853 protein-coding genes, 12 tRNA genes, 1 pseudogene and 2 riboswitches (2 of these 868 running past the window's edge) are annotated in these 922746 nt (G+C 50.5%); of the genes and pseudogenes, 463 read left to right on the top strand and 403 right to left on the bottom strand.

From position 1 onward, the window contains the following. On the top strand, window positions 1–530 hold the 3' portion of the coding sequence (locus L1278_RS04525) for a DnaJ domain-containing protein (RefSeq protein WP_253401344.1). 568 nt of this gene lie to the left of the window's left edge; only the last 530 of its 1098 coding nucleotides appear in the window; its start codon lies off the left edge, out of view; its stop codon occupies window positions 528–530. Here L1278_RS04525 and L1278_RS04520 read toward each other — a convergent pair. Continuing rightward, on the bottom strand, window positions 527–1033 hold the full coding sequence (locus L1278_RS04520; RefSeq protein WP_253401343.1) for a TlpA disulfide reductase family protein: 507 nt from the start codon (window positions 1031–1033) through the stop codon (window positions 527–529). The genes L1278_RS04525 and L1278_RS04520 overlap by 4 nt on opposite strands. 278 nt (window positions 1034–1311) lie before the next feature. Beyond that, window positions 1312–1387, bottom strand: a tRNA-Phe gene (locus L1278_RS04515). A gap of 167 nt (window positions 1388–1554) precedes the next feature. Here L1278_RS04515 and L1278_RS04510 point away from each other — a divergent pair. The 4 genes from L1278_RS04510 (at window position 1555) to L1278_RS04495 (ending at window position 6477) form a co-directional block, all read left to right on the top strand. Then, a complete protein-coding gene (locus L1278_RS04510) occupies window positions 1555–2928 on the top strand; it encodes a 4Fe-4S dicluster domain-containing protein (RefSeq protein ID WP_253401341.1) in 1374 nt (457 codons plus the stop codon). Between the two features lie 104 nt (window positions 2929–3032). After that, a complete protein-coding gene (locus L1278_RS04505) occupies window positions 3033–3851 on the top strand; it encodes a (Fe-S)-binding protein (RefSeq protein WP_253401339.1) in 819 nt (272 codons plus the stop codon). Between the two features lie 171 nt (window positions 3852–4022). After that, complete coding sequence (locus L1278_RS04500) at window positions 4023–4505, top strand: hypothetical protein (RefSeq protein ID WP_253401337.1); 483 nt, start codon at window positions 4023–4025, stop codon at window positions 4503–4505. Window positions 4506–4530: 25 nt separating this feature from the next. Then, window positions 4531–6477 (top strand): OmpA family protein, encoded by a 1947-nt coding sequence (locus tag L1278_RS04495; protein WP_253401335.1) that lies wholly within the window; start codon window positions 4531–4533, stop codon window positions 6475–6477. Between the two features lie 99 nt (window positions 6478–6576). Here L1278_RS04495 and L1278_RS04490 read toward each other — a convergent pair whose 3' ends face one another. Further along, window positions 6577–7119, bottom strand: a complete 543-nt coding sequence (locus L1278_RS04490; protein WP_253401333.1) for a hypothetical protein — start codon at window positions 7117–7119, stop codon at window positions 6577–6579. Window positions 7120–7178: 59 nt separating this feature from the next. After that, a complete protein-coding gene (locus L1278_RS04485; protein WP_253401331.1) occupies window positions 7179–7718 on the bottom strand; it encodes an outer membrane beta-barrel protein in 540 nt (179 codons plus the stop codon). A gap of 223 nt (window positions 7719–7941) precedes the next feature. Between L1278_RS04485 and L1278_RS04480 the strand changes: the two genes are divergently transcribed. The 4 genes from L1278_RS04480 to L1278_RS04465 all read left to right on the top strand — a co-directional run bounded on the left by L1278_RS04480 (window position 7942) and on the right by L1278_RS04465 (window position 11584). Beyond that, window positions 7942–9111 carry an AIR synthase related protein gene (locus L1278_RS04480; protein WP_253401329.1) on the top strand — a complete coding sequence of 390 codons (1170 nt, stop codon included), beginning with the start codon at window positions 7942–7944 and terminating at the stop codon, window positions 9109–9111. Between the two features lie 175 nt (window positions 9112–9286). Continuing rightward, complete coding sequence (locus L1278_RS04475; RefSeq protein WP_253401327.1) at window positions 9287–9988, top strand: outer membrane beta-barrel protein; 702 nt, start codon at window positions 9287–9289, stop codon at window positions 9986–9988. 12 nt (window positions 9989–10000) lie between these two features. Continuing rightward, window positions 10001–10675, top strand: coding sequence for an outer membrane beta-barrel protein (locus L1278_RS04470; RefSeq protein ID WP_253401325.1), 675 nt, complete (start codon window positions 10001–10003; stop codon window positions 10673–10675). Window positions 10676–10852: 177 nt separating this feature from the next. Continuing rightward, a complete protein-coding gene (locus L1278_RS04465) occupies window positions 10853–11584 on the top strand; it encodes a DUF4476 domain-containing protein (RefSeq protein ID WP_253401322.1) in 732 nt (243 codons plus the stop codon). 346 nt (window positions 11585–11930) lie between these two features. On the opposite strand, the gene L1278_RS04460 is transcribed toward L1278_RS04465, so the two are convergent. Then, window positions 11931–12911 (bottom strand): helix-turn-helix transcriptional regulator, encoded by a 981-nt coding sequence (locus L1278_RS04460; protein WP_253401320.1) that lies wholly within the window; start codon window positions 12909–12911, stop codon window positions 11931–11933. 174 nt (window positions 12912–13085) lie between these two features. Between L1278_RS04460 and L1278_RS04455 the strand changes: the two genes are divergently transcribed. The 3 genes from L1278_RS04455 (at window position 13086) to L1278_RS04445 (ending at window position 19073) form a co-directional block, all read left to right on the top strand. Then, the gene (locus L1278_RS04455) at window positions 13086–16121 is read left to right on the top strand and encodes a SusC/RagA family TonB-linked outer membrane protein (RefSeq protein WP_253401318.1); all 3036 of its coding nucleotides are present in this window, start codon (window positions 13086–13088) and stop codon (window positions 16119–16121) included. Window positions 16122–16148: 27 nt separating this feature from the next. Continuing rightward, window positions 16149–17666 (top strand): SusD/RagB family nutrient-binding outer membrane lipoprotein, encoded by a 1518-nt coding sequence (locus L1278_RS04450; protein ID WP_253401316.1) that lies wholly within the window; start codon window positions 16149–16151, stop codon window positions 17664–17666. Window positions 17667–17744: 78 nt separating this feature from the next. Continuing rightward, the gene (locus tag L1278_RS04445) at window positions 17745–19073 is read left to right on the top strand and encodes a PepSY domain-containing protein (protein ID WP_253401314.1); all 1329 of its coding nucleotides are present in this window, start codon (window positions 17745–17747) and stop codon (window positions 19071–19073) included. A gap of 202 nt (window positions 19074–19275) precedes the next feature. On the opposite strand, the gene L1278_RS04440 is transcribed toward L1278_RS04445, so the two are convergent. Next, a complete protein-coding gene (locus L1278_RS04440) occupies window positions 19276–19773 on the bottom strand; it encodes a DUF4293 domain-containing protein (RefSeq protein ID WP_253401312.1) in 498 nt (165 codons plus the stop codon). Between the two features lie 64 nt (window positions 19774–19837). Between L1278_RS04440 and L1278_RS04435 the strand changes: the two genes are divergently transcribed. The 8 genes from L1278_RS04435 (at window position 19838) to L1278_RS04400 (ending at window position 28276) form a co-directional block, all read left to right on the top strand. Continuing rightward, on the top strand, window positions 19838–21037 hold the full coding sequence (locus L1278_RS04435) for an acetyl-CoA C-acyltransferase (RefSeq protein WP_253401311.1): 1200 nt from the start codon (window positions 19838–19840) through the stop codon (window positions 21035–21037). A gap of 138 nt (window positions 21038–21175) precedes the next feature. Then, window positions 21176–21637: a hypothetical protein gene (locus L1278_RS04430; RefSeq protein ID WP_253401309.1), complete on the top strand. Its 462-nt coding sequence runs from the start codon at window positions 21176–21178 to the stop codon at window positions 21635–21637. Window positions 21638–21807: 170 nt separating this feature from the next. Further along, window positions 21808–22575, top strand: coding sequence for a tRNA pseudouridine(38-40) synthase TruA (gene truA / locus L1278_RS04425; protein ID WP_253401307.1), 768 nt, complete (start codon window positions 21808–21810; stop codon window positions 22573–22575). Window position 22576: 1 nt separating this feature from the next. Then, the gene (locus L1278_RS04420; RefSeq protein ID WP_253401305.1) at window positions 22577–23884 is read left to right on the top strand and encodes a cystathionine gamma-synthase family protein; all 1308 of its coding nucleotides are present in this window, start codon (window positions 22577–22579) and stop codon (window positions 23882–23884) included. A 691-nt stretch (window positions 23885–24575) separates the two neighbouring features. Continuing rightward, on the top strand, window positions 24576–26345 hold the full coding sequence (locus L1278_RS04415; protein WP_253401303.1) for an ABC transporter ATP-binding protein: 1770 nt from the start codon (window positions 24576–24578) through the stop codon (window positions 26343–26345). Further along, window positions 26342–26863, top strand: a complete 522-nt coding sequence (locus L1278_RS04410; RefSeq protein WP_253401301.1) for a GyrI-like domain-containing protein — start codon at window positions 26342–26344, stop codon at window positions 26861–26863. Before L1278_RS04415 ends, L1278_RS04410 begins: the two co-directional genes overlap by 4 nt. Window positions 26864–26947: 84 nt before the next feature. After that, window positions 26948–27559, top strand: coding sequence for a TetR/AcrR family transcriptional regulator (locus L1278_RS04405; RefSeq protein WP_253401299.1), 612 nt, complete (start codon window positions 26948–26950; stop codon window positions 27557–27559). Between the two features lie 48 nt (window positions 27560–27607). Then, window positions 27608–28276, top strand: coding sequence for a hypothetical protein (locus tag L1278_RS04400; RefSeq protein WP_253401297.1), 669 nt, complete (start codon window positions 27608–27610; stop codon window positions 28274–28276). A 125-nt stretch (window positions 28277–28401) separates the two neighbouring features. Here the strand turns inward: L1278_RS04400 and L1278_RS04395 are convergent, their stop codons facing one another. After that, window positions 28402–28830 carry a hypothetical protein gene (locus L1278_RS04395; protein WP_253401295.1) on the bottom strand — a complete coding sequence of 143 codons (429 nt, stop codon included), beginning with the start codon at window positions 28828–28830 and terminating at the stop codon, window positions 28402–28404. 137 nt (window positions 28831–28967) lie between these two features. Continuing rightward, entirely contained in the window at window positions 28968–30752 is a 1785-nt protein-coding gene (locus L1278_RS04390; protein WP_253401294.1) for an ABC transporter transmembrane domain-containing protein, read from the bottom strand. A gap of 152 nt (window positions 30753–30904) precedes the next feature. Between L1278_RS04390 and L1278_RS04385 the strand changes: the two genes are divergently transcribed. The 8 genes from L1278_RS04385 to coaE all read left to right on the top strand — a co-directional run bounded on the left by L1278_RS04385 (window position 30905) and on the right by coaE (window position 37268). Beyond that, window positions 30905–32005, top strand: coding sequence for a Glu/Leu/Phe/Val dehydrogenase (locus L1278_RS04385; protein WP_253401292.1), 1101 nt, complete (start codon window positions 30905–30907; stop codon window positions 32003–32005). A gap of 238 nt (window positions 32006–32243) precedes the next feature. Further along, window positions 32244–33383, top strand: a complete 1140-nt coding sequence (gene nusB, locus L1278_RS04380; RefSeq protein WP_253401290.1) for a transcription antitermination factor NusB — start codon at window positions 32244–32246, stop codon at window positions 33381–33383. An 80-nt stretch (window positions 33384–33463) separates the two neighbouring features. Then, the gene (locus tag L1278_RS04375; RefSeq protein WP_188500682.1) at window positions 33464–33766 is read left to right on the top strand and encodes a YtxH domain-containing protein; all 303 of its coding nucleotides are present in this window, start codon (window positions 33464–33466) and stop codon (window positions 33764–33766) included. A 2-nt stretch (window positions 33767–33768) separates the two neighbouring features. After that, window positions 33769–34767: an isocitrate/isopropylmalate dehydrogenase family protein gene (locus L1278_RS04370; RefSeq protein WP_253401288.1), complete on the top strand. Its 999-nt coding sequence runs from the start codon at window positions 33769–33771 to the stop codon at window positions 34765–34767. Between the two features lie 25 nt (window positions 34768–34792). Then, a complete protein-coding gene (locus L1278_RS04365) occupies window positions 34793–35332 on the top strand; it encodes a DUF1573 domain-containing protein (protein WP_253401286.1) in 540 nt (179 codons plus the stop codon). Window positions 35333–35364: 32 nt separating this feature from the next. Next, window positions 35365–35667, top strand: a complete 303-nt coding sequence (yajC, locus tag L1278_RS04360; RefSeq protein ID WP_253401284.1) for a preprotein translocase subunit YajC — start codon at window positions 35365–35367, stop codon at window positions 35665–35667. Window positions 35668–35679: 12 nt separating this feature from the next. Then, on the top strand, window positions 35680–36657 hold the full coding sequence (locus L1278_RS04355; protein ID WP_253401282.1) for a hypothetical protein: 978 nt from the start codon (window positions 35680–35682) through the stop codon (window positions 36655–36657). 5 nt (window positions 36658–36662) lie between these two features. Next, window positions 36663–37268 carry a dephospho-CoA kinase gene (coaE, locus tag L1278_RS04350; RefSeq protein ID WP_253401281.1) on the top strand — a complete coding sequence of 202 codons (606 nt, stop codon included), beginning with the start codon at window positions 36663–36665 and terminating at the stop codon, window positions 37266–37268. A 724-nt stretch (window positions 37269–37992) separates the two neighbouring features. On the opposite strand, the gene L1278_RS04345 is transcribed toward coaE, so the two are convergent. Beyond that, window positions 37993–38067, bottom strand: a tRNA-Val gene (locus L1278_RS04345). Window positions 38068–38270: 203 nt separating this feature from the next. On the opposite strand from L1278_RS04345, the gene L1278_RS04340 reads away from it, so the two are divergent. Further along, window positions 38271–40769, top strand: coding sequence for a DUF3971 domain-containing protein (locus L1278_RS04340; RefSeq protein WP_253401279.1), 2499 nt, complete (start codon window positions 38271–38273; stop codon window positions 40767–40769). A 391-nt stretch (window positions 40770–41160) separates the two neighbouring features. On the opposite strand, the gene L1278_RS04335 is transcribed toward L1278_RS04340, so the two are convergent. Next, on the bottom strand, window positions 41161–42387 hold the full coding sequence (locus L1278_RS04335; protein ID WP_253401277.1) for a Glu/Leu/Phe/Val dehydrogenase dimerization domain-containing protein: 1227 nt from the start codon (window positions 42385–42387) through the stop codon (window positions 41161–41163). A gap of 438 nt (window positions 42388–42825) precedes the next feature. On the opposite strand from L1278_RS04335, the gene L1278_RS04330 reads away from it, so the two are divergent. Further along, window positions 42826–43134 carry a helix-turn-helix transcriptional regulator gene (locus tag L1278_RS04330; protein ID WP_076421268.1) on the top strand — a complete coding sequence of 103 codons (309 nt, stop codon included), beginning with the start codon at window positions 42826–42828 and terminating at the stop codon, window positions 43132–43134. 165 nt (window positions 43135–43299) lie between these two features. On the opposite strand, the gene L1278_RS04325 is transcribed toward L1278_RS04330, so the two are convergent. Both L1278_RS04325 and hemA read right to left on the bottom strand, forming a co-directional pair. Further along, the gene (locus tag L1278_RS04325; protein ID WP_253401275.1) at window positions 43300–43707 is read right to left on the bottom strand and encodes a hypothetical protein; all 408 of its coding nucleotides are present in this window, start codon (window positions 43705–43707) and stop codon (window positions 43300–43302) included. A 203-nt stretch (window positions 43708–43910) separates the two neighbouring features. Beyond that, on the bottom strand, window positions 43911–45188 hold the full coding sequence (hemA, locus tag L1278_RS04320; protein ID WP_253401273.1) for a glutamyl-tRNA reductase: 1278 nt from the start codon (window positions 45186–45188) through the stop codon (window positions 43911–43913). A gap of 112 nt (window positions 45189–45300) precedes the next feature. On the opposite strand from hemA, the gene L1278_RS04315 reads away from it, so the two are divergent. Further along, a complete protein-coding gene (locus L1278_RS04315; protein WP_253401272.1) occupies window positions 45301–46476 on the top strand; it encodes an ATP-binding protein in 1176 nt (391 codons plus the stop codon). A gap of 199 nt (window positions 46477–46675) precedes the next feature. Further along, the gene (locus L1278_RS04310; RefSeq protein ID WP_253401270.1) at window positions 46676–47611 is read left to right on the top strand and encodes a GNAT family N-acetyltransferase; all 936 of its coding nucleotides are present in this window, start codon (window positions 46676–46678) and stop codon (window positions 47609–47611) included. 29 nt (window positions 47612–47640) lie between these two features. Here the strand turns inward: L1278_RS04310 and L1278_RS04305 are convergent, their stop codons facing one another. The 4 genes from L1278_RS04305 to dusB form a co-directional block, all read right to left on the bottom strand. Beyond that, complete coding sequence (locus tag L1278_RS04305) at window positions 47641–48093, bottom strand: hypothetical protein (protein ID WP_253401268.1); 453 nt, start codon at window positions 48091–48093, stop codon at window positions 47641–47643. A 10-nt stretch (window positions 48094–48103) separates the two neighbouring features. Further along, window positions 48104–50092 (bottom strand): Na+/H+ antiporter NhaC family protein, encoded by a 1989-nt coding sequence (locus tag L1278_RS04300; RefSeq protein WP_253401267.1) that lies wholly within the window; start codon window positions 50090–50092, stop codon window positions 48104–48106. Window positions 50093–50253: 161 nt separating this feature from the next. Next, a complete protein-coding gene (locus L1278_RS04295; protein ID WP_256488470.1) occupies window positions 50254–51099 on the bottom strand; it encodes a DMT family transporter in 846 nt (281 codons plus the stop codon). Between the two features lie 249 nt (window positions 51100–51348). Continuing rightward, on the bottom strand, window positions 51349–52338 hold the full coding sequence (gene dusB, locus L1278_RS04290) for a tRNA dihydrouridine synthase DusB (RefSeq protein ID WP_253401265.1): 990 nt from the start codon (window positions 52336–52338) through the stop codon (window positions 51349–51351). A 53-nt stretch (window positions 52339–52391) separates the two neighbouring features. Between dusB and L1278_RS04285 the strand changes: the two genes are divergently transcribed. From L1278_RS04285 to L1278_RS04260, 6 genes are all read left to right on the top strand, one after another. After that, complete coding sequence (locus tag L1278_RS04285; RefSeq protein ID WP_253401263.1) at window positions 52392–53357, top strand: CPBP family intramembrane glutamic endopeptidase; 966 nt, start codon at window positions 52392–52394, stop codon at window positions 53355–53357. Window positions 53358–53402: 45 nt separating this feature from the next. Further along, window positions 53403–54230, top strand: coding sequence for a phosphatidate cytidylyltransferase (locus L1278_RS04280; RefSeq protein WP_253401261.1), 828 nt, complete (start codon window positions 53403–53405; stop codon window positions 54228–54230). 94 nt (window positions 54231–54324) lie between these two features. After that, entirely contained in the window at window positions 54325–55599 is a 1275-nt protein-coding gene (locus tag L1278_RS04275; protein ID WP_253401259.1) for a Glu/Leu/Phe/Val dehydrogenase, read from the top strand. Between the two features lie 121 nt (window positions 55600–55720). Next, window positions 55721–56404, top strand: coding sequence for a phosphatidylserine decarboxylase family protein (locus tag L1278_RS04270; protein ID WP_188500665.1), 684 nt, complete (start codon window positions 55721–55723; stop codon window positions 56402–56404). Between the two features lie 246 nt (window positions 56405–56650). Further along, on the top strand, window positions 56651–57463 hold the full coding sequence (locus tag L1278_RS04265; protein WP_253401257.1) for a metallophosphoesterase: 813 nt from the start codon (window positions 56651–56653) through the stop codon (window positions 57461–57463). A gap of 1 nt (window position 57464) precedes the next feature. Next, complete coding sequence (locus L1278_RS04260; RefSeq protein WP_253401255.1) at window positions 57465–58049, top strand: hypothetical protein; 585 nt, start codon at window positions 57465–57467, stop codon at window positions 58047–58049. Between the two features lie 83 nt (window positions 58050–58132). Here L1278_RS04260 and L1278_RS04255 read toward each other — a convergent pair whose 3' ends face one another. Together L1278_RS04255 and ribD are read right to left on the bottom strand one after the other, a co-directional pair. Beyond that, window positions 58133–58615, bottom strand: a complete 483-nt coding sequence (locus L1278_RS04255; protein WP_253401253.1) for a GAF domain-containing protein — start codon at window positions 58613–58615, stop codon at window positions 58133–58135. Window positions 58616–58690: 75 nt separating this feature from the next. Beyond that, window positions 58691–59743 carry a bifunctional diaminohydroxyphosphoribosylaminopyrimidine deaminase/5-amino-6-(5-phosphoribosylamino)uracil reductase RibD gene (gene ribD, locus L1278_RS04250; protein WP_253401251.1) on the bottom strand — a complete coding sequence of 351 codons (1053 nt, stop codon included), beginning with the start codon at window positions 59741–59743 and terminating at the stop codon, window positions 58691–58693. Between the two features lie 206 nt (window positions 59744–59949). On the opposite strand from ribD, the gene prmC reads away from it, so the two are divergent. From prmC to rfbA, 5 genes are all read left to right on the top strand, one after another. After that, window positions 59950–60804 carry a peptide chain release factor N(5)-glutamine methyltransferase gene (gene prmC, locus L1278_RS04245; protein WP_253401249.1) on the top strand — a complete coding sequence of 285 codons (855 nt, stop codon included), beginning with the start codon at window positions 59950–59952 and terminating at the stop codon, window positions 60802–60804. Between the two features lie 162 nt (window positions 60805–60966). Then, the gene (locus tag L1278_RS04240) at window positions 60967–61404 is read left to right on the top strand and encodes a PH domain-containing protein (protein WP_253401247.1); all 438 of its coding nucleotides are present in this window, start codon (window positions 60967–60969) and stop codon (window positions 61402–61404) included. A 58-nt stretch (window positions 61405–61462) separates the two neighbouring features. Beyond that, on the top strand, window positions 61463–62494 hold the full coding sequence (galE, locus tag L1278_RS04235) for a UDP-glucose 4-epimerase GalE (protein WP_253401245.1): 1032 nt from the start codon (window positions 61463–61465) through the stop codon (window positions 62492–62494). A 3-nt stretch (window positions 62495–62497) separates the two neighbouring features. Beyond that, window positions 62498–63547 (top strand): dTDP-glucose 4,6-dehydratase, encoded by a 1050-nt coding sequence (gene rfbB, locus L1278_RS04230; protein WP_253401243.1) that lies wholly within the window; start codon window positions 62498–62500, stop codon window positions 63545–63547. A 105-nt stretch (window positions 63548–63652) separates the two neighbouring features. Beyond that, a complete protein-coding gene (rfbA, locus tag L1278_RS04225) occupies window positions 63653–64528 on the top strand; it encodes a glucose-1-phosphate thymidylyltransferase RfbA (protein WP_253401241.1) in 876 nt (291 codons plus the stop codon). 92 nt (window positions 64529–64620) lie between these two features. Here rfbA and chrA read toward each other — a convergent pair whose 3' ends face one another. Then, window positions 64621–65790 carry a chromate efflux transporter gene (gene chrA / locus L1278_RS04220; RefSeq protein WP_253401239.1) on the bottom strand — a complete coding sequence of 390 codons (1170 nt, stop codon included), beginning with the start codon at window positions 65788–65790 and terminating at the stop codon, window positions 64621–64623. A gap of 65 nt (window positions 65791–65855) precedes the next feature. Then, complete coding sequence (locus L1278_RS04215; protein ID WP_253401237.1) at window positions 65856–66839, bottom strand: isopenicillin N synthase family oxygenase; 984 nt, start codon at window positions 66837–66839, stop codon at window positions 65856–65858. Between the two features lie 98 nt (window positions 66840–66937). On the opposite strand from L1278_RS04215, the gene L1278_RS04210 reads away from it, so the two are divergent. Both L1278_RS04210 and L1278_RS19500 read left to right on the top strand, forming a co-directional pair. After that, entirely contained in the window at window positions 66938–67774 is an 837-nt protein-coding gene (locus L1278_RS04210) for a hypothetical protein (RefSeq protein ID WP_253401235.1), read from the top strand. Window positions 67775–67955: 181 nt separating this feature from the next. Continuing rightward, window positions 67956–68078 carry a hypothetical protein gene (locus L1278_RS19500; RefSeq protein WP_256488438.1) on the top strand — a complete coding sequence of 41 codons (123 nt, stop codon included), beginning with the start codon at window positions 67956–67958 and terminating at the stop codon, window positions 68076–68078. 4 nt (window positions 68079–68082) lie between these two features. Here L1278_RS19500 and floA read toward each other — a convergent pair whose 3' ends face one another. From floA to proS, 3 genes are all read right to left on the bottom strand, one after another. Beyond that, window positions 68083–69069 carry a flotillin-like protein FloA gene (floA, locus tag L1278_RS04205; protein WP_220627511.1) on the bottom strand — a complete coding sequence of 329 codons (987 nt, stop codon included), beginning with the start codon at window positions 69067–69069 and terminating at the stop codon, window positions 68083–68085. Between the two features lie 9 nt (window positions 69070–69078). Beyond that, on the bottom strand, window positions 69079–69552 hold the full coding sequence (locus tag L1278_RS04200; protein WP_253401233.1) for an NfeD family protein: 474 nt from the start codon (window positions 69550–69552) through the stop codon (window positions 69079–69081). Between the two features lie 209 nt (window positions 69553–69761). Next, window positions 69762–71240 (bottom strand): proline--tRNA ligase, encoded by a 1479-nt coding sequence (gene proS / locus L1278_RS04195; protein WP_253401230.1) that lies wholly within the window; start codon window positions 71238–71240, stop codon window positions 69762–69764. 185 nt (window positions 71241–71425) lie between these two features. Here proS and L1278_RS04190 point away from each other — a divergent pair, with 185 nt between their 5' ends. From L1278_RS04190 to L1278_RS04175, 4 genes are all read left to right on the top strand, one after another. After that, entirely contained in the window at window positions 71426–72700 is a 1275-nt protein-coding gene (locus tag L1278_RS04190; RefSeq protein WP_253401228.1) for a hypothetical protein, read from the top strand. A gap of 17 nt (window positions 72701–72717) precedes the next feature. Beyond that, complete coding sequence (locus tag L1278_RS04185; protein ID WP_253401226.1) at window positions 72718–74220, top strand: OmpP1/FadL family transporter; 1503 nt, start codon at window positions 72718–72720, stop codon at window positions 74218–74220. Window positions 74221–74382: 162 nt separating this feature from the next. Continuing rightward, the gene (locus L1278_RS04180) at window positions 74383–76620 is read left to right on the top strand and encodes a S9 family peptidase (protein ID WP_253401224.1); all 2238 of its coding nucleotides are present in this window, start codon (window positions 74383–74385) and stop codon (window positions 76618–76620) included. A 201-nt stretch (window positions 76621–76821) separates the two neighbouring features. Beyond that, a complete protein-coding gene (locus tag L1278_RS04175; protein ID WP_253401222.1) occupies window positions 76822–77622 on the top strand; it encodes a hypothetical protein in 801 nt (266 codons plus the stop codon). A 1-nt stretch (window position 77623) separates the two neighbouring features. Here L1278_RS04175 and L1278_RS04170 read toward each other — a convergent pair whose 3' ends face one another. From L1278_RS04170 to L1278_RS04150, 5 genes are all read right to left on the bottom strand, one after another. After that, on the bottom strand, window positions 77624–78505 hold the full coding sequence (locus L1278_RS04170) for a RelA/SpoT domain-containing protein (RefSeq protein WP_253401220.1): 882 nt from the start codon (window positions 78503–78505) through the stop codon (window positions 77624–77626). A 78-nt stretch (window positions 78506–78583) separates the two neighbouring features. After that, a complete protein-coding gene (locus L1278_RS04165; protein ID WP_253401218.1) occupies window positions 78584–79855 on the bottom strand; it encodes a chloride channel protein in 1272 nt (423 codons plus the stop codon). A 244-nt stretch (window positions 79856–80099) separates the two neighbouring features. Then, window positions 80100–81545, bottom strand: coding sequence for an aldehyde dehydrogenase family protein (locus tag L1278_RS04160; RefSeq protein ID WP_253401216.1), 1446 nt, complete (start codon window positions 81543–81545; stop codon window positions 80100–80102). A gap of 45 nt (window positions 81546–81590) precedes the next feature. Further along, window positions 81591–82067: a hypothetical protein gene (locus L1278_RS04155; protein ID WP_253401214.1), complete on the bottom strand. Its 477-nt coding sequence runs from the start codon at window positions 82065–82067 to the stop codon at window positions 81591–81593. Between the two features lie 41 nt (window positions 82068–82108). Then, window positions 82109–82897: an SDR family oxidoreductase gene (locus L1278_RS04150; protein ID WP_253401211.1), complete on the bottom strand. Its 789-nt coding sequence runs from the start codon at window positions 82895–82897 to the stop codon at window positions 82109–82111. A 121-nt stretch (window positions 82898–83018) separates the two neighbouring features. On the opposite strand from L1278_RS04150, the gene L1278_RS04145 reads away from it, so the two are divergent. The 7 genes from L1278_RS04145 (at window position 83019) to L1278_RS04115 (ending at window position 93138) form a co-directional block, all read left to right on the top strand. Continuing rightward, window positions 83019–83546 (top strand): 3-hydroxyanthranilate 3,4-dioxygenase, encoded by a 528-nt coding sequence (locus L1278_RS04145; RefSeq protein WP_253401209.1) that lies wholly within the window; start codon window positions 83019–83021, stop codon window positions 83544–83546. A 667-nt stretch (window positions 83547–84213) separates the two neighbouring features. Next, the gene (locus L1278_RS04140) at window positions 84214–85302 is read left to right on the top strand and encodes an amidohydrolase family protein (protein WP_253401208.1); all 1089 of its coding nucleotides are present in this window, start codon (window positions 84214–84216) and stop codon (window positions 85300–85302) included. 170 nt (window positions 85303–85472) lie between these two features. Next, entirely contained in the window at window positions 85473–86552 is a 1080-nt protein-coding gene (locus L1278_RS04135; RefSeq protein ID WP_253401206.1) for a hypothetical protein, read from the top strand. A gap of 118 nt (window positions 86553–86670) precedes the next feature. Continuing rightward, entirely contained in the window at window positions 86671–87948 is a 1278-nt protein-coding gene (gene kynU / locus L1278_RS04130) for a kynureninase (protein ID WP_253401204.1), read from the top strand. Window positions 87949–88399: 451 nt separating this feature from the next. Beyond that, window positions 88400–89725, top strand: a complete 1326-nt coding sequence (locus L1278_RS04125) for a mechanosensitive ion channel family protein (RefSeq protein ID WP_253401202.1) — start codon at window positions 88400–88402, stop codon at window positions 89723–89725. A 183-nt stretch (window positions 89726–89908) separates the two neighbouring features. Further along, window positions 89909–92149 (top strand): cation:proton antiporter, encoded by a 2241-nt coding sequence (locus L1278_RS04120; RefSeq protein WP_253401200.1) that lies wholly within the window; start codon window positions 89909–89911, stop codon window positions 92147–92149. A 47-nt stretch (window positions 92150–92196) separates the two neighbouring features. Then, window positions 92197–93138, top strand: a complete 942-nt coding sequence (locus L1278_RS04115; RefSeq protein ID WP_253401198.1) for a mechanosensitive ion channel family protein — start codon at window positions 92197–92199, stop codon at window positions 93136–93138. A gap of 146 nt (window positions 93139–93284) precedes the next feature. Here L1278_RS04115 and L1278_RS04110 read toward each other — a convergent pair whose 3' ends face one another. Continuing rightward, a complete protein-coding gene (locus L1278_RS04110) occupies window positions 93285–94622 on the bottom strand; it encodes a sodium:alanine symporter family protein (protein WP_253401196.1) in 1338 nt (445 codons plus the stop codon). Between the two features lie 177 nt (window positions 94623–94799). Between L1278_RS04110 and L1278_RS04105 the strand changes: the two genes are divergently transcribed. From L1278_RS04105 to L1278_RS04090, 4 genes are all read left to right on the top strand, one after another. After that, the gene (locus tag L1278_RS04105) at window positions 94800–95141 is read left to right on the top strand and encodes a hypothetical protein (protein WP_253401194.1); all 342 of its coding nucleotides are present in this window, start codon (window positions 94800–94802) and stop codon (window positions 95139–95141) included. Beyond that, window positions 95142–96089, top strand: a complete 948-nt coding sequence (locus L1278_RS04100; RefSeq protein WP_371927314.1) for a cation:proton antiporter — start codon at window positions 95142–95144, stop codon at window positions 96087–96089. A gap of 3 nt (window positions 96090–96092) precedes the next feature. After that, window positions 96093–96692, top strand: a complete 600-nt coding sequence (locus L1278_RS04095) for an alpha-ketoglutarate-dependent dioxygenase AlkB (protein WP_253401190.1) — start codon at window positions 96093–96095, stop codon at window positions 96690–96692. 77 nt (window positions 96693–96769) lie between these two features. Further along, window positions 96770–98155: an NAD(P)/FAD-dependent oxidoreductase gene (locus L1278_RS04090; RefSeq protein WP_253401188.1), complete on the top strand. Its 1386-nt coding sequence runs from the start codon at window positions 96770–96772 to the stop codon at window positions 98153–98155. Between the two features lie 150 nt (window positions 98156–98305). Here L1278_RS04090 and L1278_RS04085 read toward each other — a convergent pair whose 3' ends face one another. Together L1278_RS04085 and L1278_RS04080 are read right to left on the bottom strand one after the other, a co-directional pair. Then, a complete protein-coding gene (locus L1278_RS04085) occupies window positions 98306–99580 on the bottom strand; it encodes a porin family protein (protein WP_253401186.1) in 1275 nt (424 codons plus the stop codon). A gap of 101 nt (window positions 99581–99681) precedes the next feature. Beyond that, complete coding sequence (locus tag L1278_RS04080) at window positions 99682–100947, bottom strand: outer membrane beta-barrel protein (RefSeq protein WP_253401184.1); 1266 nt, start codon at window positions 100945–100947, stop codon at window positions 99682–99684. A gap of 261 nt (window positions 100948–101208) precedes the next feature. On the opposite strand from L1278_RS04080, the gene L1278_RS04075 reads away from it, so the two are divergent. After that, a complete protein-coding gene (locus tag L1278_RS04075; protein ID WP_253401182.1) occupies window positions 101209–101703 on the top strand; it encodes a DUF4168 domain-containing protein in 495 nt (164 codons plus the stop codon). 68 nt (window positions 101704–101771) lie between these two features. Here L1278_RS04075 and L1278_RS04070 read toward each other — a convergent pair whose 3' ends face one another. Together L1278_RS04070 and asnS are read right to left on the bottom strand one after the other, a co-directional pair. Beyond that, window positions 101772–103304, bottom strand: a complete 1533-nt coding sequence (locus tag L1278_RS04070; protein WP_253401180.1) for a hypothetical protein — start codon at window positions 103302–103304, stop codon at window positions 101772–101774. Window positions 103305–103414: 110 nt separating this feature from the next. Next, a complete protein-coding gene (gene asnS, locus L1278_RS04065; RefSeq protein WP_253401179.1) occupies window positions 103415–104854 on the bottom strand; it encodes an asparagine--tRNA ligase in 1440 nt (479 codons plus the stop codon). A gap of 285 nt (window positions 104855–105139) precedes the next feature. Here asnS and rpoN point away from each other — a divergent pair, with 285 nt between their 5' ends. The 4 genes from rpoN to L1278_RS04045 all read left to right on the top strand — a co-directional run bounded on the left by rpoN (window position 105140) and on the right by L1278_RS04045 (window position 109207). Next, window positions 105140–106585, top strand: a complete 1446-nt coding sequence (gene rpoN / locus L1278_RS04060) for an RNA polymerase factor sigma-54 (RefSeq protein ID WP_253401177.1) — start codon at window positions 105140–105142, stop codon at window positions 106583–106585. 237 nt (window positions 106586–106822) lie between these two features. Continuing rightward, entirely contained in the window at window positions 106823–107443 is a 621-nt protein-coding gene (locus L1278_RS04055; RefSeq protein ID WP_253401175.1) for a hypothetical protein, read from the top strand. 67 nt (window positions 107444–107510) lie between these two features. Beyond that, window positions 107511–108293: an enoyl-CoA hydratase-related protein gene (locus tag L1278_RS04050; RefSeq protein WP_253401173.1), complete on the top strand. Its 783-nt coding sequence runs from the start codon at window positions 107511–107513 to the stop codon at window positions 108291–108293. Window positions 108294–108481: 188 nt separating this feature from the next. Then, on the top strand, window positions 108482–109207 hold the full coding sequence (locus L1278_RS04045; protein WP_253401171.1) for a hypothetical protein: 726 nt from the start codon (window positions 108482–108484) through the stop codon (window positions 109205–109207). Here the strand turns inward: L1278_RS04045 and L1278_RS04040 are convergent, their stop codons facing one another. Then, window positions 109208–109918, bottom strand: coding sequence for an ABC transporter ATP-binding protein (locus L1278_RS04040; RefSeq protein WP_253401169.1), 711 nt, complete (start codon window positions 109916–109918; stop codon window positions 109208–109210). A gap of 233 nt (window positions 109919–110151) precedes the next feature. Between L1278_RS04040 and L1278_RS04035 the strand changes: the two genes are divergently transcribed. Both L1278_RS04035 and L1278_RS04030 read left to right on the top strand, forming a co-directional pair. Continuing rightward, window positions 110152–110733 carry a DUF4142 domain-containing protein gene (locus L1278_RS04035; RefSeq protein ID WP_253401168.1) on the top strand — a complete coding sequence of 194 codons (582 nt, stop codon included), beginning with the start codon at window positions 110152–110154 and terminating at the stop codon, window positions 110731–110733. 99 nt (window positions 110734–110832) lie between these two features. Next, window positions 110833–111405, top strand: a complete 573-nt coding sequence (locus L1278_RS04030; RefSeq protein WP_253401167.1) for a DUF4142 domain-containing protein — start codon at window positions 110833–110835, stop codon at window positions 111403–111405. A 57-nt stretch (window positions 111406–111462) separates the two neighbouring features. On the opposite strand, the gene uvrA is transcribed toward L1278_RS04030, so the two are convergent. From uvrA to L1278_RS04015, 3 genes are all read right to left on the bottom strand, one after another. Beyond that, a complete protein-coding gene (uvrA, locus tag L1278_RS04025) occupies window positions 111463–114357 on the bottom strand; it encodes an excinuclease ABC subunit UvrA (protein WP_253401166.1) in 2895 nt (964 codons plus the stop codon). Window positions 114358–114487: 130 nt separating this feature from the next. Beyond that, window positions 114488–114871 carry a YidH family protein gene (locus tag L1278_RS04020; RefSeq protein ID WP_253401165.1) on the bottom strand — a complete coding sequence of 128 codons (384 nt, stop codon included), beginning with the start codon at window positions 114869–114871 and terminating at the stop codon, window positions 114488–114490. Between the two features lie 88 nt (window positions 114872–114959). Continuing rightward, window positions 114960–115355: a YidH family protein gene (locus tag L1278_RS04015; protein WP_253401164.1), complete on the bottom strand. Its 396-nt coding sequence runs from the start codon at window positions 115353–115355 to the stop codon at window positions 114960–114962. Between the two features lie 184 nt (window positions 115356–115539). Between L1278_RS04015 and L1278_RS04010 the strand changes: the two genes are divergently transcribed. Genes L1278_RS04010 through L1278_RS04000 form a run of 3 tightly spaced genes read left to right on the top strand, consistent with a single transcriptional unit; the run spans window position 115540 to window position 121444 of the window. Next, complete coding sequence (locus L1278_RS04010) at window positions 115540–118224, top strand: TonB-dependent receptor (protein ID WP_253401163.1); 2685 nt, start codon at window positions 115540–115542, stop codon at window positions 118222–118224. Beyond that, window positions 118221–119342, top strand: a complete 1122-nt coding sequence (locus tag L1278_RS04005; RefSeq protein WP_253401162.1) for a DUF4249 domain-containing protein — start codon at window positions 118221–118223, stop codon at window positions 119340–119342. Before L1278_RS04010 ends, L1278_RS04005 begins: the two co-directional genes overlap by 4 nt. Window positions 119343–119353: 11 nt before the next feature. Next, entirely contained in the window at window positions 119354–121444 is a 2091-nt protein-coding gene (locus L1278_RS04000) for a hypothetical protein (protein WP_253401161.1), read from the top strand. A gap of 96 nt (window positions 121445–121540) precedes the next feature. Here the strand turns inward: L1278_RS04000 and L1278_RS03995 are convergent, their stop codons facing one another. Both L1278_RS03995 and L1278_RS03990 read right to left on the bottom strand, forming a co-directional pair. Next, a complete protein-coding gene (locus L1278_RS03995; RefSeq protein WP_188501006.1) occupies window positions 121541–122404 on the bottom strand; it encodes a TIGR00730 family Rossman fold protein in 864 nt (287 codons plus the stop codon). Between the two features lie 140 nt (window positions 122405–122544). Then, on the bottom strand, window positions 122545–123792 hold the full coding sequence (locus tag L1278_RS03990; protein WP_253401160.1) for an ABC transporter permease: 1248 nt from the start codon (window positions 123790–123792) through the stop codon (window positions 122545–122547). A 182-nt stretch (window positions 123793–123974) separates the two neighbouring features. Between L1278_RS03990 and queA the strand changes: the two genes are divergently transcribed. Together queA and L1278_RS03980 are read left to right on the top strand one after the other, a co-directional pair. Next, a complete protein-coding gene (gene queA, locus L1278_RS03985) occupies window positions 123975–125021 on the top strand; it encodes a tRNA preQ1(34) S-adenosylmethionine ribosyltransferase-isomerase QueA (protein ID WP_253401159.1) in 1047 nt (348 codons plus the stop codon). Between the two features lie 132 nt (window positions 125022–125153). Further along, window positions 125154–125846, top strand: coding sequence for a 2-C-methyl-D-erythritol 4-phosphate cytidylyltransferase (locus L1278_RS03980; RefSeq protein ID WP_253401158.1), 693 nt, complete (start codon window positions 125154–125156; stop codon window positions 125844–125846). Here the strand turns inward: L1278_RS03980 and L1278_RS03975 are convergent. The 3 genes from L1278_RS03975 to L1278_RS03965 form a co-directional block, all read right to left on the bottom strand. Then, on the bottom strand, window positions 125843–126571 hold the full coding sequence (locus L1278_RS03975; RefSeq protein WP_253401157.1) for an ABC transporter ATP-binding protein: 729 nt from the start codon (window positions 126569–126571) through the stop codon (window positions 125843–125845). The two genes, L1278_RS03980 and L1278_RS03975, sit on opposite strands and share 4 nt — an antisense overlap. A gap of 72 nt (window positions 126572–126643) precedes the next feature. Beyond that, the gene (locus tag L1278_RS03970; RefSeq protein ID WP_007652164.1) at window positions 126644–126865 is read right to left on the bottom strand and encodes a DUF2795 domain-containing protein; all 222 of its coding nucleotides are present in this window, start codon (window positions 126863–126865) and stop codon (window positions 126644–126646) included. 277 nt (window positions 126866–127142) lie between these two features. Further along, complete coding sequence (locus tag L1278_RS03965; RefSeq protein ID WP_253401156.1) at window positions 127143–128456, bottom strand: DUF349 domain-containing protein; 1314 nt, start codon at window positions 128454–128456, stop codon at window positions 127143–127145. 367 nt (window positions 128457–128823) lie between these two features. Here L1278_RS03965 and ettA point away from each other — a divergent pair, with 367 nt between their 5' ends. Further along, entirely contained in the window at window positions 128824–130494 is a 1671-nt protein-coding gene (gene ettA, locus L1278_RS03960) for an energy-dependent translational throttle protein EttA (protein ID WP_253401155.1), read from the top strand. Window positions 130495–131493: 999 nt separating this feature from the next. Here ettA and L1278_RS03955 read toward each other — a convergent pair. Further along, a complete protein-coding gene (locus L1278_RS03955; RefSeq protein WP_253401154.1) occupies window positions 131494–133062 on the bottom strand; it encodes a serine hydrolase in 1569 nt (522 codons plus the stop codon). A 119-nt stretch (window positions 133063–133181) separates the two neighbouring features. Continuing rightward, entirely contained in the window at window positions 133182–134195 is a 1014-nt protein-coding gene (locus L1278_RS03950; protein WP_253401153.1) for a zinc dependent phospholipase C family protein, read from the bottom strand. Window positions 134196–134343: 148 nt separating this feature from the next. On the opposite strand from L1278_RS03950, the gene L1278_RS03945 reads away from it, so the two are divergent. From L1278_RS03945 to L1278_RS03930, 4 genes are all read left to right on the top strand, one after another. Next, on the top strand, window positions 134344–135378 hold the full coding sequence (locus L1278_RS03945; RefSeq protein WP_253401152.1) for a patatin-like phospholipase family protein: 1035 nt from the start codon (window positions 134344–134346) through the stop codon (window positions 135376–135378). Between the two features lie 27 nt (window positions 135379–135405). Continuing rightward, on the top strand, window positions 135406–135828 hold the full coding sequence (locus tag L1278_RS03940) for a DUF1810 domain-containing protein (RefSeq protein WP_253401151.1): 423 nt from the start codon (window positions 135406–135408) through the stop codon (window positions 135826–135828). A gap of 180 nt (window positions 135829–136008) precedes the next feature. Next, window positions 136009–137091 (top strand): signal peptidase I, encoded by a 1083-nt coding sequence (lepB, locus tag L1278_RS03935; RefSeq protein ID WP_253401150.1) that lies wholly within the window; start codon window positions 136009–136011, stop codon window positions 137089–137091. Between the two features lie 119 nt (window positions 137092–137210). Beyond that, window positions 137211–138086, top strand: a complete 876-nt coding sequence (locus L1278_RS03930) for a hypothetical protein (protein ID WP_253401149.1) — start codon at window positions 137211–137213, stop codon at window positions 138084–138086. Between the two features lie 79 nt (window positions 138087–138165). Here the strand turns inward: L1278_RS03930 and def are convergent, their stop codons facing one another. Both def and ruvX read right to left on the bottom strand, forming a co-directional pair. Beyond that, the gene (gene def / locus L1278_RS03925; protein WP_253401148.1) at window positions 138166–138726 is read right to left on the bottom strand and encodes a peptide deformylase; all 561 of its coding nucleotides are present in this window, start codon (window positions 138724–138726) and stop codon (window positions 138166–138168) included. Continuing rightward, entirely contained in the window at window positions 138723–139139 is a 417-nt protein-coding gene (ruvX, locus tag L1278_RS03920; RefSeq protein ID WP_253401147.1) for a Holliday junction resolvase RuvX, read from the bottom strand. The genes def and ruvX overlap by 4 nt, the downstream gene beginning before the upstream one ends. 702 nt (window positions 139140–139841) lie before the next feature. Between ruvX and L1278_RS03915 the strand changes: the two genes are divergently transcribed. From L1278_RS03915 to L1278_RS03895, 5 genes are all read left to right on the top strand, one after another. Then, a complete protein-coding gene (locus tag L1278_RS03915; RefSeq protein WP_253401146.1) occupies window positions 139842–141527 on the top strand; it encodes a S41 family peptidase in 1686 nt (561 codons plus the stop codon). 76 nt (window positions 141528–141603) lie between these two features. Continuing rightward, the gene (locus tag L1278_RS03910) at window positions 141604–142803 is read left to right on the top strand and encodes a homogentisate 1,2-dioxygenase (protein ID WP_253401145.1); all 1200 of its coding nucleotides are present in this window, start codon (window positions 141604–141606) and stop codon (window positions 142801–142803) included. Between the two features lie 144 nt (window positions 142804–142947). Next, window positions 142948–143475, top strand: coding sequence for a hypothetical protein (locus tag L1278_RS03905; RefSeq protein WP_253401144.1), 528 nt, complete (start codon window positions 142948–142950; stop codon window positions 143473–143475). 17 nt (window positions 143476–143492) lie between these two features. Continuing rightward, window positions 143493–143873, top strand: a complete 381-nt coding sequence (locus L1278_RS03900) for a co-chaperone GroES family protein (RefSeq protein ID WP_253401143.1) — start codon at window positions 143493–143495, stop codon at window positions 143871–143873. A gap of 254 nt (window positions 143874–144127) precedes the next feature. Continuing rightward, window positions 144128–146614 carry a DUF5916 domain-containing protein gene (locus L1278_RS03895; RefSeq protein WP_253401950.1) on the top strand — a complete coding sequence of 829 codons (2487 nt, stop codon included), beginning with the start codon at window positions 144128–144130 and terminating at the stop codon, window positions 146612–146614. Between the two features lie 299 nt (window positions 146615–146913). Here the strand turns inward: L1278_RS03895 and L1278_RS03890 are convergent, their stop codons facing one another. The 9 genes from L1278_RS03890 to L1278_RS03855 form a co-directional block, all read right to left on the bottom strand. Next, window positions 146914–147531 (bottom strand): hypothetical protein, encoded by a 618-nt coding sequence (locus L1278_RS03890; protein ID WP_253401142.1) that lies wholly within the window; start codon window positions 147529–147531, stop codon window positions 146914–146916. A 192-nt stretch (window positions 147532–147723) separates the two neighbouring features. Then, window positions 147724–151485 (bottom strand): S8 family serine peptidase, encoded by a 3762-nt coding sequence (locus L1278_RS03885; protein ID WP_253401141.1) that lies wholly within the window; start codon window positions 151483–151485, stop codon window positions 147724–147726. Window positions 151486–151684: 199 nt separating this feature from the next. Continuing rightward, window positions 151685–152659: a porphobilinogen synthase gene (gene hemB, locus L1278_RS03880; protein WP_256488428.1), complete on the bottom strand. Its 975-nt coding sequence runs from the start codon at window positions 152657–152659 to the stop codon at window positions 151685–151687. A gap of 116 nt (window positions 152660–152775) precedes the next feature. Next, entirely contained in the window at window positions 152776–152946 is a 171-nt protein-coding gene (locus L1278_RS03875; protein WP_253401140.1) for a hypothetical protein, read from the bottom strand. 46 nt (window positions 152947–152992) lie between these two features. Beyond that, a complete protein-coding gene (locus L1278_RS19495) occupies window positions 152993–153118 on the bottom strand; it encodes a hypothetical protein (RefSeq protein WP_256488427.1) in 126 nt (41 codons plus the stop codon). A 132-nt stretch (window positions 153119–153250) separates the two neighbouring features. Then, entirely contained in the window at window positions 153251–153508 is a 258-nt protein-coding gene (locus L1278_RS03870) for a DUF2007 domain-containing protein (protein ID WP_253401139.1), read from the bottom strand. An 81-nt stretch (window positions 153509–153589) separates the two neighbouring features. Further along, window positions 153590–153970: a hypothetical protein gene (locus L1278_RS03865; protein ID WP_253401138.1), complete on the bottom strand. Its 381-nt coding sequence runs from the start codon at window positions 153968–153970 to the stop codon at window positions 153590–153592. A gap of 151 nt (window positions 153971–154121) precedes the next feature. Beyond that, window positions 154122–155363, bottom strand: a complete 1242-nt coding sequence (gene rocD, locus L1278_RS03860; RefSeq protein WP_253401137.1) for an ornithine--oxo-acid transaminase — start codon at window positions 155361–155363, stop codon at window positions 154122–154124. A gap of 151 nt (window positions 155364–155514) precedes the next feature. Then, entirely contained in the window at window positions 155515–155829 is a 315-nt protein-coding gene (locus L1278_RS03855) for a hypothetical protein (protein ID WP_220626300.1), read from the bottom strand. A gap of 145 nt (window positions 155830–155974) precedes the next feature. Between L1278_RS03855 and L1278_RS03850 the strand changes: the two genes are divergently transcribed. The 11 genes from L1278_RS03850 (at window position 155975) to L1278_RS03800 (ending at window position 163132) form a co-directional block, all read left to right on the top strand. Then, window positions 155975–156148 (top strand): DUF5522 domain-containing protein, encoded by a 174-nt coding sequence (locus tag L1278_RS03850; RefSeq protein ID WP_253401136.1) that lies wholly within the window; start codon window positions 155975–155977, stop codon window positions 156146–156148. 133 nt (window positions 156149–156281) lie between these two features. Continuing rightward, on the top strand, window positions 156282–156521 hold the full coding sequence (gene rpmB, locus L1278_RS03845) for a 50S ribosomal protein L28 (RefSeq protein WP_007652245.1): 240 nt from the start codon (window positions 156282–156284) through the stop codon (window positions 156519–156521). Then, window positions 156521–158140: an aminopeptidase P family protein gene (locus tag L1278_RS03840; RefSeq protein WP_253401135.1), complete on the top strand. Its 1620-nt coding sequence runs from the start codon at window positions 156521–156523 to the stop codon at window positions 158138–158140. Before rpmB ends, L1278_RS03840 begins: the two co-directional genes overlap by 1 nt. Window positions 158141–158192: 52 nt before the next feature. Continuing rightward, on the top strand, window positions 158193–158405 hold the full coding sequence (locus tag L1278_RS03835; RefSeq protein ID WP_253401134.1) for a PLDc N-terminal domain-containing protein: 213 nt from the start codon (window positions 158193–158195) through the stop codon (window positions 158403–158405). Window positions 158406–158527: 122 nt separating this feature from the next. Continuing rightward, window positions 158528–158716 (top strand): 50S ribosomal protein L33, encoded by a 189-nt coding sequence (gene rpmG / locus L1278_RS03830; protein ID WP_007652246.1) that lies wholly within the window; start codon window positions 158528–158530, stop codon window positions 158714–158716. A 2-nt stretch (window positions 158717–158718) separates the two neighbouring features. Beyond that, on the top strand, window positions 158719–158871 hold the full coding sequence (locus L1278_RS03825) for a DUF4295 domain-containing protein (protein WP_253401133.1): 153 nt from the start codon (window positions 158719–158721) through the stop codon (window positions 158869–158871). 109 nt (window positions 158872–158980) lie between these two features. Further along, window positions 158981–159940, top strand: coding sequence for a signal recognition particle-docking protein FtsY (gene ftsY / locus L1278_RS03820; RefSeq protein ID WP_188500588.1), 960 nt, complete (start codon window positions 158981–158983; stop codon window positions 159938–159940). A gap of 18 nt (window positions 159941–159958) precedes the next feature. Continuing rightward, window positions 159959–160471 carry a carboxypeptidase regulatory-like domain-containing protein gene (locus L1278_RS03815; RefSeq protein WP_253401132.1) on the top strand — a complete coding sequence of 171 codons (513 nt, stop codon included), beginning with the start codon at window positions 159959–159961 and terminating at the stop codon, window positions 160469–160471. A gap of 160 nt (window positions 160472–160631) precedes the next feature. After that, window positions 160632–161048, top strand: coding sequence for a hypothetical protein (locus L1278_RS03810; protein WP_253401131.1), 417 nt, complete (start codon window positions 160632–160634; stop codon window positions 161046–161048). Window positions 161049–161242: 194 nt separating this feature from the next. Continuing rightward, entirely contained in the window at window positions 161243–162556 is a 1314-nt protein-coding gene (rimO, locus tag L1278_RS03805; protein WP_253401130.1) for a 30S ribosomal protein S12 methylthiotransferase RimO, read from the top strand. Window positions 162557–162736: 180 nt separating this feature from the next. Continuing rightward, the gene (locus L1278_RS03800) at window positions 162737–163132 is read left to right on the top strand and encodes a hypothetical protein (protein ID WP_253401129.1); all 396 of its coding nucleotides are present in this window, start codon (window positions 162737–162739) and stop codon (window positions 163130–163132) included. Between the two features lies 1 nt (window position 163133). Here the strand turns inward: L1278_RS03800 and L1278_RS03795 are convergent, their stop codons facing one another. Then, entirely contained in the window at window positions 163134–163514 is a 381-nt protein-coding gene (locus L1278_RS03795; RefSeq protein WP_256488421.1) for a PH domain-containing protein, read from the bottom strand. Between the two features lie 260 nt (window positions 163515–163774). Between L1278_RS03795 and bshC the strand changes: the two genes are divergently transcribed. Both bshC and L1278_RS03785 read left to right on the top strand, forming a co-directional pair. Further along, the gene (gene bshC / locus L1278_RS03790) at window positions 163775–165337 is read left to right on the top strand and encodes a bacillithiol biosynthesis cysteine-adding enzyme BshC (RefSeq protein WP_253401128.1); all 1563 of its coding nucleotides are present in this window, start codon (window positions 163775–163777) and stop codon (window positions 165335–165337) included. Further along, window positions 165337–165918: a 5-formyltetrahydrofolate cyclo-ligase gene (locus tag L1278_RS03785; RefSeq protein ID WP_253401127.1), complete on the top strand. Its 582-nt coding sequence runs from the start codon at window positions 165337–165339 to the stop codon at window positions 165916–165918. The genes bshC and L1278_RS03785 overlap by 1 nt, the downstream gene beginning before the upstream one ends. Here L1278_RS03785 and L1278_RS03780 read toward each other — a convergent pair. The 4 genes from L1278_RS03780 to mnmD form a co-directional block, all read right to left on the bottom strand. Continuing rightward, entirely contained in the window at window positions 165915–167003 is a 1089-nt protein-coding gene (locus L1278_RS03780) for an endonuclease/exonuclease/phosphatase family protein (RefSeq protein WP_253401126.1), read from the bottom strand. The two genes, L1278_RS03785 and L1278_RS03780, sit on opposite strands and share 4 nt — an antisense overlap. Before the next feature lie 185 nt (window positions 167004–167188). Then, window positions 167189–167506: a hypothetical protein gene (locus tag L1278_RS03775; protein ID WP_253401125.1), complete on the bottom strand. Its 318-nt coding sequence runs from the start codon at window positions 167504–167506 to the stop codon at window positions 167189–167191. 270 nt (window positions 167507–167776) lie between these two features. Continuing rightward, a complete protein-coding gene (locus tag L1278_RS03770; RefSeq protein ID WP_253401124.1) occupies window positions 167777–168316 on the bottom strand; it encodes a glutathione peroxidase in 540 nt (179 codons plus the stop codon). A gap of 66 nt (window positions 168317–168382) precedes the next feature. Then, window positions 168383–169060: a tRNA (5-methylaminomethyl-2-thiouridine)(34)-methyltransferase MnmD gene (gene mnmD / locus L1278_RS03765; protein ID WP_253401123.1), complete on the bottom strand. Its 678-nt coding sequence runs from the start codon at window positions 169058–169060 to the stop codon at window positions 168383–168385. Window positions 169061–169367: 307 nt separating this feature from the next. Between mnmD and L1278_RS03760 the strand changes: the two genes are divergently transcribed. Both L1278_RS03760 and rlmN read left to right on the top strand, forming a co-directional pair. Next, on the top strand, window positions 169368–169796 hold the full coding sequence (locus L1278_RS03760) for a thioesterase family protein (protein ID WP_253401122.1): 429 nt from the start codon (window positions 169368–169370) through the stop codon (window positions 169794–169796). 21 nt (window positions 169797–169817) lie between these two features. Then, window positions 169818–170891 carry a 23S rRNA (adenine(2503)-C(2))-methyltransferase RlmN gene (rlmN, locus tag L1278_RS03755; RefSeq protein WP_253401121.1) on the top strand — a complete coding sequence of 358 codons (1074 nt, stop codon included), beginning with the start codon at window positions 169818–169820 and terminating at the stop codon, window positions 170889–170891. A gap of 75 nt (window positions 170892–170966) precedes the next feature. On the opposite strand, the gene L1278_RS03750 is transcribed toward rlmN, so the two are convergent. Further along, window positions 170967–171956 carry a YihY/virulence factor BrkB family protein gene (locus L1278_RS03750; protein WP_253401120.1) on the bottom strand — a complete coding sequence of 330 codons (990 nt, stop codon included), beginning with the start codon at window positions 171954–171956 and terminating at the stop codon, window positions 170967–170969. A gap of 73 nt (window positions 171957–172029) precedes the next feature. On the opposite strand from L1278_RS03750, the gene L1278_RS03745 reads away from it, so the two are divergent. Then, the gene (locus tag L1278_RS03745; RefSeq protein ID WP_253401119.1) at window positions 172030–172818 is read left to right on the top strand and encodes a hypothetical protein; all 789 of its coding nucleotides are present in this window, start codon (window positions 172030–172032) and stop codon (window positions 172816–172818) included. A 131-nt stretch (window positions 172819–172949) separates the two neighbouring features. Here the strand turns inward: L1278_RS03745 and L1278_RS03740 are convergent, their stop codons facing one another. From L1278_RS03740 to L1278_RS03730, 3 genes are all read right to left on the bottom strand, one after another. Continuing rightward, the gene (locus tag L1278_RS03740; protein WP_253401118.1) at window positions 172950–174404 is read right to left on the bottom strand and encodes a DUF4403 family protein; all 1455 of its coding nucleotides are present in this window, start codon (window positions 174402–174404) and stop codon (window positions 172950–172952) included. A 75-nt stretch (window positions 174405–174479) separates the two neighbouring features. Continuing rightward, entirely contained in the window at window positions 174480–174818 is a 339-nt protein-coding gene (locus L1278_RS03735) for a co-chaperone YbbN (protein WP_220626318.1), read from the bottom strand. Between the two features lie 385 nt (window positions 174819–175203). Further along, the gene (locus L1278_RS03730; protein WP_220626319.1) at window positions 175204–176181 is read right to left on the bottom strand and encodes an NAD-dependent epimerase/dehydratase family protein; all 978 of its coding nucleotides are present in this window, start codon (window positions 176179–176181) and stop codon (window positions 175204–175206) included. 375 nt (window positions 176182–176556) lie between these two features. On the opposite strand from L1278_RS03730, the gene L1278_RS03725 reads away from it, so the two are divergent. From L1278_RS03725 to L1278_RS03705, 5 genes are all read left to right on the top strand, one after another. Next, the gene (locus L1278_RS03725; RefSeq protein ID WP_253401117.1) at window positions 176557–177957 is read left to right on the top strand and encodes a hypothetical protein; all 1401 of its coding nucleotides are present in this window, start codon (window positions 176557–176559) and stop codon (window positions 177955–177957) included. Window positions 177958–178022: 65 nt separating this feature from the next. Continuing rightward, on the top strand, window positions 178023–179219 hold the full coding sequence (kbl, locus tag L1278_RS03720) for a glycine C-acetyltransferase (RefSeq protein ID WP_253401116.1): 1197 nt from the start codon (window positions 178023–178025) through the stop codon (window positions 179217–179219). A gap of 104 nt (window positions 179220–179323) precedes the next feature. Beyond that, window positions 179324–179614 carry a hypothetical protein gene (locus L1278_RS03715; RefSeq protein WP_253401115.1) on the top strand — a complete coding sequence of 97 codons (291 nt, stop codon included), beginning with the start codon at window positions 179324–179326 and terminating at the stop codon, window positions 179612–179614. Between the two features lie 6 nt (window positions 179615–179620). After that, window positions 179621–180151, top strand: coding sequence for a hypothetical protein (locus tag L1278_RS03710; RefSeq protein WP_253401114.1), 531 nt, complete (start codon window positions 179621–179623; stop codon window positions 180149–180151). A gap of 27 nt (window positions 180152–180178) precedes the next feature. Next, window positions 180179–180391: a PLDc N-terminal domain-containing protein gene (locus L1278_RS03705; protein WP_253401113.1), complete on the top strand. Its 213-nt coding sequence runs from the start codon at window positions 180179–180181 to the stop codon at window positions 180389–180391. Between the two features lie 80 nt (window positions 180392–180471). Here the strand turns inward: L1278_RS03705 and L1278_RS03700 are convergent, their stop codons facing one another. The 3 genes from L1278_RS03700 to folP all read right to left on the bottom strand — a co-directional run bounded on the left by L1278_RS03700 (window position 180472) and on the right by folP (window position 182806). Beyond that, window positions 180472–180813, bottom strand: coding sequence for a hypothetical protein (locus L1278_RS03700; protein WP_253401112.1), 342 nt, complete (start codon window positions 180811–180813; stop codon window positions 180472–180474). 290 nt (window positions 180814–181103) lie between these two features. Further along, the gene (gene cdaA, locus L1278_RS03695) at window positions 181104–181952 is read right to left on the bottom strand and encodes a diadenylate cyclase CdaA (RefSeq protein WP_253401111.1); all 849 of its coding nucleotides are present in this window, start codon (window positions 181950–181952) and stop codon (window positions 181104–181106) included. Then, the gene (gene folP / locus L1278_RS03690; protein ID WP_253401945.1) at window positions 181949–182806 is read right to left on the bottom strand and encodes a dihydropteroate synthase; all 858 of its coding nucleotides are present in this window, start codon (window positions 182804–182806) and stop codon (window positions 181949–181951) included. Before folP ends, cdaA begins: the two co-directional genes overlap by 4 nt. A gap of 42 nt (window positions 182807–182848) precedes the next feature. On the opposite strand from folP, the gene L1278_RS03685 reads away from it, so the two are divergent. The 4 genes from L1278_RS03685 (at window position 182849) to L1278_RS03670 (ending at window position 185944) form a co-directional block, all read left to right on the top strand. Then, window positions 182849–183403 (top strand): DUF1599 domain-containing protein, encoded by a 555-nt coding sequence (locus L1278_RS03685; protein WP_253401110.1) that lies wholly within the window; start codon window positions 182849–182851, stop codon window positions 183401–183403. 190 nt (window positions 183404–183593) lie between these two features. After that, window positions 183594–184685: a BT_3928 family protein gene (locus L1278_RS03680; RefSeq protein ID WP_253401109.1), complete on the top strand. Its 1092-nt coding sequence runs from the start codon at window positions 183594–183596 to the stop codon at window positions 184683–184685. A 15-nt stretch (window positions 184686–184700) separates the two neighbouring features. Continuing rightward, a complete protein-coding gene (locus tag L1278_RS03675) occupies window positions 184701–185222 on the top strand; it encodes a shikimate kinase (RefSeq protein WP_253401108.1) in 522 nt (173 codons plus the stop codon). Between the two features lie 107 nt (window positions 185223–185329). After that, complete coding sequence (locus L1278_RS03670) at window positions 185330–185944, top strand: sterol desaturase family protein (RefSeq protein WP_253401107.1); 615 nt, start codon at window positions 185330–185332, stop codon at window positions 185942–185944. Window positions 185945–186012: 68 nt separating this feature from the next. Here the strand turns inward: L1278_RS03670 and L1278_RS03665 are convergent, their stop codons facing one another. The 5 genes from L1278_RS03665 to pheS form a co-directional block, all read right to left on the bottom strand. Next, window positions 186013–186183 carry a hypothetical protein gene (locus tag L1278_RS03665; protein WP_165820516.1) on the bottom strand — a complete coding sequence of 57 codons (171 nt, stop codon included), beginning with the start codon at window positions 186181–186183 and terminating at the stop codon, window positions 186013–186015. A gap of 202 nt (window positions 186184–186385) precedes the next feature. Then, window positions 186386–186459: transfer RNA gene (locus tag L1278_RS03660), tRNA-Asn, on the bottom strand. 136 nt (window positions 186460–186595) lie between these two features. After that, window positions 186596–186985 (bottom strand): hypothetical protein, encoded by a 390-nt coding sequence (locus L1278_RS03655; RefSeq protein WP_253401106.1) that lies wholly within the window; start codon window positions 186983–186985, stop codon window positions 186596–186598. 19 nt (window positions 186986–187004) lie between these two features. Further along, window positions 187005–187862, bottom strand: a complete 858-nt coding sequence (locus L1278_RS03650; RefSeq protein WP_253401105.1) for a 3-hydroxyacyl-CoA dehydrogenase NAD-binding domain-containing protein — start codon at window positions 187860–187862, stop codon at window positions 187005–187007. Between the two features lie 126 nt (window positions 187863–187988). After that, entirely contained in the window at window positions 187989–189017 is a 1029-nt protein-coding gene (gene pheS, locus L1278_RS03645; RefSeq protein ID WP_253401104.1) for a phenylalanine--tRNA ligase subunit alpha, read from the bottom strand. Window positions 189018–189339: 322 nt separating this feature from the next. Here pheS and L1278_RS03640 point away from each other — a divergent pair, with 322 nt between their 5' ends. The 8 genes from L1278_RS03640 (at window position 189340) to L1278_RS03605 (ending at window position 199259) form a co-directional block, all read left to right on the top strand. Then, the gene (locus tag L1278_RS03640; RefSeq protein ID WP_253401103.1) at window positions 189340–190191 is read left to right on the top strand and encodes a cell wall-active antibiotics response protein; all 852 of its coding nucleotides are present in this window, start codon (window positions 189340–189342) and stop codon (window positions 190189–190191) included. Then, on the top strand, window positions 190191–191249 hold the full coding sequence (locus L1278_RS03635; protein ID WP_253401102.1) for a sensor histidine kinase: 1059 nt from the start codon (window positions 190191–190193) through the stop codon (window positions 191247–191249). The genes L1278_RS03640 and L1278_RS03635 overlap by 1 nt, the downstream gene beginning before the upstream one ends. After that, on the top strand, window positions 191224–191967 hold the full coding sequence (locus tag L1278_RS03630; RefSeq protein ID WP_253401101.1) for a LytTR family DNA-binding domain-containing protein: 744 nt from the start codon (window positions 191224–191226) through the stop codon (window positions 191965–191967). Before L1278_RS03635 ends, L1278_RS03630 begins: the two co-directional genes overlap by 26 nt. A 269-nt stretch (window positions 191968–192236) precedes the next feature. Next, window positions 192237–192869, top strand: coding sequence for a TetR/AcrR family transcriptional regulator (locus L1278_RS03625; RefSeq protein ID WP_253401100.1), 633 nt, complete (start codon window positions 192237–192239; stop codon window positions 192867–192869). A 19-nt stretch (window positions 192870–192888) separates the two neighbouring features. Further along, window positions 192889–194364, top strand: coding sequence for a TolC family protein (locus tag L1278_RS03620; RefSeq protein ID WP_253401099.1), 1476 nt, complete (start codon window positions 192889–192891; stop codon window positions 194362–194364). Window positions 194365–194396: 32 nt separating this feature from the next. Beyond that, a complete protein-coding gene (locus L1278_RS03615) occupies window positions 194397–195545 on the top strand; it encodes an efflux RND transporter periplasmic adaptor subunit (protein WP_253401098.1) in 1149 nt (382 codons plus the stop codon). A gap of 18 nt (window positions 195546–195563) precedes the next feature. After that, the gene (locus L1278_RS03610) at window positions 195564–198998 is read left to right on the top strand and encodes an efflux RND transporter permease subunit (RefSeq protein WP_253401097.1); all 3435 of its coding nucleotides are present in this window, start codon (window positions 195564–195566) and stop codon (window positions 198996–198998) included. A gap of 3 nt (window positions 198999–199001) precedes the next feature. Continuing rightward, entirely contained in the window at window positions 199002–199259 is a 258-nt protein-coding gene (locus tag L1278_RS03605; protein WP_253401096.1) for an acyl carrier protein, read from the top strand. A gap of 170 nt (window positions 199260–199429) precedes the next feature. Here L1278_RS03605 and L1278_RS03600 read toward each other — a convergent pair whose 3' ends face one another. The 3 genes from L1278_RS03600 to L1278_RS03590 all read right to left on the bottom strand — a co-directional run bounded on the left by L1278_RS03600 (window position 199430) and on the right by L1278_RS03590 (window position 201930). Next, a complete protein-coding gene (locus L1278_RS03600; RefSeq protein WP_253401095.1) occupies window positions 199430–200170 on the bottom strand; it encodes a YgjP-like metallopeptidase domain-containing protein in 741 nt (246 codons plus the stop codon). Between the two features lie 267 nt (window positions 200171–200437). Further along, a complete protein-coding gene (locus L1278_RS03595; protein WP_253401094.1) occupies window positions 200438–201130 on the bottom strand; it encodes a YkvA family protein in 693 nt (230 codons plus the stop codon). Between the two features lie 179 nt (window positions 201131–201309). Continuing rightward, window positions 201310–201930 (bottom strand): C40 family peptidase, encoded by a 621-nt coding sequence (locus L1278_RS03590; RefSeq protein WP_253401093.1) that lies wholly within the window; start codon window positions 201928–201930, stop codon window positions 201310–201312. Between the two features lie 291 nt (window positions 201931–202221). Between L1278_RS03590 and L1278_RS03585 the strand changes: the two genes are divergently transcribed. Continuing rightward, complete coding sequence (locus L1278_RS03585) at window positions 202222–202599, top strand: hypothetical protein (RefSeq protein ID WP_253401092.1); 378 nt, start codon at window positions 202222–202224, stop codon at window positions 202597–202599. Between the two features lies 1 nt (window position 202600). Here L1278_RS03585 and L1278_RS03580 read toward each other — a convergent pair whose 3' ends face one another. Together L1278_RS03580 and L1278_RS03575 are read right to left on the bottom strand one after the other, a co-directional pair. Then, complete coding sequence (locus L1278_RS03580; RefSeq protein ID WP_253401091.1) at window positions 202601–203236, bottom strand: thioredoxin family protein; 636 nt, start codon at window positions 203234–203236, stop codon at window positions 202601–202603. A 9-nt stretch (window positions 203237–203245) separates the two neighbouring features. Beyond that, window positions 203246–203743 carry a TlpA disulfide reductase family protein gene (locus L1278_RS03575; protein ID WP_253401090.1) on the bottom strand — a complete coding sequence of 166 codons (498 nt, stop codon included), beginning with the start codon at window positions 203741–203743 and terminating at the stop codon, window positions 203246–203248. A gap of 116 nt (window positions 203744–203859) precedes the next feature. On the opposite strand from L1278_RS03575, the gene L1278_RS03570 reads away from it, so the two are divergent. Then, window positions 203860–204417: a type 1 glutamine amidotransferase domain-containing protein gene (locus tag L1278_RS03570; RefSeq protein ID WP_253401089.1), complete on the top strand. Its 558-nt coding sequence runs from the start codon at window positions 203860–203862 to the stop codon at window positions 204415–204417. A gap of 205 nt (window positions 204418–204622) precedes the next feature. Here the strand turns inward: L1278_RS03570 and L1278_RS03565 are convergent, their stop codons facing one another. The 3 genes from L1278_RS03565 to L1278_RS03555 all read right to left on the bottom strand — a co-directional run bounded on the left by L1278_RS03565 (window position 204623) and on the right by L1278_RS03555 (window position 206820). Then, window positions 204623–205168 (bottom strand): hypothetical protein, encoded by a 546-nt coding sequence (locus tag L1278_RS03565; RefSeq protein ID WP_253401088.1) that lies wholly within the window; start codon window positions 205166–205168, stop codon window positions 204623–204625. A gap of 124 nt (window positions 205169–205292) precedes the next feature. Continuing rightward, entirely contained in the window at window positions 205293–206015 is a 723-nt protein-coding gene (locus L1278_RS03560) for a YceI family protein (RefSeq protein ID WP_253401087.1), read from the bottom strand. Between the two features lie 175 nt (window positions 206016–206190). Next, window positions 206191–206820: a porin family protein gene (locus tag L1278_RS03555; RefSeq protein ID WP_253401086.1), complete on the bottom strand. Its 630-nt coding sequence runs from the start codon at window positions 206818–206820 to the stop codon at window positions 206191–206193. Window positions 206821–207374: 554 nt separating this feature from the next. Here L1278_RS03555 and L1278_RS03550 point away from each other — a divergent pair. Then, complete coding sequence (locus L1278_RS03550) at window positions 207375–208277, top strand: histone deacetylase (RefSeq protein ID WP_253401085.1); 903 nt, start codon at window positions 207375–207377, stop codon at window positions 208275–208277. A 2-nt stretch (window positions 208278–208279) separates the two neighbouring features. Here the strand turns inward: L1278_RS03550 and L1278_RS03545 are convergent, their stop codons facing one another. The 5 genes from L1278_RS03545 to L1278_RS03525 all read right to left on the bottom strand — a co-directional run bounded on the left by L1278_RS03545 (window position 208280) and on the right by L1278_RS03525 (window position 211822). Next, window positions 208280–208492, bottom strand: a complete 213-nt coding sequence (locus L1278_RS03545) for a hypothetical protein (protein WP_253401084.1) — start codon at window positions 208490–208492, stop codon at window positions 208280–208282. 23 nt (window positions 208493–208515) lie between these two features. Beyond that, window positions 208516–208692 carry a hypothetical protein gene (locus L1278_RS03540; RefSeq protein WP_253401083.1) on the bottom strand — a complete coding sequence of 59 codons (177 nt, stop codon included), beginning with the start codon at window positions 208690–208692 and terminating at the stop codon, window positions 208516–208518. Window positions 208693–208731: 39 nt separating this feature from the next. After that, window positions 208732–209433, bottom strand: a complete 702-nt coding sequence (locus L1278_RS03535) for a methyltransferase domain-containing protein (RefSeq protein WP_253401082.1) — start codon at window positions 209431–209433, stop codon at window positions 208732–208734. Beyond that, window positions 209414–210535 (bottom strand): type III polyketide synthase, encoded by a 1122-nt coding sequence (locus tag L1278_RS03530; protein WP_253401081.1) that lies wholly within the window; start codon window positions 210533–210535, stop codon window positions 209414–209416. The genes L1278_RS03535 and L1278_RS03530 overlap by 20 nt, the downstream gene beginning before the upstream one ends. 177 nt (window positions 210536–210712) lie before the next feature. After that, entirely contained in the window at window positions 210713–211822 is a 1110-nt protein-coding gene (locus L1278_RS03525) for an NAD(P)/FAD-dependent oxidoreductase (protein ID WP_253401080.1), read from the bottom strand. Between the two features lie 161 nt (window positions 211823–211983). On the opposite strand from L1278_RS03525, the gene L1278_RS03520 reads away from it, so the two are divergent. Beyond that, window positions 211984–212352, top strand: coding sequence for a T9SS type A sorting domain-containing protein (locus L1278_RS03520; RefSeq protein ID WP_253401079.1), 369 nt, complete (start codon window positions 211984–211986; stop codon window positions 212350–212352). A 72-nt stretch (window positions 212353–212424) separates the two neighbouring features. Here L1278_RS03520 and L1278_RS03515 read toward each other — a convergent pair whose 3' ends face one another. Both L1278_RS03515 and L1278_RS03510 read right to left on the bottom strand, forming a co-directional pair. Continuing rightward, entirely contained in the window at window positions 212425–212760 is a 336-nt protein-coding gene (locus L1278_RS03515) for a hypothetical protein (protein ID WP_253401078.1), read from the bottom strand. A gap of 148 nt (window positions 212761–212908) precedes the next feature. Further along, window positions 212909–212983, bottom strand: a tRNA-Arg gene (locus L1278_RS03510). Between the two features lie 329 nt (window positions 212984–213312). Here L1278_RS03510 and L1278_RS03505 point away from each other — a divergent pair. After that, window positions 213313–214608 carry a hemolysin family protein gene (locus tag L1278_RS03505; protein ID WP_253401077.1) on the top strand — a complete coding sequence of 432 codons (1296 nt, stop codon included), beginning with the start codon at window positions 213313–213315 and terminating at the stop codon, window positions 214606–214608. 138 nt (window positions 214609–214746) lie between these two features. Here the strand turns inward: L1278_RS03505 and L1278_RS03500 are convergent, their stop codons facing one another. Next, window positions 214747–216075, bottom strand: a complete 1329-nt coding sequence (locus L1278_RS03500) for a Pycsar system effector family protein (RefSeq protein WP_253401076.1) — start codon at window positions 216073–216075, stop codon at window positions 214747–214749. Window positions 216076–216397: 322 nt separating this feature from the next. On the opposite strand from L1278_RS03500, the gene L1278_RS03495 reads away from it, so the two are divergent. Both L1278_RS03495 and L1278_RS03490 read left to right on the top strand, forming a co-directional pair. Next, window positions 216398–220207 (top strand): metallophosphoesterase, encoded by a 3810-nt coding sequence (locus tag L1278_RS03495; RefSeq protein WP_253401075.1) that lies wholly within the window; start codon window positions 216398–216400, stop codon window positions 220205–220207. A gap of 81 nt (window positions 220208–220288) precedes the next feature. After that, window positions 220289–221338: a DUF6268 family outer membrane beta-barrel protein gene (locus L1278_RS03490; protein WP_253401074.1), complete on the top strand. Its 1050-nt coding sequence runs from the start codon at window positions 220289–220291 to the stop codon at window positions 221336–221338. Window positions 221339–221415: 77 nt separating this feature from the next. Here the strand turns inward: L1278_RS03490 and ppk1 are convergent, their stop codons facing one another. The 4 genes from ppk1 to hflX all read right to left on the bottom strand — a co-directional run bounded on the left by ppk1 (window position 221416) and on the right by hflX (window position 226388). Then, the gene (gene ppk1 / locus L1278_RS03485; RefSeq protein WP_253401073.1) at window positions 221416–223596 is read right to left on the bottom strand and encodes a polyphosphate kinase 1; all 2181 of its coding nucleotides are present in this window, start codon (window positions 223594–223596) and stop codon (window positions 221416–221418) included. A gap of 14 nt (window positions 223597–223610) precedes the next feature. Continuing rightward, on the bottom strand, window positions 223611–224105 hold the full coding sequence (locus tag L1278_RS03480; protein ID WP_253401072.1) for a histidine phosphatase family protein: 495 nt from the start codon (window positions 224103–224105) through the stop codon (window positions 223611–223613). 39 nt (window positions 224106–224144) lie between these two features. Then, window positions 224145–224546: a hypothetical protein gene (locus L1278_RS03475; RefSeq protein ID WP_253401071.1), complete on the bottom strand. Its 402-nt coding sequence runs from the start codon at window positions 224544–224546 to the stop codon at window positions 224145–224147. A gap of 636 nt (window positions 224547–225182) precedes the next feature. Then, window positions 225183–226388 carry a GTPase HflX gene (gene hflX, locus L1278_RS03470; RefSeq protein ID WP_253401070.1) on the bottom strand — a complete coding sequence of 402 codons (1206 nt, stop codon included), beginning with the start codon at window positions 226386–226388 and terminating at the stop codon, window positions 225183–225185. Between the two features lie 210 nt (window positions 226389–226598). Between hflX and rfbC the strand changes: the two genes are divergently transcribed. Beyond that, a complete protein-coding gene (rfbC, locus tag L1278_RS03465; RefSeq protein ID WP_253401069.1) occupies window positions 226599–227141 on the top strand; it encodes a dTDP-4-dehydrorhamnose 3,5-epimerase in 543 nt (180 codons plus the stop codon). Window positions 227142–227265: 124 nt separating this feature from the next. Here rfbC and murF read toward each other — a convergent pair whose 3' ends face one another. Next, on the bottom strand, window positions 227266–228552 hold the full coding sequence (gene murF, locus L1278_RS03460; RefSeq protein ID WP_253401068.1) for a UDP-N-acetylmuramoyl-tripeptide--D-alanyl-D-alanine ligase: 1287 nt from the start codon (window positions 228550–228552) through the stop codon (window positions 227266–227268). 124 nt (window positions 228553–228676) lie between these two features. On the opposite strand from murF, the gene L1278_RS03455 reads away from it, so the two are divergent. Next, window positions 228677–230908, top strand: coding sequence for a T9SS type A sorting domain-containing protein (locus L1278_RS03455; RefSeq protein WP_253401067.1), 2232 nt, complete (start codon window positions 228677–228679; stop codon window positions 230906–230908). Then, a complete protein-coding gene (locus tag L1278_RS03450; RefSeq protein ID WP_253401066.1) occupies window positions 230908–231285 on the top strand; it encodes a hypothetical protein in 378 nt (125 codons plus the stop codon). Before L1278_RS03455 ends, L1278_RS03450 begins: the two co-directional genes overlap by 1 nt. On the opposite strand, the gene L1278_RS03445 is transcribed toward L1278_RS03450, so the two are convergent. The 3 genes from L1278_RS03445 to L1278_RS03435 form a co-directional block, all read right to left on the bottom strand. Beyond that, window positions 231277–232053 carry an amidohydrolase gene (locus tag L1278_RS03445; protein ID WP_253401065.1) on the bottom strand — a complete coding sequence of 259 codons (777 nt, stop codon included), beginning with the start codon at window positions 232051–232053 and terminating at the stop codon, window positions 231277–231279. The genes L1278_RS03450 and L1278_RS03445 overlap by 9 nt on opposite strands. 412 nt (window positions 232054–232465) lie before the next feature. Continuing rightward, window positions 232466–233614 carry a pyridoxal phosphate-dependent aminotransferase gene (locus L1278_RS03440; protein ID WP_253401064.1) on the bottom strand — a complete coding sequence of 383 codons (1149 nt, stop codon included), beginning with the start codon at window positions 233612–233614 and terminating at the stop codon, window positions 232466–232468. A 60-nt stretch (window positions 233615–233674) separates the two neighbouring features. After that, a complete protein-coding gene (locus L1278_RS03435) occupies window positions 233675–234259 on the bottom strand; it encodes a uracil-DNA glycosylase family protein (RefSeq protein WP_253401063.1) in 585 nt (194 codons plus the stop codon). Between the two features lie 186 nt (window positions 234260–234445). Here L1278_RS03435 and L1278_RS03430 point away from each other — a divergent pair, with 186 nt between their 5' ends. Beyond that, window positions 234446–234910: a hypothetical protein gene (locus tag L1278_RS03430; RefSeq protein ID WP_253401943.1), complete on the top strand. Its 465-nt coding sequence runs from the start codon at window positions 234446–234448 to the stop codon at window positions 234908–234910. A gap of 14 nt (window positions 234911–234924) precedes the next feature. Here L1278_RS03430 and L1278_RS03425 read toward each other — a convergent pair whose 3' ends face one another. The 5 genes from L1278_RS03425 to mfd form a co-directional block, all read right to left on the bottom strand. Next, window positions 234925–235368, bottom strand: coding sequence for an acyltransferase (locus L1278_RS03425; protein ID WP_253401062.1), 444 nt, complete (start codon window positions 235366–235368; stop codon window positions 234925–234927). A 182-nt stretch (window positions 235369–235550) separates the two neighbouring features. After that, entirely contained in the window at window positions 235551–236381 is an 831-nt protein-coding gene (locus L1278_RS03420) for a hypothetical protein (protein ID WP_253401061.1), read from the bottom strand. 159 nt (window positions 236382–236540) lie between these two features. Then, window positions 236541–236948 (bottom strand): response regulator, encoded by a 408-nt coding sequence (locus L1278_RS03415; RefSeq protein ID WP_253401060.1) that lies wholly within the window; start codon window positions 236946–236948, stop codon window positions 236541–236543. A gap of 62 nt (window positions 236949–237010) precedes the next feature. Further along, window positions 237011–238582: a PAS domain-containing protein gene (locus L1278_RS03410; protein ID WP_253401059.1), complete on the bottom strand. Its 1572-nt coding sequence runs from the start codon at window positions 238580–238582 to the stop codon at window positions 237011–237013. 218 nt (window positions 238583–238800) lie between these two features. Then, on the bottom strand, window positions 238801–242172 hold the full coding sequence (gene mfd, locus L1278_RS03405) for a transcription-repair coupling factor (RefSeq protein WP_253401058.1): 3372 nt from the start codon (window positions 242170–242172) through the stop codon (window positions 238801–238803). Window positions 242173–242389: 217 nt separating this feature from the next. On the opposite strand from mfd, the gene L1278_RS03400 reads away from it, so the two are divergent. The 10 genes from L1278_RS03400 (at window position 242390) to L1278_RS03360 (ending at window position 249544) form a co-directional block, all read left to right on the top strand. Further along, window positions 242390–243382: a DUF4339 domain-containing protein gene (locus L1278_RS03400; RefSeq protein WP_253401057.1), complete on the top strand. Its 993-nt coding sequence runs from the start codon at window positions 242390–242392 to the stop codon at window positions 243380–243382. Between the two features lie 388 nt (window positions 243383–243770). Then, window positions 243771–243962, top strand: a complete 192-nt coding sequence (locus L1278_RS03395; protein WP_253401056.1) for a hypothetical protein — start codon at window positions 243771–243773, stop codon at window positions 243960–243962. Continuing rightward, the gene (locus L1278_RS03390; RefSeq protein WP_253401055.1) at window positions 243959–244159 is read left to right on the top strand and encodes a hypothetical protein; all 201 of its coding nucleotides are present in this window, start codon (window positions 243959–243961) and stop codon (window positions 244157–244159) included. Before L1278_RS03395 ends, L1278_RS03390 begins: the two co-directional genes overlap by 4 nt. A 191-nt stretch (window positions 244160–244350) precedes the next feature. Beyond that, complete coding sequence (locus tag L1278_RS03385; protein WP_253401054.1) at window positions 244351–244602, top strand: hypothetical protein; 252 nt, start codon at window positions 244351–244353, stop codon at window positions 244600–244602. Beyond that, window positions 244603–244908, top strand: coding sequence for a type II toxin-antitoxin system RelE/ParE family toxin (locus tag L1278_RS19620; protein WP_371927308.1), 306 nt, complete (start codon window positions 244603–244605; stop codon window positions 244906–244908). It abuts the gene before it with no gap. A 9-nt stretch (window positions 244909–244917) separates the two neighbouring features. Next, window positions 244918–245148 (top strand): DUF4926 domain-containing protein, encoded by a 231-nt coding sequence (locus tag L1278_RS03380; RefSeq protein ID WP_253401053.1) that lies wholly within the window; start codon window positions 244918–244920, stop codon window positions 245146–245148. Between the two features lie 188 nt (window positions 245149–245336). After that, window positions 245337–245822 carry a hypothetical protein gene (locus L1278_RS03375; RefSeq protein ID WP_253401052.1) on the top strand — a complete coding sequence of 162 codons (486 nt, stop codon included), beginning with the start codon at window positions 245337–245339 and terminating at the stop codon, window positions 245820–245822. Window positions 245823–246200: 378 nt separating this feature from the next. Beyond that, a complete protein-coding gene (locus L1278_RS03370) occupies window positions 246201–246950 on the top strand; it encodes a bifunctional 2-polyprenyl-6-hydroxyphenol methylase/3-demethylubiquinol 3-O-methyltransferase UbiG (RefSeq protein ID WP_253401051.1) in 750 nt (249 codons plus the stop codon). A gap of 301 nt (window positions 246951–247251) precedes the next feature. Continuing rightward, window positions 247252–248046 carry an alpha/beta fold hydrolase gene (locus L1278_RS03365; protein WP_253401050.1) on the top strand — a complete coding sequence of 265 codons (795 nt, stop codon included), beginning with the start codon at window positions 247252–247254 and terminating at the stop codon, window positions 248044–248046. A gap of 103 nt (window positions 248047–248149) precedes the next feature. After that, on the top strand, window positions 248150–249544 hold the full coding sequence (locus L1278_RS03360) for a CPBP family glutamic-type intramembrane protease (RefSeq protein WP_253401049.1): 1395 nt from the start codon (window positions 248150–248152) through the stop codon (window positions 249542–249544). A 55-nt stretch (window positions 249545–249599) separates the two neighbouring features. On the opposite strand, the gene L1278_RS03355 is transcribed toward L1278_RS03360, so the two are convergent. The 5 genes from L1278_RS03355 to L1278_RS03335 form a co-directional block, all read right to left on the bottom strand. Continuing rightward, complete coding sequence (locus L1278_RS03355) at window positions 249600–250673, bottom strand: J domain-containing protein (protein WP_253401048.1); 1074 nt, start codon at window positions 250671–250673, stop codon at window positions 249600–249602. Between the two features lie 66 nt (window positions 250674–250739). Next, window positions 250740–251369: a hypothetical protein gene (locus L1278_RS03350; RefSeq protein WP_253401047.1), complete on the bottom strand. Its 630-nt coding sequence runs from the start codon at window positions 251367–251369 to the stop codon at window positions 250740–250742. Window positions 251370–251556: 187 nt separating this feature from the next. Beyond that, the gene (locus L1278_RS03345; RefSeq protein ID WP_253401046.1) at window positions 251557–253314 is read right to left on the bottom strand and encodes an ABC transporter ATP-binding protein; all 1758 of its coding nucleotides are present in this window, start codon (window positions 253312–253314) and stop codon (window positions 251557–251559) included. 182 nt (window positions 253315–253496) lie between these two features. After that, on the bottom strand, window positions 253497–253943 hold the full coding sequence (locus tag L1278_RS03340; RefSeq protein ID WP_253401045.1) for a PepSY-like domain-containing protein: 447 nt from the start codon (window positions 253941–253943) through the stop codon (window positions 253497–253499). Between the two features lie 110 nt (window positions 253944–254053). Beyond that, on the bottom strand, window positions 254054–255409 hold the full coding sequence (locus L1278_RS03335) for a mechanosensitive ion channel family protein (protein ID WP_253401044.1): 1356 nt from the start codon (window positions 255407–255409) through the stop codon (window positions 254054–254056). A gap of 209 nt (window positions 255410–255618) precedes the next feature. Between L1278_RS03335 and L1278_RS03330 the strand changes: the two genes are divergently transcribed. Next, on the top strand, window positions 255619–256146 hold the full coding sequence (locus L1278_RS03330) for a DUF2911 domain-containing protein (RefSeq protein ID WP_253401043.1): 528 nt from the start codon (window positions 255619–255621) through the stop codon (window positions 256144–256146). A gap of 86 nt (window positions 256147–256232) precedes the next feature. On the opposite strand, the gene L1278_RS03325 is transcribed toward L1278_RS03330, so the two are convergent. Further along, window positions 256233–257150, bottom strand: a complete 918-nt coding sequence (locus L1278_RS03325; RefSeq protein ID WP_253401042.1) for a glutamate--tRNA ligase family protein — start codon at window positions 257148–257150, stop codon at window positions 256233–256235. 157 nt (window positions 257151–257307) lie between these two features. Between L1278_RS03325 and L1278_RS03320 the strand changes: the two genes are divergently transcribed. The 8 genes from L1278_RS03320 to L1278_RS03285 all read left to right on the top strand — a co-directional run bounded on the left by L1278_RS03320 (window position 257308) and on the right by L1278_RS03285 (window position 262976). Further along, window positions 257308–258255, top strand: a complete 948-nt coding sequence (locus L1278_RS03320; protein ID WP_253401041.1) for a hypothetical protein — start codon at window positions 257308–257310, stop codon at window positions 258253–258255. A gap of 146 nt (window positions 258256–258401) precedes the next feature. After that, window positions 258402–258968, top strand: a complete 567-nt coding sequence (locus L1278_RS03315; RefSeq protein WP_253401040.1) for a Crp/Fnr family transcriptional regulator — start codon at window positions 258402–258404, stop codon at window positions 258966–258968. Window positions 258969–259049: 81 nt separating this feature from the next. Beyond that, a complete protein-coding gene (yiaA, locus tag L1278_RS03310) occupies window positions 259050–259472 on the top strand; it encodes an inner membrane protein YiaA (protein WP_253401039.1) in 423 nt (140 codons plus the stop codon). A 72-nt stretch (window positions 259473–259544) separates the two neighbouring features. Beyond that, window positions 259545–260510: a DUF2157 domain-containing protein gene (locus tag L1278_RS03305; protein ID WP_253401038.1), complete on the top strand. Its 966-nt coding sequence runs from the start codon at window positions 259545–259547 to the stop codon at window positions 260508–260510. Next, window positions 260500–261576 carry a DUF4401 domain-containing protein gene (locus L1278_RS03300; protein WP_253401037.1) on the top strand — a complete coding sequence of 359 codons (1077 nt, stop codon included), beginning with the start codon at window positions 260500–260502 and terminating at the stop codon, window positions 261574–261576. Before L1278_RS03305 ends, L1278_RS03300 begins: the two co-directional genes overlap by 11 nt. Beyond that, entirely contained in the window at window positions 261566–262081 is a 516-nt protein-coding gene (locus L1278_RS03295) for a GDYXXLXY domain-containing protein (RefSeq protein WP_253401036.1), read from the top strand. Before L1278_RS03300 ends, L1278_RS03295 begins: the two co-directional genes overlap by 11 nt. A gap of 30 nt (window positions 262082–262111) precedes the next feature. Next, complete coding sequence (locus L1278_RS03290; protein WP_253401035.1) at window positions 262112–262600, top strand: hypothetical protein; 489 nt, start codon at window positions 262112–262114, stop codon at window positions 262598–262600. Between the two features lie 7 nt (window positions 262601–262607). Further along, window positions 262608–262976, top strand: a complete 369-nt coding sequence (locus tag L1278_RS03285; RefSeq protein ID WP_253401034.1) for a hypothetical protein — start codon at window positions 262608–262610, stop codon at window positions 262974–262976. Window positions 262977–263005: 29 nt separating this feature from the next. On the opposite strand, the gene L1278_RS03280 is transcribed toward L1278_RS03285, so the two are convergent. Together L1278_RS03280 and L1278_RS03275 are read right to left on the bottom strand one after the other, a co-directional pair. Next, window positions 263006–263554 (bottom strand): lipocalin family protein, encoded by a 549-nt coding sequence (locus L1278_RS03280; protein WP_253401033.1) that lies wholly within the window; start codon window positions 263552–263554, stop codon window positions 263006–263008. Between the two features lie 12 nt (window positions 263555–263566). Next, entirely contained in the window at window positions 263567–263998 is a 432-nt protein-coding gene (locus L1278_RS03275) for a GNAT family N-acetyltransferase (protein ID WP_253401032.1), read from the bottom strand. 587 nt (window positions 263999–264585) lie between these two features. Here L1278_RS03275 and L1278_RS03270 point away from each other — a divergent pair. The 4 genes from L1278_RS03270 (at window position 264586) to L1278_RS03255 (ending at window position 269136) form a co-directional block, all read left to right on the top strand. After that, a complete protein-coding gene (locus L1278_RS03270) occupies window positions 264586–265083 on the top strand; it encodes a YajQ family cyclic di-GMP-binding protein (RefSeq protein ID WP_253401031.1) in 498 nt (165 codons plus the stop codon). A gap of 78 nt (window positions 265084–265161) precedes the next feature. Further along, window positions 265162–265941, top strand: a complete 780-nt coding sequence (locus tag L1278_RS03265) for a TerC family protein (protein ID WP_253401030.1) — start codon at window positions 265162–265164, stop codon at window positions 265939–265941. A gap of 221 nt (window positions 265942–266162) precedes the next feature. Beyond that, a complete protein-coding gene (locus L1278_RS03260) occupies window positions 266163–268478 on the top strand; it encodes a M20/M25/M40 family metallo-hydrolase (protein ID WP_253401029.1) in 2316 nt (771 codons plus the stop codon). Window positions 268479–268581: 103 nt separating this feature from the next. Continuing rightward, entirely contained in the window at window positions 268582–269136 is a 555-nt protein-coding gene (locus tag L1278_RS03255; RefSeq protein ID WP_253401028.1) for a DUF4142 domain-containing protein, read from the top strand. Window positions 269137–269153: 17 nt separating this feature from the next. Here L1278_RS03255 and L1278_RS03250 read toward each other — a convergent pair whose 3' ends face one another. The 5 genes from L1278_RS03250 to L1278_RS03230 form a co-directional block, all read right to left on the bottom strand. Beyond that, the gene (locus tag L1278_RS03250; protein WP_253401027.1) at window positions 269154–269822 is read right to left on the bottom strand and encodes a hypothetical protein; all 669 of its coding nucleotides are present in this window, start codon (window positions 269820–269822) and stop codon (window positions 269154–269156) included. Window positions 269823–269912: 90 nt separating this feature from the next. Further along, window positions 269913–270098: a hypothetical protein gene (locus L1278_RS03245; protein WP_253401026.1), complete on the bottom strand. Its 186-nt coding sequence runs from the start codon at window positions 270096–270098 to the stop codon at window positions 269913–269915. Between the two features lie 179 nt (window positions 270099–270277). Further along, window positions 270278–271285: a dipeptidase gene (locus L1278_RS03240; RefSeq protein ID WP_253401025.1), complete on the bottom strand. Its 1008-nt coding sequence runs from the start codon at window positions 271283–271285 to the stop codon at window positions 270278–270280. 506 nt (window positions 271286–271791) lie between these two features. Continuing rightward, window positions 271792–274278 carry an outer membrane beta-barrel family protein gene (locus tag L1278_RS03235; RefSeq protein WP_253401024.1) on the bottom strand — a complete coding sequence of 829 codons (2487 nt, stop codon included), beginning with the start codon at window positions 274276–274278 and terminating at the stop codon, window positions 271792–271794. Window positions 274279–274509: 231 nt separating this feature from the next. After that, entirely contained in the window at window positions 274510–275040 is a 531-nt protein-coding gene (locus L1278_RS03230; protein WP_253401023.1) for an RNA methyltransferase, read from the bottom strand. Between the two features lie 529 nt (window positions 275041–275569). On the opposite strand from L1278_RS03230, the gene mutS reads away from it, so the two are divergent. The 9 genes from mutS to L1278_RS03185 all read left to right on the top strand — a co-directional run bounded on the left by mutS (window position 275570) and on the right by L1278_RS03185 (window position 283841). Next, entirely contained in the window at window positions 275570–278200 is a 2631-nt protein-coding gene (gene mutS, locus L1278_RS03225) for a DNA mismatch repair protein MutS (protein WP_253401022.1), read from the top strand. 166 nt (window positions 278201–278366) lie between these two features. Beyond that, a tRNA-Gly gene (locus tag L1278_RS03220) sits at window positions 278367–278439 on the top strand. A gap of 77 nt (window positions 278440–278516) precedes the next feature. Beyond that, window positions 278517–278600: transfer RNA gene (locus tag L1278_RS03215), tRNA-Leu, on the top strand. A gap of 191 nt (window positions 278601–278791) precedes the next feature. Continuing rightward, window positions 278792–279886 carry a site-specific integrase gene (locus L1278_RS03210; protein WP_253401021.1) on the top strand — a complete coding sequence of 365 codons (1095 nt, stop codon included), beginning with the start codon at window positions 278792–278794 and terminating at the stop codon, window positions 279884–279886. Window positions 279887–279889: 3 nt separating this feature from the next. After that, window positions 279890–280966, top strand: coding sequence for a hypothetical protein (locus L1278_RS03205; protein WP_253401020.1), 1077 nt, complete (start codon window positions 279890–279892; stop codon window positions 280964–280966). A 135-nt stretch (window positions 280967–281101) separates the two neighbouring features. Further along, entirely contained in the window at window positions 281102–281413 is a 312-nt protein-coding gene (locus L1278_RS03200; protein ID WP_253401019.1) for a helix-turn-helix domain-containing protein, read from the top strand. Next, a complete protein-coding gene (locus tag L1278_RS03195; RefSeq protein ID WP_253401018.1) occupies window positions 281410–281943 on the top strand; it encodes a hypothetical protein in 534 nt (177 codons plus the stop codon). The genes L1278_RS03200 and L1278_RS03195 overlap by 4 nt, the downstream gene beginning before the upstream one ends. Before the next feature lie 34 nt (window positions 281944–281977). After that, a complete protein-coding gene (locus tag L1278_RS03190) occupies window positions 281978–282907 on the top strand; it encodes a phage/plasmid replication protein (protein ID WP_253401017.1) in 930 nt (309 codons plus the stop codon). A gap of 349 nt (window positions 282908–283256) precedes the next feature. Beyond that, the gene (locus L1278_RS03185; RefSeq protein ID WP_253401016.1) at window positions 283257–283841 is read left to right on the top strand and encodes a hypothetical protein; all 585 of its coding nucleotides are present in this window, start codon (window positions 283257–283259) and stop codon (window positions 283839–283841) included. Window positions 283842–283975: 134 nt separating this feature from the next. Here L1278_RS03185 and L1278_RS03180 read toward each other — a convergent pair whose 3' ends face one another. Beyond that, on the bottom strand, window positions 283976–285064 hold the full coding sequence (locus L1278_RS03180) for an acyltransferase (RefSeq protein WP_253401015.1): 1089 nt from the start codon (window positions 285062–285064) through the stop codon (window positions 283976–283978). A gap of 883 nt (window positions 285065–285947) precedes the next feature. On the opposite strand from L1278_RS03180, the gene L1278_RS03175 reads away from it, so the two are divergent. From L1278_RS03175 to L1278_RS03165, 3 genes are all read left to right on the top strand, one after another. Then, window positions 285948–287006, top strand: a complete 1059-nt coding sequence (locus L1278_RS03175) for an acyltransferase (protein ID WP_253401014.1) — start codon at window positions 285948–285950, stop codon at window positions 287004–287006. Window positions 287007–287123: 117 nt separating this feature from the next. Continuing rightward, window positions 287124–288200, top strand: a complete 1077-nt coding sequence (locus tag L1278_RS03170; protein ID WP_253401013.1) for an acyltransferase — start codon at window positions 287124–287126, stop codon at window positions 288198–288200. A gap of 278 nt (window positions 288201–288478) precedes the next feature. Beyond that, the gene (locus L1278_RS03165) at window positions 288479–289576 is read left to right on the top strand and encodes a hypothetical protein (RefSeq protein ID WP_253401012.1); all 1098 of its coding nucleotides are present in this window, start codon (window positions 288479–288481) and stop codon (window positions 289574–289576) included. 126 nt (window positions 289577–289702) lie between these two features. Here the strand turns inward: L1278_RS03165 and L1278_RS03160 are convergent, their stop codons facing one another. From L1278_RS03160 to L1278_RS02975, 38 genes are all read right to left on the bottom strand, one after another. After that, a complete protein-coding gene (locus L1278_RS03160) occupies window positions 289703–289984 on the bottom strand; it encodes a DUF4242 domain-containing protein (protein WP_253401011.1) in 282 nt (93 codons plus the stop codon). 297 nt (window positions 289985–290281) lie between these two features. Next, window positions 290282–291607 carry a rod shape-determining protein RodA gene (rodA, locus tag L1278_RS03155; RefSeq protein ID WP_253401010.1) on the bottom strand — a complete coding sequence of 442 codons (1326 nt, stop codon included), beginning with the start codon at window positions 291605–291607 and terminating at the stop codon, window positions 290282–290284. A 3-nt stretch (window positions 291608–291610) separates the two neighbouring features. Further along, window positions 291611–293443, bottom strand: a complete 1833-nt coding sequence (gene mrdA, locus L1278_RS03150; protein WP_253401009.1) for a penicillin-binding protein 2 — start codon at window positions 293441–293443, stop codon at window positions 291611–291613. Next, window positions 293440–293964 (bottom strand): hypothetical protein, encoded by a 525-nt coding sequence (locus L1278_RS03145; protein ID WP_253401008.1) that lies wholly within the window; start codon window positions 293962–293964, stop codon window positions 293440–293442. The genes mrdA and L1278_RS03145 overlap by 4 nt, the downstream gene beginning before the upstream one ends. Continuing rightward, on the bottom strand, window positions 293957–294820 hold the full coding sequence (gene mreC, locus L1278_RS03140) for a rod shape-determining protein MreC (protein WP_253401007.1): 864 nt from the start codon (window positions 294818–294820) through the stop codon (window positions 293957–293959). The genes L1278_RS03145 and mreC overlap by 8 nt, the downstream gene beginning before the upstream one ends. A gap of 9 nt (window positions 294821–294829) precedes the next feature. Continuing rightward, window positions 294830–295855, bottom strand: coding sequence for a rod shape-determining protein (locus L1278_RS03135; RefSeq protein ID WP_007652384.1), 1026 nt, complete (start codon window positions 295853–295855; stop codon window positions 294830–294832). Between the two features lie 412 nt (window positions 295856–296267). Beyond that, window positions 296268–297791, bottom strand: coding sequence for a bifunctional phosphoribosylaminoimidazolecarboxamide formyltransferase/IMP cyclohydrolase (gene purH / locus L1278_RS03130; RefSeq protein WP_253401006.1), 1524 nt, complete (start codon window positions 297789–297791; stop codon window positions 296268–296270). 50 nt (window positions 297792–297841) lie between these two features. After that, window positions 297842–298429, bottom strand: coding sequence for a phosphoribosylglycinamide formyltransferase (gene purN / locus L1278_RS03125; RefSeq protein WP_253401005.1), 588 nt, complete (start codon window positions 298427–298429; stop codon window positions 297842–297844). An 82-nt stretch (window positions 298430–298511) separates the two neighbouring features. Next, window positions 298512–298967, bottom strand: coding sequence for a DUF1801 domain-containing protein (locus tag L1278_RS03120; protein ID WP_253401004.1), 456 nt, complete (start codon window positions 298965–298967; stop codon window positions 298512–298514). A gap of 131 nt (window positions 298968–299098) precedes the next feature. Next, complete coding sequence (locus L1278_RS03115; RefSeq protein ID WP_253401003.1) at window positions 299099–299638, bottom strand: DUF1697 domain-containing protein; 540 nt, start codon at window positions 299636–299638, stop codon at window positions 299099–299101. Window positions 299639–299698: 60 nt separating this feature from the next. Continuing rightward, complete coding sequence (locus L1278_RS03110) at window positions 299699–300115, bottom strand: hypothetical protein (protein WP_253401002.1); 417 nt, start codon at window positions 300113–300115, stop codon at window positions 299699–299701. Window positions 300116–300201: 86 nt separating this feature from the next. Next, window positions 300202–300705 (bottom strand): PaaI family thioesterase, encoded by a 504-nt coding sequence (locus L1278_RS03105; protein WP_253401001.1) that lies wholly within the window; start codon window positions 300703–300705, stop codon window positions 300202–300204. Window positions 300706–300765: 60 nt separating this feature from the next. Beyond that, the gene (locus L1278_RS03100) at window positions 300766–301209 is read right to left on the bottom strand and encodes a Fur family transcriptional regulator (protein ID WP_253401000.1); all 444 of its coding nucleotides are present in this window, start codon (window positions 301207–301209) and stop codon (window positions 300766–300768) included. Between the two features lie 369 nt (window positions 301210–301578). Next, window positions 301579–302424 (bottom strand): geranylgeranylglycerol-phosphate geranylgeranyltransferase, encoded by an 846-nt coding sequence (locus L1278_RS03095; RefSeq protein ID WP_253400999.1) that lies wholly within the window; start codon window positions 302422–302424, stop codon window positions 301579–301581. A 112-nt stretch (window positions 302425–302536) separates the two neighbouring features. Continuing rightward, on the bottom strand, window positions 302537–302731 hold the full coding sequence (locus L1278_RS03090; protein ID WP_076669063.1) for a cold-shock protein: 195 nt from the start codon (window positions 302729–302731) through the stop codon (window positions 302537–302539). 117 nt (window positions 302732–302848) lie between these two features. Beyond that, the gene (locus L1278_RS03085) at window positions 302849–303346 is read right to left on the bottom strand and encodes an HAD family hydrolase (protein WP_253400998.1); all 498 of its coding nucleotides are present in this window, start codon (window positions 303344–303346) and stop codon (window positions 302849–302851) included. Window positions 303347–303438: 92 nt separating this feature from the next. Then, window positions 303439–303681 carry a Fe-S cluster assembly protein IscX gene (iscX, locus tag L1278_RS03080; protein ID WP_188500466.1) on the bottom strand — a complete coding sequence of 81 codons (243 nt, stop codon included), beginning with the start codon at window positions 303679–303681 and terminating at the stop codon, window positions 303439–303441. A 44-nt stretch (window positions 303682–303725) separates the two neighbouring features. Further along, entirely contained in the window at window positions 303726–304055 is a 330-nt protein-coding gene (locus L1278_RS03075; protein WP_188500465.1) for a 2Fe-2S iron-sulfur cluster-binding protein, read from the bottom strand. A 116-nt stretch (window positions 304056–304171) separates the two neighbouring features. Then, window positions 304172–304951, bottom strand: coding sequence for a Rossmann-like and DUF2520 domain-containing protein (locus L1278_RS03070; protein ID WP_253400997.1), 780 nt, complete (start codon window positions 304949–304951; stop codon window positions 304172–304174). Further along, entirely contained in the window at window positions 304948–306162 is a 1215-nt protein-coding gene (locus L1278_RS03065; protein ID WP_253400996.1) for a glycosyltransferase, read from the bottom strand. The genes L1278_RS03070 and L1278_RS03065 overlap by 4 nt, the downstream gene beginning before the upstream one ends. Before the next feature lie 104 nt (window positions 306163–306266). Next, complete coding sequence (gene ccsA / locus L1278_RS03060; protein WP_253400995.1) at window positions 306267–308864, bottom strand: cytochrome c biogenesis protein CcsA; 2598 nt, start codon at window positions 308862–308864, stop codon at window positions 306267–306269. Window positions 308865–308953: 89 nt separating this feature from the next. Beyond that, complete coding sequence (locus tag L1278_RS03055; RefSeq protein ID WP_253400994.1) at window positions 308954–309379, bottom strand: cytochrome c maturation protein CcmE; 426 nt, start codon at window positions 309377–309379, stop codon at window positions 308954–308956. Between the two features lie 114 nt (window positions 309380–309493). Next, window positions 309494–309775: a CcmD family protein gene (locus tag L1278_RS03050; RefSeq protein WP_253400993.1), complete on the bottom strand. Its 282-nt coding sequence runs from the start codon at window positions 309773–309775 to the stop codon at window positions 309494–309496. Beyond that, on the bottom strand, window positions 309762–310427 hold the full coding sequence (locus tag L1278_RS03045) for a cytochrome c biogenesis protein (RefSeq protein WP_253400992.1): 666 nt from the start codon (window positions 310425–310427) through the stop codon (window positions 309762–309764). Before L1278_RS03045 ends, L1278_RS03050 begins: the two co-directional genes overlap by 14 nt. Window positions 310428–310610: 183 nt before the next feature. Then, window positions 310611–311252: a heme exporter protein CcmB gene (locus L1278_RS03040; protein WP_007652356.1), complete on the bottom strand. Its 642-nt coding sequence runs from the start codon at window positions 311250–311252 to the stop codon at window positions 310611–310613. A 396-nt stretch (window positions 311253–311648) separates the two neighbouring features. Continuing rightward, a complete protein-coding gene (gene phoU, locus L1278_RS03035) occupies window positions 311649–312326 on the bottom strand; it encodes a phosphate signaling complex protein PhoU (protein WP_253400991.1) in 678 nt (225 codons plus the stop codon). Window positions 312327–312386: 60 nt separating this feature from the next. Next, window positions 312387–313151, bottom strand: a complete 765-nt coding sequence (gene pstB, locus L1278_RS03030) for a phosphate ABC transporter ATP-binding protein PstB (RefSeq protein WP_253400990.1) — start codon at window positions 313149–313151, stop codon at window positions 312387–312389. A 10-nt stretch (window positions 313152–313161) separates the two neighbouring features. Continuing rightward, on the bottom strand, window positions 313162–314019 hold the full coding sequence (pstA, locus tag L1278_RS03025; protein ID WP_253400989.1) for a phosphate ABC transporter permease PstA: 858 nt from the start codon (window positions 314017–314019) through the stop codon (window positions 313162–313164). Then, on the bottom strand, window positions 314012–314887 hold the full coding sequence (gene pstC, locus L1278_RS03020; protein WP_253400988.1) for a phosphate ABC transporter permease subunit PstC: 876 nt from the start codon (window positions 314885–314887) through the stop codon (window positions 314012–314014). Before pstC ends, pstA begins: the two co-directional genes overlap by 8 nt. A 72-nt stretch (window positions 314888–314959) precedes the next feature. Then, a complete protein-coding gene (locus tag L1278_RS03015) occupies window positions 314960–315937 on the bottom strand; it encodes a PstS family phosphate ABC transporter substrate-binding protein (protein WP_253400987.1) in 978 nt (325 codons plus the stop codon). A 94-nt stretch (window positions 315938–316031) separates the two neighbouring features. Continuing rightward, window positions 316032–317219 (bottom strand): porin, encoded by a 1188-nt coding sequence (locus tag L1278_RS03010; protein WP_253400986.1) that lies wholly within the window; start codon window positions 317217–317219, stop codon window positions 316032–316034. A 516-nt stretch (window positions 317220–317735) separates the two neighbouring features. Beyond that, complete coding sequence (locus tag L1278_RS03005; protein ID WP_253400985.1) at window positions 317736–318869, bottom strand: hypothetical protein; 1134 nt, start codon at window positions 318867–318869, stop codon at window positions 317736–317738. A gap of 69 nt (window positions 318870–318938) precedes the next feature. Next, window positions 318939–321662 carry a TonB-dependent receptor gene (locus L1278_RS03000; protein WP_253400984.1) on the bottom strand — a complete coding sequence of 908 codons (2724 nt, stop codon included), beginning with the start codon at window positions 321660–321662 and terminating at the stop codon, window positions 318939–318941. 455 nt (window positions 321663–322117) lie between these two features. Then, window positions 322118–322306, bottom strand: a complete 189-nt coding sequence (locus tag L1278_RS02995; protein WP_253400983.1) for a hypothetical protein — start codon at window positions 322304–322306, stop codon at window positions 322118–322120. Between the two features lie 129 nt (window positions 322307–322435). Continuing rightward, window positions 322436–323428: a MoxR family ATPase gene (locus L1278_RS02990; protein WP_253400982.1), complete on the bottom strand. Its 993-nt coding sequence runs from the start codon at window positions 323426–323428 to the stop codon at window positions 322436–322438. A gap of 114 nt (window positions 323429–323542) precedes the next feature. Continuing rightward, a complete protein-coding gene (locus L1278_RS02985) occupies window positions 323543–324007 on the bottom strand; it encodes a hypothetical protein (protein WP_253400981.1) in 465 nt (154 codons plus the stop codon). Between the two features lie 371 nt (window positions 324008–324378). Beyond that, the gene (locus L1278_RS02980) at window positions 324379–324765 is read right to left on the bottom strand and encodes a hypothetical protein (RefSeq protein WP_253400980.1); all 387 of its coding nucleotides are present in this window, start codon (window positions 324763–324765) and stop codon (window positions 324379–324381) included. A 306-nt stretch (window positions 324766–325071) separates the two neighbouring features. Continuing rightward, the gene (locus L1278_RS02975) at window positions 325072–326214 is read right to left on the bottom strand and encodes a hypothetical protein (protein WP_253400979.1); all 1143 of its coding nucleotides are present in this window, start codon (window positions 326212–326214) and stop codon (window positions 325072–325074) included. A 35-nt stretch (window positions 326215–326249) separates the two neighbouring features. Between L1278_RS02975 and L1278_RS02970 the strand changes: the two genes are divergently transcribed. The 3 genes from L1278_RS02970 (at window position 326250) to recO (ending at window position 328140) form a co-directional block, all read left to right on the top strand. Continuing rightward, complete coding sequence (locus L1278_RS02970; RefSeq protein ID WP_253400978.1) at window positions 326250–326573, top strand: 2Fe-2S iron-sulfur cluster-binding protein; 324 nt, start codon at window positions 326250–326252, stop codon at window positions 326571–326573. A gap of 26 nt (window positions 326574–326599) precedes the next feature. Next, the gene (locus tag L1278_RS02965) at window positions 326600–327193 is read left to right on the top strand and encodes a thymidine kinase (RefSeq protein WP_253400977.1); all 594 of its coding nucleotides are present in this window, start codon (window positions 326600–326602) and stop codon (window positions 327191–327193) included. A 236-nt stretch (window positions 327194–327429) separates the two neighbouring features. Then, window positions 327430–328140, top strand: a complete 711-nt coding sequence (recO, locus tag L1278_RS02960; RefSeq protein ID WP_253400976.1) for a DNA repair protein RecO — start codon at window positions 327430–327432, stop codon at window positions 328138–328140. A gap of 56 nt (window positions 328141–328196) precedes the next feature. Here recO and L1278_RS02955 read toward each other — a convergent pair whose 3' ends face one another. Genes L1278_RS02955 through L1278_RS02945 form a run of 3 tightly spaced genes read right to left on the bottom strand, consistent with a single transcriptional unit; the run spans window position 328197 to window position 330776 of the window. Then, entirely contained in the window at window positions 328197–328739 is a 543-nt protein-coding gene (locus L1278_RS02955; RefSeq protein ID WP_253400975.1) for an FKBP-type peptidyl-prolyl cis-trans isomerase, read from the bottom strand. Window positions 328740–328766: 27 nt separating this feature from the next. Beyond that, window positions 328767–329729 (bottom strand): FKBP-type peptidyl-prolyl cis-trans isomerase, encoded by a 963-nt coding sequence (locus L1278_RS02950; protein WP_253400974.1) that lies wholly within the window; start codon window positions 329727–329729, stop codon window positions 328767–328769. Window positions 329730–329759: 30 nt separating this feature from the next. Further along, entirely contained in the window at window positions 329760–330776 is a 1017-nt protein-coding gene (locus L1278_RS02945; protein WP_253400973.1) for a bifunctional oligoribonuclease/PAP phosphatase NrnA, read from the bottom strand. A gap of 259 nt (window positions 330777–331035) precedes the next feature. Between L1278_RS02945 and L1278_RS02940 the strand changes: the two genes are divergently transcribed. Together L1278_RS02940 and L1278_RS02935 are read left to right on the top strand one after the other, a co-directional pair. Continuing rightward, a complete protein-coding gene (locus L1278_RS02940; RefSeq protein WP_220625955.1) occupies window positions 331036–331455 on the top strand; it encodes a nucleoside-diphosphate kinase in 420 nt (139 codons plus the stop codon). Between the two features lie 100 nt (window positions 331456–331555). Then, complete coding sequence (locus L1278_RS02935; protein ID WP_253400972.1) at window positions 331556–332824, top strand: energy transducer TonB; 1269 nt, start codon at window positions 331556–331558, stop codon at window positions 332822–332824. A 68-nt stretch (window positions 332825–332892) separates the two neighbouring features. On the opposite strand, the gene L1278_RS02930 is transcribed toward L1278_RS02935, so the two are convergent. Beyond that, window positions 332893–333198 carry a LysM peptidoglycan-binding domain-containing protein gene (locus L1278_RS02930; RefSeq protein ID WP_253400971.1) on the bottom strand — a complete coding sequence of 102 codons (306 nt, stop codon included), beginning with the start codon at window positions 333196–333198 and terminating at the stop codon, window positions 332893–332895. Window positions 333199–333408: 210 nt separating this feature from the next. Between L1278_RS02930 and L1278_RS02925 the strand changes: the two genes are divergently transcribed. Next, complete coding sequence (locus L1278_RS02925; RefSeq protein ID WP_253400970.1) at window positions 333409–333840, top strand: lipocalin family protein; 432 nt, start codon at window positions 333409–333411, stop codon at window positions 333838–333840. 120 nt (window positions 333841–333960) lie between these two features. On the opposite strand, the gene L1278_RS02920 is transcribed toward L1278_RS02925, so the two are convergent. From L1278_RS02920 to dxs, 4 genes are all read right to left on the bottom strand, one after another. Continuing rightward, window positions 333961–335088, bottom strand: a complete 1128-nt coding sequence (locus tag L1278_RS02920) for an MFS transporter (protein WP_253400969.1) — start codon at window positions 335086–335088, stop codon at window positions 333961–333963. A 212-nt stretch (window positions 335089–335300) separates the two neighbouring features. Beyond that, on the bottom strand, window positions 335301–335492 hold the full coding sequence (locus tag L1278_RS02915; protein ID WP_253400968.1) for a hypothetical protein: 192 nt from the start codon (window positions 335490–335492) through the stop codon (window positions 335301–335303). A gap of 223 nt (window positions 335493–335715) precedes the next feature. Next, complete coding sequence (locus L1278_RS02910; protein ID WP_253400967.1) at window positions 335716–336495, bottom strand: alpha/beta fold hydrolase; 780 nt, start codon at window positions 336493–336495, stop codon at window positions 335716–335718. A gap of 257 nt (window positions 336496–336752) precedes the next feature. Then, entirely contained in the window at window positions 336753–338669 is a 1917-nt protein-coding gene (dxs, locus tag L1278_RS02905) for a 1-deoxy-D-xylulose-5-phosphate synthase (RefSeq protein WP_253400966.1), read from the bottom strand. Window positions 338670–339055: 386 nt separating this feature from the next. Here dxs and L1278_RS02900 point away from each other — a divergent pair, with 386 nt between their 5' ends. From L1278_RS02900 to L1278_RS02890, 3 genes are all read left to right on the top strand, one after another. After that, the gene (locus L1278_RS02900) at window positions 339056–339826 is read left to right on the top strand and encodes a segregation/condensation protein A (protein ID WP_253400965.1); all 771 of its coding nucleotides are present in this window, start codon (window positions 339056–339058) and stop codon (window positions 339824–339826) included. A gap of 118 nt (window positions 339827–339944) precedes the next feature. Then, the gene (locus L1278_RS02895; protein WP_253400964.1) at window positions 339945–341006 is read left to right on the top strand and encodes a lysylphosphatidylglycerol synthase transmembrane domain-containing protein; all 1062 of its coding nucleotides are present in this window, start codon (window positions 339945–339947) and stop codon (window positions 341004–341006) included. A gap of 12 nt (window positions 341007–341018) precedes the next feature. After that, window positions 341019–342161 (top strand): FAD-dependent monooxygenase, encoded by a 1143-nt coding sequence (locus L1278_RS02890; protein WP_253400963.1) that lies wholly within the window; start codon window positions 341019–341021, stop codon window positions 342159–342161. Between the two features lie 25 nt (window positions 342162–342186). On the opposite strand, the gene L1278_RS02885 is transcribed toward L1278_RS02890, so the two are convergent. The 3 genes from L1278_RS02885 to L1278_RS02875 all read right to left on the bottom strand — a co-directional run bounded on the left by L1278_RS02885 (window position 342187) and on the right by L1278_RS02875 (window position 344801). Continuing rightward, window positions 342187–342699 (bottom strand): GNAT family N-acetyltransferase, encoded by a 513-nt coding sequence (locus tag L1278_RS02885; RefSeq protein ID WP_253400962.1) that lies wholly within the window; start codon window positions 342697–342699, stop codon window positions 342187–342189. Window positions 342700–342780: 81 nt separating this feature from the next. After that, complete coding sequence (locus tag L1278_RS02880; protein ID WP_253400961.1) at window positions 342781–343638, bottom strand: restriction endonuclease; 858 nt, start codon at window positions 343636–343638, stop codon at window positions 342781–342783. 173 nt (window positions 343639–343811) lie between these two features. After that, window positions 343812–344801, bottom strand: coding sequence for an aspartate-semialdehyde dehydrogenase (locus L1278_RS02875; protein WP_253400960.1), 990 nt, complete (start codon window positions 344799–344801; stop codon window positions 343812–343814). Window positions 344802–345312: 511 nt separating this feature from the next. Here L1278_RS02875 and L1278_RS02870 point away from each other — a divergent pair. Next, complete coding sequence (locus L1278_RS02870; RefSeq protein ID WP_253400959.1) at window positions 345313–347973, top strand: lamin tail domain-containing protein; 2661 nt, start codon at window positions 345313–345315, stop codon at window positions 347971–347973. 112 nt (window positions 347974–348085) lie between these two features. On the opposite strand, the gene L1278_RS02865 is transcribed toward L1278_RS02870, so the two are convergent. Beyond that, the gene (locus tag L1278_RS02865; RefSeq protein ID WP_253400958.1) at window positions 348086–348322 is read right to left on the bottom strand and encodes a hypothetical protein; all 237 of its coding nucleotides are present in this window, start codon (window positions 348320–348322) and stop codon (window positions 348086–348088) included. A 607-nt stretch (window positions 348323–348929) separates the two neighbouring features. Next, window positions 348930–349253, bottom strand: a complete 324-nt coding sequence (locus L1278_RS02860; RefSeq protein ID WP_253400957.1) for a hypothetical protein — start codon at window positions 349251–349253, stop codon at window positions 348930–348932. Window positions 349254–349505: 252 nt separating this feature from the next. Here L1278_RS02860 and L1278_RS02855 point away from each other — a divergent pair, with 252 nt between their 5' ends. Further along, window positions 349506–350771: a DEAD/DEAH box helicase gene (locus L1278_RS02855; RefSeq protein ID WP_253400956.1), complete on the top strand. Its 1266-nt coding sequence runs from the start codon at window positions 349506–349508 to the stop codon at window positions 350769–350771. Between the two features lie 127 nt (window positions 350772–350898). On the opposite strand, the gene L1278_RS02850 is transcribed toward L1278_RS02855, so the two are convergent. Next, a complete protein-coding gene (locus tag L1278_RS02850; protein WP_253400955.1) occupies window positions 350899–351432 on the bottom strand; it encodes a dihydrofolate reductase family protein in 534 nt (177 codons plus the stop codon). A 55-nt stretch (window positions 351433–351487) separates the two neighbouring features. Then, on the bottom strand, window positions 351488–351790 hold the full coding sequence (locus L1278_RS02845) for a DUF2892 domain-containing protein (protein ID WP_253400954.1): 303 nt from the start codon (window positions 351788–351790) through the stop codon (window positions 351488–351490). Between the two features lie 26 nt (window positions 351791–351816). Here L1278_RS02845 and L1278_RS02840 point away from each other — a divergent pair, with 26 nt between their 5' ends. The 6 genes from L1278_RS02840 (at window position 351817) to L1278_RS02815 (ending at window position 361816) form a co-directional block, all read left to right on the top strand. Beyond that, window positions 351817–352146, top strand: coding sequence for a DUF2752 domain-containing protein (locus L1278_RS02840; RefSeq protein WP_253400953.1), 330 nt, complete (start codon window positions 351817–351819; stop codon window positions 352144–352146). A 3-nt stretch (window positions 352147–352149) separates the two neighbouring features. Continuing rightward, the gene (locus tag L1278_RS02835) at window positions 352150–352536 is read left to right on the top strand and encodes a TM2 domain-containing protein (RefSeq protein ID WP_253400952.1); all 387 of its coding nucleotides are present in this window, start codon (window positions 352150–352152) and stop codon (window positions 352534–352536) included. A gap of 326 nt (window positions 352537–352862) precedes the next feature. Next, on the top strand, window positions 352863–356009 hold the full coding sequence (locus tag L1278_RS02830) for a TonB-dependent receptor (protein WP_253400951.1): 3147 nt from the start codon (window positions 352863–352865) through the stop codon (window positions 356007–356009). A gap of 17 nt (window positions 356010–356026) precedes the next feature. Further along, entirely contained in the window at window positions 356027–357505 is a 1479-nt protein-coding gene (locus L1278_RS02825; RefSeq protein ID WP_253400950.1) for a RagB/SusD family nutrient uptake outer membrane protein, read from the top strand. A gap of 141 nt (window positions 357506–357646) precedes the next feature. Then, window positions 357647–359317, top strand: coding sequence for an amidase (locus L1278_RS02820; RefSeq protein WP_253400949.1), 1671 nt, complete (start codon window positions 357647–357649; stop codon window positions 359315–359317). A 96-nt stretch (window positions 359318–359413) separates the two neighbouring features. Further along, window positions 359414–361816 carry a prolyl oligopeptidase family serine peptidase gene (locus L1278_RS02815; RefSeq protein ID WP_253400948.1) on the top strand — a complete coding sequence of 801 codons (2403 nt, stop codon included), beginning with the start codon at window positions 359414–359416 and terminating at the stop codon, window positions 361814–361816. Between the two features lie 202 nt (window positions 361817–362018). Here L1278_RS02815 and L1278_RS02810 read toward each other — a convergent pair whose 3' ends face one another. Continuing rightward, entirely contained in the window at window positions 362019–362840 is an 822-nt protein-coding gene (locus L1278_RS02810; protein ID WP_253400947.1) for a phosphatase PAP2 family protein, read from the bottom strand. Window positions 362841–363149: 309 nt separating this feature from the next. Here L1278_RS02810 and metK point away from each other — a divergent pair, with 309 nt between their 5' ends. Then, a complete protein-coding gene (metK, locus tag L1278_RS02805) occupies window positions 363150–364454 on the top strand; it encodes a methionine adenosyltransferase (protein WP_253400946.1) in 1305 nt (434 codons plus the stop codon). A gap of 94 nt (window positions 364455–364548) precedes the next feature. Here the strand turns inward: metK and hpf are convergent, their stop codons facing one another. The 4 genes from hpf to L1278_RS02785 form a co-directional block, all read right to left on the bottom strand. Further along, on the bottom strand, window positions 364549–364848 hold the full coding sequence (gene hpf / locus L1278_RS02800; RefSeq protein WP_253400945.1) for a ribosome hibernation-promoting factor, HPF/YfiA family: 300 nt from the start codon (window positions 364846–364848) through the stop codon (window positions 364549–364551). A gap of 24 nt (window positions 364849–364872) precedes the next feature. Next, window positions 364873–365751, bottom strand: coding sequence for a tyrosine-type recombinase/integrase (locus tag L1278_RS02795; RefSeq protein WP_253400944.1), 879 nt, complete (start codon window positions 365749–365751; stop codon window positions 364873–364875). 74 nt (window positions 365752–365825) lie between these two features. Beyond that, complete coding sequence (gene rpsU, locus L1278_RS02790) at window positions 365826–366020, bottom strand: 30S ribosomal protein S21 (protein WP_253400943.1); 195 nt, start codon at window positions 366018–366020, stop codon at window positions 365826–365828. Window positions 366021–366181: 161 nt separating this feature from the next. Continuing rightward, the gene (locus L1278_RS02785) at window positions 366182–367321 is read right to left on the bottom strand and encodes an acyl-CoA dehydrogenase (RefSeq protein WP_253400942.1); all 1140 of its coding nucleotides are present in this window, start codon (window positions 367319–367321) and stop codon (window positions 366182–366184) included. A 328-nt stretch (window positions 367322–367649) separates the two neighbouring features. Here L1278_RS02785 and L1278_RS02780 point away from each other — a divergent pair, with 328 nt between their 5' ends. From L1278_RS02780 to uvrB, 13 genes are all read left to right on the top strand, one after another. Then, window positions 367650–368396 carry a tyrosine-protein phosphatase gene (locus tag L1278_RS02780; RefSeq protein ID WP_253400941.1) on the top strand — a complete coding sequence of 249 codons (747 nt, stop codon included), beginning with the start codon at window positions 367650–367652 and terminating at the stop codon, window positions 368394–368396. 22 nt (window positions 368397–368418) lie between these two features. Then, the gene (locus L1278_RS02775; RefSeq protein WP_253400940.1) at window positions 368419–369429 is read left to right on the top strand and encodes an NAD-dependent epimerase/dehydratase family protein; all 1011 of its coding nucleotides are present in this window, start codon (window positions 368419–368421) and stop codon (window positions 369427–369429) included. A 68-nt stretch (window positions 369430–369497) separates the two neighbouring features. Further along, window positions 369498–370895 (top strand): lipopolysaccharide assembly protein LapB, encoded by a 1398-nt coding sequence (locus L1278_RS02770; RefSeq protein WP_253400939.1) that lies wholly within the window; start codon window positions 369498–369500, stop codon window positions 370893–370895. Next, a complete protein-coding gene (locus L1278_RS02765) occupies window positions 370895–371683 on the top strand; it encodes a phosphosulfolactate synthase (protein WP_253400938.1) in 789 nt (262 codons plus the stop codon). Before L1278_RS02770 ends, L1278_RS02765 begins: the two co-directional genes overlap by 1 nt. An 84-nt stretch (window positions 371684–371767) precedes the next feature. Next, the gene (locus L1278_RS02760) at window positions 371768–372712 is read left to right on the top strand and encodes a DUF368 domain-containing protein (RefSeq protein WP_253400937.1); all 945 of its coding nucleotides are present in this window, start codon (window positions 371768–371770) and stop codon (window positions 372710–372712) included. 22 nt (window positions 372713–372734) lie between these two features. Continuing rightward, on the top strand, window positions 372735–373472 hold the full coding sequence (locus tag L1278_RS02755) for a shikimate dehydrogenase (RefSeq protein WP_253400936.1): 738 nt from the start codon (window positions 372735–372737) through the stop codon (window positions 373470–373472). A gap of 97 nt (window positions 373473–373569) precedes the next feature. Continuing rightward, window positions 373570–373971, top strand: coding sequence for a YkvA family protein (locus L1278_RS02750; RefSeq protein WP_253400935.1), 402 nt, complete (start codon window positions 373570–373572; stop codon window positions 373969–373971). A 230-nt stretch (window positions 373972–374201) separates the two neighbouring features. Further along, a complete protein-coding gene (locus L1278_RS02745; protein WP_253400934.1) occupies window positions 374202–374780 on the top strand; it encodes an RNA polymerase sigma factor in 579 nt (192 codons plus the stop codon). Beyond that, the gene (locus L1278_RS02740) at window positions 374764–376476 is read left to right on the top strand and encodes an outer membrane beta-barrel protein (protein ID WP_253400933.1); all 1713 of its coding nucleotides are present in this window, start codon (window positions 374764–374766) and stop codon (window positions 376474–376476) included. Before L1278_RS02745 ends, L1278_RS02740 begins: the two co-directional genes overlap by 17 nt. A gap of 109 nt (window positions 376477–376585) precedes the next feature. After that, window positions 376586–376735, top strand: a complete 150-nt coding sequence (locus L1278_RS02735) for a hypothetical protein (protein ID WP_253400932.1) — start codon at window positions 376586–376588, stop codon at window positions 376733–376735. A 17-nt stretch (window positions 376736–376752) separates the two neighbouring features. After that, window positions 376753–377211, top strand: a complete 459-nt coding sequence (locus L1278_RS02730; protein ID WP_253400931.1) for a hypothetical protein — start codon at window positions 376753–376755, stop codon at window positions 377209–377211. Window positions 377212–377333: 122 nt separating this feature from the next. Beyond that, complete coding sequence (locus L1278_RS02725) at window positions 377334–377702, top strand: hypothetical protein (protein ID WP_253400930.1); 369 nt, start codon at window positions 377334–377336, stop codon at window positions 377700–377702. A 188-nt stretch (window positions 377703–377890) separates the two neighbouring features. After that, complete coding sequence (gene uvrB / locus L1278_RS02720) at window positions 377891–379918, top strand: excinuclease ABC subunit UvrB (RefSeq protein ID WP_253400929.1); 2028 nt, start codon at window positions 377891–377893, stop codon at window positions 379916–379918. On the opposite strand, the gene L1278_RS02715 is transcribed toward uvrB, so the two are convergent. After that, window positions 379886–380224: a hypothetical protein gene (locus L1278_RS02715; protein WP_253400928.1), complete on the bottom strand. Its 339-nt coding sequence runs from the start codon at window positions 380222–380224 to the stop codon at window positions 379886–379888. The two genes, uvrB and L1278_RS02715, sit on opposite strands and share 33 nt — an antisense overlap. A gap of 47 nt (window positions 380225–380271) precedes the next feature. On the opposite strand from L1278_RS02715, the gene L1278_RS02710 reads away from it, so the two are divergent. Then, the gene (locus tag L1278_RS02710; RefSeq protein WP_253400927.1) at window positions 380272–381945 is read left to right on the top strand and encodes a M28 family metallopeptidase; all 1674 of its coding nucleotides are present in this window, start codon (window positions 380272–380274) and stop codon (window positions 381943–381945) included. 89 nt (window positions 381946–382034) lie between these two features. Further along, window positions 382035–382931, top strand: a complete 897-nt coding sequence (locus tag L1278_RS02705) for a hypothetical protein (RefSeq protein WP_253400926.1) — start codon at window positions 382035–382037, stop codon at window positions 382929–382931. Between the two features lie 21 nt (window positions 382932–382952). Here L1278_RS02705 and L1278_RS02700 read toward each other — a convergent pair whose 3' ends face one another. The 3 genes from L1278_RS02700 to L1278_RS02690 form a co-directional block, all read right to left on the bottom strand. Then, the gene (locus L1278_RS02700; RefSeq protein ID WP_253400925.1) at window positions 382953–385157 is read right to left on the bottom strand and encodes a radical SAM protein; all 2205 of its coding nucleotides are present in this window, start codon (window positions 385155–385157) and stop codon (window positions 382953–382955) included. A 408-nt stretch (window positions 385158–385565) separates the two neighbouring features. Continuing rightward, a complete protein-coding gene (locus tag L1278_RS02695) occupies window positions 385566–385799 on the bottom strand; it encodes a DUF2798 domain-containing protein (protein ID WP_220626000.1) in 234 nt (77 codons plus the stop codon). 51 nt (window positions 385800–385850) lie between these two features. Beyond that, window positions 385851–386027 carry a hypothetical protein gene (locus L1278_RS02690; RefSeq protein ID WP_253400924.1) on the bottom strand — a complete coding sequence of 59 codons (177 nt, stop codon included), beginning with the start codon at window positions 386025–386027 and terminating at the stop codon, window positions 385851–385853. Between the two features lie 142 nt (window positions 386028–386169). Between L1278_RS02690 and L1278_RS02685 the strand changes: the two genes are divergently transcribed. Next, window positions 386170–386454 carry a hypothetical protein gene (locus tag L1278_RS02685; protein WP_253400923.1) on the top strand — a complete coding sequence of 95 codons (285 nt, stop codon included), beginning with the start codon at window positions 386170–386172 and terminating at the stop codon, window positions 386452–386454. Between the two features lie 79 nt (window positions 386455–386533). Here the strand turns inward: L1278_RS02685 and L1278_RS02680 are convergent, their stop codons facing one another. Both L1278_RS02680 and L1278_RS02675 read right to left on the bottom strand, forming a co-directional pair. After that, a complete protein-coding gene (locus tag L1278_RS02680; protein ID WP_253400922.1) occupies window positions 386534–387664 on the bottom strand; it encodes a DUF5074 domain-containing protein in 1131 nt (376 codons plus the stop codon). Between the two features lie 25 nt (window positions 387665–387689). Further along, window positions 387690–389603 (bottom strand): TonB-dependent receptor domain-containing protein, encoded by a 1914-nt coding sequence (locus L1278_RS02675; protein ID WP_253400921.1) that lies wholly within the window; start codon window positions 389601–389603, stop codon window positions 387690–387692. Between the two features lie 102 nt (window positions 389604–389705). Next, window positions 389706–389908: riboswitch (cobalamin riboswitch) on the bottom strand. A 188-nt stretch (window positions 389909–390096) separates the two neighbouring features. On the opposite strand from L1278_RS02675, the gene L1278_RS02670 reads away from it, so the two are divergent. Next, the gene (locus L1278_RS02670; protein ID WP_253400920.1) at window positions 390097–390696 is read left to right on the top strand and encodes a DNA-3-methyladenine glycosylase; all 600 of its coding nucleotides are present in this window, start codon (window positions 390097–390099) and stop codon (window positions 390694–390696) included. Window positions 390697–390698: 2 nt separating this feature from the next. Here L1278_RS02670 and L1278_RS02665 read toward each other — a convergent pair whose 3' ends face one another. The 5 genes from L1278_RS02665 to L1278_RS02645 form a co-directional block, all read right to left on the bottom strand. Beyond that, on the bottom strand, window positions 390699–391604 hold the full coding sequence (locus tag L1278_RS02665; RefSeq protein WP_253400919.1) for an arginase family protein: 906 nt from the start codon (window positions 391602–391604) through the stop codon (window positions 390699–390701). A gap of 71 nt (window positions 391605–391675) precedes the next feature. Further along, window positions 391676–392413, bottom strand: coding sequence for an EcsC family protein (locus tag L1278_RS02660; protein ID WP_253400918.1), 738 nt, complete (start codon window positions 392411–392413; stop codon window positions 391676–391678). A 99-nt stretch (window positions 392414–392512) separates the two neighbouring features. Then, entirely contained in the window at window positions 392513–392692 is a 180-nt protein-coding gene (locus L1278_RS02655; protein WP_253400917.1) for a hypothetical protein, read from the bottom strand. Between the two features lie 141 nt (window positions 392693–392833). Further along, window positions 392834–393310, bottom strand: a complete 477-nt coding sequence (locus tag L1278_RS02650) for a hypothetical protein (protein WP_253400916.1) — start codon at window positions 393308–393310, stop codon at window positions 392834–392836. Window positions 393311–393604: 294 nt separating this feature from the next. Beyond that, window positions 393605–394801, bottom strand: coding sequence for a class I SAM-dependent methyltransferase (locus L1278_RS02645; protein ID WP_253400915.1), 1197 nt, complete (start codon window positions 394799–394801; stop codon window positions 393605–393607). Between the two features lie 134 nt (window positions 394802–394935). On the opposite strand from L1278_RS02645, the gene L1278_RS02640 reads away from it, so the two are divergent. Both L1278_RS02640 and ahcY read left to right on the top strand, forming a co-directional pair. Then, window positions 394936–395625 carry a DUF4397 domain-containing protein gene (locus L1278_RS02640; protein WP_253400914.1) on the top strand — a complete coding sequence of 230 codons (690 nt, stop codon included), beginning with the start codon at window positions 394936–394938 and terminating at the stop codon, window positions 395623–395625. A gap of 150 nt (window positions 395626–395775) precedes the next feature. Continuing rightward, entirely contained in the window at window positions 395776–397083 is a 1308-nt protein-coding gene (ahcY, locus tag L1278_RS02635; protein WP_253400913.1) for an adenosylhomocysteinase, read from the top strand. 55 nt (window positions 397084–397138) lie between these two features. Here ahcY and L1278_RS02630 read toward each other — a convergent pair whose 3' ends face one another. From L1278_RS02630 to L1278_RS02615, 4 genes are all read right to left on the bottom strand, one after another. Continuing rightward, a complete protein-coding gene (locus tag L1278_RS02630; protein ID WP_253400912.1) occupies window positions 397139–397873 on the bottom strand; it encodes a glycosyltransferase family 2 protein in 735 nt (244 codons plus the stop codon). Window positions 397874–397989: 116 nt separating this feature from the next. Then, window positions 397990–398730 (bottom strand): LytTR family DNA-binding domain-containing protein, encoded by a 741-nt coding sequence (locus tag L1278_RS02625; RefSeq protein ID WP_253400911.1) that lies wholly within the window; start codon window positions 398728–398730, stop codon window positions 397990–397992. Window positions 398731–398760: 30 nt separating this feature from the next. Continuing rightward, window positions 398761–401733, bottom strand: a complete 2973-nt coding sequence (locus L1278_RS02620) for a two-component regulator propeller domain-containing protein (RefSeq protein WP_253400910.1) — start codon at window positions 401731–401733, stop codon at window positions 398761–398763. Window positions 401734–401965: 232 nt separating this feature from the next. Next, window positions 401966–403504 carry a glycosyltransferase gene (locus tag L1278_RS02615; protein WP_253400909.1) on the bottom strand — a complete coding sequence of 513 codons (1539 nt, stop codon included), beginning with the start codon at window positions 403502–403504 and terminating at the stop codon, window positions 401966–401968. A 267-nt stretch (window positions 403505–403771) separates the two neighbouring features. Here L1278_RS02615 and L1278_RS02610 point away from each other — a divergent pair, with 267 nt between their 5' ends. Genes L1278_RS02610 through nadD form a run of 4 tightly spaced genes read left to right on the top strand, consistent with a single transcriptional unit; the run spans window position 403772 to window position 405832 of the window. Beyond that, on the top strand, window positions 403772–404365 hold the full coding sequence (locus tag L1278_RS02610; RefSeq protein WP_007653448.1) for a sigma-70 family RNA polymerase sigma factor: 594 nt from the start codon (window positions 403772–403774) through the stop codon (window positions 404363–404365). Window positions 404366–404390: 25 nt separating this feature from the next. After that, window positions 404391–404672 (top strand): zf-HC2 domain-containing protein, encoded by a 282-nt coding sequence (locus tag L1278_RS02605; protein WP_253400908.1) that lies wholly within the window; start codon window positions 404391–404393, stop codon window positions 404670–404672. Window positions 404673–404678: 6 nt separating this feature from the next. Next, window positions 404679–405263, top strand: coding sequence for a guanylate kinase (gene gmk / locus L1278_RS02600; protein WP_253400907.1), 585 nt, complete (start codon window positions 404679–404681; stop codon window positions 405261–405263). Continuing rightward, window positions 405260–405832 carry a nicotinate (nicotinamide) nucleotide adenylyltransferase gene (gene nadD / locus L1278_RS02595; protein ID WP_253400906.1) on the top strand — a complete coding sequence of 191 codons (573 nt, stop codon included), beginning with the start codon at window positions 405260–405262 and terminating at the stop codon, window positions 405830–405832. Before gmk ends, nadD begins: the two co-directional genes overlap by 4 nt. 74 nt (window positions 405833–405906) lie before the next feature. On the opposite strand, the gene frr is transcribed toward nadD, so the two are convergent. The 3 genes from frr to L1278_RS02580 form a co-directional block, all read right to left on the bottom strand. Then, window positions 405907–406470, bottom strand: coding sequence for a ribosome recycling factor (frr, locus tag L1278_RS02590; protein ID WP_253400905.1), 564 nt, complete (start codon window positions 406468–406470; stop codon window positions 405907–405909). A gap of 52 nt (window positions 406471–406522) precedes the next feature. Beyond that, complete coding sequence (pyrH, locus tag L1278_RS02585; protein WP_253400904.1) at window positions 406523–407308, bottom strand: UMP kinase; 786 nt, start codon at window positions 407306–407308, stop codon at window positions 406523–406525. A gap of 84 nt (window positions 407309–407392) precedes the next feature. Then, window positions 407393–407890 carry a biotin/lipoyl-containing protein gene (locus L1278_RS02580; RefSeq protein ID WP_253400903.1) on the bottom strand — a complete coding sequence of 166 codons (498 nt, stop codon included), beginning with the start codon at window positions 407888–407890 and terminating at the stop codon, window positions 407393–407395. Window positions 407891–407977: 87 nt separating this feature from the next. Here L1278_RS02580 and L1278_RS02575 point away from each other — a divergent pair, with 87 nt between their 5' ends. From L1278_RS02575 to hscA, 53 genes are all read left to right on the top strand, one after another. Then, entirely contained in the window at window positions 407978–410533 is a 2556-nt protein-coding gene (locus L1278_RS02575; RefSeq protein WP_253400902.1) for a M1 family aminopeptidase, read from the top strand. Window positions 410534–410687: 154 nt separating this feature from the next. Next, window positions 410688–410770: transfer RNA gene (locus L1278_RS02570), tRNA-Tyr, on the top strand. 40 nt (window positions 410771–410810) lie between these two features. Next, window positions 410811–410883: transfer RNA gene (locus tag L1278_RS02565), tRNA-Gly, on the top strand. Window positions 410884–410995: 112 nt separating this feature from the next. Further along, window positions 410996–411067: transfer RNA gene (locus L1278_RS02560), tRNA-Thr, on the top strand. Between the two features lie 69 nt (window positions 411068–411136). After that, window positions 411137–412324, top strand: coding sequence for an elongation factor Tu (tuf, locus tag L1278_RS02555; protein ID WP_253400901.1), 1188 nt, complete (start codon window positions 411137–411139; stop codon window positions 412322–412324). A gap of 107 nt (window positions 412325–412431) precedes the next feature. Then, window positions 412432–412504 (top strand) — tRNA-Trp (locus L1278_RS02550). A 28-nt stretch (window positions 412505–412532) separates the two neighbouring features. Then, a complete protein-coding gene (gene secE, locus L1278_RS02545) occupies window positions 412533–412724 on the top strand; it encodes a preprotein translocase subunit SecE (protein WP_188501539.1) in 192 nt (63 codons plus the stop codon). Between the two features lie 9 nt (window positions 412725–412733). Further along, window positions 412734–413291 (top strand): transcription termination/antitermination protein NusG, encoded by a 558-nt coding sequence (gene nusG, locus L1278_RS02540; RefSeq protein ID WP_253400900.1) that lies wholly within the window; start codon window positions 412734–412736, stop codon window positions 413289–413291. 12 nt (window positions 413292–413303) lie between these two features. Continuing rightward, window positions 413304–413747 (top strand): 50S ribosomal protein L11, encoded by a 444-nt coding sequence (rplK, locus tag L1278_RS02535; RefSeq protein WP_007654322.1) that lies wholly within the window; start codon window positions 413304–413306, stop codon window positions 413745–413747. A gap of 16 nt (window positions 413748–413763) precedes the next feature. Further along, window positions 413764–414456, top strand: coding sequence for a 50S ribosomal protein L1 (rplA, locus tag L1278_RS02530; RefSeq protein WP_007654321.1), 693 nt, complete (start codon window positions 413764–413766; stop codon window positions 414454–414456). A 4-nt stretch (window positions 414457–414460) separates the two neighbouring features. Beyond that, a complete protein-coding gene (gene rplJ / locus L1278_RS02525) occupies window positions 414461–414985 on the top strand; it encodes a 50S ribosomal protein L10 (protein ID WP_253400899.1) in 525 nt (174 codons plus the stop codon). 41 nt (window positions 414986–415026) lie between these two features. Further along, window positions 415027–415407: a 50S ribosomal protein L7/L12 gene (gene rplL, locus L1278_RS02520; RefSeq protein ID WP_007654319.1), complete on the top strand. Its 381-nt coding sequence runs from the start codon at window positions 415027–415029 to the stop codon at window positions 415405–415407. Window positions 415408–415558: 151 nt separating this feature from the next. Then, the gene (gene rpoB / locus L1278_RS02515; RefSeq protein ID WP_371927305.1) at window positions 415559–419437 is read left to right on the top strand and encodes a DNA-directed RNA polymerase subunit beta; all 3879 of its coding nucleotides are present in this window, start codon (window positions 415559–415561) and stop codon (window positions 419435–419437) included. 102 nt (window positions 419438–419539) lie between these two features. Further along, the gene (gene rpoC, locus L1278_RS02510) at window positions 419540–423865 is read left to right on the top strand and encodes a DNA-directed RNA polymerase subunit beta' (protein WP_253400897.1); all 4326 of its coding nucleotides are present in this window, start codon (window positions 419540–419542) and stop codon (window positions 423863–423865) included. Window positions 423866–423871: 6 nt separating this feature from the next. Further along, complete coding sequence (locus L1278_RS02505) at window positions 423872–424189, top strand: DUF3467 domain-containing protein (protein ID WP_188501544.1); 318 nt, start codon at window positions 423872–423874, stop codon at window positions 424187–424189. A 106-nt stretch (window positions 424190–424295) separates the two neighbouring features. Next, complete coding sequence (gene rpsL / locus L1278_RS02500) at window positions 424296–424712, top strand: 30S ribosomal protein S12 (protein WP_250427896.1); 417 nt, start codon at window positions 424296–424298, stop codon at window positions 424710–424712. A 19-nt stretch (window positions 424713–424731) separates the two neighbouring features. Further along, on the top strand, window positions 424732–425199 hold the full coding sequence (rpsG, locus tag L1278_RS02495; protein ID WP_076669252.1) for a 30S ribosomal protein S7: 468 nt from the start codon (window positions 424732–424734) through the stop codon (window positions 425197–425199). Window positions 425200–425202: 3 nt separating this feature from the next. Continuing rightward, entirely contained in the window at window positions 425203–427305 is a 2103-nt protein-coding gene (gene fusA / locus L1278_RS02490; protein WP_253400896.1) for an elongation factor G, read from the top strand. Between the two features lie 12 nt (window positions 427306–427317). Further along, complete coding sequence (rpsJ, locus tag L1278_RS02485; protein ID WP_007654312.1) at window positions 427318–427623, top strand: 30S ribosomal protein S10; 306 nt, start codon at window positions 427318–427320, stop codon at window positions 427621–427623. A gap of 174 nt (window positions 427624–427797) precedes the next feature. After that, complete coding sequence (gene rplC, locus L1278_RS02480) at window positions 427798–428415, top strand: 50S ribosomal protein L3 (protein WP_116541568.1); 618 nt, start codon at window positions 427798–427800, stop codon at window positions 428413–428415. Window position 428416: 1 nt separating this feature from the next. Continuing rightward, window positions 428417–429043, top strand: a complete 627-nt coding sequence (gene rplD, locus L1278_RS02475; RefSeq protein WP_253400895.1) for a 50S ribosomal protein L4 — start codon at window positions 428417–428419, stop codon at window positions 429041–429043. 1 nt (window position 429044) lies between these two features. Further along, window positions 429045–429332: a 50S ribosomal protein L23 gene (gene rplW, locus L1278_RS02470; protein ID WP_253401941.1), complete on the top strand. Its 288-nt coding sequence runs from the start codon at window positions 429045–429047 to the stop codon at window positions 429330–429332. Window positions 429333–429342: 10 nt separating this feature from the next. After that, the gene (gene rplB / locus L1278_RS02465) at window positions 429343–430167 is read left to right on the top strand and encodes a 50S ribosomal protein L2 (RefSeq protein ID WP_253400894.1); all 825 of its coding nucleotides are present in this window, start codon (window positions 429343–429345) and stop codon (window positions 430165–430167) included. A 3-nt stretch (window positions 430168–430170) separates the two neighbouring features. Continuing rightward, on the top strand, window positions 430171–430449 hold the full coding sequence (gene rpsS / locus L1278_RS02460) for a 30S ribosomal protein S19 (protein WP_188501548.1): 279 nt from the start codon (window positions 430171–430173) through the stop codon (window positions 430447–430449). Next, the gene (rplV, locus tag L1278_RS02455) at window positions 430449–430844 is read left to right on the top strand and encodes a 50S ribosomal protein L22 (RefSeq protein ID WP_188501549.1); all 396 of its coding nucleotides are present in this window, start codon (window positions 430449–430451) and stop codon (window positions 430842–430844) included. The genes rpsS and rplV overlap by 1 nt, the downstream gene beginning before the upstream one ends. 4 nt (window positions 430845–430848) lie before the next feature. Further along, window positions 430849–431622 (top strand): 30S ribosomal protein S3, encoded by a 774-nt coding sequence (gene rpsC / locus L1278_RS02450; protein ID WP_076669267.1) that lies wholly within the window; start codon window positions 430849–430851, stop codon window positions 431620–431622. A gap of 30 nt (window positions 431623–431652) precedes the next feature. Beyond that, window positions 431653–432075, top strand: coding sequence for a 50S ribosomal protein L16 (gene rplP, locus L1278_RS02445; RefSeq protein WP_116541563.1), 423 nt, complete (start codon window positions 431653–431655; stop codon window positions 432073–432075). 3 nt (window positions 432076–432078) lie between these two features. Then, window positions 432079–432279, top strand: a complete 201-nt coding sequence (gene rpmC / locus L1278_RS02440; RefSeq protein ID WP_188501550.1) for a 50S ribosomal protein L29 — start codon at window positions 432079–432081, stop codon at window positions 432277–432279. Between the two features lie 15 nt (window positions 432280–432294). After that, the gene (gene rpsQ / locus L1278_RS02435) at window positions 432295–432552 is read left to right on the top strand and encodes a 30S ribosomal protein S17 (RefSeq protein WP_220626035.1); all 258 of its coding nucleotides are present in this window, start codon (window positions 432295–432297) and stop codon (window positions 432550–432552) included. A 1-nt stretch (window position 432553) separates the two neighbouring features. Beyond that, a complete protein-coding gene (gene rplN, locus L1278_RS02430) occupies window positions 432554–432922 on the top strand; it encodes a 50S ribosomal protein L14 (protein WP_076420876.1) in 369 nt (122 codons plus the stop codon). Between the two features lie 20 nt (window positions 432923–432942). Further along, window positions 432943–433266 carry a 50S ribosomal protein L24 gene (gene rplX / locus L1278_RS02425; protein WP_220626036.1) on the top strand — a complete coding sequence of 108 codons (324 nt, stop codon included), beginning with the start codon at window positions 432943–432945 and terminating at the stop codon, window positions 433264–433266. 1 nt (window position 433267) lies between these two features. Then, window positions 433268–433822, top strand: coding sequence for a 50S ribosomal protein L5 (gene rplE, locus L1278_RS02420; protein WP_116541561.1), 555 nt, complete (start codon window positions 433268–433270; stop codon window positions 433820–433822). Between the two features lie 5 nt (window positions 433823–433827). Then, a complete protein-coding gene (gene rpsN, locus L1278_RS02415) occupies window positions 433828–434097 on the top strand; it encodes a 30S ribosomal protein S14 (RefSeq protein ID WP_188501552.1) in 270 nt (89 codons plus the stop codon). A gap of 89 nt (window positions 434098–434186) precedes the next feature. Further along, on the top strand, window positions 434187–434585 hold the full coding sequence (rpsH, locus tag L1278_RS02410) for a 30S ribosomal protein S8 (protein ID WP_188501553.1): 399 nt from the start codon (window positions 434187–434189) through the stop codon (window positions 434583–434585). Between the two features lie 14 nt (window positions 434586–434599). Further along, on the top strand, window positions 434600–435154 hold the full coding sequence (gene rplF / locus L1278_RS02405) for a 50S ribosomal protein L6 (protein WP_253400893.1): 555 nt from the start codon (window positions 434600–434602) through the stop codon (window positions 435152–435154). 8 nt (window positions 435155–435162) lie between these two features. After that, window positions 435163–435513 (top strand): 50S ribosomal protein L18, encoded by a 351-nt coding sequence (gene rplR, locus L1278_RS02400; RefSeq protein ID WP_253400892.1) that lies wholly within the window; start codon window positions 435163–435165, stop codon window positions 435511–435513. Window positions 435514–435518: 5 nt separating this feature from the next. Further along, complete coding sequence (gene rpsE / locus L1278_RS02395; RefSeq protein ID WP_188501556.1) at window positions 435519–436037, top strand: 30S ribosomal protein S5; 519 nt, start codon at window positions 435519–435521, stop codon at window positions 436035–436037. 5 nt (window positions 436038–436042) lie between these two features. Continuing rightward, window positions 436043–436222: a 50S ribosomal protein L30 gene (rpmD, locus tag L1278_RS02390; protein WP_188501557.1), complete on the top strand. Its 180-nt coding sequence runs from the start codon at window positions 436043–436045 to the stop codon at window positions 436220–436222. Between the two features lies 1 nt (window position 436223). Next, the gene (gene rplO, locus L1278_RS02385) at window positions 436224–436670 is read left to right on the top strand and encodes a 50S ribosomal protein L15 (RefSeq protein ID WP_116541558.1); all 447 of its coding nucleotides are present in this window, start codon (window positions 436224–436226) and stop codon (window positions 436668–436670) included. 5 nt (window positions 436671–436675) lie between these two features. Beyond that, window positions 436676–437992 (top strand): preprotein translocase subunit SecY, encoded by a 1317-nt coding sequence (secY, locus tag L1278_RS02380; protein ID WP_188501558.1) that lies wholly within the window; start codon window positions 436676–436678, stop codon window positions 437990–437992. A 3-nt stretch (window positions 437993–437995) separates the two neighbouring features. Beyond that, window positions 437996–438769: a type I methionyl aminopeptidase gene (gene map, locus L1278_RS02375; RefSeq protein ID WP_253400891.1), complete on the top strand. Its 774-nt coding sequence runs from the start codon at window positions 437996–437998 to the stop codon at window positions 438767–438769. Then, the gene (gene infA / locus L1278_RS02370; RefSeq protein ID WP_018476861.1) at window positions 438770–438988 is read left to right on the top strand and encodes a translation initiation factor IF-1; all 219 of its coding nucleotides are present in this window, start codon (window positions 438770–438772) and stop codon (window positions 438986–438988) included. A gap of 5 nt (window positions 438989–438993) precedes the next feature. Continuing rightward, window positions 438994–439110: a 50S ribosomal protein L36 gene (gene rpmJ / locus L1278_RS02365; RefSeq protein ID WP_045688470.1), complete on the top strand. Its 117-nt coding sequence runs from the start codon at window positions 438994–438996 to the stop codon at window positions 439108–439110. A gap of 9 nt (window positions 439111–439119) precedes the next feature. Next, on the top strand, window positions 439120–439497 hold the full coding sequence (gene rpsM / locus L1278_RS02360) for a 30S ribosomal protein S13 (RefSeq protein ID WP_076669293.1): 378 nt from the start codon (window positions 439120–439122) through the stop codon (window positions 439495–439497). A gap of 9 nt (window positions 439498–439506) precedes the next feature. Next, window positions 439507–439899 (top strand): 30S ribosomal protein S11, encoded by a 393-nt coding sequence (gene rpsK, locus L1278_RS02355; RefSeq protein ID WP_116541555.1) that lies wholly within the window; start codon window positions 439507–439509, stop codon window positions 439897–439899. A gap of 22 nt (window positions 439900–439921) precedes the next feature. Then, window positions 439922–440527: a 30S ribosomal protein S4 gene (rpsD, locus tag L1278_RS02350; protein ID WP_076669294.1), complete on the top strand. Its 606-nt coding sequence runs from the start codon at window positions 439922–439924 to the stop codon at window positions 440525–440527. Window positions 440528–440564: 37 nt separating this feature from the next. Continuing rightward, window positions 440565–441554, top strand: a complete 990-nt coding sequence (locus tag L1278_RS02345) for a DNA-directed RNA polymerase subunit alpha (protein ID WP_253400890.1) — start codon at window positions 440565–440567, stop codon at window positions 441552–441554. A 70-nt stretch (window positions 441555–441624) separates the two neighbouring features. Further along, window positions 441625–442134 (top strand): 50S ribosomal protein L17, encoded by a 510-nt coding sequence (gene rplQ, locus L1278_RS02340; RefSeq protein ID WP_253400889.1) that lies wholly within the window; start codon window positions 441625–441627, stop codon window positions 442132–442134. A 76-nt stretch (window positions 442135–442210) separates the two neighbouring features. Further along, complete coding sequence (gene carA, locus L1278_RS02335; RefSeq protein WP_253400888.1) at window positions 442211–443317, top strand: glutamine-hydrolyzing carbamoyl-phosphate synthase small subunit; 1107 nt, start codon at window positions 442211–442213, stop codon at window positions 443315–443317. 20 nt (window positions 443318–443337) lie between these two features. After that, window positions 443338–444615, top strand: a complete 1278-nt coding sequence (gene eno / locus L1278_RS02330; RefSeq protein ID WP_253400887.1) for a phosphopyruvate hydratase — start codon at window positions 443338–443340, stop codon at window positions 444613–444615. 101 nt (window positions 444616–444716) lie between these two features. Further along, the gene (locus L1278_RS02325; protein WP_253400886.1) at window positions 444717–445016 is read left to right on the top strand and encodes a septum formation initiator family protein; all 300 of its coding nucleotides are present in this window, start codon (window positions 444717–444719) and stop codon (window positions 445014–445016) included. A gap of 172 nt (window positions 445017–445188) precedes the next feature. Next, window positions 445189–445755, top strand: coding sequence for a helix-turn-helix domain-containing protein (locus L1278_RS02320; RefSeq protein WP_253400885.1), 567 nt, complete (start codon window positions 445189–445191; stop codon window positions 445753–445755). Between the two features lie 111 nt (window positions 445756–445866). Continuing rightward, complete coding sequence (gene hscA / locus L1278_RS02315) at window positions 445867–447729, top strand: Fe-S protein assembly chaperone HscA (RefSeq protein ID WP_253400884.1); 1863 nt, start codon at window positions 445867–445869, stop codon at window positions 447727–447729. 82 nt (window positions 447730–447811) lie between these two features. Here the strand turns inward: hscA and L1278_RS02310 are convergent, their stop codons facing one another. Continuing rightward, window positions 447812–448150, bottom strand: a complete 339-nt coding sequence (locus tag L1278_RS02310; protein WP_253400883.1) for a hypothetical protein — start codon at window positions 448148–448150, stop codon at window positions 447812–447814. A gap of 2 nt (window positions 448151–448152) precedes the next feature. After that, window positions 448153–449220: an Ldh family oxidoreductase gene (locus L1278_RS02305; RefSeq protein ID WP_253400882.1), complete on the bottom strand. Its 1068-nt coding sequence runs from the start codon at window positions 449218–449220 to the stop codon at window positions 448153–448155. A 188-nt stretch (window positions 449221–449408) separates the two neighbouring features. On the opposite strand from L1278_RS02305, the gene L1278_RS02300 reads away from it, so the two are divergent. After that, window positions 449409–451796, top strand: a complete 2388-nt coding sequence (locus tag L1278_RS02300) for a hypothetical protein (protein ID WP_253400881.1) — start codon at window positions 449409–449411, stop codon at window positions 451794–451796. 98 nt (window positions 451797–451894) lie between these two features. On the opposite strand, the gene L1278_RS02295 is transcribed toward L1278_RS02300, so the two are convergent. The 5 genes from L1278_RS02295 to L1278_RS02275 all read right to left on the bottom strand — a co-directional run bounded on the left by L1278_RS02295 (window position 451895) and on the right by L1278_RS02275 (window position 457314). Then, window positions 451895–452656 (bottom strand): DUF5602 domain-containing protein, encoded by a 762-nt coding sequence (locus tag L1278_RS02295; protein ID WP_253400880.1) that lies wholly within the window; start codon window positions 452654–452656, stop codon window positions 451895–451897. Window positions 452657–452722: 66 nt separating this feature from the next. Continuing rightward, on the bottom strand, window positions 452723–453676 hold the full coding sequence (locus L1278_RS02290; RefSeq protein ID WP_253400879.1) for a phosphatase: 954 nt from the start codon (window positions 453674–453676) through the stop codon (window positions 452723–452725). Window positions 453677–454163: 487 nt separating this feature from the next. Next, entirely contained in the window at window positions 454164–455171 is a 1008-nt protein-coding gene (locus L1278_RS02285; protein WP_253400878.1) for an energy transducer TonB, read from the bottom strand. 31 nt (window positions 455172–455202) lie between these two features. Beyond that, window positions 455203–456279 carry a calcium:proton antiporter gene (locus tag L1278_RS02280; protein ID WP_253400877.1) on the bottom strand — a complete coding sequence of 359 codons (1077 nt, stop codon included), beginning with the start codon at window positions 456277–456279 and terminating at the stop codon, window positions 455203–455205. A 141-nt stretch (window positions 456280–456420) separates the two neighbouring features. Further along, window positions 456421–457314, bottom strand: coding sequence for a class I SAM-dependent methyltransferase (locus L1278_RS02275; protein WP_253400876.1), 894 nt, complete (start codon window positions 457312–457314; stop codon window positions 456421–456423). Between the two features lie 102 nt (window positions 457315–457416). On the opposite strand from L1278_RS02275, the gene dapF reads away from it, so the two are divergent. From dapF to L1278_RS02190, 17 genes are all read left to right on the top strand, one after another. Continuing rightward, window positions 457417–458202, top strand: a complete 786-nt coding sequence (dapF, locus tag L1278_RS02270) for a diaminopimelate epimerase (RefSeq protein WP_253400875.1) — start codon at window positions 457417–457419, stop codon at window positions 458200–458202. 3 nt (window positions 458203–458205) lie between these two features. Further along, on the top strand, window positions 458206–458727 hold the full coding sequence (locus L1278_RS02265) for a GNAT family N-acetyltransferase (RefSeq protein ID WP_253400874.1): 522 nt from the start codon (window positions 458206–458208) through the stop codon (window positions 458725–458727). An 815-nt stretch (window positions 458728–459542) separates the two neighbouring features. Beyond that, window positions 459543–462908 carry a preprotein translocase subunit SecA gene (gene secA / locus L1278_RS02260; RefSeq protein WP_253400873.1) on the top strand — a complete coding sequence of 1122 codons (3366 nt, stop codon included), beginning with the start codon at window positions 459543–459545 and terminating at the stop codon, window positions 462906–462908. A 135-nt stretch (window positions 462909–463043) separates the two neighbouring features. Beyond that, window positions 463044–463715: a deoxyribose-phosphate aldolase gene (deoC, locus tag L1278_RS02255; RefSeq protein ID WP_253400872.1), complete on the top strand. Its 672-nt coding sequence runs from the start codon at window positions 463044–463046 to the stop codon at window positions 463713–463715. Further along, window positions 463699–464205, top strand: coding sequence for a sporulation protein (locus L1278_RS02250; RefSeq protein ID WP_253400871.1), 507 nt, complete (start codon window positions 463699–463701; stop codon window positions 464203–464205). Before deoC ends, L1278_RS02250 begins: the two co-directional genes overlap by 17 nt. 121 nt (window positions 464206–464326) lie before the next feature. Continuing rightward, entirely contained in the window at window positions 464327–465529 is a 1203-nt protein-coding gene (locus L1278_RS02245) for a M20 family metallopeptidase (RefSeq protein WP_253400870.1), read from the top strand. 6 nt (window positions 465530–465535) lie between these two features. Further along, window positions 465536–466312, top strand: a complete 777-nt coding sequence (locus L1278_RS02240; RefSeq protein WP_253400869.1) for a DUF2490 domain-containing protein — start codon at window positions 465536–465538, stop codon at window positions 466310–466312. Window positions 466313–466458: 146 nt separating this feature from the next. Next, window positions 466459–466959, top strand: a complete 501-nt coding sequence (locus L1278_RS02235) for an Hsp20/alpha crystallin family protein (protein ID WP_253400868.1) — start codon at window positions 466459–466461, stop codon at window positions 466957–466959. Window positions 466960–467135: 176 nt separating this feature from the next. Beyond that, a complete protein-coding gene (locus L1278_RS02230) occupies window positions 467136–468629 on the top strand; it encodes a Do family serine endopeptidase (RefSeq protein ID WP_253400867.1) in 1494 nt (497 codons plus the stop codon). 165 nt (window positions 468630–468794) lie between these two features. Then, window positions 468795–470372, top strand: coding sequence for an aldehyde dehydrogenase family protein (locus L1278_RS02225; RefSeq protein WP_253400866.1), 1578 nt, complete (start codon window positions 468795–468797; stop codon window positions 470370–470372). A 353-nt stretch (window positions 470373–470725) separates the two neighbouring features. Then, a complete protein-coding gene (locus tag L1278_RS02220; RefSeq protein ID WP_253400865.1) occupies window positions 470726–471283 on the top strand; it encodes an RNA polymerase sigma factor in 558 nt (185 codons plus the stop codon). A gap of 27 nt (window positions 471284–471310) precedes the next feature. Continuing rightward, on the top strand, window positions 471311–471976 hold the full coding sequence (locus L1278_RS02215; protein WP_253400864.1) for a hypothetical protein: 666 nt from the start codon (window positions 471311–471313) through the stop codon (window positions 471974–471976). Then, window positions 471957–473075 carry a hypothetical protein gene (locus L1278_RS02210; RefSeq protein WP_253400863.1) on the top strand — a complete coding sequence of 373 codons (1119 nt, stop codon included), beginning with the start codon at window positions 471957–471959 and terminating at the stop codon, window positions 473073–473075. Before L1278_RS02215 ends, L1278_RS02210 begins: the two co-directional genes overlap by 20 nt. 158 nt (window positions 473076–473233) lie before the next feature. After that, the gene (locus tag L1278_RS02205; RefSeq protein WP_253400862.1) at window positions 473234–473659 is read left to right on the top strand and encodes a RidA family protein; all 426 of its coding nucleotides are present in this window, start codon (window positions 473234–473236) and stop codon (window positions 473657–473659) included. A 31-nt stretch (window positions 473660–473690) separates the two neighbouring features. Next, window positions 473691–475511: a DNA mismatch repair protein MutS gene (locus L1278_RS02200; RefSeq protein ID WP_253400861.1), complete on the top strand. Its 1821-nt coding sequence runs from the start codon at window positions 473691–473693 to the stop codon at window positions 475509–475511. 64 nt (window positions 475512–475575) lie between these two features. Beyond that, window positions 475576–475818: a hypothetical protein gene (locus tag L1278_RS02195; RefSeq protein WP_253400860.1), complete on the top strand. Its 243-nt coding sequence runs from the start codon at window positions 475576–475578 to the stop codon at window positions 475816–475818. 104 nt (window positions 475819–475922) lie between these two features. Continuing rightward, window positions 475923–476240: a hypothetical protein gene (locus L1278_RS02190; protein WP_253400859.1), complete on the top strand. Its 318-nt coding sequence runs from the start codon at window positions 475923–475925 to the stop codon at window positions 476238–476240. Window positions 476241–476340: 100 nt separating this feature from the next. Here the strand turns inward: L1278_RS02190 and tsf are convergent, their stop codons facing one another. From tsf to L1278_RS02160, 6 genes are all read right to left on the bottom strand, one after another. After that, window positions 476341–477174: a translation elongation factor Ts gene (tsf, locus tag L1278_RS02185; RefSeq protein WP_253400858.1), complete on the bottom strand. Its 834-nt coding sequence runs from the start codon at window positions 477172–477174 to the stop codon at window positions 476341–476343. 222 nt (window positions 477175–477396) lie between these two features. Further along, window positions 477397–478164: a 30S ribosomal protein S2 gene (gene rpsB, locus L1278_RS02180; RefSeq protein ID WP_188501590.1), complete on the bottom strand. Its 768-nt coding sequence runs from the start codon at window positions 478162–478164 to the stop codon at window positions 477397–477399. Window positions 478165–478185: 21 nt separating this feature from the next. Next, a complete protein-coding gene (gene rpsI / locus L1278_RS02175) occupies window positions 478186–478572 on the bottom strand; it encodes a 30S ribosomal protein S9 (RefSeq protein WP_116541526.1) in 387 nt (128 codons plus the stop codon). A gap of 6 nt (window positions 478573–478578) precedes the next feature. Further along, a complete protein-coding gene (rplM, locus tag L1278_RS02170; RefSeq protein WP_116541525.1) occupies window positions 478579–479028 on the bottom strand; it encodes a 50S ribosomal protein L13 in 450 nt (149 codons plus the stop codon). Window positions 479029–479241: 213 nt separating this feature from the next. Next, the gene (locus L1278_RS02165; RefSeq protein ID WP_253400857.1) at window positions 479242–481353 is read right to left on the bottom strand and encodes a M56 family metallopeptidase; all 2112 of its coding nucleotides are present in this window, start codon (window positions 481351–481353) and stop codon (window positions 479242–479244) included. 1 nt (window position 481354) lies between these two features. Further along, window positions 481355–481720, bottom strand: coding sequence for a BlaI/MecI/CopY family transcriptional regulator (locus L1278_RS02160; protein ID WP_253400856.1), 366 nt, complete (start codon window positions 481718–481720; stop codon window positions 481355–481357). Between the two features lie 199 nt (window positions 481721–481919). Here L1278_RS02160 and L1278_RS02155 point away from each other — a divergent pair, with 199 nt between their 5' ends. Continuing rightward, window positions 481920–482900, top strand: a complete 981-nt coding sequence (locus L1278_RS02155) for an NAD(P)H-quinone oxidoreductase (RefSeq protein WP_253400855.1) — start codon at window positions 481920–481922, stop codon at window positions 482898–482900. 65 nt (window positions 482901–482965) lie between these two features. Here the strand turns inward: L1278_RS02155 and L1278_RS02150 are convergent, their stop codons facing one another. From L1278_RS02150 to recA, 5 genes are all read right to left on the bottom strand, one after another. Next, window positions 482966–483679: an RluA family pseudouridine synthase gene (locus L1278_RS02150; protein WP_253400854.1), complete on the bottom strand. Its 714-nt coding sequence runs from the start codon at window positions 483677–483679 to the stop codon at window positions 482966–482968. A gap of 239 nt (window positions 483680–483918) precedes the next feature. Next, entirely contained in the window at window positions 483919–484962 is a 1044-nt protein-coding gene (locus L1278_RS02145) for a cell wall metabolism sensor histidine kinase WalK (RefSeq protein ID WP_253400853.1), read from the bottom strand. A 3-nt stretch (window positions 484963–484965) separates the two neighbouring features. Further along, window positions 484966–485661 (bottom strand): response regulator, encoded by a 696-nt coding sequence (locus L1278_RS02140; RefSeq protein WP_253400852.1) that lies wholly within the window; start codon window positions 485659–485661, stop codon window positions 484966–484968. A gap of 196 nt (window positions 485662–485857) precedes the next feature. Next, window positions 485858–486670, bottom strand: coding sequence for a DUF3108 domain-containing protein (locus L1278_RS02135; RefSeq protein ID WP_253400851.1), 813 nt, complete (start codon window positions 486668–486670; stop codon window positions 485858–485860). Window positions 486671–486845: 175 nt separating this feature from the next. Beyond that, a complete protein-coding gene (recA, locus tag L1278_RS02130) occupies window positions 486846–487889 on the bottom strand; it encodes a recombinase RecA (protein WP_253400850.1) in 1044 nt (347 codons plus the stop codon). A 160-nt stretch (window positions 487890–488049) separates the two neighbouring features. On the opposite strand from recA, the gene L1278_RS02125 reads away from it, so the two are divergent. Further along, window positions 488050–489198, top strand: a complete 1149-nt coding sequence (locus L1278_RS02125; RefSeq protein WP_253400849.1) for a hypothetical protein — start codon at window positions 488050–488052, stop codon at window positions 489196–489198. Between the two features lie 6 nt (window positions 489199–489204). On the opposite strand, the gene L1278_RS02120 is transcribed toward L1278_RS02125, so the two are convergent. After that, window positions 489205–489834 (bottom strand): GNAT family N-acetyltransferase, encoded by a 630-nt coding sequence (locus tag L1278_RS02120; RefSeq protein ID WP_253400848.1) that lies wholly within the window; start codon window positions 489832–489834, stop codon window positions 489205–489207. A 180-nt stretch (window positions 489835–490014) separates the two neighbouring features. Here L1278_RS02120 and L1278_RS02115 point away from each other — a divergent pair, with 180 nt between their 5' ends. Continuing rightward, on the top strand, window positions 490015–490881 hold the full coding sequence (locus L1278_RS02115; RefSeq protein ID WP_253400847.1) for an SDR family NAD(P)-dependent oxidoreductase: 867 nt from the start codon (window positions 490015–490017) through the stop codon (window positions 490879–490881). Window positions 490882–490960: 79 nt separating this feature from the next. On the opposite strand, the gene L1278_RS02110 is transcribed toward L1278_RS02115, so the two are convergent. The 9 genes from L1278_RS02110 to L1278_RS02070 all read right to left on the bottom strand — a co-directional run bounded on the left by L1278_RS02110 (window position 490961) and on the right by L1278_RS02070 (window position 501538). After that, window positions 490961–491392 (bottom strand): hypothetical protein, encoded by a 432-nt coding sequence (locus L1278_RS02110; protein WP_253400846.1) that lies wholly within the window; start codon window positions 491390–491392, stop codon window positions 490961–490963. 245 nt (window positions 491393–491637) lie between these two features. Continuing rightward, window positions 491638–492603, bottom strand: a complete 966-nt coding sequence (locus L1278_RS02105; protein WP_253400845.1) for a MoxR family ATPase — start codon at window positions 492601–492603, stop codon at window positions 491638–491640. 8 nt (window positions 492604–492611) lie between these two features. Beyond that, on the bottom strand, window positions 492612–493985 hold the full coding sequence (locus tag L1278_RS02100; protein WP_253400844.1) for a peptidylprolyl isomerase: 1374 nt from the start codon (window positions 493983–493985) through the stop codon (window positions 492612–492614). A gap of 36 nt (window positions 493986–494021) precedes the next feature. Next, on the bottom strand, window positions 494022–496331 hold the full coding sequence (locus L1278_RS02095) for a peptidylprolyl isomerase (protein ID WP_253400843.1): 2310 nt from the start codon (window positions 496329–496331) through the stop codon (window positions 494022–494024). A 164-nt stretch (window positions 496332–496495) separates the two neighbouring features. Continuing rightward, window positions 496496–496906, bottom strand: coding sequence for an ATP-binding protein (locus L1278_RS02090; RefSeq protein WP_253400842.1), 411 nt, complete (start codon window positions 496904–496906; stop codon window positions 496496–496498). Continuing rightward, a complete protein-coding gene (locus L1278_RS02085) occupies window positions 496899–497237 on the bottom strand; it encodes an STAS domain-containing protein (RefSeq protein ID WP_188501609.1) in 339 nt (112 codons plus the stop codon). The genes L1278_RS02090 and L1278_RS02085 overlap by 8 nt, the downstream gene beginning before the upstream one ends. Before the next feature lie 19 nt (window positions 497238–497256). Continuing rightward, on the bottom strand, window positions 497257–499332 hold the full coding sequence (locus L1278_RS02080) for a SpoIIE family protein phosphatase (RefSeq protein ID WP_253400841.1): 2076 nt from the start codon (window positions 499330–499332) through the stop codon (window positions 497257–497259). A 203-nt stretch (window positions 499333–499535) separates the two neighbouring features. Further along, complete coding sequence (gene guaB, locus L1278_RS02075) at window positions 499536–501005, bottom strand: IMP dehydrogenase (protein WP_188501611.1); 1470 nt, start codon at window positions 501003–501005, stop codon at window positions 499536–499538. 215 nt (window positions 501006–501220) lie between these two features. Beyond that, window positions 501221–501538: a rhodanese-like domain-containing protein gene (locus L1278_RS02070; RefSeq protein WP_253400840.1), complete on the bottom strand. Its 318-nt coding sequence runs from the start codon at window positions 501536–501538 to the stop codon at window positions 501221–501223. Between the two features lie 106 nt (window positions 501539–501644). On the opposite strand from L1278_RS02070, the gene pnuC reads away from it, so the two are divergent. From pnuC to L1278_RS02050, 4 genes are all read left to right on the top strand, one after another. Then, entirely contained in the window at window positions 501645–502268 is a 624-nt protein-coding gene (pnuC, locus tag L1278_RS02065) for a nicotinamide riboside transporter PnuC (protein ID WP_253400839.1), read from the top strand. Window positions 502269–502414: 146 nt separating this feature from the next. Beyond that, complete coding sequence (locus L1278_RS02060; RefSeq protein WP_253400838.1) at window positions 502415–502591, top strand: hypothetical protein; 177 nt, start codon at window positions 502415–502417, stop codon at window positions 502589–502591. Between the two features lie 430 nt (window positions 502592–503021). Further along, the gene (locus L1278_RS02055) at window positions 503022–503543 is read left to right on the top strand and encodes an AAA family ATPase (protein ID WP_253400837.1); all 522 of its coding nucleotides are present in this window, start codon (window positions 503022–503024) and stop codon (window positions 503541–503543) included. Between the two features lie 14 nt (window positions 503544–503557). After that, on the top strand, window positions 503558–504433 hold the full coding sequence (locus tag L1278_RS02050; RefSeq protein WP_253400836.1) for an aldose 1-epimerase family protein: 876 nt from the start codon (window positions 503558–503560) through the stop codon (window positions 504431–504433). 75 nt (window positions 504434–504508) lie between these two features. Here L1278_RS02050 and L1278_RS02045 read toward each other — a convergent pair whose 3' ends face one another. Beyond that, window positions 504509–504757 (bottom strand): hypothetical protein, encoded by a 249-nt coding sequence (locus L1278_RS02045; RefSeq protein WP_076669363.1) that lies wholly within the window; start codon window positions 504755–504757, stop codon window positions 504509–504511. A gap of 235 nt (window positions 504758–504992) precedes the next feature. Then, window positions 504993–505090: riboswitch (TPP riboswitch) on the top strand. A 63-nt stretch (window positions 505091–505153) separates the two neighbouring features. Here L1278_RS02045 and L1278_RS02040 point away from each other — a divergent pair. Then, window positions 505154–507631, top strand: a complete 2478-nt coding sequence (locus tag L1278_RS02040) for a TonB-dependent receptor (protein WP_253400835.1) — start codon at window positions 505154–505156, stop codon at window positions 507629–507631. 515 nt (window positions 507632–508146) lie between these two features. Beyond that, on the top strand, window positions 508147–509325 hold the full coding sequence (locus L1278_RS02035) for an acyl-CoA dehydrogenase family protein (protein ID WP_253400834.1): 1179 nt from the start codon (window positions 508147–508149) through the stop codon (window positions 509323–509325). Window positions 509326–509537: 212 nt separating this feature from the next. Here L1278_RS02035 and L1278_RS02030 read toward each other — a convergent pair whose 3' ends face one another. Continuing rightward, complete coding sequence (locus L1278_RS02030) at window positions 509538–510044, bottom strand: phospholipase D-like domain-containing protein (RefSeq protein ID WP_253400833.1); 507 nt, start codon at window positions 510042–510044, stop codon at window positions 509538–509540. Between the two features lie 211 nt (window positions 510045–510255). On the opposite strand from L1278_RS02030, the gene ruvB reads away from it, so the two are divergent. Beyond that, window positions 510256–511299, top strand: coding sequence for a Holliday junction branch migration DNA helicase RuvB (gene ruvB / locus L1278_RS02025; protein WP_253400832.1), 1044 nt, complete (start codon window positions 510256–510258; stop codon window positions 511297–511299). 84 nt (window positions 511300–511383) lie between these two features. Here the strand turns inward: ruvB and L1278_RS02020 are convergent, their stop codons facing one another. After that, complete coding sequence (locus tag L1278_RS02020; RefSeq protein WP_253400831.1) at window positions 511384–512160, bottom strand: antA/AntB antirepressor family protein; 777 nt, start codon at window positions 512158–512160, stop codon at window positions 511384–511386. Between the two features lie 413 nt (window positions 512161–512573). On the opposite strand from L1278_RS02020, the gene queG reads away from it, so the two are divergent. Continuing rightward, window positions 512574–513521 carry a tRNA epoxyqueuosine(34) reductase QueG gene (gene queG, locus L1278_RS02015; protein WP_253400830.1) on the top strand — a complete coding sequence of 316 codons (948 nt, stop codon included), beginning with the start codon at window positions 512574–512576 and terminating at the stop codon, window positions 513519–513521. Here the strand turns inward: queG and L1278_RS02010 are convergent. Continuing rightward, the gene (locus L1278_RS02010) at window positions 513512–513703 is read right to left on the bottom strand and encodes a hypothetical protein (protein WP_253400829.1); all 192 of its coding nucleotides are present in this window, start codon (window positions 513701–513703) and stop codon (window positions 513512–513514) included. The two genes, queG and L1278_RS02010, sit on opposite strands and share 10 nt — an antisense overlap. A gap of 290 nt (window positions 513704–513993) precedes the next feature. On the opposite strand from L1278_RS02010, the gene L1278_RS02005 reads away from it, so the two are divergent. Continuing rightward, window positions 513994–515433, top strand: a complete 1440-nt coding sequence (locus L1278_RS02005) for a BatD family protein (protein WP_253400828.1) — start codon at window positions 513994–513996, stop codon at window positions 515431–515433. Continuing rightward, complete coding sequence (gene aroC, locus L1278_RS02000; protein ID WP_253400827.1) at window positions 515430–516515, top strand: chorismate synthase; 1086 nt, start codon at window positions 515430–515432, stop codon at window positions 516513–516515. Before L1278_RS02005 ends, aroC begins: the two co-directional genes overlap by 4 nt. Before the next feature lie 61 nt (window positions 516516–516576). On the opposite strand, the gene L1278_RS19490 is transcribed toward aroC, so the two are convergent. After that, window positions 516577–516711 (bottom strand): hypothetical protein, encoded by a 135-nt coding sequence (locus L1278_RS19490; RefSeq protein WP_256488359.1) that lies wholly within the window; start codon window positions 516709–516711, stop codon window positions 516577–516579. A 473-nt stretch (window positions 516712–517184) separates the two neighbouring features. Here L1278_RS19490 and L1278_RS01995 point away from each other — a divergent pair, with 473 nt between their 5' ends. Beyond that, window positions 517185–517943 carry a hypothetical protein gene (locus L1278_RS01995; protein WP_253400826.1) on the top strand — a complete coding sequence of 253 codons (759 nt, stop codon included), beginning with the start codon at window positions 517185–517187 and terminating at the stop codon, window positions 517941–517943. Between the two features lie 37 nt (window positions 517944–517980). On the opposite strand, the gene L1278_RS01990 is transcribed toward L1278_RS01995, so the two are convergent. Both L1278_RS01990 and L1278_RS01985 read right to left on the bottom strand, forming a co-directional pair. Continuing rightward, a complete protein-coding gene (locus tag L1278_RS01990; RefSeq protein WP_253400825.1) occupies window positions 517981–519486 on the bottom strand; it encodes a potassium/proton antiporter in 1506 nt (501 codons plus the stop codon). 244 nt (window positions 519487–519730) lie between these two features. Then, window positions 519731–521122, bottom strand: a complete 1392-nt coding sequence (locus L1278_RS01985) for a sodium:proton antiporter (protein ID WP_253400824.1) — start codon at window positions 521120–521122, stop codon at window positions 519731–519733. 263 nt (window positions 521123–521385) lie between these two features. On the opposite strand from L1278_RS01985, the gene L1278_RS01980 reads away from it, so the two are divergent. Beyond that, complete coding sequence (locus tag L1278_RS01980; protein ID WP_253400823.1) at window positions 521386–522000, top strand: NifU family protein; 615 nt, start codon at window positions 521386–521388, stop codon at window positions 521998–522000. 118 nt (window positions 522001–522118) lie between these two features. Here L1278_RS01980 and secDF read toward each other — a convergent pair whose 3' ends face one another. From secDF to L1278_RS01945, 7 genes are all read right to left on the bottom strand, one after another. After that, window positions 522119–525163: a protein translocase subunit SecDF gene (gene secDF, locus L1278_RS01975; protein WP_253400822.1), complete on the bottom strand. Its 3045-nt coding sequence runs from the start codon at window positions 525161–525163 to the stop codon at window positions 522119–522121. Between the two features lie 171 nt (window positions 525164–525334). Continuing rightward, window positions 525335–525706, bottom strand: a complete 372-nt coding sequence (locus L1278_RS01970; RefSeq protein ID WP_253400821.1) for an RNA methyltransferase — start codon at window positions 525704–525706, stop codon at window positions 525335–525337. 43 nt (window positions 525707–525749) lie between these two features. After that, window positions 525750–526442, bottom strand: coding sequence for a TrkA family potassium uptake protein (locus L1278_RS01965; RefSeq protein WP_253400820.1), 693 nt, complete (start codon window positions 526440–526442; stop codon window positions 525750–525752). A 2-nt stretch (window positions 526443–526444) separates the two neighbouring features. Further along, window positions 526445–527059 (bottom strand): uridine kinase, encoded by a 615-nt coding sequence (udk, locus tag L1278_RS01960; RefSeq protein WP_253400819.1) that lies wholly within the window; start codon window positions 527057–527059, stop codon window positions 526445–526447. 85 nt (window positions 527060–527144) lie between these two features. After that, complete coding sequence (locus tag L1278_RS01955; protein WP_253400818.1) at window positions 527145–527723, bottom strand: non-canonical purine NTP diphosphatase; 579 nt, start codon at window positions 527721–527723, stop codon at window positions 527145–527147. A gap of 114 nt (window positions 527724–527837) precedes the next feature. Then, window positions 527838–528194, bottom strand: coding sequence for a hypothetical protein (locus tag L1278_RS01950; protein WP_253400817.1), 357 nt, complete (start codon window positions 528192–528194; stop codon window positions 527838–527840). Window positions 528195–528243: 49 nt separating this feature from the next. Then, window positions 528244–528753 (bottom strand): phosphoribosyltransferase family protein, encoded by a 510-nt coding sequence (locus tag L1278_RS01945; protein WP_253400816.1) that lies wholly within the window; start codon window positions 528751–528753, stop codon window positions 528244–528246. 176 nt (window positions 528754–528929) lie between these two features. Between L1278_RS01945 and L1278_RS01940 the strand changes: the two genes are divergently transcribed. The 9 genes from L1278_RS01940 (at window position 528930) to L1278_RS01900 (ending at window position 537674) form a co-directional block, all read left to right on the top strand. After that, window positions 528930–529175: a type B 50S ribosomal protein L31 gene (locus L1278_RS01940; RefSeq protein ID WP_101444000.1), complete on the top strand. Its 246-nt coding sequence runs from the start codon at window positions 528930–528932 to the stop codon at window positions 529173–529175. Between the two features lie 173 nt (window positions 529176–529348). Next, complete coding sequence (locus L1278_RS01935) at window positions 529349–530554, top strand: GlmU family protein (protein ID WP_253400815.1); 1206 nt, start codon at window positions 529349–529351, stop codon at window positions 530552–530554. A gap of 107 nt (window positions 530555–530661) precedes the next feature. After that, complete coding sequence (locus L1278_RS01930) at window positions 530662–531789, top strand: DNA polymerase III subunit delta (RefSeq protein ID WP_253400814.1); 1128 nt, start codon at window positions 530662–530664, stop codon at window positions 531787–531789. A gap of 12 nt (window positions 531790–531801) precedes the next feature. Next, the gene (hemC, locus tag L1278_RS01925; RefSeq protein ID WP_253400813.1) at window positions 531802–532755 is read left to right on the top strand and encodes a hydroxymethylbilane synthase; all 954 of its coding nucleotides are present in this window, start codon (window positions 531802–531804) and stop codon (window positions 532753–532755) included. 229 nt (window positions 532756–532984) lie between these two features. Further along, a complete protein-coding gene (locus tag L1278_RS01920; RefSeq protein ID WP_253400812.1) occupies window positions 532985–533626 on the top strand; it encodes a peptidylprolyl isomerase in 642 nt (213 codons plus the stop codon). A 175-nt stretch (window positions 533627–533801) separates the two neighbouring features. Beyond that, window positions 533802–534710, top strand: a complete 909-nt coding sequence (locus tag L1278_RS01915) for an SDR family oxidoreductase (protein ID WP_253400811.1) — start codon at window positions 533802–533804, stop codon at window positions 534708–534710. 173 nt (window positions 534711–534883) lie between these two features. Then, a complete protein-coding gene (locus tag L1278_RS01910; protein ID WP_188501641.1) occupies window positions 534884–536539 on the top strand; it encodes a sodium-dependent transporter in 1656 nt (551 codons plus the stop codon). A gap of 6 nt (window positions 536540–536545) precedes the next feature. Then, window positions 536546–536707: a hypothetical protein gene (locus L1278_RS01905; RefSeq protein ID WP_253400810.1), complete on the top strand. Its 162-nt coding sequence runs from the start codon at window positions 536546–536548 to the stop codon at window positions 536705–536707. Between the two features lie 7 nt (window positions 536708–536714). Then, window positions 536715–537674 carry a ComEA family DNA-binding protein gene (locus tag L1278_RS01900; RefSeq protein ID WP_253400809.1) on the top strand — a complete coding sequence of 320 codons (960 nt, stop codon included), beginning with the start codon at window positions 536715–536717 and terminating at the stop codon, window positions 537672–537674. 10 nt (window positions 537675–537684) lie between these two features. Here L1278_RS01900 and L1278_RS01895 read toward each other — a convergent pair whose 3' ends face one another. From L1278_RS01895 to L1278_RS01885, 3 genes are all read right to left on the bottom strand, one after another. Further along, entirely contained in the window at window positions 537685–538182 is a 498-nt protein-coding gene (locus tag L1278_RS01895) for an NUDIX hydrolase (protein ID WP_305884433.1), read from the bottom strand. A gap of 12 nt (window positions 538183–538194) precedes the next feature. After that, window positions 538195–539286 carry a S9 family peptidase gene (locus tag L1278_RS01890; RefSeq protein ID WP_253400808.1) on the bottom strand — a complete coding sequence of 364 codons (1092 nt, stop codon included), beginning with the start codon at window positions 539284–539286 and terminating at the stop codon, window positions 538195–538197. 210 nt (window positions 539287–539496) lie between these two features. Then, window positions 539497–540228 (bottom strand): hypothetical protein, encoded by a 732-nt coding sequence (locus tag L1278_RS01885; RefSeq protein ID WP_253400807.1) that lies wholly within the window; start codon window positions 540226–540228, stop codon window positions 539497–539499. Between the two features lie 218 nt (window positions 540229–540446). Between L1278_RS01885 and L1278_RS01880 the strand changes: the two genes are divergently transcribed. From L1278_RS01880 to L1278_RS01870, 3 genes are all read left to right on the top strand, one after another. Then, entirely contained in the window at window positions 540447–544403 is a 3957-nt protein-coding gene (locus L1278_RS01880) for an AAA domain-containing protein (protein WP_253400806.1), read from the top strand. Between the two features lie 267 nt (window positions 544404–544670). After that, the gene (locus L1278_RS01875; RefSeq protein WP_253400805.1) at window positions 544671–545528 is read left to right on the top strand and encodes a hypothetical protein; all 858 of its coding nucleotides are present in this window, start codon (window positions 544671–544673) and stop codon (window positions 545526–545528) included. A 115-nt stretch (window positions 545529–545643) separates the two neighbouring features. Further along, the gene (locus L1278_RS01870; protein WP_253400804.1) at window positions 545644–546510 is read left to right on the top strand and encodes an SDR family oxidoreductase; all 867 of its coding nucleotides are present in this window, start codon (window positions 545644–545646) and stop codon (window positions 546508–546510) included. A 74-nt stretch (window positions 546511–546584) separates the two neighbouring features. Here L1278_RS01870 and L1278_RS01865 read toward each other — a convergent pair whose 3' ends face one another. Then, window positions 546585–548561 (bottom strand): hypothetical protein, encoded by a 1977-nt coding sequence (locus tag L1278_RS01865; RefSeq protein ID WP_253400803.1) that lies wholly within the window; start codon window positions 548559–548561, stop codon window positions 546585–546587. Window positions 548562–548943: 382 nt separating this feature from the next. Between L1278_RS01865 and L1278_RS01860 the strand changes: the two genes are divergently transcribed. Continuing rightward, on the top strand, window positions 548944–549135 hold the full coding sequence (locus L1278_RS01860) for a cold-shock protein (RefSeq protein WP_116541469.1): 192 nt from the start codon (window positions 548944–548946) through the stop codon (window positions 549133–549135). Between the two features lie 72 nt (window positions 549136–549207). Here the strand turns inward: L1278_RS01860 and L1278_RS01855 are convergent, their stop codons facing one another. The 3 genes from L1278_RS01855 to ricT form a co-directional block, all read right to left on the bottom strand. Then, window positions 549208–550308 carry an endonuclease/exonuclease/phosphatase family protein gene (locus L1278_RS01855; RefSeq protein ID WP_253400802.1) on the bottom strand — a complete coding sequence of 367 codons (1101 nt, stop codon included), beginning with the start codon at window positions 550306–550308 and terminating at the stop codon, window positions 549208–549210. 195 nt (window positions 550309–550503) lie between these two features. Beyond that, window positions 550504–550980, bottom strand: a complete 477-nt coding sequence (locus L1278_RS01850; protein ID WP_253400801.1) for a gliding motility lipoprotein GldH — start codon at window positions 550978–550980, stop codon at window positions 550504–550506. Then, window positions 550973–552493, bottom strand: a complete 1521-nt coding sequence (ricT, locus tag L1278_RS01845; protein WP_253400800.1) for a regulatory iron-sulfur-containing complex subunit RicT — start codon at window positions 552491–552493, stop codon at window positions 550973–550975. Before ricT ends, L1278_RS01850 begins: the two co-directional genes overlap by 8 nt. A 362-nt stretch (window positions 552494–552855) precedes the next feature. Between ricT and L1278_RS01840 the strand changes: the two genes are divergently transcribed. Continuing rightward, the gene (locus tag L1278_RS01840; RefSeq protein ID WP_253400799.1) at window positions 552856–554271 is read left to right on the top strand and encodes a lipopolysaccharide biosynthesis protein; all 1416 of its coding nucleotides are present in this window, start codon (window positions 552856–552858) and stop codon (window positions 554269–554271) included. A 92-nt stretch (window positions 554272–554363) separates the two neighbouring features. On the opposite strand, the gene L1278_RS01835 is transcribed toward L1278_RS01840, so the two are convergent. After that, window positions 554364–555527, bottom strand: coding sequence for a zinc-dependent alcohol dehydrogenase (locus L1278_RS01835; RefSeq protein WP_253400798.1), 1164 nt, complete (start codon window positions 555525–555527; stop codon window positions 554364–554366). Window positions 555528–555684: 157 nt separating this feature from the next. On the opposite strand from L1278_RS01835, the gene L1278_RS01830 reads away from it, so the two are divergent. Further along, entirely contained in the window at window positions 555685–556560 is an 876-nt protein-coding gene (locus L1278_RS01830; RefSeq protein ID WP_253400797.1) for a GNAT family N-acetyltransferase, read from the top strand. An 87-nt stretch (window positions 556561–556647) separates the two neighbouring features. Continuing rightward, window positions 556648–556977 carry a multidrug efflux SMR transporter gene (locus L1278_RS01825; RefSeq protein ID WP_253400796.1) on the top strand — a complete coding sequence of 110 codons (330 nt, stop codon included), beginning with the start codon at window positions 556648–556650 and terminating at the stop codon, window positions 556975–556977. On the opposite strand, the gene L1278_RS01820 is transcribed toward L1278_RS01825, so the two are convergent. From L1278_RS01820 to rsfS, 5 genes are all read right to left on the bottom strand, one after another. Beyond that, window positions 556974–557840: a hypothetical protein gene (locus tag L1278_RS01820; protein ID WP_253400795.1), complete on the bottom strand. Its 867-nt coding sequence runs from the start codon at window positions 557838–557840 to the stop codon at window positions 556974–556976. The two genes, L1278_RS01825 and L1278_RS01820, sit on opposite strands and share 4 nt — an antisense overlap. Continuing rightward, window positions 557803–558573: a UDP-2,3-diacylglucosamine diphosphatase gene (locus L1278_RS01815; protein WP_253400794.1), complete on the bottom strand. Its 771-nt coding sequence runs from the start codon at window positions 558571–558573 to the stop codon at window positions 557803–557805. Before L1278_RS01815 ends, L1278_RS01820 begins: the two co-directional genes overlap by 38 nt. Beyond that, complete coding sequence (locus L1278_RS01810; protein ID WP_253400793.1) at window positions 558557–559207, bottom strand: LUD domain-containing protein; 651 nt, start codon at window positions 559205–559207, stop codon at window positions 558557–558559. Before L1278_RS01810 ends, L1278_RS01815 begins: the two co-directional genes overlap by 17 nt. Before the next feature lie 12 nt (window positions 559208–559219). Next, complete coding sequence (gene ftsH / locus L1278_RS01805; RefSeq protein ID WP_253400792.1) at window positions 559220–561355, bottom strand: ATP-dependent zinc metalloprotease FtsH; 2136 nt, start codon at window positions 561353–561355, stop codon at window positions 559220–559222. 68 nt (window positions 561356–561423) lie between these two features. Then, window positions 561424–561798 carry a ribosome silencing factor gene (rsfS, locus tag L1278_RS01800; protein WP_253400791.1) on the bottom strand — a complete coding sequence of 125 codons (375 nt, stop codon included), beginning with the start codon at window positions 561796–561798 and terminating at the stop codon, window positions 561424–561426. Between the two features lie 49 nt (window positions 561799–561847). Between rsfS and L1278_RS01795 the strand changes: the two genes are divergently transcribed. Further along, on the top strand, window positions 561848–562597 hold the full coding sequence (locus tag L1278_RS01795) for a biotin--[acetyl-CoA-carboxylase] ligase (protein ID WP_253400790.1): 750 nt from the start codon (window positions 561848–561850) through the stop codon (window positions 562595–562597). On the opposite strand, the gene L1278_RS01790 is transcribed toward L1278_RS01795, so the two are convergent. Beyond that, window positions 562590–563183: a YceI family protein gene (locus L1278_RS01790; protein WP_253400789.1), complete on the bottom strand. Its 594-nt coding sequence runs from the start codon at window positions 563181–563183 to the stop codon at window positions 562590–562592. The genes L1278_RS01795 and L1278_RS01790 overlap by 8 nt on opposite strands. Before the next feature lie 802 nt (window positions 563184–563985). Here L1278_RS01790 and L1278_RS01785 point away from each other — a divergent pair. From L1278_RS01785 to rlmB, 4 genes are all read left to right on the top strand, one after another. Beyond that, on the top strand, window positions 563986–564546 hold the full coding sequence (locus tag L1278_RS01785; RefSeq protein WP_253400788.1) for a T9SS type A sorting domain-containing protein: 561 nt from the start codon (window positions 563986–563988) through the stop codon (window positions 564544–564546). 128 nt (window positions 564547–564674) lie between these two features. Then, window positions 564675–567629, top strand: a complete 2955-nt coding sequence (locus tag L1278_RS01780) for a DUF2723 domain-containing protein (protein WP_253400787.1) — start codon at window positions 564675–564677, stop codon at window positions 567627–567629. Window positions 567630–567719: 90 nt separating this feature from the next. Continuing rightward, complete coding sequence (locus L1278_RS01775) at window positions 567720–568976, top strand: GWxTD domain-containing protein (RefSeq protein WP_253400786.1); 1257 nt, start codon at window positions 567720–567722, stop codon at window positions 568974–568976. Then, window positions 568949–569794, top strand: a complete 846-nt coding sequence (rlmB, locus tag L1278_RS01770) for a 23S rRNA (guanosine(2251)-2'-O)-methyltransferase RlmB (RefSeq protein ID WP_253400785.1) — start codon at window positions 568949–568951, stop codon at window positions 569792–569794. The genes L1278_RS01775 and rlmB overlap by 28 nt, the downstream gene beginning before the upstream one ends. A gap of 122 nt (window positions 569795–569916) precedes the next feature. On the opposite strand, the gene L1278_RS01765 is transcribed toward rlmB, so the two are convergent. Beyond that, complete coding sequence (locus L1278_RS01765; protein WP_253400784.1) at window positions 569917–570993, bottom strand: mannose-1-phosphate guanylyltransferase; 1077 nt, start codon at window positions 570991–570993, stop codon at window positions 569917–569919. Between the two features lie 2 nt (window positions 570994–570995). Next, the gene (locus tag L1278_RS01760; protein ID WP_253400783.1) at window positions 570996–571967 is read right to left on the bottom strand and encodes an SIS domain-containing protein; all 972 of its coding nucleotides are present in this window, start codon (window positions 571965–571967) and stop codon (window positions 570996–570998) included. A gap of 68 nt (window positions 571968–572035) precedes the next feature. Here L1278_RS01760 and recQ point away from each other — a divergent pair, with 68 nt between their 5' ends. Both recQ and purD read left to right on the top strand, forming a co-directional pair. Then, complete coding sequence (gene recQ, locus L1278_RS01755; protein WP_253400782.1) at window positions 572036–574216, top strand: DNA helicase RecQ; 2181 nt, start codon at window positions 572036–572038, stop codon at window positions 574214–574216. Window positions 574217–574437: 221 nt separating this feature from the next. Then, window positions 574438–575730: a phosphoribosylamine--glycine ligase gene (purD, locus tag L1278_RS01750; protein WP_253400781.1), complete on the top strand. Its 1293-nt coding sequence runs from the start codon at window positions 574438–574440 to the stop codon at window positions 575728–575730. Between the two features lie 73 nt (window positions 575731–575803). Here purD and L1278_RS01745 read toward each other — a convergent pair whose 3' ends face one another. Next, window positions 575804–576220: a BrxA/BrxB family bacilliredoxin gene (locus L1278_RS01745; RefSeq protein WP_305884434.1), complete on the bottom strand. Its 417-nt coding sequence runs from the start codon at window positions 576218–576220 to the stop codon at window positions 575804–575806. A gap of 301 nt (window positions 576221–576521) precedes the next feature. On the opposite strand from L1278_RS01745, the gene L1278_RS01740 reads away from it, so the two are divergent. After that, the gene (locus tag L1278_RS01740) at window positions 576522–576845 is read left to right on the top strand and encodes a hypothetical protein (RefSeq protein WP_253400780.1); all 324 of its coding nucleotides are present in this window, start codon (window positions 576522–576524) and stop codon (window positions 576843–576845) included. Between the two features lie 106 nt (window positions 576846–576951). Here L1278_RS01740 and L1278_RS01735 read toward each other — a convergent pair whose 3' ends face one another. Further along, complete coding sequence (locus L1278_RS01735; RefSeq protein WP_253400779.1) at window positions 576952–577716, bottom strand: SDR family NAD(P)-dependent oxidoreductase; 765 nt, start codon at window positions 577714–577716, stop codon at window positions 576952–576954. A gap of 664 nt (window positions 577717–578380) precedes the next feature. On the opposite strand from L1278_RS01735, the gene L1278_RS01730 reads away from it, so the two are divergent. Beyond that, a complete protein-coding gene (locus L1278_RS01730) occupies window positions 578381–581119 on the top strand; it encodes a family 10 glycosylhydrolase (RefSeq protein ID WP_253400778.1) in 2739 nt (912 codons plus the stop codon). A gap of 537 nt (window positions 581120–581656) precedes the next feature. Then, window positions 581657–582331: a response regulator transcription factor gene (locus L1278_RS01725; protein ID WP_253400777.1), complete on the top strand. Its 675-nt coding sequence runs from the start codon at window positions 581657–581659 to the stop codon at window positions 582329–582331. A 14-nt stretch (window positions 582332–582345) separates the two neighbouring features. Here L1278_RS01725 and L1278_RS01720 read toward each other — a convergent pair whose 3' ends face one another. Together L1278_RS01720 and L1278_RS01715 are read right to left on the bottom strand one after the other, a co-directional pair. After that, complete coding sequence (locus tag L1278_RS01720) at window positions 582346–582651, bottom strand: hypothetical protein (RefSeq protein ID WP_253400776.1); 306 nt, start codon at window positions 582649–582651, stop codon at window positions 582346–582348. 257 nt (window positions 582652–582908) lie between these two features. Then, window positions 582909–586904, bottom strand: a complete 3996-nt coding sequence (locus L1278_RS01715) for a chemotaxis protein CheB (protein ID WP_253400775.1) — start codon at window positions 586902–586904, stop codon at window positions 582909–582911. A gap of 237 nt (window positions 586905–587141) precedes the next feature. On the opposite strand from L1278_RS01715, the gene L1278_RS01710 reads away from it, so the two are divergent. The 4 genes from L1278_RS01710 to L1278_RS01695 all read left to right on the top strand — a co-directional run bounded on the left by L1278_RS01710 (window position 587142) and on the right by L1278_RS01695 (window position 590579). Continuing rightward, window positions 587142–588182 (top strand): chemotaxis protein CheB, encoded by a 1041-nt coding sequence (locus tag L1278_RS01710; RefSeq protein WP_253400774.1) that lies wholly within the window; start codon window positions 587142–587144, stop codon window positions 588180–588182. A gap of 261 nt (window positions 588183–588443) precedes the next feature. Continuing rightward, the gene (locus tag L1278_RS01705; protein ID WP_253400773.1) at window positions 588444–588848 is read left to right on the top strand and encodes a hypothetical protein; all 405 of its coding nucleotides are present in this window, start codon (window positions 588444–588446) and stop codon (window positions 588846–588848) included. A gap of 933 nt (window positions 588849–589781) precedes the next feature. Next, complete coding sequence (locus tag L1278_RS01700) at window positions 589782–590123, top strand: STAS/SEC14 domain-containing protein (protein ID WP_253400772.1); 342 nt, start codon at window positions 589782–589784, stop codon at window positions 590121–590123. Between the two features lie 39 nt (window positions 590124–590162). Beyond that, window positions 590163–590579: a hypothetical protein gene (locus L1278_RS01695; protein WP_253400771.1), complete on the top strand. Its 417-nt coding sequence runs from the start codon at window positions 590163–590165 to the stop codon at window positions 590577–590579. Window positions 590580–590770: 191 nt separating this feature from the next. On the opposite strand, the gene L1278_RS01690 is transcribed toward L1278_RS01695, so the two are convergent. From L1278_RS01690 to L1278_RS01680, 3 genes are all read right to left on the bottom strand, one after another. Then, complete coding sequence (locus tag L1278_RS01690; RefSeq protein WP_253400770.1) at window positions 590771–591856, bottom strand: hypothetical protein; 1086 nt, start codon at window positions 591854–591856, stop codon at window positions 590771–590773. 230 nt (window positions 591857–592086) lie between these two features. Next, window positions 592087–592160 (bottom strand) — tRNA-Arg (locus tag L1278_RS01685). 69 nt (window positions 592161–592229) lie between these two features. Continuing rightward, window positions 592230–592949 carry a TVP38/TMEM64 family protein gene (locus tag L1278_RS01680; RefSeq protein WP_253400769.1) on the bottom strand — a complete coding sequence of 240 codons (720 nt, stop codon included), beginning with the start codon at window positions 592947–592949 and terminating at the stop codon, window positions 592230–592232. A 186-nt stretch (window positions 592950–593135) separates the two neighbouring features. Between L1278_RS01680 and L1278_RS01675 the strand changes: the two genes are divergently transcribed. Continuing rightward, a complete protein-coding gene (locus L1278_RS01675) occupies window positions 593136–594275 on the top strand; it encodes a cystathionine gamma-synthase (RefSeq protein WP_253400768.1) in 1140 nt (379 codons plus the stop codon). A gap of 74 nt (window positions 594276–594349) precedes the next feature. Continuing rightward, entirely contained in the window at window positions 594350–594862 is a 513-nt protein-coding gene (locus L1278_RS01670; protein ID WP_253400767.1) for a DUF6141 family protein, read from the top strand. 90 nt (window positions 594863–594952) lie between these two features. Here the strand turns inward: L1278_RS01670 and L1278_RS01665 are convergent, their stop codons facing one another. From L1278_RS01665 to L1278_RS01655, 3 genes are all read right to left on the bottom strand, one after another. Beyond that, window positions 594953–595669 (bottom strand): OmpA family protein, encoded by a 717-nt coding sequence (locus tag L1278_RS01665; protein ID WP_253400766.1) that lies wholly within the window; start codon window positions 595667–595669, stop codon window positions 594953–594955. Window positions 595670–595989: 320 nt separating this feature from the next. Beyond that, on the bottom strand, window positions 595990–596355 hold the full coding sequence (locus L1278_RS01660) for an STAS/SEC14 domain-containing protein (protein WP_253400765.1): 366 nt from the start codon (window positions 596353–596355) through the stop codon (window positions 595990–595992). 104 nt (window positions 596356–596459) lie between these two features. Then, on the bottom strand, window positions 596460–596852 hold the full coding sequence (locus tag L1278_RS01655) for a DUF5329 family protein (protein ID WP_253400764.1): 393 nt from the start codon (window positions 596850–596852) through the stop codon (window positions 596460–596462). 146 nt (window positions 596853–596998) lie between these two features. On the opposite strand from L1278_RS01655, the gene L1278_RS01650 reads away from it, so the two are divergent. Next, entirely contained in the window at window positions 596999–598855 is a 1857-nt protein-coding gene (locus tag L1278_RS01650) for a hypothetical protein (protein ID WP_253400763.1), read from the top strand. 109 nt (window positions 598856–598964) lie between these two features. Continuing rightward, window positions 598965–599462, top strand: a complete 498-nt coding sequence (locus L1278_RS01645) for a DUF421 domain-containing protein (RefSeq protein WP_253400762.1) — start codon at window positions 598965–598967, stop codon at window positions 599460–599462. Window positions 599463–599522: 60 nt separating this feature from the next. Here the strand turns inward: L1278_RS01645 and trxA are convergent, their stop codons facing one another. Next, window positions 599523–599849, bottom strand: a complete 327-nt coding sequence (gene trxA / locus L1278_RS01640) for a thioredoxin (RefSeq protein WP_076669473.1) — start codon at window positions 599847–599849, stop codon at window positions 599523–599525. A 471-nt stretch (window positions 599850–600320) separates the two neighbouring features. Next, entirely contained in the window at window positions 600321–603944 is a 3624-nt protein-coding gene (dnaE, locus tag L1278_RS01635; RefSeq protein WP_253400761.1) for a DNA polymerase III subunit alpha, read from the bottom strand. Between the two features lie 288 nt (window positions 603945–604232). Between dnaE and L1278_RS01630 the strand changes: the two genes are divergently transcribed. Next, window positions 604233–605561, top strand: a complete 1329-nt coding sequence (locus tag L1278_RS01630) for an MFS transporter (protein ID WP_253400760.1) — start codon at window positions 604233–604235, stop codon at window positions 605559–605561. A gap of 73 nt (window positions 605562–605634) precedes the next feature. On the opposite strand, the gene L1278_RS01625 is transcribed toward L1278_RS01630, so the two are convergent. The 4 genes from L1278_RS01625 to L1278_RS01610 form a co-directional block, all read right to left on the bottom strand. After that, window positions 605635–608226, bottom strand: a complete 2592-nt coding sequence (locus L1278_RS01625) for a LysM peptidoglycan-binding domain-containing protein (protein ID WP_253400759.1) — start codon at window positions 608224–608226, stop codon at window positions 605635–605637. 341 nt (window positions 608227–608567) lie between these two features. Next, complete coding sequence (locus L1278_RS01620) at window positions 608568–609212, bottom strand: O-methyltransferase (protein ID WP_253400758.1); 645 nt, start codon at window positions 609210–609212, stop codon at window positions 608568–608570. A 127-nt stretch (window positions 609213–609339) separates the two neighbouring features. Beyond that, window positions 609340–610578: a pitrilysin family protein gene (locus L1278_RS01615; RefSeq protein WP_253400757.1), complete on the bottom strand. Its 1239-nt coding sequence runs from the start codon at window positions 610576–610578 to the stop codon at window positions 609340–609342. Between the two features lie 66 nt (window positions 610579–610644). After that, a complete protein-coding gene (locus L1278_RS01610; protein WP_253400756.1) occupies window positions 610645–611397 on the bottom strand; it encodes a hypothetical protein in 753 nt (250 codons plus the stop codon). Window positions 611398–611559: 162 nt separating this feature from the next. Here L1278_RS01610 and L1278_RS01605 point away from each other — a divergent pair, with 162 nt between their 5' ends. The 3 genes from L1278_RS01605 to L1278_RS01595 all read left to right on the top strand — a co-directional run bounded on the left by L1278_RS01605 (window position 611560) and on the right by L1278_RS01595 (window position 615879). Beyond that, on the top strand, window positions 611560–612558 hold the full coding sequence (locus L1278_RS01605) for a glycosyltransferase family 9 protein (RefSeq protein WP_253400755.1): 999 nt from the start codon (window positions 611560–611562) through the stop codon (window positions 612556–612558). A 187-nt stretch (window positions 612559–612745) separates the two neighbouring features. Further along, entirely contained in the window at window positions 612746–614038 is a 1293-nt protein-coding gene (locus tag L1278_RS01600) for an aminopeptidase P N-terminal domain-containing protein (RefSeq protein ID WP_253400754.1), read from the top strand. 386 nt (window positions 614039–614424) lie between these two features. Next, window positions 614425–615879 (top strand): OmpA family protein, encoded by a 1455-nt coding sequence (locus L1278_RS01595; RefSeq protein WP_253400753.1) that lies wholly within the window; start codon window positions 614425–614427, stop codon window positions 615877–615879. A 770-nt stretch (window positions 615880–616649) separates the two neighbouring features. Here L1278_RS01595 and L1278_RS01590 read toward each other — a convergent pair. From L1278_RS01590 to L1278_RS01570, 5 genes are all read right to left on the bottom strand, one after another. Continuing rightward, a complete protein-coding gene (locus L1278_RS01590; RefSeq protein ID WP_253400752.1) occupies window positions 616650–617573 on the bottom strand; it encodes an aspartate carbamoyltransferase catalytic subunit in 924 nt (307 codons plus the stop codon). 7 nt (window positions 617574–617580) lie between these two features. Continuing rightward, window positions 617581–618129 carry a bifunctional pyr operon transcriptional regulator/uracil phosphoribosyltransferase PyrR gene (gene pyrR / locus L1278_RS01585; protein ID WP_220627630.1) on the bottom strand — a complete coding sequence of 183 codons (549 nt, stop codon included), beginning with the start codon at window positions 618127–618129 and terminating at the stop codon, window positions 617581–617583. A gap of 205 nt (window positions 618130–618334) precedes the next feature. After that, a complete protein-coding gene (locus tag L1278_RS01580; protein WP_253400751.1) occupies window positions 618335–619813 on the bottom strand; it encodes a hypothetical protein in 1479 nt (492 codons plus the stop codon). Window positions 619814–619919: 106 nt separating this feature from the next. Next, complete coding sequence (locus tag L1278_RS01575) at window positions 619920–620324, bottom strand: EVE domain-containing protein (protein WP_253400750.1); 405 nt, start codon at window positions 620322–620324, stop codon at window positions 619920–619922. 67 nt (window positions 620325–620391) lie between these two features. Beyond that, entirely contained in the window at window positions 620392–620793 is a 402-nt protein-coding gene (locus L1278_RS01570; RefSeq protein ID WP_253400749.1) for a hypothetical protein, read from the bottom strand. Window positions 620794–620953: 160 nt separating this feature from the next. On the opposite strand from L1278_RS01570, the gene L1278_RS01565 reads away from it, so the two are divergent. Continuing rightward, complete coding sequence (locus L1278_RS01565) at window positions 620954–622654, top strand: helix-hairpin-helix domain-containing protein (protein ID WP_253400748.1); 1701 nt, start codon at window positions 620954–620956, stop codon at window positions 622652–622654. A gap of 6 nt (window positions 622655–622660) precedes the next feature. After that, window positions 622661–623647, top strand: coding sequence for a glycosyltransferase family 9 protein (locus L1278_RS01560; protein ID WP_253400747.1), 987 nt, complete (start codon window positions 622661–622663; stop codon window positions 623645–623647). A 110-nt stretch (window positions 623648–623757) separates the two neighbouring features. Here L1278_RS01560 and L1278_RS01555 read toward each other — a convergent pair whose 3' ends face one another. Further along, window positions 623758–624705, bottom strand: a complete 948-nt coding sequence (locus tag L1278_RS01555; RefSeq protein WP_253400746.1) for a TraB/GumN family protein — start codon at window positions 624703–624705, stop codon at window positions 623758–623760. Window positions 624706–624826: 121 nt separating this feature from the next. Here L1278_RS01555 and L1278_RS01550 point away from each other — a divergent pair, with 121 nt between their 5' ends. After that, entirely contained in the window at window positions 624827–625237 is a 411-nt protein-coding gene (locus L1278_RS01550) for a hypothetical protein (protein ID WP_253400745.1), read from the top strand. Window positions 625238–625424: 187 nt separating this feature from the next. On the opposite strand, the gene serS is transcribed toward L1278_RS01550, so the two are convergent. Beyond that, entirely contained in the window at window positions 625425–626699 is a 1275-nt protein-coding gene (gene serS, locus L1278_RS01545) for a serine--tRNA ligase (RefSeq protein WP_253400744.1), read from the bottom strand. Window positions 626700–626981: 282 nt separating this feature from the next. Between serS and rho the strand changes: the two genes are divergently transcribed. Continuing rightward, window positions 626982–628841 carry a transcription termination factor Rho gene (rho, locus tag L1278_RS01540; protein ID WP_253400743.1) on the top strand — a complete coding sequence of 620 codons (1860 nt, stop codon included), beginning with the start codon at window positions 626982–626984 and terminating at the stop codon, window positions 628839–628841. 138 nt (window positions 628842–628979) lie between these two features. Here rho and L1278_RS01535 read toward each other — a convergent pair whose 3' ends face one another. The 6 genes from L1278_RS01535 to L1278_RS01510 all read right to left on the bottom strand — a co-directional run bounded on the left by L1278_RS01535 (window position 628980) and on the right by L1278_RS01510 (window position 632873). After that, entirely contained in the window at window positions 628980–629354 is a 375-nt protein-coding gene (locus L1278_RS01535) for a four helix bundle protein (RefSeq protein WP_253400742.1), read from the bottom strand. Window positions 629355–629454: 100 nt separating this feature from the next. Continuing rightward, entirely contained in the window at window positions 629455–629928 is a 474-nt protein-coding gene (locus L1278_RS01530) for a hypothetical protein (protein WP_253400741.1), read from the bottom strand. Between the two features lie 68 nt (window positions 629929–629996). Continuing rightward, entirely contained in the window at window positions 629997–630902 is a 906-nt protein-coding gene (locus tag L1278_RS01525) for a UbiA family prenyltransferase (protein ID WP_253400740.1), read from the bottom strand. Between the two features lie 140 nt (window positions 630903–631042). Beyond that, window positions 631043–631855, bottom strand: coding sequence for a class I SAM-dependent methyltransferase (locus L1278_RS01520; RefSeq protein WP_253400739.1), 813 nt, complete (start codon window positions 631853–631855; stop codon window positions 631043–631045). 24 nt (window positions 631856–631879) lie between these two features. Continuing rightward, window positions 631880–632341: a YciI family protein gene (locus L1278_RS01515; RefSeq protein WP_253400738.1), complete on the bottom strand. Its 462-nt coding sequence runs from the start codon at window positions 632339–632341 to the stop codon at window positions 631880–631882. Window positions 632342–632360: 19 nt separating this feature from the next. After that, window positions 632361–632873, bottom strand: a complete 513-nt coding sequence (locus tag L1278_RS01510) for a hypothetical protein (protein ID WP_253400737.1) — start codon at window positions 632871–632873, stop codon at window positions 632361–632363. Window positions 632874–633058: 185 nt separating this feature from the next. On the opposite strand from L1278_RS01510, the gene L1278_RS01505 reads away from it, so the two are divergent. Then, window positions 633059–635398, top strand: coding sequence for a penicillin-binding protein 1A (locus tag L1278_RS01505; RefSeq protein ID WP_253400736.1), 2340 nt, complete (start codon window positions 633059–633061; stop codon window positions 635396–635398). 109 nt (window positions 635399–635507) lie between these two features. Here the strand turns inward: L1278_RS01505 and L1278_RS01500 are convergent, their stop codons facing one another. From L1278_RS01500 to L1278_RS01490, 3 genes are all read right to left on the bottom strand, one after another. Beyond that, window positions 635508–636431 carry a TIGR01777 family oxidoreductase gene (locus tag L1278_RS01500; RefSeq protein ID WP_253400735.1) on the bottom strand — a complete coding sequence of 308 codons (924 nt, stop codon included), beginning with the start codon at window positions 636429–636431 and terminating at the stop codon, window positions 635508–635510. A gap of 121 nt (window positions 636432–636552) precedes the next feature. Continuing rightward, a complete protein-coding gene (folE, locus tag L1278_RS01495) occupies window positions 636553–637248 on the bottom strand; it encodes a GTP cyclohydrolase I FolE (protein ID WP_371927300.1) in 696 nt (231 codons plus the stop codon). Further along, window positions 637211–637618 (bottom strand): 6-carboxytetrahydropterin synthase, encoded by a 408-nt coding sequence (locus L1278_RS01490; RefSeq protein ID WP_253400734.1) that lies wholly within the window; start codon window positions 637616–637618, stop codon window positions 637211–637213. Before L1278_RS01490 ends, folE begins: the two co-directional genes overlap by 38 nt. A 220-nt stretch (window positions 637619–637838) precedes the next feature. On the opposite strand from L1278_RS01490, the gene L1278_RS01485 reads away from it, so the two are divergent. Then, a complete protein-coding gene (locus tag L1278_RS01485; RefSeq protein WP_253400733.1) occupies window positions 637839–638543 on the top strand; it encodes a DNA repair ATPase in 705 nt (234 codons plus the stop codon). A gap of 76 nt (window positions 638544–638619) precedes the next feature. Here L1278_RS01485 and L1278_RS01480 read toward each other — a convergent pair whose 3' ends face one another. From L1278_RS01480 to L1278_RS01455, 6 genes are all read right to left on the bottom strand, one after another. Further along, entirely contained in the window at window positions 638620–639207 is a 588-nt protein-coding gene (locus L1278_RS01480) for an inorganic diphosphatase (protein WP_253400732.1), read from the bottom strand. A gap of 175 nt (window positions 639208–639382) precedes the next feature. Further along, complete coding sequence (gene rplS / locus L1278_RS01475; RefSeq protein ID WP_007657440.1) at window positions 639383–639736, bottom strand: 50S ribosomal protein L19; 354 nt, start codon at window positions 639734–639736, stop codon at window positions 639383–639385. Window positions 639737–639900: 164 nt separating this feature from the next. Beyond that, a complete protein-coding gene (gene trmD, locus L1278_RS01470; RefSeq protein ID WP_253400731.1) occupies window positions 639901–640578 on the bottom strand; it encodes a tRNA (guanosine(37)-N1)-methyltransferase TrmD in 678 nt (225 codons plus the stop codon). An 11-nt stretch (window positions 640579–640589) separates the two neighbouring features. Beyond that, window positions 640590–641153 carry a ribosome maturation factor RimM gene (rimM, locus tag L1278_RS01465; protein ID WP_220627007.1) on the bottom strand — a complete coding sequence of 188 codons (564 nt, stop codon included), beginning with the start codon at window positions 641151–641153 and terminating at the stop codon, window positions 640590–640592. 12 nt (window positions 641154–641165) lie between these two features. Continuing rightward, a complete protein-coding gene (locus L1278_RS01460; protein WP_253400730.1) occupies window positions 641166–641714 on the bottom strand; it encodes a 30S ribosomal protein S16 in 549 nt (182 codons plus the stop codon). A 287-nt stretch (window positions 641715–642001) separates the two neighbouring features. After that, on the bottom strand, window positions 642002–642772 hold the full coding sequence (locus L1278_RS01455; RefSeq protein WP_253400729.1) for an acyl-CoA desaturase: 771 nt from the start codon (window positions 642770–642772) through the stop codon (window positions 642002–642004). Window positions 642773–642786: 14 nt separating this feature from the next. Between L1278_RS01455 and L1278_RS01450 the strand changes: the two genes are divergently transcribed. Beyond that, window positions 642787–642945: a hypothetical protein gene (locus L1278_RS01450; protein ID WP_253400728.1), complete on the top strand. Its 159-nt coding sequence runs from the start codon at window positions 642787–642789 to the stop codon at window positions 642943–642945. Between the two features lie 166 nt (window positions 642946–643111). On the opposite strand, the gene L1278_RS01445 is transcribed toward L1278_RS01450, so the two are convergent. From L1278_RS01445 to L1278_RS01435, 3 genes are all read right to left on the bottom strand, one after another. Continuing rightward, a complete protein-coding gene (locus L1278_RS01445) occupies window positions 643112–643792 on the bottom strand; it encodes an RluA family pseudouridine synthase (protein ID WP_253400727.1) in 681 nt (226 codons plus the stop codon). A 162-nt stretch (window positions 643793–643954) separates the two neighbouring features. After that, on the bottom strand, window positions 643955–644773 hold the full coding sequence (gene panB, locus L1278_RS01440) for a 3-methyl-2-oxobutanoate hydroxymethyltransferase (protein WP_253400726.1): 819 nt from the start codon (window positions 644771–644773) through the stop codon (window positions 643955–643957). An 83-nt stretch (window positions 644774–644856) separates the two neighbouring features. Further along, a complete protein-coding gene (locus L1278_RS01435) occupies window positions 644857–647556 on the bottom strand; it encodes a putative LPS assembly protein LptD (protein ID WP_253400725.1) in 2700 nt (899 codons plus the stop codon). A gap of 72 nt (window positions 647557–647628) precedes the next feature. On the opposite strand from L1278_RS01435, the gene L1278_RS01430 reads away from it, so the two are divergent. The 4 genes from L1278_RS01430 to L1278_RS01415 all read left to right on the top strand — a co-directional run bounded on the left by L1278_RS01430 (window position 647629) and on the right by L1278_RS01415 (window position 652378). Further along, complete coding sequence (locus L1278_RS01430; protein ID WP_253400724.1) at window positions 647629–648411, top strand: N-acetylmuramoyl-L-alanine amidase; 783 nt, start codon at window positions 647629–647631, stop codon at window positions 648409–648411. Between the two features lie 22 nt (window positions 648412–648433). Continuing rightward, a complete protein-coding gene (locus tag L1278_RS01425; protein WP_253400723.1) occupies window positions 648434–649489 on the top strand; it encodes an MlaD family protein in 1056 nt (351 codons plus the stop codon). Between the two features lie 90 nt (window positions 649490–649579). Next, window positions 649580–651208 carry an acyl-CoA carboxylase subunit beta gene (locus tag L1278_RS01420; RefSeq protein ID WP_253400722.1) on the top strand — a complete coding sequence of 543 codons (1629 nt, stop codon included), beginning with the start codon at window positions 649580–649582 and terminating at the stop codon, window positions 651206–651208. A 321-nt stretch (window positions 651209–651529) separates the two neighbouring features. Continuing rightward, window positions 651530–652378, top strand: coding sequence for a transglutaminase-like domain-containing protein (locus L1278_RS01415; protein WP_253400721.1), 849 nt, complete (start codon window positions 651530–651532; stop codon window positions 652376–652378). A 134-nt stretch (window positions 652379–652512) separates the two neighbouring features. On the opposite strand, the gene L1278_RS01410 is transcribed toward L1278_RS01415, so the two are convergent. Both L1278_RS01410 and L1278_RS01405 read right to left on the bottom strand, forming a co-directional pair. After that, window positions 652513–653100 (bottom strand): thioredoxin family protein, encoded by a 588-nt coding sequence (locus L1278_RS01410; RefSeq protein ID WP_253400720.1) that lies wholly within the window; start codon window positions 653098–653100, stop codon window positions 652513–652515. A gap of 30 nt (window positions 653101–653130) precedes the next feature. Then, window positions 653131–653769, bottom strand: a complete 639-nt coding sequence (locus L1278_RS01405) for a 4'-phosphopantetheinyl transferase superfamily protein (protein ID WP_253400719.1) — start codon at window positions 653767–653769, stop codon at window positions 653131–653133. 87 nt (window positions 653770–653856) lie between these two features. Here L1278_RS01405 and L1278_RS01400 point away from each other — a divergent pair, with 87 nt between their 5' ends. Genes L1278_RS01400 through folB form a run of 3 tightly spaced genes read left to right on the top strand, consistent with a single transcriptional unit; the run spans window position 653857 to window position 656135 of the window. Then, on the top strand, window positions 653857–654825 hold the full coding sequence (locus L1278_RS01400; protein WP_253400718.1) for a WD40 repeat domain-containing protein: 969 nt from the start codon (window positions 653857–653859) through the stop codon (window positions 654823–654825). After that, window positions 654785–655768, top strand: a complete 984-nt coding sequence (locus L1278_RS01395) for a DivIVA domain-containing protein (RefSeq protein ID WP_253400717.1) — start codon at window positions 654785–654787, stop codon at window positions 655766–655768. The genes L1278_RS01400 and L1278_RS01395 overlap by 41 nt, the downstream gene beginning before the upstream one ends. A 10-nt stretch (window positions 655769–655778) precedes the next feature. Continuing rightward, entirely contained in the window at window positions 655779–656135 is a 357-nt protein-coding gene (gene folB / locus L1278_RS01390; protein WP_253400716.1) for a dihydroneopterin aldolase, read from the top strand. Between the two features lie 164 nt (window positions 656136–656299). On the opposite strand, the gene meaB is transcribed toward folB, so the two are convergent. From meaB to L1278_RS01340, 10 genes are all read right to left on the bottom strand, one after another. Beyond that, entirely contained in the window at window positions 656300–657280 is a 981-nt protein-coding gene (meaB, locus tag L1278_RS01385; RefSeq protein WP_253400715.1) for a methylmalonyl Co-A mutase-associated GTPase MeaB, read from the bottom strand. A 129-nt stretch (window positions 657281–657409) separates the two neighbouring features. Further along, on the bottom strand, window positions 657410–658561 hold the full coding sequence (locus L1278_RS01380) for a hypothetical protein (RefSeq protein ID WP_253400714.1): 1152 nt from the start codon (window positions 658559–658561) through the stop codon (window positions 657410–657412). A gap of 146 nt (window positions 658562–658707) precedes the next feature. Beyond that, window positions 658708–660288 (bottom strand): alpha,alpha-trehalase TreF, encoded by a 1581-nt coding sequence (gene treF / locus L1278_RS01375; RefSeq protein WP_253400713.1) that lies wholly within the window; start codon window positions 660286–660288, stop codon window positions 658708–658710. A 346-nt stretch (window positions 660289–660634) separates the two neighbouring features. Further along, entirely contained in the window at window positions 660635–661036 is a 402-nt protein-coding gene (locus tag L1278_RS01370) for a hypothetical protein (protein WP_253400712.1), read from the bottom strand. A gap of 141 nt (window positions 661037–661177) precedes the next feature. Beyond that, entirely contained in the window at window positions 661178–661585 is a 408-nt protein-coding gene (locus L1278_RS01365; RefSeq protein ID WP_253400711.1) for a hypothetical protein, read from the bottom strand. Window positions 661586–661760: 175 nt separating this feature from the next. Beyond that, entirely contained in the window at window positions 661761–663914 is a 2154-nt protein-coding gene (gene scpA, locus L1278_RS01360) for a methylmalonyl-CoA mutase (RefSeq protein WP_253400710.1), read from the bottom strand. 102 nt (window positions 663915–664016) lie between these two features. Further along, window positions 664017–664508 (bottom strand): GNAT family N-acetyltransferase, encoded by a 492-nt coding sequence (locus L1278_RS01355; protein ID WP_253400709.1) that lies wholly within the window; start codon window positions 664506–664508, stop codon window positions 664017–664019. 158 nt (window positions 664509–664666) lie between these two features. Beyond that, entirely contained in the window at window positions 664667–665038 is a 372-nt protein-coding gene (locus L1278_RS01350) for a DUF4440 domain-containing protein (RefSeq protein WP_253400708.1), read from the bottom strand. 36 nt (window positions 665039–665074) lie between these two features. Then, window positions 665075–666913, bottom strand: a complete 1839-nt coding sequence (locus tag L1278_RS01345) for a methylmalonyl-CoA mutase family protein (protein ID WP_253400707.1) — start codon at window positions 666911–666913, stop codon at window positions 665075–665077. Between the two features lie 91 nt (window positions 666914–667004). Further along, window positions 667005–667385: a YkvA family protein gene (locus tag L1278_RS01340; protein ID WP_253400706.1), complete on the bottom strand. Its 381-nt coding sequence runs from the start codon at window positions 667383–667385 to the stop codon at window positions 667005–667007. Between the two features lie 65 nt (window positions 667386–667450). Between L1278_RS01340 and L1278_RS01335 the strand changes: the two genes are divergently transcribed. After that, complete coding sequence (locus tag L1278_RS01335; RefSeq protein ID WP_253400705.1) at window positions 667451–668782, top strand: amidohydrolase; 1332 nt, start codon at window positions 667451–667453, stop codon at window positions 668780–668782. 57 nt (window positions 668783–668839) lie between these two features. Here L1278_RS01335 and L1278_RS01330 read toward each other — a convergent pair whose 3' ends face one another. Beyond that, complete coding sequence (locus L1278_RS01330) at window positions 668840–670246, bottom strand: T9SS type A sorting domain-containing protein (RefSeq protein WP_253400704.1); 1407 nt, start codon at window positions 670244–670246, stop codon at window positions 668840–668842. Window positions 670247–670559: 313 nt separating this feature from the next. On the opposite strand from L1278_RS01330, the gene L1278_RS01325 reads away from it, so the two are divergent. The 3 genes from L1278_RS01325 to dnaA all read left to right on the top strand — a co-directional run bounded on the left by L1278_RS01325 (window position 670560) and on the right by dnaA (window position 673796). Continuing rightward, a complete protein-coding gene (locus L1278_RS01325; RefSeq protein ID WP_253400703.1) occupies window positions 670560–671315 on the top strand; it encodes a 5'-nucleotidase C-terminal domain-containing protein in 756 nt (251 codons plus the stop codon). 15 nt (window positions 671316–671330) lie between these two features. Further along, window positions 671331–672266: a bifunctional UDP-sugar hydrolase/5'-nucleotidase gene (locus tag L1278_RS01320; protein ID WP_253400702.1), complete on the top strand. Its 936-nt coding sequence runs from the start codon at window positions 671331–671333 to the stop codon at window positions 672264–672266. A gap of 105 nt (window positions 672267–672371) precedes the next feature. Next, window positions 672372–673796 carry a chromosomal replication initiator protein DnaA gene (gene dnaA / locus L1278_RS01315; RefSeq protein ID WP_220627095.1) on the top strand — a complete coding sequence of 475 codons (1425 nt, stop codon included), beginning with the start codon at window positions 672372–672374 and terminating at the stop codon, window positions 673794–673796. A gap of 161 nt (window positions 673797–673957) precedes the next feature. Here dnaA and L1278_RS01310 read toward each other — a convergent pair whose 3' ends face one another. From L1278_RS01310 to L1278_RS01300, 3 genes are all read right to left on the bottom strand, one after another. Beyond that, window positions 673958–674137, bottom strand: a complete 180-nt coding sequence (locus L1278_RS01310) for a hypothetical protein (RefSeq protein WP_253400701.1) — start codon at window positions 674135–674137, stop codon at window positions 673958–673960. A 12-nt stretch (window positions 674138–674149) separates the two neighbouring features. Beyond that, complete coding sequence (locus L1278_RS01305; protein ID WP_253400700.1) at window positions 674150–674650, bottom strand: hypothetical protein; 501 nt, start codon at window positions 674648–674650, stop codon at window positions 674150–674152. A gap of 61 nt (window positions 674651–674711) precedes the next feature. Continuing rightward, a complete protein-coding gene (locus L1278_RS01300; protein ID WP_220627036.1) occupies window positions 674712–675146 on the bottom strand; it encodes an OsmC family peroxiredoxin in 435 nt (144 codons plus the stop codon). A 165-nt stretch (window positions 675147–675311) separates the two neighbouring features. Here L1278_RS01300 and L1278_RS01295 point away from each other — a divergent pair, with 165 nt between their 5' ends. The 4 genes from L1278_RS01295 to L1278_RS01280 all read left to right on the top strand — a co-directional run bounded on the left by L1278_RS01295 (window position 675312) and on the right by L1278_RS01280 (window position 680648). Beyond that, the gene (locus L1278_RS01295) at window positions 675312–676829 is read left to right on the top strand and encodes a GH3 auxin-responsive promoter family protein (RefSeq protein WP_253400699.1); all 1518 of its coding nucleotides are present in this window, start codon (window positions 675312–675314) and stop codon (window positions 676827–676829) included. Then, on the top strand, window positions 676829–677989 hold the full coding sequence (locus tag L1278_RS01290; RefSeq protein ID WP_253400698.1) for a 1-deoxy-D-xylulose-5-phosphate reductoisomerase: 1161 nt from the start codon (window positions 676829–676831) through the stop codon (window positions 677987–677989). Before L1278_RS01295 ends, L1278_RS01290 begins: the two co-directional genes overlap by 1 nt. Before the next feature lie 62 nt (window positions 677990–678051). Beyond that, complete coding sequence (rseP, locus tag L1278_RS01285; RefSeq protein WP_253400697.1) at window positions 678052–679365, top strand: RIP metalloprotease RseP; 1314 nt, start codon at window positions 678052–678054, stop codon at window positions 679363–679365. 14 nt (window positions 679366–679379) lie between these two features. Further along, the gene (locus L1278_RS01280) at window positions 679380–680648 is read left to right on the top strand and encodes a LysM peptidoglycan-binding domain-containing protein (RefSeq protein WP_253400696.1); all 1269 of its coding nucleotides are present in this window, start codon (window positions 679380–679382) and stop codon (window positions 680646–680648) included. A gap of 7 nt (window positions 680649–680655) precedes the next feature. Here the strand turns inward: L1278_RS01280 and L1278_RS01275 are convergent, their stop codons facing one another. Together L1278_RS01275 and L1278_RS01270 are read right to left on the bottom strand one after the other, a co-directional pair. Then, a complete protein-coding gene (locus L1278_RS01275; RefSeq protein ID WP_253400695.1) occupies window positions 680656–681402 on the bottom strand; it encodes a DUF4184 family protein in 747 nt (248 codons plus the stop codon). Between the two features lie 22 nt (window positions 681403–681424). Then, window positions 681425–683410, bottom strand: coding sequence for an OmpA family protein (locus tag L1278_RS01270; protein ID WP_253400694.1), 1986 nt, complete (start codon window positions 683408–683410; stop codon window positions 681425–681427). Between the two features lie 226 nt (window positions 683411–683636). Between L1278_RS01270 and lon the strand changes: the two genes are divergently transcribed. The 27 genes from lon (at window position 683637) to prfB (ending at window position 715452) form a co-directional block, all read left to right on the top strand. After that, window positions 683637–686123 (top strand): endopeptidase La, encoded by a 2487-nt coding sequence (gene lon / locus L1278_RS01265; RefSeq protein WP_253400693.1) that lies wholly within the window; start codon window positions 683637–683639, stop codon window positions 686121–686123. A gap of 55 nt (window positions 686124–686178) precedes the next feature. Further along, complete coding sequence (gene hslU / locus L1278_RS01260) at window positions 686179–687576, top strand: ATP-dependent protease ATPase subunit HslU (RefSeq protein WP_220627044.1); 1398 nt, start codon at window positions 686179–686181, stop codon at window positions 687574–687576. 261 nt (window positions 687577–687837) lie between these two features. Further along, a complete protein-coding gene (locus L1278_RS01255; protein WP_253400692.1) occupies window positions 687838–688566 on the top strand; it encodes an SDR family NAD(P)-dependent oxidoreductase in 729 nt (242 codons plus the stop codon). 263 nt (window positions 688567–688829) lie between these two features. Then, window positions 688830–689249, top strand: a complete 420-nt coding sequence (locus L1278_RS01250) for a helix-turn-helix domain-containing protein (protein ID WP_253400691.1) — start codon at window positions 688830–688832, stop codon at window positions 689247–689249. Window positions 689250–689927: 678 nt separating this feature from the next. Then, the gene (locus tag L1278_RS01245) at window positions 689928–691268 is read left to right on the top strand and encodes a hypothetical protein (RefSeq protein WP_253400690.1); all 1341 of its coding nucleotides are present in this window, start codon (window positions 689928–689930) and stop codon (window positions 691266–691268) included. Between the two features lie 29 nt (window positions 691269–691297). Then, on the top strand, window positions 691298–691561 hold the full coding sequence (locus tag L1278_RS01240; RefSeq protein WP_116542928.1) for a DUF4212 domain-containing protein: 264 nt from the start codon (window positions 691298–691300) through the stop codon (window positions 691559–691561). 26 nt (window positions 691562–691587) lie between these two features. Continuing rightward, on the top strand, window positions 691588–693276 hold the full coding sequence (locus L1278_RS01235; RefSeq protein ID WP_253400689.1) for a sodium:solute symporter family protein: 1689 nt from the start codon (window positions 691588–691590) through the stop codon (window positions 693274–693276). A gap of 154 nt (window positions 693277–693430) precedes the next feature. Beyond that, complete coding sequence (locus L1278_RS01230) at window positions 693431–693643, top strand: hypothetical protein (RefSeq protein WP_253400688.1); 213 nt, start codon at window positions 693431–693433, stop codon at window positions 693641–693643. 3 nt (window positions 693644–693646) lie between these two features. Beyond that, window positions 693647–696373 carry an ATP-binding protein gene (locus L1278_RS01225; protein ID WP_253400687.1) on the top strand — a complete coding sequence of 909 codons (2727 nt, stop codon included), beginning with the start codon at window positions 693647–693649 and terminating at the stop codon, window positions 696371–696373. 4 nt (window positions 696374–696377) lie between these two features. Next, window positions 696378–696758, top strand: coding sequence for a response regulator transcription factor (locus tag L1278_RS01220; RefSeq protein WP_253400686.1), 381 nt, complete (start codon window positions 696378–696380; stop codon window positions 696756–696758). 22 nt (window positions 696759–696780) lie between these two features. Continuing rightward, window positions 696781–698706 (top strand): propionyl-CoA synthetase, encoded by a 1926-nt coding sequence (locus tag L1278_RS01215; RefSeq protein WP_253400685.1) that lies wholly within the window; start codon window positions 696781–696783, stop codon window positions 698704–698706. An 87-nt stretch (window positions 698707–698793) separates the two neighbouring features. Further along, complete coding sequence (acs, locus tag L1278_RS01210; protein ID WP_253400684.1) at window positions 698794–700692, top strand: acetate--CoA ligase; 1899 nt, start codon at window positions 698794–698796, stop codon at window positions 700690–700692. Window positions 700693–701408: 716 nt separating this feature from the next. After that, window positions 701409–703346, top strand: a complete 1938-nt coding sequence (locus L1278_RS01205) for a DUF294 nucleotidyltransferase-like domain-containing protein (protein ID WP_253400683.1) — start codon at window positions 701409–701411, stop codon at window positions 703344–703346. Then, complete coding sequence (locus L1278_RS01200) at window positions 703346–704041, top strand: PolC-type DNA polymerase III (protein ID WP_253400682.1); 696 nt, start codon at window positions 703346–703348, stop codon at window positions 704039–704041. The genes L1278_RS01205 and L1278_RS01200 overlap by 1 nt, the downstream gene beginning before the upstream one ends. Window positions 704042–704158: 117 nt before the next feature. Then, window positions 704159–704854, top strand: coding sequence for a hypothetical protein (locus tag L1278_RS01195; RefSeq protein WP_253400681.1), 696 nt, complete (start codon window positions 704159–704161; stop codon window positions 704852–704854). Window positions 704855–704913: 59 nt separating this feature from the next. Next, window positions 704914–705735, top strand: a complete 822-nt coding sequence (locus L1278_RS01190) for a retropepsin-like aspartic protease (RefSeq protein WP_253400680.1) — start codon at window positions 704914–704916, stop codon at window positions 705733–705735. Between the two features lie 89 nt (window positions 705736–705824). Then, window positions 705825–706028, top strand: a complete 204-nt coding sequence (locus L1278_RS01185; RefSeq protein WP_253400679.1) for a hypothetical protein — start codon at window positions 705825–705827, stop codon at window positions 706026–706028. A 13-nt stretch (window positions 706029–706041) separates the two neighbouring features. Then, window positions 706042–706638, top strand: coding sequence for an Atg14 domain-containing protein (locus tag L1278_RS01180; protein WP_253400678.1), 597 nt, complete (start codon window positions 706042–706044; stop codon window positions 706636–706638). 153 nt (window positions 706639–706791) lie between these two features. Then, window positions 706792–707172: a RidA family protein gene (locus tag L1278_RS01175; RefSeq protein ID WP_253400677.1), complete on the top strand. Its 381-nt coding sequence runs from the start codon at window positions 706792–706794 to the stop codon at window positions 707170–707172. A 4-nt stretch (window positions 707173–707176) separates the two neighbouring features. Continuing rightward, on the top strand, window positions 707177–707734 hold the full coding sequence (locus tag L1278_RS01170) for an NUDIX hydrolase (RefSeq protein WP_253400676.1): 558 nt from the start codon (window positions 707177–707179) through the stop codon (window positions 707732–707734). Between the two features lie 68 nt (window positions 707735–707802). After that, on the top strand, window positions 707803–708576 hold the full coding sequence (locus L1278_RS01165) for a 1-acyl-sn-glycerol-3-phosphate acyltransferase (protein ID WP_253400675.1): 774 nt from the start codon (window positions 707803–707805) through the stop codon (window positions 708574–708576). Beyond that, window positions 708551–708838 carry an Asp-tRNA(Asn)/Glu-tRNA(Gln) amidotransferase subunit GatC gene (gene gatC, locus L1278_RS01160; RefSeq protein WP_188501840.1) on the top strand — a complete coding sequence of 96 codons (288 nt, stop codon included), beginning with the start codon at window positions 708551–708553 and terminating at the stop codon, window positions 708836–708838. The genes L1278_RS01165 and gatC overlap by 26 nt, the downstream gene beginning before the upstream one ends. A 15-nt stretch (window positions 708839–708853) precedes the next feature. Continuing rightward, window positions 708854–711898: a hypothetical protein gene (locus L1278_RS01155; protein ID WP_253400674.1), complete on the top strand. Its 3045-nt coding sequence runs from the start codon at window positions 708854–708856 to the stop codon at window positions 711896–711898. A gap of 10 nt (window positions 711899–711908) precedes the next feature. Further along, window positions 711909–712631 carry an ABC transporter ATP-binding protein gene (locus tag L1278_RS01150; protein WP_256488333.1) on the top strand — a complete coding sequence of 241 codons (723 nt, stop codon included), beginning with the start codon at window positions 711909–711911 and terminating at the stop codon, window positions 712629–712631. Window positions 712632–712634: 3 nt separating this feature from the next. Then, on the top strand, window positions 712635–713186 hold the full coding sequence (locus L1278_RS01145; RefSeq protein ID WP_253400673.1) for a cob(I)yrinic acid a,c-diamide adenosyltransferase: 552 nt from the start codon (window positions 712635–712637) through the stop codon (window positions 713184–713186). A gap of 32 nt (window positions 713187–713218) precedes the next feature. Next, a complete protein-coding gene (locus L1278_RS01140) occupies window positions 713219–714292 on the top strand; it encodes a branched-chain amino acid aminotransferase (RefSeq protein WP_253400672.1) in 1074 nt (357 codons plus the stop codon). An 82-nt stretch (window positions 714293–714374) separates the two neighbouring features. Further along, window positions 714375–715452 (top strand): peptide chain release factor 2 gene (gene prfB, locus L1278_RS01135; protein ID WP_253400671.1). Its coding sequence is split into 2 segments (ribosomal slippage): window positions 714375–714434 and window positions 714436–715452, totalling 1077 coding nucleotides; the frame shifts between segments, so codons are not numbered across the junction. A gap of 74 nt (window positions 715453–715526) precedes the next feature. Here the strand turns inward: prfB and L1278_RS01130 are convergent. Genes L1278_RS01130 through L1278_RS01120 form a run of 3 tightly spaced genes read right to left on the bottom strand, consistent with a single transcriptional unit; the run spans window position 715527 to window position 720833 of the window. Next, window positions 715527–716123, bottom strand: a complete 597-nt coding sequence (locus tag L1278_RS01130) for a hypothetical protein (protein WP_253400670.1) — start codon at window positions 716121–716123, stop codon at window positions 715527–715529. Window positions 716124–716150: 27 nt separating this feature from the next. After that, window positions 716151–717650, bottom strand: coding sequence for a SusD/RagB family nutrient-binding outer membrane lipoprotein (locus L1278_RS01125; RefSeq protein WP_253400669.1), 1500 nt, complete (start codon window positions 717648–717650; stop codon window positions 716151–716153). 18 nt (window positions 717651–717668) lie between these two features. Beyond that, window positions 717669–720833 (bottom strand): SusC/RagA family TonB-linked outer membrane protein, encoded by a 3165-nt coding sequence (locus L1278_RS01120; RefSeq protein ID WP_253400668.1) that lies wholly within the window; start codon window positions 720831–720833, stop codon window positions 717669–717671. Between the two features lie 1083 nt (window positions 720834–721916). Here L1278_RS01120 and L1278_RS01115 point away from each other — a divergent pair. The 3 genes from L1278_RS01115 (at window position 721917) to L1278_RS01105 (ending at window position 727362) form a co-directional block, all read left to right on the top strand. Further along, window positions 721917–725021, top strand: a complete 3105-nt coding sequence (locus L1278_RS01115) for a TonB-dependent receptor (protein ID WP_253400667.1) — start codon at window positions 721917–721919, stop codon at window positions 725019–725021. Window positions 725022–725088: 67 nt separating this feature from the next. Further along, window positions 725089–726651, top strand: coding sequence for a RagB/SusD family nutrient uptake outer membrane protein (locus L1278_RS01110; RefSeq protein ID WP_253400666.1), 1563 nt, complete (start codon window positions 725089–725091; stop codon window positions 726649–726651). Between the two features lie 93 nt (window positions 726652–726744). Continuing rightward, entirely contained in the window at window positions 726745–727362 is a 618-nt protein-coding gene (locus tag L1278_RS01105; protein ID WP_253400665.1) for a ribonuclease HII, read from the top strand. Between the two features lie 3 nt (window positions 727363–727365). Here L1278_RS01105 and L1278_RS01100 read toward each other — a convergent pair whose 3' ends face one another. Beyond that, a complete protein-coding gene (locus L1278_RS01100) occupies window positions 727366–727800 on the bottom strand; it encodes a response regulator (protein ID WP_253400664.1) in 435 nt (144 codons plus the stop codon). A 46-nt stretch (window positions 727801–727846) separates the two neighbouring features. Beyond that, window positions 727847–729316, bottom strand: coding sequence for an ATP-binding protein (locus tag L1278_RS01095; RefSeq protein ID WP_253400663.1), 1470 nt, complete (start codon window positions 729314–729316; stop codon window positions 727847–727849). A 401-nt stretch (window positions 729317–729717) separates the two neighbouring features. On the opposite strand from L1278_RS01095, the gene gcvT reads away from it, so the two are divergent. Both gcvT and L1278_RS01085 read left to right on the top strand, forming a co-directional pair. Continuing rightward, window positions 729718–730806, top strand: coding sequence for a glycine cleavage system aminomethyltransferase GcvT (gcvT, locus tag L1278_RS01090; protein WP_253400662.1), 1089 nt, complete (start codon window positions 729718–729720; stop codon window positions 730804–730806). A gap of 114 nt (window positions 730807–730920) precedes the next feature. Continuing rightward, a complete protein-coding gene (locus tag L1278_RS01085) occupies window positions 730921–731652 on the top strand; it encodes a 2-phosphosulfolactate phosphatase (protein ID WP_253400661.1) in 732 nt (243 codons plus the stop codon). 199 nt (window positions 731653–731851) lie between these two features. Here L1278_RS01085 and L1278_RS01080 read toward each other — a convergent pair whose 3' ends face one another. The 4 genes from L1278_RS01080 to L1278_RS01065 all read right to left on the bottom strand — a co-directional run bounded on the left by L1278_RS01080 (window position 731852) and on the right by L1278_RS01065 (window position 734388). Continuing rightward, window positions 731852–732178: a nucleotide pyrophosphohydrolase gene (locus tag L1278_RS01080; protein ID WP_253400660.1), complete on the bottom strand. Its 327-nt coding sequence runs from the start codon at window positions 732176–732178 to the stop codon at window positions 731852–731854. Between the two features lie 17 nt (window positions 732179–732195). After that, window positions 732196–733122 (bottom strand): hypothetical protein, encoded by a 927-nt coding sequence (locus tag L1278_RS01075; RefSeq protein ID WP_253400659.1) that lies wholly within the window; start codon window positions 733120–733122, stop codon window positions 732196–732198. Window positions 733123–733216: 94 nt separating this feature from the next. Then, window positions 733217–733669: a D-aminoacyl-tRNA deacylase gene (gene dtd, locus L1278_RS01070; protein WP_253400658.1), complete on the bottom strand. Its 453-nt coding sequence runs from the start codon at window positions 733667–733669 to the stop codon at window positions 733217–733219. A gap of 68 nt (window positions 733670–733737) precedes the next feature. Continuing rightward, the gene (locus L1278_RS01065; RefSeq protein WP_253400657.1) at window positions 733738–734388 is read right to left on the bottom strand and encodes a hypothetical protein; all 651 of its coding nucleotides are present in this window, start codon (window positions 734386–734388) and stop codon (window positions 733738–733740) included. A gap of 138 nt (window positions 734389–734526) precedes the next feature. On the opposite strand from L1278_RS01065, the gene L1278_RS01060 reads away from it, so the two are divergent. Next, a complete protein-coding gene (locus L1278_RS01060; RefSeq protein ID WP_253400656.1) occupies window positions 734527–735426 on the top strand; it encodes a RimK family alpha-L-glutamate ligase in 900 nt (299 codons plus the stop codon). 1 nt (window position 735427) lies between these two features. Here the strand turns inward: L1278_RS01060 and L1278_RS01055 are convergent, their stop codons facing one another. Beyond that, entirely contained in the window at window positions 735428–736297 is an 870-nt protein-coding gene (locus tag L1278_RS01055; RefSeq protein WP_253400655.1) for a universal stress protein, read from the bottom strand. 175 nt (window positions 736298–736472) lie between these two features. Here L1278_RS01055 and L1278_RS01050 point away from each other — a divergent pair, with 175 nt between their 5' ends. Continuing rightward, window positions 736473–739187: a hypothetical protein gene (locus L1278_RS01050; RefSeq protein WP_253400654.1), complete on the top strand. Its 2715-nt coding sequence runs from the start codon at window positions 736473–736475 to the stop codon at window positions 739185–739187. 3 nt (window positions 739188–739190) lie between these two features. Here L1278_RS01050 and L1278_RS01045 read toward each other — a convergent pair whose 3' ends face one another. The 3 genes from L1278_RS01045 to L1278_RS01035 all read right to left on the bottom strand — a co-directional run bounded on the left by L1278_RS01045 (window position 739191) and on the right by L1278_RS01035 (window position 741959). Further along, window positions 739191–739676 (bottom strand): DUF416 family protein, encoded by a 486-nt coding sequence (locus L1278_RS01045; RefSeq protein WP_253400653.1) that lies wholly within the window; start codon window positions 739674–739676, stop codon window positions 739191–739193. Window positions 739677–739715: 39 nt separating this feature from the next. Next, complete coding sequence (gene corA, locus L1278_RS01040; RefSeq protein WP_253400652.1) at window positions 739716–740843, bottom strand: magnesium/cobalt transporter CorA; 1128 nt, start codon at window positions 740841–740843, stop codon at window positions 739716–739718. 522 nt (window positions 740844–741365) lie between these two features. Then, window positions 741366–741959 carry a YigZ family protein gene (locus L1278_RS01035; protein WP_253400651.1) on the bottom strand — a complete coding sequence of 198 codons (594 nt, stop codon included), beginning with the start codon at window positions 741957–741959 and terminating at the stop codon, window positions 741366–741368. A gap of 338 nt (window positions 741960–742297) precedes the next feature. Between L1278_RS01035 and L1278_RS01030 the strand changes: the two genes are divergently transcribed. The 6 genes from L1278_RS01030 to L1278_RS01005 all read left to right on the top strand — a co-directional run bounded on the left by L1278_RS01030 (window position 742298) and on the right by L1278_RS01005 (window position 749608). Next, entirely contained in the window at window positions 742298–742711 is a 414-nt protein-coding gene (locus tag L1278_RS01030) for an FdtA/QdtA family cupin domain-containing protein (protein WP_253400650.1), read from the top strand. A gap of 15 nt (window positions 742712–742726) precedes the next feature. Then, window positions 742727–743848, top strand: coding sequence for a DegT/DnrJ/EryC1/StrS aminotransferase family protein (locus L1278_RS01025; protein ID WP_253400649.1), 1122 nt, complete (start codon window positions 742727–742729; stop codon window positions 743846–743848). After that, on the top strand, window positions 743841–744809 hold the full coding sequence (locus tag L1278_RS01020; RefSeq protein ID WP_253400648.1) for a glycosyltransferase: 969 nt from the start codon (window positions 743841–743843) through the stop codon (window positions 744807–744809). The genes L1278_RS01025 and L1278_RS01020 overlap by 8 nt, the downstream gene beginning before the upstream one ends. 251 nt (window positions 744810–745060) lie before the next feature. Then, window positions 745061–746038 (top strand): acyl-ACP desaturase, encoded by a 978-nt coding sequence (locus tag L1278_RS01015; protein WP_253400647.1) that lies wholly within the window; start codon window positions 745061–745063, stop codon window positions 746036–746038. A 639-nt stretch (window positions 746039–746677) separates the two neighbouring features. Then, complete coding sequence (locus L1278_RS01010) at window positions 746678–747778, top strand: VWA domain-containing protein (protein WP_253400646.1); 1101 nt, start codon at window positions 746678–746680, stop codon at window positions 747776–747778. Between the two features lie 309 nt (window positions 747779–748087). After that, the gene (locus L1278_RS01005; protein WP_253400645.1) at window positions 748088–749608 is read left to right on the top strand and encodes a sigma 54-interacting transcriptional regulator; all 1521 of its coding nucleotides are present in this window, start codon (window positions 748088–748090) and stop codon (window positions 749606–749608) included. Window positions 749609–749779: 171 nt separating this feature from the next. Here the strand turns inward: L1278_RS01005 and L1278_RS01000 are convergent, their stop codons facing one another. From L1278_RS01000 to L1278_RS00960, 9 genes are all read right to left on the bottom strand, one after another. Next, window positions 749780–749962 carry a hypothetical protein gene (locus L1278_RS01000; RefSeq protein WP_253400644.1) on the bottom strand — a complete coding sequence of 61 codons (183 nt, stop codon included), beginning with the start codon at window positions 749960–749962 and terminating at the stop codon, window positions 749780–749782. A 33-nt stretch (window positions 749963–749995) separates the two neighbouring features. After that, the gene (locus tag L1278_RS00995; RefSeq protein WP_253400643.1) at window positions 749996–750511 is read right to left on the bottom strand and encodes a hypothetical protein; all 516 of its coding nucleotides are present in this window, start codon (window positions 750509–750511) and stop codon (window positions 749996–749998) included. Window positions 750512–750607: 96 nt separating this feature from the next. Continuing rightward, window positions 750608–751198, bottom strand: coding sequence for a hypothetical protein (locus tag L1278_RS00990; RefSeq protein WP_253400642.1), 591 nt, complete (start codon window positions 751196–751198; stop codon window positions 750608–750610). Window positions 751199–751249: 51 nt separating this feature from the next. Continuing rightward, window positions 751250–752440, bottom strand: coding sequence for an NRAMP family divalent metal transporter (locus L1278_RS00985; protein ID WP_253400641.1), 1191 nt, complete (start codon window positions 752438–752440; stop codon window positions 751250–751252). Beyond that, on the bottom strand, window positions 752437–753216 hold the full coding sequence (pxpA, locus tag L1278_RS00980) for a 5-oxoprolinase subunit PxpA (RefSeq protein WP_253400640.1): 780 nt from the start codon (window positions 753214–753216) through the stop codon (window positions 752437–752439). The genes L1278_RS00985 and pxpA overlap by 4 nt, the downstream gene beginning before the upstream one ends. Continuing rightward, complete coding sequence (locus tag L1278_RS00975) at window positions 753213–754208, bottom strand: biotin-dependent carboxyltransferase family protein (protein ID WP_253400639.1); 996 nt, start codon at window positions 754206–754208, stop codon at window positions 753213–753215. Before L1278_RS00975 ends, pxpA begins: the two co-directional genes overlap by 4 nt. After that, the gene (gene pxpB / locus L1278_RS00970) at window positions 754198–754932 is read right to left on the bottom strand and encodes a 5-oxoprolinase subunit PxpB (protein WP_253400638.1); all 735 of its coding nucleotides are present in this window, start codon (window positions 754930–754932) and stop codon (window positions 754198–754200) included. Before pxpB ends, L1278_RS00975 begins: the two co-directional genes overlap by 11 nt. 121 nt (window positions 754933–755053) lie before the next feature. After that, window positions 755054–756367, bottom strand: a complete 1314-nt coding sequence (locus L1278_RS00965; RefSeq protein WP_253400637.1) for a dicarboxylate/amino acid:cation symporter — start codon at window positions 756365–756367, stop codon at window positions 755054–755056. Window positions 756368–756636: 269 nt separating this feature from the next. Then, window positions 756637–757095, bottom strand: a complete 459-nt coding sequence (locus tag L1278_RS00960) for a peptidylprolyl isomerase (RefSeq protein ID WP_253400636.1) — start codon at window positions 757093–757095, stop codon at window positions 756637–756639. 214 nt (window positions 757096–757309) lie between these two features. Between L1278_RS00960 and L1278_RS00955 the strand changes: the two genes are divergently transcribed. Next, complete coding sequence (locus L1278_RS00955) at window positions 757310–757921, top strand: fasciclin domain-containing protein (protein WP_253400635.1); 612 nt, start codon at window positions 757310–757312, stop codon at window positions 757919–757921. Between the two features lie 2 nt (window positions 757922–757923). Here L1278_RS00955 and L1278_RS00950 read toward each other — a convergent pair whose 3' ends face one another. From L1278_RS00950 to L1278_RS00940, 3 genes are all read right to left on the bottom strand, one after another. Further along, window positions 757924–758625, bottom strand: coding sequence for an SDR family oxidoreductase (locus tag L1278_RS00950; protein ID WP_253400634.1), 702 nt, complete (start codon window positions 758623–758625; stop codon window positions 757924–757926). Window positions 758626–759260: 635 nt separating this feature from the next. Then, window positions 759261–760184, bottom strand: coding sequence for a ribosome small subunit-dependent GTPase A (rsgA, locus tag L1278_RS00945; RefSeq protein WP_253400633.1), 924 nt, complete (start codon window positions 760182–760184; stop codon window positions 759261–759263). 5 nt (window positions 760185–760189) lie between these two features. After that, window positions 760190–761431: a 3-deoxy-D-manno-octulosonic acid transferase gene (locus tag L1278_RS00940; protein ID WP_253400632.1), complete on the bottom strand. Its 1242-nt coding sequence runs from the start codon at window positions 761429–761431 to the stop codon at window positions 760190–760192. Between the two features lie 234 nt (window positions 761432–761665). Here L1278_RS00940 and L1278_RS00935 point away from each other — a divergent pair, with 234 nt between their 5' ends. The 7 genes from L1278_RS00935 (at window position 761666) to crcB (ending at window position 766152) form a co-directional block, all read left to right on the top strand. Next, window positions 761666–762634: a hypothetical protein gene (locus tag L1278_RS00935; protein WP_253400631.1), complete on the top strand. Its 969-nt coding sequence runs from the start codon at window positions 761666–761668 to the stop codon at window positions 762632–762634. A 152-nt stretch (window positions 762635–762786) separates the two neighbouring features. Then, window positions 762787–763215, top strand: a complete 429-nt coding sequence (locus tag L1278_RS00930; protein ID WP_253400630.1) for a hypothetical protein — start codon at window positions 762787–762789, stop codon at window positions 763213–763215. 82 nt (window positions 763216–763297) lie between these two features. Beyond that, the gene (locus tag L1278_RS00925) at window positions 763298–763780 is read left to right on the top strand and encodes a GNAT family N-acetyltransferase (protein WP_253400629.1); all 483 of its coding nucleotides are present in this window, start codon (window positions 763298–763300) and stop codon (window positions 763778–763780) included. After that, window positions 763777–764403 (top strand): class I SAM-dependent methyltransferase, encoded by a 627-nt coding sequence (locus tag L1278_RS00920; RefSeq protein ID WP_253400628.1) that lies wholly within the window; start codon window positions 763777–763779, stop codon window positions 764401–764403. The genes L1278_RS00925 and L1278_RS00920 overlap by 4 nt, the downstream gene beginning before the upstream one ends. Before the next feature lie 186 nt (window positions 764404–764589). Next, window positions 764590–765216, top strand: a complete 627-nt coding sequence (locus tag L1278_RS00915; protein ID WP_253400627.1) for an HAD-IB family phosphatase — start codon at window positions 764590–764592, stop codon at window positions 765214–765216. A gap of 114 nt (window positions 765217–765330) precedes the next feature. Next, a complete protein-coding gene (locus L1278_RS00910) occupies window positions 765331–765762 on the top strand; it encodes a VOC family protein (RefSeq protein WP_253400626.1) in 432 nt (143 codons plus the stop codon). 18 nt (window positions 765763–765780) lie between these two features. Then, window positions 765781–766152, top strand: a complete 372-nt coding sequence (gene crcB / locus L1278_RS00905) for a fluoride efflux transporter CrcB (RefSeq protein WP_253400625.1) — start codon at window positions 765781–765783, stop codon at window positions 766150–766152. A 3-nt stretch (window positions 766153–766155) separates the two neighbouring features. Here crcB and L1278_RS00900 read toward each other — a convergent pair whose 3' ends face one another. Further along, window positions 766156–766470, bottom strand: coding sequence for a helix-turn-helix domain-containing protein (locus L1278_RS00900; RefSeq protein WP_253400624.1), 315 nt, complete (start codon window positions 766468–766470; stop codon window positions 766156–766158). Between the two features lie 123 nt (window positions 766471–766593). Between L1278_RS00900 and L1278_RS00895 the strand changes: the two genes are divergently transcribed. Then, the gene (locus tag L1278_RS00895) at window positions 766594–767505 is read left to right on the top strand and encodes a ClpXP adapter SpxH family protein (RefSeq protein ID WP_253400623.1); all 912 of its coding nucleotides are present in this window, start codon (window positions 766594–766596) and stop codon (window positions 767503–767505) included. Window positions 767506–767580: 75 nt separating this feature from the next. On the opposite strand, the gene L1278_RS00890 is transcribed toward L1278_RS00895, so the two are convergent. From L1278_RS00890 to L1278_RS00875, 4 genes are all read right to left on the bottom strand, one after another. Then, window positions 767581–768210, bottom strand: a complete 630-nt coding sequence (locus L1278_RS00890) for a peroxiredoxin (RefSeq protein ID WP_220625553.1) — start codon at window positions 768208–768210, stop codon at window positions 767581–767583. 32 nt (window positions 768211–768242) lie between these two features. After that, complete coding sequence (locus L1278_RS00885) at window positions 768243–768707, bottom strand: Fur family transcriptional regulator (RefSeq protein ID WP_253400622.1); 465 nt, start codon at window positions 768705–768707, stop codon at window positions 768243–768245. Between the two features lie 278 nt (window positions 768708–768985). Then, window positions 768986–769759: an enoyl-CoA hydratase-related protein gene (locus L1278_RS00880; RefSeq protein WP_253400621.1), complete on the bottom strand. Its 774-nt coding sequence runs from the start codon at window positions 769757–769759 to the stop codon at window positions 768986–768988. A 392-nt stretch (window positions 769760–770151) separates the two neighbouring features. Next, window positions 770152–771417, bottom strand: a complete 1266-nt coding sequence (locus tag L1278_RS00875; RefSeq protein ID WP_253400620.1) for an aspartate kinase — start codon at window positions 771415–771417, stop codon at window positions 770152–770154. Window positions 771418–771509: 92 nt separating this feature from the next. Here L1278_RS00875 and fbp point away from each other — a divergent pair, with 92 nt between their 5' ends. Beyond that, window positions 771510–772535: a class 1 fructose-bisphosphatase gene (gene fbp / locus L1278_RS00870; RefSeq protein WP_253400619.1), complete on the top strand. Its 1026-nt coding sequence runs from the start codon at window positions 771510–771512 to the stop codon at window positions 772533–772535. On the opposite strand, the gene L1278_RS00865 is transcribed toward fbp, so the two are convergent. The 4 genes from L1278_RS00865 to yihA form a co-directional block, all read right to left on the bottom strand. After that, window positions 772532–772840: a hypothetical protein gene (locus L1278_RS00865; RefSeq protein ID WP_253400618.1), complete on the bottom strand. Its 309-nt coding sequence runs from the start codon at window positions 772838–772840 to the stop codon at window positions 772532–772534. The two genes, fbp and L1278_RS00865, sit on opposite strands and share 4 nt — an antisense overlap. Before the next feature lie 71 nt (window positions 772841–772911). Continuing rightward, on the bottom strand, window positions 772912–773415 hold the full coding sequence (locus L1278_RS00860; RefSeq protein ID WP_253400617.1) for a DUF5606 domain-containing protein: 504 nt from the start codon (window positions 773413–773415) through the stop codon (window positions 772912–772914). Window positions 773416–773436: 21 nt separating this feature from the next. Further along, the gene (locus L1278_RS00855) at window positions 773437–773835 is read right to left on the bottom strand and encodes an energy transducer TonB (RefSeq protein WP_253400616.1); all 399 of its coding nucleotides are present in this window, start codon (window positions 773833–773835) and stop codon (window positions 773437–773439) included. Between the two features lie 74 nt (window positions 773836–773909). Further along, entirely contained in the window at window positions 773910–774512 is a 603-nt protein-coding gene (gene yihA, locus L1278_RS00850) for a ribosome biogenesis GTP-binding protein YihA/YsxC (RefSeq protein ID WP_253400615.1), read from the bottom strand. 507 nt (window positions 774513–775019) lie between these two features. Here yihA and L1278_RS00845 point away from each other — a divergent pair. From L1278_RS00845 to L1278_RS00825, 5 genes are all read left to right on the top strand, one after another. Beyond that, complete coding sequence (locus L1278_RS00845) at window positions 775020–777017, top strand: OmpA family protein (protein ID WP_253400614.1); 1998 nt, start codon at window positions 775020–775022, stop codon at window positions 777015–777017. 136 nt (window positions 777018–777153) lie between these two features. After that, a complete protein-coding gene (gene ubiE, locus L1278_RS00840; protein ID WP_253400613.1) occupies window positions 777154–777876 on the top strand; it encodes a bifunctional demethylmenaquinone methyltransferase/2-methoxy-6-polyprenyl-1,4-benzoquinol methylase UbiE in 723 nt (240 codons plus the stop codon). Continuing rightward, window positions 777825–778583 (top strand): porin family protein, encoded by a 759-nt coding sequence (locus L1278_RS00835; RefSeq protein WP_253400612.1) that lies wholly within the window; start codon window positions 777825–777827, stop codon window positions 778581–778583. The genes ubiE and L1278_RS00835 overlap by 52 nt, the downstream gene beginning before the upstream one ends. 1 nt (window position 778584) lies before the next feature. After that, complete coding sequence (locus L1278_RS00830) at window positions 778585–779337, top strand: SDR family NAD(P)-dependent oxidoreductase (RefSeq protein WP_253400611.1); 753 nt, start codon at window positions 778585–778587, stop codon at window positions 779335–779337. Between the two features lie 97 nt (window positions 779338–779434). After that, window positions 779435–779653 (top strand): hypothetical protein, encoded by a 219-nt coding sequence (locus L1278_RS00825; RefSeq protein WP_253400610.1) that lies wholly within the window; start codon window positions 779435–779437, stop codon window positions 779651–779653. A 73-nt stretch (window positions 779654–779726) separates the two neighbouring features. Here L1278_RS00825 and L1278_RS00820 read toward each other — a convergent pair whose 3' ends face one another. From L1278_RS00820 to typA, 6 genes are all read right to left on the bottom strand, one after another. Next, on the bottom strand, window positions 779727–780023 hold the full coding sequence (locus tag L1278_RS00820; protein ID WP_253400609.1) for a hypothetical protein: 297 nt from the start codon (window positions 780021–780023) through the stop codon (window positions 779727–779729). Continuing rightward, on the bottom strand, window positions 779957–781312 hold the full coding sequence (locus tag L1278_RS00815) for a hypothetical protein (RefSeq protein WP_253400608.1): 1356 nt from the start codon (window positions 781310–781312) through the stop codon (window positions 779957–779959). The genes L1278_RS00820 and L1278_RS00815 overlap by 67 nt, the downstream gene beginning before the upstream one ends. A gap of 83 nt (window positions 781313–781395) precedes the next feature. Next, window positions 781396–782994 (bottom strand): hypothetical protein, encoded by a 1599-nt coding sequence (locus tag L1278_RS00810; protein ID WP_253400607.1) that lies wholly within the window; start codon window positions 782992–782994, stop codon window positions 781396–781398. Window positions 782995–783246: 252 nt separating this feature from the next. Then, window positions 783247–784461: an OmpA family protein gene (locus L1278_RS00805; RefSeq protein ID WP_253400606.1), complete on the bottom strand. Its 1215-nt coding sequence runs from the start codon at window positions 784459–784461 to the stop codon at window positions 783247–783249. A gap of 419 nt (window positions 784462–784880) precedes the next feature. Next, window positions 784881–785753, bottom strand: coding sequence for a DUF4349 domain-containing protein (locus L1278_RS00800; protein ID WP_253400605.1), 873 nt, complete (start codon window positions 785751–785753; stop codon window positions 784881–784883). A gap of 188 nt (window positions 785754–785941) precedes the next feature. Continuing rightward, window positions 785942–787753 carry a translational GTPase TypA gene (typA, locus tag L1278_RS00795; RefSeq protein ID WP_253400604.1) on the bottom strand — a complete coding sequence of 604 codons (1812 nt, stop codon included), beginning with the start codon at window positions 787751–787753 and terminating at the stop codon, window positions 785942–785944. 213 nt (window positions 787754–787966) lie between these two features. On the opposite strand from typA, the gene msrB reads away from it, so the two are divergent. From msrB to L1278_RS00780, 3 genes are all read left to right on the top strand, one after another. Next, window positions 787967–788515, top strand: coding sequence for a peptide-methionine (R)-S-oxide reductase MsrB (gene msrB / locus L1278_RS00790; RefSeq protein WP_253400603.1), 549 nt, complete (start codon window positions 787967–787969; stop codon window positions 788513–788515). A 279-nt stretch (window positions 788516–788794) separates the two neighbouring features. Next, window positions 788795–789061 carry a hypothetical protein gene (locus tag L1278_RS00785; protein ID WP_253400602.1) on the top strand — a complete coding sequence of 89 codons (267 nt, stop codon included), beginning with the start codon at window positions 788795–788797 and terminating at the stop codon, window positions 789059–789061. Window positions 789062–789150: 89 nt separating this feature from the next. Then, complete coding sequence (locus L1278_RS00780; protein WP_253400601.1) at window positions 789151–789483, top strand: hypothetical protein; 333 nt, start codon at window positions 789151–789153, stop codon at window positions 789481–789483. Window positions 789484–789526: 43 nt separating this feature from the next. On the opposite strand, the gene L1278_RS00775 is transcribed toward L1278_RS00780, so the two are convergent. Beyond that, the gene (locus L1278_RS00775; RefSeq protein ID WP_253400600.1) at window positions 789527–789787 is read right to left on the bottom strand and encodes a hypothetical protein; all 261 of its coding nucleotides are present in this window, start codon (window positions 789785–789787) and stop codon (window positions 789527–789529) included. A 152-nt stretch (window positions 789788–789939) separates the two neighbouring features. Here L1278_RS00775 and metG point away from each other — a divergent pair, with 152 nt between their 5' ends. Then, a complete protein-coding gene (gene metG, locus L1278_RS00770; protein WP_253400599.1) occupies window positions 789940–791979 on the top strand; it encodes a methionine--tRNA ligase in 2040 nt (679 codons plus the stop codon). Between the two features lie 68 nt (window positions 791980–792047). Here metG and L1278_RS00765 read toward each other — a convergent pair whose 3' ends face one another. Next, a complete protein-coding gene (locus L1278_RS00765; protein WP_253400598.1) occupies window positions 792048–793226 on the bottom strand; it encodes a Pycsar system effector family protein in 1179 nt (392 codons plus the stop codon). A gap of 442 nt (window positions 793227–793668) precedes the next feature. Here L1278_RS00765 and L1278_RS00760 point away from each other — a divergent pair, with 442 nt between their 5' ends. Continuing rightward, on the top strand, window positions 793669–795678 hold the full coding sequence (locus L1278_RS00760; protein WP_253400597.1) for an adenylate/guanylate cyclase domain-containing protein: 2010 nt from the start codon (window positions 793669–793671) through the stop codon (window positions 795676–795678). Between the two features lie 33 nt (window positions 795679–795711). Here L1278_RS00760 and L1278_RS00755 read toward each other — a convergent pair whose 3' ends face one another. From L1278_RS00755 to L1278_RS00730, 6 genes are all read right to left on the bottom strand, one after another. Beyond that, a complete protein-coding gene (locus L1278_RS00755) occupies window positions 795712–796995 on the bottom strand; it encodes an MFS transporter (protein ID WP_253400596.1) in 1284 nt (427 codons plus the stop codon). Between the two features lie 77 nt (window positions 796996–797072). Continuing rightward, entirely contained in the window at window positions 797073–797390 is a 318-nt protein-coding gene (locus L1278_RS00750) for a hypothetical protein (protein WP_253400595.1), read from the bottom strand. Between the two features lie 9 nt (window positions 797391–797399). Next, window positions 797400–797963: an aminoacyl-tRNA hydrolase gene (gene pth, locus L1278_RS00745; protein WP_253400594.1), complete on the bottom strand. Its 564-nt coding sequence runs from the start codon at window positions 797961–797963 to the stop codon at window positions 797400–797402. 245 nt (window positions 797964–798208) lie between these two features. Then, window positions 798209–798796, bottom strand: coding sequence for a 50S ribosomal protein L25/general stress protein Ctc (locus L1278_RS00740; protein ID WP_253400593.1), 588 nt, complete (start codon window positions 798794–798796; stop codon window positions 798209–798211). A gap of 206 nt (window positions 798797–799002) precedes the next feature. Continuing rightward, the gene (locus L1278_RS00735; protein ID WP_253400592.1) at window positions 799003–799932 is read right to left on the bottom strand and encodes a ribose-phosphate pyrophosphokinase; all 930 of its coding nucleotides are present in this window, start codon (window positions 799930–799932) and stop codon (window positions 799003–799005) included. 161 nt (window positions 799933–800093) lie between these two features. After that, window positions 800094–800166: transfer RNA gene (locus L1278_RS00730), tRNA-Gln, on the bottom strand. A gap of 586 nt (window positions 800167–800752) precedes the next feature. Here L1278_RS00730 and L1278_RS00725 point away from each other — a divergent pair. Beyond that, window positions 800753–800989, top strand: coding sequence for a hypothetical protein (locus L1278_RS00725; protein WP_253400591.1), 237 nt, complete (start codon window positions 800753–800755; stop codon window positions 800987–800989). A gap of 324 nt (window positions 800990–801313) precedes the next feature. On the opposite strand, the gene L1278_RS00720 is transcribed toward L1278_RS00725, so the two are convergent. After that, entirely contained in the window at window positions 801314–803824 is a 2511-nt protein-coding gene (locus tag L1278_RS00720) for a DPP IV N-terminal domain-containing protein (RefSeq protein WP_253400590.1), read from the bottom strand. A 291-nt stretch (window positions 803825–804115) separates the two neighbouring features. Between L1278_RS00720 and L1278_RS00715 the strand changes: the two genes are divergently transcribed. The 3 genes from L1278_RS00715 (at window position 804116) to atpC (ending at window position 806670) form a co-directional block, all read left to right on the top strand. Further along, on the top strand, window positions 804116–804565 hold the full coding sequence (locus L1278_RS00715; protein ID WP_253400589.1) for a hypothetical protein: 450 nt from the start codon (window positions 804116–804118) through the stop codon (window positions 804563–804565). Between the two features lie 280 nt (window positions 804566–804845). After that, a complete protein-coding gene (gene atpD / locus L1278_RS00710; protein WP_253400588.1) occupies window positions 804846–806351 on the top strand; it encodes a F0F1 ATP synthase subunit beta in 1506 nt (501 codons plus the stop codon). A gap of 73 nt (window positions 806352–806424) precedes the next feature. Further along, complete coding sequence (gene atpC / locus L1278_RS00705) at window positions 806425–806670, top strand: ATP synthase F1 subunit epsilon (protein ID WP_116542831.1); 246 nt, start codon at window positions 806425–806427, stop codon at window positions 806668–806670. 243 nt (window positions 806671–806913) lie between these two features. Here atpC and L1278_RS00700 read toward each other — a convergent pair whose 3' ends face one another. From L1278_RS00700 to L1278_RS00675, 6 genes are all read right to left on the bottom strand, one after another. Continuing rightward, complete coding sequence (locus L1278_RS00700; protein WP_253400587.1) at window positions 806914–807432, bottom strand: hypothetical protein; 519 nt, start codon at window positions 807430–807432, stop codon at window positions 806914–806916. A 118-nt stretch (window positions 807433–807550) separates the two neighbouring features. Beyond that, on the bottom strand, window positions 807551–808906 hold the full coding sequence (locus tag L1278_RS00695) for a DUF4932 domain-containing protein (protein WP_253400586.1): 1356 nt from the start codon (window positions 808904–808906) through the stop codon (window positions 807551–807553). A gap of 80 nt (window positions 808907–808986) precedes the next feature. Further along, entirely contained in the window at window positions 808987–809460 is a 474-nt protein-coding gene (locus L1278_RS00690) for a hypothetical protein (protein ID WP_253400585.1), read from the bottom strand. A gap of 75 nt (window positions 809461–809535) precedes the next feature. Beyond that, the gene (locus tag L1278_RS00685; protein ID WP_253400584.1) at window positions 809536–811158 is read right to left on the bottom strand and encodes a serine hydrolase; all 1623 of its coding nucleotides are present in this window, start codon (window positions 811156–811158) and stop codon (window positions 809536–809538) included. A gap of 10 nt (window positions 811159–811168) precedes the next feature. Beyond that, window positions 811169–811513 carry a hypothetical protein gene (locus L1278_RS00680; protein ID WP_253400583.1) on the bottom strand — a complete coding sequence of 115 codons (345 nt, stop codon included), beginning with the start codon at window positions 811511–811513 and terminating at the stop codon, window positions 811169–811171. A gap of 243 nt (window positions 811514–811756) precedes the next feature. After that, entirely contained in the window at window positions 811757–812899 is a 1143-nt protein-coding gene (locus L1278_RS00675; RefSeq protein ID WP_253400582.1) for a ferredoxin--NADP reductase, read from the bottom strand. Window positions 812900–812969: 70 nt separating this feature from the next. Here L1278_RS00675 and L1278_RS00670 point away from each other — a divergent pair, with 70 nt between their 5' ends. Then, complete coding sequence (locus L1278_RS00670) at window positions 812970–814103, top strand: PLP-dependent aspartate aminotransferase family protein (RefSeq protein WP_253400581.1); 1134 nt, start codon at window positions 812970–812972, stop codon at window positions 814101–814103. A 131-nt stretch (window positions 814104–814234) separates the two neighbouring features. Further along, the gene (gene ispE / locus L1278_RS00665; protein WP_253400580.1) at window positions 814235–815041 is read left to right on the top strand and encodes a 4-(cytidine 5'-diphospho)-2-C-methyl-D-erythritol kinase; all 807 of its coding nucleotides are present in this window, start codon (window positions 814235–814237) and stop codon (window positions 815039–815041) included. On the opposite strand, the gene L1278_RS00660 is transcribed toward ispE, so the two are convergent. From L1278_RS00660 to tgt, 3 genes are read right to left on the bottom strand one after another with little or no spacing between them, the layout of a single operon-like run. Next, window positions 814997–815938, bottom strand: a complete 942-nt coding sequence (locus L1278_RS00660) for a DMT family transporter (RefSeq protein WP_253400579.1) — start codon at window positions 815936–815938, stop codon at window positions 814997–814999. The genes ispE and L1278_RS00660 overlap by 45 nt on opposite strands. After that, entirely contained in the window at window positions 815938–817014 is a 1077-nt protein-coding gene (locus L1278_RS00655) for an LptF/LptG family permease (RefSeq protein WP_253400578.1), read from the bottom strand. The genes L1278_RS00660 and L1278_RS00655 overlap by 1 nt, the downstream gene beginning before the upstream one ends. 12 nt (window positions 817015–817026) lie before the next feature. Beyond that, a complete protein-coding gene (gene tgt, locus L1278_RS00650; protein WP_253400577.1) occupies window positions 817027–818157 on the bottom strand; it encodes a tRNA guanosine(34) transglycosylase Tgt in 1131 nt (376 codons plus the stop codon). A 381-nt stretch (window positions 818158–818538) separates the two neighbouring features. Between tgt and L1278_RS00645 the strand changes: the two genes are divergently transcribed. From L1278_RS00645 to rsmG, 4 genes are all read left to right on the top strand, one after another. Beyond that, window positions 818539–819642, top strand: coding sequence for a glycosyltransferase (locus L1278_RS00645; RefSeq protein WP_253400576.1), 1104 nt, complete (start codon window positions 818539–818541; stop codon window positions 819640–819642). After that, window positions 819633–820241, top strand: a complete 609-nt coding sequence (locus L1278_RS00640; protein ID WP_007659731.1) for an RNA polymerase sigma factor — start codon at window positions 819633–819635, stop codon at window positions 820239–820241. The genes L1278_RS00645 and L1278_RS00640 overlap by 10 nt, the downstream gene beginning before the upstream one ends. A 229-nt stretch (window positions 820242–820470) precedes the next feature. Then, window positions 820471–820689, top strand: a complete 219-nt coding sequence (locus L1278_RS00635; protein WP_253400575.1) for a hypothetical protein — start codon at window positions 820471–820473, stop codon at window positions 820687–820689. Between the two features lie 79 nt (window positions 820690–820768). After that, window positions 820769–821401 carry a 16S rRNA (guanine(527)-N(7))-methyltransferase RsmG gene (gene rsmG / locus L1278_RS00630; protein ID WP_253400574.1) on the top strand — a complete coding sequence of 211 codons (633 nt, stop codon included), beginning with the start codon at window positions 820769–820771 and terminating at the stop codon, window positions 821399–821401. Window positions 821402–821518: 117 nt separating this feature from the next. Here the strand turns inward: rsmG and L1278_RS00625 are convergent, their stop codons facing one another. Continuing rightward, window positions 821519–822472 (bottom strand): YheT family hydrolase, encoded by a 954-nt coding sequence (locus L1278_RS00625; RefSeq protein ID WP_253400573.1) that lies wholly within the window; start codon window positions 822470–822472, stop codon window positions 821519–821521. A 121-nt stretch (window positions 822473–822593) separates the two neighbouring features. Here L1278_RS00625 and L1278_RS00620 point away from each other — a divergent pair, with 121 nt between their 5' ends. The 3 genes from L1278_RS00620 to rpsT all read left to right on the top strand — a co-directional run bounded on the left by L1278_RS00620 (window position 822594) and on the right by rpsT (window position 824172). Continuing rightward, window positions 822594–822962 carry a hypothetical protein gene (locus L1278_RS00620; RefSeq protein WP_253400572.1) on the top strand — a complete coding sequence of 123 codons (369 nt, stop codon included), beginning with the start codon at window positions 822594–822596 and terminating at the stop codon, window positions 822960–822962. A 118-nt stretch (window positions 822963–823080) separates the two neighbouring features. After that, complete coding sequence (locus tag L1278_RS00615; protein ID WP_253400571.1) at window positions 823081–823491, top strand: hypothetical protein; 411 nt, start codon at window positions 823081–823083, stop codon at window positions 823489–823491. A 420-nt stretch (window positions 823492–823911) separates the two neighbouring features. Further along, the gene (gene rpsT / locus L1278_RS00610; protein ID WP_116542815.1) at window positions 823912–824172 is read left to right on the top strand and encodes a 30S ribosomal protein S20; all 261 of its coding nucleotides are present in this window, start codon (window positions 823912–823914) and stop codon (window positions 824170–824172) included. A 961-nt stretch (window positions 824173–825133) separates the two neighbouring features. Here the strand turns inward: rpsT and pyk are convergent. Together pyk and L1278_RS00600 are read right to left on the bottom strand one after the other, a co-directional pair. Then, window positions 825134–826561 carry a pyruvate kinase gene (gene pyk / locus L1278_RS00605; protein WP_253400570.1) on the bottom strand — a complete coding sequence of 476 codons (1428 nt, stop codon included), beginning with the start codon at window positions 826559–826561 and terminating at the stop codon, window positions 825134–825136. Between the two features lie 3 nt (window positions 826562–826564). Beyond that, a complete protein-coding gene (locus L1278_RS00600) occupies window positions 826565–826996 on the bottom strand; it encodes an IPExxxVDY family protein (protein WP_253400569.1) in 432 nt (143 codons plus the stop codon). 159 nt (window positions 826997–827155) lie between these two features. Here L1278_RS00600 and L1278_RS00595 point away from each other — a divergent pair, with 159 nt between their 5' ends. The 5 genes from L1278_RS00595 to lgt all read left to right on the top strand — a co-directional run bounded on the left by L1278_RS00595 (window position 827156) and on the right by lgt (window position 832618). Beyond that, window positions 827156–827392 carry an acyl carrier protein gene (locus L1278_RS00595; protein ID WP_007659745.1) on the top strand — a complete coding sequence of 79 codons (237 nt, stop codon included), beginning with the start codon at window positions 827156–827158 and terminating at the stop codon, window positions 827390–827392. Between the two features lie 62 nt (window positions 827393–827454). Next, complete coding sequence (fabF, locus tag L1278_RS00590) at window positions 827455–828708, top strand: beta-ketoacyl-ACP synthase II (protein WP_253400568.1); 1254 nt, start codon at window positions 827455–827457, stop codon at window positions 828706–828708. A 66-nt stretch (window positions 828709–828774) separates the two neighbouring features. Beyond that, window positions 828775–829452 carry a ribonuclease III gene (gene rnc / locus L1278_RS00585; RefSeq protein WP_253400567.1) on the top strand — a complete coding sequence of 226 codons (678 nt, stop codon included), beginning with the start codon at window positions 828775–828777 and terminating at the stop codon, window positions 829450–829452. Between the two features lie 270 nt (window positions 829453–829722). Next, window positions 829723–831603: an NAD(+) synthase gene (nadE, locus tag L1278_RS00580; RefSeq protein ID WP_253400566.1), complete on the top strand. Its 1881-nt coding sequence runs from the start codon at window positions 829723–829725 to the stop codon at window positions 831601–831603. A 172-nt stretch (window positions 831604–831775) separates the two neighbouring features. Continuing rightward, the gene (gene lgt, locus L1278_RS00575; RefSeq protein WP_253400565.1) at window positions 831776–832618 is read left to right on the top strand and encodes a prolipoprotein diacylglyceryl transferase; all 843 of its coding nucleotides are present in this window, start codon (window positions 831776–831778) and stop codon (window positions 832616–832618) included. A 69-nt stretch (window positions 832619–832687) separates the two neighbouring features. On the opposite strand, the gene L1278_RS00570 is transcribed toward lgt, so the two are convergent. Continuing rightward, a complete protein-coding gene (locus tag L1278_RS00570; RefSeq protein ID WP_253400564.1) occupies window positions 832688–833557 on the bottom strand; it encodes a hypothetical protein in 870 nt (289 codons plus the stop codon). 116 nt (window positions 833558–833673) lie between these two features. Here L1278_RS00570 and L1278_RS00565 point away from each other — a divergent pair, with 116 nt between their 5' ends. Further along, window positions 833674–834069 (top strand): VOC family protein, encoded by a 396-nt coding sequence (locus L1278_RS00565; RefSeq protein ID WP_253400563.1) that lies wholly within the window; start codon window positions 833674–833676, stop codon window positions 834067–834069. A gap of 87 nt (window positions 834070–834156) precedes the next feature. Here the strand turns inward: L1278_RS00565 and L1278_RS00560 are convergent, their stop codons facing one another. The 3 genes from L1278_RS00560 to cdd form a co-directional block, all read right to left on the bottom strand. Then, window positions 834157–835497 carry a hypothetical protein gene (locus tag L1278_RS00560; RefSeq protein ID WP_253400562.1) on the bottom strand — a complete coding sequence of 447 codons (1341 nt, stop codon included), beginning with the start codon at window positions 835495–835497 and terminating at the stop codon, window positions 834157–834159. Window positions 835498–835730: 233 nt separating this feature from the next. Further along, window positions 835731–836453, bottom strand: coding sequence for a phospholipase (locus tag L1278_RS00555; protein WP_253400561.1), 723 nt, complete (start codon window positions 836451–836453; stop codon window positions 835731–835733). A 182-nt stretch (window positions 836454–836635) separates the two neighbouring features. Beyond that, the gene (cdd, locus tag L1278_RS00550) at window positions 836636–837118 is read right to left on the bottom strand and encodes a cytidine deaminase (protein ID WP_253400560.1); all 483 of its coding nucleotides are present in this window, start codon (window positions 837116–837118) and stop codon (window positions 836636–836638) included. A 127-nt stretch (window positions 837119–837245) separates the two neighbouring features. On the opposite strand from cdd, the gene L1278_RS00545 reads away from it, so the two are divergent. Continuing rightward, window positions 837246–838595, top strand: coding sequence for a saccharopine dehydrogenase family protein (locus tag L1278_RS00545; protein WP_253400559.1), 1350 nt, complete (start codon window positions 837246–837248; stop codon window positions 838593–838595). 22 nt (window positions 838596–838617) lie between these two features. Here L1278_RS00545 and L1278_RS00540 read toward each other — a convergent pair whose 3' ends face one another. The 5 genes from L1278_RS00540 to aroQ all read right to left on the bottom strand — a co-directional run bounded on the left by L1278_RS00540 (window position 838618) and on the right by aroQ (window position 842618). Further along, a complete protein-coding gene (locus tag L1278_RS00540) occupies window positions 838618–839334 on the bottom strand; it encodes a methyltransferase (protein ID WP_253400558.1) in 717 nt (238 codons plus the stop codon). A gap of 358 nt (window positions 839335–839692) precedes the next feature. Beyond that, window positions 839693–840157, bottom strand: a complete 465-nt coding sequence (rnhA, locus tag L1278_RS00535; RefSeq protein WP_188502868.1) for a ribonuclease HI — start codon at window positions 840155–840157, stop codon at window positions 839693–839695. A gap of 184 nt (window positions 840158–840341) precedes the next feature. Next, window positions 840342–840908: a MarC family protein gene (locus L1278_RS00530; RefSeq protein ID WP_253401932.1), complete on the bottom strand. Its 567-nt coding sequence runs from the start codon at window positions 840906–840908 to the stop codon at window positions 840342–840344. A gap of 114 nt (window positions 840909–841022) precedes the next feature. After that, the gene (locus tag L1278_RS00525) at window positions 841023–842084 is read right to left on the bottom strand and encodes an aminotransferase class V-fold PLP-dependent enzyme (RefSeq protein WP_253400557.1); all 1062 of its coding nucleotides are present in this window, start codon (window positions 842082–842084) and stop codon (window positions 841023–841025) included. An 81-nt stretch (window positions 842085–842165) separates the two neighbouring features. Beyond that, complete coding sequence (gene aroQ / locus L1278_RS00520) at window positions 842166–842618, bottom strand: type II 3-dehydroquinate dehydratase (protein WP_253400556.1); 453 nt, start codon at window positions 842616–842618, stop codon at window positions 842166–842168. A 127-nt stretch (window positions 842619–842745) separates the two neighbouring features. On the opposite strand from aroQ, the gene xerD reads away from it, so the two are divergent. From xerD to L1278_RS00480, 8 genes are all read left to right on the top strand, one after another. Further along, window positions 842746–843645: a site-specific tyrosine recombinase XerD gene (gene xerD, locus L1278_RS00515; RefSeq protein ID WP_253400555.1), complete on the top strand. Its 900-nt coding sequence runs from the start codon at window positions 842746–842748 to the stop codon at window positions 843643–843645. Window positions 843646–843698: 53 nt separating this feature from the next. Beyond that, complete coding sequence (locus tag L1278_RS00510) at window positions 843699–844040, top strand: hypothetical protein (protein WP_253400554.1); 342 nt, start codon at window positions 843699–843701, stop codon at window positions 844038–844040. A gap of 187 nt (window positions 844041–844227) precedes the next feature. Then, entirely contained in the window at window positions 844228–845880 is a 1653-nt protein-coding gene (locus L1278_RS00505; RefSeq protein WP_253400553.1) for a beta-N-acetylhexosaminidase, read from the top strand. 146 nt (window positions 845881–846026) lie between these two features. After that, on the top strand, window positions 846027–847001 hold the full coding sequence (locus tag L1278_RS00500) for a YjgN family protein (protein WP_253400552.1): 975 nt from the start codon (window positions 846027–846029) through the stop codon (window positions 846999–847001). A 1-nt stretch (window position 847002) separates the two neighbouring features. Beyond that, window positions 847003–848073, top strand: a complete 1071-nt coding sequence (locus tag L1278_RS00495; protein WP_253400551.1) for a M48 family metallopeptidase — start codon at window positions 847003–847005, stop codon at window positions 848071–848073. A 224-nt stretch (window positions 848074–848297) separates the two neighbouring features. Continuing rightward, a complete protein-coding gene (locus tag L1278_RS00490) occupies window positions 848298–849332 on the top strand; it encodes a quinone-dependent dihydroorotate dehydrogenase (RefSeq protein ID WP_253400550.1) in 1035 nt (344 codons plus the stop codon). 637 nt (window positions 849333–849969) lie between these two features. After that, window positions 849970–852582: a DNA translocase FtsK gene (locus L1278_RS00485; RefSeq protein WP_253400549.1), complete on the top strand. Its 2613-nt coding sequence runs from the start codon at window positions 849970–849972 to the stop codon at window positions 852580–852582. A 30-nt stretch (window positions 852583–852612) separates the two neighbouring features. After that, the gene (locus L1278_RS00480; protein WP_253400548.1) at window positions 852613–853257 is read left to right on the top strand and encodes an outer membrane lipoprotein carrier protein LolA; all 645 of its coding nucleotides are present in this window, start codon (window positions 852613–852615) and stop codon (window positions 853255–853257) included. A 71-nt stretch (window positions 853258–853328) separates the two neighbouring features. Here L1278_RS00480 and L1278_RS00475 read toward each other — a convergent pair whose 3' ends face one another. Beyond that, complete coding sequence (locus tag L1278_RS00475) at window positions 853329–853727, bottom strand: hypothetical protein (RefSeq protein WP_253400547.1); 399 nt, start codon at window positions 853725–853727, stop codon at window positions 853329–853331. A gap of 173 nt (window positions 853728–853900) precedes the next feature. Here L1278_RS00475 and pyrF point away from each other — a divergent pair, with 173 nt between their 5' ends. The 5 genes and pseudogenes from pyrF (at window position 853901) to L1278_RS00450 (ending at window position 857503) form a co-directional block, all read left to right on the top strand. Next, window positions 853901–854731, top strand: a complete 831-nt coding sequence (pyrF, locus tag L1278_RS00470; RefSeq protein ID WP_253400546.1) for an orotidine-5'-phosphate decarboxylase — start codon at window positions 853901–853903, stop codon at window positions 854729–854731. A 584-nt stretch (window positions 854732–855315) separates the two neighbouring features. Then, window positions 855316–855597, top strand: a complete 282-nt coding sequence (locus tag L1278_RS00465) for a hypothetical protein (protein WP_253400545.1) — start codon at window positions 855316–855318, stop codon at window positions 855595–855597. Window positions 855598–856151: 554 nt separating this feature from the next. Then, the gene (locus tag L1278_RS00460; RefSeq protein ID WP_253400544.1) at window positions 856152–856586 is read left to right on the top strand and encodes a hypothetical protein; all 435 of its coding nucleotides are present in this window, start codon (window positions 856152–856154) and stop codon (window positions 856584–856586) included. 102 nt (window positions 856587–856688) lie between these two features. Further along, window positions 856689–856862, top strand: a pseudogene (locus L1278_RS00455) (DUF4256 domain-containing protein); the annotation flags it as partial. Window positions 856863–857158: 296 nt separating this feature from the next. Further along, a complete protein-coding gene (locus tag L1278_RS00450; RefSeq protein WP_253400543.1) occupies window positions 857159–857503 on the top strand; it encodes a hypothetical protein in 345 nt (114 codons plus the stop codon). A 26-nt stretch (window positions 857504–857529) separates the two neighbouring features. Here L1278_RS00450 and L1278_RS00445 read toward each other — a convergent pair whose 3' ends face one another. Both L1278_RS00445 and L1278_RS00440 read right to left on the bottom strand, forming a co-directional pair. Further along, window positions 857530–858618 (bottom strand): FUSC family protein, encoded by a 1089-nt coding sequence (locus L1278_RS00445; RefSeq protein WP_371927294.1) that lies wholly within the window; start codon window positions 858616–858618, stop codon window positions 857530–857532. A gap of 97 nt (window positions 858619–858715) precedes the next feature. After that, window positions 858716–860359 carry an ABC-F family ATP-binding cassette domain-containing protein gene (locus tag L1278_RS00440; protein ID WP_253400541.1) on the bottom strand — a complete coding sequence of 548 codons (1644 nt, stop codon included), beginning with the start codon at window positions 860357–860359 and terminating at the stop codon, window positions 858716–858718. 291 nt (window positions 860360–860650) lie between these two features. Here L1278_RS00440 and L1278_RS00435 point away from each other — a divergent pair, with 291 nt between their 5' ends. The 5 genes from L1278_RS00435 to L1278_RS00415 all read left to right on the top strand — a co-directional run bounded on the left by L1278_RS00435 (window position 860651) and on the right by L1278_RS00415 (window position 866111). Then, window positions 860651–861940 carry a DUF2851 family protein gene (locus L1278_RS00435; protein ID WP_253400540.1) on the top strand — a complete coding sequence of 430 codons (1290 nt, stop codon included), beginning with the start codon at window positions 860651–860653 and terminating at the stop codon, window positions 861938–861940. Continuing rightward, window positions 861937–863274: a hypothetical protein gene (locus L1278_RS00430; protein WP_253400539.1), complete on the top strand. Its 1338-nt coding sequence runs from the start codon at window positions 861937–861939 to the stop codon at window positions 863272–863274. Before L1278_RS00435 ends, L1278_RS00430 begins: the two co-directional genes overlap by 4 nt. 40 nt (window positions 863275–863314) lie before the next feature. Further along, window positions 863315–863950, top strand: a complete 636-nt coding sequence (locus L1278_RS00425; protein ID WP_253400538.1) for a NeuD/PglB/VioB family sugar acetyltransferase — start codon at window positions 863315–863317, stop codon at window positions 863948–863950. A gap of 265 nt (window positions 863951–864215) precedes the next feature. Continuing rightward, window positions 864216–865184 carry a rhodanese-related sulfurtransferase gene (locus L1278_RS00420; protein ID WP_253400537.1) on the top strand — a complete coding sequence of 323 codons (969 nt, stop codon included), beginning with the start codon at window positions 864216–864218 and terminating at the stop codon, window positions 865182–865184. Window positions 865185–865256: 72 nt separating this feature from the next. After that, entirely contained in the window at window positions 865257–866111 is an 855-nt protein-coding gene (locus tag L1278_RS00415; protein ID WP_253400536.1) for a nucleoside phosphorylase, read from the top strand. Between the two features lie 240 nt (window positions 866112–866351). Here the strand turns inward: L1278_RS00415 and L1278_RS00410 are convergent, their stop codons facing one another. The 3 genes from L1278_RS00410 to L1278_RS00400 form a co-directional block, all read right to left on the bottom strand. Beyond that, window positions 866352–866651: a hypothetical protein gene (locus L1278_RS00410; RefSeq protein WP_253400535.1), complete on the bottom strand. Its 300-nt coding sequence runs from the start codon at window positions 866649–866651 to the stop codon at window positions 866352–866354. 90 nt (window positions 866652–866741) lie between these two features. Next, window positions 866742–867527, bottom strand: a complete 786-nt coding sequence (locus tag L1278_RS00405) for a polysaccharide deacetylase family protein (protein WP_253400534.1) — start codon at window positions 867525–867527, stop codon at window positions 866742–866744. Window positions 867528–867541: 14 nt separating this feature from the next. Then, window positions 867542–868552, bottom strand: a complete 1011-nt coding sequence (locus tag L1278_RS00400; RefSeq protein ID WP_253400533.1) for an acyl-CoA reductase — start codon at window positions 868550–868552, stop codon at window positions 867542–867544. A gap of 108 nt (window positions 868553–868660) precedes the next feature. Between L1278_RS00400 and L1278_RS00395 the strand changes: the two genes are divergently transcribed. From L1278_RS00395 to L1278_RS00385, 3 genes are all read left to right on the top strand, one after another. Beyond that, window positions 868661–869011: a 4Fe-4S dicluster domain-containing protein gene (locus L1278_RS00395; RefSeq protein WP_253400532.1), complete on the top strand. Its 351-nt coding sequence runs from the start codon at window positions 868661–868663 to the stop codon at window positions 869009–869011. Window positions 869012–869095: 84 nt separating this feature from the next. Further along, the gene (locus L1278_RS00390) at window positions 869096–869668 is read left to right on the top strand and encodes a pentapeptide repeat-containing protein (RefSeq protein WP_253400531.1); all 573 of its coding nucleotides are present in this window, start codon (window positions 869096–869098) and stop codon (window positions 869666–869668) included. 162 nt (window positions 869669–869830) lie between these two features. Next, window positions 869831–872458 (top strand): valine--tRNA ligase, encoded by a 2628-nt coding sequence (locus tag L1278_RS00385; protein ID WP_253400530.1) that lies wholly within the window; start codon window positions 869831–869833, stop codon window positions 872456–872458. Window positions 872459–873031: 573 nt separating this feature from the next. On the opposite strand, the gene L1278_RS00380 is transcribed toward L1278_RS00385, so the two are convergent. From L1278_RS00380 to L1278_RS00365, 4 genes are all read right to left on the bottom strand, one after another. Further along, window positions 873032–873643 carry a hypothetical protein gene (locus L1278_RS00380; RefSeq protein WP_253400529.1) on the bottom strand — a complete coding sequence of 204 codons (612 nt, stop codon included), beginning with the start codon at window positions 873641–873643 and terminating at the stop codon, window positions 873032–873034. Between the two features lie 50 nt (window positions 873644–873693). After that, window positions 873694–874209 (bottom strand): hypothetical protein, encoded by a 516-nt coding sequence (locus L1278_RS00375; RefSeq protein WP_253400528.1) that lies wholly within the window; start codon window positions 874207–874209, stop codon window positions 873694–873696. Between the two features lie 167 nt (window positions 874210–874376). Continuing rightward, window positions 874377–875753 (bottom strand): dihydrolipoamide acetyltransferase family protein, encoded by a 1377-nt coding sequence (locus L1278_RS00370; protein ID WP_253400527.1) that lies wholly within the window; start codon window positions 875751–875753, stop codon window positions 874377–874379. 115 nt (window positions 875754–875868) lie between these two features. Continuing rightward, complete coding sequence (locus L1278_RS00365) at window positions 875869–877128, bottom strand: competence/damage-inducible protein A (protein WP_253400526.1); 1260 nt, start codon at window positions 877126–877128, stop codon at window positions 875869–875871. A 156-nt stretch (window positions 877129–877284) separates the two neighbouring features. Here L1278_RS00365 and L1278_RS00360 point away from each other — a divergent pair, with 156 nt between their 5' ends. Then, window positions 877285–878019 (top strand): DUF4197 domain-containing protein, encoded by a 735-nt coding sequence (locus tag L1278_RS00360; RefSeq protein WP_253400525.1) that lies wholly within the window; start codon window positions 877285–877287, stop codon window positions 878017–878019. Between the two features lie 148 nt (window positions 878020–878167). After that, window positions 878168–879448, top strand: coding sequence for an erythromycin esterase family protein (locus tag L1278_RS00355; RefSeq protein WP_253400524.1), 1281 nt, complete (start codon window positions 878168–878170; stop codon window positions 879446–879448). Between the two features lie 67 nt (window positions 879449–879515). Here L1278_RS00355 and L1278_RS00350 read toward each other — a convergent pair whose 3' ends face one another. The 6 genes from L1278_RS00350 to L1278_RS00325 form a co-directional block, all read right to left on the bottom strand. Next, complete coding sequence (locus tag L1278_RS00350; protein WP_253400523.1) at window positions 879516–880223, bottom strand: YebC/PmpR family DNA-binding transcriptional regulator; 708 nt, start codon at window positions 880221–880223, stop codon at window positions 879516–879518. Window positions 880224–880415: 192 nt separating this feature from the next. After that, window positions 880416–881069 (bottom strand): ATP-binding cassette domain-containing protein, encoded by a 654-nt coding sequence (locus L1278_RS00345; RefSeq protein WP_253400522.1) that lies wholly within the window; start codon window positions 881067–881069, stop codon window positions 880416–880418. Beyond that, window positions 881059–881850 carry an acyl-ACP--UDP-N-acetylglucosamine O-acyltransferase gene (lpxA, locus tag L1278_RS00340; RefSeq protein ID WP_188502909.1) on the bottom strand — a complete coding sequence of 264 codons (792 nt, stop codon included), beginning with the start codon at window positions 881848–881850 and terminating at the stop codon, window positions 881059–881061. Before lpxA ends, L1278_RS00345 begins: the two co-directional genes overlap by 11 nt. Beyond that, window positions 881847–883241: a bifunctional UDP-3-O-[3-hydroxymyristoyl] N-acetylglucosamine deacetylase/3-hydroxyacyl-ACP dehydratase gene (locus tag L1278_RS00335; RefSeq protein WP_253400521.1), complete on the bottom strand. Its 1395-nt coding sequence runs from the start codon at window positions 883239–883241 to the stop codon at window positions 881847–881849. Before L1278_RS00335 ends, lpxA begins: the two co-directional genes overlap by 4 nt. Window positions 883242–883401: 160 nt before the next feature. After that, a complete protein-coding gene (gene lpxD / locus L1278_RS00330) occupies window positions 883402–884424 on the bottom strand; it encodes a UDP-3-O-(3-hydroxymyristoyl)glucosamine N-acyltransferase (RefSeq protein ID WP_253400520.1) in 1023 nt (340 codons plus the stop codon). Window positions 884425–884563: 139 nt separating this feature from the next. After that, window positions 884564–885796 carry an HD domain-containing protein gene (locus L1278_RS00325; protein WP_253400519.1) on the bottom strand — a complete coding sequence of 411 codons (1233 nt, stop codon included), beginning with the start codon at window positions 885794–885796 and terminating at the stop codon, window positions 884564–884566. 228 nt (window positions 885797–886024) lie between these two features. On the opposite strand from L1278_RS00325, the gene L1278_RS00320 reads away from it, so the two are divergent. The 3 genes from L1278_RS00320 to L1278_RS00310 are packed head-to-tail and all read left to right on the top strand — an operon-like array spanning window position 886025 to window position 889255. Beyond that, window positions 886025–887587 carry a PglZ domain-containing protein gene (locus tag L1278_RS00320; RefSeq protein WP_253400518.1) on the top strand — a complete coding sequence of 521 codons (1563 nt, stop codon included), beginning with the start codon at window positions 886025–886027 and terminating at the stop codon, window positions 887585–887587. Next, window positions 887580–888026, top strand: coding sequence for a tRNA (adenosine(37)-N6)-threonylcarbamoyltransferase complex ATPase subunit type 1 TsaE (gene tsaE / locus L1278_RS00315; RefSeq protein WP_253400517.1), 447 nt, complete (start codon window positions 887580–887582; stop codon window positions 888024–888026). Before L1278_RS00320 ends, tsaE begins: the two co-directional genes overlap by 8 nt. A gap of 2 nt (window positions 888027–888028) precedes the next feature. Then, window positions 888029–889255, top strand: a complete 1227-nt coding sequence (locus L1278_RS00310) for an alanine dehydrogenase (protein WP_253400516.1) — start codon at window positions 888029–888031, stop codon at window positions 889253–889255. A 429-nt stretch (window positions 889256–889684) separates the two neighbouring features. Here L1278_RS00310 and L1278_RS00305 read toward each other — a convergent pair whose 3' ends face one another. After that, a complete protein-coding gene (locus L1278_RS00305; RefSeq protein ID WP_220625660.1) occupies window positions 889685–891001 on the bottom strand; it encodes a M20/M25/M40 family metallo-hydrolase in 1317 nt (438 codons plus the stop codon). Window positions 891002–891111: 110 nt separating this feature from the next. On the opposite strand from L1278_RS00305, the gene L1278_RS00300 reads away from it, so the two are divergent. Further along, window positions 891112–892215, top strand: a complete 1104-nt coding sequence (locus L1278_RS00300) for an AI-2E family transporter (protein ID WP_253400515.1) — start codon at window positions 891112–891114, stop codon at window positions 892213–892215. Here the strand turns inward: L1278_RS00300 and L1278_RS00295 are convergent. Then, entirely contained in the window at window positions 892181–892777 is a 597-nt protein-coding gene (locus tag L1278_RS00295) for a GNAT family N-acetyltransferase (RefSeq protein ID WP_253400514.1), read from the bottom strand. The genes L1278_RS00300 and L1278_RS00295 overlap by 35 nt on opposite strands. A gap of 129 nt (window positions 892778–892906) precedes the next feature. Here L1278_RS00295 and L1278_RS00290 point away from each other — a divergent pair, with 129 nt between their 5' ends. Both L1278_RS00290 and L1278_RS00285 read left to right on the top strand, forming a co-directional pair. Next, complete coding sequence (locus tag L1278_RS00290; protein WP_253400513.1) at window positions 892907–893506, top strand: porin family protein; 600 nt, start codon at window positions 892907–892909, stop codon at window positions 893504–893506. 162 nt (window positions 893507–893668) lie between these two features. Next, complete coding sequence (locus L1278_RS00285; protein WP_253400512.1) at window positions 893669–894106, top strand: DUF3997 domain-containing protein; 438 nt, start codon at window positions 893669–893671, stop codon at window positions 894104–894106. Between the two features lie 138 nt (window positions 894107–894244). Here the strand turns inward: L1278_RS00285 and L1278_RS00280 are convergent, their stop codons facing one another. Further along, entirely contained in the window at window positions 894245–895069 is an 825-nt protein-coding gene (locus L1278_RS00280; protein ID WP_253400511.1) for an NYN domain-containing protein, read from the bottom strand. Window positions 895070–895269: 200 nt separating this feature from the next. Between L1278_RS00280 and L1278_RS00275 the strand changes: the two genes are divergently transcribed. The 3 genes from L1278_RS00275 (at window position 895270) to L1278_RS00265 (ending at window position 899097) form a co-directional block, all read left to right on the top strand. Beyond that, the gene (locus tag L1278_RS00275; protein ID WP_253400510.1) at window positions 895270–896499 is read left to right on the top strand and encodes a hypothetical protein; all 1230 of its coding nucleotides are present in this window, start codon (window positions 895270–895272) and stop codon (window positions 896497–896499) included. Window positions 896500–896567: 68 nt separating this feature from the next. Next, window positions 896568–897563, top strand: coding sequence for a DUF1028 domain-containing protein (locus L1278_RS00270; RefSeq protein ID WP_253400509.1), 996 nt, complete (start codon window positions 896568–896570; stop codon window positions 897561–897563). 106 nt (window positions 897564–897669) lie between these two features. Then, window positions 897670–899097 carry a M20/M25/M40 family metallo-hydrolase gene (locus L1278_RS00265; protein ID WP_253401930.1) on the top strand — a complete coding sequence of 476 codons (1428 nt, stop codon included), beginning with the start codon at window positions 897670–897672 and terminating at the stop codon, window positions 899095–899097. Between the two features lie 265 nt (window positions 899098–899362). Here L1278_RS00265 and L1278_RS00260 read toward each other — a convergent pair whose 3' ends face one another. The 3 genes from L1278_RS00260 to L1278_RS00250 form a co-directional block, all read right to left on the bottom strand. After that, window positions 899363–900577 (bottom strand): S-adenosylmethionine:tRNA ribosyltransferase-isomerase, encoded by a 1215-nt coding sequence (locus L1278_RS00260; RefSeq protein ID WP_253400508.1) that lies wholly within the window; start codon window positions 900575–900577, stop codon window positions 899363–899365. A 226-nt stretch (window positions 900578–900803) separates the two neighbouring features. Next, a complete protein-coding gene (locus L1278_RS00255) occupies window positions 900804–901202 on the bottom strand; it encodes a DUF2721 domain-containing protein (protein ID WP_253400507.1) in 399 nt (132 codons plus the stop codon). 18 nt (window positions 901203–901220) lie between these two features. Then, window positions 901221–901760, bottom strand: coding sequence for a hypothetical protein (locus L1278_RS00250; RefSeq protein WP_253400506.1), 540 nt, complete (start codon window positions 901758–901760; stop codon window positions 901221–901223). Between the two features lie 589 nt (window positions 901761–902349). On the opposite strand from L1278_RS00250, the gene L1278_RS00245 reads away from it, so the two are divergent. Both L1278_RS00245 and L1278_RS00240 read left to right on the top strand, forming a co-directional pair. Further along, window positions 902350–914040: a gliding motility-associated C-terminal domain-containing protein gene (locus L1278_RS00245; RefSeq protein WP_253400505.1), complete on the top strand. Its 11691-nt coding sequence runs from the start codon at window positions 902350–902352 to the stop codon at window positions 914038–914040. 27 nt (window positions 914041–914067) lie between these two features. Further along, on the top strand, window positions 914068–915021 hold the full coding sequence (locus L1278_RS00240) for a type IX secretion system membrane protein PorP/SprF (protein WP_253400504.1): 954 nt from the start codon (window positions 914068–914070) through the stop codon (window positions 915019–915021). Window positions 915022–915281: 260 nt separating this feature from the next. Here the strand turns inward: L1278_RS00240 and L1278_RS00235 are convergent, their stop codons facing one another. The 3 genes from L1278_RS00235 to L1278_RS00225 form a co-directional block, all read right to left on the bottom strand. After that, window positions 915282–915698 carry a hypothetical protein gene (locus L1278_RS00235; RefSeq protein WP_253400503.1) on the bottom strand — a complete coding sequence of 139 codons (417 nt, stop codon included), beginning with the start codon at window positions 915696–915698 and terminating at the stop codon, window positions 915282–915284. A gap of 50 nt (window positions 915699–915748) precedes the next feature. Further along, window positions 915749–918331 carry a M14 family metallopeptidase gene (locus L1278_RS00230; RefSeq protein ID WP_253400502.1) on the bottom strand — a complete coding sequence of 861 codons (2583 nt, stop codon included), beginning with the start codon at window positions 918329–918331 and terminating at the stop codon, window positions 915749–915751. Window positions 918332–918468: 137 nt separating this feature from the next. Continuing rightward, on the bottom strand, window positions 918469–919278 hold the full coding sequence (locus L1278_RS00225) for a PepSY domain-containing protein (protein ID WP_253400501.1): 810 nt from the start codon (window positions 919276–919278) through the stop codon (window positions 918469–918471). Window positions 919279–919990: 712 nt separating this feature from the next. Between L1278_RS00225 and L1278_RS00220 the strand changes: the two genes are divergently transcribed. Continuing rightward, window positions 919991–922746, top strand: partial view of a PKD-like domain-containing protein gene (locus L1278_RS00220; protein ID WP_253400500.1) — the beginning only. The gene runs 5101 nt beyond the window's last position; the window shows 2756 of its 7857 coding nt (coding positions 1–2756); its start codon is at window positions 919991–919993; its stop codon lies off the right edge, out of view.

The raw sequence follows: 922746 nt of genomic DNA, 5'->3' as shown, positions 1-922746 counted from the left end.
CGATGAATGTAAATGAAAATTACCGGGCGGCTGTGGAGGACCTGAACCAAGTGATTGCGCTACAGGACAGACCCTCAGCAGAAGTGTTTTTGATGCGGGGCAAGAGCCTCGCCAAGCTAGAGAAGTACCCTGAGGCCGAGCGGGATTTTGGGATAGCCCTTACACTTGACAGCACCCTGCACACAGCGCAGTTGGATAGGGGGGAAGTGCGCCTGTTTTACCTGCAGAAGTATGAGCCGGCCATCGCTGACTTTACCAGCTTTCTGCGCTATACCTCTAAAGGTGAGTCATGGGCAAACGCTTTGACATTTAGGGGCTTCGGCTACTACAAAACCGGTGACTATGCTGCCTCGGAGGCCGACTACCGGCAGGTGCTGCAGGCCGACAACGCCAATGGCCGGGTATACTACCTGCTCGGGCGCACCGAGCTTGAGCAGGCACAGCCCGATTCTGCCTGTGCCCACTTCAACGAAGCCTACCGGCTGGGCTACTCTGCCGCGCTGCTGGAACTTCGGGCTAACTGTCGCTAGTAGTATTTTAGCAGCTTCTTCTGCATTTTCTCACTGTCCCAGGTATGACCACCCAGGTAGATCTCTTTTATCTCTCCTTTCGGGTTGAGGATGTAGGTAGTCGGGAATACGGTCAGTTGCTGATTGGCCAGCGGAGTGTTGGCCCTGAGGTAAGTAAAGGAATATGTCTGCCGGCTACGGAACTTCAACAGCTTTTCCAACTCCTCATCCGACACGGTAACGACGGCAATTTTATCGGGGTGCAGCTGCTGGAGGCGGTCCATAGAGGGCATCTCTTCGATGCAGGGCTTGCACCAGGTGGCCCACACGTTCAGCACCACCACTCTTCCCTTATACTTGTCGATGGAGATGGGCTCGCCCTGCAGGCTGGTGAGTTTTAGCGACTGCCAGTTCACATGTTGTGGTACAGTCTGGTTGAGCATGTAAAAGGCGAACACGGCGATCATGCTCGTAACTGCAAAGCCCACGGCATAGGCAGTCCAGAAGGTTTGGCGGCGGGTCATGGCTTAGACTTGGATGTTCTGAATGAAGTACATGTAAACGAGCGCAAGCAGGAGGACTGTGCCGATGCCGGCAGACATACCTGCAAAAATGGCGCTCCAGTAGGTTCTTTTCATAAGAGCGAAAGATGTTGCAACAGCTAAGTTACTAAAATGCAGGAAAAATTTTAGGCTGAAAACAATTTAGACAACCAGTGGCTTATTATAAAGTATAGTAGGGCAGCAGACGCGAGAAGGGTATAAAACAAAAAACCCTTACCTGTATAGGTAAGGGTTTAAGCTGGTGGTGATGATTGGAATCGAACCAACGACACAAGGATTTTCAGTCCTTTGCTCTACCAACTGAGCTACATCACCAGCTCTGTTGTACTCCCTCTTTCGAAAGAGTATGCAAAAGTAGTAACCAAATTCGAAGACGCAAACTTTCAGGCAAAAATATTTTAAAAAAAGGCCTCCGTATACGTTTATTCTCACTATTCTGCTATCTTTATCTACGAATTGGTATGTATAACGAATAATTCACCGTGATTCAACTCGAGAACATTATCTTCCTGATAGTAGCTGCCCTGGGTATCGGCCTGTTTGTGTGGCAGATTCGCAAGATTCGCAAGAACATTCTGATAGGCCGTGACGTCGACCGGAGCGATAATCCGTCGGAGCGCATCAACAAAACCCTGCTGGTGGCTTTTGGGCAGCAGAAGATGTTTAAGCGCATGCTGCCGGCCGTGCTGCACCTTTTTGTGTATGTGGGCTTTCTGGTGATCAACATCGAGGTGCTTGAGATCATGATCGACGGGATCTTCGGCACGCACCGGGTGCTCGGTTTCCTGGGCCCGTTCTACGATGGGCTGATGGCCGTGAACGAGATTCTGGCTGCCCTTGTGATTGTTGCCTGCGTCATCTTCCTGTGGCGTCGCAACGTGACCAAAGTGCCGCGCCTGGCAACCGGCGTGGAGATGCGCGCCTGGCCTAAAATGGATGCCAACGTGATTCTGATCACGGAAATCGTGCTGATGTTTGCCCTTTTTGCATTCAACATAGCCGACCTAAAACTGGCTGCGCTCAACAACCATACCTTGCCAGGCACCTTTCCGGTGAGCAGCTCATTTGTAAATATTTTTGGCAACGACGCCGGCACGCTGGCGACCATCGCAAGCGTTGGCTGGTGGATCCACATCATCGGTATCCTGGCCTTTATGAACTACCTGCCGAGCTCCAAGCACTTCCACATCATTATGGCTTTCCCGAACGTGTACTTCTCCAAGTTGTGGCCGAAGGGTAAGTTTACCACCAATCCGGCTATCACGCACGAGATCAAAGCCATGCTGGACCCAAGCTACCAGCCGCCGGCGCCGGAAATGGACGCTGAAGGCAACCCGATCGTGCAGCGCTTCGGTGCCAAGGACGTGGAAGACCTGACCTGGAAACAGCTGATGGATTCCTATACCTGCACCGAGTGTGGTCGCTGTACCTCAGTGTGCCCGGCCAACATAACAGGCAAGCTCCTGTCGCCACGCAAGATCGTGATGGACACCCGCGACCGCATGGAAGAGAAGGGTGAGCATCCGGCCATCTTTGCCCCGAATCACTACAAGGAACTGGGCGTGGAGCGCGTGAAGACCACGGATGAAAAGACATTGCTGCGCGGCTACATCACGCCGGAAGAGCTGTGGGCCTGCACCACCTGCAACGCCTGTGTGGAGTCCTGCCCGGTGAACATCGACCAGCTGTCCACGATCATGGACCTGCGCCGCTACCTGGTGCTGGAAGAGTCGGCGGCTCCGGCCTCGCTCAACGCCATGTTCACCAACATCGAAAACAACGGCGCGCCGTGGGCCTTCCCGTCTTCAGACCGCTTCAACTGGGCTGAAGAGTTGTATGTGCCTTCAAAAAATTAGACAAAAGAATTTTTAGACAAAGGACAAAAGACTTTAAAACACAGGATTAAAATAGAGTCCTTTGTCTTTCGTCAAGCAGTCCCTCGTCCTTTTCAAATACACAGATGGAAGAAAATAAAAGATTAGTGAAAGTGCCAACCATGGCGGAAATGGCTGCGAACGGCGAAGAGCCGGAAGTGCTGTTCTGGGTTGGCTGTGCCGGTTCGTTCGACGACCGCTACAAACGTGTAACGCGCGCCTTCGTGCAGATTTTAGAGCACGTAGGCGTGAAGTATGCCGTGTTGGGCACTGAAGAAAGCTGCACCGGCGAGCCCGCCAAGCGTGCCGGCAACGAGTTCCTGTTCCAGATGCAGGCCATCACCAACATCGAGGTGCTCAACGCCTACAATATAAAGAAGATCGTTACGGCCTGTCCGCACTGCTTCAACACCATCAAAAACGAATACCCGGACCTGGGTGGCAACTACGAAGTAATTCACCACTCCACGTTCCTGCAGCAACTCATCAACGAAGGTAAAGTGAAGGTACAGGGTGGCGAGGCTTTCAAAGGCAAGCGCATCACCTTCCACGACTCGTGCTACCTGGGCCGTGCCAACGACATTTACGAAGCGCCGCGCGATGTGCTGGCCGCTCTGGATGCCGACCTGGTGGAGATGAAGCGCAGCCGTGCCAACGGACTTTGCTGCGGTGCCGGTGGTGCCCAGATGTTCAAAGAGCCGGAGCCGGGCAACAAAGACATCAACATCGAGCGTACGGAAGAAGCCCTGGCCACTCTTGGTACAGGCGATGGTGTGATCGCGACTGCCTGCCCATTCTGTATGGTGATGATGAGCGACGGTGTGAAAAACAAGGAACAGGAAGAAAGCGTAAAAGTTTTTGACATTGCCGAGCTGATCGCACAAGCGGAAGGTTTGAGTAAGTAATCCTGATTGTTGATTGATAATTGCTGATTGTTGTTTTACTCCCGGACTAGTTCGGGTATAGCTGTTTTACCAGATAATCAGGTGAGAACAGGTATAGCTTTTGCGGAGTTTACATCACCAGCCGACTACCCTTTAAGAAATCAATCAACAATCAATAATCAACAATAAAAAATGTACATTCCTTTTGACCAACTGCCACCGCATGCCCGGCTCTGGATCTACCAGGCTGACAGGGCGCTGACGGCGGAAGAGCAGGAAGAAATAAAGCCAATGCTGGAGCGTTTTGCTACTGACTGGAGCAGTCATGGTGCGGGGCTACAGGCGTCGGCCAGTTTATTGCACGATCGTTTTCTGGTGCTGGCTAACAACGAAGCCGTTACCTCTGCCAGTGGATGTTCCATCGACTCTTCCGTGAGTTTTGTGCGGGAACTGGAGCAGCGCTTTGGTATTTCGTTCTTCGACCGTACCCGACTGGCTTTCCTGAAAGACGGCCAAATGCAGGTGGTGGGTATGAACGAGCTGAAAAACAAAGTGGCCGCCGGCGAGATTGACGGACAGACCTTATATTTTGATACATTGGTAAATAATTACGGAGAGCTGCAGGATGCCTGGCCACGGCCGGCGCAGCAAAGCTGGCTCTCCAGGTATTTTTAGATCCGCTAATTCAAAAACTACCCCCATGCAGCAGACGCTATCGACCAAGTCAGTGGCCCATTACCTGAAGTTTACAGCAGCCATTCTGCTGCTGGCCGTGGTGCTCAGCTCCTGTGGCGCGGGCATGTACCTGAGCAAGGCCGAGAAGCGCTTCGAAGAAGAGCAGTATGAGCGGGCCATCGAGTACTATAAGCAGGCGCTGAAAGGGGCTAAGAACACCGGCGAGATCAACTACCGCATTGCCGAGTCATACCGCCTGTCTAACCGTCTGGCGGAGGCAGAAACCTACTACAAAGCCGCGCTCGACAACAACTACCCCAAGGAGGAGGGCTTCTTCTATTATGGTATGGCACTGAAAGCCAATGGCAAGTATGAAGCTGCTTTGGGCCAGATGCAGGATTACGCCCGCATCGGCAGCAAGCCAGAGCTCAAAACACTGGCCTTGCGCGAAGTCGAAACGCTGAGCCAGTTGAGCGGCATCCTAAAAAAGAACACAGGTTTTGAAATTTATAACCTGGAAGCACTGAATACAGAAGGCTCTGACTTTGCACCTTTTGTACGTGGCAACGAGCTGGTTTTCTCATCCTCTCGCGGACCGGGCAAAACGTATCTGGGCAACGGCGAAGGCTTCCTAAACCTATACGCCACTACATTGGGCGACTCGGCTAACATGGGGGCAGCCGTGCGCAAGCTGGAAGGCGTAAACACCGAAGACCTGCACGATGCCCTGGCTACCTTTGCCGACGAGGGCAACACCATGGTGTTTGCGCGTGGCAACGAAGGCACCAAGAAAGGCCGCCGCAATGTAGACCTGTTCATCTCGTTCTATCGCTCCAACGCCTGGACGGAGCCCAAACTGATTAGCGTCAGCGACCCGCGCGCCTGGGATTCTTCTCCGGCTTTCGCCCCTGATGGCAGAACGCTCTACTTCTCCTCCGATCGCAAAGGGGGACTGGGAGGCAACGACATTTACAAAACCACCATCGACGACAACGGCCGCTTCTCTGCGCCTGAAAATATGGGTCCGACGATTAACACGCCGGGCAACGAGAGCTATGTGTATATAGGCCCGGACGGAACGATTTACATTGCTTCTGACGGTCTGCCAGGGCTGGGCGGGCTCGATGTCTTCAAGGTAGAAGAGGGTAAACCTGTTAACATGGGCGTGCCTGTTAACTCCAGCGGCGACGATTTCGGTATCTTTTTCCAGGATGCTCTTACTGGCTATATTTCCTCTAACCGCGAAGGTGGCAAAGGGGGCGACGACATTTATGCTATTGCCAAATCAGCACGCAAACAGGTGAATTTCTTTGTAGACGGTACGGTATACCAGCGCCGCGACAAAGACAAGCAGCAGACGGCGGTACCGAACACAGCGGTGGTGCTGCAGGACAGCAAGGGACAGAAAATTGCCGAAACCATAGCTGATGCCGAGGGTAAGTTCAGCTTCCCGCTCGACAGCGCAACGGCTTACTCTTTGCTGGCAGAGAAACCCGGCTTCTTCGCTGCCCGCCAGCGCGTAACCACCGTAGGCAAGATGCCACCGCAGAACCAGTTGCCAAACGAAGTGAACGAAGTGCGCCTGACTGCTGACCTCTTGCTGACTGAGATCGTGAAAGAGAAGGCGATAGTACTCGAGAACATTTTCTACGACTTTGACAAAGCCGACATCCGACCGGACGCAGCTGAAGAACTCGATAAACTGGTGCAGATACTGGTAGATAATCCGCGCATCTCCATCGAGCTGAGCTCGCACACCGACTCCCGTGGTGTAGATATTTACAACCAGGACCTGTCGCAGCGTCGTGCCCAGTCCGCCGTGAACTACATCATCTCCAAAGAGATTGATAAGTCGCGCATCACAGCCAAAGGTTATGGCGAGAGCCGCCCGGTGGTGCGCAACGCCAAGACCGAAGACGAGCACCAACGCAACCGCCGCACCGAATTTAAGGTCGTGCGCATACAGGAATAATAGGTATAAGGTATAGCGCTATACCTGCAGCAAATAAAAATCGGCGGCTATAGTCTTGCACTGTAGCCGCCGATGCTGTTTCTATACCTGTGCTATACCTTAATGCAAAGTATACTTTAAGCCTACACTAAGACTACTTACCCGACAAATATGTCTGTGACTTGGGGCATAGGTCCCACTGCTGAGCAGTGGTGTGCGATAATCCAGCGAGAGGGCCATTGGCAGCTTTTTGAATTGGTATTCTATACCTACCATTCCGAAAGCGATTGGGCTTATACGGGGTTCGCCCTCATGTTCAAGCGGTGAATTTGTATGGCGCAGTATTCCCGCGCCTGCGCCTACATAAGGCCGAAAGCGTTCCGAGAAAGCCAGTTTCGGTTGCCAGATGTAACTCAGGGAAGCCAGGTAGTCACGCGAGTAGAAAGGGAGCTTTGTATAGACCTCGAAGGCTGTTTGGTCCGTGATGAAGTACTTGGCCGTTAGACCGAGATCTGTGTAGCCCGCGCCTCCTACTGTGTAGCGGAGTCCGACAGCCACCTTGTAAGGTGCTGAAGCTTGTAGCTTTGTATCAGGCAAATCCTGCGCATGCACAGCCAGGAAGGTACAAGCACCGAATAGAGTAAGCAATGTTTTCTTGATCATAGGTGTAGATTTAGTTTTTAAGCTATTTGAGTTGGAACTGGAACCGGAGGCAGGTATAGCTAGCGGAAGGTGTACTTTACGCCAAGACCGATATTGCTTGTATTATTGAGATTATAATAGGCCGGCACAGCTGGTCCGAAGCGGATGAAAGTTGACCGGTAGTCCAACGATATAGCGATTGGAACTTTCTTAAATTTATACTCTACACCAAAGGTTGCTACAGCCACAGCCCTGGTATACTTTGCGTCATCGTTTGAGAACCCGTCACGGACTGTTAACAAACCAGCGCCTATACCTGCATAAGGTCTAAAGCGCTCCGAAGTCAGCAACTTGGGCTGCCAGATATAACTCAGGGAGGTTAGGTGAAAGCGGGCAGCAGGGCTTAGGGCAGTATGTGCCTCCAACGCTGACTCCCGGCCTATAAAATACTTGGCTGATACACCCAGGTCCACGCCCATTGGGCCGCCCGTTGAGTAGCGAAGTCCAACTGCCAGTTTATAGGGTGCCGACACCTGCGGCTTTACCTGCAGCGAATCCTGTGCTTGTGCCGATATAAATACGAGCATGCTGAAGCATGAAATCAACAGTTTCTTTTTCATATTTTATTTAAGTTTGTTTATATAGAGGAGTCAATATATTACAGGAAGGTTGCAAGGTATATGAGCTGCTTTTTTTGGAACGCTCTACTTTATACCTGCCGGATTTGGCTCTGTAAAACGCTGGCTCGACCAATAATTGCCACCACAGCTTTTTAAAAGCATTTCTTTTTGCCGTATATACAAAGGCCTTTCTTAAATTTGTAAAGCAAGTAAGACCAGCACTATGGAAAATAGATACCTCCGGCGTGGCGTGTCCGCCTCAAAGGAAGACGTGCACAACGCCATCAAGAACATCGACAAAGGACTTTTCCCGAAAGCATTCTGCAAGATCATCCCGGACATCCTCACCGGCGACCCCGAGCATTGCGTCCTCATGCATGCCGACGGCGCAGGCACCAAGTCGGCCCTGGCCTACATGTACTGGAAAGAAACAGGCGACCTGAGCGTGTGGAAAGGTATAGCGCAGGACGCCGTGGTGATGAACACCGATGACCTGCTGTGCGTGGGCGCTATGGATAACATCCTGCTTTCTTCTACCATCGGCCGCAACAAGCACCTGATTTCGGGTGAGGTGATTGCCGCCATCATCAACGGCACCGAGGAGGTGCTGCAGATGCTCCGCGACAACGGCATCGGCATTTACAGCACAGGCGGCGAAACAGCCGACGTGGGCGACCTGGTGCGCACCATCATCGTGGACAGTACCGTGACGGCCCGCATGCGCCGCGACGAAGTGATCTCGAATGACAAGATACAGCCTGGCGACGTGATCGTAGGCTTTGCCTCCTATGGGCAGGCTACTTACGAAGACGAGTACAACGGCGGCATGGGCAGCAATGGCCTCACCTCCGCCCGCCACGATGTATTTCACTCATACCTGTCGGCCTCTTACCCGGAGAGTTATGATCCAGAATTGCCGAAGGACCTGGTGTACGCAGGGAACTACCGCGTGACCGATGTGGAGCCCGAGACAGGTATAGAAGTAGGCAAACTGGTGCTTTCGCCAACGCGTACGTATGCGCCTATCGTGAAAGCTATCCTGGAGCAGCACCGTCCGCACATACACGGCATGGTGCACTGCAGCGGCGGCGCCCAGACCAAAGTGTTGCACTTCACCGAGAAAGTACACATCATCAAAGACAACCTCTTCCCGGTACCGCCCCTGTTCCGCATCATCCAGGAGCAGAGCCACACGGACTGGAAAGAAATGTACAAAGTCTTCAACATGGGCCACCGCCTGGAGATATACCTGCCCGAGCAACACGCTCAAAGCTTGATCGATATCTCCAAGTCATTCAATGTAGATGCGCAGATTGTTGGCCGTGTAGAAGCCAGCGAACGCAACGAACTCACAATTAAGACTGATAAGGGGGAGTTTTATTACGAAGGGTAAAAGTTTAGATAAGCCCTAAAGGAAAACCACAGGTATAGCACCTGTGGTTTTTTTGTTTTTAGGGAAGAGTTACGTTCAATTTATCTTCTGATGTTTTAGAATAAAATTTATACATATTATAATTCTTTCATAATATAGTTATATATTAAGAGTGTGATTCTTGCTCTATACCTATATGAAAACAAACCTTACCCTTCTGTGCATTTTCTTGCTAACCCCTTTCTTTGCCTTAGCCAGTAAAGAGGATACAACAAGAGTCAGGTATGACAAACTCTACGCAGGTATAAGCTTTAGCACTGTATCGCATCATATCTATTATAAAGATTCCAAAGCTCAGGATATAATCAGCTCTGGCTACTTTGCGCCGCTTTCTTTATACCTGGGCTACAATTTCGGCAGGAACATGCGGGTGCAGGCGGGCCTTGCTTATGGTGGCAGTTCAGAAAAATTCAGCTGGACGCCTGACAATAAAGTGATTCATACAGCCTCTTCTCGCACAAATGTTATCGCAATGCCAATAACGCTGCAACATGTTATGTTCAAGGCTTTTAGGGGGTTTCCGGTGTATGCTGCCGGTACGCTGATGCCTGCGTACGGTATATCGCAGACCGAATATGCTCAGTCAGATAACGGAGCCACAGCTCAGGTATCTAAGGTAACAGAAAGAGGAGTAAACACATTCGTGACGGCAGGCATCGGAATTAACTATAAAATTAGCCAACGCCTTTACGGACAGGTAGAGTACCACGCTCTGAAGCATAATCTGACTGGCAGGAACTCATTCTTTCATGACTGGGACCAGGGATTTACTGGGCTTCTGCATTTCTATAAGTCAGTAGGTATAGGTCTGAATTATAAGCTTGGTCTGGAACAGTAATCAACTGTAATTATGAAAACATACTTCACTCTTCTACTGCCTCTGCTATTCTGTTTTTCAGTTTTTGCTCAGCAAGAGACCTCTTACATCGAGAAGGGAAAATTCACTTTAGGGCTTAACCTGCAAACAGTATCCTACCACATCTACTATAAAGAAGGTAAAACCCGAGGGGCTGTCCGATCGGGTTATTTTACGCCCATTTCTTTAAATATGGGCTACCAATTATCCGATAGAGCGAGTGTGCGGGTAGGGCTTAGGTTTGGGGGAGACAGGGATAGGCTGACGGAGCAAATACAGAATGTAGAATACAAACGTGACTCGAAAACTTTTGCCATCGCAAGCTCGCTTGCCTTCTACCATACCTTCCTTAACCTGTACAGGAAGCTGCCGGTCTACGGTACTGTCTCGCTTGTGCCGGCCTATGGCTTTACAAGCTTGCAGACTACTCATAATGGAACAAATGGACCCGTCTCATATACTGTAAAGGACGATGGACTTAATGTATTTGCCATGGCAGGAGCGGGTTTTAACTACCAGATCAGTAACAGGCTCTACGGAAACATGTCTTACTTCTTTTACAAGAAGAACCTGTCCGGGATGAATTCTTCACATTATGATTGGGACCAGGGGTACGGTTTGAGGAGTATCACCAAATCTTTTGAGCTGGGAATGAATTATAAACTATGATCTAGCGTAGCTTTAGATTGACTAAACCCAAAAACCACAGCCCCTATACCTGTGGTTTTTTCTTATACCTATACCTGCAAACCAAAAATCCCCGCAGACAAACCCCACTGCACTTTAGTTCCACAAACTGGCACAATAATTGGCTTGGCTGAAGTATACGCTAAAACCTATACAGCCATGAAAAAGCTTCTACTCCCGTTCTTGTTTGTGCTGCTGGCGCTGTCGGCTTTCGCACAACCCACTGTCGTTACCTTTACCACCCACAGGGGCGAGCCCTTCCAGATGGCGCTGGATGGGCGCCTGATCAACCGTTCGGCTTCCAACTTTGTGCGCATCACGCATCTGCGGCCCGGCAACCATTATGTCGAGTTTCGGATCAGGGGCCGCCATGGTATTTACAGGACAGGTATAAATGTGCTGGCCCGCGCCGGTTTTGAAACAAACTATGCTGTGCGGGTATCTGGCCGAAAGGTTAGTCTGCGCGTGATCAGCGAAATACCACTGGGTCCGCCGCCGGTAGTGGTCGTGCCGCCGCGCTACCCCGACCGGTATGAGCCCGCTCCGCCACGCTACGAGCCTGTACCTCCCCGCTACGAAGAACCCGCCAACGGTTGCCGCAACCTCTTGGAACGCTACGATGTGGAACGCCTGATCGACGCTATGAAAGGCCGTGACTTCGAGAGCACCCGCCTCACTGTTGCCCGCGAAGCGGTGCGTAATAGCAGCATCCTGTCAGAGGACCTGCGCAACGTGCTGTTAGCCTTTGAGTTTGAAAGCACGCGACTCGAGTTTGCCAAGTTTGCCTACGACAATGTGTGCGACAAAGAGCGCTTCTACTATATCTACGACGTCTTCCAGTCAGACCATCACGTGCGGGAATTGGAGCAGTATACCAGCCGCAGACGCTAAGGTATAGCAAGGTCAACCGAAAACATTCAGGGGAGCAACAGGTATAAAATCCTGTTGCTCTTTTTTATTTAAGAGGAAGGGTAAAATTTTGACGTAGGAGTTTTTGACAAAGGACTAAAAAGACTCAGTGTAAATTGCGTCTTTTTAGTGTCTTAAAGGACCTGAGTTCGCATTACCTGTTTACTGCTGAAGCGTCGTGGGCATTACGTTGCTTAATGCATGATAGCGGTGGCATGACCAACTTGAGCGGCAGGAAAAAGAGCCCTATACCTACAAGTCTTTTGTCCTTTGTCAAAATTTCCTTTGTCCGGAAGAGACTCTCCTATACCTGAGACGCGGAGCGAGCTTACGATTTAATCTTCTGGGGCAGGTAGCCGAAGTGCTTTTTGAAAGCAGCTGTGAAGTGGGCGGCGTACTTAAAGCCCAGGGCGCTGGCAATATCACCTACTTTCTGGTCGCCTTCGAGCAGCATTTTGCGGGCCTGTTCCATGCGGTAGCTGTTTAGGTAGCCAAACACTGTGGTGCCAAACACCTGCTTGAAGTGCTTTTTGAGGTAATATTCGTTCGTGCCGACCATGTGGGCCAGATCGATCAGCGAGCAGGGACACTCCATGTTTTGGAGAATCAGGTCACGGGCGTGCAGCATCTTCTCGATATCCGTTTGCTTCAGCCCGTTCGCGACCGGCGCTTCGTTCTGTTCGCACTGTTCAAACTGAAGCATCAGTAGCTCGATAACCTTCGCCTGCACAAACATGCGCTTGCAGTAGCCTGTGTACGTGCAGTTGAGCAACTCGTGCAGCACCACTGTAATCTTTGGCGTGATGGGCAGGTTGCCTTTCCTGAGTCGGGCAGGCTTTCCGGCCAGGATTTGTTCCCGCATTTCCAGAAAGGGACTGCCTGTTTCGGGTAAATAGTGCAGCAGAAAGTCAGAGGGGATGTAGACCGTCATCATTTCCACCTGCGGATCGGGCTTTATTTCTTGCTGCGCCTGCTCGTCGGAGAAGAAAAGCAGGTTGTGCTGTTGGGCATCAAAACTGGCGAAGGGCTTCGAATTGTCACCCACTCTAAAAGCGCTCTTGCCACGCATCGAAAAGTACAACTGGGCAAAGTCCTCGCTGTTAAAGCAGCCCACCACTTTCTTATTAACTAAACTGATGGCCGTATGGCTGAAGTGGATCTCGCCGGAAGGAAAGCGCATGTTGGCTTCGGCATTCGCGCGCGCGTTTTGGCCCTGGCAGGCGCAGAAAGTAGGGCGCTGTTGCCCGACTGATTGCTCAGGGGTGCCCTTTCGGTCACCGTTTACCGGTCCGCTCACTTCTTGCTTCATCTTTTCCCTCATTTGATAAAAGAATTCCCTTACCTGTTACCCAAATAGATTTGTAAGGTCTACTTTTGTGCAAGTTACGTTTATTTAGACTATATCTAAATAGCGAGCAACAGAAAAAGGCAATTCTTCTCTTAGCATTGCCCGGAAATCAAAACTATACCTTATAAATAAGATATGTTCAGACATTTACTGGCGTCGGCTTTGCTCATGCTCATGGTGCTCGGAGCTTCGGCACAGGACCTGGCCGTTTCGGGGCAGGTAACAGAACAGGCGACCGGCACAGCACTGCCAGGCGTTACGGTTAGAGTGAAAGAGTCAAACAACGGAACCACCACAAACCCGGACGGAGCTTTTCAGATTCGTGCCAAAGAGGGGGAGGTGCTCGTTTTCTCCTACATTGGTTATGCATCTCAGGAAGTGCCGGTAAACGGAACTACAAATTCGCTGCAAGTAGAGCTTCAGCCCGGCAACACACAGCTATCCGAAGTGGTCGTAACAGGCGCACTCGGCATTAAGCGGCCCGCCCGCGAACTGGGTACAGCCAGTGCCCAACTCAACACCGCCGAACTGAACCAGGGTAAAGTAGTGAATCCTATTCTCGGACTGGCCAGCAAAGTTTCGGGACTGCGCATCAACATGTTCGACAGCAAAGTAGATCCGGATGTGCAGGTAAACCTGCGCGGCATCCGCTCCCACACCGGCAACAACGCTCCGCTTTACGTGGTGGACGGTGTACCTATACCTGACATTAACCGCCTCAACCCGAACGACATCGAAAGCATCAACGTGCTGAAGGGCGCTAACGCAGCAGCTGTATACGGCTCTGACGGGGTAAATGGTGTGCTGATGATCACGACCAAAAAAGGAAGCGCAGGAGCACAGCGAATCAACTTCACGAACACGACTACTTTTGATAAAATCTCGCGCCTGCCGGAACAGCAGACAGAATTCGGGCAGGGCCTGAACGGCGTATACGACCCGCTGCAGTATCAGTCCTGGGGTTCGCGTTTCGACGGGGAGCTGCGCCCTGTAGGGCCCGTACTGCCAGACGGTAGCCAATGGCAACTACCATACAGCGCCCACCCGGACGGTAGAAAAGCGTTCTTCAACACGGGCTTCACCACTCAAAACGACCTGAACTTTTCGGGGGGCGATGAGAAGTCAACGTACTATTTCTCACTGCAGGATGTACTCACCAAAGGTATCATCGAAGGCGACAAAAACAGACGCTCAGGTGCCCGCTTTAACGGCTCCCGTTCCTTTGGCAAGCTTAGCACGAGCTACAACGTTAATTATGTGTTCAATAAAAGCGACGTAACGCAAAGCGAGCCCTGGTCTACGGTATACCGTCTGCCGGTCAGCTTGCCTTTTGCCGACCTGAAAGACTGGGAAAATACGCTGCACGCCAACCCGAACTACTGGTTCAGCACGAATCAGCCGAATCCATACTTCAACGCCGACAACCAGCGCACGGTAAACGAGCAGCAGACCCTGACTGGAAACATTGAGCTCAACTACGAGATTGCTCCCTGGATCAGTGCCATTTACCGGCTTGGCCTTTACAGCCGCAACACCGACACCCGCACCACGGTAGGTAAATTTACTTATACCACGCCAGGCCGTACCAACATACCGGGCAGCGTAAACGATGCTACCAATAAGTTCCGAAGAATCAACAGCGATTTCATCCTCGACCTGCACAAGGACTTCGGCAAGTTCAGCACCCGATTGCTGTTGGGCAACAACCTGCGCACCGACGACAGCAAGATAACGAACCTGAGCGCCTCGGCGCTGGTTGTGCCTGGCCTGTTTAACCAGGACAACCGTTTGGGGCAGTTGGGTGGCAAGTCCGGCATCAGCCAGAGAAGACAGGTGGCAGGTTTTGGAGAGTTTACTGCCGGCTACAACAATTACCTGTTCCTGACCTTTACCGGTCGCCAGGAATCCGTGTCGGTGCTGAGTCCTGAAAACCGCAGTTACTTTTACCCGGGCGTGAGTTCGTCGTTTGTTTTCAGCGATGCTATACCTGCGCTCCAAAACAACAGCATGCTTTCTTACGGCAAGGTATACGCCTCTTACAACAAGACCGGCAACGTAGTAGTGGACCCTTACCAGTTGCAGAACGTGTATAGCCAGACCGACGGTTTCCCATACGCAAACCTGCCTGGTTTTAGCCTGGGTACTTCCGATGCCAACCCGAATCTGAAGCCTGAGTTTGTGACTTCGCTTGAAGTGGGCACGCAGCTGAGCTTTTTCCAGAACCGCCTGAACCTGGAGGCCGCCTACGTGGACGCCAAAACAACAGACGGTACCATTCTGGCTGATATTTCCGCAGGATCCGGCTTTACTTCTGCCTGGGTGAATGCCTTCAAGGCGAGCAACAAGATCATCGAACTGAACATTAACGGCGACGTGATCCAGCGCGGTGACCTGGTATGGAATGTGGGCGCCAACCTCACGCACATCAGAAGCGAGGTAGAGGAAATCTACGGCGGCATCGACCAGCTGTTCCACTTCCGCCAGAACTACCTGATCGTGGGCAAGCCATATAACAGCTACCTGTTCACCGACTACAGACGCGACCCGCAGGGAAGAGTGATCGTGGACCCGGCTACCGGCAATCCGGCGAGCACCTCGGAGCTATACTATGGCGGCACCGGCACACCGCCGTACCAGTTAGGCCTCAACACTTCGGTGCAGTACAAGGGCTTTCAGTTAGGTGCGCAATTCGATTGGAGAATGGGAGCGGTGGTATACACCGAGGCAGCTGCCCGCATGATTTCTGACGGCACGAGCCCGCTTACCACACAGTATGGCCGCGAGGCGTTTGTTATACCTAACTCTGTCATTGAAACTTCTCCGGGCGTGTTCACGCCAAACACCGAGATACAGACCAAAGGCGACCGCAACTACTGGGCAAATTTTGTAGCTCCGGTGCAGTCGAACTACGCAGTGAGCGCCGACTTCTTTAAAATGCGTGAGCTGAGCCTCAGCTATACCTTGCCAATGGGCTGGCTGGATGGTCAGAACCTGGTGAAAGAAGCGACCATCGGTTTTGTAGGCCGCAACCTGTTCTCTATATGGGTAAAAGACAACATCTACAACGACCCGGAATTTGTGTACGCCGGCGGAAGCAGCGAGGGCTACATGAGCTGGAGACACCTGCCGCCGACCCGCTCGTTTGGTTTCAATGTAAATGTGGCATTCTAAATAAGATCATTCTGCATACTTCGTGATATGAAAAAGTTATTATCCTTTATTCTGATAGCACTGGCCGGCACGGCTTTTACCGCCTGCGACAGCTTTCTGGATACAAACGTGAACCCTAATGCGCCGACCGATGTGCCGGTGGAGCAAAAATTACCGACCGCCCTTGTCAAGACCGTAAACCTGGAAACCGGTACCCTGAACCAACTGGGTGCTGTGTGGGTAGGTTACTGGGCCAAAGCCACCGACGGGCCGGTGAACACCTCGCTGTTTAGATTGGAGGAAACCTACGGCGTGGAGGCCATGTCGTTTGACCGCGATGGCCGCCCGATCTGGGAAGACAGCTATACCACGCTGGTGAACTACAAAGACATCGAAAACAGTGCCGCTGCCACCGGCGACCTGGCCTATGTAGGTATAGCGAAGATCATGCAGGGCTGGCACTTTATGCGGCTTGTGGACCTCTACAACAACGTGCCTTTCTCGGATGCGCTGCAGGGCAGCAAAAACGTAACGCCCAAGTACGAAGACGGACAGGTGGTGTATGACGGTGCTATCAACCTGATCACAGCAGGTATAGAGGACATCAAAGCAGCTCCCGCCTTGTCTAAAAAGCCAGTGACCGACGATGTGATTTTCAAAGGTAACCTGACACTCTGGATTAAGTTCGCCAATACCATTAAGCTGAGAGCTTTGCTTCGCCAGTCTGAAGCCGGAAGAGCAGGCTACATCAACGATGAACTGGCTAAGATTAAGCAGGAGGGAAGCGGTTTTCTGGGTGCCGGCGAGAGTGCCCTGGTGAATCCGGGCTACCAGATTACTGCCGGTCTGCAAAATCCTTTCTGGGACACCTACTACCGCAACCAGGCCGGTGCCCTTACCACAGGCTACAACACCCTGCGCCCTACGGCATACCTGGTGCAGCAGTACAAAGAGCGCAACGACCCGCGCCTGCCGAAACTCTACCGCAGCGTGAATGGTGACTACGTGGGCGTACCACTCGGCGCAACCAGTGCCGACTTTACCATGGCAAAAACATCGGCTTTGCTGGGACCGAACGAGAACGGCAACCAACCGGCAGGCCTGTTGAAAAGCGCGCAACAACCATCCGTGTTACTGTCTTCTTTCGAGAGCTTGTTTTTGCAGGCCGAGGCAGCCGAAAGAGGCTGGCTGAGCGGAGCAGAGCAACTTTATGAGGAGGCTATCAAAGAATCCTTCAAGTACATGAACGTGCCGGCAGGAGAATTTGCGCTGTACAATCTTCAGCCATCTGTTAACTTTGCACTCGCTCCGAACAAAATTGAGCGCATCATCGGGCAGAAATGGCTGGCGCTTAATAGCATCAGCAGCATCGAGGTCTGGAATGACTTCAGGAGATTGGGCTACCTGAGCAGGTTGCCACAGTCGCTGCAGAGCCCGTCGGCCGACCCGGATTTCAGGCCACGAAGATTGACTTACCGCCAGTCGGAGGTATATACCAACAGCGACGAAGTAGCGAAACAGGGAGCCATTGACCCTTTCCGCTCGCGGGTGTTTTGGAACGAATAAACTGAAAATAGCCCTACAATACCTCCCCTCTTTGCCGGCAACAGCAAGGAGGGGTTTTTAGCTAAATATCTCTCTATCATGAAACAGAATCCAAAACAAAAATCAACCTGGCAAAAGGTGCGCAAGCTGTTCAATGACCTCCACCTGTGGATGGGTATAGCAAGCGGCCTTATCCTGTTTGTGGTCTGCCTGAGCGGCACCATCTATACCTTCAATACCGAGGTGCAGGAGTTTATGGAACCGGAGAAGTTTACCGTACAGGTAGAGGCAGGGGCTGAGCCCATGGCAGCTGAAGCAATCATTGCAAAAGTAGCAGCTGAGACGGGAGGTAAAGTAAGTTCTATCACTATACCTGCCGATGCCAGCCGTACCTACACCGTGAATGTGAAAAAGGCAAACAAGGGTGATGAAGGAAAAGGAGCTGAAGCCCGTGGTAGTGAAAAAGGCGGCGAGGGCAAAAAAGGAGCAGAAGGCACCGTAGCCAAATCAGGTCCGGTTGCTGGTCCTGGCGGCAAAGGCGGCGGAGGAGGCGGTCGCGACCGTGGCACGAACTACCTCGTGAACCCTTATACTGCAGAAGTAATAGGCACAACCGAAAGCCCGACCTCCGAGTTTTTCATGACCATGTTCCGCCTGCACCGCTGGCTCCTGCTCGACACTGAAGTAGGCCGTCCGATTGTGGGCTGGGCAACTGTCATCTTCACGCTGATTGTTATCAGTGGTCTGGTGATCTGGATTCCGCAGAAAGTGAAGAACTGGCGACAGGGGCTCAAAATAAAATGGAGCGGCAACTGGAAACGCGTGAATCACGACCTGCACAACTCACTGGGTTTTTACTCGTCGTTCCTGCTGCTGGTAATGTCACTGACAGGCCTCACCTGGTCGTTTGAGTGGTATAAAGAAGGCTTCTTTAAAGTGCTGGGCGTAGAGCAGCAGAAAGACCGCAAAGAAGAACCACTCTTGTCAAAAGTGCCGGCTGACCAGTCTCAGGCCGCTACACTTACCATTGCAGAATATGTGAAGTCAGCCGATGCCGCGCTGCCTTACAAAGGAGATTACCGTATTTCGTTGCCAGCCGACTCAGCCGCTACTGTTTCCATCAACAAGAACAAAGTGGGCTTTTTTGCGCCGGCAGCTTCAGACAAACTGCAGCTTGATCAGTACAGCGGCGAGGTGCTGAAGGCAGAGATCTTTGCCGACAAGCCGTTCAACGAGCAAATAACCTCGTCTATCAAGCCGCTGCACGTGGGCAATGTGTATGGCACTTTCTCCAAAATACTCTACTTCATCGCCTGCCTCGTGGCAACCAGTCTGCCGATAACGGGCACGATGATCTGGATCAACAAGCTGCGCAAGAAGTCGAAGAAGGGTGCTATACCTGTGGCCAGAAAATCGGCCGCGGTTTAGAGGTGGTAGCTTAGGCTTTTTTTGTCATTCCGAGTGCAACAAGAAATCTGAAATAGTGAGGAAATTATGAAATAACCCAGATTTCTCGATGCACTCGAAATGACAAGGTGGTTTTCTCCACTCAGTGCTCAACTAAAAAAGGAAGGGCTTCTGTTCATCACAGAAGCCCTTCCTTTTTATGCATTTGGCAATGCGCTATACCTTAGCGCAGCCTGTCTACGGAGCGAACCAGGTCCTCGTCTTTTTTGATGAAGCGGTTCGCCAAGGCATTGAGGAACAGCGCCAGCACGGGCATGTAAAAGCCGGCCTCGTAGTTGCCTGCGTTGCCGGCAGCCATCGCGTTGCCTACGTAGTTGGCATAGTAAAATGACGTGCCAAACAGTGCGATCAAGACCAGCGAATTAATCAGGCCGAACTTCATTTGATTGAGGCGGCTCTTGTACTGGAAAATTTCGTACAGGGCGACACCTGCGGCCACAATAGCTAGTATGCCAATGGCGATCGTGCTTGTGCCTGTCTGTGCACCTGCCTGCACGGCTTCGCCCTGTTCGTTTACTGTCTGGAAAAACAGGTTCCAGGCGGTCAGCACGACTTCTTCGCCTGTAGTGGCATCTACTTTAGACCAGATTGGCAAAAACAACAGGGACACCATTGCCACCACGATGAGCGCCAGAAATACGGTTTGAATTCTTTGTATCATAAAGGGGTTAATTTAACTTGCAAAGAGATGCAAAATTAGACAAAGACCTGTAAAACAAAAATTGATGAGCACAGCTTATATAATTGATATCGTCAGAACACCCGTTGGCAAGTTTACCGGAGCCCTCAGCAGCGTGCGCCCCGACGACATGGCAGCCTTTATTCTGAAGGAGTTAATGGCGCGTAATCCGGAGGTAGACCCGAGCTTGATCGAGGATGTGGTGCTGGGCGCAGCCAACCAGGCCGGCGAAGACAACCGCAATGTGGCCCGCATGGCGCTCCTGTTGGCCGGGCTTCCGCACGAGATCGGCGGCGTAACCGTAAACCGCCTTTGCGCTTCGGGTTTGCAGTCCATCATCGATGCGGGCCGCGCCATTACCTGCGGCGACGGTGCCGTATACCTGGCCGGTGGTGTGGAGAGCATGACGCGCGCGCCTTTCGTGATGGCCAAAGCCGAAACCCCTTTCGCCCGCACCCCTGAAATCTATGACACGACCATCGGCTGGCGCTTTGTGAACAACACGCTTTCGTCGATGCACTACCCGCATACCATGGGCGAGACCGCCGAGAATGTAGCTGAGCGCTACGGTGTTTCACGTGAAGCGCAGGACGAATTTGCCCACAGTTCGCAGTTCAAGTACAAGGCCGCTGCCGAAGCCGGGAAGTTCAAAGACGAAATCATACCTATACCTGTTCCGCAGCGAAAAGGCGACCCGATCATCTTCGACACCGACGAACACCCGCGCCTTTCTTCTGTAGAGAAACTGGGCACATTGGGCGCAGCCTTCAAAAAAGGCGGTACCGTAACGGCAGGCAATGCCTCCGGTATAAACGATGGTGCTGCGGCCTCGCTGGTGGTTAGTGAGGAAATCGTGAAGCGCTTCAACCTGAAGCCGATGGCCCGCATTGTGTCGGCGGCAGTGGCTGGGGTGGAGCCCGCTTTTATGGGTATGGGCCCGGTACCAGCTACCCTGAAAGCCCTGAAAAGAGCAGGCCTCACCATTAACGACATTGGCTTAGCAGAGATAAATGAAGCCTTCGCAGCGCAGGCTATACCTTGTGTGCAGGAGCTGGGCATTAACCCGGACATCGTGAACGTGAACGGCGGCTCCATTGCCATCGGTCACCCGCTCGGCGCCAGCGGTACCCGCATCTCAGCCACCTTGCTGCACGAGATGAAGCGTCGCGACAACGTACGCTACGGCTTGGCCACCATGTGCGTGGGCGTGGGGCAGGGAGCAGCCATCATTTACGAGAAACTATAGCTATTTTTTTATATTAGAAAAGGCCCTTCTGTAGTTCCAGAAGGGCCTTTTTTGTTTGGTGCCGTAACCGCGGCGACTAATGCAACTTAATTTGGCACCCCCTTTGCCTATACTTCATCAAACCTAAAACAAAAGCTTATGAAAAAGTTGATGACACTGGTACTGGTAGGTTTAATGGCATTCGGGGCTCAGGTAGCCACCGCCGCCGACTACAATGGTGATAAAGATAAAGGCAAGAAGAAAGGCAAACCCTCTTTTGTAGAGGAGAAGCACCGGGCACATGCCGAGTGGAAACGGGACAAGGAGTATGAGAAGGCCCGCAAAAAGGAATACAAAGATCGTGATGACGACGATGATCGTTGGGAAGATAGAAGAAGAGATGACGAGCGTTGGGAGCGACGAAGAGAGAATGAGAGAAGAGATGATGATCGCTGGGAACGACAAAAAGAAGACGAGAAAAAAGCAGAACGTCGGGAGCGGGAACGTTGGGAGAAGCGGGATGAGCAGCGCCGCAATCGCAGCCTGGGCGAAATCCTGCAGGAAGGTGTGAGAAACGGCGATATTGGCAATCGCTCTCCTGAGCCCGGCCGCAGAAACTAAATTACCCCTTTACTATAACGATACTGGTATAGAGCACACAGTTTCACCCTTTACAGAGGGCACTCCTGATGGGAGTGCCCTTTCTGTTTTTATGAACTATGAAATAGTGCCTGCAGTAGACGGGTGCACTAATTTTCTGTCACTATTGTCAGGAAATCTTACCTTTGCCCATGCGCTACTTTCTGGAAATAGCCTATGACGGCACTCGTTACCATGGTTGGCAGGTACAGCCCAACGCCCTCTCCATACAGGAGGTGCTCGACGATTGCCTGAGCAAAGTGCTCCGGCAGCCCATAAGCTCCACCGGGAGCGGCCGCACCGATACAGGAGTACACGCGAGTCAGCAGTTCGTGCACTTCGATGTGGCCCAGGAGCTGGATCCCGAGCACACGGTCTACCGCTTCAACCGCCTCTTGCCAGCGGATATCGTGGCGAAGAACCTATACCTTGTCACCGACGAGGCCCACGCCCGTTTCGACGCTTTTGAGCGTACCTATCATTATCATATTACCTTAGCAAAAGATCCTTTCAAAAGATACTACGCCACTTACCTGCCGCGTCCCGTGGATGTGGAGAAAATGAACGAGGCGGCTGCTGTTTTGCTTCGTTACGAGGATTTTACGACCTTTAGCAAAGTCAAAGGCGACACCAAACACTACCGCTGCAGCATGTACGCAGCCGTGTGGCGCCAACAAGGCGACGAACTAGTCTTCACCATCCGGGCAAACCGCTTTCTGAGAGGTATGGTGCGGTTGGTGGTAGGCACTTTGCTGGATGTGGGCCGTGGCAAGATCACAGTAGCCGATTTTGAACGGATCGTGGCCAGTCAGGACCGCAGCAAAGCCAGCGGGGCGGCGCCTTCCGAGGGGCTATACCTGGCCAAAGTGTCGTATCCAGAGCATATTTTCAAGACATCACCCAAAACAAACCCTTTATAGCATGCAATTACCAGAAGACCAGAACGGTCCACATCTTAACGGCAAACACCTCCGCCCTGAAAGCTTAATGATGAGCTACGGGTATAACCCGGAGTGGTCAGAAATGGCTGTGAAGGCGCCGATTTACCAAACCTCTACCTTCGTTTTCAAGAACGCGGAAGAAGGAAAGGCCTTTTTTGAACTAGCGTATGGCCTGCGTGAGAAGCACGCCGAAGAACAGCTCGGCTTGATCTACAGTCGCCTCAACAATCCCGATCTCGAAATCCTGGAGAACCGCCTCCGCTTCTGGGACGGTGCCGACGAAGCAGCCGTGTTTGCGAGCGGTATGGCGGCCATCAGCACCACGCTCCTGGCTTTGCTCAAGCCGGGCGACCTGATCTTGCACAGCGAGCCCATCTACGGCGGCTCCGACTACTACATTAAAAACATCCTGCCAAAGTTCGGCGTGAAGAGCATGGGCTTCCGTGCCAACACCCCGATTGAGAAAGTAGAGCAGATGTTGGAGGAGTCAGGTATGGCCGACAAACTGGCGATGGTATACCTGGAAACCCCAGCCAACCCGACCAATCACCTGGTAGACATCGAGGCCTGCGCCTCCATGGCCAAAAAGCACTCGACTGCCGACAAAAAAGTAGTCGTAGCCGTGGACAATACGTTCCTGGGGCCGGTGTTCTCTCACCCGCTCAAGCACAGCGCTGACCTTGTTTTGTACTCTGCTACCAAATACATCGGCGGCCACTCCGACCTGATCGCGGGCGCCTGCGCCGGCCCGGCAGACCTGATGAAGCAGGTAAAAGGTATGCGCACCTTCATGGGTTCTATGGCGAGCCCGTGGACGGGCTGGATGCTCATGCGAAGCCTCGAAACATTGAAAATCCGGATGGAATGTCAGGCGCGTGGCGCTGAAGTAGTAGCGGCCTACCTGAAAGAACACCCGAAAGTAGAGAAGATTTACTTCCTTGGCTACCTGCAGGACAATCCCCAGCAGCAGGCTATTTACGACAAACAATGCAAGGCAGCAGGCTCTATGATTTCGTTCGACATTAAAGGTGGTGAGAAAGAAGCCTTCACGTTCCTCAACAACCTGAAACTGATTAAACTGGCCGTGAGCCTCGGCGGAACTGAGTCGCTGGCTGAGCACCCGGCTTCCATGACCCACTCCGATATCTGTCTGGCCGACCGCGCTGTGATGGGTATAGGTGAAGGTATGATTCGAATTTCGGTAGGCGTGGAGCATCCGGAGGATATCATCTCTGACATCGCGCAGGCGCTTGAGAAAGTTACTGTGCCTGTGGAAGCGGAGGTATAGGTATAGACCTGCATTTTGGAAGCCCTTCTCTGCCAAACGGAGAAGGGCTTTTTTATACCTTGTGGAGCACTTGCTATACCTGATAAATCCCGAAAATCCTGATGCAAAAACCATTAACTTTGCAAGCAGTTAGTATGTAGTATCCGTAAGGGTATAGCTACGGCTGGTCTATTGAGCGAGCGTCCGCGCTCGTGTCTGCTATGGTGGAGCCTCTGGCCCAGGTATAGGTATAGGTTGGGTTGCTTTGTAGCTGCTGCTGCAGGTATAGCAACTTTTAATGTTGTATAGCTTCGCCTGTGCGGCGGGCACCTACTTTTTTCCTTGATGAAAAAAGTGAGCAAAAAAATCAAGACGCTCCAAACTCGCTGACCGCTCGAACAGTGGAGCGCCGTAAAGTGCACCGTGCACAGTTGTCTGTTTCATCGCTTCCGGAGCAAGTTAGTCTTGCTATACTTGCCAGCGGTCTGTGACACTCACAACTAGGCTTATACCTGTAGACTGGCTACAGCAGAAAGGTCCCCCTTCGAAGGGGGCAGGGGGATGTAAATCGTGCACAGAATACTGAAGCGACAATGCCTATACCTGTTAAATAGTAATAACAGACTCCCCGCCTTAGACAAGGAGGGGGTAGGGGTGGGTAAATTATACCTGTGATCAACCACTCCAGAAACAGAAAACAGAACAACAAAACTTGGAAGATAAACCACAAAATACAGGCAAGGTATTCGATGCAGACGTCATCCGGCGGCTCTTTACGTTCGTGAAGCCCTATATCCGGATCTTCTACTTCATCGTGTTCCTAACGTTTGCCTCAGCTATTTTAGCTGCCGTGCGTCCTTTCCTGATTCAGTATACCGTAGACCAAGAGATCCTGCAGAACGACTGGGAAGGCCTGAACAAGATGTTCGTGATCCTCGCCGTGCTCTTGATCGGGCATGCGATTGTGCAGTACCTCCATACCTATTTCGCGGGTTGGCTGGGGCAGCACGTCGTGCGCGACATACGGGTTGTGCTCTATCGCCACATCCTCAACCTGCGCCTCAAGTTCTTCGACCGCACCCCCATCGGCACGCTCGTGACCCGCAACGTGTCGGATGTGGAAACACTCTCGGACGTGTTCAGCGAAGGGCTGGCCGCCATGATCGGCGACATCCTGCAGCTCGTCTTCATCCTGGGCTTCATGTTCTACATCGACTGGGAGTTGGCTTTGGTGAGTTTGTCTACTTTCCCGATCATGCTCATTAGTACCTACATCTTCAAAGAGAAAATCAAGGACACATTTCAGGATGTGCGGACGGCCGTGGCGCGGCTCAATTCGTTTGTACAGGAGCACATTACCGGTATGAGCATCGTGCAGATTTTCAACAACGAGAAGCGCGAGATGGAGAAGTTCAAGGAGATCAACAAGGAGCATACCCGCGCCAACGTTCGGTCTGTGCTCTACTACTCGGTTTACTTCCCGGTGGCGGAGATCATCGGTGCGGCCGGTTTGGGCCTGCTCGTATGGTATGGCGCCCATGGCGTGATCGACAACGACGTGTCGCTGGGTACGCTGATGGCCTTCATCCTTTACATCCAGATGTTTTTCCGCCCGATCCGCATGATTGCCGACCGCTTCAACACGCTGCAGTTGGGTGTGGTGAGTACCGAGCGCCTTATGCGCCTGCTCGACAGCAAGGAAATGGTCCCCGACAACGGTACGTATGCGCCTGAGAAAATAAAAGGCAACGTGAACTTCAAGGATGTGTGGTTTGCCTACAAAGACGAGGACTGGGTGCTGCGCAACATTTCGCTTGACGTGAAAGCGGGCGAATCAGTGGCCTTCGTAGGAGCCACGGGTGCAGGGAAGACCTCGATGATCAACCTGCTCAACCGCTTCTACGAAATCAACAGCGGCCAGATCCTGATCGACGGGCACGACATCAAAGAGTACGACCTCGATGTGCTGCGCCACCACATCGGCGTGGTGCTGCAGGATGTCTTCCTCTTCTCGGGCACCATCGCCGACAACATAAGCCTGGGTAACAAAGCCATTACTGAAGAGCAAATGTGGCACGCCGCCGACCTGGTGGGTGCACGCAAATTCATCGAGCGGCTGCCGGGCGGGCTGCATTATCAGGTAATGGAGCGCGGAGCCACGCTTTCGGTAGGGCAGCGCCAGCTGATTTCCTTTGTGCGGGCGATGGTCTACAATCCGGAAATCATTATCTTGGATGAGGCCACTTCCAGCGTCGACTCTGAGACCGAAGAACTGATACAGTACGCCATCGACCAACTGATGCACGGTCGTACGTCCATCGTCATCGCCCACCGGTTGTCTACTATCCAGAAGGCTGACAAGATTATTGTGATGGACCGCGGCGAGATTAAAGAAATGGGTAACCACGAGGAATTACTGCGCCACGACGGTTACTATGCCCAACTCTACCACATGCAGTACAAAAACATGATCGACTTATGAACAAGAAATTCTTGTTAGTGATGTTGGTACTCTCCTTCATCGTAGCAGCTTTTTATGCCTATCTGGGAGGTTTCAGCTCAGCCAATGTATCAGAAGCAAGTTCAACGCAACTTTATGTGGCAGGCCGCGCCTTCCATGGTTCTGTAAACGACAGTGGGATCAATGATGCCTTCCGGAGAGCCGCCGAGGTGCTCGACAAGAAAGAACTGGAAGGTATGCCGGGCAATATCTACTACAACAATCCCGAGGGGCGGGCCGATAGTGTGAATGCTTTTATAGGGGTGGTTGTACCTGACAGCACGGTGCAGTTGCCTGCCGATTACGAACTGCGGGTAGTACCGGCTGGCCGACGTGCGCTGCGTGGCGAAGTAAACGCCCATTACATGCTGGCCCCAAACAGACTCTATGAAGCCATTTTTGACTACGCCAAAGAGAAGGACTTAGTACTGGAAACTTTCTACGTGGAGTGGTTCCCCGATGACCACCAGGGTATAGTGGAGGTTCCGATTCAGGACTAGCTTGCAAGTATAGATTATCTCTCTATATTTGATGAAAGGAGAATGGTTACGCCTTTCCCCGTGGAACGATAGCAACAGAGCAAATTGGGCAAAAAGGCAGAGGCAAAAAAAGAGCTGATACTGGACGCAGCCAAGTCGGTGTTCGGCAAACTGGGCTACAGCAAAGCCACGCTGGATGATATTGCCCATGCCATCGGACTCAAGAAACCTACGCTCTACTATTACTACAAGAGCAAGGAGGTACTCTTTATTGAGGCTTTCTCGCAGGAGTGGAAAGGCAGCCTGTACCGGATCAAGAAAATAGCCGAACAGGAAAAGGACCCCCGGGAACGTCTGCTGCTTTACATCCGCTCATCGTTACGCTACTATCAGGAAATCGTAACGCAGCACACCATCTCCATCAAAGTGCTCATCGAAACGCGCATCATGTTTCAGGAGCTTTTTAAGGAGTCGCGCGCCAAGGAGACGAATTTCTACGCCTCCGTTATTAAAGAAGGTATAGCCAACGGTACTTTCCTTAACTGCGAAGCCGAGCGGGTGGGCTATTCTATTATGGTCGTCAAAGACCTGATCCAGTTCGAAGAGTTCCAGCGCGCCCAGTTCCACAACCTGCCCTCCATTGATTTTGAGAAAATAGAGCGCGAGGTACTCTATACCGTGAACCTGATTCTGGAAGGTATACGGGTAAAGGTATAGGCAGCTAAGCACCGAGCCTATAAGCTATTCTGTTCTCAATACTTTCTTATGTTTCTAAATAAAATAAAATTTGCGCTACTGTGTTGTGTCATGTTGCTAAGCGGCTGTATTGGCTCCACCCGGCACGCGGCTATACCTGGCGGTTGCCCCAAAGCATTTCAGGCGAGTGACCGTATACTGGTTGGATCCATCCCAGGACTTTCGGCACATCGATCGCATCAGCTTTATCAGCAACTGGAGCAGGCGTTTGGCAAAGAAGGTATAGCAACAGCTTATGTGGTAGAACAGGAGTATGACCTGGCCAGGCAAGGGATACAACCGAACCCAGCGCCAGATTCAGCTACTTTGGTTCAAATGCGAAAGGCGGGCTATACCTATTATCTGGAGTTGGCCGTAGGAGAAGTCGCTTCAGGTATGGGCTATGCACGCACAAGCGCGCAAGAGCAGAAGGAGATACAGCAAGGCCACGGCACAGTCGGGGTAGATGACTCGAAAGCCACGATGCACTTCAAACTCCATTCGACAGACCAGAAAAAGCAGATCTATACCTTGGCTACAACCACCAAACTGAGCCCACTCACGTTGCCTGGCAACAAGTACGAAGATGGGTATAGGAGCAGTAGCACGGCTAATCTTTCCACTGAATCGCTCGCCACCGAAAAGGCACTGAGAAAAGGAGTTACGGAGCTACTGGATAATTGTAAAGTTGCCCGGTAAGGTATAGCGCCATTAAATACAAAATGACCCCATGCAGGCAAACCGCCTGCATGGGGGCATTTTGTATATCTAAGCCTGCTCAGGCTAAAAACGCATCAAAATGGGATGTGGGTTTGGGCCGTTAACTACTCAGCCATGCTGTTGTCCTGACTGGCTTTGTATTCTTCCAACTTCGCCTTCAGTGCGTCCACATCGGCGTGGTGGCCTTTGGCTACTTCGGCAGCATCGAGCTCTATGAGCATGTTTTGCATTTGCTTCAGGTAGGCGGTTTTGTCCTTTTTGAGGCAGTCTTTATGGTTGTCTTTGCAGGTGCCGTCCTCGTCCATGGGCTTGAACATGCCGCCCTCGCCATAGATGAGCCACTTCGTGTTCAGGTCATGAAAATTCTTTACGATAGCCACTAACTCATCGAGTAGGTAGTTTTTCCCTGACAGAATGTTAGCAAGAACTGCTTCATCGCCGCCCGTCATCTCGAGGAGCTGTGGCATTTCCAACTCTTTGATGCTGGTATAAAAACGGAACCTTTTGCCGATTTGCTGTATGTCAATAGCCATAGATAGAGATTTAGGAGTTGATTAAACTTGCTATACGTACCTATAACAGTTTCTGTATCAAAAAATTCCCTCAGATAATACTATGCCCAGTTGAGTCGGCTCTTTTCGGGTTCATAATCAGGAAGTTATAAAGGGAGCTACTGCGAGTCCTCGGCCTGCAGTTGCCTCTCATAAAGCACCTTATAGAGCCCCTGCTGCTTTATCAGCTCTTCATGCGTGCCATGCTGCACAATCTCCCCGTCATCGAGCACCAGAATCTTATCAGCCAGTTTCACAGACGATACCCGGTGTGAAATGATGATTGAAGTGCGGTTCACCATGATGCGGCGAAGGCTGTTGAGGATGGCGTTTTCCGTTTTCGTGTCCACCGCTGAGAGTGAGTCGTCGAGGATGAGAATGCTTGGTTCGCGCACCAGCGCTCTGGCAATGGAGACACGCTGCTTCTGTCCGCCGGAAAGCGTAATGCCCCGCTCACCCAACTTGGTGTCGAATTGCTCGGGGAAGCGCATGATGTTCTCGTATACGTCTGCATCTTTGGCCGATTGCACCATCTGTTCCTCTGTAATTCTTGGCAAACCGAAACCGATGTTGTTGCGGATGGAGTCTGAGAAGAGGAATACGTCCTGCGGCACATACCCGATCTGGCTGCGAAGGCTCTCTAAATTGTAATCGCGTACATCCACCCCGTCAATCAGAATGCGTCCGCTGGTGACGTCGTACATACGAGGCAGGAGCGTGGCAATCGTGCTTTTGCCCGAGCCTGTGTTGCCGATTACCGCCAGCGTTTCGCCGTGGTTGATGCGGAACGAGATGTTTTTCAGGGCGTGTATACCTGTGTCAGGGTATACGAAATCCACATTTTCGAACACGATGTCCCCCTCAATCGGCTTGCTGATGTTGGCGCGCGACACAATGTCGTTTTTGGTATTCAGGAACTCGTTGATACGGGCCTGCGAGGCGGCGGCGCGCTGCACCAGGCTGGCCGTCCAGCCCAGCGAAGTAACGGGCCAGGTGAGCATGTTCACGTAGATAATGAACTCGGCAATGTTACCGGTGGTAATGCTGCCGTTCATCACTTCCTGCCCGCCGATGTATACCGTGATGATGGTGCTCAGACCTACCAGGAACAGCACGAGCGGGAAAAAGAGAGAGTTGACGAAGTTGAGCTCCAGCGACTTGTCCTTGTAGTTGTTGCTGGCTTTGGTGAAGTTGTTGTGAGAATCGTCTTCGCGGACAAAGGATTTGAGTACCCGAATGCCTGAAAAAGCCTCCTGCACAAAGGTCGTTATACCTGACAAGCTGCGCTGTATCTCGTCGGACTTGCGCTCAATAATGTTGTTGACGTAATAGATGCTGATGGCCAGAATTGGCAGCGGAATCAGGGTATAGAGCGTGAGCTTCACATTCACCGACAGCATGTACGGAATCACCATCAAGAACAGGATGACCAGGTTGAGGCCATACATAATGGCCGGGCCGAGGTACATGCGCACGCGGCTCACGTCTTCGGAGATGCGCGACATCAGGTCGCCGGTGTTGTTTTTGCGGTAGAAGCTGAGCGGCAGGCTCTGGTAGTGCTCGTAAATCTCGTTCTTGAGGTCGTTCTCGATCAGGCGGCTCATCACGATGATAGTCTGCCGCACAAAAAACAGGAAAAGTCCCCGCAGTAGCGCCATCACCAGAATAATAACCCCATACACGAGAATGCTGCTGGCAAAGGTCTCGTATACCGTTTCCTGCTGTGCCATCCCCTCGAAGAGATTGTGGAGGTTAATGCCCTCCTTGATCAGATTGAAGGCATGACGCACCACCTGGGCAGGCAGAATCTGGAAAAAGTTGGATATGATGATGAATACCAGGCCCCAAAGAAGGCGGTATTTATACTTGAGTAAATATTTGTTGAGGTAGCGGAGTGATTTCACAGCAAGTTTATGAAGCTCAGAGGCTTTTACGTAGAGTTATCAGGTTCAAATTGAATTAATCAAAAAAAGAATTAATTTTGCAGCATGAAACGGGAGGCACTTCCTCCCCGTCTACTTACAAAGATAGGACAACCCTTAATTTAAATTCATAAATGGTCGAACTAAAAGAAGTTGAACTGAAGAAAGACGATTCTATCTTCGGTCAGATATCAGAGTATAACCATGAGAAAGTAGTTTTCTGCCACGACCACGAGACTGGCCTGAAAGCTATCATTGGTATCCACAATACGGTACTTGGCCCGGCACTGGGTGGCACACGTATGTGGTCTTATGCTTCTGATGCTGAAGCGCTGAATGATGTGTTGCGTCTTTCGAGAGGTATGACCTATAAGGCTGCCATCTCCGGGCTGAACCTGGGTGGCGGTAAAGCTGTAATCATCGGCGATGCTAAAAAAGATAAATCAGAGGCCCTAATGCGCCGTTACGGTCGCTTTGTGAAGAACCTGAACGGTGCTTACATCACGGCCGAAGACGTAGGAACCACTACCAAAGATATGGAGTACATCAAGATGGAAACAGATCACGTAGCTGGTCTTCCAGAAGCGATGGGTGGTGGCGGAGACCCGTCTCCGGTTACTGCTTACGGTACGTACATGGGTATGAAAGCCGCCGCCAAGAAGGTGTATGGCTCTGACTCACTGTCAGGCAAGAAGATCTCTGTGCAAGGTGTTGGTCACGTAGGTGGCTACCTGGTAGAGCTGCTGGCGAAAGAAAACGCCCAGATCTTCATCACCGACATCTACGAAGACCGTCTGCGCGAGATTTCTGCCAAGTACAACGCAAAGGTGGTGGGCATGGACGAGATCTATGACCTGGACGTGGACATCTACTCGCCATGTGCGCTGGGAGGTACCATCAACGACGACACTCTGAACCGCCTGAAGTGCCAGGTGATTGCGGGCAGCGCCAACAACCAGCTGCGCGACGAATCCATTCATGGTCCTGCGCTGATAGAAAAAGGCATCGCATACGCTCCGGACTTCCTGATCAATGCGGGTGGTCTGATCAACGTGTACTCTGAGCTGGTTGGCTACAACCGCGAAAGCGCTTATGCTCAGACAGAGCGTATCTACGGCTATACTCTGGATATTTTTGAGAAGGCTGAGAAAGAGGGCATCCACACGCAGCTGGCCGCTACCAAGATGGCAGAGCAGCGTATCAACGCCATTGGTAAAGTAAAGTCCACTTTCTAGGCCTTTCCTTTTGATCTTATTCAAAACAAAAGTGCTGCATTAACCTGTAGCACTTTTGTTTTACTACATACCATATTTATTGGCGCACAGGTTCGTCTTTGCGTATACCTTTACCAGCGGCAGCTATACCTGTCTGCTGCTTTGGAGCCACGGCACCGACTATAGTAAAACACATATCAACCAACACGTTCTTTAAAATACCATTATGCTCAACCGCAGAACACTTCGAATCAAGGCTATGCAAGCCATTTATGCCTACAAACAGGCCGAAGGTTCGGATTACCAGCTGGCACTTGATCAGATAGCAGAAGACTTTGCCCCAGACCTGAACTCTATGGAGGTGCAGGACCGCAAGCTGCTTGAAGGCCGCAAACAAATTGCCCAGTTGCTCTTTAAGGAATGGCACGAAACCGGCCAGTTTGAAACAGAGGAGACCGACAAAGAGATAATTGATGCGGTAAACAGAGCTGTTGTAACTTATAAGAACCTCACCAAAAAAGATTACAAGCAATACAGCAGCCAGATGATGAGCGCTGTGGAGCGCATTTACGACCACTACCTGGGCACCCTGCAGATTCTGGAGCTGATCAATGAACTGGTGAAAGATGAGGAGGAGAAGAAGGAGAAACGTTTTACGGCTGCCACTGGCCCTGATGTAAAGCGCTTTCTGAACAACCGGGTGGCGCAACGCATCCTCACCAACAAGTCATACCAGCAACACATCATTCGTCGCAACATCAGCTGGGGCTCCGACATCAGCGAGATTCGCCTCGTTTATAAGAACGTCCTGAAGCAGGATGAAGTGTTTCTAAACTACCTGGCACTGCCCGAGCCCACGCTCGAGGAGGACCTGGAAGTGGTGAAACATATTTTCAAAAACATTATTTTTAAAGAAAAAAACTTACAATCTTTGTTTGAAGAGCAGGATTTGAACTGGGTGGAGAACAAATCCATCGTGAAAAGCCTGGTCAACAAGACTGTCAAGATGTTTGGCGAAGAGACCGAAGAGGAGCCCTTATTATTGGATCTTTCGGCTAACTGGGAAGACGACAAGGCCTTCTTTGAGGAGCTCTACCACCAAACCCTGCAGGATGATGAAAAGTACGAGGCCATGATTGCCGCAAGTGTGAAGAACTGGGATGTGGAGCGTGTGGCCCTGCTTGACAAGATCATCCTGAAGTTGGCGCTTTGCGAAATGCACATCTTCCGAAGCATACCCGTTAAGGTGACCATCAACGAATATATAGAGATCTCAAAGCTGTACAGCACACCAAAGAGCAAGCAGTTTGTGAACGGTGTACTGGACAAGATGGCCCAAGAGCTGACTGCAAAAGGAGAGATCCGCAAGTCAGGCCGTGGTTTGATCGACAACAAATAAGGTATTGTCCGTCTTTACGCCCCATTATACCGTAATAGTGGGTAACGACATACCTAATATATAAGTATAGAGATAATCCTATGAGTAAAACGAGCAATATCCTGTTTTTCGTTTCTGGAGCCGCTGTAGGAGCTGCAGCAGGTATCCTGTTTGCACCAGAGAAAGGTAGAGAGACACGCAGCTGGCTGAGCTACCGCCTTGAGAAATACCGCGATACCCTTTCAGACCTGCTGGAAGAACTGGTGGAAGACCGCAACCGTGTGACTTCAAGCGCAAAATCCGAAGGACAGCGTGTGATACAGGACGCAAAAGACAAAGCCGAGAAGCTGCTGGGCGATGTCGATTCACTTATCAACGAGATTAACAGCAGGAAAGAAATATAGACATGAGAGAGATTACACTGATTCCCGGCGACGGGATTGGACCAGAGATTACAGAAGCTGTTAAAGCCGTTTTCAGTGCCGCTAACGTGCCCGTAACCTGGGAAGAGGAAAATGCAGGACAGACCACCTTCGACTCGATGGGTGAACTGATTCCTTCTACACTGATTGCCTCCCTTAAGAAGAACAAAGTGGCCCTGAAAGGCCCTATCACTACGCCGGTTGGCAAAGGCTTTAAGAGCATTAATGTGCAGCTGCGCCAGATGTTCGATTTGTACTCCAATGTACGCCCTGCCAAGACAACGCCAGGTGTAAATACACGCTTCGATAACGTGAACCTGGTGCTGTTCCGCGAGAACACCGAAGGCCTGTACTCTGGCCTTGAGATGTTTGACGAGCGCCTGCAGATCTCTGACTCAGTAGCCCGCCTCACACGCGTAGGCTGCCGCAAGATCATCCGTGCCGCGTTTGAATACGCTAATAAGCACAACTGCAAGAAGGTAACGGCTGTTCACAAAGCCAACATCCTGAAAAGCGCCGGCGCCCTGTTCCTGAGCGAAGCCAGCGAGATATCCAAGGAATATCCGCACATCCAGTACGACGACAAGATCATCGACAATATGTGCATGCAGCTGGTGATTAAGCCAGAGCAGTTCGACGTGATCGTAACCACCAACCTGTTCGGTGATATCCTTTCTGACCTGTGCGCGGGTCTGGTAGGCGGTCTGGGTGTCGTGTCCGGTGCCAACATCGGCAGCGACATGGCCATTTTCGAAGCCGTACACGGTTCTGCTCCTGATATTGCAGGCCAGGGCAAAGCGAACCCAACTGCATTGCTGCGCTCGGCCATCATGATGCTGCACCACATCGATTTGAAAGATGAGGCGTACCGCATTGAGACGGCTCTGGATGCAACGCTTGCTAACAGAGAAGAGTGCACAGGCGACCTGGGAGGCAAAGCCGGCACCATGGAATTTGCACAACACATTATTGCGAAACTATAATCAAGCAAAAAGCTGTTTAACTGATATGAAAAAGAACTTCTTATTAGCCCTAGCGCTTGGCACTGCCATGACAGTGACCAGTTGCGACCAGAACAACACGACGGCATCAGAGGCAACTACTGCCGAAGCAACTGCACCTGCAGATCAGCCGCAAGTAGTGGATAACCCGAACGTAGTGCCAACCAGCCAAACGGCCAGCACCGAGAACATGGCGGTAATGAGCTTCGCGACAACCGAGTATGATTTCGGCACCATTAAAGAAGGTGATATAGTAGAGCATACCTTCAAATTCACCAACACAGGCAAGTCGCCGCTGGTAATTGAGAGTGCTTCTGCCTCTTGTGGTTGCACCGCTCCTGACTGGACGAAGACTCCTGTTGCTCCAGGTGAAGAAGGCGAAGTGAAGGTGCGTTTCGATAGCCGTAACAAGCCTGGCCAGCAGTCTCCGACTGTGACGGTTCGTGCCAATACAGAGCCTAACATTGTGCGTGTGTTCATGAAGGGCAACGTAACTTCATCTAGCATCCCAACTGCAGGCGCTGACGGCCCAGTGAAACTCAACTAAAAAATCACGCTCTAAAGAGCACAACCCTTTTTATGCAAACGATATTCCTACAAGCCGCACCAGACGGTGGCATGCTGCCACAGCTCCTGATGTTCGGCGCTATTATCCTTGTTTTCTATTTTTTCATGATCCGTCCGCAGCAGAAAAAAGCGAAGGACCAGAAAAAATTTCGTGAAGAGCTGACCAAAGGTATGCAGGTCGTGACAATAGGCGGACTGCATGGTCGTTTAACAGCTGTTAACGATGACACCGTAGAGATAGAAGTAGACAAAGGCGTGCGTCTTTTGTTTGAGAAATCTGCTATCTCGCTGGAAGCTACTGCTAAAGTGAAATAAGGATAAGACACCTTGTCGTTTGAGAAAGCCCGAAATATCATTTTATGGTTTGTAAGGCCATTTAAGCCCCAAACAGAGCACTACTGGAGAATTGTAGTGCTCTGTTTTGTGGCGGCTTCTACTTTCTGGCTGCTCAATGCCCTCAACAAAAGCTACTCTACCCAGACCTCCTACCCGGTGCGCTTTGTGTACAACGAACAGCGCCTGGTTCCAATCAGTCCACTGCCTGAAGAGGTAGCGGTAAACGTTACCGGCCGTGGGTGGAAACTCCTTCGCAAAGCACTTAGGGTAGAAGTACAGCCCGCAGAGGTCTACATCCGTAGCCTTCCCCGCAACAATTATCTGCTTGGCTCCGCCTTAAGACCTGCTCTGGTGAATGCCATGGACGGTCTGCAGCTTAACTTTGTTGTAACCGATACCCTTTTCTTTAACTTCAATGAGAATGTGACGCGCCGCATCGCGCTGCAGCTCGACCCTGCTCAGAAAGTGACAGGCGAACGCCACGCCATGCTACGCCCTGTCCGTATTGATCCGGACACCATTACTTTCCGAGGACCATCCTCCATGGTCGATAGTTTGCCAAGCCCTTTTATTTTGCGTTTGCCGATCACCAACCTGACTGAGTCGGCTAAGATCGTGGTGCCCATCGAGTATGATAACAAGTCGCTGGTGAAGGCGGATATAACAGAGGCCACTGTTTCGGCAAGGATAAAGCCACTACAACAGCGCGAACACCAGGTTGTGCCGGAAATGGTGAATGTGCCCTTGAATACCGAGGTAACCTTGCGTCCGCAGGTGGTGCTGATTCGCTACCTCGCACTCGAAGATTCAGCGGCCGTCATTAACTCCGAAGCATTCAAGGCCATTGTAGATTTCTCCAGGTATAGCCGCCTCGACTCCACAGTGGCACCCGAACTTGTGCAGAAGCCTGCCGGTGCCCGCAGCATTACACTCTGGCCTGAGCGCATCAAAGCCGTCTTAAAAAAATAAAGCGCATGCTCAGGATAGGTATAACCGGCGGAATAGGCGTAGGCAAAACCATTGTATGCCGCGTGTTTCAAGTGCTGGGTATACCTGTGTATGACGCCGACACCCGCGCCAAGTGGGTGATGCAATACGACCTTGCACTGAAGCAGGAACTGCAGGCGGCCTTTGGGCAGGAAACCTATACCTCGGAAGGGCATTTGGACCGTGCCTATCTGGCATCAGTAGTCTTCAATAATCAGGAACGGCTGGACAAGCTTAATGCCTTGGTGCATCCGCATGTAGGCCTTGACTTTGAGCGCTGGGCTGAGGTCAATGCAAATGCCCCTTACCTAATCAAGGAAGCTGCTCTGATGTTTGAATCAGAATCGTGGCGGCAGATGGATGAGATCATTGTCGTGACTGCCCCGCTGGATGTGCGCCTCAAGCGACTGCTTAAACGCGACCCACACCGCACAGAAGCTGATATAAAAGCGATCATCAGCAAGCAGCTGAGCGAAGAAGAAAAAGTATCCCGGGCACAGCACATTGTCTACAACGACGACCAACAACTTATAATACCCCAGGTGCTTGCCCTGCACAAGCAATTTCTTTCCAGGTCAGGTATAGCTGGGTAGAATCTAAAGTACACTCTCATCCCGCGACATAGTATAGTCTATACCTATACCTTCAGCTAGGCCTTCCCCAAATTAATAACCAGATAAAGTCTTCTTGAGCAGCTTTCTGTCCTTACTGCCCTGTGCAGGCATATAAAACAAATTGAGATTACGATTTCAGAGGCAATCCCTTATAAGGGAATCCATTCAGGAGAGTAATGAGCCTGTGTGAATCCTGTTTGGAAAATGCACACCGGTACAGCCTATACGGAGGAGTTCTGAATGCTTAGAGCTAGGCAGTTTAGTACTAGAAAAGACCATCCCTTTGAGGACAAGGAAGAACGGGAATCCAAAACTTGCGGCAGAGGGCCAATAGGAGCGTATGCCTTTAAGAGAGTCTTACACCAAATGCCAACACCCTTCACTGAGCTACGCCTGCAAATTTCAAACTTGATTTCTCACATGTCTTCAAGGAGAGAATATGGGTATAGCCCTACAGAGTTTTGCTGCCAACAATTGGTGGTAAAGTTTAGGACCTAACAGTCTTCGCATGCTTAGGAGCTATGAAATTTGCAGGCATATTATACCTTCTTGAAAGCGAGGTTTGAAACCTTACTATCTTCTGTATATTTTATTCGAAATCAGGCCGTTATACAGTAAGCTGGGGGGAGGTTTGCTTGTTGAAGTATAGCGCTTCAGAAAAGTATGGACATAAAAAAAGGACAACTTTGCAGTTGTCCTTTTGTGGGGCGTACTGGATTCGAACCAGTGACCCCCTGCTTGTAAGGCAGGTGCTCTGAACCAGCTGAGCTAACACCCCATTTTCTCGTTTTGAAGACCTGTTGTCCCCTTTTGATGATGCAAATATGGGGTGTTTTTTTGGAACTGCAAAACATCTGCTAAAAAAATCTTAAAATTTTTTTTCGAGCCGCATCGCCTATTGTGCACGTGTGAATACTGCAGTACCTTTAGCTTTTGTAAGATGCTTAAAATCTGAACTTTCTCTTGGGACGAAAACGTGTTGTGAAAAAAGTGCTATTTTATGTCGCCCTGGCAGCAGTGGCGATCACAGGCATTTCGGCAGGGCTGGTGTATGCGTACCAAGATAAAATAATCGGACTCTTTGTGGCCGAAGCCAATAAGCATATCACGACAAAGGTAGACGTCGGCAAAATTTCGCTTTCCCTTTTCGATAAGTTTCCGCAGGTGGCTGTGGCCCTCGAACAGGTAAACGTGCACGAAGGTATAGCAGACAGTGACTCGTCGCTGGCAAGGGCCGAGAAGTTGTATTTCACGTTCAGCGTGTTCGACATCATCCGGGGAAGGTATGACGTGAAGCAGCTATACCTGGAGAACGGCTCCATCCATGTGCGCGTGCTCAAAAACGGGCAGGTCAACTACCATATCCTGGCAACCGACTCCAGCAATTCGTCCGGTGATTTCGCCTTCCATCTGGAGAAAATCCACCTGAGCCGGGTCGCGCTGCGCTACACCGACCTCCAACTGAACCACTACATCCAAGCCGATGCGCAGCAATTAGATGCGGCTATGGCGATCACCAACGATAAGATAGCCCTTGAAACAAAAGGAAACGCCACGATCAGCACCATCCGGATAGTTGAGAGTGAATTCTTCAAGGGGAAGTCTGTAGCGCTGCACACAGCGCTGACAATAGACCGCACCGCGCGCACCATTGCCTTGCGACCCTCTGTTGTGCAGGTAGAGGGTGCTGCCTATGAAGTAGGCGGGCAAATTGCCTATGGCGGCACTACGGAACTCGACCTGCAAATGCAGGGTAAAGACACCAACATACAGTCGCTGCTCTCGTTGCTGCCCCAACATATTACACGTGAGTACAGCCAGTACCGCAGCGAGGGAGACGTCTTCTTCAAGGGCACTGTAAAAGGCAAGGCATCCGGCAAGCAAAACCCGGAGGTAGCTTTTGAGTTTGGCGCACGCAACGCCTCTTTCTTTCACCCTGACACCAAGCAGAAAATTGAAGGCCTGCACCTGGATGGATACTTTACGAATGGCGCCAGTAAGAGCGCTGCAACGTCGTTGCTGGAGCTGAAGAACCTGAAAGGCATCCTGAACAAGCGTCCTTTTGAGGGGAGTGTAACTTACCGCAATTTTGAGAACCCCTACCTGGCTTTCAGTGCCAAGGGCATGCTGGATGTGGGCTATGTGGTGAGCCTGCTACAGCTTGAAGAGGTGAAAAGCGGAAGCGGCCTGGCGGATGTGCGCATCGCCTTTGCAGGTAACCTAAAAGAGTTCAAGGCCAGGCCGGGCAACAGCACGCTCAACACAAGCGGCGATATCACGCTGCATAACGTGATGCTGAACCTCAAGGAAATGCCGATGCCATTGAGTGGCTTAAACGGAAACTTCATTTTCAAAAAGAATGATGTAGCGGTGTCGGATTTCAAAGGCCAACTCGGCGATTCGGACTTTGTGCTGAACGGAATGTTTCGCAACGTGATGGCCTGGTTGCTGCTCGATAAACAACGCCTACTTGTTGAAGCCGACTTCAGCAGCCAATACCTCAACTTTGACCAGTTGCTGAGCGAAGAGCTGAATACCCCAGCCGATGCCAGGCAGACTGGCAGTGCTGCTTATAAGTTTAACATCTCGCCCGATATTGCCTTCGACCTGGGTGCCACTATCCGGCAGGCAAAGTTCAGGCGCTTCAGAGCGGAGCACATCAAAGGAGAGGTGAAGCTGCGCAACCAGATCGTGTCTTCCCCCAACATCTCGTTCAACGCCATTGGAGGGAACTTCGCCGTACGCGGAAATCTCGATGCCCGCAACCGCGACCACATCAAGGTGAGCACAGCCACCAAGTTGAGCAACATGAGCGTCGACAGTCTGTTCTATGTTTTTGAGAATTTCGGACAGAGCTTTATTTCTGATAAGCAGCTGCGGGGCAGGCTGACAGCCAACATTGTGTCGGACGTTTACTTCGATAGCCAGCTCAACACCAAAACGGACCTCATGCAGGCGGAGATTGCCGCCACGGTGCGCGACGGTCAGCTGATCAACTTTGCCCCGATGCAGAAGATGTCGGCCTTCGTGAAGCGGTCAGAACTGGCGAATATGAAGTTTGCAGAGCTCAGCAATAACTTCTGGATACAGCAGCGCACCATCTTCATTCCGGAGATGGACATTCGTTCCAACCTCTCGGCTATACCTTCGGTGTCTATCTCCGGTACCCATACCTTCGACCAGGACATGGACTATCGTATCAAGCTGCCTCTTACGAAAGATCGCCGGCCTGACCGTGACAGCGTTTACGGTGTGGTGGCTGAGGATACAGATGCAGGGAACAGCTCGCTTTTCCTGACCCTGCGCGGCAAGGAGAACGACTTTAAGCTGGCGTACGACAACGAGCGTGTGCGCGAGAAGATCAAAACCGATCTGAAACAGGAAGGCCAGGAACTGAAGGATCTGCTGCGCGGCAAAAAGCCAGTGAAACAGGAAAAGAAAGTGGAGCTGCAGGAAGGTGAATATTTTGACTTTGATTAGGTCAGAAGTAAAGCAGCTATACCTGATAAGTCCCTTAGCAGATCTACGGCATAGAGCAGAGGCTATGAGGATAATAGATGTTGTATTGTAAAAATTATATTTTACTTACATCCTTTGTTAACTAACGTCTACAGTACAAAAGAAAGTGTTTGTTAAAAAAATGCTGTTTATTGTATAACCCGCGTAGCGTTCGGTCGTTAGATAAAACAAAATTACAATAATGGTTTGTATGGGTTTTTGGGAATAGATTTGATAAATACTGCAGTGTTACTTGGTAAGGTCCTATCTTGTTAAGAAAGGCGTTGCAGTTTGAAAATATAAGGGTGAAAAAAAAGCCGGAGTTTCTCCGGCTTTTTTATTTATAACTGGGCCCAACAGGCGCTATATAAAATTACAGCAGTTGGCTGAGTGCTATCTCGAAAGAGGCCTTGGCGATCTCTGTTTTCGCCTGATTCTTAGTATGTGTTTTTTCCAAAGCTTCCCGGATGACACGCGAGATGTCGTGGAAAATGGCATCGTCCGTAATCTCTACCTCGTTCTCCATCAGGTAAGCGAACACCCGCGCCATACCACAGTTGGCGATAAAGTCAGGTATAACCGATATGTTTTGATCGGCGAACTCACCGGTAGGGCCGAAGAATATCTCCGGATCTTGGAATGGCACATTGGCTCCGCAGGAGATTACCTCCAGTCCGCTGGCGATCATTTGCTCGAGTTGTCCGCGCGTCACCAGGCGTGATGCAGCGGCAGGTATAAAGATCTCGGCAGGGAGTGACCAGATGCGGTTGTTCATCTCTTCGAATGGGATCAGGTTCTCTGCATACAGGGTGTTGCCCTGTCGGCCCAGGTATAGCTCGCGGATCTCATCAAAGGAGAAGCCTTCTTCCCTGATCAAGCCGCCCGTCCGGTCGATGATACCGACAATCTTAACGCCCTTGCCAGCCAGGTAGAAGGCAGCAGCAGCGCCTACATTTCCCCAACCCTGAATGATGGCGCGCTTGCCTTCATACGAGCCACCCCAAATTGTATAGTAATGACATACAGCTTCGGCCACACCATAACCTGTAATCATATCGGCTATTGTATACTTGCGGGTTGCCGCCGGGGTATAAGCCGGATCTTCAATTACTTTGATCACGCCCTGGCGCAGTTGGCCTACTTTGTTGATCTTCTGCGGCTCAGTGGCGTTAAAGTGCCCGTTCACCACACCTTCCTGCGGGTGCCACAGGCCATAATCTTCCGTAATCGGTATCACTTCGTGTATCTCGTCCACGTTGAGGTCGCCGCCCGTGCCATAGTAGCTTTTGAGCAGTGGAATAACAGCCTTGTACCAGCGCTCCAGCACGCCGCGCTTCCGCGGGTCGGCCGGATCGAAGTTTATACCTGACTTAGCCCCGCCGATGGCAGGACCTGATACGGTGAACTTCACTTCCATGGTTTTGGCCAACGATTCTACCTCGCGCTTGTCCAGGCCTTTGCGCATGCGGGTGCCACCACCGGCTGCACCACCGCGCAGCGAGTTGATCACCACCCAGCCTTCTGCCTCAGTCTCAGCATCTTTCCACTCAAATACTATCTCAGGACGTTTATTCTCAAATTTTTCGAGAAGCTCTTTCATGGGTTTGTTTGTAGTTAAGGGTTTACAGACCGCAAAGGTACAAAATTACCCCGGAGCGTACAGGGCTATGAAATCTTATACCTATCCAGGCGTATATATTGTACTGTGCTGGGAATACACGTTGCGACACTGAATTTTCGGTGAACAGCTTTACGTATTGGACGTTTCACGGAGGAAGGCAATTAGGAAAAGGCTATATAGTAATCTATCAACATTAAGTATTTCCTATATCCAATTTTAATTTTTATACGTACATGTACTCAATTCATCATTCAGGATGTATCTGACAAGGAGTGTGTTGTGTTATGAGGGCTTCAGAAGAAAATTTTAAAATTCCTTTGGAGCTACATCAGCCAAATGTCGCGGTTGCCGTATATATCTTAATATGAATTGTATTGTTTAAATGTATGTAGAAACTGTTAGGTATAATTATTAATTATGAAAAGTTTGTTATCTAGAATTGAATCTAAGAAAATAGATAAGGCGGCAGCCATGCTGAAAGTGTTGGCACACCCGAAGAGACTGGCGATAGTGGACTTGCTCGGCAAGGAGGATAAAATGACTGTTACGGAAATTTATAAGTATCTGGACCTGCCACAGGCTATTGCTTCCCAGCATTTGATTACACTGAAGGACAAAGGGGTCCTGTCTTCCTTTAAGGTTGGCACCAAAATTTACTATTCCCTTGCCATTCCAAAGCTGATTGACGTGATCGATTGCCTGGAAGAATGCTGCATTGATATTTAGTAATCCGCCCAGGTGCTGAGGCACCGAGTATTACATTCATAGAAAAGCCAAAGGTCTCCGTTCCCTTCGTAAAATGAAGCAGACGGGGACCTTTGGCTTTTTTTATACTAAATAAAACAGGCGGTTCACGAAGAACCGTGCAAAGTAGTTTTTTGTGGCTGAGGCTTAGAGTAAAATTTTATCGCCTGTCTCTTTCTGCTTTTTTGCTTTCACTTCCTTCTTGGTGGGAGCAGCGGCAGACTTTTCCTTCTTCATGGCCTTTTCAACTTCACGCTTCAGTATCTCGTGGCCTTCGTGGGTAGTGGCGGCAGAAAGTGCCACGGCATCGGTGCGGCGCACGACACGGGCTGAAGTGGAGGCAACGTGCGGCTTTGAAGTAGCTACCCACTTGGCGTCCGCATCTGCATAAGCATCCGCTGGTTTATCAGCCACCATCTTAAAGTCTGACTTCCGGATCGGGGCAATGCCATCATTGGCAATGTCGCGCTCTGTCAGCATAAATGAGTGGCTGGTGCAGGAGCTGAATAACAGAACAACAGTAATAAAGGATAGGAGGGCGGAGATGTTTTTCATTTTTACTGCACTAAGGGTATAAGATGGACTTTGTTTGCTGCTGTTCTCGTAGCTTGGATCGAAATTTCTTCTGGTTAAAGCAAATATCTTATATGAATATTTATATGTGCAAAGATATGTAAAAATATTTATATGTTGCAAGTTTAGACATAAAAAAAGCTGACCTTTTTGGAGTCAGCTTTCTATTATTTAAGGTTTTGTTGCTATTGGTGAGAATCTGCCGGTTGCTTTTCCAGATCAAACAGGTCGTTCAGCAGATCGATCAGTGTTTCGGCTTCACCGCGCTTGCACGCCGCTTTCAGTTGCAGCACTGGCAGCTTAATTACTTTCTGCATCATCGACTTGGTGATGTTATCAACCAGTTTAGCCTCTTTCGGGCCTAGCTTTTTCATATAGCGGGCCATCTCTTCTTGGCGGATCGACTCCAGCGCGTTTTTCAGCTTGTTGATAGTAGGTGATACCATCATCTCCTTCGACCAGTCGTTAAACTGTTCGATCGACTCTTCGATGATAGCGCGTACCTGCGGCACAGAGTTAATGCGCTGCTGTAGGGCAGCAGATGCTTTATTTTGTATCGTATCGATGTTGTAAACCAGTACGCCAGGCACGGCTTCTGCCTCGGCCTCCACGCTGCGCGGCACAGACAGGTCTATAAAAAACTTAAACGTGAGCACGTTTAGGCGCTGGATCATTTCTTTGGTAAAGAAAGGGGTTTCGCGAGCCACCGATGAGATGATCACGTCTGCCTCTTTCAAACCCTGCACGATATCTTCAAACGGAAGCACAGTCATACCGCACTCGTCCACCAGGACCTGCGCCTTGGCCATGGTGCGGTTGGTGATAGTGACGTGTTGGTAGCCTTTGTCTTTGAGATGACGGCACACATCTGCACCAATCTCGCCTACTCCCACCACCAGGATCTTGGGCTCAGCCACCACATCAGCAGTCAGTTCCTCGATCAACTCAATGGCAGCGTAAGAAGTAGAGGCGGCACCATCGCGGAAGGCAGTCTCCTGCACAACGCGTTTGTTGGTGAAGAAGATGGTGTGCATCAGGCGGTGCAGGAACGGACCGGCGGTCTCGTTGTCGGCCGCCCACTGGTACGACTGCTTCACCTGGTTGGTGATCTGCATATCGCCCACCACCTGCGACTCCAGCCCCATGCTTACCTCAAATAAATGCTGAACGGCACCGTTGTGCTCGTTGAGGATCGTAAAGTAGTCGAGGTATTGGGTAATGTTGTCTATGCCTTTGGTGATGCCAAGCAGCTTCACAATTTCGGTGCTATAATCCACATCGGAGTTATAGTACACTTCGGTGCGGTTGCAGGTAGAGAGCACCAGTATGTCAGAAGCCTGAATAAAGCTCTTCAGCGTCTGAATAAATTGCCTGCATGAGTTCTCATCTAAGGCAATCAGCTCCCTGATATCCAGCGGTGCTTTCTTGTAGGACAGGCTGATTGCTTTAAAGTTCTGAAGCATAACTTTCGTTCGGAATACTAAAGTGCAAAATTACGGCTTTGCTTATTAAAAAGAAACTTACTTGACCTTATTAATTAATTTCTACTAATTTCAGATAATTTTCGCGCACCGCATGATTCCCATTTACGCCCAGAAAAACAGAATAAAGTTTCTTGTCGTTATTGTCGCGCTCTTTATCGGGGCGGTAACTATTACGTACACTAACGTATTAGTGAGCAAATTGTCTGAAAGAGAGCAGGAATTGGTGCAGCTTTATGCCAAGGGGTTGCGCTACATGATCAATGCTCCCAGCGATGACAACATCGTCTTCATTGAAGAGGAGATTCTCTCATCCAACCACACTATACCTGTTATCCTGACAGACGAGAACGAAAACATTCTCGATTTCAAGAACATCAACCTGCCTGACAACATTTCGGAGGAGCGCAAAAATGAACTGTTGCAGCGCGAGATTGCTCGCATGAAGGCGCAGCACGCCCCGATTATCGTGCCCTGGGCGGAGGGCTCTGAAAACTACGTCTTCTACAAAGACTCGGACCTGCTCTCACAACTGCGTTACTATCCCTATGTGCAGCTGATGGTGATCGCCTGCTTTGCCCTAATGGCTTACTTCGCTTTCAGTTACTCCCGCAAGGCCGAGCAAAACAGAGTATGGGTGGGGCTGGCCAAAGAAACCGCGCACCAACTGGGTACGCCGCTTTCCTCGCTCATGGCCTGGTATGAGTACATGAAGTCCAGCCCGAAGTTCGAGAACGAGCCCATCACGGCGGAGCTTTGGAAAGACATCCGGCGTCTGGAGATCATCACGGAGCGCTTCTCCAACATCGGTTCGGTGCCGCTGCTACGTGACGAAAATATTCTGCAGGTAACGGAGAACGCGATCGGCTACCTGCAAAACCGTATTTCAAGCAAGGTGGACTTTACGGTAGCGTCAAACTTTGCCCCCGAAATCACAGCCAAGGTAAATGTGCCGCTCTTCGACTGGGTGATCGAAAACATCTGCAAAAATGCGGTCGATGCGATGGAAGGTCGCGGCAGTATCCGGCTACAGCTCTCGCTGCTGGGTAAAAGTCAGATTGCCCTCGACATCAGCGATACAGGTAAAGGTATACCGAAGAGCAAAATGGATTCCGTATTTTTGCCGGGATTTACAACCAAAAAGAGGGGCTGGGGCTTGGGACTGGCGCTGGCCAAGCGCATCATCGACAACTACCACGAAGGTAGGCTCTACGTCAAGTCCTCCGAGATCGGCAAAGGCACCACCTTCCGGATCGTGCTGAACAGGTGATTTTAAGTTTGAGAATTGAGGGGTGGGCTGGAAAGTGGAAGGTATAAATGTAGCGATGTTACACCATAACATCGTTGCCAGGTATAGCAGTGGGGACAGGTCGCGACCTGTCCGCTTTTTTGCAGGTATAGCCCACATCACAGGTATAGTTTTTTAAGCAAACAGAGTATCCATCAGAGATAAGCCTTTTCGGGAAGCAATGGTAGCAGTAGTCAGGTATAGCGATAGGTATAAGTCGGAGTGGAATGCTTTTGTAAAGGCCTCCAAGAACGGCACGTTCCTGTTTCTTCGCGACTACATGGAGTATCATGCCGACCGCTTCGAAGACCACTCGTTGTTGTTCTGCCACAAAGACAAACTGGTGGCGGTGCTGCCGGCCAACGCTACAAACAATGAGCTGCACTCGCACGCAGGGCTGAGCTACGGGGGGCTGGTAAGCAGCAGGAAAATGAAAAGTCCGTTGATGTTACAGGTGTTTGAGGCCCTGATCAGGTATAGCCGGGAGCAGCATTTCAAGACACTTTATTACAAAGCCATCCCGCATATCTACCATCAACTGCCAGCTGAAGAAGATCTATATACCTTGTTCAGGTATGGGGCCACGTTGTACCGCCGGGATGTGAATTCCGTCATCGCCCTGGGCAACAGGTTGCCATATAATCAATTACGCAAAAGACAAATTAATAAAGCAACTAGCTATGCATTGGAGGTACGTGAAAGCCAAGACTACGGAACTTACATGCAGATGGCGAGCCAATTACTAAGTGAAAAGTACCAACTTAGCCCTATTCACACAGCAGAAGAGCTAATGCAGTTAGCTCTTAATTTCCCTACAAACATTAACCTCAAAGCTGTTTATGAAGGTGAAGAAATAGTAGCTGGTATGTTAATTTACGAATCACCTACTGTTGCCCACAGTCAGTACATTTGCTCTAACGTGCGTGGTCAGAAGTTAGGAGCACTAGACTTCTTAACAGATCATCTTCTAACGCAGGTATACCCACACAAAAAGTACTTCAGCTTCGGCATTTCCACAGAGCAGCAGGGGCTATACCTGAACGAGGGCCTGGTCAACTACAAAGAGAGCTATGGCGCCCGCACCGTTGTGCACGATTTTTACCGGCTGGACTTTTAACTTTCGGTAAGAAAGGTGCGTTCGTAAATCTACTCCAAATCGAGCTGCCTGCCTTCGGCTTTGGCCTGTTCATCCAGCTGCGTACCAACCGCTATACCTACCCCTATCCCAATTGGCAAGCCCAGTCCAATAAAGGCAAAGTTCTTCAGCGCTACGGAGAACACAACACCGAAAGGAATCCCTAATGCCGATATGCCAAGTGCCAGCCATAGTTTCTGGTAGTGCTTTTGAGGCACCAGTTTTAACTGCTTTTCCACCAGCTTGAGAATGAAGCTTCGGGTTTTCTTCAGCCGGGCAGCGTACAGAGGTGCTGGGATGTCCGGGCTGTTGAGTGGCTCAATTTGCTGCGCGATAGTAGCGGCTATACCTTCCGGAATGGCTTTGCTGTTCAGCGCATCGATCAACTGTTGCATGCGACCAAACTCTTCCGCCAGTTTATCATTCTGTGTCAGGTCCTCTCGTTGTTGCAGCTTTGGAATCATCGTCTCTTTTCTAGTTTGCTACTTCAGCCAGCGCGGGCGTGTGTTCTACTTTTTTACCAAACAGCCTGATGATGCCCCACAGTACGGCAATTCCTATGAGGTATACTAAAAACCAATTCACGCCCCAGCTTGAAAGTGAGGTGCAGACCAAGTTGGCAACCAGCGCCACAGTAATGGCATAAGGCAGCTGCGTCTTCACATGGTCGATGTGGTTGCAGCCCGAGGCCAGGGAACTGAGAATGGTGGTATCGGAAATAGGGGAGCAGTGGTCGCCAAATACGGCACCGGCCAGCACTACCGAAATTACGTTGTACATGATCGGCATGGTCTCCTCCACGCTCATGCCATGCTGCTGGCTTACATACCAGGTGGCAGGCAGCATCAGCGGATATAGAATGGCCATGGTGCCCCAGCTCGAGCCAGTTGAAAAGGCTATGATGCCAGCCAGGAAAAAGGTAATCTCAGGGAGCCAGCGCGGCGAAACATTGCCAGAGAAAAGCGAGGTGAGGTACTCGGCCGTGTAAAGCTCTTTGGTTACCTGCGCCAGCGACCAAGCCAGGATCAGGATCAGCATGGCCGGCAACATCGTTTTAAAGCCCGTCAGCAGCGATTCCATCGTTTCGTAGATGCTCATGATGCGCTGGCTCACTGTAAGGACTATCGCCACAACCACCCCTGAAAGTGATGCCCAGATCAGTGCGGTATAGGAGTTGGAATCGCCGATGGTGATGGAGAGTTTTCGGAAGAAGCCTATACTTGGGTCAGCCCAGGTTTCGGGATTATAACCCGTGTAGAGCAGGCCGATGACGGTTCCGAAAATAACCACCAGAACAGGTATCAACGCATTAAAGGCGCGGCTTCGGTCAGGGTCAATGGCTTCGAACTCGGCCATTTCCAGGTGTTGGCGGGCGTCGCTGCGGCTGTCGGGACGGTGGTTGCTCACGGCGCCTGTCGTGCGGGCGCGGCGCTCGGCTTTGTACATCAGTCCATAATCGCGGTTCATCCAGATCAGCATCAGCATAAACACCAGCGTGAGCACCGGGTAGTAGGCATACTGCAGGGAGTTTAAAAACATCGAATAAGCCCCCTCCTCTATACCCAGCGTGACAGTGGCATCCTTGATATAGCCCAGCTCAGCGCCGATCCAGGTGGTTACGAACGCGATGGCGGCCACAGGAGCGGCGGTGCTGTCCACGATGTAGGCCAGTTTTTCGCGCGACACGCGGTGCTTGTCTGTAACGGGGCGCATGGTGTTGCCTACGATCAGGGAGTTGGCGTAATCGTCAAAAAAGATGGCGACACCCAAAACCCATGTTACTAGCTGCGAGCTCCGGGCGGAGTGTGCGTAGCGCGAGAGCTTGTTCACGACGCCTGCCATGCCCCCGTTTTTGGAGATAATGGCCACCATGCCGCCTATCAGCATCGAGAAAATGACGACGGAAATATGATCCCGATCGGTGAGGGCACCAACAAGATAAGTGTCGGCCACGGCTAACAGGCTGGTGAAAAATGCCTTCAAGGAAAGGCCGTAGATCACAAAACCACCTACCCAGATACCGGCAAAAAGCGACAGCAGCACCTCCCTGAAAATAAGGGCCAGGATGATAGCAATAAGTGGCGGCAGTATGGAGAGCCACATCGGGAAGTGGCGCACGCCGTGCTCGGACTCGGCATCGAGACGGTATAGGCGGGCTATGGTATGGGTGCCGATATTGGCGCTCACCTGTACCAGGTTAGCCTTTTGAGGTATAGAGAAGCGGGCCTCGCCTTCCGTAAAGCTGATTTCCTGCAAGTCGCCGTTGATGCGCACCGACAGGGGGCCGCTATACCTGACCAGGTTGCCCGACTCGTTGGTGACGTGCAGCATAAAGGCCGTATCGTTCACGGCCTGCAGCTTGAGCTCCTGTATGGCAAGTTCTGAATTGTCTTCCTGTGCCGTTGCCTGAAAGGAGAGAAACAGCAGCAGCGCAAGACTCAAAAGGGTTTGTAATAACCTCATAGGGTGGTTGGGTCGGTTCTTGTAAACCCTTAAATAAGTAAATTATCGAGAGATTAGAAAATTCTGATACTGGCATATCTTGCCGGGATGAAATAAAACAGCCTCTGCCCGGGTAGGACAGAGGCTGCTGATGAAGGTATAGCCTTATTGATTCTCGGAAATTACTTTGCCCGGTTCACAATAAACACCCCTGCCAGAATGATAACCATGCCCACATAGTGCCAAAGATGAATTTCCTCGCCGTCCAAAACTCCCCACATAAGCGCCACTACAGGTATAAGGTAGGTGGTGGAGCTGGCAAACAGGGTGGTGGAGATGTGGATCAGTTTATTGAAGAGCACCAAGGCGATGGCTGTACTGAACACGGCCAGTATGGCAATGTACATCAGCGCTTCCCAGGCGCCCGGCACATGGTGAAGTTTGTACCAGAAATCGGTGGTGAACAGGTATACGAGTGCAACAGGACCCACTGTGAGCAAAGCCAGACTGGAAACAGCAATCGCCTTGATGCCGTGCAGTCGGAACTTGATGAGGTTGGCGCTGATACCGTAGAAAATGGTGGCCAGCACGATGTACAGCCCATAGTACATGTTGTCGAGTTCGGCGTTGCCATTGCCTGAGAAGATGAGCACAGCCGTACCCGCTATACCTACCACGATGCCGAGCATGCGCATCCAGGTGATAGACTGGCCAAACAAGGCGGCACCTACCAGCAACGTGAACAGGGCTGTTAGCGAGTTGAGTACGCCAGCCAGCCCACTGGCCAGGCGTGTCTCAGCGATGGCAAACAGAAAAGCCGGGAGGAAGTTGCCAAGAAGACCGCTGCCCAGCAGAAACTTCCAGCGTCCCGGTTCCACCTTGCGCACATTCTTGATAGCAAAGGGCAGTAACGCGGTACAGGCAATGACCATACGCAAAGCCCCCAGCTCACCGGAAGAGTAAACGACCAGGCCTTTCTTGATGAGTATAAAAGAGGTGCCCCAGATCAGGGCGAGTATTACGACCAGTATCCAGGCAATAGCCGGTGTGCTTGTTTGCTCATGTGGGGGAGAAGGTATCGTTTTGATAAGAATATGTTTAGAAGTTAGAGAGTTTAAGAGTTGGATGTTGGACTTCTAAACTCGTCAGCAAATATAAAAGGAGTTGAAGTCTCAACACGTATGCTGATGCTCCAACTCCTTAATTAATTTTGGCAGGAGTTCAAATTCTTTAACTCGTCACTCCTAAATTCCTAAACTCTCTGACTCCTCAACTGGTTAGGCTTCCTCATACGCCATGGTATGGGCGATCTCGTCCAGCGTGTCGTAAATTTCCTGGATGTCTTCGGACTGCACCAACTTCATGCGCAGCGGCTTAAAGTGTGGCAGACCGCGGAAATAGTTGGTGTAGTGGCGACGCATCTCGAAAATACCCAGCTTATCACCCTTCCACTCCAGGGAGTGCGTGAAGTGCTGGCGGCATACTTCTACTCGTTCCTCCAGTGTCGGCGCTGGCAATACTTCACCGGTGGCCATGTAGTGCTTGATCTCATTGAAAATCCAGGGGTGCCCAATAGAGGCGCGGCCAATCATAATACCGTCTACGCCATACCTGTTCTTGTACTCGAGCGCCTTCTGCGGCGAGTCGATGTCGCCGTTGCCAAAGATCGGGATATGCATGCGCGGGTTGTTCTTCACCTCGGCAATCAGGCTCCAGTCGGCTTCGCCTTTATACATCTGCACGCGGGTGCGGCCGTGGATGCTCAGGGCTTTTATACCTATATCCTGCAGTCTTTCGGCCGTCTCCACGATGTATTTTGTGTCCTCGTCCCAGCCCAGGCGCGTCTTCACGGTCACGGGCAGGTGGGTGGCTTTTACAATCTCCTCGGTCATCTTCACCATCTTGGGCACATCGCGTAGCAGCGCGGCGCCGGCGCCCTTGCAGGCCACGTTCTTCACAGGGCAACCGTAGTTAATGTCGATCAGGTCGGGGCCTGCCTGCGACGACACGATGGCGGCCTCGCGCATCGAGTCGATGTCGGAGCCGAAGATCTGGATGCCGATCGGGCGTTCGTAGTCAAAAATGTCGAGTTTTTGCACACTTTTGGCGGCATCACGTATCAGACCCTCAGAAGAGATGAACTCGGTATACATCAGGTCTGCCCCGTTGGCCTTGCACACTTTTCGGAAAGGCGGATCGCTCACGTCTTCCATAGGAGCCAGCAGCAGCGGAAACTCGCCCAGTTCTATGTTCGCTATCTTTACCAAAGCAAAATTTAAAATTTCACGTAAATTTACGTCAATTAAACCTAATCTTCTCTATGAAAGGTTTCATCTCCGAAGATCGACACCCATTTTTAGTGCTGCTGTTGTTGCTGGCATTTATGCTGGGCGGCTATTTTGTGGCCAGTTTCATATACCTGGCGCTAGTAACGACGGTGCTCGGAATCGAGGTGATCGACCTGACCAATCTGCTGGCTAACCCGACGGAACATCCGGAAGCTGCTGATGCGCTTTTGTTCTTTCAGGGCCTGGTGCAGTTCTGCTCTTTTGTGCTTGGGCCGCTGTTGATGCTGCGACTGGCGGGTGTGAACATCGGCCATTACCTGAACTGGAAACACCTGCCCACGGCGGCGCTACTGCTGTTATCGGGCTTGGTTATCATCTTTATCATGCCGGCCAACTCACTCATCATCAACTGGAACGCTGAGCTTGGTTTGCCAGACTTTATGCGAGGGTTTGAGGAGTGGGCGCGTGCTAAAGAAGATGAACTGGCCGAGCTGACCAAACTGATTGCCAACTTCGGAACCTTGCCGCGCCTGCTGATGGGCCTGTTAGTGATTGCTGTTATACCTGCCATCGGCGAAGAGTTGGTGTTCAGGGGGGTGCTGCAGCGACAGGTGCACCGCTGGTCCGGCAATGCGCACGTGGCCGTGTGGGTGGCAGCCATTATCTTCTCGGCCATACACGTGCAGTTCTTCGGTTTTATACCACGCGTGCTGCTGGGCGCTTTGTTCGGTTACCTATACCTGTGGTCGGGCAATATCTGGGTGCCGATCATCGCGCACTTCTTCAACAATGGCTTCACCGTATTCCTGCTATACCTGCAGCAGACGGGCGCCATCGACTTCAATGTCGAGTCGACGGAGCCGATGCCGGTTATGACCATTCTGATATCGGCGGTGTTGAGTGCGGCCGTAATCTACTACCTTTACAAGCAGTTTATGCAAACGCCTACACGCCCCGAAAGCATAGCCGAAGCCGCAGGAGAGCGGGAGAACAGTTAAATCCAGACAAATCACCCGGCTGATGCTGCCGGCAACCCTTATCGCATGAGCACCAAGCTATCTGCCCTTAGTAATTTACAGCAACGCCTGATTGTCGGAGTATTAGGGGCGGCCCTCTTTATCGGCGGCATCATCTTTAGTGAGTGGACCTTCTTCATTCTGTTTCTGGGGCTCACCGTGCTGGGCACGCTGGAGTTTTACAGACTGGCCGGTGCGGCAGGTATAAAGGCCAACAAGGTATACGGCACCCTATTGGCAGCTGGAATCTTCATTTTCGTTTTCATGTTTGAGCAAGCAGACGCCCCGACCGAACTGCTATACCTTTTCCTGCCGGCCCTTTTCCTGGTTTTTGTACTGGAGCTATACCGTAAACAGCCGCAGCCTTTCACGAACATCGCTTTTACCTTACTGGGCGTGGTCTACATCGCCGTGCCTTTCTCGCTGCTCCAGCTACTGGGCTACCTGCAGGGTGAGTACCGCTGGCAGCCTATCCTGGGGCTGCTTTTGTTGATCTGGTCATCGGATACGGGCGCTTACATCGCGGGCAAAAACTTCGGCAAAAACAAACTCTTCGAGCGCATCTCCCCCGGCAAAACCTGGGAAGGCTGGATTGGTGGCACGATCCTGACGATCATTGTTGGCTGGGTACTGTCCATGTTCTTCCTCGACCTGGAACTCTATCAGTGGATTGGCATAGCGATCATCGTAGCGGTTTTCGGCGTGCTGGGCGACCTAGTGGAGTCCTTGCTGAAGCGGAGCCTGGGCGTAAAGGATTCGGGCACGCTGCTGCCTGGCCACGGAGGCATTCTCGACCGCTTCGACAGCCTGGTGCTGGCCGTTCCGTTTATTGTCGCATTCATTAAAATTTTCTAATTTATTGTTGATTAAGGTGTAGGTGTGTGTATATAATAATTACATAACTTTACCACCATAATTGTTAACCACCGATAAAATCAAGCTTAAAATAATGTTATACAAAGAGCCAGCACCGATAAAGGACAGGGAGAACCCATTTGAATCGATGATGTCGCGTTTCAACATCGCGGCAGAGATCCTTGGGTTGGATGAGGAAGTTTACAATGTACTCAAAACGCCAACGCGTCAGGTGATCGTGAACGTACCTGTTACGATGGACGATGGAAAAGTACGCGTATTTGAAGGTTACCGTGTTATTCACTCCACTATCCTGGGCCCGTCCAAAGGTGGTGTGCGCTTTGCACCAGACGTGTTCCTGGACGAGGTAAAAGCCCTGGCTGCCTGGATGACCTGGAAGTGTGCCGTGGTGGATATACCGTACGGTGGCGCCAAAGGTGGTGTCATCTGCGATCCTTTCTCGATGTCTGCCGGTGAAATGGAGCGTCTGACCAGAGCTTATACCCAGGCGCTGGTGGATACCTTCGGCCCTGACCAGGATATACCTGCGCCTGACATGGGTACTGGCCCACGCGAAATGGCCTGGCTGATGGACGAATACTCCCGCATGAAAGGCTCTACCATACACGCTGTGGTAACAGGCAAACCATTGGTGCTGGGTGGTTCGCTTGGCCGTGTGGAGGCAACTGGCCGTGGTGTAATGGTATCGGCGATGGCAGCCATGGATAAACTGGGTATGGACCCGGCCAAATCAACGGCTGTGATACAGGGCTTTGGTAACGTGGGTGCCTGGGCTGCCAAACTGATGGCCGAGCGCGGTGTGAAGATTCTGGGTGTGAGCGATGTAAGCGGTGCTTACTGGAACGACAACGGCATCGACATCGAAGAGGCCATTGAATACAAAAACAACAACAAAGGCCGCCTGGAGGGCTACAAGAACGCCGAGAAAATCAGCAACGACGAGCTGCTGGTTTCCAAAGTGGACGTGCTGGTGCCAGCTGCTGTGGAGGACGTGATCACGATCAAGAACGTGGACCAGATTCAGGCCCGCCTGATCGTGGAAGGTGCCAATGGCCCCACTTCTTACAAAGCCGACAATATCATCAACGAGAAAGGCATCATGGTGGTGCCGGACATCCTGGCGAACTCCGGTGGTGTAACCGTGTCGTACTTTGAGTGGGTGCAGAACCGCATGGGCTTTAAGTGGACGCTGGACCGCGTGAACGAGCGTGCCGAGCGCATCATGAACGAGTCGTTTGAGCGCGTGTACGCCGCTTCGCAAAAGTACAACGTACCGATGCGTATAGCTGCTTATATTGTGGCCATCGATAAAGTAGCCATGACGTATAAGTTCCGCGGTGGCTTCTAAGCGAAGATTTTTAGTAAAATAATCGAAAGATTATATAATTTTGGAACAGATAATAGCCCATCTACTGAACTGGATGGGCTATTATAACTTATAAAGGACCTGTAGCATTTAGTTTTCACGGATGAAAATTCATAAAGAAGGAAGAAGGATTCTATTTTTTACACTGTTGATTTTGGTGGTACTCAACCTGTTGCTCTACCATTTCAACGCTGACAACAATACCTTCAACAAGATTTTCTCCGGTGTTTCGGTAGTGCTCTTCCTGCTCATTCTGCAATTTTTCCGCAGCCCTTACCGCAATCTGCTGTTGCACGAAGACCTGATCGTGGCACCTGCCGACGGCAAAGTGGTGGTGATTGAGGAAGTAGAGGAGACCGAATACTTCAAAGACAAGCGCAAGCAGATCTCTATTTTCATGTCACCGATCAACGTACACATTACACGCAACCCGGTTTCAGGTATCGTAAGTTACTTCAAATACCACCCGGGTAACTACTTCGTGGCCTGGCACCCGAAGTCGAGCACGCAAAACGAGCGCACCACGGTGGTAGTAGAGTCAACTGCCGGACCCGAGGTGCTCTTCCGCCAGATTGCCGGTGCGATGGCGCGGCGCATTGTGTGGTATGTGAACGAGGGCGATGAGGTAAGCCAGGGCGAGGAGTTCGGTTTCATCAAGTTCGGTTCGCGCGTGGACATCTTTCTGCCGCTGGACACAGAAGTGAAAGTGGAGCTCGGGCAGAAAACAAAAGGCGGCCAGACCGTCATCGCCCAACTCAAGACCGAAACCCCAACATTTTTCGGATAAAATCAGCAATTAGCTTTACAAGCAAAGACCTAAGAAGGCCCCGCCAGAGACGATCTCCGGCGGGGCCTTTTTGCTGATAGGCTATACCTTAGCCAGACCGCTCGTAAATATAAGCAGCCGTTCGGAAGTAAGTTTGACGTTTAAACATTAAATTTACAATGTATAATGACGTGTGTGAGCAGTTAACTAACATTCTTCATTGAAGAACGTTAGGACAAAAGCATGATCACGGCGTCACTAGCACCTATGAAATATTTTTACCTCCTGTTCCTTTTGCTGAGCCTGGCCCTACTTCCGGCCTGCGAAGAGTTGTTCGAATACCACCCGAATCAGATTATACTAAACGAAGACGAGCGAGACCTGACCGCACGCAACCTGGCGCGACTGCAGACCCAGCAGCCCGGCGACACGCTGCACCTGCTCGTAATGGGCGACACCCAGCGCTTCTATGATGCCGCCAACGCTTTCGTCGACAAAGCCAACACGTTTCCCTACATCGATTTCGTCATTCACCAGGGCGATATTTCTGATTTCGGCATGTCGCAGGAATTCCGTTGGGTGCACGACATCATGAAAGGGCTGAAGTGGCCCTACTTGACCGTAGTCGGCAACCACGACCTGCTGGCCAACGGGCGCAAGGTATACCAGCAAATGTACGGCGACTTTAACTACACCTTCGACTACGGCCATACCCGCTTTGTCTTCATCGACACCAACAGCCTGGAGTACAACTACAATGGCAAAGTGCCCGATATTGACTGGCTGAGCAGCCAACTAATGCATCAGAACGGCGATAACTGGGAGCAGGCAATTGCGGTGTCGCACATACCGCCGTATGACAATGATTTTGATACAGCCCTAGAAAGAGCCTTCCACAACACATTAAAAGACAGCGAACGGGTGCAGCTGAGTTTGCATGGGCATATTCATAGCTTCAGAGCCGACTTTCGTTACGATTCTACCCTGCTATACCTGGCTACCTCCACCGTGAAGCAGCGCGAATTCACCTACCTGAGGGTATGGGAGGGGGGCTACGATTATAAGCGGATTGCCTACTAACATGGAGCGGATCTTTGTCATAGCACTCATTAGCCTGCTTCTTCTGCTTAGCCCTCAGGCGGTATACAGCCAGGATATGTCATTTTCGCCCTACCATGCCAAAGTACAGTATGCGGGCAGCATCGGGTTTGCGTCGGTAGGTATAGGGCGGAGCTTTTTTGACGAAAAGCTGGAGACGGACCTGTTTGTGGGCTACCTGCCGGAGAGCATCGGAGGGGACCATATCTGGACGGCAGCGCTTAAAGCCACCGCTATACCTTTTAAAGCGATACTTGTCAGGTCGCTGGACTGGCAGCCGCTACGCGCCGGTTTGCAACTGGGCTATACCTTTGGGGAGGAGTACTTTATTGTGGAACCGCGTGATAAATACGAGAAAGGCTATTACGGATTCCCGACGGCATTGCACCTATACCTGCACCTGGGTGGCCAATTGGACTTTGCCCGTGTGGAGAAACTGCAGCGGTTTGGGCTATATTACGAATTGAATACCAGCGCAGAGTACCTGATTTCGTACATCCAGAACCCGAAATACCTGAGTCCGGGCAAGATCTTTAACCTGGCGCTGGGCGTGCGGGTGAGGCTGTAGAATGCTTTCAGGTATAGCGTCAAAAAGAAATGGCCTTGTCTCAGAGCAGAGACAAGGCCATTTCTTTTGCTATTTAGGAAGGTTTAATACCAGCTTTCCACCAGCTTCATCAACTGCTCGAGGTACTTCTGGTCTACTTCATCAAAATCGTTGAGCTTGTCGCTGTCCACATCCAGCACGAGTTTCACTTCACCGTTTTTTATCACCGGTATCACGATCTCAGATTTAGAGTCGCTGCTGCAAGCGATGTGACCCGGAAAGGCCTCCACATCCGGCACTAGTATAGTTTCGCGGCGGGTATAGCAGGCACCACATACGCCCTTGTGGTAAGGTATACGCGTACAGGCCACCGGCCCCTGGAATGGTCCCAGCACCAGCTGCCTTTCTTTGTTGAAATACACACCCACCCAGAAGAAGCCCATGCCCTGGCGCAGGGCGGCCATCATGTTGGAAAGGTTGGCAATCAGGTCGGTTTCGCCGGTTACCAGCGCCTCAATCTGGGGAACGAGCGCTTTATATTTTTCTTCTTTGCTAAGGTTCTGGTCTACTATAAGTGATTCAGCCATAATGGGTAAGGTATAGGTATAAGTGCGCGATGGAGGAGATCTATACCTGTGCAGTATAGTCCTTTCGCGCAGGGTTTAAAAGTTAAGTTCTGAGATACTATTCCGGTAATGCAAAAGCCTGTCGGCGCCAGTGGTCTGTACTTCGATCAAGTGACTGTGCGCCATACCTGGAGCTGGCGTTCCGTCGCGCAACACCAAGCCCTCGCTTTTGAAACAAATCGCTTCGTCCCACAGGTTTTCCTTCAACAGACTTTTGATCAGGTAAGTGCCACCTTCCACGAGCAACGACAAGACCTGGCGCTGGTGCAGGTCCTGTAGCAGTTGTGGTAGCAGTGGCGCATCTTCGCGAAGCTGCACATAAGCCAGGTGCTCGTGCTGCTGCTCCCGGTGCTGGTAGGTATATACCACCGTCGGCAGGCTTTTGTCGAACAAATGCAGATGGTCGGGCAGTTGCAGCTTGCGGTCGATGACCACACGCAGCGGACTGTGCCCGGGCCAGAAGCGGGTATCGAGGCGCGGATTGTCGCAGGCCGCCGTGTGGCTGCCCACCATAATGGCCTGCTCCTCGGAGCGCCATTTGTGCACCAGCCTGCGCGACAGTGGGCCGCTGATCTGCACCTGCTGGTTGTTGGGGCCGCTGATAAATCCGTCTGCCGACTCCGCCCATTTGAGCAGAATGTAAGGCCGTTTATAGGTATGAAAGGTAAAGAATCGTTTGTTCAGTTCCAGCCCTTCGTTTTCCAGTACACCCACTTTTACCTGAGCTCCTGCTTCAAACAACTTCCTGATGCCGCGTCCGGCTACTTTGGGGTTGGGGTCCGTGTTGCAAACCACCACATCGCGCACACCGCTGCTGATCAGCAAATCGGCACAAGGCGGGGTTTTGCCAAAGTGCGAGCAAGGCTCCAGGGTCACGTACACCCGGCTTTTGGGCAGCAGGCTTTTGTCGGGCACATTGGCAATGGCATTGACTTCGGCATGCGGACCACCAAACTGGCGGTGCCAACCTTCCCCGATAATGCGCCCTTCGTGTACCACCACACAGCCCACCATCGGGTTGGGGTAGGTATAGCCACTGCCCAGTCTGGCCAGTTCCAGCGCACGCCGCATGTACAGTTCGTCAGTCAAGTTAGAAAGTTAAAAGTTACTGAATAAAATAGGTGCCCATCGTTCGGAGTACCATCTCTTTACTAAGTGTTCATCAGATCTGGATGTAGGCCGCTTTATACTTAAAAGGCTTGTTCCCTTTGTCTAAAGTTCTTTTGTCCGGATGCTTATATGCAATAAAATTTTACTTTTGCAAAGGTACCTAAAATCACACAAAACCTATACCTGTGGCCACCATACAGCAAACATCTCAACACATCCGCGAAAACATACAGGAGGCTTACCCTGAACCGGAGGCCGGCGCCATTGCACAGCTCGTGCTGGAGCATGTGCTACAGAAAAGCCGGATGCAGCTGAGTCTGGCCCAGCAGGAAGAATTAAATCCGGAGCAGGAAGCGCAGGTGCAACAGGCGGTGGAGCGATTAAAAAAACAGGAACCTGTGCAGTACGTGCTCGGCACCGCCCACTTCTACGGCCTCGACTTGCAGGTGGACGAACGTGTGCTGATTCCTCGCCCCGAAACAGAAGAGTTGGTGGATCTGGTCGTGCGCGAACACCAGGGACGAAGTGGTTTGCAGGTGCTCGATATCTGCACAGGCAGCGGCTGTATACCTTTGGCGCTGGCCGCTCATCTGCAGAACGACCGGGTATACGGATTGGAAGTGTCGGAAGGGGCGTTGAAAGTAGCCCGCACCAATGCCCGTCAGCTAAAGTTGCCGGTGGCCTGGCTGGAGCAGGATGTTTTCGAGCCAATACAAGGTATAGCGGCTCACTCTCTGGATATTATTACCAGCAACCCGCCCTATGTGAAGGAGCAGGAGAAAGCCCTGATGCGCGCCAATGTGCTGGCGTTTGAGCCCCATCTGGCCCTGTTTGTGCCCGACGAAGATCCACTGAAATATTACAGACGCATCGCGGAGGTGGGGGCAGATTTGCTTAAGAAGGGCGGACGGTTATACTTCGAAATAAATGAACAGTATGGTCACGAAGTGCGGCAATTGTTGTTGGAGGCCGGTTTCACGCAGGCGCAGGTAGTACAGGACCTTTTCGGCAAAGACAGAATCGTGAAAGGGGAGCTTTAAAATCCTTCTTTTGATTGAGCAGTGGCTTCTCCGGCCATACCACTGAGGCCGGGTCACTCGTAACAATAAATACATTTTAATATTATATTTTTGTGAAGGCCCGTTATAGAGCAGAATAAGTATGCGGAGCCGGGTATAGCTTAAGTGTATTGTAAACTTAGTATGATGAGCCAACCCAAGGTATACGCAGCCAACCGGAAAGGCCTGATCAAATTTATATTGATCGGGATGCTCTTGCTGCCAGTCGCTGTCTTCCTGCTCGACAGGGAGGCTTTTGCAGAGAAGCTCTATATGCTGCTTCCGCTACTTGCACCGGTTACCCTTATCGCCTGGGTTTACTTTGGCACTTTTTATTGGCTCCAGGACGGCAAGCTTAGGTATAAGTCCGGCCCCTGGAGAGGGGCAGTAGAAGTAGGGAGCATCACCCGGATAGAGGAAGGGAAAACGAGTTGGGTGGGGATGAAGCCAGCGCTAGCCCGTAATGGACTGGTGATTAGGTACAACCGCTTTGATGAAATATACATTGCACCGGAGCATAATCAGGAAGTGATCGCTGACCTATTGTTGATCAACCAGAACATACAAGTTGTAAAACAGTAGTTTGCCACCAGGCAGCTACAAAACGAGAAGGCTTTAAAAGAGCTTGAAAACAAATCATATGAAGAAGATTTTAGTGACAGGAGGGGCGGGCTACATTGGCTCTCACACCGTGGTTGAGCTGGTACAGGCAGGCTACGAACCCATCATCATCGACAATTTCTCCAACACCGAAGAGCGTTCTCTGCAAGGTATAGCCGACATACTGGGCAGTGAAGCTACCTGCCACCGCATCGACTGTACGGATACGGCCGCACTGCGCCAGGTCTTTGAAGAGGAAACAGGTATAGCGGGCGTTATCCATTTTGCTGCCTACAAGGCCGTGGGTGAGTCGGTGGAAGAGCCGCTCAAGTACTACCACAACAACGTGGGCTCGCTGGTGGCTTTGCTGCAGGTAATGCAAGAGTTTAACGTGAATAAGTTAGTGTTCTCCTCATCCTGCACGGTATACGGTATACCTGACAAGCTGCCGGTAACAGAGCAGACCCCGGTGCAGAAGGCCAACTCGCCTTACGGCAACACCAAGAAGATCTGCGAAGAAATCCTGACAGATCTGGCAACCAGTGGCAGCGATATGTACACGACTGCGCTGCGCTACTTCAACCCGATCGGAGCGCATCCTTCCGCCAAAATAGGCGAGCTTCCGTTAGGAGTTCCGAACAACCTGGTGCCCTTTATCACCCAAACAGCCGCAGGTACACGGGAGCAGCTAACCATCTTTGGCAACGATTACGACACCCCGGACGGCACCTGCATCCGCGACTACGTGCATGTGGTGGATCTGGCCAAAGCACACGTGGTGGCAATTGAGAGGCTCTTGTCCGGCAAGGCTGAAAACATCGAGTTCTTCAACGTGGGCACAGGCACGGGCAACACGGTGCTGGAGGCTGCGCAGGCTTTTGAGCGTGCCACCGGCGAGAAACTCAACTATAAGATAGGTCCTCGTCGCCCGGGTGATGTGCCAAAAATATACGCCGATGTGACTAAAGCGACGGAAGAGTTGGGCTTTAAGACCACCAGCACCTTGGAAGAAGCTATGAAAAGTGCTTGGGACTGGCAAATGCATTTGAAGGAAACAGCAAAGCAAGTATAGCTTATGAACTTACTGATCACCGGGGGAGCCGGCTTCATTGGCTCGCACGTGGTGCGGCTATTTGTGGAAGCTTACCCCGGCTACAACATCTTCAACCTCGACGCGCTCACCTACGCGGGCAACCTGCAGAACCTGGTGGACGTGGAGAGTAGGGAGAACTACACCTTCCTCAGGGGCGACATCACCGACGCCGCCTTCCTAGAGGAGATATTTTCTGAGCACAGATTTGAGGCGGTCATCCACCTGGCGGCCGAGTCGCACGTGGACCGCTCGATTGCCGGGCCGATGGCCTTCGTGCAGACTAACGTGATGGGCACAGTCAACCTGCTGGAAGCCTGCCGGAGACATTGGGCCGGCGACTACGAAGGCAAATTGTTCTACCATGTTTCTACCGACGAGGTATACGGCTCGCTGGGCACAGATGGGCTCTTCACCGAGTCCACGGCCTACGACCCGCGCTCGCCCTACTCGGCCTCCAAGGCCGCCTCGGACCACTTCGTGCGGGCCTGGCACCATACCTACGGCCTGCCCGTCAAGCTCAGCAACTGCTCCAACAACTACGGTCCCAACCATTTTCCCGAGAAGCTGATTCCGCTTGCGATCCACAACATCAAGAGCGTAAAGCCCGTGCCCGTGTACGGGAAGGGCGAGAATGTGCGGGACTGGCTTTACGTGAAAGATCACGCGCGGGCCATCGACTGTATCTTCCACCGAGGCAAACTGGGTGAGACTTACAACGTGGGCGGGGTGAACGAGTGGCGCAATATTGATTTGATAGAACTGCTTTGCGACGTGATGGACGAGAAGCTAGGAAGGCAGCCGGGCGAGTCGCGGAAGCTGATCACCTTCGTGAAGGACCGCGCCGGCCACGATGCCCGCTATGCTATCGACTCCTCCAAACTGATGGATGAGCTCGGCTGGGAGCCGTCAGTGACTTTTGAGGAGGGCCTGCGCCTGACCGTGGACTGGTACCTGGCAAACGAGGACTGGCTTGCAGAGGTCACCTCGGGTCACTACCGCGACTACTACCGCGAGCAATACGAGAAGCGGTAAATGGTTATATGGCTGGAAACTGGACGACGCTATGGCTGACAGCAGTAGCTAGTGCCGGTCGGCCAACTAAAAATTTAACCATTCAACAATTTAACAATTGAATTCATGAAAGGCATTATTCTGGCTGGTGGCTCCGGCACCCGCCTGCACCCCCTGACGCTGGCCGTGAGCAAGCAGCTCATGCCCGTCTACGACAAGCCCATGATCTACTACCCGCTTTCGACTCTTATGTTGGCCGGAATCCGGGAAATATTGATTATCTCCACGCCCCACGACCTGCCCCTGTTTGAGCGCTTGCTCGGGGACGGAAGCCGGATCGGCTGCAAGTTCTCCTACAAGGTGCAGGAGGTACCCAACGGGCTGGCACAGGCCTTTGTGATCGGGGAGGAATTCATCGGGGATGATAAGGTCGCATTGGTGCTGGGAGACAACATCTTCTACGGGGCCGGGATGGGGGCGGTGCTGCGCCAGAACGCCGACCCCGAGGGCGGCGTGGTCTATGCCTACCACGTCCAAGACCCTGAGCGCTACGGGGTGGTCGAGTTCGACGAGAGCGGAAAGGCCGTCTCCATAGAGGAGAAGCCGCGGGAGCCTAAGTCAAACTACGCCGTGCCTGGCCTCTACTTCTACGACAACGAGGTGGTCAGCATCGCCAAAAATCTGGAGCCTAGCGCTAGGGGCGAGTACGAAATTACGGACGTTAACCGCGAGTACTTGAGACGCGGCAAGCTGAAGGTGAGCGTGCTGAATAGGGGCACGGCCTGGCTCGATACGGGCACAGTAGCTTCGCTGATGCAGGCGGCCACGTTTGTACAGGTGATCGAGGAGCGGCAGGGGCTCAAGATCGGCTGCATCGAGGAGGTGGCCTGGCGCATGGGCTTCATCGCAGACGAGCAGCTAAAGGCCGCAGCCGAGCCATTGCGAAAAAGTGGCTATGGTGAGTATTTGCTTCGCATCATGAAAGAAAAAACAATACGGTAGGTATAGCTCAACCATTTTAACAGGAAAGCTGCCTGTGCAATTGCATGGCAGCTTTTTATTTAGGTATAGCCTGAATACAGGTATAGCGAGCGTTAAAATATAAAGCCTAGCGCAAAGCCTACCAGGATAATGATGGGCGCAGGTATACGGGTGAAAAGCAAGACACAAAAGGTGGCCACTACAATGCCGAAATTAAGCGGGGTATTGTCGATGGGATGGTAAAGCATAATGGCTGCCGCCACCACCATACCTGAACTGACGGCATTAATGCCTTCCAGCGATGCCCGCACAACCCTGTATTTTTTCAGGTCGTCCCAAAAACGAATTACGAAGAAGATAAGGAATGTGCCGGGCAGGAAAATGCCGACCGTGGCTACCAGTGAGCCCAGCAGCTGTCCCCATACCCCATGTTCCCGCATAGCCAGGTTCCCGATAAAAGCGCAGAAGGAAAAAACCGGCCCAGGAAGGGCCTGCGCAACAGCAAATCCGGACAGAAACTCTTCACCTGTCAGATATTTTTTAAAGTCGACAAACTCGGTGAACATCAGGGGGATGAGTACCTGCCCGCCCCCAAATACCAAGCTGCCGTTCCGGTAAAAGTTCTCGAACAGTCTGATTGGAAGGGATGAGGTGGCCCCACCCAGCACAGCTGCTACGATCAGTACTGCCACATAGAGGATAAAGTTTGCCCACTGTATGCGGAGTTTTTTGTCCTTCTCCTGCGGATGCTGTCTGAAGCGGAGCGCCGTAATAGCCCCTCCGGAAATCAGGAGTAGAGGGTATACCCAGGGAGAATGGAAAAAGTAGGCCAGTATACCGGAGACCACCATAATGCCAATGGCCAGCTTGGTATTGACTACTTTGGAGCTGATGGCATAGGCTGCATACGAAACGAAACCAACCGCCATGGGCTGTATAAAGCGCAAAAAATCAAGCGAGATGTTATTTTTCTGCATGTAGGAAATGCCCAGTGCCGCAGCAGCCATTATGCAGGAGGCAGGCAGTAACCATACCAGTAGGGTCAGGTAAGCCAGGTTGGGTCCGCCGATGCGATAGCCAATAGCTGTGAGGGTTTGCGTGGAGGTGGGGCCAGGCAATATCTGGCAAAGGGCATTGAGTTCGATGAGTTCCTGCTCCGTTAAATAGCGGCGCTTGTTCACCAGCAGCCGGAGCATCAAAGCGATATGCGCCTGCGGTCCGCCGAACGAGGTCAGGGCGAGCAATAGTACGTCTTTCAGGAAGATGTAGTAGCGCAGACTCATGCCGTAGGTTCAAAAAAAGAGAGACAGCGCGGGCACCATCTCTCTTCTTACTGGTTTCAGTTCAGTTAAGCTTTTTTAAGTCCCAGTTCCACCAGGCGCTCGTTCAGGTACTCGCCTGCAGTAGCATCCGGATAGGCTTTTGGGTTTTGCTCGTCAATGCAACTTTCCAGGCAGGTCAGGTCCATTTCAGAACGGGGGTGCATGAAGAACGGAATAGAGTAGCGGGAGGTATGCATCAACTCACGCGGAGGGTTTACCACACGATGAATGGTCGACTTTAGCTTGTTGTTGGTCAGGCGGGCCAGCATGTCGCCCACGTTCACTACCACTTGCTCTGGCAGCGCCGTTATCGGAATCCACTTGCCATCGCGGCGCAGTACCTGCAGACCGTCAGCACTGGCACCCATCAGGAGCGTGATCAGGTTAATGTCGCCGTGCTCTGCGGCACGCACTGCATCAGCCGGTACACTGTCCGGGTTTTCGATCGGGAAGTAGTGGATCGGACGCAGAATGCTGTTGCCATACTTTACTTTGTCATCGAAATAAGTTTCTTCTAAGCCCAGGTGGATGGCGATGGCGCGTAGTACCTGCTTGCCGGCTGCCTCCAGTTTGGTGTATGCTTCCAAGGTAGTTTCTTTCAACTCCTGTACCTCGGCTGGCCAGATGTTCTCCGGATATTCTGCTTTAATCGGGTCGTTGTCAGGTATACCGCTCAGTTCCTGACCCACGTGATAGAACTCTTTCAGGTCACCGGTGTTGAAACCCTTGGCCTTCTCTTTCCCCTTACCCACATAGCCTCGCTGGCCGGCCAGTTCAGGGTTTTCATACTTCTGCTTCACCTCATCTGGTAAGGCAAAGAATTTTTTAACGGCTGCGTAGAGTCTTTCCGTCAGGTCATCGCTCAGGCCGTGGTTTTTCAAGGCGATAAAGCCAATGTTCTGATAAGCGTTTCCCAACTCCTGCACAAAACGCGTTCTGCGCCCCTCATCCCCCGATGTAAAATCAGCCAGGTCCAATGAAGGAACTTCATCAAACAAAATCTCGCTCATATAGTCTTTTTTGTATACTTTTACGTTAATATTACGTAGTGCGCAATATACAAATAAAAACAGTATATTGGCTATTTGCTAATTCAAACCCCCTCTAGATGAAAAAAACCTACTTACTCTTTGCTTCGGCCCTTATGCTGGCTTTTGCTTCCTGCGACACCACACGCCAGATGCAGGATGATGAAACACGCACCCCGGTGATGGCAACCACCACAGGGCCGACCCCGACGGGAGCCGTGATGAGCAAAGGCGGATTGCGTGTGTTCGCTTTCGACGATTCCCAGAAATACCCGGAGTCCCAGCTGCGACTGAATACTCCTCCAGAGAACGGCGTAGTACAGCCTGGCCCGGTTGAGTTTGTATACGAACTGTCTAACTTCCAGCTCACGCGCATGACGCCTCACTCCAACTCGGAGTTGATGGCTAACTCAAAGGAGGGACAGCACATTCACAACATCGTTGACAACGAGCCTTACACCGCTCACTACGAGACTTCCTTCACGAAAGAGATGGAGGAAGGCGAGCACGTAGTGCTTTCTTTCATATCGCGCTCTTACCACGAAAGCCTGAAGCACAAAGGCGCTTACGACCTGCGCATGGTGACAGTGGGCCGTCCGCAGCAGCGCATGGACTTCGACATGGAGGGGCAGCACATGTTCTATAGCCGTCCGAAAGGCGAGTACGTAGGCAGCGACACCCGACGTATTATGCTGGATTTCTACCTGGTGAACACCGACCTGTCGACTACCGGCAACAAGGTGCGTGCGACGATCAACGGCAACGAGTTCATCCTTGACAAGTGGATGCCACATATTATCGAAGGCTTGCCAATGGGCGAAACCACCATTAAGCTGGAGCTGATCAACAACGCCGGCGCTGTTATACCTGGTCCTTACAACACAGTAACGCGCACGATCACGCTGAAAGAAAGCTAAGATTTAAATTGACGTAACGCATAAACGGACAAAAGCCCGTAGCCATAAGCGCTGCGGGCTTTTGTCTTTTAGCAGGTATAGGTATGTATGAGTACAGGTATAGCTAAACTGCTCTGAATGCGTCATCATACACTACCATCTGCTATAGTCTATTGTTACCTGTAACACCGCTACTTAGAGTTTGGTAGTCGGATACCGCTCGGTGGCAGGAGCCAACAGAAAGCACAAAAACCAGTCTGAATTGGCCAAAAACAACAGCGGCTATACCTGCATCAGGTATAGCCGCCATTGTTATGTGTGCTAAAGATTTATTCCTTCGGTTTGTTTGGTCCGCCCTGACTAGGGTTGGCAATAGAGTTGCGCATATCAGTGTCTGACTGAATGTTCTGCATCTTGTAGTAGTCCATGATGCCGAGGTTACCGCTACGGAAGGCCGCTGCGATGGCCTGCGGAATCTCTACTTCGGCTGCGATAACGGAGGCACGGGCCTCCTGTGCCTTGGCTTTCATTTCCTGCTCCACGGCAACAGCCATGGCGCGTCGCTCTTCAGCTTTTGCCTCGGCTACTTTCAGGTCGGCGCCTGCCTGGTCGATCTGTAGCTTAGCACCGATGTTCTCTCCTACATCAATATCGGCAATATCAATAGACAGGATTTCGTAAGCCGTGCCTGCATCGAGGCCTTTCTGTAGCACTAGTTTCGAAATCATATCAGGGTTTTCCAGCACGCTCTTGTGCGATGCAGATGAACCGATGGATGTTACGATACCCTCACCCACACGAGCCAGAATCGTCTCCTCACCAGCACCACCTACCAACTGCATAATGTTGGCGCGCACCGTTACACGGGCTTTGGCGATGAGCTGAATACCATCCTGCGCTACAGCGGCCACGTTGGGTGTATTAATTACCTTCGGATTTACAGAAGTTGTCACGGCCTCAAACACATCACGACCTGCCAGGTCAATAGCTGTGGCTTGCTTAAAGGAAAGCGGAATATTGGCTTTGTCAGCTGAGATAAGCGCCCGGATTACATTGGGTACATTACCGCCAGCCAGGTAGTGAGTTTCAAGTTCGGTGGTGGTCACGTCTATACCTGCCTTGGTGGCATTGATCATGGAGTTGACGATAAGGCTTGGTGGCACCTTGCGGATGCGCATGAATACCAGCTCCAGCAGGCCTACTTTAACGCCAGAGAACAGTGCCGTAATCCAAAGACTGATGGGAACAAAGTAAAGGAAGATGAACAGCAGGATGATGCCGCCCGCAATGAGGAATAAGAGTGAAAAATTTTCCATTGAGTTGTTTTAGGTAATTGCTTCTACTGTGATTTTATTCGCTACTATTTTGATGATGCGCACGGGCGTATTGGGTGGCAGAAAGGTGCCGGTTGACTGTACTTCGTGACGCCGCTCCTTAAAAATGGCCGTGCCCTGTGGGCGCAGCGCCGATACGGTTATACCTTCTTCGCCTACCTCCAGCAAGTGGGGGTTTTCTTCGTTCACCCGGCTTTTATTACTGTCTTTGAGCGCAAACCGCGACCAGGCGTCCGACCTGAAACTGTAGAAAAGCGTCAGCCCTCCGGCTATAATCGAGCCTGCTAATACGAGATGCCCCGTTTCTGTACCCAAGGCGGCGTAGCTGATCCAGACGCCCACACCTACCAGTATAACGCCCAGAACGCCCACAATGGTAATGCCCGGCACGAATATGAGCTCCACCACGATCAGGACAAGGCCGATGCCAATAAGCAGCACTACTGTAAGCCAGTCTATGAGCATAGTTTTGGAGTTGGTTTAGGTAAATATAGCAAATAATTGATAATTGTTGATTGTTAATTGTTGGATACCGATAGCAAAGGGAAGTATGTATGGCGTAGCAGCGGGTGAAATCCGGACTGGACAGAAAGTAAAAGCGCCGCCTCCCTGTCTGGAAAGCGGCGCTCTTTGTATTCAGCAGCTGAAAATAATCAGCCAATATCAATCAACAATTAGTAAGCTTTTGCGAAGTACACTCTCTGTTTCGATGGCTTTCCTGTAACCATGTCCACACCGTCTTCTTCCGGCGTATCCAGGGCTATGCAGCGGATTGTAGCTTTGGTTTCCTCCTTGATGCGTTCTTCGGTCTCCGGTGTGCCATCCCAATGGGCCAGCACAAAACCGCCTTTGGTGTCGAGCACCTGCTTGAACTCCTCGTAGCTGTCTACTTTGGTGGTGTGTTCCTCCCGGTAGTTCAGCGCGCGGTTGTAGATGTTCTCCTGAATCTCCTCGAGCAGGGCGGGAATGTAGGTTGCCAGGCTGTCGAATTGCTGGGTGCTCTTCTCCTTGGTGTCGCGGCGGGCGACTTCGGCCGTGCCGTTCTCCAGGTCGCGGGCACCAATGGCGATGCGCACCGGCACGCCCTTCAGCTCCCACTCGGCAAACTTAAAGCCAGGTCGCTCGGTATCGCGGTCGTCGAACTTCACGCTGATGCCTTTGGCCATCAGTTCTTTTCGGAGCTGCTCTACTTTCTCGCTGATCTGGGCCAGTTGCTCTTCGCCTTTGTAGATCGGCACTATCACCACCTGGATTGGAGCCAGTTTTGGAGGAAGTACTAATCCCTCATCGTCGGAGTGAGCCATCACAAGCGCACCCATCAGGCGCGTACTCACACCCCACGAAGTGCCCCATACGTACTCCAGTCCACCTTCTTTGGTGGCAAACTTCACATCAAAGGCCTTTGCAAAGTTTTGGCCCAGGAAGTGGGAAGTGCCTGCCTGCAGGGCCTTGCCATCCTGCATCAAACCTTCGATGCAGTAGGTGTCGAGGGCGCCGGCGAAGCGCTCGTTTGGTGTTTTTACCCCGCGGATAACCGGCAGGGCAATGTATTGCTCAGCAAAGGTGGCGTATACCTCCAGCATCTGCTTGGTTTCAGCGATAGCCTCCTCAGCGGTAGCATGGGCTGTGTGGCCCTCCTGCCAGAGGAACTCCGTCGTGCGCAGGAACAGACGCGTACGCATTTCCCAGCGCACCACGTTTGCCCACTGGTTTATGAGCAATGGCAGGTCGCGGTAGCTCTGGATCCAGCCTTTATAAGTGTCCCAGATCACGGCCTCAGAAGTTGGTCGAACAATCAGTTCTTCTTCAAGTTTAGCATTCGGGTCCACGCGCAGTTTTCCAGGCTTGTCAGGATCTGATTGCAGACGATAATGCGTCACAACGGCGCACTCCTTGGCAAAGCCTTCAGCGTTCTGCTCCTCGGCCTCAAATAAGCTCTTGGGCACAAACAGCGGGAAGTACGCATTTTCATGGCCCGTAGCCTTGAACATATCGTCTAGCTGACGTTGCATTTTTTCCCAGATGGCGAATCCGTATGGCTTGATAACCATACAGCCGCGAACGGAGGAGTTCTCCGCCAGACCGGCTTTTTTCACCAGTTCGTTATACCATAAGGAGTAGTCTTCGCTTCTTTTTGGCAGCCCTTTACTCATTTTTAAAATTATTTATTGTATATCCGTAATTGTAAATCTTTTTGGAATGAATATTGCTCTCCACATAGAGAAGATTTAAAATCATTCCGGCCCAAAATTACGTTAATATATTATACTATTGATAAGGTTTTGCGCTATTGTGTTTATATCTTTGATATAGAAGCATTTTAGAAACACAGAAGGCCATGAAAAAAATAAACATATACACCGCAATAGCCCCTGTGATTGCACTTTTCGCGGTTGGTTGCAGCAGCCCGGTAGCTATGCAGTCGACGGAGTATGATGATATGTATTACAGCTCATCAGACCGTACCGAATATGTGCAGCCTCAGGCTCAGGCTCCCCAACAGCAGCAATATGCTTCTGCCGAGGAAAACCAACAGGCCGCCACTGGTGATGTCACGCAGAACTATGCCTCCGACGAGTACTACGACGGACGCACCTATCGCCCACAGGCAACCTGGAATAATCCGAACTACGCCTATGTGGACCCGTACTGGACATCTTCTTACGTTCACCGCAGTGTAAGTCCGTATTACGATCCTTACTATTATGACCCTTTCTATGATCCTTACATGTATGATCCGTTCATGCACAGAAGAAGCGGCTTGCACGTGAGCATCGGTTTGGGTATGGGCTGGGGCTCTGGCTGGAATCGCTGGGGACACCACTATGGTATGTATGATCCATTCTGGGGTAACAGGTACTGGCCATACAATAACTACTATGCAGGCTACTATAATGGGTATAACCGAGGCTACTATGGCGGAAACCGCTTTATCTATGACCGCCCGGTAGTGGTGCAGCAGCGTCAGGTACAGTACGGACCGCGTGGCGAGCGCAGTGTGGTGCCGGCAACCGGCAACCCGGAGCGTGTAACTGGCCGGCCAAACCGATCAGAAGCAGTTAGCAACGAGCAGCGCACACAAGGTGCAGACTATGCCCGCCCAAGCAGAACAGAGCGTGCCAACGGCAATACGAATTCAAGAACCCAGGAGATCAACGCAGGAGAGAACTCCGGCCGTGCTTTGCCAGCCAGACCGGCAACTACCAACCGTGGTTACGATCCGCAGAGCGGCCAGGTGAGGCCATCGCGCCAGCAACCTGAAGGTCAGCAGCCTGTGCAGCGCATAAATCAGTCAAGAGAAGAGTATGTGTCGCCAGCTACGCAGCCACGGGAGCGCCAGCAGCGTATACAGCAGCCTACACAACGCCAGGAGAGAATACAGCAGCAGCCAGTACAGCGTCAGCAGATTCAGCGTGAGCCAGTACAACGCTCGCAGCCAAGCTACCAGCGCAGCCAGCCGGTGCAACGTTCTCAACCAAGTTACCAGCGTAGTGAGCCGGTGCAGCGTTCGCAGCCGAGCTACTCGCCACCATCCAGAAACTCTGGTACATCAAGCCCTCCGGCACGAACTAACTCCAGCGGCGGTGGCCGTGGAAATAGAGGAGGAAACTAACCACTAACCACTAATCCATGAAAATTACTAAGATTGTTTCCGCCAGCCTGGCACTTATGCTGGGCTGGGGCGGAACCGCCTTTGCCCAGGACGAGGTAGATGCCCTGCGCTACACCCGTTACGGAATCACCGGATCTGCACGTATTCAAGGTATAGGAGGAGCACAAACAGCACTCGGAGCGGATGTCTCTACCATGGCCTCCAATCCAGCCGGTCTTGGAATGTTCAGACGGTCGGAATTCAGCATCACCCCAGGCCTCAGCTTCTCCTCCTCAACAGGTCGCGTGGGTGGCTTTTCGACGAATGATGAACGCAATAATGTGGCTGTACCCCATATCGGCTTTGTGTTTGCCGACCGGCAAGCCAACGAGGGCAGTGACTGGCGTGGCGCTACTTTTGGCATCAGCTTCAGCAGGCTCAATAACTTCAACAGCAGAACCTCTTACCGCAACACCGCTGGTGGACAAGATCCAACTATAGTGGAGTATTTTACCGAACTGGCAAACCTCCGTGGCCGCACGCAAACCGATCTGGATAATGAGTTCGATAATGGATTCACTTCCATGGAGGGCCTGGCTTACGGCACCTTTCTGTTTGATTTCGACGAAGACGGTTTCGCTATACCTACCTACCGTGAGGGTGAAATCAACCAAACGGAAGAAATTATCAGGAGAGGATCGCAGAACCAGATTGACATAGCGGGTGGTACCAGTTACCGCGACAAAATATACCTGGGTGCTTCACTTGGTGTGGTCACTTCTGACTTCAGACAGGAGCGGATATTCAGAGAAGCGGAGGCCAGTGCCAATTCTGATTTTACTAGCCTGGAGCTTCGTGACGAGTACAGATCACGCGGTACGGGTGTTAACCTGAAACTGGGTATGATCTTCCGTCCTTCTGATGTCATCCGATTGGGGGCTTCTGTTCAAACGCCGACGCTGTACAATTTCGACGAAACGTATCAGCGTTCCATGTACAGCCAGTTTTTGCCAGGAGAGAATTACAGCGCTGCAGAGCTTCCGGGGGAGTTTTCCTACAAATTGACTACACCGTTTCGTGCATCGGGTGGTGTGGCCTTCTTCCTGCAAAAGTATGGGTTTATAGCAGCTGACCTTGAGTATGTAAACTACTCCAATGCCCGCTACTCTGAAAGCGATGACTTTGGTGGCAACAGCAGCTATTTTAACAGCGTGAACGACCGCATCTCTGGCAACTACCAGTCAGCGCTTAACTTTAAGGTGGGGGCTGAGGGACGTTACGAAGTGTTCCGTTTCAGAGCGGGTTATGCCATAACCGGCGACCCTTACAAAAATGCTGATTTCGACGGAGGCATCAATACCTTTACGCTGGGCACAGGTATACGCCTGAACAAGTACTATGCTGATGTGGCTTTTACCAGCTCCACGGCTAACAGCTTGTACAGCCCCTATAACTTTAACGACCCGACCGTATTTGTGCCGGTGGTAGACATCGAAGACAAACTCAACACCGTTATGGTGACTTTTGGCTATAACTTCTAAGCAAGATTTTTTTCCTGTTTTCAGAAAGGCGGCAGATTCCGAAAGGGATGCCGCTTTTTTGTTGGGCTATACCTGTGTACGGTATGGTTTTGGCAGCAAGGTATGGCAATACCACATTATTCTGATAAATTAGCAAACTAAACGTTAACAACCCTTATACACATGCATATCAACCTTAAAACCAATTTTCTGGCTGTGATGCTCTTGTGCTTCGCTTTTGTGGCGCAGGCCCAGCAGAAGAAAGAAGTCACGCTGGAGGACATCTACCAGAAGGGCACCTTCTCGGCTAAATCGGTGTACGGCGTCAACTGGATGAACGACGGCCGCTACTACAGCTCACAGGTAGCCGACGAGAAAAACGGCGTGAACGACATTGTGCGCTACGACGTGACGACAGGCCAGCCAGTGAACACGATCATCGAGGGCGAGGACCTGAAGCCTGAGGGCAGCGACAAGCCGATCAAATTCGATGGCTATACCTTTAGCTCTGATGAGAAAAAGGTGCTGTTCTCTACCGAGCGCGAGCAGATCTACCGCCGCTCTTCCAAGGCTGAGTTTTATGTGTATGACATCGCCTCGAAGAAACTGACCAAGCTGAGCAACGGCGGTAAGCAGCTTTACGCTACTTTCTCTCCGGATGCCAAGCGTGTGGCTTTTGCGCGCGAAGGTAACATGTTCTTCGTGGACCTTGCCAACATGAAGGAAACACAGATCACCAACACCGGTAAGTTCAACTCCATCATCAACGGTTACGCCGATTGGGTATACGAAGAGGAATTCTCGTTTGCACAGGGTTTCCACTGGTCACCAGACGGCTCTAAGATCGCTTTCTATACCTTCGACGAGACCAACGTGCCGGAGTTTAACATGCAGATGTGGGGCGAGCTATACCCGCAGGACAACAAATTCAAATATCCGAAAGCCGGTGAGGCCAACTCTATCATAACCGTATCGGTGTATAACGTGGGCAATGGCCAGACGGTGAAGATGGATACCGGCAACGAAACGGACATATACCTGCCGCGCATCAAGTGGACCAACGACAGCAACCTGCTTTCGATCCAGAAGATGAACCGCCTGCAGAACACGCTGGAAATCCTGCACGCCAACGCCACAACCGGCAAAACCAACGTGGTGCTGAAAGAGACAGACAAAGCCTACATCGACATCACCGACGACCTGACATACCTGAAAGACGGCAAGCACTTCATTCACTCTTCTGAAAAGGATGGCTTTAACCACCTATACCTGCACAACATGAACGGCAAACTGGTGCGTCAGATCACGAAGGGCAACTGGGAAATGAGCAGCTACATCGGTTACGACGAGAAGAACGATCGCTTGTTCTACATGTCTACAGAGGTATCGCCACTGGAGCGCCACTTGTACAGCATCAACAGCAAAGGCAAGAAGAAAACCCGCCTGACTGATAAAGCCGGTACGCACCGCGTGAACATGAGCAACGACTTCAAATACTTCCTCGATTACCAGTCAGCTGCCAACGAGGTGCCAACAGTAAGTCTGCACACGGCCAAAGACGGCAAACTGGTGAAAGTGCTGGAAGATAACCAGAAGTTGAAAAACACGCTGGCCCAGTATGACATTGCCAAGCAGGAGTTCTTTACTATGAAGACTCAGGACGGCACACAACTGAACGGCTGGATGATCAAACCAACTGATTTTGATCCGAACAAGAAATACCCGGTACTGATGTTTGTGTACGGTGGCCCGGGCTCGCAGACAGTAAACAACAGCTGGGGCGGTGCAAACTACCTGTGGTACCAGGTGCTGGCCAACAAGGGCGTTATAGTAGTGAGCGTGGACAATCGTGGTACAGGTGCCCGTGGTGCTGAGTTCAAGAAAGTGACTTATGCAAACCTTGGCAAGTACGAAATTGAGGACCAGATTGAAGCAGCCAAGTGGTTGGGCAACCAGTCGTACGTAGACAAAAACCGCATCGGCATCTGGGGTCACAGCTACGGTGGCTACATGACTTTGCTTGGTCTGACGAAAGGAAATGGCGTGTTTGCAGCAGGTATATCTGTTGCTCCGGTTACGAACTGGCGCTATTACGACACGATCTATACCGAGCGCTACCTGAAAACACCGCAGGAGAACGCATCGGGTTACGACGATAACTCACCGCTGTTCTTTGCCGACAAACTGCAGGGCAAGCTGTTGTTGATCCACGGAACCGGCGACGATAACGTGCACTTCCAGAACGCAGTAGAAATGCAGGACGCCCTGATCAGCGCCAACAAGCAGTTCGAAAGCTTCTACTACCCGAACCGCAACCACGGCGTGGGTGGCGGCATCACGAGCCTGCACCGCTTCAAAATGATGACTGACTTCTTGGAGCGCAACCTGATTAACCCGACCACAGAGTCGCAGAATCAATAAGGTTTAATTATTTGACAGAGGGCTTTTTGACAAAGGACAAAAGATAAAACCTATACCTAAACGAAAAGGCCTGTCAGTAATGGCGGGCCTTTTTGTTTAGGTATAGGCAATATTATAAGTGAAGTGACTATTAAAATGAGTTGACAGCTGAAGGTATACGGCGTATATCTGTTAAATTTATGATGGCTATACCTGTGCACTATGAAAAAACTACTTTTCCTGATCTTGCCGTTTGTACTCTATGCTTTTCAGGGTATGGGCCAAAACCGTGATAAAGCGCTTGCTGAGCTGGTAGAAGCTGAAATAAGCTTTGCAACAACTTCTGTGGAAGAAGGTATACAGGCAGCTTTTTTGGAGTTTTTAGCAGATGACGCAATTGTATTTCTGCCTGAACCGGTGAATGGCAAAGAGGGCTATGGCAGCAGGCCGGAAAGCAGCGCCAAACTCTCCTGGTATCCTGTTTATGCCGATATTTCCAGCTCCCTGGACTGGGGCTATACCACCGGGCCTTACGAGGTGAGAGTCAACCCAAAGGATGAGCAGCCGGCAGGAGCAGGCTTTTATCTGTCGGTGTGGAAGAAACAGCCTGACGGGCAGTGGAAAGTAGCTATTGACCACGGGAGTTCTTATCCAGTAGATCAGATAAAACCGGAGGCATATAAGCCAACAGCTGGCGTTAAAACAAGTAAAGGAACAGCGCAGGATCTACTGCAGAAAGATGTACTGCGGGTGCAGCCTTATGACGACGAAACCCTGATTTACCGGGCGGGTCAGTATCCTGTCAGGTATAAGGAACTGCGTATAGAGCCTGCCGGGAACATCAATTATACCACCATCGGGCACGATGTTTCGCCGGCAGCTGATATGGCCTATACCTACGGCAGCTATACCTACAACAGTGGCAAACAGGAAGAAACCGGCTATTACCTGAAGGTATGGAAAGCGATAGACGGCAACTGGAAACTGGTAGCGCACAACCTGGTGCCGGACAAGAAACAGTAGCCTAGTCTGCCGAATGGGTGCTTCCCGGCAGCTGCCGGATGTGCTCGCGCAGCCGTTGCCTCTCTTCGGGCGTTACCGGAAGCTTTTCTACCTCGTCTTCAAGTTCATGTCGCTCTTCTTGCGTCCACGAGGTGGCGGTCGACTGTCCGGATTTCTTTGCCTGCATCTTATCGAAGAATAACTTAATGAGGGTGGCTATGTCATCGGCGTTGCCGGTAAGGCGGTTCAGCACGGCCAGCAGGTCCCTAGCGAAGCCGTTGCAGGCGCGGTCAGGGTAGCGCACCGTATGGTCTATCTCGCTCCAACCCTCCTCGAAAAGTGTGCGCAATTGTATCTCCACAAAATAACGCTGGCGGTGCGGCTGTGTACTGATGACATAGTGGACTGCCCTATAGCCCAGCGGATGCCGCCGGAGAATACATCCTTCCTTTGCCAGTTCCTCCACAAGCATACCTGTATCGCTCTCGTGAATATAAGCGACCGGCGGACGTTTCAGTGGCCATACCTCCTCTATGTACTGCCCTAGGCTACGCCACGATTCTTTGTACAGGTATAGCACCCGTATACCTACCAGGTCATTTATCCAGTCGAGGTAGCTGCGGTGGTCAATAATCCGTTCCGGATACTCAGCTTTTTTGCGGATAACTTTGCGGAGCAGGTGGAGCGGGTCTTTTATCCTATACCTGATGGCCTGAGCACCCGGGGCTTGCAGCAAGGTATTGGCCGTTATATGGGAGATGGCGTTAAGCTCATCTTTCCGAGTCAGAAAATCATTGTAGATGGCCACCAGCGAGTCCGGGTCTATACCTTGTGCATACAAATCCTCCCGGCTCGTTTCCAAGGCAGTGAGTATATAGGAAAGTGTGGCACAAGGTATAGACATGCTCAAGCGGTTTCAGACCATTGTATAGCTAGTTTTACGCTTGAAAGTGATAATGGCACAGCTTAATAGGTATAAGTTCTATTCTTTCAGGCCCAGTTGCGCATTGATGAGCGGTGTTTTAGGCGCCAGGAAAAAACCGGTCAGGCTGGCGAACATGATGGGGATGAAATGATGGAAACCAGTCAGGGTAGACAGCAGGATGATAGTGCTGATGGGCGTGCGGGTAACACAGGCGTTGATGGCCGCCATACAGCTTACCATAATCAGGGGGAGGTTCTGACCAGGAAAAGCCGCGTTCACAATCATACCCACCGTAGCACCCACAAAAAACAGGGGAATAATGAAGCCCCCACGCCAGCCGGAAGTAACCGTGAAAGCGATAGCCAGAATCTTGGCACCCAGCAAGATAAGCAGGAATTGAAGCGAGAATTGCTCTTCCAGCAGTATGTTCAACTCATCGTGACTAAAGTAACGGGAGAGGGGCACATAGTAAGCGATGGTACCAATCAGCAGGCCACCTACAGCCATCTTTACATAGATCGGCACACTGAATTTTCTGAACATATTTCTGCATTGGCGCACCGTGAAGATAAACAGCCAACCCGCTGCCGTACCTGCCAGTGCATACAGCATGGCGTAGAAAAAGTCGTTCAGTTCAGGAGTGGAGTATACCGGGAAATTCCAGGTTGGGCCAATGCCAATATGGGTGATCAATATAAATATGACGTAGCTGGAGCAACTGGCTACAAACGCAGGTATAAGTGCCTGGTAATACTCCACCACATGCTTGTGGTGCAGGATTTCGAGGGCAAACAAGGTGCCGCCAAGCGGAGCGCCAAAAAGCGCGGTGAAAGCGGAAGCCATACCTGCAATGGTGAGCGAGCGCAGGTCTTCTCCCCTGATTTTAAGTTTTTTGGCAATCCAGGTGCCGGTAGAGCCCACCACCTGTACCAGCGGTGCCTCAGGGCCGGCGCTGCCACCACTCGCAATACACAACCACGACGACAGAATCATGGAGGGGTTGTTCCTGGGCTCCAGATGCCCGCCTTTGAAACGGATGTTGTTCACGATGAGGTCCATCTCGCCGGGGTCGCCGAGGTAGTGGATAATGAGACCCGCCAGCAGACCAGCTGAGGCCATCAAAGGGATAACCCAGAGCCCCTGCACTGGCGCAAGAAAATGCATAAAGCCCTCCAGCACCATCCAGTAAAGTCCGGCTATCACGCCTCCCATGATGCCAATAGCTACCCACAGCAGGAAAATCTTGCTGAATACAAATGGGTTAAACTGTAAAGGATAGTTAATCTGGTTCCGTAGCGTAACAGCCAGCCTTCTTCTTTTAAAGTCCATGCTGCAAAAGTACGGAGAAAATCAGGTGGAGGTAAAGGCAATAAGGATTCAGAAGATGCTGATTCGGATATTTCTATCCGAATTTTAACCGCTGCGGATCTCCAGACCCGCGTGTGCCGATACATGGGGATTAGGCAATCCCCTACAGTTTAATTTCGGATTGATAAATTCGAAAGAGCATTTGCTTATGTTGACGCCTTCGATTCGTGTCTTGGGCGTGTTTTCAATGACAACACAGGTATAGCTACAATTTCACACAAACATTCTGCGGTTCGGTGAAGAATCTTAGCGCCTCAAAACCGCCTTCGCGTCCCACACCAGAGTTTTTCATACCACCGAAAGGTGTGCGCAGGTCGCGCAGGAGCCAGGTGTTGACCCAGATGATGCCCGCATTTACCTGGTGCGCAACGCGGTGCGCCCGCTGCAGGTTCTGTGTCCAGATGGTGGCGGAGAGACCGTAGTCGGTGCAGTTGGCGTATTGAATGACTTCTTCTTCCGTGTCGAAAGGAGTGAGCGTAACAACCGGACCAAAAATCTCTTCGGTGTTGGTGCGGCAGTTGTAAGGCAGTCCTTCGACGATGGTCGGGGCGATGAACCATCCTTTTTCGCAACGTCCCGCTACCTGTACCTGATGACCACCCGTCAGGATGGTGCCGCCCTCTTGTTTGGCTAGCTCAATATAAGACAACACTTTTTTCATGTGCTGTTCCGACACCACCGCGCCTAATTTCGTGCCCTCTTCCATCGGGTCGCCTACTTGCATGGCCTTTACTTTCTCTACAAAAGCGTCGCGGAATTTCTCGTACAGCGGACGTTCAATAAAAATACGGGAGCCACAGAGGCAAATCTGCCCCTGGTTGGCGAACGAGGAGTGGATGGAGGTATGGAGCGCATTGTTGAAGTCGCAATCCGCGAAGATGATGTTTGGGTTTTTTCCGCCCAGCTCCAGCGACAGCTTTTTGAACATAGGCGCCGCTGTGGCCGCAATAGTGCGTCCGGTGGCCGTGCCGCCTGTGAAAGAGATAACGGGTACTTTCGGGTGGGCCGTCATAGCAGCGCCTACCTTGTGGCCGTAGCCATGCACAATATTGAGCACACCCGCCGGCAAGCCCGCTTCGATGCAGATTTCGGACAACATGTAAGCCGTCATCGGCGTCACTTCCGAGGGCTTCGCCACCACACAATTGCCAGCGGCCAGGGCAGGAGCAATTTTCCAGGTGAACAGGTATAGCGGCAGGTTCCAGGGCGAAATGCAGCCCACCACCCCATGCGGATGGCGCACGGTATAGTTGATGGCGTCGGTGCCTTCCATGTAATGCGCTTCCGAAGCGAAATGCTGGATGGCCGTACCATAGAAGCGCATGTTGCTACTCGCCCGCGGTATATCCACCGACTTTGCCAGCTTAAGCGGCTTGCCATTGTCTATGGATTCGGCTTCGGCCAGTTTGTCCAGATTCTGGTCAATCAGGTCAGCAATGCGCATCATAATCTGACCCCGCTTCTCGGCAGGCGTATTCGACCAGGCTGGGAAAGCCTTCAAAGCCGCCTGCACCGCCTGCTCGACGTCCTGTTCGTCGGAGTTAGGTATAAGCGAGTATACTTCGCCCAGAGCTGGGTTGTAGTTGTCGATGTACCGCCCCGCCACAGGCATTACCAACTGGCCGTCGATGTAGTTATGTATGTGCTGCACGAGGAGGAATTAAGAATTAAAATCTATGTGTAAATAGGGTGGGTTTTATTGAAGGGCAATTTGTTGAATCGGATTTACAAACTTTTCTTCCAGATGTTTCAGTATCTCTCTGTTTTCAAAATAACCAAAGTCGCTGTTTACTCTTCTCCAGTTACCTAACTCTAAGCCTTCATTTATTCCAACAATTGCAAAAGTAGTCTCATTTTTACCGCTAGGCCTTGTCCAGCAGTGCACGATCTGGTTTGTTTCTGGCAAGTAAAAGTATATGTTATACCAGTAGTCATTACTATCTTTTTTGTAGTCAGTTAAACTATGTAATGGGACAACACTTTCAGGGTGTTTTGCTTTATAATCCATTACAGCCTGTATAACTTTCGCCTCTGGCGCCTTTATTTCAAAAGTCTCTGCATGCGGATAGCTTCCCGCACCCATTAATCCACAGCTTGCACAGATTAAGCTACATGCTAAGATTAACCCATTAATGATACCTGTTTGTATATTTTTGAGCTGAGGCAATTCCACTGTCTTGAAAACAACAATCAACTATTAACAATCAACAATCTCTACAAACTCCCCGTCCTGCCCCCATCAACCGGCACATTGATGCCGTTGATATAAGCAGCCGCTGGCGTAGCCAAAAACGCTGCGGCTGCCGCTACTTCTTCGGGTTCGGCGAAGCGGCGGGCTGGGATTTCGGACATCATCTCTTCTTCTACCTTATCCACAGCACTTTCGGTTTTTTTCGCTTTGTTCTCGATGATAGATTCCAGACGACCAGTGCGGGTAGCGCCGGGGAGCACGTTGTTCACCGTGATGCCGAACTGCCCCAGTTCGTTGGCCATAGTTTTGGCCCAACTAGCCACGGCACCACGGATGGTGTTCGACACGCCCAGGTTCTGTAGGGGCTGCTTCACCGACGTGCTAATAATATTGATAATGCGACCGTAACCTGCCTTTTTCATCAGCGGAATGACTGCTTGTGCCAGGTTGTGGTTGTTGATGAGGTGCATGTTAAAAGCGCTGAGAAACTCTTCTGGTTTGGCATTCACGATTGGTCCGCCTGCTGGCCCGCCGGTGTTGTTGATGAGGATATGCACCTGCTCGTGTTGCTGCAGGTATACCTGTAGTTGCTGCACCAGTTCTTCCGGCTTACTGAAATCAGCCACCAGATAATCGTGCTGCTGGCCTTTGCTATTGTCCAACTCCTGGGTTATTTCCTGTAGCTTGGCTTCGTTGCGAGCTACCAGTGTCACGCTGGCACCTAGTTGCGCCAGTTCTACAGCGATGGCTTTGCCTATACCTTGCGTGCTGCCGCACACGATGGCTCTTTTATCGTTTAGGTCTAAGTTCATAGCTTAAATGTACGCAAAAGCCTCCAAACTTGCACGGTGGCCTGAGCTCGTGCTATACCTGAGTTACCATTTTTGTATACTTTTCCGTACATTCAAGCTATCAACCTAACCCGATAAAACTATGGCCATACAGCGCGCTTTCAATTTCAAGCAGTGGATAGAGGAACACCGCCATTTACTGAAGCCTCCTGTGGGCAACCAGCAGGTATACAAAGGCAACGACGACTTTATTGTGATGGTGGTCGGCGGTCCCAACGCCCGCAAGGACTATCATTACGACGAAGGTGAGGAGTTTTTCTACCAGGTGGAAGGCGATATTGTGCTGAAGATTATAGAAGACGGCAAACCAGTGGATATTCCTATCAAAGAGGGTGAGATTTTCCTGTTGCCGGCAAGGGTACCGCATTCACCGCAACGCCCTGCCAACACAGTCGGTCTGGTGATTGAGCGCTACCGTAGAGAAGGGGAGAAGGACGGTTTTATGTGGTTTTGCGAGAACTGCGGCAACAAGCTGCACGAGGATTTTACGGAAGTAACGGATATCGTGAAGCAGCTGCCCGTGATTATGAATAACTTCTGGGATAATGAAGATTTGCGGACTTGTAAGAAGTGTGGTGAGGTGTTGCAACCACCGGTGAAGCCTGCATAACGTTGTTTGTCAATCCGAAATACGCACTGTCATTTCGAACGCTAGTGAGAAATCTGGATTTAGCTACCGACTGTTGCTAATGGCAATAAGCTATACTTGCTGGCTGCGGCTATACCAGTGCTATTATACCTGGAGCTTCGTCTCTTACTTTGGGGCGCTCGTGCTGGGGTAGGGGCCCTATATAAGGGGGGCATCGTCCTTGGGCATCGCGCTGTGTATTGAAGCTGCTCCGGGGGTAGGGGGCCTCTTGTAGCTCCGCTCCGGGCTGCCCTTACGGGCACCGCAACAATACAAGGCGCTCAACCCGAGGACTGGGTATAGTTTCGATAGCTAAGCTTTTTTGCTATGCAACTTATGCAAAGTCCCCCTTTTAAGGGGGTAGGGGGATGTTAATCGTGCACAAGCTCCTTCCCTATTTTTAGGCGAAGATTGAAATGACGTGATCCCTCACCTTAGATAAGGAGAGGCTTGAGGGACCCAGTTTCTGCCGAAATCATGATAATTCTTTTTAATCCTAAAAATCCTTGGGGTAGGGGTCCTATATGGAGATCCCGGTTATTCACAAATCCTTCCCCAAAACTCACGTAGAATCTATAAAATGCTTATATTGTTGGATTGCCTGATCTGGCCGTACGCTGTATAGCCGCTTTTTCGTTCCTTTACCAGCATGCAAAACCGAAAGCCTGACGTCTCTATACCTGCCGAAAGCAATCTGTTCAAGATTGATATACACACGCACATCCTGCCCGCCACCTGGCCCGATTTGCGGGAGCGCTACGGGTATGGCGGTTTTGTGAGGCTCGAGCACCACAAACCGTGCTGCGCCCGCATGATGATGGACGATAAGTTTTTCCGCGAGATTCAGGACAATTGCTGGGACCCCAAAGTGCGCATGCACGAGTGTAGCCATCACCAGGTGGGCGTACAGGTGCTGAGCACGGTGCCTGTCATGTTCAACTACTGGGCCAAGCCGGAGCATACCTACGACCTGTCGCGCATGCTCAACGACCACATCGCAGGTATAGTCGCCGACTACCCCGACCGCTTCATCGGCCTTGGCACCCTTCCGATGCAGGACCCTAATTTGGCGATTAAAGAGCTGGAGCGTTGCATGAAGGAACTGGGTATGGCAGGTATACAGATCGGTTCACATATCAACGACTGGAACCTGGACGCGCCCGAGCTGTTCCCGATTTTTCAGGCGGCCGAAGAACTGGGGGCGGCTGTGTTTGTGCACCCCTGGGATATGTACGGCAAAGAGAAAATGAGCAAATACTGGCTGCCCTGGCTCGTAGGTATGCCCGCAGAAACCAGCCTGGCCATTTGCTCCATGATTTTCGGTGGTGTGCTCGAGCGTTTGCCGAAGCTACGAGTAGCTTTTGCCCACGGCGGCGGCTCCTTTCCGGCCACCATCGGTCGTATCTGCCACGGTTTCGAAGTACGGCCTGACTTGTGTGCCATAGACAACAACGTGAACCCCCGCGAGTACCTCGGCAAATTCTACTTCGACTCCCTCGTACACGACCCTCAGGCGCTGGAGTACCTCGTGAATCTGGTGGGCGCCAACAGCATTGCCCTCGGCACTGACTATCCTTTCCCGCTCGGCGAACTGGAGCCCGGCAAATTAATCGAATCTATGCCCTACGATCGCGCCACCAAAGACCGCATGCTGCACGGCACTGCCCTAGAATGGCTGAATCTGGAGAAGAGCCTTTTTGTGAAGGGCTCAGTGGATATTTCGAAGGCTAAGGTATAAATCGGGCATTCTTTTCAGCAACTATTTAGGTATTCTCTCCTCTGTAAAGGTCTATTTTACTTGCGTATACCGCGTGCGCTCTTTATAACAAAAGATGTGCGATATAGATAGTGCAAGTATCTGGGAGTTGGATTATATTTGCACCCGAAATTTATAACCCTACCTTTTTTATGAAACTCAAACTTATACTCTTTCTTCTATTCTTTCCGGTTGCTCTCTATGCCCAGATCCAAAGCCAAAAGGGGGCAATAGCCCTGAAAAATGGAGATAACCTGACAGGGTCCATCACTTATTTTTACGACGAGCCCAATGAAATTCGCCTCTCCGGTGAGCAGGGTGCCAAGCAAGTATTTACTGCAGAGCAAATCTCTGAGATAAAGCTTGATAACGGTGAAAAGTTTGTTGCTAGGCGCTATTCAACGAATGCTGATAGTGTCTCGCTGGTGCTGAAGGTGCTGATCGAGTCGCCTAAGGTTTCACTCTATAAAAGAGAAGAGAATTCATCAGAATACTACTATGTATCGAAAGACAATGCACTGCATAAACTCGAGAATAACAGCATGTATGAAAACCAGGGTGGCAAAAAGTATTTGCGGAAAGACCATAAGTACATCGGCACGCTCAGCTCGCTGATGTATGACCGCATAGACATTATGCAGCAGTTGGAGAAGACAACTTTGAAAGAGGGTAGTCTGACTAAGATAATTCGGGAATACAACCAGGGGGATGCTAGCTACGAGTGGCAAGGCGATAAGAAAGCCGGGAAAGAACCGAACTGGGTCTTTTTTACGCAATACAGCAAGTATGGCTTCAGCAAGAACATTCCGATTGAAGCACGTGGCTACGGAAATATGGCTGGCCTTCAGTATTACTTCTCCAAGCACAGCAGGCATTCTATTAAGGCGTCCCTAGACTACTCTTCTTATAGATTTGGGGAAGAGAATGCGCATTCGTATGCCCTGGGTTTGCGGTACGAAATGGCCTTTAAGAAAGCAGAAAAATACAGCGCTTATGTGCTCGTTCACCTCATAGATGCTGGTTACGTGTCTTATAGTCACCCTGAGGAAGGCTATAATGAAAACGGATTCGGGGCTGCACTCCGCCTTAGCCCCGGTCTCGGATTTGAATCGAAACTATTTCCAAGAATGGCTGTTTATGCCGAAATCAACCACCTGTTGGTTCTGGAAGAATTGCCAAGATCATTCAGCCTCGGCCTGAAGTATGATTTTGGGAAGACAAACTGGAAATAACATGGCGGTTACCGGGCGGGGGCTTAATAAACTTTGCCCAGTTATTTTCTATCTTCGCAGGAGATGAATTAAGGGGCTGACGCCGCCTTTAGATAACACCCATACCCGCACCAAAAAAATGAACTACCAGAATAGCCTTGCCTTTGCGCAGGAACAAGATAACCTCGACCCGCTTAAGCATTTCAAAGACCGCTTTTATTTTCCGCAGGTAAACGGCCGCGACGCTATTTACTTTTGTGGCAACTCGCTTGGTTTGCAGCCAAAGTCGGCGCAGATGTACATCGATAACGAGATGTATAAATGGGCGAATTATGCCGTAGAAGGCCACTTTAAAGGCGAAGACCCTTGGTTCAACTATCACAAATTGCTAACAGACGGCGCTGCCCGTGTGGTGGGAGCAAAGGCGCAGGAAGTGGTGATCATGAACCAGCTTACTGTAAACCTGCACCTCATGCTCGTGTCGTTTTACAGACCGGAGGGCAAGCGCATCAAGATCATCATGGAAGGCGGGGCTTTCCCGTCGGACCAGTATGCGATCGAGACACAGGTGAAATTCCATGGCTATACCCCGGAGGAGGCCATTGTGGAGTTGTTCCCCAGAGAAGGCGAGCACACGCTGCGCACCGAAGATATTCTGAATAGCATTCGTGAGCATGGCGACGAACTGGCACTCGTAATGATGGGTGGCATCAATTACTACACCGGGCAGGTATACGACATGCAGGCCATCGCACAAGTGGGGCACGAAGTGGGTGCTGTAGTAGGTTTTGACCTGGCGCATGCCGCCGGCAACGTGCCTATGCAACTGCACGACTGGGACGTGGACTTTGCTGTGTGGTGTACCTACAAATACCTGAACTCCGGACCGGGCGGTACTTCAGGTGTGTTCGTGCACGAGCGCCATGCCAACAATTCTGATCTGCCGCGCTTTGCCGGCTGGTGGGGCCACGATGCAAGCGTGCGCTTCCAGATGAAGAAAGGCTTTATACCTATACCTGGTGCTGAAGGCTGGCAGCTTAGCAATGCCCAGATTCTGCCAATGGCCGTGCACCGCGCATCGCTTGAGATTTTTGACGAAGCAGGTATAGCGAATCTGCGCGCTAAGAGCGAGAAGCTGACAGGCTACCTGGAGTTCCTGATTAATGATGTGCAGGTGAGCAAAGACGTGCTCGAGATGATTACGCCACGCGACCCGCAGGCCCGCGGCTGCCAGATATCGCTCCTTGTGAAGCAAGACGCCCGCGAGCTATTTGATAAACTAATGGAAGCCGGTATTATCGTAGATTTCCGGGAGCCGAGCGTAATTCGTGTTGCACCTACGCCGCTTTACAACAGCTTCGAGGAGGTATACCGCTTCTCCGAAATCCTGCACGCCTGCCTGGAAGGGCATCGTTAAACCGCCCTGCATCACGCAGTCAAGCACAAAATCTGTTTTAACAAGCTGATGATTGAAGCGGCCGCTGAAAGGTGTCCGCTTCAATCATCAGCTTGTTGCGACGCGCTCTTATACCCATAACGCAGGTATGGCGCTGTGATGACCAATCATGTCAGAGAACTGACCAGGAAAAACGAATACCTGACGCTGGTATAGCATAACCGACCCAGGAATTGAGGTTTAAGCTGTATTTTAGAAGCAAAAGTCCTACTTTTGTAGTGCGATGGTCATTACCGGCAGCATAGCGCGGTCTATATCATTTTACTGCCCGCATAGGTGCTACTACTACTAGTGGCCACCAGTTGACAGGTATAGGCTAAGGCCTGCCAGATGCTCCTGAAGCGTTGCGCCGCCGGATATCCTGTTGGCAGCACCATACCGATTCATTTCCAAAATTCTTAACCCCCTTACTATGAACACTACTTATTCGAATGATGCGATCAGTAGCTGGACATCAGACCAATTGTTGAGCTTAGGAGTGCCTGAACAGGCCGCCATGTACATCAACCTGTTTGCCTTAATTACAGGGGCAGCCATTTTGATCTACCTGGCTGATTTTTTGGCCAGAAAAATCTTTGTGGGCACCGCCCATAAGTTTGCGGCCAAGTCCAGCACCAGGCTGGTAGAATTCATGGCACGCAACCGGGTGGTGGTATACCTGGCCCGCATCGTGCCGCTCATTATTGTAGTGCAGGCTATACCTATTGTGTTTGCCGACTTCCCGACCTGGATTCCGGCCCTTAATAAGTTCACCGACATATACCTGATCCTGCTATGGATGTGGGTGGCCCGTGCGGTGCTGCGCACCTGCAAGGATTTTCTGAAAACAACCGAAACCTTTAAAGAAAAACCAATTGAGAGTTTCCTGCAGGTAATCACCATCTTCTTGTACTTTATAGTCGGTCTGCTTATTTTCTCTACCCTCACCGGCAAAGACGCCTGGGCCTTTATCACGGCCATGGGTGCGGCTTCGGCCATTCTGATGTTGATCTTCAAAGACACCATCATGGGATTTGTGGCCAGCATACAGGTTTCGTCTAACGACATGGTGCGCATTGGCGACTGGGTAACCATGGACAAGTATGGCGCAGACGGCGAAGTGACCGAGATAAACCTGACCACAGTGAAAGTGCAGAACTTCGACAAAACCATCACCACTATACCTACTTATTACCTGATCTCCGACTCCTTCAAAAACTGGCGGGGCATGCAGACCTCGGGTGGGCGACGCATCAAGCGTTCTGTCTACATCAAAATATCGAGCATCCGCTATTTATCAGCCGATGAAGTAGCCGAACTGAGCAAAATTCAGTTGCTGAAAAGCTACTTGGAAGAGCGGCAGAACGAAATCAGTCGATTCAACAAAGAGAACGAGATTGACAAGAGTCTGCTTATTAACGGCCGCAGCCTGACCAACGTGGGCGTGTTCAGAAAGTACATCGATGCCTATATCAAGCAGCATCCGGGCACCCACAAAGAAATGATCATGATGGTGCGTCAGCTCGAGCCCACCACCACCGGCATGCCGATCGAGCTATACCTGTTTGCTAACAGCATCGTGTGGGTGGAGTACGAAGGCATCATGGCCGATATTTTTGACCACTTGCTGGCAGCGGTCAAGTACTTCGACCTGGAGGTGTTTGAGATGCCGGCTGCGGACGATGTGCGGAGTTTGCACTTCAATGCGGCAGGTACAGCGGGCGTGCGCTATCCTATGGCAGAGACCATGCAAAATTAAGGTCTCGGTAGTTAGAGAAATATGCATCGCGCCGGCTTTAGGTTAAGTATAACAGATAAATGCCTGACCGCTGATTTCCGGGTATGAGGCCTGTATGCGGTCGTTTTTTTAATGTATATTGTCAGGTTGGCAACCTGCTTCCGTATTGATTTCAGACCGAATGTTTAAGTACGACACTACTATATGACCCACCTACCCAATCTGGTCCTGGACCTCGGGTTGATTCTTGGTGCAGCCGGCATCATGACGCTTGTTTTTAAGAAACTGAGGCAGCCGCTGGTGCTGGGATACATCATTGCGGGTCTGCTGGTGGGGCCGCACGTTAAGTTGTTTCCGACCATAGTGGAGATAGAGAACATCAATGTATGGGCCGAGATTGGGGTTATTTTCCTGCTGTTCAGCCTTGGCTTGGAGTTCAGCTTTAAAAAACTCGTGAAAGTGGGAGGGTCTTCCTCCATCATGGCTGGGGTCGAAGTGGTCGTGATGCTCCTGCTGGGTTACCTCACGGGCAAGTTGCTGGGCTGGAACACCATGGACAGCGTATTTTTGGGCGGTATCCTTTCCATATCCTCTACCACTATTATCATTCGGGCATTCGACGAACTGGGCGTAAAATCTAAGCGCTTTGCCGGGCTGGTATTTGGAGTACTCATCGTGGAAGACCTGGTAGCTATCCTCTTGATGGTGCTGCTATCGACGCTGGCCGTGAGCCAGCAGTTTGCCGGCACCGAAATGCTGCTGGCCGTGCTCAAACTCGCCTTTTTTCTGGCGGTGTGGTTTCTGGCGGGTATCTTTCTTATACCTACGCTGCTCAAGAAGGCCAGCAAACTGATGAATGACGAGACGCTGCTGATCGTTGCCATCGCGCTTTGCTTCCTGATGGTGATTCTGGCGGCGCAGGTGGGCTTCTCGCCGGCGCTGGGGGCCTTCATCATGGGCTCCATCCTGGCCGAAACCACCAAAGCCGAGAAGATCGAGCACCTGATCATGTCCGTGAAAGACCTGTTCGGCGCCATCTTTTTTGTATCGGTGGGCATCCTGATCAACCCGGCGATGATTGTGGAGTACGCCGGGCCGATTGCCCTGATCACGGTCGTGACGCTGGTAGGGAAACTTGTCAGCATCTCGACTGGTGGTCTGATGGCGGGGCAGGGACTCAAAACCTCCATCCAGTCAGGTATGAGCGTGTCGCAGATCGGGGAGTTCTCGTTCATCATCGCCACCCTCGGCCTATCGCTCAAGGTAACCAGCGACTTCCTATACCCTGTGGCAGTGGCGGTATCGGCTATCACGACGTTCACTACACCTTATATGATCAAAATGTCCGAGCCGCTCTACGAAGTGGTGGAGCGGGCGCTGCCGAGAAAGTGGAAGAAGCGGCTCAACGAGTACAGCTCCGGTGCCAGGTCCATTGGCACGGCCAGCGACTGGAAAATACTGCTGCGCTCCTATGTGGTCAACATGGTGGTGTCCTCTGTTTTGCTGGTGGCGATCGTGCTGCTGTCTCAAAACTACCTATACCCGTTCATGACCGAAGAAGTCATGCCGGGCATCTGGGGACGCGTGGCTACGGTTACCATCGCCCTGATTCTTATGCTGCCCTTCCTGTGGGCGATGGCCGTATACCATCCGCAAAAAGAGGCGCAGGGCCGTATCTGGGCTAACCGCAACTACCGCAGCCTGATTATCGTGCTGGAGTTTACCAGAGTAGGTATAGCCATCCTGGTTATTGGCTTTTTGCTCAACCGGGTGGTTTCGGTGCAGGTGGCGCTTGTGGTGAGTCTGCTTATCATTGGTCTGCTGGTGCTTTTCTCCAAAAGAATTCAGAACTTCTACATCCGGATTGAGAACCGGTTTATGTCGAATCTGAATGCCCGGGAAATAGCGGCTGCCAGCAGCATGGCCCATACCCTGGTACCCTGGGACGCACACCTGACCAGTTTTGAAGTAGCACCAAACGCTGCAGTGGTCGGCAAGAGCATGATCGAACTGCAGATACGCGAAAAATATGGCATCAATGTGGCCGTTATAGAGCGGGAAGACCGCACGATAATGGCCCCGGCGGGCGACGAACGCATATTTCCAGGTGATAAAATTTACGTATTCGGCACAGACGAGCAAATCGCAGCTTTCGGAGATTTTATAAAAGAGGCGTCTATACCTACTGTGGACGGCGCAACCATCCGGGAAGAAGTCGGTTTACAGAAGCTGATTATATCGTCTGATTCGCTGCTGCATGGCCGTACGGTACGCGAATCGGGCGTGCGTGAGAAAGCGCAGGGCCTGATTGTAGGTATAGAGAAGAAAGGTAGGCGCATCCTTAACCCCGACTCGGAGTTAGTGATTGAGGAGGGCGATATAGTTTGGATTGTAGGTAGCCCGTGGCGCGTGCGACAACTGGAGGCGGTCCGTCAGAAGGTTTGAGAAAAGCGCTTTTTTTACGATTTTAGCCTGAGAAAGAAATAAGCACGATGCGAAACATAGAATACTGGATAGAGGAGAACTTCCACCTGTCAGCCCAGATACAGGAAAACGTTTTGAAGTCGGTGATCGCATTGCTGGCGCTCTGGATCATCAGCCGGGTGCTGTTGCGACTAGCCTCGCGGCAGCAGACGGACACGCGCAAGCTGTACCAGTGGAAGAAAACGACCAACTACGTGGTAACGGGGCTGGGCATTATCTTTCTGGCCAACATCTGGTTCGAAGGTTTCAAGTCCATCACCACGTTCCTGGGTATCTTCTCAGTCGGTTTGGTGGTGGTGCTCCGTGACCCCATCCTGAACATGATGGGCTGGGTGTTCCTGATCTGGAAGCGCCCTTTTAAAGTTGGCGACCGCATCAAAATAGGCCTTTATACCGGCGACGTGATCGACATCGGCTTTTTCCAGTTCACCATCAACGAGTTGGGCGAGTGGGTGGATTCGGAGCAGGCCACAGGCCGCGTGGTGCATATCCCCAACAGCCAGGTGTTCACGCAGGGGCAGGTCAACTACAACTACGGCTTCCCGTTTCTGTGGCATGAAGTGCAGTTGCGTATTACCTTTGAGAGTAACTGGCAAAAAGCCAAGGGCATTTTAAAGGAGATTGCCCTGCGTCACTCCGAGCGGCTGAACGAAGAACAGGAACAGCGCGTGCGCATCGAGGCACAGCAACACCTTATCTTTTACAGGAGCTTCGACCCCAAAGTGTTTATCAAAGTAAGAGAGAACGGCATACAGCTCACACTGCGCTACCTTATTAACCTTAACGGCCGCCGCGAGAGCGAGAACAAGATCTGGGAAGATACTCTGACGGAGTTCCTGGCTACATCCGATATTCGCTTTGCCTACCCAACCACACGTTTCTACAGCGCCACCGAAGGGCAAGAAAGCGAGATGCAGCATATGGAGAGCGGGAGAAGGGGAATGGAATAAGAGTATCGGATGGATAAAGCCGGGTACATCCTTGTGAAGTAGGAGAAACCCATTAACTACTAAAAAAGACGGAGCCAGTTCCCTTAAAGAACTGGCTCCGTCTTTTTTAATTCTCAAGGAGTAAGATATAAAGCTTTCTTGAGCTTCTATACTTTCTGCTTTTCTACTTGCTTAAACTCTTTCATCCTTTTGAAGTAATCCCGAGCGGCCGCCATTACCTTAGGCGATAGCAGCAGCGCCGAGACCATGGTCGGGATTGCCATCATGGCATACATGCCGTCGATCAGGGCGATTACGGCTGTGATGGTGGCCGTGGCGCCGAACACGATGGTAAGGACATAAAAGTAGTTGTAATAGTGCTTGTATTTCGCACCGAAGAGGTAGCTGAAGCACTTGGTGCCGTAGTAAGAGTAAGAAAAGAGCGATGTAAAGGCAAAAATCAGAACACAGACCACCAGCACATAGCTGCCGAAGCCCGGCATGGCATTATTAAAGGCAGTGGCCGTCATGGTCACACCGTTGGCATTGGAGGTCTGCCAGGTGCCCGTTATAATAATGGCCAGGCCTGTGAGCGTACACACCACAATGGTGTCGATGAAGGGGCCGAGCATGGCTACCAGTCCTTCGCGGATGGGCTCGTCGGTTTTGGCGGCGCCGTGCATCATAGAGGCCGTGCCTATACCTGCCTCGTTTGAGAAAGCTGCCCTGCGCGCACCGGCTATGATGATGGCACCCACTGCGCCGCCGAGCATGGTTTGCGCTGTGAAGGCATCCCTGAAAATAAGCGCGAAGGCATCCGGTATGGCGGTATAGTTAGCGAACATGATGTAGAAAACGGCCAGCATGTAGAGCACCACCATACTAGGCACCATTTTACCCGCCACCTGGCCAATGCGCTGTATACCTCCAAAAATCACCAATGAAGTGATGAACACGAGCCCTAGCCCGATGGTAAGGTTAGTATAGAACAGGTCGGCAGTGGTATAGCCGTGGGGCTCCAGGAGCACTTCACGCACCACCTGCGTGAGTTGGTTGGCCTGGAAGATCGGCAATGTGCCAAATAAGCCAGCCACAGCGAACAACCCAGCCAACGGTTTCCACTTTTTGCCCAGCCCGGTTTCTATCACATACATGGGGCCGCCTTCGAGGTGGCCTACGCTGTCGTAGCCGCGGTACATTACCGAGAGTGTGCAGGTGAAGAACTTAGTCGCCATTCCAACAAAGGCGCTCACCCACATCCAGAACAGCACACCCGGCCCGCCAATGGCAATGGCCACTGCTACGCCGCTGATGTTGCCCATACCCACAGTAGCCGCCAGTGTAGCCGACAGTGCCTGGTAGTGGTTTATATCGCCGGGGTCGTTGGGGTCGTCGTATCTGCCTCGCAGCACGTTGATGGTGTGCCGCAGGTAGCGGAAAGGTAGGAAACCCGAGTAAAGCATAAAATAGCAGCCGCCGCCCATCAGGAGTATCAATAAGGGCATACCCCATGCGGCGTCGCTAAATGCAACAAAAAAACTTTCTAATGCTTCCAATGGTATTATAGCTGATGTTATCTGTAAAGATAAGTACCCTTGCCGGGAATTCCCTAAGGCAAGAGGTCAAAGTGCAGCTTTTAGCAACGTTGCCCTTTACATCGTCTTACTCCACCGCCTCTCTTAATGGATATATACATAATTGCTCTTACGATCATTGGCTTTGCAGCGCTGGCAATGGCCTGGGTGCCCACGCTTTTGGAGAAAAGCTTCCTTTCTTACCCAATCCTGTTTCTGGCCCTGGGCGCCATTATATACCTTTTACCACTAGACTTGCCCTTACCTGACCCGCTTTGGCATGAAGCTTATGCTGTGCATCTGACGGAGCTGAGTGTGATCATATCACTGATGGGCACAGGGTTAAAGATCAGGCGTAAATTCAGCTGGCATAACTGGAAAATCCCTTTCCTGCTGGTCTCCGTCACCATGCTGCTTTCAATTGGTATACTGGCAGCCCTTGGATGGTGACTGCTGGCTCTGGCACCCGCCGCCGCTATATTATTAGGAGCCGTAATGGCACCTACAGACCCTGTGCTGGCCGAACAGGTGCAGGTAGGGCCTCCCAATGACAAAGAAGAGGACGATGTGCGCTTTTCACTTACGGCCGAAGCCGGGCTCAACGATGGGATGGCCTTCCCGTTTACCTGGCTGGCCATTGTAGTGGCTGTTGCTGCGGGCACCAGCGAACCCTGGTTTGCAGAATGGTTGCTGCGCGACCTCATATATCGCATACTGGCTGGCGTTGGGATGGGCTATCTGATCGGGCGGGGGCTGGCCTACCTCATCTTTTACCTTCCTAGGAAAGTAGCCTTTCCCAAGACAAGGGACGGATTCGTAGGGCTGTCAGCCACGCTGGTATCGTATGGGGTGACCGAAATGATCGGAGGCTACGGTTTTATGGCGGTTTTCTTTACGGCGCTGACTCTGAGCAGCTACGAAGAGGAACATGAATACCACACCGAAATGCACGATTTTGTGTTGCAGGTGGAGCGCATCATCATGGTCGTGCTGCTGATACTGTTTGGAGGCAGCCTGGTGAGTGGTATATTGGATCATCTAACCTGGAACGATGTTTTTGTCAGTCTTGCCTTCCTGTTTGTGATTCGGCCGCTCACCAGTTTGGTGGCTATTTATAACGTAAGTTGTTCCTGGCGCGAAAAGATGGCCATCAGCTTTTTTGGGATAAGGGGCATCGGCTCTTTTTTCTACCTTGCCTTCGCTCTGTCAAAAATAGACTTTGTCGACGCGGATAGGCTTTGGTCTATTGTAGGCTTCATCGTAATGGTGTCAATCATCTTGCACGGTGTTACGGCTTCCCGCGTAATGGATTACTTAGACTCAACCCGTCGCCGCATTCTTTACAGAAGGGGATACCTGAAAAAACAAGATGCGGACAGCGGCGCAAACAAGCTGTAGCAAATGATAGATAAATCATATCAAACAGTCTTCTCCAGACTCGATATGCCGGAGGCCGAGGTATACTATGCCCCGCACTTTTTCAGCAAAGAAGAAAGCGACCTATACCTGCAGCGGCTAACCAAAGAAATCGACTGGCAACAGGAGAAAATCAGAATGTTTGGCAAGCAACTGCCTCTGCCACGGCTTACGGCCTGGTACGGCGACAAAGGCTATACCTATTCTGGCCTGTACAATGCGCCCCAGCCCTGGATGCCTGTGCTGTTGGAACTGAAGGAGCGGGTAGAAGCCACCTCCGGTGACAGGTATAACAGTGTGCTGCTAAACTACTATCGCCACGGGCAGGACAGCATGGGCTGGCATTCAGACGACGAGAAAACGCTCGGGCCGGGTATAGCCTCCATTAGTTTTGGCGGAGAGCGGGGATTCGCTTTCCGGCACCGTAAACACAAAGACCTGCCTGCGGTTAAACTCACCCTGCAACATGGCAGTTTGCTGTTGATGCAGGGTGCCACGCAGCAGCATTGGCAGCATCAACTTCCCAAAACCAGCCGCCCCATCGCGCCCCGCATCAACCTGACTTTCCGTACCATTGTGGGCTAAGGTATATTGGCGCCGAGTATTGCCTTTCCCGATTGGAAAACGTTTCTTTACGAATAGGAAATCTATACCCTTGCACTATGGCCGAGAGAAAGAACATCACCATCATGGGAGCCGGACTGGTTGGTTCGCTTTTGTCGCTATACCTGGCCAAGCGCGGCCATAAAGTGGATATTTACGAACGCCGGCCCGACATGCGCAAGACCCTGCTAGATGGTGGCCGTTCGATTAACCTCGCACTGAGCGACCGCGGTTTCCGGGCGTTGCGCGGCATAGGTATAGAAGAGGCTGTGCGCAAGGTAGCTATACCTATGCACGGCCGCATGATGCACGACGAGCAGGGCAACCTCACGTTTCAGCCCTACGGCAAAGAGGGGCAGTCCATCTACTCGGTATCGCGTGCCGGATTGAACGCTGCCCTGATGGATTTGTCAGAGCCGAACCCCAACATCACCTACCATTTTAACAGGCAGCTACTCGATTTGGACCTGCATCGGAACAAAGCCACGCTTCGCAACCACGAAACAGGCGGATTGGAGGAACTGCAGACAGAACTGCTTTTCGGGGCCGACGGCGCTTTCTCGATGGTGCGCAACGCCATGCAGAAAACCGAGCGCTACAATTACTCCCAGAGCTACCTCGAGTACGGCTACAAAGAGCTGACCATACCTGCGGCAGCAGGCGGTGGCTGGCTACTGGAAAAACACGCCCTGCACATCTGGCCGCGCGGCAACTACATGATGATCGCCCTGCCTAACCTGGATGGCAGCTTCACCTGTACCTTGTTTTTCCCCTACGAGGGCGCGCTTTCTTTTGAGAGCATCAAAACCGACGATGACCTGCTCAACTTCTTCCTGCAAACCTTCCCGGATGCTGTCCCATTAATGCCTAATCTGGCGGAGGATTATTTCTCCAACCCCATCGGTTCGTTGGTGACGGTAAAGTGCTTCCCATGGTCGTTTGAAGACAAGGCCTTGCTGATAGGTGACGCCAGCCATGCGGTGGTGCCGTTCTACGGGCAGGGGATGAACGCTGGTTTTGAGGATATCACCGTGCTTGACCAAATGCTCGAAAACTTTGACGGAGATTGGGGAAGCCTGTTTAAGAAGTTTGAGCGCCAACGCAAACCCGACGCCGACGCCATCGCCGACCTGGCCGTGATGAACTTCATCGAGATGCGCGACAAAGTGGCCGACCCGCGCTTCCTGCTCCGCAAAAAGATTGAGGGCAAGATCAACCAGCAATACCCGGATAAGTGGATTCCGCTCTACTCCATGGTGACTTTCACCGACCTGCCGTACTCTTATGCCCTCGAGACGGGCCGCCTGCAGGACGCCATTATGAAAAAGGTGATGAAGCACATCAAAACCGTGGAAGACTTCGACAAGCCGGAAGTGCAGAAACTACTGGAAAAGCAACTCGTGGAGAAAGAGAAGCTGAAGGGTTATCAGTCGCAGGAGGTATAGGGGACTTGTTCCTGTAACTAGTCTGAAACCAGAATGCCTGTACATTCCTTTTTCTAGCCGCTAAACTTCGACTCAAAGATGCACAGGCATTCTGGAGATAGAATTAAAAAGCCAGCCGGCTATGGCAGGAGAGGTATAGCCGGGCTGTGCTTATTTGAACAGGTAAGCAGCCATCAGGTAAAAGCCTTGGTGCTTGTCGGTCAGCCAAACCCTGGAATCTGAATTACTGAGGTCTGTAGCTAGATAGCGGCCATACTCATACCTGAACTGCAGTAAAGCAGCGTGTTTTTCGGCTATCCGAAATTTAGTGCCCACAGCGGTCGTGAACGCATGCGAAAACGTGGTACCAACTTCATTTTCTCTAAGCTTGCTGTTTTGTACATGGCCGGTAGCATAGTACTCGGTTTGCTGAGTTCCCGTCACATTGCTGTCCAGTATGTAGTCAGTGACTATACCTGCACCAACGTAAGGACTGAATCTGCCGTTGGTGGTGACCGTGTAACGGAGCATGATAGGCAAAGACAAGCGCGTCATCGCTATGGTATAGTCTCCACTGATCGTGTAGGAATCTCTGGGATAATTGAAGCTCCCGATGTGTCGCTCCTGGCTATACATCGGCTCCATTTGCACAGACAAACGCTCGCTTTTCTTTGGTGAGGTGAAGTTTAATACCCCTCCAAAAACAAAATTGTGTGTCATGGAAAAATCCGCCCCGTAAAACTTGTGGATGGTGGTGTTGTGGTTGAACTGAAGCGCCGTTGAATAGCTACCCGCAAATACGCCCAGTTCTGTCTTGAGCCATGAATGATCCATTTTGTATGAGATGGCACTGGTTGGTGCTGCGCAGGCATTGTAATTTCGGACAATAGCCGTTACATCCGGCACATGCAGGCGCTGCCTCACTTTCAGCATCAATTTGTCGGGCACCGGGCAGTCGAGGGTGAGGGAGTGGATCAGGATCAGGTGTTGGGTAGAGGTGCTGACTGTCTTTTGCTCCCCGATGTGCATCGTTATATCCTGGTCATCGTTTTGCAGGTACAGGTGCTTCAGGCCGCTGTCTTCTTTCTCTAGGTATAGCAGATTGTTCTGGGTATAGAGCATGAGCTTTCCTTGTTCTAACACCTCTATAAACATGGGGTTTGAGACTCCCTCACCGCTCGGCACCTGTTTGCTCATAAAAGGAGCCTCTCCCACAATGCCATAGGCCTGTATGTCGGTAGGCAGGTATTCTTTTGCCCCTGCGTCTTCTGTCGTTTTAAAGATACAGCTTTGATAGGTCAGTTTGCCTTCGCGGTAGCGTACGAACCCTTTGGTTGTGTCGCCGTCGGCCTGTACTATAAAGCCAGGTCTGTAAGTTTGGGCAGCGGCATGAAAAGGAATAAGAAAGGTAACCAGAGCCAGGCTGGCGAGTAAAATTTGTTTCATAAAAGATTGGGTAATAGGTAGTAGGGAAGATAATCGGGGATGGAGTCTACTATAGCCCCAACTTTGATTTTTTAAGGTATAGATGTTTTAAGAATTGCCGCCTAGAAATAGAACCCTAATAACAGCGATACCGATCTGGTATCTGAGTCAAGTGCGGTGTTGATCTTGTTGACAGCCCTGTGCTCATGCAAATCCAGGCCCAACTCGTAGCGAGCCTCCAGTGATAGTCGGTGCTTGTTTAGGTGCAGGTAAGAGCCGGCGCCTAGCATCAGACCTTGCTGCATTTTGCTGAGAAACTCTGTATTGTCGCGATTCCTTTCTGTGGGCGTGCTACTCTGTGTACTTCTGTAATATTGGGTATGCTTGTAGTCGCGCTTATTGAAGAAGTTGAAGAAACTACCGGCGTTTACAAAGGGCTGAATGGTTTTGCCCGCAAAATTGTAGCGGAGAGCTGTGGTGAGTTTTATGGCAGAAAGCTCGATCTCAATCTGGTTGTCGTAGTACGAGTCATACCACACGTAGCTGGGGTCTGCCTGGTAGCTGTTGCTAAAGTAGCGACCCTCTACCAGGATAGAGGCTTTTTCGCTGATGCGGGGTGAGTTGATCAGCAAGGCCATGCCAAAAGTAGGATATGTATTTGTGTTAAATTCAGCATGATCCAGGTGCAGGTACCGCTCGTCAGCGGCCGAGAAGTTAAGCGAGGTATGGCTAATGGCTGCTACAAAACCCGGCCTAATAGCAAACCACTTTTTGGACTCCTTAAAAATGATTTGTTCATCGACTCCACCAATGCAGCTATTGTAGTCTCTTACCAGATTCACCAAGGTTTTTTCAGCCAGCTTTACGCGTTCTACTTTGCTGAGCATTGCAAAGCAGTCCTGCATCAGGATATTCAGGGTGCGCACGTGGTGGTTTATGTCTCTTTGGGCTGTTACACCGGAAGTGTTGACATAGGTTTCCTTTGTGATATAGAGCTTGTGCAGCTTGTCCGGATTATCATTCTTTTCGACAAAAAACGTATTCTTGTAAATAAAAAGGCTGATAGGGCCACGAACAAGTTCCTCCATGAACACATGCTCAGCAGCCAGGGTGTCAGCATGGTCAAGTGTGCGGGTGCGGTAGTTGCGGTCGCCCGGAAAGCCGTAGCCCGTTAAATCATTGGCAGTATAAGAAGCAGTGGTCGACTGGCCGTCTCTTCTGAAGCCGATCGATTTGCCAAGCGCGTCAGTGCGGTAACTTACCTGGCCTTGCAGTGTGTCGCCTTGCGGGAGCACGACATAACCGGGTTTATAATCACTTTGTGCTGCCGCTGGTACTGAAAGCAGAACTCCAAAGTACAGCGCAATAAGTTTGTATAGGTTTTTCATAAAAGTGGATTGGACTATAAATATAGTAGGATATACCTATATAACCTCTTGAGCTTCTGAAAATTTTGTATCATATTCAGCAAGGACATCCTTTGTTATACAGAAGGGCGGTATAAGTTTGTGGCAGGATTATTGGACCATGGAGCGGCAGGCAACTAAAAGCTAAAAACTATTTCCTTCAAATAATGTATAGTTTAAGTGGTAATCGAGAGAACCTGCCTTTCTTTATTAATCATTTCAAAATTTTTAACACCGAGTCTTATGAATATTTTCCATAAACTGAAAGTCACTGCTGTGGCAGGACTTGTAGTAGGTTTGATATCCGTTAGTGGCAGCGCTTTGGCGCAGCAGGTCACTCCCCAGAAAACTCCGCAGCAGCAAACGCAGGCTATTTCTGACCAGGACATCAAGCTATTTGTAGATGCCAGCACGCGCCTGATGGAGCTGCAGCAGGAAAGTGAAAAAGCCATGCTTGTGATTCTGGAAGAGGAAAAACTGAGCGTGGATAAATTTAACGCCCTGGCGCAGGCGCACCAGCAGCAGAAACTGGCCGAAGCCGAAGGAACGGCCGCCGAAAAAGCCGCTTTCAACAAAGCGATCGGGCGTATGATGGAAATGCAGCCTGACATTGAGAAGAATATGCAGACGGCCATCCAGAAAGACGGTATGACGATGGAGCGCTACGAGCAGATCATGCTGGCTTACCAGCAGGACCCCGCCGTGCAGGCCAAAATCCAGAAATTGATGGGTTTGTAAAATTAGCCCTTGGTTAAAACAAAAAAGCTTCGCCAAATCCGGCGAAGCTTTTTTGTTGGGCGTAATTCTTAGTTCTGTGTGAACTCCAGTATCTTAAAAGTTTTGCTGCGCTTGTCGAAGTAGCCGTAGTGCAGCTTGTTGTTGCCGTAGCGGTACAGGGTTTTGTACTCTGGCGTCTGCTTCAACTCTTCTTCGTATGCCTCTATCTTGTCCTGGACGGTGGCAGCAGTACTATCGTCTTTCGCTACAAAAGCTTTGTCGAGCGTCTCACTATCGAGCACGGCCCTGAAGTAGGTGCTGATGCCCGGCCCCACCGACTCGCCCGCTTGGTTGTAGAACGGGTCGTAGTAGCGGTTGTAGGGGAACATGTTATACCTGTACGGCAGCGAATAGGCCGGTATCCAGCGGCCGGGCATCAGGAACAGTCCACGGGAGGTCTGGATGTAGCGATCTGGCGTGCGCACCAGTCTGGTTGGGTCCCCGCCAGGATTCCGGCGGGCCGGCGGCTGGTACGAACCGATGGTAAGCTGCAGCGTGCTGTCGTTAAAGGCGTCCACCGTAATGGCAGGTTTGCCAGTCGACAGGTTGCGCATCACTTTAGATGTCTTCTCGATCACGCTATTGCCGGACGAAAATAGGGCACCCGCTCCCCGCTGGTGCACCGGCGTGGCTTTGATGTCGATGTCCTGATCGGCGGTATACCTGTACTCCTTGATCGGCTGAAGGCTGCTGAAGTCAAAAGCAGTTAGCGTAAACGCGTCTTTTTCGAGCTGTACCCGAAAGAGGGTATTGCTATGCAGGAAGGAGTTGAAATTGGCCTCGTTTTTTACAGCTAGTGACGGCAGGGTGCGGTACTCCGTTTTTCCGCTTGGCCAGTCGAGTGTCAGGATCTCGGTAGTCAGTTCGTTTTTCTTGCCACGCAGCGAAAAGCCGTCAAATACCAGGTATAGCTTGTCGCCGCGGGTATAGATCTTGCTGCGGTGCTGGCCGGCGAACACGGTGCGCTCCAGGTCAGGGTGCACAAAGATCAGCTCCTGCTGGCGCTCGCCTTTGGTGCGGGTACGTGGCAGGTCGGCCAGTTGGAACGTCTTCTTCTCGTAGTAGCTTTCGTCCAGTTCCCGGTGCAAGATCAGGTTATCCTTTTTGTCGGTGTAGATCATGTAAAAGTGCGACGCATCGGCAAAGGCACCGACAAACGTTTCGTTTCTTTCGCGGCGCAAGGGCACATCGGGCAGGCTGCGGAAGGCACCGCTATACCTGTTCACGGCAAAGGGGCGCACATACTCTTTGTTACCGTTGACAAAGCGGCTGTAGAACACAAACTCCGTATCGGTTACGCGGGTGCCCAGCACCTGGGGTTGCTGACCATTGCGGTAGGGGATTTCCTGTGTCGCCACAGTTTGCCCTTTGGCATCTACCAGGCTAAAATTCAGCTTGCCCCCCTGGAAAAAGTAAAGACACACGTTGCCATCGCCATCCGCCACCGACACCAGGTCTTCAGCCCGGCGCAAGGGTAGCTCGAGACTGGCAAACTCCTGCTGTGCACGTACCTCTGGGGCCGCAAAACCAAGCAGGAGCAAGGCTAAAAATATATATCGCATAAGTCTATTTATAAGGGATTTTACTTATGTTAAACTAGCAAATTTCTAGCCAAAAAGAAAGCCCGGCTAAGGTATAGCCGGGCTTTTGTAAGTATAAGGTATAGCTTCTGTTAAAACTCTGCGTTCCCCGGGGTGCGCGGGAACGGGATCACGTCGCGGATGTTGCCCATACCTGTTACGAACTGCACCATGCGCTCGAAGCCCAGACCGAAGCCAGCGTGCGGACAGCCCCCGAAACGGCGGGTATCGAGGTACCACCACAGGTCTTCCTCTTCAATGCCCACGCCTTTCATGCGCTCTACCAATATCTCCATGCGCTCCTCACGCTGCGAACCACCCACAATCTCGCCGATGCCCGGGGCCAGGATGTCCATCGCGGCCACGGTCTTGCCGTCGTCGTTGAGGCGCATGTAGAAGGCCTTGATGTCTTTCGGGTAGTCGGTTACGATCACCGGCTTCTTGAAGTGCTTCTCCACCAGGTAGCGCTCATGCTCGCTCTGCAGGTCGATGCCCCACGACACGTCGTACTGGAATTTCTTTTTCTTGTAGGCAGGTGAGTTCATCAGAATGTCCACCGCCTCGGTATAGGTCACACGCTCAAAGTTGTTGTTCACCACAAACTCCAGCTTCTCGATCAGCGTCATCTCCTGGCGCTCGTTCTGCGGCTTGGCTTTGTCTTCTTCCACCAGGCGCTGACCCAGGAACTCGATGTCCTCGCGGTTGTGCTCCAGGGCGTAGCGGATGATGTATTTGATGAACTCCTCAGCCAGGTCGGCGTTCATTTTGAGGTCGTAGAAAGCCATCTCCGGCTCAATCATCCAGAACTCGGCCAGGTGGCGGGCCGTGTTGGAGTTCTCGGCACGGAAGGTAGGTCCGAAGGTATAGATGTCGCTGAAAGCCATGGCCGCCAGCTCGCCTTCCAGCTGCCCGGACACCGTTAGGTTGGTGGCCTTGCCGAAGAAGTCCTCCTCGTAGTTGATCTTGCCGTCCTCCGTGCGCGGGAGGTTATCCAGGTCGAGGTTGGTGACATGGAACATCTCACCGGCGCCCTCTGCGTCAGAGGCCGTGATGATTGGGGTGTGCATGTACACGAAGCCTTTTTCGTTGAAGAACTTGTGTACGGCAAAAGCCAATGTGTTGCGCACGCGGAACACCGCGCCGAACGTGTTGGTGCGGAAGCGCAGGTGGGCGATTTCGCGCAAAAACTCCAGCGAGTGCGCCTTCTTCTGCAGCGGGTAGGTCTCCGGATCGGCCTTGCCTACTACCTCAATGGTATTGGCTACTATTTCAAAGGCTTGCCCTTTGCCCTGTGAGGCCACGAGTTGGCCCGTGATGGAAACGGCCGCGCCGGTTGTCACGTCTTTCAGGGACTCTTCGCCGAACTTCTCAGCATCGGCTACTACCTGCAGGTTCTGTATCGTGGAGCCGTCGTTCACGGCAATGAAATTCACAAACTTGTTGCCGCGCTTGGTGCGTACCCAGCCCTTCAATAATACCTCTTTGCCTTCTTCGGCACCAGTCAGTAGCTCTTTTACTTTCGTGCGTTGCATGTTATTTCTAGTAGCGTAATGTGTCTGAATAAATTATGGGTTAAGGTATAATTTCCGGCCCTCCTGAGGAAGACGGAAAAGATGCCATGCTGCCCCGAACCAACCGTCCTAACCTGCTTAGGGAAAGTCCTGTAGCGGGCAGGTGAACTATAGTTGGCTCCCTGGCGCAGCCCCCTTTTCAATAATCCCTCAAAGTAACGATATTTTAACCTTTTTTGTAAATGCAAGTAAAATTATCCTAAATTTGAAGGTGCACTAAGCGGCACGAATATCCGTTTTCCTACTATGCAGCGACTCGATTTAAGACAACTCTTATCCCAGAAGTTATCGCCGCAGCAGATACAATTTATCAAGCTGCTGCAGATACCTACTGTTGAGCTCGAGGCGCGCATAAAAGAGGAGATGGAGGTGAACCCGGCGCTTGAAGAAGGCCGTGAAGAGTCCGAAAATGAATACAGCGACTCAGAATCAGAGGACTACGACAGCGAGGACGACTACGGTAAGGACGAAGTCGATATCAACGACTACCTCAACGATGACGAGATAAGCGGCTACAAAATGCAGGGCGACCGCGGTGGCGATGAGGAAGACCGCGAAATGCCGATTGCCATGTCCAGCTCGCTCAACGACAACCTGATGGACCAGCTCGGTTTCCTGGCGCTCGACGACAAGCAGTATACCATTGGCATGCAGCTCATCGGCAGCATTGACAGTGATGGGTACATACGCCGTGAGCTGAGCTCCATTGCCAACGACCTGGCTTTTTCGCAGAACGTGATGACCACCGAAGAGGAGATCGAGCAGGTGCTGCACATGGTCCAGACCTTCGACCCGGCGGGTATAGGCGCCCGCGATCTGCCGGAATGCCTGCTGCTGCAACTCGAGCGCCGCGAGCAGGACGAAACGACCCGGCTGGCTGAGCGCATCATCAAGGAGTCGTTCGACGAGTTCACCAAGAAGCATTACCAGAAAATACAGTCGAAGTTTAACGTTTCGGAAGATGAGCTGAAAAAAGCCATCGACGTGATCATCAAACTCAATCCGAAACCGGGCGGAAGTGGAGCTGGCATGGCTCGGGTGCAGTACATTATACCTGACTTCATCCTCACCAACGAAAACGGGCAGCTGCAGCTCTCGCTCAACTCCCGCAACGCCCCGGACTTGCGCATCAGCCGCTCCTATGCCGACATGTTCGACGCCTACGACAAGTCAGACAAGAAGGACAAGAAGCTGAAGGAGACGGTAACTTTTGTGAAGCAGAAGCTGGACGCGGCCAAATGGTTTATTGATGCCATCCGCCAGCGCCAGAACACGCTGCTGCGCACCATGGAGTCCATCATCAAGTACCAGCACGAGTTTTTCCTGGAGGGTGACGAAAGTAAGCTGCGCCCGATGATCCTGAAGGACATTGCCGAAGACATTGGCATGGACATCAGTACCGTGAGCCGTGTGGCCAACAGCAAGGCCGTGCAGACGGAGTTCGGCATCTATCCGCTCAAGTACTTTTTCTCCGAAGGCATCGCCACCGACTCCGGCGAGGATGCCAGCAGCCGCGAGGTAAAGCACATCCTCAAGGAGATCATCGACAAGGAAAGCAAGCGCAAGCCGCTCTCCGATGAGAAAATCGAAAAGATGCTCAACGACAAGGGCTACAACATCGCCCGCCGTACCGTGGCCAAGTACCGCGAGCAGCTCAACATACCGGTAGCCCGCCTGCGGAAAGAGTTATAAATTGTTGAATTGTTGATGGTTAAATTGTTGTTTGGTGCACGATTAGGACAAGTATAACCTGCAGGATTATCTGTTGATGACCAAGACAGGTATAATCCATAGAAAGACGGACACGATTAGGACAGGTATAGCTTAAAGAATTATAGGTGCACGATTCAGACAGATCGCGACCTTGTCCCTACAAGCGAACTCTTCTAATTCACTAACGCACTATTTCACTCAATCACTAACTCCCCCTTGAACCGCTCCCTCGCCCGCTTTTTGTCTGTTGCGTTTCACCCTCTGCTGATGCCGACGTATCTGTTTGCCATCATCCTTTATTTTTTGCCGGTTTCTTCTATTTCGCTTCCACTGCAAAGTCGCTGGATCGTGCTGAGCATGATCTTTTTCACGACGTTTATGGTGCCCGGGCTGGGTGCTTTCGCCATGTTCAAAACCGGTTTCATCGATTCTTATGAAATAGACCGGCGGGAGCAACGCAGCCGACCGCTTCTGTTTACCGCCCTTTGCTACGGCGTCACGACCTACCTGTTTTACTCAGAGTCTGTGTTTGATCTACTCTTCTATTTCGTGATGGGCGTGGTCACAGCCTCTGTTCTGGTGGCCTGGTGCGTTTCTTTTTTCTGGAAGATCAGTGCGCACGGCATCGGGTTGGGAGGAGCCTTGGGAGTGCTTTTGCTCATGAACAAACTCATGCCCGAGTCGGGCTTGCTTATACCTATCGTGCTGCTGGTGTTGGTGTCAGGGGCGGTACTCTCGGCAAGGCTGGCCTTGCATGCCCATACCCCGGCGCAGGCGTATACGGGCTTTCTGACAGGGCTTTTGCTGGTACTGTTGGCGGGCTTTGTGGCCCTGTAGCCGCTTTTGCTCTTCAGGGTGATTATCTATACCTTTGGTTATCTCTTCTACAAAAACAAACGACAACATGAACTACGAATGCTTGCTATATGATGTGCAGGGTGGCATTGCGACCATCACGCTGAACAGACCCGATGTTTTCAACGCCTTTAACGACAAGCAGAGCTACGAGCTGCAGGACGCCCTGAAGCAGGTAACTCGCGACGACAGCGTGCGCGTGGTGATTTTGACAGGCGCCGGCAAAGCCTTCTGCTCCGGTCAGGACCTCAAGGCCATCGCGAGTGCCGACAAGCGCGATTTGTCGGAGTCGTTGGAGAAGCGGTATAACCCGATCATCCGGGCCATGCGCAGCCTGCCCAAGCCCATCATCTGCAAGCTGAACGGGGTAGCCGCCGGTGCCGGTTGTTCCCTCGCCCTCGCCTGCGATCTGGTGGTAGCCTCAACCGCAGCTAGCATGATCGAGGTGTTCGTGAACGTAGGCCTGGTCCTTGACTCGGGTTCTTCCTTCTTTTTGCCGCGTGTAGTGGGTTCGCTGAAAGCTTTTGAGCTGAGCACGCTGGGCTCTAAAGTGAGCGCCGAGGAAGCGCTGCAACTGGGTATGGTGAACCGCGTAGTGGCTCCGGAAGAGCTGGACGCGGCCGTAGCTGAACTGGCTGCTCGCTATGCTGTGGCGCCTACCAAAGCCATCGGTTTGATGAAAAAGATGCTCAACAAATCGTTTAACTCCACGCTGGACGAAATGCTGGATTACGAAGCCCACTGCCAGAAAATAGCAGGCAACTCCGCTGATTACAAAGAGGGTGTAACGGCCTTTAACGAAAAGCGCAAGCCAAACTTTACAGGCGCTTAGCCCGCTATACCTTATCACCTATACCTACAAAGCCGGGCCATTGTCCGGCTTTTTTTATACCCTGTGTTTCAGTCCGGTCACTAGTCAATTATGGCCACCTGCCTGCAAGTCAGGTGTTTATAGGGGTATTGCATAAATTATAACTATCTTTAGAAAAGTTATTGATATCAATTTAACAGGTAAAGACTATGAGAAAGATGTACCTTCTTTTTGTTATCGCCATGCTGTGCGGATTCTTATCAGTGCCAACCACTACCATAGCGCAGGACTGCAGTGGCTACCTTTTGCTCACCGAAAATGCCGAGTACGAGATACTCAGCTACAACCAGCGCAACAAGCTCACCGGAAAGGTAGTGTATAAGGTAACCGATGTGCGGCAAAACGGCGGCAAGTCGGAGGCGACTGTCCATACCAAGATGTATGACGAGAAAGGGAAAATGGCCAACGAAGGGAGCTACCAGGTAGGCTGCGAAAACGGCTCCGTGTGGGTGGACATGCGCTCCCTGATGAACCCCGACATGATGTCCGCCTACAAAGACATGGAAATCAAGATGGAGGGCGACCATATGGATTACCCGGCCTCCCTTAGCCCCGGCCAAAAACTAAAAGACGGGAGCTTTACCATCGATGTGCTGGACAAGAACAGCGGGCAGAACTTCAGCACGATCACGATGCTGGTGACCGGCCGTACCGTTGGCGAAAAAGAGCGGTTTGAGGTACCGGCCGGTACCTACGAAGGCTTCAAGATAAACCAGGACATGGAGGTGCAGACCCGCGCCATGGGTATGAAGATGCCCGGTACCCGCATGCAGACCGTGGAGTGGTTTGTGCCTGGCACGGGTTGGATAAAGTCAGAAACCTACCGCAATGGCAAGCTGATGGCCTACAGCGTGCTCAACAAGATCAACAAGTAATCAGAAAGAGTAGCCGATCGAGAAGTTGAGCTGTGGGGAAGGGCCTACCGTAATAACAGCTCCCTCATCGGAGTGAACCACATGCCCGATGATGTTCTCTTTGATCAAATCGCCGCCATTGGTGGCATTGGCGATTTTGACGCGTCCTCCAAGCCCGCCAGAAAGCTCGGTTGTAAAGTGGCGCCCTAGCCGGAACTGATAGCCCAGGTGGTAACTCAGGTCCAGCGCGTTCTGGTAGAGCCGGCCTACATACCTGAAGTCGGGATCGCTGGGAGGCAGGTCGGGCAGGTCGAACACGTTGCGCTCAAACACAATGAAGCGGTAACTGAACATGGGCCCATGAAAAAAGCCAAAAGGGGGAGACTTCTTCTTGGAGGTATAGTAACGTTGGCTCATCCGGATGCCGATGCCCATCACGTCTTTCGCATTTGAGGTCCAGCCATCGCCTTTCAGGTGCAGTTTGTAGAAATAGCTCAGCCCAAACTCATTGCTGATGCCGGGCGAACGCACCTTCTCATACGATACAAACACCTCCCCATAATGCAGCGGATGGATCTTGATCGTCTTGTCATGGTCGCGGTCTATGTTGATCATTTCGGTGCGGTCTTCTCTTTCCTCTTCCGTTACTTGCGCGTGGGCCGCAGAGCAGATCAATAAGCATGAACAAAACAACAAAGCTGTGATGAGGCGCATAGCGAAGAGTTGTGTCATAAGGTATGGCTTAAACGGGAGTCTGTACTCGAGTAGGTATATATCGTTTTATACCTGAGATAGTTGTGGTCGTAAGTGCTTGCGTTTTGTATACAAGTATCCTGTTCCGGATATCCCCAAAGTATATTATTACCTGCTTCCTATATATAAGAGGCCTATCATATAAACTCCATGGCTTTAGCGGCGTATACCAATTTGTTCAAACTATTTTACTATTAACAAGAAATAATACTATGAAAAGAATTGCAACAACAGGATTAATGGCCTGTGCCTTCCTATTTGGCACCATGGCCTGTGGCGGCTCCGGCAACGACAGCGTGGATCAGGCGCAGGATGTTACTGAGGAGCGTTTTGAAGACACTGCCATGGAAGAGGAGCGCGATGACCAGGCTGAATTTATGACCAAGGCAGCCAGCAGCAGCATGATGGAAGTAGAAGCGGGCAAACTGGCGCAGGAGCGTGCTACAAATCCGCAGGTGAAGGAGTTTGCCGCTATGATGGTGAAAGATCATACGGCGGCTAACAAAGAAATGAGTGACCTGGCACTCAGCAAGAACATCACGCTGCCAGACAGCATGAGCAATGAGCACATGAGCCAGATGCGTGACCTGCGCGAAAAGCAAGGGGCCGAATTTGACAAAGATTACATGGACAAAATGGTAAGCGCACACGACAGCGACATCAGCCTGTTCGAAGATGTGACGGAAGATGCAAACTACGATGATGCAGAAGTGAAGGCCTTTGCCACCAAGACGCTTCCTAAGTTGCGCGAGCACCACAAGCGTGCGCAGCAGATCAAAGACGGGCTAAAGTAAAATGTGTAATCCCAAACACTGGGCATTTCCTAAAATCTAATTATCTTGAGCATCTGCGCCTGTCATGGCTGCAGATGCTCCTATTTTAAACCCACGTGTATGATCCGAAAAATTACCCTATACCTTGCCAGTGCCGTGCTTCTGCTGGGCACCGCCAGTTGTGGCGCCGATGACAGCATCGAGCAGGCTGCCGCCCAAAGCGTAGAGCAGTTTGAAGCCATGGGCATGCCGGGGATGAAAAACGATGCGCTTTTTGTAGCCGAGGCCACCAGCGCCAACATGCTGCATGTGCAACTGGGCGAATTGGCGTTGGAGAGAGGCGTGAGCCCGGAAGTGAAAGAGTTGGCCCAGGATATGAGCAATGGTCACAACCGTGTGATGGAAGACCTGCAGCACATTGCCACAGAGCGTGAGTTCGTGGTGCCTACTCAGTTAGGCAGGGTGCACCAAAAGGTATACGACGATGTGAGTAGCGAAACAGGTATAGGTTTTGACCTGGCCTATATCAAGCGTACCCGCGAAGAGCATGACCGTTTACTGAAACGCTACGAGGACATGGCCGAGAACGCCCAGGTGATGGAAGTAAAGCAGTTCGCCTCCAAGCAGCTCCCGCTCCTGCGACAACACTTGCAGCAAACGGAAGCACTCGAAGACCGGCTCGGGAATATCTAAAACAAAAATGCCGCTCCTATACCTGGGAGCGGCATTTTTTATAGCTTGCTATACCTGTTAAGCCTGGCCGTTTTCGCGGTAGTGGCTCGTTTTCAGTTCCTCTTTCAGGAAGCGGGCGGTATAGCCTTTGCCTTTTTTGACAATATCCTCCGGTGTGCCAGCCGCCACAATGGTACCACCGCCTTCGCCACCTTCCGGCCCGATGTCGATGATCCAGTCAGCGATCTTGATCAGATCCAGGTTATGCTCGATGATGAGCACCGAGTTGCCTTTGTCAGTTAACTTATGCAGTACCTCGCTCAGGTGCTCGATGTCCTGGAAGTGGAGACCTGTTGTTGGCTCGTCCAGAATATAGAGCGTCTGGCCCGTGTCTTTTTTGGAGAGTTCAGTAGCCAGCTTCACGCGCTGCGCCTCGCCACCTGATAGGGTAGTGGCTTGCTGGCCCAATGTGATATAACCCAAACCCACCTCGTTCAGCGTCTGAATTTTACGCAGGATGCGTGGCTGACTCTCGAAGAAATCTACTGCCTGTTCCACGGTCATATCCAGTACGTCGGTGATGCTCTTGCCTTTGAAGCGGACTTCCAGCGTCTCGCGGTTGTAGCGCTTGCCTTTGCAGACCTCGCAGGGCACGTATACGTCCGGCAGGAAGTTCATCTCGATCGTGCGCATACCGGCGCCTTCGCAAGCCTCGCAGCGTCCGCCCTTCACGTTAAACGAGAAACGGCCCGGCGTATACCCTCTGATCTTGGCCTCTGGCAGTTGTGCAAACAGCGTGCGGATTTCGGTGAACACACCGGTATACGTAGCGGGGTTGGAGCGTGGCGTACGGCCAATCGGCGACTGGTCCACCTCGATTACTTTGTCAATATGCTCCAAGCCCTCAATGCTCTTGTAAGGCAGCGGATCGCGCTTGGCACGGAAGAAGTGCGTGTTCAGGATTGGGTAAAGCGTGTCGTGTATGAGCGAGGACTTGCCACTGCCCGAAACCCCCGTTACGCACACCATTTTGCCAAGCGGCAGTTCCAGCGTCACGTTCTTCAGGTTGTTGCCGGTAGCGCCTTTCAGTTTGAGCACTTTACCTGTTCCCGGGCGTTTCACACGCGGCACGGCTATACCTCGGCGGTTGCTCAGGAAGTCGGCAGTGGTCGTGCCGGCGTTCATCATGTCTTCCGGCGTGCCGGCAGTCACTACCTGGCCCCCGTGTATACCTGCGCCCGGCCCGATGTCTACCACGTAGTCGGCCTGTAGGATCATGTCCTTGTCGTGCTCCACTACAATAATGGAGTTGCCCAGATCGCGAAGGTCCTGCAGGGCTTTGATGAGTCGCTCGTTGTCGCGTTGGTGCAGGCCGATGCTCGGTTCATCCATGATGTAAAGCACACCTACCAGCTGCGTACCGATCTGTGTGGCAAGACGTATACGCTGACTCTCACCACCTGAAAGCGTTTTGACAGGGCGGTGCAGACTCAGGTAATCCAGGCCTACGTCCAGCAGGAAGCCGATACGCTTGCGGATTTCTTTCAGCAATTCACGGGCGATCACGTTCTGGCGCTCGTTCATGCGCTCTTCCACACCTTCAAACCAGGCGGCCAGTTTGTTAATGTCGAGCACCGAGAGTTCGCCTATGTTAGTATCGGCAATCTTGAAGTGCAGCGATTCCTTTTTCAGTCTATACCCGTTACATTCCGGGCAAGTCGTAGTTTGCGCAAAGTCCTCCACCCAGGAGCGGATGTTGTCGGAATCCGATTCCATCTGCCCTTTCAGGAAGTTAACGATGCCTTCAAACTCCACCACATAATTGCCCTTTTTGGTATTCACCTCCAGGTCTTCGTCCAAACCGTAGAGTAGCACCTTCAGCACATCCTCCGGCAAGTCTTTGATCGGCGTCGAAACCGATACCTTGAAGTGCTTGAACAATGCTTCGATCTGCTTGAAAATCCAGATGTCGCGGTACTCGCCGAGCGGTGCTATACCTCCGCGGCGGATGCTCAGGCTTTTGTCAGGTATAACCGACTCTTCTGTGATCTCCTGTATCTCACCCAAACCGGTACACACCGGGCAGGCACCGTACGGGGAGTTGAACGAGAAGGAGTTCGGCGCCGGATCGTCGTAGGCTATACCTGTGGCGGGGTCCATGAGGTGGCGTGAGAAGAAGTGGGTTTTGTCAGCGTCCACATCCAGGATCAGTGCCGTGCCCTTGCCGTGCGTGAGCGCATTCTGGATAGAGCCGGAGAGACGGAAGCGGTCCTCTTCCTTCACCACAATCTTGTCGATCACGATCTCGATATCGTGGATCTTATACCTATCCACCTGCATTTTCGGGTCGATCTCCAGCAGTTCGCCATCCACGCGGGCACGGATAAAGCCCATCTTGCGGATCTGCTGGAAGAGCTCGCGGTAGTGGCCTTTACGACCCTTTACTACCGGGGCGAGTACGATAATGCGCTTGCCGCCGAAGTTCTCTAGAATGTGGTTCACGATCTGGTCATCGCTCTGGCGCACCATTTTCTCACCGGTCACATAGCTATACGCCTCGGCCGTACGGGCCCAGAGCAGACGCATAAAGTCGTAGATCTCGGTGATGGTACCCACGGTGGAGCGCGGGTTTCGGCTGGTGGTTTTCTGCTCGATAGAAATTACCGGCGAAAGGCCTTCGATCTTGTCCACGTCAGGTCGCTCAAGTCCGCCCATAAAGGAGCGGGCGTAAGCCGAGAAAGTTTCCATGTAGCGGCGCTGTCCTTCGGCGTAAATGGTGTCGAAAGCCAGCGAGGACTTGCCTGAGCCACTGATGCCGGTAAAAACGACCAGATTGTAGCGCGGCAGCTTAATGGAAATGTTTTTGAGGTTATGTTCGCGGGCACCGTAAACTTCGATCTGCTGTGTTTCGCCATTTTGCGAAAAGGCAGTATCGGTGCCGGTTGCTGTGTCTTGCGCTTGGTTAAAAGCCATTCAGGAATGCTTGATTTTAAATAGCAAAGGTACAAAAATATCAGCGCCTCCGTACCCGAAGATGCCAACCCTTCTTAACAGCAATCAACGCCAAATGGTTTAGCTTTCAGCAATTATCCTTGATATAAACTCAATCTAAGTTGTCGTAGCGCGAAGCCTGCTTTTCATGCAGTTCTTCGTGTCGCTGACTGATGGGGGTGATGCTTTCCCGCTGTCGCCTTATGAGTTTTTGCTGTTTGAAAAACCGTACGAAACTATACAAAGACAATAAAAGGCCCAGCGGCATCAGGATAATCCCCGTCGTCTCTATATACAGGTGCTGCGAGAGTTTGATAGCGGCAAAGCCGCCTGCTACCAGGGCAATGGCCGTGCGCAGGTAGGCTATAAGCGTACGTTCATTAGCGAAGAAGGTGCGCTGCACAGCCATCTCGTTGCGGATGTCCGCATTCTTTTTCTCCAGCTTTTGGATCTTCTTTTTCAGCTTTTTGATTTCGTCTTGCTCCGGCACCTGCATTTATTCCTTTTTTTGAGAAATATACGAAACAAATACGACGAAGTGCAGGCGTATACCTGCTGTGCTACTGCCCGGCTGGTGACCTTAGTTAAGCAGAAGTTTGTTTGCCGTTCCCGCCGGGCTGGGGCAGCTCATTGTGTGCCCGCTCGTGTTCGTGGCTGGTCGGGCAGTAGTCCTGGTGGTGCCCCTCGATGACGCGCTGCTTGTGCCTATACCTGACAAAGCTGTATATGCCCAGTATGATACCAACCGGAATCAGAATGACGCCAATGATGTCCAGGTACAGGTCGTCTGAAAGTTTGATGGCCACATAACCGCCCACGGAGACCGTCATGGCGGTACGCAGGTAGGCCATGAGGGTGCGTTCGTTGGCGAAGATGGTGCGCTCGGCCGCCATGTGGTCCCGTATCTCAGCGTTCTTCTGCTCCTGCACCCGCAGCTTTTTCTTGAGCTTCTTTATCTTCTCTTTGTCTGTTTCTGACATAGGTCTGGCTCTTCTTTTATTATGTACGATTCTGTGGGACTTAGGTAAAATTTGAAAGCACAAAGCTTTTGCGCAGAGGCCATTCCAAAATTTTCAAATCCAATGTTAAAACTATATATTGCTAAGGTGCAATGTAGTTCCTCCTTTTGCCTTCTGCGCACATACGCCAACCGCATCCCTTTTTATGAATAGACGCTACCAGTACTTTCTGCTCACCATCCTGATGCTGCTTTCAGGCCATACCTGGGCGCAGGACACCGGGCAGACTCGCATCACGGCCAGCTATCAGAATCAGCCCCTGCAGGCGGTGCTGCAGGACTTGCAGCAGAAACACAAGCTGCGTGTGTTCTATCAGTTGGAGTGGGTAGAAGGCGTGCAAATCACGCAAGCGTTTGATCAGGAACCAATCGCCAGCGCGCTGCAAAAGCTCCTGGGAAAAGCCCGCCTTTCCTTTGTGCTGTATGATGACCGTACCATTGTGTTGGTGCCCCAATCCGCAGCCTCCATCTTTCGTTCTGACACGGTGCCATCTGGGGAAGCTGCTGCAGGGCAGGTCGCTGAGCGCATCGTGACCCTGAGCGGGCAGGTACGCAATGCCAAAACAGGCGAGCCATTTATCGGGGCCATTGTGCTACTTGTAGAGACCGAAAAAGGCACTGTAGCTGATGAGCAGGGCAGGTATACTCTGGTGGTGCCGGCTGGTAATTATACCTTGCGGGTGCGGGCTATGGGTATGGTAGAGGACCAGCGGCGGGTGAGTCTGCAGCAGAGCCGCACCATGCACATCGAGTTGTTTGAAGTAAGTAACCAGCTGCGGGAAGTGGAGGTATCCGCTAAAGCACCCGACCATAATGTAGAGAGCCTGGAAATGGGCGTGGCCCGCTTGTCGATACAGGAAGTGCGCAAGATGCCCAATTTTCTGGGCGAGGTGGACGTGTTGCGCAGTATCATTACGCTGCCGGGCGTGACCACCGTCGGCGAAGGGGCCAGTGGCTTCAATGTGCGTGGCGGCAGCATCGACCAAAACCTGGTTTTGCAGGATCAGGCGACACTTTTCAGTGCATCGCATTTATTTGGTTTCTTCTCGGTTTTCAACCCGGATATGGTGCAGGATGTTACCCTTTACCGCGGCGGTATACCTGCCCGGTATGGCGGGCGCATCTCGTCGGTGCTGGATGTAGAGATGAAAGAGGGCAACAAGAAAGCGCCCATCCTGAGCGGTGGCATCGGTTTGCTGGCCAGCCGTCTGATGGTGGAAGCGCCGCTGCTGAAAGACAAGGCTTCTTTTGTACTCGGCGGGCGAGGCGCCTACCCCGGTCTGGCCATGCGCTACGTGCCTGACAAAGCCGTGCGCGACAGCGACGGCTATTTCTACGACTTTAACGCCAAGGTAGACTATACGATCAGTGCCAAAGACCAGCTCATGGTGTCAGGCTACATGAGCCGCGACGGTTTCCGCTTCGGGGCCGACACCACCTATACCTGGGGTACGGCCACCGGCACCGCCCGCTGGAACCATACCTTCAATGACAAACTGCTGTCAAGCGTAACCGGCGTAATTGGTGACTATGACTATGGCGTGGAGGCCGAAACAGAGCCCTACAGCTATACCCTCGACTCAGAGATAAAGTACAAGCAGATCAAGGCGGACTTGAATTTTGAGCCCTCCGTGCGGCATAAGATGGGCTTGGGTGCCTCGTCCTCCTGGTATGAGTTTAGCCCCGGCACCCTGACGCCTGGTTCAGAACTGTCTAGTTTGCTGCCTGTTCATATGCCTCGCGAGCGTTCCATTGAAGCTGCGCTATACCTGGATCACGAATACGCCCTTAACCCAAGGATATCGGTCAGCTACGGGCTGCGCTACTCCTCTTACTATAACCTGGGGCCGGGCGATGTATACGTGTACGATTCGGAGTCGCCCCGCCGCGAGTCGACGATCATCGATACGCTCAGCTACAGCAACGGCGGAGTGATACAGCGATACGGTAATTTCGAGCCGCGAGCTTCCCTTAAAATAACGCTGGGCGAGAACAGCTCTGTTAAACTGGGCTACAACCGGATGGCGCAGTACATTCACCTCATCTCCAACACCACAGCGGCCTCTCCGGTGGATATCTGGAAAACGAGTAACCCGCACCTGCACCCGCAGCTCGGGGATCAGGTGGCACTTGGCTTTTTCAAAAACCTGCAGGACAATACTATTGAGCTTTCGGCGGAGGTCTATTACAAGAAGCTGCACGATCTGGTGGAGTACAAGGACGGCGCCCGGCTCCTGCTCAACAGCACCCTCGATGCCGACCTGCTGCCAGGCGAGGGCAAGGCCTACGGACTGGAACTGATGATGCGACGCAAAGGCAAGAAGCTGACAGGCTGGGCCAGCTATACCTATTCCAGGTCACTGCGCCGCGTCAACGGCCCCACGCCCGAAGAGCGCATCAACAACGGCAAATCTTTCCCGGCCAACTTCGACAAGCCGCATGACCTGAGTCTGGTTGTGAACCAGCAGCTGACCCGTTTGATCAGCCTTTCAGCCAATTTCACTTACAGCACCGGCCGCCCGATTACCTATCCGGAATCAGTGGGCTATATCGATGGACTGCTAATGGTAAACTACAGTGACCGCAACCAGCACCGCATACCCGACTACCACCGCCTGGACCTGGCCTTTGTGATAGACGGCACCAACAAACGAAACGCAAACTGGGTGAGCAGCTGGGCTTTCTCGGTATACAACGTGTACGGGCGCAAAAACCCTTACTCCGTGTTCTTCAAACCAGCCTATGGCGGTACCATCCCGCAGGCCTACCGCCTGTCGGTGATAGGGTCAGCGGTGCCGGCTATTACTTACAACTTCAAGATCACACGATGAGAGGGCTAATCAGGGAAAGATATTCAGACAGGGCACAGGCAACTAAACTATACCTGGAAATGCAGATCATTTTTCAAAAATACAGGTTTTGGGCCATGCTCCTCATCATCGTTTGTCTGCAGGCCTGCGTGGACCCGTTAGAACTCCAGATCGAAGCCGGGCAGCCAAAGCTTGTCGTGAGCGGCATGGTAACAGACCATAACGATTCAACACTGAATAGAGTAACGCTGACCTGGACCGCTCCTTTCGACAGTGAAAACAAGCAGGTGCTGGTGCATCCCGTATTGGATGCTATAGTAACGTTGCAGGATGACCAGGGGGCTAGTATGCCGTTGTATCACGGGCCCAGAGGGGTATACCAGCTGATGCCAGACGACTATCAGGTCGTGCAGGGGCGCAGCTATACCTTGCACATCAAGCTGCCCGACGGGAGAAAATATGCTTCTCGCCCAGAGCTGCTGCGGCCCGTGCCTGCCCTACAAGGTATAGGCTATGAGTTCAAGGAGTTCATCGATGTGGTGCGCAATTCCGCAGGTATGTTGGTGGAGCGGCGATCGAAAGGCTTTGAAGTGAAGGCGCAGGTACAGGATCCATCGGAGCAAGGCAACTACTACCGTTGGGACACAGAGGGCGTTTTTGAGTTTTATTCCGACGTAGGCGACGCTCCGTTGCCTGCGAGGTGCTGGTCCAATATGGGAAGCATTAACACCAAAGTGGTAACAAACGATGATAGACTGGTGAATGGCCGTTATTTTGAGCAGCCGGTGGTGGTGGTGCCAGCCGACATCCCAACCAAATACCGCATCAAGATCAGGCAGTTTTCACTTACGGCCGGCGCGCATGAGTTTCTTCGTCTTTTTAACCAGCAGCAGTCGAGCGTAGGCAGTATTTTTGACCCGCCTCCGGCACGCATCAACGGCAATTTGTACAGCCTGACAGACCCTGAGGAGCAGGTGATCGGCTATTTCAGCGCCTCGGCCATGACGGAGGATTTCATCGTGATTCATCGGCAGCTGTACGCGCCATTCCCGGGTCTGCCTTACGCGCCACCTAAGGGCGATTGCCGCTACACTTTTCTATACCCGAATGTAACCAACGAGCGGCCAATCGGCTTTTGATAACTTATTGGATGATGATCAAACCCGGAATAATAAAGAGCAGGAAATTGACGGCTGCAGGTTGGTTGCTAGCCATGTGCTGCCTTAATCTACCCGCCTTTGCCCAGCATGAGCAAGTGACCAAAGTAGCTGCCGCCCAGGTGCAGCGCCAACTCTCCGACGAGCAGGTACAGCTGGTTCACAGTCAGCCCTGGTACATAACCGGGGAGCGCCTCTGGTACAGCGCTGCCGTGCAAAAGAGCTCAACTGCTCCCGCAAGCCGGGTGCTTTACGTTGAACTGCTGGATGCGAAAGGCACCCCCCTGATCAGCCAGCGGCTGGTTATCGAAGACGGCAAAGCGCAAGGAGACTTTCTGTTGCCAAAAGACTTACCATCGGGTAGGTATACCTTGCAGGCCGCCACCAACTGGATGAGGAACTTCAGCGCGCAGCAACACTGGCGGGAGCAACTCACCATCGTGAACCCTAACGAAGTCAGGGCGCTGCAGGCACAGTCGGCAAAGGCCAAACCGCTACAGGTGCGCTTCTTCCCCGAGTCCGGTGTCTGGCCTGCCGGGGTGCCTGCCAAAATAGTAGCGACAGTGACCAATGCTGCAGGTATAGGTATAGCCGCCCAGGGTATATTGAGGGATACGGCCAGGCAGGCTATCACTACTTTCAAAAGCGACGAAACAGGTATAGCAACTTTCATCCTGACGGCCACAGAAGAGCAGGACTTGGTGGCACAACTGCAGGTAGAGGGCTATGCACCGCAACAAGTGATTCTTCCAAAGCCAAAGCCGCAAGGTATAGCCCTGGCGGTTGGCCAAGCAGGTACAGCAGGTATACCTGTGCGTGTGCAGGGCAAGTCAGGGACAGGGCATGTGCTCGTGGCCGCTTCCGGGGGAATGGTTTATTTCTCGCAGCATGTAACCGGAGCCAGTCAGGTTACGGTGCCGTGGCGCGATGCAGCACGACCAGAATGCCGCCTGCTGCTGCTCAATACGGGTGGTTTGGTAGTAGCCGAGCAGCAGGGGAGGCTACCTAATGCAGCAGGTATAGAAATCCAGGCCGACTGCCAGCAGTATGGCACCCGCCAGCAAGTTACCGTCACCGTAAAGGGACTGCCGCCCGCTGCCTGGCTCGCAGCCTCAGTAGCGGAGCGCCGTTCCGCTCTTCAGCAGCCAAATGGTTTTATCGCTGTAAACGAGATGCAGCAAAGGTATGGAACTGACCAGGAGCTGTGGGAGGCCATTGCCAGAAATGAAACCGAAGCCCGCTTCCGAAGAGAGACCTTGGTAGAACCCATGCGGCAGGCGGATGTAAACGCGCCTTTTCAGCAGGAAACTTTCGCCAAACACCTAGACACGGCCTTTGTGCAGGCGCTTCCACCGCATGTGATCAGCGTTGCGCAGAAGCACTATACTCGCGCTAATATCCATGAGATCTACGGTTTGACAGAGCCGCATGCCACTGCTCCGCTTACGCGCTTGCCAGCCGACCGGGTGTTCAAGCTGGATGAGTATGTTGCTTTCCAGGATGTAGAGGAGGCCATTCGGGAGGTATCTACTAACCTTCGTATGCGCAAAAAGAAAGGGAAACAAACTGTGCGACTACTATACGTGTCCTCCGAAACCAAGCGCATGATGAAAGAGGAGCCGTTATACCTGCTGGACGGCGTGATGCTGGAGAACATGGATGAAATCATGGCGCTCGACCTGAATGATATTGCCTCTATCGAGATTGCCTGGTCAGAGGAGAAACTATACGCCGGCAACCTGGGGCGCCTGGTAGACCACGGCATGTTCGCCATCTACACCAAAAGCGGAGGGGCCCGGGAGCGACTCAAGGAAAAGGGCCTGCCCGTCCTCTATGAGCAGTATAACCTGCCCCGAAACTTTGTCGTGCCAACTTCTGGTGACGCTACGCAAACCCAGATCCCGGACTTCCGGCAGCAGCTCTACTGGCAGCCATACCTGCAGACCAACTCCGACGGCAGCGCTACTTTCACGTTCTATACCTCCGACGAAACCGGTGTGTTTGAAATAAGGGTGCAGAGCCAGACAGCAGCAGGTATACCTATCAGTGGAAGCACCTCATTTGAAGTGAAGCTGTTGAACTGAAGTCAGGGACAAGTAGAAGGAGGATTTTGATTTTTTCTGAATAAAAAAAGCCCCACCGGAGATCGGCGGGGCTTTTTTGTAGATGGTTCTTTCTTCCTAGAAGTTTGGAGACAGCAGGTATTTGCTGTAGAAATCGTCGATCACTTTCACCGCTTCGGTGGCGTCGTCTACGATGTGCACCAGGTTCAGGTCTTCCGGGCTGATGTTGCTTTCTGTGTTCAGCATCACGTCCTCCACCCACTTAAACAGGCCTCCCCAGAATTCGCGGCCCACCAGCACGATCGGGAATGCACCGATTTTCTTGGTCTGGATCAGGGTGATCGCCTCAAACAGCTCGTCGAGTGTGCCAAAGCCACCCGGCATCACGATGAAGCCCTGCGCATACTTTACAAACATCACTTTGCGCACAAAGAAATAGTCGAAGTTGATGAGCTTATCAGAGTCGATGTAGATGTTGTTGAACTGCTCGAATGGCAGGTGAATGTTCAGTCCTACCGACTTGCCGCCCTCAGAGTGCGCGCCTTTGTTACCGGCCTCCATAATGCCCGGTCCACCGCCCGTGATCACGCCATAGCCATGGCGTACCAGCTTGGCAGCGATCTCCTCGGCCATAACGTAGTACTTGTGCGTGTTCTTGGTGCGGGCCGATCCGAAAATAGAAACGCAGGGACCGATCTTGGCCATCTTCTCGAAGCCTTCCACAAACTCCGACATCACCTTGAAGATCTGCCATGAGTCGGCGATCTTGATCTCGTTCCAGTCCTTGTCTACAAAGGCCTTTCTAATTTTGATGTCCTCTGCAGAGGCAGGCGGGGCCTGCACGTGCCCCGCCTCGCGCAGGTCGGTAATGGTTTTTGCTTTATTTTCGTTTACGTCCGGGTTTAGGATCGTTTGTCCGCTGCCGCTGTTATGTGACTCGTCGTTGAGTTTCGTTTTGCTTGTCTTTCTAAGCTTTGCCATAAATCTTTCTTCGTCTTCTTCAGGAGGCAGACCTCCTGCGGCAACCTCACGTAAAGGTGCCTTCTTCATTTAATAAACAATTTTAAGGGCTTGTGACTGCAGCATGGAGGTTAAAATTTGCAGCCACGGTTGTGTCTTTTTTACTTGGAGCGAATGGCAATCACCGGGTCCAGGTTTGAGGCGAGCACCGCCGGGATGATACCCGACAGCATACCTATCACCGCCGATACGCCAAGGCCCAGAATTATGTTGCCTGCAGAGAGTGATATCTTCATCATGTCCTGAGGTATAAGCGTGAGTAGAAATACCAGCAGGATGCCGATGCCACCGCCAATAACGCTCAAGAACACAGACTCGAACAAGAACTGGAACAGGATGAAATAGTTTTTGGCGCCCAGTGATTTTTGTATACCGATGATGTTGGTTCTCTCTTTCACGGACACGAACATGATGTTGGCAATGCCGAAGCCGCCCACCAGAATCGCAAAGCCGCCGATCACCCAGCCAGCCAGGCCGATGACCTGAAACAGGCCTGTGATGGCCTGAGTAGCCATTTCGGGGCGGTTTATGGCGAAGCTGTCCTCGTCGCGTGGTTTCAGGCCCCGGATGTTGCGCATCATGCCGCGCACCTCATACTCCAGTTCCAGCAGCCCCACATCATCGTCGCGGCCCTTTACCGCAATGGTCGAGCCAATGCCGTTGGGGCCGGTCGCGTACATCTTGCTGAACGTGCCGTAGGGTACAATTCCCATCTGGTCGAAGTTAGGCATGCCAAACATGCTTTCGCCCTGTTTCTCCATCACACCGATTACCGTAAACTTATGTCCGCTCACTCTGAGCTCCTGCCCAATGGCTGACTGGCCTGGGTAGAGCGTGCTGGCCACCTCGTCGCCTATGATCATCACATTTCGGGCGGCGTCCACCTCCTGCGGCACGAAGTAGCGGCCTTCGGCCACCGGAATCTCCGTTACTTTGTTATAGTCGTAGGTAACGCCCATCAGGCCGGCGTCTTTGAAGCTGTTGTTGCGATACTTAAACAGACTACGTCCTCTGTTGGCAAAAATAGCCACACCAGCGTCGTTGGTCAGGTTGCGGTCCAGCAAGCGGTATTCGTGGGTGTTGGGCTGCGGGCGCTTAAAGTACTTCCACCAGGGATATTCTCCGCCAAAACTCCAGGGCCACTTCTCTACATACAGCACCTTGTCGCCAATAAAACTCATGCTGTCGCGCACGTTGCGCTCGAGCGAGTCAACCAGCGTGAAAACCGAGATGATGGCGAAAATGCCTATTGTAACGCCCAGCAGGGAGAGGATCGTTCGGAGCAGGTTAGCACGTAAGGCCTGCCATGCAAAGCGGAAACTTTCAGCTATTAGGCGGATGTAGATCATAGATTGGCGTATAGCAAAGTAATTTTCTTAAAAGTAAGAATATTTCGGTCAAACTAAGTAAATTTGCGGTTTGATTTTTTAATTGTATCATGGGTAAGCCGGGCCGAATTTTCGGGAAACTGGCATATTATCCGATACAGGCCATTCCAAGTCAGCACGATTTATACCGTATTATAAAAAGTATGAAGTTATCAGAATTTAAGTTTGAGCTACCTGAGAACCTGCTAGCAGCGCATCCTTCCGCCAACCGCGACGAGTCGCGCATGATGGTGTTGCACCGCGACACGGGCAAAATTGAGCACCGCATCTTCAAAGACATCCTGGAGTATTTTGACGAGGGTGATGTGATGGTAGTAAATGATACCAAAGTATTTCCGGCCCGCCTGTATGGCAACAAAGAGAAAACCGGTGCCAAGATCGAAGTGTTTCTGCTTCGTGAGCTTAACAAGGACATCCACCTGTGGGACGTGCTGGTAGACCCGGCCCGCAAGATCCGTGTAGGCAACAAGCTATACTTTGGCGACAGCGACCTGGTAGCAGAAGTAATCGACAACACGACATCCCGCGGCCGCACGATCAAGTTTTTGTTCGATGGTCCGGACGAGGAGTTTTACAAGACCATTAACGAACTGGGCGAGACCCCGCTTCCTAAGTACATTAACCGCGAAGCCGAGCCGGAAGACAAGGAACGTTACCAGACCGTATATGCCAAAAACGTAGGCGCCGTAGCTGCTCCAACTGCTGGTTTGCACTTCACGAAAGAGGTTCTTAAGCGCCTCGAAATCAAAGGGGTGGATGTAACGCCGCTTACATTGCACGTGGGCCTGGGCACTTTCCGCCCGGTGGATGTGGAAGACCTGACCAAGCATAAGATGGACTCTGAGAACTTCATGGTGCCAGCCGAGACAGCCGAAATGGTGAACAAAGCGCTGGACAACAAGAAGCGCGTATGTGCCATCGGCACAACGACCATGCGTGCATTGGAGTCGTCAGTGTCGGCGAGCAACCGCCTGAAGCCAAACGAGGGCTGGACAGACCGTTTCATCTTCCCTCCGTATGACTTCAAGATCGCCAATGCACTGGTAACCAACTTTCACATGCCGGAGAGCACGCTGCTGATGATGACGGCTGCTTTTGGTGGTTATGAACTAGTGATGAAAGCCTACGAAGAAGCCGTAAAAGAAAAGTACCGCTTCTTCAGTTACGGCGACGTGATGTTGATCCTCTAATAGCAGGTATAGATATTTAGCAAAGCCCCGGCTCTCCAAAGTCGGGGCTTTTTGTTTTATTTGCAGCTTCGTAATTAGCACAGCTGGCAATTGCTCAGCACAACATACTGCTACAATACCTATACCTATCCTATGGAGAAAGCTTTGCAACAATACGCCATTATTGTGGCCGGTGGCACGGGCAGCCGCATGCAGCACACTATGCCCAAGCAATTCATCGAACTTGCTGGCAAGCCTATCCTCATGCACACCATTGAGCGGTTCTATACCTACAACCCTGATATACGGATTGTAGTCGTGCTGCCGGAGGACCAGTTGCAGGTATGGCGAAACCTATGCAAACAGTATAAATTTCCTATATTCCACATGGCGGTTCCGGGAGGAAAGACCCGCTTCGGCTCTGTGAAGAATGGACTGGCAACGGTGCATGGCGAGGCGCTGGTAGCTGTGCACGATGGCGTGCGGCCATTTATAAGCACAGGCATCATCAAGGCGGCCTTTGAGCAGGCGGCTGAATCGGGGGCTGCTGTGTTGGCTGTTTCCCCGAAAGACTCTATCCGGGAGCTTACCGGGAGCGGGAGCCAAGCCGTACCACGCACCAGGTATAAGCTGGTGCAGACGCCCCAGTGCTTTAAGTCCAGCCTATTACGGGCAGCTTACGAACAGCCCGAGCAGGAGCACTTCACTGACGATGCATCGGTGGTAGAGCAGCTGGGCGCAGGTATAGCGCTGGTGGAAGGCAGCTATAGTAACATCAAGATCACAACGCCGGAAGATTTGCTGTTGGCCGAAGTGCTTGTGAAGCAGTTTGAGTCGATGGGTTAGCGAACAATGCGCTGCGCTTCCAGATATTCCTGGTTCTGCTGCACCGTTTCGGGGGAAAGCGGCTCGAGTGTAGGGTTGGGTTTGGAAAGGTTGAGGAGAAAGCCCTGCATTGGCTGCAAGTTGTAGAGATCATGTGTTATGCAGAACACCGTTTTGCCTTTTTGCTGTACCCACTGCTGCAAAAGTCGGAATACCTGCTTCTTATAGTAGACGTCCAGCTGCTGAGTCGGCTCGTCAAGCAACACGACATCGGCGTCCTGCAGCATCAGTTGCGCCAGCCATACCATTTGCTGTTCACCTCCTGAAAGGGTTGTAAAGTCCTGCTCCTGCAGGTGCATCAGTTCCAGCTGCGCCAGCGTGGCACGGGCCTGGGCGTAATCCTGGGCGGTATAGTTCTCAAAAAAGCTCTTCTTTCGAAAAAGACCCATCACCACCAGGTCAAGCACGCTGATCGAGAAGGAGACAATGTTCTTTTGGGGAAGATAGGAGAGAAGGCCGGAGGCTGCAGCGTCTTTGGCGTTGCGTAAATCCTGACCCTGCAGCAGGAGCTGCCCCTGGTAGGGTATTTTTTGCTGAAAAGCTCTGAAGAGGGTTGTCTTACCTGCTCCGTTATGGCCCACAATAGCCACAAATGCCTGTGCAGGCACAGAAAAAGAAAGGTTGCGGATCAGAGTTCGACGCTCATAACCCGCAACCAGATTTTTTACTTCAACGATGTTGTTCAATGAGTAACGAAAAGTGAAGATTGAATAACAGAAGATCGAAGGATCAATCCTCTTTATCTAATGAATCACTAATTAGTACTCGTCTTCGTTGAACATGAAGTCTTCCTTGGTAGGGTAGTCAGGCCAGATCTCCTCGATGTTCTCATAAGGCTGCCCGTCATCTTCAAGTGCCTGCAGGTTCTCTACCACCTCCATAGGTGCGCCTGAGCGGATAGAATAGTCGATCAGCTCGTCCTTAGTGGCTGGCCAAGGTGCGTCCTCGAGGTATGATGCTAATTCCAGTGTCCAATACATAGTATGTGTCTCCTTAACTTAATGGCTGTAAAAAATAGTTCGCAAAAGTATGAATTAATTCACAAACTAAAATTTTTTTGAAATATTTATTGCTTTTTGTGATTGTTTTTACCAAAACAACGCAAATGCACAGTAAATGTTCATTTTGAGTCAAATTTTTTCAGACCCCACTTTTTACTGCGATCTCCCCTGAATTGGGCTGTATGTAAATATAGAAAGCGTCTGCCGCTTTCGCAACAGACGCCTTCTCAAAAGATATAGTTAAATCTTTATTTTTCTATTTGTTGATCGTGCTCAGTTGCTCCTGAAACATCTCGATCAGCGCCTGCTTCGTCGTAATCTTGCGGTTGAAGTTACGGATCTTGCCCAGAAGCATGTTGCGGAACGAATCGTTACTTGGCGCTTCGCTCAGCTTGCCCAGGTTCGTTTCAAGCACCTCCAACTCCTGACGGTCAGACTTGATGAAGTCGCGCAGGGCGTTGATGCGGGCGAGCAGCCCTTCCTCGTGGCCATAGGTCTCGTTAGCGTTCTGCTGGCGCTTGCGGATATAGTGCTCCAGGCTGCTCATCTCGAATACACGGTCACAGGCCTTGATAAAGCGCTCCCAAATCGCATCTGAAACATCAGGTCGCACAGGGCCTACTTTTTTCCACTCGGCCTGCAGTTCCTTGGCGCGCTTCACGGCGTCGTTCAGGCTGTTGTGCTGGAGCAGTTGCTCGGCCTGGCCTACCAGTTCCTGCTTGCGCTCCAGGTTGGTTTCGTAGTACTTCTCTTTTGAGTCGGTTTTCTCGTTTGTGATCTTCACTTTGAGGCGTTCAAAAAAGTGGTTGTGGGCTTTTCTGAACTCAGTCCATAGCTTGTTGGTCGTGGCGCGCGGCAACGATCCGCCAATCTGCTTCCACTGTGTCTGCAGGTCTTTCAGTTTGGCCGTTGTGGCTTCCCACTCCTCAGAGTTTTGCAGCGCCACAGACTTGGCGATCAGGTCTCTATACCTGTCGTACGTGCGGTTCTGCATCATCTTCTTGTCGTTGAAGAAGGACTTTTTGCGCTCAAAGAAAGACTCCAGCACTGTTTTAAAGCGCTCCTCTATCTCTTCGGTAAGGTCTTTCTCCACAGGGCCAGTCTTGATCCAGGTGGCGCGGAGGTCCTTCATCTTGTCAGAAGTCTCTTTCCACTCCAGGCTGTCCTGCAGTGCCTCTGCCTCCTGTATAAGCCCGATCTTGATGCTTAGGTTCTTTTCGCGGTTCTGCTTGATGGTCTCATTTATATCCTCCTCCGCCTTGCTCAGCGTATGGTAGATAGACTCAAAGTCACCCAGCGCATCATAGTTACCTACCTGGTCTTTCATGTGCAGCACCTTCATCAGGAAAGAGCCTTTGTTCTCGGAAGTTGCGATGCGCTCGAGCAGGGCGTTTACTTTATCGCTGAACATGTGAAAGCGCCTGGCAAAATAAACCAGCGAGTCTTCCTCTGATTCTTTCACCTCGCCTACCTTTCTGTCGGGGTAGGTCATAAAAGCTTTCAGCCATACTTGCTGGTCCTGAATAAAGCCATACTTTTTGGCTTCTTCCAATAGGTCGTTGTTTTCCATTTAAGGATCGGGTTAGAATCGGAACATAAAAGGGCAAAGGGTCCAAAATTTTAGACTAACCTTAGCATACGCAAGTCAGGTTGTAGCGTTGACAGTCTGCAGATTAGCCGCGGAAGTCTCCTGATAAAAACCTGACCTGGTGCCACGATAAGTCTGTGCGGACTTCTCCCATACAGTTTTTCTACAAGTTTAGTGATTTCAAAGCACTTTTGTGAACCATAAACACATGAATTTTTACGATATTTGTATTTGTCGGCATAAAAAATGGCTAAACCGGACACATTTGTCGGGTAGGGCGCTGTAAATGCCGTTTCAATGTGAATTTAACTTGCTGCCTGCGGGCAGTACTAAACTGATATACAGTAAAATGAGCAACGAAACCATTATTTTCTCAATGGCTGGGGTGAGCAAGATCTACCCGCCACAAAAGCAAGTACTTAAAAATATTTACCTCTCGTTTTTCTACGGCGCCAAAATAGGCGTGCTGGGCCTCAACGGCTCCGGTAAGTCGAGCCTGCTCAAAATCATTGCCGGCGTGGACAAGGAGATTCGCGGCGAAGTAGTTTGGTCGCCGGGCTACTCTGTGGGCTACCTGGAGCAGGAGCCGCAGCTTGACCCGACCAAGACGGTGCGCGAAGTGGTAGAGGAAGGTGTGAGCGAAGTGGTTGCCCTGTTGAAGGAGTTCGACGAGATCAACATGAAGTTCGCTGAGGAGATGACGGATGATGAGATGAACAAACTCATCGAGCGCCAGGGGATCGTGCAGGAAAAACTGGACCACCACAATGCCTGGGAACTGGACAACAGACTGGAGCGCGCCATGGACGCCCTGCGCACACCACCGGAAGATGCCGTGATCGGCAACTTGTCGGGTGGTGAGAAGCGACGCGTCGCCTTATGCCGCCTGTTGCTGCAGGAGCCGGACGTGCTGTTGCTGGACGAGCCTACCAACCACCTCGACGCTGAGTCGGTGGACTGGTTAGAGCAGCACTTGCAGCACTACAAAGGCACTGTGATCGCCGTAACCCACGACCGCTACTTCCTGGACAACGTGGCGGGCTGGATCCTGGAGCTCGACCGCGGCGAAGGTATTCCATGGAAAGGCAACTATAGCAGCTGGCTGGAGCAGAAAGCTGCCCGCCTGGCAAAAGAGGAGAAGACAGAAAGCAAGCGCCAGAAAACACTGCAGCGTGAGTTGGAGTGGGTGCGTATGGCGCCGAAAGCCCGCCATGCCAAGTCGAAGGCCCGTATCAGCCAATACGACAAGCTGGCCAGCGAAGAAGCCTCTAAGAAAGAGGAGAAGCTGGAGCTCTTTATACCTGATGGCCCACGTTTGGGTGCGCAGGTTATTGAAGCGCACAATATCAGCAAAGCCTACGGCGACAAGCTGTTGTTTGAGAATCTGAATTTCTCCCTGCCGCAGGGTGGTATTGTAGGTATCATCGGTCCGAACGGTGCCGGTAAGACTACTTTGTTTAAGCTGATCACAGGTCAGGAAAAACCAGATGCAGGTGACTTTACAGTAGGCTCTACTGTGCAGATCTCTTATGTGGACCAGGAGCATACGCAATTGGACCCGAACAAGTCGGTGTTTGAGGTGATCTCAGGAGGAACGGAGCATATGATGATGGCCGGCCGACAGGTGAACTCCCGCGCGTACGTGAGCAAGTTCAACTTCTCGGGCGGTGACCAGGAGAAGAAAGTGGATAAGCTATCGGGCGGGGAGCGCAACCGCGTACACCTGGCCATGACGCTGAAAGAAGGCGGTAACCTGTTGCTCCTCGATGAACCGACCAACGACCTGGACGTGAATGCCATCCGCGCGCTGGAAGACGCCCTGGAGAACTTTGCGGGCTGCGCCGTGATCATTTCGCACGACCGCTGGTTCCTGGACCGTATCTGTACGCACATTCTGGCCTTTGAAGGCGACTCCCAGGTATACTGGTTCGAGGGTAACTACACAGATTACGAAGAGAATAAGAAGAAGCGTTTGGGTGATACAGAGCCGAAGCGCATACGCTATAAAAAGCTGGTATAGATTGCACTGTTTTGTGCTGAAAACCAATGCTTTGTTTTTGAAAAATCCCTTGTTGGCCTAATGGTCGGCAGGGGATTTTGCTTTTTAGGCACTGATCAGGTAGAGTATATTTTTATTATGAAATTATTTTGGGAAAATTTTCAACAAAAAATTTATAGGATTATTCAAGTTATAATTTGCTGTTATATAGGTGCTTGATTATTAGCGTATTGGAATATATAAAGATGGACTATGGATTTTGGGGCATGGTATTGTTATAATAAACAGAAATTATATTCAATTGTTTGCATATAACATTTATTTAATATTTATTTGCAACATCTTCTGGGAGAAATATGAATATGTTTTACTAGAAGTGAATTTTTTTATGCTTAAAATAATAATGTCTAAACTAAACCTTAAAACGTTCTATTGTCATGAAAAAATTTACTCTTAATGAAACTTTGGCTAATGTAATTGTTGCTGCTTACTTTGTACTTGGTGGTGCAATAAGTAGTTTACTAGTAGCAGTAGCATAATTTAGCTTACCTATATAAATTCGCAACAAGGGCGATGCTGTTAAGCATCGCCCTTGTTGTTTTAAAGGCTAAGAAAATTACGGCTAAAGTATCCAGTATGCGTATGGCTACGTAACAGGGTAAAGAGGTCTAATGCTGTCGTAAGTACTTGTATGTAAGAAGCGTATTAATATCTATATATTCATATATAAATAGTTATAATAACTTTTAAAATAGTGCAACGTTTGCGGGCGTAATGCGTAAAGATTACCAAGATGGCCAAAGGTATTTTAAAGCATTTCTAACGTTTAAAAGGTTGTCACTCATGAAAAAACTTTACTTTGATGAAGATGCACTCGCATACATTGTTATAGCAGGATACTTTGCAGTTGCAAGCATCGTTTCTGTTATTGTAGCTTACTAAGAGCAGTATCTTAAAAAAACAGCGGGGCCATACCTAGTTTTAGGTATGGCCCCGCTGTTTTTTAATTCTAGAGTCCGCTTATTTAACTTTTTTAAACTCCAACTCACTGAAGTGAAAATCAGGGTTATTGGAATCGAGTCGCATTTCGGCAATTTTTCCATCAGGCCCAACAATGAAACGCACTTTAGTAGGTGTGAGCAGGGCAAAGTTATTTTTCCACTCCAGGTTAAAGATATCGTGCTGCCAGTGCGTGAGCTTGCCACCCAAGGCTGGAGCAGGAGCCAAATCTAATACGAGTTGCTTGTTCTGTACCGTGATGGTGGCGTCGCCATAAAGCGGGCTGTTGTACGTGCCGGCATAGGCCTCCAGGTCCATGGTTGGTTTGCTCTTGCGTAGTTTTTCTTTGGGGGCTTTGGCGGCCGCTTCTTCCTGCGCTTTGCGTGCTTTGGCCAAGTTGTCGAGCGAGAACTGGCTCCAATTGCGGCCGTTTTGTACTCCGAAGAACTGGTCTAAGGTATAGTTAGCCAGCGGTGACATAATGCTGCTCATGCTGTTAGTCAGAATCACGATGCCGAGGTTCTCTTCCGGTACCAGTACGGTGCGGCTGTTCATACCTTCGTGGCCACCGCCATGCGCCAGTATTTTGCGGCCTTCATAGTCGTTCATCATCCAGCCCAGGCCAGCAGCCGAAAAGTGTGTGGAGGGCACATTAGCCTCAGATTGTTTTGAAACAGGCATGGCGTTATGGGCGGTCCACATCATGCGGCTGGCATCTTCACTGAAAATCTTCTTACCCATGTATGTTCCACGGTTGAGTTGCAGTCGCATCCACTGGGCTTGCTGGTTTACGCTCGTGAATATACCTGCCGCCGGGTTCCAGTTGTCCCATGCCGTGAAAGTAGTCGGGTAAGGTTTGTGCTTTTCGTCTGATCCATGCGGAGAGGCAATGTTGTCTTTGCCAGTCAGTTCGTTTACGGAGGTATAGGAGCGGTTCATGCCCAGCGGGCCGAAAAAGCGCTGCTTGATGAAGTCTTCCCACTTCTGTCCTGACACAGCCTCGATCACTTCGCCGGCGGCGATGAACATCAGGTTGGAGTAGCCATACCCGTCGCGGAAGCTGTAGGCGGGCTGCAGGTAACGGGCGCGTTCTAGAATTTCGCGGCGGCTGTAGGTGGTGTTGTACCAGAGCAAATCACCACTGAAGGTGCGGAAACCGGCGCGGTGACTGAGCAAATCCTCTATGTTGAGCTCCTGCGTTACGTAGGGGTTGTACAGCTGCAGCCAGGGCAGGTGCTTTGTTACCTTGTCGTTCCAGTTGAGCTTGCCTTCGTCCACGAGTATACCGAGCGCTGCAGCAGTATAGGCTTTGGAGTTGGAGGCGATGCCGAATACGGTGTTGGCGTCTACCTGTCCGCCTGCCTTGAGGTCGCGCACACCGTAGCCTTTGGCGAAAATAACGGAGTCGTTCCGTACAATGGCGATGGCCATGCCGGGCACATCCCAGTCTTTCAGGGCTTTCTGGTAGTAGGCGTCGAGCTTTTGCAGGGTAGCGGCTGTGTTTTGCTGGGCCGAGGCTTGCAGGCTAATGATGGTGGCGAGGGTAAAGAACAGCGCAATGCGCTTGAAGAAGGTATAGGTATAGCTCATGGGTGAGTCAGTATTTACAAAGGCAAGTTATATAATTTTATGTCCTTTGCATAATGCCGCTTGCTCGTTGTTGTATAGACGCCAGTAAAGATTTTTTGCTTTTGCGGGGAGCCGCAGGTCTACTCTTTTCGGCCTGAAATCCATGTGTTTCGGTGCAAGTATGTTTCACCTTCTTCGCGCGGCAGGTGCGGACCCTGTTCGTATTCTTTCAGCTCCATGCGCAATCGTTCCTGTTCTTCAACCGAGAGGATAGAAGCTAGCTGGCGCAGGTCAGGCTGACCCGCATCTACCCAGGCCGTAAACCAGTAGCTGGCCACGTTGTGAATAGCAAGACGCATCTGCCGCTCTACTTGCCCGTTCAGTCGGCGGTGGTAAGCTTCCGAAAACTCCCTGGAGTATACCCGAGTAGTCAGATTGCCGCGCACTTCATAGCTGTACTTCTTTTCTTCATCAAATTCCAGCGTCAGTTCCCGCTCAAACCCAAGCACCGAGTCGAGGGCCAGGTGGGCGCTGGCCACGATGTCCCAGGCTCTGAGCTGCGGCTGCTCTATGTATTGGGCCTGCCCTACAAAGAAGTCGTAGTTGTCGGAGAGCATTTCGGGAAGGCGGCTTTCCCAGAAAGCGTGGATACCGCGCTGGTCTGTTAGCTGCCCGTTGTAGTTGCGAGTAGTGTGAAGGGGCACGCTAGCATCGGCAATGTAATGGCCTATGTCGGCGGAAAGGCGAAGAATCTGGTCGAGGTTGCGGTCTTTGAAGGCTTGCGTGAGCTGGAACTTCATGCGGTTGATGTGCCAGGGCACGATACCATGCGCCATCAGCGTGTCTTCGCCGTACCGCTCCACAGCCTGTTGCCAGAAGCGGGGCATTTTATAGAGCGCACTGTCGCCGTACACATCCAGATCGATGTAGTGGCGGGGTGCTTCACCGACTACGGCATAGCGGCGGCGGTCAGGGTTCACGGCATTTTCGGTGATGTAGCGGATATGCTTTTTGTAGAAGCCCACCATTTCGGGCGGCAGGGTATAAACGGCCAGCCGGTTGATGCGCTGGTGCGCAAAAAAGCCCCAGCTATACCCGGTGAGCGGCAGCAGGAATGAGAGAAGCAACAATACAGCGATTTGTCGGAAAGCCATATCTGCGGTGTACGGAGAATCGGGGAATTTGTATATTAGACGCCACATGGCTGGCCACTTTGCTGTTCGTATCTGGCAGGCAGCAATCCTATACCTGTGCAGCCTTATTTATCAGCACCTGCATGAAACCGAATTTACCCATCTCTTTATGAAGCATTATGCTAGGCTTGCCATTCTCTTCTGCCTGCTTACCACGCAGGTATACGGCCAGGATTGTGAAATCAGGAACCTGGCTTTTGAGGGGGCAGGTATACGGGGCATTGCCTACGCCGGTGTTATCGACGAATTGGAGCGGCATGGCAAGCTGCAGGGTATAGAGAAAGTCGGCGGCACATCGGCAGGGGCCATTACGGCCATGATGGTATCATTGGGTTATACCTCCGAAGAAATAGCGGACATCGTCTCTTCCACGCAGTTCAGGAAATTCAATGATGGCCGCTTTATGTTTGTCGGCGGCTTTGTGCGCATGCACAAGCTGTACGGATGGTACCGGGGTGACAAATTCATGGATTGGACCGCTAAGCTGATCGAAGAAAAAACGGGGAATCCGGATATCACCTTTCAGGAGTTGAGCGCCCTGGGGTATAAGGATCTGTACATCACCGCAACAAGCTTAAATAAGCAGCGGCTTCTTATTTTTTCCAGGGAAAATTACCCGAACATGAAAGTGAGGGATGCAGTCAGAATATCGATTTCTATACCGCTTTACTTCAAGGCCGTCTTTATAGATAGCGATGGCAAGGTATACAAAAAGCCGGGTGAAGGCCAGGATCTGGATGTTGTGGTGGATGGTGGCGTCATAGGCAACTTTCCCATCACCATGTTCGACAGTGTTGTAGCGGACGCAACAGGAAGAAAGCAACGTATACCCAACAAAGGTACCATAGGTATAAGGGTAGACTCGGATTTACAGATTGAGGAAGATGCCAATACGAGAGAGCTGGTGCCCACCGACATCCGGAACCTGAACGATTATATAGCGGCGCTCTATACCTTGGTTATCGAGAACCTGAATCGGAATGAGTTAACCGAAGCGGACTGGGCCAGGACTATTTCTGTTTCATCGGTCGATATCAGTCCCCGCATCAGGAAGATGTCAAAAGAGGAAAAAAACAGCCTGATCCAGAGTGGCAGGGAGTATACAGCAAACTACCTGCTGCGTACATGCAGTACTCACAACTAAAGTAGCCATTACCCCTATACCTCCGATATGAAAAACGCCGATAGCCTGACCCGATTTCTGGATGCCCAAACTGACAGCTATGCACAAGCGCTTTCTGAGATAAAAAGTGGCCGTAAGCGTAGTCACTGGATGTGGTTTATCTTCCCGCAGTTGCAAGGGTTGGGGTATAGCGAAACCGCCCGATTCTACGCCATCAAAGATCTGGAAGAGGCCCGGCTATACCTGCAACACCCTGTACTGGGGTCTCGCCTGGTTGAGATCTCTAAAGCTATGCTGGCGCTGGAGGGTAAAACTGCCAACCAGATTTTAGGAAACCCCGACGACCTGAAACTGCGCTCCAGCATGACTTTGTTTGCGGCTGTGCCCCATGCTGACCCCGTGTTTAAAGCTGTGCTGGATAAATATTATAAGGGCGAAGCGGATGAGAAGACCCGGGAGCTACTGCGATAAAACCAGTTTCTGTCTCAGCCGACTTGTAGAGTTCCGACTTTGGTTTCAGTGCGGCGGCTATCGTTATACCTTCTCTGTTTTATTTTTATAAGGTATAGCCTGATAATTTTCTTGGCTACAGTTATAATTTGCTGAACCTTAATGCAGTTAAAGTATAGTAAACCCACTATACTTTAAAAGATGCAGCTAAGATTCTGGAAGAAAAAAACAGCCGAAAAGACAGTCAGGAAGAGTGCCCTGCGCGAATGGGGTAACGCGTTGATGTTTGCCGTCGTCGTGTCCACCTTTTTTCGGTGGGCTACGTTTGAGGCCTATGCTATACCTACCTCTTCCATGGAGAAGTCGATGCTGGTGGGCGACCGCTTGTTTGTGAGCAAGCTGCATTATGGTCCGCGTACGCCTATCACGCCGTTGCAAGTGCCACTCACGCACCAGACCATCTGGGGCACCGACATACCTGCCTATTCTGATGCATTGCAGCTGGAGTCGCTCCGCCTTCCCGGCTTTTCCGAAATCAAGCGTAACGACCCGGTAGTGTTTAACCTGCCGGTGGAGGAGGAGCGCCCCGTGGACCAGCGCACGCATTATGTGAAGCGCTGCGTAGGTATAGCCGGCGATATGCTCGAGATCCGTGACAGGCAGCTATACCTGAACGGTCAGCCACTCGACCATCCGGAGAAGATGCAGTACGCTTACTTTGTGGCCACCAATAAAGTGCTGCAACCCAAGTTCTTCCGCGAGCGCGACATTACTGACTTATACCCTGTGCCGGGCGGTTACATCCTGCACACGACTCCCGCTAAGGCCCAGGCGCTGGCCTCACTCGATTTTATCAGGCAGGTGGAGTTGCAGCAAATGCAAGCCGGCGAGGCGGAACCGGGTATTTTCGGCAGCCACGGCTGGAACCGCGATAACTACGGCCCGCTCTACATCCCGAAACAAGGCGCAACGGTCGCCATCACTCCAGAAACGCTGCCGCACTATGAAAAGATCATCCTGGACTACGAACAAAACGAGAATGCCGAAGTGCGCGACGGCAAGCTATACCTGAACGGGCAGGAAGCGAAGCGCTATACCTTTCGACAGAACTACTACTTCATGATGGGCGACAACCGCCACAACTCCCTCGACTCCCGCTACTGGGGTTTTGTACCGGAAGACCACATCGTAGGCAAACCCATTTTTACCTGGTTTTCGATGGACGAGGAGGCGAAAATGCTTGAAAAAGTGCGCTGGAGCAGGTTGTTCAGCTGGATAGAGTAAATGGTGCAGGCAAAAACATAGGATATAGTAAATATGGTATGGATGTTGCTTGTTAGAGTATTGTCTTTCAGGAGTATATCTTTATATCAATGTCTATTAACCCTCTTACTTAAACGCCTATGAAATCTAAAGCACTACTCGGTCTGGGTTTATGCCTGAGCATCTTTTTAACTGGTTGCAAGGATGATGACGTGAACCCCGCCAATTTACAGGTGAGCGTAAGCAGCTCCAGCCTGACGCTAGTAGAAGGGGGCGAAGCTGTTGAACTGACTGTCGAGATGGACAGAACTTACAAAGAACTTAAATATCTATACCTGGATGGGGCTGCAATGTTTATGGACAGGGAGATCCGTCATGATGACGGGTGGATTACTGCAGAAGTGGATGGCAAGCAACGAAATTTGACGCGCATACCCATACCTGCTGGGGAAAGAACAAGAACTATACAACTGCGGGTGGATAAAGATGAAGTATACCAAGGCAATGGTACCTTTGGAGTACAAGTATACAGCTATGAAAATGGCATGGTGCTGCCCAAAGACAGCTTAAGCTTGAATTACCAGGATATAACGCCGAAGCCAGTTTTCGGTTTGTTCAAAAAGGCTGAGCGAGATGTAACACAGACATTAAATGTAGCGCATCTTAGCAATCAGGGCCGTTTTTATCTCGTGGTAATGACGGACAGGGTCTTTACAAAGCCTCAGAAAGTTACGCTTTCGTTTTCGGGTACTGCAGAAGAAGGAGTGCATTACACGAAAGAAACACACCTGGTTCTTGAGCCACGGCATTTCGATCGTCCCCTTCAAGGCAATAGCTATGAAGTTTTACAAATTAACAAAACAGGTAGCTTCAACCCTGAGAAAACCATACACATTAAACTAACTGCAGCTGAAGACGGGACAATTGCAAACGGAGAGGAGTACATATGGCCGAATCCATACGGAGGAGAACCTTTCAACATGGTAAACACCTATACACTAACTGTAACGGAATAGCGTGAAATTATAACTAAGCAATAAAAAAGCACCTACCTCATCTCTGGGGCAGGCGCTTTTTTTGCGGGTCAGGTATAGCTTATCGCTTCACCGGGAACTTCATGCGGTAATCCGCATCCACTTCACCTTTCGATATTTTGGTGAGCTTGTTCTTGATCAGGCGTTTCTTTAGGCCGGAGATGTGGTCAGTGAACAGGATGCCTTCGATGTGGTCGTATTCGTGCTGAATCACGCGGGCTGTCATGCCGTCGTAGGTGTCAGTGTGCTCGTTCCAGTCCTGGTCGAAGTAGCGGATCACGATGCGCTCCGGACGGTATACTACTTCGCGCACACCCGGTATGCTCAGGCAGCCTTCTTCAAAACCCCACTCTTCGCCATCCTCCTCAATAATCTCCGCGTTGATGAACGCTTTCTTCACGCCTTTGCCTTCGTCGCCTTCGTCTATCATCGGTTCCGAATCAATCACAAACAGACGGATGCTCTTGCTGATCTGAGGAGCAGCCAAACCCACGCCATGCGCATGGTACATGGTGGTATACATGTCTTCGATGAGCTCGTTCAGACCTTCATAGTTTTTGGGGATATCCTGCGCCGGCTCCTTTAGCACCGGGTCGCCATAGGCGGTAATTGGGTAAATCATATTGCTCTGCTTTCTAAATACGACTGTAAAATTATGGCGGCACTCACGCGATCCACTGTGCCTTTGTCCTGACGGTCTTTTTTCTTGAGCCCGCCGGCCAGCATCGCTTTTTGGGCCATGTTCGAGGTAAAGCGCTCGTCCACGGTATGCACCGGTATACCCGGAAACTCCTTTTGGAGCTTACGCACAAAACCGATAACATGTGGCGTTGCATCGGTCGCTTCGCCGGTCAGGCGACGGGGCATGCCCACCACAATAGCCTCCACGGACTCGCGCTGGGTATAAGCTTTCAGGTATGCGAGTACGTCTTTGGCGTGTATGGTTTCGAGTGGCGAAGCGATGATCTGGAGCGCGTCTGTCGCAGCCAGCCCCACCCGCTTATTGCCATAATCTATACCTAAAATTCTCGCCATTATACCTGATTTTTGCCTTTGCTGCCTGTGAACAAAAGGCTCGCGCTTAAAAATACAAAGTTAAGGGATTTAATCGGGAATTGTAATTGTCAGGTGTTTCCTTGTCTGAATCAGGATTTACAGGATTCTCGTGCACGATTAACATCCCCCTGCCCCTCCTTGTCCAAGGAGGGGAATCTGTAATTACTACTTTACTGGTATAAGCTTTGTAGTTCCTATCATATACCAGACATACAACTGGCAGGTATAGCAAGACTAACTTACCCCTTAAGCTATGAAACAAAAATCCCTAACCAGGTGCACCAAATGACGATTTTTTGTTTGAGCGGTCAGCGAGTTTAAAAGCGTCTTGATTTTTTTGCTTACTGGGGGTAGGGGCCCTCGATTTTTTCATCAAGAAATAAAGTAGGTGCCCGCCGCACAGGCGAAGCAATGAAACAACTCAAGTTGTTATACCTCCAACAGCCGCCACTACGCAGCAAGGACAACACAGGCAACTAACCCAAAACACTTACTACAGCATTATTTTATACTAAAATGGAATAAAACCCGACCAAAGCTTTGTTCAAAGAATAACAAGCTATACAGCATGCAGGTATACCTATAAAGAAACCTTGCATAGAGAAGCGTGAATATTTATCTCCATAAAGCTGCACAAAAGCGCCCGCTTAGCTTTATATTTAACCGTTTTTAGAGATCGAGATGAGCGAAGAAACCAAACATAACCCGCAGGCGGAGCTGGAAGCAGCCGAACAGGGCAAACCCCGCAACACACCCTTTCAGGTGCGCCTGCCCCTATACATTGCCCTGGCCCTGGTGGTTGGAGTGCTGATCGGTGCGAACACCTTTTCACCTTCCGATACCAACCCACAAAGCACTGCTAAAGCTTATCTGAAGTTCCGTGACGTGCTCAGCTACATCGACCGCGACTACGTGGACACCGTGGACACCGAGAAACTCACCGACCACGCCATCACCAAAATGCTCGAGAAACTCGACCCGCATACCTCCTACATTCCTGCTGCCGACCTGGCTATGGCCCGCTCATACCTGGAAGGCGATTTTGAAGGTATCGGTGTGGAATTCAATATTTTCAAGGATACGATTTATGTGATCACGCCCCTGAGTGGCGGTCCGTCAGAGGCGGCAGGTATACAGGCTGGCGATAAAATTATTTCGGTAGATGGCGAGAATGTAGCCGGCACGGGCATTGCTAACGAGGGTGTATTTAAGCGCCTGCGCGGACCGAAAGGCACTGATGTGAAGTTACAGGTACTTCGCAAAGACAATAAGAAGCCGTTCGACTTTACCATCACCCGCAACAAAATTCCGACCGTGTCGGTGGATGTGAGCTACATGGTGAACAACAACACCGGTTACATCAAAGTGAGCCGCTTCGCCTCCAATACCTTTGACGAGTTTAAAGTGGCGCTTTCGGCTTTGAAGAAGAAAGGTATGCAACAGCTGATCCTGGATTTGCGCGGCAACCCCGGCGGCTACATGGACCACGCTACCCGCATGGCCGACGAGTTTATTGCCGGTGACAAGATGATTGTGTATACCGACGGCAAAGGCTCCCGCTACGACTCCAAATCTTTTGCCCGCACCAAAGGCGACTTCGAAAATAATCCTGTGATCGTGCTGTTGGACGAGGGCAGCGCCTCTGCCTCCGAGATTGTGGCCGGCGCCCTGCAGGACAACGACCGCGCTCTGATCGTGGGCCGCCGTTCGTTCGGTAAGGGACTAGTGCAAATGCCGATTCCGCTCAACGATGGTTCGGAGTTGCGCCTGACCATTTCGCGATACTATACCCCAAGCGGCCGCTCTATCCAGAAACCTTATGTGGCCGGTACCGAGGATTACCAGAAAGACATGCTGAACCGTTTCGAGAACGGCGAGTACTTCCATCCGGACAGTAGTCTATTTGTGGATTCGCTCAAGTATAAGACAAGCAAAGGCCGTGTGGTATACGGAGGCGGCGGTATCATGCCCGACGTGTTTGTGGCGCGCGACACCACCGAGATCTCAGACTTTCTGGGGCAACTGTATAGCAAGAACGTGATACGCGAGTATGCCTTGGCCTACTACAACGACAACCGCAAAGACTTGGAGAAGATGCAGATGGATAAGTACATCAAGTCTTTCAACATATCAGACAAGATGATGAAGGACTTGCTGAAACTGGCGGCGCAGTCGGATGTGACGTATGACGATTTGCAGTTTAAGCGGTCGGAGTCCCTATTGCGCAACAATGTAAAAGCCTTTATTGGCCGAAGCGTATACGGCAATCCGGGTTTCTTCCCGATCCTGCACGAAAAAGATGAGGAGTTTCAAGAAGCCTTGCGTCAGTTTGGAAAGGCGCAGCGTCTGGCCAAAGGTGGCGTATAACAAACCAAAATTTTTATTTGTATAAGAAAGAGCGCCTGGTAGGGTAGCTTTTGAAAACCATAACCAAAGAAAAGGAATGGCTTACTATCACAAATTGGGCACTTTTCCGCAGAAGCGACACACGCAGTTTAGGCAGGAGGACGGCAGTCTGTACGCCGAGCAGCTCGTGGGCACGCTGGGCTTCAGCGGCCTGTCATCGTTGCTATACCACAAGAATCCGCCGACGCGCATCACCCGCATCGGGGAGCCTATACCTTACGCGCCCAAAATTGCCGAAGGTATAAAACTGGCCCCGCATCATCTCAAAACACTCGACCAGACCATTACCGGTACCGACTACCTGAATGCCCGCAAGACCATGATGCTTAACAACGATGTGGCCCTCAGCATTTGCAATCCGTCGGAGCTGAAAATGGACTACTACTACAAAAACGGCCAGGCCGACGAAGTGGTGTTCGTGCACGAAGGAAGCGGGGTGTTGCTGTCGCAGATGGGTAAGCTGGAGTTCCGGGAGGGCGATTATATTGTAATTCCGCGCACGATCATTCACCAGTTTCACTTCAACGACGGACCGGTACGCCTACTAATCACAGAGTCATTCAGCCCGATAGAAACACCGCGCCGCTACCGCAACCACTTCGGCCAGTTGCTGGAGCATTCGCCTTTCTGCGAGCGCGACATCCGTGCCCCGCACGAGCTGATCGAGTATACAGAAGGCGGGGAGCATTTGGTGCAGATCAAGAAAGACGGCATGCTGCATCAGTACTACTATGATTTCAGTCCGTTTGACGTGGTGGGTTGGGATGGCTATTTCTATCCGTATGCGCTGTCAATTTATGATTTTGAGCCCATTACCGGCCGCATCCACCAGCCACCTCCCGTGCACCAGACCTTTGAGGCGCACAACTTTGTGATCTGCTCGTTTGTGCCGCGTTTATTCGACTATCACCCACAGGCTATACCTGCGCCTTACAACCACTCCAACGTAGACTCCGACGAGGTGCTCTACTACGTGGCCGGCGATTTTATGTCGCGCAAAGGCGTAGACAGGGCTTCGTTTACAGTGCATCCGGGCGGTATACCGCATGGTCCGCACCCGGGCACGGTGGAGGCGAGCATCGGCAAGAAAGAAACGCACGAGTACGCCGTGATGATCGACACCTTTAAACCGCTATACCTGACAGAGGAGGCTGTTAGCCTGATGGACAAGAATTACCCTATGAGCTGGCTTGAGCATGGTCCGGATACCACCCGCGCCGCCGACATGTTTGACTAGGATTTCTTTACTTTCGATCATTTTACTTAATTTTGCACACTGTGCAGGCATACAGGTAGAGCAGCCCGCGAGGCTGCTCTACTTTTTCAGGCCCGCGGTGTATTTAAAATATCTAATAGAGAATACTTTACATTTCACCCTTTTATGAAGAAAATGCTGCTGGCAGTACTGGTGCTGCTTACATTTATAGGAACATCCTGCGATAAGGTAGACGATCTGCTCACCTTTTACATCGAACAGGAAGAAACCATCCGCATCGAGTCGACTTTCCCGATAGGTGTGGTGACGCCGCTGTCGCCTATACCTGTGAAGACGAACTCATCGGAGACGTTTAAGAACAACAAGACCCAAGCCGAGCTGGTAAAGGACGTAAGCCTGAACAAACTGACGCTTACCATTACGGATCCAGCAGACGAGAATTTCGACTTTTTGCGCAGCATCGAAATCTACCTGAGCAACGACAAAGGAGAGGAGACGAAGATTGCCTACCTGGACGAAGTGCCAAAAGGCGTGAAAGCCATTGAGCTGAAATCGACCAATGCCAAGCTCGACAAGTATATTAAAGGAGAAACCTATACTGTAAAGACAAGAGCTGCTATTGCCAAACCGATCACGCGTGACGTCGCCATCAAGGCGGCTATGCGTTTTAAAGTGACAGCAGACCCCATTTAATCATGCAGACTATATCCATGAGAATCTCAGAAAGCAATAAACTCGAGAAGATCATCATCGTTGGCGACCGTGTGCTAATCAAGCCGAAAAGCTCACGGGAGCAAACCAAGAGCGGGCTATACCTGCCGCCCGGCGTGCAGGAAAAAGAAAAAGTGCAGGAAGGCTACGTAATGAGGGTTGGCCCCGGTTATCCGATGCCTGCCGACTATGGCTTTGATGAAGAGATGCTCGCCGACGAGGAACAGGAACAGGTGCGCTACTTGCCGCTTCAGATAAAAGAGGGCGATCTGGCTATCTACCTGCAGCGCGATGCCATCGAAATCAACTACCTCAGCGAAAAGTACTTTATCGTGCCGCAGTCGGCTGTGCTCATGCTGGTGCGTGAAGAGGACTTGTAGGCCATCTAAAAGCTTTGTGAAAGCGCCATGCTTGGTTACCAGGTATGGCGCTTTTTTTTGTGGTTTCATCGATAAAAAAGACCAGTTTACCCTGTTACAAATGATGTTAGCCGTTTTTGTTACCCTGCAGAAGCAACCATTATGAACTCGGGGGCATCTATTCAATACTTTTGTCTAAATGCTCACCTTGACCGCTCTTTCACTTTATGATTCATTGTTTCCCTAAGCCTGTTTTTTTACGGATAGTTTTGTTGGTGCTTGCGGTGCTGGTGCAGCAGCAGGTGTGGGCGCAGGATGAGAAAGCTCCTGTCTTAGCCAGTGTAAAACAACTGCAGGCGCTCCGCATCACAGAGCCTGTAAAAATTGACGGTTCGCTGGACGAGGCAGTATGGCAGCACGCCGAGATAGCGACCGACTTCATACAAAACAGACCCAATCCGGGCCCGAAAGAAGTGCATCCTACGCAGGTGCGCATCCTCTACGACGATGCGGCCATCTATGTAGGAGCCATCATGCACGACGTGTCTCAAGACAGCATTTTCAAGGAGATGGGCAGGCGCGATGACCTGGGCAACACGGACTTTTTCGGCGTTTTCTTCGATACCTACAACGACCAGCTGAACGGTTTCGCCTTCTTTACGACCCCGGCCGGAGTACAGCTCGATGCCCGCTACTCTTCTAACGGCGAGGACTTTAGCTGGAATGCCGTGTGGGAAAGCAATGCCACCCTGCAGGGCAACACCTGGGTGGCCGAGATGCGCATACCCTACTCGGCGCTCCGCTTCAGTAACAAGCCGGAGCAGCTGTGGGGGCTCAACTTTATGCGCAACCGGCAGTCGACACGCAAGGGCTACTTCTGGAACCACGTGGACCCGGCCATCGACGGCTTCGTGAACCAGTGGGGCAAGCTGACAGGTATAAAGAATGTGGAGGCTCCGCTGCGTCTGTCGCTGACACCCTACGTGTCGGGCTATGCCGAGAAGTACCCGCAGCAGAATGGCGACGGCACCACCTCCTACAAAGGCAACTTCAACTTCAGCGGCGGCATGGACGTGAAGTATGGCATCAACGACGCCTTCACGCTGGACATGACCCTTATACCTGATTTCAGCCAGGTGCAGTCCGACAACCAGGTGCTTAACCTGTCGCCTTTCGAGGTGCAGTTTAACGAGAACAGGCCTTTCTTTATGGAGGGTACTGAGCTCTTCAACAAAGGCGACTTCCTGTACTCGCGGCGCATTGGCGGCAGGCCTGTCAATTTTCTGAAAGCAGATGAGGAGGAGGAGTTGGGCCTTACCATCATCGAGAACCCGCGTGAGACGAAGATGCTGAACGGCACCAAGATATCGGGCCGCACGCAGTCAGGCTTAGGTATAGGCATCTTCAACGCGGTGGTGGGGCGGCAGTTCGCTACTGTGGAGGACAGCGAGGGCAACCGGTTCCGGAAAGAGACGCAGCCGCTCACCAACTACAACATTGCTGTGTTCGACCAGTCGCTCAAGAACAACTCCTATGTGACGCTGGTGAACACCAACGTGATGCGGCAGGGCAGCACCTACGACGCCAACCTGACCGGCCTGCTTTTCCGGCTGGCCACCAAGGGCAACAAGTACGCCCTGAACGGCAAGGCCGCACTCAGCCAGAAATACTACACCAGTGACACGCGGCTGGGGCACATGTACAGCTTGGGTGCGGGCAAGGTGAGCGGCAACTTCCAGTACAGTTTCACCCACTCCATGAAGTCCGACACGTATGATCCCAACGACATGGGCATCAACTTCATCCGCAACACCGTGGACGAGGACCTGAACCTGCGCTACAACTTCTACCAGCCTTTCTGGAAGCTACTGAACATGAACACCCAACTGGGGGCCACGTACAGCCGCCGCTACAAGCCCGACGCTTTCCAGAACCTGTTGATCTATGGGCGGGTGAGCGGCACGTTCAAGAGCTTCCTGAGCATGGGCACCTCCTTCAACTTGGAGCCTGTGGTAACCTACGACTTCTTTGAGCCGCGCGTGGAAGGACGCTACTATACCTACCCGACCAACTCCAGTATAGGCGGCTGGGTCTCTTCGGATTACCGCAAAAAGCTGGCCCTGGATGTGGAGTTCAACTACCGTACCTTCAATGAACATGAGCGCCGCAGCCTCGATTTGTTCGTGTCACCCCGCTACCGCGTCAACGACAAGCTTTCCTTTACTTACAGCTATAGCCGCAACATCCGCCAGGACGACATGGGTTTTGCCCACCATGTGGCAGAGGGGGGGCGGAATGGCATGGAAGAGCGGGTGATTTTCGGTCTGCGGGATGTGAACACGGTGACCAATGCGCTGACGGGGTCTTACATCTTCAACAACCGGATGTCGCTGTCGTTGCGGGCGCGTCACTACTGGTCCAAGGCTGAGTATGATCGCTTCTTCAAGCTCGGCGACAAAGGGGAGTTGCTGACTGACATCTACCCACATGGCGGCTACTTTGCGGAAGGGGAGCAACCGAACCACAACATCAACTTCAACACCTTCAACATCGACATGGTGTACTCCTGGTGGTTTGCGCCGGGCAGCGAAATCAGTATCGTCTGGAAAAACGCGATACTCCACGATCAGAAAGAGATCATACCCCGATACCACGACAACTTTACCCGCACCATCACGGGACCGCAGACCAATAGCCTCTCCATCAAGGTGCTGTATTTTATCGATTATCAGGTATTGAAGAAGCAGTTTTCTAAATCGTAGGACTGTTGCACACAATACAGAGAAGGCCCGGAGCTATTGTAGCTCCGGGCCTTCGTGCTTATGTGAAGCAATAAAATGCCTTCCAGGGAAGAAACAATGCTTCGCTTGTGTTTCTTATGCCCCTAGTTCACACTCGCGGGACGCGAGCGAGGGCGGTGAACTTACTTAGCGGTATACCTGTGGTTTAATTAATAGGTCCGGACACCGAGCAGTTATACCCGAAACAAGCTATACCTAAAAGGAGAATCCCGGAGCTGCAGCAGTTCCGGGATTCTTCTTTTAGGTATGGCAGGTATAAACTAGTTGATCGGCTGGGTCAGGTCGAAGTCAGCCTGGAAGCGGAGCTGGTTGTCGCGCTTGAGAATGTAGCTGAAGGTTTTGCCATCCGGGCTCAGCACAATGTTCCACTCGTTTGTGGAGGCGGCAGGTATAAGCTGGGCGGTAAAGGCATCGGCCGGGAAGCGCATGGTGCTGGCATCGTTTGTGTCCATGGCAATGCCGCCGTACATAGTCACTTCGTCCGGGGTGCCGTCTTCGTGGCGGTGGTCATGCTTTAGTTGCAGGCCTTCTTCCATTTGAGTAAACACCCACGTTCTGGATTTGTCCTCGCCAACATGGAAAGGAATGCGGATAACCTCATCAGAGCATTCACGCACATGCATAGTCAACTCTTTCCCTGCAAACGGATCCTTGCCATCAGCCGGAAACACAGCTTTGCCCCGGAAGCTCTTGCCACACAGTTTGCTTAACTCCGTGAAGAAGGCCTGTTGGGTGGCCGTTACCGGCGAGGCCAATTGCTGCGCCTCAGGCACCTCCTCAAGTTCTTCGGTTTGTGGCGGGGTATTGCTGGCCTGTGGCTGTTGTGCGCAGGAGGCGAACATAAAAGCCACGCTCATGGCGAGTAGTAATTTCTTCATAGTCCCTGTTTTGTTTGGCTGAAGATAGGCAATATGGGCGATCCGGCAAAATAAGGGGAACACAGCAGTGGCAGGTATAAGAGGTGACTCAGGTTGTATGTCTTTGTGCTATACCTGAAGAAGACGGAAATGCTGCGCCACAAAAAAGCCCCGATGCAACGACCGGGGCTCTTCTGAATTGCTTGCTGTCCGCTAGCGCTGCAGCACCAGTTTCTGGGTATAGGTCTGGTCACCGAACTTCACACGGAGCAAATATATGCCGGAGCTTCTTGCCGAAAGATCAATATCAGCTTCGTAGAAACCATTGAATCCGGTCACCTTGCGGGTATAGATCTGGTTGCCCAGCATGTCTGTCACACTCAGGAAGAGGTCCTCCTGCTGTTCCGTTTCAAACTGCACTTTAAACACCCCGTTACTTGGGTTAGGTGAGGCTACCAGTTCCTTTTTTAATGTACGTCCATTTGCCTGATAGGCGAAGGTATAGCTCTGCGACCGTGTGGAAACGCAGCCCTGCCACTGTGCCTGCACGGTATAGTCGCCGCTTTCAGTAGGGGTATAGGTTTGCCCGGTTGCGCCAGGTATAGGCTGGCTGTTCAGGTACCACTGGTTGCCATCCGCCACGCTCGATTGTAGGCTCAGGTCCTGGCGTGTGATGAACGGCGTCGGAATAGGTGTGCCATTCTCAACCGGAACTGCTACCCTCGGGCTGGCGCAGCCGAGCGCCCGCACTTTAAGGTCGTAGAAGTAATAGTAGTAGCTTAGCGAACCTGGACTGGCCGTGTTTCCGGTGATGGTAAATACATTGCTTACGCCAAACGGATAGCCCGTTACGCCCGCATTGTTGCGGTAAATGGTGGCGCCATCCTTATGGTCGTAGCTGATGGCAATGTTGTAAGTATCAGCCTCGGGTAGCTCCAGACCTAAATAGTACACTGCACCCTGATCGTTCGGGTCATCTTCCTGTACACCCGGGGCAGGGGTGGTGCGGGTAGCTTCCATAGTAATTGTCCGGCTTGAAACAGGGGAGCCGTTGCTGTTGTAGGCCGTAAAGGTGATCTTGCCGGAGTTGCCAATGTACAGGCGGGCGCTTTCCAGCAGCATCGGTGCCTGCGTTTCTACAATAACATCTGGTGTGAACTGGTTATAGCCACCACCTGTCGCAAACTTCTTCGTTGCCGGGCCAATGGTAGCCGAGAAGTCATTGAGCGAGGCGTAGATGGTGCCGTTAGCACTGCTCCTGGCAATACTGGTTGCGTTGCCTGCCGCTATGGGCGTACCTCCGCTTGCCGTGTTGTACCAGAACACGGTGCCGTCGCCTGTGCCTGTCAGGGTATAGCTGGGCTGATCGCCGCAGCGCGTAGCCACAGCTTGTGGGGCAGCTGTATTACCGCCTACGCCATAGTTCCTGCGCAGCGCATTATTCTCAGGTACGGCATCTCCAGCAGCGCCTGCCGAGGCAATCAGTTGATAAGTGGCCCCCGCTTCCGTCTGAAAATCAGCAGTAAGTAAGATCTCGTCAGAAGTGAAGGATTTTAAAGTATTGGTATAGACCGTTGTCAGGGTAGCTACTTTGGAACCGCTGAGGTATACCTCCAGTGTGACAGGTATAGCCTTCTGATCCCGCAGTCCGTTGTTGCGGAGTGTAACAATGAACTGTTGGGTTGTGCCCGCACAGAGTGAAGCCCCAACCGGAGTTACCTGCTGCAGTACGATATCCGAAGAAGGCCTTGCCACCTGCACAATGTAGTCCTGTGTTTCGCCGCGGGTATAGGTGCCACAGGGGCTTATACCTGCCGGGTCGGATGTTTCAGCCAGCACAACGCGTAGGCGGGTGATGTGGCCGGGCTGCAGGAACGAAGGGGCAGAGATGCTGGCATTGAACATACCTACACCGCTAATCACGCCCGAAATAGCTGCTTCTTCTCCTTCATCCTCAAAGCTGCCATTGCCGTTCCAGTCCACGTATACCTTGGCTGCCTTGCTGGCGTTGGCGCCACAGGTACCCAACTCAAACGATACCGTTTTGGTCTGGCCTGGTTCAAAAGTCAGCAGCATTTCGTCCTGCAGGCGGTAGGTAGCGCAGCCATCAAAAGGAGTAGTAATGCCGTCGAATGTGATTTTGCTGATGCGGGAACCTGCCTCTGAAGCAGGCGCACTTGCACAGTAGGCGGTGCCGCCCACGCCACTCACTAATAAAGAATAATCCTGAGGGCCCTTCTGTAGCGTGCGTTTATGCGACACAGTAATGGTATAGGTCTCACCAGGTATAGGGTTGGGTATAAACACCTGCTCTACGTTGTCCACCACGTTGTCGCCGCGGGTTGCTGGCTGCTCTGGTTTGTTCGGGTCCAGTACCCAGGGCAAAATCGTAGTACCACGGTGCGTTATGCGCACATCCAGGTCGTTGATCAGGCGCGGGCTGCGGTTGTTCAGTGCGCTTGCCGTCGGGTGGACAGCCCCTTCCGGATCGGTCCAGGAAATGGTGGCCACCAGCGGGCCCGCACCGGATGCTACTACCTCGAAAGTATAGGTTTTGCCTTGCGCCATCTGGCGCTCCTGTATGAGGTGCGTACCCTGTGTGTTGCTGATCATGGTAGCAGCGCGACTGGCGTTCAAGAGTCCCCAGCCATGCATGTAGTCCGGACCTGGGGCATCGCCGGCCTCGTCAGCGGTGTGGATGGCCAGACCCTTTAGTGTGGCGGCGCGCATAAATTGCCCCTTGTTCAGATTGGCATAGTGCTCCTGCAGGAGTATCAGCGAACCCGATATGTTGGGAGAAGCCATGGAGGTGCCGCTCAATGCTTTATAGGATTTGTCACTGACACTTGTCGTGGAAAGTATGTTTTCTCCACCGCCTACCAGGTCGGGTTTGATGCGGCCATCATCGGTAGGGCCAAAGCTGCTGAAACCGGAGACCTTTACATCAGAAGGTTGGTTATAGCCGCCCGGTATGTTGCTCACCGCGCCTACTGTCAGTATGTTTTTGGCGGAGCCATAAGTGGCAATGCCATCATAGCTGTCGTTGCTGCTGATGTTATCCGGGCGCTTTGCCACCAGCGTAAAGTTACCGTTGGAGTTGCGCTGCATGTAGGGCTTGCCCACTTCAGGCCCCGGTTCCTGGCGGTTGTTCCCACCCGACTTCACAATCAGAAAATGAGGGGCGTTGTAGGCAATGCGGTCCCAGCTAACGGAGGTTTCGTCGTAGAAACCAAACTTGTAATCTTCAGTTTCGCTTACCTGTGTGGAGCCCCACCACTCCCAGTACGGGTCTTCATCGGTACCCTTGCGCTCGCTGTTATAGCGCCAGCCGGCTATGGTGCCATACGAGTGGTTTGAGACCAGCATATTGGCTTGTGCAGCTGCGGCCATCTCGGAGGTGTTGTTATTAAAGTCATAGGCATAGAGTTTCTGCACGCCATAGGCCATCCCTTTTGCCTTAGCGCTCAGGCCGCTGGCAATGAGGGTGCCTGCCACGTGGGTAGCATGCTCATTTAGCTTAGTGACTTTGTCTTTCTGCTCTACCCGGCCGCGCAACTCTACATGCGATTCACGTACCATACCACCATCCCAGATGCCCAATTTGTCGGTTACGCTGTTGCCTGCCCCGCTGAGGTTGAGGCCTAGTTTGCCGCCTTCCCAAAGCTGGTCGGTGCGGGTGGTGCTGGCGGCGGAACTGTTGTAGGTGATGTAGTAAACCGGCATACCCAGCTTGTCGAGGTGCTGCAGCGAGATGTAGGTGCCGTCTGGGTAAGTCTTTTCTATTTCCCAGCCGTTTTGCCTGGCAAGCGCAATGGCCTCGGCACGTTTTACCCGGTAATTCTTGTCTTCAGCTGCCGCAATGCGGCCCAGTTCCTTCACATTTGCGCGCACAGGCAACGTACCAACCTGCTGCGCGAAGCTAACAGTAGTTGTTGCAAGTGCCGCAGCCATCAGCCAAAGGCTCAATCCTCTCATAAAGTAGTTTAGGTAGAAGTTTAGAACCACCAATATAACTAAAAGTGCCCGAACCCCAAACTGGTTCAGAATGAATCAGATAATTGGCTAAACATTGACTTTGAAGTTATCTATACCTGATGTTAATCAAGCCATTTACAAAAAAAAGCGCCCTGCACTTTTAGTACAGGGCGCTCTCAATTTCAGAAGGCTTATCCGGTTATTTTCGGAAGTAGTTTGCAAAGTCCTTGGCAAAATAGGACAGGATGATGTCAGCGCCGGCACGCTTGATGCTCAGCAGACTCTCCAGCATGGCCTTTTCACCGTCGATCCAACCTTTGAGGTCCGCAGCTTTCACCATGGCGTACTCCCCGCTCACGTTGTAGGCAGCGATGGGCAGGTGGGAGTTGTCGCGGAGCAGCTTGATGATGTCCAGGTATGCCAAAGCAGGTTTCACCATCAGGTAATCAGCTCCTTCTTCGGTATCCAGGGCAGCTTCGATCAGGGCTTCGCGGCTGTTGGCGGGGTTCATCTGGTAGGTTTTTTTGTCGCCCATTTTCGGGGCAGAATCGAGGGCATCGCGGAACGGACCGTAGAAAGCGCTCGCGTACTTGGCGGTATAGCTCATGATGCCCACTTTGTGGAAACCGTTCTCGTCGAGTACGCGGCGGATGTGCCCAACGCGCCCGTCCATCATATCCGAAGGACCCACAATGTCGGCTCCGGCCTGCGCTTGTGTGAGCGCCATGTTGCCCAAAACTTCCAGTGTTTCGTCGTTCACAATTTCACCGTTTATCACAATACCGTCGTGTCCGTCGGAGCTGTAAGGGTCCATGGCGACGTCCGTCATCAGCACCACATCCGGGAAGTTCTTTTTGATCTCGCGGATAGCTCTTGGGAACAAGCCGTCCGGGTTCGCGCTCTCTCTGGCATATTTGTCTTTCAGGTTTTCGGGGATACTCGGGAAAGGGGCGAAGGCTTTGATGCCCAGGTCCACGCAGGAGGCTACCTCGTCGAGCAGGGTGTCTACAGAGTAGCGGTTGATGCCTGGCATGGAGCCTACTTCCACCTTCTGGTTTTGGCCCTCGATGATAAAAAGTGGGAAAATGAAGTCGTTCAGTTCGAGCGCAGTTTCCTGCACCATGCTGCGGATGACTTCATTATAGCGGTTTCTTCTTGGTCTTTTCGTGATCATAATATAGCGTTTGCTCTAAAATGTTTCAACATAAGTATACCGCAAAGGTACGGCTTATGCGGGGCAAAGCGAAGTTATACCTTATATTTTGGCAGGCGCTATACCTGGAATCTCGTCTACTCCTGCTGAGTTTCAGAAATAGCTTCCGGTGCGGTGTTGTCAGATTTTGTATGCTGCTTGTGCGCCACATAAGCGCCGATGCCAAGCCCGACCAAAAAGCCGGCAAAAGCAAAGGCGATGATCCATTTTCTTAAGCGAAGAGAGAGGGAATGGGTGTTGGATTTCATTGATGGAATTTTGCCGCTGGGAATCGTTGAAAGAAGTCGAACTGTATTAAACTGTAATATAATAAATCGCCTCACCCATGCTTTTGCCGAAACTGTAAATAGCAAAAGCCGAAGCGGCAAGTAAGATTGCTTTAATGATTATCGGTGTCAGGTATAGGTCTCCTTTCTTCATAACGGATTAGCGTGTTAAGTTAAAAATAAGCTCGCCAAGGCTGCTTCCGACCTGTTCTCCTGCTATGAACACTATAAGAAGTGCTATTATGATAGTGCCTATTCTAACTGATTTTTTCATAAGTCAGATATGCTAGTCTTCGTTGTCAAAAGCGGCGTCATTAAAACCTTCCAGGAGTCTTTTGGCCTCCTCTTCATCCTGCTCTGAAATAATCAGTTTCACCGGATTAAAGCCGCCTGAACTCACCTGCCAGGGCGCGATGCTGCCCATATGCTCGTTTTGCATGAACACGTAAATGCTATGGTTCTCAAGCATGTTTTTGATGACGGCCGCCCGGTGGAAGTCGCCGGAGAAAATGACAATGGGTTTGGTTTGATCTGATTTGGTCATGTTTTCAATTTAAAATAGAAGCAAGTCGAAGTCACATATTCAGATGTTATCATGCTTTCACCATTGCTGTAGAAATTATTCTTACTTTATAGATTTCAAGTACATATCCAGCTCTTTCGAGCGATGAAATTGTAGACATTCAAAAACGATAGGCCGCGAGTCTCCAAAATCTTTTATACGGCTCACTGTTATCTTGCTAGCGGCCTCCAGCGCCATGCTATCTAGCGAACTAGAAACACCTCCAAGGTCTGCTATGTCGTGTAGCATTCCTCTTGAAAAGTCAATTTCTTTAATCTCGCCAGCTATTTCTTCTCCCAAGGCGTGGTGCAAGCAAGCACAAAAAGCATAGTCCTTCCTCCATTGAAGTTTTTCGTCTGCAGAAACGTTGCTTTCTGGTGTCATTACGTTTGCAGATGAACAGGAAAATAAGAACAAAGCTGAAATAAGCAGATACTTTTTCATTACTTCTTAGTTAATCAAGGCTTACAGTTTATGCTTCTTGTAATCAAAAACTATTGTTTCTTAAAGCTAGTGATTTTTTTGTTTTCACTTAAAAAACAAAAAGGCGAAGCCGCTACAGCCTCGCCTTTCATGTGTTTCAGGTATACCTGACTTAGAATTTCATGATGACCTTTTCGATGATATCGCAGCACTCATGCAGTTGCTCTTCCGTCATCACCAGCGGTGGTGCGAAGCGGATGATGTCGCCGTGCGTTGGTTTGGCCAACAGGCCATTCTCCTTCAGTTCTACGCACACATCCCAGGCAGTGTGGCCGTCAGCTGCCGGCTGAATCACAATAGCATTGAGCAATCCGCGGCCACGTACCAGTGTTACCACTTCGGGGCGTTTTACCATCAGTTGGTTCATGCGGTCCCGGAAGATCTCCCCCATTTTATAAGCATTCTCTACCAGGTTCTCATCTTTTATCACCTCCAAAGCAGCAATAGCCACAGCGGCAGCCATCGGGTTGCCACCAAAAGTAGAACCGTGTTCACCCGGCTGGATGCACAGCATAATATCGTCGTCGGCCAGAACACAAGACACCGGCAGCACACCACCCGAAAGTGCTTTGCCCAGTATCAGAATGTCGGCTTTCACGTCGTCGTAGTACGTAGCCAGTAGCTTACCCGTGCGGGCTATACCTGTCTGAATCTCATCGGCCATCAGTAGCACATTATACTCTTTGCAAAGCGCATGCGCCTTGGATAAGTAGCCGTCCTGCGGCACTACCACACCCGCTTCGCCCTGAATCGGCTCCACCAGGAAACCGCACACATTCGGGTTTTCTTTCAGGGCTGTTTCCAGTGCTTCCAGATCATTGTAAGGAATTACTTTAAAGCCCGGCATGTACGGACCAAAGCCTTTGGTAGAGTCCGGGTCGGTAGAGAAAGAGATGATGCCCGTAGTGCGGCCATGGAAGTTGCGCTCTACCACAATGATCTCGGCGTTATGCGAGGCGATGCCCTTTTTCAGATAACCCCACTTGCGGGCCAGTTTGATAGCGGTCTCTACGGCCTCGGCACCCGAGTTCATGTAAAGCGCCTTGTCGTAGCCAAACAGCTCGCAGATGTACTTCTCGGCTATACCTAACTTGTCGTTGTAAAAGGCGCGGGAAGTAAGTGTGAGCTGTTTTGCCTGTTCGATCAGGGCGTTGATGATGTGCGGGTGGCAGTGTCCCTGGTTCACGGCGCTGTAGGCCGACAGGAAATCATAATAGCGTTTGCCTTCCACGTCCCACAGGTATACGCCTTCGCCTTTATTGAGTACCACCGGCAGTGGATGGTAGTTGTGGGCGCCGTATTTTTCTTCGGTTTCGATGGCCTGTTGGCTGGAAGTAATGGATAGCGTGCTCATAGTTGATGTGTTAAAAAAGCTGTTTTCTGAAACTCGGGACAGGGCTGCGCCACAGGCTGCAACTCCGAACCTATATCTACAGGGTTTCTGATGATTTGTTGTAAATATAGCGATAAACAGCCTGAATTATACCTTTGCCCGGAAACTAGGCCTACGCGCGCCTTGTTTGCCCTTTCAGGCATTGTCTGAACACAGTGTAGAAGCCCTCGGGATCATACTCAGCGTAAATGTTGGTCATGATGCCGAACTGGTTGTCATCGGTGCGGAAGCCGTATACCTCCTCTTCGCCATTCTGCGCAGAAGGCGAAGGCACGACATGCCGCTCGATCAAGGTAAGTTGGGCAGGGGAGATGGACTTGCTCAGTTCAGAGCAGTATACCTGCCGGTGCTGTATGCTGAAGGTATTCACGAAGCCGCGGGAGCGCATGACGGATACGGCCTCACTCAAATTGTTGAAATGGGACATAGTTTATATGGTTTAGGTATTGAATGCGCGGCAAGGAACAATATCTTGGTTAACGGGTATTGTGAGGAAGGTATAGAGAGAAGCACAGTTATTTGGTGAGCGTCCTGATTTTGCCGATATTTGGCGTTCAAAAAGAAGTATAGCCGTGAGCGATCTGAAAGAAGGAGAGGATTTTTACTTTGAGCGGGGACTGATGGTGCTGACGGCCAAGTACCTGCTCAAGCGTGGCTACTGTTGCTGCAACGCCTGCCGCAACTGCCCTTATGGCTTCACTAAAAAGAAGAAAGAAGCCGGAGAGAAAGGTTCGGACAAGGTATAGGCGATGCAATTTAAAGGCCTTTGTAGCTGTTTTAGAGCATGTTTTGCTAAAATCATCTGCTATGCCTTTGACATTGTGTTTCTTTTTATAGATATTTGCACCCCTATTGAAATAATTTAGAAGAAAATACAAGATGGCACGAGTTTGCGATTTAACCGGAAAGAGAGTACAAGTAGGAAATAACGTTTCTCACGCTAACAATAAGACAAAGCGTAAGTTCTATCCGAACCTTCAGAAGAAGCGTTTCTACATCCCTGAGGAAGATGCTTGGGTAACCCTTAAAGTTTCTACTTCAGCATTGAGAACAATCAACAAAAACGGTATTTCTGCCGTTCTGAAGAAAGCAGTAGAGCAAGGCTTCATTATGTACTAATGGCAGCCTTCCGGCTGTGCGTACTGTTATGCTGGCTGTCCTTTACGGCAGTAGCGCAACCGCACGCAGGCTCAGGAAAGACATCTGATACTTTAGATAAAGAGTTTCATCGGCAACGGAGAGAGGTCCTGCGGCAACAGCTGCCCCCTCGCTCCGTTGCCGTTCTTTTTGCCAGTCCCGTGCGCAACCGCGCCAACGACGTGGACTACTACTACCATCCCGACCCTGACTTCTACTACCTGACCGGCTATACCGAGCCGAGTGCGGTGCTGCTGCTTTTCCAGAGTTCGCAGCACGTGAATGGCAAGCAGGTGCAGGAATTACTGTTCGTGCAGCCCAACGACCAGATGCAGGAGTTGTGGAACGGTAGCAGGCTAGGCGTAGAAGGAGCAGAAAAGGAACTAGGTATAGCCACACTTGCGAACACCGACTTTGCCGGCTTTAAACTCGACACGACCAACCTGCAGCACATCCTGATCAAGGAATTGCCGCATGACGTGCGCGACGATGCAGCTGACGAAGCGGACTTGTTTAGCCTGCTCGGTCAGTTCAAAACGAAAGTAAAGTACCCGACCAACTTCAGCGCGACCCGCAGCATGCTCTACAGCATTGTGCGCGAACACGGGCTGGGGCAGGCAGAAGGAGTAGCCGCCTACATTCAGGAGGCCATGCAACGAGAGCCGGATCTGAAGCATGACAAGTCGCTACAGGGTTACCTGCAAGCTAAAGATATGCGCTCCCGAACCAAAGCCGTGGCCGCTATACCTAATCAGAAACTCGACGCTTTCACCCTTGACCAAATGCTGGACGGCATGCGGGAGGTAAAAACCGAGGCGGAAATCAATCTCCTTCGCAAGGCGGCAAGTATGTCGGCTATCGGGCAGATAGAGGTGATGAAAGCCATGAAGCCGGGCATGTCCGAAATGGAAGTGCAGGGTATTCACGAGTTCGTGTTCAAGAAATATGGGGCGAAACATGTAGGCTACCCGAGCATAGTGGGCGCCGGCAACAACGGCTGTGTGCTGCACTATACCTCCAGCACCAAGCCGGCTATACCTGGCAACGAACTGGTGTTGATGGATGTGGGAGCCGAGTGCCTGGGCTATACCGCCGACGTGACACGCTCTATACCTGCCAACGGCAAGTTCACAAAAGAGCAGCGCGCCATCTATGAACTGGTGCTGAAGGCGCAGGAAGCAGGTTTCCAGCAGTGCAAAGTGGGAAACGCTTTTAACGCACCCCACCAGGCTGCCGAAGCTGTGATTGCCGACGGGCTGGTGAAGCTGGGTGTTGTCAAGAAAAGAGAAGACGTGCAGCGCTATTTTCCGCACGGCACGTCGCACTACCTGGGCCTCGACGTGCACGACCGTGGCACCTTTGGACCTTTCCAGGTAAACACGGTTATCACCGTGGAGCCAGGCATTTACATACCCGAAGGCAGCCCCTGCGATAAGAAATGGTGGGGCATTGGCGTGCGCATCGAAGACGATATTCTCATCACCGAAAAGGGTTGGGAAAACCTCTCGAAGCTGGCGCCACGCACGGTAGCCGAAATTGAGAAGACAATGGCCCAGCCGAGCGCATTGGATGGTTTTACGCTGCCTGCTTTAGAAAAGTAGCTGTGGCCGTTCATTTTTAGGTATATTACCTCCCTAATCGGGTATAAAAAAGATGGCTGCAGGCTTTCACGAAATAGCACTTTACGGTATCGTTGGTGCTGCGCTCATTTTGCAGATGTACATCGTGTGGGACATCTACCGGAAAGACTTTCGGGATGAGTGGAGCAGAACACTGTTTCTGGCGGCTGTGATGCTTATACCCATCGTGGGTATGGTGATTTACGCCGTATTCTCCCACAGATTCATGAAAGAGCAAGACGCCTAAGCAGGTATAAAACAGAGCTTCAGGAGACTTGAAAAAGCTTCTACAGAAAAATTGATACTTTGTTTGTAATTAGAGATTTAAGCTTGTATATTTGCAGTCCTAAATAAAAATTTACTGTTGAGATGGCTAAAAAAGCAAAAGGTAATAGAATCCAGGTAATTATGGAGTGCACAGAGCATAAAGCGACTGGCATGCCTGGAACTTCAAGGTACATCACTACCAAAAACAGAAAAAATACGGCTGAGCGTTTAGAGCTTAAGAAGTATAACCCTGTGTTGAAAAAAGTAACTGTACATAAAGAAATTAAATAACCATGGCTAAGAAGGTAGTTGCAACCCTAAAAACCGCTACAGGTAAAGATTGGGCGAAAGTGATCAAAGCCGTTAAGTCTCCAAAAACTGGTGCTTACAGCTTTAAAGAAGAGATGGTGCCTGTTGACAAAGTACAGGAATTCATTAAGAAGTAATTAAGCCTACTCTACATAGATAGAATACATGAAGAAGTCCCTTTACCGGGACTTTTTTAGTATATTACCGTATCACACCGAGATAGTCTTCACCCTACAAAACACGCAGATGGGAATTTTTGACTTTTTCAGCAAAGAGCAGAAGAAAGAATCGCTCGATAAGGGCCTTGAGAAAACCAAAACCAGCTTTTTCGGGCAGTTGAGCAAAGCAGTCGTTGGCAAATCTACGGTAGACGTGGAGGTGCTCGACGAACTGGAGGAGATTCTGGTGCATGCGGACGTAGGAGTAGAGACAACGGTGAAGATCATCGACCGCATCGAGAAACGCGTAGCCCGCGACAAATACGTGAGCACAAGCGAACTCGATAGAATTCTGCGTGAGGAGATTGCCGCCCTGCTCGAGGAGAACCGTGCCGGCGACGGCGCCAACTTCGACCTGCCGGTAGGCATCAAGCCCTACGTGATCATGGTGGTAGGTGTGAACGGCGTGGGCAAGACCACCACCATCGGCAAGCTGGCCTCGCAGTTTCACAAAGCCGGCAAGAAAGTCGTGCTCGGCGCTGCCGATACCTTCCGTGCTGCGGCCGTGGACCAGCTGATCATCTGGGGCGAGCGTGTGGGCGTACCGGTGATATCGCATGGCATGAACACCGACCCGGCCTCTGTGGCCTATGATGCCGTCAAGAAAGGGGTGGAGATAGGAGCCGATGTGGTGATCATCGACACGGCCGGCCGACTGCACAACAAAGTGGGCCTGATGAACGAGCTTTCGAAGATCAAGCGCGTGATGCAAAAGATCACAGTAGATACCCCACACGAGGTGCTGCTGGTGCTCGACGGTAGCACAGGCCAAAATGCCCTACTTCAAGCACGTGAGTTCACCAAAGCCACCGACGTGACGGCGCTGGCCATCACCAAGCTGGACGGCACGGCCAAAGGCGGTGTGGTGATCGGGATATCGGACGAGTTTAAGATTCCGGTGAAATACATCGGGGTAGGTGAGAAGATCGAAGACCTGCAGTTGTTCGATAAGAACCAGTTCGTAGAATCGTTCTTCTCCCGCAAATAGATTTTTGCTGTTACCTGTATGGGGAAATTGCTGCTGATAGGGCTATCGCTTTTGCTGACCGTTTGTAACGGTACCCAAGGTACGTCCGGGCAGGAAAGCGAGGCACAGGAATCGCAGCAGGAACTGAAAGCGCAAACAGGCCAGCAGATGCAGATCAAACAAGGTATACGGGGACAGATTCTCTGGGAAGCCGGCAACCAAATGCCTTCCCCGGACGCCCCGCCCAGCCAACCTCGCGGCATAGAGCGCACCGTGTACATCTACGAGCTGACCAACAGTTCGCAAACCACCTCCCAGGACGGTGTTTTCCACACCGCCATCCAAACTAAACGCATCACGCAGGTAAAAACAGACGCTAACGGCAACTTTGCGGTCCAACTGAAGCCCGGCAGGTATAGCCTCTTCACCAAAGAAGAACAAGGACTATACGCCAACCTCCTCGATGGGGAAATGAATATTTCTCCGGTGGAGGTAAGAGAGGGCGAAGTGACTACGGTGGAGTTTCTGGTGAATTACAACGCATTTTATTAGCCTGTTCCGCGGTCGTTGGCCGTTTCGCAGTACATTTGCTACAAAATCATCCTCCAGAAAGCCATTGTTATGCAGAAACTAAACAATTGGCAGCGCTACCTCTTATAAAGCTATAGAAAACCTCACTTACAAAGATCTACTCTTAACCGAAGGTGCCCTTATGGCTGGAAGCGAAAACAGGATGATGGAATTGGTGTACGAAGCTGCCTCCAATACATTAAGTGTAAAGTGGTCAGATGACCTGAGTGTGGAGTCTGAACAGTTCTATGAAAGCATCGTCGCGCTGTTTGCCACCATTCGGGAGAAGCAGGTAGCCAACCTGATCGTAGCCTCTGGTAGTCCGTCAGGAGGCGTACTCACCGAAGACATCATCACCCACTTCATCCACAACATTCCCGACACTCCCCTGCAGCGCATCGCCCTCCTGGAGTCACCCGATTACCTTTGGGACTCCAACCTGTACCAGGTGATCAAGCTGTTGATAGTCAGCCACCACCTGCCAATTGCAGTCGAAGTGGCGGAAGACGAAACTGCTGCCAGGAAATGGTTTATCCAGACGGCGGAAGCTGCAGAGTGAAGTCGGGTGAGGTATCAGGTATAGCCAAAGCCTGCTGAGGGTGACTCATAGATAGGTATAGCACGGAAAGAACTGAGCCTGTTCTGTTATTACCCAAACATGTTGTACTTTTGCAGTTCATTTGCCCGATCGAACTAATGCACATCCGCAATGGTTCTTAATGATCGGGAATTATCGCGCTAATACAGAAATAAGTGAAAGTAAGAAGTTTAAAGAAAGACAAGGTAAACGTGATCACGCTGGGTTGCTCTAAGAACCTGGTGGATTCGGAAGTGCTGATGGGGCAGCTGCGTGCCAACGAGATTGACGTGGCACACGAGTCTGCAAACGACGATTCGAATATTATCATCGTGAACACCTGCGGCTTTATCGACAATGCTAAGCAGGAGTCTATCGACACCATTCTGCGCTACGCCGATGCTAAGGAAGCAGGCCAGATTGACAAGCTATACGTAACCGGCTGTTTGTCGCAGCGCTACAAAGACTCGCTGGAAGCAGAGATTCCGCAGGTAGACGCCTACTTCGGAACGCTCGAAATGCCGCAGCTCCTCAAAAAGCTGGAGGCCGACTACAAGCACGAGTTGATTGGTGAACGATTGATTACGACGCCTTCGCACTTCGCCTATTTTAAGATAGCTGAAGGCTGTAACCGTCCCTGCTCTTTCTGTGCTATACCTTTGATGCGTGGCAAACACGTGGACCGTCCGATTGAGGACTTGGTGAAGGAGGCGAAACGATTGGCCAGCATGGGTACCAAAGAACTTATCCTGATTGCCCAGGACCTGACTTACTACGGATTGCAGCACTATGGCGAGCGCAAGCTGGCTGATTTGCTACGCAATCTGTCGGATGTGGAAGGTATAGACTGGATCAGAATGCAGTACGCTTATCCGTCGCAGTTCCCGATGGAGGTGTTTGACGTGATGAACGAGCGCGAGAATATCTGCAAGTACCTGGATATGCCTTTGCAGCACATTTCCGACAACATGCTCAAGACCATGCGCCGTGGCATCAGTAAGCGCCGCACCATCGAGCTGGTGGACCAGATCCGTCAGCGCGTGCCGGATATCGCTTTACGCACAACGCTTATCGCCGGTCACCCGGGCGAAACCGACCAGGATTTCCAGGAACTTTACGATTGGGTGGAAGAAACCCGTTTTGAGCGTCTGGGCATTTTTACCTACTCGCATGAAGAAAACACCCATTCCCATACCTTAGAGGACAATGTGCCGGACGAGGTGAAGCAGGAGCGTGCCGACGCTATTATGGAATTGCAACAAGGTATATCGGTAGAGCTGAACGAAGAGAAAATAGGCAAGACCTACAAAGTGCTTTTCGACCGTAAAGAGAGCGGTTACTTCGTGGGCCGTACCCAATACGACTCGCCGGAGGTAGACAACGAAGTGCTGGTGCCAGCCGACAACCAGTATGTGCGCATTGGCGACTTTGCCAACGTGAAAATCACCGACTCCTCGGACTTTGACCTGTATGGCGAAGTCATAATTTAATTTTGCTCAAATTTAAGCGCTTAACTCACGTATAGACATTAATTAAAAGAGGAATTTCTTGGATGCTTCGGCAAACGAGGAATTCCCTTTTTGATTTTAGGGCATAATTGCGTATTATGGTTCTTCGAACCCCTATACATTCAAAAAGCAGGCTTTTATCAGCTAGTCTGTCTCTCCCAAATGCGACACATTAAATTACTCACTATCGACTCGCTCACCCTCGAGTACAACGCTGTGGAAGATTACATTGCCGCCACCTGGCATGGCACCTTTACCAGCGAGGTAATTAAACAGGGCTACGAACAGATCCTGTTTTTCCTGCAGAAAGAGCGCTGCCATAAGCTGCTCGACAACCACTACGACGTGCAGGGCCTCTGGGTAGAACTGACTGACTGGCTGGCTTATGATTGGCACCCTCGGGCAGAGCAGGCAGGCCTGCAGTACCACGCCGCCGTTTATTCACGCGATTACTTCAGCCGGCTCTCCACTGACAAGGCCATGAGCATGGTGCGGGATGGCATTGCCAAGGGCTTCGAAACGGCTGAAAATGCTGAAAACTGGCTCAATTCGCTCTAGCTTATTTGAGCACGTATTTGCTCAGCACCTTGTAGGCGTCGTTCACGTTGTCACCTTTGCGGAATTCCTGTTTAATAGTGGGCGTGGCCTCTCCTGTCAGCCAGATCTTTAGCTCGGCTTCAAAGTCCATCATACCGGCGCTTTCTTTTGAGAACATTTTGATGCTGGCGTAGGGTACGCTCTGATACTCGATCTTCGAACCTGTTAGACCTTGTTTGTTCACCACGATCAGCCGCTTGTTCGTGAACACAAGCATGTCGCGGATGAGTTTGAACGCCTTTTCGATCTGCTCGTCCTCGAGCAGGATCGGCTGGAATTCTTTGGTGAGTTTCTCGACAGGCACCGCCGAAGCATGGCCCATCAATCCGTTTAGTAATCCCATATGGTTGACTGGAGAAAAGAGTGTTTGAGAAAAAGCCGATTCAGGTATAGTCTGAGAGCATAAACGCTGATTTTGGCAAATAGGTATACGCACATACTTTCAATTCTGTCCGCCTATACCTGTTTTCTGTCGTAACAGCTGTATATCAGGAATAAAAAAACGAACTTTGTGGCGCAACCCGGGCAAAGGCGCCTTGTTATACTGTGCAGGTATAGCCTTGCATGCCAGGCCAAAAGACAAAGCAGATGGAAGTAACTGAAATGAAAATAACGAAGGTAGACTATGCCACTACAGGCGCCTTCTCCCAGACAATAGCCGATTACCTTGCCCAAAGCGAAAAGCTGCAGGGGTTCTATCACCGCTTCCCGACGCTGGAGGCTTTCGGCAAGCAGATCAAAGAGAAGGAATTCACCGAGGCCCAGCGCCATACCTTGTACCAGGCGCTGCAGGAGCAGTATAGTGCTGTTGCCAACATCCATCCCGCAGTGCAGCAAAACCTGGACTTGTTGCAGCAACCCAACACCTATACCGTTACTACAGGCCACCAGCTCAATATCTTCACAGGTCCGCTTTACTTTGTGTACAAGATTGTAACGGCCATCAACACCTGTCGCCAGCTGAAGGAGAAGTACCCGGATTACAACTTTGTGCCGGTTTACTGGATGGCCACCGAAGACCACGACTTCCCGGAAATCAACCATTTCAATCTGTTTGGCAAACGCTATACCTGGGAGTCGGAACAGACGGGTGCGGTGGGTCGCTTCGCTACAACTGGCCTGGACAAAGTGCTGGAGGAACTGCCCGAAGCTTTCCCGGTTTTTGAAGAAGCCTACCGTAACAGCAACACCCTAGCAGACGCGACCCGCGCTATTACCCATGCCCTGTTCGGGGAGTATGGTCTGGTGAGCATCGACGGAGACGACAAAGAACTGAAGAAGGCGCTGCTACCAGTAGTGGAAAAAGAACTGACCGGGCAGCTGTCGAATAAGTTAGTAGAGGAAACGAACGCACAACTGGAGCAACTCGGGTATAAGCCGCAGGTGTTCTCCCGCGAGATCAATCTGTTTTACTTGCAGGACGGTATGCGCGAACGTATTGTGCAGGAAGGCGACAGGTATAAAGTGCTTAACACCGACCTCAGCTTTACGCAGCAGGAAATACTGCAGGAGGCGCAGCAGCAGCCGGAGCGTTTTAGTCCGAACGTGATTTTGCGCCCGCTCTACGAAGAAATGGTACTGCCGAACCTGGCCTACATTGGCGGTGGAGCCGAAGTGGCGTACTGGTTCCAACTCGGCAAGGTGTTCGAGGCCCATCAGGTAGCTTTCCCGCTTATCATGCTGCGCAATTCGGCCCTGTATATCAGCAAACCCAACGCTACCCGTATGCACAAACTGGGTCTGCAGCCACTCGACTTGTTTCAGGATTATCAGGAACTCAAAAAGAAACTCTCTTCGCAGCTACACGAAGCGGAAATAAACCTGGAGGCGCAGCGCGATGCTGTAGCGCAGACTTTTAAACAGGTAGAAGAACTGGCCGCAGGTATAGACCCGACTTTGGTGAAAGCCGTAGCGGCCGAACAGCAGAAGGTTATTAACTCCCTGCAGATGCTCGAAAAGAAGCTTTCAAAAGCCCGCGACAGCAAGCACGAGCAAACCTTTAAACAGCTCGAGAACCTGAAAGACAAACTCTTCCCGAACGGCAGCCTGCAGGAACGTCAGGATAATTTACTCTCGTACCAGACTAACCACCCAAACTTTATACCTGCGCTGGTAGAGGCCTTTGACCCGCTGGAGTTTAAATTCACGATACTGGAGGAAGAATAATGCACAAAGCCGAGCTGCGAAAGACCATGCTGCAACGCCGCCGGGCACTTTCAGCCGACGAGGTGGCCGTGCGCAGTCAGCGCATTGCCGATTTGTTTTTCCAGCACTTTGCGCTAAAAGCGGGGCAGACGGTGCACGTGTTTTTGCCCATCATCAAAAATAACGAAGTAAATACCTGGGCCATTATTGAGCGGCTGCGGCTGGAGCACCCCGATGTGCGGGTGGTGGTGCCCGTAACTGATGCTGCACAAAACGTGCTCACCCATCATCACCTCACCGAAGCATCCGTGCTGGTGGAAAACGCCTGGGGTATACCGGAGCCGCAAGACGCGCAGATCATACATGCCAATGAGGTGGACCTGGTGCTGCTTCCTTTGCTGGCTTTTGATAAGCAAGGCCACCGGGTAGGGTACGGCAAGGGCTTTTACGACCGTTTCCTGGCCGACTGCCGGCCCGATGTGGTCAAGGTGGGGCTTTCGCTGGAGCCGCCTGTAGAGCGCATTGCAGACCCCAACGTGTACGACGTGCCACTCGATTATGCTATTACGCCCGAAGGCGTCTGGCCGGAGGCTATACCTTAATCATCTTCTTCCTGCGCCTCCACTTTGCCCTCTTCTATGGTCTTAGTGGCTTCTTCTGCCGTGTCCTCATCGGGCTGCGGCTTTTTCTGCTCATATTTGTTCTCAGGCTCAAAACTTAGAGTAGCCATCATCGGGAAGTGATCGGAGTTGATGTCCGGCAGGCGTTCCAGTTTCACCAGCTTGAAGTGGTCAGAGTGAAAGACATGATCTAGGGGCCATCGCAGCAGCTTATACCTGGCGTGGAAGGTGTTGTAAAAACCACGGCCTATGCGCGGGTCCAGCAGGCCGCTCACTTCCTGAAACAAGAGGGTGGTATTCGACCAGGCCACATCGTTGAAATCCCCGGCCACAATCACGGGGTAGTCAGAGCGCTTCACTTCTTTGCCGACCAGTACAATCTCCGCATCACGCTTTTTGGAGTCATCATCTTCTGTAGGAACGGGCGGTTTGGGATGAACGGCATGCAGTTCCACCCATACGCCGTTTCGCAGTTGCACATAAGTTTCAATAGAAGGAATTTCCTTGTCGAGCAAATGCCGGATGCGTGTCTGGCGAAGGGGCAGCTTGCTGTACAGGTGCATGCCGTAGGTGTTCGACAGGGGGATGGTGACACGCTCCGGGAAAGCGTCGGTGGCGGGGCGCAGGGCTTCCTGCCAAATGCTATCCGTCTCCAGTGTGAGCAGCAGATCGGGGTTACGTTCCTTTATCAGGTTAACAAGCAACTGGTGCTCCACATTATACTGGTACACATTGGCGACTAGGATACTCAATTGTCCATTCTCGGGGGCATCGGCAGGCGCCGGTTTCACCTCTACAGGGGAGAGGGAGGTATAGGGATAAATATTCACTGCCTCATAGGCAAGAGAGACGACCAGCCCCATCAGTAAGATTTTGTCTAAGCCGAAGCGCCACAGACGCATACCCAGGAAAAAGAGCAGTATCAGGGCGGCCATGACAAATAGCTGGGCTCTTGGAAAATCAAAGATGCGGATATACCAGTCCTTAAAAGGCAGTAGCGGCACAAAGGTCGCTATGATGAGTATGGTAGCCACAGTTCTCAGCGCAATGACTGCAGCGTTTTTCATGGTCTTTCGGGGTGCGTTTGGCAGGGTCTGGGGTGGGAGGATGATTTTCCTATATAGTTGGTTTGCAGTATTACGCAAGCTCCACACAGATGTTAGAGAGAGTTAGCCAGATGGCACCGGACTGGCAACAAAAAGCCCCGCTGCAGGTCTGCAACGGGGCTTTGAGTAAGGGACGCCGATAGCGTTTATTTCTTCTTGCCATTCACCGCCTGGCGGAGCTGGGCGACAGGGCCGAATTCAGCCTGCTCAATTGTTTTGCCGCCGAGGTAAATTTTGCGCAGCTGCACTTCAACAGGTGCCATGGTGCGGGTCATGTCTGAGGTTACCACTTTGCTGTAAAATTCACGGGCCTCCAAAACTGCGCCGCGCTCAAACTGGTGTCTTGACTCGTTCTTGTTAACGGGCAGGCCAGGGATTACCTGGTAAGTCGTGCACACTACTTCGTACTTCGCCTTGAATGGGGTTACCAAAGGCTTCACCACTTTCTGTAATAATTTCTTCATTTTGCTTCCTGTTGATTTGCTTTCAATGCTTTAAGACAATGCAAAATAAGACTTAATTCCAGAAATAAAACAATTTTTGTAGCAGAGCCCGAAAAAAAATCAGACGAGTGGAATTGTAAGTGGCTGTTTTATACTTTGTTAAGATGAAACATGGCTGTTAGGGGCTAAGATTAAGCAGCTTGGTATAAAACGAAGGTATAGACTAAGCCTGCTATACCTGTTCGACCATATAATCAGTCCCTGAGTTGAGATTTGCAACTTGCTGATATACTATTTGTTAGCTTGTTCTACTCTGTCTGGTGTCACCTGGGTTTTCTGCAGCAGGCGCTCTATATCCGGTGTTATTTTCTCGGGTTTGGTGATCGGAGCATAGCGTTTTACCGGCTTTCCGTTGGCATCGATCAGGAATTTAGTGAAGTTCCATTTCACCCGGCTGCCCAGCAGACCACCCAGTTCCGACTTCAGATACTGAAATACCGGATGGGCATTGGGGCCATTTACGTCCACTTTCTCCATCATCGGGAAACTAACGCCATAATTGATCAGGCAGCCCTGCTCTATTTCTTCTTTGCCGCCCGGCTCCTGGTTGCCAAACTGGTTACAAGGGAAGCCAAGTATCACCAATCCATCGTCCTTGTATTTTTTATAGAGGTTTTCCAGGCCTTCGTACTGAGGCGTGAAACCGCAGTGGCTGGCCGTGTTCACTACCAGCACGACTTTTCCCTTTAAGTCATCCATGTCCACTTCCTTGCCCTGCAATGATGTGGCCGAAAGATCATAAAATGGACTATTATTATTTTGATTGTGCATCGTTCGTTTGGGTATGTTTTCTACTTCAGGTATATTATACCTCAACCGAAAACGAGAGAAAAAGTTTTACTCGACTGATCGGAGGCCGCGGGTCATTTCACGCTTGCCCGGAGGGCCCGGCAGGGCCTCTACTTCGTAGCCGGCTGCTTTGAGGCTGCGCTTAAACGAGCCCTTCGCACAGTAGGTAACCAGTACACCACCAGGGCGGGTAGCCTGAAACAGCTTGGCAAACATCTCGTCAGACCACAGCTCGGGCTGCTTCTCGGGGGCAAAGGCGTCGAAGTAGATCAGGTCGTAGTAAGCGCGTGGCGGCACGAACTCCTCGAGTGTTTCGTGGATCTTTTGTAAAGTAAAATAGGGGATCACATCGACCGGCTCGTTCCAGGGGGCTTTGTGCAACTCCAGAAACGCATCGTGCAGTTCCGGGTTGAGGATCACTTTATCAAACTGCAGTTGCTCTACTACGTCCATGGTCAGCGGAAACTTCTCCAGGGTATCGTATTGGATGAAGGCTTTTTGAGCCAATGCAAAAGGGTAGGTGAGGATGGCGTTGAGGCCGGTGCCAAATCCTACCTCCAGTATTTTGATGTCTTTACGGAGATTAAGCACATGCTCCAGTCCGTGCTTAATGAAGACATGCTGCGACTCCTGCAAAGCGCCATGCACCGAGTGGTAGTGCTCGTTCAGTTCGGGCACATACAGGGTGTTGGAGCCGTCTTTGGTCTGCCTGATTTCGAGATGCATGATTATTTGTTTACTTTACAAATGTAAGCAATGGTTGGAGAATAATGAGGAATGAATAATGATTAATGAATAGTGAGGAATAAGGAATGAATAATTAGGAATGACTATGGAGGGATGATGAACGTGCTATACTGTTCCGCGGCTTGATTTCCTAACTCACTACTTTTCTAACTCTAACTCTACTTATACGCAGTTAATTAGGACATTCTTTTTCAAGAGCGTTTTAGTTACCGTAGGGACAGGTCGCGACCTGCCCAATCGTACACAACCAACTATTCAACAATTTAACCATTTAACAATTCACCCCATGCCCCGCATCAAAGTAGCTATACCTGACCATGTCTCTTTCGAGGCTTCTATACCTGTCCGCATCACAGACCTGAATTACGGCGCCCATTTGGGTAACGATGCGCTGCTCTCCATCCTGCACGAAGCCCGTTTGCAGTTGCTCCAACATTTCGGCTATACCGAGCTCGACCTGGGCGGGGCCAGCCTGATTATGGCCGATGTCGCCATCGAGTACAAGGGCGAAGGATTCTACGGCGATGTGCTCACGCTGCGGCTGGCTTTCGACGATGTGCACAGGTATGGCTTCGATATTACGTACCACGTGCTGAACCAAAATGGCAAGGAAGTAGCCCGCGCCAAGACCGGTATGCTGTGCTTCAACTACCAGGAACGAAAATTAATGGCACTGCCCGACGAAGTAAAAGCCCGGATTGAAACTAAAGCCTGAGTATTTTTGTAATTTTGTGGTATGAATTTGATTGCAGACATCCCCGTTTTAAATAAAAAAGACATTCGTAAGCTGTCCCTGGACGACCTGAAGGCCTGGCTCGTGGAGCAGGGCGAGAAAGCGTTCCGTGCCAAGCAGGTCTATGAGTGGATCTGGAAGCACTCAGCGCAGTCGTTTGACGAGATGAACAACGTGAGCCTGGCCCTGCGCGAAAAGCTGGACCAGCACTTTGCCATCAACGCGGTGCAGGTAGCCACCAAGCAGATCAGCAACGACGGCACCATCAAGTCTGCTTTCAAACTGCACGACAACAACATTGTGGAAGGTGTGCTCATACCTCACGAAGAGCGCAAAACCGCCTGCGTGAGTAGCCAGGTGGGTTGCTCGCTTACCTGCAAGTTCTGCGCCACCGGCTACATGGACCGCGTGCGTAACCTCGATGCCGCCGAGATTTATGACCAGGTAGTGCGCATCAACCAGCAAAGTCTGGAGCAGTATGGTCAGCCGCTTTCCAACATCGTGTACATGGGTATGGGTGAGCCGATGCTGAACTATGCCAACGTGATGAAGAGCATTGAGCGTATCACGGCACACGATGGCTTAGGTATGGCCGCACGCCGCATTACGGTGAGCACAGCAGGTATAGCCAAGATGATCAAGAAGATGGCTGACGATGGTGTGAAAGCCAACCTGGCCCTGTCGCTGCACGCCGCCAACGACGAGAAGCGCAACCAGATCATGCCGATCAATGAAACGAACTCACTAGAGGCGCTGACGGATGCCCTGAAGCACTTCCATGAGGTGACGGGTCGTAAAGTGACTTATGAGTACATTGTGTTCCAGAACTTCAACGATACCCTGCAGGATGCTGAAGAACTGTACCGTTTCTCGAAAGTGATCCCCTGCAAGATCAACCTGATCGAGTATAACCCGATTGAGAACGCTGACTTTAAAAATACCGACGAAGACCGTTGGCAGAATTTTATCTATTACCTCGCCGACCGTGGCGTGCAGGTGAACGTGCGCCGCAGCCGTGGCAAGGATATCGACGCCGCCTGCGGACAGCTCGCCGTGAAAGAGAAACAACCCGCTTAAGCGTAAGCTATACCTGAAACAAAGGGCCCCTGCTATACCTGTAGCAGGGGCCCTTTGCTATACCTGGGCTTGCGATTAGCTGGCCTTGTTGAACCTGCCTTCCGGCCTCGGTCTGCCACTGGAGATGTCGTGCGGGTTATCGGTGATTTCCTGCTCCCTGAACAGCACCGCATGGGCCTTCGGACGGATCTCCTGGCCAAACTCTGCAGCGTACTGCTGGGTGAACTCCGCCCCGAACAGTACAATGAGCGACGAGTAATAGATCCACACCAGAATCACGATGATGGAGCCTGCCGCTCCGTAGGCCGAACCCGGATCGCTGGTACTGATAAACCAGCTGATCAGGAATTTGCCGATCGTGAACAGTAGCGCCGTGATCAAAGCGCCCACCCACACATCTTTCCATTTGATAAAGGCATCAGGCAGGTACTTGAAAATAAGTGAGAACAGGGCCGTGATGATACCAACCGACAGGATGAAATCCATCGCTTTGATAAGGAAGTAGAGCACATCAGGCGATATAAACGTCAGGTAGTTGTCGAAAATGGCCCGGAGGTAATCGCTCAGGATGGAGATGACCGCACTCAGCAGAAGCGACACTAACATCAGCAGGGCAATGCTCAGCACGATGCCAAAAGAGAACATGCGCACTTTCAGCATCTTCACGATCCCGTTTGTTGGCTTTGGCTTCACGTTCCATACCCGGTTCAGCGACTCCTGCAGCGTGGCAAAAAAAGTAGTAGAAGCAAAAATCAACGTACCTATACCTATCCAAAACGCTATACCACCTCCTTCGCTCAAAGCTGCATTCTGCACAATACTTTCGATGGATTCGGCTGCGCTTGGGCCGATAGCGGTGGAGATCTGTGTTGAAAGCTCACCGGAAACAGCTTGCTCGCCAAAAAAGAATCCGGCTGCCTGTATGATGATGACCAACAACGGAGGTATAGAGAAAATAGCGTTGAAGGCCAGTGCCGCTGCGAGCATCAGGGAGCCATTGTCCAGAAACCCGTTGAAGGTGTTCTTTGTGAGAGGGAATATAATGCTGGTTATGGATTTGGTCATATCGCTTGTCAGTATCAGGATAGCTTTTTGATACGGCAGCGATAAATGTTAGGTTGGCAACTAGAGCTTATCAATGGCGGCATCTTGCGCGGGTATAAATCCGTACACGGGAGCGAACGTAAAGTATAGCCCGATGTCGCTACGAAACCTCCTCCAACCGCTGTTGCTGTTCCTGCTGCTGTCCGGCTGCGCCCAAAGCCCTGACGATAAAGCCAAAAGTATAGCCCGGGAGGTGATGGAAAACATGGGCGGGGAGAAAGGCTGGAACGACACCCGCTACCTTGCCTGGACCTTCAACAACCAGTACCAGGTATGGGACAAACACCAGAACCGCTTCCGTTGGGAGCAAGACAGCCTCGTGGCCATTATTAACACAGACACCAAGGACGGCAAAGTATACGTAGAGGGCCAGGAGCTGCAGAACTCGGAGGAGAAACAGAAGCTGCTGGAGCGCGCCTATGCCCTCTGGATAAACAACTCCTATTGGCTCGTGATGCCCTTTAAGCTGCAGGACGAGGGCGTAACGCTCCGGTATGTGGGCGAGGAGCAAACCCTGGAGGGGGCCCCGGCCGATGTGCTGGAGATGACCTTTGCCCAAGTGGGCCTCACGCCGCAAAACAAGTATAAACTATGGGTGGATAAGGAGCAGGGACTGGTAACGCAGTGGGCCTTCTTCCGAAGCGCAGAGGATGCCGAGCCCTCTTTTACCCGGCGCTGGAGCGATTACAAAGACTACGGAAGTATAAAACTGGCCTCCGACCGCAGCAACTCCCAAGGTGAATTCAAGCTGACCAACATAGCGGCTCCAGCCGAGGTGCCAGATAGCGTTTTCAACAGCCCCACGCCAATCGAGAAACTTTAGTTGCTGGGATACAAGACACCGAATCATTTTATGCCGGCCCGGTATAGAAGAGAAGAAACGGGAAGGGCTGCCATACCTGGCAGCCCTTCCCGTTTTTAAAAAGACTTCTGTCTTAAGTCCTGCATCCAGAGTTAGAGCTTATCAATGGTGGCCGTGAGGGTACCGCGTGCATTCACAACGGCCTGTATACCTGTCGGGCTCAGGTAGATGTTTTCAAGTGCCAGCTCGCTGACGGCACCACGCAACAGCACGGCTTCGTGCAGGCGACCTGACTGGTTCAGCGTCTTCTGCAGCATATTTCGCACATCGGTCAGCTGGCTCTGCACCGGTATGTTCACCTGACTCTGGATCATCTCCTTGAATTTGTTTTTAACGAGCCAGTTGGCCGTGTTCAGCAGCATGTCTTTGGTGTCGAAGTCGTAATCCGCGTCGCGAAGTTTGATGGAGGCGGTCTGTGGATCGTAGTAGGGCGTGCCGCGTAGGTATAGCTTGCCGACCAACTTTTTGGTGAAGAGGCCTGCTTTGGTTTTCCCATCCACATCCAGCATCAGGATCAGCTGCTCACCGCTCGGGGTGATGGCGGCGTCTTTCACGGTAAGCTGACTTTTACCGTCGTCGAAGGTATAGGTTTGGTTGGCCACTTGTTGCTGTAGTAAGCTGCTGGCATGGGTATAGGGCACGGTCGCGGTCAGCCCGATCTGTATGTCGTCGTTCAGGCGACTGTCGATGATAAGGCGGGGCAGGTTCTTGTTTACTTGTGTCTGTGGTTTGCCGTCGGTACTCACCCGTATAAATGAGCTGATGCCGAGGCGGGTGTGCAGACTACCATTCTCAGCATATAAGGGCGCCATTCGCACTTCCTGCGGACTCACGGTGAGCCAGGCATTCAGGTTGTTGTCCAGCTTCACGGGCTGCTGCATTTGCACCCAGGTATCGGCCACGTACTGGCGCAGGTTCAGGCGGCCTTGTATTTCCTTATCTAGCTGACGGGCGATCGTGTTCATCTGCTGCTTCATGGCAGGCTCTATAAAGCGCGAAAGTCCGATCTTGAGCGGACCCAAATGAATGAAAGGCTTGGTGTTACCCCACTCAAAATTGCTGCTCGTGCTCGTGTTCACTTTATAATCGTCGGTCAGGCCGAAGCGGCTTTCAGTTTGCACGACCATATCAAAAGAAGTAGACTCGGTTTTGCTGAACGAAGGGCAAGCCTTGCAGGGATTCCAGTTCCAGCGGCCTTTGGCGTATACCTGCAGCGGCACACTAAAGTAGAGTTTATCCTTCTCAGCCCGGATGGTCATGCGGCCCTTTTTGAGCACCGTCACCATCAAGTCGTCGTCGTCCAGGTTATCATCTTTGTAAAGCGTGCCCTGTATTTCCTGGTTGAGTTTGTCTTCGATGGCAGACAGCGGAATGGAAACAGGTATGCTGATGGAAGAGAGCTTCGGCTGGTAGACGGGCGCATGCGCCACGGTAGCCGGTGGGGCAATAGCATCAAGGCGGGCAGTACTGGAGCAGGCCTGAAAAGTGAGCAGGCTGCCTAATACGAATAAAATAAAAACCAGCTGTAGAGTCGTGAGTCGGAGCACGCGGTATAACCTTCTAAATAATGGCGCAATTTACGGCTTTTGCACCTGCGCTATACCTATGCAAGGTATAGCAAATCAGGATTCCTGACCAGCAGGTTGCAGGAGCCGGGTCAGCATAGCGCGGATGCCTTCTTCGGTGTCAACAATGCCGCACTCCTGAATTGTTCCTTTCAGGTAGGAAGCAAAAAATGGCGTACCCGTTAGCTTAACCTCCTGACTAGACACAGGGTTTTCGCTGGCACTCATGCGCGAGAAGGTAATGTTGTTATATTGATGTTCGGTAGAAAGCTTCTGGAAAGAAGGGGAAAGTTTTTTGCACACCGGGCAAGCCGGGTCCGTGAACTTCACGATCACTCTTTCTTTTTCAAATATCAGCTGGCGCAGCTTGTCGTCATTTATATCAGTTACAGTCATGGTCTCGTATTTTGTAGTCGCATACCTGCTGCGGCCCTGCGACAGCACTTCTGTAACTTATAGACGTTTTGTGCAAAATATAGGTTAACTGCTGAATAAGAAAACAGCCGCCAACAAGATGCAGACGGCTGATTATACAAGTGTAGCTAATCTTTAATCTTTATTAAAATACAAATCCAAGGCGGAGGCATTCATTGGCAAATGGAAAGCAAAGGCTATAGGCGCGTCAACTCCTTTTTATACTTGTAATACTATATAGTTTGAAGCAAATGTTGTGCCTAATTATTACAGGTAGTGTCCGGGTATGATAAGATAGTTTAGTGAGTAAAAAAAACGGATGATGCTTTTGCACCACCCGCTTCGGTTATGCTTTGAAACACTATACCTACGCCACTGTCTGCTCTTCCTTCATTTTCTTCAGGTTCAGGAGCATATCCTCCGTCATCGCGTCCAGGTCGTAGGCCGGTTTCCAACCCCAGTCTTGTTGGGCGGTGCTGTCGTCAATGCTTTGCGGCCACGAGTCGGCGATTTGCTGACGGTAGTCGGGCTTATAGGTAATCTTGAAGTCAGGTATAAACTTTTGGATTGATTCGGTGATTTCCTTTGGCGAGAAGCTCATCGCGCTCAGGTTGTAAGAGTCACGAATCTTTACCTGCTCAGCCGGGGCATGCATCAGGTCCAGTGTTGACTTGAGCGCATCCGGCATGTACATCATCGGCAGGTACGTGTCTTCGCTGAGGAAGCACTCGTATGTTTGGCCTTCCAGAGCTTTGTGGTAGATATCCACAGCATAGTCGGTGGTGCCGCCGCCTGGCAGGGCTTTGTAGCCAATCAGGCCCGGGTAGCGGAGGCTGCGCACGTCCAACCCATACTTCTGGAAGTAATATTCGCACCAACGCTCACCAGCTTGTTTACTGATGCCATATACCGTGTTCGGGTCCATGATGGTATGCTGCGGTGTGTTCTGGCGCGGCGTGTTCGGGCCGAAAACGGCGATAGAACTTGGCCAGTATACCTTCTGCACCTTGTGCTCCAGCGACAGGTCCAGCACGTTGAACAGGCCTTCCATGTTCAGTTTCCAGGCGAACTTTGGATTCTTCTCGCCGGTGGCCGACAGCACTGCTGCCAGGTGGTAAATCTGCTTGAATTTATATTTGGAGGCCAGTTCGGCCAATACGTTTGTGTCCAGCACATCCACTTTCTCAAATGGGCCTGAGTCGCGGAGGTCAGCTTGCTTGGGAGCCGCAATGTCGGCTGCCACTACATTAGACCCGCCATACATGTTGCGGAGCTCGAGGGTGAGTTCAGAGCCAAGTTGTCCGCAGGCACCAATCACCAATACCGTGTCACTTGTGTTTGCCATAGTCAGATAAATTATTTGCACAAAGTAACCGATTTCAGGGCAATCCTGAAAGTATAAGCGTAAGAATCCCAGGGGCTCTGAAATAGAAAACGCCTGCCAAAGGCAAGCGCTTCAAGCTCATTAATTAAATGCTTTCACCACAGGCCAAAGGTATAGCGGCTGATCGGGTCCTGACATAGCTGCAAGCCGATTTAACGATTAAGTAACGCAATGGTAAAATAGAAATAATGCCATCCTGTTTCAGGAGAGCGATTTTCTTATATTTGTTGAGCAAAAGGCCGATTTAGATAGTATAAAAGGCCGATTGGACGAATATAAAACACGATTCAGGCCTGTTTCCGTACCTTTGCAGGTATAGCACATGGTCAGCGCACTATGACGTTTGAAGAGTACCTTATAAAAAAGCGGATAAACAGGGATGCCTTTGCGGCAGAAGACCCGGCCCGGTACCAGGTCTGGGAAAGCATGTATGCGCAAATGCACCCCAATAGCTTTTATGTGGCCGTGAAAATGGTGCTCAACAACGTGCGCCTGCGCTACCATCTTCGCGAAGAAGATGTGCCGAGACCAGCCACCACAGCCGCTCCACGACCAGCCGCCCGACGCGCTGCAGCTCCTGCCGGCAGAGCGGAAGCAGTGTCTCCAGCAGCTATACCTGAAGCGCCGGTCACTATACCTGCGGCAAGCGATGTTCCACAGGAAACAACTGAGGTAAAGCCGCTTATACCTGCCACAGCGCCTAAACCAAGACCCGTGGTGCGCCGACCAGCCGCTTTGAAACCACCAGTAGAAGGAGAGGAAATCACAGCAGCTAAACCAACCGAAGAAGCCGCCAAACCTGCAGTGCCACGCGCCAGACCAGTAATTAAACGCCCGACTGCCCTGGCAAAACCAGAAGAACAGGAAGCCAGTCAGGAGCAGAATGCCAATGCTATACCTGAGCCGACCGCGACCACAGAAGCAGCAGCTGAACCTGCTAAACCAGCCCGCCCGCGGCCTGTGATCAAGCGACCAGCCGCGCTGCAAAAGCCACCGCAAGGCGAGGAGCAACCTGCGACGGAACAGCCAGCCGAAGGTATAGCACCAGCAAGCGAAGCAGCTGCAGAAGCACCAAAGCCGCCGCGTCCAAGGCCGGTGATCAAGAGGCCAGCGGCTCTGCAGAAACCCACGGAGGAACAGCAGGCGACTCCAGGTATAGAAGACCAGCCAACTGCGACGGAAGCAGCGCCAACAGGTATAGAAAGTCCAGCGCAGTACGCCACTGAAGACCTACCAAAACCGCCAAGGCCACGTCCTGTTTTCAAGCGACCGGCTGCTTTGGCCAAACCAGCAGCTTCGGAAGCGAAACCGGAAGAGGCAAAACCTGAATCGGGTGACGTTGCTATACCTGACGCTACTACAAACGTATCTTCGGAAGAAGGATCATCAGTGAAAGCATCTGCAACAGAAGCCGCGCCTGCAGCACCAGTTGCAGAAGCGGAGCTGGGTGGAGAAACGCCTCTTGGGAATACGCCTGAAACTGAATTAAATGCTGCGCCACCAGCCAAGCCGCCTCGTCCGCGTCCGATCATCAAGCGTCCGGCACCACCCGCAGCAGCTGCACCAGAGGCAAAGCCGAAAGCAGAAGACCAGCAGGAGGGGAGTTCACCGACAATGGCTAATCCGGAGGCAGCAACTACTGAAGAGCCCCCTATACCTGAGCCTCAACCGGAAAAACCGAAACCACCACGGCCCCGTCCCATCATGCGTCGGCCTCCGCCCAAAACAGAAGAATAACAAACGACAGGTGCTATACCTGACCGATCAACATAAAATAAGTAACCGCTAAACGAAGATAACCCATGTACGAAACCTTAAAACCAGATTTGGAAAAACAGCTTGCCGAGATCAAGGAAGCTGGTTTGTATAAGCAGGAGCGTATTATCACCACGCCGCAGGGAGCCGATATCGATACCACGCAGATGCAGCACGTGCTCAACTTCTGTGCTAACAACTACCTTGGTCTGTCGGCTCACCCGAAAGTGATCGAGGCAGCCAAGCACGCCATCGACACGCACGGGTATGGCATGAGCTCCGTGCGCTTTATCTGCGGCACCCAGGACATCCACAAAGAACTGGAGCGCAAGCTGTCGGAGTTTCTGGGCACGGAAGACACGATCCTGTACGCAGCAGCTTTCGATGCCAACGGTGGTGTGTTCGAGCCTTTGTTTGATGCAGAGTCCGCTATTATTTCGGATGCTTTGAATCACGCTTCCATCATCGACGGTATCCGTCTGTGTAAGGCGCAGCGTTTCCGCTATGAGCACAACAACATGGAAGACCTGGAAGCCAAGCTTCAGGAAGCGACGAATGCCGGAACCAAGCACCGCGTCATCGTAACCGACGGCGCCTTCTCCATGGACGGCACTGTGGCGCAACTCGACAAGATCGTAGAGTTGGCTGACAAGTATAAGGCCCTGATTTTGGTGGACGATTCGCACGCGACTGGCTTTATGGGCAAGACCGGCCGTGGCGTGCACGAGTACCACAACGTGATGGACAAAGTAGACATCATCACGGGCACGCTGGGCAAAGCCCTGGGCGGCGCCATGGGTGGTTTCACGTCCGGCAAAAAAGAGATTATCGACATGCTGCGTCAGCGCTCACGTCCATACCTGTTCTCCAACTCACTGGCTCCGTCTATCGTGGGCGCCTCCATTGCCGTGCTCGACATGCTGCGCTCTACTACCGAGCTGCGCGATAAGCTGGAATGGAACACAAAGTATTTCCGTGAGCAGATCACAGCCGCTGGTTTCGACATCAAGCCCGGCGATCACCCGATTGTGCCGGTGATGCTCTACGATGCGCCGCTGGCGCAGGAGTTTGCCGCCCGCATGCTCGACAAAGGCATTTATGTGATCGGCTTCTACTACCCAGTGGTTCCAAAAGGACAGGCCCGTATCCGGGTGCAACTTTCTGCCGTGCACGACCGCGTACACATCGACAAGTGTATCGTCGCCTTCATAGAAGTAGGTCGCGAGCTGGGTGTGATCAAGTAGAATTGCAAAACTATCGAGGTATAGAAACAGCCGCTTCCATTGGGGGAGCGGCTGTTTTTTTATTACCTTGTCAGGTACGGTTTTCATCTATACCCGCTATACCTATGAACAACGTCAAAATAAAGGCTGGACAGTTGCTGCTCGGCACGGTGCTGGCCTGGCTGGTTATTTCGTTTCTGGCCTACGCTACAGCCGACATGCGAGGAGAAGTTAACCTGACGGGTACGCTGCTTCAAATCACCTTTTACTTCTCAATCCTACTTTCAGCGGAGGCCTACCTGAGTATGATGCTCAACCCACAGTGGGTGCGGGTGAACCTGGGAATGATACTGCTGCTTTGTGCCCCGGCACTAGCCTATCTGGCCTGGTTTGTCAGTCAGATTATTTTTGGGTAGTTCCCGATGAGATCCCAATTTATTATTAGCCTGCTCTTATTACTCTCAGTAGCCGCTACAGCCTGCGGCCAATCAAAAAAGGAGCGGCAAATTGATGAGATATTAAAGGAAGTCTCTATTATTGATGCGGCCGATTACCTAACAGAAGTTACACTGGATGCTGAAGCCTTTTTGGAGAATCAACCGGATGGAGGAGGTGAATTAAAAGGTCTGTATGAAGGAGGCTCTATCAGAAAAATTAGTTTGTGGGTAGGGCTTTCAAACGGCTTCGAAACCAAAGATTACTATTTCCAGGATGATAGGCTGATTTTCGTACATGAACAGTTCAACAACTTTGTGTATGACACAGAGAAAGGTTCATTTAACCTGGACAAAACAGAGAAGACCTTTGATGGCCGCTATTACTTCGTCAACGGAAAACTGCTGCACTACGAAACAACTGGTCACAATCGCTTTGAAGATGATTCAATAGATCCCGAAAACGTACTACCTACCGAAGCGAGAGAATATTCAAGGCTTTTAAGCGGTAAACTCTAAGAATCTTTTCATTCACAAGCTAATCCTATGCTCTTCTGCTTTATCCAAAACGATCCTTTCTTCGGCTCCATCGTGCTGCTGGTGGTGGCCCACTACTTACTGGTGGTATTTTCGCTGTTGCACCTGATCTTCAAAACAGATTATTCCCTGACGGAGCGCCTGCTCTGGATGGTGGTGCTGTGGGTGGTGCCCGTGTTTGGGTTGCTGGCCTATTGGGTATTCTGGAAAAGAAGGGCTTAAGGTATAAACGCAAAAAAGCCTCCGCTAAGCGGAGGCCCTTTCCATAGTTAGTTCTAAGTATTATCGTAAATGCGCTGAGGCTAGTCTTCTTTAGAAGCGTCTTTGCCTTGTTCGTCAAGAGTGATCGTGCCAGACTGACCTTCTTTGTTGGTCAGGTTGATTTCGTAAACAACTTTCGCGTCGGCAGCACCTTCAGCTGGCTTCACTTTGTAGATGTCGCCTACAGTCCACTCTTTATAAGTTTCGTGATCCAACACCGCCTTTACAGGGGCTGGAAGCTGATCTTTGGTAACTTTCTCTTTATTGTCGTTCTGAGTTTGCGTCTGGGCTTGCTCAGCAGCCTGGGTAGCTTGTGCGTTTGCATCGATTGATGTAAATCCAAGAAGGGCGATGGCGGCTGCTAAAAAAGTTACTTTTTTCATATTGTGTTAGTTTAGTTCTGATTAACATTTGATTTCGGATAGCCCTATTGGCATAACCGTGCCACAAGTTTGTTTTCGAATCAATCCTCTGATTGCTAGACAGTTAATTGCAATTGGTGTTTTGTCCAGATTGTGGAAGCGCGTAGAAAGGTGGGGAACAACTTCTACACATTGTGGTCTGAGCCCTCAATGAAGTGTTGCCTAAAAGCAAGTATAGCTACCAGGAAGCCATTGCTCCGGCAAATAAAAAAGCCAGCCCCGAGAGGCTGGCTTTGCTGTTAGCTTATACCTTATGCCGCGCTCACCGGCTTTTCGGCAGGGGCCGGAGCAGCGACCGGTCTCTGGTCTGTATCGAACAGGAACTGGTTGAGCTTCACGCGCAGGTCAGCAGAGGAGAGGTTGCGGTATACCTCGGCATTGCGCACGAGTGCGATCTGGCCTGTCTCTTCAGATACCACCAGCACCACACTGTCCGTCACCTCGCTCAGGCCGATGGCGGCGCGGTGGCGCAGACCCATTGAAGCAGGTATATCGTTGTTTTCAGTTACGGGCAAAATGCAGCGGGCCGCTTTGATGCGATTGCCCGAAATGATCACGGCACCGTCGTGCAGCGGACTCGTCTTATTGAAGATCGACATCAGCAACCGCTTCGATATTACGGCATCGATGAGGTCACCGGACTCAGCGTAATATTTCAGTTCAGAACTCTTGGCAAAAACGATCAACGCACCTGTGTTTTTAGCGGCCAGCGATTTAGCGGCTTCAATAAAAGGAGTGAGGCTGAGTTTCTCGACTTGATCGCGGCGCCATGGGAAACCACGGAACAGGCGGTCGTTATTAAAGGCAGTGGTCTTGCCGATCAGCAAAAGGAAGCGCCGGATCTCAGGCTGGAAAACGATGATGGCTGCCAGTACACCTACGCCCATAAATTGGCCGAGGATAATGCTGAGCAGCTCCATGCCGGCCGCCCTTACCACCAGGTATAGCAGGTATACGGAGAGTAGCCCCAGGAAAATTTTGAGGGCTACGCTACCGGTCAGGAGCTTGTAGAGTTGGTAGAGCAATACCGTGACGAGCAGGATGTCAAGCACATCCAGCAACTCAATCTCCAAAAAACCCAGTGTAAATAAAGGAATCAATGCGCTACTTTCGTGTATAGTTGGATAGTCTGTTTAGTTTCTTTTACGTCGTGCACCCGCAAAATGTCAGCGCCCTTTGTTAACGCGATGGTGTTGAGTACTATTGTGCCGGCCAGTGCTTCGTATTGGTCGATGCCGAGGTACTTGTAGGTCATGGACTTGCGGGATACTCCCACTAGTAACGGCAGCTCCAGTATGCGAAGTTCCTCAAGGCGGCGCATTAACTCAAAGTTCTGGTCCATGGTCTTGGCAAAACCGAAACCCGGGTCCAGGATGATGTCGTTCACACCCAGGTTTTTCAGCTGCGCCACTTTAGCCTGCAACTCATCAATCACCTCCAGCACCAGGTCGTTGTAGTCCGTCAGGCTGTTCATGGTCTGCGGTGTGCCGCGCATATGCATGAGGATATACGGTACCTGCAGTCGCGCCACGGTTTCGAACATGGCCTCGTCGAGGTTGCCGCCCGCAATATCGTTGATGATGGAAGCGCCCGCTTGTATACTCGCCTCGGCCACTGCGGCACGGAAGGTGTCTACTGAGATAACGGCCTCCGGGAAGCGCTGCATAATCGCCTCCACGGCAGGTATAACGCGGTCCAGTTCTTCGTCTACGGATACCTCCGCAGCTCCCGGCCGGGAAGAATAACCTCCGAGGTCGAGGATGTCAGCGCCGTCGCGCAGCATGGCTTCGGTGCGGTGTAACACATCGTCGAGGGAGTGAAGGCGGCTACCGGCAAAGAAGGAATCGGGCGTGACGTTGAGAATGCCCATCACGAGCGGCGTGTCCAGCGAAAGGATTTTTCCGCGGCAGTTAAGTGTGCTTTTCCTTCGAAAAAACTTATCTTTCGATTCCAATGTTGGCGTATCTGTCAATCGTTTAAAATTAAAGCTAAAAAGTTGATTAGTCAAACACTCCAGGAATATAATCAGGTAGTAAACCGCTGCAAAGACACCTTTGTCAAAAAGACCAAAGACTACGGCACCGCCTGGCGCGTGCTGCGCCTGCCCTCCATCACCGACCAGATTTTTATCAAGGCACAACGCATCCGCTCCATTCAGGAGAAGGGCAGGCAAATGGTGGAGGACGACATACGCGACGAGTTTGTGGGCATCATCAACTACTGCGTGATCGCCCTGATGCAGCTTGGCCTGCAGGAGAGCGACGAACTGACGCTTTCGGCTGAGGAGGTGGAGCGCAGGTATACCGAGCAAATCGAGGAGAACATCAAACTGCTCAACGCCAAAAACCATGACTACGGCGAGGCCTGGCGCGACATGCGTGTGAGTTCTATTACGGATATCATCCTGATGAAGCTCTACCGCACCAAGCAGATCGAAGACAACGAGGGCCATACCCTGATCTCGGAAGGCGTGGAGGCCAACTACCGCGACATGATCAACTACGCCGTGTTTGCACTGATCAAGTCGGGCTTTGCGGAGAAGGTGCAGTAAGGTATAAATCTGGTACAAGCATGACATCTCGACGGTAGGAGAGATCTGAAAGTACATAAAGCTTGATCGCTTCAGATTTCTCACTGGTGTTCGAAATGACAAAACTCTAAAATAGAAGATATTAGGAGGCGTAGGTAATCCAGCGTTGTGATTTCCTAAACTCCCAAACTCTTAAAATCTCCAACTCAAAATGCGACACATCACTAAGTTTTTCTGGCTCTTTGTAGGAGTTCTCTTCATCTTCTCGGGCATGATCAAGATCAACGACCCGGTAGGTACGGCCATCAAACTGGAGGAGTACTTTGAGGTATTCGCCCATGATTTTTCACCGGTGTTTTTGTCGCTGGTGCCGGCGGCGCTGTTTCTGTCCATCTTCCTGAGTGCGGCCGAAATTGTGCTGGGCGTGGCGCTGCTTATCCGCTGGAAACTGAAAGAAGTGCTGTGGCTGCTGCTGGCCATGATCGTGTTCTTTACCTTCCTGACCTTTTTCTCAGCTTACTTCAACAAAGTAACCGACTGCGGCTGCTTCGGCGATGCCATTAAACTCACGCCCTGGGAGTCGTTCACCAAAGACATCGTGCTGCTGGTGATGATCGTCTGGCTGCTTCTTAATAAGCGCTACCTGCAGCCGCTGGTGCAGCCTAAAGTAGGAGCGACTGTAACAGCACTCACCGCCTTGATCTCGGTAAGCATTGGTTGGTATGCTTATGAGCACCTGCCTTATGTCGACTTCCGCGCTTATAAAATAGGCAACAACATTCCGGCCCTGATGAAGCCCTCGGCACCACTGCGCTACAAGTATGTGATGGTGAAAGACGGACAGGAGCAGGAGTTTGAGGACTACCCGATGGACGATGCCTATACCTTTAAGGAGATGGTTGCCGTGAATCCGGAGGACGGTCCGAAGATCACGGACTTCAACGTATGGAACGATCAGGGCGACTTCACGCAGGAGATCCTGAGCGGTAAAAAGCTGTTGGTGATCGTGCATAGTGTAGAGAAAGCCAACCGAAGCGACATCGATAAGATAAGCAAGCTGGTGCAGGAAGCCGAACAGCAAGGTATAACACCGGTGATCATCACCTCGTCTGGCCGACAGGAGTTTGAGGCTTTCCGCCACGAGGTTGGTTTGGCTGCCCCTTACTATTTCGGCGACGGCACCGTGCTCAAGACCATGATGCGCTCCAACCCCGGCACTATGCTGCTGGAGGACGGCACCGTGAAAGGCTTATGGCACCACAACGATACGCCCGAAGTGTCGGAACTGGTGAGTTTACTGTAAGCGAAACGCTTTACCTTGGCTTTGAACACGCAGCGCATTTTCCTGATCGGCATGATGGGTGCCGGCAAGACCACGCTAGGACGTGAGCTGGCCGGGCGGCTCGGCTATACCTTCGTGGACCTCGACGAGTACATCGAGCAACGGGAAGGCAGTAGCATTGCGCAACTGTTTGAGGCAGGAGGACAGGAGTTATTCCGGCAAAAGGAACGGCAGGCGCTAGAGGCAGTGTTGCGTGAATTTGAACTGGTTGTTGTTGCCACAGGCGGCGGCACCCCCTGCTTCTTCGACAACATGAATTTTATCAACCAGCACGGCATAAGTGTTTTTATAGATGTGCCGGCTGAGGAACTCACCCAACGCCTACTTGCGACAGATCTACGTCAGCGTCCCTTGCTGGCTCAAAAAAATGAAGTGGAGCTGAAGGATTTCATAGTCAAAACATTAGCTGCACGACGCGTATTCTACAAACAGGCCAGGTATACGGTATCGGGAAAAAGGTATAACATTGAACGATTAGAATCGTTAGTTAAACCATAATAAAAACTCCGCGTTACCGCTTATGTATTGCAGCGGATAAATACATACGGTATACCTAATATTTGACTAATTTTGCAGTTAAAATCCGTTTTTAGCAAAACCTGACTATGAAACCCAATCACAAAGGACAAGCCCAGATATTCCAGAACCCTGTGCTGGAAAGACTGACCCGTACACACATCGCACTGCCTATTACCATCTTCATTGTTTTTGCCATCGGGCTGATCTACTATGGGATCACCTACAGCTTCATCAATGTGCTGGAGGCGATCAGCTTCTTTCTGATGGGCTGGCTTATCTTCTCGCTAATAGAGTACTGCGCGCACCGTTTTGTGTTCCACATGGACACAGACACGCCGATGAAGGAACGCATCCAGTATACTTTTCATGGCAATCACCACGAGTACCCGAAGGACAAAGAGCGCCTGGCCATGCCGCCAATCGTGAGTTTGTTCATCGCTTCGTTCTTTTTCTTTGTGTTTAAGCTGATCTTCGGGCAGTTTGTGTTTGGCGTAGTGGCCGGAATGCTGTTTGGCTATGCGCTATACCTGTTTGTGCACTACGCCGTGCACGCCTATGCGCCGCCTAAAAACTTCCTGAAGCAACTCTGGATCCACCACAGCATTCACCACTACAAAGATCCGAACGTGGCCTACGGCGTATCGTCTCCCCTCTGGGACTACATACTGGGCACTATGCCGAAACGCACAAATGCCAAGTAATTTCCAGGTATAGATAAATCAAAAAGGGAGCCATTTGGCTCCCTTTTCTTTTGTTAGGTATTAAGCGCTTATCGTCTGAAACGGCTGAACAGCCAGCCCACCAGGGCCACGATCAGGACGATGATGATGAGGGCGGTCCACATACCTGCCTCGAAGATGTCTCCTATTAATTCGCAGCTGCTCAGCGTAACTGCCATCAGGACGAATAGTACGGATAAGTATGCTCTTATATTCTTCATGGTCTTAGTTAGTTAAGGTTATAGCACAGCACTATACACTCTTATCAAGTGCGAGGCCGCTATTAATATGACGAAATCGTCATATATATTCAGATACTTACTTTTTGGGGAAAAGGTTGGCTTTTAAGCAGGGGCAAGCTGTAGTGGGTACTTAAAGCGAAAGTCATAAAACAAAAAAGCCACTCGATTGAGTGGCTTTTCGCTCTCCCTCCTGGGCTCGAACCAGGGACCCTCTGATTAACAGTCAGATGCTCTAACCGACTGAGCTAAGGAAGAGTGTTTCGGTTATTTCGCGGGCAGTGATACCGTTGAATTATGATGCAATATTACGGCTCTTTTTGAGATTATGCAAGTCCTGTCCTAAAAAAATCTTCTCTGGAAGCGTAAATTTCTGGGAATCAATCTGAAAATTTTAATTGAAAATGGAGAGCAGGGAGCCATTCAACGCAGTTCGGTATTGCCGGAGGCCGTACACAGCGGGGCCCGCCATCACACCCCCCTGAAAATTGAACTGCGAACCGCAGCAAGCGTCTACCATAAACAGGTTGGATTGGTCTGCCTCCACCTGTCCGCAAGGTGCGCTGGCAGTAGGGTCGTAAGGGCAGGCCCGCTCGAAAGCCAGGTATAGGTTTGCGTTCTGTCGGATCACGATAATGCCTTTGTAGCCGGAATTCAGGTATACGTAGCCACCGTCCTGCCGCAGGCGTGTGTACAGTTGGCTGTTCACGTTGATCTGTTCGCTCACCGGCACATTGGGTATACCAGGGCCCTGGTTGTCGCTGCCGCAGGAGACCAGCAGCATTGCCAGCAGGCAGAAAAACCTACTGATAATCGTAAAAGCCTTTGCCAGACTTGCGGCCGTGGTGGCCAGCGTCCACTTTCTGCTGCTGTATGCGGCTCGGTCTGAATTTCGGGTCATAATGGAAAGCCTCAAACATGGAGGAGGTAACAGAGAAATTGGTGTCTACGCCGATCAGGTCCATCAGTTCGAAGGGCCCCATCTTAAAGCCGCTGGCCTGCATGAGGCGATCTATACCTTTGGCGTCGGTCACGCCTTCTTCGAGCAGCTTCAATCCTTCCACGTAGAAGTGGCGTGCCACCCGGTTCACGATAAAGCCTGGGGCGTCTTTTGCCATCACCGGTTTTTTGTCCAGTTTCAGTGCTAGTTGCCGGATGGTTTCAGCTACTTCCGGTGAAGTGGCCGCTCCGGAGATCACCTCCACCAGCTTCATGATATGGGCTGGATTGAAGAAGTGCATGCCTACTACGCGCTCCGGATGCGGTATACCTGCCGCAATGCGCGTGATAGGTATAGAGGAGGTATTGGAGGCGAAGATGGTGTCCGGTGTGTTGACCGCATCCAGGTCCTTGAAAATGCTTTGCTTCACTTCGAGGCGCTCTACCACGGCTTCTATGATAACGTTGCAGTTCAGTTGCAGCGTATCGCCGGTATAGGTAAGATTTGCCAAGGCAGCTTTTTTCTGAGCTTCGGTCAGTTTGCCGCGCTCTATACCTTTGTCGAGGTTCATCACGGTCGTGGCTTCAGCTTTTTTGAGCACCTGCGCATTGATGTCGAACAGGATGGTCTTATACCCGGCCTGCGCACAGATTTGCGCAATGCCCTGCCCCATGGTGCCGGCACCCACTATACCTATGGTTTTGATGTCCTCGAAGTTCATGTGTTGAATTTTTAAATGGTTGAATAGTTAAATTGTTATAAAGTTAAGCTGTTGATTGGCTTTGCTATACCTAAAAATAAGCTATTGGCGAAGCCCAACAATTTAACAATACAGTAATCTAACAATTTAAATAACCCCCTTAAACTGCCGCAGGAAACGCACGTCGTTCTCGGTAAACAGGCGCAGGTCTTTGATCTGGTAACGGAGCATGGTGATGCGCTCGATGCCCATCCCGAAAGCGAAACCAGAGTATACAGTGGAGTCGATGTTGCAATTATCCAATACGTTGGGGTCTACCATACCGGCACCGCCGATCTCTACCCAGCCCGACTGCTTGCAGATGTTGCAACCTTCGCCTTTACAGATAAGGCACGAAATGTCGATCTCGGCGCTTGGTTCGGTGAAGGGGAAGAACGACGGACGGAAACGCACTTTGGTGTCCTGGCCAAACATCTCCTTGGCAAAGTAATAGACGGTTTCCTTGAGGTCTTTGAAACTTACGCCTTTGTTCACGTAGAGGCCTTCCACTTGCTGGAACACCATGTGCGCACGGGCCGAAATGGCTTCGTTACGGTATACGCGGCCCGGCATGATGCTGCGTAGCGGCGGCTGGTTATTCTCCATCAGGCGCACCTGTACGTTAGAGGTATGCGTACGGAGCAACTTATCGCGGTCTTCACTCAGGAAGAACGTGTCCTGCATTTCGCGGGCCGGGTGGTTCTCCGGGAAGTTGAGGGCCGTGAAGTTGTGCCAGTCGTCCTCGATCTCCGGACCGTCGGACACATTGAAGCCGATGCGCTCGAAAATGCGCACGATCTCGGCACGCACCAGCGAAAGCGGGTGACGGGTACCCAATGTATTAGGTATAGGAGGCAGCGTAAAATCAAAAGCGTTCTCGGCTTCAGCACCAGCCGAAGCACTGGTCAGCTGCTCCTGGGCCTCGTCGAAACGGGCCTGCGCGCGGTTCTTGAGCTGGTTCAGCTCCTGGCCCACCTGGCGGCGCTGCTCCGGTGCCACTGATTTCAGGTCATCGAAAAGTGCGGCGATGGCGCCTTTGCGGCCGATGTAAGTGATGCGAAACTGTTCCAGCTCGGCAACGCTCGTTAGCTGCGCGGCCTCTATCTCTTGTGCTACTCTCTGTATATTCTCAACCATAGTATGCAAAGATAATAATTTGCGAAATTTAGCGGTTGTTTTGACTTTATAAATAAGGTCATCCCCCTGGCCCTTTCAAAAGGGGAGTTCTCAAATAACGTTTACGTTTAATAACTGCACGCATATTGAGCGTACCCCTTTGAAGGGGGCGGGGGATGATATTACTGTAGGTGAATAATACAGATTAAAAAAACTAACTTGGTTTACCGACGCCAACCCGCCGTTTACCGACTTCTGTCCAAAGGTAGCCTAATTACCATTGAGCTGAGCCAATGCATCTTATACCTTTGGAACAGATCTTAAAACAAAACGAAATAAAGCCATGAAAAATCAAGATTATAAAAGCAGCGGGTCCGGCAAGATGGCCGGTGTCTTTCTGCTGATGGTGGGCGTGCTGCTGCTCACCGCCAAAATGGGCATTTTCTTTTTACCGGGCTGGGTGTTCTCCTGGCCAATGTTCTTGATCGCGCTGGGCGTATACCTGGGCTTCAAACACTCGTTCCAGAAGCCAAGCTGGTTGGTGCTGGTTGTGATCGGTGGCGTTTTCCTGCTTGACAGGCACATCTTCCTCGACTTCAACCTGAAGCTGTATTTCTGGCCCATCCTGATCATCGGACTAGGGCTGTGGCTGATCCTCAAGCCTAAGAAACGCAATCCCTGGGAAAACCAGGTGAATGCCACAGCAAGTCCAAGACCGGAAGACACACCCGGCTACTACACCGACCCGGTGAACGGTGCTTATCCTGGTGCCTATACCGACTATACGGGTGAGGAGGCCTATACCTCCGGTGCCTATACCGGAACAACTGACCAGGCGGCTTACGGACCCGAAGACCACATCGACAGTGCGGCCATACTGGGAGGTATAAAAAAAAACATCGTCTCTAAGAACTTCAAAGGGGGCGAAGTGGTGAGTGTGTTCGGAGGCACGGAGCTGAACCTGATGCAGGCTGACATACAGCACCCGATCGTGCTGGAAGCCACCCAAATATTTGGCGGCACTACCTTGATCATCCCGCCGCACTGGCAAGTGAAATCCGATGAGATGGTGGCCATCCTGGGAGGGATAGACGACAAGCGCCCGGCCATGCCGCAGCAGGGCTATGATTCCAACAAAGTGCTGATCCTAAAAGGCGCTACTATCTTTGGCGGGCTAAGCATCAAAAGTTACTAATGGAAGGGGTGGCTTCGCAGGTGCGCCTGGTGCTGCTATACCTTGGCTGGGGGTTGCTCTGGTCGCTGGTGCAGGTGCTGGTTCTCTGGCCGTCAGGCTTTGAGAGGCACATCATGGTGACGGATGCGTTGCTTACCAACCTGCTGCTGGCCATTGGCGGCTTTGCGATGGGCACGGGGCTGCGCTACTACCAGCCAAGTTTGCGGCAGGCAGGCTACCTGCTGGGCTGGAGCCTGGGGCTGGCAGGTATAAGCGCCACCATCTTTTACTGGAGCACTCATACCTTGTTCGAAGGTAGCGCGCTATACCTGCGTTTTGTGGACAGCACCCTGGCCGTTCGGGTGGCTTTTAACTGGCTGATGCTGCTACTGATGCTGCTCCTGACCTGGCTTTGGTTTTATACCCGCGAGTTGCAGGAGGCCGAGAAGCGCAAGGCGGCCACCGAAAAGTTGGCCCGCGAAGCCGAACTCTATAACCTGCGCCAGCAACTGCAGCCACACTTCCTATTTAACAGCCTCAACTCTATCAGTGCCCTGGCGGTGAGCCGGCCGGAACAGGCCCGCAACATGGTGCAACAGCTTTCGGATTTTCTGCGCGGTACCCTGCGTAAGGACAACAACCAGCTGGTGCCGCTGGACGAGGAACTGAAGCAACTGCAGCTATACCTGGATATCGAGAAAGTTCGCTTCGGGCACCGGCTGCAAGTGGAGGTAGAGGCGACTGAAGAAAGTCAAAGCCTGAAGCTGCCCGCCCTGCTCTTGCAGCCGGTCGTGGAAAACGCCATCAAGTTTGGTCTCTACGACACAGTGGGGGAAACAGCCATTAAGGTAAATGCCACTACAGCAGAAGGCTACCTGACCATCATCACCCAAAACCCATACGACCCAGCCACGAGCCAGCCCCGCAAAGGCACCGGCTTCGGGTTAGACTCCATCCGGCGCAGGCTATACCTGCTCTATGCCCGGCAGGACCTGCTCAGTATTTCGCAGCATGATCATCAGTTCACAACCACCATTAAGATACCCCAGCCCTATGAAAAAATGCCTGATAATAGATGATGAACCGCTGGCCCGCAGTATTGTGGCCGAATACCTGCAGGCATATCCCGAGTTGGAGGTAGTGCAGGAGTGCTGTGATGGCTTTGAAGGTGTAAAGGCGATTATGCAGCACCAACCCGATCTGATCTTCCTAGATATTCAGATGCCCAAGATCAACGGTTTTGAGATGCTGGAGCTGGTAGAACAGGCGCCCGGCGTCATCTTCACCACCGCTTTCGACGAGTATGCCATCAAAGCCTTTGAGGCCAATGCCGTGGATTATTTACTCAAGCCTTTCAGCAAGGAGCGCTTCGATGCGGCTATACGGAAGTGGCTGCAGAGCCAGGCTGCCGCACAGGCTATACCTGCCACCGCTGCGTTGGAGGAAGCTACCGGCAAACAGCCCGAGGAACAGCACCGCATTGTGGTGCGGGCCGGCAACAACATCCGTATTATACCTGTGGGAGAGGTGCTATACCTGGAGGCCTACGACGACTATGTAAAGATCCATACCCGCGACGGCGTGTTCCTCAAGAAAAAAACCATGGGCTACTACGAGAAAGCACTTAATCCGGCGCAGTTTGTGCGTGTGCACCGCTCCTACATCATGGCCCTGTCGCAACTCACCCGCATTGAGCCTTTCGAGAAAGACAGCCATGTGGCCTTGCTGCGAAACGGAGAGCGTATACCTTTGAGCAAAAGCGGCTATACCCGGTTGCGGACCGTGCTGGGTATATAGCCTTACTACACCACGCATATTGTTGTATCTAGCTGATTGTAAAGATGCTTTTAGCTGTTGGAAGACAAAATGTTAACGTCTGAATCAGCTTTTGCACTGTTCGTCTAAATCGTTTTCTCCCTTCATAAAAACCTGACACATTTGTCCCGCCTAAGACAGATTTCTTTTCATCCTAAAAGGCTAAACATTTACCAAATAATTCTGTTAATTACTGGTGGAAACTTTCGGGATAAAAAACGTTTCCGTAGTTTTGCCCCAGAATTATGAAAATGGAAACGTCTGTACAACCACCGGTAAAAGAAAAGATAGCAGTAGAGGCTTTTAAGCTTTTCTGTCGGCGTGGCATCAAGGGCACTTCAGTCGATGACATAGCCCAGCACCTTTCGATGTCGAAGAAGACCATCTACAAGTGGTTCAGCAATAAAGACGAGATCGTGTTTTGGGCCATTAACTCATACCTGACCTCGGTGGACACGGACTGCGAGTGTTGCAGACAGGAAGCACCCAATGCCATCGAAGAACTTTTTGACATCATGAAGACCACCCGCCAGGTTTTCGCCAGCATTCACCCCAGCATATTCTACGACCTGCAAAAGTACCACGCCAATGCCTGGCAGAAGTGGCAGGAGTACAAAAACCACGACTTCCTGAACCGGATAAAGGAGAATCTGGAGCGGGGAATGTCGGAGGGTTTGTTTCGCAAGGACCTGGACATTGAGGTGATCGCCCGCCTTCGCCTCTCCCAGATCGAAGTGCCCTTTGACGAAACAATCTTCCCACGCTTCCAATTTGAGCTACTGCATGTGCAGACGGCCAGTCTTGAGCACTTTATGCTCGGCATTGCCACGCTCAAAGGCCATAAGATGATTAATGACTACAAGCAAATCACTGAAGAAGAATAATCGCATATACCTCCCCACTATGAAAAAACACCGCAGCCTGTTATTGACAATGTTTGTCCTCCTGAGTCCGCTTGGGGTGCTTGCGCAAGGGTCGCCGCAGGCTTTTAGTCTGCAACAGAGTATAGACTATGCCCTGCAGAACCGTATGAGCCTGAAAATAGCCCGCAACCAGCAGGACATCGACAAAGCCAAAGTAGGGGAGATCCGGGCGATGGGCCTGCCGCAGATTAATGCGAATGCAGAGGTCGGCAACAACTTCATCCAACAGAAAACTTTGTTTGATCCGAGTAGTTTTGGCGGAGCCCCTTCTGAGTTAGATCCATTTATAATCACTCCTGAGCAGGTTGCCTCCGGACAGCCTATCGTCCTTAACCCGACTTACTCCCAACCAGAACCTCAGCCATCCACCGGACTTCAGGCGATTTCCTTCGTGCAGCCTTATAATGGAAGTATCACAATTACAGGTAGTCAACTATTGTTCGACGGCTCTTACCTGATCGGGTTGAAGGCCGCCAAAACCTATACCGAGCTCTCGCGCAAAACCACCGAACAAAACGAGATCGACGTGGTAGAGCAAGTGACCAAGGCCTACTACAGCGTGCTGGTGAGCCGCGAGCGCATGGAACTCCTCCATCAGAATCTCAACCGCCTCGACACACTTTTAAAACAAACACAGGTGATGTTTGACAATGGCGTGGCCGAAAAGCTGGATGTGGATCGTCTACGGGTAACCTATAATAACCTGAAAGTAGAAAAGCAGAAGACCGAGCGCCTGCTCATTTTAGGCGAAGACTTGCTCAAGTTCCAGATGGGGATGCCCCAGAAAGAGCAGATCACCTTAACGGACAGTCTGAGCGAAGTGCAGGTGGATATGGCAAAGGCCGACCGAAATGGCTTTAACTACAGCAACCGCATCGAATATTCTGTACTGGAGACGCAGCGTGACCTCGCTCTGCTGAACCTGCGCAACATCCGCTCCGGTTACCTGCCGAAGCTCTACCTGAATGCACGCTATGGTTATATTGGAGTAGGGTCTACTTTTTCAGATGTGATGAACATCAGGGCCGGCCAGGATAACACGACAGACAGGAACTACTTTGACTTTGGCTATGTGGGGCTGCAGCTGCAGGTGCCGATTTTCGACGGGCTGCGCAAGCACTACCAGATACAGCAATCGCGCCTGACGCTTGAGAATGCCAAACTCGGTTTTGAGAGTCTGGAACAAGGTATAGACCTGGAACTGGAGCAAGCCTCCACTGACCTGACCAACTCGCTCGACGTGCTGGCATCGCAGCGCGAGAACCTGGAGCTGGCCGAAGAGATTGCCCGCGTGTCCAAGATCAAGTTTCAGGAGGGCGTGGGCTCTAACCTGGAAGTGGTAACCGCCGAAACTGATCTGCGTCAGGCACAAACCAACTACTACGCCGCCATGTACGATGCGCTCATCGCAAAAGTGAACCTCGACAAAGCCACCGGCACCCTTCTGACAAAATAAAACACCCAAAAAAGCTAACACACGACATAACTATGAAGAAGATATTTGGAGTTTCATCGCTGGCCCTGTTCTTAAGCCTGGCCGCCTGTAACCAGGGCAACGACAAAGAGGCACAACTGGCTGAGCTGAAGCAGCAGCAGACCGAGCTGCAGGAGCAGATCGCTCAACTGGAAGCAGAGCTGAAGGCAGAGGGCAAGGGCGGACCGGTTGAGAAGAAGACCGTGCCGGTAACCGTGGCACAGGTGCAGCAGGATACGTTCCGCCATTACCTGGAAGTGCAGGGCCGTGTGGACTTCGACCAGAACGTGTTTGTAAGCGCCAAAGTGCCGGGTGTACTCACTAGCGTGCGCGTGAAGCGTGGCGACAAGGTAAACAAAGGCCAGACCATGGCAACCATAGACGCGCAGGTGCTGGAGCAGAACATTGCCGAGGTGCGCACCCGTCTGGAATTGGCCAACGTGGCATACGTGCGACAGAAAAACCTTTGGGACCAGAAAATCGGCACCGAGATGCAGTTTCTTACGGCCAAAAACAACAAAGAAGCCCTGGAGCGTAGCCTGGCTACCCTGCAGCAGCAGCGCGACCAGTACAACGTCAAAGCTCCTGTAAGCGGTGTGGTAGATAACGTGATTCCTAACGCTGGAGAGGCCGTAGCGCCGGGCGTGGGCATTATCCGGGTAGTTAATACAAGCGGCTCTAAGATTGTGGCAGAGGTGTCGGAGGCATACCTGACCAGGATCAGCAAAGGGGACGAGGCCCTGGTGCGTTTCCCGGATCTGAATCAGGAAATAACAGCGACTGTGGATGTAGTGAGCAGCTTTATCAACCCCGGCAGCCGCACCTTCACCATTGAGCTCCGGCCTAAAAACGTTGACGTAGAGTTGCGACCAAACCTGGTGGCCGTGGTGCGCATACAGGACTACCGGAAAGAAGACGCCATCATTATCCCTGTCAACCTGGTGCAGCGTGACGAGAAATCTCAGTATGTGTATGTGGCCCAGAAACAAGGCGAGCGCTACGTGGCTACCCGCAAAGAAGTGGAGACAGGCGTGAATTACCAGGGACAAGTAGAGGTGCTGAAAGGGCTGAAGGCGCAGGACTACATTATTACAGCAGGATACCAGAGCGTGAATGAGGGGCAGCCGGTTGTTTTCAACCAGGAAAGTATCGCGCAGCAATAATCTTTTAAGCCGAAGACTATGAAATATTTCAAGCCGACCAATTGGTCCATTGATAATAGGACGAGCATTTACATCATTACCCTGATCATTGCGGTATGGGGTATATTCTCGTACATCACGCTTCAAAAAGAAAATTTCCCGGACATCGTTATCCCGACGGTGTTTGTGGGTACCGTATACCCGGGCACATCGCCGGCCGATATCGAAAACCTGGTGACCCGCCCCATCGAGAAGCAGCTGAAATCTATTTCGGGAGTGAAGGAGGTGTCCTCTAATTCCATTCAGGACTTCTCCATGATCACAGTGGAGTTTAATACCGATGTGGATGTGGTAGAAGCGAAGCAACTGGTAAAAGATGCCGTGGACAAAGCCCGCACCGATCTGCCAACCGACCTCGACCAGGACCCGGACGTGCAGGAAGTGAACTTCTCTGAGTTTCCGATTATGTACCTCAACGTATCGGGCAACTACAGCCTCGACCGTCTGAAGAAGTACGCTGAAGATATTCAGGACCAGATCGAGGCACAGCCGGAGATTACCCGTGTGGACATGGTAGGCGCACTTGACAGAGAGGTGCAGGTAAACGTGGACCTTTACAAGATGCAGGTCGCGCAGGTTACCTTTGCCGACATCAGCCGGGCTATTGCATCCGAAAACGTGACGGTGTCGGGTGGTAATATTTCGGTAGGCGAAACTAAACGCTCCGTGCGTGTAGTAGGCCAGTATACCGACCCGAATAAGATCGGTGATATTGTCGTGAAATCGCTGTCTGGCGCTAACATACAGCTGAAAGAGATAGCCGAGGTAAAAGAAGGTTTTGAAGAGCAGGAAAGCTTTGCCCGTCTTGATAATTCACCTGTTATCACGCTCAACGTGATCAAGCGAAGCGGCGAAAACCTGATTGAGGCGTCTGATAATATCCATACCCTGGTGGAGAACATGCAGGAAACCGTGTTACCAGGCGACCTGAAAGTGACCATCACCGGCGACCAGTCCACGCAGACGCGCCATACCCTCAACGACCTGATCAACACGATCATCATAGGCTTTGTGCTGGTGACTCTGATCCTGATGTTCTTCATGGGTACGACCAACGCCATTTTCGTGGGGCTGTCGGTGCCGATCTCCATGTTCATCGCTTTTATGCTGATGCCGGTGCTGGGCTTTTCGCTTAACATGATCGTGCTTTTCTCGTTTCTGCTGGCCCTGGGTATTGTAGTGGACGATGCCATTGTGGTGATCGAGAACACGCACCGCATTCTGCACCAGTCCAATCTGGGCGTAATGAAGTCAGCTAAGCTTGCGGCCGGTGAGGTGTTTGTGCCTGTGTTAGCGGGTACGCTTACTACGGTGGCGCCTTTTCTGCCGCTGGCTTTCTGGCCAGGCATCGTGGGTAAGTTCATGTTCTTTTTGCCCATCACGCTCATTGTAACACTGATGGCCTCGTTGCTGGTGGCTTTTATCATCAACCCGGTGTTTGCGGTTTCTTTCATGAAGAGAGAGCACGAGCAGGAAGCTGACATTGCCCCGCGTGCCCGCCGTAACTTCTGGTTGCTGATAGGTGGCGCCGCGCTGGTGGCTATAGTGGGCTATCTGGCTGGCTGGTACGGCACGGCCAACCTGATTATGCTGGCTGTGGCGCTGGTGCTGCTCAACCGCTTCGTGTTCCGCCGCATGATCCACGGTTTCCAGAATACGACCCTGCCGCGCTTCATGCGGGGCTACGAGCGCCTCCTGCGCTGGATGCTGGTAGGCAGACGTCCTGTCTGGATGCTGGTAGGCATGTTCGGACTACTTATTTTTTCAATTTTTCTCACAGGGCTGCGTGCTCCTAAAGTAGTATTCTTCCCGGATTCTGATCCGAACTTCGTGTATACCTACATCAGTATGCCAGTCGGTACCGATCAGCTTGTGACAGACTCAGTTACACGTGAAGTAGAGAAGCGCATCTATGGGGTAATAGGAGAAGATAATGCCGATGTGGAATCGGTTATTTCCAATGTGGCGATCGGGGCCGGCGACCAGAACGATCGCAGCGTGACGGCACAATCTCACTTAGGAAAGGTTACCGTAGCCTTTGTTGAGTATCAATACCGGACCGGCGAGCGCAGCACGCAGGCGTACATGAACGAAATACGCGATGCGGTACGCGGTATACCTGGCACTAACATCACGGTAGATAAAGAGCAGAACGGTCCGCCGGTGGGTAAGCCGATCAGCATTGAAATAGCTGGCGAGGACTTTGATGGCCTGGTGGCACTGTCGAAACAGGTGCAGACTTATATAGAGCAGCAGCAAATCGGAGGTATAGAAGAGCTCCGCAGCGACCTGGAAGATAGCAAGCCGGAGATCATCATTAACATCGACCGGGAGCGCGCCAACCGCGAAGGCATCAGCACTGGGCAGATAGGTATGGAACTGCGCACGGCCATCTTCGGAGACGAGGCCTCCAAGTTCAAACTGGACGAAGAGGAGTACCCGATACAGGTGCGCTATGCAGAGCCTTACCGCGAGAACATCGATGCCCTGCTGGACATGCGCATCACTTACCGCGACATGAACAGCGGCCTGGTGCGGCAAATTCCGCTTTCATCGCTGGCGACAATAGAATATGGTACGTCATACGGAGGTATTAAGCGCAAAGACCTGAAGAGGGTGGTAACGCTGGAGTCGAATGTGCTGGACGGGTATAACGCCAACGAGGTAGTGCAGAGCATCGGAAGCGCACTGCAGAACTTTGAGACGCCGGAAGGCTTCGAAATCAGCATGGGCGGACAGCAGGAAGAGCAGGAGGAAACAGCCAACTTCCTGATGATTGCCCTGGTGGCAGCTTTCCTGATCATCTTCCTGGTGCTGGTGACGCAGTTCAACTCCATCTCGAAGCCGTTCATCATTCTGTCTGAGGTGCTGTTCAGCATCATTGGCGTGCTGCTGGGCTTCTCCATCTTCGGGATGGATGTGTCGGTAGTGATGACGGGCGTGGGCATTGTGGCGCTGGCTGGTATCGTAGTAAAAAACGGTATCCTGATTGTGGAATTTACGGACTTGCTGTTAGAAGAAGGACGCGACCTGAAGGAGGCAATTGTAGAAGCAGGCAAGACGCGCCTGAACCCGGTGTTATTAACGGCAACGGCAACTATACTAGGCCTGATACCCTTGGCGTTAGGTATAAACCTGAACTTTTACACCCTGTTCACGGAGTTCAAAGCGAACTTATTTATGGGGGGCGATAGTGCTGCCTTCTGGGGGCCGCTGGCATGGACCATCATTTTTGGCCTGGGATTTGCGACCATCATCACGCTGCTTATTGTGCCGGTCATGTACTTGCTCAATGAGAAGCTGAAAGCGAAAGTTAAAGGAGAGAGAAAGCCCGCAGGCGGCGTAAAAATTATACCTCAGGATGAAACCGTGGTGCCTGTAAATGGAAAAGTAGTTAGAGAATACACCGTATAATTTATGATTGCAACAACAGACAAGACTATTGAGCGCGAGGTGATCCGTATCATTAGCAAAACCAAGGAAATCAGGCCTGCCCGTTTGCAGGCAAATGCCCGTCTGGAAAAGGATTTCGGCTTTGATGTGGTGGATGTAGTGGATATCATCCTGGAGTTGGAAAAAAGTTTCCAGATCACGATTCCGGATGAAGTCCCGATCAACACGGTGGGCGACTTCGTGGACTTTGTAGCATCGCATACGATGCAGAAAGCCAGCTGATCTTAGTAGGTATAACGTTCTAAACAGGAGCGGCCGGGATGCAAATCCCGGCCGCTTTTTATTTGCTGAAACAACAGCACGAAAGGCAGCGTGAGCTCCTGTGCGACTGCTGTTATGCGTATGTTTTCAAAATTAAGGTATAGTAAGCGTTCTTTCGATAAGCAATCAGTTTAGTAGATGGAAATACGGTAAGCCTTCAGCTTCTGGTCGAGTACCTTTGAGTTAGGGCATACTTTGTCGAGCAGGTTCCAGAAACCCGGGCCGTGGTTCTTCTCAATCGTGTGCGCCAGTTCGTGTAGGATCACATAGTCACAAAGCGAGTCGGGCAGGCGCATCAGGTGCAGGTTCAGGTTGATGTTGTTGGTGTGCGAGCAGCTTCCCCAGCGTGACTTGGCATTTTTGATGAACACGTTCTGATAGTCGAAGCCGAACTTGTCGGCAAAGTACTTCACACGCTCCGGCAAATACGCTTTGGCCTCTTTGCGATAAGCCTCCTCAATCGACTTGCGGATAAACTTCTGCACGTCGCTGTCGCGCACGTCTTTGTAGGCCGGGTAGAACACGTTGATGTAACCGTTCTCGATCACGCAGCGCATGGTGTACTGGGCGTGCGTGAGCAGGCGCAGGGTATGGCTGCGGGTCTTGAAGTCAGTGTTGCCATCGTACATGGTTACGCGGGCCTCCTGCTGCTTCATGCGGGTCTGGTGCTCCTTTATCCAATCGCTCTTGGTATAGATAAGCTGTTCGGCTTTCTCAAAGCTGATATGCGGTGGCACGGCCACGCGTATACCTTTGATCGGGCGCACACTGATGCTAAGGCGCTTGGCCTTGTCGCTTCGTTCGATCAGAACCTTCCCGATTCCGTCGATGTGAAGATTAACGGATGTTAGTCGTAGAAATGATGAAGACACCTTGGCTAAAAGTTAAAAAATACACAATCATCAGTCCAAATATAGAAAATTAATTCCTTAGGAAACTAATAGCCAGATGGCTTTTTTCTAAAATTCTTCAAATTTCAGTATTTAAATAGTACTATATTGTGCAGTCAGAATGTATTTTTTTAAGCTGTGTTACGCAGTCATCGGGCCAATAATCACGTCGCCGCAAGCTGGTAAAAAGGCATAAAAAAGAGCCGCCTTTGAGGGCGGCTCTTCCTGTAATTATGCTGTAAATCGGGTTTAGCGGATGTTACCGCCGTCCGGAATGTCGTCATGCGGGTCTTTCGGTACGCGGCTGCTGTCGGTTGTGGAGGCGCGCACGATCGGCTCGTGGTGACCCAGGTTTCCGGAGTTATGCCCCTGCGAAGCAGGCGCCGTGCCTTCATGGCGAACTTCGGTGGTGCCGGCAGGCTGGTCGCTGTACTTGGGCGTGCCAAAGGAACTGTCGGCGTGGTGTGGCTCCATGAGGTGCACCGTCTTCTGTTGCGCCTGGCGCTCGGTGTCCCAGTCCTTAAAGCGGTCCAGCTCAGACTTGATACTGGACATAAACCAGGCCAGCAGGGCTGCGTCATCCAAAAGTCCGATCACCGGTATAAAGTCCGGAATCAGGTCGAGGGGCATCAGAAAGTACAGGATAACGGCCACGCCACCCACCAGGGTCGTGTTCGGTATACCTTTGTACTCGCCGTTCACGGCCGCCCTGATCATTTGCGAAAGCACCTGGAAGCTTTCCCATACTTCGGCGGCTATCGTGCCGAGGCTTTTCTTGGCGGTGGCTTTCTTAAAGGCATCGTTCAGGAGCTTCACCACCTGCGAAGGGTGCTCCAGGTACTTCTCGGCCTTTTTGAGTATGTTTTTGAAGAGCGGGCTCTGGGAAATGGTGCTTCCGTCCGGGCGCTCTTGTTGCTGGTTCTGCGTATTCTGCTCTGTCATAAAGTGTCTGTGATTTTGTATGGCCCTTGTGCAGGGGTTATGCGAATCGGACGCAAGTTGCTCAACTCCTAACAAGCTTCCTATACCTTGCTGCAAGTAATTTTGTTGTATCCTGTAAACGAAAAAAGGGACGCTTTATGCTGCAGCCCTTTCTCAAAATCTGTCAGGAAGGTATAGGATTAGTCCACGCGGCCGGCTGCATAATAATAGTTGCGGTAATAGGGCTCTTTCAGTGAACTGACCATCACGCCGCCGCTAGTGGCGGAGTGAACAAACTTATTGTCTTTGAGGTAGATGCCCACATGGAAGATCGGTTGTTTGGGGCCGCGGCGGAAGAATACCAGGTCGCCGGTGCGCACGCTGTCTTTGCGGATGCGTGTCACGTCGTCGAACATGGAGCGGGAACTTCGGCTCAGGTCGATGCCGTATACGTCGCTGTAGATGCGGGTCACGAAGCCGGAGCAGTCAGTGCCTCTTTTAGAACTGCTGCCGTAGCTGTAAGGTGTGCCCAGCCAACTGGAGACGGTTTTGAGCAAGTCCTTGTCTTCGCTGTAGTCGAGCTTGAGGCCCAGTTTGCGGGAGTAGCGTTTGTAAAACGAGGAGTCAATTGGCTCGCTGAGGTCCAGCGGTACTGAAAGTGCCAGGGCTCGGGCGATGTCTTCGCCGGTCTGCACCGGGTGTAGCAGGAGAGCAGTGGTTTCCGGTTCGGCTGGCGTCGACTCTAGCTCCTTTACATCGTAGAAGAAAGAAAGAGCGATAGAAATAAGCGCCAGTACGCTCAGTATGATCGTTTTTGTCATAGGGTTTAGCATGTTTCGCACTGCCACGGCAGCGAACTTTTTCACCTTATGGTTGTAGCCTGGTATAGGTCTTGCATGGCAGTTTATACCCTACAACCTGTCCGACAGATAGAATAACTTACGAACGAATCGTCAAAAATAGCTACAATTTTCTAAACTGACAATATAGTAAATGGCTGATGCTCACGGGTAACAGGTATAGGATTCACCCTTCAGAACAGTATTTTTACCCATTAGAGCCTTTTGGAGCCCGATCCGTAAAGACCGTTAAGCAGGTATAACATTACAAAAATGAACTACAAAATTGTTGAAAACTCGCCCTTCGCGCGTATTGCCCGCCTGGTGCTCAGGAGCAGCAATGTGGCCATGGTATTGGGTAAGACAATACACCTGAGCGGTGTGAAGCGTGACGGCTTTTTGAAAGACAGTGGCTGGCTGGCGCACGAGCTTTGCCACATCCGGCAGTTTCAGGAGCACGGCTACCTGCGCTTCCTGTGGCTATACCTGCGCGAGTCGATGCGGGTGGGTTACTGGAACAACAAGTACGAAGTGGAGGCCCGCATTGCCGGACTGAAAGGCGCGCGCGATATGCATATCGCTGAAAAAGCAGACAGCTCGATCAATCCGACCGAGCTGCCTATACCTGCTGATGTGAAAAAAGAAGTCTAGTCTAAGCTTCGCGCCACTTAATGGTGCAGCCAATCGCTTTTGTGTTGGGCTGGCTCACGGCTTTGCCGGCTACCAGTTCGTCCAGCGCGACTTCGGCGTATTTCTTCTGCACTTTCTCCGGCTCGCGTGAATTGTCGTCTATGGTGCCGATGTAGGCTACCTTAAAAGAACCGTCTTTTTGCTTCTGCACTACATAGAGGTGCGGCGTGCGGGTGGCTCCGTAGGCTTTGGTGATTTCCTGCGTTTCGTCATACACGTACGGGAACGGGAATTTCTTCTCCTTGGCACGTACCTGCATGTGTTTGTAAGAGTCCTTCGGCGATGCCTTCACATCGTTGGGATTGATGGCGATAACCGGGTAGCCTTGCGGCGCATACTTGTTGTGCAGGTCGATGATACGGTCTTCGTAGGCCACGGAGTAGGGGCAGGTGTTGCAGGTAAAGGTCACGATAAAGCCTTTGGCATCTTTATAGTCGGCCATCGAGATCATTTTGCCATCCACGTTCTTCAGTTTGAAGTCGCGGGCCGTGTCGCCTACCTGGTAACCGGAGTTGTTAGCGGCAGGTATAGCTGACATCAGCACACCTACCAGCAACAGGCAGGCCATGTAAATGAACGGTATTCTGTTATTCTTCATAGTGTCAGGTTATGGTTTATACTTGGTGATCAGTTCCTGTAACTCCTGCTGGGAGATTTCGCGCTCAATAAACTCATACTGCCCACGCTTGTTATTAAAGAACATGGTGGCAGGTATAGTACCCGACCACTTCGGCTCGATGCGGTCTATCCAGGTGTTGCCGTCGGGCTCGTCGAGCAGGTATAGCCGTGACTGTAAATTGCGTTTTTCCACAAAAGGCAGCACACGCTTCTCCTTGTCCTGCACGGCATCCATACTCACCAGAATTACGCGAACGGGCTGGTCTTTGTATTGGGCGTGAGCGGCTTCAAAATAAGGCATCTCTTTGATGCAGGGCTTGCACCATGTGGCCCAGAAATTGACTACGTACAGTGTGTCGTGCGGTGCCTGGCGCAGCTCCTGCAGCTGGTCGAACTTGATAGTGGTGACGGTCTGGGCATGTGCAGCCGTGCCGGCGATAAAGCCCAGGGCCAGTAGTAAGATAAGTTGCTTCAGGTATACGGTCATGGTGCTATAACGAAATGGGGAACAGCCCTATTGCTGTTACTGCTTTCTAACAATTTGCCTTCTAAATCGTTGTGAATAGACGATATCAATTGTTAAACTATAAAAACGAACTTAGAATGGCTAATAATCTGGAAGGAAAAAAGATAGCGATAGTAGTAACCGATGGCTTTGAGCAGGTGGAACTGACCGAGCCGAAAAAAGCCCTGGAAGAGGCAGGCGCCGAAACCCACCTCATTGCCCTGAAAGAAGGCGAAGTGAAAGGCTGGAACCACACCGATTGGGGTGACAAATTCAAGGTTGACAAGACGATAGACAAGGTAAACGCCGACGACTACAGTGCTCTCCTGCTGCCCGGTGGCGTGATGAGCCCCGACAAGCTGCGCGTCAACGAGCAGGTGGTGCGCTTTGTGAGCAAGTTCATGGAGAGCGGCAAGCCCGTAGCCGCCATCTGCCACGGCCCCTGGACGCTGATTGAGACCGGCAAACTGAAGGGCAAAAAAATGACCAGCTACCATACCTTAAAAACTGACCTGAAAAACGCTGGCGCCGAGTGGGTGGATCAGGAAGTGGTAGTAGACAATGGTTTGATCACCAGTCGCAAGCCGGACGATATACCTGCCTTTAACAAAAAGATTGTGGAAGAATTTGCCGAAGGCCGCCACGAGCCGCGCTAAACAAGCATAACCGGAAAACAGAAACCGCCGCGTTATACCGAAACAGGTATAGCACGGCGGTTTTTTATCATACCTATACCTTAGCAAGGTATAAGGAGTAAGGTCGAGTTTCAACTTGAATTCTCCCCTCAGGGGAAGAATCTGAGTATAGCTCTATTTCATGGTCTTGTCGAGGGCTGACAATGATATTTATAAATTAACGGCCCTACTGCAGCAGGCGCAGCAACTGTTCAGAGTGACCTTCCAGTAGAACGACCAGTACGATATCCAGCATCAATAGAAACAGCGCCTGCAGCGTGATGGACTGCCCATAGCCCAGGTATTGCTCTGCCCTTGGCGAACTCAGGGATTTTTCTTTCATGTAGGCAGCCAGCATCAGGAATGCCAGGTCCAGACCAATGCTCAGGTATAGCAACTTCAAAACCCATTGGTGGTAGTCCACGGTTTCGGGCAAAGTGCGTGCGCCGGCGTCTACTGACAGAGTATAATAGAGCGAGCCGCCCGCGATGATCAGGTTGACGATGTTCCAGTAGATGTTCATCTGGAAAAAGTAGCGCCTGTTACGCGACGACTTGGTGAGTTTGATGCTGCTGATCAGGATATTGATCAGTGCCCAGACTCCCAGTGCCAGCATCCCGAACTTCAGCGTCTCTGCCTGTTTTAAGTTAATTGCCGCTGCGGCGCTGCCCTGGGCGTTGGCCGTGAGGCAAAGTAGCAAAAGAGGCAACAGGCAAAGGTATTTTCTCATCATATGCGCACAAATGGTTTGTGTAGGAACGAACTACGGGTGAGTTTAGCATATTCGGGCTGGAATAAATGCAGGAACAGTACAATTGCTGTAACGCAACTATACCTGTAAGTGTTTGCTGGATAGATTATTGGCGATGTGCTACTATGTCCAGTCCAATATTTACGGCCGGATAAATTGTCCTGTTCCCGAGCGATTTGTCAGAGCCATAGTTGAGCTTCCAGTGTGTGCGGTCGATGTTGAAATTGGCCTTGGCGCGTAGCACCGAGTCTTCCTGCTCAATGCGGGCCGGGAAGCTGATGCTCTTGGTGATATCCTTAATAGTGAGGTTGCCTGTTATCCTGTAATTTGGATCTTTGACGCGCATTCGTTTTGCGTGCCCTGCGGGGGCAGGCATTTCCTGCCGCTCCGTACTGTCAAACGGGACAATGGTGGTGATTACAAAGGAGGCAGTGGGATGCTGCTCCACAGCAAAAAAATCGTCGGAGCGCAGTTGGGTTGTCAGTTTTAAGTTACCTGCCTGGTCAATGGCTTTGTCCTCCGATCGCACATTGGCCATGTCAAAGACCGTCTTGCCGCCGCGCAGTTCGCCGTTGTGCAACGTGATAGTGCCTTCCCTGATGGGAATCAGGCCATTGTGGCGGCCCGTCACTTTAGCGCCTATCCACGTGACGGTGCTCCTGGACGTGTCGATCTGAAAGGTTTGGTCAGGGTTAACCGGAGACAGGAAGTTCGCGGCTGCCCCTATCTCCGCTTCGTCCGTTTTAACAGTGGTGTCGCAGGCCATGCCGGCAATAGCGAGCAGGGTCCAAAGCAGGGTATAGAACGGTCGCAGTCTGTACGTGTTCATAAGTATGGGCGCTGTGTCTGTCGATACAGGGGTGATTTCTTCGCATTATCCCGTTATTATAAAATACGATAGGCAAAGTCAAAGGTCTGAAACAGAACGCTCTATATTTGTGCTAAAACAAAGCAGGGACCTGTTGCCAAGTCCCTGCGTCGGATTGATCGGAGGTGATAATTCCTTAAAAGCCGACACCCAGGTATACCTGGAAAACGCCGTGTTTCAAATCCTGAGTGATTTTCTGCCCCTCGTTATTTTCTTTGCGAAGGTCCTCCAACCCCAGATTGTAGCGGGCTCCCAGCCTGAAGATACTCAAACGCGCCTCGGCTCCAGCCGCCACGCCATAAGCAAAGGTGTTGAGGGGTTCTATGCTCACTTCTATGTCTTCTTCTTTGGCTGACATCAGCACGCCTACCTGCGGACCAAAATGCACACTTACGGTCTCGGTGATATTGAACACGGCCAGAATCGGTACCTCCAGGTAGTCGAAACGGAAAGTGGAGTCGTTGCGCTCGATGCCTTTGCGAGAGTAAAGCGCCTCGGGCTGTATGGAGAAGGTATTGCCCAGCGAAAACTGGGTATAGACGCCAGCATGAAAAGTAGTGAGGCCACTGAAATTGCCCAACACCTCTTTGTCGCTGCCGCGAAGTGTGGCGAAGTTCACGCCGCCTTTAATGCCGAAGCCCGCATTTCTTCCGGAGTCGCTAAACAGGTTATGATTTTGCTGCCCCGTCGAAGGACCGTATTCAGTCTGAGCAAAAGCACCGGCTGAGATCAGGAAGGCAATGAAGAGTAGTATCGGTTTTTTCATGGTGTTGGCTGGTTTAAATAGAAGTTTGCGGTAGCACAACTTACATATTATTAATGTATAAAGTTATATATAGCGTTTTATATTTACTAAGGTTGCATGAGGCTTTCGCATAGACTTGCAGGTATAGCTTTTGTCTTGCCAGAATCGAGAGGGAATCATCACTTTTTTGGATTAAGCTGGGTATAGGTGGTGCCGAAAGGACTGCCCAATGGGAGGGAAGGTGATGAAAATTTACCTGAAATTAACATAGAGTTAACACGAAATGGTGGATAATTCACCCTAATCAACATAGTTATCCACATTTTTCCACATTCTGAATGGGCATTTGTGGGCAATTATATAGGGTTTCAAGAATTTATGCACCGGTGTGCAAAGGGTGTTTTACATAATGTTGTGCGTTTGTAATTGCACTGAAAATCAGGTGTAAGTGAGATGAAATTTATTAGAGCAGAAGCCTGAATATGCATCCGGAGTACAGGTATGAGTGCCTGTTAAAAAGCAAAAATGCACTCGTGGATAAACCAGTCAAGGGGTTTAAATGTTAATTTTACGTTATGTTGAAAATTGCCTGGTCCGAGATATTTGCCCATTCCCTGCCCGAAGGCCATCGCTTCCCGATGGCCAAGTACGACCTGCTGCCCGAGCAGCTGCTTTACGAAGGTACCATCATCCAAGACAATCTCTTCGCTCCCAAGCCAATCAAGGAACAGTACATCCTCGACACCCACGACGCCACCTACTGGCAGCGCCTGCGCAACCTGGAATTGAGTCCGTCAGAGATCCGTAAAACAGGTTTTCCGTTATCAGAGCAGCTGGTGCAACGGGAGGTGGTGATCATGAACGGTACGCTGCAGGCTGCTTTGTTTGCGCTGGAGTTCGGCATTGGCATGAATATCGCCGGTGGCACGCACCATGCCTTTACGGATAGGGGCGAGGGCTTCTGTCTGCTCAACGATATTGCTATCGCGGCTAACCACCTGCTCAGGTATAAGGGTATCAAAAAAGTGCTGGTTGTGGATCTGGACGTGCACCAGGGCAACGGTACAGCGCAAATTTTCCGGGATGAGCCGCGGGTGTTTACCTTCAGCATGCACGGCGGGCACAACTATCCTTTTCACAAAGAGCAGTCGGACCTGGATGTGCCGTTGGCGGAAGGCACGGATGACAAAACTTACCTGAAACTACTGGGAGAGCACCTGCCACAGCTGCTGGATGAGCAGCAACCGGAGTTTGTGTTTTTTCAGTCTGGGGTGGATGTGCTGGCGACCGACAAGCTCGGGAAACTGGGTATGAGCATAGCGGGTTGCAAAGCCCGCGACCGCATGGTGCTGGAGGCCTGCGCACGCCACCGTATACCTGTCACGGTAAGTATGGGCGGCGGCTACTCCAAACAGATCGTGCATATTATAGAGGCGCACGCCAACACTTTCCGGCTGGCGCAGCAGCTCTTTTTCTAAGCTTAAGGTCTGGATTTCAGCTTGTCGTCCTCGCTCTTGCCTCTTGCTCCCGGGAGCAGCAGCTTGAGCACAATGTAAACGATCGGAGCCAGTACAAGCACCAGGATCACAAACAGCGCAATCTTGAGCACCTTTACAAAGACTGATATAATCAGGACTGAGATAATGATGGAAACTATGAAAAGGATCCAGAAGTTGAGCGTGCTTTTGTTCATGTCAAAAGGGTTAAGTGAGCGATTCAGCCATACCTGTTGCGGGCGTGCCGCAGCACCAGGTAGATAGCCGGTAGCAGCGTTGCAATAAGGGCCAATGCCAGCCATACATTCGTCACAAACTCACGGGACCAGGCGAAATAAAACGCCACGGCAGCCAGCAGTACCAAGAGCAGGTAAGGCACGTTGATCCGTCGCATCATAAGGGAGTTGGTTTGTATACCTTGTTAAGGTACTAATTGTTAAGCTTTTTTCAAAAGGAGCTGCCACCTGAAAGCCCACATCCAGCGCAGGTTATACCTGTCTATACCTGCCTCCTGTACCAGTTGCTGCAACTCATCTTTTCGAAAAGCCCGCCAAACCGAAAGCGGTGCGTCGTTTTTAACCAGGTGAGATTCTGAGAAAAAACGGGTTAGTATTTTAATGGAATGATAAGCCAGCCAGTGCCGGTGCAGGTCGTTGACGATCACGGCTATACCTGACTGCCGGTGCAGCTGCCGGAACATGCTCACGAGTTGCTCGTCGGTGAAGTGGTGGCAGAAAAGGCTGCAAACGATTATATCATACTGTTGCTGCTGAAAACTCTCCGAAAACACATTGTGTTGCACCAGCTCTATCTCAGGGAAGCCACCGCAGCGCTGCCTAGCGTACTGCACCATAAAATCGTTGGCGTCTATACCTATGAGTTGCACCGGGATGTTTTTGCGGCGGGCCCACTTGGCAATGTGGCGCAGTGTGTCGCCACCGCCGCAGCCGATGTCAGCCAGACGTAAAGGAGGGCCTGTATACCCAGCCAGCAGCTTTTCCAGCGCATCGAGCACTACTTTATACCCGCCCAGCCAAGTGTTGATGGTTTCCAGTTCTTCGAGGTTGCGCCGCAGCTCGTCGCCAGACAAGCTGAGGTCGTCCATCAGTTCGGCTTGGTTAGACCTTTGCTTCAGCATAGTGCACCTTCAATAGCATCGATTCTAGTGTGAGGCCGGGGCCAAAGGCAAAGCTCAGCACCGGTTCGTCTTTTTCCTTCGTGGTCAGGCTCGCCATCAGTTCCTTCAGCACAAAGAGCACCGTCGCCGACGACATATTACCAAACTCGTGCAGCACCCGGTAAGCAAAACGGTTGTCGTCGCGGGTCATGCCCAGTTCCTGTTCTATCACTTCCAGAATGCGGCGCCCGCCGGGGTGTATGGCAAAAAGTTTAATTTCCGAAACCGTAGTGCGAAGCCCTTGCAGCAGGCGATCAGTCAGTTGTTTGATGCCGTTTTTGATCAGGTCGGGCACGTAGGAGGAGAGCGTCATTTCAAAGCCGGTGTCGCCGATGTGCCAGGCCATTTCGCGCTTGCCGGCCGGAGCCAGATCGCAGTGGAAAGACTGTAGCTCCAGACTCACTTCCTGGCAAGGGTGGCCCTGCATGAGCACGGCCGCAGCGCCATCGCCAAACAGCGCATTGGATACCAGGTGGTCCTGCTCCGGGTTCTTCTGGAAATGGATAGTGCAGATCTCGGTACACACCAGCATTACTCGGGCATTCGGATCAGCTTTGCAGATGGCGTCGGCCAGTTTGATAGCATTGAAGGCTGCATAGCATCCCATGAAATTGACAGCCGTGCGTTGCACACAGGAGTTCAGTTCCAGCCGCTCCACCAGCTCAATGTCGAGGCCGGGTGCGTACATGCCGGTGCAGCTCACGGTGATCAGGTGCGTCAGACTCTGCAGGGAAGTATCGCTCACTTGGTCCAGGCAATTGCGTACCGCTTGCTCCGAGAGATCGAGGGCATGTTTGCGGTATACCTCCATGCGTTTCTGTACAGTCGGGAAAGGCTCCAGGTCAGGGGTGTTGGGAAAGAAGGTATAGTCGCCGTTGCGGCGGGTAAAATCCGTGAGCACACTGTAGCGCTGGCCTATACCTGACACACGGTACAGTGCCTTGAGTTTGCGGCTTCCCTCTTCATCCAACTGGTGGGCCGCGGCCATAAAGTCGACTACCTGCATTTGCGGCATTTTGTTGGGAGGGTTAGCTGTGCCTATACTGCATATATAGCTTTTCATAAGCTGGTGTGTGTTCTAAGAATTTGTTTCAGAGCAATAGGGCCTTATACCTGCGTCCTGCCAGTGTGTCATTATTATAGCATCAACAGCCAAGTAATTATCATGTTTAGGCTTTCCTCCTAAAAGTGGCTACAGGTTTGGATAAGTACGAAAGCGGGCGTTTTAAGATGTACGGGGTTAGAAGGGCTGCCCATGGGTTTGGCGCATGATCAGGCGCACGGCTGCCGGCAGGTAGCGCAGCGTGCCCACCGCCACTTCCGAGAGCAAAGGGCTGCCAAACAGCCGCTGCACCGCGCGGCCCAGCTGCAAGCGCTGCTTGAACTGCCGTTCCCAAGCCAGGGTATAGCCTGCCTCCAGGGCCTGGCGGTTGCGACCGTTTTCGAAGTATTGCACCACCTGCTCCGCCGCCAGCTTGCCTGCATGGATAGCCATCGCCATGCCGTTGCCGCAAAGGGGCGTGATCATGCCGGCCGCATCGCCGCACATGAGCATATGGTTTTCCACGCAGGTTTTGGTGGCAAAGGAAATTTCGTTGATGACTTCCGGCTGCTCGTACAGAAATTCCGCCTCTGAAAAAATGCGGCGCAGGTGCGGATTCTGCTGAAGGGTGGCCTGCTCCATGTCAGGTATAGACCCATGCCGGCGCAGGTTTTCCCGGGTAGTCAGGTAGCAGAAACAGTAGCGTCCGTCCTCAATGGCCGATATGCCGGCATAGCCATCCTCAAAATTATGCAGGGCAATCAGGTCGGTGGGCATATCGAGGCGCAGGTGGTATTTGACGCCAATGTAAGGGGAGCGTTTTGCAAAAAAGGAGCGGTTGAGTTGCCGGTCGAGGGTGCTGCGCTTGCCATAGGCCCCCAGTGCTACTTCAGCTCGAAGTGTGTCGCCGTTGGATAATTTTAGCGAAAACTGATTGTCTGCAAACTGCACGTCCTGCACCGCCGTCTGCAGCCGTACCTGCACCCCTTTCGCCAGCGCCACCTGGTAAAGGAAGTGATCGAGGGTATAGCGACTCACGCCAAAGCCTCCCAGGTCGAGGGGTGATTCCAGTATAACGCCTTTGGGGGAGGTGAGCATAAAGCGCGAAATTGAGGCAGGCCGAAGCACCGCCGGGTCGGCTCCGATGGCACGCAAATAAGGCAGTACTTCGTTCGAGACGTATTCGCCACATACCTTATGCAAGGGGTAGGATTTTTTTTCGATCAGCGTCACAGAAAGCCCCCTGTTTGCCAGCGTGATGGCACTGGTCAGTCCGGCAAGGCCCCCTCCGATAACGGCTATCTGCATAATTGACAGGCAATATGTTTTAAGTCCAAAAAAACTTTCTGTTATTTGGTGAAAGCATCTGATTTGGTGCGTAAAATGCAAGAACAAATTGTTGCTCCAAACGTTAACAATATGGAACAACTTTTGTATATAATCAGAAGGACAAAATCTTAATTTTCAATATGAAGCAAATTATACTTACTTTCTTTTTCTTTATGACAGTCTTACTGGCAGATGCCCAGGTACGCGATCCTGTTCCCGTGCAAGCTGATACGAAGAGTAAGAGCCTGGAGCAACAGGAAAAGGAAGTTGCTATTTATCCTAACCCCAACAACGGGGTTTTTACGATTTCGTTTGCCCAGCTTAACACCCAGCAGGTGGAGTTGCGCATTTTAAATGTGATTGGAAATGAGGTGTATCATGAAGTGATCAGCCGCCCTGACATTCATGCAACCAAGACCGTAGACCTGACCCGGCTTGCCAAGGGGCTATACTATGTCAAGATCGAAGCCGACGGCTATAGTTCTGTCAGACGGGTTGTCGTTAAATAAAGCAGCATTGATAAAAACAAGAAAGGCCGCTCTGTAAACAGAGCGGCCTTTCTTGTTTTACGCTTAAGCGGATTATTCCGGCAGGATAGCTTTGGATACAAACCCGGTATATGCGGTGGTGTCTCGGTGCACGCGGGCTTTCACAAACATCACATCGGATGTGTCGAGCACCTGAATGACCTGCGTGGTGTCGAAGTGAAGCAGGCTGGCCGCCTGAAAGCTAGCTGTTTTGTATACTTCCCCGCCCATCAGGGGCCTGGTGGCATACAGCACATCTATAGGGAGTTCCCCGGTCTCACTGGCTACGGTAGCTTCAGAACCGTCCACTTCCATGCTTCTCTGTTCGCTGTTGCAGGCAGCAAGACTGGCAAAAAGGGCCAGCAAGCATACAGTTAAAGTTGTTTTCATGGTGTTAGAGAGTGGCTTCAGCTCCAATATAGCAAAGAAAGTATAAATTCGAAAATATAGTGAATTAGCAAAGTATCTCAGGCTCTTACTATTAAGACGAGCCGTTGGGTTTTAGTTCCCTGATCACGCTGAAAAACAACTCTTAAAATGGTGGCCCTGAGCAGAATCGAACTGCTATCTAAAGTTTAGGAAACTCCTATTCTATCCATTGAACTACAGGGCCTTATGGACTTTATACCTGGCTGGTTCATTTCAGCCTACTCTTACCTTTGTCTGTAAAAATGCGCTACACTTTGTGTTACACGTTTTCCTGAATTACAGCTAAACAGCACAAAGTATAATTACTGAGTGTGCAAAGATAACTTTTCTGGTTACATCATAAAAGGCGTATAACGTTTAAATAAAGTATGATTTTATGCTTGTAAGATGCCGCGTGTCATTAACAGCATGCTTTGCTGTGGATTTGCTTAAATTAGTGGCATTCTTTATACTCTTTTCATCGCATCAGGTATAAAGGCAGGTAATTCATCTTTCTCACTACCCGACACCTTTATGGAAATTGTCATTCTAATACTCCTGACCCTGTTAAACGGATTCTTCGCCTTGTCAGAACTGTCCATCATCTCCGTTAACAGAAACAGGATTATGAACAAAGCAAAGCAGGGAAGCAAAAATGCGGAGACGGTTCTGAAATTACTCGAATCGCCGGAGAATTTCCTGTCAGCCATACAGGTCGGTATCACGCTTATCGGTATTGTGTCTGGTGCCTATGGTGGGGCCGCGCTGTCCGACGATATGAGGCAGTGGCTGGCAGGTATAAATTTCCTGGCGCCCTACGCCGATACGCTCTCCATTGTGCTGGTAATAGGACTTATCACTTACTTCACCATCGTGATCGGGGAGCTGATACCCAAAACCATAGCACTTGGCAATGCCGACAACATCGCCCTTTTTGTAGCGCCCATCATCAGGGTGTTCACCACCCTTACCCTACCGCTGGTGAAGCTGCTCTCCGGCTCCACTAATCTGGTCATCAAAGTGCTCGGCATCAAGGAGCCGTCAGAAGAGAAGATGTCAGAGGAAGAGCTCCGGCAGATTATAAAGACAGCAGGCAAGCAGGGCATTCTGGCCAAAGAAGAAATTCAGCTGCACCAGAACATTTTTACTTACTCCGAGCAGCGCGCCAAAAACCTGCGCACCCACCGCATGGATGTGGAGTACATCGACATCAATCAGCCCATCGAAGCCATCCGGGATATGATTCAGCACAGCGCGCACTCTAAATTTCCGGTAGGCGATGGCAGCTTCGATAAGATCATCGGGATACTGACGGCAAAGCGCTTCTACGAGTATCTGGCGGAGAATAACGGGGAACCGCTACAAAGTGTCCTGCAGCCGCCCATTTACATTCCCGAAACGATGATGGTAAGCGTAGTGTTGAACATTTTCAAAAAGCAGAAGCAGTACCTGGGCATTGTAGTGGATGAATACGGTTCGAGTGAAGGCATCATTACGCTGCATGACATCCTGGAAGCCATTGTGGGAGACATTCCGGACGTGGACGAGCATGATGAACCGGATGTCGTGAAAAGAGATGATGGGTCGCTTCTCGTGAACGGCTCTATGGAGATATATGACCTCAACCGGGAACTGAGGCGGGAAGTTATACCTAAAGATGCCGACAACTATGTGACGTTAGCCGGATTCATTTCCTATGAGCTGGACAAGCTGCCAGTCGCCGGCGACAAGTTTCAGGTCAGCGGCTACGAGTTCGAGATAGTGGACATGGATGGTTTCAGGGTGGACAAGGTTATTTTAAAGCCCATTGAAAGCGAAGAAGCATCTTAGCCTGAATCAGTAGACCAATCTAATCTCCCAAAAAAAGAGAGCCTGGCATCAGTAGCCGGGCTCTCTTCCTGTTTTACACTTTTCGGGCTGGTAGCGTGCTTTCGCCAACCTGCACAGGCTTTATCTTATACCCACTATTTACTGGTTGGTCCGTTGCTGTGGGGCTTGTTCTTGCGGAGTTTGTTGACCCTGCGGAGTCTGCTCCTGTGGGGTTGGTTCCAGCATAGGTTCGTCGTACAGGGCGATGGAAATACCGAAGGCGATCACGGTCAATATCAGCCCCACCATAAAAATGGAGTAGGAAACGCGCAGGATCTTATACTTGCGGCTCAGCACTTCACCCAGATAATAGATGTCGGTGATCATGTTTGTGTAAAGCGATTGTTTGTCGCGCATGATCTCGTGCATGCCATTTTGAAAATCCTCCAGCGGGATGTTGGTGAAGTTGCCGAAGAAGAGCAGGTTCACTTTTTTGCTGTCGATCTTCTTTCGGTTGAAAGAGAAACTCGTCACCTCCGGCTGCGCCGAAATAATGGCGAAGATCACCGAGCCAAGCGTGGTCAGCAACAGCGTACCCACCGGTATAAGCAGCGAACGGTGCTGGGCAAACTCAGCCCCCGTAATGGAGGTCTTGGTGCTCAGGTAGGTGATGATCACGGACATGATGATGGCGTTGAGGCTGATCATCATGTTGGCCTTGTTGTCGGCGATGGCGCTCAGGTTCAGGTGCGTGCGGTAGGTGTTGCGGAACATGGTTTCGATGCCGCGCTTGGGCTGGGCCAGTGTCTCGCGCTGCTCTTTCTCTTCCTTCTTCAGCTTCTTCGACTCTTTCTGCAACTGGTTGCGCTGCTCCTGTATGTTCAGGCCGAGCTGCTCGGCATATTTGTGCTGGGCCTTCGCGGTGTAAAAAGTGGTGGAGAGCAGAAACTCCATCTGAAACTGCGCCCACTCCTGATCTGTGAAAAACTTGTCTTTGAATATTTCCCACTCCACACGCAGCAGTTCGGCTGTGGCGAAGAAGGTTTCTTTGCCGATATTGGCCATGTCCGCATCCACGATCACCTCCTGCAGCAGAGACTGGGGTTTGATACCGTGCCTGGTGGCCATGATGCAGTCAGTCACACGGGCGATGCGCTCAGGTGGGTAGTTCATCTTCTGCAGCCAGGAAGTAGCATAACCTACGCTTTCTTCCTCATGTCCGTCGTAGGTTTTAATATAACCCGTATCATGAAACCAGGCGGCCAGCTCCAGGTCCTGCAGTTCCTCAGGGCTAAAACCGTACAGTTCGCCCAGTTGCCGGGCTTCATTGGCAGTCTCGAAAGTGTGTTTGTAATTGTGATAGACAAGCTTCTTGGACAGCTGTTCCTTAAAAAGCCTGAAAACGTACTCACTGGCTTGCTTGACGATATCTTGTTCTTCCATAATGGTATCTGCCGCCATGGTCAGGGAGCTCTGCAAGTGGTGCATAGTTGTGAGCGGCGGTTATAGGGTGGTGCTTGTATTCTTTTGCCGTTACGGTGAATACTGGTTTTTGTTGAAAGGACCGACCACGATGCACACAATGCCCTATATAGTAAAGCAAAAACTTAATGCAGCTGCCCTACGTTATTTATCTCAGCCCGGACGTAACCCCGATGTTACCTTCAGTCGCTGACACCAACCATGCACTACCGAAACCAACCATCGCTTTTAGTCCTTGCCGAACGACAGCAAGCACAACTCCAAACGAAGTGTTGTTGCCGCCACACTTGCTTTCGCTAGACAGGACACCCCGTACACACAGAATCTTATGAAAAACCGTCTTCACCTTATACCTCTTATCCTGCGTCCTCTGGCTGTGGGCTTTTTTTTAGTGCTTTTGCAAGCCTGCGCCACCAAAAAACCTTACTACAGCCGCGATGTGCTCAACTGGCAGCAAACCGAGCCCAAAGCTGATAACAAAGTAAATTATACCGTGTTTCTGATCGGCGACGTGGGCGCACCCGACCTGAAGCAGCAGGAGCCCTCGCTCAAGCTTATGCAAAAGCAGATGAACGAAGCCGGCGCGCAAAGCACGACCGTCTTTCTGGGAGACAACGTGTACCATAACGGTCTGCCTGAGCCAGGGCGCTATGACCGGGAAGTATCAGAACAGCGCCTGAACGCCCAGCTTGATGTGCTGCGGGGCTACCAGGGAGAGAAATACATGATTCCGGGCAACCACGACTGGAACCACAGCGGCCGCGGCGGGCTCGAGTTTGTGGTGCGCCAGCAGAACTACGTGAATGAGTACCTGACGGAAGAGGGCATTGTGGTGGGCGGTGACTTCTATGTGCCGGGCGATGGCTGTCCTGGTCCTTATGAAGTGAAGATAAGCGATGATGTTGTGTTAATTGCGCTGGACTCTGAGTGGTGGCTGCACCCCTGGGAGCGCCCTTACGGAGCGGGCAGCAACTGCTGGGCGTCTACAGAGGCAGACTTCCTGGTAAAACTGGAGGATATCATAGAAAAGCATCAGGGCTCCAACATCGTGGTAGTTGCGCACCACCCTCTGTTCACGCGCGGTAATCACGGTGGATTCTTCACCTTGAAAGACCACATTTTCCCGCTCACCATGCTGCGCGACTGGATCTACCTGCCGCTGCCTGTCATCGGGTCCATCTATCCGTTTGCCCGCAAGTACGGCGGCATCCTGCAGGACATTCCGCACCCGCGCTACAACGCTTACATCGAGGGGCTGCTCAACATCTTTGATAAGTATGATAACATTGTGTATGCTGCCGGTCACGAGCACTCCCTGCAGCATTTCAAGCACAACAAACTGGCTCACATTGTTAGTGGATCGGGTTGTAAGATACAGCACGTAAAGCCAGGCGGCAACGCCATGTACACCCACCAGGTGAAAGGTTTTGCCAAGCTGATGTATTACGAAAACGGGGAGGCCTGGGTGGAATACTGGACGCCGGAGGGCGACGGATCGGAGGGCACCATGACCTTCCGGACGCCGCTCTATGCCAAGGAGCCGCGCCGCAAGCGGTCAGCCATAGTAGACGAAACCAACTACACGGACAGTACTATTGTGGTGGCTGCCAACGATAATTACACTGCCAAAGGGCTGCGCCGCACCATGCTGGGCGATCACTACCGCCGCGAGTGGGCCACCCCGGTGGAAGTGCCCTTGCTGGACATGCGCAATGAGTTGGGCGGGCTCACACCCTACCAGAAGGGGGGCGGTAAGCAAACGGCATCCCTGAAAGTGCGTAATCCCGATGCCCGCGAGTATACCTTGCGCACCGTCGATAAGGACCCGACGATGGCGTTGCCGGAGTATCTGCGCCAAACCGCTGCCAAAGCCTTGTTGCAGGACCAGATTTCAGCCCAGCACCCTTACGGTGCTCTGGCTATACCCAGGCTGGCAGATGGGGCCGGCGTGTTCCATACTAATCCGAAACTGGTGTACATTCCCCAAACGCCATACCTGCGCCAGTATATGGATGAGTTCAGCAACACGCTGGCTTTTCTGGAGGAGGATGCCGACGAGAACCACGAGGACGTGAAGAGCCTGGGCTTTGCCGAGAACCTGGTCGGTACAGATAAAGTGCTGAAGGAGCTGCGGCAGGACAACGACAACAAAGTGAACCAGCAGGAGTTTGTGCGTGCCAGACTGTTCGATATGCTCGTAGGCGACTGGGACCGACACGAGGGGCAGTGGCGCTGGAAAGAAGAGAAGACCGACAGTGGCAAGGTATACATCCCGGTGCCCGAAGACCGTGACCAGGTGTTCTTCAAAGCGGACGGCATTATACCCTGGCTGGCCACCCGGAAGTGGGGCGTGCGCAACGTCCAGAACTTCGGCCACGACTTCCCTGACATTGTAGGGCTTAACCTGAGTGCACTTACCATCGACCGCACCTTTACCTCGTCCATCACCCGGCAGGACTGGATCCGCATTGCCGAAGAGATAAAGGCAGGTGTAACGGATCAGGTAATTGAAGAGGCCATCAACCAGTGGCCGGAAGAGGTGCGGACTATATCTGGCGAGGACATCAAAGCCAAACTGCGCTCACGCCGCGATAAGCTGCCGCAGGCGGCCGAGGCCTATTACGAACACCTCGCTGAAATGGTAGACGTAGCCGGGAGCGACAAGCACGAGCACTTTGTAGTGAACCGCCTCAATGACGAGGAAACCCACCTGACGGTATACAAGATTAACAAAGAGGGTGTGCTGCGCGACACTCTTTACAAGCGCACCTTCTATACCCCTGAAACCGAAGAGCTGCGCATGTACGGGCAACGCGGCAAAGATATTTTTGAAGTGAAGGGAGATGTGAACAAAGGCATCGTGGTGCGCATCATTGGGGGAAATGACGAGGATGTGATCACCGATAACTCGCGTGTGGCCGGCATTAAACGGCACACGATTGTGTACGATACAGAAGAAGGAAACATGTTCAACTTCGGGCCTGAAACAAAAGTCCGTACCAGTATTAGCCCGGATGTGAATTTTTATGACCGGGATAATTACAAACTACCCTACCTGGGGCCTCGTCTGTCGCTGGAGTACAACGTGGACGACGGGCTGTTTTTGGGAGCCGGTATACTGGCCCGCACCCACAAGTTCCGCAAATCGCCCTATGCTTCGGAGCACCTGCTGGAGGGCAATTATGCCTTTCACACAAACTCATTTAACGTGCGCTATACCGGCGATGTGCGGCAGGTGTTCGGTAACTGGAACATCGGTGTGAATGCTGCCATACAGGGGCCGCAATACCAGCGCAACTTCTACGGCTACGGCAACGACACGCACCAGCAGGATGGGGCGGATGACTCCTTCTACCGTGTTCGGTTCAAGCGGGTGAACGTGGGCGCAACGCTCAACAACAACCTGGCACCTTTCTTCAAAGTAGGTATAGGCCCTACCTACGACCGCTTCCGGGTAGTGAACTCCGAACATGACACCTATCTGGTAAACGAGGCACTGAGCGGCCGGATGGAGCCAGGCACTTACGACTTTGAGCAGGACCGTTTCGAATCGCAGCACTACGTGGGTGTGATGGCTTTTGCCGACATGGATGTGCTAGGAGAGGGCAATCAGAAGAACCCGCGCATCGGCATGCGTCTGCATAACCGCGTGAGTTACAACAAGCAGACCGACGGTGAGGGGCTGAGCTATACCCACGTAAGCTCTGAGTTCGCCTTCTACCTGACACCTGGCTTCCCGTTCCAGCTCACCTGGGCGGGCCGTCTGGGGGCAGCGCATAACTTCGGCGACTTTCGCTTCTACCAGGCCAACACGCTGGGCGGTATGGACAACATGCGCGGCTACCGCCGTACCCGGTTTGCCGGCCGCAGTGCCATCTATGCCAACGCCGAAGCCCGCCTCTCGCTCCTTGACTTTAACCTATACCTGACGCCGGGGAGGCTCGGAGTACTGGGCTTGTACGATGTGGGTCGCGTGTACCAGGACGGCGAGCGCGATTCTGCCTTCTTCCGCAGCCTGCATACAGGTATAGGCGGCGGTGTATGGGCCGATATTATGCAGAAAAACGTTATCGTGCTGACCTACGCCAAAGGCGATGTGGAAAGGCTGTGGACATTAAGCTTCGGCTTTTTATTCTAAAAATATCTAAAGACGTATAGCAAAAAGTGCCTCTGTTTTGGCACTTTTTGCATTTACCGCCATGTAATTTAGCTACTAACTATGAAATTAACCTTACCTAAACTACTACTTATACCTTTGCTCCTGCTAGGAGAACGTGCACTGGCCCAGGAAACCGAACAGGATCTGACCGATGTCCAAAAACAAACCAAAGAATACGCCAGCCCGGGCGTAAGGGGCATGGGCAAAAGCCGGGGCATTGTGATTGGCTACGAGCGCCTGCCGCAGTTCGACATGGAATCGGAGTCGGACAACCCGGAAGTGGGCAACGGACGGGCGCGGGTGCGGCGGCACAATAAGTTTTTTGTGCGGGCGCTGGCTCCTGTCATGAACAAGCCCAATACCAAGCTGATACTAGGTATAGACCATAAGTTTGAGGAGTTCAACTTCGAGAGCGTATCGCCGGCCTCTTACAGCTTGTACCGCAACCTCGAAGACAAAAACCTTAAGAGCCTGGGCCTGCAGCTGGCTTTTCTGCACTCTTTTGACGAAGTGCGCTTCCTGCTGGTGCGCGCCAAGGGTGAGCTCAACGGCGACTATACCCGCGACAACATTAACGTGTCGGATTACCTGAAGACCACTATTGACGTGGGCTACGGCTGGAAGCGCAGCCCTGACTTTGCCTGGGGCGTCGGTTTCCAATTGGGCTATACCTTCGGGCGGCAGCGCCTCTACCCGGGCATCATCTACAACCGCACTTTCAACGACCGCTGGGGGGTGGAGTCTATCTTCCCGGCCAACCTGCGGGTGCGCTACAACGTGTCCGAAAAGACGCTCCTCTATACCGGCTACCGTATTGAGGGGGCCAGCTACAACCTCTACGCCAGTGAACCACCGCTCTCGCAGTTCAACGACATCGAGCTGCGCCGCACCGACATCAAAGGCTTGCTGCGGCTGGAGCAGGAGATCTATGACTTTTTGTGGTTTGCCGTGGAAGGGGGCTTCAGGCAGTATTACCGTCACCGAGCTTTCGATGATGTGGGCTCACGCGATGTGCTGATCAAAAACACGCTGAAAGGAGCAGGCTACGTTGGGATAGAGCTTTACGCAGTGCCACCCCGCAAGCTGTTGGAGCGCAGCCAGAACCGATAAGAAACACAGGTATAGAAATGACAAAGCCCGACTTGCAGGTATAGCGAGTCGGGCCTTGCTCTTTATATGAGGTACAGTTACTTCGATTTCCGGGTCGGTTCCATCCCCTCGGGTATCAGCTTGCGCAAATACTCGTACGTGGCGTACTGCGACCGGATGTGGGTGGGGCTGGGCTGCTCCACATAGTTGTTGTCTATGTCGCGGGCCTTGGTGTCGTCGGCGAGCTGCAGATCAATGATCGCACGCAGCTGCTCCACAAGGTCCTTTTGCAGGATCGGGAAAGCCACTTCTACACGACGGCTCAGGTTGCGCGTCATCCAGTCGGCGGAGGCCACGTAGTATTCTTCTTTGCCGTCGTTGTGAAAGATATATACCCGCGCATGCTCCAGGTAGCGGTCCACGATGCTGCGCACCCGGATGTTTTCACTCAACCCTTCCACGCCAGGCACCAGGCAGCAAATGCCGCGCACCAGCAGTTCTATCTTCACACCGGCCTGACTGGCAGCGTAAAGCTTTTTGATCATGCGCTCGTCCTGCAGGGCGTTCATCTTGAGGATCATGGAGGCAGGCTTGCCTTTACTGGCATTTTTTATTTCCCGGTTGATCAGATCCACGAAGCGATCCCGCATGTTGATCGGGGCCATCAGCAGCTTCTTAAATTTCTTGTCGTGCTGGCGATCGATGAAGAAGTTGAACACCTGCTCCACATCCTGTGTGATAACTTTGTTGGAGGTGAACAGGGCGTGGTCAGCGTAGATTTTGGAAGTGTCTTCGTTATAGTTACCTGTGCTCAGGTAGGCATAGTTTACCAGTTGGCCGTCCTCGTTCCGGGTAATCAGGCCCAGCTTGGTATGCACCTTCAGGTCCGGAAGGCCCAAGATGACGTTGGCACCGGCTTTCTGCAGCTTGCCTGCCCAGAAGATGTTCGATTCTTCATCGAAGCGGGCTTTGAGCTCCACCACCACTGTTACCAGTTTCCCGCTCTTGGCAGCCTTTACCAGCGATTTGGCAATGGCGGAGTCCTCGGCTACGCGGTAGAGGGTGGCGCTCATGGCAGTCACCTTCGGGTCGTTGGCGGCTTCATCGAACAAGCGCAGCACGTAGTCGAAGGACTGGTAAGGGTAGTGCGCCAGGTAGTCCTGCTTTTTCATGGCCTCAATCAGGTTTGCTTCCTTCTCCAGAAGCGGGTGCACCAGCGTAGGCTGCGGCGAGTATTTCAGGTCCGGCAGGTCAAAATCGGGGAACCCAAAGAAGTCGCGGAAGTTGTGGTACTTGCTGCCCTCCACCAGTTCATCCTCCGATATGCCGGTATGCGCCATAATGGCTTCCAGCATCGGCCTGGGGGTAACAGGGTCGTAGAGCAGGCGGGCCGGATAGCCGGTTTCACGCTTCTGCAGGCTTTTCTGGATCTTGGCCATCAAACTGCCTGATACTTCCTCTTCAATATCCAGCTCGGCGTCGCGCGACACCTTCACGGCATGCGCCTCGAAGCGGCTATAATTTGGGTACAGGGCAGGCAGGCAAAAGCGAATCGCATCGTCGAGGAACATGACATAGCGCTGTTCGCCCACCGTAGGCAGTTTCACGAAGCGGCCGCCGTGCTTTTTGGTAGGTATCTCGAGCATGGAGAAGCGCTCCGGCTTCAGGTCCTTCTCTTTCGGCTCGAAGAGTTGCACGCCCAGGTATACGGTCTGGTCTTTCAGGAAAAAGTGCGTCTCGGTAGCATCGAGCAAAAGCGGCAGGATGTGAGGCTGAATGTGCTCGGCAAAGTAGGTTTGCACCCACTTCTGTTGCTCCTCGTTCAGGTCGTTTTCGGTGAGCAGGTGGATGTTTTGCTGGCGAAGGTCGGCGAGGATGCCTTCCCTGAAAACTTCTCCGAATTCTTCCTGCTGGCGTTTTACCTCCTGCATTACCTGCTCAAAAGTATCGGCGGGGTCTTCGGACAGCTTCTCGCGGGTCTTCTTTTTGAGTTTGATAAGGCGCTTGAGCGTGGCTACGCGCACTTTGAAGTACTCGTCGAGGTTCGACGAGAAGATGGCCATAAACTTGATGCGTTCCAGTAGCGGCACCCTACGGTCTTTCGCCTCCTGCAGCACGCGGTAGTTAAATGCCAGCCAGCTGAGCTCACGGTTGATCAGCGGCGTGGTGGTTGGTTTTTTATCTTGGGTATCAGTTTCCATGGTCTGGTTTGTTGCCCGGTGAGGCAATGGTGTAAAGGTATAGGCAGGGTGGGCAGGTATGGGGTTATAACTGCCCACGCCGCTGTGCTGTGTTATTTATGATTTTTGGGCACTTCGTAAAACAAAAGCCCGGCATTGCTGCGGTTGATGTCGTGCCAGCTATTGCAGTCGAAGCGTAGCGCAACCACCCCGGCTGTAGGCATGCTGGTGAGAGGCTTGGGTGAGAGCGTGTTGGCAAACTCCGAGATGGCATCATTGTGACCTACCATCAGCATACAATCCACATCAGCGGGTGCCTCGTGGACTATCTCGAGTAATTCTGCAGCGCTGGCGCCATATATGCGGTCATCTATCGCAATGTCATCGGCATCGTAATCGAGCTCGCGGGCCACCAGCGTGGCTGTCGTGATTGCCCGCACCGCAGGGCTTGACAGGATAAGCTGAATTTTGGCGTTGTTGGCCACCAGTTCCTGCCCCATAAGCGGAGCATCCGTACGGCCGCGTTTGTTAAGAGGTCGGTCATGGTCGCTCAGCTCCTCGAACTTCCAGCTGGACTTGGCATGACGCATGATATATAAGGTTTTCATAAGATGATTCACATTCAGAAAGGTATAACAGCACGCCTGTTACATAGCGCGTCTGCTATACATGCTGTTTACTGAAAGCAAGGGAAAATAGTTGTGACGGGGGAGGGGGAGTGTGATGGCTTGGCTGGCTAGGGGAGATTTGCTGTTGAAATAGTTGGGTGTAGGTATAGCTTTGGCGGGTGCAGGTAAAGCAGGTATGGCGCGAGCGTCCTCGCTTGTGACTAGTATAGAGGGGCCTCTGGCCCAGGTATAGTCTCGCAAGGTATAGCAATCTACAGATAGGCTCTTTCGGATCTCCAGATCCGAAAGCAAACTGTTGGGGATGTCCACATTCACGTGGGCAGGTATAGGTATAGCTACTGCTGCTGTTGCAGAGTATGCCTTGGCCAGGCGGGCTGCTGTTTCGCCTGTACGGCGGGCACTCACTTTTTTTCTTGACACAAATCGAGGGCCCCTTCCCCCAAAGTAAGCAAAAGAGTCAAGACGATTTTAAACTCGCTGACCGCTCTTTGCCGAGGGCCCCTACCCCCAACACAAAATCGTCAAAAGTGCACATGGCTAAAGTTGTTTCTTTCATAGTTCAAGGGCCAAGGATGTCTTTCGATGCGTGTCAGTGGTATGTGTGGTCTGTGACTGAAATAACAGAACTAAATATACGATGGCTAGTTGCTACAGCGCCTATACGCTGGAATGGCAGTGGCCAAAAGCGCCCCTCCTTGGACAAGGAGGGGCAGGGGTGGTTTGACCCCGCAACTACGAAGCTATACCTGTTGAATGGCAGCTAGAGAAAGTCCCCCTTCGAAGGGGGCAGGGGATGTCAATCGTGCACCGCTCCTTCCCCTGTTTTGGGGGTAGGGGCCCTCGATAAAAGGGAGGGTCCGGGGTGGAATTACAAACGTGCACGAGCATCCTGTAAATCCTTTAATCCTGAAAATTCTGATCCAGACAAGCTATACCCAAACAGACGCTCGCAGGTCTGAAAGACACTACGAGGTCTAACCCCCCCAGCCATCACAAAAAAAAAGGGAACAACCCTCACCGGATTGCCCCCTTTTTCAATGCTTCTTAAGAACTGCGTTACACGTTATTGGGATACCGCTCGAAGTGGATTTCCGCTACACGGCGCTGCAACTCGGCACGTAGCTCGTCGATGTTAATGCGGTTGGTTGCCGAAATAAACAGGGCAGGGGCGTGTACCTTGGCCATGTAGGTGGCTTTGAGGTCTTCAATGGAAGGACGCACTTCGTGGCCCTCTTCATTATTCGCGCTTTCTTCCTGCATTTCCTGCTCCCGCTGCTCCAGGTATTGGTCTATTTTATTGAACACCAGCAACACGGGTTTGTCAGCAGAGTTGATGTCAAGCAACGTATTGTTTACCACCGCAATCTGGTCTTCAAACGAAGGATGCGATACGTCAACCACGTGCACCAGCAGGTCAGCTTCGCGTATCTCGTCGAGCGTAGATTTAAAGGCCTCGATCAACTTGGTAGGCAGCTTGCGGATGAACCCTACCGTGTCGGAGAGCAGGAACGGAATGTTGTCGAGCACGACCTTGCGCACCGTGGCATCCACTGTAGCAAAGAGCTTGTTTTCGGCGAACACATCGGATTTAGAAAGCAGGTTCATCAAAGTAGACTTGCCCACGTTGGTATACCCTACCAACGCTACACGCACCATGCCGGCTCGGGACTTGCGCTGCTCAAAGTTCTGTTTCTCAAATTTCTCCAGACGATCCCGCAGCAAGGAAATCTTGTCGCGCACGATACGACGGTCGGTCTCGATCTCGGTTTCACCCGGACCCTTCATGCCGATACCACCCTTTTGTTTGGAAAGGTGAGTCCAGAGGTTAGTCAGGCGGGGCAGCAGGTACTGGTATTGGGCCAGTTCCACTTGTGTATGGGCCTGCGCCGTTTTGGCACGAAGCGCGAAGATATCGAGAATCAGTAAGCTTCTGTCCACGATCTTCACCTGCAGTTCGCGCTCAATGTTGCGCACCTGCGAGGGTGTGAGGTCATCGTCAAAGATTACCATGTCCACTTTATGCTCCGTTACATAGGCTTTGATCTCTTCCAGTTTGCCGCTTCCCACAAAGGTACGGATGTCGGGTTTGTCGAGTTTCTGGATGAAGCGCTTCAGGGTCACGGCACCGGCTGTTTCGGTCAGGAAGGCCAGTTCGTCGAGGTATTCGTTGGTTTGTTCGTCGGTTTGCTTGTAGGCAGGAACCGCTACCAGCACGGCAGTTTCCTGCGGCTTGGCGGTTTCGTAGTATTTTTGTTTACCCATTTTCAGATGTTAAGCGTAGCGGTTTGTCAGCCTTTTTCGGCGTGCATCATTGTACGTAATTGTTCCCGGCCCCGGTCAAAATTAGCAGGTATAGCGCCGTGGAAGCAGGCAGGATGGGTGCAAGTTAGTTGAAAAATTTCAGAAGAAAGGGGAAAAAACCTAACTTGCCGCCCTTCTAAAAGAACCAAAGCAGATCCATTTACACTAGCTATGCAGCATAAGAGCTATCACATTGAAGGCCTGATTGAATTTATACCACGTGTGTTCCGCGACGAGCGTGGCTGGTTCATGGAAACCTACAATGCCAGCATGTTTGCGCCCCTCGGCATCAATCCGGTCTTTGTGCAGGACAACGAGTCTGTGTCGAAAAAAGGTGTGCTGCGCGGACTGCATTTTCAGAAGCCGCCCTACGCGCAGGGCAAGCTGGTGCGGGTTGCTTCGGGCCGTGCGTTAGATGTGGCGCTCGACCTTCGCAAAAACTCCCCTACCTACGGACAGCATGCCACTTGTATTCTCGATGCGGAGCAGCACAACATGCTCTACATACCGGAAGGCTTCGCACACGGTTTTGTAGCACTGGAGGACAACACCAGTTTCCTGTATAAATGCACCAACCTCTACCACCAGGCATCCGAAGGCGGCATCCTCTGGAACGACCCGGCGCTAGGTATAGACTGGGGGATAGCTGCGCCGCTGGTGTCGCCCAAAGACGAGGTGCTGCCGCTGTTAAGAGATTTTGATTCGCCGTTTTAAAGAATACACAAGCAAAAGAAGACAAGACTTTTGCCTGAAAGCAAAATAACAAGGCCCGCGATTCAGATAATCGCGGGCCTTGTTATTAGGTATAGGAGTGGCTAGAACCAGCGCACTCTCAAATCTACAGTACCTCCACCAGCGTCTCCAGTCCCATACCGCGTGAGCCCTTCACGAGCACATAGCTTTCCGAAACAGGATTGGCCTCTAGCCATTTTTGAAGCTCAGCCTTGGTAGCGAAGTAGTGGAAGCGGCTGTCTGCATTTGCCGCATGCTTCATCTCAGGTCCGCAAAGCAATACGGTGTCAAAGTTTTGCTCCGCGATGACCTCGCCAATAGCTTTGTGCTCCGAGGCACTCTCACTACCCATCTCCAGCATATCGCCCACGATCACCATTTTGCGGGCAGCGTTCATGCCGCCAAAGTTGCGGATAGCCGCCGCCATCGAAGTCGGGTTGGCATTGTAGGCGTCGAGTATGAGGGTGTTGGAGCCTTTCTGCATCACCTGCGAGCGGTTGTTCACCGGGCTGTAGTTAGCGATGGCTGTGTTGGCTTTCTCCAGCGGTACCCCGAAGTACTTGCCGATACAGGCTGCCGCAGCCATGTTCTCGTAATTGTAGCTGCCGACCAGTTGTGTATTCACCACGTTACCTTCTTCGTCCTTATACACTACATAAGGCGAGGCCTCCAGTAACTCACTTTGGTAAAAGTCGCCCTGTGCCGGATAGGTTACTTTGTGCTCAATGCGGCGGCTCATGCGTAGCAGGTGCTCGTTGCCGGTGTTCACGAACACAGTGCCGCCATGCTCGAGCAGGTGCACATAGAGTTCGCTCTTGCCACGTGCCACGCCCTCTAAACTTCCAAAACCTTCCAGATGCGCTTTGCCGATGTTCGTAATCATGCCGTGAGTGGGCATCGCGATGCTGCTCAGCAGAGCGATCTCCCCAATGTGGTTGGCGCCCATCTCGATGATCGCCATTTCGTGCTCGGGCCTGATGCGCAGCAAGGTGAGTGGCACCCCGATGTGGTTGTTGAGGTTGCCCTGCGTATAGAGGGTGTTGAACTTCTGGCTCAGTACGGCATAGATCAGTTCTTTGGTCGTGGTTTTGCCGTTGCTGCCCGTAATGCCGATCACCGGTATGCTCAATAGTTGACGATGGTGACGGGCCAGGTCCTGCAGCGCCTGCAGCGTGTCTTCCACCACAAACACAGTGTCAGAAGCCAGGGCCGGATCGTCTACCACAGCGTATCTGGCACCTTTCTCCAAGGCGCCTTGTGCGAACTTGGTACCCTTGAAATTAGGTCCGTTCAGGGCAAAGAACAGGCTCTGGTCCTGCGGGGCACGGGAGTCGGTGCTGACGTGGCGGCACTCCAGGTATTTTTGGTAAAGAAAGTCGATGCTGTTCGGCATGAAATGCGTATTTTTAGTCTGAAAATTGGCGCAGCTGCCCGTGGTAAGGTATAGCACGCAGTCGCCATGGCAATATACACTCAAAACGGCAAAAGCAACAGCCCGATTGCCTAACAAACTGTCTATGCGCTACCTGTTATCACTTCTCCTTTTCCTGTTACTTATTGATGCGTCTGCTCAGGAGCCTTTGCGGTTCCAGCAACGCACGGATGTGCCTGTAAAGGTGGGTGAAACCGAATTGCGCAACCCCTGGGGTGGCGGACTCAACACACCGCAGTACTCCACCATCGACCTGAACAAAGACGGGCGCGACGACCTGTTCGTCTTCGACCGCATGCTGCGCAAAGTCTATACCTACCTGGCCGTGCAGGAAGGAGGCCAGTGGCGCTATACCTACGCTCCTGAGTACGAGGCAATGTTTCCGGCCGAACTCGAAAACTGGGTGCTGCTGCGCGACTATAATTGCGACGGCCTGAAAGATATCTTCACCAGCACACCGCTAGGTATACGGGTATACCAGCAGGAGGCGAGCAGCAACAAATACCCCACCTTTGAACTGACAGAAGATGCCCTCTTTTACCGGAGCCGCAATGGCGTGAACAGCATCAATATGCAGATGAATATCTCTGACATACCTGCTATCGTGGACATGGACGGCGACGGCGACCTGGATATCCTGCTTTCAGAGTTTTCGGGAGGCTATACCCTGGAGTATTACCAGAACATACAGGTAGAAGAGGGCAAACCCTGCGGATCGCTGGAGTTCGCGCTCTCCTCTGACTGGTGGGGGCAGATCACAGAGTGCCATGGCTGCAACAATTTTGGATTCGGCATCCAGTGCCGTATGGCAGGTCCCCTGCACTCGGGCCACGACGGTTCCGCGCTGCTGGCTATCGACCTGGATGGCGATGGCGACAAAGATCTGCTAATGGGCAGTGTGGAGTGCGAAAGCCTCGTGAAGATGGATAACGTGGGCACTAAGACGCTGGCCCGGATGGAGAGCTTCGAGACGGTTTTCCCGGCAGGTAGTCGTGCTGCCAGTTTCAATCGTTTCCCGGCAGCCTATTACGAGGATGTGACATTTGATGGTATACCTGACCTGCTAGTGGCGCCTAACAGCAACGAAAACGCAGGAGACCTGGAACTGCAGCGCTCGTCATGGCTTTACCAAAACAAGGGCACTGCCAGCCAGCCTAACTTTGACTTTGTACAAGATAACTTTCTGCAGAGTCAGATGATCGACCTGGGTGAAAATGCCCACCCTGCCTTTGCCGACATTGATGGCGACGGCCTGCTCGACCTAGTAGTCGGCAACGGACGGGCAAACCGCAACGGTAAGTTTGTGGCAACACTGAGTCTCTACCGCAATACCGGTACTTTAGCTGAGCCCGCTTTTACCTTTATCACCGACGATTACCTGGCGCTTTCCAACGAAAACATGCTTTCGCTGAAGCCTTCTTTCTTCGACATCAACCAGGATGGCGTGCTGGATCTCGTCCTGACTTACAGAACGCAGTCTGGCTCTGATCATGCCACAGCAGGCACCACACACATCGATTATTACATAAACAACGCCAAAGCCGGTCAGCCTTCTGCTTTTAATACGGCCCGCCTGCTTCACCTGCATACCCTGGCCAATGGCGATACACCACACCTGTTCCGGGTGGATGGGCAGCGCGTGGAAATGCTGGTCGGCAAAGCCGGTGGTACGCTGGACTACTACCGCTCTTCCGGAAATGAATTTGTGCTGGAGAAGCAAAGCATCGGCGGAATCAAATTTGACTTCTTTCGCCGCAACCTGGCGCCAGTGGTAGTGGACATAGATGGCAATGCCAAGCTCGACCTGCTCACCGTGGACGACAGCGGCGCCCTGCGCATTTACCCTGATTTTCTCGAAAAAATGGATGGTGACTTCACCGAAATAACCGAGGTGCTGGAAAACGAGCTGACAGGGAAGGCGCAAACATCCCGTTTTGGACGCGGACTTGGGTTGGCTGTAGCTGAACTGGGCGGACCTTACAGGATCTACCTGGCCATCGGCACGCAGGGAGGCGGTCTATACCTGCTGGAGCAAACCGGAGGCAACTACGGCAACCCGAATGACAAGACTAGTGGCCTGGAACTGAAGGTATATCCGAATCCGGTGGCAGGCAAGCAGGAACCTGTGCAGGTACAGGCAAGTGAGGCTGTGTCGCTGGTGCTGCACGACATGATCGGCCGCAGGGTATACGACGGAGCCGAAAGCTTCAACCGCCGCCATACCTTGCGTGTGGAGCATCTGAAAGCGGGCGTATACCTGCTGCGTGCCACTTCCCGCGACGGCCGTCACGAAACCCGCAGACTGGTCATACACTGATGCAAGCCTTTCTGTTCATAGACCTTTCGGAGGAGACCGACTTCGACAAACCCATCCTCAAAATGGTGCGACAACACGCTCCGGCTATACCTGTCTTCGATGTAGACGCCAAATCAGATGCCACTTTGCAGCAGTATGCCGTGCGGCTTCTCCAGGAAAATCCGGAAACAGTTGTGTGTATAAAGGGTGGGGCAGGAGACTTAAACCGGTTGATGCCGCTACTTGAGGAGTTGCTTTTGCCACATGCACAGCGACACATTGTACTTGTCGGTCAGCAGTCTCGCTTGTTGCGCATGCTGCAGGCCCGGCTAGGTATAGCCTATACCTTACTGGCTGATGAAGAGGCGCTGCGTCAGTTTCTGACAAAATCAGTTTAACGTAAAATCATCCGCATCGAGGTGCGCCGGGAAGGCCTCCCGAAAATCGGTCAACTCCTGTTTGCTTAGTGTAATAGTGTGTGTACCTTCGGCCTCGGTTGTCTCAAGCAGCTTATGTCCTTTGGGATGGATGATGGCGGAGTCGCCAGAGTAAGGATGCCCGTTGCCGTCTGTTCCAACGCGGTTCACACCCACCACATAGCTCAGGTTTTCGATGGCGCGTGCCTGCAACAGCGTGCTCCAGGCATTGGCCCTGGGCTTTGGCCAGTTGGCTACGTAAAGCAGCAGATCATATTGGCTATTCGTGTTGCGGCTCCAAACCGGGAAGCGCAAATCGTAGCACACCAATGGGCAAATGTTCCAGCCTTTTAATTCTACCAGCAGTTTTTCTTTGCCCGGGGTATAACTGTGGTGCTCCTTCGCCATCCGGAAGAGGTGACGTTTGTCGTAATGCTCGTACGTGCCGTCGGGGCGTACCCAATAGAGCCGGTTGTAATAGTTATCTCCTTCCTTCACCATCACGCTGCCGGTCAGCACGGCGCTATACTTGGCTGCTTCCTTCTGCATCCACTGCAGGGTTGGTCCCTCCGCGTCTTCTGCCAGCCCGGCCGCGTCCATGCTAAAACCGGTCGTGAACATCTCCGGCAGTACAATCAGATCAGTTGTGGGCGCTGTAGCGGCCAGTTTTTCCGAGAACATGTTTCGGTTGGCTGTAGCGTCCTGCCAGTGTAGTGCGGTTTGGATGATGGTGATGCGGAGGTCTTGCATGGGTGATAGGTATAAGGAATAACGTTTTACGATTGTACTGACATTTTATCCCAAGCTAACCCTTTTGTCATTCTGAAAGAATCTTGGGTAGAAGGGAGGGAAGCCTTTGCTTCGAAGCTTCTACTGTTGCTTCGCTTAACTTGGCCTTGTTTTATAGCTTGCCCTGGCCGGGCGGGCCCTACTTTTTTCCTTGATGAAAAAAGTAGGCAAAAAAATCAAGACGCTCCAAACTAGCTGAACGCTCAGACAGTGGAGCGCCAATTGGTGCACCTGGCTAAGGGGATCCGCTTCGTAGCTCAAGGGGCAAGTTAGTCTTGCTATACCTGCCAGTGGTTGTGTAATATCAGACTTATACCTAAACCTCTTACCCCTTCAGCAATTTAACCATTTAACAATTTAACAATTCATCCAATCACAACTTCACCAGCCGCTCCGCTGCTTGCCTTAGCGTCTCCTCACTCTTGGCGAAGCAGAAGCGCAGGTAGTGGTGGTCGGTTTTGTTGTGGTAGAAGGCCGAGACAGGCACAGAGGCTACGCCAATTTCCTGCGTGAGGCGCTTGGCAAAGTCCAGGTCGTGCTCTTGAGAAATAGCGTCATACTTCAAGAGCTGGAAGTAAGTGCCTGCTGATGGTATAAGCTCGAACCGGGATGGCTGCACCAACTCGCAGAACAGGTCACGCTTGGCCTGGTAGAAGTCGGGGAGGGAGCGGTAGTGGGCTTCGTTGTCCATGTAGTCGGCAATGGCCAGTTGTAGTGGCGTAACCGTGCTGAAGGTGATGAACTGGTGCATCTTGCGCAGCTCTGCCGTCAGAGTGGGAGGTGCTACCACGTAGCCTATCTTCCAGCCAGTGGTGTGGTAGGTTTTCCCGAACGACGAGATCACAAAGGCCCGCTGTCGCAGCGATTCTATTTGTAACGCGCTCACATGCTCCTTCCCATCAAATACCATGTGCTCATATACCTCATCGCTCAATATCAGGATGTCCGTACCGTCAGTCAGGTTGGCCAGCTTTTCCAGGTCCTCGCGGGGAATTACGGCGCCAGTCGGGTTATGCGGCGTGTTGATAATGATCAGGCGGGTGCGGCTTGAGATGTTCCTCTTCAGCAAATCCCAGTCGATGCTGAAATCAGGTATAGCCAGGGGCACATAAATAGGGATGCCGCCCGCCAGGCGGATGGCAGGGGCGTAGCTGTCGTAGCAGGGCTCCAGCACCACTACTTCATCACCGGGTTTTACTACCGCCGTGATGGCCGCAAACAGCGCCTCTGTCGCGCCGGATGTGACCGTTACTTCCTGGTCCGAGTCTGGGCGGTAGCCGTATACCTTCTCTGTTTTTTCGCTGATCTTGTGGCGCAAAGCCGGCATGCCAGGCATCGGGGCGTACTGGTTGTAGCCTTCCTGCATATACCTGGTCACAAGTGCTATCAGCTCGTCGGGACAGTTAAAATCCGGGAAGCCCTGCGACAGGTTGATGGCGCCGTGCTCGTTGGCCAGCGCCGACATTACAGCAAAAATACTGGTGCCAACGTCGGGTAGTTTGCTGCTTGGGTAGTTGATCATAGGGTAGGTTTTGTGCTGATGAACGAAGATAGAAGTTAAAGGGAATATTCCAAGTAAAAATTAGCCAAGGGCCTCTGCCACGAGCTGCTGCAGCACAGGTATAGCTTCCTGCTCAAACCAGGGGTTGCGCCTCATCCAGAACTGGTTGCGTGGCGAAGGGTGGGGCAGGGGCATGTACGCAGGCAGGTAGTCGGCCCAGTTTGTTACGGTTTCGGTTAAGGAAGGTCTGGCTCTTTCACCCAGAAAGTAGTCCTGCGCATACTTGCCGACCAGCAGTGTGAGCTGCACGTTGGGCAGCAGAGGCAACAGTTGCTGGTGCCAGTGCCGGGCGCACTCGGGGCGGGGCGGCAGGTCACCACTTTTTCCTTTGCCTGGGTAGCAAAAGCCTATCGGGATGATGGCCACCTGTTGCTCATCATAAAACACCTCCGGTGCTATACCCATCCAATGCCTGAGGCGCTTGCCGCTCTGGTCGTCCCAGGGGATGCCGCTGGCGTGTACCCGGGTGCCTGGCGCCTGTCCCACAATCAGCAGTCGCGCAGTGGGAGAGGCCCGCAGCACAGGGCGGGGCCCATGTGGCAGGTGTTCGGCACAAAGGTGGCAGGCACGTACCTGCTCAAGTAAAATGTCCAGGGTATCGTTCATACGGAGTGCAAAGGTATAGCGATCTGCTAACAAAATGCGCTTTATCCTGTATAATCAGGTTGTATGCAGCATTTTATACGTTTTGTACTTCTTCTTTTTTTGTGCTGTCAGCTTACACCCTTGGGGTGGGCGCAGTCACCCCCTGTTTATAAAAACGCCTATACAGTTAAATTCTTCGGCTTGTCGATGCACCTGCGCCAAACGCCAAACCCGGAGCTGTTCAAAAACAGGCTAGACCGGAAAGGTATAGCTGTGCTCAATTTCGGAGGTATAGTAGGCTACGACCGGTTTGTGGTGCGCGACGTCATCAGTGTGCGGGTAGAGCAGGGGCTGTACTCCGACTGTGCCTCATCGCTGGCCGGCTTCACGCACCTGGGGTGGCGCGGGCAGATTTTCAGGACAGGGCGCCACTCACTCAACGGCGGTTTCGGCCCTACCCTAGTATACCGCCGCGACTGGAACCGACTGCCGGGTTACGAAGACGACGGCTACTTTGACCGCAGCGGCGACTGGCAGTACAAATTTTACTGGTACGGCGGCGAGTTCGAGTACAACTATCAGCTGAAAGGTCAGTATGATCTGTCGCTTAACCTGGTACCCGGCATACCGGAACTGGTATCGTTCGGGGCTGGGTTCAGGAAGCGTTTCTAAACGATGGGGCTCAATTACCAGCCCCGTTCATCCCAGTCCTCATCACGACGGCTCTGTTGCCGGCGGCGCTGCTCGCGTAGCGGTGGGAGCTGCTCCTGCTGCTGCCACCTGTCGCGGGCGTGCTGGTTCTCGGCGCTAAATTGCCCGCCGTCATCGCGCCAGTTTCGGTGCTCGCCTCTTCTATGGTGGACATGGTGGTCATCTGAAAAACCGTGCAGATGTCTGTCTATGTTCTCATGTTGCTGGCGGTCGCTTTGCTGCTGGCGGTAGGCATGCCGCTCCCGCTCTTCCCGCGCACGCATTTCTTCTTCGTAATGTCTTCTATCCCGGTCATGCATAAAAGGTCTGGGTTCTTCCCAGCGGCTGCGAAAGTTCTGCTGCTCACTCTCGTGGCGTGGGTGCGGACGACCTGGGCGTTCGTGCCGCTCATGATGTCTGTTTTCTTCCTCGTGGTGCATATCTTTTCTTTTTAAATACTGAGATGCCTCTAAATAAAGTATCGAGTTTTATGTACGGGCACCTGGGCCTGATGTTTATCAGCGTTCGGAATCAGCATAAAAAAAGGCAGCTCGCCGATGCCGGTGAGCTGCCTTTTTTACTAATCTACTACCAAAGTAACCTAATCTGTCTGCTATACGAATTAGCGGCGGTTGCGTTGGTTTCTGCCAGCATCTTTGTTATAATTGTCGTTGCCGGAGTCAGTTTCATCGGCCCAGCGCGGTCCGCCCTCGTAGCCACGGTCAAAATTGCGGTCGCGGAATGACTCCCCGCCGTAACGCTGGCGGGTGCTCAGCTGCTCGGCGCGGCGCTCCGGGTCGTATCTGTTGTGTGGCTCGTAGTCTGGGTTGTCGGACTGCATAATGTCATCCCAAGTGTCGCGCATGCGCTTAAAAAATCCGCGCTTGTCCTGGTTCTCCGGCTCCACGTCCGGGGAGTAGCGGCCCTCGTTGTACCAGTTGTGCGTGCCGCTTCCATAACGGTAGTCGTCTTCTTTATAACGGCTGCGGGTGCCTGGTCCCTCACGCCACAGGCTGTCCTGCGAGGTTGGAGGTTCGTTGTAATTGCCCGGCTGGGATCCACCGCCCATCTGCGAACGATAAGGCTGCTGACCGCCGCTTCCCGGGCCTCTGTAGCCATGGTTCAGGTATTGACTTTCGTTGCGGTAAGGGCTTTCGCTGCGGCTGCCATAGTGGCCGGTCTGGTAAGTGCCCCGGTCGCTCTGGTAGGGCCCCGGTCTGTTGCCTGTGTAATGATGTCCGCTTTCAGCTTCCCGGTTGCGGTCCTGCGCGCCACGCGGACTAGGGCCGGTATGGAAGTAGTTGCCTTCATCCCACTTCTTTTGATTCTGACCCTGACCTCTATAGCTGTAGCGCTGTGGGTGTTCCTGTCCTTTGTCCTTATTGTATAGCTCACGGCCGATGCGCTGGTTGTAGTCGCCCGGTTGGTCGTGATGTTCTGCGTCGTTTCTCATAGTTGTTTTATTTTTGAATAATAGATGCCTTGATCTTATGTCACATAATGGTGGCATTATTTTTTACGGTTTATGGGGGCTATTGTTGGCGCAGGCACAGGTATAAAAAAAGAGGCGCCCTTTGTGAAGGCGCCTCTTAAACAATAAAATGGGGTTCGATTAAAAATAGGTTTCCATGATCTCGCGCACATCGGCCTCGGCAAGGGGCTTGGAGTAATGCCTGCGTACCTCCGGGTATTTTTTAAGTCGCTCCAGATCGTAAAAACTGGCCGAAGAAGTAAGCATGAGCATTACTGTGCGTAGCTTTTTATCCTCCTCAAAGCGCTGGTACTCATCCAGAAACTCAAAACCATCCATTACTGACATCTTGATGTCAACAAAAATAAGGTCCGGCTTCGGATAGTTCTCCTCGCCGTTGAAAGCTTTGTTCAGGTAGTCGAGAGCCTCTTCACCATTTGTCACTACCCTGATGTCCGATGCCGCCTCCATACGGGAGAGCAGGCGCTGGTTCAGGTAATTGGTTGTATCGTCGTCGTCTATCAGCAGGATAGTCTTTACAGATTTCATAGCTTGTATTTTGAGTTCTTTTACAAATTATGGCCTTTTTTGTTTTAAACAAAGTTAAAAAATTAAGATCCGGATTCTCCTCTTGCCAGTGCCTCCGCTCTTTGCCTGGCTATTACCAGGTTGGTTACTTCTATGGCCGAAATCATAATGCCCTCTACAGTAGAGGTGCTGTCGAACAAAGGTTGGTATTTAAAGTTAAAAAAGGCATCGCGCGGGTTGCCATTGAAGTCGTCGTCAATTTGTGTGCGGAACTCGTTGATGTACACGGTGCGCCCTTTGGTGTATACCTCATGCAGCAGATCAAAAAAACCGATCGGTTCGAGCTCCGGCCAAATCTCACGGGCAGTGTGGCCAACGTAGCTGCGGTTGCCATATAGCTTGTATACGCCGGGGGTCACATACTGGCACACATGGTTAGGACCATGCAACAGGCACAGGTGCACCGGCGAAAGACGCAGCAGGTTCTCCAAGTGGTCGTCTTTGTGCTCCTCCACCTGATTTTTCTGGTCATCTATATCCGTGTAAGTGCCGATCCAGAGAGTAATGTTTCCATTGGCGTCGCGCATCGGCAAGCCACGTTCCAGAAACCAGCGGTAGCTACCGTCCAAGTGGTGGCGTATGCGGTACTCTATTTCAAAGCTAGTGTCTGAAGCCACCGCATTGTGCCAACTGGTGAGCACCATGGCCGAGTCTTCCGGATGAACCACGCTGATCCAGCCGTGCGTGTGACCGCGGCGCATACCGGTATAGCTGTACCAGTTTTCGTTGAAGAAGAGCACCTTGCCTTTTGGTGAAGCCGTCCAGGCCATGTGTGGAAGCGCCTCCAGCAGGTGATGGAAGCGGGCGTCACTTTCCCGGAGGGCCTGTTGTGTGTCTCTGTTCTGGGTAATATTGATAATAGAGCCGATGGTGCGGATAGGCTCACCTTCGGAATCATAGGTCGTGTAGCCTTGGTCCAGGATGTAAGCATAGCTGCCATCCGCCTTTTGAAAACGGTACTCACCCTTCCAGGCACTTTGCTTGTTATCCAATGCCTCCTTTATACTGCGTTGCACCTCATCGAAATCATCCGGATGTACCCGCGAATCCCAGGATTTGCCCCCCGGTCCCATTTCTTCGGGTGTATAGCCAAGTATTTCCTGAAGCCCTTCCCCCCAGTGCATGCAGTCATTGACGATATCGTATTCCCATGCAATGGCTTTGGTGGCGTTGCTGATGAGGTTCAGCTGTTCCTGACTCTGCTGGTGCAGGCGCTCAAACAGGACCTTGTCGGTTACATCGCTTACCTCGTGTATGAGGTATTGTACTTCCCCGACGTCGTTCAGCACTGGTACGCTGGTCGCACTCCAGTAGCGCTCCTCATACCCTGAGGCAGACTGTATGTCGTAGCGGAGCATGGCATTATGAAAACTCTCCTTATGCGTCAGTGCATGCTGCAGGCATTGTAGTACAGACTCCTTAAACTCAGGATATTTAGGGTTATTTGGGAATAGCTCGAAAAGGGGGTGACCTATGATCTGCTCACGTGTCATCTGGAATAGCTTCAGCAATGCGTCAGTAGCCTCAACAATGACAAGATCAGGATTCAGGACAGCATATAGCCTTGGCAGGGCCCTGAAGATGGGCTCTAGCATAGGTAGTGATATCGCAGTTGTGTGGGGCACAGGAATAAATATTAGATTAAGTTCGGTTTTCGTAGCTTATAAGTTTCCAAAATAGCAAAATTTAATCTAAATATTACCCTGAATCGCGCGGTCGTAAGAAAAATGTTCAGCTGCACACACCTTGTAGTTTCATAGCGTGTGCAGCTGTTACAGTTCTGCCTACTTTTAAGGACTCGCGCTATATGTGTTTATCCTTTCACAGTGGCTTTTACATCGAGACTGTCGAATACTTCGCGGGCATCGGCAATGTTCCGGATGTCTTCTACAATCACAATCAGTTTGTCTTTGGCCTCCTTCAGGCGGGAGCGGCGTGAGTGCTGCTGCACGTACTTGAGGATGTTGCCAAAGGTCTCGGACTGGAAATAGGCGTCGTTGTTCTCGCTCGGCAGGTAGCCTTTCATGACTTCCTTTTTGATAGTAAGCTTCTCGAAACCCAACTGCTGTGCCTGCCAGCGCAGTTTTACGATCTCGATCAGTTTCTGTACCTCCTGCGGCAGCGGACCAAAGCGGTCTACGATACTAGCTTGTAATTTCTTCAGGTCCTGCAGGTCTTTGGTGCTGTCGAGTTTGCTGTACAGGTTAAGGCGCTCCGAGATGTTGCCCACATACCAATCCGGTATCAGCACTTCCATATCCGTCTCGATGTTACAGTCACGCACGGGCTCCACAAACTCCGCCAGGTTGTCTTTCAGGAAGAGGTCGCGGAACTCCGTTTCCTTCAACTCTTTGATGGCATCGTCGAGCACCTGGTGGTACATCTCGAATCCCAGGTCGTTGATGAAGCCGCTTTGCTCGCCTCCCAGCAGGTTACCAGCCCCGCGTATATCCAGGTCACGCATGGCAATTTTGAAGCCCTCACCGAGATCGGAGAATTCTTCGAGCACGCTCAGACGCTTGCGGGCATCGGTTGGCAGGCCGGCTACAGGTGGCGTGAGCAGGTAGCAATAGGCTTTCTTGTTGGAGCGACCCACGCGGCCCCGCATCTGGTGCAAGTCCGACAAACCGAACATATGTGCCCGGTTGATGATGATGGTGTTGGCGTTCGGTATATCGAGGCCTGATTCGATGATGTTGGTCGACACGAGCACGTCGTACTCGCCATCCACGAACTTCATCATGCGCTTTTCCAGTGTCTCGCCATCCATCTGCCCGTGGGCGAAGGTGATGCGGGCATCCGGCACCAGCTTCAGAATCATGTTGGCCATCTCCTCGATATCCTTCACGCGGTTATGCACAAAAAATACCTGCCCGCCCCGCTTCAGTTCGGTCGCCACGGCATCCCGGATCAGTACTTCATCGAACACATGTAACTCCGTTTTTACTGGCTGACGGTTCGGTGGTGGTGTAGCGATCACGCTCAGGTCGCGGGCACCCATGAGCGAAAAGTGCAGTGTTCTAGGTATAGGCGTAGCTGTGAGCGTAAGGGTATCCACGTTCACACGCATCTCCTTGAGCTTCTCTTTGGTCTTCACACCGAACTTCTGTTCCTCGTCGATCACGAGCAAGCCCAGGTCTTTGAATTTGACGTCTTTGCTGGCAATACGGTGCGTTCCGATCAGGATGTCTACTTTGCCTTCAGCTACCCGTTGTAAGGTGTTTTTGATATCCTTGGCCGTTTTGAAGCGGTTGATATAATCCACTGTAATCGGGAATTGCTCGAGTCGGTCGCGGAAGGTTTTGAAATGCTGCATGGCCAGCACCGTAGTCGGCACAAGTACGGCCACCTGCTTGCCGTCGCAGGCTGCTTTGAAGGCAGCGCGCATGGCCACCTCAGTTTTGCCGAAGCCCACGTCGCCGCACACGAGGCGGTCCATTGGGTGAGGCTGTTCCATGTCGGCTTTCACGTCTTCAGTGGCTTTGCCCTGGTCGGGGGTGTCTTCGTAAATGAACGAAGACTCCAGCTCGGCCTGCAGGAAGCCATCGCGGGTATAGGCGTAACCTGGCGCGGCTTTGCGCTTGGCGTATAGCTGTATGAGTTCGGCAGCAATATCCTTTACCTTGCTCTTTACTTTCTTTTTCTTGTTCTCCCACTCAGGCGAGCCCAGTTTGCTCATGGTCGGCGGACCGCCTTCCTTGCCGCTATACTTGCTGATTTTGTGCAGGGAGTGGATGGAAACGTACAGCAAATCGTCGTCGCGGTATACCAGTCTGATCGCCTCCTGCAAACGCCCGCCAACCTCCACTTTCTCCAGTCCGGCAAAGCGGCCTACACCGTAGTCCATGTGGGTGATGTAGTCGCCGGGCTGCAGGGTGCGCAACTCCTTCAGCGTCATCGCCTTAGTCTTGGAGCGGCCCTCTTTGGCTTTGTGCTGATAAAAACGGTCGAACAACTGGTGATCGGTATAGCAGGTGATCTTGAGCTGCTCGTCAATAAATCCTTCGCGCAACGACACGGCCAAATGCTGGAAACGCATGTCGTGGTCCAGCTCGTCGAAAATGGTGGTGAGACGGTTGATCTGGCGCGGCGACTCGGTGGCGATGACGTTGACAAAGCCTTTGCTCTGCTGCTCGTGCAGGTCCTTTACCAGACGGTTGAAGTCCTTGTTGAACGAGGGCTGCGGCTTGGACTGCAGCTGCAGCACTTCGGTGTCTTTGTAGTTGAAGCGCTTGCCAAACTCCACGATGCTGAACTTCTCAAGCAGCTTCTTGAACTGTTTCTGCGTTTGGAACAGCTGCTCCGGATCAGACACAATCTGGGTGCCACCGCTTCCGGCCATCAGCTTCTCAAAAGCCTGTGACGCCTTGTCGAAGTACTCGTCAATCACGTCCAGTGTCTGGCGCACATCCTTAAACCAGATGGCGGTGTTCTTTGGCACGAAATCAAGGAAAGCCTCACGTGTCTCCTGCAGCAGTTTGGTCTGCACGTTAGGTATAATCGAGATGCTTTTTTTCGTCTCTACAGACAGCTGCGTATCGGGATCGAAGGAGCGTATACTTTCAATTTCATCACCGAAAAGCTCGATGCGGTAGGGCAGGTCGTTGGCGTAAGAAAACACGTCCACAATGCCCCCGCGCACAGCATACTGGCCCGCTTCGTAAACAAACTCCGTCCGCTCAAAGCCATACTCAGCCAGCATCTCGCTCAGAAAGTTCACATCCAGCTTTTCGCCTACCTTGGCACCCAGCGTATTCTCTACCAGCGATTTTTTGTTGATCACTTTTTCGGTGAGCGCCTCGGGGTAGGTCACGATCAGCTCGCCTTTGTCGGATTTGGTGTTGAGGCGGTTGAGCACCTCGGCCCGCATCAGGATGTTGGCGTTCTCGGTATCGTCGAAGCTGTAGGGCCGCTTGTAGGACGTCGGGAACAGCATGACCTCCTTCTCGTCGCCGAGCAGGTTTTTAAGATCGGTATAGAAATAAGCCGCCTCTTCTTTGTCGTGCAAAACGAAGAGTTGGTGCTGCGGGTGCAAGGTATAGACGGCCGAAGCCATCACGGCATCCAGGCTGCCCGCCATACCTTTAAGTTGCAGACGGTAGGGTTTATCGGCTTTGAGTCGCTCGGCAATGGTCTGCACCACCCCATCGAGTCGGTACAGCTCTAGAAAATCAGTTACTTTCATTCAGGTATATCACAAAACAGCAAAGGCAGAACACAGGACTTTTCGATAGTCGTGTTCTGCTGGTTGTTATTTTACAAAGGTAAATAAACTAATGCTTTATCAGAACTGAGAGGAGAGGGAGAAAGTTGCGGGGAAGTGGGATAAATCGTGTATAAAACAGAGTATATTTATTTTAAATATTTATATATTTGTATCTATTGTTTTTAAGACGAAGATTATGTACTATTTTATATTCGATGGGGAGCAACAAGGGCCATACGATGTAGATCAAATAGGGAGGCTTAATATAAATAGTGCCACATTAGTATGGCAAGAGGGGCTTTCCGAATGGAAAGAAGCGCATGAAGTTGAAGAACTGAAGAAGTTCTTAATATCTACTCCTCCTCCAGTTCCTAAAGAAGTATTTGAATTTTCGAAAGTAAGTACTTTGAATGTTAATCTAGGATTGAGAAAAAACCACTTTAAAAAAAAGAGTGGTTCATATTTTAATTCTGAAAAGATTAGAATACGATTTGCAAAGGAGTTGAAAACGAATTTTAAAATTGCAGTTTTCTCTCTTTTTGGTGGTGTTGTTGCAGCTTTAGTCTATGGCTTATACATATATCATGATTCCTATAGTACATACATAGAGAGAAAAGAGGATTATCAAAGCAAAGTAGTCGAATATGAAGATATTTTAAAGAATATTGAAAATTACGACTTTAATTCTTACTCTGAAGCTGTAGGAAAAGAATCTGCGGCTTTTGTGACTGATCTCAATATTCAAAAGGAGCTCTACCAGATAGAAGAAAACAGAATTGCAAAGATTAACGAAATCGAAGAAGAGAAATTTGAGAAAAATAGAACGAAGGTGCCTTTGGAAGAAAGAATAGGAAGAGGGATTTTCTTTAGTACTTATACTCCTATTGTAATCTCGAATAATGAGGCATACAATCATTATTATAAATATTTAGAAGCTAAAGATAGCTTATCACATCAGGCATATTTGTTGAACAAAGACATAACGTATGAGACTTATACAAATAATTACAACACGTACAGCCGCTATTCTCAAGCAGAATATAATTTTAATAACTTCTTTTCAAACAATGACGAAGACATTTTATTACTGCTCCCCCAGATCTCTGTTATATTGTTCTTCTTACTAGTGCTATTTAGGTATTTATTCTACTTTATTCAATGGATTAGAATAACTTCAGAGGATGCTTAGTAAACTGCCTCTATTAGCAGGTCTAATATAAGAGCAACGTTCAGCTGTTTATGAAGGCAATTTATAGTAGAAATTATCATACTTTAGCAAGCTGAGTACTTGCTGGTATCCCCAACACCCAGATTGAGTGAAGCAGTAACTAGCAAAATCAATCATTAAAAAAAACAGCTTTGAAATAGTAATTGAAAAAGCTTCTCATATATCTCGCGCCTCTTCTTGCGGCCTTTACCGTTATGATTGCGGTAAATGAATACAGCAGGCAATTGGTAGAGGGGAGCGGAAAGCATACAGAAAGCCTTTCAAAGATTAATTCGGCAGTATCTATACCTGATGCCTGTACCTGGCACTGCCATAATGATACACTGTATTGCAAGCAGCACCATGTGAAATGGCTCAAGCCTATTGTCTTTTGGTAGACCCAATGTACTTCGGCATCATTACTGTTCTGGGCATGATGCGGAACTATGTGCTGGCAAACATCGTGTTTCTGGTGGTGCTCTGCCCTCTGCTTATGTCCTACCTGTTTATTAAATCTATCAGGCTACAAAAGCAAATCCGCCTTTTAAAGCAGAAAGTATGATTGAGATTGCCCTGTTTGTATACCACTACTGCACTGATTTTGTGATCAACCTTGCAAACCTGCTCGGGCTGTCGTACTACGAAATCAATGCGCTGTTTTTTGTGCTGTTATACCCTGCCATTACTGTGATGCTCTTTGGCATTTTCTTTCTCCAAAAAGTAAGGTTAGTGTGGTTGAGGTATAGGCTGCGACGTTAGGGACTCACTTGACTATTCATTCCTCGCTATTTCGGATTTGCAATCCGACTGCTTTGCAAGCTTAAGCAATACTGACCGCAAAGAAAAAGCTAAAAGCGGATTGCAAATCCGAAAAAGCGGTACACACTAAGTCGTCTATTCAATTCTCCCCAAAATCCGTATATTGCTTTACAAAGCAAACATCCTTTACCATGAGTTCAGCCATTAAACTACAGTATGTATCGAATGAAAAAGGGGAAGTGACCGCTGTTCAGATTCCGATAGAAGCATGGCGTGCTATAGAACAGAAGTTAGAAAGTGCTGAGGCGCAGGATTGGCAAGGTATGTCAGAGGAGGAGATTACAACTGTGGAGGCTGGTCTGCGGGACTTCGAGCAGGGAAGGGCTGTTACGAATGACAACTTGCTAGAAAGAAGCCGAGAACTTAGAAGAAAACGTGCTTAGATGCGGATAGAGTTTAAAGAGGTTGTCTGGTCTGAAAGAGCAACAGAGGAATACTTGGCTACCTTGTCCTACATTTTAGATATATGGGGCGATAACGCGGCGCAGAAGTTTGAATCTACAATACAGATGCAAATTCAACGCATAGCACAAAGTCCACAACAATTCCCTTTAGTATCTGAAAGCAGGAGCGTGCGTAGGTGCGTCGCAACTCCCCAAAATTCAATCTTCTTCCGTGAAACTGAATCCCAGATTCAAATTTTAGCCTGTTTCGACAATCGTCAAAATCCAGATAAACGGAAGGTATAGCTTATTCCCTTGATAGCAGCATACGAAAGAGTTGTTTTAACAGAAGATATACCTAACACCAACCTAAAGCAGGGCGATCTGAGTGTTGTCGTGGAGGTATACAATAACGGGGCAGGCTACGAAGTGGAGTTTTTTGCTTCTAATGGCGACACGATTGCTGTAGAAACTCTGGAAGCGCGACAAGTGAGAGAGGTTTCTGCCAAAGAAATTCTGCATGTGCGAAAACTGGATGCAGCGTAGGCCATCCTCTAAACCTTCACAGGTTTCGCAAATACTGTGAGGCCCCTTGTCCTGCTATCTTACTTCAGAATCACCCTAATCTGTACAGGGCCTAGAGCACTCTTAAGTGCTGCTTTGGCTACAATAAACTGCCAAGCACGATCATAACTCCCGACTCTCTTCCCATAAGTCTATACCTTGTACACTCAATGGAAACACCTCTACTACGCTACAGACTGACTGATCCTATTGGCTTCACGACGAAGGTATACGCTATTGTTATTATCGCTGGCGGCGTTTGGCTTTGCATGACTTATCCAGTGGTTGGTGTCCTGATGATTGTGCTCAGGATTTTTCCATTGGTCCAGTTTAAGTGCCTCGAAATTGATCTGTACCAAGGCACTTATTGCATGGGAGTAAATGTACTAGGCCATACTGTTGGCACCAGAGAACCTTACCCCGGCACTAAATGCATTTTTCTCAAGAAGAACAGATACCTTTCTTCCGACTCGCGCCGTACCTGGCGTCCTACCGCTTCTACTTCGTTCGATAGCTTCCTGTGGTTGGAGGACGACACCAAGATCCTGCTGTCAAGTGACGGTGAAAAAGCGGACGCTATGGCACGAATAAAGCCGCTTGCCCAGGAGCTGCAGACAGAGGTTAAGGATCTGACAGCGCCTCTTTCGCATATTTAGCCTCAAGTCACTTCTCTTACGCAAACATTAGGGAGCACCTAATCTATTGCATTTTCAAAACCAAGTGATATTCATCGTCATGGTTCATTAGTATTCGTTATTATTTGTATTTTTAAAACATAAAATTGCGTTTATCGTAATTTGTTTAAATTAATTATCATCTATTGTTAAATAATATATTGGAATAGTTTAAGTATTGCGGATTTGTTAAGCATAAATATTTAGCAACTAAATAGCTAAAACGTGATTTTAAAGGATCAGGCTATCCCGGCAACTAAGTCAAATTTAGCTAAGAGAAAGTGGTATGATGTGGTTTTGTATCAGGACAGGTAGAACTAGAGAGGATGTACTTAGATTATTAACCTAAAAAATAATAGTATGACAACACGGGCTATAAAACAGATGAAGCATTTCTTGAGTGAGAAAAACTCTAAGAACCCTATATTTATAGAGCGATTTCCGGATATAAAGTATGAGGGAATGAGGGTAATCGACCTTGGTTGTGGGTATGGAGCGCTTACAGTAGACATGGCGCAACGAGGCGCCAGTCAAGTAGTAGGTGTCGATATAGAACCGAACCGAATAGAGGATGCTCGGGAAATAGTACAGAGCGAGTACCCCGAGATAGCTGACCGCATTAGTTTTGTTTGTTGCAACCTAAAAGATCTGCCTGACGAAGGGTTTGACCTGATCATATCCAAAGCATCATTTGAGCATATTCTTAGTCTGGATGTATTGCTAGCAGACATGCGGGATAAATTAAAAATTGGAGGGAAGATCGTAACAGGGTTTGGCCCTCTGTATAACTCACCGTGGGGTGACCACCGTAGACTGCAGCACAAACTACCCTGGACACACATTATATTTGGGGAGCAGTATTATCTGGATAAGATCAACAAGAACCGCCAGGAGAAGGTACAGAACATTTATGAGCTAGGCTTAAATGGCTATTCTCTTCAAGAATATATCAACATGTTTAATAGCGTAGAGGGTATGGTGGTGACTGATTTCAGAACCAATGTTAGTGACAAGCTCTCTATGAAAATGTTCAAAGTCTTCTCAAATTTCCCATTTATGCGGGAATACTTTACATACAATATTTACTGTGTATTGGAGCGAGTAAGATAGAAGCTTCCATGTAATTTAATTAGTTTCTTTTCTCCCGCCTAGTCCTTAACTCTGTTGCCCCAGATAGGCTTTGGCTCCATTGCAAACTCTTGAAGTGCTACCTTTCCATGCGGTTAATCTTTATAAGGCGGCTTCATTAAGTGGTTTCCCATTGGTCTTAGTTTTAATCTGTCTTATGAGTTGCTTTGGATTAGGCCTGTTGAAAATTCGTATAGTCATGGTAGGAAGTGTTGTTTAAGGCTGTAATGGGCTCTCGTTATACCTATAGTACAGTTAGGAGGGGCAACTATAGCAAGCTGCAATGGATGTGATCAAACGAAATAATATCAATATCTCCGGAAAGGGGGAGAAGCCGCTTGTGTTCGGTCATGGCTTTGGCTGCGATCAGAATATGTGGCGTTTTGTGACACCGGCTTTTCAGCAGCATTATAAAATCGTTCTGTTCGACCACGTGGGGGCCGGTAACTCCGATCTTGCTGCATACAATACCGTGAAGTATAACACCCTGCATGGCTATGCAACCGACATCCTGGAAATAATCGATTTCCTGGATTTGCAGGATGTGATCTTTGTAGGGCACTCGGTGAGTGCCATGATGGGGGTGCTCAGCGCGATCAAAACACCTGCCTTGTTCAGCAAACTCATCCTGATCGGTCCGTCGCCCTGCTACATCAATGACAAAAACTACATCGGTGGGTTCGACCGGGCCGACATCCTGTCGATGTTGGAATATATGGAGCGCGACTATACGCTTTGGGCCGATACGTTTGCTCCCCTGATTATGGGAAACCCGGATAAGCCCTCGCTGGGGGAAGAATTGATAGAGAGTTTCTGCAATACCGACCCCGATATTGCCAGGCACTTTGCCCATGTCACCTTTCTGTCAGACAATCGCCCGGACCTTCCTAAACTGCAGACCGAGGCCCTGATTATGCAGTGTGCTGATGATATTATTGCGCCGGAAGAAGTTGGCAATTACGTGCATAAAGCAATCAAAAACTCTACGCTGGTGCACCTGAAAGCGACAGGGCACTGTCCGAATCTGAGCTCTCCGTTAGAGGTGATCGACACCATGGAAAACTACCTGCAGGTATAGCACGCACCAGGACAAAGATTAACAGCAGGAATTCATAGAAGTATAGGCAGAATTATATATATTTAGACTGCAATTAGTGCAACAGTAGCTCTATCTTTATTCCATGCTTCAATCCTTTACCCTCCAGCTAAAACAAACTGCCTCCGACATCTGGCTTTTTCTAAAGAATCCGAAAGATCAGCCTGCTGCTGTTGATAGCCGCTCCATCAAGTTGCGCATACTGTTGTATGTGCTTTTGATTGATGTGCTGCTCACGTTTGCTTTTACAGGTATAAGCCAACTCATAGAAATGATAGGTTGGGATACTGGTAACACCCATGCTGTGCTCGAAATGATGCGCTCTTTCCCGGTTTGGGCTTTCCTATTATTGGGCGTGCTGGCGGTGCCATTGCTCGAGGAGCTGATTTTCCGCTATGGATTGCGGTTTAAAAGTGGCTATATGGCCTTGCTGGCTTTTGTGGCGGCGATTGCACTAGGCGTGCTGGCTTACTCGCTGCTGCCCTTGGAGGGCGCCATAGGTGTATGGGTTATATTGGGAATAGCACTGGTATTGTACGCACTAAACGGCGACGCAGTAACTAGCTTTCTTGAAAAGGTGTGGAGTAAGGTATACGGCATCTTCTTTTACCTGGTGGCCTTCGCTTTTGGCCTTATCCATATTACTAATTTCACCGACTTCAACTACGCTTCGGCGGCTGTACTGCTTATCCCGATTCTGATCGCGCCCCAAGTGATAGGAGGCATGCTGATAGGATATATGCGGGTGAAGCACGGCTTTTTCTGGGGATACTTTCTGCATGCAGGTCACAATGCACTGTTTTTTGGTATGGCGCTGGCCACGATGAGTAGCTTCGAAAGATTAGATCTTCAAAACGAGAACTATACCTTACAGGTAGATGAGTACGTGCGCCACGACCAGACAGCCCTGGCCTCTAAATTTATTGGCCCCGACTCGATTGGGTTTGAAAACCAAAAGCTACACGATGTTATCCTGGCGCTGCTGGATAAAGAGGAATCTCTTGTAGAACTTGACAAAAAGCGACATCAGTACACAGCCATAGATCTGCATTTTAAAACCCATGCGGCCTCCAAAGACATAAAGCAAAACAAGCAACTGGTGCTGGAGCAACTGCAGGAAGTCTATAAGTTTGATGTAACCTACCGCACACAGAAACAGGATGCCTGGGACGTGGCGATTGCCGATTCGAGCCTGCTGGCAACAAACGCTGTGGCAGACATTGGGAAGTCTACGGTGATGTATAACGAAGAAGGCATTACATTCGAGAACGTAACCTTGGGCGAGTTAGTGGGCGCTATCGAAAAGAATTTCAAGGTAGGGCTTATTGCGAAAAGAGAACTCCTGGAATCGGGTAAGTATAACTTCAAACTGCCTAAAAGCGACTTTGAGCAGGCAAAGGAAGACCTGAAAACGAAGTACGGCATCCTGCTACAGTCGCGGATGGAGCTAGCCGATCTGGCGGTGGTATCTTTTAAGTAGCAGGGAAATTTTAAAGCAGCCGCTCACAAGTCAGGGAGACAAGTGAGCGGCTGTTCTATTTTAGAATGACTTTGATCTGCACAGGGTCCTGCAGCATGCGCAAATTCTGCTTCAGCTGCTCCAGTTCATAAGTTAAACCTTCCTTTGCCTGCTTAAATTTCTGGTTCATCTGCTTTTGGCTGCCGCAGAAGCGATCGTAAAAGCTGGCATTCGGGCCAGAGATGAAACCGTGTAGTTCTGCCTGCAACTCACTTAGCTGGTCGTTCAGGATCTTGATGTAGTAAGCTAGCTGCTCGTCGGGCAGTTTGTCGAGTGCCTGGCCTTGTTCCTGCAGAAACTCCATTTGCAGGCGTAGCAGCTCGAAGAAGTCGTCGTGGTGGTAGGCTTGCGTCACGCGCTTCATGGCTTCTTCTTTCCAGGCACGTTTGGTTTCGTCACGCTCTTTGTCGGGGTGCAGCTGCTTGGCCAGGTCAGTGTACACGCGGCGACTGGCCTTGCTGATGTTGCTGAGTTCAGCCTTCGCTTTCGCCTCTTTTTCCTGCTGGGCTTTGGTCTTGCGGCCTTTCTGGCGGTTTTGCCTGGCCCGTTCCCGCTCTTCCTCTTCACGGTCCAGTTGTGCCTGTATGCGCTCAAACTCATCGAGCTCATCCCAGTTGTCAGGTATAGCTGCTTCCTCTTCGGCTATACCTTCCTCCGGAAAATCATCCTCTTCAGTCAGGTATGCATCACGCTCGGCATACAGTACCTCGGCATACCGATCGTGCAGGCCAATTAAGTCTTTGCGCTCGTAATTCTGGATCAGATCAAATGCGATGCTGGCAATCAGTTGGGCAAGTTTCTCTTTCTCCCTGAAGCTGAACAAGGGCAAGGCAAAGGCATCATCGAGCAAATGGGCTAACTCCACGCGCTGTGCCACCTGCTGCATAATGATGGGGCGCAGATCTTTTTCGATGCGCTTCTGAGCAAGGTCCATGCTGTCGCGGCGTGTCGCCAGTTCCTGCTTCAGCTGCTCTATCTGGGCTACTTTCCTGTTGAACTCCTGCTGCAGTTGGCTCAGCCTGCGCTGGTCCGGGGAGGTGATCTGTGGCGTGAGCGAAGGAACAGGTTTGTCAGACTTAAAAGCAGGCATAAGCGGGTAGCAGGTATAAAAGCAAGGTATAGCGCCTGCAATTTACGGATAAGCCGGCGCTATACCTTACTGCTGCGCATCGAAAGGTATAAAACGGTTGTTCTGCAACAGGTATAGCGTCGTGCGATTGCCATCCAGCACGGACACACCATCAGTCTTAAGGTTGGTGAACTGCTGTTGACGCGGGTTGCGCACAAGCGAATCCTGCGGTGCCAGCCTGAGTTGCAGGTTGCTATACCTGCGGTCGTTCAGCTGCTGCGACGGATAGGCCGCCACTTTCATTTCACGTACCTGCGGTGTGCCGTAATCCAGAAAAGCCAGGATGTGGATAGAGTCGTTCTGCAGCACCTGCACCGCATAATCGGGATTACGGTTGTCGTTGAGGTTACCGCGCAAGTATACCGGATTGTCGACATGCCGCGTGCGGTTGGACATGGTTTGGTCTGTCAGAACAGCCACTTCTGCCTGCGGCTGGCGCTGTTGCAGCAGGGTAGTCAGCGTGTCGGGGAGTGGGTGCAGAATAGCGCCTTCGTCGGTGGCGCGGGCCACGCTGTCGATAGAAGTTTTGGTGTCGGAATCGATCTGGCTTTCGATAAGGTCATCGTCAGCAGCGCGGTTGTAGTTGCCGTCTGCCGAGTCGGAGCCGCAGGAAGCAAGCGCCAGCAGACCGGCGATGGCTGGTAGGTATCGTTTCATAGGTATAAGCTTCATTTCTGATTTGTTGCTTTGCATACCTGAGCTGCAGGTATAAAGTTGCAATCCACCGTGTTGCAGCAGGTATAAATGGATATTCTGAAATTGCTTTTGTGAAAGCTATACCTGTTGCATGACGAGATTCATAGGTGCCGGAACAAACTCACAGGTAGATCAGGCGCTGCGCGACCTACCGTATCAGCTCCACCTTGCGCTCGCCTATCTGCTGGCGCCACATGGCGTAGTACAGGCCTTTTTGCTCCACCAGCTCAGCATGATTGCCCTGCTCCACGATCTTGCCTTTTTCCAGCACATAAATGGTGTCGGCGTGCATGATGGTGCTCAGGCGGTGGGCGATGAGGATGGTGATCTGTTCGCGCAGGGCCGATATTTCTTTCACAGTGGCCGTAATTTCCTCTTCGGTGAGCGAGTCGAGGGCCGAGGTGGCTTCGTCGAAAATGAGGAGGCGTGGGTTGCGGATGAGGGCACGGGCAATGGAGAGGCGTTGCTTCTCACCACCCGACATCTTCAAGCCGCCTTCGCCTATCTGGGTATGGATACCTTGCTCGGAGCGGGTGAGCAGGTGGGTGGCGGAGGCCTTTTCCATCGCCCGGATCACTTCTTCGTCGGTGGCGTCCGGCTTCACATACTGCAGGTTCTCCTTGATGGTGCCCGAAAACAGGTTCGTCTCCTGCGTTACGAAGCCCAGCTGCCGGCGCGCCTCATTCAGCCAGATTTCCTTCACAGGCGTGCCGTTGTAGTAGATCTCGCCGCTGGCTGGCAGGTATAGCCCCACCAGCAGCTTTACCAGCGTAGACTTGCCCGAACCCGAGGGCCCCACGAAAGCAACGGTGTCGCCGGTATTAGCCTCAAAGGAAATGCCGTCCACCGAGTTCTGCGGCGCGCCTTTGTGCCGGAACACTACATTCTCGAAACGCAGTTGCTGCAGTGGCCCCACGTTAATCGCCGATTCGGGTCGGGTTTCCACAGGCTTGTTCATTAGTTCATCAAAATTGTGGAGCGAGGCCTCTGCTTCGCGGTAGGTGAGGATGATAGTGCCCATATCCTGCAGCGGACCGAAAATGCTGACCGAGATAAACTGCATTGAGATCAGTTCGCCGGTGGTGAGCACATCCCGGAAAATCAGCCAGAGCAGTGTGAACAAAATGGACTGCCTGAGCAGATTGAGGGCCGTGCCCTGCAGAAAAGATAGGGTACGAACGCGCTTGACTTTGGCCATTTCGAGGGAGAAAATTCGCTCGGTGTGCTCACGCAAACGACGTATTTCGGGGTAAGTGAGACCAAGACTTTTCACCAACTCAATATTGCGCAGCGATTCTGTGATCACGCCCGACATTTTGTTCGTGGCCCGGTTGATGGACCGTTGCATGGTCTTAATCTTGGCGCTCAGTATACTGGTTAAACCGCCAAGCACCACCATCCCGATGAGGAAGATCGGGACAAGCGCCCAGTGCTTGGTGATAGCATACCACACCAGAAAACCCACGCCTACCAAAGACGAAAAAAGGATGTTGATGAACGAGTTGATGAAGCGCTCCGTGTCGCGCCGCACCCGCTGCAGGATGGAAAGCGTCTCGCCGCTGTTCTGGTCAGCATACTCCTGGTAAGAGAGTTTGAGTGTCTGTTTGAGGCCGTCGTTAAAGATCTGTACCCCGAATTTCTGCACCACCAGGTTGGTAAAATACTCCTGAAAAGCCTTTGCCAAACGCGAGAGCAGTGCCACCGCTACGGCCAGCAGCATTAGCCAGAGCGCACCCTTCACCCGTTCTTCGCTGGACATGGTAAAAGGCGGCGTGGCGTACTTGTCGATGATCTTTCCGAAAATGATCGGGTCGACCAGCGCCAGTATCTGACTGGTGCCGGCCAGGAATAAAGAAAGTATAACCAGCCCACGGTGAGGCTGCAGGTAATTCCAGAGTACGCGCATGCAAGATAAAGTGAGTTCGGGTTCTCTTCCTACGGGCGTACTCAGTGCAGGTATACAGATCGCGTATCCTCCGCCGGAGGCAGCAGGCAATTAGCTGGCAGGTATAGGAATTAAGGTATAAGTCAAAAAAATGCCCGAAGCGTGGCTCCGGGCATCTCATGTAGTATTTAAAAGACAAGTGGTTAGTCCCAATAGGCAGGGTCGGTTACTTCTTTCCCGTCTTTTGACATCACAATCTTTTTGTCTTTTCCTTTCTGGTCGAGCTCCAACTGATAATAGGTGTTGCCGTCTTTCTCAACCTGCTCTATGTCATCCACGCGCATGCCTTTGTAATTCTGGCTGATGGCAGTTTGTATATTCTGTGGCAGGTCTTTCTCCATCAAGTCGTGTCTGGACATCAGTATTTTGCCGGATGGGTCGATCATAACAGCGTGGTCGATGCGGTTCACATCAAAATCGGCCTCGTAGTTCTCACCGTGCTTTTCCCAATCCAGGTCGGTGGCGTTGGCATACTTTTGAGAGAGCGCGCTTTTCACAGCTTCCGGAACATTTTTCTCGGCTACGTCCTGCGCCTGCACTGCCACAACTGAGCCTATTACGAAGGCAAATCCAACTAGTATCTTTTTCATAAATCTAGATTTTAAGTTTTAAAAATTGGTATGTTACAAGTATACGGTGCAATTCTGAAGCAAATCTGAATTTTGTAAATTATTGATAGTAAAATAGTTGTGTTCTGGGATTAACCCCTGCTTCCGGAGTTGGTTTGTGCAGGAGTACCATCGGGGTTGATGAACTGCACCTGCTGCCGTGGGTATACCGGTATGATTTTATTTATATACTCGGGCTTGTTCAGCTCCATAGTGAGGCGCAGCGTGAGCTCACTCTTCCACTTGCGCCGCTCGCGTGCCCCCACCAGGTAGCGGATGGTTATGTTGGTCCACGACTCATCCATGGAAACAAACACCTGGGGCTTGTCCGGCACCGTATTGTCCAGGCCTGCCTGCTGCAGTAGCTGGGCGTAAGAGGTGGTTGGCCCTTTCATGTAATCGCCCAGGAGCCCCAGCGCCACACTTTCGACCACCCCCATGGCGAGCGGCATATCGGACTCGTTGGCCACACCCACATCCAGTTCGTCCCATACAAAGGGGAAATCGGCGGTCAGGTTGATCACAGAGCCCGTCAGGACTTCGTTGTTGGGGAACGTGACCAGTCGGCCTGTGGGCTGCTCGGCCCGCACAAAACCCGGCTGGTAAGGCGCGCCGATCTCCCAAACCGTGGTAGTCAGAAAATCGATGCGGTAGACGTCGCCGAACACCTCGCCAACCTGGATGCGGTCGCCCACCCGGTAGTAGCCCTGGTAGGAGTTCATGAGCCAGCCGGTAAAACTTTCGATGGGTGTCTGCAACGACCACGACAGGGCCAGGCCGATCAGGCCAAAAGAGCCGACCAGCGCCCGGATATCGCCTGCCACCACGCTCACTGCCACCCCAATGGCCAGCAACCACACGCCAATGGAAACCAAGGAGATAACGGCGCTGGCGCTCTGCCATTTGCCGATGGTACGGTGCAGAATAGCCCGCAGTATGCGCACAGTCAGCCAGGCCAAAAAAAGGGTAATGAAAGCGATGATTATTTTAGGCAGGTTGAAAATGAAGCCTTCCCAGAGCCCCTGCAGCGCCCCGATCGCCTCATCAGTCGCCTCTTTGGTGGAGCCTTTCTTCTTAACTACCACCTCCTCTGTAACGGTGCCGCCAGGCACCAGGTCCTGCACTGCCACCTCTTCCACTACTGCAACCGTTTCGGGGTAATTATCCTGTGCCAGACCTGCCTCGCTTGGAGCAAACAGCATCAGAATCAAGCCTGTAATAGCCATGGCCAAAAGTGAGGCTTGCCGGAAATTGCGTAGTCGGTTTTGGGCTCCTTTCACGGCTGAGCCACGGGTGCGTTTTCTTTTTCGTAATCTGATGCGGAGGTTTCTGCGTGTGGGAGTAGTGGCATAGCTTTGCGGCTGCCCCATACTTTGCGTACCGGTGCCGGGTGTGGGGAGGCGTACGTTTCGCTTAGAGATTCTTCTGTTTCGATTATAAGAAGGCATAGGTTCCGCGGCTTTCTCTTTTTTGAGCTTTTTCCTTCTATACGCAAGAAAAGCCGGGGTGCTGCAAAGGAAGGTATGCGGACTCCGAAAACCTTTGCTTCGCCTGTACAATCCAAAACGATCCTTATACGTTAGCTAATTGGTTGATAATCTTGTAGTAGAATATTGCTCAATTGCTTATCTTTCTTTCAAAACCAAAATATAACACTATGAAAAACCTGAGAATCACAAATGTACTCGCCATGTTGCTTATTGGCATACTCGTTTCATCTACCGCTTGGGCGCAGGATGCGAAGCCAAAAGCAAGTCCGGCTGCTACTGCCACAGGCAAGGTTGGAAATGCCACCATCACCATCAACTACAGCAGCCCGTCTGTAAAGGGGCGCACCATCTGGGGTGAACTGGTGCCTTATGGCAAGGTATGGCGTGCAGGTGCAAACGAAGCCACTACCATTACCACCGACCAGGACGTGATGGTGGAAGGTAAAAAGCTGCCAGCCGGTACTTACAGTTTCTATACTATACCTGGTGAGGACGAGTGGACCATCATTTTTAACAAAACAAACAAGCAGTGGGGTACGCAGTACGACGAGAAGCAGGATGCCCTGCGCGTGATGGCCAAACCACGAAAGGCGACTTCGATGAGCGAGCGCTTGGTATACGATGTGACCAAAGATGGCATTGTGCTGCGCTGGGAGAACCTGGAAGTGCCGGTTAAGGTACAGGCAGCAAAATAAAGTCTGACATAAAGCAAGAAGCCCTGCTGTGGATTCAGGTATAGCCTGGAAAACAGCAGGGCTTTTTTGTGCCCACTTGCAAGCGGCTATACCTGCGCGATGTGTCGTGGCAGATCCTCCAGCCGGAACCTGCTCAGGAAACTTTGCGCGTCTTCTATACCTGCTTTTTGCCAGCCGAGTAGCTCGGCCAGTTTTCGCCAGAGTTGTTGCGAGGTGAGCCCGGCCTTGCGCATTTCGGTAAGCGAGAGGGCGTCGTGCGACTTGGAGAGCTTGTTTCCCTCGCTCACGATAAGCGGGTGGTGCACAAAAGCTGCATTGGTAAAGGCAGTGGCGCCCGTGTGATGCGCCAGGAAAAGCTGCGCCGCCGTGGAGAGCATCAGGTCCTCGCCACGCACAATCAGGTTCACGCCCATGGCCAGATCATCTACGATCGAGGCGATCTGGTAGGCAGGTATACCGTCTTTGCGGCGCACCACAAAGTCGGGCATTTCGAGGGCGAGCGGCACCGTGCAGTTGCCCAGCAGTTGGTCCTGAAAAGAAATAACCGTGTCGTCAGGTATACGCACGCGCCAGGCAGCATTGGGTGTATCAAGTGGCAACTGCTCGTTGCGGCAGGTGAGCGGGTATAGCCCCTGCGGCGACAGGGCTGCTATCTGGCTACGGGAACAGGGGCAGGCGTACACCATACCTTGCTGCACCAGTTTGTCGAGTTGCGTTTGGTAAGCCGAAAGCCTCAGAAGCTGCGAGTAATTCTCCTGAAAGTCCTGCGGGTTGCGCGGCCCTTCGTCGTAGTCGAGGCCCATGAAGTCGAGCGTGTCGAAGATGTCCTGCAGGTACTCGGGGCGGAAACGGGCATTGTCGAGGTCGTCGATGCGGAGGGCGACGATACCTTGTTGCTTGCGCGCCAGCGCCCACGTAATGGCAAACGACAGCGCATTGCCCAGGTGCAGAAAGCCGCTCGGAGTCGGGGCGATGCGGGTTTTTATTTGCGGCTTCGTTTCCACAGGTATAGCGCCGGGTTTGATGAGGTCAAAGGTATAGCTGCTATTTCTAAAGTCAAGTTAGAAACTGTTAAAATGCTTGAAGACAAGGTGGATGAATTACGGATTTTCGCTATGTTTGGTAATATGCTTATGTGTGCAATTAGAGTACAGAAAACAGATGATCAAAGAAATTAAACTAACGATATTACTTCTATCAATTTCATTAATTGGTTTTGGACAAGCACTCCCAAAAGAAAAGTCCAAAAATCACATTCAGATTAAAGGAACGAATATATTTATGATTCCCCCCGTTTCTTTTGAGTCATCGGATAACTTTAAAGGCCTCCAAAATTCGGAAGATCAAACGACCATGATTATGGTAATAGAAATTCCTGGACCATATTCAGAAGTATCAAAAGGATTCAATTCTGAAATGCTAAAACCAAAAGGTATGGAATTGAAGTCCCTGAAAAAAGTTAAAGTTGCTGATTATGATGGTTTACTAATTGAATTAGACCAACCTGCGAACGGACTAATATTTTCAAAGCAAATTCTAGTTTATGGCAACGAAAAATCAAGCACACTCATAAATGGCGTTTACCAAAAAGACTCATTACAACTAGGTAAGAGAATTAAAGAAAGTATTTTAACGACTTTTGTCGATTCTGAATTGGAAAGCAACCCAAGAGAAGCTTTGAACTATACATTAAATGAAAATGCTGGTTCTTTGAAGTTTCATTCGGTTATAGGGAACGGAATGTTGTTTAACCGAGATCTAAAAACACCTACAGAAAGTGCAGATAAAGCGACTTTAATAACTGATAAATCATTTTCTAATATTGAAATAAGTAATAAGAAGCTATTTTGTATCTCAAGATTAAAAAAGTATCCTGAAGATTATTCTGTGATTCTGAGTAAAGGAATTAACGAAATTGAACTTGACAAACTGAAAGGATACGAACTCTTTGCAAAGAATAATGATAGGGAAAGCGAAGAAATGTATCAAGTAATCTTATTTGATGATAATGGCGGGTATTACCTCTTTGTTGGGACCTATTTAGCTGGAAGTAAAAACGCCATAACTGATATAAAGAAAATTATTGAAACCTTCAAAAGTAGTAAATAGCAACACATATTAAGGTTCATAATTGGGGCTCCAGCGTAGTCTTATCCACATTATGCACGAGCCCGCCAGGCTTCCCTTTAAAACTATCTTCTCCTCTTCCAAACAAACAACTTCTAACCCCATACCTGAAGTAAAACCACCCCACAATGAATGCCCTACACCAATGCATCTCCCAATACCACCCAATCTCTATAGCTGCATGGGAGGCACTTTCCAAGGCCCTGATTAAGGTAGAGGTTCCGAAGAACTCTTTCTTAGTGAAAGAAGGAGCGGTGTGCAATAAGCTGTACTTCCTGGAGCGGGGTTGTTTGCGCGGATACTACAACAACCTGGATGGAAAGGAAGTGACGTATTGGTTTGGCTTCGAGAATAATTTCATTACCTCTTTTTACAGCTTCATCTCCCGGAAGCCAGGTATAGAAAACATCCAGATACTAGAAGACTCGACCTTGTGGGGGATCAGTTTCGAAGCCCTGAACCAGTTGTTTGATCAGCACCATGACCTGGAGCGCCTTGTGCGGATCATAAACGAGCAGTACTACATCCGGCTGGAAGAGCGGCTGATGGCCATGCAGTTCAAAACGGCCCGGGAGCGCTACGAACAGCTGCTGGAAACCTCGCCGCATATTCTGCAGCGAATCCCGCTCGGGCAAATTGCTTCTTACCTGGGTATAAGCCAGGAAACATTGAGCAGAATTCGAAGCCAGGTGTGATGCTTTCCTTTTTTGACAATTGTCAAAAGAAAGATTTTGGGGCTGCTATACCTTTGATTCATCACTTAACGAAAGACGAAAATGAATCAGAAACCATCCAACGCATTTGTAGCAGCCTCCTGGGCTACCTTACTCACCGGTATAACCGCCTACCTCATCGGCCTCTGGAACGCAGACATGCTGCTGAACGAAAAGGGCTATTATTTTGCCATCTTAATGTTTGGTTTATTCTCCGCCATCTCGCTCCAGAAAAGCGTGCGCGACCAACTGGAAGGTATACCGGTGACCAACATCTATTATGCACTTAGCTGGTTTTCTACCATTCTGGCGATCGTGCTGCTGACAGTGGGGCTTTGGAATGCAGACTTGCTCCTGAGTGAAAAAGGCTTCTATGGCATGTCGTTCTTGTTAAGCCTTTTCGCTGCGATTGCGGTGCAGAAAAATACCCGTGACAGTTTAGACAGAGAATTGCCTGCAAAGCAAGATGGGGAGCTATATTATTAAAAGTCACTGTGCTTAAGACTCAAAACATATCAGCCTCTATTCTGAAATAGCAACACCTTTTCAAATGATTCTATGAAACCACTCCTCACTCGCGAGATCATCTACAGCATTGCCCGGCACAGCAACTGGCGCGAGGCAGGTATAGCCGCCTGGCTGCGCAAAGAGCAGGTATACGCCGGACCGCAAGACTGGATCAAATTTGTCCGGCTGTTCTTGCTGGGGCTTGGAGGTAGCTTTCTGATCTCGGGTATTATCTTCTTCTTCGCCTACAACTGGGCCGACATGCACAAGTTCGTGAAGCTGGGCCTGATCGAGTTGCTGATACTGGCGGTGACGTTTGCAGCGGTGTTTACGAAGTTGAGTAGCACGGTGAAGAATGTGCTGCTCACAGCCAGTACCATGCTGGTGGGCGTACTCTTTGCCGTATTCGGACAGATCTACCAGACCGGGGCCAATGCCTACGACTTCTTTCTGGGCTGGACGATGTGTGTGGTGCTGTGGGTGGTTGTGGCCCGGTTTCAGCCGCTGTGGTTCATCTTTTTGATGCTGCTCAACACCACCTTTGTGCTCTATACCCAGCAGGTGGCCACACACTGGCGCTTTGTCGTGGTGATGGATGTGCTGTTCATCATCAACGCAGCGGCAGTTATCATCTGGGAAGTTTTAGCTGCAAAAGGCCGCGTAGGTATACAACACCGCTGGTTTCCGCGCCTGGTTGGGCTGGCGGCGATCACGGTCATCACCATCAGTATGATCTCAGCACTGTTTGCAGGTATACGCGAAGATTATGGACTGGCTTATGTGCTCGGCGCGACGATGTATGGCGCAGGGATCGCCTATGGCCTAAAGGTGCGCGATATCTTTTACCTGACGGCCCTACCCTTTAGCGGCATAGCGGTGGTGACGGCCATCCTGGTGCGGATCGGGGAGAACGTGCCGGAAATCATGCTGTTGCTGGCGACGCTTTTTGTGGTGGGCAGCATCACCTTACTGATTCAGTATCTGGGCAAACTTAACCGACAGTGGCATGGCCGATAAAGAATATCCGCGTTTAAGCAATGTGCTGGAGCAAATTGCTCAGGAGCAACCCGGCTTCCAATACAACGAGCTAGTGATAGCTGCAGAAATTGATCAAGCTACATCGCTGCTCAAGCGCTGGCCTGTGAAATTGCTCACGATTCTGGGCGGCTTGCTGGCGATGGGTACTTTGATGGGGGCTATCGCCAGCACGCAGCTACTCCAATCAGGTACAGCCATGCTGGTTTTTGGCTTGATTTTCCTGATCGGGGCGGAAGTAGTGATTCGTAGCAACAAAGATACGACCGCTGACGCACTGGGTATTTCTATGAATATTACGAGCTATGTGATGCTGGCCTTCGGTATTGGCCAAATGACGGATAGCGCCTCGGCCGCAGCTCTCACTTTAGGTATAGCTTCAGCACTGGTGCTGGTTTTCTCGAAGAGTGCCGTCTGTGTTTTTATCTCAGTGCTGGTGCTCAACGGCAGCTTACTGAGCTTGATCTTCATACATAAGGTATACAACCTGTCGCATGTGCTTGTGATGTTGCTGGCAGGTATGCTCACCTTGATGAGTCTGTCCGAAGCAAAGCTGCTGGCCCTGTCGCGGCGCTTTGCGCTTGTTTTCGGACCGGTCCGCATGGGGCTGATCTTCTCGCTGATCATCACGCTGGTGCTGTTTGTGCATCAGAAACTGCTCTCCACCAACATCACCCATTTCTGGATGTCGGGTTTGTTTTTGATCGGTTGTCTGCTGCTGTTGCTGCACCGTGCGCTGCGCGAAAGCGGGGTGAAGGATCAGAAGACGCTGGGAATTTTCTATACCTGCTGCGCGGTGGTGTTGCTGCCTACTGTGCTGGCGCCATCGGTGCCGGGTGCTTTGCTGGTGGTCCTGTCCAGTTTTTACATCGGCCACCGGACAGGCTCTTGGGTCGGGCTGCTGGCGCTGGCTTATTTCCTGGTGCTCTACTACTACGACCTGAACATGACGCTCTTGGCCAAGTCCGGGGTGCTGGTGCTCATGGGTAGCCTTTTTCTGGCTGGTCAATACCTGTTAAACCGTTATCTGCGAAGCCATGAAGCGTAACCTGAAAAGCATTGTCGTGCTGGTGAACCTGGTGGCGGTGCTGGCCTTTTTCAATTTGTCGGTGGTGGACAAAGAGGATATTTTGAAAGACGGCCAATTGGTGCTCCTCAGCCTGGCCCCGGTAGACCCGCGCTCGCTCATGCAGGGCGATTACATGGTGCTCAGCTACGCCATCAGCCAGACGCAGGAACTGGAGAAACTTCCCAACCGCGGCTATGCCGTCGTGCAGCTGGACTCGCAAAACGTGGCGCAACTCGTGCGTTATCAACCGGAGAAAGAACCGCTTCACGACGACGAAATCCTGCTCAGGTATAGCAAAGGCGGTTGGTCGCTCAACTTAGGGGCTGAATCCTACTTTTTTGAAGAAGGGCAGGCCGAAACGTTCGAAAAAGCAGCCTATGGCGGGCTGAGAGTAGACGATGCAGGCAACAGCATATTGGTGGGGCTCTATGATGAAAACAGGCAGTTGATCGTGCCAAATCGGGAGCAGAGATCTCAGAAATAAACCTTACCTTGACGATCATTTCACATGCCCATGTCAGCAACACGACACAGCTACCGCACAGGCCAATACTTCAGTGCAAGCGCACGGGCGCTCGGCTGGATCACCACCACACTTGCCATCACGATGGTTGTAAACGGTTCAATAGCGGCCTACGCCTTCCTTCCGACCGCCATCATCACGCAATTCACACACTATCGCACTGAGTTCGATCTGGCACAAATGACCTACCGCGAAGGCGTTCGGTTTGCAGGAAAAACGTTCGGGAAAATGCTGCCCCTGGCCGGGATCGATTTTCTTTTTTTGAAAAAGAACAGTTATGGGCAGTCCAATGCGGTCGGAGGATCAACGCATACCTATCAATTAGAGCGATACGATGGCTACATCAAGCTCTCGGATAACGTGAAACTGCATCTGTTGCAGTGCAAAACGAAAGAGCAGGCCATGCAGGAAATGCAACGAGTCGCGCAGGATCTGCAGGCAGAACTGCGCGACCTGACTGATAAGAAACTACAGGGCTAGAAAAAACATGCGCATAGAGAAGCAGTTTGTGACAGGTATAGCCCGCGGACTCGCATACTATGCGGGTGGTGTTGTTTTAGTTTGGATTACCTACCTGCTGTTTGGCTGGGAATATGCGCACGCACCCGGGGCGCACCACATGGTGGGGCTCCTGGTGCTGGTGATTGGCGCGGTGCTGCTCATCAGGCGGTTGATCGGTGTACTTGCAGCACCCGGCGACCCGCATAACAAAGGAGCGCTTCTAGTCCATGCCCTGGCAGTGGTTGGGTTCATTCTCTTCTTCAAGCTCTTCATTCTGAACGGTGCCCTCAAGCGCGATACCGGCGACCCAGCCACTTCCAAAACCACTACCACCAGCCTCCGGCGGGCGTATTAAGGCACTTCAAGTGTAAATTTCGAGGCGAATTATTCCGCACAACCCTGATCCGTCATTTGCATTTGCTCCACCGGGAAGCCCTTGGCATTTGCCAGTTGCTCTAGTCTGGCGTAAGTGGCCTCGTCCATGGTGGGGGTGCGGGAGAGGAACCAGAGGCTCTCGCGGTCGGGCGCACCCACCATCACATAACGATAATCCGGGTCGAGCTCCAGGATCCAGTAGTCGCCTTTGAAAGACCAGAAGAACTGTACCCTGAGTTTGCTGTTGTTACTACCCTCCACCGGAAAAGCCTTTCCCTTCACATCGCTCGTCTTGCCTTTTTTCAGGCAGGAGTTGTATACTTCCACATACCCTTTCTCGGCATTGAATTTATAGTCGGCTGTGGTGCAGCGGCAGCCTTTTGTGAAGCGCTGTGGAATAGAGGCGATCTCGTACCACCTACCCATGTAGCGTTCCAGGTCCACGTCTGGCACCGTTTCGAGTGGCGCGTTTGTGCTGCTACAACTGCTGATGATAGCGGCACCGAGTATTACCGCACCGGCGGTCAGTAAAAGTTTTTTGTTTTTGTCCAAAGCCATTTCTGCAACGTGTTAGAGTTGCCTGGCCATTTTGTAATGCTGAATAGAGCCAAACAACAGGTATGTTTTTTCTACTACTTCATACCCGTTGCGGCGGTAAAAGTTTACGGCGTTTTCGCGGGCCTGCAAGGTCATGGTAGTGGCCCCAAGCTGTCGGGCGCGGTCTTCGAGGTAGCTGATTAACTGATCGCCGAGGCGCATACCCTGTTTATCGGCTCGCACGCCCATAAAGCGGATCTGCCCTTCCTGCGGCGTGTTCAGGTGCAGACGGCAAACGCCAACGGCTTCATTGTTTTCATCTACGAGCATGGCGTGTATGGCTTGGTCGTCGTCTTCAGCGCGTTCGCTGCCCTCGGGTTGATCCCAGGGTTTGCGCAGGGTGTCGTAACGGAGTTGGTAGTATTGTTTGAATTGCTCAGGTGTAGCGGGTTCTATGACTTTCATGTGGTTGTGTTTTTGTAATGCAAGTTTAGTGAAAATGTGGTGTTGTAAGTATAGCGGAGGTTGTATTACTAGCTGCTGTTGCAGGTATGGCGGGTTATGTTGTTTTATAGCTTCGCCTGTGCGGCGGGCACCTACTTTTTTTCTTGATAAAAAAAGTAGGCAAAAAAATCAAGACTCCCCAAACTCGCTGACCGCTCAAACAGTGGGTAGTCAAAAGGTGCACCTGGCATAGCGATCTGTTTCATTGTTTAGGGGTCAAGTTAGTCTTGCTATACCTGCCAAGGGTTTGTGACAGGAACTACAACGCCTTTTACTTATAAACCCGCAACGGCAGGAAAGTCCCCCTTTGAAGGGGGCAGGGAGATGTTAATCGTGCACCGCTCCTTCCCCTGTTTTGAGGGTAGGGGCCCTCGATAAAAGGAAAGGCTGGGATGGGGTGAAAACCATTTAACAATCCAATCATTAACCCCCAACAACCAACAATTTACCCATTTAGCAACTCACCCCCTAGCAATCAACAATTAGATACATAACTTTGCAGCTTATTAACCGTGTAAATCTTATCATTTAACCTAACCCGAAAAACTATGGCATCTTTCGATATTATCAGCAAAGTAGATCCGCAGATCATGGACAATGCGATAAACGTGGCTCGCAAGGAAATCATGAACCGCTACGACTTCCGCGACACCAAAGGCTCACTGGAGTTTGACAAGAAAAACAACGAAGTGCACATCAGCATGGAGAACGACATGCGCCTGCAGCACACCGAGGACGTGCTTATCGGTAAAATGGTGAAGCAGGGCCTCGACGCCACCGCCCTCGACTTTTCTAAGGAAGCTTACCAGAGCGGTGCCATGGTGAAGAAAGACATCAAAGTGAAAGCCGGCATAGACAAGGAGACTTCCAAAAAGATTATGAAGCTGATCAAAGACAGCAAGGTGAAGGTGTCGGCCGCCATCATGGACGAAACCATCCGGGTGACAGGTAAAAAAATTGATGATCTGCAGCAAATAATCGCTGTCTTGCGTACAAACGCCGAAGAAATTGGTATGCCGCTTCAGTACGTCAATATGAAGTCGTAATGGTTATATGGTTAAATTGTTTTTAGCTGACGGCAACCATTTAACAATTTAGCCATTTAACAATTCAACCCTCACCTTATGGAAATATTCGCTAATCCGGACACCTGGATAAGTCTGCTGACCCTGACCTTTATGGAGGTTGTGCTGGGCATCGACAACATTGTGTTCATCTCGATCATTGTAAGTCGGTTGCCGAAGGAACAGCAGGCCAGGGGGCGCAATATCGGCTTGATGCTGGCACTTGTTTTTCGCATCATCCTGCTGATGTTCATCGCCTGGATCGTGAGTGCGAGTGAGCCGATCTTCTCGATCAATTTGCCGTTTACCGACGAAGACTTCCCGGTGTCGTGGCGCGATATTATTTTGTTTGCTGGTGGTCTGTTTTTGTTAGCCAAGTCGGTAACAGAAATCCATAACAAGCTGGAAGGCGAGGAGGAAGGCCATGAAACCGGGAAGGGAACCACCACGCTGGGTAAAGTGCTCATCCAGATCATCCTGATCGATATCGTGTTCTCTTTCGACTCTATTCTGACGGCCGTTGGCCTAGCGCAGGAGATCCTGGTGATGGTGCTTGCCGTGATCATTGCCATGGGCATTATGCTGATCTTCGCCAGGTACGTGAGCGACTTTGTGAACAAGCACCCGACCGTGAAAATGCTGGCACTTTCCTTCCTGCTCCTCATCGGCTTCATGTTGATAGTAGAGTCCCTGCACCAGCACATCCCGAAGGGCTACATTTACTTTGCCATGTTCTTCTCACTGATGGTGGAGATGCTCAACTTACGCCTGCGCAAGAAAACCACACCGGTGCATCTGCGTCAGAACGAAGTACTGCCCGAAGGCGATCCTTCCCAATAAGTCAGCTTGAGGTTTTTGCAAAAGCCCCGGCAGTATACCTGTCGGGGCTTTTGTTTTAAAGCCATTCCTTTTCCTAACAGCTTCCAGCAGCGGTATAGCCGACGCGAAGTGTAGAAGGTATAGATTTTCCCTCGCCCGAGATAACCTGGTAGTCCGGAGAATTAACAGACATACATAGAAATTTACTATATTAACCGTACGGAACCACCCTATACCTGGCCATGTCTACAAGACCTTATCTCATAGCGCTCTTTTTGCTGATTGCCCTCGTGGGCTTGAGTGTGTATAGCGTTAGCCTGATGAGTCCACCGGAGGCACTGCCAGCCACTGCCCCGGACACAGAATTCTCGGCGGAGCGGGCTATGGCACATGTCCGGGAGGTAGCGAGTCAGCCCCACGCCATGGGCACGCCAGGCCATGCGGAGGTGCGGCAGTATTTGCTCAAACAAATGGAGATGCTCGGGCTACAGCCGGAGGTGCAGGAAGCGGTAGTCGTGAACCCGGTAGGCGAAACCAGCAACGTGGGCTATGTCTACAACCTCCTGGGTCGATTGAAAGGCACCCAACCGGGCGGCAAAGCCGTGCTGGTGATGGCGCATTACGACTCGCAGCCCAACACCCCCGGCGCCAGTGACGATGGCGCAGGTATAGCCGCCATGCTCGAGACAGCCCGAGCCCTTCAGATAGGCGAACCGCTGCAGCACGATGTTATTTTCCTGATGACCGACGGCGAGGAATACGGCCTGTACGGGGCCAGGGCTTTCCTGAAACACCCCTGGGCACAGGAGGTGGGCGTAGTCGTAAACGTAGAGGCGCGCGGCAATGCTGGCCCGAGCATGACCTTCGAGATAAGCCCCGAAAACGGCTGGATTGTGGAGCAGTTTGCGGCGGCCGCGCCCTACCCCTTTGCCAGCTCCATGATGTACGAGGTATACCGCAACATGCCCAACAATACAGATTTTACTGTGTTCAGAGATGCCGGGTATACGGGCGTGAATTCAGCTTTCATCGATGGCTTTGTGCATTACCATAAAATGACCGACTCACCCGAGAACCTGAACCGCAACAGTCTGCAGCACCACGGCAGCAACATGCTGGCGCTGGTACGGCACCTGGGCAATGTGTCGCTTGACAATACCAAGGCGCAAGACAAGATTTTCTTTAACCCCGCAGGCAGTTGGCTCGTGCAGTATACGGCTGGATGGAATTTGCTGTGGGCAGCGCTGACCACGGTGTTGCTGCTGGCCTATATCGTGGTGGGTATTCGCAGGAAAGCTTTTTCGGGGATGCAATTGATAGGAGGTTTCGTGGGTTTCCTGCTGGTCATAGCGATTGTGGCAGGGCTATCCTTTCCAATCACCAACTTTATAAAAGCCATGCTACCCTACAGCCATGACATCAACGGGGTATATGGCACTGTGCGCTTCTTTATGGGCTATCTGCTGCTGGCTCTGGGGCTGATGCTACTGTTAAGCTGGCTGCTGCTGCGTTGGATGTCGGTATTTGCCTTAGCCGTGGGCGTTTGCCTGCACTGGTTTGCCCTGATGGTGGCGGCCTTGGTGCTGGTGCCTGCTGCGGCCTATCTGTTCATGTTTCCGCTACTTTTCTGCCTGCTGGCCTTACTGGTGCTTTTCCTGAAAGGCCTGCACCAGCAACCTGTTGGCTGGGCGTATGCGCTGGTGTTGCTGGCAGGTATAGCACCCGCCATTTTCATGCTGATGCCGCAGGTAAATTTCCTGTTTGTGGTGTTTGCCCTGCAGATGCCTGTCGCCACGGTAGTCACGCTACTTCTGCTGGCCGGGCTGGCTATACCTTTGCTGATCACCATAGAGCGAAGCTTCGGTTGGCGTATGCTGCCTTTGCTGCCTGCCTTTCTGCTTTTTACCGGAGGTATACAGCTGTTCCGGGCCATTAAGGCAGAGAAACCGAGCCCCGCTCAGCCTTTGCACAGTCACGTAAGCTACTACCTTAACGCCGACGATGATGTGGCCGTCTGGGCCTCCGCCTATAAGCGCACCGACGACTGGAATCAGCAGTTTTTCCCGAAGCCAACAACCAGTGCACTGACTGAAATATACCCCATGGCTGCGCGGGAGTACCTGAAAAACGAAGCTGCGCCTATACCTGTGCAGGCGCCTGTCGCCAGTCTGGTGAACGAAGCAATAGCCCCCGGCGAACGCGTACTGACCATCCGGTTGCAGTCACCGCGTGGAGCCGCTCACCTGGACCTGGTGCTGCAACCCACCGAAGAAGGCGGTATGCTGGGAGCCGCCATCAACGGCGAAGCGCTCACGCTGGGCCCTCTTGAGACAGCGCAAGGGGCAGTATACTTTGCCAAGGTACATGGGCTGCCGGACTCAAAAGAAGTGGAACTGGAAGTGCGCCTGAAACAGAGCAGTGGCCTGCAGCTATACCTGTATGATGTGAGCATTGGTCTGCCGCAGCAGCTGATAAAGAAAGCTCTGCCCGCCCATGTTATACCAGAGCAGGGCCGCGAAAGCAACCTGACGCTGGTTCGGAAGTCGTATCGGTTTTAAACCAAGGCATTGCTGTATTTTAAAGTGTTTTCAGGTATAGAACATAACTTGTGAGGCAGGGTATACGGTATAGCTATAGACGACACCTTGCGCACCCTTGCCTATGCTCACCGATAAACTGCTTACCCTGGCCTTCGGGCTCCTATTCTTGCTCATGATCGCCTGCGACGACGGCCCCAAAACCGTACAGGCCAAAACCGACACGCCTCCGGCTGTAAAAGAAATGAGCCGCAGCGCCGCCTTCCTGGACTATGCCGCTAGCACCACCATGCTACAGGCCGAGCTGGCCCGACTGGCTTCTGAGCGAGCTCAGTCCGAGGGTGTCAAAGCCCTTAGCACCGAAATGCTGGACTTTTACAATCACGCCATGAAGCAACTACAGCAGGTTGCCAGAGCCGAGGGGCTGCACACCAGCCTACCCGACTCGCTGGGATCGGCCGACAGGATAACGGTAGAAGAGTTTGGAAAACTGACCGGTGCTGCGTTCGACGAGCGCTACAAAGCGTACGTGTATACCTCACAACAATCGCAGCTGGACCATTACCAGGAGGCGCTTTTGCGCGCGGAGGAAGAGGAGATCAGGAATTGGGTAAACGAAATGCAGCTACAGCTGCGGGCACGCCAGCAATTAGCTGCGCAAGATGACAGTGCCAAGTAGGTATAGCAGGTATAGAATTAACTCCAGAGATCGGCGGCTTTGCGGGCCATCCGGAAGAAAAGGTCTTTCTCCAGGCCTGCCACTTGGCGGGCTTCGCACTCCGAGTAGCCGTTTTCGGAGGCATTGAGATAATCGTAGTAGAGCTGCGCCAGTTCCAGCGAGTCATCCTCAAACTGTTCTGTCATGCTTTCGCGCTGCAGCTTCTCGGGCTCGAAGATCTTGGAAGGGTATAGCTTGTCGAGCTGGTAGATCAGGTACTTCTGTGAGGTATTGTCGGAACGCTTGCTCCCACCGCCCAAAAGTTGCTCCAAGGGCAGGTCATCGTCATCTTCATACTCATCCTCCAGTTCATCATCCACCGCCAGCGGCTCATACACGATCAGGTCGAAACCAGTTAGCTCCAGGTAGTCATCAAACTGTTCTTTTATAGGCACCAGGGTAGGGGAGTCGTGTTCGCTGTTGAGCACGTTGGCCATGTGCAGGGCAATCTCTTTGCCTTTGTCGCCGGCACCGATCAAAATCTGGTTGAACTGTGTGAAGTCGCAGCCCAGGTAAATGAACTTGTACTCCTCATCAAGCACAGTAAAACACCACAAGGTGATGAACTCCGTATCGTCAATTACGACGGTGTCTATATAGAGCTCATTTATCTGAATATAGTATGGTGCGTACTGCGGAGAGTCCATGGCTGATTCGGCATTTAGTGTACATTATTTGCGTATACGCAGTTTGTTTGCACATGGCAAAGTTTCTATATAGAAAATAAGCGAATGGCCTTAATCTTCGTGTCGGTAAATATAGTACAATACCCCACCGAGCGCCGTGATGCCCGCCCGTATACCCCAACCGATACCTTCGCCCCACTGATTAACCCAGTTCAAAACGAGTAAGTTGGCGCCCGAAAGACCCATAACGAGCGAAACCAGCCCGGCAAGCAGGAGAAACAGTCCGATGAATTTCATAGTAGCTTTTTACAAGGTGACAAACCCGAAATATAGAAGTATGTTATAACAAAGAAAGGCTTGTTTTAAACGGCTTCTATATAGTCCACATGAAATATAATAAATATTATTTTCAGCACAAGATTTCATGCAAAAAATAGCTGTTTTTGCTACTGCAAAGGATAGGATTAAAGCCTGAATCAGGACCAAATGCGCTCAAGAAAACGCTGTACATTTCGGAATGCAAGCTTCTCTAGCTGAGGTTGCTGGAGCTTTTCCTGTAGCTGTTCCAGCAAATAGGTATAGCTGGTGCCCGCGTGCTCGTGCTCTTTAAAATAGTAAGGTATACGGCTCAGATCGGGCGAATCGAGGGTATAAAAGTAGTCGGCTCCGAAGCAGATGCTGTCTTCGGCCCCTTTCTCAAAGCCATACAGAATGTGCTGCAATAGGGCTTCGGGCTGCTCATTGTTCACGAAGGCACGCAAAAAGTTCATGCCGATTAGACCTTGCCGGCGAATGATCTCCTGTGCAATCTCGACGGGCAGGTTGCGGTTGTGCTCCCATACCGGCCGGAAGTTGGAGTGACTGGCCATTACAGGTATGTCGAGCCGCTCACGGTCGATGTGCTCGAGGATGTCGTAGGCCAGGGCATCGCTGGTGTGCGAAAAGTCCACAGCGATGCGGCGGCCGTGCAGGTAGTCGAGCAGCATTTTGCCGTCGCGGGATATGCCCCTGTCTGTCATGTTGCCGCCCCCGAAGCGGTTGCCCATATGGTGGGTGAAACTGATGTAGAAAAGCCGCTCTACCGCTTCAATGATCTTTTCCAGTTTCTTAAAGCCATCTTCCAGTGGTTCGTCCTCCTCGCAAAAGCCAGAGGCATTTTCGATGGAGGCAATCATGCCGATATCGCCACGTCCGCTCAGCGCATTTTGTAACGATGCTGTATCCGTTACCGCTGTCAGGCAGCTGCGCTCGTCTGTGGTCAGCTTGCGGAATATCTCGGCCTGCAAGTGGGCATAGTTGGTGCTTCCCGGCGCGGTGGCGCAATAAATAGCCATCGTCTGCAATCGCACATTGCCCTGTGTGAGGGCTGGCAGCGAACACCCGATCTCAGCTACATTATCAATGGCCGAATCGGGTACATCCGACAGGTATACCAGCAGGTCGCAGTGGAGGTCTATAATCGGCAGTCGGGCAGGAGCAGTCATGAAGTTGATTTTTTGTTCGGTGTAAGATACGGAGAAGCAGGGCAGAAGGTATAGCTGTGTGTCATTCCGGTTACTCATCTGTCATTTCGACGAAAGGAGAAATCTGAAGTACAGCATCAGGTATAGCAGTGCGAATTATAGCGGAGGAACCGGGAGCGATTGTCATTCCTTGTACCCTTTAAAGGAAGATTGTTAGGTTCTGATGGAGACTGTCCCCTTGAGGGCAGGGTTGTTTCATTTCAGGGAACTCTCCACTCGTGGGTGCGAAGAGAGATATTTAGATCTGTGAGAATAACCTAGATTGGCCAATTTATGCCTATTAGCACCATATCTACACCCCTATAATCCCCTCAAGGGGATAGTTTACTACAGAACTTAACAGACCTAGCTTCAAAAGGGGACTTCTTACAAATCCTCCCGCCGGAAGACCCCACAGGGAAGATAGCTGCCAAACAAAAAAGGCCGGAGATTTCTCCCCGGCCTTTTTTTATCTGTTTCAATGTGGTTTAGTTATCAAAACCTTCGTCGTCCCCGCCATTCTGTTCGTTTGGCTGGCGGCGTTCGCGGTTGCTGCCTTCGCTGTTGAGGCGGTAGGTGAAGCCCAGGTATATGATGCGGCTCTGACGGCGGTTCTCGCTTTCGGTTCTGAACTCAGGGCCAAAACTCACAAAGTTGAATTGCCGCGTATTGAACACATCCGACACCCGGAGCGAAATGGTAGCGTTCTTTTTGAGCACATCTTTTTTCATGGCCAGGTCAGCGCTGAACATCTGCTCCATGCGGCCCTGTATGTCGGCTGTCGGGGCGCGGTAGAAACCAGATAGCTGGATATTCAAATCTTCCCACACCGTGAAAGTCGAGTTCACCTTCGAGCTCCAGCTGAATTGCGCGTTGCTCAGTTCCGTGTCGCCCTGCGTGGTGTTGAGCTGCGTCCGGAAGCCGGAAATGCTGCCGTTGATGCGCCACCAGTTCGTAGCAGGGTAATTAAAGCCGAGTTCTGCCCCATAGGCTTTGTTGTCGGAGATGTTCAGGAAAGTAGTCTCGGTGGCAGGTATAGTATCGTTGCCAACTACCACCTGAGTCCCCATCCGGAAGCGCTCTATCTCATCCATGGTATGGCGGTAAAAGACCGTGGCGTTGATGGAGGCATCGCCCCAATATCTCAGGTAGCCCAACTCCAGCGAGTTGACGAACTCCGGTTTGAGTTCAGGGTTGCCATAGTGCACGCTGAAACGGTCCGAGCGGTCCACAAACGGATTCAGGAAACGGCTGCGTGGCCTGTTGATGCGGCGGCTGTAGCTGAACTGTACTTTGTTGTCCGGGTTGAAATCTTTGGTGATGAAAAACGTCGGGAAGAGGCTGAAATAATCGTTGTCGCTCTTTTTGTTTTCGGTGCGCAGGTCTGTTTTGGTCACGGTCTGCTCGGCGCGCAGCCCTACCTGGTAACTGATGGACTTATACTTGTTGCTGTAGTTGGAGTAGACAGAGTAGATATTCTGGTCGAAAACGAAATGGTTGCTCTGGTCGGTGCTGTATACCAGGTCACCGGTCTCGTTGTTCCGGTTAAAAAAGCGGGAATCTTCATCCAGTCGCTCAAAGGAACTGCGGAAACCAGCTTCGAAACGGCTGTTCTCCGAAATGGGATGCACGTAATCGGCTTTGGCGACGATTTCCCGGTTAGCATCGTCCACTAATGTCTGCTGCATCTCCGGAAAGCTACCTTGCAAGCCACTCCGCTCGTTGTATAGCGCCGCTTCGTCATCGATGTTGGTATTATAGACGATGTCAGCCGTCAGTTCCTGGCCCTTTTTCTCGAAGGTCTGACGGTAGCCCAGCGTCACATCCACGGCCTTCTCGTTTTCCTCCTCATCAGTTTCGCGTGTGCGGGTGTTCACCAGTTGGCGGTTCTCATCCTCGAAGCGGTAGAAAATGTTGTTATACCCGGTGTCCTTGCCGAAGCGGTAAATACCGGAGGCCGACAAGGTATGGCGGGGCGTGAGGTAATAATCGGCTCCCAACCGGAAACTGTGCGAAATATCTTTGCTGTTGCGTGTGCCTTCCTGCAGACGGTAGCTGGTGCTGTCCTGCTGCCCGAAGTCGTTCAAGTGGTAGTTAGTCGTAAAGCTGTTGCTCTCACCCGGCCGGGTGCGCTGCCTGAAGTCGTAACCGGAGTTCAGAGACCACTTGTAGTAGCGGTAGTTCAGGTTGAGCGAGGTGTTGTAGTTGTCGTAAGTGCCGGCTGTAACAGAGGCTGAGCCATTAAAGCCGGGCTTTTTCTCCTTCTTTAGCACCAGGTTTATGATGCCGGATGTTCCTTCAGGGTTATACTTGGATGAGGGGTTGGTAATCAATTCGATGCTCTCAATCAGGTTAGCAGGAATCTGGTCGAGGGTGAGGTTGGAGAGGGCGGAGCGTTTGCCGTCAACAAGAATAGTCACGTTGGAGCTGCCGCGCATGCTCACATTGCCGTCTACGTCAACAGTCACCGAAGGAAGGTTCTGCATCACCTCGGCCACCGAGCCGCTTTCGGCATTGATGTCCTGGCTCACGTTCACCACCCGCTTGTCCAGCTCGAACGCCACGATAGGGCGTTCCGTCACAATCTGCACTTCTTTTAGCTGAGTGGCACTGCCACGCACAGGTATAGCGCCTAGCTGCAGGTTATTGTTGGTCGCCGAAACAGAGATGTTAGGTATAAACTTAGTAGGGTAGCCCACCGATGAAACACGCAGAATAAAGCGCCCCTGTGGCACGCGTGTCAGCTCGAATTTCCCTTCTATGTCGGAAGTGGCGCCGGTTACCAGGCTGGAATCAAGGGCAGTGAGCAATACCACGTTGGCAAAGCCGAGCGGTGCCTTGGTCTCCTGGTCCTGCACCGTACCGGAAATTCTGCCTTGGGTAGCGGCCTGTGGTTGTCCTTGAGCCAGGAGCGCGGTACTGGAGATAAGTAGTAGAAAAAGAACGAGAGGTAATGGTAAGGTATAGATTCTCATAGTGTATTATACGGATAATCAAAGAAGCAGCTTTTGTTCCCTCAGGGTGTGGAGGCAGCAGATGGGGAGGATGTTAAAGGTAATAACCGGGGTACGCCACTGTAAGTGGTTTCCCCCGGCTCAACTTTTAGCCGTAGGTAAGACAAACTGTGGCGCCAAAGGTTTAAACGGAGCGTTTAAAAATTCTGATAAACGTGCCAGGGAAACGAAAACAGATTCAGCGCCAATTGATTAGCGGATGATTTTGCTCAGAAAATCCCAAACTACTACGCCCGTGGCCACTGATATGTTGAGAGAGTGCTTGGTACCGAACTGGGGAATCTCCAGCACAAAATCAGAGTGGTTAATAACCTCCTGCTCCACGCCAAACACCTCGTTGCCTAGCACCAGCGCGTAGTGCTGTTGCGGTTCAGGTATAAACTTATCAAGCTTCACACTATTTTCCGCCTGTTCCACCGAGCCAATCTGATACCCTTGTTCTTTGAGTTGCTTCACTAGTTCCAGCGTATCAGGTACATGCTCCCATACCACGGACTCCGTGGCGCCAAGCGCCGTCTTCTCGATGTCGCGGTGGGGTGGGGTGCCGGTGATGCCGCACAGGTATACCTTGCTTACCATAAAAGCATCGGCGGTGCGGAAAACAGAGCCCACATTATTGAGGCTGCGCACATTGTCGAGCACCAAGACTAACGGTATTTTTTTCTTATTTTTGAATTCCTCAACCGAGTCGCGGTTGAGGTCGTCCATGGAGAGTTTTCGCATTGGATTGTTGGTAATGAGTATTGGGGCAAAGGTACAAAGAAAGGATTGTCTGAATCAGGATTAAAGGATTTTAGGATTTACAGGAATCACGTGCACGATTCACATCCCCCTGCCCCCTTCAAAGTGGGAATCTGAGCCGTTGCCAGTTTTTATAGGTATAGCTTTGTAGCTCAGACCACTGACAGATATAGCAAGACTAACTTGCCCCTGAAGCTACGAAGCAGATCACCTGAGCCAGGTGCACCAATTGACTACCCACTGTTTGAGCGTTCAGCGAGTTTGGGGAGTCTTGACCTTTTTGCTTACTTTTTGTGTCAAGACAAAAAGTGAGTGCCCGCCGCACAGGCGAAGCTATGAAAGTAAACAAGTTAAGGTATAGATATGCAGTTACTACGCCAGTTGCAAACTTGCGGTATACCTATACTTGGGCCAGAGGCCCCACCATAGTAGATACAATCGAGGACGCTCGCGCCATAAAAACACAGTTAAGATTAACAGGGAATCTATTTCCCATCAAAGAGATACAGGTATGAAAGGAGGAGACAACGGCACGGTAACCCCACTGATGAAGCAATACAACGCCATTAAGGCAAAGCATCCGGGGGCGCTGCTGCTATTCAGGGTGGGGGACTTTTACGAAACCTTTGGCGAAGACGCCGTGAGGGCCAGCAAGATACTGGATATCGTGTTGACTAAGCGCGGTGCCGGCTCAACTTCCGAGACGGCGCTGGCCGGTTTCCCGCACCACTCCCTCGACACGTACCTGCCAAAGCTGGTAAGAGCCGGTGAGCGTGTGGCCATCTGTGACCAGTTGGAGGATCCGAAGTCGGTGAAAGGCATTGTGAAGCGCGGTGTGACCGAGTTGGTAACACCCGGTGTTTCCTTTAACGATCAGGTGTTGGAGCGACGCAGTAACAACTACCTGGCGGCTGTGCACTTCGGCAAAACCGAGGCGGGCGTTTCTTTTTTGGATATCTCCACAGGTGAGTTCATCACGGCGCAAGGCGACAAGAACTATGTGGGCAAACTGCTGCAGAGCCTGGCCCCGGCTGAGGTGCTCTTCTGCAAGCGCGAGAAAGAAACCTTCTTTCAGAGTTATGGCCCAGACTTTAGATTTTATGCACTGGAAGAGTGGGTGTTCAGCTACGACTTTGCCTATGAGTCGCTGACCCGGCATTTTAACACCACCTCGCTCAAAGGGTTTGGTATAGAAGGGATGCAGGAGGCCATTACGTCGGCAGGAGCCATACTCCACTACCTCTCCGAAACACACCATCACGAGATCAGCCACATCGCCACTATCTCCCGGTTGGAGGAGGACAAATATGTATGGCTCGACCGCTTCACGGTGCGCAACCTGGAGCTGGTATACCCGCAAAACCAGGATGGGGTGCCATTAATCCAGATTCTCGACCAGACCACCACGCCGATGGGAGCCCGATTGCTCAAAAAATGGGTGGTGCTGCCGCTGAAAGATGTGGTGCAGATCAAGCGACGCCTCGATACGGTGGAGGCCCTGACTCAGCACAGTGAGCTGCTGGACGAGCTATACCTGCATCTCAAGCAGATCAACGACCTCGAGCGATTGATTTCCAAAGTGGCTGTGCGCCGTGTGAACCCACGGGAACTGATGCAACTGGCCAAGGCGCTGGACGCCATTCAGCCGATCAAAAAAATGCTGGCTGCCAGCGCTATACCTGCCCTTGTGAAGCTGGCCGACCAATTGGCGCCCTGCGATGGCCTGCGCGAGGAGATCAAGAACGTGCTGAAGCCGGATGCCCCCATGCTGACCAACCAGGGCAACATGATCAACGATGGGGTGAATGAGGAACTGGACGAGCTGCGCAAGATCGCTTTCTCCGGCAAGGACTACCTGGCACAGTTGCAGCAGCGGGAAGTCCGTAATACAGGTATAAGCTCCCTCAAAATTGCCTATAACAAGGTGTTTGGCTACTACCTGGAAGTAACGCACGCGCATAAGGACAAAGTGCCGGCTGGCTGGATACGAAAGCAGACCCTGGTAAATGCCGAACGCTACATCACGGAGGAACTCAAAACCTATGAGGAGAAAATTCTCAACGCCGAGGAGCGCATCTATACTATCGAGTTCAGCCTTTTCAACGAGCTGGTGCTGCAGGCCATGGACTATGTGGGGCAGATCCAGCAAAATGCCAAGGTCATTGCCGTGATCGACTGTTTGAGCGCTTTTGCAGGTATAGCCGTGGCCGGTAACTACGTGAAGCCAGAGGTAAACGATGGTCACGTGCTCGACATCAAAAAAGGACGGCATCCGGTGATCGAAAAGCAACTTCCGCTGGGGGAAGAATACGTGCCCAACGACATTTATCTCGACAACGAAGAGCAGCAAGTCATCATCATTACCGGTCCGAACATGGCCGGTAAAAGTGCCTTGCTGCGCCAGACGGCCCTGATCGTGCTGATGGCGCAGATCGGCTGCTTTGTTCCTGCTGAGGCTGCCAGGATCGGCATCATCGACAAAATCTTCACGCGCGTGGGCGCTTCGGATAACCTCTCGAAGGGTGAGTCGACCTTTATGGTGGAGATGACGGAGACGGCCAGCATCCTCAATAACCTTTCGGACCGCAGCCTGGTGCTGATGGACGAGATCGGGCGCGGCACGAGTACCTACGACGGCATTTCGATTGCCTGGGCCATTGTGGAGCACCTGCATAACCACCCGAAGTTCCGGGCTAAGACGCTTTTTGCCACGCATTACCACGAACTGAATCAACTGGCCGAAGACCTGACCCGCGTGAAGAACTTCAACGTATCGGTGAAGGAGACAGGTGGCAAGATCCTGTTCATGCGCAAGCTGGTGGAAGGCGGCAGTGAGCACAGCTTTGGTATACATGTGGCCCAGATGGCCGGTATGCCCAACAGCGTGGTACTGCGTGCTGACGAGATCATGCACCACCTCGAGAAAGAGAAAGTGTCGGAGCAGGCGCCGAAGCAGCGCATGAAGACAGCCCCAAAGAACAATTTCCAGCTGAGTATGTTTGAGCTGCAGGACCCGCAATTGCAGCGTGTGAAAGAGCTGATGGAGCAGCTCGATATTAATACCATCACGCCTGTAGAGGCCCTTTTGAAACTCAACGAGCTCAAATTATTGTTGAAAGACAATGGCGAAATGGTGCGTTAGCAGGTATAGCGGGACAGTAGCTAAAGATTTTCTGAAAATTTTCTCGCTGAAAATCAGTGTAAAAAGAAAAACTGGCTGAAAATTTTAGTGCTGCCTCTTGACTTCTGAAAATTTGTCTATATCTTTGTATCACTAAATCGCTAAGGGGTTTAGGAAATGACTAAAAGCGGGAGTAGCTCAGTTGGTAGAGCGCGACCTTGCCAAGGTCGAGGTCGCGAGTTCGAACCTCGTCTCCCGCTCAAGAATGACAAAGACGTTGTGATAAGCAACGTCTTTGTTTTTTAAAGTCACCCCTCCGGAAAACGTTTCGGAAGGCGCCGGGATGGTGGAACTGGTAGACACGCAAGACTTAAAATCTTGTGAGCGCAAGCTCGTGCGGGTTCGATTCCCGCTCCTGGTACTGAACTTACTATATTTGGATAACCAAATGTTAAGAAAAACCCGCTTAGATGCATTCTAAGCGGGTTTTTGCTTTTATAGCCTTTCCCTAATACACCCCGCTTTTTCCCTTGTTTTGATGTTATTTGTAACCAGTTTGTAACTGATGTAAATATCTTTTCTTATATTGGATAAGAAAGGAATACAAAAGCTATGCAAGGGAAAAAACGAGCCCCAAAAGAACCAGTTAGGCTGAGAGAGAAAAAGCTGGCAAATGGCAAACTGAGCCTGTACTTAGATTTCTACTATGAGGGGGTAAGGGAATTTGAGTTCCTGAAACTGTACATAGTGGGAAAGCCTAAGGATAAGCTAGAAAAAGACTCTAATAAGACCGTTCTGGAGCTTGCACAGCGCATCAAGGCCAAACGCACAGAGGAACTGCTAACAGGAGCCCTGAACCTGAGTTCTAAGACACAGGGCTCAGTAGACTTTGTACAGTACTGGCAGGCTTACAACACACAATACACAAAGGCAGATCATAGGGTATTGAGTGCTTGCCTTAACAAGTTCAAATCCTTTCTGAAAGACAGGTATGATACAGCCCGCCTGCCTTGCAAAGACATTACCCCAAACTTTGTATTAGGCTTTAAGGACTACTTAGAATCCAAACAGACAGGCGATGGCCCACAAACTTACTTTACCCGCTTTAAGAAAGTGGTAAAGCATGGCATGAGGGAAAACCTGTTCCCACATTACCCACTGCCTGAAAAGGTAAAGTTTAAGAGCGGGGGCATGAATAAAGGGGTACTGAACCTAGATGAGATCAAAGCATTAGCGGCTGCCTATTGTGGTAACGAGGTAATAAAGCGGGCTTTTCTGTTTGCCTGCAATACTGGCTTAAGGTTTGGCGATATAAAAGCCCTTAAATGGCAGGATATAGGCGGCTCAGAGCTGTTTGTAGTACAGAACAAGACTAAGGAGGTGCTCAGGCTTAAACTCAATCAGAATGCCCTTAAACTGATAGGGGAGCGGGGTACACCTGACAGCCTGGTGTTTCCCTTGCCATCATTTGAGGGCTCAGTCAAGACTGTTAAGAATTGGGTAGCAAGAGCGGGTATAGATAAGCGCATTACCTGGCATAGTGCCCGCCATTCCTTTGCTACCAACATACTTGTATTGGGGTATGATATTAAAACCCTTTCCCAGCTCTTAGGGCACACTTCCATACAGCATACACAAAAGTACCTGAGCATTGCAGATGAGCGCAAAGCACAGGCTGTAAACGCCTTACCTGAACTAAATTTCTAAGTGATGGACATTGCAAAATATACCATATCTGATTGGCTTGTGCATAGTATCCGGCCAACTGATTTAAAGATTGAAAATGAGGATTTAAGTTATACCAGTTATCATGGAGATAGTGAGTACAGCGGGGTTTATGATTTTGGATACATGGACTGGTATAACGGCCTTATATCAGATGATGAAATAGAAATGCTATGTGAAGATAATAAATTCTCTACTATTTCTGCATCCTATATATATGCTTTAAAGTCATTAGCATACCTCAAAATGCTTAGTAATGGTTTATGGGAAAGGACATACCCAATAGAAACGAGCTTTAAATACTCCTTTATGAAAAGGGAAATGTTAGCAGATGAAATCAATAAAGCAAGAGCTGAAATTGAAGAGTTTAGAAGCGCTTATCCTGAGGTATATGCAAATGCCTTAAGGGGAATAGATGAAAGAAGAGACCTTACTTCTGATGTTGTTATAGATACCCTTAGTTCAAAGCGAAATTACTACATGGGTCCAGATACAGCCTTTGAAATAATCATTAAAGCTAGATATCTGAGTTGGTTATTATGGCTTAATAATCCTGATTCTGACAAACTACCTGAGCCAAGATTTGAAGAAGAGGCTAAGCCTATTATTTATGAATTGTTAAGTCTTAATAGGCAGTTAGATGAGTATAAAGAAGATGCTGAGCCATTTTGGCGCACAGAACTAAGGAACGCAGGGTTAATTATGCCTGATAAGCCAAACAGTAACCAACCACATAAAAGAGAACTGATTAACTACACATGGCCTAAGCTGTTTAAAGATTCAAAACAGGCAGGTAGAATACTTGAATTAATCTCAGAGCATCTTTCTGATACAGGCCAATGGTTAGAGAATGGAAGAACATTAGTGGCTTTGTATGCTGAGCTTAAACAGAAAGGATACCTAAAACAAAACTTTTCAGGGGAGAGAGTAGCCAACGCATTAAATAGACAGTTCGGGACTAGCTTTGATAAAAGGAATTTTCAACCTGGCGATTTACTAAAAGCAGAAAGCTATCAAGACCGTTTTTCACACATCCCGCCCTATAAACCTAAGTTAGTATAAATTAGGTTGTTCCAATTCTTTTTTTGTTCCATTAGAACGATTGGAACTACTTACTTTCCTTGCTTTCCTACCTTTACAACATCATGATATTTAAAGGTAGGCCTACCATTTCTTCAAACATAAAATTTGTAGACAATGGTAAAACAAGAACTAACAGTAGAGGAAAGACTGAGGAATATAGAAACATTACTCCTTTGCCAAAAGATAGTATTCAATTTTGATGAAGTGGCAGCCTATACAGGGCTATCCAAAAGCTACCTGTATAAGCTAACCCACACCGCCCAAATACCCCACTTTAAGCCACAGGGGAAGCATATCTATTTCAACAAAGTAGACATAGACCAATGGCTGCAAAGAAACCCTGTAACGCCTGTAAATGCTGATGAGATAGAACAGCAGGCAGCAACCTATGTGGCACTTAAGAACATGGGGAGGGCTAAGGCATGATAGCGGCATACTTTAGATTTGAGAACCTGCCAGATCAGGTAAAGGCTAAGTATGGTATTAGAAGTAAAGCCCGCTTAGACTGCACAACCCACGCCAACACTAAAGGCTATACAGGGTTGATAGATTTTATAAACGCCAAAGGGCAAATGTACCTGTTTAAGATACCTGCCAGAGAGTTTGTAAAGACCAATAGCAAACGCCTGGCAGAATGGGCACTATCCAACGGTAAACTAAACCTATCCAGCATCTACTTTGAAGATGTAGACTTTCCTGAGTATGGCTATGGATACCCCAACGCTAACAGACTCCTGAGCAATGGCACAGCCAACCCGCTATTCCCTTACAGGAATGACTGCTATCTGTTCATCACTAATCAGGATCTAACCTTAGTAGAAGTGTTTATAATACTTAATGGCAGGAACCTTATACCTGGCTACTATCAAAACCTAATAGATGGAGCATTAGACAGCGAGATAGAACAGCTAAGGGCACAGGCTAAGCCGTTCTTTGACTATGGTATTTCCTTATAGTAAGTAGTACAGATTTATACTTTTTATAAACGCTATGTACTGTACTATAGGCCAATTCCTAGCAGTGGATATGATAGGCGGTTCTGTTTGGGACTGCCTGTCATATCTGACTAACCTATCAGAGAACTACAGGCAGGACACAGGCAAAACTTATATTACTGGCAATGCTGGTAATTTAAGGATAGGCATATCAGAGCATGGGGTAAGTATCAAAGGAAGTCTAGCTAAGTTCTACTTAGGCACTAACCTGCACACCCTAACCCGCTCAGATAGTAAAAGGGCCTTTGAACTGATGGCAGACACGCTACACCTGCCAGTATATAAGGCAAAGGTTACAAGAATGGATGTAGGGCATAACATCATGACAGAATATAAGCCTGAGCTGTATTACCCTTATCTGGGCCAAAGCCCAAGGTACACGCGCCTTACCCAGCCTACAAGCATAAGCTATCAGAACAGCCAAAGAAGCATAAAGGCATACAACAAGATAGCTGAGATCAAAAAGAACGGGGTGCCTATTCCTGATGTGTTCAGGGGTAAGAACCTGCTCAGGTTTGAGGTAAGCTACACGGCCCGCCTGCCTAAGCAGTTTAATCAGGCGGTAATAACACCAGATACACTGACAGATGAGCGGTTTTACATGGGCATGTATGACCGTTGGTACAATGAATATGAAGCAATACACAAAGTAGGACTTACTCTAATGGATACAAGTAAGATAAACACCCCAAAGGATTATACAGATCAAGTGCTAAGGCTGGTAGTACAGGAAAAAGGCTTAGAAGCCTTCTTACACCATATTGAGGTAATGAAAGAGCAAAAGGTCTTTAAACACAAGAAGTATTACACAGACCTTAGAAACATCTTTAAGGGCATGGCAATGGCTCAGAGTATTGCAGAACAGCCTGAATTGATACAGGAGCTTAACAGCAAAATAACAAAGGCAAAGCAGTACTACCGCTAAGGGGTAAGTTAGAGCATGGCAGCCCCTTACAGCGACCGCTTGTTCCTATACTTTACATGCTGGCAACTAAAAGGTGAAAGGGGGTAGGGCCTAGTAAATCCTTAAAAGTTATTCAGTTACAGCGACCGCTTGTTCCTGAAAAAAAACCGCTGCCAATTTAAAGGTAAGGGGGGTATGCTGAATCCTTTGGCTATACCAAAACAGCGACCGTTAGCCCCTAAAGTGGGTTTGCATGCAACTAAGAAAGAAAAAGTAACTAAGTAGGCTCCTTAAAAATGGCCTGTTATTAAGCCCTGTTTATCCTGCACATTCCCTAAAGATTTAGGTTTCATTTCAAACCCATACCCTTATGCCAAAGCCTTACACATTCCCGACCTTGTTTGATGAGGTTAATACAGTATCGATATCAAACCTTAACAGATGGGGCTATCTTAAGCCCAACCGTTACCGATCAGGCACTATTACATGGAGTAAGAACGGTTCAGTTTACAGCAGCATAGGTATAGCTGTTAGCACCCTGACAGATAACCCTTACCTGGAACTGAGTTATACCTATGGGGATAAGCCTGTAAAGTACAAAGTGGAACTTACAACCGTTCCCGCCAACATTGGCAAAGGTGAGGTATGGTACTTTGTTTGTCCTAGCACTGGCAAAAATTGCAGGATACTTTACTCAGTTGGGGCTCTGTTCCTGCACAGGTCTGCCTGTAAAGGCTATATGTATGAAAAGCAGACATACAGCCAAAAGAACAGAGGCATCATGAGAATGTATGAAAAGCTGTTCAGTTCTGACAAAGTGTATGAGGAGCTATACAGCAAACACTTTAGAAGAACCTACAAAGGAAAGCCTACCAAACGATTCCTAAAGCTAATGCAGAAGATCAGAGAAAGTGAGCGCGCGCCCTATACTGAATCTGAGCTGATGGTAATGTAATGGCAGGAACTACTAGAGAAAACTAGAGAAAACTAGAGTTTTAGAAGTATATAGAACATTAGGATTAATATAAATCGGCTGACAAAGAGGGTACAAATACCTTTGTCAGCCGTTTTAAAATCTTTGTGAATAAATCAGTTCTTAGATTCAGCTACAGCCATATTTGTAGATGCTTTAGCTCGAGCAGGTAAGAATTTACCTTTAGCCTTTTTCAGTAGGTATTCCTCAAATATCTTGCTGTAAATCACACCAGAAAGGCAGCATATTATGAAAACGGCTACAAAGACAAATGCTGAATATAGCTCACCCGAGTATTTAGGGAACAGTCTCACAAGAATGCTTATTTCTGGATTATGGACCAGGTAAATTGAATAAGAAGCATTCCCTACTGCCATCAGCAAGCTAGACGATTTGATTCTATCCAAAGCGGTGTTGATGCTGCCCAGTATCAGGAAGAAGAAGCTTACAGCGAACACTAAGGTAATAGGCAATTGCACCCCCTGCCATTTCAAAATCACTGCTGCCGTACACACCAAAGCAGCCACAGCAAGAAACGCCTGCTGCCCGGCTAATTTAGTTTCCTTTACCAAGACAGCCAGGTAAAAGCCCATGATAAACTCTAGGTTGTAAACAGAGGCAAAAAACTTCAAGACAGGTATGCCATCCCAGGCTGTACCGGCATGCAGCCAATTCAGATAGATGATAACCCCTGCCCATACAGCAGTAAAAATATACCAGCCTCTCTTTGTGTAAAACCAGATGAGAAACAACAGGTAGAATATCATCTCATGTACCAGTGTCCAAGCCACTGACAAAGCGGGAGGGCCATCTGGAATAAGCGTTAGCGAAGTAAGCAAGCTTATGTCTCTGTTACCCTCAGACATATTAGGAAGCAAGCTGTACAAGAGCAACATAGCTATACCGATGGGGAGGTAAGGAATGTAAATTCTAAACACCCTATTTAAAAGATAAGACTTATTGGTCTCAAAGCTAGCTGACTTGTTATAGCAGGAATATGTAATAATGAAACCAGATAGGACAAAGAAGAAATCTACACCATGTTTGCCCAGACCAGCAACAAAAGAAATAGTGCTATTATCCAGTCCAAAGAAATAAGTAAAAGAGGGCCATTGGTGATGAAAGACTACCATCAGAGCGGCTATACCCCTGAAGATTTGAAGTGAATTAAAGAAACTGCCTTTTTCTTGTAAAGCAACAGACATATAAGAATTGTTTTCAATTGTAGATTAGCATGTAAAAGTAAAGTAATTCTGTTTAGTATCACTTTAATTATCATACTCTTTATAGTTGTTTCCAAAACAGCAAACACTTTAAAAGGCAATATGCGGGTAGGACTACCAAGAGGTTCTTAAAGCTGATGCAGTGGATTAGAGAGCCCTATTGATGAATATGAGCTAATGTTAATGTAATGGCAGGAACTACACGAGAAAACCAGAGTTTTGGGAGTATATAAACCTGACAGAACCTAACATTCCCGCGCGTATAGCAGAACTACATAAAACTACACATTGGGAGGGTGTAGAACCTGAGAAAACCTGAGATGAAACAGAGTTAAGCTACTTCTAACGGGGTAGCTTTTTTGTTAAGCTTTCCTTATTCAATGTCAGCAATAACAGTGAAATAACAGTGGATTTTCAGCTTTACCGCCTGTTAGTATTCCCGTGCGTGCAAGGGTTTGGGCTTAATGTTTTCTCGCGTTCATATTTTCAGAATTGGAAAGAATAGGCAAGGGAGCCGCCCCACTAGGCTTGTTAAGGTTTCCCGTGCGTATAGAGAGCTTAGCTAAGATTACCAGAATAGCAGGAAGCATTTCAGAAAAACCAATGCAGGCAAGCCTACTAAACGGTTTAGCAGAATAATGCAGAAGATTAGGGAGAGTGAGGGGATGAGTTATTTTGATAAGCAGAGGCTGCTGGATTTGTAACAAGTGCAAGTAAAGCGGACTCAAAATGTTCTAATTACAATTTGTAGATATAAGTAATGGCATGACTATGAGTATGTAGTAGACACCATATTAACAAGCACTTGACTGATAGCTTGTATTTGCATTGTCAATAATCTAATTTCGTGTTTTACTTATTTTATATGAAGCAAAGGCTACAGGAATTAGATGCATTAAGAGGATTCGCAGCACTATCAGTGGTGCTCTTTCATATCACAATGATCCGTAAAGATCTCTATTTACAGTTCACCTATGGTGTAACGGGGGTAGACTTATTCTTTATTATCAGCGGATTTGTGATTTTTCTTACTATTAACAGAACTACCCACTGGAAAGATTTTGTATTGAATAGATTTATTCGCCTCTATCCTACCTACTGGCTTTGCGTGTCTTTTACTGTTTTCCTCGTGTTAGTTGTCAAGCTGTTTACTGGACAAGAAGTTAACCAGCTTTTGCCTCAGTACATTATTAATCTATCTATGTTTCAGCATTATTTCAATGTCAAAGACTTAGATGGGTCTTATTGGACATTGATTATAGAGATGCTATTCTATATTGCTATACTTTTTATATGGGTGGCAAAGAAAATAGAACGCATAGAGGTAGTTGGGTACGCTGCCTTAGGGTTAGTTCTTATCGATGATATTATAATAGAACAATACGTGCCTTCTCTGTATAGGTCTATTGAGGCATTATTGCCTATCCTTAAACATTTACCAATGTTCCTAGCAGGCATATTGTTCTACAAGATTAAGTTTGAAGGGGAAACTAATCAAAGATATTTTGGGTTAGCCTTCTGTTTTGGGGCAGCACTGGTTTTAGCAGATGACTTGTGGAGTTCGGCCGCGCTCAGTCTAATAGAATATGGCTCCATCATTTTCATCTATTTTGTAGTATGGTTACTATATGTTAGAGATAGGCTAGGCTTTATTGTTAGCAAGCCTGCACTATTTTTTGGAAGGATATCCTATAGCCTTTACTTAATACACCAGTTTTTAAGTATCGGAGTAATAATTCCTTTCATGACTAACCGTTTGCATCTGAATTTTACTGCTGCAGCATTAACGGCCTTAGTTGTATCTATTGGTATAGCCTCTTTTATTACCATTTATTTTGAAGAGCCTGTTATAAAAAGATTGAGGCAAAAGGTGAAAGAGAGAGCTGCTTTAAGAGCAGGAAAAGCCTCTGCTGTTAATATTTAGTTTATTCACTTCAAGTTAAAAAAGGCCATAATATTTTTTCAATAATATGAATATTTTGATACTAAATGGAGAATACCATCTTACTCATATATAATAACTTCCTAAAGCAATCCATACATGCTAATAAAGGCTAACCAAGTCAAAGGTAGTACTATTGCCTCAGGCGCTGCAGTAACCCTTCCCAAAACAGGCCCTAAGGAAAAAAGGAATGTATCAGTTGACGTATTAAGATCATTTTCTATGATCTTGGTGGTGCTACTGCATATAGCTGCACCATACGCAACCAGTGGACTAGAAGCCCAGGAATTTAATTCAGCCTTTTGGATAGGCAATGTGCTAAATTCCTTCTGTAGAGTTTGTGTGCCGCTTTTTGTTATGATCAGTGGGGCGTTTCTCTTGGGGCGGAACGAGCCTTATACTTTTTTCTATAAGAAAAGAGCAGCCAGGGTACTATGGCCTTTAACTTTCTGGAGCGGGGCATATGTATTGTACTTGTTCCTAATGCAGTATGTTGGTTCAGGGGAATTGGTATTGGCTCCAGTTATCAATAGGATTCTGATTGGAAAGCCTTTTTATCACTTGTGGTACATATACATGCTGATAGGGCTTTATCTTGTGACGCCGGTTGTAAATAGAGCCATACAAACCTTAGAGTTGGAGGAAGTGAAAAAAGCAGCTTACATAATGTTAGGTGTCGGGTTTTTGATAAACCTCTGGAATGACTACTTTAAGAATGACTCAATATTTATCCTTTGGTTTGCTGAGTACATCGGGTACTTTCTGATGGGCTATGTTATAGTCAATAGCCAAAAAAGATGGGGTAGCATAAGCCTTTTAGCTGTATATGTGGTGTCATCTGTTTCAATAGCCCTACTGGCCTATTTTTTCAGGAACCCCCTGTTTTACAATTACCTCTTTCCTTTGGTTATAGTAGCTTCCCTGGCGATCTTCAAATTGTTTTCTCAGAGTAGTTTTCAAGCTAACTGGCTTTCAAGGTTCTCCAAATTGACGTTGGGCGTTTATCTTATACATGCGGGAATTCTGGATATCATACGTCTCTTAAGAGAGAGGCTTGAATTGACGACTGGCTTTACCTTGCCTGACGTTCTGATAAAGTTCTGCCTGGTCTTTGGGATTTCTTTGGCCTTGGCTAGCCTAATCAGCCGGGTTCCAAAGCTCAACAAAGTCATATAGCACCACCTTAAACGCGCGTTATTTGCAGATGCCTTTTCTAATTTTGTAACCAGTTTGTAACTAGTTACTTGAAGGGGTGGATTAACCAATTGATTTTCAGCACTATATAGCAAGGGCTAAATACACGCTCCTGGTACTAGAATAAACTGTAGAAAAGCCTTTGTAACGGAAATTACAGGGGCTTTCTTGTTTTGTGAAGCTGTATCTTTGTATACCTAAACCAGCATTTCAGTAAGGGTAAGTTCAGTATACCTCGATAACAAACAGCATTACAACCCATGCCCGCAGCGCCCAGCGACTTCTTCAAAACTGAAAGAACTGCCTCAGAGATCAAAGCTGAGCTGTTGCCTCGTTTGTTTGAGGTATGGATGGCCACTATACTGCAGCAGCCGGATAAGCCGCTCGCCCCTATACCTTTCATTGACTTGCAGGCCGGGTTAGATAGCAACGAGCCAGTGCCTGCCGCCTTGCAGCTGCTGCGGCAGGTATACAAAAGCACCGGCTCCCGACTCGATCTGAACCAGTGCATAAAAACGATCTTCTATGATGCTGAACAGCCTGCCCTGGCTGAACTGCAGGAGCGGGTAGAGCAACTGCCGTTCTACCAGGATCTGCTGCACCCGCCGGTTATGCTGCTGGCAGAGCAAATCCTGGATGCGGAACGATCAGCCTTTACTTTCCTCAATCCGGTTGAGGAAGCTTATTCACAGCAGTTCCTACTACAAGCTATCCAGACCAAAGCTTCGGATTTGCTGATGCTTTTCAACCCAAAAGCTTTGGAAGCCGCGGTGAAGAAAGCTAAAGCTGATAGTTTGCTTCAGGTAATTTTGGGAGAGCGACTGGAGCAGATCAAAGGCTTTTACAAGCAGAACAGGAACGCTGACCGGCGGGAGGCGTATTTGCTGGACTGCTTTGAAGAAATCTTCAGCAGCAAAGGCTTCTATACCTTAAAGTTCAGGGTAAACCATCCGGACAGGAAACAAACCAATCAGTACCTCGTCCTTGCTTCTACATCAGCGCAGGCCTATATCAGGCTAAAGGAGCTACTGGAAGGGTATAGCGACTACCAGGAAGACGGGGTGCCGCTCTTCGGCGCTAACCTGCAGGCGCAACAAACGGTCCTGTTTCATGAGCACTACAGGTTCTCGATTGAAAGTCTGATGAAAGATCTGGTGCAAAATGCCCGGCTGTACAATAACATGGCCTTGCAGCAGGTATACGAAAAACACAGTGTTGGCACCCACTACAACTTGGAGAACTACAAGCAGGCCTATGAGCGGCTACTGAAAAAGGGGGCGGTACGCTTCATCAACCCCAAAACCGGCCATGCTATTAGTAAGCCGACCTATACCTCCAAAATCAGGTATAGCCTTTAGGGTAGTATAAGGTATAAAAGACAAGGCTATACCTATTGCCAGCATACACCAGCACCCCATCCTTTGAGAGAGGCACAGCGGTTCCCTGGCAGCTCTGGTTTAGGGCAAAAGGCACACCTGCACTTTCTAAACCGTAGGTTCTGCGCTGACCGGATCTATCATGGCATACACTCTTTTCACAGAGTTTGCCGGGAAGCCGCCTTGCTTTGCATGTTCCCGCACCATTTCCTCATCTGGCGCATTGTAAACACAATAGATCTTGTCATCCGTCACGTAGCTGTGTACCCACTGTATTTTTGGGCCCATGCTATCCAACACGCCACAGGAAGTCTGTGAAATGGACTGTAACTGTTCCTGCGTTAAATTACCGGCACCCGGAATCTCTCTTTCGATTATATACTTAGGCATATTGTTTTTATTTAAAGATGGCTACATGTTTTGTTTCAGGCGATCTCTGCCTGCCGCAATAGTTGGGTAGGTGACTACCTAGTGCTAACGGGTTGTGTTTTCAATAGGCTGAGCCAAACAGCGGCAATTTAGTAAACGACATATTTTACAGGACTAAGCCAACCCAGGTCATAAGGAAGAGGGGAGTTCTCCAGAAGTTCCGGTAACAGAGAGGGCAATTGTAGAGTCCGGTAAAACATCAAGCGCGTGCAGAACTTCTGCACGCGCTTGATGTTGAATGGCTTTTAAGAATAAAGTTTACCTTACCAACTCCCTGTTCCTGTTCGCATCAATAGCCAGCAGGATGAACAGCAGGATAGTGAACGACCACAACGAAGAGCCACCGTAGCTGAAGAAAGGCAGCGGTATACCCACCACGGGCGCCAGGCCGATGGTCATGCCCACGTTGATGACGAAGTGAAAGAAGATAACCGACACCACGCAGTAGCCATAGGTGCGGCCGAAGACGGACTTCTGCCGCTCAGCAATGTAGACGATGCGCATCATCAGCAGGAGAAACAGTGCAATCAGGATGGTGCTGCCTACCCAGCCGTGCTCTTCGCCGATGGTACAGAAGATAAAGTCGGTGCTTTGTTCGGGCACAAAGTCGAACTTGGTCTGCGTCCCCTCCAGAAAACCCTTGCCCCAGAAACCGCCGGAGCCAATCGCAATCTTTGACTGCGTCACGTTCCAGCCATAACCCAGTGGGTCCGCCTCCGGATTAATCAGCGCCTTGATACGGTTTTGCTGGTGCGGCTGCAGGACGTCGTTTACGAAGTAGTCTACACTGAACACCATACCTACTACCAGTACAAAAAGCGCGATCATGGTTTTGAAGCGGCGCATGAGGCGGTAATCCAGGAACATAGCCAGGCCCATAAGTGCGGCGATACCGATGAGCAGGTATAGCTTTGGCACAAGCAATGTCAGAATGAAAATAGCCGCGGCAGAACCACCGATGATCAGGATAAGTGGCGACATGCCTTCGCGGAAGAATGCCAGAATGAAGGAGCCAAACACGAGGGCCGAACCTGTTTCGTTTTGCAAAATGATAATGACAGCGGGCAGGAATGTAATGGCAGCCAGAACCATCTGGTCCTTCATCTTTTGTTGCCGCAGGCTCACCTGACTCAGGAACTTGGAAATGGCGAGCGCAGTGGCAAACTTAGCTAGCTCTGCAGGTTGCAGGCGAAAACCTCCTCCCAAATCGAGCCAGGAGCGTGAACCTGCTACAGGGTTGGCTACTGCCAACGTAAAGAGCAGCAGGAGTATAATGCCGCCATAAATGGGAAAAGCCAGGTGCTCGTATACCTTATAATCGACTACGAGCAGCACAATCATCAGAATCACACCGGTGGCAATAAACGTAAGCTGCCTACCCGAGTTAATGTCGAAGCTAAATATGTTCACCACATTGTCAGGGCTGTACACCACGGCGTAGATGTTCATCCAGCCCAGCGCCACCAGCACAAAGTAGATCAGCACCATAAACCAGTCCAGGTTACCGAAGACGCTAGTTGACTGGCGGCGGCTGCTAGGCTGCACGATCTTTCCTCCTATCACGCGATGTTGTGCTGTTGGCATACCTTACTTCGATCTAATATTCAAATACTCCCGGCTCAATACCCACTTCTCCTGGACTTTGAGGGCAGAGATAGTGTCAGTCATGTACTTCTCTATCATCAGGCCGGCAATCGGGGCGGCTGACTGGCCTCCCCACTTGCCATGCTCCACGTAGACGGCGATCGCAATCTTAGGATCTTCCTTCGGAGCGAAGGCCACGAACACGGCATGGTCAGGTCCCTGCGGGTTCTGGGCCGTACCGGTCTTGCCGCAAACGGTTATACCTATTTTATCCAGGCTGGCCTTGCGGCCTGTACCGGCGCGCACCACATCGGCCATACCGTCTATGATCGGGTCATAGTGATGTGGCTTCACGGAGGTATAGTGGCGCTCCAGATTTTCTGCCAACGGCTTGCCGTCTTCGCCTATCGAGCGGATCAGGTGCGGGGTTACGTAATAGCCCTTGTTGGCAATTATGGCCATAAAGTTAGCCATCTGCAGCGGGGTCACGCCCAGTTCGCCCTGCCCAATGCTGAGCGAGTAGATGGTGGAGTATTTCCAGCGGTTCTTGCCATACACGCGGTCATACAGGTCGGTGGAGGCTATGATGCCTGCCTTCTCTCCAGGTATGTCGATGCCCAGTTTTTTGCCGAAACCAAAGGTGAGTACATGCTCGCGCCAGTCCTTGAGGCCCAGTGCGGTGTCGGTGAACGTGTTCTTGGACTTGCCCTGGTTGATCAGCGCCTTGTAGGCCAGGAAGAACCAAGGGTTGCAGGAGTGCTGCACCGCGCCGTGCAAGTCAAGCGGGGAGGGATGCGGGTGGCAGTTCACCAGCGACCTATTACAGGCAAAGCGGGTGTTGGGCGTAATCACACCTTCCTCGAGGGCAATCAGCGCCTGCGTTACCTTAAAGATAGAACCCGGCGGGTTCTGGTCGGCCATGATCGGGCGGTTGAACATGGTCTTGTCCGGGTCCTGCAGCAGCTGCATGTAGTTTTTGCCGTAGTCTTTGCCTGTGAACAGGTTCGGGTCGTAAAAGGGCGCTGAAATGTAAGCCAGGATCTCACCGGTCTTGGGCTCAATGGCCACGATACTGCCTTTGGCACCGTTCATCAGATGTTCGCCATAGGCCTGCAGATCGAGGTCGATGGTGCTCACCATGTTCTGGCCTGCTATGGAAAGCGTATCGTAGGCGCCGTCTTTAAAAGAGCCTTTGTCGATGCCGCGCACGTTCACCATTTTGTACTTGACGCCGCGCTTGCCCATCAGGTACTCCTCATAAGCCATCTCTATACCTGCCTTGCCAATGTAGTCGCCGGGGCGGTAGCCTGCGTAGGTGCTGTCCTCTAGTTGTTTCGGGCTGATTTCGGCGATATAGCCCAACGCATGCCCCAAACTCTGGTGCGGATAGCCACGAGCGGTACGGGCGTTGATGTAAAAACCTGGGAAGTCGATCAGGTTGTCCTGAATATGGGCAAAGTCCTGGGTACTCAGCATCTGCTGAAAGATGGAAGGTTTCACCCAGGAATAGGCACGGGCTTTTTTGAAACGCTCTCGGGCATCCTCCAGTGGGATGTCGAGCATGTTAGCCAGACGCAGCGTATCGATGTTGCGGGCCTCTTTGGGCACGATCATGAGGTCGTATACGGGTGTATTCTGCACCAGCAGTTCGCCGTTACGGTCGTAAATCAATCCCCGGAAAGGATACTGGATAACGGTCTTGATCGCGTTGGTTTCGGCAGCCTGCTTGTAGCTGCTGTCCACTACCTGGATGTAGAAAAGGCGCAAGGCGTATACCACCCCCACCACCAGGAAGATTGCTTGTATGACGTATTTTCTGTTTTCGAGGTAATTCATCTATTCGCTCTCTTAAGGGAGAAGAACAGTAACTGCAATATAACCATAACAACCCCCGTGAACAAGGTGCTCAGCAGTATTTTGGGCACTGCTGCTGATAACCCCTCCAGGCTGAAAATCTCAAGGAGGAACACAGCCGTATGGTGCGCCAGGATCAGGGTGAGGGCGTACGCCAGAAACCAGCGCCAGCCCATGATGTGTATGTTCACGGAGTCATTCGTATCGTAACCATCACGCGGTGTGAGAAGGTTCAATATCATGGGTCTTAAATAAGCCAGCAGCACACTGGCCGCTGCGTGTATGCCCATCGTGTCATAAAAAATATCAACTGCAAAGCCCGCTATAAAGCCCAGGAATAGGAGCAGGACCCGGTTCATCTCAAGGGGCAGGAAAAGCAGAAAGGCAATGTAGATAAAGCTGAAGCCAGTACCGAAAAGCACCAGATTGTCCATCAGCAGTATCTGCAAGGCCACAAACACCACAAACTGCACGATATGTCTTATACCTAGGCTGTTATTCATGAGGTAGTATTCCTGCTTCTGTTTCAAGGGAGTCCTGTTCCGGGCGTCGCAGATTTTCCACAACATATACATAAGAGAGCTGAGCGAAGTCAACAGAGAGTTGTACCCGGATGGTATAAAAGCTCTTATCCAACTCGCGCTCTACCTCGCTGATCGTGCCGATCTTGATTCCTTCCGGGAACACCGTGTTGAAGCCGCTCGTCACCACGGTATCGCCGGGCTCGGGCTTTACGTGAAGCGGGATGTAGTCGAGCAGGGCCGTGCGGTAGTCGCCACCCGTCCACTTAATGGTGCCAAAGGTATTGTCCTTCTTGATCTTGGCTGAAATCAGCATTTGCGAGTGCAGCAGTGACGTAACAGTTGCATAGCGCTGCGACACGGTTTTTACGCGACCGACAGCCCCATTCGGGGAAATAACGCCCATGCCTGGTTTCACACCATCCTGGCTGCCTGCTGACAGCGTCAGGTAGTTGTTGGTGCGGCGAATCGAGTTGTTGATAACACGACCGGCATGCAGAATGAAAGGTTCTGACTTGGCAGAGTCTGTAGCTGCAAAATAGGTCCCGTCAAGCTGATCAGTGCTGTCTGCTTCGGCATCCTGCATGTAGGACATAAGTTGCTGGCGCAGCACGGCATTCTCCTGGGCAAGCGTACTGTTTACAGACGCCAGCCGGAAGTAGTCGGTCACACCACTCTGGAACTCAAGTACCTGCCCTATATAGGTGTTGGCGGAGTTGAACATGGCCGCCCCCTGGTATGTGTTGTAACGCACGATCAGGAAAATGCACAAGGCCTCCAGCAGCACGAATATAAGGAACGCACGGAACCGGTAAATAAATGCAAATAGATTCCGCATGCGGCACTTTTAAGTCAGGAGGACGTTCTTGAAGCCTTCCAGATTTTTGATAGCCGCACCCGTACCGCGCACCACCGCTCTAAGCGGGTCTTCAGCGATGTGGATCGGCAGTTTAGTTTTGGCAGCCAGACGCTTGTCGAAACCGCGAAGCAATGCGCCACCACCTGTCAAGTGGATACCGTTGTCGTAAATATCGGCAGACAGCTCCGGCGGCGCGATTTCCAGCGCTTTCAGTACCGCTTCCTCAATTTTCGACACCGACTTGTCCAGTGCAATCGCGATTTCCTGGTAGGTTACCTTAATTACTTTCGGTATACCTGTCATCAGGTCACGACCACGGATCTCGTAGTCGGCTGGCGGATTTTCGAGTTCTGTCAGGGCAGAACCTACTTCGATCTTGATTTTTTCGGCAGAACGCTCGCCAATCAGCAAGTTGTGCTGGCGACGCATGTAATCCAGAATGTCTTTGGTGAACACGTCGCCCGCAATACGGATAGACTGGTCGCATACGATACCGGAAAGCGCCACTACAGCAATCTCCGTTGTACCACCCCCGATGTCCACAATCATGGAACCAATCGGTTGCTCTACGTCAATGCCTATACCTATCGCAGCAGCCATTGGCTCCTGAATCATCCATACCTCTTTGGCGCCGGCATGCTGGGCCGAATCACGCACAGCGCGTTTCTCCACCTCAGTTATACCTGAAGGAATACAGATCACCATGCGGTGCGAAGGCTGGAACAAACGACGGCCCGTGTCAATCATTTTGATCATACCCCGGATCATCTCTTCAGCGGCGTGGAAGTCGGCAATTACGCCATCTTTCAGCGGACGAATCGTCTTGATGTTTTCGTGGGTTTTTTCGTGCATTTGCATGGCGTTTCGGCCAATAGCAAGTACACGACCCGTGGTGCGGTCCACGGCAATGATAGACGGCTCGTCCACCACAATCTTATCGTTATGGATGATAAGGGTATTGGCAGTACCCAAATCAATAGCAATATCGCTGGTAAGAAAGTTAAATAGTCCCATTCTTATTTTTTGAAGGCGTGCGGCTGCCCAGTTATATTTTTAATATACAATATTTCTAATCAAAAACTAGCCGCAAAATTAGTGATTTTCAGCGGAATTAATAATGCTGATGCAGAAGAGGCAAAAGTTTTCAAAGTTTTTCTTTCCCATATTCCATACAATTCTCTTTGCTGCCTTTCATAACGCATCTCCAGGTATAAAATTGGATAGCAACTATAGTTTGATTTGTTCGGGCAGGTATAGGATTTGCGCTATGTAATCAGGTTGAACGAGGGGATTGCTGCAACGATAAAGGCCTCCCTTTTCATATCTGCTATACTTGCTAAGCAAGAATATTCAGACTTAAAAAAAAGCCCCATCCGGTAAAGAATGGGGCTTTTTGAAAAGCTATACCTGCAACAGGTGCTATACCTTAGTGTTTGAAATGCCGCACGCCCGTCATGACCATGGCCATGTTGTGCGCGTCGCAATAGTTAATCGAGTCCTGGTCTTTGATAGAGCCACCCGGCTGCACGACTGCTTTTATACCTGCCTGGTCGGCGATTTCTACGCAGTCCGGGAAAGGGAAGAAAGCGTCGGAAGCCATTACCGTGTTGCTGATGTCGAAGCCGAAGCTTTTGGCTTTTTCGATGGCCTGGCGAAGGGCATCCACACGCGAGGTCTGGCCCACACCGCTGGAGATCATCATTTTGTCGGTGGCCAGCACAATGGTGTTGGACTTGGTGTGCTTGCATACCTTGGCGGCAAACACAAGTGCTTTTTTCTCCTCAGCTGAAGGCTCGCGCTTGGTAGCAGTTTTAAAATCAGCTTCTGTCTCGGTTTTCAGGTCTTTGTCCTGCTCAATCACGCCGTTCAGCAATGTCTTAAATTGCTTTGCTGGTAGCTCCACTGGCTTCTGCTTTAAGAGAATACGATTTTTCTTGGTGCGCAGCAAGTCAAGCGCGTCTGTGTCGAAATCAGGAGCGATCAGTACTTCGAAGAACAACTTGTTCAACTCTTCGGCAGCACCCATATCGATGGTACGATTCGCGATGATCACACCACCAAATGCTGAAACCGGATCGGTTGACAAGGCGGACAGGTAGGCTTCTTTGATATTTTCGCCGGTAGCGCAACCGCAGGCATTGGTATGCTTCAGGATGGCCACAGCCGGTTCTTCGAATTCAGCGCCCAGTGCCACGGCAGCGTCCACGTCCACGAGGTTATTGTAAGAAAGCTGCTTGCCATTTAGCTGCTCAAACAGGTCCTCCAGCTTGCCGTAGAAAGTGCCCTGCTGGTGCGGGTTCTCACCGTAGCGCAGCGGGGTCGCCTCACGCACGCTCTGCTTGAACACATTGATGTCCTGCTCTTTGCTCAGGTAATTGAAAATGTGTGTGTCGTAGTTAGAAGAGATATCAAAAGCCTTGGATGCGAAGCGTTTGCGGTCAGCCAGCTCCGTAGCACCGTCTTTTTCTTTCAGCAGGTCCACTACTTCGTCGTACTGCTCACGCGACGACACGATCAGCACATCCTGGAAGTTTTTGGCTGCCGCTCTGATCAGGGAAATGCCACCAATGTCAATCTTCTCGATCACATCCGCTTCCGATGCACCTGATGCTACGGTTTCTTCAAAAGGGTATAGGTCCACTACTACGAGGTCAATCGGAGGAATCTCGTACTGCGCACGCTCGGCCAGGTCGCTTTCGTTGGCACGGCGGTGCAGAATGCCTCCAAATACTTTCGGGTGCAGGGTCTTCACACGACCACCAAAGATAGATGGATAGGCCGTCAGGTCTTCTACGGCTACTACGTCAGCGCCCTGCTCTTCCAGAAAAGCCTGTGTGCCACCGGTAGAGTAGATGGTTACGTTGTTTTGCTTCAGGAGCTCAACCAGTGGTTCGAGACGGTCTTTGTAGTAAACCGAAATTAGTGCGGATTTGATTTTGACAGATTGCATAGGTATGGGCTATATAATGTGCTGATTTTTTAAATGTGCTAGTGCTTGATTTACAGTTTCTCCAGGAGCAGTTTTTCAACTACTTCCGGCAAGTACTTGTGCTCGAGTGCAAGGACGCGGGCAGCTAAGGCCTCAGGTGTGTCATCGGGGTGCACCGGGCAGCGCTCCTGCAGCACAAATTCGCCTTTGTCGTACTCCTCGTTTACGCGGTGTATTGTTATACCTGACTCCTTGTCGCCAGCCGACACTACGGCCGTGTGCACGTTGAGGCCGTGCATACCTTTGCCGCCGTATTGGGGCAGCAGGGCAGGGTGGATGTTGATGATGCGGTCCGGGAAAGCCTGCAGGAAGTTCTGCGGCACGAGCCAGAGGAAACCGGCCAGCACAATCAGGTCAGGCTTGAAAGACTGCACCTGTTCTAATACGCTTTCGGAATTGTAAAACGCATCACGGGAAAATAAAAAAGCCGGGACGTGGAAGGTCTCGGCTCGTTTTAGGGCATACGCTTTTGGGTTATTGGCAAACAGGGCGGCCACACGAATGGCTGGGTGGTGCTCGAAGTACTCCATCAGGCGCTGTGCGTTGCTGCCCGATCCCGAAGCGAAAATGACTATATTCTTTTTATCTGCTGGTGCCAAAGGTATAGCTATGGATTGAAACCGCAAATATAGCTGGTTTAGGTATAGGAGTCAGCAAAAACCGGCAGAAAAGGTATGGCTTTTATCTTTTGAAGGTGCAGGTATAGATATCGATCCACTCCTGCGGCGTCATTTTGGAAGCCAGTTCGCCAATCAGCGCGAGCGGTACATGCTCCGGTTTCCGGAAGCGGATACAGCTTTTGCCCATGTCCAGCTTGGTTTTGCTGTGTTTGGGATACTCCTCTTTAAACCAATTCAGCAAATTTTCATTTGCGTAGATGCCCATGTGGTAGACGGTGATGTGGTTCTTCTGTGAGGCAATTCCCATAAAAGGCAGCGGCAATTTCGGATCGCAGTGGTAGCCGGCCGGGTATAGCGTATGGGGCACTACGTAGCCAAGCATGCCATAGCCCATTGCTTCCTCAAAGCCATCGGGTATGTTATTGAGAATCACCTCTCTCAGGTCGTTCATGACTTGCTGGCGCGCTTCGGGCAGCTCGGCCAGGTATAGCTCGGGGTTTGGGGCGGTTGATTGCATATTGGTTGTTGTGGCTTTTTATACTTGTTACTTTCTGTTGCTTGTACTTGTACTACCAGTGCATTACATAGATAAGTGCTGGCGCTAAACAAATAGCAGATTTAAGCACTTTTCAAGAGGCTACCTACTGCTTATTCTTCCTCAGCCCAGGCAATCATTTTGGTAATAGTGTTAAAATTTCGTGTGGTAGCTGCTACCCCCAGTTTCCGTTCCAGGAAATTATTACTGAGCTTGCTGTCGCTGTAGGCCTGGGGTATGAACATGTAGGCTGACATGCCGTCGATACGGAGTTTTTCCGGAAAAAAGTCCTGAGCGAGCAATGTTTCTACCTTTTCATCGGGCGGCCTCTCCTGGAAAGATACAAAAAATACCCGCGCTATGGGGTGCTCTTCTCCCTGAAACGGGTTATTGTCAATCATTTGCCTAAGTTCGTTGCCGGTCCTTACCACAATGGCCAACTCCGGACCGATGTGCTCTTTTATCAGTTGGTGCACCCGCGACTCCAGTTCCTTAGCTGACAAATCGCTTCGGAGCACAACATTCCCACTCTGAATCCAGGTGCGTACCTGCTGAAAGCCGGCATCAATTAGCACCTGCCGCAGCTGCGCCATCGGCACCCTGTTTTTCCCGGTAGGCATCACACCTCGTAGCAGCACAATATATGTCTTCATGATGGCAGGGTAAGGTATAGAATTAGGGCAGAACCTTATTTTATGACAATTCAGGAACCGTTATTTTACCTGAATCTTCTTTTCCGAAAAGAAGACGCGCAGCTCTTCGGCAGCCGGTGCTATCCTGATGACACGTCTTTTTAAACCATTTCTTAGCTTCAAATCCATGAACTTGTTTCCGAACCTCGATTTGAAAGTGACCTGCTCCACCTCATTTAAGTGTACTTCTGATTTGGTTGTTCTAAACAACGACAATACAAAAACCACTAAGTGCCCAATGCCAATCAGTAAACCTGTCCAGAGGAGAAACTCATCGCCTGTTTTTAGGTAGCGGAGAACAGATATGGTCCCATAGAACGTCCAGAGTGCTGATGAAATCATCCGGATGATGTACTCCCTCTTGGCATTGTCCTGAATCCGGATTTTGTCCTCAAGCAATTGCACGGTGCCTTTTTCCAAGGGTAATGATTTTTCCATCGTAGCGTATATTCTGATGTAGCAACTGTATCGTTTAAATATAGAAAATCTTTTATAAACCAGTTGGGTGCTGCCAGGTGCCTGACTTATTTTCTGAGCTTCGCCTTCAACGACCAGGTAAACCGAAACTCCGCTACTTTGTCGCCGGCCTCGTCTATACCTTTGCTGGTGGCTACTACCGTCACGCCTTCGCCTGTGGCTTTGGTCTGATCTGCTACAGCTTTAATCTTCTGTCCGTCTTCGCAGGTGAAGGTGATTTTGCCTACTGCTTTCTTCATAAAATCCGCTTCCAGGTGCACCACCAACATCGACACAGCCGGAACTGACTTATAGGTCTGGGCCATGCAAAGCAAGCCCGTCGAAAGCTCGGCCGCCATGCTCAGACTGGCGAAATAAATTGAGTTGAACGGGTTCTTGTTGAGGTACTTATATGGGATCGTAACCTCGGCCCGCTCTTCTGAAATAGACCCAACCCGCAGGCCAGCCATATAGGCCATCGGCAGCCTGGACAACATAAAGAGCCGCAGTTTGCTGGGCGAGGCGGCAAGCTGGCGGAACTGATCGGCAGCGGTTAAAGTGGTTGCGGGCATAACAATGGGTTGTATACAGGTTTTGCTTACGGATTAAGTGTCAGCAGGTATAGTAAAGGTCTATGCGTGTGCCAGTTGTGCTACCGGTTGCATAACACACCTATCGCACACCCCCTGCACGCAAAACCTAAACTCCTTTACCTGGTAGCCTTCTGGCATGCGCAGCGTCGGTACGTATACCTCGTTCAGGCAGTAGGTGTGTCCGCAGGCAGTGCAGCTGAAGTGAATGTGGTCATGCTGGTGCCGGTGTTTGTTGCAGGCCTGCTGGCAGAGGGCATAGCGTGTAATGCCATCAGTGCTGGGGATGCTGTGCAGCAGACCATGCTCCTCAAAGGCATGCAGGGTGCGGTACAGCGTGACCCGGTCAAACTGTTGGCCGAGCTGCTGTTCTATGGCAGCGTGCGCCAAGGCATGGCGGTGCTCAAGAAATAAACGAAGCACCTCTATACGGCACTTCGTTTTCCGAAGCCCGTAGGCCTCGAGTAACGGGTGAAGTTTGTTCATAAGGTAAGGTAGGTCCGGGTACGGCTATCCGTTGCGAAAGCAAACAGACTATGTAAATAACAAAATGCGCTGCTAAAATGCAAGTCCTATGCCTCCTGCCCCGCTGCCAACGACTGTGCAGTGCTGTTGTCAGGCAATTTGTGCGCAGGTATAGGTATAAGTACCGGTTTCCACCGCTCAAATGATGATGGCGATGGAGGTTTAAAGTGAGTCTCCCTCGTGCATCAGGTTAGGTATAGCACAGTGCTCGTTTCTTCAAAAGAGATAAGCGGAGATAAAGTAGCAGGCAAAAGCTTCATCTTACTCTCACCTTCCGGAAGTATGAATTGAAAGGGAAGGGGCTGATTGGTATACCTGGTCAACCTAGTCTTAATTGATCAAGAGCATCGACAAAATGCCGGTCAGCATAATGAACTTGCCGAGGTTACTTAGGTAAGTGAAGTCACGCTTGCGGTCGGCCCGTACTAGTTTTACTGTCATCCAGATGCTCGGGATCAGCACCAGTAACAGCATGTAAATATCAAAGCCTATACCTGTGACGGGGTGAAAAATGACCACCAGCAGGAAGGCCTGGAAAAGCGCAATAATAGGGTATAGCACGTACTTGGCGCGTCGTATACCTAGCACGATCGGGAGCGTGCGGCAATCGAAAGAGGCGTCGCCGCGTACATCCTCCATGTCTTTGATGATCTCCCGGATAAGCGAAATCAGAAAGGCGAAAACCGCATAGCTAATGGTGATTTTGTTGAGCTTGCCCGCGTAAACAGCTACGACCAGCAGCATGGAAGCCGACAAAAGTGCAATAACCAAGTTGCCAATTAATGGTAATTTCTTTAACTGGTCAGAGTAGCCCCACAGCAGTAAAACCGCACCTATATTGATAAGCCCGACTGGTATTGAAAGGTAAAAACCCAGCGCTATACCTACAAACGAAAGCATCATGTGCGTAAACATAGCCGGACGGCGCCGTATGCTCTTGCCAACCACCACCCGGTCAGGTTTGTTGATGGCGTCGATCTTGATATCGTAATAATCGTTGATGATGTAGCCTGCCGCCGCAATGCACACGGTGGAAAGCGTGAGCACCAGAAATCCGGGCGTGGCTATACCTGCTAAATTTATACCTGCGCTGAGCAAACTAGCCTGCACCAGCGCCTGGCTCAAGAGTATGAGTAGTAAATTAGGGAAACGGATAAGGTATAGGAATTCTTTCAAGACAGGATAACAGGTATAGCCCTTGTAAAGTTAAGGCCAGAAGGTGGCACCTCAAACAAAGGACATAAAAAAACCCCTTGCTGGAAGGGGTTTTCTTGTCGGTGTAGAGCTGTTAGAGGCGCTGTACGTTCACCGCGTTGATTCCTTTTTTGCCTTCCTGCGTATCGAAAGCTACTCTGTCATGCTGCTGAATTTGCAGGCCGTTCAAACCCGTTACATGCACGAAGAAATCCTCATTCGTTTCGTCTTCGGTGATGAAGCCGAAGCCTTTTGATTCAATAAAGAACTTTACTTTTCCTGTCTTCATAAAAATGAAAATAAATAATTTTGAATAAACTGACTGTAAGATTAAAAAATAATTATATATATGCAAATATTTATGTAAAAGAAATTTGCTATTTGATTTGAGAAAAGTATAATGCGTTTACCAGGTATCCTGCACCTTCATGATTTTTTCAATCAACTCACGCACAGCGCCCTTACCTCCGTCTTTGGTTGAGATAAAGGTGCAGATCTCACGAATGTCATCGGCCGCATCGGCAGGGCAGGCCCTGAGGCCGCAGCGTTGCATGGCTTCCAGATCTGGCATGTCGTCGCCCATGTAGGCCACTGTAGCCGGGTGCACTCCCTGCATGTATAGGTAATTTTCAAGTTCTTCCACCTTGTCTTCCGCACCCAGGAAGAGGTGCTCAATTTCAAGCTCCTCTAGGCGCACGCGTACGCCCGGTTCGTTTTTGGCGGAGATAATGGCCACGTTGTATCCCTGGCGTATGGCATGTTTAATGGCAAAGCCGTCTTTGATATTAAAGGCACGCACTTTTTCGCCGTCGGCAAATACGTAGAGGGAGCCATCTGTTAATACGCCGTCCACATCAAAAACAAAGGTGTTGATGCGCGTCAGGTCAGGTTGTGTGATAGACATAAGCTAAATGAAAAAGGTCCTTTCTAGTGAAAGGACCTTTAAAAATATATATTTAATTTAATATTACGAATTTTTCAGGGCTGAATATCAGCTTAGTCCTGATTATCGCGCCACTCGTATACCCAGGCCGCCTGAATTTGCTCCAGGTGCCCCTCGTTCGATTCTTCGCGTTTTCCGGCAAAGTTTGGCAGCGTCAGGATCCACTCCAGCAGCTCGGTAAAGCGCACGCGGTAAATTTTTGACTCGTTGAAGTCATCGCCGAATTTCTCGTACAGGGCCATCGCTATATCTTCGTGGTCGCTCCAGTGAATTGGCGGCTCATAATTCTTATCCATGTCTTTTCAAGTTATCTATGTTACTTAAGTTTAATCGCTTCCTCTTAGTGACCCAGGAAGTCCTGCGGTGGAATGGTTACTACAATGTCCTCGTTGCCCTGCATGACGCACTGGCAGCCCAGGCGGGAGTTGATGCGCGGGTCTACGGCGCGGTCAATGTAGTCTTCTTCTTTATCGGAGATCTCCGGCAGGTCGTCCATTCCCGATTCGATGTATACATGGCAGGTACTGCAACCGCACACGCCGCCACAGTTATGTTGTAGCTTGATGTCGTTGTTAAGCGCCACGTCCAGCACCGATTCGCCCTCCACAGCCGGGAGGACCTGATCCGGTGACCCGTCAGCGAATTTGAAAGTTATATTTACAATTTTCATGAGTCTTGCTATTTACGGTGCAAAGTTAGTAAACATGCCCCCCGATTCAAAGCCGGGCGCTTTATACCTCCCTCGAATATAACTGTAGGGGGATCAATAGGTTACGCTGGGGATACCTATCGCTTTGGGGAATGATCCTGTATACTTTGCGTAAGCAGTTGGTATACCTGCTGGTAAAGTGGCTGGTCTTGCAGCAGAATCAGATGCTCATCAATCACATTTTGGTCGTGGCGTACCGCAGGGCCCGTCTGTACCTGAAAGGGGTGGCTTTGCATTACCTTGGCAATTGTCTCCTGAATAAGCGGTTGCAGCAGCGTGTCGGGCAACGCTGCCTGTTGGAGCAGCTGACGGCTTATGCCCAGCAGGTGGTTCGTGAAGTTACAGGCAAACACAGCGGCCAAGTGCAGCTGCTTTCTCTTAAGAGAGTCGACATGATGCACCTCCTTTGAGATCGTGCTGGCTACGGCTTGCAAGATCTGCAAGGTCCTTTCATCTTCAGCCTCTATCAGTATATGTATTGCATTGAAATCTACAGACTTTGATTTCGAGAAGGTTTGCAAAGGATAAAATACGCCGGCGCGCGCACCTGTTATACCTTGCAGCGCTGCCAGTGGCTGTGAGCCGGAGGTATGCACGATTATAGCGTTCTTCGGAACTTGTATTGTTTCCGCTACTGAGGCAATGGCTGCATCCGGCACGGCAATTACTACCAGCTCGACATCAGTGGCACGCAGGTCCAGAGAGTTGACCGCCTCTGCTGGAGCCAGCGCCTCTGCCAGTTCCTCCCGATGCGCCGCAGTTGGGCTGTACACCGCCGCAATCTCATGCCCTGCCTGCTGTAGGACTTGACCCAGGTGCCAAGCAACATTGCCGGAGCCAATGAGAGTGATTTTCATAGGGTGTACTTGTGTTGGGCGATGACTTGTTTGTATAAGTCCATGATTTGTTTACAGACTACAGGCCTTGAATATTTGCTTATAAAATCGGCTCTTATTTCTTCAGCATTATATCGCTGGTGATTTAAATACATATCTTCCATAGCGCCATATAACGCATCTACATTACCCGGCTCTACTACTAATCCATTTTTCTCGTTAATAATACTCTCAGAGCCACCGCAATAAGTGCCAATTAGCGGCTTACCGCAAGCGGAAGCTTCTAGTAAGACAAGTGGTAGGTTTTCATGGAAACTGGGAAGCACAAAAGCGTCACAGTTTTGCATTTCATTTGCAGCCTGTTGTCGGCTTAATGTACCCAGCCATTGTACATTTGCTGCAATTTCTAAATCTGAAGCAAGTGCTTGGTAAATCTCCCGCTGGGGCCCATCACCTCCTATTACCAAACGAGCACTTGGATATCCTGTTAAAATACTTTTGAATGCTTTCAATAGGTAAATAATCCCTTTTCTATCTTCAAGCACCGCTAAAGTGAGGAATACAAAGTTACTACTTCCTTTGGGTTTGGGATAGAAGAAACTCTCATCTGTCAGGTTTGGGATATATCTTAGGTTTGGAATGCCCCACTTCATTAGATTTTGCTTCTGCTGGGGGCTCACCACTACATTAGCAGCTGCACACTGAAAGGGTCGTGCAAGGTATTTGTCTAAAGTATTGCCTTTGCCTAAAAAAGATCGAAATGGAAATGGCGCCATATGCTCTGTAATAACATAAGGTATAGCGTGCTTTTTTGCTAACAACATCGCTACCCAGCCTCCAGGGTGTGCGCTATGCGCATGTATGATATCAGCTTTCCCCACCTCATTTTGAAAAGCCATGAGATGTTTCTCATTCGACTTAATGATGTTCTCCATATTGCCTTGCAAAAATTTTCTGGTCCAAGTAAAAGCAGGAGTATAATATTCTGTAATATTTCCCCCCAGCTTCCGTGCAGTAGCCTTCTTCGATGGGTATTTCAAAAATTTTAGAATGTTCTTAAAATTGTCCTCCCCTAGTATTAGTAAATCATTTTCATGCGTACCCCATGTACTGATAGCAAAATTAGAATCAGGGTTAAATTCAGCCATAGCAACAGACTGCTCCTTGTTAAAGATTCCTGTGTGTGGATTGTCTTTACTGGGGTACCAAGATGGGATGATAAATACATTCATAGGTGAGATTGTTCAAGCTGAGCACCTTTCTAGTTTTACCTAAGTAAACAAAAAAGGCAGGCCTTTACAAGCCTGCCTTACAAATCTAATACAATTAAACAGTTTTACGCCGCCTGTGCCTTACGTTTCTCCTTAACCTTGGGAGCTTTGCCCTCACCTGTATTTCCTTCTTTATTACGGCGCAATATTGCCATTACAAAGCCGATGGACATGATGATGGTACCGATCCAGAGGATGTTTACGAATGGCTTCTCCATCGCTTTCAGGATGATATAATCTTTCTGTGTCACGTTCACCCCGATCGTGAAGCGGTCGTTCTCGGTGTCGATATTCAGGAAGGTGATGCGTATACCCAGGTCTTCTATGACTTCAGGTACGCGGCCCATCATCTGGTCTTTGATCATCAGCACAGGGTGGGCGTGGTAGGTTTTGCGCTCGCCCATAATCTTCATGGCAGCCTGCACTGCCACGTCGCCCTCAGCCAACTTTACTCCCGGTACTTGCTCAATCTGCTCAATCCCGTTGAATATCGCGATGTAGTCATTGATTACGATCGTGTCGCCGGCAGAGAGTACGTACTCCTGCAGTTCGCCCCAGTCTTTCTCCTCATTCGGGTCCGGAACAGTGGAAACGTGCGTGTACAAATCCTTGCTAGCGAAGCGCTTGATGTCAGGAGAAGCCAATAGGCCCATGTTCGGGTTAACCTGCGCTCTAGGGTATAGCACAAAGTTTTCTTTGTCGCTTTCGTAACTCACTTCGTAGTAGGTGTTCTCCGGAGAAATCAGGTCCAGCGTGTCGCCTGTTTCGAAGTATACCTTGCCTTTCGCTTCTATTCTACCACGGGCAATGGCTTTGTACATATCGTCCGTTTGGTAGAGCAACTCTTTGGTCACATAGCCCGGTACGCCTTCCACTTCCTGGAACTGACCGTGGTAACTTACCTTAAAGCGGTCCATCTGCACAGGAGTGTTGCGCCACAGAAGCACGTTGTCACGGTTGATTTCGTCAGGGAACTCACGTGAATAAAGCAGGCCCGAGTTGTTTTGTGAAATGATCTGCGAGTAACCCGAAGAGAACAGGATGCCGATCAGCATCAGCGCTATACCTATGTGGGCCACGGCACCGCCTGACAATGTAATCTTTTTCTGCAGCAGGCCAAGTATAATGCTGAAGTTAGCGAACACTGCAAATAGTGATACCACAAACAGCAGGATGTATACCGGGTTGTCGAGTTTGAAAGTGAAAACATCAAACTTATTGGACAGGATGATCACCAAACTGGCAAACAGCAACGTGAGCATCAACGGCATGGTGATGGCGTCCTTAAAGCTCTTCTTGTTCGCTTTTTTCCACCACAGCAGCTGACCTACTCCCGTCAGGATGGCAATGGCTACACCCGCCCATAACTGGAACTTGGTGTAGTGCTCAATCTGGTCGGCAGGCAAGGCGGCGTTAGATTCTATTCCGATGAAGCCAAGGAAGGAATTGTATACAGGTATAGAAGTCGTTACGAGCACCTGGAAGGCGGCCAGGCAAAGCACGGCTGCACCAATAAATACCCAGAACTCAGCACTATAGGTCGAAAGCTCTTTCTCTGTCGTCGGAATTTTCTTCCAGTTATAGATCAGCAGTCCGATGGCAAGCACCGTGAAGACCATCATGTAGGTAAACAACTGCCCGGACAAACCTAAGTCGGTGAAGGAGTGTACCGAAGCATTGCCCAGAATACCACTTCGCGTCAGGAAAGTAGCGTACAGAATCAGAACAAATGAGGTGATCACCAAGATGAAAGAAGCACGCAGGCCTTGCCTGCTGCGGCGGTAGGCGATCATGGTGTGGATACCACCCACCAGCACGAGCCACGGGATATATACCGCGTTCTCCACCGGGTCCCAGTTCCAGTAACCACCGAAGTTCAGGGTTTCGTAAGCCCAGTAAGCACCCATCATGATACCGATTCCCAGTGTCACGGCTGCGAAATGTGACCATGGCATTGCAGGACGAATCCACTCGCTGAACTTTCCTTTCCATAGACCGGCAATGGCGAATGCAAACGGAACAAGTGAGGCAGCATAACCCAGGAATAGGGTCGGCGGGTGAATGACCATCCAATAGTTCTGCAACAGTGGGTTCAGGCCGGTACCGTCAGCTGGTCTAAAGTTCGGGTCCATGGCAAACACCGGGGCGTCGGCCATAAAATCACGCATCAGGATAAAAGGAGAGGAGCCCAGCTTGAAATCACCGATTACCACACCCAGAATCATGGACGAGATGAAGATCTGCACGAAAGAGAAAATGGCCATCACAGGCGCTTCCCACTGCTTGTTCTTCTTGCCGGCGTTCATCAGCACCACGCCCAGGGCCACATGCCAGAACATCCAAAGCAGGAACGAACCTTCCTGACCTTCCCAGAAACAGGAGATCATGTAGTGAACAGGCAGGTGGTTAGACGAGTGGCTCCAGGCGTAATAGTACTCGTAGCGGTGCTCGTAAATAATGTTGAAAAGGCTGAAAATAATGGCTACTACCGCTAAACTGTGCACATAGAAGGCAACACGTGCCAGTTTGCGCCAGCTGGTATCGCCGCTCTCTTCCGTTTTCTGGCGCGCGGCCATAAAATAAGCATAGGAGGCTACAATGGCCGCTACAAAAGCCACAATCACACTCGCGTGGCCAAAGTCTCCGATTAGCGTATTAATCATCTTATAAAGTTAAGAGTTGAGAGTTATGAGTTAAGAGTTGAAGAGGTATAAAAAGACTTTTAACTCTTCACTCTTAACTTTTAACTAATTTATATACCTGCGGTGTTGGTTTGAATTTCGTTCTCCGTGTACTTAGACGGGCACTTGAGGAGTATCTTGTCGGCCACGAACACATCGTTTTGCATGTTGCCCGTAATCACAACCTGCTCAGAGCGCTCAAAGTCCTGCGGTTTTGGGTTGAAGTAGACCACACGCTGTTCAAAGCGGTTGGTGTCCACCAGTGTAAAGGCGAAGTAGTTCGGGTCCATTAGCGGGTCGTACTGCATACCTACGATGTGCCCTTTGTCATCCTTCTTGAGGCGTCCTACCACGTGCACTTTCGTGGATTTCCCGTCTTCTGCCAGTTCAATGGCCTCGCCAAATGAAACATAGGTACTTGCGTCACCAGCCGTGGTCATGATAATACCAATGGCCATGGCGATAACGATAATGCCGATGATGTGTGATTTTTTCATCTTTACCTGATTATAGATACTCCATTTCTGTTAGCCTAACACACGATAGAATGTTTTAAATCCATCGCAGATAGGGATATTTGTCATTTTTCGCCCCAGTCGGGCAAAAAAGTTTTAGCGGTTCACGTACTCGTCTTTCAGCTGTTTCTCCAGTCGGCCCACCTTGCGGTCGAGGGCAATCAGGTAGAACAGCACGCCTGCCAGCACAGTAAGCAGCACGGCTACCACCACGTATATCTTGCCGTCCTGGCGCAGGGTATCGGCCATTTCGATGTTTTGCTGCGGCGCTGACGAGAACTCCACCATCTGGTCTTGAGCCATTGCCATGGTAGGCTCAAAGGCGAACAGGACGCCCAGCATAAGGCAGCAGATGGCCAGTATTCTAAACATTTTCATATATGCGTTGTCTCAGTAATTCAAGTCTTGATTTCACGTTTATAATCCAGACGCCCAGTAGCGTCCAGCCCAGCACGGCCGGGTAAAACACCATTCGCAGGCTACTGTCAAGGTCGTATGCGTTAAAACCGGGGTTGCCGCCGTTGCCCGGGTGAAGCGAGTCCGTCAGGCGTGGCAGGATGAAAAGCAATGGGATAAGGGCTGCGAAAGCGAAGATGTTGTATACCGCGCTGATGCGGGCGCGTTGCTGCTGCTCGGCAAAAGAGCTGCGCAGCACGAGGTAGGCAAAATAAATCAGCAGGCCAATTGCCGCACCGTTCTGTTTCGGGTCGTTGCTCCAGTACTCGCCCCACGTAAACTTGGCCCACTCCATACCTGTCACGATGCCCAGAACGCCGAAAAGGATGCCCACCTTGGCAGCTTCGTGCGCGATAATGTCGTTCCTGAAGCTTGGCTTGCGCAGGTACTTAATAGAATAGACCACCGAAACCAACAGAATGAGAATCATTCCGAACCACATCGGCACGTGGAAGTACAGGTTGCGGATCGTCTCGTTCAGGATGGCCAGTCGGGGGACTTCCGACAGCATACCTACTGCCACGGTAAACACCAGCAGCAGCACGGTCAGTATTTTCCACCAGTTCTTCTTCATGTTCCTTCTTCTCTTATTTTGACGAAAGCCAATGGGGGCCGGCTTCCATTCTACTTTTTATTTCTAACAGTTCTGACGCCCAAATTGTCGCAAACCTGCGCTGAAACTGTGTTTTAATTTTAGGTAACTTAGCTACTTATACCTTGGTTAGCGCCGGCTATACCTTACTTAATAGGCTATACCTTACGAACGCCAAAGGTAAGGGAACAAAATATAAGAAACAGTGACAACGATCATGTTTATGGCAAGCAAAGTAAGTAGTTCGTCGAGACTCGCAGCCCGCTCCAGTCCATCCATGGCGTTTTTGGACATTTTAATCAGCATCAGCAGCATGGGCACGATCACTGGGAAGCTGAGCACTGCCATGAGTGTGCTGCTGTTGGCGGCCTTGGAGGCTATACCTGAAATCATGGTGAGTGAGGTCGCGAAACCAATGGCGCCGAGCAGAATGCTGAGCAAAAACATCGGAATGTCTTCCACAGGGTTGCCCAGCACAAAAGCGTAGAACACAAAGCAGATCAGCGCCAGCACCAGCATCAGGCAGGCGTTGTATAGTATCTTGGCCAGAATGATGCCCTGCGGACTTACAATGGAGTAGAAGTAGAGCAGCCGGCCGCGGTTCTCCTGCATAAAGCTCTTGGCAATGGCATTGACCGACGTAAAAAGCATGATAATCCAGAACAGCGCATTCCAGACGGGCACCTGCAGGGCGTTCGAGCGGAGCCCGAAGCTGAGGTAGCAGACGAACACCGTACTGCTGACGTAGAGCAGCATGCCATTGAAAGCATACTTCTGCCGCCACTCCAGCAGGAAATCCTTCTGCATTAAGTATATGACTTCTTTAAACAGCACCTTCGTGATTTTGCGTAAAGGTACGATACAAATTGTATAATTACTAAGGGGCAGCATATGACCTGGCGAGGGTATAATTCCAGTCCCAAGGTGTACAAGGTCGAGGTTATAAACGGCTAGTTGCCGTAGGGGGAAAGCTCAGGTATAGCAGGTATAGCCGGTGAGCATTAGAGTGATGCCCTCGCTCGCGTCCCACGAGAGAGAGCGCTAGGTATAGCGAGGCTTTCAAGTCCGATATGGTAGAGGCATCTGCGCCCATCCATCACAAACCCGAGTTCATAAAAAAGGCGCGGGTCCGAAAACCTGCGCCACTTATTTTTAATCATGTCGGATTTACTCCCCGCGAACCACTACGAAGCCATCAGCGATTTAATCTTCCTTCTTTTTCTTCTTCCTTTTGTGCTTCACCACTTTCGCTTCGCGGTAGAAGATGATTTCCTCGGCCATGTTGGTCACCTGGTCGCCTACGCGTTCCAATTTCTTAATAATAGAAAGGAGTGCCAGTGCTTCAGGTATGCGATCAGGATTAGCCTGCAGGTATTTGGTGATAATCACGTCCGACTTGCGGTATATTTTGTTGAGAGCCTTGTCGAGCTTGATGACATCCTTGGCAAGCTTTGTATCGTCTTTTACGAGCGCGACGCGGCATTCGCGGAACATGGCAAGCGCCTGGTCATACATCACCATCATGTTCGTTAGCTCTACCAGCTCAGGGTCGAAGGGACGGTCGAGTTTTTTAACGAAATGGGCCATCCCCTCGGCAGTGTCGCCGATGCGCTCCAGATTGGTGTTTATCTTCAGCATGGCCAGCACCGTGCGCAGGTCCACCGCCACAGGGGTATACAGGGCGAAAAAGTTTTCGCACATCCGGTCGATTTTGATGTCGTAGTTATTGACCTTACGTTCAAGCTTGATAATCTGGTCTGCCAGTTCATGGTCGGCATTCATCACGGCGTCGCGTCCACTAGTGAGCTGGTAGTCAACCAGGTCCCACATTTCCAACAGCTTTTCCCGCAGCCGGTTAAGTTCTTCATCAATATGTAGCATTCGTATGTCTTTATTTGCGTGAGACTAAATTCCTATACGTGAATCGGCGGTGAGCACCTATTAACCAAATCGGCCTGTAATGTAGTTCTGCGTACGCTCGTTTTTTGGGCTCGTAAACATGGTTTTCGTTTTGGCATACTCCACCAGCTCACCCATGTAGAAGAAGGCAGTGTGGTCACTTACGCGGCCTGCCTGCTGCATGTTGTGCGTCACAATAATGATGGTGTAGTGCTGCTTCAGCTCATGAATCAAGTCCTCGATTTTGGCCGTTGAAATCGGGTCAAGGGCCGATGTGGGCTCGTCCATCAGAATAACCGACGGCGAAATGGCCAGCGCGCGGGCAATGCAGAGGCGCTGCTGCTGCCCACCTGAAAGTGCCAGCGCCGATTTATCGAGCTTATCTTTCACTTCTTCCCAAAGTGCAGTCTGGCGTAGCGACGTCTCGCAGGCCTCCTGCAATACTTTCTTGTCTTTTATACCTTGTATTCTGAGGCCGTAGACTACATTCTCGAAAATTGTCTTCGGGAAGGGGTTCGGTTTCTGAAACACCATACCTACTTCTTTGCGGAGCTCGTCTACCCGTACATTACTAGCGTAAATATCGCGGTCGTCCAGCAAAATCTGCCCTTGAATGCGGAAGCCGTCGATGTAGTCGTTCATGCGGTTAAGGGTGCGCAGGAACGTGGACTTGCCGCAGCCCGACGGACCGATGAAGGCCGTGACAGCCTTTTCTTCCATGGCTACGTTGATGTTCTTGAGCGCATGAAAATCGCCGTAAAAGGCATCGAGGTTTGTGGCTTCTAACTTGTTGTGTTTCTTGGTCATGGGTGAAAACTTACCATTTTATTTTCTTTTGCTGACGGTGACGCAGGTATACTGCAATGCCGTTCAGCAAGAAGGTAATCAATAACAGGACAATAATGGCGGCCGCCGCATTGGTCAGGAAGGCCGCCTGCGGACGCGAGGTCCAGTTGAAAATCTGGATCGGCAGCACCGTAAACTCGTCCATCGGTGTTTTAGGGACGAAAGGCACGTAAGCCAACGCTCCGATCACAATAAGCGGGGCCGCTTCGCCCACCGCCCGTGAGAGCGCCAGAATCACGCCCGTCAGGATACCGCCAAACGAGGCGGGCAGTACCTGGTTCCACACTGTTTGCCATTTAGAGGCACCCAGTGCAAAAGAACCGTCGCGGATGGTGCGGGGCACGGCCTTGATCGCTTCACGTGTTGTTACAATCACGATGGGCAGGATAAGGAGCGAGAGTGTGAGCGCACCTACCAGCAAAACCGGTCCTAAATGCATAAAACGTACAAACAGTTCCAGACCCAGCAAACCATAGATAATAGACGGTACGCCAGCCAGGTTGGCAATGTTAATCTCAAGGAAATCCGAGAGCTTCGTCTTCTTGGCGTACTCCTCCAGGTAGATGCCGGCGGCTATACCTAGCGGGAAAGCAATTAGCGCGGACAATACCAGAATCCAGAGTGTACCAGCCCAGGCAGTAAGTATACCAGCGCGGGCGGCACGGCGCGAGGGCAGACTGGTCAGAAAATCCCAGTCGATGCGACCTATACCTTCTATTACGATATCGATCAGGAAGATGGCCAGTACCACCAGTCCGATGAAGGTACAAAAAATACCGAACACCTGAAAGGCCTTATCTTTGAGGCGGTTTTTCTCGGAGTTAGTCATACTTTTCCTGATATTTCTTTTTAATCCAGAAGCTGAGGTTGTTCAGCAAAAACGTGAATACGAACAGTGTCATGCCTGCCGCGAAAATAGTGCGGTACTCCAGCGAGCCGTGCGGCACATCGCCCATACTTACCTGCACAATGTAGGTGGTAATTGTTTCGATCGGCACCAGCGGGTTGAGCGTAAGGCGCGGCTGCTGACCGGCCGCAATGGCCACAATCATGGTCTCTCCCACGGCTCTAGAAATAGCCAGAATCACCGACACAAGTATACCTGACGAAGCGGCGGGCACCATCACCCCGAAAGCGGTCTGCAGGCGGGTGGAGCCCATGCCGTAGGCGGCCTCGCGCAAAGAGCGGGGCACGGCGCTGATGGCGTCTTCACTCAGCGAGGAAATCATTGGGATGATCATGACACCCATCACGATGCCGGCCGACAGCGCGTTGAAGCCCGCCAGACCAGGTATAAACGATTGCAGGAAAGGCGTTACCACAGTCAGGGCGAAGAAGCCGTAGACTACCGTAGGTATAGTGGCCAGCACTTCCAGCAAAGGTTTGATAATGGTTTTGAAACGGGCATGGGCATACTCGTTCAGGTAGATGGCGATGGTGAGCCCGATGGGCAACGCCACCGCAATGGCAATGGCTGTGGTCAGGAAGGTGCCCGCCACGAGCGGCATGATACCAAACTTCTTGTCAGCAAAGAGGGGCGTCCATTCCTTCTCCGTCAGGAAGCGCAAAATGGACACTTCGCTGAAAAACTGGATTGACTCCGACAGTAAGACCCAAATAATACTGACCGTGACCAGTATCGTGATGGCGGCCGACAGCCACAGCAAGCCTTCTATTATTTTCTCCTGTACTCTCAAGGTGCTTTTAATTGAAGCGCAGGTATAGCCTTTGTCTCCGTGGGCTATACCTGCGCTGGTTATTTCAGGAAATTATTGTTTGGCCGTAGCGGCACCGGTGGCAAATTGCTCGAACTTCTGTTTCTGCTCGTTGTACACGTTGTCAGGCAGGGGAATGTAACCTACCTCCTGAGCCAGCTCACCTGCGTTTTCGAGGTAGAAGTTGATGAAGTCCACCACTTCTGGTCTAACCACGGCCTTAGAGCTAACATACAAGAACAGGGCGCGCGAAAGCGGGGCGTAAGAACCGTCCTTCACAGTTTCCAGCGACGGCAGTACAGGGCCTGCGCCGTTGTCTACAGGTATAGCTTTCAGCTTGCTCTTGTTTTCTTCATAGTAAGCGTATCCGAAAAAGCCCAGCGCCAGCGGGTCAGTCGACACGCCCTGCACCAGCACGTTGTCGTCTTCACTGGCGGTATAGTCGCCGCGGCTCGAGTGGCTCTTGCCTACAATGGCTTCGGTGAAGTAATCGTACGTGCCAGACTCCACGCCTGCACCGTACAGGTGAATCTCTTTGTCAGGCCATTCCGGGCGGATCTGGTTCCAGCGCGTGATGGTGCCCTGCGCTTCAGGCTCCCACATTTTCTTCAGCTCAGCCACAGTAATGTCTTTTGCCCAGTCGTTGGAAGGGTGCACGACCACAGTCAGGCCGTCATAAGCTACCGAAAGCTGTACATAGGAGATACCGTTTTCTTTTGCCGTCTTCGCTTCTGAATCGTTGATAGAGCGGGAGGCGTTTACGATGTCGATTTCGCCGCGGGAGAATTTCTTCATACCACCGCCCGTGCCCGACACGCCCACGGTTACTTTCACGTCCGGAGCCTCGGCGCGGTATTCTTCGGCCACGGCTTCCGTCACAGGGTATACCGTAGAAGAGCCGTCAATCGAGATAGAACCCGACATGTCGCTGCCGCCTTCCTGGGTGTTGCCGCCGCACGATGTGAAAGCAAGCGAAGCACCCACCAGGATGGCTGCGCTAAGTTTGAATCGGGAAAAGCTAAGGTTTAGCATACAATTTGATTTTAGGATGTATAAGTTATAGTGTCTGGTCTCTTTCTATTGAATTGTTAAGCGGGTGTACTTATTTGGTAATCAGTTGGTTTTATTATAAGGCTAATTCCATTTGTAACCTGAACTGGGTACGGTCTTCGCGGTTTGCTTCCTGTATCAGCGTTACGTCACTCTGCACCTTCAGCGAGTGCCCCACTATGTATTTTGATATGCCCAGGGTATACTGGTCCTGTTGGCGTATACCTGTCACGGCTGTCGGGTTGAAGTCGGTATAGCGGGCCGCCACTTCCCAGTTGGTCGGCAACAGGTAGCCCGCCTGCAGGTTCAGGGCCTTGCCCGTCACGAAAGTTTCCGCCACGTCGCCCAGGTCGTCGCGCAGCACCACAGGCCCATCGGTGGCTTTGCGGTTGGCGTACTCGCCCATGGCCGAAAAGCCTCGGTACTTGAACATGGCATCCACAAACCAGGTGCGTAGGCTGCGCGTGTCGCTCAGGAAGTCGCCGAGTTGCCCTTGCGAACGTGCGGCGTTGCTGTTGTAGTCGAACGAAGTAGCCAGTGCGAGTTTGGGTGTTTGCTCGCGCTCAATGTCGCTGCCCACGTAATCGCCACCGCCTTCAAACGCCCCGAAAGGGAGGATCTCAAAACGACCTGTGTAGTCGTAGCCGCCGGTGTTGTTGACGGTAATGTCGCGGCCTTCGCCCATCGAAATGGAGCCGATCTCTCTTAATACAACCTGACCTAGCTGGTGCTCGTGGTGCAGTTGCAGGCCCGCGTCGCGGTCGAGGTTGAAGCGCGAGTTGAGCAGACTGCGGTCCACAAACTGCATCTTCTGCGACGACACCACGCGCTCGCGGTTACCCGGCAGTTTGGTCTGGCCTACCCACAGTTGCAGGTTAGGGGTGAGGTGCCACTTGGCCACCGCGTCGAGTATCATGTTGTCGGCGTTGTTGGTCAGGTCAGGCACGTCGCTGCCAATGTCGCTGTTACTCAGGCCGACCTCAATTTTGTATTCCAGTCTGGGGGAAAAGGCAAAGCCGTCGAACTTCAGGCGGGCGCGGCGAATCAGGAAGCGGTCGTCCCAGTTGCCGGTGGCGGGCGTGTTGCCACCCTGGTAAAGCAGCTGAAAGCGGGTGCCAAGCCTGAGGCTGAAAGAGGAATCGGCGGCCACGAACTGGAGGCCTTTGCCGAACCTGGTGTCGTTTACGGTCTGGGCTTGTGTGCTGGAGGTATAGAAGAGACTGATTAAGAGCACCAAAAGGACTCCTTTGAGGTTGTGGTTCACGCGCTGTATTAGTTAAGGGTGAGAATTAAGCTAATGTCTTGCTGTAGTGTTATTACTTAAGTCGCAGTAGTCTAGCCTGCGTGTTTCAAAGTTTGCAATGGTTAGTCAGGCCGTTTTGCTTGTTCTGAATCACGGTACAAAATAACCACTCCAGTATTACCTGAAGGTTACGGCCATGTTACGGTTATGTTAAGAATGAAGATACGGTGAGAGAAGGCAGCTCTAGGTATAGATATAAGCGGGCCGTCATCTCCATTGTATCAGCCACTATTTTCTGCCTGTTATACCTTTGGCCAAACTACCTGTTAACACAAAGAGTCAGAGGAGACCTCTGACTCTTGATGCAACGCCTTTAATTAAAACTTATGGGAGATTTTGTAGGTTGGTGGCATTCCATTCTGCCCAGTCCACAGTGCGAGCTTTAGCACGAAAGACATCGCCTGTCAGTAACCCACAAACAAATCGGGCTGCCACAGATTTACTCTGTGACAGCCCGATTTATATTTTAACTCTTACTTAGAACTTGTAGCCAGTCCAGCCGAATGCTGTTGTATTGGCACCTGTAATAGCGCTGTTAACTTTGATGTCAGCGTTTTCAGGGTTTTTAACTTCCTGCTTAACTGTCATACCGTCGTTTTTGTATTCGATTACAGTTCCTGCATTTCCGTTGCCCTTGCCATCTGTCAAGTCGATCAGGTCTGTAGCAATGGTACCTTTAACAAGCAGGTTGGTAATAGTTGCCTTGGCTCCTCTGCGAACTTTAACAGCATCCTGCATCTCGAAAGTAGACTCGTTCACGATTGTGATGTTCTTGAAGATAAAGTCAGACTGGTTCACGTCGCCAGGAGTGTTGCCATCTAGGTTGCCATCCAGCTCAGCGCCACGTGGGTCAGATTCTGTGCTGGTATAGCCGGCCTTCCATACACCATAGGCGTTATCTAGTGTGCCTGACCAGCCCTGCGTTACGTCAAACATATCGTCGTCAGAATCTACCACTAACAGGTTCTTCACATTTACTGAACCGCCAAAGAACTCAACCGCGTCATCAGCACCGTAAGGTATGTAAACGTTCTCGATCTTAGTGCCGCTTCCCACGCCATTAAGCGTCAGGCCGTTGTGCTCAATATCGGCTGAAGACTTTGCACCAGTATACTCCAGGATAAGGTATTCGATTGAGCCCGAGTTGTCGTTGTTATTGTCGCCGCCGTAAATAACGGCCGGGTTAACTTCTGTGGTGCTGGTAGTAACCTTGCCGGCCGGGCCGGAAAGTCTTGCTTTGCCGTTGATGATCAAACCACCCCAATCGCCCTGCTTCGGATCAGCTGCTCCAGAGGTTATTTTTACCGGTTTGTCGGCTGTGCCGTTCACAAAGATCTGGCCGCCTTGCTCTACAAGAATGTACTTGTTAAAGCCCTTATCGGCTTTGATAACTGTACCCGCAGGTATTCTGAGTTTTCCTCCATTAACAACAAGCAGCGACCCTGTCAGTTTGTATTCGGTGCTTGGGTCAAGCGTTACATCGGTCGAAATATCACCGCTTAGCTCTTTTGTGGCCGCAGGCCCTGGTTCCGGGTTTGTAGTGTCGTCATCGTCTTTGCATGAGAACAGACCCAGCGGAAGCAGTAACAGGTAAAGGAATGTCTTTTTCATTTTTCTTATTGTTTATACAAATTTAAAATCGGTAGATCAACTGAATGTGACCGGAACGTTATTGAATTGTTAAAACTGGTAGGTCACTCCGAAATCGAATTGAACGCCTCTCTTATAGCTGCCGATCGTAACACTCTGCGCATTTGTATCTGAGCCGGCACCTTCTCTGGTGAGCTTATAGGCAGGGTTTAAGAGGTTTTTGGCTTTCAGATTGAGCTTGAGATGCTCGTTAAGGCCCACTGCGGTTACAAAGTCTAAGGTCGTGATGCTCTTCTCGATCAGGTTGTTAAAGCCACGTGTACCTAAGGTGTGAACTTTGTCGCTCAGGTAGTTCAGCACCAGCGCAGACGTTACGTCTACATTTTTGTCGGTTACCAGATTGTAAGTCAGGTCCGCATTAAGAATGTAAGGTGCGGCACCTTCCAGAGTAGAGGAGGTTTCAGTAAAAAAGCTTGGAAGATTTACGTTCGTGTGGATGTAGGACGCATTCAGGCCGGCATTCAAACGATGCTTCTCGGCAAGGTTCATCAGCGATTTCCGCACTTCTACCTCAAGACCGGCTGCCACTGCGTTATCCGACACGTTGTCGTAGGTTCTCAGGCCTGCTGAGTTGCCCTGGTCAACCCGCGCAATTGGGTTGAGAATGTGTTTGTAAAAAGCATTCACTGACATCTGCTCGCCTGCTGATGGATAAAAGTCCCACTTCAAGTCGAAGTTGTAATTGGTGGAAGGTTCCAGATTCGGGTTGCCATTCTCCGGGCCAAAGATTCCCTGGTAAATGAAGGGCGATACCTCTCTATCCTGCGGCAAGGTATAGGTGCGGCTGATGCCTGTTCTGATATGGTTTTTATCGTCGAGCTCGTACTTGGCATTAAAGCTGGGCGATAGGAAGAGTTCATCTATCGTATTAGATCCTTGGTCAGCGCCGCGGTTAACATTATAGTTGATCTTCATGTTAACATCATCTGCCCTTACCCCTGCATTTAAAGTAAGCTTGTTTCCAACCTTGTGTACCATGTCAACATAGGCACCATGGTTATTCCACTCAACATCGTAGGTATCGTTGAAGTGTTCCATCCGGAAATTGCCGTTAGCCAGACTCTCCTGGTTAAAGTATGGGTCGAGGCGGATGTCATCTAATCTGAAAGTGGGGAGCGTGCCTTGTCCGCCAGACCAGATAAGGTTGTAAGTAGGGGCCGAGAAGTCTTTGAAGCTTACCCTGCCGTTATAGCCGACTTCGACGTAAGAAAGTTTTTCCGGGTCTGCCGAAAGCGCGTACTGCAGGTTAACTTTAGGGATAAAAGCAGTTTCTGTTAATTTGCTGTTGAAGCGTTGGTTTCTTCCTTCCCCCATACCCAGTTCCACCATGCCGTTTCCGATAGAAGGCAGCATGAAGATTCTGCGGTCAGGTTCCTGGCCGATCACGTGGTTTACCGCAGCACCTACATTATATTTTATCCTGTCCGAGAGGTCTCCGTTCCAGATGAGCTGGTTTATAAAAACCGAGTTATCGTTGACTTGCAAGCGCCTTTGGTGGCCTTCGGAATTATAATCCTCTGCCTTCTGGAATATTTCTGTTTCCTTGCCATAGAAGTCGTAGGCGGCAGCCGTGGCGGTGTGCAGGTACAGGGAATTGAAATTCAGTTGGCTGTTGTTGAGGTTAAACTCCAGGTTGCCCGCCAGCATGTGGGAGGCGCTGCGCATGGATTGCTGGTAGTCAAAATCGCGGAAAGGGTTCTCTGGGTTGGTTGCTGTAATCAATCGGGCGACTCCTTCCTGGTAATGGTACTTGTTATCCATGGAGCCCATTATAGAAAAGCGGTGTTTGTTCAGGAATCTGCTGCCTCCCGAAAAGGAAACGCCACCATTGAGGAGTGGGCTTTTCTGTGCCGGGTCAAGCGAGTTGTTAAAAGAGTGATTTGTTACATACTCCTCGCCGTTCTGGCTTGCCGGTATGCCAGATGCAGTAGCGTAACCAAATTTGTTCATGCCACTTGGAAGCGAGAAGTTGCTGCCTGGCACCTGGCTGTTTATACCGGTTGAGAACCCGATTTGAAAGGCTTTGTCATCAACAAGTTCTTTGGAATTGATATTGATCAGAGCGCCGCCCACATCGCCATTCATAGATGCCGAGAATACCTTGTTCACATCAACCGACTTAATCATATCGCTCGTGAAAAAATCGAGTGAGATGTTCTTAAACTCAGGGTCTTCAGAAGGTATGGCAAAGCCGTTCAGGGTGGTGGTGGTGTAGCGGTCACCCAGGCCTCGAACGAATACATTCTTTAAACCGTCGCTTTTTGAAATGCCTGAGATCTTGGCAACCGCGCCTTCGGCGTCACTAACCCCTTTTCGGGAGAGTTCCTGTGCGCCGATGGCCTGTGTCGCTATTACGGCTTTCTTTTGATCTAATAGCAGAATATGCTCGGTTTCCCTGTTCCCTTTTGCTGTTATGGTCACCTCCGCCAGTTGCGATGTGTTCTGCTCCATCGCCACATTAACCGTAGCGGTTTTGCCTGCCGTCACGATCACGTCGGCAATCGTTTTAGGCGCGTAGGATAGGCTATTGACTTCTAAGGTATAGGTACCTTCTTTTATATTGTCGATGCGGAAATTACCGAAGGCATCCGAAGGAGCGCCCAGCCCCGTTCCCTGCACTTTGATGATAGCGCCAATCAACTCTTCGCCGTTCGTGGCGTCTTTGATGGCTCCCTGTATACTGCCAGTCTGCGCATGCACAGAAAGGAAAGCGGATAGCAGGAAAAATAGAACTGTGGTGAGATTCTGTCGCATTGTATTTGTAGTCTGATTAATGCGACAAAAGTAGAGGTGCTATATTACCTCAATATTACTGAGGGGTTAAGTTTCTATTAATTAAACCTAATATTTATTTATAACCTGTTGACATACAGGTAATATTGGATTGGCTGGGTTGGTTTTGTCAGTTGCGGTAAGGAAAAGCTGCTGTTATGGAGGCAGCCGGATGGTAGCCAGGATAGATTTTAACAATATAGTAACCTTACAATAATCTACAGCTAATATTGCAGGTATAGTTTTGCTGCATCAATCCTGTCTTTATAAGAAAATGATTGCGCATTATGGGTGAGATCAATTGCGACAATCAATAGTGGTGTGGCTTAGTCTCCCACACTACGCACAAGGCCCGCCTCGAAAGAGCGGGCCTTTTTTGTTGCCTATACCTGCGGGGTCAGGCAAATGAGGTATACCTTCTAATCCATAGCTATACCTTAAAAGTCTGCTGTTGTGCCTGCACCTCCGCCCAGATATTGAAACAGGAAATAGGCTAGTATGGCGAGTACGATAATGCCCAGGCACCCAATACCGCCGCAACCGCCACGTCCTCTTCCGCAACCTGCACCGCCCCGGCCGCCAAACAATTTACTTAGCAGCCAGAACCTGAATAAGCCTCTTAACATAGTTTATACCTTAGTTAGTAAATACATAACCCCGGCTGTACTGTACAGATGCACAAAACAGCTGGGGTTAAAACTTACGGAAAGGTATAGAAGCCAGTTATGAAAGGAGATGCTATAGTAAGGTATACCTTAGCTGATTGGAACTTTACGCAGGATCGCCTCAATAAAGTCTTTGGTTTTGATGCCGTCGGCCTCCGCTTCGTAGTTGAGGATGATGCGGTGGTTCATTACGTCGTGGGCTACTTCCTTAATGTCTTCGGGCAACACATAGTCGCGGTCGTCGAAGTAGGCGATGGCTTTGGCGGCTCGGTTCATGGCAATGCTGGCACGCGGCGAAACACCAAACTGAATGTAGTCGGCAAACTCGCTGAGATCGTACTCGGCAGGGCGGCGGGTCGCAAACACGAGTTCAATGATGTACTTTTCCAGCGTCTCCGAAATCTGCACCTGGTTGATCTCGCTGCGGATGGCAAAGATATCCTCCTTGGAGAGCACCTTGTTCACGGTGTCGTTAAAGGCCATGTTGGCCATGCGGCGCATAATCTCCAGCTCATCCGATTTCTTGGGGTAGTCGATGTATACCTTCATCATGAAACGGTCGACCTGCGCCTCGGGCAGCGGGTAGGTACCTTCGTGCTCCACCGGGTTTTGGGTGGCCAGCACCAGAAAGGGGAGGTCCAGTTTGTAAGTGGTCTCACCGATGGTCACCTGCTTTTCCTGCATGGCCTCCAGCAAGGCTGACTGTACCTTGGCCGGGGAGCGGTTCACTTCGTCAGCCAGGATCAGGTTAGCGAAAATGGGTCCCTTCTTTACCTCAAACTGCGAGGCGTTCTGGTTATAGATCATGGTACCGATCAGGTCGGAGGGCAGCAGATCGGGGGTGAACTGGATGCGCTGAAAATCAAGGCGCAGGGCGCGGGCCAGTGAGTTAATGGTGAGCGTTTTGGCCAGTCCGGGTACGCCTTCCAGCAATATGTGCCCGCCGGTAAACAAACCAATGAGCAGCCGACTCACCATATAGGACTGTCCGACCACCACTTTCCCCACTTCCTGAACCACTTGCTTTATCTTTTGCTGGTGGTCTTTCACCTGGTCCGGGTATACTAATTCTTCTGCTGGCATAGCTCAATGGCATTTAAAGGCCCTAAATATAGCAACTCTAAGGGACGGTCGCAATTAAATGCCTCTGGCTGTGCGGGTGAAGTATAAAAAAAGGGCTAAAAAGAAAAGAGCGCCCTAGGCGCTCTTTTTATGATTTGTCTCAAATGCAATGGGGTTTTCTGCCTGTTGCTTCAGCGTTTCCATGCGCTCCCGCTTGGCTTGCCGCACTAGCTCTATCATGCTGTTGAGCCTGTTTTCCTCTACATCTTCAATCGGCAGGATCATGGTGGTATAGGGTGCTTCGATATGAATGCGATGCTGCCGGGTCATCAGGTATAGCATCAGGAAGAAGCCGCTGAGGAGGGCAAATACATCGTTGAAGTAAACGAAAAAGGCCGAAACGACGCTTAGCGCCAGGTATAGGGGCTTGCCTGTGGCTTTGATCTGCCAGGAAGTAATGTCTTCGAGCATCACAGACTGGTAGCTTTTAAAAAGCCAGTTGTTCTGCCGCATCATCACGCGATGCGTCGTAAGTATCAGCTTCTTATCCACCGTCTGGATAAGGTGCCTTTCACCACCAAGAAGTCGTGTTACTGCCATTCCTGATGGAGTATTAAGTTTGTTTATTTTCGTGTTGAGTCGTAGCGAGTGTATCACAGCTGATAATTGGTGTTAACTATATCCAGGATTCCCGGAGGCACCAAAAGGTTGCATGTAAGTCCGGTACAAAGGTAAATAAATATTAATTCTTATACGAAGCCAACCTGCCTTGTATCGGTTTTATTATAAATCGGGGCAATTGGTACTATACCTACGGTAATTAGATTTATAGGATTGTAAATTAGGTAGCAAAAACTTTGCCCGTTTAATGAAACAGGTATAAATATTAGAAATAAATTATATTCATATATAGAAAAAGCCGCCCTTTAGGTATAGGGCGGCTTTTTCTATAAGTGCTTTCGGGTTCTATTCTAAGCAGTCAGGTAAAATTCTCCTTCATGGCCATGGGCGCGCTGGTTTTTGAAGCGGCCAATGTCGGTTTGCATATTCTCGTAAATTTCCAAAATCTCTTCTGAGTCTTGGGTTAATGGCTTTATGTGCTCCAGCAGCAGTTTGGCTGCCAGTGGGTAGAATTTAGAGTCGTCTGTGTTCTTGGCATTCACCTTAAAACTACTCACGTGCGTCTCCAGCTTTTTCAGGGCAGGGTATTCGCCCTTGAACTCTTGAATGGTGTCGCGGAGTTTCTCCCGTATCATCAGGTATAAATCCTCTTCGAAGGTCATCCCGAAGTCATCCTCCTCCTCTTCATCATCGAAGCTGTAATCTAAGTCGTCATCGTAATCGAAATCGTCTCTCATGGCTGATAATAAGGTTATTTTGAATTGTTAGTACGAGCGGTTAATCTTTGGGTGTTGCATAAAGTATACTGTTTTCTTTCCGAACAGATACATAAAAACGCCGTGGCCTCTGCTCCAGCCCCCAAAGAAAATGCATAAATAATGTTTCGAATCCGTATTTGCAACGCCTGAGGTATACCTGGATTGAATTATTTTGCTTTGGTAAAAAATGGGACGGGGTAGCGGATTGAGGCTAAAGCGGATAGGTATAAAAAAAAGACCTGCTCCCGAAGGACAGGTCTTTTATGTGATATGTATGGCCTGCGCCTAGGCGAACTTGCGCTCGATCAGACGGAGCAGCTTGTTCACGCTGTCCTGCTTTTTGCTCCAGTCATACCGGCGGGCCAGGTCGTTGGTGATAAAGTGCGTCGCCTCGTCCGGGCTCCTGAACTGGTCCAACTGCTGAATCGTGTTGTAGTAGGTCATGTTGTCGCCATCAAACAGCTCGTTTATAAAGCTGAAGCGCTGGTTGATCGAGATGGAGTTTTTGAGCGACTCTATCTTGCTGTTGCCCAGCGAGTCACCAATAGAAGCAGTGGCCGGTTTGCTGAACCTTTCATTCATGGTAGGCCGCTCCGCCGCTTTGAAGCGCTCGTTCAGGTTGTTGTCGGACATGGCGGCAGGCCGGGGCGCTGCTGCCATGGCTGGTGCTGGGGCAGGCGCTGCTACAGGTATAGAAGCCTCACGCTGCGCCATATGAATGGGCGCTACCACGTCTTTCTCTTCGATTGGAGCGGCTGGCGTAGGCTTGGCTACAGAAGCGGCATAAGCGGCCAGAGGTGAAATCTGTTGTTGCCTGATCTCTTCCTCCGTAATCGGCAACAGGCTATTGAATGCCTGCAGCACCTCAGCCAGTGGCGCAATGCTGTCGCGGTTGGCGTTCAGGTATAACCTGAAGCGACTCAGGATGTAGTCGCGGTCGCGGTTAGAGGGTGAGAGCGTGCCTACAAAGCCCGCGAACAGGGACTTGTCCAGGTCGATGTACTTGAGGTTTTCCTGCAGTTTGGACAGGGTGATGTCCTCCTGGATGCGCAGGAACTTCTCTTCGAACATGGTTGCAGGGGATAGTTTGAGCAGGAACGTGTCGAGGATCGCTTTCTGAAGCAGGGGCTCAAAGGCGTCGCGTTTGATGAGGATTTTGCGCGAGAGCACGTTCATAAAGTTGAGCAGCGCCTCTTTCACCTCCTCATGTTCATAGTCAAAATATGGACTGCGCAGGTTGGCCATCTCGTGGTGCCACTTAAGCAGAAGCTCTTTTATCACAAACAAATTGACCTGTTTAATGGGCGTAAAGCCAATCAGTTGGGGTCCGTTGATGGTGTCGTGTGCAGCAAAGTGGCGGTCGCAAAGCATATTTGCCAGTTCTTTGCTGTAACGTTCAAGCCTTAATTGATTATATTTGTCTTCCATTGGTATACCTTTCTTTCGTAAAGTTAATAAATAATATGCCAAATTTAACGGTGCAAAACCTGTTCAATCGGCAGGTAGAGGTGGCACCCGGTCAAACGCTGCTACAGGCCCTGCAAGCCGACGGCATAGATTGGATGCACGCCTGTGGCGCCAAAGGCCGCTGCACCACCTGCCGTATTGTGGTGCAGGAGGGTTTGGAGCATTTCGGGCCACTCACCGACAGCGAAGAGCGCTACCGTAGCAAAGGCCGCCTGCAGGATAACGAAAGACTAACCTGCCAGTGTACATTAGTGAGCGGAGACGCCCAGGGACGTGTGCCCCGGCAGACCATGCTCCCGCACATAAAGTATAGCAACTAGCCAATTTAGCCATTACATATTAGTAGATGTTTATAGAACCGCGCGTTGGGAATGATAACCACGCAATCAGAAGAGGGTGGATAGAGGTGATCTGCGGATCGATGTTTTCGGGGAAGACCGAAGAGCTGATCCGACGACTGAACAGGGCCAAGATTGCTAAGCAGAAGGTGGAGATCTTTAAGCCGACCATCGACAAACGCTACCACGAGGAGGATGTGGTGTCGCACAACGCCAACACCATACGCTCTACGCCGATAGATTTTGCACAGGATATGCTGTTGCTGGGCGGCAGCTGCGATGTGGTAGGTATAGACGAAGCGCAGTTCTTTGACGACGGCCTGGCCGAGGTATGCGTGAAGCTGGCCAATAGCGGCGTGCGCGTGATTGCCGCCGGTCTGGACATGGATTACTTGGGCAAGCCTTTCGGGCCGATGCCGGCCTTGATGGCCGTGGCCGAGTACGTGACCAAGGTGCATGCTATTTGCGTGCAGTGCGGCGATATTGCAACTTACTCTTTTAGAAACTCCCCCTCTGAGCAGCAGGTGCTCCTGGGCGAGACCGAATCTTACGAAGCCCGTTGCCGGCACTGCTTTCAGGAAGGCATGAAACAGAAGAGGTAAAAGCGGGTGCTATACCTGTGGCCCAGGCCCTAATGTCTCTAGTGATTTTGACGCAGTTTCCTATAAGCCTGATCTATACCTGAATCTTTTTACCTGTGCCGAAGACACCGGAGGTACACTCGCCTGAGATGCCCGCAAGTATAACGCAAGCGTATAAAAGCTGGCGTATACCTGGCTTTTCTGATGGCCGCGAAGCACGCCAAACCTGTATTACTAAAATAGCCGTACTGGATTAAATGTTAGTCAAGACAAGAGGCATCGTACTCAACTATATCAAGTTTCGCGAGTCGTCGATCATTGCCAAGGTATACACCGAGCAACTGGGCGTGCAGTCGTACATCGTGAACAGCGTGCGTAAAAAAGGCCCGGGCTCCCGCATTGCCCTGTTTCAGCCTTTCACGCTGCTCGATATGGTGGTCTATACCTCGCAAAGGGGCGGCATCACCCGCATTTCAGAGTACAAAAGTGCCTATCCATACGCTACCATACCTTTCGACATCCGCAAAAGCAGCATTTTGCTGTTTCTGTCCGAGATGGTGTCGCGCACTATCAAAGAGGAGGAGGAAAACCCGGCGCTCTTTCATTTCCTGTTCAACGCCATCATCGAGTTTGATGAGCTGCAGGACCATTTCGAGAATTTTCACCTGGTCTTTCTGCTGCACCTGAGCCACCATTTGGGCTTCGGGCCGAGCAGCGGGACGGAAATTGTAGAGCAAGTGGCCTTCTCTCCGAATGCACAATCGCTGACCGATGCCCCACCGGTTCTGGCCTTGCAGGCATACGAGCAGCTCTTCGACCAATTGTTGCGCACGCCTGCGCAGGCTGCTATACCTAATGGTAAGGTGCGCCGCGAAATGCTCTCTATCCTGATCCGTTATTACCAGCTCCACGTGGAGCGGCTGGGCGAAATCAAATCGCTGGCTATACTCTCGGAAGTGCTGAGCTGATAAACAGAAAAGGCGATGCAAATGCACCGCCTTTTCTGTTTATGTCAAAATAGTTGTTAGCGTACATTCAGCACGTCTATTTCGAAGATCAGCACGGAGTTTGGTGGAATACTGTTGCTGCCATACATACCATACCCCATGTAAGATGGGATATACAGGTTCGCTTGCTCACCTTTGCGCATGTGTTGTAGACCTTCGTCCCAGCCCTTGATTACCTGACCTGCGCCTACAAGTACTGACAATGAGTTACCTCTAGTATAAGAGTTGTCAAACGCTACGTTATTAATGTGTCGTCCGATGTAGTGCACCTCAGCATACTTGCCAGGCTTAATCAAGTCACCTTCACCTTCTTTTTTGGTCAGGATGTAAATGCCACTGTTCAAGCGTACCACTTTGGTCGTGTCTACATTGTTCGCTCGGAAGTACTTTCTGATCGTCTCCTCGTCTACCTTTTTCTGGGCTTCGATCTGCTCAGGCGTTATATAATAAGGGTTTTCATTTTCTTCCTTGCAGGATGAAAACGAAACCACCACTACGAACAAGAAGAGAGCTTTTGCAAACCAAGTGCTCAGTTTCTGCTTTGGATGTGTCAGGTGCATGGTAATCGGGTTAAAGGTATTCTGAAATTAGTTTTTGATGTCCACAAGTTCCACGTCGAAACGCAGGATTGAGTTGGCTGGCATTTGCTCGCCGCGTGCCTGCTCGCCGTAAGCCAGCGGAGAAGGAATTAGCAGAATGGCTTTGCTGCCTTTGTTCAGCTGCGCAATGCCATCGTCCCAACCTGGTATCACCTGGCCCTGGCCAAGCGGGAAAGTGAACGGTTGACCACCGCTCATCGGGTTGTCGTAAGAAGACTCAAGCTCCTTGCCGTCCAGGAAAGACAGTTTGTAATGCACCGATACGTTGTCGCCGGCTTTGGCTTTCGGGCCTTTGCCTTGCTCTGTTATAACGTAGTACACACCAGCGTCGGTTTTCTGTACGTTCTTCAGGCCTTTTTCTTTGATGTACTCCTGAATTTTAGCGTCGTCAACTTTGATCTGCTCCTTAGCACGCTCCTGCTGAGCCAGCATCTGCTCTTCGAACATTTTCTGCTGGTCGGCTACAGCTTCCTGCTCAGACTGAATTTTGTCAGCTTTCAGGAAGAAAGTGAAGTGTGTGCCCGGCTTCACAAACGGAGGCATCGGCTGGTTGAAAGTGTTGGCGAAAAGTGAGTCTACACTGATCTTGAACACGCCGCTGTCACCAGCACGCATCATGGTCAGGGCGTTTTCCAGGCTGCCTTTAAAGGTTGGCTCCATTACCGGGAGCATCACTGGCTGGCCCTGCTTGCGGGAATCGAACAGCACAGAGTCATCGGCGGTGCGGTACGACATATGCATCGTTATCACCTGACCCAGACGGGCACCTGAGGTGTCGTTGGCAGCAATCTCGCCACGGTTCACATACTCACCGTCTTTCTGCTCATATACTTTATAAGCCAGGCCGTCAGCCGTAGTGCGAAATTCGTCGCTTTTGTTTTTGTCGCCACAAGATTGCAGCAACATGGCACCGGCTAGTACCGGCAATAAGAACTTTGATTTAAATAGCATCGGTTATAGGTTGGATAAATTGTTTGTTACTTAACAGGAAGCCTGCAACTGCTCTTTGTACTGTGGCAACAGGCTTTCGAATTTGGCCACGGTGTTCTCGAGGGTGTCGAGCGACATGCCGCCGGCTGCATTTTTGTGTCCGCCGCCGTTGAAGTTGGCGCGGGCAAACTCATTTACTGAAAAATTGCCCACAGAGCGGAAAGACATCTTCACGGCCTGCACACGGTCGATGATCACGGCAGCAAAAACAATGCCCTCAATGGAGAGTGCAAAGTTCACGAGGCCTTCCGTATCGCCGGTTTTGGAGTCGTAAGCCTTCAGTTCTTCGGCCGTAATGGTAATATAAGCTGTTCTGTACTCGTGGTGCACCACTAACTTATCTTTAAGGGCATAACCCAGAAAACGCAAGCGCATTTCTGTGGAGCTGTCGTAGATAAGACGGTGGATGTTGGAGGTGTTCACCCCGATGTGCAGCAGGTCGGCAATGATCAGGTGCACGTTTTTAGAGGTGCTCGGGTGTCGGAAAGAGCCAGTATCGGTCATGATGCCGGCATACAGGCACTCACCTATACCTGTGTCAATCTTGTCGCCATCGCCCAGCGCCTTGATCAGGTCGTAAACCAGTTCGGCGGTAGCGGCGGCCTGTGGGTTAGAGAAATCCAGGTCAGCGAAATCCTCCGGCTGCAGGTGGTGGTCTATCAGCACTTTAGTGCCTTTGGCATTGCGGATGTAATCACCCATTTCGTGGATGCGCGACAGGTTAGAGAAGTCGAGGCAAAAGATCACCTGCGACTCTGCGATGATGCGCTGCACCAGGGCGTCGTTTTTCTCTGAGTAAGCGAGTACATCATCATTGCCCTCCATCCAGGTAAGAAAGCTCGGATAGTCAGAAGGGGTGATAACTGTAACCCGGTGCCCGAGCTTTTTGAGGTAGCCGGCCAGACCCAGCGACGAACCCAACGCATCGGCGTCTGGTTTGTGGTGTGTGGTGATCATCACCTCTTTAGGTTCTCTCAGGAGCTCTTTGAGAGCATTAATGTCATGCATAAAGCTTGTTATAAATCCGCTGATTAATAGGGATATAAGGCGCGAATTTCTGAAGAAATAACTTCTAATGCAATAAAATAGCGTTTTAAGACGCTACAGGACGCTTGCAGCGTATGGCTAAGGTATACCTGTAGGTATAGCAGTAGGAGCACCGGCATAAATATTTGCAGAAAGTATGGGCCAAGTGCTGCTATAATTAAGCTAAATGCGCTAATTTTGCACCTTCTAAACGAAACATACACACATTAACACAATAGACATGGCTGGAAACATCACATTTACCATGATTAAGCCGGATGCGGTTGCAGATAACAACATCGGTGGCATTACTAAAATGATCGAGGAAGGCGGCTTCCGCATCGTGGCGATGAAGAAGACAAGACTGACTGAGGAGCGTGCCGGCAAGTTTTACGAAGTGCACAAGGAGCGTCCTTTCTACGGTGACCTGGTAAAATACATGTCATCCGGCCCAATCGTAGCTATGATCCTGGAGAAAGACAACGCAGTAGAAGATTTCCGTAAGCTGATCGGTGCTACTAACCCGGCCCAGGCTGAAGAAGGCACCATCCGTAAGGTATACGCCAAGTCTATCGAAGCCAACGCCGTACACGGCTCTGACTCTGACGAGAACGCACAGATCGAAGGCGACTTCTACTTCTCGGCCGACGAGCGTTTCTAAGCTATTTAAAGAGTACTTATTGATTTCTCAAAAGCCCGCAGGACTATATGCCCTCGCGGGCTTTTTTGATTATGTTTGAATCAGCAACCCCACCTTCATTATGAAACAAACTTTACTCGCTGTTCTGCTTCTTTTTTTAATGGTGCCGGCTTTCGCTCAACAGAACGAAGAACCTGAGTACAAAGGCGTGATACTTCATTACAATGCCGATTGGCAAATTACCTCACCAGAGGAAGCTGTGGCGAAGCGGCTGACCTACTTCTCTACTGATGTTAGGGAAATGCAGCACCTGAGCGCTCCTTTGTTTCAGCATGTCGTTACCGATTACTATGCAGATAACACAGTTATGGCCAAAGGCTATTATAATGCGCAGGGCAAGAAGTGGGGTAAGTGGGTTTTCTACCATCCTAATGGTCAGGTGGATTGTGAGGGCAATTTTTCTGAAAATGTTCCAACCGGGAATTGGAAGTTTTGGAGTGCTTCGGGAACGCCTTTGGCAGATGTAACGCTGAACGGAGAAGAGATGCGGGTGAATAATCTTTGGAGCGAAACCGGGAATCAGCTCGTAAAAGACGGTCAAGGAGAGTATAAAGCACCTTTTGCGGCGGCAAATGGAAAGGGTACCTCCATACTGGAAGGTATGTTCGTTGACGGCTATAAGACAGGTTGGTGGCGACTTACAGATGCTAGCGGAAAAATGGAGCTTGAGCAGATATATGATAGCAAAGGCAAAATTCTGAGTGGTACAATTTATGTAAATGGGGTGCCGACTATCAGTAAAGATGATTTAATGCATTTAGTGAGTTTGCCAGACTATCTTTTTTATATAGAGCAATGGAGAACTGATCCGAAGTATTATGCGGCCAAATATCCGGTTGCAGCTGATTTGTTGGGATGTCAGATTACAAAAGTGGATCTGCCGCAGTCGGATGTTGCGCCTGCAGATTATTATTTCCAGGTTGTGCAGCGTAGAAGTAATGGTGAAGTCGACACGTTGCAATATGGGGTACCAGTTATAGAAGCTAGTTTCAAAGGTGACTTGTTTGAGTACACAAAGAAAAACTTCAAGGGACCATCAAGTACCTATATGGGGAGGAATAAAATAGAAGGTTTACTAATGATAAGTTTTACTGTGATGGAAGACGGGCAGGTGAAGGATGCCACGGTTAAGAAAAGCGTACATCCTAAGGTTGATGAAGAAGGGCTGCGGTTTGTAAACAGCATGCCAGCCTGGAACCCGGCTACGAGGCTAGGAAAACCAATAGCGTCTGAAATGATCCTTCCAATTAGATTTAGTGTGCGTACACAACATGTACAACCTCCATCTCCCCGCATGCCGGACCCGTTCTCTAACATTTACAGATGGTGAGTTTTTTAGTTAAAACAGAAAGGGCCAGCTTAATAAAGCCGGCCCTTTCTGTTTTAACTTGAGCAAACCTACTGCTTCGGAATTACAAACTGCTGGCCTGGTTTGATCAGGTCAGGGTTGCTGCCGATGGTTGCCTTGTTTGCCTCGTAGATCTTCTTCCAGGCGTTGGCGTCGCCGTAGTAGTGCTTAGCAATTTTAGAAAGCGAGTCACCACTCTTTACGGTATAGGTGTCCTGGCCTGTTGCTGGCTGTGCCCCTGGTTGCTGAGGCGACTGCTGGTTAAAAAATGAGCCATCGCCTGGCTGGCGGTTGGTTGGGTTTGGAGCCTTAACGGGTTCCTTGTCCCCTTTCTTAAAAAAATCACGCAATCCCATATTTCAAATTCTTATAATGTCAGTAAACAGTTTTTATGGTGCAGCTGTAAAAGCGCACTGCTTAAATAGATACGCCAAATGGTTTGCATGGTTGTATCTCATTGTATTCCTGCCAGATTATATAGCTTTCATCAACTTTAAAAAAGTTTTAACCGTACTCTATGCACGCCGCTTAAGTAAACAGGCGCAGGAAAGTATAACCAATAAACTATGAATAAAATGAACAGGAATCTGAAACAGGTGAAAGCCTACTTTACATTTGTAATGGCCTTCGTGCTGATGGCTTTTATGACGAGCTGCGGCGGTGACAAAGACAATGCCGGCAACGCCAACATGATATCAGGTGGCAGCAGCAAGACCTGGAAAGCCGCCAAAGAAACAACAGCCTCCGGCGACAAAGACAAACTGACCTCGGACGAAAAGGACGAAACCATGCAGTTCTACTCGGACGGTCGTTTTGCCATGGGGGGCGGTGGCTCTCTCCAAACCGGCACCTGGACCTACGACCAGGCAGGCAGACGTCTGTCTCTTACGTTTGAGGGTGCTAACGAATCGCAGAACTTTACTGTAGAGAAACTGACGGACAAAGAGATGGACCTTGTGGCAGGTGATGGCTCCAAGATGGAGATGAAAGCCGAATAAGGTATAAAAGAAAGTATATTTTGAGCAGAAAAGCCGGCCCAATATTGGGTCGGCTTTTTTTATTGGCCAGATAGGTATAGGCCAGTACTTAAGGTATAGCCGGACGGGCCGCGGGGCGCACTATACCAGGCGGCGCAGACCCAACAAACCCAGCATCGGGCCGATAGCCAGTAGCGCCAGGGTATAGTTTAGCGGCAACTGGGTGAGCAAAAAACCTGTGAGCTGGATGCTGACCACCGTAATGGCAAAGCCAATGGCCACCACAATGGTGAGTGCAGTGCCAACCAGTTGCGGCGGGGCTGTCTGGGCTGTCAGGGCCGAAAACTGCGGTGAATCGCCGGCCACCACAATGCCCCAGAAGAGCAGAAATGGTATAATAAGTTGTGAAACACCTATCTGCAGCACGAGCAGCGAAAGCAGACAGCACAAGCCTGAAAGTAATAATTGCACAAAGGCCACCCGTGCGCTTCCCCATACCTGCGACAGATAACCACCGCCTATACAGCCAACCGCGCCGGCCGCGATCACAGCAAAGCTATAAGCCGAAACCTCGCTGCTAGAAAGTTGAGGGAGTGACAGGGTTAGGATAAGCGGTGTAAATGCCCACAAGGTATAGAGCTCCCACATGTGGCCAAAGTAACCAAAAGCAGCAGACCTGAAACCACGATCACGAAAAGCCTGCAACATGTTTCCGATCCTGAAAGTAGCGCCTTTTTTCAGGTATGGTCCGTCGGGCACAAGCAGGTATAGGAGCAAGCCGCCTACTGCTGCCAATGCGCTTATCGTTCCCAGCACCTGCTGCCAGGGCAACGAAGCACCCAATGCCCGGATCAAGTGGGGAAAAGCAGTGCCCAGCACCAGCGCACCTACCAGGTAGCCAATGGCTTTCCCGAGTCCGGCGCTATACCAGCTGGCTGCTATTTTCATACCTACCGGATAAATGCCCGCCAGTAAAAAGCCCGTCAGCGCCCGGAGTAACAATACAGCATAAAGATCTTTGGCCGCGAATATCACCACAGCATTGGCCACAGCACCAAGCAAAGCACAAAGCAAGAACAGCAGACGCGGCGACACCTGATCGGCCAGCGAAAGAAAAGCAAATACCAGCGTACCTGCTATAAAACCCAGCTGCACCGCTGAGGTTAGCAAAGCCAACGCACCGTCCTGCAATTGCAACGATTCCTGCAGCTCCGGTAGGACCGCATTGCCGGCAAACCAAAGCGAAGTACCCGCAAATTGCGAAAACACAAGCGTAGGCAAGATTCGGGCGGGCGGAGCTAAGGTTTGTTGGAGCAAGGAAGTTTGAGAGTTTGAGAGTTGAGGGGTCTGAGAGTTAGGGAATCGGGAAGTTAGAAAATTTAAAAGCTAAAAAGTTAAAATGCGGCGACGTTACACTGTAACGTCTTTCGTGTTTAGAGCAATCCAGACGCTCTTTCGGACGTCTACGTCCGGAAGTATTTCTAAAACTGCTCTTCCGGACATCCGTGTCCGGAAGAATTTCTGCCGGGGACATTCTTGTCCCCGTATACCTGCAAAGCAAGCAAATAGGCAACGGGCTCTTTCGGATTTATCAATCCGAAGGCAAACGGTAGGGGATTTCCTAATCCCCGTATACCTGCAAAACCAAACTTGGCGCACGGGGATGTGGACATCCCCAACAGTTTGCTTCGGGACATGGATGTCCCGAAGAGCCTTTTATAAAATTATGAATGCCTGTAAAGGCCAATCAACCCTGCTGAATCTTGCATCATTATACCTGTCCGAATCGTGATGAAACCTCACTGAGACTGGAGCCATATACAAAGGAGAGGCAGGTTAATTATGCACCCAGCAATCAACAATTCACTCATCCACTCCATCACTCAATCCATCACCTCACCCATAAATCGTCTCAGCAAATTTCTCCAGTGCTTTGCGTGTTTCGTAGGTGCGCTCGAACATGCCCATGTGGCCGGTCTGCCCCAGGAAATAGACCATGCTGTTGTCAGGGAGGTGGCATTGCTCCAGGGCTTTGTCGAGTGGCACGGCACCATCGTCTTTCCCAAAGATGAACAAAAACGGATACTTTGCAGCAGCCAGCACATCAGTTCGGTCTTTTCGGTCGCGCATGGCGGCAAGGCCTCCGGTTACGCTCTCTTTCGGCGTGTTAGTGCCGATCTTTTTCATTAACGCGATTTCTTTCTTCAGTCGCTCACGGTTCTCACTATAGAAGAGTGGCTCAATGAAGGACTGCATGAACTTCTCTACGCCGTGTTTCTCTACAAACTCGATGGTCTTGTTGCGGTTATCTTTCTTCTCGTCGGTGTCGGGGAGGGCGGAGGAGTGGAATAGGCAAAGGCCACTGAGCATGCTGCTATACTTCTCAGCGAAAGCCATACCCACATAGCCGCCCATGGAGTGACCTACCAGAATGCATTTTTTAATGCCGAGTTCTTCCAGCTTTTCCTTCACATAGTCGGCCATACCTTCCATGCTGTAATCGGCTATACCTGAGGTATTGTTGCCAAAGCCGGGCAGGTTCAGCGCCACTACCCGGAATTGCTTTTGCAGCGGTTTGGTGAACTCATCCCAAACTTCTGTGCTTTCGCAGAAGCCGTGCAAGAAAACGATTGTGTCGCCGGAGCCGGCAGAGGTATAGGTCGTGTGTTTTGTCATAGTTTTAGGTATTTCTTTGTAGGTATAGGGCGCGATCTGTCCGAATCGTGCATAAATAATTGTGTCGTTATAAAAGTATGTGTTGGAATGTGTATCGCAAAGGATAATTTCTTGTTTCATCGCAGTGGCTATACCTCGGCCAGGTCGCGACCTGCCCCTACAGTTACTTACCCATATTCCAAACAAAAACCCCGCGGCTCCTAAAGAACTGCGGGGTTTGTCTTATGTCTTTTTTCAAAAGGTCCTTTGTCAGGAAACTATACCTTCACTGCCACACCGATCATCTCTCTCACGGTGTTCTCGATAGCAGCCGGGTCGAAGCCAGCGTCGCGGTGTAGTTCCAGTTGTGAGCCGTGCTCGAACACCTGGTCAGGCATGCCGAGGCGCTTCACCTGCGAGGTATAACCGTTGTCGACCATAAACTCCAGCACCGCGCTTCCGAAACCGCCTTGCAGGCAGCCGTCTTCTACAGTGATCACTTTGCTATACTTGCTGAAAATGTGGTGCAACAGCTCCTCATCCAGTGGCTTGCAGTAGCGCATGTCGTAGTGGCCCGGGTTGATGCCGTCGTAGCTCAGTTTCTGGCAAACATCCACGGCGTAGTTACCGATATGTCCGAATGTCAGGATCGCTACTTCTTTGCCTTCCTGCACGGTGCGTCCTTTACCTACCTGCTGCAGTTCCAGCGGGGTACGCCAGTTTGGTATCACACCTTCGCCACGTGGGTAGCGGATCGTAAACGGACCAGCACCTTCCTGCGAAGCGGTATACATCATGTTACGCAGTTCCTGCTCGTTCATCGGGGCGGCTACCACCATGTTCGGGATGCAGCGCATGTAGGCAATGTCGTAAGCACCGTGGTGCGTCGGTCCATCGGCACCGGCAAATCCGGCACGGTCGAGGCAGAACACTACGTGCAGATTCTGGAGGCACACATCGTGCACCACCTGGTCGTAGCCACGCTGCATGAACGTGCTGTAAATGTTGCAGAACGGTACCATACCCTGCGTAGCCAGGCCAGCGGAGAAAGTCACGGCATGCTGCTCGGCTATACCTACGTCAAAAGCACGATCGGGCATGGCCTTCATCATGATGTTGAGTGAGCATCCGGATGGCATCGCAGGCGTGACGCCCATGATCTTGTCGTTCTGCTCAGCAAGCTCCACAATCGTGTGGCCAAACACATCTTGGTACTTAGGCGGTTGTGGCGTGTCGTGATGCGTTTTGTAAATTTCGCCTGTTATCTTGTCGAATAGGCCCGGCGCGTGCCATTTGGTCTGGTCTTTTTCAGCCAGTGCAAATCCTTTGCCTTTAGTCGTTAGCACATGCAGGATTTTCGGACCAGGTATACGCTTCAGGTCTTCCATCACCGATACGAGGTGGTTGATGTCGTGCCCATCGATCGGACCGAAATAGCGGAAGTTGAGACCTTCAAACAGATTGCTCTGCTTCGATAGCGTGGCTTTGATGCCGCTTTCTACCTTAGAGGCAATGTGCTGTGCGTTCGGGCCGAATTTGCTGATCTTGCCGAGTACATTCCACAGTTCATCGCGCAGTTTGTTGTAAGTGCGGGAAGTGGTAATGTCAGTTAAATATTCTTTCAGAGCACCCACATTCGGGTCGATGCTCATGCAATTGTCGTTGAGCACTACCAGCAGGTTGGCGTTGGTGGCGCCACCGTGGTTCAGGGCTTCGAAGGCCATTCCACCGGTCAGAGCGCCATCACCGATCACGGCAATGTGCTGGCGGTCTTCTTCGTTTTTGTATTGCGAGGCAACTGCCATACCCAGCGCCGCTGAAATGGAGGTGCTTGAGTGACCTACGCCAAAGGTGTCGTATTCGCTTTCTTTACGCTTCGGAAAACCAGAGATTCCGCCATACTTGCGGTTAGTGTGGAAGTTGTCGCGGCGGCCGGTCAGGATCTTGTGTCCGTAGGCCTGGTGCCCCACATCCCATACCAGCTGATCGTAAGGGGTTTGAAACACATAGTGCAGCGCCGTGGTCAGTTCCACTACCCCAAGGCTGGCCCCAAAGTGGCCGCCGTGGATCGATACCACATCGATTATGTATTGCCTTAGCTCCTGGCATACCTGCAGGAGTTGCTCTGGCTTGAGGGCGCGGAGGTCGGCGGGTGTGTCGATGGAGGCTAGGAGATCTCCTGGTTTGATGATCATAGAAATGTCTTTATTATAGACTTCCAACAAATTTTTCAGGCAAAAGTTTGCATTGTGCAAAATACAGACTGCCGGACAAAACGTAAAGTTAGTAAAAATCAGAACACAAGCTGCAACTTCTCCTCCCTATCCTGTCAGGGCAGCCGACGGTGGCGTATGGGGTAAGCGTGGTAAGTGGGTGATTGTCAATAAGAGGTGGTCCTGCGGAACTTAATGACAAAGACTCCCCTTGATAATGCTACACTTATACAGGTGTGAGCTTAATTTGTTCGGATAACGTGGCGGTACGGCCTCTATAGCGTAGCCATTAAGCTGCTACTTCATCCAAATAAATTAGTATTTTTGTACATCAGTTGCGATCAGCGCATTAACCAAAGGCGAGAGAAGTGAGTTTCGAAATTAAATTACCGTTGTTTGAGGGGCCATTTGACCTGCTGCTCTTCTTTATCGAGCGTGACGAGCTGGACATCCACGACATTCCGATTTTTCAGATCACGAACGAGTTTATGGGCTACATTCGGCAAATGGAGCAGCTCAATATTGAGGTTGCCAGCGACTTTATTCTGACGGCCGCCACACTGATGCGCATCAAGGCCAAAATGCTGCTGCCCCGCACCGAAAAAGACGAGGAAGGCAACGAGATAGACCCGCGCCAGGAGCTGGTGCAGCACCTGTTGGAGTACAAGAAGTACAAGGCCGTGCTAGGCGACCTCGGGCAGATGGAAGACATGCGTCTGGCACAGGAAAACCGGGGCAACGTGCACGAAGAGCTGCAGCAGATCGCCAACGCCAACCACTTTGAATATGAGCTGCAGGACCTGAGCCTCTACAAACTCATGCGCGTGTTCGACAAAGTAATGCTGCGTTTTGAAGAGGAGCAGAGCCGCCCAAAGCATACCGTTCTCACCTATCCTTATACCATAGAGGAGCAGCGGGATTACATAATTCGTGTGATGGAGGAAAAAGAAAAGATAGCCTTCTCGGAGATCATTTCGGCCTTCCCGGACAAGATAGGCATGATCTTCAACTTCCTGGCGATACTCGACATGCTGCAACTCAACCTGATCGGCATCGAAGTAGGCGACGGGTTCAACGACTTTATAATTACCAGAGCCGAAGGGCAGGCGGCCCAGGTAATGCAGCTCATTCTGGAATAGCAATGCCAGAAAATCCTTAAAAAGCCAACCTGACTTCCCTAGTTGCCGAATAGTTAAGTAGTTTTGCACGTCAGCTATGTAAGAGCAAGCGCCGAAGAACTGGGTTAGAATAGCCTACATGGATCAAAATAAAAAAACCATATTAAAGAGTTTCAGTCCGATCAAGATCCTGATTCCGGTTCTGCTGGGTTTGGGCGCCACGGCCTGGCTGTTTATCAAAGATGATAAGCTCGGCGACCTGAAAGGTATAGCTCAGGCTAACTGGTGGTGGCTGGTCGCGGCGCTGCTCGTGCTCGTGATCCGCGATTTTGGCTACATGTACCGCATCCGTAACCTGACCGATAAGTTTTTGAGCTGGCGCAGCAGCCTCGACGTGATCATGCTCTGGGAATTCGCTTCGGCCATTACGCCCTCGGTAGTGGGCGGCTCCACCATCGCTACTATTTTGCTCAACAAAGAAGGTATACCGCTGGGCAAGTCACTGGCCTACGTTATGGTCACGGCCGTGCTCGACAATATGTTCTTTATCATTGCGGCACCCCTTGCGTTGCTATTCATCCAGGGCGAGGTGTTCCCCAGTCTAGGACTTTCGGATTCTGATGTGGGTGCGCTCAAAATGGCCTTTTATATCAGCTACTCGCTCATTGCCACCTATACCTTCGTTATGATCTACGCGCTGTTTGTGCGACCGCGTGCCTTCAAGTGGATTTTGCTGAAGCTAACCGGCTGGAAACTACTGCGCAAGTGGCGCATCAACGCGCACCAGCATGGCAACGAAATTATATGGGCTTCGCAGCAGCTGCGCGGCAAAGACTTTAACTACTGGGCCCGGGCCATCATCTCGACTATTTTCGTGTGGAGCGCCCGTTACTTCCTGCTCAATTGCCTGATCGCGGCCTTTACCGATGTCACCCTTTCCGAGCATATGCTCATCATCTCGCGCAACCTTATTTTCTGGATCGTGATGCTGGTGGCCATAACCCCAGGCGGGGCCGGTATTGTGGAAATGGCTTTCCCGAGCTTCTTTGGCTTATTCCTGGGTGGCTTCAGCAATATTGTGGTGGTGCTCTACCGCCTGATTACGTACTATCCATACCTGGTACTGGGTTCTGTTTTCCTACCAAGATGGGTGGCAAAAGTGTTTGGCAGATCTTCTGTAGAAGATGAAGTCAAGGTATAAGCAGGTATAGGTATGAAAGCCATTATTGTAGGAGGTGGAATCTGCGGTCTGTGCGCGGCGCTTGCACTACAGCAGACAGGTATAGACACCACGGTATACGAAGCGGCTCCTAAGTTCAAAGGGCTGGGAGCGGGCGTAGGACTGGCGGCCAATGCCATGCAAGGACTTCAGCGTTTAGGTGTGATGGACGACGTGGTGGCCAGAGGGAAGCAACTCGATGCGCTGGTTATTTTTGACGAGCACGGCCGCGAAATCAGCAACATGGATACCCGTCCCTTGAGCAGCAGGTATGGCATTAACAATTTTGTGATTCACCGCGCCGACCTGCATGAAGTACTCCTGAGCCACCTCAAGCCGGAAACGGTGGTACTGGGCAAGCGCTGCGAGGAAATAACGCAGCACGGCGACCAGGTGCAGGTTCTGTTTGCCGATGGCAGCCACGCCACCGCCGATCTGCTCATCGCCGCCGATGGCATCAGTTCGGTGGTGCGCCAGCAATTGGTGCCCGACAGCGTGCCTCGCTACGCCGGCTATACCTGCTGGCGGGCCGTGATCGACAATCCGGGAGTAGACATCAACAAAATGATTTCGGCAGAAACCTGGGCACCGCAGGGCCGTGTAGGTATAGCGCCGCTGCAGGGCGACAAAATTTACTGGTATGCCTGCATCAACGCCCCGCAGCACGACGAGAAAATGCGCCGCATGACGCCCGAAAAACTGGCCCGCCACTTCGAGTCAGTGCACTCGCCTGTAGAAGCCGTACTGGCCTCCACTTCGCAGGACCAACTCATCTGGAACGATATTGCTGACCTGAAACCACTCAGGCATTTTGTGTATGGCCGTGTTGTACTGCTCGGTGATGCCGCCCATGCCACAACGCCGAACATGGGGCAGGGGGCCTGCCAGGCCATAGAAGATGCCGTAGTGCTGGCCCAGTGCCTGCAGCAGGAGCCTGTGCTTGCCAACGCTTTGAAACGCTACGAAAAGCGCCGCAGGGCCCGTACTGCCAAAGTGATTTATCTGTCAAGAACACTGGGGGAGGTGGCGCACTGGCGCAATCCATTGCTGGGCAAACTCCGGAACACGCTTTTCCGTGCCATGCCGCGGTTTATTACGCAACGACAAATGGAAGATTTATATCGGGTAGATTTTTAGGTATAGCTTCGTTGTGCCTGTCGATTTAAGAGCGAAGTAGCTTCCAGTAAATCATTTCATCATCCCGCACGATTTCCCGCATGCCCAGCTTTTCCAATAGCCGAATGGAGGCGGGGTTTTCAACAAGGCAATTCGCTGTCACTGCTTTCACCTGCTGGTGCCAAAAGGCCCAGTCCACCAATGCCCTAGCCGTTTCCAGCCCATAGCCCTTCTGTTGCTCCTGCTCGATGATAGAATAGCCAATGTCTACAATTCCTTCCTGATTGGGACCGCCCTTAAAACCGGCATCGCCAATCACCGTGGCATTGTGTTTCAGCACGATCATCCACGATTCAAAGCCGGTTGGCTCCGGTAGTTGCTCCAGTCTTTTAATGATTCGGGGAAGGGTATCCATACTCTCCTGATCGGGCCAGTAGCGGGTGGGTTGCAGGCCGATTTCGGCCAGTATACCTGTGTTGAAGGCATAAAGTGCCTGTGCTACCGGAAGCGTGAAAGGGACTAGGGCTAGTCGCTGGGTATGGATGGGTTGGATGGGCATTATTTGGAATTTCTGTGATTAGGAATCAACAGTATAGATGGATAATCTGTGAAGTTACGCTGAAATTGCTACGCTTGGCTGCTAGAAATTAGCGAACCACTCTTTTTTGACCTTGACTTTTTCTATGAACTCTATCTCTACGCCAAGCTTCAGTTCTTTCAGCTTTTCAGCAAATTCATTTCCATCTATCAGATCGATAGGAGGGGCGCCATCTCTGTTAGCTTCTCTTCTTGCCTCTCTTGTAAAGCTACCTGTCGTAATGATAAGGCCTTTGTCTGCTCTGCCAATCATCGCGCCCCTAAAGTCTCTTACAATGCTGGAGCCTACGCTCCCTTGATAACGTTTGGCCTGAAAGACAACATGAAAGGAAAGAACGCCTCCTAGTCTGATGAGTCCTTGTCCGTCTATACCTCCGTCATTGGAGCGCTGCGTCACTTCTACATTCAGGAAGCCTAATTCACGAAGAACCCTCTGGCATAACCTCTCGAAGTTTTCAGGTGATATTTTCTTAACAGATTCTAAGAGTTCTTCCTGCCAGGAAAACTCAATTAACTCCTCGCTGCTATTTTCAATATCTGTTAATAAAGGTCTTTTGTCAGTATTGCGTTCTTTTTTATCAAGTTCTAGCACAGCTTTCTTAACAGCCCCTTTATCTATGGATTTCGTTTCTTTCCCTTTCTCCGTTAAGGCCCAAACTCCTCTGCTTGAGTTTTCAAGCAGCCCATACCGCTTCAAGTAATTTCTTGACCAAGCTAAGCGATAGGTAAGTTTGGTTGTACTTTCGCGATGTATGTCGTTTATCTCTTCTTCAGAAAGCTTCAATAACTCACTTACCTGTTCCTCTATCTCTCTAACAGAGCCGGATCCTCCAAGCCTTTTTAATGCTTGTAGGGTTGGCGTAAACAGGTCATCATACTTGTATTTAAAGATTTCGCTCATCGGAGTCCTGATAAAGAGGCTACTTACTATTGCTTTAAATATATGACAATTTATATGGAAAATATAGTCGGCTTCCGGTTTATACACCTTTGGTGGTAACAGGAGAGAATAAAAAAAGGAAGCCCATTTGAGCTCCCATTTTTCATATAAAAGTATGTTAACTTAGAATATACCTACACCAACCCCTGCTTCACCAAATACTCTGCAATCTGCACAGCATTGGTGGCAGCACCTTTGCGCAGGTTGTCGGCCACGATCCACATGTTCAGCGTTCTTGGCTGGGTTTCATCTAAGCGGACACGGCCAACCAGTACCTCATCTTTGCCGTGTGCGTCTTTCGGCATCGGGTATTGCAGGTTTTTTACGTCATCTACTACCTTGACACCTTCCGTTTCGTTGAGGATGCGGTATACCTCTTCCAGCGTAAAGTCTTTCTCAAACTCCACGTTCACCGACTCCGAGTGGCCACCCATGACAGGTATACGCACCGCTGTGGCCGTTACACGAATGGAGTCGTCACCCATGATCTTCCTGGTTTCGAGGATCATCTTCATTTCCTCTTTGGTATAGCCGTTGTCCTGGAACACGTCGATGTGTGGCAGCACGTTCAAATCAATCGGGTAAGGGTAGGCTTTCTCGCCTTCTTTGCCTGCACGCTCGTTCATGAGTTGCTCCACTGCTTTCACGCCGGTGCCTGTTACCGATTGGTAAGTGCTCACGACAATGCGCTTCGCCTGCAGCTCTTCGTGCAGCTTGTTTAGGGCTACTACCATCTGGATGGTCGAGCAGTTTGGGTTAGCAATGATCTTATCTTCTTTAGTCAGCTCTTTGGCGTTGATCTCCGGTACCACCAGCTTTTTGGTCGGGTCCATGCGCCAGGCTGAGGAATTGTCTACTACTACGATGCCTGCTTCGGCAAACTTTGGCGCCCACTCGGTAGAGGTGCTACCGCCGGCTGAGAAAATGGCAATTTGCGGGGCAGCCGCAATCGCGTCTTGCATCCCGATTACCTTTATCTGTTTACCCTTAAACTCCATCTGTTTACCAACAGATCTCTCAGAAGCAACCAACAACAGTTCCGTTACCGGGAAGTCGCGCTCCGCCAGTACTTTCAAAATCTCGCCGCCCACTAGTCCAGTGGCGCCTACTACTGCTACTTTCATTGTTTAGGGTATATTAATTAATTGTTTAATGGTTGATGGTTGAATTGTTGATCCGAGTATAGCCTATCACAGTGCGATGGCTATTCCAAATAACAGACAATTCGAGATACTCTAGTCTGAGTCCTGTGAATTTTTGAATCCTGCAAATCCTGATTCAGACAATTATACCTGTGCACGATTTGAACGAGTCGCGGCCTGTTTCTACAAGAGCCTTCCAACACAAGACCCGTGACACAGCATTCCTAAACTCTCCAGCTTCCTCTAACTAACTTATCTGGGCCGCGTAAAAGTTCTAAATTTTCAAAAGAGGTTCGTATACCCGACTTCACAGTGTCTTCGAAGATCTGTGCGTGTCATCGTTCTTTGGACTCTCGTTCCGCCTTTCCCTTTTTGCGGCTGCGAAGTTCGTAAGTTTTCACCGAAACATCTGCGCATGAAACAAACTTTACGCCAAGCTATAATAGATTCTCAAATCATTACATATCATGCTGGCCCTCAATATTCTTTCAGAATGACGACATGGGTGCAGGGGCTCGTGTTAGGTATAAACTACTTTATCCCTGATCTCCTCAGAGCAGGTTTCACGCAAAAGGTGCTGGCGACAGGGCTTCTTCTCTTTCTCCCATACCTGACTAGCGCTCAACTCCAGGACGATTTCTCTGACGGAAACTTCACCCAAAATCCTACCTGGGCGGGCGATGTGAGCGGCTTTATGGTAAATCCTCAAAACCAGTTGCAGAGTAGCGGGCCCGCCGTCACTGGCACGGTGCTATACCTGTCCACGCCTTCGCAGGCAGCGGTGGGCACAGTATGGGAGTTCTGGGCCAATCTGCGCCTGGCTACCTCATCGAGCAACTACGCCGATATTTTCCTGATCGCAGACAAAGGGGATTTGAAAGCCGCAGATGTGAATGGCTACTTTGTCCGGATTGGCAACACGGCCGACGAGGTGAGTCTCCATAGAAAAGATACCGGCAAGCCCTCTGTACTAATCATCAACGGCGTGGACAAAACGGTGGCAACTTCCAACAACATCGTGCGGGTGCGGGTGACGCGGGGCCTCGATTATACCTGGCGGCTCGAGATTGATGTGACCGGAACGGGGCAAAGTTATGTGAGCCAGGGGACTGTAACAGATGCTACTCACAAACACTCCGCCTATTTTGGCGTGCTGGTCAGGTATAGCTCAGCCAATAGCCAACGGTTTTTCTTTGATGATTTCCGGATAACGGACACGAACCCGCCAGTGCTGGAGAGCGCCCAGCCGCTGAGTCCCTATACCCTGGAGCTGCGCTTTAACGAGCCGCTGGCACGGGAAAAAGCCCAAGCAACTGACAGCTATACCTTGAAAGGGGACATTAAACCCGCTTCCGCCGAACTCACCGAAAGCGGTACAGTGCTGCTCACTTTTGGCCAATCGCTTCGGAACGGGGCTAATATAATTGCCGTGTCAGGTATAGCCGACTTGTATGACAATTCCTTGCCGAACCCGGTTGAGTTGACTTTCCAGTATGCGCTGCCGCCTATGCTGCCAGGGTATAACGAATTGCTCATCACCGAGATCATGGCCCGCGAAACTCCGGCTATAGGCTTGCCGGCGGCGGAGTACATCGAACTGTACAACCCAACCGAGAAGGTGCTGACGCTGCAAGGTATACGATACTCTCATGTTACTTCTACTACGGTCTTGCCGAACGTGCTATTGCAGCCGGGCGAGTATGCCGTGGTGGTGCCCAACGTGCAGGTGGCCAATTTTACCGAGTACGGCCGCGTGATTGGCATCAGCAATTTTCCAAGTCTGAACAATGCGGGCGAGCTCCTGCAGCTGCGCCACCCCAATGGCCGATTGATCTACGCCGTGAACTACACTGACACCTGGTACCGCGACACGGCCAAGCGCAACGGCGGCTGGAGCCTGGAGATGATCGACGTGACCAACCCCTGCGCCGGTGTTGAAAACTGGACTGCCTCCAACGACCCACGTGGTGGGACGCCTGCCCAACCTAACTCCGTGGCAGCCTCTATACCTGACAACACGCCACCTGTTTTGCTGCAAGTCACGACACTTGCCCATGATCGGCTGTCGCTGCGTTTTAACGAGCGGCTGGATAGTGCGCAGGTTGTGGATGTGAGCCGCTATACCTTGAGTCCGGCAGGTATAGGTATAGCGGCGGTGCAGGTTGTCTCGCCATTGTTTGAGGAGGTGGTCTTGCAACTGGCCAGTCCCTTGCAGGAACGGCAGCGCTATACCTTGACTGCCACCGGCATCCGCGACTGTGCAGGAAATCTGAGCTCGCAACCGCTTACTGCGACTTTTGCTTTGCTGTCTCCTCCAGAGCCCGGCGATGTAATCATCAACGAGGTGCTCTTCAACCCCAGGCCCGGCGGCGTGGATTTTGTGGAGCTTGTGAACCGCAGCGATAAGTACATCAGCCTGCAGAACTGGCAACTGGCCAACACCAGCAACGACAGCATCGCCAACCGGAGGGTGATCACGACAGGGCCTTATGTGCTGGAACCCGGCCAGTATGTGGTACTCACCACCAATCCCGAGAATATTAAAAGCAACTATCCAGCAGCACGGGGGGAGACTTTTCTGCAAATGACTTCACTGCCTTCCTACACGGATGCGGGTGGATCAGTGGTGGTGTTGCAGGCTGACAGCCGCCTTGCCGACCGCTTCGACTATACCGAGCGCATGCACTTCAGCCTGATCGACGACCGCAATGGTATCTCACTGGAGCGCATCCGGCTGGACGGACCGACTACGCCAGACAATTTCCATTCGGCATCTACCTCAGTTTTCGCCACGCCCGGCTACCTTAATTCGCAGTCGCAGCCAGGTATAGCAGCCCAGCGCATGTTCACCATCGAGCCCAGGGTTTTCTCTCCCGATGGTGACGGCTACGAAGATTTTACCACCATCAATTTCACCGCTGATCAAAGCGGGCTCGTCGCCAACATCACCGTTTTTGACGCACAAGGACGTGAAGTCCGCAAACTGGTGCGAAACGAGCTGCTGGCCGCTAACGGTTTCTTCCGCTGGGACGGCACCCGACAGGACGGCTCCAAAGCAGCTATCGGCTATTATCTGTTCTATATTGAGCTCTTCGACCTGGATGGGCAGAAGCGTGAGCACAAAGAGCGGGTTGTAGTAGGCGGCAGGCTGTAGAAGTTTGGGAGTTTGAGAGGTTAAGAGTTGGGAAGTTTGAGAATTGAGGAAGAAGGTTAGAAAAATGAATTGTAGCGACGTTACACCTTTACGTCATTCACGTGCAGCGGCTTTAGACCGGCTCTTCCGGACTTCTTTGTCCGGAAGCTTTTCTGCTGGGGACATCCTTGTCCCCGTATACCTGTAAAGCAGGCACATAGGCAACAGGCTCTCTCGGATTTATCAATCCGAAAGCGAGCGGGAGGGGACTTCCTAATCCCTGTATACCTGCTATACCTTCGCACGGGGATGTGGACATCCCCAACAGTCTGTTTTCGGATCTGGAGATCCGAAAGAGCAATTGTTTCATTTGTAGGGACAGGTCGTGACCTGTCCGAATCGTGCACCGGTATACCTTTCTGAATCGCACATCTAACACACCTGACTGAATAGCGCAGGGGAATCCCCTCCGAGGAGCAGGGCCGTTTCATTCTGCTCTTATTGTCATCCAGAAATGATCTTAGTTGCCAGTAGCATAGGCTTTACCTCCCTTCTGCCAAGATTCTTAACGGAATGACAATAGATTTTAGGATCGTTTTCTTAGAATGAAACGGCCCTGCTCCTCGGAGGGGTAGGTTAATCATGTACTAAACGATGCAACCATAAACAATTTAACCTCAAAAGATATAACCTTAAAACTCACCCCTTAAAGTCATATATAAACTTCATAAACTAACTTCTTTAGAAAGTGACTAAATATGTTAGCAACCATGTTGATAACTCACACTTATCCACAAGCACTTGCTATTTTTTTTAGAATATGCATTTATTTCTGCTACATACTTTCAGCCGTCCAGTAAAGTAGAGAATTGGCTTTGCCGTATTTACTGCACGGGCCAAACAACTTGACCTGTGATTCCAGAAGCTGCTACTTATGGGAATTGATCGGGAAAATTGAGCTTGCGCCACTCCAGAATTTAATGACTTCCCCTCCTGCTGGTTGTGGGCATTCGTCTGTAGGGAGCCTGAGAAGCCTCTCCGTTCAGAAATAAATCGCTTGGTGGCAGGTTGTACTCTATGTTCAGCTTCGGCTTGAGCTTATAGGCGGCATATTGGCGCTCTACTTCCAATTGCTGTCCTTTCAGGTCGAGTTTAACAATGTCAGGGTAATTCACCTTGGCCAAGGCCACGAGTTCTTGGAGGTCTTCGGAATAGGGTGGATCCGGTTCGATGCCGGCTGCCGTAGGGATAAAATTAGCAGCAAACTCCTGCGGCTGATTACCTTCATTCCACAAGTGCATCTCTCTACCCTTGATTTGCTGTTATTATAATGCTGTAAGGTAGCGCTTAGGCCGGCAAAATTATGACTTAGTTAGATTCCATTTGGCCCGCCGCAGAGACTTGTGGGTTTTTATCCTGCTACTACGCTTTCTATACCTTAGAAGCGGGCACCTGATTTCAGGCAGTAGAATTAAATCAGAAAAAGAAGCCGTACCTTTGCATTTCGCTGCGGCCCTGCGTAATGGTCAGTAGCTAACCAGTAACGCAACACCATGAAGTTCGAAGATTACCGCATATCCGACGAGATCAAAAAAAGCCTGGACAAGCTTGGTTTCCGCAAACCAACCGATATCCAGTTCAAAGCCATACCGCCTATTATGAAAGGGGAGGACGTGCTGGCCATCGCCCAGACCGGTACGGGAAAGACCGCAGCCTTCGCTATACCTATCCTCGACAAACTGCAGTACGCCATTAACCGCCGTCGCTCCGACGGTATTAAGTGTGTGGTGATGGTGCCGACCCGCGAGCTGGCCTTACAGATTACAGAAGTGTTCGAAGAATTGGGTCGCCATACCCGCGTGAAAACTTTTTGCGTGTTCGGTGGCGTGGAGCAGGGGCCACAGATTGCTAAACTGGAGGCAGGTATAGACATCTTGGTGGCCACACCGGGCCGTCTCTTTGACCTCGTGAGCCAGGGCTACATCCGCCTGGAGCGCGTCGAGGTGCTGGTGCTCGATGAGGCCGACCACATGCTCGACCTTGGTTTCATTCACGACATCCGTCAGTTGATTACCAAACTGCCCCGCAAGCGTCAGACGCTGTTCTTCTCGGCCACCATCAACGAAAAGATCAAAGAACTGGCCTATTCGCTGGTGAACAAGCCCGTGCGTATCCAGATCTCGCCGAAAGACCCTGTGTCCAAAAACGTAGACCACTCGGTGATGTATGTAGAGATGGACGAAAAGCGCTTCTTTTTAGAGCGTGTCGTGAAGGAGAACCCGGATAAGAAGATACTCGCCTTCGTGCGCACGCAGGTACGGGCCGAGCGCGTGGTGGCGGCCATGGAGCGGGTAGGTATTGAGTCGGTGAGCATGCACGGTGGCAAAGAGCAGAAAGACCGCACCGACGTGATGAAGCGTTTCAAGAATGGTGATGTGAAGCTGCTCATCGCCACCGACGTGAGCGCCCGCGGTATTGACATACCCAACGTGGACTATGTGGTAAACTACGACCTGCCCGATCAGCCTGAGAACTACGTGCACCGCGTGGGCCGTACCGGTCGTGGCACTGCCAAAGGTATAGCCGTGTCGTTCTGCAGCTCCGAAGAGAAGCCGATCCTGGATGAAATACAAACCTACCTTACCAAAGACATTAAAGTACTGCAACTCGACCCGGAAGACCGCGAAGCCACCATCGACTTCAGCCCGGAGGCCAAATTTGACTGGAAAGCCCTGATGAAGGAAGCCGAAGAGACAGAGTCGAAAGTGAAAGCCGCCAAAGCTAAGAAAGCCAAAGCAAAGGCGAAAAAGAAAAAATAGCGTTAGGTATACCGCTTATATAAAAGAAGCCTGCCTGTCGGATTTGTCAGGCAGGCTTCTTTTATATAAGTAATTGGTAGGTATAAATACATAAGAGTAGCTACATAGCAGGGCGGACGTACGCGCTTTAACAACTATACCTAACCTGCAGGAAACCATTGCGGTACAGCTTGTTTTCGGTCGGGATCAATTTCAGTTTATGCTCTTCAGTTTCCGCAGAAAACAGCGGGATGCCTTTCCCCAGCACGATTGGAATATACGTCAGGATGATCTCGTCCAGCAGGCCTGCATTCAGCACTGTGGCGTTCAACTGACCGCCCCCTATCAGCCAGATGTCCTTGCCCGGCTGCTCCTTTAGTTTTTCGATAAAGTCTACTGCTCCATCTCTCACAAACGCGACATACTCCGTATCCTGTTGCTCTGATCGGCTGAAGACGTGATTTTTTAGCTCAGGGTAAGGGAACGGCATGTCGAAGCCCAGAATTTCACGGTAAGTATTGTGCCCCATCAGGGTAGTGTCGATGGTTTGCAGAAAAGCACTGTAGCCGAAGTCCTCGTCCGGGATATTATACTTCTTGTCGTGCAGCCAGTCAATGTTTCCATCAGGTCGGGCTATATACCCGTCGGTGCTGGCCGCAATGTATAGGATGATCTTTCTCATAGCGCTATAAGTACGTAAAGCCGGCGTGCAGGTATAGCAGGTGAGGTACTATAAATTAGAGTATCGCGCTTTTTACCCGATGCTCCTCGCTTGCGCAGCCGTTATAGCCGAGCGCCTGGTTTACGGGACAATAGCGCAGCATACCTGTCAGGATAGGTATAACGCCAATAGCCGACAAGGCCTTTATTTTATAGTAAGCTCCTACCCCGATCATGGCAAGACCTGCCAGCACACGAACTTTCTGCTCAGTCAATCCTACGTTACATTCCATTTTAATTTCATTTATACCTTTAACAGTCATACGAGACACCTGCAGGAAGTTGTTCTGAAATGATCGTGCTATAATTTGGACAATCATGATATTAACTATACCTTATAGGGGCAATGCAAGTAATAAACAGAAATAGCGCCCTCTATGCGGTACGCAGCGTCGTGCCGGAGGCCGGTGCCTGGATCCTAGGCCTGTTGCTGCTGGCTGGTCTGGAGCCCATGAACGACCATCTGTTCAGTCTGTGCCCGGTGAGCTGGGTATGGGAGGGTGGCTGCCCGGGCTGCGGCCTTGGGCATAGCATCGCTTACCTGTTCAGGGGAGAACTGGGGCCTTCCTGGCAAGCCCACCCGCTGGGGGTACCCGCGTTGTTGCTGCTGAGCTGGCGTGTGACGGAGCTGTTAGCACAGTCCCGCAAATTATACCTGCATCACTCTAAACTATAAACTATGGCTAATGTATTTAATTTAATGCCTGAACTTGAGCCCGACGAGATGGCTTATGTGCAAGGTTTGCTGAACTCCATGTCGGACCACGAGGCGCAGCAGTTTGTTTCTGTTTACAGAGCGCGGCGCCGGGAGCCATTGCTGGTGCTGATAACGGCCGCCATCGGTTTCTTCGGGGTAGCCGGTGTGCACCGTTTTGTGCTGGGACATATAGGCATGGGGCTGCTGTACATCTTTACGGGCGGGCTGTGTTTTATAGGCACCATCATCGATGTGATTAATCATAAGCGCCTGGCGTTCGAGTATAACACCAAAGAAGCGCAGCAGGCACATGCGATCGTCATGGCCCAGTCAGGTGCTTACGGTGGCTCCGGGGACTACGGCGTTTAGCTTTTGTTACGGAAGGCCTCTTCTCTGTTATAACACCTCGTGTACAGAACGAAAAAAACTTCTGAATAAAGGAAGTAGCAGGTAGAGGTGTGCCTTGGATATTCTCCAAAAAAATATATGTTTTATCGAATGATGTGGCCTTCAATGTGTTGCAAAGGCTACTTTGTGCCTTTAGACGCTGTCAGAGGGATTTCAAATGGCAAGAAAAATATTACGCAGAATCTTTGTTAAGGTTTTGTTAAATGTTTTTAATGCCTATATTTGGTGATAAAACTATTCTATTATCTAATCTATTTATTATCAACCTAACAAAACAAGTGTAGTTTATGAAGAAAGTATTACTACTTAACTTCTTGTTTTTGTTTGCGCTTTTGGGCCAGGTAGCGGCACAGAGCAGGACAATAACAGGTAAAGTTACGGGGGCAGGGGACGGAGTACCTCTTCCTGGGGTATCTGTAGTTGTGAAAGGTACCACTACTGGTACAGCAACTAATGCAGACGGTTCATTCAGCGTAAACGTACCAGAAAATGCGAACACCCTGGTGTTCCGTTACATTGGATACGTGGCACAAGAGGTGGCGATTGGCGCAAATACTTCTATCAATGTGGCATTGGAAATGGATAGCAAGCAGCTGTCAGAGGTTGTGATTCAGGTGCCTTACGGCACTGTGGCAAAAACAGCTTTTACTGGTGCTGAGTCTACTATCTCTACAAAGTCAATTGAAAGACAGCAGGTGACTTCGGTTACTAAGGTGCTGGAAGGTCTTGTGGCTGGTGTTCAGACTACTAACGGTGGTGGTGGCCCAGGTTCAAACGCTGATATCCGTGTTCGTGGTATCGGTTCGATCAACGCTAGCAGCGCACCACTGTATGTAGTGGATGGTATCCCTTACGATGGAACACTGCAGTCTATCTCTACTGACGACATCGCAACTGTAACTGTATTGAAAGATGCTGCTGCTTCTGCTCTTTACGGTTCACGTGCTGCAAACGGTGTGGTAATGATCACAACAAAGAGAGGTAGCAAAGCTAGAGCAGGTGTTACAGTTAACCTGAGAAAAGGTGTCTCTGAGCGTGCTATTCCAGAATACGAGCGTGTGAACTCACAGCAGTATTATGAGTTGAACTGGGAAGCAATGCGTAACAACCGTCTTGCTGCAGGCCTTTCTCCTGAATCTGCTAATAAATATGCTTCTGATAACATCGGATCTGGTATTGGCTTGGTTTACAATCCTTTCAACGTAGGCAGAACTGAGATCATCGACCCTGCAACAGGTAAACTGAACCCTAACGCATCACTGCTTTATCAGGATAACTGGTCTGATGTGCTGTTCCAGCAGGCTAACAGAACAGACCTGAACGTAAACGTTTCAGGTGCCGGCGATAAGAGCGACTATTATCTTTCTGTTGGTTATATCGATGAAGAAGGTATCGCTAAGTTCTCTGGTTACGACCGTGTAAACGCTCGTGCTAGCATCAATACCCAAGTGAATGACTGGTTGAAAACTGGCATTAACTTAACTGGTAACCTGTCTGAGAACCAAGGTAACTATGCTACAGGTACTGCTACTTCTAACCCATTCTACTATTCTCGTAACATGGGCCCTATCTATCCGGTGTGGCAGCGTGACGGAGAAGGTAACTTTATCCCAGATCCAGTTCGTGGTGGTAATGCCCTTGACTGGGGTGGTGGCACAAATGCTCCTATGGGCATCAGACCATACGCGCCAAACTCTAACCTATTAGGTACATTGGCTCTTGATGAGAGATCCATGAGAAGAAGTGAGGCTACTGCAAACACATACGCAGAGATTAAATTCCTGAAGGACTTTACTTTTAAGACTACTTTCGGTGGTAACTACTACAACGGTTTTGCGACAACTTACCAGAACTCTCAGTTCGGTGATGCTCAAGCTGACAAAGGTAGATCTACTAAAGCCGATACAAGAACACTTTCTTACACTTTCAACCAGGTGTTGACCTGGAACAAGAAGTTCGGCGAGCATAGCATTACTGCATTAGCTGGGCACGAGAACTACTCTTGGGAGTCTAGAAGCGTTTCTTCTACTAAAACAGGCTTCCCTTTCCCAGGTACAACTGAACTGGCTTCTGCAGCAAACATCACAGGCGGTACTTCTTCCTTTAGCGAGCACAGAATCGAAGGTTACTTCTCTCAACTTAGCTATAGCTTAAAAGATAAGTACTTAGCTTCTGCCAGCTTTAGACGTGACGGTACATCAAGATTCTTCGAAGATGTACGTTGGGGTAACTTCTACTCAATTGGCGCTGGCTGGAGAATTTCTGAAGAAGATTTCCTTTCAGCTGACTGGATTGACGAACTGAAACTTAGAGGTAGCTATGGTGAGCAAGGTAACGAGGTGACTAGCAGTGTTTACCAGTGGCAGGGTCTTTACGGCCTGGGCTGGAACAACGCTTCGAATCCAGGAGCCCTTGTAGAAAACCTCGCTGCGAAAGATCTGCAGTGGGAAACCAACGCAAACTTTAACATTGGCGCTGACTTCAGACTCTTCAACAAAGTTGACGGTACTGTAGAATACTTCCAGAGAACTTCTGATAACCTGTTGTTCCAGGTGCAGCTTCCTTACTCATCAGCTGGTGACTTAAGACAGTGGGCTAACATTGGTACCATGACGAACAAAGGATGGGAGTTCCAAATAGGCTATAACGCAATCTCTACATCTGATTTCGATTGGAGAATTGATCTCAACGCAACTACTTTCAAGAATGAGATTACTAAACTTCCAAACGGTGATCCAATCATTAGTGGTACTAAGAGAATGGCAGAAGGCAAAGATGTATATGCATTCTGGGCACGTGAGTACATGGGCGTAGATCCGAAGAATGGTGATGCCCTTTACCGTGCGGACTCCAAGCTGTACAATCCTTCAAGCGCTGCCTACCAGATCATTGGTTCTGACACAGTAACGAATAACATCAACAATGGTGTATTTGGCTACCATGGTACTGCAATCCCAGACTGGACAGGTGGTATTTCTAACTCGTTCAGATACAAAGCGTTTGACTTAGCCGTTCTTGCTACATTCCAGGTTGGTGGTACATTCTACGACTCTAACTACCTGACTTTGATGCACAGAGGTGCTTATGGAACGCACATGCACAAGGACCTTCTGAACCGTTGGACTCCAGAGAACACTAACACAGATGTGCCTAGATTGCAAAACGCGATTACAAATCAGGATGGTTATTCATCAAGATGGTTGTTTGATGCATCTTACCTGAACATTAAGAACATCAACTTCGGTTATACCCTTCCAGCTTCTCTTATCTCTAAAGTAGGTGTGAGCAGTGTAAGAGCTTTTGCTTCAGTTGAGAACGCATTTATTCTTACTAAGAACCCAGGTATGGACCCTCAGCGTAGCTTCAACGGAACAGCTGATTTCTCTTATCCTGTAATGCGTACTTACACGGTAGGCTTAAATGCTAACTTTTAATTAGGATTATAAATTTTATGAAGAATATATTCAAAAAGGTTGCCCCATTAGCGCTAGCAGCGCTAATGCTGGTGGGCTGCGAGAAGGAGTACCTGGAGACTAGTCCTAACTCAGAGGTTCCAAATGAACTGGTATTTGCTACTACAGATGGAGCCTTAGTAGGACTGAATGGTATCTACAGATTCATGTGGGACAGTGAAGACCATGACAAGTTCGGCCAGAAGGCACTCGATATCGCCATGGACTACATGGGCACGGACATGTTCACTCCTGTAAGAGGCTATGGCTGGTATGTGGCAGACTATAACCTGTCATCTATTACGTCAACTACAGCTACTTCCAGATCTGGTTATGCCTGGAGACACTACTATCGTGTAATCTTCAATGCAAACAACCTGATAGCGAACATTGATAATGCAACCGGCCCTCAGGCAGATAAAGATTACATCAAGGGTAATGCACTGACTCTTAGAGCATACGCTTACTTCTACCTGGTTAATCTGTATCAGCATACCTACAAAGGTCATGAAAATGCTCCAGGTGTTCCATTGTACACTGAGCCAAACGCTGCCGAAGGAAAAGCCAGAGGCACTGTACAAGAAGTTTACAACCAGATTGTTGCTGACCTTTCTGCTGCTGAAGCACTTCTAGATGGTAAAGCCAGAAAAGTAACTCCTTCGCATATCAATGTGAATGTTGCTAGAGGATTGCATGCCCGCGTAGCATTGCAGATGGAAGACTATGCCACTGCAGCCGTTAAGGCAAATGCAGCTCGTCAGGGTCGCACACTTATGAATGCTACAACTTATGTAAATGGTTTCAGCACGCATAACACTGAGTGGATCTGGGGTCTTCAGATTCCTAACGACCAGGCAACAATCTACGCCTCATTCTACTCTCACATGGATAACACCGCAGGTGGCTATGCAGGTCTGGGAAGTACGAAGCTGGTTGCAAGAGAAATTTATGATGCGATGGCAGACGGAGACGTTCGTAAGACATTGGTTCAGGCTCCGCTTGCGAATCCAACAGACAATGACTACGAGAACTATACATCCTTCAAGTTCCGTAAGCCACTTACAAGCTCATGGCAAGGTGACTATGTGCTGATGAGAGCTTCTGAGATGTACCTGATCGAAGCTGAAGCACTTGCAAGACTTGGCAGAGACGCGGAAGCTGTAGCATTATTAGAAACTCTTGTTAAAGCTAGATATGCAGGTTATACTGCTCCAGCCACATCTGGCCAGGCACTGATCGACGAGATCCTGATGCAGAGAAGAATCGAGCTTTGGGGCGAAGGCTTCCAGTTGCTGGATATGAAACGCTTAAACAGAGACTTGAACAGAACTCCTGGTGATCCGAAAGAAGGTTATCACAACGCTGGTCTTGCTATCGTACTTAACCGACCAATAACAGATAATGCGTTCTTGTGGAGAATCCCTCAGACAGAAATTGACTCTAACGATCAATTGTCTGCATCTGATCAGAACCCATAATAGATTCTGAACACTTAGAATTTACAAACCGCCCCTTGCTCTGCAGGGGGCGGTTTTTTTGTACCCAGTATTTCCGAGGCATAAGCTAAAAGTGAATCAGAATTATTAACTTATAGCTCTCAAATATAGCTGAATGTTTCTATGAAGAAATCCTATACTTATACCGCACTCGGTGCAGTATGCTTCCTGTCAGGTGCTTTTGTGATGAAGCTGGCTGATGACAAGATCACCGTGGACGTGCTGCGGAGCGCCCAGCAAATGATAGGCCTGAACTTCACGGATGCGCAGCTGGATTCAGCTACAGCCAGCGTTGCAGAGTTTCGGGAAAGTTATCAGCGCATCAGAAAGCAGCCGGTAACAAATGATGTTGCACCTGCTCTGCAGTTTAATCCTATACCTGTCGGGTTTGAGCTGGAGCAGAAACGGGAAAAGTTTGAGGTGGAGCGTAGGAAAGGTATAAAGCTACCTGCCAACAGAGAAGAACTCGCTTTCTACTCTGTCCCGCAACTGGCAGAGCTGGTACGCACAAAGCAGATTAGCTCCGAGGAACTGACCAAGTTCTTCCTGGGCCGGTTGAAACAGCATGGACCTACCTTGCAATGTGTAACCAGTCTGACCGAAGAACTAGCCCTGGAACAAGCACGACGCGCAGACCAGGAGATAAAAGCAGGGAAGTACAAAGGCATGCTGCACGGTATACCGTATGGCGTGAAAGACCTGCTGGCCACCAAACGATACAAAACAACTTGGGGCTCCGTACCCTACAAAGACCAGCAAATTGACCTGGATGCCACAGTTGTTCAGCGACTGGAGCAGGCTGGAGCTGTGCTGGTTGCTAAATTAACTCTTGGTGAGCTGGCGATGGGCGATGTATGGTATGGGGGCAAAACCCGCTCGCCCTGGGACACAACAAAAGGCTCCAGTGGTTCCTCAGCAGGATCAGCTGCTGCCGTGGCAGCCGGTTTGCTGCCCTTTGCTATCGGAACCGAAACGCTGGGCTCTATCGTGTCGCCTTCCACAGCTTGCGGCACTACAGGACTGCGCCCTACGTTCGGCCGGGTGAGCAGGCATGGAGCCATGGCACTGAGCTGGTCGATGGATAAGATCGGGCCCATAGCGCGTTCCGCCGAAGACTGCGCCATCGTGTTTAACGCTATTTATGGACCGGACGGAAAAGACCTGACCGTCGTAGATGCGCCGTTTAATTACAATAAAAATGTGGATGTGCGAAAGCTGCGGGTTGGCTACCTGCACAAAGACTTTGAACGTGACTATCCTTTTAAAGAAAATGACAAAGCCACACTGGAAGCCCTCAGGAACGCAGGTATAGAGCTGGTGCCGATTGAACTGCCTAATCTGCCGGCCCGGGACCTAATCATGACCATTTCGGTAGAAGGGGCCACCGCCTTTGACGAACTGACCCGCAGTGGCCGCGACAGCCTGATGGTGCAGCAGCATAAGAATGCCTGGCCAAATATATTCCGGGCAGGTCGTTTTGTTACTGCCGTGGAGTATCTGCAGACACAGCGGGTACGCTCCCTGATCATTCAGCAAATGTACGAGAAGCTCAAAGGGATAGACGTATACCTAAGCCCCTCCTTTGCAGGCAGCAACCTGGTGATGACAAACCTAAGCGGCCATCCATGCGTGGTACTGCCAAATGGCTTCCAGAAAAACGGTATGCCGACGACGATTACCTTCATGGGGCAACTCTACGGGGAGGCAAAAGTGTTGGCCTTGGCCAAGCTATACCAGGAACTGACGAACCATGACGAGCAGCGTCCGCCAATGGCACTAAGTAGCAATAAGTAAGGTATAGCCCCAGGCGCAAAAAGGTAAATGTCTCCGTTTGGTAAGTTTGGATTTTATAGCTTAATTTCATTTCAAACAACAATCTAATCATCTATTATGCTTCTTAAGAAGAAAGCCCTTCTCCTGATGTCCTGGCTCGTGCTGGCTGGCGGTGCTGCTGTACAGGCGCAGGAAAACAGCAGCAAGCTGAGTGTGGAGAAGATCATGCGCGACCCAACCTGGATTGGCACCTCTCCGAGCAACGTGTTCTGGTCAGAGGACGGCAAGAAGATTTACTTCAACTGGAACCCGGATGCCAACCGCAAAGACTCGCTCTACAGTGTATCGGCTAATGGCAGTAATCTGCAAAAGGTAAGCGCGCAGGAACGTCGCGCTTTGCCAGGTACCTGGGGTGCCCGTTACAACAGAGCCAAAACCCAGAAGGTATACGAGAAAAATGGCGACCTATACCTGCTCGACATCAAGAGTGGAAAGTCCCGGCAGATTACCAATACGGTAGAGCGGGAGAACAGCCCTTCGTTTAGCCATGACGAGAAAAAGGTAGCCTTCGTGAAAGATGGTAACCTATACCTGTGGACGATTGCCAATGGCCAGTTAGCACAGTTAACTGATTTCAAAAAGGGAAACAAACCAGCGGAAGAGAGCAAAAACCCACAGCGTGACTGGCTGAAAGAGCAGCAACTGGCTCTCCTGCAGATCGTGCGCGAACGCGAAGCGGACAGCAAAGCAGCCAAGCAACAACAGAAAGCTGACAACCCAAAAAGGCCGAAAGAGATTTTCATTGGCGACAAGTCCGTGGATAACATTGTGCTTAGTCCGGATGAGCGCTACATCAGCTACCGGATGGTAACGCGTCCTAAAAACGCGAAAGTAGCCATTGTGCCAGACTTCGTTACCTCGACGGGCTACACAGAGGATATCAACACCCGCACCAAGGTAGGCGATGCACAGGCAACCTTCGAGTCATTTGTGTACGACATCAGCCGTGATTCAACCTATGCACTGCAGGTGAGAGGTATAGAAGGTATAAACGATCAACCTGCCTATCTCCGTGACCGAGATACCAAAGCAAGTATAGCCAAAGAACCAGCCACAAAACCTGTCAAAACAGAAGCACGCGCCGTAACCCTGTTTGGGCCCGTGTGGTCAGACAATGGCAAGCACGCCGTGATGGTAGCCCGTGCAGCCGACAACAAAGACCGCTGGATACTGAAGCTTGACCCGGCTTCTGGCAAGCTGAGCACACTCGACCGCCAGCGCGACGAAGCCTGGATCAATGGACCAGGTATAGGATACGGAACAGGCGATATCGGTTTTATGCCCGACAACGAGCAGGTGTGGTTCCAGTCCGAGGAGAGCGGTTATTCACACCTCTACTCCGTGAACCTGAACAATGGCAAGAAGAAAGCACTTACAAGTGGCAAGTTTGAGATTTCCGGCCCCCAGATTTCCAAAGACAAGAAGAACTGGTATTTCACAGCGAACAAGGTACACCCGGGCGAGAAGCATTTTTACAGAATGCCAGTCAATGGAGGCGAGATGACCCAACTGACCTCCGGCACTGGCGCGCACGAGGTAACCCTTTCACCAGACGAGAAAAAACTGGCCATTCGCTACTCTTACAGCAACAAGCCCTGGGAGCTGTTTGTGCAGGACAACAAAAAAGGAGCCAAGCCACGCCAGGTAACCCAATCACTCACCGACGAGTTCAAGTCCTACAACTGGCGCGAACCGGAGGTGATCAGCTTCAAGGCAAGCGATGAAGAGGACGTATACGCCCGACTGTATCGTCCGGAGAAAGCGGTGGCGAATGGCCCAGCAGTGATCTTCGTACACGGTGCCGGCTACCTGCAGAACGCCCATAAGTGGTGGAGCTCCTACTTCAGAGAGTACATGTTCCACAACTTCCTGGCTGACAACGGCTATACCGTGCTGGATATCGATTACCGTGGCAGCGCCGGTTATGGCCGCGACGTGCGTACCGGTATTTACCAATTTATGGGTGGAAAAGACCTGAGCGACCACGTGGATGGTGCCAAGTTGCTCGTAGACAAGTATAACGTGGATCCAAAACGCATCGGGATTTACGGTGGTTCTTACGGCGGCTTTATCACACTGATGGCCATGTTCACAGAGCCGGATGTGTTTGCCGCAGGCGCTGCCCTGCGATCTGTAACAGATTGGGCGCATTACAACCACGGCTATACCTCCAATATCCTGAACGTGCCGCAGCTCGATAGCCTGGCGTATGCCAAGAGCTCGCCCATTTACTACGCGGAAGGCCTGAAGGGAGCACTCCTGATCTGCCACGGCATGGTGGATACCAACGTGCACTTCCAGGATGTCGTACGCCTGACCCAGCGATTGATTGAGTTGGGAAAAGACAACTGGGAGCTGGCCGTCTACCCGGTAGAGGACCACGGCTTCACAGAGCCAGCCAGTTGGACTGACGAATACAAACGTATCTACAAACTCTTTGAGGAGAATCTCAAAAAATAAAACTCACCTCCAGTTAATAAAAAAGCGCCCGGCAGTTTATACCGGGCGCTTTTTTTATATCGCTTATTAAAGAAAACAGTGCTATACCTGAAGTTGCAAACCAACTGGGTTGCTTGTATTACCTCCTGCTCCTGGCAACTAAAAGTCAGGATTGATTTTAGCAAGAGAGGTATAATGGATAGGGCGGTCCCTATACCTCAGCTTAGAAGGTATAGCTCAGGTTAGCCCCCTGCGAGGCTGAGCCGGTAAACGTTGGAATAATAGTTGGGCTTAACGAAAGGCCGCTGTTATTTGACTTTTTGTGTAGTTGTGGCACCAGAATACCAACAGCCGAGCCGATTGCGTAACCCAGCAGGTTATCGCTGAGGAAGTGCTTGCCGGCTCGCAGACGCAGGTAGCCTACGGTAGCAGGTACGGCGGCCGCTCCTAACCACACATAGGTACGGGCAGGCGAGTCGGGGTTGAAGTCATGGAACACTTTGGCAAAGAAGAAAGAAGCCGCCGCTGCCGCCGTCGTGTGCCCGGCATAAAAGGAGTTACGGGCATTGGCACGCATTTTATCTCCTATCTCTACATCCGGACTATAGACCAGGGGCCTTGTTCTTGGGTTAAGGCCACTCGACATCGTGAACAGGGCACCGGTTATGGCCATGGTCTGCACATACATGCCAAATACCTGACCTGCGTTGCTGCGCACATCGTCATCAAAAGCCGTCAGGACGAGCGGAAGCGCAAAAGAGCCGTAGAATGGGATGTCACTTACTTTCTTGGCCTGGTCGGAGTCCCAGCCAGCAGAAAAGCGGTCAAAGCTGTTGACCTGGTTTTTGTTCAGGTTGGCGATCTGCTCTTCTGTAAGCCCGTCTTTGTCCTGCATGCGGGTGAGACCGTAATAGCTGAGGCCCATACCTGCCACCGTGATGGGGGCGTCTACCGTAAATTTGGTTCTGTAGGGAGAGTCGTTTTGGGCCAGGCTGACCTGTGCTGTCATGGCCAGGCACCATATCATCAGAATATATTTTTTCATCGTTGAGTCTTAAATGTGCAATTTTAATGAATGAAACGGGGCTATATATAAAAGGTTTTGTATAGCTTTTGTTTAGTTGCCATGCCCTGTAAGTATCTTTTGACTGACAAGGGCTATGCTGCAGGGCGACTGGTTTTTATCTGTTATATACAATTCTGAGGGGATAAGGTTGGCGTATCAAATTAGATTTTAAATACAAGTATACCCTGTGTAAATGATCGTTTTTATTGTGACGGAATTGCTGTAGCTTTGCAATCGCTGTCGTTTCTGGCAGTTGGTTTATACTTTGTACCTAAACCCATCATTGAGATGCCATATTTGTTCACATCCGAGTCTGTATCAGAAGGACATCCGGATAAAGTAGCGGATCAGATTTCTGATGCCCTCTTAGATGCATTTTTAAAGCAGGACCCACAGTCTAAAGTGGCTTGCGAAACGCTGGTTACGACAGGGCTTGTTGTGCTGAGCGGCGAAGTGAAGACAGAAGCATACGTCGATGTGCAGAAGATTGCCCGCGACGTGATAAAGCGTATAGGCTATACCAAATCAGAATATATGTTCGACGCCGACGCCTGTGGTGTGATATCGGCTATACATGAGCAGTCCCCGGACATCAACCAAGGCGTGGAGCGCACCAACCCTGAAGACCAGGGTGCCGGCGACCAGGGGATGATGTTTGGCTATGCCACCAACGAAACGGACAACTACATGCCGTTGGCACTGAGCATTTCGCACCTGTTGCTGGAGGAACTCTCTGCCATCCGCAAAGAAGGCAAGGAGATGACGTACCTGCGTCCGGATGCCAAATCACAGGTGACCATTCGCTACAGCGATAACCACGTGCCGGAGGAGATCGATACGATCGTGATTTCGACCCAGCATGATGAGTTTGTGCTTCCTGAAACTGACAGCAATGACGCCAAGTTAGCAGCTGAGAAGCAGATGGTAGCTAAGATTAAAGAAGATGTAGACAGCATCCTGATGCCACGTGTGCTGAAGCAGTTGCCGGAGCGCATCCAGAAGTTGTTCAATAACGAAATTACTTACCACATCAATCCAACCGGCAAGTTCGTGATCGGTGGCCCACACGGCGACACTGGCCTGACCGGTCGTAAGATCATCGTGGATACCTACGGAGGTAAAGGTGCCCATGGTGGTGGTGCTTTCTCGGGTAAGGACTCCTCTAAAGTAGACCGTTCTGCAGCGTATGCCACGCGTCACATCGCCAAGAACCTGGTGGCGGCCGGCGTAGCCGATCAGGTGCTGGTACAAGTCGCTTACGCCATTGGCGTGGCCAAGCCGGTTGGTTTGTACGTAACCACCTATGGCTCTACCAAAGTGAAGGATGCGAGCGGTAACCTGATGAGTGATGGTGAGATTGCCGAGAAGGTAAACAAACTGTTCGACATGCGCCCTTACGCGATCGTACAACGCTTTGGACTGCAGAACCCGATCTTCTCTGAGACAGCGGCTTACGGCCACATGGGCAGAACGCCGGGCAAGAAGCAGGTAGAAGTTTCTGTAAATGGCACCAAAGAAGTGAAAGAGTTCGAGACCTTCACCTGGGAGAAACTCGACTACGTAGACAAGATCAAGGCAGAGTTCGGTTTGTAACCGTCCTTATACCTTGTGCTATAAAAAAGGCCTGCTGAGCAATCAGCAGGCCTTTTTTATATACCTGTCCAGGTATAGCAAAGTTCAAACTGGCTTAGTGTGCCATTTGCTTTTGCTTGAATCTTTTAAGTTGACGGCGCATGGCCTCTACTGCTGCGTCAGCTGCTGCTTCGAAAGAGGTTGCATCTTCTTTGGCGAACAGGGTGGAGCCCGGTACGTAAAGCTTTATCTCTACAGTCTTATTATCTGTTCCGTCATTGTTGTTATGTTTAAGAAACACCTCGCCCTCTACAACGCGGTCGTAGAATGTTTCCAGTTTATCTACTTTCTGCTGGATGAAATCGGTCAGCTGTCTGTCAGCCTCGAAGTGGATAGAATGCATCTGTAGCTTCATAATCGTAACATTTTATGGTTAAACTTATGCTTTTGGATGAGCCTTCTCGAAAATCGATTTCAGCTTCTCTATTGAATTGTGTGTGTATACCTGTGTGGCAGCCAGGCTGGCATGCCCCAGCAAGTCTTTGATGGCATTGAGATCAGCGCCGTTGTTCAGCAGATGAGTAGCGAAGGAGTGTCGCAGCACATGTGGGCTGTTATGTTCAGAAGTGGTAACCAAGCTGATGTACTTTTTAGCGACACGGTAAACGAACTTCGGATAGAGAGGTCGTTCTTTATTAGTAACGAGCAGCCTTTCCGAATTGTTATTGCCAAACAGGCTTTTCTTGTGCTCCAGATATTGCCTGATGGAATGGACGAGCGTGTCGTTTAGGGGGATGATGCGTGCCTTGTTTCCTTTGCCCAGCACACGCACGGTTTTGGCATGCAGGTCCACGTCTTCGTGCGCTATACCTATGAGTTCGGCAAGTCGCATACCGGTCCCGTACAAGAACTCTAGTATCAGGCGGTCGCGCTGCCCTTCAAAGGTGTCTTCGAAGGTAAAGGTGTCCAGAAAATTATTGAAAGGCTCTTCCGGTACAAAGGCGGGCAGCTTCTTCGACACTTTAGGTGCCTTGATGCGCAGCATCGGGTTGGCGCTGATGCGCTGCTGGCCCAACAGGAATTTATAGTAGGAGCGGAGGCAGGCGATCTTGCGGTTAACAGAACGGGCCTCCAGGTTTTTGTGCACAAGGGTCAGGATCCACGACCGGATGATGGCATGGTCTGCCTCGGCGGGATCGGTGATCTGATAGGTGTTCTGCAGGTACTGCGCGAACTGGCCCAGATCGGTGTGGTAAGAGGTAAGCGTATGCGGACTATACCGCTTCTCGTATTCGAGATACTTAAAAAATAATTCCATACCTTGGTGTAAAAGACAGGGGTGCCTGCCATTTATACCAAGGTATGGAAAAATAAAATATCTTTAAAGAAAGACTAGTAGTTTTCGTTAGCGAAAAGCTGCTGCTTATATCTCGCTCTTTCTTTTTGCTTTCTCTTAGAAACAGATGGTTTCTCGAAGAACGTTCTCGCTCTCAGTTCTTTCAGAACACCAGTTCTTTCAAATTTCTTCTTGAATCTCTTCAGGGCACGGTCTACAGACTCGTTATCTTTTACGTTTACAATAATCATGTTTTTCCTCGCTTCTTCTGATATTTAGGGATGCAAATTTAGTTAATGTTTTACTTAAAAATCAATAGTTTGACGAAAATAATTCCGCGGACCATGCAAAAGTGTTGCAGGCACAGCCAAAACCAGCTTGCGTGCAAGTTAAAACACTTTTGATTGCCAACCTATTTCAGGATGGCTCTGGAGATAACCAGTTTCTGAATCTCGCTTGTTCCCTCGCCGATAGTGCACAGCTTGGCATCGCGGTAATACTTCTCAGCCGGGTAGTCTTTCGTGAAGCCGTAGCCGCCAAAGATCTGCACACCTTCGTTCGCTACCCGCACCGATACCTCAGAGGCATACAGTTTTGCCATAGCTGACTCCTTGTTCACGTTCAGGCCGCGGTTCTTCATATCGGCTGCCTGGTAGGTGAGGAGAGAAGCCGCTTCAATCTCCGTCGCCATGTCGGCCAGCTTGAAGGAAATGCCCTGAAAGCTGGAGATCGGTTTGTTGAACTGGCTGCGCTCCTGAGAGTAAGCCAAAGCCGCCTCAAAAGCGCCCTGTGCTATACCTAGCGAAAGCGCCGCGATAGAGATACGACCACCGTCGAGCACTTTCATGGCCTGAATAAAGCCTTCGCCTACATTACCCAGCATCTGGTCTTTGTGCACGCGGCAATCTTCGAAGATCAGTTCTGTGGTTTCGGAGGCACGCATACCCAGCTTGTCTTCCTTGCGACCTGCGCTGAAGCCCGGTGTGCCTTTCTCGATGATAAAAGCCGTCATGCCATGGGAGTCGCCTACTTCGCCGGTGCGCACGATCACGACAGCCACGTTGCCGCTCTTGCCGTGCGTGATAAAGTTCTTGGCACCGTTGATCACCCAGTAGTCGCCGTCCTGCACGGCCACGGTACGCATGTTGCCCGCATCAGAACCTGTATTAGGCTCCGTCAGGCCCCAGGCACCGATCCACTCGGCAGTAGCCAGTTTAGGCAGGTATTGTTTTTTCTGCGCCTCGTTACCGAATTGCAGAATATGGCCGGTGCAAAGGGAGTTGTGCGCCGCCATGGACAGGCCAATAGAACCATCGATCTTAGACAGCTCCGCGATAGCCGTTACATATTCCAGGTAGCCAAAGCCGGAGCCGCCGTACTCGGTTGGTACCAACACGCCCATCAGGCCCAGTTCGCCCAGCTTCTTGAACACTTCCACCGGAAACTCCTGACTCTCGTCCCACTCCATCATTTTTGGTTTGATGTGCTTGGCTCCGAAGTCCCGGATCATATCGGCAATCATGCGCTGGTTTTCTGTGTAGTTAAATTCCATTTAAGTTTAGATGTTATAAAGTCGCGTGTATTAAACTGATAAACGAATAAAGGGTTTACAAAGCTAAGTAAATTAGCCTGATTGCCAAATTCGGTGTTTTAGTTTCATTTAGTTAATGTTTGAACGCCAGCCATGATTTTCTTGCTGACTGCTTTCAGTGTCGTATAAAAATCAGTAATTTGACGGCTGCGCTCCCTGGTCTTATATTAAATCCAAACGGGCTGCGTTTATTTTGATAGCGGATAATATTTGCGTTATTTTGATGTTGCGTTGCCGTGTTTGGCAACGTTTGTGTTTTGTGCCGTGTACATACGGTTGAATAGAGCCAATGATAAAGTTTTTCCAGAATCTGTTTGGCAAGGAGGAAATGCAGGTTGAGTCGCTGGGTATACTCGGCGTGGACATGCATTCGCACATACTGCCAGGTATAGACGACGGCGCCGCCACCCTGGAGCAGTCGCTGGAACTGGTGCGCGGTATGCAGGAGATGGGTTACCGCAAGCTGATCATGACGCCCCACATCATGAGCGATTTCTACCGCAACACGCCCGAGATTATTCGCATGCAATTGAAAGTGCTGCAGGATGCCGTCACGGCTGAAGGTATAGAGATGGAGCTGGCTTGTGCCGCCGAGCACTACCTGGACGAAGCCCTGCTGCAGAAGCTGGAGGACAACGAGGAACTGCTCACATTCGGTGACAACTACCTGCTGTTCGAGACCTCTTTCCTGAACGAGCCGCTCAACCTGCGCGAAGCCATTTTCCGGATGCAGTCGCTGGGCTACAAGCCGGTGCTGGCGCATCCCGAGCGCTATACCTATTTCTATGGTAAGTTCGATGATCTGGTAGGGCTCCGGGAGCAGGGTGTGCTGTTACAACCAAACCTCAACTCGCTTACGGGCTATTACTCGCCGGGCGCCAAAATGATCATCGAAAAACTAATTGATGCCGGTCTGGTTGATTTTCTGGGCTCTGATACGCACAGCCTGAAGCACATTGCCAACCTGCAGAAGGTGCTCTGCTCGAAGTATCTGGTAAAGGCCCTGGAACTTCCGCTACTCAACAGTAAACTATAATCCCTTAACTCACCCTATACCCATGTCGATGGTTTTCGTGACAGGCGGCAGCGGCCTGATTGGCAGCTATCTTATACCGGCACTCGTCGCGCAGGGCCACCGGGTGCGTGCGCTATACCGGGGCCAGGTGCCGGCTGTAACGCAGGCTGACCAGGTAGAGTGGGTAGAGGGCGATATTCTGGATGTTGCCTTGCTGCGAAAAGCGCTGCAGGGCGCAGCCTACGTGTTTCATAGTGCCGGCTTGGTGTCGTATGCGCCGCAGGATGCCGAGTTGCTGCAGCAGGTGAATGTGGTTGGCACTGCCAATATCGTGGATGCCTGTCTGGAAGTGGAGGAAGAGATCAAGCTGTGTCATGTTAGCTCAATTGCCGCCATTGGCCGCAACAAGGATGCTACGCTGCTGAATGAAACCAGCAAGTGGGATGCCGGCGAGAAGCAATCAGCCTATGCCGAGTCGAAGCACTACGGCGAGCTGGAGGTATGGCGAGGTATAGCTGAAGGGCTGCAGGCCGTGATCGTGAACCCTTCTGTGGTGTTGGGACCGGCCGACTGGAACCGCAGCAGCACACGTCTTTTCAAGTATGTGTACCAGCAGCGACCATTCTATACCCCAGGCAGTGCTAATTTCGTGGATGTGCGCGATGTGGTCGAGGCTATGCTGCGCCTGACGTTCTCGGATGTTTCCGGCGAAAGATTTATCCTGAATGCCGGACAACTCACTTATAAAGAGTTTTTTGAGGAGGCTGCCCAATGCTTTGGCAAGAAGGCTCCCACTTTTAAAGTTTCGCCGGCGCTGGCCGAGGTAGTATGGCGACTGGAGCATGCCCGTGCCTGGCTGACGGGTGGGCGACCGCTCATCACAAAAGACACCGCCCGCGTGACCACTAAAAGCCACGTGTTTGACAATCAGAAAGTTCGCAAAACAACAGGTATGGAGTTCAGGGCACTGACCGAATCCATTGCCTGGACTTGCCAGGGTTTGCTGCAAATAGCACAGAATCAGAGAGGTCCGGAACTGACCCGCGCAAACTAAACTATTTGCAGTTTATAAATGTAGTTAAAAGACAAGAACTGCCTTTTGCAGTTTGTGGGATATAGGAGATGAAAGAGAATTTTGACGAGCACAGCGAGGATTCTGAACTGATCATTCGGTTCGAGCAGATGCTGGGTACAAACGAGACCGTTTTTTTTGACCTGACCGATTTTGAATATATAATAGACCACTATACCGCTAGCTTTGACTATAAGAAGGCGCTGCTGGCCTGTGAGTCCGCTATTGCACAGTATCCTTTTTCGACGGGGCTCCAGATAGACAAAGCGCAGCTGCTGGCCATGTCCGGCAACTTCGAAGACGCCATGGTCCTCATCGACCAGGTGGCCGAAGTGGAGCCGCAGAACCCCGATGTGCTCCTGACCCGGGGCATCATTTTTACGCAGCGCGGCGAGTATCGCAATGCCGTAGACCATTTCAAAAAAGCCCTGGCCTTTGCTGAGGACCGCGACGATATCTATTTCAACATTGGCCTGACTTACCAAAGTTGGGGCAAGTTCAGCTCAGCTATTAAGTACTATAAGAAGTGCATCGAACTGAACGTGGAAAACGAGGCCGCCATGCAGGAGATCATCTACTGTATGGAGATAACCGGCTCTATGCGCGAGGAGTTGCCCTTCTTTCAGGCCTTTATCGACAAAGACCCCTACTCGTATGTGGCTTGGTTTAACCTGGGTAACGTGTACAACAAGATGGGATCTTACGATAAGGCCATTGCCGCTTACGACTACTCTACCCTTATCAAGCCCGATTTTATCACGGCTTACAACAACATGGCCAATGCCTATGTGTTTATTGGGGAGTATACCAAAGCCATCGAAGCCTTTAACGGCATGCTGGAGCACGGTTCGCCCTCAGCAGAGGTGTTCTGCAACATAGGCGAATGCTACGAGAAGATGCAGCAGTGGGACCTGTCGCGCCGCTATTACCAAAAGGCTATTGACCTGGACCCGGAGATGGACGAGGCTTGGTTTGGCATAGGCGTGGTGCTGGATGCGCAGGGCAAGTGGTATGAGTCGGTGCACTTCTTTAAGAAGGCCGTCACGCTTTACGACGATAGTGTGGATTACTGGGTGGCGCTGGCTTCGGCCGAGTACCATGTGGGCCACGTGGTGTCGGCGCTGGAGAGCTATGCGCGTGCTGCTGAAATTCAGCCGGAAGACAAAGACATATACCTTAACTGGTCAATAATCCTGTACGAGCAGGGTAATTTTGAGGAAGCAACTGAAATAATTCTGAATGCGATAGAGCTGCAGCCTGACGAAGCAGAGCTGTATTACAGGGCTTGTGCCTACATGCTTTCGGCAGGAAAATACCGAGAAGCATACAATTATCTGGAAAATGCATTAATTTTGGACTTCGAAAAACATAAGCTGTTGTTTGAGTTCTTCCCCGAGCTTGAGTCTCAGCGCGCATTATCCCGACTAATTGACCAATATCGCAAATAATGAACAGCAATTATATTCTGAACGGCCTGCCAGAGCGTGCAGCAAAGCCGCGTGAGCGTGGCTTTACCATGGCCATGGACAAAGGCCTGAGCATACGTGAAGTAGAAGACTTCCTGGATGTGGCAGGTGAGTACGTAGACATCGTGAAACTGGGCTGGGCTACCTCGTATGTGGTGCCAAACCTGCAGCGGAAGCTGGATGCCTACCGCGCAGCCGGTATACCTGTCTACTTCGGAGGTACTTTGTTTGAGGCCTTCATCGCCCGCAACCAGTTCGAAGACTACCGCCGTGTGCTCGATAAGTATAATATGACATTTGCGGAGGTATCGGACGGCTCTATCGAAATGAACCACGAGAAAAAGTGCGGTTACATCCGGACGCTGTCTGAGCAGGTGACGGTTCTCTCAGAAGTTGGCTCAAAGGACGCTGAGAAGATCATCCCGCCTTATATGTGGATCAGGCTGATGCAGGCTGAGCTGGAAGCAGGCGCCTGGAAAGTGATCGGGGAGGCCCGTGAGGGAGGCAACGTAGGCTTGTTCCGCTCCACAGGAGAGGTGCGAAGCGGTCTGGTTGAGGAGATCCTGACCAAAATTCCGTTTGAGAAGATCCTGTGGGAAGCACCTCAGAAAGCGCAGCAGGTATGGTTCATCAAACTGCTGGGTGCTAACGTGAACTTGGGTAACATTGCGCCAAGCGAGGTTATTCCGCTCGAGACGATCCGACTCGGTTTGCGGGGCGACACTTTCACGCACTTCATCAACAACGGACAGCCCATCATAGACGCTTAATACAAAACGAATCAAAAAAATTGCCCGTCGGGTTTACCGATGGGCAATTTTTTTGTGCTTAGCCAAATCCAGATTATTAAAAGCATGAAACGACGATCTTTAAAAGAACACCTGCTCCTCTATTTAAAAGGTATTAGTATGGGTGCTGCTGACGTGGTGCCTGGCGTTTCCGGAGGTACTATTGCCTTTATATCAGGTATTTACGAAGAGTTGCTGGATGCCATCCGTTCTGTTAATGGTGATGCGCTGCGATTGCTGTCACGTTTCGATATCAAAGGCTTCTGGCAGCACATTAATGGAAGTTTTCTGGTGGTGCTGCTGGCCGGTATTTTTACTTCCATCCTGACGCTTTCCAATCTGGTGGTATACCTGCTGGCGACCTACCCAATTATGGTGTGGGGTTTCTTCTTTGGCTTGATCGTGGCGTCGGTTGTTGTGGTGGCTAAAAAGATAACCCATTGGCGGCCTGCTACCATCCTGTTCGGACTTATCGGGGCGGTTATGGCCTATTACATCACGGTGGCTGTGCCAATGCAGACACCTGAGGCGCATTGGTTCGTTTTCATAGCAGGCGCTATCGCGATTTGCGCCATGATCCTGCCCGGTATTTCGGGAAGTTTCCTGTTGCTGCTGATGGCTAAGTATGAGTTCATCATGAATGCGCTCAAAGAGTTTAAGATTGACATCATTCTGGTGTTCGGCGTGGGCTGCGTGACGGGCCTGCTGGCTTTTTCGCATGTGCTCAACTGGATGCTGAAGAAGTACCATAACGTGACCGTAGCGCTGCTAACGGGCTTTATGCTGGGTTCGCTCAACAAGGTATGGCCCTGGAAAAAAACACTCGAAACGTATACCGACCGCCACGGCGAAGTGAAGCCGCTCCTGCAGGAAAACATACTGCCGGCTCAGTATGCCCAGCTGACAGGCGAGAGTTCATATCTGTTCTACACGGTGCTGCTGGCCATTTTCGGTTTCCTGGTGGTATACCTGCTCGATCGCATTGCTGAGCGCCCTGCCGGGAAGGTATAGCTATCCTTAAATCAAAAAAGATATGCGTAAATTCGGTCTAATCGGCAAAAAACTCGGACACTCCTTCTCGAAGCGTTACTTCACAGAGAAGTTCGCCCGCGAAGGTATAGCCGACGCTGCTTATGAACTTTACGAACTGCCCGATATCGCTGGTTTCCCTGAACTGCTAGCGCATGAGCCTGAGTTAGTCGGGTTGAATGTGACGGTGCCTTATAAAGAAGTCGTTATCCCATACCTGCACGGACTGGACGATAGCGCTACCCGTATAGGCGCCGTGAATACCATCAAAATAGCGGGCGGCAGAACCAAAGGCTATAACACCGACTATATTGGTTTCCGGGATACGCTGCAGCAGTTTTATCCGGCGGGTAAGGGCGCCCAAGCGCTTGTGCTCGGAACGGGCGGCGCTGCCAAAGCCGTCTGGGCCGCTCTGGAAGAACTGGCTATACCTTATACCTCCGTCTCCCGAATCCCTGCCCAAAATCAGCTGCCTTACGAGGCCATAACACCAGAGGTACTGCAGGCTTATGCCCTGATTATCAACACGACACCATTAGGTATGGCCCCCGACACAGCAAGCGCTCCGGCTATACCTTACGATGCCCTGACACCGGGACACTTTCTCTACGACCTGGTCTATAACCCCCAGGAAACCCTATTCCTGCAAAAAGGTCGCCTAGCAGGGGCGCATACGATGAACGGGTTGCCCATGCTCCATGCGCAGGCCGAAGCTGCCTGGAAAATCTGGGCTAACGAATAGCCTTAATAAAATATTGCGTATATTTTATGTTATTATGAAACTTTCTGGTAGTGCTGCTGCGTAAGGAGAAATAAATCACCCCCTTACTCTTACACCCATGATGCACTTGACCTACCTTCGCCAGAAAGCGCATGAGATGAATGCGGAGATTTACGCCCTATACCTGTCTGCCCGCCATCCGGAGGTGAGATGGTATGTGCCGCTCTTGCTGGCTGTGGTCATCGGCTATGCTATTTCTCCCATCGATCTGATTCCTGACCTGGTGCCTGTCTTCGGTTTTCTGGATGATGTGGTGCTGGTGGTGCTGGGTATACACACTGCTTATCAACTGGTGTCCAAAAACATACTGGGGCAAGCCCGGCTGCAGGCCTATGAAGTGCTGAGTCAGGATGGCGAAGGGGCCTCTGACGCTTACCAGATCATCGGCTATACCTGGGTTTTGATCGCTGCCCTTTTCTCGATCATGTTCTACAAGCTTTTGTTCTTAACTGTCCTCTAAAACCTCTCTCACCTTAAATAATTCCGGCAAGGGCCTTTCCGTTTTGGAGAGGCCCTTGCTGTTTATACACAGTTTTCTGTTGTAGGAATATTTAATCTTAATATATTTACTGTGCAATTGTTCTTGGTGCGCTTTTATGCCATCCACCAGAGGTGAAAAATTATTTTTTTGTGCTTGCAACCATTGCCTCGCTATGGGAATCATAGGAGTGGAGCTAAAAGGAAAGGCGTTTGAAGCTTTTTACAAAACCTAAGTCAGACGAGGATAAACTCATAGAGGGGTGCATTGCCGGCAAGCGGGACATGCAGCGGCTGCTCTATGACCTTTACTCGCGCAAGATGATGGCGGTTTGTATGCGCTACGCCCCCACGAGCTTCGAGGCAGAGGATATGATGCAGGAAGGGTTTGTGAAAGTGTTTGCCAATATTCAGAATTTCAAGCGGGACTGTCCGCTCGAGTTTTGGGTGCGTCGCATCATGATCAACACCGCCCTGAAACAGCTGCGGCAGAAGTCGCTCATGACCGTTTCACATGAAACGGAGGAAGTGAGCAACATCGCGTCGGAGGGCGTTATCCTGACGGGCTACTCCATGGATGAGTTGCTCAGCATGATCCAAAGCCTGGCCCCACGCTACCGCATGGTGTTCAACCTGTACGCCATCGAGGGTTACAATCATAAAGAAATAGGGGAGATGCTTGGCATTTCCGAAGGTACATCAAAGTCACAGTATTCACGCGCCAGGGCCATACTGCAAGGTATGCTCGAGCGCCAGGAGAAATCATATCAAGAGCATGTCATCAGCCAATAACCATAAGCGAAACACCCTGGAAGACGAATTCCAGCGCCGCCTGTTCGATGCTGAGGCCAGGCCTGCCCCGGACCTCTGGGCCCGCATCGACCACGACCTGACCGTGCAGGAAAACAAGGATTACAAGAAACGGGCACTCTTTTACCGACAGCTCGCTGCGGCCTGTTTTGTGCTTTTTGCCCTGACCGGCGCACTGCTGGCCTATTACTACAGTGGCAGCCTGAACCAGCCTGGAGCCCAGCCAGGTATAGCCGCCGCACCGGCAACCAAATCAGCTGCTGCCCCTGCAACTGTGGAGGAGGCCATGCAGGCCTATGCTACACAGCAAGAGGAAGCCGCGGCTATGGCCTATACCTACACAGAGGAAACAGCAACTACCAAGCAAGCGACAAATGCTAGAGGTACAAATCAAGACGGGCGGACGGCAACTGCCAAAGTAATCAAACTTAATGACGGCCCACAGGCAGGCGATTATTACAATGTGTCGCCGGGTTACAGTTCATACCTGGGCTACACGCCTATGCCGGGCCGTAGCAGAGGCTATGTGTCGGGCGGGTTTCCTGGCAACGCCGCTGGTGGTGCGCAAGGCAATCTTTTCGCTCCTCATGGCAATCGCTATATCCAGATCATCACCTGGGAGAGTGTAACGATCACATTCGGAAACAGTGCACCAGCTACAGGACAGCAATTTCCAGTAGGAAGCCAGTCGCTGGCAGCCAGGCCTAAGTCGTTTGCCGAGATGAGCGAGGCACAACAGGCCAGCCGTCAACAAGCTCAGCAGTCAGTGGAGGCGGCGCAGAGTAAACTTGCTGCCCAGCAACCGAAAACCGTGGAAGCAGCAACCAAATCAAACAGCCGCTGGAGCCTGAACCTGGCTTATGTGCCGTCTGTGTTCGAACAGAACATTGGCCTGCCGGACCCGCTCTCTATGCCAAAGAACAGTGCTAACAGATTCAGCCTGGCAGCAGCAGGCCCAAGTGTCAATGCGTCGAAAGAGTCTTTCCAGAATATATCGGCCGCCCGCGACGAGTTTGAAGAGAGCACGCAACCAGCCTACTCCTATGCAGTGGAGGCGAAAGCCGGTTTCAAATTAAAGAAGAAGCTGAAGCTGCTGACAGGTATAGGTTACAGCGAGAGCAAGTCACGCTCCAGGTCTAACTTTATCGTGCGCCAGTTCTGGACCAAACCGCGCTCTAACGAGCGCTACGAACTCAGCCCAACCACCTACTTCACGTCGGCACTAAACGATGGCTTCTCGTCCGACTCCGTGAGCGTGGCCCGCACAGGCGACTCGTTCGATACCGAGTACAAGTACCGCCACCTGACCGTGCCGGTAGGCTTGCAGTACGAGCATGACATCAACAAAGACTGGTTCGTGTATGCCGCCGCGGGTGTGGCTGCCAACTTCCTGCTGGAGTCCAGCGTGACGGCTTCCAATCAGGAGGTGCAGTCAGTCAATTACACCGCCGACGACTATGACTCGCCTTTCCGCAACGTGCAATTCTCCGGAAATGGCTCTGTGGGTGTTGGCAAACGCATCTCGTCTAACCTGACGCTGGCACTTGGCCCGGAGGTGCGGCATTACTTCAACACCCTGGTGGCAGACCCGGACAAAGCCGCCGCACCACAGGGAAAACCCTACGCCATTGGCATGAACATGAGCCTGAACTACCAGCTGGGCAACTCCCGAAAATAATTTCAGATTTTTTTTAGGGCCTTGCAACCCTTCGGCGCCAATTGGAATCATAAGAGTATAGAGTGATTGGTTGATTTTAGATAAAAGCGCTATGCAAATGATGCTGTTCATGAGATACGTTCTGCAGACTCTGGTTGCCCTGGTGGCTGCCGGCCGTGAAAACATATCGGGGTGGTATGTATTGCTGGCGCTTTTACTCTTTTCTGTGCTGCTCTCAGGCTGCGCGATCCAAGACAATTCCTTTTTGGGCGCCTTCTAAACGTCGCCTTCTGTGCTATGAAAAAGATGTTGTGGTGTGCGGCTATGGCTATTGTTCTGTCAGGTATGGCGACAGGCTGCGCAAAATCAGATGAAGACATGCAACCGGTTGTAAATGAGAAAGGCCTGCGCGAGTCCGTTCAGGGCAAGTGGCGCATTGAGCGCGTGAATAACAAACTGTGCCGTAGTGGCAATTGCACCTCGGTGATGTACACAGGCACTACAAGCGACTACTTCGAGTTTAAGGCTGATAGTGCCTTCTTGCAACGTGCAAGCCAACAGAACGACAAGAGTGTGTACCGCGACAGTTTTAAAGCCGACTACTCGCAGCCCAACGCGTTTGTGCTGAGCAATTTCGGATGGTCCGCCCGGTTCCATGTCCTGCATCACGACCAACGAATGCTGGTGCTGGAAGGAACCTATTACGGATCTGACCCAAGCGCCATCTTCACGGATACTTATTATTTATACAGATAAAGGGCTCCTGGCGCAGCGCAGAGGCGTCGGTAGATGAAGAAGACTACACATCAAACAACCCGGCAACCAATGCCTGTGTTGGGTAGCCCTGCTTACCAAAGCCATTAGTACAACATAAAACTATGAAAAGTGTCCTGTCCCTTGTTGTGCTATACCTGTTGCTGGCGCTGCTGCTCGTGAGCTGCGCCGACCAGGAAGAGGCGGTTCCGGCCTGCCTGCAGGTAGAGGTGGTGGGGCCCGATTGCGCAGCCGGCTGGTACGTGCTTCATATTCTGGACGGCGACGGCACAGGCGAGCAGCGCAGCAATCAGTACATCGGGCAATTGCAGAGCGGCTTCGTCACCACCGACAATCTGCCTGAAGACTTAAGGCATTCCGGTGAAGTAGCTTACCTATCGCTTGAGCGCAACACCAAGTATGGGCCGCGTTGCACTGCCAACTACACGATGTTCCCGCCGGTGCGGGTAAAGCAGGTTTGCTCAGATGAATAGAACAGTTTTTACAGAGTGCCTAATTTTTTAATTGTTAGGAATAGTTAAACATGCAAAGACCTGCTCATTAGAGCAGGTTTTTTGTTTCCGGGGTATTCGTCTTGTGCGTTCTATTATAATGACAAAAGCTAAACTTACAGCCCATTTTTCATGTTATAGTATATCTTTACAAGTTGTAAAACCAACGAATGGATTTTAAGCTAACATCAGAATTTCAACCGACCGGCGACCAGCCGAAAGCGATCGCTCAGCTCACCGAGGGCGTTAACAAGGGAGAGCCTGTGCAGGTGCTGCTGGGAGCCACTGGTACAGGCAAGACCTTTACCATGGCCAACGTGATCAAGAATACGGGTAAACCAACGCTCGTGCTTTGCCACAACAAGACCCTGGCCGCGCAGCTCTACGGCGAATTCAAGCAATTTTTCCCTGATAATGCGGTCGAGTACTTCATCTCCTACTATGATTACTACCAGCCGGAAGCATACATTGCTTCTTCGGATGTGTTCATTGAGAAGGATCTGCAAATCAATGAGGAAATCGAGAAGCTGCGTCTGCACACTACTTCCGCTTTGCTTTCGGGGCGCCGCGATGTGATTGTGGTGGCTTCGGTGTCGTGTATTTACGGTATCGGTAACCCCGAGGAGTTTGGCAAGAACGTGATCTACCTGGCGCCGGGACAGAAGTATAGCCGCAACAACCTGCTCTATACCTTTGTGCAGATTCTCTACAGTCGCACCGAGGCCGAGTTCACACGTGGAACATTCCGCGTGAAAGGCGATACGGTTGACATCTTCCCGGCCTATGCTGACTTCGCGTACCGACTGTACTTTTTCGGCGATGAGCTGGAGCAGATTCACCGCATCGATCCGGAGTCGGGTAAAAAAATAGCCGACGAGAAAGCCGTGACGCTATACCCGGCCAACCTCTTCGTGACCGGCAAGGACACGCTGCAGCAAGCCATCCATGAGATACAGTTCGACATGGTAGCCCAGCACGACTACTTCCTGAAAGAAGACAGGCCGGTGGAGGCGAAGCGCATTAAGGAGCGGACCGAGTTTGACCTGGAGATGATCCGGGAACTAGGCTACTGCTCAGGTATAGAAAACTACTCCCGCTATTTCGACCGCCGTGCCCCGGGTGCGCGTCCGTTCTGTTTGCTTGATTATTTTCCGGATGATTTCCTGATGGTGATCGACGAGAGCCACGTGACGGTGCCGCAGGTGCGCGCCATGTGGGGCGGCGACCGCTCGCGTAAGGTAGCGTTGGTGGAGTATGGCTTCCGTTTGCCGGCGGCCATGGACAACCGTCCGCTCACTTTCAATGAGTTTGAAAGCATGATGCACCAGGTGGTGTTCGTAAGTGCCACGCCAGGCGATTACGAGATTCAGAAATCAGAAGGTGTGATTGTGGAGCAGATCATCCGTCCGACCGGTCTGCTGGATCCGGAGATCGAGATCAGGCCGAGCGCTAATCAGGTGGATGATTTGCTGGACGAGGTAGACGAGCGTATCAAGCGCAAAGAGCGTGTGCTGGTGACGACGCTGACCAAGCGTATGTCCGAGGAACTGACCAAATACATGGATCGCCTCAACATCAAAGTAAAGTACCTGCACTCGGAAGTGAAGACGCTGGACCGCGTGGAAATTCTGCGCGAACTGCGACTCGGTGAGATTGACGTACTGGTAGGCGTGAACCTCCTGCGCGAGGGACTTGACTTGCCGGAAGTGAGTCTGGTAGCCATCCTAGATGCCGATAAAGAAGGTTTCCTGCGCGACCAGCGTTCCCTGATACAGACCATGGGCCGAGCCGCCCGTAACGAACGGGGACGCGTGATCATGTACGCTGACCGCATCACGGGCTCTATGCAGCGGGCGATTGACGAAACCACCCGCCGCCGCGCGACGCAGATGGCCTATAACGAAGAACATGGCATTACACCACGCACGATCCTCAAGACCAAGGACGAGATATTTGAGCAGACATCGGTAGCGGATTCTAAGAAGAAGGAAGTGAAAATATACGCTGGTCCGGAAGATGTATCGATTGCGGCAGAACCGGTGATCCAGATGATGAAGCGCGACGAGCTAGAGAAGCTGATCAAGAAAACCGAGAAGCAGATGGAAGCCGCCGCCAAAGACCTCGACTTCCTGCAAGCCGCCAAGTATCGCGACGAACTGGCTGAGCTAAGGCAGCTTCTTAAATCGAAGCGGGACTGATAAGTTAGAAAGTTTAAGAGCACTCATGGCGTAAAGCTGTGGGTGCTCTTTGTTTTTAAAGATGTTGCTTTGCCATACCTCGCTCTGCCTGCCATACCCGCGAGCTTCTATACCATAGGTCACGGCTATACCTGATTCCAATTTCAGAATGAGCAACAAGCAGTCAGCTACGCAGCAATAAGGTATAAGGTATAAGGTATAAGGTATAAGGTATAAGGTATAAGGTATAAGGTATAAGGTATAAGGTATAGCCCCGGCCAAGCTGCTTTTATTCCTGATCAGGATTCTGTACTTTAACACTTCCATAGCCGCTATACCTTAGCTTCGGCTAATTCCATCAACCTGATAGCACGATGATCAAAATAATCAAACCAATTTTATTGCCTGCCCTGATGGCGGGGTTATTTACTGCCTGCCAATCCTCCAGCCCTGAAACAGGAGAAGCCGGTGCCGAAAATGTGACCACCTTATCCACCGAAAGCTACGGCAACTACCTGAGCGCACTGGCCGCTGACGACATGGAAGGTCGCAAGCCTTTCACTTCCGGCGAGCAAAAAACGCTGGACTATTTAGAACGTGAGTTCAAGGCGCTGGGAGTAGAACCGGGCAATGGCGACAGTTATTTTCAGGAGGTGCCGATGGTGGAAGTGAACACCACTGCCAGCCCGAACATGATTATCAAAGGCAAACAGCAGGAACTGAAACTCGAAGGCCGCAACGACTACGTGATCTGGACCCGCCGCACAGAAGAGAACATCAACATCGACCCGACCGAGATGGTGTTCGCCGGCTTCGGTATTGTGGCCCCCGAATATAACTGGAACGACTATGCCGGTCTGGATGTGAAGGGCAAAATTGTAGTGGTGCTGGTGAACGATCCGGGTTTCTATGCGCAGGATGCGGCTGTGTTCAATGGAAAAGCCATGACCTACTACGGGCGCTGGACCTACAAATTTGAAGAGGCAGCCCGCCAGGGAGCAAAAGGAGCGCTGATCATACACGACACGGAGCCGGCCGGCTACGGTTTTCAGGTGGTGCAGAACAACTGGAATACCTCAAAAATGTATCTCGACAGCCGTGGCAAAGAAACTTATCGTTGCGCCATGGAAGGCTGGATAACCACACCAATTGCCGAGAAACTGTTCGCTGCTGCAGGTATGGATTATAAGACTGTACTCGGCAAAGCGCATCAGCCAGGAAACAAACCTTTCCCGCTCAACCTGCAGGCCAGCACTTCTATGAAAGTGAAGACCCGCTACGACAAAACTTCCAACTTCATCGCCAAAATTACCGGCAGCACACGTCCTGACGAGACCATCATCTATACCGGTCACTGGGATCACCTGGGTATAGGTAAGCCCGACGCGGCAGGCGATAGCATTTACAACGGAGCCGTGGATAATGCCAGTGGAGTAGCCGGTTTGCTGGAGATCGCTAAAGCATTTAAGGCCCAGCCGGTGCAGCCGGAGCGAACTGTCGTTTTTCTGGCTGTAACAGCTGAGGAGCAGGGACTGTGGGGCTCGGCCTACTATGCTGAAAATCCTGTATTTCCGAAAGAAAAGACGGTTGCCAACATCAACATGGACATGATGAATCCTTACGGAAAGACAAAAGACGTGGTGCTGTACGGTATGGGCCAATCCGAATTGGAGGATTATATCACAGCGGAGGCTGAAGCGGCAGGGCGTTACATTGCGCCGGAAGAAAATCCGGAGGCTGGGCTATACTACCGCTCCGATCACTTCAATTTTGCTAAAATTGGTATACCTGCCTTGTTCATCGGCCCGGGCGTGGACCTGGTAGAAGGCGGCAAAGAAGCAGGTAAGAAGAAGCTGGACGAGTACTACGCCAACTACTACCACAAAGCAGCCGACCAAATGCACCCAGATTATAAAGTGGATGGAGTAGTAGAAGATTTGAAGCTACTCTACCAGGTAGGAAAGCGCCTGGCTGGTTCAGCAGAGTGGCCGCAGTGGAAATCAGGCTCTGAGTTCAAGGCGGTGCGGGATAGTTACATGGATAAGTAGTAATATTTGTATCAACACTTTCACCAGACTGTACCGGCAGTGCAAGGGTACAGATTTCCTATTCCTCAATTTATCGTTTAAACTATTTCATGAAATTTAATCTGCTGCTTTTAGCTGCCCTCTTACCGTTTTACTGCTTAGGCCAACACGCATTGGTAGGCGACCCAACTTATAACAAAACGGTGCCTCGCCTGATTATGATGAAGCATAATGAGAGTAGCGGCCCCTTGTCGAACACAAGAATTAGCCCCACCGACTTTGAAGGGAAGATGTCATCCAAAGAGACGAACATTTTTGTCACTTACAAACGCAATGAGAAAGTAGGGTCTACTGTAGGAAATTACGCAGAGCTCACAGTGCCTCCCAACAGACTGATGGATTTTCACTTGATTTATGGCTATAACTATAGCGTGTTTATTGATGAGGCTACAGCTACTAATGGATTACGCTTTAATATTGCGCTTACGCCAAACGATAAGGTGCAAAACAAGAGTCTAGCAAGCCATGCGCTGCAAAAAGGCAAAGTTATTTCGAAAAAAGTAAGCTCAAAGTCATTCGAAATAAGCCAGAACGATAGTAGCCTTACAGTAAATATTGCCGCATCAAATTTGACAGCAGGCTCATACCTGACCTTCAATGTTCAGGTTAGTTCGGTTAACTTTGGCGAGATCGGGCCTTTCGGGATTGAAAATACAGCCTACACGGATTTTGTTAGTTTTAATATGCCGGAGATTTTTCTCTATGATCTAGTCGCACAGGATGTGGCGTTAGAATTGATTTCGCAGGAAAAGAGACCGTACGAGCTGCTCCATTTTAAAAGGGATAAAGAAGGAACAATCGACAAATTTAAAATCGACAATTACAGTTATAAATGGAAAATAAACCCCAAAAGCAGTGAAGGTGGCTATAAATTTAAGCTAACAGAAATGCTTTTCCCTGAGAAGAAAGATATAGGAATTACGCCTGCCGACCTGCTCGTGCTATAATTGCTTCAGCTCTTAATGATATTACAGCAACAGCAGCCCCTTCTCCCTAAGCTCAAACCAAACCGGCGAGGCCAGGAACTCCGTGAAGTTCAGGTGCGCGTCCAGTGGGTAGGTTTCTTCCAGTTGCTTCAGCGTCATGGCCGGCGCCTCTTCTGAGGTCAGTAGCGTGAGTTGTTCCAGCAGCCATTGTCCGATGTTCGCGGTGGTCTTGATCTGGAAATCCTCGGCCTTCTCGTAGAAGGTCAGCACGCAACGCTCGATGGTCTGGCCTTTTTTGGCGTACATCATAAAGTCGATCTCGGGTACATTACCAAGCCAGAAAACACGTGCCAGTTTACGCTCACTGTCTGGTTTGGCGGGTTCCTGTATGGCGTTAGCAATCAGGTCGCGGTCAATGGTCACGCGCGGTACCTTAAAGTCGAACCAGAATGACAGCGGCTCCTCCAGTCCTACGCCGTGCATAAAGTTGTAGAGCGCCTTCGCCAGTCCCGGGCCGAACAACTCGTGGTCGGTGCCCTGCGGGTCGTCGTGCCAGAGGTCGTTGTTGGCAAAGGCACCTTCCGGCGGACCCACTTTCACTACGCCAAACTTCTCCGGATGCTTGCCTACGGGGCTGTGCGCCGTCATGCTGAAGCGGTGCCAGTAGCCGGACTGTATCACGCCGGTCAGGAATAGCTGCCGCACCACCTCCAGCGAGTCGATGGTTTCCTGAGCCGTTTGAGTCGGGAAACCATACATGAGGTAAGCGTGCACCATAATGCCGGCCTGCGTAAAACCATCGGTCACACGAGCTACTTGCGCAATGCTCACACCTTTCTTCATCAGGTCAAGCAGGCGGTCCGAGGCCACTTCCAAACCACCCGAAACGGCGATGCAACCCGAGGCTGCCAACAGATGGCAAAGGTCAGGCGAAAAGGTTTTCTCGAAGCGGATATTTCCCCACCAAGTAATTTTCACGCCGCGGCGAATCAGCTCAATGGCCAGGTCGCGCAGGGCGGCAGGCGGTGCGGCTTCGTCTACAAAGTGAAAGCCGGTTTGGCCGGTCTGGGCAATGATCTGTTCGATGCGGTCGACCAGCAAAGCAGCCGGAGCCGTTTCGTAACGGGAAATATAATCGAGGGTGATGTCGCAGAAAGAGCAGCGTTTCCAGTAGCAGCCGTGGGCCACGGTCAGTTTGTTCCAGCGGCCGTCGCTCCAGAGACGGTGCATTGGGTTGATCACATCAATCACCGAGAGGTACTCCTGCAACGGCAGGTCGCTGTAATCGGGTGTGCCGACTTCGGTATGCGGAATATCTTTGTCGAGGCAGCCGTTGATGTAGTCTACCTTGCCGTCCTGTAGTGTGAAGGTACGTTGCAGAAAATCCAATTGGCGCTCGCCTTGCAGGTATTCCAGTAGTTTCAGCCAAGGACCTTCACCATCATCCAAGGTCACAAAATCGATGTACTTGAACAGACGGGTCTCCCGGAGTGTGCGCAGCTCGGTATTCGGGTAGCCGCCGCCCATCAGGGTATGGATGTGCGGGTATTTTTGCTTGATGTACTGTGCCAGCCGCAGACCGCCATACAAGTTGCCCGGGAAAGGTATAGAAAAACCCACTACATCCGGCTGCACCTCCTGCAAACGTTCCTCCAGCAGTTCCAGCAGTAGCTGGTCCACCAGGTTCGGCTCCTGTTGCAGCGATTCTTCCAGCGGATCAAACGAAGTAGCCGACAGAGCCAGCTTCTCAGCGTAACGACTGAACGCAAAGTAAGGGCAGATCGTCTCCTTGATAAGATCACCCAGATCCTCGAGGTATAGCGTGGCCAGGTAGCGGGCACGGTCCGTGATGCCCATGCTGCCAAAAGCCCAGTCGATGTCCTCTACCTGGTCGAAGCGGGAGGCCTCGGGCAGGTAACGGCTGTAGCTGATCTGCTGAGCCAGGGTTGTGTCCTTGTTCTGTAAGAAGCGGATGACCGGCTCGATGGTGTTCAGGTACTCCCGCTTCAGCCGCAGGATGCGTAGGCTGTTGTCCGACAACTCGAAATCGCCTGCTTCCACCGCCTGGAAAATTCTTGACAAACCATTTCGGGTGAACATTCGCAATACCAGCTCAATGCCAAAATCGGCTTGGGTAACAGAATAGCCCTGACCTGCGAGAAAGCCTTTGATGTAGGCAGTGGCAGGGTATGGCGTGTTGAGCTGCGTGAGCGGCGGTGTGATGAGCAGTATGGTGGGCTTCTTCAAGTCTCGGGAATCTTAAAATAACAAACGCCCCACAGGGCGCGGACTACAAAACTACTGATTCTGTAGCGCTTTCTAAACAGATGTTGTCAGGTTAAAAGTTCTGCTCCGAACAGGGTTCAGTATGGAGGTATTGGGAATGAGGAGGTTATACAGTGTTTTAAAAAAAGCTTGAATAATTCTGCACTAAGACGGTATTAAATTATATAAATCTATTTTTATATACTTATATTTGCATTATTATCATCTATAGTTGAATGCTTCTGGGCGTTAAAGCCAGGGTTTTAAGCTGTGAAAACATGAAAACCTGGAGCAATGGCTAGTGATGGTGTAAGTGTTTCAATTGTTCCCTAAAACAAAAGGCCCGCGGTGTTATCGCGGGCTTTTCGTTTGTATAAGGTATAGCAACGCCTAACTGAGCAGCTGCGACGTTTTATTGACAAGGTAATTTGCGCCGGGCACAATGGCTAGCACGGTGCCTGCCACCAGCACAAACAGCACCACAAACATACGAAGCCAGTTTATAAAGAAGTTATCGGCAAAGCCGAAGGTATAGAGTTGCAGGGCGGAGGCTATGAGCAGGCACAGCAAGGAGATGACCAGCAGCTTGCGTTTAAGCGCCGGGTTCAAAAATTTCTTTTTCATGGCAGACCAGGTATAGCCGCAAAGTTAAGGTATAGCCGGTTTACTGCATCATCAGGCGTGGCCTTTTTGTGCTTCGGCGTCCGAGCTGTCATCCTTTGTATGGCGCGGATCGCTTGCGCCTGTGCCCTGCGGCGGTGGCGTTTGCTTTTCGGCCGCTACTTTTTTCGTGTCCGACGACATTTCTTTGGTGCTCTTCTCCTGATCCGACTTACTTTTCCCGTTCATCATGTCTTCAAGTTCTGGTATGCTATGTCATACGTCAAAACCTGGCTGATGTAGCTTTTTTTAACTCTAATTGTAGGGAGGTCGTACATTAAAGAGCTATACCCTGATGCGGTATGGTACTTTGAAAATCTAAAACGAAAGAACTATGAAATCGATAAAGACAACGGCTGCTGTGCTGGGCGTATTGCTAGGTATAGGTATGGCATCCTGTAACACGGGCACCGACCCCGGCGAGACAAATACGGAACGCAGTGATTATGAGCGCACCGAAGAAATGGACCGCAGCAGCATGGACAACGATACCACCGAAAATTACGAGGACATTTACGAAGGCCGTGAAGGCACCGCTATCGGCGACAGCGCCTACAACCAGGAAGGTGACCGTAAGAAACGCTACGACAAGGACCTGAAGCCGAATCCAAATCAGTAAGTTGGCTCAGGTATAAAAGCACGATGCCCGGCGCTCTGTTAGTGAGTGCCGGGCATCGTGCTTTTAGAAAGGTCGATTTCTAACGGAATAGAAACCCGTTTGGTGCTATACCTACCCGGAAGGAATCTACAGCAGCGCCGCTCTGCGGATTGTAACGTACTACCCAGCCGTTGGAGGCGTAGTCAGTTGCTTTGCCGGCGTAAATAGTGCCGCTTGCAGGTTCCACACCCAACCCATTGAACCCATAAGCTACATAAGTGCCCCGGTCAATGAGCGGTTGAGAAGCCAGTGAAGTCGTGTTCACATCCTGTACCCATACCTTGTTGTTGAACACATAGTAGAGTTTATCGCCGTTCAGGTTTGGTGTGAGTTTGCCCGGAGCCGGTGCGTTTTGGCTGAAAGTAAGTATAGCCACTACAGAGTTGCTGGTCGTGTTGATTTTAGCAAGCGAGCCAGGCGTGCTGCTCTCTTCGCTCACCAACCAGTCAACCGGATCGTAGGCTTTTATACCCTGGCTGCTCACCCAAAGCATATTGTTACGGTCCAAGGCCAGGCTGTTGGGGCCGTCGTTTACTGTAATAGCGGTTTCGATGGCGTCTGTTGCGGTGTTGATGACCGTTACGGTATTTCCGCCGTTGTTCGCTACATAAAGTTTACCGCCAGCTATTACAAGCTGCTCCGGCTGCACGCCAACCGTAATGGTTTTGGTCACAGTCAGCGTTTTCAGGTCAATTACGGCCACACGACCGTTGCCATATACATAAGTGACGGGGTCATAACCCAACCACTCGGTTACGTAAGCCTTGTCATCGTTCAGGGCAGCAAAATAGCGGGGAGCTTCCAGTCCGGTAGTCTCGCCTTCGGCCTTCAGGGTGTTGGCATTGGTTACCACTACTTTGCCGCTGTTGTTCATCACCAGATATAGCCGGTCGCCGTGCTGTGTCATGTGCTGCAATACATCACCCAGCACAAGCGGCGTATTCACTTTCTTGAACGATTCGTTTTCCACTGATTTGCTGTCGTGGCTGTAGAAACTCACCGAAGCATTCGATTTGGTCATGGCGCCTTCGTTGGAGATGAGTACTCCGTTGCGGGCATATTCTCCGGTGGGGCCAGTAGTATTATCATCGTCACAGCTAGTAAAAGCAAGCGCGCTTATAGCAAAAGCCGCTGACAGAAAATAGTGACGGAAACGGGTAATTTTTTTCATGTTGTTGAGAGGTATGGATATGAAATTAAGGTATAACAAAGCGTAAGCCGGCAGCCAGGCTGCGGGGTGGCATCGGCACATTTTCGAGCACGGTATAGGCACGGTTGGTCACATTATCGCTGCGCACCGAAGCGACAAACTGATACTGACCAAGGTTGAATTTTTTATGAACTGCGAGGTTGAGTAAGGTATAGCCCGGCAGACTGCCGGCATTGCTGTTGTCGGTATAGCGAAGTCCGGTATGCGTCAGGTTGCCAAGCAATGTCCAGGTTCGGAAGGAGATATCTGTTCCCAACTGTACTTTATGCAGCGGCACGTGCGCGAGTTGCCTGTTCAGTTCCTGGGTTCCTTCGTAGGCTTTCACCTGCTCAGAAGAAGTATAGGTATAGGCACCTGTAGCTGCGAGTCGCCAATCGCCGGACGAAGTGCTGGCGCGGCTGCTGAGTTCTATACCTTGGGAGCGTACTTTCTGCAGGTTGCGGGGAGTCCAGTAACTGGACGTGACAGGCATCCACTGTATCCAGTTGTCCACCAGCATGCGGTAAACAGACATTTCAGACTCGAGTTGCACACGGCCCCAGGTATAGCAGTGGCGCAGACCGGTTTCGTAACTCCAGCCTTGTTCCGGCTTGATGTCCGGATTGCCGCCCGGCTGCCAGAAGCGCTCGTTCAGCGTCGGCACCCGGTAGCTGCCCGATACGTTGCCTTTCAGGTATAGCTTGTGCTCGTTTTGCTCCAGCAGCAGCCAGTTGGCACCCAGCGTAGGAGCAGGAGTGGGGTTATAGCCTTTCACAAAAGCCTGGCGCAAATTCAGGCTCAGGTCGAGTCGCTTGCTCGGGTCGTAGCGGAAAAGCAGGAAAGCAGAGGCGCGGTCTTCGGTTACCTGTCGGCCATATCCCTGTACATCGGCCTCGAAGTGCTGTAGATTAAGGCCACCCCGCAAACTCCAGCGGCGGGCATAGGTATAGGTCTGCTCGGCCTGCACCTGGTAAGTATTGATGTCGGTGAGGGAGTTGTTGCTGTTGTCGGTGTAGCGGAGATAATCGTTGAAGACGGCTGCCTTCACAGAGGTTTCGCCCCAGTTGCTGCTGTGGTTAAGTTCTGTCATCAGGCGCAGGTTCCGGTCGAGTTGTTTGGCGTTGGTGTTGGCTGCTGCCAGGGCTGGTGGAACTTCGCGATCAGCATAGGTATACCAGCCGTGCAAAGCCAGTCGGGTATTGGGGGAGAGTTGCCAGCTTACATCCTGCGTAAAACCATGCTGTGCCACCTGTGCCTGGTCCTGCCGGCGGGTAGGCGCCCCGATACGGCCATAGTCTCGGAAAGAAAAGTCGTTCTCTGCCGCCAGATAATAGCCACCTAAAGCAACAGATACCTTTTGGCCGCTGTAACGGGCGCTGGCACTGGAAAAGTAGCGTCCAAAGCTGCCGACTTCCTGGAATATTTCCGCACCAAAACCTGGCTCTTGTTGTGTTGGAGAGTTGAGTAAAACAGCCCCGCCGATCGCTCCGCTGCCATACGTAGCTCCCGCCGCACCATGCTGCACCGCAATGTTCCCGATGCTGCTTAAAGGCAACAAGGACATATCGCTCTGCCCCAAAGCAGGCTGACTGATGTTGAGGCCGTTCCAGAGTACGGCGGTATGTGTTGCGCTGGTGCCCCGGAAGGAGGGAGTGGAAATGCCGCTCGGTCCGTTCGTTTTCAGAAATACCGGTGTGCGGACCTGTAGCGCATCGGCTATAGAGCCGGAGGCGTAGGTGCGGATGAAACTGCTGTCGAGGGTGCTGACCCGGCTCCCAGAGGCAAAAACCTCGGCGGGTTTACCAAAAATCTCGACGGTGCGCAGGTGGTACAACGTAGTATCCTGCTGCGCAAAAGCGGGTGAAGTTATACCTAGCGAAATGGCCAGGCACAAGAAAAGACGGTAGTGAAACTTTGCCACGTATACGCTTGCTTAAATCCCGAAGCATGCAGGCAGGTATAGGGCAGGAACAGCGCGCGCAGGTATAGCGAAGGCCGTGCAGCTTTTTACCCGAAAGCATACGACAATTTTGGTCGAACTGGCAGGTCTCCTGGCTCTCTTCAGGTCAGCCAGCCTTCCCATGCGTTGTGCGGCACAGTGGCGGTGGTTTTGGCTACCCTTTTTAAGAAGATTACAGTTGCGGGAACAGCATAGGTATTTCACCTACTTCCCTTTTAAGGCCTTGCGTTGGATATAACAAGGCCACCAATCTGAAGGCAAAGTTAGTGATTAATGCTGAATGATAGATGAAGTGTGTTGGAATAATTAGGGAAGGCCAGGCAGGTACGGGTCAAAGTAAGCCTGCTGGCTATAGGCAAGGGTGTTTTCTCCTCCCGCTTAAAACTGTTTTACCGTTCTTCAGTAATCATCAGGAACGATCAATTAGTAGTTATTCATCCTTACTCATTCATAAGTGAAACTCAAAAAAGACTTTTATACCCGACCGGATGTCGTGCAAGTGGCCCAGGACCTGCTGGGAAAGTATCTCTACACAGACCACGATGGCATTCTCACCGGCGGCATGATCGTGGAAACGGAGGCTTACTCCGGCACAAACGACAAGGCCTGCCATGCCCACATGAACCGCCGGACACAACGCACCGAAATTATGTACCACGAAGGCGGGGTGGCCTATGTATACCTGGTGTATGGCATCTACAACCTGTTCAACATTATTACCAACGTAGAAGGAAGCGCCGACGCCGTGCTGGTGCGCGCTATAGAACCAATAGAAGGTATAGAAGAAATGCTGCTGCGCCGCAACATGAATACCATCAAGCCCAACCTAACCGCCGGACCAGGCGTGCTCAGCATCGCTTTAGGTATAAACCGCAGCCACTACGGCGCTCCCCTCACCGGCGACACCATTTGGGTAGAAGACAAAGGTATAGACTTACCTGCCGAAGGTATAGCCATTGGCCCCCGGATAGGTATAGACTATGCCGGTGAGGATGCGCTGCTGCCCTGGCGCTTCTGGCTGAAAGGCAACAAATGGGTGAGCCGGAAGAAGTAGTTTTACTTTGCTGTACGGGCTTTCTGGAAGGTATCTGTAAAATATTGGACAAACAGCTTCGTATACTTTCCGCTCGGATCCAGTTCAGGGTCCAGAATAGTAATTTCTATTCCGGTGGCTTTCGGACTGGATAAAAGAAGGTATAGGATACGGTCAAACTCCTCGTAGCTTAGCCCACCGGGAGTCCGACTGTCAACGGCTGGCATGATCTCGTCATCCAGGACGTCTACATCCAGGTGAATCCAGAAGCCATCCAGGTTATTGATGTCTACCATGTTCAGAAATGAGCTTACGCACTTGTCTATACCTGTCTGACGAAGTAAATCCAGCGTGAAATAAGTAGCCTGTGAGTCTCGTATTACTTGCTCATATTCGTCATCGTACTCACGGTTGCCTACACACCAAACATATTCTTCCTGTATGTAAGGAGACTGCCCCTGAATGTCAGTAAGTTTCTTGGGACCTCGACCGGCTGCAAGGGCTGCTGCCATACCTCCGGCGCCTCCGGTACCGGATTGTGGTGGTTCAATAAAGTCTGTATGCCCATCCAGGTAAAAAAGCCCATAGGTACCCCTCTGTTTTAGGGCCAGTGCACTTCCAATCAGAATGCTGCAGTCCCCGCCCAGGATCAAAGGAAATTTCTGTTCAGACAATACCTCATTTAAGAGCTTCGCTTCTTCCCGGGCATATTGTGCAAGCGTATCTGCATTCAGCACCGCCGATTCCGGGTCGTGGTGCATGCGGTAGGGAGGAGGGGGAAGTACCCGAGTAGCCTCTGGTGCGATTAACTGATGAAAATGATGCTGGCGCAGCCATTCCGGTAGTTTCCTGACACCCGGCTCGTGCCCCTGCGAAGGCTCTTTCAGCCCAAGGTTAGACGGAAACTCTAGAATCGTAACGCTATTCATCTCTTTGGTTTTGCATAGTATGGCAGGCAGATTTTATCTGAGCCACTTATACAAAGTACGAGGATGGGTGCCTAACGATGTAGCTGCTTTTTCTCTTCCAGCCACCGCATGCGGTAAGCGTTCATGGCAGTTGTGCCTAGTTTGTTGATGAGCCGGTAATTGACCACAGCTCCGATCGGTGCTCCTACAATAGGTATGAGCTGGGCCATTTTAGCCAGGTCGATGTGGTCGCGGTACTCCTGCTGAAACGTACGCCAATCAAATTGGTGGATGTCTTCGGGAAGGTGATGTGCCTGCTGCTGCCAGTGCTCGATCTGTAGGTATACCTCCCTTCGGCGCTCCTGGCTGCTAAAGGCAAGCTGAAAAATGTGGAGCAGGTATACGCGCTCCCGGTAATCATCGGCAGAATAGCCGTAGAGCGCGGCTATCTCAAAAAGCATTTTCAGCTTCAGGCTCAGCAGGAGCGGGAAGTCAGCTATACCTAACAGAAAGCCGCCTGCTCCGGTAATACCTCCTTCTGCAGCAGCTGCTTTTCTATAGAAATTGATGCGTTCCAGCACGATGGATTCGGTGAGCTGCAAAGAAGAGAAGGGATAAGGCTTTCTGGTGGTAAGTTCAGACCCAAAGAGTACGGCCCGCACCATCTGTTTTATGGTGGCCGTGATAGCCTGATGCACCTTCTCCGGAATGTAACTGTTAATCTTGTCCTGCATACGCTTCGCCAGCTTATTTACCAACGAAGGTCTGCCGCGCATTTCATGTTGCCAGTTTCTGAGTTCATGTATAGCGTGCTGTTCGTATGCAGTCATGGATTGGAGGATGTAGCAGGTATAGATACGAAATGGCCAGCCACAACATACAACTGCTGTGGCTGGCCTAATATACAGATTATCATTCTGTTTTTTGTGCTACTGCCCTTGGTTCTTCTGCTCGTTGTCGGTGCGGGCTTGTGGCGTTGGGTTGTTGGAGCCCATTTTCCCCACTGCGTCTTTGTGCAGGTCATTGCCTATATCTTTTTTAGAGCTTGACTTGCCCGTGTTGGACTGCTGGTTTTTCGGCATATTCTTATTTTCTTTCTCGTTTTTCATAGCATTCAAATTTTAGTACGGTTACAACTTGTGTCTTCTATACCTGGTTTACGCAGCCTGGTAGCACTGGTTTAAGCCAACAGAGAAGCCCGCAGCATTTGCCACGGGCTTCTCTGTATTATATGCAGCTAAACTATATTATTAGGAATTATCGTTGCTGGAGCCTGAATTGCTGTTATTCTTGTTGCTCTGGCGTCCTGCTTCTGCATGTCCCTCAGAGTCACCATGCCAGCCTTTACCCTGGTTCTGGCTGCTGCCCTGAGACTGACTGCTGCTCCTGGCCTGTGACTGGTTGCCACTTCTGGCCTGAGTCTGGCCACTCTGTGAGGAGTTGCTGCTCGAAGAGGATGAACTGTCGTTCTTATGGCTTTGTCGACCGGCCTCTGCATGACCTTGTGAATCACCGTGCCAGCCCTGGCCCTGGTTGCTGCTTCTTGCTTGTGAACCCTGATTGCTCTGTCCCGAAGGATTGTTCTGAGAACGTGAAGTGCTCTCAAATTCACCGGATTCGTTTCTTGGTTGGTTCTGGTTACGATTCTGATTCTGACCCTGATTCAGGTTGTCCTCATTACCACGTTTCATATTCTGATTCTGGTTTTCCTCATTATTACGTTTCATAGCTTTCGTGTATTTAAGTTGAACATAGTGCCTCCGTCTCAGACGGGACTCTCATTTTTACGAGTTAAGTTTCTAACGGTTAGCAATTTAAGCGAATCGGAATTGTGACAGGTATAGCAATAAAACCGACTGTAACTAGTATGGGTATATAGCGTTATGCAAGTATAACAGAGGGTGTATGTGGTTGTGAATGAACCTGTTGATGGGCTAAACAAGTAGGGTTGGCCAAAAGTAGGATTGGACTATGCAAAGAGAGGAGAAAACTAAAGCGGTCGAAATTAGTATGAAAAAAAATTAGCTCGAAGGAGGCGTCGCTTTGCGGCAATAGATTACCAAAGGCTTTTGGTGCATATCTGTAGTAAAGAAAAGATAGTCTTCGCCACCTTCTTTTATACCTGTCTTTTTGCGGATATCGGCCACCGACTCCAGAAAATTGCGAACCGTTATGTTGGCCTTGCGCTGCGGCAGCCTGGCCAAAATCTCTTTTTTATTATAGCGCCCTATACCTTGGCAGACAAATGCCCGGCCCGGAAAATCAGGTATAAGGTGATCGGAGGTATAGAGATGACTGTTGGGGTGGAGTTTGTAAAGGCCAAATTGGCCGGCCACACTGCGGTAAGCTCCGGATTTAAGTATAGCAGAGTTGGGCTCGTAGAGATATGCCTTCGGGTCGGCAAAGCTGTCGGTCGTCTGTTCTTCCTGCTCTTTGGTAAAGGTAAGCGACTGTATACTGCCGTCCGGTAGCAGGTTGACCGCCTGGCGCTCGGGGCTGATAGCCGCCTGGGGCTGCAGCAGGTATAGCACTTCCTTGCACTCGTTGTGCAGCGCGATCACCCATACCTGTGCCACGGTGCCTAGTTGTTCCAGCGCCAGTTCAATATCGAGCATAGGAGAGGTCTTGAGCAATACCGCGTTCGCCTTTGCAAACAGCACCGGAAGCAGTTGCAGCACATCCGGTTCACAGTCCTGCAGCAGGTGTACTTTCTCCTGTCTTTCGCCACGCCGTGCCGGATCCAGGTATAGCACATCAGCATGGCCGGTAAAGCTTTGCAGGAAATCTTCAGCGGTAGTATTCACAGCCTCTATATTAGCAGCACCTAGCAATTTAAAATTATAGGCGGCTATCTCCGAAAGCTCGCTGTTCTGCTCCACATGCACCACCTGCTCAAACTGCTTTGCAAAAAAGAAACTGTCCACTCCAAAACCGCCTGTCAGGTCAACGAGCAATTTGCCCTCCACCAGCGAGGCTTTAAAAGCCGCTGCAGGCTCCGAGGAAGTCTGCTCTACCGACACCGCTGTTGGAAACACCACATCCGGATGCGCTACCCAGGTCGGCAGTTTGTCAGTAGCTTTTTGCCGAGCCTGGATCTGTTTGACCAGGTCAGTGACCGGCAGCTGCGGGTAACGGCCTGCCTGCAGCATCAGTTCGGCGGGGTTGCGGTGCTGGTGCTGCTGTATAAAATCTTTCTCTTCCGGAGTATAGTGCTTCATGGTGCGCTGTAAAGGTACAAATTTAATCAGCCCCTTTTTTTTCATAAAAATTGGCCATCCGCAAACAATCCTTATACCTGCTGGTTCTTATCACAGCTAAAAGAAATCTTTAACAAATAATTTATCGGATTACTATGAAGAAATGGATGAAAATCATGCTGCTGGCCGTGCTGCCGGCAATGGTGCTGACAAGCTGCGATGACGACGATGATGACAACGCTATGATCGAAACCTCCAATGTAATGGTGGTGCATGCCTCTCCTGACGCTCCTGGCGTCGACCTGTTGGTGGATAATAGCAAGGTAAACACAGCTGCCCTTACTTTCCCGAACAACACCGGCTACCTCGAAGTGCAGGCAGGCCGACGGAATGTGAAGGTAAATGCTGCAGGTACCAGCACAACCGTGATAGACGCTAACCTGGACCTGGAAAGAAACGAGAGCTACTCCGTGTTCGCAATCAACACGTTAAGCGCCATTGAACCTTTGGTGCTGGAAGACGACCTGGATACCCCTGCCGCCGGCAAAGCGCACGTGCGCTTTGTGCACCTGTCGCCTGACGCGCCTGCCGTGGACGTGGCCGTGACCAACGGACCTGTGCTGTTCGGCAACCGAGCCTTTAAGAGCGCAACCGACTTCACGCCTGTCGATGCCGCCTCTTATAACTTGGAAGTGCGCCTGGCCGGTACTCAAACAGTAGTGCTGACCGTACCAAACGTGCAGCTGGCCGCCGGTCGTATCTATACCATTTTTGCCAGAGGTTTTGTGGCCCCTCCGGCAAGCAACACCAACACCCTTGGCGCCGAGATCATTACGAACCGATAACTGCGAAGAAGACATACCTACAAGAGGCCTGTGCCATTGGCACGGGCCTCTGTATTTAAAACTGTTTGACTTTCAGTCGTATACTTATCTGGTGTTGAAGATGACAGAGAAATTTTATAATTTTGTGCTTCCTTAAGAAAATATTACAACATGATTGATACGCAACTAAAGTACAAGGTAAAAGATATTTCGCTGGCCGAGTGGGGCCGCAAAGAGATCAGACTGGCTGAGGCGGAAATGCCCGGCCTGATGGCGATTCGTCAGGAGTACGGCCCGAGCAAGCCGCTGGCGGGTGCCCGCATTGCCGGCTGTCTGCACATGACCATCCAGACTGCCGTGCTGATCGAAACGCTGGTGGAGCTGGGCGCTGAGGTGACCTGGTCTTCGTGCAACATATTCTCAACGCAGGACCACGCTGCCGCTGCCATTGCCGCTGCCGGTATTTCGGTTTACGCCTGGAAAGGTATGACTGCCGAAGAGTTTGACTGGTGCATTGAGCAAACGCTCTTCTTCGGTGAAGACCGCAAGCCACTCAACATGATCCTGGATGACGGTGGTGACCTGACCAACATGGTGCTGGACAAGTACCCAGAGCTGGCCGATGGCATCAAAGGCCTTTCAGAAGAAACGACTACCGGTGTTCACCGCCTGTATGAGCGCGTGAAGAATGGTACACTGCCAATGCCTGCCATTAACGTGAACGACTCGGTAACCAAGTCGAAGTTTGATAACAAGTATGGTTGCAAGGAGTCTCTGGTAGATGCGATCCGTCGTGCTACCGACGTGATGATGGCTGGTAAAGTAGCGGTTGTAGCTGGCTACGGTGACGTTGGAAAAGGTTCTGCCGCTTCATTGCGTGGTGCCGGTGCCCGCGTGATCGTAACCGAAATCGATCCGATTTGCGCGCTGCAGGCTGCCATGGACGGCTTTGCGGTGAAGCGTATGGTCGATGCCGTGAAAGAAGCTGATATTGTAGTAACAGCCACTGGTAACAAAGACATCATATCTGAGCAGCATTTCCGCAGCCTGAAAGATAAGGCGATCGTTTGTAACATCGGTCACTTCGACAACGAGATCGACATGGCCTGGCTGAACGGTGCTTACGGTCATACCAAAGATACCATCAAGCCGCAGGTAGACCTCTATAACATCGAAGGCAAGGACATCATCGTGCTGGCCGAAGGCCGCCTGGTAAACCTGGGTTGCGCGACTGGTCACCCTTCGTTTGTAATGTCGAACTCTTTCTCTAACCAAACTTTGGCCCAGCTGGAGCTTTGGACAAACGCAGCCGCCTACGAGAACCAGGTATACACCCTGCCAAAGCACCTCGACGAGAAAGTAGCCCGCCTGCACCTAAGCAAGATCGGCGTAGAGCTGGATGAGCTTCGTCCGGACCAGGCCGCTTATATTGGTGTGGAAGTAGAAGGCCCTTACAAGCCAGAGTACTACAGATACTAATTTTAGAATTCAGGTATAAATAAAAAAGCCGGGGCATCAGCTCCGGCTTTTTTTGTTATTGCGATTTGAATCTGCCTAATTTAAAGAACTTGTAGACGGAGGCCTTCACCTGTTTGAACTTGTTGTCAAGTTTGAGGTATTTGTTGGCTCTATCGCGGTAATGGACACGGCGATGCAAACCCAGATGCGTGGTATAGGGCCTGTCCAGAATCACGGCGGTGTAACCCAGGTCACTGAAGAAGTCTGATATCTCCCGCTCAAACTGCCCGAGGCTAAACTGCGTGAAGCCACCCATCAGCTTATAGTCGCTCATGCGCTTCAGGCTTGGATTTAGGATAAAGATCTCCTTCTTCACCTCTCTATACCTGATGCCCTGATACTCCTGCTCTTCTTCCGCGAAAAAATCAGCCGGAAGCTCTTTTGCTATTCTTCCCCAAACAGTGATGAGTTTCGGGAATGCCTCCATCAAAGTAAGCGAGTCCTCTATAAAACCTTCACGCAGGAATACCCAGTCGTCTTCGCAATGGAAGATATACTCTGTGTCTACGTGGCTATAGGCAATCTCGATGCTCCTGCGCTGGCCCAGTTGCTGTGGGTTCACAATCGTTTCAAACTTGTCGTAGCTGAACTTCTGCAGCACCTTCTCCAGGCCTTTACGGTTCCCGCTGTCTTCAATTACCAGTATCTTTTCGACAGGGTAGGTGTTGAACTTAAAAAAAGTCTTCAATGTGGCTTCGAGCAGGTCGAAGCGGTTGCAGCTGGTAAAAACGACGGTGATTCTCTGGGACATAAAAATGCTGTGACGAAGCACAAAGATAGGGGTACGTCTAAAATAATTGCCCTGACCTTTCAATTATTTAAAGGTCAGGGCAATTAGTGGCTTTTACCGGTGTAGTAGCGTTTCTGTCAGATAATGTTAAAGCGCGACATCAGCGATTTCTTATAAGATTTGCCAATCGGGATATCACCTTTAGAGAACACAACCGCGTTTTCTTCCAGAGCCTCCACTTTGTCGAGGTTGGCAATATAAGAACGGTGTACCCGCACGAAATTGCTGGAAGGCAGCTTGTGCTCCATGTCTTTGAGTGTGGAGCTGACAAGGTACTTCTGATCCGCTGTGACGATAAAAGAGTAGTTGTCGTAGGCCTCTACCCACAGTATGTCGCTGTAATGCACTTTGATGATGCGGTGCTTAACCTTTACAAAAATGTAATCGGTTTGCGGTTCCGCTTCCTTTGGCGCCTTGCTTGCGCCATTGTCAACTCCCTTCTGTCCGGAATCGTGCTTGTAAAGGGCCAACTCAATGGCAGAACGCAGGTTCTTTTCGTCGAACGGCTTGGCCAGGAAGCCATCAGGCTCTGTTTTCTTTGCCCTGTCCAGTGTGTCCTTGTCGGCATAGGCGGTCAGGTAAATGAAAGGAATGTCGAATTCCTCCCGAATTTTAGAGCCAATCTCGATACCATCAATGTCCCCTTTCAGGTTCACATCGAGCAGTACCAAGTCTGGTTGCATGGTTCGGATCATGTCAAGTGTGCTTTCACCGGAGTCGATGGCGCACGTCTGGTAGCCCAACTCCTCTAAACAGGCAGCCAGGTCTTCTGCGATTATAATCTCGTCTTCCGAAATAAGAATCTTTGGTTTCGTCATAGCATTAGACTCTTACGTAAAATTATCAACTTACGGTGACAAAACAAAATATAATATTGCTTTTGTACCATTATTATTTAAGTATTCGATGTGCCCCCCCAGCTTTTTGGCTAGAGACGACACCAATTGCAAGCCAAACGACTTTTTGCGGCGCTCCTCGAAGTCGGTTGGCAGGCCGATGCCATCATCGTGCACCGTCAGGGTATAGGCGTCTTGCTGTTCCGACCTCAGGTAAATAGCGACCTGCCCGTACCGGTTGGGGAAAGCGTATTTGATGGAGTTTGAAACAAGTTCATTGACAATCAGCCCCAATGAAAGTGCTGTATCGGCTTCCACCATAATGGCAGGGATATCAAGTTTGATTTTGATATGGCGCTCCCGTATCCCATAAGTAGCGCCCAATCCCTCGCATATCGCTTCTATGTAGGCATTCAGATCGATCGAGGCCAGATCCTCGTGCTGGTATAGGCGCTCATGCAGAATGGCCATCGACCTGACCCGCCCCCGTACAGACTGCATCACTTCAAGGGCCTTGGGGTCCTGCACACGCCGGGTTTGCAGGTTGAGCATGCTCATGATGATCTGCAGATTATTCTTGACGCGATGGTGTATTTCTTTCAGCAGGATTTCCTTCTCCCGGTTTTTTTCCTCGAGTAGTTGGGTTCGATGCTGTACCTTCTGCTCCAGCAATGAATTGAGCTTCACCAGGCTTCTTTCGCGTAACCTGACCACACTGATGGCGGCGCCAGTAGCTACTAGGACCATCAGGACAATAAACCATTCCCGACGCCATACTGGCGGCACGATCGTGAAGGTATAGGTGAGCGGGCTCGGGGTCCAGTAACCGTCGCTGTTGGCGGCCAGCAGCTGAAAGGTATAGCTGCCCGGATCAAGGCTGGCATAGGTGGCGAAAGAATGATCCGTGACGGCAGACCATTGCTCATCGTGCCCCTTAAGGCGGTAGCGGTAACGCACCCGATCGGGAGCAGTGAGCGAGATGCCATGAAAGTCAAACGTCAGGTGGTTTCGGTTGTGCGGCAGTCGCAGGTTGACCGGGAGTCCGGTAGTTGAGTCGATGATGTAGCCCAAACTTGTCCAGTCGGTAGGTTTCTGGAAAAGCATGATGTTGGTAATAAGTGTGTTTGGGTATACCTGGTTGCGGCGATCCATTTCGGGCAGGTACATGGTTAGCCCTTTGGCTGTGGCAAACCATACTGTGCCGTCGGGCGTTTGAGTAATCCCCCTGTTACTCACTTCCAGGCCCCTGAACCCTTCCTGGTTTGCGTAAGACCGGATGCTGAGACGGCCCTGGTTGTGGAGTTGGTCGAGCTGCACTTTCAGCACTCCCCGGCTGGTGCCGACCCACAAGTGGTCTGTGTTATCAACGTAAAGGCTTTTTATACCCTCGTTTGGCAGACCATTGCTTGAGTTGTATACCTTAGGAGACTTCCATTTGTCGTGCCAGGCCATGATGCCGTAGTTGAAGCCGCCAAAATACAGCGTACCTGACTCGTCTTCAGCAATGGTGAATATCTCGCGAAAATCCGCATCTCCCAGACCTTTGGCTGCAGCTAGCTTATTGTTTTCGTAACGGAACACACCTTTCTCGGCACCGATCCAGATCTTGTCGCTGCTGTCACGGTGCAGGGCGTATACCTTGCCTGTGAGGGATAGCGGGTGCAGAGGCTTAATATATTGTTGATTGGGGAGCAGGATGGCTAACCCGGCCGCTGTAGCCAACAGCAAGTCACCATTAGGCATTGGCATGGCCTGGTATACCTCAGCCGATGGAAGCCCCTGCGCAGAGCCATAATGGGCTACTTTACCAGGTCCTAGTCGGTACAGTCCGTTACTAGTGCATACCCATACGTCGTTTTCGTTCGCTACCCACATGCTGTGCAGGGTAGTCCCTTTTGGCCAGATGTCGGTTTGAAGCCAGTTCAGGATACCGCCTTCCATAAAAGCCGCATAGCCGTCATCGGTCCCGAGCCATACCCTGCCTTTGGTGTCCTGCGCCAGGGCCGATATGACGGGCTCCTTTACCTCTCCCATATCGAAGAAGTGGACGAACCAGGGGTTGCGGTACTGCATCAGGCCGTGGCCGGTTGTGCCGATCCAGATATTGCCTTCGCGGTCTGTGGTGATGCAATTGACTCTATCTGTGCGCAAACCACTGTAACGGGTAAGGTGCTGGAACTCCCGGCCGTCGTATTTGAGCACGCCATTGAGATGCAGACTCAGCCACTGGTGGCCGTAGTTGTCAGTAGTGAAGTCTCTTACGTTCGGGCTTTCTATACCTGCCGGGAGATCAAAATTTTCCAGATTATTCATTTTGAAAGTGGCCGCTCCGCTCGCCGTGCCGATCCAAATGGTGCCGTCTGGTGACTGATCTAGTGCATTGACGCTGTTATTGGGCAGGGCGCTATTGGCAATGGTATAGTTGCTTGTCCCTTTTGCGTTTATTCTGTACATACCTTGTGAGTTGCTTCCTGCCCAGAGCTCGTTGGTGGCCGTAATGAGTATATCATTGTATCGGAGAGGCGGCAGGTCATTGTGCCGCACAAAACTGTCTTTAGCCAGGGAGTAAACACCGCTGTCCGTAGCAGCCCAAATAGTGCCCTGATGATCTTCTGCAATGCTGTGAACGCCACCAGTTGGCAGACCGGCTTCCTGTTCAAACACATCAAAGCTGTCTCCATTAAGCACCATCAGTCCCCTGTCAGTAGTGCCGATCCAGATACGTTGCCGGCTGTCAAGCAACAGACAACTTATGCTGTTACTGCTCATACCTTCCCGTTTGGTATAGGTATGGAAAACAGATCCGTCAAAGCGGCTGAGGCCTCCAAGGGTGGCCACCCAGAGCTGCCCTTTGTCATCCTGCAAAATGTCGTTTACCTGCGATTGCGGCAAGCCCTGCTCAAGCGACCAGTTTCGGAAGTTGAACTGCTGCGCCTGTGAGTGGTGCGAAACTACCAGCAAGAGTATAAGAGCAAAAAGGCGCATCAGGATGCCAGAGCTTTAGAGCGAATAATATATGCAGCTAATATATTTTGTAATAAAAAATAGCCTAATATTTATACTACTCTAAAGCTAAAATTTTGTTGCCTGCATCCTATACCTGATGTTATGCCATTGTTCTACCTACCGACCCAGTACTAAAAAAAAGCAGTGCCTATACCTGCCACAGGCTTAGCCGAACAGCAGGTATAGGCATAGAAAAAATGGGATTCGCTTATTAGTTGGTTAGGTGTTTGTCGATACCGTTCGGGCAGAAGGTGCTGTTTTCCTGCATGGCCCTCTCCAGGATAGCATCGTTGGCGGCCAGGCTCTGTCGCGAGTTTTCCTGGTGATGCAGGTGGTAGGCTATACCTCCAAAGGCCAGGTTTTGCCGTTTAGTACCGCTGTTAAGCAACCTGATAGCAAACTCACTGTCTTCACGGCCCCAACCCACGAAATCCTCATTAAAGCCATTTACCCGGATGATGTCCTCCATCCAGAAGCCCATGTTGCAGCTCTTGATAGACGCGATACCCGCTTTGTCTTTGCTGAAAAGATTAGACAGGAAAGGAGAATTCGTGGCATTGAGCCTGTTCTTTATACCTGACGAAAGAGGAGAGATGGGAGCGGGACCACGGTTGATCAGGTCCTGACTCAGATCCGGGCTTAGCAGCACCCGCTTCCCCTGCGTGAAATAGCCTTTTCGGGCTGCCCGGCGGTGGCCCTTCAAAAAATCGGGGTGCAGTACCATGTCACCGTCAATGATTACCACATACTCGCCGGTCGCCATCGCGATGGCCCTGTTGCGGCTCTCAGCCGCTCTGAAGCCCAAGTCTTCCTGCCAACTGTGCAGCAACGGCACTGGCGACTCCTTGGCTAAGCTCTGGACAAGGGCACGTGTGTCGTCGCGCGAGCCGTCATCGGCCACAATAATTTCGCGTGGCAGTTCGCTTTGCTTGAAGGCGCTGCGGAGTACGGTGCCCAAGGCTTCCTTCCAGTTGTATGTGGTGATGATCAAGCTTATGCCGAGGCGCTGGTTCTCTTCGTGCAGTTTCATGTATTTGTAAAAAGTGCCATTGGCGTTTGAGAAGGAGATGGCCATACCTTCATACCCATACAAAAACCCGCGCTGCAGCACATAGTTCCTGAAAAGCGAGAAGGCCCATTTAAGATAGCTTTTGGCAGGGGAGGAGCTTTTGCGGAATCGTTTCTCTTTGGCAAAGAGGGTCGTATACTGGTCCATCTTGGCAATCAGCTGCGAAATGCTGTTGAAAGAAAAGTGGTCCATGGTGCCTCGCAAAGCCTGTACCTGTAAGCCATCCGTTTGAATATACTCGTGCACAGGCAGGTCAGCGAAGCGGGTTGTGTCTTTGTGGTAGAGGCGCAGCACATAATCGTTGTCCCAGCCACAGGCTTTGATATGCTTACGGCCGTAAAAGTTGTGGCGCAGGAAGCTGTATACCTTGCGTGTGTCGCGGAGGTCGAGCTGCAGTATTTCGTCCGCTAGTTCGGGGGAAAGCACCTCGTCGCTGTCGATGGAGAGGACCCAGGGGTGGACGGCGTGATGCGCGGCCAGGTTCTTCATCGGTCCAAAACCGATAAAGGCGTGCTCCACGATGCGCACATTCGGAAAGCGGCCCGCTATAGCCAGTGTTTGGTCCGTAGAGCCATTATCCAGTACAATTATTTCGGCAAAGCGACGCAAGGCATGCAGGCAGTCGGCAAGATACTGCTGGCTGTTTTTGGTCAGAATAGTAACGGATATGGCTTGGCTCATGCTCGGGGATGCGCTGGGTCGTTGGAACTGCAAAAGTAAGTTTTAACACTTAAATCAATTAAAAAAAGCGCAGGAACTACTGAAAGTACGGAAATTCCGTATGTTTCTAATAAAGATAAGGATTAGAGCGGTTGATTGCGCCTTATCCTATACATGCCGAAGCACTTCCATGCAACCCAAACGCGGCTAGAAAGGTATGTAGTTAAAATTTCTATATTTGCGTATAATTACGCGATTACGACTTTATCAATTACAAAATCAAGTCAAATGAGCGAGCAAACAGGTAAACAGTTGAGTAAAGAGGAAAAAGACGCCCGATTCGAGGCGGAGCTACTGCCTGTGCTGGATCCTCTGTACAATTTTGCCTACAGGCTCACCCTCGATGAAGATGATGCGAATGACCTGGTGCAGGAGACATACCTGAAGGCTTATCGCTTTTTCGACTACTTTGAGCAAGGAACTAATGCAAAAGCCTGGCTGTTCCGAATCCTGAAGAACTCTTTCATCAACGAGTTCCGGAAAAAGAGCAAACAGCCTGCCAAGGTAGACTACAGTGAGGTCGAGGGCTACTACAATTCGGACGACGTAGAGGGCGAGGGCGGCGTAGCCTCCACCACCGATATGCGCACCGAAAGTGTACAGGACCTGATTGGCGACGAAGTGGCCAGCGCCTTAAATGCATTGCCGGTCGACTTCAGGACCGTGATCATTCTTTGCGATCTTGAAGGCTTCACCTACGAGGAAATGGCTAAAATTCTGGATATACCGATTGGTACTGTGCGATCCAGGTTGCACCGTGCCCGTAACTCTTTGAAAGAGAAGTTGGAAAAGTATGCGAAGAGCATGGGATATAACAGTTAGAATAACCTAAAGACTTTGAGTTAAGATGGAATCAAGATTTACAGAAACGCACCAGAAACTTTCCGATGACGGGCATGAGTCGGAATGCGACAAGATTGTCAAGTTATTGGACCTGATGATTGATGGAGAGGCCTCCACAGAAGAACAGTCCTATTTTAATACCCATATCGAAGAGTGCGTTCCCTGCTTCGAAAGCCATCAAAAGCAAAAACTCCTAAAAGGGCTTGTATGTGGTCATCTTAAGCGCGTAATTGTGCCGGAAAGCTTAGCTTTGTCCATTAAAGCAAGGATTCAAGAAACTGTATAACCCCTGATGCAAGGAAAGATCATCATTTTTTCGGCTCCCTCCGGCGCCGGCAAAACTACTATTGTAAAGCACCTCCTACAGGTAAACCCATCGCTTGCCTTCTCTATTTCGGCCTGCACACGCGACAAGCGCGGCCGCACCGAGGAAAACGGAAAAGACTACTACTTCATAACACCGGAAGAATTCAAGCAGAAGATCGCCAACGACGAATTTGTGGAGTGGGAGGAAGTATACGAAGGCGCCTTCTACGGCACTTTGAAATCTGAAATAGAGCGCATCTGGGAAAGTGGCAAACACGTGATACTGGACGTGGATGTAAAAGGAGGGCTCAGCATAAAGCATTTTTACAAAGAGAGAGCATTGGCGGTGTTCGTAAAGCCGCCATCCATTGAGGAACTGGCCAAGCGCCTGCAGGCCCGCAACACCGACTCGGCGTCCAGCATTTCAAGCCGCGTATTCAAAGCAGAGTTTGAGATGAAGTTTGAAGACCAGTTTGATAAGGTGATCGTGAACGATAACCTGGAACAGGCGTGTGGCAAAGCCGAGAAACTGGTGAACGAATTCCTGAACGCTGAACCGGCGATCGTATGAAAGTAGGGTTGCTGTTCGGCTCCTTCAATCCCATCCATATCGGGCACCTGATACTGGCCAATTACATGGCCACCAATACGGACCTGGATGCTGTTTGGCTGGTGGTGTCGCCGCAGAATCCTTTTAAGCCAAGCAATACACTGCTGCATGAGTTCGACCGGTTGCACATGGTGTCGCTGGCTGTGGCCGATAACCCGGATCTTGGAGTATCGAACATCGAGTTCAACATGCCCAAGCCGAGCTACACCATCGACACGCTCACCTACCTGCAGGAGAAATACTCGAGCTACGAGTTTGTGCTGATCATGGGGGAGGACAACCTGCCGCTCTTTCCGAAGTGGAAGAACTCAGAGAAGATATTGGAATACCACCGGGTATACGTATACCCGCGGTCCGGCTCCACGACCACCGAGTTGCCTGCTATGCCGAACGTGACCTTTGTCAAAGCTCCTGTGCTGGATATCTCGGCTACTTTCATCAGGCAGTGTATCAAAGAGGAGAAGTCAATTAAATATATGGTGCCCGACGAAGTGGCAGACTATATTAAGGTACACAAGCTATACCTATAAGCTATACCTTAAAAAAGGAGAAGCCCGCTGAGCAATCAGCGGGCTTCTCCTTTTTTAAGGTATAGCTCTGCAGCTTACACGGTCATGATCTCAGCTTCTTTCTTGGTCAGAAGCTCGTCGATCTTCACGATGTAGCTATCAGTCATCTTCTGCACTTTGGCCTCCGCGTCACGAACAGCATCCTCAGAAGTTCCTTCTTTCTGCAGCTTGCGTAGCGAGTCGTTCACGTCTTTACGGATGTTGCGGATAGCGATCTTGCCACCTTCAGTCTCATTTTTGGCCTGCTTTACCAGGTCACGGCGACGCTCTTCCGTAAGCGGAGGTATGTTCAAACGAACGCCGTCAGCCTCTACAAGAGGATTCAGGTTCAGGTCACTGTTCTTGATGGCCTTGCCTACTTCTGCCACCATCTGCTTTTCCCATGGCTTGATCATCAGGGTACGAGCGTCTGGCACCGTGATGTTAGCTACCTGGGAGATAGGCGTTGGAGTGCCGTAGTAATCTACGCGCAGGTCCTCTACCATAGCAGGGGATGCTTTGCCGGCTCTGATTTTGAGCAGCTCCGAGTTGGTGTGCTGTAATGCTTTCTGCATAGACTCCTCGGCTTCGCTGAGGTAAAACTGAATTTCTTCCGTCATATCAATTTTAGCTTAATAAGGTTCTTCGTGTTATCTTATGTACTAGGTTTTACTAATTTCTGTCAGTCGGCCTGGCGCTCTCCGTAGCCTGGATTTTGTCTGCGGTTGCCTCTACCGATTCAACCAGATCTTCCATGGTCACAAGCGTGCCTATTTTCTCGCCCTGTACCAGTCGCTTCAGGTTGCCTGCTGTGTTCATGTCAAACACGATGATAGGCAGATCGTTTTCCTTGCAAAGTGTAAAGGCGGTCATGTCCATTACGTTCAGGCCTTTCTCAAACACATCTTTAAAGGAAATGCTCGAATAGAAGATCGCGTTCGGGTCTTTCTCCGGATCGGCTGAGTAAATGCCATCCACGCGGGTTCCTTTGAGCACGACATCCGCCTCAATCTCAATTGCACGAAGGCTGGCTGCGGAATCGGTGGTGAAGTATGGGTTGCCAGTGCCGGCTCCGAAGATCACGACACGCCCTTTTTCAAGGTGACGTACGGCACGACGGCGGATGTAGGGTTCGCATACCTGCTGAATGTTTAGGCCAGACAGCAAACGGGTATAGACACCCAGTTTTTCGAGGGCGCTCTGCAAAGCCATGCTGTTGATGACAGTAGCAAGCATACCCATGTAGTCGCCCTGTACGCGGTCTAGTCCTACTTGCTCAGCCTGAACACCTCTAAAGATGTTACCTCCACCGATCACAACTGCTACCTCTACGCCAAGTGCGGCTACTTCCTTAATCTCCTGCGAGTACTGCATCAGCCTGTCTGAGTCAATGCCGTACTGCTGTTCTCCCATCAGCGCTTCGCCGCTTAACTTCAGCAATATTCTTTTATACTTCACGGTCGTTTTATAGTAATGTTAACGTTTATGGTGCTCATGTTGCGGCAAGGCAGTACGTGCTGCCCATCCGGCAACACAAAAAAATTAAAATAGAATCAATATCTGGTTTTTCTCCACGTTCTGCTTCACGGCTACCTTTATCTCCCTCACCACGCCGTCTCCAGGCGACTTAAGAATATTTTCCATCTTCATGGCTTCCAGGATCATGATCGGATCTCCTTTTTTAACTTCCTGTCCGGGCTGCACTTTTATTTCAAGTATCAGGCCTGGCATCGGCGCCTTCACATCGTTCACTTTCTGTGCATTGGTATTGCTCATACCCAGCTTGTCGAGCAGCAGGTCGAAGCGGTCTTTTGCGCTCACGGTCTGTTTAACGCCGTTTATCTTAAAAGTGAATGTTTTGGCCTGATAATCAGCTTCTACCAGCTCTGCGGTATACGACTTATCGTCTTTTATGATGTGGTATTTGTTAGGGCCAAGAGGGGAAATGTCCCAGTTGAAAGGTGATCCATTAAGGAGAATAGCGTCTTTTTGAATATCAACCTGCCATGTCTTGTCGTTAGCGGTTTTTATCTGGAGCATCTTTATAAATCAGGTTTTGGAAGCTTAAAGATAATTGATTTATCAGAGTATTTTTAGAAATTGAGCTCAAAATTAAAACATTCCATCATGAATCATAGGTTTCTGAGCATAGTTGGCCTTGCCGCCGCTATGGCTTTTACAGGCGGTTGCAGTGTGAATAAACAAACCAAGGCGACTGCTGTGGTTGAGCCAGTAGCAGGCAAACCGGCCTTGGAGGTGGCCGAGCCTCCTGTATGGGCGCCCAAAAACCATGCCTTCAACCCATCCAAGGCCAGGGTACACGACCTGCTGCACACCAAGCTGCGTGTCAGCTTTGACTGGGACAAGCAGTACCTGCACGGCCTTGCGGAGCTTACCCTCAAGCCTTATTTCTATCCGCAGCGCCAGCTCGTGCTCGACGCCAAAGGCTTCGATATTCACAGCGTGAATTTGATGCAGGATGATGCTGAGGCGAAAGAACTCCAGTATACATATGATGGCAAGAAGCTGACGATAGACCTGGGCAAGGCCTATACCCGGTACGACAAGTATACCCTGGAGATAGATTATACAGCCAAACCGAACGAACTGGCAGTTGGCGGCAGCGATGCCATCACCCAGGACAAAGGTCTGTACTTCATCAATCCCAAAGGAGAGGAAGCAAACAAGCCACGCCAGATCTGGACACAGGGTGAGACAGAAGCCAATTCCGCCTGGTTCCCAACCATTGACTCGCCCAACGAGCGCATGACACAGGAGATTTACATCACGGTAGATCAGAAATATACCACGCTCTCCAACGGCACCTTCATCTACTCACGCAAAAACGCGAATGGTACCAAGACCGATTACTGGAAAATGGAGCAGCCACATGCGCCATACCTGGCCATGATGGCGATAGGGGAGTATGCCGTGGTGAAAGACAAATGGCGCGACCTGGAAGTTGATTATTATGTGGAGCCAGCCTATGAGAAAACTGCCAAAAAAATATTTGGCAACACTCCCGAAATGATGGAGTTCTTTTCAAAGAAGTTAGGTGTGAATTACCCCTGGTCGAAGTATTCTCAGGTGGTCGTTCGCGACTTTGTGTCGGGTGCCATGGAAAACACGACAGCCTCTACTTTTATGGAGGACCTGCAGCTGAACGAACGGGAACTGCTGGACAAGAATTGGGATGGAATTATTGCGCATGAGTTGTTCCACCATTGGTTTGGCAACTATGTCACCACCGAGTCATGGGCCAACCTGCCGCTTAACGAGGCCTTTGCCAACTACTCTGAATACCTATGGACGGAGCACAAGTATGGTGCTGATGAGGCTGCCTTCCATCACCTGGAGGAGTTGGGTCAGTATCTCGATGAGTCCGAAACAAAACGAGAGCCGCTGATCCGCTACCGCTACGCTGACCGCGAAGACATGTTCGACAGCCACTCTTACGCCAAAGGGGGACGCGTGCTGCACATGCTGCGCAAATACGTTGGCGATGAAGCTTTCTTCGCCTCGCTTAACCGTTACCTTACGAAAAATAAACTCTCGGATGTAGAAGTGGCCGAATTGCGTATGGCCTTTGAAGATACTACCGGGGAAGACCTGATGTGGTTCTTTGACCAGTGGTTTATGCGTGCCGGCCATCCGGAACTGAAAGTAAACCATACCTATCAGAATGGTGCGCTTAAGCTACAGGTATGGCAGCAGCAGGACACCCTCTACCAGCCGGTATACAGATTGCCTCTGAAAGTAGCCATATGGGAAAACGGGAAAAAAACCGAGCATGGTATCGAAATTACGAAAGCCAATCAGGTTTTCACATTACCAGCAAGTACTGAGCCCCAGCTCGTACTGTTCGACAGCGAGCAGCAGCTACTCGGCACAGTGGAGCATGCAAAGACAACCGAAGAGCTGGTTTTCCAATTCAAAAATGCAAAGGCCCTGGCTCCGCGATTGGGAGCGTTAGAGGAGCTCGGGCAGGAGCTGAACCAGCAGGAAATGGCGACGTTGCTGCAAGGCGCTTTGAAGGACAACTTCTGGGCAATTCGAAATCTAGCCTTGGACGTGGCAGGTCGATTGCCGGCTAAGCACACCGAATCCTTGGAGCCGATCGTGCAGCGAATGGCAGAAAGCGATAAGAAAGGAGAAGTGAGAGCGGGTGCTATCATGCTGCTGTCAGAGTGGGGTGAAGATGAATACACTGACCTATATAAGGCAGCGATGCGGGACAGCTCCTACAAAGTAGCGGCGGCAGGTATACTGAGTTATGCCATGACGGAGGCACCGGATATCAACCAGCGCTTAGCGACTTTTGAAAAAGAGACAAACGAGGAGATTGTGCTGGCACTGGCATCCTACTACGCCGTGAAAGGAGGTCCGGGAAAATACGAATGGTTCATGAAGCAGTTGAAAAATGCCAAAGGGTCGGGGCTGTACTATCTGCTGCAAAGCTATGGAGCGTTCATGGCAGTGAACCCTGAAACCTATAAACCTGAAGCGATCAACATGCTGTCAGAAATGGCACAGAATCATTCAATGTATTTTGTGCGCATGGCTGCCTTTCAGACACTTATGGTGCACTCAGAGCGTCCCGAGATAGTGGAATTGCTTAAGGAAATAAGAGCGAACGAGCAGGATAAAAGGCTATTGGAACTGTATAATCAGGTTTCATTGTAATGCACCGATAAAAAAAAGTGAATTATTTTACAGAGAATATTTGACTGGAAAGAAAAAGCGCTTAATTTTGCATCTCCTTAGAACAAGCAGCTGGCTGAAAAGCAGTTTTGACGAGCTAAGGAAAGGCTGAATAAGTCAGCCAGGTTAAATATTTGGGGAGATTCCAGAGCGGCCAAATGGAACGGACTGTAACTCCGTTAGTGTAAACTTTCGCAGGTTCGAATCCTGCTCTCCCCACAATTAAGACCACGCATTTTAATGGTTTGCTGCATTAGAAGCGGGAGTAGCTCAGTTGGTAGAGCGATAGCCTTCCAAGCTATAGGCCGCGAGTTCGACCCTCGTCTCCCGCTCAATAAGCAAACAGCGTGCTGCTTATCAAATATGGGTTGTCTGGTGAGGAATTTCATGAAGATGGATTTCCTTTTTAGTATAAGCTCATTTTTAAGATAAGTGATGGAAAAAGCCGACGTAGCTCAGGGGTAGAGTACTTCCTTGGTAAGGAAGGGGTCGTGGGTTCAATTCCCATCGTTGGCTCAAAGTCCGTTACGTGTATAATTAACGCAACATACTTAAACGTTTTAACCTTAATTTAATTATCATACAATGGCTAAAGAAACATTTGACCGTTCCAAACCGCACGTAAACATCGGTACAATCGGTCACGTTGACCACGGCAAAACAACTTTGACTGCTGCCATTACAACAGTTTTGGCTAATAAAGGTCTTGCTACACTTCGCGACTTCTCTTCTATTGATAACGCTCCAGAAGAAAAAGAAAGAGGTATTACTATTAATACTTCTCACGTAGAGTACGCAACTGAAAACCGTCACTATGCTCACGTTGACTGCCCAGGTCACGCTGACTACGTGAAGAACATGGTTACAGGTGCTGCACAGATGGACGGCGCTATCCTTGTGGTTGCTGCAACTGATGGCCCAATGCCACAGACGCGTGAGCACATCCTTCTTGCTCGTCAGGTAGGTGTACCTCAGCTGGTAGTATTCATGAACAAAGTGGACATGGTGGACGATCCAGAGCTTCTTGAGCTTGTTGAGATGGAAATCCGTGAGCTTCTTTCTTTCTATGACTTCGACGGTGATAACATCCCAGTAATCCAGGGTTCAGCACTTGGTGGCTTGAACGGTGATGCGAAATGGGTTGCTACTATTGAAGAGTTGATGGCTGCAGTTGATAGCTGGATTCCAATCCCAGCTCGTTTGACTGACCTTCCATTCTTGATGCCAGTTGAGGACGTATTCTCAATCACTGGTCGTGGTACTGTAGCAACAGGCCGTATCGAGCGTGGTGTTATCAACTCTGGTGAGCAGGTTGAGATCCTTGGTATGGGAGCTGAGAACTTGAAGTCAGTAGTTACTGGTGTTGAGATGTTCCGTAAGATCCTTGACAGAGGTGAAGCTGGTGACAACGTAGGTCTTCTTCTTCGTGGTATTGAGAAAACTGATATCCGTCGTGGTATGGTTATCTGTAAGCCAGGTTCTGTGAAGCCTCACACGAAATTCAAAGCCGAGGTTTACGTTCTTTCTAAAGAAGAAGGTGGCCGTCACACGCCATTCTTTAACAAGTACCGTCCACAGTTCTACTTCAGAACGACAGACGTTACTGGAGAGATCATGCTGCCAGAAGGTGTAGAAATGGTTATGCCAGGTGATAACATCACTATTGATGTTACTTTGATCAACGCTGTGGCAATGGAGAAAGGCCTTCGTTTCGCTATCCGTGAGGGTGGTAGAACAGTAGGTGCCGGTCAGGTAACTGAAATCATTGCCTAAATAATATTAAACAAGCCCGTTTCTGGAATCTTTTTCGGGAACGGGTTTGTTTTTAATATTCTTTTAAATAAATTTGCACTCCAATTAAAATTGGTGTGCATTTTTTTACGGGTGTAGCTCAATTGGTAGAGTAGTGGTCTCCAAAACCATTGGCTGGGAGTTCGAGTCTCTCCACCCGTGCAATATTAAATTTATTAAAGCGAAGGCGATGAGCAAAGTAAAAGGCTACATAGACGAGACAGTGGAGGAAATGAAAAACAAAGTTTCATGGCCTGCATATTCTGAACTACAGAATAGTTCTGTATTGGTGTTGATCGGGTCTTTGATATTTGCTCTGGTTGTTGGAGCTATGGATTTTGTTTTTGACTCTACGCTGTCTTGGTTTTACAACCAGTTTTAATCTAGGTCTATGGCTGATTTAAAATGGTATGTGGTTCGCGCAGTTAGCGGACAAGAGAAAAAAGCAAAGGCGTACCTTGAAAACGAAGTCGTAAGGCAAAATCTTGGCGAGTACGTTCCCCAGGTTCTCATACCAGCCGAAAAGGTGTATGAGATGCGGGGTGGGAAGAAAAAGATCCGAGAGAGAAACTTTTTCCCAGGCTATGTCCTTGTACAAGCTGACCTTTCGCATGGTGAAGCTGAGCACATCATCATTAGCACACCAGGCGTTATTGGTTTCCTTGGATCAAACGAGGGAGGCCAGAATAAAAAGCCTGTTCCGTTGCGCCAGACAGAAGTAAACAGAATACTGGGTACTGTTGACGAGGCAGAAGAGCAGGCAGAAGTGTTGGATACTCCATTCTTAGTTGGAGAAATGGTGAAAGTGATGGACGGTCCTTTCAGTGGATTCTCAGGTACTGTGGAGGAAGTGTTCGAAGAACGTAAGAAACTCAATGTTATGGTGAAAATATTCGGCCGTAACACACCAGTTGAGTTGAATTACATGCAGGTAGAAAAAGAATCGTAGTAAATACAAATAATGGCAAAGGAAATAAAAGGTTACCTGAAACTTCAGGTAAAGGGAGGTGCCGCGAACCCATCGCCACCGATTGGACCTGCACTTGGTTCTAAAGGTCTTAACATCATGGAGTTCTGTAAGCAGTTTAATGCTAGAACACAGGATAAGCCAGGACAAGTGTTACCAGTGTTGATTACAATATACGCAGATAAGTCCTTCGACTTCGTTATTAAGACGCCCCCTGCTCCGGTATTGTTAATGGATGCTGCTAAAATTAAGGGAGGTTCGAAAGAGCCTAACCGTAACAAAGTAGGTTCAGTTACATGGGATCAGGTGAGAGAGATTGCAGAGCTGAAAATGCCTGACTTAAATGCTTTCAAACTGGAGGCCGCCATGAAGATGGTTGCTGGTACAGCGAGAAGCATGGGCATAACAGTGTCTGGAAACGCTCCGTGGAACGAATAATTAGAGTTAAAGGATAATGGCGAAGATTTCAAAGAACAGGAAAGCAGCTTTAGAAAAGGCTGACCTGACAAAAGAGTATTCTTTAACAGATGCGGCTTCAGTAGTAAAAGATATCACTTTTACCAAGTTTGATGCCTCTGTTGATATTGATGTACGCTTAGGCGTTGACCCTCGCAAAGCCGACCAGATGGTTCGTGGTATCGTTACCCTCCCACATGGCACCGGTAAAGACGTAAAAGTACTGGCATTGGTAACACCTGACAAAGAGCAGGAAGCCAAAGATGCAGGAGCTGACTTCGTAGGTCTGGATGATTATATCCAAAAGATTGAAAAAGGCTGGACAGATGTAGATGTGATCATCACGATGCCTGCTGTAATGGCTAAAGTTGGCCGTTTAGGTAGAATTCTGGGTCCTCGTAACCTGATGCCAAACCCTAAGTCTGGTACAGTTACACAAGACGTAGCTAAAGCAGTAAAAGAAGTAAAAGCTGGTAAGATCGACTTTAAAGTTGACAAGTATGGTATCATCCATACAAGTGTTGGCAAAGTTTCCTTCTCTCCAGAGCAACTAGCTGCAAACGCTGCTGAAGTAATTGCTACACTGAACCGCCTGAAGCCATCTTCAGCAAAGGGTACTTACATTAAGAGCATAACATTGTCTAGCACAATGAGCCCGGCCGTAATCGTTGACAAGAACGCAACTATCTAAGAACATGACCAGGGAAGAAAAAGAGATAATTGTTAAAGACCTGAGCGAGAAGTTAGCGAACACTAACTATTTCTATATCACAGATGCATCTACCATGAGCGTAGCCGGCATCAACCAGTTCAGGAGAATGGCCTTTGAAAGAGGCCTGGAGTACAAAGTTTACAAAAACACTTTCATTAAGAAAGCATTAGATACCTTAGAAGCGGACACTACTTCTCTGGAAGAAGTACTGAAAGGTTCATCTGGCATCGTGTTTTCTGCTGAATCAGGAAATGCTCCTGGTAAGCTGCTGAAAGACTTCAGAAAGAAAGGCAATGCACTTCCATTGTTGAAGGGTGCCTACATTGATGGCGGTATTTACGTTGGTGAAAGCCAACTTGACACACTTGCCAGCATCAAGTCTAAGAACGAGCTTATCGGTGATATCATTGGCTTGCTTCAGTCTCCAGCTAAGAATGTTGTTTCTGCTCTTCAGAGCAGCGGCGGCAAACTAGCCGGCATCCTGAAAACCCTATCTGAAAAAGAATAATTTAAAAACGTAATCAATAAGTAACTTTTAATTTCAATAAAATGGCAGATTTGAAAGCATTCGCTGAGCAGTTAGTAAACTTAACTGTGAAAGAGGTTAATGAACTAGCTACAATTCTTAAGGATGAGTATGGTATCGAGCCAGCTGCTGCTGCTCCAGTTATGATGGCTGGTGGTGGTGCTGCTGAAGGAGGAGCTGCTGCAGAAGAAAAAACTTCTTTTGACGTAATCCTTAAGTCAGCTGGTGCATCTAAGCTTGCAGTAGTTAAGCTTGTAAAAGAATTGACTGGTCTTGGCCTGAAAGAAGCTAAAGAATTGGTAGACGGCGCTCCTAAGCCTTTGAAAGAAGGCGTAGATAAGAACGAAGCTGAATCACTGAAGAAATCTTTGGAAGAAGCTGGTGCTGAAGTAGAGGTTAAATAATCTCACTTACCAACATACCGACAACAGGTAGACCTGGCAGTTTCGTCAGGTCTTTTCCTGTTTGTATATGGATTCAAATTTGAATCCTTTTTTTGCCCGTAACCAATTCCAAGGTTATGTGCTGGAATCATATTGTAAACGTTAAAATTCCATGGCTTTGGCTAAGAATAAAACGACAGAGCGAATCAATTTTGCCTCGATCAATCCGGTGATCGACTACCCTGACTTCCTAGATGTTCAGCTACAGTCGTTTCAGGATTTCTTTCAGCTGGAAACTCCGGCAGAAAATAGGGCACAGGAAGGATTGTTCAAGGTGTTTGCCGAGAACTTCCCAATTTCTGATTCTCGGGAAAACTTTGTTCTCGAATTTATCGACTATCATATAGACCCTCCGAAATACTCTGTTGATGAGTGTATTGACCGAGGGCTCACTTATTCGGTTCCACTTAAGGCAAAGCTTCGTCTGATTTGTAACGATGAGGACAATGAGGACTTTGAAACAATTGAGCAGGAAGTGTTTTTGGGTAACATCCCATACATGACCGAGAAAGGCTCATTTGTGATTAATGGTGCTGAACGTGTTATTGTATCCCAATTGCATAGATCTCCGGGTGTATTCTTTGCGCAAAGCAAGCATACAAACGGCACCAAGCTCTATTCTGCCAGAATTATCCCTTTTAAAGGTTCTTGGGTTGAGTTTGCTACAGACGTGAATAACGTAATGTATGCTTACATCGACCGTAAGAAGAAATTCCCTGTAACTACATTGCTTCGTGCAATCGGCTACGGTACGGACAAGGACATCCTCGATCTGTTTGGTCTTTCAGAAGAATTGCCTGCAACGAAGGCAAATCTGAAAAATGCCATCGGCAGAAAGCTGGCTGCACGCGTGCTCCGCACATGGACAGAAGACTTTGTGGATGAAGATACTGGTGAAGTGGTTTCAATTGACCGTAACGAGGTACTGCTTGAGCGTGACTCTGAAATCTCGCAGGATGATATCGATGTTATCGTTAGTTCCGGTACGAAATCTATCATTCTTCACCGCGAGAACGTGAATATCGCAGACTATGCGATTATCTACAATACACTTCAGAAAGATAACTCGAACTCCGAGAAAGAAGCAGTAGAGCAGATCTATCGTCAGCTTCGTAACACGGAAGCGCCAGATGAGGAAACTGCACGTGATATTATCCAGAAGCTGTTCTTCTCTGATAAGCGTTACGACCTGGGTGAAGTTGGCCGTTACAGAATTAACAAGAAACTGGGTCTCGACACTAACTGGGATGCGAAGGTTCTCACAAACGAGGACATTGTCCTGATCGTTAAGTACCTGATCGGTTTGATCAACTCCAGAGCTGTAGTGGATGATATTGACCACTTGAGCAACCGCCGTGTAAGAACGGTAGGCGAACAGCTTTACGCACAATTTGGTGTTGGTTTGGCTCGTATGGCAAGAACCATCAAGGAACGTATGAACGTGCGTGACAATGAAGACTTCAAGCCGGTTGACTTGATCAACGCGCGTACGCTTTCTTCTGTGATCAACTCGTTCTTCGGAACAAACCAGTTGTCTCAGTTCATGGACCAGACCAACCCGTTGGCAGAGGTGACGCACAAGCGTCGTGTGTCTGCACTGGGGCCAGGCGGTCTGTCAAGAGAGCGTGCCGGTTTCGAGGTTCGTGACGTTCACTATACCCACTATGGCCGTCTGTGTACCATTGAAACACCGGAAGGTCCGAACATCGGTCTGATATCTTCTCTGTGCGTGCATGCTCGTGTGAATCACATGGGCTTCATCGAAACACCTTACCGCAAGGTAAACGAAGGTATAGTAGAGATGGACGGCACCGTTGAGTATCTGACTGCGGAAGAAGAGGATACCCACCACATCGCACAGGCTAACGCTATCATCGATGACAAGGGTAACTTTATTAATGATAGAGTGAAGGGTAGATTTGAGGGTGACTTCCCTGTGGAAGAACCTAATACCTATACCTACATGGACGTTGCTCCGAACCAGATCGTATCGGTAGCGGCATCGTTAATTCCTTTCCTGGAGCACGATGACGCCAACCGTGCCCTGATGGGTTCAAACATGCAACGCCAGGCCGTTCCACTTTTGAAGGCGGAAGCCCCAATTGTAGGTACCGGTCTTGAAAGAAGAGCCGCTATTGACTCAAGGGCGCTTGTTATTGCTGAAGGCGACGGTGTGATTGACTTCGTAGATGCAAATAAGATTGTTGTAAAATATGATCTGACGGAAGATGAGAAATTGGTTGCTTTTGATGCGGAGTATATCACATACAACCTGATCAAGTTCAGAAGAACGAACCAGGATACCTGCATTAACCTGACGCCGATTGTTTATACTGGTCAGCGCGTAACGAAAGGCCAGCCGCTTTGCGAAGGTTATGCCACTAACAATGGCGAACTGGCAATCGGTCGTAACATGCAGGTGGCGTTCATGCCATGGCAAGGTTACAACTTCGAGGATGCTATTGTGATCTCTGAAAAAGTAGTAAGAGATGATATCTTTACTTCGATCCACATCGAGGAATTTGAGCTGGAAGTTCGTGAGACGAAGCGTGGCGAAGAAGAACTTACTTCTGAAATCCCTAACGTGAGCGAGGAAGCCGTGAAGAACCTGGACGAGAACGGTATCATCCGTATCGGTGCTGAGGTTCGAGAAGGCGATATCCTGATTGGCAAGATCACACCAAAAGGTGAGACTGACCCGACTCCGGAAGAAAAACTGCTGCGTGCGATCTTCGGTGACAAAGCCGGTGATGTGAAGGATGCCTCGCTTAAGGCACCGCCATCACTGAACGGTGTAGTAATCGAGACCAAACTTTTCTCCAGACCTAAGAAAGACAAAAACCTGCGGGCTAAGTCTAAGAAAGAGGTTGAAGAGCTGAAAGTAAAATACTCGAAGGATCTGAATGTTATCAAGAACGTAATGGTTGATAAACTGGTGGGTTTGCTGGAAGGCAAAACGTCTCAGGGCATCAAGCACAAGTTCGGCGACGAAATCCTGACAAAAGGTGTGAAGTTCACCAGAAAGAACATCATTGAGGCCCTGTTCCCTGAGAAGAACCCATATAAGGACGAAAGTAACTATGCGGTTCCTGAGGAAGTGAACATGTTCAAGGATCTGATTCTGGAAAACTGGACTGCCGACGAAAAGACCAACAGCATGCTGTTAGAGCTTGTGAAGAATTACAACAAGCGCCGCAACATCACTTCTGCACACTTCAAGCGTGAGCGTTTCACACTGGAGGTAGGAGATGAGTTGCCAGCAGGTATCGTGCAGCTAGCCAAGGTATACATCGCGAAGAAGCGCAAGCTGAAAGTGGGTGATAAGATGGCCGGTCGTCACGGTAACAAAGGTGTAGTAGCCCGTATCGTGCGTGAAGAGGATATGCCATTCCTGGAGACAGGTGAACCAATGGATATCGTGCTGAACCCGCTGGGTGTACCTTCAAGGATGAACATCGGTCAGATCTATGAAACCGTACTGGGTTGGGCTGGTAAGAAACTGGGTAGAACGTATGCTACTCCGATCTTCGACGGCGCCACTGAAGACCAGGTACAGGCCGAACTGAAAGAAGCAGGTCTGCCAAGCTTCGGTCGTACATACCTGTACGATGGTCTGTCAGGCGATCGTTTCGACCAGCCGGTAACCGTAGGTGTGATTTACATGCTGAAACTGGGTCACTTGGTTGACGATAAGATGCACGCCCGTTCTATCGGTCCATACTCGCTGATTACACAGCAACCATTGGGTGGTAAAGCCCAGTTTGGTGGTCAGCGTTTTGGTGAGATGGAAGTGTGGGCGCTTGAGGCATTCGGTGCTTCGAACGTACTGCAGGAAATACTTACAGTGAAATCTGACGACGTGATCGGCCGTGCGAAAGCCTACGAGGCAATCGTGAAAGGCGACGTGTTGCCAAAACCAAATATCCCGGAATCATTCAACGTACTGATTCACGAGTTAAGAGGTCTGGCTCTCGAGATCACCTTAGAGTAGTAAAGTATAAGCTGAGCGCCCTGGCAAGAGTCAGGGCGCTTAGCGCACTTTATACACAATTGCTGTAAGGCACATTCATTGTATCGACATTATTGTAATAATATGGCATTTGCAAAAAACAAAAAGCTAACTCAGGACTTCTCCAAAGTAACGATAAGCCTGGCTTCTCCAGAGTCGATTCTCGAGAGATCAAATGGCGAGGTTACAAAGCCTGAGACAATCAACTATAGAACCTATAAGCCTGAAATGGGTGGTCTGTTCTGCGAAAGAATATTCGGACCCGTAAAGGACTGGGAATGCCACTGCGGAAAGTATAAGAGAATCAGGTATAAAGGTATCATCTGCGACCGTTGCGGTGTGGAAGTTACTGAAAAGAAAGTGCGTCGTGAGCGTATGGGCCACATTGAGCTTGTAGTTCCGGTAGCGCACATCTGGTACTTCAAATCCCTTCCGAATAAGATAGGTTATCTGCTGGGCTTACCAACTAAGAAGCTTGACCAGATTATCTATTATGAAAGATACGTAGTTATCCAGCCAGGTATTTTGGCAGAAGACGGTGTAAACACATTGGACTTCCTGACAGAAGACGAATATCTGGATATGATCGACAAGCTCCCACGCGAGAACCAGATGTTGGATAACAACGATCCAAACAAGTTCATCGCGAAAATGGGTGCAGAGTCACTGCAGATGCTGTTGGAGCGCACGAATCTGGATGATCTATCCTACGAGCTTCGTCACGCAGCCGCACACGAGACATCGCAGCAGCGTAAGGCTGAAGCGTTGAAGCGTCTACGTGTAGTGGAAGCATTCCGTGATGCAACTACCAGAATTGAAAACAGACCAGAGTGGATGATCATCCGCATGGTGCCTGTTATTCCGCCAGAGCTTCGTCCACTTGTTCCGTTGGATGGTGGCCGTTTCGCTACATCGGATTTGAACGACCTATACCGTCGTGTTATCATCCGTAACAACCGTCTAAAGCGTCTAATCGAGATCAAGGCTCCTGAAGTAATCCTTCGTAACGAGAAGCGTATGCTCCAGGAAGCGGTTGACTCCCTGTTTGACAACTCACGTAAAGTGAACGCTGTTCGTGCAGAAGGTAACCGTGCGCTGAAGTCGCTTTCTGACATGCTGAAAGGTAAGCAGGGACGTTTCCGTCAGAACTTGCTTGGTAAGCGTGTTGACTACTCTGGCCGTTCGGTAATTGTGGTTGGTCCTGAACTGAAGCTGCACGAGTGCGGTCTGCCTAAGAACATGGCAGCTGAGCTCTTCAAGCCGTTCATCATTCGCAAGCTGATCGAAAGAGGAATAGTAAAGACTGTAAAGTCAGCTAAGAAGATAGTAGACCGTAAGGACCCCGTTGTTTGGGATATTCTGGAAAATGTGCTGAAAGGCCACCCGGTACTCCTCAACCGTGCTCCTACACTCCACAGATTAGGTATACAGGCATTCCAGCCAAAACTGATCGAAGGTAAGGCAATCCAGCTGCACCCACTGGTGTGTACGGCATTCAACGCCGACTTTGACGGTGACCAGATGGCAGTGCACGTTCCACTCGGACCCGCTGCTGTACTGGAAGCCTCTATGCTGATGCTTGCTTCGCATAACATCCTGAACCCTGCTAACGGTGCGCCTATCGCGGTACCTTCTCAGGACATGGTACTTGGTCTATACTATGTATCAAAAGGAAAGCGTAGCACAGAGAAGGAAAATATACCTGGTGAAGGCATGAGCTTCTACTCTGCGGAGGAAGTGATCATTGCCATCAACGAAGGGCGTCTGTCTAAGCAGGCATATATTAAAGTAAGAGCGAAGATAAGGGACGAAAAAGGCGAACTGGTTACTAAACTTATAGAGACGGTTGCCGGTCGCGTTATCTTCAACCAGTTTGTTCCGGAAGAAGTTGGATACATTGATGAACTGTTGACGAAAAAGAAACTTCAGCAGATCATCTCCAGAGTGTTCAAAGAGACGGGTATGGCTCGTACCGCTCACTTCCTGGACGATATTAAAACACTTGGATTCCAGTCTGCCTATAAAGGCGGTCTGTCAATGGGTCTGGGTGATATCCAGATTCCAGCTGAAAAAGACATCCTGGTAGCCCAGGCCAAGAAAGATGTAGATGCTGTATGGCAGAACTACTCGATGGGTCTGATCACAGACAACGAGCGTTATAACCAGGTTATTGATATCTGGACCCGTATCAACAACCAGATTACTGAAACGTTGATGCGCCGACTGGAGAATGATGACCAAGGCTTTAACTCGATCTTCATGATGATGCACTCTGGTGCTCGTGGTTCGAGAGAGCAGATCCGTCAGTTGGGTGGTATGCGTGGTCTGATGGCGAAGCCTCAGAAATCATTGCAAGGCTCAGTAGGTGAGATCATCGAGAACCCGATCCTTTCGAACTTTAAGGAAGGTCTGGATGTAATCGAGTACTTCATCTCGACGCACGGTGCCCGTAAAGGTCTGGCCGATACAGCACTCAAAACTGCGGATGCCGGTTACCTAACTCGTCGTCTGGTAGACGTATCGCAGGACGTAATCGTGAACGAGGAAGACTGTGGTACGCTGAGAGGTCTGGAAGTGAGTGCACTGAAGGACAACGAAGACATTGTGGAGTCGCTTTCTGAGCGTATTCTGGGACGTGTTACGGTACACGATGTATACGATCCAATCACCAATGAACTGATCGTAGAGTCTGGTTCGGAAGTGACAGAAGAAGTTGCGCGTGCCATTGAGAACACAGCGATTGAGACTGTTGAGATCCGTTCGGTGCTGACTTGTGAGTCGAAGCGTGGTATTTGTGCCAAGTGCTATGGCCGTAACCTGGCAACAGGCTTTATGGTGCAGAAGGGCGAGGCTGTAGGTGTAATCGCAGCACAGTCCATCGGTGAGCCTGGTACTCAGCTGACACTCCGTACATTCCACGTGGGTGGTACTGCCTCAAACATTGCGGTGGATGCCATGATTCGTGCCAAATTTGCTGGTAGAGTAGAGTTCGAAGATGTTCGTACAATCGAGACGATCAACAATGAAGGTGAGCCAGTGAAGGTAGTAATGGGGCGTTCAGGTGAAATTAAGATAGCTGATCCGGCAACCGGGAAAATGCTTATAAGTAATCACGTGCCTTACGGGTCATTCATTACAGTGAATGAAGGCCAGGAAGTTGAGAAAAATGATCAGCTGTGTATATGGGATCCATACAACGCGGTTATTCTTTCAGAGTTCGACGGTGAGATTGCTTACGAGTCGATCATTGAAGGTATAACTTACCGTGAGGAATCAGATGAGCAGACAGGCTACCGTGAAAAGGTAATTATCGATACAAAAGATAAGACACAGAACCCTGCTATTATCGTGAATCCGAAGAGTGGCGAGTCAAAAGGCTACAACATTCCGGTGGGAGCTCACTTAACAGTAGAGAACGGCGAGAAAATCAAAGCCGGTCAGATTCTGGTGAAAATTCCACGTGCGATCGGTAAGACAAGGGACATTACAGGTGGTCTTCCACGTGTGACGGAACTGTTCGAGGCGCGTAACCCATCTAACCCAGCCGTAGTGTCTGAGATCGACGGTGTGGTAACCTATGGTAGCGTGAAGCGTGGTAACCGTGAAATCTACATCGAGTCGAAAGACGGCGTGAAGAAAAAATACATGGTGCCGCTTTCCAAGCACATCCTGGTACAGGACAACGACTTCGTTCGTGCAGGTATGCCGCTGTCAGATGGCGCCATTACGCCAAGCGACATCCTGAATATTCAGGGTCCTGGCGCCGTGCAGGAGTACCTGGTGAATGAGATCCAGGAGGTATACCGTCTGCAGGGTGTGAAGATCAACGACAAGCACATTGAGGTAGTTGTACGCCAGATGATGCAGAAGGTGGTGATCATAGACGCAGGCGATACGAGCTTCCTGGAGCATCAGGTTGTGGACAAGATCAACTTCATGGAAGAGAACGACCGCATCATTGACATGAAAGTGGTAGAAGATGCAGGAGACTCTTCGAGCATGAAGCCAGGCCAGATTGTGACGGCAAGAAGATTGCGTGACGAAAACTCCAGCTTGAAGCGAAGAGACTTGAAACTGGTTACCGTACGTGATGCATCGCCAGCCGTTTCGCGTCCAACGTTGCAAGGTATAACACAGGCTTCTTTGGGTACACAGAGCTTTATATCGGCCGCATCGTTCCAGGAAACTACGAAGGTACTTAGCGAAGCAGCAATTAAAGGTAAAGCGGACGAACTGTTAGGTCTAAAGGAAAACGTGATCGTTGGTCACCTGATTCCGGCCGGTACAGGTCTGCGCGAATACCAGAACTTGATTGTTGGAAGCCAGGAAGAATACGATTCATTAGTAGAATCAAAAAAATCTGGAGTAGGGAGCCGCGCCAAGCAGCAGGAACTTCAGAATAACAGATAAGCAGGTATGGCAGAGGAACTAAAAAATCAGAATCAAATCAACATCGAGCTTTCGGAAGAGATAGCGGAAGGGGAATACGCCAATCTGGCTATGATTGCCCATTCGAGTGGAGAGTTTGTGATTGATTTTATACGACTGATGCCAGGATTGCCCAAAGCGAAAGTTAAATCCAGAATCGTTATCACGCCGGAGCACGCCAAAAGATTATTGGCGGCTCTGGCCGATAACATTCAAAAGTTTGAAAGCAGCTTTGGAGAAATTAAGCCGGCAAAAGATGCACCTTCCTTCCCGATGAACTTTGGAGGAACAGTGGGCGAAGCCTAAGGTGCTAATAATTAGTGGATTAAAATTTTGAAATTGCAAGGCGATTTTCATACCTTTGCAGACCAAAATTTAGAGTGAAAAATATCTTATAATTAACAAATTATAAATGCCTACTATACAGCAATTAGTAAGAAAAGGTAGAGAGAAACTGACTTATAATTCTAAGTCTCCTGCCTTAGACTCATGCCCACAACGTCGTGGCGTATGCACAAGAGTGTACACAACCACTCCTAAGAAGCCAAACTCAGCTATGCGTAAGGTAGCCAGGGTAAGACTTACAAACGGTAAGGAAGTGAACGCTTATATCCCTGGTGAGGGCCACAACCTTCAGGAGCACTCTATTGTGCTGATCAGAGGTGGTAGAGTAAAGGACCTTCCAGGTGTTCGTTATCACATCGTACGTGGAGCTCTGGATACTGCCGGTGTAAGCGGTCGTCTTCAGTCACGTTCTAAGTACGGTGCTAAAAGACCTAAGCCAGGCCAGCCAGCAGCTGCTGCAGGTAAGGGTGGTAAGAAAAAATAATTGTTAGAGTTATAATATAATGAGAAAAGCAAAGCCTAAAAGTAGAGTTCTCCTTCCAGATCCAAAGTTCAAAGAGACCTTGGTAACACGTTTCGTAAACTATCTGATGGAAGATGGTAAGAAAAGTATTGCTTATGGTATCTTCTATGATGCTGTAGAATTAGTAGAGCAAAGAACGAAGGAGAATGGCCTTGAGACTTGGAAGAAAGCATTGAACAATGTGATGCCAAGCGTAGAGGTAAAGAGCCGCCGTGTAGGTGGTGCTACTTTCCAAGTGCCGACTGAGGTTCGTCCAGACCGCAGAGTATCTCTTGGTATCAAGTGGATGATTTCTTACGCTCGTAGAAGAGGTGAGAAGACAATGAAAGACAAATTGGCTGGCGAAATTATCGCAGCTGCAAAAGGTGAAGGTGCTGCCGTGAAGAAGAAAGACGACACGCACAGAATGGCCGAGGCAAACAAAGCATTCTCACACTTTAGATTTTAATTAATGGCAAGAGACTTAAAATACACACGCAATATTGGTATTGCCGCTCACATCGATGCTGGTAAAACCACTACAACAGAGCGTATACTTTACTATACTGGTAAATCTCACAAATTAGGTGAGACGCACGAAGGGTCAGCTACAACTGACTGGATGGAGCAGGAGCAGGAGCGTGGTATCACAATTACGTCTGCAGCTGTAACAGTGAACTGGCCATACAGAGGTAATGACTACCATATTAACATCATCGATACACCTGGCCACGTGGACTTTACTGTAGAAGTAAACCGCTCGCTTCGTGTACTAGATGGTCTGGTATTCCTTTTTAGTGCTGTAGACGGCGTGGAGCCTCAGTCTGAGACAAACTGGAGACTTGCTGACAACTATAAAGTAGCTCGCCTTGGTTTCGTAAACAAGATGGATCGCTCTGGTGCAGATTTCCTTGCTGTATGTAAGCAGGTGAAAGAAATGCTTGGTAGCAATGCCGTAGCGCTGCAGTTGCCAATCGGTGCGGAAGATGACTTCAAAGGTGTAGTAGACCTAGTGAACTTCAAAGCCATTGTTTGGAACACAGAAGATAAAGGCATGACCTTTACTGAAGTGCCAATTCCAGATGATATGATGGAAGAAGCTGAAGAGTATAGAGAGAAGCTTTTGGAAGCGGTAGCAGAGTACGATGAGTCTTTGATGGAGAAATACTTCGAGGATCCAAACTCAATAACTGAAGCCGAAATTCTTGCTGCCCTTCGCGCTGCTACAATTGACATGGCTATCGTGCCAATGCTGTGTGGCTCATCTTTCAAGAATAAAGGTGTACAGACAATGCTTGACTACGTGATGGCGTTGCTTCCATCACCAATGGATAAGGAAAGCATTATCGGCACTAACCCCGATACAGGCGAAGAAGTAGCAAGAAAGCCATCAGCAACTGAACCGTTTGCAGGCTTGGCCTTCAAAATCGCTACCGACCCTTACGTAGGTCGTCTATGCTTTGTGCGTGCTTATTCAGGCGTTCTTGAAGCAGGGTCTTATATATATAACACCCGTTCAAATAACAAAGAGCGTATTTCGCGTATCTTCCAGATGCATGCTAATAAGCAGAACCAGATCGAAAGGCTGGAAGCTGGGGATATCGCCGCGGTAGTTGGTTTCAAAGACATCAAGACAGGTGATACGCTTTGCGAGCAAGGTGCTAAAATCGTGCTTGAGTCAATGGACTTCCCAGAGCCAGTTATCGGCTACGCTATCGAGCCTAAAACGCAGGCAGACTCCGATAAAATGGGTATGGCGATCGCCAAGCTTGTTGAAGAGGACCCAACGCTTCAGGTTAATACTGATGAGGAAACAGGTCAGACCATCCTTAGAGGTATGGGTGAACTTCACCTGGAGATCATCATCGACCGTATGAAGCGCGAGTTCAAGGTAGAACTGAATCAGGGTGCGCCTCAGGTAGCTTATAAAGAAACCATCACCAAGTCAGTAGAGCACAGAGAAGTGTTCAAGAAGCAGTCTGGTGGTCGTGGTAAGTTTGCCGATATCGTGTTCACTATGGGACCACGTGAGGATGGCAAGCAAGGACTAGAGTTCGAAAACGCGATTGTAGGCGGTGTTATTCCAAGAGAATTCATCCCGGCGATACAGAAAGGTTTCGAGGAGTCAATGAAGAATGGTATTCTGGCAGGCTTCCCAATCGACTCTATGAAAGTTCGTCTGTTCCACGGTTCATTCCACGACGTTGACTCTGACTCACTTTCTTTTGAACTTGCTGCACGTCAGGGCTTCAAAGAGGCAGGTAAGCAGTGTGCTCCTAAGCTACTTGAGCCTATCATGGCTGTGGACGTTGTAACCCCTGACGAATACACAGGTCCTGTGACTGGTGACTTGAACAGAAGAAGAGGTATCATGAAAGGTATGGATACAAAAGGAACCTCATCGGTAGTGAAAGCAAACGTACCGCTTTCAGAACTGTTCGGTTATGTAACAGACCTTCGTACTATCACTTCAGGTAGAGCTACGGCTTCTCTTACTTTCTCTCACTACGAGCAAGTACCACAAAACCTGGCCGATGGCATCATTGCTAAATTAAAAGGAACTGCAGCTAAATAGTAGTAAAAGATAATGAATCAGAAAATTAGAATTAAACTCAAGTCTTACGACCACAACCTGGTAGACAAGTCTTCAGAGAAGATTGTAAAGGCTGTAAAAGCTACTGGTGCAATCGTAAGCGGTCCTATTCCTCTTCCAACAGAGAAGGATAAATTCACTGTACTTCGTTCACCACACGTTAACAAGAAGTCAAGAGAGCAGTTCCAGCTTTGCACGTACAAACGACTGGTTGATATCTACTCTACTAGCTCTAAAACAGTTGACGCCCTAATGAAGCTTGAGCTTCCAAGTGGTGTAGATGTTGAGATCAAAGTTTGATAAGATCACACATAATAAGGAAAAGAGAACCTTCGGGTTCTCTTTTTTTATGTGCTGATTAATAATATTTTAGACAAATGTTGTTAAAGAATTTTAAAATTCATTAACTTTGCACTCCCTTAGCAAAAGCTGAGGGGTGAAATTATTATATCCATCTTTTAAAAAACAAGTTGAATGCCTGGAATTATCGGTAAAAAAATCGGAATGACAAGCCTCTTCACAGCAGATGGTAAATACACACCAGTTACGCTTATTCAAGCAGGCCCATGTGTAGTTACTCAGGTGAAGACGGTTGAGACTGATGGCTACGCAGCTGTGCAGCTTGGCTACGGCGACAAAAAGCTTAAGAGAGTAACGAAAGCAGAGGCTGGTCATTACAAGAAAGCTAATACGTCAGCTAAGAAAAAAGTTGCTGAATTCGATACAGAAGGAGTGTCACTGAATCTGGGAGATACAGTTGATGTGAATCTGTTCGAAGAAGGAGAGTTTATTGACGTGGTTGGCACATCAAAAGGTAAGGGTTTCCAAGGTGTAGTAAAGCGCCATAACTTTGCCGGTGTTGGTGGTCAGACGCACGGTCAGCACAACAGAGCAAGACACCCTGGTTCAATTGGTGCATGCTCTTGGCCATCAAGAGTATTTAAAGGAATGCGCATGGCTGGCCGTATGGGCGGTAATCGTGTGAAAATTCAAAACCTGACGGTAGTGCGTGTTATCGCAGACAAAAATCTGTTAGTAGTTAGTGGCTCTGTTCCAGGTGCCAAAAATTCTTACGTGTTAATTGAGAAATAAAATGGAGCTTTCTGTATTGAATATTAAAGGTGAGGATACAGGTAGAAAGGTAACACTTTCTGATGCTGTGTTTGGTACTACACCAAATGAGCATGCGATGTATCTTGACGTGAAGCAGTACCTGGCAAATCAGAGACAGGGAACGCACAAGTCCAAAGAAAGAAACGAAGTTGCTGGATCTACAAAAAAGATCAAAAAGCAAAAAGGTACTGGTGGTGCTCGTGCAGGTAGCTTGAAAGCTCCTCTTTTTGTTGGTGGCGGTAGAGTGTTTGGTCCTAGACCAAGAAACTATAGCTTTAAACTGAACAAAAAACTGAAAGAAGTGGCACGTGTTTCAGCGCTTTCATTATTGGCGAAAGACAATAAAGTGTCTCTTTTAGAATCTTTCACATTTGAAGCTCCAAAGACCAAAGAATTCAAGAATATACTGAGCAACCTAAAGGTAGAGGGCAAAACTTTGATCGTGCTACCTGCAGTTGATAAGAATGTTGTTCTTTCTGGCCGCAACCTGAACAAAGTGAAGATTTCAACAGCTGGCGATTTAAATACATACGATCTGCTGAATACAGACCGTGTACTGCTGGTTGAAGATTCAGTTAACATTATTGAAAACCTCTTAAGCGCATAATATTATGATACTGAAGAAACCGCTTCTGACGGAAAAGTTCGCTGCTATGACCGAAGTTGGAAAGTATGCTTTCGAGGTGAACATCAAAGCCAACAAAGTAGAAATCAAAAAGGCAGTTGAGAAACTTTATGGAGTTACCGTTGAGAAAGTAGCTACCATGAAAACGCAGGGCAAAGTTAAAAGCAAATACACCAAATCTGGTGCTGTAACTGGCCGTACGTCTTCCAAGAAAAAAGCAATCGTTACCTTGAAAGAGGGCGAAGTGATAGACTTTTACAGCAGCATTTAATTAAATAACAATGGCTTTAAAGAAGTTAAGACCAACAACACCAGGTCAAAGATTCCGCGTAGCGCCGGCGTTCGATGAGATCACGACAGCTACTCCAGAGAAATCTTTGTTGGCACCGAGTAAAAAATCTGGTGGACGCAATAACTCAGGCAGAATGACCTTGCGCTATTTGGGCGGTGGTCATAAGCAGAAGTACAGAGTAATAGACTTCAAGCGTACGAAGCACGGCGTGCCGGCTACTGTGAAGACTATTGAGTACGATCCGAACAGAACTGCTCGTATTGCTCTGCTATACTACGCTGATGGTGAGAAGAGCTACATCATCGCACCGTCAGGTATAGAGGTAGGAACAGTAATCGTGTCTGGCCCTGGTGTAGCACCAGAGGTAGGCAACTGCCTTCCATTATCTGATATTCCTCTAGGTACTATTGTACACAACATTGAACTACAGCCAGGCAACGGCGCAACCCTCGCAAGAAGCGCAGGCTCTTACGCGCAGTTGGTAGCAAGAGAAGGCCGCTATGCGACTATCAAGCTTCCATCCGGTGAGCTTCGCATGGTGCTGGTTAAATGTTATGCTACTGTAGGTACAGTTTCTAACTCAGACCACATGAACGTTAAGCTTGGTAAGGCTGGCCGTAACAGATGGTTAGGCAGACGTCCAAGAGTACGTGGTGTTGCGATGAACCCAGTCGATCACCCAATGGGTGGTGGTGAAGGTAAGTCTTCAGGTGGTCACCCACGTTCACGCAAAGGCTTACTGTCGAAAGGTCTGAAGACCCGTAGCAAAAAGAAGCATTCTGAGAAACTTATAGTTAATAGAGGAAAGAAATAGTAAATGGCTAGATCACTAAAAAAAGGGCCTTATATTGACTATAGGCTCGAGAAGAAAGTAGACGTGATGAACGAGTCTGGTAAGAAGACTGTTATCAAGACTTGGTCACGCAGATCCATGATTTCTCCAGATTTCGTTGGACATACATTTGCAGTTCATAACGGTAACAAATTCATACCAGTGTATGTGACTGAGAACATGGTAGGACATAAACTCGGTGAGTTTGCTCCAACCAGAAACTTTAGAGGTCACGTAGCTAAAAAAGATAAAGGAAAGCGATAATGGAAGCAGTAGCAAGACTTAAGAACGTGCCTACTTCTCCTCGCAAAATGCGATTAGTAGCAGGTTTGGTACGCGGTAAGAGCGTAAACAAAGCCCTTGGCTTATTAAAATTCGAAGCAAACTCAGGTGCTGCCAGAATCGAGAAACTTCTTTTATCTGCCTTAGCAAACTGGCAACAGAAGAATGAAGATTCACGCATCGAAGATGCCAATCTTTTCATCAAAGAGATTTTTGTAGATGAAGGCAAAATGCTGAAGCGTCTTCGTCCGGCTCCACAAGGACGTGGATACCGCATCAGAAAGAGATCTAACCACGTGACACTCGTGATAGACAGCATGACTGAAGAGCAATTCGAGCAACAGCAATCTAAGAAATCTAAAAAAGCCAATAAGTAAGAATATGGGACAGAAAGTAAATCCGATCGGTTTTCGCCTAGGAGTTATCAAAGGTTGGGATTCTAACTGGTATGGTGGCAAAGATTTCGCTGAGAAGCTGGTTGAAGACGAGAAAATCAGAAAATATATTTTAGCGCGTATCCCTAAAGGTGGCATTTCTAAAATCATTATTGAAAGAACCCTTAAGCGCATCACTATTACTGTTAACACAGCCCGCCCAGGCGTTGTGATTGGTAAAGGTGGACAGGAAGTAGATAAGATCAAGGAAGAGCTTAAGAAACTTACTAACAAGGATGTTCAGATTAACATTTTTGAAATTAAGCGTCCGGAGCTTGATGCTAAACTGGTAGGCGAATCAATCGCTCAGCAGCTGCAGGCACGTATCTCTTTCCGTCGCGCCATGAAGCAGGCAATTGCTTCTGCGCTGCGTGTTGGTGCTGAAGGTATCAAGGTGCAGGTTTCAGGTCGTCTAGGCGGTGCTGAAATGGCCCGTACGGAGCACTACAAAGAGGGAAGAACTCCTCTGCACACGCTTCGTGCTGATATTGACTATGCATTGTCTGAAGCCCAGACGGTATATGGTAAGCTTGGTATCAAAGTTTGGATCTTCAAAGGCGAAGTTTATGGTAAGAAAGATCTTACTCCAAATGCTGGCCTTGAGACCAAAGGAGGACCAGGTGCACAGAGCGGAAGTGGTGACAGAAGAAGCCGTGGTGGCGAGCGTGGCGACCGTAAGAAAACGGATGGAGCAGCGAAGCCGCGTAAGCGTCGTCAATAATTGATTGATAACATTATTAAGTTTTAGAAAATGTTACAGCCTAAAAGGACTAAATATAGAAAAATGCAAAAAGGCCGCGTGAAAGGTCTGGCTCATAGAGGCAGTACTATTTCATTTGGTTCCTTTGCCATCAAATCTCTTGAAGCATCTTGGATTACCAGCCGCCAGATTGAAGCCGCTCGTATCGCCATGACAAGAGCAATGAAACGTGAGGGTCAGGTTTGGATCCGTATTTTCCCTGACAAACCTATTACGAAGAAGCCTGCAGAGGTTCGTATGGGTAAGGGTAAAGGTTCGCCTGAGTATTGGGTAGCTGTTGTTAAGCCAGGTACCATCATGTTCGAATCTGACGGTGTACCTCTGGAAGTAGCTCAGGAGTCATTGAGACTTGCTGCACAGAAGCTACCTGTTAAAACAAAGTTTGTAGTACGTAGAGATTACGTTGAGAAATAGTATATGAAAAATTCAGAGATTAAAGCTTTGTCTTTAGAAGAGCTGAAAGAGAAGCTTAATACGGAGCACACAACCATGCAGAACCTACGTTTCGCACATGCTATCTCTCCGTTGGAAAATCCGATGAAAATCCGTGAGACGAAGAAATCTATCGCTCGTCTGAATACTGAGATTCGTCGCCGTGAAATTGAAGCTAACTCTTAATACTTAATAGAAATCATGGAAGAGAGAAATCTTAGAAAAGAAAGAAGTGGTAAGGTTGTTAGCAACAAGATGGACAAGTCTATCACTGTGTTAGTGGAAAGCAGAATGAAGCACCCGATCTACGGTAAGTTCGTTAGCAAGTCCACCAAATTCATGGCTCATGACGAGAAAAACGAATGCAACATCGGTGATACGGTTCGCATTCAGGAGACGCGTCCTCTTAGCAAGACCAAGAACTGGCGTTTAGTAGAAATTATAGAAAGGGCGAAATAAGATGATACAGCAGGAATCAAGATTGAACGTAGCCGACAACAGTGGAGCTAAAGAAGTTCTTTGTATCCGTGTTCTAGGTGGTACAGGAAAGAAATACGCTTCTATCGGTGATAGAATAGTAGTAACTGTAAAATCAGCCCTTTCTTCTGGAAACGTTAAAAAGGGAACTGTTTCAAAAGCAGTTATTGTAAGAACTAAGAAAGAGATCAGAAGAAAAGACGGTTCTTATATCCGTTTCGACGACAATGCCGCTGTTCTTCTGAACGCTAACAACGAGCCACGTGGTACACGTATTTTCGGACCGGTAGCGCGTGAGCTTCGTGAAAAGCAATTCATGAAAATTGTTTCGTTGGCACCTGAAGTTCTTTAATCATTAATTCAGACATCAAGATGAATAAGAAAAAACTTCATGTAAAAACTGGCGATACAGTTAAAGTAATTGCCGGTGACGACCGCGGAAAAACAGGCCGCATTACAGCTGTTAACATAGAGAAGCAAAGAGTAACTGTAGAGGGTATCAACATGGTGACAAAGCATGCTAAGCCTAGCGCCAAGAACCCTCAGGGTGGAATCTCTAAAATGGAAGCTCCTATTCACGCCAGCAATGTAGCTTTGGTAGACTCTAAGTCAGGTGAAACTACTAAGGCAGGCAGAAGAAAAAACAGCGAAGGTAAAACAGAGCGTTATTCTAAAAAATCAGGAGAAGTAATCTAATATGGCAACTGCAAGATTTAAAGAAAAATATCAGAAGGAGGTTGTACCTGCTCTGCTAGAAAAGTTCCAGTATAAGAACGTTATGCAGGTGCCTAAGATCACTAAGATCTCCATTAACAAAGGTATCGGCGCTGCTGTAGCTGATAAAAAACTGGTTGACATCGGGGTAGAAGAGCTTACAACCATTTCTGGTCAGAAGGCTGTTGCTACTATCGCTAAGAAATCGGTTTCGAACTTCAAGCTTCGTGAAGGCATGCCAATTGGCGCCCGCGTGACACTAAGAGGTCAGCGTATGTACGAATTCATGGACCGTCTTTTGACAATCGCTCTTCCAAGAGTACGTGACTTCAGAGGCGTAAATGATAAAGGATTCGATGGTCGTGGTAACTACACACTAGGTGTTAAGGAACAGATCATTTTTCCTGAGATCAGCATCGATAAAATTAAAGCCATTAGTGGTATGGATATTACCTTCGTAACTACTGCTCAGACAGATGAGGAGAGCTACGAGTTGCTTAAAGCGTTTGGTATGCCTTTCACTAATATTAAGAAATAAGAAAAATGGCTAAAGAAGCAGTAAAAGCGAGAGAGCTTAAAAGACAGAAATTAGTAGCTAAGTACGCTGCGAAGCGTGCAGAACTCAAAGCTAAAGGAGATTACGAAGGACTCGACAAACTTCCTAAAAACTCTTCTCCTGTAAGACTACACAATCGTTGCAAGTTAACCGGAAGGCCACGTGGCTACATGAGAAAGTTTGGTATTTCTCGTGTTACTTTCAGAGAACTTGCTTCTGCTGGTAAAATCCCTGGAGTAACAAAGTCCAGCTGGTAATTTTTCTTAAGAAACTAAGAAAGAAGAAAAGATATTCTTATCTTTGCCGCTCGCTTAGAAAAAAGCAATCAAGATTTAAGTGATTCATAATGAACTCAGATCCAATAGCAGATTATTTAACTAGAGTGCGTAATGCCATCAAGGCAAACCACAGAGTAGTTGAAATACCATCTAGCAATATCAAGAAAGAGATAACAAAAGTATTGTACGACAAAGGATACATTCAAAGCTATAAGTTTGAAGATTCTTCTGTACAAGGTACTATTAAGATCGCTCTGAAATACAATCCTACCACTAAGCAATCTGCTATTGTGAAACTTGAGAGGATTAGTAAGCCAGGGCTTCGCAAGTATACCGGAAATGACAACCTGCCACGCGTTCTGAACGGATTGGGTGTAGCTATCCTGTCAACTTCCAAAGGTGTAATGACTGAAAAAGAAGCCAAGTCACTGAATGTAGGTGGTGAGGTATTGTGTTACGTTTACTAATAGGAGGATAGACAATGTCACGTATAGGAAAATTGCCAATCAGCCTGCCAAATAATGTTGAATTTGCGATAGCAAAAGATAACGTTGTTACTGTAAAAGGACCAAAAGGCTCACTTACTACTCCGGTAGACAAAGACATGATTGTAAAGCAGGAGGAAAACCAGATCGTGGTGGAGCGTCCTACTGAGCAAAAGCGTCATAAAGCTATGCATGGTCTTTACCGCTCGCTGATCAACAACATGGTTGTTGGTGTAAGCGAAGGTTACAAAGAGCAGCTTGAGCTAGTAGGTGTAGGTTATAAAGCAACCGTGCAGGGAAACGTAATAGAGCTAGCTCTGGGATACTCTCACAATATCTTTATGGCCATGCCTCCGGAAGTTACTGCTACCGCAGTAACAGAAAAAGGTAAAGCTCCAGTTATTACGCTTGAAAGCAATGACAAGCAACTGATCGGTCAGGTAGCTGCTAAAATCAGAGCACTGCGCAAAGTAGAGCCTTACAAAGGTAAAGGTATCCGTTTTGTAGGTGAAGTTGTAAGAAGAAAAGCTGGTAAGACAGCGTCTAAATAATCATCATCATGTCTGTTAATAAAGTATCAAGAAGACTTAGAATTAAAAGAAGTATCAGAAACAAGATTTCTGGTACTTCTGCCAGACCGAGATTATCTGTTTTTAGAAGCAACAAAGCTATCTATGCACAGTTGATCGATGACACTACAGGAAAAACTTTGGCGGCTGCCTCTTCTACGAAGCTTGACGGTGTATCCAACGCTAATATTTCAGTGTCCAATCAGGTTGGAAAAGAAATAGGAGCAAAAGCTCTCGAGATGGGTATCTCTCAGGTGGTGTTTGACCGTTCTGGATACCTTTACCATGGTAACGTAAAATCATTGGCTGAAGGCGCTCGCGAGGCAGGCCTAAAATTCTAAGAATTATGTTGAAAAATAATGTTCGTAGTGTAAAGGCTAGCGAGATCGAACTCAAAGAAAGAGTAGTAGCGATCAATCGTGTGGCCAAAGTTGTAAAAGGTGGTAGAAGATTTAGCTTCGCTGCCATCGTCGTAGTAGGTGATGGTAACGGTGTAGTTGGATATGGCCTTGGTAAAGCAAATGAAGTAACTGACGCTATTGCGAAAGGTATTGATGATGCCAAGAAGAACCTGGTTAAGGTTCCTCTTTACCATCACACTGTACCGCATGCAATGGAAGGTAAGTATTCAGGTGGTTTCGTGCTTGTGAAGCCTGCAGCTCCTGGTACAGGTGTAATTGCCGGTGGTGCAATGCGTGCCGTACTTGAAAGTGCTGGTATAAAAGACGTACTTTGCAAGTCTAAAGGTTCTTCTAACCCACACAACGTGGTAAAAGCAACTTTTGACGCTTTGGCTAAGATGCGTGACCCTTTGGCCGTAGCACAGCAGCGTGGTGTTAATTTGCAGAAAGTATTTAACGGTTAATTGAGATGGCTAAAGTAACAATCACACAAGTTAAAAGCATTATTGACAGACCGAAAGACCAGAAGCTAACAATTCAAGCTTTAGGTCTTGGTAAGATCAATAAATCAGTAACTGTTGAAAAAACGCCTCAGATTGCTGGTATGATTAACAAGGTTCACAATTTAGTAGAAGTAAAGGACATTTAATATGTATTTGAATTCATTAAAACCTGCAGAAGGGTCTGTTAAGACTAGAAAGAGAATAGGCAGAGGAACTGGCTCAGGTAGAGGTGGAACTTCTACCAGAGGACACAAAGGTGCCAAGTCTCGTTCAGGCTACTCGCAGAAGTCTGGCTTTGAAGGTGGTCAGATGCCACTTCAGAGACGTGTTCCAAAATTTGGTTTCAAAAACTTCAATAGAGTAGAGTATAAAGGAATTAATTTAGATGTTCTGGAGTCATTGGCTGCGGATACTAATGAAAAAGTTTTTAACTTTGATTTCTTCAAGGCACACGGTTTAGTGTCCAAGAATGACAAAGTTAAGATCTTAGGTAGAGGAGAGATTTCTAAAGCTGTAGAAGTACACGCTCATGCTTTTTCTCAGACTGCCATTTCATCCATCGAAAAAGCAGGCGGTAAAACAGTAGCCCTTTAATTTTTATGAAGAAGTTTATAACAACAATTAAGAACATTTTTGCTATTGATGATCTAAGAGTACGCATACTCAATACCTTAGGTTTTATAGCTATTTTTAGATTAGGTTCTTATGTTGTTCTTCCTGGTATAGATCCTAACCAGCTCAAGTCCAACACAGAGGGTATATTCGGGCTGTTGGATACGTTCTTAGGTGGAGCATTTAGCAATGCTTCCATCTTTGCGTTGGGTATCATGCCATATATATCAGCTTCTATCGTATTACAGCTGCTTACTATAGCCGTTCCTTATTTCCAGAAAATGCAGAAGGAGGGTGAGTCTGGTAGAAAGAAAATAAACCAAATCACCCGAGTTCTTACTATTATCATTACGCTTGCGCAGGCGGTCGGCTTTGTGGCTACCATTAACAGCGAGGCAATTATTGTTAACACTACACTGTTTACCATAAGTTCGATGATTGTCTTAACGTCAGGCACCATATTCTGTATGTGGCTTGGTGAAAAGATAACGGATAAAGGTATAGGCAACGGTATTTCAATGCTTATCATGATAGGCATTATCTCTCGTTTCCCTGGCGCTATTGTGGCAGAGGCATTGTCTAAAGAGTTGAATGGCGCTTTGCTATTTATCTTTGAGCTGATCGTTCTCTTCTTCGTTGTAATGTCTGTTGTTATGTTGACCCAGGCTATTAGAAGAATTCCTGTACAGTATGCTAAGCAAGTTGGTGGCAGTTCACTTTACAGTGGTCAGCGTCAATTCATTCCACTGAAAGTTAATGCTGCAGGTGTTATGCCGATTATTTTCGCTCAATCACTTATGTTCCTGCCTTCTATGATTGCTTCAATCTGGGCTGACTCAAATGAAACAGCGAGTTACATCGGTGCTACATTCTCTGACTTTACATCATGGCAGTACAATGTGGTGTTTGGTCTAATGATTCTAATTTTCACTTACTTCTACACAGCGATCACAGTTAATCCCAATCAGATTGCTGATGATTTGAAGCGTAGCGGTGGCTTTGTGCCAGGTGTGAAGCCGGGCCGTGCAACCTCTGAGTATATTGATAATATACTTACTAAGATTACGCTTCCAGGTGCTATCTATCTGGCACTTGTGGCAATCTTTCCTGCTATCGCTATGCTATTTGGAGTGACAAGAGAATTCGCCCAGTTCTATGGTGGTACTTCACTTATCATCATGGTGGGTGTAGTGCTTGACACGCTACAGCAAATTGAAAGTTATTTATTAATGCGTCATTATGATGGCATGATGAAATCTGGAAAGCTAAGAGGCAGAACAGAAAATATTGCCATGGTATCCTAATAAATGGTTTTTTACAAGACTGAAGAAGAAATAGAGCTAATTCGCCAGAGTGCTTTAATATTAAGTAAAGCACATGGCGAAATAGCTCTTCTTATAAAAGAGGGGGTATCCACCCTTACACTGGATAAAAGAGCTGAAGAGTTCATGAAAGATCATGGTGCTGTCCCATCTTTTAAAAACTATAATGGGTTTCCTTTTAGCCTTTGTATCTCGGTAAATTCTACTGTAGTGCATGGGATGCCAGGGAATTACGTTTTGAACGATGGGGATATAATTTCTGTTGACGGTGGTGTCTATCTAAATGGATTCCATAGTGACTCTGCCTATACCCATGCTGTTGGGAATGTCTCGGAAGAGGTAGCACAATTACTGGAAGTTACGAAAGAGTCCTTGTACAAGGGAATCGAAAAGGCAGTTGTCGGTAACCGACTTGGTGATATTAGCCATGCAATCCAGACACATGCCGAAGCTTCTAAATATGGAGTTGTGCGTGAGTTGGTAGGACACGGAATTGGCCGCAACCTGCATGAATCTCCTGAAGTGCCTAATTACGGAAAACGTGGTCAGGGAATGAAGCTTCAAAACGGTTTGGTACTTGCGATTGAGCCTATGGTAAATCTCGGTACCAGGTATATTATTCAGGAAGAGGATGGATGGACAATCCGCACTCGTGATAATAAACCTTCTGCTCATTTTGAGCATACAGTAGTCGTAAGAAATAACAAAGCAGAAGTATTAACAACTTTTGAATACATAGATAAAGCTAAACAACAATAAATGGCGAAGCAGTCCTCTATCGAGCAAGACGGTACTATCATCGAAGCATTATCAAATGCAATGTTCCGGGTAGAGTTAGAAAATGGACATCAGGTAGTGGCGCATATCTCAGGTAAAATGAGAATGAATTATATCAAGATCCTGCCAGGTGACCGCGTTAAGTTGGAGATGTCACCCTATGATTTAACTAAAGGAAGAATTGTTTATCGTTATAAATAACTACAATGAAAGTCAAAGCATCAGTAAAAAAGAGAAGTGTTGACTGTAAGATTATCCGTCGCAAGGGTAAGCTATACGTTATCAACAAAAAGAATCCAAGATATAAACAAAGACAAGGATAATTATTAATTATGGCAAGAATAGCAGGAGTTGATATTCCGGACAACAAAAGAGGAGAGATCTCTTTGACTTACATTTTTGGTATAGGTCGTAATCTCTCTGTGCAAATCCTAAACAAAGCCGGGGTGGATCTTGACAAAAAGGTGAAAGACTGGACCGAAGATGAAGCTAATGAGATCAGAAATATCATTGCAGCTGAAATCAAAACCGAAGGTGTTCTGAGATCAGAAGTGCAATTGCATATTAAGCGTCTTCTTGATATTGGCTGCTACCGTGGTTTGAGACACCGTAAAGGTCTACCTGTACGAGGTCAGCGCACGAAGAATAACTCGCGCACAAGAAAAGGTAAGCGCAAGACAGTAGCAAACAAGAAGAAAGCTTCTAAATAATTTTTGATCATGGCTCAGAAAAGAAAAGACAAAGCTAAGAAGCGTGTTGTAATTGTTGAATCAACAGGCCAGGTACACATCAAAGCTTCTTTCAACAATATCATTATCTCAGTAACCAATAACGCAGGACAAGTTATCTCTTGGGCTTCTGCTGGTAAAATGGGTTTTAAAGGTTCTAAAAAGAACACTCCTTACGCTGCACAAATGGCAGCTTCAGATTGCGCTAAGGTTGCTTATGACCTGGGAATGCGTAAAGCTGAGGTTTTCGTTAAAGGTCCTGGTGCAGGTAGAGAGTCCGCCATCCGTACTGTACAGAATACTGGCATCGAAGTAACAACTATCAAAGATGTTACGCCACTTCCTCACAACGGATGTCGTCCTCCTAAACGCAGAAGAGTTTAATTAGTAATTCAGATTAAATACAATGGCAAGATATACTGGTCCTAAAAGCAAAATCTCCAGAAAGTTTAACGAGGAGATTTTCGGCCCAAGCAAAGCATTAAAAAAGAAAAGCTATCCTCCTGGACAGCACGGCCGTGGCCGTCGTAAGAAGCAGTCCGAATACGCGCTTCAGCTTACAGAAAAGCAGAAAGCCAAGTTCATTTATGGCATGCTTGAAAAGCAGTTCGCAAATCTGTTTGAGAAAGCTGCCAGAAAAGGTGGTGTAACTGGTGAGCAATTCCTGACCCTTCTGGAGTCTAGACTTGACAACACAGTTTATAGACTTGGTATTGCTCCAACAAGAAGAGCTGCTCGTCAGCTTGTATTGCACAAGCACATCACTGTAAACGGTGAGATTGTAAACATACCTTCATATAGCTTAAAAGTTGGTGATACGGTAGCTGTTAGAGAGAAATCTAAATCTCTAGAAGCAATTACTACTAGCCTGAGCGTTCGCAATGCGCGTGCTTTCAGTTGGTTAGAGTGGGATGGAGCTGAGATGGTTGGTAAATTTGTGTCTGCGCCACAGCGTGACCAGATCCCTGAGAAAATTCAGGAGCAGCTGATCGTCGAGTTCTATTCTAAGTAAGCCGCTTAATCAAATTTTAACCTTTAACACTGCAAGTATGTCAATATTAGCATTTCAAATGCCAGAGAAAGTTGTGATGGAAAAAGCCGACGACTTTCATGGTTTATTTGAATTCAAGCCGCTTGAAAAAGGTTACGGAGTAACCATCGGTAATGCTCTGCGAAGAATTTTGCTTTCTTCTTTGGAAGGATTCGCAATTACTAGCGTTCGCATACCTGGTGTACTGCATGAGTTCTCGTCTGTTGAAGGCGTAGTGGAGGATGTATCTGATATTATCCTCAACCTGAAAATGGTTCGCTTTAAGAAAATAAGCGAAGTTATCGATGACAAAGTTACCGTTACCATCTCAGGTCAGGATAAGTTTGTAGCTGGCGACATAAGTAAGTTTTCTACAAGCTTTGAGGTGTTAAACCCAGAGTTGGTAATCTGCAACCTGGATAAGAACATGACACTGGAAGTTGAGTTGACTATTCAGAAAGGACGTGGCTACGTTCCTGCTGAAGAGAACAAGCCGGTTGACCAGGTGTTCGGTCTTATCCCGATCGATGCCATCTTTACGCCTATCAAGAATGTAAAGTTCAGTGTAGAGAATACACGCGTTGAGCAGAAGACTGACTATGAAAAGCTAGTGCTTGACATACAGACTGATGGTTCTATTCATCCGGAAGATGCCCTGAAAGGTGCTGCAAATATTTTGATCCAGCACTTCATGCTCTTCTCTGACAACACCATGACCTTCGAAACAGCTAAGCCTGAAGAAGAAGAAGCTGTGGATGAGGAACTGCTGCACATGCGCAAAGTACTGAAGACTTCGCTTCAGGATATGGATCTTTCAGTTAGAGCTTACAACTGTCTTAAGGCCGCCGACATCAAAACGCTTGGTGACCTGGTACAGCTTGACATCTCTGACATGATGAAGTTCCGTAACTTTGGTAAGAAGTCTTTGACTGAGCTTGAGAACCTCGTGCAAGAGAAGGGCCTGACTTTTGGCATGGACCTTTCTAAGTATAAATTAGAAGAAGATTAATCAATCTACGGCATAATTCCCGATCCCCGGGTGGGTTGATCGACGGTATGCACGTGCACAATTCAAAATAATGAGACACGGTAAAAAAGTAAATCACTTAGGAAGAACCGCTTCGCACCGCAAAGCAATGCTGTCAAACATGGCGGCTTCGCTTATCCTGCACAAGCGTCTTTCTACTACAGTAGCCAAGGCAAAAGCACTACGCAAGTATGTTGAGCCCCTACTGACTAAAGCTAAAAACGACACAACTCACTCCAGAAGAACTGTTTTCGCATACCTGCAAGACAAAGAATCTGTGAAAGAGCTGTTTGACGAAGTATCTGTAAAGATCGCGAACAGACCTGGTGGTTATACACGTATCCTGAAGACTGGCTACAGACTTGGTGACAATGCAGAAATGTGCGTGATCGAGCTTGTTGACTACAACGAGGATATGCTGACTACAACTGGTACTGCCGGTGCTAAGAAAACTCGTCGTCGTTCTTCTTCTAAGAAAAAAGGCGCGGAGTCTACTGAGGCTTCAACTCCTGCAACTCCAGAAGCAGAGGGCACTAAAGAAGAAACAAAAGATGCTGAATAAGCTTCATTTGTGAAATATTCTAAAGGGACATGACATAAGTCGTGTCCCTTTTTTATTTTTGTATTAAATTTTCAAGATGAAGAAACACACGACGTCCGAAGCTATTCTTTTATTACAAGATGGTACCGTATTTACAGGCAAAAGCCTGGGGCGTATTGGTACCAAAGGTGGTGAGTTATGCTTTAACACAGGTATGACGGGCTACCAGGAAATCTTTACAGATCCGTCTTACTACGGTCAGTTAGTTGTCACTACATTTTCTCACATAGGCAATTATGGTGTACTGTCCGATGAGGTTGAATCGGATAAAGTACAGATCAACGGCCTTGTTTGTAAGGAGTTTTCTCACTTTTTTTCGCGTAAGCAAGCAGAAGGTTCTCTGCAGGATTATTTCGAAAAGGCAGGCGTAGTTGGTATTTGCGAAATTGACACCCGCGCGCTGGTGCGCCATATTCGCGATAAAGGCGCTATGAACGCCATCATCTCCTCCGAAACGGCTGATGTTTCTGAATTAAAGCGTAAACTTGCCGAGGTACCGTCTATGGACGGGCTGGAGCTTTCCTCTCACGTGAGTACGGAGGAGGTATACCACATGAAACCTGAGGAGGTAAAGTACAAAGTAGCCGTGCTGGACCTTGGTGTGAAGCGAAATAGTTTGAATAACCTGGTGGCTCGTGGCTGCGAAGTGAAGGTGTTCCCGTACGATACGCCATTTGAAGAAATGGAGGAATGGGGCCCGGATGGATACTTCATTTCGAATGGCCCTGGCGACCCTGCCGTGATGACAACGCCCATCAACAGCGTAAAGCAGATACTGGAGAAGAGCAGACCGATGTTCGGTATTTGCATGGGACATCAGATGCTGGCGCAGGCCAATGGTATTGCCACTTACAAAATGCACAATGGCCACAGAGGCCTGAATCATCCGGTTAAAAACCTGATCACCGGACTGAGTGAGATCACTTCGCAGAACCACGGCTTTGTGGTGGACGCTGAGCAACTGAAGAACCACCCGGACGTAGAAGTGACGCATATCAACCTGAACGATAACACAGTGGAAGGTATACGCATGAAGTCAAAGCCGGCGTTCTCAGTGCAGTATCACCCGGAGTCTTCTCCCGGTCCGCACGATTCCGTATACCTGTTCGACGATTTTATCGCCCTGTTAGAGCAAAACAAGTAAAACTATATAAAAACAAACCGATGAGCTTAATTACAGATATTAAAGCCCGCCAGATCTTTGATTCAAGAGGCAACCCGACAGTAGAAGTTGATGTGTTTACAGAGAATGGCGTGCTAGGCCGTGCTGCTGTGCCTTCCGGCGCTTCTACGGGTGTGCACGAGGCGGTAGAACTTCGCGATGGTGACAAAGGCAGATACATGGGTAAAGGTGTACTACAAGCCGTTCAGAATGTAAACGAGAAAATAGCTGAAGAGCTTGTCGGATTTCCGGTTTTTGAGCAGAACCTGCTCGACAAGATCATGATTGAGCTGGATGGCACGGAGAACAAAGGTAACCTGGGCGCTAATGCCATACTAGGCGTTTCGCTGGCGATTGCTCGTGCAGCTGCACAGGAACTTGGTATGCCGTTGTACCGCTACGTAGGTGGTGTCAATGCCAACACGTTGCCTGTGCCGATGATGAATATCCTGAACGGTGGTAGCCATGCAGACAATGCCATCGACTTCCAGGAGTTTATGATTATGCCGGTTGGTGCGCCTTCATTCTCTGAAGCGTTGCGTATGGGCTCTGAAGTGTTCCATCACCTGAAAAATGTACTCAAGAAGAAAGGTCTTTCTACGAACGTAGGTGACGAGGGCGGCTTTGCTCCGAATATTGCGTCTAACGTAGAGGCGATCGAGGTAGTACTGCAGGCAATCGAAGCAGCTGGTTATAAGCCAGGCGATGACATGATGATTGCCATGGATGCGGCCAGCTCCGAATTCTACGACAAATCTACTGGCCTGTATACCTTCAAGAAGTCAACCGGCGACAAGCTGACCTCTTCTGAAATGGTGAGCTACTGGAAAGAGTGGACGGAGAAGTACCCGATCGCTTCGATTGAAGATGGTATGGACGAAGATGACTGGAAAGGCTGGAAAGAGTTGACTGAAACAATCGGCAGCAAAGTACAACTAGTGGGCGACGACTTGTTTGTTACGAACGTGAAACGCCTACAGCAAGGTATAGACCAGGGCGTAGCCAACTCTATCCTGATCAAAGTAAACCAGATCGGTACGCTGACGGAGACGATCAACGCGATTAACCTGGGCCTGCGCCACGGGTATAAGAGCGTCATGTCGCACCGCTCAGGTGAAACGGAAGATAACACGATTGCTGACCTGGCAGTGGCCCTTAACACAGGCCAGATCAAGACAGGCTCGGCTTCTCGCTCTGACCGTATGGCCAAGTACAACCAGCTGCTCCGTATTGAGGAGGAGCTCGGAGAAGTGGCTTATTATCCTGGAAAGAAGTTCTAACGAACATCCCGAAAATATTTTAGGCATAAGGCTGTGGGTTTATGACTCACAGCCTTATTTTTGTGTAAAGCCCTCAGTGTAATATCTATAGTATTCTATATATGCTAAACCGTATACCTAAGTTTGTCCGCAGTTTCTATTTTATAACAGGTATGCTGTTTTTGGTGTGGATGTTATTTTTCGACTCCAACGATTTTATCACACAGTACCGCATGAGTAGGGAGCTGCACAATAAAGAGAAAGACAAGGAGTACTACCTCGAGAAAATGGCCGAGGTGCAGCAGGATCGCGAGGAACTGATGGGCAACCCGGAACTTCTCGAGAAATTTGCGAGAGAGAAATACCTGATGAAGCGCCCAAGTGAGGACGTGTTTATCGTTGTGCCGAAGAAAGAGAAGTAAGGTATAGGACCATCGATGGATGTGCAGAAAGCTGTTTTGACGAACAGCTTTCTGCATTTATAGCCTCAAAGAGCGCAAAAGTCATTAATGTCATAGGAATGACGTAGAAATACCGCAAGCCTGGATGGCACTTTTACTGTAGTATTGAGAAACAAACCTAAAAAACTACACTATGAATGAGTTAGGAAACAGAATTCTCGAAATACGAAAGCGAAAAGGACTAAGTCAGGAGGAGCTATCCGAGATGGCAGGTATAAGCCTGCGGACTTTGCAGCGTATAGAAAAAGGAGAAACAGAACCGCGCGGCTATACCTTGAAATCCATTTGCCAGGCACTAAACGTAGACGTGGAGGAGGTATACGATTATGGCAAGGAGCCTGACAAAAGTGTGCTGCTGCTGATGCACCTATCCGTGCTTTCGTATCTGCTGATGCCGCTTGGCAATCTCGTTTTCCCGCTCATCATCTGGATTACGCAGAAAAAGAAAGTGCTCCATGTGTACGAGCAGGGCATCAGCCTGTTGAATTTTCAGATCACCTGGTCTCTAGTCACCTATCCTTTGGTGATGCTTTTCGCCTGGATGAAGATCATGCACTACCCAGGTTCGTGGTATGTGTTTGCCGCCTATCTGGTACTATACTTCCTCAATGCGCTCTACGTCATTAGAGTCTGCTGGCGGGTGAGCAAAGACGCAACTCACGATCCATACCCTGTTTCGTTTACTATATTGAAGGCATAAGTCCGGGTATCAGGTATAAAGCGCCGACATCCCGACACCTCCCCTGATTTTTTCGTAACTTTGCGTATAGTGCTGCCCAGGTATAGGGCGGCCTCACTAACGTATACAAACATGGCAAAAGTTGCGATAAACCTTTCTACAGGAGCCCTTCAGCAGGAAGAGGTGATTGTGGGTATAGATCTTGGGACTACCAACAGCCTGGTAGCCTACATACATCCCGAAACTAAAAAACCAGTAGCTATCAATGACCTTGGTCGTGGTACCATTGTGCCGTCCATTGTGCATTTCACGCAGAGCGGCGAGACGATTGTGGGCACGGAGGCGAAGGACTACCTGACCACCGACCCCGCCAACACCATTTACTCCGTGAAGCGCCTGCTGGGCAAATCTTACAAAGACCTCGGTGAGCACACAGACTATTTTGGCTACAAGATCATCGATGACGACAGCGAAGGTCTTGTAAAAATCAGAGTAGGAGATAAGTTTTTTTCACCGATCGAGCTGTCGGCGGAAATACTGAAAGAGCTGCGTGAGCGGGCCGAGCATGCCCTGAAAACGCCGGTGAACAGAGCGGTAATCACGGTGCCGGCTTATTTCAACGACTCCCAGCGCCAGGCTACCCGCGATGCCGGCAAGCTGGCCGGACTGGAAGTGCTGCGCATCGTAAACGAGCCAACGGCGGCCTCGCTTGCTTATGGTATAGGTATAGACCCTTCTGAAGAAAAGACGATTGCCGTATACGACCTGGGCGGTGGGACATTTGATATCTCTATCCTAAGTCTGCATCAAGGTATATTTGAGGTGCTCTCCACGCACGGCGACACCTACCTGGGCGGTGACGACATGGACCGGGCCATTATCAACTACTGGATTCAGGAAAACCAGCTCGTTGCAGATACCATCAACGAAGACAAAAAATTACAGCAGGTACTGCGCCTGAAAGCTGAAGATGCTAAAAAGGCGCTCAGTCAGCAGCAGATCTATACCAGCAGGGTGAACGACACGATAGAGTGCGGCATTACGCGTCACAAGTTCGAGGAGCTAATTGCCCCGATCGTGGCCAAGACCATTGAAAGCTGCCGACAGGCAATGGGTGATGCCAAACTGAAGCCGGAACAGATTGATGCCGTGATTATGGTGGGTGGCTCTACACGTGTGCCGTTGGTATACGAGACGGTATCGGAGTTTTTCGGTAAGCCTGCCAACATTTCCCTTAACCCCGATGAAGTAGTGTCCCTGGGTGCGGCCATACAGGCCGATATCCTATCAGGTAACCGCAAAGACATCCTTTTGCTGGATGTGACGCCGCTTACGCTAGGCATCGAAACCATGGGCGGACTGATGGACTCGATCATCCCGCGCAACTCCAAGATCCCCACCAAAGCCGGCCGTCAGTACACGACTTCGATCGACGGGCAGGTTAACATGAAAATATCCGTTTACCAGGGCGAGCGTGATTTAGTGCAAGAGAACCGCAAATTGGCCGAGTTCGACCTGAAAGGTATACCTGCCATGCCGGCAGGATTTCCAAAAGTGGATGTGAACTTTATTCTGAACGCCGACGGCATCCTGAAAGTAAAGGCGATTGAACTGCGCTCTGGTGTGCGGCAGGAGGTAGAAGTGAAGCCACAATACGGTTTGACGGACTCGCAGGTAGAGCAGATGCTGATGGACTCCATCACGCACGCCCGCGAAGACGTGTCGGCACGTATGGTGATTGAGGCACGCACTACAGCCGAGCAGATGCTGTACCAGGTAGAGCGCTTCCTGGAGAAGAACGGCCAGCACCTGACAGAAGACGAAGTAAACCTAACGCGTGATAATTTGCAGAAGCTGCGCGATGTGCTGCCAAGCGGCGACAAAGACCAGATCCTGAAAGCGGTGGATAATCTGGAAGAGCAGACCAGCCCGTTTGCTGAGCGCGTGATGCAAATCTCCATCAAGCAGGCCATGGCTGGCAAGAAAATCGAGTAGGCTATACCTACTGCTTATACCTAAAATAAGAAGAGCTGACTATCACGGTCAGCTCTTCTTATTTTAGGTATGGCGAAAACTCTTATCGACTAAGCGAAATCAGCGCGTCGAGTAAGGTATAGTTCAGGTATAGCAGCGTTAAGGCCACGATCACCCCGACCAGCACACTGGCATAAGGCTCGTCTTGTTCGCGTACGCCTTTAACACCCCAATATACATAGGCGACCAAGGCTAAAACGCCGTAAAGCAGCATGAGCACAGGTATAGCAATCAGCACCGACTTCGGAACAAGACTCCAGAAATAATTGAATCCGAGCCAGGCCACATTCAGGGTCCAAGCCACGACCAGCATCAGGATGCTGCGCCGCGTGGAGCCCAGGCCCAGGACCCGGAACAGGGCTATACCTTTGTCGGTTGCCATACCTAGAATTTCACACCCAGTTTTTTGCCTAACTCTGCCAGGTCTTTCTCAACGGGTGGCAACAATGGTATGCCTTTCTGCAAGCGTATGGCAGTCATGATGCGCTCCGGATCGCCAGGTATAAGCACGGCTTCTTCACCGCTCTTTACATCCGCCTTACGAAATGATGTGATCCAGTTGTCCATGTGCTGCTTGAACTCGTCGGCCGGACGGAAAGCGTCGATGCGCATCGCCCCGAGGAAGTGGCCTATCCCTTTGCCCACTGGGTCTATTGGCGGCGCCAGGAAGCTCACAAAAGGCGGCACCCACGGACCGTAATTTGCTCCGGATAGCACTGCAGAGAATATATCGACGATAGCGCCCAGAGCATAACCCTTGTGACTGCCATGAGTCAGGTCGCTGCCTAGTGGTAGGAGCGAACCACCTTGCTTTAGTTCGTCTGCATTGTCGGTGTCCTCGCCTTGAGCCGTTTGTATCCAGCCGAGTGGCGCTTTTTCGTTTTTGCGCTGCAGAATTTCCAGCTTGCCGTTCGCTGCAGAAGCAGTAGCAAAGTCTGCCACGAAAGGAGGCTGTTCTTTGGCAGGCACCGCCACCGCAATCGGGTTGGTGCCCAGCATGCGCTTCGTCGAGTGGGTGGGTGCCACCAGCGGACTGGCGTTCGTCATGGCCATCCCGATCATGTCGTGCTGCAGGGCCTGCATGGCGTGGTAGCCCGCTATACCGAAGTGGTTTGAGTTCCGAACCGACACCCAACCTGTACCTACGTTCTCTGCTTTTTGCATGGCAATGTCCATGGCGCGTGGCGCTACTACCAGGCCAAGTCCGCCGTCGCCGTCTACTGTGGCAGTGCTGGGCGTTTCGTGCACAATGGAGATGGTAGGCTTCGGGTTGATGCGACCGGCTTCCCAAAGGCGAACATAGCCACTCAGTCGGGCCACGCCATGGGAATCAATGCCGCGCAGGTCAGCTTCCAGCAATACCTGGGTGGCTAGTTGAGCGTCTTCCAGCGGGCAGCCGATGTTCAGAAAAATCTCGCGGGTGAAGTCAAAGAGGTGTCGGTATGGGTACATAGTAATCGGATTAGGGTCGCAAATTAAAAAAATATCAGGCCAATGCCTCGCAATTCCTAAAGCGATTGTCCTTCACACAAATTATGGGGCTGATTACCATTTATATACCCTTTTTTCTATACTTTCGGAGTTTGGTAGAAAAGTGGAATAGATTTTGACTTGGCCAAAGCAGGCAAAACGATACGATTATGAAAAGAGCACTACTTCTGATTTGGCTACTCACAGCGGCCGTTGCAGTGCAGGCACAGAGCCAGCTTGTGTTTAACGAAGCCATACCTGTTTCTTTCCTGATAAAGCAGGAAGCGGCTGGCAGCAGCAGTCAGGTAAACAGCAACAAGCTGATCCAGCTGCTAACTGAAGGCGGCTCGACTACCAGCAAAACCGGCGGACGCCCCAGCCGCAAGCCTGAGTTTGTAGTGCGCCTGGAGCAGCATTCCCGCATTGCCAGGGCCGGCGATCAGTTGCAGATCAAAGTGCAGCTGCAGCAGATAGGAGTGAACGGCGATGTGCATTACCGTGGTTTCGACCTGGGCAACGTGCTGTTGCCCGAGCAGGCCAAAATGACGATACGGTTGCTCAACAGCCAGCAGAAGGAAGTGAAACGCTACAGCCTGCCTATCCTGAACCTGAAGCCAAACGGCATCGTGGCGCTGGAGATTTCTGTGCCGGACACCGCCAACAGCCAGGGCTATACCTTAAAAGTAGAGAGTTTGGACTTGGTGTATACTCAGGTCGATGTGCAGGAACTGGAAGGACAGATCAACCTGATCAAAGACTATTATGCTGCCGACGCCACGTTGAACAAAATGCTGCAGGATGTTGTACTGATCAAGCATGACGATGTAGACCGCATTAAACAGGAGGACAAGCGCCTGCGCGATATGGAGGAAATGCTGGACAAACTGCAGGACAAGCGCTTCTCTGACAAGCTGAGCCTGAACCAGTACGACCCGCAGCGCTATACCTCCAAATCAAACCAACTGAACCAGTTAATGAAAGAGCGTCGCAAAGCCGTGAACCATACCCTGGCTACGCTCGACCAGCAGTTTTACAACCGGGGCATCAGCCTGATGGCCCGCAACAACCTGGCCGCTGCCAGCACTTACTTTGTGAAATCGCTGGAAGTGAACCCACGCTTTGCGCCAGCGCACCTGCAACTGGCCCGCCTGGACTTTATGAGCGGCAACCTGCAGGGAGCGGCCGGCCGTACCCGCGATATCCTCACACAAATGCGCGTAGATCCTGAAACCCAGCAGATGGCTTTGGGGCTGGCGCACGACATCTACAGTTCGTTCATGGCCGAAGGCCACGCTCACAACGGTCGCGGCGACTACCGCAGTGCCGTAGCCGCCTACGCCGATGCCCGCGCCCTGTGCAGCACCCTGGGCGGACTGCGTTGTAACATGCCCGCCCTGAACGACGGCGAAGGCCGCGCCGTGTACGGCTACTACCGCAGCATGGTGGAGGAGGGCAAGCGCTTTCTGAGCAGAGGCGACCTGGCACAGGCCGACCAGTTGGCCAATGAAGCCTATACCTTCCAGCGCCAATACGACTACCTGCTGCGCGACGCACCCGAGGCAGCCGAACTGCAGGGACAGGTGAAATACCAGTACTATGTGCAGCACATCGACAAAGGTCGTCAGGCCATGAAGTCGAAAGACTACCGTTATGCGCTGGAGCAGTTCGAGTCGGCCTTGGCTCTGGAGCAGGGCTATACCTTTCAGCCTGTGCGTGAGCTTGGTAACTTGTTGCAACAAGCCGCCAAACCCGTGTTGCTGATTCAATTGGCGGAGGGCTATACCCTGGCCATGAACAACCGGTTGAGCGATGCCAGAGCAGTAGCCACTTCGGCCGAGAACATGCGCAGCCGTTACGCCCTGGAGCGCGACACCGAGGTGCAGGGCAAGTACATTGAGCTTCGCGACCGTATCTTCACACAGGAGTGTCGGAATGTGCAGGCCGACTATGACCGCCACTACCAGAATGCGCAGGCGCTTGTACGCGAGAAGAAGTTCATTGCCGCTGATCAGGCCTACCAGGCGGCTCTACATGCGGCGGAAACAAAAGTCACCTGCACCATCGCTACGTTCACGGCAGAAGACGGCCGTGCCACCATTGCCGATGCTACTGCCTATCAAAGTATGTTGGAAGAAGCAAACCGTATGGTAGCGACAGGTCGGTACACGGATGCGATACAACGCTACAACACAGCCGAACAACACTACCTGAGCAAGAAAGTTGCTCGTTTTGGATTGGATCATATTTCGCTTTACAATTTTGCCCGTGAGCAAAGCAAACTGGCTTTCACGGCTTCTGTGGTAGATCATTTCACCAGCATCCACCAGGAGAAAGCCGCTCTGCAACTCCTGACCAATCTGCTCAACCATGGCTATGCGAAAGGCAAAACCAAGAAGGTGCAGCAGCAGCTAGGTATACAGTTGGCGATACAAGACGTGAGCAGCGGCCGGACTGAAGCGGCCAAGGTGCTGGCAGCCGGCTATACCCAGGGCGATAAAAAGCTGAAACACCTGGGCAAGGCCTACGAGAAAGAGCGTAAGAAACTGGCGAAAGGCTAAGTTCCTGACACACTCGGGTGGATAGCCGAAAAACACCATCAGCAACAAAAAGCCTGCTTGTACAGCAGGCTTTTTGTTTCCAGAGAAGGTATAGCGTCTTATTTCAGTTGCATGTTATCGAGCCGGATTACATACTCTTTCTTGTCTGCATTGTATCGGAAGCCGTAGCGGGTAGGGTAGTAGAGGCCTTTTTGCTGAAACTCTTCCGGCTGCTTCAACTCAAAAGTTTCATCGGGCTTCGACTGCAGGTACGCTACCGTATACATCGGTTCAAAAAATATGACACGGCCATCATAAGAGCCGTAGATCATGGTCTGGGTAAACTTCTGGCCGCTGAGCTCAGGGCTATGCCGGTCTACCCAGTGCTTTCCCATTTGCGGCACGTTTACCTGCACATCAATATAGTCCGCTGGCAGATAGCGCGGTGCCGGTACCATCATCAGTTTAGGGTCACTTCCTTCGTCTCCGATTGCCTTGCGCTCTTCCGACGAGATCATGTAGAAATGGGCGTCGAAGTGAGGCAGTTCATACAAGGCAGGCGGGTGCCCCATTGGGTTCCAGTCCATCACGATGTGTTTGAAGGGCGTCTGTTGCATGATCTCTTCCGGAAGCTCCATTTCGTAGTAGATCATGTGCCCCTGTCCTTCGGAGTTGTCCTGTTGAGGGAGCGTGCTAACAGCCTGTTCCGAGATGCTTACACCAACAGCAGCTGGCTTGCCGGCTTCGTCAAAAGTGGCCCAGCTGTAAGCAGTACCTTCTCCTACTTTTATGCTTTTGCCATGTACCGTCTGGTTAGCTAAAGGTGAAGTTTCATCGTCATGGTCGTCGCAACTGGAGAGCAGCATGACCAGTGGAAGCATCAAGCTGATTTTAAGTAATTGTTTAAAAGGCATTTGAGTAATTGTAAGCTAAGATGTGTTGTTGTTTTATGCGTTGTTAAAACCCTCTTCCTGTAGTGCCTTTTGCAGTACCCCTTCTTTTAGAGCATAAGCCGACACCCGGATTTCCTTCAGGTTATAGGTCTCAAGCACGAAGTCGACCAGTATGCTTGCCAGCACGATCATATCCACCCGCATCTCCAGCATGCCAGGTATAGCCAGGCGCTCGTCGTGTGTTTTGTGCAGCAGTTCCTGGTATATTTTGTAGAAGTCCGAGATTTGCAAAGAGGCAGCGGCAGGCTGAGAAAGCTGTCGGCTGTTATCGCCGTGGCTCAGGGCATCGATGTCGCAGAGGGTGTCGAACGTGCCGGATGCGCCTACCAGCCGGACGGGCTTATACCTTGCTACAGCATCGGTGAGTGGCTGTAGTTGCACCGCCAGGAATTGCTTTTCAGCTGCGACCTCTGCATCAGGTATAGGATCGGCGCTGAAGAATTTGTCCATCAGGCGCTGGGCACCTACCTCGAAGCTTTGCTTCCAGAAAATCTCCTGATTGTTGCAGATAATAAACTCCACACTGCCCCCGCCAATGTCCATGATCAGCGAGGTCTGTTCGTCCAGCACACCAGCCGAGCGCACGCCGTGGTAGATCAGCTCTGCTTCGCGTTCCCCGTCAATGATCTCTACCTGAATGTCGGTTTGCTTGTAAATGTCTTTGATAAAGTCCTCCCCGTTGCTAGCATTGCGCACCATGCTCGTGGCCATGGCCTGCACCGTCTCCACGTCGTATTCGTCGATTTGCTTCCGAAAATCTTTAAGTGTTTTCAAAGCCCGCTCGTAAGCCTCCGGCGCAATAGCCCCCTTGCTGATGCCGCCCTGGCCCAGTCGAACCGGCAGCTTGGTTTTCACGAAATCCGTGCGGTTACCGTTTTCGTCTACCTCTGTGATGAGGAGATGAAAGGTATTGGTGCCCATGTCGATGAGTGCGAGGCGTTTGGTCATAAGGGAGAGGTTAAAACGTATTACATGGTATCAAAAGTGGCGAAGATTGCCCCAATCAGAAACAAGAGAATATAAAAAGCTATTGCAGCAGATATAAGCGCAAATACCTGAAAGAACAGGTATACGAATACTTTCTGTATTGCCGGGTAATTAGTATAACTCAAATTATAAAAAGGGGTTTTGGTGGCGTAAATGTGAGACCAGATAAAAACTGCCAATGCGCCTAAGGATGCCCCAACAAGGCTGGTCAGTATACCTATCGATAATCCTCCATTTAATAGAATCATATTAATTTACTCGATTTCGATGTTAAGTTCATGCTGAAAAATGGGCATGGTAAAGTATATAAAGCTTGTGTCTTATTAGCAGTTTCCATTTTTATTCTTGATTGAGTTTTTTGCTTAAGGCCATGAAAATTCAGGCTTAGTACTCTTTGTGTTGCATGGGAATGTGTAAGGCTAAGATCCCGCACCTATAGCAAAAAATATTACCCAATCCTGAAATTAACAGGTATGCTCAATATGGATTCATATGGTTTACCATCGAGTAGAGCGGGGACTAATTTAGGCGCTACTAATTCGATGACCCTAATAGCCTCGGCATCTAAAGTTGGGCTCAACGGCTTTAAGATTTTTACATCTTTCAGCTGGCCTTTTTCATCCATTGCAAAACTGACAATAACCTGACCTTGAATTTTGGCTCGCTGGTCCTGAGCCGGATATCTTATATTCTTGCCAACGTCCTGCATAAACGCGGCCATACCGCCAGGATAAGCTATATCGCGCTGCACTAGCTCAATACCTTTCACCGGGTAGAGCTCAAAAAACTGATGCAACTGCTTAATTGCAGTAGTGTCCAGTTCAAAGTTTTCGATAGCTACGTAATCAAAGGCAGGGCGGGCATCAAATCTATAACTCATCTCATAGCTCCTGTTCTGGCTGTGTATAAAACCTTTTCGCTTTAAAAAGGAGCCTGCTTTATAGGATTCTTCATACAAGACAATCTTCTGCTCGTTGTCAAATACCCATTTCCCATCCCGCTTGCTATCCTTCATCTGGCCATGCATCAGTCCGGTTGCCCAAGTCTGCCGGATAACACCTCGATCTAAGTAAGTATAAGGCATGGAAAAGGTACCTGTACCATTTTTCACTTGCCTTTGGCCATCAGCATCTGTCCACTCACGAATATCGAATTCATTGTCATTAAACTCAATTGCCGATTCCAACTGACCACTGCGATAGGTTTTAAACAATCCGGCCTTGATTCCATTGACATAAGTACCTTCCGCAATCAGATTTCCTTCGCTGTCATAGTCCTGGAACGGTCCGTTAAATTGCAGCTGACCCATGTCCATAACAGCTTCTCTTTTGATAGCGGCCTTATCCTGGGTGGTCAGCTGATTGTACTCATTAAAATAAAGAGTAACGTTTGCTTGGCCAAAGGCGCAGGAATAAGCCAGAAGTATGGCAAAAAAGGTGATATAAAGGTGTTTCATAACTCAGTTATTATGGAAATGCTAATTCAGATCAAGGATAAATCATCAAAAACACGAAGGCGAACAGGTTGACAAGCAGCACCACCCCGTACACAATATTCGTCTTACCCCCGCTCAGCGACAGCATCACCGTGAACACGGACAGGCCTAGTAGGATAATGGACTTGATGTCGAGCCCCAGGATGATGGGAATATCGTAGTAAATGCAGACTGCCGCCACGCTTGGTATCGTTAGGCCAATACTTGCCAGGGCCGAGCCGAGCGACAGGTTGATACTGGTCTGTAGTCTGTTTTTTCTGGCGGCGTTGATGGCGGCTATACCTTCCGGCAGCAGAATGATGCCTGCAATCACAATACCTACCAGTGTTTTGGGAAGGCTGTAGCTCGTGATGATGCTCTCGATGGTAGGCGACAGCGTTTTTGCCAACAGTACGACAATGCCCAGGCAGACAATCAGGAACAGCAGGCTGATTATAAACACCCTGTTACTGATGATGATCGGCACCGCTTTTTCTTCATCTTCATCCTTCCCAACCGTCAGGAAATATTGGCGGTATCTTCTGGTTTGCGCAAACAAAAAGCATCCGTAAATAACCAGGCAGGCACCAGAGGCAAAAACGAGTTGGGGTGTAGAGTAGTAAGCTCCGGAAACGCTTTCCGTGAAAGTAGGGAACACAAGTGTGAAAACGACAATGGAGATAAGCGAAACCAGGGCAATGGTAACGGAAGGTTTGGAAAAGTCCTGTTCGTAATGCTTCAAACTTCCAATCAGCAGGCAAAGCCCGACTATGCCGTTGAGAATAAGCATGGTAGCGGCATACACGGTGTCTCTGGCAAGCGAAACAGCTGCCTGTCCTTCTGTCATCATCAGCGAGACAATGATCGAAACCTCAATAACTGTGATGGATATAGCCAGAATGATCGTGCCGTAAGGTTCGCCAACTCTTTCAGCAATTACTTCAGAATGATGCACTGCTGCCATCACACTAAAAACAAGTAGTAAACTAGCTACAATCTGAAATATACCACTGTCGCTGATAAGTCCGGAAAAGAAAAGTACCCAGGCCAGCACCGGGATGACAGTCGTCCACTGTAACAATGATCTCATTGTATATATAAGGGTATAAGTGTGATTTAAAAGTTTTTCAACTTGTATGGTAGCACCACCTCGGAGCTAGCGCTACTAATTGTTTTTAGTAGGCTTAGCAGAAAACAAAAGCGCCAGGAAAAGTCTGTATCTGCAGTATTCCTAATTCTCCGCGGAGCTAAACCGGAAGAAAGTGCCCAGGGGCAGTTTGCGCTCGCCTCGGTCGTGCAGGTATATCTCGCCAAGTTCTTCATGCTTGATTTGCTCCCCAAACGTCAAACGCATCAGGTTGTCCAGAATCAAAGCGGAGAAACCAAGTGAATACAGATTTATCACCAGGAAGTAGTCGGTTTTGTCGAGCATCTGGTGGCATAGTTTGATGAGTTCGTTCAGCTCGTTTTCCAGTTGCCACTTTTCACCGTTCGGACCACGGCCATAGGCGGGCGGGTCCAGTATGATGCCGTTGTAGGTGTTGCCGCGCTTCACCTCCCGGCGGGCGTACTTCATGGCGTCTTCCACGATCCAACGCACATTGTCCAGGCCGCTTGCCTCCATGTTGTCGCGGGCCCAGAAATTCACCTGCTTCACCGAATCGAGGTGGGTTACGTCAGCGCCGGCGGCTTTGGCGGCCAAGGTGGCGGCACCGGTATACGCAAACATGTTGAGCACCTTCGGCGTTTTAGTCTTCAACGAGCGGGTCTTGTTGTAGATGAACTTCCAGTTGCTATCCTGCTCCGGGAACAGGCCTACGTGCTTGAACGAGGATAAACCCAGACGGAAGCGCAACTTCAGATCCTGATACTGGTAATTGATGAACCACTGCTCGGGCATTCCTTTTTTAAGTTTCCACTGGCCTTTGTCCTGGCTGCCTTTGTCGCGGGTGAACTCGGCATTGGCCATGCGCTGCCACTCTGACTCGGGAAGGTGCTTGTCCCAGATAGCCTGCGGCTCGGGGCGTGCCACGTAATACTGTCCGAAGCGCTCCAGCTTTTCGAAATTTCCGGAGTCAACGAGTTCGTAGTCAGCCCAGTTTTCTGTTGTTAAAAAGGAATACATATATTTGCTGTTTATAATCGGCGCACGCCGGGGGACGGCAATTTACGAATTTAATGCCGCGTCTGAAAGTGCACGTATCAGCTGTTTTAAATGTTTTAAAGTATGCCACTAAGCTTTTATAAATACCAGGGTACGGGCAATGACTTCGTGATGGTTGATAACCGGAAGATGAACTTCCCGGCAGAGGACGAACAGATGATAAAGCATTTGTGTGACCGCCGGACCGGCATCGGCGCTGATGGACTGATTCTGTTGCAGGACCACGACGAATACGACTTCGAGATGGTATACTTTAACGCAGACGGTCGCCTGGGTTCTATGTGTGGAAACGGAGCCCGCTGCACAGTGCGTTTTGCCAAGCAACTTGGTGTAATCGAGGATGTGGCTTATTTTCTGGCAGCCGACGGCGAGCACCAGGCCACCATTGAGCGTGAAGAGATCCAGCTGAAAATGGGCGATGTGACCGGTGTGGAGCGTATTGGAGAAGACTTCTATCTGAATACCGGCTCGCCTCACTATGTGCGCTTTGTAGACAATGTGCGTGACCTGGATGTATATGCCGAGGGCCGCGCCGTGCGCTACAACGACCGCTTCGAAGCCAAAGGGACCAATGTGAATTTTGTGGAACGCCTTTCTGAAGACACCATTTACGTGCGTACTTACGAGCGCGGCGTGGAAGATGAAACCCTGTCGTGCGGAACCGGCGTGACGGCCTGCGCCCTGGTGGCAGGTATGCGCGGTATGGAAAGCCCGGTGCGCGTGAAAACCCCGGGAGGCAACCTGCAGGTGAGCTTTGAACAGCATGGCGACGGCTTCCGGTACGTATACCTGACGGGTCCTGCCAAACTGGTGTTTACAGGCACATTCCCACTTCCAGAGAAGGTATAGCTCATGTTCCTGAAAGGCGACCATACCAGCCTGCGGGCCCTCGAGCCTACCGACCTGGATTTTCTCTATACCTTAGAGAACGATACCGCTACCTGGCACGTGGGCAATACACTGGTGCCTTACTCCAGATTTGTGCTGGAGCAATACCTCGAAAACGCCGCCCTTGACATCTATACCGTCAAGCAACTCCGCCTAGTCATCTGCAACCATCAGCAGGAAGCCATCGGTGCCATCGACCTCTTCGACTTTGATCCTTTGCACCGTCGTGCAGGTATAGGCATCGTTGTTTCAGCCCCATACCATGGCCAGGGACACGCATCCGAAGCACTACATCTTCTGCTAAATTACTGTCAGCATACTTTGCAGCTGCATCAGGTATACTGCAGCATTACGGCCATCAACCACACCAGCATCAAACTTTTCAAAAGCGCCGGCTTCGAGGAGGTAGGTATACGCCGCGAATGGCTGCGCAAATCTGATGGTGGTTGGGATGATGTGGTAGAGATGCAGCGGTTGTTTGTCTGAATCAGGATTCTCAGGATTTAAGAAGGCCCCTAGCTCCACAGATGAACAGGATTCTCGTGTATGATTGACATCCCCCTGCCCCCTTCGAAGGGGGACTTTGGCCTTTACCATTTCAGGGGTATAGGTGTTATAGTTTCTGCAGTTTAGACTCCTTCTGATTTAATCCACCCCTGCCCCTCCTTATCCAAGGAGGGGACTTTGCCGCTGCCCAATTCTTAGGTATAAGTGTTGTAGCAAACTACTTCTGGCAGGTATAGGAAGACTAACTTGCACGCCTAATACGAAGCAGAAAGCTGTTCCCGGTGCACTCTTGACGATTTTGTGTTTGAGCGGTCAGCGAGTTTAAAATCGTCTTGATTTTTTTGCTTACTGGGGGTAGGGGCCCTCTTTCTTTTCATCAAGGAAAAAAGTGAGTGCCCGCCGCACAGGCGAAGCTATAAAACAAGTTAGGTTGCTATACCTAACAAAAGGCAAAAGCTACAAAGTTATACCTGAGCCAGAGGCCCCACGATAGCAGTCACGAGCGTGGACGCTCGCGCCATTTGTGCTATACCTGTACACCAAACGCAATCCACAGGAACAAGCAACCCCATTCTGTCACAATGCCACAACCTTTTTCCCTTTCTGACACAGGAATTTACACGGCCTGCGCTTTGTTGAGGATGTAAGTATAGCCTGTCGGTAAATATGGCAGATTGGCTATACCCGTGTTATTCTGGTATTGTTTTGGCGCATTGCCTTAGATATGTCAGAAAAACACTTTATTTTTGACGATATTGCAAACGCAGAATTTCATTTAAGAACAACCAATACAGATGTTTGATTTTTTCGGTAAAACCGTTGCGAAACTATTCGGAACCAAGTCCGACAGAGATATAAAGGAGGTAGTGCCTTACGTATCCAAAATTAATGAGGAGTACGCGAAGCTTACCAGCCTGACCGACGACCAGCTTCGCCAGAAAACGGTCGAAATAAAAGGCATTATTGATGAGCGCCTGAAGCCTACTGACGATAAAATAGCTGCCCTGCACAAGCGGGTGGCCGATGAGACGGAACTGAACATCGTGCAGAAAGAGAGCATCTTCTCTGAGATAGATGAACTGGAGAAGGAGCGTAACAAAGAACTGGAGGTGGTGCTGATGGAAGTGCTGCCTGTCGGTTTTGCCATTGTGAAAGAAACAGCCCGCCGCTGGAAAGAGAACGGTCAACTGGTGGTAACCGCCACTGACATGGACCGCCAACTGGCTGCTCGCAAGCCAAACGTGCAACTGGAGGGTGAAAAAGCTGTTTGGGCCAACAAGTGGATCGCTGCAGGCAACGAAATTACCTGGGACATGCTACACTACGACGTGCAGCTGATCGGTGGTATTGTGCTGCACCAGGGCAAAATTGCGGAGATGGCCACAGGTGAGGGTAAAACACTGGTAGCAACGCTGCCAGCCTTCCTGAACGCCCTTTCGAAGCGTGGTGTGCACGTAGTAACCGTAAACGACTACCTGGCTCGTCGTGACTCCGAGTGGATGGCGCCATTGTTTGAGTTCCACGGCCTGACCATCGACTGTATTGACAAACACCAGCCTAACTCCGAAGGCCGTCGCAACGCCTACCGCGCCGACATCACCTACGGTACCAACAACGAGTTCGGTTTTGACTACCTGCGCGACAATATGTCACGCGAAACCAAAGACCTGGTACAGCGCAAGCACCATTACGCCATGGTCGATGAGGTGGACTCCGTATTGATCGACGACGCCCGTACGCCACTGATCATATCCGGTCCGGTGCCGCGTGGCGATGAGCACGAGTTCTACCAACTGAAGCCACGTATCGCGATGCTGGTGGAGGCGCAGCGCAAAGTAGTGAACAACTTCCTGACGGAGGCCAAGCGCATGATCAAGGAAGGTAACACACAGGAGGGCGGTCTTTCGCTTTTCAGAGCCTACCGTGGGTTGCCAAAGAGCAAGCCGTTGATCAAATTCCTGAGCGAGACGGGCAACCGTGCCATCATGCAGAAGGTGGAAAACCACTACCTGCAGGATAACTCCCGCATGATGCCGGAGGCCGACGAGCCGCTTTACTTCACCATCGACGAGAAGCATAACCAGATCGAGCTGACCGAAAAGGGCCTCGACCTGATCACAGGCCAGGGCGAAGATCCGCAGCTGTTCATCCTGCCAGATATCGGCACCGAGATCGCCAACATCGAGAACAATAAATCGCTGAACGAAGAGGAGATACTGCACGCCAAAGAAAAGCTGATCGCTGACTTCCAGGAGAAGACCAAGCGTGTGCATACCATCAACCAGTTGCTCAAGGCCTATACCTTGTTCGAGAAGGACACCGAGTACATCGTGACGCCGGACAACAAGGTGAAGATCGTAGATGAGCAAACCGGTCGTGTGATGGAGGGCCGTCGCTACTCTGACGGGCTGCATCAGGCCATCGAGGCGAAAGAAAACGTGAAGGTAGAGGATGCCACGCAGACCTACGCCACGGTTACACTGCAGAACTATTTCCGTATGTACCACAAACTGTCAGGTATGACGGGTACAGCCGAGACGGAAGCGGGCGAATTCTGGGACATCTACAAACTGGATGTAGTGGTTATACCTACCAACCGCCCGATCTCCAGAAAAGACGAACACGACAAGGTATACAAAACCACGCGTGAGAAATACAATGCCGTAGCCGACGAGATTGTAGAACTGACAGAGAAAGGTCGTCCGGTGCTGGTAGGTACTACTTCGGTAGAGATCTCGGAGCTCCTGAGCCGTATGCTGACGCTTCGCAAGATCAGACACCAGGTACTGAACGCTAAAATGCACCAGAAAGAAGCCGAAATTGTGGCCGAAGCTGGTAAGCCAGGCACGGTGACTATCGCGACTAACATGGCTGGTCGTGGTACCGACATTAAGCTGACACCAGAGTCGAAGGGTTCGGGTGGTCTGGCCATCATCGGTACAGAGCGCCACGAGTCCCGTCGCGTTGACCGCCAGCTGCGTGGTCGTGCCGGCCGCCAGGGTGACCCGGGTTCTTCGCAGTTCTTCGTGTCGCTTGAGGATAACCTGATGCGCCTGTTCGGATCTGACCGTATTGCCCGTCTGATGGACCGCATGGGTCTGGAAGAAGGCGAAGTGATTCAGCACTCGATGATCACGAACTCGATTGAGCGTGCGCAGAAGAAAGTGGAGGAAAACAACTTTGGACAGCGTAAGCGCCTGCTCGAGTACGACGACGTGATGAACGCCCAGCGTGAGGTGGTGTACAAGCGCCGCCGCAATGCCCTGTATGGTGAGCGTCTGGAGCTCGATATCTGGAACATGATCTATGATATCAGCGAGGACATGGTGGTGAACTACAAAAACACAGTTGACTACGACAACTTCCAGCTGAACATCATCCGCGTATTCGGTATCAATACCACAATCACGGAAGACGAGTTTAAATCCACTCAAGCTAACGTTCTGGTAGAGCGCCTGTACAACGAGGCCCTGAACCACTACCTGGCCAAGAACAAGCAAATTGCAGAGCAGGCATACCCGATCATCGAGAACATTCACCTGAATCGTGGACCGATGATCGAGAACGTGGCAGTGCCATTCACAGATGGTAAGCGTCAACTCGCTGCTGTGGCTAACCTGACCAAGACGTATGAATCGCATGGCATGGAGTTGATCCGTGCAATGGAGAAGATTATTACGCTGGGAACGATTGATCAGGCTTGGACTGACCACCTGCGCCAGATGGACGACCTGAAGCAAGTAGTGCAGAACGCAGTGTACGAGCAGAAAGATCCACTGTTGATCTACAAGTTTGAGTCGTTTGAACTGTTCAAGCGTATGATCGGCAAAGTGAATGAGGAAACGGTATCGTTCCTGTTCCATGCCTTTATACCGGTACAGGCACCAGAGCAGGTGCAGGAGCCACGTGTGCCGCAAATGCCAAAGGCGCCGGTATTGCATGAGCAGAAGGAGGAAGTGCATTCGTCGCTGGATCATAACAGTAGCCCAATGCACGCTCCGGAACCTGAGAAGATCATGCCCGCCCATTCGCAGAAACTGGCCGGACGCAATGACCGCGTGAGTGTACAATACAACGATGGTCGCGTGCTGAAAGATGTGAAATTCAAGACGGTAGAGGACGACTTGCTCCACAACCGCTGCGTACTGATTGAAGAATAATTAAGATAGCCGCCTTCTGAAAAGTTGAGCGGCTATACTTTTTTATGATCATCTAAAAGTAAAGGATATAAAAGCGGGTGCAAATCCAGTCTTTATATCCTTTACTTTTGTCAAAAACATCTTTTGTCAAAAAATATGTCAGGAGAAGAACTTGCTACCTATATAGACCACACCATCCTGCGTCCGGATGCTACACAGGATCAGGTGCTGCAGCTTTGCGACGAAGCCCGCGACTACGGTTTCGCGGCAGTATGTGTACCGCCGTGCTACGTGCAGGCTGCCACTGAGCGCCTGGGGCCGGGAGCCCGGGTAAAGGTGGCCACGGTGATTGGCTTTCCGCTGGGTTATCAGCATCCTAAAGTAAAGATTCTGGAAACCCACCAGGCCATCGCCGACGGCGCTAATGAAATCGATGTCGTGATGAATGTGTCGTTTTTCAAGTCGGGCAGGTATAGCGAGATAGAGAGTGAGTTCAGCGATCTGGCTAACTTCTGTCATCTGAAAGAGGCGGAACTGAAGGTGATTATTGAGACCGCGTTGCTTTCGCAGGACGAGATTACCAAAGCCTGTGAAATTTGCGCTGCGGCCGGAGTAGACTTTGTGAAAACATCAACAGGCTTTGCATCGGGTGGTGCCCGCGTAGAGGATGTACAAGTGATGCGCCGCGTACTGCCAAGCCACATCAAAATAAAAGCGTCGGGCGGCATTAAAACATACGCCGATGCTGTCGCGTTAATTGAGGCTGGAGCCGACCGTTTAGGTTGCTCGGCCAGTATCCAAATTGTAAAGCATGAACAGAGCGCTTAGTTTCCTTTTTATCATTGCCTTGGTAGTGTCGTCGGCTTGCAAGCCCTCAGCAACGGCCCGCACAAGCTCACCAGACCGAACCAGTACCCGTGTAGTGGATGACATCAGCGTATACCGTCCTACCTACCCGGCCGATGATGCTAATGCCCCGGCAACTGCCAGAGTAGAACCAACAAACCATGTGAATGCCAAGGTTGCTATACTGATGGATTCGGTGGCCAGTGTAAACAAGAACATCCGTTATGCGCAAGGTTACCGCATTATGGCCTATAACGGATCGGAACGCCAGACCGTGATGAACCTACGCAAAGCCATCATTGCCCGCGTGCCGGAGCAGAAGGATTATCTGACCTACCAGCAACCGAACTTCCGGCTCAAGATAGGCGACTATTTTAGCCGCATAGAGGCGCAGCAGGTGCTTAACCAGATCAGCGACCTGATACCTAACGCACACATTGTGCAGGACCAGATCAACATACCGAAGAACTAAGGTATAGCGACCCGCTACAAGGTATACAGCGTTGCAGTTGCTCAGGCGGCTGCAACGTTTTTCTTTTTATATTTGACAGCTTGTAATAAGGTGAGTAGTGCCTTATCACTGAAATAGTTACATGAATCAACTAGCACAGAAAATAAAAGAGCTGGCCATGACCTATACTCAGGATACTGTAGGTATACGCCGGCACATCCACGCCCATCCGGAGCTTTCCTTTGAAGAGCATAACACGGCCGCATACGTGGAGCAGGTGCTGCAAAGCTATGGGTTGGAAACAGTGCGTATGGCCAATACAGGTGTGGTAGCCTTGATCAAAGGACGTCATCCTGAAAGCAAAACCATCGCCCTACGTGCCGACCTGGATGCCCTGCCGATCACGGAACAAAACACCGTGGATTACAAATCGAAGAATGCAGGTGTGATGCATGCCTGCGGACACGATGTGCACACGGCCTCTTTGCTGGGCGCGGCCCGCATCCTGCAAGAGGTGCGCGGAGAGTTTGAAGGCACCGTAAAACTGGTGTTTCAACCAGGTGAGGAAAAATTTCCGGGAGGAGCCTCTGTCATGATCAAAGAAGGTGTGTTGCAGCAGCCAGCACCATCAGGTATAATTGGCCAGCACGTGTTCCCGATGCTGCCGGCCGGCAAGGTTGGTTTCCGGTCAGGTATGTACATGGCCAGCGCCGACGAAATCTACATTAACGTGAAAGGCAAGGGCGGTCACGCAGCCCTGCCGGAGCTTAATGTGGATCCTGTGCTGATCACGTCTCACCTGATTGTGGCGCTGCAGCAGATCGTGAGCCGCCATGCCAGCCCCAAAGTGCCCACGGTGCTCTCCTTTGGAAAAGTAGAAGCCTTGGGTGCTACGAATGTGATTCCGAATGAAGTGAAGGTGGAAGGCACGTTCCGGACCATGGATGAGGTATGGCGCAAAGAGGCACACCGCCGTATACGCAAGCTAGCCGAAGGACTCTGCGAAAGCATGGGCGGCAGCTGTGACATCGACATCAAGTTTGGCTACCCTTTCCTGAAAAACGACCCTGACCTGACCGGCCGTGCCCGCGAGGCGGCAGTGCTATACCTTGGGGAAGAAAACGTGGTGGACCTCGACCTGTGGATGGGCGCCGAGGACTTTGCCTATTACTCGCAGGAAGTGGCTGCCTGCTTCTACCGCCTGGGTACACGCAACGAAGCACGCGGCATCACCTCTGGCGTACATACCCCGACCTTTGACATTGACGAAACAGCATTGGAAACCAGCATCGGCTTGATGGCTTGGATTGCCGTGCAGGAATTAGAAGCCCAAACAGTAGACTAAACAAATATGAAGAAGCTATACCTGATACTCTCACTGGCTGTGCTGCCGCTGCTGAGCCACGCCCAAAGCAAAGTAAGTGCACCTACCGCCATCTGGCCCGAACTGCAATTGAGCTATGGGGTGGGCGAAAGCGGGCTATTGTTTCTGCAGAACCAGTACCGCATCAACACCGACAGCCGCTACAACGGGGTGGGCAGCTTCGAGCGCATAGAGTTCACGCTGGGTTACGAGCATACTTTTACAGAGCACTGGCTGGCAGGTGCTATGTTTCGTTATGCGAAAGAGGATATGCCTTCGAGCAATTTTACATCAGCCTTTCTACGCCATGCCGGCACTATCAAGAGCTTGTATTTTAACAAACAGTTGACGCTCGATTATGTGAACCAGGAGCGCCGCGATCCTTTCGCGCGGTTCAGACTGGGAGTGGAGCTGGGCAAACGCCTTCCATTGGGCGACCGTTTCATCACACCGTCCCTGTCGTATGAGATGCTGGTGGTAAAGGATTTTGGGGAAGAAACGAACGATCTGCTGGTGCGCACCATCGACCGGACCCGCCTCAGATTAGACGCCACTTACGAGATCAGCGACAAGTTCCGTATCACGCCCTACTTCCTGCGCCAGACCGACTACTATTTTGTGGAGGTGAGTCCGAAATATGACGAAGACGGGGTGCTGGTCGAACAGGGCTATACCACGAAGCGCAACCGCATCTCGCCTGTGTTTGGGCTAGAACTAAAATATACCTTCAACAGAGCAATCTCCACAGCCAGCTATACCTATTAAACTTCTGAAAAATTGGCAGGATTGACAGGTTTGTACCTTTGATTTAAATGACATTATTTCATGATTATATAAAATAATCCGGCTGGCAAACTTTTGGCTATATCCTCTTTGTAATGAAAACATTAACTTAAAAAAAGGAGGTAGCTATGGTACTCAGAAAATATAACGGCATGCAGAACGACATGCCGCAGACTTTCAGTTCAATGTTAGACAGATTCTTCAACGAGTCTGTAAACTCACGAGGCTTTACCGGTTTTACGCCGCATGTGGATGCCTGCGAAACCGAGAATGGTTACGAAATTGAAGTGGCCCTGCCTGGTATTCGCAAAGAGGACATCGCCATCGACTTTCAGGAAGGCAAGCTGACCATTTCGGGAGAGCGCCGTTTCGAGAAGCAAGAAGAAGGCCGCCGCTACCAGATGCTGGAAACTCAGTACGGTACCTTCTCCCGTTCTTTCTACCTGCCTGACAACGTGAACCCGGATAAGATATCAGCGCAGCTAGAGGACGGTGTGCTGCTGGTGAACGTGCCGAAAGACGAGCACAAAACCATGAAGCGCCAGATCACGATCGCCGGTGGAGAGGAAGCCAAGCAGAGTAGCAAGCAAAAGCGTGTGAGTGCTTCTGAGAACGGCAAAGAGAAATAAGTATAGTAATTGACAAAAAAGAGGCTACCTAAACTGGCCTCTTTTTTGTTATAGAAATGTTAAAGAATGCAAATCGCCTTGACTAGGTATACTGTCGTATAGTATATTAGCGTTAAAGGTTTGTTATATATATAATACTTAATATTAAAACCCATCAATCAGAAGGAGTTCAATACATGAAGACGAAACAGTTTATTGTTGGCCTCACACTTTCGGCGCTAATGGGCGGCGGTGTGGCAGTAGGCAGCTATAAGTTGCTGGAGAATGATAGTCCGCAGGGAGTAGAGGCTCAACAGCAGTACCCGACCGTACGCTACACAAGCGACATGCGCAGCAGCAACGTGATCGTGCCGGAAGGTCTTAATTTTGTTAATGCAGCGCAAGTGACTACGCCAGCCGTTGTGCACGTGATGACGGAGTACAGTGCCCGTACCACACAGCGCAGCAACACCCCAATGGATCCTTTCCTGCGGGAGTTTTTCGGTGATGGCTTTGGCGAACGTGTGCCACGCGGCCCGCAGATGGGCTCCGGCTCTGGTGTCATCATCGCCTCGAACGGCTACATCGTTACCAACAACCACGTAATCGACCGTGCCGATAAAATAGAAGTGACGCTGGATGATAAACGTAAGTTTGAGGCAACATTGGTAGGCACTGACCCTACTACAGACCTTGCCTTACTGAAGATTAACGCCGACAAACTGCCGGTTATTCGCTACGGCAACTCTGACGATCTGCAGGTAGGCGAGTGGGTGCTGGCCGTGGGCAACCCCATGAACCTGACCTCTACGGTAACAGCAGGTATAGTGAGCGCCAAAGGACGTAACATCAACATTCTGCGCACCAGCCAGAACCGTGACCTGAGCATCGAGTCATTCATCCAGACGGATGCGGCTGTAAACCCCGGTAACAGTGGCGGCGCCCTGGTGAACCTGAACGGTGACCTGGTAGGCATCAACACCGCCATCGCCTCACAGACGGGCTCTTTTGCCGGTTACTCGTTTGCCGTGCCGTCTGCCCTTGTAAGCAAGGTAGTAGATGATTTGCTGAAGTATGGTGAAGTGCAGCGCGCCCTGTTAGGAGCCGAAATTCGCGAGATAGATGCTGCATTCGCGAAAGAAAAGAACCTGAACACATTAAATGGTGTGTACCTGAACGCTGTGGAAGAAGGTGGTGCGAAGGAAGCCGGGTTGCGTGCCGGCGATGTAATAACGGCAATCAACGATGTGAAAGTAGCCCGATCTTCGCAGTTACTGGAGCAGGTAGCCCGCTATCGCCCTGGTGATAAAGTGAAAGTGGAGTATCTACGTGATGGTAAGACCCGCTCGGCCAATGTGACGCTCAAAAACGTGAACAACAGTACCGAGATATCGAAGCGAAGCACAGCCAACTCAGTAACGTTTGACGGCGCAACCTTTGAAGCGGTGAGCAAACAGGAAATGAATAAACTAGGTATAGACGGTGGTGCTAAAATCTCCAACGTGGCCAAGAGCAAGTTCCGCGACACGGGCATGAAAGATGGCTTCATCATCACCCGAATTGATAAGTATGCGGTAAACGTGCCTTCCGATGTGGAGCGCCACCTCAAGAACTTCGAAACCGGCATCGTTTACATAGAAGGTGTATACCCTGACGGTCTGAAAGCGTACTACCCGATCGGGAAACGCTAAGATTTAACCATTCGACAAAAAAGCTTCTGCCATGCAAGGCGGGAGCTTTTTTGTTTTATTAGAAAAGAAAAAAAGGCTATCTTCATGCTGCAGAGCCTCCTGTGTACAGGAAATGCCGCTCAGTAGATGTTTAAACACCATAACCCGAGAATAACAGATAGAATTATGAAACAAGCCATAGATGAAATGCCCATGACAAAGGCTATTGCCGATGTGTTGCAGCAGCTAGGTATAAAAGAACTGAACCCGGCCTACAGCACGGGTCTGAATTGGGGCGGCCAAAACAACAAGACCACGCGCGACATTCACTCGCCTGCCGACGGTAACCTGATTGCGAGCGTGAACATGGCCACCGCCGACGACTACGAGCAAGTGGTGAAGACCGCTCAGGAAGCCTTTAAGGTATGGCGTACCGTACCGGCCCCAAAACGCGGCGATATCGTGCGGCAGATCAGCAACAAGCTGCGTGAGCACAAAGACGCGCTAGGCAAACTAGTGAGCTACGAAATGGGCAAAATCCTGCAGGAAGGCCTTGGCGAAGTGCAGGAAATGATCGACATCTGCGACTTTGCAGTAGGTCTGTCGCGCCAGCTGCACGGGTATACCATGCACTCCGAGCGTCCGCAGCACCGCATGTACGAACAGTACCATCCGCTGGGCATCGTGGGCGTGATCTCAGCCTTCAACTTCCCGGTAGCGGTTTGGAGCTGGAACGCCATGCTGGCTGCTGTTTGCGGCGACGTGACCATCTGGAAACCATCTGAAAAAACTCCGCTTACAGCTATCGCCTGTCAGCACATCATCCGCGACGTGCTGGCTGAAAACGAGCTGCCAGAAGGTATCTTTAATGTGATTATCGGAGATGCTGAGATCGGCAGCCTGATGGCGCATGACACTCGCGTGCCGCTTGTATCCGCTACAGGCTCTACCCGCATGGGCAAGAAAGTAGGCGAGGCAGTTGGTGCTCGTTTGGGCAAGTCTTTGCTGGAACTGGGCGGTAACAATGCCATCATCATCACCGAGCATGCCGATATCGAAATGGCACTTCGTGCCGTAGTATTCGGTGCCGTGGGTACCTGCGGACAGCGCTGTACTTCCACCCGCCGCCTGATTGTGCACGAGAATGTTTTCGATCAGGTTCGAGACCGCTTGCTCAAGATTTACCCGAACCTGCCGATCGGTCACCCACTGAGCGATACCACGCTGGTTGGTCCGCTGATCGACAAAGATGCCGTGAAGGCTTTCCAGAACGCATTGGAAGAAGTACAGGGCGAAGGTGGCAAGCTGCTGATTGGTGGTGAGGTGCTGGAAGGCGAGCAATATGCAACCGGTACCTATGTGACGCCTGCCATCGTAGAGGCCGAGAACCATTACCACATGGTGCAGGAAGAAACTTTTGCGCCCATCCTATACCTGATCAGATATAGCGGTGACGTAGAGAATGCCATCGACATCCAGAATGGGGTGAAGCAAGGCCTTTCTTCTTCCATCTTCTCAACAAACCTGCTCGAGACAGAAGCCTTCCTGACCCATTGGGGTTCAGACTGCGGTATAGCCAACGTGAACATCGGTACGTCCGGTGCCGAAATTGGTGGTGCCTTCGGGGGTGAGAAAGACACAGGTGGAGGCCGCGAGTCGGGTTCCGACGCCTGGAGGATCTACATGCGCCGTCAGACCAACACCATCAACTACAGCCGCGAACTGCCACTGGCGCAAGGCATCAAGTTTGACATAATGGACTAATTCTCTGCATCAGGATCTTCAGGACTCGATTTGTGCAAATCTAGAATTTGAGAACTTAGAAGAGTCGTTGTTTGAGGAAATCCTGTTCATCTTGAAATCTTATAAATTTCGATTCAGGCAAAGCCAGCTCCATCCGGGGCTGGCTTTTTTTGTGGCTATACCTGACAAATAAGTGAAGCGGTGTAATGCAGCTGTGGGCAGCGGATAATTTTAAAAATATTTTGCAACTTGGTGCAACCCAACGGATTTAGCTGTGTCTTTAGTGCAGATAGAATGAAGGGAGGAAAGAAATTAAGATGAAGTAAGAGAATAAGTCGACTAACAAGGCAAACGGAACGATAAACGAGGCGATTTTGGAAAAAAGCACTTTTCAGGATGTGAACGCACAAGTCGTGCAGCGCTGCAGGGAAGGGGATAACCGTGCCCAGTATGAGCTATACAAACTGTATTCCAAGGCCATGTTTAACGTGAGCATGCGCATCACCAACGACTATGCCGAGTCCGAAGACGTGTTGCAGGAAGCCTTCATCAGCGCCTTCAAAAACTTACATTCTTACAAAGCAGAAGCTTCCTTCGGGAGCTGGCTCAAACGGATCGTAATCAATGCATCGGTCAACGCCGTGCGCAAGCGCCGTTCGGAACTGGTGCCGCTCGAAGACCGCATCGCCGGGGACATTGCAGACGAGGACTACGATGATGATACCGAGTGGCAGGTAGAACAAGTGCGACGCGCCATACAGCGTCTGCCCGACGGCTACAGAGTGGTGCTCAGCCTATACCTGCTGGAAGGACTCGATCATGCCGAAATTGGAGAGGTGCTGGGTATAAGCGAGTCAACTTCGAAGTCGCAGTACAGCCGGGCCCGCAAGAAGCTCCTGGAGATTATGAAAGACACACATTCCATGGCCTAGCCGTGGATAATGATAAAGAAGAGAAAGATGAAAGATAGGTTAAAGGATTTTGTGAATGAAAACCGGGAAGACTTCGACGTGTTCGAGCCCAGACCGGAACTGTGGCAGGAAATCTGTTCCGAGCTGAAAGTGCAGAAAGCACAGCAAGAGAAGCCCCGCAAAGAAGCCAAGGTGATCAGTATCAACTTCGGAGAGCGCCTCAACTTCACTGCCGATTTTATGTTTATGCGCGTGGCCGCCACCATCGTGCTCTTGCTGGCCTGTGGTATCACGCTCTGGACGGTGAAACAAAACAACCCGGCAGCCACCAATACCCTTGCCGCTACTACCGAAATGGGAGAGCCGGCAACGGTATACCAGGTAGCGCCTGAACTCGCGGAGGTGGAGGTATACTATACCAGCCAGATCAACAGCAAACGTGAGGAACTAAGCGAGTACGATCTGAAAGTACTCGGCCTGGACGAAACGCGCGAGATAGACAGCGAGTTGGCCCGACTCGACAGCAGCTATACCCGACTCAAGAATCAATTACAAACTACTCCGAATACCGACCAGGTGATGGCGGCCATGATCAGGAACCTGCAGATCCGGATCGACGTGCTGAACCGTCAGCTGGAGGTGCTCAAGAAAATAGAAGCTATAAAAGAACAGGATACTACTGAACCACAGAACAATGAAACTACTACTATTTAAATCGTTGCGCTACCACATAGGCACGCTTTTGGTTATACTTCCCGCGCTGGCCTTAGCACAGCCCTATGCGCCGGAGCCTTGCCCAAGCCAAACGCTCCCTGCACCACCAACCCCTGTCGTGCAGCAGACACTACCGCCCACTCCTCCAGTTCCCCCGGCGCCTCCTGTAATTGTGGTGCCACATCAGCCGGAAGCAGAGGTCTATACCTATAAATCGGAAAAACGTAAGACCTTCGACAAGACTTATAAAGTAGGTAAGTCGGATGTGCTGAACATCGATAACAAGTTTGGTAACGTGCACGTGAACACCTGGAACCGCAGTGAAATACAGGTGAAGGTCGACATCATCAGTCGCGCCAACTCAGAGCAAGTGGCGCAGGAAATGCTGAATAAGATCAACGTAACAGATAATCGCAGTGGCAATACCATCGTTGTGAAAACCGAGATGGGATCTATGAACTCCAAGAGCGGTCATCAGAGTTTTGAGATCAACTATACGGTGAACATGCCTGCCGATAATAATCTGGTAGTGAAGAACAGCTTCGGCAACGTATACCTGCCAGACATGAAAGGCAAAGTGGACCTGCATGTGCGCTATGGTGCGTTTAAGGCAGGTAATCTGACTAACTCTTCCAACAGCATCAAAGCCTCATTCTGTAACAGTTCCTCTAACACTATCGGCTTCCTGAACAAGGGCAATGTGGAGTTAGCTTATTCTACATTAAGTCTTGGTAAAACCAATGGTGTGCACGGTTCGTCTAAATTCAGCGACTTCAAGATCGGAAATCTCTCCGAAGCCCTGGAGATGGATGTGAAATACGGCACATTCAGAGTGGATAACGTGCAGAAGAACTTCAAATCCATCAATGTAAATGGTGGCTTCACACCAATCCAACTGAACTTCGAGAGCGATTCGGCCTTTGACTTTGATGTAAACGTTCAGTTTGCCGATTTTAAAGTTGACCGTAACCTGGTGAAGTTCACATCTCTGGAGAAAGGCCATACCTCAGCAGAGTATAAAGGTAAGTACGGCAACGCCTCATCTAAAGGCACGCTCAGCATCACTTCCAAGTACAACGATGTGAAGTTCACAAAATAGCCCATTGATTTTAAACATATTAGCCCGAATCTGGTTAAATAATAGAGTTTGTTTAAGGGAAGAGAAGCCGGCCTGGTTAGGGTCGGCTTTTTTTGTTGTAGTGTTACAGAAGCAGGAACTCAAAGCACAATGCTGGCCAGAATGTTTTATATTTGAGTATGACAAACGACAAAGAGCTTCTCAATTCATCGAAAGCCCCGGAGCCGGTGGGGCTATACCCGCATGCCCGCCGTGTGGGCAATCTTTTGTTCCTGTCCGGCGTTGGACCGAGGGAGCGTGGCACCAAAAAGATTCCGGGTGTGGAGCTGGACGAGGCAGGCAACATTTCCTCGTACGACATTGAGAAACAGTGCCGTTCTGTGTTTCAAAATGTACGCTACATACTGGAGGACGCCGGATCGAACTGGGCGAACCTGGTGGACGTAACCGTATACCTGACAAACATGAAGGACGACTTTGCTACCTACAACCGCATCTATGCTGAGTATTTCAAGGACAACCAGCCTTGCCGCACTACCGTGGAGATCAATAAACTACCAACGCCCATTGCCATTGAGTTGAAGTGCATCGCCACGATTGACTAGCCTCCTATACCTGCAAACAGAACAACTATACGTGAACAGTAGAGAAGAAGAATTTAAGAAGCGGGCCGCGGCCTATGCGGAACAGGAACAGAAAGCAGCCGGCAAATCGAAGTCCGTGTCGTGGTTAAGGGTAGTGGTGTTTGTGGCAGGCGCTATTGCAGCCTGGCTCTTTTTCAGAGATGGCAATATCAGTGCAGGAATCATCAGCATTGTCGGGTTTTACATCCTTTTTATACTGGTGATGCGCTGGCACAGCCGACTCGACTACAGGTATAAGCAGCTGCAGCTACTCAGCAAACTCAATCTGCAGGAGATCGATAGGCTGCAGGGCAAGCTCCATACCTTCGACGGAGGCGTTGCCTTCAAAGACGATCAACATCCCTATACCTCCGACCTGGATATCTTCGGTTTGGATTCGCTTTTCCAGCTGATGAACCGTTCTGTGAGTAGTATCGGGAAGCTGCGGCTGGCTCAGTGGTTCCGGCAGGCCGCACCCACCCCGGAAGTGTTGCGCAGACAAGAAGCGGTAGCAGAACTGGCACAGCCTGAGCAACAGGAATGGCTGCAGCAGGCCATCGTGAAACCCATGCATTACAAGCACACCGAGACAAGCACACAGGAGTTCTTTGACTGGCTACGTGCACAGGACCTGTATAAAGCGCATCCATGGCTAAAGCTACTGGTGTTTGTGTTGCCTGTTTTGACTTTGGCTGCTATTGCGACCTGGTTCTATGGCTACTCAGGTTACATTGCCGTTGCGTTTTTGGTTATTCAGTACCTCCTGGGACTTAAGTTTCAGAAGCAACGCGATGATTACTACGAAAAGAGCATCGGCATGTACGAGGCCATGCAAAGCTATACCGACCAGCTACGGCATCTGGAGGCCCATACCTTTAAAGCGACGTTCCTGGAAGAAATCAGGACAGGACTTTATAAAGCCGACACGCCTGCTTCCACAGCCATTGGCAAAGTCGCTACCATCATCGATTATTTCTCGTGGCGACTCAGCACATTGATGAGCTTTTTCTTGAACACTATCCTGATGTGGGATTTTGTGTGGATCTACCGGATCGAGTCCTGGAAAGCAGTGCATCTGGACCAGGTAGAGAACAGCCTTGTACTGCTCGCCGATTTTGAAGCACTCTCCAGTATGGCGGCCTACCAGTATGCCCAGCCGCATTTTGCTATACCTGAACTGAGCGCGCTGCCTTTCGAGTTTGACGCCGAGCAGCTGGCGCACCCGCTTATCTTTTCAGTGGAGCGCATCGCCAATGATTTCCGGATGCAGGGAGCGGGTAAGACCATTGTGGTAACGGGCTCCAATATGTCCGGTAAGACGACCTTCCTGCGTACCGTGGGCATCAACATGGTGCTGGCCTTTATGGGTGCAGCCGTGTGCGCACGCCGCCTCACAGTGGCCCCGGCACAGGTATACACCGCCATGCGCACTGTCGATAACCTGGCCGAGAACACCTCTTCTTTTTACGCTGAGCTTAAGCGCCTGCGCATTTTGTTGAACATGACAGAAGGGGAGGAGCCGGTCTTCTATCTGCTAGACGAAATACTGAAAGGCACCAACTCCCGCGACCGCCACGCTGGCGCGATGGCCCTGATCCGGCAACTGCATCGCCGCAACGCCTCCGGCCTTATCTCAACACACGATCTGGAGCTTGGTGCCATGGAGCAGGAGTTGCCGGGCAGTGTCGAGAACTTCAGTTTCAACAGCACCATCGAGGGCGACAGGATCCTCTTTGACTATACCTTGCACCGGGGCATCTGCCGAAGTTTCAACGCCAGCAAACTGATGCAGCTGATGGGTATAGAGATGGAGCGGACCGATGCAGCAGACTAGAGTCGTGCACCTGCCGCCTGATTTTACGTTAGCATATCAAAACATATAAGAAGCAAATAAACCCATGAGAGTAGTAGCAGACATACCTAACCCGCACGTGAAGATCACGCTGCATTCCTATAACAACAAGTACATCCTGAAGCTGGAGAAAGCCAACCTGGAGCAGATTTATAAGATAGAGGAAACCGAAGTAGCTGGAGATGAGGGAGCCAAGGCTTTACTGGATGAGGATTTTATCGAAGCAGTAGTTAACCGTTTTCAGGACATGCGCGACGCCTTTGTGTCGACGGTGAGGCGGAATAATTAAGGTATAGCCTGTGGGTTTTTACTTGGAATCGACTGTAATTCAGGTATATTTACTAAGTCTATATTTGGGCTATACCTTATACATTAGCTAACCTCATCCATTTTATGAAAAAACTTATCCTGCAAAACACCCTCGCACCACAACTACTAATTTACGGTGGTTTAGCCTTAGTGATGTGGCCAAGTATGCTACGAGCACTGGGCGTAATGAATTATGGGGATGCTTTCACTTCCATCTTTCTTTATATAGGTCTAGCGACTACACTTGCAGGTGTTGTCTTGCGGCTTTACCAGCAGCAGCAAATGGGGCAGTCAGCGCTCAGGAGCTATTTCCTCCGTTTTGCTTTCGGTATAACCATTGTCGTGATCATGATGATGACGGGTTTGGTCCGCACACCGGCTTTCCTGCAGAATCTGTTTTAAGGCTGAGTAGTCTTTTCTAAAGCTTATACTCTAGGTATAGACAAACAAAAAAGGCTCTGATTTCTCAGAGCCTTTTTTTTAATATAGTTGCTAAAACGGATTAACCGATCGCTACACGCTTGAACTCAGTTACAGTCAAACCTTTGCTTGTTTTCTCAAGCAGCTGAGAGATTGTAAGTGAAGAGTCTTTTACGAACTCCTGGTTCAGAAGAGTGCTCTCCTTGTAGAACTTGTTCAATTTACCCTGCGCGATCTTCTCCAGCATTTGCTCTGGCTTGCCTTCCTGACGCGCCTGCTCTTTACCGATCTCGATCTCACGCTCGATTGTAGCAGCGTCAACGCCGTCTTTGTCAAGCGCGATTGGCTTCATGGCAGCGATCTGCATTGCGATGTCCTTACCAACTTCAGTCACATCAGTACCGCTGGTGTTGTTCATACCTACTAATACACCCAACTTACCGTTAGAGTGGTTGTAAGCTACAACTTTCTCAGCCTTCACAGTTTCGTAAGAAACTACGTCGATCTTCTCGCCGATTTTACCCATCAGGTCTGTGATGTGGTCCTGCAGCGAACGGCCGTCAGCCTGAGAAGCGGCCAGCAATTCTTCTTTAGAAGTAGCGTTAGTAGAAACAGCAGCCTCCAGAACAGTGTTAGCCAAGTTCTTGAAGTCTTCAACCTTAGATACTGGCTCAGTTTCGCAAGCCAACGCCACTACGCGGCCGGTTGAACCGTCTGCGCTTACGTTAGTCAACACGATACCTTCAGAAGTAGCATTGTCAGCACGCTTGCTGGCAATCTTCTGGCCTTGCTTACGCAGAATATCTTTAGCAGCTTCGAAGTCACCGTTGGCTTCTGTAAGTGCTTTTTTGCAATCCATCATACCTGCACCAGTTTCCTGGCGAAGTCTGTTAACGTCTTGTGCTGTAATAGCCATCTTTTTATAATTAAGAATTAAGAATTATAAATGTTGTACTCAGTTTGGGAGGGGCATTGCAGGAAGGTATAGAACGGGAATGTAGTGCTCTAGCCCCTTATCTTTTGTCAAAATTTCTCTTGCCATAGAAGAGTTTCCTTCCGATTTGCCCTAAAACAAACTGAACATTGAAGCTTAAGGGCCCAATGTTCAGTTTATTGACTATGCTATATGCATGCGAGATTATTGCTCGTCAGCTTCCTGCTTGGCTTTGATGCCTTCTTCTTCAGAACGCTTACGCTCAGTCTCTTCTTTGTCTACTTTGCGCTCGGACAGGCCTTCTTCAATAGCCTTACCGATCACAGAAACGATAAGAGCGATAGACTTAGAAGCATCGTCGTTTGCTGGAATTGGGAAGTCAACCGTCTCTGGGTTAGAGTTCGTATCGCAAACTGCGAATACTGGCAGGTTCAACTTGTGTGCTTCCTTCACGGCAATGTGCTCACGCTTCACGTCCACGATGAACAGAGCAGCTGGCAGGCGAGACAGATCAGCGATACCGCCAAGAACACGCTCCAGTTTCTCACGCTCACGAGAAAGCATCAGACGCTCACGCTTTGCAATGGCTGCATAAGCTGTGTTGTCTTTTACCATCTTGTCGATCGTAGACATTTTCTTAAGTGACTTACGCACAGTGGCGAAGTTCGTCAGCATACCACCCAACCAACGGTCGGTTACATAAGGCATTTTCAGACGACGTGCTTCTTCCGCAACGATGTCCTGCGCCTGCTTCTTGGTAGCTACGAAAAGGATTTTACGACCAGACTTGGCGATGTTCTTGATAGCCGAAGAAGCTTCCTCAAGGGCAACCAGCGTCTTGTTCAGGTCAATGATGTGGATTCCGTTCTTCTCCATGAAGATGTACGGAGCCATTTTCGGATCCCACTTGCGGGTAAGGTGACCGAAGTGAACACCTGCCTCAAGTAATTCTTTATAATTAGTACTTGCCATGTTGTTGATACACCTTTAATATTAACGTTTACTGAACTGGAATGAACGACGCGCTTTGCGCTTACCGAACTTCTTACGCTCCACCATACGAGGATCTCTGGTTACGAATCCTTCTTTGCGGAGTGCAGATTTTGTCTCGGCGTTTTCTACTACCAGTGCTTTAGATATAGCAAGTCTAAGTGCTTCAGCCTGGCCGCTTACACCACCACCTTTTAGATTAGCAGTAACATCGTACTTGCCAATTAGTTCTAAGGTTTGAAACGGCTGATTCACAATAGTTTGCAGTACTTCGTCAGGGAAGTACGCCTTGATATCTTTACCGTTAATAGTGATATTCCCTTGCCCGGCCGTCATGTAGATACGAGCCACCGAGGTTTTTCTTCTACCAGATGTATTGATAACTTCCATTAATTATTAGATGTTGAGGGTTAATTCTTTAGGCTGCTGAGCTCCGAACGGATGCTCACTTCCTGCAAAAACATGAAGATTTCTGAATAGCTCGCGGCCTAGTGGGCCCTTAGGCAACATGCCACGAACAGCGCGCTCAACGAGCAGCGTTGATGATTTAGCCTTAAGCTCACGTGGAGAAGTCTTGCGCTGACCACCTGGGTAACCAGTGTGCGACAGGTAATACTTCTGATCCCACTTGCGACCAGTGAAACGCGTGTCATCAGCATTGATAACGATCACGTTGTCGCCGCAGTCAGCGTTTGGCGTGTACGAAGGCTTGTTCTTGCCTCTCAGGATCTTGGCGATTTCAGACGCCACGCGACCCAAGCTTCCTTGCCCTGCATCAATAATCACCCAGCCTTTGTTGGCTGTTTTCTTATTGACCGTAAGGGTCTTATAACTTAAATGGTCCATTTTTGGTGGTTGTAAGCGATTTATTTAACAATTAATTTCTTCTCGAGGGTTCTTGAAAAATGGTCACAAAGATAGGAACTCTTTATTTGATATGCAATACTTGGTGTAGAAATATGCTGGAATACAGGGGGATAGTGAAAAAAAGAAGGCGGTGACACAAAGCTGCGCCACCGCCTGTAAGCTAACACATTATCTGTTTCTATTTATCAACCATTAGCGGAGCAGGGTTGCGATCCTCACTTCACCCGTTTTCTTGTTGCTCTCTACCACAATAATGTTCTTGGCGTCTACTATACCTTTGAGTGCTTCCGCATCGTAAACTGCATTAGCCATTGCACCTTTTGGAGATTTCACAGTTATCTGTAAGCTTTCCAGCTTATCTCCATCATACTCTTCGATAAAGTTTAACGCCATACCATTATTGTTAAAAGCTATTTTAGCTGTTTTAACTTCTTGCGGAGTTACGTTTTCTGGCCAGATAAAGTATGCAACGTGCTCCTCAGTTTCAACGACACGGCTCTCACCTGCTTTAGGTATAGCCGGACCTTCATACCTGGTCGGAGGCGGTGGTGGCGGAAGTTGCTCCCTTGATGGTACCGGAGGTACTGGTGGTATTGCTTCTTTGCCAGGCGCAGGGGGCAGTGGTGTGCCTGGTGCTGGCGGAGGCGGCACAAGCAATTCCATTTTTTTGTTGAACTCCTGTACCTGGCGGGAGTCTTTGTTCTTTTCGGTTACAACCGAAATAACTCCCTTCGAGGCTCCTTTGCCGAATACCTCTACAGCGGTTTTACCTTTGACGATATTCATACTGTGGATAGTCTTTGGGTCAAGCTTTTGTGCGGCCTCTCTGCTAGCCTTTACTCCGTCAATATAGTACAACGCTGCTTCTGGCATGCTTGCTATTAGTTCAGCTTTATCCGGTGCTGGTGGAGCTGGCGGTGCATCGGGAGCATTGGGTGCGTCCGGGGCAGGAGGCGGTGGAGGAGGCAATTCCGGCAGCACATACTTGCGCTCCAACTCAGCCATACTTCTGGCATCTGCTACAAAGTATACTTCGGTGCCGCCGCCTTTCAAGGCAATCAGGATAGCGTCTTTTCCGTCTACTTTTTTGCTGCGCACGCTCTTTAGCGCCTGGTTTTGCTTTAACTGGTTTATGAGTTTTTCAATGTTAGGGCTGTTGGTGTCCTGACCCGGACTGTCTCTTCTGGCAACTGGGGGCGCACTGGGCATTTCGCCATACTTCAGCTCGGCCGAAGCCATGCTTTGCTTGTCTCCAAAGGTATAGACCTCCTCAGCACCGGACTTCAGTGCCACTTCTATTTTCCCGTTCGATCCCCAGGAGATTCGGCTTACCTCAGGGTTTCGGGCATAAAAGGCGGCGTATTCATTTTTCGGTTCAGTGGGAGCCTGTGTAGTAGCTTCTTCCGGAAGAATAGCTTCCGTTAATGTAGAAATATCATCCTGCGAGGCGCTCCGGAAGGCGACCAGCAGCACCGTTACGAGGGGCAGCACAACCAGCAATCGGAGCCGGTTTGCTTTGTTTGTGGGCATTTTATTCATCATGGCAATTCTTCGTTTAAGTGATGGAAAATTAAACTGATTGGCAATCTGAGGTTGTGTGGCGCCCACAACTTTCAGTAAGAGGTATTGGTATGCTACTCGGTCGACGCCAGCATTTACAACATGCTGGTCGGCTATAAACTCAAGGTTTTCTTTCATGGCCTGCTTCATGAGCCACACACCCGGGTTGAACCAGTAAAACACGGTGCTCAGCTCGGCCAGCAGCACATCCAGGGTATGCCAGCCGTTCACGTGAATCTGCTCATGCCTTAAAATAGACTCCAGTTCGGGCGACTGGTGCTGCGCTGGGTTTAGGTAAATGGTTTTCCAGAACGAGAAGGCCTCGCTTATACCTGGCACTTTTCGGAAGTCTACTCCCTGGTAGGTGGCAGGTATAGAAGCGCGGTGTATCCGGTAGAGTGAGGCAAACTGCATGGCCAGCCGCAGCAGCATCAGTCCGCAGCCGAGCCAGAACAGCGCGACAGGTATAAGCCAGTAATCAAATGCGGTCTGTTCAGGTATAGGGGCCGGTGTCCAGGCAGGTATAACCACGGCATAGCTTTGCACCACGGCCAGTTCTGCGTGCCGGCTAAACAGCTCCGAGAGGTCGATGAGCGGATAGACGGCTGAGAACAGGATGCCGAACACCAGGAAAAGCCGGTTAAGATGGTAGAACGTGAGTTTGCGCAGCACCAGGTGGTAGGCCAGGTAAAAGAGCACCAGGGCCACGTTCGCTTTCAGTAGGTATAGGAGCAGGGCGGGCATATCATCTCGTTTTTTTGTTCTCGATCATGTCAATAATCTCCTGCAGTTCCTCCGCGCTAATCTGCTTTTCCTTCGCGAAAAAGGCCACCAGTTCTTTGTAGGAGTTCTTAAAGTAGTCGCCCACAAAACCCTTCATGAAGCGCTTCTTGTAGTCTTCTTCTTTGATGATGGGGGTATAGCGGTAGGTGTTGCCAAACTTCTCGCCCTGCAGAAACCCTTTCTTCTCCAGGTTCTTCACCGTAGAGGCCAGCGTGGTGTAAGGCGGCTTGGGTTCTTCCAGCTTCTCCAGAAACTCCTTGATAAACCCGCCGTCCAGCGACCAAACGGCCTGCATGGCATCTTCTTCCTGTTGTGTCAGCTTTTCCATGTATCTACGATGTTTTCGTATAATTACGAAAGTTTCGTAGAAAGGTCAAGTGTTTGGGTGTAATTCTTTTAAATTTATTTTGCTCAGGTATAGAAAGTCGTTTGAGAGCACGAATAAGTAGTTTTGACAGGAAACCAGAAACATCTATTTTTAGCTGGCGTCTTAAGGTATAGCCACAATCAATTCCTAACTGACTGATATGAAAGCCATTCTTCTAAAGAAACCCGGTGGTCCAGAGCAACTGGTGCTGGGCGAATACGAAAAGCCACTGCCGAAACCTTACGAACTGCTGGTGCGCGTGCAGGCTACTGCGCTCAATCGTGCCGACACCATGCAGCGCCAGGGTAAGTACCCGCCCCCAAAGGGAGAAAGTCCGTTGCTGGGCCTCGAAATAGCCGGAGAGGTGGTGGAGGCAGGCTTCAACTGCACCCGCTTCCAGAAAGGGGACAAGGTCTTCGGGCTGCTGCCGGGCGGTGGCTATGCCGAATATGCCGTGATTCATGAGGAAATGGCCATGGCTATACCTGACAACCTGAGCATGGAAGAGGCCGCCGCTATACCTGAGGTGTTCCTGACGGCCTGGCAGGCGCTCTCGTGGCTGGGCAAGCTACAGGCAGGCGAACGGGTGCTGCTGCATGCTGGGGCCAGTGGCGTAGGCACGGCAGGTATACAACTGGCCCGCGCCCTGGAGGCGGAGGTGCTGGTAACGGCTTCTGAGAAAAAAGTGCAGGCTTGCCTGGACCTGGGTGCCCACAAAGCCATCAACTACAAAGAAGTGCCTTTTGAGGATGAAGTGCTGGCCTATACCAATTCAGAAGGGGTAGACCTGATCGTGGACTTTATCGCCGGGCCTTACTTCAAGCAAAACATCGAGTGCCTGCGCCTGGACGGACGGCTGGTGCTGCTGGCTACTATGGGAGGGGGCAAGGTAGAGGACGTCGATCTGCGGCAGATCCTGGTCAAGCGCCTGCAAGTTAAGGGCTCCACCCTGCGCTCCCGCACACGCGACTACCAGATCAAACTCACGCAGGACATGGCAGCCTTCGCTATGCCTTTATTTGAGAACGGCACGATCAAGCCTGTGGTGGACTCTGTATTCGACTGGGCGGACGTAGCCGAGGCGCACCGCTACATGGAGGCCAACAAGAACATCGGGAAGATTGTGCTGCGGGTGAGTTAGAGAGGCTATACCTTGTAAAAGCAAAAAGGGGACTGATATCGCATCAGGCCCCTTTGTTTTATACTCTAGTTGTACTGCCGGAGTTGCTTGATCAGCACGGCCATGTCTTTCGGGTATGGCGCTTCTATTTTGATCGGCTCCTCGTTCATCAGCCTAAAGCCGATGGCGTGCGAATGCAGTGCAAAGCGTTTGATAAGCGGCTGCTCCTCGGTCTGCTGCTTCAGGTTGAACTTACGCTTCAGCGTGCTCAGGAATAGATCTTCGCCGCCATACAGTTTATCGCCCACAATCGGCGCTCCCAAAAAGGCCAGGTGCACCCGAATCTGGTGCAGACGACCCGTTACGGGCATGCATTCCAGCAAGGTATGGCGACTGTAGTTCTCCAGCGTTGTGAAATAGGTTTCAGCAGGCTTGCCCTGCGGCGTGAGTTTGGCTACGCCTTTAGCGCCTGCCAATATCGAGCGGTTCACCAGGTGGTCTTCGAACTTGTGTGTACCCCAGGCCACGGCATGGTATACCTTGTATACCTCGCGGTGCTCAAACTGCATCGACACGTGTCGATAGGCCTCCGGGTTTTTGGCAAACACCAGGCAGCCCGACGTGTCTTTGTCGAGGCGGTGGCAGGCCTGCAGATTCGGGTCGTGCTGCTTGGCAAGCTTGAGCAGGTTAGTCGTGTTCGGAGTGCGGTCTTCGAGCGTGGCCAGAAAAGGGGGCTTGTTCACCACCAGAAAGTCCTCGTTCTCAAATATGATCAGGTCTTTAAAAACCGGGTATTTCATGCTGTACTGTATCGTTAATGCGCGCAGCTATACCTTAGCCACACGGCCCGCAAAGATACTTATAATTATGGTTGGATGGTTGAGGGTTAAATTGTTAAATGGCTAAATTGTTAATTGTTTGGAGATTGATATGGTATAGCCTCGGCTATTCTTTTTCTATCAGTAACATCGTCCAAAGTTATACCTCCCAATCGTTTTGAGATTTCAACAATTTAACCATCAACAATTTAACGATTCAATTAACCAACCTTCGCCTTGAGCAATTTAAACCGTAGCATTGTGCCCTTATCCAGCTCGCTTTTGACGGCGATGAAGGAGCGGTGGGCTTCGATGATGTGCTTGGAAATGGCTAGGCCGAGGCCGGAGCCGCCTTTGTCGCGGGAACGGCTCTTGTCGATGCGGTAGAAGCGCTCGAATATGCGGTTGATGTGCTCCTGGGCTATGCCCGGGCCATCGTCTTTTACAGTAATGGTAAAGCGCTTGCGCCCTTCCGTAAACGAAACCCAGATATTGCCCCCTTCGTGACCGTATTTGATGGCATTGTCCACCAGGTTGATGAATACCTGACGAATACGATTAGGGTCGGCATGGATCATAACTTTCTCGCCGGGGTTTACATCCAACAGATGCAGTTTCGTCTGGCTTTTATTGGCTTTTTGCTCCAACTGCTCAAAAACTTCCCGCACCAGTTGCACAGCGTCAAAGTCCTGCTTCTCCATCCTTACAACGCCCTTCTCGAACTGCGAGATGCTGATCAGGTCCTGCACCAGGGTATCAAGTCCGTCGAGGCTGTTGGCTGCTTTCTGTAAAAACTTGTCACGCACATTAGGGTCGTCCACGGCGCCGTCGAGCAGTGTGTGGATGAAGCCCTGCGCGGCGAAGATCGGGGTCTTGAGCTCGTGCGATACGTCGGCCAGAAATTCGCGTCGCATCACTTGCAGGTGTCGGAGTTCGTCAATCTCTTGCTGCTTACGCTCGGCAATAAGGAAGATGTCGTCTTTTATTTTCCGGAGCGGGTCGGCCGTAAACAGAGAACGGCCCTCTGCTTTGCGGTACTCCTGCTTCTTTATTTTCTCCAGGCTGGAGTACAAGTTTTTGATTTCACGGAATACAAGCGCCTCGTACGAAAAATAGATCAGCAGGAAACAGCAGATGAAAACCAGTACAAGCGCCGCCATTAAACCCCGTGAGGAAAAGTAGCTGGCTAAAGCCAAAAAGGCAGTGAGCACAAGGGCCACTGCCAGGGATATTAAAAGGGCAAGCGTACGGGAGTTTAAATTCATGTTTTAGTCAGTGTTAAACTTATAGCCAACACCCTTGATGGTCCTGATCTTGTCTTCGCCTATCTTTTCACGCACTTTCCGGATGTGTACATCCACGGTGCGGGCGATCACATACACGTCGCTTCCCCACACGTTGTTGAGTAGCTCTTCGCGTGTAAATACCTTGTTTGGAGTAGCTGCCAGAAAGGCCAGTAATTCAAATTCTTTTTTCGGAAGCGTGATCTTCTCCTCGCCTTTGTACACGGCAAAACTGGTGCGGTCTATCCTCAAACCACCTATCTCGATCACCTGCTCTTGTTCTTCCTGCTGCGCATCGCGACGGGCGTAGGCTGCCAGACGGCTGAGCAGGGCACGTGGCTTAATAGGTTTTGTGATAAAATCATCAGCACCGGCGTCGAAAGCGGCTACTTCTGAGAACTCTTCTGATCGGGCGGTGAGAAAAACGATGTGTGTATGACGGAAATCCTGCTCTTCGCGCAGTTGGCGGCAGGCGGCTATCCCGTCCAATACCGGCATCATCACATCCATCAGGATCACGTCAGGCTTAAAAGTATTCGCTACCTCTATCGCCTTTTTGCCATTGTCGGCCTGGGCGACGTCGTAGCCTTCGCGGGCCAGGTTATATTGCAGCAGCTCTACGATATCCGGGTCATCGTCAACTACCAGTATTTTATAATGGGCTTGGTTCGGTGTCAGCACGTTTTTAGGATTAGGTTGTTCCGCCTTTACTAACAGGTCGGTATAACTATTGTCGGAAGCCATTCAGTGCCCTCCATTTCAATACAAAGATACCATTCCGGAAGGTATAGAAGCAGCTGGCGGTCAAATCATAATATTTTCTTAACATTGGCTTTTTGGCAAAAGAAAAACCAGCTGTCTAAGCTGGTTTATTCTCTTATTTCTGTGCCACAAGGGCAGGTTTATGCTTCAGATTCCGGTGTTCGTACAGGTCAACTTTTACAGATCCCACAAACATATTAGCGGAGATCAGTACCGGTATCTTGTTTTTGTCATCAGAGAGGTATACGGTAATAGCATCCTCACCATTAAACAGCTTGTTTTTTGGCATACGTGGCACTAGTTTGATCGCTCTAAAAGAACCGGCCTTGGTGCTGATCGTTTCGCGGCCCTGGTAAGTGACTACCATGTCGAATGCCTCCTCATCGAAGAATCCTTTGACTATAAACTTGTCGCCCGGCTTATAGCGGTCGTAATCGAGGGTGCGCAGGTAATAAAACCCGCTCACAATATCCTGAGCGCCGGAGGGAATCTTATGGCTGCTTTTCTTCTTGTCTCTGTTCTTTTTCTTTGATTCTACCTGCGCTGTGTTTGTGAAGTGGTTAAAGTCCACGGTTTCGCGCTTGCGGTAGCTGCCTTCCTCAATGTTGCGGAAAGAGCGGTGCGGCAGAATGGCAGCTGTATCAATGTAAGACTGGTAAGTATTACGAATTTTGATGAACAGGTCGAATGAACTGCTGGTCTTGCCATACACGGTGGCTTTGTAGGTCGGCCTATCGTTGACGCGGTGCAAGTTAGGTGCGATATCGATTACAGCTTCGGCTGCCGTTATCGGGCCGTAGTGTACTTTATATTTAAGCAGTTCGCCTGCACTAAAGCTTTCGTTAGGGATAGTGCGAAGTGACTCTTTGGCTGCAAAGCCAGAGAGCACCATAATGGCCAATATTATCGCTGGAAAAATCTTCTTCATAAACAGTTTCAGACTTACAGTGTTTTTATAGTATCTCCAATATCAACTATTATACCAACTGCGGGCCCTTACTCTAAAGATAATAAGTTGTCTTCACACTACCAACAACTTAAAATGCAAAAAGGTGCTACACTGTGTAGCACCTTTCTGATTATTTGTTAGTTGGGAATAATGTTCATTCCGCGCCGCTCAGATCTTCCAATGCTGCGGCCACCTTCTCAGGCTCGCCTTTCACAATTGCTCTGATCTTAAGTTCGATCTCCTCCTGCAATTCCGGGTTGTCAAGCAGGATCTGCTTAACGCCATCACGGCCTTGGCCCAGTTTGTCGCCGTTGTAAGAGAACCATGAACCAGATTTCTGTACTACACCTAACTCAACGCCCAAGTCCAGAATCTCACCTACTTTAGAGATACCTTCGCCATACATGATGTCGAACTCAACTACTTTGAACGGAGGCGCTACTTTGTTTTTTACCACCTTCACGCGGGTACGGTTACCTGTAATATTGTCAGCAGACTCTTTGATCTGGCCAATACGACGGATGTCCAGACGCACAGAAGCGTAGAACTTCAAGGCGTTACCACCAGTAGTTGTTTCCGGGTTACCGAACATCACACCGATCTTCTCACGAAGCTGGTTGATGAAGATACAGCAGCAGCCAGTCTTGTTGATCGTACCGGTTAGCTTACGCAATGCCTGCGACATCAAACGAGCCTGAAGACCCATTTTGCTGTCACCCATGTCGCCTTCCAGTTCGCCTTTCGGTACCAGTGCGGCCACAGAGTCAATTACAATAATATCGATCGCACCGGAGCGGATCAGGTGATCGGCAATCTCCAGGGCCTGCTCACCGTTGTCGGGCTGCGAGATCAGGAGGTTCTCCGTGTCTATTCCAAGTTTTTCGGCATATGCCTTGTCAAATGCGTGCTCTGCGTCGATAAAGGCGGCCAGGCCACCGGCGCGCTGCGCCTCTGCAATAGCATGCATGGTAAGCGTGGTTTTACCAGACGATTCAGGACCGTAGATTTCGATGACACGGCCGCGCGGTAAACCGCCAATTCCTAAAGCAATGTCAAGTCCTAGCGAGCCGGTAGAGATAGCCGGAATGTCTTCCACTTTGTTGTCGCTCAACTTCATTACAGTACCTTTACCGTAAGTCTTGTCAAGCTTGTCTATCGTCAGCTGCAGGGCTTTTAGTTTTTCGTTGCTTACGCTCATGTGTGTTTAATTAAATAGCTTTATATTGATGTGAAATTACGACGTTCAAAATCAATTTGCAAAAAAAGTAGCAGGTATTTTGCTAAATATTTTAGTTGATTATGGCCGTCTTGTTACAACATACATAGTGGCAATTTTGTGCCATCCTACACGCTTTTTTATGAGATATTTCAGGCTTTTATTTTGTGTGTTTGCTGTGCTATACAGCCATTTAGGGTATAGCCAGCTAAACAACGCTGCACTGAAGCTGGCTATACCTGTTAAACCTGGAAATGCTAATCAGATTAGAATTGGCCTGCACGCTTTTGGCTTCTCTAAAAACAACGAGTACTTCAACAAGATTGCCGATGGTTATACCTTATTTGGCTATCATCTGTTGCCCCGGGTAAGTTATTACCCGTCCGCTTCGGTGCGGATCGATGCGGGCGCCCTCCTTTGGAAGGACTTCGGTAGTTCAGGCTACCAGGACTTTCAGCCAACCTTCACAGTAAAATGGCAGCAGGAAAACTGGGCTTTTGTGTTTGGTACGTTAGAGGGCAACGTGAGCCATGGTTACGTGGAGCCGCTCTACGATTTTGAGCGGGTGATCAACGACCGGCTGGAGAATGGACTGCAGTTTTTGCTGAATACCCATCGGGTTAAATTGGACGCCTGGATCGACTGGAGCAAAATGATTTACCCGGCTGACCCGGTGCGGGAAGAAGTGGCCGGTGGCATCAGCTCGGCCATACGCCTGCTTAACAAACCCGGCAGGGTGGAAGGCGATACCCTGCGCCTGGCTATACCTGTGCAGTTCACGGCGCAGCACAAAGGCGGGCAGATCGACAGTTCACCCTTGCCGCTGCTCACGGTGTTCAACGCCGCAGTAGGCTTTGAGCTGGAGCGACAACTGCCGCACCGCATACTTCACCGGGTATACACCAAAAATTATCTACTTGGCTTCAACGATTTCTCCAACACGTTTCAACTGCCTTTCACAAAGGGCGGTGCTATTTACCTGAATGCAGGTATAGATACCAGGTACCAGGATGTGATGCTGAGTTATTGGCGTGGCGACGGGTATATTACTGAACTGGGCGGCAAGTTATTTCAGTCGGCTTCCACGACTTACAAAGACCCCGACTACATACAGGAAGACCGGCACCTGCTGATCCTCCGTCTGATGAAGGACATCGAGATAATGGAAGATCTATACCTGACGCTGCGCCTGGAGCCTGTGGTCGACCTGGATGATCCGAAACTGGAGTTTTCGAACGCAATCTACCTGACGTTCGATACCGATTTTTTTGTCGGGAAACCACGTAAGTAAAGGTAGTTAAACCGCTTCCTGAGAATCTCTCTGCTTAAGCTGGGTTGCCTGCTCGTAGTCATCGCGGGTCATGCCGTAGTAGCTCAGGTCCAGAAGCTCCTCGGAGTCGGCACCCCTGAAGTCGCTTCGCAGCACACCTTCTTTCACAAAGCCACAGCTCTCGGCCAACTGGGCGCACACATTATTATACTGTGTGCAGCGCATGTATACCTTGTTGAGTTTCAAGTCCTCAAATGCAAAGTGCAGCACCGCCCTGAAAGCCTCCTGCGCCAGGTCCAGCATTTCGGACCAGCTGGTGAAGTATAAGGCAGCCTCCGCTTTTGGCACGGACCGATCTATGTTTTTGAGTGTGATATCGCCAATATACGTGTTGCTCTCCCGAAGCCATACACCAAAATCAAATTGCTTGCGGTTATCCCAGTCAGTGCGCAACTGGGCCAGCTGGGTGCGGGCATCCTCCAATACACGCACGCTGGCCACCCTTCCGGTAAAGGCCGGGCTCAGGGCTGATGTATCCTCATGGATAACACGCATAAACTCCTGCTCGTCTCCTTCTGCATAGGGCCTGATGACCAAGTGGTCTGTCTCTAGTTGTTCATCAAAAGCATCCGGCAGGGTATTGTATAAAAAGCTCATGGACATGTTTCGTTTTAATGGAACAGATGGATCGTTGCCTCTCCTGCTTTGTCTGTCATACGCTATTCAGTCAAAAATGTAAGTATAATCTTTGCTACCCCATTAAGTACTAACCGACCAGGAGTTGCGGCCGTTATAGGATGATACAATGTATGTGCTAAAAACTTTAACCATTGATCTATGAAAAACAGACTGGAAGGCAAAGTCGCCATCGTAACGGGCGGCGGAACAGGTATAGGAGAGGCCATCTGCAAGAAATTTGCGCAGGAAGGCGCCCGTGTCGTAGTAGCAGGTTTCCCGGAAGACCCCGTGGAAGACGTGGTGAAGGAAATTCAGAAAGAAGGCGGAGAAGCGATCGCCTATACCGGCGACATCTCCACAGCAGCCAATGCGAAGGCGTGTGTTGAGCTGGCTGTAAAGCAATATGGTCAACTCGACATCCTGGTCAATAATGCCGGGGTTTTCCCGGAGGTGAATCTGCTGCAGGACTACACGGAGGAAGCGCTGGACTACATGATCAAGAACAACATCAAGACAGCTTTTGCCATGAGCAAGGCCGCGCTGCCTGAGCTACACAAGACGAAAGGAAATATCGTGTCGGCCGGATCGGAAGCTGGCGTGATAGGTATAGCCCAGAACACGCCCTATGGTGGCACCAAAGGTTTTATACATGCCTTTATGAAAGGGCTAGCCGTGGAGCAAGCGCAGTTTGGTGTGCGGGTGAACATTGTGGGCCCGGGGCCGATTGATACGGCCTGGACCCATGAGAGCACCGGCCCGATGGATGGCAAAATGGTAAAGACCATGAAAGGAGCCACACCTATGGGCCGCAGAGGCAGCCCGGAGGAAGTCGCGAACGTTTACTGCTTCCTGGCCTCAGACGAAGCCTCGTATGTGACGGGTGCGCTCTATATGGTGGATGGCGGCATCACGGTTGCAAAAGGCCCGGTAGGGGAGGAAGCAGACTCCAGCATGAAGAAAGAGCCCAAAGGTGAGCTTGATCTGGAGCATTCCAAAGAGGGGCATACCTCTATCCGGAATAAATAAGCACTCCCAGGTATAATAAGCAAAGCGCCCGCAGGTATAAGACTGCGGGCGCTTTGAGTTTATCAGGTATAGCCGTTGGCTATTGATTTAGTAGGAAAGGGTACTTGAAGTGTTTCGGGCTGTTGAGTTGCTGCTGGCGCATCATTACCTGCAGGGTATGGGCCGTTTCGTTGAAAAACTCCAGTCTGCGGATCAGCATTTCTTTCTGCAATATCACACCTCCCGACGTTTTCATGTAAGCTTTTTTGTCTTCCATGACACGCTGCATGGTGTCCATCACTGTATTCTCGTTCTGCTCAAACCAGCGCGTGAAATCCTCTAGGCGGGCTGCTCCAGCTGTTTCAGATTTGAACTCAAGGCCATGCAAATGCAAGATATCAGCCAGTAGATCTACCTCCAGTGGAATAGATACATTGTATGGCATGGAGCGAACCTCCAGTTTGCTGTTCAGGGCTCCGATGATCGTGGCCAGGTTTTCTTTAAAGCGAACGTATAGCGCTGCCGCCTCCATAAGTTTCAGAGTAATGTGTCAAAAAATCAGTACAGGCGCAAAATTACACCAATAAGCTTAGATTGCTAAATTGTTTGGTGAATTGTTGAGGGGTTAAATTGTTGACTGGTTTAGTTGCTAAATTGTTGAAACCCCGTGTATCCAAAAAATTGAACAGGGCACAACTCTGCTTTAATCTTCAACTATATTCAGCAAACTGAAGCTATACCTGAGTAGTTAAACAATTAGCAATCAACAACCAGCAATTACAGGAGTTCCTGAATCAGCTGCTCTACCGTTATACCTTCTGCCTCAGCTTTGAAGTTACGCACAATGCGGTGACGAAGGATGGGCAGGGCAACAGCCTGCACGTCTTCTATGTCCGGGGAGTATTTGCCGTTGAGGAGGGCGTTGCACTTAGCGCCGATAATCAGGTGCTGGGAGGCACGCGGTCCGGCGCCCCATTCCAGGTATTGACTGGCCCGCTCAGATCCCATTGCCGTATTGGGTCGGGTCTTGTGTACCAATTTTACGGCATATTCCACCACATTGTCTACCACGGGTACGCGGCGTACCAGTTGCTGGAATGCCATGATGTCATCAGCGTGTAGGATCTTGTCGAGGGCCACACGGGCTGCGCCTGTTGTATTCTTCACAATCTGAAGTTCCGACTCGTAGCTGGGGTAGCCCAGCGTGATGTTAAACATGAAACGGTCGAGCTGTGCTTCGGGCAGGGGATAGGTTCCTTCCTGCTCAATCGGGTTTTGGGTGGCCAGCACAAAGAAGGGGCGGGGCAGTTCGTAGCGCTTGCCGGCTACGGTCACCGCATACTCCTGCATGGCCTCCAGCAGGGCCGCCTGTGTTTTGGGAGGCGTACGGTTTATCTCGTCTGCCAGAATGATGTTGGCGAAGATAGGACCCGTCACGAAGTTGAAATTACGGTCCTTGTCCATTGTCTCGGCTCCCACAATATCGCTCGGCATCAGGTCCGGGGTAAACTGTACCCGGCTGAAAGACATGTTGAGCGAGGAGGCGATGGTCTGGATGAGGAGGGTTTTGGCAAGGCCTGGGACGCCGACCAGGAGGCAGTGCCCCTGACAAAAAACAGCTGTGAGCACCAGGCGCACGACTTCTTCCTGTCCTACGATCACTTTTGATATTTCGGAAGTGAGGTCGTGGTAGGACCGGTGCAGCGCGTCGGCTGCTTCTTTGTCAGAGGTATACTGCTTCATGTATGTGTTTATTGCGTTAAGTCAAGCACTTTGCATTGGTCGTACTCAGGGTCGATCTCAATGAATACGGTGTCTATGTTTTTTCGGAACCACTCATCCACAGCTTTGTCCCTTTTCTGGGCCAGGGCGGCGGCGGCTATTTTCTGGTAGTCGTCGCTCATGTTGGCCAGGTGAGGAGTCGATTTGTAACGAAGCTGAATGATACGGGCTGCCTCTCTGCCGTCTGGCGTGGTAAAGCTCACTGGTTTCGACACATCATCCACTTTCATGGTGTCGATCACGAAGAAGATACTTGGTTCCACTTCATTCATCGGGATGTACGAGTTACCCGTCATACGGCTTATAATGGTACCACCGTTGTCCTTTGTGTTCTTATCGTCCGAAAAATCTTTGGCAGCTTTTGCAAAGCTGATGCTATCGTTCACAACAAGGGTGCGCACGCTGTCCAGTGCGGCGATGGCGTCCTGCACATCCACACGTTCAGTGGCAGGCTTGATGAGGATGTGGCGTGTGTTGAACTCCTGTCCTTTGCGCTCGATCAACTGAATCAGGTGAAAGCCGAACATCGACTCGATTACGTTTGACATCTGGCCTGGCTCGAGGCGCAGTGCAGCGGCTTCGTACTCCGGTACCAGTTCCTTTTTCTTGAAGAAACCGAGTTCTCCGCCTGCTTCTGCCGAGCCTGGGTCTTCTGAGTGTTCTTTTGCCAATGTGGCAAAATCTTCACCGGCCACAATGCGGGCACGCAGTGCTTCCAGCTTCTGACGGGCGGCCTGCTTCTGCTGGCGGCTTACCTCTGCATACTTTACGATGTGGCTCAGCTGCACTTCGCTGGAGAAGTAAGGCAAGCTGTCAGCGGGAATCTGGTTAAAGTAGCGACGCACCTCTTTCGGGGTTACGGTTACTTTATCAGTGATTTCGCGTTGCATCTTTTCCGACAACATCTGGTTGCGAACAGAGCGTCGCAATTCGTCGCGCAGTTGCTTAACGCTTTTGTTATAGTATTGCTCCAGACGCTCCGTGCCCCCTACCTGCGAGGCCAGATAATCAATTCTGCGGTTCAGTTCGCCGGTTATAGCTGTTTCTTCTACTACAACAGAGTCGATCTCGGCGCGGGCCAGCAATAGCTTTTCCTGCACCATCGACTTTAATATTTCGCACTTCATGGGCTCTGTCTGTGCGCTTGGCTGCTGTTTGTTCTGGGCCAGGAACTGCAGGTAGCTGAACTCAAGCTCTGAGCGCAGGATCACGTGGTTGTCTACCTTGGCTATGATGCCGTCCAGTTTTTTCTGGGTGGGCGCCTGTGCCGTAGCTGTAAAGGCCGTGATCAGGCAGAGCAGTAGCAGGGACAGGGTTCTCGTTTTATGGGTTGTGTTGTGCATGTTGACTTGTATCGGTTCTCTTGTTGCGAACCCGCTTTATTTTCTGATAATTTTATCGACCTCTGTCTGGTTAACGCTAACCGGATTCTTTTCCTGCAGCTGCTTCACCCACTGCTCGTCCAGGTAGTTCTGGTAGTCGGCCGTTACCTGGCCTCTTACCTCGGAAAGCTGCTTCGGAGCAGGAGCCAGCACATCGTGCACGATCACCAGGTACTGGCGCTCGTTCAGTTCGGTATTGTAAGTGCCCTTTTCCCACTTCACAGCGTCTACGGCTTTGTTTTCGCCTTTCTGAAATCTCTTTTCAGTGATCTGAACACCCAGCGGATTACCGGCATTCAGGTTTTCAGCCAGCACGCTCAGCTCTGGTGAGTAAAGCGTAAACGATACGCGTCTGTTGCGGCGGCGACCGGTTTCGGTATTGTCGGCAGCGGCTTGCTTGGTTTTGCCCAGTGCTCTGGCGGTGAGTTGGTCGGCTGTTACGCCTCGCCCTGTCAGGAAGGCGACAATGGCTTTGGAACGCTCTGCCGAGAGATCGCGCTTGCCGGCCGCCTCACGCGCGTCGGCGTGGCCGTTCACTTCCAGCGTCAGGTTCGGGTTGTTGCTCAGGCGGTCTGCCAACTCGCTTAGGCGGGCTACACTTGGCTGGTCTGGCGTGGCGCTGTTTGTTTCGAATGTGATATCGGCTGGTTTACCGTTGCGTACTTCGTAGCGGCGTTCGTTTAACTGCTGCTGGGCCTTGGTGAGGAGCTCTTTGTTGGCAGCGCTGATCACGGTGGCGTGCACGCGCTCTTTCCACTGGTACTTGTCGCGGTTCTGATCAAAGAAAGCCTTGAGACCAGTGGTGTCTTCCACCGCCTTCGACCATACCCTCTCGTCCATTAACTGGAACAGCAGGATGCCGTCGTGGTACTCACGCACCAGCATGCGGTAGTCGGGGTACTTGTTCTCCAGGTTGGCACGCTCATACGCCAGCAATCTCTTCTGCACAAAGTTGTCGTAGAGCGAGTTCATGTGGTGTTGCGGAGTACCAGCCATGCGCGGGCGCTGCTCAGCCTTTACGTAGGTATAGAAGTCAGACACGGTATAAGGCTTGCCCTGTATCGTGAAGAGTGTGTTCTTGAGTGTTTTGTCGGCGGCATCAAAATCCCACTTGCCTTGCAGCAGGTCATCTGTTCCTTTGCTTAAAGCGGCAGCTTTGACAGTAGCGTCTTCGCTGAAGTTATTTTCTGATTTGATGCGTTTCAGGAAGGCTGCTTTGTTGAGCTCGGAGCGGGAGTCTTTTGCGATCTTGTTGCGCAGGTTCTGCTCCATGTCCTCAAACGAAGGGAGCGGTTGCTTGCCGATCAGTTTGATGATGTGCCAGCCATAAGGCGTCAGCACAGGAGGGGCTACTTCGCCTTCTTTCTTCAGACCAAACGCCACTTCCTCAAAAGACGGGATCATGCGCCCGGTGCCGAACCAGGGCAACTCGCCACCGTTGGCGGCAGAGTTGGCGTCCTCCGAAAACTCTGCAGCCAGGCGGTCCCAGTTCTCGTTACGCTGTACACGCTTGTAGATGGCGTCTACGCGCTGTTTGGCAGCCAGCGAGTCTGCCTTAGGCATACCCGGCGTGGCGCGCACCATAATATGGGCCACTTTCACTTCGCCCTTCGCGTTGCGCTTGTCGTTTACTTTGATCAGGTGATAGCCAAAACGGGAACGAACCGGCTGCGAGATCTGGCCAACGGGTGTTTTGTAGGCGGCATCCTCGAATCGATAAACCATCTGCATGGCTGTGAAATAACCCAGGTTACCGCCGTTTTCGGCTGCGGACGGGTCGTGCGAAAACTCACGGGCTAGCTTGCCGAAATCCTCACCGGCCTCGAGTCGCTTGCGCAGTTCCAGGGCCTGGTTGTAGGTAGCCAGGGTGTCCTGCGGACTCGGGTCGTTTGGTAGGCCCAGCAAAATGTGCGATGCGTTCACCTCCTGTTTCAGGCGCTCATAAGCCTCCTGCACCAGTTGGTCGGTCACACTCTTTTCAGTGAGGTAGGGTTGTGCAAGCTGCTCTTTGTAGCCCTCCAGTTCGCGCTTAAAAGCGGCAGTGGTGTCCAGGCCACGGCTCTCGCCTTCCATTACCTTCAGTTTGAATCGGGTATAGAGGTCGAGGTACTCGCTTACACTTTGGCGGGTATAGGCATCTTCGTTGCCCCCGTTGTTCTTCTCATACACATACTGAAACTCGGATGTGTAAATAGGTTGGGAGCCAATGGTCGCAATGATAGGTTCCTGCTTGTCATTCTTCTTAGTTGCGGTACAGCCAGCCATAACAAGAGCCGCTACCGCAACAAGTAGTTGATTGCTGCGCATAAATAGATGATAAACTAACGCTTGGTTTTGCTCTGACGAAGTCAGATCATGCAATTTTAGTTAATTTTTCTGACAGATTAGTCAAAAAGTACCACTATAATCCTATTGCATGCGATTTCGTTCCGGATAACGGATGCGGGGCGCTAAAAGTGTGCAGTTCAGCCCTATTTAATTTTTTTGTACAGGAAGCAGGTGTTCTGCCTGTCAGTCGTCTCGAATTCCACACGGTCCATGATGCGGTTGACCAGGGCGATGCCGACGCCCCCTTTCTTGCCGACCCGGATGTGCTCTTCGATGTTAGGCTCTTTATACTCAGAGCGACGGAAGGCCACCCCGTTGTCGACGATCTCGAATTTGACGATGCCGGCCTTCTCCGTGATGGAGAGGGAAATGCTTTTGGACGGGTCTTCGTTGTTGGCGTGGATGATGAGGTTGGCGCATATCTCATCCACGGCCAATACGATCTGGTTCATCTGGATGTCTGACAAGGTATACGCTGCCAGATACTCCGTGACGAAGTCCCGTATTTGCTTCAGATTTTTTTTAGTACAGCTAACTGTAATTTTATTATTCATCAGCAATGGTCATGGCTTCCTCGTAATCCGAAACGATGGTCATGAGCAGATCGAGGCCCAGGATTTCGAATACGTTGCGCACTTTGTCCTGCATGTTGTAGAAAATGAGTTTGATATGAGCATCCTCAAAGCGCTGCAGATGCGAAATAAATACCCCAAGGCCTGCAGACGAAATGTAGTTCAGGTCTTTGCAATCTACCAGGATCTTGCTGTAGGTCATGATCTCGGGGTCGGACAGTGCTTCATCGAGCATTACAGATGAGCTTGCGTCCAATTCACCATCCAGGGTGATGATGATCGTTGTGTCTTTGATTTGGTTAGTAATTTTCATCGGCATCCTTTACGTATAACTATTCACTAGGTTGAGTCGGTTTAAATTTGATGACGAGCAGCGTCTGGTCGTCGTATATGTTTTCTGTCGGACCGGTAAAATCCTCCAGATCGTTGATGATGGCGTACTTGATGTCCTCGGCCTCCAGGTGGTAGGTTTGGGTGAGCATGTAGCGCAACCTGTCCTCCCCATACTCCTCGTTGGTCGGACTGCGGGCCTCCACGATGCCATCCGTGTAAATCACCATCACGTCGGTCGGGTTGTAGTCATAATACATTTCCCGGACGTGATTGTTATAACTTTTATCACGAATGATGCCAAGTCCCAGTCCATCCGTCTGAAAATAGAAGGTGTCGTCCATCATGGAGTTGTAATACAGGGTATGGCAGTGGCCCGCGCGGGCAAACATAAAGCCCTTCATGCGATAATCAATGATGTATAGCGCAGAAGTGATAAAAGAGGTTTTCTCAAGGCAGCGGCTCAGGGCACTGTTGGCCTGTTTCATGAACTCGCTTGGCGGCATATCCTGTTGCATCAGGCCATGAAAGATACCCTTCATCTGGGCCATGTGGAAGGCCGCCGAAATACCTTTACCCGATACGTCGCCGATGATGATGGCGATGCGCGACTCGCTTAGTTGCAGGAAGTCATAAAAGTCACCGCCCACCTCTTTGGCGGCTTTGGCGTAGGTCGAGATCTCAAACCAACTGTCGCTCGGGAATTTTTTCGGGATCAGGCTGTCCTGCACCACCGAGGCGATCTTGAGCTCCTCTTTGTAACGCTCGTTTTGCAGCGACTCGTGCACCAGGCGCAGGTTCTCGATCGTGAGAATGGTCTGGTTGGTAAAAGTGCGCAGTACGTTCACCGTTTCCCTGTCAAAGCCCTGCTCAATATCCTTCAGCAGGTATAGCACCCCAAACAGGTGTTTCTTGGATTTGATCGGCAGGATGATGAGCGACTTCCAGGGTAGCGTGAGGTCACGGAAGCCGGGGTTACGGTCGAGGTTGTTGTTGATGTAGTCGATGTGCTGGATGTTGTAGGCCAGCAGCAGGTGGCGGATGCGCTTGATCTGCTCTTCTTCTATTGTGAGCTGATGGCACAGTTCTATCTCATCTTTTTTCTCGCCCCTGAATATCTCGAGCCAGGCGGCGCTGGCATCCGATGCCTTCACGGTACTCTCAAAGAGCATGTCGTATACCTGTTTCTCGCTCTGTCCCTGCTGTATAGACTGGCTCAGGCGCTGAAAATTGAGCAGGTCCTCGCTCTTTTGCTCAAACACGCTGGAAGTTGGCAGACTAAAAAGCGCCACCAGAAAAGAGGCCAGGGTATACAGGGCCACAAAGAACATGGCCAGCAGCAGGAAACCCACGTCAGAGTAATCGATTACCAGCAGCGGGCTGTCCGCAAAGCCGTAGAAAAAGTCAAAGAAGATGTAGCAGGCCAACAGGATAGCTACGAGCAATATAAGAGATCTGCCTTTTTTGTTGAATGTCAGGTAGGCAACCCACTTCAGGTTGGTGCACAGGAACAAGGTATAGAGCCCGATCAATCCGAGCAGTGGCAGGAAGATCAGACTACTGTAATTGAAGTTGAGCAGCGTGAGAATCAGCGTGGCAAACAGTAGGATCTCGTACCAGTCCCATGCGATCTGGATAAACTTGTTTTTATGGTAGAGTATGAGCTGGCGCCAAACGTAAAAGGCCTTTGCCAGGAACAACACCATCAAGCCGAAGTTTAGCTGGTAGACCATGTGCAACAGCAGCGGCGACTGCACACTCGAGTAGTTGGTGACCATGCGGTATACCATGTACAAGGCAATACTCAGGTAGGCGGCTATACCCCCTTTGGCAAAGATGTTCCAGAGGTAGCCGATAAAGTCTATTCCTTTGAGGTTCTCGGCGCTCAGGCGTTGAAAGCCGAACACCGATATGATGAATACAACGATCAGGAAATTGTTGACGAATGGAAGATCCAGCGCAATGGAGCTCTCGCGATGCATACTCTCAGCCGCCAATAGCACATTAGCCAGCAGGAGTGACCAGCTGATCAGGGCAGAGGTAATAAATAGAGATTTTGCGTTGGTTCTATAAAGCATAAAACGGAAAACCGTGCTTAGTTTTTTCGGCGATAGAAAATGGCTTGCCCGAGACTTTATCAGTTTGTAAGGTAAGAAAATTTTTTGCTCTTTGGCCAAGTTGTCGAGGTGAGTTTTGAAAGAACAACTTGCATAACGTAAAAAAGAAGAAGTAGGTTAACAAAAGCCAACCTACTTCTTCTTTAATGCTGTCAATGTAATAACTAGCGGCTGTAGTTCGGCGCCTCGCGCATGATGTGCACATCGTGCGGATGACTTTCGCGCAGGCCAGCCCCTGTTATTTTCACCATCTTGGCCTCTTGCAGTGTAGGTATAGTCGGCGTACCGCAATAGCCCATGCCAGCGCGGATGCCACCCACCAATTGGTAGATCACCTCCGACACCAGACCTTTGTAAGCCACGCGACCCACTATACCTTCCGGCACCAGTTTCTTGCTGTCTTTTTCGTTGCCCTGGAAGTAGCGGTCTTTCGAGCCTTCCTCCATAGCCTCGATCGAGCCCATGCCACGGTAGGTCTTGAACTTACGTCCTTCGTAAATGATCATTTCGCCCGGAGCCTCTTCGGTACCAGCCAGTAGCGAGCCCACCATCACGGTGCTGGCGCCTCCGGCCAGTGCCTTCACGATGTCGCCTGAGAACTTGATGCCACCGTCGGCAATAACCGGTACACCAGTTCCCTGCAAGCCTCTGGCGGCTTCCATCACGGCAGACAGCTGTGGCATGCCTATACCTGCGATCACGCGGGTGGTGCAGATACTGCCCGGACCAACGCCTACTTTCACGGCATCGGCACCCGCATCTGCCAGGGCTTTTGCGCCATCGGCAGTGGCTACGTTACCGGCAATCACCTCTAGCTTCGGGAAATTTTCTTTGATCTTGCGTACCACGTCGAGCACCCCTTTGGAGTGACCGTGCGCCGTGTCCACGCTGATCACGTCCACGCCAGCCTCTACGAGCGCCTTGATGCGGTCCATCACGTCAGGGGTTACGCCAACGGCGGCACCTACGCGCAGACGGCCGTACTCATCTTTGCAGGCGTTCGGGCGGTCTTTCTTTTTGAGGATGTCTTTGTAAGTGATCAAACCTACCAGGTTACCCTTGTCGTCCACCACGGGCAGTTTCTCGATCTTGTACTCCTGCAGTATGTCTTCTGCTTTGGCCAGGTCAGTTCCTTTTGCAGCGGTGATCAGGTTTTCAGTCGTCATCACGTCTCTTACAGGCAGCGACATGTTCTTCTCGAAACGCAGGTCGCGGTTGGTAAGGATGCCGGTAAGCTTGCCGTTTCCGTTGGTAATAGGTATACCGCCGATTTTGTTCTCCGACATGATGCGGATAGCATCGCCGAGCGTGGCGTCTTCTTGCAGGGTGATCGGGTCGAGGATCATGCCGCTTTCGGAGCGTTTTACTTTGCGCACCTGCTCCGCCTGCTTCTTGATCGACATGTTTTTATGGATGATGCCGATGCCCCCTTCCTGCGCCATGGAAATGGCCAGTTCAGTCTCGGTAACAGTGTCCATAGCCGCGGATAGCAACGGAATGTTTATTCGGATATTACGAGTAAGCTGTGTGGAAGTATCGGTGTTGTGGGGGAGCACCTCGGAGTAGGCCGGGAGCAGAAGCACGTCATCGTAAGTGAGTGCCTCAAATACTATTTTGGATTGATCTGCGATCATGGCAAATAAATTAGGGGTCCTTATTTGCCGCGTAAAATTACATAAATTAATCCGGAAAATATAGCAAGCGGTGTGAGAAAATTATTCGGGTCATGTTACCGGGCTGCTGCCTTTGGCATTTTTTAGTGTCAAATACCCCTTAGGATCGCATAAGGGGAAATATTATAAAAAGGGGATGAAAGTCTCTGATTTAAAAAAGACCCGGTACTGTATACCTAGTACACCCGCATAGTTGGATCAATCTGTGTTGCCCAGGCATGGATGCCACCCTTCAGGTTGAGGAGGTTGTCGTAGCCGAGGCGTTGGGTGAGGTATAGGATAGCCTGAGCGCTGCGGAAGCCGTGGTGGCAGACCATGACCACGGGCACATCACGGCGGATGCGGTTTACCTGCTTCGGTAGATCACCCAAAGATATAAGCTCGCCGCCTAGGTTGCAGATCGCAAACTCCTCCGGCTCGCGCACATCCACGATCTGCAGTTCGGCGCTGCGGCCTAATCTCTCCTTTAATTCCTGTGCTGTGATCTCGTCCATAGTAGTAGCGCTCCTGCCTGTGCTATACTTTAAGCTTTGGTGTTTTGGTTTCGATTTGCAAACTTAGCAACAATTTAGCCCAAAACATGGGCTTGCACAGGTATAGATGACAGATTTTTACAATAGCATGATAGCGGCACTGCAGGCCATGAGCCTGGTCGAAGTGATAGGGGTAATTACAGGTATAGCAGGGGTATGGCTGGCGGCCCGCCAAAGTATCTGGACCTGGCCGATCAGTGTGGTGAGTGTAACGGCTTACGTATTTGTGTTCTACGACGCCCGCCTCTATGCCGATATGGGGCTGAATGCCTTTTACATCATCACAAGTTTTTATGGTTGGTACGAGTGGCTCTACGGCGGAAAAGGACATACCGAGCGGAAAGTCACCAGCGTTGGGAAGCGGGAGTTATGGGTGATGATTGCGCTTGCAGTAATGTTTACGGCAAGCCTCGGCTTTTTCCTGGACAACTATACCAATGCCGACCTGTCCTACACCGACTCAGCCACGACTGCTGTGAGCCTGATGGCCTACTGGATGATGGCCAAGAAGCGGCTCGAGAACTGGCTGGTATGGCTGGCCGTGGATGTCGTGTACATCGGGGTGTTCACTTATAAGGAGCTATACCTGACAGCTCTTCTGTATTTCATCTTCCTGATTTTGGCTACCATAGGCTACCTGGATTGGAAGCGCGACATGGAAAAGGAAACTGCAGCTCCTGTTATAAAGTGATTATTGGAAATATCCTGTTTTATGTTTTTATCTTATGCAGTCATGGCATTGTATGTGCCGTACATGAGTGTAACTGAGGCAATCGTTGAATTTTAGTGCGCCAAAGTATGCGAGTACCTATGTTCCACGCTACAACGACACTATGTATGATGAATCACAAGATTGAATTGCCAGATGAACTGAAGTACGAGAATCGTATGAAGTGGGGCTATGAGTCCCCGGACGAGAGCCCCAAGCGCCTGCTGCTCTGTCAGTATGGCGATCGGCACCCCAAAGAGGTAGAGGTATATAACTTTTACGATTATAGCTTCACCGAGAATTAAGAAATGCCCGTCTCCACCAAAGTAGAGAGACGAAAGTACAGCGGGGACACATTTTATGGAATGTGTCCCCGTTTTTTTATGCAGTTTCGTACCGTTTTACCTCCTGTCAGGCAGCGTTTGCTAAGCCATATCACCCATCTGCTGTTTATTCGGAGATTTGTCAGATGGATTGTATTATTCAAGGTGTAATTAGATAAAGCTGGCTCGTTCTCGAGATCAGGTATAGCTACACCATACCGACTTAAGATGACTTTACTTTCGGTGAAATGGTCTATATAGGTTGGCCAATCAGATTTGAAATGTGATATGCTATAAACAGTAGGAGGCTGTTGAGTAAGGCTGCCGCCAGTGGGGAAACCTGCGGGCGGCAGCTTTTTTATGGGGAGCCCTGTAATGGCGACTTTCTGTATAATTGGACTACCTTTGCGGTATGCTGAAAGTCGCCATTACAGGGCCTGAGTCTACGGGCAAATCTACGCTGTCGCAGCAATTGGCTGCGCACTACAACACCGTGTGGGTGCCGGAATATGCGCGCACCTACGTCGAGACGCTCGACAGGCCCTATACCTTGCAGGACCTGGAACAGATCGCCAAAGGACAGCTGGCACTGGAGGCCCGTATACAGGAAGAGGCAAGCCGCATTTTGTTCTCAGACACCGACCTGCTGGTGATCAAAATATGGAGCGAGCATGCCTTCGGCGAGTGCCCCGACTGGGTGCTGCAAAAACTAAAGCAACAGGACTACAACCTTTACCTGCTGATGGGCGTTGATTTGCCCTGGGAGCCTGATCCGCAACGGGAGCATCCGCACCTGCGCCAGTACTTTTATGACTGGTACAAGCGGGAACTGGAGGAACTGCAGGTGCCCTACCTGGAGATCAGCGGGCAGCACAAAGACCGGTTCGATAAGGCCACTGAGTACATCGACGCTTTGCTCCGGCAACATACCTAACACTATACCTTGCCATGCTATACTATTTACAGAACTATAACTTTAAAGTAGGCGTCGAGAGCAAAGGCGCTGAGTTGCAGCACTTCGTGAAGCTCGATGAGGGTCTGGAGTTTATCTGGCAGGCTGACCCGCAGATATGGGGCAGTCATGCGCCCAACCTTTTCCCGATCGTGGGGGAATTGCCTGAGGGTACCTATACCTACGAAGACGAGATCTTTGCCCTGAAACGCCACGGATTTGCCCGGCACAAGGAGTTTAAGCTCATAGAGGAGGAAGAGGACAAGCTGGTGTTTGAGCTAGAGGACGATGAAGAGACCCTGCAGGTATACCCATTCAAGTTCAGGCTCCTGATCGCGTATAAGCTTGAGAACAACAAACTGTCGGTTACTTACCAGGTGCTCAACCGCGACAAGAAAGGCATGTACTTTTCCATTGGTGGCCACCCGGGTTTCAATGTGCCGTTTTATGGCGGCGAGCAATACGAAGACTATTTTATCGAATTTGATAAAGAAGAGACCCTGCACCGCTACCTGCTCACTGACGAAGGGCTACAAAGCGGCGATACGGCAAAAGTGCTGGAACATGATCGGGTACTGCCCCTGAAGCACAGCTATTTTGACAAGGATGCGCTGGTGTTCAAAAACCTGAACTCAGACAAGCTGTCGTTAGGAAGCCGCACCAACCAGCGCCGCATTGAAATGACTTTCCCCGGTTTTCCATACCTAGGTATCTGGGCGAAGCCGGGGCCGTCGCCTTACGTGTGCATCGAGCCCTGGTGCGGTATAGCAGGCCGTGATGGGGAATCCGGCGAATTGGACAAAAAGGAAGGCATCAACCTGCTCAGTCCGATGCATGTGTTTGAGCGCACCTTTACCATGGAAGTACTGTAGCAGAAGCGAAGGTCTTTAAACTAAAAAGTCCCCTGTCGAATAGTCGAGCAGGGGACTTTTTGGTTTCATCATTTTTCATTGCAGGGAAGGTTCCGGAAACTTGGGAACCTTGATGCGTCTCAAGTCATAATGCGGTTCATAATCATTGATAGGCAATGATATGCCGGGTGGCAGGTCCAGATCTGGCAGATCGTCGCCAAGTGGCTCGCCTCCATCGTCATCGTTATCAGTAGAGGAAGACCCTCTGAATTTTTTGCGTGGAGCGAAAGCGTAGTATGCCAGTATCGTTAGCAGTGCTAAAGTATACAGTAAGCTGATCATCATCACATTTCTTCTTTAACTCTCTAAAATTGTTTCAGCCGGCCTATTTTCCTGGCAAATCCTGCTTTGTTAAGAGCGGACGCTTGAAAACGTGCCTTGTATTGTTTTCAACGTAGTTTGACCTCCTGTGGTTATCGGCTTTTGTTAAAATAAAATTGCACTTAACTGGCTGATACTGTGGATTAGCCATTCTTTGCACCACAGGACTTTGTTTTGATCAGAAAACGGGTCTACCTTTGCATCAGTTTAGGGGTGCCTTATAACAACGGGCTGAGATCATACCCATTGAACCTGATCCGGATAATGCCGGCGAAGGGAAAAACACGGGGAAACTATGTAGCAGGCTGCCGGCCCCAGGCAGGTCTGTATGTTTCAACTTATTCTTTTCTTGCACACCAAATGAAAAAATTACTGATTGTGATGGCAGCTGTCATGCTGTTGCCATTGCAGTTGCTTGCTCAGTTCAATCTGAGCGGCTACGTAACCGATGCTACCCAAAACGAAGCGCTGGCGGGAGCCACCGTCGTACTTTCCGGCAGCAACCAAGCCACCGTTTCAGGTCCGGATGGCTTCTTTCAATTCCAGAACCTGCCAGCCGGCAGCTATACCTTGAAGGTGTCATACCTGGGATATGCTCAAATGAGCAGACAAGTGCAACTCAACGCCGACACCGAACTGCGACTAGCTTTGCAGCCAACCAGTGTGAGCACCGGCGAAGTACTCGTATCGTCTACCCGGGCCAACGAACGAACCGGCACTACTTTCACGAACGTGACGCGCGAAGAGATAGCAGAACGCAACTTCGGGCAGGACCTACCCTACCTGTTGGAGCAGACGCCGTCGATGGTAGTAAACTCTGATGCCGGCGCGGGCGTGGGCTATACCGGCATTCGCATTCGTGGCTCTGACATCACCCGCATCAACGTGACCGTGAACGGTATACCTGTCAACGACTCCGAAAGCCACGGGACCTTCTTTGTGAACATGCCGGATTTTTCCTCTTCTGTAGAAGACATGCAGGTGCAGCGCGGTGTAGGTACGTCCACTAACGGTGCAGGTGCCTTTGGAGCGAGTATCAACATTCAAACGCAGGGGGTGCGCCGTGAAGCCTACGCTGAAACCGATAACAGCTATGGTTCTTTCAACACCTGGAAAAACAATGTGCGCTTCGGCACGGGCCTGATCAACGGAAAATTTGCCTTCGATGGCCGCTTGTCGCGCATCAAGTCCGACGGCTACATCGACCGTGCTTTCTCTGACCTGAAATCCATGTACTTCTCAGGAGGCTACTACGGCGATAAAACAACCGTGAAATTTGTGACCTTCTCGGGTCAGGAGCAAACCTACCAGGCCTGGTATGGTACGCCGGAGGCGCTGGTGTATGGCAAGGCCGCCGACCTGCAGGCCTACATTGATCGAAACGGCATAGAAGGCAGCGACCTGGAAAACCTGCGCACTGCCGGCCGCCGCTATAACTACTATACCTACGACAACGAAACCGATAACTACCAGCAGGACCACTACCAGTTGCACTTGTCGCATGATTTCTCGCCGGAGCTTACTTTCTCCAGTGCCCTGCACTATACCTATGGCCGCGGCTATTACGAGCAGTTCCGTACCAATGACAAACTCTCGAACTACGGTTTGCCCAATGTGATGATAGGAGAGGAGACGATCAGCCGTACTGATTTGATCCGCCGCCGCTGGCTCGACAATAACTTTTTCGGTGCTACCTATGCCTTTCAGTATAATCCAACGCCACGCCTGAATGCTACCTTGGGTGGTGCCTGGAACAGGTATGACGGTGACCACTTCGGAGAGGTGATCTGGGCCAGATTTGCCTCGACCTCCAACATCGGTGACCGCTACTACCACAACAATGCCGTGAAGACTGACTTCAATATTTTTGGTAAAGTGATCTATAGCCTGACGGATCAGTTGAGTCTGTTTGGAGACATGCAGGTGCGAACCGTGAATTATACCTTCGAGGGCATCGACAAGAACTTCGAGAACCTGGAACAAAACGTGGATTATACCTTCTATAACCCCAAAGCAGGTATTAGCTATGAATTTAAGCCGGGGCATCAGCTCTACGCTTCTTATGCCATCGGCAACCGCGAACCAGTGCGTGACGACTTTACAGAGTCTACCGCCGACAGCCGTCCGAAGCACGAGACACTGCGCAACGTGGAGGCTGGCTACCGTGGTCAGTTGGCACTGGGCGAACTGGCAGGACGTGCACTGGGCGCCAGTCTGGAGGCAAACTACTTCTTCATGGATTACAAAAACCAGCTGGTGCTGACCGGTGAGATCAACGACGTGGGTGCCTATACCCGCACGAACATTGATCGCAGCTACCGTCAAGGGATAGAGTTGGCAGGAGCAGTTCGCCTGGGCAACTTTGTGAATCTGAGCAGCAACCTGAGCTACAGCCAAAATAAAGTGCGCGACTTTGAAGAGTACATCGACGACTACGACGAGGGAGGCCAGGTAATGAACAGCTACAGCGAAGCCACTATTGCTTACTCTCCGGATTTTGTGTCGGCCACGCAACTGGAGGTAGAGGTGCTGAAAGGACTGAAGGCGGCTTTCATTTATAAGACAGTGAGCGAGCAATACCTGGATAATACCGAGAACGAAAGCCGCATCATTCCTGCCTACCAAGTGGGTGATTTGCGTCTGCGCTACACCACCGGCTTCACGGGCGTACTGAAAGGCTTGGAGCTTGGCCTGCTGGTCAATAATATCTTCAACGAGCGCTACGCAGCCAATGGCTATACCTACAGCTACATAGCGGGAGGGGAGCAGACAACCGAAAATTTCTACTACCCGCAAGCCACCCGCAACTTCCTGGCCTCGGTAGGTTTAAGATTTTAAGATAGATTGCGTTTTTTTGGAAAGGCCCCGCCATTAGGTGGGGCCTTTTTTTGATCCGGATTTGTTGAATTGTTAATTGTTGCCAGTGCACGATTCGGACAGAGCGCGACCCTATGCCTTCAAATAAGCTAATGCTCTTTCGGACTCGGAAGTCCGAAAGAGCGCTAAAACCGACACACGGGGATTAGGAAATTCCTGACAGTTTACTTCGGAATTGAGAAATATCGAAGAGCCTTTTAGAAAACGTGACCACTTGTAGCGACAGGTCGCGACCTGTCCGAATCGTGCACCACTATACCTGACCAAGTGCCGGACCATCATACCTGTCGGAATCTTACAGGGAAATTCCTCTCTCGGGAGGGGCGGGAGTGGGTTAATCGTGCAATGAATAATTTAACCATTCAACCACTTAACAATTTACCCATCCTGCAAATCCTTTTCAATCCCCTAAATCCCGATTCAGAAATCTTGTTATATTTGCGTGTTACCCTTACCCTTAAAAGACAAATTAAGCTATGGCCTACGAATCATCAGGAGCCCCTGATTATTATAACATCGACGACCTACTCACTGAGGAGCATATCCTTATCCGCCAGACCCTACGCGACTTTGTGAAGCGTGAGATCTCTCCAAACATCGAGCAGTGGGCGCAGGACGCACACTTCCCTTCCGAAATCGTGAAAAAATTTGGAGATGTAGGCGCATTCGGCCCGACTATACCTGCCGAGTACGGCGGTGGCGGTCTGGATTACATCAGCTACGGCATCATTATGCAGGAGATTGAGCGTGGTGACTCCGGTATGCGTTCCACTGCTTCGGTGCAGGGCTCGCTGGTGATGTACCCGATCTACGCTTATGGCTCAGAAGAGCAACGCAAAAAGTACCTGCCCAAGCTTGCCAGCGGCGAGTGGTTGGGCTGCTTCGGCCTCACAGAACCTGACCATGGTTCTAACCCGGGTGGCATGACGACCAACATCAAAGATATGGGCGACCACTACCTGCTCAATGGTGCCAAGATGTGGATTTCCAACTCGCCAGAATGCCAGGTGGCTGTGGTGTGGGCCAAGAACGAACAGGGTCGCATCAAAGGTCTGATCGTGGAGCGTGGTATGGAAGGCTTCTCTACACCGGAAATTCACAACAAGTGGAGCCTGCGCGCCAGCTGCACCGGCGAACTCGTATTCGACAACGTGAAAGTGCCGAAAGAAAACCTGCTACCGAATATTGAAGGTCTGCGCGGTCCGCTCGGCTGCCTTGACTCCGCCCGCTACGGTATAGCCTGGGGTGCGATTGGTGTAGCGATTGATTGCTACGAGTCGGCGCGTAAGTATGCCATGGAGCGTATTCAGTTCGATAAGCCAATTGGTGCTTTCCAGCTCACACAAAAGAAACTGGCCGAAATGCTGACTGAGATCACAAAGGCCCAGCTACTGGCCTGGAGACTCGGCACCTTGAAAAACGAAGGGAAAGCTACGACGCAGCAAATCTCGATGGCCAAGCGCAACAACGTGGATATGGCCCTGCACATCGCCCGCGAGGCACGTCAGATTCATGGCGGTATGGGCATCACGGGCGAGTACCCGATTATGCGCCACATGATGAACCTGGAGTCGGTGATCACCTACGAAGGTACCCACGATATTCACTTGCTCATTACCGGAGCAGATATCACAGGTATTCCGGCGTTTAAATAATAGTAAATTATTATGCGTTGCCCGTTGATAGGGCAGCGAGTAAGGTATAGAAAGGCAGCTGCGCAAGTGGCTGCCTTTGCTTTTTCTGTATACCTAGCGATATGCAAAACTCCCGCGCGTGTCTGTGATAAACCTGTTATCGCAAGGCTTGAGGAAATACAGCAGAAGCTGAAAGAGGTATAGGTATAGGTGATTTTGTTGGAGCAATCAGATTACTCTCCCAGCTCCCAAAGCTCCTCCCTGCTCTTGCCTCCGGGGTTGTACTTCATCATATCCTGCCAAAGCCGATCAAATTCCTCGCTGAAATCCTGCACAATGCTGCGGTTGTCAGTGATCAGGATGTTCTCGTGGTTGTATAGAGCGGCGCTGCGGGTCCAGTTATAGCTGCCGGTCAGCACTTGCACCTCATCAAAAATGGCGAACTTATGGTGCATGTGGTTACGCGTTTTGTCAATCCGCACCTCCAACCCCTTGGCAGCGAGTTCCTGTATGTCTGACCCTGCGTCGTGCAGCTTGTGGTTGTCTGTCATGATTTTGATGGCAATACCTCGTTTGTACGCCCGCACAATGGCGTCCGAAATACGGTTGTCGCTGATGGTGAACACGCATATTTTTACACTCTCTTCGGCCGCGTCCATAGAAGCGATGATGGCGTTAAGGCAGTCGTCTCCGGGGCTGAAGAAAGCATGGCTGGTGATCTTTTGCTGATGGGTATGCATCGGGAGCTTGTTGTTAAGTCTTGCAAGGTAACACAGGTATATCAGATTCTTAAACAAATCCTGTATTTTGCTAACCTAATTAGATTTTTAATGAATCACTATAATATAGTTAGCAAAATTTAGTAAATTCGTAGGCAGAAATGGAGCGAAAGCGACGCTGAAACTGTTACCTTTAGGTATAGCAGAAAGCGCTAAATCAGATAGCATTTTTATGAGAGAAGATTACCTGACTGGCAGTAACGACTACATGTCGCCGGTCGAAAAAGACATAGACAAGGCGCTTCGTCCGCTGAGCTTTGCCGACTTTACGGGGCAGGCCAAGGTGGTGGAGAACCTCAAGATATTTGTGCTGGCGGCCAAAAACCGTGGCGAGGCCTTGGACCATGTGCTGCTGCACGGACCTCCCGGCCTGGGTAAAACCACACTGTCGCATATCATTGCTTCGGAGCTGGACGCAGGTATAAAAATGACCTCCGGACCGGTGCTGGACAAGCCAAGCGACCTGGCCGGTTTGCTCACCAACCTCGATCCGAACGATGTGCTGTTCATCGACGAGATTCACCGACTTAACCCGATTGTGGAAGAGTACCTGTACTCGGCCATGGAGGACTACAAGATCGACATTATGCTCGATTCTGGTCCGAACGCCCGCTCTGTGCAGATCAGCCTGAACCCGTTTACGCTGATCGGAGCCACGACACGTTCCGGCTTGCTGACAGCACCGCTGCGCGCCCGTTTCAGCATTAACTCACGTCTGGAGTATTACGATGCCGAGTTGCTGACTTCGATTGTGAAGCGTTCTTCTGCTTTATTAGGTGCCCCTATACATGAGGATGCCGCTTTCGAGATAGCCCGCCGTAGCCGTGGTACGCCGCGTATCGCTAACAACCTGCTGCGCCGTACCCGCGACTTTGCACAGGTGAAGAGCAATGGTACCATCGACGTGGAGATCGCGCGTTTCGCCCTGGCTGCCCTGGATGTAGACCACAATGGCTTGGATGATATGGACAAGCGCATCCTGTCCTGCATCATCGACAAGTACAAAGGTGGTCCGGTAGGCCTATCTACCATCGCGACGGCTTGCGGCGAAGAGGCAGAGACAATTGAGGAGGTATACGAGCCGTTCCTGATCCAGGAAGGCTACATCAAGCGCACCGCCCGCGGACGCGAGGCGACAGAAGCTGCCTACCGCCACTTAGGTAAAATTCCGCCACAGCAGGTAGTGGCTGGTGGTTTGTTTGATCAGGTTGAGTAATAATTGTTTGTGATATATTAAAAAAGCAGGCTATAGGCCTGCTTTTTTTGTTTTTGCCGTATTGTACTATTATATAGTTATGAACTAGGCTAAGCTGTCTAACAGTTTGGAACGGTCATTTCTGTTCTGCAATAGGGAGATTGTCTTTATTTGAGCCGGGCTTTTAAAATCTAATAAAAGGCCATTGTCATTATAGATTTCAGGCTTTATTTCTTTAGCGATAGTCTCTATAAAGCTGCCCATATTTTTTGCATAAATGGTTGATTTGCCCATCGCAATGAATAGATCAATCGTAGCTTGACGTATTAGTTCATGCTTTTTTAGGTGAAGTAATGCTTGCCGCTCAGAAGTATACCTCTTTCCTATTGCATGCATCATGTCTTGAAGCTGCTTTTTTGAATATCCAAAAAGCTTTGCACGGTAATCCCACCAGTTTTTGGGCCTTTCCATAAATTCAAAGTGCTCTCTTTGAAGCATATTTTGTACAGAGAAGAATCCCATAACTTTACAAAGATCAAATAATGCTGATATCTGTAGGTGATTTAGTCTAGCTCCTTCATTTACCTCTTTATCAAGGCGCAGAAGATAATCTCGTAATGCTTTGCCTTTATCTGTTCGTTGTATCATGGCTATGTGCTTAGCCATATCTAACTGTATAGCCCAATCCTTTTTCTCACTGTGGCCTCCGTTAGGTAGAGCGACCAGTTTAGTGTGATAACTATAATCCTCGTTCAGTACAAAGCCATAACCTGTCATATGAGAGAACCATTCATTCAATGGAGAACTAATCTCCAAGTGAGCATGTAGATCGCTTGCACATACATAAGGGGTTCCTTTCGGGGAATAAAAAATGTTCACCATTGTTGGAAGAATAAATTTAGTATACAAAACAACTTCTTATTAGATACCAACTCTAAAAGCAATTGTAGGTGCTCTACGCTATTCTACAGATCAAAATCATCAGCCAATTTTCCAAACTAGAACATAACTTCTACTAAGAATTTAGATATGATTTTGATATAGTAAGGAATTACTATATGAAGATAGTAATAATATTATTTTAATATACAACCTATGTTATAATTGTGGATAAATTGTATTTAAGTAAGGTGTGTTGAGTAAAGTATTCGAGGTTATTCTTCAGTTGTCTAGATAGTTAAATGATTTTTGCTTTTATTTAACTTGTAAAATACCGTGCACGTGTCGAATCGGACTTTTTTCTCCCTAAATTTGTTCTCCTCAAGGTATAGCTATACCTGAGCGACACGCTTATTTTGAACAAAGCACAAACTACATACCTCATCAAGCAGAAAGCGCAGGAACTGGGCTTCATGTACTGTGGCATTTCCAAAGCTGATTTTCTGGAGGAGGAGGCGCCGCGGCTGGAGAACTGGCTGAAGCAGAACATGCATGGGCAGATGCACTACATGGAAAACCACTTCGACAAGCGGCTGGACCCGCGGCTGCTCGTGGAAGGGGCCAAATCGGTGGTGTCGCTGCTGCTCAACTACTACCCCGAAAAAGAAAACCAGCAGTCCGGCGAGGATACCTATAAAGTGTCGAAGTACGCTTACGGCACCGACTACCACTTTGTGATCAAAGACAAGCTGAAAACGCTGCTCAACTACATCAACGAGGAGGTAGGGGAAGTGGGCGGCCGCTGCTTCGTAGACTCTGCCCCGGTGCTTGACAAGGCCTGGGCTAAGAAGAGCGGACTGGGCTGGGTGGGAAAGAACTCGAACCTGATTACGCCGCAGGTGGGCAGCTTCTTCTTCATCGCCGAACTGATCATCGACCTGGACCTGGAGTACGACGGACCGATCAAAGACTACTGTGGCTCCTGCACCCGCTGTCTGGACGCCTGCCCGACCGACGCGATCGTGGCGCCTTATGTGGTAGACGGCAGCAAGTGCATCTCTTACTTCACCATCGAGCTGAAAGACCAGCTGCCGCAGGACATGAACGGGAAGTTCGGTAACTGGATATTCGGCTGCGACATCTGCCAGGATGTATGCCCCTGGAACCGGTTCAGCAAGCCGCACCAGGAGCCAGCCTTTGAGCCGCACCCGCAGCTGAAGGAAATGAAGAAGTCGGACTGGGAGGAAATTACACAGGAGGTCTTTGCGCAGCTGTTCAAGAAATCAGCTGTGAAACGAACAGGTTACAATGGCCTACTGCGCAATATCCGCTTTGTTGAGCAAAGCCCCGATTCTCAGACCTGAGCTCTGGAGAATACCTTGTTCAACACAAAGAGGTACCGCTCCGAAAATTTTTCATAGCACCATTGTTTCAACTGCTTGAGTTCATCGGGAATCAGCACTTTAAAAGCTTTTCTCAATTCTTTCTCGAACAGCATTTTGTCGAAGCTCACCTTCAACAAGATCGTTTTAACGTACTCCAGCATTATTATGGTTTGGTATCTCGGTATTCTATTATAATATACGAAATTAGTCTAAAAAGTTCATTCAGCACTGATTAATTTGTAAAATTCTATGTTAATCAGTTGATTCTGAATGAAAAAACCAAGCCGGTCTCTACTCCTTGGCTAGTGTCAGAACGCTCAAAACAAGCCTGTATTTTATGGAAACGGCCAATTAGCCCCTGGCAGAGAAAAGGGCAGACTCCTGAAAATTGAACTATAATATTCCGGTGTATAGCGACAAGAATTTGTAGATTTGCTATTATACCTGAATTATGCGCCTGACTTTCCTACTTGTGCTGTTATACCTGTTGGTGTTGGTGCCCGCTTTTGGGCAGCAGGCCCGCATTGAGCTAGGGAAAAGTCCGCTGCCCATCAACACCTACTTCACGGTCTCCATCCGGCTGCAGGATCAGCAACTCAAGGATTATTCTCCTTTTCCGGAGATAGAGGGCTTTAAAAAAAGCAACCGCTTTTCGTCCACCAAAACGGTCATAGCAGGGGGCAAGACCACTACGGTGCTCACCATCACCCAGAATTACGCTGCCCTGGCCGAAGGGGACTACGAGCTCAAGCCCTTCAGCATGACCGTGAATGGACAGCCCCTGAAATCGGCCGGCACGAAGATCAAGGTGGGGCCGATGGCCACCGTCAGTCCCCAGGAGCCGGAGCTGGTTATACCTGAGCAGCCCGAGCAGGGCGAAGCGAAACCCCAGGAGTATGTGGACCAGGAAGACAATGCCTTTCTGACACTTTACACCGATAAGAAGGAGGTATACGTGGGCGAGGGCCTGAACATTGTGCTATACTTCTACCTGGCCGAGGCAGATCAGCGGCTGCTGGACTTTCATGATTTTGGCAACCAGATAACAGGTATACTGCGCCAGCTGAAACAGCCCAATGCCTGGGAGGAAGTGTTTGAGATTGACGAAGTAACGCCTGAGCAGGTAGTGGTGCAGGGTGAGCCATACCTGCGCTTCAGGTTGTATGAAGCGGTGCTATACCCGCTTACAACCGAACCGCTTCACTTCCCGAAGCTGTCACTGCGCATGCTCAAGTACAAAGTGGCCGTGAACCCTACGCTGCTCGAAGATAGGATGGAAGGCTATAAGACCTTCTTTGCCCGCGAGCACATTATACCTGTCAAAGAGCTGCCGCAGCACCCGCTGCGCGACATGGTGCCCGTCGGGGAGTATACCTTACGGGAGGGCCTTTCGAGCCAGTCAGTGCCGCTGAACAAAAGCTTCAGGTATATGTTCGAGCTGGAAGGCGAGGGAAACCTGGCCGCTATCATGCCTCCAAGCCCAACAACTACCGGTACACTCGACTTTTATCCGCCCGATATGCGGCAGGACATCACGCTGCGTGCCGGGCGTGTACAAGGGGTGAAGCGCTTCACCTACTCGGTGCTCGGCCGCGTGCCAGGCACCTATAACCTGGCCAACGACTTCCAGTGGATCTATTTCAATCCGGTAACCGCTACGTACGACACGCTCCAATCCGAGCTGAGCGTGACGGTAACAGGTATAGCCGAAGCTGGCACCATGGTGCTGGCCCGCGATCTGGGCCCTTTTTACAAGATCATCGAAAACGAAGACCATACCCTGGTCAGTCTCTATCAGGACGAAGTCATTAAGCGCTATACGAACATTATCCTGCTGGTGCTGCTGGCCTTGTCAGGATTCATCTTCTTAAAGTATCGGAACATCAAATGAGCAATTCATACGGTAAGATTTTCAAAATAACCACCTTTGGCGAGTCCCACGGCGTGGCAGTAGGCGTGATTGTAGATGGCTGCCCTGCGGGACTGGAGATCACAGCAGGGGAGATACAAACCGCCCTGGACCGTCGCCGACCCGGCCAGTCCGACATCACGACTCCCCGCAAAGAAGAAGACAAGGTGACGATACTCTCCGGTGTGTTTGAAGGCAAAACAACAGGCACCCCGATTGCGTTGGTGGTGGGCAACAAAGACCAGGCAAGCCACGACTACTCGCATGTGGCCCAGGCTTTCCGTCCTTCGCACGCCGACTATACCTATACCGCTAAGTATGGCCTGCGCGATCACCGGGGCGGTGGCCGCAGCTCGGCCCGCGAAACAGTGGCACGTGTGGCAGCAGGTGCTTTGGCAGCCAAGCTGTTGCAGCACTACGGCATCACGGTGCGCTCCTATGTGTCGCAGGTGGGAGGTATAAAAGTGCGTAAGCATTACGCCAAGCTCGACCTCTCGCAGATCGATAGCAACAAAGTGCGATGCCCTGACGGTACAACAGCTGCCCGTATGATCGGGTTGATAGAAGACGCCCGTGATAGCCTGGATACCATTGGCGGTGTGGTAAGCTGCGTGGTACAGGGCGTTCCGGTTGGACTGGGCGAACCGGTGTTTGACAAATTACACGCAGAGCTGGGCAAGGCCATGCTGAGTATCAATGCCGTGAAAGGTTTTGAATATGGCAGTGGCTTCGAGGGGGTGAAACTGCGTGGTTCACAGCATAATGACCAATTCTATACCGATGAACAGGGCAATGTGCGCACCCGCACCAACCACTCCGGCGGTATACAGGGCGGCATCAGCAACGGGCAGGACATTTACTTTAATGTAGCCTTTAAGCCGGTTGCCACTATCCTGCAGCCGCAGCAAACCATCAACGATGCCGGCGAGGAGATCACCCTGCAGGGCAAAGGCCGCCACGACCCTTGTGTGTTGCCACGCGCCGTCCCGATCGTGGATGCCATGGCCGCGCTCGTGCTGGCTGACTTTCTGCTGCGGAAGCGAGCTAACAGGCTGGACACCTGAAAGGAGGTTGCCGCGTTAGCTTAAAATGATTATATTTGTTAGTAGTGATGATAAGCGGCGTTCACATATCCACCTTTGTCAGGCCTTTGATGATGGCCTTCGTGTTGTTCGTGATTTTCATGAGCAACGGGTATGCGGCATCAGGTTGTGTCACTGAATCTAAATTCTCCGCGCTACCCGAATCCGTTGCGGTCACACGGCACGAAACGGGTTCTATCCTTTCGCAGGGGAAGCAGCGTCTTTCTCAGGATGCCACCCCGCCTACCGGCCTGTATTTTGGTCTCCAAAAGGCAGGAACGCCGTTAAAGAGCTTTACTTTCCTCATACCTTCAGATGAGGTTATTCCGCCTTATGCCCCCAGAGCCCCCGGCAGAGACGGCTTTTTCAAATACTTCTATCGGTCCATTCAACCGCAAGCCCCTTAGACAGCTTTTCTTGCTACGCATGCCCATTTATTGGCAAAGCAAACTTACCTGACTGGTAGGTATACGCTTTGCTGTAAAGGACGCAGTCTGCCCGACGATTACTTAGATTCCATTATACCCTACCTAAGCCACTGCCCGGAATGATCCAATTCCGGAGGGCCGTTCGCCTATACCTGTGGTCTGCCCTGTACAGCTGCTGTTATGCAGTTACATTATTTACACAATTCTTAATTATGCTAATAAAATGACTAACGATACAACTCTGATCATACTAGAAGACACCACTACCTGGCCACAGGAGATTCTTGACTATGTAAGCCCAAACGTGGCCCGTATCAGCCAGGAGCGTGAACTGGAACTAGCCAAAAACCTGCAGGGAAAGAGCTGGCTTTCAAATATACCTGACTCCATTTATGTAAGAGCCCAGAAGCAATTGGCAATCATGCTTCGTAGCTATGCTATTAAGGCATATCACTGTACCAGGCTCATCTCACCTGATAAAGTGCTTCAGAAAGGCTTGTTGCCACTCAGTTTGAAAACGCTGGCAGCGGGGCTGAAAAATATGTCCACTCTCCTTGCGTCACCGGAGGATGGTGTTGAGGCAGAATTGGAGTTGATACATTTTGTAAAAGGCGAGGATTTCAAAAACCAGCAGGGGCTTGTGTGGCTATACCTGACGGAAGCGCAGACGCAGCAGTATGATTGCCAGGACCTGCAGGAATTTTATGGAGGGCGCTCGCTGCGTGCTGCTTTGGCCAACAAGCGTTACAAATTTTACCCGCTTCTCAAGCGCCTGGGAGCTCCTGCTGTAATTGCCTGCCGTGTTCAGATTGCGGACGCCACTGACAGTCAGGTGGAGGCACTAGCTAAATTGATGCTGGACCATATGCTGGATGATGCTAACGGATATCCGGCCCGGCCTTTAATGGGTGAGCTTTCAGTTAACACGGCGGTGCCTGCAACAGATATTATTGAGATTCAGGAGCAGTTGCAGTACGCCTGACAGACAGTACTGAAAAGCGCTTCGCTATAGGAGCGCTTTACAACTTGCTAGTGGTGCTTCCCAAGCTCTGCATGTTCTGCATCAGGGCGTCCAGGTCGTCTGTGATGATGAGTAGCTTGTCATCTTCCTGCAGCGCCGTTTTGCCTTTCGGTACAAAGTATTTGTCGTCTCGTTTCACCATTACGGCGAGCGTCTTGTCTGGTAGCGGCAGATCCATCAGGTAGCTGCCGTTTGCCAGCATCTGTTCCGTAATGTTGATCTCAGTTGTGATGGATTTGATCTCATCGGAAAACTCGATGTCGAAATCCTTCAGCTTGTGAAGCTCCTTCGGCTTCTCGGCCAGCCCCAGCCAGACCGCCACCTGCGAGAGTGTCGTGCCCTGCACTATCAGCGATATCAGCGTACAGAAAAATACGATATTGAATATCAGGCGGGCATGCGGCACATCTGCGGCCAGCGGTAAAATGGCAAAGATAATGGGCACGGCTCCCCTCAGTCCCACCCACGACACGTAGGTTTTGTCTTTGGTACTCATGCTGCGGAAAGGCAGCAGGCACAGGAACACGCTCAGCGGACGGGTTATGAATATCATCAGGAAGCTGATAATCAGGCCGGGTACGATGAGCGGCACCAGTTCATGCGGATTAACGAGCAGGCCCAAGGTAAGGAACAAAAGCAGTTGGCTCATCCAGGCCATGCCATCGAAGAAGTTGAGCGAAGAGCGCTTATGTACGAACTTAGAATTGCCAATCACGAGGCCACCAATGTATACTGCCAGGAAACCATTGCCTTTGATAAAGTAGGTAGCCGAGAAAATGAAGATACAGACAGTGAAAACCAGGATTGGGTAGAGCGAGCTGTTGTCTATGTCCACGTAGTTGATCAGCCGTATAGCCAGTCTGCCTAACACATAACCAGCAACCGCGCCTACAATCAACTGCACCAGCAACATGCCGCCTGCCGCCCAATAGTTCACGCCACTTTCCATTAATATAATCTCAATGAGCGTGATGGTCAGGATATAGGCCATCGGGTCGTTACTGCCGCTTTCCAGCTCCAGCATAGGGCGGAGGTTGTTTTTGAGGTTTAGGCTCTTGGAGCGGAGAATCGAGAAAACAGAGGCCGAGTCAGTGGAGGACATGGTGGCCGCCAGAAGCATCGAAGTGGTCAGGCCTATACCTGCAGACTCCATCGTCATGCCCAATACCCACCAGATGGCAAAGCCCGTCACTAAAGCAGTGAGAAATACGCCGATAGTGGCCAGCACGACACCTTGCGCTATGACCGGACGGATGTCGGCGATCTTGGTGTCCATACCGCCCGAGAAAAGAATGATACACAGTGCCACCGTACCGATAATCTGAGCAATCTGGATGTTTTGGAACTGTATGCCCAGGCCGTCGCTACCTGAGATCATACCTATTGAAAGGAACAGCAATAAAGCGGGAACACCGAATCTGTGCCCTGCTTTTCCGGCCATGATACTTACAAAAAAGAGAATAGCAATAGCAAATAATATCAGTTCAACATTTATGTTCTCCATGCGGTAGGGGTATCGGGTTACTGTTTTCAGCCTGCTGCGAAGCCATACAAATATAACGATAAAAACCTAATTAAGTGGCTCTGAAAGTGCCCTGGCACAAAGTTAGATGCATTTTTTGCCATTAGTGTTCTACAATATTCCGCTCATAGCTATGTAGACAAAAGCTAATTGTCCAAAAAAAGAGCCGCGCCCTGGACCAGGGAGCGGCTCTCGTATGATCATGGCCATACCTTGTTTGGATGGCTTAGAAGAGTCTCAGGTGCACCACGAAGAACCAAACCAGGATGAGGATTGGCAGCAGGAACGGGATAGAGTAACGCAGCACGTAGCCGAAGAAAGAAGGCATTTTCACGCCGGCGCTCTCGGCGATTGCTTTCACCATAAAGTTTGGCCCGTTGCCGATGTAGGTGAAGGCTCCGAATAATACCGATGCCAGCGAGATGGCCTCGAGCTGTATAAGCGTTTCCATACCTGCGGCAGAGGTGCCGGCGGCAAATTGTCTGACATCTCCCACATTGCTCTGTGCCAAATCAAACTTAGCCATGGCCAGCGAAAGGAAGTTGGCGTAGGTAGGCGCATTGTCCAGGAAGCCCGAGAGTGAACCTGTGGCCCAGTACAGGAAGTTCGACGTGATGTAGCTGGAGTAGGCAGGCGAAGAAGCGATTTCAGCTGACAACTGCAGGGCCGGCATCATGGTAAAGAAGATACCGAAGAACAGGAACACCACTTCCAGAATCGGGTGAAAGTTGAATTGGTTACCGGCCAGGGCCTCTTTGTTTGAGTTACGATAGCACATAAAGGCGGCACCCAACTGGATGATCTCGCGCAGGTATGAGAACTTGTTACCGTCGTAGTAGATGTGCGGCAGCGAATCGATCACGTTCGGGTCGAGGAACACGGCACCGATGATGACAGCCAGCCAAAGCAGGTTGCGACGACCCTTGAAGCTGAATTCAGTTTTGCCGGAGCTTGGCTCTACCATATCCAGCTCAGCTATGATCTGCCCGCCTTTGTTACGGCTGTCCACAAAGAAGAACATGATGCAAAGTAGTACGATAGCCAACACCCATGGCATAATCAGGTGCTGCAATGTCCAGAAAAACGGCACGCCTTTGATGAAGCCGATGAAAAGCGGCGGGTCACCCAGCGGCGTTAACAGACCGCCCGCGTTACTCACGATAAAAATGAAAAATATGATCTGATAAGGCTGCAGGCGGTGCGCGTTGAGACGCATGAACGGACGGATCAGAAGCAGCGATGCACCTGTAGTGCCGATAAAGTTGGCTAGTATTGCGCCTATGGCCACTATCGCCACGTTTATCAAGGGCGTTGCCTTGGCATTCACGTTGATGTATATACCGCCTGCCGCAATGTAGAGGGAACTGAGGAGCACGGCAAAGGTAAAGTACTCTGCTAAGGTATGTATTGGCATGTGCACATCGCCTAACACAAACAGGTAGTAGGCCAGCACAGTAAGTCCGAGGGTAACAGCTATTTTTTTATAATTGTGCTCCCAAAAGTGTCCGAAAAAAATGGGACCACTGGCGATAAGGCCAATCAGGAGCAGGAAGGGGATAATCATGAAACCGGGAACGGCTTGCTGCGCTTGCGCCAGCAGAATATAGTTGTAAAGCATGTTAAACGCGCGAAGAGTTTTTCAGATCAAAAATTTAACTGCGTTACAAAGTTACTTTTTCTGGACTAATTATCTAACCAAATTGCTGTATATACAGGCCTTGTGTGGTAATCTGCCAGCCTGAATTAAAGAAAAACGAACCGGTTGCGGGCGCTTTTGTCATGTAAGTCGGCATGCGGTATACTATCACTTGTCAGAATAATTGAGTAATTTTGGAAACTTTAAGGCGAAGGCCTAGGTTTTAATTTAAAACGCTGATATCCATGTTAGAAAATAGAGAAAAGACGGTTTCGGTATACGCCGAAGCCAACCCGAACCCCGAGTCAATGAAGTTTGTGATGAACGTTGGCCTTCTGCCAGATGGCCAGAGCGTAGACTACCCGAACTTAGAGAGTGCCGCCGACTCACCGTTGGCGCAGGAGCTCTTTAACTTCGACTATGTAACGCGCGTGTTCATTGCCAGCAACTTTGTTACCGTAACGAAAGCTGCCAATATCGAGTGGGTGAAGCTTATACCTGAACTGCGTACTTTCTTGAAGTCGTATGTAGAGGCAGGTGGCCCTGTCTTCGTGGAAGGCTTCCAGGCAAACAAACCAGCAACAAGTGACGAAACTCATGCAGATGCTACAGAAGAGGATGCCGCTATCTCTAAGAAAGTAACCGACCTTTTGGAAAATTATGTGCGTCCGGCTGTAGAGCAGGATGGCGGTAACATTTCCTTTAAGTCTTACAAAGACGGCGTGGTGACCGTGCACCTGCAAGGTTCTTGCAGCGGCTGCCCATCAGCTACCGTAACACTGAAGGCAGGTATAGAGAACCTGTTGAAGCGTATGGTACCTGAAGTGACGGAAGTAGTGGCAGACGGTGTAACCATCTAAGGTATACCTGAAGGAGAAATGATATAAAAAAGGCCAGCCCTGTTCAGGGCTGGCCTTTTTTGTTGCTATGAAAGAAAGAATCCCCGGAGCAGGCTAATCCGCTCCGGGGGTTTCAGTTTTAGGCTTTCTGTGCCTGTGTTGCAGGCTTAGCCGGAGCAGGCGTAGGCTGCGGCTTTTTCTTCATGGTGTCGACCACTATTGGTGATGCGATGAACAGCGTAGAGTATACACCGAACAGGACACCGATCATCATAGCAAGAGAGAAACCACGCAGGATCTCGCCACCGAAGATGAAGAGCACCAACACCACCATGAACACAGTGAAGGAAGTGATAATTGTACGGCTGAACGTGTGTACGAGCGCCGGGTTAATGATCTCACTCACATGCAGACGTGGGTTATCGTTCAGGTACTCCCGCACACGGTCAAAGATTACCACGGTATCGTTGATGGAGAAACCGATGATGGTCAGCACCGCCGCAATGAAGATCTGATCCATCTCGTAGGAGATGCCAAACAGGTCAAGGATGGCAAAGATAGCGATGATCATGATGGCGTCATGGAGCAAGGCGATTACACCTCCCAAGCTGAACTGCCAGTTGCTGAAACGGAACATCACATAGATGAAGATACCCACCAGTGCCAGCACCAGCGATATCACAGCCGTCTTTTGGATGTCATCTGCCATAGTGGCACCTACCTTCGATGAGCTCAGAATCTCAGGATTGAGGTTTTTGTACTCTTCCAGACCCTGTAAAAGCGCTGTTTTCACCTGCTCATCCGCTGTCGTGCTCTCGTCATCTGCCAGGTAACTGGTGATCACTTTCAGTCGGTTAGAAGCGCCGAAGGTTTTCACTTCCGTGCCTTCCTCCTCAAAGTTGTCGAGTAAAGCGCCACGTACGTCAGATGCCGGAACGGCGTCATCAAACTGCACAACGTAAGAACGGCCGCCCTTGAAGTCCACGCCCAGGTTCGGGCCCTTAATGGCCATGGCTACCATACCGAAGGTAATTACAGCCAACGAGAAGGCATAGGCAGGCTTCTTCCACTTCATCACATCGAACTGCACGTTGGCGAAAAGCCTGTCGGTGAAGGAGCTTGAGAAAGACAGTTTGCCAGCTCTCTTGAAGCTACGCTCGATCAGCAACCTGGAAATGAATACCGAGGTGAAGAAAGAGGTTACGATACCAAGCATCATGGTGATGGCAAAGCCTTTCACCGGACCCGAGCCGAAGAAGTAGAGGATGAAACCGGCCAGGAACGTCGTGGCGTTCGCATCCAGAATCGTCAGGAATGCCTTGTCATATCCCTTGTTAATCACGTCACGCAGGCTTAGACCTTTGGCGGCCTCTTCGCGCATACGCTCAAATATCAGTACGTTCGCATCCACGGCCATACCCAGGGTAAGCACGATACCGGCGATACCAGGGAGTGTGAGGGCTGCGTTGAACTGGGCCAGAATACCCAGGATAAAGAACACGTTGAAAACGAGAGCCAGGTTAGCAATAAAACCACCCGTTCTATAGTAAGCGATCATGAAAACCACAACTACCAGCAAACCGGCCAGTGTTGACAACAGACCCTGGTTGATAGCTTCCTGACCCAGTGAAGGACCTACGATGGCTTCTTCCACGATGCGTGTAGGGGCTGGCATTTTACCGGCTTTCAGGATGTTGGCAAGGTCTTTTGCCTCTTCGATCGTAAAGTTACCTGTGATAGAAGAGTTACCGCCTGTGATCTCGCCTTGCACCACTGGCGCAGAGTATACATAGTTGTCGAGTACGATGGCTACCTGACGACCTACGTTGTCGCCTGTCAGTTTCGCCCAACGCTTGGCACCGGCCGGCGTCATGGTCATGTTGATCTCAGGACGACCGTTCTGGTCGAAGTCCTGGCGGGCGTCGTTCACAGCCTCACCGGTCATCGGCGCCTTGCCGTCACGTCCTTTTTTGATGGCGTAGAATTCTACGAACTCCTGACGGTTGTCACCTTTAATCGGCTTCACACCCCACAGGAACTTCATGTTCGGAGGGAAGATGGCGCGTACGTCTGATCTCTGGAAAATGTCGTTGATTCTGGCTGTGTCGCGCACGTTGGCACCGATACCGCCCGGCATCATGGTGAACAGACGGCCCATTACGCCCATCTGCTCTTCCTGCAGCGACTGAAGCGCATCAGCAGTGTCAGTCTTTGCCTGGTCGGCAGAAGCTAGCGCTGTGGTGTCGTTAGAAGCGGCAGCTGTGTCATTAGTAGTAGCGGCAGCCTGTGCCAATACGTCGTCAGCAGCGGCATCTTGTACGGCAGCTGGCGTCGTGTCACCGGCTGTTGGAGCAGTTTGTGCAGAAGTACGGCCAATGTTCAGACGACCGGCTTTTTCTTCTTTGTCAAGATGCTCGCTCAGTTGAGAGAAATACGGAGAGAATTCTTCCGGCGTCCATACCTCCCAGAATTCCAGGTTCGCCATACCTTGCAGGAGCTTGCGTACACGGTCCGGGTTGTCTATACCTGGAAGCTCAATCTGGATACGGCCACCTCCCTTGAGGCGCTGAATGTTTGGCTGGTTTACACCGAACTTATCGATACGCGTGCGCAGGATGTTGAAAGAGCGCTCGATGGCGTCATCTACTTCCTGGTCAATCACGTTGATAACTTCCGCGTTGCTGGACTCAAAGCTGATCTTGCCACGGTTGGCTGTGTTAGAGAAGATGCGGCTCAGGCGTCCGTCCGGCTCCACCTCGCGGTAAGCCTCGGCAAACAGGGTGGTGAACTTCTCCTGGCTGTTCTTCTGCATCTCCTGGGCGCGGGCAAGCGCCTTCAGGAAGTTAGGGTCTTTGCTGTTGCCAGAAAGGGACCGGATGATTTCAACCGGGGAAACCTCGAGCACCACGTGCATACCGCCACGCAAGTCAAGGCCAAGGCCCAGTTCGTTTTCCTTTACATCCTGGTAGGTGTACTCAGCGCCCAGGAAGTTGTAAACAGGCTCCTTCCAGATAGAGTCGAGGTAGGTTTGCTGTTTGTCGTGGTTTACGTTGCCTTGTGCGTCTGTGGCGTAAGCCTCAGCGTCGTTCTGCACACTGCGGGCAACAAACGAAAATGACAGGTAGTACAGGCAGAGTGCCGATACGATCACCGTCATAATGATAATGAAATTCTTATTCCGCATGGGTTGGTTGATAAAAAAGGTATAGTTGATAGAATGTTAATACTCAGAAAATCACAGCGGCACTATCTTACATAAACCAAGAAATGCTGTGAAGCCGTTCTGCTATACCTTGCAATTCAGGCATGCGCAACGGGGCAGGAGCGTAGGTGGACCTGCAGGGAAAGGGTTCGCTTAGGGCGCGTTGGGTTGAATGGAAATAGGGAAGAAGCGGGCTACGAAGCCAGCTCCGGGCGCTCTGGCCGCATAGGCAGGCAGCGCCTCGTCGGTAGGTATAGCAAAAGCAGGTATGGGAGTCGGCTCCAGTGCGTCCTGCTCCAGGTTGAGCACCACAAATGAGGTCGTCGCCTCCAGCGTCACCTTTTGCTTGATAACCGTTTTCTCCTGCGGTGCCGAGGCCAGTTGGGAGGCCGACTTAACAGGAGTGCCTTGCGCCGGGTAGGTATACGCCACTACTTCCTGCCCATTGAGCATAAGCGCCCAAAGCAGGGTTACGGTCATCAGAAGATGACGGAAGTGTGGCAATATGTTGGCAGCGTGTGGCATACAGAAAGCAAATGTAAGGCTTTCTTTGAAAAATTAAAACCTATTAGCGGTTTATATCAATAAATCGTTTGATGTCGTGTTTTTTTCCGATAAGGATCAGAATGTCAGAAGGATAGATAATGGTGTCGGCCTTGGGTACACCGATGATGTGCTCCACCTGCGTGGGTTTGCCGTCCTGTATCTCCTCAAAAAAGCGCTTGATCGTGATCAGGTTGAGGTTGTATTTCTCGCGCAGCGATATCTTGGCCAGGCTTTTATTGGAGATGCCACGCGGGGTGTTGATTTCCACGATCTCGTAGTTGTCGGGCAGCGACAGGAAGGTCCGGATGCTTGGCTGCAGCAGGCGCTCGGCCACTGTTTTTCCAACTTCCCCCTCCGGCGACAGAATTTCCTGCACGCCCATCTTCTCCAAAATGCGGCGCTGCTGCTTGTTGGCGGCACGCGTGATAATCCGCTTGATGTTGAGTTCCTGCAGGTTGGCTGTTGTGATGAGAAGGGCCTCGAAGTCCTCACCGATGGACACGATGGCCGCGTCCATGTCCTGCACGTTCTGCGCCTCCAGTGCCCGGATGTCCGTCGCGTCCAGGGTCACGGCATAGGCCACGTCGTCCTTTATGTCCTCCACATGGTCCTCGTTGTTGTCGATGGCGAGCACCTCTGCACCGCGCTCTGCGAGCGTGCGGGCGATGGAGTTGCCAAATCTACCCAGTCCGATTACTGCAAACTTGTGTCGCATCCTTATAGTTTGGAATTAAGAAATGTGGTCAGAACCTCCAGTCCGCGGTCAAACTTCTCGTTGTTCGGGATGATGATGTCTGCGTCGTTTTTGTAGGGTTTGATATACTTCTCGTACGTGGGCGCCACATGGTGGGTGTAGCGGTAGAGCACATCGTCGAGGTCGTAGCCGCGCTCCACTTTGTCGCGCACGATGCGGCGCTGCAGCTTAATGTACTCCTTGGCGTCGATGTATACCTTCAGGTCCAGCAGTTTGGCGATTTCCTCGAAGTAGAATACGAAAATACCCTCTACCACCACAATGGGGGCTGGCTTAAACTCCAGCTGCTTGGGCACTACACTGGGGTTATTGTAGGTATACTCTTTGCGGAAAACGGACTCGCCTTTGCTCAGTTTCAGGATGTCCTGCGCATAAGCCTCGTCGTCGATGCAGGAAGGAAGGTCGAAGTTGACGACCCCGTTGAGGTCGCGGGTCTGGTGCTCGCGGTCTTTGTAGTAGTTGTCCTGAGAGATCAGGCAGATGTTCTCAGGGGAGAAAGACGCAAGTAGTCTGTTCAAAAAAGTGGTTTTCCCTGAAGCGCTACCTCCTGTAATTCCGACGATAAATGGCTTTTGCATTGGAGATTATAGTTTCAGGCTACAAAATTAGTCTTTTAAGGCCAATGTGGCTACAGCCTGCGCTAATTATTTTACCTCACAAACGCTAAGCTGCCTTCAAAAATTCCACCAGCTTCCGGATGGCCTCCCCGCGGTGGCTGATGGCGTTTTTCTCTTCCGGCGACATCTCCGCGAAAGTTCGGTCGTAGCCCTCAGGTATAAACACGGGGTCGTAGCCAAAGCCTCTGTCGCCTTTCCACTCGGTAGTGATATGTCCGTTCACAATGCCCTCGAACTGGTGCTCCTGCCCATCCAGGTATAGCGTAATGGAGGTACGGAAGCGGGCGCGGCGAATGTCGTGGCTTTCGAGGTTTTTAAGCAGGTGGCGGATGTTGTCGGCGTCGTTGCGCTGGGGACCGGCATAGCGGGCCGAGTAAACGCCCGGTTCACCGCAAATGGCGTCTACTTCCAGCCCCGTATCATCGGCAAAGCAGTTGACCTTGTACTTCTCCCACACATATTGCGCTTTTTGGCGGGAGTTGCCCTCCAGCGTGTCCTGGTCCTCGGCCAGTTCCTCGTGGCAACCTATGTCCTCGAGCGTGAGGAGTTTATACTTGCCTTCGAGCATGCGGCTTACCTCAGCTACTTTGTTTTTGTTGTTGGTGGCGAAGCAGAGTTCTTTCATAGTGTATGATTTGCAGGGTTACCAAGGACATCCAAGCATACTAAATAGGGTAAAAAAACCCAGAAGTAGTATTCCGATCCTAGGGTGAATAGTACGAACTGAGGTATAATTGGATTAATTGGCTGCTTCGGAGTAACTCTTCGCGGTATTCGTCACGGCTTGTGAATGCCTTTCGATGTTTTTCAGTTGGTTATACCGTTTGGTGTTGAAATTCCAATGGTAAGCGTATATACCTAACCCGATTGTGCTGTAGATCAAGAGTCTTACAAGGAAGTCGGAAGAGGAGAAACCATCTGCCAGTACGGTGGTGTTCCATGCTTTAAGCGCATCCCAAGACTGAAAAAGATATGAAAAGACACTGACCATCGCGCCCCACAGCAAACCGCGTGTTAGGATATAGTGCCACTGGCCGCGTTCTTTCGCCCTGGCCCATCTGCTGATGAATCGTTTTTCTTCTTTGTTCAGGTGCATAAGATCTCTTTTAAGGTATAGATGCTTTTATAAGATAAGTGTTATGCTCTTAATGCAGGTAAGCCGCTACTTCATCATCCTGCAGCACCACATCCACGCGCTCGCGCAAAGTCGTGGCCAGCGAGTAGCCGGTATAGGTGCACGACACCGGGAACAGGGTATGGTGGCGGTTTACCAGCGTCGCGATTTCCACTTTCTTGGGGTTTTGCGGCAACAGAGCGTTCAGGGTATAGGCGAGTGTTTTGCCGGTGTTCAGCACATCGTCCACAATAATCACCACGGTTTTCTCAATAGAGGCGGTTTCGGGTGTGATAGCGACTGGCGACTGCAGCGGGGCGGTTTTGTCTATCGTTACCTTTAGCAGCGTTACTTTGATGGGGGAAATCTTCTCCAGTTCGGTAGCCAGCATGCCTGCCAGGGTATAGCCGTTGCGGTGTATACCTGCCAGCACAAGTGCCTGTTCCTCAAAGTTCTGCTCGTATACCTCGTAGGCCATGCGGGTGATCTTCTGCTGGATCTGCCCCTGGTCGAGTATCAGGTGTTGCTGTGGGTGTGTCATGTGGGTATGGGTATAAGGTATGGCGCTGTGCCTGAGACAAATTTAAATAAATATCGCTAGCAACAGTGCCCTGCGATGAATGTTAAAATAATTTGGTTAGTAACATTTTAAATTCGAAAATACTTCTTAAATTTGCAGTCCGATTCAGAAATTAAGGTTAATTAACGTTTATAATAATGAAAAAAGGCATTCACCCAGAATACAGAGAGGTGGTTTTCCAGGATATGACGAGTGATTTCAAATTTATCACCCGTTCTACGATGAACTCTAGCGAGACAATCACGATGGAAGACGGCAAAGAATATCCAGTAATCAAAGTGGAAGTTTCTTCTGCGTCACACCCTTTCTACACTGGTAAAAACATCTTTGTGGATACTGCGGGTCGTGTGGAGCGTTTCAACACACGTTACAAGAAAAAATAGTCAGGTATAAAGCTTGGTTAAAACGTTTGAAAAAAAGTCTTTCTGTTACCATACGGAAAGACTTTTTTGCTTTTAACAACTTTTTGAAGGCCCTGTCCGGTACAGGTACGGCATGCGTTATTGAGATTAAAGAACCTGTTTCAAATTCCGCAAGACTTTTTATTTTTACAGCTATGAACATCATTCTCTTCGATGAACCCGTTATCCGGCAGTCGCTTTTGCCGCTGACTTTTACTAGGCCGGTGGCCGATATCCGCGTTGGCATCATGACCATTGCCGAAAAGTGGCAGCTACAGGCAGGGGCGACCGTGTCGTATCTGACGCAGCCATACCTGCAGCAGAAGTTTCCGGCGCACTACGATATCCACAATGTGTTTGTCAACGGCGCTGTTTGTCCGGACGAAGCGCTGGTAGATAAAATAAAATCCCTGAAAGCGGGGGAAGGACTGTATTGCGAAGGTATGTTGGTAGCCCTCCATGCTGATAACCTGGACCTGCACGATGCCGGTGAACTGGCCATCTACTCTTCCTCCAAAAAGATAGAATGCCAGCCGGAGAACATCGTTCGGGAGGTATGGGAGATTTTCGTTCAGAACGGCAACCAGATCCGGAGCGACTTTAAAGTGCTGACGGCGGGACGCCAGAGCCAGCCCATCGACGATAAGTACACCATAGTGTACGACGAGGAGAATATCTTCATAGAAGAGGGCGTCAAGATACGTGCGGCTATTCTCAATGCCGAAAACGGGCCGATCTACATCGGGAAGAATGCTCAGATACACGAAGGCGCGATCATCAAAGGGCCATTTGCGATCTGTGAAGGCAGCAACGTGAACGTCGGCGGCAAAATGCGCGGTGACGTCACGATCGGGCCTTTCTGCAAAGTAGGCGGCGAGGTGGCCGCATCGGTTATTTTTGGCCATACTAACAAAGGTCACGAAGGCTACCTGGGCAATTCGGTGCTGGGTGAGTGGTGCAACCTGGGCGCCGACACCAATACTTCGAACCTGAAGAACAACTATGCCGAAGTAAAGATATGGAGCTATGCCAAAGGTGGCTTCAAAAGCACCGGGCAGCAGTTCTGCGGCCTGATCATGGGCGACCACAGCAAGAGCGGCATCAACACCATGTTCAACACGGGCACGGTGGTGGGTGTGAGCGCCAATATATTTGGGGCTGGCTACCCCCGCAACTTTATACCTTCCTTTGCTTGGGGAGGCGCCTCCGGTTTCGAGACTTTTCAGCTGCGCAAAGCCAGCGAAGTAGCCGAAAAAGTAATGGGACGGCGCAATTTGCCCTTCGATGACACAGAAAAGGCTATCTTCGCAGAAATATTCGAGCAAACCCACGAATACCGGGTGTGGGATAGGAAAGGGTAGTGGCTGAATTGTTATAGGTTAAATTGTTAACTTCGTGGAATGTGAATTCTGCGTGTGTTACCCAGCAGATTAACAATTTAACCATTCAACAATTTAATAATTAAAACGTGCATTTCTCTCAAATACTAGGGCATCAGGAAACGAAAACCTTACTGGTTAACTCGGTGCGACAGAACCATGTGGCGCATGCGCAGCTGTTTCTGGGGCAGGAGGGAAGTGCCAATCTAGCACTGGCTTTGGCCTATGCCACCTACATTAATTGCGAGGACAGGCAGCCCGATGATTCATGTGGAACGTGCAACAGTTGCGTGAAAATGAACAAGCTGGTGCACCCCGACTTCAACTTCGTGATGCCGGTAACGAGCACCAAGTCCATTACGAAAGATGTGCTGAGCCAGAAGTTCCTGACAGAGTGGCGCGAATTCGTGCTGGCCAATCCATACCAGGGGCTCAACGAATGGATGCAGCACATCGGCGCCGAGAACAAGCAGGGCAACATCTCCAAAGAGGAAAGCCGCCAACTGGTAAAGCTGGTGTCACTGAAAGCTTTTGAGGGCGATTACAAGATCATACTCATCTGGCTGCCGGAACTGATGCACCCTTTCGCGGCCAATGCGTTACTTAAATTACTCGAAGAACCGCCAGCCAAAACGCTCTTTCTGTTGGTGTCGCAGTCGGGCGACAAGCTCTTAGCGACCATCACCTCGCGTACCCAGATCGTGCAGGTGCGGGCTTTTACCGAAGAGGAAGTGATCAGCTACCTGCAGGAAAAGCACGGACTCGACAACACAGCCGCCTACCAGGTGGCGCAGCTGGCAGAGGGAAGTCTTAATGCCGCTTCCAAACTCACCAGCGAGGTCAGCAGCGACTACTTCACCTTCTTTACCGACTGGATGCGTAACTGCTACAGCTACAAGTTCGAGAAAGTGGTGGACGCCAGCGAGGAGTTTCAGAAGTTGGGCCGCGAGAACCAGAAGAACTTTTTGCTTTATGCGCTAAACCTCTTCCGTAAGGTGATGCTCTACGGCGTGGACGAGTCGCTGATTGCCTACCTGCCCCCAAACGAGCTTGATTTTGTACAGAAGTTCTCGAAGCTGATCACAGAAAACAATGCCGATAAACTGGCGCAGGAACTAAACGAGGCGCACTATCATATAGAGCGCAACGCCAACCCAAAAATGGTGTTCGTAGACAGCTCAATTCAGATTGCCCAGTACCTGCGCAATGCTAGTTAAGGAGAAGATATCATGGAAAATAATACAATAGTTAAAACCATCCGAATCGGAACGCGTGGCAGCAAGCTGGCCCTTTGGCAGGCGAACGCCGTAGCCGATAAGCTACAGGCCGCCGGGCTCGACACCGAAATTGTCATCATCAGCACCAAAGGCGACCAGATACTCGACCGTTCCCTCGTTAAGCTGGGTTCAAAGGGCGTGTTCACTGAAGAGCTGGAAGTAGGTCTGCGCGAAGGCACCATCGAGGTTGCCGTGCACAGCGCCAAAGATGTGCAGTCGACTATACCTGACGAGCTGGAGTTGGTGGCCTTTATGGAGCGCGAGATTGTTAACGACGTGGTCCTGTCCTTCAACCCGGACTTCAAACTAGAGCGCGACAGCAAGGTGATGCTCGGCACGTCTTCTACGCGTCGCAGGGCCTTGCTCCGAAAGTACTACCCGAACGTGACCACTGATGAGTCACGCGGCAACCTGCAGACCCGCTTGCAGAAGCTCAAAGAAGGTCCGTTTGAAGCGTTGGTGCTAGCCTATGCCGGTGTGATCCGGATGGGCTACGACCACATGATCGTGCATACCTTCCCGGACGATGAGTTCGTGCCTGCCGCCGGCCAGGGCAGTGTGGCCGTGGAGTGTGCCCGCGACCTTGATCCCGAGCTGAAGCAGCTGATAAAAGATGCCGTTGACCACGCCGATACCCACGTGTGCCTGCTGGCAGAGCGCGCTTTCTTGCGCACCATGGAGGGCGGTTGCAGCATCCCTTCTTTTGCACTGGCTAAACTGACGGCGGAGGGGAAGGTGCGCATACATGGCGGCATTGTGAGCCTCGACGGGCAGCAGCACCTCTCAGAGGTATATGAAGGTAGCCAGGCGGAGGCCGAAGCACTGGGCACGAGGCTGGCCGAAACGATTCTGAGTCGTGGCGGAGACAAGATCCTGAAGGAGATCAGGTCTGAAAGAGAAGAATAAGTACACTAAAGATTCAAATAAGAAAGGGGCCATCTGTAGAAAGCAGGTGGCCCCTTTCTTTTACAGGTATAGAAGTATTCAGCATAATGGTCCTGCCTGTAGCTTCCTAACATGATCAAAAGAATTCGTATGAACCTGCAGAAAATGCGGGCAATACATGGAAAGGAACCAAAAAGGCTTAAATTTGGAATCTGGACTTGATTTTAAACCGAAAACTTACACCTTCGATATGAACATGCTTAGAAAGATAACTGTTTTCATTTTGATGCTGGCGCTTCTGCCAATGGCCGCGATGGCACAGAAAGCTCCCAAAGGCAAAGATCAACTGGTAACGATCTCCACTCCGCACGGAGAAATGAAACTGGTGCTCTTCGATGACACGCCGCTCCACAAAGAGAACTTCCTGAAACTCGCCCGGCAGGGTTTTTACGACGGCACCACTTTCCACCGCGTGATCGATGGGTTTATGATCCAAGGCGGCGACCCGAACACCAAAGACGATGATCCACGGAACGACGGCGCCGGCAACCCGGGTTATACCGTGCCTGCCGAGATCAAACCCAGGTATAAGCATGTGCGTGGCGCCCTGGCCGCAGCCCGTATGGGTGACCAGGTAAACCCTAAAAAAGAGTCGAGCGGCTCCCAGTTCTACATTGTGGAGAACCACCAGGGAACGCCGCAGCTTGATGAAGCCTATACGGTGTATGGGCAGGTGATCGATGGTCTGGAAGTGATCGATAAGATTGCAGCGCAAGCTGTAGACGGTCGCAATCGCCCACTTTCCGATATACCTATGAAAGTGAAGGTGGAGGAAGTGAAGAAGAAAAAAATAGCCAAGAAGTACCGTTATACCTATCAGCAGGCGGACTAACTATACCTGAAACAACTTTACCTCTTCAGTCAATTGCTATACCTGGAAGTAGGGCCGTGTTGATAAGTAACCACACACTTACCTTTATAATGAGGGCATGATGCCATTGCTTCTCGAAGGGATAGTGAAGTGATCCCTTTCAAGGAGAATCAATCATACAACAAAAACTGAAAACATGAAAAAAATACTGATCACAGGCTCCAACGGTCTGCTGGGCCAGAAACTGGCTTCCCTGTTGCTTCCCCGCACCGATGTGGAATTGCTGGCGACCAGCCGTGGCGAGAACAAACTGGCGGAGATTTTCCCAACACTGGCTTTTGCCTCAATGGATGTGACTAGCCGCGCAGAAGTGGAAAAGGTAGTGGCCGATTTCAAACCAACGCACCTGATCCATACCGCTGCCATGACCAACGTGGACCAGTGCGAATCGGACCAGGCGGGCGCCCTGAAACTCAACCGCGACGCGGTATCCTTTGTAGCAGAGGCCTGCGAAAAGCACAATGTGCACTTGATCCACCTGTCCACTGACTTTATTTTCGATGGCGAAGACGGCCCTTATGACGAGGAGGCAGCAGGCAACCCGATCAGCTTTTATGGCGAGACCAAACTGATGGCCGAGGAAATTGTGAAGCAGGCCAGGTGCAAATGGGCGATCCTCCGCACGGTGCTCGTGTATGGCGTGGTGCACGACTACGGCCGCACCAACATTGTGCTGTGGGTGCGCGACAGCCTGCGGGCCGGCAAAGTGATCAAGGTGGTAACCGACCAGTTCCGCACCCCGACGCTGGCCGAGGACCTGGCCACGGGCTGCTGGCTGGCCGTGCAGCACGACGCCGAAGGCATCTACAACATCTCGGGCAAGGAGATGTACACCCCCTACGACATGGCCCTGCTGGTAGCCGACTATTTCAAGCTGGACAAATCACTGATCGACAAAGCAGACGGCAGCACCTTCTCGCAGCCCGCCAGGCGCCCTCCCCGCACCGGTTTCATCATCACCAAAGCCGAGAGAGAGCTCGGGTACAAACCGCATACCTTTCAGGAGGGTATCGCTATGGTGGCAGAACAGGCTGATATGTATTAAAAATATTGAATTTAATATGGTTCAATCAGAACCATTGCTTAAATTGGAAGCTTTAAATGCTGATTATGCGGATTTTAACCTTGCTGCATGACTGGTTTTTAACAATTGCGCACAAAACACAACCCTGCTTACCTTAACCAACTAATCTGAACTAACCAACCTTTACCCTTATTATGAGTGCTAACAAAGAATCATGGGGCTCCCGGGTGGGTCTCATTCTAGCCATGGCCGGCAACGCAGTGGGCCTGGGGAACTTCCTCCGTTTCCCGGTGCAGGCGGTGCAAAACGGTGGTGGAGCCTTCATCATCCCCTACCTGATCTGCTTTCTGGTAATGGGCATTCCACTCCTCTGGATCGAGTGGTCCATGGGGCGCTTCGGCGGAAAATTCGGTCACCACTCCACGCCTTTTATCGTGGATACCATGCACAAGAACCGTCTCTGGAAATACATCGGCGTGTTCGGTATCTGGACCAACATTGCGGTAGCCTCTTACTACTGCTACCTGGAGTCCTGGACACTTTCTTATGTGTTTCACTCACTGGGCGGCACTTTTAGCGGGCTCGACCAGATTGGCGTTTCAAACTTCTTTGACGAGTATGTGAACCTGGGAGAGTCAACCTTCGGCATTCCGTACGAGCCTATTTTCTTCTTTGTCGTGTGTTTGCTGCTGAACACCTGGATTCTTTCGCAGGGACTTGCTAAAGGGGTGGAGCGCGTAGCCAAAATAGGTATGCCGCTCTTAATTGTGTTTGGTATGTTCTTGGCCTACAAAGGTTTCACTATCAATGCCGGCGAAAACGGTGCTATCAACGACAGCTCGGTAGGCCTGAACTTCCTGTGGACGCCGAACTTCGACGAGCTTTGGTCGCCTACGGTATGGCTGGCTGCGGCCGGTCAGATCTTCTTTACGCTTTCCGTAGGTATGGGTACCATCCATTGCTATGCTTCCTACGTGCGCTCCAAAGACGACATCGCGCTAAACGCCATGTCAGCCGGCTGGATGAACGAGTTCGTGGAAGTAGTTCTGGGAGCCTCCATCCTGATTCCGATTTCGATCGGTTACCTGGGTATAGATGGTGTCGTTGACCTGGTGAACAGCCAGGGTGGTCTGGGTCTGGGCTTCCGTACGCTGCCCTACCTGTTCTACCAGTGGGGTGATGTGCTGGGCGCTATTGCCGGCGTGATGTGGTTTGGCTTGCTGTTCTTTGCAGGCATCACCTCATCACTGGCCATGGGTACGCCTTGGATTGGCTTCCTGCAGGACGAGTTTAACTGGAACCGTAGACCAGCGGCCTGGTCGTTTGGCCTTATTGTTCTGGTGCTGGGTATGCCAACGGTGCTTTTCTTTAAGTATGGCGTGTTCGACGAATACGACTACTGGGCAGGCACTGTATCGCTGGTAGTGTTTGCCTTGTTTGAGTCTATCCTGTTTGCCTGGGTGTTTGGCATGAACAAAGGCTGGAGAGAAATTACCTCCGGCGCTGACATCAAAGTGCCAGGCATCTACAAGTTCATCATCAAATTCGTTACTCCGCTCTTGTTGCTATGGGTGTTCATCGGCTCGCTTATTACACCGAAAGGCGGCGACTGGGCTGGGGCTTTCAGCAACGGCTGGGAACTGGACGACAGCTCCATCATCAACAAGATAAAGAACTCGAATCTGAAACGACAGCTGGCCGAGGCCACCGACCCGGCCGTGATTGAGCAGTTGCAGGAAACGCTGTTCTTTGTGAATGCTTCGCGCATTTTGTTGGTAGTCGTGTTCCTGAGCATCGCTGGGCTGGTATACATGGCGTATAAAAAAAGAGTTAGAGAAGGAAGAATTTAGGAAACTATGAATACATCTGCACTTGTTGTCATGCTCAGTACTATGTTGTTAGTAACTGGCGCAACTATATACTTTTTTATCAGAGTGCTTAAAACGCCTCCCAAACCGGAGCCGGACTCCTATCTCGACAACGACGACGAGATAGAGCGGCGGGCTCCGCGGGCTTAACTATTTTATGAAGAAAATCAGGTACTGGATTCGACGCAACTTTGGCTTTTCGCAGCGCGAGGTAAACGGGTTTCTGGTACTGATAGGGGCAATGGTGCTGCTGACGGCAGCACCATTGCTGTTTAAATGGTTTTCGAAACAAGGGACAGGCGTTGTAGAGAGCGGCGTAGCCGAGAAACAGCTGCTCGACAGTCTGGTAGCGCAACTGGAGGCCAAACAGCCGGAGCGGACGGGCAGAAAACAGGTATACCAACTGCCTGTAGCGCTGCAACCCTTCAACCCCAACCACCTAACAGAAGCGCAGTGGCAGGAGCTGGGGATGCCCAGGTACATGGCACAACGCATCCTCAACTACCGCAACAAAGTCGGCGACTTCACCTATAAAGCCCAGCTTGCTACCATCTACGGTCTGCCCGATTCCGTTTTCCAGCAGCTATACCCTTACATCCAACTCCCCGAAACCAAACCCGACAGGTATAGCCGCAACCGAGGTATAGCCGCCAACGCTCGGACAGCGCCCAATCCAAACTGGGCCAGCAACCCGCGACCCCGTGAGCGCTTTATCCTCGCCCCTTTCAACATCAACACCGCCGATACCACCGCCCTGAAGCAGATCAGGGGGATTGGCAGCAAGCTTTCGGCAAGAATTGTGAAGTACAGGGATGGCCTGGGCGGGTTCCACAGCATGGCGCAGGTGCAGGAGGTATACGCACTGCCGCCCGCCGTAGTGGACAGCCTGCACAAGTATACCTTCGTGCCAAAAGCAAATACGGTGCAACAGCTGTCACTCAACCAGGCCGATGCAAATCAGCTGAAGGCGCACCCTTACATCAGCTCCAATGTGGCGCGTGCCATCGTGGCCTACCGGGAGCAGCACGGCGAATTCAGGAAAGTGGAGGATATCCGGCAGATCAAGATCGTGACGGCAGAGCTGTTCGAAAAACTCAGTCCATACCTGGTGCTGTAGGTATAGCGCCCTACTTTTTAGGGGCTTCGATCATCCGCTCCGCCTTTTCCAGCGCCTGCCGCCCGCTTTTAAAAGAGACTAATTCCTTTGCCGCCTGCAGATCCACCCAGCGGGCCTCGTTCACTTCCCAATCGTGCTGGCCAATGTCGCCTGACCGGTAGGAGAGCAGGAAGAAGTGCACAAACTTGTGAAAACGGACCCGCTGCCCCGCCTTGTCGCCTACATACCAGTACTCAATCGTATCTATCTTCTCGACCAGTGCAGCCGTCACACCGGTTTCTTCCTGCACTTCCCGCACAGCCGTTACCTCGGGCGTTTCACCGGGGTCCACTATACCTTTGGGCAATTGCCAGCGCTCGGGCTTACCCACCGATATCAGCGCCACTTCTATGCCTGACGGTGCCTGCCGGAACACCACGCCACCAGAGGAGACTTGCTCCAGTGTAGGTATAGCGGGTTTGGCGTGCTCGTCTTTTTTAGAAGATTCAGGCATCGGTTCTATCTGCAAGAGGAAAATTTCTTAGTGCCCGGCTACCGGCTCAGGAGTAGGGATTGCGGTTTTCTTCCGCTGTTCGTTCAGCCACAACAGGCCGGGGTTGTAGGCCATGTCGTGCTGCCCCACAAACAGCACCAGGCGCACGTTGTCGGACTGCCGCACAAACACCACCTCCGGGTCCGAAGGTCCGAAGTACTTGTTCTCCTCGGTTGTCTTGGCCAGTTCCTCAGGCAGTGTCTGTTCTTTCAGAAGATAGTCGATGTTTTGCTGCGCAATGGTATCGCTGGGGCTGGCCAGGATGTTGTAGGCCCGGATGGAGTGGTCCGGCGGAACCAGTACGTCGATCGTGCCGTGCGCCAGGAAAATCGGGACGTCTTTGGCTTGGTGGATGTAGGTGCTGGGACTGCGGCGTTTGCATTCTTCGGCGGCGGGAGTGCCCGGCAGCGGCTTGCCCCCACAGGCTGCCACCACATGGCGGTTGTAGTCGCGGTGCGGGTAGTTCTGGCTGAAGGCGTACCAGTCCACCAGATCGAAAACGGGCACCCAGGCGACCACCCCCGCCCAAATCTCAGGATGCCGGCCGGCCGCCACCAGGGCGGTCATGGCACCGCCCGAGGAGCCGAGGATGTAGATGCGGTTCGTGTCGATCTCGGTGTGCTGCTTGGCATAGTTCACGGCGTCCACAATGTCCTGTATGGCCAGGTCAGAGGCCATCGCATCCGGGTTGTCGAACTTGCCGCGGTAGTTGGGGTGAATAAACGCCCAGTCGTATTCCTTGCTCCAGAGCGCATAGGGGATGCTCTTGACCTGCAGGTACTCGCTGCTCCAGCTGTGCAGCATCACCAGCAGCGGCCGTGGGCCGGTAGTTTTAGAGGTATAGAACAGGGCCGGCTGGGTGGCGCCGTCCACCGTGGACTTAATGTTGACTTTCTGGATCTCCGGAACCTGCTCTTTCCATTTCTCCAGGCTCTCGTCTGTAAACTTAAAAGGGTACTTCTTGGAGGTCGTGACTTCGTCCATGCGTTCTACTTCTTTCTCCACCCGCTCTTTGCGGCAGGAGGCTAGTAGGGTGAGGATCAACCCAAAGAAAAGGAGTAGATTGGTAGGCTTTTTCATAGTAAATGTCGGTGCAAACAGATGCAAGCTACAGCATGTGCGTGACACTACAACTGCTGCTCAGCGGAAAATGTTGTAAGGTATAGCAGGTCACGAAACCACAAAATAGCTTGGCAGGAAATTTTTACTCCATACGGTTAAACAGGCCCGATAGGTTAGTGGCATGCCTTTGAATTTCAGGCTGCTTTCGGTTAACAGGAAGGGCTATACCTAAACCGGGGGTGAAGGATTCCTGTTATAGGGCATCAGGAAGGCATAAAAAATAAAGCTAACGAGCACGAATTCCTGCAGTTCCCACTTTTTTCCATCGTTAATGAGCAGCAGGCTGATGAATAGAAAGGTATAGAGCAGCGCTTGCAAAGGAGTTGGCAAAGGAAGCCTGGTTTTATCTACTAGTTGCCTGAACCACTGCCTGTGCCGGTATAGTGCGGGCAAAGCCAAAAAGTAAACGAATACGCCCAGGTATAATATTTTGCCGAAAATAAGCTTGTTCAGGTTCACGCCATTCAAGTGAATGTTGTGGAGGTTAAACTCGCTTTGCGGATTGATCTTCTCCAGGTCCTCCGGCACTTCAAAGCCCAGTAGGCGCTGCCCCCAGGAAATCTCCTCGCCAAAGCCAAAGAAAAAAACAGCCGCCGCCACATAAAAGAACGCCTTTGCCCATTTGCCATCTATCCGGGGTGCTTTATAAAAACAGTACAGCGAAGTAGCTAGCAAAAAAAAAGACGTGAAATATTCGATATAGCCGTCTTCTGTGAGATAGCTGTAAAAGCGACTCGTATCCTGAAAATAAAACGCGATGCCGACCAAAACATGCGCCACGGCAAAGGTATAGAGAAAAGCACTCAACAGAACAGTCCTGTTGATAGTAACATGTCCCAGGCTTTCTCCGGCAACAGTAATAAATAAGCTGGATGATCTGAATTTTCTGATCGGATTCATAGGTACAGGTATCGCGCTGAGGTATGAGCCCTGCTGATGCTGTATCCGGTTTGTAAACAAGGCTTTATGAATATTTTTACGGAAATAATACCAGAATGATAGCCGTTTCATCGTTTCCAAGTACACTAAATTCATACTAACTTGCCGTATTGCTGCCGACTTGCCGTATAGCTACAGACTATTCTGCAATTCTATCCGTTTTCGGAACAACGCACTTTATGAAATCCATTCTCAAAAGCTATCGTCATCGTCTGCTAAACCTGAGCGCCGGCAACAGGGCCCTGTTGCTGTTGCGGCTTTCGCGTGAGCTGCACCTGGATGTTAACGAGCTGGATTTCATCAACAACAAGCCTGCCTTCCATATACTGGAGAAGGTGATCAGTGGCAAAACTGCTGTGCTGGCTCCTTTTGCCGACAGTCGCTATGCCCCCGTTACGCCCGTCAGCCAGCGATTGCGTTTTATACGCCGCAAAGCCGACATGATTCTGGAGGAGCGCGGAAGCCGGGAGCTATACCTGGGCTGGCCTTTTGTGCATGGCAAGTTCGCCGATGGTACCACCGTGCGCTGCCCGCTGCTATTTTTTCCGGTGCAGCTGCAGGTAAACGGCAAGCAGGAATGGGAGCTTATACCTGACACATCGCAGCCAGCGCAGTTCAATCAGAGCTTCGTGCTGGCCTATGCGCACTACATGGGCACGCCGCTGGCCGAGCCTTTGCTGGAACTTGACCTGAGCACACTGCCCTCGCACCCGCTGGAATTCCGCACGCAGGTATACGAGCTCCTGAAAGAAAACCAGCTGACTGTAAACGCCGGCCGTGAATTCTTTACCGATAAACTCAAGCCATTCCACGATTTCCGCAAAGCCGATTATGAAGCCGATCTCAAACCCGGTCAGCTATACCTGGAGCAGGAGGCTGTGCTCGGTCTATACCCGCAGGCTGCCTCTTATTTGCTAGGTGATTATGATGAGTTGTTGCAACGCAGCGGCTTACAGGAAATGGAAGACCTGTTTACAGGACCCGATACAGGTATAACCCAGGTCGCGACGCAGGCACAACATACCTTTACCGCTTTTGCCATGGATGCATCGCAGGAGGCAGCTTTGCAACAGGTGAAGCAGGGGCGATCGCTGGTAGTGCAGGGGCCTCCGGGCACGGGCAAGTCGCAACTCATCTGTAACCTGGTATCGGACTTTACGGCCCGCGGCAAAAGGGTGCTCGTGGTGAGTCAGAAGCGCGCTGCCCTCGACGTGGTGCACCAACGTCTCTCATCAGCAGGACTCGGTCCGTTTGCTGCTTTAGTGCACGACATCAACGCCGATCGCAAAAGCATCTACCAGCAACTGCTCCTGCAGATAGACCAACTGGATGAATACAAGAAACAGAACAACGCCCTCAACAGCATTTATACCGACCGTACTTTCCTGGAAGTAAGCCGGGGCATTAACCAGTGCCTGCAAAAGCTGGAGAGTTTCCGTGCCGCCCTGTTCGACAGCAGCCGTTGTGGCTGGTCACCCAAGGAGCTATACCTGCGCAGCAGTTTGCAACAGCCGCACGTGCAGCTATCAGAAGTATTCAAGCAGTTCACAGCCGCAACGGTTAATGACTTCTTGCCTCGTTTGCGGGCCAGTCTGCAGCAGGGCATCGTGCTGGAGAAGGCCGATTTTATCTGGAAAGAGCGGCACAGCATGCAGGGCTTCGGCTGGCCGCAGCAACAGGAAATGGAGCGCACTATTGAGGCGCTGCCCGAGCAGTACCGCGCCATGCAGCAAGGTATAAGCGAGCTGAGCGGTGCCGAATTCGAATTGAGCAGCCTGGAGCGTTTCCGCACCGCCTACGACACCCTGGACGAACTGCAGCATTTGCTCGATCGGGAAGGCGTGGCCGAAACGCTGCAACCACTGCTGCGCAAGGAGGCCAAAGCTTCAGAATTGAAAAAACTGGTGCGCCAGCTCAAAGCGCTATACCTGGTGTGTCCCGCTCCGGACGCCGCTATACCTATTGAGCAACTGACGCTGGTGAAATCTGCGATCACGGTCTTCGAGGCGAAGAAGCAGGATTTCTTTAAAGGGATAGGCTGGTATTTTTCGCAAGACAAGAAAGTGCTGCAGCAGGCACTGGCCAAGTATAAGCTTGAACTGACGCCTAAGGGAGTGGGCGAATTGCAGCGCCGCATCGAGCTGCGGGAGCAGGCGCAGGGGCTGATCAAATCCATCAACAAAAGCATCCGCTATACCTTACGCCTCGAGGACAACCCCACCCCGATGTTGCAAAAGCTGGAGGTGGTGGAGCAGGCCCTGGAGGCGCATCAACTACTGAAGCAACTGCACCGGGAGCGGGTGCTGCACGAAAAGATGTGGCTGGAGAAAAACCTGTCGGATCATTTGCAAGCGCAGGCGCAGGCGCTGCAGGTGTTTGAGCAACGCTACGGCGAGTGGGAGCAATGGCTTCCGAAAACGCACATCGAAAAACTGGCAGAACAAGAAGACTATAGCACAAAATTGCTGGAAAGCCTGCGACAGTATTTTGAGCCGATGGTGGCTTACGATGAGTTGCGCAGCACACTTTCGGCTGCTGAACAGGAGGTTTGCAGGCAAGTGCTGTACGAAGGTATAGCTACCCCCCAACTAGGTGAGACGCTGTTTTTGAACAGCTTATACCTGGCCTGGTTGCACGAACTCGAAAGTCAGTGGCCCGAACTACGCATGCCTGATAGCGGTGAGCTGGACCGGGTTGAAGCTGATCTCCAGAACCTGCTGCAGCAAAAGCAGGACCTGAGTCAGGAGATCGTGCTGTCGCGGTTGCGGGAGCAGACTTACCGGAACATGGAGTACAACCGCTTAGGCAATGCCGTGACTTATCGACGCTTGCATGCACAGGTCAGCAAAAAACGCAGCCTATACCCGATCCGCAAACTATTCGAACTTTTCAGCGAAGAGATTCTGAATTTGGCTCCTTGTTGGCTGGCATCACCTGAAACAGTGTCGGCGGTGTTCCCGCTGGAGCGCTGCTTTGATCTGGTGATCTTTGACGAGGCCAGCCAATGTTTTGCCGAGACAGGTATACCTGCCATGCTACGCGGACAGCAGGTGGTCGTGGCCGGCGACGAGCAGCAGCTGCGCCCGTCAGACCTGTACCGTTCCCGCTGGGGTGGCAACGGCAACGAAGAACCGGAGGAACTGACCGCAGAATCGCTGCTACAACTTTGCGGACTATACCTGCCACAGACCATGCTCACGCAGCATTACCGCAGCCGCTTCCCGGAATTGATCGATTTCTCTAACCGCTACTTTTACCGCAACCGACTGGAGCTTATACCTGAGCGACAGGACGTGAACGCCCACCAACCTGCTATCCAGTTTGTGAAAGTACAGGGGCTGTGGCAACAGAACAGCAACCTGCCCGAAGCCGACAAAGTGGTGGAGCAGGTATGGCAGCTCGTGCAGAGCGGTATGGAGGATGTGGGGGTGATCACTTTCAACTACAATCAGCAAATGCTGGTGCAGGACCTGCTCGAAGAAAAAGCCCAATTTCAAGGTATAGCTTTGCCGCCAACGGTAACGGTCAAAAACATCGAAAACATGCAGGGCGATGAGAAAGAGGTGGTGATCTTATCAGTAGGGTATGCGCCGGATGCAAAAGGCAAAATGGTCATGCAGTTTGGTAGCCTGAACCAGGCCGGTGGCGAAAACCGGTTGAATGTGGCCATTACCCGTGCCAGGCAACTAGTGATTGTGGTGAGCAGTATCCGAAGCGAGCAATTGCAGGTAGAGAACGCACAGCATGCCGGCCCGAAGCTGTTGCGCGATTACCTGCATTATGCCCAGCAGGTCAGTCGTCGCTATTTCAAATATGCGCCGCAGGCGTTGCCCATGCCATCGCAGATGCCGATGCTTAAAGAACAGCTGGCCCGGGCAGTTCCTGCTTTGCAAGCTGCCGTGCCTTTCGCGGACTTGACCGTAGTCGAGGAGGGCAACTACAGCAGCGTAGTACTGACCGATGACGACCTGTACTTCAACAACCTCTCCGTGCGCCACGCCCACGCCGATATACCCAAACTGCTCCGGCAAAGAAACTGGCCTTCTCAAAGAATCTACAGTCGGCAGTTCTGGTCTAACATCAAGGCGGTGCTGGATAAGTTTAAGCGTCTGGGAGTGAAAGAGTTTGGGAGTTGAGGATTTTATAAGATATATCCTGTAGGGACAGGTCGCAACCTGTCCAAATGGTGCATAGTACGCCATGCTGAAAGCTTAAATGCTATTGTGCTATTTTTAACTTCGGGAGATAATTGAAACATGATCAATGCGGGAGAATAATCCGGATCTCTCATTTCATTCGAGACGACAATTCTGTACCTCATTCCTCAAGTTGAGGGCACTAGGCTACAGCCTGCCCAATCGTGCACCGGCAACAATCAACAATTAGCTATCAACAACAAATAAATGCTTATCAAGCTTTTTACCCTGTATGTATACCTGCAAACGGCATTGTGTGGCTGCGGACCAGACAGGCGCAACAGCGATTTTGAGCGGCTGCGGAAAGACTACAAGGTGAACGTGCAGCGTATCGGCCGATTGGATACCCACATCAGGGAGAGCTCCGGCCTGGCCCATGCTACTGACAGCACTTTCTGGACCCATCCTGACAGTGGATCACCAGCAGAGCTATACCTTTTCAACCTGAAGGGCGAGTTGCTGAAAACCATACCGCTGCCTATACCTAACCGCGATTGGGAAGAACTGGCGCAGGACGATAAAGGCAATCTCTACATCGGCGACTTCGGCAACAACGCCAATGCCCGCCGCGACTTACAAGTTTTTAAGTTGCAGCAGGAGGAGATGATTGTGCAGGATACGATGCTTTTTGACTTCGCCGACCAACAGGATTTTCCGCCGCCAGCGCAGGAGCGAAACTTCGATCTGGAGGCTTTCTTCTATCGTGCTGACAGTTTGCACTTCTTCACGAAAAGCCGTGCCCGCAAAGGCATCACCCGCCGCTATACCTTGCCTGCCACAGGGGGTGCCTATACCTTGCCGCCGCAGGAAGAGCTGCGGGTGAGCTCCGCCATCACAGCTGCCGACAGCGCCCCGAACGGGAAAGATTTTGCCCTACTGGGGTATGGGCGGCTATACCTGTTTGAACCCGAAAACGAGCAGGTACAGTTTTCTGGAAAGCGCTATTGTCTGCCGCTGGGCCGCACAGGGCAGGCGGAGGCGCTGCTATACCTGTCGCCCACAGAACTACTCATCAGCAACGAAAATGGAAAACTATACCTGGTTAGCTTTGAGCTGAAGCGGTAAACACAGCGGAGCCCTCAACCTAACACCATCCAGATCAGTTTATAGGTATAGCTGCAAAACGACACGTCAGCAGTGCCGTGCACGTATAGTGAACATACCTCAAAAGAATAAAACGATGCGACAAACGATATTGGTAACGGGTGCTACAGGTACGGTAGGCCATGAAATTGTAAATCAGCTTTCCATGCAGGATGTCATAGTGAGGGCGGGTGTACACTCCGTCATCAAAGGTGAAAATCTGAGACGGCTGCCCGGTGTGGAGATTGTGGAGATCGACTTCAATGACCCTGATTCGCTGCATGCTGCCTTCACAAACATAGATAAGCTTGTGCTCATTACGCCGCATTCCGAAAACCAGCTGGAGATGACCCGCAACCTGGTAGAAGAGGCGAAGAAGAAGGGTGTGAAACATATTGTCAGGCTGTCGGCGTTGGGAGCAGGGGCGGAGCCAGGTATACAACTGGGCCGTTGGCACCGGGAGATGGAAAGGTATGTAGAGGAAAGCGGCATCCCTTATACCATTCTCCGGCCCGCGGGCTTTATGCAGAACTTGGTGAACTACAGTGCTGAGTCTATTAAGCGGGAAGGTAAATTCTATATGCCTGTAGGGGAGGGCAAGGTCAGTTACATTGACACGCGTGATATTGCGGCCGTAGTCGAAGAGGTGCTTCTGTCAGACGAGCATCATGGAAAGGTATACGAACTGACCGGACCGGAAGCGCTCTCGCATCAGGAAATGGCTGCGCTGCTGGGCGAGGTGACAGGCAAGCAAATTGACTTTGTGGATGTGCCTGAAGAAGTAGTCCGGCAAGCCATGCTGAAGCATCATACACCAGTACGAATAGCAGATGCCATCTTAGAATTGTACGCTGCTTACAAAGCCGGAAAATCTGCTGCCGTAACAGATACAGTACAGGAAGTAACAGGTCGCTCGCCCCACAATTTCCGGCAGTTTGCCAGCGATTACCAGGAGTGCTTTTAAGCATCAGGTATAGCACAAAAAAAGAGGCCCCTTCCTGAATCAGGAAAGGGCCTCTTGCTTTAGATCAATTCAGATTAGTCAAGGTCGCGGTAGCGGTCGCTTCTTCTTGTTTCGAAGCTGCTGCTATCGTCATCATAGTTGGAGCGTCCGCGCTGCGAAGAATCCTGGCCGCCCATACCACTGCGATAATTTTCGCGTGAAGACGAACCCTGGTTATCGCTGTAGTAAGAGGTGCCGCTGTCCATAGAGCCGTAGCGGCTCTGGTCGCCTCCTCGTCCGCCTTGGCCGTAGCCACCTTCACGGTAACCACTCTGGCCATAGCCGCTCATGCCGCCGCTTCTTTCAGAGCCACCGTAGCCGCCACTGCTCATAGAGCCGTAACCGCCTTGTGACCTGCCCTGTGAGCCGTAACCGCCTTGAGAACCACTGCGGCCACTCATAGATCCGTAATCGCCCTGTGAAGAAGAGCCGTAGCCACTACCTTGTGAACCCTGACGGGAAGAACCGCCGTAGCTGCTCTGTGAGCCGTAGTTATCACCGTAAGAGCTTCTACCACGGCCGCGGTCCTGAGACGAACGGTATTCATCGTTGTAAGAACCACCACGTGAGCCGTAGCCGCCCTGCGAGCCATAGCCACCCTGCATGGAGCTTTGTGAGCTGTAGCCTCTTTGTGAGCCATAGTCATCGCGGTCATATTCACTCATACCTCTGGATGAGCCATATCCCATAGAACCGTATCGGTCACGGTCGCCGGAGCTACCCTGCGAGCCGCCCATAGAACCATAGCTGCTTTGCGAAGACGAGCCGTAGCCACCCTGCGAGCCACTGAGGCCGCCCATAGAGCCAGATCCTCCTTGTGAGGAAGAGCTATAGCCACTGCTGTCGCCGTAGCCGCGCTGCATGCCGCTGCCCTGCGATGAACCATAGCCACCCTGAGAGCCGCGCTGGCCGTAATCGCCTTGTCCGTAGCCCTGCTGGTAGCTACCTTGGCTACCATAGCCACCATGCATGTTTGTTCTGGATGAACCAGAGCCCGTCATGCTGGAGCCGTAACCTTCCTGTCCACTTCCCTGAGAACCATAGCTGCCCTGAGACGAGCCTCCATAATTGCCTTGGTTACTGCTGCGGTAGCTACCGCCTTGTTCGTATCCACCGCGACCGCTATCGTAGCTGCCGTAGCCGCCCTGGTTAGAGCCACTGCCTTGCATACCGAAAGAGCCCTGCGAACCACCGTAGCTCTGGCCACCGATGTTGTCGCCTTCTCTGTCCTGCATGCCGCCCTGCATACCACCTCTCGAGGCACCGTAGTCCTGATCCTGGTAGCGGGTGCGGTTGCCTTCCATGCCGCCCTGGTTGCCATAGTTATAGCCACCCTGCGAGCCGCCGTAGTTGCCTTGTGAAGACGAACCATAGCCACCTTGAGAAGATGAGCTGTAGCCGCTACTGTCGCCGTAGCCGCGCTGCATGCCACCGCCCTGCTGCGATGAACCATAGTCGCCCTGATAACCATAGCCACTCTGGCCGCCGTAGCCGCCGCTGTGCTGCGAACCGTAACCATAGCCTCCCTGCGAACCATAGCCACCTTGCTGGCTGTCGCCGTAGCCCTGGCCACCCATACCGCCTTGCTGCTGGCTGCCATAGCCCTGCTGTGAGCCGCTCTGGCTACCATAGCTCTGGTCGCTGCTACCCATCAGGTTGCTATCAGAATCTTTCAGGTTGCTATCAGAATCTTTGCTGCTTCTGGAAGAAGTTGAAGATTTTCCTGTTTTGGAATCAGAAGATTTGGAAGAGGTTTTAGTGCCTGATTTGGCTTTTGTACCTGTCGACTTGCTGTCGGAAGAAGCAGATTTGCTGCTGCTCTTCGAGGAAGGAGTAGAGCTGGAAGATGATGAGCCCATGCCGGAACTTCCCTGGCTCATGGAGCCCATACCAGAACCACTTTGACTTGAGCCAGTTAAATTAGATCCGCTTTGGTTAGAGCTACCCGATGACGAGCTGCCCGACATACTTCCAGACTGGCTGGATGACTGATTTTTTTCGTTTTCTTTCATAGTTCTGATCTCCTCAGTTTATAGTTATAGATTAATTGGAATAGTAAAGGCTCGATTAAATCTGACATCGCCACCGCACAGCACAAAGTGCCGGAACAGAGGCAAGGCCTTGTTCAAGCCACATCAAAAAATGGTGGTCATACCTATTTAGTTAGTGTAACTGAACGTTTTAGCTATACGCACCTCACGTAGGAGGGTTATGAGGTGCACACCGGGTAGAAGCGTGAAGATTAGTGCCGACGTTGCTTGCGACAGATACCTTCAGGAGTCACAAAATCAAGGCTATGTTTCTGAGACAGATGCCCTTATTTTATTTTTATGAATTTGGTTATTTATAAGAACTTATTTTTACCTTTGCTTCTATTATTAACAATTATTTATCATGCAAACAGGTAAAGTAAAATTCTACAACGTATCTAAGGGCTTCGGCTTCATCGTAGCTGACGATACAAACCAAGACATCTTCGTTCACCAGACTGGTCTAGTTCACGAAATCCGTGAGAATGACCGTGTTTCTTTCGAAGTGAAAGATGGCAAAAAAGGATTGAATGCAATTAACGTAGAGCGTATCTAGGTTGACGAACATATAGCCCTTTAGGCAGGGCATTCATCTATTTTGACCCGCTCAGTTTACTGAGCGGGTTTTTTATTTGATGCCGTTTTCGGCCTTCTTTTCTCCATTGCGCTCCTCGCCTTTTTCCAGCCCTTCCTGTATCAGTTCATTGGCTTCTTCATGGTCTTCGGCATCGGCTTTAGGAGGCTGTTGTTCTTCCTGATTCTTTGGCTCGTAGTTGAGTGTGATCAGAATCGGGAAATGGTCGGATCCGAACTTTGGCAGTCGCTCCATGTGCACCAATCGGAATGAGGGATCATAAAAGACATGGTCCAGGGGGTAGCGGAAAAGTGGTATGTAGGCATTGTATGTATTGAAAAAGCCACGACCAACCCGTGGGTCCAGCATGCCACTTATCTGCTTGAACAGTTTGGTGGTGCTTGACCAAGCCACATCGTTCAGGTCGCCAGCTACGATAGAGGGGTGCGGGGATTTCTTTACAACCTTTGCCGCGATGAGCAGTTCCGCCTCGCGGGTTTCAGTATTCTGCATGAGCCGGGGCGGCTGCGGATGTACCGTGTACAAGTCAAACTGAAGGCCGCTCGGCAGTTCCACAACCGTGAAAAACGAAGGGATATCATCTTCCACCATAAAGCGTATCTCACTGTCCAGAAGCTTGAACTTGCTGAAGAGCAACATGCCGTAGGTGTTCTCCAACGGCTTTTTGATGGCATAGGGGAAGCGCTTATCGAGTTCCGGCTGCAAATGATCGTACCAAGCCTGATTGGGCTCATTGATCAGCACGATGTCTGGGTCAGTGCGCAGGACGAGTTGCAAGAACTTTTCATACTTCTTGTTGGTCATGCGCACATTCGACACCATCAGTGTGACACAGTTGGCTGGTACCTCTACTTCCGTGCGCAGGGCTTCTATTGGAGCGAGTGGCGTAAAGTAGTAGACATAGCGCAATTCATTCACAATAGCCAGCACCCAAAGCGCGAGCATCCCGATCTCACCTGCGCCACCTGTCACACCATAAAGCGCCACATACGCCACCAGTACGCCTGTGAGCAGTATGGCCACATGTAGGCGTGGAAAGTCAAGCACCCTGATCCACCACAAGGGGGATTTGATAAGAGGCAGGAAAGAAAATAGCGTCAGAACGAATCCGGCTATCTGGAGGGTGAGCTTCATACAGTTGCAAGCAATTAGGTATAGGACTTAAGATATACTGCATACTTTCAACCGTAATTTTTTGTTGTAGAAGCCTGCTGTTTCTTGTCAGGATATAAAGCGTTCGCTGTAAAGTATAGAGTGCTGATGCGCACAAAAAAAACGGCCGGAGCTAGCATGTAGCTCCGGCCGTTTTCTCAATGATCGTGTATGGTGCTAATGGGCTGCCTCTTCCACACGCACACCTACTGCCAGAATATTGGGAAGCGGATCGCGGCGCATGTACTGTGTCAGCTGTAGGCGGTAAGTGCCCACCTGTGGGAGTGCCACCTCCTTCAGTACAAGCGACTGCATATCGTAAATGTCGCTCGAACCTTTTCCTTCCGGCTTGCCTGTTTTGGCATCCATCAAGTGCAGTTCTTGTAGCGACGACGATACCAGGCTGCTATCGGGCGCCGTGAGGCGATGCTGCAGGTATAGGTTATAGTAGTCGTAAGCCAGGGAGTAGCGCACATTGAAGTACACATTGTACCGCTTGGTGGTGTCCTCGATGGCAAACTCAAACACAGGCGCATTGTCTACTGTCCAGTTTTTGTCGGGCATTTCTACGTTCTGCTCATATACCCGCGAGGGGTCGCAAGCCGACAGTACAAGGGTGCCCATTACCGCCAACATTAGCATCATGTTACGCATCAGACGAAGGTGTATTAGGTTGGTTTGGTTTTGGGCCTCGGTTTGGTCTGCGTGACTTCTGACGTCTGGGCTGCTGCGGAGCGCCATCGCCCTGCGGTTGCTGGGCATCCGGTCTTCCCTCTCCGCGCGGTGGCCTCGGTGCTCCACCTTCCCGTGGCGGTCTCGGCTCGCGGGGCTGCCTGTCGTCTGTACTTGGCGGCCTGTCCTCCCTGTTTTCACGTCCTTCACGGTTACCACGGTTACGCGGTGGGCGCTGCTTTTTAGGGCGCTGGCCCTGTTCGGCAGGTGCTCCTTCCGTTCCCGTTGTAGGCATTTCCGCTTTCGCCTGTTGCTGCTGGTCGGCAGGTTTTGCTTCGCGCGGACCTCTGTCACGGCCACGGCCGTCACGCTGCCCTCTGCCTTCGCGCGGTCCTCGGTCCTCACGAGGCCCTCTGTCTTCACGCGGGGCACGTGGCTCGCGAACTTCTGTGTCCTGCATGCCACTCCCTGACAAGCCTTCTACCTTATCGCCAGCCGACTTTTTCTTCTTTTTCTTCTTTTTCTTATTCTTGAACTTGTCATCAAGGCGCTCCAGGCTGCCTTCTACCTGAGCTACAAACTCGTTCTGCTTCGATTCCTGTACAGGTTCCTCCACCAGCGTTTCAGGTACAATACCTTGGCTGTTCATTTTGAGGATTTCGTGCACACGCTCTACCGGCACAGGGTACCAGTTGTTGTCGCCCCGGTAGCCGAACCACATCATCTTTTTAAAGATGTCGGTTTTCTGCAGCATGGCATCGCCCTGCTTGGTCTGCAGTGGACGCGACACGGTAGGTATATCCTTGAGCGCTTCCATGTAGGTTTCCAGTTCGTAGTTGAGGCAGCACTTCAGGCGCCCGCACTGACCCGATAGTTTGCTCGGGTTGAGTGACAGGTTCTGGTAACGGGCCGCCGTAGTGGATACACTCTTGAAATCGGTGAGCCAGGTAGAGCAGCACAGTTCACGTCCACAGGAGCCGATGCCACCCAGTCGGCCGGCCTCGTGGCGCAGACTGATCTGGCGCATCTCGATGCGTACCTTAAACTCCTCAGCCAGCTTTTTGATCAGGTCACGGAAATCGACACGGTCGTCGGCAGAGTAGTAGAACGTTGCCTTGGAGCGGTCGGCCTGGAACTCCACGTCAGAGAGTTTCATGCGGAGCCCCGTCTGCTGTATGATCTCGCGGGAACGGTACATGGTAGTCGCTTCCTGCTCCTGCACCTCGCGCAGCTTTTCCATGTCGCGCTCATTGGCGATGCGGTAAATGGTGCGGATCTCCTCATTGTTGTCTACTTTCTTTTTGAGCATCTGCAGACGCACGAGTTCGCCTTTCAGCGATACGGTGCCTATGTGATGCCCATTGGGCACGTCTACTACTACCGGATCGCCGGTCGTCAGGTCGATCCTGTTTATGTTGCGGAAGAAATCCTTGCGACCTCCCTTGAATCTTACTTCTACAATGTCGAACTCCTCAAACGCGGTTGGAATCTCCATATCGCTGAGCCAGTCGAACACGTTTAAACGATTGCAGCCTCCTGTGCTACAACCGCCGTTGCTTTTGCAGCCGCCTGGCTTTTCGCCGGTGCTGCATCCGCCACTAGAACATGAACTACATCCCACTTATTATATCTCCTATATAGCCGTGAAGCTTCTTGTTTTCTTATTGTCTGAATTAACAAATATACTAATTTTTTGAGCTTATGCTCAACATGACAACTTTTGTAACTGCGGTTTTTGACAGACCGGGGCATAAATTAATGCTTTTACGGAAGTTTAAACAGCCTGGGATAAAGTGATTTCTGAAAATGCATTTGCTCAGGTATGGCTGTGAATGGATTATCACCTAATTTTAGAGGATGCTTCGAAAACTCCTGTCACACGCTGCGATCTACGGCCTGTCAGCACAGATCCCCCGTCTGGCGGGTGTGCTGGCCCTGCCGCTGATCACGCAGCACCTGACCCCGGTTGATTACGGGGTGGCGGGGGTGGTGACAGCTTACTACAGCGCGCTGATCATGCTGCAGTCGCTGGGCTTTACGGTCGTGATGGAAAACAGCTTTGCACGGCATCCCAGTCGCTTCCAATGGATCTGGCGCCAGCTTTACGGTTTTCTGGCCAGCTGGTCGCTCGTGTATGGACTGCTAAGCATGGGGATGATTTACATGGTAGTGCCAACCGATGCACAGGAAAACCGGTTTCTCATTGCGCTGCTTGTCGGGATTCCGATGGTCTTTTTTGTAGTCACCGATCTGTTTGGGGGGATGTTTTGCCTGCACACGCAGCGGCCGCTCCCCATTGCATTACGATCCTTCTTGATGGGAGGCGTTAACGTGATCCTGACCATCTATTTTATAGCAGAACTCCGAATGGGGTATATGGGCTGGTTTTATGCCAGTACCATTTCGACGGCGGCAGGCTTTGTGGTGAGTATCTACATCATAGCCAGTCAGAAACTCTGGCCTATCTTTAATTTTAAATGGCACAGGATCAGGCACAGTCTCAAAGTTTCGTTACCGGCTGTACCACACGGGTTTTCCTTTTTTATGCTCGATACCTCTGATCGACTTGTGTTGGATGTGGTAGGTATACCTGTCGGGCGGATTGGTCTTTATAACGTGGCATCGAATTTCGGTATTTACTTTTCATCGGCCAGTCTGGCGGTAGTGCAGGCCGCTACGCCATTGTACAAGCAGCTCTACGCCCAAACAAAAAGCATAGAAGCCGCGCTGCAGGCACGCTACATGACCTATACCTTGCAGCTGCTCTTTTTCATCGGCACATTTATCGGGAGCCTTTGGATGAAGGAAATTTTCGGCTTCCTGATCCGAAACCAGGAACTGCAACAGGCCTATCCGTTGGCTATTGTCATTCTGATGGGGTATAACTTCCGGCCCATGTACATGGCAGTCATCAACCTGCTCACTTTCCATGAAAAAACGAATAAACTCTGGCGTATCTCCACCGTGGCAGGTATAGGAAACATCGTGCTCAACCTGATACTCGTGCCGCTCTATGGTTTTCAGATGGCAGCCTATACCACTTTTGCCGCCCTGATGTACATGGGCTATGCGGGCTTTTTCTTAAAGGTATACAAAGAGTTGGCTTTGGTGCGCTACCATGCTATTTGGTGGCTGCTGGCAACGGTTGTGTTGCTCGTATTGGCCTATCAGTTGCGTGAAGTAGCGGTGTGGCAGAAAGCTTTGATTACGCTCCTGAGTTTGTGTGCAGGTATAGCGGCTTTTTGGAAATACAGGAGTAGGGCACAGTTCTAGGAAGGCTGTAGTTTCCAAATATTTTTTTAAGCAAAAAAAACAGCAACAAGGTATAGGCCTGCTGCTGGTTTTCTATTTAAGTGATCTCCAGATTATGGTTTCAACACTACCTTTAGGCAGTTGTCTTCTTTTTTGTTGAAGATATCGTACATGCGCGACGCTTCCGCCAATGGCACGGTATGGGTAATGATGTCGTCGAGCTTGACTTTACCTTCCTGCACTAGCGAAATGAGGTGATCGATGTAGCGGTGCACCCAGGCCTGGCCACCCCGCAGCGTCAGGCCCTTGTCGAACCACTTGTAGAGCGGGAAGTTATTGTAAGGCGAGCCGTATACACCCACCACCGTCACAGTACCGGCTCGTCGCACAGAGTCCATGCACTTTTCGAGTACCTTCATAGTACCTTTCTCCATCTGCACAACGTTCATGGCTTTTTCCAGCACGGTGCGGTCTGCCTCCATACCTACGGCATCCACGCACACATCGGCTCCGTAGCCACCGGTCATATCCCGTATCACTTGCACGGCATCTACTTCAGCGTAGTTGATAACTTCTGCGTTGGCTGATTTGCGGGCCATTTCCAGACGGTAGGGCTGTATGTCCACGCCAATCACGCGTTTGGCGCCTTGCAGCCAGGCCGATTTCATGGCCATTATGCCTACCGGACCGCAACCCCACACTACCACGGTCTCACCGCCTTTCAACTGCGCCCAGTCAATGGCGGCCCAGCCGGTCGGGAAGATGTCTGTCAGGAAAAGCACCTGCTCGTCTGTCAGGTTATCCTGTACTTTGCGTGGACCGTAGTCGGCGTAGGGTACGCGCACGTACTCTGCCTGCCCGCCATTGTAGCCGCCGTATATATCGGTATAGCCAAACAAAGCCGCACCGACACCCTTCATCATGGGGACTTCACCTTCGGGTCCGTAGTTATCGGGGTTGGAGTTTTCGCAGTGCGTGGGCAGCTGCATGTTGCAGTAGTGGCAAGTGCCGCAGGAGATAGGGAAGGGCACCACCACACGGTCGCCTTTTTTGAGGTTTTTCACGCCTGTGCCCACTTCCTCGACAATGCCCATGAACTCGTGGCCCATCACCATATCGCGGGCCTGGGGCACCATGCCGTTATAAATGTGCAGATCGGAGCCGCAAATGGCCGTGGAGGTTACCCGAAGTATACAGTCGCGCGCGTCCTCTATTTTGGGGTCATCGATGGTCTCCACCTGGATATCTTTCATTTTGTGGAATACTGCTGCTTTCATAGTTTATTTTTTAGGTTTTCGTATTAGCTTCTATAAGCTTTTGTATTTTTCAGTACTTCAGTTTAACGGTAAGCAGTGAAGGCGGGTTATCGGGGAAGGCGTGTTGCTAAGGCTGATGCTGGAAGTGCTTCCTTCTTGTGTTTCAAATCTATACCTCATGCAGACTCAGGCTTCTTATACTTTCTCGTTTTTGCGCGAACACGATGTCCCTGCGCTTTACGATACCTTCCTGGCCGCCTTTGCCGACTACGTGATCCCCATCAAGGTAAGCAGGGAAGAATTTGCCATGAAGTTTAAGCGCGAAGGCGTAGAGCCCACCTTTTGTGCAGGTGCTTTCTACGGCGAGCAATTGGTGGGCTTTATAATCACGGGCCTGGGGGAGTGGCAGGGTATACCTACCGCCTACAACGCGGGCACGGGCGTGCTGCCTGAGCATCGGGGAAACCAGCTAACCAAGCGGCTCTATGCGTTTCTGCTTCCCAAGTTGCGCGAAAGTGGCGTGGAGCAGTGCCTGCTGGAGGTAATTAAGGGCAATGCGGCCGCCTTTAAGGTATACCGCTCCATCGGCTTTGGGGTAGTCCGCACGCTGGAGTGCTATCGGAGCCCGGTTAGGGAATTGCTACTCTCAAGTGAAGAGCCTGCACTCACGGTGGTTATCAGGCCGGCAGCTACACCGGATTGGAAAACCTATACCTGTTTCTGTGATATCCGGCCGAGCTGGCAAAATACCAAAGAGGCTTTTTGCAAAAATCCCGATCAGAAATTGGTGCTGGAAGCTTATGCAGCAGAGCAACTGGTGGGCTATGTGGCTTTCTTTCCGCGTACGGGAGCTATTGCCCAACTGGCCGTGCATCCGGATAACCGTACCCAAGGTATAGCCAAGGCATTGTTAAGGGAAGTAATAAAGCGAGCCAGAGTGTCTGCTCTCCTGCTACTCAACATAGACCAGACAAACGCTGCACTGGCAACTTTTTTAGAGCGAGTACATCTCAAGCGTTTTCTCACACAGCACGAGATGCTATTGCGCCTGTAATAAGTATGGTGCTTCCCTCTAATCTGCCTAATTTGCAGCCTGTTTTTTTATCACCGGGGCTTCGGAGCTCTTCAAAAACTGAATCAAATGAATACTGCGTGGATTTACCTGATATTGGCAGGTATATGCGAAATTGGATGGGCCTTTGGGCTGAAGTACAGCGAGGGTTTTTCAAAACCGTTGATCAGCATCGTGACGGTCATCGTTATGATACTGAGTTTTATACTGTTGTCTCAGGCTATGAAAACACTGCCTCTCGGTACCGCTTATGCTATCTGGACAGGTATAGGCGCGGCGGGTACCGCCATTTTGGGCATGGTTTTCCTGAACGAACCCAAGGATCTGATGCGGATACTGTGCCTGCTGATGATCGTGGCCGGCGTAGTGGGTCTGAAATACTTTGCCGAAAGCAACTAACGGCTCAGACGGAACACCTCGGCCTGCTCTTTGGTGAACAGGTATAGCATGTTGTTGCTGATCAGGGCAGATAGGTAGCTTTTGTCGGCCGGAAGGGGCAGGGTTCGCTCTTGCAGTTTGTACAGATCGAAGAAGTGCAGCGCGTTGTCTTTCACAAAGTATAGCTCGTTCCCTTTGAAAGAGATATAAGACACACCCGTAAAAGGCAGCTTCTTTTTGTAATTGCCCAGGTTGTCGAACACATAGATGCCGCTGTTGTAATCCAGCAGGTATACCATGTTCTGATATTCCCGGATAAAGCGCACATCAAACCGGGCTTTGTCCAGGATAAGGTTGAGCGGGGTTTCGATGATGGGTTTCTGGTAGCGGAGGTCCAGTTTGCTGAGCGTGAAGTCCGATTCGTTGAAGAGCCAGAAGCTATCGTCGGAGGTGAGGGTGGCGGCCTGCACGTTGCCCATGTAGCCCAGGTCTGTCAGGCGCGTGTTGGCGATGGGGCTCATAAAGCGGTCGAGCAGTAAGAGCTCCTGTCGGTCTTCGTAAAAAAGAAAGACCTTCATCGGGTTCCAGGCTTCGACAGCCGTAATGCGGCCACGACTGGGCGGCGAGAAAGTATTAACGGGCTTGCCCAGTGTGTCGAGCACAAACAGGTTCTGGTTCTGGTCCATCAGGTATACGCTGCCGTTTCGGGCAACGGACACCGTAGCAGGAGAGGAGATGGCAAAGCTGTGGCTAAAAGTGAGCGTAACCAATGAGTCGGGCTGCTGCGCGAATGCAGGTATAGCCAAAACCGCCAGGAGCAGGTATAGCACTGCGCTCAGGTATAGCCTACTGTTCAAAATACTCCAGTTTAAGGTCTTTGCCATCGTATACGCCGTAAGAGCAAAAATTGACCCACTCTCCCAGGTTCACATACCGGCTGCTTCCGTTAATTGGCATATCGAGGGGCAGGTGACGGTGACCGAACACATAGAAGTCGTGATGCTGCTTGCTTTCCACTTCTTTGCAGTACTGCATCAGCCATTCGTCCTCGCCAAAAAACTTCTCGTCGTCCTTGGTATTGCTAATGCGACTTCTACGCGACCACCTATTGGCAATGCCTATACCTGCGTTGGGGTGAAGCCAGCCAAATAGCCACTGACAGGCTTTGTTATTGAACACCTTCTTGAGCACCTTGTAGGTATGGTCGCCCGGACCCAGGCCATCGCCGTGGCCGATGTAGAATTTGTGACCGCCAAAGTTTGTAGAAATCGGCTCCCGGATAATAGGGATATTGAGCTCTTTCGGAAAGTAATCGAACATCCACATGTCGTGGTTCCCCGTGAAAAATAGCACCGGTATACCTGCATCGGTTAGTTCGGCCAGTTTGCCCTGTAATCGGATAAAGCCCTTGGGTATAGCATGCCGGTACTCGAACCAAAAATCGAATATGTCGCCCAGCAACAGTATTGCCGCCGCGTCGTGCTTTACGGTGTCGAGCCAGCGCACGATCTTTTTCTCGCGGGCAAGGCTCTGCTCGGCGTTTGGCACACCCAGGTGAAAATCAGAGGCGAAATACACTTTCTGGCCGGGAGCCAACTGGTCAATGCGGAAGGTCATCTATCAGGAAAAGTACGAGCTGTTTTGGGCCGTGAGCGCCCATTACCAATGTTTTTTCGATATCGGCTGTGCGGCTCGGGCCACTCACCAGCGATACCATGGAGGGAAAGTTCTCCTTATACTTGTCGCGTACCCGCTGCAGGCCGTCTTTGATGTCGGGCACCAGTTGGCTGGCTTTGGCTACGACCATGTGTGTTTCCGGGTAGATGCTCAAGCGGCGGCCACCGGCATTGCTGGAGCTCACCAGAATGCTGCCGGTGCGTGTCACGAGCGCTTCGCAGGTGGTGAGGCTGGCCTGTGCCTTTTGTATGAAATCATCTTCCGTAGAGGTGAAATCTATACCTGCTTGGTAGAGGATGTTCTGTAGATTGGCTTCCCAAACGTGCAGGAACTCGATCTGCTGCTCTCTTTTTAAATTGAAAAGCTGGTCGAAAAAATCTTCCTCGTCTTCGCAGTACACAAAAAGGCCACTGTTGGCGATAAAAGCCTGTGCAAAGGCAATGGATTGATCTTCAGCCATTGGCGAATGCAGCGGCGAGTTGAAGTCAGGGGTGGGAGGCAGAAAAGGCGCTGACTTAGCCAGCGCCTCTCTTACTCTTCTTAATACAATTTCTTTCGATTTTGCTTCGTACATGCTCGGGGTTTATCAAGCAGTTCTGCTATTGATGGTATCATTCGGATTAGCGGATGCATCGTTCTGAATAGGTGTGCCCGGCACACCGCCCTGGCCATTTTGTTCAGGATGCTCTGTCTGTCCAACCTCTACCGGATGCTGTTCCTGGCTTACTTCGCTCTTTGTTTTGCTGCGATCCGTACCGGCAGTGTGGGCCTGGTAAGTCGTGAGCTCATCAAAAGGGCGCTTGCCAACCAGTCGCTCCAGATCACTCTGGAACAGAATCTCTTTCTGCAACAACTCCTGCGCCACTATTTCCAGTTCTCTCGCCTTGTCCGTCAACAATTGCTTGGTGCGGAGGTAAGCGGTCTCGATGATATTGCGTACCTCGTTGTCGATGGTTTCGGCAGTAGCCTCAGAATACGGCTTGTTGAATGTCATATCCGTTTGCTTTGAATCGTAGAACGACACATTACCGATTTTAGCGTTCATGCCATACATCGTCACGATGCTGTAAGCCATTTTGGTAATACGTTCCAGGTCACTCAAAGCACCTGTAGAGATCTTTCCAAACACGAGCTCTTCAGCGGCGCGTCCACCCAGGGCCATGCACATTTCGTCGATCAGCTGTTCTGTGGTATACAAGAACTGCTCTTTCGGTAAGTACTGCGCATAACCCAGCGCGGCAACGCCACGTGGAACAATGCTCACTTTTACCAACGGATCGGCGTGCTCCAGGAACCAGCCTGCAATGGCGTGACCCGCTTCGTGGTAAGCCACGATCTTCTTTTCTCCAGGAGAGATGATCTTGTTCTTCTTCTCCAGACCACCAATTACTCGGTCAATGGCGTCGTTGAAGTCCTGCTGGTCTACTGCCTTTTTGTTGCGGCGGGCAGCGATTAGAGCGGCCTCGTTACAAACGTTGGCAATTTCGGCACCAGCAAAACCAGGCGTCTGGGCGGCCAGCTTACGGGCATCTACATCAGGCGCCAGCGTGAGCGGCTTCAGGTGCACGTCAAATATTTCGGTACGGCCGTTAATGTCTGGCTTGTCGATGCTGATCTGGCGGTCAAAACGACCCGGACGCAGCAGGGCGGAGTCCAGGGTGTCAGGGCGGTTGGTCGCCGCCAGAATAATAACACCTGAGTCAGTCGCGAAGCCATCCATTTCTACCAGCAGTGAGTTCAGTGTGTTCTCACGTTCGTCGTTGCCACCTGGCGTTGCGCCACGGCTACGGTGACGGCCAATGGCGTCAATCTCGTCAATGAAGATGATACAAGGCGCTTTGGCTTTTGCCTGCTTGAAGAGGTCACGCACACGGGCAGCACCCACACCTACGAACATCTCCACAAAGTCAGAACCTGACAGTGAGAAGAATGGCACGTCGGCTTCACCGGCCACTGCTTTGGCAAGCAAGGTTTTACCTGTACCGGGAGGGCCTACCAGGAGTGCGCCTTTCGGGATCTTACCACCCAGGATCGTGAATTTGCTTGGGTTCTTGAGGAACTCTACAATCTCCTGAATCTCTTCTTTCGCCTCTTCCAGGCCGGCCACGTCCTTGAACGTGATCTTTACTTTGTTTTCGGCATCAAACAGGGCAGCCTTAGACTTGCCGATGTTAAAAATCTGGCCACCTGCACCACCCGCTGTTACGCGGCGCATCAGGAACCAGAAACCAAACAACAACAGGATCAGGAAGCCCCACTGGAAGAAGAAGTCTGCGAAACCGGTGCGTGTCTCAATGGTGTAAGGCACACGGTTCTCACGCGGGATGTTCTCCTGCAGTTTCTCATAGTCCTCTTTAAAAGACTCTGCCGTGATGATGGTGAAGTGGTAGTGCGGACCCTGGTCTACGCTGCCTAAGGTGCCACGACCCGACAGCTCGCTGCTATACTTTTCGTTCTTGAGAGCATCGTCCTTCAGGTATACTTCCACGATTTTGCCGTTCACGATGGTCAGTTTCTTCACATCGTTACTGACCAGCATCTCCTCAAAGTTCTGCTGGGTGGTTTCTACGGAGGCGTTGCTCTTGTTAAGCCAGGTGAGTCCGAAAATAAGCAGGATGAGTACCGCCAGCATCCACAGCTGCATCGTAGGCCGTGGGGGCGTCTGGGGTATCATCGGCTTTTTCTTCTTGTTATTATTTCCTTTATTATTCTTTTCAGCCATGAATGTGTTGTTTCAGATACATGAAATACAGGAAGGAACCCCTCTTTGTTTAGGATTCCTTCTTAGGGTTAAGCATCTTCTATACGCTTGATGTTGGCATCACCCCATAGTTCCTCAAGCGCATAGAATTCACGCTTGTCTTTCAGAAACACGTGCGCCACTACGTCTACGTAGTCCAGCAGCACCCACTCCTTGTTGGTGCGGCCTTCGCTCTGCCAGGGATTCTGGCGGACGGCTTTAAATATTTCCTCTTCTATGGAAGTCGCGATGGCGTCAAGCTGCGAGTCTGATGATGCGGATGCGATCACGAAGTAATCAGATACGGCATTTTTGAGTGACTTCAGGTTAAGAACGACGATATTGCTGGCTTTCTTTTCCTGCATGCCTTTTACTACAAGCTCTGCCAATATGTCTGAATTGGCCTCAGCCTTGGTTTCTTTCATTTGTACTACTTAAATTTGATTTACAAAAGTACTAAATTCTGTTCAATGTATGGTGCCTAATACGCTCTTTATGGGCCAGCAGCTGTTTTTTCTGCCGGTATGTGCATCCACTAACTCAGAAGCCCAGCAGCTACTCCTCAAAAATGAAGCCACAGAGGGTTGTGTGGTGCTTACTGACGAGCAGACGCATGGCCGCGGCCAGCGGGGCAACACCTGGGAGGCAGCGCCCGGTCAAAACATTACCCTTTCTGTAATTCTGTCACCTGTTTTTATGGCTGTCAGGCACCAGTTTTACCTCAACATGGCGGTTTCGCTGGCAGTGCTTGACCTGTTGCGCGAACAGGGGCTGGCGCAGGCCCGTATCAAATGGCCCAACGACCTTTACTTCGAGGACAGGAAGCTTGGCGGGATTCTGATAGAAAATACAGTTACCAGTCAATCCATACAACACAGTATCGTAGGGATTGGTTTAAACGTAAATCAGCTTCATTTCGGAATCGGCACGGCCACTTCGCTGGCAGCCGAGATAGGTACGCAACTCGACGTGAAAAGATTGGTGAACAGGCTGCTCGAATTGCTCGAGAAACGCTACCTGGAGCTGCGTAGCGGGAAAACTGATAAGCTGAAGTACGAATACCTGCAGGCATTGTACCGGTACCAGGAGGAGCATAGGTATCAAATTGGTTCAGAACAGGTACGGGGTCAGATCATGGGAGTAGACGAAGACGGCAGACTGGCACTTGAAGTGGATGGCGAGCTGCGTTACTTCGGTTTTAAGGAAATCGCCTACCTTATTTGAAGCTTAATTTCTTGATGGCTACAATTTGCTGCGGTTCAGGTTCCGTGGGAGTAAGCGGCATTTTGAGCGAAACGTTCATAGTGCTTGCTCCATAGCCCGAACTCAGCCTGGGCGCCTGGATGTGGTGGTCAGCCAGCTTAACCGGGAAGTCAGTCATAAGCTGCCAGGTGTTTCCCTTCTGTACAATTGTGCCGGTGATGGTTCTTTTTTTAGAAACGCCGTGGATAGTCAGGATGCCTGCAGCAGTTACTTTCGCCTCACCCTTCGCTGAAGCAGGGCCTTTTTCGGTAATCTTGCCGACAAAGGTTGCCTTCTGAAAGCGGCTGCTTTGCATGTACTTGTCGTTGAAACGCTCCTGCATGAGCGAGTTGAGAAACTGGAAAGAGGTGATGGGGACGTCGAATCTGAATTTGCCCGTCTCCAAGTCAATCAACCCGTTGGCGGACTCAGAGGTGCCTTTGATCAGGCTAAGGGGAGCGCCGGCCTCGAACACGATGGTGCCGATGCCCTTATAGGAGCCTGTCTGGGCCTGTGCCTGCGGGAGTAGCCAGTAAAGGCTGCATACAATTAGGAGTAGCTTTTTCATACATGTCTCGTCTTCTCATCGGGTAAGCTTTCCTTCCTTTTATTTAACTAGTCTGAGCAGAGATAGTTGAGCCCGTTTACTAAAAATAACCGGTCACTGAGAATTTTTTTGCTGTTTGGCTTCTCCAATCGCTGCGCGTTCTTTTGTTTCTTCAGGTTAAGGTGTCTGCTCTGTTTCTTGTGGAAACTTCGTTGCTGCAAACTATTTTTAAAAAATATCGGACTAACGAATTTGATGCTGTGCAAAAGGATTAGTCCAATAAGCTGCTTGTTTTTGATGTAACGGAGTGTTTACCTATGAGTTGCACAATTTGTATGCATAGCTTTATAGTTCAATCAGATTCTTTTTATCTTTATAAATCTTGATTAGGCTTATTTTAGGTCTGTGATAGTGAACTATAATATCAGGTAGGTGGGGTGTTGTGACGTGCTGTGGAGATTGATAGTATAGTATAATATTAATATTGTTGGCGTCTCTAAAGCAGTAGAATTGGAAAGGGTAAGTTCAATTTCTATTGCCGTAACACAGGGCGCTAGAGGGGTGATTTGGCCGGGTGCGATGCAACCTCAGGTATAGGTATGGGGTCATGGTGGTGCAAAGGATATTGAAAGGCATGGTTCTTGATAATGTCTGAGCGAATCCAAAACAGTAAAAATTCCAGGTATAGCTATTTCTATAGTATCCTGCATTTTTAATTAGATTTTTTCTATTTACTATATTTTGGTATATCTTTGACTGCCTGCCAGCTCGTGGCCAGGACCTTTAGAAAAGCGAGGTGTGATATATGAGAACTTTTACAAAAATGATAATAACGGCTGTCTTTGCGGTTTCGCATTTGGCAGCATACAGTGTGACGGCAGACGGCCGCTTAAAAGAGGCAGGAGCCCTCTCCGCCAAAGAAGGGGGTAGTTCCGCCTGGAAAGTCGTTCCTGAGAAGAAAGCCGAAGCGAACGTGCGTGCTGAAAATGCCAGAACCGCTGCCTGGGTTAAGGATTATACCAAAAACAAGAGTAAAAGCTTATACCTGACAGAAACGGCTTACGCCAGCTCTTCCAGGTTTGTAATCAACTCTTACATGGCTTTTATGCCGTCGCCTGAGCGCCAAACACCTTCGATCAATGCTTACCCGAACCCTTCGCGTGGCATTACCCGGGTGCAGCTGTCGCAGGTGGGTGTGGCTGAAAACTACAAGCTGAAAATTTCGAACACGATCGGCAAGGTGATGGAAACGCACGAACTGCCGGTGACGCACTCCAACGTGTTTGTGCTCGACATGACAGGCTACCCGGCCGGGGTGTATTTTTACAGCCTGCTCGTGAACGATAAGACCGTGGAAACGAAGCGATTGATCCTTCAGAAATAATAGGGAGCTATACCCTTTACAAAGCGAAAGCCAGTTGAGAGACTGGCTTTTTTTTATGGCAGACTCTCCAAAGGTGCGCAGGCACCAATTTATTTAGTATTTTCGACGCTGAATATTTGTAAATTGCTATGACGGATTATCGCAAGATAAACAACCTCGTAGGCTGGCTCGTGTTTTTGATCGCGACCGCCGTGTATGTATTGACGCTGGAACCTACTGCCAGCTTTTGGGACGCGGGCGAATTCATCGCCTGTTCTTACAAGCTTTTAGTGCCGCACCCTCCGGGGGCGCCGTTCTACCTGTTGGTAGGTCGTATGTTCTCCATGCTTGCCGGCGATCCAACGCAAGTGGCCTGGTGGGTGAACCTCCTTTCTGCGCTCTGCAGCTCATTTACTGTCCTGTTCCTGTTCTGGTCCATTACCATCCTGTCGCGCCGCCTGCTGGTGAAGGAGGAGGGAGTAGCTCCTGCTAAAGGACAAACGGTGTTGATCATGGGTGCTGGTGCCGTGGGAGCGCTTGCCTATACCTTTACGGACTCAGCCTGGTTCTCGGCAGTAGAAGCCGAGGTATACGCCATGTCTTCTTTCTTCACGGCCATCGTATTCTGGGCCATGCTGCGCTGGGAGTCGAAGGTAGGGGAGTCGCTGTCGGATAAGTGGCTGATTCTGATTGCCTACCTCATCGGCCTTTCAATTGGCGCGCACTTGCTGAACCTGGTGGCTATACCTGCACTGGCCTTCATCTATTACTTCCGTCTGTACAAACCAAGCTGGAAAGGTGGCCTGATCGCGTTTATGATCAGTGCTGTGATCGTGATGGCCATTCTATGGGGCATTATACCTGGTCTGCCGTCGCTGGCCGGCAATGTGGAGGTGTTCTTCGTCAACTCACTGGGAATGCCTTTCGGCTCGGGTATCATCTTCTTTGTGATTCTGCTGGTGGCAGCCATCATCTACGGTATACGCTACTCTATCCAGCGCAACCTTCGTGTGCTGAACACAGCCATTCTTTGCTTCTCCTTCATCCTGATCGGCTATTCTTCTTACATGATCATCCCGATCAGATCATCTTACAACCCGACGATTGACGAGAATGCGCCGGACGATATTCTGAGCTTTGTTTCCTACCTGAAGCGCGAGCAGTACGGCGACCGTCCACTGCTGTACGGACCACAGTACAACGCGCAGCCTGTTGCCCAAGAGGAGGGAGCTCCGCGTTACGTAAAAGGCAAAGATAAATATGTGATGGCTGGGCGTAAGCTCGAAACCATTTACGACAGCAAAGACAAAACCCTCCTGCCGCGCATCTACAGCGACAATCCGCAGCATCTGCAGGAGTATAAAAAATGGGTAGATCTCCGGGAAGGACAGGCGCCATCCTTTGGCCAGAACCTGAGCTTCCTGTTCCGCTACCAGCTGGGGCACATGTACTGGCGCTATTTCCTTTGGAATTTTGTAGGTCGCGAAAGTGACGTGCAACAGTCGGGCGTGCTGTGGTTTGGCAAGCCAACTGACGGCATACCAGACCGGGTGGCCAACAGTAAGGCGCGCAACACCTTCTACCTGCTGCCCCTTATCTTCGGTATCGTCGGTTTGATCTACCAGATACGCAAGAACGAGCGCGATGCCTTTATTGTAGGCCTGCTCTTCTTCTTTACAGGTATAGCCATTGCCCTCTACCTGAACCAGCCGCCCATCGAGCCGCGTGAGCGTGACTATACCTTCGCGGGTTCCTTCTACGCCTTCTCTATTTGGATAGGTCTGGGTGTGCTAGGTATAGCTGAGCTGCTGAACCGTGGCCTGCGCAACGTTACAACCAGCGGTGCCATTGCCACCGTCATTGGTCTGGCAGTGCCGGGTATACTGGCTGCCGAAGGCTGGGACGACCACGACCGCTCTAACCGCTACCACTCCGTAGACTCCGCTAAAAACCTGCTGGACTCCGTGGCGCCAAACGGCATCCTGTTCACAAACGGCGACAACGATACCTTCCCGCTGTGGTATGCGCAGGAGGTGGAAGGCTACCGTACCGATGTGCGCGTAGCCGTACTCAGCTACCTGAACACCGACTGGTACATCGATCAGATGAAGCGCCAGGCATACAAGTCCGAGCCATGGCCGCTGACGCTCGAGAACGAGAACTACCGGCAGGGCACCAACGATTACCTGCCGTACGTAGAGCGCCAGCAGGTGGCGGCAGGTATAGACCTGAAGCAGTTTGTTAGTCTGGTGCGTCAGAACCATCCGGCGCTGCAGGTGCAGGCAGGTAGCGGTACTTCGCTGTTGAGTTTCCCAACCAAGAACTTCTTCCTGGATGTAGACCAGAACAAAGTTGCGCAGGACGGCTTTGTCGCCAAAGACTTCCAGGACCAGATCACGGACCGCATGCAGTGGACCATTAACAAGTCGCTGCTGGAGAAGAAGCACCTGATCATACTGGACCTGCTGTCCACAAACGAGTGGGAGCGTCCGGTGTACTTCTCCACGACCGTGAACAGTGCCGATTTTATGGGCTTGTCGGAATACTTCCAGCTCGAGGGACTCGCCTATCGCGTAGTTCCTGTTAGGGTAAGCAGCGAGGAGGCGCCAGGCTTCCTGAACAAGGAACTCATGTATAAGAACATGATGAACTTCAGCTTCCGCAACTTCAACGATCCGAGCATCTTCTACGACGAGAACTACTTCCGTTTCGCCGCCAATGCCCGTGATAAGTTCGGCAAACTGGCCGCGGAGTATCTGTTAAGCGGCGACAATGCCCGCGCCAAGGAGCTGGTGGACCACTGTTTTGAGCAACTGCCGCCAAGCACCGTGCCTTACGACTACTATACGCCGCAGTTTATTTCCATTATGGCGGATTTAGGGGAAGAGGAAAGAGCGAAGAGCCTGTGGGAAGACATGGCCAAGAACTCGCGTGAGTCAGTGGACTATTACCTCGAAAAAGGCGCCCTGTTTGACATGGAGATACAAACCAACCTGTTTATCATGCAGCAGCTTATCGGCGAGGCGCAGGCCATCGGCGAAGAGGAGAAGGCAAAAGAACTGCAGGACGTGTTTGTGCAATATCTGCAACGCATGCGGCGTTAAACAAAATAGAGAGTTAAACAGTACAAAAGCCGAACCCGTTTGTGTGTTCGGCTTTTGCTATTTTCGGGTGCCTGCTTTATCTTCAAGCTAATGAAACAGATAAGTCTACTTACCTGCCTGTCCATGCTGCTACTGCTCTCCTCATGCGGCAGCTCAGACATCGCCTATGCGCCAATGTACCGCGACACTGCGCCCGTTGCCGCCAAATCAGAGCAGCCCGAGGTGGTGCTGCAGCACGGCTATTACAGCAACCCTGACAGCCTGCACCTGATCCTCCGCTTTGACGAGCTCCGGCAGTTGCTCGACCTGACGCAGGCCGCAGACCGTGTGGACTTCACCATCCGCTCAGGCAGCACCGAACGGGATATGCTTCTGCTGCGCGATACCGTGCAGGTGCTGCCACAGTACAGAATAGCGTCAAATGGAACATTAGAGGTGCCGGTGACAGTACCTGCCAAGTTTGCAGCGGCGGGCAACACCATGCAGGTGCGACTCTGGATGAAGTTGGCCGGACAGGAGCGCCTGGGTGTGTCTCACCGGTTGGCGCTGCACCCCAATATGCTGCAGAAAGACTTTATGCTGCTGCAGGTGCGGACGAATGCGCCGCTACTGCGTGGCTTTGCGACCATTACGGATAGTCTATACCTGTGGCAGCCAAGCGATACCAATGGCACTTTTACGGCGCAGCGGGTAGACTATACCTTGCAGCCCGCTTTGCCCCCCATGTCAACGCGCCAGGAGAGTATGCCTGCGGTGCCCCAAGCTGCCGGAGACACGCTGGCGATGGCCGTTCTGGATACCTTTCGTTTAGAGCAGGAGGGGCTATACCTGCTGCGCACCGGATCAGGCGCTACACAGGGTCTGGTGGTGGAGGCCGGTACCTTTCCGCTCATCACCCGCGTGCAGGACATGATCACCCCACTCATTTATCTGACTACCTCAGCTGAGCGGGAAGCACTTTACAATACACAGGACAAGAAAGCGGCCGTGGATGCCTTCTGGCTGAAAATTGCGAAGGACAAGAAGCTGGCGCGTGAGTTGATCCGGACTTACTATACCCGTGTCGAGACGGCGAACAAGCTCTATACCTCATTCAAGCCCGGCTGGGCGACCGACCGCGGCATGATCTACATCATCTATGGCAAGCCGCACAACGTGAGCGTCAGCACCGATGCTGAAACCTGGATCTACCGTGAATCAGAGGCGACGCCCTACGTCAAGTTCGTATTTACGAAAAAAGAGAATACCTTTACCGAAAATCACTTTGAGCTGGTACGGAACCGTGAATACGAGGAGAACTGGTACAGCACTGTAGCAAGATGGAGAGCAGGAATAACAAATTTGTAGGTGGAAACCGCTATGGCGGCCCCAGAACTCCGAAGGAGGATAAAATGGAAATGATCTTTGGCCTCAGACCGATCATAGAGGCCATGCTGGCCGGAAAGGTGCTGGAGAAGATCTTTGTACAGAAGGGCGCCCGAAATGCCAACACGGATGAACTGCTTGACCTGGCCAAAAAGCACGATATACCGGTTGCCAGCGTGCCGATTGAAAAGCTAAACAACCTGACCCGCAAAAACCACCAGGGAGCCGTTGCGCTGATCTCAGCGATCACGTACATGCCGCTGGACGAGATTGTGACCTCACTTTTTGAGAAAGGCAAGAGCCCGTTGTTGCTTATACTGGATCGTATCACGGACGTGCGAAACTTCGGTTCCATTGCCCGTAACGCTGAGTGTATGGGCGTGGATGCCATCGTTATACCGAGCAGGGGAGGCGCCCAGATCAATGCAGACGCGATTAAAACATCGGCCGGAGCCCTGCACCTGGTGCCTGTCTGCCGTGAGCAGAACCTGAAACACACGATCGATTACCTGAAGGATTACGGTGTTCAAATCGTAGCCTGTACCGAAAAGACAGAACATAACCTGACCGATAACACAGTGGATTTCGTCGGGCCGACTGCTATTATCATGGGCAGCGAGGAAGACGGTATATCGCCGGAGTACCTCAAGCGTGCCGATGCCAAACTGCGTATTCCGCTGATAGGCCAGATCGGCTCACTCAACGTGTCGGTTGCCACGGGCATCATTCTTTACGAAGCCATGAGCCACCGTCTGCGCGAAAGCGGTTACTCCAGTCAGAATACTTTTGAGCCGAGATAAGCAGGTATAGCCTAACCCATTGAAGGTATAGCTTACCGGAAACAGAACGAAAAAGGGGAACGCTGCTGTCAGCGTTCCCCTTTTTCGTTCTGAACTATACCTCAGCAGGTATAGCAAGTATGCTAGATATACTCAGCACCTTTTTTTGATTTGGCATCCGACATAAATTCCTTCACTTTCTGCTCTTCGCTCAGGCGGCAGATCATCAGCACATTGTCGTGCTCGGCCACAATATAGCCTTCCAGCCCCTCCACCACCACCAGGCGGTCCTTCGGAGTTTTAATGATGCAGTTTTTGGTATCGTAAAGCAGCACATCGCCGCCTACCACATTGCCGGCTTCGTCTTTCTCATTGATGGTATAGAGCGAGTTCCAGGTACCCAGATCGGACCAACCGATATCGGCCAGCACTACATACACATTGTCCACCTTCTCCATAATACCATAGTCGATGGAAATGTTGCGGCAATGCGAGTAGGCCTTCACAATGAAATTGGATTCTTTGGGCGTGTTCAGGGTGGTGGCGCCCTCTTCAAAAATCTCGCTTATTTCAGGCAGGTACTGTCTGAAGGCCCGCATAATGCTCTGCACATTCCAGATGAAAATACCGGAGTTCCACACAAAGTCGCCGCTGTTGAGGAACATCTGTGCCAACTCCAGGTTCGGCTTTTCGGTGAAGGTCTTCACTTTCTTGATGTTCTGTGAGTCTCCGTCGATGTACTGGATGTACCCGTAGCCGGTATCAGGGCGGCTTGGCGTGATGCCGAGCGTGATGAGCACATCGTCGCTGTCGGCAGCTTCTACTGCTTTTTTGATTACCTGAGTAAAAGCGTCCTGCTTCAGCACCACGTGGTCCGAAGGCGTCACGATCAGGTTGGCGTTCGGGTTGATCTGCGCAATCTTCCAGGAGGCGTAGGCAATGCAGGGAGCGGTATTGCGTCCGATCGGCTCGAGCAGGATCTGGTTGTCGCTCAGTTCAGGTAGCTGCTCCTTTACCAGATTTTCATAGTCGCGGTTGGTGACCACGTATATGTTTTCGGGTGGGCAAATGTCCTTAAACCGGTTCATGGTCATCTGGAGCATGCTTTCGCCTACGCCCAGTACATCATGAAACTGCTTTGGGAAATCGGTACGGCTAAATGGCCAGAAGCGGCTTCCGATGCCGCCTGCCATGATGACCACATAAGTGTTTTCGTTCATGTCTATATGAGTCCTTCTTTCAGCAAGTCGTGGAGGTGTACGAATCCCTCGAACTTACCTGCTTTCGTGACAATGAGTTGTGTGATGTTTTTTTCCTGCATGATAGCAAGGGCTTCTGCGGCATAGGTTTCAGGCTCTATGGAAAGAGGGGAGGCTGTCATGATATCTGATGCGCGTATACCTTCTATCGAATCATATTTGTTGAGCATACGGCGTAAATCGCCATCAGTTATGATTCCCACTAATTCTGCCGTGCCGTCCTTTACAACGGCGGTGGCTCCCAGTCTTTTAGAGGAAATTTCGATAATAATATCCTTCAGCGGGGCGTTCTCTGAAACGTGTGGGGCCATGTTCTGGCGGAAGATGTCGTCCACTTTCAGGTATAGGCGCTTGCCCAGAGAGCCGCCCGGATGCAGCGTGGCAAAGTCGGCGCTGCTGAAACCGCGGGCCTCCAGCAGGCTCACCGCCAGGGCGTCGCCAAGCGCCAGGGCGGCCGTGGTGCTGGTAGTAGGGGCCAGGTTGTGCGGACAGGCTTCGCGCTCTACAGAGGCATTCAGCACGAAGTCTGCGCTCTGAGCCAGGTATGAGTCAGTGCTCGAAACCAGGGCCGCCAGCTGCGCACCTTTGCGTTTGAGTAAAGGAACAAGTACCTTTATCTCAGGCGTGTTGCCGCTCTTGGAGATACAGATCACAAAATCATCGGGCTGGATCATACCAAGGTCGCCGTGAATGGCATCAGCCGCGTGCATAAAAAGCGCCGGCGTGCCCGTCGAGTTGAGGGTGGCGACAATCTTGGTGGCAATGTTGGCGCTCTTGCCTATACCTGTCACCACCACGCGGCCTTTGATGTTCAAAATGGCTTTGACACAATTTTCGAAGCTTTCGTCGATAAAATCTGCCAGTCTGGCGATAGCCTCGGCTTCGTCAGTCAATACTTTTTTTGCCGTAAGGGCTATATTATTAAGAAGATTCAATTTAAATTTGTGTTAGAGGTATCCTACAGGGGATACGTTGCTTTACAGTTAAATTTCTGATTTATTACATGTCTACCAAAACGGAGATCAATCTCAAGAACAAATTAAAGGAAGTTTTTGGGTATAATCAATTTAGGGGGAATCAGGAGTTGATAATAAACAATATTATCAACGGAAAGAACACCTTTGTGATTATGCCGACCGGAGCTGGCAAGTCGTTGTGCTACCAACTGCCTGCCCTCTCGCTGCCGGGAACTGCCATCGTTATTTCGCCGCTTATCGCCCTGATGAAAAATCAGGTGGATCAACTGAACGCTTTCGGGGTGAATGCCCAGTTCTTGAACTCCACACTTTCTAAGTCGGAGATCAACAAAGTGAAGAAGGAAACCCTGGCCGGCGAAGTGAAGCTTCTCTACGTGGCACCGGAATCGCTGACCAAAGAGGAAACGGTTGAGTTTCTGCGTGCGTCCAATATCTCCTTTGTAGCCATCGACGAGGCACACTGCATCTCGGAATGGGGGCATGACTTCCGTCCGGAGTACCGTCGTATCCGTGGCATCATTGACCAGATTGGCAACCTGCCGATCATCGCCCTGACGGCCACAGCCACGCCGAAGGTACAGCTCGACATCCAACGCAACCTGCAGATGGACGAAGCCTCGGTGTTTAAGTCTTCGTTTAACCGTACGAACCTGTACTACGAGGTGCGCCCCAAGCACAACACCAAGAAGCAGGTGATCCAGTACGTGAAGAAGCACAAAGGCAAGAGTGGCGTGATCTATTGCCTGAGCCGCAAAAAAGTTGAAGAGATCGCGGAGCTGCTCCGCGTCAATGATATAAAAGCATTGCCCTACCATGCCGGGCTGGACTCCCACATTCGTATGGCTAACCAGGATGCCTTTCTGAACGAGGACGCCGACGTGATCGTGGCAACCATCGCCTTCGGTATGGGCATCGATAAACCGGACGTACGTTTTGTGATCCACTACGACACGCCAAAATCCATTGAGGGCTACTACCAGGAAACCGGTCGTGCCGGCCGCGATGGCCTGGAAGGTAACTGCATCATGTTCTACAGCTACGACGACATTATCAAGCTGGAGAAGTTCAACAAAGACAAGCCGGTAACAGAGCGCGACAACTCCAAACTGCTGCTGCAGGAGATGGCCGCTTACGCCGATTCGGCCGTGTGCCGCCGCAAGCAGCTGCTGCACTACTTCGGGGAGGCTTACGAGAAAGATTGCGGCTTCTGCGACAACTGTCTGCATCCGAAAGAGCGTTTCGAGGCGCAGAACGAAGCATTGCTGGCCCTTAAAACCATTCAGCAGACAGGAGAGCGCTTCAGCATTGAGCATAACACAGCGGTGCTGACAGGCCTGCGCAACCAGCACGTTACAAGCTACGAGCACGATCAACTGGAAGTGTTTGGCGCCGGCAAAGCGTACGATGCGCAGTTCTGGAGTTCGGTGCTGCGCCAGGTGTTGCTGTCGGAGTATCTGGAGAAGGACATTGAGCAGTTTGGCATCGTGAAGCTGACTCAAAAAGGGCTCGACTTTATTGCCAACCCGCACCCGATCCAGCTGACCAAAGACCACGATTTTGAGCAGGAGGTAAAAGAGGACGAGGAGAAGGAGGAAACGCAGGCCGCCGCCGGCCACGACGAAGTACTTTTTGATTTGCTCAAAAACCTGCGCAAGAAACTGGCGAAGGAGAAGAATCTGCCGCCTTACGTGCTTTTTCAGGACCCTTCCCTGAAGGAGATGGCCACCGTATACCCAACTACCCGCGACGAGCTGGCCTATATAGCCGGTGTAGGTATGGGCAAGGTGCAGAAGTTCGGTAAGCCCTTCCTGGACCTGATCAGCAAGTACGTAGAGGAGAATGACATCGTAACGGCCGCTGATGTGGTGGTGAAGACCACTGTCAACAAGTCGAAGATCAAGATCTACATTATTCAGCAGATCGATAAGAAGGTAGACCTGGAGGAGATTGCCTCTTCCAAAGACCTGACCATGCAGGAGCTGATCGAGGAGATTGAGCACATTTGCTACTCAGGCACCAAACTGAACCTGAACTACTACATCGACAACATTCTGGATGATGAGCGCCAGGATGAGATATACGACTACTTCATGAGTGCCAACACCGACAACATAGCGGTGGCGCTCAAGGAGCTTGGCACGGATGACTACAGCGAAGAGGATGTGCGCCTGATGCGGATCAAGTTCCTGTCGGAGTATGCGAATTAAATTGTTGATGGCCGGGTGCTGATCGTTTGATCAGAAACAATGGCAAGAATAAGTACAGGAGACCGTTGTATTGGAGCAGCGGTCTCTTTTTGCTTAAAAGCTATACCTGGCCAAAAAAGTAAAAACCATGATTTGTGCTTTACTGCGCCTTATAAATTTATAACTTCGTGCCAACGCTTTTGGAACGCTGAGAGCACCGAATAACAACGAGCAATTAGACTATGAACGTACTGATAATAGGTTCCGGAGCAAGAGAACATGCGCTTGCCTGGAAACTGAGCCAGAGCCCATACGCCCAGCAGATATTTGTCGCACCCGGAAACGCAGGCACAGACGAGTTTCATACAAGCTGCGCCATCGACATTCACAACTTCGATGAGGTTGCCAAGTTTGTCACAGATTTCAACATCATGATGGTCGTGGTGGGTCCTGAAAACACGCTGGTAGAAGGTATACACGATTACTTCCAGGAGAAGGATTTTCTGCGCGATGTGCTGGTGGTAGGCCCTAAAAAACTGGGTGCGATGCTGGAAGGCAGCAAGGACTTCTGCAAGGCCTTTCTGCAGAAGTACAACATCCCGACGGCACGTTACGAAACATTCACTGAAGCCAACTACCGCGAAGCCGTGGAGTACCTGCGCTCGCACAGTTACCCTGTGGTGCTCAAAGCCGACGGCCTGGCTGCCGGCAAAGGTGTGATCATTGCACAGACCTTTGAGGAAGCCGTTGACAGCCTGGAGGCCATGCTGCGCAATAACAAGTTTGGCAAAGCCGGCAGCAAGGTCGTGATTGAGGAGTACCTGCAAGGTATAGAAGTGTCGGTGTTTATTTTGACGGACGGCAAAGAGTATGTACTGCTGCCAGAGGCAAAAGACTACAAGCGCATCGGCGAAGGCGATGCGGGTCTGAACACAGGAGGTATGGGCGCTGTTTCGCCTGTTCCGTTTGCCGACGACGCCTTTATGCAGAAGGTACGCGAGCGAGTAATCGAGCCGACCATCCATGGCATGCAGGCCGATAACCTGGACTATACCGGCTTCCTGTTCATTGGCCTGATGAACGTGAACGGCGACCCTTACGTGATCGAGTTCAACGTGCGTTTGGGCGACCCGGAAACAGAGGCCATTCTGCCGCGCATTAAGTCAGACTTGTTCGAGCTTTTCCTGGCCCTGCACGACCACAAACTCGGCGAGTTCAAACTGGAGATAGACCCACGTACGGCGGCCACGGTTTTCCTGGTGTCCGGTGGTTATCCGGAAGGCTTTGACAAAGGCAAGGATATCTCAGGCCTGGGGCAGGTGAACCCTGATACCTTGGTGTTCCATGCCGGCACAAAACGTGTAAATGATAAGATTGTGAACAACGGTGGCCGTGTGATTGCGGTAACCGGGTTGGGCGATACCATGGAAGAGGCGCTGGCAAAAGCCAACCAGGCAGCCGAAGCAATTACCTGGACCGACCGTTACTATCGTCGTGACATAGGCTTTGACTTACAGAAACAGCCAATACGCTAGGGCTATACCTGTATAAAAACAAAGGCCGGTGTTTTGCGAAACACCGGCCTTTTTGTTGGGATAAATTCGAAGCTTAGCAGTAAGCTTCAAAAGCGCCTTGCAGGTTATCTACAATGCGGTTAAGCTCGTTGCCCTCGATGTGGTAACGCTCGATCATGTGCACCAACTCACCATCTTTGAACAGGGCAATAGAAGGAGACGATGGCGGGTAAGGCAGCATGTACTCACGCGCCTTGGCCACAGCATCCTGCTCCATACCTGCAAACACGGTAATCATTTTAGAAGGGCGCTTCTCAGAAGCGGCAACAGCCATCTTAAGAGCAGGACGCGCCTTAGAAGCGGCGCAGCCGCAAACGGAGTTTACCGCTACCAGCACTGTACCTTCTTTAGAAGAAAGTGCCTGCTCTACTTCTTCTGCGGTCATCAGTTGTTCGAAGCCTGCAGAGGTGAGGTCTTCGCGGATCGGGGCGACCATATATTCAGGATACATTCCCATGATTATCAGCTTTTTAATTGAAAGATAATTGACTCCGCAAAATTAATCATAATTCTGCAGAAAGGCTACATATCAGGAGTATAACACGGGATAGGGAACTTAAAATATATCTTTTTGTATAGTTTTGAGAATATGCATTTTAGCTAAACACAAGGTATAGAATAAGGGTATATACGCTTATTCCGTTATGCTGTGTTCACGGCCTGATTCAGGGTACACGGCAATCGGGGAATTTACGCGATCCTTGGCTTAAGACCTGACTATGCAACCTCACTCTTACCCACATCCTTCCGGCATGAAAAGGCTCCACCAGGCAGCCTACTTTTATATGCCCGCTAATGAGGAGCGGCCCTCTGAGCTTATCCAGATTCTGAATTGCGACCGCAACTACATCCATGTGCCCATGCGGGAAGAGGACATCACGCTGGACGCCTTTTTCGTGCGCAACATGACGGAGGCGGAGGTCCAGAACTTTAGCGGCCATCAGACCTGGCAGATATTCGTGCACTGGGACGAACTTCATGAGGACCACGTGCGCTACAAGGTGAGTGGGAAAGTGCTAAGAGAACTGGAGCAGTTTAAACAGAGGTTCCCATTATCTGAAAGCGTAGCGGCCTAGCACTAATAATTGCAAAACTTAGAACAGGTATAGGAGATTCTTCTAACAATCAAGGTATAACATAAAATAAAAGGCCTCTCAAGGATAATTGAGAGGCCTTTTATTATTACATCGCGGTATAGCCACCATCCACAGCATAAACTGCACCCGTTACAAAAGAGGCATCATCAGAAGCCAACCAAAGGTTAGCCTGGGCTACTTCTTCGGCCTTTGCAAAGCGTCCAAGCATACTTAACTGTTTAGCGTATTCCTCCGCATTCAATCCAAACTGTTCCAGCGCGCCTCTCAGCATTGGGGTATCAATTGCTCCCGGCGCTACAGAATTAACCCGTATGCCGTGCGGAGAATAATCCATTGCTACGCTCTTCGTCAGTCCAATAACAGCATGTTTGGCCGCAATGTAGGCTGGTGTTCCCGGCTGTGGACGAATACCACTTACAGAGGAAGTACAAATGATAGAACCGCCATTTCCCTGAGCCATCATCTGTTGCACTTCATATTTGAGACACAGCGCAACACCTTTTAAATCGATTGACATTAACCGGTCCCAATACGCTTCATCGAAGTCGGCAATCGGTTTGTCATCCGGAGTGATCGCTGCGTTGTTGAGGGCAATATCGAGTCTTCCATAAGTCTCCACTGTGAATTGCACCATCTTCTGAACATCTTCTGATTTTGAGACATCCGTTTTCACAAAGGCGCATTCGCCACCGGCAGCCTTTATCTTATTGGTCTGCTCCTGGCCTTTTTCTTCATTGAAATCGGCGATCACCACTTTGGCTCCCTCTTTTGCAAAGAGCTCGGCTGTTACTGCGCCCATGCCTTGCGCTCCTCCGGTAATGATGGCGACTTTATTCTCCAGCTTTCTCATAGTATAGATTTTAATCGGTTATGCTTATATAAGTTGCTTATCAGTGATTGTTATACCTGTAGTAGAACTAAGATTCCCTCCCTGCCTAAGCGAGCTTTTACATTTATCCCCTTGGTCTGCGGGTAATCTTTAGGGCACTAACTTGTTATACATAACACAATGAATACTTGGCTATGTCCTGTATGTAAATCAAACGAGGAAACAGTTTTGGAGTTGTTTAAGTGTTTTTCTAAGGCTTGTCCTGGAAATGGTGATCAAATCTATGCGGTAGTTAGAGCGGCTCACATCCGTGGCATGGCAGTAGGCCGCCATTCTTCGCTAGAAACATAAATTCCCTTAAATCAGTGGTATAAGCTAAGCCACCAGAAAGCAGCAAATCCATGCCTTAACCTGCGCAGGGATGCTGCTTTTCTATTTGATTGAAACTTAACCCGGGAGGAGAGTTGCTCACAAAGCAGTGCGCCTTCAACCTGCCCGAAACGTGACGGGACAGAAAGAATCCTGCTTCCTATACCTTGAAAAACCCTTTCTGCACATTTCTGAGCATGGTTTTTCAATCGCTGCCAAATTATTAAGTGTTATATTAAAACATTCCTATAAACAAATGCGTTTATTTGTCCATCCTTACATCATTCACGCATAAAAACTTAAAAACAGTCTGCTTATGAAAACACCTCTACTCACCATCTTCCTTTCCTTAGTGCTACTCCTGAATGGGATGGCCCAAAACGCACCCAAGCGGGAGTTCCGGGGCGCCTGGATCGCCACCTATGCCAGTATAGACTGGCCTAACCGGAACCAGACGCCAGCCCAGCAGCGGACAGCTCTCATATCGATCCTGGACCACCACAAGGCCACCGGCATCAACGCCATATTCCTGCAGGTGCGCAGCCAGTGCGATGCGCTATACCCTAGCCCAATTGAACCCTGGTCTGCTGACCTGACCGGGCTGCAGGGTAGAGCGCCCAGCACGCCCTGGGACCCGATGGCTTTCGCGATCGAAGAGTGCCGCAAGCGGGGCATGGAGTTCCACGCCTGGATCAACCCTTACCGGGCCATTGCCAACTATAACAACATCGGCACCTTCGACCCGAACCATGTGGCCCGACGCAAGCCGGAGTGGTTGCTGGCAGCGGGCAACCAGCGCATTCTCAACCCAGCCCTGCCAGAGGTGCGCGACTATGTAACTTCTGTTATTGAGGATATCGTAACGCGCTACGATGTGGACGGTATTCACTTCGACGACTACTTTTACCCGAACGCAACTTTCAACGACGACGCCAACTACCTGGCTGACCCGAGAGGCTTCACAGACCGCGGCGACTGGAGAAGGGATAACGTGAATATTCTTGTAAAACAGGTGAGCGAGAACATCAAGGCGGCAAAACCCTGGGTGAAGTTTGGCATTTCTCCATCGGGCATCTACCGTAACAGCACCAACCCGGCCATCGGCTCCAATACCACTGGCCTGCAGCACTACGTGACACTTTATGCCGATTCCCGCAAATGGCTGCAGGAAGGCTGGATCGATTACCTGGCCCCGCAGGTATACTGGTACATCGGCCAGCCGGGTGCCGACTACGGCAGGCTCATCCCCTGGTGGAATAATAATGCCTACGGCCGCCACATCTACATCGGGATGGCAGGCTATAAGGTGAATGATCCGGCACAGAATGTACAATGGGCCAACCCGTCGCAGATACCGAACCAGGTGCGTATGAACCGCGATGCTGCCCACCCCAACATTTATGGGCAGGCGATCTACAATACCAGCAGCCTGCGCAGCACCACCAGACTGGGCTTCCGCGACTCGCTGCGCTACGACTTTTACAGCAAGCCTGCCCTGATGCCCAACATGCCTTGGCGAGACAACGCAGCACCAGCAACTCCGAACGATCTCATCGCACAGCGCCACGGCAATGACTCCGTGGTCATCACCTGGAATAAGCCTGCGGATAATGGCAATGAATTTGACAAGGTGAGGCAGTTTGCCGTATACCGCTCCCTCAGCCCGATGATGGATCCGGAGAACACCGACAACCTGCTGGCTATTACCAACACAGCCACCGGCAGGTATACCGACAAGGCCCTGCCTTCTGACGCACCTTACTATTACTTTGTGACGGCGCTGGACCGCTTCCACAACGAGAGTGCGCCTTCTAACGTGAGCGACTACCTGGCACCGATCATTGCCGGTGTGAGCAACCAGGAGATTGCGCTGGATGCCGCCAACTGCTCCGCTACGCTGCCTGACTACACCAGCATGCTAACAATAAGTGACGACGTGTCCTTCCCGGACCAGATTACGCTGACACAGTCACCGGCTGCCGGGACTGTCATCAGCGGTGCCGGAACCATGCAGATCACCTTCATGGCGACTGATGCCTCGGGCAAGTCCAGCTCCGACAGCTTCACCCTCACCAAGAAAGACGTTACGGCACCGGTTATCCTGGTTCAGAACATCACACGCACACTCAGCAACGGCATCGTCAACATCACTGCAGCTGACCTTGACCTGGGTACCTGGGATAACTGTGGTCTGGATGTGAATTCACTTCAAGTTTCGCAGAGCAGCTTTGATTGCAGCCACATCGGCGAAAACACGGTGACCCTGACTGCCCGTGACCTGAGCGGCAACGAGGCTTCGGCCACAGCCGTGGTAACGATCAACGGTGTGGTACCACAAGCGGCCATCAGCCTCAGCAGAACGGATAATACCTATACTGGTCTGCCTGACAACACCATCGCTCTGGGCTACGGCGCCCAGACGCTGACACTCACAGCAAGCGACGCCACGTCAGCCGATGCCACCACCCGCTATACCTGGACGCCGGCAACCGGCCTGAGCAGCACAACAGGCGCTGTAGCTGAGTTCTCTCCGCAGGCAGCAGGTACCTATACCTTCACCGTGGAAGCGACCAATGCGTATGGCTGTACCTCTACTGCCACCGTTACCGTGGAGGTGATTGATGTGCGCTGCGGCGAGAACAATGACAAGGTACTGGTATACCACAAGACAGGCAGTAACGCTAACCCGGGCAACGGCATCTGTATAGCGTCCGAAGCAGTGGCAGCGCACTTGAGCAAGGGTAGCGCACTGGGCGGCTCTGTTCCGGCTGCAGTGGCCGGCAAAGGCCTTGCTCCTGTCCTGAATGCTTATCCGAACCCATTCACCAGCGAGACGACAGTTCGGTTTACCCTGGGTCAGGCAGAAGAGAAAGCAGTGCTGGAGGTATATGACCTGAACGGCAATAGGATAGCACGTCTGTTTGAGGGCAGTGCAGCAGCCGAAAGAACCTATACCTTCACGCTCAACGGCAGTACCCTGCGAAACAACGTGTACATCGTGCGCCTAGTAACATCCGGTGAGGTGCAAACCTTCCGCCTGATGAAGAACAGGTAAGCTTACACTGATTTTATTTATGGAAAAGCACCTGCCGGGGAACTGGCAGGTGCTTTTTTTGTAAGGTATAGCACGGTTTTCGGTTTGGAGCGGACCTTCCCTGGCAGAGACACTTAATTGAGCTCTGCGCGCAGCTTCAAGATCAGCTGTTGATTCATTTCAGGTACCAGCAAAGCATGACAGAACGGGCTTAAGCCAGGCAGCCAATAAAAAAGCAGAGAAGGTATAGCTACACCAGAAGGTTTGTGAAATGCCGTATTAATACGTACTGCTTGAGGCAAAACTGTATTTATGCGCTTAAACCCTGTAATTAACCCGTTAAGGTCTTTTCTCTTTAAAATCTCTGCCCTAATACACGTATAAGGCTAAGGTGCCTGCTCCAGAGAAGGTTAGAAACCGGGAGGCACTGGAGCGGAATACCCCTTTAATGGTCTGAATACAAGGCAGCCTGAAGCAGTATATCCGTATACAGCATGAGCAGCTGTATTTTTGTAGCCTACCCGAACGCATTTATTTACATCCGCATATAGCATACCCATGGAAGAGCATAACCCTGTTAAAGTTATCATAACAGAAGATCACATCATCTTACGGCAGGGCCTGAAAGCACTGCTGAGCGAGGACAGTGGAATAGAGGTGGTAGGAGAGGCCAGCAACGGAGTGCAGTTACTTGAATTACTTGCAGAAGTGCCTGCCGATGTGGTGCTGATGGATATTAATATGCCCCAGATGGATGGTTTTGAGGCCACTGAGCGTGTTGTGACAGCGTACCCTGAAACAAAGGTTGTAGCGCTTTCTATGCTCAACAGTATACCTTATGTGCAGAAGATGATGAATTACGGTGCCTCAGGTTACATCTTAAAAACCACCGGAAAGGATGAACTGCGCTCTGCCATCAAGCTGGTAGCGAGCGGCACAAATTACATTTGTAGCGAACTCTCTATCAAAATGCTTTCTAACGCTATGTCGCCGGTGGCTGCCAGTAACGAAAAAGTGGAAAAGATCGGGCTGTCGAAGCGGGAAGTGGAGGTATTGACCTTGATTGCAGAAGGACTTACAAATGCAGAAATTGCCGATAAGCTTTTCACCAGCAAGCGAACCATCGAAACGCATCGCCAGAACATACTGGAGAAAACAGGAGCCCGGAATACTGCTAACCTGATCAAGTACGCCATCGGCCACAAGATCATTGATGTGGATGTTTCGGAATAACCCTTCGAGGCCTTTTACTTCCCTTCCGTATTCCCCGTTTTGTGCGCCATGCGCTCGAGCGTTGCATGTGCATTCAGCAAACTCATCAGCATCCTGTAATCATAAGATTTGTAGGTAATCCCATCAATATCGGAGAAGAAGATCTGCAGTGTGTAAAGCAATTCAGGTGTGAGTTCCACCTCCTTTGCCTCAGCTGCATCAACAGGCTGTGGTTGTACAAGTAAGCCGGCAGGGATGACCTTCACGTGAAAGGTTTCGACACTTCCTGCGGCCTGCTTATCCTCATATTCCTGAAGTAATGCATGCACCCTCTCAATCATACCTCTACCTTTATTAAACGGATTTGCTTACAGCTATTTCCTGCAAACGAGTCTTAAAGGTAGGTCTTGTGATAAGTAACTACACCAGTATTAATACTTAAGAAAGGTGTTATAAGTGCTCATATTTTAGTCTATTTTGCTATAAATCAGAACTTTGAGTAAAGAGGTTCTGGAATTTAGGGAGCCGTTTCAAAAAAAAGCTGAAGGCAAACCTGAGTCGGTATACCTTCAGCCTTTGGAAACACACCCGTAGCAGATCAGCTTGTTTTGTTATTGTGGCACTGGGTAAATGTAACCTCGATCAAACAGCCCTTGCCGGCTGTAGTAGCTATTTCAAATTCCCCATCCAGTAACTTTATCCTGTTTTTAATACTTTTCAGGCCAACTCCTTCCTTATTCTGCAATTGGTTCTGGTCTATACCTTTGCCGTTGTCGCGGACACTCAGATATACTTTTTTATCGGCTATAGTTAGTGCCACGTCCGCTTTGGTGGCCCCCGAGTGTTTGATCACATTATTCAACAGTTCCTGTATAATTCTGTACACCGATAGGGATGTGGCGTAGTCCAGGCCATTGACAGGCAATACAAGGTTTGACGTAATCCGCAGTTTAGGGCTCTGATACCGGTTTATAATCTCTTCAACGGCTGTTTTAAGTCCAAATTCTCTCAGAATGGCAGGCGTAAGTTCAAAAGAAATATTACGAGTGATCTGTATACCTTCCGTCAGAAACTGCTCAACGTCCTCTTTCGATGATCTTTGCTGCGCAGTGGTTGCCGACAGGTTGTCCAGCTTGAGTTTTGCTGCGTAAAGTATCTGCCCGAGGCCGTTATGCAACGCTTCCGAAATACGGCTGCGCTCTTCTTCCTGTGTCTGCAGCATCGTATTGATGGTTTCGCGTTGCTGCGACAGCTTCAGTCTTATAGTAGCTTCTTCGGCATCTTTCTGGTCCTGTATGTCGGTGGCAGTTCCGATCCAGAGCGTAATTTCGCCCTTTTCATTTTTAACAGGCACATCTTTGATCAGGTGCCACCGGTAGGTGTTATCCGCCTTGCGGAGAATCCGGGCCTGCGCACTGTGCACTTCTCCTGTTTTCAGGCAACGTTCGTAATCCGGGATGATAATTTTCAGATCGTCCGGGTGAAAGGCTTTCTGCCACTTCCAGCCTTCCGACTCTTCTTTTGTAAGGCCCGTATACTCGTACCAGAAGTTGTTGAAGGAGCTGTTTTCCCCATTGGGTTTATTGGTCCAGGTAATGTGCGGCACGGCTTCCAGCAGGGTTTTAAACCGGTCGGCATTTTGACTTAGCTCTTCCTGCTGCTTCAGCACGGCTTGCTCGTTCAGTTTCCGTTCTGTTATGTCCTGCAGGGTTAGCACCAGGCCGTCGTCAAACTTAACCGCCACCACATGCAGCCATACCTCTTTGTGGTTTATTTCCTGCATCAGTTCTGTGTCAAGCGACTCGCCGGTTTCCACCACCTGCACCATCTTCTCAAACACACCCTGCTCCATTAATTTAGGATAGGCATTCCAGAGGGTTCTGTCTATCAGTTTGCTCTGTGGCTTGTCGAACAGGGCCTGTGCCTTCTGGTTAACGGTGCTGATGCTGAAATCTGTGATGATGTGGGCAGCAGACCTGACCGATTTTAGGGCAAGTATAGCGTTTGGGGAGCTATGAAGTATACCTGCGTGCAGCAGGTGCATGGTCTTCAGCTCGTTGATCTGGATAAAGATGATAATGGCACCATCAATTTTCCTGTCCTGCGTTATGTAAGGCAGTAAGCGCATCTGGTGCCACACGCCATTCTTGTCCTGCAGCTCTTTCTCGATGACCTGGTTATTTTCAATAACATGCTTTATATCTTCTGTAAGCTTGTCATAGCGCAGGTTGTTGGAAATATGGTCTATGGAGCGGCCAATATCGCTTTCAATCAGGTTTATGAGACGCGTGGCCGATGGCGTATACTTACGGATGATCAATTTGCGGTCCACGAAGATCTGCCCGATGTCGGTGCTCCGGAAGTAGTTGTTCAGATCGTCGTCGAGCTCAATGAGCGTTTTGATCTTGTACTGGTGCTCGGCATTGATGGTATGCAGCTCCTCGTTCAGCGACTGCAGCTCCTCGTTGGTGCTTTGCAGCTCCTCGTTTGATGACAGCAGCTCTTCGTTGGTGCTCTGCAGTTCTTCGTTGGCGGTTTCAAGTTCCTCTACTACCGCCTGCAGGTCGTCTTTGGTATACTGTAGTTCCTGTTCCAGCTCATCAACCCGGTTCTTGTACTGGCTTTCGCTTGCTCCCAATATCTGGTCCGGTTTGAGCGGAATACGCGGCTGCTCCTCGGAGAACAGTATAAGAATGTAGGACTGGAGCTGCTTTTTATCTGCCGGATATGGTTGCACAATCACATCGATATGGCGTATATGATCGCCTTCATTGACCTGTACATTGTGAGCAACTACTTTGTGCTTATCCGAAGTTGCTTTGCGCAGCATGGCACCCAGGCTTACGGCCAGGTCCTGTGGTACGAGCTTCAGCAGGTTAAATGTAAAGCTTTGCTCGGGCAGGTCGAGGAACTTCTTGAATTTACCGGCCGCATGCAGCACATCATAGTTCTCATCCACATACACGGCAGCGTACCCATACTCTTCCAGCACGGTTTCGCTCAGCAGTTCGTTAAAGCTGTGCTGCAATACCTGTTTTGCCGTCAGGTCGCGGGATAAGGATGGGAGCGTGCTAATGATGGGGCGCTTACTCAGGTTTCCTGAAAACGACTCTGTTATCCCCAGCGGGCGGGCGGGCTCCGCATTCCGGAAGATCTTCCACTTCTTGTTCACCTCCTCAAAGCTTCTCAAATCTCCTATACTCTCGCTGGACCCCAGGAACAGGTAGCCCTGGATAACGAGTGAATAGTGAAATTTGTCGATCACTTTTTTCTGCAGCATCGGGTTCAGGTATATGAGCATGTTGCGGCAGCTCACCAGGTCTATCCTGCTGAAAGGAGGGTCGTTGGTGACGTTGTGGGGGGAGAAGATGACCATGCGGCGCACGCGCTGTGCTATCCTGTAGCGGCCTTCCTCTTTTACAAAGTAATCGTGCAGCCTGTCTTCTGACACTTCAGATAAGCTACTCTGTACATACAACCCTTTGCTCGCAAAATCGAGCGCTTCACGGTCAATGTCTGAAGCGAATATTTTAACTTCGAGCTCTTTCTTTACTTTGTCGAGGTGTTCCCGCACCAGTATGGCAATAGAATAGGCTTCTTCGCCGGTTGAGCAGCCGGCTACCCAGATCCGGAGTTGGTCGTTGGCTTTTTTATTGTTTACAATGTCCGGAATAACATTGCTGGCCAGTATCTTATAGGCCTCCTCGTCGCGGAAGAATTTGGTGACCCCGATCAGGAACTCCTTGCCCAGCATCTCCACTTCGTCGGCGTTCATGTTCAGGTAATCGAGGTAATCCGTGAAGTTATTAAAGCCTCTGATGTTCATGCGCCTGCTGATGCGGCGGATTATAGTAGGCTGTTTATAATTGCTGAAATCAATGCCTGTCTGCCGGTTTATCATGTCCAGTATCTGGAAGAAAGTGGCTTCCATCTCACTGTCAGCAAGCTCCATCAGGTTAGGATTTACGGGCCCTAGTTTGATGTAATCCAGTATCTCGGCAGACATCAGTTCAGGAGGGAGGATAAAGTCTGCATACCCAGAGTTGATGGCGCTGCGCGGCATGCCATCGAACCGGGCAGTGGTGGGGTCCTGCACCAGCACCAACCCGCCTTCTTTTTTAATGGCCTCTATACCTCGGGTGCCATCGGTGCCGGTACCGGATAACACAACCCCGATTGCGTGCTGCTTTTTATCCTGCGCCAGAGAAATAAAGAACGTGTCAATGGTTTGGGAGCGGTTTAAGTTCGTCTTGTTGCTGAGCTTAAACCGGTTGTTTTGGATGACAAGCTCTTTGGAACTGGGAATTACGTATACCCTGTTGGCCTGAATCGGCGCACCGTCCTCTGCTTCCTGTACTTTAAGGGCTGAGTACTGATCCAGAATCTCCGTGAGCAGGCTGCGATACTCCGATGAGATATGCTGCACAATAACGTAGGCCACATGATCCTGTGGTATGGTGCTGAACATGGCCTCCAGGGCCTGCAAGCCGCCGGCAGAGGCTCCGATCCCGATCACATACACATCCTGTTCCCTGTTTCTTGCCACTTTGGTCTCCGGACTACTGCTTTTGCCGTCTTTAGCTGCTTTTGCCATACCTGTTTCTTTAGCCTCTGTATTGCGCCGATTTTTTTCCACGCCAATTTACCTAATATTACTATAACATAACGATTGTAAAGTAGGTGCTCCTGGTAAGAAAATACCAAGCCGCCGCAGCAAATGTGCTTTACAATTTGCACCTGTCCTTTAACACTTCATTTTGATGCCCGTACAAACATTTACTGTGTGCCTGAGCTTTAGTTAATTGCTCCGGATGAAATACAGCGCCACATTATGACTGAGAACATACCTAGAATAATCGTCATCGGGACGTCGGCAGGGGGGATGCAGGCACTAACTATGCTGCTGTCGCGGTTGCCGGAAGATCTTCCTGCTTCTATTCTGATAGTGCAGCACCTAAGCCCCGATTCGTCTGCCACTTTTCTGGTAGACCGCCTGAACAGGTATACCGAACTGGTTTGCAAAGTAGCGGAGCATGAGCTCGAGTTTGAGCCCGGTACCGTCTATTTTTCCCCTCCGGATAAGCACCTGCTGGTAAAGGGCAACAAAATGCTGGTGGTTAAAGGTCCACGCGAAAACCAGTTCAGACCGGCCATAGACCCTTTGTTCAGGTCGGCGGCGGCACATCATGGCGGCAATGCTGTAGGCATCATTTTAACCGGTTTTATGAGTGATGGCGTGATCGGGATGGAATGTATAAAAAGAAGTGGCGGCACCACGATAGTACAGCACCCGAACGATGCGGAGTTTCCTGCCCTGCCCGAAAATGTACTTAAGAAGGTAGACTTGGATTATGTCGTGCCCCTAAGCGAGATGAGTGAAATACTGGAAGAGCTGACGCGACAACCTGCTCAGCAATCATTAACAATTCCGGCTGACATACGGCAGGAAGCCTTAATTGCAGAACGTATCATGACCAATACAACACACACGAGCATCGAGGAATTGGAAAAAGCAGGCGCCCGCTCAGCCTATAGTTGCCCGGATTGCGGCGGCGGCTTGTGGGAAATGAGCCAGGAGGGAACTATGAAGCGATACAGATGCCACTCCGGCCACGCCTATTCGCAGGACTCGCTGTTGCTGGGCATGTCCAACTCGCTGGAGGAAACACTTTGGGTGGCATTGCGAACTCTGGAGGAACGGCGTAATATTTTACTGAATATGTCGCAGGGCGAGACTGTTAAGGGAAACCACAGGTGGGCCACTATGCAGGAAAAGCGCGTGGAAGAAATGAAAGTGCATATCGAGCGGCTAAAGGAGCTCCTGTCCAAATCATCTGCAGCGGATAGCGAGCACATGGGAGAACTGGGGTAATAAGGGAAGGACTGTATAAAAACAGAACTGGCAAGCCTGGTTATACCTAAAATGCTATACCTGTTTGCGAGACCGAAATAATGCGTAGAAGGGTTGTGTAAAACCCTTATTCTGCCGTTTAAAGTCGGTATTTATAGTCAATTCTATATTCGTGGAGTACAGCGGGGCGTATACCTGAAAACAGTGTGTTTCTTCAGGGAGGGATGCTTATGCGCTTCAATGCTGGTTGAAAATACCCGGTCCCACAATTGGTTCATAGGTGTGTTTCCTGAAGAAGCTTTAGACCGACTTCCAACACCACGACACCCAGGAAAAAAACTTATAATGAACACTTCCCGAACCCTTCTAGTAGAGGAATTAGAAAAGCTCTCTCTTGGCTTACTTAACAGCAACACCCTTTTACTCAAACAGATAAACGGTTCTTTATTATGTCAGTTTCTGTCGCAAGGTCTTGTAAACTACACCGTTACGGTTACAAGCCAACTGCTAGCCACAACACTCTGGCAAGTAAGCAGTTTGGGAATTATAAATGGCTCCGACTTTGTGGTCTTCAAAAACGTCTTCAGCAAATTCTCATTACACGTAAAAACCAGGCAACTGTACGCCGAACTCGGAGTGCAGCAGCCTGATTTGGATCTGGAGCTGCAAAACCTCTTGGCAGCCTAGCTTCTCATCTGCGCGCAAAATTTATATAAATGAAAAAAGCCACTTAGCAGTTTTACCTGTAAGTGGCTTTTTAAATAATGTAGCAGCTTACCCGGTTGGTAACTTTAACAGAACTTCAAGTTGTTTCATAGTTTATAACATCAGGTTAAGAATTGACTGCGTTAACTACGTGACCAAATCTTGTAATGGATTTAACTATGTGGAGTTAGTTGTATAAGGCACTTTGTTTTAAGCTGATACAAAGGTGAGGCAAGCTAAATGATCATACTGCTCTTTCGCTTAGAGTGAAACGGCAAGAGGGCTTATACGATTCATTTTCCAAACATGTGTTTGAGCTTATCAACCCATTTGGGTTCCTCCACTTCATTTTCCAGAAGAAACGCAAATGGGTTTAGTCTCGGCGCATGCTGACATACAATCCGTACTACAGCGAACATGGGCTCAAAAAGGATCATGCCGGGTATACATGGCGTTTTCTCCTTTAGCTGTACTCTCCACTTAAACTTTAGTTCAGGGAATCTGAGAGAGTGATTTTGGGAGGCAAGTCTACCATTTGAAGGCAAGGCCTCACTGGATCCTGATGAATAGGGTAACAGCTACACAAGAGGTGGCGAATCCCAGCGCTATAACGATTGGGATCAGGTAGAGATGCTACGGGAGTCGGCCGCCAGAGTGATAGACGAAATCAAACCCAGGCTGGCAGCACGCACAACTTTAGCTGAAAGCAATGAGCAGATTACGGCCCTTGCAAAAGAGAATCAGGAGTTACGCAGTAAGATGTCATAAACATCAATTCAATCCTATGTTTGCTGAGATTAAAACCTATATTTGTTATGATTAAAGTACGATTTACTTCCATCCATGAGGCAGGAACTTAGAAATGTGTTTGGGAAAGTGTTCCTCACAATAACCCCGGACACAGAAAACAGGTGGGTGCATACAGACTGGGTCGGCTATCTGACGCAGGACAACATCAAGTCTGGTGCCTTGGCATATGCCACTACTGTCAGGGAGGCCGGGTTCAACTGTGTCCTGAACGACACAAGACAGGTAGTTGGGAGCTGGGATCATTCCCTTGACTGGGTATTGCATGAGTGGGCGCCTCAGGCAGCCGCAGCGGGCATCAGGTTCTTCGCCCTCATCGCCACGCCCGAGTCCTTTGCGGAGACAACTGCTTCTAACTTCTACTCTAAGATCAGCGCGTTCGAGGTAAAAATGTTTGACAACGAAAACGACGCTAGAAATTGGCTGCTCCGCCATTCCCTGGGGAAATAGGTTGAACAGTGAGGCGAATATACCGGGTAATCATAGAGAATGGAACAGGAAATTAAGCTAAGGAAAGTATTTGGGGACGTATTCTTCACGGCCACAAGGTTGTACGGAGGCTCCATCCTGCAAGCGCAGTGGTATGGGGTACAGTCGGTGGAGACTGTGAAAGAGGGCGGCTACAAGCTACTGGACATGATAAGGGAAACGCCCTGCTCCAAGCTGCTCAACAGCAACAAGGAAGTTGTCGGATCGTGGGACATGGCGCTTGAGTGGGCGGAGAACATGTGGACTCCCCTCATGCGGGATGCCGGCTTGCGTTATCTGGCGCAGGTAGTGCCAACCAGTATTTACGCCACCCTAACCATTGAAAGCCTGATACAGCGGATTGACAAAAATTTTGAAATAAGAACCTTCGAAAATGATGAGGAGGCTGAAGCATGGCTGCGCTCGATTGAGGATTAAACAATCTGGCTTCACATAACAGGTCTACGAACGATTCCCGACACCGAATAGCACAAAGGTGGCAGGGCCGGCGGCCTAGGCAGAAGTGCGAAGGCGGAGGGAACTGGGGAGTGATTAATCCGAAAAGCTTTCAGAGACTGAGGTATAACCTGCTCTGACGAGACAGTTTAAATTTGTTTGTTGCTGTAAAGTTATATTTTCCGGAAGTGGATCTTTCTTTCATCTTCCCAGACACACAGCGTTTTATTATCGGGCATTTCAGCGGTTTCAATGTAGCTGCCTTTCCCCACCACAGTTTCCGTATCTGCATTCAGGAATTTTAGCTTCAGGTCTGTACCATTCTTCCAGGCAATTACCGGATTTGTTTTCCCGCTGATACGGCAGTTCCGGCCCTTGCCAATTTGCACCTCCTGCTGGCCTGGCTGTACATAGAAGATGCTTCCTTCCCGTTGCCAGGCGGTGTGCATTACATTTTTACTGTCCAGCAGTATACCTCCGCCATCCATGGGACAGCCTTTCAGTTTCCAGGTGCCGGTTCCAAGCTTCTGTGGCTGGGAAAACTGCTGTCCGTTGTCTGTAGACTTGGTCAGGTAGAAATCCCGGGAGCCATCTATCCAGTTTCTGAACATCAGGTATACCTGCCTGCCTTCTACGGCTATACTTGGCTTACAGCACTCGCACACGGTACTGTCAGGTGATTCGTACACCACCTTGTTTCCTGACCATTTCTCAGCGCCACCAGTTGTGGAGGCAAACACGATCTTGTTTTGCTTGTTGTTTCTAACGTCCAGCCACACCGCATAAAAGGTGTCCTGTTCATCGGAGGCGATACTCATCAGGCCTTCAGGTGCAACACCGGGTACGTCATTTACTGCAGCAGCTTTCACCCACTTATCCGTAGTGTGGTTGAGGCTGTACGTATGAATATCGCCCTGCTTATCTATTGCGGTCACCACCGAGTAATTCTTTGAACTGGCGATCTGAGGTCCCATGGACATGCCCAGGTACAAGCCCTTTAGTTGTCCTACTAAAACGGGTTCAGAGAAGGTTTCCCCGTTATCTTTCGAGGTGACGCAGTATATCTTATCCTGCAGACCATATACTACCCGGGCAATACCTTTCGTGTCTACTGCGATTTGTGGCTGCCGGCCTGCGCCCAGTAGCGTAGCTGTAGTATCAGTATCAGTATCTGTTGCCCTTTCTTTAACAGTACTGTTACAGGAAACGCTCAGGGACAAAAGCAGAACAAACGACAGGAGTTGTAATGGTATCCTCATGTTTCTAAAAGTGTCAATTCAAAGTCTATTGTAAGATAGGAAATTTCTGGAAAACCTGATCGCGGGTTGTTAAGGGGTAACCTGCCGGCTAATTATGTGCAGGCCGGAAACTGTAGCCTATTGCCGGAAGTAAGGTCTGCAGCAGCGGAAATAACAGATAGATGTGTGCAAATTGTATGCACATAAAAAAAGCCACTTAACAGTTATACCTGTAAGTGGCTTTTTTTATGTGGTCGCGAAGGGAGTCGAACCCCTAACCTTCTGATTCGTAGTCAGATGCTCTATCCAGTTGAGCTACGTGACCATTTTCCGTTATGGTGTTGCAAAGTAAAGGCCTTTTTTCTTGCGATGCAAGCCCTAAAGCGAATTTTTCTCAATTTTTTGCTGTCGCTTTTCGAAGTGCCCGCTTCAGGGCGTGGTCAAAAATAAAGTATAATCCGCCTATTGATATGATTACCAGTGCGATCATTAGCAGTTGACTTCCTTTGTTGCTGCCGGGGTCCTGCAGTAATTTTATGACGTCGCTGGCCTGCGTACCTACCCAGAAGAAGAAAAGCGTGCGCGGTAGCATCCCCACAATGCTTGCCAAGAAGAAACGGGTCTTGTCAACCTGGAGCAGCGAGAGCACGAAGTTCATCAGCGCGAAGGGCAGTACGGGCGATATACGCGTCAAAAAGATCAGGCTCCAGCTTTGGTCACGCAGTTCCTGCATGAGGTACATCGTCTTCTCGAAGCGATTCAGGAAGGACATCATTTTGCCATGGTCGATAAGCCGCGCTAAGGTATAGCCGATGAGCGAAGCGATGCCATAAGACACTACCACACCCGCAAAACCAGGCCAACCCAGGTAAAAACCACTCACCAGCGCCACAAAGGTAGTCGGGGTGAGGGCCAGTGACATGGTAATGGAGATCACGACGAAGTATAGGAGCATCTGTGGCCAGCTCAAGTCCTGTAGCAGGGTTTCGTTCTGGTAGAGGTATACAGCAGCCGAGGAGCTTACTACCAGCGGCACGATGACCAACAGCAGCATAGAAACAAACGAAGGCGCGTTTTCCCGTATAAAAGTCCGCAGCATGGACAGTTTAGGCATAGTAGGTGTTTTAGTCAAAGATAGAGACTTGCAGGCAAGAATTTCTGAACGTATACGTAGATTACGGTACAGCTAATAAAATTTTCACGTTAGGTGCTGTGAAGCACTAAGCTCCCTGATTCATTCAACTCCTGAAAGGTAAATTTATTAACTTGTGTCAAACCATTTATCCATAAAATAGATAATATGAAATTCGGAACAAAAGCTATACATGCCGGCGTGGAGCCGGACCCAACTACAGGCGCTATCATGACGCCCATCTACCAGACCTCCACTTATGTACAGCGTTCGCCGGGCGATCACAAGGGTTACGAGTATTCGCGCACGCATAACCCAACGCGCACGGCCCTGCAAAATGCGCTGGCGGAGTTGGAGAACGGGAAGCATGGCCTTTGTTTCGCTTCAGGTATGGCGGCCATCGATGCCATCATCAAAATGCTGAAGCCAGGCGACGAAGTGATCTCAACTAATGACCTGTATGGCGGAAGCTATCGCATCTTCACCAAAATATTCCAGAACTACGGCCTCAAGTTTCACTTCACTGACATGAGTGATCTGAGCAAGGTCGAGGCACTGGTGAACGAAAACACCCGCATGATCTGGGTGGAGACGCCCACCAACCCGCTGCTCAACATCATCGACATCAAAGGTTGCGCCGCCATCGCCAAAAGGCACAACCTGCTGCTCGTGGCCGACAACACCTTCGCCACCCCGTTCCTGCAAACGCCCCTCGACCTGGGCGCCGACATAGTGATGCACTCGCTTACCAAGTACATGGCCGGACATTCGGATGTGGTAATGGGTGCCGTGATTGTGAAGGATGACGCGTTGCATGAGAAACTGGCCTTTATTCAGAACGCCTGCGGTGGCACCCCAGGTCCGCAGGACTGCTTCCTGGTGTTGCGTGGCATCAAAACGCTGCACATCCGCATGGAGCGCCACTGCGAAAACGGCCGTGCCGTAGCCCAGTATCTCAAGAACCACGACAAGGTAGAGAAGGTATACTGGCCGGGTCTAGAAGATCATCCGGGCCACAGAGTAGCTAAGGAACAGATGCGATCATACGGTGGCATGGTGTCGTTCGTGCTGAAAGGCGACCGGATGGAAGACGCCATCGCTGCGTTGGAACGCTTCAAGTACTTTTCTTTGGCCGAGTCGCTGGGTGGTGTGGAATCGCTTTGCGGACATCCGGCCTCCATGACGCACGCCAGTATACCTAGCGCCGAACGCCTGAAGGCTGGCCTGAGCGACTCGCTGATCCGCCTGAGTGTAGGTATAGAAGACATCGAAGACCTGCTGGCCGACCTGGAGCAGGCGATTGGCTAATCATAAAAATGACTGAAAGGTATAGCCGTTCCGCTCACAAACGGGGCGGCTATTTCTGTAAGGTATAGGTATAGATGGAAGAACAACGCATCTTGTTCCGGGAAAAGCAACGGTTCACGCAGTTCTGGCTATGGGCGCTGCTGCTGGGTCTGGCGACCATTATGCTGGCAGGTTTTGTGTACCAGGTGCTGCTGGGCGGCACCTTCGGCAACCGACCTGTGTCGGATGTGCCGCTGAGTATTATGACGGCCCTGATCGGCTTCGGTTTGCCTTTCTTTTTCTATTGGATGACCTTGATCACAGAGGTAAGGCCAGGTATGCTGCAGGTGCGTTTCCGGCCTTTCCATCTGAAACCGGTGCGTATACCCTTGCATACTGTGCGCGATTTTGAGAAGATAACGTATGACCCGATCCGTGAGTACGGCGGCTGGGGAATACGATGGGGAGCAAAGGGCAAGGCGTACAGCACGTCGGGCAGGGAAGGCGTACTGCTGCGCTTTTACAACCAACAGCCGCTCCTGATCGGCTCACAACATGCCAAAGAACTATTTCTGGCAATAGAGCAGGGCAAAGGTATAGCAGACTAAACTTGCAGGTATAGCACTCAATTAGCAGGTATAGAAAAGGCCGCTGATCGATAGGAGCAGCGGCCTTTTCTAATGTATGAGGTATAGGGATTATTTCATTGACTGGATGCCCAGGATCTTGTAGATCTCCGTGAAGTCAGGTGTCAGGATGATTTCTGTACGGCGATTCTTGGCTTTGGCGGCAGGCGTACGGCCTGTGTCAATCGGCTGGAAGAAGGCGCGTCCGGCCGGCGTGATGCGGTCAGGTGACAGCCCACGCTTGGCCATCAGGCGGGTAATTTCGGTTGCACGCAGCACGCTCAGGTCCCAGTTGTCAGCGATGTCCTTCGTGCCTGGTCGGACCTCCACGTCATCGGTGTGGCCTTCTACCATCACGCCCACGCTCTGATTTTTCTTCAGCACATCCACCAATTGGTCAAGGGCTTCCTTACCCGTGTTGTTCACTTTCGTGCTGCCAGTGGCAAACAAAAGCTTGTCGGACATGGACACGTATACCTTGCCGTCCTTGATATTCACGCTCAGGTCGCCTTGGTTAAAGCCGGCCAGCGCAGTATTTACTTCGTTGCGCAGATCGTCCAGTATTTTTTTCTGGTCGTTCATAGCACGCTCCAATTCAGTCAGTTTCTGCTCACGCGCGCGCAGTGTATTACTTAATTCCTTTTCTTTTTCGCGGCTGGCGGCCTGTTCGCGTTCCAGGGCCTCTTTGCTGGCTTTCAGCTCGTCGTACTTTTTAGAGGAAACGCATGATGACATGAGGGCGCCACATAGAAGAAATGACAGGGATACTTTTGTGAAATTAGATTTCATATGTGTTAGGGTGTTTATTGATCAGGTTGTTTGTAATTGATTTTTACCGGCAACTATGGTACAAAACGAGAAATGAGGTACGTAAGTATAATCCGGATCAATTCCGTTCCTCAGAGGCCTCAATTTTAGAGCGAATATTATACTTAAGCTATATAAGACGCAACCGGACTGATAAATGTTTTGTTTTTGTGACAGGTGAGCAGGGAGATTGGGCCAATAGAGATTGAATTAACAGAAAAGCGGTTTGGCTTGTTACTCAGGTAATGGCTACTGTGTATGTAAAGGAGGAACGGTTAGAATGCTGCAGATACGCTTGATTTTTACTCATCATCTCTTCGAACCCATTCCAATGCTTTGTCGCTTTCCAGTACTTCAAAGTGCCTTATTTTTGCCGTAGTAAAAGGGCTTGCCATCACAGTGAGCCAGTCCAGCCATTTGCGGTTGCCGACGAGCGCAACTTTTCTGAAGTCGCCTGCGTGGCGGAAGTCAAATTTCAGGTCTTCCCAAAGCGCCTGCAGCGAAATTTCTTCGGCCTCCTGCAACTCGGCATACACCCGTATCTTGCCGTACTGTTTGATTTTCTCTTCCAGTATCGGCAACATCACCTCATAGTCATGGCGGTCTACACTGCCAGCCAGGCGAAAAGCAACCAGCTCTTCCCGCGACTCTTCAAGTAACTGTAGCATTGGGATCAGGTTTGTCGTCATAGATACGTAACGACGATGACCACGTTCAAGTATAGCATTCAGCCACGGCTATACTTATACCTGTTATTGTACAATATTATGGCCTATTGGGCAACCAGCGTGCTCAGCTGGCAAAGCAGCACATCGCGGGTGGTATTGGTGGAGCCGTCGGCAAACCGGATGCTGTAAGGCGTGCCAGACGAAGACTGAGTAGCCAGTTCAGTAACGAATCCCTCCGCTGTCTTAATTTTTGAGGCGTGCTTTTTCCATTTTGAATACAAGTGCTCTGCAGCCTTTTCAGGTGCAAATTCGCTATTGTCGCGTATAAAGGTGGCGCCTTGAAGGGTGCGAATGTATTCGATCAGCTTCTGGACTTTCTGATCTTCTGACATCGTTTCGGAAGAGCCACTATGTTCGTAAGAAGCTTGCGCAGCAGCGGGTTGTGTTGCACTATGAAATAAGAGAATGGCCACCGCCACGAATAGTACTCTGAACATGGTTTTTGTACTCGTTTTATTTTAAAATAATCTTGTCAGATAAGTAATTTAGCAAACCGGTAAGGCACTTAATTTCAAGTCTTAACGTTAGGTTCAGAAGCAAAAGCTATACCTGAATCTGCCGCTGTAACGGCTATACGTATTTTATGAAGAAAATTTTCTCCCTTTTTGCGATGGCCCTTTTGCTATGCCAGCAGGCCTTTGCCCAGCAGAACATCGAAACCAGACTGGGTTACAGTTACAACGATAAATTTGAATTTTCGGACGAGTGGCAGTACCTCTCCACCGATATTTACCTCTACAATGGTGGTCAGTTTAACCGTGTACTCAACGAGTTGGAGTCGGGGGTGAAGAAGAAAAGCAAGAAGAATTACGCTTACGAACTGGAGTATCTGTTCATCACGGCGCAGCTCAAAAATCTAAAGCTCTTCGGCAACGACCAGATCGTATACCCGCTCTTCAACTTCCAGATCAACACCGATAAAAAAGAATACCATACCCAGGTAAGTGATCATCTGGAAGTGGTGCGCATCATCGACAAAATGCCGCTGACTTCTGCCCAGAGCAGCATCGATGCGGCGATCAACGCTAAGGCTGTCACCAACCAGGACGGGGACCAGGTGTTCAACCTGGTGGCTAGCCAACTCGTGAGTCTATCTAACTTAACTAACCCATCGGTGGCAGTGATGTCGTTGGTAGGGGAGTTTGGTAACCTGCTCAACTCACGCGCCAAGAAGAAAGAGTATAAGTTCAGTTCGACCATACGTCTGTACGAAGGGCAGGATTTTGACACGCGTCTGCATTCGGTGAAGGTATACGTTTTCGTGCCGGGCAACGTGAAGACCGTTACTTTAAAGCCAGCCAAACTGGCCGATTACCTCAGCAAGTACTCGAGCAAGCTGGACCGAAAGCAGATGGAAGACGCCATCGGGTATAAGGAGTACCCTTACATAGTGGTGGCCAACTACAAGTCGCTTTATAAAGTGGATGTGCTGACCGGCGATGAAGTGACCATGGACCTGATCGAGAAGCGCAAGCAGAAGATCCAGACGGCCTATGACACGAAGCTGATGAACGACGAGACGTACCGCCAGGAGAAGCTGTACGTAGAGTTTTTGCGCATTTTTGCTGAGATGAAGCAGAACCTGAACGCCTACCGACTCAACTATCGCAATAATAGCCAGGAAATCAACGCGAAAAACCTGTTTGGCATCATGCAGGAGTATAAGTGCCTGAAAACCGCTTTTGAGGCGCGTGAGAAGGAGTTTGAGAAGAATACCACTTATAAGAACATCTTCCGCTCGGAATACGAGTCGATACTGGCCAATGCCGACCTATACCTGGACGCCGACCATAACCTGAAAAATGCGAAGGTGCTGGTGAACACGCTGCAGGAGCTCGAGAACAATCCGAAAGCATGGGACACACCGGCCAAACGCGAAGCCGCGCTGGCCAAGCTGTCGTCGGTGGAGCTGCCGCGTGCCGATTACCTATCTGCTTCAGTGGAAGGGGAGGCCATCGTGCGACTGACCAAACGGCTGGAGGACATGCAGTACCGCGAATTGTTTGAGAAAGAGGTAAAGAAACTGACAGACACGCAGGCTTCTGAAGAAACGCTGTCTGTGCGCAACGCCCTGCAGGACAAAGCCAACACAAGCAACTGCCTGAGCTGCCGCGATAAGGTGCGCGATGCAGTGAACGAGTATAACAAACGCTACGAAAACTCTAAACTGAAAGAAGAAACCAAAGAAATGGGCAAGCTGCAAAGTGCAGCCGAACAGCAGGTGCTGCGCCACCTACGCTGGCGGCTGTGCTTCGACAATAACCTGCAGGCTGTAGCTGTGGCCAGTTCCGACAATGGCATGGACCAGTACTATGCGAAGCTGAGTGAAAAGAGCAGTTCGTTTGCAGCCACGATCAAAGAGCTGGACGCGCTCGCCAAAAACGCACCCGAGAACGCTCACCTGCAACAGGTGCAGGGCTACAACAAACAGCTAATCTGATGAAAGAAGTAGAGCAACACTATGCCATGCTGTGCGAGTTAGATAAAAAACTCTGCGAGTGTCAGTAATGGGCCAATAACATTCCCGCAATTTTACCCGTTGGGAGTGTATGGTCAATTTTCTGGATACACTTCTAGGTATAGGCTCGGACTCGCTCACGTGGTGGCAAATGTCTATCCGGGCGGTCGTTGTTTTTATCGCGGCTTTGCTGATTATGCGGGTCGGCAACAAGCGCATTTTCGGAAAGCATACCGCTTTTGATATCGTGTTGGGTATCATCTATGGCTCAGTCCTCAGCCGCGCCATCACAGGCAACTCTCCCTTCTGGCCCACGCTTGCCGCCGCCCTTACGCTGGTTTTACTGCACCGATTTCTGGCCTTTCTGGCTTATAGTACTTCTGGTTTCCTAGGGCCTTTTATAAAGGGCGATCCTGTGTGTCTGATAAAAGACGGAAAAGTACAGGAGGATGAGCTCAAAAAACTTAACCTGACTGAAAATGACCTGCAGGAAGCCTTGCGCGTAGGAGGCGTGACGGATGCAAAAGACGTAGCATACGGCTGCCTGGAACGAAGTGGTAATATCAGTATTGTTAAAAAGGATTCTTAAACACGAAAGCCTTTCCAGTTTTGGAAAGGCTTTCGTGTTTAGATAATGTCAGACCGGTACTTAGGCCATCTGAGCGTCCAGTTTACCAGCCAGTACATTTTTCGGTACAGCGCCTACCTGCTTGTCCACTACCTGTCCATTTTTGAAAACGAGCAGTGTCGGGATGCTGCGGATACCGAACTTGGCAGAAGTCTGCGGGTTCGCGTCTACGTCAACTTTGCCGATCACAGCTTTGCCTTCGTATTCGCCAGCCAGCTCTTCCACGATCGGACCTACCATGCGGCACGGACCGCACCACTCTGCCCAAAAGTCTACCAATACTGGTTTATCTGAATTGATGATCTCATCAAAATTAGCGTCAGTGATTTCTAATGCTTTGTTAGCCATAACTTTAACGTTTTGTTGGTTAAATTCTCTGTTTTAAATATAGTAACATTTTATAGCTTGTCAAATTTGAGTCCAATTGCTTTTGCCTGACAAGCTGTCCTGTTATCGGGCAACCCCCGATGCAAATTTAGAACTTATACATACGAATTTACAAGCCGATGGTATATTTATTTGTATAAACAAATGTTGTGGGATTAAGTTTCAGTGAAATTGAGAAGTGGACATAGTGGCAAGGGGAGAATTTTTTAATCTGGAAATTCCACTGGTATTAGACCGGGTAAGTTAGCATAGTTTGCTGCGGAGCTATACCTGTAGTGTTTTGGTTCACTGGGCTCTTTCGGATTGATAAATCCGAAAGAGCAATTAGCACTATACAAAAAAGGTATGCCACTTCCGCAGCATACCTTTCCTATACCTAAAGAGACAGGAGCGATTCATCTCTAAATCCCCACCTCCAAATTTTCAAATCAATTACAGCAGCTTACACTCACCCAATCCCAAATCCTTGATCTGTCCTAAGAAAACCTTCGGATCGACGCGGTACTTGCGGGAGTAAGTCGGCAGCACCAGCTTTTCGTCCGGTACGTGAAGCGTGATCTCCAGTCGCTTCTGGCCTGGGCTGGTCGCGATGGCCTCTTCCAAAGCCTCGGCAATATTCGGGGTGAGGAGCTGCAGGTTCACATTCAACTGTACGCCCTGCGCCATTTTGTCCATCACGTCGCCGAGGAGCTGGATGTTGGTTGGCTTGAGCTCCCACTGGTCTTCGGTGCGATAGCGCAACTGCACTTTGCCCCTGATGAACAGGTATAGCCCTTGGCGCAGGTATGGTTGGAACTTCATGTAGTCTTCGCCGAACAGCGCCATTTGCAGCGTGGTATCATAGTCCTCGATGGAGAATAGCGCAAAAGGGTTACCATTCTTTGCTGTCCTGATCACGACTTCCGAAACCATACCGGCCACGTTGATGTCCTTGTTTTTATAATTGGCAATATCAGCCAGCGCAGAGGTACAGTAGGAGTCGATTTCCATTTTGAACTGGTCGAGCGGGTGGCCCGAGATGTAGAAACCCACGACTTCTTTCTCACGGCGCAGCATTTCAGCCTGCGTCCATACCTGTACTTCTGGTATCTTCGGTAGCGGAGAAGCCACAGCGGCGCTGCCCCCGAACAACGACTGTTGCGCTGCCTGCTGTTCTGCCTGGTAGTTGTTGCCATAACGCACCGCCTTCTCCAGTAAACTGATGTTCTCGCCTTCCGGCACTTCCATCAGCTGGGCGCGGTGGTAAAGTCCCCACGAGTCGAAGGCTCCGGCCAGGGCCATACTTTCAAAGGTCTTCTTGTTCACGGCACGCAGGTTAACGCGCTTCGCAAAGTCGAAGATATCCTGGTAAGGACCGTTCTTCTCTCTTTCTGAAATAATAGCGTCTACTGCAGCTTCGCCGGTGCCTTTGATAGCGGCCAGACCGAAACGGATCTGCCCCTGTTCGTTCACGTTGAACTTCAGCAAAGATTCATTCACGTCCGGACCAAGTACGGCCACACCTTGTTTGCGGGCTTCCTCAATAAAGAACGTCACCTTTTTGATGTCGTTCATGTTGTTGGTCAGCACCGCCGCCATATACTCGGCCGGGTAATGCGCCTTGAGGTAGCCGGTCTGATATGCTACCACAGAGTAAGCGGCGGAGTGGGAGCGGTTGAAGCCGTACTGGGCGAACTTCTCCATCACGTCGAATACCTCCGAAGCTTTCTTGGCCGGGATCTTATGCATTTCTGCAGCACCGGCAATGAACTTCTCGCGCTCCTCGGCCATCTTTTTCATGTCCTTCTTACCCATCGCGCGGCGCAGCAAGTCGGCGCCTCCCAGTGAGTAACCGGCCAGAATCTGGGCCGTCTGCATGATCTGCTCCTGGTATACCATGATGCCGTAGGAGTAATTCAGGATCGGTTCGAGCAGCTCGTGCGGGTATTCCACTTCCTCTTTGCCGTGCTTGCGGTTAATGAAGTTCGGGATGAACTGCATCGGGCCCGGACGGTAAAGGGCGTTCATGGCGATCAAATCTTCAATGTTGGTCGGCTGCAGGTCCTTGAGGTACATGCGCATACCTTCCGACTCGAACTGGAACGTACCGATCGTGTCGCCGCGCTGGTAGAGTTCGTAGGTTTTCTCGTCGTCGATCGGAATATTATCGATGTCGATCTCCACGCCATGGTTCTTCTTGATGAGCTCCATGGCGTCTTTGATGATGGTGAGGGTTTTCAGGCCCAAAAAGTCCATCTTCAGCATACCTGCGCTCTCGATTACCTTGCCGTCGAACTGCGTCACGAGCAGGTCGGAGTCCTTGGAGGTCGAAACAGGTATGTAATTGGTAATATCGTCAGGAGCGATGATCACACCGGCCGCGTGTATACCTGTGTTGCGCACTGAACCTTCCAGCTTTTCAGCCAGCCTCAGTACAGCAGCGCGCGCGTCTTCTCCTTCGCGGATGGCAGCCAGTTCCAGGTTCTCCATAAAGGCCTTGGCCAGGGTGGTGCCCGGTGTTTCCGGTACCATTTTGGCCAGCTCGTTGGCTTCGGCCAGCGGCAGGGAGGTAGCACGGGCTACATCTTTGATAGACGATTTGGCGGCCATCGTACCGAAGGTGATGATCTGGGCTACCTGTGTTTTGCCGTATTTGTCCACCACGTAATCGATCACGCGCTGGCGGTTCACGTCGTCAAAGTCGATGTCAATATCGGGCATGGACACACGCTCCGGATTCAGGAATCGTTCGAAGAGGAGGTTATACCTTATCGGGTCGATGTTGGTGATACCGACGCAGTAAGCCACTGCAGAACCGGCAGCCGAACCACGGCCCGGCCCCACGAACACCCCCATGTCGCGGCCACGGTTGATGAAGTCCTGCACGATCAAAAAGTAACCGGCAAAACCCATCGTCTTGATCACGTGCAGCTCAAAATCGAGTCGCTCGGTCACTTCCGGCGTTATTTCAGAATAGCGTTTGGCAGCACCTTCGTAGGTGAGGTGGCGCAGGAACTCGTCGGCGTCGGCGTGCTGTGGAGGTATAGGGAAGTTCGGCAACAGGATATCGCGCTTCAATTTTGGCGGCGTGATCTTGTCAACGATCTCGTTGGTGTTGTCCACTGCTTCCGGCACGTCCTGGAACAGTTGGTTCATCTCGGCCTGCGTCTTGAAGTAGAACTGGTCGTTCGGGAAACCGAAGCGGGTTTTCGGGCCAGCTTCGTCAATGCGCTGGAGCATCTGGCGCACGTTCATGTGGTTGCTATACTTGTTGCGCACGTTCTCCACGGTGTCGTAGATCACCTTCTGGTCGTCGCTCAGGAAGCGGTAGTATTTGGTAGTAAAGTCACCTACCGGGGTGCTCTGGTCTTCACCGGTGTTCACGCACAGCAAAATGTCGTGCGCATTCCAGTCCTCCTGGTCCACGTAGTGCGAGTCGTTGGTGCAGATGACCTTGCAGTTATACTTCTTCGCCCACTTCAGCAGCACCTGGTTGATGTCCTCCTGGCTCTTGCCGGTGCCGTCGATGTTCATCAAACCGTGACGCTGAATTTCGATGTAATAATCCTCACCGAATACATCGAGCCACCACTTAAATATTTCTTCTGCTTCTTCTTCGCTTTTCCACAAGATAGCCTGCGGCACCTCGGCGCCAATGCAGCAGCTGGTTGCAATCAGACCTTTGCTATACTTGAGCAACAGTTCCTTATCAATGCGCGGCCACTTGCTGTATATCCCCTCGATGTAAGAAAGTGAGCAAAGTTTGGCCAGATTCTGATAGCCCTCCTGATCCTTAGCGAGTAGTAGCTGATGGTGGCGTACGTCTTTCTGTTCCTTTGTGAAGGTCTTCAAGTGACGATCTTTCACCAGGTAAAACTCGCAGCCTACGATCGGTTTCACGTTATACTTGTTGGCCTCGTTCACGAAATTGAAAGCGGCGAACATGTTGCCGTGGTCGGTCATGGCAACGGCGGGCATGCCATCGGCCTGTGCCTTTTTCATGAGCGCGCTGATGCTGGCCTGACCGTCGAGCAGGGAGTACTGGGTATGGGTGTGTAAGTGCGAAAAAACTGGCAAGACTATCTAGAATTAGTAATGACGAATGATGAATTTTTAATGACACGCAGGTATAGCGATCCTATACCTGGAGCCTTTTCCGGGATGTTAAAATTACGCAAAATCGGGCGGCTGCCCAAACCAAAAACAGCTCTGCAGCAAAACAAAAGCGGGAGCGTAATCATCCCCTGCACATGAAGTAATTTACTAACAGGCATTCCCGAATAAAGCGTATAATTATAACTCGAAAAGCGTCACTTGACGTAAGATAAAGCCTGTGCACAAACAGGTATAAGAAAAAAGAACAGCATGGCAGAAACAGTTGATTCAGGGAAGATAGGAGGTATGTTCCGGGCTTTGCGCTCGCGCAACTACCGGATCTTTTTCATGGGGCAGGGGGTCTCGCTCATCGGCACCTGGATGCAGCAGATCGCCATCAGCTGGCTCGTATACCGTCTCACAGACTCTGTATTCCTGCTGGGCGCCGTCACGTTCGCCAACCAGATTCCTTCTTTTTTGCTCGGGCCCTTCGCCGGGGTGCTGGCCGATAAGTTCAATCGCCACCATGTGTTGCTGGTCACGCAATTCCTGTCTATGCTGCAGGCGGGTACCCTGGCTACGCTGGTGCTGACGGGTACGGTGCAGGTATGGCATGTGATGACGCTAATGGTGGTGCTCGGCACGATTAACGCCTTTGATGTGGCCACCCGGCAGGCTTTTGTAGTGCAGCTGGTCGATAAACGCGAAGACATCAGCAACGCCATCGCGCTGAACTCCTCGATGTTCAACATGGCCCGCCTGGTGGGGCCATCAATAGCAGGCGTACTGATTGCCTGGGTAGGGGAGGGCGTCTGCATCCTGATCAATGCGGTGAGTTACCTGGCGGTGCTGGCTTCACTCCTCACGCTCAGGCTCAACCCCTTTGTGCGGGAAATTCGCCAGGAAAATGTATGGAATTCCCTCAAACAGGGCTTTTCCTATGCTTTCGGTTTTCCGCCCATCCGAACGCTTATCCTGATCGTGGGTTTGATCAGCATGTTCGGTATGCCTTTCAGTGTGATGCTACCGGTGTTCGCCCGTGATATTCTGCACGGCGGGGCCAACACGCTGGGCTACCTGATGGGGGCATCCGGGCTGGGAGCTTTGTCAGGAGCACTGTTCCTGGCGCAGCGTAAATCGGTGATCGGGCTAGGCAAGGTGATCATTTTTACGATGACTTTGTTTGGTACGGCGCTGATGGCTTTCTCTTTTTCCACTGTACTGTGGCTGTCGCTGGTATTGATGCTCTTTACCGGTTTTGGGATGATCGTGACGATGGCTTCCTGCAACACGTTACTGCAAACGCTGGTAGACGAGGACAAGCGGGGGCGTGTGATGAGCCTTTATGCTACCGCCTTCATGGGCATGGCGCCGCTTGGCAGTATGCTGGCGAGCAGTATAGCAGAGCAGATCGGGGTAGCGTATACCTTGCTGGGTTGCGGTTTCCTTTGTGCTGTCAGCGTCATTCCCTTTGCCCTGAACCTGAAACGTTTGCGTGTGATGGTGCAGCCCATCTACGAGCGCCTCGGCATCATCCCCGAGATTGCCAGCGGCCTTCGTACCGCCACGAAATTGACCGCCCCTCCAGGAAAACGCTAAGAGCAGCTATACCTTAAAACCGAAAGAGCCAGCTACTGCAGCTGGCTCTTTCGGTTTAGGATTCTTTAAAAAACTACTTCTTTCGGATCACCAGCTTATCGCCCGGTTTCACGTTGAAGTCAGATTTGTTGTTCCACTCCATGATGTCCTTGATAGTGACGCCATACTTGCGGGAGATCTGGTAGAGGCTCTCGCCGGATGCCACCGTATGCTGGGTGCTGGAACCGGTAAAGGTTTCTGACGGAGCTTCTTCCAGGTCTTCGTTTGTTGCTTTCTGATCAGCAGGAGCAGTCACGCGAAGTTCTTGTCCAATGGAAAGCGCTGAGCTACGCAGGTTGTTCCAGGCTTTCAGCTCGTTCACTGTGACGTTATACCTGCGCGACAGGACGTATAACGATTCGCCGGCAGCTACGGTGTGGATCTCTGTTTTCGCTGCCGCAACAGACGCTTCTGTATTTGCCTCCACATTAGGAGCAGACTCCTCAGGCACCGTCTGCGGCTCTGCAATGATCAGTTCCTGGCCAATCTTAATGGGCGCGTCACCCAGGTTGTTCCAGGTCGTGATGTCGTTCACGGTTACGGCGTACAGCCTCGAGATGCCCCAGAGCGACTCCCCTTGTTTTACTATGTGGCGGGCAGGTTTGGCAAGTGGAGCAACATTCTCTTTCGCTACAGTACTAGACTGGCTAGTTTTGGCTGACTCCTGTCTGGCAGGTTTTGATTTTGCAGGTTCAGCTTTGGCAGGAGTTTTCTTCACTGTTACATGCTCTGTAGCAGCCGTCTCCACTGTTTTCTCTGCTTCAAGCACTTCAGCTGTTTCTTCCTCCTCGTTTCCAGAGAAACCCACAAACACATCTTCGCTCAGACCTACCGCCCACTCGGCATTTTCCTCTTCTGTCTCTTCAACTTGCTTTTCCTGAGTTACTGTTTTTTGTTCCTCAGTTTCCTGAGCTTTTTTGCCAGGGTATAGGGCGGCGTTTTTGGGCTTCTCCGTAGCAGCTGGCGTTGCCGCTTTCTGCGCTACTATTGGCTCCGTGGCTTTCACTTCCTGCTCTGGTTGTTTAATTACAGGTATAGGAGCCGTTTCATTTTTAGTAGCAACAGCCACCTTTACAGGCTCTTCTTCTACAGTCGTTTCCTCCTTAGCTATACCTTGTTCAGCTTCTTTGGCAGGTATAACGGTCGTTGTTTCTTCCTCCTGCTTTGTTGTTGTGGCAGTAGTTTGCGTTTCTTCTTGTTCAGGTTCTACTGCCTGGCCTTTCAGTTTATTCCAGCTCTTTTTTAAGCGGGTCAGGAAATTGTCTTGCTGTGCAGCAGGCTCTGCAGCAGTTGTCTTAGCCGATGTTGTTACGGTTTGCGGTGCTTTTTCCTGCGCAATCACATTTTGCTTTTCAGCACCCGGAATAGGCTTCAATTCACGTACCTCGATGGCTACCTTGGCCGGACGACGCTTCTGCAGCCAGAGTACACGGCCTGGTACCGGCACTTCCGCACGCTTCATGCGGTTCTTAAACTGCAGGTAGTCCATCCGGATGCCGTATTGCTGTGCAATCTCCTGCATAGTTTCGCCGTGCTGCACCACATGGTACTCTTTATCGGCATTCAGGCGTTTTGCTTCGATGTAATAAGCTTCGCCTTCCTCGAACTTGTCGAAGTCGCGCATGTCGTTAAAGCGGAGTAGCTTGCGGGTGGTAATACCGGCTTTGATGGCCAACTTGTCTTTGGTGTCGCCTTTGCCAGCTACGATGGCGTTGAGGTTATTACGCTTGATGATGCTGCCTGCTGCAGGTATAGCAGCCGTCTGTCGAACAGGTGTCGTGCGCACAGGCTCGGTTGATGCTACTATACCTGGCTCTGAAGTATGGCGAACCGGAAGCATGACATAATAATCCTTGTCGGCGGGTATAGTGCTGCCCAACAGCCATTTGTTGTATTTTTCGAGTTCAGATGGATCGGTTTGATAAGCCAGTGCAATATCGGCCAGGCTTTGGCCAGGGGTAGCACGCAGCTCACGCAGCGAAACCACGGGCGGGGCACTCTTTCCAATAAAGCTGTCGTAGGCTACTTTATGCGCCAGGAACGTCAACAGGTATGGGTCAGACTTTTCGGTGATGTCCATTCTTTTGCTGCCCTTGTCTGATTCTTTGGTATAGGCTTTAGCGCCAGAGTAACCGTGGTAATAAGAGAGCAGCGCATTGAACCAGTTGTTGTAGAAGTTGTTGCTGCGCTTAAAATAGCGGGCAGCTCCACGGCTGGCCTCTATAATATGCCGTCGTTCATCCACCAGGTGGTCCATGCGCAGGTTAAAGTCCAGGGCAGCTTCTTTTTTGAACTGCCAGTAACCTACGGCATTGGAAGTAGACACGGCATCGCCGCGCAGGCCGCTTTCCTGTAGGGCCAGGTACTTGAAATCATCCGGAACGCCTTCTTCCTGAAATGTGCGCTCAATCAGCGGAAAGTAGGCATCGGCCAGCTCCACTTTCATCTGGAAGAACTTTGGGCTGCGGTGCAGGGCATCCACTTTTTTCTGGATCTCTTCCTGCGCCCTGGGCGAAATGCGCAGGTGGATATCACCAAAATACAGGTTGTGCGGCACAGTGACAGTTTGTGCCACAGCAAACAATGGCAGAAGCAGGAGCAACAAAAATGGTAATGGTGTCTTCATAAAGGTAAACGGGTAAAATAAGCGAAGCTATCCACAAAGTGGCTACAGTATATGTTGAAACAGCTGTTGATAACTCATTAAGGTATAGGATGTTCTCTATATAGAGATAGACTTGCAAAATTAACGCAATTTACCCCGCATTCTAAAGCTTAGAACGAAGTTATTTTAGAGAAATTTTTTAGTGTGGATAAGTAATAGGGAGTACTTGCGGACTGTTCGCAAGCAACTGCTGCGTAGAGGCCATGTAATGCAATATGGTATACCTATGCCCGAGCGCTTTTGCTATACCTGGCAGCTATACCTATAAGGCATAAAAAAAGCGACACGTGGTCGCTTTTCTGTTATTTTTTGCGGGCAACCATCAGGCCATCGCGCACCGGCAGCAGAATGTTCTCTACCCGTGGGTCGTCCTGCACCATTTTGTTGAAGTCCAGGAGCGCAGCTGTGTCTTCGTCGAGTTTCTTGCGGTACTTGGCCAGCACCTTGCCGCTCCAGAGCACATTGTCGGCAATAATGTAACCACCCGAACGTACCCGGTCAATCACCAGGTTATAATAGTTGGTATAGTTATACTTGTCGGCATCGATGAACACAAGGTCAAAAGTAGCGTCGATGGTCGGGATAATCTCAAGGGCATTGCCTATGTAATACTTCACGCTCTCGCTCAGGCCCGCCTCTTTTATATAGCCACGGACTGTATCTTCAAGTTCTTCGTTGATGTCGATGGTGTGTAGCGTGCCGTCTTCCTGCAGTCCCTCGGCCAGGCAAAGAGCCGAATAGCCGGTATAGGTGCCTACCTCCAGGATCTGCTTGGGGCGAATCATGTGGGAGAACATGGAAAGCAAACGGCCCTGCAGATGGCCCGATAGCATGCGCGGCCGCATCACGTTCAGGTGCGTCTGGCGATTTATTTTATGCAGTAGCTCCAACTCCGGTGAGGTATGGTCCTCTGCGTATTGTTGCAGTTCTTCGTCCAGGAATTCCATCTTTTAAATTGTTAAATGGTTGATGGTTAAATGGTTGATGGTTAAATGGTTATTTTCTCAGCTAGTTCAAAAAAGCAGTGCGCTTATTGGGGGCACGGCCTTTTTAACAATTTAACAATTCAACAATTTAACCATTAACAGGTACGTAATTAAGAAAACTTAGCTTCTCCTCGCGCAGTACGTCGTTGGCGATGTCGATCAGGTCCTGGGCGGTTGTGTTTTTAATCTGGTCGAAGATCTCGTTCAGGGTGTCGATGTGGCCCTGGTCGAGGATGCTCTTGCCCATCATCATCATCAGGCCCATATTGCTTTCTTCGGCCATGGCCAGTTGGCCCATCAGCTGCTCTTTGGCGGTGTGCAGTTGCAGCGAGCCCAGTTGCTTTTCACGCAGCTTCTTGAGCTCCTTCAGCACCAGGGAAGTGGTGCGCTTGAGTTGCTTTTTCTCTGTGCCGAAGTAAATAGACAGCAGGCCCGTGTCAATGTAAGTGGCGTAGTTGGCGTCGATGGTGTATACCAAACCGTGCTTTTCACGAACGGCCAGGTTCAGGCGCGAATTCATACCTGGACCACCCAGCAAATTCACCAACATAAAGAAAGGGATACGGCGGTCGTCGTTGAGGGCGTAAGCCGGACAGCCAATCACGCAGTGCGCCTGTGAGATCGGTTTCTCGAACGTCACCGCCTTTGGGGTGTAGTTCTCAAAAGCGACACGCTGACGTGGTTTGCTGATGGTTGGAATATCAGCCAGGTACTTTTCAGCCAGCTTTACCACTTTCTCAAAAGGCAGGTTACTCACCGAGCAGAACACCAGGGCTTCGGTGCTCAGGTTATCTTTAATAAAACGCTGAAAGTCGTCTTTCTTGAAACCAGACACGCTCTCTTTGGTGCCCAGAATGTTGTTGCCGAGCGGGTGGTTGTCGAACACTACGTTGTCAAACTCATCCACGATAGCTTCTTCCGGGGTGTCCAGGTACATAGCCATTTCCTCCAAAATCACGCCGCGCTCTTTCTCAATTTCCTTTTCAGGGAAGATGGAGTGGAAGGTGATATCGGTCAGGAGTTCAAATGATTTCTCAAAGTGCTTGTCGAGCACGGAGCTGTAAAAGCAGAGTTTCTCTTTGGTGGTATAGGCGTTTAGTTCGCCTCCCACTGACTCCAGTCTGTTCAGAATATGGAAAGACTTGCGCTTGGCCGTTCCCTTAAAAGCCATGTGCTCCCAGAAGTGAGCGAGGCCCAACTGGTCAGGCTGCTCATCGCGGCTGCCCAGGTCCAGGATAAAGCCGCTGTGCGCAATTTTGGTGTGTAGTACTTGTTTATGAACGATACGAATACCGTTCGGCAATGTATGAATATGATAATCAAGCATTCAGTTCGAAATTAGCCTGCAAAGATAGGCAAAAAGTACCAAAACAGGCCGCTTACCCGCCAAATGTTAGTGGTCGAGGCTGCGTCCGCCCACGTTGATCACAAAGCCCAGCGAAAAAACAGAATAGCCCGCCGTGAGCGCCTTGCGGTTGCGAAGTCCGAAGTTGGTGCCGCTCGTGTACTGCAGCTGCACCGAAGGCGTGAGCGTCATACGGGTGTAGAAGATCGGCTCCAGGAAAATGTTGTCCTCGTTTGGTTGCTCCACTCCATCGAGTATATGTTTGTTCATGTTGACGTAACTCACACGGAGGGCCGTACCATAGTTGAGCGGAAACTCGTTGCCAAGCAGTCGCAGCGACTTTTTCTTTTTCGAGCTGAAGTTCACCTGCGTGAAATATTTACTGAAGCCCGCCTCGCGACGGGTATGGGTCATTACACCTTCTTTCTCTTCCTTTTCGGTGCGGTCGCTGCTGCCACCGCCAAAGCCAGCATATACCTCGAGCACCCGGTTCTGGTTCGGGCCAAATGTGGTAAAATAGCCCGCACCGGCCTCTATCAGGTTGTGGCGGAAGTCCCGCTTCTTGCGTTCCTGGTTCAGCATGGAGCCGTTCAGCATCACCCCGATGTTGTCGGTAACGGCATACGCGGTATTAAACGTGATATTGCCTTTTGGTGTGATGTGTCCGCCGGCGCTCAGTTCGCCTTTTTCGGTGAACATAGGCACATTAGGCACGTTGGGCATGTACGTAGACACACAGCCTGTGGTCAGGAGGAGGAGGGCAACAGCAAAGAGTTTAGCAGAATGTAATAGTGCTTTCATATGGGTAAGCGTGGCTAAAAGAACTGCTAAACTAACTTTCCTGTCGCTAAGAAGAAAAATATTTTTGCTCTTTTCCGTGAAAGCTGCCGCAAGCCTATACCTGCAGCTTCTAAACTTTCAAGTCTAACCGCATTGGCGTAGCTTTGCAGCAGCTTATACCTGATGAAAAAGATCCTGATCATACAGACAGCCTTTCTGGGCGATGTGGTGCTGGCAACCGGGCTGGTGGAAAAACTGCATGCTCATTATCCGGAAGCACAGCTCGATTTTCTACTTCGCAAAGGTAACGAGTCGCTGCTGAAAGGGCACCCGCTGCTAAGGCAGGTCTTAATCTGGAACAAGCAGGAAGGGAAGTATAAAAGCCTGATGCGTCTGCTCAAACAGATCCGGCATGAGCGTTATGATCTGGTGGTGAACCTGCAGCGCTTTGGTGCTACAGGTATACTCACCGCCCTTTCCGGCGCCCGCGAGACGGTTGGTTTCGACAAAAATCCTTTCTCCCGCTTCTTCACCCGCCGTTATACCCACAGCGTGGACTCCGGCACGCATGAAGTGGAGCGCAACCACCTGCTCATCGCCAGCCTCACCGACGGGCAAGCGGCCAAGCCGAGATTATACCCTTCTCATGAAGACTTCAACAAAGTGCAACCACTAAAACAGGAGCCGTTTATCGGCATGGCACCAACCTCGGTGTGGTTCACCAAGCAGTATCCGTTGAAGCAGTGGGTAGAACTGCTCGACCAGCTGGGCGACAGGTATAAGGTATACCTGCTCGGGGCACCGGCCGACAAAGCCCACTGTGAGGAGATCATCAGCAAGACTAAAAACCGGCGAGTAGAAAACCTGTGCGGCCAGCTCAACCTGCTGCAGTCGGCGGCCCTGATGCGCGATGCCGTGCTCAACTACGTGAACGACTCCGGTCCCATGCACTTGGCCTCTGCCTTGGATGCGCCTACCTGTGCCATCTTCTGCTCCACCGTGCCCCGCTTTGGTTTTGGACCGCTGGCAAACTTCTCAGCCGTTATCGAGAAAAATGAGCCGCTTTATTGCCGCCCTTGCGGCCTGCACGGGTATAAAACCTGCCCGGAAGGACATTTTAAATGTGCAAAAGGTATAGCCACGGCACAGCTGTTGAATGTGCTCGCTACCCGCACAGCTTAAGAGAGTTATAATAGTGTGTGTAGTGTGGTAGGAGTAGGAATAAGATAAGTTTGCAATCTCTGGTATATTAGGTTTTTTCTATAAAGGTGTTTGGACTAATAATAAAAGTACTACCTTTGCAGTGCAAGTTCAGTCAGGCCTAAGAATCTGACAGACGACTGCACCTAGCCACTATACCTACAAAACTATGAAATACCAGCCCATCGACAGGGAGCTGTTCTGCTATAACAGGCGCAATTTTGTGCGGCAGCTCAAGCCTTCCTCTCTTGCTGTTTTTCATTCTAATGATGTGATGCCGACCAATGCGGATGGCACCATGGCGTTCCGTCAAAACAGCGACCTCTTCTATCTTTCGGGAGTAGACCAGGAGGAAAGCATTCTTTTGCTTTTCCCGGACGCACGCGACGAGCGCATGAAGGAAGTGCTGTTTGTGCGCGAGTCGAACGAGCACATCATGGTATGGGAAGGGTATAAGCTTTCCAAAGAGCAGGCCCGCGACACATCAGGTATAACCTCTGTGCTGTGGCTGAAAGACTTTAAGCAGGTTTTCAACAGCCTGATGGCCGAGGCCGAGCACGTATACCTGAACACCAACGAGCACCTGCGTGCCGTGGTAGAGGTAGAAACACGCGATGCCCGCTTCATCAAATGGTGCCAGGAGGTATACCCGCTGCACCGCTACGAGCGCAGTGCGCCCATCATGCACCACCTGCGTGCCATCAAATCCGAAAAAGAAATAGAGCTTCTCCGCAAAGCGTGCGATATCACCGATCTGGGTTTCCGCAGAATCCTGCAGTTTATTGAGCCCGGGGTGATGGAGTACGAAGTGGAGGCAGAGCTCTATCACGAATTTATACGCAACCGCTCACGAGGACCAGCCTATAGCCCAATTATCGCTTCGGGTGAGAATGCCTGCATCCTGCACTACACCGATAACAGTCGCGAGTGCAAGGATGGCGATCTGCTGTTGATGGACGTTGGAGCCGAGTACGCTAACTATGCCGCCGATATGACGCGCACCGTGCCGATAAACGGCAAGTTTACCAAGCGCCAGCGCGAGGTATACGATGCAGTACTGCGTGTGATGAAAGCCGCTACTCAGATGCTGGTGCCCGGCAACTCGCTTGACCAGTACCATAAGTTTGTGGGAACGGTGATGGAGAACGAACTGATCGGACTCGATTTGCTTGACGCAGGCGATGTGCGCAACCAGGATCCTTCGAATCCGCTATACAGGAAATATTTCATGCACGGCACCTCGCACCATCTGGGGCTCGACGTTCATGATGTAGGTAGCAAGTACCGCTCTTTTGAAGAAGGAATGGTGTTTACCTGCGAGCCGGGTATTTATATAAGAGAAGAAGGTATAGGCGTGAGGCTGGAGAATGATATTCTGGTTACCAAAAGCGGACCGGTGGATCTGATGAAGAATATTGCGCTGGAGGCAGATGATATTGAAAGGCTGATGCAAAAGCGCTAAGCGCGTGCATAGCAGGGGTTTACAGATAACTACTTGCAGCCTTTTTTATTGTATTTACGTTAAAAAACAGATGCTTTGCATTTATTGATGTTGAGCACACAACTTACGACCCTTAAAAAGGGTTGAAATACAGGGATGCGCGGTTGCGGATAGCAGGTGAAGCAGTGCAAACAGCGCATCGGAGTAGGTTTAGAATTTAAGCTGTTAAGACCGTTTTTTTAGACATTAACAAAATGCTTCTGCTTATGGATAAAAACTACAACAATGCAATGACTACCCGCCTGACGTATCGAAATATACGTTCCGTCTGTTTTTTTATAGAAATATAAAAAAACTTACCTGAAAATATGTACGTATTGTCATATCAAAATATACTTTTTAAAATTATGCGAAAAACTCTAACGAAACTATTTACAACTGCACTCGCGCTTGTATTCCTGCTGTCTGCCAATACAGCTGTGCTTGCGCAGAACGCTGACCAAAAGACGAACCTCCAGATCTACGGAAGTGCGCTCCAATATAAAGGTGATTTAGGTAACAACTGGTGGAAAGATAAAATGGGCTGGGGAGGCGGCGTATCGCTGAACCAATACCTGAGCCCCTCTTTCGACGCTGGTCTGCACCTGAGCTATGGTAATACTGAATTCAGCAGATTCGGATCCTCCATGGATACCAAACTCGGTATGGCAATGCTCGGCCTGAGACTGAAAATGTATGGCAACATCCTGAAAGAAGATGCTTTCATCGGTCCATACCTGACAGTTGGTGGTGGTGCCCACTTCGTAAGACCAGAAGGTGTATCGCCAACAGGTACTTATGACGAAAATTTCGTAGCAGGTGCAGCCTTTGGTGGTGCCGGCCTTCGTTTCAGATTCTCTGACGCGGTGAGCCTGTTCATTGAAACAAGAGCACACTTCACCAGCAACGACAAGTATGACAACATCGAGTCGAACATCAACGACCGCTTCCTGCAGCACAACATCGGCCTTGGCTTTAACCTTGGCAAAGGCAAAGACACAGACGCTGACGGTGTGCCTGATAGAAGAGACAAATGCCCAGACACTCCAACTGGCGTACAGGTTGACAAAGACGGTTGCCCAATCGATACAGATGGTGACAGTGTTCCGGATTACCAGGATGAGTGCCCTACTGAGGCTGGTGTAGCTAACCTGGGTGGTTGCCCTGACCGTGATGGTGACGGTGTAGCTGACAAAGATGACCAGTGCCCAGACGAGCCAGGTACTGCTGCCACACAAGGTTGCCCAGACAGCGACGGTGACGGTGTTCCGGATAAAGACGACAAGTGCCCTGACACGCCATCTGGTGTGCAAGTAGGTGCTGATGGCTGCCCAGTTGACTCTGACGGTGACGGTGTTCCGGATAACGAAGACCTTTGCCCTAACTCAGCAGGTACTGCCGAAACGAAAGGTTGCCCTGAGCTGGATGAGCGTACTAAGAAACTGATCGAAGAGAAAGTTAAATTCGAATTTGACCAGGCTCGCGTACAGGACGGTTACCGTCAGCTGCTTGACAGCATCGTGGTAGCTCTTGAGAAATACCCTGACCACGTACTGTTGATCAAAGGTCACGCTGACCACGTTGGTTCAGAAGAGTACAACCAGGCACTGTCTGAGCAAAGAGCACAAGCTGTGAAGGATTACCTGATCCAGCGTGGTGTTCAGAACCCAGACCGCTTGGTGACAAGAGGTTACGGTGAAACTCAGCCACTTGTACAGGTTAATACAAGACTCTCTAAAGCCAGAACAGCTGCTGCCCGTGCTCAGAACCGACGTGTTGGTTTCGAGATGAACACGCCAGACATGCAACTGAACCTGGAGTAACATAACCAGCCGTTAAGGTTAAACGTTAAAAAGGCCCCGCAGAGCAATCTGCGGGGCCTTTTTGTGTTCATGTGGGGTTGTGGTGTAGATTAATGATTGATAAAATCAGGTGAAGTGCGAAGACCTCACGGTGTCCTCCAGACTTGGGAATGTCTAGGGTAGCTTTGGAGTTATAGCTTGTCTGAATCAGGATTTACAGGATTTAAGAATTAACAGGATTTCCGTGCACGATTGTCATCTTCCTGCCTCCTTTGAAGGGGGACTTTTGGCTACTGCTTTCGTGGCTGTCATCCTGTAAGGATCTTGTGGGAAGGGGAGTCAGGCTATTGCTATAACACACCCCTGCCCCTCTCAAGAGGGGAATTAGCTACTGCCAGCTCAAGGTATAAGCGTTGTAGAACCTGTTTAAATTCACTGGCAGGTATAGCAAGACTAACTTGCCCCGGAAGCTATAAAACAGATCGCTTTGCCAAGTGCACTTTTCGACGCTCCACTGTTCGAGCGTTCAGCGAGTTTGGAGCGTCTTGATTTTTTTGCTTACTTTTTTCATCAAGGAAAAAAGTGAGTGCCCGCCGCACAGGCGAAACAGAGGCCCGCCTGGTCAAGGCACGCTATGCAATAGCACACTTGCTATACCTATAACTGGACCAGAGGCCTCGCTATACATAGTTTGCGAGCGTGGACGCTCGCAAACTATGTATAGCGAGCAGCTAACGATGCAGCAGCATGCCCGCTATACCTATACAGCGTTCAATAAGAACGATAAGATTTTACTGCTTCGAAGCCAGCAGGTATAGCACCGCCATCCGGATAGCCACACCGTTCTCTACCTGGTTGAGAATGATGGAATGATGGGAATCAGCGGCGTCGGAGCTTAGTTCAACACCGCGGTTGATCGGGCCGGGGTGCATGAGCACAATCTCCTTGTCGAGGCTGTCGAGCATTTTCTTGTCAATGCCATAGTAGAGCGTATACTCGCGCAGGGACGGGAAATACTTCATTTGCTGGCGCTCCAGTTGTATGCGCAGCACGTTCGCTACATCGCACCAGGCAAGGGCTTTGCGGACATCAAATTCCACTTTCACGCCCAGTTCTCTGATATACTTGGGTAGCAACGTAACAGGCCCGCATACCATGACTTCGGCACCGAGTTTCTGCAGCGCAAAGATGTTTGATAGCGCCACACGCGAGTGCAAAATATCACCAATGATCACTACTTTCTTGCCAGCTACATCACCCAGTTTCTCACGAATGGAAAAAGAGTCGAGCAGGGCTTGGGTGGGGTGTTCGTGTGTGCCGTCGCCAGCGTTTACGATGTTGGCGTTAATGTGGTGGCTCAGGAAATGGGGAGCTCCCGGGCTGGAGTGGCGCATCACGATCATGTCCACTTTCATGGCCAGGATATTGTTGACTGTGTCAAGCAGGGTTTCGCCTTTCTTAACGGAGCTGCCGCTGGACGAGAAGTTAATCACATCGGCAGAAAGTCTTTTCTCGGCCAGTTCAAACGATAGACGGGTGCGGGTCGAGTTCTCGAAGAAGACGTTGGCAATGGTAATATCACGCAGCGAGGGCACTTTCTTGATGGGCCGGTTCAGAACATCTTTAAAGTTATCAGCAGTCTCGAAAATGAGTTGAATGTCTTCTGCTGTAATGTCTTTGATGCCGAGTAGATGCCGGACGCTGAGCTCTTGCATGGGTGCTTTATTCTTCGTTTTTGGTCACTAACCAGATATTGTCTTCCTGCGTGTCGGACCCTTGCCACTCCACCAGCACCCGCTGCGATTGCAGGGAGTTAACGCGCCGGCCCACATAAGTTGGCTCAATGGGCAGGTGGCGGCTATAGAGACGGTCAATCAGCACCAGTAGCTCCACATTGGCCGGGCGCCCAAAGGAAATCATGGCATCCATGGCGGCCCTCACCGAGCGACCGGTATAGAGTACGTCATCTGCTAAGATTACTTTTTTGCCTTCGATCAGGAAGTCGATGTGCGTTGCGTTGGCGGCCAGGGGCGCATCCCTTCTTCTGAAATCGTCGCGGTGGAAAGTAGTGTCGAGGTAGCCGGTTGGTACGGTGGTGCCCAGAATGGCTTTCAGGGTGCTTTGGATGCGTTGTGCCACCTGGCGGCCGCGGGGCTGCAGACCGATGATCACTGAATCAGAAAAATCGCCGTGGTTCTCGATGAGCTGGTGGCAAAGGCGCATCACCATAATCTCGAGCAACTGGTGGTTTACGATGAGTCTTTTCTGCATGGCCTGGGGTCTTGGTTGCAAATATAGGATGTTCGGTTGAATTGTGGGATAGCTAAATGGCTAAATTGTTGGATTGTCGAATTGTTAATTGCTGATTGATATTACATAAGGAGGAAAATCAAGTCAGGGATAAAAATTCAGACAGCAGTGTCCTCAGATATAAAGGACCAACCATTTAATCATCTAACAATTTAGCAATCAACAATTAAAAACTAATCTTATTGATGTAGAATACTGTGCGGTTGGGGCCATTGGGGACGCGTATACGCTGGAAACCGAAGGCGGCAAAGTGAGGGCCATACCAGCGGATCAGGCCCGGTAGGTCTGTGCTCAGGATCTTCTCTTCTTTTTCGTAAGGCAGGAGCTCTATGGAAGTTTCTTCATCCGTGTACTTGTTCTGCACCATCTGGCGGTAGATGATTTTTTCCTGCTCTGGGTAGGCCATCACCAGGCGCCCGTCCGACAGACTGACAATCTCCACTGCATGGGTAAGCGAATTGGTCAGCACGTCGCGGAGGGGGAAGGCATTGTCCCAGAGCAGTACCCCGTCCCGGTCAAAGCCCAAGGCAATGGCGTGCGTGCGCTTGTAGGCCTGCGCTTCACGCTCCAGCCCTCTGATGCGCGTGTCGAAGAAGCTGCTGTTGCTGCGGTACTGTGGGAAGTATACCTCTGCGGCCAGTACATACCCATTGGGTGTCTGGATCAGGTCGTGCAGGAGCATGCGGTAGCGCTGCAGTGGCTCTTTGCCATCAGCAATGCGGGCGAACTCACGCTTGCGGGTGCGCTCCTCGCGGCGCGGCTTCATGTATTTGAAGAAGTTTTGCAGATCCAGCAACGAGTAAAACTCCCCTTCCGCAATTTTAAAAGCCACTGGCGACGTGAAAAACCCTTGCACAAAGCGCAGGTCGCGGGCGCCGTAAGTACCTACCAACATGCGGGAAAGCGTATCGCCGGGCGTAACTTCGGCGTTGAGCAGGCTTCTGTCCTGAGGCTGGAGGATGAAGTAGTTCTGCAACAGCTTGCCGTTTTGGTCGAAGCTCTTGACCTGCAGGCGCGAAATCCGCCGGTTAGTCTCGGACAATACCACATCCACACGGCCGTGTTCGTGGTCGGTGTGCAGGTCCGAGAAAGAGGACTCTTCGCCATACAGGGCAGGCAGGATGGTGGGCTGTGGCTTAGCCGGATTCAGGTATAGCAGGTTTGGTTTGATGTCGTAGCTGTTGCCGGTGATCAGGAAATGGTTTCCGCGCAGCACATTGAACTCGTATATATACTCTGCTTTTTCGAGCTCGATTTCACTCTGGCTTACAGTGCCGCTATCCAGGTCGAGCCGCACAAAGGTATAGAGCGTCGGTTTGGCTGCCTGAAAGATAAGGTAGGTATAGGGAGCCTCCGTGTAGTAGCGCACAAATTCGAATTCGGGCTTCAGGTCCAAGGTACTTTTCCAGACAGGCTCTAATTTTGCGTTATACTTCTCCAGAACAAAGTCAGGATCTTTGGCCCACGTGTCGGCTTTGCGGCTGTAGACCAGCAAACTGCTGTCGGGCAGGGCCAGTACCTCTACGTGGCTGGTTTCGTACTGGTAGGGCAGCTCGAGGCGTACGGGTTGCCGGGGCTCCTGTGCCCAAAGTAGGACAGGTGCCAGCCCGGCAAGGCAGAACAGCAAAAGGCGCAAGTATGGCATGTTACAATCTTGTGCTGCCGGTAGGCAGTGGGTATAAGGCAGTTAAATGCTTTTTACTCTTTTTTGTAAAGTAACGTTGTGCCCGCGTGCGGCCAGCCGACCAGGATTAATTGCCCAGGGCGAGCAGCACGTCAAATTCCTCGGCTTTGAGCGGCATCACCGACAGGCGCGACTGGCGCAGCAGGGCGATGTTTTCCAGGCGAGGGTCTTTCTTGATCTGATCCAGTGTTACGGGAGTCTTAAACTCACTTTCCGGAACCAGGTCTACCGCCATCCACTTCGGGTCGTCGGCGCTTGGGTCAGGGTAGGCGGCTTTAGCCACTTTGGCCATGCCCACGATGGCTTTTTCTGACACGCTATGGTAGAAGAGCACCAGGTCGCCGGGTTGCATGAGCTGCAGGTTGTTGCGTGCCTGGTAATTGCGGACGCCATCCCAGCAAACGCGGCCTTCTTTTACAAATCTGGCCCAGGAATAGGCCTCAGGTTCTGATTTTACTAACCAGTATTGCATGTGGTAAGGTATAGGTAATCGAATTTAAAATAAGCTGTTGGCCACAGACGGCCCAAAAGACAGCCCGTTACTCGTCCTGCACTTCCGGCTTTATTCGCACCTTCAGCACATTGTCTTTGAGCGACACGACTTCCATGGTATAGCGCTGCTCGGGGTAGCCGTTGCCTTGGATGTGCACCCGTATGGTGTTCTTGTCTTTGTACTCCCAGATGCCTATGTGTTCCTCCAGCCCGTCAGCAGGGGCGATCGCATACTGTTTGGCCACGCCTTCTTGCTCCAGCGCAAAACCGGTTCGCCCTCTGGATGGCGGAAAGTCGTAAGTGTTGGGGCGGTACACCAGCACATCATCCTCATCTTCTTCGTAAGAGTGTAACCAGGTCTGGCCCAGGAATTCGGCCTCCGCCTTTTTACGGCAGGTATTGGCCAGCAGCACGAGGCACAAAACGCATAGCAGCGAAGCGTATTTCATATTTTTGTTATGTGAGAATCTTTTTCAGACAGCTGAATAGATAGCCAAGTTAGGGATTTCCTGCTTTATATAGAAGCCCCATTATATAAAAGGCTGCCGGGCAGGGGTGGCAAAGGTATGGCGGCTTTTTCTATCTTTGTACTCATACACACACATTGTCTTGGAAAATAAGAAAATCATAAAGCTGTTTAAGCTGGCCGCCGAGCTCATGGAACTGCACGACGAGAATCCGTTTAAGGTACGCTCGTACGTGAACGGGGCCGCTGCGCTGGAACTGGTAGAGGAGCCGCTGGCGCTAAAAAGTCAGGCCGAGCTGGAAGGTATAACGGGCGTGGGCAAAAGCATTGCCGCCCGCGTGATCGAGATCACCGAAACGGGTTCTTTTACGGAGCTGGACCAGCTGCTGTCGGTAACGCCGCCGGGTGTGGTGGAAATGTTGCGCATCAAGGGAATTGGCCCGAAAAAGGTACGAACGCTTTGGCGGGAACTTGGTACTGAGACGGTAGAGGAACTGCTGGATGCCTGCGAACAGGACAAAGTGAGCAAGCTGAAAGGTTTCGGTGCCAAGACCCAGGAGAATATTAGACAGGCGCTGCTTTTTACGCAGCAGAATCGTGGCAAACTACTCTATGCAGAAGCCGAATCAGCTGCCCAGGCATTGCTGGAGCAGGTACAGCAGGCTCTTCCGGATGCTGAGGTAGCGCTCGTTGGCGATGTGCGCCGCTGTTTGGAGATTGTAGTGAAGCTGGAACTGGTGTTAGGAACTGATAATCCAACAGAAGCAGAAGCAGCCCTGAACAAACTGGATGAACTGCAGCAGGACGAGCTAAGCTCCGGCCCTATGGTATGGCGCGGCAAGCACAGTCTGAGCGGACTAGCCACCGAAATACGATTTGCGAGCCCGGCTAATTTCCAGAACGAACGCTTCATACGGTCCTCTTCACCAGAGCACCTGTCCCAGATATTTGCGGCCAACAAGAACATGCTCACTGTCGCCCGCGAAGGCAGCCACAGCTCTGAAGAGGATATCTACGACTCTGCAGGTATGGCCTATATTGTGCCGGAGCTGCGGGAAGGTACCAACGAGCTGCAACTGGCGATGGAAAACAAGCTGCCCAAGCTGCTCGAACTAAGCGACCTCAAAGGCATTCTGCACAACCACAGCACTTACTCCGACGGCGCCCATACCCTGGAGCAAATGGCCACCTACTGCCGCGACATGGGCTACCAGTATTTAGGTATATCCGACCACAGCAAGACAGCTGCCTATGCCGGAGGTTTGCGTGAAGGCGATGTGCTGCGCCAGCAGAAAGAGATCGACGAACTGAACCAGAAACTGGCGCCTTTCAGGATATTCAAAGGTATAGAATCGGACATCCTGGGCGACGGCTCCCTGGATTACGAAGAGGACATTCTGAAAACGTTCGACTTCATCGTGGCCAGTATCCACAGCAACCTCAACATGGACGAGCAGAAGGCTACAACCCGCCTGATCACGGCCATCGAGAATCCTTATACTACCATGCTCGGTCACCCGACCGGGCGTCTGCTGCTACGTCGCGAAGGCTACCCGATCAACCACAAAATGGTGATCGATGCCTGTGCTGCCAACAACGTGATCATCGAAATCAACTCCAATCCCTGGCGCCTCGACATCGATTGGCGTTGGGTACACTATGCGCTCGAGAAGGGCGTAATGCTGAGCATTAACCCGGATGCACACCACACCAGCGGCTACGACGACATGCGCTACGGTGTACTGGTAGGTCGCAAAGGCGGACTCACCAAAGAGATGACTTTCAATGCGAAGTCTGCGGAGGAAGTGGAAGCTTATTTTAAAACGCGGAAAGAGAAGATATAGTAGCGAATGCCGAAGATCCTCATACTCCGTTTTTCCTCTATCGGCGATATCGTGCTGACTACCCCGGTGGTGCGCTGTATTAAGCAGCAGGTGCCGGGGGCGGAGGTGCATTACTGCACCAAGCAGGGCTTTAGAGGTATACTGGAGCCGAACCCTTACATTGACAAGGTGCATACGTTGGGCGACAGCCTGGGCGAACTGGTACAGCAACTCAAGGCCGAGAACTTTGACTTTGTGGTGGACCTGCACAACAACCTGCGCACGCGTATCATCAAAACAAGACTAGGCAAGCCATCCAAAAGCTTCGACAAACTCAACTACGAGAAGTGGCTGATGGTGAATCTGAAAGTGAACCGCCTGCCCGATGTGCACATCGTCGAACGCTACTTGGCTGCTGTCGCTCCACTAGGTATACAGGACGACGGGAAGGGACTGGATTACTTTATACCTGCTGATGCTGAAGTAGACATTCATAGTTTGCCAGCTGGTTTTCAGAACGGCTATGTAGCTTTTGCCATCGGAGCTCAGCATTATACCAAGCGCTTGCCAGTGAAACGTATTATCGAACTTTGCCAGATTATTGAGCAGCCGATTATACTTTTGGGTGGTAAGGAGGACAGTCCCGATGGGGAAGTAATTGAAGCCTATTTTAAGATACATAGCATTCCCAAAACCATCTTCAACGCCTGCGGCAGGTATAGCCTGGCTGGTTCGGCCTCACTGGTGCGGCAGGCAAAGCAGGTGGTCAGTCACGATACAGGTCTGATGCACATTGCCGCGGCTTTCCAGAAGGATATCATTAGCGTCTGGGGAAACACCATACCTGAGTTTGGCATGTACCCTTTCCGGACCAGGTATAAGGTGCTCGAAGTAAACGGGCTGCCATGTCGGCCCTGTTCAAAAATAGGTTATAGCAAGTGCCCCAAAGGTCATTTTAAGTGCATGCGCGATATTGATTTCAGCGCTATAGAGCGACAGCCTTATAAGTTGTAGAGCAGCTTCGTTGTATAAATAAGCAGGTATAAAACAGCATCGCCCTCACAGGTATAGACTTGTGCGGGCGATACTGTTTTGTCAGGTATAGCTATACCTGACGAGTTGATTTATTGGAGTGGTTTTACGGTATAGCCGGCTCTTTGCAACAACTTCAGCAGGCCGTTTTCACCGGGTAGGTGCGCTGCGCCAACTGCAATGAAGGTTGACTGCTCTTTCATGATCGCAGGCAGTTTTGTCATCCAGTCTTTGTTACGGTCGTCCGTCATATAGGACATGTCGCCGCCACCGGTCAGCTCGTTGTATTCCTGCGATAGCGCCCAGATGCCATCCAGGTCTTTAGCAAAATACAACTGCACGAGTTTGTTTGAAATTTGCATAGCGACATCTTTATTTTTGATGTAAGCTACGAGTTGCTCTGCCTGTTTATCCAGCGGATAGTGGTTGTAAAGCAAGTCAAATTGCTGCTCCATGGTCTCGAGCGTACTCACTTTCTTATTGCTTTTCTTGGTGTGGCTGGTAAAGTACATGTCCAGTGGCTGGCCTGTATATTTTTTCAGTACTTCCATGTCCTGGTAGTCTTTCATAGAGAGCATCAGCATCACCGTCATCGGTTTCATCTGGTCGGCCATGCTCAGCTCAAAGCCATACTTTTCTTTCACTTCCGCGTTCACCAGCGCATAATCTTCTGCGCTCAGCAAAGTTGAAAGCTTGTTATCCTGCATGACCATTTTAGAACCCAACTGCATCATCATAGCTGAGTCGATTTCTGTTTCTACGACCAGGCCGTGGCTTTCCATGAAGCGCTCCATTACTTCCGGTGTCGTGTCCAGGTAGCTGGAGTTGAGCAGGTGGTAAGTGCCATACAGGTATGAGGGTTGCTTCAATCCATTGCCGCTGATCTCCCAGAGCAGCGATTTAGCCGAGGCAACAGGTTGTGCCTTGGCCGTAGTAGCTTTGGCTGGTTTTGATTTTACTTTTTGGGCCTGGCTGAGGGTAGGGCAGATAAGGAAGGCTACTAACAGGTATAGCCAGGCAATCTTGTTTTTGAAATGCATGTGTATAAGATGATAAAAGGTTGTTTCAGATAAAGTAGGATAGCTGTAGTTTTGCAAATGAAAATGCCAGCTGCTGTTTTTGTGCGCATGGCACCTATAAAGTTTCAGAAAAGTAATTAAGATGTCCAAATATAATTTGAATTGGCAAACCACCGACGAGCAACTACTCGATGCCCTGCTGCTGGCGACAGGCGGCGAGGGAGGTGCTACGCTGCAGGATGTGTTGCTGATGATCGATGCTCTGGACGGCGACGTGCTGGCATTGCAAGACCTGGAACAAGGACTCGAAAAGCTGGTGTCGGTTGGCTTTGTGCTGGTGCAGAAAAACAAGCTAGCCCTGACAGAGCAATTCCTGGCCAATTATGAGGAAGCGACGCTGAACTCGGCAGAAGAAGCACCTGAAAGTCCGTTGCAAAAACTGCTCTCGCAGACGTCCCTTACCGAAGCAGGTATACAGCAGGCCAGAAACGAAACGCTCAAAAAATACAAGCTTAAGAGTTATTACCAGCAGTACCTGGAGCAGTTCGGATAGGTCTTCGATTTAGAGATGTTGAGATTTGAAGATGATCAAAGAATGAATCCTCAATTTCTAACTTTAAGAATTGCAATCAAGAGTTAAGGTATAGGTCCAGAAAAAACAGAAGCGCCGCTGAAATAACCCAGCGGCGCTTCTGTTTTAAGGTATAGAGGAATCTCTACAACCTTAAAATTTTCACTTTCTAAGAAATCTTCTCAAAACCCAGGTATGGGTGCAGCACTTTGGGCATGTTGATGCCGTCTGGCGTCTGGTTGTTTTCCAGGAGGGCAGCTACAATGCGCGGCAGGGCCAGGGCACTACCATTGAGCGTGTGCAGCAGTTGTGTCTTGCCTGACTCGGTTTTGGATCGAAGCTTCAGGCGGTTTGACTGGTAAGTCTCAAAGTTAGAGGCAGAGCTTACTTCCAACCAGCGGTTCTGGGCGGTAGAGTATACCTCCATGTCGTAGGTGAGGGCAGAGGTAAAGCCCATGTCGCCGCCGCACAGACGGAGCACACGGTAGGGGAGCTCCAGTTTCTGCAGCAGGCCCTGGATGTAGCTGCTCATCTCCTCCAGCACTTCATAAGACTTCTCTGGCAGCGTGATCTGCACAATCTCCACTTTGTCGAACTGGTGCAGACGGTTGAGGCCGCGCACATCAGCTCCCCACGATCCGGCCTCTCTTCTGAAGCAGGGCGTATGGCCGGCGTTTTTGATCGGCAGTTGCTCCACCGGCACAATCACGTCGCGGTAAAGGTTTGTGATCGGCACCTCTGCCGTCGGGATCAGGTATAGGTTGTCTTCTGTGGCGTGGTACATCTGGCCGTCTTTGTCAGGCAGCTGACCCGTGCCGTAACCAGAGGCTTCGTTCACTAAAATTGGCGGCTGCACTTCTATGTAACCGGCCTTCATGGCCTCGTCCAGGAAGAAGTTGATGAGCGCACGCTGCAGTCGGGCACCTTGCTTCTTATATACCGGAAAGCCAGCGCCGGAAATTTTGTTGCCCAGTTCGAAGTCGATGATGTCGTATTGCTGGATCAGCTCCCAATGTGGCAGGGCGCCTTCGTGCAAGGCAGGAATTTCACCGTGTTGCAGAACTACTTCGTTGTCTTCTGCTGTTCTACCTTCAGGAACACTTGCATGCGGAAGGTTCGGCAACTTGTATAGTGCTTGCTGTATTTGCTCTTCGATGGCGGCCAGCTGCTCACTCAGCGATTTGGTCTGCTGCTTTAACTCTGATGTTTCTGCTTTGGAGGCTTCCGCTTTTTCGCGGTCGCCGTTCTTCATCAGTATACCGATCTCTTTTGAGATGGCATTGGCGCGGGCCTGAAGCTCATCGTGCTGGCTCTGCACCTGTCGGCGCTGCTGGTCCAGGGCTACAATAGCCTCTACCTCTTGGGCGGCATTTTTGTAGTTTTTCTTGGTAAGTCCAGCTATCACAAGCGCTGTCTGCTCTCTTAAAACGTTTAGCTGTAGCATAGTTTGGGTCGTTGTGTAGCTGCAAAAATATACTTTTTTAGGTTGTTAGCGGCATTTGCGAAATCTTTTAAGGAAAAACTGAAACATTTTCAACAAATTCCCCGCTAATATTTGTTAATTACTAAGCATTGCAATAACATTGCAGTGCAATTTATGGCAGGCCCTATCCTGAGCCGCACAAAACTCTATCGCATTCATTCATTTTCCGAATTAATAAGTCAAGCTCTCGCTGCGTCCGCCCATGCGTGCCAAGCAGGTTAATTTAACTACCATACCACATTTATGTACAAAATTGAAGAATTGAAAGATAGGCTTCTTTCAGAACTCAAGGAAATTGCAGAAGACCTGGGTGTCAAGAATTTCAAGAAACTCAGCAAACAGGATCTCGTCTACAAAATCCTTGATCAGCAAGCCATTACCCCTCCCGACAAATTGCCCAAAAAAGTAAAATCCTCCTCTAGCACAGCCGTCGCCAGCGAAACCGCAGCTATTGAAAACACAATTACCATCAGTGAAGAGAAAGAGGTGAATGAAGAGCAGGCGGCCCCTGTAGCCGAAACGACAGCCCAGCCAAAACCTGCCCGCGAAGCAGCCCGCCGCGAACAAACCAGTCCGACTTTAGTACAACAGGCAGCCCCCGTAAAAGACCATGGTCCGCAGCGTGAGCGTGTAACGACCCGCCGCGACAACCGCAACGATGGCGCCCCGCGTGAGCAGCGTCAGGAACAGCGTGTTGAGCGCACAGAGGCCCGCCCGGAACGCGCTGAGAGAACGGAGCAGCGTCCGGAACGTGTTGAGAGAACTGAGACACAGCGTCCAGAGCGCAACGATCGGAATGAGAGAAATGACAACCGCACAGAGCAGCGTGAACAGCGCCCTGAGGTTGGAAACCGTGCAGAGCAGCAACGCGAGCAGCGCCCTGAGGTAGGAAACCGCAGCGATAGCCGCAATGACCAGAACCGTGGCGGAGATAACGCACCGCGCCGTCAGCAGAATGCGGCCGCAAGCAGCAATAACTTCCGCGAATTTGACGGAATAATCCTAAATGAAGGTGTGTTGGAGCTGATGCAGGATGGCTACGGCTTCCTTCGCTCTACGCATTACAACTACCTGGCCTCGCCAGATGATATTTATGTGTCTCCTTCGCAAATCAAATTGTTTGGTCTGAAGACAGGCGATACTGTAAAAGGCCAGATCCGTCCGCCGAAAGAAGGGGAGAAGTACTTTGCCCTTCTTAAAGTGGATTTGGTGAACGGGCGTACCACAGAGGAGATCCGTGACCGTATACCTTTCCAGCACCTGACGCCGCTTTTCCCGGAAGAGCGTTTGAAACTGACCACCAAGCCTAACCTGCTTTCAACCCGTATCCTCGATCTGTTTGCCCCTATCGGTAAAGGCCAGCGTGGTATGATCGTGGCGCAGCCAAAAACAGGTAAGACCGTGTTGCTGAAAGAGATTGCCAACGCCATCTCCGAAAACCATCCGGAGGTATACCTGATGATCCTGCTCATAGACGAGCGCCCTGAAGAAGTTACTGATATGGCCCGCAGCGTGAGAGCGGAGGTAATTGCCTCTACGTTCGACGAAACTGCCGAGCGCCATGTGAAGGTTTCGAGCATTGTACTGGACAAGGCCAAGCGTATGGTAGAGTGCGGCCACGACGTAGTGATCCTGCTCGACTCCATCACGCGTCTGGCTCGTGCTTACAATACGGTAGTGCCTTCATCAGGCAAGATCCTGTCGGGTGGTGTGGATGCCAACGCGCTGCACAAGCCGAAGCGTTTCTTCGGTGCGGCCCGTAACGTGGAGAATGGCGGCTCACTGACCATCATCGCGACTGCCCTGATTGACACTGGTTCTAAAATGGACGAGGTGATCTTCGAAGAATTTAAAGGTACCGGTAACATGGAACTGCAACTGGACCGCAAACTGGCCAACCGCAGAATCTACCCGGCCATCGACGTGCCGGCTTCGGGTACACGCCGCGAAGACCTGCTCATGGATCGCGACGAACTGAACCGTATCTGGATCCTGCGCAAGTTTATGTCCGACATGAACTCCGTGGAAGCCATGGAATTCCTGAAAGACAGAATGCAGGGAACCAAGAGCAACGAAGAGTTCCTGATCTCGATGAACGGATAAGGCGTAGTTCAAATAAAAGAAAAGGCCCCTCTGCTATTAAGCAGAGGGGCCTTTTCTTTTATTTGAACTGAATGAGTGAATGAGTGAATGAGTGGTTGAGTGAATTGGTGAATGAGTGATTTTTGATTGGTGAATCTTTTATTTATTCATGGATTTTCGTGCTTTGGCCATGGTTGATAGAACTTCTGTGAATTCCTTTTGTAGGTTTAGAACGGTGGTAGCTGAAGTGGTACCAGACTCTTCCAGAAGCTCGAGCCAGAATAGACTTTCATCAGCCTCTTCTACTACAATACAAAGCTTAGCATAAAATTCTGCTGATGACCGGGCTCTACAAGCCGCTCTGTAATTTGCCGCAACTGATGTGGCAGAGCGCAGCAATTGTCGCTTCATAATAGTTGCTTCCTCCGTTTTTGGCAATTGCTTGCTAAACTTGATTACATCCAAGGCAAGCAGTTTGGTTCGCTGCCTGAAAAGCTCGGCAAATTGTTCTTTTGGTAAACGTTCTTTCTCCACTATACCTTAGTTTGATTTCCTGTGAAATCAAAAAGTAGCTGTTAAAGTTCAAAAACTCACCCAAGCAAAAATCACTCATTCACTAAATCACTCAATCCACCTAACTCCAAAACGGATAGTCCGGCTTAGCTAGCAGATAGACGGTATAAGTCAGCACCACGCCATAAACGATGTGCGCAAAAATGAGTGTGATCAAGTAGGTGCGGAGCGCTATGAGAGGTGGTCTGGGATGCACCAGAAAAAACAGGTACCAGATGAACATTGCCATCAGGCCATGTGCCAGTCCGAAAAGGAATCCCCAGGAAGCATTGATAAGACCGACACCTGAGTGCCACAGCGCGATGTAGAAGAGCGCGAAAATAATCCCAACCAGGTAGTGCGCTACGGTACCGTATACCTTGGTGCTGGTGGCCTCCGAGAGTGAGCCATCAGGTTGCGTGCGGTTCGTAAGCATTGTGCCCAGTATCCGGATTACCTTCATAACGCGGTGCGTCGCAAATGAGAGCAGGTATAGGAAGGCGGTCATGGCGGCGGTGGCGGCAAGTCCGCCTATTACAGCGTAGAAAAATTTCATGTGGAGACTGTTTTTGCTGTTATACGAAATCAGGCTACGTAGTTATAAGAGGCTGGCCTGTAGGAGGTTTACGAGGTATAAACAGTGCGTAGCAGGAGTATCAGAAAAAACGCCAGGCTGATACAGAGTGACGAGATCTTGTTCATGCGCATCGTGTTTTCGAAGTTTACCTCCTCAGGGTTCTTCCACGATCTTCGCACCCAATTCAGGAAAAAATAAGTAATTGGAGCGGTGAAAAGTAGGAAGACCAGAATATAGAGCAACTGACCCAACGCCAGGTATAGCCCGATTAGAAGAGCCGCTCCCAGGCTCAGCGCTATACCTGCAAACACGAAAGTACCCCGTATACCTAGCAGTAAACTCAGTGTTTTGTCTCCTCGTGCGCTGTCTTCCTGATGCTGGTAAATTTGCGTGAGCGGATACGAACCGCAGAGAAAAAGCGTGCTTACCAGGGCGAACCAAATATTCGGCGCTTGCAGAACCTGGTGAAACTCCAAATCAGACCCCACCTGTACCATCAGAAATGTGAAGGCTCCCTGAAAAATTGTAACAACCAGTGTGCTGATGACCGGATATTTCTTGAGCCGGATGTCCCGGTCGCTGTAAGCCTTGGAAACCAGCAGGTATAGCGCAACCATCAGGGCAAACAGAGGAGAAAGTAAAAAGCTAAGCAACACGGCCAGTACATCAAAAAGCAGCACCAAATGAAACAACTCCTGCGTGACTTTAGGCGGTTGCCGCAGCCCACCGATGCTGCCTTCGTCCCGGTCGTGGTAGGAGTTATAACCGTTGCTGGCAGGGTATACCAACACATGCAGAATCAGGAACACAGCCGCTGCCCGCCACCAGGTATAGCCATCTATCACGCTGAGCGCAAACCAGTACACCGGCATCAGGTATACCGAAAACGGAATCCGCATCAGGGTCAGGGCGCTGCCGTATTTTCCGATGACAGGTATAGCGACTGGTTTCAAGGTGTAAATTGTTGATTGTTAGTTATTGATTTATTGTCTCTCATTTACCAAAACTCTCAGATCTCAGGTTATCAATTCTCAGGTCATTCTTTACTCTTTTTTAATGTTGAAACCTCCCAATACAGCAATCAACAATTTTATTAATCCGGATAGCCGAGTAAATAAATAACCTGCTGCCCCGGTCCGCTACCGACAATGCCGCTGCGCCAGGTATAGCCGGGCGGCGTATGGACGTGCACCAGCAACTCATCGAGCATCCGTGGGTTGTAAAGCCTGAACAGCGAGACCAGGCCATCCCACATGATACCGAGCGGGATGATTGGTATAAGGTACGTGAACAGGAGTCGGCTGAGTATAAAAGGCCTGATAAAAGGTGTTACCAGCAGAATGATGATCGGGAAGGTAAGTAGGAAAATGATCAGTTCGGCCCAGGTCTTACCACCCCCTTCAAAAATGCCAATGGGCGCCCGCTGATCGGCGGTATTCTGCAAAATGGCAACCGCCTGCTCTGGTTTAAAGTGGTGAAAAGAAGAAAAGATGGTGCGTACGCCGTTTACCTGCGGCGGTACATTGGTGACATCCATTGGAGATGCAATGAAATCGATCAGACCACCGGACTCGGCTTGCAGGAATTCGTAAGCACCGATGTTAGGGTATAGGTCAGATAAGGTAACATGCACAGGCACTCCCATGCGTTGGCTCAGTGCTTCGCGTATACCTGCTATGCCGCCGCCGGCGCCGGAGCAAAGGTCAGTGAAGTGCGTTTGGCCGCTGCGACGGAGCAGATCCTCCAGCAGAGGTATAGCAGGGCCGTAAGCTCCGAGCTTCGAGATCATGAAACGCAGGAAATCGAGCATGCCCTGTCGGAAAATGTGCGGAAACCAGGGCTGGTCTTCTAGCTCGAATAGGTGCAGACGGAAGTTCAAGGGCAGCAGCGATTGTTTTGTTCGCATACTGCCCTCTGCCTATAAAAGTTACTACGGCAGCTTTGTGCCGCGCTGGCTCATCCAGGGGTGCAGCTCCATGATCAGTTTACCCGCTTTTACGGCTGGGTCTGCCTCGGTCAGGGCCTTCGCCTCCTCCAACGTGGCCACGTCAAAAATGAAGATGCCACGCAACTCGCCATTGTCCAGAAACGGACCGGCCATCACCAGTTTGCCATCAGCAGCCATCTTCCGGATATGCGCCATGTGCCCACGCTGGATGTTGTTTACCTCGGCTGTGTCGGTGGGCTGGTAAGGACCTTTTTTGAGCAGCGCCATATAATAAGTCTTCATCTGACTCATATCCATCTCACCAGACTTTTTAGTAGCTTCCTGCGCTGTAGCAGCCGGAGCCTTTTTGGTAGCAGGCTTTGCTTTGGATTGCGCCTGGGCACCAAACGTGCAGCAAATGCTGAGTGCCAGGGCTATACCTGTGGTTTGTAGCAGTTTTTTCATGGGGTAAAGGTATGCAAACTCAGTTACTTTCCACGATTCCTGCAGCACCAGCCCCAATGCTGAAGTTATCGCCAGAATTGCTGAACAGCTGCCAGTATTCTTCCTGTGGCTTACCCAGGTCAGGCGCTAAGGTCAGGCGGTCGCCGTTCACAAAAGTCAGGGCTATACCGTAAGCGTCTTTTATTTCTGCGCTTTCCACAGCCAGCGCCTGACTGCTGATCACCAGACCCTGCAGACGCTGGTCGCGGAGGTTGGCACCGGGTACTTTCCAGTCGAATTTGAGAGAAGGGAGACCGGGCTCGCGCTTGCGCATGAAGACCTCGCTGTGCTTGATGGTCTCGCCGTTGGCCAGCTCGAAGGTCCAGGGGCAGTTCACGGCCAGGGTATAGAGGCCAACGTCCAGAATCAATCCTTGCGGCGTGGTATAGCTAGTTTTGCCGAAGTGGAAGTACTGTACCAGTTCGCTGCGGGTGGTTTTGGTCAGTGGCAGCCCCTTGATCTTGTCGAACGCTGCCTGTAATTGCTCTTGCATGGTTGTGTGGGTAATGCTGTGCGGCAAAGATAGGCAGGGCCTGCCAAAGTTATAACAGCTTCTGCATATCGCTTGCTAAGTTTTATCCGTTTCTGAGAAAGTATTTGTACACAAAAGGTATATTTGCAGTAGATTAGAGAGAAGCGATCCGTAAAAATACAGGCAGTTTGCCCTGATGAAATAACATGCTGCAAGAGCAAGAAAAAGAACAAGTAAAGCAACCGGTTAAAAGGAGAAAGTCCGTTTACGGACACATCATTGGCTATACCTGGAAGCTGTTTCTGTTGGGACTGATGGTGGTGGTTGGCTACCTGGTGAGTGTGGAGTATAACTTCTTTTACCTCTTCGGCTCCTCCCCAAGTCTGGACAGGCTGGAAAACCCGCGTAGCGACCAGGCTTCGGAACTTTATACCGCCGATGGGCAGTTGATCGGAAAATACTTCCGTGAAAACCGCAGTCCGGTGGGCTATAAAGAGATGTCGCCGACGCTTATCAATGCGTTGATTGCCACCGAGGATATCCGTTTTTACGAACATGCAGGTATAGATCCGACGGCTATTTTCGGAGCCGTATACGACAACCTGCGCGGCGAAAGCCGTGGTGGCAGTACCATCACGCAGCAGCTGGCCAAAAACCTGTACAAGACCCGCACCGACGACGCAAAGGGAGTGCTGGGTCACATACCTGGTCTGAACATTGTCATCTCCAAAACCAAAGAGTGGCTTACCGCCATCAAGCTCGAACAGCGCTATACCAAGGAAGAGATCCTGGCGATGTACCTCAACACCGTGGACTTCGGCAGTAACTCGTTTGGTATACAGGTAGCCTCCAAAACCTTTTTCAACACTTCACCTGACAGCCTCAAGCCCGAGCAGGCCGCTGTGCTGGTGGGTTTGCTCAAAGCGCCGACTTACTACAGTCCCCGCTTCAACCCCGAGAATTCCACCCGCCGTCGCAACACGGTGCTGGAACAGATGGCCAAGTATGACTATCTCACCCAGGCGCAAGCCGACTCGCTGAGCCAAGTGCCGCTGGTGCTGGACTACAAAGTAGAAAACCATTACGACGGACCTGCGACTTACTTCCGGGGAGCTGTGGTTGACTTTATGAAGGAATGGTGCAAACAGAACGGCTACGACCTTTACCGCGACGGCCTCAAGGTATACACCACCATCGATTCGCGCGTACAGGCGCATGCCGAGGCGGCCATGGAGCAGCAGATGCGTACGCTGCAGCGCCGCTTCGACAACCACTGGAAGGGCAAAAATCCCTGGGTTGACGAGAAGAACAATGAAATTCCGGGCTTCATAGAAGAAACCATCAAGCGCACGGACTACTACAAGCGCCTCAAAAAGAAGCATGGCGACAACACAGCTGCGATCAACAAAGAACTGAACACGCCACGCGACATGATGGTGTTTACCTGGGATAACCCGGAACGCGAGAAAAAAATGACCATGTCGCCATTGGACTCACTGCGCTATTACAAGCGCTTCCTGCACGGCGGTATGATGACCATGGACCCCTTTTCCGGCGAGATCAAAGCCTGGGTGGGCGGTATCAACTACAAGTACTTCAAGTTCGACCACGTGAAGCAGGCGCGTCGCCAGCCGGGCTCTACTTTCAAACCATTCGTGTACGTGGCGGCCATCGACAACGGCTATTCACCCTGTGACAAGATTGTGGACACACGCATCACCATCAATTATGTAGAAAAAGGGGAGAAGAAAAGCTGGTCACCGAACAACGCCGACTGGCAGTATACCGGTGCGCCTATGACGCTTCGCCGTGGTATGGGTAAGTCAGTAAACTCTATTACGGCTCAACTCACTGAACTGGTTGGCTGGGAAACAGTGGTTGACTACGCACACAAGCTAGGTATTAGCAGTCCGCTGGACAAGGTGCCGTCTATTGGCTTGGGACCGAGCGATGTGTCGGTTTACGAAATGGTGGGAGCCTACGGTACATTCCCTAACCACGGTTTTCATACCGCGCCTCGTTTCATCACCCGCATCGAAGACCGTGACGGCAACCTGATCGAGCAGTTTGTGCCGGAACAGAAGAAGGTATTAAGTGAAGAAACGGCTTTCCTGATGATGCACATGCTCAAGGGAGGTATAGAAGAACCGGGCGGCACCTCACAGGCACTTTGGGAATACGACCTCTGGAAGGGCAACGAGATCGGTGGTAAAACCGGAACCACCTCCAATCACTCCGACGGCTGGTTTATGGGCGTAACTAAAGATCTGGTAACCGGTGTGTGGGTAGGCGGCGAGGACCGCAGCATCCACTTCCGTACCTCCAGCCTGGGCGAAGGCTCCAAGACGGCACTGCCGGTATACGGCCTTTTCATGGAGCGAATCTACCAAGACAAAGACCTGGGCTATACCATGGGCCGCTTCCCTAAGCCAACCGTTAAGATCAGCAAGAAGTACAACTGCACCACCGTGCTGCCAAAAGCTGAGCCCGACTCCCTTTTCCTCGACTTGAATTTTGAGATTCCTGAATTGATAGACATGTTTTAGGCTATACCTAACCCATAGAAAACAGCAGCGCCGACTATACTTATAGCCGGCGCTGCTGTTTTAAAGTATATGCTATACCTGTGAACACCTGTCAGACAGGTATAGGGAATCAGCTTTTGTCTTTGCTCTTGCTGTAGAAAGATTCCAGTGCCTCATCCAGGTAATTGTACTCGAAAGTAAAACCGGTCTGCATCACCTTATTGGCGCTCACGCGCTGGCCGCTTAGCACCACATCACTCATCTCACCGAGCATCAGGTTAAGGGCAAAAGATGGTACTTTAGGCAATACCAGCGGTTTGTTCATGGCTTCGGCCAAAGCTTCGGTAAACTCCTGGTTGGTGACAGGGTGAGGGGCCACGGCATTGTATACACCAGCAAACTGCGTGTCTTCAATGGCCCGGATGTAAAGGCGGCACAGGTCGTCGATGTGGATCCAGGACATGTACTGTTTGCCGCTGCCAAGTGGAGCGCCTGCCATCATTTTGATCGGCCGGGCCATCTGCGGCAGCGCGCCACCTTTTTCGCTCAGCGCTATACCTGTGCGCAGGATTACGGTGCGTATACCCAGGTCTTTGATTTGCCAGACAGCTGCCTCCCAGGCTTTGCACACTTCGGCCATAAAGTCATCGCCGTAGCTGCTCTCCTCCGACATCAGCTGGTCACCTGAGTTACCGTAAATACCGATAGCCGAAGCCGAAATGAAGCCTTTGACGTGGTGATTTTGCTGGCGGAGACCGTTGAGTAGCAGTTGCGTGCTATCTACCCGGCTGCGCAGAATCTCCTGCTTGCGTTCTTTTGTCCATTTCTCATCAGCCAGTCCGGCCCCCGCCAGGTGAATGAGGTAGTCAGCGTGCGTGATGGCATTCTCGTCAATAGTAGATTTCTCTATATTCCAGCGGAAAGTCTTATAGTGAGAGAATTTGTCGGGATTCCGGGACAGGTGCGCCACCTCATAACCCTGATCGATCAGCATCTCCGAAAGACGTAACCCGATTAGTCCTGAACCACCTGATATGAGTATTTTCTCAGCCATAAGTACTAATCGTTGTTATAAATTATATAGAAATATATCTATACGGGTAAGGACTAACTGAAAGTTGCTTTCAACGATTGAAACCGGCTGGCAGCGCAAAGGTTCGCTCTAAAAGCGGGGCTTATTTCTTGCGGATGTGGTTCAGGAATTCGTTGCGGTACTGGTCCTGCTCAAAAAGGCCGGAGTACTCCGCCGTGATGGTGCTGCTGCTCACATCGTTTACGCCACGGCTCATCACACAAAGGTGATCCGCCTCGATCAGCACGGCCACGTTCTCGGTCTGCAACGCCTGTTTCAGCTCGTTGGCAATCTGCATGGTCATGCGCTCCTGTACCTGCGGACGGCGGGCGTAGTACTGCACAATCCGGTTCAGTTTGGAAAGGCCGATCACATGCTCATTGGGCATATAGGCCACATGGGCTTTGCCAATTATGGGCACGAAGTGGTGCTCGCAGGAGGAGTACACGGTGATATCGCGCTCCACGAGCATCTGCTTGTACTTATACTTGTTCTCAAATCGGCGGAGAACCGGCTTGTTCTCCGGATGCAGGCCACTGAAGATTTCCTGCACATACATTTTAGCAACACGTAGCGGCGTTCCTTTCAGGCTATCGTCTGTGAGGTCGAGGCCCATGGTATGCATGATTTCACGGAAGTGCCTTTCAATGATCACGATTTTCTCAGCGTCAGAAAGGTCAAATGCGTCAGGGCGCAGCGGCGTTTCCAGAGAGCCCATTATGTGGTCGTCTAGTTCCTCCGCGTCGGGGCCCAGGTCCTGGTTATCCATTATATTCAACAAAGTTTCTTTCAGTTTCATAAAGCGTTACTACCAGTTCATACTCCCGGCTTATTTTTTCCCGCAATCGCTCCCAGATCACCATGGCAATGTGCTCGGCGGTGGGGTTCAGTTGTCTGAACTCCTCGGTGTCGAGGTTGAGGTTTTTGTGGTCAAACCTGTCGATTACCTCTTCTTTTACCAACTCGCTAAGTTTTTTCATGTCGTACACATAGCCGGTGTCCTCGTCCACAGCGCCCGTCAGCTTCACGATGAGCTCGTAGTTGTGCCCGTGGTAGTTGGGGTTGTTGCACAGCCCGAAAACCTCTGCGTTCTGCTCGTCGCTCCAGGCCGGATTGTGCAGGCGGTGGGCGGCATTAAAGTGCTCTTTTCTGCAGATCGTTATTTTCATTGCGGTTTAAACAGGTGGGCTGTGTTATTGTTCGCGTACGTGAAAAACTCACATTGGGCTAGCCGGGCTGTAAACCTACAAAGGTAAGCTTCGCAGCCCCTAAACCCAAACAGAACAGTCCCTAAATTAATCCGGGATCTTATATCTGAAATCTGCTATGGATTAACTATTTTCGTAGGTATACGATTGTTCCTGTCAAATCATTATTTCTAAGTAGAGTATGCGAGTAAAAGGATTGTTGGTAGCGGCCATGTTGCTGGTATCGGGTATGGCGAGTGCGCAGGTGATGCGTGTAGAGGAAAACGAACAGGTGGTGAGCGGCATAAAGCGCAGTGGCCAGCTACTGAACGTACAACTGGACCCTAAGTTTGTAGAGAAAATCTGGAAAGACCATTTGTCGCAGGAAGCGGGCAAGGTGAAGCACTCCAAGGGCGTTTATACCGTGGAGGAGGCAAAGCTGAAAAACATCAGCAAAGAGCCTGTACGCATCATCTCTACAGTGGGCACCCATACCAAGGGCAGCTACGTATGGTGGTCGCTGGACATGGGCACATCGCATCTTGATAAAGAAACGAATCCTGAGGTATACGCCGCTGCAGAGCAGTTTATGGAAAGCTTCGGCAAAAAGCTGTACCAGGAAGACGTGCTGCTACAGATCAACGAGGCCGAAGCGGTGCTGCGCAGCACCAAGAAAGAGCAGGACCGTGTTGTGAAGCAGGCCAACGACCTGCAACTGAGCATTGAGCGGAACAAGAAGCGCAAGCAGGAACTGGAAGCCGAACTGGTGCACAATGCCGACGAGCTGCGCCAACTGGAGCAGAATGTGGAGCTGAACGTGAAGCAGCAGGAGGCCAGCCGCCAGCAGGTGCAGGCCATGGAGAAAGCTGTGGATGAAGTGAGAACCAAATTGCGTGACATCAAATAAGGTATTGCTATACCTATACCTGTGTAAACAGAAAAGCCTCCGGATTTGGAGGCTTTTCTGTTTTAAGGGCGATACGTTAGAGTTTCATCCAGCGCTGTATTTCCTGTTCGGCGAACTGCTCGTTGCGCCAGCCTACAAACTTGCTTTTGGCGGTTGGGTTGTGGTGCACAAACCATTGCTGCAGGATGGCTTTAGCAGCAGGGTAGTCCGCCGTGAAGCTGTTGTAGTCAGCAGCGTTGATGGAACGCTCGCTCGGCCTGGCTGGTACCGCTATGATCTTGTGGTCCAGCTCGCCGGCTGTTTCCAGTTGCAGCACACCCACCGGAATTACTTCCATCACCGTACCCGTAGCGACGCTCCCAGTCAGCACGACCACTTCCAAGGGTTTTTTCTGCGCGTTGGTTTCTGTGGAAGGTATAAAGCCGAAGTTGGCAGGGTAGGGCAGGAAAGGGATAATGCGATCCTGGCCGGCCTGCTGCTCTGCTTCAAATGTCTTGGTCTGTTGGTTATAGTGGTGTTTTGTGGAGCTACCGGCCGGCACTTCGATAACGGCCTGTAACTGTTTCTTGCCATTGTAGGTTGGTAGGGCAGTGTAGTCTGTCTGACAGGAAGCCAGCAGGACCAGTAATAGTAACAGGAAGGTATAGCGCTGTAGTGTTATCATGGGTGAAGAGGAGGCAAAAGGTGGAGAGAAGGTATAGCTGCACAAATTTAGCAAGCCTGGCCATAGCAGGTATAGCCTGACTGACAAAGCAGGTATAAAAAAAGGGAGCCGTTTGCTATCAAACGGCTCCCTTTTTACTAAAACTATGGAAAACTTATGAAAACAGGTTCTTCAATTATCTTCTTTCCTTGATACGAGCAGCCTTACCTTGCAGCCCTCTCAGGTAGTAAAGTCTAGCTCTTCTAACACGGCCTTTTCTTACAAGCTCGATCTTCTCGATAGATGGAGAAAGCAGTGGGAAAATACGCTCCAGACCGATCTGGTTAGACACTTTTCTTACAGTGAAAGTCTCACCGTTTGTGTTAACGTTCTTGCGCTGAATAACAACGCCCTGGAACTGCTGGATACGCTCTTTGTTACCCTCACGGATTTTCACGTGGATGTTGATGGTATCACCAGACTGGAAAGTAGGGAAAGAGGCGCGCTTGTCTGTAGATTCCTGCTCGATAAATTTAAGTAATTCGCTCATGGCTATGTTGTTAAAGCTAAATATCTTCTTCAAAATTCGGACTGCAAAGATATGCAATTATTTATTACATAAGAATCTTTGCAGAAAAAAAATGTAAGTTTTTGAAACTTATACCTGAAAAGCGCAAAAGAAACGCTTTTTGCAATGTTATGACTGCTGCTTTGCTACTCGTTCAGTAAATCCGGTCGGCGTTGTCTGGTGCGCTCCACCGCCTGCTCAAAACGCCACTGCTCTATCTTTGGCCCGTCTCCGGAAAGCAAGATGTCAGGCACTGTCATACCTTTATAGTCTGCTGGTCGGGTATAAACCGGTGGTGCCAGCAGCCCATCCTGAAAAGAATCCGTCAGGGCAGAGGACTCATCGTTGAGCACACCCGGTATTATGCGGATGATGGCATCGGCCAATACAGCCGCTCCCAACTCGCCGCCAGACAGTACATAGTCACCTATGCTGATCTCGTGGGTTACGTAATGCTGTCGCACGCGCTCATCCACGCCTTTGTAATGGCCGCACAGGATGATCACATTGCGGAGAAGCGAGAACTGGTTTACTATTTTCTGGTTGAGCGTCTGTCCGTCGGGCGTCATGTAGATGACAGCGTCGTATTCCCGTTCCGCTTTCAGATCGGACAGCATCTTGTCAATCGGTTCGATCATCATCACCATACCTGCTCCACCGCCAAAAGCATAGTCGTCTATCTGGCCATGCTTGTTGATGGCATACTTCCGAAGGTCGTGTATGTGGATGTCTACCAGACCTTTTTGCTGCGCCCGCTTCACGATGGAATGGCTAAAAGGACTGTCCAGCAGGTCAGGCTGGCAACTGATGATGTCAAATCGCATGATAATGGGGGCTACTCGTCGCGGTCGTCGGCGTCGTCAGGGGTGCCGGGCTGGGTGTATACCTCCAGCAGGCCTTCCGGCAAATTCACGTGAAGCACTTTGGCTTCGTGGTCGGCTCTCACAAATACTTCATCCAGCACAGGAACCAGCATCTCCTGCCCGTTGTACTCCATGGCCATCAGCTGCTGCTGCGGCATGTCGTAAAAGTCTTTCACGGTGCCAAGCGGGCCATGGTTCTGGTCCACCACCTGGTAGCCGATCACCTCATGGAAATAGAACTGTCCTTCTTCCAGCTCCGGGAGCTCGTCGAGTGGCAGGTATAGGCTGACGTTGCGGAGCTTTTCGGCTTGCTCTATCGTTTTGATATCCTCAAAAGTGATAATAAAACGGCCTTTCTGTACGGGCTCCATTTTGTCAATAAAAAAAGGAATCAGCCTTCCTTGTTGTTCAAGAAAGACTGATTCCAGATCATCATAATCTTCGGGGTAGTCCACGTCAAAGAACGCAACCACTTGTCCCTTGATGCCATGGGTTTTGACGATGTGACCTAACAGGAAGCAGTCATCAATGTTCATGGCCGATGTAATTTATGCTTGCTCTTCAGTAGACTCGCCTTCAGCAGCTGGTGCCTCAGGAGCTTCTTCAGCTTCAGCAGCAGGAGCATCAGCAGCCAGCTTGGCAGCTTCACGCTGACGGATAGCCTCTGCACGAGCTTCTTTTACTTTCGTTTCAGCATCAAGAGCAGCCTTACGCTTCGCATCTTTTTCGGAGCCAAGGGTAGTACGCTTGCTTTCGATCTTAGCTTCTTTCTCTTTCTTCCACTCTTCGAAACGAGCATCAGCAGTTTCCTGCGTGATAGCGCCTTTCACAACACCGATCTGCAGGTGCTTCTTGTACAGAATACCTCTGTAAGAAAGCATCGCCTTCACTGTGTCAGTTGGCTGAGCACCGTTCATCAACCACTGGAACGCCTTCTCCTCGCTGAAATCGATAGAAGCAGGGTTCGTGTTTGGGTTGTAAGTACCCAGTTTCTCGATAAACTTACCATCACGTGGTGATCGAGCGTCAGCTACTACGATGTCGTAGATAGCAGATTTTTTGCGGCCTCTGCGGGCCAGTCTGATTTTAACAGCCATTGTTTATATAAATATGTAAGTCGGCGAAACCCGTCCGCCAGTTTTTAGAACCGCAAAGGTAGTGATTTTGTGCCGATTAATGCAAGGTTTTTACAGATTGATTTAGGGGAGACCTTTACAGGTATAGCATGGCAGTGGCGCTCCATCAGGTATAAGCTGTGCAAACGCTATACCTACTAAGGGTTCCGGCCTAGGTAGAGTAGTGATGTATCTAACAGTTTGTTCGTGCCGGGCTATACCTTATTACAAACAGAAAGCCCTCCGTTTCCGAAGGGCTTTCTGTATGATTAAGAGTTGATTTTTACTCTGGGTGGTCTGGCTGCTTTTACTTTGACAGGCTTCAGCTTGATGATGCTTAGTTTGTCCAGCGTCCAGATCACAGGCCAGGTTGGGTCCACTTCCCACCACTTCACACCAAAGTTTACGCGGTTAGGTAGTTTGTGGTGGTTGTTCTGGAACAGTTCACCGCCTGTCAGGAAGTCAAAGAAAAGCGAGTTGCGCGACTTGTCGTTGTTGTCGAAGTTCTGGTAACCATACTTGTGTCCGCTCCAGTTTACGATCGCGCCGTGCACCGGACCCATCAGGAAGTGAAGCGGCAGCAGCAGGAACATCCACCACTGCGTGGCGAAGGCGATGTAAAACAGCACATAAGCCACGCCCCAGCCAATACGAGAAACCTTTGAATCCCCGATCTTCTCGAGTGCAGGCCAGTGTGGGTAGTCGCCATCAAAGCGGCGCTCCGGCTCCACGCGGTGGTTGAGTACGTCGTTGTAAATGTTCTTGGTTTTCCACATCATCGCAAATGCGTTGTTGGAGTAATGTGGCGAATGCGGGTCACGCGCTGTGTCGGAGAAGGCGTGGTGCATGCGGTGCAAAATAGCATAGGCGCGTGGCGACAAGAAGGAAGAGCCTTGCGCGATGTACGTCAGCAGGTAAAATGCTTTCTCCCAGATCGGGTTCATGGTGAACATCTTGTGTGCAGCGTATCGGTGCAGGAAGAAGGTTTGCACGAACAGCGATACGTACCAGTGCAAAACGAAGAAAATAAGTATGGCCATTAAGCAATAAGTATATGGAGGTGATTAATTCTGATTCAGGTATAGTGGTTGCTCAAGGCACCCACCAAGCCTCCGCAAAATTACGATCTGATTCTATAGAAAGAATAAAAACCGGTATAAAAGTTCAGAAAGATGATAAATGTCAGTTTGCGGAAAGCGGTAATGATCAATAAATAAGGAGGAGTTCAGAAAATTGTTGGGTTATTACTACAGGTTATGGTATAAGGCGATAACCTATTTGATAAAAGTGACGCCGAAGCAAGTGGACTGATGGGTGGTTCGCCAATCGGTTAACCTTTTACGGATTAATTCTCAATCAGCAGGAAGCATTACACCAAGCTATTCTTTCGGCCTGAAAGGTGACCAGATCGGAGCAGCAGGCAGAGGTGCAGTGACAGTAATCATGGTCTTCAGGGTAGGATGCTCGAACTGTAGGCTGCGGGCATGCAGGGCGATGCTCTTGTCGGGTAGTGGTTTACTGGCGCCATACCTCAGGTCACCTACAATGGGGCAGTTCATGGAGGCCAGCTGCACCCGGATCTGGTGCGGACGGCCCGTCACCGGATTCACTTCCAGCAGGTAGACGTTGTCATGTTGCCCGACCAGGCGGTAGCTCAGCTCGGAGCGTAGCCCACTTTTGCTTTCGCGGGCGTAGGCTTTGGTCACGTTGCGACTGCTGTCCTTTATGAGCCAGTGCACGAGTGTCTGCTCAGGTATAGCAGGCCGGTTGAACACGATCGCCCAATAGGTTTTTACAGTCTTTTTGCTTCGGAAGAGTTCGTTGAGGCGGGTAAGGGCTTTCGAGGTTTTGGCCAGGAGCACCACCCCGCTCACCGGTCTGTCCAAACGGTGTACAACCCCGATGTAGACATTGCCCGGCTTGTTGTACTTCTCTTTGATGTAGGCTTTGGCCAGGTCAGCAAGACATTCATCGCCGGTTTCATCGCCGTGCACGAGCAGTCCAGCCGGCTTATTCACCACCAGCACATGGTTATCCTCAAAAAGAACATCTAAGGCCATAGGTATAGATTAGGGGAGGGGCGTAAGCCTAACATGTTGGCGAGCCCAGTGTGAGTGTAGCTTTTGTGCAGTGAGAAGTACAGTTTGAAACGAAAGGTAAGAGAGTTATACCTCAGAGATACTACTCCAGGTATAACTCTCCAATTCGTCACCTCTCTAACTTTAATAGGCTTCTTTCTCGTTCGGGAAATCTTTGCTCTTAACATCCTTCACGTAGTTCTGCACGGCATCAGTCATAATAGTATGCAGATCGGCGTAGCGACGCAGGAAGCGGGGTTTGAATTCTTTGTTGATGCCCAGCATGTCGTGTACCACCAGCACTTGTCCATCCACGTGCGGGCCCGCGCCTATACCTATGATCGGAATTTCCAGCTTTTCGGCAACGCGCTTGGCCAGTTCCGAAGGAATTTTCTCCAGCACGATCGAGAAACAGCCCAGTTCCTGTAGCAGGAGGGCGTCGTCGATCAGCTTCTGCGCTTCGGCTTCTTCTTTGGCGCGTACGGTATAGGTGCCGAACTTATATATAGACTGTGGGGTCAGGCCCAGGTGGCCCATCACAGGTACGCCCGCACTCAGGATGCGCACGATCGATTCCTTTATCTCAGCACCGCCTTCCAGCTTGATACCATGTGCGCCAGACTCCTTCATGATGCGGATGGTAGAACGCAGCGCCTCCGAAGAATTGCCCTGGTAAGAGCCGAAGGGCAGGTCCACCACCACAAAGGCGCGGTTCACGCCCCGTATTACCGAAGAGGCATGGTAGATCATCTGGTCCAGTGTAATGGGGAGCGTTGTCTCGTGGCCGGCCATTACGTTGGAGGCAGAGTCACCGACAAGCAGTACGTCTACGCCGGCTGCGTCCAGAATGGTGGCCATCGAGTAGTCGTAAGCTGTGAGCATGGAGATCTTCTCGCCGCGCTCTTTCATATTCTGCAGCTGGTGCGTGGTAACTTTTTTTACGTCGCTTTTATGAACAGACATAGGATGCTGGTTTGGGTTCGATTCAAAAGTATGAAATTCAAAACAAAACAGCCACCCGCTTTGGCAAGTGGCTGTTACAGGGGTTATCGGTTCATACCTGATCTGTTCCGGGAGAGCTTCAGGTCGCGCAGCAGAGCAGATCGGGCGTTGATGGTCACGTTATAGCCGCGCATCAAACCGAATGGTCTCCAGCCGATGCTCATTTCCCAGCAGTGTAGGTCGCGGTAAATGTCGAGGCTGGCGTTAGAGATATTCTGGTTAGTAAAGTCATACCCGGCCATGTAGCCAAACTTCCACTTTTCAGTCAGGTTCAGGGTGCCCTGCATGCCAATGTTCTGCGTAATCTCGCCCCGGTTCTGCTGTGTGCCTCCGGTATAGTAGATCGTATAGTCCAGGTTCAGCGTCCAGGGGATGTTGAAGTCCACATAATCTGGCAGGAACTGGTCGTTCGGGTTCAGCATGCCGGGCAGGTTAGTGGGCGGTGGCGTGTTCGTAGACCGCGCTTCCGGGTTAAAGTTGGCCCGCACACTCAGGTTGGCATTGGTCAGCCTGGCTAGTTTAAAACCAGGAGACTCCAGCATAAAGCGGTCGATACGGCGGTTGCCGTCCGGGCTGAGCTGGTAAGGGTCGAGGGTGGAGGTGAAATTCACATCAAACACTTTGAACAAGCGTGTGTTCATGCTGATGTTGATATTGGAAAGACGTAGCGAGTCGGCAGCCAGGTTGTAGGAAGCTCCTATATTCAGGTTGTCGATCAGGCTTACTTTCTCCGATTTGGCCTCCGTGGAGTCGCTGCGTGAGCGGACTTTCATCTCGACGCGGTTATTGATCTGCATGCTCAGGTTGCTTTGCAAGCCTCCCGAAGGCACGTTGCCGTTAAAGCGTGGCAGCGTCTGGAAGATTGGCTGGTTCGTCAGCGAGTCTATCGCTACCTGGGTGGTTTGAGAGAAACCAAAGCGGCTCTCGTCGCCGAAGTTAGGACGGTAACCGTAGCTGATGCTCGGGATCATAGTATGGCGGATGGCCTCTACCCGCTTGCTCTTCGGGAACTGCACGGTACCGTACACGGTCGTGTTGAGGGAGGCACCTGCGCCGTATTCGTACACTCTGCCGAAGTCTGCCGTATCGATACGCACGGCCTGCTGCTCTTCATCGAAGGTATAGGTCAGTTTGTTGTCGAACCAGGATTCGCGGTAGTTTACGGTTGGCGTCAGGTTGAAAAAGCGGAGCACCTTGTAGTTACCCAGCCCGATGTTAAAGTTGTGGTCAGCGCTCTTACGGCCGTTTCGCCAGAGCTCGCCCAGGTTGTCAAAATTAAGCGCAAAAGAGGTATCTCTGGCTGTGCCACCCACTACAGGTAAGTTGCCTAGTCTGCGGGCAGGCACCTGGTTAGATACCTCGTTACGGACACGTACGTTGTAGCCGAAAGTGAAGTTTTCATACCATTGGCCGGTCGGCACGTTCTTCGAGAAGAGTTCATACAAGCTCGTCTGCGTCATGGCAAAGTTAAGGTCAGGCAGCGTGAAGCGCATAATGGTAGGCTGCGGTTTACCGTCTTCTGTAAAACCACCGTTGTTCTGGCCCTGGCTCAGCGTAGCAGTATAGCTAAAGGGGGAGTTCTGTATGTTCTTCTGGTAAGTGATGGTTGAGTTAAAGGTCGGGGCCAGGTATGCGTTCGGGCTGTTGTAGTTTACGCGATTGTGCTGGCTGCTACCGGCACGCACGTTAGCAGAAAAACGACCGCGGCCTGGCTTCTGCACCGGGCTATGCGACCAGGTAATAAAAGCGGTGCGCTGGCTAGGTGGCAGGCCGGCCAGACTGTTCGTAGAACGGTTCGGGTCAGCCACATCCGCTTCGTCATTTTTAAAATAATCGTAGCTGATGTTTAGATTGCCACGGTACGAGTAGCGTTTGATGTACGTATTGTCTACAGTCACCTTATACCCGCCCAATGAATAGATGTCGCCGGTGATGCGGGTGCCAATGTAGTCATTGAGGGCCAGGTAGTATCCCCCGTTGCTCAGGTAAAAGCCCCGCGCACGCGATTCGCCGAAGGTCGGCACAATCACACCAGATGAGCGTTGATTCTTCGGTGTAGGGAAGAGGCCAAACAGAAAGCCGAGCGGCGTAGGTATATCAGCGATCACGAGGTTGAACGGACCCGACATAATCTTGTCGTTAGGTATAGCTTTGATCTTGCCGGCACTGATGTAGAAGTGCGGGTGCTCCAGATTACAGGTGGTGTACTTGTTGTGCAGACCGAAAATTTCGTTCGTTTCATTTTTTTTCACCACCTCGGAATGTATATACCCTTCGCCTTGTTGCGTTACTACTTCAGAGATCCGGCCACGCCTGGTCTTGTAGTTATAGGCAATGCGCTTAGCAGCGTAACTTTCCGCGCCGTCCTTAAATACCGGAGTACCAGTCTCCTGGCCCGCTGAGTCAGCGAGTGTCGTAGCCGTCAGGGTGTTGAGGTCGTAGTCGATCTGGATGTACGCCGCGGAAAGCTCCATGGTACCGTAATCAATTTTGGCATCTCCGTACAGATGCACTACTTTGCGGTCTGCTTCAAACAGAATGGAATCTCTGGCAGAGTAATTGATTGTGGTCTCGATGTCGCCCTGGGGTGCCGTGGTCACAAGCGAATCCTGAGGTGGAGAGATGTTGACAGTGTCTTTTGGTGTAGCAGTACCGGGCGCACGACGTAACCTTTGGCCCAGTACAGGCTGGGCAGAAAGTACGGCGAGCTGCACCAGCAGCAAAAAGATTAAAATGTAGCGCAACTTCTTCAGACTTCCCTAAAGTTTTATTTATTTTGTACAAAGTTATTGTTTAACTTTTAACTAACGAGCGTTGTGAGAAATATTGTTACTATTTCAATTCTGGCCCTAAGTTTACTTTTACTCTCTTCCAGCAAGCTCGAATACCGCAAGGCATACAAGCTGCGCACGGTAGTAATCGATGCGGGTCATGGTGGCAAAGATATAGGCTGTAACGGCAAAGTTTCGCATGAGGCTGACGTGGCCTTAAAGTTGGCCCTGCAGGTCGGTGCGTTAATTGAAAAGAACGTGCCCGACGTGAAAGTTGTTTACACCCGCAAAGACGATACGTTTGTGGAGCTGATCGACCGCGCAGGTATAGCCAACAAGAACAATGCGGACCTGTTCATCTCCATTCACCTCAACGCTGGTCCGCCCGCCGCTTTTGGCACTGAGACCTATACCATGGGGCTCCATACCTCCAACAACAACCTGGCTGTAGCTAAGCGCGAAAACGCCGTTATCTTGCAGGAAGATGACTACAAGGAGAAATACGGCGGCTTCGATCCGAACTCACCGCAAAGCCACATCATGTTTGCGCTGCACCAGAGCGCCTACATCGACAACAGCCTGCGTTTTGCCCAGAAAGTAGAAAATGAGTTTAAAAACAGGGTGGGGCGCACCAGCCGCGGCGTGAAGCAGGCAGGCTTTCTGGTGCTCTGGAAATCCTATATGCCAAGCGTGCTGATCGAGGCAGGCTTCCTGACCAATCCGACTGAGGAAAAATTCCTTAACGATAAAACCGGTCAGACGTATATGGCATCAGGTATATATCGTGCCTTCAAGGAATACAAGCAAGAGCTTGAAGCCATGAACTAATGCATAACGCAAACTCACCTACGTGAAAATATCAAAGGAAATTAAGGTTGCCCTGCTAGGTATAGCAGCAATTGTAATACTATATTTCGGGTATGACTTCCTGAAAGGATCCACAATCTTCTCCAAATCCAATACTTATCATGTGGTATACGACAGCGTGGATGGTCTCACCATCTCAAACCCTGTCTTTCTGAACGGCATACAGGTTGGCCATGTGAAGGACCTGAAGCTGCTCACTGACCGCGCAAACATGGTACGTGTGGACATAGAAGTCCGGAAGGACCTTCAGATCGGGGACTCTACCATCGCCAGCCTCGGCAACTCGGATCTTTTAGGGAGCAAAGCTATCACGCTATACCTGAAGAACAACAACAAGCAATACAATGGTGGGGAGGAGCTAGTCGCCTTTAAAGAAACCAGCATCACCGACATGCTCTCATCTAAATCGGTGCCGGTCATCGATAAAGTAGACACCACGTTGGCGCGCGTAAACCGCCTTCTGGACAGTGAGGCTAAAGGCAACATACAGCAGATACTGGCGAACTCGAACAAAACGACGGAGGCGGTAAACGAGATACTGCGCGAAAACCAGCGTAACATCAACCAGATCACCCGGAATCTAAGCCAGCTCACCTCCGCCCTCAACCAAACCCAGCGCAACATCGACCGGCTCACGCTGAATATGGTGGAGATAACCGATACGCTGAAGCAGGTGGAAGTCAAGAAACTGGTAGCAGATGCCAACTCGGCCGTGAACGAACTGGAAGCTACAATCGCCAAACTCAACTCCAACGAGGGCTCTTTGGGCCGTTTGATGAACGACGAGCAACTATACCAGAACATGAACCGCTCGACAGAGGCGCTAAACCTGCTGCTGCGCGACATACAGGCCTACCCGAAACGCTATGTGCAGTTCTCGCTTATTGGTCGCAAAGACAGGTATAAGGTAGATGCTACAGGGCGCGTGATCACGTTGGAGGAGGTAAAGGAGCTGCAGGACGAGAACCCGGATGAGTTCCGTCGCCCGGCGCCCGACTCGGTAAAAGTAGTGCCTGGTGACACCACAAAAAGGCAATAGTGCATCTTATAAAAATTGTATATTTGTGAAATCCGCCCTTAAAGCGGATTTTTCATTGTAAGTAGTCCCCTTATTTATAATAACCCCTTCATGGATATCGAATTCAATAAGAACGAAGACTCTCTCAAACAGCTGAGTTTCCAGCTGAAAAGCAAACTGAAGAAAGTACACCTGGGCGGCGGCGAAAAGCGCATCGCAAAAGAGCATGCCAAAGGTAAAATGACAGCCCGCGAACGCATCGACTACTTGCTCGACGAAGGTACCGAGTTTCTGGAAGTAGGTGCCTTTGCTGGCGAAGGTATGTACCAGGAAGTAGGCGGCTGCCCAAGTGGCGGCGTGGTGACAGGTATAGGCTACATCAAAGGCCGTCAGTGTGTGGTAGTAGCGAATGATGCCACCGTAAAAGCCGGCGCCTGGTTCCCGATCACGGCCAAGAAGAACCTGCGGGCACAGGAGATCTCGATTGAGAACAAACTGCCGATCGTATACCTGGTGGACAGCGCCGGCGTGTTTTTGCCGATGCAGGACGAGATATTCCCGGACAAAGAGCACTTCGGCCGCATGTTCCGCAACAATGCCGTGATGAGTTCCATGGGCATCGTGCAGATTGCCGCGATCATGGGCAGCTGCGTGGCCGGTGGTGCCTACCTGCCGATCATGAGCGATGAAGCCCTCATCGTGGAAGGCACAGGCTCCGTGTTCCTGGGTGGCTCATACCTGGTGAAGTCAGCTATTGGCGAAAGCATCGACAACGAAACGCTGGGCGGAGCTTCTACCCACTGCGAGATATCCGGCGTGACCGACTACAAGTGCAAAGACGACAAAGAGGCGCTGGATCATATTCGTACTATTTTCGACAAATTGGGTGAAAACCCGAAGGCTGGTTTCAGTCGTGTGGAGCCTGCCGCTCCGAAGCTCGACGAGAAGGAAATCTACGGCATGCTGCCAGCAGACCGCACCAAGCCCTACGACATGATGGACATCATCCATCGCCTGGTCGACAACTCTGAGTTTGAGCCTTACAAGGAACTGTACGGCCAGACGCTAATCTGTGGTCTGGGCCGGATCGATGGCTGGGCGGTAGGTATAGTGGCCAACCAGCGCAAGATCGTGAAAAGCAAAAAAGGCGAAATGCAGATGGGCGGCGTGATCTACTCCGACTCAGCTGACAAGGCGGCCCGCTTTATCATGAACTGTAACCAGAAGAAGATTCCGCTGGTGTTCCTGCACGATGTGTCGGGCTTTATGGTAGGCAGCAAGGCCGAGCATGGCGGCATTATTAAAGACGGCGCCAAAATGGTGAATGCCATGGCCAACTCGGTGGTGCCGAAGTTCACCATCATTCTGGGGAACAGCTACGGTGCCGGCAACTACGCCATGTGCGGCAAAGCCTACGACCCACGCCTGATCTACGCCTGGCCATCGGCGCAGCTGGCTGTGATGAGTGGTGCCGCGGCAGCCAATACCTTGCTGCAGATTCAGGTATCAGCTCTGAAAGCGAAAGGAGAGGAAATAACCCCAGAGGCAGAGAACGAGTTGCTCGAAAGAATCAAAGCGAAGTATAACGAAGAGCTATCACCATACTACGCGGCGGCACGTCTGTGGGTCGACGGCATCATCGACCCGTTGGAGACCCGCAAGGTGATCTCAATGGGAATAGAAGCTGCCAACCACGCGCCAATCGAAAAACCGTACAATGTGGGTGTGATTCAAACATGATCATGCAGGTATAGCAGTGGCGGTATAATTCATTGTCCCTCCAGTGCTATACCTACTAGAACCATTTCCGTTTAATTGGGATTCAGGTTAATCCAAAATCATACTGTAGACTCCGATCACTTCATGCTGAATATCGATCGGAAAAGAAGGTCTTAGACAGTGCGCAGCAGGCTTACGTCGAAATAAGTTGGATTTTATTTTCCATTCTGAAATCTTCGGGAGGAATAAGTGGTTAGTTTTAAGGAGAACAGTACTGTAGTTGATTTTGGCAATCGTACTGTTCAACTATTATTCATTACGCTTTAACTATTACGCATTATTTTGACAAAGAAGGAGATAAAGGCGATGATCTCGCTGTTGGATGATATAGATTATGAGGTCGCGTCACACGTAGAGCAGAAGATTGTATCGTTGGGGGAGAGCATTATTCCCTTTCTGGAAGAGGAATGGGAGGAAACCCTGAACTCGGACCTGCAGAAGCGAATTGAGGACCTGATCCACAGTTTGCAGTTTGACGGCCTGTTGCAGCGCCTCAAAAACTGGAAAGAGCGTGGAGGACAGGACCTGGTAGAAGGGATGTGGTTAGTAAACACCTACCTGTACCCGGACGTGGAACTGGCTACCTTATCGAGAGGGCTCGATCAGCTATACTACGACGCCTGGACAAGCATGAAGGACGATATGCACCCTTATGACCAGGTGAAGTCGCTGAACAACTCGCTCTTCCGTGACAAGAAGTTCTCGGCCAATACCAAGAACTTTCACTCCCCGTCGAACTCCATGATGCACCTGGCTTTGGAGACGAGACGCGGGAACCCGCTGACGCTTTGTGTGATCTACATGACCGTTGCGCAGCGATTGGGGATGCCGGTTTATGGCGTGAATCTGCCGAACCTCTTTATTTTGACCTATAAACTAGGTGAGGTGCAGTTCTACATCAATGTGTACAACAAAGGCCTGATGCTCTCGAAAGCAGACATCGACAACTACATCGTGCAGCTCAACCTCAACCCGGTAGATATTTTCTACGAACCATGCTCTAACATCGAGATTGTGAAAAGAGCGCTGCGCAACCTGGCATTTTCATTCGAAAAGACCAATGACCTGGAAAAGGCAACCGAAGTAACAAAACTACTAACGGCGATTACGGACGAGGATCCGACGGTATAAGCGCTGAGCGTTCAGGTATAAAAAGGCAAAGGCCGGTACACATAAGTGCCGGCCTTTGCCTTTTTATCAAATCCAGGTGTAGCGCGCTACTTCACTGTTTCAGGAAAATGGCGGGTATAGTTATAGCGTTATAATTAATAGCGTTTGATCATACAGCCTGTCGCACGTTTGTCGGTTGTGCTGATGTTTTTATTCGCCAGCACATCGTCAATTACGGTTTTGAGGTAATTGTTGCGTACGCCGCTTTCTACCTGCGGACTGTCATCAATAGCGCCTTTATACTTCAGCACGAATTCGCCACCCATGTTGTGCAGCACAAATACTTCCGGTGTTTTAGTAGCCCCGAATTTCTGACTGATGCGCTGTCCTTCGTCTGCCAGGTATGGGAAACTGTAATTTTTAGCCGCCAGATCCTGCATGGTATCGCTGCCTTCACCCACACCAACACCCGGGTTAATGAAGATGAACTGTACGCCTCGCGGTGCATAGGTGCTAGACAAGGTAACCAGTCGGTTTTCATATAGTTTAGCGTATGGGCATTTGTTATCCGTAAAAACCAAAACCACTGTTTTGCTGTCGGCAAAATTACTAAGTGAGACAGCGTTGCCCTGCCCGTCCTTCAGCGAGAAGTCAGCCACTTTGCTACCTAGTTGATAGCTGCCCTGCGCAAATACGCTGGCCGTGACCAGGAATGCTATGGCAAAAGAAGCCAGATATTTCATGTTTGTTTGTTTAGGTGCGTGTAAGTTGTATCAACGATCAACACTGTAGGTTAGTACGTGGTTGTGAAGCACTTCGTGATGGATCTGATACAATTTAGAAAAATTATCGGTAATAACATGTCCCTGCAATAAGTTGTTTTCAGGGCTATGAGAAGGTTCCACCAATAAGTTTTCCTTAAAAATAAGTCGTTTTTGGCTGTACATCTTGTACAAGGTTTCTTTGGCGCTCCAGTACAGACAAGTCTGCTGTTCATCGTCAGCGGTAAAGACCTTTTCCTGATCAGTCAGAAACTTGTCGGCTACCCGCAGCGCCTTCGCGCTTACTAGTTCAATATCTATGCCAACATCATACTTTTCAGATAGTATAACGGCAGCCATGCGGGGAGAGTGTGTAATGGAGAGCTGAAATTCAGTGCCTGCAAACACGGGTTTGCCTGTGGCGTCGCGCAACAATGGCAGCGGCTCGCTGGTGAAATGTTGCAACAGTTGGTAAGTAAGAGCACGGCTGGCCAGCCATTCGCGCTGCCGTCTTGGGTGTGCCAGTTGCAGGCCCTCGTCAGGTATAAGATGGGGTGGCAGCAATGGGCGCAATGCATCCGGTGCTTCGTCAAGAAGCCACACACCCAGCAGGGTATAGGAATCAAGTTCGCGGGTCAGGAGCAGGGGCATGGCGGTAATTTTGGTAAGCAACGGATGGGTTCGCTGCGTTATTTGTTGTAAATTTAACTAAAATTAAGTGTAACAGACTAAGTACAGATGGCTAGCAAGATAGAAGTACAGAAAGTCGCCACCCTGACAGGCCACCGCGATTGTGTGTATACCCTGGAAGGCGGTGCTGCACCTGCCACCATTTATTCGGCGGGCAGCGATGGTATGGTCGCTTCCTGGGACCTGAACCAACCCGATAACGGCGAGCTGGTAGCGAAGGTCACCACGTCGGTATACGCCCTGCGGTTGATGCCGGAGCGCAACCTGCTCCTGATCGGGCAGAACCAGGAAGGACTGCAGGTTATCGACCTCAACAGCAAAGCCATCCATAAATCTGTGGCGCTACCAAAGGTGGCGATTTTCGACATTGCCTATGTGCCGGAAACAGGCCAGGTATACGTGGGGATGGGCAACGGAGGTATAGCCGTGATCGGGGCCGAAGACTTTGAACTGCGCAGCATGGTGCGTAAATCGGACAAGAGCGTGCGCTGCCTTGCCTACAACGAAAACACTAACGAACTCGCCGCCGGGTATAGCGATCATCTGGTGCGGATATTCGATGCCGGCACAATGGAGCTGAAGTATGAACTGCCCGCGCATACCAACTCTGTGTTCACGGTCGTTTACTCTCCGGATGGCTCTCAATTGCTCACTGCAGGCCGCGATGCCCATCTACGGGTATGGGAGGTACAGGAAAAATACAAGGAGCGCGGCTATGTGATCGCCCACATGTATACTGTCAATCACATAACCTATAGCCCCGACGGACGCTATTTTGCAACCTGCAGCATGGATAAGTCCATAAAAGTGTGGGACGCGCAGACCTTTAAGCTGCTCAAGGTTATTGATAAAGTCCGAAATGCGAGCCACGGTACCTCGGTCAATAAATTATTTTGGTCGGCTCACCAGAATCAGTTAGTTTCGTGTAGTGATGACCGCACCATTTCGGTGTGGGATATAAAATTCAGTTTGGATCATGAAGATTACACCCTTAGAAATCAGACAAAAAACATTTGAGAAGGCATTTAGAGGGCTTGACAAGGACGAAGTAAATGCTTTTTTGCTGACCTTATCGCAGCAGTGGGAAAAGTTGCTCGATGAGAACAAAGACCTGCGCGGCAAGCTGGAGTCGGCTCACCGTGAGACGCAGAAGCTGCGTGAGGTGGAATCTTCTTTATACAAAACACTGAAAACTGCCGAAGACACTGGTAACTCCATACTGGAGCAGGCCAACAAATCGTCGGAACTTAAGATACGCGAGGCGCAACTGCAGGCCGACCAATTGCTGAACACAGCCCGCAACCAGGCCCGCGTAGTGCTGGAGGACAGTCAGAAACAGGCCGAGCGCATGGTGAGCGAAATGCAGCAGGAGGTAAAAGCACTGGAGCAGGACTACCAGCGTATGGAGTCATACCTGGAGAGCATGGTGCGTGACCTGCGCAACCTGGCTAACGAGGCGCTGGAGAAAGCCGAAAAAACAAAGTCAAAACCTAAAACCAGTACTGCCAGTATTCTTTCAAGAGCGGCCGAACTTCGGGTAGAACAGCCCGAGCTGCTGCGTAACATGAAAGATATGGAAACGACAACAAACCGAACAATACAACTGCCGGAGGCTACGGCCACTGCAGCAACTGCTATACCTGCTCTAGCTATTAGCAATGGATACGAGCCACTTGGCGATCCGGCCCCGGACGTGACACAGCCGCACCCGGAAATTCCGAACCCGGTAACGCCAGTGCCAAATGTGCCATCGCCGGAGATCGAGCAGCCGAAGCCTGACTATCCGGGTACTATACCTGCTCCGGAAATTGAGCAGCCTATACCTGAAATTCAGCCTGTTAAACCTGATCAACCGGAGATTCAACCGCCGATGACGGAGCCATCCCGCAATAGTCTCTCTGACTGGGCACAGAGCCGCCAGCCGAAAACAGCAGGTTCTTTTTTTGACGAGATAGGCTAGTTTAACGCGAATGGGACAGATTGCACTGGAAGGGATGGAGTTCTTCGCCTTCCACGGTTTTTACGACGAGGAGCAGAAGATCGGCAACAAGTACGGCATCGACCTGTTCATTGAAACCGATCTGAGACGCGCCGCCGAAAGCGATGACTTGGGTGAAACCGTTAACTACGAGGTGCTGTACGCGCTGGCGCTGGAAGAGATGAAAGTCCCGGCCCGTCTGCTGGAGCACCTGGGCCACCGGATCATCGACAAGATCTACGATCGGTTTCCTTTTGTGCAGTCCATCAAAATAAATGTGTACAAGTTCAACCCTCCGCTAGGAGGAATCTGCAAGTGGGCCAAAGTTACTTTAGAAGAGGCCCGATAAATTTACTTATTGATGAAGAGCAGCCGGCGCAGCAATGTGCCGGCTGTTTTTTTTCTATCTTTTCAGCTTTAGGGTATGGCTCCCTTGTAGCTTAAACCTTTGCTACCAAATTCCTTACAGGATGACAAATAAAGTATAATGAGCCAGCATTGGGCTCGGGGAAGTTATACCAATTTCAAAAGCTCCGAAGCCGCTGCAAAAGCTGACTTTCTGCCTGCTTTTACTTCATCGGCTATACCTGGCAACTGGTTTTTCACCTGCTGGTGCGCGTAGAAATTATCCTCCAGCCCTTGGCGTATGGCTTCGTACATCCATTGCAGGTTCTGATCGTGGCGCTTTTTCTCGAAAAATCCGTTTTGTTGCGTCAATTCCAGGTATGCGGCTACAGTTTGCCAGATGGTATCGAGGCCGATTTGCTCCATTGCAGAACACACGGAGACTTTTGGGAGCCAGCCAGAGGCGGCCATCGGGTATAGGTGCAGGGCGTTCTGGTATTCGGCACGGGCGGCTTTGGCTTTCATGCCGTTCTCGCCGTCGGCTTTGGTAATGGCAATGGCATCGGCCATCTCCATAATGCCGCGCTTTATACCTTGCAACTCGTCGCCGGCACCCGCCAACATTAGCAACAGGAAAAAGTCGACCATGGCATGCACCGCCGTCTCAGATTGTCCCACGCCAACAGTCTCCACAATAATGGCGTCAAAACCGGCCGCTTCGCAAAGGATGATCGATTCGCGGGTGCTGCGCGTTACGCCACCCAGCGATTTGCCGGCAGGAGAGGGGCGAATGTAAGCCTGCGGATTTATGGAAAGTGACTCCATGCGCGTCTTGTCACCGAGTATGCTGCCGCCGGTACGCTGTGAGGTCGGGTCAATGGCCAGCACGGCCAGTTTCTTGCCCTGTGCCTCAATCAGGTAATTGCCAAAAGACTCGATGAAAGTACTCTTGCCCACGCCCGGCACGCCTGTTATACCTATCCGCACCGATTTGCCGGCATGTGGCAGCACCTGGTTGATAACGTCCTGTGCCAGATCCAGGTCAGAAGCCAGCCGACTTTCCACCAGCGTAATGGCCCGGCTCAGCATGACGCGGTCGCCGGCCAGGATGCCCTCTACATACTTATCAGCACTGAAACGTTTTGCCAAGGCGGTATAGCGTTAGGTATAGAATCGATTGCCTTACAAATTTAGAATATATGCATTACCAAGCCAGTTATTTGTTTGAAACAAAAAAGCCGGACATCGCTGCCCGGCTTTAAAAGTCGAATCTATACCTTATTTTACATTAGCAGACCTGGCTGTGCCCGATCGTATACCTTGCGGAAAGTTCGGCAGACCAAGATCACTCTTGCGACCACCTAAATGCATTCCCGTATCTACATAGCCACTTTCCTTGCCCAAAGCATCCGGGTTGTTAATCACGCCTAAGTGAATGTTATCCTGACGGGCTACATACATCTTACCATCCGGTCCCATTTGTATAGCACCGATGCGCGGACTGCCGGAAGTGGCCACCACCACAGCTGATTTAGCAATGGCAGCTTCGTCGCCGGCCTGCAGATCGAATTGGATAATCTGTGCTTTGCCTCCGCCTTTGCCGTTCGCGGTACCATAAAGCTTGGTGCCATCCGGAGAAAAACACACGCCATACGCTTCTTCATAGCCTTTCAACAAAATGGGATCCGATACCTCACCGGAGCTGCGGTCGAAGCGGAGTACTTCAAAATTGCTGTCGCTGTCCCAGAGAGCGGCGGCCAGGCGGGTGCCGTCAGGAGAGGGAACAAGATAGCCGATGGCTTTGCGGTGTGCGCCACCATGTACGGTACCCACGTTGCTCATCACAGGCTCCACGTTCACACCCTCGGCCGTTACCAGGTAGGCCATGTAAGCGTTGCTATTCCAGCGGTGCGCAATCACCCACCAGTCGCGGTTGTTGCTGTGGCGTATGGCCGTGAGCTTTTCGGTGGCCGGCGCGATCATGAACACGTTGCGAGCCGTAATAGCGCCATTGCCATCATCCTTGTTCATATTCACCACACTGTAGCGCAAACCGTTGGACTGCGCCTGTATATCCGTTGTGAAGATGTAAAAGACGCTGTCAGCAGCAGGCTTAGGTATAATCAAAGCAGATTGGGTGGAGGACTTCATGCCCATCAGGCCGTTGCCGTTTGGCATCACACGGTGGTGCTTGTTCCAGACGGTGATGCCGTTGGTATAAAACAACAGGTTGCCCGCTTTGTCGGAGATGGTGGCGCTGCCTTCTTCGGTTTGCAGCCTGCTGTTGACTGCTGCTGTCACCGTGTCACCTCTGAAGATCAAACCGGCTCCTTTACCGAAATACCAGTTGGACGTTTCGCCCTGGGCAAAAGCTGTGAATGAGCCCAGGAGCAAGGCAAATGCCGTTATCGTATGTTTAAACTGAATCATATCCTGTTTTTCTGTATAACGCTGTCTTTGCAAACTGAGTGCCAGTTTCTGCTTCAATCCTCAGATCAGGTATAACAGGTGCTTTTTATACTTGATCTCTATAACGGAATACCCACCTTACATAGCGCGGTGGTACAGGTATAGTTTTACTGTTTTTGCAACACGGCGGGCTCTTGCTCTGCAATTGGTCGCAGTTCAGGGTATAGCGCGATCAGTTTCAGGAAAACACCGTTGGTCCATCCGAAGCCATCCTGGTTGGGGTACTCGCCGCCGCCTGCTTCGAGTTCCAGATTCTCTACGTTATACTTCTCCACCATTTTGCCTGTGTTTTCGTGCACTTCGGTGCCGAGGGTGATCCAGCGCGTGGCGATGGTACGGGCCAGCTCTTCATACTCGTAATTGCGAAGCGCCTGAATACTCATCCACTGCAAAGGTGCCCAGCCATTCGGAGCATCCCACTGCTGATTGGTATGAACCAAAGTCGTGGCCAAGCCACCGGCCTTTAGGAAATCGTTTTGCAAACGCTCGGCTACAGCCTTGGCTTGCTTGCGCTTGGCCATGCAAAAGTAAAGCGGGAACACAGCGGCCAGTGTAGGGATGTCGGTGGTTTTGCCCTGTACGAAATCGTAATCATAGAAGAAGCCGTCAGCATCGTGCCACATGTGCTGTAGTACTGCTTTGCGACGGGCTTTGGCTTTCTGGCGGAACAACTTAGCCTCAGCCGGATCGCGTTCCAGTTCGGCCATCTCAGCCAATGTCAGTTCCATGTGGAAAAGCAGTGAGTTGAGGTCTACGGGCAGAATGTCGGTGGTGTGGATCGTACTGAGGTTGTGTTTGTCAGCGAACCAGCGGCTACTAAAGTCCCAACCCGATTCGGCAGCGGCCCTGATGTGGCGGTATACCTCTTCCGGGTTTCGGACTGACTCCTGCGCGATGTGCACGTCTTCTCTGTAAGACTCGGGGCGGGGTGCCGGTTGGTCGTCCCAGTAGCGGTTGAGGATGCTGCCATCTGGCAACAGTACCACTCGTCGGTGCGTTGGATTGGCAGAGGTGAGTTGCTCAGACCCATCCATCCAGAAAGCATACTCCTTGCGGAGGGCAGGTGCATATTTTACCAACACATCGCGGCCTAGTTCCTGGGTGAGCAGGTGCAGCATAAGCGCGTAAAAGGGTGGCTGTGAACGACTGAGGTAATAACTGCGGTTGCCATTAGGTATATGACCGGTGGTGTGGATCAGGTGGGTGAAGTTGTCGACCATGTGTTGGATCAATGCTTTTTCGCCGCTCACCTGCAAACCCAGCATCGTAAAAAAGCTATCCCAGTAGTAGATTTCCTGAAAGCGACCGCCTGGCACCACGTAGGCGTGGGGCAGAGGCAGCAGTGAGCCGCCGCCATCGCCCGGCATACGAGTGAGTACAGGCCATAGCTGTCGTATATGCGCTGTTACAGTGAGGCTGGTGTCGGTCGTGAAGTTGGAGGACGGTTGCGTGGGCAGCAGAAAATGCTCCAGTACAAATTCTTTCAGATCAAAGCCAGGCTGCTGGCGCTGCTCCCGGTAAGCCTGCAGAATATATGCTGGCTCCTGTAGGGGGACGCAATCTGCAAACGTTTTGGAGTCCGGAAACACAGGCAGCAACTGCACATCACGAAAAAGCTCCTGCAAATCGGTCTCCGGTAGGTACTGCGCCTGTACCGGCAGAGGAGAGAAAATATAAGATAAAAGCAAAAGAATCAGATTTAGTGCGAAGTATGATTTTTTTGATTTGCCTTGCCTCATAGTCAGCGCTTATTATATGAATATCTATTCATACGAAATAAGGAAACAAGGGGCCAAGTATACTACTATGCTACCTGGTACACAAGCCCTCATCCTATATGATGGCCTGTTTCCTGAATACATGTAGGAAATTCTTGAAAAAGTCAGGATTAACTGAAAAGAGTGGAAGTGTTACTATGGTAATATAAACAGAGCAGGGAGCCTGTTTTTACAAGCTCCCTGCTCTGCTAAACTTAACTGTATAGGTCAGCGCAGCCCCTCTGTTACTGTATGTCTAATTTTTAGATCTGGAAGATTAGTTACCAGTAGTTGAACCCGTTGTAGAGCCTGTGGTGGTGCCAGTCGTAGTCGTACCTGTTGTCGTGGTAGTGCCCGTCGTAGTCCCGGTCGTCATACCCGTTGTAGTACCAGTCGTCGTACCTGTAGTGGAACCGGTGGTTGTGCCGCCGGTCGTTGTCATGCCTCCAGTGGTGGTACCGGTAGTTGTTGTACCTGTTGTGCCGCCTGTGGTAGTGCCCTGCATGCCGGCGGTGTCTTCGGTCATGTCAGTGTCATTCATATCATTTTCCATCGTATTATCTTCCATGGTATCGGATGGCGTCTCTGTGGTAGTGCCCTGCTCTCCCCCACAAGATGTCAGTAATAATGCTGAACTCATAAAAAGAGTGGCCGCCGCTGTTTTCCAAATCATTTTCATAGCCTTTAAGTTTTTAGGTTTCACATCCTCTCTTTTACGATTAATTTAAGAATGAGCCTACTAACTAAGCTGTAATTATCTGGTTATAACTACTTAATTATCAATAAGTAGAAGTGGCGAAATGCAGCGAAAGAGCCTCTGTTAGCGGCTAAAAGGGTGTCGCACAAAGGATATTTGTCCCATGGCGTCTTTTTCGTAACGGGCTAATGTATGAGGTTCAAACTGAGAGGGGAAGTTCGGCTGCCCGGGTTGCACCTGATCCGGAGCTGGCTGGTTGTTCAGGAAAAAGTATACCCTGGTGGTGCCATACTTGGTGTGCGGCATGTAGTTACCATAAGCTTCCATCTCCTGCCACAGGGTATCGGCAAGTGTCACCGCGTAAATCCTGACGATTGGGCCGGTGTTATTCTCGTTGCGGTAAAAGGCCACCTCTTTAAAATCGCCTTTCAGGTCATCGACACTGGGCAGGGAAAAGGAGTCGTAGATGAAGTAGATGATGAGGGCAGCTGAGAGGCTTAATAGAATGTATTTCGTTGGTTTAGATAACATAAGGCAATTGTATAATTACCACAAAGGTACAGCTTTAAAAGGGCTGTAGCAAAGTACTGTCATGCTGTATATCCTTTCTAACAGGGAGTGCGTCTGAAAGGCCATCGTCTTCCGGAAACGAAAAAGCTGCAGCCGACCAATGCAGCTGCAGCTTTCAATTGCTAACTCTGAACTTTTAACTTCCAGATTCCACGGCTCTCCTGATCAATTGCTCCAGGATATTTTGAGCCGCTACGGAGATGATCGTGCCCGGTCCGAAGACGCCTGTAGCGCCGGCTTTGAACAGGAAATCATAATCCTGGGCAGGTATAACGCCACCTACAATCACCATGATGTCTTCGCGGCCGAGTTTGCGTAGTTCCCCGATCAGCTGCGGCACCAGCGTTTTGTGGCCGGCTGCCAGCGAAGATACACCCACCACATGCACGTCGTTCTCGGCGGCTTGCATGGCTACTTCGGCCGGGGTCTGGAAGAGTGGGCCAATGTCCACGTCGAAGCCGAGGTCGGCGAAGGAGGTGGCAATCACCTTAGAGCCACGGTCGTGACCATCCTGCCCCATCTTAGCGACCATGATGCGTGGCCGGCGACCTTCCAGTTCCTCGAACTGATCAGCCAGCACTTTTGCCCGCTCAAAGTTCTCGTCGTCGGAGAGCTCGGCAGAGTATATACCTGATATGGATCGTATCACAGCTTTGTGTCTTCCGTAAATTTTCTCTAATGCATCAGAAATCTCGCCCAGTGTAGCGCGGTAGCGGGCAGCGTTCACGGCCAGTTCCAGCAAATTACCTTCACCAGACTCAGCAGCCAAGGTCAGGGCTTGCAGTGCTTCATCCACGGCCTGGTTGTCGCGGTTTTCTTTTACCTGGGCCAGTCTGCGGAGCTGCGACTCGCGCACCACGGTGTTGTCAATGTCGAGGATGTCGATTTCCTGAATCTGGTCCGGACGGAATTTGTTCACGCCCACAATCACATCCTTGCCCGAGTCGATGCGGGCCTGCTTGCGGGCAGCAGCCTCTTCGATGCGCATTTTTGGCAGACCGGTCTCAATGGCTTTGGCCATACCACCGAGCTCCTCCACTTCCTCAATCAAAGCCCAGGCTTTGTGCGCGATCTCATGCGTGAGGGCTTCTACGTAATAAGAGCCTCCCCAAGGGTCTACCACTTTGGTGATATTGGTTTCCTGTTGCAGGTATATCTGCGTGTTACGGGCAATGCGGGCCGAGAAGTCGGTTGGGAGCGCGATGGCCTCGTCAAGTGCGTTGGTATGCAAGCTTTGAGTACCACCCAAGGCAGCGGCCAGCGCCTCCACACAGGTGCGGGTCACGTTGTTGAACGGGTCCTGCTCGGTCAAGCTCCAGCCGGAAGTCTGACAGTGCGTGCGCAGCGCCAGTGATTTCGGGTTTTTGGGGTTGAACTGTTGGATCAGCTTGGCCCATAACATACGGGCGGCACGCATTTTGGCGATCTCCATGAAGTGGTTCATGCCGATGGCCCAGAAGAAAGAAAGGCGTGGCGCAAATACGTCGATGTCCATACCTGCTTTGAGACCGGTGCGCACATACTCCAGGCCATCAGCCAGGGTATAGGCCAGTTCAATGTCGGCGGTGGCGCCGGCTTCTTGCATGTGGTAGCCTGAAATAGAAATCGAGTTGAAGCGCGGCATATTCTGGGAGGTATACTCAAAGATGTCAGCGATGATCTTCATGCTCGGCTCCGGCGGGTAGATGTAGGTGTTGCGCACCATAAACTCCTTCAGGATGTCGTTCTGGATCGTGCCACTCAGCTGCTCCGGCGTTACGCCCTGCTCCTCTGCTGCCACAATATAAAAGGCCATGATCGGCAGCACGGCTCCGTTCATCGTCATCGACACCGACATCTCATTGAGCGGAATCTGGTCGAAGAGGATTTTCATGTCCTCCACCGAATCGATGGCCACACCGGCTTTGCCCACGTCGCCTACCACACGCGGATGGTCGGAGTCGTAGCCGCGGTGTGTGGCAAGGTCGAAAGCTACCGAGAGACCTTTCTGTCCGCCGGCCAGGTTGCGACGGTAGAAGGCGTTGGATTCTTCGGCAGTGGAGAAACCGGCATACTGGCGGATTGTCCACGGCTTTTGCACATACATGGTGCTATAAGGGCCGCGTAGGTATGGCGGCAGACCAGCAGCAAAGTCCAGGTGCTCGAAGTGTTGCACATCCTCGGAGGTATAGTAGCTCTTGAGCGGAATCTGCTCGGCTGTTTTCCAGTCCTTCGGCTGCAGTGGGTTTTTCTGCCCGTGCTCCGCTTTGGCGACTTTGTTGATGTCTATGTTCGAAAAGTCAGGTTTCATGGGTTAATTTTTGAATGAGTGATGGAGTGAATGAGTGAGTTCTATTTTCTGTCGACTCATTCGCGCGTCGTTCTATTTTTTTTGAGTTTCGGATGCCTCGGCTCAGGAAAACAGGTCAAACCGTTGTTCTGTCAGTGCTTTGCCAAAAGCAGTGGAAGGTTTCTCTTCCGTCAGCTTAAAGCCATAGCGTTTATACAAAGCGATGGCGCCTTCCTGTTCATGGGTCGTCCAAAGGAAGGCGGAGGTATAGCCTTTCTCCCTGTAGAAGTCCATGGCCAGCTTCATGAGCTTTTTGCCCAGGCCGATGCCCCTGAATTCCGGCTCTATCAGAAAGTACCTCACCTGGGCCACATTCCCGGGGCGGTGCATCAGGAAGATCGTCCCGACTATCCTGCCCTCATACTCAGCCAGCCAGGCCCGGCCTTTGTTCGGGTCGTACTGGCTGAAGAATTCGTGCAGCCCCTGGGCAATGTAACTCTCAAACTCAATTCCATAATGGTACTCGTTACTGTAAAGGGTACCGTGGCGATACGTAATATAGCCAATGTCTCCGGGTTTTAACGCCGTTCTAATGGTAAGGTCACTCAGTTGCATGTTTTATTTTTGAATGAGTGATGGAGTGAATGAGTGATTTTTCTATCAATACATTTACTCTTCAAAACTCAATAATTACTTATATTCCTGAATGAGGTTTGATTGAGGAAATTCAAGGGGAAGTATTCGCTCCATCACTAAATCACTCATTCACTAATTTAACTTGCGTGCTCGGAGGTGATGACCCAGCGGCCATTTACCTTTTTCCAAAGCTGTGATGATACGCCGCCCATCAGTTTTTTGCCTTGCAGGTCGATCTTCCAGCGGTACACGTAGTACACGGCTTCCGGTCCTACCTGCTCAATGTGCAAGGGTTCGTAGGTATAGTCGCCCATTTTGCTGCGGTCGGTGAAGTCGGTTTGGAACATCTCCAGCACTTCCTGCCATCCTTTTTCAGTGCCGTTACGGCTGATCCAGAGCATGTCCGGCGACTCCCAGTAAAAGTCCATCGCCTTCTCCAGTTCGCCGTTGTTCCAAGCGGCTACCTGCCCGTCGAGGGCTTGCTTAACTTCTGTGATCGCGTCGTTCATGGTTGCTGGTTTGTTGTTTTTGAATGTGAAGGCTGTTTATTGCGTGCCACCATTGTTCTCTTCGCGCTCCAGGCGCTTCTGCACCAGCTCCAGTATAGTCGACATGTCGCAGTCTTCGAAGATGAACTCGTCATACCCGTGGGCTACCAGTTCGTCTTTCATGTGCTGCGGATCGTCGGCCATGATGATGGTCGGCCTGGATTCGTGCTGACGAATCTTGGGACCAAACTCGCGGGCATACGTTGCTTCGGAAGTAGACACAACTACTACCTCGGCTGCTGCATGCAGCAGGCGGGCGGCGGCTGTTTCCACGTTATCATACTGTTGCATATCGGTTTCGAAACCGGCGCAGGTGAAAAATTCTTTTGCAAAAGAGGCGTTGATGTGGAGCTTGGCAGCCTGTCCGATCACGGCGATAACTGCCCTTGGACGACGTTTGCGCTTACGCAAATGCAGCTCAGTGGCCATGCGCATCACCTCAGTCGGGTAGGCGGCGCGGGTTGTATCGAACTCGGCGCGTTGGATTAGTTCCTCCGGGTCAAAGTCAATCTTCTCTTTCGGGTTCGGGTATTTGTTAGTGCCTACCAGCACCATACGGCCTGTGGCGATGTCGCGGAACTTCTGGCGGTTTACTTCGGTGATTGAGCCCAAAATAAATCCATTATCATAAGCGGCCTCAAATCCTCCCTGTGCTTCCACTTCTTTGAAAAGCTCCCATGCTTTGGTAGCCAGTTCGTTGGTGAGAGACTCCAGGTAGTAAGAACCGGCGGCGGGGTCTACGGCTTTGTCCAGGTATGACTCCTCTTTCAGGATAATGGACACGTTGCGGGCGATGCGCTCCGAGAACTCATCTGAATCCTTAAAGGTGCTGTCAAATGGCAGTACAGTAAGCGAATCAGCGCCGGAGAGAACTGCCGACATGGCCTCAGTGGTCACGCGCAGCATGTTCACGTACGGGTCGAGCGTAGTTTGGTACCAACTGGAAGTCGTGCTGTGGATGCGCAGTTTGCCGGCCAGCGCCGGATCGGCCTGGTAGGCCTCCACTACGGCAGCCCAAAGCAGGCGCAGAGCCCGCAATTTGGCGATCTCAAAAAAGTAGTTGGTGCCGACCCCCATGCAAAACAGCATGTTGCGTAACACCGATTCCAGAGGCTCACCAGCTGTGGTAAGACGATCGGTATAAGCTACGGCAGCACTCAGGGTATAGGCTACTTCCTGTGTGAGCGATGCGCCGATGCTGCTGAAACTGGTGCCACAAACCGTAACGCCGTAAAAGTCTGGGCTGTCTTTGGTAAGTTCGAGCACCTGGGTGATAATCTTGTTTTCGTCCTCGGTGAGCTGGCCTTTTCCTGACATCGGGTCGTAGTTCATAAAACCCTTCAGGTTGCGGTGCGAGATGTTCTGCTCAGAAAGCGAGGTATAGAGTCCTCTGAGAAAATCTGCCGGGTCGCTACCCAAGGTATAACTGACAGACTGCGAGGTCAGGTCGAGTTGCTCGGTCAGGTAGGCAACGTCGAAAGCCTGCGGATTTTCCACAATAAAGAGCACACCATCAGCGCCTCTGCTTAGGGCATCAGCGGCTTTGTCAATGGCTGTTATGCCGTTGCCATGCGCTTTTATTTTCTGGATGTTCTGCCAGTTGTTGTCGCTGCCGGTGTTGCCGCGCAGAAAAGGGAAGTCACCCGGTTTCTGCTGAGCAAATGGCAGGTGTTGCGTGTCTTCGCGGGTATAATAGGGCTTAATCGTGATGCCTTCGTAGGTATGCCAGTTCAGGCTTTCGAGTGGGGTTTCGCGCAGGTCTTTCTGTGTGCGATTCGCCCAATCGGTTGCTGTGCCCGGCTTGAATTCTGAAAATAGCTTCTGCTCGTCAGTCATCGTGTATGGGTGTTATTTCCTGTAAATATATACTTTCTATTGCAGCTTATGAAAAGCGGGAAGAAGGTCTGGCCGTTTTATCACTTTGAATTTAGTCTACGTGAACCACAAAGCGCAGGTATAGCCAGAAACCCAATAAGAGCCAGACCAGGACAATGACAACTGCCATGATGTAGTTAGGCTTTCGTTCCAGGAGCTGTTGCCTGGCCATTGCGCGGTACTCTTCTACAACCTCCACGGGCAGCAGCTTAAGGGAGAGCCAAATCCCGAGCGGGAGCAGAATGAGATCGTCGAGGTAGCCGAGTACAGGTATAAAATCCGGGATCAGGTCGATCGGGCTGAAGGCATAGGCAACGGTAAGGATCAGTACGACACGGGCAAAAAAAGACACACGCTGGTCGCGGTAGGCCAGGTATAAGGTATAGATGTCCTCTTTGAGTTTCCGGACGGTGTCTTTCCACTTTTGCAGCATAGAATGTTGTACGGCTGTTCCAAAAAATATGTAGCTTTAGAGGAAGCAAACACTTGACTCTGAACATGACACAACCTTATACCTTCCTTAAGAAAATACTGCCTCTCTGCCTGGGGCTGCTGGTTACCATACCTGCCTTTGCACAGAACTCCAAACTGTTGACGAAGGCCAACACCATGGCCGACAAACTGGAGCCGAAAGTGATCGAGTGGCGGCGCGACTTCCACCAATACCCGGAGTTGGGCAACCGTGAAACCAAGACAGCCGAAAAAATTGCAACTCACCTCCGCAATCTAGGTATAGAGGTGCAAACGGGCGTGGCCCATACCGGTGTGGTGGGCATCCTGAAAGGCGGAAAACCCGGCCCGGTGGTGGCCCTGCGCGCGGATATTGACGGCTTGCCTGTAACGGAGCGAACGGATGTGCCCTTTGCCTCCAAGGAGCGCAGTACCTACAACGGACAAGAGGTAGGTGTGATGCATGCCTGCGGCCACGACACGCACATTGCCATGCTGATGGGTGCAGCCGAAGTGCTGGCAGGTATGAAAAGCGACCTGAAAGGAACCGTGAAGTTTATTTTCCAGCCTGCTGAGGAGGGATCTCCGGCAGGTGAGGAAGGCGGTGCAGCTTTGATGGTAAAAGAGGGCGTGCTCGACAAAGGACCGAAACCGGAAGTGATCTTTGGTCTGCACATTAACTCACAAACAGAGGTGGGTACGATTAAGTACACGCCGGGCGGGACCATGGCGAGCGCTGATATCTTTCGCATAAAAGTAAAAGGCAAGCAGGTACACGGCGCTTACCCTTGGTCAGGTATAGATCCGATCGTGGTGTCAGCGCAGATCATCAACGGCCTGCAAACGATCATCAGTCGACAGACACAATTGCCGGAAGGCGCCGCTGTGATCACGGTGGGCAGCATCCACGGTGGTGTGCGCAACAACATCATTCCGGAGGAGGTGCTGATGGAAGGAACGATCAGGGCGCTGGACGTGGAAATGCAGAAGAAGCTGCACGAGAAAATCAACCTCACCGCCACCAAAATTGCCGAAGCCAGCGGAGCAGTGGCAGAAGTGGAGATCATCCCGCAAACACCTGTTACCTACAACGACCCGGCCTTAACCGAACGCATGCTGCCCACCCTGCACACTGTGGCTGGCCGCGATAAGGTGGTACTGGCCAAGGCTGTGACAGGCGCCGAGGATTTTGCTTTCTACCAGGAGAAAATTCCGGGCCTGTTCCTGTTCGTGGGCGGTATGTCGAAAGGCAAAAAGCCCGAAGAAGTAGCCCCACACCACACACCTGATTTCTTTATAGATGAAAGCGGCCTGACGCTCGGCGTAAAAACCCTCACCAGCCTGACATTGAACTACATGGAAGGAAAAGGCAAAAAGTAGACAGGTATAGAAAAGCCTCCCTCAGTACCAACTGAGGGAGGCTTTTTTTTGAATAAATTACTGCAGCATGAGTTTGCCTGTTTCAATGGGTGAGAGTTGGCTGGTTAAGGTATAGGTATAGAGTCCCGAGGCTAGTTTGGCCGGGCGGGCAAAATCGTTTCTGCCCGGCCGCAAGGTATAGCTTGCCACCACCTTGCCCGTAACGTCGCGCATCAGCAGGTGAAGGGCCGGCAGGTCGGGTGCCTCAATGGTGAACTCGCTCCGCGCCGGGTTGGGGTATAACTTTGGCCTTTCAGTTGGGAAATCGTCGCCGGAGGACAGGGGACGCCGCTGCTCTCCCACGTAAATGTACGCGAATGCCCAGGCATCCTCCACTTTGCCATAAGGGAGCCTGTCTCCCGTAAATTCTTCTACCGGTCTGCCTCGCATGCCCATTAGGTAGGGCTCTGTGCGCTCCATGTCAGGGCCAGGAGTGAAGGAGTAGGTAATGGCAAAACCATCCGCAGTATCCCGGAAAGCAAGCGACGTGTTGACTAGCTTTAACGTATCTATTTCCCCGAATGGCCTGGCACTTAGTGGCAAGTCACTGGTCGGATTCTTTTTCAGGTAAAATTCCAGTTTCACCGGTTGTCCGGGCCAGGTCTGAATGGAACCATCGCTGTTCACCGTCAGGCGGTTCTTGTTCAGGAGGCTCATTTTAGGTTGATCCGCCCGCTCGGTCACCAAAAAAGTCATGTCGACTATCATATGGCCTATTTCCCTGCCATCACGCATTTCTGTTACTTTTAGAGCGATCACATATTCTCCTTTTTGAACGGGATTTGGCCAGTGGATTTCTCCAAAATCGCTCACTGTTAACCCCTCCGGAGGCCAATAACCGGGAACATCGGCAATCTCGAAAGAAGAGGATCTGTGTTTGGGAGTCACCAGATCATACTTCAGGTAGTCTCCATCCTCATCGTAGGCTAAGAAATTGTGGGTCCATGGCTCACCCGTATAGGCTGCGGTAACTGGTACGCCGGCAAGCTTCGCCCCATGCAGATTTTGAGTAGCGGTACCTGCCTTCACGAGTGTAACTATTTTCAAAGTTATTAAGTCACTGGGTGCTGCCATGTTGATGATCCCCCCATTCCGGTTCTCGCCAGTCCAATGCACGGTATAGTTTCCAGGCGCGGCGTAGGTATGGCTCCAGGTGAAAATTTCCTTATCATAACGATGGGAATAAGGAGTAATTCTGGCTCTTTCAACCGTCTGAACCTTGCCATCGCCCATGCTTATGGATACAAAAGGATCATCCGCAGATGAGGCGGCTTTTGTGTAAAGCGTAAACACAAAATCAAACTTAAGCGGGTTCTGTGGGTCGGTTGTATAGCTGATGTAGCCGCTGTAAATGTGCGTGGCCTGTACCAGCAACGGCGCAAAAAATAAGGCAGTTATCCAAAAAGTAAGGTATATTTTGTTCATAGCCAAGCAGTTATAAGTAGAGGTTTATAATAATACGATTTATAGTTATATTTTAGTATTATTTATTTAATTATTTGACTATTTATTGCTTATTCTATTCATACACTGTTTCCTAAAAGATAAATAAATGGGTATAGAGAATCTGGTTGATACAGGTATAAAAATTAGTCCTCAATAATATAGCCAAAAACTTATATAACTGGGTGACAATGTGTAAGTTTTTAGTAATCGCTAAAGAAAAATTAAACCGCCTTTTCTTTTTGCCCGGGCCCGACAATGTTGATAACTTTGGGGATAATTACAGCAGCACCCCATGAAGCGCCCCTTCCTAAAATACATCTCCGGACTGGCCCTGGCCTTGAGTCTGGTCGCCTGCCAGCGGCCCTTGCAACCCTCCGCCAACCTGAGCGAGACGGATGTAGCCGTTGACCATACAATCACGTCCGATCCGGCTGTGGAGGCCTTGGTTGCCCCATACCGCGAAGAAGTGACCGTGAAAATGTCGGAGGTGGTGGGTTCAGCGCCCGTAGCCTTGGGCAAAGGCGACTACGAATCGCCGCTTGGCAACTTTGTCGTTGACTTGCAACTGGCGCAGAGCGAGCCAGTTTATGGTAAACCTATCGACCTGTCCGTGACCACGCAAGGCGGACTGCGTGTGCCCTTGCCACAAGGCAATATTACCACCGGCCATATTTTTGAGCTGATGCCGTTCGAGAACGAAATGGTGGTGCTGACCTTGAGCGGCGAGTCCGTAAAGCAGCTGTTCGATGATGCGGCGGCCCGCAAGATCACCTACATCGGCAACGCGACTTATACCGTGGCTAACGGCAAAGCACAGGATATCAAAATCAAAGGCCAGCCCCTGGACCTCAACAAAACTTATACCTTGGTTACTTCTGATTACCTGGCCGGAGGCGGTGATAAACTTGACATGCTGAAGAACCCAATCCAATACGAGAAGCTGGGCCTTTTGCTCCGCGACGCCATTCACCAGCACATACAGCAACTCACTGCCGCCGGTAAGCAAGTGACTGTACCAGCCGAGAAACGCGTGACCATCCTTCCATAAGCTATACCTGAACCCATGAAGAGAAGAGACTTTTTGAAGCACACGGCCCTCGGCGCGGCAGGTATCAGTATGCTGGGTTTGCCCTTTTCGGCAGAGGCCGCCCGCGAAGGTATAAGACTGACCATCCTGCATACCAACGACCAGCACTCGCGCATCGACCCTTTTCCGGATGATGGACGCAAGTATGGTGGTATGGGCGGTATGGCTCGTCGCGCCACCCTCATTGAGCGCATCCGGCAACAGGAGCCGAACGTGCTTTTACTCGACTCCGGCGACATCTGGCAGGGCACGCCTTACTTCAATTTTTTTGAGGGCGAGCTCGAGTACAAACTCATGACCCAGATGGGCTACGATGCCGCTACGCTCGGCAATCACGACTTCGATATCGGGCTGGAGGGTCTGCAGAAGCAATTGCCATTGGCAGGTTTTCCGTTCCTCACGGCCAACTACGACTTCTCCAACACCATCCTGAATGGCCGTTTTCAGCCTTACAAAGTGTTCGAAAAACAAGGTATACGGGTGGGTGTGTTTGGTTTAGGTATAGAGCTCGACGGTTTGGTGAGCAAGAACATGTACGGCGAAACCGTATACCTGGACCCGGTGGAGGAAGCCCGCGAGATCGTGCAGGCGCTGCGCGGAAAAGAAAAGTGCCATTTCGTTATCTGCCTCTCGCACCTCGGGTATAGCTACGACACCGACAAAATTGACGACCGCAAACTGGCCGCGCAGGTCAGCGGCATCGATTTGATTTTGGGCGGCCATACCCATACCTTCATGGAAAAACCGGAAGTACTGCGACACGAAAGCGGGCATGAGACGATGATTAACCAGGTAGGGTGGTCCGGCTTGTTTTTGGGCAGAATAGATGTTACATTCAGCAGAAAATCAAAGCGTAGGACCGACACAAGGACCGCTGTCTTGGCTGTGGATAACCCTGTATTAACTTCGTGAATAAATAATTTTTTGTTTAGAATAAATTGGTCAAATTTGTAACCCCCCTGCCATCAAGGTTAGGTTTGTTACACCCAACGGATCTTTTGTGTTTTGGAAAATTGGATGATAAAAGACTGTTCTACAGTATGGAGTAACTGTCTACAGGTAATTAAGGAAAGTATTGGCGAGCAGAGCTTTAAAACTTGGTTCGAACCAATCAAGCCTTTGTCCCTGCGCGACAATGTGCTCACCATACAGGTGCCTAGCCAATTCTTTTATGAGTGGCTGGAGGAGCACTATGTAGGTTTGCTGAAGAAGGTAATTTACCAGGAGATGGGCAGTGAGGGGCGCCTGGAGTACTCTATTATCGTGGACCGTGGCAACGAGTCCAACAAGCCGCAGACGGTCAACATCCCGACCAAGAAAATCCCGCAGGCCGTAGTGAACTCCTACCGGCCGGAGCAAAATTTCATCAAGAGCCCGTTCGAGTCGAAGACCATCGACCGCAACTTCCTGAACTCGCAACTGAATGGTGCCTATACCTTCGAAAACTACATTGAGGGAGATTGTAACCGCTTGGCGCGCTCGGCAGGTTATGCCGTGGCCAACAAGCCGGGCACCACTTCGTTCAACCCGCTGATGGTATACGGCGGTGTGGGACTTGGCAAAACGCACCTGGTGCAGGCCATCGGTAACCACATCAAAAACAGCAACCCGGATAAGTTCGTGCTCTACGTGTCTTCCGAGAAATTCGTGAACCAGTTCATCGAGTCGCTCAAGACCAACAACGTGCAGGATTTCGCTAATTTCTATTTGCTGGTAGATATCCTGATCATCGACGACGTGCAGTTTTTGAGTGGCAAGGAGAAGACGCAGGAAATGTTCTTCCACATCTTCAACCACCTGCACCAGTCCGGCAAGCAGATCGTGATGACCTCCGACTGTCCGCCACGCGACCTCAAAGGACTCGAGGAGCGCCTGTTGTCCCGCTTTAAGTGGGGCCTCACCGCCGACTTGCAGAGCCCAGACTTCGAGACGCGTATGGCCATCATCCAGAAGAAGATGCAGGGCGACGGAATTGATATTCCTGACAATGTGGTGGAGTATCTGGCCTACAGCGTGGACACCAACGTACGTGAGCTTGAAGGCGTGCTGATCTCGCTGATCGCGCAATCCTCGCTGAACAGAAAAGAAATTGACCTGGAGCTTGCCAAGCAGGCCCTGAAGCATATCATCGAGGATGTAGAGACGGAGGTAAACCTCGACTTCATCCAGAAAACGGTGGCTGAGTACTTCCAGGTGAGCCTGGACTCGCTCAAAGCCAAAACCCGCAAGAAAGAGATCGTGACAGCGCGCCAGGTGGCCATGTACTTCGCCAAGGAGTTTACCAGCCATTCGCTTAAGTCGATCGGTTACCACTTCGGCGGCCGCGACCACAGTACGGTAATTCACTCAGTACAGACTGTTTCGGACCTGATTGATACCGACAAGAAATTCAAAGTGAGCATTCAGGAACTACAGAAGAAATTTAAGTCCAAGGCAGGTTAAGCTATACCTGACTGAAACGCTATACCGATAACAAAACCGCCGCTACTATACCTGAGTAGCGGCGGTTTCTGTTTGTGCTATACCTGTAAGTCTGTCAAAAGAGAGAGGGCTATACCTGCGTAGGTATAGCCCTCTCTCTTTGTGCTTATTGCAACACTGCCTTATTGTTTCTTAGCCTTTTGCAAAATGCGTATACCTGACATCGTCACAGGTATAATTCCAATTAGCAGCACAAAATAGGCTTGCGGGCTGGCATTCATACTGAACTTCAGGTATAGAGCAGCGCCTAACAAAATAGCTACACTTAAGCAAAAGCGGAGAAACTCTGATATCATTTTCATCCCGCGTATACCTTAGGCTAGATTTGCTTCCGTTACCTCAAAATTGTGCTGGGTGCTCAACTCGCGTATTCTGCTTTTCACTCTTTCAATGTCACGCTTTTTGCGGATCTGCTTCAGGTCGAGGTATACCTTGTTGCCGTCGCGCTGGGTGATGCGCAGGGCCATAGGCGATACGTGCACTGATTCGATGTCAGGTATAGCCGTGATCATCTTGGTCCGGAATACGCCATTTTTCTGCACAATGTACTCCTGGGTCACTTCAATGTAAGACTGCACGCCAAATACAGAAGTGTTCTGCAGGATCACGTAGCCCAGAAAAACGACAGACAAACCGAAAAAGATGTAGTACAGGTAATTCTGGTCGCCAGTCGGGTTTTCGCTTACAAGCAGCATGGTGGCCCAGGCCAGCCAGAAAAGGGTGAGCACAAGTTGAACCGTAAACGAAAGCTTAGCATTGCGCGAAGGGCTTAACTGTACTAAAAGCGACGATCTTGCATTACCGGCTGTAGGCATATAAGGATGTTAAAGTGAAACGAACGCGCACAGTTTACGCGCAAGCTGCAATATAGCAAATTTATTTTTTGAGAGAAGCGGTTAATGTGATCTCCGGCACGGCACCCAGCGCCTTTGAAATAGGGCACTTGGCCTTTGACTCTTCGGCCAGTTTCTGAAATTCATCGTCGCTTATACCTGCCACACTGGCTTCCGTGTTCAGTTCGATCTTCATCACGTGCGGCCCGCCGTCTTTTTCACCCAGGTGCACGGTGGCAGTTGTCCGAACCGACTCCGGTTCGTAATTGGCCTTCTCGAGCAGCGCACTCAGGAACATGGAGTAGCAGCCGGCATGCGCCGCACCGATCAGCTCTTCGGGGTTGGTGGCCGAGGCGTCGTTTTCGAAGCGGGAGGCGAAGGTATAGCCTGCCTTAAAGTTACCGGTGCCGGACTCAACTTCGCCGTTACCGTTTTTCAGGCCTTTGTTCCATTGGGCCTTTGCTGTACTTTTTTTCATAAGTCTTGTTGTTAGTGGGTTTTGAGATAAATACAATACCTATAAACTACGGAGGTGCGTTTTTTGTTAGCCCTAAAAAACAGGATAGAGCTAAAACATGGTAAACGACTATGACAAAACCCGTTTATCTGGCTATATTTACCCCTCTAAAAAAAGAAAAACCATATGGGTGTGAAAGCATGGCTCAGTAAGCCGCTAGCTGCTTACGTGCACAAAAAACACCAGTCCTGGATACAAAACCCGGTAGAGGCGCAACAGACTGTTTTTGAGAATATCATCAGAACAGCACAGCAGACCGCTTTTGGCCGTGACCATCATTTTTCTGAAATAAAGACCCACGCCGACTTTGTAGAAGCCGTACCCGTACGCGACTACGAGGGCCTTGCCTCATACTTTAACCGGGTAAAAGAAGGGGAGCAGAACATTCTGTGGCCCGGCAAGCCGCTCTACCTGGCCAAAACATCCGGCACCACGTCCGGCACCAAGTACATCCCGATCACCAAAGACTCCATACCCAACCACATCAACGGAGCGAAGGACGCGCTGCTTTCCTACATCCACGAGACAGGCAACTCAAAGTTTCTCGACGGCAAGCTGATCTTTTTGTCAGGCAGTCCGGTGCTGGAGCAGGTGGGCGGCATCCATACCGGCCGTTTGTCGGGCATTGCGAACCACCATGTACCGGGTTATCTGCGCACCAACCAGATGCCGAGCTACGAAACCAACTGCATCGAAGACTGGGAAACCAAGCTCGACCAGATCATCGAAGAGACTATTGACGAAAACATGACGCTCATTTCGGGTATACCGCCCTGGGTACAGATGTACTTCGACAAACTGATGCAGCAGACGGGTAAGCAGATCAAGGATATTTTCCCGAATTTTTCCCTGTTTGTGTATGGTGGCGTGAATTTTGAGCCTTACCGCAAAAAACTGTTCGAGTCGATCGGGCGCGAAGTTGATTCTGTCGAAACATTTCCAGCCTCTGAAGGGTTTTTCGCCTACCAGAACGAACAGCACGACAAAGGCCTGTTACTGTTGCTGAACTCGGGTATCTTCTTTGAGTTTATACCTACAGACGAGTACTTCAACGAGAAACCGACCCGTCTCACCATCGGGGAAGTGGAGACGGGCGTGAACTATGCGTTGGTGGTCAGCAGCAATGCCGGCCTGTGGGCTTATTCCATTGGCGATACGGTGAAGTTTACCTCCGTGAAGCCTTACAAGCTGATCGTGAGCGGTCGCATCAAGCATTACATCTCTGCCTTTGGCGAGCACGTGATAGGCGAGGAGGTGGAAAAGGCGATGCAGCGCACCATGCAGAAGTACCCGATGGTAGAACTGGTGGAGTTTACGGTGGCTCCTTACGTGAGTCAGGACAAAGGGCAGTCTTTCCATGAGTGGCTGGTGGAGTTTTCCATAGCGCCTGCCAACCAGGAGGCATTTGCAAAAGAACTGAATGCGCAATTGCAGAAATTGAACACCTACTACGACGACCTGGTAACGGGTCACATTCTGGCCGACCTGAAAATCAGGGCGCTGCCGCAGGGCACGTTCCGCCACTACATGAAGTCGCAGGGCAAGCTGGGAGGACAGAACAAGGTGCCGCGCCTGAGCAACGACCGCAAACTGGCCGAGGGCCTGATCGAGTCGGCAGACGCACTTAACACTAACAAAAATTAATGAAACGAATTGCTATACTTGGCTCTACAGGCTCCATAGGCACGCAGGCCCTGGAAGTGATCGGAGCCAATCCCGATAGTTTTGAGTTGGAGGTGATCACCGCCAACAACAACGCCGATCTGCTGATTGCGCAGGCGCTTGCTTTCAAGCCGAATGCGGTCGTGATTGCCAACGAGGCGCTCTACGATCAGGTACGCGATGCCCTGAAGCACGAGGACATTAAGGTATACGCCGGTGCCAATGCGCTCAACTCGGTGGTAGAGATGGGAACTGTGGACATGGTACTGACTGCCATGGTGGGCTATGCCGGTCTGCAGCCGACTATCCGGGCCATTAAAGCCGGTAAAGAGATTGCGCTGGCTAACAAAGAAACCCTGGTGGTGGCCGGCCAGCTGGTCACCGAACTAGCCCGGCAGCAGGGCGTGAACATTTACCCGGTAGACTCTGAGCATAGCGCTATTTTCCAGTGCCTGGCCGGCGAGTTTCACAACCCCATCGAGAAGATCATCCTCACCGCGTCAGGTGGTCCTTTCCGTGGCCGCAAAGCTGACGAATTGCGCCAGGTAACCCGGGCGCAGGCACTCAAGCACCCCAACTGGGAAATGGGCGCTAAGATCACCATCGACTCCGCTTCACTCATGAACAAAGGGCTGGAGGTGATCGAGGCCAAATGGCTTTTCGGTCTGAAGAACGACCAGATCGAAGTGGTGGTGCATCCGCAATCTATCGTCCACTCGCTGGTGCAGTTCGAGGACGGCTCCATCAAGGCGCAGCTTGGCTTGCCAGACATGAAACTGCCGATCCAGTATGCGCTGGGCTACCCGAACCGGCTCAAGTCCGACTATCCGCGCTTCAACTTTATGGACTACCCGCAGCTCACTTTCGAGCAGCCGGACCTGGAGACTTTCCGCAATTTGCAGCTAGCTTTTGATGCCATGGAGCGTGGCGGCAATATGCCCTGCATCCTCAATGCGGCCAACGAAGTAGCCGTAGCCGCCTTCCTGCGTGAGGAGGTTGGCTTCCTGGAGATGTCCGATATCATCGAATACAGTATGGCGAAAGTTGCGTATATTGCGAATCCTTCTTACGAGGATTATGTTACAACAGACAGAGAGACACGCGATTACGCCACAAGATTGGCTGGCAAGCTAAGCCTCTAAGTGTTGCCATTGGGCGTTAATTTTTTTGTCAAGATCATCGATTCTAAATTTATTTCTTTTAAATGGATATTTTAATAATGGTGGGCCAGCTCATTTTGGGCCTGACAATACTGGTTGGATTGCACGAGCTGGGACACATGTTGACTGCCAAATGGTTTGGCATGCGGGTAGAGAAGTATGCAATTGGATTTCCCCCCAAGATATTTAGTAAGAAGATAGGCGAAACAGAGTACATGCTGGGCCTTATTCCGCTGGGTGGTTTCGTGAAGATTTCAGGCATGGTGGATGAATCGCTTGACACAGAAGCGCTTCAGAAGGACCCGGAGCCTTATGAGTTCAGGGCCAAACCGGCCTGGCAGCGCCTGATCGTGATGATGGGCGGCATTATCGTGAACGTGATCACGGGCATCGTTATTTTTATCGCCCTCAACTATCACTATGGCGAAACGTACCTGCCGGCCAGTGAAGTGAAGTACGGCGTGCAGCCAAATGAAATGGGTCAGGAGCTAGGTTTCCAGCCAGGAGACCAGATTGTGGCCCTGAATGGCAAGCCGCTTGAGAAGTTTGAGGACGTGTACTCGATGGATATGCTCCTGGGCCGCGACTCATACTACACGGTAGAACGCAACGGCGAGCAGGTGAACATCCCTATTCCAGTAGACTTTATGGACCGCATGGCCGACAACAAAGAGCGCATGCTGTTTGTGCAGCCGCGGGTACCTTTTGTTGTGGGTGAGGTAGCGCCCAGTAGTCCTGCATCAAAAGCTGGTCTGCAACCCGGAGACTACATCAGAACAGTTAACGGCGAAAGCATCAAGTTCTTCAATGAAATTCAGGCTGTTTTGCAGAAGTATGCCGGCAAGCCTGTTACCATAGGAGTGGAGCGCGATAACGAGCTGGTGACCCTGAACGCTACCGTAAATGAAGACGCAACGCTTGGTTTCTACCAGAAGCCGCTCTTAGAGTATGCTACCCGCGACTACAGCCTGGGCGAATCCATTCCGTTGGGCACCAACCAGGCCTTTGGCGTGATCACGGCCAACCTGAAGGGTTTTGGTAAAATATTCCGTGGTGAGGTATCGGCTTCCAAGTCTTTGAGCGGACCAATTGGTATCGCCCAGATCTTCGGTGACACCTTTAACTGGTACAAGTTCTGGTCGATTACAGGTATGCTGTCGATGGTGCTGGCCTTTATGAACTTCTTGCCAATTCCGGCGCTGGACGGCGGCCATGTTGTATTTTTAACATACGAAATGATCAGCGGTCGCAAGCCGTCGGATAATTTTTTAGAGAACGCTCAAAAAGTGGGCATGGTTTTATTGTTGGGCTTAATGGCTTTTGCTATATTTAACGATGTATTCAAGATAATCTTCTAACCAAAGATTCGTTTATGAGAGCCGTCGTGAAGAGCGCACTAACTGTAGCCATTCTTTTTGTTTTATTTGCATTTAATCAAGCCGGTGCTACACCAGTAGCATCGGCTTTTTCTATACCTGTGCAGTCCGCCGTAACTGACACCACTTACCTGGTGCAACAAGGCGATACGTATTACAGCCTTTCGCGCCGGTTCAGCATTCCACTGGACTCACTGCAGAAGTGGAATGGCACACAACTACAAATGGGCCAGACGCTATACCTGACGCGCCGCGGTGCTAAGGGTAATGCTGTAGCTAGCAAGCCTGCTTCAGCCACAGGCCAGCAAACGAGTATAGTCAAAGCTCCGGTAAAAGCTGCAACGCAGCCTGTGAGCACTACCGCTCAAACACCGGCTAAGCCAGCCAAGCAAACTACCTCAGCAAAGCAGCCTGCCACAGCGAAGGCTGAACCTCAAGTTTCCCGACCAGCCGCTTCACCGCCAGCGCAGTCAGCGAGAGCTAACACAACTGGTCCGGCCCGCACGCAGGTCAGTACATCGGCTGCGGCCTCTATGCTTCCTACTTTGGAGAGTAAGGTGAAGCAGCGGATTCTGGTAGTGCCCTTCGACCCATACCTATACTTTTCTGACGCTGACGACGAGATCGCTCGCCATTCTAAAATACCTCGCCAGAACGTTCGCCACGTGTTCCGCGGCCGACTGAACGCCCTGCTGGCACCTGAAGGCTATGAGACTATCAACCTGCTGGGCGGTGTTTACCGCGACAGCGTGAGCGAACTGAGCACCCTGTACAAATCGCTGAGCTACGGCTACCAGGATAACAAACAGTCGCGCTACAACCACCAGCCTACCATAAAAGCCAAGGAGCGCGAAAATGCCCTGGACTGGGTGAAGCGCAAAAAGAACGACCTGAATATCAGAGGCGGTCAACCAGCTACTGTACCCGTAGCGCAGGACGAGAACAAGCACTTTGGTGTGAAAGTGAAAGACCCGAAATTCTTCTCGCACTTCAACGGCCAGTATGGCATCGATTACTACGTGTTCATCAACCAGTTTGAGGTGAAGACCAATTACGAAAACTGCCTGGATCGCGCTACCTGGAACTATGAACGCGACTTCCTGGTGCATTACTCTATCTACAACAGCCAGGGCGAGCTTGTGTCAGGCAACAAAGTGAAAGTGCCTTACCAGTCCAACATGAACGACGTGCAGCGTATTGTGACCGACAACATGCCTAACATGGCAAAACGTGTACTGGCCGACCTGCCGCAAGCTCAGAAATAAGCGTTCCCTAATTCCGTTTTCTGAGCCAGCCGAGCTTTAAAGCTATGCTCACGGCGATGGTGGCCATCATGGAACCCGTCAGAAAAGATACAACTATGCCCATTGGAGAGCGCATAAAGGTGCTGGCGTATAGAGCGTAGCCCATAAAGGCTATACCTGCTATACCTATACCTGACCAAAACACAATCTTTTGCTGCAGACTCATTTTGTCAAGTATAGCTACGGTTGGCTGGCGCCAGGTATAGAGCAGGATGAGCAGCGAACCCACTAATGTACTGCTATGCTGTACGATGCGGCAAAGCATAATCTCGAAGCCCATCACATTTACCATACCTGTCAGCACGGGCCATTTCTGTACGAAATACCCTGATTCGTGGGTGAAGGAATCCCAAAAGATATGAGTAGCTGCGCCGAGTATGGCTGACATGGCAAAGACAAACCACCGCTCTTTCAGATAATGGAGCCAGTCTGGTTCGGGTATGGCCAGCGCCCGACTTTTTAGCCAATTGGGGAGGTGTGCTATAGCTGGCCGTCGCACGATTAGGTGGAAGACGGTTGCTATACCCAGCGCGACAGGCAGGTTAAAATACAACAGACCTTCCAGGCTATGGCCGCTGTGCTTAAAAAGGGGGAGAAGCAGGAAATATTGAAAATCCGGTGCGATGCTGCCTGTGATCAAGCCGGTGGCGGAGAACCAGCGGCTGTGCTTCAGAAAAGGCAAAATGGCAGCAGGATGTGCAGCGGTGAATGGCATAAGGTATAAGAAACGAGGTAAACTACTTTCCTGTACCTCGCCCTTGCAGAACTGGTTTTATCAAGCGGAATTCCACGCGGCGGTTAATGCGGCGGTCTTCTTCTGTCTTTTCTTCGCGCAGAGGTTTGCTGCTTCCGTAACCATAGGCATCGATACGCCCATCGCTGAGGCGTACCTTATGCTGGATGTACTGCAGGATGGCATCGGCGCGGTCTTTGGACAGAATCTGGTTAAACTCCGGGTCACCGGCGCTGTCGGTGTGTCCCGCAATCTCCAGCCGGAATCCCGGGTTCTCCACCAGGAAGTAAGCCACTTCATCCAGAACGGCATGCATCTCTTCCGTAATATTCGACTCGTTCGGCTCAAACTCAATATTTCGGAACACGATCGGAATGTTGTGATCGATCACTCTGGTCATGATCTGCAATGAAGTGTCCTGTTGCAGTGCCAATTCCCGCTGAATCGTAAAGAAGTCCGGACTCTGGATGATCATCATGTAGCGTGCGTTGTCGATCAGGTGGAAGGCAAAAGAACCGTCCGGCCGGATATACTTCGACGAGATCTCGATGCCATTATCCAGGTCGATGATGGAGATGACACCCGATAGCGGTTTGTTGGAAACAGAATCGCGCAAGACGCCTTCCACTTTGGTCACGGCGAGCGGGTGGGCTTCCATGGGCAGTGGGAAAGAGTAGAGGTCCAGGTTTTTGAGGTCGCTTTCTTCGGAGCGGGCGTAATACAGGTTCTGCGACTGCGAATCGATGGTAAAGTAATACTCACTGCCCCGCCCGTTCACAAGCGGACCAATGTTGCGCGGCTCCTGCCACTTGTTGCCTACCAGGTAGGTTTTGTAGATGTCGAAATCACCGAAATTGAACAGCTGTCCGCGCGAACTGAAGTAGAGCACCTTATACTTGGGATGGTAGAAAGGACTGACCTCACTCTGACGTGTGTTGATGATCGGGCCCATGTTCTGCGCCTTCGCCCACAGTCCGTTCTTTAGTTTGTGCGTGAAATAGATGTCAGACAGGCCGAATCCACCCAGGCGGTCGGAGGCAAAATAGAGGGTATCCTCGTTAGGCGAAAGCGTCGGCTGCGAGTCCCAGGACGGGCTGTTCACGTTAGGTCCCAGGTTCTCGATCTCGTGCCAGCTGCCGTCGGGCTGCAGACTTGCTTTGTACAGGTCGCAGTTGCCAAAGCCGTCCGGCGATTCACAGCGTGCAAAGTAGAGCGTCTTACCGTCGCGGGTGAGCGTGGCGGAGCCTTCGTTGTAAATGCTGTTGATGGGCTTGCCAAAAGACTGCGCTTCGGTCCAGTAGCCGTTGCTGTTCTGAGAGTAGTACAAGTCCTCGTTGGGCTTGCTCTCTATACCTTGAAAGGTGCGCTTTGAAGTGAAGATAAGCGTACTATTGTCTGCGTTGAGAGTGGGGCCGTAGTCTTCGTAAATTGAGTTGATGGTGTTGCCCATGTTCAGGTATACCCCGCGTGGCGGCTGGTAAGTCGAGATAGACTTGCGGTACTCCACCAGCTCGTAGTAGTAGCTCAGCGGCACATAATAGTCTTTGGTGTTCTGCTCCAGCGAGTCGTAGTAAGACTGCACCTGGCGGATGTCGGAGCGGTGGTGCTTCAGCACGAGGCGGTATACCTCCATGGCCTGAGCCATCATATCCTGGCGCTCGTAAAGCTGGCCTAGTCTCCAAAGGAGTTTGGTGTCTTTGTAGAAATTCTGCACTCCGAAGTTGCGCACGTAGCCCTCGAGCAGTTTGAGGGCTTGTCCGTATTGTTTGCGTCTTTCCAGGCGCTGAATCTCCGAAAGTTTCTTGGAGTCCTTGTAGTGGGCGATCCGGTTCAGGTTCGGGAAGTCCAGGTGCATTTCCTGGTTCGGAGCCTTTTTCTTCACCTTCACGTCAGGCCCGTCCTGCAATGGCGTATGCTTCAGCTGACCCATACACAAGAGCGGGGACAGCAACAGCAGCAGGAAGAAAGCAGGGGCGTTAAGTCGTTTCATCGGCACAGAGCATGATACCTGAAACCAAAGATATTATTTTTTAGCCTATGTTCTGAAACGATTTATTAATAATCCCTTATATTTTGGGGAGAAGTGCCAACGCTGCTGCCAGTGCGACAATTTAGACAGACAGCAGCACTTGGCACAGGTCTTGACAATAATACACTCCACAGACATAAAGCGGATTTTCCATTACCTTTATGTCAATTTGGCACTGATACAATCTATGAACTATACACTGGAGAACTTTCTCAACCATCTTTTAATCGGAAACATGTCGGTAGATGATAGCGACGATCTGATTCCGGTAATCACCACTGACCCTGACGAAGAAATGCTGCCGGAAGATATGCCGGGCGAACTGCCCTTACTGGCGGTGCGCAACACAGTATTGTTTCCGGGGGTGGTATTGCCTATTACTGTTAGCCGCAAAAAATCAGTGCGCCTCGTGCGCAAAGCCCATAAAGGCGACAAAATCATTGGCGTGGTGGCGCAGCGCAACACCAATAGCGACGATCCGTCGGCCGAAGATTTGTACGAGATCGGTACGATGGCCAAAATCCTGAAAATGCTGGTACTACCTGATGGCAACACGACCATCATCATTCAGGGGCAGAGCCGTTTCAAAATAGAGGAGGTTACGCAGGAAGACCCCTACCTGTCAGCCAAGGTAAGCTACTGCAAAGACACTTTCCCGAACAAAAAGAGCAAAGAAGTAAAGGCGCTGGTGCACTCGCTGAAAGACGCGGCTGCCAAAATGCTTAAACTCAACCCCGAGATTCCGCAAGAGGCGCAAGTTGCCCTTGATAATATTGACAGCCCGAGTTTCCTGACGCACTTCCTGTCGAGCAACCTGAACGTGGATGTGGCGCAGAAGCAGATACTGCTGGAAGTGAACGACGGCGTGGAGCGCGGCACACAACTCCTCGAGATCATGCTGCGCGAAATCCAGTTGCTGGAGCTCAAGCAGGAGATTCACACGAAAGTACACACCGACATTGACCAGCAGCAACGCGACTACTTTTTGCGCCAGCAGATCAAGGTGTTGCAGGACGAGCTGGGGCAGGAGGGCCCTGATCAGGAGATCGAACGATTCCGCGAGCGTTCCATGAAAAAGAAATGGCCGGAGCAGGTGGCCAAGCATTTCAACAAAGAGATTGAGCGATTGGCCCGCCTCAACCCGCAGGCAGCCGAGTACCCGGTGGCGGTCAACTACCTGGAGTTTCTGCTTGATCTGCCCTGGAACGAAACTACCAAAGACAACTTCAACCTGAAGCGCACCAAAAAAATACTTGACGCCGACCATTACGGTCTGGAAAAGGTAAAGGAGCGCATTATTGAGTACCTGGCTGTGCTCAAGTTGAAAAAGGACATGAAAGCGCCGATTCTGTGCCTCTATGGCCCCCCGGGTGTGGGTAAAACCTCACTGGGGCGCTCTATTGCCACGGCGCTGGGTCGTAAATATGTCAGAATGTCACTGGGCGGCGTGCGCGACGAAGCGGAGATCCGCGGACACCGCCGTACCTATGTGGGCGCCATGCCAGGCAAAATCATCAGCCAGATCAAAAAAGTTGGCTCTTCCAACCCGGTGATCATCCTCGACGAGATCGACAAACTGGCCTCTGATTTCCGTGGCGATCCGTCTTCGGCTTTGCTGGAGGTGCTGGATCCAGAGCAGAACCATACCTTCATGGACAACTACCTGGACGTGGAATACGACCTTTCGAAGGTGCTCTTCATTGCCACCGCCAACTCCCTGGACACCATTCAGCCTGCCCTGCGCGACCGTATGGAGATCATCGAGCTGACCGGCTATACCTTAGAAGAGAAAACTGAGATTGCCAAGCGCCACCTCGTGCCGAAGCAGGTAAGTGAACATGGTTTGGAGGAAGAAGACGTGAAAATGTCGAAGGCCACGCTACAAAAAGTAATCGATGATTATACCCGCGAGTCGGGCGTGCGTAGCCTGGAGCGTAAAATCGGGCAACTGGTGCGCAACACGGCCAAGCAGAAGGCGATGGAGGAGAAGTTTACTCCTGCCATTAAACCGGAAGACGTAGTGAAGATTCTGGGTCCGGAGACTTTCGACAAGGAAATCTACCAGGACATCGACACGGCTGGTGTAGTAACGGGCCTGGCCTGGACCTCGGTGGGCGGTGATATCCTGTTCATAGAGTCTATCCTGAGCAAAGGCAAAGGCAAATTGACACTATCCGGCCAGTTGGGCGATGTGATGAAGGAGTCAGCGATGACGGCCATCTCATACCTGAAAGCCCACGCCGAGCTGCTGGAAATTGACTACCGTTTGTTTGACCAGTACGACCTGCACATTCACTTTCCGGAAGGCGCTGTGCCAAAAGACGGTCCGTCGGCAGGTATAGCCATCTTCACTTCCATTGCCTCGGTATTCACGCAACGTAAAGTAAAGTCGCGCCTGGCCATGACGGGCGAGATTACGCTGCGTGGCAAGGTGTTGCCGGTAGGAGGTATAAAAGAGAAAATTCTGGCTGCCAAGCGGGCAGGTATAACCGATGTAATTCTGTGCCAGAAGAACCGCAAAGACATCACAGAAATACCAGAGCAGTACATCAAGGGTTTGCATATTCATTACGTAGATAGAGTGGATGATGTGGTACAGATTGCTTTGCTAAAGCAGAAGGTAAAGCACCCGCTGAAATTGGTGGTGACGGAAAATGGGAAGGGTGATGAGTAACGGTTGCTGATTAACTTTAGTTAGTAACCGGATTTTCAATTTTTAAAAAGAGAAAATGTTAGAATCAATAGAGCATTTAACACCAGCCCAGATTGTAGAGGAGCTGGATAAATATATTATCGGGCAGAAAGATGCCAAACGCAACGTAGCCATCGCGCTCCGCAACCGCTGGCGCCGCATGAATGCCGACGAAAGCATTCGCCGCGAGATCGTGCCCAACAATATCCTGATGATTGGCGCCACCGGTGTGGGTAAAACAGAAATTGCCCGCCGTCTGGCCAAGATCGCCGACGCACCTTTCACCAAAGTGGAAGCCTCCAAGTTTACAGAAGTAGGCTACGTGGGACGCGATGTGGAAAGCATGGTGCGCGACCTGGTAGAGCAATCGGTGAACATGGTGAAAACCAGGAAAAAGGAAGAAGTGAAGCAGAAAGCCGCCGAGGTGGTGGAAGACATCATTCTTGATGCACTTATACCTCCGATTCAGGGTGGTCGCGCGACACCAAGTTTCTCAAGTACTTCCGAGCCAAACGGTATGCCCGATAACGATTACGAACTGAACGAGCGCACCCGCGAGAAATTCAGAGAGAAGATCCGCAATGGTGAGCTCGAGGACCGCAAAATTGAAATCAGGGTACAGCAGAGCGCCATGCCAGGTATGGGCGTGATGGGGCCAGGTATGGACGAGGCTTCAATGATGAACATCCAGGAGATGATCAGCGGCATGATGCCCAAGAAGACCAAAAAGCGCAAAGTAACTATTGCCGAAGCCCGCAAGATTTTGCTGGAAGAAGAAGCCGCCAAACTGATCGATATGGATGAGGTGAAGGAAGAGGCGATCTTCAAGGCAGAGAACTCTGGCGTTATCTTCATTGACGAGATTGACAAAGTAGCCAGCGCAAGCAGCAAAGGTGGCGGTGGACCTGACGTGAGCCGCGAAGGTGTGCAGCGCGACTTGTTGCCGATTGTGGAAGGCTCTACGGTGAACACCAAGTATGGCGTCATCAACACCGACCATATTTTGTTCATCGCCGCCGGTGCATTCCACGTGGCCAAACCATCGGATCTTATACCTGAGTTGCAAGGCCGTTTCCCGATTCGTGTGGAGCTGCAGAGCCTGACCAAAGATGACTTCTACCAGATCCTGAAGTTCCCGAAAAATGCCTTAACAAAACAATACGAAGCGCTGCTGAGAGCAGAGAACGTAGAGTTGAGCTTTGCCGACGAAGCGCTGGATGAAATCGCTTCCATCGCATTTGAAGTAAACTCAGAAGTAGAGAACATCGGTGCCCGTCGTCTGCACACGGTGATGAGCCGCCTGCTCAACGACATCCTCTTCGACGTGCCGGACAAAATCGGCGCTAACGCCCACATCGTCGTAAACCGCGAGATGGTGCTCGAAAGGCTGTCTGACATGGTGAAGAACCGGGATCTGAGCCAGTATATTCTTTAAAGTTCAGGAGTTGGGATGGTAGGGGCAGGTCGCGACCTGTCCGAATCTTGACCGGTCCTTGCAGTAAAGGCGTAAGCACTAAACCCGTGGCTGATATATAAATGCGGGTCTGTGACTTGTGCAAAGAAAAGCTGGTGTTTCTGTGAAGGCAGAAGCACCAGCTTTTTGGGTTGTGAAAACCTCTGTCAACAGGTATAGGTATAACCAAATCTTGAATCCCATTCGTACTTTAAGAGAAGAACTCATAACTCCAAAACTTTCATGAACTACTACTTCATCACCGGAACGAGCAAAGGTATAGGCAAAGCCATTGCGGAGGAATTGCTTCAGGACGAGAACAACGTTGTGATTGGCGTGTGTCGTAACAGCACCATACAGCACAAAAACTACCGCCACCAACCCCTCGATTTTTCGGATATACCTGCCGTGGAGCATAACCTGCACAAGGTGTTTATTCCTTACAGTGACGCCGAAAAGCTTGTGCTGATTAACAATGCCGGCGTGTTGGGCGATATTGGTTATGTAGGAGAAGGTATGCCGAATGAACGTTTTGAGTTTGTGTTTGACGTGAACGTGATTGTGCCCGCCATGCTGATGAACAATTTTCTGCAGGTATACCAGCCGTTGCAAGTGCCCAAAGTGATTGTGAACGTTAGCTCAGGAGCAGGGAAATACCCGATAGATGGTTGGGCCAGTTACTGTGCTTCCAAGGCAGCGATTGATATGATGTCGCAAACAGTACAGCAGGAGCAGACCGTGCGCGGCTCCGGAGTTAAGGTATTCTCCTTGTCGCCGGGTGTGGTGGATACCGCTATGCAGGAGCACATTCGGGAAAGTGATGTGGAGAAGTTCAGCAATGTGCAGCGGTTCAGAGATTATAAAGAACAGGGCGAACTAGCCTCACCCGAAGAAGTGGGCTGTAAAATTGTTTGGTTCCTGAATAATACCGACGATTTTAAGGAAGTTCTGGTATCGGTGAGGGATATGTAGGTATAACCGGCACTTGCAGTACAAATATTGAATTAAATCCATAACAGCGAAGCGTTCTTCTTAATCAGAAGGGCGCTTTGTTTTTTGCCCCAGGTATAGCTATACCTGGGGCAACTCCTCATAGGTATAGAAATCCCTAACCTACCAATTACCCTAACCGCTTGATTATTAAAAATATATACTTTGTGCATAATTTGCTAAATTAATATAGTTATGCTAAATTGGTATACCTGATATTTAAAACTACTATACCTCAGTATGTTATGAAGCATCCCATCTGTCCGCGCTGCAGTGCTATGGAAGTCGTGAAAAGCGGCATCATCAACGATAGGCAGCGTTATCGCTGTAAAAAATGCAGTTACTACTTCACGGTAAACAAGCTCGGGAAAGGGATTGACAGCTATTATGTGACCAAAGCCCTACAACTCTACATCGAAGGCATCAGCTACCGCGAGATCGAGCGGATTCTGGGTGTGAGCCACGTTTCCATCATGAACTGGGTGCGCAAGTATAAAATAAAGGCGCCAGAGCAAACCGAGTATCACCCGACATATAAAATTCTGAATCACACCGAACTGGTGGAGCACATGAAAAACAATGCCAACCTAAAAGGGGCCGGCATGATGATCACCGAACTCGGCGACAAGTACATGATGATCAAATGGAAGCGGTTTAAGGATTAAGTGAATTGCTAAATTGATGATGGTTAAATTGTTTTTCCTGGTGTGGTAGCTGTCACCACCCTTGCTCGTGTCCTGCGAGTGTAGAGCTATTAAGTGACTCTTTCCGAGGGTGTTCGGGAGTTTTAATTGGCAGCTTGTGCATGATTAACATCCCCCTGCCCCCTTCAAAGGGGGACTTTCCGCCATCAGTATAGTCAGGTATAATCCTCGTAGCACAGTCTACTGGCAGGTATGGCAAGACTTACTTGCACTGAAGCAACGCAGCAGACAATGGTGCCAAGTGCACCTTTCGACACTCCACTGTTCGAGCGTTCAGCGAGTTTGGAGGGTCTTGATTTTTTTGCTTACTTTTTTCATCAAGGAAAAAAGTCAGTGCCCGCCGCACAGGCGAGGCTACTAAGCAATACTCTTTGCTATACCTGCAAAAGCCACCGCTACCTCAGTTACAAACTGTTTCTAATCAACTACCAGTTACCACCTCATTAAACTGGCAGTGCCACCAAATTTTATGGTATAACCAACCCCGAAAATCCACAAAAAACCACATTTTTTCCCTCATGTATACCAACTTACCAAATATATACACCCCTTTACCCTTTTTCATAAATCTTCCTTAAAATAGATAAAGAATTCGGGGAAACAGCTGACCTCTCTTCACCTTAACATTTAGTATTCCAAATGAAGAAATTGTTACTAATTGTAGTGGCAGGGCTGGTGCTTTGCTGCGCAGGAAAGAGTGCGTCTGCTCAAGGCTCTACGGAGTACGGGGCAGGTATAAAGCTGCCCCTCAACGAAGACGGCAGTAAGTATATCCGCTTTATCACCTGGCACCAGGTATGGGTCAGGTATAACGAGCATAATTCGGGTACGATCCGTAACGGGGAGCCGGTCGATAATACGCTCGATTTTGGTTTGCGCCGTTCCCGCTTTCTGACCTATTCTCAGATCTCACCCCGCTTTTTGGTACTCCTGCACTTTGGGGTAAACAACCAGAATGCCGTGAGTGGCGGTGCAAACCCGGCACTGGATGGCAAGAAGCCGCAAATCTTTATTCACGATGCCTGGACGGAGTATAAGGTGTTCGACAAGGAGCTGTCAATAGGAGCGGGCCTGCATTACTGGAACGGTGTTTCGCGCATGACCAATGCCAGTACGCTTAACCTCATGACCATCGACGCACCCATCTTCAACTGGGCCACCATCGATGCAGCCGACCAGTTCGGCCGTATGCTGGGCGTGTACGCCAAAGGTAAACTCGCAAAGCTTGATTATCGTGTGGCCGTAAATGATCCCTTCCTGACAAACACGGCAGAGGCGATCGGTCCAAACGCCAACTACAATCCACGGAACAACAATAAGGTATACCAGGGCTATTTCAACTGGCAGTTCTGGGACCAGGAATCAAACCTACTGCCCTTTATGGTGGGCACTTATCTGGGTACGCGACGGGTGTTCAACATAGGTGCAGGTTTTATGCACAATAAAGATGGCATGTGGCGCGAAGAAAATACCGTGGCAGGTATACAGACCGTGAAAGAAAACATCAGCCTGTTTGGTGTGGACGCCTTCCTGGACCTGCCGCTCAATACCGAAGCCAACACGGCCCTCACAGCCTATGGCGCTTACTATAACTATGACTTCGGGAGAGACAATGTGCGCAACATCGGGATCATGAACCCGGCGCAGGGCGGAGGCGGACTCCGAGGCAATGCCTTCCCGACCATCGGAACAGGCGATATTTTGTACGGTCAAGTGGGTTACTTGCTGCCAAAAGACCTGATCACCGAGAAGGCCAGACTTCAGCCATACGCCGCCTATAGCTATGGCAATCTGGATGGCGTGCAGAACAGCGGCGGCGAAAAAGTGCCTGTGAAAATGCTCGACCTGGGTGCTAACCTCTTACTTGAAGGCCACCACTCCAAACTCACGCTCAACTACCGCAACCGACCTGATTTCACGAATCCGGATAACCTGAAGTACCGCCCGGAGATCACCCTGCAGGCCATGATTTACTTGTAACAGAACCTTAAAAACAAATCGCTATACCCATGGAAAATAACAAGAACAGAATGCAGGAGTACTGGCAACGCAACGTGCGCATCCTCCTGACACTATTGGGCCTTTGGTTCGCCGTGTCCTATGTCTTCGGCATTTTGCTCGTCGACGAACTCAACCAGTTCCGGCTGGGCGGTTTTAAGCTGGGTTTCTGGTTTGCGCAACAGGGCTCCATCTATGTGTTTGTGCTGATCATCTTCATCTATGTATGGCTGATGAACAAGCTCGACCGCGAATTTGACGTGCACGAAGATTAATCTCCCACCACAAAAACCTTAAGACAATGGAAATCTTAACCTGGACATACATCATCGTGGGCATCACATTCGCCCTCTACATCGGCATTGCTATCTGGTCGCGGGCGGGCTCTACCAAAGAGTTTTACGTGGCAGGCGGCGGCGTTTCCCCACTGGCCAACGGAATGGCTACGGCCGCTGACTGGATGTCGGCTGCCTCGTTCATCTCCATGGCCGGCCTCATCTCGTTTATGGGCTACGACGGCTCGGTATACCTGATGGGCTGGACCGGCGGCTACGTGCTTTTAGCACTCTTGCTCGCGCCTTACCTGCGCAAGTTCGGCAAGTTTACGGTTCCTGATTTTGTGGGCGACCGCTACTACTCCAAAACTGCCCGACTGGTGGCGGTAGTCTGTGCTATTTTCATCTCATTTACCTATGTAGCCGGCCAGATGCGCGGCGTAGGTATCGTGTTCTCCCGCTTCCTGGAAGTGCAGATTGAGACTGGTGTGGTTATCGGTATGATCATCGTGCTTTTCTACGCTGTGCTGGGCGGCATGAAAGGCATTACCTATACCCAGGTGGCGCAATACTGCGTGCTGATTTTCGCGTACATGGTGCCCGCTATTTTTATCTCGATGATGCTCACAGGCAACCCGATTCCACAGCTGGGGATGGGTGGCACGCTGGCTGACGGTACATACCTGTTAGATAAACTCGATGGTTTGCTTCCGGAGCTTGGTTTCACAGCCTATACCGACGGCAGCAAAGCTACGATTGACGTGTTCTTCATTACAGCTGCCCTGATGGTAGGTACGGCGGGTTTGCCACACGTTATCGTGCGCTTCTTCACGGTGCCAAAAGTAAAAGACGCCCGTAAGTCTGCAGGTTATGCGCTGGTGTTTATTGCCATACTCTACACAGCTGCTCCGGCAGTAGGTGCTTTCGGGATGTACAACATGCTACAAACTACCAGCAACCAGGAGATTACTGCGATGCCACAGTGGGTAAGTAACTGGGAAAAAACAGGTCTGATTGGGGTGGATGACAAGAACGGAGATGGTCGCATTCAGTATGTGAAGGACCCGGCTGTGAACGAGCTCAAAATCGACAAAGACATCATGGTGTTGGCCAACCCGGAAATTGCGCAGCTGCCTAACTGGGTGATTGCCCTGGTAGCGGCAGGTGGCTTAGCTGCGGCCCTGTCTACAGCGGCTGGTCTGTTATTGGTGATCTCCACTTCTATCTCGCATGACCTGCTGAAAAAATCCGTGATGCCAGGTATATCCGAAAAACACGAACTGATTGCAGCGCGTCTAGCGGCGGCGGCGGCTGTAGTTGTGGCAGGCTACTTCGGTATCAATCCGCCGGGCTTTGTGGCGGAGGTAGTGGCTTTTGCCTTTGGTCTGGCTGCAGCATCGTTCTTCCCCATTATCATCATGGGCATCTTCTCGAAACGCATGAACAAGCAAGGCGCGATTTGGGGTATGGTTTCGGGTCTGGTGTTCACGATTGCATACATTTCTTACTTCAAGTTCATCAACCCAGCCGCCAACCTGCCTGAGAACTGGTTCATGGAAATTTCACCGGAAGGTATCGGGACTGTAGGTATGCTTATCAACTTTATCGTGTCCTTCGTGGTGTCCCGTTTCACGCCAGCCCCGCCAGCCCATATTCAGGATTTGGTAGAGGATATCCGCATCCCGAGAGGCGCCGGAGAGGCCGTGGCGCATTAATGTTTAATTGATTGTTGATGGCTAAATGGTTAAATTGTTGGATGGTTGATTCGGTGGCTTTACCATCGGTCAGCCATTCGGCAGTTTCACTAAATCGCTAAATCACGCATTCACTCATTCACTCATTCACTCATTCACTCAATCACAAACTCCCATGCGTGACCGCTCCAAAGGCAGACGACTCTTTTTCATCAGCGCCCTTTTCGTGGTGCTGTTGAATTTTCCGTTGCTCTCGATTTTCAATTCGGGTGGTACGGTGGGCGGTGTGCCGGTGCTATACCTGTACATTATGGTGGTGTGGCTCCTGTGCATTGGCGTGATCGGTTTTTACATTAATCATCAGGATCCCAGAAAACAGAAGAAATAAAGCATGAACTACTGGCTTGTCATCGGTGCGTCGTTTTTCTACCTGGCTTTGCTCTTTGGGCTGGCTTCATGGGCAGAAAGGCGATCGGCTGCAGGCAGAAGCTTCGTGGGCAATCCGTACATTTATGCGCTTTCAATAGCGGTATACTGCACCGCCTGGACCTATTACGGTTCGGTGGGAAGGGCCGCCACCACAGGTTTGGGCTACCTGGCTATCTACATCGGTCCGACGCTGATGGCTCCGCTCTGGTGGGTGGTCCTGCGCAAGATCATCCGCATCTGCAGGGTGCAGCGCATTACCACCATCGCTGATTTCATCTCGTCGCGCTATGGCAAGAATGTTACGCTTGGCAGCATCGCCACCATTGTTTGCGTGCTGGGAATTATACCTTACATCTCCATTCAACTCAAGGCCATCGCCAGCAGCCTGGACATCTTAACCGGTGCAAACGAGGTGGGCCGGAGTCCGATGTTCGGTGATACGTCTTTCTACATTTCGCTGGGCCTGGGTTTGTTTACCATCGTGTATGGCACGCGACACGTGGAGGCCACCGAGCGGCACGAAGGTATGGTAACAGCTATTGCTTTTGAGTCGCTCTTCAAGCTGGTGATTTTCATTGTGGCGGGTGTTTTCGTGACCTACGGTGTGTTCAATGGCTTCGGCGACATCATGCAACAGGCCACCCAACTACCCGATTTTGAGCGGCTGATGACTTTCGATAGTGACAACGGCTTTTCGCAGTGGTTCTGGATGGTTGTACTGTCGATGCTCGCGATTCTGTTTTTACCGCGCCAGTTTCAGGTGGCGGTGGTCGAGAACGTGAACGAACAGCACCTGAACAAAGCCATGTGGCTTTTTCCGCTATACCTGTTTGCTATCAATATTTTCGTGCTGCCCATTGCCTTTGGCGGTGACATTCTGTTCGGCAATGCAGATATAGACGCCGATATGTTTGTGTTGGCTATACCTCTCAGCGAGGGCCAATCCATACTTGCTCTGCTGGTATACCTGGGCGGCTACTCGGCGGCCACCAGTATGGTGATTGTAGCAACTATTGCCCTGAGCGTGATGATCAGCAACAACCTGGTGATGCCGCTACTGGTAGGTATACCTGCCATCAAAAACCGCTACCAGAATCAGTTCACGAAGCTCCTACTTTTCAGTCGCAGGCTGGGTATTCTGTTGATTTTGTTACTCGCATACCTGTACTACAAAGGCGTGGCGGAGCATTACTCGCTCGTGGAAGTCGGGCTGGTGTCGTTTGCGGCGGTGGCACAGTTTGCACCGGCCATTATCGGGGGCATTTTCTGGAAAGAAGGCACCAAAAATGGGGCGTTGGCAGGTATAGTGGTCGGTGCGGCAGTCTGGTTCTATACCTTGGTGGTGCCGTCAATGGTGGGGGTGGGAATGCTGCCGGATTCTATTCTGGAGCATGGACCGCTAGGTATAGCCTTACTTAAACCCTTCGAGTTGTTCGGTCTGCAGGGCATGGATTACATTTCGCACGCTATGTTCTGGAGTATGTTCCTGAATGTAGGGCTCTACATTGGCGTGTCGCTTTTGAGCAGGCAAACATCGCAGGAACGCAACCAGGCGGAGGTTTTTGTGGACATCTTCAGGTACTCCACCGTGTTCGAAAGCTCCATCGTCTGGAAAGGCACGGCGTACATACCTGACATCAAATCTTTGCTGGTGAATTTCCTGGGTGAGAAAAAAGCCGAAGTCGCCATGAAAGCCTACAAACGCAAATACCCCGAACCGGAAGACGAAACCGGCAAGGCTGACCCGAAACTGGTGACTTATGCCGAGAAGGTCTTATCGGGAGTTATCGGGTCTTCGTCGGCCCGCATCATGGTGGCGTCGGTAGTGAAGGAAGAGAAAATCAGTATCGACGAGGTGCTCAACATCCTGAAAGAATCACAGCAACTGATTTCCATCAACAACGAACTGCGCCGCAAATCCCTGGAGCTACGCCGCGCCACCGAGCAACTCCGCAGCGCCAACGAACGACTCAAGCAACTTGATGAGCTCAAAGACGAGTTTTTATCAACAGTCACGCATGAGCTCCGCACCCCACTGACTTCCATACGGGCGCTTTCTGAAATTCTGTATGATAACCCCGAAATGGAGCGCGAGGACCAGGAGCATTTTCTACAAACCATTGTGAAGGAGTCCGAACGATTGACGCGACTGATCACACATGTGCTGGATTTGGAGCGCTTCGAGTCAGGTAAACAAAAGCTTAACCTGGCGCCGGTACAGATAGAAGAGGTGGTGCGTGAATCGGTGGAGGCGCTCGGGCAATTGGTGCAGGAAAAAAACATCGACTTGGTGGTGGATGTGCAGCATAACCTGCCGGTCATCAGCGGCGACAAAGACCGCCTGATGCAGGTACTGGTCAACCTGGTCTCCAATGCCGTCAAGTTCTGCAACCCGGAGCATGGCCGCATCATCGTGTCGGGTTACTACATCGACGGCGACATAAAGGTGAATGTGGTGGACAACGGCAAGGGAATCGACCCGGAGTTTCACAAACAGATTTTCGACAAGTTTTACCAGGCGCAGAACCAGAACATCCGCAAACCAGAGGGCAGCGGACTGGGACTGGCCATCTGCAAAAAGATAATTGAATCGCACCAGGGGCGCATTTGGGTGGAAAGCGAACCGGGCAAAGGATCCCGGTTTTCGTTCGTGTTGCCTGTGAGAGTAAATGTGCCCGCAAACGTATAAAACTATGAGTACCAAAGAGAAATTGAAGGTGTTGGTCGTGGATGATGAACCGAGTATACTGATGCCGCTGGAGTTTTTGATGCGCAAGAATGGCTATCAGGTATACATTGCCCGCAACGGCACCGAGGCCATGGAGAGCGTGGACAAGGAGCGGCCCGACGTGGTGTTGCTCGACATTATGATGCCCGACGTGGACGGCTACGAGGTATGCCGGCACATACGCCAGAGCGAAGTAATGGACGGGGCCAAGGTGATTTTTATGAGCGCCAAGACCAAGGACGCCGACATCAAAAAAGGCTATGACGTAGGGGCAGATCTGTACATTCCTAAGCCCTTTTCAACCCGCTTCCTGATAGAGAAAATCAAGGAACTGACAAAAAGTTAATCGTAACAAAAGAATTGGAGATATGGATACAGTAACCCAAACCAACAGCTCGTATGCCGAGGCCTACGAAAGAAGCATACAGGACCCTGAAGGATTTTGGGGCGAACAGGCACAGCAAATTGCCTGGTTCGAAGAGCCAAAGCAAATCCTGACCACCGACGAAAACGGCTTCTACCGCTGGTTCGCGGGCGGCAAGCTCAATACATCGTACCTGGCCCTGGACTACCACGTAGAGAACGGCCGCGCCGACCAGACCGCCCTGATTTATGACTCGCCCGTGACCAACACTATTCGCAAGTACAGCTACCGCGAGTTCCTCGACATGGTGGCCCGCTTTGCCGGTGCGCTGCGTGGTTTGGGTGTGGAGAAAGGCGATACTGTGGTGATTTACATGCCGGTTATACCTGAAGCCGTAGTTGCTATGCTGGCCTGCGCAAGGTTAGGTGCTATTCACTCGGTAGTGTTCGGTGGTTTTGCGCCGCATGAGCTCACGGTGCGCATCGACGATGCCCGCCCGAAGGTGGTTGTCTCCGCTTCCTGTGGTATTGAGTTCGACAAGCACATCCCCTACAAGCCGCTCCTGGACAAAGCCCTGAACGATAGCAAACACAAGCCCGAGCATGCCATCATTTTGCAGCGCCCTTACGTGGAAGCCGACATGCAGCCCGGCCGCGACCTCGACTACATGGACGTGTTGCAGAAAGCCCAGCCAGCCGACCCGGTTCCGGTTGATGCGCACGACCCGCTCTATGTACTCTATACCTCCGGCACCACCGGCAAACCAAAAGGCATCATCCGCGATAATGGCGGCCATGCCGTGGCGCTCAAGTTCAGTATGAAAGCCGTTTATGGCGTGGAGCCCGGCGATGTGTTCTGGGCTGCTTCGGATGTGGGTTGGGCTGTGGGGCACTCATACCTGGTATACGCCCCGCTGATTCATGGCTGCACCACGGTGCTCTTCGAAGGCAAACCGGTGCGCACTCCGGATGCCGGTACTTTCTGGCGCGTTATCATGCAGCACGACGTAAAAGTGCTCTTCACCGCCCCAACCGCTATCCGTGCCATCAAAAAAGAAGACCCGGACGGGATAGAGAAAATCAAGTATGACCTGCCTTCGCTCAAGTACCTGTTTTTGGCTGGCGAGCGCTGCGACCCGGCCACCTACTATTGGGCAAAAGACCTGTTGCGTATACCTGTCATCGACCACTGGTGGCAAACCGAATCGGGTTGGCCGATGGTGGCGAACATGGTAGGTTATGGTCTGAAACCAGCCAGAGCAGGAGCAGCAGGCTTGCCGGTGTGTGGGTATAAAGTGGAGATTCTGGGCGAGGAAGGGCAGGAGCTTATACCTGCGCAGGAAGGTTACGTGGCCGTGAAGCTGCCTTTGCCTCCCGGCTGTCTGCCAACGCTTTGGGAAGACAACGACCGCTTCTACAAGTCTTATCTCGATCGTTTCCCAGGTTATTACATGACCGGAGATGGGGGCTATATGGATGAAGATGGCTATATTTATATCATGGGCCGCATTGATGACGTCATCAATGTGTCGGGTCACCGCCTCTCAACCGGAGAGATGGAAGAGATGGTAGCCTCACACCCTGCCGTTGCCGAATGCGCCGTGGTAGGTATAGCCGACGATCTGCGCGGCCAACGCCCGGTTGGGCTGGTGGTGCTCAAAGACGGCCAAAACATCAGCGAGCAGCAGTTAGAGCAGGAACTAATTGCTCTGATTCGGGAGAAAATCGGAGCCGTGGCTTACTTCCGCAGCGCGCTCATTGTGAATCGCCTGCCCAAAACCCGCTCCGGCAAGATTCTTCGCAAAATACTACGAAACATTGCCGACGGTGTGCACTACGCTATACCTTCTACCATCGACGATCCGGCTATTTTAACGGAGATACACGATGACCTGAAGGAGCGGAAAATAGGGAATGCTTTTTTGGAGTAAGTTCCTGTAGGGACAGGTCTCGACCTATCCGAATCGTGCACCTTCACTGATTGAATAAACCTTAAATACCAATAACTAACCGATATCATGCCTAACATTCAAATCAAGACTTATCAGGAATACGAAGAAGCCTATAAGCGCAGTGTGGAAGACCCGGAAGGGTTCTGGTCCGATATAGCGAGCACATTTACGTGGCGCAAGAAATGGAACACCACCCTGGAATGGAACTTCGAGGAGCCGAACATAAAGTGGTTTAAGGGCGGCCGGCTGAACATAACAGAAAACTGCCTCGACCGTCACCTGAAAACCCGCGGCAACAAGCTCGCCCTGATCTGGGAACCCAACGACCCGAAAGAAAGATTTATCCGCTATACCTACCGCGAACTGCATGAGAAGGTATGCCAGTTTGCCAACGTGCTCAAGAAAAACGGCGCTAAAAAAGGTGACCGCATCTGTATCTACATGCCGATGATTCCGGAACTGGCTTTCGCTGTTTTGGCCTGCGCCCGTATAGGGGCCGTCCATTCGGTGGTATTTGCCGGTTTCTCGGCTGTAGCCATGGCCGACCGCATCAACGACGCGCAGTGCAGCATGGTGCTCACTTCTGATGGCCTGAACCGCGGCGCGAAGCAGATTCCGGTGAAGCGTGTGGTAGACGAGGCCCTGGAACGCTGCGAATCGGTGCAGAAAGTGATTGTAGTGGAGCGTTTGGGCTGGGCTGTGAATATGGTGGAAGGCCGCGATGTGTGGTACCACGACGAAGTACAGGGAGTGAGCAAAGACTGCCCTGCTGAAGAAATGGACGCTGAAGACATGCTCTTCATCCTCTATACATCCGGCTCCACGGGCAAACCGAAAGGGGTGGTACATACCTGCGGCGGCTACATGGTATATGCCCAGTATAGCTTCAGCAACGTGTTCCAGGTACAGGAAAACGATATTTACTGGTGTACTGCCGACATCGGCTGGATCACCGGCCATACTTATCTGCTTTACGGTCCGCTTTTGTTGGGCTCAACTTCGCTGATGTTCGAAGGCGTGCCGACCTTCCCGGATATGGGCCGTTTCTGGCAGGTGGTCGATAAGTTCGGCGTCAATATTTTCTACACCGCGCCAACTGCCATTCGCTCTTTGATGGGTGGCGATATAGATGATGTGCTTTCCTACAGCCTCGACTCACTCAAAGTGCTGGGATCGGTGGGCGAACCGATAAACGAAGAGGCCTGGCACTGGTACCATACCCACGTCGGCAAGGAACGCTGCCCGCTGGTGGATACGTGGTGGCAAACCGAGACCGGCGGCATCATGATCTCTTCTCTGGCCAACGTGACGCCTATCAAGCCCGCCCACGCAGCTTACCCACTGCCAGGTATACAGCCGATTCTGGTGGATGCAGAGGGCAAGGAAATCACGGACAACGAAGTGGAGGGCTACCTCTGCATGAAATTTCCGTGGCCAGGCATCATCCGGACTACCTATGGCGACCACGAGCGTGCCCGCCTGAGTTACTTCTCCACCTACAAAGGCCTGTACTTTACGGGCGACGGGGCCAAGCGCGACAAAGACGGACTGTACCGCATCATCGGTCGTGTAGACGATGTGATTAACGTATCCGGTCACCGCTTCGGAACTGCCGAAATTGAAGATGCCATCAACCATAACGACCACGTGGTAGAATCTGCGGTGGTGGGCTACCCGCACGACGTGAAAGGGCAAGGCATTTATGCGTTCGTTATCTGCAAAGAAATACCGGAGCGTGAAGATTACCTGCGAGCCGAGATCATTGAAACGGTCGTGGAGAAAATCGGCAAGATCGCCAAACCGGACAAGATCCAGATTGTAAGCGGACTGCCCAAAACCCGCTCCGGCAAAATCATGCGCCGCATTCTGCGCAAAGTAGCGGAAGGCGATACGTCAAATTTGGGTGATACTTCTACCTTGCTTGATCCGGATGTAGTGGATGAGATTAAAGCAGGTGCTTTATAAGAGTTTTTAGTTGATAAGTTTAGTTGAATGCGTAAAGTCCTGCGGCGTCTGTTGCAGGACTTTTGCATTTCAGGCGGGTTTGGTGATAACAGGTATAGTGGTCGCTTCTAGTGCGAACGTCCTCGCTCGTGTCTGTTATAGAGGGGCCTCCGGCCCAGGTATAGATTTTTGCTGTGTAGCGTAGGTTTATCAGGTATAGCGAGCTGTATTGTTCTATAGCTTGCCCTGGCCGGGCGGGCCTTACTTTTTTTCTTGATAAAAAAAGTTAGCAAAAAAATCAAGACCCTCCAAACTCGCTGACCGCTCGAACAGTGGAGTGTCGTAAAGTTGCACTTGGCTGATGTGATCTGTTGCATTGCTTTAGGGGCAAGTTACTCTTGCTATACCTGCCTAGGCTATGTGACAGGAACTACAACGCCTTTTACTTATTAACCCGCAACGGCAGGAAAGTCCTCCTTTGAAGGGGCAGGGGGATGTTAAGCGTGCACACAAAACCGCAACTACGAAGTCTATACCTGTGTGATGGCAGCGGCTAACTCATTCCTCTGTTTTGGGGGTAGGGGCCCTCGACAAAAGGGGAAGGCTGGGATAATAGGGGTGTGTTTAATCGTTTGAGATAATCCTACAAATCCATTTTAAACCTGTAAATCCTGATTCAGACAACTCTTGCAATCCTGTCTCCAAAACCGTACCTTCAACAGGTATAACACTGCGCTATGAAGCCCTCCAACGTCATACAGGAACGCGTTTACGAATTTCTGAATAACTACCCGCCCTTCAACCTGATTGACCCGGAGAAACTGCGGGCTTTGGCCAGGCAGGTGCGGGTGCTATACCTGGAGCCGGAACAGGTTTTGTTTGCGCAGGGCGATACGGCACATAATTTCTTTTACATCGTAAGGCAGGGCTCCGTCAGGTTGGAACAAAGCACCGAGAATGGCAGTCCGAAACTCCTTGATGTCTGTGATGAGGGCGATGTGTTTGGGGTGAGAGCGCTGATTGCCAAAATGAATTATTCCTCCACCGCTACCGCATCGGAAGAGTCGCTGGTATACGCTATACCTATCGCTGAGTTCGAACCTGTGCTGACAGAAAATCCGCGGGTGGCGCTGTACTTTGCAGCGGGTTTTGCAGCGGGGCAGCCGGTACGAAACCCAACCTTACGCGATGCGCAGCGGGCTCGGGTGGGGCTAAGCACCATTGCCCCTTCATCTATACCTTTGCATCTGGAGGATGTCCTCAAAATTGATACGACCAAAAACCTGATTGCCTGCGCTCCAGATACTTCTATCCGGTTGGCTGCTCAGATGATGAGCGATAAAGATTCCAGCTTTATGATGGTGGTGGATGGTGAGCAGCGACCGCTGGGTATTCTGACCGACACGGATTTGCGCCGTCAGGTAGTGGCCGGGCACGTTACAATTGATGCTCCGGTAGAAATGATCATGTCGGCACCCGTCATTACTACTGTTCCCAATCCACCGATGGCCGATGCGCTGATCAACATGATCCGGCACAAAGTAAAACACCTCTGCGTGACCACCGACGGCACCGTGAATTCCAGCGCTATGGGCGTACTCACTGAACATGATTTGTTGCTGGCGCAGGGCAATAACCCGGCTGTGCTGATCTCCGAAATCCGCCAGACCCGCGACATTGCTTCGCTGCCAGGTATACGCGACCGTGCCGAGGAGCTTTTACTCAAGTACCTGGAGCAGGAGGTGAGCATTTCGTTTATTGCCAACATCATCACCGAGATAAACGACGCCATTATTGTGCGGGCGTTGCAGCATGCTGAAAAGGAATTGGGCGAGCCGCCGGTGCACTACTGTTGGCTGTCGTTAGGCAGCGAGGGGCGCGAAGAGCAGCTTCTCCGCACCGATCAGGACAATGCTTTGGTGTTCGAAGATAAGAATGCCGCATTGGAAAAAGAACATCAGGCCTACTTCCTGAAATTGGGGGCTATCGTACGCGATATTGTGGTGCAGTGCGGTTTTGAGAAGTGCCCTGCTGATATGATGGCTAGTAATCCGAAGTGGTGCCAGCCGCTCCATACCTGGAAACAGTACTTCTACAACTGGATACACGAACCGACAGAGGAGGCGCTCATGCATACCTCCATTTTTTACGATTACCGCCCCGTGTACGGCGATTTTAGTCTAAGCCGGCAGCTCACAGACTACATCTACAACAACATTCAGCAGGAGCGGATTTTTCTTCCTTTCCTGGCTAAACACGCGCTGCAGAGTCCGCCGCCGCTGAGCTTTTTCCGCAATTTTATTGTAGAGCGGGGAGGGGGGCAAAAAGACAAGTTCGACATCAAGCTGCGCGCTATGACGCCGCTCGTGGATGCTGCCCGGGTACTTACCCTGGACAACCGCATAGCCGGCGAGAATAACACGCTCAAACGCTTCGAGAAATTGGCCGAGCTGGAGCCGCAGAATGCCGGGCTATACCTTGAAGCGGCCATGGCCTACGAAATTATGATGCGCTTCCGGGCGCTAAACGGCCTCCGGAACAAAAATTCAGGGCGCTACCTTAATCCTAACCAACTCAACAAACTCGAGCGACAGACGCTACGCAGCACTTTTAAGCCGATCAGCGACATACAGGAGCTCCTGCAGGTGCGCTTCCAACTTAACTACCTCGGCTGATGGAGTGGCTGAAAGCGCTTTTACACCAACTGAAACCCATCGATCAGAACGCCCCGGCTTTCTGGCTCAGGTATAGCGATGCGCTAAAAGAGCAGCTCCCGGGCAGTACCCCACTTTCCAAGGTAGAGTTTGTAGTATTTGATACCGAAACTACAGGCCTGGACCAGCGCACCGACAAAGTGCTTTCCATCGGTGCCATAAAAGTGCATGGCTTGCAGGTGCTCGTGTCGGATACTTTCGAATGCCTGGTGCAGCAGGAGGGAGCGCCGTCCACCAAAAGTGCCGAAGTGCATGGGTTGTTAACAAAGCAGCTGGAACAAGGTATAGCCGAGCGGGAAGCAGTAGAGGGTTTCGTCGATTTTATTGGAAACGCGATAATGGTCGGGCAGCATGTGGCCTTCGATGTGGCTATGGTCAACCAGATGCTGAAGCGGCAAGGTATAAAAGACAAGCTCCGCAACCGCTCCGTCGACACGGCGCACCTGGCTATCCGGCTGGAGCGTCGCCATGGCGATAGCCATACCTTGAAAACGGGAGAATATAGTTTAGACGCCCTCTGCGAAAGGTATAACCTGCCCACCGACGACCGCCACACCGCCTCCGGGGATGCCTTTGCTACGGCTCTCCTATTGCTCAAGCTGCTCTCGCTGGCCAAAAAGCGGGGGATTGAGACGGTGGGGGAGTTGATGAGGTAAACACAATTAATAACAGCATTAAAAAGCCAACTCAATATGGAGAGCAGTTACAAATCTTACTTAGACATATTCTTTAATCGGATATTAGATCTACGGTATTCAGCGTCGAGAATCAACATGGTTATTAAAAGGGATGCTGAACTAATTACTGATAAAGACATAAAGTTTATTTCGGGCTCTGCACTTATAATTAGTGATTGGACAGAGCCTACAGACAATGGTTGGGAGATCAATTTCCACACTGGAGTTACAAGGACGACCCTAAAGGAAAATTATGGTGTTGAAATAAATAGAATCATTTCAAGTGAGTGTTGTTTAGCTTATGCTCAGGCTTTCGAAGCACTAGAAAAATATTTAAAGGATTGTGCCTACTACAAATTGAAGAATGATATTTCCTTTATGGAGATGATTAAGTGTGAAGAAAGTATAGCAAGAGAAATGATGCCAGGCGGAGATCAGCTTTTCAAATGGATTACAAAAGCTTGTGGAACAAGTTTCCAAGAATCTTCACGAAAGAATAATAAGAATATTAAGTTTAAGCAGTTTTGGTCTGTGCTTTCAGAGGTTCGGCATGCTATTACTCACTCTAGTTCGAATGTCAAGATATCAAAGATTAAGAAGAGTAGTTATCATTTTGCGGTTTTTGAGCATCTTTTCAGCTATACCGTTATCGACGATAAAACTTATCATGTTGAGTTAGATTATAAAAGATTAGAAAGGGTAATAAAGTACGTCGCGGAGTTTGGATACCAAATTTATAAGTGTTTCAGTTTAAATAAAGTACTAGAATCAGATAATCTCGCCGTTACATGAGTTCCCAGCCAAAACCTGTTGCTGACGTACATGCTTAGATGGTCAGTCATTTGTTAAGTATGAAAACACTCCTCTTAAGCCTGTTTCTGAGTCTCACTCTTGTGTCCGGAGCCAGCGCCCAGGAAACGATTCCGCTAAAAGACTACTTCCGGGAATTGAAACAGGTAGAAGTGACCATACAGGGGCAAAGGTATAATTTCCTGTTTGACACCGGCGGAGGCGAAACCTTTATTTCGCCCGAGGTGGCCAGGAAACTGGGTCGTGGGGTATATGGCCGTGGCATTGCCTACCGTATGAGAGGGGAGCAGTTCAGCTATCAGAAAATGGACTCTGTTGCATTACAGGTAGACAACGTCTCTTTTCCTGCTGCGACGGTGGGTGTTTGGGACGTCATGAGCATTTTGCCGAAGGAGCTTCCTAAGGTAGACGGGGTGCTCTCACTCAAAACCTTTCGGGACAAAGTGCTCACCATTGACTTAGCCGCCAATCAGCTGACTCTGCAGACTCCAGCCTCACTCAAAAGGCAGCGCAGCAAATTCACGCTGCTAAAGAGCCGCTTTGCCAGCGGGCTGGACGGAAACGAGCTCACTGTTTTTCTGGAAATCCCGCGCAGCAAGCACTCTTACTGGTTCCTGTTCGACACCGGCAACATCAGCGAACTGCTCCTCTCGCACCACACGGCCGCCGAATGGGGGCTTCAGAACGACACCACCTCCCAGCGCATTGCACTCAACCCCATTGCTCTACAGCTAGGTAATCGTAAATTGGTGAGCCAGGCGGCAGCCGAAAACATACTCTATGACGGGGTGCTCAACTTCAGTCTGATCAGTCAGGCCAGGTTCACGATCGACTTTACAACCAGAGAGGTATGGATGCACTAGTACCGCTACTTTCTATACCTATTGTGTATATTGCCTAATCGCAGCATCGGCCTCATCATTTATACAAACCATTAAATAACCCTGAACTTATGAAAAAACACCTTCTCGTCTTTGTCCTTGGCGCTTTACTCATGGCAGGCTGCAACAGTACGCCCGATACCGAGGAAACAACCGTAACCAAACCCGAAGCCGACACGGCACCCGCCGACACAGCCGGTGCGGAAATAGATAATACCCGGGTTGAGATTGAAGAAGCTGCTGCCGAAGTAGACTCTTTGTTGAACGAAATTTAAAGGATAGCCTAGCATGAAAAAGCAGATCATCAGAACCATCGGACTGGGCATGGCGCTCGGCCTGACAGTAGCCGTAACTCAATCGGCCGTGGCGCAGCAAGGCAAAGGCAACGCCAACAGGCAAGCTACGGAGTCCGGCGAAGAGCAGGAGGTCCGGGAGAAAAACCAGAACGCCAAAGGCAACAAGGTTCACCAGAAAAACAGCAAGCTTGAGGAAAAGCAGGAGAGAGTCCAGCGCGACCGTGCGCAGACCCAGGGAAAGAAAGGCCATCAACAACACGATGAGGCAGAAAATGGCAACGCTTACGGCCAGGACAAAGGCGACATGAGCGGACGTGAGTTCGGGCAGAACAGAGCGGCTGACGCCCGCATGACGGGAGAAGAAAGAAAGGCCCGCCTGGAGACGACAGTTGACGAAGGAGACAGCAAGGTAAAAGAAGCAAAAGACCGGATTGCAAAGGCAAAAAACGACCTGGAAAAAAACAGAAAATCCGGGAAAATAACTGATACTGAGCTGGATGAAAGAAGAGCTGCCATCGAGCGGGCCGAAAATGCAGTACGCGTGCTCGAGGAGTGGGTGAAAGCCGGTAGAGCCAGATTGCAGCAATAATATAAACACGGCTATACCTGTTCGGCCTGCAACAACTGCGCGTTTCAAGCCCGGCTGTTGCAGGCTTTTATGTGAGCAAGGCTGATTGTTTACAAATTAAATTTTCCTATACCTTATCTTTGCTTAGAATCATCGTTCAAACAAGCCAAACATATGTCCAGAAAAGCTTTTAATGCCGAGGGAGCGGTAGCCGTAGGCCCATATTCCCATGCAGTGGAATCAGGAGAGTTGGTTTTCCTGTCCGGCCAAACGCCCATCGACTCCGGTACCGGAAAGCTGGTGCAGGGTGACATCGCTGCGCAAACAGAGCAGTGCTTCCAAAACCTGTTTCAGGTGCTGGCCTCAACGGGTTTAACGCCCGACGATGTGGTAAAAGTAAATGTCTTCCTGACCGACATGGCCAATTTTGAGGCGATGAACAAGGTATACGCGACTAAATTTGCCTCGCCATACCCGGCCCGCACCACCATCGGGGTAGCCTCGCTGCCTTTGGGCGCGCAGGTAGAGATAGAGATGATTGCCAGAAGGAAATAGCATAATGATTGACGAAAAACACAACCCCTGGACCACCCTGTCCAGCAAAGAGATATATCAGAATCCCTGGATAAAAGTGCGCGAAGACCAGGTGCTCAACCCCAATGGCGGCGAGGGCATCTACGGTGTAGTGAGCATGAAGAACAAAGCCATCGGTATTATACCTGTCGACGACGAGGGCTATACCTACCTGGTGGGGCAGTACCGCTACCCCCTCAACGAGTACAGCTGGGAAATACCGATGGGCGGCGGCCTGATCGAAAACGACATCCTGGCCTCGGCCAAGCGCGAACTGCAGGAAGAAACCGGTTTTACGGCCGAAAAATGGACCAACATTGGCCGTCTCCATACCTCCAATTCCGTAACCGACGAAGAGGGTTTCGTTTTCCTGGCACAGGAACTAAAGCCCGGCGAAACCGCTTTTGAAGAAACGGAGGTGATTCACATTCGGCGCGTGGCCTTTGAGGAGGCCGTACGCATGGTCATGGACAACGAAATTACTGATGCCATCAGCGTGGCAGGTATACTCAAAGCGGCTATTTTGCTGGAGCAGGAAAAGTAAGCGGGCAAAGCCTGTTTGCCGAAGCGCCTCTGATTGATAACTGGTGGATTATTCTTACATTTGAAGGCATGAAAGCGCTTAAATACCTGTCCCATCGCCTCTATACAACCTGGTGTGTTACCTGGTTTGTGATGCCGTTCGTGGTCACGTATCCGTTTCAGGCCATACTAATCCGTAAGCAGCGCTGGCACCCGCACGTGCACGGCATCAACCGTTTCTGGTCCTCGTCGGCCCTGCGCATGTTCCTGGCGCCGCTGCAGGTGGAGTGGCGCATGCGCTTCGACCGCAAAAAGCAGTATATTTTCACGCCCAACCACAGCTCATACCTCGATATTCCGCTGATGCTGCACGCCATCCCGGGTTTTATTAACTTTGTCGGGAAGAGCTCGCTCACCAAAGTACCGCTCTGGGGCAAGGTATACGAAAAGCTATACATTGCCGTAGACCGCAAAAGCGCCATCAGCAGTGCCAAGAGTTACATCCAGTCGGTGCGTTCGCTGGAACAGGGCCGCAACCTGGTGATTTTCCCGGAGGGTACCATACCGCCCACAGCCGGAGAGGAACTGCTGGCTTTTAAAGACGGACCGTTCAGGTTAGCCATCGAGAAGCAGTTGCCGGTGGTACCGGTTACCATGCCCTATAACCACAAGTTTCTGCCCGATCTGGATGGCAAGCTGAAAGTGCGCTGGCATCCGCTCAAGATCATCATGCACGAGCCGATAGAGACCCAGGGCATGACGCTGCAGGATCTGCCAGCCCTGAAAGAACAAGTATTTAATATCATTCAAGAAGAACTTAAGAAACACAATCCGATAGATGTCAACCGATATACAAACCATTAGAAAGATCGCGCACCTGGCCAGGCTGGAGTTTAACGAGGAGAAAGAGCAGGAGATGCTGCAGGACCTGAACAAGATCCTGAACTGGGTGGACCAGCTCCGCGAACTCGATACTGAAAACGTGGAGCCCCTCATTCACATGTCAGAGGAGGTGAACGTGATGCGCGAAGACCTGGCGCAGAACACCGTATCGCACGACGAAGCGCTGAAAAACGCCCCGAGAAAAGACTCCGATTATTTCAGAGTACCGAAAGTGCTCGAATAGTCTGTCGGTTTGTCTATGAACAAAATCAAGTTTTGGAACAGTTGGGATGCGGACACCAGGTATCCCTTTCTGTTTTTGCTGATCGTGGCCGCGCTGGCGCTCATGCTTGGGGTATACCATTACTTCACCGGTGAGAGCAATTTCCTGGCCTGGGATAAGTTGCCTGAACTTCAGGTAGTGCAGGTGCCTGTGCACGAGTTTTCGCGCCTGCTGGAGTCCTTCACCCTGTATGCCGACGGCTACCTGCTCACAGAGCAGTATGATGTGGCGGTGCCTGTCCTCAATAAACTCGCTGCAGTAGGCCTGATGCTGTTGCTGGCCCTTTGCCTGGCCTTCTATGCCGCAGCGATCACCACCATGAAGCGCATTCCTTACTTTGCGGGTATGCTGCTGCTTATGATGCTGCTGGCCTCTTTCAACCTGGATCTGCTCGGCGTGATTGGCAACAGTACCGGTCAGACGACGCTGCTCGTGTCGATCGTGCTTTTTGCCCTGGCCACTTATGCTTTTCAGGCATTTTACCAACAGGTTTCCTTCAGTGTGCGGATCATGGTGATGATCGCCCTGATCAGTTTGCTGGGGGCTTTCATTTACACGGAGTCCGACTTTACGCCACTGCTCACCACCCTGCACCTGGCCAATTACAGTTCGCTGGCGCTCATCGTGGCTTCACTGCTTTTTATGATCTGGGTGGGCTACGAAAACATCAACGCTTTGCTCTGGATCAACACGCAGGCCGCTAAGCCGGAGCGTCGCTTCAGCGTATGGCAGTTTGTGCTGGTGAGCGTGTTATACCTGGTGAACCTGGTGCTGCTATACCTGCGCCACGTCGGCTACCTAAAAGGCGACTTTTTTTACATCAATGCTTTCGTTATCCTGCTTTTCTCGGCGATAGCCGGCTTTTGGGGCATGCGCCAGCGCGAGTCCCTATATGGTAGGCTTTTCCCTTTTAAGCCTACCGGTGCCATCATCTACCTGGTGTTTGCCACCATCACTTTCCTGAGCATTGGTTACGCCTATGCCACCGCCAACGATTCCGCTATTTCCGTCTTCCATAACCTGATCGTGTACACGCACCTGGCCTTCGGAGCCTTCTTTTTCCTGTATGTGATGGTGAACTTCGGGGGATTGATCAAGCAGCGGCTGGCTGTGTATAAGGTAGTATACCAACCCAAGCGACTGCCGGTATATACCATTTACACGATGGGAGCCATTCTACTGACCATCCTGGTGATGCGCACGCAGTTCAGGGTCTATTTCAATGCATACGCCGGCTACTACAGCTACCTCGGCGACCTGTACAAGGGTTCTGAAAACGATATACTGGCGGAGCGTTTCTACAGAGAGAGCGATCTGTTTGATAACCACAACACGAAAGCGAGCTTTAGCCTGTCGGCCATGTATCGTGCGCAGAACGAGCGCAACAAAGAGATTCTAACGCTGCAGGAGGCACTGGAGCGAAGTCCGAACCCGAAGCTCTACATCCGTTTGGCTAACCTGTATGACCGCAAGCAGTACTTTTTCGAAAAGCTTTATGTGCTGCAGCAGGGAGCGGAGGTCTTTCCAAAAAACGGGGAGATCTACAATAACCTGGCGCTGCTATACGCACAGACCAGCGTGCACGACAGCGTAGCCTACTACTTTGACCTGGCACAGCGGCACGCAGAAAATCAGGACCTAGTTCGCAGCAACCGGATGGCCTACTATACTCGCCAGGCCATGCCAGAGGAGGCCAAGGAACTGCTAACCGAAATCCGCTCCACCAAATATAAACCGCTGCGCAGCAACATGGCGGCCCTTAATCAGTTACTGGGGCGTACTTCCGATATTAAGGAAGATGATTTTGTGCCGGACTCGCTGGAGCAGGTGGAGGACCTCACCCTATTCTACAACAAAACCATTTCCAGTGTAAACAAAGGCGATACCTCGCTGTTGAAACCGATCAACCGCTACCTGGCCTCGCAGGCAAACAGGCTCTTTATGGAGGACCTGCTATACCTGAAAGGGCTGGTGCACCATTACGACGGCAGGCCGAAAGAGGCGCGTAGCGTGGTGGAAAACCTAGCACTCGCTGCTGGCGAACGCAGCGGCTATTATTATAATGCTTTAGGGCACTGGATGATGGAGGAGGAAAATTACGGTGCAGCCGCCCATTATTTCAAAGAGGCCAAGGACAGGGGCTTTACGCAGGCTTTCCTGTCGCATGGCTACGCGTTGGCTCTCAACCATCAGTCTGATGGGGCGGTGGTAGCGCTCGGCGATGTCGCCTTTACAGAGCTGGAGTCGGCGGTTGCGGTGGCGCAGTCGCTGGAGGGGGTGCTGGAACAGGCGCCGTCCGCCATCATCACAAAAGCCCCGGACCGCGACAAGGTGCAGTATCTGATTGCCTACCTGCCTGATCTGCTCCCAGCGGATGTAGAGCGCATCGTGAAGAGTGTGCAGGAAAAAGACTTGCGTCGCGAGGCATTGGTGGCTAAAGTAGATTACTATATGGGAAGAAGGCAGTGGAAGCTGGCCAACGAAGCCATAAAAGAGGCCGCCGCTGAACTGCAGCCGGAAGGAGAGCTCCGCTCCAGGCTCAACCTGCAGCAGATGCGCCTGTGGCTCAATACCAAGAACCAGGAGGTGCTGGTCAAGCGGATGGATAACCTATACCTGACGCCGAAGGACAAGCGGCACAAACTGTACTTCCGGGCCAAAATAGCCGAAATAAAAGGCCGTGACCGTGAAGCCGCCGAAAGGTATAGCCAGGCTCTGAAGATGTTGCTGTTCGATGAAAATGTAGTAGAGAATGCCACCGCTTTCTTTGCCAGGTATAGCCCGGGCGAGATGCAGGCCTACGACATCCTGCTGGACGGCATCACCTATAATCCGTACTCTGTCAGCCTGCATAAAGCCTATGCGCTGGAGAGCCTGAATAGGGGGCTTGTCAATTACGCGGACGAGGCGCTTGTTTCGCTGCGCAGCTTGCTTCCTGCTTCGGAATATAGTACTTTTAAAGAGAAATTTGATAAACAGCGCCGAGCGAAAGAGGCAGAGGCGGACCAATGGCAACTCTAAAATAGGTTCTATGAGCACCATCATCGAGACACACGATATTTCGAAGGTATACCGCATGGGTAGCGAAACCATTCATGCACTCAAGTCTGTGTCCATCCGGATCGAGCGGGGAGAGTATGTGGCATTTATGGGGCCTTCCGGTTCCGGAAAGTCAACGCTCATGAATATCATCGGCTGTCTGGATACCCCCACAGGAGGCCAGTACGTCCTGAACGGCAACGATGTGAGCAACATGACGGACAATGAACTGGCGGAGGTGCGCAACAAGGAGATCGGCTTCGTGTTCCAGACCTTTAACCTGCTACCGCGCCAGAGCTCTCTCGAAAACGTGGCCCTGCCGCTGATCTATGCCGGGTATAACAAATCGACGCGTGAAGAAAAAGCGCAGAAAGCGCTCGAGAGTGTAGGCCTCGGTAACCGTGGTAAGCACAAGCCGAACGAACTGTCAGGCGGTCAGCGCCAGCGTGTGGCCATTGCCCGTGCATTGATCAACAACCCCAGCATCATCCTGGCCGACGAACCGACCGGTAACCTCGACACCAAGACCTCTTACGAGATCATGGAGCTGTTCGAGAACCTGCACGCCAAAGGTAATACTATCATCATGGTAACGCACGAAGAGGACATCGCCAAATACGCCCACCGCATTGTGCGCCTCCGCGACGGATTAGTAGAAACAGACGAGATGAACCAGGACGTCACTTCGCATGCGAACATGAACGCAGCGCAATAACCCATGAAAATATATACCAAGACAGGCGACAAGGGCACTACTTCTCTGATAGGAGGTACCCGTGTAGCTAAGTCGCACTTACGCATAGAAGCCTACGGCACCGTAGACGAACTTAACTCTTACATCGGGCTGATACGTGACCAGGAAGTGAACAAGAGCCGGGCTGAGATTCTGAAAGAGATACAGGACCGCCTCTTCACCATCGGCTCCACGCTGGCCACCGACCCCGACAAGAACACCAAAATGGTGACGCCGGACCTCCATCCCGAGGATGTTACCCTGCTGGAGCAGGAAATTGACAAGATGACAGCCGAAGTGCCTCCATTGCGCTCGTTTGTGCTTCCGGGCGGTCATCAGTCGGTTTCATTCGGGCATCTGGCCCGCTGCGTTTGCCGCCGCGCAGAGCGCCTGGCCATCCGCCTCCAGGAAGAATCACCAGTGGATGATCTGGTGATCGTGTACCTCAACCGCCTGTCGGATTATCTGTTCGCTCTTTGCCGGAAAATGACGTATGAGTTACAGGCTGAGGAAATCGCCTGGAAGCCGCGCGTCTGATTGCATTGTCCAACTAATAATTCCCTTTATTTATGTCAGTTGATACCCTAACTATACCTACACAGACGGTTGCGCAGAGCCGTATCGCTGAGGTAGACTTTAACAATATTGAGTTCGGGAAAATATTTGCCGACCACATGCTAGTAGCCGATTACAAAGACGGCGCATGGCAAACCCCCGAAATTAAGCCCTACGGCAACATGTCGCTAAGCCCGGCCACCTCCGCCCTCCACTACGGACAGGCCATTTTCGAAGGGATGAAAGCCTACAGGAATGCTGATGGTGATATCCAGCTGTTCAGACCGCTCGATAACTTCAAGCGTCTGAACATTTCCGGAGACCGGATGTGTATACCTGAGCTGCCTGAGGATATCTTCATGCAGGGATTAGAACAACTACTTCGACTGGATGCTGCCTGGGTTCCGCCAACACCGGGTTGCGCCTTGTACATTCGCCCCTTCATCTTCGCTACCGACGATTTTATCGGGGTGCGTCCATCCTCCACTTACCGCTTCATGGTGTTCAGCTGCCCGGTGGGGGCCTATTATGGCCAGCCGCTGCGTGTCGCCATTGAGCCAAACTATGTGCGCTCAGCCGAAGGCGGAGCCGGTTTTGCTAAGGCTGCCGGTAACTACGGTGCTGCGCTATACCCTGCCCGCAAGATGCAGGAACGCGGCTATCACCAGCTCATCTGGACCGACGCCCGTGAGCACAAGTATATTGAGGAGTCGGGCACCATGAACGTAATGTTTGTGATCGATGGCAAACTGGTGACTCCTGCCGTAAGTACCACTATCCTGTCAGGTATCACCCGCGACAGCGTGCTGCAGGTAGCCCGCGACAAAGGTATACCTGTAGAAGAACGCAAAGTGGCCGTGAGCGAGATAGTGGAAGCGCACAAAGCCGGCAAACTGCAAGAGGCATTCGGTACGGGAACAGCCGCTACTATCGCCCAGATTGCCACTATCCATTTCAATGGAGAAGACATGGACCTGCCGGCACCGGAAGGACGTGAGATTTCTAACAGCATCGCAGCGGAGCTGGATCGCATCAAAACCGGTCAGGCACCCGATGCGCATAACTGGATCTATAAGATCAGCTTATAGCGATAAAGTATAAGTGAATGCTGGATCGAAAGCATAAAGGCTTGCGATCCAGCATTTTAGCGTTTAATAAATAACAGAAAGCATGACTTCAGAACAAATGAAGGAATTAAAGGCGCGCGTTGCAGCCTTGAGGAGGTACCTTTGACTACGATGCCAAGAAAGAGCAGATAGCAGAGACCGAGAAGCAAACCCTGGCGCCTGACTTTTGGGATGATCCGAAGGGAGCAGAGAAAGTACTCAAAGAAGTAAAGCTGCTGAAGGTATGGACAGACCACTACGAAGAAGTAGAAAAGTCTTTGTCTGACCTGGAAGTGCTCTTTGATTTCCATAAGGAAGGTGATGTGTCGGAAGAAGACATAAAAGCCGAAGCGAAAAAGACTGAGCAGGCCATCGAAGGGCTGGAGTTCAAGCGCATGTTAAGTGGCGAAGAAGACCAGCTGAGCGCCATCCTGGAGATCAACCCGGGCGCGGGCGGCACCGAGAGCCAGGACTGGGCCGAAATGCTGATGCGCATGTACATCATGTGGGCTGAGTCGCACAATTTTGGCGTGAGACAGGTCAACTACAACCCCGGCGACGGTGCAGGTATAAAATCAGCCACCCTGGAGATTACTGGCGACTTTGCCTACGGTTACCTTAAGTCAGAGATCGGGGTGCACCGTCTAGTGCGTATCTCGCCTTTTGACTCGGGCGGCCGTCGCCATACCTCTTTTGCCTCTGTCTTTGCCTACCCGGTGGTGGACGACACCATCCACATCGAAGTGAACCCAAGCGATATTGAGTGGGATACTTTCCGATCGGGTGGAGCTGGTGGCCAGAACGTGAACAAAGTAGAGACAGCCGTGAGGTTGAAACACAAGCCAACCGGTATCGTGATCGAGTGCCAGATCGAGCGCTCGCAACTCATGAACAAGGAACACGCCCTGCGCATGCTTCGGTCACGTCTCTACCAGATCGAGATGGAGAAGCGCAATGAGGAGCGCGACCGCATTGAGAGCACAAAAAAGCGCATCGACTTCGGTTCGCAGATCCGCAACTACGTGCTGCACCCTTACAAACTCGTAAAGGACATCCGCACGGGTGTGGAGCGGTCGGATGTGCAGAATGTGCTGGACGGCGACCTGGATGAATACATCAAGGCTTTCCTGATGCAGGCTTAGGAGCTAAGGTATAGACAGTAAAAAAAGGCTTCCTGAAGAGGAAGCCTTTTTTGTACTATGAGGCATTAGTGCGCCTAACCAGTGACAACCACACGCACCTCCATGGCACGGTGTTCGGTGCCATCAGCCAGGGTTACCCTGAAAAAGAATCGTATCACATCATTTACCTGAAGATCTGACAATTCAGCATCCATTAGAGGGGCAGGGAGCGGATTGGTAGGAATGGTAAACGTGACCGTGCTGGCCGGTCCGACTGCCTGACTTGGCAAATTGGGCGCCGTGTTTCTGGTAATCACAGCATCAGGTGCTCTGGCAGCAAGGCCCGCCGGTGTGGTGGCTGTAGTAAAAGTCGGGCTGATGTTAGGAGTAGTGGCAGCGCCGTTGCGGAAACGCTGGGCGGTTGCCGCAACTGAAGTAATCTGCTTGCCCTCCGGTACCCTAATCTCTATCGATACACTGCCATTCGCTATCGCATCCTGATAAATGATGAAAGCGCCTTCGTCGAGTAGTGGCTGGCCATTGGGCCCAGCAGACTGTGGAAAAGTAATGGCAGCCTCAGGCACCGGATCAATATTGAGTAGGCCGTCAAACTCATCTTTTTCGCAGCTGATCAGTGTTAAGCACAGGATGACTAGAGTCGTGTACTTAACTGTTAAGTTATTGATTTTCATTTTTAAATCGCTTTAAAGTCAAATACACTATTCGCCCATCCACCAAACTGGTACCAGTAAGCCGGCAGGATAATCCTGCAGCGGTACGTTCTCTGCGTTACCCTGAATCTCTCCCAGTGCATAAGGCCAGCGGACAGGGATTCTGGTGACACCTACCTGAGGGTTCTGAGCAAGTTCAAGCTGTGGATATCCCGTGCGCCTGTAGTCGTTATAGGCCTCGTAAGCGTTTCCGACGGAAGAGGCCCATTTATCCCTGATCAGGATGTTGAGCTTGCCTTCTGTAGAACTAGCCGACTGAAAGGCCGCCACCCGCCTGTTGATATAAGCTGTCGCGTCCGCCTCGAAGTTGGCTGGTAAGCTGCCAGCACTCACAAAGGCTCTTATGTCGTCAAACTGAGCCTGGAGCGCCTGCCTGAAGTACTCAGCCGGATCACCGGGAGTGCCAAGCGTGAGGGAAGCCTCGGCAAGCCAGAAGTTAACCATGGTCAGGGTGATAAGGCGGATCGGGGCAGCGCCGCCATTCTCGATGGTGCCGTTCGCAAGCTGCGTGCCGTTACCGACTACATACACTCCCCAGCGGGACCTGTTAGGACTCGTAAAGGGTACCGATGTAAAGGCACCATTGTCATAAGTGACATAGTTTCCACCGGTTCGGGTGAAGAACACAGGCAGCCTTGGGTCGTTCAGGGCTGAGAGTGAGTCGTAGAAGCGCTGGCTCAGGATCATGTCGTTGATGCGCGTCTGGTGCTGATACATGTAGATCGGGTTGAACGAGCCGGATGAAGAAAAATATCTGATATTGAAATTCTCATCATTGGAAGAGATCAGGTTCCCTTCGTTTACCAGCTGTGTAATGGCGCTTGCAGAGTTCGGGTTCGTCTTGCGGCTTTGCAGGTATAGCTTTAGCTTGATTGAGTTGGCTGCCTTACGCCATCTATCGAGGTTGCCACCGTATACCTGATCCCCAACTGAGGCCGCAGTGACAGTGGTCTTGTCCAGGTCGGCAAGTCCCTCTTCCAGCAACTGCACTACCCCGGCGTATACCTGTTCCTGCGGATCGTAGACCGGTTTGGGAAATTCCTCGATGTTCAATGCCTGCGAAAAAGGTATATCACCCCACAGGTCTGTCGCCACCAGGTATACATAGGCCTGTTGGATACGGGCCATACCTGCGTAATGGAAGTTTCCCTCCTCACGCCCCTGTTGCACGATCTGCTCCAGGTCGTCCAGCAGAGTGGCGTAGATCGAGTTCCACTCATTGTTCTCAGGCGAAACATTATACCGGTCGTATGGGTCTGTTTGGGTACCCGTGCCGGCCATTTGCTGCATCCAGAGTGAAGTGATGATCTGAGCAGTGTTCCCTACAAAGAAGCCTGTGCCTATCTGTGCCCCTGGAAGCAGGCTTTGCACCGAAGCGTTCGGCAGGTTGTTCGGGCTTACGTTCACATCCAGGTAATCGTCGCAAGCGCCGGCGATCGCCATCATAAATGCCAACACCACCCCTTTTATTATCGTTATCTTTTTCATATGTTTTGGTGTCTAGATTTAGAATGTGAAACGGAGGTTTACACCATAGTTTCTAACAGTCGGAGGAGAGTTAAATTCAAAGCCCCTGGTGTTGCCGCCTAGCTGGTTTGATTCTGGGTCGGCATGTGGCAGGTTAGGTGCATAGAAGAAGAGGTTACGGCCGGAGACAGAAATGCTGGCAGCTCCAAACGGTGTGCGCTCCAGTATCTCGGCTGGCAGTTCATATCCCAGACTCACTTCCCGCACCCTGAATACCGATGCGTCAAACACCGCGAATTCGTTGGCTGCATTTAGAGCCACCCAATACTCCTGGGCAGATATCTGCGTGGTGTTCGGCCTGGAGGTACCGTCTGCATTCAGGACCACGCCCTCAAACATGTAGGGCCGCTCCCGGTCTGTCTGCTCTTCGAGCACCCCGCGCAGGCGGGCAATCTGCGTCTGGCGGGAGTAGAAGTCACCGCCGTGCACATACTGTAGCAGTACATTCAGGTTAAACCCTTTAAAGCTGAAGGTATTGCCCAGGCTACCCCACCAGTCCGCGTTCGGGTCTGCGATAATCTGCGGGTTCTGGTCCACCACCGGCACGCCCGTATTGGGGTTAATGATGAAGCGGCCCTGCTCATCGCGCAGGAAGGCGGATGACTGAATCACGCCGAAAGGCTGTCCCGGAATCAGCACCGGGCTAAGGCCAGTGAAGGCACCGGTTCCGGCACCCGTCAGCAGCGTAAACTGGTTAAGTCCGGGTGCCAGCGATACCACTTTTGACTGAATATCTGTGAAGTTCACGTTGACATCCCAGCGGAAGCCGCCCTCAAAAGTAAACGGTGTACCTGTAGCGCTAATCTCCCAGCCTTTGTTCTGGATCTCACCGGCGTTTTGGGTGAAGGTGGTAAAGCCCGTTGAGCCCGGCACATCCACGTTAAAGATCTGGTCGGTGGTTTTGTTGAAGAAGTAGTTCACATCAAGGGAAGCTCTTCCGTCAAACATACCTAATTCCACACCGGCTTCGTAGGAAGTGGTGAACTCAGGGTTCAGTTCCAGATTGCCCCGTCTGTTGCCGCGTGATACTGCTGCCACCGTACCATTGAATGGAAAACTGATCCCCGCCACGTTATTGCCGAAGCCTTGGTTTACAAACACCGTGTTGGTCAGGTAGATGCCGGCGTCGTTACCTACGCGGGCATAGCTACCTCTTAGCTTGCCATAGCTGAGAATGGGGTTGGCTATATCGAAGGCATCCGTGAATACGAAGCCCACGCTGGCGGCAGGGTAAAAGTAGCTGTTGTTGTCGAGAGCCAGTGTCGATGACCAGTCGTTGCGTCCCTGCAGTTCCAGGAACAGCCAGTTTCTGTACGATAAGCCGAGCTGTGAATAGACACCCACCAGCCGTCGCTGTGTCTCTGTGTTCGTCGGGAAGATGTTGGTATTGGTATGGTTGATCAGGTTGTAGAACTCCGGTGTGATCAGGTCTTCCGCTCTGATATTTCGATTGTCCGTTTTAATGGCGTTGATCTGGTTACCCACCAGGAATCGTAGATTGATATCCTCGTTCAGGTCTTTGGTGTAGACACCGAATATATCCTGGTTAAACTGACTATAGAAAATGTCATCATAGATTTGGGAGCCCCGTCGGTTGAGGGCCGTATTTCCGTTCGAGTTAATCGAACCGAAGGCAATTGCCTCCCGGCGTTTGTCCGAGTACTGGTCCAGACCAATGCGGTAAGTAAAAGTCAGGTCCTGAAAGAACTGGGGCTTCCAGTTGACAGTGGCACTGGTGATGGTTCTGTTTACCTCGCTTTCATAGAAGTTCTCGTTCACGCTCCATCGCGGGTTGTCGCGGGCAAGCTGTGTGAACAGGGTGGGGGCCTGCTGGCCGGGACCTATCTTGTACGGCACATTGTTGACGTCAAAACTTCTGGGTGTGAAAGGCAGCGTAAACCAGGGGCTTGTTCCAGAGTTACCCTGCAAAGAGCCCTCCTGCTCGGTATTAGCATAGATGATAGAGGCATCTAGCGAGATACCATACGATAACTCCGCTGTACCAGCAGCACGAAGCGAGAAGCGGTCAAGGCCGCTGTTCGGAATAATACCAGACTGGTTGGTGCTGTTGGCGCTGAAGATATACCTGGTATTAGCACCCGCGCCGGCTAGCTGCAGGCCATTGTCAAAGATGGTGCCTGTCTCGAAAAAATCTTCAACGTTGTCCGGGTATGCTCTGTACTCCAGTGTCTCCTGCGGGTTGCCGGCAACGTTAGGTACAGTGGTTATACCTGGCGTGCCAAACCTTGGACCCCAGCTATCGGTCACGTTCGGGCTGTAGCGGAAGTTAGTGCCCTGGCCATAGTCGTTCTGGTACTCTGGCAAGCCATACACGTTCTGCAGGTTGAACGAGGAGGTAACCGTCACCTCAAACTTCTTGTTGGCATCACCAGCCATCCCTTTCTTGGTGGTGATGATGATGGCACCGTTTGCCGCTCTGGATCCGTAGAGCGCCGCAGCGGCAGGCCCTTTCAGCACGGTCATCGATTCGATATCGTTCGGGTTGATGTCAAGGCCACGGTTTGAGTAGGCAGCACCACCCACTGTAGGGGCGGAGGTAAAGTTGGTCGAGTTATCAATCGGGATACCGTCAACCACAAACAGCGGCTGGTTGTTGCCGGTAGCAGATGAGATACCCCTGATAAATACCTGTGTACCCGCACCGGGCAGACCGCTCGAGGAGATGATCTCCACGCCAGCAACCTTGCCCTGCAGGGCGTTGACCACGTTTGGTTCGGAGCGCTGGGATAGCTGATCGCCTTCCACGTTCTGCACAGCATATCCCAGTGATCGCTCGGTTCGCTCTATACCTACAGCAGTTACCACCACTTCCTGCAGCTGCCGGGTGTCCACGCTTAAGGTTACATTGATGGTTGATTCGTTGCCGACTTCACGCGTGACGGTGGTGTAGCCAATAAAGCGGAAAGCAAGCGTGTTAGAGCCTGCCGGTACATTGATGGAGTATTCGCCGTTGGCTCCTGTAGCGGTACCGACGCTGGTGCCTTGCACCAGTACGGCAACGCCGGGCAGTCCCTGCCCTGTTTCCTGATCTGTTACGGTACCCGTAACTGCTCTAGTCTGGGCCATACCCGGCTGAAAAAGGGCTAGAATCAGAATAAAACTCACTAGTAGTAGTTTGTTCATGTTTCCAAAATGTTTTTGGCTTCATAAAGTGTGTTAAATCAGTTTGGAAAAGTGCCATGCGGTAGAGCACTTACTGGTGGGTTAGTTAGAAGAGCATTTTCGGGGCAGATGCTATTCAGTTAGATCAAAACTTAAGCACTAAATATGTTAATGTATCTATTCTTTAATGCTAAAGTTATATTGCTTAGTCATAACATTATACGTGTTAAATTTCATTTAGAGGTTGATTAATAGTATTTTAACTAAAAAAATATGTTATTATATAAAGTTATTGGTATTTGTATATTTATTAATTGTAAATGAGAATAGCTGTGATTGTTACAAATGGGTGGGACTCAATAATAGCGGAGAAGCTCTGGAAGGTAGAAGGAGCTATAGTGCTCATATTTTTCTCTTATAGGATAACATGCTGCACCCTTATGAGAAGGTATAGTCGGGTGAGATTTCTGGTCGCGCGCGTAGAGGGGTCGGATATATGGAATGTGTTTGACGCTGATCTAAAGTAATACAGCCAACCACACCTAATAAAGGTAAATTGTACTCTGATTTTTTAAATTAAGGTCTGCCTCTCAGGAGGGTTTTTTTAGTAGAGCAACCAGTGTGTGTTACAACATTGGCTTAGAGCAACTTATGAAATAGAAGAATTAATATATTATAATAGTTTTGGTATTATACTGATAAGGATTTAAAGCAATATATATTAAGTATTTTGATTTTCAATTGGTTATGATATTAAAGAGTCTTTTGAATTGTTTCTGAACTTGTAATAACACAAGATAAAGGTGTAAATACCTGAAAAATACGAAGATAGCTACGAAGAATTTTAATTTGTAGTTTTGTATATATTGGAAAAATATGCTTAGTTTGGAGCAATCAAATAGTGTAAAAAGTTTATTTAAATGCTAAATAGGCTTCTTTTATTCCTATTCACTTGCTGGCATGGATACTGTGATTCGGTTATAAGAAGGCCGTATAGAAGCTCTCTTTATACTTGCTGGCATTCCAACTGAGCTTATTGTAAATCTTATTTCTTAAACCTTAAATCTTAACTACTATTTATCTTTCAACTCAATTAACAAACCAATGAAAAAACTACTACTATTGAGTTTTGCGCTGGTGTTCGCCCTGCTTCAGCAGGCAGTGGCGCAGGGCAGAACTGTTACGGGTACTGTGACAGACCAGTCGACTGGCCAAGGCCTTCCTGGTGTGGCAGTGCTTGTAAAGGGCACTAGCTCCGGCACAGCGACCGGTGCAGATGGTACTTATTCTATTAGTGTGCCGGCAGACGGAAACACTCTTGTGTTCCGTTTCCTCGGTTACAAAACGGCTGAGCGTTCGATAGGAACTTCTGCTTCTATCAATGTGACGTTAGAGATCGACCAGAGACAACTTGATGAAGTTGTAGTGGTTGGTTACGGTACACAGCTTAAGAAGGACGTTACGAGTTCCATTGCGCAGGTGAAAGGTGAAGAGATTGCCAATCTGGCAACTCCAAGCTTTGACCAGCAATTGGCAGGTCGTGCGTCTGGTGTTGTTGTGCAGCAGCCATCAGGTATTCTGGGAGCTCCTCCTGTGATCCGTATCCGCGGTACGAACTCTATCTCTGGTAGCAACTCTCCGCTTGTTGTAATCGACGGTATTCCCGTGCTGACAGGCAACGTAGGTGCTTATGCCTCTTCTAATGCGCTTGCTGACATCAACCCGAACGATATCGAGTCATTCGAAATCCTGAAGGATGGTGCCGCTACAGCGATTTACGGCTCACGTGCCTCTAACGGTGTTATTTTGGTGACAACCAAAAAAGGAAAGCAGGGCCAAATGAAGGTGAACTATGATATGTACACTGGCTGGTCCAACCCTATCCAGGTACATGACCTTCTGAATGCTGAGCAGTTTGTTGAGATTGCCAACGAGAAGTATACCAATGCGGGCAACAAACCGCAGGCATTTATGGATGCTAACGGCACCAACACGGACTGGAACGACCTTGTTTACAGAACAGGTTTCCAACAGAGCCATACTATTTCTGCCTCTGCAGGCACAGAGAAAAGTAAGTACTACTTCTCTTTGGGTTACACAGATCAGGAAGGTATAGCTGTAGCGAACGATTTGAAACGCTATACCTTACGTGCCAACCTGGATCAGAAAATATCTGACCGACTCACATTTGGCTTGAATTCTGGTTTTTCTTATCAGCGAAACAATGGTGTGTCAACAGGTTCTAATAGCTTGAGTGGTAATACTTTTGCAGTGATCCGTATGTTGCCGAACGTAGGAGCATATGATCCAAATGACCCTACAGGGTATAACCTGGATGATAACAACCCGGCTGCTTTGGGAAGAGGAGCAAACCTTATCCACATCAATAACAATACGCCGAACATCCTTTTTAGCTTGGACAACAATATTCGTAGGTCTACGACTTACCGTGCTAGCGGTAACGCCTTCCTGGACTTCAAGATTTTGACTGGCCTTAACTTCAGAACTGCTTTAGGTGTTGACCTTTCGCTGCAGGATGACTATGGTTATATGGACCCACGCCATGGCGATGGTAGAGGCTTAAATGGCTACATTGACCAAATTTATTCTCCTTACACTACCTGGAACTGGCAGAACATTCTGTCTTATAACAAGTCATTCAATGATGTACACAACATTGATGTGACAGCCGTAGCAGAATACAACAAAACAAATACCTCTTTCTTCAACGCCTTCGGCTCAGGTATTTCTGATCGCCTTTTCAGAGAGAACCTTGTGACTGGAACAATGGCTAACCAGGAAATTGCTGGTGGTATCGGTGGAAGTGGTCTTTCTTCTTACCTTGGACGTGTGAACTATAACTACAAAGGAAAATACTATGTGGGTGGTTCACTTAGAGCAGACGGTCTTTCTAAGCTTTCTCCTGACAACCGTTGGGGTTACTTCCCAGGTGTTTCTGCCGCATGGCGTGTATCTGAAGAAGAATTCTTCAAAAACTCTAGCGCTCTGAGCGTTATCACTGACTTCAGAATAAGAGGTAGCTATGCAGAGGTAGGTAACTCTGGTATAGTAGGTGGTGACTATCCTTATCTTGGCTCTTTCGCTCCTCGCCCTTACGGTGGCCTGAGTGGTATAGCATTCAGCAACACTGGTAATGGTGACCTGAAGTGGGAAACACAAGAAATCATCGATTTCGGTGCTGACTTCGGTCTGTTCAACGGCCGCCTAAACATGGAAGTTGCTTACTGGCAGAAGAATAATAAGGACATGGTGCTAGGTGCTCCAACACCTCCTTCACTAGGTTTGCCAGGAAACCTGATCTACAGAAACATCGGTACAATGAAGAACGATGGTATCGAAGTGTCTTTGAGCGGTGCAGTACTTGAGAAATCCAACTTCTCTTGGAATGCCAACGTGAACTTCTCTACCCAGAATAACAAGATAACAGCTCTTGTAGATAACCAGGATCAGATATTTGACTATACCATCCACAGAGAAGGTGAGTCTTTCAACTCTCTCTTTGGTTACATCTATGAAGGTGTGAACGTTGCAAACGGTAACCCAATCTACAGAAAAGCTGATGGTAGCTTGGTTCAGGCAAGCCTTCAGATAGGACAATCTGGCTACAAGGTATACGACCCAGCTAACCCAACCGATATCTCAAAGGCCTCAACGCTGGGTACTGCTGACAAAGTTGTGTTAGGAAGCGCTCTGCCTAAGTGGTTCGGCGGTTTCGACAACAACTTCAAGTATGGCAACTTTGACATGAACGTGTTCTTCCGCTTCTCTGGTGGTAACAAGATCATGAACCGTACACGTCAGGACCTGTTGAACCAAACATTTGAGAACAACGGTACTGAGATCCTTGGAAGATGGCAGAGCCCGGATAAGCCAGGTGATGGCGTAACTCCGAAGCTATACCAAGGTAGAGGCACAGCCGCAAACAACGATGGTCAGACTTCCACCCGTTTTGTTGAGGATGGCGACTTCTTGAAACTGAGCAACGTAGCCATCGGTTACACACTGCCTTCATCTCTCTCTGGCAAAATTAATGTTCAGCGCCTGAGAATGTATGCACAGCTTCAGAATGCATTCACAATCACTGGTTACAAAGGTCTAGACCCAGAGGTATTTACTTCTACTGGTGTTGACTTTAATGGTAACCCGCAGCAGCGAGTTGTTTCTGTAGGCCTGAACCTAGGATTTTAATTAATATTAAATTATTGATACAATGGAAAATAAAAATTTTCTTAAAAATAGATTGAGGCTGGCATTAATGGCTCCTGCACTTGCGCTGGCAGTTATGATGACCTCCTGCGAAAAGGAAACAATAGAATTGCTTCCAAAAGACCGAATTACAGAAGAAAGCGCATTCCAAGACCCTGAGAGAATTCAGCTTGCTATGCTGGGTGTGTATGATGCTGCACAGACAGGTTTCTATCCAGGTGGCCAACGCGGGTATCCATTTGGAGCCGCATCCACTGCCCAGGGAGACATGCGAGGTGAGGATATGCTGAACGTTGCTGCTTTCTATGCCTTTACATATGAGGGTACCTTCAACGCAACCACCACACTTAACAATGTGGCTATGTGGGAATCATTATACGGCCTTATTAATAAAGCCAACATAATGATAGATGGCGTGAAGACGGCTGCTGAAGCAGGCGTAATCACACAGGAACAGGCGAATTCTTATGAAGGAGAGTCAAGATTCCTGCGTGCACTGGCACACCACGAACTGCTGGTGAACTTTGCAAGACCTTATAACGAGACAGGAGATGCTTCTCATTTAGGTGTGCCTTACCGCAGAATGGCTATCAACGACCCGGCAAGTGTGGACGAAGCCAAAGCTCAGGGAAGAAACACCGTGAAAGAAAGCTATGCCATGCTGTTAGAAGATCTTGACTTCGCTGAGCAGAACATAACTGTTTCACAACTCACCAGAGCCTCAAAAGGTGCGGCTATTGCTCTTAAGACAAGGGTGAAACTGCACATGAGAGACTGGAATGGTGTAAAAACAGAAGCAGAAAAGATTGTTTCAGGCTCCGGTCCATTCACTAGCCCAATCGGCGGTTTTGCGCTGACGGCGGCACCGGAAGGTCCATTTGCGGGTAACAAAGGAAACACTGAATCCATATTCTCTATCCTGAACTCCACAGATGACAACCCAGGTACAAACGCTGCTTTGCCTGTAATGTACTCTGGAGCAAATCGTGGACTAGTTGCCATTAGCCCTGTTATCTGGAACAAGCCTTTCTGGCCTGTAGAAGACCTAAGAAGAACTACGCTGGCTGGTGACTTCTATGATGGCGAGAAGTATACAACTAAGTATAGGGACTTATCTGGCTGGTCCGATAACACGCCTATTATCCGGTATGCAGAAGTACTCTTGAATCTGTCAGAAGCAATTGCGCGGACAGAAGGAGTTACTGACAAGGCTCTGGCACTTTTGAATAGCGTAAGAGGCAGAGCAACGTCTGAGACGTACGTGACAGGTGGTGCATCCGCTGCTTATCTGAATATCAGCAACGCCAATGATCTGCTTCAGGCCATTATGAATGAGCGCAGAATTGAGTTCTTGGCGGAAGGTCTACGCTGGAAGGATATTCACAGAACTGCGAAGGAGGGTGAGTTCGGTGTAACAGGTGTACCTGCTAAAGTAGCTTACGGCGCTGTAACTACAGAAGACTGGAAAGCAGCTAGCAATGAACTAAGACCTGATTTGTTCAAGAGCATCCCTGCTATACCTTATGCGGACGACCGCTTCTTGTGGCCAATACCAACCTCTGAGACTACTACTAACCCTGTGTTAGCTGATCAGCAGAACCCTGGATACTAAGCCTACCGGCTAGTCTAAATTTAAAAAGCCCTGTCAGCGTAAGTTGACAGGGCTTTTTATTTTAATTTTGCACCACAATTATCTCTATACACCATGGCTCTTCTTCCTAACTACAGTGGCTATACCTTTGAGGCAGGTATAGACGAGGCTGGCCGCGGCTGCCTGGCGGGCCCTGTGGTGGCCGCGGCTGTTATACTGCCGCCAGACTATAGTCACACCCTGCTGAACGACTCAAAGCAACTGAGCCACAAGCAGCGGCTGCAGCTACGTGTGGATATAGTGCGTGATGCGATCGCTTGGGCCATTGGAGAGGCTAGTCCCATTGAAATTGACCAGATCAACATCCTGCAGGCAACTTACCTGGCGATGCATCGGGCTATACAGGGGCTGGGGCTGGAACCAGAGTACCTTGTGGTGGACGGGAACAGATTTAAGGTATACGAAGGCCTGCGCCATACCTGTATTGTAAAGGGGGATGGGAAATACCTGTCTATTGCGGCGGCCTCGATACTGGCCAAAACGCACCGCGACGAGCTGATGTGTGCGCTTGCAAAAGAACACAGCGCGTATGGCTGGGAGCGAAACGCGGGATACCCCACCAAAGAGCACCGCAATGGCATTGCGCAGTTTGGAACTACGCAACATCACCGTCTGTCTTTCAGGTTGCTGTCAGAAGAGCAATTGCTGTTGTTCCCCGATAAAGAGCTTTAAGGCTTATTTAAGCTTTATAAGGTCCAGGAACAGGGTGAAGTTGTCGAGGGAGGACTGGCTGGTCTCGAAATTGTCGAAGCTCATCGGCTTGACGATGTAGCCTGCCACATTCAGCTTTTGGGCAGCCATACGATCCGTCTCTTCGTTTGAGGTAGTCATAATGAAAACCGGGATGTGACTGAACTCCGGCTCATGGCGCAGCTCGGCCAGGAATTCCAGCCCGTTCATGCGTGGCATGTTGATATCGAGCAAGATGACACTAGGGGCAGGGGATATTTTGGGCACACCAGTCCCGCGCAGCATATCTAGCGCCTCACGGCCATTGCGGGCTACATGGGTCGGGTGTGTAATGCCTATTTTCTTAAGTTCGCGTTCTACATTCATAATATCCAGGTAGTCATCTTCTACTAAAAGGATATTAACGTCTTTATTTATCATAGCACTTTTGGAAATTCAATGATCAAAGCTAATATAATTATTTCAATTATGCCTGATTTTTAGGCCAGGTAAAACTGAATGTTGCCCCTTGGCCGGGGCTGGAGGCCACCCAAATGTTGCCCCCGTGGTGCTCTACGATCTTTTTCACGATAGCCAGACCTACACCTGTACTTTCTACTGCATCGCGCTCCTGCAGGGTCTGGAAAATCACGAATATGCGCTCGTGGTACTGCGGCTCTATACCTGGCCCGTCGTCTGACACCGAGAAGGTATAGAAGTTCTCTGACTCCTGGCAGGTGACGTCGACACGCCCGTCTTCACGGTGGTGGTATTTGATGGCATTTGAAATCAAGTTGAGGAAAACCTGATGCAAATGCACCCGCTGTGTGTAAATGTGCGGCATACCAGATCCAATTTCAACGGTAAAACTCCTCGGCGGTGAGGTCATGTCCGTTACCTCGGCCAGTAATTGCTGCACGTCCACCATCTCCTGCGCATAACTGTTGCGGTCCACGCGGGCAAAGGCCAGAATGCCATTGATCAGGTTTTCCATGCGGTGTACCCGCACACGCATCATCACCAGATACTCCTTTATATTGTCAGGCAGGTTCTGCCCCATGTCTTCCTCTACCCAACGCGATGCCACTTCTATACCTCTCAGAGGCGCCTTCAAGTCATGCGATACCACATAGGCGAACTGATCCAGTTCCTTGTTCTTGCGGTCCAGTTCCGAGAATGTCTCGTCAATCGTGGCCGACATCTTGTTCAGGGAAGACGACAGCTGGCTGAGTTCGTCATTGGAGGTGTCCACAATCTGGGTCTGGTATTCTCCCTTCGAAATCTTTTTGGCCAGCGTCACCATCTGCATGATACGGTTGGAGATGATGCGGGTGATGTATAAAGCCCATCCCATACCCAGCAGTACCGACAGTACGGTAAGAACGATGGACACTTGCTTTGTAGTATTGATACTGGTGTTCAGACGGTCATTTCTTTCTCCCCGTAAGGTATACTCATGAGAGTTAAACACACGGAAATCACTCCGGATGCTGTCCATGAGTACTTTTTCGCCCAGCACGAGCGTATCGAGCTTCATGTCGAATGCCCGGGATGAGTACTCGAGCGTGTCGCCCCTCTTCATCTGGATGAGCGGCTCCGCATATACCGATATCCAGTTGTCATGCGTGCTGATGATTTTTGAGAGCCTGTGTTGCTGGTTCTCAGAAGCGGTATAATCTCTTACATCTTTTCGCAGCCTGGAGAGAATACCTTTAGCCTCGTGGTAAGGCTCCAGGAATACTTCGTTTCCGTTGAGCAGGTAGCCACGCAAGCCTGATTCCATGTCGATGATGTTACGCTGCAGGGAGGCGGAGTTGCGGACCACGATCTGAGAGCGCGTTACCCAGCGCATGTTCTCGATCACGTCATCCGACAATCTGTAGTTTACGATGGCTACAATGGTGAAAAGTAGCGATATCAGGACGAACCCGATAAACACCTTGGTTGATAGCTTCATGGAATATTATCTGATGAACGCCAGACTGAGCTTTAGATAAGGCAGACGAAATGCTGCTAAGTTAGTAAAAATGGCGCTAAGCAAACCAATATGCCCGGCAAAAGGTGTGACGGATAACGACTTGGGCAAATAAGAGGCAGGCACACTTGCCCTGTGTGCTGAACGGTGTCGAGAAGTAATGGCATTCCTTTTGGCTAAAAAAGTGTCGGGTGCATGTACGCACCGGCTTTTGCAAGGTTATACACAAAAGGGTGTGGATAATTGCTTGCGGGACGACGGGATAGGAAGTTTCCCTGAAAAATAGCGTTTAAGCTATGCTAATCTTGTTCCCGCATAAAATTTCGGAAGCGGTTTTATTTACTTAATTTTGGGCATCTACTTTATTAGCAATCAAATCTGATATGGAACTCAAGAAAATAGCTTTGAATGATGTGCACGAGTCGCTGGGAGCGAAGATGGTGCCTTTTGCAGGATACAACATGCCGGTGCGCTACTCATCTGATCTGGAGGAGCACAACACAGTGCGCAACGCGGTAGGTATATTCGATGTGTCGCACATGGGTGAGTTTATGGTGAAAGGCCATGAGGCACTTGACCTGATCCAGCGCATCACCACAAACGACGCCTCTAAGCTAACGCCAGGCAAGATTCAGTACTCCTGCTTCCCGAACGAAGACGGTGGTATTGTAGACGACCTGCTGGTATACTGCCTGGCCGAAAACGAGTACATGCTGGTGGTGAACGCCTCTAACATCGACAAAGACTGGGCTTGGGTGAATAAATTCAACACCAAGGGTGCGGAGCTTCAGAATATTTCGGATGAGATGTCGCTGTTTGCCGTGCAGGGGCCGAAAACAGTAGAGGCGCTTTCTTCGCTTACTTCTGTAGATCTGGGCAGCATGGCTTACTATACCTTCGAGAAGGGTGATTTTGCCGGTGTGCCCGATGTTATACTCTCTGCCACAGGCTATACCGGTTCCGGCGGATTTGAGATTTATGTAAAGAACGAAGATGCCAAAAAGGTATTCAACGCGATCATGGAAGCTGGCAAGGAGCAAGGTATAAAGCCAATCGGTCTGGGTGCCCGCGATACGCTGCGCCTCGAGATGGGCTTCTGCCTCTACGGCAACGACATCAGCGACACAACTTCTCCACTGGAGGCCGGTCTGGGCTGGATCACCAAGTTTGACAAGGAGTTCACCAACTCTGAAAACCTTAAAGAGCAGAAAGCAGCCGGTGTGCAGCGCAAGCTGGTTGGTTTCGAAATGCTGGAGAAAGCTATACCTAGAGCGCACTATGAAATTGTAAATGCTGAAGGCGAAAAGATAGGCGAGGTTACTTCAGGCACCATGTCACCATCGTTGGGCAAAGGCATCGGTATGGGCTACGTGCAGACCGAGTATAGCAAGCCGGGCACTGAAGTATTTGTACGCGTGCGCAACAAAGACATGAAAGGCCAGATCGTGAAGCCACCGTTTGTAAAGAAGTAATTTTTTTTGACACTTTGATAAAGGACTAAGTGACAAAGGACCAAGGTGGCTATACCTTGTTATTTTGTTTCTAGTCCTTTGTCTTTTGTCACATAGTCTAAAATTCAAGAATATATGCCAAGTATAGATGTGTGCTACAGCCCGGAGCTGTTGCACTTGTATGAACTGGAGGGGAAGGCAGTGGTGGCCGTGGATATTCTGCGTGCTACTTCTACGATGGTAACGGCTTTTGCGCATGGCGCTACCGATATTATACCTGTGATGCAGTTGGAGGAGTGCCGCGCCTACGCCGGGCAGGGCTGCCTGACCGCTGCGGAGCGTAACGGCATCAAGGCTGAAGGCTTTGATCTGGGCAATTCTCCATTCGCTTACATGAACGGACAGGTACAGGGCCGCACGGTGGCCATCACGACCACCAACGGCACCCGCGCTATCCGTTTGTCGGAGGCCGCCGACGAGATTGTAGTAGGGGCGTTCCTGAACCTGGAGGCTGTAGCAGAGCACCTACGGGAGCTGCAACTCGATGTGCTGGTGGTTTGCGCCGGCTGGAAGGGAAAGTTTAACCTGGAAGACACGCTTTTTGCCGGTGCATTGGCCGAGCGTCTGCAGGGCGAGTTTGAGTTTGAGAACGATGCCACACTGGCTTCGCTATACCTGTATCACGCCGCCAAGAGCGACATGGTCGCTTTCCTGCGCCAATCCTCCCACGTGCGCCGCCTCGAAAACCTTGAAATCCACAAAGACATCGAGTTCTGCCTCCAGCACGACACCTATCATGTGCTCCCTGTTTGGAAAGGGGACAGGTTGGTCGATTTGAGTTTAGGAGTTGGGGAGTTTAAGAGTTAGAGAGTTGAGAGGCAAGCCTTTTTCGGGCTATATCTACCATCTAAATAGAAACACCACGTTATCACACAGCGAGCGCCAGTTTCCAAAACTGGCGCTCGCTGTTTTTATTTAAATATGTACAAGTGTAGAATTCCTGCCCTCTTCAATTTTCAACTCCAGAAGTAAACTCTCAAACTCCTAAACTCTCAAACTCCTAAACTTATTTCAGTTTCTCGTTCTGCTTATGCCTTTCGCTGTCGCGGGAGGTTTTCTTTTCCAGGTTTTTCCGAAGGGCTTCGGTCAGGTCTATACCTGTCTGGTTGGCAATGCAGATGAGCACGAACAGCACATCAGCCAGCTCGTCGGATAGTTGCTTGCCCTCATCGCTTTTCTTAAACGACTGCTCGCCATATTGCCGGGACATGATGCGGGCTACTTCACCTACTTCTTCCGTGAGGATGGCCATGTTGGTGAGTTCGTTGAAGTAGCGGACACCGTTTTCTTTGATCCAGTTGTCAACAATGGTTTGGGCTTCAGTGATGGTCATAGGTATAGGGCTTGTGGTTATTTGCCAAATTTAATGACAAAGTCCACATAAGGCACACCGATGGCGATAGATTCCGCAATATCGCCGTTGTTGATAAAAGCCAGGTCGACGGTCAGCCGCTCGCCCATAAACCGGACGCCATACGAAATCAAACCATAGTAGCCGTCGCTGGGCACCAGCCAGTTCTCCGAAACCAAGCCCACACGGCGACTGATCCGCTTCATGCCACTCAGGTTAAGCACAGGCATTTTCGAAAACTCATCGTCGACAAAGCCATAGCCCACCCCCAGCGTCACGTTGTCGTCCGTGTTGCCATAGGTCACAATGCCGTAGCCTATACCTAAGCCTGAGAAGTCTTCCTCAAAGCCGATCACATTCATGTAAAGCAAACCGCCGCCAGCCCGCCATTTGTTGTTGATCTCGAAGGTGGCCTTTGGTGTGAGGTAAAAAGCAGGTGAGCCGGAGAAGGTAGAGATCAGCTCGAAACCACCGCCCATCGTGATGTGATCCGTGATGCCGATATTAATTGAGTTGAGTACGAGGTAGGTGTTTTGGTAATAGGCTTCCCCTTTTTTGAGGCTGAAGGCGGACGGAGAAAACAGGTAGCGGGTTGCGTTGGGGTTTTCGAACCAGTACTCGCCGTTGCGCATATGGCTGTCGTCAACGATTTTAGTGCTTTTGATCTGGGTATGCGGAATCAGGATTTCACCGGCGCTATCAGTTTGCAGGCGTATACCACCATCTGTTTGTCCCAGAAAAGTACCCTGTATCACAGAACCATCACGGGTTTCGACGATCCAGCGTTTGCCTACCACGCTTTTGGTGAGCGTGGTATCGGTCTGGGCCTGAGCGCCGGTTGCTATACCTGTTATGAATAAGGCGCACAGCAGTAGCCGGCCCAAGAGTTGCGGCAGCCAGGCTGCCTGTTGAGGTAGGGTATTCATATAAACCGTCCGGTAAGGTATAGCTGATTCAGGTAGAAATATATAGATAATTCCTTTTACTTTTCCAGCCTGACTCAGAATTATTCGGAGCGGTTTATTCTCGGTTTTTAGAGTCGATGGTGATGGTCACGGGCCCATCGTTGAGGAGGGCTACCTTCATGTCGGCACCAAATTCACCGGTCTGCACTTTCTTATCCAAGGCCTCTTCCAAAAGCGTTACAAAACGCTCATACAAAGGTATAGCCACAGCTGGCGGGGCCGCCTGAATGTAAGAAGGACGGTTGCCTTTTTTAGTAAGCGCGTAGAGCGTAAACTGACTGATCACCAGCAGATCGCCCTTTACGTCCTGCACACTCAGGTTCATTTTGTCATCAGCATCGCTGAAAATACGGAGTTGCACGACTTTGTTAGCAATCCATTTGAGATCTTCTTCGGTATCGTCGGTAGTGAAGCCGGCAAGTAGTAGCAGCCCGAGGTCGATCTCGCCTCTCATTTGGTTGTTAATGGTAACAGAAGCTTGGGTAACACGTTGGACAACGATGCGCATAAGGTATACCATTGGTTCAGCTGCAAAGGTAGGATTTCTGGCCTATTTATACCTGACCTCGTTTTCTCTTAATCAACGTAGCCCTCATATCGGATCCGGTTCACTTTGCCGTTTTTCAGGAAAAAGCGCAGCGAGATGGGAGCCCCCTCTACAGTAGTCGCCACAATCTCGGAGTTGGTTTGCAGGATGCGCACTTCGTAGTTCTTGAGTTTGGTCATCAGCTCGGGCTGGCTCATACCTACCTTCATGTTGTTGCGGAGCGCTATACCTGCATTGCGGATATCAGCCACCTGCAGCAACAGCTCGCCGGTTTGGGTAGGGGCATAGAGCTCAATCACTGATTCGCCAAACCGAATGGTATAGATCGTGTCGGTGATGGCCGGGCGGTGCATGTTCTCCACCGGGTCGGCATCAAGCGTGAAGTCGGTACCAATGCGGGCAAAGTAGGCGTCCAGCTTTTTGCTCTGGCGATAATCCGACAGGAAGGGGTTACCCAGGAAATCGATGGTGGCTGGCGGACCCGCTGGCTGGCGTCGGGCCAGCAGGGTGTCGGGCTCAGCGTGTTGCTGGTTGCGTTCCAGCGGTTCTTCTTTTTGCTCCTCATGCGTGTCCTCTGGCCGGCAGGCACCCGCGGTGGAGCTGATCAGCAACAGCAGTACCAGCAGGCGTACAGAGAGGCTGTACCTGTGTCGTAGGCTGAGGCTGAAAAGATGTAACATGGTGGTAGTTAAAAAGCGGGAAAGCAACTTATACTTTTCATACGAGAACAGACGTTCTTAATGTTTTGTTTAATTGGAAATTTATTCTGTAGATACTGCGAGGGATAAAGTATAATTTTGCGGCAAATATCCGCATTTATGTCATTACAACAAATAGCTATTGTCACTTGCCAGAGCCTGGGCGATTATACTACCAACGCCGATAGCGAAGATGAGCGCCTATACCGTTTTTTGGCCGAAAAAGGCCACAAAATTTCTTTTCAGGTATGGGACGATGCCCAAGTGGACTGGGCCGCCTTTGATACCCTCATTATCAAATCGCCCTGGGATTACTTCGATAAAATAAATGCCTTCTATACCTGGCTCGACAAGGTAGAGGCACTGGGCTGCCGGGTGCTTAACCCGGTGAGAACGCTGCGCTGGAATGCTGATAAGCAGTACTTTAAAGACATGCAGACGCAAGGTGTTACGATTGTGCCCACCGTGTGGCTGGAGCAGGGCAGCACGTTCGATGCTGACAGCGTGTTTGATGCGATCGGACGGGAGAAGATCATTGTGAAACCGCGCGTCAGCGGAGCTGCCAAGAACACACTGGCCATCAGCAGAGCCGAGGCAGGCGACTACACAGCCCGCATCAACGCCTTGCTGCAAGACGAGCCCTTCCTGGCGCAGCCTTTCCTCGAGGAAATCAAAACACAGGGCGAGTGGTCTTTTATTTTCTTTAACGGCAGGTATAGCCACGCCGTGCTCAAAAAAGCCAGGCCGGGCGACTTCCGGGTGCAGCACTTCTTCGGAGGGAGCGTGCATACCCCAACGCCTCCTGCCGGTATGCTGCAAACCGCCTCTGAAATTGTAGAGCAGTTTGCACAGGGCTGCCTATACGCCCGCGTGGACGGGGTAGACCTTGACGGCGAACTGGTGCTGATGGAGCTCGAACTCATCGAGCCCTTCCTGTTTCTGAGCACAAGCGAGAAGGCCCTGGAGCGTTACTACCAGGCACTGCTGGATTTGACAGCGCAGCCTGCCGCCAGGGTATAGCCTATTCCTTGCCCTGGAACACGAGCACAGGCAGTGGCGCGTGCAGCACCATCTTCTTGGCCAGGCTGGGGTTGAAGAGCGAGTCAAACGTGCCGCGCCCTTGGGTAGTCAGGGCCAGCAGGTCGATGTTCTCGCTGCGGGCAAAGTCCTGCAGGGCCTCGGCTACATCGTCGCCTTCGAGCAAGGCATAACGGATGTCGTTTTCGGGCGCGCCGTGCTGCAGGTTTTGCTGCAGCACCAGCAGTTTTTCCCGGTCTTCCTCCGGATCGTTCGAAATATGTACACAGTAGATCATGGGCTGCAGATGGCCAAACAATTGCCGGATGCGATCGATGTCGGCCACGTCCGTCTTGCCGAAGTCAGTGGCGTAGAGGATGCGGCCAGGTATAGCACCATCGTATTGATTCGGCACTGTCAGTACGGGCACGCGCGCCTCGTCGATCACCTTGGTCGAAACGGTGCCGAACACAACCCGTCCGAAGCTCGACTCGCCTTTGGTGTTCATGATGACCAGGGCAGGGCGAAAGCGCTCTGCCTGTTCGGGTATCTCCTCTTCTGGCAGGCCATGGGTAAAGGTACGATCAATGTGCAGACTGCTGCCCATGCCGCGGGCTTCCCGCTTCAACTTTTCGTAGAGCACCTCAAGTTGTTCCAGTGCTTCGGTTTCGTTGCGGTGCAGCACCCGATCCGCCAATTCTTCCGAATGGTTCAGGTTGGCAGCGCTGGCCGGTGCAGCATCAGCCAGGTAATCCTGAAAGCAGTGGAGGAGGAGCAGTTTGGCCCCGGGAACGCCAGCTGCCAACTGCAGCGCGTAGTGGCAGGCCTTCGCCGAACCTTCCGAGAAATCAACAGGTGTGAGTATCCGATACATGGTTAGCAGGTTTGAGTTGGCCCCTTTATACGCAGCCAGACTCGTGCAGGTGCAGCCTCTAGCCGCTAAATAGGTATAGAATCTGCATATTTACGGCATGAATTGGGACTGTAGCCACTATACCCGGGGGATTTCTAATTTTTTCGGTTAATTTGTAGCTTCATACATCCCCACTATGCCGAAACGCATTGTCTTTTTCTTCATCGCATTTGTAGTACTGGCCTCCCTGGTCTATTATGGCTTTAGCAGGTGGCAGGACTCCCAGCAGAAGGTAGACCTCTGGACGCTGGTGCCGGAAACGGCAGCTTTTGTGGTGGAGACCAATAACCACAGCGACCTGAAAAAGCACCTGGAGCAGACTGACTTGTGGGAGAGCTTCTCGGTGCTTCCGGTGGCGCAGCGCTTTCAGGAGAACATGGCCATGCTCGACAGCGTGGCGCCCGGCAACCAGCGCCTCGAACGCTTCCTGGACAAGAAACATATCCTCACCTCCGTCCACGTGCTGGGCAAAACCGATGTGGAGTTCGTGTACTACATCCCCGTGGTGTCAGTGGGAGAGCACCGTTTTCTGCGCACGCTCAGTGAGAACGTTAACAAAAACCCGCTTTTTAAAGAAGAGATCCGCGAGTATCAGGGCGTATTGCTCACCGATGTGACCAATACGCAACTGGGCAATAGTTTTACCTACTTCTCTTTCCATAACAACATCATTCTGAGTGCCTCGCCTGTGTTAGTGGAGGAGATCGTGCGCCGCATCAACCGGGGCAAGCTCAACTCCATTGCCGCCGACTACAAAAAGGTGAATTACCTGAGCCAGGCCGATGTGTACGCCAACGTGTTTGTGAACTACCGCGCCCTGCCTGACCTGTTTGGCCTTTTCCTGCAGGAAGATCTGATGCCGCAGGTGCGCTACCTGAGCAGCTTTTGCCGTAACGCCATGCTGGAGCTTAAACTCGACCAGAACAAGGTTTTCCTGAACGGCTTTTCGAATCCGGAAACGCTGAAAGGCTCTTTTCAGGCTCAGCTGCAGCCCTCCAGGCCCCGTCCGCTCGACATCAAGCTATTGCTGCCTACACGCACAGCCATTCTGATGCACTTTGGGGTGGGAGAGGTGGCCCGCCTGCGCGATGGTAAGGTTCCCAATGATGCCTTCAGTCCCACCATCGACAGCCTGGCCCGGTCTTTTAGTCAGGAGATTGCACTCGCTTACATGGAGTCCTACAACATGAACACGAGCCCTGACAAGATGGTGATTGCCCGCATGGAAAACAGTGGTAAAACCGGTATCCGCTTTCAGGCCTTGGCAGAACAGGTGAGCAAAGCGCAGAACGAAAAGATCTATACCGAAAAGTACGGCAAACATACCTTGCAGCTGCTGGACCTGGAAGAGCTGCCTGCCCGTTTGTTTGGCAGTTTGTTCGCTGGTTTTGAGCAGAGCTACGTGTTGCAGCTTGAAAACTACATGATTTTCTCCCCGGACATAGCCAGCCTGCGCGCCCTCATCGACGATATCAATGCAGGCGAGGTATGGGGGCGTTCCGTGACGCAGAAGGCCTTTTTGGAGGAAACCCTGCAGGAGGGCAATTTCAGTCTGTACCTGAACACCGTGAACGCCTGGTACATTCTGAACCGCTATTTGCAGGAGGAAGACCGCGAAGATCTGTTGCAGAACTCCAGCCTGGTCCGGAGATTTAACCAGGTGAGCGTACAGTTTGCCCGGGCTGAAAACCAGTATTATACCAGCGTGCTATTCAGAAGGCAGGAGCGCCATACCGATGGTGTGCAGGGAGGTTTTGAAGAAGAGCTGACCATTCCGTTTGCGAGCCGCCTCCTATCGCCTCCCTACCCGATCCAGAATGCCATAGACCGCAGTCGTGAAGTGGTGGTACAGGACTCGATGCTGGTGCTGCATAACATCACTTCCACGGGCAGCCGTGGCTGGACCGATTCAGTTCAGGCCCAGGTAATCGGCAGCCTGCAGCAAGTTGAGTTGGGTAGCGAAAAGCGCTTGCGCTATGTATTTGCCACGGGCACCCGCATCCATGCCATTGATCACCTTGGCCGCGATCTGGAGCACTTTCCGTTTAACGTGAGCGATACCCTGCGCCTGCAACGCCTGGCCGTCTTTGACTTCGCGAAAAACCGTGACTACCGCTTTTTGGTGGATGATGCTCTGGGCAACCTGTACATGTTCGACACACGCGGCAACGCTATACCTGGCTGGCAGCCCCGCCGCATGGACTACCGCCTGGCAGCCACACCGCAGCACGTGCGGGTAGGAGGCCGCGACGTCATCCTGGTATTACTCGAAAACGGCTACGTATACGCCCTCAATACCAAAGGCGAGACTTATCCGGGCTTTCCGTTCAGTCTGCGGGTACCGATCACATCCGAAGGCGTCATCCGGGCGGGTGCTGACTTGCGCCGCTCTGTTGTGACTGTGGTGTCGCGCTACGGTGAGGTGGTGGAGTTTAACCTGCAGGGCCAGGTAAAGGCGCGGGAGCAGCTTCCGCGGCCAAGCAAAAGTGCCATGTTCGACCTCGTGCCTGACGCCGGCGGCCGCTCCTACATTATTGTGCGGCAGGACCAGGGCAAAGTAGCCGCCTTCGACCAGGACCTCAAAGAGCTGTTTGAGAAGCGTTACGTTACCTCAGCGCCCAAGATTGTGCAGTACTTTAACTTCGGGGGCGGCAACCAGGTATACGCCATCACTGAAAACGGCCCGCAAAAGACCTACCTCTACGGCCCGGACGCCCGCCTGATTGGAGGCAGATCGCTGGAGAGCAACAAGCCTGTAAGTATTCACTACAATGAGGTGGGCAACAACTACTCCGTCTACAAAGTGTTCCGTAACGAGCTGCAAAAACTGAACTTCAAGCTGCCTAATTAGAAGCTAAATCTGACTAATTAATTCTAGCTGATATTTTCTTTCCTTCACTAGTTCTTGATGATTGACTGATAATTCATTCACATTTTCTCTTGCAATGAAATCAATAGTATCAGTCATATAGCTACTAATGTTCAAGATATGACTAAGATCCTTGTCGAGAACATACTCTACTAATTCTAGAACAGCAGCAGAGGCGTTCAACGCAAGACTTCCATCTTCAAACTCCTCTGTGTCAGTTAAAGCTTCCTCTATTTGCTGCATTAGGTCCTGAACTACGTTTTTCTCAACACTCTTCAAGTTTTTGAGTTTCTCGCAAAAACGAATACCCTCTGAAAGAGCCTCGATATTCCCCCAATTATATTCATCAAAAAACTTAATGTAATACGGTAGTAATCGGTGGCAAATGTTCAAAGCAAAGTCAATCACTTTGACGTTAGATAGCCTTTCTACACGTTCTTCCAGGATATTTATAAATTCCTCGCTGCTCATTTTCTAATTGAAGATATTAGAAGGAATAACCGCAATGCATTAGAAGCTCTTAAACCAGCCTTTCTTGTAGAACAGGTATAGCTGCACCATCACCAAGGTGGTCATCAGGATGATCAGGGTGGGGTAACTGTAGGGCAGGTATAGCTCGGGCATACTCAACCGGAATACCTCACCAGTTTCGGGGTCCTGGCGTGAGAAGTTCATGCCGTACAACCCGGCAATAAAGCTCAATGGGATAAATATACTCGAGATAATGGTGAGCACTTTCATGATCTCGTTCATGCGGTTGTTCACCGTGGACATGTATAGTTCCACCAAGCTTGTGGACATTTCCTTGTGGCTGTCGATCAGGTCGATGAGTTGGACGGAGTGGTCGTAGGCGTCGCGGAAGTATACTTTCAGTTTGTCAGGTATAATGTCTTCGTCCATGCGCAGCAGTTCGTTCATTTTGTCGCGCTCAGGCCAGGCAATGCGCCGCAGCTTGATTAGCTCGTTTTTGAGGTCCAGTATTTCCCGCAACGCCTGTTTCGACGGATTGTCCAGAATCTTCTGTTCCAACTCCTCAATATAAGTCCCGATAGCCCCCATCACCGGGAAATAGTAATCCAGTACCACGTCCAGAATAGCATACACCAAGTACATCGGAGGTCGCTGTCGGATGATGCCTTTGCCTATCCGGATGCGCTCGCGGAGCGGGTCCAGGCAGTCTTCGTAATCACTCTGTAGGGTGAGCACATAGTTGGAACCCGAGAAAACAGAGAGTTGAACATCGTCCAGGGTATGATGCTCTTCTTTCCAGCGCAGCATGCGGGTGATGATGAAAAGCCGGTCGTCGAGTTCGTCGACTTTTGGGCGCTGGTAATCGTTAATCACATCTTCCATCTGCAGCGAGTGGATGTCGAAGTCCTGCTTGAGCAGTTCGAGCATGGTGAGGTCAGCGTATCCCCGAATGTCGATCCAGTGCGTTGCCTCAGGCTTCGACTTTACCTGCTGCACCAGTTCGGCGTAAGAAACCAGCTCCTGCTCTTCAAATATTTGTTCGTTGAAGGACATAAGGAAATAACGCGGGGCATGCGCTTCAAATGGTATAAAAAGGGAGCCCGGACTGATGCCGATCTTACGGTCCAGGATTTTGTGTCGGGAGCGGTGACGTTTCTTTTTAGCCATTGTGTTGATGGGGTATGCTGCAGCCGTGTAAGTTAGTGAAAATTAGGTTTTGCCCTATAGTTGTGCATACTAGCTTTGGTTTGCTTTGTAGTGCCGGCTTTTGCAGTTATAGCGAGCTATATCGTTTTATAGCTTCGCCTGTGCGGCGGGCACTCACTTTTTGTCTTGACACAAAAAGTAAGCAAAAAAGTCAAGACCCTCCAAACTCGCTGAACGCTCAAACAGTGGAGTGTCGTAAAGTGCACCTGGCTGATGCTATACCTTCGTAGTTTCAGTGCAAGTAAGTTTTGCTATACCTGCCAGTGAATTGCAACAGATTCTACAGCGATTATACCTAGAAATGGCAGCGACGGAAACTCCCCTCCTTGGATAAGGAGGGGTAGGGGTGGTTGGACTCGGTATAGCAAAGGAACTGCATCAACTACGAAGCTACACCTGTAAATCGGCAATGTCAGAAGTCCCCCTTTAAAGGGGGCAGGGGGATGTTAATTGTGCACGAGAATCGTGTTAATCTATCCTGATTCAGGCAACCGTAACTCCCTCAATCCCCTGCAGCTTGCCGCTCACTTCCTCCTCCAACTTTCGCCGAACCTCCAGTGTCATGCGGCAGTCGAGTTCGAATTGCTGATCTTTCACGCCGAGCTCGTGCTCTTTCACCAAACTCATCACGTTATTCATCTGCGGGTAGGCGAAGTATACCTGTAGCAAAGTTGTTTCGTGTTTCTCGACGATCGTGGCATTGCTAAGGGCTTCGGCGGTGGAGGTTTTGTAGGCGTTGATGAGGCCGCTGACGCCGAGTTTCGTACCGCCGAAATATCGCACTACTACAACCAGCACATTGCTCAAGTCGAAGGACCGGATCTGGCCCAGAATGGGGTCACCGGCGGAATGATTGGGCTCGCCGTCGTCGTTGGCACGGTAGCGGCTTTTGTCAGCGCCTAGGCTGTAGGCGTAGCAGTGGTGGCGGGCGTCGTAGTACTGCTTGCGCAGGTCGGTGAGGATCTCTTTCACTTCCTCCTCCGTGTATACCGGGTAGGCCAAGGCAATGAATTTACTCCCTTTTTCTTTGTAGAGGCCTTCGGAGGGCGCTTCGATGGTACGGTAGGTGTCTTCCATAATATAAAACAGATGGGCGGCAATTTCCTGCATGTAGGCAGCACTTTTGTCTGCAGCACAACGGCCATTCCCGTGCAGGCTACTCCGACTGCTATCTTGGTAATGTGACAAAAAACTACTATCTGCAAGTATACGCTTTGGGGTGTTGGTAATGTCTGAGGCTAAACTCAAGCAAAACTCCGACAACACAGGTATAGCATAGGTATAAAAGCAGGAGCAAGCAGCGTGCCCTGCATTGCAAAAGTAACAGAAGCGTCCGCATGGGCAAAGCCGGGACCAGATGTATAGGCACATTTGCCGAAATTGTTTTAATTTGTGGCTCTACTAAAATTTTCCTTTTGTCTACCACACCATACCTGCTCCACTTTACCGAAACCGGTAGCCAAGAAATAGGCTTCATCGCCTCCACCCAACTGGCCCAAAACATACCCTTTGCGATCAAACGGGTGTTCTGGACTTACGGCACACCAGCGGGTGTACTGCGCGGGCAGCATGCCAACAAAGCCACAGAAGAGGTACTGGTAGCCGTAACCGGAAGAATTAAAGTGGAAACAGATAACGGTAAAAAAAAGGAGACCTTTGTGCTGGATGATCCGGCCACGGGGCTATACCTGCCGGCCATGTGCTGGACCGATCTGTATTTTGCACCCGGCACCATAGCCGTTTGCTTGACTTCCACCGATTTCGAGGAGTCCGACTACATCCGCGATTACCCAACTTTTCAGCGCCTGGTAGCACACCTGGCCCTGTAAATATCGTCTATACCTATGCCCTCAATTCAGGTCCCATACTTCGCTTTCCGTGACTACCCCGCAGGTATAAACCAGCAGGTGGAGGAGGCGTTGTTGGGTGCCCTGCGCAGTCAGCAATACATTTTGGGTGAAGAAGTGCGTGCTTTCGAAAATGAATTTGCTGCGTATGTGCAGGCAGGTATAGCTATCGGGGTAGGGAATGGTTACGATGCTTTGGTAGTGGCGCTGAAAGCCGCAGGTATAGGAGCAGGAGACGAGGTAATCGTACCGACCAATACCTTCATCGCGACCGTGAATGCCGTGGTGCAGGTTGGGGCTATACCTGTGCTGGCCGAGCCGGATCGCTATACCTGTAATCTCACTGCTATTGAAGCTTCTGAGCACATCACACCTCGCACCAAAGCCATCATACCTGTGCACCTCTATGGCCAGGCTTGCGAGATGACAGGTTTTCTGAGATTAGCTGAACAGCACAACCTGACGATTATAGAAGACTTTGCACAGGCCCAAGGCGCGAGTTACAAAGGCCGTCCGGTTGGTAGTTTCGGTCATATCAGTCCCACCAGTTTTTACCCGACCAAAAACCTGGGTGCGCTTGGCGATGGCGGTGCTGTGGTTACTTCAGACCCAGAACTGGCCGCCTATGCCCACATGTATCACAACTACGGGCAGCAACAGAAATACCACAATCAACTAATAGGCATCAACTCCCGCCTCGATACCCTTCAGGCCGCCGCACTGCGCGTCAAGCTGCAACACCTCGATGCACTGAACGGCGAACGTCAACGGCTAGCTCAGGTATACCTGACCGCGCTGCAAGGTATAGGCGACCTCGTAATGCCTGTCACAGCGCCGGATTGCACGCACGTCTACCACATATTCAACATCCGCACAAAGCAGCGCGATGCCTTGCAGCTATACCTGACAGAGCAAGGTATACAGACGGCCATACACTACCCGGTGCCCGTGCATTTGCAGGTGGCTTATACTTATTTGGGATATGAAAAAGGGAGCTTTCCGGTAGCCGAGGAACTGGCCGACACAAGCCTGAGTCTGCCACTTTTTCCGGGTATGACGGAGGCAGAGCAGGAGGCAGTTGTCACTTGCATTCACACTTTTTTTGAGCGCCATGGCTGATCCTGTTGCACGGCCGCTGGTGTCGGTCATCTGCCTCTGCTACAATCACGAGCGTTTCATCGCCGAAGCGCTGGACTCGGTGCTGGCCCAGACTTACGCCAATCTGGAGATCATCATCATGGACGATTGCAGCACTGATAATAGTGTAGGCATCATTCAGGAATACGTCCGAAAATATCCCCAAATCACCTTCCTGAGCACAGGCACCAACCAAGGCAATACCAAAGCTTTTAACATGGCCTGGCGGGCTTCCAAGGGCGCTTATATCATCGATTTTGCTACCGACGATGTGCTCTTGCCCGAACGGATAGCACAGCAGGTGGAGGCATTCGAGAAGCTGGACGAGACTTATGGCGTTGTCTATTCGGATGCGGAGTACATCGATGATAATGGCCGGCATGTTCGCTTTCACTGCCAGCGCAACAAGGCAGGCGAGGTGATTTCTTTTGCTCCTTCCGGCGATATTTTTCACCATCTGCTGGGGCGCTATTTTATTTGTCCGCCCACCATGATGATGAAACGAAAAGTGTTTGAGGAGCTGCAGGGTTATGACGAAACGCTTGCTTATGAGGACTTTGACTTTTGGCTGCGCTCCTCCCGTAGGTATAAGTACTTTTTCCTGGATGCTATCACCACCAAACGTCGCCTGCACACCAATTCCCTTTCTCAGCAATTGTACAAGCCCGGCGACAGACAGCTAAACTCAACAATATTGGTCTGCGTAAAGGCAGAGAGACTAGTGCATAGTCAGGAAGAAAAAAGCGCCCTGACCCGCCGTTTGCAATATGAAACCCGGCACGCTTTCCTGACTGGTCACTATCAGCAAGCCGAACAATTTCTGAACCTGCTACGGCAGCACGCCGGACTTGGACCGGTCTACCGCACAATCCATCTCCTTAACAAACTTAAAGTAGACCTGCGCATACTCAGAGTGCTGTATCAGAGGCTTTTAAATCGCTGAAATTGCACTCTGTCAGGGACTTACTATACATTGGGGGTAAACACGTAAACTGTTTTCTGTTTCTGCGTAAGTATAAGTTAACCCGGTGGTGCTTTATGGTTTGTGCTTTTGAGAATGAGCAAGTTAAAGTTTAAACACGACACTAAACCCGAACACCTTTTTTTAGCAGAGAGTTAACTTAATATTACGCTGCGGACAAATATTTTAGTATAAATACCTATATTTGAAGTTCAATCGCCTAAAACAATACCATGATCACAGCCATTGCATCCCGTGTAGAAGTCATGAAGTGGATGGAAGACTTTGTCCACGAAAAAATGACAGAGTTCCTAAAGTCCGTTGAGGACAGTTGGCAGCCAGCCGACTTGCTGCCCGACGCCCGCATGGAAAACTTTTTTGAAGAAGTAAAAAACCTGCAGGAACGTGCCCGCGACCTTAGCTACGACCTGCTTGCCGTGTTGGTAGGCGATACCATTACCGAAGAAGCACTGCCAACTTACGAAAGCTGGCTGATGTCTATTAAAGATGTGCCAAGCAACGAAGATAGCCCCTGGATGAGGTGGAATCGTGCCTGGACAGCCGAAGAGAACCGCCACGGTGACCTTTTGAACAAGTACCTGTACCTGACCGGCCGCATCAACATGCGCGAAATGGAGGCTTCTACGCAGTACCTGATCGCTGATGGTTTTGACCTGCAGACTGACAATGACCCGTATCGCGCTTTCGTGTATACCTCTTTCCAGGAAACAGCTACCAACCTGTCGCACCGCCGTGTGGCCCAGATCGCCAAAAAGCAAGGCGATGGTATGCTGGCAAAGCTTTGCGGCTATGTAGCTTCTGACGAGGCCCGTCACGCTAAAGCGTATAAGGCTTTTGTAGGCAAAATATTTGAGGCCGATCCGAACGAAATGATGCTGGCCTTTGAAGATATGATGCGCAAGAAAATCGTAATGCCGGCACACTATATGCGTGAGTTAGGTGTGGACATGGGCAAAACGTTTGGCCACTTTACTGATGCTGCCCAGCGCATTAACGTGTACACCGCCCTCGACTATACCGACATCCTGAGTGACCTCGTGAAAGAGTGGAAGCTGGAAACCGTAACTGGCTTGAATGATGCCGGCGAGCGCGCCCGCGATTATATAACAGCGCTGCCAGACCGCCTCAAAAGAGTAGCGGAGCGTATGAGAGCGCCACAACTGGAGTATAAATTCCGTTGGATTGACTAAGTAGCGAGAGCTATAATTTATATTGATAGAGGGCAGGTTGCGAAAGCAGTCTGCCCTCTGCTGTTATGGTGCGAGCGTCCATGTTCGTGATGGCTATAGTAGGGCCTCTGGCCTAGGTATAGAGATTTTGCTTTGTAGTAACTGCAAATACAGGTATAGCAACCTGTATTGTTTTATAGCTTGCCCTGGCCAGGCGGGCCTTACTTTTTGTCTTGACACAAAAAGTAAGCAAAAAAGTCAAGACGCTTTTAAACTCGCTGACCGCTCAAACACAAAATCGTCATGGGTGCACCGGGCTCAGGCTATACCTACGTAGTTTCGATGCAAGTTAGTCTTGCTATACCTGCCAGTGGTGCGTGAATCCTTACTGAAACTACAGTGCTTATGCCTGTGAGATGGCAGCGGCTGAACTCCCCCTTCGAAAGGGGCAGGGGGATGTTCATCGTGCACGCGAATCCTGTCAATTCTTTAATCCTGCAAATCCTGATTCTGACAAAATAAGACATAACTCTATAAAATTATGATCTACACAAGCAGGCAAAGCAGTTGGGGCAAAACAGGGGATTTCACGTATAAGGACCGGTATGCACGAACATTCGGCTGCGTAGCGTTGTTAGAGTATAAATCAGGAGAGAGCATATGAGCATAGGGTATAGATTTGAAGAGTACGTACCGCCGCAGGATGATAAGCAGGGCTTCGAGTCGCTGCTGAAGATCTTTTTGCAGCTAGTGATGATCACTTCCGGCGATGTAACTGAGGCGCTGGCGTGGCTTAGTTCCTTAGACAAACAGTATGGCCTGACCAGTGATGATTATGGTATAGGCGACTTTATTGAGGACCTCAAAAAGAATGGCTATATCGATGAGAATCCGCAGGAGGAAGGGGTGCTGAAACTGACTGCCAAGAGTGAGCAGAACATCCGGAAAAGTGCGCTCGAGGAGATTTTTGGTAAGCTGAAGAAAGGCGGCAAAGGCAGTCACGCAACACCCCAGACAGGTATAGGCGACGAGGCCAGCACCGACCGTCGCGAGTATCGCTTCGGAGACGCGATCGAGCAGATCTCCATGACCGACTCCATCCGAAATGCACAAATCAACCACGGCCTTTCCGACTTCCGACTGACAGAGCAGGACCTCGAAATCATGGAAACGGAACACAAAACACAGTCCTCTACCGTGCTGATGATCGATATTTCGCACTCCATGATTCTGTATGGCGAAGACCGCATCACACCGGCCAAAAAAGTGGCGATGGCGCTGGCCGAACTCGTGAAGCAGAAGTACCCGAAAGACACTTTGGATGTGATTGTGTTCGGCAACGATGCCTGGCAGATCGAAATCAAAGACCTGCCATACCTGGAAGTTGGTCCCTACCATACCAACACGGTGGCCGGGCTCGAACTGGCGATGGATATTCTGCGAAAGCGCAAAACGCCTAACAAGCAGATCTTTATGATCACGGATGGCAAACCAACCTGCCTGAAGGAAGGGCTGCATTACTACAAAAACAGCTTTGGCCTGGACCGCAAAGTAGTGAACAAGACCCTGAACCTAGCAGCTCAGTGCCGTCGCATCAAGATTCCGATTACCACCTTTATGATTGCATCGGACCCATACCTGCAGCAATTCGTAGACGAGTTTACCAAAGTGAATAACGGCCAAGCGTACTATAGCTCGCTGAAAGGCTTAGGCCACCTGGTGTTCCGCGACTACGGGCGCAATCGCAAGAAGAGCTTTTAGATCTTGAGAGATTATCCTGTAGGGACAGGTCGCGACCTGTCCGAATCGTGCACTCAAGAAAATCAACCTATTAAGAATACTTTTTCTTGAGTTGGTTCGCATATAAAAACAACAGCAACAGTGCACCAAGTATACCATAGTAGACAAGGCTGTTCATATGGAAATAAATTCTTGAGACGAAAGCGATGATAAAGATCAATAAGCCAATCATCTCCAAAATTTTATAACGCGGAATTCTTTTCATGTAATGAAGATACACTTTATTCTGTGGAGTGAAATCTGATAAATGTTTATAACTGATAAAGCTACATGCAATACAAAGACATAAAAGCAGAGAATTTACTGAAGATAAAAACCCTTGGCCAGCTTCGTGCCGCCGGGTACGAACCACAAACTGTAAAGCAGGAACTGCGTCGTAACTTAATCAGCAAGCTGCAGCGCAAAGAAGAGGTATTTCCAGGCATCTGGGGCTACGAAGAAACCGTGGTGCCGGACCTGCAACGAGCTATCCTGTCAATGCACCACATTAACCTGCTCGGTTTGCGCGGACAGGCCAAAACACGCATCGCCCGCCTGATGGTGGACCTGCTTGACGAATACATACCTGTTGTGCAAGGTTCCGAGCTGAATGACGACCCGCTGCAGCCACTCTCGCGTTTTGCCAAAGACCAGGTGCACGAGCACGGCGATGATACCCCCATTGGCTGGATGCACCGCTCCGACAGGTATACCGAAAAGCTAGCTACGCCCGACGTTTCAGTAGCCGACCTGATCGGCGATGCGGACCCGATCAAAGCGGCGACGCTGAAGTTGCCTTACTCGGATGAACGGGTAATCCATTTCGGTCTGATTCCGCGTTCGCATCGTGGTATTTTCGTGATCAACGAGCTGCCCGATTTGCAGGCCCGCATCCAGGTTGCCCTGTTCAATATTCTGCAGGAAGGCGATATCCAAATTCGCGGCTTTAAAGTGCGTTTACCTTTGGATATCCAGTTTGTGTTCACTGCCAACCCCGAGGATTATACCAACCGAGGCTCCATCGTGACGCCGCTCAAAGACCGCATCGACTCGCAGATCATCACGCACTATCCGAAATCCATCGAGATTGGCAAAAAGATAACGCAGCAGGAAGCGCACATTAAGGAAGAGCAGGAGCAACTGGTCAACACCAACGACATCATCAGTGACCTTATAGAGCAGGTGGCATTTGAGGCACGTGAAAGTGAATACGTCGATGCCAAAAGTGGTGTGTCGGCCCGTCTGACTATTTCGGCTTTTGAGAGTTTACTGAGTGCTGCCGAGCGGCGTGCGCTGCTGAATGGCGAAAGCAAAACTTATGTGCGCTTGTCGGATTTCCTGAACACTATACCTGCCGTGACTGGTAAAGTGGAACTGGTATACGAAGGCGAGCAGGAAGGTGCGGGGCACGTGGCGCAGGTGCTCATGGGCAAGGCCATCCGCACGCAATTCCTCCAGTATTTCCCTGACCCGGACAAGGCCAAGAAGTCAAAAGAAGGGAATCCGTACAAGAAAATAACCGATTGGTTTGGCGACGGCAATACAGTAGATATTCTGAATGATGCCACTGCCTCGGAGTATAAAAAATCACTGCAAGCTATACCTGGCTTGAGCGAACTGGTAGAGAAATACCGTTCAGCTGCAAAGGGTGACGAGAAGCTTTTCATGATGGAATTTGCCTTGCATGGCCTGGCCGAGCACAGTCAGCTCAGCAAAAACCGACTCAGCACCGGCCTGCAGTTCAAGGACCTGCTCAGCGGTATGTTCACCATGCCGAGCTTTGGTGAGGAAGAAGACGAAGATGATTTTTAGGAGTTTGAGAGTTTAGGAATTTAAGAGTTAAAGAGTTGAAAAAGGCAGAAGTGGTACCCGTACTACTTCTGCCTTTTTTGTTGCTGGTATTGAGTAGAGTAATTTAATCTTTCAGAGAATGCCTATACCTAAAGCAAGGCAGTAGAGATGCTTTCCTACTCTTCATTTGCCTCATATCACAGCGCCTGCAGGTGTAGTGACGACTCCGGGAGAGGAGCGAGGCAGATCTTGAATCAGAATATGTGCTTTGCCCCAGTCCCCTTTCGCGTCATGCCACAACGTCTGCAGGTATACCGATGCTTCTGAGGGAGGCGTGGGAGCGGTGAGGCTAGCTTTGAAGGTGGAGAGGTTCATGGGAAAAGTTAATTACATAGTGACGTATCAACTTTAGAAATGTAGGCTCCCTGCAATTTTGTCGAAAAGTGTTCTGTAAGTATCAAAGTTAGGAGAAATAGTCACCATAGTTAAGATGAGTATGGCTCCTTCCTTATTTGTAAACAGAACATAGTTGTGCATGTCCTCTTTACTGTATTTATTTTTATGCGATTCTATCAGGTATTTATACTTTCTATCATTGATCACGGTGTCACCCTCTTCAATAATTGTGAACCCTTCAACCGTTCCAATGCTCTTTAAGAATTCACTATAAGTTGCATCCAGGCTTGTTTCGTCACGATGCAAAATGTTAATATTTAAATTCTCTCTAGGCACATCTTCCTCACTCTGTTTCTGTCTGAATGCGATAAGATCTAACGATTGATCAGCAGGAACTCCATACTTCCAGCCAACAGGAACTCCAATCTGGTAATTTTTAACAGTATCCTGAATAATGGCAAGTTCCTGTCCGAAACTTATAGTCTTAACAGAAACCAGGATAAGGAGGGTGAGTAAAAAGTGTTTCATGTTCGGGATATCAGTTTTAATAAGTTTGTATGTCGTGTGTTTACTCATCAGCACCGGGTTTGTATAGCTGAAGCACAGGCGAATAATTGTTATAATTTAATACCCCTGCGTATCGCTCTTATTTAGAATTGGCTTTTCTGCATTACTTCTGTAAAGCTCCAGGGAACTTGTAATAAATTGGTGAAACAAGGGGTGCGTATCATTTCGAGGTGAGGACGCATAAAGTTCATAGGCTGGCCCATTTTCATGACGTACTTTTATTGTTGCTCGTGTGCCATCTAAGACTATTCTTCTGTCACTTTCAACTACTTTAAGAGTTCTTTCTTTCGATAATGAATCGCTGATGCGAAGCAAGGGATGATTTGATGAAATTATTAAACTATCTTTTTCATAGCTTTTATACTTATCAAAAATTTGGGTAAGCCGCTTTCGCGCTTCTAAATCGTTCTCAAAGGTTTTTACTAATTCCTGAATTTCTAAACTGTCTTGCTTCGTGGGTTTTAAATCCTCCTGCTTTCTTTTAAGATAAATAACTTTCGTTTTGTTACCATTTTTTAAGAGATGAATCTTAAACTCTGAATGACTGGCTGATGCAGTAGATGTGATTTCTATCTGGTAATTGCCTGTGGCTTGGTAATAAGGAAAAAATGTAGAAAGGGTTAGAAGGAGAACCAGTAATATTTTCATGTTTTGGAAGTAGTTAATATGCGAGTTAGAAGCGTGTTGCAAATGATGATGTTACCCAAACAAAGCCGGCAGCTGCTTCACCAAGGTATAGCCGCCCATCCAGGCCATCACCAGCACCACCAGAACGCCAAAAACCGTCAGCCACAGCGGGTGCTTATACCTGCCGATGATCTCTGTTTTGTGGGCAGCGATTAGAATGGTGCCGAGTGTGAGGGGTAAGATGAGTCCGTTTAAAGCGCCCGCCAGAATAAGCAGATGCACCGGACGACCGATGGTGACGAAAATAGCGGTGGAAACCACAATGAAACCAATGATGAACCAGTTTTCGTAGCGCTCGATGCTCGTGTGGAAAGACTTGATAAAAGAAACTGAGGTATAGGCCGATCCGATCACTGACGTAATAGCTGCTGACACCATCACAATGCCGAAAAGCTTATACCCGACGTTGCCTGCCGCCAGTTGAAACACCGAGGCCGGCGGATTGCTCTCGTCCAGGATTAATCCTTTGCTCACGACTCCCAACGCCGCTAGGAAAAGAAAGATGCGGATGATGGAAGCGATCGTTATACCTGATACAGCGCTGGTGTTCACCTCAGGCAAAGCCGCTTCGCCCTTCACGCCGGCATCGAGCAGACGGTGGCCACCTGCAAAAGTGATATAACCGCCCACCGTGCCGCCCACCAATGTGATGATGGCAATAAAGTCGATCTGGTCAGGTAAGAAAGTCTTAACAGCAGCCTCGGCAAGGGGAGGAGAGGAGGTGATAGCCACGTACACGATCAGTAGGATCATCAGCAGGCCCATGACCTGGGCAAATCGGTCCATCACCTTTTTGGCTTCGCGCACCAGGAAAATGCCAATGGCAACAGCGGCGGTAATGATGGCCCCCAGTTCTGGCGAAATACCAAAGAGCACGTTAAAGCCCAGCCCGGCACCGCCCACGTTGCCGATGTTAAAAGCAAAGCCTCCCAGCACAATCAGTACCGCCACAAACAGACCGAGGCCCGGAAAAAGCATGTTGGCAATGTCCTGCGCCCGTTTCTCTGACACGGCAATTACGCGCCATACATTGAGCTGCACCCCGATATCGAGTATGATGGAGACCAGAATGACAAAGCCGAAGCTGGCGGCCAATGACTGTGTGAAGACGGTGGTTTGCGTAAGGAAGCCGGGCCCGACGGCAGAAGTTGCCATCAGGAAAGCGGCACCGAGTAGGACGCTCCAGTTGCGTTTCTGCTTCATGGACGCTGCACTTTTGGACTGGCAAGCGCTATACCTTCGCGCTGCAGAGTTTCATGAACATGGCGCGCAAATTCCAACGCATGCGGACCATCGCCGTGTATGCAAACTGTATCGGCCTGTATACCTACATCCACTCCCTGCTGCGACTGCACTTTGCCTTCCTGTACCATACGCATTACCTGGCTGGTAGCTTTATCGGGGTCAGTGATCAAGGCATCGGGCTGACGGCGGGAGGTAAGTGTGCCATCCTGTTGGTAGGTGCGATCGGCAAATACTTCGTTGGTTGTTTGCAAACTCAGCCTCATACCTGCGTAGATCAATTCACTTCCGGCCAAGCCATATAGGAATGCTTCGGGATTCACCTTGTACACAGCTTCAGCGATGGCTTCGGCCAGTTTGGTGTCGGTAGCGGCCATGTTGTAGAGGGCACCGTGCGGTTTCACGTGGTGCAGCTTGCCGCCTTCAGCCTGAACAAAAGCATGCAAGGCTCCCATCTGGTACACTACCATGTCGTATACCTCCTCCGCTGATACGGCCATGTTGCGCCGGCCAAAGCCGACCAGGTCGGGCAAGCCGGGGTGAGCACCGATGGCGACGTTATGCTGCAGACAAAGCTGTACGGTTTTGCGCATCACACCCGGGTCGCCGGCATGGAAGCCACAGGCAATGTTAGCCGAAGTGACGAAGGGTAGAATCAGTTCGTCGTTGCCGATACGGTAGGCGCCAAAACTCTCGCCTAAGTCGCAGTTCAGGTCAACGGAGAGGGGTTTGTTCATAAGTTGTGCTTTAGTTGGATGGCGCGTGCCAGTTGGGTCAGGTTTTGCTCCCGCCGGATGTAAAGCTGCTGGGCTTCTTCCAAAGATACTTCCTCAAACGTGATGGTCTGGCCCGGCACGACCTGTGCTAATATAGGCAAATCGACGCGAACAACCTGCAGTATACGCGGGTAACCGCCTGTGGTCTGGTGGTCAGCCATCAGCACGATCGGATTGCCATCGGGAGGCACCTGCACTGTGCCAAATGTAACGGCAGTAGAGATAAGCTCCGCTTCCTCGCTCAGGTATAGCGAAACGCCCTGCAACCGGTAGCCCATCCGGTCCGACTGTGCCGAAACCTGGAAGCGCTCCGTCCAGATCTGTTCCTGGCTGTTTCCGGAAAAGAGTTCGTACTCAGGACCCTTGATGACCCGAAGCGTAGGGTTTGAGGTATAGTTAGGGTAGAACTGCGGGTCAGGTGTCCAGCTGGCGGCTGCGTAATCCGCGCCTGCCATCTGCGGGAACAGGGCTATACCTGCCGGAGTAGGGCTGTTACAAGGTATAAGGTCTCGGGCCTGTAGTGCCCGTCCCTTATAGCCGCCTATACCTGCCTGCAAGTAGGTCGCGTAACTGCCCATCAGTTTAGGTATAGCAAAGCCACCTGACACAGCCAGGTAAGCTCTGCATCCGGATACGGGCGCCCCAAAAGACAAAATGCTCTCCTTCTTCACCAAAAGTGGTCGCCACATCGCAACACGTTCCCCATTGAGCTCAGGAGAGAGGTCGGCACCGGTCAAAGCGATCAGTTGGTCTTCGGTGAAGCGGATGGTAGGTCCGACGAGGGTGATCTCCAGCACGGCTTCGTCATCTGCATTGCCGGCCAGCATGTTGGCTACTCTGCAGGCAAACGTATCCATGGCGCCACTTGTAATGATGCCCTCTCTTTGATGTCCATACCTGCCTTTGTCCTGCAGGGTGGTGAGCATGCCTGGTTTTAGGGTCTCAAGCCCCATGTGCCCGCTCCTTTCGCTGCCAGAACTCGTCTTCTGAAATAGCTACAAACTTTACCTCGTCACCGGCCTGCAGCAAACTGGGTTGCTCCCGGTTCGGGTCAAAAAGTAGGAGCGGTGTGCGACCGATCAGTTGCCAGCCTCCCGGCGTCTCGATGGGATAAATGCCCGTCTGACCACCTGCTATACCTACCGACCCGGCAGGTATATGTGGTCTGGGATTTTGCTTGCGGGGTGTGGTCAGTTTTTTGGCCATGCCGCCCAGGTATGGAAAGCCGGGTGCAAAGCCGATCATGTATACCCGATACTTGCAGCGTATGTGGCTTGCTATTACTTCCTGCGGGGTGAGTTTGGTATGGCGGGCCACGTACTCCAGATCAGGACCGAAGGAGCCGTTGTAGCACACCGGAATTTCCACTACGCGTGGCGCTGCGGCCTTGTCGTTTTCACGGGCTACTTTGAGAATATACTGCAGCTGCTCGGTTACGTGTGTATACGGGTTGTAGAAGCCCTTCTCGCTTGCCTGCCAGGGGTCGTAGTACACCGTGACTGTGTTATAGGCGGGCACCTGTTCCACAAAGCCGGCGAACGGATGGCGGTCCAGGTAAGTACTGAAGGCACGCACTTTGGCATGGATCGCTTTGTCGATGGTATCGCCGAACTGCACCGTAATGGCGCTGTCGCCGAGCGGGTATAGCCGGAACAGCTGCATGTCTTTTTGCTTCATACCTGGGCTAAGTTGTGTGCCTCTGTATACCCTTTGAGGTGAGGTATAGTTAACCAAGGTACATAAAAAAACACAAGACCGCAGGGGCAGTCTTGTGTTTGTGCTAAATGGTCAGGATTGTTTAGTCTTTCAGGCCAACGTCTTCCAGAACAGGGGGATGCAGCTGCCCTTCAGAGTGGGCTACGATCATGGCCACGGAGGCATCGCCGGTCACGTTCACGGTAGTCCGCAGCATGTCGAGCAAGCGGTCAGGAGCCAGGATCAAGGCAATGCCTTCGATCGGTATACCTGCCTGTTGCAATACGATCACGAGCATCACTACGCCCGCGCCTGGCACGGCTGCCGCTCCTATGGAGGCCAGTGTGGCGGTAAGCACAATGCCAGCCTGCGTCGCCAGCGACAGGTCCATGCCATAAGCCTGCGCGATAAACACCGCCGCTACCGATTGGTAAAGACTCGTGCCGTCCATGTTGATGGTAGCGCCAAGTGGCAACACAAAGCTGGTGATTTCGCGGTTAATGCCCAGTCTTTCTTCGCAGCGCTCCATGGTCACCGGAAGCGTCGCTGCGCTCGAGGAAGTAGACAAAGCCAGCATCTGGGCCGGGAAGATGCCCTTGAAAAAATCGACGTAACTGCTCTTGCCTAAAAATTTGATGAGGAGCGGGTAAACCACGAACATCATAATGGCCAGACCAATAATAACGACGATACAGTAGTAGCCCAGCACGAGCAGCAATTCAGCGGCGGCCGAAGGATCATCGCCGGCGAACTCCACCACCAGTCCTGCCAACAGGGCGAACACACCATAGGGGGCTGCCATCATGATAATGTCCACCATTTTGAGGATAACGAGGTTAACGCCGTCGAAGAAAGCGTTGACAGGGCTCGCCTTGTCCCTGGGTATGAGGATGAGGGCAATGCCGAACAGCAGGGCGAAGAAGATGACCTGCAACATGCTCGCATTATTTGTCATGGCCCCAAAGATATTGTCGGGTACGATGTCGATGAGTGCCTGCAGTGGTCCTTGCTGCTCTACAGCGGCGGCATCAGAAGAGCGCTGGGTGGTAGCGGCGGCATACTGGGATTTGAATTCCTCACGTTTCTCAGGAGAAAATGCTTTGCCGGGCTCCGCTACGTTTACGATCACAAGCCCCAGCACCACCGCAAACAGTGTCGTCATCAGGTATAAGCCGATCGTTTTGGTGCCGATGCGGGAAAGTTTGCTGATGTCGCTCAGGCTGGCCACACCCGTAATCAGGGACACGAGCACAAGCGGCACGGCAATTAGTTTGAGCAGGTTGATAAAGATGGTGCCGAAAGGCTTGATCCAGTCAGAGGTGAACTCGATGAGGCCGAAGGAGCTGGCAGAAATACCCCAGGCTACTCCTAGCGCCATGCCGATCAGAATCTGCCAGTGTAAAGCTAATTTCTTCATAAACAGGGTAGTGACAGGGCGGTAATGGGTGCCTGCCGGTTACAGGTATAGGGTTCAGGAAATCACAGGAAAGGGCAAACACTGAGTAAGTGGCTGCATTTTCTGTCCGGAACGAAGTGTCCCTTTCAGGTAAAATTAAGAATTAATCCTTAAGAATAAGGTTTAATATATGGAAATGGATGATATTAATCCGTAGAAATGAGGCGCTTTTAAGCAGGAAAGGCCGCATCTGTGCGGCCTTTCCTGTTATCTGAATCCGGGCTGGATTTCTACTCTTCGTTTACCACGATTTTCTCAATCCTGTCGTTGGCGCGGATCTGATCGATCACGTCCACGCCTTCTACCACCTTGCCGAAGCAGGTATGGTTACGGTCGAGGTGGGCGGTGTTTTTGCGGCTGTGCACGATGAAGAACTGTGATCCGCCTGTGTTGCGGCCGGCATGCGCCATGCTCAGCACGCCACGGTCATGGAACTGGTTCTCACCGGTCAGTTCGCAGTCGATCTTGTAGCCAGGACCACCTGTGCCCGGCACGCCCTTCGCACCTTCGCGTGAGTTTGGGCAACCGCCCTGTATCACGAAGTCCGGAATAACGCGGTGAAAGGTAAGGCCATCGTAAAAGCCTTCTTTAGCAAGCTTTATAAAGTTGTCTACCGTCTTTGGAGCGTCTTTCTCATAAAACTCTACTTTCATGACGCCTTTACCGGTATGGATTTCTGCGGTTTTCATAATTCTACTTGTTTAAGATAATGTAATACTAACAAGTACAAAAGTACGCAAAATATTAATTGGCAGCCAGACACCGCCCGGCGATTTGGCTAAACATAGGACTGGCCCGGTATTTGCCAAAACTTGTAGCGCTCTAAAACAGTAATTGTACTATAGCCCGACCCCTGTATCTATCTGATTAAAACCTGAGCCTACTATGCGAGCCATTCCCTGCATGATAACCCTATTTGGACTAGCCATACTACTGATAACCGGCTGCGACCAGTCCAACAATAGCCGAACCGGAAACGAAGCCACCCAACAGGAGAGGGCCGATGCCTTGCTGGCAGACGGACCTGTTGAGTCGCAAGCCAGCAACGCGCTTCAAAATCCGGGCAGCACAAAGTCTTCCCGCGTATCTTCCCGCAGTTTATTGGACAATATAGCCGCCGACAGTGATTTGAGCACTTTCAACTCGCTTTTGCGCAAAGCGGGCGTATCTAAAGGATTGAGTGGCACGGGCCCGTACACAGTTCTTGCCCCCACTGAAGCCGCTTTTCTGGATCTTTCCGACAGCCTGCGCGACAACCTGGAAAGTCCGGAACACCGCGAACTGGTGCAGCAACTGCTCAACAACCACATCATTGCAGGCAAACTGACTACGAGCGACCTGCAGGATGGCGCCATTCTAAAAACAGCGGCCGGACATCAGTTGAAAGTGGCAAAGCGTGAGGACAAAATTCAGATCGGCAATGCCTTGATGGAGAAGCCCGACGGCATGAGCAGCAATGGTGTGCTGCACACGATCAACAGGGTATTGGTGCCCGTTAAAGAAACGGCTCTGTAAACTTAGAATGGGTTTGTCGCCCACACCGCTAGTTCAGGTATAAAGCCCCGGTCATCTAGCTCTAGTGCTCCTTTAATAGCCTGCGCAATCTCGTGGCCGCGCAGTTTGTTTGGCTGGCTGCTGCGTTCTTCTCTGTCTTCGCGGCCAAAGGCGGTGGTCACTTCGCTGGGGTTGAGTAACATAACGCGCACATTATACTTCCGCAACTCTGATTGCCAGCACTGGGTCATACCGCGCAGGGCAAACTTAGACGATGCGTATACCGAGCCGCCTTCATAGCCTTTGGTCGCGGCCGTGGAGCCGATGTTGATGATGTTGCCGTAGTTCTGCTTTTTGAAAATCTCTGCCGCATGCTTGCCCATCATGGCAGCGCCAAACACGTTCACGCTGTATACCTGCTGAAAATCTTCTAGCTGTACGTCTCCCAGCTTTTTGGAAATGCCTATACCTGCGTTGTTGATGAGCACATCAAGCCGGCCATACTCGGTCATGAAAGTCTCAAAGGTCCGCTTCACGTCTTCCGGGTTTGCCACATCGGCTGTAATGGGCATTGCGCCGAGTTCCTGTGCCGCCTTGTTGGTCCGTTTCTCGTCACGACCCGTTATGGCCACGTTCGCGCCGTGCTCAATGAGGAGTTTGGCGGTAGCGTAGCCGATGCCGAGTGTGCCGCCTGTGATGAGGATATTCGCGTTTTCGATTTTCATAGTGGTAGGGGTTTGTGTTTTATAACGTGGGAGGGGTGGTTGTAGTTTGCTTTTCGCCTAGCCGGCGGGGCGGTTTTGCAGATATAGTTTAATGGCGCGAGCGTCCACGCTCGTGTCGACTAAAGTGGGGCCCCTGGCCTAGGTATAGCTTATTTTGCTTTGTGGTAATTGCTATTGCAGGTATAGCGGGTTGTTTTGTTTTATAGCTTGGCTTGGCCAGCCGGGCCTCACTTTTTGTCTTGACACAAAAAGTAAGCAAAAAAGTCAAGACGCTCCAAACTCGCTGAACGCTCAAACAGTGGGTAGTCATTCAAGTGCACCTGGCTAAGCTATACCTTCGTAATGAGCGTGCAAGTCACCTTTGCTATACCTCCCAGTGTTCTGTGCTATAAAACTTATACCTATGAAATGGCAATGGCAGAAGTCCCCCTTCGAAGGGGGCAGGGGGATGTTAATCGTGCACGATTCCTATCTCAGTTTTAGGGCATGCTGGAAAGAGGTCAATCCTGTCAATCCCTTAATTCTGTAAATCCTGATTCAGACAAATTATCCCTGTGCACGATTCGGACAGGTCGCGACCTGTCCCTACAGGTTTGCCTCTCTAACTCCTTAACGCCCAAATTCTTAAACTCTGATTACTTTCGATTGTCTTCCCCGTGCATCATGCTCAGGTAGCTCTCATACCTGGTCAGGGCGATTTCGTTGTGGCGGACGGCTTCTACCACCGCGCAGCCGGGTTCGTTGAAGTGGGTGCAGTTGTTGAAGCGGCATTGGTTCAGGCGCTCGCGCATTTCGGGGAAGAAGTGGCCGAGCTCTTGTTTGGGGATGTCGACAATGCCGAGTTCTTTGATGCCAGGTGTATCGATGATGAAAGTTTCGGGATCGATTTCGAACATCTCAGCAAAAGTAGTGGTGTGCACGCCTTTATCAGAGAAACCGGAGATTTCGGAAGTTTTCAGGTCGAGATCGGGAACGATAAGGTTGATGAGCGTGGACTTGCCTACGCCGGAATGACCAGAGAAGAGGGACGTCTTGCCGTGCAGTAACTCCTTTAGCTCGTCTATACCTTGGTCGGCATGGGCAGATACGCCCATAACTTTGTAGCCGATGCGCTCATACAGGTATGCGATCTGCCGCTGGTACTCCTGCATGTCCTCGTCGTAGAGGTCGGTTTTGTTGTATACGATGACGGTAGGTATACCGTAGGCCTCCGCTGTTACCAGAAAGCGGTCGATGAAGCCGAAGGAGGTACGTGGCGACACCAGTGTGGCAATCAGCAGGGCCTGATCGAGGTTGGCGGCGATGATGTGGGCGTGCTCGGCTTTGTGTGTGGATTTTCGGATGATGTAGTTTTCGCGGTCTTCGATTTTGTGAATCACGGCTGTGTCCTCGCCTGTGGTTTCCACATCGAACTCCACACGGTCGCCGACGGCCAACGGGTTGCTTACCTTCATGCCCTTGAGCTTGAACTTGCCGCGCAGACGCGCCCGGTGCAGCTTGCCCTCCGCGTCACGCACCAGATACCACGATCCCGTCGATTTTACTACAACTCCTTTCATTGGTTTTATTTCAACAGCTGGCGCACATCAGCCATGATTATAGCTGTGGCACCTGCCTGTTCGTGTACGTAAGTTTTTTCTTTGTCGGTTATACCTTGGCGCAGCCCCGACGTGGTATGTACCCGCTCAAAAGCCTGCAGCAATTCTTCTGTATTGTTTATCGGGAAGGCGCAGCCCAAAGCCACCAGATCCTTCGCCTCCTGAAATTTGTCGAACTTCGGTCCGAAGAATAGCGGCAGGCCAAACACAGCCACCTCCAGCGTGTTGTGCAGCCCCTTGCCAAAAGCCCCGCCAATATAAGCGTAAGTGCCGTAGCTGTAAAGCGAGGAGAGCATGCCGATGTTGTCGATCACCAGCACGTTATACCTGCCGGCATCCGCTTCAGTGGCTTTCGAAAAGCGCATAGCGCCCTCTCCGAGTTGCTGCATGAGCTGGCTGATACCGCTGTCATGAATCTCGTGCGGCGCGATGATGAACTGTATGCCTTGTCGGTACTTCTGAACCAGCGGCAAGAGCACTTCTATATCGGCTGGCCAGCTACTACCCACCATGAACACCTCCTTGCCCTGCGCAAAAGCCTCCACCACAGGTATAGCCTTCACGCTAGCGGCAGTCTGCAGCACACGGTCGAATCGGGTGTCGCCGGCGATGCTGGCTTTGGCTATACCTATACCTTGGAGCAGCTTCAGGGAAGTCTCGTTTTGGGTATAGATGTGCGTGAAACGCTGCAGCATACTGCGGTTGAAGCCGCCGTAGGGTTTGAAGAACACCTGGTCAGGCCGGAAAATAGCCGAAATGGACAATACAGGTATAGCCCGCTCCTGCAAAGCCTGCAAGTAGTAATGCCAGAACTCGTACTTCACAAACACCGCCAGCTTTGGCTGCACGATATCCAGAAAACGGTTGGCATTGCTGTGGCTGTCGAGCGGCAGGTAGAAGATGTAGTCGGCACCCGCGTAGTTTTTGCGCACCTCGTAGCCCGAAGGCGAGAAAAATGTCAGCACTACCTTATACCCTGGGAACTCCTCCCGAAACGCCTCAATAACCGGCCGCCCCTGCTCAAACTCACCCAGCGACGCACAATGAAACCACACCACTGGCGCTTTGTTGCCCTGCAGCTGTTGCTTCATTCGCTCAAACTGCCCTTCACGCCCCTCCTGCATCAGCTTCGCCTTCTGGTGAAAAGGTGCTGCTAAGGCAATAGCCGCCTGATAAGCTTTCAGTCCGATGTCGTAGAGTAGTTTCAAGATGTAATTTTCTGGCAATGACCTCGCAGTGTCTTCCAGACCTGCGAGTGTCTGCGTACTGGTTTCATGCTGCAAATATAGGGTATTCTGAAGGGATAGTGGTAAAGGGGGCTTAGTTTGTGAAAGGGAAGAAGGGCTTGTGGGGTAGAAGGGATGTGGTATATTTGATAGGTTGAATATAGTTAGTTATGTTTTGCTACTAGTTACGTGGCATTTAAAAACACCTAAAAACGAGTGGAAATTGAAAACATAGTGTTTATAAAAGGTGGGGCCTACAGCGACGTAAAAAAAGCGCTGCGACAATGGGTTGACCTATACACAAGTGACTTACAGGATGGACTTACATTTGAGCTTTATAAGAACGGACGAGGGAATCACGTAATTAAGGCAGACCAAAGGCTTGACAATGAAGATTTTTTCTACCTTATTAATTACCTTAATTATCCGGAGGATATTGATTATAAGGTTGATGTAGAGGGTTTTGCGTTGGGCAAAGATGATTATATGCTCAAAGATAAAATGCTACTCGTGTACATTCCTCCTAATGACGAAGAGGGTGATAACGTGTTTGTGACAACCTCTAAAAACGAAAATTTTAAAGACGATTTTGGCGGTAGTGTGTCCATGCAAGAAGCAGGCAAAATATTTAGACTTCCTGAAATACCAGTATTTGAAAATCCGGAAGTCATTAAAGTAAATAAAAAGGAAGCTTCTCGGATACAGCAACAAAAAAACAGTAATAACCTTAAGAAACGGTTCTGTATTATTTCTTTAATAGTGCTAGGGGCTTATCTATTGAATCTTCTAGTTCCTGTTTTTTCTGATGATGTAATGACATTTGAGAGGACTACATGGTTTATTTGTTTAGGTGTTGGCGGTTGGTTCTCCCTAGACTGTGAGATGTTAAGTTATGAGAGATATTATTTCAAATGTTTTTGGATAGCAATCGGGTCTTTGCTCTATGGGTACTTACTAACTAATCACTTCCTACCATACTTCTCAGAAACAACATTTGCAGCATCTATGGGACCGCTGACCTTATTGGTTGTACAGTGGCCAACAAGAAGAGCCTATAAATGGGTTTTTCAACGCGAACCAACAACATTTGACAGAACAGGGCATTGGGCAGGCTTACCCTATACCTTAATTCTTGTGTTTAGCCTCGGAATTTTACCTTTGTTGATAGTGGATTATCTAAAGTAGAAAACGATACATAACAGCAGCTTCCCGGAAGCAGATCTTTATTACTCTTGGATATAAGAGTAATCTGTTTTCTTAGCATTGCTCCGCAGAAAAATATTAATTAAAATACCTGCCAATAGATAGTCGCAAAACATTTATTAAAATAGGAAACGATGTACAGTGGCGAGCCAAGTAAAGGACTAGAATTTTATAATTTGCTTATCCAATCTGACGAATTTACTTCTGAATTAGGTAGGGTCACTTTAGCTTCTGGAAGACTAGAAACCGAGTTAATTGCTTTTCTTAGGCACAAAGGAATAGAAGGGAAAAATAAAAAACTTACACTTGGAACTCTGATTAGGATTGCGCAGGAAAATCAAGCACTTGATATCAACATGATTAACGCTCTTCAGCAGGTGTCAGAAAAGCGCAATTATTTAACGCATAATATTTATGCTCTCTTCTCTGATATGATTGATGAAACCATCTTGGAGAAAGAAAATCTTCTGGTCTCTGATGTCCATTTATACTTAGAAAGAGCCTGGCAGTTAAAGGAAAATTTAAATGAATTAACAGATATTTTAAGACAGGAAAATAAGTAACAAAGTACACAGATCATCTAGCCATACCCACGGGCCAACTCTATCACCCTAGGAAGGACTCTTCATTACTATATCCAATACCATGCCCCTCACCATCCGCCCCATTCAACCCTCCGACAACGAACCGCTGGCAACCTTAATCCGAAAGGTATTCCGCGAATTTAAAATAGACAAGCCCGGTACGGTGTACACTGACCCGACCACTGACGCCTTGTACGAGCTGTTTCAGCAGCCCGGCAGCGCTTATTTTGTGGCCGAAGAAAACGGTACCATCCTGGGCGGCTGCGGCGTATACCCTACCGAAGGCCTACCCACCGGCTATGCAGAACTGGTTAAGTTTTACCTGTCCGCCGAAGCCAGAGGCAAAGGGATTGGCAATCAACTGATGCAGCAAAGTATAGCAACTGCCCGTGAGCTTGGGTACAAACAACTATACCTGGAGTCGTTCCCAGAACTGGCCAAAGCCGTATCGATGTATGAAAGAGCAGGCTTCAAACCTATACCGCATGCGATGGGAAACTCGGGCCACTTCGCCTGTAACATCTGGATGCTGAAAGAACTATGACCGTAGAAGACGCTTATAATGATTGGGCCGCGCAGTACGACACCAACAAAAACCGAACCCGCGACCTGGAAGCCGTAGCCTTGCGCACGACGCTGGCGGCTATACCTTTCGAGACCTGTCTGGAGATAGGCTGCGGCACCGGCAAAAATACGGAATGGCTGGTGCGCAAGGCGCTGCACGTTACAGCAGTAGACTTATCTGCTGAGATGCTGGAGCGGGCCCGGAAGAAAGTGAGCTCCAACAAAGTGACTTTTCTACAAGCCGACATCACCCAACCCTGGCACTTTGCCACACAGGTGTACGACCTTGTTACCTTCAGCCTGGTGCTGGAGCACATCCAAAACCTGAATTTTATTTTTGAGCAGACAGCAGCTGCACTGAAGTCCGGAGGGTACACCTACATCGGCGAGTTGCATCCTTTCAAGCAATACAGCGGCACCAAAGCCCGCTTCGATACGGAAGAGGGGCGGCAGGAAGTCGAGTGCTATACCCACCACATTTCGGATTTCGTACAGACCGCCACACAGCACGGCCTGAAACTGGTCGACCTGAACGAGTATTTCGATACCCACGACAAATCAGGTTTACCCCGTATCCTGACCTTACTCTTGCAGAAGGTATAGCCTTACTGTCCTATCTTTTCCAGGAACACAGAAGCTTCGGATTATGTACTGTAACCGGAGCAGAAAGCCCGCTGAGGGAAACAAAAGGCTGCGCGTTCCTTGATTGCCGACTCATCTTAATTACCCCCATCCACCTGTTTTCCGTAAACCGCATACCTGCTCCGGCAGGTATAAACGCACCATCGCATGACGGAAAATAAGCAAGACAAAATTAAAGTCGTGGTCTTCGACCTGAACGGCACTTTCTATACCAAGAGCTCCAAAGAGGAGTTTTTCAAGTTTATCAGCAAAAAGAAACCACACAAGCTAGCCTATTATTTCCAGATGGTGTATTACAAGGCGCTCCTCAAAATGAACCAGATCCGAATGACGGAGTTTAAAGAGAACTTCTTTAATTACCTCGACAACATTCCGCCCGAGCAGGTAGAAAAATATGCACGCGAGTTCTGGAAAGAAGAGTTTCCTGGTGAGTTTAACAAAGAGATAAAAGCCAAGCTGGATAGGTATAGGCAGGAAGGTGTGCAGGTGATCTGCGCCACGGGTGCGCTGGAGGTATACGTGAAGCCGTTGTTCGAACTATACCCGATCGATGCGTTCTTTGGTACGCAAACCAGGTATAACGGCGAAACTTACATCGTGGAAGGAAAGGCCTGCAAAGACGAAGAAAAGATAAAGCGCCTCGATAAGCACTTCAAGGGTAAGTCCTACAAGATTGTGGAGGCTTTTTCGGATGCCAAAGAAGACATACTGGATCACGCTGAAAAGGCGTGGTTGGTAAAGGACAGCGGGAAGCTGGTCAACTATGAAAAATGAGTTCGCCATACCTGGCTGCAACCGATCTTTAAATTTTGCAGGCCTCTGACGAATTATATGCTGATTATGGTATATTAAGGGTAAATTGCCTTATATAAATCAAAAAACAGCAAAATGGCAGCCATCAACCCTTACCTCACCTTTGCGGGTAACTGCGAAGAAGCGTTCAGCTTTTACAAATCAGTATTCGGCGGCGATTTCCCTTATGTAGGCCGTTTTAAAGACATGCCATCTGAGAATCCGCTTCCGGAAGCCGAAGGAAACAAGATCATGCACATTTCATTGCCGATCAGTAAAGAAACCACCTTGATGGGCAGCGATTCTTCCGAGGCTTTTGGTCATGCGACCATCATAGGCAATAACTTCTCGATCTCCATTAACGCGGAAAACGAGGATGAAGCCAAGCGCTTGTTCGATGGCTTATCGGAAGGTGGCAAGGTAACCATGCCGCTGAACAAAACTTTCTGGGGCGCGCTGTTTGGCATGTTCACCGACAAGTTCGATATCCAGTGGATGGTGAACTACGATTACGAGCAAAAGCACTAAGCAGAACCACAGTTTAAGATGAAAATACTATTGGCAATTGGGGCAGGCAGTTTTATAGGAGGTGTCGGGCGTTACCTGCTGTCGCAGCTTATACAAACAAAGAACCTGACCCAATTTCCGGTAGGCACGATGGTCGTAAACATAGTTGGGTGTTTTCTGATCGGACTGGTGTTCGGCTTTGCTGCCAAAGGCAATTTGCCGGATGAATGGCGCCTGTTTCTGGCTACGGGTATACTGGGCGGTTTCACCACCTTCTCAGCCTTCTCCCTTGAATCTATCACGCTGCTGCAAAACGGACAAACTGGGCAGGCTATCCTTTACATTCTGGCCAGTGTGTTGCTAGGGCTGCTGGCTACCTTCGCCGGCATGTGGCTGGTAAAATTGGCCTAACTCTTAGGTTAAGAAACTTTCCAAACCTCTAAACACTGACACCATCGCCTGTCCTTTCTCCGACAAGGTATACTCAATGTGCAGGGGCTTCTCCTGTATCACAGTTTTCACCAGTATATCCGCTTCCTCCATCTCTTTTAGCGCCGTCGCCACCGATTGCTTGTTAGAGCCCGGTAATTGTCGCAGCAAACTGTTAAAACGCACCGGTCCATCCAGGGCCAGTTTGAAGATCTGCGGCTTCCATTTGCCGGATAACTGCTTCAGTATACCTTCGGCAGGGCAACTCGCTTCCTCTTGTGGTAAATTGTTGGTAGTCATGTTTTTTTGACTAATTGACTCTCTTGAAGGTTAGTCCGACCTTTGTAAAAGTAATTCAGCAAAGCCTGCTGGCTACGGGCTAACAGGCTGATTTTTATAAAGTTTAACACAAGATAGAATATTATGGAGACGAAACCAACGATGCATTGCGATATTGAGACCGGGATATGTGAAGTTCCGGGAACTCAGTCCTCTACAGAAGATACCAACATTGCTGCAGCCCAAAAACCAATCAAGCTGCTCTACTTTACTGACCCGATCTGCTCCTCGTGCTGGGGCATCGATCCGCAACTGAAGAAACTGGCGCTGGAGTACGGCCCATACTTTGAGGTGGAGTACCGCATGGGCGGGCTGCTGCCGAGCTGGGAAGTCTATGGCGGCCGCGACGTGAACGGACCTGCCAGCGTGGCCCAGCACTGGGAAGAAGCCGATGCCCACTACGAGATGCCGATAGACGGCGACCTGTGGCTGGAAGACCCGCTGCCATCCTCATATCCGCCATCCATTGCCTTTAAGGCGGCCCAGTTGCAGGGCGAGGACAAAGCCGGGGCGTTCCTGAGAAGAATAAAGGAGATGATCTTTTTGGAGAAGAAAAGCATTGCCCGCTGGGAAAATCTGGCGCTGGCCGCCGAGCAAACCGGTCTGGACGTGGCGCAACTCAAGGCCGACTTCGAAGGCAGAGCAGTTGAACTTTTCCAGCAGGATCTGGTGCTGGCGCGTCAGCTGGGTGTGCGTGGCTTCCCAACCATCTTTGTAACTGACGGAAACGATAACCGCATTCTGGTATATGGCTCCCGTCCTTACGCACAGTACGAGCAGGCACTTCTTCAGCTGCATCCGGAGGCCAGCAAGCAGCAGTATGATACAAGCTATACCTCGCTTTTCGGCAAGTATAGCACGCTTACCACCAAAGAGTTTGCGGTACTTTCAGGTATGAAAACCAGCGAGGCCGAAGCGCACCTGCAGGAACTGCAAGAACAGGGCAAGATCGGAAAGTATGCTTCCAAGAACGGCCCGCTTTGGAAAAGATTCTAGGCTGATAGCCAGTATAAAACAAGAAGCCCCGGCAAATTGCCGGGGCTTCTTGTTTTATCAATAAGTTCTTAAAGCTTAGTGCTTTGCAAGGTAGTTAGATACACCTTCTTTTGTAGCGCTCATGGCTTCTTTGCCTTCAGACCAGTTGGCTGGGCAAACTTCGCCTTTCTGCTCGAAATACTGCAGGGCGTCTACCATACGCAGGGCCTCGTCGATAGAACGGCCAAGCGGAAGGTCGTTCACAACCTGGTGACGAACAACACCTTCTTTGTCGATCAGGAACAGACCGCGGTAAGCAACCGGCTCACCTACAAAGATCGCTTCGCCTTCTTCGTTGTAGTCGTAATGACCAGCAAGTACGTCGAAGTTCTGAGCGATCGTCTTAGCTGCATCAGCAACAAGCGGATACTCAACTCCTTCGATACCGCCTTGGTTACGTGGAGTGTTCAACCATGCGAAGTGAGAAAAATGCGTGTCGGTAGAGCAACCAACTACGGCAACATTCTTACGATCGAACTCTTCCATTCTGTCCTGGAATGCGATGATCTCAGTCGGGCAAACGAAAGTGAAGTCCATTGGGTAAAAATAGAATACCACGTGCTTCTTGCCGATGTACTGGTCAAGAGAGAAGTCTTCTACGAACTCGCCGTTTACTACTGCTGTTGCCTTGAAAGAAGGTGCTTTTTTACCTACTAATACTGCCATTTTATTTTGTTTTTATTGGGTTTTGAAATAATCTATTTAGAAACTTTTGTAATGTTTATCTTTTTGTCTGGCTCTACCTTACAGCCTGTCAGCTGAATAGAAAAGCCCTTGATTTCGAAGTTCTCCACCTGGCGCTCACTGAAAAACCTGATCAGCAGCTGCTCCAGTTCTTTATCCTCAAAATCAACAATTTCCTTGGTCTTGCTGCAGTAGATGTGGCTGTGCGTCATCGTATTCGAATCGTAGCGCTTGCTGCCACCTTCTGAAACCACGCGCCGCAGCATACCTGTCTCGGTAAAAGTATCCAGCGTTTTGTAGACTGTACCGAGCGAAATCGTCGGGTTAGCAGGCCGCAACCGCTGGAAAACATCCTCCGCGGTTGGGTGCGACCCATGCAGTTCTGTTACCGCTTCGAGCACCACAATGCGCTGCTGTGTCGCCTTCAGGCCACATTCAGTCAGGCTTTGTCGTATTTCGTCTCGGGTCAGGTGTTGCATACTGAGATAAGAATGATTCTTAACTAGGAATAGTTCCGTAAAGGTAAGCCTTATTATTAAAAGTTAAAAGTGAAGCGTCAAAAGTTGTTAGTGAATGGGGGAACTTCAATGGTAAAAGTTCTGAGTTAAGAACTCAATCATACCTGTCATTTCGACCTCAGGGAGAAATCTGGGTTTTGATCACCAATTCAGATTTCTCCCTCCGTTCGAAATGACAGTAAAGCAGCTGCTCTTACACCTTTGCTTTTAAACTCAGAACTCGAGACTCAGAACTCGGATTACCTTCCCTTAAACTCCGGCTTGCGTTTCTCCACAAAGGCATTCATGCCTTCGGTCTGGTCTTCGGAGGCGAAGCAGAGGTAGAAGTTTTTGCGCTCAAAGTGCAGGCCTTCGTCGAGATTGGTTTCAAAAGAGCGGTTTACAGATTCCTTAGCAAGTTTGGCTGCCACCGGCGACATCTGGGCAACTTCTCCTGCCAGTTTAAAGGCTTCTTCCAGGTATAGCTCCACTGGCACCACGCGGTTGATCAGGCCGTGTTTCTCGGCTTCGTCGGCAGAAATGAATTTCCCGGTGAGCACCATTTCCATGGCTTTTGCTTTGCCGATGGCTTTGGTGAGGCGCTGCGTACCGCCCGCGCCCGGCATCACACCTATTTTTATTTCTGGCTGACCAAACTGAGCTGTCTCCGAAGCCACAATCATATCGCAGGTCATGGCCAGTTCGCAACCACCGCCCAGCGCAAAACCTGATACGGCCGCGATAATAGGTTTCTTTGTTTTGCGGATCTGATCCCAGGTGGAGAACTGGTCGATGTTGAGCATGTCGATGGCCGTTTTGCCAGCCATTTGCTTGATGTCGGCACCGGCAGCGAAAGCGCGTTCGTTGCCGGTGATGATGATGGCGCGCACCTCATCGTTCTCATCAAGTTCCTTCAGGGCATCGCGCATCTCGCCCATCAGCTGCAGGTTCAGGGCGTTGAGTTCTTTTGGTCGGTTGAGTTGGATCAGGGCCACGTGCGGACGGGCCTGTGGTGTTACAAGTATAAATTCCATAGTTTAGTCTTTTTTGTTCGGACTAAGTTACGGCTTTTAGGGAATAGGGGAAAGGCAGTTTCGTGATATATGGCGCAGCCAGTCTAAGCCGAAATAAGAATTAACTTGGTGCTAAGGTATAGGGTCGGGTTTGCGAATATACAGGAGCAGAGCGCCTGACAGGTATAGGTATAGGTATAGGTATAGCGCCAAAGTCGGGCATTACAAACCTGTTGCGCAACAGACTCAACTTTATACCTGGCTATACCTGGACATAAATCAGGAGTTTCATCTCAGTTGTATTTTTGAGCTTTCAGGCGGAATACGGTTGCTGCGTATAGTGCTTCAAACACAGGCGACAGGAGATTACGCGCAATTTCGGCGAGTGAGGGTAGTTTCCTGCAGGCAGTAATTTATCGGCATACCACCTGAAACGTCGTTCTGGTCCGCTGTTCCATCAGTATTTCTTTGCCTTTCGTGATCTCCTGTATACTCTCGTTGTCGTAATTTTTGATGGTAAAAAGTTGCAGCCTGGTGTTGTAGTGAATCGTGAACTGGTCTGTTAAGGTATCAAGCAACTTGTGGAGGCGTTCTTCATTATAATCAGTACAGATCGAAAAAGAGATGGCCGAGTTCTGCATTAGGTTGATCTTGAGCCGCAATTCCGACAAAGCATTGAAAATGGTTCCGAGGTTCTTTTCGCTGATAAAGGTAAAATCCTTCGCACTGAACGACACCAGACACTGGTTATCCTTCACTATAAACGCCGGAGCCAGCTTTTCAAAGCGACAATCGCAGATTTTGGTACCTTCAGCCGTTGGGTCCAGGAAGGATTTTACATACAACGGTATCGACTTGTTAGCCAGCGGCTTGATCGTTTTGGGGTGAATGACCGAGGCGCCATAATAAGCCATTTCCACTGTTTCCTGGTAGTCGAGCTCGCGGTAGCGCACGGTATGGGCAAAGCGTTTCGGGTCGGCGTTGAGCAGGCCGGCCACGTCCTTCCAGATATAAAGCCCTTCGGCATCGAGGCAGTAAGCAAAAATGGCGGCGCTGAAGTCAGAGCCCTCGCGGCCAAGTGTGGTGGTGAGGCCATTATTGGTGCCGCCCAAAAAGCCTTGCGTCACGATAAGCTGCTGTGAAAGTACGGCAGGCAGATCGCGTTTGATCACCCGTTCGGTCCAGGCCCAGTCTACGCGGGCTTCGCGCCAGCTACTATCCGTCTGAATATATTTTCGGCTGTCCACCCAGGCGTTGGCTATACCTTGTTCCTGCAAAAAATAATGAACGATAACAGAAGATAGTAGCTCCCCAAAACTCACGACTTGGTCATAGTCTTTGTCGTAATTGGCAACTAGTTGGCTTATAATCCCTTGTAATACTTGCTGCAATTGAGCGAACAGATGTTCGAGTCGTTCGTATACAGGGTGTTCCCTGTTCGGGAAAAGCTCATGAACAATAGCTAAATGATACTGACGGCTCTGATGCAGGGCGTCACTGAAATCATGACCCGCAGCGGCCAGGTCGTATACCTGTTCCAGGGCATTAGTCGTTTTGCCCATGGCAGACACTACCAGTAGCAGTTCCTTTTCGCCGCCTTGTGCGGACACGATCTGAGCCAGATTTTGCAATGCACTGGCGTCTTTTACCGAGGCGCCGCCAAACTTAAATACTTTCATCAATTGAGACTATTACTGCGTAAATGTAAGTATCCTTCGGTTATGTTTCAAAATGTCATATTTTTGTAGCTATATATTTAAATTTCACCATAATGAATGACAAACTAGCGCTTCCTGTCGGTACCACACTAGACAGGTTTATCATGAGAAAGCAGGAGGACTTCCCTTTTGCGACCGGAGAACTATCGCAGTTGCTGCGCGACATTGCCCTGGCAGCCAAGATCGTGAACCGCGAAATTAACCGTGCCGGCCTGATTGACGTGACCGGAGCCTACGGTCAGCAGAATGTGCAGGGAGAAGAACAACAGAAACTCGACGTGATCGCCAACATCCGCTTCATACGCGCCCTTCGTAATGGCGGCGAGGTGTGTGCCATCATCTCAGAGGAAGAAGACGACATCATTCAGACAGGCAACCTCAAAGGCAAGTACATTGTGGCCATCGACCCGCTCGACGGCTCATCTAACATCGACGTGAACGTGTCGATCGGCACCATCTTCTCGATCTACCGCCGCGTTTCTGAAGCAGGTAAAGAAGGCACCATGGAAGACTGCATGCAGAACGGTACGGCCCAGATCGCGGCCGGCTATGTGGTTTATGGCTCGTCAACTATGCTGGTATATACCACGGGACATAGCGTAAACGGCTTTACCTATGAGCCATCGCTGGGCGAGTTTTTCCTTTCTCACCCAAACATGCGCACACCAGAGACTGGTACGATCTATTCTTGCAACGAAGGCGGCTACAACAGCTTCCCGGAAGGCATCAAGAACTACCTGAGCTACTGCAAAGAGAACGGCTACTCTGGTCGTTACATCGGCTCACTGGTGTCTGACTTCCATCGTAATCTGATCAAGGGTGGCGTGTACATCTACCCGGCCACGGCCAAGGCGCCTAACGGCAAGCTGCGTTTGTTGTACGAGTGCAATGCCCTGGCCTTTATTGTCGAGCAGGCAGGAGGCAAGGCTTCTACTGGCAAAGGCCGCATCATGGAAGTAGAGCCAACAGAACTGCACCAGCGCTCTCCGCTCATCATCGGATCTTCGGAGATGGTGAACAAAGTGGAGGAGTTTATAAAAGCAGAAGTGGAAAAAACAGAAGCAGTTGTAGCAAACTAATTCTGACTATACCGGAAGCGGATCTGCGCTTTGAGCAGCTCACGCTCCACAATTAAACGGGCTATGTTGTCGGCTACCTCTTCTTCGGAGGCCGCGAGCATAGCCTGTTTTAATTTGTGCTCCTCCACATCGATGCGGTACAGGATATTGAGCAGCTGGTTCAGACTATGGCGAAGCAGGTATAGCACCATGCGGGCTACCTCTCTTGTCAGGTCACTTTTCTGGGAGGGCAGCTGGTGTTCTGATTCGAAGACCCGCTGCAACTGACGCGCAGCGCTCTCAAGAAGGACAGGGGAGTAGATCATGGTTGTAAGCGTAAGGTATAGCGATAAAAAAAAGCCCTCCTGTCCGGAGGGCTTTTATATGGGGCAGGTTCTTATTTCTTGGCCTTCTTTGCCTTTGATTCAGCCTTCTCTTCTTTCCCTTCCGCTGATTTCTTTTCTGAGGCAGCTTCTGCTTTCTCTTCCGGGGCAGTTTCTTCGTCTGCTGTAAAGCCTATGTGCTTGCTCGCAATGCTGTACCAGGTAGCCAGTTTGCGCATGTCAGACACATACACGCGGTCTTCGTCATAGTCAGGCAGTACGTCCGACATAAAGCTTTTCAGTTCCTCGTCAGATGGCTTCTCGCCGAATGGCAGCTCACCGTTGTATTTCTGGTGGATGCGGTCCATTACATCGGCCAACGGCACGGTTGCCTCCTCGTCGTTGGTGTAGATCGATATTTCGTCCAGCAGCGACATACGGTGGCGCGCCTGGGCTACCATGCGGGTAGGCGTATCAGAAAGGCTCTCCACAATTACGCCGTTGCGTGTAGGCTTTACGATGCGGTAAAGTCCGCTCATGCCGGCAATGGCTGAAACTTGTCTTAAATCAATAGGCATAATCAGGTATAAAAACTTTGGTTATAGTTTAAACATTATGGGTACGCTGGCCATCATGCCGAAGCCTGGGCCGGGTGCTTTGAATTTTAGCATTTTGGCGATGCGCATAGCCTCCTCACCGGTGCCTGCACCTGCATTTTTCAGTACTTTGAAGCCCGAAGTGGAGCCGTCTTCATTCAGCGTAAAGCTGATGATGCATTCGCCCTGCACGCGGTTTTTGCGGGCCATAGCCGGGTACTTAATCTGCTTGTCGATGAACTGGTACATAGCCTCCTGGCCACCTTTGTAGTACTCCGCCACAGGTATAGACTTAGACGGCATCCATACCACTTTCTCCTTAGCCGTATCAGCTGACTGGGCAGTGGCGGCAAAGCTCACAAAGGCAAATAAAAGAAACAAAATTGAGATTTTACTTTTCATAAGGGTAAACAATTTAAGTTTATGTTGGTGTACACCTGGTATACCTTCTTCCTAAACCGCAAACCCCGTGCCTGTTAGGGCTGCACCTGCGCGTTCACCTCGTCTATAAAATTGAGGATCTCGTCGCGCCCGGCTTTGTCTACAGCTGAAGTTTTGAACATGCGGGGAAGTTCGTCCCAGGTTTCCTGCATCTTACGGGCGTAGGCGGCTATGGTTGAGTCGGTCTTGGTGGCCGACTGCTTGTCGGTTTTGGTGAACACGATCACAAAAGGAACGCCAAGGTTGCCCAGATAGTGTATAAAGTCGAGATCGACCTTCATAGGCTCGTGCCTTGAGTCGATGAGAACGAACACACAGGTCAGGTTTTCGCGCTTCTGCAGGTAATAGTTGATCATCTTGCGCCACTGCTCCCGCGACTCCCTGCTCACCTTGGCGTAGCCGTAGCCCGGCAAGTCGACGAGGTACCACTTGTCGTTAATCAGAAAATGGTTGATGAGCTGTGTTTTGCCCGGAGACTGAGAGGTTTTCGCCAAGCCTTTTTGCTCGGTGATCATGTTGATGAGTGAGGATTTGCCTACATTGGAGCGGCCAATGAAGGCGTACTCCGGTTTGTTGGGTTCGGGGCATAAGTCGACCCGAGTATTACTTATTAAGAATTTTGCTTCTTTTATAACCATGCTGTTGCTAGCTTAAGCCACCGGGCCGCTAGTTGGCCTGCTGATGTGGCAATTTTAATTTACGGTACGCGCGCTTGCCTGAGATGGAAGGCGCGTGGCAGATTTGCCAAAATTACTATTATTTTAGTTAACATGTATTGATTGAGCCGCAAGCTGTACCGACCAGGTATACCAAGGTGACACTAAGATGAGTTGCAAAACGTTTTGCTAAATAATCCAGAAACGTATATAGTTTATATGTATATTTTAATATATTTGCTCTCTGATCTGGAGTTGGGTTACTGCGATAGTATATAAAAATAGATATTAGTGAATCTATTATGGCGTTAGTAGCGTAAGGGGGATGTTGTTGGGTGTGGGGAAGGAATGAAATAACACAGTAGGATAAGGGTAGTAAGCCGCCGGCATACCGGATCAAACAGGTGGGCAGGCCTTTGTCGCATTCTTCAAGAAGAGATTAACACATATTTCCATACAAACAATAAGTATAAAAAAACCCTTTACAGCATGAATAATTTAGCCAAATTATTTTCACGGCTTTCCTTAGCGCTGGCAGTTACCTGTGTGAGTGCCTACACGGTAGATGCACAGAGTAACAGAAAGCTGGTACGGACTGGAAACAAATTTTTTGACCGTGAAAACTACCGCGCTGCCTTGCCTTATTATGAGCAAGTGCTGGCCAACGACCCAAACAATGCTGAAGCCCTCTACTTTGCGGGTATCAGCTACATGACTTTCGATAAGGAGAAAGCTGCAGAGTACATCAACAAAGCACAATCTGTAAAGCCTAATGTAGATCGTGACATTGAATACTGGCTGGGCCGTATCAATCACATCAACTACCGTTTCGACGATGCCATTAAGCACTACCAGGCTTATATTCCGAACGTGCGTAAGCGTGATGACTGGCGCCGCGAAGAGGTAGCCATGCTGATCCAGCACAGCCGCAACGCCCAGAAGGAAGTAGCCAACCCGAAGGACATCTTCGTGAAAAACCTTGGTGGCGTAGTGAACACGGAGTACTCCGAGCACAGCCCGGTAATCTCTTCTGATGACAACTACCTGCTGTTCACTTCACGCAGCGCCGGTAACAATCAGAACAGTGCCAAAGCCTCTGACGGTGAGTATTTCGAAGACATCTACGAAACACGCCGTGTCCAGGGCGACGAGTGGGAGCAACCACGCTCTATCGCCGGTAACCTGAAAAGCTCAGGCCACGATGCTTCTATTCAGTTGTTTGACAATGACACCAAGATGCTGCTCTACCGCTCTGTAAACAACGGTGACATCATGTACGCTGAGCGTCAAGGTGACGGTTCGTGGGGTGATGCCAAGAGCATCGGTTCTAACATCAACACGGCAGACTTCGAGTCAGATGCCTTTATCACGCCGGACAACCAGCGTCTTTACTTCTCAACCAGCCACTACTCTGAAGACGGCGACCTGGATATTTACGTATCACAGCGTCAGCGCAACGGTGAGTGGGGCAAGCCTCGCAACGTAGGTGCCGCCATCAACACTAAGTTTGATGACGACAGCCCGTACATGGCTTCTGACGGCTCGATCTATTTTGCTTCACGCGGACACAACACCATGGGTGGTTATGACATCTTCGTAGCCAAATACGACTCTGTTGCCAAGCGTTTCGCGCGTCCTGAGAACCTGGGTTACCCGGTTAACACGCCAGACGACGACACATACTATCGCCTGAGCCCGGACGGAAGCTACGCTTACCTGTCTTCTTACCGCATCGGTGGCTACGGCGAAAAAGATATCTACACCATCAACTACATCCGTGCCGCCCGTGTGACTGGCCGTGTGTATGCAACGAACGACAGCCTGGCTATACCTGGCCTGGAGCTTGTTTTCAACGGACAACAGGCTGACAAGCGTCCGATTTCTTACCGCGACGTGACAAAGCAGGAAGATGGTCTGTATGACCTGCGTATCCTCTCTGGACGTACGTACCAGGTGGAGATCACAAAAGATGGTCAGGTGCTGACGACAGAGTCTTTCGAAATGCCAATGGTATTGAACGACACGGCTACCATCGAGCAGAACTTCTACATCGATTTCGGTGATTCGACGCGTGTAAGCCCAGGTGCTCCTACCTTGGCAGGTAAAGACGCCATCGCTTCTATGGAGTTCAAAAACATCTACTACGATACTGACAAGTACGAACTGCGTGCCGAGTCTATTCGTGAGCTGGATGCAGTGGCAGCCTTCATGAAAGCCAACCCGAACGTGAACGTTAGCATCGAAGGTCACACCGACTCACGCGCCAGCGAGCAGTACAACATGACGCTTGGTGAGAACCGTGCTAATGCTGCCTACGATTACCTGGTGCAGCAAGGCATCTCTGCGCGCAGACTCGTGACAGTGAGCTACGGCGAGCGTCGTCCGGTTGCTACTAACAACTCTGCAGACAACATGCAGCTGAACAGAAGAACAGAGTTCAGAATCATTCAGCGTCAGGACACAGAGCAGGAAGTGCCTGTAAACTAATTTGCCTGATCAGATTGTATAAATATAAACAGGCTGGGCATTCGCTCAGCCTGTTTTTTTATAATAATGGAACACAAACGGTGCATAATAGTTACAGTTAGAGTATTTTTGTTCTTTTATTACATAAGCATAACCCATGGCGGTAGTACCCTACAAAGACCAGAATAACGATAAGAAATCGCAGGTTGCTCAGATGTTCGACAACATTGCGGGCAAATACGATTTTCTGAACCACTTCCTGAGTGCCGGTATCGACATCATCTGGCGCAAAAAAGCAGTGAGCCTGCTTAAGGCCGAAAAACCGAAGCAGATCCTGGACATTGCCACAGGCACAGCCGACTTTGCGATCGAGGCACTGAGCCTTAACCCTGATAAGATCACAGGCGTTGACATTTCGGAAGGCATGCTGGCTGTGGGTCGTGAAAAACTGAAGCGCAAAGGACTAGCCCACAGAATCGAGCTGAAGTACGGGGACTCTGAGAACCTGCCGTTTGAAGACAACAGCTTTGATGCGATTACGGTGGCCTTTGGGGTGCGTAACTTCGAAAACCTGAAGCAGGGCCTGTCTGAGATGCAACGTGTGCTCAAACCGGGCGGTACAGCTGTGGTGCTGGAGTTCTCCAACCCGCAAAGCTTCCCGATGAAGCAGCTGTATCAATTTTATTTTAAGAATATACTACCGATGGTAGGTAAATTCGTTTCTAAGGACCGTGCCGCCTATACCTACCTGCCCGAGTCGGTGCAGGCCTTTCCGGACGGCAAGAAATTCCTGAACATCTTTGAAGAAGTTGGCTTTAAACAAACAAAATGGCATTCACTTACATTTGGAATCAGCTCCATCTACACCGGAAAAAAATAAGCTTTACGGTATTTTTACTGACTTTTCTGGCTAGTGCTACACAGGTACAGGCCCAGACTCAGAAAGTAAGAGGCGAGAATAAGCCTGGCTACGATGAAAAGCGCATTCATTACGGCTTCTACCTGGGCATGTCTTATTCGAAGTACTACATTGAGCACTCACAGGCGTATGCGGATCAGGTAGCTGGTGGCACGCAGGTAAACACCATGAACAGCCTGGGCTTTTATCCTGGTCTGGTGCTAAACGTGCGCCTGCTCGAATATCTGGATGCCCGCTTTGTGCCGGGTGTAGGCTTCTATGGCCGCAGCATCGATTTTGAAGGTGGAAGTGTGCCAGAAGGGGAAGGCGGAAACTTTGATAACACAACCTTTGCCTCACCTGTGATTGAACTGCCGGTGCTGCTCAAGTATAGAGCGAAGCGCCGTGGCAACTTCAGGATGTACATGGTAGGCGGAGTAAAGGCCAGTCGGGTGCTGGGCAATACCAAGCATACACAGAATAAGGACCTGCTACGCATTAATCGCAATGACCTGTCAATAGAGTATGGCGTTGGTCTGGATGTTTTCTATCCGTACTTCAAGTTTGCGCCGGAGCTACGCTTCTCTCACGGGCTCATGAATCAGAAAAGTAACTCCGGGGGGGAATACAGTTATCTGATCGATAAAATGACTACCCGTAACATTTCATTAATCTTCCATTTCGAATAATATGGCACGCATTGCACTTGTAACAGGAGCTACATCAGGTATAGGCCGCGCTACGGCCCTGGCATTGGCCAAGGCTGGCTATCACATCATAGCAACTGGCCGCAGAACTGAGCGCCTGCAGGAGCTGCAGCAGCAGATCACAGAGGTGCCGGTGTACACGCTAGCTTTTGACGTGCGCGACCGCGAGGCCGTGGCTGACGCCTTCAGCAGCCTGCCCGATGACTGGAAAGGTATAGACGTGCTGGTGAACAACGCCGGCAATGCACATGGCCTGGCGCCGGTGCAAAGTGGCAGCCTGAGCGACTGGGATGCCATGCTCGATATCAATGTGAAGGGCTTGCTCTACGTGACGCATGCGGTGCTTCCACTTATGATTGCCCGAAAGCAGGGCCATATCATCAACATCGGTTCTATTGCCGGGAAGGAGGTATACGCCAACGGGAACGTGTATTGCGCTTCTAAGTTTGCAGTGGATGCCATCTCCAAAGGTATGCGCATCGACCTGGTGCAGGAAGGTATAAAAGTATCGGAAGTGAATCCGGGTCTGGTGGAGACGGAATTTTCGGAAGTTCGCTTTAAAGGCGACAAGGAGCGAGCTGCCGGCGTCTACCAGGGCTATGAACCGTTGCGCGCAGAAGATATTGCCGATCTGATCACCTTTATGGTCACACGTCCTGCCCATGTCAACATCGCTGAAGTGTTGATCTTGCCGGCCGCTCAGGCTTCAGCTACCGTGCTGAACAAACAGCTGTAGCCCTTTTCATCGACAACCCACCCAAGCGGCCAACCGTACCTACTAAGGAAACGTCCGTAAGAGTTGCGGGCTTGAGTTGACGAAAAACAGCAGAGATATGGCAACGAACAAGCATAATTCAGAAGAGAATAAAAATAGACATAAACCAGAAAAAGGCGCAAATTCACAGCCGATGCCTAAGGATTATTCGAACGAGGCGAACCATAAAGGTGCTACCGATCTAGGTACGGCTGGCACAAAAGCCAGTGCCAGCCAACAGCAGGGACAGGGCGCCTGGAACGCAAAAGACTCGAATGACCAAGGCAAAAAGAAATAGTCTGATAGTTAGATAAAAAAAGAAGGAGCCAGTTGCTAAGACTGGCTCCTTCTTTTTTGTGCTTGTTATTTTTCTAATCCAGGTAGTAGCGCAGCAGCCAGCCTTCGGCATCAAACTGGTTGGCCGGTGGGTTTTGATTGGTCTTTTGGCGGGTGCCCGGACTCAGGTCATAAGAGTTGCGGTATTCCGTGTCTTCTACCGAGATGCGCCGGGCCATACGCTTGGGGCCTTTCACGGTATAGCTGTCCTCGCCAGCGCCACCCCATACCTTGATTTTGATCTTTGGCCGGTTTTCCCCCTTCACTATAAACTCATCATCGCCGTTGAGGCCGTACAGGTGGATCTCTTTTGTGTCGGAGGCCTGAAACACCCGGTTAAATAGCTGTCGTCGCTCTTTCCCCTCTTTGTTGATCTTGTTACCTGTACCCGCACCTCGTCAGCAGACAGTACCTCAATTTCAAATCTTTCGTGCTTGTCAGTCCCCACGACGATCGCCTCCCGCATTAAACTTTTGTAGTACTTTTGGATGGACTTGTTCAGTTTGTCGCGTCGGGACTTCAGTTGGGCCATAATGGGGGTAGCCGTGAGCTGGTAAATATTATCGGGCATTTGCCGGAACGACTGTTCGACTACCTCATCTGTAAGCGCGCTGCTTACGCTGTCAGCCACTTCCATCCATTCCTGATAGGAGAGACTGGCGAGTATGGTTTCGTCCAGGTTGCGGCCGCTTCTGTTCAGGTCATCCAGGTTTGACAAGTTATCACTATACGTCCGGAAGTGTTTTTTCAGGCCCGTGCGCATGAAGAGCCAGGGAATGATCGCATCATTGAGCTTGTAGAATACATTATCACGGTCGCGGGGAACGGCCTGGTATACTTTTACGTCGTCGTGCTTATACTGCGCCCAGCGCCAGTTGTCTTCGTGCCGGCTCCAGTCACCGATCAGCATATCGAAGAGGCGGGCACGCAGGTAGTAACGGGCGTCCACGTGGCTGTCGTTTTCGAAGAAGCGGTCCTTGAGCATGGCCCGGGTGCTTTTGATGTTTTCAGAGTTCCCCATCCCCGGCTCGCCGGACAAGTCATCGTTTGGTCTGATCTCCATCAGCGCGACCATACCACCGAAATCCTCTAGATACTCGCCCAGGCGTGGATCGTGCGGTATATAAACCAGTTCCGGCTTAGTGTGGTGTATCCCGATGGCTTCGGCCATGGGAGGCAGCACAAGGGCTGCATACGGGTGAGTGGCGGAAGTCGCATCGCGGATGATGTTGGCGGCATAGCTTTGCTGCCACTTTTCAGGAAGTGCCGTGGCAGGATCTTTATCCACCGAGCGAAGCACGTATTCTTTACCGTCAGCAGTCTCCAGGCGCAGGTTCTTGGTCTGCCGGCTGCCGCCCTGTTGGGTAGGCGACAGGCCACCTTTCTCGGTGCTGAGGTCCAGTACCCTGAATTCGACCGGCGTAGTCCAGGCAGGGCGGTAGTGCTTGCCATAGAAGAACGTGTGCAGCCCGCTGCGACCGTAGTGTTCCCCAACAGCTACCGTGATGGTGCTGTCGGTGTAGGCAGGTATAGCAGCAGCAGATTGGGCAGGAGGGGGCACCTGCTGCAGGCTATGTGTGTACTTGTTGCCGATACAGCCTGCCATAAACAGGCCTAGCAAACAGAAAAGGGTATTAGTAAAGTGATAATAACGTTTAGGGTGCATGGTACGGGGTGTCAATTGGTGCTTTGCGGAAGGGTTGGTTAGTGACCCTCCCTGTCAAAGGCGTGTACTCTAACGTCGCTGGTGGTTTTATCGACGGTTTCGGGTCCAAATTCGATTTCGGTACCCCGTTTGGTGTCATACACAATGGTTTTGCGGCGCCAGCCTTTCACATTCGATTTGTCTTTGATCTCGTCTTCACCGCGGCCACCCACAATCACGATGCGTATACCTTTGCTCACATCACCCTTCACTTCAAATTCGTCGTCCTCGGCCAGCCCCTGCAGGGTGATCTGTTTGGTTTCGCTGCGTTTGAACACCCGGTGGTATACCTGTTTATCGTCAGACAACCGGATCACCTTCACTTCTGTCTCTTCGTCGTTCAGGCGCTCCACCTCAAACCGCTCTTCCTGATCAGTCCCGATCACCAATGGGTTCTTGGCCAGGTGCAGGTAAAATTCCTGAGCGGCCTGCGGCAGCAGGTCGCGGCGGCTTTTGAGCGTGCGGATCGTCCGTTCACCCAGCTGGTCGTATACCTTGGGCGGAAACTGGCGGATAGCCCGTTCAATGACCTCGTCTGTCAGGGATGCCTGCAGTTCGGTGGCAAGTTGCCGGTAGTCCTCCGCAGTCAGTTCAGTCAGGGCGCGCTGGTCAATAAAGCTGGCATTCATCATCAGGGCATACACATCCCTATACTTAGGGCCGAAGGTCTCGAACTTCCGGATGGCCCACTTGCGGCTGAAGAGCCAGGGAATGATGCCATCGTCAAACTTAAAGAAGGCGTTGTCGCGGTCTTTGGGGATGGCGCGGTAGCGTTTGTTGTTGCCATCGTCGTACACCGCCCATTCCCACTGGCCTTCGTGCCGGTCCCAGTCGTTGATGAACAGGTCGAAGAGACGGGCACGGGCAAACTCGCGCTGGTCGATAAAGTGGTCATCGTCGCCAAAGCGTTTATTGAGCATCTTTTTGGAGCTGGCAATATCCACCGCGTTGCCGAGCATGGGTGTAAGGGTGCGGTCGTCGTTGTATTTCTCCTCGATCATGAACACGCGGTCCTGGAACCTGTCGCCGTATTCTCTGAAGGTGGTATCGGATGGAAGCACGTACACCAGCTCTGGTTTTGAGTGCGGTATACCTGCTGCCTTAGCCATGGTGGGCAGCACGAAGGCGGCATAGGGGTTGATGGCCGAGGTCTGGTCGCGGAGCACGTTTGCCACAAAGGTTTTGCCCCAGAACTTAGGCAGAATGCCGGCCGGGTCCTTGTCCAGCGAGCGCAGCGCGTAGGTAAAGCCCTTGTCATCGATCAGGGTGAGGCTGGTGGTCTGCATACCTCCCCCGAGCTTCTCGATAGAAAGGCCGCCTTTGGCCTTTTTCATATCGAAGACGCTGACTGTGACAGGCGTGGCCCATACCTCGCGGTAGTGCTTGCCCCAGAAAAGATTATAGAACCCGGAGCGTTTATAATGCTCACCAGCCATGACAGTCACACTGTCTACATCGGCAGGAGAGGCAGTTTTAAGCTGTTGGTATTGCGCCTGATCAACGACGGGTGTTTTCGCAAAGAAATTCCTCCGGGCGCAGCCTGAGGAAAAAAGGAGGATGCACGCGAGTGAGACAACGTGCAGGTGGTAGCTTTTCATGCAGAGTAGGTTTTCAAATTTATCTGCCTATCTAACGTAAATCAGCGCTAATGTTTACAAGGGAGCTGTTGTATAGACGTTATTTTAATTGTGAAGCGCAAGAAGCAGTACAACCCAGCGGTAGATGAAAGTGAAGCGTGCGCAAAGACTCAGGTTGGCGCTATACCTGAATAAGGATATAAAACGCTATAAAACAACGGGGGCTGCCGCATCGTGCGACAGCCCCCGTTACCGGCAGGTATACCTGTTGTTTTATTTTTTCACAAACTCCACCCGCCTGTTGTTCGACTTGGCTTCGGCCGTAGCGTTCTTGTCGATGGGTTTGGACTCGCCCAAGCCTTTGGCCTCTAACCGCTCTGCTGCAATGCCCTGCCCGATCAGGTAAGTCTTAACTGCCTCAGCCCGCTGCTGACTGAGTTTCATGTTAGCATTGTCGTCCCCATCGCTGTCGGTGTGGCCTTCCACGCTGAACTTAAGGGCAGGCTGTTCCTCCATGAGTTTGGCGATGCTGCTGAGCGTTCCCGCTGACTCCGGGCGTATATCAGCTTTGTTTACATCGAACTTGATGCCGTAGGTAATTATTTTGCCGTCGGCCGCCATCTGGTCGTACAGTTTTTTGCCGCCTTCCGCAATCAGCACATTCTTCACCATTGTGTTCGCATCAATGCGCTTGTCTATTTCTATACGAAGCCCGGTTGGCGTACCCGTTACATTCGGGATGTTAATGAGGCGTTCTTCGTCCAGGTATACCTTCATGCTGCGCCTGTTGAAAGCGATGGACAGGTGGCGCCACTGGTTACTCACCCCTTTTGCTTCCAGTTCCTCTGACACAGAGCCATAGGTTTTGAACCGGAGGCCGTTCGCTCGCACATCTATCGGTTCCCAGAAGTGCCCGTTGATCTCTTCCTTATAATCATTAATGTCGTCTACCAGGAAAATTTCATAGGCCACGTTGGGGTTGTCGCTGTCAAAATAGAGGTCCATCTCGATGGTAAATGTTTCGGGGAGCCAGTTTTTCCGCTTCATGAGGGGCTTTATGCTCGTGCCGGTGGCTACCATGTTGATGACGGGTTCACCTCCGAAATCGGCTACCTCGGCGTTGCCCTTGTTCAGGTCCCAACGCGATGGAAACTCACCGTTCTCTTCGCCCGAAAGATTATCTGCAAACAGTACCTTGTCACCCGGCACAAAATCGTACTTGCTCCAGGCTTTCGTTTTCACTTCCCCTGATCCTGACCCGCTTGCTTTGGCAGCACCGCTCTTTCCATCGCTTTTGTCGGCAGTAGCTTCTTTTTTGCCTTCCAGTGTTTCGTCTATAGACTTGTCAACCTGCTGATCCACCTTCTGGTTGATCTTAGAGTTGATCTTATTTTTGAGGTTTTTCCCCACGTTGAATTGGGCTGCAGCTGGCGTGAAACATAAAAAAACCAGTGCAATAAGTCCGGCAAAGAAAGCATATTTTCTCATAATATAATAGGTATGGTAATATGAGAAAGGTATGCTGTATAATTATATTTTAAATATGTAAAATTATAAAATAAGCATAGGTATACTTTATAAGAGTAAGCGTACAATAGTAAAGGGTAAAAAGCAGCTAGTTCGAGCTCTACTCCGGCTGTAATTTTCTTTTTGATGATCATTACTGCACGTTGTACCAACGCTCTCTTGCCTGCTTTGGAATCTTTAGCAGCCGTTTTTACCTCCACATCTGGTACAATTCTTATACGCTGATCATGCCTTCAGTCATGGTACCAGTTGCCTATACCTGATAGCATGGTCATTGGGCAGGAGATAGGTATGGACTTAGCGCAAAGAGAATCTTTTGAAGCATAGAGTCAGGCGTAAGGCTGTTAGTTCAACTTTATTTTTGGCTGCTGCATGTGGGGCTATTTTTTGTATCGCTTTCTATAGACGTTTAGCCCGAACAGCAACAGGAGCCCCAGGAGTAGAAAGGGCCAGATGTTGGTAAGGAACACAAAGAACCAGATCAGGTGGTCCCAGCCATTCCGGAAGCCGGCCTTAAACTCTTTCGAAAACTCGGTATAGACAGGGGCGCTTTCGTAAAAAGTCATAGTCAGGGTAGAGAGGAAAACCTGGTTTTCAAGGTATTTCAGACGCCCTTCAATTGATTCGATGTCAGAGCGCAGGGCTGCGATTTGCTTCTCGATCTCCAGCACCTCCGTTACGGTATTTGCTTTCTTGAGCAGCTCCAGGAACCTGGCTTCGAGCTCCTTCTTAGTTTTAAGGCGGGCTTGTATGTCCAGGAACTCTTCTGTAACATCTTTCACATTTACTTCCCTGGCGTCAAACTTCTTCACACCTGCAGTAGCTTCACGCAACAGGTTGTCAAAATTGTCGGCGGGCACTCTGATGACCAGGGTATTGCTGGTCCTTCCCGGAGATTTAAACTCATTGTCAGAGGCAATATACCCTTTGTGTTTTTCTACCACAGCGAACACTTGCTGACGAGTTTGCTCAATCTGGTCAGTTTCGTATTCTACCTGTCCCTCTTTTATCAGCTTCCGCTGCAGTTCCATGGGAGGTACTTCGGGAGGCGGAGGTGCCATCATAACTGATTCAGCGACATCGTACTCAGTCTCCTCATTTTGCGACTGGCACCCGGCGATTGAAAACAGCAGTGTGAGTAGAACCATCCCGGCAATAGCTGGCCGGCCAGATTTCGCGCGACTGGCTGCTTGTTTTTGAAGGCGGCAGAAGGCTAGGTATAGACCAGTTTTAGAGAAGAGCTGTCGTAACATGGCGAATTTTTAGGGTGTGATTATATAGCAGCTTATAGATACAATTGGCTCTGGAATTCCACACGAACTTCTGAGAAAATATTTAAAGTCACGTGTAGGTATAAGGGGGTGCAATTACAAATGCCCCAAAGCAAAAAGCCCCGACCAGGTATACCGGTCGGGGCTTTGTTATCTAGAGCAGGCTATACCTACGCTACTTCTTCTTTCTTGCTCATGCGGTTACGCTCGTTCTCGTCGAGGTAAATTTTGCGCATGCGCAGGCTCTTTGGCGTTACTTCCAGGTACTCATCCTTCTGGATGTATTCCATGGCTTCTTCCAGCGAGAAGTTCTTGGCCGGAGCGATCTTGGCGTTGTCATCAGAACCGGAAGCACGCATGTTAGTCAGCTTCTTGCCCTTCTGGATGTTCACCGTGATGTCGTTCTGGCGGTTGTGCTCGCCAATTACCTGACCCATGTAAACGTCTACACCCGGATCAACGAAGAAAGTACCTCTGTCCTGCAGCTTGTCAATTGAGTAGGCTGTGCCCGGACCTGTTTCCATCGAAATGATAGAACCGTTGTTACGTCCAGGTATAGGACCTTTGTGCGGCTCGTATGACTGGAAGCGGTGGTTCATGATGGCCTCACCGGCAGTGGCAGTCAGTACGTTGTTACGCAGACCTATCAGACCACGCGCTGGAATTGTAAACTCCAGGTGCTGCAGGTCGCCCTTCGGCTCCATAATGGTCAGTTCACCTTTACGCATCGACACCAGTTCGATTACCTTACCGGCAGTCTCCTCCGGAACGTCTACTACCAGGTGCTCGATTGGCTCGTGGCGTACGCCGTCAATTTCTTTATAGATTACCTGTGGCTGACCTACCTGCAGTTCGTAACCTTCACGACGCATCGTCTCGATCAGTACTGACAAGTGCAGGATACCACGACCAAATACCAGGAAAGAATCCTCACGGTCGGTTTCCTGTACTCGCAGGGCCAGGTTTTTCTCTGTTTCTTTGAACAAACGGTCACGCAGGTGGCGCGATGTCACGAACTTGCCCTCTTTGCCGAAGAAAGGAGAGTTGTTGATCGTGAAGAGCATGTTCATAGTTGGCTCGTCAATCGAGATACGTGGCAGTGCCTCCGGATTCTCTGCATCAGCAATGGTGTCGCCAATGTCGAAGCCTTCTATACCTGTTACAGCGCAGATTTCGCCGGCAGATACTTCCTCTACTGATTTTCTGCCCAGGCCTTCAAATACCTGAAGTTCCTTGATACGACCTTTCTTAACGGAGCCATCTGCTTTCATCAAATTGATTGGCATACCTTCTTTCAGGGTACCACGGTGCACACGACCGATTGCGATACGACCTACGAATGAAGAGTAGTCAAGCGATGTGATCTGCATTTGCGGTGTACCTTCACGGTAAGGCGCGGCAGGAATCACATCAATGATAGCGTCAAGAAGCGGCGTGATGTCAGTTGTTGGCTGTGTCCAGTCAGTACTCATCCAGCCCTGCTTAGAGGAGCCGTAAAGCGTAGTGAAGTCCAGCTGGTCTTCAGATGCCTCGAGGTTGAACATCAGATCGAACACCTGCTCGTGCACTTCATCAGGACGGCAGTTTTCTTTGTCTACTTTGTTTACTACCACGATCGGCTTGAGGCCCAGCTGAATGGCTTTGCCCAATACGAAACGTGTCTGTGGCATGGCACCTTCAAAAGCATCTACCAGAAGGAGTACACCATCAGCCATTTTAAGTACACGCTCTACCTCACCACCGAAGTCGGCGTGACCAGGCGTGTCGATAACGTTAATTTTAACGCCTTTGTAACGAACCGATACGTTCTTGGAAACGATCGTGATACCGCGCTCGCGCTCCAGGTCATTGTTGTCCAGAATGAGGTCGTCAAAGTGCTGGTGGTCAGCGAATAGCTTTGAAGCGTGGATGATCTTGTCCACGAGCGTCGTCTTGCCGTGGTCTACGTGTGCGATAATCGCGATATTTCGAATATTTTGCATTGAATAGATTTTTCGAGGTGCAAAGGTATGTAAAAGCCTTCGTATTTTTAGTAGTTCGCTCGAAATAAACAGGTTAGGTAATTATTAAATCTTCTCTTTCAGCACGATGGCTATTGTTAAGGAGCAAACATTATGCAGGCTTCCTTTGTTCAATGAGGTATAAAATAATCAAAAGGGGCCTGCTTTTTGCTCTGTAATTTCGTAAACAACTGTATGAAAATGTTTTATGTCTATACCTTACTGTTGCTGCTAAGCCTACCTGCCTGCGGCCAACAGGACCAACCCATTACCGATTCTGAAGCTGTTCTTGTCGCCTCAGCTGACGCAGAAGCCACACAAAATGGCAGCTCCCAAAAATCTAAGCAGACCTACGAGATCAATAAAACGGATGCCGAGTGGAAAAAGCAGCTCACGCCGGAGCAGTATTTTGTACTTCGCCAGAAAGGAACAGAGCCTGCCTTCAGCGGCAAGTATAATGATCACCACGAAAAGGGCGTCTATACCTGTGCCGCCTGTGGCAACGAGGTTTTTAGTTCCGACACCAAGTTTGACTCCGGCACCGGCTGGCCCAGCTACTTTAAACCGATCTCCGGCAAAAATGTGAAAGAGATTGCTGACCGCAGCATGGGTATGGTGCGAACCGAAGTCGTGTGCGGCAAATGCGGTGGGCACCTGGGGCACGTATTCGACGACGGCCCGAAGCCAACCGGTCTGCGCTATTGCCTGAACTCAGCCGCGCTTGGGTTTAAGAAAGGTAATTAAATTGCTTAATTGTTGAATGATTAAATTGTTAGGCGAATTATCAACCTGTTCCTGCCTCTCCGAGGAGGGGGATTTGGTATACGATTTAAGGTATAGCGGTGTATAATTAGCGTAAAATGACTCGGATAGGTATACGGATTCATGATTGCCGATGCACGATTCGGACAGGTCGCGACCTGTCCCTACAAAACCCTTTTCAATAATTTAACAATTACTCAAATTTCAACTCTAAACTCCCATACACCGTACTTTCTATCCAACACTAATGAGAAAACAGATATGACTGAACTACACTCTGAATCGGAGAACATAGAAAATCTGGCGCAGACCATTATGGCGGCTTTTAAGGCGAGGAATATACAGGCAGGCGAGGTGCTGCAATACCAGGAACTCTATCCATACCTGCAGGAGCGCTATCCGAAGTACAAAGATGTGCAGAAGGAAGCAGAGCACCACCTGGCAAAATTAGCTTGGGTGACACCCGCCCCTGAGGGACTCATGCTAACACAAGTGGGGGAAAGTAGCCTCGCTGATACAAATGAGTAAATAGCGCGCTTTTATACTTTTTCATCCGTATACATAGTATAAGGCATTTTAATCAATGTCTTTGTTTTACTATTTTAAGATGAAACGAGATGAAAAGGTACATAAACTGGCTAGGGGGGATCGTGCTGCTGGGGGCTATGGGATGCACCTCGCTCTCGGAAGGAGGGAAAGGTACTCTGCCGCCTAATCCTGACCATTCACAGCGTGTCAGGTATAGCGAAGGCGATCCGGTGCGTAACCAGATCTATGAGCAGGCAAGTGACATTAACCGTAAGCGAAATATTGAAGAATATGACCGCAATGCGCCCGTTAACCTGCCACCTGAAGTGCGACCTCAGCAACTGCCCAACGCTCCCGTAGATTCTACGCGACACCGCATCCTACGTATACTCCCCACCAAACCGCCAGTTGGAAACAACTAAGGTATAAGCAAGAAGCGCTGCCTCTCGGGGCAGCGCTTCTTGCTTATTTTTTCTTCTTGTTTTTATCCTTATTACTGTCTTTGTCTCGTAGATCGCTCACATCCTCAATTTCAATTTCTTCGTCACCAATGTGTAGTTCGTCCGGTTCCAGGTTCACATACACTTCATGGTCGGGTGGAGTGGTCTCCGATTCCCGGTCGGCACTTTTAGGAGCGGGCTTACCACTGATTTTCTTTTTGTCGCTGTCTTTTCCCAAGTGTCCGCTGTCGCGCTTCTTCTCGTGAAAATTATCTTGGTTCTTCATATACTTCGGGTGATTGTGTTCCTGATGGTTTGGTTTACCGTTTACGAAAAAGTAGCGGACTAGTCAGTTTATAATTGTCATTTTTTTGGATTAGGTAGCATGTCGCCTATCAATCCGACCGGTATTTGTATATTTGCGTTTTTACGAGAACTATGGCTGAAAACTATAAACGATATACAGTAACGGCGGCCCTGCCTTACGCCAATGGTCCGGTGCACATTGGTCACCTGGCGGGCGTATACCTGCCTGCCGATATTTATGTGCGCTACCTGCGCTCACAGGGCAGAGATGTGAAATTCATCTGCGGCTCTGACGAACATGGCGTGCCGATTACGATCCGGGCCAAAAAAGAAGGCATCACGCCGCAGCAGGCCGTGGACAAGTACCACGAACTGATCAAAAAGTCGTTTGAGGACTTTAACGTGTCATTCGACATCTACTCCCGCACCTCTTCCCAGACGCACCATGAAACAGCCTCTGACTTTTTCCTGAAGCTGTACAACGACGGTAAGTTCATAGAGCAGACCACGCAGCAATACTACGACGAGAAGGCGCAGCAGTTCCTGGCTGACCGCTACATCGTGGGCACCTGCCCGAAGTGCGGCAACGAGAACGCCTATGGTGACCAGTGCGAGAGCTGCGGTACTTCCCTCAACGCCACCGACCTGATCAACCCAAAAAGCACGCTGAGTGGCGCTGTTCCTGTAATGCGTGAGACCAAACACTGGTACCTGCCGCTGAACGAGTACGAGCCATGGCTGCGCGAGTGGATCGTGGAAGGCCACAAAGGCGACTGGAAGCCGAACGTATACGGTCAGTGCAAAAGCTGGATCGATCAGGGACTGCAGCCGCGCGCCGTAACCCGCGACCTTGACTGGGGAGTGCCCGTGCCGGTAGCAGGTGCCGAAGGCAAGGTGCTCTACGTGTGGTTCGATGCACCGATCGGCTACATTTCGGCTACCAAAGACCTCACCCCGGACTGGGAAACCTACTGGAAAGACCCGGAGTCGAAACTGGTGCACTTCATCGGCAAAGACAACATCGTGTTCCACTGCATCATTTTCCCGAGCATGCTCAAGGCCCACGGCGACTATGTGCTGCCAGACAACGTGCCGGCGAACGAGTTCCTGAACCTGGAAGGTGATAAGATCTCCACGTCCCGCAACTGGGCGGTGTGGCTGCACGAGTACCTGGAGGAGTTCCCGGGCAAAGGCGATGTGCTGCGCTATACCTTGTGTGCCAACGCCCCGGAGAGTAAGGACAACGATTTCACGTGGAAGGATTACCAGGCCCGCAACAACAACGAGTTATTAGCCATTCTGGGCAACTTTATCAACCGCGCTGTGGTGCTCACCCAAAAGTACTACAACGGCGAAGTACCGGTCCGTGGTGAGCTGCAGGACTACGACAAAGAAGTGCTGGGTGTGCTGGAAGGTATGCCGGTGGTGATTGCCACCTACATCGAGCGCTACCGCTTCCGCGATGCCCTGAGCGAACTCATGAATCTGGCCCGTTTGGGTAATAAGTATTTGGCTGACACCGAGCCCTGGAAGCTGATTAAGACAGACGAGGAGCGCGTGAAGACCATCATGAACATTGCGCTGCAGATCTCTGCCAGCCTGAGCATCCTGATGGAACCGTTCCTGCCAACTTCAGCACGAAAGCTAAGCAACATGCTCAACCAGCCCCTTGGCGATTGGATGGCTGCTGGTTCAGCAGATTTACTGGCTACTGGCCACGTGATCGGTACTCCGGAGCTGATGTTCGAAAAGATTGAAGATGCTGCTGTAGAGGCGCAGGTACAGAAACTCCTCGACACCAAAAAAGCCAACGAAGCGGCCAATGCCGTCGTGGAGCCAGCCAAGGAAAACATCTCGTTTGAGGATTTCTCGAAGATGGACATCCGTATCGGTACGATCATAGAAGCCGATAAAGTGGCCAAAACCAAAAAACTGCTGAAGCTGAAGATCGACACAGGTATAGACCAGCGCACGGTGGTGAGCGGTATAGCTGAGTTTTTCAACCCGGAGGAAATCATCGGGCAGCAGGTGAGTATTCTGGTAAACCTGGCGCCGCGTGAGATCAAAGGCATTACCAGCCAGGGCATGATCCTTATGGCCGAAAATGCCGACGGCTCGCTGGCTTTTGTGCAGCCAAGCAAAGAAGTGAAAAACGGGGGAACGGTGAGCTAATCACTTGTTCTGTTATATTAGAAAACCTCACTTACCTGATGTTGGTAAGTGAGGTTTTTCATTTTAGACTATGCCAAAAACAGCCAGGCAACAAGGTAACTGAGCAAAACAGCCCCCAAGCCAAACGCAAATACGGTATAGGCCAATTTTAAAAGGCGGTATTTCCTAGAGAGCACTTTTCCCTGTAAGTAGATATTATCCGCCATGCTGTTATAAAGCAGGTTATGATCCCGCATCATATTCCGGATACCTTCCCGATAGGTATAGGAATCGAGCTGAATGAAGTTTCCGAAGAATAAGAAGTCGATCTTATTCTCAGGCATGGCTGTGTTTTTGGTATTAGGCCGTGTGGAGCGTATGGCCAGGATAATAGTAACCAAACAAACTACTGTAAGCAAGATAGATGGCAACAGCAGATGGGGCACGTCCTGAAACTTGTTGAAGAAGGACGAGATCATAATGGAGGCAATGATGGCGTTAACAGAAATCAGCATGTTCGCTTTGTTGTCGGCTATCACGCTCAACTGAAGGTGACTGGCCATGGTCGTCCGGAACATCGTCTCGATCCCTTTGCTGGCTTTTTGCTCTTTCTCCTTTCTAAGATCCTTTTTCAGAACTTTGTTTTCTTCCCATAGGGCCTCCAGTTCTTCATTCTCCTTACTAAGCTCCTTACGCTTTTTCTTCAGCAGTTTGATGTTTTGCTCCTTGCCGGCAGAGAAAGCCCTTTTGGCGTACTTTGTATAATAATAGTGCTTCTTGAGCAGGGCCAGATGCCTGTCTATCCAGTCGTATTGGGACACTTTGGTATCTGGGTTAGCTGCCTTCCTCTCGGCTCTTGTCATGTAATCTTCAGAAGCCAGGAAGCTGGCAACAGCATCACAGAGTGCTTCCTCTAACAGGTCGCGCGGGCGCTGCGGGTAATGGGTAGCGGCAATGCACTGCGATATTCTCAAGATTTCTGCCTGACTCAGGTTACAGCTTACCAGAAACTCAGTAATCGGTGCGATCTTTTGCTCATCCAGCAACTCTCCGGAATCACTGTAGTAGAGGTCGTGTAGCCAGGCTGCCAGCAGAAGTAAACGGGTTTCTTCGTCGCTAAAATCACAGAATTTACTGATCGCCTCGGCTACGGCAACCAGCGTTTTTGTGTGTTGCAGGTCAAAACCAACAGCTTCGTTCGTGCCATTCATCGGAAGGTTTAGCCCCACAAAGGCATTTGCTCGATCCAGAATATCATCTTCCATCATAATTTTAGTCTTTAGCGTTTCTGCAGCTTTTCATCTTCATCTTATTCCGACATCAGGCTAGGTATACTGAGTCAGTTTTACTGATGAAGTTAAAATTTAAAGCAATATAATCCTAATAAAACTATATTTATTATGCTGATAATTAAGTACTTATGAGTTTGTGGCTATATATAATTAATACATTTATAGAAGCTAGGAACTGCGTAGGATGTGCCAGTATCGGGGAGCTTTGTAACGGAAGATAACAATTGTAAATGGTTGATTCCATGTTGTTTATGCCGCATTTCTCTTTGCTTTCTAAACTGCTTATAGCTGTCGGAGCCAATAGGTTCGGGCAGATTGTGCGAGGTGGCGCTATTCATTTTAATAAGATTACCGTAAATATAAAGTATGGGTTATAAATATGGATTATATTTATTATGAAGCTTAAGTATTTCTCGTTATGAGCCAACATCGTCAGCTTGCCGCTATCCTATTCACTGATATTGAAGGATATTCTGCCATGATGCAGCAGAATGAGAAGCAGGCCTTGGCTATTAAAAACCGGCATCGTGAAGTGCTACAGCAGGAGCATAAGCGATACCGCGGTCGGGTCGTGCAGTACTATGGAGACGGTACCCTGAGTGTTTTTCATAGTGCGGTGGAGGCAGTGGAATGTGCACTGGCCATGCAACTGGCTTATTTGCAGGAGCCGCCAGTTCCCGTTCGTATGGGCTTGCACATGGGGGATGTAATTTTTGATGAAGAGCAGCTGTTCGGGGATGGGGTGAACCTTGCTTCGCGTGTTGAGTCACTGGGTGTGGCAGGCAGTGTACTGATCTCTGACAAGGTGCGGGATGAGATTGCGAACCATCCCGAAGTAAAAACTTATTCTGTAGGAATTTATCGACTGAAGAACATAGAACGGCCAGTCGAGGTATTTGCCCTGGATCACGAAGATTTAGTAAAGCCAACGCCCAATTCCCTAAAAGGAAAAACAGAAGAGAAGAAAGCACCGGCACTTCGAACAGCTAAAAGGGCCCCTGCCAAAAGCATTGCCGTACTACCGCTCGTGAATCTGAGCAACGATCCTGAGCAACAGTATTTCAGTGAAGGAGTTGCGGAAGAGATCATCAATGCACTGTCTAGCCTCAAAAACCTGAAAGTGGCAGGCCGTACCTCCTCGTTCAAATTCAGCAGGGAAAATGCTGACCTGCGGGAGGTAGGAGAGAAGCTGGGCGTGAGCACGGTGTTGGAAGGCAGTGTGCGCAAACAAGGCAACCGGTTGAGAATTACGGTGCAACTCACCAAAGTGGAAGACGGGTTTCACCTGTGGTCAGAGCGGTACGATGGTAGTATGGATGATATCTTTGCGATCCAAGATAAGATTGCGACGGCTATTACAGAGAAAATGAAAGTGACGCTGCTGGAAAAAGGTCGGGGCGGGCTCAGAAAAACGACGACCCACAACACCGAAGCCTATGAGCTATACCTGAAAGGAAGGTTTTACCTCAACAGACGCGGCTCCTACATCATCTCCGGGATCAAGTATCTTCAGAGAGCCCTGGAACTGGACCCTGACTTTGCTTTGGCGCATGCAGACTACGCAGACGCTAATGTGCTGGCCGGGCTTTATGGTATGCTGCCACCGAAGCAGGTCATGTTCAAAGGGAAGCAGTCAGCTGAGAAAGCTTTGCAGCTTAACCCGTCTTTGTGTGAGGCTTATACCGCGCTGGGTTCTTACTACTGCTACATCTGGGACCTGCCAAAAGCTGAGAAACACTTCTTGAAAGCACTGCAGCTGAATCCGAGCCATGCGCAAACACACCTCCGGTATGGACTCAACTACCTCGCCTGGATGAAGGGCGATTTTGCAAAGGCAGAGGAACATGGCAGGAAAGCGATAAAGCTCGATCCCTTGAGTTCGCTTTGCTTTGGCATATATGCCCAGATCCTGCACGCAGCCGGCAAGTTTAAGGAAGCGCTTGCCGCCTGCAAAACCGGACTTGACCTGGACTCCTATTCCTTTTTATGCAACCTGTATGAGGGCTACTCATACCTGTTTTTGCACCAACATGAGGAGGCGCTCGCTGTGTTCGAACGCCTGATGGTACTCTCGAATAAGCACAGCTTTACTCATGGTGCCTTGATCATGACGCTTTGCAAAATGGGAAACTTCGATAGGGCGAGGGCGGAATTGAAGGACCTGAAAGAGCGGGCAAAAAAGGAGTACATTGTGTGCACTGTAATAGGTATAGCAGCAGGGTGGTTGAATGATGATCTGGACGAGGCCTTTCACTTTTTCGAGAAGGGTCTGGAAGATCACGACCCTTTGCTTATCTCGCTCAAGCACGAGCATTGGACTCCGGAGACGGTCAGGCAGGATTCCCGCTATCAGAAGCTGCTGGACAAGATGAATTCGCCGGACAGATTGCTTTCTGATAGTATGTACAAATATGGCTTTGGGATCTAAATGATTGGTTTTTAAACCAATCATTTGCAAAAACTATTTTGCAGCCATACCTGCTTCAGGAGTCACTACAGGCTGTAAGCTCAGGCGCTCCCGCTCGATGTACTGCACCACAAAGTACAGCCCCACACTTACCACAATGGCAAAAGCGCCGAGCCCCCACCACAAGGTATCAAAACCGTAGCGCGCAGCAACCGTGGTGCCCATGTAGGGAGCCACCACATGCGCCGCAGCGTACGATATCGTGTACAGGCCCATGTAAGAGCCCCGGTTACTGTTGTTGGAGCGCTCCACTGAAATGGTCGCCATAAAAGGCATCACCAGAATCTCAGAAAAGCTTAGCAAGGTCATCGCGATGTAGAGCAGGAAAAGGTGATGCCCCATGTTCAGCGTCACAAAGGAAAAGCCCAGTATCAACACGCCGATCGGTATCAGCCACGATTTCTTGACTTTATCCCCAATCAGGTATACAAAGATCATCTCCACCATAAACACGATGAAACCATTCAGGGCAAGCAGCCCGCCGATCCACTGCTCGGGCAGCGCGTATACCTGCCGGTAATAGAGCGGTAAGGTAGAAAGGAGCTGAAAGAACAGAATCGCAAAGCCCGCGTTCAGCACCACGAAAATCAGGTATAGCCGATCTCTGTAAGGGGAACGGACTTTTTCTGTTACGCCTGAAGCCACGTCTTTGATAACAGCTTCTGCTTTAGCTTTCTGCTGGGGACGGTGTCCCTGCTTTTTCCGGAAGTAAATGTAAAAGAACAGGCCCGCCATCATACAACCTGCCGCATCGCCTATAAAGAGGAATTTATACGAGATGGCCGCCACCATGCCGCCCAGCGCAGGACCGATGGAGAAGCCCAGGTTCAGGGCCATCCGGTTCAGTGAAAAGGCCCTGGTCACGTTCTCGGGCCGGGCATAGTGCGCAATGGAAGCTGAGTTAGCAGGCCGCAGCATGTCGTTCACCAGGCTCAGAATAAACACACCTGCTGCCATGTGCTCAAACTTCTCCAGGAACAGAAACATCAGGTATAGGCTGCCACCAACCGTCAGGCTGAAGGACTGCACCTTAAAGTGCCCGATCCTGTCGGTTAGCCAACCGCCCAGAAAGCCGCCACACACCGCACCAAGCCCGTAGATGCTCAGGATGATACCGGCTTCCTTCATCGTGAACCCAAGTGACTCAGTTAGGTATACGCCCAGGAAAGGGATCACCATAGCGCCGCTTCGGTTGATGAACATCACCAGCGATAGCATCCACGCCGGGCGTGAGAGGCCACCGAAGGCATTGCTGTATAGGAGGAACAGGCGTTTCATGGCGCTGAATTGATCTGGATAAATTTTAATGTATACTCGGCTTTAGCGGAGCATTGTAAAAGAAGTTGGCAAAGGGTCTAAGCAGTTAAAAGCAACATTGCCAAGATGAGGCTATATCCTAGATTGAAAAGCACAATCACTGTGGTAATACCTTCAAAGCAGCCTGCTTCGAGCTTACTTCCCGCCTTACTTCCCGCCTTGCTTTGACTCCTGAAGTAACCGAATGCCAAAAGTCCGGTGAGGAAGAGCAGCATGACGGTGACAGCCGGGAATAGTGACTCCATGTATCCTATCGCTGTATACCCTAAACCGAAATTCCCTATCACAGCTGTACCCAGAGCTATACCTGTCCAGAAGTAAAAATCGGTTTTGCGGCTGAGTAGGAAGTCGACCATAGAGCTGATTTACTTGGTGTTGTACTGGTTCATGGTGCGCTCCAGCCCGATGCTGCCGAAGGCGATCGCAGATTCCGCCACTTTCTCAATAATGCCTGGTAAATCGATCTTCTCGTCGTCGCTGAAATTGCTGAGGACATAGTCAACCTGCTTGCCTTTGTGGAAAGCGTCGCCTACTCCAAAGCGTAGGCGTGGGTAGTTGTTGTGTCCCAGCGTCTGCTCGATGTGCTTCAAGCCGTTGTGCCCGCCGGCACTGCCTTTGGCGCGAATGCGGATCTTGCCAAAGGGCAGCGCGATGTCATCCGTAATCACCATCATCTGATCCGGCGTCAGTTTCAGGTTGCTCAACCAATGGCTGACGGCTTTGCCGCTCAGGTTCATGTAAGTGGTGGGCTTCACCAGTACATAGGTGCGGCCCTTGCTTTTGATCTCGGTCACGAAGGAGTGGCGACCAGTATTAAACTTCGCATCAAATTTCTGTGCCAGATGGTCCAGCACCATAAATCCAATGTTGTGACGCGTTTCCGCGTACTCCGGGCCAATATTGCCGAGGCCCACTATCAGATATTTCATACTCGTGTCTTCAATGCTTGCTACTGCCTTTTGCTCCAGGCCCAGCCATTGTTTTAGTTTTATGATGGTTGAATTGCTCAAAATTAACTGGTTAAATGGCTTTATGGTTGATTCCAATATAATGTAGCCTGTTTGGCTGGCAATTTAACCATTTAACAATTCAGCCATTTGATTTCCATCAGAAACAAAAAATCCTGCCCTGCTCGGAGCAGGACAGGATTTTGTTGCTATTGAAGCAGCAATACTTATTTCTTGCCGCCGCGAGCTTCTTCTGTCTGTGCACTCTTAAGAGCACGTGGAATCGTAACGGTTGCTACCGGAGCAAGTGGGTTGGTCAGGATTTCGTAGTCACCCTTCGCAATTTTGCTTACTTTGATAGACTTACCAAGCTCCAGATCAGAGATGTTCACCTCGATATAGTCTGGCAGGTTAGCAGGAAGCGCTTTGATTTTCAGTTTACGCAGTTTCGTTACCAGCTTACCACCAGCCATTACACCTGGAGAGTTGCCAACAAACTTAACCGGAACATCGATCTTTACCTCTTTGCTTTCGTCAAGCTGCAGGAAGTCAACGTGCAGCAGCATTTCGTTTACTGGGTGGAACTGTACGTCCTGAAGGATCGCTCTGTAGTGCGTGCCTTCGATATTCAGATCAACTTCGTATACTTCTGGAGAATAAACCAAGTCTCTGAACAGGATAGCTGGGGCGTAGAAGTGAATCTGCTCAGTGCCACCATAAAGTACTCCTGGTACAAAAGACTCATTGCGCAGCTCTTTCGTCTGTGCTTTACCGAGATTTGCTCTTTTAAACCCTATAATCTCTAAAGTTTTCATAAAATGAATTTTGTTAAAATTTCAGGCAGCAAAGGTATGGATTTAATTGTTGATTGTTAAATTGTTAATTGTTTTTTTCTTGTACTACACAATCAACGCAACAGCCAACTTTCCCGATATCCTTTCGACCTATTTGAATACTATATGAAATTGCTGATTGTTTATCATTGAGAACAACAATTAACAATCAGCAACTAACAATCAAATTAAATAAACAGTGAGCTGATAGACTCGTGCGTCACTACGTTGTTGATGGCGCGGGCGAAAAGCTCGGAGAACGAAAGCACCTTGATCTTGGAGCAATCCTGGCGTAATGGAATGGTGTCAGAAACCACCAGTTCTTCCAGCACGGAGTTCTCGATGCGCTCATAAGCCGGGCCCGACAACACAGGGTGCGTTGCGATGGCGCGAACGGTTTTGGCACCTTTGTCTTTCAGAAGTTTGGCGGCCTGCGTAATCGTGCCGGCTGTGTCTACCATGTCGTCCACCAGTACCACGTCCATACCTTCCACGTCGCCGATCACCTGCATCGAGGCGATCTCGTTAGCCCGTTTGCGGTGTTTGTCGCAGACAACCATTTCAGCACCGAAGTTTTTGGCGAAGGCTCTTGTTCTTACCACACCCCCTACGTCAGGAGAGGCGAAGATCAGGTCGTTGCCCAGGTTGAGACTGCGCAGGTAAGGCACGAAAATGGCCGAACCATCCAGATGATCAACAGGAATGTCGAAAAAGCCCTGGATCTGGCCGGCGTGCAGGTCGCAGGTCATCAGGCGGTCGGCGCCTACTGACTGGATGGCGTTGGCCAGCACTTTAGAGCCGATGGAAACACGTGGCTTGTCTTTGCGGTCCTGGCGGGCGTAGCCGTAGTAGGGCATCACCACGATCACTTTGTGGGCTGAGGCGCGCTTGGCGGCGTCTACCATCAGCATAAGCTCCATCAGGTTGTCGGCTGGCGGAAACGTGGACTGCACCAGAAATACTTCTGCACCGCGAACAGATTCATTGAAGTGTGGTGCCATCTCCCCGTCGCTAAAACGTAGAAGCTCAAGGTCACCGAGTTGCGTACCGTATGCAGTAGCAATTTTTTCGGCTAGGTACTTGGAGGCGGAGCCAGCGAAAATTTTTACCTGTGGCATAATAATGCTAAATGTTAGTAGGGTTTGGTTTAGGTTATTATGCCTGCAAAGCTACGAAATTCCGCACATATGCTACCTGATATTTCTGATTTTTAATTAGTTATGAGGGAGGGTGAAAAGCAAAAAAGGCAACCCACATTGCTGTGGGTTGCCTTTTTAAGTTGTCCGACCAGGTTTCGAACCTGGACTCTTCTGAACCAAAATCAGACGTGTTGCCAGTTACACCATCGGACAAGCTACCTACTAGATTTCAGGATGGAAGCCCCTTCGTCGTTCAGTGATGCAAAGATAGGCAGGCTATTTTAAACTGCAAACATTTGCCCTAAATTTTTTTGAAAATCTTAGCCCAAAATCTGCTTTAGCGCCGTGCTCTCGTACTTTTTGAGGTATGCACACAACCTGAAACGTAGCTGAAAAGGTGGTTACAAGAAGCTGTTACTATTCCTAATTGAGTGAAATTCACGGCCTTATTCTATAACGATTTCCTGAAATCGGGCTGCTCCTCCGGACTGGCCTACACCATGACAAGGTTTTTGGCGGTAGATTTAAAAATATGTGCCTGTGCTGAAATTTTTATCAGGCAAGGTATAGAAACACCTGTTTGCCAGCCTGGCTGACTCCTGCCTGTTTAGGAAAGCAGCTTTTTAATTACGGCGTATGCTTCCCAGATCATCGTGGTAAAATCACCTTTTAAATTGTAGTATAAGGTATAGCGCGGGGTCTTGAGGAGATGATGTGGATAAGTTTAACTGATTTTATAGCTTTTGTATGTCACCATCTGGCAAGTACTGCGTAAAGAACCTTGCTAAATCTTCCAATTATGTATTCAACTATCATGACGGTCAATTCTGACATCATTACCACGACCTGCGGTCGTGCGCTCGATCTAAGCCGTACGGAACTGGTTATTGAGCGATCTAACAGCCTGTTTAGTTACAACATCCACAAGATGGATACCGGGGAATATGTGATAGCTGAGAAGTTCTATGCCAACCCTTTTAACAACCGCTACATCCTGCTCAATGATGAGCAAATCGAAATGCTGAAACATTTATAGCGTTTGTCTCGAATACGAAATTTCCATAAACAACATTTTTAATAAGATTACGCTTACAATTATGTTTAAATTTTTAGCCTTCCGCTTATTCCGGGCCATCTGGGCTCAGATTATCTAATTTTAACAACCACTTCTAAAATAACAGGCCATCTCCGCCACGCACCGTTTGTTCGCAAGCTGCGCATGGCGGAGATGGCTTTTTATACGCGTATACATCAGGTATAGCTTCGTGCCTTGCCCAGATATAACCCTATAATACAAACAGAACAGCCGCAGCAAGAATCATCTCACTGCGGCTGTTCTGCGTTCATACGCTATACCTTGTTATTCCTCTCCAGGAGCGGTTATAGCGCCGGTTCGTCGCTTGTTGCCCACATTTTCAACCTCGCGGTTTATTTCCTTGATGTCAACTGGCTGCGAGAAGTCGCCGATGAGGTGCTTGGTGAAGTAATCGCCCATCATCCAGAAGAAGTACTCAGTCATGTCGCCGAAGGCGTGGCGCTGGCCAGGCAGCATCACAAAATCGAAGCGCTTGTTGGCTTTGATCAGGGCCTGCGCCATGCGGATAGTGCCCGCCGGGTGCACGTTGTTGTCCACGTCGCCGGTTGCCAGCATCAGGTGTCCTTTCAGGTTGCGTGCCAGATCCGGGTTCTTCTCGATGGCATACACGAAGGTCGTATCTCCCTTAGGCGTTACCACTTCTTTCACGCCGTGGTGCTTTTCGCTCCACCAGCGGTTGTAGATGTTGTTTTCGTGGTTACCTGCTCCCGATACGGCTACCTTGAAGAAGTCAGGGTATACGAGCATGGCTGCCGTAGACATAAAGCCACCACCTGAGTGGCCGGTTATACCTACGCGGTCGATGTCGATGAAACGGTGGCGGTCGGCCAGTTGCTCAAGGGCCGCTTTCTTGTCAGCCAGGCCATAGTCGCGCAGGTTGCCGTAGCCATAAGTATGGTACCACTTGGAGCGGGCCGGGTGACCACCGCGGTTACCCACTGTCACGACCACAAAGCCCAACTGCGCCAGGCGATCAATACGGTCCATGCTGCGGCCGAACGCCTTGTTCACTGCCTCAGTTTGAGGGCCTGGGTATACATAAGTAATGATCGGGTAGGCCTTAGTTGAGTCGAAGTCGAAAGGCTTGTACATTACGCCATAGAGGTCGGTGATGCCATCGTCCGCCTTCACCGTGAACGGCTCCGGGAATTTATACCCTGTCGTCATCAAACGGCTCAGGTCGGCTTTCTCCAGGTCCATCACTTTACGGCCTTTGTTGTTATACAGCGCAGATACCGGCACCGTGTTCACGCGCGATGCCGTGTTCACGAAGTAGGTATTGTTGTCGTTCAGGCTGATGGTATTGTCGAAGTTGCCTTTGTTAAGCAAGGTCATACCGCTGCCGTCGAAGTTCACGCGGTAGAGGTGCATCAGGTATGGGTCTTCGTCCTTCTCGCGGCCATTGGCGGTGAAGTAAAGCACACGGTTTTTCTCGTCTATACCTACCAGGTCTTCCGCATGGAAGGAACCACTGGTGATGCGGTTTTTCAGGTTGCCCTTGCCATCGTACAGGTAGAAGTGGCCCCAGCCGTCGCGCTCAGACCAGTGGATGATCTCGTTGCCACCTTTCACCAGACCGATGCGGTTCATGTCGATGTAGGTGTTGAAGCGCTCCTCGATAACAGGGGTCACCTTGCCCGAAGCGATGTCCAGCTCGCATACGTCGATCTTTTTCAGGTCGCGGCTGGTGCGGGTAAAGTATAGCTTGTCTTTGGTGCCATGCCATAGGATCGGGCGGTGCTCATCGTCACGCTGCTTCTGCAGGGCAGGCGCCGACCATAAGGAAACCTCCTGGTCTTTGAAAGCTGCCGTGTTGATTCTGCGTTGCGACTTGTTGGCGAAGTCGAAGATCAGCAACTCTCTTTTAGGGGCTTCCTTCTCGCCTGGCATCTGGTATTTGTAAGTCTCCAGTGCAGGGCGGCCCTGCGCGGTGTGGTGGATGACCCAAAGATCTTTCACTTTGCGCTCGTCTGTGCGCACCATGGCAAACTGCTTGGAGTCCGGTGACCACAGGATGAAGGCCGGCTTGCGGTTTTTCCTGTTCTTCGCACGCTCCACGTTTGTTTCGCCACGTGAGTCGCCGTAGGTATAGTACTCCACACCATCCTTAGTGAGTTGGTGCTCTACAATGGTCGAGTCTTTCTCATTCTTCAAAGCCTTTTCGTAGTTGGACTTGTCCATCCAATACAGGTTGTGCTCTTTGGCAAATATCACCACCTGCTGGTCCGGGGAAATAGATGCCCAGCGCGGCTTGGACTTTGGCTTTTCGAAATCTTTCAGCTCCACGACCTGGCCTGTAGAAAGGTTGTAGCGGAAGTAGAACGTCTTTTTCTCAAGTGAATCAGCGGCTTTTTTGTCCAGACGGTCTTTCTTCACCTGGTCGATGGAGCTCTTGATCTCGAACTGTACGCTCTTTTCGTCTTCGGTGAACTTGAGGTTCTGGATAGGCAGGTTCTGTGCATCAAATGGGTCCTGCACGACCATGGTCACGGCAGAGGCCACTTTGGCATTGTCGAAGATCAGTTTTTTGGATTTAGTGGCTGGGTCCACGATGTACCAATTCTTGCCATTGCTGGTTTCGTACTCGTACCAGAAGCGGTCAGAGTTCTTGAGCCAGTGTGGGTCGAGGTTGGTGGTGAAAATAAGTTTCTCCAGTTTTTTAGGTGAGAAGCGGGATGCCAGCTGGTAGTTCCCCTTGGTCGGCGTACCAGGCTGCTGTGCCTGTACACTAATGCCCGCTATCAGCAGCATAGCGAGAAGGTAAATTTTCTTCATGAAAAGGTTGATTTAAGTGATTAGATCAGGTGAACGGGTATAAGGGTGTGTTTAAAATTCATCTTTTGCGCTTGCGAAAACGGAATCTAAACATGCTCAAAGCCGCTCGGTAGGTATAGACTGCCAGAAAGCGGAATAGTTTAAATCGTATTATTATAAAATATAGCTCCTTTCGAGCATCCTGCCAAAGGTATAAGCCGAGTCGGTATTTCGGCAAAGGAATAGGGTCTGGATAGGATGCAAAGCACTGCTGCAATTTAGGGTCAATAAATTAATATATAGCGCTGTACCATGAAGAATCTACTGTTTGTTGCTATCGTTTGTCTGCTGCTTTCCTGCTCAAAAGAAGACCTGGGCACTGTAAACGCCTACCTGGGGAAGGAAATCAAGCTAAAGGAAGGGAGAACGGCTCTGTACAAAAACACCGGATTTGATGCGGCAGCCATTGTGAAGTTGAAAGTAGCGGATGTGAGCGACGGCACATGTCCGAGCGATGTGTTTTGTATTACTTATGGCAAAGTGGAAGTGACCCTGACAATAGGTTTGGGGAATGAAAAAGGAGAAACCATAATTATGTGCCTGGGCGATTGCGCTGGCGGCAGCCGGTTTGAAGATGAAGCGAGGGTAGTAGTAGGCGCCATGCCCTATAAAATAAGGTTGCAGCATGTAACGCCACTGCCGACTTTAAAGGACAAATCCAGCCAAACCAAGGAAGTGCAGCTGGTGTTAGAGCGTCTGTAAATTCGCCGCTGTTTGCGCATTTCTCGTGCAGGAGGTTTCAGGTATAGGGGTTGACGTATAGCGATCCTGCTGATAGGTATAATCGTGTGGCTGGCACGGCAATGTGTCTTTTAATGGCGGCAGAGTCGTTCCCCGGCTAGATGCCTGAGGGGAGGAGGCTATGATTTGATATTGAGTAAGTTAAAACTTTTTGGAGTGTTGTGTGGAATTGTCCTTAATATACCTTAGTTTTGCGCCTTGAAATAACTCCGTTATACAGTTAATCAATATAAAAAGTCAAATGGCGAATATTGGCAGAATTACCCAGGTTATCGGTCCGGTTGTGGACGTTAGCTTTGCGGGTGAAAACGCAAAATTACCAAACATCCTCGATGCGCTTGAGGTAATTAAAGAAAACGGCCAACGCATTGTGCTGGAAGTGCAGCAGCACCTCGGCGAAGATCGTGTACGTACCATTGCGATGGACTCCAGCGAAGGCCTTACCCGTGGTGCACAGGTAACCGACCTGGGTGGCCCGATCACGATGCCTACCGGCAACGCGATCAACGGCCGTCTGTTCAACGTAATTGGCGAAGCGATCGACGGTATTCCTCAGCCTGTTACTGAAACGCGCCTGCCAATTCACCGCGCTGCGCCTCGTTTCGAAGATCTGGCAACTTCATCAGAAATCCTTTATACTGGTATCAAAGTAATCGACCTGCTGGCCCCTTATGTAAAAGGTGGTAAAATTGGTCTGTTCGGTGGTGCCGGTGTGGGTAAAACGGTATTGATCATGGAGCTGGTTAACAACATTGCCAAGGCCTACTCAGGTCTGTCTGTGTTTGCCGGTGTAGGTGAGCGTACCCGCGAAGGAAATGACTTGCTTCGCGAATTCTTAGAATCTGACATTATCCGTTACGGCGAAGAGTTTAAGCACTCCATGGAAGCTGGCGGATGGGACCTGTCGAAAGTGGACATGGCGGAACTGGAGAAATCGCAGGCGACGCTGGTGTTCGGTCAGATGAACGAGCCTCCTGGGGCGCGTGCACGTGTGGCCCTTTCCGGTCTTACCATCGCTGAGAACTTCCGTGACGGTGACGGTACTGGTGCTGGTCGTGACATCCTGTTCTTTATTGACAATATCTTCCGCTTTACGCAGGCGGGCTCTGAGGTGTCGGCCCTTCTTGGTCGTATGCCATCAGCGGTAGGTTACCAGCCAACGCTGGCAACGGAGATGGGTGCCATGCAGGAGCGTATCACGTCTACTAAGCGTGGTTCCATTACGTCTGTACAGGCCGTTTACGTACCTGCGGATGACTTGACTGACCCGGCTCCAGCGACAACGTTCGCTCACTTGGACGCTACAACAGTACTTTCCCGTAAGATCGCCGAGCTTGGTATTTACCCTGCGGTGGATCCACTGGACTCTACGTCACGCATTCTTTCTGCCGATGTTCTGGGCGAAGACCACTACGGTACAGCACAGCGCGTAAAAGAAATTCTACAGCGCTACAAAGAACTTCAGGACATCATCGCCATCCTTGGTATGGACGAACTTTCTGAGGAAGATAAGCAGGTGGTACACAGAGCGCGCCGTGTGCAGCGTTTCTTGTCTCAGCCTTTCCACGTAGCAGAGCAGTTTACTGGCCTTGCCGGTGTTCTGGTAGACATCAAAGACACCATCCGTGGCTTTAACGAGATCATGGACGGTAAGTACGATCACCTGCCTGAGGCAGCCTTCAACCTGGTTGGTACCATTGAAGACGCCGTAGCGAAAGGTGAGAAGTTGATGGCTGAAGCAAAATAAATTCATTAAACAGTTAGCAGTGATCAGTAAATAATGCTGGTCGCTGCTAATTGTTAACTGTTAACTGAAACAGATGTATTTAGAGATAATCACACCTGACAAGAAGGTTTTTGCCGGTGAGGTAGAGTCAGCTCAGTTTCCGGGTTCAAACGGTTCGTTTGAAGTCCTGAACATGCACGCTCCCCTTATCAGCACCATGGAAAGTGGCAGAATCCGTATCACTACCAAGCAAGGACAGGAGTTCTTTACCGTGGATGGTGGTGTGGTAGAAGTTCTGAATAACAAGATCATTGTACTGGCTGAGTCCGTTACTGAATAGTACAGCACAAGCTAAAGCATAAAAGAAATCCCCTTCTGCTTGATAAGAGCGGAAGGGGATTTTTCATTTAGGTTGCCACTCTCTCAGATTTTGTTCAAGTTCTTCCTTTGCGATAGGTGAGACAATTTTGTCAAGATGGGGTCGGGCCGCGGCAAAATTAATTAGACGACAGGTTTATAATGATGTTGGAATTTAGGGAGTTGGTTCCAAGGCCGTTTCCGGGCTCCAGTCTGGATGTGCTATTTAAAATTGACTTCCAGACGCTATAACCAGAATTATAACTGCCATTTTTCGAGCTCTTCGCCAACGTGTCATTTGCCGGATAAAGAGCCCGCTGCTGATGAGTAGCTTTTCCATTTCAACTGGCAGGGATTTCTCTAAACTTATCGATCCCTTTCCCATCGAACTCATGGTCGCTTGCCAGTATTGAACGACCGTGTTACCCTCTTCAGTCTTCCAATAAACCTCTTGTTCCCAAAGGCTGGTAGAAATGGTGAATTTTTCTCCTGACACGAGCCTGAGTGTCTTTTCTCCAAATAATCCGCTGTGAATCTCACCAATTACTTCCCCATCCCTGGTTATTGACACATTCCTGTCCCAAAAGCTCTTTTGGGCAAAATTCAGCTTTGTTTCCTCGTCGGTATAGAGCGCTTTAAAATTCCAGGAACTGTCAATGGTCAAATTCCCGATAATTTGCTGTTCCATAGTGAATATGAAATCCTTTGCAAACCAACCAGTATGCCGCCAGTTTAATGTCTTCATTCTTAATCCCATTTTATTTATTCTTCATTCTTGATTGGAGGGCCAATCTAATTTGCTGCAACGGACTTGTATACACAGTGTGCGAGCCCATCGGCCGAAACGCATAGCATATGCAAGGTTAGCTACTGTAATTCTCTTTTTTTACCCACTCCAGCATTTCAGGATATAGCTCTGGTACCTTCTTTTTGCCATCATACTTTTGGAACAACTCCAATAGGTGCTCGTTAAAAGCTCTGAATTTTACAAATCCCCTGCTGTTTTCCATAAAGTCTATTGGCTGAAGCATTACTTTTTCATAGTCGCTTTCCCCAAATCTGTCATAAACGTAAATACCGAAAACAGCCCACGTCATGTACTCATTGAATGTCTCGTAAGGGCTATTGTAGCTGCTTTTTGTGTTCCACTTTCCTACATGTGCCATTGCATCATTTATGGCATCGGCAAAGTTGTCTGATATAGGGTTAACATAGTTGTGGTTTATTTCTGTGAATGCCCTCCTTAAAGTCAAAGCATCTGTTATACCCTCGCTCACAGAATCTTTGCTTGCTAGAGAAGGGGCGGACATGAATATAATATTTTCTTTGAAGCCGTTGTTTTCGAAAAGGCGGATACTGTGGAAGGCACCTGCCAGAGGGCTCATGATGATTCGATAGGAGTCCACCCTGCTGGGGAATTGACCTTGCAGCCAGTTCCAAGCTTCCTTCACTTGTGCTCTCTCATGCTCTAGTGACTTCAGCTTATCATAGAATGGCTTTTCGCTTTGGTAGAAGAAAAGGAAATTGCTTGCAATGGCAAAGTCCTGGATTAAAGGCATTAACTTTTTGAACTGGTCTCTTGCCCTAAAGCCAGCGTATGTGCTTGATCTGACTATCCTTTGCCCGTCAAATTCATAAGCGGCACTGTTTTCCCTAAAGTTGAGATAAGAGCCTGTTGATAGTAGCGTATTTAAGCTCTTGATGGCAGGGTGGCTCTTGTAGGGTGTGAAGTATTCCAGAACACGATTGTGATATTCTGTATCCTTGTTTACCCAGTTGGGTTGTGCGCTGTCTGCAAGTGCCACCATCACATTGGCAAGCTCATACACTTGTGGTATAACCACGTTTACCTTCCCCCGGTTTCCAGCTTTATAGTAATCGTCATAAGTGCCTGGGTTAAACTGCTTGTAAATATCCAGCACTACAGTATCGCCTTCGTTGACCCAGTATATGAACTCCTGCTCTACACCGTTATTTGTGATGAAGATAGTATCACTGTTGGAGTAGAATTTAGAATCCTTCCAGCCGCCCCAGTAAGTAAAATCAAAAGAGAGGGTATCGTCTTTGATATTTTTCTTTTCCAGCGTGCGTACTAAGGCTCCTTGATAATTAACCTCTAAAGTTTCGGTTTCTAAATAACTTTTGGGGGGTACTTGGTTGTATATTCCAGAGCTGCATGAAGTTGAAAATACAACAAGTATGAGTATAAGCTTTTTCAAATTTTTACTTTTATTGTAGCTAACGGACTGGGCTTTGCGGTGGCGTAGCTAGCGTAAAGGCGTGGTTATCTAAATTTGTTCTACCTGCCATAGACCGTATAGTCTAATACGACAGTATAGGTAATACTATCAGGTAAAGCAGGATTGATTATTACCGCTTCCCACAATTTTTGCACTGAATCTCCTTTTGCGAGATTAGGCTCAAAAACCTGAAATTTCACATATCCTGTATCGTTTCTGACAACGGCGCTTATGCCTTTACCTTCTATTATGTCTTTATATGAAGTCCTGCCATGAAAGAATTTTATGATTGTACTATCAGAATATCCAGGAGGGAATTCGAATTTTTCGAGGAAAACTTTTGCTCTATACCAGTCACCATTTTTTAACTTTTTCTTTTCGTACAACGCCATGAGATATGGGTCTTTCGGTAATGGTTGACCAGAATATAGAGGTACTACTTTATAATTAAATTCATCTTCAGTACCGCTTTCCATCTCTCTTTGCTGACATGAAAGTAAAAACAGAAAAAATAAGAGATAGAGATTTTTCATTAATTCACAATTATAGATAACTAGCGGATATATGATAATACAAGCTAATCTACACTATAGCCAAACTTGCGCCTCCTACTTCTTACCACTGCCTGCTGGTATAGCTGAACTTTGAGGCACAGCCTGCACCTTGGTGAAATCCAGGTCGTGGAAGTCGTAGCTGAAGTCGGTGAGCGGGGAGACGGCCTTCATGCTTATACCTGAGAGATTGCCCTTCTGATCCGGCACAAACACTACGAAGGCATCAGCCTCAAAACTTCGGTCCGTCCATTTCACCACGAAGGTATTGTCTTTATAATAAAGCATTTCGCCCTGCAGCCTGGGCGATCGCAGCGACTTGAAGTAGAGCTTATTCTTCTGCTTGTAGATCTCGACGAAGCCAAACCACTTGTCTTCGAAAGTGCCCACATAGTTGTCAAAAGCTACTTTCGATTTCTTTTCTTTCAGCACCTTGTTCACATCCCCCCAGATTTTGTCGGTATAAGCGGTGGCTTCTGCCACATATTCGTCCTCTTCCTGCTTCAGCTCCGCCACCCAGTCGTGGGCTTCCATACCCAGGTAGGCCTGCTTGATGGTGTTGGTGATGGAGCGGAAAGCCTGTCCGTTTTGCTGGTTTGTAAGCACGATGATGCCCAGGTTCAGCTCTGGCAGCATGGTTACCTGGCTCACCATACCTGGCAGGCCGCCTGTGTGGCTGACCTCTTTGTGGCCTTTCACATCGCTCAGGAACCAACCAAGCCCGTATGACCGGAAGTGCGTGTTGAAGGGACTCTTGCCGTTGTAAGGTATAATGGTTTGCGGCGTCCACTGCTCCCGGATGACTTTTTGGGTGAGCAGACGCTGCTTCAGATCATCGCCATACCTGCCGTCGTTCATCAGCATGATCAGCCACTTGCTCAGGTCGTGCACGCTGGTGTAAATCCCTCCGGCAGCGGCCCCGAAAGGCAGGTTGTAGCGGTTGATTACTTTTAATTTTCCCTCGATCACAGCATGGGCCTCAATGGTGTTGGTTAAGTCCTGGAGTCTGTCATAACTAGCGGCGCTGCGCGTCATACCGAGCGGTTGTAAGATGCGTTTTTCAGTGAAATCCGACCAGCTGGTGCCCGTCACCCGGGCCACTACTTCACCGGCGACAATGTACAGCAGGTTATCATAATCGTACTTCGACCTGAAATCGGATACCGGCTTCAGGTACTGTATGTTGCGAATCAGGTCGTTTACCGTAAAGTCGTTGCCATCGGGGAACATCATCAGGTCACCGGCTCCCAGGCCCAGGCCACTGCGGTGGGTCAGGAGGTCCCGGATCGTGAATTCCTCTGTCACATAGTTGTTGTAGAGGCGGAACTCAGGTATGTACTTCACAACCTTATCGTCCCACTTAATCTTGCCTTCTTCTACCAGCAAACCCAGCGATGCCGCCGTGAAAGCCTTGGTGTTGGAGGCTACACCGAACAAGGTATGCTCCGTGGTTTTCTCACCTGTTTTGATCGAGTTGACGCCATAGCCCTTCATGTGCACCACTTTTCCGTCCTTCACTACGGCGACTGCTATACCTGGCACCTGAAAGGCCGTCATGGCCTGTTCCACTACCTGGTCAATTTCCTGTTGGCTGATGGACTGCGCCTGAAGCGGAAGAACAGAGCTCAGCCAAAACAGCGTGAGGACAAGCAATAGAGGAGTAGACTTTTTCATGATCATCAGGTATAGACTAAGGTTTTAGAACTGGCATCGGAAATGCGATCGTGGAATCAGGCTGTAAGGCAAGGATCGAAAACTGGATGGTCGAGTCAGGCTTCATGACAGGCATGGTAGCCTTTGGGGCCATGACTTTTGCCGGAGCAGTGCTTTTTATAGAAGACTTTGGGAAGAGGCTATACCTACCGTTTGGTTTCCCAAGCAGATTCAACTTGCCCGTGGAGGAGTCTTGCTCCAGAGAACGCAATTCCAGTTTCTTGTAAAGCGGTTTTAACCGTAGCTGCGGATGATCTACATCTTGTGCTCGAGCTGACAGGGATAAAAGCACTAGTCCGGCGATGGCGGCTATTGTTTTCATTGGGTTGTGCGGTTAAGTGGAACCGTTTTTAAAATAGCTTATCACTCCACTTGGGTCTGGACTGTTGCTGCCTCAGGATTGTTTTAGCTACCGGAATTTAATGCAACGCATCACCCTAACATGCTAAGCCTCACTAAATATAGCAAAATCTACATTCAGTGTATAAATCATACCACACTTTTTAGGAGATATTGCAGGACTTCGGAAAGTGTACCTGCAGATGTATTAATCGGATAGGTATAGCTACAGAATTTCCATCTCCACATCTCCCCCCACCGGGAAGCCCACGCAAGTCAGCGTCATACCATTTTCGATGTCCCGCTCGGTGAGCACCTCGTTATAGGACATCCATACCTTGCCCTTTAGTACCCGGGCCAAGCAACTGCCGCACTTGCCGGTTTCGCAGCTGTAGGGCATGGCGATGCCTGCCTGGCGGGCGCTTTGCAGGATGTTATTGGGGTAGCGCGAAGCGATCTGGTGCGTGTTGCCGCCGATATGTAGTGTTACCTGGTGGGCTGCCGTGTCAGGCGGTATAACTTTGGCCGGTTTGCGGATGTCAGTGTTGAAGATCTCCTTTCGGATGTTGGGCTCCGGTATGCCGAACTGCCGCAGCGCAAACGACATCAGGCGCATGTAGTTATCAGGACCGCAAATGTAGAAAAGCAGCTCGTCGTGTGGTACTTTAGCAAGTGAGCTGATAAAACGCTGCAGCAGGTCTTTGTGTAGCCGCGCCCGGCTCAGGTCCGGGGAGTTGCTGTACAGAAACTCGGTGTGCAATCTTTCAGGGAATTGAGTCGACAGCTCTTGCAGAGGTTTCAGGAACATAGTCTTCTCTGGGTAGCTATTGCTGTAGAAGAGCACCGCCGACAGTTCCGGCCGGGCGTGCAGCAGCGTTTTGAGTAGCGAGTAAATGGGCGTAATGCCGCTGCCGGCTGCCAGAAAGAAAATCTGTTTAAAGGCTGTACCTTCTTCTGGTAAGGTAAACAAACCAGCCGCTCCGGTCGTGATCAGTTTGTCGCCCACGCGGGCGTTGTCGATAAGCATGCGGGAGAAGAGGCCGTTTTCGATGCGCTTCACACCTATCGTAAGTGGCTCCTGCAAGGCGGGAGAGGAAGTGATGGAGTAGGAGCGGCGGACTTCGCCCTGCGTGCTGTGGTGCACCAAAGTCAGGTATTGGCCGGCTTTGTACGGAAGCGGCTTACCATCCTCAGGCTCCAGCGCGAAGGTCTTCACGCCGGGAATTTCCTCTTGTATGTGGCGGATGATCAGGCTGCGGTAGTATCTGTTGTTGTCAGGTATAGGGTGTGTCATGATTTGCGTGCGAAACTTATTGACTATACGAATCAGGCCGCCCAGGGTGAAAATAGAAGCGATGCCTTGTCTCAAAAATAAGCAGGATTGCCGGTCTATTTCTAAATACTGACTATATTTAACGATAAATACGCTATACCTGCCCATGGCACAGATCCACCCGAAAACCACTCCCATATACCAGACCTCGGTATTCACCTTCGAAGACCTCAACGACCTGGAACTCTACTTTGAGCAACCGGAGCAAAAATACATGTACACCCGCTATGGCAACCCCAATTCCGATGAGTTGGCCGAGGAGGTGAACAAACTGGAAGGCGGAGCCGGAGCGGTGGCCACTTCGTCGGGTATGTCAGCCATCCTGACGGCGGTGCTCACGTACTGCCAGTCCGGCGACCACGTACTCTGCGCCGAGGAAATCTACGGTGGCTCATCGGCCTTGCTCTCGCAGGAACTGACCCGAATGGGTATAGCGGTGAGCTATGTGCCAAGCGACACGCTCTATACCTTGCAAGAGTTTGTGCAGCCCAACACCAAACTGCTGCTGGCCGAGACCATGAGCAACCCGCTGCTGCAGGTGGTGGACCTGAAGCGACTGGCAGAAGAGACGAAGCGTATGGGTATAAAGCTCGTGGTGGACAATACCTTTGCGTCGCCTGTCATCACCAGGCCACTCGCGCTAGGCGCTGACTTGGTTATCCACAGCGTGACGAAATACCTGTCAGGCCATAGCGATGTGACGGCCGGTGTGGTGGTAACCAAAAACTCGGAAGACAGCAACCGGAGCAAGCAGATTATGCGCACCTACGGACTCAACCTAAGCCCCTTTGAGAGCTGGCTGGCAGCCCGTGGACTTAAAACCCTGAAGCTGCGTATGCGTCAGCACTGCACCAACGCGCAGGCAATAGCTGAAATGCTGGAGCAGCACCCGCACGTAAAGAAGGTATGGTATCCGGGTTTGGCCCAGCATCCGCAGCACCAGTTGGCTAAAGAGCAAGGGCAAGGCATGTTCGGTGGTATGCTGTCCTTCAAACTGAAAGACGATGCGCCGGAAACGGTAAACGCCTTTATGCAAGCCTTGCAACAAATCCCGTTTGCCCCATCGTTGGCAGGCGTGAGCACTTCCATTTCGCACCCGCTCCGCACCTCGCACCGCAGCCTTAACCCAGCGCAACAGCAGAAACTCGGCATCACACTCGGCCTGATCCGCTTGTCGGTAGGTATAGAGGAAACCGAAGAACTGCTGGCTGATTTGAAACAGGCGCTGGAGAAAGTTTAGTGATTGAGTGATGGAGTGATTTAGAAAGTCCATCGTCTTTTGTCAATCAGTCCTTTGTCAAAAAGAAAAGTCATGCTACTTGATACGTGTGTCGTGATACCTAATTCAATACCCTGCTAACTACCATACCTATGCTAGATTTCCCGAATGCTAAGATAAACCTGGGACTGCTGGTGACAGAGAAACGCTCCGACGGATTCCATAACCTGGAGTCGTGCTTTTACCCGGTGCGCTGGTGCGATGCCCTGGAAATTGTGCCAGCTGATGCAGAGGTTTTTACGATGAGTGGCCTTCCCGTGCCCGGTAATCCGGATACGAACCTCTGCCTGAAAGCCTACAAACTATTGCAGCAGTCCTTTGAGCTGCCGCCTGTGCACATGCATCTGCACAAAGCCATCCCGATGGGAGCAGGGCTCGGAGGTGGCTCTGCAGATGCGGCTTTTGTCCTGAAGCAACTTAACAGTCTGTTCGAACTCAACCTGAGCGAAGAGCAGCTCGAAAATTATGCCCGCCAACTCGGCAGCGACTGTGCTTTCTTTATCCGCAACAAACCGGTGATTGCAGTTGAAAAGGGAGATGTGTTCAAACCGGTGGAGCTGGATCTGAGTGGCTATACCTGTGTGATCGTATACCCGGGCATTCATATTACCACAGCCGAAGCCTATGGCAACATCATACCTAAAAAGCCGAGCTGTGGCATTGAAATGTACCTGAAGCAGGATGTGCAGGTATGGAAAGAGGTACTCAAAAATGATTTTGAAGAGGCACTCTTCCCGCGCTACCCAGAATTGGCAGGTATAAAAGAGCAGCTCTACAGCGCAGGCGCCGACTATGCGTCCATGACTGGTTCAGGGTCGGCGATCTACGGCCTTTTCAGGAACGAACCTGACAACCTAATCTTTCCCGGCCACTACCTTCTCTGGAGAGGGCTGCTTTAACTTCTTGCGGCGCTCGCTGTACGTGTCCAGCACCGGGTGGATGAACACGCTGAACAGGATAATGGTAGCCCCGATGTAGAAGTTGGAAGTCATCTGCTCGTTCTCGTTGAAGATCAGCCAGGCCAGCAGGATGCCGTAAATCGGTTCCATGTTCACGGTCAGGTTCATGGTATAGGCCGATATTTTCTGCATTAGCCTTACCGACGCAGTATAGGCGTACACCGTACACACCACGGCCAGCAGCAACAGGTATACCCAGTCCATGCCATTCATGGCAAAGCTCAGCGTACCCGTCTCCGTAAACAGTTCGGCATAGATTGGGAAGAACAGCGCCGTGCCGATACAGGCGCCTGCCATCTCGTAAGCCGTAATGGTAGTGGAAGGATGCTTCTTGGCTAGGCGGGCATTGATGATCGTAAAGATCGCGCCCAGCAGCGCAGACCCAACTGCCATACCTATCCCCAGCATATTGTCAAACTCCGTCTCGGCCTGGAAAATAATGTACAGGCCTAGCAGGATGATAACTCCCAGCAGAATCTCATGGAATTTTAACTTTTTGCTGGTGAAGGCTGGTTCGAGCAGGGCCGTCCATAAACTGCAGGTGGCCATACCTACCAGGCAGAGCGAAACCGACGAGATGCGGGCCGAGGCAAAGAACAGGATCCAGTGCGCCGAGATCATCAGCCCGACACCCATGATGATGAACAGATTGGTGCGCCCCAGCCAAAACTTCGTCTTGCGCCGGTAAATGATAATGCCCAGTGCCAGCGCCGCAATGAGTGTGCGGAGGAATACCAGCTCCACTGCCGGAATCGTGATCAGTTTGCCAAGTATGGCCGTGAAGCCCCATAACAAAACAATGAAATGGAGCTCGATAAAATCCTTGAGACGCGGCATTAGCGTGGAATATAGCGGTAAAGCAGGAATCCTATACCTGTAAAAATAACACTCGGCACCCAGGCCGCATACATCGGGTCAAGGTCGCCGACTTGGGCCAGACTACGACTCGTAATCACAAAAATAATGAAGACGAAGGCCAGGAAGAAGCCCAGCGCGATCTGCATACCTACGCCACCGCGCGCCTTGCGGGCACTCACGATCACCCCAATCACTGTGAGAATGATGATGGCAAAAGGATAGCTGTAGCGCTCGTATTTCTCAATCAGATAAGTCTCGATATCGTCAGCACCCCGGCTGATCTTTTCATCTATAAAACGGTTAAGCTCCGGCAGCGTCATGGTCTGCTCCAGCTTGTAAGTACTCTCAAAGTCTTTGGGCAGCATATTGAGCGTTGTGTCCAGTGCCCCGCCGTGGTAGATGCTCTCGTTCTCACCATCGAAGGTGCGGAGGGTATAGCGGTCCACGCTCCATTTCTGCCTGTCGGGGTTCCACTGCACGCTGCTGGCCGATAGTCTCTTGCTCAGATTGGTGCCCTTTATTTCCTCAATGGCAAAGTTATACCCGACGTGTGCCGTGACGTTGTAACTTTCCATATACACATAAGTGTCAGGGGCTATCTTGACATGTATGTTGCGTTTGTCGTACGTAAATGGACTCTTCACATACTTTACCTGAAAGGCCACACTCTCTTTGTTCGAGTTCGGAATCACCCAGCCGATCAGGCCAAAAATAAGGGCGCCGATAATGGTAGCCCCGATCAGGTAAGGCACCAGGAAACGTTTGAAGCTAACGCCACCACTCAAGATAGCCACAATCTCGGTATGCGAGGCCATCTTGGAGGTCACGAACACGGTCGCGATGAACACCGTGATCGGGCTCAGCATGTTCGCATAGAACGGGATCAGGTGGATGTAGTAGTCGAAGATGATCTCGGAAATGGGTACACTGTGCTTGATAAAGTCGTCGTTCTTCTCCGTGAAGTCAATCACCAGAATCACCGAGACCATGATCAGCACCGTGAACACATACGTGGTCAGGAACTTCTTCAGGATGTATTTGTCAATTAGCTTCAAGCTTCGAATTTTTTACAATCTCGTCATTAGTTTTTTCACCATCACGTCTTTCCAGTCACGGAAAGTGCCGGCGATGATGTGCTGGCGGGCCTGCTTGACCAGCCAGAGGTAGAACGTCAGGTTGTGCACACTGGCGATCTGTCCGGCCAGGTATTCGCCGCTGTGTACCAGGTGGCGAAGGTAAGCCTTGCTGTAGAACGTGCTCACATAGCCGCCTAGTTCCGCATCAATTGGGCTGTGGTCGGTGGCCCACTTCAGGTTACGAATGTTGACGATGCCCTGTGTAGTGAACAGCATACCGTTTCGGGCATTACGGGTCGGCAACACGCAGTCGAACATATCCACACCCAGCGCGATGTTCTCCAGGATATTGGCCGGCGTGCCCACGCCCATCAGGTAGCGCGGCTTGTCGGCTGGCAGGATGTCGCACACGATCTCAGTCATCTCGTACATCATCTCGGCCGGTTCGCCTACCGAGAGGCCACCGATGGCGTTGCCCTCGCGGCCAAAGCTGGCAATGGTCTCGGCTGACTGCACCCGCAGGTCTTTGTAAGTGCTGCCCTGCACGATCGGGAAAAGTGTCTGGTCATAACCATACTTCGGTTCGGTACTGTCGAAACGATCGACGCAGCGTTGCAACCAGCGGTGGGTGCGCTCCATCGAATTTTTGGCGTAGGTATAGTCGCAAGGGTAGGGGGTGCACTCGTCAAAAGCCATGATGATGTCGGCGCCAATCGTGCGTTGCGTGTCCATCACATTCTCCGGCGTAAAATCCAGCGCAGAGCCGTCGATGTGCGACTTGAACTTGACGCCTTCCTCCTTGATCTTGCGCGTACCGGCCAGCGAGAACACCTGGTAACCGCCGCTGTCGGTGAGTATAGGGCGGTCCCAACCATTGAATTTATGCAAGCCACCGGCCTGCTCAAGTATGTTCAGTCCCGGGCGCAGGTATAGATGATAAGTGTTGCCGAGTATGATCTCAGCCTTGATGTCCTCTTTGAGTTCGCGCTGGTGAACCGCCTTCACGGTGCCTGCCGTACCTACGGGCATGAAGATCGGGGTTTCGATAGCGCCATGCGCTGTCTGCACCACCCCGGCGCGGGCCTTTGACTGTATATCTTTTGCTACTAATGAAAACTGCATGGTATGTGATTGTCAGCGCACTATGCTACAAGAAGCAAGCCAACTGGTTCAGCAGCCTGAGGGCCGCCGGTTTTTGCTAAATGGTTATCGAAATAATCTGCAAAGATACATAGCGCGCACCCACAAAACATAAACAATTATTAAATGATGAAGATGTTCGTAAATGGCTTAATTATACCTATTTTTGGTAGTTACTTGTGCCGCGCCGGATCAGGAATTCAAAATCAGGAATGATGCCGAGGCCAGCAATTTCCTTTACCAGGCAGACGAGCCTTTTCTGCCGATTAATTTGGGAAGTAGCTTTTGTGCCGCGTCATCGTGCGATTTTGAAAAATCCCGTGAGCAGCCATTTAACAATCCAACCGTCAACTTTAGCAAGATTTGATTCCACTTATACTCCTGGCGGTGCTGGCTTTTTGCGTGCTGGTACAGCTATACTATGCTTTGTTTTACTTCCTGCCGCTGAGCAGGTATAAAGATCCGGAGCCGGACACCCTGCGGCCCGTGTCGGTGATTGTGGCGGCGCATAATGAGCAGGACAATCTGTTCGAACTCCTGCCCATGCTGCTCGACCAGCAGTACCCCGAGTTTGAGATCATCCTGGTGAACGATCGCTCTGACGATGACACTGAATTTTACGTGTATGAGCTCGAGCGTCAGTTCCCGAACTTCCGGGTGGTGACGATCAAAAAGACGCCAGAGTATCTCAATCCGAAAAAATACGCGCTGGCTTTAGGTATACGCGCCGCCAAATACGAACACATGCTGTTCACGGACGCGGACTGCCGCCCTTGCAGCGAACACTGGATCGAAAAAATGCAGAGTGGCTATCATGCTGGTGCTGATCTGGTTATCGGTTATTCCCCTTATAAAAAACTGGGTGGTTTCCTAAATCATCTGATCAGGTATGAAACCTTACTGACCGCAATTCAGTATCTGTCTCATGCAAACAAAGGACACGCGTACATGGGCGTTGGCCGAAACTTATCGTATACTAAGTCATGTTTCTTTAGAAACAAAGGGTTTGCATCTCATATCAAGACTACCGGCGGCGACGATGACCTATTTGTCAGAGATGCCGTCAACAATAGTAAAGCAAGCATTGTTATCAGCAAGGAAGGGCAAACAGTCAGCATTCCCAAAAAGACGTTTCGGGAATGGCTGGTACAAAAAAGAAGGCACATGGCCGCCGGCAGGCAGTACAATGCGGCAGACAGAGGGAGGATAGGGACTTTTATTTCATCCAATATTCTTTTTTACACACTGGTAATTATTCTTCTTGTTCTAAATAGCCATTTGACTATATTGGCCGCTCTTGTCGGAATCCGCTACCTGGCTGTGTTTCCGATCTATGTAAGTGTGGCGCGCAGATTAGACGAAGGTGTTTCTTTGCCGTTGTTGCCGCTGCTCGATATTGCTTATTTTTTTAGTTACCTGCTCCTTGGGGTATCCGTAGTATTGAACAAACGAATCAGATGGAAGTAAACAAACAATTCTCCGCAAAAGCGAAGCACGATTTCAAGCTGATACAGGCGGCTGTTGAAGAAAACGACGAGAAAGCTTATGCTGAGTTGATGAGCATATACAAGAAGCCGGTATACCACGTGGTACTCAAAATGGTGCGCAACGCCGACGACGCTGAGGACCTGACCATAGAGGCTTTTGCTAAGGCTTTTCGCAACCTGCATAAATTCAACCCGGAGTACGCTTTCAGTACCTGGCTGTTCCGCATCGCCACTAACAACTGCATCGACTTTATCCGCAAGAACCGCATCAAGACGATGAGCATCGACTCGGCTATTAAGATCGACAACGGCGACGAGATCACGATCGACTTCAAAGACAAGAACCTGAACCCGCAGGAAGAGGCAATCAAAAACCAGAAAATCGAGATCATGCAGTACGTGGTAGCCAAGCTGCCAGAGAAGTACCAGCGCCTCGTAACACTGCGCTACTTCAACGAGCTGTCGTACGAAGAGATTGCCACTGAGCTAAACGCCCCACTCGGTACCGTGAAAGCCCAGCTGCACCGCGCCCGCGAGTTGCTTTATGACATGGTGAAGAACAAGAAACACTTGATTTAATTGTTAAATTGTTGTTCAGGAATTAGGAATTGCATTGCAAGCCAACCATTTAAGAATCCAACAGTATAACCACCAAAAAAGATAATGATTACGTTTTTAGAGCCCCTGTTGCCTTGTGCGGCAGGGGCTCTATTTTTAACTGATTTCCGGACTTATTTCCTATTTTTGCGGTGGTTATGCCTAAAACAGGCACTACCGGAAGAACAGCTATACCTTGCAAATACAGTCCATGCGAAACCTGAGCGAAGCCATACTGGTCGGAATGGGTAAGTTGCACCTATACCTGCGCCACAGGAAGCAAGCCGAAGCTAAACACGAGCTGCACCGCAAGTACGAAGGGCAGTACCGCAACGCCGGCCTGGTGCTTCTCTTCGACATGTTCATGGCCCTTGCCGTAGTGGTGGTAGTGGCCATTGTGGCAGGTATACTATACCTTGTAACACGTTAAAAAGAGAATCAGACGGATAATTAATTCTCAGCTTTCAATCTCTTCAACTCTCAAATTCCTAAACTCTTAAACTCAAATCATGTCTATCTCCATACGCACCCTTTTGTCAGGTTATTTTCCGGAGCTCACCGAAGACCAGCTCGAGAAGTATGAGCGCATGGCCGAGCTGTACCGGGAGTGGAACGAGAAGATCAACGTTATTTCGCGCAAAGACATGGAGCACATTGGGGAGCACCACATCCTGCACTCGCTGGGTATAGCCAAGGTGATTCAGTTTCCTGCCCATGCCCATGTGCTGGATGTAGGCACAGGTGGCGGACTGCCCGGCCTTCCGCTGGCTGTCATGTTTCCGGAGGTGAAGTTCCACCTGGTGGACTCGATCGGAAAGAAGGTACACGTGGTGCAGGAGATTGCCCGCGAACTGCACCTGCATAACGTAACCGCCACCCATACCCGCGCCGAGCAGGTGCGCGAGAAGTTCGACTTCGTGGTAAGCCGGGCCGTTACCCGCCTGGCCAATTTCTACCCCTGGGTGATGAACAGCTTCAAGAAAGAGGCTATACCTGACAAAGGCATCTACTACCTCAAAGGCGGCGACCTCGAAGAAGAAATAGCTGAATCAGGCCTGATCACCAAGGTACACGACCTGAAGGATTACTTTACAGAAGAGTTCTTCGAGACGAAGAAGGTGGTGGTTGTGCCGATGCCGTAATAAGAATTGTAGATGGTTTTGTCTCAATAAGTATAGCCTATTCCAAGTGGTAGGTCAACAATTACCCGTACTATGCAATTACCCCAAATAGCAATTCAACCATCAACAATTTAACAATCAAACCCCCTCCAACAAAAACTGCACAGCTCTCGCTTCTGAGTAGTAGACGTTGTTCCGGAAGTCTTCTGCAAAGCCCACGTGGCCACCTCCTTCAGGTGTCTCCAGGTATAGGTATGGGTTTTCATCCGCCTCTTCAAAAGGGAAGCAGGAAGTTGTCAGGAACGGGTCGTTTTGGGCATTTACTAACAGAGTCGGTACTTGTATGCGCTTCAGGAATTGCTTGCTGCTGGATCGTTTGTAGTAGTCGTCTGCATTTTCGAAGCCGTGCAGTGGTGCCGTATACTTGTCGTCGAACTCCGGGAAAGACCAGAACAAGCTGTAGTTGCTGAGATCCAGGGCATCCGGGTACATCTCCTTTTTCTGCTCCAGTTTCTGGCCTAAGGTTTTTAAAAAGCGTTGGGTATAAATTTTGGAAATGCGTTTGGCAGAGCTTTTCAAATCGATGGGCACTGAAAAAACGGACGCACGTTTCACTTCAGATGGTACCTGTTCCGGGTCTTCGCCCAAATATTTTAAGCTGATGTTGCCGCCGGCGCTAAACCCGACCAGGTATACGGTTTCGTAGTTTCCGCTGTCTAAAGCATGGCGCACCACAAAGTCGAGGTCGTCGGAGGCGCCAAGATGGTAGGAGCGGAGGAGTTTATTGGGCTCGCCGCTGCAGCTGCGGTAGTTCCAGGCCAGCGCGTCTACGCCATGTTCGTTCAGCGCCTTCACCATCCCCATAATATAGGGCCGGTGCGAGTCACCTTCCAGTCCGTGCGATAAGATGGCCAGCGAGCGGGATTTAACGCGCGACCAGTCCGCATCAATAAAATCGTCGTCGGGGGTGGTGAGCCGTTCGCGGTGGTAGCTCACACCTTCTACCTGCCGGAACAAACTGGGTACAATCGTCTGAATATGCCCGTTGAAGAGATAAAAAGGCGGTTTGTGCTGGGACGTTAAGATCGGCATCAGGTATAAGGTATTTTGTAATGAATACGAAAAAGTCAAAATTACGGCCTTTCTATATTTGTCGCTACATCAGTGGGCTGCTTTTGACGTATTCCTTATATAACCAACACAACATAAGACAATGAAGTTTATTAAACATATCAAAACATGGATCCTAGGCTGCCTCCTGCTAGTTTCTGTTACGGCCTGTAACTCCGAAACACGGCATAGTGCCAATCGTGAGGTAGAGGAGTTTTCGACCTGGGTAGATGAGAACAGCAGACGCGCCGAAACAGCCACCGAAGAAGAATGGAATGAAATGGAGGCAGAGTACAACCGCAAAACCACCGAAATAAAGAAGCGCAGCGCCGACTGGGACGACCAGACCAAAGCAGAGTGGGAAAAAGCACAGGCTCAGTGGCAGGAGACCATTGGTCGAGCCGGAGCCCGGTTTAGGGTAACTGATGCAGAACCGGAGTTCGACACAGTGCAGGAGACTGGAGAACAATAGGTTTAAGGGCAATACTATATAGAATAATGCTATACATTTATATTTTTTACTTTGAATATTACTATTCTAAGGAATGTAATAATACGTATAAGGCAGTATAACTAATGATAATTACAAGATGAATATAAAATCAAATCTTAAAATGCTAGGTATGGCGCTAACAGTTAGTGCATTTACCTTTGCCTGTAACTCTGAAACTCGCACTGAAACGAACAGTGAGATTGATGAAGCACAAGTAGAAGCGAACGAAACGAGTGTGGAAGCGGAGCGTGAATATGATGAATTCTCAGTATGGGTGAACGATCAGTCATCTCGCGCTGAAACAGCTACTGAAGAAGAATGGCGTGAAATGAAAGCAGAATACAACCGCCGCGAGGCTGAACTTGACGCCAAAAGCGACACCTGGGGCGACGAAGGCAAGCGTGAATGGCAGGAGGTGAAAGACAGCTGGAAACGTACCGAAGACAAAGTACAGAAGCGTATCGGTGATGTAGATGTTGATGTTGACGTAGAACGAAAAAATAACTAACCTAGTTTTTAGTTGAAGATCAAGCCTGGGGCTGCGGCGGACGCTGTGGACTCAGGCTTTTTTCATTGGAAGGTATGATAAAGTACTAAGCAAGGTGACAGGTATAGCCAGTTCGTTAGTCTAGGGTTTTTCAGGCGCTAACGTGTTCTGGTCTTCCTCTTTGCCGCTGGCGCAGCTAAAAAGAAGAGGTATACAGGCAGGCTACAGAAAGAAACGCGGGGCAGCCATGGTTTTCAGGCTAAATAAGTGTAATTTTGAACCAGCATAAGTTAAGTATTGCGGCGGAATAATCCCGGGACGGCAATAAATCCCTGTTCAGGCTTTTTTATAGCGGGGAGGTTTTGGAATTTAATTTCAAAGAATATATCTTTGCAAACTCATTTAGGATACGCAACGAAATTTTAATTAGTATAAAATAACATGGCTAATCACAAGTCGGCATTAAAGAGAATCAGATCTAACGACGCGAAACGTCTTCGTAACAGATATCAGGCGAAAACTACTCGTACTTTCATCAAAAAGCTGAAAGGCACTACAGACCAAACTGAGGCGCAAGAACTGTACAAGACAGTTTCTTCTATGCTTGACCGTCTGGCAAAGAAAAACATCATCCACAAAAACAAAGCTGCTAACAACAAGTCAAAACTGGCTAAGTTCGTTAACGGCCTGGCTGCAGCCTAGTTTTTTGCTGGAATACCATTCCGAAGCCTTACACAGTAGTGTAAGGCTTTTTGTGTTTTCTGTTAGAGCTGTTTGAAGATGTCTTATTTGCCTTCAAACAGCTTTTTTGTGGATAGCCTTTCCAGATGTTTTGCTGATAGGGGAGGAGTAGCTGGTTAGCTTATTTCGTAGTTAGTGGAATTCACGCTGTGAGGTATGAGAACTCTCAGTTTTTGCTTTTGTCATTCTGCAGGGATCATGGTTAAAAGTAAGTTAGGCAGTTGCCATAACACACCCCTGCCCCTGTCAAGAGGGGAATTCGGGCCGTTGATTTTCAAAGTATAAGCTTTGTAGTTATAGCAGTTTCTTTCCAATAACGGGTCCAACGACCCCTGCCCCTCAGAGCTACGCTCGCTACCTTCGAACTCGCGTTCTCGGTAGTCCAAGGAGGGGTGCTTTAGGCCGCTACCAATTTAAAGGTATAGCTTCGTAGTTGCCTCCACAGACCACTGGCAGGTATAGCAAGACATACTCACACGCTAGCAATGGAACAAACTGCGGTGCCGGGTGCGCTAAGTGACACTCCACTGTTCGAGCGTTCAGCGAGTGGGGGTAGGGGCCCTCGATTTTTTCATCAAGGAAAAAAGTGAGGGCCGTCCGGCCAAGGCAAGCTATAAAACAACACTGTTTGCTATACCTGAAACAGCAGTTACTACAAAGCCAGCTATACCTATAAGCCGCCGCTACAAAGCAAAGTAAGCTATACCTATTCCTATACCTATACCTGGGCCAGAGGCCCCACTATACCAGACACGAGCGTGGACGCTCGCGCCATGGTGCATTATACACTCCAACTAGGCGAAGCCCCCCTTTAACTACAATCACTCCAGTGGCTTCAGGTATAGCCCTCTCCTAAAATAAAAAATCCTGAGGCCGTTACACAACCCCAGGATTCTGAAAATCAAGTTGAGTATTCCTTATTTTAAGCGATACTCAGCTTGATCATATTAGTACGCTTCTGCTCGTATATCGGCATACTCGCTGTGTTGATGAACACATCGCCTTTGTTCAGGTAACCGGATTTGAGGAGCATCTGCTTGATGTCTTCAATAGTAGCGTCAGTTGACTCGAACTTGTCGTAGTAGAAGCCGCGGATGCCCCATACCAGGTTCAGGGTAGTGAGCAGGCGCTCGTTTTCTGTGAAAATAAAAATGTCAGCTTTGGTACGGTATTTCGCCAGCTGGAAGGCCGTATACCCTGACTTGGTCATGCCGATCACAGCACGGGCGTTGGTGTCGCGGGCAAGGTTGCAGGCGTTGGCTACCAGGCTGTCGTTGTAGAAGGTGCCAGAGTGCGGATTCAGGATGTAGGTCTTGTTGAAGATATCGGCCTGGCGCTCTACCTCGCTGATGGTTAAGTTCATCGAACGGATCGTCTCAACCGGATAGGCGCCCACGGCTGTCTCGGCACTCAGCATCAGGGTGTCGGCACCGTCAATCACAGCGTTAGCTACGTCGTTGGTTTCGGCGCGGGTCGGCTTCGGGTTCACGATCATGCTCTCCATCATCTGAGTAGCGATGATCACCGGTTTGGCGGCCTTGTTGCACTTCTCCACAATCATTTTCTGTAGCATCGGCACACGCTCCATACCTGTTTCCACGCCCAGGTCACCGCGCGCTACCATCAGGGCGTCAGACTCTGCAATAATAGCATCGATGTTGCGGATAGCCTCCGGCTTTTCGATCTTAGCGATCACACGGGTGTCCTTGCCGCGCTCTTTTATGATGCGCTTGATATCAAGAATGTCCTCCACGCGACGCACAAACGAGAGGGCTACCCATTCCACGTTGTGGTCCAGACCGAAGTGCAGGTCACGCAGGTCTTTTTCAGTAAGGGATGGGGCCGAAACGATGGAGTCTGGCAGGTTGATGCCCTTGCGGGGTTTTACTACGCCACCATATTTCACTTCGGCTTCTACCACTTTGTCTTTGTCAGTAGAAATTACCTTGAGCTCCAGCTTGCCGTCGTCCAGCAGGATGGTGTCGCCTGGGTTTACGTCTCTGGCAAGCTCGGTATAGTTGGTGGCCAGGTGCTCGTGGTTGCTCACGGAGCCGTCGCAGCGCATGATCACGCGCTGGCCCTCTTTTATTTCTACACCACCGTTTTCAACCTCGCCAATGCGGATCTTAGGACCCTGCAAATCCTGCACAATGCAGACGTTGGTGTTGAAGCGGCGGTTCAATTCGCGGATATGCTCTATCACCTGCAAATGTTCTTCATGCTCTCCGTGCGAAAAGTTCAGGCGGAAAGCGTCTACGCCTTCCTGCATCAGTGCCAGCAGGCGGTCAAAGGTATTGCTGGCAGGGCCAACAGTTGCCAGTACTTTGGTCTTGTTGAAGATTATCTTCATAATTCAGAATAGTAAGTGTTCCTTGTACTTAAGGGTAAGTGGATCAAATTGTTTCGTATAATGGATCAGGGGCAGACTTTGGAGTCTGTTCAGCAACTCCTGCGGATGAAGGTACTGTTGCAGCGCCCCTGTTATTTGCAGAATGTAATCATACTCTTTCACATCGGGCAGCAAGAAAGGCATTTTAGCAGTGAGGGTCCCTAACGCTTTGTTTCGGAACAGCCGCACGGTACTGTGCACATCGTGGTGCTCAAAATGAGAGATGTACATCTTCTGCCGGTCTGTCATCTCGTAGCACAGGTCCCGCTGGCGGGTGAGGTTGAGCCCCAGAAGACGGTTAAGCGACCAGGCCATTTTGTAGTCACGGCACGAGGCAACCACACCAAAAAGGGCGAAGCTGAAATCATACTCAATGTCCAGGTGCAGTGTTTTCATGGGCTACCAAACGGCGTAATTGCAAATTTATAAACATGGCAACGGAAAACGACCTTTAAGGCAAAAACTTTTATCACTTAGCGAATACAGCAATTTTTTTTGACATTGTCTGCCTAATTACATTTCTTTGCACAGTGTTTTAATAAACTATAAGAAAAAATGTCAGAAATCGCAGAAAAAGTAAAGGCTATCATCATCGATAAGCTTGGTGTTGAAGAGTCAGAAGTTACTCCAGAAGCTAGCTTCACAAATGACCTTGGCGCTGATTCACTGGATACAGTAGAGCTTATCATGGAATTCGAAAAAGAATTCAACGTATCTATTCCAGATGACCAGGCTGAAAACATTGCCACTGTAGGTCAGGCGATCAGCTACCTGGAAGAGCACGCAAAGTAATATAACCCCATTACCTTTTTGTATTAAGTAATTTTTACCTATCTATCCTCTACTAGCAGCTTATGGAGCTTAAGAGAGTTGTAGTTACAGGGCTTGGCGCACTCACCCCACTTGGAAACAACGTTGCAGAATACTGGAACGGGCTGGCCAATGGTGTGAGTGGAGCTGCGCCTATTACACGCTTTGATGCGAGTAAGTTTAAGACCCAGTTTGCCTGTGAAGTAAAGGGATACGATCCTGAAAAATACTTCGACCGTAAGGAAGCGCGTAAGATGGACCTGTTCTCTCAGTTCGCCATGGTGGTGGCTGAAGAGGCGGTTCAGGACGCGAAACTGATTGACAGTAATGTTGACCCGGACCGCGTAGGCGTGATCTGGGGATCTGGTATCGGCGGTCTGCGCACTTTTCAGGAGGAGTGCGTAAACTTTGCCAACGGTGACGGTACCCCGCGATTCAACCCGTTCTTCATTCCGAAGATGATCGCCGACATCAGTGCCGGTCACATTTCAATTAAATACGGCTTCCGTGGACCTAACTTCGTCACGGTTTCTGCCTGTGCATCTGCTACCAACGCCATCATCGACTCTTTTAACTATATCCGCCTGGGTATGGCCGATGTGGTGGTAACCGGTGGTTCAGAGGCTGCGGTGACCGAAGCAGGTATAGGAGGCTTCAATGCACTGAAAGCCCTTTCAGAGCGCAATGATTCCCCGGAGACGGCTTCCCGCCCATTCGACAAAGACCGTGATGGTTTTGTGTTGGGTGAAGGTGCAGGTGCCCTTATTCTGGAGGAGTATGAGCATGCCAAAGCCCGTGGCGCTAAGATCTACGCCGAAGTAATTGGTGGTGGTATGTCTGCAGACGCGTACCACATCACAGCCCCGCATCCGGAAGGATTGGGCGCACTCAACGTGATGAAGAACGTACTGCGCGATGCCAACATCAAGCCCGAGGAAGTAGACTACATCAACGTGCACGGCACATCCACGCCACTCGGAGACATCAGCGAGGTGAAAGCCATCCAGACTGTGTTTGGTGACCACGCCTACAAGCTCAACATCAGTTCTACCAAGTCTATGACGGGTCACCTGTTGGGCGCGGCCGGTGCGATAGAGGCCATTGCTGCCATTATGGCGATCAAGAACAGTGTGGTGCCGCCAACGATCAATCACTTCACAGATGATGAAAGTTTTGACGCTGATCTTAACTTTACCTTTAACAAAGCGCAGGAGCGCGAAGTGAAAGTAGCGTTGAGCAACACGTTTGGCTTTGGTGGACACAACACTTCCGTTTTATTCCGTCAATTTATCGACTAGGTGTTTGGTCCAATAAAACCAGTACGGCGCTTCTATCACAGCCTGTTTACCAAGGATAGAGAAATAGTGCGCGCCATTTCCGGTATTATTGGCACTACTCCTGATAACATACGCCTGTACAAACTGGCGCTCACACACACGTCCTTTGCGCGGCAGAACCTGGCCAGCAAGCACGATACCAATGAGCGTCTGGAGTTTCTGGGTGATGCGGTGCTCGGAACGGTGGTGGCAGAACTGCTTTTCAAGAAATTTCCCTACGAAGACGAGGGTTTTATGACAGAGATGCGCTCACGGATCGTAAACCGGGAGTCACTCAATCATATTGCCATTAAGATCGGCCTGAACCTGCTGGTCAAGGTCGATACTTCAGGCGGACAGAGCGCCCGGCATAAATCGGTGCACGGCAACGCCCTGGAAGCACTGGTAGGCGCCATCTACCTGGATAAAGGGTATACAACGACGCGTCAGTTCATACTTGGCAAGCTGATCAAGCCGCACGTAGACCTGCACAAACTGGTCAACACTACCTCAAACTTCAAGAGCAAGCTCATTGAGTGGGCCCAAAGCCAGAATGCCGATATCCGCTTTGAGATTGTGAACCGCAAGAACCAGGGCAACACAACAGAATTTACATGTGAGATCTACCTGGATGACAAACCGGTAGCCGTAGGCGTGGGCCTCTCCAAAAAGAAAGCCGACCAGGCTGCTGCTGAAAAGGCATTGGATGTGCTCAACATCAGCTAAGGCGCTCTTCTGCTAGTGCGAGCTAGCTTACATTGCCCCACATACCTTCCTAATCTCAATTTTAGAAAAGCCACTGTCATTCAAACGGCAGCGACTCATTTTCTCATCCCTTTCAATTCTTAGTTTCTGATTTCTGCTTCGGTACTGCGCCCGGCCTATACCTGAATGGGCTCAACAGTCCTCAGGCTATACCTGTTCAGGGTATGGCGGTTCTTTATTTGGCTGCCAAAGCTTAACTTGCTTCCGTATTGTTGCGTTAGAGAACACACTATGGAAGAAACTAGACTGATACTGGCCGGGGCTGCCCTGAATCAGACCCCACTCGACTGGGAAGCCAATCTGCTGAATATCCGATCTGCTATCATCGAGGCAAGCACCCGCAATGTGGACATCCTGTTGCTGCCCGAGCTTTGTATCACAGGCTATGGCTGTGAGGACATGTTCCTGCACCCCTGGTTCGCCGAGGAGGCATTCGAAAAGCTACTCCAGGTAAAAGAGTGGTGCGATAACATGACGGTGTGCCTGGGCGTGCATGTGATCATCGGGAAAGATGTATTCAATACGGCCTGCGTTATCAAGAACAAAGAGATTGTAGGCTTTACGGCCAAGCAGTTCCTCGCCCGCGACGGCATCCACTACGAGCCGCGTTGGTTCACGCCATGGCCAGCCAATGTGGTAGAGGAGTTTGAAATGAAAGGGAAGCGCTATCCGATCGGCGATCTTGTGTACGAAGAGAAGGGCGTGAAATATGCCTTTGAAATATGCGAGGATGCTTGGCGAACCAACCGCCCTGCCGAGCGCCACATGCAAAAGGGCGTACAACTGATCCTGAACCCAAGTGCCAGCCACTTTGCCCTGAGCAAGACGGACCTGCGCCATCGCCTCGTAGTTGAGGCCTCCCAGAAATTTCAATGCGCCTATCTGTATGCTAACTTGCTTGGCAATGAGTCAGGCCGTGTGATCTTTGACGGAGAAGTACTTATAGCCCAGAACGGAAAATTGATCCGCCGCAATGAGCTGCTGTGCTTCAAGGACGTGGACCTGGAATGCGCGGAGGTTAGTTTCGGAGCCAACCCGGTAATAGCCGAAACGATTGAGTATCTGCCGCCTATCGACGAGAATGCCGAATTAATTGCTGCCCTGAGCCTGGCCCTGTTTGATTATATGCGCAAGAGCCGTAGCCGGGGTTTTGTGCTGTCGCTGAGCGGTGGCGCTGACTCGTCGTGTTGTGCTGTGGCCGTGGCCGAAATGGTGCGCCGTGGCGTCGATAGCCTGGGTGTAACTGGTTTTGTGACCAAGGCCCGCATGTTCTCGCTAAAGGATGCTGAGTATTTCGAGGCTTTGCCGCAGGATCAGGTGGTCAGGCAACTGGTGGGGCGTATCCTTACCTGCGCCTATCAGGGCACTGTCAATTCATCTGATGCCACCTATACCTCCGCCAAAGAGTTGGCCGAGTCCATCGGAGCTGTGTTCCACGACTGGACCATTGATGAAGAGGTGAAAGGCTATACCTCTAAAATAGAGGGCGCGCTGGAGCGTGAACTGACATGGGAGCACGACGACCTGGCCTTGCAGAACATACAGGCGCGCGTGCGTGCTCCTGCCATCTGGATGCTGGCCAACATCAAAAACGCCCTTCTGCTGGCGACCTCCAACCGAAGCGAGGCAGCGGTTGGTTATGCCACCATGGACGGCGATACGGCCGGTAGTATTTCACCCATCTCAGGTATAGATAAATCCTTCATTCGACAATTTTTGATCTGGATGCAGGAGGAACTGGGCTACCTGGGGCTGGACTATGTGAATAACCTGCAGCCAACGGCCGAACTGCGACCTTCTTCTGAGGACCAGACAGACGAGAAAGACCTGATGCCCTATGAGATCCTGAACATGATCGAGCGCCTGGCCTGGTACGACCGTCTGTCGCCGCAACAAGTGATAGATCATCTGGAAAAGGAAAATGTGGCGCCGATTGAATCACTGAAGGGCTATGTGCACAAGTTCTATACCTTGTGGTCGCGTAACCAGTGGAAACGGGAGCGTTACGCCCCGGGCTTCCACCTCGACGACTACAACCTGGACCCACGCAGTTGGTTACGTTATCCGATCCTGAGTGGCGGATTTCGGGAGGAACTGAGCAGGCTGAAATAGAGACAGGAATTTATACCTGTAAAAGGCACCATCCCATACCTGTCAGAGCAGGGAGGGGTGGTGTCTTTTGCATTTGTGGCTATACCTGTGGATAAATATACCTATACCTGTCCGGCGCTGGTTTTTTCGCTTTGCTAAATATTGTAACTTTGGCAGAACCATACCACTGTATATGAGCATTCTGAACTATATAACCTGGGATGTAAGTCCATCCATCTTTTCCATTGGCTCCTTTGAGGTGCGCTGGTACGGACTCCTGTTCGCGCTGGCGTTCGTGTTTGGGCAGCGCATCCTGACCAAGATCTACGTGGCAGAAGGCCGCACAGAGGGGGACGTGGATATCATCACTCTGTACATGATCGTGGGTACGGTGGTAGGCGCGCGCCTGGGCCATACCTTGTTTTACCAGCCCGAATATTACCTAAGCAACCCCATCGAGATTCTCAAGATATGGGAAGGCGGTCTTGCCAGTCATGGCGCTACGATCGGCATTCTGCTGGCTTTGTGGTTGTTCAGCCGCAAGCACAACTTTGACTACATGTGGGTTTTAGACCGAATCGTGATCGTGGTGGCGCTGGGCGGTGCCCTCATCCGACTGGGCAACCTGATGAATTCTGAGATTTTTGGTCGTCCGACTGATCTGCCGTGGGGCTTTATATTTGTGCGACAGAGCGAGTACTCGCATGTGCCGCGCCACCCGACGCAGCTGTACGAATCGTTCAGTGTGTTCCTGCTGTTCGTGTTGCTTTACTGGCTCTGGAAGAAATACAAAGAAGCGCTGCCAAAAGGTTTGCTGTTCGGCATTTTCGTGACAGCCCTGTTCACGTTCCGCTTCCTGGTTGAGTTCCTGAAAGAAGTGCAGGTAGAGAAGGAGGCCACGATGGCGCTGAACATCGGCCAGCAGTTGAGCATCCCTTTGATCATAATCGGTTTGATCATACTCTTCAGGGTATGGTGCAATCCGAAGCCGGCCTTGCCTGGCGGGAAACTGGCCCGGGAGACTGCCAAAAAGTAAATACTTTTCATAGAAATAGAAACGGCCAGCAATCATGCTGGCCGTTTTGCTTTTGGTAGGTATAGGCTATTAGTTCAGGCTATATCGGAACAAGCCACCGTCTTCGCTGGTGATGACCAGGGTGTTTTCATTTTCGAAGGCTACCGCCTCGGTTTGCCCGGCTTCCTTGATGTTCACTTTCTGATAGTCGCCTTTGTAAAAAGCAGCCGGATCGCTTACGTTTCGGAAAATATGTAGGCCACCCTCACTTACGAGCGCCACCGTACTGCCATCAGCGCTGCTGCCTGCGCCGGTTACCGGTACACCCAGTTTGTGACTGCCCAGCAATTTGGCTTTGTACTGACCGCCGCTGTCGGGCAGCTCATATACCTTGGCTGTCTCTTTACTGCCCCTGTCCTTCGACACCAGGTATAGCTTGCCGCCCTGCCAGAAGATGGCTTCCACATCATAATTCATGTCCTTTTTGGAAGGCGGAAACTTCTTCTGGTCTTCGTAAGAGAACCGTATGGCCTCGATTTTGTCAGGCTTGTCGAGCTGGAGTTTGTAGATGGCCAGTTCTTTGCGCTTGTTGTTGTTATTGCCCGTATCGGCTATGTAGATGTTGCCTTCGCTGTCGCGCGCCAGATCCTCCCAGTCCACGTTAGGCAGTTGTAATTTAATAGTTTCGATCAGTTTACCTTTTCGATCGATCAGGTAGAGGTGTGGTTTGTTGCCTGCATCATTGTGCGTGACATAGGCATCCCGCTCAGGTATAAACTCGACACCAGAGCTTTCACTGACCGGGGAAGGAAGTTTGGCTAATTTAACCAGTTTGCTGGTAGTTATTTCGGAGGTAGTGGCTTCGGAATTGGTAACGGTATCGGAGGGTCGCCCCAAAAAGTAAAAGAGGACTACCATCACAGGTATAAATAAGGCAAGTATTTTCAGCATGAGCTTCATAGTGTTGTTTAATACAGTGGGCGCGTTATGGTATAACGGAAAGCAAAAGCCCTGTGGTTGCGTACAAACTGTAAATACCCGTTTTTTTACCGGAATACTGTTGATCAAGCCAAGCAATGGAGATAAAAAAGATAAAAGAAACCTGCCTGTACATAGCCAATCTGGAGCTCAGTCGCCAGTTTTACAATGGAAAGTTGGGACTGCCTGTGATTGGAGAAGTGAAAGACCGGCACATTTTTTTCAAAGCAGGGGAGTCGGTGTTGCTCTGTTTTGTGTCGGAGGCATCTAAGAAAGGAGGTACCCTGCCACCCCACTTCGGCTCCGGCCAACTGCACCTGGCATTCGAGGTAAGTCGGGAAGACTATGGCGGCTGGAAAAGTAAAGTTGAGAAGGCAGGTATAGCCGTAGAGCAGGAGTACGATTGGGAGCGCGGCTTCCTGTCGTTCTATTTCCGCGACCCAGACCAGCACTTGCTAGAGGTGGTGGTGGAAGGGATGTGGGATAAGAATTGATACCTCCCTAGTCAGGTATAGCCTGTGAAAAGACAAAGCCCCGGCTTGTAGGCCGGGGCTTTGTCTTATCGCAAGGTATAGGAGTGCTTACTGCAGTCGCGCCTGGATCTCTTCGATCAGGCCGTCGTAGCGCTTCAGCAGACGACCCCAGTCTTTGAAGTCTTCATCGTCTTTCACACTGATGTTGCGCGCCGTGTTGTTTTCGCGCTCGTGGCGCTGGCTCACGATCTTCACCACATAGGTCAGGTCGTTGGAGTTGCCGCCGCTGCTTACAATCACGCGGGTGCGGATCATGTTGGCGCCATTGAAGTTCTGCACCTGCCAGGCACTGGTCAGGTAGCCCGTGTTGTAGTCTACTGTCTCGAGCACATCAAAACGCTTGGTAATGATCGAGCTCAGGATTCTCCAGGCATCAGCCGGGTCTACGGTTTTGTTTATAGGTATAGTGATGCGCACGTTGGCCATATCTGAAGAAATAGAAGAGGTATAGGCCTCGTCCACGGCAAGCTCAACAAACTCTGTTGGCTCCGGAGCCTGCATGTTTTCCTGGTTGCAATAGTTTTTGATGTAGCGCAGGAAACCGTCTTTGGTCACACGCACTTCTACGCAGCCATTCTTAGGCACTTTCAGGTCGTATTTGCCCACGCCCACTACTTTCCCGGCCACCTCGATGTTGGCATCAGCGGGGGAGGAGGTGATTTTCACCAGACGGTCTTCGAGCAGGACACGGCTTCGAAGCGGGGGAAGCGGGTCAGTGGCTGGCTTATTGCAGTATACCTGCACTACTTCGGCAAATCCTTCTTTTGTGACGGTAACGGTTACGCACGTGCCGAAAGGTACGCTCACATCGGTGTTTCCACGTCCGTTTACCACGCCGTTCAATGCCACAGAAGCATCAGCCGGAATGACTTCCAAGCGTACCTGGCGGTCTTTCAGTTCAAAAAAGTCTTTTACAGGAGGTGCTTCACGATCTTTCTGGTTGTAGTATACCTTGGCTTGTGGTGCAAAACCGGGCTTTTTAACCTCTACGTTCAGGAACTTGTCTTTCTCCACGATCAGGTTGATGCGCTTTGTGCCTGCCAGGCGACCGTCCACGTAGATCTCGGCGTCGTAGGGCTCCACACTGATGTCGATGAGGCGGTTAGCCAACTCAACCTTTTGCTCTTTGTCCCATTTCATGGTGCGAGGGAACTCGCGGATCACGGGCTCATAGCCTTCTTTTACAATGGCAATGCGGTTGCGGGAGTCTTTGTTCAATTTCAACTCAATACTTCCGACGCCGAGTTCCGTTACAGTGCTGTTGTCCGCATCATTCAGCAAAAAGAATTTGGCATCGGGGAAATTAGCGGCAACGTTTATTTTGCTTTGTGCAAAAGAAGAAAACGAAAGGAAGCAAAGAATAAAGGATAAGTAGAGAATTCTCCTCATAGGGATCAGATGAAGTTGGTGAAAGTATAAGATAGGTTGGTTGCAAATTTACCGCCATAAATTTAAATAATATTTATTTAAATTTATATATAAGGATGTATGCATTGATGAAAATACCCAGAAGTAGGTACTCGATAGTTACTTTGAAGGGAAAGGCAGCTAGTGTTATGACGTAAATGCGAGTTCCAGAGAAGGGTCCCCGCACCGATAATCGGCTGGTTTGAATAGTCGCCTTAGGATTTTAGCTTCAGCAGCAGCTCTGGGGCAATGGTATGGCCGCCCTCGAAGGTATGGACCTGTGGCGTGATGCCGAGGCGGTGCATGATTTCCTGTTGGTGCTGGAGCTTTTCTGGCGTGATAAATTCATCCTGCGTGCCGTACACCACATCCACCCGTATACCTTCAAACGCCGTTTTGCCTGATTCAAAGTCAATGTCCTCGGGAAAAGAGGCGGCCCAGAGCACCAAGTGCTGGCATGGTACCTGATTGGTCGCAAGCCAGCGGCAAACTGTAGCGCCGCCCTGCGAAAAGCCCAGCACGTACACCCGCACATCGGCAGGCACTTGCTGTAGGAGTTCCTGCAACAGTAAGTTCAGGTAGACTGACTGGTCTCCTATTTCAGAAAGTCGATCCTCCTTCGTCATCCAGGTAGCACCCACGCGCCCGGAAAAGCCATCCAGGTAAAAACGGGACAATCCCTCCGGTGCCACAATTACGGTAGCACCGTCGTCGAGCACGGCGAAGTGACGCAGAAAATAACGAGCAAGCTGCCCATACCCATGACACACCACCCAAAGGTCGCGCGTCTGCTCTGAGGGCGTTCCCAAGGTATAGTAGCGGGCCGTTCGCGGTACTGTCAGCTTATGCTCCATGGTGAGATTGAGTGAGTTAGTGATGGAGTGGTTGAGTGACTTTTTAAATTGTTGAATGATTAGATTGTTGATGGTTGGGCGCACTATTTGAGCAGGTTGTGATTAGCCTCCACAAGTGTTTTCGTTTGCTAAACCTGCCTATCAGTCAGTTTGTTATCTTGGCGCGATGTTATAGTATTTAAGAGGGAATCACTTATTCACTCCATCACGCATTCAAAAATCAAAACCAATCACGCAATCACTAACTCACTCATTCACTCAAAAAATTATAAATGTTCCTTGTTGAACTGGAAAGGCAGTAGGTCGCTTACGCTGCGAAGGCGGTAGAAATTGCCTTCCGGGCCATGCATCAGAACAGGTATAGGCTCACCCTGTTTATGCTCATACTCGGCCATCACCTGCCGACAGGCACCGCATGGCATGGCTGACAGGAAATGCTGTTCACTTCTGCGGCGGGCAGCCACGGCGATCAGCTTTATCTTTTTGTTCGGGTAATGGGCACTCATGGCGAACAGGGCGGTACGCTCAGCACAGAGGCCGGAAGGGTAGGCCGCATTCTCCTGGTTGCTGCCTTTGAACATGGTGTTGTCTTCCAGCACCAGGGCGGCGCCTACCAAAAAGTTGGAGTAAGGAGCATAGGCATCCTTTGCCGTTTCTTGAGCGAGCAACATCGCGTCGCGCTCCTGTTGGGTCAATTCGTCTGTCGAGAGTACGTCGATGCAGATTTGTATATTCAGCTCACTTGCCATTTAAGACCTTATAGGTATAAAAATTAGAAAAGGGCTATAAATTTAACCCATTATTCTGATAAAACAATACAAAAGGTTGGCCTTACAGGGGGTAATTGCTAAATTCAAACGCAACGATACGAATACTATGAAAAATATACTCCTGCTTGGGGCCGGCCGCTCTGCCTCTTCGCTGATCCAATACTTGTTACAACACGCTGCTGCCGAGAACTGGCACATCACCATTGGCGACATCAATGTGGACCATCTTCGGGACAAGCTTGCACAGCTGGACTTTGCCAAAGCGATTGTTTTTAACGTGCACGATGAGGCGCAGCGGGCCACTGAGGTGAGCAAGGCCGATCTCGTGATCTCGCTTTTGCCAGCCATCTTCCATATTGAGGTGGCCCGTGAGTGTATGAAACAGGAAACGCATCTGATCACCGCATCCTATGTTTCGCCGGAGTTCAGGGAGCTGCACGAAGAGGCGAAGCAGAAGAACCTGACCATTTTGATGGAGTCAGGCTTGGATCCGGGTATAGACCACATGTCTGCCATGGCAGTGATTCAGCGGGTACAGCGTATGGGCGGTAAAATCACCTCCTTCAAGTCGTATACGGGTGGATTGGTGGCACCGGAGTCGGACAACAACCCCTGGAACTACAAGTTCAGCTGGAATCCGCGCAACGTGGTGTTGGCAGGCCAGGGAACAGCCAAGTATATAAAGAACGGCGAGTATAAGTACATACCATACCATCAGCTTTTCAAGCGAACGGACGAGCTGTACGTGGAGGGCTACGGCCACTTCGACGGCTATGCCAACCGCGACTCGCTCAGCTACCGGGAGCATTATGGCCTGCAGGATATCCCGACGATGCTGCGCGGCACGCTGCGACGCATCGGCTACTGCGCTGCCTGGGACGTGTTCGTGCAACTGGGCCTCACCGACGACAGCTACGACCTGGAAGGCGTAGGCAGCATGACGAACCGCAGCTACCTGGAGGCCTTTCTTCCTCCTGCTGCCTTTGCCAAAGAAACAACACGGCAGCGACTGAGCCGCTATGTGGGTATAGTCCCCGAAAGCGAGATAATGGAGAAGCTAGTGTGGCTCGGTTTATTCGAAGACACACCACTGGAAATGCAAGTCGCTACTCCTGCGCAGGTGCTCGAAAAGATACTGGTTGGCAAATGGAAGCTGGAGCCTGGCGACAAGGACATGATCGTGATGCAGCACCTGTTTGAGTACGAACTGAACGGCGAGCAGCACGAACTCACCTCTTCGCTGGTGGTGCTGGGCGACGATGAGGTGCAAACGGCCATGGCCAAAACCGTAGGCCTGCCGGTTGGTATACTGGCGAAGCTTCTGCTACAAGGCAAAATTGATCGCCGCGGCGTAGTTATCCCTATTTACCCGGATCTGTACGAACCTGTGCTGGAAGAGCTCAAAAGGTATGGAGTGGACTTTGTGGAGGAAGAGAAGGTAAGGGCAATCCATTAACAGGTATAGCCTCTGGCAGTTTTCAGAAGATCAGGTAGTAGTCCCGCAGCAGTGCTGTGAAATCAGCGGTATAGGTTGTGCCATCTTCTTCACGGATGTCAAGCTTTTTAGAAACTGCCTGTGTTGTCGGTGCGAAGGTATAGGTCTGGATGTGGCGGATGCACTTGCCTTCAGTGCGGGTGTATACCTCCAGCGTTTCGGCCAGGTATAGCGCGTGCGCTTTGGCAAGCTCAGCAAAATGACTCGCTTCAGCTGGCGGTAGTAACAGGTATAGTTTTCCCTCGGGTGAGAGGTGTTTCTGCGCGAAGGTCAGGATATCTTCAAAGAGTAGGTCGCCGGTGTGTTTAGCAGTGTTCTTCGCAGCGTTATCAGACTTGAGCGAAGCCAGGAAAAAAGGCGGGTTCGACAGAATGACATCGTATTGCTGCGAGCAGTTTTTCGTAAACTCCTGCAGCGGCATTGGGTGCAGTTGAAGCCGCTCTGCCCATGGGCTCTCCGCAAAGTTCTGCTCCGCTTGCAGCTGGGCCTCCGGGTTTATCTCCACCGCTTCCACCACCGCCACCGACCGTTGCGCCACCATCAGCGCCAACAAGCCCGTACCTGTTCCGATATCCAGTATTCGCTTCGCCTGACTTACCTCCACATAAGCCCCGAATACACAGGAATCCGTGCACACCTTCATCGCACACAGGTCCTGGTCGATGCGGAATTGCTTGAATTGGAAGTAGGTGTTAGGCACGGGTTGGAATGAGTAGTGGGTAATAATGAATAATTCTTAAGCTCTTTTCTGGAATCGCTTTGTGAATAAGAGGAAGGAGCTGTTAAAGAGAATAATGGCGATCGCAGAAATAAAAATACAGTCGGGATTCTTGAAGGTATGAGTTAAACCATATCCTATAAGAAATAGAAGTGGCGTACTGCAAAAATAGATCGTGCTTATTAGTCTTTGTCTCTTCAATAGGACAAACACTCCAACAATGATGTAAATGATAACAGCAATTATTAACAATATAATTGCCGCATATACTGCCGCGACTAATCCATCTAAAGCAATCATATTCTTTGGTTAATCATCTATACCCACTAACCAACATTAATCACTTCGAGTTAAACTGTCCCGACTCAAACCCCTCGTCAATCAATAAATTAGGAGACAGCGCACTGGCCACTGCCAGTTCGTCGCAGCGCTCGTTCTCGGGGTGCCCGGCGTGGCCTCTGATCCAGACGAAACGAACGTTGTGTTTGGCGTATACCCGCAGGAAACGGGCCCAAAGGTCGCCGTTTGCTTTGCCGGCAAAACCCTTCTTCTGCCAACCAAAGACCCAGCGTTTTTCCACGGCATCCACCACGTACTTAGAGTCAGAGTAGACCGTGACAGGTATACCCGGCTTGGTGATCGCCTCGAGCCCCACAATCACGGCGAGCAATTCCATGCGGTTGTTCGTAGTTTTGCGGAAGCCGGCAGTCAGCTCTTTCTCGTGGTTTTTCCAGCGCAGTATGGTCCCATACCCGCCCGGACCCGGATTCCCTCGTGAAGCACCGTCTGTGAAAAGCTCGATCATGTTTTAAATTGAGTGAATGAGTGATGGAGTGGATGAGTGATTTTATAAATTGAGATTGCGTGCGTTTTGACTTGTAAAGAGTGCAGAAGCAATCGCCTTTTTTGACCGCTGCAAGCTTGAGGATCCTGATTTATTCAAAATTATTCACTCAATCACTCATTCACTCCATCACTCATTCACTCACTTAAATAGGTAGGTTGGTTTTGAACAGCTTGATGGCGATGGCCAGCAGGATAACGCCGAACACTTTGCGGAGTACGTTGGCACCGGCCTTGCCGAGTTTGCGCTCCAGCCAGGGCGAAGCTTTGAGAACGATGTAGACGAACAGTAGGTTCAGGATGATGCCCACCAGAACGTTTGGCAGGGAATAGGCGGCACGCAACGAGAGTAGCGTGGTCATGGTGCCGGCCCCCACGATAAGCGGGAAAGCCAGTGGCACGATGGAGCCGCTCTTCACTTCCGGGTCGGAGTGGAACAGGTCTTTCCCGAGAATCATCTCCAAACCGATCAGGAAAATGATAATAGCGCCGGCCATTGCGAAAGACTCGAAATCGATGCCAAACAGCTTCAGGATTCCATCGCCCACAAAAAGGAAGGCGATCATCAGCACCCCTGAAATAATGGTGGCTTTTTCGGACTCAATCCTGCCCTCGCGCTTACGCAAGTCGATAATAATGGGAATAGAGCCGAGAATGTCGATTACAGCGAACAGGATGAGCGTGACAGACGCGATTTCCTTGAAACTGAACAGGTCCTGAATCATTACTTTGTGTTTGTTAAACTGCCTGAACTACAAGCAATTAAGTATAGGTATGCACTGAATTGCCAACAGCAATTCAGCTAACAAGCCGCAAAGGTAGGATTCTTAGACGTAATAATGTAGGAAAAAGCGCTTCAGCTCTTCGTACTCCTCGTTACCGATGGCCGGGAAGTTGGCGATCCGAAATGTGTTACGCTGCCATGGACCGTAGCCGTTGCCCAACCGGATGTTGTGGTGCAAAGCCCGTTTCTTGATGTCCTCCACTACACGTTCGTTCGCCTCTAGCACCACCACCGTTTTAGAGCGCACCTCTTCGTTCTCGATCAACAGTTTAAATTCCGTGAATTGCCCGAAGAACTCATACAGCTCGTTGGCACGGTCGACCAGGTCAATGTCAAGCTGCTTGATAAACGGCCGGTCTTCGAGCATGCGCTTGAGCAGGTAGATGTTGAGCGTGTTTGGTGTGTGCACGGTCTGGTAGTTGAGCATCTTTTCGTAGAGCGACACCAGGCTGTTGTAATGGTTGCGCTCGTTCATTTGCTTGGCCCGGAAAATGGCACGCGGCGAACAAACGAGTATACCCAGCCCCGGCGGCAGACCAAAGCACTTCTGCACAGAGGCAAACCAGATGTCGGCTTTGATGTACTTGAGATTAAGGCCAGCCATGGAAGAGGTGGCATCTACCGCCGTGAGGGTGTCGCGGAAGCGGTTGTGCAGGTTGAGGATAGAAGCTGCCGTTACCTGCGTCCCGTTGGAGGTTTCGTTCTGGGTAAAGCAGATCAGTTCGGTGTCGGTGCTGATGTCAAGTTCCTCCACCGGCATGGCTTCGTTTATGTCGAAACGCACACCCTCCGCTTCCGGTCGCATCTTTTTTGCATTCTCGTACCATTTCTCCCCAAAAGAACCATTGTAGATGTGGAAGCTCTTCTTTTTGGTAAGGCTCTGGATCAGGATTTCCCAGCACTCAGTAGCGGAAGAGGTAAAGAAAATAGAGTAGTCCTGCGGTATGTTCAGGCGGCGCTTGAGCGAGCCCACCACGGCGCGGGAGAGCTGTACAAACTGTTCTCCGCGGTGCGGAGCATCCATAATCCCCTCGTCGTACGCATCTGTCAGGTAGCTGCGCACCTCTGGGTAAATCTTCGACGGTCCTGGAAAGAAATTCATCATGGAGGGTAATATAAAGAATTATAGTATGGCTACTATAGTAAAAGCCAAATATTTAGTAAACGGCAATTTGCTGTCGTCACGCTATTTTTTAGAGCCAAAACCGATCTGCTTCGGCTTCATACGCTCAAAATACTGCAGGGCCATGCGGTAGCTTTCCAAACCGAACCCCGTGATCACTCCTTTGCAGAATGGTGCCAGCATGCTTTTGTGGCGGAAGGCGTCGCGGGCATACACGTTGGAGATGTGTACCTCGATCACCGGCGCTTCGATGGCCTTGATGGCGTCAGAAAGGGCCACTGAGGTATGGGTATAGGCGCCTCCGTTGAACACGATGCCCTTGTAGCTGAAACCAACTTCGTGCAGCTTGTCGATGAGCACGCCCTCGGTGTTGGATTGGAAATAGGATAACTCCATGGCTGGGAAGGCATACTTGAGCTCCTCAAAGTAAGATTCGAATGACTCAGTGCCATAGACAGATTTCTCGCGAATACCCAGCAGGTTCAGGTTTGGGCCGTTCAGGATCAGGATTTTCATAGTTTTAGGGTATCGTAGTGAATTCAGCTCAATTAAGCGTTTGCAATTTAAGGATTAACTATCTTTGCTTTGTTTTTTTTGACAAAAGAAAGTTTTGTCAGCGCCTCTTTTGCACAAATCTTAACTTATGAAGTGGTCCATTTGCATTACCCAGTTCGAACAATACCTGCGCCTCGAAAAGTCGCTTTCCGGTAACTCCGTGGAAGCTTACCTGCGTGATATCCGCAAACTGACCGATTTTCTGGAGATCAAAGGTATAACGGTGCAACCCGAGCAGATGACACCGCCTATACTTCGGGAGTTTCTGGAGTGGGTAGCCGGGCTGGGTATGACGCCACACTCGCAGGCACGCACGCTATCAGGTATACGGGCCTTCTATAAGTTCCTGATCATGGAAGACATGATCACAGCCGACCCGACCGAGACAATCGAAGCGCCTAAACTGAGCCGCAAACTACCCGACACGCTGCACTTCCACGAGATTGAGCAATTGCTGGCCGCCATCGACTTGTCTACGCCGGAAGGCACGCGCAACCGGGCCATGCTGGAGACGCTCTATAGTTCCGGACTGCGTGTGTCGGAACTGCTGGACCTGAAACTGAGCAACCTCTACGAAGACATGGGCTTTCTGAAAGTGGCCGGTAAGGGCGACAAAGAGCGACTGGTGCCGATCGGGCGCGATGCACTGAAACATATACAACTTTACCGCGATGGCGTGCGCTGCCACCTCACCATCAAAAAAGGGCATGAAGACTTTGTGTTCCTCAACCGCCGTGGAGCCAAACTCACACGCGTTATGGTGTTCACGATTATCAAAGACCTGGCGGCAAAAGCAGGTATACAGAAAACGGTGAGCCCCCATACCTTCCGCCACTCTTTTGCCACGCACCTCATCGAAGGCGGCGCCGACCTGCGTGCCGTGCAGGAAATGCTGGGCCACGAATCCATCACCACCACCGAAATATACACCCACCTCGACCGGGATTATCTGAAACAAGTGATCAAGGATTACCATCCGAGAAGCTAGAGATTTTGGGAGTTAGAGAGTTGAGGAGTTTAAGCGATTTATAGAACCAACGCATGAAGGAAATGTACATCGTTTTGCTGACGGTATTTTTGATAAGCTGTGGCGTTAGAGAAAGTGAGGAAGAGTCAGTAATCGAACATCAGAATACAACGCCTTCTCCAATAATTGATCCACAGCACTTAATTATTCAGCCACTATTCACTAAAGAAGATATAAAAGGGGTATGGACTTCAGGAGAAACTGAAAACGCTAGCTTTAGTATTGAAGAAGACCCAATATTATTTGTGGACGCACTTGAGTATATAAAATATGAATTTAGAAATGATACCCTGATATATCTGGAAGGTAATGATCCCTTTTTTCAGACTAGAGTAATAAAAGCAGATAAGGATTAATTAGTAACCTACAACCAAGATGGCGCCCGTAGATTTTGGAGGTTTAAAGATTGAATTAACCATTGCTTGAGCAAGTTGAATTATGGCTTGTTCGGACAGATCGCGACCTGCACGAATCATTCATCGACGATATTAAACCAATCATTTTTCCGGAAGTCAATAAGCAACACAAACTAAAAAATCGCGCATGCCAGCTACCTTTCATCGGATATTTTCCGTTCTACTGCTTTTCCTGTCTATCCCTATTCTTGCCACTGCCCAGTCCGTTGACGACATAACGCCTATTCCTGTTGAGGTGATCAAAGAGGCGAGAGGGCATGTGACCATCGACGGGAAAACCCAGATCCTATTCGACAAACAGTTTGGAGCGCAGGCTGATTTTCTGAAAGAAATGCTGGCCGCACAAACGGGGCTGAATCTGCCTGTATACCTAAACACAACAACTAAGCCCAAAACCAGTCACCACATCCGGCTCGTTTTCGATAAAAAGACTATCGACAAAGCCGAGATGTATACCTTAGTTGTTTCTGGCAAAGACATAACGATACGCGCCAAAGACACGGGCGGCATGGTATATGGCATCCAGACTTTACTGCAGTTGTTCCCGCTCAAGCAGGTGAAGGAAGTGAAGATTCCGGATGTGCAGATCAAGGATTACCCGCGCTTTGCCTACCGCGGCATGCACCTGGATGTCGTGCGCCACATGTTTCCTGTCGAGTTCATCAAAAAGTACATCGACTACCTGGCCTTTCACAAGTTCAACACCTTCCACTGGCACCTCACTGATGATCAGGGCTGGCGAATCGAAATGGAGTCTTACCCAAAACTAAATACCGTAGGCTCTTGGCGCGAGGAAACCCTGATCGGGCATTTCAAAGACCAGCCGATTAGGTATGACGGCACCCGGTATGGTGGCTACTATACCAAGGACGAAATATTGGAAGTGATCAACTATGCCTCCGTGCGGGGAATCAACATTATACCTGAGATCGATATTCCCGGCCATAGTCGCGCGGCTATTGCTGCTTACCCGGAACTCAGCACCCGTCCTGACACCACCTGGAACGTAGCGACCACCTGGGGCATGTACAACCGCCAGAATAACGTGCTGCAGCCCAACCCGGCAACTTTTCAGTTTCTGGAGACTGTGTTTCAGGAAGTAGCCGATCTGTTCCCTTATGAGTACTTCCATCTCGGTGGCGACGAAACCAGCAAAAAGTGGTGGAAAGAAGACCCCGTGTCGCAGGCTTTCATCAAAGAACACAAACTGAAAGATGAGAAAGGCCTGCAGACCTATTTTGTAGAGCAGGTAGCAAAATACCTCGCCGTCAAGGGCAAGAAAGTGATCGGCTGGCACGAGATTCTGGAAGGCGACCTGAGTACCTCTACGCTGATCATGAACTGGGGCGGGGAGAAGGAAGGTATAGCCGCCGCCACTCGTGGCCATCAGGTGATCATGGCGCCGGGCCATCCGCTGTACTTCGACCATTACCAGTCCAAAGACCCTAACGACAGCCTGGCCATACATGGCTACAATCCGTTGGATGCTGTATATAGCTTCGAGCCGGTGCCGCCCGCCCTGCGCGAGCGGAAGCTGGATCACTACATCATCGGGGCGCAGGCCAACTTATGGGCGGAGTATATTGGCAGCACGGCCAAGGTGGAATACATGGTATTCCCGCGTATGACGGCCCTGAGCGAGGTGCTTTGGTCACCACAAGAGAAAAAAGACTTTTCGGATTTCAAACGAAGACTCAATAATGCCATTATTCCACGCTATACCTTCTGGGGAGCAAAATACTTTCCTCACTTTGAGCAGTGGACGATGGAGAAGAAATAGGATGTAAAATTTTGGTGCAAAAATGCAGTGTGTATGGTAAGTAACTGATATTTACTATATTTAAATGCTGTAATAACACAGGCTGTGTTTTATGCATAGCCTGTGTTATTTTTATAACCATTTTTCAACCTATTTCCAGGCTTTTTATGACAACAACTTTACTTGAAGAAGAAAAGCAGACCACTCACTTCTCTTTCACCGGCAGGGGCTCCGAATACTTTGCCATCGAAATAGTAAACCTCCTGCTCACAATCGTGACGCTGGGGCTTTACTACCCATGGGCCAAGGCCAAATCGCTGCAGTACCTGTACCGCAAAACCGAACTGGCCGGTACGCCCTTCGTTTTCCACGGCACCGGCAAAGAGATGTTTAAAGGCTTCATCAAAGGATTGGGTGTCTTTATTGTTCTCTATGCCATTCTGCTATATGGTATATTTTCGGAAGACACTGGCACGCTGCTGATCACATATGGTGTGTTTATGCTGGGACTTCTGGCGCTGATACCCCTGGCACTGCACGGTATGATGCGTTACCGCACATCCCGCACGAGCTGGCGCGGCATCCACCTGGGCTACCGGGGAGAACTCTCCGACATGTACTCCACCTACCTGATCGGCTTCTTCCTCACCATCCTTACGCTCGGTATCTACGGATCGTGGTTTGTGGTCAAACTACGCAAGCAGATGATCGATAACGTGCGCTTTGGCAACGTGAGACTGCGCTATGTAGGCGATGGAGGTGACTTATTCCTGATTCACGTGAAGGGCTACTTCTTTTCCATCTTCACGCTGGGCATTTACCTTTTCTGGTACACCAAAAACCTGCTACACTTCTATGTGAACAACATTGTGGTGTTGCAGGAAGATGGCACCTATAGCCGTCTGCAGTGCCATGTTTCGGGTTGGGAAGTGCTGAAGCTGACAGTTGGCAATATCCTGATCGTTGTGTTCACGCTGGGGCTGGGTATACCGTTTACCACTACCCGCACCATGTCGCTAATCATGAACAACACCGTGATGAGCGGACACTTTGATGCCGACGCCCTGGTGCAAACCGAAGAAGCCTACGATTCGGCAACGTACGAGAGCATGACGGATATGATGGATATTGGTGTCATCTAACATGATATTTGAAGGGAAATACTATAACGGGCAAAGCTCTAAAGGTATGCCGGCTCAGATCGCTTTGCTGGCAGACGGGCTGCACATTGACTATTGCGCTGACGAAGTATGTGGCTCTGTGCATTGGGAATTGGCAGGTATACACCAGTCGGAGTTCAACGATGCGACTACGCTGCTCCGTTATGGAAAATTCCCTCAACAAAGTATTTCAGTGGTAGACAAAGAATTTAAGGAAGCGCTGCAGCAACAATATCGCGGGACAGCCTTCCTTAAGTCCAGCTACAACAGCGTGCTAAGTTTAGGCCTGACAGGTATAGCCATCATGGCCCTGAGCCTGCTGGGCTTGCTGGTAGCCTTTGTCATCTGGGGCGTGCCAGCCCTTGCCGATCGGGTGGCCATGCATTTTCCGCAAAGCTATGAGCGCCAGCTGGGTGAGCAACTCTACACAAAAATGCTGCAGGGCTACCAGGTAAACGAAGAAAAGACAGCTGCGCTAAATGCATACCTGAGCGAACTGGAGACCGATCTGGATTACCCGATCACTGCTGCCGTCGTGACCAGCGATGAGGTAAATGCCTTTGCTATACCGGGTGGCTACGTGGTGGTGTATGAAGGCATCATCGACAAGATGGAGCAGCATGAAGAGCTGGCCGCTTTGATGGGGCACGAGCTGGCGCATATCCAGAAGCGACATTCGCTACGTGCCATGACGCGAAGCCTTTCGTACTATATGCTGGCATCGGTGTTTTTTGGTGATGTGAGCGGGGTGGCCGCCGTGCTGGTTGACAATGCCTCTTCGCTACGCAACCTGGAGTATAGCCGCAACTTAGAACTCGAAGCCGACCGCTACGGATTGGAACTGCTGCGCCGGAACGAGTTGAATCCGCAGGGTGTAGTGCTGCTGATGGAGCGCCTGCAAACAAGCGACAGCTCCGAAATGCTCGCTTTCCTGAGCACGCACCCCAATTCAGAAGAGCGTATCAGAGTATTGAATGAACTGATAGGAGAGGGAAAGCAACCCTACAAAAAGAACCCGGTGCTGCAGCGCCACTGGGAAAAGTTGATGCACTAAGCCAGGTATACTACAAAGACCTAACTATGTGCCTAACTCCCGCGAGTGTTTAAAGCAATGGAGATGGGGCCTCGGAAACCGGGTATAGCTGCTGCCTTCACGCCAGACACTTGCGGCTCTGAAGACACCGCGAGGTCTATCTGAACCCGCTCCAGAATTCTCAAGCGTTGTATGGTTTCACTTTCTATCTTTGCAGGCAGCTAACCTTAACCAAACCCGCTGCCGTGTATAAGAGCCTCCTTCGTCCGCTGCTTTTCAAATTAGACCCCGAGAAAGTTCACTACCTCACCACCGACGCCCTGCGCACGGCCTTCAGTCTGCCTTTAACAAAAAGCATAAGCCGTGGCATGTTCAAAGTGGAAGATAGGCGGCTGGAACGAGAACTGTTTGGACTGAAATTTCCCAATCCGGTAGGCCTGGCAGCAGGTTTCGACAAAGATGCTAAACTGGTGGATGAGCTGGGAGAACTGGGCTTTGGTTTTATTGAGATCGGTACGCTTACTCCAAAACCACAGGAGGGTAACCCCAAACCCCGTCTTTTTCGTCTGCCGGAAGACCAGGCCATCATCAACCGCATGGGCTTTAACAACGAAGGCGTGGAGGCAGCTGTGAAGCGTCTGCGGGAGCGAAAAAGCAACATTCTGGTAGGCGGCAACATCGGTAAGAACAAAGTAACGCCAAATGAAGAGGCGCTCAACGACTACCTTTACTGCTTTAAGGCGCTGTACGAAGTGGTGGATTATTTTGTGGTGAACGTGAGCTCACCCAACACCCCGGACCTGCGTGCCTTACAGGAAAAGGAGCCGCTGCAGCAATTGCTGATGGCGCTGCAGGAACTGAACAACTCTATGCCGAAAGCCAAACCCCTGCTTTTGAAAATCGCTCCGGATCTGAACGAAGCTCAATTAAATGATATTATCGAGATTGCCATAGTTGCCAAGCTAAGTGGTATTATTGCCACCAACACCACCATCAGCCGCGAAGGGCTGCATACTGCTTCTAACCGAGTTTCAGAGATCGGCGCTGGCGGACTGAGCGGTAAACCCCTCACCAAACACGCCACCGAAATTATCCGCTACTTGCGTCAGCACCTGCCGCAGCAGATCAAGATTATTGGGGTGGGCGGTATTATGACGGCCGAAGATGCTGTTGAGAAGTTAGAGGCCGGTGCCGATCTGGTGCAGCTGTATACTGGTTTTATTTATGAAGGTCCGGCGCTGGTTGCAAGTATAAATAAGAGGTTATTGAAGCAGGGATAAGTGGTTCTTCGCTTTGCCAGTGGGGTTTACTCAGGTGTAGCTGCTGCTTTTGCAGGTATAGCAAGCTGTATTGTTTCATTGTATGCCTTGGCCAGGCGGGCCCTACTTTTTGTCTTGACACAAAAAGTAGGCAAAAAAGTCAAGACCCTCCAAACTCGCTGAACGCTCGAACAGTGGAGTGTCGTAAAGAGCACCAGGCTGAGGTGATTTGCTTCGTAGCTTAAGGGGCAAGTTAGTCTTGCTATACCTGTCAGTGGCTAATTGCTACAAGGCTTATACCTGCCAAATGGCAGCTACAGGAAATTCCCCTCTCGAGAGGGGCAGGGGTTTTATGGCAACCGTTAAACCTCCCTTCAACTAAGATCCTCTCAGGATGACATTTAGGAAAGCAATAGCCGAAAAGGCCCCTTAAGGATAGGGGCATGACAATCGTGCACAAACATCCTGTCAATCTTCTAATCCAGTAAATCCTGATTCAGACAATTAAAAAACGGTATAAATTTACCTTTATTACCTCCTCCTGTTTTTAGGAGGGGGTAGGGGAAGTTTTTTAGCACATTTCTCCAAAAGCCTTCGGATTTGCTGAGCGGCGTGTGCCGAAATAATGTAAATTTGGAATCTTAATTAGTTGAAGGGTATGGCAAAGAACACTTACAGAAACGATGCGGTGAGCACGGGAAGGGCGAGGAATGAGGTGCGTGGACGTAATGAACCACGCGGCACAGCCTCTACCAATGAAAAAACCAAACAGAAAAAAACAAGGAAGCCTTTTTTTAAGCTGCCGTCTTTCCGGTTCAACCTCAAGGCGCCCGCTTTCCTGACCGATCGGCGCTTTAAGCTGTTCATCGGTTTCTCTTTTTTGCTGATCGCTTTCTTCATGACCATCGCATTCGTATCCTACCTCTTCACAGGGCAGGCCGACCAAAGTGTAGTGGAGTCGGTGCAGGGCACGGGATTGAAGGAATCGGGGCAGGAGGCGGAGAACTGGCTTGGGCTGTTCGGCGCCTGGGTTTCCCATTTTTTCATCTATGACCTTCTAGGTATAGGAGCTTTCTTCCTGATCCCGATCGCATTCTTTGCTGGTAGTCGCATTGTGTTCCGCTGGAAGACTATCTCTATGCCGTACGTGCTGGGCCTCTGCACTTTCTCGATGCTGTGGCTGAGCCTGACGCTGGGGTACATCGTGCTGACTACAAATACAATAGGTGAATTAGGCTTTTTGGGCGGAGGTATAGGTATAGAAACCGCTACCTGGCTGAGCAGCCTGATCGGCTGGGGCAGCAGTCTGCTGCTTGGCTTCCTGTTACTTATTTTCCTGGTATTCTTCTTTAACATCACGAGCATCAACTGGAGCAAACCAGCTGCTGAGGAAGACGGTGATGTTGAAATTGAACGTGGAAGCGCTTCGTCGTTGCGCGATGTGGTGCACGGCTCGGCCCGCAACATCAACCACAACGCCGACCCAACCGCTTCGCTGGATGCTGACGAAGAAGAGGATCTATACCTGGCCGAAGAAGAGGAAGAGGCCATTAACCGTGCGTTGGAGATGGAACTGAGTTCGCTTAAGCCAGAACCGCCAAAACCTGCTACACCGGCGCCAGCGCCAACCCTGGAGCTCGATATTGAAACCGAACTTGATGAAGAACTGGCTGAAGCTGAGTTTGACACTGTTGAGGGAGAAGAAGAGCTGGACCTGCAGATCGAGAAGACACCGGAAGAGGAAGCGGCTGACGTGTTGGCCACTGAAAACTACGACCCAACGCTGGATCTGGCCCGCTACCAGTACCCGACTATCGACCTGCTCAACGACTACGGCGCTACTAAAGTGTCGGTGACGAAAGAGGAACTTGAAGCGAACAAAGACAAGATTGTGGCCACACTCGGCCATTACAATATAGGTATAGCGAGCATCAAAGCCACCATCGGCCCGACCGTGACGCTCTATGAAATTGTGCCGGATGCCGGGGTGCGTATCTCCAAAATCAAGAATCTGGAAGACGATATCGCCTTGAGCTTAGCTGCTTTAGGTATACGTATTATCGCGCCTATACCTGGCAAGGGCACGATAGGTATAGAAGTACCGAACACCAAAAAGGAAATGGTGTCGATCAAGTCGATCCTGTCTACGGAGAAGTTCATGAAGAGCGAGATGGACCTGCCGATCGCTTTCGGTAAGACCATCACCAATGAGGTGTTCATCACCGACCTGGCCAAAATGCCGCACTTACTGATGGCGGGTGCCACCGGTCAGGGTAAGTCCGTTGGTCTGAATGCTATTCTGACCTCGCTGCTCTACAAGCGCCACCCTTCGCAGCTCAAATTCGTGCTCGTGGACCCGAAAAAGGTGGAATTGTCGCTGTTCAATAAAATAGAGCGTCACTTCCTGGCCAAACTACCCGATACCGAGGAGGCGATTATCACCGACACCAAAAAGGTGGTGAACACGCTCAACTCGCTCTGTATGGAGATGGATATGCGTTACGACCTGCTCAAGGATGCCGGCTGCCGTAACCTGAAAGAGTACAACCGCAAGTTTGTGGAGCGCAAGCTGAACCCGAAAAAGGGACACAAGTTCATGCCCTACATCGTGTTGGTTATAGACGAGTTAGCCGACTTGATGATGACGGCCGGTAAAGAGGTGGAAACCCCGATTGCCCGTCTGGCGCAGCTTGCCCGTGCCATTGGTATACACCTGGTAGTCGCCACGCAGCGCCCGTCTGTGAACGTAATCACGGGTATCATCAAGGCTAACTTCCCGGCACGTATTTCTTTTAAAGTAACATCCAAAATTGACTCCCGCACCATTCTGGATGCCGGTGGTGCCGACCAGTTGATTGGTCAGGGCGACATGCTTTTCTCGATTGGCTCGGACATGATCCGTATTCAGTGCGCCTTTGTGGACACGCCGGAAGTAGACCGCATCTGCGACTTTATAGGCGAACAACAAGGCTATAGCGATGCATACCTGTTGCCGGAGTTTGTAGGCGACGAGAGTGGCAACGAGAAAGCTGACTTCGACTCAAGCTCCAAAGACCCGATGTTCGAGGAAGCGGCACGCATTATTGTGCAGCACCAGCAGGGCAGTACCTCGCTGTTGCAGCGCCGCCTCAAGCTGGGCTACAACCGCGCCGGCCGCCTGATCGACCAATTGGAGTCGGCAGGTATAGTGGGGCCGTTTGAGGGAAGCAAGGCCCGCGAAGTTTTAATTCCGGACGAGTACAGTTTGGAACAGTTATTGAATACGCTCTAGGAAAGAAAACCAAGACACTTAACTACTGACATGAAACGAGTATTATCCCTTTTGCTGGCCGTAATGTTGTTTGCAAACCTGGCGCACGCGCAGCAGGACCCCAAAGCAGGCAAAATACTGGACCAGATGAGCCAGAAGTACAGAAGTATGAAAGCTTTTAAAGCGACTTTTGCACAGACACTGGAGAACCCTTCTTCCAAAATAAAAGAGACCATGCAGGGTGATATCCTGGTTAGCGGCCCTAAGTACAGACTCGCCGTGAGCGGACAGGAGATTATAAGTGACGGCAAACTGATGTGGACCTATTTGAAAGAGGTGAACGAAGTGACCATCACAGAAACCGACGCGGAAGCCGAGGCCATGGCACCGAGCAAGATCTTCGATATGTATAAGAAAGGCTACAAGTATGCTTACGCTGGTACTGAGAAGCAAGGCGCTGACACGTTTGATGTAATTGAACTGGCTCCGGAAGACCGCAGCAACCCGATTTTTAAGGTACGTCTCTACATCAACCAGAAAGACAAGTCGCTGAAGAGCTGGCAGATGTTCCGTAATAACGGCAGTCGCTATACCTATACCATTAATAACTTCCAGGCAAACCCTGCGCTGGCTGCTGATGCATTCAGCTTCAACAAAGCCAAGTATAAAGGCGTGCAGGTGGTGGACTTACGATAACCTAACTAGTTTCGACTGGTAAAAGAGCTGCTCCGTTTGGGGTGGCTCTTTTTTTTGTTCGTTTATAAATCTTAAGCGGTCTTAACTTCTATAGTTGCGATAATAAACCCTACCTGAGGGGTGGAGCGGAATTTTAAGGTATAGGTGCCTGGTTCGGCCGGGCTAAAGGTATAGGTTGCCTTGCGGATGGGCAGATCATCGGTACAGATCTTCCCCTTATATTTCGCCACAACCCGTATGACCGTTTCCTTGCCGGAAGAATTTACATCAAAAGAGCCAAACTCACCACAACCTCCGTTAACCTGAAAGTAAACATCAACTGTCACATTTTCGCCTACCTGTGCTGTTGCAGGAGCCTCTATGCGTACGATGGGGGCAGGCCGCTCCTGTACCGCAGGTTCAGCATCCTCCTTAGAACAGCCGGAAGCAAACAAGAGAATTAAAGAGGAGATGAACAGGAGTCGTATCATAGTTTTTATGCTATATGTCTATTCTGTAGAGCCTTTTAATGATAAAATGGTTGCAAGGCATGGCAGATCGAGCAATGCAATTCAATTAGTGGTTGGAGCAGGTATAAAAAATTTGTAGCTGCCCCTAAATAAACTAGCTTTGCTATACCTGAACTTTAGCTCCTATACCTATCATGACCAGAGAAAAGCTGTTTGAGCAGATACTCCAGAAAAAATCATACCTGTGCATTGGCCTCGACACCGACCCTAAGCGCCTGCCTGAGCACCTGCTCGACCACGAAGACCCGGTATTTGAGTTCAACCGCCAAATTGTGGAGGCCACTGCCGACCTGTGTGTAGCCTACAAACCGAATATTGCTTTTTATGAAGCGCAGGGGCCGAAAGGTTGGGTGAGTCTGGAAAAGACGCTGGAAGTTATACCTGAAGAAATTTTCACGATAGCCGACGCCAAGCGCGGCGACATAGGCAACACCTCGGAACTGTACGCCCGTGCCTTTTTCGAGACCATGAAGTTCGACTCCATCACAGTAGCGCCTTATATGGGTGCTGATTCGGTGAAGCCGTTCCTGGTACAGCCAGGCCGTTGGGTAATCTTGCTGGCGCTCACATCCAACCCCGGCAGCAAGGATTTCCAGATGCTGAAGTTGTCGGATGGTAACGAGGAATACCTGTTTGAGCAAGTGCTGCGCGAGAGCGCCAATTGGGCCAGCGTGGGACAGATGATGTATGTGGTAGGCGCCACGCAGGGCGAGTACATTGAGCGTGTTCGGGCCATCGTACCAAACCATTTCCTGCTCGTGCCAGGCGTTGGCGCACAAGGTGGTAGCCTAGAAGAGATTTCCCGTTTAGGTATGAACCAGCAGTGCGGCCTTTTGGTCAACTCTTCCCGCGCCATTATCTACGCCTCCTCCAGCCGCGACTTCGCTGACAAAGCCAGAGCAGCTGCCATGGAAGTTCAGAAAGAAATGGAGCAATACCTGGAGCAGTATGTAACGCACTTGTAAGACGATACAGCCTTGATAGGGAACCGCTATACCTTAGCCAAGCAGCCAAGGTATAGCGGTTTTTTTATGAGTTCTTCGCAAAATCTTATTTCATTAAAGTCTAGCCTGATGCCTTTTTGTTCTGAACAGAAGCTTAGCGGTAAGTGCTGGCCGTTAAAATTTTAGTCAGGTATAGCTGTTTGCTATTCGTTTATAAGCGTTTATAAACGGATAAATACACGTTTATAAACGCTTATTTTAAGCAGTATGGATTTTTCGTTTGAGCTTGATTATTGGTAAATTTTAAATAAATGGGTTGCAGGTAGTGTAGATCCGGCAAATTCATTCTCAGATTGGGGCAAGACAAGTATGGTAGGCTGATTTTTTGATTAGCTTCTATATTTATGGTAATAATCAGGGAATTATATATATTTAATTAAGGAACGTAATTTGGTTGATCAGGCCTTATACAGTTTTTGTAGTGACGTCTGGAATTAACAAGACAAAACCACCTCCGCATATATCGCGGATAAACGTAATAGACTTCCTTATATTCAGTAGTTACCTGTCATTCTAATTAAAAACAAACCTAATCGAAATATACTATGTCAGACAATCTGGATTCTTTATTAGGCGGCTTTGAGAACCAAACCTATAACTTAGACATTACGCAACTTGCAACTCGACTCCTATACAATTCAATCAAAAGCAATGAGTATTTACGAACCATCATCGGACAACAGCTAGAAATAAAGGAGCTTATAAAAGGTACTTCAAGCGACATAGATGAAGTAGTGGATGAAAAGTATGCCGTCTTAATGGAGAAAATTGACGAGCTTGTTCAAAAGGATTTCTTGTCCACAGTCACTAATATTACAAAGGGTTAAGGATGGTAAACTATATAGATGGTATACTTCTGGAAGATACCTCAGCCTTTCTTGCCTGGGATGTTGACGTTCAAAAGCAAACGGTCGCCAGTTTGAATAGCAGATTTATGAGCCATCAGAAAACAGACTATATACAAAGACTCCGACATCTGACCTTGTTTTATGGCTTGATGCAGGTATGAATAATGACGAGCTTTTAAAAGCTGAGATAACTAAAAATATGATCGAGGTATCTGGTTACAAGTGTCGTGAGTTAATTCTGACTTGTAAAAGTGGAATCCAAAAACATTACTTCACATCTAAGCTACCCGTTGATCCTGCTATATTTAAAAACTATAGATGGGGTAATTTCCATGAAATCTTAGCCTAATGTGGTGCTATAATATTAAAATGAATTTATCAAGGCGAGCAATATATAATTACAAGTACAGCTATACGAATTAGCCAACAAAAACTGGATGTTCAACTTTTTAGAATACCAGCCAATTTGCAGACTATACAGAGTCCTCAGTAAAGAGCTATTTAAACACATCTATACTTTAGAACCTTTAACTATGCAGAAAACAATCTATACTTTTCTTACAATATTGTTTATTTCGCTGTCCCTGTTTAGTTGTGAAAAAGAGGAAATTAATTCCAAAACTGATTCCGACAAGTATTACGTCAAATATGTAGTGGAAAGCTCAACTGGATATCCCCAAGGCTTATTAAACTTTGTTATAACTACAGGAAATCAGCAAAGTAAAAATTATGTTATTGCGGCTCGCTCACCGTGGGAGCATATAATAGGGCCAGTTAATAAAGAATTTAACTCAACTATTTTTGTTACAAAGGGGGGACCTTCAAATACGCGCTATTGGGATACAATATTGAAATTACAAGTTCAAATTTTTGTAAGTAAGAACGGGAGCCCATATGTTTTAAAGAAAAGTAACAATAGCGTTATATTGAGAGATTCTGTTCAACTAGATTTTACGATAGACTACTGATTTGCATATGTGAATTATTTTTCAATTCACTTTATACTTGATATTCTTAATCGAGGTAAACTATGGCAATTAAAAAATGAGCTACAACCAGCATAAAACTAGGAACTACTCCAGACATTAAAAACCCGTTTCGAGAAAAGCATGAACCGCCACAAAACTATAGATTGGGCTAAGGTACAGGCAAAACTGGAAGCAAACCCTAAAAAAATGTGGTCACTGAGCGAGATGGAGATAACTGGTGGCGAACCGTATGTGGTGGGTTATGATGCAGCAACAGACACTCAGTGCAAGGCTTAATCAAGACGTTAGCAGCAGCATTATAATCTAGATTTTCCAAACGAACGTTGATGAGAAAAATAACAGGCAGGATACTATTTTTTGTATTGCTGGTGCTTCCAGGGTTCGGATGCAGTGACGAAGATAATGCGCCGAGCGCGTGTGGACAGACGGAGCTCTCGATTAATGGAGCTCCTTACTGAGCTTCGAGCCCGCGTGCTGCTTTCATGGAGCGGGATAAAAGGCTTCGGTTAGATCTCTTTAGTCTGGTTGGTAACGACACCTTATACCTTGCCATGTTCATGGAGAACTGGCATTTGATCGGTTCAACTCCCGACGCAGCCTTTGTTACCACATTCAAAAAGAAAACCGAGTATCTAAACTGTAGAACTGCTGATGAGAGCTTTGAGAAATGCGCTGTACAGGCAGGGCAAGGGGCCATTATCAGCGAAGCGTACACTTATATGATGCTGGAAAATGATCCTGAAGGCCAGATAAGAATAATCAGCTTCAACAGGTCAAAGAAAAAAGTGTCCGGAGATTTCCATTTCAAAGCCGTAAAAAACCATAAGAATGGCTTGGGCGATACAATACAGGTTGCCGGAAGTTTTAAGGACGTATGCTTTATACCTTATCAATAAGCAGGTTAATTCCGGCAATCACACCACTAACCCCACCTTTCCTTTCTCAAAATTGCAACACGAGTTTTCCGAAGCTGCCGCACCGCATTGTGCCGTAGTTTCTGGTGATATAAGAACACGCCACCAACAGCTCCGATCAGACTCCCCAGCACGATGTCCACGAAGCGGGTGTAGATGAGCGCATTGGGATCTGCTGTCATGGCGCTGCCAGCTTCCGCCAGAAAGAGGGTCATGGGCGTAATGAAAATTACGGCCAATCCGTAGTGCCGCACCACGAGCATCTCAATGATAAACTGCAAAGCAATAATGCCAAGGCAAAGCGACAGTGGTGTGGTAGTATAGGACAGCAATAGCCAAGCGAGCCCCATACCCAGGAAAGTGCCCGCTATACGCTGAAAGCTGCGCTGCCACACGTGGCGCAAACTCACTCCCTGCATAACGGCCAGGCAGGAAATTGGTACCCAGTAAGGGTTTTCCAGTTGCAGCAAGTGACCGGTAATTAGCGATGCCCCCATAAACACGCCTACCACCACAGACTCGACCAGGTTGGAGTAAACGCTCTTCCGTACAACCAGCAACTCAGTCACAGGTTTTTGATTCCGGAGCATGAGCAGGCTGTAGAAAAAAGCCAGCAGACAGGCCAGCATCGTGCCGATGCTTATCAAGCCGATGCGAGTCGGGATATTCTCCAGCTCGAAGGGCATGACACTGGCAATGGAGGCGATCATGATAAAGAAGAAGCTGCCAGGCGGTTTCATGGCAAAATAATTTGCCACCCAGTGCATTCCCAGCGCAAACAAGCCGATGGCAAGCGAAGAGGCATAGGGATTAAAGCTGAAACTGATTCCGGTGGCAAAGGACACCATAAAGCCAAAACAACAGGCGATCAGCGTGATCATGCGATGGGCCAACGTGGCATGGGTCGGCAGGTATAGGATCACCAGGCCCCCAATACAGCCCAGTATACCAAAGTCGAGGCGACCAATGGCATAGCCTGCCAGCAGGGGCAGGCCGGTGCACAAAGAAGCCAGCAAAGGGATGTGCCAGAGCCGCTCGGTTTTCTTAAGTTCGAACAGTGCCCTCGCCTCTGCGCTTATAATTTGCTTGATTTGCACCTTCATCTGAATTGCATACTGCTGAGCCTTTTAAGAGTTGCCACAGGGTATAGCGGTTCACAAAAAAGCCCCGGCTTCTTGACCGGGGCTTGGTGTATTACTTGGCAACGGTGCGTTCTATCTCCCGCAGGTTTTCCATTTTCTTGTTTTTGAGGAAGCCGTTGATGTTCTCGAAGTGCTCGCGCACGCGTTTGTTGCCAAACTCAAATACCTTATCAGCCAGTCCGTCGAGGAAGTCGCGGTCGTGTGATACGAGTATGATCGTGCCGTCGAAGGCTTTCAACGCATCTTTCAGGATGTCTTTGGTCTTAATGTCGAGGTGGTTGGTCGGTTCGTCAAGGATGAGCAGGTTCACCGGTTGCAGCAACAGCTTGATCATGGCCAGTCGCGTCTTCTCACCACCCGAGAGCACCTTTACTTTTTTCTCGATGGTGTCGCCGCTGAACATGAAGGCACCCAGCAGGTCCTTTACACGTGTTCGGGCATCGCCCACGGCAATCTCGTCGATGGTCTGGAATACGGTCAGTTCACCATCGAGCAGGGCGGCCTGGTTCTGGGCAAAGTAGCCAATCAGGCAGTTGTGACCCAATTGCAGCTTGCCTTCAAAATCGATCTCACCCATGATGGCTTTCACCATCGTAGACTTGCCCTCGCCGTTCTTACCCACAAAGGCTACTTTCTCGCCCCGGTTAATCGTCATGGAAGCGTCTTTGAACACGGTATAGTCACCGTACTTTTTGGTCAGCTCCTCCACGATAACCGGATAGTTGCCCGAGCGGGGCGCTGGTGGGAACTTGACGTTCAGAGCCGAAGTATCCACTTCGTCCACTTCCACGATCTCCATCTTCTCGAGCATCTTCACCCGTGACTGTACCTGCAGGGTTTTAGAATAGGTGCCCTTGAAGCGGTCAATAAAGGTCTGGATATCGGCTATTTCTTTCTGCTGGTCGTCAAACTGCTTTTGCTGCTGCTCGCGGCGCTCTTTGCGCAGCTGCAGGTATTGGCTGTACGTAACCTTGTAGTCGTAAATGCGGCCCATCGTCACCTCAATGGTGCGGTTGGTGATATTGTCCACGAAGGTCTTGTCGTGCGAGATCACGATCACTGCCTTGGCGTTATTCACAAGGAAATCCTCCAGCCACTGAATGGACTCAATGTCGAGGTGGTTGGTCGGTTCGTCGAGCAGGATCAGGTCCGGCTTCTGAAGCAGAATCTTAGCCAGTTCGATGCGCATGCGCCAGCCACCGCTGAACTCGGTGGTAGAACGCGTGAAATCTTCGCGGCTAAAGCCAAGTCCTTTGAGCGTAACCTCTACCTCGGCATCGAAGTTGATCTCCTCAATGGAGTAGTATTTTTCGCCCAGTTCCGATACCTGCTCGATGATTTTATAGTAGTCATCAGAGTCGTAGTCGGTGCGGGTCTCCAGCTCGGCATTGAGGGCATCCATCTGCTTTTTCATGTCGAGCACTTTGGCAAAGGCTTTAGAGGCCTCCTCGAACACGGTGCAGTTGTCTTCGGTAAGCAGGTGCTGCGGCAGGTAGGCGATCACAGCATCCTTCGGTGCCGATACCTTGCCACGGGTCGGCTTACTGGCGCCTGCTATAATTTTGAGCAGCGTAGACTTACCCGCTCCATTTTTTCCCATGAGGGCAATGCGGTCGTTTTCGTTGATGTTGAAAGAAACATTGCTGAAAAGGGCCGCACCATTGAACTCCACGCTCACCGCGTCAACTGAAATCATAATCGTTTAATTTTAAGGCTGCAAAGATACGAAAGTTTGGGAGTTTAGGGATTTGAGAGTTGTGATTTGTAGGGACAGATCGCGGCCTGTCCGAATCGTGCACCGGCAATCGAATACAAGAATATGTGCATCGTCAATTGTTTGCCCAATCCATTTTTTGATGGTTGTCGCTGTTGGACCTGCAGTTCCTGCTTATAGAGCAGCTATTTCCTGGACAGGCCGCGACCTGTCCCTACATATTAACCTCCGAACGCTGACTTCGTATTCTTGTCCAACCCACAACTACCACCCATGAAAGAAGAGTTCTTGCACTACATCTGGCAGCATCAGTATTTCGACAAAACGGATTTGTATACAGTAGAAGGGGAGCTGGTGCAGGTGCTGCGTGTGGGTATGTATAACACGGATGCGGGTCCTGATTTCAAGGAGGCGATTGTCCGGGTAGGAGAGGTGGAGTGGTCGGGTAGCGTAGAGATACACCTGCGCGGCTCGGACTGGCGACGGCACCAACATCAGCTCGACTTTAAGTATAACCAGGTGGTGCTGCATGTGGTATGGGAAGCCGATGAACCTGTGAAGCGGACTGATGGCACGGCTATACCTACTATCGAGTTGAAAAACCGCGTAAACACGGCCCTGCTCTATACCTACGAACAACTGCGACGCGCACCGTTTGCTATACCTTGCGCCAGCTTCTGGCCGCACGTACCCGACATAACCAAAACCATGATGCTGGGGCGTGCCCTCACCGAACGGCTGGAGCTGAAAGGGGAAGAAGTGCTGCAGGTATACCGCCAGCTCAACAACGACTGGGAAGCCACTGCTTTTCAGGTGCTATGCAAAGGCTTTGGGTTCAAAATTAACCAGGATTCTTTTGAGCGATTGGCGCGAGCGCTGCCTATGCAGGTGGTGCGCAAACACCAGCACGATTTATTTCAGCTGGAGGCTCTGCTGTTCGGGCAGGCAGGTTTTCTGGCGGTGCCTGCAGACGAGTACAGCACCACATTGGTCAGAGAGTATACCTATCTGAGCCGCAAATACAACCTGCAGGATTTGGCTATACAGCGCCATCACTGGAATTTTCTGCGCATGCGCCCTGCTAATTTTCCAACCGTGCGGCTGGCGCAACTGGCCGCGCTGCTGCACAAGCACAAAAGCCTGTTTTCCACCATCATCCAAACCGAGGGAGCCAGAAACTACGATGCGCTGTGGCAGGCGCCGGTGTCGGCATATTGGCAAAAACATTATACCTTTGGGGCAGAGTCGAAGGCGGTGCAGGTGCAACTGGGCAAGTCGAGCGCGCAGAACCTGACCATTAATGTGGCAGCGCCTTTGTTAGCAGCTTATGCTGTGCATACGGGGCAACTAGAGCATCTGGATAAAGCGGTGGACCTGCTCGAAAAGGGGAAAGAAGCCAGCAACCGCATCACGCGGCAGTACGAGGAACTGGGCTGGAAGGCCGCCTCCGCTGCCGATAACCAGGCTGCGCTCGGACTCTACAAACGCTACTGCCAGCCGGTAAACTGCCTGCGCTGCGCCATCGGCAACAAGATTATGAAGCAAAATATACCAACTTCGTGAGTATACTAATTTACAGCCTGAACCTGCTGGTGCTGGTCGGGCTGGTGTGGTGGCTCTGGAAGCAGAACTGGAATGAAAAACTACGTCCGTTCTTCTTCCCGACCCTGCTCTTTAAGCTCGCCTGCGGACTGCTTATCGGGGTGCTCAGCTTTTATGTGTATGACAAGGGCGATACGCAACTCTACTACCAACGCGCCCTCCTGATAACTGACCTGGCACGCGAGCAAGGTTTAAGCACTTATCTGCATTATCTTTTTTTTAACGACCCAACGGGCACTCCGCTGCAAGGGCTGCAAAAGCCTTTTTACGAAAGTGCCTGGAACATGCCGCGCTTGCTGAGTGTGCCCCTGCTGCTTACCAACGGTAACTATTACATCAGTTCGCTATACCTGTCACTGTTCAGTTTTGCGGGGCTCTGGTTTTTTGTGAATGCGATTGCCCGCTATTTTGCCAACACCGCTATACCTGCCGTAGTGGCTTTTCTGCTATTCCCGTCAGTGGTATTCTGGTCGTCGGGCGTGCTCAAAGAAAGTATAGTGCTGGGCGGTATGGGGCTATTGCTGGGTAGTAGTCTATACCTGCTGTTCGCGAAATCCAAGCCGTTGCTATACCTGTTGCTGGCAGTGGTGGGGTTATACCTGATCTGGCTCGTGAAGTACTTTGTGGCGGTGGCGCTGGTGCTGCTGGTCGCCCTGGCCCTGTTAGTGCGGTTGATTTTTTACAGTGCGAAACTGGCGCACATCCATTGGTTATTGAAGGGAGTGGCGCTTCTGGTGCTGTTTTCAGGTATAGCCTGGCTCGGATCGCAGCTTAACCCCAACCTGCACCTGGAGGCCCTGCCCGATGTGGTCTATCAAAACTATCAGGTGAGCTTAATTGCATCGCAAGGCAAACCACGCATCGATTTTCCGTTTCTGGAACCCACCTACCTGAGCTTTGCACTACACTCGCAACTGGCTTTCATCGGTATGCTGTTCCGGCCTTTTATCTGGGAGGCTTACAATATCCGCACCTTTGCGGCAGCGATTGAGAATACCTTGCTACTGGTGCTGGCCTTTGGTTTTTTGCGCGATCTATTTGAGGCAGGCCGTATAAAATGGCGCTATGGTTACCTGCTGCTAGCGGTGTTGGTATACCTGTTTGCAATGGGTGTTCTGCTGGCTTACAGCATGCCGAACCTGGGTACGCTGAACAGGTATAGAGTGGTGGTGCTGCCCTTTGTGGTATACCTGCTGCTGCTCTGCAAAACCAACAGCGACTTGCTCAGCTACCTGCTCCCCGTCCGTCAGCATCAACCAGAGGAAGACGAACCCGCACAAATCGCTGCAGATTAGCGCTAATCTTCGTACCTTTGCACCTTATTTGACATAGGCTATGCAAAATCCGGTAATTATACTTGGTGCCCAGAAACTGGGTACGGCAGCTCTCGATATTTTCAACAGCAACAACGTGGTGGTGTACTGCTTCCTCGACGACAGCAAGGACCTGCAGCAGCAGGAACTGAACAATGTGTCGGTGATGAGCGGCACTGAAGACAGCGAATTCCTGAAACTGATTGGCAAAAAGTGCGATGTGTTTGTAGCCGTAGAGGACTCAGCCGCCCGCAAAGGCCTTGTCAAGATGCTTAAAGACGAGTACAAAGTGGTGCCAGTCAATGCGATTCATAAGTTTAGTGCCGTGTCAGAATTTGCCTGGCTGGGCCACGGCAACATGATCGGTGCAGGTGCTATCGTAAACAACAACGCCAAAATCGGCAACAACAACGTCATCGAATCCCGTGCGCTGGTCGATACCAAAGCCGAAATCGGGGACAACGTGCAGATCGGTGCAGGTGCCCTCATCAACTCCGAAGTGGTGGTAGAAGACGGTGCCTTTATTGGTACAGGTGCTGTGATCGTGTCAGGTGTGAAAGTGGGTAAAAATGCCCGCATAGGCGCCGGCTCTGTAGTAGTAGCCAACGTGCCCGCCAAAGCCACTGTGTTCGGCAACCCGGCCGCTCCGATTAAGTAATTTTATACCTGTCCTGTTTTCCAAAACCGAACTGACCAAAGTCATTTTTGGTTAAAAAGAAAAGCAGGAAATTTGCAGAAGGTTGAAAAGTTAAAATGCAGCGACGTTACACCGTGACGTCGTGTCGGGTAGGTATAAAAACAAGCCCGTTCGTAGAAACAGGTCGCGACCTGTACGAATCGTGCACCAAACAATTCAACAATTTAACAATAGCCCCGAAGGGGCAAACAATTTAACTCAAACACTTAGCCGAAACTAAGCAGTTATGAACAAGCCATACAGCATACTACTGTACTACTGCTACACACCGATAGCAGACCCAGAAGCGTTCCGGGAGGAGCACCATTTACTTTGCCTGGAGCTGAATCTGCTCGGCCGCATCATCATCTCCAAAGAGGGCCTCAACGGTACCGTTTCCGGTCTGAAAGAAGACTGTGAGAAGTACATGGAGATCGTAGAAGCCGATCCGCGCTTCGCTAAAGTCGACTTCAAAGTAGACGAGTCAGACAAACACGCTTTTGCCAAGTTGCATGTGCGTACTAAAGCTGAGATCGTACACTCCGGCCTGCTACACATCGACCCGAACGTTCGCACAGGTATACACCTGGAGCCGAAGGAGTTCAAGGAAATGAAAGACCGCGACGATGTGGTGGTAATGGACATGCGCTCAGACTACGAGTACAGCGTGGGTCGCTTCAAAAACGCCGTAACCCTGGACATCGAGAACTTCCGTGAATTTCCGGAGAGGATCGATACGCTGAAGGAAGAGTTGAAAGGCAAGAAGATACTGACCTACTGCACAGGTGGTATAAAATGCGAAAAAGCCAGTGCTTTCTTGCTGGAGCAGGGTTTTGAGGACGTATATCAGCTGCATGGCGGCATTATCAAGTATGGCAAAGAAGCCGGCGGCGAAGATTTCGAGGGCAAGTGCTACGTGTTCGATAACCGTGTGGCTGTAGAGGTGAACTCTGTAAACCCGAAGGTGATTTCGAAGTGCCACGTATGCGGCACCGTGGAAGACCGCATGGTGAACTGCGCCAACCCGGTGTGCAACCTGCACGTGCCTATCTGCGAAAAATGCGGCTGGGAACTGGAAGGAGCCTGCTCTACCGAGTGCAAAGAGCACCCGGAAAAACGTGCTTACGACGGCACCGGCTACTACCAAAAGAATCTGAATGGCTACAATCCACTCAAAGGATTCAACCGTCGCAAGACTTCTATCGTATCTAAGTAAGTATTCTCTAAAGCAAGGAAAAGCGTGCGCTCGTCAGCCACGCTTTTCTTTGTTTTTAACACAACCAATCCTATGGCAATTCCAGCATCAGAACTGATCATCAATAAGAACGGCACCATTTACCACCTCAATCTGCAGCCAGAGCACATTTCAGACACCATTATCACGGTAGGCGACCCGGACCGCGTGCCCATGGTGAGCAAGTATTTCGACGAGATTGAGGTACAGATTACCAAACGCGAATTCGTGACGCACACCGGCTACTACAAAGGCAAACGCATCACGGTCATCTCGACAGGTATGGGCACCGATAATATCGATATTCTGATGAACGAACTGGATGCCTTGGTGAACATTGATTTTCAGTCGCGGGAGCAGAATGAGGAGAAGATAGCATTGAAGATTGTGCGCATCGGTACATCTGGTTCGCTGCAGTCGGATATTCCACTGGGTAGTCATCTGGCCTCACACTACGGCGTAGGCCTGGATTCGCTGATGGAGTTTTACCCGCTGGAGCAGGACGAAAACGAGCAAAGCATCAGCAAAGCCCTGCAGGAGCAGTTGGGTGTAGGTTTCCGACCTTATGTAGTAAATGGCTCTAAAAGTCTGATCGACAAGATTACATTTGATATGATTCCGGGGAATACGCTTACCTGCCCCGGCTTTTACGCACCGCAGGGCCGTGTGCTGCGCGGCGGCCTACGCAATCCGGATCTACTGAAGGTATACCAGGATTTTAAGGTATGCGATTTCCGTTTGACCAACTTCGAAATGGAGACAGCGGGCTATTACGCCTTGGGCCGTTTGCTGGGCCACGAAATGCTGTCGCTCAATGCCATCGTCGCTAACCGTATTTCGCAGGAGTTCGCAGCAAATGCTGAGGAAGTGATTGATAGCCTGATTGTGAAGGTGCTGGATAGGATTTAATTCACTGTGTAGGGACAAGTCGCGACCTGTCCGAATCGAGCACGAAATATTATTCGTTTGAGTAACTATAAAAGAGTTCGCCCACAGATTTTTAGAATTTATAATGTCAGAAGCTTGACCTCCAACTGACAGTAGCATATAAACTAAACAGCCCGCAGAAGAATTGATTTTCTAAAGCGGGCTGTTTTAGTTTATTTGAAATCTTTCTACAGGTATAGCAACTGGTCAGGTGTTGTGCCATTAGCTGTTCTCTATTTTTAGAATGGAATTGAGAGGGAGAAACGTACCTGACTTCAGCAGCACAAACTTATCGTCATAGCACCAAACCGTAGTCTCTACTCTTTTAACATCGCCGTCTGCGGTGCAAAACGTGATGATGGCTTTGTTGCGGTAGGCGTTACCCAAAATAGTGGCGCGGTTGGCTTCGTAATTGCGTACACTGCGGGCTGCGGGGTCTTTTAACACATCATCCTGGCCAAAGCGAAGCATCGGGATGTGCTCCTTCTCTATCAGGCTAGCTCTCTTCTCGGTCCTCTTCATAGTCGTAAAATTTTAGTGATGGCAGGTATATAACCACAAAACATGCCACACTATTATTTTGGTTCTACGAAGGGGCTTACTTTGAAAGCCTTACAAAACTAGTTCTCTGAAGGTAAGGGAGCTTAATTTATGCTTTTGAGCGAGTTGGAAAACAGCTTCGAGTGTTTGAGGAGATATACTGTAGCCCGTGGTATCCTCTGAAATATTATGTGCATAAATAATAATTGCCTCTTTATTATGATATGCTCGTTTAAAGCCTGCCTCCATATCCTGCAACGTAACACCACTGTTGTTATCTATACCTAAGCCGTGCACCAAACGGCTACCATCGTATTTGTAAAAAATTCTGTCTTGTTCCTCTATACCTTTCCCTGTTACCTTCCACGAATCGCCTCTCAGCAGATGGAAGTACTTTGTAAGCTCTTGGTCAAGCTTAAGGGAGCGGACACCATAAGGGTAAGCAAACGTGGAGGGAGAGAATCCAATTACCTGCATAGCTTGAATAGCAGGTGTGATTTCATGTGCAACATATGTGGCTATGCCATGCTCTTTGATAAACTTACTGGAGTTCTCGTGCAGGTAGCCATGAGAGGCAATTTCATGTCCATCTGCAGCTAGCTCCTGCAGCATTTCTATTTCTGACTGGGAGAGCTGTTGTGGCATTGTGATAAAGAAGGTGGCCTTTACCTTATACCTTTTGAAAAGCTCCCTTTGAGCATGCCATTCACTGACATACTTATCATCGAAACTGATAACAAAGGCTGGTTGTGCAGGGCGGTTATAGGTATAGGTAGGTTTAAGCAAACTGTAAACAGTCAGACCTGAAACTGTGGCTACTATAAGTGCAAGTATAGCCCAAAGAATATGTATTCGCATATATCGCGCTATACCTACCGCTTCTGCAAAAACGCCATTGTATCTACACCATCAGCATAATCCCATGGCATAGGGCACTGGGCGTCGCCGAAAGGGATAGAACCCTCCAACCAGCCATGGGCAGAAACCACGCACTGGGTCTTGTCTTTTACAGCAGCCAGTTTCTGGCGTAGGTCGGGCAGGGCGGTGAAAGTCTCGTAGAAGAGCACCGAGATAGGGGAGACCAGCTGCGCGCTTTCATGCACCAGCAGGAAGCCATTATCGAAGTGCGGCACACGGTTAACCAGCATTATGGACTTGTTATAGTCGTAGTTGTTCTGGTACTTGTGGTGGTTGAGAATCGTTTTGTGGTGCTCGTTGGCTTCGTACAGCTTGTCGAAGGTATAGCCCTCGGGTACGTATACCTTGGCAACGTTGCGGCAACCCAGTCCATAGTATTGGAAAATATCGTTGCCCAGGGCGCGGAGGTCTTCTTCCTCTTCGTGACCCGTCAGGATACCGATGCTCGTGCGGTTCTTCCGGATGATGTGCGGGCGCTTGGCAAAGTAGTACTCGAAGTAGCGGGCTGTGTTGTCGGAGCCGGTCGCGATGATGGCGTCAGCTTCCTTGAGCATATCCACGAACTCAAACTGGTTGGCAAAAGCCGGCTCTATACCTACCAGCATGCTGGCAAGGCGGCGCATGAGCACATCGTCGTCGGAGCTCAGCTTGGCCAGCAGGAAGTGACCGCTCAGCAAAACCGACATAAAATCGTGGAAACCGACCATCGGGATGTTGCCCGCCATCACCACGCCAACCTTTTTAGGTGTAACCTGTTTGAGGTGGTATGGGTAAAGCCATTCACGGAGATACTGTTCATCGAGCAGGGTCGTGACGCCCTGCAGGGAAGCGGAAACGTTGTCCTCATCAAACCATGGGTTCTTGGCCTGGGCAATTAAAGACAGCGCCTTGCGCTCTTCCGGCGTCAAATCCTGCAGTTGCTTTCCCAGTTTCACGAAAGCTTCGATTCTGTTCTCTAATGTCATGGCAAACCGCTGTGTTAAAAATTATTTGATAAGGATACTTAATGTTCCTAATTTTGTTCAGTAAATAAAGCGATACAAAAGTACTAAAAATATACAGGAGATACGATTATGGCGATAATGATCACGGATGAATGTATAAACTGTGGCGCCTGCGAACCGGAGTGTCCGAATACTGCCATCTACGAGGGCGGTGCGGAATGGACCTGGGGCGGTGGCACGGCTCTGAAGGAAGTTGAGATTGACGGCGGCGAAATCATAGCTGGAGATGCCGCGCAGACTCCAATTTCGGACGAGTTCTATTACATTGTATCTGATAAGTGTACCGAGTGCATGGGCTTCCACGAAGAGCCTCAGTGTGCTGCTGTCTGCCCGGTGGATTGCTGCGTCGATGACCCAGACTACCGCGAGACAGAGGAAGAGCTATTGGCAAAGAAAGACTGGCTGCACCAGGCCAGCTAAGGTATAGCCTGCACCAAAAGCATAAAAAACCTGTCTCTTACGGCAGGTTTTTTTATTTTTACTCACTTCACGCCAATTATACCCATGGAAGAGCAACTGCATCAGGACAAAACGTTCGAGAAAATCATTTACCCAAACAAAGCCGTCAAAGGCAGAGAGTTTGAAGACTGCGTGTTCAAAAACTGTGATTTCTCCAGCGCCGATTTCTCCAACAACCGCTTCACCGACTGCGAGTTCATTGGCTGCAACCTGGCTATGCTGCGCCTCAGTAACTCGACCCTAAATGGCGTGACGTTTAAGGAGTGCAAACTTACAGGTATAAACTTCAGCGAGTGCGAGGAGTTCTTGTTTACAGTGGGTTTCGAGAGTTGCGTAATGGATTATACCTCTTTCCTGAAACGCAAAATGCCGAAGGCGCTTTTCATCGATTGTTCGTTAAAAAATGCCGTGTTCGAGCATGCGACCCTTACAAAAGCGAAGTTTGACAACACAGACCTGGCCGGAGCAGTTTTTGAGCGAACCAACCTCAGCGAAGCCGATTTGAGCACAGCCTATAACTATATCATTGATCCGGAACTTAATAACATCAAGAAAGCAAAGTTCTCGGAGAACGGACTGGCAGGTTTGCTGAGCAGGTATGACATCCGGGTCGTGTGACAGGTATAGCTATACCTTATACCTGGTAGCCGCTGTGGCAATACCTACTTGCTTGATATTTATTATACCTGCAGGTTGAACAATCCGCAAACTGCAATCAACAATTACCACAAAATCCTTAATTTTGCCTTTTGGCGCAAAAAGCAGAAAAACTAGTTTACGATGTCGATTTCAACAAAATATAACCCCAGAGAAGTAGAAGAGAAGTGGTACAGTAGCTGGATGCAGCGCGGCTTCTTCCGTTCTACGCCTAACCCGAAAAAGGAGCCTTACACCATCGTGATTCCGCCGCCAAACGTGACGGGCGTGCTGCACATGGGCCACATGCTCAACAACACGATTCAGGATGTGCTGATTCGTCGTGCGCGCATGAAGGGCAAGGAGGCTTGCTGGGTACCGGGCACCGACCACGCTTCCATCGCTACGGAGGCGAAAGTAGTGGCCATGCTCAAAGAGAGGGGCATCGAAAAGAAAGATATTTCCCGCGAGGAGTTCCTGGAGTATGCCTGGGAGTGGAAAGAGAAGTACGGCGGCATCATCCTGGAGCAGCTCAAGAAACTGGGCGCCTCCTGCGACTGGGACCGTACCCGCTTCACGATGGAAGATGACCTGAGTGCAGCCGTGATCGAGGTGTTTGTGGACCTGTACCGCAAAGGCCTGATCTACCGCGGTGTGCGCATGGTAAACTGGGACCCGCTGGGCCGTACCGCCCTTTCGGATGAAGAAGTGGTACCCAAAGATACCATGGCGAAAATGTACCACCTGAACTACGAAGTAGTAGGTACTTCAGAGCCGACTTATATCACCGTAGCGACTTCTCGTCCGGAGACGATCATGGCCGACGTAGCTGTGGCTGTAAATCCGAATGACGAGCGCTATACCCATTTGCATGGAAAATCGGTACGCATCCCATTGCTGGGCAAGGAAATTCCGGTGATTCTGGACGAGTACGTATCAATTGAGTTCGGTACGGGTGCCCTGAAAGTGACGCCGGCGCACGACCTGAACGACTATGAATTGGGCCAGAAGCATAACCTGCCAACCATCGACATCCTGAACGACGATGGCACGCTGAATGAAAAGGCGCAGCTATACGTTGGTCAGGACCGTTTCGCGGCCCGTCGCAACATCGTGAAAGACCTGCAGGAAGCCGGTTTGCTGGTAAAAGTAGACGAGTACGCGAGCGTGCTGCAGACATCGGAGCGTACGGGTGCGGTAATTGAGCCGCGCTTGTCGATGCAGTGGTGGTGCAAGATGGAGGAGATGGCCAAACCAGCCCTCGACGCCGTGATGAACGACGAGATCCGCCTGCACCCGCCGAAGTTCAAGAACATGTACCGCTCCTGGATGGAAGGCATCCGCGACTGGTGTATCTCGCGCCAGCTATGGTGGGGACAGCGTATACCTGCCTACTACCTGCCAGATGGCTCGTTTGTAGTAGCAACCACGCCTGAAGACGCACTGGAACTGGCCCGCAAGCAAAGCGGCAACGCGAACCTGCAAGCTGAAGATCTGCGCCAGGACGATGACGTGCTCGATACCTGGTTCTCGTCATGGCTGTGGCCAATCTCAGTGTTCGACGGTTTTAAAGACCCGGATAACAAAGACATCCTGTACTATTACCCAACCAATGACCTGGTGACGGCTCCGGAGATTTTGTTCTTCTGGGTAGCGCGTATGATCATGGCTGGTTACGAATTCCGCAAGGAGGCGCCTTTCCGCAACGTATACCTGACCGGTATCGTGCGCGATGCGCAGGGCCGCAAAATGTCCAAATCGTTGGGCAACTCACCGGACCCGCTTGACCTGATCGACCAGTATGGCGCTGACGGCGTGCGTGCCGGTATGCTCTTCAGTTCCCCGGCTGGTAACGACCTCTTGTTCGACGAAAAACTGGTAGAGCAGGGCCGTAACTTCAGCAATAAGATCTGGAACGCTTATCGCCTGATAAAAGGCTGGGAAGTAGATGAGAGTCTGCCGTGCCCGAACGAAACAGCGATGGCTTGGTTTGACTCACGCTTCAACGAGGCCTTTGTGCAGTTGGAAGACCACTTCAGCAAATTCCGTATTTCGGACGCTTTGCTGACTGTGTACAAACTGGTATGGGACGACTTCTGTTCAAGCTATCTTGAGATGATCAAGCCTGCCTACCAGCAGCCGATCGACAAGCAGACGCTCGATACGACCATCGTATACCTGGAGAAAATCCTGAAAGTGCTGCACCCGTTCATGCCATTCATTACCGAAGAGATCTGGCAAGACCTGAAAGAGCGCAAAGACAAGGAGTACCTGATCGTGGCTCCATGGCCAAAACCGGATAAGTTCGATAAGGAACTGACGGAGAAAATGGAGAGTGTGCTGAAAATCGTAGCCGCCATCCGAAACATCCGCAACTCGAAGAACATATCACCTAACAAGTCTCTTGACTTGGCCATCAAGGTGATGAACCAGGACGGGTATGACAACTTCATCAGCATTATCCGCAAGCTGGCCAACATAAACGAAATAACCCTGGTGCAGGAAAACGTGGAGGGTGCTATCAGCTTTGTAGAGGCTGGCGACGAGTTCTTCATCCCGATGGAGGGCAATATTGACGTGGAAGCTGAACGCGAACGTCTGCAGAAGGAGCTGGAGTATACCAGAGGCTTCCTGAACTCCGTTGTAAAGAAGCTTAGCAATGAGCGTTTTGTAAGCGGTGCCCCGGAAACGGTAATTGCCAACGAGCGCAAGAAACAAGCCGATGCCGAAGCGAAGATTCATGCGATAGAGCAGAGTCTGGCTTCCTTGTAAGGTATAATCTTTTTAAAATGGCAGCGGCCGTTCTCGTCAGGGAACGGCCGCTGTTTTTTTTTGCTAGTGTAGCAACTGCAATCACAGGCTTAACAATCTAGCTTGTTTCATAGCTTGCCCTGGCCGGGCGGGCCTTACTTTTTGTCTTGACACAAATCGAGGGCCCCTTCCCCCAAAGTAAGCAAAAAAGTCAAGACTCCCCAAACGCTCAAACAGTAGGTAGTCATTGAGTGCACTTGGTTGAGGAGATTTGTTCTATTGCTTCAGTGCAAGTTACTATTATTATACCTGCCAGTGGACTTTGATACAAAGCTTAGACAAGTAAATTCTGTAGTGGCAGACTACTTCCCCTGTTTTTATGGGAAGGTGGGGATGGGGTGAAGGGGGTATGGGAGGTTACAATCAGTTGTCTTGATGTAAGACAGAACCTATGAAGCTATACTTAGGAGATGGCTTCAGCTGAAAACTCCCCCTTCGAAGGGGGCAGGGGGATGTTAATCGTGCACGAAGATTGACTTCCTAGACAAGCAGGAGCAGTTTGCCTCAGCATCTACACAATCCTGTATATCCTTCCTAATCCTGAGAATTCTGATTCTTACTCAACTCTACTACTAACCTGTCCAGTTCATCTTTCACTTTCGGCATCAGATCGCTTAGGCCCTGCTTCTTTTTCGGATACACAAGTTCCACGTGGCGATCGTCTATCTTGTATTCGAGCAGGCCCTGCTCATCTTCGGTGAGGTAATAGAGTTTGATCAGTGCATCTGTGGTTGAAACAGCGTAAGTGCGAAACTTGAAATCGTTTTGGATGCGCTGTTGCGTGGGGGCTCTGTTCTCGAGGTAACGCTGGGTTACTACTGTGTCAAGTGCTATGGTTGTCTCGATCTGGTGAATGGCCTTGATATTGCCTTCGCTGAAACGCCACGTTTGTACATGGTGTTTGCCTTGCTGCCTGGCGCTGTATTTACTTTGCGAAAGGTTGATGCTGGACATCACATAAAACAGCTCAAGATCGCTCTCTACAGTCCGCATGGAGGGGCTCAGCGTGGCGTTGTCACTGATAAAGACGGAGGTGTTGGCTAGTATCTTTGCGTCTTTGTTGAGATCCTGGCTCAGCTGAAGATTGCTATTCTGGCTGAAAATAAACGAGACAAGTATAGGAAACAGAAGCGATAGTGGTGTCATATTGTTGTGGTTTATACCTGTTTTCCTATACTCAAATACCGTGCAGAAATCTACAATGCGGAGCTATCCACTACGCGCCAGGTAATATTACCATTGTTCACTTCGTATTTCAGAATCATGTAGCCGCCGATGTGGCCATCTTCATAATAGGCCATGGCATAGCGGTCGTTCAGGATGCGGCTGTCGCGGATGGCCATGGTGCCGCCCGCTACACCCTCTCTGGGTATAAGCTGCCCTTGCTTGCGGCTCAGGTCATTCATCAGGTCCACCTCAGGGTTGCGCAGGCCTTTTTTACGGAGTTTCTGGATATCGCTTTCGCTCAGGCTGCCCATTTCATCCACGAATTCCACACCGCTAGGAGGCGCGACTGACATCGTATCGGGCGGTAGTACCATCTCTTCCAGCGAATCGGTTTCGGCTGCTTCCTGTTCCAGTTGCTGACCTGTTTCAGCCAATTTGTTGTCGGCTATACGCAGACGACTTTCGGCGTCATTTTTCTGCCAGTAGAAATAAACTGCTGCAAACAGGAATATGGCGGCTACTATCCAGGCGATGGCACTCTTCATGGTTTTTGTAGTTGAGTTATACTTCCTCATTAACGGAAGCGCGTTAAAACAGATATTTCAATATTAGCAAAAAGGTATATAGAATGCTATACCTACAAAAAAGCCTGCCCCATTTTCTAAGGCAGGCTTTCTGTTTATACCTAAAGTCTATTATCCTTTGTCAAAAATTAAATTGACTGGTTCACATCGAAGTTCTCGAGGTAATCAGCTACACGGCGCACGAACATGCCACCAAGCGAGCCATCCACTACACGGTGGTCGTAAGAGTGCGACAGGAACATGAAGTGACGTACACCAATCAGGTCGCCCTCCGGCGTCTCGATTACTGCAGGCTTTTTCTTGATAGCACCCACGGCCATAATAGCTACTTGCGGCTGCATGATAATCGGCGTACCCATCACGTTGCCAAATGAACCCACGTTCGACACGGTATAAGTACCGCCCGCCAGGTCGTCTGGTGTCAGTTTGTTGATGCGGCCACGGTTAGCCAGGTCGTTCACCTTTTTGGTCAGGCCGTTCAGGTTCAGCTGGTCGGCATTTTTGATGTTTGGCACGATCAGGTTACCGCTTGGCAGGGCCACTGCCATACCTATGTTGATATCTTTGTGACGGATGATGTTGCCACCGTCCACGGACACATTAATCATCGGGAAGTCTTTGATCGCCTTGGCAATCGCATCGATGAAGATTGGCGTAAACGTCAGGTTCTCACCTTCGCGTCTCTTATAATCGTTTTTCCATTTGTTGCGCCAGTTCACGATGTTGGTCACGTCGGCCTCTACAAACGAAGTTACGTGCGGAGAAATACGCTTGCTGTCCACCATGCGGTCGGCAATCATTTTGCGCATGCGGTCCATTTCGATGATCTCGACGTTTCCGCTGTAAGAAGCAGCTGGTTTGGAAGCGGCAGGAGCAGCCTGAGGCTGTGGCTGAGCAGCAGGTGCCGGAGCGGCCTGCGGTTGCGGTGCAGCGGCAGGAGCTTGTGCTTGTGGCTGAACCTGTGGAGCAGCAGCTTGCTGCGGTGCGTTTTTGCGGCTCTCTACGTAGGTCAGGATGTCTTTCTTAGACACACGACCTTCTTTGCCGGTGCCTGGTACATACTCCAGTTCCTGCATTGAAATACCTTCTTCGCGGGCAATGTTGAGCACAAGCGGCGAGTAGAAACGGCCTGAAGCCGGTTGATCGAGTTTGGCTACGGCGCCGTCACCAGAAGCGGCTGCAGGTTGAGCGGCTGCCTGAGGCGCAGGTGCGGCGGCAGGTGCTTCTGTAGCAGCCGGAGCAGCAGGAGCGGCTGTGTCTTCGCCATTGGTAGAGATGATCGCGATCGGGGCGCCTACGGCTACTACGTCACCTTCCTGTACCAGTATCTCCTTCAGTACACCACCCTGAATGGCAGGTACTTCCGTGTCCACTTTGTCTGTAGCTACTTCCAGCACCGATTCGTCCTGCTCAATCGTGTCACCCACGCTTTTGAGCCATTTCAGAACGGTACCTTCCATGATACTCTCACCCATTTTGGGCATAATCATTTCTACAAGTGCCATATTTTATTTATTCGTTGTTCTTTTAAGGGACAGTTTTTGGGCCGCAGGAAACAGAAAGGCAAAGCCACGCTATACCTGGCGACCCGAATTTGCAAACAAAGTTAAGGATTTTAGCCTATTCATCAACGGCTATATTCAAACTTTGGCGTACGAGGTTGAGCACAGCCAAGGCAGTATACTCAATATTGAGCTGTCGGTTTTTGTTGTATTGCAAAAGTTTGGCCTTGGTGCCGTGCTGGTCGGCATAAGCGATCCAAATGGTGCCGACTGGCTTTTCGGGTGTGCCGCCATCAGGACCCGCAATGCCGCTGGTAGCTACACCAATATCAGTTCCCAGCTTCTGGCGTACGTTTTGGGCCATTTCCAGTACCGTTGCTTCGCTCACGGCACCGTGCTCTTGCAGGGTTTCGGGTTTCACGCCCAGCACATTCGTTTTCACACTATTATCGTAAGCCACCACACTGCCCATAAAGTAAGCCGAACTGCCCGGTACGCTCGTCAGGCGGTGCGCCAGATAGCCACCTGTGCAGCTTTCGGCAGTGGAAATAGTCAGGCCGCGTTCTTTCAACAGTTTCCCCAAGGCTTCCTCGAGCGGCACTTCGCCGTGCGCAAAAATATATCTAGGTATAAGGGCGTCCAGTTTGGCGACTTCCGTTTCCAATTCTTTCTCCAGCTGTTCGGCATGTTCGGCTATACCTGTCAGACGCAGGCGCACACCGCCCAGATGAGGCAGGTAGGCCAGTTTAATGTGGGGCGGCAATTTTATCTCCCACTCGTCCAGCCTTTCAGCCAGCATCGACTCTGCTATACCTACCGTCTGGATAACCTTGTGGATGATATGCGGGGTTTTGAAAAAGGCTTTGAGCTGCGGCAGCACAATATCGGTCATCATGCGCTTCATCTCAAACGGCACCCCCGGCATCGATACGTATACCTTGCCCGCCTCCTCAAACCACATACCTGGGGCAGTACCCAGCACATTGCGCACAGGTTTACACGAAGCCGGGAGAAAAGCCTGCTGCCGGTTCAACTCCGTCAGGGCAAAGCCACGACTTGCAAACAGCGCCGTCACATCAGCCAGCGATTGCGCATCGAGTTTGAGTTCGGTATGGAAGTAATCCGTGAGTACGTCTTTGGTGAGGTCATCTTTGGTGGGGCCGAGGCCACCGGTCATCAGAATGATGTCGGCGCGGGTTTTGGCATTGTCAAGCGCCTCCACAATGTGGTCGGCCTCATCCGACACCGACGTGATTTGTTTCACCCGTATACCTATTTTGGCAAGTTCCGTCCCCATCCACGCCGAGTTGGTGTCCACTATCTGCCCGTAAAGTATTTCGTCGCCTATCGTGATGATTTCTGCGTGTACCGCTTTCATGTTAAATTTTTTTGGTCTGATTTGTGTGTTGCAAAGGAAAACCCATTCAAGTTAAAGATGTTCGCCTGAATTAGCGCATCGCTGCGGTTATTTTCTGTATTTTCGACCCGGCTGTCAGGTATAGGCCTGCATCTTTGTGAATTTAACTTAAAACCCATGAAAAAATTACTCTACACCTCCCTTGTCGCCCTTTCCCTTGGCGCTTCAGCCTGTACGGTGGCCGATATTCAGCGAACAGTTGACGGCGTGATGGCCGGAACCGGAACGGGAGCGGTTGTTACCCGCGATGAAGTAGCTACAGGCCTGAGGCAGGCACTGGAGGTAGGCATCACCAAAGGCTCTAACCAGGCATCCCAGACTGATGGATTTTATAAGAACTCGCTGATCCGTATACCTTTTCCGCCGGATGTGCAGAAGGTGGAAAACACGCTGCGTCAGGTAGGTCTTGGCAAAGAGGTGGACCGCTTCGTGATGACGCTGAACCGTGGAGCTGAAGACGCTGCCAAGAGTGCCGTGCCGATCTTTGTGAATGCCATCAAGCAAATGACCATACAAGATGCCTGGGGTATTCTGAAGGGCGACAAAGATGCAGCCACCCAATACCTCAAACGCACGACTTCCACGCAATTGCAGGCAGCCTTTATGCCGGTGATACGACAATCGTTGGAGAAGACCAACGCGACCCGTTATTACACGGACCTGGTGACCAGGTATAACCAGATTCCGTTGGTGCAGAAGGTGAACCCGAACCTGGACGAATACGCCACCCAAAAAGCCATGGACGGTCTTTTCACGCTGGTTGCCCAGGAAGAGGCCAACATACGCGAGAACCCGATTGCCCGCACCACGGAACTGCTGCGCAGGGTGTTTGCCAAAGAAAACCAGTCCTAAGCTATACCTGTTATACCGCTTCAGAAAGCCCGCTGTATCGTTTGGTACGGCGGGCTTTCTTTTTTGCAAAACATTAGAACCGGATTGAAAGTACAATACACAAAATTTTAAGAGTGAGATAGATACACTTTTTCGCCCCCTGTTACCTATGGAAAACAAACGCTTCAAATACAGTCCGATTACGAAAGAGAAAGACCTGGATATCCTGATTGAGGAAATCGGGGATGCCCGGGTCGTTATGTTGGGAGAGGCCTCACACGGTACATCGGAATACTATACCTGGCGCACCGCAATTTCTAAGCGATTGATCGAGGACAAGGGCTTCGGCTTTATAGCCGTGGAGGGCGACTGGCCGGAGTGCTACGCGGTGAACCGCTTCGTGAAAGGTTACCAGAATTCTGGACGCAGGATTGCAGAGGTGCTGGAGGTATACCGCCGCTGGCCTACCTGGATGTGGGCCAATTGGGAGGTCGCCGCACTGGTGGAGTGGATACGGGACTTCAACCACCTGCGGCAGGTACAGGACAAAATAGGCTTTTACGGTTTGGATGTGTACAGTCTGTGGGAGTCGTTGGAGCAGGTGCTCAAATACATGGAGCAGCGCGATGGTAAAGCTGCCGAGGCCGCCCGTGCGGCTGTCCGTTGTTTTGAGCCCTTCCAACGGGACCCTCAAACCTATGCCCAGGCCACCGCCTTTGTGCCCACCGACTGCCAGGATGAAGTAGTGCAGATGCTCGAGCAGGTTTCGCGCCGCCCCGTATACCCCGATGATCCCGAGCACGAGTTCAGTACGACCCAAAACGCGCTGGTGGCGGTCAATGCCGAGAAATACTACCGTGCCATGATCAGGGGAGGAGGGGGATCCTGGAACGTGCGCGACTCGCACATGATGGAAACCCTGGATCGTCTGCTCGAATTCCACGGGCCGAATGCCAAAGCGATTGTATGGGAGCACAATACCCACATTGGCGACGCCAGGTATACTGACATGGCGGACGACGGTATGTTTAACATTGGGCAGTTGTCCCGCGAGCGATTCGGCCGTGATCAGGTGAAGTTAGTTGGTTTCGGCAGCTACCAGGGCAATGTGATCGCGAGCCGCTCCTGGGGAGCGCCCATGCAAAAAATGGACATGCCGCCTGCCCGCGAGGGTAGCTGGGAACACATGCTGCACGAGATGAGCACCGACGACAAGATCATCCTCTCCAAAGACCTGAAAGCTATACCTGAATTGCAGCAAACCATCCCGCACCGTGCCATCGGCGTGGTATACGACCCCAAAATGGAACACTTCGGCAACTACGTACCCACTGTTATACCTGAGCGCTACGACGCTTTCCTGTACTTCGACGAAACAGAGGGCGTGCACCCACTGCATATGAAGGTGCGCGGCGGCAAAGAGCCGGAGCTATACCCCTGGAATTATTGAGTGCAAAAAAAAGCTGCCTGCATTTAAACAGACAGCCTTTTGCTATACCTAAAAGATTTTTGTGAGGCTATGCCATGTTATGGTAAACCGCCTGCACGTCATCGTCTTCTTCGATCTTCTCTACCAGGTTTTCGATCTCCTCGGCCTGCTCGTCCGTCAGCTCCATACGGGTGTTTGGTACACGCTGTAGTTCGGCACTGATCACGTTAAGCTCTTTCTCCTCCAACGCTTTCTGCATGGCTCCGAAGTCAGTAAAGGCAGTCTCCACAATGATCTCGCCTTCGTGCTCGTAGATGTCTTCAGCACCGGCGTCGATTAGCTCCAGTTCCAGTTCTTCAATATCGAGACCTTCAGCGGCAATCTTAAAAATACCTTTACGGGTGAAAATGAAATCCAGGGAACCGGTTTTGCCTACGGCTCCGCCTGCTCGCGAGAAATATACGCGCATGTTGGCAATGGTACGGTTCAGGTTGTCTGTGGCGGTCTCTACCAGGATGGCGATGCCGTGCGGACCGTAGCCCTCATATACTACTTCTTCGTAATCTTTCTCTTCTCTGGAGGAGGCACGCTTGATAGCCGCTTCCACCCGGTCTTTCGGCATGTTCACGCCTTTCGCGTTCTGGATGGCCGTGCGCAGGCGGGCGTTGGTCTCCGGATTAGGTCCGGCTTCCTTCACTGCCATCACGATCTCTTTGCCGAGGCGCGTAAAGGCCTTCGACATCTTGTCCCAACGCTTAAATTTACGAACTTTCCTAAATTCAAATGCTCTTCCCATGGTATTTGATTACGTGTATTTCACAAATTTAGGGAGCTAAACTGTAATTCGGTAATATTTTAGCAGATCGTTGTCTGTTATTCGCTTTCCATGACTTAAGTCACGCCAATTGAGGTGTTTTCCAGGGCAAACGTCTGTAAAACTCCTGATTTATACTTTGCCGGAAAAGGGGATTGCGTAACGGTCGACGAACTATTGAGGACTCACTGACTTCGGTGTCCTAGGTTGGTTATGGTAGTCTGTAATGTAGAGGTGCTGGTCGCAGAAGCTGTATTCGTGCACAATGTTGGACCCTACAATGATCAGCCTTCCCGCTTTGTTAGCCGCCACGTGCTCCTGGTACCAACTCACGCCTTCCTGATCGAGGTTGGTGGTTGGCTCGTCGAGTACAAGCAGTTTGGTGTCAGAATAGATGGCCAGCCCCAGTTTCAGGCGCTGTTTCATACCTGACGAGAAATCCTTCACATACTTGTGACGTGACTTCTGCAGGCCCATCCGCTCTATCAGGTCTTCGTGCGACAGGTTTTGGCGCAAAGGCTTAAAACGGGTATGAAAAGCAATCATCTCCAGAAGCGTCAACTCCTCTACCAACTCGAGGTAGGGCGCTGTAAGCGAGAGCTGACGATAAGCTTTGTCCGGCTCGACCGCTTTGCCATCGACCAGGTACGTGATCTCGCCTTCGGAGTGCAGGTTGTGGCCGGCTATAACAGTAAGAAGAGTGGATTTACCGGACCCGTTATGCCCCAATATGGCATACGAGGTACCTGACTCCAGGGTATAGGTCAGGTTCCGGAAAATCCACTCGTAATTGTAGCGTTTACCTAAGTTGCTTAGGTTAATTTGCATCTTTTGAGAAGTAGCTCTTAATGATACCACGACCCGAGTCACGCACAAAATTGATGATCTCGTCACGCTCACGGCTAGGGGCCATCTCCAGTTCAATCTTGTCCAGGGCCTCGGTGGTGTTAATGCCGCTCATAAACAGGATGCGGTAGATCTGCTGTACCTCGTTGATCTGCTCGCTGTTGAACCCTCTGCGGCGCAGGCCGATGGAGTTTATGCCAGCATAGGTAAGGGGCTCTCGCGCTGCCTTCACAAAAGGAGGCACGTCCTTGCGAACCAGCGAACCACCCGAGATCATGGCGTGAGCACCGATCTTCACGAACTGGTGCACGGCGCTAGATCCACCGATGATGGCATAATCGCCCATCTCCACATGGCCGGCCATCTGCACGGCGTTCACCACGATGCAGTTGTTGCCCACGATGCAGTCGTGGGCAATGTGCGCATAGGACATGATCAGGCAGTTGCTGCCCACCACGGTCTTCATCTTGTCGATAGTGCCGCGGCTGATGGTCACGCACTCTCTGATCACGGTGTTGTCACCGATGATGGCGGTCGTCTCTTCGCCGGCGAACTTCAGGTCCTGCGGCACAGAGGAGATAACGGCTCCCGGGTATATTTTGCAGTTCTTGCCAATGCGGGCGCCTTCCATAATGGTCACGTTGGGACCAATCCAGGTGCCTTCTCCGATCTCTACATTCTTGTAGATGGTGGAAAAAGGCTCTACGACCACATTCTGGGCGATTCTGGCCTCTGGGTGGATGTATGCTAACGGCTGATTCATGCGTCTTTCTTTACTATACTTGCCGACATCTCTGCCTCCATTACCAGTTGGCCGCCCACGAAGGCCTGACCAGACATTTTGGCAATACCCCGCTTCACAGGGGCAAGCAATTCACATTTAAAAATGATGGTATCGCCAGGAATTACCTTGCGCTTAAAGCGGCAACGGTCTATACCCAGGAAATAAGTCCAATAGTCTTCCGGGTTCTCCACCGTGTTCAGCACCAGGATCCCGCCCGTCTGGGCCATCGCCTCGATCTGAATCACACCTGGCAGCACCGGGTTGCCAGGGAAGTGCCCCTGGAAGAAAGGTTCGTTCATGGTCACGTTCTTAACGCCCGTAACCGTGGTTTCGTCTAAGTGGATGATCTTATCTATCAGCAGGAAAGGGTAGCGGTGCGGCAGAGTGGCCGCAATCTGGTTAATGTCCATTACCGGTGGCTTCTTCGGGTCGTAGGTTGGTACGTTCTTAATCGAAGCTTCCTGTATGAGTTTTTTAACACGTCGTGCAAAAGCGATGTTAGCAGCGTGACCCGGTCTTGCGGCCAGAATCTGTCCTTTGATTGGGCGGCCGATCAGGGCGAGGTCACCCATCAGGTCGAGCAGCTTGTGGCGGGCCATTTCGTTTTTGAAGCGGAGCTCTGTGTTGTTCAGAATACCTTCTTCCTCAACTTTCACCTTTTTCTTGCCCAGCAGGTCAGCCAGGTACTCCAACTCACCTTCCTCTACCACGCGGTCCACGATCACGATGGCGTTGTCCAGGTCACCGCCTTTGATCAGGTTTTGCTTGTAGAGTGCCTCCAGCTCGTGCAGGAAGCAGAAGGTACGGCAAGGTGCCACCTGTTCCTGAAACTGGCTCATGTCCGTAATAGAGGCGTGCTGGCTGCCCAGTACAGGCGAATTATAGTCCACCATCACGGTCAGGCGGTAGTCGTCGAGCGGGAGGGCGGCAATTTCAACACCACGCTTCTCGTCTTTGTAGCTCACGCCTTCTGTTATCTCAAAGTAGTTGCGCAGGGCGTTCTGCTCTTGCAGTCCTACTTCCAGCAGGGCTTTTACGAACTCGATGGAAGAGCCGTCCATGATCGGAGGTTCCGGGCCGTCGAGCTCAATCAGCACATTGTCAATCTGCAGGCCTACCAGAGCGGCCAGGGTATGCTCCACTGTGTTCACGCGCGCGCCGTTCTGTTCGATGGTCGTGCCACGCGAAAGGTCCACCACATTGTCCACGTCCACATTCACAGTCGGCTGACCCTCAAGGTCGATGCGCTGGAATTTGTAGCCATGGTTTGCAGGGGCGGGCTTAAAAGTCATGTTTGACACAATGCCCGTATGCAATCCAATGCCCGATACAGTTACCGGACCCTTGATAGTGTGCTGTTTATAATTCATTTAATGTTTCGTTGTTAACTTGTAGCGATACTTTCGATGCTGTAGCGCACAGAGTATGAGCGGATTTACAGCGGAGGGAGCATTGCGAGTGCAAACTTAAGATTTTATACACTGCCTGCCAATTTTAATTGAGGGCATGGGGCAGTAGCAGCCTGAAATCTTAATTCTTCTCTTTCAGCTCGTCCAGAACACGCTGTAATTCCGGCAATTTGCGGAACACGGTGATGGCTTTGAGGTTTTGTTTGTAGTCGAAGGCAGGGGAGCCCTGGATAACGGTGCCCGATTCTTTCACGGATTTGGAGACGCCTGACTGCGCGCCAATGGTGGTTTTGTCGGCGATGCTGATGTGACCCACGATGCCTACCTGACCGGCAATCACGCAGTTGTTTCCTATCTTAGTGGACCCAGATATGCCTGTTTGGGAGGCAATTACAGTGTGTTGGCCAATCTCCACGTTATGGGCTACCTGCACGAGGTTATCGATCTTGGTGCCTTTGCGGATGATAGTGGAGCCCATGGTAGCGCAGTCAATGGTGGTGTTAGCACCAATGTTCACATCGTCCTCCAGCACCACATTGCCGATCTGCGGCACATTTTTGTAAGTGCCGTCGGGCTGTGGGGCAAAGCCGAAGCCGTCGCTGCCCAGCACCACACCGGCATGCAGGGTGCAGTTAGCGCCCACTACGGTGTTGGCGTACAGCTTCACGCCTGCGAAAATGGTAGTATTGTCGCCAATGGTCACATTGTCGCCGATGTATACCTGCGGGTAGATGCGTACATTCTGGCCGATTTTGCAGTTGTTGCCGATGTAAGAGAAGGCACCACGGTAATGACCTTCGCCTATTTCGCTGCCTGCTCCGATGAAGCAAGGCTCTTCCACGCCAACCTTAGCGGCTAGCACGGCCTGCTGGTAATAAGCCAATAGGGTTGAGAAACTGGAATAGGGGTCCGCTACACGGATAAGCGAGGCGGAAACAGGCTTTTTTAGCTCCAGTTTATCCGATACGATCACCGCACTTGCTCCGGTAGTATAAAGAAATGGTTCATATTTTAGGTTAGACAAAAAAGCGAGCGCCCCAGTTTGGGCCTCTTCAATTTTGGCTAATGTGCTGACCTTTACTGTATTGTCTCCTTCAACTTCTCCCTTCAAAAGGTCCGCAATCTGTTGAATAGTGAATTCCATCTTGTAAAATTAGAGCAAATAATAAATTGTGCTAAGCTTTGGGGGCGCAAAATTAACAAAAACTTAACGCTGCACGGCATATTCTGCCGTAGATTATGGAGAGGACAAGCAAATCCTGTGCAAATCCTATAGCCGGTTTCTATAAAGCCGCTACTTCTTTCGGGTAACAGACAAAGTATTTCTCTACTTTGTTGCTCAGCGCCTGTATGTTGGGCAGGTCTGAGGCATCGGCCACGTTCACCACATAACCCGTTTTGGTCAGCACATCAATCGACTGCCCCTCGGACATGTAAGCACTATTGCTGATGCGGCCCGAGATCATCAGGTATTTCACGTTTTCCGGTTGCACCTGGAAGCGCTCCATCACCAGTTCGCTTATACCCAGCATCATCTCCTCGTCGATCGGTTTGCTCGAGATGTATACCTTGAACAGCTTGCGGTTGAGGATGCTTTTGGAAAGATAGGAGATAACCGGATCGGGGTGGGCAGCCCACTCTTTTATACCGCTCCATACGTCATGGTCATCCAGGGAAACAAAACGCTCCAGGATGCTGCCATCTTTTTGGAAGTCTTCCATGGTGAGGTTGGAGGACAAAAAGAACTTGAGGCAGGGGCTGGCCGGCACGTCTATACCTTGCTGCAGGAGCTCGCGGGCACGCTGCACGGTGCGTAACACCATGTGCTCGGCACTGATCACGGTTTTGTGCAGGTATACCTGCCAGTACATCAGGCGGCGGCTCACCAGGAAGTTCTCGATGCTGTAAATAGCCTTTTCCTCTACCACCAGTTTGTCGTTGGCCACATCCAGCATTTTGATGAGGCGGTCGGCACCGATCTTTCCTTCGTATACACCAGTATAAAAACTGTCGCGGTTCAGGTAGTCGAGGCGGTCTACGTCGAGCTGGCTCGAAACCAGCTGATGAAAGAAGCGACGCTCGTAGGTATCTGTGAAAATTTTGATGGCAAGGCTCAATCTGCCACCAAACTCTTCGTTAAGCAAGTGCATGATGTGCAGCGAAAGGTGCTCGTGGTGCACTTCTTGGAAAATGGCCGTTTCCAGCGCATGCGAAAAAGGCCCGTGGCCCACGTCGTGCAAAAGTATGGCGATAAGCGATGCCTCAAACTCGGCATCGGATATCTCGTTGTTTTTACCACGCAGCGTATTCAGGGCCAGGTTCATGAGGTGCATGGCCCCCAACGCGTGGTGAAAACGGGTATGCAGGGCGCCCGGGTATACCATCTCGGTCAGTCCCAATTGCTTGATCCGGCGCAGCCGCTGAAAGTAGGGGTGGTCGATGATGTCGAAAAGTAATTCAGACGGCACCGTGATGAAACCGTATACAGGGTCGTTTAATATTTTTTTCTTATTCACAAAAACCGAGGTTTTTAATTGTTAAATTGCTAATCGTTAATCGGTTGCTCGAGCAGGAGCCGGATCAGCCTGACGTCTTAACCGTAAGCTATACGCTTATGTTTGTATGCAGGCAATCGGTAACTTTCGGGTACAGGTATAGTAAACAAATTATACCCTTTTTGGTCTTACTGCTTTGTAACCGATTAAAACCAAGCTATTTAGTAACAGCGCGCAACAAATAAAACTATGCAAAGATATACGATTTTATGGGCCGATGACGAAATCGACCTACTCAAGCCACACATTCTTTTCCTCGAAGAAAGAGGCTACGACATTACTCCCGTGAATAGCGGGACCGACGCCATCGAGAAAGTGCAGGAGCAATCCTACGACGTGGTGTTCCTCGACGAAAACATGCCCGGCATCAGCGGTTTGGAAACGCTCAACGAGATCAAAACCATCCGCCCAGCCATGCCTGTGATCATGATCACCAAGAGTGAGGAAGAGCACATTATGGAAGAGGCCATCGGTTCTAAAATATCCGATTACCTGATCAAACCGCTCAATCCAAGCCAGATCTTGCTTTCTGTGAAAAAGACGCTGGAGAACAAGCGCCTGGTGTCGGAGAAGACGAACATGAGTTACCAGCGGGACTTCCGCCAACTGGGTATGGCCTTCGGTGAACGCCTGAGTCCGGGGGAATGGGCTGATATCTACAAAAAACTGGTATACTGGGAGCTGGAGATCGACGAGACCGAGAACAAAAGTATGGCCGACGTGATCAACATGCAGAAGGACGAGGCCAACTCCAACTTCGCCAAGTTCATTATGGACAATTACGAAGACTGGATCAACAAAGAGTCGGACGATGCGCCGATGATGTCGCACCAGTTGTTTCGGGAGCGGGTTTTCCCGATGATGAAGGAATCGGACAAGCCGGTATATTTTGTGCTGATCGACAACCTGCGCTACGATCAGTGGAAAGTGCTCGAGCCGCTTATTTCCGAATACTTCACGGTAGACACAGAAGAGATGTTCTACTCCATTCTGCCTACCACCACGGCCTACGCACGTAATGCGATCTTCTCAGGTATGATGCCGACCGAGATCATGAAAAAGTACCCAAACCTGTGGGTGAGCGACGACGAGGAAGAGGGCAAGAACCTGAACGAGCCAGAGTTTCTGGATATACAGCTGCAGCAAAACCGTATTACGGACAAACACAGTTACCATAAAATTACCAACCCTGCTGCCGGCAAGGACTTGAACAGCAAGTTCAACAACCTCGACAACAACAAGCTGAACGTAATCGTGTACAACTTCGTGGATATGCTCTCGCATGCCCGCACGGACAGCAACATGGTACGCGAGTTGGCGCCTGATGAGTCGGCATACCGCTCCATCACGCGCTCCTGGTTCATCCACTCCCCTTTGTTCGAGATGCTGAAGCTGATCGCCGACCGCAAGGCCCGCCTGATCATCACGACCGACCACGGCACCATCCGGGTGAAGCGGCCGTTCAAGATCATTGGTGATCGCCAGACCAACACCAACTTAAGGTATAAGCATGGTAAGAACCTCGGCTACACCGACAAAGATGTGTTCACGGTGCGCAAGCCGGAGCGATTTTTCTTGCCAAAGGCCAACGTTTCCACTACGTTTGTATTTGCGATCGAGGATTACTTCTTCGCATACCCGAACAATTATAACTATTACGTGAACTACTACAAAGACACTTTCCAGCACGGAGGGGTGTCGCTGGAAGAGTGCATTATACCTTTTATTACGCTGACGCCTAAGAATGCATAAAATAGGAGTGGAGAAAGCAAGTATCAAGATGTCGTCGTTGGCTGATTTGCCGGCGGCGGCTTCTGTGCTTTTGGAGGAGTCCCGCGAAGAGCCCATTATTCTGTTTGAAGGCCCGATGGGAGCCGGAAAGACAACGCTTATAAAAGAGCTTTGCCGTCAGATGGGTGTGCAGGAGAATGTAAGTAGCCCGACCTTCGCACTCGTGAACGAGTACGAAGCGGCTGACGGGAACCTTATCTACCATTTTGACTTTTATAGGATTAACGAGGAGCGTGAGGCGCTCGGCATCGGGGCGCTGGAGTACTTTGACTCCGGCCGTACCTGCCTGATCGAGTGGCCATCCATGATCCCAAACCTATTGCCGGAGCATTACCTGCTGGTAAAGCTGCAGCCCGCCGCTGAAGGCGAGGAGCGCACCATGACCATAAACCAAGTATGAGCATGACGGAGAGATTCGCCGTTGAATTAGGAAAGCTGGCGGCCAGTCAGGCCCTTTACCCAAAGGAGTCAATGCTGGCTGTGGAGGAACGATACAAAAGCCTGTTTATCGGGCTGCCGAAGGAGTCATCGTTTCAGGAAAACCGCATTGGCCTGACTCCCGACGCCGTAAAACAGCTAACCGACCAGGGACACGAAATATGGGTTGAAACCGGAGCCGGCGGTCCGTCCAAGTATTCCGACAACGACTATTCCGAAGCCGGCGCCCGCATTGTATATTCTACTAAGGAGGTATACGATGCAGGTATTATTCTGAAGATCGCACCACCCACTTACGACGAAATCGAGTACCTGCGTCCGGGGCAAACATTGATCTCTGCCCTGCATTTCGGTAACCTGACCTCTGACTATATCAACGCCCTACTCCGCAAAAAAATAAACGCTCTTTCCTTTGAGCTGATCCGCGACAAGTCGGAATCGAAACCAGTAGTACGCGCTATGAGTGAAATTGCTGGCAGTTCATCGATGCTGATCGCGGCCGAGTACTTGAGTAGCAGCAACGACGGGAAAGGTGTAATCCTGGGAGGTATAACCGGTGTGGCTCCCTCCAAAGTAGTGATCATGGGCGCTGGTACCGTAGCCGAATATGCAGCCCGCGCTGCCCTGGGACTAGGTGCAGAAGTGAAGGTGTTTGATAACCATATCTACAAGCTGCGCCGTCTGAAGCATAACATCAGTCAACCAATTTTTACCTCCACGCTCGACAAGACTATCCTGCACAACGAGCTCAAAAATGCGGATGTCGTGATTGGTGCGCTGGTAGCGGAAGAGGGACGTATGGCGTGTATGGTAGAGGAGGCGGTAGTAGCCCAAATGAATCCGGGTTCTATCATCATCGACGTTTGCATCGACCAGGGAGGCTGCTTCGAAACTTCTGAACTGACCTCACATAGCCGCCCGATCTTCCGCAAATACGACATCATCCATTATTGCGTACCGAACATCGCCTCACGTGTACCACGCACCGCCTCTACGGCGTTGAGTAATATCTTCACACCAATCTTTACCGAAATCTCTAAGTTCGGAGGCATCAACGAGGTGCTGTTTATGAATGAGCACTACCGCAGCGGTGTGTATATCTACAAAGGTAGTTTGACAAATTCGCAGATCGCTAAGAAGTTTGGGATGCGGTATAAGGAGCTTGGGTTGATGATTGCTGTGAGGAATTAAAGGTATAGCTTATAAAAACAGAACAGGTCCCGTCTAGGTATAGGCGGGACCTGTTTTACTTTGTAGTGCCTGCTGTTGCAGGTATAGCGACCTGTGTTGCTTTGTAGCTTCGCCTGTGCGGCGGGCACCTACTTTTTTTCTTGATGGGGGTAGGGGCCCTCGATAAAGAAAAAATCGAGGGCCCCTACCCCACTCGCTGAACGCTCTTGACAGGGGGACCCCTTCATCCCCAACAGAGGAGTGTCGTTTGGTGCACTTGGCAAATGCTATACCTTCATAACGAGCGTGCAAGTTACTCTTGCTATACCTGCCGACGGTAGTTTACTAAAACGCTTATACCTCTGAGATGGTAGCTACAGAAATTCCCCCTCCTGTCTTGAGGGTAGAGGACCTCTATAAAAGGAGGGGGCTAGGGGAGGTGAAAATTCCTTACCTCACTAATGCCTTATCAACTCGCAGTGGCGTATCCTCTCCGGAAACGATGCCCTGTGCGGCAAGCGCAATGGCGCGGATCATGCTGGTGAAATGGGGCATATCCAACAGTTCGAACTCATCCTTCACAGTGTGGTAAGTCTTGTCCTGATCGATTTGCACCGATGAAATGGTATGCGCCGGCACACCTAGGCGGGCCAGGGTGGCATTGTCGGAACGGTAGAACAGATTTTGCTCCGGGTATGGGTCGGGGTGGATGCTGTAAGTGGTGCCTTCGAGGCGCTTCTGCATCATTTTGCCTAAATCAGATTTTTCGTAACCAGTCAGGTAAGCACTGTTCGGGCCGAATTTAGACGGTTTGCCTACCATTTCGATATTGAACATGGCCACAATCTGGTCAGGGTTGAGTTGCTCGGAAAAGTAGCGGGAACCATGTCCGCCGATCTCTTCGGCAGTGAAAGCGGCGAAGATCAGGGTGCGCTCGGGTTGTGGCTGCTCTTTGTAGTAGCGGGCCAGCATCATCATGGCTGTGGTACCGGATGCATCATCGTCGGCGCCGTTGGCAATGCTGTCGCCGTCAATGGTCTTATGAAAGCCGATATGGTCGTAGTGACCGGAAAAAACCACAAATTCGTTTTTGCGCTTGCCCTCGATCATACCCACTACATTAGAGAGCGACAGTTTTTCGACTTTGTTGGCAAACTTCACTTCGTACTTCTTGGGGACTGCCTGATCGGTGAGCACGTATACCTTGCTGGCGCCGGTACCTATCTCTTTCTTCACCCCGCCTCTCGCAAAATAACCTTGGTAGTTGGCAAAAGCTTCGGCATGACTAGGGTGAACAAGCACGATCGCGTCCTGCTCTTCTGCATTTGCTTTTCCGAAAGCAGCTCTGAAATTCTCACCTTCCGGAATGGTGATGATGTTGACCTTGTTTTTATGTTTCCAGTTAAAGGCTTCCTGCGCCGTGTTGACAAACAGGTGCTCCGGTGCAATTTTCTTTTTACCCAATGTTACTTCTGTCTGGTTGGGCGTGAGGCGGTGCATATAAAAAGTTTGCCGGTAGGAAGGCGACTGACTGGAACTATTGCCATTGAGTGGCACAAGCCCGGCTGTGTGGAATTCGGACTCAATAAAATCAGCGGCTTTTTCTATACCTGTCGAGAAGACGGCGCGGCCCTGCATGTCGTCGTGGCTGAGGGTCTGCAGCATGCGCGTAGCCTCTTGTTGGTTGATGACAGAGAGATCCTGCGCCGAGAGCGAAGCACCGAGCAAGAGAGAGAAGGCAGTAGCAAATAGCTTTTGGCGTGTCATAGGTATAGCGATGTATACGATTAGGATTTTGATGTTTTTTTGGAAATATTGTCAGGATAATTGCTGCTACGCCGCGCATCGACGCAAACAGCAACCCAATATAGCGAAATATGGAAAAGAGCTCCAAAGTAAACTGGCTAAAGTTACTACAATACATGTTGTTGGTGTCGGCTTTGCTCTATTTCGGACGCACACTCTTTGTTCCGCTAAGCTTTTCGCTCCTCATCAGCTTTATTCTATACCCTGTGGTGAAGTGGCTGGAAGACCGTAGCTGGAGCCGCTGGAGCGCAATATTACTGTGTCTCCTGACGATGCTGTTGGTAATGGGCGCATTGAGCTGGCTGCTGGTCCGGCAAATGATCAGTTTCGGGCAGGAGTGGCCTATGTTGCAGGAAAAACTGCTACAGGCCTGGCAGCAGTTTGAGCTATACCTGGAGCACCAGTTTGGTGTAAGCGATGTGCAGCGCAGCAACTGGATGGAAGGGCTTGTAAAAGATGCGACCTCCACTGTGCTGAATGTGGTGCGGGGCGTGCTGTATGCTTCTGTGACCACGGTCGTACTTTTCCTGCTGATCCCTCTCTATGCGGCGCTTATTTTGTATAACCGCGAACAGTTGGCGGCAGCGCTTTTCTCGATGTTTCCGCAGGCAGAGCACGGCAAGATCCGAAGCATTCTGCACGAAACCATCACGACCTATTACAATTTTATCAAAGGGATGATCATTGTGTATGCAGTGGTGGGCCTGCTGAACAGTGTCGGGCTGCTGCTGCTAGGTATACCGCATGCTGTTTTCTTTGGTATTGTGGCCTCTATCCTCACATTTATACCTTATGTGGGCATCTCCATTGGCGCAATTCTACCCATGGCGATAGCCTGGATTACGTATGACTCGGTGTGGTACCCGGTCGGGGTAGTAATCGTGTTTTCGGTGGTGCAGTACCTGGAGGCAAACCTGATCTTTCCGCTGGCCGTGAGCTACCGGCTGCAGGTAAATATGCTCTTTACGTTGCTGGCCATTGTGGCAGGTGGCATCCTCTGGGGAGCGTCCGGCATGATCCTGTTCGTGCCTTTTGTGGCCATTCTGAAACTGATTGCTGACAAACACGAGGAGCTGCGGCCGGTCTCGTTGTTGCTCGGTACGAATATGACCCCTGCCAAGGCAGCACCAAAACCGAAACTTAAGATTGGTCGTTTCCGCCGAAACCGAGAGTAGCTTCGTTCTCCAGCCATTCCCGTTTCAGCAAACTGTATACCTCCAGGTCGATGAACCGGCCCTGCAGCCATTCGCCGTCCCGCTCTATACCTTCCAGTCTAAAGCCCAGCCGTTGCGGAATACGGCTACTTTTGCTATTGCCCACGCCCACCTTTATCTGGATGCGGTTCATGCGCATCTGCTCAAATGCCTGCGCAATTAAGGCGGTGCAGCTGCGGATCATGATACCCTTTTTTTGAAATCCTTCGCCCAGCCAATAACCGATTTCCAGCTTTCTGTTCACACGGTCGATGGTTTTGTAGCCAATAATGCCCGCCACCTCGCCCTGAAACCGGATGGTGTATACCTGATCCTGTAGATTGCCTGGTGAGGTGACACTGCGCAGGTATAGCTCGGTGTCGGAAGCAGATTGGCTGAAGTCGATGAAGGGCAACCACTCCCGCAGGTATAGCCGGCCGCTATCAATGAGTTGGTAGAGGGCCGGAGCGTCGCTTACCTGGGCTCCATGCAGGGTGATCTCCGGGGATACGATCAGTGGTTGTGAAGTTGGGACAGATCTCATGGTATGGCGGGGCGCTATTGTAAAGCTCTAAAAATAAGTATGTTAAACATACAGACCAAATAACCAGTTAAATAGCTTAGGGTGTGGCGATGCCGCTTTTTTATGAACGCATATATTTTACACAGGACTATGAAATACATACTACTATTGCTGCTTTTTTTCAGCTTCGTTTTTACCGCTTCCGCACAGGAAACCAATATTGATCTGGGTGCCAAGCTTGGGTTTAATATCTCCAACATCAGCAAAGATCCGACTTTGGTGGATGAATCAGCTGGAGTGGGTACAGAATTCGGGATTTTTGCCCGTATCGGTGAGCGCTTCTATGTGCAGCCGGGCATCGATTTTGTGAACAACAAGCTAACCATTGAGCGCACTGTGCAACCCCGCTCCGGCGAGCGCGACGAGGTGCGCTTCCGCTATTTCCGGGCGCCGGTGCTGTTGGGTTGGGAAAGTAACTATCAAAAACGCAACGGCGGCTCCATCCCTTTTCGGATGATGGCGGGGCCCTCTTTTGCCTACAACATTGGAGTGAGCGACAATAACCTGGACGTGCGCCGCCGCGATGTACGCAATGCCCAGTTTGCGCTGCACGGGGGAGTAGGTATCAAACTCCTCCGCTTAATCGAACTGGACCTGATGTACGCCCACGGACTCACCACTGTGTTCAACGATGATGATGCCGATGGAAAGTTCAGAAATTTCTCGCTGACCGTGGGTTTTAGTATTTAAATTAACAGACACTTTAACTAATCCGTGTGAGAGATCGGCACCTCGTTAGGAAGGGACAGGTTTCTCACGCGGATTTTTATTTAAAGGACTTTTTTGTTAGTCATTTACACTCTTGTGTTAGTGTATGCTATCGATTTGCGAGATTCAATTATAACCTCACGCATGAAAATATTTTTATACAGCCTCTTGCTATTAATTGTCATCGTCACAAACTCATGTTCGCAAGGCAGTGCTGTGGATTTGGGTAATGGGTATAGGTTTGACTACGACCCGGTGATAAGTGGTGATGATGCTATTTTTGGACCTGATGAAAACGTCTATGCTGTTGAAGGGCATGTAACAGCGTATAATTCTGATTCAACGTTTATAGTCGCTGAACAAAAGCCGAGACATGTCATTTTAAAAGATGTATACCTTAATTCTAACTTGACCTACCTTGAAGAGGAGAAAATTTTTAAGCAGAGTACATTACGTCATTTCTGGATAGTTGACAAAATCAAGGATAGTAGGTATGGCCCGTTCACAGAGCAAGAATATTTACAAAGAAGGGAGGAGCTAGGTATAACCCTGGAGCTAAAGCAAGTACTAGCCGATAGGTAAAGTATTCAACGCTGCAGTATCATATTTTCTATTGCACTGATACGGACAAGAAGTATAATAAACCTAAAAACCAAAAAGTCTGAAGGAGCTGCTATTGTCTCTTTCAGGCTTTTGGGTTTTATAGGTATAGCCAATTGCTTAATTGCGCTCGTTTCGTTCTTCTTTGGCCGGGGCAGCCTCTTTTGCTTTGGCAGGATTGCGCTTTCTGTCAGGGCTGCGTCGCTTCACGTATACCGCCGAGGAGCCTTTGTCGTCTTCCTTACGGATCGTGAACAGCTCTTTGTGCGCCTTGATGAGCTGAATCAGCTGGCTATACCCGAACGTGCGCGGGTCAAAGGCCGGGTCCAGGGTGCGCAGGCTGGTGCCTATACCTCCCAAATGCGCCCAGCCGTCTTCGCCTACTGCCATCTCGAATGCCTCTTTCAGCATCGGTACCGGGTTTGGCCTTGGGTTTTCCTTGCCGTTGGGCGTGGATTTGTCTGCCGCCGCTATTTGTTTCTCGCCAATGTCGTCGGTCAGGTTTTCGGTGTAGATGAAGATGTTGCAGGCGTTAACAAAAGGCTTCGGCGTTTTGCGCTGGCCAATGCCCATCACAAAAATGCCAGCCTCCCGGATGCGGGTCGCCAGTCGAGTGTAGTCGCTGTCCGACGACACAATGCAGAAGCCGTCTACCAGGTGACTGTGCAGCAGGTCCATCGCGTCGATGATCATGGCGCTGTCGGTGGCGTTTTTGCCCACGGTATAGCGAAACTGCTGGATGGGCTGTATGGCGTGGTTGTTCAGGCACTCTTTCCAGCCGTTCATCTGTGGGGTGGTCCAGTCGCCATAAATGCGGCGGATGGTGGTTTGTCCGTATTTGCCTGCTTCGGCCAGTATTTTGACGATAAGGGTCGGTTGCGCGTTGTCGCCATCTATCAGCATGGCCATGCGCTGTTGTTTTTTCTCGTTGAAGGGTTTGCTCATAAAATGATTTGCGCCGGGTTTTGTTGCCCTTAAACGCTGAATTTGTTCTGTTATACTTCTGAAATGAAGATGGGTTGTTAGAAGGTAGGGAATTCCCTATATAAGAGGAGATTGAGTATATTGTGATGTAATTTAAGGATTTTAAATTTAAGAGAATAGGGGGATAGAAGTTTCTCTTTGTGTGTGATAGAAGAAAGTATATGATTACAGATATTATTGAAGGTAAAGGATATTTCAATACTTGTGATTTTTCTATTGAGAAGAATTTTAAGATTGTCTTTTATCCACGTCAAACATACATAGAGATAATAGGTGACCCCATAATTCAAATTGTTGATGACTGTGAGTGGAGACTGAATGGATATCTGGATGACGGTACCATAGTAGAATCGAATGATTTCTTTCCGACAAGATTTGGTGAATTCTTTGTGAATGAAGTCGCAATTGGTGAAAGTATAACTCATTCAAATGTTTTATCTTTTCCACTAGTTGGATATTATAAAAGTAAATTTTCATTTGGCTATAATGGGTATGAAATAAAAGTAGCAGAGGAGAAGGATGTAGATGAAGAAAGTAGGTTTTACCGACGGACTGGAACCATGAGAGAAGGAGTAACGCTCAAGATCATAAAGCAGAATCATTCAATTGCAGATTCATTTGAAATAGCGTTATCAATTACAAGATTATTATCTATCGTAACTGGTAATAATGTAGTTTTTAATAAGAGAATCTTCGACGATAAATATACTGTGCATAGAAGATCCGTATTTGAAGACAGTTCTTTTAAAAATGTTATCCCTTACGAGTGGATAGGAGAGTATTTGCAATCAGCTATTAAAGCTTGGAATGAATTTGATACTGAAGACAAAAAGCTATTTGAAAATATTACATCGTATCTAAATTCCGCAGGAGGTTCAGGATATTTAGATGAACGGATGTTCAAAGTTGCTCAGAGTTGGGAAATGGCTGCAAGTAAATGGAGTAATAATAATGTCTCTATGCCTGATGGGATTCTTGACTTAAAAAGGCGGCTCAAAAGCACATGGAAAGAATGGCGTACTTATTATCCTGAAATAGACAAAGAAGGATTCTTAAACTCTCGGATTTTAAATTCTTTAGAATGGGATAGTTTTATTAACAAAGTAGAAAGGTTAGCGAAAGATTTTGAAATTGATAATACTAAATTAAACCTCAACTTTAGACTTTTAAAGAATAATGTAAGGGATAAAGTAGCCCATGAGGGTAGAATGATTCCATTTGATAACGCCCATGATTTATTAACAAGTTTAAAGTTTGGATTAAAACTGATTCTATTAAAGAAGCTTAACTACAAAGGGGAAGTTTTCTATCACGAGAATAAGTATACAAGAAATTTTAAGATAAATCATTTCTTTAAAGATGAAATGAAGATTGCGAATAACAAAGTATAGAGTTAAAACCTCAATCTAGGGTTCAGTTATATTCAAGTAACTCAACCTACTCAAAAGCTGTACTCCCCATGAAAAAACTATTCTCCATTCTAACCCTCCTTCTCACCGTGACACATTTTTCAGCACAGGCGCAGGTGTTTAAAAGTGAAGAGCCCCTGGCCCATACCTATTCGATTGTAGCCCGCGACGCGAAAACCGGCGAGATGGCCGTTGGCGTGCAAAGCCACTGGTTTTCAGTGGGCACCGCTGTGCCCTGGGTCGAGGCTGGCGTGGGCGTAGTGGCGACGCAGTCTTTCACCAACAAGTCATTTGGCTTGCGTGGCCTTGCTTTGTTGAAAGAAGGAAAGTCGCCGCAGGAGGCGCTGGATATTCTGCTGGCCGATGACGAAGGACGCGAAGTACGGCAAGTGTCCATACTGGATGCGCAGGGTCGCGTGGCGACCCATACCGGCAAACAGTGCATTCGCTACGCAGGGCACACCATTGGCACAAACTTTTCGGTACAGGCCAACATGATGCTCACCAACAAGGTATGGCCGGCCATGGCCAAGGCTTTTGAAACGAGCGCCGGCAAGCCGCTGGCCGAGCGGGTGCTGCTGGCCATGCAGGCAGCCGAGCGGGAGGGAGGCGACATCCGCGGCAAGCAGTCTGCGGTGCTGGTGGTGGTGCGCGGCAAGGCCACCGAGCAGCCCTGGGATGACAAAATCATTGATTTGCGGGTAGACGACCACGAGAAGCCGCTCGATGAACTGGCGCGCCTCCTCAAGGTATACCGCGCCTACGAGCACATGAACAACGGCGACCTTGCCGTAGAAAAAGGGCAGGTGAAAAAGGCCATGGAAGAGTATGGCAAAGCCCAGGCCATGTACCCGGACAACCTCGAGATGAAGTATTGGCATGCCATCGCATTGGCCAACAACGGCGACATCAGTGGGGCCACCAAGATCCTGCAAGAAGTATACAAGAAAGACAAGAACTGGAAAGAACTGACTGAGCGCCTGCCAGAAGTGGGTTTACTCATGCTCAATCCGCAGGATTTGCAGAGGGTGTTGCAGGTGAAGTAGGTATAGCCGGAATTAGATCGAATGTTGTCTATACTTCGAAATGATTTCCTAACTTAAAGCCCCAAACAAATCTACTTTTAACTTTTCAATCATTATTCACCTGATGATGTTACTTAAACACAAACTACGCGCCTTCGTGGCGGGGGCTGCCATGCTGGCCGCTATACCTTCCGTGGCGCAGCAAAACACTTACAAGTCCGACTCCACTGTCATCCGCAAGTTCTACGACGACGCCCTCACCAGCTACGAGAGCTACGAAAACCTGCGCTACCTCACCAAGAACATCGGTGCCCGCCTGAGTGGTTCGCCGCAGGCCGCCGCCGCTGTAGAGTGGAGCCGCCAGGTGATGGAGAAGATGGGACTCGACCGCGTATACCTGCAGGAAGTGTTGGTGCCGCATTGGGTGCGTGGCGACAAAGAAATTGGCCGAATCCTGAGCGGCCGCAATGGCAGCCAGGAAGTGAATATCCTGGCGCTGGGTAGTTCGGTGGGCACCGGCACGCAAGGCCTGAGTGCACAGGTAATTGAGGTGCAAAATTTCGAGGAGCTTGAAAAACTAGGCAAGAAGAAAGTGAAGGGCAAGATCGTGTTCTTCAACCGCCCGTTCGACAATAAGCATGTCCATACCATGGCAGCCTATAGCGGCGCAGTAGACCAGCGTGGCGGAGGTCCGGTGGCTGCTGCTAAACTCGGTGCGGTGGCTGTACTCGTTCGTTCCATGGCCAACGACATCCAGGATGTGGCCCACACCGGCAACACACGCTACGCCGACGATGTGGAGAAAATACCAGCCGCTGCCATTAGTACTAAGGGAGCTGATGAATTAAGTGCCATGCTGAAAAACGATCCGGATCTGAAATTCTACATGCGCATGACCTGCGAAACCCGCCCGGATGTGCTTTCTTATAATGTGATCGGTGAAATAAAAGGCTCTGAGAGACCAGAAGAGATTGTGGTTGTCGGCGGTCACCTCGACTCCTGGGACATAGGCGAAGGCGCCCATGACGACGGTACCGGCTGTGTGCAGTCCATTGAGGTGCTGCGCCTGCTCAAAGAGCAAGGTATTCGCCCGAAACGCACTGTTCGTGCCGTAATGTTCATGAACGAAGAGAACGGTTTGCGTGGCGGACGTAAGTATGCCGAGGAAGCCAAAGCGAAAGGCGAGAAGCACGTAGCGGCCATCGAGTCTGACGCAGGCGGTTTTACCCCGCGCGGTTTTGGTTTCGATGCCAACGACGAGCAGTATGCTAAAATAATGGGTTGGAAAGAATTGCTGGCACCTTACGGGCTGCACGAGCTGAACCGTGGCGGCGGCGGCGCTGACATTGGCCCGCTAAAAGGACAGAACAACGTGGTGCTGATCGGTCTGCGCCCCGACTCCCAGCGTTACTTCGACTACCACCACACCGAGATTGATACCTTCGAGACCGTAAGCCGTCGCGAAATGCAGCTGGGCTCCGCAGGTATGGCCGCACTGGTATACCTTATTTCGGAATATGGAATGAACGGAGGTACTGCCAAGGCCGGTAAGTAATCAACATAAATTCAATAAAAAAGCCAGTTCTATACCTGAATAGAGCTGGCTTTTTTATTGGAAATACTTGAAAGGTGCTACAAGGATTTCGCGGAGTCTTTAGACCCGCAAGTGTCTACGCCAATCGCTGTGCTATACCCAAGCTAGATTTTTCCCTCTATATACCTGGGCTATACCTTATACCTGTTCTGCATCTGCTGATAATGGATCGCTATACCTATACCTTGCTTTGTAGCTACTAAGGTAGGGGATTTAAAGGTGGTTTTTACGGCAGCAGGAGGGAGCTGTCGCCGTAGCTCAGGAAACGGTAATTATTGTCCAACGCGTGGCGGTATACCTGTTTCCAGTCTTCACCGATAAGGGCAGCCACCAGCAGCAGCAGTGTGCTCTCAGGTTGGTGGAAATTGGTGACGAGTCCGTTACACACCTTAAAGGTATAGCCAGGCGCGATGATGATCTGCGTGCTGGCATGCAGGTGCTGCGTTTGGTGCCGCTCCATGTAGTTGAGCAAATTCTGCAGCGCTTCCGTAGCGGTAGGTGATGAGTTGGTTTCGTAAGGGAGCCATTGTGTGACGTGCAGTTCTTCTGGTCTTAAATCAGGCTGCTGCAAAAGCAACACTCCCAGCCAATACAGGCTTTCCAGGCTGCGCATCGAAGTCGTTCCAACAGGTATAAGCGGCTTGCCCAAGTGCTGCAGCAACTGCTCTACCACCTGCTTCGACACCATCAACTGCTCGGCGTGCATTTCGTGGGCCTCCATGGTGTCGGCTTTTACCGGTTTAAAAGTCCCGGCGCCCACGTGCAGGGTCAGGAAGGTGCTGTCTATACCTTTGGTTTGCAGCTGCTCCATTACCTGGTCAGTAAAGTGCAGTCCGGCGGTAGGGGCAGCCACCGCACCTTCGTTACAGGCGTATATGGTCTGGTAGCGGGTACGGTCATCAGGGGTAAGTTCGCGGTTCAGGTATGGGGGCAGGGGTAATCGGCCACAGCGTTCCAGGACTTCCGCGAAAGTCAGTTCGGCGGGTGTCCATGTAAACCGAATCAGAAAGTGCCCGTCCTGCTGCGCCTCGCGCTCGGCTGTCACCTCACCGTCTTCAAAAGATATCTTCAGCGTCCCCTCTTTCCAGCGCTTGTTGTTGCCAACTAAGCATTTCCACGTGCAACTTCCGGTCTGCTGCATGGCCAGTTGCACTTCGCGGTGCGGCTTCACCGGCTCCAAACAGAAAATTTCTACTGCGCCTCCGGTCGGTTTATGAAAAATTAACCGCGCTTGCACCACCTTAGTATTGTTGAACACCAACAAACTGCCAACCGGCAAAAGCTCTGGCAAATCTGAGAAATTATGATCGGCTATGGTTCGGTTCTTATAACAAAGCAGCTTAGACTGGTCACGCTCCGGCAGCGGAAATTTGGCAATGCGCTCATCTGGCAGCTCGTACACAAAATCTTTTATGGCCAGATTTTTCGGGTTGGTATGCATCTGAAATGTGTTAAGAGGTATATGAATGGTTATCCACTTAAGTCTCTTAATTTTTTAATTTTTAACTGATGAAGGGCAAAGATACTCAATCCGAAAAAAAATCGCTTTGCTTTTGGGTGTATACCTAACTTCTTTGCAGTAGGTATAAATTTGGATCACGGTAAACAGACAATATGAGAGGTGGGTCGGTTTTGCAAATTTGTCTGGCGGATTTGAGAAAACCCGACTAAGTAGCATTCTCTTCCAGGTCATTCAACTCCAGTTCCAACGCCTTTACCGATATCAGAATCTCACGCAGTGCCAGGGCCAGCGAGATCATCAGTAGCAAAAGGCTGAGGCCGAAGGTGTACTTGCCTGCTGTGCTATACCCTGCAAAAAGGATGAACATGCAAAACACGCAGCCAAAAATACTGGCAATACCGAATGCCTGCATGTTGCGGATGAGGACCAGGCGGATGCGCAGGTTCTCAATCTGCCCATACACCAGTTGGCTCTGCGTGGTGGCATACCGGGTTTTCAGGCTGCGGATCAGGCTGGCAAGCGCCAAAAAGCGGTTGGTATAAGCCAGCAGCAACAGCGAGATGGCCGGAAACAGGAGGGCAGGAGTAGTTAAGGTGATTTCCATATACCCAAAGGGGTGAGTTTACTGAATGCTTTTCAGGAAGTCTTCGTCGAGGGGCTCGTCATCGTCTTCGTCGGGTTGTGGAGCTTCAAAGTCGATGTCCTGAAGCGCTTCTAATCCTTCCAGTATCAGGTCGTCCAGCTCTTCTTTAGAAGCGGCGTCCAGGGTTTGCTCAAAAAGGGCCAGCAGGTTCTCCCGCTCTTCGTTCACAAATATTTCGTGGTATAGATTGTCGAACAGCCCGATCTTCTTTTGGATGACCTTGTCTATCTCGCGGGTATTCTTCGCCTTGACAGCTTCCAGCAATAATTGCAGTACATCTTTAGCCCCTTCATTATCAGCCAGGCGGGCATAGGCCTTAATAAGCGCAATTGCTACCCCCAACCGCAGGCGCTCAAACCGAAAGCCCACTTCCTCCGCCGCTTTTCCTCCCTGGGTGCGTGAACTCCGCAGCGCCTGCTCCAGTTGCTGGTACACAGCCGTGGCAGGTCCCTCAAATACCTGCGGATTTTCGGGTGCAAAGGCAGTCTGGAGTAATAGCTCAAAGCTCTTGGCGCTCATATAGGATCGATCTTAAGTGGGAGATGTGCAAAGGTAATGGATTGTGGCAGGTTTTGCTAAAAACATACTTCAGTACACTAACTCATAACATTTAATGAACTGTGAAAATACTTAGAATTGATTCATGTATAGGTATAGGTATATATTTAAGTATGAACTTTGAAAAAGTATAGTTACCTTTTGTTTGTTTATTCCTTTCTATTAAATAAAATTTGCATAGTTTTGACTTGCCAATAATCAGATAATTGGTCTGAATTGAATGTAAATGTGTGCTAGATAAGCAATAATCACCTTTGTTGGCTTTTTATTTTAGAGGTAGCTTCTGTATTCTATTGTGTTATTTTTAAGCGGATATTTTTGATTTATTCCTAATATAACTTGGTTTATTAATTATTATTAAAAATGTATAAAGGTAAAGTGATATTTGATATTTAGGGGATATACCTAAGTGGCGTGTTACTTTATGCAGTTTAATCTACTTTCTCAAATATATGAAGACCCTTGAATTAGTTGAAACATTAACCCTGCCTATATGGAGATAAACTTTACTCAAAAAATTTCTCACCTTCTTGCGATTTTACTCTTAGGGATGTTACAGCTGGTAGCATCCCCTGATGTGTTTGCGCAAGGAAATAATCAGGTGCCTACCTATACCATTGACCTGACAGGTAAGCCCAACGGCTATTGGCAGTCACCAGAAGTTAAAAGAAAGGGTATAGCCTGTAATGTAGATAAAGGTGAATGTATCCAATTTATCGTCATCCTAGACAAGGATGCCGCACAGGTAGAACTGGATGTATTGTCAGGGGCAGAGTCTGGCGGTTCAATGGGCTATACAGTTGACTGCGGCACGCAAGTGTTTCCAGTTGGGCAGGCAATGTGTATTCCGAGGACGGAGAGTAAATATATAACGCTAACGATCTGTAAACCCGGAGGTAATGCCAACATATATTCTATCACATCGCTAGCTGCTTTTGAGCCACAAGGTGATATCTCTGTAGTAGGTGGATGTTCCGCCCAACTTCGCGCGCCAGCCACTTTCCTGGATGATGGTACTATCACCTGGCAGGATATTTCTGGACGCGGATTCGAAAAGTTTTTGAGTGATATTCATGCTGCAAACCCGATGGTTACACCCGATGCTTCTGCGCCGGAGTATGTAGACTATAGAGTTACAGGTTCAGTAAGACCAAGTGAGTGCGCGACTTCTTCTTCTCATTACGATGAGGTTAGGGTGTACTTTCATCCAGAACCTGTCGTTACTGTAGGGCCTCAACCAGCCATTATCTGTCCGGGAGGAAGTAGTGTGCTGCTTACAGGCAGTGTAACAGGCGGCGATCAGGCAGCAGGCTTCGATTACTTCTGGTATAACTCAAGCGGCACCGAAGTCGGACGGGGTATCTCTTATACCGCTCCTGCTGTCGGTACTTACAAATTCGCAGTGGTACCCAAAAACTCTACTAACTGTAAAGAGTTTTCAGCCACAGTAAATGTAGTGACCAACCTTACCGCGAATGCCGGAGCAGATCAACTGGTATGCTCTTCGGGCACAGTTCAGCTGGGAGGTACTGTAACAGCAGCCCTCGGAGGCCGCTGGAGCACAAGTGGTAGCGGCACTTTCTCTAACAGAGACGATCTGAACGCAATTTACACGCCTTCAGCTGCAGATATCACTGCCGGGACTGTCACGCTTACCCTAGAGTCAACAGGCAACGGAAACTGCTCGCCGGTGCGCAGCACTACGCGTATCACCTTCTATAAGATGGAGGTTACCCTGACAGGCACGCCGGTAATCTGTAATGGCACACTGGGCACCATCACGGCAAACGTAACAGGCGCGCAGGGTGCCTTGCGCTACAGCTGGAGCAATGGTGCGACAACAGCTACTATAAATGGTCTTTCGGCTGGCGCCTACTCGGTGACTGTAACGGACGAAAAAGGCTGTGCTATTACACAGTCGTTTAGTGTAACGCAAGTAAACGGCCCGGCTGACTTCACGGCCACGCCGACTAATACTACTTGCGGCAATGCCAACGGGCAAATCATTGTCAATAATGTGACGGGCGGAACGGCCAACTATACCTACAGCAAGGACGGAACGAACTTCCAGACGAGCAATACCTTTACAGGACTTGCTGTGGGCAACCACACTATCACAGTTAAGGATGCCAACGGCTGTACAGTTGCCAAATCCTTCACGCTGACCAATACACCTGGTCCGACTGCAGTTGCGGCCACGTCAAATCCTGCCAGTTGCCGCAACAACGACGGTACCATTACAGCAGGAGCTGTAACAGGCGGAACAGGCACGAAGGAGTACTCCATCAACGGCACTACGTTCCAGGCAGGCACCACCTTCACGGGCCTCGCTTCCGGCGACTATACCCTGACGGCAAAGGATGCCAATGGCTGTATTGTAACCACTTCGGTAACAGTGGCGCAGGCTTCCATCACCAACTTTACAGCTACACCTGCCTCCTCTACCTGCGGCAATCCGAACGGTACTGTAACGATCTCCGGTGTAGTAGGAGGTGTAGGCGAACTGGAGTACAGTAAGAATGGCCAAACCTACCAGTCATCTACGCTCCTCACCGGCTTTGCTGCCGGTACGCACACGGTTTGGGTGAGAGATTCGAAGGGCTGTGTGTTTAGCAAGTCAGTAACGGTAAGCAACATATCAGGCCCGACCAACTTCACCGCTACGCCAACTTCTTCAACTTGTGGCAACAGCAACGGGCAGATCGTGGTAAGCAATGTGGTTTCCAGCGGAAACAAAACCTTCACTTATTCTATCAACGGTGGAGCTTACCAGTCGTCAGCCACCTTTACAGGCCTGGCTGCGGGTACTTATAATGTATCGGTACAGGATGCCAATGGCTGTACTTTCTCCAAGTCTGTTTCGCTGACGAATGTGGCCGGTCCTACAGCAGTAGCGGCTACTTCCACTTCCGCCAGCTGCCGCAACAACGACGGTACCATTACAGCAGGAGCTGTAACAGGCGGCACAGGCACGAAAGAGTACTCCATCAACGGCACTACGTTCCAGGCAGGCACTACTTTTACAGGTCTTGCTTCCGGTAACTATACCTTAACGGCCCGTGATACCAATGGCTGTACTGTAACTACTTCAGTACGAGTAGAGCAGGTGACGCCAACAGACTTCACGCTGACTCCAACTGCAGCAACCTGCGGCAACCCGAATGGTAGCGTGCTGGTGAGCAATATTGTGGGCGGTGTGTCTCCTTATAAGTATAGCAGAAATGGCACCACGTTCCAGGACGATGCGACCCTGACTGGTTTTGCAGCCGGAACCTATACCATCACGGTGCAGGATGCGCGTGGCTGTACCATCTCAAAAACGGTGAGCATCAGCAACGTGCCAGGCCCATCCGATTTTGCTTTCACAGCGGCATCCTCTACCTGTGGCGGCACCAACGGTAGCATTACCATAGGAACTGTAACCGGCGGCACGGGCACCAAAACCTATGCCATTAACGGCGGTAATTTCCAGAACTCCAATGTCTTTTCTGGTTTGCTTGCCGACAAGTATAGCATCACCGTAAAAGACGCTAACGGCTGTACGTTCACTAAAGAAGTAACAGTAGGCGATGTGGCTGGCCCTAGCAACTTTGCCGCCACTGTGGACAACACCACCTGTGGTGCTGCAAATGGACAGATCACGGTAACCGGTGTGACAGGCGGAACGGGCACCTATACCTACAGTAAAGACGGTGTGAACTTCCAGAACTCTGCTGTTTTCTCTGGCCTGGCTATAGGCAACCATACCATTACCGTAAAAGACGTCAACAACTGCCGTTTCTCCAGAACCTTCACGCTTACGAACGTGGCCGGTCCAACGGCGGTAACGGCTACTGCACAGGCTGCCAGTTGCCGCAACAACGACGGTACCATTACAGTAGGAACCGTGACAGGCGGTACCGGCATCATGACTTACTCCATTAACGGCACTACTTTCCAGGCTGGTAAGGTGTTTAGCGGACTTGCTGCAGGACCTTACACCGTAACAGCGAAGGATGCCAATGGCTGTACCGTGACCCGCTCGGTAACGGTGGGTACGAACGTGCCGACTACCTTCGCCTTCACGACCAACCCATCTACCTGCGGCAACAGCAACGGTACGATCACGGTGGGTACGGTAACAGGCGGTTCAGGGACTTATACCTATAGTAAAGACAACGTAACCTATCAGAACAGCCCGACACTAACCGGCTTCTCCGCTACTACGCATACTGTTTGGGTGAAAGACTCAAAGGGCTGTGTGGTGTCGCGCCAGATAGCGGTTAGTAACGAAGCAGGTCCTACTGACCTGGTAGCGTCTGCAACGGCATCGAGCTGCGGCAATCCGAATGGTGCACTTACGGTAACGGGTGTGACGGGTGGAAAAGATGGTTATACCTATAGTATAGACGGCACCAACTTCCAGGCAACCGCTACCTTCACTACACTGACTGCCAGAACCTACAATGTAACGGTGAAAGATGCCAATGGCTGTACGTACACCGAAGCAGTAGTGGTGACGGATGTAGCGGGCCCTTCTGATTTTACGGCTTCTGTAACCACAACCTCTTGCGGTCGCAACAACGGCAGTATCCGGGTAACAGCTGTTGCGGGTGGTACGTCAGGCTATACCTACAGCATAAATGGCGGAACGTTCCAAACGTCTAACAACTTCGGAACGCTGAGAGCGGGTACTTACAATATCGCTGTGAAGGATGCGAAGGGTTGTACTTTCGCGAAAGATGTGGTGGTGGAAGACGTAGTCGGACCAACAGATTTTGTGCTGACAGCCAATACAGCTACTTGCGGTGCCAGCAATGGCTCCATCGTAGTAGGTGCTGTTGCGGGTGGTGCTTCCGGCTATACCTACAGCAAGGACGGCACCAACTTCCAGGCCTCAACTACTTTTGGAGCTTTGGCTGAAGGCACATACACCATCACCGTAAAAGACAAAAGCGGCTGTACTGTTGCGAAACAGATAGCTGTTACCAACATTGCCGGCCCAACTGATTTCACGGCTACTTTGAAAGCGACCACTTGCGGCGCGGCAAACGGAGAAATCGCAGTGACTGGCGTGACGGGCAACACCACGAGCTATACCTACAGCAAAGACGGTGTAAACTTCCAGACTTCGGCTACTTTCACAGGTTTGGCGGCAGGTGCCCACAGCATTACGGTAAAAGATGCGAATGGCTGTACGTTTGCCAAATCGCTCACCCTGACCAACGTTGCCGGTCCTACAGCAGTGGCTGCTACTTCAGCTGCGGCAAGTTGCGCCAATAACGACGGCTCCATCACGGCCGGTGCAGTTACAGGCGGTACGGCTCCTTATACCTACTCAATTAACGGTACGACCTTCCAGAGCGAAACAGCTTTCACAGGCCTGGCTTTTGGTAACTATACTTTGACGGCGAAAGATGCCAACGGCTGTATTGTGACTAGAGCAGTTACGATCAACAAGAACATCCCAACCAACTTTGCCACTACCACGACAGCCTCCACTTGCGGAAGCAACAACGGCTCGATCACGGTTGGTACAGTAACGGGCGGCACGGCTCCTTATACCTACAGCAAGGATGGTGTGACTTTCCAGGCTTCTGCTACGCTGACTGGCTTTGTGGCCGGAACGCACACCATCACGGTGAAGGATGCCAAAGGCTGTATCATAACCCGCCAGATTGCAGTGAGCGATGTGGCCGGACCATCTAACCTGACTGCCTCTGCCACTTCCTCGACTTGCGGTAACCCGAACGGTCAGCTGACGGTGACGAACGTGAGCGGTGGCGTAGAGCCTTATACTTACAGCATCGACGGCGTCGCTTTCCAGACTTCGACTACATTCACTGGTTTGGCGGAAGGAACCTACAGCATCTCGGTGCGCGATGCCAACGGCTGTACCTTTGCCAAAGACGTGGCAGTAAGTAACATTGCAGGTCCGAACTTTACGGCAACAGCCCAGGCCTCTACCTGCGGCGCCAGCAACGGACGCATCAGTGTGAGCGAGGTAAACGGCGGTACGACCCCTTATACCTACAGCATCAACGGCGGTACATTCCAGAGTGGCTCAAGCTTCGCAAATCTGGCAGCCGGCACTTACACGATCGCAGTAAAAGACGCCAACGGCTGTACAGCAACGAAAGAAGTAGAAGTGACCGACATCGCTGGTCCATCCGACCTGACGCTTGCTTCGAAAGCCTCTACCTGCGGCAGCGCCAACGGTTCTGTTTCTGTGAACAATGTAGTAGGTGGCACGGCTCCTTATACCTATAGTATAGATGGCAACAACTTCCAGGCTACAGCTTCTTTCGGAACGGTGCTGGCGGGTACTTATACCATCACGGTAAAAGATGCTAACGGCTGTACGTTCAGCAAAGAGGTTGTGGTGGAAAATATCGCCGGACCAACTGAGCTGACTGCCACTACCAAAGCGACTACCTGCGGCACCAGCAACGGCGAGATTACAGTGACTGGCGTGACAGGCGGAGCAACTGGCTATACCTACAGCAAGGATGGCGTGAACTTCCAGGTTGAAACAACCCTGACCGGTTTTGCAGCGGGCACGCACACTATAACTGTAAAAGATACCAACGGCTGTACTTTCACCAAGTCTGTTACGGTAGCCAACATCGGCGGTCCAACGGCGGTGGCAGCTTCGGCTACGCCAGCCAGCTGTAACGACAACGACGGTACGATTACGGCGGGTGCGGTAACGGGCGGCACGGCTCCTTATACCTACTCCATCAACGGTACCACTTTCCAGTCAGGAACGGCTTTCACAGGCCTGGCTTCCGGAAGCTATACCTTGACTGCGAAAGATGCCAACGGCTGTATCGTGACGCGCGCTGTTACAGTAGGCGAGAATGTTCCAACCAACTTCGCTCACACGACAGTGCCATCTACCTGCGGTCGCAGTGACGGTAGCATCACAGTGGGCACGGTTACGGGTGGTACGGGTGCCTATACCTATAGCATCAACAACGGCAGCTTCCAGTCAGGCACTACCTTCAGTGGATTGGCAGCAGGCGCTCACCGCATCACGGTACGCGACGCGAAAGGTTGCGAGTTCACCAAGTCAGTTACGCTGGAGAACGTGGCAGGTCCACAGTTCACAGCCTCGACCAAAGCCACTACCTGCGGCGCCAATAACGGCAGCATTTCGGTGGGAGCGGTAACTGGTGGCGTAGCCCCTTATACCTACAGCATCGACGGCACGACTTTCCAGAGCACGACTACTTTTGCTAATGTGAAGGCAGGGGAGTACGCGGTTTCAGTGAAAGACGCCAACGGCTGTATCGGTACGGTAACGGTTGAAGTGCAGGACATCGCCGGACCATCTGACTTCAAAGTGGCTGGCGCTTCGTCTACCTGCGGAAACAGCAACGCAACCATCAGCATCAGCGATGTGGTAGGCGGCACGGCCCCTTATACCTACAGCAAAGACGGGTCTAACTTCCAGACATCAGCCAACTTCGGTTCGCTGGCAGCAGGCGAGTATACCATCACCGTGAAAGATAAAAACGGTTGCTTGGTTGCCAAGACCATCGAAGTAACTGACATCCCGGGACCAAGCGAACTGACACTGGCCAGCACAGCTTCTACCTGCGGCAGCGCCAACGGTGTGGTAACCGTGAATGGCGTTACCGGTGGCACAGCTCCTTATACCTACTCGATCAACGGTACAACTTACCAGGCTGGAACCCGCTTTGAGTCGGTGTTGGCAGGGAAGTATACCGTGACGGTAAAAGATGCCAATGGCTGTACCCTGAGCAGAGAGATCACAGTGAATGATATTGCTGGTCCATCTGATCTGGTAGCCACTGCCAAAGCCTCTACTTGCGGCGCGGCAAATGGTGAACTGTCCATTACAGGCACAACGGGCGGAACGGCTCCTTATACCTACAGCAAAGACGGGGTGAACTTCCAAACGGAGCTGACACTGTCAGGATTTGCAGCGGGTTCGCACACCATCACAGTGAAAGACGCCAACGGCTGTATCTTCGCGAAATCCTTTACAATCATAAACACTGGCGGACCTACTGCAGTGGCGGCCACATCGGGTGCAGCAAGTTGTGCTGACAACGATGGCTCCATCACGGCAGGTGCTGTGACAGACGGTGTAGCGCCGTATACCTACAGCATCAACGGTACCACTTTCCAGACAGGCACTTCTTTCACAGGCCTTGCCTCCGGAAGCTATACCCTGACGGTGAAAGATGCCAACGGCTGTACAATAACCAGAACAGTTAGTGTAACCAAGAACATCCCAACCAACTTCGCTGCTACAACCACTGCCACTACCTGCGGAAGCAACAACGGCACGATCACAGTGGGTGAAGTAACCGGCGGATTTGCACCTTATACCTATAGTAAAGATGGCACTACTTTCCAGACTTCGGCTACGCTGACTGGCTTTATAGCCGGAACGCACACCATCACGGTGAAGGACGCGAAAGGCTGTACCTACGCAACACAAGTGCAGGTAAGCGATATCGCGGGTCCATCGGCACTGGCTATTGCGCCAAAAGCAAGCACCTGCGGTGATGCAAACGCTTCGTTCGCCATCAGTGGCGTGACCGGCGGAACGGCTCCTTATACCTACAGCATCGACGGTGCCAACTTCCAGAGCACAGCTACTTTTGCCTCTCTGGCTGCCGGAGCCTACCAGGTGACGGTGAAGGACGCCAATGGCTGTATCTATACCCAGTCAGTTACACTGGAGAACATCCCGGGTCCGTCTGACTTTGTAGCTTCTGCCCAGTCTTCGAGCTGCGGTCGTGCGAACGGAACCGTAACAGTGGGTGACGTAACAGAAGGCACAGCGCCTTATACCTACAGCAAAGACGGCGTGAACTTCCAGGAATCAGTTACCCTGACCGGTCTACTGGCAGGCGAGCACACGATTACGGTGAAAGATGCCAACGGCTGTACAATTGCTAAAGTTGTGACGATAGAAGATGTGCCTGGTCCAAGCGATATGATCCTGGTTAGCACGGCTTCTACCTGCGGCAGCGCCAACGGCACGATCAGCGTGACAGGCGTAACTGGTGTGGCAGGTGGCTATACCTACAGCATCGACGGTACTAACTTCCAGCAAGGCACTACTTTCGAAGGTGTGCTGGCCGGCAAACATACGGTGACTGTGAAGGATGCCAACGGCTGTACTTTCAGCAAAGAGATCGTAGTTGACAACATCGCTGGTCCTGCTGACCTGACTGTTTCTACTAAAGCCTCTACCTGTAGTGCGGCAAACGGTGAACTGACGGTGACGAATGTCTCAGGTGGAACGGGAGCTTATTCTTACTCCATCGATGGTGTGAACTTCCAAGCTGCGGCTACCTTCACAGGTCTGCTTGCCGGAAGCCATACCATTACGGTAAAAGATGCCAACGGCTGTACCTTCGCCAAAGCCTTCACGGTAACGGATATCGCAGGACCTTCTGCGGTAGCGGCGAGCGCGCAGGCCGCAACCTGTGCTGACAACGACGGCCGCATCACAGCGGGCACGGTAACAGGTGGCACAGCTCCTTATACCTACAGCCTGAATGGTGGTGCATTCCAGTCCGGAACAGCATTCACAGCACTGGCCTCTGGCGAGTATACCCTGACCGTGCGCGACGCCAACGGTTGCGAAACAACGACTACCGTGAAAGTTGAGAAAGACGGTCCGGGCAGCTTTGTTGCCGCTACCAGCAACTCAACTTGCGGCAGCGACAATGGCAGCATCCGAATCACATCAGTAAACGGCGGTGTGGCTCCTTATACCTACAGTCTGAACAGCGGCGCCTTCCAAAGCGCGGCCAGCTTCTCAGGTCTGATGGCAGGAGAGTACACCATCACAGTAAAAGACGCCAACGACTGTACGCACACCGAGACCATTACGATCAGCGACGTGGCTGGTCCATCTGACCTGACCGCTTCAGCCGAGAACACAACCTGCGGCAACAGCAACGGACAGATCAACGTGAGCAACGTGACAGGCGGAACAGCTCCTTATACCTACAGCATCAACGGTACCAACTTCCGGACATCAGCCAGCTTCACAAGCTTAGCTGCTGGTGAGTACCTGGTGACGGTGAAGGATGCCAACGGCTGTACCTTCGCGAAAGCGGTGACGGTAACGAACGCCGACGGCCCATCAGCATTTGCCACGACAACCAGAGCTTCTACCTGCGGTGCTAGCAACGGCAGCGTAACGATTGGTGCGGTAACCGGAGGCCGTTCACCTTATACCTACAGCAAGGATGGATCTGACTTCCAGGCTTCAGCTGAGCTGATAGGTATGGCGGCAGGCAACCACACAGTATACATCAAAGACGCCAACGGCTGTACTTTCAGCAAAGCGGTGGTGATCGAGAACATTGCCGGTCCGACTGAATTTGCGCTGACGGCCTCTACAGCAACCTGCGGCGCAGCCAACGGCGGCATTGTAGCAAGCGGTGTAAAAGGAGGAACTGCTCCTTATACCTACAGCCTGAACGGCGGAGCTTTCCAAAGTGATGCGGCATTTGTTTCGGTAGCGGCAGGTGAGCACACCATCACAGTAAAAGATGCTAACGGCTGTACAATCGACAAGAAAGTAGTGGTAGGCAACGTAGCGGGTCCTTCGGCCCTGACTGCAACTGCAACCGCTGCTTCCTGCGACGCGAATGACGGAGCCATCAATGTAAGCCAGGTAACTGGCGGTGTAGCTCCTTATACCTACTCCATCAATGGCACTACTTTCCAGGCTTCAGCTGCTTTTGCATCGCTGGCTCCGGGTGAGTACGAAGTGACGGTGAAAGATGCCAATGGCTGCAGCGCAGTAACAACTGTGACAGTTGGCCAGAAAGGCCCGAAAGAAGCGACGCTTACAGCAAACAAAGCTGCCTGCGGCGAGACGAACGGTTCGATCACGGTAACGGCAGTAGACGGTGGCACGGCCCCTTATACCTACAGCCTGAACGGTGGCAGCTTCCAGAATTCAGCTACTTTCGCTAACCTGGCAGCAGGTGCTTATACTATCACGATCAAAGACGCCGAAGGCTGTGCCATCACGGTAGAGCAAACGGTAACGTCTAGTGGCGGTGTAGAAAGCTTCACGGCAACAGGCACCGATGCCAGCTGTGGTGAACGCAACGGCCGCATCGCCATAAGCGAGATTGTGGGTGGAGCTGCGCCTTATACCTACAGCATCGACGGAACCAACTTTGTGTCTGAGCCGAACTTTACTGGCTTGGCTGAAGGTGAGTACCAGGTGACGGTGAAAGACGCCAGCGGCTGTATTCTGATCGAGACGGTAACACTGGAAAACAGCCCGATGCTGACCGACGCGAAGTTCACGGTTTCTGCTGCCACTTGTGGCGACAAAGCCGGTGAGGTTGTCGTGACGGGAGTAACAGGCGGCACAGCTCCTTATACCTACTCACTCGATGGTACTAACTTCTCTGCTTCAGCCACACTGGCGAATGTAGCAGCCGGTAGCTATACCTTGATCGTGAAAGATGCCAAAGGCTGTACCTTCTCAGTTCCGGTAACAGTAGTTGGTCTCTCCAGCAAAATAGCGCAGGTTAGCCATATCAGCTGCTTTGGGGACAAGAACGGTACGATCCTGATCGAGGCGACCGGCGGCGATGCGAACACAGAGTATAGCATCGACAACGGCAAGACCTTCCAGAAAACACCGGAGTTCACCGGACTGGCCAAAGGTACTTACCAGGTGGTAACCCGCTTCTCTTCTACCTGCACCATTACGTTGGGTGCTGTGGAGATTACGGAACCGGCTGCACTGCAGGTAGAGATGACTGTGAACGATGGCATGCCGGGTAAGCCTAACTCAGGTAGTGCCAAAGTGAGCACGATCAGCGGCGGTACGGCACCATACGTCTACTCACTAAACGGAGCAGAATTTGTAAACGAGTCGGAGTTCCTGAACCTGCGCGGTGGTAAGCACTACCTGAAGGTACGCGATGCCAACGGCTGTATCACAGAAGTCGAGTTTGATGTAACAAGCCTCGGCGAACTCGATATTCCGAACGGTTTCACACCAAACGGCGACGGTATCAACGACACGTGGGTGATCCGCAACCTGCCGGAAACTTACCCTAACTGCCGCGTCACGGTTTACAACCGCTGGGGTAGCCCGGTATTCGAATCGAAAGGGTATGGCAAAGAGTGGGACGGTACGAACAAGGGCAAGCGACTGCCAGACGGTACCTACTACGCTATCATCGAGTTCGGTGACGATACGCCGGCTGTCAAGACATCAGTGACCATCATGCGTTAAGTTTCGCCATTTTAGAAAGAGACCGTTATGAAAAATAATATATTAATTCTCTGCTTCCTGCTGATCGCCTTCACCGCATCAGCCCAGCAGAAAGCCCTTTACTCACAGTACATGACCAATTACTTCATTCTCAACCCGGCAGTAGCCGGGTTTGAGAAGGATGTAAGCATCAAAATGGGCTATCGCAACCAGTGGGTTGGCTTTGAGGGAGCTCCAAAAACCTTTTATGTGAGTGGAGAGGGAGCTTTGTTCAACAAGCACCTGAAGCGAAGCCGCAAGGCACAGGGCTTCCATGGGGCAGGCGGTATGGTCTACACCGACCAAACAGGTCCAACCACGCGTACCGGTGCGCTGGCTTCCTACGCTTACCATGTGCCGCTGAACCGCAAGATATTCCTATCGTCTGGCTTTTCTGCCGGTTTCCAGCAGTTCCGTTTCGACCCAGCTAAGGTGCGCCTGGCAGACGGCTCTAACGAGCGTGACCCCGTGACCAACCATGGCCGCGTAGACGCTTTTATGCCCGACCTGACGCTCGGCACGTTCATGCACTCAGAAGATTTTTACTTCGGCGTTTCCCTGTTTCAGGTGCTTGGCAACAAGATACATGAAGTGGATGGGGGAGAAGAAGTAAGCCGCCTGTCGCGCCACTTGTTTGTGTCTGGTGGGTATAACTTTGATGTGCATGACAAGATCCGCCTGATGCCTTCCGCTTTGCTCAAGTATGTGCAGGGTGCTCCAATCCAGGCTGACTTTAACGTGAAAGCCGCCTACCATATGAGCAAGCGCCGCCAGAAAACAGTGTACGACGACCAGGTATGGGCAGGTATCTCTTACCGCACCCAGGATGCCATTGTAGGCCTGGTAGGCGTGCAGTTTCAGGAGCAGTTTCAGCTGAGCTATACCTACGATATCACTGTGTCGCCTGTGCGCCACCACAGTGCAGGTTCTCATGAAATTGTGTTAGGATACCGCTTCAAATAAGACCCAAGTCCATCGTTCACAAACTAGAAAGGCCAGCGCATTTGCGCTGGCCTTTCTAGTTTAATTACTCCCTTCATTTTGATAACATGGTTTTGCATACCTTGGATGAGAGGCCTTTCATTTAAAGCTATACCTGGCGGTTATGGAGGTATAAGAACTTGATTTAGGGAATAGCTATACCTGCTCGTTTAGTACCTAAAGTGATCGAGGTGTAGTCCGAGCTTGGTCTATGTACCATGTTGTGTTGGGCAAAGGTATTTTTAATTTTCGTGCTCACCCCATGGCTCAAGAAATTCCAACTTTTTTCTATTTCCCAACTCATAAGGGTAATAGTAAATCAACTTACCTGAAACATCTTCATGTTTGATTGATACAAGTATAGCGTCTGTTGCAGAGTTATTCTTTTCATTTTTAACTCGCACATCATAGGCTATACAATATGCTCTAACCTCCTTCTTATTAAGAGCTTCCTCAAAGAAAGAAGTAAGACCATTTATTATCTTTAAACTTTCAGGATGCTCTTCTTCGTAAAAGAAACTTAGTGGAGTTAATTCTCCTAATGAGCCAATTTTTGATCCAAAAGGGTAGTATTCACCAGTGTTAAGCAGCAAAGTCTCTGCAAATTCAACAGAGTAGCTTATCAGCTTTTCGATATCATTTTTGACTTCTGGATTCATCTTCTCTATACTTTTACCCAACTTAAGTATAACAGGTATAGCTTAACTTTTTAGTGCGCTGCTTCCTCAGCACGGGCGGAACCTCCGCTGATGATCTGGCCGAAGAAGATGCTATTGAGGAACAATTTGTTGGTGCCGAACCAGAAGGCGCGGAAGTTCGGGTTATCCGTCATACCGATCACTTTGCCACTTCCCAAAGCGGACACCGAAATAGCGGCCGTATTGCCCAACTGCTTCAGGTTTGGTTTTGAGATGTAACCGCTCAGCAGCGGATTGGCAGTATACACCACAGGGTTAGCATAAGGGCTCTTGCTTGGCTCCATGAACAAACGGTTGTCGCGGAACACGGGCAGTTTGCTGTTATAGTAGCCATAGCCCAGCGGGTGCGTCAGGTCGAGGTTGGTTTCGAAAATGGCACCGCCTATCACCTGCGCACCAGTCGTGTTGCTCATGCTGGCGTATGGCAGCCGGATAGTGTCGGTCTTCTCGCTTTGCTTAAAGCTGAAGTTACCGATCTTGTTATCCGCAAGCCAGCGGGTGGCATTGCCCATACCTATCAGCGTGCCGCCCTGCTGCACCCAGGTACGCAGTCTCGTTCTTCCGATCTCCGAAATGCTGCCATAAGAGCCATCCGCCATCACGATCACATTGTAACGACTCAGGTCAATGCGGTTCACAGATTCAGCATTCACCAGGCTGGTGTTGATATCGAAGCGGTGGTCGAGCAGGTGCCAGGCTTCGCCTGCGTCGTTGCTGTTCACGCCGTCACCAATCAGCATGGCCACCTTTGGTTGCTGCAAGGTATAGATGCCCGGGCTTCCGAGGTTAATGCCCTCCGTAAATCCAGTGCTGATGGCGTGTACGGTGATGCCGTTGTCTTTTGCAATGTGAGCCATCAACTCGTGTATGCGCTCGGCACTAACTGGCTGCCCCATCACAGGTATAAGGATGGTGCCGTAGTCGAACTGCTTGCCTTCGGCGGTAAACTTATTGGTGGCCACTCTGGTCTGCAAACCATGATTAAAGAGCGTGTTGAGGGCTTTTGGAGCATAGTAGCCGTGCCACTCAAAAGCGTAGGCATAGGCGCTGTTGCCGCCCACTACCTGTCCTGCCGGGAAGTCAACGGAAGCGAGCTTCTGGCCCAGCATGTTGCTTTTAAATTGTCGTGATGTCAGGTTGGCGTGCTCCAGATTGAAGGCAAGTGGCAGCGTCCAGGCAGACACGTCGTAGAACAGGCTGTCCTGGAACGAAGTGCGGCGCTCAAACATACCCTCGATCAGCTTGTACTGCGGCTGGTTGGTTGGCACGATGTAGCTGTCCTCCGGGGTATAGGTCACATTATTGATCGTGAATTTATCCTTAGGACGATAAATGTCGATCTGGTGTTGGTGGATGATCTCAGCCAGGTGGTAGGCGCGTGCCGGGTCTTTTTCAGCACTGAACACATAGCCTCCGAACGGAGCCTTGGCAGACTCTTTCAGTGCATCGCGGTAAAAGTCACGCTGGTGGGTGAGCAGCTCTTCGCGCATGTTCTGCACGGCCTCTAAAGTAGAAAGGGTAGTCGTGAACTGGTTGCGGATGGTAAAAGGGAAAGTCAGCACGCCGTTCACGCTCTCCTGCGCATGGCCTCTGGAGCTCGCCTGCTCAAACAAAATACCGATGGCACCATTCACATCCGGGTAAGTAGAACCTTTGCCGTAATAAAAGTCATCGAAACTCTCTTCTGTATAATAGAAAGAACCAATCTTATCGAGTGCCTTGGCGTGGAAGCCGGCAATCTTTTTAGTCAGGTCGTAGTTTTTGGCAGGCGTGAGCGGGTGGTTGCGGCTTGGTATACCTGGCTGGAAAAAGAAAGTAGAGTTGGTGCCCATTTCGTGGTGGTCGGTCAGCACGTTCGGCTTCCACTCATGAAATTTCACCAATCTGCCCCTTGACTCCGGGTGCTGCAGCGGCAGCCAGTCGCGGTTCAGGTCGAACCAGTAATGATTGGTGCGGCCGCGTGGCCAGGCCTCTGCAAACTCCTCGCTGTTAGGGTCAGTCACCAGGTTTTTACCACGGTGCGTGTTCACCCAACTGGCAAAACGGTTCAGTCCATCCGGGTTGATAGAAGGGTCGATCAAAATAACTGTTTCGCTGAGCAGCTTGTCGATTTCAGGTCCTTGCGCGGCGGCCAGATGGTAAACAGCCAGCAAAGAAGCATTACTGCCGCTTGGTTCGTTGCCGTGCACGCTGTAACCCATCCACACCACGCCCGGCATATTCTTGATGTCGAGTTTACCAGATGCATTTGGGTCGGTCAGCTGACGGTGCTGCTCCTTGATGCGTTGGATATTTTTATGGTTTTCGGGGGAGGTAATGGTGAGCAGGTACAGCGGGCGGTTCTCGTGTGTGCGGGCATACTCCTCGATGGTGATACGGTCAGAAAGTTCCGCCATTTGCCGCATGTACATCGCCAGTTGGTCGTGACTCACATGCCATTCACCTACGTTGTAGCCCAGGATATCTTTGGGGGAAGGAAACTCTTTGTTGTAAGTCACATCCTGCGGGAGGTAGTAGGAGAGGTCTGTCTGCGCCATTGTCCACTGGCTAAGAAAGACCAGTGCCGCCGTGGCGAGCGCGTAGATTTTTTTCATGGGTACAGTTGTTTTAAGGGTGATCGTGATAGTAGGTTAGCTATGCAATTTCCCCTTTTGCCTCGCCTTTTCCAAAAATAAAAGCCCTGCCGTTTAGAGCAGGGCTTTTATGACAGACTATTGAAGATTAAGGCAGGTTATCCATTGACAGATCGTCTGTGTTCATGCGATACCGTCGATTTGTTGCGGCGTGCGCCACTGCTCACAAAATAGAGTGCAAAGCCTGAAAATATGGTCACAATGCCTGCGATGGAGAACACTCGTAGGAGCAGATTGCCGAAGTTGTCGCGACCCTGGTAATCCATGGTGTGCAGCATCCAGAGGAAGTCGAACACGCGCCACTTGTTGTTACGGAACTTGGTTACCACGCCTTGCTCAGCTGCCACATACACGGTGGTTTGAGTAGGGTGCTCCATGGTGATAGCCCAGGCTGGCAGGGCACTGCCACGGTACTCATGGTGGCCGTTTATGTTCTCCTGCGTGATATATTCAACTTTGGTTACCGCAACTGAATCCACGAAGCTCTGTCGGGCAAGTTCTGTGGCTTCCTGTTCGTTCAGGGTAGGGCGCAGTTCTCCGGTTGCAGCTACAGCGAGTTGGGTACGGGCCACCTGACCATGATCGTTTACAGCTCCATGTGCAGCGTGATCATCAGACGCATGATAAATGATCTGGTAATGCGGCGCGCCCAGGATGTCGATCAGTTTGAGCGAGGTTATCATAGCGGTGCCAGGCAGTTGTGCCATCACCTCAGCAGGCGAAGCCAGTTCCAGATCACGCTGAAGAGCCATAGTGCCCGGCTTGCGCTGGTGGTCGCCGTGGATCTCGTCTATGTCGCTGAAGCTGAAATAGATACCGCCGATGGTCCACATAACAAATTGTATACCTGTGATCAGGCCCAGATAGCGGTGCGTTTTGCGGATGCGGAGATGGGTCGTTCTCTTCATAAAGTATGTTGTACGGGCTATCAATATACAGCATGGAAACACTCCTTACAAATGCAACTTATGCCCGGGGCGTAGCCGACCTTTGATTTAGCATGAGTTTTAAGTAGCGTACTCATCCTGAAGTTCTTAGGAGTAATTCCAAGGAAAACAGTGCAATTTTAAACTCAAGCTATTATATATATAAGTATTCATATTTAGGTTTTTTGGCTTACAGAGCCTGCTTCGCGAATTCCTTTAAGTGTTAAGTGTTTAACATGGGGTAAACAACAGTGCAATTTATTAGATTATTATTTTAATAAATTAAACTTTTTTTATTAAAATTTATTAGTTTTATACCTAAAGTATGAAACTTTTATATTTAATAAAGGTATCATGAGTTCAGTACGCTACCCTAAATAGTAAAGCCTGTGAGTAATTTAGCCGAAAGTTTGCCAGGACCATGCCTGTTCAAAGTAGCTGGTCTATGCGAGTCAGCGTTATCTGGCTCATTAGTGCCCTTCATTCCCCCACCTCAGTGACAAAGCCCGGCTAACTGAGCCTGCTGGGCCAGCCAAAGCCTGATTTTTTTTACCAGGTATTCCCGTTTTGGAAGCCTGATCCGCCCCCGAAGCTCCAATTGAGCCTTCGCACGACCCCTATTGCCTTTTGTAGCCAGAAAACAAGCACCGAAACCCTAATAGTGTGCTCTTCGCTCACCTTAAACTTTGAGTATATGAGAAAGAATTTTACACGATTGATTAGTAGACTTACCCAATCTAAGAAGTTTATAATCGCTCTCACCAGCCTGATGATTCTGGCTGGTTCTGTATATTTAATGGCAGCGGTTGTACCTGTAACTGCACAGACTGTTATCGTTTCAGCTGACCGTGCAGTAGGCGGCCCATCAGCAGCTTTCACGCAATTAGATCCTATCGTAATTCAAGAGGAAAATAGTGGTGACTTTCCAAATGGAAATGGAACATTCACTTTGACTGCACCCACTGGATGGGTATTCAGGGCGTCGGGTGTTGAGCCTACAATTACAGCTGCTGGTAACAATAATGCACCAAACGTATCTACAGGTACAGTCACATATACATCTAATATTATAACTATACCATTTACGGTAAATAATAATAACCGTATTGATAGAATCTCAATTGCAGGAGTTGCCTTGCAAGCCCAAGCAGGGACAGTTATGCCAGTAAGACCTGTTTCATTATCTATTTCAGGTATATCAGTATCTGGCTTAACTTCACCTACTACAGTTGCTAATATTTCTCAAACTCATGGTAGTGCACGTAAATTAGCTTTTAGCCAGGAACCGACAAATACAAATATATATGCCCCCATAGCTGCTATGGGCGTTCTGATTCAGGACTGGGCAGGTAATACTGTAACAAATGCTGCCAATAATGTTTCTCTTACAATAGCGAATAACCCAGGTGGCGGTAATTTGACAGCAGGGACAACTTCTCGTTCTGAAGGGACAGTTACCTTTTTAAATTATAGCATAGACGCCGCTGGAACAGGGTATGGGCTGAGCGCATCTGCATCGGGTCTGGAACCAGCCATAAGCTCAGTATTTAATATTAACAGCACCCAGCCTGTACTGGATGAAATCATTTCCGCCTGTTTCACAATTGGAATGCCTGGGCAAGTAATTACATTGCGAGGCTCCAACTTTGCAAGAAACGCAGTTGGACGAATCGGTACTAGCACTAGGCCTACTACATTTGTTAGCCCCACGAAGCTCGAAATGACGTTACTAGAGTCGGATATGGCGATTGCCGGAGATAAATCAATCAATGTGCTTAACCCTAATCCATCTGGAGCTGCTTCGACAGGTTATATTGTTACTGTGCACCATACCATTCAGACTGCATCAATTACAGGCGCCCCAAGCCTTAGTGGTGATGCACCTGTTTCAGTATGCAGTGGGACAACACGGAGGTTTACTGCCCCGTCAGATTTTACTGACTATGTATGGACAGTGGGTACAGGAGCTACTGTGCCATCTGAAATCATCAGTTCTAACGTTCTGAACATAAGATTCGATATAGAGCCACCTGCCTCAGGCAAGGTTTCCTTTGCTGTGGCAGCAACAAACCCATGTGGTGTAAGGCTTACTCGTAGTTTTGAAATTGAAATAAGACAAACCCCTCCTGATGAAATTACTTATGATTCACCACTTATGTTTTGCGAAGGTGGTTCGGTAATACTCAAAGCACCAGAGGCAACTGCAGGTGAAACTCCCTATACTTATCAGTGGCGATTAGGCGGTGTGCCTATAGAAGGTGAAGTTGCAACGTCATCCACTTATAAAGCTGAAGTAGCAGGTAGCTATTCTGTAGTTGTCTCAGCGGATAATGTTTGCTCTAATACCTCTACCCCTGTAACCGTGTCCACCACTTCGACGCTAACGCAGGGAGCAATAACAGGTGGTACAGCCTATTGCCAACTTGCCACTGTCGCTTCAGCGGATGCGCTGGCAGCAACAGTAGAAGGGGGAATAGATGATAATGGTAGTACTATACGTCCTAGAACATATAAGTGGGAGCAGAGCACCTCAGCTAGTGGTCCATGGGAGGACGCCAGGGGAGCTAACACCTCGGCAACCTATGCTCCTTCCACAGCCGAAGCCGGTACCATGTATTACAGGAGAACGGTTTATGCCGGTGGTTGCGAAAGCGCGCCAACAGCTCCTATCGCGGTAAAGGTGACGCCTACTATTAACAATGAAATTTCTGCACCAACTCCAGTCGTTTGCTCCGGGGTTGCCATTGACCCATTGACAGGTACACTATCAGGCGGTGACTTGAATGACGTGAAGTACTTGTGGGAGCAGAGTGCCTCAACCAGTGGTCCTTGGGTACCTGCTGCTACTGAAGAAAGTAGACCTAACGACCAGGCAAATTATTCACCTGCCACCGAAACGGTAACAACTAGTAAAACAACTTACTACAGACGCAAAGTAGCTTCAGGCAGTTGTATAAGCAACAGTATACCTGTAAGTGTTAGAATCATAGCACGTCCTGTAGCCACTATTACACAAGGCACTAATACGTATTTCTGTCCTCCTGGTAGAGCAGCATTAACAGCACAGAGCGTATCAGGAGCCGCTTATATATGGTACAAAGTTGGTGAATCTCTGCCTATCAATGAAGTGAGTGCACGCACTGTAAGTGTAGATGAGGCTGGTGAATATTATGTAGTAGTAACAGCCAATGGGTGTTCATCTCAGTCTAACAACATTACAGTGCAGGAGACTGTTGTTGGAAACAATATCATAAATAGCCAAGACCAAATTGTTTGTTACAATGAAATCCCCTTAAAACTTGAAGGTACTAATGCTACATCTACCTTAGGTAAGGTAACATACCAGTGGCAGCAAAGAACTACACCAACAGGAAGCTTTTCTTTAATAACAGACTCAACTAGAGTTAATCTTGTACTTGCAGCACACACAGCTGACAGGTGGTACAGAAG

Source organism: Pontibacter sp. HSC-36F09, assembly GCF_024171605.1.
Classification (GTDB): Bacteria; Bacteroidota; Bacteroidia; order Cytophagales; family Hymenobacteraceae; genus Pontibacter.
This window is presented reverse-complemented; position numbering and strand designations above follow the sequence as displayed.

Bases quoted from the DNA above. Each gene is read 5' to 3' on its own strand.
- L1278_RS02810 (WP_253400947.1), bottom strand. From the start codon at position 362,840: ATGAAAAAATATATTCTGATGATATGGTGCCTGGCCATGACAGCACAG.
- L1278_RS03085 (WP_253400998.1), bottom strand. From the start codon at position 303,346: ATGTCTATCACACAACCTGACCTGACGCGCATCAACACCTTTGTTTTT.
- L1278_RS04265 (WP_253401257.1), top strand. From the start codon at position 56,651: ATGAAATATTTTTACCTCCTGTTCCTTTTGCTGAGCCTGGCCCTACTT.
- L1278_RS00345 (WP_253400522.1), bottom strand. From the start codon at position 881,069: ATGCAAATTAACCTAAGCAACTTAGGTAAACGCTACAATTACGAGTGG.
- L1278_RS00890 (WP_220625553.1), bottom strand. From the start codon at position 768,210: ATGGCAGTATTAGTAGGTAAAAAAGCACCTTCTTTCAAGGCAACAGCA.
- L1278_RS03735 (WP_220626318.1), bottom strand. From the start codon at position 174,818: ATGACTGTAACTGATATAAATGACGACAAGCTGCGCCAGCTGATATTT.
- rfbA (WP_253401241.1), top strand. From the start codon at position 63,653: ATGAAAGGCATTATTCTGGCTGGTGGCTCCGGCACCCGCCTGCACCCC.
- L1278_RS03585 (WP_253401092.1), top strand. From the start codon at position 202,222: ATGAACTACAAAATTGTTGAAAACTCGCCCTTCGCGCGTATTGCCCGC.
- L1278_RS03730 (WP_220626319.1), bottom strand. From the start codon at position 176,181: ATGGCAAACACAAGTGACACGGTATTGGTGATTGGTGCCTGCGGACAA.
- L1278_RS00900 (WP_253400624.1), bottom strand. From the start codon at position 766,470: ATGACTACCAACAATTTACCACAAGAGGAAGCGAGTTGCCCTGCCGAA.
- L1278_RS03365 (WP_253401050.1), top strand. From the start codon at position 247,252: ATGGATGTGATCAAACGAAATAATATCAATATCTCCGGAAAGGGGGAG.
- map (WP_253400891.1), top strand. From the start codon at position 437,996: ATGGTTTTTTACAAGACTGAAGAAGAAATAGAGCTAATTCGCCAGAGT.
- L1278_RS01735 (WP_253400779.1), bottom strand. From the start codon at position 577,716: ATGAGAAAGCTGGAGAATAAAGTCGCCATCATTACCGGAGGAGCGCAA.
- L1278_RS01880 (WP_253400806.1), top strand. From the start codon at position 540,447: ATGAAATCCATTCTCAAAAGCTATCGTCATCGTCTGCTAAACCTGAGC.
- L1278_RS01920 (WP_253400812.1), top strand. From the start codon at position 532,985: ATGAACATGCTTAGAAAGATAACTGTTTTCATTTTGATGCTGGCGCTT.
- L1278_RS01245 (WP_253400690.1), top strand. From the start codon at position 689,928: ATGAAGAAATTGTTACTAATTGTAGTGGCAGGGCTGGTGCTTTGCTGC.
- L1278_RS03710 (WP_253401114.1), top strand. From the start codon at position 179,621: ATGAGATCCCAATTTATTATTAGCCTGCTCTTATTACTCTCAGTAGCC.
- L1278_RS03115 (WP_253401003.1), bottom strand. From the start codon at position 299,638: ATGAAGACATATATTGTGCTGCTACGAGGTGTGATGCCTACCGGGAAA.
- L1278_RS02160 (WP_253400856.1), bottom strand. From the start codon at position 481,720: ATGGAAAAGCTGACACAACAGGAAGAAGATGCCATGCAGGCCGTTTGG.
- L1278_RS02980 (WP_253400980.1), bottom strand. From the start codon at position 324,765: ATGAGAGACGATTTCGATTACGATGACGACTTAGATTACAGCTTCGAT.
- L1278_RS01395 (WP_253400717.1), top strand. From the start codon at position 654,785: ATGAAGATTACACCCTTAGAAATCAGACAAAAAACATTTGAGAAGGCA.
- L1278_RS02845 (WP_253400954.1), bottom strand. From the start codon at position 351,790: ATGATTGTCCAAATTATAGCACGATCATTTCAGAACAACTTCCTGCAG.
- L1278_RS02100 (WP_253400844.1), bottom strand. From the start codon at position 493,985: ATGCACAACACAACCCATAAAACGAGAACCCTGTCCCTGCTACTGCTC.
- L1278_RS02820 (WP_253400949.1), top strand. From the start codon at position 357,647: ATGAAGAAATCCTATACTTATACCGCACTCGGTGCAGTATGCTTCCTG.
- mreC (WP_253401007.1), bottom strand. From the start codon at position 294,820: ATGCGGAATCTATTTGCATTTATTTACCGGTTCCGTGCGTTCCTTATA.
- L1278_RS01410 (WP_253400720.1), bottom strand. From the start codon at position 653,100: ATGAAATATCTGGCTTCTTTTGCCATAGCATTCCTGGTCACGGCCAGC.
- truA (WP_253401307.1), top strand. From the start codon at position 21,808: ATGCGCTACTTTCTGGAAATAGCCTATGACGGCACTCGTTACCATGGT.
- L1278_RS02090 (WP_253400842.1), bottom strand. From the start codon at position 496,906: ATGAATAATAAAATTACAGTTAGCTGTACTAAAAAAAATCTGAAGCAA.
- L1278_RS04470 (WP_253401325.1), top strand. From the start codon at position 10,001: ATGAAAACATACTTCACTCTTCTACTGCCTCTGCTATTCTGTTTTTCA.
- L1278_RS01745 (WP_305884434.1), bottom strand. From the start codon at position 576,220: ATGTATCCTGAATATATGGTCGCCCCGATCCGCGAAGACCTCACCTCT.
- L1278_RS02505 (WP_188501544.1), top strand. From the start codon at position 423,872: ATGGCAGAGGAACTAAAAAATCAGAATCAAATCAACATCGAGCTTTCG.
- L1278_RS02080 (WP_253400841.1), bottom strand. From the start codon at position 499,332: ATGCTTTATAGAACCAACGCAAAATCTCTATTTATTACCTCTGCCCTG.
- L1278_RS02095 (WP_253400843.1), bottom strand. From the start codon at position 496,331: ATGCGCAGCAATCAACTACTTGTTGCGGTAGCGGCTCTTGTTATGGCT.
- L1278_RS00800 (WP_253400605.1), bottom strand. From the start codon at position 785,753: ATGTTACGACAGCTCTTCTCTAAAACTGGTCTATACCTAGCCTTCTGC.
- L1278_RS01710 (WP_253400774.1), top strand. From the start codon at position 587,142: ATGACTGAGAACATACCTAGAATAATCGTCATCGGGACGTCGGCAGGG.
- L1278_RS04120 (WP_253401200.1), top strand. From the start codon at position 89,909: ATGACCCACCTACCCAATCTGGTCCTGGACCTCGGGTTGATTCTTGGT.
- L1278_RS03345 (WP_253401046.1), bottom strand. From the start codon at position 253,314: ATGCGCGTACTCTGGAATTACCTGCAGCCTCACCGTGGGCTGGTTATA.
- L1278_RS01325 (WP_253400703.1), top strand. From the start codon at position 670,560: ATGAAGCGCCCCTTCCTAAAATACATCTCCGGACTGGCCCTGGCCTTG.
- fusA (WP_253400896.1), top strand. From the start codon at position 425,203: ATGGCAAGAGACTTAAAATACACACGCAATATTGGTATTGCCGCTCAC.
- L1278_RS02325 (WP_253400886.1), top strand. From the start codon at position 444,717: ATGCTAAACCGTATACCTAAGTTTGTCCGCAGTTTCTATTTTATAACA.
- rpmB (WP_007652245.1), top strand. From the start codon at position 156,282: ATGGCACGAGTTTGCGATTTAACCGGAAAGAGAGTACAAGTAGGAAAT.
- L1278_RS01290 (WP_253400698.1), top strand. From the start codon at position 676,829: ATGAAACGAATTGCTATACTTGGCTCTACAGGCTCCATAGGCACGCAG.
- L1278_RS00265 (WP_253401930.1), top strand. From the start codon at position 897,670: ATGTTACTTAAACACAAACTACGCGCCTTCGTGGCGGGGGCTGCCATG.
- atpD (WP_253400588.1), top strand. From the start codon at position 804,846: ATGGCGAATATTGGCAGAATTACCCAGGTTATCGGTCCGGTTGTGGAC.
- L1278_RS02835 (WP_253400952.1), top strand. From the start codon at position 352,150: ATGGCTAATGTATTTAATTTAATGCCTGAACTTGAGCCCGACGAGATG.
- L1278_RS00685 (WP_253400584.1), bottom strand. From the start codon at position 811,158: ATGATCATGAAAAAGTCTACTCCTCTATTGCTTGTCCTCACGCTGTTT.
- kynU (WP_253401204.1), top strand. From the start codon at position 86,671: ATGAACTACCAGAATAGCCTTGCCTTTGCGCAGGAACAAGATAACCTC.
- L1278_RS00305 (WP_220625660.1), bottom strand. From the start codon at position 891,001: ATGACACGCCAAAAGCTATTTGCTACTGCCTTCTCTCTCTTGCTCGGT.
- L1278_RS03440 (WP_253401064.1), bottom strand. From the start codon at position 233,614: ATGATCAACTACCCAAGCAGCAAACTACCCGACGTTGGCACCAGTATT.
- L1278_RS03615 (WP_253401098.1), top strand. From the start codon at position 194,397: ATGAAGAAGATATTTGGAGTTTCATCGCTGGCCCTGTTCTTAAGCCTG.
- L1278_RS02045 (WP_076669363.1), bottom strand. From the start codon at position 504,757: ATGATGATCAGCTTACTGTATACTTTAGCACTGCTAACGATACTGGCA.
- L1278_RS01125 (WP_253400669.1), bottom strand. From the start codon at position 717,650: ATGAAAAAGATAACGATAATAAAAGGGGTGGTGTTGGCATTTATGATG.
- L1278_RS04305 (WP_253401268.1), bottom strand. From the start codon at position 48,093: ATGATTCCAAAGCTGCAACAACGAGAGGACCTGACACAGAATGATAAA.
- L1278_RS03315 (WP_253401040.1), top strand. From the start codon at position 258,402: ATGAATGCCCTACACCAATGCATCTCCCAATACCACCCAATCTCTATA.
- L1278_RS01675 (WP_253400768.1), top strand. From the start codon at position 593,136: ATGAAATTCGGAACAAAAGCTATACATGCCGGCGTGGAGCCGGACCCA.
- L1278_RS00965 (WP_253400637.1), bottom strand. From the start codon at position 756,367: ATGAAGAAATTAGCTTTACACTGGCAGATTCTGATCGGCATGGCGCTA.
- rsgA (WP_253400633.1), bottom strand. From the start codon at position 760,184: ATGAAAGGAGTTGTAGTAAAATCGACGGGATCGTGGTATCTGGTGCGT.
- L1278_RS00275 (WP_253400510.1), top strand. From the start codon at position 895,270: ATGATTACAGATATTATTGAAGGTAAAGGATATTTCAATACTTGTGAT.
- L1278_RS00895 (WP_253400623.1), top strand. From the start codon at position 766,594: ATGGAGACGAAACCAACGATGCATTGCGATATTGAGACCGGGATATGT.
- L1278_RS01485 (WP_253400733.1), top strand. From the start codon at position 637,839: ATGCGAGTAAAAGGATTGTTGGTAGCGGCCATGTTGCTGGTATCGGGT.
- L1278_RS03575 (WP_253401090.1), bottom strand. From the start codon at position 203,743: ATGACCGTATACCTGAAGCAACTTATCTTACTACTGGCCCTGGGCTTT.
- L1278_RS02965 (WP_253400977.1), top strand. From the start codon at position 326,600: ATGTTTATAGAACCGCGCGTTGGGAATGATAACCACGCAATCAGAAGA.
- L1278_RS00565 (WP_253400563.1), top strand. From the start codon at position 833,674: ATGGAGATAAAAAAGATAAAAGAAACCTGCCTGTACATAGCCAATCTG.
- L1278_RS04430 (WP_253401309.1), top strand. From the start codon at position 21,176: ATGAAAAAGTTGATGACACTGGTACTGGTAGGTTTAATGGCATTCGGG.
- L1278_RS02190 (WP_253400859.1), top strand. From the start codon at position 475,923: ATGAAAAAACTTATCCTGCAAAACACCCTCGCACCACAACTACTAATT.
- L1278_RS03135 (WP_007652384.1), bottom strand. From the start codon at position 295,855: ATGGGACTATTTAACTTTCTTACCAGCGATATTGCTATTGATTTGGGT.
- rpoB (WP_371927305.1), top strand. From the start codon at position 415,559: ATGGCTTTGGCTAAGAATAAAACGACAGAGCGAATCAATTTTGCCTCG.
- pheS (WP_253401104.1), bottom strand. From the start codon at position 189,017: ATGGTTGAGAATATACAGAGAGTAGCACAAGAGATAGAGGCCGCGCAG.
- L1278_RS00640 (WP_007659731.1), top strand. From the start codon at position 819,633: ATGGAAGTAAACAAACAATTCTCCGCAAAAGCGAAGCACGATTTCAAG.
- L1278_RS03065 (WP_253400996.1), bottom strand. From the start codon at position 306,162: ATGAATGTATTTATCATCCCATCTTGGTACCCCAGTAAAGACAATCCA.
- queA (WP_253401159.1), top strand. From the start codon at position 123,975: ATGAAGTTATCAGAATTTAAGTTTGAGCTACCTGAGAACCTGCTAGCA.
- L1278_RS02935 (WP_253400972.1), top strand. From the start codon at position 331,556: ATGAAACAAACTTTACTCGCTGTTCTGCTTCTTTTTTTAATGGTGCCG.
- L1278_RS04045 (WP_253401171.1), top strand. From the start codon at position 108,482: ATGAGAAAGATGTACCTTCTTTTTGTTATCGCCATGCTGTGCGGATTC.
- L1278_RS01870 (WP_253400804.1), top strand. From the start codon at position 545,644: ATGCGACAAACGATATTGGTAACGGGTGCTACAGGTACGGTAGGCCAT.
- rpsK (WP_116541555.1), top strand. From the start codon at position 439,507: ATGGCTCAGAAAAGAAAAGACAAAGCTAAGAAGCGTGTTGTAATTGTT.
- L1278_RS00865 (WP_253400618.1), bottom strand. From the start codon at position 772,840: ATGATCTACTCCCCTGTCCTTCTTGAGAGCGCTGCGCGTCAGTTGCAG.
- L1278_RS00635 (WP_253400575.1), top strand. From the start codon at position 820,471: ATGCGAAACCTGAGCGAAGCCATACTGGTCGGAATGGGTAAGTTGCAC.
- L1278_RS02060 (WP_253400838.1), top strand. From the start codon at position 502,415: ATGATGAATCACAAGATTGAATTGCCAGATGAACTGAAGTACGAGAAT.
- L1278_RS00825 (WP_253400610.1), top strand. From the start codon at position 779,435: ATGGCAACGAACAAGCATAATTCAGAAGAGAATAAAAATAGACATAAA.
- mnmD (WP_253401123.1), bottom strand. From the start codon at position 169,060: ATGCATCTCGAAATCAGGCAGACCAAAGACGGCTCCAACACCCTGTAT.
- rseP (WP_253400697.1), top strand. From the start codon at position 678,052: ATGGATATTTTAATAATGGTGGGCCAGCTCATTTTGGGCCTGACAATA.
- L1278_RS03170 (WP_253401013.1), top strand. From the start codon at position 287,124: ATGCTAATAAAGGCTAACCAAGTCAAAGGTAGTACTATTGCCTCAGGC.
- L1278_RS02155 (WP_253400855.1), top strand. From the start codon at position 481,920: ATGAAAGCCATTCTTCTAAAGAAACCCGGTGGTCCAGAGCAACTGGTG.
- L1278_RS03255 (WP_253401028.1), top strand. From the start codon at position 268,582: ATGCTCACCGATAAACTGCTTACCCTGGCCTTCGGGCTCCTATTCTTG.
- rpsD (WP_076669294.1), top strand. From the start codon at position 439,922: ATGGCAAGATATACTGGTCCTAAAAGCAAAATCTCCAGAAAGTTTAAC.
- rplM (WP_116541525.1), bottom strand. From the start codon at position 479,028: ATGGACCATTTAAGTTATAAGACCCTTACGGTCAATAAGAAAACAGCC.
- rocD (WP_253401137.1), bottom strand. From the start codon at position 155,363: ATGAGCACGCTATCCATTACTTCCAGCCAACAGGCCATCGAAACCGAA.
- L1278_RS02875 (WP_253400960.1), bottom strand. From the start codon at position 344,801: ATGAAAGTAGCAGTAGTAGGCGCCACTGGACTAGTGGGCGGCGAGATT.
- L1278_RS00805 (WP_253400606.1), bottom strand. From the start codon at position 784,461: ATGAGAAAATATGCTTTCTTTGCCGGACTTATTGCACTGGTTTTTTTA.
- L1278_RS03285 (WP_253401034.1), top strand. From the start codon at position 262,608: ATGCGCATAGAGAAGCAGTTTGTGACAGGTATAGCCCGCGGACTCGCA.
- L1278_RS03400 (WP_253401057.1), top strand. From the start codon at position 242,390: ATGTACTATTTTATATTCGATGGGGAGCAACAAGGGCCATACGATGTA.
- L1278_RS02105 (WP_253400845.1), bottom strand. From the start codon at position 492,603: ATGAAGCAGTATACCTCTGACAAAGAAGCAGCCGACGCGCTGCACCGG.
- L1278_RS01610 (WP_253400756.1), bottom strand. From the start codon at position 611,397: ATGAAAGCACTATTACATTCTGCTAAACTCTTTGCTGTTGCCCTCCTC.
- L1278_RS02240 (WP_253400869.1), top strand. From the start codon at position 465,536: ATGAAGAAGCTATACCTGATACTCTCACTGGCTGTGCTGCCGCTGCTG.
- L1278_RS04125 (WP_253401202.1), top strand. From the start codon at position 88,400: ATGAACACTACTTATTCGAATGATGCGATCAGTAGCTGGACATCAGAC.
- L1278_RS02195 (WP_253400860.1), top strand. From the start codon at position 475,576: ATGAGAGTAGTAGCAGACATACCTAACCCGCACGTGAAGATCACGCTG.
- L1278_RS01505 (WP_253400736.1), top strand. From the start codon at position 633,059: ATGCTGCAAGAGCAAGAAAAAGAACAAGTAAAGCAACCGGTTAAAAGG.
- L1278_RS03595 (WP_253401094.1), bottom strand. From the start codon at position 201,130: ATGACAGAGCAGAATACGCAGAACCAGCAACAAGAGCGCCCGGACGGA.
- L1278_RS02630 (WP_253400912.1), bottom strand. From the start codon at position 397,873: ATGTCCCAGAGAATCACCGTCGTTTTTACCAGCTGCAACCGCTTCGAC.
- trmD (WP_253400731.1), bottom strand. From the start codon at position 640,578: ATGCGATTTGACATCATCAGTTGCCAGCCTGACCTGCTGGACAGTCCT.
- rho (WP_253400743.1), top strand. From the start codon at position 626,982: ATGTACAAAATTGAAGAATTGAAAGATAGGCTTCTTTCAGAACTCAAG.
- L1278_RS01855 (WP_253400802.1), bottom strand. From the start codon at position 550,308: ATGAAGCTCACCCTCCAGATAGCCGGATTCGTTCTGACGCTATTTTCT.
- L1278_RS03195 (WP_253401018.1), top strand. From the start codon at position 281,410: ATGATAGCGGCATACTTTAGATTTGAGAACCTGCCAGATCAGGTAAAG.
- L1278_RS01310 (WP_253400701.1), bottom strand. From the start codon at position 674,137: ATGAAAATGATATCAGAGTTTCTCCGCTTTTGCTTAAGTGTAGCTATT.
- L1278_RS01520 (WP_253400739.1), bottom strand. From the start codon at position 631,855: ATGCGAACAAAACAATCGCTGCTGCCCTTGAACTTCCGTCTGCACCTA.
- L1278_RS01510 (WP_253400737.1), bottom strand. From the start codon at position 632,873: ATGCAAGAGCAATTACAGGCAGCGTTCGACAAGATCAAGGGGCTGCCA.
- L1278_RS01575 (WP_253400750.1), bottom strand. From the start codon at position 620,324: ATGCAATACTGGTTAGTAAAATCAGAACCTGAGGCCTATTCCTGGGCC.
- L1278_RS02775 (WP_253400940.1), top strand. From the start codon at position 368,419: ATGTCGATGGTTTTCGTGACAGGCGGCAGCGGCCTGATTGGCAGCTAT.
- L1278_RS02650 (WP_253400916.1), bottom strand. From the start codon at position 393,310: ATGAAACGTAATAATGAGGAAAACCAGAATCAGAATATGAAACGTGGT.
- L1278_RS03120 (WP_253401004.1), bottom strand. From the start codon at position 298,967: ATGCAATCAACCGCCCCAAACCCCGAGCTATACCTGGCCGAGCTGCCC.
- L1278_RS01620 (WP_253400758.1), bottom strand. From the start codon at position 609,212: ATGGAATTCCTGGACGAAGAACTGCAACAATACGCAGAGGACCATACC.
- L1278_RS03145 (WP_253401008.1), bottom strand. From the start codon at position 293,964: ATGAATAACAGCCTAGGTATAAGACATATCGTGCAGTTTGTGGTGTTT.
- L1278_RS00595 (WP_007659745.1), top strand. From the start codon at position 827,156: ATGTCAGAAATCGCAGAAAAAGTAAAGGCTATCATCATCGATAAGCTT.
- hscA (WP_253400884.1), top strand. From the start codon at position 445,867: ATGGCAAAAGTTGCGATAAACCTTTCTACAGGAGCCCTTCAGCAGGAA.
- L1278_RS00405 (WP_253400534.1), bottom strand. From the start codon at position 867,527: ATGCGAATACATATTCTTTGGGCTATACTTGCACTTATAGTAGCCACA.
- L1278_RS04095 (WP_253401190.1), top strand. From the start codon at position 96,093: ATGATAGATAAATCATATCAAACAGTCTTCTCCAGACTCGATATGCCG.
- L1278_RS04450 (WP_253401316.1), top strand. From the start codon at position 16,149: ATGAAAAAGTTATTATCCTTTATTCTGATAGCACTGGCCGGCACGGCT.
- L1278_RS04440 (WP_253401312.1), bottom strand. From the start codon at position 19,773: ATGATACAAAGAATTCAAACCGTATTTCTGGCGCTCATCGTGGTGGCA.
- L1278_RS00410 (WP_253400535.1), bottom strand. From the start codon at position 866,651: ATGAAGAGGACCGAGAAGAGAGCTAGCCTGATAGAGAAGGAGCACATC.
- L1278_RS00700 (WP_253400587.1), bottom strand. From the start codon at position 807,432: ATGAAGACATTAAACTGGCGGCATACTGGTTGGTTTGCAAAGGATTTC.
- L1278_RS00230 (WP_253400502.1), bottom strand. From the start codon at position 918,331: ATGAAAAAAATCTACGCGCTCGCCACGGCGGCACTGGTCTTTCTTAGC.
- L1278_RS04395 (WP_253401295.1), bottom strand. From the start codon at position 28,830: ATGGCTATTGACATACAGCAAATCGGCAAAAGGTTCCGTTTTTATACC.
- L1278_RS01815 (WP_253400794.1), bottom strand. From the start codon at position 558,573: ATGACCTTCCGCATTGACCAGTTGGCTCCCGGCCAGAAAGTGTATTTC.
- kbl (WP_253401116.1), top strand. From the start codon at position 178,023: ATGTACGAAACCTTAAAACCAGATTTGGAAAAACAGCTTGCCGAGATC.
- L1278_RS02740 (WP_253400933.1), top strand. From the start codon at position 374,764: ATGTCATCAGCCAATAACCATAAGCGAAACACCCTGGAAGACGAATTC.
- L1278_RS04185 (WP_253401226.1), top strand. From the start codon at position 72,718: ATGAAAATTACTAAGATTGTTTCCGCCAGCCTGGCACTTATGCTGGGC.
- L1278_RS03775 (WP_253401125.1), bottom strand. From the start codon at position 167,506: ATGAAGAAATTATTACAGAAAGTGGTGAAGCCTTTGGTAACCCCATTC.
- L1278_RS00460 (WP_253400544.1), top strand. From the start codon at position 856,152: ATGCAGAAAACAATCTATACTTTTCTTACAATATTGTTTATTTCGCTG.
- L1278_RS02890 (WP_253400963.1), top strand. From the start codon at position 341,019: ATGAAAGCCATTATTGTAGGAGGTGGAATCTGCGGTCTGTGCGCGGCG.
- L1278_RS02320 (WP_253400885.1), top strand. From the start codon at position 445,189: ATGAATGAGTTAGGAAACAGAATTCTCGAAATACGAAAGCGAAAAGGA.
- rpsJ (WP_007654312.1), top strand. From the start codon at position 427,318: ATGAATCAGAAAATTAGAATTAAACTCAAGTCTTACGACCACAACCTG.
- L1278_RS01990 (WP_253400825.1), bottom strand. From the start codon at position 519,486: ATGGAGAACATAAATGTTGAACTGATATTATTTGCTATTGCTATTCTC.
- L1278_RS04485 (WP_253401331.1), bottom strand. From the start codon at position 7,718: ATGAAAAAGAAACTGTTGATTTCATGCTTCAGCATGCTCGTATTTATA.
- L1278_RS04135 (WP_253401206.1), top strand. From the start codon at position 85,473: ATGAAACTCAAACTTATACTCTTTCTTCTATTCTTTCCGGTTGCTCTC.
- L1278_RS04400 (WP_253401297.1), top strand. From the start codon at position 27,608: ATGTTTCTAAATAAAATAAAATTTGCGCTACTGTGTTGTGTCATGTTG.
- L1278_RS03430 (WP_253401943.1), top strand. From the start codon at position 234,446: ATGCACCTGCGCCAAACGCCAAACCCGGAGCTGTTCAAAAACAGGCTA.
- L1278_RS00525 (WP_253400557.1), bottom strand. From the start codon at position 842,084: ATGATGAATTTCTTTCCAGGACCGTCGAAGATTTACCCAGAGGTGCGC.
- L1278_RS04105 (WP_253401194.1), top strand. From the start codon at position 94,800: ATGGATATATACATAATTGCTCTTACGATCATTGGCTTTGCAGCGCTG.
- L1278_RS04030 (WP_253401167.1), top strand. From the start codon at position 110,833: ATGATCCGAAAAATTACCCTATACCTTGCCAGTGCCGTGCTTCTGCTG.
- L1278_RS01680 (WP_253400769.1), bottom strand. From the start codon at position 592,949: ATGCCTAAACTGTCCATGCTGCGGACTTTTATACGGGAAAACGCGCCT.
- mrdA (WP_253401009.1), bottom strand. From the start codon at position 293,443: ATGAATTACCTCGAAAACAGAAAATACGTCATACAAGCAATCTTCCTG.
- L1278_RS02265 (WP_253400874.1), top strand. From the start codon at position 458,206: ATGTTCCTGAAAGGCGACCATACCAGCCTGCGGGCCCTCGAGCCTACC.
- nusG (WP_253400900.1), top strand. From the start codon at position 412,734: ATGGCTGATTTAAAATGGTATGTGGTTCGCGCAGTTAGCGGACAAGAG.
- L1278_RS02625 (WP_253400911.1), bottom strand. From the start codon at position 398,730: ATGACGAAACCAAAGATTCTTATTTCGGAAGACGAGATTATAATCGCA.
- L1278_RS02750 (WP_253400935.1), top strand. From the start codon at position 373,570: ATGATGCACTTGACCTACCTTCGCCAGAAAGCGCATGAGATGAATGCG.
- udk (WP_253400819.1), bottom strand. From the start codon at position 527,059: ATGCAAAAGCCATTTATCGTCGGAATTACAGGAGGTAGCGCTTCAGGG.
- L1278_RS01300 (WP_220627036.1), bottom strand. From the start codon at position 675,146: ATGAAAAAAAGTACAGCAAAGGCCCAATGGAACAAAGGCCTGAAAAAC.
- L1278_RS01270 (WP_253400694.1), bottom strand. From the start codon at position 683,410: ATGAAACGACTTAACGCCCCTGCTTTCTTCCTGCTGCTGTTGCTGTCC.
- galE (WP_253401245.1), top strand. From the start codon at position 61,463: ATGAAGAAGATTTTAGTGACAGGAGGGGCGGGCTACATTGGCTCTCAC.
- L1278_RS03240 (WP_253401025.1), bottom strand. From the start codon at position 271,285: ATGACTGCTCCTGCCCGACTGCCGATTATAGACCTCCACTGCGACCTG.
- rpsL (WP_250427896.1), top strand. From the start codon at position 424,296: ATGCCTACTATACAGCAATTAGTAAGAAAAGGTAGAGAGAAACTGACT.
- L1278_RS01715 (WP_253400775.1), bottom strand. From the start codon at position 586,904: ATGGCAAAAGCAGCTAAAGACGGCAAAAGCAGTAGTCCGGAGACCAAA.
- L1278_RS00395 (WP_253400532.1), top strand. From the start codon at position 868,661: ATGGCGATAATGATCACGGATGAATGTATAAACTGTGGCGCCTGCGAA.
- L1278_RS00735 (WP_253400592.1), bottom strand. From the start codon at position 799,932: ATGCCACAGGTAAAAATTTTCGCTGGCTCCGCCTCCAAGTACCTAGCC.
- acs (WP_253400684.1), top strand. From the start codon at position 698,794: ATGCCTAACATTCAAATCAAGACTTATCAGGAATACGAAGAAGCCTAT.
- L1278_RS01025 (WP_253400649.1), top strand. From the start codon at position 742,727: ATGCCCTCAATTCAGGTCCCATACTTCGCTTTCCGTGACTACCCCGCA.
- L1278_RS03245 (WP_253401026.1), bottom strand. From the start codon at position 270,098: ATGAAATTCATCGGACTGTTTCTCCTGCTTGCCGGGCTGGTTTCGCTC.
- L1278_RS01190 (WP_253400680.1), top strand. From the start codon at position 704,914: ATGAAAACACTCCTCTTAAGCCTGTTTCTGAGTCTCACTCTTGTGTCC.
- L1278_RS04375 (WP_188500682.1), top strand. From the start codon at position 33,464: ATGAGTAAAACGAGCAATATCCTGTTTTTCGTTTCTGGAGCCGCTGTA.
- L1278_RS01480 (WP_253400732.1), bottom strand. From the start codon at position 639,207: ATGATAACACTACAGCGCTATACCTTCCTGTTACTATTACTGGTCCTG.
- L1278_RS03000 (WP_253400984.1), bottom strand. From the start codon at position 321,662: ATGCGACAGAATCTCACCACAGTTCTATTTTTCCTGCTATCCGCTTTC.
- gatC (WP_188501840.1), top strand. From the start codon at position 708,551: ATGTCAACCGATATACAAACCATTAGAAAGATCGCGCACCTGGCCAGG.
- L1278_RS03665 (WP_165820516.1), bottom strand. From the start codon at position 186,183: ATGAAGAATATAAGAGCATACTTATCCGTACTATTCGTCCTGATGGCA.
- L1278_RS03160 (WP_253401011.1), bottom strand. From the start codon at position 289,984: ATGCCTAAGTATATAATCGAAAGAGAGATTCCGGGTGCCGGTAATTTA.
- L1278_RS04090 (WP_253401188.1), top strand. From the start codon at position 96,770: ATGGCCGAGAGAAAGAACATCACCATCATGGGAGCCGGACTGGTTGGT.
- L1278_RS01935 (WP_253400815.1), top strand. From the start codon at position 529,349: ATGAACATCATTCTCTTCGATGAACCCGTTATCCGGCAGTCGCTTTTG.
- L1278_RS02715 (WP_253400928.1), bottom strand. From the start codon at position 380,224: ATGGAAGTGTTAAAGTACAGAATCCTGATCAGGAATAAAAGCAGCTTG.
- L1278_RS03445 (WP_253401065.1), bottom strand. From the start codon at position 232,053: ATGCAAGACCTCCGCATCACCATCATCCAAACCGCACTACACTGGCAG.
- L1278_RS02215 (WP_253400864.1), top strand. From the start codon at position 471,311: ATGAAAGATAGGTTAAAGGATTTTGTGAATGAAAACCGGGAAGACTTC.
- gmk (WP_253400907.1), top strand. From the start codon at position 404,679: ATGCAAGGAAAGATCATCATTTTTTCGGCTCCCTCCGGCGCCGGCAAA.
- L1278_RS03005 (WP_253400985.1), bottom strand. From the start codon at position 318,869: ATGAAAAAGACATTCCTTTACCTGTTACTGCTTCCGCTGGGTCTGTTC.
- L1278_RS04500 (WP_253401337.1), top strand. From the start codon at position 4,023: ATGTACATTCCTTTTGACCAACTGCCACCGCATGCCCGGCTCTGGATC.
- L1278_RS02575 (WP_253400902.1), top strand. From the start codon at position 407,978: ATGAATCATAGGTTTCTGAGCATAGTTGGCCTTGCCGCCGCTATGGCT.
- L1278_RS02645 (WP_253400915.1), bottom strand. From the start codon at position 394,801: ATGAAGCACTATACTCCGGAAGAGAAAGATTTTATACAGCAGCACCAG.
- L1278_RS00505 (WP_253400553.1), top strand. From the start codon at position 844,228: ATGCCAGCTACCTTTCATCGGATATTTTCCGTTCTACTGCTTTTCCTG.
- L1278_RS03650 (WP_253401105.1), bottom strand. From the start codon at position 187,862: ATGAACTTCGAGGACATCAAAACCATAGGTATAGTGGGTGCCGGCACC.
- L1278_RS02660 (WP_253400918.1), bottom strand. From the start codon at position 392,413: ATGACTGCATACGAACAGCACGCTATACATGAACTCAGAAACTGGCAA.
- L1278_RS04490 (WP_253401333.1), bottom strand. From the start codon at position 7,119: ATGATCAAGAAAACATTGCTTACTCTATTCGGTGCTTGTACCTTCCTG.
- lon (WP_253400693.1), top strand. From the start codon at position 683,637: ATGAACTATACACTGGAGAACTTTCTCAACCATCTTTTAATCGGAAAC.
- L1278_RS00300 (WP_253400515.1), top strand. From the start codon at position 891,112: ATGGAAAAGAGCTCCAAAGTAAACTGGCTAAAGTTACTACAATACATG.
- L1278_RS04210 (WP_253401235.1), top strand. From the start codon at position 66,938: ATGAAAAAAACCTACTTACTCTTTGCTTCGGCCCTTATGCTGGCTTTT.
- L1278_RS00995 (WP_253400643.1), bottom strand. From the start codon at position 750,511: ATGAAACACTTTTTACTCACCCTCCTTATCCTGGTTTCTGTTAAGACT.
- L1278_RS04015 (WP_253401164.1), bottom strand. From the start codon at position 115,355: ATGTCAGAAACAGACAAAGAGAAGATAAAGAAGCTCAAGAAAAAGCTG.
- rplS (WP_007657440.1), bottom strand. From the start codon at position 639,736: ATGAGCGAATTACTTAAATTTATCGAGCAGGAATCTACAGACAAGCGC.
- L1278_RS02730 (WP_253400931.1), top strand. From the start codon at position 376,753: ATGAAAAAGATGTTGTGGTGTGCGGCTATGGCTATTGTTCTGTCAGGT.
- L1278_RS03265 (WP_253401030.1), top strand. From the start codon at position 265,162: ATGGAAATATTCGCTAATCCGGACACCTGGATAAGTCTGCTGACCCTG.
- L1278_RS01785 (WP_253400788.1), top strand. From the start codon at position 563,986: ATGATAATAACGGCTGTCTTTGCGGTTTCGCATTTGGCAGCATACAGT.
- L1278_RS03945 (WP_253401152.1), top strand. From the start codon at position 134,344: ATGAAGCATTATGCTAGGCTTGCCATTCTCTTCTGCCTGCTTACCACG.
- rpsC (WP_076669267.1), top strand. From the start codon at position 430,849: ATGGGACAGAAAGTAAATCCGATCGGTTTTCGCCTAGGAGTTATCAAA.
- L1278_RS01140 (WP_253400672.1), top strand. From the start codon at position 713,219: ATGTCAGTTGATACCCTAACTATACCTACACAGACGGTTGCGCAGAGC.
- nadD (WP_253400906.1), top strand. From the start codon at position 405,260: ATGAAAGTAGGGTTGCTGTTCGGCTCCTTCAATCCCATCCATATCGGG.
- L1278_RS01555 (WP_253400746.1), bottom strand. From the start codon at position 624,705: ATGCATTTCAAAAACAAGATTGCCTGGCTATACCTGTTAGTAGCCTTC.
- uvrB (WP_253400929.1), top strand. From the start codon at position 377,891: ATGGATTTTAAGCTAACATCAGAATTTCAACCGACCGGCGACCAGCCG.
- L1278_RS01145 (WP_253400673.1), top strand. From the start codon at position 712,635: ATGAAAATATATACCAAGACAGGCGACAAGGGCACTACTTCTCTGATA.
- L1278_RS01625 (WP_253400759.1), bottom strand. From the start codon at position 608,226: ATGAAGACACCATTACCATTTTTGTTGCTCCTGCTTCTGCCATTGTTT.
- atpC (WP_116542831.1), top strand. From the start codon at position 806,425: ATGTATTTAGAGATAATCACACCTGACAAGAAGGTTTTTGCCGGTGAG.
- L1278_RS02910 (WP_253400967.1), bottom strand. From the start codon at position 336,495: ATGACAAAACACACGACCTATACCTCTGCCGGCTCCGGCGACACAATC.
- rfbB (WP_253401243.1), top strand. From the start codon at position 62,498: ATGAACTTACTGATCACCGGGGGAGCCGGCTTCATTGGCTCGCACGTG.
- L1278_RS04370 (WP_253401288.1), top strand. From the start codon at position 33,769: ATGAGAGAGATTACACTGATTCCCGGCGACGGGATTGGACCAGAGATT.
- L1278_RS02225 (WP_253400866.1), top strand. From the start codon at position 468,795: ATGAAACAAGCCATAGATGAAATGCCCATGACAAAGGCTATTGCCGAT.
- proS (WP_253401230.1), bottom strand. From the start codon at position 71,240: ATGAGTAAAGGGCTGCCAAAAAGAAGCGAAGACTACTCCTTATGGTAT.
- L1278_RS02295 (WP_253400880.1), bottom strand. From the start codon at position 452,656: ATGCTTCCACTGGTCATGCTGCTCTCCAGTTGCGACGACCATGACGAT.
- L1278_RS02345 (WP_253400890.1), top strand. From the start codon at position 440,565: ATGTCAATATTAGCATTTCAAATGCCAGAGAAAGTTGTGATGGAAAAA.
- L1278_RS01835 (WP_253400798.1), bottom strand. From the start codon at position 555,527: ATGAAAGCAGCAGTATTCCACAAAATGAAAGATATCCAGGTGGAGACC.
- L1278_RS02665 (WP_253400919.1), bottom strand. From the start codon at position 391,604: ATGAATAGCGTTACGATTCTAGAGTTTCCGTCTAACCTTGGGCTGAAA.
- L1278_RS02135 (WP_253400851.1), bottom strand. From the start codon at position 486,670: ATGAAGAAGATTTTTCCAGCGATAATATTGGCCATTATGGTGCTCTCT.
- L1278_RS01405 (WP_253400719.1), bottom strand. From the start codon at position 653,769: ATGCCCCTGCTCCTGACCCGCGAACTTGATTCCTATACCCTGCTGGGT.
- L1278_RS01810 (WP_253400793.1), bottom strand. From the start codon at position 559,207: ATGTACGAAGCAAAATCGAAAGAAATTGTATTAAGAAGAGTAAGAGAG.
- L1278_RS00290 (WP_253400513.1), top strand. From the start codon at position 892,907: ATGAAATACATACTACTATTGCTGCTTTTTTTCAGCTTCGTTTTTACC.
- L1278_RS03180 (WP_253401015.1), bottom strand. From the start codon at position 285,064: ATGTCTGTTGCTTTACAAGAAAAAGGCAGTTTCTTTAATTCACTTCAA.
- L1278_RS04040 (WP_253401169.1), bottom strand. From the start codon at position 109,918: ATGACACAACTCTTCGCTATGCGCCTCATCACAGCTTTGTTGTTTTGT.
- L1278_RS02850 (WP_253400955.1), bottom strand. From the start codon at position 351,432: ATGAGAAAGATCATCCTATACATTGCGGCCAGCACCGACGGGTATATA.
- L1278_RS02055 (WP_253400837.1), top strand. From the start codon at position 503,022: ATGCTGAAAGTCGCCATTACAGGGCCTGAGTCTACGGGCAAATCTACG.
- L1278_RS03375 (WP_253401052.1), top strand. From the start codon at position 245,337: ATGGAAACACCTCTACTACGCTACAGACTGACTGATCCTATTGGCTTC.
- L1278_RS04435 (WP_253401311.1), top strand. From the start codon at position 19,838: ATGAGCACAGCTTATATAATTGATATCGTCAGAACACCCGTTGGCAAG.
- dtd (WP_253400658.1), bottom strand. From the start codon at position 733,669: ATGCGCATCGTTGTCCAACGTGTTACCCAAGCTTCTGTTACCATTAAC.
- L1278_RS04150 (WP_253401211.1), bottom strand. From the start codon at position 82,897: ATGAACTTAGACCTAAACGATAAAAGAGCCATCGTGTGCGGCAGCACG.
- L1278_RS03295 (WP_253401036.1), top strand. From the start codon at position 261,566: ATGAAGCGTAACCTGAAAAGCATTGTCGTGCTGGTGAACCTGGTGGCG.
- L1278_RS01940 (WP_101444000.1), top strand. From the start codon at position 528,930: ATGAAAAAAGGCATTCACCCAGAATACAGAGAGGTGGTTTTCCAGGAT.
- L1278_RS00725 (WP_253400591.1), top strand. From the start codon at position 800,753: ATGTATTCAACTATCATGACGGTCAATTCTGACATCATTACCACGACC.
- secE (WP_188501539.1), top strand. From the start codon at position 412,533: ATGAGCAAAGTAAAAGGCTACATAGACGAGACAGTGGAGGAAATGAAA.
- L1278_RS01075 (WP_253400659.1), bottom strand. From the start codon at position 733,122: ATGAATACCCTACCTCAACAGGCAGCCTGGCTGCCGCAACTCTTGGGC.
- L1278_RS04365 (WP_253401286.1), top strand. From the start codon at position 34,793: ATGAAAAAGAACTTCTTATTAGCCCTAGCGCTTGGCACTGCCATGACA.
- L1278_RS01890 (WP_253400808.1), bottom strand. From the start codon at position 539,286: ATGAAAAAGCCTACCAATCTACTCCTTTTCTTTGGGTTGATCCTCACC.
- L1278_RS00660 (WP_253400579.1), bottom strand. From the start codon at position 815,938: ATGCCGCGTCTCAAGGATTTTATCGAGCTCCATTTCATTGTTTTGTTA.
- L1278_RS03605 (WP_253401096.1), top strand. From the start codon at position 199,002: ATGATTGCAACAACAGACAAGACTATTGAGCGCGAGGTGATCCGTATC.
- L1278_RS01280 (WP_253400696.1), top strand. From the start codon at position 679,380: ATGAGAGCCGTCGTGAAGAGCGCACTAACTGTAGCCATTCTTTTTGTT.
- pxpA (WP_253400640.1), bottom strand. From the start codon at position 753,216: ATGAACAAACCCCTCTCCGTTGACCTGAACTGCGACTTAGGCGAGAGT.
- phoU (WP_253400991.1), bottom strand. From the start codon at position 312,326: ATGCTACATATTGATGAAGAACTTAACCGGCTGCGGGAAAAGCTGTTG.
- L1278_RS03055 (WP_253400994.1), bottom strand. From the start codon at position 309,379: ATGAAAAAATCACACATCATCGGCATTATCGTTATCGCCATGGCCATT.
- L1278_RS01005 (WP_253400645.1), top strand. From the start codon at position 748,088: ATGCAATACAAAGACATAAAAGCAGAGAATTTACTGAAGATAAAAACC.
- L1278_RS00960 (WP_253400636.1), bottom strand. From the start codon at position 757,095: ATGAAAACCGCAGAAATCCATACCGGTAAAGGCGTCATGAAAGTAGAG.
- L1278_RS01875 (WP_253400805.1), top strand. From the start codon at position 544,671: ATGCTTATCAAGCTTTTTACCCTGTATGTATACCTGCAAACGGCATTG.
- L1278_RS04335 (WP_253401277.1), bottom strand. From the start codon at position 42,387: ATGAAAGAGCTTCTCGAAAAATTTGAGAATAAACGTCCTGAGATAGTA.
- L1278_RS00780 (WP_253400601.1), top strand. From the start codon at position 789,151: ATGAAAAGGTACATAAACTGGCTAGGGGGGATCGTGCTGCTGGGGGCT.
- mfd (WP_253401058.1), bottom strand. From the start codon at position 242,172: ATGAAAGTAACTGATTTTCTAGAGCTGTACCGACTCGATGGGGTGGTG.
- L1278_RS00435 (WP_253400540.1), top strand. From the start codon at position 860,651: ATGAAAGAAGAGTTCTTGCACTACATCTGGCAGCATCAGTATTTCGAC.
- L1278_RS01380 (WP_253400714.1), bottom strand. From the start codon at position 658,561: ATGATTCAGTTTAAACATACGATAACGGCATTTGCCTTGCTCCTGGGC.
- L1278_RS01530 (WP_253400741.1), bottom strand. From the start codon at position 629,928: ATGAAATTTTTCTACGCTGTAATAGGCGGACTTGCCGCCACCGCCGCC.
- L1278_RS02695 (WP_220626000.1), bottom strand. From the start codon at position 385,799: ATGAAAAAGAAATTTTTGAACCCGGCGCTTAAACGCAAGCTGCTGGTC.
- L1278_RS01035 (WP_253400651.1), bottom strand. From the start codon at position 741,959: ATGGAAGACACCTACCGTACCATCGAAGCGCCCTCCGAAGGCCTCTAC.
- L1278_RS01045 (WP_253400653.1), bottom strand. From the start codon at position 739,676: ATGAGCAGCGAGGAATTTATAAATATCCTGGAAGAACGTGTAGAAAGG.
- bshC (WP_253401128.1), top strand. From the start codon at position 163,775: ATGAAAATAACGAAGGTAGACTATGCCACTACAGGCGCCTTCTCCCAG.
- L1278_RS04190 (WP_253401228.1), top strand. From the start codon at position 71,426: ATGAAAAAAATAAACATATACACCGCAATAGCCCCTGTGATTGCACTT.
- L1278_RS03570 (WP_253401089.1), top strand. From the start codon at position 203,860: ATGGCTAATAATCTGGAAGGAAAAAAGATAGCGATAGTAGTAACCGAT.
- L1278_RS03810 (WP_253401131.1), top strand. From the start codon at position 160,632: ATGGCTGGAAGCGAAAACAGGATGATGGAATTGGTGTACGAAGCTGCC.
- rpsB (WP_188501590.1), bottom strand. From the start codon at position 478,164: ATGGCAAGTACTAATTATAAAGAATTACTTGAGGCAGGTGTTCACTTC.
- L1278_RS02580 (WP_253400903.1), bottom strand. From the start codon at position 407,890: ATGCTCCAGATAAAAACCGCTAACGACAAGACATGGCAGGTTGATATT.
- L1278_RS03955 (WP_253401154.1), bottom strand. From the start codon at position 133,062: ATGAGCTATACCTATACCTTCTTCAAGCGCATTGCGCTGTTCTTTACC.
- guaB (WP_188501611.1), bottom strand. From the start codon at position 501,005: ATGATCGCAGATCAATCCAAAATAGTATTTGAGGCACTCACTTACGAT.
- L1278_RS01655 (WP_253400764.1), bottom strand. From the start codon at position 596,852: ATGTTCAGAGTACTATTCGTGGCGGTGGCCATTCTCTTATTTCATAGT.
- L1278_RS02300 (WP_253400881.1), top strand. From the start codon at position 449,409: ATGAAAAGAGCACTACTTCTGATTTGGCTACTCACAGCGGCCGTTGCA.
- L1278_RS00760 (WP_253400597.1), top strand. From the start codon at position 793,669: ATGAGCCAACATCGTCAGCTTGCCGCTATCCTATTCACTGATATTGAA.
- L1278_RS01275 (WP_253400695.1), bottom strand. From the start codon at position 681,402: ATGCCATTCACCGCTGCACATCCTGCTGCCATTTTGCCTTTTCTGAAG.
- L1278_RS02305 (WP_253400882.1), bottom strand. From the start codon at position 449,220: ATGTACCCATACCGACACCTCTTTGACTTCACCCGCGAGATTTTTCTG.
- L1278_RS02895 (WP_253400964.1), top strand. From the start codon at position 339,945: ATGGATCAAAATAAAAAAACCATATTAAAGAGTTTCAGTCCGATCAAG.
- L1278_RS02655 (WP_253400917.1), bottom strand. From the start codon at position 392,692: ATGAAAAACGAGAAAGAAAATAAGAATATGCCGAAAAACCAGCAGTCC.
- rplN (WP_076420876.1), top strand. From the start codon at position 432,554: ATGATACAGCAGGAATCAAGATTGAACGTAGCCGACAACAGTGGAGCT.
- L1278_RS01690 (WP_253400770.1), bottom strand. From the start codon at position 591,856: ATGAGGATACCATTACAACTCCTGTCGTTTGTTCTGCTTTTGTCCCTG.
- L1278_RS02975 (WP_253400979.1), bottom strand. From the start codon at position 326,214: ATGGAAGACAAATATAATCAATTAAGGCTTGAACGTTACAGCAAAGAA.
- L1278_RS01915 (WP_253400811.1), top strand. From the start codon at position 533,802: ATGAAAAAAATACTGATCACAGGCTCCAACGGTCTGCTGGGCCAGAAA.
- L1278_RS02070 (WP_253400840.1), bottom strand. From the start codon at position 501,538: ATGGACGAGATCACAGCACAGGAATTAAAGGAGAGATTAGGCCGCAGC.
- L1278_RS03320 (WP_253401041.1), top strand. From the start codon at position 257,308: ATGATCAAAGAAATTAAACTAACGATATTACTTCTATCAATTTCATTA.
- L1278_RS01860 (WP_116541469.1), top strand. From the start codon at position 548,944: ATGCAAACAGGTAAAGTAAAATTCTACAACGTATCTAAGGGCTTCGGC.
- L1278_RS03050 (WP_253400993.1), bottom strand. From the start codon at position 309,775: ATGAAAATGTTTAGAATACTGGCCATCTGCTGCCTTATGCTGGGCGTC.
- hslU (WP_220627044.1), top strand. From the start codon at position 686,179: ATGTTAGAATCAATAGAGCATTTAACACCAGCCCAGATTGTAGAGGAG.
- L1278_RS01490 (WP_253400734.1), bottom strand. From the start codon at position 637,618: ATGAAAATAACGATCTGCAGAAAAGAGCACTTTAATGCCGCCCACCGC.
- L1278_RS02705 (WP_253400926.1), top strand. From the start codon at position 382,035: ATGAAATTTAATCTGCTGCTTTTAGCTGCCCTCTTACCGTTTTACTGC.
- purH (WP_253401006.1), bottom strand. From the start codon at position 297,791: ATGCAATCTGTCAAAATCAAATCCGCACTAATTTCGGTTTACTACAAA.
- dxs (WP_253400966.1), bottom strand. From the start codon at position 338,669: ATGATCATCAAACCAGGAGATCTCCTAGCCTCCATCGACACACCCGCC.
- L1278_RS00510 (WP_253400554.1), top strand. From the start codon at position 843,699: ATGAAGGAAATGTACATCGTTTTGCTGACGGTATTTTTGATAAGCTGT.
- L1278_RS03875 (WP_253401140.1), bottom strand. From the start codon at position 152,946: ATGAAATCCAACACCCATTCCCTCTCTCTTCGCTTAAGAAAATGGATC.
- L1278_RS01185 (WP_253400679.1), top strand. From the start codon at position 705,825: ATGAAAAAACACCTTCTCGTCTTTGTCCTTGGCGCTTTACTCATGGCA.
- L1278_RS01615 (WP_253400757.1), bottom strand. From the start codon at position 610,578: ATGCTTGATTATCATATTCATACATTGCCGAACGGTATTCGTATCGTT.
- L1278_RS02610 (WP_007653448.1), top strand. From the start codon at position 403,772: ATGAGCGAGCAAACAGGTAAACAGTTGAGTAAAGAGGAAAAAGACGCC.
- L1278_RS00240 (WP_253400504.1), top strand. From the start codon at position 914,068: ATGAAAAATAATATATTAATTCTCTGCTTCCTGCTGATCGCCTTCACC.
- L1278_RS04020 (WP_253401165.1), bottom strand. From the start codon at position 114,871: ATGCAGGTGCCGGAGCAAGACGAAATCAAAAAGCTGAAAAAGAAGATC.
- L1278_RS01195 (WP_253400681.1), top strand. From the start codon at position 704,159: ATGGTTATTAAAAGGGATGCTGAACTAATTACTGATAAAGACATAAAG.
- L1278_RS01340 (WP_253400706.1), bottom strand. From the start codon at position 667,385: ATGCTGCAAAAGTGGAAAGACACCGTCCGGAAACTCAAAGAGGACATC.
- rplR (WP_253400892.1), top strand. From the start codon at position 435,163: ATGTCTGTTAATAAAGTATCAAGAAGACTTAGAATTAAAAGAAGTATC.
- asnS (WP_253401179.1), bottom strand. From the start codon at position 104,854: ATGCAACGCACGAAAGTAAAAGAGCTACTGACTGGTGCCGAAGAAGGC.
- L1278_RS03795 (WP_256488421.1), bottom strand. From the start codon at position 163,514: ATGGGATTACTAAACGGATTGATGGGCCATGCTTCGGCGGTGCCTGTC.
- L1278_RS00785 (WP_253400602.1), top strand. From the start codon at position 788,795: ATGACTGAACTACACTCTGAATCGGAGAACATAGAAAATCTGGCGCAG.
- L1278_RS01320 (WP_253400702.1), top strand. From the start codon at position 671,331: ATGAAGAGAAGAGACTTTTTGAAGCACACGGCCCTCGGCGCGGCAGGT.
- secA (WP_253400873.1), top strand. From the start codon at position 459,543: ATGTTTGATTTTTTCGGTAAAACCGTTGCGAAACTATTCGGAACCAAG.
- L1278_RS00925 (WP_253400629.1), top strand. From the start codon at position 763,298: ATGCCCCTCACCATCCGCCCCATTCAACCCTCCGACAACGAACCGCTG.
- L1278_RS01830 (WP_253400797.1), top strand. From the start codon at position 555,685: ATGCAGACTCAGGCTTCTTATACTTTCTCGTTTTTGCGCGAACACGAT.
- iscX (WP_188500466.1), bottom strand. From the start codon at position 303,681: ATGGATAAGAATTATGAGCCGCCAATTCACTGGAGCGACCACGAAGAT.
- L1278_RS03910 (WP_253401145.1), top strand. From the start codon at position 141,604: ATGGCTTACTATCACAAATTGGGCACTTTTCCGCAGAAGCGACACACG.
- L1278_RS02735 (WP_253400932.1), top strand. From the start codon at position 376,586: ATGAGATACGTTCTGCAGACTCTGGTTGCCCTGGTGGCTGCCGGCCGT.
- L1278_RS00390 (WP_253400531.1), top strand. From the start codon at position 869,096: ATGGAAGAGCAACTGCATCAGGACAAAACGTTCGAGAAAATCATTTAC.
- L1278_RS03525 (WP_253401080.1), bottom strand. From the start codon at position 211,822: ATGCAGATAGCCGTTATCGGAGGGGGCCTTGCCGGACTGACCAGTGCC.
- L1278_RS00485 (WP_253400549.1), top strand. From the start codon at position 849,970: ATGGCAAAGAACACTTACAGAAACGATGCGGTGAGCACGGGAAGGGCG.
- L1278_RS01010 (WP_253400646.1), top strand. From the start codon at position 746,678: ATGAGCATAGGGTATAGATTTGAAGAGTACGTACCGCCGCAGGATGAT.
- L1278_RS01660 (WP_253400765.1), bottom strand. From the start codon at position 596,355: ATGCTACAGTTACTTGAAGAGTCGCGGGAAGAGCTGGTTGCTTTTCGC.
- L1278_RS01885 (WP_253400807.1), bottom strand. From the start codon at position 540,228: ATGAATCCGATCAGAAAATTCAGATCATCCAGCTTATTTATTACTGTT.
- recO (WP_253400976.1), top strand. From the start codon at position 327,430: ATGTTAGTCAAGACAAGAGGCATCGTACTCAACTATATCAAGTTTCGC.
- L1278_RS00915 (WP_253400627.1), top strand. From the start codon at position 764,590: ATGACGGAAAATAAGCAAGACAAAATTAAAGTCGTGGTCTTCGACCTG.
- L1278_RS02985 (WP_253400981.1), bottom strand. From the start codon at position 324,007: ATGGCAGTAACACGACTTCTTGGTGGTGAAAGGCACCTTATCCAGACG.
- L1278_RS01085 (WP_253400661.1), top strand. From the start codon at position 730,921: ATGCCAAGTATAGATGTGTGCTACAGCCCGGAGCTGTTGCACTTGTAT.
- ftsH (WP_253400792.1), bottom strand. From the start codon at position 561,355: ATGGCTGAAAAGAATAATAAAGGAAATAATAACAAGAAGAAAAAGCCG.
- L1278_RS04170 (WP_253401220.1), bottom strand. From the start codon at position 78,505: ATGTCTATACCTTGTGCCACACTTTCCTATATACTCACTGCCTTGGAA.
- L1278_RS02640 (WP_253400914.1), top strand. From the start codon at position 394,936: ATGAAGAAATGGATGAAAATCATGCTGCTGGCCGTGCTGCCGGCAATG.
- L1278_RS02685 (WP_253400923.1), top strand. From the start codon at position 386,170: ATGAAATCGATAAAGACAACGGCTGCTGTGCTGGGCGTATTGCTAGGT.
- L1278_RS00885 (WP_253400622.1), bottom strand. From the start codon at position 768,707: ATGCAACACCTGACCCGAGACGAAATACGACAAAGCCTGACTGAATGT.
- L1278_RS00715 (WP_253400589.1), top strand. From the start codon at position 804,116: ATGAAGAATCTACTGTTTGTTGCTATCGTTTGTCTGCTGCTTTCCTGC.
- L1278_RS02860 (WP_253400957.1), bottom strand. From the start codon at position 349,253: ATGCACTTGTGGAATGAAGGTAATCAGCCGCAGGAGTTTGCTGCTAAT.
- L1278_RS03840 (WP_253401135.1), top strand. From the start codon at position 156,521: ATGGCAGCCTTCCGGCTGTGCGTACTGTTATGCTGGCTGTCCTTTACG.
- rpsT (WP_116542815.1), top strand. From the start codon at position 823,912: ATGGCTAATCACAAGTCGGCATTAAAGAGAATCAGATCTAACGACGCG.
- L1278_RS02150 (WP_253400854.1), bottom strand. From the start codon at position 483,679: ATGAAATACCCGGTTTTTAAAGACCTGATCATATTTGAGAACGAGGAC.
- L1278_RS03905 (WP_253401144.1), top strand. From the start codon at position 142,948: ATGAAGAAAATGCTGCTGGCAGTACTGGTGCTGCTTACATTTATAGGA.
- L1278_RS03210 (WP_253401021.1), top strand. From the start codon at position 278,792: ATGCAAGGGAAAAAACGAGCCCCAAAAGAACCAGTTAGGCTGAGAGAG.
- corA (WP_253400652.1), bottom strand. From the start codon at position 740,843: ATGGCTAAAAAGAAACGTCACCGCTCCCGACACAAAATCCTGGACCGT.
- L1278_RS01865 (WP_253400803.1), bottom strand. From the start codon at position 548,561: ATGAAAGAAAACGAAAAAAATCAGTCATCCAGCCAGTCTGGAAGTATG.
- L1278_RS01570 (WP_253400749.1), bottom strand. From the start codon at position 620,793: ATGAAATACGCTTCGCTGCTATGCGTTTTGTGCCTCGTGCTGCTGGCC.
- L1278_RS00415 (WP_253400536.1), top strand. From the start codon at position 865,257: ATGGCAATTCCAGCATCAGAACTGATCATCAATAAGAACGGCACCATT.
- L1278_RS01080 (WP_253400660.1), bottom strand. From the start codon at position 732,178: ATGACCATCACTGAAGCCCAAACCATTGTTGACAACTGGATCAAAGAA.
- L1278_RS01015 (WP_253400647.1), top strand. From the start codon at position 745,061: ATGATCACAGCCATTGCATCCCGTGTAGAAGTCATGAAGTGGATGGAA.
- L1278_RS01240 (WP_116542928.1), top strand. From the start codon at position 691,298: ATGGAAAATAACAAGAACAGAATGCAGGAGTACTGGCAACGCAACGTG.
- rpmJ (WP_045688470.1), top strand. From the start codon at position 438,994: ATGAAAGTCAAAGCATCAGTAAAAAAGAGAAGTGTTGACTGTAAGATT.
- rpmC (WP_188501550.1), top strand. From the start codon at position 432,079: ATGAAAAATTCAGAGATTAAAGCTTTGTCTTTAGAAGAGCTGAAAGAG.
- L1278_RS03855 (WP_220626300.1), bottom strand. From the start codon at position 155,829: ATGTCCCATTTCAACAATTTGAGTGAGGCCGTATCCGTCATGCGCTCC.
- L1278_RS03075 (WP_188500465.1), bottom strand. From the start codon at position 304,055: ATGAAAATTGTAAATATAACTTTCAAATTCGCTGACGGGTCACCGGAT.
- L1278_RS04215 (WP_253401237.1), bottom strand. From the start codon at position 66,839: ATGAGCGAGATTTTGTTTGATGAAGTTCCTTCATTGGACCTGGCTGAT.
- L1278_RS01795 (WP_253400790.1), top strand. From the start codon at position 561,848: ATGGTGCCTAATACGCTCTTTATGGGCCAGCAGCTGTTTTTTCTGCCG.
- L1278_RS03715 (WP_253401115.1), top strand. From the start codon at position 179,324: ATGAACAACGTCAAAATAAAGGCTGGACAGTTGCTGCTCGGCACGGTG.
- L1278_RS00285 (WP_253400512.1), top strand. From the start codon at position 893,669: ATGAAAATATTTTTATACAGCCTCTTGCTATTAATTGTCATCGTCACA.
- L1278_RS03750 (WP_253401120.1), bottom strand. From the start codon at position 171,956: ATGACCAAATCCATAACCAGCATTATATTCCCTCTCACAAAGAACACC.
- L1278_RS03590 (WP_253401093.1), bottom strand. From the start codon at position 201,930: ATGACAAAAACGATCATACTGAGCGTACTGGCGCTTATTTCTATCGCT.
- L1278_RS04010 (WP_253401163.1), top strand. From the start codon at position 115,540: ATGAATAGACGCTACCAGTACTTTCTGCTCACCATCCTGATGCTGCTT.
- L1278_RS02755 (WP_253400936.1), top strand. From the start codon at position 372,735: ATGCGTAAATTCGGTCTAATCGGCAAAAAACTCGGACACTCCTTCTCG.
- rplX (WP_220626036.1), top strand. From the start codon at position 432,943: ATGAATAAGAAAAAACTTCATGTAAAAACTGGCGATACAGTTAAAGTA.
- L1278_RS01985 (WP_253400824.1), bottom strand. From the start codon at position 521,122: ATGCTTTACAACTATATTCTGCTGGCGCAAGCGCAGCAAGCCGTTCCC.
- pstA (WP_253400989.1), bottom strand. From the start codon at position 314,019: ATGACTAACTCCGAGAAAAACCGCCTCAAAGATAAGGCCTTTCAGGTG.
- L1278_RS03415 (WP_253401060.1), bottom strand. From the start codon at position 236,948: ATGAAATCTGTAAAGACTATCCTGCTGATAGACGACGACGATACAACC.
- L1278_RS03250 (WP_253401027.1), bottom strand. From the start codon at position 269,822: ATGGACTCTCCGCAGTACGCACCATACTATATTCAGATAAATGAGCTC.
- L1278_RS04505 (WP_253401339.1), top strand. From the start codon at position 3,033: ATGGAAGAAAATAAAAGATTAGTGAAAGTGCCAACCATGGCGGAAATG.
- L1278_RS02785 (WP_253400942.1), bottom strand. From the start codon at position 367,321: ATGGAATTTAACTACACAGAAAACCAGCGCATGATTGCCGATATGATC.
- rplO (WP_116541558.1), top strand. From the start codon at position 436,224: ATGTATTTGAATTCATTAAAACCTGCAGAAGGGTCTGTTAAGACTAGA.
- L1278_RS03300 (WP_253401037.1), top strand. From the start codon at position 260,500: ATGGCCGATAAAGAATATCCGCGTTTAAGCAATGTGCTGGAGCAAATT.
- rpsE (WP_188501556.1), top strand. From the start codon at position 435,519: ATGTTGAAAAATAATGTTCGTAGTGTAAAGGCTAGCGAGATCGAACTC.
- rplE (WP_116541561.1), top strand. From the start codon at position 433,268: ATGGCAACTGCAAGATTTAAAGAAAAATATCAGAAGGAGGTTGTACCT.
- L1278_RS04480 (WP_253401329.1), top strand. From the start codon at position 7,942: ATGGAAAATAGATACCTCCGGCGTGGCGTGTCCGCCTCAAAGGAAGAC.
- L1278_RS00920 (WP_253400628.1), top strand. From the start codon at position 763,777: ATGACCGTAGAAGACGCTTATAATGATTGGGCCGCGCAGTACGACACC.
- L1278_RS04070 (WP_253401180.1), bottom strand. From the start codon at position 103,304: ATGCGATATATATTTTTAGCCTTGCTCCTGCTTGGTTTTGCGGCCCCA.
- L1278_RS03535 (WP_253401082.1), bottom strand. From the start codon at position 209,433: ATGCTGAAGCAAAGGTCTAACCAAGCCGAACTGATGGACGACCTCAGC.
- ricT (WP_253400800.1), bottom strand. From the start codon at position 552,493: ATGGAGATTCCAACCGCGTTTGAGGAGTTCGACATTGTAGAAGTAAGA.
- L1278_RS03785 (WP_253401127.1), top strand. From the start codon at position 165,337: ATGCACAAAGCCGAGCTGCGAAAGACCATGCTGCAACGCCGCCGGGCA.
- L1278_RS01330 (WP_253400704.1), bottom strand. From the start codon at position 670,246: ATGAACAAAATATACCTTACTTTTTGGATAACTGCCTTATTTTTTGCG.
- L1278_RS02930 (WP_253400971.1), bottom strand. From the start codon at position 333,198: ATGGGATTGCGTGATTTTTTTAAGAAAGGGGACAAGGAACCCGTTAAG.
- L1278_RS01560 (WP_253400747.1), top strand. From the start codon at position 622,661: ATGCCGAAGATCCTCATACTCCGTTTTTCCTCTATCGGCGATATCGTG.
- rpoC (WP_253400897.1), top strand. From the start codon at position 419,540: ATGGCATTTGCAAAAAACAAAAAGCTAACTCAGGACTTCTCCAAAGTA.
- L1278_RS00560 (WP_253400562.1), bottom strand. From the start codon at position 835,497: ATGAGGAGAATTCTCTACTTATCCTTTATTCTTTGCTTCCTTTCGTTT.
- L1278_RS19495 (WP_256488427.1), bottom strand. From the start codon at position 153,118: ATGAAGAAAGGAGACCTATACCTGACACCGATAATCATTAAAGCAATC.
- lepB (WP_253401150.1), top strand. From the start codon at position 136,009: ATGCAGCTAAGATTCTGGAAGAAAAAAACAGCCGAAAAGACAGTCAGG.
- L1278_RS03045 (WP_253400992.1), bottom strand. From the start codon at position 310,427: ATGAAGAAGAACTGGTGGAAAATACTGACCGTGCTGCTGCTGGTGTTT.
- L1278_RS19620 (WP_371927308.1), top strand. From the start codon at position 244,603: ATGCGGATAGAGTTTAAAGAGGTTGTCTGGTCTGAAAGAGCAACAGAG.
- L1278_RS02605 (WP_253400908.1), top strand. From the start codon at position 404,391: ATGGAATCAAGATTTACAGAAACGCACCAGAAACTTTCCGATGACGGG.
- L1278_RS03995 (WP_188501006.1), bottom strand. From the start codon at position 122,404: ATGGCAAAGCTTAGAAAGACAAGCAAAACGAAACTCAACGACGAGTCA.
- L1278_RS00690 (WP_253400585.1), bottom strand. From the start codon at position 809,460: ATGAAAAATCTCTATCTCTTATTTTTTCTGTTTTTACTTTCATGTCAG.
- yiaA (WP_253401039.1), top strand. From the start codon at position 259,050: ATGAATCAGAAACCATCCAACGCATTTGTAGCAGCCTCCTGGGCTACC.
- L1278_RS01515 (WP_253400738.1), bottom strand. From the start codon at position 632,341: ATGAAAAAACTGCTACAAACCACAGGTATAGCCCTGGCACTCAGCATT.
- L1278_RS03930 (WP_253401149.1), top strand. From the start codon at position 137,211: ATGAAATCTAAAGCACTACTCGGTCTGGGTTTATGCCTGAGCATCTTT.
- L1278_RS04445 (WP_253401314.1), top strand. From the start codon at position 17,745: ATGAAACAGAATCCAAAACAAAAATCAACCTGGCAAAAGGTGCGCAAG.
- coaE (WP_253401281.1), top strand. From the start codon at position 36,663: ATGCTCAGGATAGGTATAACCGGCGGAATAGGCGTAGGCAAAACCATT.
- L1278_RS03515 (WP_253401078.1), bottom strand. From the start codon at position 212,760: ATGAAAACAACTTTAACTGTATGCTTGCTGGCCCTTTTTGCCAGTCTT.
- L1278_RS01100 (WP_253400664.1), bottom strand. From the start codon at position 727,800: ATGATAAATAAAGACGTTAATATCCTTTTAGTAGAAGATGACTACCTG.
- secY (WP_188501558.1), top strand. From the start codon at position 436,676: ATGAAGAAGTTTATAACAACAATTAAGAACATTTTTGCTATTGATGAT.
- L1278_RS03770 (WP_253401124.1), bottom strand. From the start codon at position 168,316: ATGCACAATCAAAATAATAATAGTCCATTTTATGATCTTTCGGCCACA.
- L1278_RS00990 (WP_253400642.1), bottom strand. From the start codon at position 751,198: ATGAAAATATTACTGGTTCTCCTTCTAACCCTTTCTACATTTTTTCCT.
- L1278_RS02030 (WP_253400833.1), bottom strand. From the start codon at position 510,044: ATGCATACCCATCAGCAAAAGATCACCAGCCATGCTTTCTTCAGCCCC.
- panB (WP_253400726.1), bottom strand. From the start codon at position 644,773: ATGTCTGTTCATAAAAGCGACGTAAAAAAAGTTACCACGCACCAGCTG.
- L1278_RS03870 (WP_253401139.1), bottom strand. From the start codon at position 153,508: ATGACCAAATCAGATCAAACCAAACCCATTGTCATTTTCTCCGGCGAC.
- L1278_RS03435 (WP_253401063.1), bottom strand. From the start codon at position 234,259: ATGAACGATACCCTGGACATTTTACTTGAGCAGGTACGTGCCTGCCAC.
- L1278_RS02915 (WP_253400968.1), bottom strand. From the start codon at position 335,492: ATGTCCACATCCCCGTGCGCCAAGTTTGGTTTTGCAGGTATACGGGGA.
- L1278_RS02865 (WP_253400958.1), bottom strand. From the start codon at position 348,322: ATGAAACAATTGCTCTTTCGGATCTCCAGATCCGAAAACAGACTGTTG.
- L1278_RS02840 (WP_253400953.1), top strand. From the start codon at position 351,817: ATGCAAGTAATAAACAGAAATAGCGCCCTCTATGCGGTACGCAGCGTC.
- L1278_RS03070 (WP_253400997.1), bottom strand. From the start codon at position 304,951: ATGAAAATCACTCTCATTGGCTCCGGCAATGTTGCTTGGCACCTGGGT.
- L1278_RS00910 (WP_253400626.1), top strand. From the start codon at position 765,331: ATGGCAGCCATCAACCCTTACCTCACCTTTGCGGGTAACTGCGAAGAA.
- L1278_RS02250 (WP_253400871.1), top strand. From the start codon at position 463,699: ATGAACAGAGCGCTTAGTTTCCTTTTTATCATTGCCTTGGTAGTGTCG.
- L1278_RS01850 (WP_253400801.1), bottom strand. From the start codon at position 550,980: ATGCGTAACATGATGCTAATGTTGGCGGTAATGGGCACCCTTGTACTG.
- rodA (WP_253401010.1), bottom strand. From the start codon at position 291,607: ATGCCAACAGCACAACATCGCGTGATAGGAGGAAAGATCGTGCAGCCT.
- cdd (WP_253400560.1), bottom strand. From the start codon at position 837,118: ATGGCAAGTGAGCTGAATATACAAATCTGCATCGACGTACTCTCGACA.
- rplA (WP_007654321.1), top strand. From the start codon at position 413,764: ATGGCGAAGATTTCAAAGAACAGGAAAGCAGCTTTAGAAAAGGCTGAC.
- L1278_RS03165 (WP_253401012.1), top strand. From the start codon at position 288,479: ATGCCCGCAGCGCCCAGCGACTTCTTCAAAACTGAAAGAACTGCCTCA.
- L1278_RS03780 (WP_253401126.1), bottom strand. From the start codon at position 167,003: ATGAAAAACGCTGCAGTCATTGCGCTGAGAACTGTGGCTACCATACTC.
- L1278_RS02050 (WP_253400836.1), top strand. From the start codon at position 503,558: ATGCTATACTATTTACAGAACTATAACTTTAAAGTAGGCGTCGAGAGC.
- L1278_RS03335 (WP_253401044.1), bottom strand. From the start codon at position 255,409: ATGCCTTCTTATAATCGAAACAGAAGAATCTCTAAGCGAAACGTACGC.
- L1278_RS03205 (WP_253401020.1), top strand. From the start codon at position 279,890: ATGGACATTGCAAAATATACCATATCTGATTGGCTTGTGCATAGTATC.
- fbp (WP_253400619.1), top strand. From the start codon at position 771,510: ATGAATGACAAACTAGCGCTTCCTGTCGGTACCACACTAGACAGGTTT.
- recA (WP_253400850.1), bottom strand. From the start codon at position 487,889: ATGAGCGTAAGCAACGAAAAACTAAAAGCCCTGCAGCTGACGATAGAC.
- L1278_RS00765 (WP_253400598.1), bottom strand. From the start codon at position 793,226: ATGATGGAAGATGATATTCTGGATCGAGCAAATGCCTTTGTGGGGCTA.
- L1278_RS01695 (WP_253400771.1), top strand. From the start codon at position 590,163: ATGGAACAGGAAATTAAGCTAAGGAAAGTATTTGGGGACGTATTCTTC.
- L1278_RS02285 (WP_253400878.1), bottom strand. From the start codon at position 455,171: ATGAAACACCTTTATATCACCTTTTTTGCCATACTTCTGGCTTATTCC.
- tsaE (WP_253400517.1), top strand. From the start codon at position 887,580: ATGCATAAAATAGGAGTGGAGAAAGCAAGTATCAAGATGTCGTCGTTG.
- L1278_RS03175 (WP_253401014.1), top strand. From the start codon at position 285,948: ATGAAGCAAAGGCTACAGGAATTAGATGCATTAAGAGGATTCGCAGCA.
- L1278_RS01595 (WP_253400753.1), top strand. From the start codon at position 614,425: ATGCGAAAAACTCTAACGAAACTATTTACAACTGCACTCGCGCTTGTA.
- L1278_RS00950 (WP_253400634.1), bottom strand. From the start codon at position 758,625: ATGAAAATCGAAAACGCGAATATCCTCATCACAGGCGGCACACTCGGC.
- rpsQ (WP_220626035.1), top strand. From the start codon at position 432,295: ATGGAAGAGAGAAATCTTAGAAAAGAAAGAAGTGGTAAGGTTGTTAGC.
- L1278_RS03680 (WP_253401109.1), top strand. From the start codon at position 183,594: ATGCGACACATCACTAAGTTTTTCTGGCTCTTTGTAGGAGTTCTCTTC.
- secDF (WP_253400822.1), bottom strand. From the start codon at position 525,163: ATGCGGAATAAGAATTTCATTATCATTATGACGGTGATCGTATCGGCA.
- L1278_RS02235 (WP_253400868.1), top strand. From the start codon at position 466,459: ATGGTACTCAGAAAATATAACGGCATGCAGAACGACATGCCGCAGACT.
- L1278_RS03410 (WP_253401059.1), bottom strand. From the start codon at position 238,582: ATGCTAGAGCCCATCTTCAGGGCCCTGCCAAGGCTATATGCTGTCCTG.
- L1278_RS01175 (WP_253400677.1), top strand. From the start codon at position 706,792: ATGTCCAGAAAAGCTTTTAATGCCGAGGGAGCGGTAGCCGTAGGCCCA.
- L1278_RS01205 (WP_253400683.1), top strand. From the start codon at position 701,409: ATGAAGCCCTCCAACGTCATACAGGAACGCGTTTACGAATTTCTGAAT.
- L1278_RS03395 (WP_253401056.1), top strand. From the start codon at position 243,771: ATGGCTCAAGCCTATTGTCTTTTGGTAGACCCAATGTACTTCGGCATC.
- L1278_RS03100 (WP_253401000.1), bottom strand. From the start codon at position 301,209: ATGAACAAACTTCACCCGTTACTCGAGGCCTACGGGCTTCGGAAAACG.
- L1278_RS02020 (WP_253400831.1), bottom strand. From the start codon at position 512,160: ATGGTGAACATTTTTTATTCCCCGAAAGGAACCCCTTATGTATGTGCA.
- pth (WP_253400594.1), bottom strand. From the start codon at position 797,963: ATGAAATATCTGATAGTGGGCCTCGGCAATATTGGCCCGGAGTACGCG.
- L1278_RS02770 (WP_253400939.1), top strand. From the start codon at position 369,498: ATGAAAGAGAATTTTGACGAGCACAGCGAGGATTCTGAACTGATCATT.
- L1278_RS01250 (WP_253400691.1), top strand. From the start codon at position 688,830: ATGAAGCATCCCATCTGTCCGCGCTGCAGTGCTATGGAAGTCGTGAAA.
- L1278_RS02710 (WP_253400927.1), top strand. From the start codon at position 380,272: ATGATCAAAATAATCAAACCAATTTTATTGCCTGCCCTGATGGCGGGG.
- L1278_RS04410 (WP_253401301.1), top strand. From the start codon at position 26,342: ATGAACAAGAAATTCTTGTTAGTGATGTTGGTACTCTCCTTCATCGTA.
- ccsA (WP_253400995.1), bottom strand. From the start codon at position 308,864: ATGATTAATACGCTAATCGGAGACTTTGGCCACGCGAGTGTGATTGTG.
- L1278_RS04325 (WP_253401275.1), bottom strand. From the start codon at position 43,707: ATGAAAAACATCTCCGCCCTCCTATCCTTTATTACTGTTGTTCTGTTA.
- L1278_RS03745 (WP_253401119.1), top strand. From the start codon at position 172,030: ATGGCGGCATCTTGCGCGGGTATAAATCCGTACACGGGAGCGAACGTA.
- L1278_RS01215 (WP_253400685.1), top strand. From the start codon at position 696,781: ATGGATACAGTAACCCAAACCAACAGCTCGTATGCCGAGGCCTACGAA.
- L1278_RS02035 (WP_253400834.1), top strand. From the start codon at position 508,147: ATGGCCTACGAATCATCAGGAGCCCCTGATTATTATAACATCGACGAC.
- L1278_RS02615 (WP_253400909.1), bottom strand. From the start codon at position 403,504: ATGAGCCAAGCCATATCCGTTACTATTCTGACCAAAAACAGCCAGCAG.
- L1278_RS01780 (WP_253400787.1), top strand. From the start codon at position 564,675: ATGACGGATTATCGCAAGATAAACAACCTCGTAGGCTGGCTCGTGTTT.
- L1278_RS00750 (WP_253400595.1), bottom strand. From the start codon at position 797,390: ATGGTCGACTTCCTACTCAGCCGCAAAACCGATTTTTACTTCTGGACA.
- L1278_RS04285 (WP_253401263.1), top strand. From the start codon at position 52,392: ATGAAAGGTTTCATCTCCGAAGATCGACACCCATTTTTAGTGCTGCTG.
- L1278_RS02005 (WP_253400828.1), top strand. From the start codon at position 513,994: ATGCGCCTGACTTTCCTACTTGTGCTGTTATACCTGTTGGTGTTGGTG.
- L1278_RS02120 (WP_253400848.1), bottom strand. From the start codon at position 489,834: ATGAGCTTTTTATACAATACCCTGCCGGATGCTTTTGATGAACAACTA.
- L1278_RS01460 (WP_253400730.1), bottom strand. From the start codon at position 641,714: ATGGCTGTTAAAATCAGACTGGCCCGCAGAGGCCGCAAAAAATCTGCT.
- L1278_RS01335 (WP_253400705.1), top strand. From the start codon at position 667,451: ATGACACAACCTTATACCTTCCTTAAGAAAATACTGCCTCTCTGCCTG.
- L1278_RS01910 (WP_188501641.1), top strand. From the start codon at position 534,884: ATGAGTGCTAACAAAGAATCATGGGGCTCCCGGGTGGGTCTCATTCTA.
- L1278_RS04035 (WP_253401168.1), top strand. From the start codon at position 110,152: ATGAAAAGAATTGCAACAACAGGATTAATGGCCTGTGCCTTCCTATTT.
- L1278_RS01350 (WP_253400708.1), bottom strand. From the start codon at position 665,038: ATGAACGACGCGATCACAGAAGTTAAGCAAGCCCTCGACGGGCAGGTA.
- L1278_RS00360 (WP_253400525.1), top strand. From the start codon at position 877,285: ATGAAAAAATTACTCTACACCTCCCTTGTCGCCCTTTCCCTTGGCGCT.
- L1278_RS02940 (WP_220625955.1), top strand. From the start codon at position 331,036: ATGGCTGGAAACATCACATTTACCATGATTAAGCCGGATGCGGTTGCA.
- L1278_RS04475 (WP_253401327.1), top strand. From the start codon at position 9,287: ATGAAAACAAACCTTACCCTTCTGTGCATTTTCTTGCTAACCCCTTTC.
- L1278_RS02855 (WP_253400956.1), top strand. From the start codon at position 349,506: ATGAAGTTCGAAGATTACCGCATATCCGACGAGATCAAAAAAAGCCTG.
- L1278_RS02290 (WP_253400879.1), bottom strand. From the start codon at position 453,676: ATGACCAAACGCCTCGCACTCATCGACATGGGCACCAATACCTTTCAT.
- crcB (WP_253400625.1), top strand. From the start codon at position 765,781: ATGAAAATACTATTGGCAATTGGGGCAGGCAGTTTTATAGGAGGTGTC.
- L1278_RS04075 (WP_253401182.1), top strand. From the start codon at position 101,209: ATGAATATTTTCCATAAACTGAAAGTCACTGCTGTGGCAGGACTTGTA.
- L1278_RS03890 (WP_253401142.1), bottom strand. From the start codon at position 147,531: ATGAAGAAATTACTACTCGCCATGAGCGTGGCTTTTATGTTCGCCTCC.
- L1278_RS02955 (WP_253400975.1), bottom strand. From the start codon at position 328,739: ATGCACCTGACACATCCAAAGCAGAAACTGAGCACTTGGTTTGCAAAA.
- L1278_RS00465 (WP_253400545.1), top strand. From the start codon at position 855,316: ATGTCAGACAATCTGGATTCTTTATTAGGCGGCTTTGAGAACCAAACC.
- L1278_RS01050 (WP_253400654.1), top strand. From the start codon at position 736,473: ATGCCGAAACGCATTGTCTTTTTCTTCATCGCATTTGTAGTACTGGCC.
- L1278_RS00880 (WP_253400621.1), bottom strand. From the start codon at position 769,759: ATGGAATTTATACTTGTAACACCACAGGCCCGTCCGCACGTGGCCCTG.
- rpoN (WP_253401177.1), top strand. From the start codon at position 105,140: ATGCAGCGACTCGATTTAAGACAACTCTTATCCCAGAAGTTATCGCCG.
- L1278_RS00875 (WP_253400620.1), bottom strand. From the start codon at position 771,417: ATGAAAGTATTTAAGTTTGGCGGCGCCTCGGTAAAAGACGCCAGTGCA.
- L1278_RS03480 (WP_253401072.1), bottom strand. From the start codon at position 224,105: ATGAAAACCTTATATATCATGCGTCATGCCAAGTCCAGCTGGAAGTTC.
- L1278_RS00845 (WP_253400614.1), top strand. From the start codon at position 775,020: ATGAATAATTTAGCCAAATTATTTTCACGGCTTTCCTTAGCGCTGGCA.
- purD (WP_253400781.1), top strand. From the start codon at position 574,438: ATGAACGTACTGATAATAGGTTCCGGAGCAAGAGAACATGCGCTTGCC.
- folB (WP_253400716.1), top strand. From the start codon at position 655,779: ATGGGACAGATTGCACTGGAAGGGATGGAGTTCTTCGCCTTCCACGGT.
- L1278_RS02280 (WP_253400877.1), bottom strand. From the start codon at position 456,279: ATGAGATCATTGTTACAGTGGACGACTGTCATCCCGGTGCTGGCCTGG.
- L1278_RS02795 (WP_253400944.1), bottom strand. From the start codon at position 365,751: ATGGAATTATTTTTTAAGTATCTCGAATACGAGAAGCGGTATAGTCCG.
- L1278_RS03200 (WP_253401019.1), top strand. From the start codon at position 281,102: ATGGTAAAACAAGAACTAACAGTAGAGGAAAGACTGAGGAATATAGAA.
- infA (WP_018476861.1), top strand. From the start codon at position 438,770: ATGGCGAAGCAGTCCTCTATCGAGCAAGACGGTACTATCATCGAAGCA.
- L1278_RS04300 (WP_253401267.1), bottom strand. From the start codon at position 50,092: ATGAGGTTATTACAAACCCTTTTGAGTCTTGCGCTGCTGCTGTTTCTC.
- L1278_RS01370 (WP_253400712.1), bottom strand. From the start codon at position 661,036: ATGAAAATGATTTGGAAAACAGCGGCGGCCACTCTTTTTATGAGTTCA.
- carA (WP_253400888.1), top strand. From the start codon at position 442,211: ATGAAGAAACACACGACGTCCGAAGCTATTCTTTTATTACAAGATGGT.
- L1278_RS00835 (WP_253400612.1), top strand. From the start codon at position 777,825: ATGGCATTCACTTACATTTGGAATCAGCTCCATCTACACCGGAAAAAA.
- eno (WP_253400887.1), top strand. From the start codon at position 443,338: ATGAGCTTAATTACAGATATTAAAGCCCGCCAGATCTTTGATTCAAGA.
- L1278_RS02765 (WP_253400938.1), top strand. From the start codon at position 370,895: ATGAACAGCAATTATATTCTGAACGGCCTGCCAGAGCGTGCAGCAAAG.
- L1278_RS00365 (WP_253400526.1), bottom strand. From the start codon at position 877,128: ATGAAAGCGGTACACGCAGAAATCATCACGATAGGCGACGAAATACTT.
- hemC (WP_253400813.1), top strand. From the start codon at position 531,802: ATGGAAAATAATACAATAGTTAAAACCATCCGAATCGGAACGCGTGGC.
- L1278_RS03825 (WP_253401133.1), top strand. From the start codon at position 158,719: ATGGCTAAGAAGGTAGTTGCAACCCTAAAAACCGCTACAGGTAAAGAT.
- L1278_RS02830 (WP_253400951.1), top strand. From the start codon at position 352,863: ATGAAGAAAGTATTACTACTTAACTTCTTGTTTTTGTTTGCGCTTTTG.
- L1278_RS02125 (WP_253400849.1), top strand. From the start codon at position 488,050: ATGAGATATTTCAGGCTTTTATTTTGTGTGTTTGCTGTGCTATACAGC.
- L1278_RS01825 (WP_253400796.1), top strand. From the start codon at position 556,648: ATGAATACTGCGTGGATTTACCTGATATTGGCAGGTATATGCGAAATT.
- L1278_RS03610 (WP_253401097.1), top strand. From the start codon at position 195,564: ATGAAATATTTCAAGCCGACCAATTGGTCCATTGATAATAGGACGAGC.
- L1278_RS03620 (WP_253401099.1), top strand. From the start codon at position 192,889: ATGAAAAAACACCGCAGCCTGTTATTGACAATGTTTGTCCTCCTGAGT.
- L1278_RS01455 (WP_253400729.1), bottom strand. From the start codon at position 642,772: ATGGCCATACTTATTTTCTTCGTTTTGCACTGGTACGTATCGCTGTTC.
- L1278_RS03235 (WP_253401024.1), bottom strand. From the start codon at position 274,278: ATGAGAATCTATACCTTACCATTACCTCTCGTTCTTTTTCTACTACTT.
- L1278_RS03190 (WP_253401017.1), top strand. From the start codon at position 281,978: ATGTACTGTACTATAGGCCAATTCCTAGCAGTGGATATGATAGGCGGT.
- L1278_RS03390 (WP_253401055.1), top strand. From the start codon at position 243,959: ATGATTGAGATTGCCCTGTTTGTATACCACTACTGCACTGATTTTGTG.
- L1278_RS00810 (WP_253400607.1), bottom strand. From the start codon at position 782,994: ATGAAAAGCTACCACCTGCACGTTGTCTCACTCGCGTGCATCCTCCTT.
- L1278_RS01550 (WP_253400745.1), top strand. From the start codon at position 624,827: ATGTCCAAATATAATTTGAATTGGCAAACCACCGACGAGCAACTACTC.
- L1278_RS03425 (WP_253401062.1), bottom strand. From the start codon at position 235,368: ATGCACCACGAGGAAGAAAACAGACATCATGAGCGGCACGAACGCCCA.
- L1278_RS04080 (WP_253401184.1), bottom strand. From the start codon at position 100,947: ATGAAAAACCTATACAAACTTATTGCGCTGTACTTTGGAGTTCTGCTT.
- L1278_RS02885 (WP_253400962.1), bottom strand. From the start codon at position 342,699: ATGCCCATCCAACCCATCCATACCCAGCGACTAGCCCTAGTCCCTTTC.
- lpxD (WP_253400520.1), bottom strand. From the start codon at position 884,424: ATGGAATTCACTATTCAACAGATTGCGGACCTTTTGAAGGGAGAAGTT.
- L1278_RS04005 (WP_253401162.1), top strand. From the start codon at position 118,221: ATGAGAGGGCTAATCAGGGAAAGATATTCAGACAGGGCACAGGCAACT.
- L1278_RS02970 (WP_253400978.1), top strand. From the start codon at position 326,250: ATGCCAAATTTAACGGTGCAAAACCTGTTCAATCGGCAGGTAGAGGTG.
- L1278_RS00255 (WP_253400507.1), bottom strand. From the start codon at position 901,202: ATGGAAATCACCTTAACTACTCCTGCCCTCCTGTTTCCGGCCATCTCG.
- L1278_RS00955 (WP_253400635.1), top strand. From the start codon at position 757,310: ATGATAACCCTATTTGGACTAGCCATACTACTGATAACCGGCTGCGAC.
- ahcY (WP_253400913.1), top strand. From the start codon at position 395,776: ATGATTGATACGCAACTAAAGTACAAGGTAAAAGATATTTCGCTGGCC.
- L1278_RS02085 (WP_188501609.1), bottom strand. From the start codon at position 497,237: ATGAAAATTACTAACCAAATCAAAGACACAACGATCATCATCACCCTG.
- mutS (WP_253401022.1), top strand. From the start codon at position 275,570: ATGAAAGGAGGAGACAACGGCACGGTAACCCCACTGATGAAGCAATAC.
- L1278_RS03655 (WP_253401106.1), bottom strand. From the start codon at position 186,985: ATGCTGCTGGTCTCCTGCGGCAGCGACAACCAGGGCCCTGGTATACCC.
- L1278_RS00545 (WP_253400559.1), top strand. From the start codon at position 837,246: ATGAAAAATATACTCCTGCTTGGGGCCGGCCGCTCTGCCTCTTCGCTG.
- L1278_RS03990 (WP_253401160.1), bottom strand. From the start codon at position 123,792: ATGATCTACATCCGCCTAATAGCTGAAAGTTTCCGCTTTGCATGGCAG.
- L1278_RS01420 (WP_253400722.1), top strand. From the start codon at position 649,580: ATGGATATCGAATTCAATAAGAACGAAGACTCTCTCAAACAGCTGAGT.
- L1278_RS03230 (WP_253401023.1), bottom strand. From the start codon at position 275,040: ATGCGAAAACTCTCCATGGACGACCTCAACCGCGACTCGGTTGAGGAA.
- L1278_RS03760 (WP_253401122.1), top strand. From the start codon at position 169,368: ATGCCCCGCATCAAAGTAGCTATACCTGACCATGTCTCTTTCGAGGCT.
- L1278_RS00830 (WP_253400611.1), top strand. From the start codon at position 778,585: ATGGCACGCATTGCACTTGTAACAGGAGCTACATCAGGTATAGGCCGC.
- L1278_RS03495 (WP_253401075.1), top strand. From the start codon at position 216,398: ATGAAAAACCGTCTTCACCTTATACCTCTTATCCTGCGTCCTCTGGCT.
- pyrF (WP_253400546.1), top strand. From the start codon at position 853,901: ATGACCAGAGAAAAGCTGTTTGAGCAGATACTCCAGAAAAAATCATAC.
- L1278_RS00740 (WP_253400593.1), bottom strand. From the start codon at position 798,796: ATGAAAACTTTAGAGATTATAGGGTTTAAAAGAGCAAATCTCGGTAAA.
- L1278_RS00500 (WP_253400552.1), top strand. From the start codon at position 846,027: ATGACAACAACTTTACTTGAAGAAGAAAAGCAGACCACTCACTTCTCT.
- L1278_RS01820 (WP_253400795.1), bottom strand. From the start codon at position 557,840: ATGGCAAAGACCTTAAACTGGAGTATTTTGAACAGTAGGCTATACCTG.
- L1278_RS01095 (WP_253400663.1), bottom strand. From the start codon at position 729,316: ATGAAGCTATCAACCAAGGTGTTTATCGGGTTCGTCCTGATATCGCTA.
- L1278_RS03915 (WP_253401146.1), top strand. From the start codon at position 139,842: ATGAGCGAAGAAACCAAACATAACCCGCAGGCGGAGCTGGAAGCAGCC.
- L1278_RS00260 (WP_253400508.1), bottom strand. From the start codon at position 900,577: ATGCATACCAACCCGAAAAATCTGGCCATAAAAGATTTTGTGTACGAG.
- L1278_RS04085 (WP_253401186.1), bottom strand. From the start codon at position 99,580: ATGAAACAAATTTTACTCGCCAGCCTGGCTCTGGTTACCTTTCTTATT.
- L1278_RS03280 (WP_253401033.1), bottom strand. From the start codon at position 263,554: ATGGCTTTGGACAAAAACAAAAAACTTTTACTGACCGCCGGTGCGGTA.
- L1278_RS01130 (WP_253400670.1), bottom strand. From the start codon at position 716,123: ATGAAAATCAATAACTTAACAGTTAAGTACACGACTCTAGTCATCCTG.
- L1278_RS02945 (WP_253400973.1), bottom strand. From the start codon at position 330,776: ATGCATGACATTAATGCTCTCAAAGAGCTCCTGAGAGAACCTAAAGAG.
- L1278_RS01120 (WP_253400668.1), bottom strand. From the start codon at position 720,833: ATGAACAAACTACTACTAGTGAGTTTTATTCTGATTCTAGCCCTTTTT.
- L1278_RS03705 (WP_253401113.1), top strand. From the start codon at position 180,179: ATGCTCTTCTGCTTTATCCAAAACGATCCTTTCTTCGGCTCCATCGTG.
- rplL (WP_007654319.1), top strand. From the start codon at position 415,027: ATGGCAGATTTGAAAGCATTCGCTGAGCAGTTAGTAAACTTAACTGTG.
- lgt (WP_253400565.1), top strand. From the start codon at position 831,776: ATGAGCATTCTGAACTATATAACCTGGGATGTAAGTCCATCCATCTTT.
- L1278_RS03835 (WP_253401134.1), top strand. From the start codon at position 158,193: ATGGCTGCAGGCTTTCACGAAATAGCACTTTACGGTATCGTTGGTGCT.
- aroC (WP_253400827.1), top strand. From the start codon at position 515,430: ATGAGCAATTCATACGGTAAGATTTTCAAAATAACCACCTTTGGCGAG.
- L1278_RS01230 (WP_253400688.1), top strand. From the start codon at position 693,431: ATGCGTGACCGCTCCAAAGGCAGACGACTCTTTTTCATCAGCGCCCTT.
- rpsN (WP_188501552.1), top strand. From the start codon at position 433,828: ATGGCTAAAGAAGCAGTAAAAGCGAGAGAGCTTAAAAGACAGAAATTA.
- L1278_RS01720 (WP_253400776.1), bottom strand. From the start codon at position 582,651: ATGATTGAGAGGGTGCATGCATTACTTCAGGAATATGAGGATAAGCAG.
- L1278_RS03950 (WP_253401153.1), bottom strand. From the start codon at position 134,195: ATGGCTTTCCGACAAATCGCTGTATTGTTGCTTCTCTCATTCCTGCTG.
- dapF (WP_253400875.1), top strand. From the start codon at position 457,417: ATGCCACTAAGCTTTTATAAATACCAGGGTACGGGCAATGACTTCGTG.
- rfbC (WP_253401069.1), top strand. From the start codon at position 226,599: ATGCAGCATAAGAGCTATCACATTGAAGGCCTGATTGAATTTATACCA.
- ubiE (WP_253400613.1), top strand. From the start codon at position 777,154: ATGGCGGTAGTACCCTACAAAGACCAGAATAACGATAAGAAATCGCAG.
- rplD (WP_253400895.1), top strand. From the start codon at position 428,417: ATGGAGCTTTCTGTATTGAATATTAAAGGTGAGGATACAGGTAGAAAG.
- L1278_RS01200 (WP_253400682.1), top strand. From the start codon at position 703,346: ATGGAGTGGCTGAAAGCGCTTTTACACCAACTGAAACCCATCGATCAG.
- L1278_RS01115 (WP_253400667.1), top strand. From the start codon at position 721,917: ATGAAAAAACTACTACTATTGAGTTTTGCGCTGGTGTTCGCCCTGCTT.
- L1278_RS03355 (WP_253401048.1), bottom strand. From the start codon at position 250,673: ATGCCTGCTTTTAAGTCTGACAAACCTGTTCCTTCGCTCACGCCACAG.
- L1278_RS00615 (WP_253400571.1), top strand. From the start codon at position 823,081: ATGAATATAAAATCAAATCTTAAAATGCTAGGTATGGCGCTAACAGTT.
- L1278_RS01670 (WP_253400767.1), top strand. From the start codon at position 594,350: ATGGAAGAACAACGCATCTTGTTCCGGGAAAAGCAACGGTTCACGCAG.
- L1278_RS03290 (WP_253401035.1), top strand. From the start codon at position 262,112: ATGTCAGCAACACGACACAGCTACCGCACAGGCCAATACTTCAGTGCA.
- rnhA (WP_188502868.1), bottom strand. From the start codon at position 840,157: ATGATCGAGCTTTTCACAGACGGTGCTTCACGAGGGAATCCGGGTCCG.
- serS (WP_253400744.1), bottom strand. From the start codon at position 626,699: ATGCTACAGCTAAACGTTTTAAGAGAGCAGACAGCGCTTGTGATAGCT.
- L1278_RS00680 (WP_253400583.1), bottom strand. From the start codon at position 811,513: ATGAAAACAATAGCCGCCATCGCCGGACTAGTGCTTTTATCCCTGTCA.
- L1278_RS03260 (WP_253401029.1), top strand. From the start codon at position 266,163: ATGTCTACAAGACCTTATCTCATAGCGCTCTTTTTGCTGATTGCCCTC.
- L1278_RS01450 (WP_253400728.1), top strand. From the start codon at position 642,787: ATGGAGGTGATTAATTCTGATTCAGGTATAGTGGTTGCTCAAGGCACC.
- floA (WP_220627511.1), bottom strand. From the start codon at position 69,069: ATGGAAAATTTTTCACTCTTATTCCTCATTGCGGGCGGCATCATCCTG.
- L1278_RS03340 (WP_253401045.1), bottom strand. From the start codon at position 253,943: ATGAAAAAGATACTAGTTGGATTTGCCTTCGTAATAGGCTCAGTTGTG.
- L1278_RS02145 (WP_253400853.1), bottom strand. From the start codon at position 484,962: ATGAATTTAAACTCCCGTACGCTTGCCCTTTTAATATCCCTGGCAGTG.
- L1278_RS01110 (WP_253400666.1), top strand. From the start codon at position 725,089: ATGGCTCCTGCACTTGCGCTGGCAGTTATGATGACCTCCTGCGAAAAG.
- L1278_RS00450 (WP_253400543.1), top strand. From the start codon at position 857,159: ATGTTCATGGAGAACTGGCATTTGATCGGTTCAACTCCCGACGCAGCC.
- L1278_RS04385 (WP_253401292.1), top strand. From the start codon at position 30,905: ATGGTCGAACTAAAAGAAGTTGAACTGAAGAAAGACGATTCTATCTTC.
- rpsM (WP_076669293.1), top strand. From the start codon at position 439,120: ATGGCAAGAATAGCAGGAGTTGATATTCCGGACAACAAAAGAGGAGAG.
- L1278_RS01790 (WP_253400789.1), bottom strand. From the start codon at position 563,183: ATGAAAAAGCTACTCCTAATTGTATGCAGCCTTTACTGGCTACTCCCG.
- L1278_RS02230 (WP_253400867.1), top strand. From the start codon at position 467,136: ATGAAGACGAAACAGTTTATTGTTGGCCTCACACTTTCGGCGCTAATG.
- rpsG (WP_076669252.1), top strand. From the start codon at position 424,732: ATGAGAAAAGCAAAGCCTAAAAGTAGAGTTCTCCTTCCAGATCCAAAG.
- def (WP_253401148.1), bottom strand. From the start codon at position 138,726: ATGATTTACCCAATTACCGCCTATGGCGACCCGGTGCTAAAGGAGCCG.
- rplP (WP_116541563.1), top strand. From the start codon at position 431,653: ATGTTACAGCCTAAAAGGACTAAATATAGAAAAATGCAAAAAGGCCGC.
- rplJ (WP_253400899.1), top strand. From the start codon at position 414,461: ATGACCAGGGAAGAAAAAGAGATAATTGTTAAAGACCTGAGCGAGAAG.
- L1278_RS00355 (WP_253400524.1), top strand. From the start codon at position 878,168: ATGGAAAACAAACGCTTCAAATACAGTCCGATTACGAAAGAGAAAGAC.
- rpsU (WP_253400943.1), bottom strand. From the start codon at position 366,020: ATGATTATTGTAAACGTAAAAGATAACGAGTCTGTAGACCGTGCCCTG.
- L1278_RS02725 (WP_253400930.1), top strand. From the start codon at position 377,334: ATGAAAAGTGTCCTGTCCCTTGTTGTGCTATACCTGTTGCTGGCGCTG.
- gcvT (WP_253400662.1), top strand. From the start codon at position 729,718: ATGGAACTCAAGAAAATAGCTTTGAATGATGTGCACGAGTCGCTGGGA.
- L1278_RS00600 (WP_253400569.1), bottom strand. From the start codon at position 826,996: ATGAAAACACTGCACCTGGACATTGAGTATGATTTCAGCTTCGCCCTT.
- L1278_RS03490 (WP_253401074.1), top strand. From the start codon at position 220,289: ATGAAATTAACCTTACCTAAACTACTACTTATACCTTTGCTCCTGCTA.
- L1278_RS03500 (WP_253401076.1), bottom strand. From the start codon at position 216,075: ATGCACCACTTGCAGAGCTCCCTGACCATGGCGGCAGATACCATTATG.
- fabF (WP_253400568.1), top strand. From the start codon at position 827,455: ATGGAGCTTAAGAGAGTTGTAGTTACAGGGCTTGGCGCACTCACCCCA.
- metK (WP_253400946.1), top strand. From the start codon at position 363,150: ATGCCATATTTGTTCACATCCGAGTCTGTATCAGAAGGACATCCGGAT.
- L1278_RS00480 (WP_253400548.1), top strand. From the start codon at position 852,613: ATGAAACGAGTATTATCCCTTTTGCTGGCCGTAATGTTGTTTGCAAAC.
- L1278_RS02310 (WP_253400883.1), bottom strand. From the start codon at position 448,150: ATGGCAACCGACAAAGGTATAGCCCTGTTCCGGGTCCTGGGCCTGGGC.
- L1278_RS01220 (WP_253400686.1), top strand. From the start codon at position 696,378: ATGAGTACCAAAGAGAAATTGAAGGTGTTGGTCGTGGATGATGAACCG.
- L1278_RS03580 (WP_253401091.1), bottom strand. From the start codon at position 203,236: ATGAAGAATAACAGAATACCGTTCATTTACATGGCCTGCCTGTTGCTG.
- L1278_RS00380 (WP_253400529.1), bottom strand. From the start codon at position 873,643: ATGACACCACTATCGCTTCTGTTTCCTATACTTGTCTCGTTTATTTTC.
- L1278_RS01170 (WP_253400676.1), top strand. From the start codon at position 707,177: ATGATTGACGAAAAACACAACCCCTGGACCACCCTGTCCAGCAAAGAG.
- L1278_RS00495 (WP_253400551.1), top strand. From the start codon at position 847,003: ATGATATTTGAAGGGAAATACTATAACGGGCAAAGCTCTAAAGGTATG.
- L1278_RS02690 (WP_253400924.1), bottom strand. From the start codon at position 386,027: ATGATGAACGGGAAAAGTAAGTCGGATCAGGAGAAGAGCACCAAAGAA.
- L1278_RS00860 (WP_253400617.1), bottom strand. From the start codon at position 773,415: ATGCCTATTGATTTAAGACAAGTTTCAGCCATTGCCGGCATGAGCGGA.
- L1278_RS02205 (WP_253400862.1), top strand. From the start codon at position 473,234: ATGACAAACGACAAAGAGCTTCTCAATTCATCGAAAGCCCCGGAGCCG.
- L1278_RS01055 (WP_253400655.1), bottom strand. From the start codon at position 736,297: ATGTATCGGATACTCACACCTGTTGATTTCTCGGAAGGTTCGGCGAAG.
- L1278_RS01945 (WP_253400816.1), bottom strand. From the start codon at position 528,753: ATGACACACCCACAGCAACACCTGATACTCGACCAGGGGCAGATCCAG.
- L1278_RS01600 (WP_253400754.1), top strand. From the start codon at position 612,746: ATGAAATACCAGCCCATCGACAGGGAGCTGTTCTGCTATAACAGGCGC.
- L1278_RS00985 (WP_253400641.1), bottom strand. From the start codon at position 752,440: ATGAAGCAGAAACGCAACTGGAGCGTCCTACTCGGTGCCGCTTTCCTG.
- rplF (WP_253400893.1), top strand. From the start codon at position 434,600: ATGTCACGTATAGGAAAATTGCCAATCAGCCTGCCAAATAATGTTGAA.
- L1278_RS01955 (WP_253400818.1), bottom strand. From the start codon at position 527,723: ATGAAAGAACTCTGCTTCGCCACCAACAACAAAAACAAAGTAGCTGAG.
- L1278_RS04315 (WP_253401272.1), top strand. From the start codon at position 45,301: ATGATTCCCATTTACGCCCAGAAAAACAGAATAAAGTTTCTTGTCGTT.
- L1278_RS01665 (WP_253400766.1), bottom strand. From the start codon at position 595,669: ATGAAATCTAATTTCACAAAAGTATCCCTGTCATTTCTTCTATGTGGC.
- rpsH (WP_188501553.1), top strand. From the start codon at position 434,187: ATGAACTCAGATCCAATAGCAGATTATTTAACTAGAGTGCGTAATGCC.
- L1278_RS04200 (WP_253401233.1), bottom strand. From the start codon at position 69,552: ATGCTCATAGACTGGCTTACAGTAGTGCTGCTTATTGGCATCGGCCTT.
- L1278_RS00280 (WP_253400511.1), bottom strand. From the start codon at position 895,069: ATGAGCAAACCCTTCAACGAGAAAAAACAACAGCGCATGGCCATGCTG.
- aroQ (WP_253400556.1), bottom strand. From the start codon at position 842,618: ATGAAAATCCTGATCCTGAACGGCCCAAACCTGAACCTGCTGGGTATT.
- L1278_RS01105 (WP_253400665.1), top strand. From the start codon at position 726,745: ATGGCTCTTCTTCCTAACTACAGTGGCTATACCTTTGAGGCAGGTATA.
- L1278_RS03305 (WP_253401038.1), top strand. From the start codon at position 259,545: ATGAAACCACTCCTCACTCGCGAGATCATCTACAGCATTGCCCGGCAC.
- L1278_RS01060 (WP_253400656.1), top strand. From the start codon at position 734,527: ATGTCATTACAACAAATAGCTATTGTCACTTGCCAGAGCCTGGGCGAT.
- rpmG (WP_007652246.1), top strand. From the start codon at position 158,528: ATGGCTAAAAAAGCAAAAGGTAATAGAATCCAGGTAATTATGGAGTGC.
- L1278_RS02995 (WP_253400983.1), bottom strand. From the start codon at position 322,306: ATGTTAAGAGGCTTATTCAGGTTCTGGCTGCTAAGTAAATTGTTTGGC.
- ruvX (WP_253401147.1), bottom strand. From the start codon at position 139,139: ATGGCGAGAATTTTAGGTATAGATTATGGCAATAAGCGGGTGGGGCTG.
- L1278_RS04115 (WP_253401198.1), top strand. From the start codon at position 92,197: ATGCGAAACATAGAATACTGGATAGAGGAGAACTTCCACCTGTCAGCC.
- L1278_RS02925 (WP_253400970.1), top strand. From the start codon at position 333,409: ATGAATAAAATGAACAGGAATCTGAAACAGGTGAAAGCCTACTTTACA.
- L1278_RS00320 (WP_253400518.1), top strand. From the start codon at position 886,025: ATGCAAAGATATACGATTTTATGGGCCGATGACGAAATCGACCTACTC.
- L1278_RS01775 (WP_253400786.1), top strand. From the start codon at position 567,720: ATGAAACAGATAAGTCTACTTACCTGCCTGTCCATGCTGCTACTGCTC.
- ruvB (WP_253400832.1), top strand. From the start codon at position 510,256: ATGAGAGAAGATTACCTGACTGGCAGTAACGACTACATGTCGCCGGTC.
- ispE (WP_253400580.1), top strand. From the start codon at position 814,235: ATGCTAGATTTCCCGAATGCTAAGATAAACCTGGGACTGCTGGTGACA.
- tuf (WP_253400901.1), top strand. From the start codon at position 411,137: ATGGCTAAAGAAACATTTGACCGTTCCAAACCGCACGTAAACATCGGT.
- L1278_RS02990 (WP_253400982.1), bottom strand. From the start codon at position 323,428: ATGCCAGCAGAAGAATTAGTATACCCGGACCAGGTGAAAGACCACCAG.
- L1278_RS04420 (WP_253401305.1), top strand. From the start codon at position 22,577: ATGCAATTACCAGAAGACCAGAACGGTCCACATCTTAACGGCAAACAC.
- L1278_RS00775 (WP_253400600.1), bottom strand. From the start codon at position 789,787: ATGAAGAACCAAGATAATTTTCACGAGAAGAAGCGCGACAGCGGACAC.
- L1278_RS01645 (WP_253400762.1), top strand. From the start codon at position 598,965: ATGGTCAATTTTCTGGATACACTTCTAGGTATAGGCTCGGACTCGCTC.
- L1278_RS02760 (WP_253400937.1), top strand. From the start codon at position 371,768: ATGAAACGACGATCTTTAAAAGAACACCTGCTCCTCTATTTAAAAGGT.
- L1278_RS03940 (WP_253401151.1), top strand. From the start codon at position 135,406: ATGAAAAACGCCGATAGCCTGACCCGATTTCTGGATGCCCAAACTGAC.
- L1278_RS01365 (WP_253400711.1), bottom strand. From the start codon at position 661,585: ATGTTATCTAAACCAACGAAATACATTCTATTAAGCCTCTCAGCTGCC.
- L1278_RS03980 (WP_253401158.1), top strand. From the start codon at position 125,154: ATGGAGAAAGCTTTGCAACAATACGCCATTATTGTGGCCGGTGGCACG.
- L1278_RS02010 (WP_253400829.1), bottom strand. From the start codon at position 513,703: ATGCTGGAGTACGTTAAAACGATCTTGTTGAAGGTGAGCTTCGACAAA.
- L1278_RS00250 (WP_253400506.1), bottom strand. From the start codon at position 901,760: ATGAGCGCCAAGAGCTTTGAGCTATTACTCCAGACTGCCTTTGCACCC.
- L1278_RS00295 (WP_253400514.1), bottom strand. From the start codon at position 892,777: ATGAGATCTGTCCCAACTTCACAACCACTGATCGTATCCCCGGAGATC.
- L1278_RS03110 (WP_253401002.1), bottom strand. From the start codon at position 300,115: ATGGAAAAATCATTACCCTTGGAAAAAGGCACCGTGCAATTGCTTGAG.
- L1278_RS01020 (WP_253400648.1), top strand. From the start codon at position 743,841: ATGGCTGATCCTGTTGCACGGCCGCTGGTGTCGGTCATCTGCCTCTGC.
- frr (WP_253400905.1), bottom strand. From the start codon at position 406,470: ATGACGGAAGAAATTCAGTTTTACCTCAGCGAAGCCGAGGAGTCTATG.
- L1278_RS00225 (WP_253400501.1), bottom strand. From the start codon at position 919,278: ATGAAGAGAACGACCCATCTCCGCATCCGCAAAACGCACCGCTATCTG.
- L1278_RS03885 (WP_253401141.1), bottom strand. From the start codon at position 151,485: ATGAGAGGATTGAGCCTTTGGCTGATGGCTGCGGCACTTGCAACAACT.
- rpsI (WP_116541526.1), bottom strand. From the start codon at position 478,572: ATGGAAGTTATCAATACATCTGGTAGAAGAAAAACCTCGGTGGCTCGT.
- L1278_RS03040 (WP_007652356.1), bottom strand. From the start codon at position 311,252: ATGCAGAAGGATTTCCTGCTGGAGTGGCGGCAGAAGTATGCTTTCAAT.
- L1278_RS00420 (WP_253400537.1), top strand. From the start codon at position 864,216: ATGAACAAGCCATACAGCATACTACTGTACTACTGCTACACACCGATA.
- L1278_RS00400 (WP_253400533.1), bottom strand. From the start codon at position 868,552: ATGACATTAGAGAACAGAATCGAAGCTTTCGTGAAACTGGGAAAGCAA.
- L1278_RS03455 (WP_253401067.1), top strand. From the start codon at position 228,677: ATGCGCTACCTGTTATCACTTCTCCTTTTCCTGTTACTTATTGATGCG.
- L1278_RS03420 (WP_253401061.1), bottom strand. From the start codon at position 236,381: ATGAGAAACGACGCAGAACATCACGACCAACCGGGCGACTACAACCAG.
- L1278_RS03520 (WP_253401079.1), top strand. From the start codon at position 211,984: ATGAAGCAAATTATACTTACTTTCTTTTTCTTTATGACAGTCTTACTG.
- L1278_RS03970 (WP_007652164.1), bottom strand. From the start codon at position 126,865: ATGTATTGGACACTGGAATTAGCATCATACCTCGAGGACGCACCTTGG.
- xerD (WP_253400555.1), top strand. From the start codon at position 842,746: ATGAAGTGGTCCATTTGCATTACCCAGTTCGAACAATACCTGCGCCTC.
- L1278_RS01950 (WP_253400817.1), bottom strand. From the start codon at position 528,194: ATGCACCTGAACAAAGAAGAAAAACGATTCATCAGCAGATGGGCCAGG.
- metG (WP_253400599.1), top strand. From the start codon at position 789,940: ATGGCTGAAAACTATAAACGATATACAGTAACGGCGGCCCTGCCTTAC.
- chrA (WP_253401239.1), bottom strand. From the start codon at position 65,790: ATGAGTCTGCGCTACTACATCTTCCTGAAAGACGTACTATTGCTCGCC.
- rsfS (WP_253400791.1), bottom strand. From the start codon at position 561,798: ATGAAAGAAACCAAGGCTGAGGCCAATTCAGACATATTGGCAGAGCTT.
- L1278_RS03550 (WP_253401085.1), top strand. From the start codon at position 207,375: ATGTTGAAAATTGCCTGGTCCGAGATATTTGCCCATTCCCTGCCCGAA.
- L1278_RS00975 (WP_253400639.1), bottom strand. From the start codon at position 754,208: ATGGGGCTTGAGACCCTAAAACCAGGCATGCTCACCACCCTGCAGGAC.
- L1278_RS02165 (WP_253400857.1), bottom strand. From the start codon at position 481,353: ATGCCCGCCCTGCTCCTATACCTACTGAAAGCGAACGTGGCCCTGGTG.
- L1278_RS04050 (WP_253401173.1), top strand. From the start codon at position 107,511: ATGAACTACGAATGCTTGCTATATGATGTGCAGGGTGGCATTGCGACC.
- L1278_RS01235 (WP_253400689.1), top strand. From the start codon at position 691,588: ATGGAAATCTTAACCTGGACATACATCATCGTGGGCATCACATTCGCC.
- L1278_RS03800 (WP_253401129.1), top strand. From the start codon at position 162,737: ATGCGACACATTAAATTACTCACTATCGACTCGCTCACCCTCGAGTAC.
- L1278_RS00425 (WP_253400538.1), top strand. From the start codon at position 863,315: ATGCAAAATCCGGTAATTATACTTGGTGCCCAGAAACTGGGTACGGCA.
- msrB (WP_253400603.1), top strand. From the start codon at position 787,967: ATGAAAATGTTTTATGTCTATACCTTACTGTTGCTGCTAAGCCTACCT.
- L1278_RS03385 (WP_253401054.1), top strand. From the start codon at position 244,351: ATGAGTTCAGCCATTAAACTACAGTATGTATCGAATGAAAAAGGGGAA.
- L1278_RS02870 (WP_253400959.1), top strand. From the start codon at position 345,313: ATGACGACATGGGTGCAGGGGCTCGTGTTAGGTATAAACTACTTTATC.
- yihA (WP_253400615.1), bottom strand. From the start codon at position 774,512: ATGGTTATAAAAGAAGCAAAATTCTTAATAAGTAATACTCGGGTCGAC.
- L1278_RS03725 (WP_253401117.1), top strand. From the start codon at position 176,557: ATGACGTTTGAAGAGTACCTTATAAAAAAGCGGATAAACAGGGATGCC.
- L1278_RS01765 (WP_253400784.1), bottom strand. From the start codon at position 570,993: ATGAACGAAAACACTTATGTGGTCATCATGGCAGGCGGCATCGGAAGC.
- L1278_RS02245 (WP_253400870.1), top strand. From the start codon at position 464,327: ATGAATCAACTAGCACAGAAAATAAAAGAGCTGGCCATGACCTATACT.
- L1278_RS01995 (WP_253400826.1), top strand. From the start codon at position 517,185: ATGACTAACGATACAACTCTGATCATACTAGAAGACACCACTACCTGG.
- rplV (WP_188501549.1), top strand. From the start codon at position 430,449: ATGGAAGCAGTAGCAAGACTTAAGAACGTGCCTACTTCTCCTCGCAAA.
- L1278_RS00375 (WP_253400528.1), bottom strand. From the start codon at position 874,209: ATGAAGAGTGCCATCGCCTGGATAGTAGCCGCCATATTCCTGTTTGCA.
- L1278_RS03815 (WP_253401132.1), top strand. From the start codon at position 159,959: ATGGGGAAATTGCTGCTGATAGGGCTATCGCTTTTGCTGACCGTTTGT.
- L1278_RS04330 (WP_076421268.1), top strand. From the start codon at position 42,826: ATGAAAAGTTTGTTATCTAGAATTGAATCTAAGAAAATAGATAAGGCG.
- L1278_RS01295 (WP_253400699.1), top strand. From the start codon at position 675,312: ATGGGTGTGAAAGCATGGCTCAGTAAGCCGCTAGCTGCTTACGTGCAC.
- L1278_RS00270 (WP_253400509.1), top strand. From the start codon at position 896,568: ATGAAAAAACTATTCTCCATTCTAACCCTCCTTCTCACCGTGACACAT.
- L1278_RS01345 (WP_253400707.1), bottom strand. From the start codon at position 666,913: ATGACTGACGAGCAGAAGCTATTTTCAGAATTCAAGCCGGGCACAGCA.
- rplQ (WP_253400889.1), top strand. From the start codon at position 441,625: ATGAGACACGGTAAAAAAGTAAATCACTTAGGAAGAACCGCTTCGCAC.
- rpsS (WP_188501548.1), top strand. From the start codon at position 430,171: ATGGCTAGATCACTAAAAAAAGGGCCTTATATTGACTATAGGCTCGAG.
- rsmG (WP_253400574.1), top strand. From the start codon at position 820,769: ATGTCTATCTCCATACGCACCCTTTTGTCAGGTTATTTTCCGGAGCTC.
- L1278_RS04495 (WP_253401335.1), top strand. From the start codon at position 4,531: ATGCAGCAGACGCTATCGACCAAGTCAGTGGCCCATTACCTGAAGTTT.
- L1278_RS03270 (WP_253401031.1), top strand. From the start codon at position 264,586: ATGGCATCTTTCGATATTATCAGCAAAGTAGATCCGCAGATCATGGAC.
- L1278_RS04310 (WP_253401270.1), top strand. From the start codon at position 46,676: ATGGTAGCAGTAGTCAGGTATAGCGATAGGTATAAGTCGGAGTGGAAT.
- L1278_RS00720 (WP_253400590.1), bottom strand. From the start codon at position 803,824: ATGAAGAAAATTTACCTTCTCGCTATGCTGCTGATAGCGGGCATTAGT.
- L1278_RS04465 (WP_253401322.1), top strand. From the start codon at position 10,853: ATGAAAAAGCTTCTACTCCCGTTCTTGTTTGTGCTGCTGGCGCTGTCG.
- L1278_RS04270 (WP_188500665.1), top strand. From the start codon at position 55,721: ATGAAAATTCATAAAGAAGGAAGAAGGATTCTATTTTTTACACTGTTG.
- murF (WP_253401068.1), bottom strand. From the start codon at position 228,552: ATGCCGAACAGCATCGACTTTCTTTACCAAAAATACCTGGAGTGCCGC.
- L1278_RS01400 (WP_253400718.1), top strand. From the start codon at position 653,857: ATGGCTAGCAAGATAGAAGTACAGAAAGTCGCCACCCTGACAGGCCAC.
- nusB (WP_253401290.1), top strand. From the start codon at position 32,244: ATGCAAGCCATTTATGCCTACAAACAGGCCGAAGGTTCGGATTACCAG.
- L1278_RS01725 (WP_253400777.1), top strand. From the start codon at position 581,657: ATGGAAGAGCATAACCCTGTTAAAGTTATCATAACAGAAGATCACATC.
- L1278_RS02880 (WP_253400961.1), bottom strand. From the start codon at position 343,638: ATGAGCGAAATCTTTAAATACAAGTATGATGACCTGTTTACGCCAACC.
- L1278_RS04180 (WP_253401224.1), top strand. From the start codon at position 74,383: ATGCATATCAACCTTAAAACCAATTTTCTGGCTGTGATGCTCTTGTGC.
- rlmN (WP_253401121.1), top strand. From the start codon at position 169,818: ATGAATTTGATTGCAGACATCCCCGTTTTAAATAAAAAAGACATTCGT.
- L1278_RS03560 (WP_253401087.1), bottom strand. From the start codon at position 206,015: ATGAACACGTACAGACTGCGACCGTTCTATACCCTGCTTTGGACCCTG.
- rpmD (WP_188501557.1), top strand. From the start codon at position 436,043: ATGGCTAAAGTAACAATCACACAAGTTAAAAGCATTATTGACAGACCG.
- L1278_RS01000 (WP_253400644.1), bottom strand. From the start codon at position 749,962: ATGAACCTCTCCACCTTCAAAGCTAGCCTCACCGCTCCCACGCCTCCC.
- folE (WP_371927300.1), bottom strand. From the start codon at position 637,248: ATGAAACTGAAAGAAACTTTGTTGAATATAATGGATAACCAGGACCTG.
- L1278_RS00755 (WP_253400596.1), bottom strand. From the start codon at position 796,995: ATGAAACGCCTGTTCCTCCTATACAGCAATGCCTTCGGTGGCCTCTCA.
- rplC (WP_116541568.1), top strand. From the start codon at position 427,798: ATGCCTGGAATTATCGGTAAAAAAATCGGAATGACAAGCCTCTTCACA.
- L1278_RS01150 (WP_256488333.1), top strand. From the start codon at position 711,909: ATGAGCACCATCATCGAGACACACGATATTTCGAAGGTATACCGCATG.
- L1278_RS03700 (WP_253401112.1), bottom strand. From the start codon at position 180,813: ATGAAAAAAGTAACTTTTTTAGCAGCCGCCATCGCCCTTCTTGGATTT.
- L1278_RS03530 (WP_253401081.1), bottom strand. From the start codon at position 210,535: ATGAAAAGCTATATATGCAGTATAGGCACAGCTAACCCTCCCAACAAA.
- L1278_RS03360 (WP_253401049.1), top strand. From the start codon at position 248,150: ATGCTTCAATCCTTTACCCTCCAGCTAAAACAAACTGCCTCCGACATC.
- L1278_RS01650 (WP_253400763.1), top strand. From the start codon at position 596,999: ATGAAGAAAATTTTCTCCCTTTTTGCGATGGCCCTTTTGCTATGCCAG.
- L1278_RS00475 (WP_253400547.1), bottom strand. From the start codon at position 853,727: ATGATACGACTCCTGTTCATCTCCTCTTTAATTCTCTTGTTTGCTTCC.
- L1278_RS01445 (WP_253400727.1), bottom strand. From the start codon at position 643,792: ATGGCCTTAGATGTTCTTTTTGAGGATAACCATGTGCTGGTGGTGAAT.
- L1278_RS04255 (WP_253401253.1), bottom strand. From the start codon at position 58,615: ATGGCTGAATCACTTATAGTAGACCAGAACCTTAGCAAAGAAGAAAAA.
- L1278_RS04460 (WP_253401320.1), bottom strand. From the start codon at position 12,911: ATGAAGCAAGAAGTGAGCGGACCGGTAAACGGTGACCGAAAGGGCACC.
- rimM (WP_220627007.1), bottom strand. From the start codon at position 641,153: ATGAACATTGATGACTGCTTCCTGTTAGGTCACATCGTCAAAACCCAT.
- L1278_RS00385 (WP_253400530.1), top strand. From the start codon at position 869,831: ATGTCGATTTCAACAAAATATAACCCCAGAGAAGTAGAAGAGAAGTGG.
- L1278_RS03370 (WP_253401051.1), top strand. From the start codon at position 246,201: ATGACAACACGGGCTATAAAACAGATGAAGCATTTCTTGAGTGAGAAA.
- L1278_RS03350 (WP_253401047.1), bottom strand. From the start codon at position 251,369: ATGAAACGATACCTACCAGCCATCGCCGGTCTGCTGGCGCTTGCTTCC.
- L1278_RS00620 (WP_253400572.1), top strand. From the start codon at position 822,594: ATGAAGTTTATTAAACATATCAAAACATGGATCCTAGGCTGCCTCCTG.
- L1278_RS03640 (WP_253401103.1), top strand. From the start codon at position 189,340: ATGAAAAATCAAGATTATAAAAGCAGCGGGTCCGGCAAGATGGCCGGT.
- L1278_RS02815 (WP_253400948.1), top strand. From the start codon at position 359,414: ATGCTTCTTAAGAAGAAAGCCCTTCTCCTGATGTCCTGGCTCGTGCTG.
- L1278_RS03105 (WP_253401001.1), bottom strand. From the start codon at position 300,705: ATGCCCGCAACCACTTTAACCGCTGCCGATCAGTTCCGCCAGCTTGCC.
- L1278_RS00440 (WP_253400541.1), bottom strand. From the start codon at position 860,359: ATGATTTCAGTTGACGCGGTGAGCGTGGAGTTCAATGGTGCGGCCCTT.
- L1278_RS03505 (WP_253401077.1), top strand. From the start codon at position 213,313: ATGGAAATTGTCATTCTAATACTCCTGACCCTGTTAAACGGATTCTTC.
- nadE (WP_253400566.1), top strand. From the start codon at position 829,723: ATGGAAGAAACTAGACTGATACTGGCCGGGGCTGCCCTGAATCAGACC.
- L1278_RS03330 (WP_253401043.1), top strand. From the start codon at position 255,619: ATGAAAAACCTGAGAATCACAAATGTACTCGCCATGTTGCTTATTGGC.
- L1278_RS04455 (WP_253401318.1), top strand. From the start codon at position 13,086: ATGTTCAGACATTTACTGGCGTCGGCTTTGCTCATGCTCATGGTGCTC.
- trxA (WP_076669473.1), bottom strand. From the start codon at position 599,849: ATGGCTAACAAAGCATTAGAAATCACTGACGCTAATTTTGATGAGATC.
- L1278_RS03545 (WP_253401084.1), bottom strand. From the start codon at position 208,492: ATGAACAAAAGCACGCTCAACTTCTGGATCCTTTTCATAGTTTCCATC.
- L1278_RS02115 (WP_253400847.1), top strand. From the start codon at position 490,015: ATGAAAAACAGACTGGAAGGCAAAGTCGCCATCGTAACGGGCGGCGGA.
- hflX (WP_253401070.1), bottom strand. From the start codon at position 226,388: ATGGGTAAACAAAAATACTACGAAACCGCCAAGCCGCAGGAAACTGCC.
- L1278_RS01180 (WP_253400678.1), top strand. From the start codon at position 706,042: ATGAAAAAGCAGATCATCAGAACCATCGGACTGGGCATGGCGCTCGGC.
- L1278_RS04165 (WP_253401218.1), bottom strand. From the start codon at position 79,855: ATGGACTTTAAAAGAAGAAGGCTGGCTGTTACGCTACGGAACCAGATT.
- L1278_RS02040 (WP_253400835.1), top strand. From the start codon at position 505,154: ATGAAAAAATTACTGATTGTGATGGCAGCTGTCATGCTGTTGCCATTG.
- L1278_RS00350 (WP_253400523.1), bottom strand. From the start codon at position 880,223: ATGGGAAGAGCATTTGAATTTAGGAAAGTTCGTAAATTTAAGCGTTGG.
- hemA (WP_253401273.1), bottom strand. From the start codon at position 45,188: ATGCTTCAGAACTTTAAAGCAATCAGCCTGTCCTACAAGAAAGCACCG.
- L1278_RS02680 (WP_253400922.1), bottom strand. From the start codon at position 387,664: ATGAAAAAAATTACCCGTTTCCGTCACTATTTTCTGTCAGCGGCTTTT.
- L1278_RS03090 (WP_076669063.1), bottom strand. From the start codon at position 302,731: ATGAAGACAGGAAAAGTAAAGTTCTTTATTGAATCAAAAGGCTTCGGC.
- rplK (WP_007654322.1), top strand. From the start codon at position 413,304: ATGGCAAAGGAAATAAAAGGTTACCTGAAACTTCAGGTAAAGGGAGGT.
- L1278_RS03670 (WP_253401107.1), top strand. From the start codon at position 185,330: ATGAAACCCAATCACAAAGGACAAGCCCAGATATTCCAGAACCCTGTG.
- L1278_RS04110 (WP_253401196.1), bottom strand. From the start codon at position 94,622: ATGCCCTTATTGATACTCCTGATGGGCGGCGGCTGCTATTTTATGCTT.
- ftsY (WP_188500588.1), top strand. From the start codon at position 158,981: ATGGGAATTTTTGACTTTTTCAGCAAAGAGCAGAAGAAAGAATCGCTC.
- uvrA (WP_253401166.1), bottom strand. From the start codon at position 114,357: ATGGCTTTTAACCAAGCGCAAGACACAGCAACCGGCACCGATACTGCC.
- L1278_RS01980 (WP_253400823.1), top strand. From the start codon at position 521,386: ATGTTAGAAAATAGAGAAAAGACGGTTTCGGTATACGCCGAAGCCAAC.
- pyrR (WP_220627630.1), bottom strand. From the start codon at position 618,129: ATGCAGAAAAGACTCATCGTAAACCACCAGTTGCTCGAGATTATGGTG.
- recQ (WP_253400782.1), top strand. From the start codon at position 572,036: ATGTCTACCAAAACGGAGATCAATCTCAAGAACAAATTAAAGGAAGTT.
- L1278_RS01305 (WP_253400700.1), bottom strand. From the start codon at position 674,650: ATGCCTACAGCCGGTAATGCAAGATCGTCGCTTTTAGTACAGTTAAGC.
- L1278_RS01255 (WP_253400692.1), top strand. From the start codon at position 687,838: ATGAACTACTACTTCATCACCGGAACGAGCAAAGGTATAGGCAAAGCC.
- L1278_RS02950 (WP_253400974.1), bottom strand. From the start codon at position 329,729: ATGCTATTTAAATCAAAGTTCTTATTGCCGGTACTAGCCGGTGCCATG.
- L1278_RS04140 (WP_253401208.1), top strand. From the start codon at position 84,214: ATGCAAAACCGAAAGCCTGACGTCTCTATACCTGCCGAAAGCAATCTG.
- L1278_RS00310 (WP_253400516.1), top strand. From the start codon at position 888,029: ATGACGGAGAGATTCGCCGTTGAATTAGGAAAGCTGGCGGCCAGTCAG.
- L1278_RS01065 (WP_253400657.1), bottom strand. From the start codon at position 734,388: ATGTTACATCTTTTCAGCCTCAGCCTACGACACAGGTACAGCCTCTCT.
- L1278_RS01630 (WP_253400760.1), top strand. From the start codon at position 604,233: ATGGCAGAAACAGTTGATTCAGGGAAGATAGGAGGTATGTTCCGGGCT.
- tsf (WP_253400858.1), bottom strand. From the start codon at position 477,174: ATGGCTATTACAGCACAAGACGTTAACAGACTTCGCCAGGAAACTGGT.
- L1278_RS00370 (WP_253400527.1), bottom strand. From the start codon at position 875,753: ATGGCACTTGTAGAAATGATTATGCCCAAAATGGGTGAGAGTATCATG.
- L1278_RS00855 (WP_253400616.1), bottom strand. From the start codon at position 773,835: ATGAAAAGTAAAATCTCAATTTTGTTTCTTTTATTTGCCTTTGTGAGC.
- pstB (WP_253400990.1), bottom strand. From the start codon at position 313,151: ATGACCAAGAAACACAACAAGTTAGAAGCCACAAACCTCGATGCCTTT.
- L1278_RS01965 (WP_253400820.1), bottom strand. From the start codon at position 526,442: ATGCGACACAAGTTTGCAGTAATCGGACTGGGTAGATTTGGCAACTCC.
- pxpB (WP_253400638.1), bottom strand. From the start codon at position 754,932: ATGAAGCAAAAAGACATGCAGCTGTTCCGGCTATACCCGCTCGGCGAC.
- L1278_RS04240 (WP_253401247.1), top strand. From the start codon at position 60,967: ATGATGAGCCAACCCAAGGTATACGCAGCCAACCGGAAAGGCCTGATC.
- L1278_RS02275 (WP_253400876.1), bottom strand. From the start codon at position 457,314: ATGTATTCCTTTTTAACAACAGAAAACTGGGCTGACTACGAACTCGTT.
- L1278_RS01225 (WP_253400687.1), top strand. From the start codon at position 693,647: ATGAACTACTGGCTTGTCATCGGTGCGTCGTTTTTCTACCTGGCTTTG.
- yajC (WP_253401284.1), top strand. From the start codon at position 35,365: ATGCAAACGATATTCCTACAAGCCGCACCAGACGGTGGCATGCTGCCA.
- L1278_RS01970 (WP_253400821.1), bottom strand. From the start codon at position 525,706: ATGCCACACGCTGCCAACATATTGCCACACTTCCGTCATCTTCTGATG.
- typA (WP_253400604.1), bottom strand. From the start codon at position 787,753: ATGCAAAATATTCGAAATATCGCGATTATCGCACACGTAGACCACGGC.
- L1278_RS01155 (WP_253400674.1), top strand. From the start codon at position 708,854: ATGAACAAAATCAAGTTTTGGAACAGTTGGGATGCGGACACCAGGTAT.
- L1278_RS03450 (WP_253401066.1), top strand. From the start codon at position 230,908: ATGCAAGCCTTTCTGTTCATAGACCTTTCGGAGGAGACCGACTTCGAC.
- L1278_RS03565 (WP_253401088.1), bottom strand. From the start codon at position 205,168: ATGATGAGAAAATACCTTTGCCTGTTGCCTCTTTTGCTACTTTGCCTC.
- dnaA (WP_220627095.1), top strand. From the start codon at position 672,372: ATGATAAAAGACTGTTCTACAGTATGGAGTAACTGTCTACAGGTAATT.
- rplB (WP_253400894.1), top strand. From the start codon at position 429,343: ATGGCTTTAAAGAAGTTAAGACCAACAACACCAGGTCAAAGATTCCGC.
- L1278_RS02780 (WP_253400941.1), top strand. From the start codon at position 367,650: ATGATAAAGTTTTTCCAGAATCTGTTTGGCAAGGAGGAAATGCAGGTT.
- L1278_RS01900 (WP_253400809.1), top strand. From the start codon at position 536,715: ATGAAGAAAATCAGGTACTGGATTCGACGCAACTTTGGCTTTTCGCAG.
- L1278_RS04145 (WP_253401209.1), top strand. From the start codon at position 83,019: ATGGCCATACAGCGCGCTTTCAATTTCAAGCAGTGGATAGAGGAACAC.
- L1278_RS01500 (WP_253400735.1), bottom strand. From the start codon at position 636,431: ATGGCTGAGAAAATACTCATATCAGGTGGTTCAGGACTAATCGGGTTA.
- L1278_RS04260 (WP_253401255.1), top strand. From the start codon at position 57,465: ATGGAGCGGATCTTTGTCATAGCACTCATTAGCCTGCTTCTTCTGCTT.
- L1278_RS03015 (WP_253400987.1), bottom strand. From the start codon at position 315,937: ATGCTAAACCTTAGCTTTTCCCGATTCAAACTTAGCGCAGCCATCCTG.
- hemB (WP_256488428.1), bottom strand. From the start codon at position 152,659: ATGATCACGAAAAGACCAAGAAGAAACCGCTATAATGAAGTCATCCGC.
- L1278_RS01740 (WP_253400780.1), top strand. From the start codon at position 576,522: ATGAAAAGGCTCCACCAGGCAGCCTACTTTTATATGCCCGCTAATGAG.
- lpxA (WP_188502909.1), bottom strand. From the start codon at position 881,850: ATGAATCAGCCGTTAGCATACATCCACCCAGAGGCCAGAATCGCCCAG.
- L1278_RS03275 (WP_253401032.1), bottom strand. From the start codon at position 263,998: ATGAAAGTCATAGAACCCGCTACACCTGAGCAATTCAAACAATACTAC.
- ettA (WP_253401155.1), top strand. From the start codon at position 128,824: ATGAGCAACGAAACCATTATTTTCTCAATGGCTGGGGTGAGCAAGATC.
- L1278_RS01840 (WP_253400799.1), top strand. From the start codon at position 552,856: ATGCTTCGAAAACTCCTGTCACACGCTGCGATCTACGGCCTGTCAGCA.
- L1278_RS01605 (WP_253400755.1), top strand. From the start codon at position 611,560: ATGAAAAAGATCCTGATCATACAGACAGCCTTTCTGGGCGATGTGGTG.
- pyk (WP_253400570.1), bottom strand. From the start codon at position 826,561: ATGAAGATAATCTTCAACAAGACCAAAGTACTGGCAACTGTTGGCCCT.
- L1278_RS00245 (WP_253400505.1), top strand. From the start codon at position 902,350: ATGTTACAGCTGGTAGCATCCCCTGATGTGTTTGCGCAAGGAAATAAT.
- rlmB (WP_253400785.1), top strand. From the start codon at position 568,949: ATGGAGAGCAGGAATAACAAATTTGTAGGTGGAAACCGCTATGGCGGC.
- L1278_RS00570 (WP_253400564.1), bottom strand. From the start codon at position 833,557: ATGAAGCTCATGCTGAAAATACTTGCCTTATTTATACCTGTGATGGTA.
- L1278_RS03540 (WP_253401083.1), bottom strand. From the start codon at position 208,692: ATGATGCGACGGATCAACGTGCCTTACCTGCTCTTGGTACTGCTGGCT.
- pnuC (WP_253400839.1), top strand. From the start codon at position 501,645: ATGACAGATTTTTACAATAGCATGATAGCGGCACTGCAGGCCATGAGC.
- L1278_RS01580 (WP_253400751.1), bottom strand. From the start codon at position 619,813: ATGCCATACTTGCGCCTTTTGCTGTTCTGCCTTGCCGGGCTGGCACCT.
- L1278_RS01355 (WP_253400709.1), bottom strand. From the start codon at position 664,508: ATGCAACTGAGTGACCTTACCATTAGAACGGCGTTAAAACCCGGAGAC.
- L1278_RS00335 (WP_253400521.1), bottom strand. From the start codon at position 883,241: ATGAATTATAAACAGCACACTATCAAGGGTCCGGTAACTGTATCGGGC.
- L1278_RS03185 (WP_253401016.1), top strand. From the start codon at position 283,257: ATGCCAAAGCCTTACACATTCCCGACCTTGTTTGATGAGGTTAATACA.
- L1278_RS00930 (WP_253400630.1), top strand. From the start codon at position 762,787: ATGTACAGTGGCGAGCCAAGTAAAGGACTAGAATTTTATAATTTGCTT.
- L1278_RS03630 (WP_253401101.1), top strand. From the start codon at position 191,224: ATGAAAAAATGCCTGATAATAGATGATGAACCGCTGGCCCGCAGTATT.
- L1278_RS02110 (WP_253400846.1), bottom strand. From the start codon at position 491,392: ATGGAGGCGGCAGCGCTATACGTTCGCTTTAAAGAAAACCTGGCCACG.
- L1278_RS03865 (WP_253401138.1), bottom strand. From the start codon at position 153,970: ATGAAAAAGTATCTGCTTATTTCAGCTTTGTTCTTATTTTCCTGTTCA.
- L1278_RS00625 (WP_253400573.1), bottom strand. From the start codon at position 822,472: ATGCCGATCTTAACGTCCCAGCACAAACCGCCTTTTTATCTCTTCAAC.
- L1278_RS03900 (WP_253401143.1), top strand. From the start codon at position 143,493: ATGAGAATCTCAGAAAGCAATAAACTCGAGAAGATCATCATCGTTGGC.
- L1278_RS03965 (WP_253401156.1), bottom strand. From the start codon at position 128,456: ATGGAAAACAACGACCTATTGGAAGAAGCCAAAAAGTATGGCTTTATT.
- L1278_RS04175 (WP_253401222.1), top strand. From the start codon at position 76,822: ATGAAAAAACTACTTTTCCTGATCTTGCCGTTTGTACTCTATGCTTTT.
- L1278_RS01590 (WP_253400752.1), bottom strand. From the start codon at position 617,573: ATGCAAGAGCTCAGCGTCCGGCATCTACTCGGCATCAAAGACATTACA.
- L1278_RS01905 (WP_253400810.1), top strand. From the start codon at position 536,546: ATGAATACATCTGCACTTGTTGTCATGCTCAGTACTATGTTGTTAGTA.
- deoC (WP_253400872.1), top strand. From the start codon at position 463,044: ATGTCAGGAGAAGAACTTGCTACCTATATAGACCACACCATCCTGCGT.
- L1278_RS04280 (WP_253401261.1), top strand. From the start codon at position 53,403: ATGAGCACCAAGCTATCTGCCCTTAGTAATTTACAGCAACGCCTGATT.
- L1278_RS01730 (WP_253400778.1), top strand. From the start codon at position 578,381: ATGAAAACACCTCTACTCACCATCTTCCTTTCCTTAGTGCTACTCCTG.
- L1278_RS00670 (WP_253400581.1), top strand. From the start codon at position 812,970: ATGGCACAGATCCACCCGAAAACCACTCCCATATACCAGACCTCGGTA.
- L1278_RS01165 (WP_253400675.1), top strand. From the start codon at position 707,803: ATGAAAGCGCTTAAATACCTGTCCCATCGCCTCTATACAACCTGGTGT.
- tgt (WP_253400577.1), bottom strand. From the start codon at position 818,157: ATGCAGTTTTCATTAGTAGCAAAAGATATACAGTCAAAGGCCCGCGCC.
- L1278_RS02825 (WP_253400950.1), top strand. From the start codon at position 356,027: ATGAAGAATATATTCAAAAAGGTTGCCCCATTAGCGCTAGCAGCGCTA.
- L1278_RS03555 (WP_253401086.1), bottom strand. From the start codon at position 206,820: ATGAAAAAACCGATACTACTCTTCATTGCCTTCCTGATCTCAGCCGGT.
- hpf (WP_253400945.1), bottom strand. From the start codon at position 364,848: ATGAAGCTACAGATGCATTCTATCCACTTCGAGGCTGACAGACAGCTG.
- L1278_RS04000 (WP_253401161.1), top strand. From the start codon at position 119,354: ATGATGATCAAACCCGGAATAATAAAGAGCAGGAAATTGACGGCTGCA.
- L1278_RS00235 (WP_253400503.1), bottom strand. From the start codon at position 915,698: ATGAATCCAGAAGTCAAAAATGATATCGAAAAGCTGATAAGCTACTCT.
- scpA (WP_253400710.1), bottom strand. From the start codon at position 663,914: ATGAAACCTGACTTTTCGAACATAGACATCAACAAAGTCGCCAAAGCG.
- L1278_RS02210 (WP_253400863.1), top strand. From the start codon at position 471,957: ATGAAACTACTACTATTTAAATCGTTGCGCTACCACATAGGCACGCTT.
- L1278_RS04275 (WP_253401259.1), top strand. From the start codon at position 54,325: ATGTTATACAAAGAGCCAGCACCGATAAAGGACAGGGAGAACCCATTT.
- L1278_RS03635 (WP_253401102.1), top strand. From the start codon at position 190,191: ATGGAAGGGGTGGCTTCGCAGGTGCGCCTGGTGCTGCTATACCTTGGC.
- L1278_RS02620 (WP_253400910.1), bottom strand. From the start codon at position 401,733: ATGCGCCTTTTTGCTCTTATACTCTTGCTGGTAGTTTCGCACCACTCA.
- L1278_RS03625 (WP_253401100.1), top strand. From the start codon at position 192,237: ATGGAAACGTCTGTACAACCACCGGTAAAAGAAAAGATAGCAGTAGAG.
- L1278_RS04520 (WP_253401343.1), bottom strand. From the start codon at position 1,033: ATGACCCGCCGCCAAACCTTCTGGACTGCCTATGCCGTGGGCTTTGCA.